General features: G+C 59.3%; 796 protein-coding genes, 13 tRNA genes, 1 other RNA gene, 11 pseudogenes and 3 riboswitches (2 of these 824 running past the window's edge). Of the genes and pseudogenes, 430 read left to right on the forward strand and 391 right to left on the reverse strand.

Annotated elements, in window-relative coordinates:
• On the reverse strand, positions 1 to 438 hold the 5' portion of the coding sequence (locus RMV17_RS09230) for an EamA family transporter (protein ID WP_196251128.1). Its footprint begins 468 nt before the window's first position; the window shows 438 of its 906 coding nt (coding positions 1–438); it begins with the start codon at positions 436 to 438; its stop codon lies beyond the left edge, outside the window.
• A gap of 114 nt (positions 439 to 552) precedes the next feature.
• Here RMV17_RS09230 and RMV17_RS09235 point away from each other — a divergent pair, with 114 nt between their 5' ends.
• On the forward strand, positions 553 to 1962 hold the full coding sequence (locus RMV17_RS09235; RefSeq protein ID WP_311886313.1) for a PLP-dependent aminotransferase family protein: 1410 nt from the start codon (positions 553 to 555) through the stop codon (positions 1960 to 1962).
• A 121-nt stretch (positions 1963 to 2083) separates the two neighbouring features.
• Here the strand turns inward: RMV17_RS09235 and RMV17_RS09240 are convergent, their stop codons facing one another.
• Positions 2084 to 2902, reverse strand: a complete 819-nt coding sequence (locus RMV17_RS09240; RefSeq protein ID WP_034152875.1) for a pyruvate, water dikinase regulatory protein — start codon at positions 2900 to 2902, stop codon at positions 2084 to 2086.
• Positions 2903 to 3076: 174 nt separating this feature from the next.
• Between RMV17_RS09240 and ppsA the strand changes: the two genes are divergently transcribed.
• From ppsA to RMV17_RS09280, 8 genes are all read left to right on the forward strand, one after another.
• Positions 3077 to 5452, forward strand: coding sequence for a phosphoenolpyruvate synthase (ppsA, locus tag RMV17_RS09245; RefSeq protein ID WP_311886314.1), 2376 nt, complete (start codon positions 3077 to 3079; stop codon positions 5450 to 5452).
• A gap of 96 nt (positions 5453 to 5548) precedes the next feature.
• Positions 5549 to 6538 (forward strand): alpha/beta fold hydrolase, encoded by a 990-nt coding sequence (locus tag RMV17_RS09250; RefSeq protein ID WP_034152873.1) that lies wholly within the window; start codon positions 5549 to 5551, stop codon positions 6536 to 6538.
• Between the two features lie 226 nt (positions 6539 to 6764).
• Positions 6765 to 7256 carry a ribonuclease E activity regulator RraA gene (rraA, locus tag RMV17_RS09255; protein WP_095120045.1) on the forward strand — a complete coding sequence of 164 codons (492 nt, stop codon included), beginning with the start codon at positions 6765 to 6767 and terminating at the stop codon, positions 7254 to 7256.
• A gap of 22 nt (positions 7257 to 7278) precedes the next feature.
• Positions 7279 to 8274, forward strand: a complete 996-nt coding sequence (locus RMV17_RS09260) for a zinc transporter ZntB (RefSeq protein WP_034152871.1) — start codon at positions 7279 to 7281, stop codon at positions 8272 to 8274.
• Positions 8275 to 8337: 63 nt separating this feature from the next.
• Positions 8338 to 8586 carry a hypothetical protein gene (locus RMV17_RS09265; RefSeq protein ID WP_008076827.1) on the forward strand — a complete coding sequence of 83 codons (249 nt, stop codon included), beginning with the start codon at positions 8338 to 8340 and terminating at the stop codon, positions 8584 to 8586.
• 2 nt (positions 8587 to 8588) lie between these two features.
• The gene (locus RMV17_RS09270) at positions 8589 to 9413 is read left to right on the forward strand and encodes a mechanosensitive ion channel family protein (RefSeq protein WP_007916401.1); all 825 of its coding nucleotides are present in this window, start codon (positions 8589 to 8591) and stop codon (positions 9411 to 9413) included.
• A gap of 90 nt (positions 9414 to 9503) precedes the next feature.
• Positions 9504 to 10094 (forward strand): RNA polymerase sigma factor SigX, encoded by a 591-nt coding sequence (gene sigX / locus RMV17_RS09275; protein WP_034152870.1) that lies wholly within the window; start codon positions 9504 to 9506, stop codon positions 10092 to 10094.
• A 107-nt stretch (positions 10095 to 10201) separates the two neighbouring features.
• On the forward strand, positions 10202 to 11236 hold the full coding sequence (locus RMV17_RS09280) for an OmpA family protein (RefSeq protein ID WP_034152869.1): 1035 nt from the start codon (positions 10202 to 10204) through the stop codon (positions 11234 to 11236).
• 97 nt (positions 11237 to 11333) lie between these two features.
• Here RMV17_RS09280 and cobA read toward each other — a convergent pair whose 3' ends face one another.
• The 8 genes from cobA to RMV17_RS09320 all read right to left on the reverse strand — a co-directional run bounded on the left by cobA (position 11334) and on the right by RMV17_RS09320 (position 23189).
• A complete protein-coding gene (gene cobA / locus RMV17_RS09285) occupies positions 11334 to 12101 on the reverse strand; it encodes a uroporphyrinogen-III C-methyltransferase (RefSeq protein WP_311886315.1) in 768 nt (255 codons plus the stop codon).
• 13 nt (positions 12102 to 12114) lie between these two features.
• Positions 12115 to 14829, reverse strand: a complete 2715-nt coding sequence (locus tag RMV17_RS09290; protein WP_311886316.1) for a molybdopterin-dependent oxidoreductase — start codon at positions 14827 to 14829, stop codon at positions 12115 to 12117.
• A complete protein-coding gene (gene nirD, locus RMV17_RS09295; protein ID WP_016985592.1) occupies positions 14829 to 15146 on the reverse strand; it encodes a nitrite reductase small subunit NirD in 318 nt (105 codons plus the stop codon). Before nirD ends, RMV17_RS09290 begins: the two co-directional genes overlap by 1 nt.
• Positions 15143 to 17611 (reverse strand): nitrite reductase large subunit NirB, encoded by a 2469-nt coding sequence (gene nirB / locus RMV17_RS09300; RefSeq protein WP_311886317.1) that lies wholly within the window; start codon positions 17609 to 17611, stop codon positions 15143 to 15145. The genes nirD and nirB overlap by 4 nt, the downstream gene beginning before the upstream one ends.
• Before the next feature lie 422 nt (positions 17612 to 18033).
• Positions 18034 to 19704: a bifunctional protein-serine/threonine kinase/phosphatase gene (locus RMV17_RS09305; RefSeq protein WP_311886318.1), complete on the reverse strand. Its 1671-nt coding sequence runs from the start codon at positions 19702 to 19704 to the stop codon at positions 18034 to 18036.
• 7 nt (positions 19705 to 19711) lie between these two features.
• Complete coding sequence (locus RMV17_RS09310; RefSeq protein ID WP_311886319.1) at positions 19712 to 20923, reverse strand: nitrate/nitrite transporter; 1212 nt, start codon at positions 20921 to 20923, stop codon at positions 19712 to 19714.
• Between the two features lie 463 nt (positions 20924 to 21386).
• The gene (locus RMV17_RS09315) at positions 21387 to 21962 is read right to left on the reverse strand and encodes an ANTAR domain-containing protein (protein WP_311886320.1); all 576 of its coding nucleotides are present in this window, start codon (positions 21960 to 21962) and stop codon (positions 21387 to 21389) included.
• Between the two features lie 15 nt (positions 21963 to 21977).
• Entirely contained in the window at positions 21978 to 23189 is a 1212-nt protein-coding gene (locus tag RMV17_RS09320; protein WP_311886321.1) for a CmpA/NrtA family ABC transporter substrate-binding protein, read from the reverse strand.
• A gap of 222 nt (positions 23190 to 23411) precedes the next feature.
• Here RMV17_RS09320 and RMV17_RS09325 point away from each other — a divergent pair, with 222 nt between their 5' ends.
• On the forward strand, positions 23412 to 24431 hold the full coding sequence (locus RMV17_RS09325; protein WP_034152862.1) for a quinone-dependent dihydroorotate dehydrogenase: 1020 nt from the start codon (positions 23412 to 23414) through the stop codon (positions 24429 to 24431).
• Between the two features lie 243 nt (positions 24432 to 24674).
• On the opposite strand, the gene rmf is transcribed toward RMV17_RS09325, so the two are convergent.
• The gene (gene rmf, locus RMV17_RS09330) at positions 24675 to 24890 is read right to left on the reverse strand and encodes a ribosome modulation factor (protein ID WP_003223300.1); all 216 of its coding nucleotides are present in this window, start codon (positions 24888 to 24890) and stop codon (positions 24675 to 24677) included.
• A gap of 532 nt (positions 24891 to 25422) precedes the next feature.
• On the opposite strand from rmf, the gene rlmKL reads away from it, so the two are divergent.
• Entirely contained in the window at positions 25423 to 27693 is a 2271-nt protein-coding gene (gene rlmKL / locus RMV17_RS09335) for a bifunctional 23S rRNA (guanine(2069)-N(7))-methyltransferase RlmK/23S rRNA (guanine(2445)-N(2))-methyltransferase RlmL (protein WP_311886322.1), read from the forward strand.
• 145 nt (positions 27694 to 27838) lie between these two features.
• The gene (locus RMV17_RS09340) at positions 27839 to 30220 is read left to right on the forward strand and encodes a diguanylate cyclase (protein ID WP_311886323.1); all 2382 of its coding nucleotides are present in this window, start codon (positions 27839 to 27841) and stop codon (positions 30218 to 30220) included.
• A 137-nt stretch (positions 30221 to 30357) separates the two neighbouring features.
• On the opposite strand, the gene dacB is transcribed toward RMV17_RS09340, so the two are convergent.
• A complete protein-coding gene (gene dacB / locus RMV17_RS09345; RefSeq protein WP_311886324.1) occupies positions 30358 to 31818 on the reverse strand; it encodes a D-alanyl-D-alanine carboxypeptidase/D-alanyl-D-alanine-endopeptidase in 1461 nt (486 codons plus the stop codon).
• A 233-nt stretch (positions 31819 to 32051) separates the two neighbouring features.
• Between dacB and RMV17_RS09350 the strand changes: the two genes are divergently transcribed.
• On the forward strand, positions 32052 to 32396 hold the full coding sequence (locus RMV17_RS09350; protein WP_007916365.1) for a YggL family protein: 345 nt from the start codon (positions 32052 to 32054) through the stop codon (positions 32394 to 32396).
• Positions 32397 to 32896: 500 nt separating this feature from the next.
• Here the strand turns inward: RMV17_RS09350 and RMV17_RS09355 are convergent, their stop codons facing one another.
• Positions 32897 to 34087 (reverse strand): benzoate/H(+) symporter BenE family transporter, encoded by a 1191-nt coding sequence (locus RMV17_RS09355; RefSeq protein ID WP_311886325.1) that lies wholly within the window; start codon positions 34085 to 34087, stop codon positions 32897 to 32899.
• A 358-nt stretch (positions 34088 to 34445) separates the two neighbouring features.
• Between RMV17_RS09355 and RMV17_RS09360 the strand changes: the two genes are divergently transcribed.
• Positions 34446 to 35210 carry a GntR family transcriptional regulator gene (locus tag RMV17_RS09360; protein WP_007918375.1) on the forward strand — a complete coding sequence of 255 codons (765 nt, stop codon included), beginning with the start codon at positions 34446 to 34448 and terminating at the stop codon, positions 35208 to 35210.
• 182 nt (positions 35211 to 35392) lie between these two features.
• Here RMV17_RS09360 and guaD read toward each other — a convergent pair whose 3' ends face one another.
• The 4 genes from guaD to xdhA form a co-directional block, all read right to left on the reverse strand.
• Entirely contained in the window at positions 35393 to 36697 is a 1305-nt protein-coding gene (guaD, locus tag RMV17_RS09365) for a guanine deaminase (RefSeq protein WP_311886326.1), read from the reverse strand.
• Positions 36698 to 36710: 13 nt separating this feature from the next.
• Positions 36711 to 37568 carry a xanthine dehydrogenase accessory protein XdhC gene (gene xdhC, locus RMV17_RS09370; RefSeq protein ID WP_311886327.1) on the reverse strand — a complete coding sequence of 286 codons (858 nt, stop codon included), beginning with the start codon at positions 37566 to 37568 and terminating at the stop codon, positions 36711 to 36713.
• 118 nt (positions 37569 to 37686) lie between these two features.
• Positions 37687 to 40086 carry a xanthine dehydrogenase molybdopterin binding subunit gene (xdhB, locus tag RMV17_RS09375; protein ID WP_311886328.1) on the reverse strand — a complete coding sequence of 800 codons (2400 nt, stop codon included), beginning with the start codon at positions 40084 to 40086 and terminating at the stop codon, positions 37687 to 37689.
• Positions 40079 to 41533, reverse strand: a complete 1455-nt coding sequence (gene xdhA, locus RMV17_RS09380) for a xanthine dehydrogenase small subunit (protein ID WP_311886329.1) — start codon at positions 41531 to 41533, stop codon at positions 40079 to 40081. The genes xdhB and xdhA overlap by 8 nt, the downstream gene beginning before the upstream one ends.
• A 268-nt stretch (positions 41534 to 41801) precedes the next feature.
• On the opposite strand from xdhA, the gene RMV17_RS09385 reads away from it, so the two are divergent.
• The 6 genes from RMV17_RS09385 to ffs all read left to right on the forward strand — a co-directional run bounded on the left by RMV17_RS09385 (position 41802) and on the right by ffs (position 51137).
• A complete protein-coding gene (locus RMV17_RS09385; protein WP_108226630.1) occupies positions 41802 to 42461 on the forward strand; it encodes a GntR family transcriptional regulator in 660 nt (219 codons plus the stop codon).
• A 2-nt stretch (positions 42462 to 42463) separates the two neighbouring features.
• Complete coding sequence (smc, locus tag RMV17_RS09390) at positions 42464 to 45952, forward strand: chromosome segregation protein SMC (protein WP_311886330.1); 3489 nt, start codon at positions 42464 to 42466, stop codon at positions 45950 to 45952.
• A gap of 260 nt (positions 45953 to 46212) precedes the next feature.
• A complete protein-coding gene (zipA, locus tag RMV17_RS09395) occupies positions 46213 to 47076 on the forward strand; it encodes a cell division protein ZipA (protein WP_108226628.1) in 864 nt (287 codons plus the stop codon).
• Between the two features lie 161 nt (positions 47077 to 47237).
• Positions 47238 to 49592 (forward strand): NAD-dependent DNA ligase LigA, encoded by a 2355-nt coding sequence (gene ligA, locus RMV17_RS09400; protein ID WP_311886332.1) that lies wholly within the window; start codon positions 47238 to 47240, stop codon positions 49590 to 49592.
• Between the two features lie 150 nt (positions 49593 to 49742).
• Entirely contained in the window at positions 49743 to 50906 is a 1164-nt protein-coding gene (locus RMV17_RS09405; RefSeq protein ID WP_311886334.1) for a putative zinc-binding metallopeptidase, read from the forward strand.
• A gap of 134 nt (positions 50907 to 51040) precedes the next feature.
• An RNA gene (gene ffs / locus RMV17_RS09410) (signal recognition particle sRNA small type) lies at positions 51041 to 51137 on the forward strand.
• A 210-nt stretch (positions 51138 to 51347) separates the two neighbouring features.
• On the opposite strand, the gene RMV17_RS09415 is transcribed toward ffs, so the two are convergent.
• Complete coding sequence (locus RMV17_RS09415) at positions 51348 to 52097, reverse strand: transporter substrate-binding domain-containing protein (RefSeq protein ID WP_311886335.1); 750 nt, start codon at positions 52095 to 52097, stop codon at positions 51348 to 51350.
• Positions 52098 to 52242: 145 nt separating this feature from the next.
• On the opposite strand from RMV17_RS09415, the gene dnaX reads away from it, so the two are divergent.
• The 5 genes from dnaX (at position 52243) to RMV17_RS09440 (ending at position 58064) form a co-directional block, all read left to right on the forward strand.
• On the forward strand, positions 52243 to 54333 hold the full coding sequence (gene dnaX / locus RMV17_RS09420; RefSeq protein WP_311886336.1) for a DNA polymerase III subunit gamma/tau: 2091 nt from the start codon (positions 52243 to 52245) through the stop codon (positions 54331 to 54333).
• A gap of 66 nt (positions 54334 to 54399) precedes the next feature.
• Complete coding sequence (locus RMV17_RS09425) at positions 54400 to 54738, forward strand: YbaB/EbfC family nucleoid-associated protein (protein ID WP_016984747.1); 339 nt, start codon at positions 54400 to 54402, stop codon at positions 54736 to 54738.
• A gap of 264 nt (positions 54739 to 55002) precedes the next feature.
• Positions 55003 to 56037, forward strand: coding sequence for an NADP-dependent oxidoreductase (locus RMV17_RS09430; protein WP_311886337.1), 1035 nt, complete (start codon positions 55003 to 55005; stop codon positions 56035 to 56037).
• A gap of 66 nt (positions 56038 to 56103) precedes the next feature.
• A complete protein-coding gene (recR, locus tag RMV17_RS09435) occupies positions 56104 to 56706 on the forward strand; it encodes a recombination mediator RecR (RefSeq protein WP_007918335.1) in 603 nt (200 codons plus the stop codon).
• Positions 56707 to 56915: 209 nt separating this feature from the next.
• On the forward strand, positions 56916 to 58064 hold the full coding sequence (locus RMV17_RS09440) for an acyl-CoA dehydrogenase family protein (RefSeq protein WP_311886338.1): 1149 nt from the start codon (positions 56916 to 56918) through the stop codon (positions 58062 to 58064).
• 135 nt (positions 58065 to 58199) lie between these two features.
• Here RMV17_RS09440 and RMV17_RS09445 read toward each other — a convergent pair whose 3' ends face one another.
• Both RMV17_RS09445 and fnr read right to left on the reverse strand, forming a co-directional pair.
• Entirely contained in the window at positions 58200 to 58748 is a 549-nt protein-coding gene (locus RMV17_RS09445; protein ID WP_038365388.1) for an adenine phosphoribosyltransferase, read from the reverse strand.
• Between the two features lie 78 nt (positions 58749 to 58826).
• A complete protein-coding gene (gene fnr, locus RMV17_RS09450) occupies positions 58827 to 59561 on the reverse strand; it encodes a fumarate/nitrate reduction transcriptional regulator Fnr (protein ID WP_003223347.1) in 735 nt (244 codons plus the stop codon).
• 154 nt (positions 59562 to 59715) lie between these two features.
• Here fnr and RMV17_RS09455 point away from each other — a divergent pair, with 154 nt between their 5' ends.
• Complete coding sequence (locus RMV17_RS09455) at positions 59716 to 60198, forward strand: hypothetical protein (protein ID WP_311886340.1); 483 nt, start codon at positions 59716 to 59718, stop codon at positions 60196 to 60198.
• Here the strand turns inward: RMV17_RS09455 and hemN are convergent.
• From hemN to ccoG, 6 genes are all read right to left on the reverse strand, one after another.
• Positions 60195 to 61577, reverse strand: a complete 1383-nt coding sequence (gene hemN, locus RMV17_RS09460; protein ID WP_311886341.1) for an oxygen-independent coproporphyrinogen III oxidase — start codon at positions 61575 to 61577, stop codon at positions 60195 to 60197. The two genes, RMV17_RS09455 and hemN, sit on opposite strands and share 4 nt — an antisense overlap.
• Before the next feature lie 171 nt (positions 61578 to 61748).
• Positions 61749 to 62432: a sulfite exporter TauE/SafE family protein gene (locus RMV17_RS09465; protein WP_016984739.1), complete on the reverse strand. Its 684-nt coding sequence runs from the start codon at positions 62430 to 62432 to the stop codon at positions 61749 to 61751.
• On the reverse strand, positions 62425 to 62637 hold the full coding sequence (gene ccoS / locus RMV17_RS09470) for a cbb3-type cytochrome oxidase assembly protein CcoS (RefSeq protein WP_007918328.1): 213 nt from the start codon (positions 62635 to 62637) through the stop codon (positions 62425 to 62427). The genes RMV17_RS09465 and ccoS overlap by 8 nt, the downstream gene beginning before the upstream one ends.
• Before the next feature lie 24 nt (positions 62638 to 62661).
• A complete protein-coding gene (locus RMV17_RS09475; protein WP_311886342.1) occupies positions 62662 to 65112 on the reverse strand; it encodes a heavy metal translocating P-type ATPase in 2451 nt (816 codons plus the stop codon).
• 211 nt (positions 65113 to 65323) lie between these two features.
• Positions 65324 to 65863, reverse strand: coding sequence for a FixH family protein (locus tag RMV17_RS09480; protein ID WP_242209532.1), 540 nt, complete (start codon positions 65861 to 65863; stop codon positions 65324 to 65326).
• An 11-nt stretch (positions 65864 to 65874) separates the two neighbouring features.
• Positions 65875 to 67290 (reverse strand): cytochrome c oxidase accessory protein CcoG, encoded by a 1416-nt coding sequence (gene ccoG, locus RMV17_RS09485; RefSeq protein ID WP_311886343.1) that lies wholly within the window; start codon positions 67288 to 67290, stop codon positions 65875 to 65877.
• A gap of 424 nt (positions 67291 to 67714) precedes the next feature.
• Here ccoG and RMV17_RS09490 point away from each other — a divergent pair, with 424 nt between their 5' ends.
• Positions 67715 to 68707 carry a metallophosphoesterase gene (locus tag RMV17_RS09490; protein WP_311886344.1) on the forward strand — a complete coding sequence of 331 codons (993 nt, stop codon included), beginning with the start codon at positions 67715 to 67717 and terminating at the stop codon, positions 68705 to 68707.
• Positions 68708 to 68831: 124 nt separating this feature from the next.
• Here the strand turns inward: RMV17_RS09490 and RMV17_RS09495 are convergent, their stop codons facing one another.
• The 10 genes from RMV17_RS09495 to ccoN (RMV17_RS09540) all read right to left on the reverse strand — a co-directional run bounded on the left by RMV17_RS09495 (position 68832) and on the right by ccoN (RMV17_RS09540) (position 76930).
• Positions 68832 to 69251: a type II toxin-antitoxin system VapC family toxin gene (locus tag RMV17_RS09495; RefSeq protein ID WP_034152837.1), complete on the reverse strand. Its 420-nt coding sequence runs from the start codon at positions 69249 to 69251 to the stop codon at positions 68832 to 68834.
• A complete protein-coding gene (locus tag RMV17_RS09500; RefSeq protein WP_178087428.1) occupies positions 69251 to 69505 on the reverse strand; it encodes a type II toxin-antitoxin system Phd/YefM family antitoxin in 255 nt (84 codons plus the stop codon). Before RMV17_RS09500 ends, RMV17_RS09495 begins: the two co-directional genes overlap by 1 nt.
• 527 nt (positions 69506 to 70032) lie before the next feature.
• Positions 70033 to 71016 carry a cytochrome-c oxidase, cbb3-type subunit III gene (gene ccoP / locus RMV17_RS09505; protein ID WP_108226615.1) on the reverse strand — a complete coding sequence of 328 codons (984 nt, stop codon included), beginning with the start codon at positions 71014 to 71016 and terminating at the stop codon, positions 70033 to 70035.
• Positions 71013 to 71198: a CcoQ/FixQ family Cbb3-type cytochrome c oxidase assembly chaperone gene (locus RMV17_RS09510; RefSeq protein ID WP_003175465.1), complete on the reverse strand. Its 186-nt coding sequence runs from the start codon at positions 71196 to 71198 to the stop codon at positions 71013 to 71015. The genes ccoP (RMV17_RS09505) and RMV17_RS09510 overlap by 4 nt, the downstream gene beginning before the upstream one ends.
• Before the next feature lie 5 nt (positions 71199 to 71203).
• Entirely contained in the window at positions 71204 to 71812 is a 609-nt protein-coding gene (gene ccoO / locus RMV17_RS09515) for a cytochrome-c oxidase, cbb3-type subunit II (RefSeq protein ID WP_007917161.1), read from the reverse strand.
• Complete coding sequence (gene ccoN / locus RMV17_RS09520; RefSeq protein ID WP_311886345.1) at positions 71812 to 73254, reverse strand: cytochrome-c oxidase, cbb3-type subunit I; 1443 nt, start codon at positions 73252 to 73254, stop codon at positions 71812 to 71814. The genes ccoO (RMV17_RS09515) and ccoN (RMV17_RS09520) overlap by 1 nt, the downstream gene beginning before the upstream one ends.
• 484 nt (positions 73255 to 73738) lie before the next feature.
• Positions 73739 to 74689 carry a cytochrome-c oxidase, cbb3-type subunit III gene (ccoP, locus tag RMV17_RS09525; RefSeq protein WP_311886346.1) on the reverse strand — a complete coding sequence of 317 codons (951 nt, stop codon included), beginning with the start codon at positions 74687 to 74689 and terminating at the stop codon, positions 73739 to 73741.
• On the reverse strand, positions 74686 to 74883 hold the full coding sequence (locus tag RMV17_RS09530; protein ID WP_095124863.1) for a cbb3-type cytochrome oxidase subunit 3: 198 nt from the start codon (positions 74881 to 74883) through the stop codon (positions 74686 to 74688). The genes ccoP (RMV17_RS09525) and RMV17_RS09530 overlap by 4 nt, the downstream gene beginning before the upstream one ends.
• A 3-nt stretch (positions 74884 to 74886) precedes the next feature.
• On the reverse strand, positions 74887 to 75495 hold the full coding sequence (ccoO, locus tag RMV17_RS09535) for a cytochrome-c oxidase, cbb3-type subunit II (protein ID WP_003223389.1): 609 nt from the start codon (positions 75493 to 75495) through the stop codon (positions 74887 to 74889).
• A gap of 10 nt (positions 75496 to 75505) precedes the next feature.
• Positions 75506 to 76930, reverse strand: coding sequence for a cytochrome-c oxidase, cbb3-type subunit I (gene ccoN, locus RMV17_RS09540; protein ID WP_008082029.1), 1425 nt, complete (start codon positions 76928 to 76930; stop codon positions 75506 to 75508).
• Positions 76931 to 77025: 95 nt separating this feature from the next.
• Here ccoN (RMV17_RS09540) and RMV17_RS09545 point away from each other — a divergent pair, with 95 nt between their 5' ends.
• From RMV17_RS09545 to RMV17_RS09560, 4 genes are all read left to right on the forward strand, one after another.
• On the forward strand, positions 77026 to 77706 hold the full coding sequence (locus RMV17_RS09545) for an alpha/beta family hydrolase (RefSeq protein WP_311886347.1): 681 nt from the start codon (positions 77026 to 77028) through the stop codon (positions 77704 to 77706).
• 279 nt (positions 77707 to 77985) lie between these two features.
• Positions 77986 to 79514, forward strand: a protein-coding gene (locus RMV17_RS09550) for an IS3 family transposase (RefSeq protein ID WP_311887015.1) whose coding sequence is annotated in 2 segments (ribosomal slippage) — positions 77986 to 78427 and positions 78427 to 79514 — 1530 coding nt in all. Because the reading frame shifts where the segments join, the coding sequence is not laid out codon by codon here.
• Between the two features lie 1121 nt (positions 79515 to 80635).
• On the forward strand, positions 80636 to 81001 hold the full coding sequence (locus RMV17_RS09555) for a DUF6124 family protein (RefSeq protein ID WP_077571871.1): 366 nt from the start codon (positions 80636 to 80638) through the stop codon (positions 80999 to 81001).
• A gap of 72 nt (positions 81002 to 81073) precedes the next feature.
• Positions 81074 to 81427 carry a hypothetical protein gene (locus RMV17_RS09560; protein ID WP_311886348.1) on the forward strand — a complete coding sequence of 118 codons (354 nt, stop codon included), beginning with the start codon at positions 81074 to 81076 and terminating at the stop codon, positions 81425 to 81427.
• 306 nt (positions 81428 to 81733) lie between these two features.
• Here RMV17_RS09560 and RMV17_RS09565 read toward each other — a convergent pair whose 3' ends face one another.
• The 3 genes from RMV17_RS09565 to inhA all read right to left on the reverse strand — a co-directional run bounded on the left by RMV17_RS09565 (position 81734) and on the right by inhA (position 85109).
• On the reverse strand, positions 81734 to 83299 hold the full coding sequence (locus RMV17_RS09565; protein ID WP_064389791.1) for a methyl-accepting chemotaxis protein: 1566 nt from the start codon (positions 83297 to 83299) through the stop codon (positions 81734 to 81736).
• Between the two features lie 102 nt (positions 83300 to 83401).
• Positions 83402 to 84193: a CPBP family intramembrane glutamic endopeptidase gene (locus RMV17_RS09570; RefSeq protein ID WP_311886349.1), complete on the reverse strand. Its 792-nt coding sequence runs from the start codon at positions 84191 to 84193 to the stop codon at positions 83402 to 83404.
• A gap of 229 nt (positions 84194 to 84422) precedes the next feature.
• Positions 84423 to 85109: an isonitrile hydratase gene (gene inhA, locus RMV17_RS09575; protein WP_311886350.1), complete on the reverse strand. Its 687-nt coding sequence runs from the start codon at positions 85107 to 85109 to the stop codon at positions 84423 to 84425.
• A gap of 89 nt (positions 85110 to 85198) precedes the next feature.
• On the opposite strand from inhA, the pseudogene RMV17_RS09580 reads away from it, so the two are divergent.
• A pseudogene (locus RMV17_RS09580) lies at positions 85199 to 86181 on the forward strand (GlxA family transcriptional regulator).
• Here the strand turns inward: RMV17_RS09580 and RMV17_RS09585 are convergent.
• From RMV17_RS09585 to RMV17_RS09605, 5 genes are all read right to left on the reverse strand, one after another.
• Positions 86150 to 87049 carry an alpha/beta fold hydrolase gene (locus tag RMV17_RS09585; RefSeq protein WP_108226606.1) on the reverse strand — a complete coding sequence of 300 codons (900 nt, stop codon included), beginning with the start codon at positions 87047 to 87049 and terminating at the stop codon, positions 86150 to 86152. The pseudogene RMV17_RS09580 and the gene RMV17_RS09585 sit on opposite strands and share 32 nt — an antisense overlap.
• Positions 87050 to 87116: 67 nt before the next feature.
• A complete protein-coding gene (locus tag RMV17_RS09590; RefSeq protein WP_108226605.1) occupies positions 87117 to 87506 on the reverse strand; it encodes a hypothetical protein in 390 nt (129 codons plus the stop codon).
• A 311-nt stretch (positions 87507 to 87817) separates the two neighbouring features.
• Positions 87818 to 89644: a glycoside hydrolase family 15 protein gene (locus tag RMV17_RS09595; RefSeq protein ID WP_311886352.1), complete on the reverse strand. Its 1827-nt coding sequence runs from the start codon at positions 89642 to 89644 to the stop codon at positions 87818 to 87820.
• Complete coding sequence (locus RMV17_RS09600; protein WP_311886353.1) at positions 89637 to 90437, reverse strand: glucose 1-dehydrogenase; 801 nt, start codon at positions 90435 to 90437, stop codon at positions 89637 to 89639. The genes RMV17_RS09595 and RMV17_RS09600 overlap by 8 nt, the downstream gene beginning before the upstream one ends.
• Before the next feature lie 91 nt (positions 90438 to 90528).
• Complete coding sequence (locus RMV17_RS09605) at positions 90529 to 91497, reverse strand: family 2 encapsulin nanocompartment cargo protein terpene cyclase (RefSeq protein ID WP_311886354.1); 969 nt, start codon at positions 91495 to 91497, stop codon at positions 90529 to 90531.
• A 296-nt stretch (positions 91498 to 91793) separates the two neighbouring features.
• On the opposite strand from RMV17_RS09605, the gene RMV17_RS09610 reads away from it, so the two are divergent.
• On the forward strand, positions 91794 to 92966 hold the full coding sequence (locus RMV17_RS09610; RefSeq protein ID WP_311886355.1) for an MFS transporter: 1173 nt from the start codon (positions 91794 to 91796) through the stop codon (positions 92964 to 92966).
• 111 nt (positions 92967 to 93077) lie between these two features.
• On the opposite strand, the gene RMV17_RS09615 is transcribed toward RMV17_RS09610, so the two are convergent.
• Entirely contained in the window at positions 93078 to 94211 is a 1134-nt protein-coding gene (locus RMV17_RS09615) for a cupin-like domain-containing protein (protein ID WP_311886356.1), read from the reverse strand.
• A 130-nt stretch (positions 94212 to 94341) separates the two neighbouring features.
• Between RMV17_RS09615 and RMV17_RS09620 the strand changes: the two genes are divergently transcribed.
• The 5 genes from RMV17_RS09620 to RMV17_RS09640 all read left to right on the forward strand — a co-directional run bounded on the left by RMV17_RS09620 (position 94342) and on the right by RMV17_RS09640 (position 125339).
• A complete protein-coding gene (locus RMV17_RS09620) occupies positions 94342 to 95079 on the forward strand; it encodes an alpha/beta fold hydrolase (protein WP_311886357.1) in 738 nt (245 codons plus the stop codon).
• Between the two features lie 252 nt (positions 95080 to 95331).
• Positions 95332 to 107652, forward strand: coding sequence for a non-ribosomal peptide synthase/polyketide synthase (locus RMV17_RS09625; RefSeq protein WP_311886358.1), 12321 nt, complete (start codon positions 95332 to 95334; stop codon positions 107650 to 107652).
• On the forward strand, positions 107652 to 122639 hold the full coding sequence (locus RMV17_RS09630) for a non-ribosomal peptide synthase/polyketide synthase (protein ID WP_311886359.1): 14988 nt from the start codon (positions 107652 to 107654) through the stop codon (positions 122637 to 122639). The genes RMV17_RS09625 and RMV17_RS09630 overlap by 1 nt, the downstream gene beginning before the upstream one ends.
• A 52-nt stretch (positions 122640 to 122691) precedes the next feature.
• Complete coding sequence (locus tag RMV17_RS09635) at positions 122692 to 123651, forward strand: alpha/beta hydrolase (RefSeq protein ID WP_311886360.1); 960 nt, start codon at positions 122692 to 122694, stop codon at positions 123649 to 123651.
• Positions 123652 to 123810: 159 nt separating this feature from the next.
• A protein-coding gene (locus tag RMV17_RS09640; RefSeq protein ID WP_311887015.1) for an IS3 family transposase occupies positions 123811 to 125339 on the forward strand; the annotation gives its coding sequence in 2 pieces (ribosomal slippage) (positions 123811 to 124252 and positions 124252 to 125339; 1530 coding nt in all).
• Between the two features lie 921 nt (positions 125340 to 126260).
• Here RMV17_RS09640 and RMV17_RS09645 read toward each other — a convergent pair.
• The 5 genes from RMV17_RS09645 to pvdM form a co-directional block, all read right to left on the reverse strand.
• Positions 126261 to 128723: a TonB-dependent siderophore receptor gene (locus RMV17_RS09645; protein WP_034152812.1), complete on the reverse strand. Its 2463-nt coding sequence runs from the start codon at positions 128721 to 128723 to the stop codon at positions 126261 to 126263.
• Positions 128724 to 128840: 117 nt separating this feature from the next.
• Positions 128841 to 130490 carry a cyclic peptide export ABC transporter gene (locus tag RMV17_RS09650; RefSeq protein WP_311886361.1) on the reverse strand — a complete coding sequence of 550 codons (1650 nt, stop codon included), beginning with the start codon at positions 130488 to 130490 and terminating at the stop codon, positions 128841 to 128843.
• A gap of 146 nt (positions 130491 to 130636) precedes the next feature.
• The gene (locus RMV17_RS09655) at positions 130637 to 131545 is read right to left on the reverse strand and encodes a formylglycine-generating enzyme family protein (protein WP_034152810.1); all 909 of its coding nucleotides are present in this window, start codon (positions 131543 to 131545) and stop codon (positions 130637 to 130639) included.
• Positions 131546 to 131576: 31 nt separating this feature from the next.
• Positions 131577 to 132857 (reverse strand): aminotransferase class V-fold PLP-dependent enzyme, encoded by a 1281-nt coding sequence (locus RMV17_RS09660; protein WP_108226659.1) that lies wholly within the window; start codon positions 132855 to 132857, stop codon positions 131577 to 131579.
• The gene (gene pvdM, locus RMV17_RS09665; protein ID WP_034152808.1) at positions 132854 to 134224 is read right to left on the reverse strand and encodes a pyoverdine-tailoring dipeptidase-like protein PvdM; all 1371 of its coding nucleotides are present in this window, start codon (positions 134222 to 134224) and stop codon (positions 132854 to 132856) included. The genes RMV17_RS09660 and pvdM overlap by 4 nt, the downstream gene beginning before the upstream one ends.
• 252 nt (positions 134225 to 134476) lie before the next feature.
• Between pvdM and RMV17_RS09670 the strand changes: the two genes are divergently transcribed.
• A complete protein-coding gene (locus RMV17_RS09670) occupies positions 134477 to 136096 on the forward strand; it encodes a PvdJ/PvdD/PvdP-like protein (protein WP_311886362.1) in 1620 nt (539 codons plus the stop codon).
• Positions 136097 to 136224: 128 nt separating this feature from the next.
• On the opposite strand, the gene RMV17_RS09675 is transcribed toward RMV17_RS09670, so the two are convergent.
• From RMV17_RS09675 to RMV17_RS09685, 3 genes are read right to left on the reverse strand one after another with little or no spacing between them, the layout of a single operon-like run.
• Positions 136225 to 137619, reverse strand: coding sequence for an efflux transporter outer membrane subunit (locus RMV17_RS09675; RefSeq protein WP_311886363.1), 1395 nt, complete (start codon positions 137617 to 137619; stop codon positions 136225 to 136227).
• 7 nt (positions 137620 to 137626) lie between these two features.
• Positions 137627 to 139600, reverse strand: a complete 1974-nt coding sequence (locus RMV17_RS09680) for a MacB family efflux pump subunit (protein WP_311886364.1) — start codon at positions 139598 to 139600, stop codon at positions 137627 to 137629.
• Positions 139601 to 140773, reverse strand: coding sequence for an efflux RND transporter periplasmic adaptor subunit (locus RMV17_RS09685; RefSeq protein WP_311886365.1), 1173 nt, complete (start codon positions 140771 to 140773; stop codon positions 139601 to 139603).
• A gap of 322 nt (positions 140774 to 141095) precedes the next feature.
• On the opposite strand from RMV17_RS09685, the gene RMV17_RS09690 reads away from it, so the two are divergent.
• The 7 genes from RMV17_RS09690 (at position 141096) to RMV17_RS09720 (ending at position 151786) form a co-directional block, all read left to right on the forward strand.
• Positions 141096 to 141578 (forward strand): sigma-70 family RNA polymerase sigma factor, encoded by a 483-nt coding sequence (locus tag RMV17_RS09690; protein ID WP_034152803.1) that lies wholly within the window; start codon positions 141096 to 141098, stop codon positions 141576 to 141578.
• A 134-nt stretch (positions 141579 to 141712) separates the two neighbouring features.
• On the forward strand, positions 141713 to 143047 hold the full coding sequence (locus tag RMV17_RS09695; protein WP_311886366.1) for a SidA/IucD/PvdA family monooxygenase: 1335 nt from the start codon (positions 141713 to 141715) through the stop codon (positions 143045 to 143047).
• 593 nt (positions 143048 to 143640) lie between these two features.
• Positions 143641 to 146340 (forward strand): magnesium-translocating P-type ATPase, encoded by a 2700-nt coding sequence (gene mgtA / locus RMV17_RS09700; RefSeq protein WP_311886367.1) that lies wholly within the window; start codon positions 143641 to 143643, stop codon positions 146338 to 146340.
• Between the two features lie 151 nt (positions 146341 to 146491).
• On the forward strand, positions 146492 to 147208 hold the full coding sequence (locus tag RMV17_RS09705) for an MgtC/SapB family protein (protein WP_007913384.1): 717 nt from the start codon (positions 146492 to 146494) through the stop codon (positions 147206 to 147208).
• 146 nt (positions 147209 to 147354) lie between these two features.
• Positions 147355 to 147798, forward strand: coding sequence for a chemotaxis protein CheY (locus RMV17_RS09710; protein WP_311886368.1), 444 nt, complete (start codon positions 147355 to 147357; stop codon positions 147796 to 147798).
• Positions 147799 to 147933: 135 nt separating this feature from the next.
• A complete protein-coding gene (locus RMV17_RS09715) occupies positions 147934 to 148560 on the forward strand; it encodes a response regulator transcription factor (protein WP_034152799.1) in 627 nt (208 codons plus the stop codon).
• A 10-nt stretch (positions 148561 to 148570) separates the two neighbouring features.
• Positions 148571 to 151786: a transporter substrate-binding domain-containing protein gene (locus tag RMV17_RS09720; protein ID WP_311886369.1), complete on the forward strand. Its 3216-nt coding sequence runs from the start codon at positions 148571 to 148573 to the stop codon at positions 151784 to 151786.
• A 10-nt stretch (positions 151787 to 151796) separates the two neighbouring features.
• On the opposite strand, the gene dkgB is transcribed toward RMV17_RS09720, so the two are convergent.
• Both dkgB and RMV17_RS09730 read right to left on the reverse strand, forming a co-directional pair.
• Complete coding sequence (dkgB, locus tag RMV17_RS09725) at positions 151797 to 152600, reverse strand: 2,5-didehydrogluconate reductase DkgB (protein ID WP_311886370.1); 804 nt, start codon at positions 152598 to 152600, stop codon at positions 151797 to 151799.
• A gap of 244 nt (positions 152601 to 152844) precedes the next feature.
• Complete coding sequence (locus RMV17_RS09730) at positions 152845 to 153753, reverse strand: LysR substrate-binding domain-containing protein (protein WP_311886371.1); 909 nt, start codon at positions 153751 to 153753, stop codon at positions 152845 to 152847.
• Positions 153754 to 153857: 104 nt separating this feature from the next.
• On the opposite strand from RMV17_RS09730, the gene RMV17_RS09735 reads away from it, so the two are divergent.
• The 4 genes from RMV17_RS09735 to RMV17_RS09750 all read left to right on the forward strand — a co-directional run bounded on the left by RMV17_RS09735 (position 153858) and on the right by RMV17_RS09750 (position 157830).
• Entirely contained in the window at positions 153858 to 154724 is an 867-nt protein-coding gene (locus RMV17_RS09735; RefSeq protein ID WP_311886372.1) for a pirin family protein, read from the forward strand.
• Positions 154725 to 154810: 86 nt separating this feature from the next.
• A complete protein-coding gene (locus tag RMV17_RS09740) occupies positions 154811 to 155494 on the forward strand; it encodes an isochorismatase family protein (protein WP_311886373.1) in 684 nt (227 codons plus the stop codon).
• A gap of 57 nt (positions 155495 to 155551) precedes the next feature.
• On the forward strand, positions 155552 to 156178 hold the full coding sequence (gene ycaC / locus RMV17_RS09745; RefSeq protein WP_311886374.1) for an isochorismate family cysteine hydrolase YcaC: 627 nt from the start codon (positions 155552 to 155554) through the stop codon (positions 156176 to 156178).
• Between the two features lie 209 nt (positions 156179 to 156387).
• Positions 156388 to 157830 (forward strand): mechanosensitive ion channel family protein, encoded by a 1443-nt coding sequence (locus RMV17_RS09750; RefSeq protein ID WP_311886375.1) that lies wholly within the window; start codon positions 156388 to 156390, stop codon positions 157828 to 157830.
• 3 nt (positions 157831 to 157833) lie between these two features.
• Here RMV17_RS09750 and RMV17_RS09755 read toward each other — a convergent pair whose 3' ends face one another.
• Entirely contained in the window at positions 157834 to 158415 is a 582-nt protein-coding gene (locus RMV17_RS09755; RefSeq protein WP_311886376.1) for a GNAT family protein, read from the reverse strand.
• A 129-nt stretch (positions 158416 to 158544) separates the two neighbouring features.
• On the opposite strand from RMV17_RS09755, the gene xth reads away from it, so the two are divergent.
• A complete protein-coding gene (gene xth / locus RMV17_RS09760) occupies positions 158545 to 159339 on the forward strand; it encodes an exodeoxyribonuclease III (RefSeq protein WP_311886377.1) in 795 nt (264 codons plus the stop codon).
• A 101-nt stretch (positions 159340 to 159440) separates the two neighbouring features.
• Positions 159441 to 160274 carry an arylamine N-acetyltransferase gene (locus tag RMV17_RS09765; protein WP_311886378.1) on the forward strand — a complete coding sequence of 278 codons (834 nt, stop codon included), beginning with the start codon at positions 159441 to 159443 and terminating at the stop codon, positions 160272 to 160274.
• Here the strand turns inward: RMV17_RS09765 and RMV17_RS09770 are convergent.
• Entirely contained in the window at positions 160271 to 160597 is a 327-nt protein-coding gene (locus tag RMV17_RS09770; RefSeq protein ID WP_093432035.1) for a BrnA antitoxin family protein, read from the reverse strand. The two genes, RMV17_RS09765 and RMV17_RS09770, sit on opposite strands and share 4 nt — an antisense overlap.
• A 3-nt stretch (positions 160598 to 160600) precedes the next feature.
• Positions 160601 to 160885, reverse strand: a complete 285-nt coding sequence (locus tag RMV17_RS09775) for a BrnT family toxin (RefSeq protein WP_093432038.1) — start codon at positions 160883 to 160885, stop codon at positions 160601 to 160603.
• 254 nt (positions 160886 to 161139) lie between these two features.
• Between RMV17_RS09775 and RMV17_RS09780 the strand changes: the two genes are divergently transcribed.
• The gene (locus RMV17_RS09780; RefSeq protein ID WP_007913403.1) at positions 161140 to 162663 is read left to right on the forward strand and encodes a nucleobase:cation symporter-2 family protein; all 1524 of its coding nucleotides are present in this window, start codon (positions 161140 to 161142) and stop codon (positions 162661 to 162663) included.
• Between the two features lie 227 nt (positions 162664 to 162890).
• On the opposite strand, the gene RMV17_RS09785 is transcribed toward RMV17_RS09780, so the two are convergent.
• A tRNA-Asn gene (locus RMV17_RS09785) sits at positions 162891 to 162966 on the reverse strand.
• A gap of 220 nt (positions 162967 to 163186) precedes the next feature.
• Between RMV17_RS09785 and RMV17_RS09790 the strand changes: the two genes are divergently transcribed.
• Entirely contained in the window at positions 163187 to 163417 is a 231-nt protein-coding gene (locus tag RMV17_RS09790; RefSeq protein ID WP_034152784.1) for a hypothetical protein, read from the forward strand.
• Here the strand turns inward: RMV17_RS09790 and RMV17_RS09795 are convergent.
• Positions 163414 to 163614 (reverse strand): hypothetical protein, encoded by a 201-nt coding sequence (locus RMV17_RS09795; RefSeq protein ID WP_016983541.1) that lies wholly within the window; start codon positions 163612 to 163614, stop codon positions 163414 to 163416. The two genes, RMV17_RS09790 and RMV17_RS09795, sit on opposite strands and share 4 nt — an antisense overlap.
• A 239-nt stretch (positions 163615 to 163853) precedes the next feature.
• Positions 163854 to 165050, reverse strand: a complete 1197-nt coding sequence (locus RMV17_RS09800; protein ID WP_108226677.1) for an amino acid aminotransferase — start codon at positions 165048 to 165050, stop codon at positions 163854 to 163856.
• 336 nt (positions 165051 to 165386) lie between these two features.
• Between RMV17_RS09800 and uvrB the strand changes: the two genes are divergently transcribed.
• Positions 165387 to 167402 (forward strand): excinuclease ABC subunit UvrB, encoded by a 2016-nt coding sequence (gene uvrB, locus RMV17_RS09805; protein WP_007913411.1) that lies wholly within the window; start codon positions 165387 to 165389, stop codon positions 167400 to 167402.
• Between the two features lie 113 nt (positions 167403 to 167515).
• Here uvrB and RMV17_RS09810 read toward each other — a convergent pair whose 3' ends face one another.
• Both RMV17_RS09810 and RMV17_RS09815 read right to left on the reverse strand, forming a co-directional pair.
• The gene (locus tag RMV17_RS09810) at positions 167516 to 169006 is read right to left on the reverse strand and encodes an MDR family MFS transporter (protein WP_175555719.1); all 1491 of its coding nucleotides are present in this window, start codon (positions 169004 to 169006) and stop codon (positions 167516 to 167518) included.
• Between the two features lie 49 nt (positions 169007 to 169055).
• Positions 169056 to 170105 carry an HlyD family secretion protein gene (locus RMV17_RS09815; RefSeq protein WP_311886379.1) on the reverse strand — a complete coding sequence of 350 codons (1050 nt, stop codon included), beginning with the start codon at positions 170103 to 170105 and terminating at the stop codon, positions 169056 to 169058.
• A gap of 228 nt (positions 170106 to 170333) precedes the next feature.
• On the opposite strand from RMV17_RS09815, the gene gltX reads away from it, so the two are divergent.
• From gltX to RMV17_RS09875, 12 genes are all read left to right on the forward strand, one after another.
• Positions 170334 to 171815, forward strand: coding sequence for a glutamate--tRNA ligase (gltX, locus tag RMV17_RS09820; protein ID WP_311886380.1), 1482 nt, complete (start codon positions 170334 to 170336; stop codon positions 171813 to 171815).
• Between the two features lie 202 nt (positions 171816 to 172017).
• Positions 172018 to 172093: transfer RNA gene (locus RMV17_RS09825), tRNA-Ala, on the forward strand.
• Between the two features lie 79 nt (positions 172094 to 172172).
• Positions 172173 to 172248: transfer RNA gene (locus tag RMV17_RS09830), tRNA-Glu, on the forward strand.
• A 53-nt stretch (positions 172249 to 172301) separates the two neighbouring features.
• Positions 172302 to 172377 (forward strand) — tRNA-Ala (locus RMV17_RS09835).
• A gap of 80 nt (positions 172378 to 172457) precedes the next feature.
• Positions 172458 to 172533: transfer RNA gene (locus RMV17_RS09840), tRNA-Glu, on the forward strand.
• A 182-nt stretch (positions 172534 to 172715) separates the two neighbouring features.
• Positions 172716 to 173255 carry a TetR/AcrR family transcriptional regulator gene (locus RMV17_RS09845; protein WP_007913421.1) on the forward strand — a complete coding sequence of 180 codons (540 nt, stop codon included), beginning with the start codon at positions 172716 to 172718 and terminating at the stop codon, positions 173253 to 173255.
• A gap of 30 nt (positions 173256 to 173285) precedes the next feature.
• Positions 173286 to 174119, forward strand: coding sequence for an alpha/beta fold hydrolase (locus RMV17_RS09850; protein ID WP_311886381.1), 834 nt, complete (start codon positions 173286 to 173288; stop codon positions 174117 to 174119).
• A gap of 46 nt (positions 174120 to 174165) precedes the next feature.
• Complete coding sequence (locus RMV17_RS09855) at positions 174166 to 174603, forward strand: thioesterase family protein (RefSeq protein ID WP_175554842.1); 438 nt, start codon at positions 174166 to 174168, stop codon at positions 174601 to 174603.
• Between the two features lie 168 nt (positions 174604 to 174771).
• Entirely contained in the window at positions 174772 to 175731 is a 960-nt protein-coding gene (locus RMV17_RS09860) for a tRNA dihydrouridine synthase (protein WP_007913426.1), read from the forward strand.
• 121 nt (positions 175732 to 175852) lie between these two features.
• Positions 175853 to 176299, forward strand: a complete 447-nt coding sequence (locus RMV17_RS09865; RefSeq protein ID WP_311886382.1) for an Hsp20 family protein — start codon at positions 175853 to 175855, stop codon at positions 176297 to 176299.
• 188 nt (positions 176300 to 176487) lie between these two features.
• Entirely contained in the window at positions 176488 to 177183 is a 696-nt protein-coding gene (locus RMV17_RS09870; RefSeq protein ID WP_108226680.1) for a DUF1266 domain-containing protein, read from the forward strand.
• Positions 177180 to 179882 (forward strand): J domain-containing protein, encoded by a 2703-nt coding sequence (locus RMV17_RS09875; RefSeq protein WP_311886383.1) that lies wholly within the window; start codon positions 177180 to 177182, stop codon positions 179880 to 179882. Before RMV17_RS09870 ends, RMV17_RS09875 begins: the two co-directional genes overlap by 4 nt.
• On the opposite strand, the gene RMV17_RS09880 is transcribed toward RMV17_RS09875, so the two are convergent.
• From RMV17_RS09880 to RMV17_RS09890, 3 genes are all read right to left on the reverse strand, one after another.
• On the reverse strand, positions 179879 to 181570 hold the full coding sequence (locus RMV17_RS09880) for a molecular chaperone HscC (protein WP_311886384.1): 1692 nt from the start codon (positions 181568 to 181570) through the stop codon (positions 179879 to 179881). The two genes, RMV17_RS09875 and RMV17_RS09880, sit on opposite strands and share 4 nt — an antisense overlap.
• An 86-nt stretch (positions 181571 to 181656) precedes the next feature.
• Complete coding sequence (locus RMV17_RS09885) at positions 181657 to 184935, reverse strand: PAS domain S-box protein (protein ID WP_311886385.1); 3279 nt, start codon at positions 184933 to 184935, stop codon at positions 181657 to 181659.
• Between the two features lie 74 nt (positions 184936 to 185009).
• Complete coding sequence (locus RMV17_RS09890; protein WP_311886386.1) at positions 185010 to 185894, reverse strand: LysR family transcriptional regulator; 885 nt, start codon at positions 185892 to 185894, stop codon at positions 185010 to 185012.
• Positions 185895 to 186034: 140 nt separating this feature from the next.
• Between RMV17_RS09890 and leuC the strand changes: the two genes are divergently transcribed.
• From leuC to RMV17_RS10005, 23 genes are all read left to right on the forward strand, one after another.
• Positions 186035 to 187453, forward strand: coding sequence for a 3-isopropylmalate dehydratase large subunit (gene leuC, locus RMV17_RS09895; RefSeq protein WP_016984527.1), 1419 nt, complete (start codon positions 186035 to 186037; stop codon positions 187451 to 187453).
• 11 nt (positions 187454 to 187464) lie between these two features.
• The gene (gene leuD, locus RMV17_RS09900) at positions 187465 to 188109 is read left to right on the forward strand and encodes a 3-isopropylmalate dehydratase small subunit (protein ID WP_007913445.1); all 645 of its coding nucleotides are present in this window, start codon (positions 187465 to 187467) and stop codon (positions 188107 to 188109) included.
• 136 nt (positions 188110 to 188245) lie between these two features.
• Positions 188246 to 189013 carry a class I SAM-dependent methyltransferase gene (locus RMV17_RS09905; protein ID WP_311886387.1) on the forward strand — a complete coding sequence of 256 codons (768 nt, stop codon included), beginning with the start codon at positions 188246 to 188248 and terminating at the stop codon, positions 189011 to 189013.
• Positions 189014 to 189067: 54 nt separating this feature from the next.
• On the forward strand, positions 189068 to 190150 hold the full coding sequence (gene leuB, locus RMV17_RS09910; protein ID WP_311886388.1) for a 3-isopropylmalate dehydrogenase: 1083 nt from the start codon (positions 189068 to 189070) through the stop codon (positions 190148 to 190150).
• Between the two features lie 66 nt (positions 190151 to 190216).
• On the forward strand, positions 190217 to 191329 hold the full coding sequence (gene asd, locus RMV17_RS09915) for an aspartate-semialdehyde dehydrogenase (RefSeq protein ID WP_007913448.1): 1113 nt from the start codon (positions 190217 to 190219) through the stop codon (positions 191327 to 191329).
• A gap of 276 nt (positions 191330 to 191605) precedes the next feature.
• Positions 191606 to 192616: an aspartate-semialdehyde dehydrogenase gene (locus tag RMV17_RS09920; protein ID WP_311886389.1), complete on the forward strand. Its 1011-nt coding sequence runs from the start codon at positions 191606 to 191608 to the stop codon at positions 192614 to 192616.
• 208 nt (positions 192617 to 192824) lie between these two features.
• Positions 192825 to 195470 (forward strand): FimV/HubP family polar landmark protein, encoded by a 2646-nt coding sequence (locus RMV17_RS09925; protein WP_034152769.1) that lies wholly within the window; start codon positions 192825 to 192827, stop codon positions 195468 to 195470.
• Between the two features lie 277 nt (positions 195471 to 195747).
• Complete coding sequence (gene truA / locus RMV17_RS09930; protein WP_034152768.1) at positions 195748 to 196572, forward strand: tRNA pseudouridine(38-40) synthase TruA; 825 nt, start codon at positions 195748 to 195750, stop codon at positions 196570 to 196572.
• A gap of 65 nt (positions 196573 to 196637) precedes the next feature.
• Entirely contained in the window at positions 196638 to 197264 is a 627-nt protein-coding gene (locus RMV17_RS09935) for a phosphoribosylanthranilate isomerase (protein ID WP_034152767.1), read from the forward strand.
• Positions 197265 to 197468: 204 nt separating this feature from the next.
• Entirely contained in the window at positions 197469 to 198389 is a 921-nt protein-coding gene (accD, locus tag RMV17_RS09940) for an acetyl-CoA carboxylase, carboxyltransferase subunit beta (protein WP_007913458.1), read from the forward strand.
• Positions 198386 to 199693, forward strand: coding sequence for a bifunctional tetrahydrofolate synthase/dihydrofolate synthase (folC, locus tag RMV17_RS09945; protein ID WP_311886390.1), 1308 nt, complete (start codon positions 198386 to 198388; stop codon positions 199691 to 199693). Before accD ends, folC begins: the two co-directional genes overlap by 4 nt.
• On the forward strand, positions 199677 to 200327 hold the full coding sequence (locus RMV17_RS09950) for an SPOR domain-containing protein (protein ID WP_034152765.1): 651 nt from the start codon (positions 199677 to 199679) through the stop codon (positions 200325 to 200327). The genes folC and RMV17_RS09950 overlap by 17 nt, the downstream gene beginning before the upstream one ends.
• 98 nt (positions 200328 to 200425) lie before the next feature.
• Positions 200426 to 200986 carry a CvpA family protein gene (locus RMV17_RS09955; protein ID WP_007913461.1) on the forward strand — a complete coding sequence of 187 codons (561 nt, stop codon included), beginning with the start codon at positions 200426 to 200428 and terminating at the stop codon, positions 200984 to 200986.
• Between the two features lie 41 nt (positions 200987 to 201027).
• Positions 201028 to 202533: an amidophosphoribosyltransferase gene (gene purF / locus RMV17_RS09960; protein ID WP_016984539.1), complete on the forward strand. Its 1506-nt coding sequence runs from the start codon at positions 201028 to 201030 to the stop codon at positions 202531 to 202533.
• A 73-nt stretch (positions 202534 to 202606) separates the two neighbouring features.
• Positions 202607 to 203818, forward strand: coding sequence for an O-succinylhomoserine sulfhydrylase (locus RMV17_RS09965; protein WP_311886391.1), 1212 nt, complete (start codon positions 202607 to 202609; stop codon positions 203816 to 203818).
• Positions 203815 to 204591 carry an SDR family oxidoreductase gene (locus tag RMV17_RS09970; RefSeq protein ID WP_034152763.1) on the forward strand — a complete coding sequence of 259 codons (777 nt, stop codon included), beginning with the start codon at positions 203815 to 203817 and terminating at the stop codon, positions 204589 to 204591. Before RMV17_RS09965 ends, RMV17_RS09970 begins: the two co-directional genes overlap by 4 nt.
• Before the next feature lie 183 nt (positions 204592 to 204774).
• Positions 204775 to 204850, forward strand: a tRNA-Val gene (locus RMV17_RS09975).
• A gap of 56 nt (positions 204851 to 204906) precedes the next feature.
• Positions 204907 to 204983: transfer RNA gene (locus RMV17_RS09980), tRNA-Asp, on the forward strand.
• 93 nt (positions 204984 to 205076) lie between these two features.
• A tRNA-Asp gene (locus RMV17_RS09985) sits at positions 205077 to 205153 on the forward strand.
• A gap of 500 nt (positions 205154 to 205653) precedes the next feature.
• The gene (locus tag RMV17_RS09990) at positions 205654 to 208485 is read left to right on the forward strand and encodes a xanthine dehydrogenase family protein molybdopterin-binding subunit (RefSeq protein WP_311886392.1); all 2832 of its coding nucleotides are present in this window, start codon (positions 205654 to 205656) and stop codon (positions 208483 to 208485) included.
• Positions 208478 to 209017, forward strand: a complete 540-nt coding sequence (locus RMV17_RS09995) for a (2Fe-2S)-binding protein (RefSeq protein ID WP_034152761.1) — start codon at positions 208478 to 208480, stop codon at positions 209015 to 209017. The genes RMV17_RS09990 and RMV17_RS09995 overlap by 8 nt, the downstream gene beginning before the upstream one ends.
• Before the next feature lie 2 nt (positions 209018 to 209019).
• Positions 209020 to 210255, forward strand: coding sequence for a cytochrome c (locus tag RMV17_RS10000; protein WP_311886393.1), 1236 nt, complete (start codon positions 209020 to 209022; stop codon positions 210253 to 210255).
• A 1-nt stretch (position 210256) separates the two neighbouring features.
• The gene (locus RMV17_RS10005; RefSeq protein WP_311886394.1) at positions 210257 to 211228 is read left to right on the forward strand and encodes an XdhC family protein; all 972 of its coding nucleotides are present in this window, start codon (positions 210257 to 210259) and stop codon (positions 211226 to 211228) included.
• Positions 211229 to 211275: 47 nt separating this feature from the next.
• On the opposite strand, the gene RMV17_RS10010 is transcribed toward RMV17_RS10005, so the two are convergent.
• The gene (locus tag RMV17_RS10010; RefSeq protein ID WP_311886395.1) at positions 211276 to 212559 is read right to left on the reverse strand and encodes an FAD-binding oxidoreductase; all 1284 of its coding nucleotides are present in this window, start codon (positions 212557 to 212559) and stop codon (positions 211276 to 211278) included.
• 183 nt (positions 212560 to 212742) lie between these two features.
• On the opposite strand from RMV17_RS10010, the gene RMV17_RS10015 reads away from it, so the two are divergent.
• The 3 genes from RMV17_RS10015 to RMV17_RS10025 all read left to right on the forward strand — a co-directional run bounded on the left by RMV17_RS10015 (position 212743) and on the right by RMV17_RS10025 (position 213888).
• Positions 212743 to 212819 (forward strand) — tRNA-Val (locus tag RMV17_RS10015).
• A 336-nt stretch (positions 212820 to 213155) separates the two neighbouring features.
• Complete coding sequence (locus tag RMV17_RS10020; RefSeq protein ID WP_311886396.1) at positions 213156 to 213422, forward strand: hypothetical protein; 267 nt, start codon at positions 213156 to 213158, stop codon at positions 213420 to 213422.
• A 10-nt stretch (positions 213423 to 213432) separates the two neighbouring features.
• Positions 213433 to 213888 (forward strand): DUF2214 family protein, encoded by a 456-nt coding sequence (locus RMV17_RS10025; protein WP_311886397.1) that lies wholly within the window; start codon positions 213433 to 213435, stop codon positions 213886 to 213888.
• 226 nt (positions 213889 to 214114) lie between these two features.
• Here the strand turns inward: RMV17_RS10025 and csrA are convergent, their stop codons facing one another.
• A complete protein-coding gene (csrA, locus tag RMV17_RS10030; protein WP_003179932.1) occupies positions 214115 to 214309 on the reverse strand; it encodes a carbon storage regulator CsrA in 195 nt (64 codons plus the stop codon).
• 250 nt (positions 214310 to 214559) lie between these two features.
• Between csrA and RMV17_RS10035 the strand changes: the two genes are divergently transcribed.
• Positions 214560 to 214928, forward strand: coding sequence for a penicillin-binding protein activator LpoB (locus RMV17_RS10035; protein ID WP_108226708.1), 369 nt, complete (start codon positions 214560 to 214562; stop codon positions 214926 to 214928).
• 87 nt (positions 214929 to 215015) lie between these two features.
• Positions 215016 to 215918: a siderophore-interacting protein gene (locus RMV17_RS10040; protein WP_311886398.1), complete on the forward strand. Its 903-nt coding sequence runs from the start codon at positions 215016 to 215018 to the stop codon at positions 215916 to 215918.
• A gap of 54 nt (positions 215919 to 215972) precedes the next feature.
• On the opposite strand, the gene RMV17_RS10045 is transcribed toward RMV17_RS10040, so the two are convergent.
• The 3 genes from RMV17_RS10045 to RMV17_RS10055 all read right to left on the reverse strand — a co-directional run bounded on the left by RMV17_RS10045 (position 215973) and on the right by RMV17_RS10055 (position 218223).
• Complete coding sequence (locus RMV17_RS10045; RefSeq protein ID WP_034152754.1) at positions 215973 to 216662, reverse strand: endonuclease; 690 nt, start codon at positions 216660 to 216662, stop codon at positions 215973 to 215975.
• 4 nt (positions 216663 to 216666) lie between these two features.
• Positions 216667 to 216936 carry a DUF1654 domain-containing protein gene (locus RMV17_RS10050; protein ID WP_166219800.1) on the reverse strand — a complete coding sequence of 90 codons (270 nt, stop codon included), beginning with the start codon at positions 216934 to 216936 and terminating at the stop codon, positions 216667 to 216669.
• A 198-nt stretch (positions 216937 to 217134) separates the two neighbouring features.
• The gene (locus RMV17_RS10055) at positions 217135 to 218223 is read right to left on the reverse strand and encodes an asparaginase (RefSeq protein WP_034152752.1); all 1089 of its coding nucleotides are present in this window, start codon (positions 218221 to 218223) and stop codon (positions 217135 to 217137) included.
• A 348-nt stretch (positions 218224 to 218571) separates the two neighbouring features.
• Between RMV17_RS10055 and RMV17_RS10060 the strand changes: the two genes are divergently transcribed.
• The 8 genes from RMV17_RS10060 to RMV17_RS10095 all read left to right on the forward strand — a co-directional run bounded on the left by RMV17_RS10060 (position 218572) and on the right by RMV17_RS10095 (position 226189).
• Entirely contained in the window at positions 218572 to 219021 is a 450-nt protein-coding gene (locus RMV17_RS10060) for a hypothetical protein (RefSeq protein WP_108226711.1), read from the forward strand.
• Between the two features lie 201 nt (positions 219022 to 219222).
• Positions 219223 to 220179, forward strand: a complete 957-nt coding sequence (locus RMV17_RS10065) for a sugar ABC transporter substrate-binding protein (RefSeq protein WP_311886399.1) — start codon at positions 219223 to 219225, stop codon at positions 220177 to 220179.
• A 56-nt stretch (positions 220180 to 220235) separates the two neighbouring features.
• Positions 220236 to 221789 (forward strand): sugar ABC transporter ATP-binding protein, encoded by a 1554-nt coding sequence (locus RMV17_RS10070; RefSeq protein ID WP_311886400.1) that lies wholly within the window; start codon positions 220236 to 220238, stop codon positions 221787 to 221789.
• Positions 221786 to 222763, forward strand: coding sequence for an ABC transporter permease (locus tag RMV17_RS10075; protein ID WP_093432140.1), 978 nt, complete (start codon positions 221786 to 221788; stop codon positions 222761 to 222763). The genes RMV17_RS10070 and RMV17_RS10075 overlap by 4 nt, the downstream gene beginning before the upstream one ends.
• A 3-nt stretch (positions 222764 to 222766) precedes the next feature.
• A complete protein-coding gene (locus RMV17_RS10080) occupies positions 222767 to 223786 on the forward strand; it encodes a LacI family DNA-binding transcriptional regulator (RefSeq protein ID WP_311886401.1) in 1020 nt (339 codons plus the stop codon).
• A 24-nt stretch (positions 223787 to 223810) separates the two neighbouring features.
• Positions 223811 to 224728, forward strand: a complete 918-nt coding sequence (gene rbsK, locus RMV17_RS10085; RefSeq protein WP_311886402.1) for a ribokinase — start codon at positions 223811 to 223813, stop codon at positions 224726 to 224728.
• A complete protein-coding gene (gene rbsD, locus RMV17_RS10090) occupies positions 224725 to 225129 on the forward strand; it encodes a D-ribose pyranase (protein ID WP_311886403.1) in 405 nt (134 codons plus the stop codon). The genes rbsK and rbsD overlap by 4 nt, the downstream gene beginning before the upstream one ends.
• A 31-nt stretch (positions 225130 to 225160) precedes the next feature.
• A complete protein-coding gene (locus RMV17_RS10095) occupies positions 225161 to 226189 on the forward strand; it encodes a nucleoside hydrolase (RefSeq protein ID WP_038364641.1) in 1029 nt (342 codons plus the stop codon).
• Between the two features lie 31 nt (positions 226190 to 226220).
• On the opposite strand, the gene RMV17_RS10100 is transcribed toward RMV17_RS10095, so the two are convergent.
• Positions 226221 to 226433, reverse strand: a complete 213-nt coding sequence (locus tag RMV17_RS10100; protein WP_311886404.1) for a hypothetical protein — start codon at positions 226431 to 226433, stop codon at positions 226221 to 226223.
• Between the two features lie 131 nt (positions 226434 to 226564).
• Between RMV17_RS10100 and RMV17_RS10105 the strand changes: the two genes are divergently transcribed.
• A complete protein-coding gene (locus tag RMV17_RS10105) occupies positions 226565 to 226870 on the forward strand; it encodes a hypothetical protein (protein WP_034152743.1) in 306 nt (101 codons plus the stop codon).
• Positions 226871 to 227039: 169 nt separating this feature from the next.
• On the forward strand, positions 227040 to 227357 hold the full coding sequence (locus RMV17_RS10110) for an I78 family peptidase inhibitor (RefSeq protein ID WP_311886405.1): 318 nt from the start codon (positions 227040 to 227042) through the stop codon (positions 227355 to 227357).
• Positions 227358 to 227429: 72 nt separating this feature from the next.
• Here RMV17_RS10110 and RMV17_RS10115 read toward each other — a convergent pair whose 3' ends face one another.
• Positions 227430 to 227642, reverse strand: coding sequence for a cold-shock protein (locus RMV17_RS10115; protein WP_003179963.1), 213 nt, complete (start codon positions 227640 to 227642; stop codon positions 227430 to 227432).
• A 288-nt stretch (positions 227643 to 227930) separates the two neighbouring features.
• A complete protein-coding gene (locus tag RMV17_RS10120) occupies positions 227931 to 228233 on the reverse strand; it encodes a hypothetical protein (protein ID WP_311886406.1) in 303 nt (100 codons plus the stop codon).
• 371 nt (positions 228234 to 228604) lie between these two features.
• On the opposite strand from RMV17_RS10120, the gene thrS reads away from it, so the two are divergent.
• The 9 genes from thrS to RMV17_RS10165 all read left to right on the forward strand — a co-directional run bounded on the left by thrS (position 228605) and on the right by RMV17_RS10165 (position 236058).
• Positions 228605 to 230527 (forward strand): threonine--tRNA ligase, encoded by a 1923-nt coding sequence (gene thrS / locus RMV17_RS10125; RefSeq protein WP_007913488.1) that lies wholly within the window; start codon positions 228605 to 228607, stop codon positions 230525 to 230527.
• On the forward strand, positions 230527 to 231078 hold the full coding sequence (gene infC / locus RMV17_RS10130) for a translation initiation factor IF-3 (protein ID WP_171057393.1): 552 nt from the start codon (positions 230527 to 230529) through the stop codon (positions 231076 to 231078). Before thrS ends, infC begins: the two co-directional genes overlap by 1 nt.
• A 60-nt stretch (positions 231079 to 231138) precedes the next feature.
• Positions 231139 to 231333, forward strand: coding sequence for a 50S ribosomal protein L35 (gene rpmI / locus RMV17_RS10135; protein ID WP_002553160.1), 195 nt, complete (start codon positions 231139 to 231141; stop codon positions 231331 to 231333).
• A gap of 28 nt (positions 231334 to 231361) precedes the next feature.
• The gene (gene rplT / locus RMV17_RS10140) at positions 231362 to 231718 is read left to right on the forward strand and encodes a 50S ribosomal protein L20 (protein ID WP_034152739.1); all 357 of its coding nucleotides are present in this window, start codon (positions 231362 to 231364) and stop codon (positions 231716 to 231718) included.
• Between the two features lie 109 nt (positions 231719 to 231827).
• Positions 231828 to 232844: a phenylalanine--tRNA ligase subunit alpha gene (gene pheS / locus RMV17_RS10145; protein WP_003226365.1), complete on the forward strand. Its 1017-nt coding sequence runs from the start codon at positions 231828 to 231830 to the stop codon at positions 232842 to 232844.
• Between the two features lie 26 nt (positions 232845 to 232870).
• Positions 232871 to 235249 carry a phenylalanine--tRNA ligase subunit beta gene (pheT, locus tag RMV17_RS10150; protein WP_311886407.1) on the forward strand — a complete coding sequence of 793 codons (2379 nt, stop codon included), beginning with the start codon at positions 232871 to 232873 and terminating at the stop codon, positions 235247 to 235249.
• Positions 235250 to 235252: 3 nt separating this feature from the next.
• Positions 235253 to 235555 (forward strand): integration host factor subunit alpha, encoded by a 303-nt coding sequence (gene ihfA, locus RMV17_RS10155; protein WP_002553164.1) that lies wholly within the window; start codon positions 235253 to 235255, stop codon positions 235553 to 235555.
• Positions 235536 to 235892 (forward strand): MerR family transcriptional regulator, encoded by a 357-nt coding sequence (locus tag RMV17_RS10160; protein WP_003179985.1) that lies wholly within the window; start codon positions 235536 to 235538, stop codon positions 235890 to 235892. Before ihfA ends, RMV17_RS10160 begins: the two co-directional genes overlap by 20 nt.
• An 89-nt stretch (positions 235893 to 235981) precedes the next feature.
• Positions 235982 to 236058 (forward strand) — tRNA-Pro (locus RMV17_RS10165).
• Between the two features lie 212 nt (positions 236059 to 236270).
• On the opposite strand, the gene RMV17_RS10170 is transcribed toward RMV17_RS10165, so the two are convergent.
• Complete coding sequence (locus RMV17_RS10170; RefSeq protein ID WP_016984949.1) at positions 236271 to 237482, reverse strand: hypothetical protein; 1212 nt, start codon at positions 237480 to 237482, stop codon at positions 236271 to 236273.
• Positions 237483 to 237670: 188 nt separating this feature from the next.
• Here RMV17_RS10170 and RMV17_RS10175 point away from each other — a divergent pair, with 188 nt between their 5' ends.
• Positions 237671 to 237937 carry a hypothetical protein gene (locus RMV17_RS10175; protein ID WP_157786275.1) on the forward strand — a complete coding sequence of 89 codons (267 nt, stop codon included), beginning with the start codon at positions 237671 to 237673 and terminating at the stop codon, positions 237935 to 237937.
• A gap of 327 nt (positions 237938 to 238264) precedes the next feature.
• A complete protein-coding gene (locus RMV17_RS10180; protein ID WP_311886408.1) occupies positions 238265 to 238486 on the forward strand; it encodes a hypothetical protein in 222 nt (73 codons plus the stop codon).
• Positions 238487 to 239018: 532 nt separating this feature from the next.
• Here the strand turns inward: RMV17_RS10180 and RMV17_RS10185 are convergent.
• Positions 239019 to 239130: pseudogene (locus tag RMV17_RS10185) on the reverse strand (VOC family protein); the annotation flags it as partial.
• Positions 239131 to 239656: 526 nt separating this feature from the next.
• On the opposite strand from RMV17_RS10185, the gene RMV17_RS10190 reads away from it, so the two are divergent.
• Both RMV17_RS10190 and RMV17_RS10195 read left to right on the forward strand, forming a co-directional pair.
• Complete coding sequence (locus RMV17_RS10190; protein ID WP_254846346.1) at positions 239657 to 239797, forward strand: YceK/YidQ family lipoprotein; 141 nt, start codon at positions 239657 to 239659, stop codon at positions 239795 to 239797.
• 97 nt (positions 239798 to 239894) lie between these two features.
• Complete coding sequence (locus RMV17_RS10195) at positions 239895 to 240134, forward strand: YceK/YidQ family lipoprotein (protein WP_311886409.1); 240 nt, start codon at positions 239895 to 239897, stop codon at positions 240132 to 240134.
• A 99-nt stretch (positions 240135 to 240233) separates the two neighbouring features.
• Here the strand turns inward: RMV17_RS10195 and RMV17_RS10200 are convergent.
• The 3 genes and pseudogenes from RMV17_RS10200 to RMV17_RS10210 all read right to left on the reverse strand — a co-directional run bounded on the left by RMV17_RS10200 (position 240234) and on the right by RMV17_RS10210 (position 241938).
• Positions 240234 to 240791 (reverse strand): annotated as a pseudogene (locus RMV17_RS10200) (NADAR family protein).
• Positions 240792 to 240868: 77 nt separating this feature from the next.
• Positions 240869 to 241480 carry a type II secretion system protein GspJ gene (locus tag RMV17_RS10205; protein WP_311886410.1) on the reverse strand — a complete coding sequence of 204 codons (612 nt, stop codon included), beginning with the start codon at positions 241478 to 241480 and terminating at the stop codon, positions 240869 to 240871.
• On the reverse strand, positions 241477 to 241938 hold the full coding sequence (locus RMV17_RS10210; protein ID WP_311886411.1) for a GspH/FimT family pseudopilin: 462 nt from the start codon (positions 241936 to 241938) through the stop codon (positions 241477 to 241479). Before RMV17_RS10210 ends, RMV17_RS10205 begins: the two co-directional genes overlap by 4 nt.
• A 114-nt stretch (positions 241939 to 242052) precedes the next feature.
• On the opposite strand from RMV17_RS10210, the gene RMV17_RS10215 reads away from it, so the two are divergent.
• Positions 242053 to 242484, forward strand: a complete 432-nt coding sequence (locus RMV17_RS10215; protein WP_034152660.1) for a type II secretion system protein N — start codon at positions 242053 to 242055, stop codon at positions 242482 to 242484.
• 6 nt (positions 242485 to 242490) lie between these two features.
• Here RMV17_RS10215 and gspI read toward each other — a convergent pair whose 3' ends face one another.
• Positions 242491 to 242877: a type II secretion system minor pseudopilin GspI gene (gene gspI / locus RMV17_RS10220; protein ID WP_311886412.1), complete on the reverse strand. Its 387-nt coding sequence runs from the start codon at positions 242875 to 242877 to the stop codon at positions 242491 to 242493.
• Between the two features lie 146 nt (positions 242878 to 243023).
• Between gspI and gspG (RMV17_RS10225) the strand changes: the two genes are divergently transcribed.
• From gspG (RMV17_RS10225) to gspF, 7 genes are read left to right on the forward strand one after another with little or no spacing between them, the layout of a single operon-like run.
• Complete coding sequence (gspG, locus tag RMV17_RS10225; RefSeq protein WP_311886413.1) at positions 243024 to 243473, forward strand: type II secretion system major pseudopilin GspG; 450 nt, start codon at positions 243024 to 243026, stop codon at positions 243471 to 243473.
• Positions 243474 to 243481: 8 nt separating this feature from the next.
• Entirely contained in the window at positions 243482 to 244468 is a 987-nt protein-coding gene (gene gspK / locus RMV17_RS10230) for a type II secretion system minor pseudopilin GspK (protein ID WP_311886414.1), read from the forward strand.
• Positions 244465 to 245643 carry a type II secretion system protein GspL gene (gene gspL / locus RMV17_RS10235; protein WP_311886415.1) on the forward strand — a complete coding sequence of 393 codons (1179 nt, stop codon included), beginning with the start codon at positions 244465 to 244467 and terminating at the stop codon, positions 245641 to 245643. The genes gspK and gspL overlap by 4 nt, the downstream gene beginning before the upstream one ends.
• Positions 245636 to 246178, forward strand: coding sequence for a type II secretion system protein GspM (gspM, locus tag RMV17_RS10240; protein ID WP_311886416.1), 543 nt, complete (start codon positions 245636 to 245638; stop codon positions 246176 to 246178). The genes gspL and gspM overlap by 8 nt, the downstream gene beginning before the upstream one ends.
• Complete coding sequence (gene gspD / locus RMV17_RS10245) at positions 246175 to 248547, forward strand: type II secretion system secretin GspD (protein ID WP_311886417.1); 2373 nt, start codon at positions 246175 to 246177, stop codon at positions 248545 to 248547. Before gspM ends, gspD begins: the two co-directional genes overlap by 4 nt.
• On the forward strand, positions 248544 to 249950 hold the full coding sequence (gspE, locus tag RMV17_RS10250) for a type II secretion system ATPase GspE (RefSeq protein ID WP_311886418.1): 1407 nt from the start codon (positions 248544 to 248546) through the stop codon (positions 249948 to 249950). Before gspD ends, gspE begins: the two co-directional genes overlap by 4 nt.
• The gene (gene gspF / locus RMV17_RS10255; protein ID WP_311886419.1) at positions 249950 to 251158 is read left to right on the forward strand and encodes a type II secretion system inner membrane protein GspF; all 1209 of its coding nucleotides are present in this window, start codon (positions 249950 to 249952) and stop codon (positions 251156 to 251158) included. Before gspE ends, gspF begins: the two co-directional genes overlap by 1 nt.
• A gap of 245 nt (positions 251159 to 251403) precedes the next feature.
• Here the strand turns inward: gspF and RMV17_RS10260 are convergent, their stop codons facing one another.
• Complete coding sequence (locus tag RMV17_RS10260; protein WP_102902876.1) at positions 251404 to 252546, reverse strand: polysaccharide lyase family 1 protein; 1143 nt, start codon at positions 252544 to 252546, stop codon at positions 251404 to 251406.
• Positions 252547 to 252745: 199 nt separating this feature from the next.
• Between RMV17_RS10260 and RMV17_RS10265 the strand changes: the two genes are divergently transcribed.
• Positions 252746 to 253501, forward strand: coding sequence for a FadR/GntR family transcriptional regulator (locus tag RMV17_RS10265; protein WP_311886420.1), 756 nt, complete (start codon positions 252746 to 252748; stop codon positions 253499 to 253501).
• A 4-nt stretch (positions 253502 to 253505) separates the two neighbouring features.
• On the opposite strand, the gene RMV17_RS10270 is transcribed toward RMV17_RS10265, so the two are convergent.
• The 3 genes from RMV17_RS10270 to RMV17_RS10280 form a co-directional block, all read right to left on the reverse strand.
• On the reverse strand, positions 253506 to 254399 hold the full coding sequence (locus RMV17_RS10270) for an SMP-30/gluconolactonase/LRE family protein (protein WP_311886421.1): 894 nt from the start codon (positions 254397 to 254399) through the stop codon (positions 253506 to 253508).
• On the reverse strand, positions 254396 to 255238 hold the full coding sequence (locus RMV17_RS10275; protein ID WP_311886422.1) for an NAD(P)-dependent oxidoreductase: 843 nt from the start codon (positions 255236 to 255238) through the stop codon (positions 254396 to 254398). Before RMV17_RS10275 ends, RMV17_RS10270 begins: the two co-directional genes overlap by 4 nt.
• A gap of 95 nt (positions 255239 to 255333) precedes the next feature.
• Positions 255334 to 256059, reverse strand: a complete 726-nt coding sequence (locus RMV17_RS10280; protein WP_034152649.1) for an oligogalacturonate-specific porin KdgM family protein — start codon at positions 256057 to 256059, stop codon at positions 255334 to 255336.
• Positions 256060 to 256419: 360 nt separating this feature from the next.
• On the opposite strand from RMV17_RS10280, the gene RMV17_RS10285 reads away from it, so the two are divergent.
• The 9 genes from RMV17_RS10285 to RMV17_RS10325 all read left to right on the forward strand — a co-directional run bounded on the left by RMV17_RS10285 (position 256420) and on the right by RMV17_RS10325 (position 266853).
• A complete protein-coding gene (locus RMV17_RS10285; RefSeq protein WP_008079679.1) occupies positions 256420 to 257574 on the forward strand; it encodes a mandelate racemase family protein in 1155 nt (384 codons plus the stop codon).
• Positions 257575 to 257646: 72 nt separating this feature from the next.
• Entirely contained in the window at positions 257647 to 259257 is a 1611-nt protein-coding gene (locus tag RMV17_RS10290) for an ABC transporter substrate-binding protein (protein ID WP_311886423.1), read from the forward strand.
• 84 nt (positions 259258 to 259341) lie between these two features.
• On the forward strand, positions 259342 to 260355 hold the full coding sequence (locus RMV17_RS10295; RefSeq protein ID WP_016987798.1) for an ABC transporter permease subunit: 1014 nt from the start codon (positions 259342 to 259344) through the stop codon (positions 260353 to 260355).
• Between the two features lie 46 nt (positions 260356 to 260401).
• Positions 260402 to 262012 (forward strand): ABC transporter substrate-binding protein, encoded by a 1611-nt coding sequence (locus tag RMV17_RS10300; RefSeq protein WP_311886424.1) that lies wholly within the window; start codon positions 260402 to 260404, stop codon positions 262010 to 262012.
• Between the two features lie 62 nt (positions 262013 to 262074).
• A complete protein-coding gene (locus tag RMV17_RS10305) occupies positions 262075 to 262992 on the forward strand; it encodes an ABC transporter permease (protein ID WP_034152645.1) in 918 nt (305 codons plus the stop codon).
• Between the two features lie 11 nt (positions 262993 to 263003).
• Complete coding sequence (locus RMV17_RS10310) at positions 263004 to 263843, forward strand: ABC transporter ATP-binding protein (protein ID WP_026000816.1); 840 nt, start codon at positions 263004 to 263006, stop codon at positions 263841 to 263843.
• Positions 263844 to 263853: 10 nt separating this feature from the next.
• Positions 263854 to 264630, forward strand: a complete 777-nt coding sequence (locus RMV17_RS10315) for an ABC transporter ATP-binding protein (RefSeq protein WP_034152644.1) — start codon at positions 263854 to 263856, stop codon at positions 264628 to 264630.
• 23 nt (positions 264631 to 264653) lie between these two features.
• The gene (locus RMV17_RS10320; RefSeq protein ID WP_311886425.1) at positions 264654 to 265022 is read left to right on the forward strand and encodes a 5-carboxymethyl-2-hydroxymuconate Delta-isomerase; all 369 of its coding nucleotides are present in this window, start codon (positions 264654 to 264656) and stop codon (positions 265020 to 265022) included.
• A 13-nt stretch (positions 265023 to 265035) separates the two neighbouring features.
• Entirely contained in the window at positions 265036 to 266853 is a 1818-nt protein-coding gene (locus tag RMV17_RS10325; RefSeq protein WP_311886426.1) for a glycoside hydrolase family 28 protein, read from the forward strand.
• A gap of 7 nt (positions 266854 to 266860) precedes the next feature.
• Here RMV17_RS10325 and RMV17_RS10330 read toward each other — a convergent pair whose 3' ends face one another.
• Both RMV17_RS10330 and rtcR read right to left on the reverse strand, forming a co-directional pair.
• A complete protein-coding gene (locus RMV17_RS10330) occupies positions 266861 to 267139 on the reverse strand; it encodes a hypothetical protein (RefSeq protein ID WP_108227098.1) in 279 nt (92 codons plus the stop codon).
• Between the two features lie 99 nt (positions 267140 to 267238).
• Entirely contained in the window at positions 267239 to 268840 is a 1602-nt protein-coding gene (gene rtcR / locus RMV17_RS10335) for an RNA repair transcriptional activator RtcR (RefSeq protein ID WP_311886427.1), read from the reverse strand.
• 204 nt (positions 268841 to 269044) lie between these two features.
• On the opposite strand from rtcR, the gene RMV17_RS10340 reads away from it, so the two are divergent.
• The 5 genes from RMV17_RS10340 (at position 269045) to RMV17_RS10360 (ending at position 274473) form a co-directional block, all read left to right on the forward strand.
• Positions 269045 to 270592, forward strand: coding sequence for an RNA-binding protein (locus RMV17_RS10340; protein WP_311886428.1), 1548 nt, complete (start codon positions 269045 to 269047; stop codon positions 270590 to 270592).
• A gap of 336 nt (positions 270593 to 270928) precedes the next feature.
• A complete protein-coding gene (locus tag RMV17_RS10345) occupies positions 270929 to 272155 on the forward strand; it encodes an RtcB family protein (RefSeq protein WP_311886429.1) in 1227 nt (408 codons plus the stop codon).
• A 14-nt stretch (positions 272156 to 272169) separates the two neighbouring features.
• On the forward strand, positions 272170 to 272958 hold the full coding sequence (locus RMV17_RS10350) for a nucleotidyltransferase domain-containing protein (protein WP_108227088.1): 789 nt from the start codon (positions 272170 to 272172) through the stop codon (positions 272956 to 272958).
• Positions 272959 to 272966: 8 nt separating this feature from the next.
• On the forward strand, positions 272967 to 273992 hold the full coding sequence (gene rtcA / locus RMV17_RS10355; RefSeq protein WP_311886430.1) for an RNA 3'-terminal phosphate cyclase: 1026 nt from the start codon (positions 272967 to 272969) through the stop codon (positions 273990 to 273992).
• A gap of 151 nt (positions 273993 to 274143) precedes the next feature.
• On the forward strand, positions 274144 to 274473 hold the full coding sequence (locus tag RMV17_RS10360; protein ID WP_034152636.1) for a hypothetical protein: 330 nt from the start codon (positions 274144 to 274146) through the stop codon (positions 274471 to 274473).
• Between the two features lie 57 nt (positions 274474 to 274530).
• Here RMV17_RS10360 and RMV17_RS10365 read toward each other — a convergent pair whose 3' ends face one another.
• The gene (locus RMV17_RS10365) at positions 274531 to 274944 is read right to left on the reverse strand and encodes a VOC family protein (RefSeq protein ID WP_311886431.1); all 414 of its coding nucleotides are present in this window, start codon (positions 274942 to 274944) and stop codon (positions 274531 to 274533) included.
• Between the two features lie 223 nt (positions 274945 to 275167).
• On the opposite strand from RMV17_RS10365, the gene RMV17_RS10370 reads away from it, so the two are divergent.
• On the forward strand, positions 275168 to 276979 hold the full coding sequence (locus RMV17_RS10370; protein WP_311886432.1) for an ABC transporter ATP-binding protein: 1812 nt from the start codon (positions 275168 to 275170) through the stop codon (positions 276977 to 276979).
• Here RMV17_RS10370 and RMV17_RS10375 read toward each other — a convergent pair.
• The 3 genes from RMV17_RS10375 to RMV17_RS10385 all read right to left on the reverse strand — a co-directional run bounded on the left by RMV17_RS10375 (position 276976) and on the right by RMV17_RS10385 (position 280292).
• A complete protein-coding gene (locus tag RMV17_RS10375; protein WP_311886433.1) occupies positions 276976 to 277920 on the reverse strand; it encodes an alpha/beta fold hydrolase in 945 nt (314 codons plus the stop codon). The two genes, RMV17_RS10370 and RMV17_RS10375, sit on opposite strands and share 4 nt — an antisense overlap.
• Before the next feature lie 112 nt (positions 277921 to 278032).
• Positions 278033 to 279031 (reverse strand): NAD(P)H-quinone oxidoreductase, encoded by a 999-nt coding sequence (locus tag RMV17_RS10380; RefSeq protein WP_311886434.1) that lies wholly within the window; start codon positions 279029 to 279031, stop codon positions 278033 to 278035.
• A gap of 61 nt (positions 279032 to 279092) precedes the next feature.
• The gene (locus RMV17_RS10385; protein WP_311886435.1) at positions 279093 to 280292 is read right to left on the reverse strand and encodes a YbfB/YjiJ family MFS transporter; all 1200 of its coding nucleotides are present in this window, start codon (positions 280290 to 280292) and stop codon (positions 279093 to 279095) included.
• Between the two features lie 111 nt (positions 280293 to 280403).
• Between RMV17_RS10385 and RMV17_RS10390 the strand changes: the two genes are divergently transcribed.
• Positions 280404 to 281279, forward strand: coding sequence for a LysR family transcriptional regulator (locus RMV17_RS10390; RefSeq protein ID WP_311886436.1), 876 nt, complete (start codon positions 280404 to 280406; stop codon positions 281277 to 281279).
• Between the two features lie 179 nt (positions 281280 to 281458).
• Positions 281459 to 281944 carry a hypothetical protein gene (locus RMV17_RS10395; protein ID WP_311886437.1) on the forward strand — a complete coding sequence of 162 codons (486 nt, stop codon included), beginning with the start codon at positions 281459 to 281461 and terminating at the stop codon, positions 281942 to 281944.
• A gap of 49 nt (positions 281945 to 281993) precedes the next feature.
• On the opposite strand, the gene RMV17_RS10400 is transcribed toward RMV17_RS10395, so the two are convergent.
• On the reverse strand, positions 281994 to 282716 hold the full coding sequence (locus RMV17_RS10400; RefSeq protein ID WP_311886438.1) for a pirin family protein: 723 nt from the start codon (positions 282714 to 282716) through the stop codon (positions 281994 to 281996).
• Positions 282717 to 282931: 215 nt separating this feature from the next.
• Between RMV17_RS10400 and RMV17_RS10405 the strand changes: the two genes are divergently transcribed.
• Both RMV17_RS10405 and RMV17_RS10410 read left to right on the forward strand, forming a co-directional pair.
• Complete coding sequence (locus RMV17_RS10405; RefSeq protein ID WP_311886439.1) at positions 282932 to 283882, forward strand: GlxA family transcriptional regulator; 951 nt, start codon at positions 282932 to 282934, stop codon at positions 283880 to 283882.
• A gap of 90 nt (positions 283883 to 283972) precedes the next feature.
• Entirely contained in the window at positions 283973 to 285430 is a 1458-nt protein-coding gene (locus RMV17_RS10410) for a winged helix-turn-helix domain-containing protein (protein WP_311886440.1), read from the forward strand.
• Here the strand turns inward: RMV17_RS10410 and RMV17_RS10415 are convergent.
• Positions 285407 to 288313: a winged helix-turn-helix domain-containing protein gene (locus RMV17_RS10415; RefSeq protein ID WP_311886441.1), complete on the reverse strand. Its 2907-nt coding sequence runs from the start codon at positions 288311 to 288313 to the stop codon at positions 285407 to 285409. The two genes, RMV17_RS10410 and RMV17_RS10415, sit on opposite strands and share 24 nt — an antisense overlap.
• Before the next feature lie 122 nt (positions 288314 to 288435).
• Positions 288436 to 288867, reverse strand: coding sequence for a helix-turn-helix domain-containing protein (locus RMV17_RS10420; RefSeq protein ID WP_108227079.1), 432 nt, complete (start codon positions 288865 to 288867; stop codon positions 288436 to 288438).
• A 247-nt stretch (positions 288868 to 289114) separates the two neighbouring features.
• Between RMV17_RS10420 and RMV17_RS10425 the strand changes: the two genes are divergently transcribed.
• The 7 genes from RMV17_RS10425 to ycaC (RMV17_RS10455) all read left to right on the forward strand — a co-directional run bounded on the left by RMV17_RS10425 (position 289115) and on the right by ycaC (RMV17_RS10455) (position 296662).
• Positions 289115 to 290098, forward strand: a complete 984-nt coding sequence (locus tag RMV17_RS10425; RefSeq protein ID WP_311886442.1) for an MBL fold metallo-hydrolase — start codon at positions 289115 to 289117, stop codon at positions 290096 to 290098.
• A gap of 53 nt (positions 290099 to 290151) precedes the next feature.
• Positions 290152 to 291075, forward strand: a complete 924-nt coding sequence (locus tag RMV17_RS10430; protein WP_311886443.1) for a LysR substrate-binding domain-containing protein — start codon at positions 290152 to 290154, stop codon at positions 291073 to 291075.
• A gap of 111 nt (positions 291076 to 291186) precedes the next feature.
• Entirely contained in the window at positions 291187 to 292932 is a 1746-nt protein-coding gene (locus RMV17_RS10435) for a hypothetical protein (protein ID WP_311886444.1), read from the forward strand.
• 118 nt (positions 292933 to 293050) lie between these two features.
• Positions 293051 to 293467 (forward strand): DoxX family protein, encoded by a 417-nt coding sequence (locus RMV17_RS10440; protein ID WP_034152621.1) that lies wholly within the window; start codon positions 293051 to 293053, stop codon positions 293465 to 293467.
• Positions 293460 to 294086, forward strand: coding sequence for an antibiotic biosynthesis monooxygenase (locus tag RMV17_RS10445; protein WP_034152620.1), 627 nt, complete (start codon positions 293460 to 293462; stop codon positions 294084 to 294086). The genes RMV17_RS10440 and RMV17_RS10445 overlap by 8 nt, the downstream gene beginning before the upstream one ends.
• A 43-nt stretch (positions 294087 to 294129) precedes the next feature.
• Positions 294130 to 295968: an amidohydrolase gene (locus RMV17_RS10450; protein ID WP_311886445.1), complete on the forward strand. Its 1839-nt coding sequence runs from the start codon at positions 294130 to 294132 to the stop codon at positions 295966 to 295968.
• 70 nt (positions 295969 to 296038) lie between these two features.
• Complete coding sequence (gene ycaC, locus RMV17_RS10455; protein WP_007913541.1) at positions 296039 to 296662, forward strand: isochorismate family cysteine hydrolase YcaC; 624 nt, start codon at positions 296039 to 296041, stop codon at positions 296660 to 296662.
• A 334-nt stretch (positions 296663 to 296996) separates the two neighbouring features.
• Here the strand turns inward: ycaC (RMV17_RS10455) and RMV17_RS10460 are convergent, their stop codons facing one another.
• Positions 296997 to 298424 carry a mechanosensitive ion channel family protein gene (locus RMV17_RS10460; protein WP_311886446.1) on the reverse strand — a complete coding sequence of 476 codons (1428 nt, stop codon included), beginning with the start codon at positions 298422 to 298424 and terminating at the stop codon, positions 296997 to 296999.
• A gap of 108 nt (positions 298425 to 298532) precedes the next feature.
• Positions 298533 to 299552, reverse strand: coding sequence for an alpha/beta hydrolase (locus tag RMV17_RS10465; protein WP_311886447.1), 1020 nt, complete (start codon positions 299550 to 299552; stop codon positions 298533 to 298535).
• 129 nt (positions 299553 to 299681) lie between these two features.
• On the opposite strand from RMV17_RS10465, the gene RMV17_RS10470 reads away from it, so the two are divergent.
• Positions 299682 to 300581 carry a LysR family transcriptional regulator gene (locus tag RMV17_RS10470; protein WP_311886448.1) on the forward strand — a complete coding sequence of 300 codons (900 nt, stop codon included), beginning with the start codon at positions 299682 to 299684 and terminating at the stop codon, positions 300579 to 300581.
• 181 nt (positions 300582 to 300762) lie between these two features.
• Here RMV17_RS10470 and RMV17_RS10475 read toward each other — a convergent pair whose 3' ends face one another.
• The 3 genes from RMV17_RS10475 to gspG (RMV17_RS10485) form a co-directional block, all read right to left on the reverse strand.
• The gene (locus tag RMV17_RS10475; RefSeq protein WP_311886449.1) at positions 300763 to 301326 is read right to left on the reverse strand and encodes a hypothetical protein; all 564 of its coding nucleotides are present in this window, start codon (positions 301324 to 301326) and stop codon (positions 300763 to 300765) included.
• Positions 301327 to 301400: 74 nt separating this feature from the next.
• Complete coding sequence (locus RMV17_RS10480) at positions 301401 to 302588, reverse strand: type II secretion system F family protein (protein ID WP_311886450.1); 1188 nt, start codon at positions 302586 to 302588, stop codon at positions 301401 to 301403.
• Between the two features lie 14 nt (positions 302589 to 302602).
• Positions 302603 to 303031 carry a type II secretion system major pseudopilin GspG gene (gene gspG / locus RMV17_RS10485; RefSeq protein ID WP_034152611.1) on the reverse strand — a complete coding sequence of 143 codons (429 nt, stop codon included), beginning with the start codon at positions 303029 to 303031 and terminating at the stop codon, positions 302603 to 302605.
• Positions 303032 to 303237: 206 nt separating this feature from the next.
• Between gspG (RMV17_RS10485) and RMV17_RS10490 the strand changes: the two genes are divergently transcribed.
• From RMV17_RS10490 to RMV17_RS10585, 20 genes are all read left to right on the forward strand, one after another.
• On the forward strand, positions 303238 to 303846 hold the full coding sequence (locus RMV17_RS10490) for a lytic transglycosylase domain-containing protein (RefSeq protein ID WP_311886451.1): 609 nt from the start codon (positions 303238 to 303240) through the stop codon (positions 303844 to 303846).
• Positions 303847 to 304045: 199 nt separating this feature from the next.
• Positions 304046 to 309877 (forward strand): manganese-oxidizing multicopper oxidase MnxG, encoded by a 5832-nt coding sequence (gene mnxG / locus RMV17_RS10495; protein WP_311886452.1) that lies wholly within the window; start codon positions 304046 to 304048, stop codon positions 309875 to 309877.
• Between the two features lie 431 nt (positions 309878 to 310308).
• Entirely contained in the window at positions 310309 to 312225 is a 1917-nt protein-coding gene (locus tag RMV17_RS10500) for a cytochrome D1 domain-containing protein (RefSeq protein ID WP_311886453.1), read from the forward strand.
• A gap of 14 nt (positions 312226 to 312239) precedes the next feature.
• Entirely contained in the window at positions 312240 to 312890 is a 651-nt protein-coding gene (locus RMV17_RS10505) for an SCO family protein (protein ID WP_034152606.1), read from the forward strand.
• Positions 312887 to 313507 carry an SCO family protein gene (locus tag RMV17_RS10510; RefSeq protein WP_311886454.1) on the forward strand — a complete coding sequence of 207 codons (621 nt, stop codon included), beginning with the start codon at positions 312887 to 312889 and terminating at the stop codon, positions 313505 to 313507. The genes RMV17_RS10505 and RMV17_RS10510 overlap by 4 nt, the downstream gene beginning before the upstream one ends.
• Positions 313508 to 313516: 9 nt before the next feature.
• Positions 313517 to 315067 carry an ABC transporter substrate-binding protein gene (locus RMV17_RS10515; protein ID WP_311886455.1) on the forward strand — a complete coding sequence of 517 codons (1551 nt, stop codon included), beginning with the start codon at positions 313517 to 313519 and terminating at the stop codon, positions 315065 to 315067.
• 15 nt (positions 315068 to 315082) lie between these two features.
• The gene (locus RMV17_RS10520; protein WP_311886456.1) at positions 315083 to 315844 is read left to right on the forward strand and encodes a SurA N-terminal domain-containing protein; all 762 of its coding nucleotides are present in this window, start codon (positions 315083 to 315085) and stop codon (positions 315842 to 315844) included.
• Positions 315845 to 316063: 219 nt separating this feature from the next.
• Complete coding sequence (locus RMV17_RS10525) at positions 316064 to 316594, forward strand: response regulator (RefSeq protein WP_034152602.1); 531 nt, start codon at positions 316064 to 316066, stop codon at positions 316592 to 316594.
• A gap of 81 nt (positions 316595 to 316675) precedes the next feature.
• On the forward strand, positions 316676 to 318382 hold the full coding sequence (locus tag RMV17_RS10530) for a GspE/PulE family protein (RefSeq protein ID WP_108227066.1): 1707 nt from the start codon (positions 316676 to 316678) through the stop codon (positions 318380 to 318382).
• Positions 318363 to 319166, forward strand: a complete 804-nt coding sequence (locus RMV17_RS10535) for a hypothetical protein (protein WP_311886457.1) — start codon at positions 318363 to 318365, stop codon at positions 319164 to 319166. The genes RMV17_RS10530 and RMV17_RS10535 overlap by 20 nt, the downstream gene beginning before the upstream one ends.
• A 1-nt stretch (position 319167) precedes the next feature.
• On the forward strand, positions 319168 to 319713 hold the full coding sequence (locus RMV17_RS10540; protein ID WP_034152599.1) for a PilN domain-containing protein: 546 nt from the start codon (positions 319168 to 319170) through the stop codon (positions 319711 to 319713).
• Positions 319700 to 320248, forward strand: coding sequence for a GspMb/PilO family protein (locus tag RMV17_RS10545; RefSeq protein WP_034152598.1), 549 nt, complete (start codon positions 319700 to 319702; stop codon positions 320246 to 320248). Before RMV17_RS10540 ends, RMV17_RS10545 begins: the two co-directional genes overlap by 14 nt.
• Positions 320248 to 320760, forward strand: a complete 513-nt coding sequence (locus RMV17_RS10550; protein WP_311886458.1) for a hypothetical protein — start codon at positions 320248 to 320250, stop codon at positions 320758 to 320760. The genes RMV17_RS10545 and RMV17_RS10550 overlap by 1 nt, the downstream gene beginning before the upstream one ends.
• The gene (locus tag RMV17_RS10555) at positions 320757 to 322604 is read left to right on the forward strand and encodes a secretin N-terminal domain-containing protein (RefSeq protein ID WP_034152596.1); all 1848 of its coding nucleotides are present in this window, start codon (positions 320757 to 320759) and stop codon (positions 322602 to 322604) included. Before RMV17_RS10550 ends, RMV17_RS10555 begins: the two co-directional genes overlap by 4 nt.
• Before the next feature lie 2 nt (positions 322605 to 322606).
• On the forward strand, positions 322607 to 323080 hold the full coding sequence (locus RMV17_RS10560) for a type II secretion system protein (RefSeq protein WP_016987878.1): 474 nt from the start codon (positions 322607 to 322609) through the stop codon (positions 323078 to 323080).
• Between the two features lie 5 nt (positions 323081 to 323085).
• A complete protein-coding gene (locus RMV17_RS10565; protein ID WP_007919395.1) occupies positions 323086 to 323460 on the forward strand; it encodes a type II secretion system protein in 375 nt (124 codons plus the stop codon).
• On the forward strand, positions 323435 to 323974 hold the full coding sequence (locus RMV17_RS10570; protein WP_311886459.1) for a type II secretion system protein: 540 nt from the start codon (positions 323435 to 323437) through the stop codon (positions 323972 to 323974). Before RMV17_RS10565 ends, RMV17_RS10570 begins: the two co-directional genes overlap by 26 nt.
• The gene (gene csgE / locus RMV17_RS10575; RefSeq protein WP_034152594.1) at positions 323971 to 324363 is read left to right on the forward strand and encodes a curli production assembly/transport protein CsgE; all 393 of its coding nucleotides are present in this window, start codon (positions 323971 to 323973) and stop codon (positions 324361 to 324363) included. Before RMV17_RS10570 ends, csgE begins: the two co-directional genes overlap by 4 nt.
• The gene (locus RMV17_RS10580) at positions 324360 to 324791 is read left to right on the forward strand and encodes a curli assembly protein CsgF (RefSeq protein ID WP_034152593.1); all 432 of its coding nucleotides are present in this window, start codon (positions 324360 to 324362) and stop codon (positions 324789 to 324791) included. The genes csgE and RMV17_RS10580 overlap by 4 nt, the downstream gene beginning before the upstream one ends.
• Positions 324792 to 324820: 29 nt before the next feature.
• Positions 324821 to 325681 (forward strand): CsgG/HfaB family protein, encoded by an 861-nt coding sequence (locus tag RMV17_RS10585; RefSeq protein WP_311886460.1) that lies wholly within the window; start codon positions 324821 to 324823, stop codon positions 325679 to 325681.
• A 383-nt stretch (positions 325682 to 326064) separates the two neighbouring features.
• Here RMV17_RS10585 and RMV17_RS10590 read toward each other — a convergent pair.
• A protein-coding gene (locus tag RMV17_RS10590; protein ID WP_311887015.1) for an IS3 family transposase occupies positions 326065 to 327593 on the reverse strand; the annotation gives its coding sequence in 2 pieces (ribosomal slippage) (positions 326065 to 327152 and positions 327152 to 327593; 1530 coding nt in all).
• Positions 327594 to 328128: 535 nt separating this feature from the next.
• Between RMV17_RS10590 and RMV17_RS10595 the strand changes: the two genes are divergently transcribed.
• From RMV17_RS10595 to RMV17_RS10605, 3 genes are all read left to right on the forward strand, one after another.
• Positions 328129 to 328845, forward strand: coding sequence for a hypothetical protein (locus RMV17_RS10595; RefSeq protein WP_108227334.1), 717 nt, complete (start codon positions 328129 to 328131; stop codon positions 328843 to 328845).
• A 1327-nt stretch (positions 328846 to 330172) separates the two neighbouring features.
• Positions 330173 to 330544 carry a DUF6124 family protein gene (locus RMV17_RS10600; protein ID WP_093439225.1) on the forward strand — a complete coding sequence of 124 codons (372 nt, stop codon included), beginning with the start codon at positions 330173 to 330175 and terminating at the stop codon, positions 330542 to 330544.
• A gap of 72 nt (positions 330545 to 330616) precedes the next feature.
• Positions 330617 to 330820 (forward strand): antitoxin, encoded by a 204-nt coding sequence (locus RMV17_RS10605; protein WP_311886461.1) that lies wholly within the window; start codon positions 330617 to 330619, stop codon positions 330818 to 330820.
• An 83-nt stretch (positions 330821 to 330903) separates the two neighbouring features.
• Here RMV17_RS10605 and RMV17_RS10610 read toward each other — a convergent pair whose 3' ends face one another.
• The 6 genes from RMV17_RS10610 to RMV17_RS10635 all read right to left on the reverse strand — a co-directional run bounded on the left by RMV17_RS10610 (position 330904) and on the right by RMV17_RS10635 (position 337329).
• Positions 330904 to 331197 carry a type II toxin-antitoxin system RelE/ParE family toxin gene (locus RMV17_RS10610; RefSeq protein ID WP_081265248.1) on the reverse strand — a complete coding sequence of 98 codons (294 nt, stop codon included), beginning with the start codon at positions 331195 to 331197 and terminating at the stop codon, positions 330904 to 330906.
• Positions 331178 to 331384, reverse strand: a complete 207-nt coding sequence (locus tag RMV17_RS10615) for an antitoxin (protein ID WP_311886462.1) — start codon at positions 331382 to 331384, stop codon at positions 331178 to 331180. Before RMV17_RS10615 ends, RMV17_RS10610 begins: the two co-directional genes overlap by 20 nt.
• 311 nt (positions 331385 to 331695) lie before the next feature.
• Entirely contained in the window at positions 331696 to 333147 is a 1452-nt protein-coding gene (locus RMV17_RS10620; protein ID WP_108227192.1) for a curlin, read from the reverse strand.
• 28 nt (positions 333148 to 333175) lie between these two features.
• Positions 333176 to 333640 carry a curlin gene (locus RMV17_RS10625; protein ID WP_311886463.1) on the reverse strand — a complete coding sequence of 155 codons (465 nt, stop codon included), beginning with the start codon at positions 333638 to 333640 and terminating at the stop codon, positions 333176 to 333178.
• A 72-nt stretch (positions 333641 to 333712) separates the two neighbouring features.
• Positions 333713 to 335947, reverse strand: a complete 2235-nt coding sequence (locus RMV17_RS10630; protein ID WP_311886464.1) for an Ig-like domain-containing protein — start codon at positions 335945 to 335947, stop codon at positions 333713 to 333715.
• Positions 335948 to 335982: 35 nt separating this feature from the next.
• On the reverse strand, positions 335983 to 337329 hold the full coding sequence (locus RMV17_RS10635; protein WP_311886465.1) for a hypothetical protein: 1347 nt from the start codon (positions 337327 to 337329) through the stop codon (positions 335983 to 335985).
• Positions 337330 to 337880: 551 nt separating this feature from the next.
• Here RMV17_RS10635 and RMV17_RS10640 point away from each other — a divergent pair.
• The 5 genes from RMV17_RS10640 (at position 337881) to RMV17_RS10660 (ending at position 346603) form a co-directional block, all read left to right on the forward strand.
• Complete coding sequence (locus RMV17_RS10640) at positions 337881 to 339329, forward strand: ATP-binding protein (RefSeq protein ID WP_311886466.1); 1449 nt, start codon at positions 337881 to 337883, stop codon at positions 339327 to 339329.
• Positions 339330 to 339711: 382 nt separating this feature from the next.
• Positions 339712 to 342519, forward strand: coding sequence for a multicopper oxidase domain-containing protein (locus tag RMV17_RS10645; protein ID WP_311886467.1), 2808 nt, complete (start codon positions 339712 to 339714; stop codon positions 342517 to 342519).
• Positions 342516 to 343616: an SCO family protein gene (locus tag RMV17_RS10650; RefSeq protein WP_311886468.1), complete on the forward strand. Its 1101-nt coding sequence runs from the start codon at positions 342516 to 342518 to the stop codon at positions 343614 to 343616. The genes RMV17_RS10645 and RMV17_RS10650 overlap by 4 nt, the downstream gene beginning before the upstream one ends.
• A gap of 94 nt (positions 343617 to 343710) precedes the next feature.
• On the forward strand, positions 343711 to 345204 hold the full coding sequence (locus tag RMV17_RS10655; protein ID WP_311886469.1) for an ATP-binding protein: 1494 nt from the start codon (positions 343711 to 343713) through the stop codon (positions 345202 to 345204).
• On the forward strand, positions 345173 to 346603 hold the full coding sequence (locus RMV17_RS10660) for a sigma-54 dependent transcriptional regulator (RefSeq protein WP_034152579.1): 1431 nt from the start codon (positions 345173 to 345175) through the stop codon (positions 346601 to 346603). The genes RMV17_RS10655 and RMV17_RS10660 overlap by 32 nt, the downstream gene beginning before the upstream one ends.
• 160 nt (positions 346604 to 346763) lie before the next feature.
• Here RMV17_RS10660 and RMV17_RS10665 read toward each other — a convergent pair whose 3' ends face one another.
• Together RMV17_RS10665 and RMV17_RS10670 are read right to left on the reverse strand one after the other, a co-directional pair.
• Positions 346764 to 347111: a hypothetical protein gene (locus RMV17_RS10665; RefSeq protein ID WP_034152578.1), complete on the reverse strand. Its 348-nt coding sequence runs from the start codon at positions 347109 to 347111 to the stop codon at positions 346764 to 346766.
• Positions 347112 to 347209: 98 nt separating this feature from the next.
• Positions 347210 to 347347 (reverse strand): annotated as a pseudogene (locus RMV17_RS10670) (DNA-binding protein); the annotation flags it as partial.
• Between the two features lie 233 nt (positions 347348 to 347580).
• Here RMV17_RS10670 and RMV17_RS10675 point away from each other — a divergent pair.
• Entirely contained in the window at positions 347581 to 348378 is a 798-nt protein-coding gene (locus RMV17_RS10675) for a class I SAM-dependent methyltransferase (protein WP_311886470.1), read from the forward strand.
• 213 nt (positions 348379 to 348591) lie between these two features.
• Here RMV17_RS10675 and RMV17_RS10680 read toward each other — a convergent pair whose 3' ends face one another.
• The 17 genes from RMV17_RS10680 to RMV17_RS10760 form a co-directional block, all read right to left on the reverse strand.
• The gene (locus RMV17_RS10680; protein ID WP_311886471.1) at positions 348592 to 349284 is read right to left on the reverse strand and encodes an N-acetyltransferase; all 693 of its coding nucleotides are present in this window, start codon (positions 349282 to 349284) and stop codon (positions 348592 to 348594) included.
• Between the two features lie 114 nt (positions 349285 to 349398).
• A complete protein-coding gene (locus RMV17_RS10685; RefSeq protein ID WP_311886472.1) occupies positions 349399 to 350190 on the reverse strand; it encodes a ChbG/HpnK family deacetylase in 792 nt (263 codons plus the stop codon).
• Positions 350162 to 351346, reverse strand: coding sequence for a GNAT family N-acetyltransferase (locus RMV17_RS10690; RefSeq protein ID WP_311886473.1), 1185 nt, complete (start codon positions 351344 to 351346; stop codon positions 350162 to 350164). The genes RMV17_RS10685 and RMV17_RS10690 overlap by 29 nt, the downstream gene beginning before the upstream one ends.
• 4 nt (positions 351347 to 351350) lie before the next feature.
• Positions 351351 to 352040 carry a hypothetical protein gene (locus RMV17_RS10695; protein WP_034152911.1) on the reverse strand — a complete coding sequence of 230 codons (690 nt, stop codon included), beginning with the start codon at positions 352038 to 352040 and terminating at the stop codon, positions 351351 to 351353.
• A 68-nt stretch (positions 352041 to 352108) separates the two neighbouring features.
• Positions 352109 to 354031 (reverse strand): hypothetical protein, encoded by a 1923-nt coding sequence (locus tag RMV17_RS10700; protein ID WP_311886474.1) that lies wholly within the window; start codon positions 354029 to 354031, stop codon positions 352109 to 352111.
• The gene (locus tag RMV17_RS10705) at positions 354028 to 355335 is read right to left on the reverse strand and encodes an oligosaccharide flippase family protein (RefSeq protein ID WP_108227218.1); all 1308 of its coding nucleotides are present in this window, start codon (positions 355333 to 355335) and stop codon (positions 354028 to 354030) included. Before RMV17_RS10705 ends, RMV17_RS10700 begins: the two co-directional genes overlap by 4 nt.
• Entirely contained in the window at positions 355332 to 356333 is a 1002-nt protein-coding gene (locus RMV17_RS10710; RefSeq protein ID WP_108227203.1) for a polysaccharide deacetylase family protein, read from the reverse strand. The genes RMV17_RS10705 and RMV17_RS10710 overlap by 4 nt, the downstream gene beginning before the upstream one ends.
• Positions 356334 to 356346: 13 nt before the next feature.
• Complete coding sequence (locus tag RMV17_RS10715) at positions 356347 to 357483, reverse strand: glycosyltransferase (RefSeq protein WP_311886475.1); 1137 nt, start codon at positions 357481 to 357483, stop codon at positions 356347 to 356349.
• The gene (locus RMV17_RS10720) at positions 357476 to 358444 is read right to left on the reverse strand and encodes a glycosyltransferase (RefSeq protein WP_311886476.1); all 969 of its coding nucleotides are present in this window, start codon (positions 358442 to 358444) and stop codon (positions 357476 to 357478) included. Before RMV17_RS10720 ends, RMV17_RS10715 begins: the two co-directional genes overlap by 8 nt.
• The gene (locus RMV17_RS10725; protein ID WP_311886477.1) at positions 358441 to 359814 is read right to left on the reverse strand and encodes an O-antigen ligase family protein; all 1374 of its coding nucleotides are present in this window, start codon (positions 359812 to 359814) and stop codon (positions 358441 to 358443) included. The genes RMV17_RS10720 and RMV17_RS10725 overlap by 4 nt, the downstream gene beginning before the upstream one ends.
• On the reverse strand, positions 359811 to 360902 hold the full coding sequence (locus tag RMV17_RS10730; protein WP_311886478.1) for a glycosyltransferase family 4 protein: 1092 nt from the start codon (positions 360900 to 360902) through the stop codon (positions 359811 to 359813). Before RMV17_RS10730 ends, RMV17_RS10725 begins: the two co-directional genes overlap by 4 nt.
• Positions 360899 to 362491, reverse strand: a complete 1593-nt coding sequence (locus tag RMV17_RS10735; RefSeq protein WP_034152567.1) for a GumC family protein — start codon at positions 362489 to 362491, stop codon at positions 360899 to 360901. The genes RMV17_RS10730 and RMV17_RS10735 overlap by 4 nt, the downstream gene beginning before the upstream one ends.
• Positions 362492 to 362507: 16 nt before the next feature.
• A complete protein-coding gene (locus tag RMV17_RS10740; RefSeq protein ID WP_034152566.1) occupies positions 362508 to 363533 on the reverse strand; it encodes a polysaccharide biosynthesis/export family protein in 1026 nt (341 codons plus the stop codon).
• Positions 363534 to 363554: 21 nt separating this feature from the next.
• Positions 363555 to 364202 (reverse strand): CpsD/CapB family tyrosine-protein kinase, encoded by a 648-nt coding sequence (locus RMV17_RS10745; RefSeq protein ID WP_311886479.1) that lies wholly within the window; start codon positions 364200 to 364202, stop codon positions 363555 to 363557.
• Complete coding sequence (locus tag RMV17_RS10750) at positions 364202 to 364948, reverse strand: sugar transferase (RefSeq protein ID WP_034152564.1); 747 nt, start codon at positions 364946 to 364948, stop codon at positions 364202 to 364204. The genes RMV17_RS10745 and RMV17_RS10750 overlap by 1 nt, the downstream gene beginning before the upstream one ends.
• A gap of 18 nt (positions 364949 to 364966) precedes the next feature.
• On the reverse strand, positions 364967 to 366004 hold the full coding sequence (locus RMV17_RS10755) for an NAD-dependent epimerase (RefSeq protein ID WP_311886480.1): 1038 nt from the start codon (positions 366002 to 366004) through the stop codon (positions 364967 to 364969).
• A complete protein-coding gene (locus RMV17_RS10760) occupies positions 366001 to 367353 on the reverse strand; it encodes a UDP-glucose/GDP-mannose dehydrogenase family protein (RefSeq protein WP_108227208.1) in 1353 nt (450 codons plus the stop codon). The genes RMV17_RS10755 and RMV17_RS10760 overlap by 4 nt, the downstream gene beginning before the upstream one ends.
• 389 nt (positions 367354 to 367742) lie before the next feature.
• On the opposite strand from RMV17_RS10760, the gene RMV17_RS10765 reads away from it, so the two are divergent.
• From RMV17_RS10765 to RMV17_RS10795, 7 genes are all read left to right on the forward strand, one after another.
• Entirely contained in the window at positions 367743 to 369440 is a 1698-nt protein-coding gene (locus RMV17_RS10765) for a sulfatase-like hydrolase/transferase (RefSeq protein WP_311886481.1), read from the forward strand.
• Between the two features lie 199 nt (positions 369441 to 369639).
• A complete protein-coding gene (locus RMV17_RS10770) occupies positions 369640 to 370293 on the forward strand; it encodes an ABC transporter ATP-binding protein (protein WP_311886482.1) in 654 nt (217 codons plus the stop codon).
• Complete coding sequence (locus RMV17_RS10775; protein ID WP_311886483.1) at positions 370290 to 372761, forward strand: FtsX-like permease family protein; 2472 nt, start codon at positions 370290 to 370292, stop codon at positions 372759 to 372761. Before RMV17_RS10770 ends, RMV17_RS10775 begins: the two co-directional genes overlap by 4 nt.
• A complete protein-coding gene (locus RMV17_RS10780; RefSeq protein ID WP_311886484.1) occupies positions 372751 to 373818 on the forward strand; it encodes a lipocalin-like domain-containing protein in 1068 nt (355 codons plus the stop codon). The genes RMV17_RS10775 and RMV17_RS10780 overlap by 11 nt, the downstream gene beginning before the upstream one ends.
• 168 nt (positions 373819 to 373986) lie before the next feature.
• Positions 373987 to 374229, forward strand: a complete 243-nt coding sequence (locus RMV17_RS10785; RefSeq protein ID WP_108227212.1) for a hypothetical protein — start codon at positions 373987 to 373989, stop codon at positions 374227 to 374229.
• A gap of 10 nt (positions 374230 to 374239) precedes the next feature.
• A complete protein-coding gene (locus tag RMV17_RS10790; protein ID WP_077572118.1) occupies positions 374240 to 374422 on the forward strand; it encodes a hypothetical protein in 183 nt (60 codons plus the stop codon).
• A gap of 85 nt (positions 374423 to 374507) precedes the next feature.
• Positions 374508 to 375092 (forward strand): hypothetical protein, encoded by a 585-nt coding sequence (locus RMV17_RS10795; RefSeq protein WP_034152555.1) that lies wholly within the window; start codon positions 374508 to 374510, stop codon positions 375090 to 375092.
• Positions 375093 to 375441: 349 nt separating this feature from the next.
• Here the strand turns inward: RMV17_RS10795 and RMV17_RS10800 are convergent, their stop codons facing one another.
• Complete coding sequence (locus RMV17_RS10800) at positions 375442 to 376251, reverse strand: glycosyltransferase (RefSeq protein ID WP_311887028.1); 810 nt, start codon at positions 376249 to 376251, stop codon at positions 375442 to 375444.
• Between the two features lie 224 nt (positions 376252 to 376475).
• On the opposite strand from RMV17_RS10800, the gene RMV17_RS10805 reads away from it, so the two are divergent.
• Positions 376476 to 377288, forward strand: coding sequence for a VanW family protein (locus RMV17_RS10805; RefSeq protein WP_311887029.1), 813 nt, complete (start codon positions 376476 to 376478; stop codon positions 377286 to 377288).
• A 39-nt stretch (positions 377289 to 377327) separates the two neighbouring features.
• Here RMV17_RS10805 and RMV17_RS10810 read toward each other — a convergent pair whose 3' ends face one another.
• The 14 genes from RMV17_RS10810 to RMV17_RS10875 form a co-directional block, all read right to left on the reverse strand.
• On the reverse strand, positions 377328 to 377825 hold the full coding sequence (locus tag RMV17_RS10810) for a hypothetical protein (protein WP_311886485.1): 498 nt from the start codon (positions 377823 to 377825) through the stop codon (positions 377328 to 377330).
• 57 nt (positions 377826 to 377882) lie between these two features.
• Complete coding sequence (locus RMV17_RS10815; RefSeq protein WP_311886486.1) at positions 377883 to 378386, reverse strand: hypothetical protein; 504 nt, start codon at positions 378384 to 378386, stop codon at positions 377883 to 377885.
• A gap of 611 nt (positions 378387 to 378997) precedes the next feature.
• A complete protein-coding gene (locus RMV17_RS10820) occupies positions 378998 to 379420 on the reverse strand; it encodes a HEAT repeat domain-containing protein (protein WP_311886487.1) in 423 nt (140 codons plus the stop codon).
• Positions 379421 to 379576: 156 nt separating this feature from the next.
• On the reverse strand, positions 379577 to 379978 hold the full coding sequence (locus tag RMV17_RS10825; RefSeq protein ID WP_311886488.1) for a hypothetical protein: 402 nt from the start codon (positions 379976 to 379978) through the stop codon (positions 379577 to 379579).
• Complete coding sequence (locus RMV17_RS10830) at positions 379975 to 384630, reverse strand: polymorphic toxin type 47 domain-containing protein (protein WP_311886489.1); 4656 nt, start codon at positions 384628 to 384630, stop codon at positions 379975 to 379977. The genes RMV17_RS10825 and RMV17_RS10830 overlap by 4 nt, the downstream gene beginning before the upstream one ends.
• Positions 384630 to 385367, reverse strand: a complete 738-nt coding sequence (locus RMV17_RS10835) for a DUF4123 domain-containing protein (RefSeq protein ID WP_311886490.1) — start codon at positions 385365 to 385367, stop codon at positions 384630 to 384632. Before RMV17_RS10835 ends, RMV17_RS10830 begins: the two co-directional genes overlap by 1 nt.
• Positions 385357 to 387399 carry a type VI secretion system tip protein TssI/VgrG gene (gene tssI, locus RMV17_RS10840; RefSeq protein WP_311886491.1) on the reverse strand — a complete coding sequence of 681 codons (2043 nt, stop codon included), beginning with the start codon at positions 387397 to 387399 and terminating at the stop codon, positions 385357 to 385359. The genes RMV17_RS10835 and tssI overlap by 11 nt, the downstream gene beginning before the upstream one ends.
• A gap of 130 nt (positions 387400 to 387529) precedes the next feature.
• Positions 387530 to 388045, reverse strand: coding sequence for an Hcp family type VI secretion system effector (locus tag RMV17_RS10845; RefSeq protein ID WP_007919523.1), 516 nt, complete (start codon positions 388043 to 388045; stop codon positions 387530 to 387532).
• 430 nt (positions 388046 to 388475) lie between these two features.
• Entirely contained in the window at positions 388476 to 389855 is a 1380-nt protein-coding gene (locus RMV17_RS10850) for a VOC family protein (RefSeq protein WP_311886492.1), read from the reverse strand.
• 88 nt (positions 389856 to 389943) lie between these two features.
• Entirely contained in the window at positions 389944 to 391164 is a 1221-nt protein-coding gene (gene glcF, locus RMV17_RS10855) for a glycolate oxidase subunit GlcF (protein ID WP_311886493.1), read from the reverse strand.
• A gap of 2 nt (positions 391165 to 391166) precedes the next feature.
• A complete protein-coding gene (glcE, locus tag RMV17_RS10860) occupies positions 391167 to 392216 on the reverse strand; it encodes a glycolate oxidase subunit GlcE (RefSeq protein ID WP_311886494.1) in 1050 nt (349 codons plus the stop codon).
• On the reverse strand, positions 392216 to 393715 hold the full coding sequence (glcD, locus tag RMV17_RS10865; RefSeq protein WP_311886495.1) for a glycolate oxidase subunit GlcD: 1500 nt from the start codon (positions 393713 to 393715) through the stop codon (positions 392216 to 392218). The genes glcE and glcD overlap by 1 nt, the downstream gene beginning before the upstream one ends.
• 136 nt (positions 393716 to 393851) lie before the next feature.
• A complete protein-coding gene (locus RMV17_RS10870; RefSeq protein WP_034152538.1) occupies positions 393852 to 394778 on the reverse strand; it encodes an alpha/beta fold hydrolase in 927 nt (308 codons plus the stop codon).
• A 21-nt stretch (positions 394779 to 394799) separates the two neighbouring features.
• Complete coding sequence (locus RMV17_RS10875) at positions 394800 to 396254, reverse strand: NAD(P)/FAD-dependent oxidoreductase (RefSeq protein WP_311886496.1); 1455 nt, start codon at positions 396252 to 396254, stop codon at positions 394800 to 394802.
• 177 nt (positions 396255 to 396431) lie between these two features.
• Between RMV17_RS10875 and RMV17_RS10880 the strand changes: the two genes are divergently transcribed.
• The 3 genes from RMV17_RS10880 (at position 396432) to RMV17_RS10890 (ending at position 399795) form a co-directional block, all read left to right on the forward strand.
• A complete protein-coding gene (locus RMV17_RS10880) occupies positions 396432 to 397505 on the forward strand; it encodes a diguanylate cyclase (protein WP_311886497.1) in 1074 nt (357 codons plus the stop codon).
• A gap of 213 nt (positions 397506 to 397718) precedes the next feature.
• Entirely contained in the window at positions 397719 to 398957 is a 1239-nt protein-coding gene (locus RMV17_RS10885; protein WP_311886498.1) for a M20/M25/M40 family metallo-hydrolase, read from the forward strand.
• A 535-nt stretch (positions 398958 to 399492) separates the two neighbouring features.
• Positions 399493 to 399795, forward strand: coding sequence for a hypothetical protein (locus RMV17_RS10890; protein ID WP_034152534.1), 303 nt, complete (start codon positions 399493 to 399495; stop codon positions 399793 to 399795).
• A gap of 132 nt (positions 399796 to 399927) precedes the next feature.
• Here the strand turns inward: RMV17_RS10890 and RMV17_RS10895 are convergent, their stop codons facing one another.
• The 8 genes from RMV17_RS10895 to RMV17_RS10930 all read right to left on the reverse strand — a co-directional run bounded on the left by RMV17_RS10895 (position 399928) and on the right by RMV17_RS10930 (position 408188).
• A complete protein-coding gene (locus RMV17_RS10895) occupies positions 399928 to 400797 on the reverse strand; it encodes an oxaloacetate decarboxylase (protein WP_007919546.1) in 870 nt (289 codons plus the stop codon).
• Between the two features lie 167 nt (positions 400798 to 400964).
• Positions 400965 to 401999, reverse strand: coding sequence for an arginine N-succinyltransferase (gene astA / locus RMV17_RS10900; RefSeq protein ID WP_034152533.1), 1035 nt, complete (start codon positions 401997 to 401999; stop codon positions 400965 to 400967).
• Between the two features lie 61 nt (positions 402000 to 402060).
• Entirely contained in the window at positions 402061 to 403077 is a 1017-nt protein-coding gene (locus RMV17_RS10905; protein WP_311886499.1) for an arginine N-succinyltransferase, read from the reverse strand.
• A gap of 118 nt (positions 403078 to 403195) precedes the next feature.
• Positions 403196 to 404545, reverse strand: coding sequence for an APC family permease (locus RMV17_RS10910; protein WP_038369117.1), 1350 nt, complete (start codon positions 404543 to 404545; stop codon positions 403196 to 403198).
• A 77-nt stretch (positions 404546 to 404622) separates the two neighbouring features.
• Positions 404623 to 405375 (reverse strand): N-formylglutamate amidohydrolase, encoded by a 753-nt coding sequence (locus RMV17_RS10915; RefSeq protein ID WP_311886500.1) that lies wholly within the window; start codon positions 405373 to 405375, stop codon positions 404623 to 404625.
• On the reverse strand, positions 405359 to 406690 hold the full coding sequence (locus tag RMV17_RS10920) for a glutamine synthetase (RefSeq protein WP_311886501.1): 1332 nt from the start codon (positions 406688 to 406690) through the stop codon (positions 405359 to 405361). Before RMV17_RS10920 ends, RMV17_RS10915 begins: the two co-directional genes overlap by 17 nt.
• Positions 406687 to 407331 carry an isochorismatase family cysteine hydrolase gene (locus tag RMV17_RS10925; RefSeq protein ID WP_311886502.1) on the reverse strand — a complete coding sequence of 215 codons (645 nt, stop codon included), beginning with the start codon at positions 407329 to 407331 and terminating at the stop codon, positions 406687 to 406689. Before RMV17_RS10925 ends, RMV17_RS10920 begins: the two co-directional genes overlap by 4 nt.
• 2 nt (positions 407332 to 407333) lie before the next feature.
• Positions 407334 to 408188 (reverse strand): MurR/RpiR family transcriptional regulator, encoded by an 855-nt coding sequence (locus RMV17_RS10930; RefSeq protein WP_034152527.1) that lies wholly within the window; start codon positions 408186 to 408188, stop codon positions 407334 to 407336.
• Positions 408189 to 408519: 331 nt separating this feature from the next.
• Here RMV17_RS10930 and RMV17_RS10935 point away from each other — a divergent pair, with 331 nt between their 5' ends.
• Positions 408520 to 409089 (forward strand): histidine phosphatase family protein, encoded by a 570-nt coding sequence (locus RMV17_RS10935; RefSeq protein ID WP_311886503.1) that lies wholly within the window; start codon positions 408520 to 408522, stop codon positions 409087 to 409089.
• Positions 409089 to 409844: a precorrin-6A synthase (deacetylating) gene (cobF, locus tag RMV17_RS10940; protein WP_311886504.1), complete on the forward strand. Its 756-nt coding sequence runs from the start codon at positions 409089 to 409091 to the stop codon at positions 409842 to 409844. Before RMV17_RS10935 ends, cobF begins: the two co-directional genes overlap by 1 nt.
• A 232-nt stretch (positions 409845 to 410076) precedes the next feature.
• Here the strand turns inward: cobF and RMV17_RS10945 are convergent, their stop codons facing one another.
• Genes RMV17_RS10945 through RMV17_RS10955 form a run of 3 tightly spaced genes read right to left on the reverse strand, consistent with a single transcriptional unit; the run spans position 410077 to position 412658 of the window.
• On the reverse strand, positions 410077 to 411258 hold the full coding sequence (locus RMV17_RS10945; RefSeq protein ID WP_150707436.1) for an acetyl-CoA C-acetyltransferase: 1182 nt from the start codon (positions 411256 to 411258) through the stop codon (positions 410077 to 410079).
• A gap of 11 nt (positions 411259 to 411269) precedes the next feature.
• Positions 411270 to 411935, reverse strand: a complete 666-nt coding sequence (locus RMV17_RS10950) for a CoA transferase subunit B (protein WP_108227280.1) — start codon at positions 411933 to 411935, stop codon at positions 411270 to 411272.
• 24 nt (positions 411936 to 411959) lie between these two features.
• Positions 411960 to 412658 carry a CoA transferase subunit A gene (locus RMV17_RS10955; RefSeq protein WP_007919568.1) on the reverse strand — a complete coding sequence of 233 codons (699 nt, stop codon included), beginning with the start codon at positions 412656 to 412658 and terminating at the stop codon, positions 411960 to 411962.
• 293 nt (positions 412659 to 412951) lie between these two features.
• Here RMV17_RS10955 and RMV17_RS10960 point away from each other — a divergent pair, with 293 nt between their 5' ends.
• A complete protein-coding gene (locus tag RMV17_RS10960; protein ID WP_034152523.1) occupies positions 412952 to 413839 on the forward strand; it encodes a LysR family transcriptional regulator in 888 nt (295 codons plus the stop codon).
• A 427-nt stretch (positions 413840 to 414266) separates the two neighbouring features.
• On the opposite strand, the gene RMV17_RS10965 is transcribed toward RMV17_RS10960, so the two are convergent.
• Together RMV17_RS10965 and RMV17_RS10970 are read right to left on the reverse strand one after the other, a co-directional pair.
• Complete coding sequence (locus tag RMV17_RS10965; RefSeq protein ID WP_311886505.1) at positions 414267 to 415109, reverse strand: NAD-dependent protein deacetylase; 843 nt, start codon at positions 415107 to 415109, stop codon at positions 414267 to 414269.
• 54 nt (positions 415110 to 415163) lie between these two features.
• Positions 415164 to 416210 carry a class I SAM-dependent methyltransferase gene (locus tag RMV17_RS10970; RefSeq protein WP_311887030.1) on the reverse strand — a complete coding sequence of 349 codons (1047 nt, stop codon included), beginning with the start codon at positions 416208 to 416210 and terminating at the stop codon, positions 415164 to 415166.
• Positions 416211 to 416627: 417 nt separating this feature from the next.
• Between RMV17_RS10970 and RMV17_RS10975 the strand changes: the two genes are divergently transcribed.
• The gene (locus tag RMV17_RS10975) at positions 416628 to 417467 is read left to right on the forward strand and encodes a DUF692 domain-containing protein (protein ID WP_311886506.1); all 840 of its coding nucleotides are present in this window, start codon (positions 416628 to 416630) and stop codon (positions 417465 to 417467) included.
• Positions 417460 to 418212, forward strand: coding sequence for a putative DNA-binding domain-containing protein (locus RMV17_RS10980; protein WP_311886507.1), 753 nt, complete (start codon positions 417460 to 417462; stop codon positions 418210 to 418212). The genes RMV17_RS10975 and RMV17_RS10980 overlap by 8 nt, the downstream gene beginning before the upstream one ends.
• 128 nt (positions 418213 to 418340) lie before the next feature.
• Here the strand turns inward: RMV17_RS10980 and RMV17_RS10985 are convergent, their stop codons facing one another.
• On the reverse strand, positions 418341 to 419648 hold the full coding sequence (locus RMV17_RS10985; protein WP_311886508.1) for a HAMP domain-containing sensor histidine kinase: 1308 nt from the start codon (positions 419646 to 419648) through the stop codon (positions 418341 to 418343).
• Complete coding sequence (locus RMV17_RS10990; protein WP_007919579.1) at positions 419645 to 420385, reverse strand: response regulator; 741 nt, start codon at positions 420383 to 420385, stop codon at positions 419645 to 419647. The genes RMV17_RS10985 and RMV17_RS10990 overlap by 4 nt, the downstream gene beginning before the upstream one ends.
• Positions 420386 to 420681: 296 nt before the next feature.
• On the opposite strand from RMV17_RS10990, the gene RMV17_RS10995 reads away from it, so the two are divergent.
• The 3 genes from RMV17_RS10995 to RMV17_RS11005 are packed head-to-tail and all read left to right on the forward strand — an operon-like array spanning position 420682 to position 422478.
• On the forward strand, positions 420682 to 420945 hold the full coding sequence (locus RMV17_RS10995; RefSeq protein WP_311886509.1) for a DUF2790 domain-containing protein: 264 nt from the start codon (positions 420682 to 420684) through the stop codon (positions 420943 to 420945).
• A gap of 29 nt (positions 420946 to 420974) precedes the next feature.
• Complete coding sequence (locus RMV17_RS11000) at positions 420975 to 421229, forward strand: hypothetical protein (protein ID WP_311886510.1); 255 nt, start codon at positions 420975 to 420977, stop codon at positions 421227 to 421229.
• A gap of 37 nt (positions 421230 to 421266) precedes the next feature.
• Complete coding sequence (locus RMV17_RS11005; protein WP_311886511.1) at positions 421267 to 422478, forward strand: cytochrome c biogenesis protein DipZ; 1212 nt, start codon at positions 421267 to 421269, stop codon at positions 422476 to 422478.
• A gap of 17 nt (positions 422479 to 422495) precedes the next feature.
• Here the strand turns inward: RMV17_RS11005 and RMV17_RS11010 are convergent, their stop codons facing one another.
• Positions 422496 to 422957: a GNAT family N-acetyltransferase gene (locus RMV17_RS11010; RefSeq protein ID WP_311886512.1), complete on the reverse strand. Its 462-nt coding sequence runs from the start codon at positions 422955 to 422957 to the stop codon at positions 422496 to 422498.
• Between the two features lie 225 nt (positions 422958 to 423182).
• Between RMV17_RS11010 and RMV17_RS11015 the strand changes: the two genes are divergently transcribed.
• Positions 423183 to 423455, forward strand: coding sequence for a DUF4242 domain-containing protein (locus RMV17_RS11015; RefSeq protein WP_034152514.1), 273 nt, complete (start codon positions 423183 to 423185; stop codon positions 423453 to 423455).
• A 33-nt stretch (positions 423456 to 423488) separates the two neighbouring features.
• A complete protein-coding gene (locus tag RMV17_RS11020; RefSeq protein WP_034152513.1) occupies positions 423489 to 424301 on the forward strand; it encodes a class I SAM-dependent methyltransferase in 813 nt (270 codons plus the stop codon).
• A gap of 146 nt (positions 424302 to 424447) precedes the next feature.
• Here the strand turns inward: RMV17_RS11020 and pcsA are convergent, their stop codons facing one another.
• Entirely contained in the window at positions 424448 to 425170 is a 723-nt protein-coding gene (gene pcsA, locus RMV17_RS11025; RefSeq protein ID WP_007919592.1) for a phosphatidylcholine synthase, read from the reverse strand.
• Between the two features lie 259 nt (positions 425171 to 425429).
• Here pcsA and RMV17_RS11030 point away from each other — a divergent pair, with 259 nt between their 5' ends.
• From RMV17_RS11030 to ligD, 9 genes are all read left to right on the forward strand, one after another.
• Entirely contained in the window at positions 425430 to 426197 is a 768-nt protein-coding gene (locus tag RMV17_RS11030; protein WP_311887031.1) for a tellurite resistance TerB family protein, read from the forward strand.
• A 301-nt stretch (positions 426198 to 426498) separates the two neighbouring features.
• Positions 426499 to 427365 carry a DUF4123 domain-containing protein gene (locus RMV17_RS11035; protein ID WP_311886513.1) on the forward strand — a complete coding sequence of 289 codons (867 nt, stop codon included), beginning with the start codon at positions 426499 to 426501 and terminating at the stop codon, positions 427363 to 427365.
• Positions 427362 to 430952 carry a toxin VasX gene (locus RMV17_RS11040; RefSeq protein WP_311886514.1) on the forward strand — a complete coding sequence of 1197 codons (3591 nt, stop codon included), beginning with the start codon at positions 427362 to 427364 and terminating at the stop codon, positions 430950 to 430952. The genes RMV17_RS11035 and RMV17_RS11040 overlap by 4 nt, the downstream gene beginning before the upstream one ends.
• Complete coding sequence (locus RMV17_RS11045) at positions 430942 to 432072, forward strand: hypothetical protein (protein ID WP_311886515.1); 1131 nt, start codon at positions 430942 to 430944, stop codon at positions 432070 to 432072. Before RMV17_RS11040 ends, RMV17_RS11045 begins: the two co-directional genes overlap by 11 nt.
• Before the next feature lie 32 nt (positions 432073 to 432104).
• Positions 432105 to 434225 (forward strand): hypothetical protein, encoded by a 2121-nt coding sequence (locus RMV17_RS11050; RefSeq protein WP_311886516.1) that lies wholly within the window; start codon positions 432105 to 432107, stop codon positions 434223 to 434225.
• Complete coding sequence (locus tag RMV17_RS11055) at positions 434215 to 435324, forward strand: hypothetical protein (protein WP_311886517.1); 1110 nt, start codon at positions 434215 to 434217, stop codon at positions 435322 to 435324. Before RMV17_RS11050 ends, RMV17_RS11055 begins: the two co-directional genes overlap by 11 nt.
• A 145-nt stretch (positions 435325 to 435469) precedes the next feature.
• Positions 435470 to 436846 carry an iron-containing redox enzyme family protein gene (locus RMV17_RS11060; protein ID WP_311886518.1) on the forward strand — a complete coding sequence of 459 codons (1377 nt, stop codon included), beginning with the start codon at positions 435470 to 435472 and terminating at the stop codon, positions 436844 to 436846.
• An 11-nt stretch (positions 436847 to 436857) separates the two neighbouring features.
• Positions 436858 to 437811, forward strand: coding sequence for a methyltransferase (locus RMV17_RS11065; RefSeq protein WP_034152504.1), 954 nt, complete (start codon positions 436858 to 436860; stop codon positions 437809 to 437811).
• A gap of 17 nt (positions 437812 to 437828) precedes the next feature.
• Positions 437829 to 440432: a DNA ligase D gene (gene ligD / locus RMV17_RS11070; protein WP_311886519.1), complete on the forward strand. Its 2604-nt coding sequence runs from the start codon at positions 437829 to 437831 to the stop codon at positions 440430 to 440432.
• Here the strand turns inward: ligD and RMV17_RS11075 are convergent, their stop codons facing one another.
• The 3 genes from RMV17_RS11075 to sodC form a co-directional block, all read right to left on the reverse strand.
• Positions 440433 to 440834, reverse strand: coding sequence for a hypothetical protein (locus tag RMV17_RS11075; protein WP_311886520.1), 402 nt, complete (start codon positions 440832 to 440834; stop codon positions 440433 to 440435).
• Positions 440835 to 440914: 80 nt separating this feature from the next.
• On the reverse strand, positions 440915 to 441229 hold the full coding sequence (locus tag RMV17_RS11080) for a DUF2388 domain-containing protein (RefSeq protein WP_034152501.1): 315 nt from the start codon (positions 441227 to 441229) through the stop codon (positions 440915 to 440917).
• A gap of 160 nt (positions 441230 to 441389) precedes the next feature.
• A complete protein-coding gene (gene sodC, locus RMV17_RS11085; RefSeq protein ID WP_311886521.1) occupies positions 441390 to 441911 on the reverse strand; it encodes a superoxide dismutase [Cu-Zn] SodC in 522 nt (173 codons plus the stop codon).
• Between the two features lie 305 nt (positions 441912 to 442216).
• Between sodC and RMV17_RS30110 the strand changes: the two are divergent.
• Both RMV17_RS30110 and RMV17_RS30115 read left to right on the forward strand, forming a co-directional pair.
• Positions 442217 to 442864 (forward strand): annotated as a pseudogene (locus RMV17_RS30110) (methyl-accepting chemotaxis protein); the annotation flags it as partial.
• 312 nt (positions 442865 to 443176) lie between these two features.
• Positions 443177 to 443770, forward strand: a pseudogene (locus RMV17_RS30115) (methyl-accepting chemotaxis protein); the annotation flags it as partial.
• A gap of 178 nt (positions 443771 to 443948) precedes the next feature.
• Here RMV17_RS30115 and RMV17_RS11095 read toward each other — a convergent pair.
• Complete coding sequence (locus RMV17_RS11095; RefSeq protein WP_311886523.1) at positions 443949 to 444380, reverse strand: nuclear transport factor 2 family protein; 432 nt, start codon at positions 444378 to 444380, stop codon at positions 443949 to 443951.
• Positions 444381 to 444850: 470 nt separating this feature from the next.
• On the opposite strand from RMV17_RS11095, the gene mqo reads away from it, so the two are divergent.
• Positions 444851 to 446497, forward strand: coding sequence for a malate dehydrogenase (quinone) (mqo, locus tag RMV17_RS11100; protein ID WP_034152497.1), 1647 nt, complete (start codon positions 444851 to 444853; stop codon positions 446495 to 446497).
• Between the two features lie 369 nt (positions 446498 to 446866).
• Here mqo and RMV17_RS11110 read toward each other — a convergent pair whose 3' ends face one another.
• From RMV17_RS11110 to RMV17_RS11145, 8 genes are all read right to left on the reverse strand, one after another.
• The gene (locus RMV17_RS11110; RefSeq protein WP_311886524.1) at positions 446867 to 447445 is read right to left on the reverse strand and encodes a hypothetical protein; all 579 of its coding nucleotides are present in this window, start codon (positions 447443 to 447445) and stop codon (positions 446867 to 446869) included.
• Positions 447446 to 447522: 77 nt separating this feature from the next.
• Entirely contained in the window at positions 447523 to 448554 is a 1032-nt protein-coding gene (locus RMV17_RS11115) for a hypothetical protein (RefSeq protein ID WP_311886525.1), read from the reverse strand.
• Between the two features lie 183 nt (positions 448555 to 448737).
• Entirely contained in the window at positions 448738 to 449040 is a 303-nt protein-coding gene (locus RMV17_RS11120) for a hypothetical protein (protein WP_108227306.1), read from the reverse strand.
• Positions 449041 to 449222: 182 nt separating this feature from the next.
• Positions 449223 to 449663: a nuclear transport factor 2 family protein gene (locus tag RMV17_RS11125; RefSeq protein WP_311886526.1), complete on the reverse strand. Its 441-nt coding sequence runs from the start codon at positions 449661 to 449663 to the stop codon at positions 449223 to 449225.
• Between the two features lie 45 nt (positions 449664 to 449708).
• Entirely contained in the window at positions 449709 to 449867 is a 159-nt protein-coding gene (locus RMV17_RS11130) for a hypothetical protein (RefSeq protein ID WP_311886527.1), read from the reverse strand.
• A gap of 151 nt (positions 449868 to 450018) precedes the next feature.
• Positions 450019 to 450621 (reverse strand): hypothetical protein, encoded by a 603-nt coding sequence (locus tag RMV17_RS11135; RefSeq protein ID WP_311886528.1) that lies wholly within the window; start codon positions 450619 to 450621, stop codon positions 450019 to 450021.
• A 71-nt stretch (positions 450622 to 450692) separates the two neighbouring features.
• On the reverse strand, positions 450693 to 451271 hold the full coding sequence (locus RMV17_RS11140) for a DUF4123 domain-containing protein (RefSeq protein WP_311886529.1): 579 nt from the start codon (positions 451269 to 451271) through the stop codon (positions 450693 to 450695).
• A complete protein-coding gene (locus RMV17_RS11145; RefSeq protein WP_311886530.1) occupies positions 451268 to 453397 on the reverse strand; it encodes a type VI secretion system tip protein VgrG in 2130 nt (709 codons plus the stop codon). Before RMV17_RS11145 ends, RMV17_RS11140 begins: the two co-directional genes overlap by 4 nt.
• Before the next feature lie 130 nt (positions 453398 to 453527).
• Between RMV17_RS11145 and RMV17_RS11150 the strand changes: the two genes are divergently transcribed.
• Together RMV17_RS11150 and RMV17_RS11155 are read left to right on the forward strand one after the other, a co-directional pair.
• Entirely contained in the window at positions 453528 to 454739 is a 1212-nt protein-coding gene (locus RMV17_RS11150; RefSeq protein ID WP_311886531.1) for a helix-turn-helix domain-containing protein, read from the forward strand.
• Between the two features lie 31 nt (positions 454740 to 454770).
• Positions 454771 to 455403: a DUF6923 family protein gene (locus RMV17_RS11155; protein ID WP_311886532.1), complete on the forward strand. Its 633-nt coding sequence runs from the start codon at positions 454771 to 454773 to the stop codon at positions 455401 to 455403.
• Positions 455404 to 455526: 123 nt separating this feature from the next.
• On the opposite strand, the gene RMV17_RS11160 is transcribed toward RMV17_RS11155, so the two are convergent.
• The 6 genes from RMV17_RS11160 to RMV17_RS11185 all read right to left on the reverse strand — a co-directional run bounded on the left by RMV17_RS11160 (position 455527) and on the right by RMV17_RS11185 (position 462040).
• On the reverse strand, positions 455527 to 455718 hold the full coding sequence (locus tag RMV17_RS11160) for a hypothetical protein (protein WP_311886533.1): 192 nt from the start codon (positions 455716 to 455718) through the stop codon (positions 455527 to 455529).
• Positions 455719 to 455864: 146 nt separating this feature from the next.
• Entirely contained in the window at positions 455865 to 457253 is a 1389-nt protein-coding gene (locus tag RMV17_RS11165; protein WP_311886534.1) for an amidohydrolase family protein, read from the reverse strand.
• A 13-nt stretch (positions 457254 to 457266) separates the two neighbouring features.
• Complete coding sequence (locus tag RMV17_RS11170) at positions 457267 to 458634, reverse strand: nucleobase:cation symporter-2 family protein (RefSeq protein WP_311886535.1); 1368 nt, start codon at positions 458632 to 458634, stop codon at positions 457267 to 457269.
• Between the two features lie 250 nt (positions 458635 to 458884).
• The gene (locus RMV17_RS11175) at positions 458885 to 459940 is read right to left on the reverse strand and encodes a GTP-binding protein (protein WP_311886536.1); all 1056 of its coding nucleotides are present in this window, start codon (positions 459938 to 459940) and stop codon (positions 458885 to 458887) included.
• An 88-nt stretch (positions 459941 to 460028) separates the two neighbouring features.
• Positions 460029 to 460658, reverse strand: coding sequence for a UbiX family flavin prenyltransferase (locus RMV17_RS11180; RefSeq protein WP_311886537.1), 630 nt, complete (start codon positions 460656 to 460658; stop codon positions 460029 to 460031).
• Positions 460655 to 462040, reverse strand: a complete 1386-nt coding sequence (locus tag RMV17_RS11185; RefSeq protein ID WP_311886538.1) for a UbiD family decarboxylase — start codon at positions 462038 to 462040, stop codon at positions 460655 to 460657. The genes RMV17_RS11180 and RMV17_RS11185 overlap by 4 nt, the downstream gene beginning before the upstream one ends.
• Positions 462041 to 462162: 122 nt before the next feature.
• Between RMV17_RS11185 and RMV17_RS11190 the strand changes: the two are divergent.
• Positions 462163 to 462273: pseudogene (locus tag RMV17_RS11190) on the forward strand (metal ABC transporter ATP-binding protein); the annotation flags it as partial.
• Positions 462274 to 462283: 10 nt separating this feature from the next.
• Here the strand turns inward: RMV17_RS11190 and RMV17_RS11195 are convergent.
• The 3 genes from RMV17_RS11195 to RMV17_RS11205 form a co-directional block, all read right to left on the reverse strand.
• Complete coding sequence (locus RMV17_RS11195) at positions 462284 to 463189, reverse strand: amidohydrolase family protein (RefSeq protein ID WP_003224037.1); 906 nt, start codon at positions 463187 to 463189, stop codon at positions 462284 to 462286.
• 4 nt (positions 463190 to 463193) lie between these two features.
• A complete protein-coding gene (locus tag RMV17_RS11200) occupies positions 463194 to 464123 on the reverse strand; it encodes an amidohydrolase family protein (RefSeq protein WP_311886539.1) in 930 nt (309 codons plus the stop codon).
• Between the two features lie 459 nt (positions 464124 to 464582).
• Positions 464583 to 465488, reverse strand: a complete 906-nt coding sequence (locus RMV17_RS11205; protein WP_311886540.1) for a LysR substrate-binding domain-containing protein — start codon at positions 465486 to 465488, stop codon at positions 464583 to 464585.
• 118 nt (positions 465489 to 465606) lie between these two features.
• Here RMV17_RS11205 and RMV17_RS11210 point away from each other — a divergent pair, with 118 nt between their 5' ends.
• The 5 genes from RMV17_RS11210 to RMV17_RS11230 all read left to right on the forward strand — a co-directional run bounded on the left by RMV17_RS11210 (position 465607) and on the right by RMV17_RS11230 (position 471247).
• Complete coding sequence (locus RMV17_RS11210) at positions 465607 to 466071, forward strand: (2Fe-2S)-binding protein (protein ID WP_034152484.1); 465 nt, start codon at positions 465607 to 465609, stop codon at positions 466069 to 466071.
• Complete coding sequence (locus tag RMV17_RS11215; RefSeq protein WP_311886541.1) at positions 466071 to 468284, forward strand: molybdopterin cofactor-binding domain-containing protein; 2214 nt, start codon at positions 466071 to 466073, stop codon at positions 468282 to 468284. Before RMV17_RS11210 ends, RMV17_RS11215 begins: the two co-directional genes overlap by 1 nt.
• 6 nt (positions 468285 to 468290) lie before the next feature.
• Positions 468291 to 469184, forward strand: coding sequence for a LysR substrate-binding domain-containing protein (locus RMV17_RS11220; RefSeq protein WP_311886542.1), 894 nt, complete (start codon positions 468291 to 468293; stop codon positions 469182 to 469184).
• 171 nt (positions 469185 to 469355) lie between these two features.
• Positions 469356 to 470852, forward strand: a complete 1497-nt coding sequence (locus RMV17_RS11225) for a helix-turn-helix transcriptional regulator (protein WP_034152481.1) — start codon at positions 469356 to 469358, stop codon at positions 470850 to 470852.
• Between the two features lie 137 nt (positions 470853 to 470989).
• Positions 470990 to 471247: a DUF1652 domain-containing protein gene (locus tag RMV17_RS11230; RefSeq protein WP_095120258.1), complete on the forward strand. Its 258-nt coding sequence runs from the start codon at positions 470990 to 470992 to the stop codon at positions 471245 to 471247.
• A 1147-nt stretch (positions 471248 to 472394) separates the two neighbouring features.
• On the opposite strand, the gene RMV17_RS11235 is transcribed toward RMV17_RS11230, so the two are convergent.
• The 7 genes from RMV17_RS11235 to RMV17_RS11265 form a co-directional block, all read right to left on the reverse strand.
• Positions 472395 to 473162, reverse strand: a complete 768-nt coding sequence (locus RMV17_RS11235) for an SDR family oxidoreductase (RefSeq protein WP_311886543.1) — start codon at positions 473160 to 473162, stop codon at positions 472395 to 472397.
• Between the two features lie 22 nt (positions 473163 to 473184).
• Complete coding sequence (locus RMV17_RS11240) at positions 473185 to 474252, reverse strand: phosphotransferase family protein (RefSeq protein WP_311886544.1); 1068 nt, start codon at positions 474250 to 474252, stop codon at positions 473185 to 473187.
• Between the two features lie 162 nt (positions 474253 to 474414).
• Positions 474415 to 475383 (reverse strand): 2-hydroxyacid dehydrogenase, encoded by a 969-nt coding sequence (locus tag RMV17_RS11245; RefSeq protein WP_034152477.1) that lies wholly within the window; start codon positions 475381 to 475383, stop codon positions 474415 to 474417.
• Positions 475384 to 475554: 171 nt separating this feature from the next.
• Positions 475555 to 475983: a hypothetical protein gene (locus RMV17_RS11250; protein ID WP_034152476.1), complete on the reverse strand. Its 429-nt coding sequence runs from the start codon at positions 475981 to 475983 to the stop codon at positions 475555 to 475557.
• Positions 475984 to 475998: 15 nt separating this feature from the next.
• Positions 475999 to 476484: a DUF4822 domain-containing protein gene (locus tag RMV17_RS11255; protein WP_034152475.1), complete on the reverse strand. Its 486-nt coding sequence runs from the start codon at positions 476482 to 476484 to the stop codon at positions 475999 to 476001.
• 357 nt (positions 476485 to 476841) lie between these two features.
• Positions 476842 to 477366 (reverse strand): cysteine hydrolase family protein, encoded by a 525-nt coding sequence (locus tag RMV17_RS11260; protein ID WP_311886545.1) that lies wholly within the window; start codon positions 477364 to 477366, stop codon positions 476842 to 476844.
• A 218-nt stretch (positions 477367 to 477584) separates the two neighbouring features.
• On the reverse strand, positions 477585 to 477968 hold the full coding sequence (locus tag RMV17_RS11265) for a tautomerase family protein (protein WP_311886546.1): 384 nt from the start codon (positions 477966 to 477968) through the stop codon (positions 477585 to 477587).
• 205 nt (positions 477969 to 478173) lie between these two features.
• Between RMV17_RS11265 and RMV17_RS11270 the strand changes: the two genes are divergently transcribed.
• From RMV17_RS11270 to RMV17_RS11285, 4 genes are all read left to right on the forward strand, one after another.
• Positions 478174 to 478416, forward strand: coding sequence for a hypothetical protein (locus tag RMV17_RS11270; RefSeq protein ID WP_409373119.1), 243 nt, complete (start codon positions 478174 to 478176; stop codon positions 478414 to 478416).
• Positions 478417 to 478485: 69 nt separating this feature from the next.
• Positions 478486 to 478668: a hypothetical protein gene (locus RMV17_RS11275; protein WP_034152471.1), complete on the forward strand. Its 183-nt coding sequence runs from the start codon at positions 478486 to 478488 to the stop codon at positions 478666 to 478668.
• A gap of 233 nt (positions 478669 to 478901) precedes the next feature.
• The gene (locus tag RMV17_RS11280) at positions 478902 to 480182 is read left to right on the forward strand and encodes an HAAAP family serine/threonine permease (protein WP_034152470.1); all 1281 of its coding nucleotides are present in this window, start codon (positions 478902 to 478904) and stop codon (positions 480180 to 480182) included.
• An 80-nt stretch (positions 480183 to 480262) separates the two neighbouring features.
• On the forward strand, positions 480263 to 481915 hold the full coding sequence (locus tag RMV17_RS11285; protein ID WP_311886547.1) for a SulP family inorganic anion transporter: 1653 nt from the start codon (positions 480263 to 480265) through the stop codon (positions 481913 to 481915).
• A 52-nt stretch (positions 481916 to 481967) separates the two neighbouring features.
• Here RMV17_RS11285 and acnB read toward each other — a convergent pair whose 3' ends face one another.
• On the reverse strand, positions 481968 to 484577 hold the full coding sequence (acnB, locus tag RMV17_RS11290; RefSeq protein ID WP_311887032.1) for a bifunctional aconitate hydratase 2/2-methylisocitrate dehydratase: 2610 nt from the start codon (positions 484575 to 484577) through the stop codon (positions 481968 to 481970).
• Between the two features lie 468 nt (positions 484578 to 485045).
• Here acnB and RMV17_RS11295 point away from each other — a divergent pair, with 468 nt between their 5' ends.
• Positions 485046 to 485516: a DUF1289 domain-containing protein gene (locus tag RMV17_RS11295; RefSeq protein WP_064117650.1), complete on the forward strand. Its 471-nt coding sequence runs from the start codon at positions 485046 to 485048 to the stop codon at positions 485514 to 485516.
• A gap of 40 nt (positions 485517 to 485556) precedes the next feature.
• Here RMV17_RS11295 and RMV17_RS11300 read toward each other — a convergent pair whose 3' ends face one another.
• On the reverse strand, positions 485557 to 486420 hold the full coding sequence (locus tag RMV17_RS11300) for a universal stress protein (RefSeq protein WP_311886548.1): 864 nt from the start codon (positions 486418 to 486420) through the stop codon (positions 485557 to 485559).
• 159 nt (positions 486421 to 486579) lie between these two features.
• On the opposite strand from RMV17_RS11300, the gene RMV17_RS11305 reads away from it, so the two are divergent.
• The 3 genes from RMV17_RS11305 to RMV17_RS11315 all read left to right on the forward strand — a co-directional run bounded on the left by RMV17_RS11305 (position 486580) and on the right by RMV17_RS11315 (position 489428).
• Complete coding sequence (locus RMV17_RS11305; protein ID WP_095191009.1) at positions 486580 to 487188, forward strand: tRNA-(ms[2]io[6]A)-hydroxylase; 609 nt, start codon at positions 486580 to 486582, stop codon at positions 487186 to 487188.
• A gap of 245 nt (positions 487189 to 487433) precedes the next feature.
• Positions 487434 to 488141: a winged helix-turn-helix domain-containing protein gene (locus RMV17_RS11310; protein ID WP_034152465.1), complete on the forward strand. Its 708-nt coding sequence runs from the start codon at positions 487434 to 487436 to the stop codon at positions 488139 to 488141.
• Positions 488142 to 489428 carry an ATP-binding protein gene (locus tag RMV17_RS11315; protein WP_311886549.1) on the forward strand — a complete coding sequence of 429 codons (1287 nt, stop codon included), beginning with the start codon at positions 488142 to 488144 and terminating at the stop codon, positions 489426 to 489428.
• A gap of 175 nt (positions 489429 to 489603) precedes the next feature.
• Here the strand turns inward: RMV17_RS11315 and RMV17_RS11320 are convergent, their stop codons facing one another.
• Entirely contained in the window at positions 489604 to 490092 is a 489-nt protein-coding gene (locus tag RMV17_RS11320) for a GFA family protein (protein ID WP_311886550.1), read from the reverse strand.
• A 137-nt stretch (positions 490093 to 490229) separates the two neighbouring features.
• Here RMV17_RS11320 and glsB point away from each other — a divergent pair, with 137 nt between their 5' ends.
• Together glsB and RMV17_RS11330 are read left to right on the forward strand one after the other, a co-directional pair.
• Positions 490230 to 491138, forward strand: coding sequence for a glutaminase B (gene glsB / locus RMV17_RS11325; protein WP_034152462.1), 909 nt, complete (start codon positions 490230 to 490232; stop codon positions 491136 to 491138).
• A gap of 199 nt (positions 491139 to 491337) precedes the next feature.
• Complete coding sequence (locus tag RMV17_RS11330; RefSeq protein ID WP_311886551.1) at positions 491338 to 492840, forward strand: aldehyde dehydrogenase family protein; 1503 nt, start codon at positions 491338 to 491340, stop codon at positions 492838 to 492840.
• Positions 492841 to 492915: 75 nt separating this feature from the next.
• On the opposite strand, the gene RMV17_RS11335 is transcribed toward RMV17_RS11330, so the two are convergent.
• From RMV17_RS11335 to cynS, 3 genes are all read right to left on the reverse strand, one after another.
• Positions 492916 to 493575 (reverse strand): carbonic anhydrase, encoded by a 660-nt coding sequence (locus RMV17_RS11335; protein WP_311886552.1) that lies wholly within the window; start codon positions 493573 to 493575, stop codon positions 492916 to 492918.
• A 12-nt stretch (positions 493576 to 493587) separates the two neighbouring features.
• The gene (locus tag RMV17_RS11340; RefSeq protein WP_311886553.1) at positions 493588 to 493824 is read right to left on the reverse strand and encodes a DUF2790 domain-containing protein; all 237 of its coding nucleotides are present in this window, start codon (positions 493822 to 493824) and stop codon (positions 493588 to 493590) included.
• Between the two features lie 81 nt (positions 493825 to 493905).
• On the reverse strand, positions 493906 to 494373 hold the full coding sequence (gene cynS, locus RMV17_RS11345) for a cyanase (RefSeq protein ID WP_016982959.1): 468 nt from the start codon (positions 494371 to 494373) through the stop codon (positions 493906 to 493908).
• A 121-nt stretch (positions 494374 to 494494) separates the two neighbouring features.
• On the opposite strand from cynS, the gene cynR reads away from it, so the two are divergent.
• Positions 494495 to 495382: a transcriptional regulator CynR gene (gene cynR, locus RMV17_RS11350; RefSeq protein WP_311886554.1), complete on the forward strand. Its 888-nt coding sequence runs from the start codon at positions 494495 to 494497 to the stop codon at positions 495380 to 495382.
• Positions 495383 to 495714: 332 nt separating this feature from the next.
• Here cynR and RMV17_RS11355 read toward each other — a convergent pair whose 3' ends face one another.
• From RMV17_RS11355 to RMV17_RS11365, 3 genes are all read right to left on the reverse strand, one after another.
• Positions 495715 to 496044, reverse strand: a complete 330-nt coding sequence (locus RMV17_RS11355) for a hypothetical protein (protein WP_108226457.1) — start codon at positions 496042 to 496044, stop codon at positions 495715 to 495717.
• A 510-nt stretch (positions 496045 to 496554) separates the two neighbouring features.
• A complete protein-coding gene (locus RMV17_RS11360; RefSeq protein ID WP_311886555.1) occupies positions 496555 to 497058 on the reverse strand; it encodes a GNAT family N-acetyltransferase in 504 nt (167 codons plus the stop codon).
• Positions 497059 to 497105: 47 nt separating this feature from the next.
• A complete protein-coding gene (locus RMV17_RS11365; protein ID WP_311886556.1) occupies positions 497106 to 499049 on the reverse strand; it encodes a DNA topoisomerase III in 1944 nt (647 codons plus the stop codon).
• Positions 499050 to 499326: 277 nt separating this feature from the next.
• Between RMV17_RS11365 and RMV17_RS11370 the strand changes: the two genes are divergently transcribed.
• Positions 499327 to 500733, forward strand: coding sequence for a serralysin family metalloprotease (locus tag RMV17_RS11370; RefSeq protein WP_311886557.1), 1407 nt, complete (start codon positions 499327 to 499329; stop codon positions 500731 to 500733).
• 290 nt (positions 500734 to 501023) lie between these two features.
• Positions 501024 to 501392 (forward strand): DUF427 domain-containing protein, encoded by a 369-nt coding sequence (locus RMV17_RS11375; protein WP_034152454.1) that lies wholly within the window; start codon positions 501024 to 501026, stop codon positions 501390 to 501392.
• A gap of 53 nt (positions 501393 to 501445) precedes the next feature.
• Here RMV17_RS11375 and RMV17_RS11380 read toward each other — a convergent pair whose 3' ends face one another.
• The gene (locus RMV17_RS11380) at positions 501446 to 503068 is read right to left on the reverse strand and encodes an MFS transporter (RefSeq protein WP_016982967.1); all 1623 of its coding nucleotides are present in this window, start codon (positions 503066 to 503068) and stop codon (positions 501446 to 501448) included.
• Between the two features lie 134 nt (positions 503069 to 503202).
• Complete coding sequence (locus RMV17_RS11385; RefSeq protein WP_311886558.1) at positions 503203 to 504864, reverse strand: GMC family oxidoreductase N-terminal domain-containing protein; 1662 nt, start codon at positions 504862 to 504864, stop codon at positions 503203 to 503205.
• 133 nt (positions 504865 to 504997) lie between these two features.
• Here RMV17_RS11385 and RMV17_RS11390 point away from each other — a divergent pair, with 133 nt between their 5' ends.
• The 4 genes from RMV17_RS11390 to arsH all read left to right on the forward strand — a co-directional run bounded on the left by RMV17_RS11390 (position 504998) and on the right by arsH (position 507627).
• The gene (locus tag RMV17_RS11390; RefSeq protein ID WP_311886559.1) at positions 504998 to 505882 is read left to right on the forward strand and encodes a LysR family transcriptional regulator; all 885 of its coding nucleotides are present in this window, start codon (positions 504998 to 505000) and stop codon (positions 505880 to 505882) included.
• Positions 505883 to 506090: 208 nt separating this feature from the next.
• Positions 506091 to 506438, forward strand: coding sequence for a metalloregulator ArsR/SmtB family transcription factor (locus RMV17_RS11395; RefSeq protein ID WP_311886560.1), 348 nt, complete (start codon positions 506091 to 506093; stop codon positions 506436 to 506438).
• A 13-nt stretch (positions 506439 to 506451) separates the two neighbouring features.
• Complete coding sequence (locus RMV17_RS11400; protein ID WP_311886561.1) at positions 506452 to 506922, forward strand: arsenate reductase ArsC; 471 nt, start codon at positions 506452 to 506454, stop codon at positions 506920 to 506922.
• Positions 506923 to 506934: 12 nt separating this feature from the next.
• Positions 506935 to 507627 (forward strand): arsenical resistance protein ArsH, encoded by a 693-nt coding sequence (gene arsH / locus RMV17_RS11405; protein WP_311886562.1) that lies wholly within the window; start codon positions 506935 to 506937, stop codon positions 507625 to 507627.
• Positions 507628 to 507721: 94 nt separating this feature from the next.
• On the opposite strand, the gene RMV17_RS11410 is transcribed toward arsH, so the two are convergent.
• The 8 genes from RMV17_RS11410 to RMV17_RS11445 form a co-directional block, all read right to left on the reverse strand.
• Complete coding sequence (locus tag RMV17_RS11410) at positions 507722 to 508285, reverse strand: GNAT family N-acetyltransferase (RefSeq protein ID WP_034152447.1); 564 nt, start codon at positions 508283 to 508285, stop codon at positions 507722 to 507724.
• A gap of 157 nt (positions 508286 to 508442) precedes the next feature.
• On the reverse strand, positions 508443 to 509858 hold the full coding sequence (locus RMV17_RS11415; protein WP_311886563.1) for an ATP-binding protein: 1416 nt from the start codon (positions 509856 to 509858) through the stop codon (positions 508443 to 508445).
• Positions 509855 to 510517 (reverse strand): response regulator, encoded by a 663-nt coding sequence (locus tag RMV17_RS11420; RefSeq protein WP_007910671.1) that lies wholly within the window; start codon positions 510515 to 510517, stop codon positions 509855 to 509857. The genes RMV17_RS11415 and RMV17_RS11420 overlap by 4 nt, the downstream gene beginning before the upstream one ends.
• An 11-nt stretch (positions 510518 to 510528) precedes the next feature.
• Positions 510529 to 511173 carry a tetratricopeptide repeat protein gene (locus RMV17_RS11425; protein ID WP_311886564.1) on the reverse strand — a complete coding sequence of 215 codons (645 nt, stop codon included), beginning with the start codon at positions 511171 to 511173 and terminating at the stop codon, positions 510529 to 510531.
• Positions 511170 to 511979 carry an SDR family oxidoreductase gene (locus RMV17_RS11430; RefSeq protein WP_034152444.1) on the reverse strand — a complete coding sequence of 270 codons (810 nt, stop codon included), beginning with the start codon at positions 511977 to 511979 and terminating at the stop codon, positions 511170 to 511172. Before RMV17_RS11430 ends, RMV17_RS11425 begins: the two co-directional genes overlap by 4 nt.
• On the reverse strand, positions 511966 to 512640 hold the full coding sequence (locus RMV17_RS11435; RefSeq protein ID WP_311886565.1) for an iron-containing redox enzyme family protein: 675 nt from the start codon (positions 512638 to 512640) through the stop codon (positions 511966 to 511968). Before RMV17_RS11435 ends, RMV17_RS11430 begins: the two co-directional genes overlap by 14 nt.
• On the reverse strand, positions 512637 to 514118 hold the full coding sequence (locus tag RMV17_RS11440; protein ID WP_311886566.1) for an AMP-binding protein: 1482 nt from the start codon (positions 514116 to 514118) through the stop codon (positions 512637 to 512639). The genes RMV17_RS11435 and RMV17_RS11440 overlap by 4 nt, the downstream gene beginning before the upstream one ends.
• Positions 514108 to 514785, reverse strand: a complete 678-nt coding sequence (locus tag RMV17_RS11445; protein ID WP_311886567.1) for a thermostable hemolysin — start codon at positions 514783 to 514785, stop codon at positions 514108 to 514110. Before RMV17_RS11445 ends, RMV17_RS11440 begins: the two co-directional genes overlap by 11 nt.
• Before the next feature lie 209 nt (positions 514786 to 514994).
• On the opposite strand from RMV17_RS11445, the gene RMV17_RS11450 reads away from it, so the two are divergent.
• The 12 genes from RMV17_RS11450 (at position 514995) to RMV17_RS11505 (ending at position 525425) form a co-directional block, all read left to right on the forward strand.
• On the forward strand, positions 514995 to 515543 hold the full coding sequence (locus RMV17_RS11450; RefSeq protein ID WP_277761698.1) for a cytochrome b: 549 nt from the start codon (positions 514995 to 514997) through the stop codon (positions 515541 to 515543).
• 230 nt (positions 515544 to 515773) lie between these two features.
• Complete coding sequence (locus RMV17_RS11455; RefSeq protein WP_311886568.1) at positions 515774 to 515986, forward strand: DUF4287 domain-containing protein; 213 nt, start codon at positions 515774 to 515776, stop codon at positions 515984 to 515986.
• A gap of 13 nt (positions 515987 to 515999) precedes the next feature.
• Positions 516000 to 516479 (forward strand): GNAT family protein, encoded by a 480-nt coding sequence (locus RMV17_RS11460; protein ID WP_311886569.1) that lies wholly within the window; start codon positions 516000 to 516002, stop codon positions 516477 to 516479.
• Positions 516480 to 517118: 639 nt separating this feature from the next.
• A complete protein-coding gene (locus RMV17_RS11465) occupies positions 517119 to 517481 on the forward strand; it encodes a DUF6124 family protein (RefSeq protein ID WP_016982978.1) in 363 nt (120 codons plus the stop codon).
• Between the two features lie 180 nt (positions 517482 to 517661).
• A complete protein-coding gene (locus RMV17_RS11470) occupies positions 517662 to 518168 on the forward strand; it encodes an excinuclease ABC subunit C (RefSeq protein WP_176472262.1) in 507 nt (168 codons plus the stop codon).
• A gap of 394 nt (positions 518169 to 518562) precedes the next feature.
• Positions 518563 to 518925 (forward strand): DUF6124 family protein, encoded by a 363-nt coding sequence (locus RMV17_RS11475; protein ID WP_311886570.1) that lies wholly within the window; start codon positions 518563 to 518565, stop codon positions 518923 to 518925.
• A gap of 135 nt (positions 518926 to 519060) precedes the next feature.
• Complete coding sequence (locus RMV17_RS11480) at positions 519061 to 520602, forward strand: DUF2235 domain-containing protein (protein WP_311886571.1); 1542 nt, start codon at positions 519061 to 519063, stop codon at positions 520600 to 520602.
• On the forward strand, positions 520602 to 521258 hold the full coding sequence (locus RMV17_RS11485) for a DUF2931 family protein (RefSeq protein ID WP_311886572.1): 657 nt from the start codon (positions 520602 to 520604) through the stop codon (positions 521256 to 521258). Before RMV17_RS11480 ends, RMV17_RS11485 begins: the two co-directional genes overlap by 1 nt.
• Before the next feature lie 379 nt (positions 521259 to 521637).
• A complete protein-coding gene (locus RMV17_RS11490; protein WP_311886573.1) occupies positions 521638 to 522630 on the forward strand; it encodes a hypothetical protein in 993 nt (330 codons plus the stop codon).
• Positions 522631 to 522632: 2 nt separating this feature from the next.
• Positions 522633 to 523265 carry a DUF2997 domain-containing protein gene (locus RMV17_RS11495; RefSeq protein WP_311886574.1) on the forward strand — a complete coding sequence of 211 codons (633 nt, stop codon included), beginning with the start codon at positions 522633 to 522635 and terminating at the stop codon, positions 523263 to 523265.
• Positions 523266 to 523787 (forward strand): 4Fe-4S single cluster domain-containing protein, encoded by a 522-nt coding sequence (locus tag RMV17_RS11500; protein ID WP_311886575.1) that lies wholly within the window; start codon positions 523266 to 523268, stop codon positions 523785 to 523787.
• 27 nt (positions 523788 to 523814) lie between these two features.
• On the forward strand, positions 523815 to 525425 hold the full coding sequence (locus RMV17_RS11505; protein WP_311886576.1) for an AAA family ATPase: 1611 nt from the start codon (positions 523815 to 523817) through the stop codon (positions 525423 to 525425).
• 107 nt (positions 525426 to 525532) lie between these two features.
• Here RMV17_RS11505 and RMV17_RS11510 read toward each other — a convergent pair whose 3' ends face one another.
• From RMV17_RS11510 to RMV17_RS11520, 3 genes are all read right to left on the reverse strand, one after another.
• Positions 525533 to 526639: a DNA alkylation repair protein gene (locus RMV17_RS11510; protein ID WP_311886577.1), complete on the reverse strand. Its 1107-nt coding sequence runs from the start codon at positions 526637 to 526639 to the stop codon at positions 525533 to 525535.
• Positions 526640 to 526641: 2 nt separating this feature from the next.
• Complete coding sequence (locus RMV17_RS11515; protein WP_007910713.1) at positions 526642 to 527247, reverse strand: glutathione S-transferase; 606 nt, start codon at positions 527245 to 527247, stop codon at positions 526642 to 526644.
• A 61-nt stretch (positions 527248 to 527308) separates the two neighbouring features.
• Positions 527309 to 528217 carry a MurR/RpiR family transcriptional regulator gene (locus tag RMV17_RS11520; RefSeq protein WP_311886578.1) on the reverse strand — a complete coding sequence of 303 codons (909 nt, stop codon included), beginning with the start codon at positions 528215 to 528217 and terminating at the stop codon, positions 527309 to 527311.
• A 402-nt stretch (positions 528218 to 528619) separates the two neighbouring features.
• On the opposite strand from RMV17_RS11520, the gene RMV17_RS11525 reads away from it, so the two are divergent.
• The 3 genes from RMV17_RS11525 to RMV17_RS11535 all read left to right on the forward strand — a co-directional run bounded on the left by RMV17_RS11525 (position 528620) and on the right by RMV17_RS11535 (position 531174).
• Positions 528620 to 529024 carry a TraR/DksA family transcriptional regulator gene (locus RMV17_RS11525; protein ID WP_003225981.1) on the forward strand — a complete coding sequence of 135 codons (405 nt, stop codon included), beginning with the start codon at positions 528620 to 528622 and terminating at the stop codon, positions 529022 to 529024.
• A 609-nt stretch (positions 529025 to 529633) separates the two neighbouring features.
• Positions 529634 to 530857 (forward strand): methyl-accepting chemotaxis protein, encoded by a 1224-nt coding sequence (locus tag RMV17_RS11530; RefSeq protein ID WP_409373132.1) that lies wholly within the window; start codon positions 529634 to 529636, stop codon positions 530855 to 530857.
• A gap of 113 nt (positions 530858 to 530970) precedes the next feature.
• Positions 530971 to 531174 (forward strand): hypothetical protein, encoded by a 204-nt coding sequence (locus RMV17_RS11535; protein WP_034152426.1) that lies wholly within the window; start codon positions 530971 to 530973, stop codon positions 531172 to 531174.
• 6 nt (positions 531175 to 531180) lie between these two features.
• Here the strand turns inward: RMV17_RS11535 and RMV17_RS11540 are convergent, their stop codons facing one another.
• Both RMV17_RS11540 and RMV17_RS11545 read right to left on the reverse strand, forming a co-directional pair.
• On the reverse strand, positions 531181 to 531417 hold the full coding sequence (locus RMV17_RS11540; protein WP_311886580.1) for a DUF2789 family protein: 237 nt from the start codon (positions 531415 to 531417) through the stop codon (positions 531181 to 531183).
• A 48-nt stretch (positions 531418 to 531465) separates the two neighbouring features.
• Positions 531466 to 531717 carry a hypothetical protein gene (locus tag RMV17_RS11545; RefSeq protein WP_034152424.1) on the reverse strand — a complete coding sequence of 84 codons (252 nt, stop codon included), beginning with the start codon at positions 531715 to 531717 and terminating at the stop codon, positions 531466 to 531468.
• A 400-nt stretch (positions 531718 to 532117) separates the two neighbouring features.
• Here RMV17_RS11545 and RMV17_RS11550 point away from each other — a divergent pair, with 400 nt between their 5' ends.
• From RMV17_RS11550 to RMV17_RS11560, 3 genes are all read left to right on the forward strand, one after another.
• Positions 532118 to 532588: a hypothetical protein gene (locus tag RMV17_RS11550; protein ID WP_034152901.1), complete on the forward strand. Its 471-nt coding sequence runs from the start codon at positions 532118 to 532120 to the stop codon at positions 532586 to 532588.
• Complete coding sequence (locus tag RMV17_RS11555; protein ID WP_311886581.1) at positions 532585 to 532782, forward strand: hypothetical protein; 198 nt, start codon at positions 532585 to 532587, stop codon at positions 532780 to 532782. The genes RMV17_RS11550 and RMV17_RS11555 overlap by 4 nt, the downstream gene beginning before the upstream one ends.
• A 127-nt stretch (positions 532783 to 532909) precedes the next feature.
• A complete protein-coding gene (locus tag RMV17_RS11560; RefSeq protein ID WP_311886582.1) occupies positions 532910 to 533926 on the forward strand; it encodes an ABC transporter substrate-binding protein in 1017 nt (338 codons plus the stop codon).
• Between the two features lie 116 nt (positions 533927 to 534042).
• Here RMV17_RS11560 and RMV17_RS11565 read toward each other — a convergent pair whose 3' ends face one another.
• On the reverse strand, positions 534043 to 536175 hold the full coding sequence (locus RMV17_RS11565; RefSeq protein WP_311886583.1) for a TonB-dependent receptor: 2133 nt from the start codon (positions 536173 to 536175) through the stop codon (positions 534043 to 534045).
• Between the two features lie 92 nt (positions 536176 to 536267).
• On the reverse strand, positions 536268 to 536657 hold the full coding sequence (locus tag RMV17_RS11570) for a DUF2946 domain-containing protein (protein WP_311886584.1): 390 nt from the start codon (positions 536655 to 536657) through the stop codon (positions 536268 to 536270).
• Positions 536658 to 536751: 94 nt separating this feature from the next.
• Between RMV17_RS11570 and RMV17_RS11575 the strand changes: the two genes are divergently transcribed.
• A complete protein-coding gene (locus tag RMV17_RS11575; protein ID WP_311886585.1) occupies positions 536752 to 537192 on the forward strand; it encodes a DUF3995 domain-containing protein in 441 nt (146 codons plus the stop codon).
• Positions 537193 to 537352: 160 nt separating this feature from the next.
• On the opposite strand, the gene RMV17_RS11580 is transcribed toward RMV17_RS11575, so the two are convergent.
• The 7 genes from RMV17_RS11580 to RMV17_RS11610 form a co-directional block, all read right to left on the reverse strand.
• On the reverse strand, positions 537353 to 537715 hold the full coding sequence (locus RMV17_RS11580; protein WP_016982998.1) for a Na+/H+ antiporter subunit G: 363 nt from the start codon (positions 537713 to 537715) through the stop codon (positions 537353 to 537355).
• Positions 537712 to 537990 carry a K+/H+ antiporter subunit F gene (locus tag RMV17_RS11585; protein WP_007910754.1) on the reverse strand — a complete coding sequence of 93 codons (279 nt, stop codon included), beginning with the start codon at positions 537988 to 537990 and terminating at the stop codon, positions 537712 to 537714. Before RMV17_RS11585 ends, RMV17_RS11580 begins: the two co-directional genes overlap by 4 nt.
• A complete protein-coding gene (locus tag RMV17_RS11590; RefSeq protein WP_311886586.1) occupies positions 537987 to 538475 on the reverse strand; it encodes a Na+/H+ antiporter subunit E in 489 nt (162 codons plus the stop codon). The genes RMV17_RS11585 and RMV17_RS11590 overlap by 4 nt, the downstream gene beginning before the upstream one ends.
• Entirely contained in the window at positions 538472 to 540151 is a 1680-nt protein-coding gene (locus tag RMV17_RS11595; protein ID WP_108226423.1) for a monovalent cation/H+ antiporter subunit D, read from the reverse strand. Before RMV17_RS11595 ends, RMV17_RS11590 begins: the two co-directional genes overlap by 4 nt.
• Complete coding sequence (locus RMV17_RS11600) at positions 540148 to 540492, reverse strand: Na+/H+ antiporter subunit C (protein ID WP_007910763.1); 345 nt, start codon at positions 540490 to 540492, stop codon at positions 540148 to 540150. Before RMV17_RS11600 ends, RMV17_RS11595 begins: the two co-directional genes overlap by 4 nt.
• Positions 540492 to 543410: a monovalent cation/H+ antiporter subunit A gene (locus tag RMV17_RS11605; protein ID WP_311886587.1), complete on the reverse strand. Its 2919-nt coding sequence runs from the start codon at positions 543408 to 543410 to the stop codon at positions 540492 to 540494. Before RMV17_RS11605 ends, RMV17_RS11600 begins: the two co-directional genes overlap by 1 nt.
• Before the next feature lie 246 nt (positions 543411 to 543656).
• A complete protein-coding gene (locus RMV17_RS11610; protein ID WP_034152415.1) occupies positions 543657 to 544592 on the reverse strand; it encodes a DMT family transporter in 936 nt (311 codons plus the stop codon).
• An 85-nt stretch (positions 544593 to 544677) separates the two neighbouring features.
• Here RMV17_RS11610 and RMV17_RS11615 point away from each other — a divergent pair, with 85 nt between their 5' ends.
• Positions 544678 to 545241, forward strand: a complete 564-nt coding sequence (locus tag RMV17_RS11615) for an XRE family transcriptional regulator (protein ID WP_311886588.1) — start codon at positions 544678 to 544680, stop codon at positions 545239 to 545241.
• Positions 545241 to 546635 carry an FAD/NAD(P)-binding protein gene (locus tag RMV17_RS11620; protein WP_311886589.1) on the forward strand — a complete coding sequence of 465 codons (1395 nt, stop codon included), beginning with the start codon at positions 545241 to 545243 and terminating at the stop codon, positions 546633 to 546635. The genes RMV17_RS11615 and RMV17_RS11620 overlap by 1 nt, the downstream gene beginning before the upstream one ends.
• 206 nt (positions 546636 to 546841) lie before the next feature.
• Here the strand turns inward: RMV17_RS11620 and ppnN are convergent, their stop codons facing one another.
• Positions 546842 to 548215 (reverse strand): nucleotide 5'-monophosphate nucleosidase PpnN, encoded by a 1374-nt coding sequence (gene ppnN / locus RMV17_RS11625; RefSeq protein ID WP_034152412.1) that lies wholly within the window; start codon positions 548213 to 548215, stop codon positions 546842 to 546844.
• 223 nt (positions 548216 to 548438) lie between these two features.
• Here ppnN and RMV17_RS11630 point away from each other — a divergent pair, with 223 nt between their 5' ends.
• Positions 548439 to 548966, forward strand: coding sequence for a DUF3087 domain-containing protein (locus tag RMV17_RS11630; protein WP_311886590.1), 528 nt, complete (start codon positions 548439 to 548441; stop codon positions 548964 to 548966).
• Here the strand turns inward: RMV17_RS11630 and RMV17_RS11635 are convergent, their stop codons facing one another.
• Positions 548967 to 549341, reverse strand: a complete 375-nt coding sequence (locus RMV17_RS11635; RefSeq protein WP_093437340.1) for a DUF2784 domain-containing protein — start codon at positions 549339 to 549341, stop codon at positions 548967 to 548969.
• A gap of 153 nt (positions 549342 to 549494) precedes the next feature.
• Between RMV17_RS11635 and RMV17_RS11640 the strand changes: the two genes are divergently transcribed.
• From RMV17_RS11640 to RMV17_RS11650, 3 genes are read left to right on the forward strand one after another with little or no spacing between them, the layout of a single operon-like run.
• Entirely contained in the window at positions 549495 to 550193 is a 699-nt protein-coding gene (locus RMV17_RS11640; RefSeq protein WP_034152900.1) for an AzlC family ABC transporter permease, read from the forward strand.
• Complete coding sequence (locus tag RMV17_RS11645) at positions 550193 to 550504, forward strand: AzlD domain-containing protein (RefSeq protein WP_178087421.1); 312 nt, start codon at positions 550193 to 550195, stop codon at positions 550502 to 550504. Before RMV17_RS11640 ends, RMV17_RS11645 begins: the two co-directional genes overlap by 1 nt.
• 53 nt (positions 550505 to 550557) lie before the next feature.
• Complete coding sequence (locus tag RMV17_RS11650; RefSeq protein ID WP_196251123.1) at positions 550558 to 550704, forward strand: hypothetical protein; 147 nt, start codon at positions 550558 to 550560, stop codon at positions 550702 to 550704.
• A gap of 46 nt (positions 550705 to 550750) precedes the next feature.
• On the opposite strand, the gene RMV17_RS11655 is transcribed toward RMV17_RS11650, so the two are convergent.
• The 4 genes from RMV17_RS11655 to RMV17_RS11670 all read right to left on the reverse strand — a co-directional run bounded on the left by RMV17_RS11655 (position 550751) and on the right by RMV17_RS11670 (position 553950).
• Positions 550751 to 551023: a hypothetical protein gene (locus tag RMV17_RS11655; RefSeq protein WP_034152408.1), complete on the reverse strand. Its 273-nt coding sequence runs from the start codon at positions 551021 to 551023 to the stop codon at positions 550751 to 550753.
• A gap of 331 nt (positions 551024 to 551354) precedes the next feature.
• Positions 551355 to 552035 (reverse strand): SOS response-associated peptidase family protein, encoded by a 681-nt coding sequence (locus RMV17_RS11660; protein WP_311886591.1) that lies wholly within the window; start codon positions 552033 to 552035, stop codon positions 551355 to 551357.
• 29 nt (positions 552036 to 552064) lie between these two features.
• Positions 552065 to 552907, reverse strand: a complete 843-nt coding sequence (locus tag RMV17_RS11665) for an ABC transporter permease (protein ID WP_311886592.1) — start codon at positions 552905 to 552907, stop codon at positions 552065 to 552067.
• Positions 552908 to 552969: 62 nt separating this feature from the next.
• Positions 552970 to 553950, reverse strand: a complete 981-nt coding sequence (locus RMV17_RS11670; RefSeq protein ID WP_311886593.1) for an aliphatic sulfonate ABC transporter substrate-binding protein — start codon at positions 553948 to 553950, stop codon at positions 552970 to 552972.
• A gap of 295 nt (positions 553951 to 554245) precedes the next feature.
• On the opposite strand from RMV17_RS11670, the gene RMV17_RS11675 reads away from it, so the two are divergent.
• The 3 genes from RMV17_RS11675 (at position 554246) to RMV17_RS11685 (ending at position 556568) form a co-directional block, all read left to right on the forward strand.
• Positions 554246 to 555193, forward strand: a complete 948-nt coding sequence (locus RMV17_RS11675; protein WP_311886594.1) for an ABC transporter substrate-binding protein — start codon at positions 554246 to 554248, stop codon at positions 555191 to 555193.
• 131 nt (positions 555194 to 555324) lie between these two features.
• Positions 555325 to 556224, forward strand: coding sequence for a polysaccharide deacetylase family protein (locus tag RMV17_RS11680; protein ID WP_311886595.1), 900 nt, complete (start codon positions 555325 to 555327; stop codon positions 556222 to 556224).
• A gap of 101 nt (positions 556225 to 556325) precedes the next feature.
• Positions 556326 to 556568, forward strand: a complete 243-nt coding sequence (locus RMV17_RS11685; RefSeq protein ID WP_311886596.1) for a DUF1652 domain-containing protein — start codon at positions 556326 to 556328, stop codon at positions 556566 to 556568.
• 4 nt (positions 556569 to 556572) lie between these two features.
• On the opposite strand, the gene RMV17_RS11690 is transcribed toward RMV17_RS11685, so the two are convergent.
• Complete coding sequence (locus RMV17_RS11690; RefSeq protein WP_311886597.1) at positions 556573 to 556935, reverse strand: NUDIX hydrolase; 363 nt, start codon at positions 556933 to 556935, stop codon at positions 556573 to 556575.
• A gap of 222 nt (positions 556936 to 557157) precedes the next feature.
• On the opposite strand from RMV17_RS11690, the gene RMV17_RS11695 reads away from it, so the two are divergent.
• Positions 557158 to 557355 carry a hypothetical protein gene (locus tag RMV17_RS11695; RefSeq protein WP_034152400.1) on the forward strand — a complete coding sequence of 66 codons (198 nt, stop codon included), beginning with the start codon at positions 557158 to 557160 and terminating at the stop codon, positions 557353 to 557355.
• A gap of 68 nt (positions 557356 to 557423) precedes the next feature.
• On the opposite strand, the gene RMV17_RS11700 is transcribed toward RMV17_RS11695, so the two are convergent.
• Complete coding sequence (locus RMV17_RS11700; protein WP_008085812.1) at positions 557424 to 557663, reverse strand: hypothetical protein; 240 nt, start codon at positions 557661 to 557663, stop codon at positions 557424 to 557426.
• Positions 557664 to 557848: 185 nt separating this feature from the next.
• Between RMV17_RS11700 and RMV17_RS11705 the strand changes: the two genes are divergently transcribed.
• A complete protein-coding gene (locus tag RMV17_RS11705) occupies positions 557849 to 558184 on the forward strand; it encodes a hypothetical protein (protein WP_034152399.1) in 336 nt (111 codons plus the stop codon).
• A gap of 199 nt (positions 558185 to 558383) precedes the next feature.
• A complete protein-coding gene (locus RMV17_RS11710; protein WP_311886598.1) occupies positions 558384 to 558989 on the forward strand; it encodes a DUF6338 family protein in 606 nt (201 codons plus the stop codon).
• 127 nt (positions 558990 to 559116) lie between these two features.
• Here the strand turns inward: RMV17_RS11710 and RMV17_RS11715 are convergent, their stop codons facing one another.
• Positions 559117 to 560016 carry a LysR substrate-binding domain-containing protein gene (locus tag RMV17_RS11715; RefSeq protein ID WP_034152397.1) on the reverse strand — a complete coding sequence of 300 codons (900 nt, stop codon included), beginning with the start codon at positions 560014 to 560016 and terminating at the stop codon, positions 559117 to 559119.
• Between the two features lie 117 nt (positions 560017 to 560133).
• Between RMV17_RS11715 and RMV17_RS11720 the strand changes: the two genes are divergently transcribed.
• Complete coding sequence (locus RMV17_RS11720; protein ID WP_311886599.1) at positions 560134 to 561501, forward strand: MFS transporter; 1368 nt, start codon at positions 560134 to 560136, stop codon at positions 561499 to 561501.
• Positions 561502 to 561531: 30 nt separating this feature from the next.
• Positions 561532 to 562806, forward strand: a complete 1275-nt coding sequence (locus RMV17_RS11725) for a glucarate dehydratase family protein (RefSeq protein ID WP_311886600.1) — start codon at positions 561532 to 561534, stop codon at positions 562804 to 562806.
• A gap of 111 nt (positions 562807 to 562917) precedes the next feature.
• On the opposite strand, the gene RMV17_RS11730 is transcribed toward RMV17_RS11725, so the two are convergent.
• Positions 562918 to 563802, reverse strand: coding sequence for a LysR substrate-binding domain-containing protein (locus tag RMV17_RS11730; RefSeq protein ID WP_311886601.1), 885 nt, complete (start codon positions 563800 to 563802; stop codon positions 562918 to 562920).
• A 157-nt stretch (positions 563803 to 563959) separates the two neighbouring features.
• Between RMV17_RS11730 and RMV17_RS11735 the strand changes: the two genes are divergently transcribed.
• Positions 563960 to 566986 carry an FAD-binding and (Fe-S)-binding domain-containing protein gene (locus RMV17_RS11735; protein WP_311886602.1) on the forward strand — a complete coding sequence of 1009 codons (3027 nt, stop codon included), beginning with the start codon at positions 563960 to 563962 and terminating at the stop codon, positions 566984 to 566986.
• Here the strand turns inward: RMV17_RS11735 and RMV17_RS11740 are convergent.
• Both RMV17_RS11740 and RMV17_RS11745 read right to left on the reverse strand, forming a co-directional pair.
• Positions 566919 to 567605, reverse strand: coding sequence for a paraquat-inducible protein A (locus tag RMV17_RS11740; RefSeq protein WP_311886603.1), 687 nt, complete (start codon positions 567603 to 567605; stop codon positions 566919 to 566921). The genes RMV17_RS11735 and RMV17_RS11740 overlap by 68 nt on opposite strands.
• On the reverse strand, positions 567602 to 568198 hold the full coding sequence (locus RMV17_RS11745) for a paraquat-inducible protein A (RefSeq protein WP_034152391.1): 597 nt from the start codon (positions 568196 to 568198) through the stop codon (positions 567602 to 567604). Before RMV17_RS11745 ends, RMV17_RS11740 begins: the two co-directional genes overlap by 4 nt.
• 206 nt (positions 568199 to 568404) lie before the next feature.
• Here RMV17_RS11745 and RMV17_RS11750 point away from each other — a divergent pair, with 206 nt between their 5' ends.
• Positions 568405 to 569574: a DUF1624 domain-containing protein gene (locus RMV17_RS11750; protein WP_311886604.1), complete on the forward strand. Its 1170-nt coding sequence runs from the start codon at positions 568405 to 568407 to the stop codon at positions 569572 to 569574.
• A 3-nt stretch (positions 569575 to 569577) separates the two neighbouring features.
• On the opposite strand, the gene RMV17_RS11755 is transcribed toward RMV17_RS11750, so the two are convergent.
• The gene (locus RMV17_RS11755; protein ID WP_311886605.1) at positions 569578 to 570468 is read right to left on the reverse strand and encodes a LysR family transcriptional regulator; all 891 of its coding nucleotides are present in this window, start codon (positions 570466 to 570468) and stop codon (positions 569578 to 569580) included.
• Between the two features lie 131 nt (positions 570469 to 570599).
• Between RMV17_RS11755 and RMV17_RS11760 the strand changes: the two genes are divergently transcribed.
• Positions 570600 to 571430 carry an oxidoreductase gene (locus RMV17_RS11760; protein WP_311886606.1) on the forward strand — a complete coding sequence of 277 codons (831 nt, stop codon included), beginning with the start codon at positions 570600 to 570602 and terminating at the stop codon, positions 571428 to 571430.
• A 132-nt stretch (positions 571431 to 571562) separates the two neighbouring features.
• Complete coding sequence (locus RMV17_RS11765) at positions 571563 to 573107, forward strand: MFS transporter (RefSeq protein WP_311886607.1); 1545 nt, start codon at positions 571563 to 571565, stop codon at positions 573105 to 573107.
• Positions 573108 to 573356: 249 nt separating this feature from the next.
• On the opposite strand, the gene RMV17_RS11770 is transcribed toward RMV17_RS11765, so the two are convergent.
• Positions 573357 to 574748: an aldehyde dehydrogenase family protein gene (locus RMV17_RS11770; RefSeq protein ID WP_311886608.1), complete on the reverse strand. Its 1392-nt coding sequence runs from the start codon at positions 574746 to 574748 to the stop codon at positions 573357 to 573359.
• A 103-nt stretch (positions 574749 to 574851) separates the two neighbouring features.
• Between RMV17_RS11770 and ptrR the strand changes: the two genes are divergently transcribed.
• Entirely contained in the window at positions 574852 to 575730 is an 879-nt protein-coding gene (ptrR, locus tag RMV17_RS11775; RefSeq protein WP_311887033.1) for a putrescine utilization regulator PtrR, read from the forward strand.
• Between the two features lie 24 nt (positions 575731 to 575754).
• Here the strand turns inward: ptrR and RMV17_RS11780 are convergent, their stop codons facing one another.
• The 3 genes from RMV17_RS11780 to RMV17_RS11790 form a co-directional block, all read right to left on the reverse strand.
• Positions 575755 to 576546, reverse strand: coding sequence for a hypothetical protein (locus tag RMV17_RS11780; protein ID WP_034152386.1), 792 nt, complete (start codon positions 576544 to 576546; stop codon positions 575755 to 575757).
• A gap of 171 nt (positions 576547 to 576717) precedes the next feature.
• A complete protein-coding gene (locus RMV17_RS11785) occupies positions 576718 to 578286 on the reverse strand; it encodes an aldehyde dehydrogenase (NADP(+)) (protein ID WP_311886609.1) in 1569 nt (522 codons plus the stop codon).
• On the reverse strand, positions 578283 to 578921 hold the full coding sequence (locus RMV17_RS11790) for an isochorismatase family cysteine hydrolase (RefSeq protein ID WP_311886610.1): 639 nt from the start codon (positions 578919 to 578921) through the stop codon (positions 578283 to 578285). The genes RMV17_RS11785 and RMV17_RS11790 overlap by 4 nt, the downstream gene beginning before the upstream one ends.
• Positions 578922 to 579019: 98 nt before the next feature.
• Between RMV17_RS11790 and RMV17_RS11795 the strand changes: the two genes are divergently transcribed.
• Complete coding sequence (locus RMV17_RS11795) at positions 579020 to 579517, forward strand: helix-turn-helix domain-containing protein (protein WP_311886611.1); 498 nt, start codon at positions 579020 to 579022, stop codon at positions 579515 to 579517.
• Between the two features lie 6 nt (positions 579518 to 579523).
• Here the strand turns inward: RMV17_RS11795 and RMV17_RS11800 are convergent.
• Positions 579524 to 580146: pseudogene (locus tag RMV17_RS11800) on the reverse strand (glutathione S-transferase family protein).
• A gap of 99 nt (positions 580147 to 580245) precedes the next feature.
• Complete coding sequence (locus tag RMV17_RS11805; protein WP_311886612.1) at positions 580246 to 581661, reverse strand: cytosine permease; 1416 nt, start codon at positions 581659 to 581661, stop codon at positions 580246 to 580248.
• A gap of 235 nt (positions 581662 to 581896) precedes the next feature.
• On the opposite strand from RMV17_RS11805, the gene RMV17_RS11810 reads away from it, so the two are divergent.
• Positions 581897 to 582808 (forward strand): LysR family transcriptional regulator, encoded by a 912-nt coding sequence (locus RMV17_RS11810; RefSeq protein WP_108226401.1) that lies wholly within the window; start codon positions 581897 to 581899, stop codon positions 582806 to 582808.
• 18 nt (positions 582809 to 582826) lie between these two features.
• On the opposite strand, the gene argE is transcribed toward RMV17_RS11810, so the two are convergent.
• The 6 genes from argE to RMV17_RS11840 all read right to left on the reverse strand — a co-directional run bounded on the left by argE (position 582827) and on the right by RMV17_RS11840 (position 588125).
• Complete coding sequence (gene argE / locus RMV17_RS11815; protein WP_311886613.1) at positions 582827 to 583975, reverse strand: acetylornithine deacetylase; 1149 nt, start codon at positions 583973 to 583975, stop codon at positions 582827 to 582829.
• Positions 583972 to 584649 (reverse strand): DUF1028 domain-containing protein, encoded by a 678-nt coding sequence (locus RMV17_RS11820; protein ID WP_311886614.1) that lies wholly within the window; start codon positions 584647 to 584649, stop codon positions 583972 to 583974. The genes argE and RMV17_RS11820 overlap by 4 nt, the downstream gene beginning before the upstream one ends.
• 129 nt (positions 584650 to 584778) lie before the next feature.
• Positions 584779 to 585195: a RidA family protein gene (locus tag RMV17_RS11825; protein ID WP_311886615.1), complete on the reverse strand. Its 417-nt coding sequence runs from the start codon at positions 585193 to 585195 to the stop codon at positions 584779 to 584781.
• Between the two features lie 58 nt (positions 585196 to 585253).
• A complete protein-coding gene (locus RMV17_RS11830) occupies positions 585254 to 586573 on the reverse strand; it encodes a flavin-containing monooxygenase (protein WP_016983889.1) in 1320 nt (439 codons plus the stop codon).
• A gap of 206 nt (positions 586574 to 586779) precedes the next feature.
• Positions 586780 to 587046, reverse strand: a complete 267-nt coding sequence (locus RMV17_RS11835) for a FecR/PupR family sigma factor regulator (RefSeq protein WP_108226398.1) — start codon at positions 587044 to 587046, stop codon at positions 586780 to 586782.
• 260 nt (positions 587047 to 587306) lie between these two features.
• Positions 587307 to 588125 (reverse strand): alpha/beta fold hydrolase, encoded by an 819-nt coding sequence (locus tag RMV17_RS11840; RefSeq protein ID WP_108226397.1) that lies wholly within the window; start codon positions 588123 to 588125, stop codon positions 587307 to 587309.
• Between the two features lie 180 nt (positions 588126 to 588305).
• Between RMV17_RS11840 and RMV17_RS11845 the strand changes: the two genes are divergently transcribed.
• The 3 genes from RMV17_RS11845 (at position 588306) to RMV17_RS30120 (ending at position 589637) form a co-directional block, all read left to right on the forward strand.
• Positions 588306 to 588755, forward strand: a complete 450-nt coding sequence (locus RMV17_RS11845; RefSeq protein WP_311886616.1) for a helix-turn-helix domain-containing protein — start codon at positions 588306 to 588308, stop codon at positions 588753 to 588755.
• A 224-nt stretch (positions 588756 to 588979) separates the two neighbouring features.
• Positions 588980 to 589504, forward strand: a complete 525-nt coding sequence (locus RMV17_RS11850) for a hypothetical protein (protein ID WP_311886617.1) — start codon at positions 588980 to 588982, stop codon at positions 589502 to 589504.
• Positions 589473 to 589637, forward strand: coding sequence for an Imm74 family immunity protein (locus RMV17_RS30120; protein WP_409373120.1), 165 nt, complete (start codon positions 589473 to 589475; stop codon positions 589635 to 589637). Before RMV17_RS11850 ends, RMV17_RS30120 begins: the two co-directional genes overlap by 32 nt.
• Positions 589638 to 589753: 116 nt before the next feature.
• Here RMV17_RS30120 and RMV17_RS11855 read toward each other — a convergent pair whose 3' ends face one another.
• On the reverse strand, positions 589754 to 590797 hold the full coding sequence (locus RMV17_RS11855) for an LLM class flavin-dependent oxidoreductase (protein ID WP_108226396.1): 1044 nt from the start codon (positions 590795 to 590797) through the stop codon (positions 589754 to 589756).
• Positions 590798 to 590955: 158 nt separating this feature from the next.
• Positions 590956 to 591441 (reverse strand): flavin reductase family protein, encoded by a 486-nt coding sequence (locus RMV17_RS11860; RefSeq protein ID WP_016987069.1) that lies wholly within the window; start codon positions 591439 to 591441, stop codon positions 590956 to 590958.
• Positions 591442 to 591765: 324 nt separating this feature from the next.
• Here RMV17_RS11860 and RMV17_RS11865 point away from each other — a divergent pair, with 324 nt between their 5' ends.
• Together RMV17_RS11865 and RMV17_RS11870 are read left to right on the forward strand one after the other, a co-directional pair.
• Positions 591766 to 593172: a cytosine permease gene (locus tag RMV17_RS11865; protein WP_311886618.1), complete on the forward strand. Its 1407-nt coding sequence runs from the start codon at positions 591766 to 591768 to the stop codon at positions 593170 to 593172.
• A 250-nt stretch (positions 593173 to 593422) separates the two neighbouring features.
• A complete protein-coding gene (locus RMV17_RS11870; RefSeq protein ID WP_311886619.1) occupies positions 593423 to 594523 on the forward strand; it encodes a polyamine ABC transporter substrate-binding protein in 1101 nt (366 codons plus the stop codon).
• Between the two features lie 123 nt (positions 594524 to 594646).
• On the opposite strand, the gene RMV17_RS11875 is transcribed toward RMV17_RS11870, so the two are convergent.
• The gene (locus RMV17_RS11875; RefSeq protein ID WP_311886620.1) at positions 594647 to 595621 is read right to left on the reverse strand and encodes a TerC family protein; all 975 of its coding nucleotides are present in this window, start codon (positions 595619 to 595621) and stop codon (positions 594647 to 594649) included.
• 164 nt (positions 595622 to 595785) lie between these two features.
• On the opposite strand from RMV17_RS11875, the gene RMV17_RS11880 reads away from it, so the two are divergent.
• Positions 595786 to 596730 carry a Dyp-type peroxidase gene (locus tag RMV17_RS11880; protein ID WP_311886621.1) on the forward strand — a complete coding sequence of 315 codons (945 nt, stop codon included), beginning with the start codon at positions 595786 to 595788 and terminating at the stop codon, positions 596728 to 596730.
• Here the strand turns inward: RMV17_RS11880 and RMV17_RS11885 are convergent, their stop codons facing one another.
• The gene (locus RMV17_RS11885) at positions 596731 to 597519 is read right to left on the reverse strand and encodes an AraC family transcriptional regulator (RefSeq protein WP_064119905.1); all 789 of its coding nucleotides are present in this window, start codon (positions 597517 to 597519) and stop codon (positions 596731 to 596733) included. It abuts the gene before it with no gap.
• 84 nt (positions 597520 to 597603) lie between these two features.
• Here RMV17_RS11885 and RMV17_RS11890 point away from each other — a divergent pair, with 84 nt between their 5' ends.
• Complete coding sequence (locus RMV17_RS11890; RefSeq protein WP_095050073.1) at positions 597604 to 598602, forward strand: bile acid:sodium symporter family protein; 999 nt, start codon at positions 597604 to 597606, stop codon at positions 598600 to 598602.
• Positions 598603 to 598697: 95 nt separating this feature from the next.
• Here RMV17_RS11890 and RMV17_RS11895 read toward each other — a convergent pair whose 3' ends face one another.
• Entirely contained in the window at positions 598698 to 599303 is a 606-nt protein-coding gene (locus RMV17_RS11895; RefSeq protein ID WP_311886622.1) for a response regulator transcription factor, read from the reverse strand.
• Positions 599304 to 599416: 113 nt separating this feature from the next.
• Between RMV17_RS11895 and RMV17_RS11900 the strand changes: the two genes are divergently transcribed.
• Positions 599417 to 601039 (forward strand): hybrid sensor histidine kinase/response regulator, encoded by a 1623-nt coding sequence (locus RMV17_RS11900; RefSeq protein ID WP_311886623.1) that lies wholly within the window; start codon positions 599417 to 599419, stop codon positions 601037 to 601039.
• A 98-nt stretch (positions 601040 to 601137) separates the two neighbouring features.
• On the opposite strand, the gene yecR is transcribed toward RMV17_RS11900, so the two are convergent.
• Both yecR and RMV17_RS11910 read right to left on the reverse strand, forming a co-directional pair.
• A complete protein-coding gene (gene yecR / locus RMV17_RS11905; protein WP_007918065.1) occupies positions 601138 to 601446 on the reverse strand; it encodes a YecR family lipoprotein in 309 nt (102 codons plus the stop codon).
• A 32-nt stretch (positions 601447 to 601478) separates the two neighbouring features.
• Entirely contained in the window at positions 601479 to 601793 is a 315-nt protein-coding gene (locus RMV17_RS11910) for a hypothetical protein (RefSeq protein WP_311886624.1), read from the reverse strand.
• A gap of 339 nt (positions 601794 to 602132) precedes the next feature.
• On the opposite strand from RMV17_RS11910, the gene RMV17_RS11915 reads away from it, so the two are divergent.
• Positions 602133 to 602693: a hypothetical protein gene (locus RMV17_RS11915; protein ID WP_311886625.1), complete on the forward strand. Its 561-nt coding sequence runs from the start codon at positions 602133 to 602135 to the stop codon at positions 602691 to 602693.
• A gap of 571 nt (positions 602694 to 603264) precedes the next feature.
• Here RMV17_RS11915 and RMV17_RS11920 read toward each other — a convergent pair.
• Entirely contained in the window at positions 603265 to 604437 is a 1173-nt protein-coding gene (locus tag RMV17_RS11920; protein WP_311886626.1) for a cystathionine gamma-synthase, read from the reverse strand.
• Positions 604434 to 605810, reverse strand: a complete 1377-nt coding sequence (locus RMV17_RS11925) for a cystathionine beta-synthase (protein ID WP_034152360.1) — start codon at positions 605808 to 605810, stop codon at positions 604434 to 604436. The genes RMV17_RS11920 and RMV17_RS11925 overlap by 4 nt, the downstream gene beginning before the upstream one ends.
• A gap of 412 nt (positions 605811 to 606222) precedes the next feature.
• Here RMV17_RS11925 and metE point away from each other — a divergent pair, with 412 nt between their 5' ends.
• Complete coding sequence (metE, locus tag RMV17_RS11930) at positions 606223 to 608511, forward strand: 5-methyltetrahydropteroyltriglutamate--homocysteine S-methyltransferase (protein ID WP_311886627.1); 2289 nt, start codon at positions 606223 to 606225, stop codon at positions 608509 to 608511.
• A gap of 206 nt (positions 608512 to 608717) precedes the next feature.
• Positions 608718 to 609224 carry a GNAT family N-acetyltransferase gene (locus RMV17_RS11940; protein ID WP_311886628.1) on the forward strand — a complete coding sequence of 169 codons (507 nt, stop codon included), beginning with the start codon at positions 608718 to 608720 and terminating at the stop codon, positions 609222 to 609224.
• On the opposite strand, the pseudogene RMV17_RS11945 reads toward RMV17_RS11940, so the two are convergent.
• From RMV17_RS11945 to phnD, 11 genes and pseudogenes are all read right to left on the reverse strand, one after another.
• A pseudogene (locus RMV17_RS11945) lies at positions 609208 to 609876 on the reverse strand (ABC transporter ATP-binding protein); the annotation flags it as partial. The gene RMV17_RS11940 and the pseudogene RMV17_RS11945 sit on opposite strands and share 17 nt — an antisense overlap.
• Before the next feature lie 92 nt (positions 609877 to 609968).
• Positions 609969 to 610973, reverse strand: a complete 1005-nt coding sequence (locus RMV17_RS11950) for an iron ABC transporter permease (RefSeq protein ID WP_178087420.1) — start codon at positions 610971 to 610973, stop codon at positions 609969 to 609971.
• Between the two features lie 8 nt (positions 610974 to 610981).
• The gene (locus tag RMV17_RS11955; RefSeq protein WP_311886630.1) at positions 610982 to 611995 is read right to left on the reverse strand and encodes an ABC transporter substrate-binding protein; all 1014 of its coding nucleotides are present in this window, start codon (positions 611993 to 611995) and stop codon (positions 610982 to 610984) included.
• Positions 611996 to 612138: 143 nt separating this feature from the next.
• Positions 612139 to 612333, reverse strand: a riboswitch (cobalamin riboswitch).
• 42 nt (positions 612334 to 612375) lie between these two features.
• The gene (locus RMV17_RS11960) at positions 612376 to 613311 is read right to left on the reverse strand and encodes a Ppx/GppA family phosphatase (protein ID WP_034152354.1); all 936 of its coding nucleotides are present in this window, start codon (positions 613309 to 613311) and stop codon (positions 612376 to 612378) included.
• Positions 613312 to 613654: 343 nt separating this feature from the next.
• Positions 613655 to 614482: a phosphonoacetaldehyde hydrolase gene (phnX, locus tag RMV17_RS11965; RefSeq protein WP_311886631.1), complete on the reverse strand. Its 828-nt coding sequence runs from the start codon at positions 614480 to 614482 to the stop codon at positions 613655 to 613657.
• A gap of 74 nt (positions 614483 to 614556) precedes the next feature.
• Positions 614557 to 615426: a LysR substrate-binding domain-containing protein gene (locus RMV17_RS11970; RefSeq protein ID WP_116029123.1), complete on the reverse strand. Its 870-nt coding sequence runs from the start codon at positions 615424 to 615426 to the stop codon at positions 614557 to 614559.
• Between the two features lie 10 nt (positions 615427 to 615436).
• A complete protein-coding gene (locus RMV17_RS11975) occupies positions 615437 to 616732 on the reverse strand; it encodes an MFS transporter (RefSeq protein ID WP_311886632.1) in 1296 nt (431 codons plus the stop codon).
• Between the two features lie 131 nt (positions 616733 to 616863).
• Positions 616864 to 617955 carry an iron-containing alcohol dehydrogenase PsrA gene (gene psrA, locus RMV17_RS11980; protein ID WP_311886633.1) on the reverse strand — a complete coding sequence of 364 codons (1092 nt, stop codon included), beginning with the start codon at positions 617953 to 617955 and terminating at the stop codon, positions 616864 to 616866.
• 109 nt (positions 617956 to 618064) lie between these two features.
• Entirely contained in the window at positions 618065 to 618883 is an 819-nt protein-coding gene (gene phnE, locus RMV17_RS11985) for a phosphonate ABC transporter, permease protein PhnE (protein WP_122600153.1), read from the reverse strand.
• A gap of 2 nt (positions 618884 to 618885) precedes the next feature.
• Positions 618886 to 619677: a phosphonate ABC transporter ATP-binding protein gene (gene phnC, locus RMV17_RS11990; protein ID WP_311886634.1), complete on the reverse strand. Its 792-nt coding sequence runs from the start codon at positions 619675 to 619677 to the stop codon at positions 618886 to 618888.
• The gene (phnD, locus tag RMV17_RS11995; RefSeq protein WP_311886635.1) at positions 619674 to 620540 is read right to left on the reverse strand and encodes a phosphonate ABC transporter substrate-binding protein; all 867 of its coding nucleotides are present in this window, start codon (positions 620538 to 620540) and stop codon (positions 619674 to 619676) included. Before phnD ends, phnC begins: the two co-directional genes overlap by 4 nt.
• A 109-nt stretch (positions 620541 to 620649) precedes the next feature.
• Between phnD and RMV17_RS12000 the strand changes: the two genes are divergently transcribed.
• The 3 genes from RMV17_RS12000 to map all read left to right on the forward strand — a co-directional run bounded on the left by RMV17_RS12000 (position 620650) and on the right by map (position 622590).
• Positions 620650 to 621507 carry a LysR substrate-binding domain-containing protein gene (locus tag RMV17_RS12000; RefSeq protein ID WP_311886636.1) on the forward strand — a complete coding sequence of 286 codons (858 nt, stop codon included), beginning with the start codon at positions 620650 to 620652 and terminating at the stop codon, positions 621505 to 621507.
• A gap of 67 nt (positions 621508 to 621574) precedes the next feature.
• Positions 621575 to 621802 carry a ParD-like family protein gene (locus RMV17_RS12005; RefSeq protein WP_007918027.1) on the forward strand — a complete coding sequence of 76 codons (228 nt, stop codon included), beginning with the start codon at positions 621575 to 621577 and terminating at the stop codon, positions 621800 to 621802.
• A complete protein-coding gene (map, locus tag RMV17_RS12010) occupies positions 621799 to 622590 on the forward strand; it encodes a type I methionyl aminopeptidase (protein ID WP_311886637.1) in 792 nt (263 codons plus the stop codon). Before RMV17_RS12005 ends, map begins: the two co-directional genes overlap by 4 nt.
• Before the next feature lie 201 nt (positions 622591 to 622791).
• Here the strand turns inward: map and RMV17_RS12015 are convergent, their stop codons facing one another.
• Genes RMV17_RS12015 through RMV17_RS12030 form a run of 4 tightly spaced genes read right to left on the reverse strand, consistent with a single transcriptional unit; the run spans position 622792 to position 626748 of the window.
• Positions 622792 to 623946, reverse strand: a complete 1155-nt coding sequence (locus tag RMV17_RS12015) for an ABC transporter ATP-binding protein (protein WP_311886638.1) — start codon at positions 623944 to 623946, stop codon at positions 622792 to 622794.
• 16 nt (positions 623947 to 623962) lie between these two features.
• The gene (locus tag RMV17_RS12020; RefSeq protein ID WP_007918021.1) at positions 623963 to 624772 is read right to left on the reverse strand and encodes an ABC transporter permease; all 810 of its coding nucleotides are present in this window, start codon (positions 624770 to 624772) and stop codon (positions 623963 to 623965) included.
• 6 nt (positions 624773 to 624778) lie between these two features.
• Positions 624779 to 625726, reverse strand: a complete 948-nt coding sequence (locus RMV17_RS12025; RefSeq protein WP_171057330.1) for an ABC transporter permease — start codon at positions 625724 to 625726, stop codon at positions 624779 to 624781.
• Positions 625723 to 626748: an ABC transporter substrate-binding protein gene (locus RMV17_RS12030; RefSeq protein ID WP_108226379.1), complete on the reverse strand. Its 1026-nt coding sequence runs from the start codon at positions 626746 to 626748 to the stop codon at positions 625723 to 625725. Before RMV17_RS12030 ends, RMV17_RS12025 begins: the two co-directional genes overlap by 4 nt.
• A gap of 302 nt (positions 626749 to 627050) precedes the next feature.
• Between RMV17_RS12030 and RMV17_RS12035 the strand changes: the two genes are divergently transcribed.
• Positions 627051 to 627443 carry a GFA family protein gene (locus tag RMV17_RS12035; protein WP_311886639.1) on the forward strand — a complete coding sequence of 131 codons (393 nt, stop codon included), beginning with the start codon at positions 627051 to 627053 and terminating at the stop codon, positions 627441 to 627443.
• A 142-nt stretch (positions 627444 to 627585) separates the two neighbouring features.
• Here RMV17_RS12035 and RMV17_RS12040 read toward each other — a convergent pair whose 3' ends face one another.
• Positions 627586 to 628416: an alpha/beta fold hydrolase gene (locus RMV17_RS12040; protein ID WP_095118413.1), complete on the reverse strand. Its 831-nt coding sequence runs from the start codon at positions 628414 to 628416 to the stop codon at positions 627586 to 627588.
• A 266-nt stretch (positions 628417 to 628682) separates the two neighbouring features.
• Here RMV17_RS12040 and RMV17_RS12045 point away from each other — a divergent pair, with 266 nt between their 5' ends.
• From RMV17_RS12045 to RMV17_RS12060, 4 genes are read left to right on the forward strand one after another with little or no spacing between them, the layout of a single operon-like run.
• The gene (locus RMV17_RS12045) at positions 628683 to 629138 is read left to right on the forward strand and encodes a (2Fe-2S)-binding protein (RefSeq protein ID WP_003224136.1); all 456 of its coding nucleotides are present in this window, start codon (positions 628683 to 628685) and stop codon (positions 629136 to 629138) included.
• Positions 629139 to 629160: 22 nt separating this feature from the next.
• Positions 629161 to 631323, forward strand: a complete 2163-nt coding sequence (locus tag RMV17_RS12050; RefSeq protein ID WP_311886640.1) for a xanthine dehydrogenase family protein molybdopterin-binding subunit — start codon at positions 629161 to 629163, stop codon at positions 631321 to 631323.
• A gap of 1 nt (position 631324) precedes the next feature.
• Positions 631325 to 631903, forward strand: coding sequence for a hypothetical protein (locus RMV17_RS12055; RefSeq protein WP_212621683.1), 579 nt, complete (start codon positions 631325 to 631327; stop codon positions 631901 to 631903).
• 55 nt (positions 631904 to 631958) lie between these two features.
• Entirely contained in the window at positions 631959 to 632924 is a 966-nt protein-coding gene (locus RMV17_RS12060) for a sensor domain-containing diguanylate cyclase (RefSeq protein ID WP_311886641.1), read from the forward strand.
• A 294-nt stretch (positions 632925 to 633218) separates the two neighbouring features.
• Here RMV17_RS12060 and fabI read toward each other — a convergent pair whose 3' ends face one another.
• The 8 genes from fabI to gloB all read right to left on the reverse strand — a co-directional run bounded on the left by fabI (position 633219) and on the right by gloB (position 644081).
• Complete coding sequence (fabI, locus tag RMV17_RS12065) at positions 633219 to 634013, reverse strand: enoyl-ACP reductase FabI (RefSeq protein ID WP_007910591.1); 795 nt, start codon at positions 634011 to 634013, stop codon at positions 633219 to 633221.
• A 19-nt stretch (positions 634014 to 634032) separates the two neighbouring features.
• Entirely contained in the window at positions 634033 to 635643 is a 1611-nt protein-coding gene (locus RMV17_RS12070) for an ABC transporter ATP-binding protein (protein WP_311886642.1), read from the reverse strand.
• 1 nt (position 635644) lies between these two features.
• Positions 635645 to 636664 carry an ABC transporter permease gene (locus tag RMV17_RS12075; protein ID WP_064587187.1) on the reverse strand — a complete coding sequence of 340 codons (1020 nt, stop codon included), beginning with the start codon at positions 636662 to 636664 and terminating at the stop codon, positions 635645 to 635647.
• Between the two features lies 1 nt (position 636665).
• Positions 636666 to 637739: a microcin C ABC transporter permease YejB gene (locus tag RMV17_RS12080; protein WP_008088514.1), complete on the reverse strand. Its 1074-nt coding sequence runs from the start codon at positions 637737 to 637739 to the stop codon at positions 636666 to 636668.
• Positions 637740 to 637743: 4 nt separating this feature from the next.
• Positions 637744 to 639585, reverse strand: a complete 1842-nt coding sequence (locus tag RMV17_RS12085) for an extracellular solute-binding protein (RefSeq protein ID WP_311886643.1) — start codon at positions 639583 to 639585, stop codon at positions 637744 to 637746.
• Entirely contained in the window at positions 639582 to 641414 is a 1833-nt protein-coding gene (locus RMV17_RS12090) for an extracellular solute-binding protein (RefSeq protein WP_311886644.1), read from the reverse strand. The genes RMV17_RS12085 and RMV17_RS12090 overlap by 4 nt, the downstream gene beginning before the upstream one ends.
• A gap of 336 nt (positions 641415 to 641750) precedes the next feature.
• Positions 641751 to 643214 carry a transglycosylase SLT domain-containing protein gene (locus tag RMV17_RS12095; RefSeq protein ID WP_034152341.1) on the reverse strand — a complete coding sequence of 488 codons (1464 nt, stop codon included), beginning with the start codon at positions 643212 to 643214 and terminating at the stop codon, positions 641751 to 641753.
• 99 nt (positions 643215 to 643313) lie between these two features.
• On the reverse strand, positions 643314 to 644081 hold the full coding sequence (gene gloB / locus RMV17_RS12100; protein ID WP_311886645.1) for a hydroxyacylglutathione hydrolase: 768 nt from the start codon (positions 644079 to 644081) through the stop codon (positions 643314 to 643316).
• A gap of 66 nt (positions 644082 to 644147) precedes the next feature.
• Here gloB and RMV17_RS12105 point away from each other — a divergent pair, with 66 nt between their 5' ends.
• The 5 genes from RMV17_RS12105 (at position 644148) to RMV17_RS12125 (ending at position 649458) form a co-directional block, all read left to right on the forward strand.
• Positions 644148 to 644906: a class I SAM-dependent methyltransferase gene (locus RMV17_RS12105; RefSeq protein ID WP_007910573.1), complete on the forward strand. Its 759-nt coding sequence runs from the start codon at positions 644148 to 644150 to the stop codon at positions 644904 to 644906.
• 90 nt (positions 644907 to 644996) lie between these two features.
• The gene (gene rnhA / locus RMV17_RS12110; RefSeq protein WP_007910572.1) at positions 644997 to 645467 is read left to right on the forward strand and encodes a ribonuclease HI; all 471 of its coding nucleotides are present in this window, start codon (positions 644997 to 644999) and stop codon (positions 645465 to 645467) included.
• Between the two features lie 216 nt (positions 645468 to 645683).
• Positions 645684 to 646442: a DNA polymerase III subunit epsilon gene (dnaQ, locus tag RMV17_RS12115; protein WP_108226069.1), complete on the forward strand. Its 759-nt coding sequence runs from the start codon at positions 645684 to 645686 to the stop codon at positions 646440 to 646442.
• A gap of 134 nt (positions 646443 to 646576) precedes the next feature.
• The gene (locus RMV17_RS12120; RefSeq protein ID WP_311886646.1) at positions 646577 to 648829 is read left to right on the forward strand and encodes an Orn/Lys/Arg decarboxylase N-terminal domain-containing protein; all 2253 of its coding nucleotides are present in this window, start codon (positions 646577 to 646579) and stop codon (positions 648827 to 648829) included.
• Positions 648830 to 648843: 14 nt separating this feature from the next.
• Entirely contained in the window at positions 648844 to 649458 is a 615-nt protein-coding gene (locus RMV17_RS12125) for a GNAT family N-acetyltransferase (RefSeq protein WP_311886647.1), read from the forward strand.
• Here RMV17_RS12125 and RMV17_RS12130 read toward each other — a convergent pair.
• Together RMV17_RS12130 and RMV17_RS12135 are read right to left on the reverse strand one after the other, a co-directional pair.
• Complete coding sequence (locus RMV17_RS12130) at positions 649424 to 650317, reverse strand: LysR family transcriptional regulator (protein WP_311886648.1); 894 nt, start codon at positions 650315 to 650317, stop codon at positions 649424 to 649426. The genes RMV17_RS12125 and RMV17_RS12130 overlap by 35 nt on opposite strands.
• Before the next feature lie 85 nt (positions 650318 to 650402).
• Positions 650403 to 650633 carry a hypothetical protein gene (locus RMV17_RS12135; protein WP_311886649.1) on the reverse strand — a complete coding sequence of 77 codons (231 nt, stop codon included), beginning with the start codon at positions 650631 to 650633 and terminating at the stop codon, positions 650403 to 650405.
• A gap of 184 nt (positions 650634 to 650817) precedes the next feature.
• Here RMV17_RS12135 and RMV17_RS12140 point away from each other — a divergent pair, with 184 nt between their 5' ends.
• Positions 650818 to 651375, forward strand: a complete 558-nt coding sequence (locus tag RMV17_RS12140; RefSeq protein WP_108226072.1) for an NADPH-dependent FMN reductase — start codon at positions 650818 to 650820, stop codon at positions 651373 to 651375.
• 165 nt (positions 651376 to 651540) lie between these two features.
• A complete protein-coding gene (locus tag RMV17_RS12145; RefSeq protein ID WP_311886650.1) occupies positions 651541 to 652824 on the forward strand; it encodes an arsenic transporter in 1284 nt (427 codons plus the stop codon).
• A 288-nt stretch (positions 652825 to 653112) separates the two neighbouring features.
• Here RMV17_RS12145 and RMV17_RS12150 read toward each other — a convergent pair whose 3' ends face one another.
• On the reverse strand, positions 653113 to 654063 hold the full coding sequence (locus RMV17_RS12150) for a DUF1853 family protein (protein ID WP_311886651.1): 951 nt from the start codon (positions 654061 to 654063) through the stop codon (positions 653113 to 653115).
• Between the two features lie 115 nt (positions 654064 to 654178).
• Between RMV17_RS12150 and RMV17_RS12155 the strand changes: the two genes are divergently transcribed.
• From RMV17_RS12155 to pepN, 6 genes are read left to right on the forward strand one after another with little or no spacing between them, the layout of a single operon-like run.
• Positions 654179 to 655069: an NAD(+) kinase gene (locus tag RMV17_RS12155; protein WP_003224174.1), complete on the forward strand. Its 891-nt coding sequence runs from the start codon at positions 654179 to 654181 to the stop codon at positions 655067 to 655069.
• Positions 655069 to 656040, forward strand: a complete 972-nt coding sequence (locus RMV17_RS12160; RefSeq protein WP_034152332.1) for a metallophosphoesterase — start codon at positions 655069 to 655071, stop codon at positions 656038 to 656040. Before RMV17_RS12155 ends, RMV17_RS12160 begins: the two co-directional genes overlap by 1 nt.
• Positions 656037 to 656906, forward strand: coding sequence for a rhomboid family intramembrane serine protease (locus tag RMV17_RS12165; protein WP_311886652.1), 870 nt, complete (start codon positions 656037 to 656039; stop codon positions 656904 to 656906). Before RMV17_RS12160 ends, RMV17_RS12165 begins: the two co-directional genes overlap by 4 nt.
• Before the next feature lie 32 nt (positions 656907 to 656938).
• Positions 656939 to 657199 (forward strand): YeaC family protein, encoded by a 261-nt coding sequence (locus RMV17_RS12170; protein WP_007919229.1) that lies wholly within the window; start codon positions 656939 to 656941, stop codon positions 657197 to 657199.
• A complete protein-coding gene (locus RMV17_RS12175) occupies positions 657196 to 658026 on the forward strand; it encodes a DUF2797 domain-containing protein (protein ID WP_108226074.1) in 831 nt (276 codons plus the stop codon). The genes RMV17_RS12170 and RMV17_RS12175 overlap by 4 nt, the downstream gene beginning before the upstream one ends.
• A gap of 10 nt (positions 658027 to 658036) precedes the next feature.
• Positions 658037 to 660694 carry an aminopeptidase N gene (pepN, locus tag RMV17_RS12180; protein ID WP_311886653.1) on the forward strand — a complete coding sequence of 886 codons (2658 nt, stop codon included), beginning with the start codon at positions 658037 to 658039 and terminating at the stop codon, positions 660692 to 660694.
• 215 nt (positions 660695 to 660909) lie between these two features.
• Here pepN and RMV17_RS12185 read toward each other — a convergent pair whose 3' ends face one another.
• Positions 660910 to 661431 carry a DUF4142 domain-containing protein gene (locus RMV17_RS12185; protein ID WP_311886654.1) on the reverse strand — a complete coding sequence of 174 codons (522 nt, stop codon included), beginning with the start codon at positions 661429 to 661431 and terminating at the stop codon, positions 660910 to 660912.
• Positions 661432 to 661460: 29 nt separating this feature from the next.
• Entirely contained in the window at positions 661461 to 661637 is a 177-nt protein-coding gene (locus RMV17_RS12190; protein ID WP_155294683.1) for a hypothetical protein, read from the reverse strand.
• Between RMV17_RS12190 and RMV17_RS12195 the strand changes: the two genes are divergently transcribed.
• Entirely contained in the window at positions 661636 to 661878 is a 243-nt protein-coding gene (locus tag RMV17_RS12195; protein WP_016983385.1) for a YdcH family protein, read from the forward strand. The genes RMV17_RS12190 and RMV17_RS12195 overlap by 2 nt on opposite strands.
• A gap of 107 nt (positions 661879 to 661985) precedes the next feature.
• Positions 661986 to 662150: a hypothetical protein gene (locus tag RMV17_RS12200; protein ID WP_007912545.1), complete on the forward strand. Its 165-nt coding sequence runs from the start codon at positions 661986 to 661988 to the stop codon at positions 662148 to 662150.
• Positions 662151 to 662283: 133 nt separating this feature from the next.
• On the opposite strand, the gene RMV17_RS12205 is transcribed toward RMV17_RS12200, so the two are convergent.
• The 4 genes from RMV17_RS12205 to RMV17_RS12220 form a co-directional block, all read right to left on the reverse strand.
• Positions 662284 to 663360, reverse strand: a complete 1077-nt coding sequence (locus RMV17_RS12205; RefSeq protein WP_311886655.1) for an SMP-30/gluconolactonase/LRE family protein — start codon at positions 663358 to 663360, stop codon at positions 662284 to 662286.
• On the reverse strand, positions 663357 to 664502 hold the full coding sequence (locus RMV17_RS12210) for an SRPBCC family protein (protein WP_311886656.1): 1146 nt from the start codon (positions 664500 to 664502) through the stop codon (positions 663357 to 663359). Before RMV17_RS12210 ends, RMV17_RS12205 begins: the two co-directional genes overlap by 4 nt.
• Before the next feature lie 110 nt (positions 664503 to 664612).
• Positions 664613 to 665476 (reverse strand): LysR family transcriptional regulator, encoded by an 864-nt coding sequence (locus RMV17_RS12215; RefSeq protein WP_108226151.1) that lies wholly within the window; start codon positions 665474 to 665476, stop codon positions 664613 to 664615.
• 539 nt (positions 665477 to 666015) lie between these two features.
• Complete coding sequence (locus RMV17_RS12220; RefSeq protein ID WP_311886657.1) at positions 666016 to 667734, reverse strand: hydrogenase maturation protein; 1719 nt, start codon at positions 667732 to 667734, stop codon at positions 666016 to 666018.
• A 297-nt stretch (positions 667735 to 668031) separates the two neighbouring features.
• On the opposite strand from RMV17_RS12220, the gene RMV17_RS12225 reads away from it, so the two are divergent.
• The 10 genes from RMV17_RS12225 to RMV17_RS12270 all read left to right on the forward strand — a co-directional run bounded on the left by RMV17_RS12225 (position 668032) and on the right by RMV17_RS12270 (position 682219).
• Positions 668032 to 668538 carry a sigma-70 family RNA polymerase sigma factor gene (locus tag RMV17_RS12225; RefSeq protein ID WP_034152323.1) on the forward strand — a complete coding sequence of 169 codons (507 nt, stop codon included), beginning with the start codon at positions 668032 to 668034 and terminating at the stop codon, positions 668536 to 668538.
• A complete protein-coding gene (locus RMV17_RS12230; RefSeq protein WP_311886658.1) occupies positions 668535 to 669482 on the forward strand; it encodes a FecR family protein in 948 nt (315 codons plus the stop codon). The genes RMV17_RS12225 and RMV17_RS12230 overlap by 4 nt, the downstream gene beginning before the upstream one ends.
• Before the next feature lie 91 nt (positions 669483 to 669573).
• Positions 669574 to 672483: a TonB-dependent receptor gene (locus tag RMV17_RS12235; RefSeq protein ID WP_311886659.1), complete on the forward strand. Its 2910-nt coding sequence runs from the start codon at positions 669574 to 669576 to the stop codon at positions 672481 to 672483.
• Positions 672484 to 672753: 270 nt separating this feature from the next.
• A complete protein-coding gene (locus tag RMV17_RS12240; protein ID WP_311887034.1) occupies positions 672754 to 673230 on the forward strand; it encodes an antitoxin Xre/MbcA/ParS toxin-binding domain-containing protein in 477 nt (158 codons plus the stop codon).
• Positions 673227 to 673730 carry an RES family NAD+ phosphorylase gene (locus RMV17_RS12245; RefSeq protein WP_311886660.1) on the forward strand — a complete coding sequence of 168 codons (504 nt, stop codon included), beginning with the start codon at positions 673227 to 673229 and terminating at the stop codon, positions 673728 to 673730. The genes RMV17_RS12240 and RMV17_RS12245 overlap by 4 nt, the downstream gene beginning before the upstream one ends.
• A 118-nt stretch (positions 673731 to 673848) precedes the next feature.
• Positions 673849 to 676503, forward strand: coding sequence for a TonB-dependent receptor (locus RMV17_RS12250; RefSeq protein ID WP_311886661.1), 2655 nt, complete (start codon positions 673849 to 673851; stop codon positions 676501 to 676503).
• A gap of 225 nt (positions 676504 to 676728) precedes the next feature.
• A complete protein-coding gene (locus tag RMV17_RS12255; RefSeq protein ID WP_311886662.1) occupies positions 676729 to 678570 on the forward strand; it encodes an extracellular solute-binding protein in 1842 nt (613 codons plus the stop codon).
• Positions 678557 to 679621: a microcin C ABC transporter permease YejB gene (locus RMV17_RS12260; RefSeq protein ID WP_311886664.1), complete on the forward strand. Its 1065-nt coding sequence runs from the start codon at positions 678557 to 678559 to the stop codon at positions 679619 to 679621. The genes RMV17_RS12255 and RMV17_RS12260 overlap by 14 nt, the downstream gene beginning before the upstream one ends.
• Positions 679621 to 680643 (forward strand): ABC transporter permease, encoded by a 1023-nt coding sequence (locus RMV17_RS12265; RefSeq protein ID WP_311886665.1) that lies wholly within the window; start codon positions 679621 to 679623, stop codon positions 680641 to 680643. Before RMV17_RS12260 ends, RMV17_RS12265 begins: the two co-directional genes overlap by 1 nt.
• A gap of 1 nt (position 680644) precedes the next feature.
• A complete protein-coding gene (locus tag RMV17_RS12270; RefSeq protein ID WP_311886666.1) occupies positions 680645 to 682219 on the forward strand; it encodes an ABC transporter ATP-binding protein in 1575 nt (524 codons plus the stop codon).
• Between the two features lie 161 nt (positions 682220 to 682380).
• Here RMV17_RS12270 and RMV17_RS12275 read toward each other — a convergent pair whose 3' ends face one another.
• Together RMV17_RS12275 and RMV17_RS12280 are read right to left on the reverse strand one after the other, a co-directional pair.
• Positions 682381 to 682698, reverse strand: a complete 318-nt coding sequence (locus RMV17_RS12275; protein WP_007912567.1) for an SCP2 sterol-binding domain-containing protein — start codon at positions 682696 to 682698, stop codon at positions 682381 to 682383.
• Positions 682699 to 682748: 50 nt separating this feature from the next.
• On the reverse strand, positions 682749 to 683459 hold the full coding sequence (locus RMV17_RS12280; RefSeq protein ID WP_311886667.1) for a histidine phosphatase family protein: 711 nt from the start codon (positions 683457 to 683459) through the stop codon (positions 682749 to 682751).
• 204 nt (positions 683460 to 683663) lie between these two features.
• Between RMV17_RS12280 and sohB the strand changes: the two genes are divergently transcribed.
• Complete coding sequence (gene sohB, locus RMV17_RS12285) at positions 683664 to 684692, forward strand: protease SohB (RefSeq protein ID WP_311886668.1); 1029 nt, start codon at positions 683664 to 683666, stop codon at positions 684690 to 684692.
• A 190-nt stretch (positions 684693 to 684882) separates the two neighbouring features.
• Complete coding sequence (locus RMV17_RS12290; RefSeq protein WP_311886669.1) at positions 684883 to 689748, forward strand: dermonecrotic toxin domain-containing protein; 4866 nt, start codon at positions 684883 to 684885, stop codon at positions 689746 to 689748.
• A 43-nt stretch (positions 689749 to 689791) separates the two neighbouring features.
• Here the strand turns inward: RMV17_RS12290 and RMV17_RS12295 are convergent, their stop codons facing one another.
• Positions 689792 to 690286, reverse strand: a complete 495-nt coding sequence (locus RMV17_RS12295) for a DUF934 domain-containing protein (RefSeq protein WP_007912572.1) — start codon at positions 690284 to 690286, stop codon at positions 689792 to 689794.
• Positions 690270 to 691928: a nitrite/sulfite reductase gene (locus RMV17_RS12300; protein WP_105708966.1), complete on the reverse strand. Its 1659-nt coding sequence runs from the start codon at positions 691926 to 691928 to the stop codon at positions 690270 to 690272. The genes RMV17_RS12295 and RMV17_RS12300 overlap by 17 nt, the downstream gene beginning before the upstream one ends.
• 525 nt (positions 691929 to 692453) lie before the next feature.
• Here RMV17_RS12300 and RMV17_RS12305 point away from each other — a divergent pair.
• Positions 692454 to 693527: an ABC transporter substrate-binding protein gene (locus RMV17_RS12305; protein ID WP_311886671.1), complete on the forward strand. Its 1074-nt coding sequence runs from the start codon at positions 692454 to 692456 to the stop codon at positions 693525 to 693527.
• Positions 693528 to 693532: 5 nt separating this feature from the next.
• Here RMV17_RS12305 and RMV17_RS12310 read toward each other — a convergent pair whose 3' ends face one another.
• Positions 693533 to 693751, reverse strand: a complete 219-nt coding sequence (locus RMV17_RS12310; RefSeq protein ID WP_016983294.1) for a DUF2970 domain-containing protein — start codon at positions 693749 to 693751, stop codon at positions 693533 to 693535.
• A 169-nt stretch (positions 693752 to 693920) separates the two neighbouring features.
• Between RMV17_RS12310 and RMV17_RS12315 the strand changes: the two genes are divergently transcribed.
• Together RMV17_RS12315 and RMV17_RS12320 are read left to right on the forward strand one after the other, a co-directional pair.
• Positions 693921 to 701159 (forward strand): NEL-type E3 ubiquitin ligase domain-containing protein, encoded by a 7239-nt coding sequence (locus RMV17_RS12315; protein ID WP_311886672.1) that lies wholly within the window; start codon positions 693921 to 693923, stop codon positions 701157 to 701159.
• Positions 701160 to 701324: 165 nt separating this feature from the next.
• Complete coding sequence (locus tag RMV17_RS12320) at positions 701325 to 708692, forward strand: NEL-type E3 ubiquitin ligase domain-containing protein (RefSeq protein WP_311886673.1); 7368 nt, start codon at positions 701325 to 701327, stop codon at positions 708690 to 708692.
• 53 nt (positions 708693 to 708745) lie between these two features.
• Here the strand turns inward: RMV17_RS12320 and metH are convergent, their stop codons facing one another.
• Entirely contained in the window at positions 708746 to 712456 is a 3711-nt protein-coding gene (gene metH / locus RMV17_RS12325) for a methionine synthase (RefSeq protein ID WP_311886674.1), read from the reverse strand.
• A gap of 155 nt (positions 712457 to 712611) precedes the next feature.
• Between metH and RMV17_RS12330 the strand changes: the two genes are divergently transcribed.
• The 3 genes from RMV17_RS12330 to nfuA all read left to right on the forward strand — a co-directional run bounded on the left by RMV17_RS12330 (position 712612) and on the right by nfuA (position 716739).
• Positions 712612 to 714894 carry a fatty acid cis/trans isomerase gene (locus tag RMV17_RS12330; RefSeq protein ID WP_311886675.1) on the forward strand — a complete coding sequence of 761 codons (2283 nt, stop codon included), beginning with the start codon at positions 712612 to 712614 and terminating at the stop codon, positions 714892 to 714894.
• Positions 714895 to 715074: 180 nt separating this feature from the next.
• Entirely contained in the window at positions 715075 to 716097 is a 1023-nt protein-coding gene (locus tag RMV17_RS12335) for an acyltransferase (protein WP_311886676.1), read from the forward strand.
• A 57-nt stretch (positions 716098 to 716154) separates the two neighbouring features.
• Positions 716155 to 716739, forward strand: a complete 585-nt coding sequence (nfuA, locus tag RMV17_RS12340; protein WP_007912592.1) for a Fe-S biogenesis protein NfuA — start codon at positions 716155 to 716157, stop codon at positions 716737 to 716739.
• 159 nt (positions 716740 to 716898) lie between these two features.
• Here nfuA and cobM read toward each other — a convergent pair whose 3' ends face one another.
• The 4 genes from cobM to RMV17_RS12360 form a co-directional block, all read right to left on the reverse strand.
• Positions 716899 to 717645 carry a precorrin-4 C(11)-methyltransferase gene (gene cobM, locus RMV17_RS12345; protein ID WP_311886677.1) on the reverse strand — a complete coding sequence of 249 codons (747 nt, stop codon included), beginning with the start codon at positions 717643 to 717645 and terminating at the stop codon, positions 716899 to 716901.
• Positions 717646 to 717726: 81 nt separating this feature from the next.
• Positions 717727 to 718140, reverse strand: coding sequence for a cobalamin biosynthesis protein (locus tag RMV17_RS12350; protein WP_311886678.1), 414 nt, complete (start codon positions 718138 to 718140; stop codon positions 717727 to 717729).
• Positions 718137 to 718835: a CbtA family protein gene (locus tag RMV17_RS12355; protein WP_311886679.1), complete on the reverse strand. Its 699-nt coding sequence runs from the start codon at positions 718833 to 718835 to the stop codon at positions 718137 to 718139. Before RMV17_RS12355 ends, RMV17_RS12350 begins: the two co-directional genes overlap by 4 nt.
• 11 nt (positions 718836 to 718846) lie before the next feature.
• Positions 718847 to 719044 (reverse strand): CbtB domain-containing protein, encoded by a 198-nt coding sequence (locus tag RMV17_RS12360; protein ID WP_311886680.1) that lies wholly within the window; start codon positions 719042 to 719044, stop codon positions 718847 to 718849.
• A 123-nt stretch (positions 719045 to 719167) separates the two neighbouring features.
• Positions 719168 to 719390: riboswitch (cobalamin riboswitch) on the reverse strand.
• A gap of 1049 nt (positions 719391 to 720439) precedes the next feature.
• A riboswitch (cobalamin riboswitch) is annotated at positions 720440 to 720652 on the forward strand.
• Between the two features lie 97 nt (positions 720653 to 720749).
• Between RMV17_RS12360 and cobW the strand changes: the two genes are divergently transcribed.
• The 7 genes from cobW (at position 720750) to RMV17_RS12395 (ending at position 731892) form a co-directional block, all read left to right on the forward strand.
• Entirely contained in the window at positions 720750 to 721823 is a 1074-nt protein-coding gene (cobW, locus tag RMV17_RS12365) for a cobalamin biosynthesis protein CobW (RefSeq protein ID WP_034154301.1), read from the forward strand.
• Between the two features lie 3 nt (positions 721824 to 721826).
• Complete coding sequence (gene cobN, locus RMV17_RS12370; protein WP_311886681.1) at positions 721827 to 725675, forward strand: cobaltochelatase subunit CobN; 3849 nt, start codon at positions 721827 to 721829, stop codon at positions 725673 to 725675.
• 223 nt (positions 725676 to 725898) lie between these two features.
• On the forward strand, positions 725899 to 726903 hold the full coding sequence (locus tag RMV17_RS12375; RefSeq protein WP_311886682.1) for an AAA family ATPase: 1005 nt from the start codon (positions 725899 to 725901) through the stop codon (positions 726901 to 726903).
• Complete coding sequence (locus tag RMV17_RS12380; RefSeq protein WP_311887035.1) at positions 726885 to 727559, forward strand: VWA domain-containing protein; 675 nt, start codon at positions 726885 to 726887, stop codon at positions 727557 to 727559. Before RMV17_RS12375 ends, RMV17_RS12380 begins: the two co-directional genes overlap by 19 nt.
• 202 nt (positions 727560 to 727761) lie before the next feature.
• Complete coding sequence (locus RMV17_RS12385) at positions 727762 to 729408, forward strand: phospholipase D-like domain-containing protein (protein ID WP_311886683.1); 1647 nt, start codon at positions 727762 to 727764, stop codon at positions 729406 to 729408.
• 379 nt (positions 729409 to 729787) lie between these two features.
• Entirely contained in the window at positions 729788 to 731347 is a 1560-nt protein-coding gene (locus tag RMV17_RS12390) for a TerC family protein (RefSeq protein ID WP_311886684.1), read from the forward strand.
• A gap of 296 nt (positions 731348 to 731643) precedes the next feature.
• Positions 731644 to 731892, forward strand: coding sequence for a type II toxin-antitoxin system Phd/YefM family antitoxin (locus RMV17_RS12395; RefSeq protein WP_038368375.1), 249 nt, complete (start codon positions 731644 to 731646; stop codon positions 731890 to 731892).
• A gap of 36 nt (positions 731893 to 731928) precedes the next feature.
• Here the strand turns inward: RMV17_RS12395 and RMV17_RS12400 are convergent, their stop codons facing one another.
• Complete coding sequence (locus RMV17_RS12400; RefSeq protein WP_311886685.1) at positions 731929 to 732360, reverse strand: thioredoxin family protein; 432 nt, start codon at positions 732358 to 732360, stop codon at positions 731929 to 731931.
• A 91-nt stretch (positions 732361 to 732451) separates the two neighbouring features.
• Positions 732452 to 732856, reverse strand: a complete 405-nt coding sequence (locus RMV17_RS12405) for a hypothetical protein (protein ID WP_311886686.1) — start codon at positions 732854 to 732856, stop codon at positions 732452 to 732454.
• A 424-nt stretch (positions 732857 to 733280) separates the two neighbouring features.
• Here RMV17_RS12405 and RMV17_RS12410 point away from each other — a divergent pair, with 424 nt between their 5' ends.
• The 8 genes from RMV17_RS12410 (at position 733281) to RMV17_RS12445 (ending at position 740225) form a co-directional block, all read left to right on the forward strand.
• Positions 733281 to 734129, forward strand: a complete 849-nt coding sequence (locus RMV17_RS12410) for a transporter substrate-binding domain-containing protein (RefSeq protein ID WP_007912334.1) — start codon at positions 733281 to 733283, stop codon at positions 734127 to 734129.
• A 51-nt stretch (positions 734130 to 734180) separates the two neighbouring features.
• Positions 734181 to 734843 carry an amino acid ABC transporter permease gene (locus RMV17_RS12415; RefSeq protein ID WP_003225455.1) on the forward strand — a complete coding sequence of 221 codons (663 nt, stop codon included), beginning with the start codon at positions 734181 to 734183 and terminating at the stop codon, positions 734841 to 734843.
• Positions 734844 to 734852: 9 nt separating this feature from the next.
• On the forward strand, positions 734853 to 735515 hold the full coding sequence (locus tag RMV17_RS12420; RefSeq protein ID WP_122605259.1) for an amino acid ABC transporter permease: 663 nt from the start codon (positions 734853 to 734855) through the stop codon (positions 735513 to 735515).
• Positions 735512 to 736303, forward strand: coding sequence for an amino acid ABC transporter ATP-binding protein (locus RMV17_RS12425; protein WP_311886687.1), 792 nt, complete (start codon positions 735512 to 735514; stop codon positions 736301 to 736303). Before RMV17_RS12420 ends, RMV17_RS12425 begins: the two co-directional genes overlap by 4 nt.
• Before the next feature lie 28 nt (positions 736304 to 736331).
• Complete coding sequence (locus tag RMV17_RS12430) at positions 736332 to 736721, forward strand: RidA family protein (protein ID WP_007912330.1); 390 nt, start codon at positions 736332 to 736334, stop codon at positions 736719 to 736721.
• Between the two features lie 395 nt (positions 736722 to 737116).
• A complete protein-coding gene (locus tag RMV17_RS12435) occupies positions 737117 to 737881 on the forward strand; it encodes an IclR family transcriptional regulator (protein WP_311887036.1) in 765 nt (254 codons plus the stop codon).
• 39 nt (positions 737882 to 737920) lie between these two features.
• Entirely contained in the window at positions 737921 to 739135 is a 1215-nt protein-coding gene (locus tag RMV17_RS12440; protein WP_311886688.1) for an amino acid deaminase, read from the forward strand.
• A 157-nt stretch (positions 739136 to 739292) separates the two neighbouring features.
• On the forward strand, positions 739293 to 740225 hold the full coding sequence (locus RMV17_RS12445; protein WP_311886689.1) for a sugar kinase: 933 nt from the start codon (positions 739293 to 739295) through the stop codon (positions 740223 to 740225).
• 113 nt (positions 740226 to 740338) lie between these two features.
• Here RMV17_RS12445 and RMV17_RS12450 read toward each other — a convergent pair whose 3' ends face one another.
• Positions 740339 to 740614, reverse strand: coding sequence for a peptidylprolyl isomerase (locus RMV17_RS12450; RefSeq protein WP_007912322.1), 276 nt, complete (start codon positions 740612 to 740614; stop codon positions 740339 to 740341).
• A gap of 51 nt (positions 740615 to 740665) precedes the next feature.
• Positions 740666 to 743203, reverse strand: coding sequence for a PAS domain S-box protein (locus RMV17_RS12455; protein WP_311886690.1), 2538 nt, complete (start codon positions 743201 to 743203; stop codon positions 740666 to 740668).
• A gap of 113 nt (positions 743204 to 743316) precedes the next feature.
• On the opposite strand from RMV17_RS12455, the gene RMV17_RS12460 reads away from it, so the two are divergent.
• Positions 743317 to 744426 carry a PilT/PilU family type 4a pilus ATPase gene (locus tag RMV17_RS12460; RefSeq protein ID WP_311886691.1) on the forward strand — a complete coding sequence of 370 codons (1110 nt, stop codon included), beginning with the start codon at positions 743317 to 743319 and terminating at the stop codon, positions 744424 to 744426.
• 111 nt (positions 744427 to 744537) lie between these two features.
• On the opposite strand, the gene RMV17_RS12465 is transcribed toward RMV17_RS12460, so the two are convergent.
• The 10 genes from RMV17_RS12465 to RMV17_RS12510 form a co-directional block, all read right to left on the reverse strand.
• The gene (locus RMV17_RS12465; RefSeq protein ID WP_311886692.1) at positions 744538 to 746493 is read right to left on the reverse strand and encodes an acetoacetate--CoA ligase; all 1956 of its coding nucleotides are present in this window, start codon (positions 746491 to 746493) and stop codon (positions 744538 to 744540) included.
• Between the two features lie 158 nt (positions 746494 to 746651).
• The gene (gene hbdH, locus RMV17_RS12470) at positions 746652 to 747425 is read right to left on the reverse strand and encodes a 3-hydroxybutyrate dehydrogenase (protein ID WP_034154286.1); all 774 of its coding nucleotides are present in this window, start codon (positions 747423 to 747425) and stop codon (positions 746652 to 746654) included.
• Positions 747426 to 747432: 7 nt separating this feature from the next.
• Positions 747433 to 748824 carry a GntP family permease gene (locus RMV17_RS12475; protein WP_311886693.1) on the reverse strand — a complete coding sequence of 464 codons (1392 nt, stop codon included), beginning with the start codon at positions 748822 to 748824 and terminating at the stop codon, positions 747433 to 747435.
• 296 nt (positions 748825 to 749120) lie between these two features.
• Positions 749121 to 750527, reverse strand: a complete 1407-nt coding sequence (locus RMV17_RS12480; RefSeq protein ID WP_311886694.1) for a sigma 54-interacting transcriptional regulator — start codon at positions 750525 to 750527, stop codon at positions 749121 to 749123.
• A 169-nt stretch (positions 750528 to 750696) separates the two neighbouring features.
• Positions 750697 to 752271, reverse strand: coding sequence for an ABC transporter ATP-binding protein (locus RMV17_RS12485; protein WP_311886695.1), 1575 nt, complete (start codon positions 752269 to 752271; stop codon positions 750697 to 750699).
• Positions 752272 to 752280: 9 nt separating this feature from the next.
• Complete coding sequence (locus RMV17_RS12490) at positions 752281 to 753303, reverse strand: ABC transporter permease (protein WP_108226116.1); 1023 nt, start codon at positions 753301 to 753303, stop codon at positions 752281 to 752283.
• Positions 753303 to 754364 carry a microcin C ABC transporter permease YejB gene (locus tag RMV17_RS12495; protein WP_034154280.1) on the reverse strand — a complete coding sequence of 354 codons (1062 nt, stop codon included), beginning with the start codon at positions 754362 to 754364 and terminating at the stop codon, positions 753303 to 753305. The genes RMV17_RS12490 and RMV17_RS12495 overlap by 1 nt, the downstream gene beginning before the upstream one ends.
• On the reverse strand, positions 754364 to 756232 hold the full coding sequence (locus tag RMV17_RS12500) for an extracellular solute-binding protein (protein WP_311886696.1): 1869 nt from the start codon (positions 756230 to 756232) through the stop codon (positions 754364 to 754366). Before RMV17_RS12500 ends, RMV17_RS12495 begins: the two co-directional genes overlap by 1 nt.
• Before the next feature lie 133 nt (positions 756233 to 756365).
• The gene (locus RMV17_RS12505; RefSeq protein WP_007912303.1) at positions 756366 to 756647 is read right to left on the reverse strand and encodes a peptidylprolyl isomerase; all 282 of its coding nucleotides are present in this window, start codon (positions 756645 to 756647) and stop codon (positions 756366 to 756368) included.
• Between the two features lie 97 nt (positions 756648 to 756744).
• Entirely contained in the window at positions 756745 to 757614 is an 870-nt protein-coding gene (locus tag RMV17_RS12510; RefSeq protein ID WP_311886697.1) for a triacylglycerol lipase, read from the reverse strand.
• A 335-nt stretch (positions 757615 to 757949) separates the two neighbouring features.
• Between RMV17_RS12510 and RMV17_RS12515 the strand changes: the two genes are divergently transcribed.
• Positions 757950 to 759029: a hypothetical protein gene (locus RMV17_RS12515; protein ID WP_311886698.1), complete on the forward strand. Its 1080-nt coding sequence runs from the start codon at positions 757950 to 757952 to the stop codon at positions 759027 to 759029.
• Positions 759030 to 759083: 54 nt separating this feature from the next.
• Here the strand turns inward: RMV17_RS12515 and RMV17_RS12520 are convergent, their stop codons facing one another.
• Entirely contained in the window at positions 759084 to 760160 is a 1077-nt protein-coding gene (locus RMV17_RS12520; RefSeq protein ID WP_311886699.1) for a 3-deoxy-7-phosphoheptulonate synthase, read from the reverse strand.
• Positions 760161 to 760775: 615 nt separating this feature from the next.
• On the opposite strand from RMV17_RS12520, the gene RMV17_RS12525 reads away from it, so the two are divergent.
• The 8 genes from RMV17_RS12525 to RMV17_RS12560 all read left to right on the forward strand — a co-directional run bounded on the left by RMV17_RS12525 (position 760776) and on the right by RMV17_RS12560 (position 766488).
• Positions 760776 to 761537, forward strand: a complete 762-nt coding sequence (locus tag RMV17_RS12525) for a carbon-nitrogen hydrolase family protein (protein WP_311886700.1) — start codon at positions 760776 to 760778, stop codon at positions 761535 to 761537.
• Positions 761534 to 761977, forward strand: coding sequence for an N-acetyltransferase (locus tag RMV17_RS12530; protein ID WP_034154275.1), 444 nt, complete (start codon positions 761534 to 761536; stop codon positions 761975 to 761977). The genes RMV17_RS12525 and RMV17_RS12530 overlap by 4 nt, the downstream gene beginning before the upstream one ends.
• A 127-nt stretch (positions 761978 to 762104) precedes the next feature.
• Positions 762105 to 762746, forward strand: coding sequence for a UvrY/SirA/GacA family response regulator transcription factor (gene uvrY, locus RMV17_RS12535; protein ID WP_016984198.1), 642 nt, complete (start codon positions 762105 to 762107; stop codon positions 762744 to 762746).
• A gap of 2 nt (positions 762747 to 762748) precedes the next feature.
• Positions 762749 to 764572, forward strand: a complete 1824-nt coding sequence (gene uvrC, locus RMV17_RS12540) for an excinuclease ABC subunit UvrC (protein ID WP_311886701.1) — start codon at positions 762749 to 762751, stop codon at positions 764570 to 764572.
• 32 nt (positions 764573 to 764604) lie between these two features.
• Positions 764605 to 765165, forward strand: coding sequence for a CDP-diacylglycerol--glycerol-3-phosphate 3-phosphatidyltransferase (gene pgsA, locus RMV17_RS12545; RefSeq protein WP_007950102.1), 561 nt, complete (start codon positions 764605 to 764607; stop codon positions 765163 to 765165).
• A 60-nt stretch (positions 765166 to 765225) separates the two neighbouring features.
• Positions 765226 to 765301, forward strand: a tRNA-Gly gene (locus tag RMV17_RS12550).
• Between the two features lie 47 nt (positions 765302 to 765348).
• Positions 765349 to 765422, forward strand: a tRNA-Cys gene (locus RMV17_RS12555).
• A 238-nt stretch (positions 765423 to 765660) separates the two neighbouring features.
• Positions 765661 to 766488, forward strand: a complete 828-nt coding sequence (locus tag RMV17_RS12560) for a hypothetical protein (protein WP_311886702.1) — start codon at positions 765661 to 765663, stop codon at positions 766486 to 766488.
• 39 nt (positions 766489 to 766527) lie between these two features.
• Here RMV17_RS12560 and RMV17_RS12565 read toward each other — a convergent pair whose 3' ends face one another.
• From RMV17_RS12565 to RMV17_RS12610, 10 genes are all read right to left on the reverse strand, one after another.
• Entirely contained in the window at positions 766528 to 767604 is a 1077-nt protein-coding gene (locus RMV17_RS12565; protein ID WP_311886703.1) for a tyrosine-type recombinase/integrase, read from the reverse strand.
• Positions 767605 to 767606: 2 nt separating this feature from the next.
• On the reverse strand, positions 767607 to 767843 hold the full coding sequence (locus RMV17_RS12570) for a DUF4224 domain-containing protein (RefSeq protein ID WP_311886704.1): 237 nt from the start codon (positions 767841 to 767843) through the stop codon (positions 767607 to 767609).
• Between the two features lie 159 nt (positions 767844 to 768002).
• A complete protein-coding gene (locus RMV17_RS12575; RefSeq protein WP_311886705.1) occupies positions 768003 to 770093 on the reverse strand; it encodes a DNA cytosine methyltransferase in 2091 nt (696 codons plus the stop codon).
• Positions 770090 to 770632 carry a phosphohydrolase gene (locus RMV17_RS12580; protein WP_311886706.1) on the reverse strand — a complete coding sequence of 181 codons (543 nt, stop codon included), beginning with the start codon at positions 770630 to 770632 and terminating at the stop codon, positions 770090 to 770092. Before RMV17_RS12580 ends, RMV17_RS12575 begins: the two co-directional genes overlap by 4 nt.
• Positions 770629 to 771276: a hypothetical protein gene (locus RMV17_RS12585; protein WP_311886707.1), complete on the reverse strand. Its 648-nt coding sequence runs from the start codon at positions 771274 to 771276 to the stop codon at positions 770629 to 770631. Before RMV17_RS12585 ends, RMV17_RS12580 begins: the two co-directional genes overlap by 4 nt.
• 93 nt (positions 771277 to 771369) lie before the next feature.
• The gene (locus RMV17_RS12590) at positions 771370 to 771612 is read right to left on the reverse strand and encodes a pyocin activator PrtN family protein (protein ID WP_108589632.1); all 243 of its coding nucleotides are present in this window, start codon (positions 771610 to 771612) and stop codon (positions 771370 to 771372) included.
• Complete coding sequence (locus RMV17_RS12595; protein ID WP_311886708.1) at positions 771609 to 771992, reverse strand: hypothetical protein; 384 nt, start codon at positions 771990 to 771992, stop codon at positions 771609 to 771611. The genes RMV17_RS12590 and RMV17_RS12595 overlap by 4 nt, the downstream gene beginning before the upstream one ends.
• Positions 771989 to 772273, reverse strand: coding sequence for a phage antirepressor KilAC domain-containing protein (locus RMV17_RS12600; protein WP_311886709.1), 285 nt, complete (start codon positions 772271 to 772273; stop codon positions 771989 to 771991). Before RMV17_RS12600 ends, RMV17_RS12595 begins: the two co-directional genes overlap by 4 nt.
• A gap of 10 nt (positions 772274 to 772283) precedes the next feature.
• Positions 772284 to 772856 carry a deoxynucleotide monophosphate kinase gene (locus RMV17_RS12605; protein WP_311886710.1) on the reverse strand — a complete coding sequence of 191 codons (573 nt, stop codon included), beginning with the start codon at positions 772854 to 772856 and terminating at the stop codon, positions 772284 to 772286.
• Between the two features lie 345 nt (positions 772857 to 773201).
• On the reverse strand, positions 773202 to 773852 hold the full coding sequence (locus RMV17_RS12610) for a LexA family transcriptional regulator (protein ID WP_311886711.1): 651 nt from the start codon (positions 773850 to 773852) through the stop codon (positions 773202 to 773204).
• A gap of 96 nt (positions 773853 to 773948) precedes the next feature.
• Here RMV17_RS12610 and RMV17_RS12615 point away from each other — a divergent pair, with 96 nt between their 5' ends.
• From RMV17_RS12615 to RMV17_RS12790, 36 genes are all read left to right on the forward strand, one after another.
• Positions 773949 to 774176 (forward strand): transcriptional regulator, encoded by a 228-nt coding sequence (locus RMV17_RS12615; protein WP_115146975.1) that lies wholly within the window; start codon positions 773949 to 773951, stop codon positions 774174 to 774176.
• 141 nt (positions 774177 to 774317) lie between these two features.
• A complete protein-coding gene (locus RMV17_RS12620; RefSeq protein ID WP_311886712.1) occupies positions 774318 to 774806 on the forward strand; it encodes a phage regulatory CII family protein in 489 nt (162 codons plus the stop codon).
• A complete protein-coding gene (locus RMV17_RS12625) occupies positions 774799 to 775005 on the forward strand; it encodes a TraR/DksA C4-type zinc finger protein (RefSeq protein ID WP_311886713.1) in 207 nt (68 codons plus the stop codon). Before RMV17_RS12620 ends, RMV17_RS12625 begins: the two co-directional genes overlap by 8 nt.
• A complete protein-coding gene (locus tag RMV17_RS12630) occupies positions 775002 to 777710 on the forward strand; it encodes a DUF5906 domain-containing protein (RefSeq protein ID WP_311887037.1) in 2709 nt (902 codons plus the stop codon). Before RMV17_RS12625 ends, RMV17_RS12630 begins: the two co-directional genes overlap by 4 nt.
• Before the next feature lie 328 nt (positions 777711 to 778038).
• Positions 778039 to 778527: a hypothetical protein gene (locus tag RMV17_RS12635; RefSeq protein WP_311886714.1), complete on the forward strand. Its 489-nt coding sequence runs from the start codon at positions 778039 to 778041 to the stop codon at positions 778525 to 778527.
• Positions 778528 to 778846: 319 nt separating this feature from the next.
• A complete protein-coding gene (locus RMV17_RS12640; protein ID WP_311886715.1) occupies positions 778847 to 779338 on the forward strand; it encodes a hypothetical protein in 492 nt (163 codons plus the stop codon).
• A gap of 81 nt (positions 779339 to 779419) precedes the next feature.
• A complete protein-coding gene (locus RMV17_RS12645) occupies positions 779420 to 779773 on the forward strand; it encodes a putative holin (RefSeq protein WP_311886716.1) in 354 nt (117 codons plus the stop codon).
• The gene (locus tag RMV17_RS12650; RefSeq protein ID WP_115146969.1) at positions 779766 to 780056 is read left to right on the forward strand and encodes a phage holin family protein; all 291 of its coding nucleotides are present in this window, start codon (positions 779766 to 779768) and stop codon (positions 780054 to 780056) included. Before RMV17_RS12645 ends, RMV17_RS12650 begins: the two co-directional genes overlap by 8 nt.
• Positions 780056 to 780424, forward strand: coding sequence for an HNH endonuclease (locus tag RMV17_RS12655; protein ID WP_115146968.1), 369 nt, complete (start codon positions 780056 to 780058; stop codon positions 780422 to 780424). The genes RMV17_RS12650 and RMV17_RS12655 overlap by 1 nt, the downstream gene beginning before the upstream one ends.
• A gap of 157 nt (positions 780425 to 780581) precedes the next feature.
• On the forward strand, positions 780582 to 781115 hold the full coding sequence (locus tag RMV17_RS12660; protein WP_311886717.1) for a phage terminase small subunit P27 family: 534 nt from the start codon (positions 780582 to 780584) through the stop codon (positions 781113 to 781115).
• Positions 781078 to 782892: a terminase TerL endonuclease subunit gene (locus tag RMV17_RS12665; RefSeq protein ID WP_311886718.1), complete on the forward strand. Its 1815-nt coding sequence runs from the start codon at positions 781078 to 781080 to the stop codon at positions 782890 to 782892. The genes RMV17_RS12660 and RMV17_RS12665 overlap by 38 nt, the downstream gene beginning before the upstream one ends.
• Positions 782889 to 783074: a hypothetical protein gene (locus RMV17_RS12670; RefSeq protein ID WP_311886719.1), complete on the forward strand. Its 186-nt coding sequence runs from the start codon at positions 782889 to 782891 to the stop codon at positions 783072 to 783074. Before RMV17_RS12665 ends, RMV17_RS12670 begins: the two co-directional genes overlap by 4 nt.
• A gap of 2 nt (positions 783075 to 783076) precedes the next feature.
• A complete protein-coding gene (locus tag RMV17_RS12675) occupies positions 783077 to 784348 on the forward strand; it encodes a phage portal protein (RefSeq protein WP_311886720.1) in 1272 nt (423 codons plus the stop codon).
• A complete protein-coding gene (locus tag RMV17_RS12680; protein WP_311886721.1) occupies positions 784345 to 785289 on the forward strand; it encodes a S49 family peptidase in 945 nt (314 codons plus the stop codon). The genes RMV17_RS12675 and RMV17_RS12680 overlap by 4 nt, the downstream gene beginning before the upstream one ends.
• A gap of 62 nt (positions 785290 to 785351) precedes the next feature.
• Positions 785352 to 786683 carry a phage major capsid protein gene (locus RMV17_RS12685; protein WP_311886722.1) on the forward strand — a complete coding sequence of 444 codons (1332 nt, stop codon included), beginning with the start codon at positions 785352 to 785354 and terminating at the stop codon, positions 786681 to 786683.
• 48 nt (positions 786684 to 786731) lie between these two features.
• On the forward strand, positions 786732 to 787034 hold the full coding sequence (locus RMV17_RS12690; protein ID WP_311886723.1) for a hypothetical protein: 303 nt from the start codon (positions 786732 to 786734) through the stop codon (positions 787032 to 787034).
• A 3-nt stretch (positions 787035 to 787037) separates the two neighbouring features.
• Positions 787038 to 787589, forward strand: a complete 552-nt coding sequence (locus tag RMV17_RS12695) for a hypothetical protein (protein ID WP_311886724.1) — start codon at positions 787038 to 787040, stop codon at positions 787587 to 787589.
• A 2-nt stretch (positions 787590 to 787591) separates the two neighbouring features.
• Complete coding sequence (locus RMV17_RS12700) at positions 787592 to 787954, forward strand: phage head closure protein (RefSeq protein WP_311886725.1); 363 nt, start codon at positions 787592 to 787594, stop codon at positions 787952 to 787954.
• Positions 787947 to 788468 carry a hypothetical protein gene (locus tag RMV17_RS12705; RefSeq protein ID WP_311886726.1) on the forward strand — a complete coding sequence of 174 codons (522 nt, stop codon included), beginning with the start codon at positions 787947 to 787949 and terminating at the stop codon, positions 788466 to 788468. Before RMV17_RS12700 ends, RMV17_RS12705 begins: the two co-directional genes overlap by 8 nt.
• 74 nt (positions 788469 to 788542) lie before the next feature.
• The gene (locus RMV17_RS12710; RefSeq protein WP_311886727.1) at positions 788543 to 788938 is read left to right on the forward strand and encodes a hypothetical protein; all 396 of its coding nucleotides are present in this window, start codon (positions 788543 to 788545) and stop codon (positions 788936 to 788938) included.
• 60 nt (positions 788939 to 788998) lie between these two features.
• On the forward strand, positions 788999 to 789589 hold the full coding sequence (locus RMV17_RS12715) for a hypothetical protein (RefSeq protein ID WP_311886728.1): 591 nt from the start codon (positions 788999 to 789001) through the stop codon (positions 789587 to 789589).
• Positions 789586 to 789777 carry a DUF2635 domain-containing protein gene (locus RMV17_RS12720; protein ID WP_311886729.1) on the forward strand — a complete coding sequence of 64 codons (192 nt, stop codon included), beginning with the start codon at positions 789586 to 789588 and terminating at the stop codon, positions 789775 to 789777. Before RMV17_RS12715 ends, RMV17_RS12720 begins: the two co-directional genes overlap by 4 nt.
• The gene (locus RMV17_RS12725; RefSeq protein WP_311886730.1) at positions 789777 to 791273 is read left to right on the forward strand and encodes a phage tail sheath subtilisin-like domain-containing protein; all 1497 of its coding nucleotides are present in this window, start codon (positions 789777 to 789779) and stop codon (positions 791271 to 791273) included. Before RMV17_RS12720 ends, RMV17_RS12725 begins: the two co-directional genes overlap by 1 nt.
• A 59-nt stretch (positions 791274 to 791332) precedes the next feature.
• Positions 791333 to 791680 (forward strand): phage tail tube protein, encoded by a 348-nt coding sequence (locus RMV17_RS12730; protein WP_150705655.1) that lies wholly within the window; start codon positions 791333 to 791335, stop codon positions 791678 to 791680.
• Positions 791677 to 791973: a phage tail assembly protein gene (locus RMV17_RS12735; RefSeq protein WP_311886731.1), complete on the forward strand. Its 297-nt coding sequence runs from the start codon at positions 791677 to 791679 to the stop codon at positions 791971 to 791973. Before RMV17_RS12730 ends, RMV17_RS12735 begins: the two co-directional genes overlap by 4 nt.
• A 130-nt stretch (positions 791974 to 792103) precedes the next feature.
• Positions 792104 to 794176, forward strand: coding sequence for a phage tail tape measure protein (locus tag RMV17_RS12740; protein WP_311886732.1), 2073 nt, complete (start codon positions 792104 to 792106; stop codon positions 794174 to 794176).
• Complete coding sequence (locus tag RMV17_RS12745; protein WP_311886733.1) at positions 794177 to 795433, forward strand: DNA circularization N-terminal domain-containing protein; 1257 nt, start codon at positions 794177 to 794179, stop codon at positions 795431 to 795433.
• Positions 795434 to 795436: 3 nt separating this feature from the next.
• Complete coding sequence (locus RMV17_RS12750) at positions 795437 to 796549, forward strand: phage baseplate assembly protein (protein WP_311886734.1); 1113 nt, start codon at positions 795437 to 795439, stop codon at positions 796547 to 796549.
• Positions 796546 to 797052, forward strand: coding sequence for a phage baseplate assembly protein V (locus RMV17_RS12755; protein ID WP_311886735.1), 507 nt, complete (start codon positions 796546 to 796548; stop codon positions 797050 to 797052). Before RMV17_RS12750 ends, RMV17_RS12755 begins: the two co-directional genes overlap by 4 nt.
• Positions 797052 to 797450: a phage GP46 family protein gene (locus RMV17_RS12760; protein WP_311886736.1), complete on the forward strand. Its 399-nt coding sequence runs from the start codon at positions 797052 to 797054 to the stop codon at positions 797448 to 797450. The genes RMV17_RS12755 and RMV17_RS12760 overlap by 1 nt, the downstream gene beginning before the upstream one ends.
• On the forward strand, positions 797440 to 798477 hold the full coding sequence (locus tag RMV17_RS12765) for a baseplate J/gp47 family protein (protein WP_311886737.1): 1038 nt from the start codon (positions 797440 to 797442) through the stop codon (positions 798475 to 798477). The genes RMV17_RS12760 and RMV17_RS12765 overlap by 11 nt, the downstream gene beginning before the upstream one ends.
• On the forward strand, positions 798468 to 799067 hold the full coding sequence (locus tag RMV17_RS12770) for a putative phage tail protein (protein WP_311886738.1): 600 nt from the start codon (positions 798468 to 798470) through the stop codon (positions 799065 to 799067). The genes RMV17_RS12765 and RMV17_RS12770 overlap by 10 nt, the downstream gene beginning before the upstream one ends.
• A 10-nt stretch (positions 799068 to 799077) precedes the next feature.
• On the forward strand, positions 799078 to 800283 hold the full coding sequence (locus RMV17_RS12775) for a hypothetical protein (RefSeq protein ID WP_311902256.1): 1206 nt from the start codon (positions 799078 to 799080) through the stop codon (positions 800281 to 800283).
• The gene (locus tag RMV17_RS12780) at positions 800283 to 800702 is read left to right on the forward strand and encodes a tail fiber assembly protein (protein ID WP_311886740.1); all 420 of its coding nucleotides are present in this window, start codon (positions 800283 to 800285) and stop codon (positions 800700 to 800702) included. Before RMV17_RS12775 ends, RMV17_RS12780 begins: the two co-directional genes overlap by 1 nt.
• 58 nt (positions 800703 to 800760) lie before the next feature.
• On the forward strand, positions 800761 to 801186 hold the full coding sequence (locus RMV17_RS12785; RefSeq protein ID WP_311886741.1) for a cell wall hydrolase: 426 nt from the start codon (positions 800761 to 800763) through the stop codon (positions 801184 to 801186).
• Positions 801186 to 801692, forward strand: a complete 507-nt coding sequence (locus tag RMV17_RS12790) for a lysis system i-spanin subunit Rz (protein ID WP_311886742.1) — start codon at positions 801186 to 801188, stop codon at positions 801690 to 801692. The genes RMV17_RS12785 and RMV17_RS12790 overlap by 1 nt, the downstream gene beginning before the upstream one ends.
• On the opposite strand, the gene RMV17_RS12795 is transcribed toward RMV17_RS12790, so the two are convergent.
• Both RMV17_RS12795 and RMV17_RS12800 read right to left on the reverse strand, forming a co-directional pair.
• Positions 801689 to 802393: a hypothetical protein gene (locus RMV17_RS12795; protein ID WP_311886743.1), complete on the reverse strand. Its 705-nt coding sequence runs from the start codon at positions 802391 to 802393 to the stop codon at positions 801689 to 801691. The two genes, RMV17_RS12790 and RMV17_RS12795, sit on opposite strands and share 4 nt — an antisense overlap.
• 103 nt (positions 802394 to 802496) lie before the next feature.
• Complete coding sequence (locus tag RMV17_RS12800) at positions 802497 to 802889, reverse strand: hypothetical protein (RefSeq protein WP_311886744.1); 393 nt, start codon at positions 802887 to 802889, stop codon at positions 802497 to 802499.
• 542 nt (positions 802890 to 803431) lie between these two features.
• Here RMV17_RS12800 and RMV17_RS12805 point away from each other — a divergent pair.
• A tRNA-Leu gene (locus tag RMV17_RS12805) sits at positions 803432 to 803518 on the forward strand.
• 66 nt (positions 803519 to 803584) lie between these two features.
• On the opposite strand, the gene RMV17_RS12810 is transcribed toward RMV17_RS12805, so the two are convergent.
• From RMV17_RS12810 to RMV17_RS12855, 10 genes are all read right to left on the reverse strand, one after another.
• The gene (locus RMV17_RS12810; RefSeq protein WP_311886745.1) at positions 803585 to 803869 is read right to left on the reverse strand and encodes a hypothetical protein; all 285 of its coding nucleotides are present in this window, start codon (positions 803867 to 803869) and stop codon (positions 803585 to 803587) included.
• Between the two features lie 251 nt (positions 803870 to 804120).
• Entirely contained in the window at positions 804121 to 804351 is a 231-nt protein-coding gene (locus RMV17_RS12815; RefSeq protein WP_008082703.1) for a hypothetical protein, read from the reverse strand.
• 118 nt (positions 804352 to 804469) lie between these two features.
• Positions 804470 to 804700 (reverse strand): hypothetical protein, encoded by a 231-nt coding sequence (locus RMV17_RS12820; RefSeq protein WP_311886746.1) that lies wholly within the window; start codon positions 804698 to 804700, stop codon positions 804470 to 804472.
• Between the two features lie 71 nt (positions 804701 to 804771).
• Entirely contained in the window at positions 804772 to 806409 is a 1638-nt protein-coding gene (locus RMV17_RS12825) for an ATP-binding cassette domain-containing protein (protein ID WP_311886747.1), read from the reverse strand.
• Between the two features lie 144 nt (positions 806410 to 806553).
• Complete coding sequence (locus tag RMV17_RS12830; protein ID WP_034154270.1) at positions 806554 to 807591, reverse strand: DNA topoisomerase IB; 1038 nt, start codon at positions 807589 to 807591, stop codon at positions 806554 to 806556.
• A 72-nt stretch (positions 807592 to 807663) separates the two neighbouring features.
• Positions 807664 to 808743 (reverse strand): molybdenum ABC transporter ATP-binding protein, encoded by a 1080-nt coding sequence (gene modC, locus RMV17_RS12835; RefSeq protein WP_034154269.1) that lies wholly within the window; start codon positions 808741 to 808743, stop codon positions 807664 to 807666.
• Positions 808744 to 808746: 3 nt separating this feature from the next.
• A complete protein-coding gene (gene modB / locus RMV17_RS12840; protein WP_007912267.1) occupies positions 808747 to 809427 on the reverse strand; it encodes a molybdate ABC transporter permease subunit in 681 nt (226 codons plus the stop codon).
• 1 nt (position 809428) lies between these two features.
• A complete protein-coding gene (gene modA / locus RMV17_RS12845) occupies positions 809429 to 810196 on the reverse strand; it encodes a molybdate ABC transporter substrate-binding protein (protein WP_311886748.1) in 768 nt (255 codons plus the stop codon).
• Between the two features lie 169 nt (positions 810197 to 810365).
• Positions 810366 to 811430 carry a nitronate monooxygenase gene (locus RMV17_RS12850; RefSeq protein ID WP_311886749.1) on the reverse strand — a complete coding sequence of 355 codons (1065 nt, stop codon included), beginning with the start codon at positions 811428 to 811430 and terminating at the stop codon, positions 810366 to 810368.
• A 98-nt stretch (positions 811431 to 811528) separates the two neighbouring features.
• Positions 811529 to 813967: an autotransporter gene (locus tag RMV17_RS12855; protein ID WP_311886750.1), complete on the reverse strand. Its 2439-nt coding sequence runs from the start codon at positions 813965 to 813967 to the stop codon at positions 811529 to 811531.
• 187 nt (positions 813968 to 814154) lie between these two features.
• Between RMV17_RS12855 and RMV17_RS12860 the strand changes: the two genes are divergently transcribed.
• Positions 814155 to 815138 (forward strand): MDR family oxidoreductase, encoded by a 984-nt coding sequence (locus RMV17_RS12860; protein WP_311886751.1) that lies wholly within the window; start codon positions 814155 to 814157, stop codon positions 815136 to 815138.
• Here RMV17_RS12860 and ada read toward each other — a convergent pair.
• The 5 genes from ada to RMV17_RS12885 form a co-directional block, all read right to left on the reverse strand.
• Positions 815128 to 816219, reverse strand: a complete 1092-nt coding sequence (ada, locus tag RMV17_RS12865) for a bifunctional DNA-binding transcriptional regulator/O6-methylguanine-DNA methyltransferase Ada (RefSeq protein ID WP_311886752.1) — start codon at positions 816217 to 816219, stop codon at positions 815128 to 815130. The genes RMV17_RS12860 and ada overlap by 11 nt on opposite strands.
• 87 nt (positions 816220 to 816306) lie before the next feature.
• Complete coding sequence (alkB, locus tag RMV17_RS12870; RefSeq protein WP_311887038.1) at positions 816307 to 816972, reverse strand: DNA oxidative demethylase AlkB; 666 nt, start codon at positions 816970 to 816972, stop codon at positions 816307 to 816309.
• A gap of 5 nt (positions 816973 to 816977) precedes the next feature.
• Positions 816978 to 817688 carry a 2OG-Fe(II) oxygenase gene (locus RMV17_RS12875; RefSeq protein WP_311886753.1) on the reverse strand — a complete coding sequence of 237 codons (711 nt, stop codon included), beginning with the start codon at positions 817686 to 817688 and terminating at the stop codon, positions 816978 to 816980.
• Positions 817689 to 817782: 94 nt separating this feature from the next.
• Positions 817783 to 817956: a hypothetical protein gene (locus RMV17_RS12880; RefSeq protein ID WP_311886754.1), complete on the reverse strand. Its 174-nt coding sequence runs from the start codon at positions 817954 to 817956 to the stop codon at positions 817783 to 817785.
• A 28-nt stretch (positions 817957 to 817984) separates the two neighbouring features.
• Positions 817985 to 818287, reverse strand: a complete 303-nt coding sequence (locus tag RMV17_RS12885; RefSeq protein WP_007912251.1) for a DUF1883 domain-containing protein — start codon at positions 818285 to 818287, stop codon at positions 817985 to 817987.
• A gap of 210 nt (positions 818288 to 818497) precedes the next feature.
• Here RMV17_RS12885 and RMV17_RS12890 point away from each other — a divergent pair, with 210 nt between their 5' ends.
• Both RMV17_RS12890 and RMV17_RS12895 read left to right on the forward strand, forming a co-directional pair.
• Complete coding sequence (locus RMV17_RS12890; RefSeq protein ID WP_034154262.1) at positions 818498 to 818854, forward strand: hypothetical protein; 357 nt, start codon at positions 818498 to 818500, stop codon at positions 818852 to 818854.
• Between the two features lie 71 nt (positions 818855 to 818925).
• Positions 818926 to 819156, forward strand: a complete 231-nt coding sequence (locus RMV17_RS12895; RefSeq protein ID WP_008082673.1) for a hypothetical protein — start codon at positions 818926 to 818928, stop codon at positions 819154 to 819156.
• Positions 819157 to 819159: 3 nt separating this feature from the next.
• On the opposite strand, the gene RMV17_RS12900 is transcribed toward RMV17_RS12895, so the two are convergent.
• Both RMV17_RS12900 and RMV17_RS12905 read right to left on the reverse strand, forming a co-directional pair.
• Positions 819160 to 819447 (reverse strand): lipoprotein, encoded by a 288-nt coding sequence (locus RMV17_RS12900; RefSeq protein WP_034154261.1) that lies wholly within the window; start codon positions 819445 to 819447, stop codon positions 819160 to 819162.
• 136 nt (positions 819448 to 819583) lie between these two features.
• Positions 819584 to 819769 carry a hypothetical protein gene (locus RMV17_RS12905; protein ID WP_008082671.1) on the reverse strand — a complete coding sequence of 62 codons (186 nt, stop codon included), beginning with the start codon at positions 819767 to 819769 and terminating at the stop codon, positions 819584 to 819586.
• A 258-nt stretch (positions 819770 to 820027) separates the two neighbouring features.
• On the opposite strand from RMV17_RS12905, the gene galU reads away from it, so the two are divergent.
• From galU to gorA, 3 genes are all read left to right on the forward strand, one after another.
• Complete coding sequence (galU, locus tag RMV17_RS12910) at positions 820028 to 820867, forward strand: UTP--glucose-1-phosphate uridylyltransferase GalU (RefSeq protein ID WP_007912230.1); 840 nt, start codon at positions 820028 to 820030, stop codon at positions 820865 to 820867.
• A 292-nt stretch (positions 820868 to 821159) separates the two neighbouring features.
• Complete coding sequence (locus RMV17_RS12915) at positions 821160 to 822689, forward strand: MFS transporter (RefSeq protein ID WP_311886755.1); 1530 nt, start codon at positions 821160 to 821162, stop codon at positions 822687 to 822689.
• 106 nt (positions 822690 to 822795) lie between these two features.
• Entirely contained in the window at positions 822796 to 824154 is a 1359-nt protein-coding gene (gene gorA, locus RMV17_RS12920) for a glutathione-disulfide reductase (protein ID WP_311886756.1), read from the forward strand.
• Here gorA and RMV17_RS12925 read toward each other — a convergent pair.
• Positions 824151 to 825167 carry a DNA-binding protein gene (locus RMV17_RS12925; protein ID WP_311886757.1) on the reverse strand — a complete coding sequence of 339 codons (1017 nt, stop codon included), beginning with the start codon at positions 825165 to 825167 and terminating at the stop codon, positions 824151 to 824153. The genes gorA and RMV17_RS12925 overlap by 4 nt on opposite strands.
• Positions 825168 to 825344: 177 nt before the next feature.
• On the opposite strand from RMV17_RS12925, the gene RMV17_RS12930 reads away from it, so the two are divergent.
• From RMV17_RS12930 to ahpF, 3 genes are all read left to right on the forward strand, one after another.
• A complete protein-coding gene (locus RMV17_RS12930) occupies positions 825345 to 826283 on the forward strand; it encodes a site-specific integrase (RefSeq protein ID WP_311886758.1) in 939 nt (312 codons plus the stop codon).
• Positions 826284 to 826420: 137 nt separating this feature from the next.
• Positions 826421 to 826984 carry an alkyl hydroperoxide reductase subunit C gene (ahpC, locus tag RMV17_RS12935; RefSeq protein WP_034154256.1) on the forward strand — a complete coding sequence of 188 codons (564 nt, stop codon included), beginning with the start codon at positions 826421 to 826423 and terminating at the stop codon, positions 826982 to 826984.
• A 124-nt stretch (positions 826985 to 827108) separates the two neighbouring features.
• Complete coding sequence (ahpF, locus tag RMV17_RS12940) at positions 827109 to 828671, forward strand: alkyl hydroperoxide reductase subunit F (RefSeq protein ID WP_108226134.1); 1563 nt, start codon at positions 827109 to 827111, stop codon at positions 828669 to 828671.
• Positions 828672 to 829184: 513 nt separating this feature from the next.
• Here ahpF and gloA read toward each other — a convergent pair.
• Positions 829185 to 829706 carry a lactoylglutathione lyase gene (gloA, locus tag RMV17_RS12945; protein ID WP_034154254.1) on the reverse strand — a complete coding sequence of 174 codons (522 nt, stop codon included), beginning with the start codon at positions 829704 to 829706 and terminating at the stop codon, positions 829185 to 829187.
• Positions 829707 to 829845: 139 nt separating this feature from the next.
• Here gloA and RMV17_RS12950 point away from each other — a divergent pair, with 139 nt between their 5' ends.
• The gene (locus RMV17_RS12950; protein ID WP_034154253.1) at positions 829846 to 830364 is read left to right on the forward strand and encodes a DUF4946 domain-containing protein; all 519 of its coding nucleotides are present in this window, start codon (positions 829846 to 829848) and stop codon (positions 830362 to 830364) included.
• A 219-nt stretch (positions 830365 to 830583) separates the two neighbouring features.
• On the opposite strand, the gene RMV17_RS12955 is transcribed toward RMV17_RS12950, so the two are convergent.
• From RMV17_RS12955 to RMV17_RS12965, 3 genes are all read right to left on the reverse strand, one after another.
• Entirely contained in the window at positions 830584 to 830949 is a 366-nt protein-coding gene (locus tag RMV17_RS12955) for a histone-like nucleoid-structuring protein, MvaT/MvaU family (protein ID WP_034154252.1), read from the reverse strand.
• 234 nt (positions 830950 to 831183) lie between these two features.
• Positions 831184 to 832719, reverse strand: a complete 1536-nt coding sequence (locus tag RMV17_RS12960; protein ID WP_311886759.1) for a cyclic diguanylate phosphodiesterase — start codon at positions 832717 to 832719, stop codon at positions 831184 to 831186.
• Positions 832720 to 832837: 118 nt separating this feature from the next.
• Positions 832838 to 833707 carry a LysR family transcriptional regulator gene (locus RMV17_RS12965; RefSeq protein ID WP_311886760.1) on the reverse strand — a complete coding sequence of 290 codons (870 nt, stop codon included), beginning with the start codon at positions 833705 to 833707 and terminating at the stop codon, positions 832838 to 832840.
• A gap of 78 nt (positions 833708 to 833785) precedes the next feature.
• On the opposite strand from RMV17_RS12965, the gene RMV17_RS12970 reads away from it, so the two are divergent.
• Both RMV17_RS12970 and hppD read left to right on the forward strand, forming a co-directional pair.
• Complete coding sequence (locus RMV17_RS12970; RefSeq protein WP_311887039.1) at positions 833786 to 834733, forward strand: EamA family transporter; 948 nt, start codon at positions 833786 to 833788, stop codon at positions 834731 to 834733.
• A 245-nt stretch (positions 834734 to 834978) separates the two neighbouring features.
• On the forward strand, positions 834979 to 836055 hold the full coding sequence (gene hppD / locus RMV17_RS12975) for a 4-hydroxyphenylpyruvate dioxygenase (RefSeq protein WP_007912211.1): 1077 nt from the start codon (positions 834979 to 834981) through the stop codon (positions 836053 to 836055).
• Between the two features lie 174 nt (positions 836056 to 836229).
• Here hppD and rarD read toward each other — a convergent pair whose 3' ends face one another.
• From rarD to RMV17_RS12995, 4 genes are all read right to left on the reverse strand, one after another.
• A complete protein-coding gene (rarD, locus tag RMV17_RS12980; protein WP_311886761.1) occupies positions 836230 to 837111 on the reverse strand; it encodes an EamA family transporter RarD in 882 nt (293 codons plus the stop codon).
• A gap of 127 nt (positions 837112 to 837238) precedes the next feature.
• Entirely contained in the window at positions 837239 to 839356 is a 2118-nt protein-coding gene (locus RMV17_RS12985; RefSeq protein ID WP_311886762.1) for an acyltransferase family protein, read from the reverse strand.
• A 112-nt stretch (positions 839357 to 839468) separates the two neighbouring features.
• Positions 839469 to 840482: an aldo/keto reductase gene (locus RMV17_RS12990; protein ID WP_311886763.1), complete on the reverse strand. Its 1014-nt coding sequence runs from the start codon at positions 840480 to 840482 to the stop codon at positions 839469 to 839471.
• A 678-nt stretch (positions 840483 to 841160) separates the two neighbouring features.
• Positions 841161 to 842471: an MFS transporter gene (locus RMV17_RS12995; protein ID WP_311886764.1), complete on the reverse strand. Its 1311-nt coding sequence runs from the start codon at positions 842469 to 842471 to the stop codon at positions 841161 to 841163.
• Between the two features lie 171 nt (positions 842472 to 842642).
• Between RMV17_RS12995 and RMV17_RS13000 the strand changes: the two genes are divergently transcribed.
• From RMV17_RS13000 to RMV17_RS13020, 5 genes and pseudogenes are all read left to right on the forward strand, one after another.
• Complete coding sequence (locus tag RMV17_RS13000) at positions 842643 to 843764, forward strand: sugar diacid recognition domain-containing protein (protein WP_311886765.1); 1122 nt, start codon at positions 842643 to 842645, stop codon at positions 843762 to 843764.
• A gap of 91 nt (positions 843765 to 843855) precedes the next feature.
• Positions 843856 to 844008 (forward strand): annotated as a pseudogene (locus RMV17_RS13005) (helix-turn-helix domain-containing protein); the annotation flags it as partial.
• A 246-nt stretch (positions 844009 to 844254) separates the two neighbouring features.
• The gene (locus RMV17_RS13010; protein ID WP_311886766.1) at positions 844255 to 845394 is read left to right on the forward strand and encodes a glycerate kinase; all 1140 of its coding nucleotides are present in this window, start codon (positions 844255 to 844257) and stop codon (positions 845392 to 845394) included.
• Positions 845395 to 845615: 221 nt separating this feature from the next.
• Positions 845616 to 847241: a methyl-accepting chemotaxis protein gene (locus RMV17_RS13015; RefSeq protein ID WP_311886767.1), complete on the forward strand. Its 1626-nt coding sequence runs from the start codon at positions 845616 to 845618 to the stop codon at positions 847239 to 847241.
• 41 nt (positions 847242 to 847282) lie between these two features.
• Positions 847283 to 848470, forward strand: coding sequence for an aminotransferase class I/II-fold pyridoxal phosphate-dependent enzyme (locus RMV17_RS13020; protein ID WP_311886768.1), 1188 nt, complete (start codon positions 847283 to 847285; stop codon positions 848468 to 848470).
• A 143-nt stretch (positions 848471 to 848613) separates the two neighbouring features.
• Here RMV17_RS13020 and RMV17_RS13025 read toward each other — a convergent pair whose 3' ends face one another.
• The 5 genes from RMV17_RS13025 to RMV17_RS13045 form a co-directional block, all read right to left on the reverse strand.
• On the reverse strand, positions 848614 to 849591 hold the full coding sequence (locus RMV17_RS13025; RefSeq protein WP_311886769.1) for a D-glycerate dehydrogenase: 978 nt from the start codon (positions 849589 to 849591) through the stop codon (positions 848614 to 848616).
• 13 nt (positions 849592 to 849604) lie between these two features.
• Complete coding sequence (locus RMV17_RS13030) at positions 849605 to 850903, reverse strand: MFS transporter (RefSeq protein ID WP_034154240.1); 1299 nt, start codon at positions 850901 to 850903, stop codon at positions 849605 to 849607.
• Positions 850904 to 850962: 59 nt separating this feature from the next.
• A complete protein-coding gene (locus RMV17_RS13035; RefSeq protein WP_311886770.1) occupies positions 850963 to 852006 on the reverse strand; it encodes a sugar kinase in 1044 nt (347 codons plus the stop codon).
• Positions 851999 to 852781, reverse strand: a complete 783-nt coding sequence (locus tag RMV17_RS13040; RefSeq protein WP_311886771.1) for an AP endonuclease — start codon at positions 852779 to 852781, stop codon at positions 851999 to 852001. The genes RMV17_RS13035 and RMV17_RS13040 overlap by 8 nt, the downstream gene beginning before the upstream one ends.
• Positions 852782 to 852956: 175 nt before the next feature.
• Positions 852957 to 853985, reverse strand: coding sequence for a LacI family DNA-binding transcriptional regulator (locus RMV17_RS13045; protein ID WP_311886772.1), 1029 nt, complete (start codon positions 853983 to 853985; stop codon positions 852957 to 852959).
• Between RMV17_RS13045 and RMV17_RS13050 the strand changes: the two genes are divergently transcribed.
• The 3 genes from RMV17_RS13050 (at position 853984) to RMV17_RS13060 (ending at position 859952) form a co-directional block, all read left to right on the forward strand.
• Positions 853984 to 854235, forward strand: coding sequence for a hypothetical protein (locus RMV17_RS13050; protein WP_311886773.1), 252 nt, complete (start codon positions 853984 to 853986; stop codon positions 854233 to 854235). The two genes, RMV17_RS13045 and RMV17_RS13050, sit on opposite strands and share 2 nt — an antisense overlap.
• Positions 854232 to 857075 carry a hypothetical protein gene (locus RMV17_RS13055; RefSeq protein WP_311886774.1) on the forward strand — a complete coding sequence of 948 codons (2844 nt, stop codon included), beginning with the start codon at positions 854232 to 854234 and terminating at the stop codon, positions 857073 to 857075. The genes RMV17_RS13050 and RMV17_RS13055 overlap by 4 nt, the downstream gene beginning before the upstream one ends.
• 282 nt (positions 857076 to 857357) lie before the next feature.
• Complete coding sequence (locus tag RMV17_RS13060; RefSeq protein ID WP_311886775.1) at positions 857358 to 859952, forward strand: autotransporter outer membrane beta-barrel domain-containing protein; 2595 nt, start codon at positions 857358 to 857360, stop codon at positions 859950 to 859952.
• A 64-nt stretch (positions 859953 to 860016) separates the two neighbouring features.
• Here the strand turns inward: RMV17_RS13060 and RMV17_RS13065 are convergent, their stop codons facing one another.
• From RMV17_RS13065 to RMV17_RS13075, 3 genes are all read right to left on the reverse strand, one after another.
• Positions 860017 to 860658, reverse strand: coding sequence for a DUF1345 domain-containing protein (locus RMV17_RS13065; RefSeq protein WP_311886776.1), 642 nt, complete (start codon positions 860656 to 860658; stop codon positions 860017 to 860019).
• Between the two features lie 140 nt (positions 860659 to 860798).
• A complete protein-coding gene (locus RMV17_RS13070) occupies positions 860799 to 863897 on the reverse strand; it encodes an efflux RND transporter permease subunit (RefSeq protein ID WP_311886777.1) in 3099 nt (1032 codons plus the stop codon).
• A 15-nt stretch (positions 863898 to 863912) separates the two neighbouring features.
• A complete protein-coding gene (locus RMV17_RS13075; RefSeq protein WP_311886778.1) occupies positions 863913 to 865070 on the reverse strand; it encodes an efflux RND transporter periplasmic adaptor subunit in 1158 nt (385 codons plus the stop codon).
• A 267-nt stretch (positions 865071 to 865337) separates the two neighbouring features.
• On the opposite strand from RMV17_RS13075, the gene RMV17_RS13080 reads away from it, so the two are divergent.
• The gene (locus RMV17_RS13080) at positions 865338 to 866039 is read left to right on the forward strand and encodes a response regulator transcription factor (protein WP_007912171.1); all 702 of its coding nucleotides are present in this window, start codon (positions 865338 to 865340) and stop codon (positions 866037 to 866039) included.
• Positions 866040 to 866043: 4 nt separating this feature from the next.
• Complete coding sequence (locus RMV17_RS13085) at positions 866044 to 867345, forward strand: ATP-binding protein (protein ID WP_108224475.1); 1302 nt, start codon at positions 866044 to 866046, stop codon at positions 867343 to 867345.
• 42 nt (positions 867346 to 867387) lie between these two features.
• Here RMV17_RS13085 and pncA read toward each other — a convergent pair whose 3' ends face one another.
• From pncA to RMV17_RS13105, 4 genes are all read right to left on the reverse strand, one after another.
• Positions 867388 to 868014 (reverse strand): bifunctional nicotinamidase/pyrazinamidase, encoded by a 627-nt coding sequence (gene pncA / locus RMV17_RS13090; RefSeq protein WP_311886779.1) that lies wholly within the window; start codon positions 868012 to 868014, stop codon positions 867388 to 867390.
• A 46-nt stretch (positions 868015 to 868060) separates the two neighbouring features.
• The gene (locus RMV17_RS13095; RefSeq protein WP_311886780.1) at positions 868061 to 868822 is read right to left on the reverse strand and encodes a transcriptional regulator; all 762 of its coding nucleotides are present in this window, start codon (positions 868820 to 868822) and stop codon (positions 868061 to 868063) included.
• A complete protein-coding gene (locus tag RMV17_RS13100) occupies positions 868819 to 869304 on the reverse strand; it encodes a sigma-70 family RNA polymerase sigma factor (RefSeq protein WP_311887040.1) in 486 nt (161 codons plus the stop codon). The genes RMV17_RS13095 and RMV17_RS13100 overlap by 4 nt, the downstream gene beginning before the upstream one ends.
• A 63-nt stretch (positions 869305 to 869367) precedes the next feature.
• Positions 869368 to 869901 (reverse strand): tetratricopeptide repeat protein, encoded by a 534-nt coding sequence (locus tag RMV17_RS13105; RefSeq protein ID WP_034154228.1) that lies wholly within the window; start codon positions 869899 to 869901, stop codon positions 869368 to 869370.
• 159 nt (positions 869902 to 870060) lie between these two features.
• On the opposite strand from RMV17_RS13105, the gene RMV17_RS13110 reads away from it, so the two are divergent.
• Positions 870061 to 870834 carry a class I SAM-dependent methyltransferase gene (locus RMV17_RS13110; RefSeq protein WP_311886781.1) on the forward strand — a complete coding sequence of 258 codons (774 nt, stop codon included), beginning with the start codon at positions 870061 to 870063 and terminating at the stop codon, positions 870832 to 870834.
• 35 nt (positions 870835 to 870869) lie between these two features.
• On the opposite strand, the gene RMV17_RS13115 is transcribed toward RMV17_RS13110, so the two are convergent.
• Together RMV17_RS13115 and RMV17_RS13120 are read right to left on the reverse strand one after the other, a co-directional pair.
• Entirely contained in the window at positions 870870 to 871352 is a 483-nt protein-coding gene (locus tag RMV17_RS13115; RefSeq protein WP_034154226.1) for a hypothetical protein, read from the reverse strand.
• Between the two features lie 218 nt (positions 871353 to 871570).
• Positions 871571 to 871909 carry a DUF2834 domain-containing protein gene (locus tag RMV17_RS13120; RefSeq protein ID WP_311886782.1) on the reverse strand — a complete coding sequence of 113 codons (339 nt, stop codon included), beginning with the start codon at positions 871907 to 871909 and terminating at the stop codon, positions 871571 to 871573.
• A 248-nt stretch (positions 871910 to 872157) separates the two neighbouring features.
• Here RMV17_RS13120 and ilvA point away from each other — a divergent pair.
• Positions 872158 to 873147: pseudogene (gene ilvA / locus RMV17_RS13125) on the forward strand (threonine ammonia-lyase, biosynthetic); the annotation flags it as partial.
• Between the two features lie 30 nt (positions 873148 to 873177).
• Here ilvA and RMV17_RS13130 read toward each other — a convergent pair.
• Together RMV17_RS13130 and eco are read right to left on the reverse strand one after the other, a co-directional pair.
• Entirely contained in the window at positions 873178 to 873483 is a 306-nt protein-coding gene (locus tag RMV17_RS13130) for an NIPSNAP family protein (RefSeq protein WP_311886783.1), read from the reverse strand.
• A 21-nt stretch (positions 873484 to 873504) separates the two neighbouring features.
• Entirely contained in the window at positions 873505 to 873990 is a 486-nt protein-coding gene (eco, locus tag RMV17_RS13135) for a serine protease inhibitor ecotin (RefSeq protein ID WP_150730142.1), read from the reverse strand.
• Between the two features lie 367 nt (positions 873991 to 874357).
• On the opposite strand from eco, the gene RMV17_RS13140 reads away from it, so the two are divergent.
• Positions 874358 to 874627, forward strand: coding sequence for a DUF1652 domain-containing protein (locus RMV17_RS13140; RefSeq protein ID WP_007912157.1), 270 nt, complete (start codon positions 874358 to 874360; stop codon positions 874625 to 874627).
• On the opposite strand, the gene RMV17_RS13145 is transcribed toward RMV17_RS13140, so the two are convergent.
• Positions 874624 to 875022: a hypothetical protein gene (locus tag RMV17_RS13145; RefSeq protein WP_026000451.1), complete on the reverse strand. Its 399-nt coding sequence runs from the start codon at positions 875020 to 875022 to the stop codon at positions 874624 to 874626. The two genes, RMV17_RS13140 and RMV17_RS13145, sit on opposite strands and share 4 nt — an antisense overlap.
• 89 nt (positions 875023 to 875111) lie before the next feature.
• Entirely contained in the window at positions 875112 to 875381 is a 270-nt protein-coding gene (locus RMV17_RS13150) for a DUF2790 domain-containing protein (protein WP_257355241.1), read from the reverse strand.
• Between the two features lie 495 nt (positions 875382 to 875876).
• On the opposite strand from RMV17_RS13150, the gene RMV17_RS13155 reads away from it, so the two are divergent.
• A complete protein-coding gene (locus RMV17_RS13155) occupies positions 875877 to 876173 on the forward strand; it encodes a hypothetical protein (protein WP_311886784.1) in 297 nt (98 codons plus the stop codon).
• Positions 876174 to 876281: 108 nt separating this feature from the next.
• On the opposite strand, the gene RMV17_RS13160 is transcribed toward RMV17_RS13155, so the two are convergent.
• From RMV17_RS13160 to RMV17_RS13200, 9 genes are all read right to left on the reverse strand, one after another.
• Positions 876282 to 877253: a sel1 repeat family protein gene (locus RMV17_RS13160; RefSeq protein ID WP_311886785.1), complete on the reverse strand. Its 972-nt coding sequence runs from the start codon at positions 877251 to 877253 to the stop codon at positions 876282 to 876284.
• 5 nt (positions 877254 to 877258) lie between these two features.
• Positions 877259 to 878278: a sel1 repeat family protein gene (locus RMV17_RS13165; protein ID WP_311886786.1), complete on the reverse strand. Its 1020-nt coding sequence runs from the start codon at positions 878276 to 878278 to the stop codon at positions 877259 to 877261.
• Positions 878224 to 879216: a sel1 repeat family protein gene (locus RMV17_RS13170; protein ID WP_311886787.1), complete on the reverse strand. Its 993-nt coding sequence runs from the start codon at positions 879214 to 879216 to the stop codon at positions 878224 to 878226. The genes RMV17_RS13165 and RMV17_RS13170 overlap by 55 nt, the downstream gene beginning before the upstream one ends.
• A gap of 99 nt (positions 879217 to 879315) precedes the next feature.
• A complete protein-coding gene (locus tag RMV17_RS13175) occupies positions 879316 to 880284 on the reverse strand; it encodes a sel1 repeat family protein (protein WP_311886788.1) in 969 nt (322 codons plus the stop codon).
• Between the two features lie 5 nt (positions 880285 to 880289).
• The gene (locus tag RMV17_RS13180; RefSeq protein WP_311886789.1) at positions 880290 to 881231 is read right to left on the reverse strand and encodes a sel1 repeat family protein; all 942 of its coding nucleotides are present in this window, start codon (positions 881229 to 881231) and stop codon (positions 880290 to 880292) included.
• Positions 881232 to 881329: 98 nt separating this feature from the next.
• Positions 881330 to 882406 carry a sel1 repeat family protein gene (locus tag RMV17_RS13185; RefSeq protein ID WP_311886790.1) on the reverse strand — a complete coding sequence of 359 codons (1077 nt, stop codon included), beginning with the start codon at positions 882404 to 882406 and terminating at the stop codon, positions 881330 to 881332.
• Positions 882306 to 885602, reverse strand: a complete 3297-nt coding sequence (locus RMV17_RS13190; protein WP_311886791.1) for a hypothetical protein — start codon at positions 885600 to 885602, stop codon at positions 882306 to 882308. The genes RMV17_RS13185 and RMV17_RS13190 overlap by 101 nt, the downstream gene beginning before the upstream one ends.
• A 32-nt stretch (positions 885603 to 885634) precedes the next feature.
• Complete coding sequence (locus RMV17_RS13195) at positions 885635 to 886498, reverse strand: DUF4123 domain-containing protein (RefSeq protein WP_186621506.1); 864 nt, start codon at positions 886496 to 886498, stop codon at positions 885635 to 885637.
• A complete protein-coding gene (locus tag RMV17_RS13200) occupies positions 886489 to 888543 on the reverse strand; it encodes a type VI secretion system tip protein VgrG (RefSeq protein ID WP_311886792.1) in 2055 nt (684 codons plus the stop codon). The genes RMV17_RS13195 and RMV17_RS13200 overlap by 10 nt, the downstream gene beginning before the upstream one ends.
• Positions 888544 to 888917: 374 nt before the next feature.
• On the opposite strand from RMV17_RS13200, the gene RMV17_RS13205 reads away from it, so the two are divergent.
• Positions 888918 to 890219, forward strand: a complete 1302-nt coding sequence (locus RMV17_RS13205) for an OprD family porin (RefSeq protein ID WP_311886793.1) — start codon at positions 888918 to 888920, stop codon at positions 890217 to 890219.
• 131 nt (positions 890220 to 890350) lie between these two features.
• On the opposite strand, the gene RMV17_RS13210 is transcribed toward RMV17_RS13205, so the two are convergent.
• The 14 genes from RMV17_RS13210 to RMV17_RS13275 all read right to left on the reverse strand — a co-directional run bounded on the left by RMV17_RS13210 (position 890351) and on the right by RMV17_RS13275 (position 908689).
• Positions 890351 to 890971: a hypothetical protein gene (locus RMV17_RS13210; RefSeq protein ID WP_116028949.1), complete on the reverse strand. Its 621-nt coding sequence runs from the start codon at positions 890969 to 890971 to the stop codon at positions 890351 to 890353.
• Between the two features lie 45 nt (positions 890972 to 891016).
• Positions 891017 to 891955, reverse strand: a complete 939-nt coding sequence (locus RMV17_RS13215) for a carbohydrate kinase (protein ID WP_311886794.1) — start codon at positions 891953 to 891955, stop codon at positions 891017 to 891019.
• Between the two features lie 13 nt (positions 891956 to 891968).
• On the reverse strand, positions 891969 to 893465 hold the full coding sequence (xylB, locus tag RMV17_RS13220) for a xylulokinase (RefSeq protein ID WP_311886795.1): 1497 nt from the start codon (positions 893463 to 893465) through the stop codon (positions 891969 to 891971).
• 418 nt (positions 893466 to 893883) lie between these two features.
• Positions 893884 to 895356: a mannitol dehydrogenase family protein gene (locus RMV17_RS13225; RefSeq protein WP_311886796.1), complete on the reverse strand. Its 1473-nt coding sequence runs from the start codon at positions 895354 to 895356 to the stop codon at positions 893884 to 893886.
• Positions 895357 to 895371: 15 nt separating this feature from the next.
• A complete protein-coding gene (locus tag RMV17_RS13230) occupies positions 895372 to 896475 on the reverse strand; it encodes a sn-glycerol-3-phosphate ABC transporter ATP-binding protein UgpC (RefSeq protein ID WP_311886797.1) in 1104 nt (367 codons plus the stop codon).
• Between the two features lie 180 nt (positions 896476 to 896655).
• Entirely contained in the window at positions 896656 to 897486 is an 831-nt protein-coding gene (locus RMV17_RS13235) for a carbohydrate ABC transporter permease (protein ID WP_034154211.1), read from the reverse strand.
• Between the two features lie 8 nt (positions 897487 to 897494).
• Entirely contained in the window at positions 897495 to 898421 is a 927-nt protein-coding gene (locus RMV17_RS13240; protein ID WP_034154320.1) for a carbohydrate ABC transporter permease, read from the reverse strand.
• A 174-nt stretch (positions 898422 to 898595) separates the two neighbouring features.
• Positions 898596 to 899906: a sugar ABC transporter substrate-binding protein gene (locus tag RMV17_RS13245; protein ID WP_311886798.1), complete on the reverse strand. Its 1311-nt coding sequence runs from the start codon at positions 899904 to 899906 to the stop codon at positions 898596 to 898598.
• 342 nt (positions 899907 to 900248) lie between these two features.
• A complete protein-coding gene (locus RMV17_RS13250; RefSeq protein WP_311886799.1) occupies positions 900249 to 901154 on the reverse strand; it encodes an AraC family transcriptional regulator in 906 nt (301 codons plus the stop codon).
• Positions 901151 to 901294: a hypothetical protein gene (locus RMV17_RS13255; protein ID WP_311902255.1), complete on the reverse strand. Its 144-nt coding sequence runs from the start codon at positions 901292 to 901294 to the stop codon at positions 901151 to 901153. The genes RMV17_RS13250 and RMV17_RS13255 overlap by 4 nt, the downstream gene beginning before the upstream one ends.
• Before the next feature lie 135 nt (positions 901295 to 901429).
• Entirely contained in the window at positions 901430 to 902299 is an 870-nt protein-coding gene (locus tag RMV17_RS13260; RefSeq protein WP_311886801.1) for a phospholipase, read from the reverse strand.
• Positions 902300 to 902423: 124 nt separating this feature from the next.
• A complete protein-coding gene (locus RMV17_RS13265; RefSeq protein WP_311886802.1) occupies positions 902424 to 903731 on the reverse strand; it encodes a glycosyltransferase in 1308 nt (435 codons plus the stop codon).
• A gap of 154 nt (positions 903732 to 903885) precedes the next feature.
• Positions 903886 to 907770: a hypothetical protein gene (locus RMV17_RS13270; protein WP_311886803.1), complete on the reverse strand. Its 3885-nt coding sequence runs from the start codon at positions 907768 to 907770 to the stop codon at positions 903886 to 903888.
• Positions 907771 to 908329: 559 nt separating this feature from the next.
• Positions 908330 to 908689 carry a response regulator gene (locus RMV17_RS13275; RefSeq protein ID WP_108224838.1) on the reverse strand — a complete coding sequence of 120 codons (360 nt, stop codon included), beginning with the start codon at positions 908687 to 908689 and terminating at the stop codon, positions 908330 to 908332.
• A gap of 264 nt (positions 908690 to 908953) precedes the next feature.
• Here RMV17_RS13275 and RMV17_RS13280 point away from each other — a divergent pair, with 264 nt between their 5' ends.
• Genes RMV17_RS13280 through RMV17_RS13300 form a run of 5 tightly spaced genes read left to right on the forward strand, consistent with a single transcriptional unit; the run spans position 908954 to position 915498 of the window.
• Entirely contained in the window at positions 908954 to 912445 is a 3492-nt protein-coding gene (locus RMV17_RS13280; RefSeq protein ID WP_311886804.1) for a response regulator, read from the forward strand.
• Positions 912445 to 913278: a CheR family methyltransferase gene (locus RMV17_RS13285; RefSeq protein ID WP_034154202.1), complete on the forward strand. Its 834-nt coding sequence runs from the start codon at positions 912445 to 912447 to the stop codon at positions 913276 to 913278. The genes RMV17_RS13280 and RMV17_RS13285 overlap by 1 nt, the downstream gene beginning before the upstream one ends.
• Positions 913275 to 913868: a chemotaxis protein CheB gene (locus tag RMV17_RS13290; RefSeq protein ID WP_034154201.1), complete on the forward strand. Its 594-nt coding sequence runs from the start codon at positions 913275 to 913277 to the stop codon at positions 913866 to 913868. Before RMV17_RS13285 ends, RMV17_RS13290 begins: the two co-directional genes overlap by 4 nt.
• Positions 913862 to 915076, forward strand: a complete 1215-nt coding sequence (locus RMV17_RS13295) for a hybrid sensor histidine kinase/response regulator (protein ID WP_311886805.1) — start codon at positions 913862 to 913864, stop codon at positions 915074 to 915076. The genes RMV17_RS13290 and RMV17_RS13295 overlap by 7 nt, the downstream gene beginning before the upstream one ends.
• A gap of 44 nt (positions 915077 to 915120) precedes the next feature.
• Entirely contained in the window at positions 915121 to 915498 is a 378-nt protein-coding gene (locus tag RMV17_RS13300) for a response regulator (RefSeq protein WP_003225116.1), read from the forward strand.
• 36 nt (positions 915499 to 915534) lie between these two features.
• Here RMV17_RS13300 and RMV17_RS13305 read toward each other — a convergent pair whose 3' ends face one another.
• The 3 genes from RMV17_RS13305 to RMV17_RS13315 all read right to left on the reverse strand — a co-directional run bounded on the left by RMV17_RS13305 (position 915535) and on the right by RMV17_RS13315 (position 919891).
• Positions 915535 to 917205 carry an ATP-binding protein gene (locus RMV17_RS13305; RefSeq protein ID WP_311886806.1) on the reverse strand — a complete coding sequence of 557 codons (1671 nt, stop codon included), beginning with the start codon at positions 917203 to 917205 and terminating at the stop codon, positions 915535 to 915537.
• Positions 917202 to 918704, reverse strand: coding sequence for an ATPase domain-containing protein (locus RMV17_RS13310; protein WP_108224500.1), 1503 nt, complete (start codon positions 918702 to 918704; stop codon positions 917202 to 917204). Before RMV17_RS13310 ends, RMV17_RS13305 begins: the two co-directional genes overlap by 4 nt.
• Before the next feature lie 131 nt (positions 918705 to 918835).
• Positions 918836 to 919891, reverse strand: coding sequence for a tetratricopeptide repeat protein (locus RMV17_RS13315; RefSeq protein WP_311886807.1), 1056 nt, complete (start codon positions 919889 to 919891; stop codon positions 918836 to 918838).
• A 170-nt stretch (positions 919892 to 920061) separates the two neighbouring features.
• Here RMV17_RS13315 and RMV17_RS13320 point away from each other — a divergent pair, with 170 nt between their 5' ends.
• The 3 genes in view from RMV17_RS13320 to RMV17_RS13330 are tightly spaced (at most 4 nt apart) and all read left to right on the forward strand, a layout consistent with a single transcriptional unit that may run on beyond the window.
• On the forward strand, positions 920062 to 922206 hold the full coding sequence (locus RMV17_RS13320; protein ID WP_311886808.1) for an FUSC family protein: 2145 nt from the start codon (positions 920062 to 920064) through the stop codon (positions 922204 to 922206).
• Positions 922196 to 922396 (forward strand): DUF1656 domain-containing protein, encoded by a 201-nt coding sequence (locus RMV17_RS13325; RefSeq protein WP_108224502.1) that lies wholly within the window; start codon positions 922196 to 922198, stop codon positions 922394 to 922396. Before RMV17_RS13320 ends, RMV17_RS13325 begins: the two co-directional genes overlap by 11 nt.
• 4 nt (positions 922397 to 922400) lie before the next feature.
• On the forward strand, positions 922401 to 922746 hold the start of the coding sequence (locus RMV17_RS13330; protein WP_034154194.1) for an HlyD family secretion protein. Its footprint extends 599 nt past the window's final position; 346 of the gene's 945 nt are visible here — the first part of the coding sequence; its start codon is at positions 922401 to 922403; its stop codon lies beyond the right edge, outside the window.

A 922746-nucleotide genomic window follows, 5' to 3' on the forward strand; every position in this document is an offset into this window, starting at 1 on the left:
GCGAATAATCATGAACAGACTGCCAAAACCGATAGTGATGCCGAGCATTTGCGACGGGTAGATTTTCTCGCGTAGAAACAGCGCGGAAAACAACAGGATAAACACCGGCATGCAACTGAACAGCAGCGCCGTCAGGCCCGATGACACGTGCATCTCGCCGTAGTTGAGCAGGTAGTAGGGCAGGCTGAAATACGACAACGTGACGAACACAAAGAACCAGCGACTTTTTCGGGGAAACAACAGCGGTTCCTTGCGTAACAGCGCAAAGCTCAGGAACAGCGGAAAGGCAATCAGAAAGCGCAACCCGGCGGCGGTCAGGGGCGGCACGCTTTCCACCGCAATCTTGATCCCCAGCCACGTCGTGCCCCAGCTCAGACAGACGATCAAAAACAGCGTGCTGGTGAGCAATCCGGCGAGCCAGGGTTTGCTGATATTCATCGGTGTGCTGACGGCGGTCGACATGTGGCGTGCTCCGAACGGTGGAATTGACCTGGTCGCGGAAACGGGCTATTTCTGATTGAACCTGTTTTAAGCACGCTATTCGGGGCGAGAATGACTGTCAAAGTAAGTATTGCCATGGTGTCAATCCTGCGCGACGGCCTCGCTAATGGCGTTGGCGTGAAGTACAAACGCCTGGCGGACGCTGTCACGCAGGCCATCGACGAAGGCGTGATTGAGGCTGGATGCAAGTTGCCGCCGCACCGATTGCTGGCCGACAGCCTGGGGGTGACCATCGGCACCATCAGTCGTGCCTACGGTGAGCTGGAACGTGTGGGATTGGTCGTCGCCCGCGTCGGAGATGGCACCTACGTGTGTGAGCGCGGGATGGAGCGGCCGCAGGACAAAGGCTTTCGCAATGTCAGCGATGAGCCGTCGGCCTGTTTCGACATGAGCCGCAATCAACCGATTCCGGCGCAGGAAGCGGCGTTCATGAGCCAGAGTCTGCAGGAGCTGGCCAGTGATCCTCGGGTGTTGCAGCAATTGACCGGGTACACTGCTGAAGGTGGTTTGGCCCGGCACCGATTGGCGGGGGCGGTGTGGTTGCAGCATGCGGCGTTTGTCCCGCATGCCGATCAAGTATTGTGCGTCAACGGTGGTCAGCATGGTCTGCTGTGCACGTTGATGGGCTTGCTCAAGGCCGGCGACACCGTGGTCACCGAGCATCTGTCCTACCCGGGATTGATCGGCGTCGCACGCCAGCTCGGGATAAAACTCATTGGCGCGGCGATGGACGACGAAGGGCTTTTACCGTCGGCGCTGGAGGACATCTGCCGTCAGCATCGTGTTTCGGCGCTGTATTGCACGCCGACGATCCAGAATCCTACAGCCGCAGTGATGTCGATCCCACGGCGTGAGGCGATTGCCGACCTCTGTCGTCAGCACAACCTGCTGATCATCGAGGACGAAGCCCACGCCGTTCTGGATCGCCAACGCCCTTTGCCGCTCAGCTACTTCGCGCCGGAGCGTTCGGTGTTGATCGGCAGCCTGAGCAAGGCTGTTTCGGCGGGTTTGCGCGTCGGTTATCTGCATGCGCCGCAAGCGTTGATCGGGCGTTTGAGTGCCGCCATCCGCGCGACGTGCTGGATGGCCAATCCGTTATCGATGGAAGTGGCGAGCCTGTGGATCGAAAGCGGTATGGCCGAGCGCTTGCTGGACGAGCAAATCAGCGAGATTAGCCGGCGCAAGGCACTGGTTTCGCCCGTTCTGCAGGGCTTGAACCACAAGACTCATGCTTACAGCCCGCATTTCTGGGTGGAAGTGCCGGAGTTGTGGCGGGCGTCGCAGATTGCGGCGGAGTTGAAGGAGAACAACTATCTGGTGGCCACCGCTGAGGCGTTTGCGGTCGGACATGCGGCGGTGCCGCAGTTTGTTCGGGTGAGTGTGTGTAATGCGGTGGGGGATGATCGGTTGTTGCTTAGTGGATTCGAGGCTTTGGCGCGGGCATTAACCGAGACCGTGTAATCGTTCTTCGCGAGCAAGCTCGCTTCCACAGGGTTTTGTGGTGAATGCAAAATTTGCAGACACTCCAGAAACCTGTGGGAGCGAGCTTGCTCACGAAGGCGTCAGATCAGGCGATGCAGAGCTACTTGAACCGCCGCTCCACACCTTTCTCCACCAGAATCTTCGCCGAAATCTCTTCCACCGAAAAATGCGTGGAGTTGATGTTGGGGATGTTCTCGCGACGGAACAGGTTTTCCACTTCACGCACCTCGAATTCGCACTGGGCGTAGCTCGAATAACGGCTGTTGGGCTTGCGCTCGTTGCGGATCGCGGTGAGGCGGTCCGGGTCGATGGTCAGGCCGAACAGCTTGTGCTGATGGGCGCGCAGGGCCGTTGGCAGGGTCAGGCGTTCCATGTCGTCTTCGGTCAGCGGATAGTTGGCCGCGCGGATGCCGAACTGCATGGCCATGTACAGACACGTCGGCGTTTTACCGCATCGCGACACGCCCACTAGTATCAAATCGGCTTTGTCGTAATAGTGCGTGCGCGCACCGTCGTCGTTGTCGAGGGCGAAGTTCACCGCCTCGATGCGCTCCATGTAATTGGAGTTGTGGCCGATCGAATGGGACTTGCCGACGGTGTAGGAAGAATGCTCGGTCAGTTCCTGCTCGAGCGGGGCGAGGAAGGTCGAGAAAATGTCGATCATGAAACCATTGGACGTTGCAAGAATCTCACGGATGTCCTGATTGACGATGGTGTCGAAGATGATCGGGCGAAAGCCGTCGGTTTCGGCGGCTTTGTTGATTTGTTGTACCATGGCCCGCGCTTTTTCAACGCTGTCGATGTACGGTCGCGTGAATTTGCTGAAGGTAATGTTTTCGAACTGCGCCAGAAGGCTTTGACCCAGGGTTTCGGCAGTGATGCCGGTGCCATCTGAGATGAAGAAAGCAGATCGTTTCATTTGCACCTTGGGCCTTAAGCTAGTAACGAATCTTGGATATGATAGGCGCGATTTGCCGGCCGCCAATGGCCAGCATTCTCACTTATTTTCCAGGTCCAGGCCATACAACCGGCCAAGGCTCCCCCGGGCCGCCGGTTTCTGAGCTTTTCCAACACAGTTAGTGGAGAGATCACCTTGGTAGAGTACGTAGTTTCCCTCGATAAGCTCGGCAAACACGATGTTGAGCATGTGGGGGGCAAGAACGCATCCCTGGGCGAGATGATCAGTAACCTGGCAGGCGCCGGTGTTTCGGTCCCCGGCGGCTTCGCCACCACGGCTCAGGCTTATCGTGATTTCCTCGAACTGAGCGGCCTCAACGACCAGATCCACCAGGCCCTCGACGCGCTCGACGTTGACGACGTCAACGCCCTGGCCAAGACCGGCGCACAGATCCGTCAATGGATCATGGACGCCGAATTCCCGGAAAAACTCAATGCCGAGATCCGCACCGCGTTCGCCGCGCTGTCGGCCGGCAACCCTGATGTGGCCGTGGCCGTGCGTTCTTCCGCCACCGCCGAAGACTTGCCGGACGCCTCGTTCGCCGGTCAGCAGGAAACCTTCCTGAACATCCGTGGTGTGGAAAACGTTATCCGCGCCGCCAAAGAGGTGTTCGCTTCGCTGTTCAACGACCGTGCGATTTCCTACCGCGTGCACCAGGGCTTCGACCACAAACTGGTCGCCCTGTCGGCTGGCGTGCAGCGCATGGTGCGTTCGGAAACCGGCACCGCCGGCGTGATGTTTACCCTCGATACCGAATCCGGTTTCCGCGACGTGGTGTTCATCACCGGCGCTTACGGCCTGGGCGAAACCGTCGTACAAGGCGCGGTCAACCCGGATGAGTTCTACGTGCACAAGGGCACGCTGGAGGCCGGTCGCCCGGCGATCCTGCGTCGCAACCTCGGCAGCAAAGCCATCAAGATGATCTACGGCGACGAGGCCAAGGCCGGTCGTTCGGTCAAGACCGTCGACGTCGACAAGGCTGAGCGCGCGCGTTTCTGCCTGACCGACGCTGAAGTCAGCGAATTGGCCAAGCAAGCGATGATCATCGAAAAGCACTACGGCTGCCCGATGGACATCGAGTGGGCCAAGGACGGTGACGACGGCCAGCTGTACATCGTGCAGGCCCGTCCGGAAACCGTGAAAAGCCGCACTCAGGCCAACGTCATGGAACGTTACCTGCTGAAAGAAACCGGCACCGTGCTGGTGGAAGGTCGTGCGATTGGCCAGCGCATCGGCGCCGGTAAAGTGCGCATCATCAAAGACGTGTCCGAGATGGACAAAGTCCAGCCGGGCGACGTGCTGGTTTCCGACATGACCGACCCGGACTGGGAACCGGTGATGAAGCGCGCCAGCGCCATCGTCACCAACCGTGGCGGCCGTACCTGCCACGCAGCGATCATCGCTCGCGAGCTGGGTATTCCGGCAGTGGTCGGTTGCGGCAACGCCACCCAACTGCTGAAGGATGGCCAGGGCGTGACCGTTTCGTGCGCCGAAGGCGACACCGGTTACATCTTCGAAGGCGAACTGGGCTTCGACATCAAGAAGAACTCCGTGGACGCCATGCCGGAGCTGCCGTTCAAGATCATGATGAACGTCGGCAACCCGGACCGCGCCTTCGACTTTGCGCAGCTGCCGAACGCCGGTGTGGGTCTGGCCCGTCTGGAATTCATCATCAACCGCATGATCGGCGTCCACCCGAAAGCGCTGTTGAACTACGACGGTCTGCCGCAGGAAATCAAGGACAGCGTCGACAAGCGCATCGCCGGTTACGACGATCCGGTCGGTTTCTACGTTGAGAAACTGGTTGAAGGCATCAGCACCCTCGCTGCCGCGTTCGCACCGAAGAAAGTCATCGTGCGTCTGTCCGACTTCAAGTCCAACGAATACGCCAACCTGATCGGCGGCAAGCTGTACGAGCCGGAAGAAGAAAACCCGATGCTGGGCTTCCGTGGCGCTTCGCGTTACATCAGCGAATCGTTCCGTGACTGCTTCGAACTCGAATGCCGCGCGCTGAAACGCGTGCGCAACGAGATGGGCCTGACCAACGTCGAAATCATGGTGCCGTTCGTCCGTACTCTGGGCGAAGCCAGCCAGGTGGTCGATCTGCTCGCCGAAAATGGCTTGAAGCGCGGCGAGAACGGTCTGCGCGTGATCATGATGTGCGAACTGCCTTCCAACGCGATCCTCGCTGAAGAATTCCTCGAATTCTTCGACGGTTTCTCGATCGGTTCCAACGACCTGACTCAGTTGACGCTGGGCCTTGACCGCGATTCCGGTATCATCGCGCACCTGTTCGACGAGCGTAATCCGGCGGTCAAGAAGCTGTTGGCCAACGCGATTGCCGCGTGCAACAAGGCCGGCAAGTACATCGGTATCTGCGGTCAGGGCCCTTCGGACCACCCGGATCTGGCCAAGTGGCTGATGGAGCAGGGCATCGAAAGCGTGTCGCTGAACCCGGATTCCGTGCTGGAAACCTGGTTCTTCCTCGCCGAAGGCCAAGCCCCGGCTTGATCGGTATGTGAACGGCCCGCTTCCACAGGAGGCGGGTTTTGAGATTCAAGTAGGGCGGGCTCCTGTAGATGCCGCCCTTTTTTGTGCAAGAGCATTATGCAAAGCAGCAGTGACCTATTTCCTGTCGCCCTGATCAGCGCCGAACGGCGCGGTGATCTGAGCGAAGATGTGTATCGCTTGAAACCCGGCAACAGCCCCGACTGGTCCGTGGAAATCGCTGTGACCCGGTTGGGCATGGCCGATGACTCGGCGCCTCGCGGTGTGCCGGTGATTTTGCTGCACGGCAGTTTTTCCAATCGACGTTTCTGGTTTTCACCCAAAGGTCTGGGGCTGGGCGCGTATTTGACGCGTCTGGGTTTCGATGTGTGGATTCCGGAGATGCGCGGCCACGGCCTGTCGCAGCGCAACGAGGAATACCGGCGCAACCGTGTCGCCGACTATGCGCGATACGATCTGCCGGCGATTGCCGCGTTCGTGCGTGAGCAGAGCGGGCAGGTTCCGCACTGGATCGGCCATTCGCTGGGTGGTATCACCCTGGCGGCTGCGCTCGGTGGCGAATACCTTGGCGAGCCTGCCGTGGCTTCGGCGGCGTTTTTTGGTACGCAGGTCAGCCGTACGTATTGGCCGCTGAAAATTCCGCCGGTGGAGTGGAGCGGGCGCTTCATTCTCAAGCGCTTTGCGCAATTGTCGGGTTCGCGCCTCAAACGTGGCCCGGAAGATGAGCCGATCGGTCTGGCGCTGGAAAGCATGCGCTGGTACGGCTTGTTCGGCCGTTTTGGCGACAAGGACAAGGACTGGTGGGCAGGGCTGGCTGATGTTCAGGTGCCAGTGCTGGCGGTGACTGCGGCCGGGGATCATCAGGATCCGGCGTGGGCCTGTCGCAAACTGTTCGAGCAGATCGGTTCCGAGCATAAGCAGTTCATCAATCTGGGCCGCGAGCAGGGTTTCAACGATAATTTCGGCCATGTCGAGATGTTGGTGAGCAAAGCGGCGCAGACTGAGGTGTGGCCGTTGGTGGCACGCTGGTTGAACGATCAGCACACGCCATTGCTGGGCGAGAAGCCGGATCTGGCTGCTGCGGTCTGAGAGGGAAGCTCTGAAAAGGGCATTTCGTTCGGGTTGGCTTGCGGCTAAGATATGACGCGTTGTGCGGTTTTGGTCATTTTTGGTGGCTGTTTAGCTATTACGTTTCAGGGTTTGTTCAGGTTCGTTCAGCGACCATGGGATCGACTAAGGTAAACAGCGACCGCCGGAGATCGTCTCAAAAGAATGCGTCATCCTTGATCGTCTTCCTTGTTACAGGAGTTTTTCGATGAACCATTACCTTACGCCTGACCTGTGCGACGCCTATCCGGAGCTGGTGCAGGTGCTGGAACCGATGTTCAGCAATTTCGGCGGCCGTGATTCGTTCGGCGGCGAAATCGTGACCATCAAATGCTTCGAAGACAACTCTCTGGTCAAGGAACAGGCTGAACTCAAGGGCAACGGCAAGGTATTGGTGGTCGATGGCGGCGGTTCGCTGCGTCGCGCATTGCTCGGCGACATGATCGCCGAGAAGGCCGCTAAAAACGGTTGGGAAGGGCTGGTGATCTACGGCTGCATCCGTGACGTCGACGTTATCGCGCAGACCGATCTGGGCGTGCAGGCGCTGGCCAGCCATCCGATGAAAACTGAAAAACGTGGTATCGGTGACCTCAACGTCCCGGTGACTTTCGCCGGTGTGACGTTCCACCCGGGCCACTACATTTATGCGGACAACAACGGCGTGATCGTTTCGCCGAGTCCGCTGAAAATGCCTGAATAAGCTTTTCGACAAAGGGATGCGGATGTTCGAGGAAGAAAACGCGCAATGGGGGCTGGTGCATGCCCTGGTGCTGGACGGAAAAGGCGGTGCGCGTTCGATAGCCCGGACTGAGCTCGACGATTTGCAGCTGCAGGCCCATGAAAGCCTGTGGCTGCATTGGGATCGCAGCCATCCGCAGACCCAGACCTGGCTGCGCAAATCCAGCGGTCTCAACGAATTCACCTGCGATCTGTTGCTGGAAGAGAACACGCGACCGCGACTGTTGCCGCTGCCGGATGCCGAGCTGCTGCTGTTTCTGCGCGGGGTCAATCTCAACCCTGGCGCCGAACCGGAAGACATGGTCTCGGTGCGGATTTTCGCTTCGGCCCAGCGGGTGATTTCCCTGCGTTTGCGCCCACTGCGCGCCACCGATGAGCTGTTGGCTCAGTTGGCGGACGGCAAGGGCCCGAAAACCTCCTCTGAACTCATCCTTTATCTGGCGCAGTTCCTCACCAACAAGGTGCAGGATCTGGTCACCTGCCTCTCGGAAATCGCCGATGAAGAAGAAGAAAAGATGGATGCCGACGAACGGTATACCCCCGAGCATGGCGCCATTTTGCACATCCGGCGCAGGGCTGCCGGGCTGAAGCGTTTTCTTGCACCGCAGCGGGATATTTTCGGACAATTGACGCGGATAAAACTGCCGTGGTTTGTCGATGACGATGCCGATTACTGGAACGAGTTGAACAATAGCCTGACCCGTTATCTCGAAGAGCTCGAATTGACCCGAGAGCGCGTGGGGCTTGTGCTGGAGGCTGAAGACCGGCGTTTGAGCGAGCGCATGAATCGCACGATGTACCGCTTCGGGATCATCACCTGCATCTTTTTGCCGATGAGTTTCATCACCGGTCTGCTGGGTATAAATGTCGGCGGAATTCCGTTCTCCAGCAGTCCTTATGGTTTCCTGATTGCCTGTTTGACGGTGCTTGCCCTGGCCTTCGGTCAGTGGTGGTTATTCCGTCGTTTGCGCTGGGTCTGAACATGGCGCATGTGACCCGACCAAATCTGCCCGCGTCTTTCACAGACATCACGAGAGGTGCGTATGCACGATCCGTTTGAACAGTCTTTGCGCGACATGCTCAACGCCTCGCCGTCCAGCCGCGACGACGATGCTTGTCTGGGCCGCGTACTCAAAACCGCCAACCGCCAGGTTGGCGCCGGTGATCTGTTCAGCCTGCTGGGCCGCTGGCTGCCCGCGCTGATGATCGCCCTGAATAACGGATCGGCGCATGTCTCGCCGGTTTCCCGTCTTCGTAAACCTACCGCTCGCACTGCTGATAAGGCTGATTGAATATGGAACTCGACCTCTGGACTCAGAGCCTCGTCACTGCAATGACTGCGTTGTGGACCAAAGTGGCCAATTTCATCCCGAACCTGTTCGGCGCACTGGTCGTGCTGCTGTTGGGTTTCGTCGTGGCCAAGCTGCTCGATACCTTGCTGTCCAAATTGCTCGCCAAACTGGGCCTCGATCGCTTGATGGGCGGTACCGGGCTGACCAAATTGATGTCGCGTGCGGGGCTGCAGGTTCCGATTTCAACGCTGATTGGTAAAATCGTTTACTGGTTCGTCCTGCTGATTTTCCTGGTTTCTGCAGCAGAATCCCTTGGCCTTGAGCGAGTTTCAGCTACGCTGGATATGTTGGCGCTCTATTTGCCGAAAGTATTCGGTGCGGCGCTGGTGTTGCTGGTAGGTGTTTTGCTCGCGCAGCTGGCCAACGGGCTGGTGCGCGGGGCGGCAGAAGGCGTAGGCCTGGACTACGCTTCGGGGCTGGGGCGAATTGCGCAAGGGCTGGTGATCATCATCAGCATCTCGGTTGCGATCAGTCAGCTTGAGGTCAAGACTGACCTGCTGAACCATGTGATTGTCATCGTTTTGATTACCGTTGGTCTGGCCGTTGCGCTGGCCATGGGTTTGGGAAGCCGGGAAATTGCCGGTCAGATTCTTGCGGGAATCTATGTGCGTGAGTTGTATCAGGTTGGGCAACAAGTGCGTGTTGGCGAGGTCGAAGGGCAGATCGAAGAGATCGGCACGGTTAAAACCACATTGCTGACCGATGAGGGTGAGCTAGTCTCTCTTTCCAATCGGATCCTGCTGGAACAGCATGTGAGTAGCCGCTAATCCGGCAAACCCTGCTAATGTATGCCGCCGCAAAATGCCAGCTGATGCTGGTTGTGGTGGACATTGACCTGACTGTCGGCACGACTTGTTTTGAATAAAACCCAAACGCTATCCACGCGCTACGACCCCCGCGAGCTCTCTGATGAGGAGTTGGTCGCGCGCTCGCATACCGAGCTGTTTCACGTAACGCGCGCCTATGAAGAACTGATGCGGCGTTACCAGCGAACATTATTTAACGTTTGTGCGAGATATCTTGGGAACGATCGCGACGCAGACGATGTCTGTCAGGAAGTCATGTTGAAGGTGCTGTATGGCCTGAAGAACTTCGAGGGGAAATCGAAGTTCAAAACGTGGCTCTACAGCATCACGTACAACGAATGTATTACGCAGTATCGGAAGGAACGGCGAAAGCGTCGCTTGATGGACGCATTGAGTCTTGACCCCCTCGAGGAAGCGTCCGAAGAAAAGGCGCCGAAACCCGAGGAGAAGGGCGGGCTTGATCGCTGGCTGGTGTATGTGAACCCGATTGACCGCGAAATTCTGGTGCTACGATTTGTCGCAGAGCTGGAATTTCAGGAGATCGCAGACATCATGCACATGGGTTTGAGTGCGACAAAAATGCGTTACAAACGTGCTCTAGATAAATTGCGTGAGAAATTTGCAGGCATTGCTGAAACTTAGTTCAGCGCAAATATCTCTTACGTGTAGGCAAGTTCTGATAGACTTGCCGCCGAGTTGTCCCCCGGTTTGCGGGACTGCTTCACAATCACCAGATGGGGATTTAACGGATGAAACTGAAAAACACCTTGGGCTTGGCCATTGGTTCTCTGATTGCCGCCACTTCGTTCGGCGCTCTGGCACAAGGCCAAGGCGCAGTTGAAATCGAAGGCTTCGCAAAGAAAGAACAATTCGACAGCGCTCGTAACTTCAAGAACAACGGCAACCTGTTCGGCGGCTCGATCGGTTACTTCCTGACCGACGACGTTGAACTGCGTCTGGGCTACGACGAAGTGCACAACGTGCGTTCCGACGACGGTCGTAACATCAAGGGCGCGAACACCGCTCTGGACGCTCTGTACCACTTCAACAACCCAGGCGACATGCTGCGTCCGTACGTATCGGCTGGTTTCTCCGATCAGAGCATCGGTCAGAACGGTTCCGGCGGTCGTGACCGCTCCACCTTCGCCAACGTTGGCGCTGGTGCCAAGCTGTACTTCACCGACAACTTCTACGCCCGTGCTGGCGTTGAAGCTCAGTACAACATCGACCAGGGCGACACCGAGTGGGCTCCTAGCGTTGGTATCGGTGTGAACTTCGGTGGCGGCTCCAAGCCTGCTGCTGCTCCAGTTCCAGCACCAGCTGAAGTCTGCTCCGACAGCGACAACGATGGCGTTTGCGACAACGTTGACAAGTGCCCGGACACCCCAGCCAACGTAACTGTTGACGCTGATGGCTGCCCAGCAGTTGCTGAAGTTGTTCGTGTTGAGCTGGACGTTAAGTTCGACTTCGACAAGTCGGTTGTGAAGCCAAACAGCTACGGCGACATCAAGAACCTGGCTGACTTCATGAAGCAGTACCCATCCACCACCACTACTGTTGAAGGTCACACTGACTCCGTCGGTCCTGACGCTTACAACCAGAAACTGTCCGAGCGTCGTGCAAACGCCGTTAAGCAAGTTCTGACCAACCAGTACGGTGTTGAATCGTCCCGCGTTCAGTCTGTTGGCTACGGCGAATCCCGCCCAGTTGCTGACAACAAAACTGAAGCTGGCCGCGCTGTAAACCGTCGCGTAGAAGCGCAGGTTGAAGCTCAAGCTAAGTAATTAGCTGCCGCTCCGAGAAAAGCCCGGCTTAGGCCGGGCTTTTCTTTGCCTGCGATTTGGCTTTGCAGCTTTAAAAGATCGCAGCCTTCGGCAGCTCCTACATGAAATCTGCATACGTCCTGTAGGAGCTGCCGCAGGCTGCGATCTTTTGATCTTCACCAGCAGCCGCCACCGCACCAATCACCAGAATCGCCGGGCTCTTCAATCCGAAAATTCCTGCGTCATCGCTCATGCTCGCCAGATCACTGCGGCATTCGCGCTGCTCTGGCAACGACGCATTCTCGATCATCGCCACTGGCGTATCCGCTGCCATCCCGCCCGCCAACAACTGATCGCGAATCTCGCCCAGCTTGGCCACGCCCATATAAACCACCAGCGTCGTACCGCCCTGCGCCAGCGCCTGCCAGTTCAATTGGCTGTCGTCCTGGGTGTGTGCCGTCACCAGCGTGACCCCGCGCGCCACACCGCGCAACGTCAGCGGAATATCGCACTGCGTCGCCCCGGCCAGCCCGGCAGTGATGCCATTGACCAACTCCACCTCAACGCCACGTTCACGCAGCCACTGCGCCTCTTCGCCGCCACGGCCGAAAATGCATGGATCACCGCCCTTCAGCCGCACCACACACTTGCCATGGCGGGCATAGCGCAGCATCAGTCGATGGATGAACGCCTGCGGTGTCGAGCGGCAACCACCGCGCTTACCCACCGCAATGATGCGCGCGCCAGGGCAGTGTTCCAGCACGGCGTCGTTGACCAGGTCATCGATCAGCACCACATCGGCCTCGCGCAACGCACGCACCGCTTTGAGGGTCAGCAGTTCCGGATCACCAGGACCTGCACCCACCAGCCAGACTTTTGCATTCATGGTGTTTTCCTCATCAGATGACGGCGACTGGCTGCAACTCGGCAGCCAGCAAACGTTTTATTTCCGGGACGCACGAGCCGCATTGCGTGCCGCAGCCCAATTGATTTTTCAAACCCTGCAGATCCAGGCCCTGGCGAATGCCGGCGCAGACCGCGTTGAGGCTTACGTTCTTGCAGTTGCACAGGGTTTTATCCGCAGCGATCTGCGCCCCGGCACTGCCCGGCGGCGCACTCATCGGTGCCAGCAGCCAGCGCCTTAGCTGGTCATCGGCGCGACCTTCCTGCCACAACCCTTGCAGCCAATGCTGGGCGAGGGTTTCGCCGGCCAGTCGGATCGCGGTGATCCGGCCGTTTTCAATGCGTACGCGCTTGCCGATAGCCCGACGGGGATCGTCATAAGCGAGTACAGGGCCTTCGATGAGTGACAGGCATTGGTCGATCTGAGCCAATAATTGTGGATTCGGCGCCTCGTTGCTGGCAGCGCGTATCAGCAATGCCGATCGTTCACGTCCGACAAGGCTGAGACTCACGTAGGAAAATGCCTCGCAAAGCGGTCGTAGGGTCTCGAAATGCCGTTGAACATCACCCTCGATCAGTGCGAAAAGCTGCCACGGAAGGTTGGCCGGTTCCAGGCGCACGCCGCTGTGTTTCAGTTCCGGTTGTTTCGACAATGGATCGAAGGCCGGCAGGGTCAGGCTGTTCACGCCGCCCTTGAGAAAACGGTCGCCCCAATGCATCGGCAGAAACGCTTGCCCCGGGCGCACGCTGTCATCGCTGCCAACCGCGACGATCACTGCGCCGCGACGACTTTTAAGGTTGACCAGATCTCCCGGCTGCAAGCGATGCCGACGCAGTTCGTCTGGATGCAGACTCAACACCGCTTCGCTGACATGCCCGAACAATTGCGCCGCCGTACCGGTGCGGCTCATACCGTGCCATTGATCGCGCAGGCGACCGGTGATCAGCGTCAATGGGAAGCGCGCATCGCGCGGTTCCTTGGCGGCGCGATACGGGTCGGCAATGAACTGAGCCCGACCGTTGGCCGTAGGAAAAATACCGTCCTCATAGAGTCGTGATGTTCCTTTGCGGGCGCCGGCAGGGAAGGGCCATTGCTGCGGTCCGATCTCGTCGATCAGCACATGACTGATCCCGGACATATCCAGATCACGGCCGCGTGTCAGCCCTTTGAACTCATCGAACAACTGCGCGGGCCGAGTAAACGTAAACAGGCTCGATTCAGCGGGGCGCAGACGTTTCTCCAGGCGCTGTGCGAAATCCACTGTGATCGCCCAGTCGGGCCGCGCTTCTCCCGGTGGGAGGATGGCTTTGCGTACGTGGGAAATGCGTCGCTCGGAGTTGGTCACCGAGCCTTCTTTCTCGCCCCAACTGGCGGCGGGTAGCAGGAGATCGGCGAATGCTGCGGTTTCGGTGGTGTGAAAGGCTTCTTGCAGAACCACAAACGGGCAAGTCTCAAGCGCTGCTCGCACAGCATGTTGGTCCGGCATCGATTGCGCAGGGTTGGTGCAGGCAATCCACAACGCCTTGACCTTGCCGTTGCGCACTTGCTCGAACAGTTCGATGGCGCTGAGCCCAGTGCTGTCCGGCAGTTGATCCACACCCCAATAAGCCGCCACTTCGGCGCGGTGTTCAGGGTTGGCCGCGTCTCGATGGCCCGGCAGCAGGTTCGACAAACTGCCGGTTTCGCGCCCGCCCATGGCATTTGGCTGACCGGTAAGGGAGAAAGGTCCTGCACCCGGACGGCCGATTTGTCCGGTGGCCAGGTGCAGATTGATCAGCGCGCTGTTCTTCGCGCTGCCAGCCGTGGACTGGTTCAAACCCATGCACCACAGTGACAGAAAACTCGGCGAAGTGCCGACCCATTCAGCGCACTGCTGCAATTGCTCGACACTGATTCCGCACAGTTGCGACACCATTTGCGGGGTGTAATCGCGCACCAGACTCTTCAGTTCGGCGAGGCCTTCCGTGTGCGTTTTGACGAAATCGCGGTCGATCCAGTTTTCCCACAACAACAGATGCAAAATCCCATGAAACAAAGCGACATCTGTGCCCGGCAGAATCGCCAGGTGCAAATCGGCAAGGTCGCAGGTGTCGGTGCGCCGAGGGTCGATGACGATGACTTTCATCTGTGGACGGCGGGACTTTGCCTCTTCCAGCCGACGGAAAAGTACCGGATGGGCGTAGGCCATGTTACTGCCGACAATCATTACGCAATCGCTGAGTTCCAGATCCTCATAGCTGCACGGCGGGGCGTCGGCGCCGAGGCTGCGCTTGTAGCCGACCACCGCCGAGGACATGCACAGGCGCGAATTGCTGTCGATGTTGTTGGTCCCGACCAACGCCCGCGCCAGTTTGTTGAAGGCGTAATAATCCTCGGTCAGCAACTGTCCGGAGATATAGAACGCCACGCTGTCGGGGCCGTGCTCGGCGATGGTCTCGGCGAACACGTTAGCCGCGTGCTCCAGCGCGGTATCCCAATCTGTGCGGCTGCGCGCCAGGCCTTTGCCCAGACGCAGTTCCGGGTACAGCGCGCGAGCGGCAAGGTCGCCGGTCAGGTGCAGGGTCGAGCCTTTGCTGCACAGTTTGCCGAAGTTGGCCGGGTGCGCCGGATCGCCACTGACGCCGAGGATGCGCTCGCCGTCATGCTCAATCAGCACGCCGCAGCCGACCCCGCAATAACAGCAGGTCGAGGCGGTCGTCTGGCGGTTCATCAGATGGCGTCCCGCAGGGCCAGTTGCACACGACCGTTTTCGACCCGCGCCGGATGATGGTGCGCGCAACCGATGTCCGGCGCCTGAGCTTCGCCAGATTCGAGATCGATCTGCCAGTTGTGCAACGGACAGGCCACACGTTTGCCGTAGATCAAACCTTGCGATAATGGCCCGCCCTTGTGCGGGCAGCGGTCGTCGAGGGCGAAAACTTCGTCGTCGCTCGTACGAAAAATCGCGATGTCACCTTTCGGTCCGGCAATGATCCGCGAACCGAGGGCGTTGATCTCGTCGAGGGCACAGATATCCAGCCAGTTCATGCTGGCACCTCCAGATTTTTCACAGGGATTACGTCGAATTCTTTCTTCAATTGCGGCTGCGCCAGACGTTCTTTCCACGGGTCTTGTTCGAACGACAGGGAGAATTGCAGGCGCTCGTTCAGGGCTTTGCGGCGCTCCGGGTCTTCCAGCACGGCTTTTTTGATGTGTTCCATGCCGACCCGTTGCAGGTAGTGCACGGTGCGTTCGAGGTAGAAGGCTTCTTCGCGATACAGCTGCAGGAAGGCGCCGTTGTATTCGCGGACTTCTTCGGCGGTTTTCAGCTTGACGAAGAACTCGGCGACTTCGGTTTTGATCCCACCGTTGCCGCCGATGTACATCTCCCAGCCGGAGTCGACGCCGATGATTCCTACGTCTTTGATCCCCGCTTCCGAGCAGTTGCGTGGGCATCCGGAGACAGCGAGTTTCACTTTGTGCGGCGACCACATGTTGAACAGGTCGTGCTCAAGTTCGATGCCCAGTTGTGTCGAGTTTTGCGTGCCGAAGCGGCAGAACTCACTGCCGACGCAGGTTTTTACGGTGCGGATGGATTTGCCGTAGGCATGCCCGGACGGCATGTCGAGGTCCTTCCAGACGCCGGGCAAGTCCTGCTTCTTGATGCCGAGCAAGTCGATGCGCTGACCGCCGGTGACCTTGACCATCGGCACGTTGTACTTGTCGGCCACGTCGGCAATTCGCCGCAGTTCCGACGGGTTGGTCACACCACCCCACATCCGTGGCACCACCGAATACGTGCCGTCCTTCTGGATGTTGGCGTGCGCGCGTTCGTTGATCAGGCGCGATTGCGGGTCGTCCTTGGCTTCGCCGGGCCAGGTCGAAATCAGGTAATAGTTGAGGGCTGGGCGGCACGTTGCGCAACCGTTCGGCGTGCGCCAGTTGAGGTAGCTCATGGTGCCGGCGATGGTCAGCAGATGTTGCTCGCGGATGGCTTGGCGGATCTGCCCATGGTTGAGATCGCTGCAGCCGCAGATGGCTTTTTCGCTCTTCGGTTTGACGTCCGCCGCGCCGCCGACGGTGTTGATCAGTATCTGTTCGACCAGCCCGGCGCACGAGCCGCAGGAGCTGGCGGCCTTGGTGTGTTTCTTCACCTCATCGACGCTGAACAGGCCGTGTTCCTGAATGGCTTTGACGATAGTGCCTTTGCACACACCGTTGCAGCCGCAGACTTCGGCGGTGTCGGCCATGACCATGGCTTTGTCCTGGCCTTGATGTCCTACGTCGCCCAAGGCCTGCTCCATAGATGAAGAGCCGCCGAACATCAGGTGATCGCGGATCTGCCGAATGTCGTGATTCTCACGAATCTGCCGGAAATACCAACCGCCATCTGCCGTATCGCCGTACAGACAGGCGCCGACCAGCACGTCATCCTTGATCACCAGTTTTTTGTACACGCCGCCAATCGGGTCGGAGAGGGTGATGGTCTCGGTGCCTTCGCCGCCCATGAAGTCGCCGGCGGAAAACAGGTCGATGCCGGTGACTTTCAATTTGGTCGAGGTCACTGAGCCTTGATAACGGGCGAAGCCCAATTGTGCGAGGTGGTTGGCGCAAACTTTGGCCTGTTCGAACAGCGGCGCGACCAGACCGTAGGCAATTCCGCGATGGCTGGCGCACTCGCCGATGGCATAAATACGCGGGTCGTAGGTTTGCAGGGTGTCGTTGACCAGAATCCCGCGATTGCACGGGATGCCGGCCTTTTCCGCCAGTTCGGTGTTGGGGCGAATGCCGGCCGCCATCACCACCAGATCAGCGGGAATGATGTCGCCGTTCTTGAATTGCACCGAGCCAACCCGGCCATTGCCGGCGTCGTGCAGGGCCTGGGTCTGTTCGCACAGACGGAAATGCAGGCCACGGGATTCGAGGGCGCTTTGCAGCAGTTGGCCGCTGGTTTTGTCCAGTTGCCGTTCCAGCAGCCATTCGCCGATATGCACCACGGTGACGTGCATGCCGCGCAACATCAGGCCATTGGCGGCTTCGAGACCGAGCAGACCGCCACCGATGACCACCGCGTGTTTGTGGGTTTTGGCGGTGTCGATCATGGCCTGGGTGTCGGCGATGTCGCGGTAACCGATCACGCCGTGCAGGGAGTTGCCGGGGATCGGCAGGATAAACGGTGTCGAGCCGGTGGCGATCAGCAGGCGATCGTATTCGGCTTCAGTGCCGTCCTCGGCGATCACCCGGCGTTTGACCCGGTCGATCTCCACCACTTTGCGGTTGAGCAGTAACTTGATGTTATTTTCCAGGTACCAGTCGAGATCGTTGAGCACGATTTCTTCGAAGGTCTGCTCACCGGCCAGCACCGGTGACAGCAGGATACGGTTGTAGTTGGTGTGCGGTTCGGCGCCGAAGACCGTGATGTCGTACAGCTCGTTGCTCAGCTTGAGCAGTTCTTCGAGGGTGCGGACCCCGGCCATGCCATTGCCGATCATCACCAGTTTGAGTTTTTTCATCAGGTTCTCCGGGGAGCTGCGGCTGGCCTCTTGTGGGCAGTCAGGCCTTGCTCGAGAAATTTTGCGCAAACAAAAAAAGGCGTCCCGCTAGTTGCCTAGCGAGGACGCCTTTGTCCTGGTCCCGTTCTCTCGGGAAGCGCAGCCTTCGTCGTTGAAGGTTGGGCTTTATGTGTGTGTTGGATGGGGTAATGCAGTGGTTGTGCCAAGTGGGGGCGGTAGCGAGTTTATTGGGGTTTAGCCGTTTTTGAGGGTGATTTTTTGCACTGAATCGAAGCGGGTTGCTCGTTCGTGGGGCATGCAGGCAGTTGAATTTGTGGTGACTGGGCGGGCGCCTTCGCGAGCAAGCTCGCTCCCACAGGGGATTTGCGAACGACACGAATCCCTTATGGGAGCAAGCTTGCTCGCGAATGGCGCGACGCGGTTCAACTGTGAAACAACAAAGTCAGCAGCACCAGATTCCCCAGCAACGCCACCAACGCCATCGTCCGCCAGACCTTCAACGGCTCACGCTCCAATAAAGGTCTGGGCCGCACACTCAAACTCCGCCGCTCGCCCTGTTCCAGCACCAGCAACCACTCTTCAGCCGTTTCAAAGCGCTGCTGCGGATCAGTCGCCACACCACGCTCCAGACTCTGCGCCAGCCATTCCGGCAGATCCGGTCGATAACGGTTGGCGCTCACTGGCAGACCAAAGCGCGGCCGCTGAAAGGCTTCGATCTCGCCATAGGGGAAATGCCCGGTCAGCAGGAAATACAAGGTCACACCGACCGCATACAAATCCTGCTGCGCACTCGGTGAATCCCCGCGAAACGCTTCCGGGGCGATGTAGCTTGGCGTCCCCGGTAAGGTCGACGGCGCGTCTTCGGACAATCCCGGGCAATAAGCCAGGCCAAAATCCAGCAGACGCAGTTCGCCGTCATCACTCCAATGCAGGTTTTCCGGTTTGATGTCGCGGTGCAGAATCTGCCGCCGATGCAGCAGCCCGACCGAGCGCAACAGGCGCTCGGCGATGTCCTGCCATTGCGCCAAGGGTAAAGGCCCATTTTGTTGAAAAATCTGCGCCAGCGTCGTCCCGGAATATTCACGCATCACGTAGTACAAATGCTGACGCTGGCTGCACGCATGGACTTCAGGAAAATGCCGCCCTGCCACACGTTTCAGGAACCATTCTTCAGACAACAGCGCTTGCCCGGCGTAGGAATCATCAGCCGAACGCGTGGGCAGGGTTTTCAGCAACCACCTCTGACCTTGCCCATCCAGCACTCGATAAAGCAGCGATTGCTGACTCTGAGCAACAATCTCTTGCATCTGCCAGCCTTCAAAGTGCTGCCCGGATTTCAGCGCTGGAGGCAGTGGCCATTGCTGCAGATGAATCAGTGCATCGCCGATACTCGTCTCACCGACAGCATCGACCCGCACCAGCAATGCACTGGCATTGTCCTGACTCCCCGCCAGATGCGCAGCGTTGACCAGTGTCTGTGCGGCACTGTGCAGATCCGGTTGATCACGCAGAATCGCCGCAATGGCGGTATCGCCCAGCGTCGACCAGACACCGTCGCTGAGCAGCACAAAGCTTTCGCCTTCACGCAGTTCGCCGTCGAGAAAATCCAGCACCAGATGCTGATCCAGCCCCAGCGCACGCTTGAGCACATGGTGCATGCCTTGCTGTTCCCAGACGTGATCCTCAGAGATTCGCTGCAAGTCGTCGGCGTGCCAGCGATACACCCGACAATCGCCGACGTGGGCGAGGGTGAAGCGCCGACCGCGCATGACCAAAGCGCTGACGGTGGTGAGCAACGGCTGACCACCGCCATTGGCCTGCAACCAGCGATTCTGCGCGAGCAGCAGGCGATCCAGCGCTTGTGCCACGCTCCAGGTTTCCGGTGTGGCGTAGTAGTCCAGCGCCAAGGCCTGCAACGTCGAACGGGCGGCGAGTCCGCCATCGGCGCACTGGCTGACACCGTCGGCGATGGCGAACAGGTAACCTTTGCTAGCCGCCAGTGCCGGAGCGGGCGTGACCAGGCGCAAGGCGTCCTGATTCTCCGCGCGCGGACCGGTGGCGCTGGCTTCGGCAAAACTCAGTTGCAGGGCCATCGACGGCTCAGACCCGCGCCGCCGTCACGGCTGCCGAACCCCAGGTGGTTCTCCAGCGACGCTTGACGCCGTGCAGGCCAAACCATGCCAACACGCCGAGGCTGGCGAACAACCACAGGGCCAGTTGATAGCTGCCGGTGCTCTGTTTGATCGCGCCCATGCCGGCAGCCAAGGCAAAACCGCCGATGCCGCCGGCCATGCCGATCAGCCCGGTCATGACCCCGATCTCCAGACGAAAACGCTGCGGCACCAGTTGGAAAACTGCGCCATTGCCTGCCCCTAAACCGAGCATGGTGCAGACGAAAAGTGCCAACGCCGCGTAGGAACTTGGCAGGTTGAAACCCACTGCAGCAATACAAATGGCGGCCACCGTGTACATCGCCAGCAACGTGCGGATGCCACCGAAACGGTCAGCCAGCGCGCCACCCAGTGGTCGCATCAGACTTCCACCGAACACGCAGGCGGCGGTGTAGTAACCGGCAGTCACCGGGCTCAAGCCGTACTGATCGTTGAAGTAACCGGGCAGGGCGCTGGCCAGGCCGATGAAGCCGCCGAAGGTGACGCTGTAAAAAAACATGAACCACCAGCTGTCACGGTCGCCCAGCGCCTTGAAGTAGTCAGCCATGGCTTTGGCTTTCGGCCGTTGTGGCGCGTTTTTCGCCAGCCAGGCAAACAGCACCAGCGTCAGGATCAATGGGATCAGGGCGAAACCGAAGACATTGCTCCAGCCGAACGCGGCGGCGAGCACCGGTGCCAGCAGCGCGGCGAAGACAGTGCCGGAGTTGCCCGCACCGGCAATGCCCATGGCTTTGCCTTGATGCTGTGGTGGATACCATTGCGACGCCAGCGGCAGGGCGACGGCGAACGAGGCGCCGGCCATGCCGAGGAACAGGCCGAGGATCAGCGCCTGCTCGTAGCTATGAATGCCGATGTTCCAGGCACCGAACAGCGCGCAAATCACGATGACCTGACCGATGAGCCCAGCAGTTTTCGGTGACAGCCGATCGGCGAGCATGCCCATGATGAAGCGCAGTACGGCACCGGCGAGGATCGGCGTGGCGACGACGAGGCCGCGTTGTTGCGTGGTCAGGTGCAGGTCGGCGGCGATCTGCACCGCCAGCGGGCCGAGCAGGTACCAGACCATGAAACTCAGGTCGAAATAGAGGAAGGCCGCGAACAGGGTCGGGGTGTGGCCGGATTTCCAGAAGCTTGAATTCATCGCGCACCTCAGCTGAAAAGAGTCTCGAAAGGAGTCATGCAACAGCAGGTGGGGCGCCGCCACGGCCGCACCACCGGCCCCGGTCTGTGGGGCCAAAACGCAAAAACGCCGCTCCCTGATGCGCCGGTTGGGCGAACGGGTGAGCGACGTCTTTGTCGTGGGTGGGGCAACCGCCGTTGGTTACCTGTGCGTTTTACATAGCGAGATTTGTGCCAACAGCCGGAAAATCAAAAGCCCCTCACCCTAGCCCTCCCGAAACGTCGGACCGCCCAGGGGGAGAGGGGACTGACCGAGGTGTCTTGCGCCAAACATCGACCTGAAAGACCGTGTCGATTATGGATTCACAGCAGAGATCACAGGTCGGCGTGGTTCGTGAGCATCCCCCGGTCGGTCCCCTCTCCCTCCGGGCGGTCCGACGTTTCGGGAGGGCTAGGGTGAGGGGCTTCTCAAGCAACCAAAGTTTTCAGCCAAGCAACTCACTCATCGCAATAATCTGCTCCGCCACCTGAATCAGCCTCTGCTGCCGGCTCATCGCCTGGCGCCGCATCAAGGTATAAGCCTCTTCCTCATTGCAATCCTTCATCTTCATCAACAATCCCTTGGCCAGTTCAATGCGTTTGCGCTCAGCCAATTGCTGATCTCGCGCCTGCAACTGCGCACGCAACGCCTGATCACTCTCGAATCGCGCCATCGCCACATCGAGAATCGGCTGCAGACGCTGTGCGTGAATACCTTCGACGATGTAGGCGCTGACCCCAGACTTGATTGCTTGGCGCATCACACCCGGATCATGCTCGTCGGTAAACATCACGATTGGCCGTGGCTGGTCGCGGCTGACCAGCACCACTTGTTCCATGACATCGCGGCTCGGTGACTCGGTATCGATCAGGATCACGTCCGGACGCACCGTTTCGACGCGCGCGGGCAGATCGATGGTCAGGCCGGATTCGTCGATGACTTCGAAACCGGCTTCAGTCAGTGCCGCTTTCAGGCGCCCGACTTTTTTCGCCGTGTCGTTGATCAACAGAATGCGCAACATGTTCGCGGTCTCCTGTCAGCGGCGGGCGAGAAGGGGAGCGTCGTCGCTCATCGCGTGCAGCTTGAAGCTGCGCGCATAACCGGCGGGATTGCTGCCGTCCCAGACTTTGCCGTCGAGCAACTGACTGCTGCGCATGTCGGTGCCCCATGCGGCAACACCGACCTCAGTAGCGGCGTCGCGATATAGATCGAGTTGCTGAACCTGACGGGCGACAGCGAGGTAATCCGGGTCTTCGCGCAGCAAACCCCAGCGACGGAACTGGGTCATGAACCACATGCCATCGGACAAGTACGGCAAATTCACTTCGCCATTGCCGTGAAAGCGCAGCGCATGAGGATCCTGCCAACGATTGCCCAGCCCATCCGAATAGTCGCCGAGAAAACGCGGTTCGATGCACGCAAGCGGCGCGTCCAGATACTCCGACGCACTGAGCAATTGCGCGGTGCTGCGACGATTTTCCGGGCTTTCTTCGATGAAACGGCTGGCTTCAAGAATCGCCATCACCAACGCCCGCGCAGTGTTCGGGTATTGCTCGACAAACTCACGCGTGCAACCGAGGACTTTTTCCGGGTGATTGGGCCAGATGGTCTGGCTGGTGGCCAAGGTAAAACCGAGATCCTGCTGCACCGCGCTGGCCGCCCAAGGCTCGCCGACGCAAAAGCCGTCGATACGCCCGGCTTGCAGGTGCGCGACCATTTGCGGCGGCGGCACCACCACACTGTCGACGTCCTGCAATGGATGAATGCCCTGGCTCGCCAGCCAGTAATACAGCCACATGGCGTGAGTGCCGGTAGGAAAGGTCTGGGCGAAGGTGAGTTTTGCGCGGCTTTGGTGCACATGGCGGTCCAGCGCTTCAGGACTGGTCACGCCGAGGTTCTGCAAGCCGTGAGACAGGTTAAGGCTCTGGCCGTTCTGGTTGAGGCCCATCAACACGGCCATGTCGGTCGGGGCAACACCGCCGATGCCCAGATGCACGGCGTAAATCAGGCCATACAGACTGTGCGCGGCATCCAGTTCGCCGCTGACCAGTTTGTCGCGCAAACTGGCCCAGGAACTTTGGCGTTTGAGGTTCAGGGTCAGTCCATAGGGCTGAGCGAAGCCCTGTGTGGCGGCGACGACGACCGAGGCGCAATCGCTCAGGGCCATGAAACCGAGGTCGATCGCAGTCTTTTCCGGAGCATCGCTGCCATTGACCCAGGCCAGTGGCCCTACCGAAGGTTCATTCATCCAACGTACCTCGAAAAAAAAGCGCCGCCACGGACTTTGCGCAGGCAAAACCCGGAACGACGCCATTGTCCTTGCCCGCCGGCCGTCATTGGCCGGCGCGCTGATGGCAAGGAGGGTGCAAGGCATATGCCAGTGCCAGCGATTTGCGCGTGCGCCTCGCGCCGCAGGTCGATGCCCGGCTATAATCGCCGCCTCTTTTCGCCGCCCGAGTCATCGCCGCCCATGTACACCCTGGCCCGTCAGCTGTTGTTCAAACTTTCCCCGGAAACCTCCCACGATCTGTCGCTGGATCTGATCGGCGCGGGTGGGCGTTTGGGCCTCAACGGCTTGCTGTGCAAGGCGCCGGCAAAGAAGCCGGTGACGGTCATGGGCCTCGAGTTTCCGAACCCGGTGGGTCTGGCGGCCGGTCTGGACAAGAACGGCGCGGCCATCGATGGCTTCGCGCAACTGGGTTTCGGTTTTGTCGAAATCGGCACCGTGACCCCACGCCCGCAGCCGGGCAATCCGAAGCCACGGATCTTCCGCCTGCCGGAAGCCGAAGCAATCATCAACCGCATGGGTTTCAACAACCTCGGTGTCGATAACCTTTTGGCGCGCGTTGCCGCCGCTAAGTACAAAGGCGTGCTGGGCATCAACATCGGCAAGAACTTCGATACGCCGGTCGAGCGCGCGGTCGACGATTACCTGATCTGCCTTGACAAGGTTTACGCCCACGCCAGCTATGTGACGGTCAACGTCAGCTCGCCGAACACCCCGGGCCTGCGCAGCCTGCAGTTTGGTGATTCGCTGAAGCAGTTGCTCGCCGATCTGGCCACACGCCGCGCCGAACTGGCGTTGCGTCACGGCAAACATGTGCCGCTGGCGATCAAGATCGCGCCGGACATGACCGATGAAGAAACCGCGCAGGTTGCTCAGGCGCTGATCGAAACCGGCATGGACGCGGTGATCGCGACCAACACCACCCTCAGCCGTGTTGGTGTCGAAGGCATGGAGCATGGCGACGAGGCGGGTGGCTTGTCGGGCGCGCCAGTGCGGGAGAAGAGCACGAACACCGTGAAGGTGCTGGCGGGTGAGTTGGCGGGTCGGTTGCCGATCATTGCGGCGGGCGGGATTACTGAAGGCAAACATGCGGCTGAGAAGATTCTGGCGGGTGCGAGCCTGGTGCAGATCTACTCTGGCTTCATCTATAAAGGCCCGGCGCTGATCCGTGAATCGGTAGACGCAATCGCCGCCCTGCGCTGATCTCTTGTGGGAGCGAGCCTGCTCGCGAAAGCGGCGTGTCAGTCACAGAAATATTGACTGAACTGGCACCTTCGCGAGCAGGCTCGCTCCCACAGGTTTCGTGTTCCAGCACAAAAAATGAGTTTTCCGGCATAAAAAAGGGCTCCTCGAAGGAGCCCCTGGGCCGGAGCCCGCCGTCCGGGAAGGACGTGCATGGTAAGTCGTTACAAATTCAGATTGTCGTGTCGGAATTAATGCCCTGTGTCAGCCGACGGCGTGAAGTTCGTTGAGTCTGTGGATTCCCGCAGTGCCGGTCATACCGTCCCAGTTGTCGCCGCGTCCTTCTCGCCAGCCGTTAATCCAGGCTTGGCGTACCGACGGTAGAGTAAATGGGCAAAGCTCACGGGATTTGCCACCAACGCCATATTGATATCCGCGCAAAAATGCTCTTTCCAACGGATCACGCTTAAGTCTTCTCATAGGGTGTTTCCCTCACTTGTTGACTGTTTTGTGTCGCGTTGACCTCAACTGAGGTCTGGCAGAAGAAACCTGCCATGGTGCGGCTCGCTGCCGGCGTGGCGAGCCAAGGTGTTGACGCCGTTGCGACGTCAACCTGTGTTCAGTTCTAACCAATGAGTCACACCGAGGGAATGATCGTTTTGTCATAAGGACGTAACGAAATTAGTGCTACAGCCATAAGTAACGACGGGTTTCATGCACGGTTTTTCAGCAAACCCCGGTATGATCGGCCTCGCGCTGGATGATGGGGTTAATTCTTTAGTGAGAATGACCCACGTTTGCGCTGGGGTATAAAGCGACGAAGGGTCGCTTTAAGACTTTTTGTTTCATCAACTTTTTTATCTGTCCCGGCATCTAAGCTCTTTTAACCCGAGCAGCGGGGATGGAACGGCACACCTTCGTGCCACGCGGGCGTTCTTTTAGAAAAGCGCCTGATTGAAAACCGGATCGGCAATGCGTTGCCGATTCACTAGCCAAAGGCTCTGGAAATACCATGTCCGACCGTTTCGAACTCTTCCTCACTTCCCCTAAAGGCCTTGAAGGCCTGCTCATCGAGGAAGCCGTCGGGCTTGGCCTTGAAGAAGCGCGCGAGCACACTTCCGCCGTGCGTGGCATGGCGACCATGGAAACCGCTTATCGCCTGTGCCTCTGGTCGCGTCTGGCCAACCGCGTGTTGCTGGTGCTCAAGCGCTTCCCGATGAAAGACGCTGAAGACCTCTACCACGGCGTGCTCGACATCGACTGGCAGGATCACATGCTCAGCGATGGCACCCTGGCTGTTGAATTCAGCGGTCACGGTTCCGGCATCGACAACACCCATTTCGGCGCCTTGAAAGTCAAAGACGCCATCGTCGACAAACTGCGCACCCCACAGGGCGACCGTCCGTCGATCGACAAGCTCAACCCGGACCTGCGCATTCACCTGCGTCTGGATCGCGGCGAAGCGATTCTTTCCCTTGATCTGTCCGGCCACAGCCTGCACCAGCGCGGCTATCGCTTGCAGCAGGGCGCTGCACCGCTGAAGGAAAACCTCGCGGCGGCGATCCTGATCCGTTCCGGCTGGCCACGTATCGCCGCTGAAGGCGGCGCGCTGGCTGACCCGATGTGCGGTGTCGGTACGTTCCTCGTCGAAGCCGGCATGATCGCCGCCGACATGGCGCCGAACCTGCGTCGTGAGCAGTGGGGCTTCACCGCCTGGCTAGGTCACGTCCCGGCGATGTGGAAAAAACTCCATGAAGAAGCCGTTGAACGTGCCGCTGCCGGTCTGGCCAAGCCACCGTTGTGGATTCGTGGCTACGAAGCTGATCCACGTCTGATTCAGCCGGGCCGCAACAACGTTGAGCGTGCCGGCCTGAGCGAGTGGATCAAGATCTACCAGGGCGAAGTCGCGACCTTCGAGCCGCGTCCGGATCAGAACCAGAAAGGTCTGGTCATCTGCAACCCGCCGTACGGCGAGCGTCTCGGTGACGAAGCCAGCCTGTTGTACCTCTACCAGAACCTCGGCGAGCGTCTGCGTCAGGCTTGCCTGAACTGGGAAGCGGCGGTGTTCACCGGCGCGCCGGATCTGGGCAAGCGCATGGGCATCCGCAGCCACAAACAGTATTCGTTCTGGAACGGCGCGTTGCCGTGCAAACTGCTGTTGATCAAAGTGCTGCCGGATCAGTTCGTCACCGGCGAGCGTCGCACCCCGGAACAGCGTCAGGCCGAGCGCGAGCAAGCGGCTTACGATCAGACCCCGGACGAACCGCAAGAGCGCAAGTTCAACAAGAACGGTAACCCGATCAAACCGACGCCAGCCCCGGCACCAGTGATCGAGCAGCCGCGCTTGAGCGAAGGCGGGCAGATGTTTGCCAACCGTCTGCAAAAGAACCTCAAGGCCATGGGCAAGTGGGTCAAGCGCGAAGGCATTGATTGCTACCGCGTCTACGATGCCGACATGCCTGAGTACGCGATGGCGATCGACCTGTACCACGATTGGGTGCACGTCCAGGAATACGCCGCGCCGAAGTCCATCGATCCGGAAAAAGCCTCGGCACGGATGTTCGATGCACTGGCAGCGATCCCGCAGGCGCTGAACGTCGACAAGAGCCGCGTGGTGGTCAAGCGTCGCGAGCGCCAGAGCGGCACCAAGCAGTACGAGCGTCAGGCTGCGCAAGGCAAGTTCAATGAAGTCAGCGAGGGCGGCGTGAAGTTGCTGGTCAACCTCACCGACTACCTCGACACCGGCCTGTTCCTCGATCACCGCCCGATGCGCATGCGCATTCAGAAAGAGGCCGCCGGCAAGCGCTTCCTCAATCTGTTCTGCTACACCGCGACCGCCAGCGTGCATGCGGCCAAGGGTGGTGCGCGCAGCACCACCAGCGTCGATCTGTCGAAAACCTACCTCGACTGGGCACGTCGCAACCTGTCGCTGAACGGCTTCTCGGACAAGAACCGTCTGGAGCAGGGCGATGTGATGGCTTGGCTGGAAAGCAGCCGTGACGAGTACGACCTGATCTTCATCGATCCGCCGACCTTCTCCAACTCCAAGCGCATGGAAGGCATCTTCGACGTGCAACGTGATCAGGTGCAGTTGATCGACCTGGCCATGGCCCGTCTGGCGCCCGGCGGTGTGCTGTATTTCTCCAACAACTTCCGCAAGTTCCAGTTGGAAGAAAACCTCGCCGAGCGTTACGCGGTTGAGGAAATCAGCGCGCAGACCATCGACCCGGATTTTGCCCGTAACACCAAGATCCACCGCGCCTGGAAAATCACGGCTCGTTGACGCTTTGCGCAATTGGATCCACAGAGCCTTGATTTTTAAAGGCTCCGTGGATCTGCCCGCGCTAGCTAAATTAGTGGCTAATAGCTATAACTCACACACGGTCAATGGGGTTTTCCCGTAAATGCTGGCGTAGTGAGTTGTCTTTATGTCGTTGCACCCCGTGCGCCCAAAGATTCTGGGTTTCATCAGTGAAGACGTCTCGGCCTGGCTGGTCGCGCTACTGGTATTGCTCGCCGGCGGGATTCTCACGGGGCTGCTCGCCTGGGCCACCCTCAATCAGTTCCAGCAACAAACCCGTCAGCGTTTTCAACTGCTGGCCAACGAACGTTACACCCGCATCGAAGAACGCTTTCAGGATCAGGAACAACGCCTCGACGGCCTGCGCCGCTTCTTCGCCAACTCCGAATCGGTGTCCCGCGCCGAATTCGACGGTTACACCCACCCCTTATTGATGCGTACCCAGGCCTATTCGTTTGCCCTCAAGGTCAGTGGTGCCGAGCGCGCTGCATTCGAGCAGCGCGTGCGCGACGAAGGCCTGACCCACTTCACGATCCGTGAGCTGAATGCACAGGGCGAGCTGCAACTGGCCGGCGTGCGCGATGCCTACGTGCCAGTGCTCTACAGTCAGACGCAAAGTCGGCTCGGTTCACCGTTGGGGTATGACTTGCTGGCGCAGCCGTTGCGCCGCGACACCCTGCAGCGTGCCGACAAGCTTGGCGGTCTGGCGGTGTCGCAACCGATGCATCTGGTCAGTATCGAGCCGTCCTATGCACGCGGTGTGCTGCTGGTGGCGCCAGTGAGTCGTAATGGCGAGCGGCAGTCGTTTGGTTACGTGATGGCGGTGATCAGCATGCGTCAGTTACTGGCCGACGGTTTACCGGACGCCTTCCATGACTATCTGTCGGTACGCATTCTCGATCTGTCGACCAATGATCAGCACGAAGTGTTGTTCGAGTCGACCAATGAGCCGGCACCGAGCGACCTGTCCGCGACGCGCCTGGTGCGCATGGCAGATCATGATTATCAGGTCGATATTCTGCCGAGCGATGCGTTTGCTCAGGCCAACCATTCGTCGGTCGGCAGCGTGATCATTCTGGGTGGCTTGCTCAGTCTGCTGCTCAGCGCCTTGCTCTACGTGCTGGTCAGTCAGCGCCAGCGTGCCTTGCGCATGGTCGAGCTGCGCACGCAGGAGTTGCATGCCAGCGAACAGGAGCTGCGTGGCACCCACGGGCAATTGCGCGGCGTGCTCAATGCGGCGACGCAAGTGGCGATCATCGCCACCGACTTGCGCGGCGTGATCAACACCTTCAACCCCGGCGCCGAGCAAATGCTCGGTTACAGCAGCGCCGAAGTCGTCGGTCACATGACCCTGGAAAACCTGCACCTGCCCCGCGAGCTGACGGCCCGCGCCGCCGAATTGAGTGCGCGCTACGGCAAAACCATTCCGACCTGCCACGCGATGCTGGTCGAGGGCGGCGAAGTCGGCGGTCACGAGGCCCGCGAGTGGACGCTGGTGCGCAGCGATGGCAGTCATTTGCCAGTGAACATGCTCGCCACGCCAGTCCTGGATGAGCAGGGTTTATGGGTCGGGCATCTGGCGATCTGCATCGACATCACCGAGCGCAAGCGCGTGCACGAGGTGCTGGCGGCGCGGGATGTGTTGCTGAAGAAACTCAGCGCCCACGTGCCCGGTGGCATCTATCAATTCAAGATGGAATTCGACGGACGCTTCAGTGTGATCTACGCCAGCGACGGCATCCGCGATATCTACGAGCTGGAGCCAGACGTCCTGCTGTTCAACGCCGAGGCGATCTTCACGCGTATTCATCCACAGGACGTTACCCGCGTGCGCTCTTCGATTCGCGCTTCGGCCGACAGCCTCAGTCCGTGGCGCGAGGAATACCGCGTGCAACTGCCCGAACGCGGCCTGCGCTGGGTGCGCGGCGAGGCGACGCCGGAAGAACTGCCGGGCGGCGGCGTGCTGTGGCACGGCTATATCTCGGACATTTCCGACCTGAAACGCGTGGAAGAAGAACTGCGCGCGCTGTCGGTGACCGACTCGCTGACCGGCATCCATAACCGCCGCTACTTTCAGGAACGCCTGACCACGGAAATGGCCCGGGTCGAGCGCGGTGGCGGCGAGCTGTCGGTGATCATGCTCGACATCGACCACTTCAAACGCATCAACGATCAATACGGGCATGCCGTCGGCGACCGAGTGCTGCAGGCGGTGTGCGAGCGGATCGGCCATCGTTTGCGGCGTACCGATGTGTTCTGCCGTTTGGGCGGCGAGGAATTCATGGTGTTGTGCCCGGACATCGATGGTGAGCACGCGTACATGCTGGCGGTCGAACTGTGGCAGGGTTTGCGTGGCGCGCCGGTGGATGTGGTTGGCGTGGTGACCGCGAGCTTCGGTATCGCCAGTTGGCGATCGGGGGAGGGCGCAGATGCGCTGTTGCTCAGGGCGGATTCGGGTGTGTATATGGCGAAGCAGCGCGGGCGCGATCGTGTCGAACAGATGAGCTGACTTCAATACACCGCAGCCCCTGTGGGAGCTGGCTTGCCAGCGATAGCGTCATTTCAGTCAGCATATTCAGTGACTGACATTCCGCAATCGCTGGCAAGCCAGCTCCCACAGGGGTTTGTGGTGTTGCCTGAACGGCGTTACAGCACCGAAGCGGTCTGCGGCAGTTTCGGCTGCTTGTACAGATCCAGCAGCACCTGATCCAGCACCGACGACGCCCCAAACGGTGCCTTGTCGTTCAGAATCGCCACTACCGCCCAGGTATTGCCATTTACATCACGGCTGAAACCGGCAATCGCCCGCACAGTGTTCAAAGTACCGGTCTTGACGTGGGCTTCGCCGCGCATTGCCGTGGTCTTCAGGCGTTTGCGCATGGTGCCGTCGGTGCCGGCAATCGGCAGCGAGCTGATGTATTCAGCGGCATACGGGCTGTGCCACGCCGCTTGCAGCATGCCCGCCATTTCACGGGCGCTGACGCGTTCGGCGCGGGAAAGCCCGGAGCCGTTCTCCATCACCAGATGCGGCGCGGTGATGCCTTTCTTCGCCAGCCACTGGCGCACTACGCGTTGCGCAGCCTTGGCGTCATCACCGTCGGCGTCGTTGCGGAATTTCTGCCCCAGGCTGAGGAACAGTTGCTGAGCCATGGTGTTGTTACTGTATTTGTTGATGTCGCGGATGATTTCCGCCAGATCCGGGGAGTAGGCACGCGCGAGCAGTTTGGCGTTGCCCGGAGTCGAGGCCAGACGATCCTTGCCCTGAATGCTGCCGCCCAGTTCCTTCCAGATCGCGCGCACGGCGCCGGCGGTGTAGGTCGCGTGGTCGAGCAGCGACAGGTAGGTCTGCGAGCTGCAACCTTCGCCCAACTGGCCGGCCACGGTCACGGTCACGCTGCCATCCGCCTCTGGCACCGGGTTGTAGCGCACGCCGCCGGCGCATTGCTTGGAGGGCAGGGCTTTGACGGTGTTGGCGATGTGGATGCTGGCAATCGGCGGTTCAACCGAAATCAGCACCCGGCCATTATCGTTACGGGCGACGAAACGCAGGGCTTTGAGGTTGACCAGCAACGAGTCGGGTTTGACCAGGAACGGTTTGTTCTCGTCATTGCCGTCATCGTTGAATTCCGGCAGTTGCGGCTGCACGAAGAAGTTGCGGTCGAGGATCAGGTCGCCCGTGATCTGGGTCACGCCGTTGGCGCGCAGGTCGCGCATCAGCAGCCAGAGTTTTTCCATGTTCAGCTTTGGATCACCGCCACCCTTGAGGTAGAGGTTGCCGTTGAGGATGCCGCCATTGAGGTCACCGTCGGTGTAGAACTCGGTTTTCCACTGATGATTGGGGCCGAGCATTTCCAGTGCCGCGTAAGTGGTCACCAGTTTCATCGTCGAGGCCGGGTTGACCGACACGTCGGCGTTGAACACGGTCGGCGTGCCCGGGCCATCCAGCGGCACCATCACCAACGACAGGGCGCTGGGCTGCAATTTGCTCGCCTTGAGGGCTTTTTCAACGTTGGGGGTCAGGGAAGTATTGATGGTGGCAGCAGAAACAGGCAGGGCCAGAGGCAGAAGAAGGCCGGCCAGTAACAGTGGACGCAACGATTTGATCATATGAAATAAAACCCTACAGTCGAGGGGAAAATAACGAGGACATGGATGAAAAAGCCCTCAGCGGTCATGAAAGTGTCGGCATTATGCCCCAAGGTGTTACAGCTTGTGCCTTGTCTGGGCCGGCCAATACGTTATTTTTTTACAGGCGGTCTGCTTCAGGGGCCAGAGAGGCGGGCAATCGACGGCTTAAACTGGTAAAGTGCCGGCCGTTAATACTTATGAGGATTGTTCCAATGGCGACTAACCGTTCCCAGCGTCTGCGCAAAAAACTGTGCGTTGATGAATTTCAAGAGCTGGGTTTCGAACTGAACCTGGACTTCAAAGAAGACTTGTCCGAAGAAGCCATTGACGCTTTCCTCGAAGCCTTCATCAAAGAAGCCATGGAAGCCAATGGTCTGGGTTATGTTGGCGGCGACGACTTCGGTCTGGTTTGCCTGCAGAAGCGTGGCTCGGTCAACGAAGAGCAACGTGCTGCCGTTGAAGCCTGGCTGAAAACCCGCTCCGAGCTGACCAAGTATGAAGTCAGCCCGTTGCTGGACGTTTGGTATCCGGAAAAGCCGATCAACGCGGCTAAGTGATACTGAAAAAAACGGCGACCTGAGGGTCGCCGTTTTTTTTCGTCTGGTGTTTGGGTGTTTGGGTGTTGGGCTTGGGTATTGTGGTGCGTCTACCCCTCATCGGAACGCCGCCCGCCCAGCCCTCTCCCCCTGGAGAGGGAGCCGATTTGCGAGCTGTTCAACACCTGAGTTCGACTCGGTATCCCACGTCGGCGTATGTCTTCCAGACACCTCGGTCAGTCCCCTCTCCCTATGGGAGTGAGGGAGAGGGAGCCGACTTGTGTGCTTTTCAAAATTTGAGTTCAACTCGGTATCCCACGTCGGCGTATGTCTTCCAGACACCTCGGTCAGTCCCCTCTCCCTATGGGAGTGAGGGAGAGGGAGCCGACTTGTGTGCTTTTCAAAATTTGAGTTCAACTCGGTATCCCACGTCGGCGTATTTCTTCCAAGCACCTCGGTCAGTCCCCTCTCCCCCGGGGAGAGGGGTAGGCGGGCGGCGTTCCGATGAGGGGCTTTTGACCTTAAGCTTTACGCCAATTCAAAATCAATAAAGTCAAAACCCCGGCCACAATCCCCCAAAACGCCGAACCAATGGAAAACAGCGTCAGCCCCGACGCCGTGACCATAAAGGTAATCAACGCCGCCTCCCGTTCCTTCACCTCGGTCATGGCAATGCTTAAACCATTGATGATCGAACCAAACAGCGCCAGCGCAGCAATCGACAGCACCAGTTCCTTCGGCAGCGCGGCAAACAACGCCGCCAACGTGGCGCCGAACACCCCGGCAATCCCGTAGAAAATCCCGCACCACACCGCCGCGGTGTAGCGCTTGTTGCGATCCTCATGGGCATGCGGCCCGGTGCAGATCGCCGCGCTGATCGCCGCCAGGTTGATGCCGTGGGAGCCGAACGGCGCCAGCAGCAGCGAGGCGATGCCGGTGGTGGTGATCAGCGGCGATGCCGGGACGGTGTAGCCGTCGGCGCGCAGGACGGCGATGCCCGGCATGTTCTGCGAGGTCATCGCCACTACAAACAATGGAATGCCGATGCTGATCGTCGCCGCGAGCGAGAAGTGCGGCGTGGTCCACACCGGCGTCGCCACCTCCAGATGAAAACCGCTGAAATCCAGCAAGCCCATAAAGCCCGATAGCGCGGTGCCGATCAGCAGCGCGGCGAGCACCGCATAACGCGGCGACAGGCGCTTGACCACTAGATAGGTGAAGAACATCCCCAGCACCAGCCCGGTGCGGTGCTGCGCGGCGACGAAGATTTCGCTGCCAATCTTGAACAGAATCCCTGCCAGCAATGCCGCTGCGAGCGAGGCCGGAATCTTTTTCACCAGTCGTTCGAAACTGCCGGTCAGCCCGCAGATCGTCACCAGCACGGCGCAGGTGATGTAGGCGCCAATGGCCTCGCCGTAACTCACACCGCCAAGACTGGTGATCAGCAACGCTGCGCCGGGTGTCGACCAGGCGATGGTGATCGGCGTGCGATAGCGCAGCGACAGACCGATCGAACACACCGCCATGCCGATCGAAATCGCCCAGATCCACGAAGAAATCTGCCCGCTGGTCAGGCCCGCGGCTTGCCCGGCCTGGAACATCAGCACCAGGGAGCTGGTGTAGCCGGTCATCATCGCGATGAAACCGGCGACGATCGCCGAGGGCGAGGTATCGGCCAGTGGGCGCAGTTGAGTGTGGGTGGCGTCGTTCATGACGGCGGTGTTCCTTATACCAATGGAGATCCCCGCCACAACAAAGAACCCATGTGGGAGCGAGCCTGCTCGCGAAAGCGGTGTGTCAGTCAACATTCATATTGAATGTGAAATGGCTTTCGCGAGCAGGCTCGCTCCCACAGGGGATCACAGTCATTCGGCGGATTCTGCGATCAAGCCTAAACTCATTCGTAACGGATCGTTGCAATACAGCCGAAGTCACAAACAGCCGTACAGTCGTGTTGCCACCTTCCATTGTGTACAATCGCGCTGTTTTTTACGCGATACTTGCCAGCGACCTACTGTGCCGTATTACAGTCACGGTCTATTCGCCGCAGTTCTCCCGACTCGAGTGCCCATGAACGAACAGTTGCAACCCCTCAAGAAACAACCGCGAGCAGGCAAAGCCGGCCGCAGCGGAACCCAGGACGATATTGTCTACGCGCATATCTTCGAGGCCATCCTCGAACAGCGTCTGGCGCCCGGTACAAAATTGAGCGAAGAAGCGCTGGGGGAAATCTTCGGGGTCAGCCGCACCATCATTCGCCGCGCGCTCTCGCGTCTGGCCCATGAAGGCGTGGTGCTGTTGCGGCCGAACCGTGGCGCCGTCGTCGCCAGCCCGAGCGTTGAAGAAGCGCGTCAGGTGTTTCTCGCTCGTCGTCTGGTCGAACGTGCGATCACCGAGCTGGCGGTGCAACACGCCACCGCCGAGCAGATCGCCGAATTGCGCCAGATGGTCAACGACGAGCGCGACAGCTTTTCTCGTGGCGATCGCGGCGCCGGTATTCGTCTGTCGGGCGAATTCCACCTGAAACTAGCGGAAGCGGCGATGAACGCCCCGCTGATCAGCTTCCAGCGCAGTCTGGTTTCGCAGACCTCGCTGATCATTGCCCAGTATGAAAGCGGCAACCGCTCGCACTGCTCGTATGACGAACACACGCAGTTGATCGATGCGATCGAGAAACGCGACGGTGAGCTGGCGGTGAATTTGATGATGCACCACATGGATCACATCGACAGCAAGCTCAACCTCGATGAGGAAGGTGCGTCGGATGATCTGCATGCGGTGTTCTCGCATTTGTTGCAGACCAAGAAGCCGGGGCGTCCAGCGGCCAAGCTCTAACTTAGACCGAGTCGACCCAATCGCTGGCAAGCCAGCTCCCACAGGGATTTGTGGGGTTCACCAAATCTGCGATACATCGAGAAACCTGTGGGAGCTGGCTTGCCAGCGATAGCAATCTGACAGGCAACAAAAATCCCCCGGGGTGCACACTACCGGGGGATTTTTTATGCCTTGGAAAAAACTTAGCGCTGATGCACCAAAGCACCCGCCGCATACGTCTGTTGCACCGTGCGGTCATCGCCCAGCGTCATCAACACAAACAACGACTCGGCAATGTTGTTGGCCTGCTTCAAGCGGTAGCTCAGCAGCGGCGTCGCGTTGTAATCCAGCACCAGGAAGTCAGCGTCGCTGCCCGGTTGCAGGTTGCCGATCTTGTCTTCCAGACGCAGCGCTCGCGCACCGCCCAGTGTCGCCAGATACAGCGACTTGAACGGGCTCAGTCGCGCACCTTGCAGTTGCATCACCTTGTACGCTTCGTTCAGCGTTTGCAGCAGCGAGAAACTGGTGCCGCCGCCGACGTCAGTGCCCAGGCCGACGTTCAGTTTGTGCTTCTCTGCCATCGGCAGGTTGAACAGGCCGCTGCCGAGGAAGAAGTTCGAGGTCGGGCAGAACGAGATCGCCGAGCCGGTCTCCGCCAGTCGCGCGCATTCGTCGTCGCACAGGTGCACGCCGTGGGCAAATACCGAGCGCTCGCCGAGCAGTTGGTAGTGATCGTAAACGTCGAGGTAGCCTTTACGCTCCGGGAACAGCTCCTTGACCCACTCGATTTCCTTGAGGTTCTCGCTGATGTGGGTCTGCATGTACAGATCCGGGTATTCGGTCAGCAGTTGCCCGGCAAGGGTCAGTTGTTCCGGTGTGCTGGTCGGCGCGAAACGCGGAGTGACCGCATAGTGCAGACGACCCTTGCCGTGCCAGCGCTCAATCAGCGCCTTGCTTTCGACGTAGCTCGATTCAGCGGTGTCGGTCAGGTAGTCCGGCGCGTTGCGGTCCATCATCACCTTGCCGGCGATCATCCGCAGGTCGAGCTTCTCGGCCGCTTCGAAGAACGAGTTCACCGACTGCGGATGCACGCTGCCGAACACCAGCGCGGTGGTGGTGCCGTTGCGTAGCAGTTCCTTGATGAAAATGTCGGCGACGTCATCGGCGTGGGCCTTGTCGCCGAACTGGCTTTCGCACGGGAAGGTGTAAGTGTTCAGCCAGTCGAGCAGTTGCTCGCCGTAGGCACCGACCATGCCGGTTTGTGGCAGGTGGATGTGGGTGTCGATGAAGCCTGGGGTGATCAGCGCGTCTTTGTGGTGCTCGATTTCGATGTCCGCCGGCAGGGTCGGCAGCAAATCACTGGCGTGGCCGAGGGCGCTGATCTTGCCGCCATCGACCACCAGCAGGCCGTCCTCGAAATATTCGTAGGAGGCTTCGATCCCGACTTCGGCGGGGTCGGCGATGCTGTGCAGGATGGCGGCGCGGTAGGCTTTGCGAGTCAGAGGCATGAGGGTTCTCTAATCAGTTTGAGGCTTTGAGTTTGGTCGCCTGACTGCGCCGCGAAACCGGCAGCAGTTTGGCAATCGGTTCGGCGCTGGCGGTCTGCTGGCCGAAGTTGGCGTTGTAGGTGGCGATGATTTCGCCGGCGATGGAGATGGCGATTTCCACAGGCAGTTTGCCTTTGACTTCGCCGATGCCCATCGGGCAGCGCATGCGTTGCACGACGCCGCTGTCGAAACCGCGATCACGTAAACGGTGTTCGAATTTGGCGCGTTTGGTCTTCGAACCGATCAGGCCGAAGTAGGCGAAGTCGTTGCGCTTGAGAATCGCGGCAGTGAGTTCAAGGTCGAGCTGATGGTTGTGGGTCATGACGATGCAGTAGCTGCCGGCGGGCAGCTCATCGATTTCATCCACAGGCTCTTCGGCGACGATTTTACGCACGCCGTGGGGGATCTGTTCGGGGAATTCGGCCTCGCGCGAATCGATCCAGCGCACCCGGCAGGGCAGGCTGGCGAGCAGCGGCACCAAGGCGCGGCCAACGTGGCCGGCCCCGAACACGGCGATCTGCGCCTGCACCTGGCCCATCGGTTCGAACAGCAACACGGTGGCGCCGCCGCAGCACTGGCCCAGGCTGGCGCCGAGGCTGAAGCGCTCCAGATGGGTGTCCTGCTTACCGCTGGCGAGCATTTCGCGGGCGATCTGCATGGCTTTGTATTCCAGGTGCCCGCCACCGATGGTGTCGAAACTCTGATTGGCGCTGATGACCATTTTCGAGCCGGCGTTGCGTGGCGTCGAGCCGAGTTCTTCGATGATCGTTACCAGAACGCAGGGTTCGCCCCGGTTCTGCAGGTCGGCGAGGGCGTCGATCCAGTTGTACATATGTCACCCCTACAACATCGTTGTCTGTTCGGGCCTCTTCGCGAGCAGGCTCGCTCCCACAGGGAAATGCATTCCAAATGTGGGAGCGAGCCTGCTCGCGAATGGCCGCGCCTCGGTCCTAGAGCGGAGCCAACTCGGTTTCAGCTGCAACCGCTTTTACAGTCTTCAACTGACGCATCTGCTCACACCCCCACAACACCCGCTCCGGCGTCGCCGGCGCATCGATCTGCGGCTGATGCTTGTAATCACCGAGGCTCGCCACGGCATCCTTGATCGCGCACCACGAGGCAATCCCGAGCATGAACGGCGGCTCACCGACAGCCTTGGAATGGAACACCGTGTCTTCCGGGTTCTTGCGGTTTTCCACCAGTTTCACGCGCAGGTCGAGCGGCATGTCCGCCACGGCCGGGATCTTGTAGCTGGCCGGGCCGTTGGTCATCAGCTTGCCTTTGTTGTTCCAGACCAGCTCTTCCATGGTCAGCCAGCCCATGCCCTGAATGAAGCCACCTTCGACCTGACCGATGTCGATGGACGGGTTCAGCGAGGCGCCGACGTCGTGCAGAATGTCGGTACGCAACATCTTGTACTCGCCGGTCAGGGTGTCGACGATCACTTCGCAGCACGCCGCGCCGAAGGCGAAGTAGTAGAACGGACGGCCACGGGCCTGGCTGCGGTCGTAGTAGATTTTCGGGGTCTTGTAGAAGCCAGTGCTCGACAGCGACACCTGATTGAAATACGCCTGCTGGATCAGCGCTTCAAAGGTCAGGATATGGTCGCGAACACGCACGTGGCCATTGTGGAACTCGACGTCTTCTTCAGTGACTTTGAAGTGACGCGCAGCGAATTCGACCAGACGTTTCTTGATGATTTCTGCCGCGTTCTGCGCCGCTTTACCGTTCAAGTCAGCACCGCTGGAGGCGGCGGTCGGCGAGGTGTTCGGCACCTTGTCGGTGTTGGTCGCGGTGATCTGCACGCGATCGATTTCAACCTGGAACACTTCGGCCACGACCTGCGCGACTTTGGTGTTCAGACCCTGACCCATTTCCGTGCCGCCATGGTTCAGGTGGATGCTGCCGTCGGTGTAGATGTGGATCAGCGCGCCGGCCTGGTTCAAGAAACTCGCGGTGAAGGAAATACCAAATTTAACCGGGGTCAGCGCCAGGCCTTTTTTCAGGATCGGGCTGTTGGCGTTGTAGCGACGGATCGCTTCGCGGCGCTCGTGATACTGGCTGCTTTCTTCCAGTTCGGCGGTCATTTCCTCGAGCATGTTGTGCTCGACGGTCTGGTAGTAATGGGTGACGTTGCGTTCGGTCTTGCCGTAGTAGTTGGCCTTGCGCACGGCGAGCGGATCGAGTTGCAGGTGACGGGCAATCGCGTCCATCACTTCTTCGATCGCGACCATGCCTTGCGGGCCGCCGAAACCACGGTAAGCGGTGTTCGACGCGGTGTTGGTCTTGCAGCGGTGACCGTTGATGGTCGCATCGCCGAGGTAGTACGAGTTGTCGGAGTGGAACATCGCGCGGTCAACGATCGACGCGGACAAGTCCGGCGAGCAGCCGCAGTTGCCGGCCAGGTCCATGTTGATCCCGTGCAGGCGTCCGGTGCTGTCGAAGCCGACGTCATACTCGACGTAGAACGGGTGACGCTTGCCGGTCATCAGCATGTCTTCGACGCGCGGCAGGCGCATCTTGGTCGGCTGGCCGGTGAGGTGCGCGACCACCGCGCACAGGCATGCAGGGCTGGCTGCCTGGGTTTCCTTGCCGCCGAAACCACCGCCCATGCGGCGCATGTCGACGACGATTTTGTTCATCGACACGTCGAGCACTTCGGCGACCAGTTTCTGCACTTCGGTGGGGTTCTGCGTCGAGCAGTAGACGATCATGCCGCCGTCTTCGGTCGGCATTACCGAGGAGATTTGCGTCTCCAGGTAAAAGTGTTCCTGACCGCCGATGTGCAGCGTGCCTTGGATGCGGTGTTCAGCCGTGGCCAGCGCAGAAACGGAGTCGCCGCGCTGGTGGGTGTGGCTGTCGAGGACGAAGTGGCGTTTGCGCAGGGCTTCGACCACATCAAGCACTGGCTCGAGATCTTCGTATTCGATGATCGCGGCCATCGCCGCTTTGCGCGCGGTTTCCAGATCTTTCGCGGCGACGGCGAGCACCGGTTGACCGACGAATTGCACATCATCGATGGCCAGCAGCGGATCGCCCGGCATCAACGGGCCGATGTCTTTCAGGCCCGGCACGTCTTCGTGAGTGATGGCGATGCGCACGCCCTCGAAGGCGTAGCACGGCGCGGTGTCGATGCTGATGATCTTTGCGTGGGCATGGTCCGACATGCGTGCATACAGGTGCAGCTGATTCGGAAATTCCAGGCGATCATCGATGTACTGCGCTTCACCGGACACGTGCTTGGCGGCGCTGTCGTGCTTGACGCTGCGGCCGACACCGGAGGTCAGGTCCTTGGCGAACAGTTCAGCCAGTTCAGCTTGGGTTTTTTCTACGCCGTGATGGTTAGACATAAGCGGTCACCCGAGTCTCGATGTGCGGTGTTTGCAGTTCGATGAAGTATTTACGCAGCAGGTTCTGCGCGCTGAGCAGGCGATATTCCTTGCTGGCGCGGAAGTCCGAAAGCGGCGTGAAATCTTCCGCTAGTGCGGCACAGGCGCGTTCGACCACGGCGTTGTTGAACGGCGCACCGATCAGCGCAGCTTCACAGTGGGCAGCGCGTTTCGGGATCGCGGCCATGCCGCCGAAGGCCATGCGCGCATCGGTGATCACACCGTTTTCGACGCGCAGGTTGAACGCGGCGCAGACGGCGGAGATGTCATCGTCCAGACGCTTCGACACTTTATAGGCGCGGAACAACTGTTCAGCCGTGGTGCGCGGGACGATGATCTTTTCGATGAATTCACTTTCCTGACGGGCCGTGACTTTGTAGTCGATGAAGTAATCGTCGAGGTTCAGGGTGCGGCGGGTTTCGCCCTTGCACAGCACAACCTGTGCGCCGAGAGCGATCAGCAGCGGTGGCGAGTCACCGATCGGCGAGGCGTTGCCGATGTTGCCGCCGAGGGTGCCCTGATTGCGGATTTGCAGCGAGGCGAAGCGATGCAGCAATTCGCCGAAGTCCGGGTACTCGGCGTTCAACGCTTCGTAGCAGTCGGAGAGGGCGGTGGCGGCACCGATTTCAATGCGGTCTTCGAAGGTGTCGATGCGCTTCATTTCCGCGACGTTGCCGACGTAGATCATCACCGGCAGGGTGCGGTGGAACTGGGTAACTTCCAGTGCCAGATCGGTACCGCCAGCGAGCAGGCGCGCTTGTGGGTAAGCGTCGTAGAGATCGGCCAGATCAGCGACGGTCAGCGGCACCAGGCAGCGCTTGTCACCGCTGTTGAGTTCGCCGATATCGGTCGGGGCGATGGCTTTGAGGCGCGCGATGGTCTCCGCTTCGCGGGCATCGAACTGATCCGGTTGCTTGCCGCAGCAGGATTGCTCGGCAGCCGCCAGAATCGGCCGGTAGCCGGTGCAACGGCAGAGGTTGCCGGCCAGCGCTTCGTGAGCCTTGGCGTGATCCGGTGCATCGCTGTTCTTTTGCAGGGCGAACAGCGACATGACGAAACCGGGGGTGCAGAAACCGCACTGCGAGCCGTGGCACTCGACCATGGCTTTTTGCACGCTGTGCAGTTCACCTTTGTGTTTGAGGTCTTCGACGCTGATCAGTTGTTTGCCGTGCAGCGACGAGACGAACGTCAGGCACGAATTGAGGCTGCGATAGCGAATGTGTTCGCGACCCTCGTCATCCGTTTGCAACTCGCCGACCACCACGGTGCAGGCGCCGCAGTCACCACTGGCGCAACCTTCTTTGGTGCCGGACTTGCCCACGTGTTCACGCAGGTAATTGAGCACAGTCAGATTCGGGTCCAGGGCGTGCTCGCTACGGAGTTCCTGGTTAAGTAAAAACTGGATCACGGAAGGCCTCGCAGACTCATTATTGTTGTTAACCGACTTGAGCCGAATTTAGCAGGTCTGACTTTTCGGTCAATGGTTTTCTGACTTAAAGGTCAGGAAAAAGCATTTCGTCGATCAACAACGTGTCTATTCAGTATTGACCTTCATTGGTCACCCTGCTTTTTTGCGGGAATCGTGCCAAAAACCGCTGAGTGGGCACTCCGCCATGACCGTGCATTTGCGCTACACTGCGCCGCTTGTGCAGATCGATAGAGTTTGAAGGACAACCATGACGTTCAAGGCGCCGGACAGCCTCGCCGAGCAAATCGCTCACCACCTCGCCGAACGCATCATTCGTGGCGAAATGAAGCCGGGAGAGCGCATCCAGGAACAGAAGGTCACGCTGGCCCTCAATGTCAGCCGCGGCTCGGTCCGCGAAGCCTTGCTGATCCTCGAACGCCGTCACCTGATCGCGATCCTGCCGCGTCGTGGTGCGCACGTCACCGAAATGACGCCGCACAAGGTGCAGAGCCTGTGCACGCTGATGAGCGAGCTGTACATCCTGCTCGGCAATTCGGTAGCCAATGGCTGGCAAGTGCAGTCGGACATGGCGCCGTTCGTGCAGATCCAGCAGCGCCTGACCGCCAGCTACGAGCGTCAGGACATCCGCAGCTTCGTCGACGACAGTTTCAGCGTGATGCGCGCGGCCTATCCGTTCGCCAACAATCCGTACCTACAAGAAACGGTCGAGAACCTGCAACCGGCGATGAGCCGCGCCTACTTCCTCGCCCTCGAACAGCGCAAGGCCTCAATGAGCGAGTTCCTCGAACTGTTCGAACGCCTGCTGGCCGCCGTGCTCGCCCGTGATTTGCCACAGATCCGCATCGTGCTGACGGCTTACGCCCAGCGCAGCTGCGATCTGGTGGTTTCCGCGCTGACGGTTGCCTAAGCGTGCGGCTCAAGTGCATCAAACTGGCGGGATTCAAATCCTTCGTCGACCCGACCACGGTGAACTTCCCCAGTAACATGGCGGCGGTCGTCGGGCCGAACGGTTGCGGCAAGTCGAATATCATCGACGCCGTACGCTGGGTGATGGGCGAGAGTTCGGCGAAGAACCTCCGTGGCGAGTCGATGACCGACGTCATCTTCAACGGCTCGACCAGCCGCAAACCGGTGAGTCAAGCGAGTATCGAGCTGGTTTTCGACAACTCCGACGGCACGCTGCTGGGCGAGTACGCCGCCTACGCCGAGATTTCGATTCGCCGTAAAGTCACCCGCGACAGCCAGACCACGTATTACCTCAACGGCACCAAATGCCGGCGTCGCGACATCACCGATATTTTCCTCGGCACCGGCCTCGGCCCGCGCAGCTACTCGATCATCGAGCAGGGGATGATCTCCAAGCTGATCGAATCCAAGCCGGAAGATCTGCGCAACTTCATCGAAGAAGCCGCCGGCATCTCCAAGTACAAGGAGCGCCGCCGCGAGACCGAAAACCGTATCCGCCGCACCCATGAAAACCTCGCGCGTCTGACTGACCTGCGCGATGAGCTGGAGCGCCAACTCGAACGCCTGCACCGCCAGGCCGAAGCGGCGAAGAAGTATCAGGAATTCAAAGCTGAAGAACGCCAGCTCAAGGCGCAACTGTCGGCCTTGCGCTGGCAGGATCTGAATGATCAGGTTGGCCAGCGCGAGTCGATCATCGGCACCCAGGAAGTCAGTTTCGAAGCCTTGGTCGCCGAGCAGCGCAATGCCGACGCGGCCATTGAGCGCCTGCGCGACGGTCACCATGACCTGTCCGAGCGCTTCAATCTGGTGCAAGGGCGCTTCTATTCGGTCGGCGGCGACATCGCCCGGGTCGAGCAGAGCATCCAGCACGGCCAGCAGCGTCTGCGGCAGTTGCAGGACGACTTGAAAGAGGCCGAGCGCGCCCGTCTGGAAACCGAGTCGCACCTGGGCCACGACCGCACGTTGCTGCTGACCCTCGGCGAAGAGCTGGACATGCTCACCCCCGAGCAGGAAGTCACCAGCGCTGCCGCCGAAGAGGCTGCTGCCGCGCTGGAAGATTCCGAATCCGTCATGCACGGCTGGCAGGAGCAGTGGGACGCTTTCAACCTGACCGCTGCCGAACCGCGTCGTCAGGCCGAAGTCCAGCAGTCGCGCATCCAGCAGCTGGAAACCAGCATGGAGCGTCTGGCTGATCGGCAGAAACGTCTCGGTGAAGAACGCGCGTTGCTCTCGGCTGATCCGGAAGACGCGGCGATCATGGAACTCAATGAGCAGCTCGCCGAGTCCGAAGCGACGCTCGAAGATTTGCAGACCAGTGAGGAAGCGCAGGTCGAAAAGCTTGAACAACTGCGTCAGGAATTGCAGCAAGCGCTGATCGCGCAGCAGCAGGCGCAGGGTGATCTGCAGCGGCTCAACGGTCGCCTGGCGTCCCTCGAAGCTTTGCAGCAAGCCGCGCTCGATCCGGGCACCGGCACCGCCGAATGGCTGAAGGAACACAACCTCGCCGAGCGTCCGCGTCTGGCCGAAGGCCTGAAGGTCGAGGCGGGTTGGGAGCTGGCGGTGGAAACCGTGCTCGGCGCCGATCTGCAAGCGGTGCTGGTCGACGACTTCAGCGGATTCGATTTGTCCGGATTCACCCAAGGCGATCTGCGCCTGCTCAGCCCGGCCAGCGATGGCGTGCGTGTGGCGGGCAGCTTGCTGGATAAAGTCGACGCGCAGATCGATCTGTCGCCGTGGCTCGGTCAGGTCAAACCGGTCGACAGCCTTGAGCAGGCCTTGGCTTTGCGCGGGCAGTTGAGCGCTGGCGAGAGTTTGATCAGCCGCGACGGTTACTGGGTCGGTCGGCACTTTTTACGCGTACGACGGGCCAGCGAAGCGGAAAGCGGCATGCTCGCCCGTGGCCAGGAAATCGAAGCGCTGCACCTCGAGCGCGAAGAGAAAGAAGCCACGGTCGAGGCCATGGAAACCCGTCTGCAAACCCTGCGCGCGCAACAGCGTCAGCAGGAAAACGGCCGCGAGCATTTGCGTCGTTTGCTGCAAGACGAAGCGCGTCAGCAAGGCGAGTTGAAAGCGCAACTGTCCGCCGGTAAAGCCAAGGCTGAACAGCTCACCCTGCGTCGTACTCGTCTCGATGAGGAGCTGGTCGAACTCGGCGAGCAACGCGAACTCGAGCACGAACAGATCGGCGAAGCGCGCATGCAATTGCAGGAAGCGCTGGATGCCATGGCGCTGGACACCGAACAGCGTGAGTTGCTGCTGGCCCAGCGCGACAGCCTGCGCGAACGCCTCGACCGTGTGCGTCAGGAAGCGCGGCAGCACAAGGATCACGCGCATCAATTGGCCGTGCGTCTCGGCTCGTTGCGCGCGCAGCACGACTCCACGCGTCAGGCGCTGGAGCGTCTGGAAATGCAGGCCGAGCGCCTCACCGAAAAGCGTGAACAGTTGAGTCTGAACCTGGAGGAGGGCGAGGCGCCGCTGGAAGAGCTGCGCCTGAAACTCGAAGAGTTGCTCGATAAGCGCATGACCGTCGACGAAGAGCTGAAGACCGCGCAGATCGCCCTCGAAGACGCCGATCGCGAATTGCGCGACGCGGAAAAACGCCGGACTCAGGCTGAGCAGCAATCGCAGTTGATTCGTGGCCAGCTCGAACAGCAACGCATGGAATGGCAAGCCCTGACCGTGCGCCGCAAGGCTCTACAGGATCAATTGCTCGAAGACGGCTACGATCTCAACGGCGTGCTCGCGACATTAACCGCGCAAGCCAGTGAACGCGAAGCCGAAGAAGAACTCGAACGCATCAATGCGCGGATTCAGCGCTTGGGTGCGATCAACCTCGCGGCCATCGATGAATACACGCAACAATCCGAGCGTAAACGTTATCTGGATGCGCAGGACGCCGATCTGGTCGAAGCACTGGAGACCCTGGAAAACGTCATTCGCAAGATCGACAAGGAAACCCGTAATCGCTTCAAAGATACCTTTGATCAGATCAATGGCGGTTTACAGGCGCTTTTCCCAAAAGTTTTCGGTGGCGGGCGCGCGTATTTGGAACTGACGGGCGAAGATCTACTCGATACAGGGGTAACGATCATGGCGCAGCCGCCAGGGAAGAAGAACAGCACCATCCATTTGCTCTCCGGCGGGGAAAAAGCCCTGACCGCGCTGGCACTGGTGTTTGCCATCTTCAAATTGAACCCGGCGCCGTTCTGCATGCTCGATGAAGTTGACGCGCCGCTGGATGACGCTAACGTTGGACGCTACGCACGCTTGGTCAAAGAGATGTCGCAGACCGTGCAGTTCATCTATATCACCCACAACAAGATCGCCATGGAAATGGCTGAGCAGTTGATGGGCGTGACGATGCATGAACCGGGTTGTTCGCGACTGGTAGCCGTGGATGTCGAGGAGGCGATGGCGATGGTGGACGCCTAGCGGCGCAGCTTCTAGCGACAAGCTTTGAGCTACAAGCTAGAAGCTTACGGCTCGAAGCCTGAGCGAAGCGAGCCCACAATTTGCGCAGCGATTTCGACAGACGGTGTAAAGTTGTCTTTGGTCGTGCTAGTTTAATGTCAATTTTTCGTATACGTGGGCAAAACGCCTGTCAGAACATAGAGTTGGCGCCACGTTTTAAAGCGGTTTGCACAATGTAAACCCCTTATTTTTCAGCATTTTTTATAGAGGCACGGGATTACATGGAAATCGGTCTGCGCGAGTGGCTGATCGTCATCGGCATCATTGTGATAGCCGGTATTCTTTTCGATGGCTGGCGCCGTATGCGCGGCGGCAAGGGAAAACTGAAATTCCGTCTTGACCGAAGTCTGTCCAACCTGCCGGACGAGGACACCAGCGCTGAGCTGTTGGGCCCGGCCCGTGTACTGGATACGCACCAAGAGCCACAGCTGGATGAACACGATCTGCCGTCGGTGAGCATGCCGGCCCGCGAAGCACGCGAGCCTCGCGAGTCCGGCTCGAAACGTGGCAAGCGTGGCGGCAACGGCCCGGCTCAGGGCGACCTGAACCTCGACCTGGATCTGGACGGCGGCCCGAGCTTCAGCAGTCGTGACGACGATTTCGTTGAAGGTACAAAACCTGCGCCAGCGGTGGCCGACAAGGATCAACCGCAAGCCGAAGAAGTCTTGGTCATCAGTGTGATCTGCCGTGACGCTGCCGGCTTCAAAGGCCCGGCGCTGTTGCAGAACATCCTGGAAAGCGGTCTGCGTTTCGGCGAGATGGATATTTTCCACCGCCACGAAAGCATGGCCGGCAACGGTGAAGTGCTGTTCTCCATGGCCAATGCGGTCAAGCCGGGCATTTTTGATCTGGACGACATCGACCATTTCAGCACCCCGGCGGTGAGCTTCTTCCTCGGCCTGCCAGGCCCGCGTCATCCGAAGCAGGCCTTCGACGTGATGGTGGCCGCAGCCCGCAAGTTGTCGCAGGAACTGAACGGCGAGCTGAAAGATGACCAGCGCAGTGTTCTGACCGCGCAGACCATCGAGCACTACCGTCAGCGCATCGTTGAATTCGAACGCCGCGCCCTGACCCAGAAGCGCTAAGGCCAAGATCAAAAGATCGCAACCTCGTTTCACTCGACAGCTCCTACAGGAATGCGATTTCTGTAGGAGTTGCCGAAGGCTGCGATCTTTGCTTCAGCTGCCACAGATAGATGAATTAGAGCAGCCTCGGCTGCTCTTTTGCTTTATGAGAGAACACCCCCATGACCGCCGCCAAAAACCGCATTCTCGAGCTACGCGCTGAACTCGATCAACACAACTACCGTTACCACGTCCTCGACGAGCCGAGCATTCCGGATGCCGAGTACGACCGGTTGTTCAGGGAGCTAAAGAGCCTGGAGGAGGAGAATCCGGAGTTTCATAGCGCGGACTCACCAACCCAGCGGGTTGGTAGCGTGGTCAGCTCAGATTTTGCAAAAGTTCGGCACGACGTCCCAATGCTGAGCCTGGATAACGCATTTACCGAAGCGGAGCTGGTCGACTTTGACAGGCGTGTAGGAAAAGTGCTGGGTCTGACTTCTGGGGATTTATTTGGGCCAGGAGAAATAGAATACAGCTGTGAACCAAAACTTGATGGCTTGGCAATCAGCTTGCTCTATGTCGACGGGAAGTTGACTCGTGGTGCTACGCGTGGGGACGGGGCAGTTGGCGAGGATGTGACCTCCAATGTGCGGGTCGTTCGCAGTATTCCACTTAAACTGAGTGGTGAAGATTGGCCGCGAATATTAGAAGTGCGTGGCGAAGTATTCATGACCAAAGCAGGGCTGGATAAGCTAAATGAAGCGCAGGCAGAAACCGGTGCGAAAATTTTTGCAAATCCGCGTAATGCTGCTGCCGGCAGTTTGCGACAATTAGATTCCAGTATTACGGCAAGGCGCCCGTTGCAGTTCTGTAGTTACGGCGTCGGACATGTTGAAGGTGTACTGCCGGAAAAGTATACAGATATACTTTTATCTCTGCAGAAGTGGGGCATCCCTATAAGTCACGAGCGGACCGTGGCTCATGGCGTTAAGCAGTGCCTGGCATACTATGAAGATATAGGGCGTCGCAGAAGTTCGCTTCCGTACGATATTGATGGCGTGGTGTTCAAGGTTAATGAAATTTCGCTACAGAAAATTCTTGACTTCAGTGCGCGGGTCCCACGTTGGGCAATTGCTCAAAAATTCCCTGCGATTGAAGAGTTAACGACTCTTTTGAATATCGAGTTCCAAATTGGGCGTACGGGAGCTGTGACTCCTGTTGCTAGATTGCAACCAGTGAAAGTGGGCGGCGTAGTCGTTTCAAATGCGACATTGCACAATATGACTCAAGTTGAAAAGCTTGACTTGAAAATTGGTGATGTCGTTACGGTCAGGCGCGCGGGTGATGTAATCCCGCAAGTGATTGGTGTCACGTTGGAGCGGCGTCCTGAGGGTGCTGTTCCTGTAGTTATTCCCGAGATTTGTCCTGTTTGTGGGGCCAAGGTTGAAAGAACCAAACTGGTCAGGCACACCAAGGCAGGTAAGATTTTTACAGAGGGTGCAATCTATCGTTGCGTCGCAGGATTGGACTGTGCCGCACAGCTAAAACAATCAATTGTTCATTTTGTTTCACGAAAAGCCATGAACATAGATGGTCTGGGCGAAAAAATAGTAGAACAACTGGTTGATGAAGGACTGGTTTCTTCTCCTGCGGACTTATATCTCATCGAATTTGATCAGGTTGTAGATTTGGAGGGGTTTGCTCAACTGTCCAGCAATAACCTGCTGGACTCGATTAAGAAAAGCAAAAATCCCTCCTTGGCTCGATTTGTCTATGCTTTAGGCATTCCTAATGTCGGGGAGGAAACCGCTAAGGTTCTGGCTCGTTCACTTGGTTCACTGGATCGAATTATTCAGGCGTTACCTGAGGTTCTAACCTATCTCCCTGATATTGGATATGAGGCTGCGGACGATATTCATGGTTACTTCCTCGATAAGCGAAATGCTTCGGTGGTTGAGCAGTTGCGCAAGGAGTTGGTCATTGATGAGCCGGGAGAGTTGCACGGAGAGTTGGCATCGAGTGTTTCTTTAGCGAGTTTGATAGAGAAACTGCATATAAGCTCTATTGGGGCTACTGCAGCAGAAAAGCTTGATAAGAAGTTTTCTGGAGAACTGGGCAGTTTGCTAGAGGCTGATTGGCTGCTGCTTGGAACTGTTCTCACATCTGCACAGGTTAAAAATGTTCGTGCGTTCTTTGAAGAGGACGAGAACAAAAGTAAGGCGCTGGCAATTGAAAGTCAGCTGCGGGCTTTCGGTATGCATTGGGCATTGCAAAAAAAGGAGGCAGTTGCACTCCCTGAGGACGGAAATACCTGGGTGTTGACTGGGACGTTAGAGTTGATGACCCGTGACGTCGCCAAGGAACACTTGGAAAGTCTCGGCGCCAAGGTTGCCGGTTCGGTGTCGGCGAAGACTCATTGCGTGGTTGCGGGCCCCGGTGCCGGTTCCAAATTGACCAAGGCCAATGAGCTGGGCGTGAAAGTGATGGACGAAGAAACCTTCATCGCCTTCCTCAAAACCCATGGCCTGAACGTTTGATCGTTCCCACGCTCCCGCGTGGGATGCCACCCCGGACGCTCCGCGTCCGTTGTGATGCAGAGCGTCAATGAATGCATTCCCACGCAGAGCGGTGGAACGATCAACCCGCAAGAATGATCTAGTCTTGGCAAGCCCCAGGGAGAGATCGCCATGCACCGCTTTTTCGAGCAGCTCAGTTCCCGCATCATCGCGCCGTTCGTGGGCGAATCCTCACGCAACAGCAAAGTCTGGCCGTGCCGCTGCGGCCAGTCGCTGTTCTTTCGCAACAGCCAGTGCCTGGCCTGTAACGCTTTGCTCGGTTATCAACCGGAAGAAAGTCGCCTGACTTCGCTGCAGCCGGGGCCGTACGAGGGCACCTGGACGCTCGACGCCGACCCCGACTCGGGATTGTTCCGCCGCTGCGCCAACCTCGACACGCCTGCCGCGTGCAACTGGCTGTTGCCGGCCAACGATCACGACAGCCTGTGCGTCGCTTGCAGCCTCAACCACACAATCCCTGACTTGTCCGATCCAGACAACCCCGAGCGCTGGCGCAAAGTCGAAATCGCCAAGCGTCGCCTCGTCGCGCAACTGATCACCCTTGGCCTGCAAGTCATCCCGAAAACCGTGGATGAAGACACCGGGCTGGCCTTCGATTTCATCGGCGTCGACCTCGAAGGCAACGCGCCGATGACCGGCCACGCCAACGGCCTGATCACCCTCGACATCAAAGAAGCTGACGATGCCCACCGTGAGCAGGTGAGGGCGGCGATGCATGAACCCTACCGCACACTGCTCGGGCATTTTCGTCATGAGGTCGGCCATTATTACTGGGATCGCCTGATCGCCAACGGCCCCTGGCTCGATTCATTCCGCAGCCTGTTCGGCGACGAACGCGCCAGTTACGCCGAGGCGCTTGATCGTCACTATCAGCAAGGCGCACCGCTGGACTGGCCGCAGCACTACGTCAGTGCCTACGCAACCATGCACCCGTGGGAAGACTGGGCGGAAACCTGGGCGCATTACCTGCACATGATGGACGCCGTGGACACGGCGTTGGGTTTTGGCATGAGCGCACGGGAAATGGATTTCGACTACCAGCCGTTTCCGACCAGCACGCTGTACGACCCGGAGCATCCCGGTGGCGAGGCGTTTCTGTCATTCGTCAACGCGTGGATTGAACTGGCCGGGATGCTCAACGAATTGTCACGGAGCATGGGCCAGCCGGATTTCTACCCGTTCGTGCTGCCGGCGGCGGCGATTGCCAAGTTGCACTTCATTCACCTGGTGATCCAGCAGGCGGGCGGCAGGGCGGACGAGGTTCTGGCCCTGTAGGCGCTGCCGCAGGCTGCGATCTTTATGTCCTTGAACCCGTTCATATTTTTAATCTGCAACCAACGGTTGTAACTTCGTCTCAGATAGGTACAATGGCGCGGCTCGCCGACAGGCAAGCGTCGTTATGGTGACCCCATCGGTCCCCCCGCAACGATTACCCGTGAACCTGGTCAGAGCCGGAAGGCAGCAGCCACAGCGGGAACATTGTGTGCCGGGGTGTGGCTGGTGGGGTTACCACCTTAACGAACAATCAAACGCTTCAAACAGAACTGCATGGGTTTCGCCCACTGCGGTTTTTTTGTGTCTGCGATTTGGCCAGCCCACACAAATCCGCCTGTTGAAGATGATCCTGTGGGAGCTGGCTTGCCAGCGATAGCGGTGGGTCAGGTTCATCTATTTCACTGAAAATCCGCAATCGCTGGCAAGCCAGCTCCCACAAGGTTATGGGGTGTTGTCGGAGTGGCCGGTATACAGCCGGATAATCTCATCAATCTCCCCCGACATTTTCATCCGCAACAACGTGCGCAATATCCGCTGCACCGGCACCTTCGGATCATTCCTCACATAACAACCGACTTTCTGCTCCTGCAACACGGCGACACCTTGCAGTTGCTGCTCAGGCATCAATCGCTGGTTAAACCAGTCCAGCGTCCACTGATTACTCACCGCATAGCGATAACGCCCGGCCAGCAGCTTTTCCAACACCTGCTCCTGATTGCGCGCATCTTCGCGTTGCAGTCGATCAGCATCGAACAGCGGTTGCAGGGTCGGGTAGGTGTAGCCCAGAACGGTGCCGATGGATTGGCGGGACAGGTGCGTGGGGTCTGCGCTGGCAGGTTGATCCTTGCGGCTGATCAATAGATCGCGCTGGAAGAACAACGGCAGACTCCAGATGTAATCCCCCGACTGATTCGGCAGCCATGACTGCGCGGCATAGCAGCGCACGTCGATCTCGCCGTGTTCCATGGCGCCTTGGACCCGGGCGCGGGGCAGAACGTGAAACTCGGCCGGTACGCCGACCTGCGTGGCCAGGCTGAGCATCAGATCGTAGAGGATGCCCTGCGTCGGACGCCCGCGTTCGTATTGCACCATCGGCATCGCCCAGCTGTCGGGCATGGCGAAGCGCAACGGGGTTTCCGCTGCCGTCACATTCAGGCTGATTCCCAGCAACGCCCCCACGGCCCACCGCATAAACGCTCCGGTAATTCCCGATCCTGAGCCGATAAAAGCCTCTGCTGATGCAGCTTAGCCATATTAGACGAGGACACCGGATGCAATTTTGCCCTTGCTCCGCTAGCATTAGCCGCTTCAGCTTCCTTCGTTGCGACGGTTTTCGATGAGTTATCAGGTTCTTGCACGTAAATGGCGTCCGCGCTCGTTCCGCGAAATGGTCGGCCAGACCCATGTGCTCAAGGCTCTGATCAATGCCTTGGACAGCCAGCGGCTGCACCACGCGTACCTGTTTACCGGTACGCGCGGGGTGGGTAAAACCACGATTGCGCGGATCATTGCCAAATGCCTGAACTGTGAGACAGGTATCACGTCCAGCCCGTGCGGCGAGTGCTCGGTGTGCCGTGAAATCGACGAAGGTCGCTTTGTCGACCTGATCGAGATCGACGCCGCGAGCCGTACCAAGGTCGAAGACACCCGTGAACTGCTCGACAACGTGCAGTACGCCCCGAGCCGTGGGCGCTTCAAGGTCTACCTGATCGACGAAGTGCACATGCTTTCCAGCCATTCCTTCAATGCGCTGCTGAAAACCCTCGAAGAGCCACCGCCGTACGTCAAGTTCATCCTCGCGACCACTGACCCGCAGAAACTTCCGGCAACGATTTTGTCGCGCTGCCTGCAGTTCTCGCTGAAGAACATGACGCCGGAGCGCGTGGTCGAGCATTTGACCCACGTCCTGACCGCCGAAAACGTGCCGTTCGAAGACGATGCACTGTGGCTGCTCGGTCGCGCTGCTGACGGTTCGATGCGGGACGCCATGAGCCTGACCGATCAGGCGATTGCCTTCGGTGAAGGCAAGGTGCTCGCCACCGACGTGCGGGCGATGCTCGGTACGCTGGATCACGGTCAGGTCTATGACGTTCTGCATTCCTTGATCGAAGGCGACGCCAAGGCGTTGCTCGAGGGCGTACGTCATCTGGCCGAGCAAGGCCCGGACTGGAACGGCGTGCTCTCGGAAATTCTCAACGTGCTGCACCGCGTGGCCATCGCTCAGGCGTTGCCGGAAGGCGTCGACAATGGCCATGGCGACCGTGATCGCGTGCTGGCATTGGCGCAGGCCTTGCCGGCCGAAGACGTGCAGTTCTATTACCAGATGGGCCTGATCGGCCGCCGCGATTTACCGCTGGCGCCGGATCCGCGCGGTGGTTTTGAAATGGTCTTGCTGCGGATGCTGGCCTTCCGGCCGGCAGATACCGCGGACGCCCCGAGGCAACCGCTAAAGCCAGTGGGGATCAGCCAGGCCACAGTTGATTCCGCAAACTCCGTGGCTGCCGCGCCTAAACCTGCGCCGGTAGTTGCTGCGGCTGTTGCGCCGGCTCCCGTTCCGGCACCTGTGGCAGCACCGGCTCCCGAGCCTGCGCCGGTTGCGCCCGTTGCCGCAGCAGAACCTGAACCCGCACCTGTCGTTGCCGAAGCCGTCGTCGACTTGCCGTGGAATGACCCGGTAGAGCCCGAGGCGGAGCCAGAGCCCGAACCAGCGCAGCAACCCGCGGTCGAGCCGGTGCTGGAAACCACCGCCGAGCAACCCGAGTTGCCGCCGATGCCGCTGCCGACCCCGGACAGCGTCGTTCCGGAGGCTCCAGAATGGGCTGCCGCACCGATTCCCGAGCCGTCGGTCGCCGATGTCGATGCCGCCACCCCGGGCATGGACATGGACGACGAGCCGCCGCTGGACGAGGATTACATCGAGCCGGACATGGACTCGGCGTACAGCTACCTCGACGAACTGGCCAGTGAGCACGCCGCCGAGCCGGCCCCGGAACCCGAGCCAGAGCCTGCTGCCGCGCCGGCCACCGGTCTGGCGTTGCAATGGCTGGAGCTGTTCCCGAAACTGCCGATCTCCGGCATGACCGGCAGCATCGCCGCCAACTGCACGTTGATTGCGGTCGATGGCGACCATTGGCTGATGCACCTCGATCCGGCGCACAGCGCACTGTTCAACGCCACGCAGCAACGGCGTCTGAACGATGCGTTGAACCAGTACCACGGTCGCACGCTGAGCCTGACCATCGAGCTGATCAAGCCCGAGCAGGAAACCCCGGCCCAGGCCGCGTCCCGCCGCCGGGCCAACCGTCAGCGCGAGGCGGAGGAATCGATTCACGGTGATCCGTTCATCCAGCAGATGGTTCAGCAGTTCGGCGCGGTGGTGCGACACGATACTATTGAACCTGTCGATGCCTTGGTCGCCCAAGGCTAATAACTGAAGGTGCCCGGCCTCGCTGGCCGGGCGCTGTTTTGATCCAAGTACTTTGAGGTGATTCCCATGATGAAAGGTGGCATGGCCGGCCTGATGAAGCAGGCGCAGCAGATGCAGGAAAAAATGGCCAAGATGCAGGAAGAACTGGCCAACGCCGAAGTCACCGGTAAGGCCGGCGGCGACATGGTCACCGTAGTGATGACCGGTCGTCACGACGTGAAGAGCGTGAGCATTGACCCGAGCCTGGTTGAAGGCATGAGCGAAGATGACAAAGAAATGCTGGAAGCGGTCATTGCTTCCGCCGTCAACGACGCAGTGCGCAAGATCGAAAAGAACAGCCAGGACAAAATGGGCAACATGACCGCCGGCATGAACCTGCCAGCCGGTATGAAACTGCCATTCTGATTCGCCAATCGGCGGCAGATGAGCTACACAAAATGCCAGGCCTTGCGCTTGGCATTTTTGTTTCTGACTCTTGGAGGTGTGGTGTCTTTGAGGTCGCCTTCGCGAGCAGGCTCGCTCCCACATTTGAAATGCATTCCCCTGTGGGAGCGAGCCTGCTCGCGAATGAACTCACCTCGGTACAATTGAAGAAACATCGAACACACCAAAGCCACAACGGTCTGCTCCCTATACCCGCTGAATTCACCATTCACAGGAGACGCTGACATGTCCGACCCTCTCACCCTCAACCAACGCTTCGTTCTCGCCTCTCGCCCGGTCGGTGCGCCGACCCCGGAAAACTTCCGCCTCGAACGTGAAGCCTTGCCGGATCTGCAGGACGGCGAGGTATTGTTGAAAACCCTCTATCTGTCCCTCGATCCCTACATGCGCGGGCGCATGAGCGACGCACCGTCCTACGCCGCGCCGGTACAGATCGGCGAAGTGATGACCGGTGGCGCGGTCAGCCGTGTCGAGGACTCACGTCATCCGAAGTTTCATAAAGGCGATCTGGTGGTCGGCGCCACCGGTTGGCAGAGCCACAGCATCAGCGACGGCCGCAATATCATTCCGATCCCGGCCGGGCTGCCGAGCCCGTCGATGGCCCTGGGTGTGTTGGGCATGCCAGGCATGACCGCGTACATGGGTTTGATGGACATCGGTCAGCCTAAAGAAGGCGAAACGCTAGTCGTAGCCGCTGCATCCGGCGCGGTGGGTTCGGTGGTAGGCCAGGTCGCGAAAATCAAAGGCCTGCGCGCGGTCGGCGTGGCCGGCGGTGCCGAGAAGTGCAAATACGTGGTCGAAGAACTGGGCTTTGATGCCTGCATCGATCACAAAGCGTCCGATTTTGCTGAGCAATTGGCCAAGGCCTGTCCCGATGGCATCGACATCTATTATGAGAACGTCGGTGGTCATGTGTTCGATGCAGTGGTGCCATTGCTCAACCCCAAGGCGCGCATTCCGCTGTGCGGTCTGATCGCCGGTTACAACGCCTCCGAAGCGCCGCAAGGCCCGGATCGTCTGCCGATGCTGCAACGCACACTGCTGACCAAGCGCGTGCGGATTCAGGGCTTCATCGTGTTCGACGACTACGGTGATCGGCAGCCGGAATTCATCAGCCACATGGTGCCGTGGGTGCGCGACGGCAAGGTCAAATTCCGCGAGGACGTGGTGGAAGGCCTGGAGCAGGCGCCCGAGGCGTTTATCGGTCTGCTCGAGGGGCGCAACTTCGGCAAACTGGTGGTGAAGGTCGCCCAGGACTGAGTATTTGACGCTGGCCAGAGGCGCGGGTATAAACCGCGTCTCGTTGTTTTGTCGGACTTTTTACCCATGAGCTTCAGCCCTTTGATTCGCCAACTGATCGACGCCTTGCGCACCTTGCCGGGCGTGGGTCAGAAAACCGCCCAGCGCATGGCGTTGCAGATGCTCGAGCGTGACCGCAGCGGCGGTTTGCGTCTGGCCCAGGCCCTCAGCCAGGCCATGGAAGGGGTCGGTCACTGCCGCCAGTGCCGCACGCTGACCGAAGACGATCTGTGCCCGCAATGCGCCGATACCCGCCGTGACGACACGCTGCTGTGCGTGGTCGAAGGGCCAATGGATGTCTATGCGGTCGAGCAGACCGGTTTCCGTGGGCGTTACTTTGTGCTCAAGGGGCATTTGTCGCCGCTCGATGGCCTCGGGCCTGAGGCGATCGGCATTCCGCAATTGATGACGCGGATTGAAGAGGCGGGAACGTTTACCGAAGTCATCCTCGCGACCAACCCGACCGTGGAAGGTGAAGCGACGGCGCATTACATCGCGCAGTTGCTGAGCAACAAGGGTCTGATCGCTTCGCGGATCGCTCACGGCGTGCCGTTGGGCGGTGAACTGGAACTGGTCGATGGCGGCACCCTGGCGCATTCGTTTGCCGGGCGTAAACCGATTTCCCTCTAATTCTGTATCGCCTGTTCTGGCCTCATCGCTGGCAAGCCAGCTCCCACAGTGATTTCGGTCGTTCACAAATGTTGTGTACCACCAAAGATATCTGTGGGAGCTGGCTTGCCAGCGATGGCCGCACTGCGGTCTGTCTGATTCACACAATTGAGTTGTAAACCAAGCAAGCGCTCGGTTAAGTTCGGTGAACCCTTCCGTGGAGCTCGCCCATGCCGGCCTTTCAGGAATACTTCGACCCCAGCCATCAATTGGTCCGCGACAGCGTCAGGCGCTTCGTCGAGCGCGAGATCCTGCCGGACATCGACCAGTGGGAAGAAGCCGAAAGCTTCCCCCGCGAGCTGTACCTGAAGGCCGGCGCGGCGGGCATCCTCGGCATTGGTTACCCCGAAGCGCTGGGTGGTAGCCATGAAGGCGATCTGTTCGCCAAGGTCGCCGCCAGTGAGGAATTGATGCGCTGCGGCTCTGGCGGCTTGGTGGCGGGGCTGGGCTCGCTGGATATCGGCCTGCCGCCGATCGTCAAATGGGCCCGTCCCGAGGTGCGTGATCGGGTTGTGCCGCAAGTGCTCAGCGGCGAAAGGATCAGCGCCCTGGCGGTCACCGAGCCGGGCGGCGGTTCCGACGTCGCCAACCTGCAAACCCGCGCCATGCGTGACGGCGACTTCTACCGGGTCAGCGGCAGCAAAACCTTTATCACCAGTGGCGTACGCGCCGATTTCTACACCGTCGCGGTGCGCACCGGTGCGCCGGGGTTTGGCGGTATCAGCCTGTTGTTGATCGAAAAGGGCACGCCGGGCTTCACCGTCGGCCGCCAGCTGAAGAAAATGGGCTGGTGGGCGTCGGACACCGCCGAGTTGTTCTTCGACGACTGCCGCGTGCCTGCAGGAAACCTGATCGGAGCCGAGAATATGGGCTTCGCCTGCATCATGGGCAATTTTCAGAGTGAACGGTTGGCGTTGGCATTGATGGCCAACATGACCTCACAACTTGCGCTGGAACAGAGCCTGAAATGGGCGCGCGAGCGTGAAGCGTTTGGCAAGCCGATCGGCAAGTTTCAGGTGATCAAGCATCGCCTCGCCGAGATGGCCACGGCGCTGGAGGTCTCGCGGGAATTCACTTACCGACAAGCGGCGAAGATGGCGGCGGGGCAGAGTGTGATCAAGGAGATTTCCATGGCCAAGAATTTTGCCACGGACACGTCGGACCGGATCACCACCGAGGCGGTGCAGATTCTTGGCGGGCTCGGTTACATGCGCGAGAGTCTGGTGGAACGGCTGTATCGGGATAACCGCATTCTGTCGATTGGCGGCGGGACGCGGGAGGTGATGAACGAGATCATCAGCAAGCAGATGGGGCTTTAAATAATTGGTGAAGCAACTGGCGTCATCGCTGGCAAGCCAGCTCCCACAGTGATTTCGGTCGTTCACAAATTTTGTGTACGCCAAAGACACCTGTGGGAGCTGGCTTGCCAGCGATGGCGTCAGTGAAATCGCCGCTTACTTATCAGTCAGGGCAAATTGCGTCAGGCAGAACGTCGGGATGCCCATGTCCTCAAGACGCTGCGACCCGTTCAGCTCCGGCAAATCAATAATCGCTGCTGCCTCATGCACCCGCGCGCCCATGCGGCGAATCAGGTTGGCCGCGGCAATCAGCGTGCCGCCCGTGGCGATCAAGTCATCGAACATCACCACCGAATCGCCTTCACACAGGCTGTCGGCGTGCACCTCCAGGAACGCTTCGCCGTATTCGGTTGCGTAACCTTCAGCCAGCACGTCCGCCGGCAGTTTGCCTTGCTTGCGGAACAGCACCAGCGGCTTGTTCAACTGATACGCCAGCACCGAGCCGATCAGGAAACCACGGGCGTCCATCGCGCCGATGTGGGTGAAATCAGCTTCCACGTAGCGGTGGGCGAAGCTGTCCATCACCAGGCGCAGGGCCGTTGGCGACTGGAACAGCGGGGTGATGTCACGAAAGATCACGCCCGGTTTCGGGAAGTCGATCACTGGGCGGATAAGCGATTTGATGTCGAAGGAGTCGAAGACCATCGTCGAGGTGTCCTGGCAGGGCTGCAAACGGCGCAGTATACCCGCGGCTGAAACGCTTCGCTCAACCGCGGATCGACATTAACCTTCGAGTGAGCCACCGGCCAGCGCGCACAGCTGGATCGGGTCGAGGATGTGAATCTCCTTGCCCTCGGCGGCGATCAGCTCGTTTTGCTGGAAGCGCGTGAACACGCGAGACACGGTTTCCACCGCCAGGCCGAGGTAGTTGCCGATTTCATTGCGCGACATGCTCAGGCGGAACTGATTGGCCGAGAAACCGCGAGCGCGGAAGCGTGCGGACAGGTTCACCAGAAAGGTGGCGATGCGCTCGTCGGCGGTTTTCTTCGACAGCAGCAACATCATTTGCTGGTCGTCGCGGATTTCACGGCTCATCACGCGCATCAACTGGCGGCGCAGCTGCGGCAGTTGCAGGGCCAATTCGTCGAGGCGTTCAAAGGGGATTTCGCAGACCGAGGTGGTTTCCAGCGCCTGGGCGGAGACCGGGTGTTTCTCGGTGTCCATGCCGGACAGGCCGACCAGTTCGCTCGGCAGGTGGAAACCGGTCAGTTGCTCTTCGCCGCTGTCGCTGAGGCTGAAGGTCTTCAGGGCGCCGGAGCGTACTGCATAAACGGAATCGAACGTGTCGCCCTGGCGGAACAGGAACTCGCCCTTTTTCAACGGGCGGCCGCGTTTAACGATTTCGTCCAGCGCATCCATGTCTTCCAGATTCAGAGAAAGTGGCAGGCAGAGAGGGGCCAGGCTGCAATCCTTGCAATGGGCCTGGTTGTGAGCGCGCAGTTTAACTGGCTCGGACATTTCTTTAATCCTTGTGGGAAAACACACATAAGCCGTAAGGGTAACCCACGGGAGGACATTCAGGCCAGTCTGGGGCGACTTTGCCCTACAGCCATAAAGCCACAGGGCCAACAGCCGATAAACAGTTATCAAAGTGCATACAAGGAACGATTCGATGGCCGCCATTGGCACGCTGGGCCCGGGTAACAGCGATGTTGCGGCAGTGCCGGAGACGTTTAAAACGGCGTCTGGCAATGCACGCGACCCAGGCTCGACCGAAGAGGCAACCCCGACCTTGGTCGAGGGCGTCAAAGTGTCGCTGTCCGGTGCATCAATTGAAAAAGCCGCCAGTGTCGGTGGCGAAAACAGCGACATTGACGACAGCGGGCTGCCGGAGAACATCCAGCAATTGCTGAAGATGATCCGCAAATTGCAGAAAGAGATTACCGAGAAAAAAGCGCTCATCGAAGCGATCATGGTCGACAAGCGTCTTTCCAGCGAAGAAAAGATCATCAAGGCCGCTGCACTGCGCGGCGCTATCGCCGCGTTGAACACCGGTCTGATTACGGCCAATCTTGCTTTGTCCAAAGTCGTGGGACAGTCAGGCCTGACGTCGGATCAGAACCTGAAAGTCGGTTCGCTGCTGATGAAAAACTAAATCACCCGCGAAAAACGCTGGCGGTTCTGCTGTTCCAGGTAGGCATCGAACACCATGCACACCGAGCGCACCAGCAGACGTCCCGCCGGCAACACGACGATTCGCTCGCGATCCAGCTCAATCAGGCCATCGTTGGCCATGCCTTGCAACTGCGGCCAGAGCGCGCCGAAATAGCCCTGAAAATCGATGTTGAACTGCTGCTCGATCTCGGCGAATTCCAGGCTGAAGTTGCAGATCAGTTGCTGGATTACCGCGCGCCGCAAGCGATCATCGGCGTTGCACACCAGGCCACGGCTGGTCGCCAGTTGCGCGGCGGCAAGGGTGTTCTGGTATTCGTTGAGATCGCTGCTGTTCTGGCAGTACAGGTCGCCGATCTGGCTGATGGCCGAAACGCCCAACCCGATCAGGTCGCAATGGCCGTGAGTGGTGTAACCCTGGAAGTTACGTTGCAGGGTTTCTTCTTCCTGAGCAATCGCCAGCTCGTCATCGGGCAGGGCGAAGTGATCCATGCCGATGTAGCGATAGCCGGCGGCGGTGAGCTGCTCAATGGTGCGTTCAAGCATTTCCAGCTTCTGCGCGGGCGCCGGCAACTCATTGCCATTGATCCGCCGCTGCGGCATGAAGCGCTCCGGCAGGTGCGCGTAGTTGAACACCGAGAGCCGGTCCGGTTGCAGGCTGATGACTTCCTCGACCGTGTGAGCGAAGTTTTCCGGGGTCTGCTTGGGCAACCCGTAAATAAGGTCGATATTGATCGAGCGAAATTGCAGGGTGCGCGCCGCATCGATCACCGCGCGGGTTTCTTCCAGACTTTGCAGGCGATTGACCGCACGCTGCACCGCCGGATCGAGGTCTTGCAGGCCGATGCTGACCCGGTTGAAACCGAGTTCGCGCAGCAGGCCCATGGTCGACCAGTCGGCTTCGCGCGGGTCGATCTCGATGCCGTAGTCGCCGGAGTCGTCATCCAGCAGATTGAAATGCTTGCGCAGGTGCGCCATCAACTGCCGCAGTTCGTCGTGGCTGAGAAAGGTCGGCGTGCCACCGCCAAAGTGCAGCTGCTCGACTTTCTGCGCGGGGTCGAGGTGGCAGGCGATCAACTGGATCTCCTGCTCCAGCCGCTGCAAGTATGGCAGCGCGCGGCCGCGATCCTTGGTGATGACTTTGTTGCAGGCGCAGTAGTAGCAAATGTTCGCGCAGAACGGCACGTGCACGTACAGCGACAAGGGGCGTAGGACCTTGCGGCTGTCGCGCAGGGCATGGAACAGGTCGAAGGTGCCGACCTGACCGTGAAATTGCACGGCCGTCGGATAAGAGGTGTAGCGCGGCCCCGCCAGGTCGTAGCGGCGGATCAGATCAGAGTCCCAACGAATGGCGTCGAGCATGCGGGCATTCCCCCGGATAGGCTGGCAGTGTGGGCGAGTCTATCGGGGGGCGGCGATGGGGCTGTTGATTTGCATCAACAGCATAAGATCAAAAGATCGCAGCCTTCGGCAGCTCCTACAGGGAAACGCATTCCAAAGGTAGGAGCTGCCGAAGGCTGCGATCTTTTGATCTTAATGGCCCATCAGCCAATGCTGATGTGGGCCGGGTAATGTCCAGATACCAAAGAGGATCACCAGCAAACCACCGGCCATGCGCACACTGCGTTTGCGCAAAATGGCGGTGACGCGTTCTGCCGCAAGCCCCGTGGCGAGCAATACCGGCCAGGTGCCGAGGCCAAACGCAAGCATCAACAATGCACTGTCCAGCGCATTGCCCTGACTCGCCGACCACAACAACGTGCTGTAAACCAGTCCGCACGGCAGCCAGCCCCACAGCGCGCCAAGCAGCAGCGCGCGGGGCAGACTCGACACCGGCAACAAGCGGTTGGCCACTGGCTGAATGTAGCGCCACAAACCGCGTCCGAGACTTTCAATGCGCGTCAGTCCGCTCCACCAACCGGCCAGATACAAACCCATGGCGATCAGTAACAATCCGGCCAATACACGCATGAACAACGCGGCAGGACTGTTGGCCACCGCCCAGCCCGCCAGGCCGATCAGCAATCCTGCGGTGGCATAACTGAGGATTCGTCCAAGGTTGTACGCCAGCAGCAAACGAAAGCGCCGGCTGCGCTGTTCCTTGGGAATCGCCAGGGTCAGCGCGCCCATCAAACCGCCGCACATGCCCAGACAATGCCCGCCACCGAGCAAACCAAGAATCAGTGCAGACACCAACAGCGGCGCCAGTTCAAGCATGGGGTGGGGCCTTGTCGTCCGGTTTGTTGGAATTGGCTTCGTCCACGGCAGCGGTGTGGTTCGGATCCTGATCATCGAAGAGGATGCTGTGCGCCGGGCCGTCGAGGTCGTCGTACTGACCGCTGTCCACCGCCCAGAAAAAGATGTACACGGCGATGGCCACGATCAGCAGGGCGGCCGGGATCATCACGTAGAGAGCTGGCATCGGTACTCCATGCGCCCGCGCGGCTCAGGCCGGCAGCGGGCGGGTTTCTGACCGGGTGCTGACGGGCGACGAACTCGGCAGGCGAGTCAGGCGCAGCGCGTTGAGCACCACGGTCAACGAACTGATCGACATGCCGACGGCGGCCCACACCGGAGTGATCCAGCCGAGGGCGGCGAACGGCAACATGAGGCCATTGTACAGCGCCGCCCACAGCAGGTTCTCGATGATTACCCGGCGGGTGCGCCGCGCCAAGGTGAAGGCTTGGACCAAGGCGTCGAGGCGGTTGGACAGCAGCACGGCGTCGGCGCTGGTTTTCGCCAGATCGGTGGCCGAACCCATGGCGACACTGATGTCGGCCGCCGCGAGCACCGGCACATCGTTGACGCCGTCGCCGAGCATCAGCACCTTGCGACCTTCCTTGTGCAACTGTTGCAGGACTTGAAGTTTGTCGTCCGGGCGCAGACCGCCGCGAGCCTCATCGATGTCCAGTTCCGCCGCCACACTGGCGACCATCGGCGAGCTGTCTCCGGACAACAACAGCGTACGCCAGCCACGGGCCTTGCACGCAGCGAGCAGGGCGGGGGCGTCATCACGCAAGCGATCGTCGAGGACGAACCATGCCAGTGGCCCTTGAGTGTCGCCGAGCAGCAACCATTGGCCCGCCTCGTCCGGCATTGACGGTGTTGCAGTGCCGCTGAGGGCGCAAACAAATTCTGCCTGACCGATGCGCAAACGCTGTCCGCCCACCAAGCCTTCGAGGCCAAGCCCCGGCGTGCTGTGGACTTCTTCAGCGGCCAGCGGCGCACGGCCGAACGCGCGAGCAATCGGATGCTCCGATCGGTTCTCCAGCGCGGCTGCAAGGCCCAGGCATTGATCGCTGTCGTGCGCACCGAGTGGGCGAATCGAGCGCAGCACCAGTCGGCCCTCGGTGAGGGTGCCGGTCTTGTCGAAGATCACCGTGTCAATCTGATTCAAGCCTTCCAGCACATGCCCGCGCGTCAACAGCAAACCGAGTTTGTGCAGGGTGCCGGTGGCGGCGGTGAGCGCGGTCGGCGTTGCCAGCGACAGCGCGCACGGGCAAGTAGCAACCAGCATGGCCAGGACAATCCAGAACGCCCGCGACGAATCCAGTTCCCACCAGAGCAGGCCGATGGCCGCTGCGGCGATCAGCGATAGCAGCAAAAACCATTGCGCGGCACGGTCGGCGATTTCCGCCAGTCGCGGTTTTTCCGCCTGGGCGCGATCGAGCAGACGGACGATGGCCGACAGGCGCGTGTCCTGTCCCAGCGCCTGCACCTCCACGGTCAACGCGCCTTCGACGTTGAGTGTGCCGGCGGTGACCGCATCGCCCGGTACGCGCGGTTGCGGCAGGTATTCGCCGGTGAGCAGCGATTCGTCGATGCTCGATTGGCCGTCGATGATCTTGCCGTCCGCTGGCAGAATCGAGCCGGCCTGCACCAGAATCCGCTCGCCGAGACGCAGTTCGCTGAGCAGGATGCGCTCGCTCTGGCCGTTGTTGTCCAGCCGCAGACACGAGGCCGGCAATAGATTCACAAGTTGCGCCGTCGCGGCGGCGGTGCGCTCGCGGGCACGGCGTTCGAGATAGCGGCCGGCGAGCAGGAACAGCGCAAACATCCCCACCGCATCGAAATACAACTCGCCGACGCCGGTGATCGAGGTCCAGATCCCGGCAATGTAGGCACTGCCGATTGCCAGCGACACCGAGACATCCATGGTCAGGTGGCGCGTGCGCAGATCGCGCATCGCCCCTTTGAAGAAAGGCGCGCAGCTGTAGAACACGATCGGTGTGGTCAGGAACAGCGCGACCCAGCGCAGGATCGTGTGCAGCTCGGGGCTGAGGTCGATGTTGAATTCCGGCCAGGTGGCCATGGTCGCCATCATCGCCTGGAACCACAGCAGTCCAGCCACGCCGAGTTGACGCAGAGCGAGGCGGTTTTCGCTGGCCAGTTGTTCGCTGGCGCGGTCGGCCTGATACGGGTGGGCGGCGTAACCGATGTGGCGCAGTTCGGCGAGGATCTGGCTGAGCGGCAATTGCGCGTCGGCCCAGCGCACATGCAAGCGATGGTTGGACAGGTTCAGCCGTGCTTCGGCCACCGCGGGCAGCGTGCGCAGGTGTTTTTCGATCAGCCAGCCACACGCGGCGCAACTGATGCCTTCCATCAACAGCGTGGTTTCGGCCAGATCGCCTTCATGGCGAACGAAGGGTTGCTGCACATCGGCGCGGTCGTACAGGGCCAGTTCATCGACCAATTGCACCGGCAATGCTTCGGGGTTGGCCGAGGCTTCGCTGCGGTGTTGGTAATAGCTTTCCAGGCCTCCGGCGACGATGGCTTCGGCCACGGCCTGACAGCCCGGGCAGCAGAACTCGCGGGACTCCCCGAGCACGACAGCGGTGAAGCGGCTGCCAGACGGAACGGGCAGGGCGCAGTGGTAGCAGGGCAGTGGGCTGGTCATGGCATCGTTGAGGGGGTAAGCCCTTGCATTGGAGTTGTCCGCTTGCCCTCACCCCAGCCCTCTCCCGGATGGAGAGGGAGCCGATCGGTGTGAGCCTGAAAACAGGCTCAGTCGCCTGGATTCTCACTGTCATACACAAAACGTGCAAACGCTCGAGATCAGTCCCCTCTCCCGGGGGAGAGGGTTAGGGTGAGGGGGCTTTTGAAGTTGTTTACTTCTTCAGGTCTTCCGCGCCTTGCAGCGGTTCATCACCGAGTAGCAGATCCTTGTCATGGCTGACCAGTTCTTCCTCGAACATGCGCCACACATGGTCATCCTGACTGCCGAGCAATTCAACAAAGCGACGACCCTCAACCTTGTCACCCAATTGACCAATATAACGCCCGGTTTCAGTCTCGCTGCGAGTCAGGACAATCTTGCGATCTTTCTCCGGCTGAGTCGGTGAGATCAGATTCAGTTCCAGAGTCTTCGGCTGACTGTCACCGCTCAAGCGCAGATCAACCTCACCGGTCACGTCATCCAGATGCACCGCCGCACGCATCTTCAGATTCTGCGCCAACAGTTCACGATCCAGCGAACGGTTGATGCCTTTGCCGGCCTCGTAATAGTTGTCGTTGACGAGGTTGTCCGGGTTGTTCACCGCGATGGTCACCATCGACAGGGTCAGGGTCACCGAACAGGCCAGAATCCCGATGATGATCCATGGCCAAAGGTGCTTGTACCAGGGACTTGCGGCGTTTGCTGCGGGCATGTTCAGTTCTCTCAACGGATTTGTGGGCCGATGAATCGGCTCTTGGCTTCAACGTGGACGCTGTCGTCATCGGCATCCTTGAGGAGGAATTTCACCTCGTTGGTGCTCGACGGCAGTTGTTCCGGTGCGCTCGACAACTCGACCGGCATGCTGACGATGTCGCCGGCCGCGACTTTGATCTCGCGCTTGCCTTGCAGGCGCAGGTCGGGCAGGCCGGCGGCTTCCAGCACGTAGGTGTGGTCGCGCTGGTCCTTGTTCATGATCTTCAGGCTGTAGACGTTTTCGATCCGGCCTTCGGCGTTCTCGCGGTACAACACGCGGTCCTTGCTGACGTCGAAACCGACCAGCGAGCGCATGAAGAACGCGGTCACCAGCAGGCTGATCATCGCCAGCAGCACCACGGCATAACCGATCAGGCGTGGTCGCAGTTTATTGGTTTTCTGCCCGGACAGGTTGTGCTCGGTGGTGTAGCTGATCAGCCCGCGCGGGTAATCCATCTTGTCCATGATGCTGTCGCAGGCATCGATGCACGCGGCGCAGCCGATGCACTCGATCTGCAGGCCGTCGCGGATGTCGATGCCGGTCGGGCAGACTTGCACGCACATCGTGCAATCGATGCAATCGCCCAGGCCTTGGGCCTTGTAATCAATACCTTTCTTGCGCGGGCCACGGCTTTCACCGCGACGCGGGTCGTAGGAAACAATCAGCGTGTCCTTGTCGAACATCACGCTCTGGAAGCGCGCATACGGACACATGTAGATGCACACCTGCTCGCGCAGCCAGCCGGCGTTGCCGTAGGTGGCAAGGGTGAAGAAACCGACCCAGAAGTACGACCAGCCATCGGCCTGGCCGGTGAAGAATTCGAAGACCAGTTCACGGATCGGCGAGAAGTAGCCGACGAAGGTCATGCCAGTGACGAAACCGATCAACAGCCACATCACGTGTTTGGCGGCTTTGCGCAGGAACTTGTTGGCGCTCATCGGCGCCTTGTCGAGCTTGATGCGCTGATTGCGGTCGCCTTCGGTGACCTTCTCGCACCACATGAATATCCACGTCCACACGCTTTGCGGACAGGTGTAACCGCACCAGACGCGCCCGGCATAGACCGTGATGAAGAACAGGCCGAACGCGGCAATGATCAACAGGCCCGAGAGCAGAATGAAGTCCTGCGGCCAGAAGGTGGCGCCGAAAATGAAGAACTTGCGCTCCGGCAAATTCCACCACACGGCCTGATGACCGCCCCAGTTCAGCCACACCGTGCCGAAATACAGGAGGAACAATGCGGCGCCGCCCATCATCCGCAAATTGCGGAACAGGCCGGTGAACGCGCGGGTGTAGATTTTTTCTCGAGAGGCGTAAAGGTCAACGCTGTTGTTCGCGTTTTTGCTCGGTGGTGTGACGTCGTGTACCGGAATCTGGTTGCTCATCATTGCATCCCACGGCAGTGGAAAAATGCCTCGGTCGATACGTGCCAACCAAGGTCAAAAAGGGGCGAAGCAGTGGCGCAATGATACGCCGGTCGCTCTGGCTCAAGGGTGCGACCTTTGGTCGCGTTGGGTAAAAAACATGAATGGTGTAGCGAATGCAGAAAAGCCTGATGCAGATCAATTGACTTGTTGAGTATGGCTGAGTTTTCGGTGGATGCAGACAAAACTGTGGATAGGCTTTCGCAACAATTCGGAAAAGGCATTACATAAGTGTGATGTCTTTTGTATGTATGAGCGAGTTGTTGTAAGTCTGGGTTAATTAATTTGCAATGGAATAGCGGTTTTATTGTTTTGAGTTTTCAAATAACTTTTGCCTGCGGTTGTCTTGGTTGCCGCTATTTTAATAATGGGTAAAAGGAATTGTATGAAAGGCTTATTTAAGTTTTGGCGTGTTTGTGCGCTTGTGTGGGTGTTCGGTTTTATTCCGTCGCTGGTGCTGGCTGAGCAAAATCCAAACCATTTGATATTTGCGTCCGACCCACAATATCCATGGACTGACAAAACGGACAGTGGTGAGGATGAGTCCCAGTCGGTAAAAGAAGAGCGCTCCCGCACGTTGATCGAGCGCCAGTTTTCCGATATTGCAAGTTTTCGGAAAAATTTCAGCACCTCTCCGGAACATATTCCGATCATGATCAATGGGGATGTAACGGCCTATGGTCATGGTTGGCAGCGTAGTTGGTTAAGGCCGGTGCTGAATAAATACTTTGGTGATCACGTGTTCTACGGTCTGGGTAACCATGATTACGAGAAGAATGACTGTTTTTCCGAAAGTTGTGCTGCCGGTAGTATTACCGACTTTGAAGAACATCATCGTGACAAGGTCCAGAATCTGGATCTGACAGTCACTGGCACTGCGGTTAACAGACTGTATTCTGGCAGTCTGGCTTATTCCAGGGATGTTGGAGATGTGCACCTTGTCCAGTTGCACAACGAGCCGACGTATTCAGTACGGATTTCACATTTCTTGAATCCGACGACGTTCGACATCAAGAACTCCCTGGACTGGCTGGAAGAGGACTTGAAGGCAGCTCGGAAGAAAGGTCAAATCATTATCCTCAATATGCACAAACCTTCCCGCTGGCAGGGCAGTGATGAGCAGGTCAAGCGATTCACAAAAATCATTGAGGATTACAATGTTACTGCGGTGTTTGCAGGCCATTTACATACAAGGGCCGGACGCTTTTGGTCGGCCGATAATTTCGGCAGCGTGCCAGTTTATCTGAGCGGTGCCGCTTCTCAGCAAACTTACCTGATTGCCAGTTTTTCCAAAGACAGGAAGACTCTGGACATCAGCAAGGTTGAGAATAATAACTGGCCGAGTCGGCGAGTGGTGGAGACGATTCCCGTCAATTAAGTATGGCAGGCTAACGCGCAAACGCCCCGCGATGGAATGGGGTGTCATAAAGTCTATTGAGCAAATGTCTTGAGGCACGCCCATGAAAAAAGCCCTGCCAGTGATGTGGCGGGGCTTTTTATGATCAGTTATTGGCAGCGACCCATGGGTTGATCAGATGAACGCCGCTGAGTTGAAAGTCCGCAATATTACGAGTGACCAAAGTCAGCCCGTGTACCAGTGCGGTAGCCGCGATCAAAGCGTCGCACTCATTGCTGCGGTCAGGCACATGCAACTGTGCGCATCGGGTGGCGACGGCGGTATCGACCGCCAGGATTCTTCCGCTGAAGGCTGGCTTGACGTGACATTCGAGCCAGTTACGCAGCGTCCTTCCTTGTGGCGGGTCGCGGCGTTCAATACGCAGAATGCCGGTTTCCAGCTCCAGCACGGTGATGGCCGATAGATACAGGCTGGCTGGGACGACGCTGTTTGCCCAGGTCACCACCTGCTTGTCGGCCTGGGGTTTTCGCAGTTCGGACACCACATTTGTATCAAGTAGAAACATCAAGTCAGGTCCACGCTACGAGAGGGGATGACGGCGCGCTCTGGTTCGAATTCGATGTCAGACGTATTCGGCATGACCAGCAGATCGACGATGCTGGACTGGCTACCGGTCAGTTTCTGGTACTCCTCAATGCTCAGCAGTACATGGGCGGGCCTGCCCCGGTCGGTAATGATAACCGGGCCTTGATGCGTGGCTTTTTTCGCAGCACTGGTGTCCTGGTTGAATTCGCGACTGGAAATGGTCTTGATGGCCATCATGTTCGGCCTCCAGAAATTCTGATGTAGAAACGTTACTACTTTGGAGTTTGCCCGACAACCGGAAAGGTGGGTTGCGGACGATCGGTTTGTCACGGTCATAACGGTACCGGCGAATGCACCCCGCGAAAGGCCGGGGCGCTGGAGGTTGGACGAATATTCGTGGTGCGTTGCTGCCTGCTGTCAGGGCAATCTGCCGCCGCCGAGGCCGTCAAGGCCGCTACCGTCAACCGGACTGGTCAAGGTGTTTTGCGCTGTTGAACTTGCGGGTTGCTCAGGCGTTTGTGCCGGGATTTTTTCATGCTCAGGGCTGGGCTGAGACTGATTTCGCGGGGTACTGTCGTCATTCTTCGACATCTGGGCTTCATCCTTGAAGTTTGCCCCGATGCTGATCATCGGGGTGGAAAAAACCTACAGGGCAGCGTTGCCCAGGTCTATTGAGCAAACGTTTCAAGTCATGAACACAGCATGAAAAAAGGCCCCGCCAATCAACCTTGGCGGGGCCTTTTTTGTTTCAAGCGCTGGCCTTACTCGGCGTTCGCTTCCGGTGCTTTTTCACCGTGGGACAGGCTGTAAACATACGCCGCCAGCAGGTGCACCTTGTCGTTGCCTTGCAGTTGTTCCTGCGCAGGCATCTGGCCCTGACGGCCGTAACGGATGGTCTGCTGCAGTTGCGCAAAGCTCGAACCGTAGATGAACGCGCCCGGGTGGGTCAAATTCGGCGCGCCCATGGCGGGAGTGCCTTTGCCTTCCGGACCGTGGCAGGCCACGCAGTTGGCGGCGAACAGTTTGCCGCCGTTTTCCGGGTCAGCCTTGGTGTCTTCCGGCAGTTTGCGGCCATCGAGTTTGGTTACGACGAAGGCCGCGACATCGGCAACGCCTTGCTCGCCAATGACTTCAGCCCAGGCCGGCATCACCGCGTGACGACCGCCCATGATGGTGGTCTTGATGGTTTCCGGCTCGCCGCCCCAGCGCCAGTCGGCGTCGGTCAGGTTAGGGAAACCGTAGGCGCCCTTGGCGTCGGAACCGTGGCACACCGAGCAGTTGGAGGCGAACAGACGGCCACCCATTTTCAGTGCTTGCGGATCCTTGGCCACTTCTTCGATCGGCATGGCGGCGAACTTGGCGAAGATCGGACCGAACTTGGCGTCCGAGCGGGCCATTTCCTTTTCCCACTCGTGCACGCCGGTCCAGCCGGTCTGGCCGTTGGCGAACGCGGTCTGCTTGTCGTTATCGAGGTAGTTGTAGCCTGGCAGCAGGCCTTTCCAGTTGCCCAGGCCCGGGTACAGCACCAGGTAGCCCAAGGCGAAAACGATGGTGCCGACAAACAGCATGAACCACCATTTCGGCAATGGGTTGTCGTACTCCTCGATCCCGTCGAAGGAGTGCCCGACCGTCTCGTCCGTCTGTTCGCTGCGCTGGCCCTTGCGGGTCGACAGCAGCAGCCAGGTCAGGGCGAAGATCGTACCGAGACTGAGGACTGTGACGTACAGACTCCAGAATGTAGTCATTCTTTGTTACTCCTAGAAGCTTGCTCGACGTGCTTGATGGCTTCGGGATCATCCGCAAAAGGCAACAAGGTCGCGTCTTCAAACTCCGACTTGCGCTTGGGGCTGAACACCCACAACGCCAGACCGATGAAGGCCACCATCACGACAACGGTGCCCAGGCCACGAATCATCCCGATATCCATCTAATTCACCGTTTGCTTTTGATGATGGTGCCCAGGCCTTGCAGGTAGGCCACCAGCGCGTCCATTTCGGTTTTGCCCTTCACGGCATCCTGTGCACCGGCGATGTCTTCGTCGGTGTAAGGGACGCCGAGCGTGCGCAAGACTTCCATTTTTTTGGCCGTCTCTTTGCCGTCGAGCTTGTTTTCCACGAGGAACGGGTAAGCCGGCATTTTCGACTCAGGGACCACGTTGCGCGGGTTGTACAAGTGCGCACGTTGCCAGTCATCGGAGTAACGACCGCCGACACGGGCCAGATCCGGACCGGTACGTTTGGAACCCCACAGGAACGGGTGATCCCAGACGCTTTCACCGGCGACCGAGTAGTGGCCGTAACGTTCGGTTTCAGCACGGAACGGACGGATCATCTGCGAGTGGCAGCCGACACAGCCGTTGGCGATATAAACGTCGCGGCCTTCCAGTTCCAGCGCCGAACGCGGCTTCATGCCTTCGACCGGTTTGTTGGTGACGTCCTGGAAAAACAGCGGAACGATTTGGGTCAGGCCGCCAACGCTGACGGCGATGACCATGAAGAAGGCCAGCAGGCCAATATTCTTCTCGACAGCTTCATGCTTCATCAGTGAGCTCCAACGACAGCGATCTGGGCAGCGGCTTCAGCTTCAACCGGGTTCGAGGCGCACACGGTGCGCCAGACGTTGTAAGCCATCAGGAACATGCCGCTGGCGAAGAACGCACCGCCCAGCGCACGGACGATGTAGCCCGGGTGGCTGGCTTGCAGCGCTTCAACGAACGAGTAGGTGAGGGTGCCGTCGTCGTTGATCGCACGCCACATCAGGCCCTGAGTAATGCCGTTGACCCACATCGAAGCGATGTACAGCACGGTGCCGATGGTCGCGAGCCAGAAGTGCGCGTTGATCAGGCCGACGCTGTGCATCTGCGCACGGCCGAACAGGCGCGGAATCATGTGGTAGATCGCGCCAATCGAGATCATCGCCACCCAGCCCAGCGCGCCGGCGTGTACGTGGCCGATGGTCCAGTCGGTGTAGTGCGAGAGCGAGTTGACGGTCTTGATCGCCATCATCGGCCCTTCGAAGGTCGACATGCCGTAGAACGCCAGCGATACCACGAGGAAACGCAGGATCGGGTCGGTGCGCAGCTTATGCCAGGCGCCCGACAGGGTCATCATGCCGTTGATCATGCCGCCCCAACTTGGCGCCAGCAGAATGATCGACATGGCCATGCCCAAAGATTGTGCCCAATCCGGCAGGGCGGTGTAGTGCAAGTGGTGCGGGCCGGCCCAGATGTACAGGGTGATCAGTGCCCAGAAGTGCACGATCGACAGGCGATAGGAGTAGATCGGACGTTCGGCCTGTTTCGGCACGAAGTAATACATCATCCCGAGGAAACCGGTGGTCAGGAAGAAGCCCACCGCGTTGTGGCCGTACCACCACTGGATCATCGCATCTGTCGCGCCCGAGTAGGCGGAGTAGGACTTGAACAGGTTCACTGGCAGCGACATGTGGTTGACGATGTGCAGCATCGCGGTCACGACGATGAACGCGCCGTAGAACCAGTTACCGACATAGATGTGCTTGGTTTTGCGCTTGGTGATGGTGCCGAAGAACACCAGACCGTAGGTGACCCAGACAATGGCCAGCAAAATGGCGATCGGCCATTCCAGTTCCGCGTATTCCTTGGTGGTGGTGTAACCCAGCGGCAAGGTAATGATCGCGCCGACGATGACCGCTTGCCAGCCCCAGAAGGTGAAGGCCGCGAGGCTGTCGGAGATCAGTCGCGTCTGGCAGGTTCGCTGCACGACATAGTAGGAAGTGGCAAATAGTGCACAACCACCGAAGGCGAAAATCACCAGGTTTGTGTGCAACGGGCGCAGGCGTCCAAAGCTCGTCCACGGCAGACCGAAGTTCAACTCCGGCCAGACCAGTTGCGAGGCGATGAAGACACCGAGCCCCATGCCAAGGATCCCCCAGACCACCGTCATGATGGCGAACTGGCGGACTACCTTATAGTTATAAGCAGTCGGACTGATTGCTGTGCTCATTCTAAGGTTCCACGGTTTGGGTGTTTTATTAGGATTAAAATCGGCCGCAAGTATGCAGAGAGCAGGGGGTCATTGCAACGCGCCATGACCTGGGTCAATGCTTTCCAACGCTGATTCTGCGGCCTTTCCATGCGCCGCGTAAGGACAAAATCAGCCTCGGACAAAATGTCGCAGCGGACGAAAAAAGCGAGGGGTTCAGGTCACTTGTAACGAGGTATGTTCGAACGGCCAGTTCGGCTGATGAATGGCAATCGGCGCGACAGCCGGTATCTACCGGCCTTTGCGGCGAGTCTGTCAGCCAATTCATCGAACACATCGCTCGGGGTCGACCTGGAACCGGCACGGGCCAGTCCGCATCGAGCAAGCGTAGACCCGAATCCGGGGAACCGAAAGGTGAGGGTGTGAAGGGGTGCGACAATGCGTCGCAAAGGGGCAGGATGCTGCCGCACCGAGAAAGGTGCGGCAGAGGTGTACGCAATGCTTGCTATTTGTTGTCTTCGGTAATCAGTTTTTCTGTATTCAATCTGTGCGACAAGCTGTACACATAAGCGGCGAGCAATTGCACTTTATCGTTGCCCAACAGCTCGTTCTGCGCCGGCATGTGGCCCTGGCGACCATGGCGAATGGTCTGCTCGAGTTGAGTCAGGCTGGTGCCATAGATAAACCCGGCCGGGTGCGTCAGATTCGGCGCGCCCATGGCTTCAGTGCCGTGGCCGGTTGCCCCATGACAGGCTACGCACGTGGTGCTGAACGCTTGCTGTCCGGCTTGCAGGTCAGCCTTGTTGTCGGCGGGCAATGGCAGGCCGGCCAGTTCATGACGCACATAAGCGGCCACGTTCTTCACCCCGGCCTCGCCCAACACTTCGCCCCAGGCCGGCATCGCCGCCATCCGGCCACCCATGATGGTGGTCTTGATGGTGTCGGCGTCGCCGCCCCAGCGCCAGTCACTGTCGGCGAGGTTAGGGAAACCGAACGCACCTTTGGCGTCTGAGCCATGGCACACCGAACAGTTGGAGGCGAACAAGCGGCCACCCATTTTCAGCGCCTGCGGATCCTTCGCCACTTCTTCCACCGGCATGGCGGCGAACTTGGCGAAGATCGGCCCGAATTTGGCGTCGGCCTTGTTCATTTCCTTTTCCCACTCGTGCACGCCGGTCCAGCCATCCTCGTATCCCGGCAGGATGCCTTTCCAGTTGCCCAGGCCCGGATAGAGGATCAGATAGCCCACGGAAAACACCAGCGTGCCGGCGAACAGCATGAACCACCACTGCGGCAGCGGGTTGTCGTACTCCTCGATGCCGTCGAAGCTGTGGCCCATGGTCTGGTCGACGCTGCCCTTGGTCTCGCCCCGGCGGGTGCCGATCAGCAGCCATGTCAGGCCGATCAGGCTGCCGATGGTCAGTACGCAGATCCACGTACTCCAGAAGGTGGTCATGGCCGGGTACTCCTTGTCTCATTTACTGGGGTTGTGTCGGGTTGCGGCTCGTCGGCGAACGGCAGCAGACGCGCTTCGGCGAACTCCGGGGTGCGCTTGCGGTTGAACACCCACAAAGTCAAACCGACGAAAGCTACAAACACGACAACGGTGCCTAAACCACGGATCAGCCCTGTGCTCATTTCAATGACCATGGCTCACCTCTTGCTCTTGATCGCAGTGCCGAGCACTTGCAGGTAGGAGACGAGGGCGTCCATTTCGGTCTTGCCCTTGAGGCTGGCCACCGCGCCGCTGATGTCGTCGTCGGTGTACGGCACGCCGAGGGTGCGCATGGTCTTGAGCTTGGTTTCGGTGTGGCTGCTGTCGACCGCTTGCGTGACCAGCCACGGGTAGGCCGGCATTTTCGATTCCGGTACGACGTTGCGCGGGTTGTACAAGTGCGCGCGGTGCCAGTCATCCGAGTAACGCGCGCCGACCCGGGCCAGATCCGGACCGGTACGCTTCGAACCCCACAGGAACGGGTGATCCCAAACGCTTTCGCCCGCTACCGAGTAGTGCCCGTAGCGTTCGGTTTCGGCGCGGAACGGGCGGATCATCTGCGAGTGGCAACCGACGCAGCCTTCGCGGATATAGATGTCGCGACCTTCCAGTTGCAGCGCGGTGTAGGGCTTCATGCCTTCCACCGGCTTGTTGGTGACGTCCTGGAAGAACAGCGGGACGATCTGGGTCAGGCCGCCGATGCTCACGGCAAAGACCATGAGCAACATCAACAGGCCGACGTTCTTTTCAATCGTTTCGTGTTTCATGGCGGACTCCTCAGGCCATCTGCGCGGCAGCGACGACGTCAGCAGGCTGCGAGGCCCGCACGGTGCGCCAGGTGTTGTAAGCCATCAGGAACATGCCGCTGAGGAAGATCGCCCCACCGATCAGCCGCACGACGAAGCCTGGGTGGCTGGCCACCAGGGTTTCGACGAAGGAATAGGTCAACGTGCCGTCCTCGTTCACCGCGCGCCACATCAGGCCCTGGGCGATGCCGTTGACCCACATCGACGCGATGTAGAGCACGGTGCCGATGGTCGCGAGCCAGAAGTGCGCGTTGATCAAACCGACGCTGTGCATCTGCGCCTTGCCGAAGATTTTCGGGATCATGTGGTACAGCGCGCCGATGGAAATCATCGCCACCCAACCGAGGGCGCCAGCGTGAACGTGGCCGATGGTCCAGTCGGTGTAGTGGGAGAGGGCGTTGACGGTCTTGATCGCCATCATCGGACCTTCGAACGTCGACATGCCGTAGAACGCCAGCGAGACCACGAGGAAACGCAGGATCGGGTCGCTGCGCAACTTATGCCACGCGCCCGAGAGGGTCATCATGCCGTTGATCATGCCGCCCCAGCTCGGTGCCAGCAGAATCAGCGACATCACCATGCCCAGCGACTGCGCCCAGTCCGGCAGCGCGGTGTAGTGCAAGTGGTGCGGGCCGGCCCAGATGTACAAGGTGATCAGCGCCCAGAAGTGCACGATCGACAGGCGATACGAGTACACCGGACGTTCTGCCTGTTTCGGCACGAAGTAGTACATCATCCCGAGGAAACCGGCGGTGAGGAAAAAGCCTACGGCATTGTGGCCGTACCACCATTGCACCATCGCGTCGGTTGCACCGGCGTACACCGAGTACGACTTGGTGAAACTCACCGGCAACTCAAGGTTATTGACGATGTGCAGAATCGCCACGGTGATGATGAACGCGCCGAAGAACCAGTTGCCCACATAAATGTGCTTGGTTTTGCGCTGCATGATCGTGCCGAAGAACACGATGGCGTAGGCGACCCAGACGATGGTGATCAGGATGTCGATCGGCCATTCCAGCTCGGCGTATTCCTTGGAGCTGGTGTAACCCAGTGGCAGGCTGATGGCTGCCAATAGAATTACAAGCTGCCAGCCCCAGAAGCAGAACGCGGCGATTTTTGGTGCAAACAATTGGGTCTGGCAGGTGCGTTGCACCGAGTAGAACGAACTGGCGAACAGCGCACAGCCACCGAACGCGAAGATCACCGCGTTGGTGTGCAGCGGGCGCAGACGGCCGAAACTGGTCCAGGGCAAATTGAAGTTGAGTTCGGGCCAGACCAATTGGGCCGCGAGAAAAACCCCGAGGCCCATGCCGACGATGCCCCACACCACCGTCATAATGGCGAATTGGCGGACCACCTTGTAGTTGTAGGCGGTACTGATAGAAGTGTTCATGGTTCCCCATCCACGGTTCAGCCGAAGTGAGCGCGCGCAAAAGACGCGGCGAATCCTTCGTCTGGAGTTATAGGCAGACTAAAAGCGAGGCAAGCATGGACAAACAGCACAAGGCCAGTATTGACGGGGATCAATGGGCGCAGTGCGTGCTCGATCATGGATGGCTTTGGAACGCCGCCAGTGGTGAGGTTTCGGCGACGTTGATCCTGGCCCACGGCGCTGGTGCGCCGATGGACAGTGACTGGATGAACGATATGGCTGGGCGCCTTGCCGGGCTTGGGGTGAATGTGTTGCGGTTTGAGTTTCCTTATATGGCGCAGCGGCGGGTGGATGGGGTGAAGCGGCCGCCGAATCCTGCGGGGAAATTGCAGGAGTGTTGGCGTGAGGTGTATGCCGAGGTGCGGCGTCATGTCGCTGGGGTTTTGGCCATTGGCGGGAAGTCGATGGGTGGGCGGATGGCGAGTCTTTTGGCTGACGGATTGGGTGCCGATGCGTTGGTGTGTTTGGGCTATCCGTTTTATGCGGTGGGGAAGCCGGAGAAGCCTCGGGTTGAGCATTTGGCTTCTTTGCAGACGCGGACTTTGGTTGTGCAAGGCGAGCGGGATGCGCTGGGCAATCGTGAGGCGGTTGAGGGTTATACCTTGTCACCGAGTATTGAGGTGGCGTGGTTAGCGGCCGGGGATCATGACCTCAAGCCATTAAAGGTTTCCGGGTTTACCCATGAACAGCATTTGGCCAGCGCCGCGCAGAAAGTAGCCGAGTTTCTCAGCAAGTGACCGAGCCGGGCTGAGATTTTGAACTGCATGAAGATCTGCTCCCTTTCCCCTCGCCCCCATGGGGGCGGTCCGACGTTTCGGGAGGGCTGGGGTGAGGGGGATCGATTTCAGCTACGACATATTTTTTGGGTACATATCCATTGCTGCGGTAACGGCCACTTAGGGTTCCGCCCTTACGGCGGGTCACTTTTTACAAACGCCCTCCGTGTCAGGCTACCTGTCGCCCTTGTTGATTGACTCAACTACTCAAGAGGGCGAAGGTGCATAACCATGTCCAAAATGGGCAAACGCTACGACAACGACTTCAAAGATTGGGTCGTTCTGCAAATGATGCCGCCACTCAATCGATCAGTGGCGGAACTTGCCTCTGCACTCAATCTCACGCCACAGTCACTGCGAAACTGGAGACAAATGGCTAGAGACAAAGGCTTAATTGTTCCGGGAAACGGCAAGACCAGTGACCAATGGTCTAGCGCCGATAAATTCAATGCCGTCATGGAAACCGCGCCGTTGAGCGAGGTCGAGATCTCTCAATATTGCCGAATCAAAGGCATTTACCCTGAGCAAATCCAACAGTGGCGAGTGGCATGCCAAAACGCTAATCCCGTTGTTGATCTCTCCTCTCGAACTTCAAAAACGGCCGAGCAACGGCGCATCAAAATACTTGAGCGCCAACTGATTCAGTCTGATGCCAGTCGTGCAGAGGCGGTGGCGTTGCTGGAGCTCAGAAAAAAAGCCAATGCGATCTGGGGCAAGGACAAGGAAGACTGATCAACGCCTCTGATCGTACGCAAGCCATGAAGTTGATTGCCGACGCAGTGCTGAATGGCGCTCGTCGATACCGCGCTTGCAATGAACTGGGTCTGAGCCTGCGCACAGTTCAACGCTGGCAACACTCGTCGTGTGACGGACGACAGTTGGCTCAACGTGCAGCTCCGGCTAACAAGCTCAGTGATACGGAGCGTCAAGCGGTGCTGGATGCTGCCAATCAGGCTGGCTACGCCAGCCTGACCCCACACCAAATCGTGCCTAAGCTGGCCGATGAAGGCATTTATCTGGCTTCGGAGTCGACGTTTTATCGTGTGTTGAAAGCCGTCAATCAAAACGTCCGTCGCGGCCGGGCCAAAGCCCCAAAACGCAGAGTACTGACGACGCATCGCGCTGATGGCCCCAATCAGGTGTGGTGCTGGGACATCACCTGGTTGCCGAGCACAGTGAAGGGCCGTTTTTTCTACTGGTACATGGTCAAGGACGTCTACAGCCGCAAACTGGTCGCCAATGAAGTCCACGAGGTGGAGAGCGCCGAACACGCCTGTGAACTGCTCACAAAGGGATGTTTACGGGAACATACTGCAGGTCGTCCGCTGGTGTTGCACTCAGATAATGGACACGTGATGAGAGGTTCTTTGTTGCGTGAAAGCATGGTCGCGCTGGGTGTAGAACCTTCTTTTAGCCGGCCAAGAGTGAGCAATGACAACGCTTACGCCGAAGCACTTTTTCGCACTGCAAAGTACTGCCCGCTTTGGCCCGATCAACCATTTGATACGGTCACTGATGCAAGGCTTTGGGTGCAGACGTTCATCGAGTGGTACAACGAAGATCACCGCCACAGCGCCTTGAAATACGTCACGCCAAACCAACGGCACGAGGGCAAAGCAACCGCCCTATTACAAGCTAGAACAGAGCTTTATGAGGATGCCAGGGAAGCTAATCCAAGCCGCTGGAGTACTCGAACACGAAACTGGAAACTGGCAGACGCAGTTTATTTAAACCCAGAACGCCCTGAAATTAAGGGCGTAATGGGCTAGCAGTTGTAGGACCAAGGCGACAGGTACCTTGACACGTACCGAACGCCTAAAAAGTAACCAAAAACGCTTGCTCCTACGTACGGCCCGCTCGCTGGGGCTCGGGGTTCCTTCGCTGCGGGATCGATCCGGGCGCAGCGTCTCCGGTTTGCTTCGCTGCACCTACTCCCGCTGTGTTTGGCTGCGCCAAACGGTCGCTGCGCTCCCACGCCCGGATCAATCCCTCCACTCAGCCTTCCGACGTCGCCCGTGGATCAAGATCAAGAGCAGGCGAGCTGACACTCGGCCTATTGAGTGGTTAAGGGCCAAGCGGTGTTCGGCTATTAATTTGTGTTGTGACTGCCCCTCACCCCAGCCCTCTCCCGAGGGAGAGGGAGCCGATTTGTGAGCTTTTCAAAGCCTGAGTTCAACGCGCTATCGCACGTCGGCGTACCTCTCCCAAACACCGCGATCAGTCCCCTCTCCCTCTGGGAGAGGGCTAGGGTGAGGGGCTTTTGATCTGTTTCAGAATCTGAACTCGACTCGGTATTTCACGTCGGCGTACTTTGCCCAAACGCCTCGGTCAGTCACCTCTCTCTGGGAAGGAGAAGAGCCGATTTGTGTGCTTTTCAGTGCTTGAGTTCAACGCGGTATTGCACGTCGGTTTACCTTGCCCAAACACCTCGGTCAGTCCCCTCTCCCTCTGGGAGAGGGTTAGGGTGAGGGGCGATTTCGCTGACACGATAAAAAACTGGAAGCGCTCTCTGTCCAGCATTTCCTGTGCGTAAACATGATTCCGTGAGCGCGTTTAAAGTACACGAACCGTTACGCCATCGGGCCTACAACACCTTGCGCCGTTACCTACGCGTACGCCAGAATCCGCCGGCTTACACGACCATGGCGCGGGCTATATCGTTTGCCTGCCACTGCCCATCAGTGGTCGGGTTTAGTAGCCCGTATGGTTTTAGTAAGTGCATAGGTCCCATTAAGTCAGGCGTATTTGCCTGCACTCAATGGTGGCTGTGCTCAGGGCGCTTTCGAGCGCGCCGGTCTTGCTAATTCCTCCGGTCTACTAACCTGCGCACAGCCGCCACCCTTCTTTTAGTAGAGAACGGTCGCGGCCCTTGATCAGGAATTAGATATTTATGTTCAAAGCCACGCCAAACCCTCCGGGCATCGACCCAACCCCTCACGACCCAGCGCTTGAGTCTCAAAAGACAAAAGAAGCGACGGATCGCGCCCTCGACTACTACCTCCGACCCGAAGCCCTGGCGGCCCCGCCAAACTCGCCCAAGTTTCGCCCCGTCTATCTCGTCGACCCCACGCTGGACGACGAAACCCTGCTGGTCGAGGCGAGCGAGTCGCTTTCATACGCCCATGCCATGGCCGGCAATATCGCCAACTCAATCGGTGGCCCGGAGCGCAAACCGCTGCTGGCGCTGCAACAGGTGATCATGCTCAACGAGCTGTTGGTCAATCGACTATTGGATAAGCTGAAGTTGCCTCAGTAATTTCGCTGGCTGTTATGGCCTCATCGCGAGCAGGCTCACTCCTACATTGGATCTGCGGTGATCACTGATTGAGTGCCCGACAACGACCCCTGTAGGAGTGAGCCTGCTCGCGATGGCGGCCTGCCAAGCACCATCGATTTCAAACAGGCAATAAAAAACCGGAAGCTTTCGCCGTCCGGGCTTTCAGAATTAAAAGATCGCAGCCTGCGGCAGCTCCTACACAATGGCTTTTTAGGAGCTGTGGCAGGCTGCGATTTTTTTGATTTACTTTGTAATGGGGAGCCTGCCAGTGATCACAAATTTATCGAGCACTTTCTGCCCATCACGGGCGGCTTGTCGAACATCAAGGAATGTCAGTTCATCGCGAACTTTCTGTTTTGCGGGTTTTCGAGCAGGGGTTGTATTCATGCTGGCCGGTCTGCGTGATTGAGTAGCGACCGACAAACGATAGAACCTGGCTTCATCGAGCACCAGTCGGCTCATTCTGGGCGAGTTGTAGGCAGTGTCTGCATTGCTTGAGTGAGATCTTCGCCGGCAGAGAAGGCCTCTTCGCGAGCAAGCTCGCTCCCACAGGAGATTGTCGTCGGACACAGAACTGTGGTTCCGAGCAGTTCCAATGTGGGAGCGAGCTTGCTCGCGAAAGCGGTCTGCCAAACAACATCCTTTTCAGACAGGCAACAAAAAACCCGGAAGCTCGCGCCCTCCGGGTTTTTTTAGTTACCGCCAGTTCAATCAGCGGTTAAACCGCTCCACCAACGAGTACTGCGTATTCGCCGTCTTCGTCAGCTCTTCACTCAGCAACGCCGAGTTATGCGCCTGTTCCGAGGTCTGATCCGCCAGTTCCGAAATATTGCTGATGTTGCGGCTGATCTCTTCAGCCACCGCACTTTGCTCTTCCGTTGCCGCAGCAATCTGCGTGGTCATGTCGGTGATGTTGGCCACCGCTTCACTGATGCCGACCAATGCCTGATCCGCTTCCAGCACCCGAGCCACACCTTCTTCGGCCTGACGATGCCCGGCTTCCATGGTCTGCACGGCGCTCGAAGCCGTTTGCTGCAACTTGGCGATCAGGGCGTGAATCTGTCCGGTCGATTCGCTGGTGCGTTGCGCCAGTTGACGCACTTCGTCAGCCACCACGGCAAAACCACGACCCATCTCACCGGCACGCGCGGCTTCAATCGCAGCGTTGAGCGCGAGCAGGTTGGTCTGGTCGGCGATGCCTTTGATCACATCAACCACGCCGCCGATTTCGTCGCTGTCCTTGGCCAGTTGGGTCACGGTCAGACCGGTTTCGCCAACGACGACCGACAAACGCTGAATGGCTTCGCGGGTTTCACCGGCGATGTCACGGCCGCGACCGGTCAGGCGATTGGCTTCCTGAGTGGCGTCAGCAGTGCGCTGTACGTGGCTCGCCACTTCCTGAGTCGTCGCGGCCATCTGGTTGACGGCGGTGGCGACCTGTTCGGTTTCCACGCGCTGACGTTCCAGGCCGGTGGAGCTGTTGTGCGCCAGGGCGTCGGACTGCTTGGCCTGATCGGTCAGGTGTTCGGCGGTGTCCTGCAGACGGGTCAGGCAGGTTTTCAGGCGTGCTTCCTGGCTGAGGATCGACATTTCCAGACGCGCCTGGGCGCCACGGCTGTCGGTGTACATCTGCGCGATCAGCGGGTCGGAGGTGGTCTGCTCGGCCAGGCGCAGCAGGCGCTTGAGCCCGCGTTGCTGCCATTGCAGGCCCATCAGGCCCAGTGGCACCGACAGACCGGCGGCGAGGGCGAAGCCCCACTGCGAGTTCAGGGTGGCGCCGATCACGAAGCTCAGTTGGCTGACCAGAATGAACGGCAGCCAGTCTTGCAGCACCGGCAGCCATTTATCGCTGGAAGGGATCGCCGACTTGCCCTGGTTGATGCGTTGGTAAAGCGCTTCGGCACGGCGGATCTGCTCGGCGGTGGGTTTGATCCGCACCGACTCGTAACCGACCACCTGATTGCCGTCGAACACCGGCGTGACATAGGCGTTAACCCAGTAATGGTCACCGGTCTTGCAGCGATTCTTGACAATGCCCATCCATGGCAAGCCTTGTTTCAGTGTGCCCCACATGTGCGAAAACACCGCAGCCGGGACGTCGGGGTGACGGACCAGGTTGTGCGGCGCACGGATCAGCTCTTCACGCGAAAACCCGCTGATCTCGACGAACGCATCGTTGCAGTAGGTGATCACGCCCTTGGCGTCGGTTGTGGAAATCAACCGCTGCTGAGCCGGGAAAGTCCGTTCGCGTTGTGTAATGGGCTGGTTGTTACGCATGGTTTTTCAATCCGCAAGGCTTTGAAAGGTTGTCGGCGGTGACAGCTTTTTATTGAAATTTTTTTTCAATAATCAGCACGGCGTCGCAAAACGGCGCTTGCTTCAGCCGGCGAGCATCGGATAAGTGAACAGGCCGAAGTGCAGCAGGTTCAGGCCGAAGTGCGTGGCTATCGCTGCGCCGAGTCCGCCAAAACGGTAGGCCAGACCATAGCCGACACCCGCCAGGCCTGCCAGCAACACCCAGGTCCAGCCAGCACCGACATGCACCAGGCCGAACAGCAACGAGGCCAGCAGCAGGGCAAGGTTTTCACCGTAAGGCAGGTGTTTGAAACGCTGACTGAGACCGCCCTGTATATAGCCGCGAAACAGTGCTTCCTCGACCAAGGTCACCAGCAGCAGGTTGTTCAGCACCCACAGCCATGCCTGATCCGGCCACTTCGGCGCCCAGGCAATCACACCCAGCAACAGCGCACCGCCGAGGGCCAGAATCGCACTGAGCGCCAAGGCGAGGGCGGTGGCGTAGACGCTCAGGCGCAACGAGCGGCGCCCGACAATCCACGGGCAGACCAGCAGCAGCCAGAAGCCAATCAGTGGTTTGTCGAGATTCAGGTACATCGAAAACGGCACGGCGTTGTCGGTGAAGCGCTGCGGGTCAATGGCGCGACCGTTGGCGAAACCCGGCAGCCAGTGCAGGGCCAGCGCCAAAGCCAGCACGATAAACAGGCCATGACCGAGAAACCGCGCGACCGGCACCTGTTGTTGGCGCACGGCAAAGCCTGCGAACACCAGCAGCCCAACGGAAAGCAAAGCGAGCCAGCCGAGGTGGCCGAAACTCAGCGCCCATCCATAACCGACGCTGAGAAGTGCCAGATAGAGCCATGGCAAAGCCTTCATCGAAAGTCCCTGTGCAAATTTGTGGAAGGGCTTTCTACACGGGTGGGGGCGTGGGGACAAGTGAAGGTGGAGGGGGAAACGGGGGCATCACACAAACCTGTGGCCAACCCCGTTACCTGTGGGAGCTGGCTTGCCAGCGATGAGGCCTGTTCAGCCGACATCTTTATCGACTGGTCCACCGCTATCGCTGGCAAGCCAGCTCCCACAGGGTTTTGTGTTTGCCTGGGAATCAGTGCAGGTTGAGTTTCGCGGCCGCGCGCTCGGTAATTTCCGTGCGCAGCTTCAGCGATGGCGCGGCGCGCAGGCGGGCCTCATCGACAATCGCACCCGGCGCAGTCTCCGGGCTGCCGGAATTGAACGGCGGTGCCGGGGCATATTCCAATTGCAACTGGATCAGTTGCGCCGCGTCGGCACTCACCAACTCTTCAGCCAACACCAAGGCAAAATCAATCCCCGCCGTAATCCCGCCACCCGTAAACAGATTGCCGTCACGCACCACCCGATCCTTCACCGCGATCGCCCCCAGCGTCGGCAGCAGATCGTGATACGCCCAATGCGTGGTCGCGCGTTTGCCTTGCAGCAGGCCCGCCGCGCCGAGCACCAGCGAACCGGTACATACCGATGTCACGTATTTCGCCTGAGCAGCCTGACGCTTGATGAAGGTCAGCGTCACCTCATCTTCCATCAAAGCGCCGACACCGCCGCCACCGGGCACACAGATCACATCCAGATCCGGACAGTCCTCGAACGTGGTGGTGGGTTTCAGTAGCAGACCGGTGCTGGCGGTCACCGGCATCAGATCCTTCCAGATCAGATGCACCTGCACGCCCGGCAGCGAGGCGAGCACGTCATAGGGCCCGGTCAAGTCAAGTTGCTGAACTTGCGGAAACAACAGAAAACCGATCTGCAACGTCATCGTGCTTACTCCATGAAAAGGGGTGGACGGCTTCACTGTAGGCGCGTAGGTTCTGGCGCATACGCCAATAACCCCACGAATTACGCCAAATGCCCAAAGCCATTCACGTACTCGCGTTTGCCAACATGCAGATCCTCGATGTCACCGGGCCGTTGCAGGTGTTCGCCTCGGCCAACGACATCGCCCGCCAGCGCGGATTGCCAGTCCCGTATGCGCCGAGCGTGATTGCCAGCGGCGGCGGGGCGGTGATGTCATCGGCGGGTTTGGCGGTGTTGGCCGAGCCGTTGCCCGAAGCGCCCAGCGACACGTTGATCATTGCCGGTGGCTGGGGCATTTATCCGGCGGCTGAAGATGTGTTTTTGGTGGATTGGGTGCGCGAACACGCGGCGAAATGTCGGCGCGTGGCTTCGGTATGTACCGGCGCATTTCTGTTGGCCGCCAGTGGCTGGCTCGATGGTCGCCGTGTGGTTACACACTGGACGCGATGCGAACAACTGGCGCAGCAGCACCCGAATTTGCACGTCGAGGCCAATCCGATTTTCATCAATGACGGCCCGGTGTGGACCTCGGCAGGCGTTACGGCCGGTATCGATCTGGCACTGGCAATGGTCGAAGAGGACCTGGGCAGCGATATCGCGCTGGACGTCGCCCGCCATCTGGTGGTGTTCCTCAAGCGTCCCGGCGGGCAATCGCAATTCAGCGTGACCTTGTCCTTGCAGAATCAGGGCAATCGCTTCGATGAACTGCACGCGTGGATCGCCGAGAACCTCACCTGCGACCTCGGCTCCCGACCCTGGCCGAACAGGCGGGCATGAGCGAACGCAGTTTCGTCCGCCATTACCGCGCCGACACTGGCCAGACCCCGGCGCGGGCGATCGAATTGATCCGCGTCGAAACCGCCCGGCGATTGCTCAGTGACACCGGTTTGCCGGTCAAACGCATCGCCGCCAATTGCGGGTTTGGCAGTGAAGAGACATTGCGACGAAGTTTCCTGCGGGCTATCGGCGTGACGCCGCAAGCCTATCGCGAGCGATTTTCGGTCAGTGCTGCAACAGATCCAGTAATGCCTTGAGGGTTTGTTCGGGGGCTTCTTCGGGAATGTTATGCCCGACACCGGACAACACACGCCGCTCATAAAAACCAGTGAAATGCTCGGCGTCTTCATCCTCTTGTGGTGCAGGGCCGACACCGTCGTCGGCACCGCACAAAGAAATGGTCGGCACGCCAATGGTCGGTTGCCGAGTCAGCAAATCTTCCATCAACTCAAACGCCGGATCTCCCGCGACATACATGAAGCGGTGGCGATAGGAGTGGATCACCACGTCAACGAAATCAGGGTTGTCGAAGGCAGGCGCAGTCAGGGGAAAGCGCTTGGCTGCGTGCGACCAGGTCGGAGACCAAAGCCTCCAGAGCAGCTCACAAAACTCCCGACGATTGTGCTTCAGGCCCTCAACGCCACGTGGCGTGTGGAAGTAATACTGATACCAGAACCGATGCTCGGTCTCGGGATCCAGCGGTTGAATCGAGTTGGGGATGTCCTGCAGGTTGTAGCCATCACCGGTCACCAAGCCGCGCACTCGTTCCGGAAACAACGCCGCGACGATGCACGCCGCGCGACCGCCCCAGTCGTAACCGCAGAGGGTGGCCTGTTCGATGGAGAGTGCATCCATCAAGTCCAGCAGATCCTGGGCCAACGCCGCTTGCTGGCCAGATCGCAATGTTTGTGGGTGGTTGAACCGGGTCGGCCCGTAGCCGCGCAAGTACGGCACGATGACGTGGTAACCCTCTGCGGCGAGCGCCGGGGCGATCTCGTCATACGCGCGAGGGGAATAGGGAAAGCCGTGGAGCAAAATCACCGAACCGCCGCTGGCCGGGCCGTGTTGTTCGTAGGCAATGGTCAGACTGGCAGTTTTGCAGGACAGAATCGCTTTATCGCTCATACCGGGTTCCTCTTATCCGAACAGCACCTTCTGCCGTGATCTTCACTGATGGCAATCGGCACGCCGCTTAAGCCTCGGCTTCCGCCAACTGATTGAAATACTTAGTACGGTCCGGGGTAAACGTCACCCGCATCTTCGTCCGCGAGCAGGTCAGCGAACGCTCTTCACTCAAATCAATATCCAGATCCTCACCGCGCAAGCCTTGCCACTGCGCCAGGTATTTCAGCGAGCCATATTTTTCGTTTTTCTTCAGGCTGCGGCTCACGCCACCTTTCCAGCCGAGCACCGGCAATTCGCCGTCGAGGCATTGTTGGGCGATGTGGGGAAAGCGTGCGGCGCGCTGGCGGCCGATTTCCCAGCATTTGATCAGGCCTTTGTCCGCGGCTTCCCAGAGCTGGGTGCGGGTCAGGCCCGTGCGAAGAGGGGAGTCGATGCTGCGCTGGACGTGCTGGGACATTCTGGTTCCTTGAATTCGGGTTTTATTGGACAGCTCCGCTGTGCCCGTTGCGGTGGATGGTAGGGGCGGATGTAACCGCTGGCAACAAGGTATTTCGGGGTGTAAGTGCAAGTTACGAGGGTGGCGTTGCGTGGCGTTTGTGAGTTTTTTGCAGGCATGGATTTACACAAAGTGTCGCCGCAGGTAACGGGTGCAGGGGGCAGCGCCGAAACTCGGCGCTGGGTGATGTGTGTGGCGTGTAGTCCGGTTTCCCACAAACGGCGTTTAAAATGCGATTTGTCTGACAGACACTGACGAAGAACCGGACGATCTCAAGGCTGCCACTCACTCTTTTCCCCGCTCAAACGTCGATCCAGAAAACTCGCCGCGCTGATCAACGCCAGATGTGTCAGCGCTTGCGGCGTATTACCCAAATGCCGGCCATGGCTGTCGAATTCTTCGGCATACAACCCGAGCGGGTTGGCGTAACGCAGCAGTTGCTCAAACTCCAGATGCGCTTTTTCCACCTGCCCCGCGCGGGCCAGACATTCGACGTACCAGAACGAGCACGCGGCAAAGGCGCCTTCGGTGCCGGCCAGGCCATCAATATTGCTGTCGTCATTGCGATAGCGATAAACCATGCCGTCGCGCACCAGATGCTTCTCGATGGCTTCAAGGGTCGACAGCCAGCGCGGATCCTTGGCGCTGACGAAACGCACCAACGGCATCAACAGCATCGAACCATCCAGCGCCGTGCCGTCCTTGTACTGAACGAAATGCCCGCGCTCTTCGTTCCAGAAGTTGTCCCAGATATCGGCGTAGATCGCCTGCCGGGTCTGGTCCCACTGCGCGAACGGTGCGGGCAGCGAGCGTTTCGAGGCCAGTCGGATGGCCCGGTCCAGCGCTACCCAGCACATCAACCGCGAGTGCAGAAAGTGGTGCTGTTCACCGCGCATCTCCCAAATGCCTACATCCTTGGTCTGCCACGTCTCACAAACTTGATCGACGACTTCGCGCACGTGTTTCCAGCCCTCGTGGGAAATCGCATCACCATATTTGTTGACCAGATACACCGCGTCCATCAGCTCGCCGAAGATGTCGAGCTGGATCTGGTCGTACGCGCCATTGCCGATGCGCACCGGTTTCGCGCCGCCGTGTCCCGACAGGTGATCAAGTTCGGTTTCCGGCAATTCCTGTTGTCCGTCGATGGCGTACAGAATATTCAGTTTCATCGGTTGCCCGTGGCAATCGCTGACCCGTCCGCGCAGCCAGCCCATATAGGCGTTGGCTTCGCCGACGAAACCCAGACGCATGAACGCGTACACCGTGAACGAGGCATCGCGGATCCAGGTGTAGCGATAATCCCAGTTGCGCTCGCCGCCCGGTGTTTCCGGGAGCCCGAAGGTAGCGGCGGCGAGAATCGCGCCGTGTTTGCGCGAGGTCAGCAGCTTGAGCGCCAGTGCCGAGCGGTTGACCATTTCGCGCCAGCGTCCGCGGTAAATCGACTGACCGATCCAGTCGCGCCAGAACTTCAGGGTGCGTTCCATGCACAAGTGTCCGGCGCCTTCGGCGAATCGTGGATCATCGGTGGCACCGAGCATGAACGCTGCCGTTTCATCTTGTTTGAGCGTGAATTGCGCCACCGCCGCTTGCCCGTCGATCTGCATCGGCTGGTCCGAAGCCAGGCGCAATGACGGTTGGCCAGCAGCGCTGAACGTCACGTCTTGTTGATCCATCTCTGCTCGGGTGTCGGCTCGGGCGTAATCGTGGCGCACGGCGCAGCGCATCGTGAAAGTCGCCGAGCCGCTCACTACACGAACCCGGCGCATCAGCAGCGGCAGGGCATCGTCACTGTCGCCGATAGGCAGCAGGTCGGTCACTTCCACCACCGCATGCTCACTCAACCAACGGGTTTGCAGGACATTGGTGTCAGGCAGATAGATCTGTTCACGGCGTGCGTCGGGCAAGTCCGGCGCCAACTGAAAAATCCCCGCGTCGGGGGTGTCGAGCAACGAACAGAAAATCGATGGGCTGTCGAACTCCGGCCAGCAGAAAAAATCCACACTGCCGCGATCATTGACCAGCGCTGCACTGCGCATATCGCCGATGATGCCGTGGGCGTCGATCGGGCTTTGTCGTTCCAGGTGATGCTCAGCCATTGCCGCGAAACTCCGGATAGAGGCTCATGCCGCCGTCGATGAACAGGGTGGTGCCAACGATGTAATCGGAGGCATCCGAGGCGAGAAAGACCACCGCGTTGGCGACGTCTTCGACATCGCCGATGCGGCCGTAAGGAATCAGATCCAGCAGCTTTTCGCCGGCAGCGCCTTCGGTGGCGTCCTTGTTGATTGCGGTGCGACTCGCTCCCGGCGCGATACCGTTGATGCGGATGCGTTGATGGCTGACTTCCTGCGCGAGGGTTTGCATCAACTGATCGACGCCGCCCTTGGACGCTGAATAGTTGACGTGCCCGGCCCAAGGGATGCGTTGGTGCACCGAGCTCATGTGGATGATCTTGCCGGCGGCGCGGGACACGCCTTCGCGAACGCCCTGACGAGTGAAAATCCGCAGGGCGGCACGGGCGCAGAGGAACTGGCCGGTGAGGTTGACACCGATCACCGCGTTCCAGTCGTCCAGGGTCATGTCCACGGCGGCGGCGTCTTTTTGCATCCCGGAATTGGCGATCAGAATGTCCAGCGAGCCGAAGGCGTCGAGGGTCTGGGCGAATAATCGCTCGACCTCGTCTTCTTTCGACACATCCGCGCCGATGGCGATGGCCTGACCACCGCCAGCAATGATCTGTCGGGCCAGTGCTTCGGCCGGTTCCGCCTGGCGGTTGTAGTTGATGACAACCGCGGCGCCGGCCGCGGCGAGGGCTTTGGCGGCGGCGTGCCCGATGCCGGAGCTGGCACCGGTGATCAGGGCTGTTTGTCCGGTGAGGGAAATATGCATGCAGCGTCGCGCCTTGGGTCGGTGGGCTTATTTAGCTGACTGACGAGCGGCGGCGAGAGTTCATCTCGCGATCATGAAAAGATCGATAGCTTTAGACCTGATAGCGCCCGCTGGTGCGATGCCACTCCACGCTGCCGGCCAGCCAGCACTTGAGGCCTGTCAGATAGCATTTGAGTAACGGCGAGGCCTGCGGCAGTACGCTGCTTTCTGCCGCCTCGTACAAATGCATGATTTCGTCGTGAATGGCGGCACTTTGCGCCATCGCTTGTTCAGGCGAGCATTGCTGTTCGCGGATCAACAGCAAGGGCAGGTTGAAATCACCGATCCCGGCTTGCTGCTCCTTCAGCGCCGAAAAAAGATCATTGGCAATGATCGTCGCGCTGGCAGCCAGTGTCGTGACGCGCCGCACATCGGGTGCGCTATACACATTCGCGGGCAGTTCATAGCCTCCGATGATGTCGATCAACGACAGGCACGGCAGGAAACTGTTGACCTGACGGTGGGCCAGATATTCCCAAAGTGCTGGCGTGAGACCTTCGGTGCGCCAGGTCGCTTCGGCGCTCATGGTCACGAACATGGCGATGATTTCATGGCGTACGCGTGCGACCTGTGCTGGTGTGGCGAGGGCCTCCACCCGCGCCAGATAGCCGCGCAGAGCGACCATTACCGGATCGCTGCTCAATGCCTGCTCAAGACCGGGCCGGAACCGTTCGCTCAAGTACACCGGTTCCAGCGCCGCCAGCGCCACGGACAGGCGCGGGCCGACCATTTTCGGTTCAGATCCCGTTCTCTCATCATCACAGTAGTAATCATCGACAGCGAAGAGGGCGGCAAAACATTGCGCCGCCAGTAGAAGACGATCGGGATCATCGGTGTCGGTATGGCACAGCATGGCGAAGCGGCCGAAGCCCATGGCGCGCACTTTTGCATGGTGTCCTGGAAAAATTCCGACCTGCTCAATCCACGGCATGAGGCGATCATCCACTTCTGCCGCCAGAGCGAGGTCGACTCTAAAGGGCGCAAGTCCATACAGCGGCGGGACGGTCCAAGGCGATTTCATTGACGATTCCTTCGCGGTTGAGCGCAGGGTCATCAGAGCCCTATTGGCCAAAAAAGGCACCTGTCATACCTGACAGGTCTGTGCGTTTTGCGACGGATGGTCAACGTCGATCCAGCATCCGACGGAGGTTTCCATCGGTCTGGTCAGTTGACACCGGCAGGCTCGCCGGGGCGGCTGAGTCATCTGTTTATCAAAAGGCCCTTGGACTTCACTCCTTCACATTCCACCAACAATTCCCCGCTTCCACGCCATCTGACCCTATGGCAACTTGGCGGCCCTTGATGAGGCTGCAGTCCATGGCAAACCCCTACCGCGAATTGTTCAACGCCCCCGGCGCACGAAACTTTGTGCTGGCCGGGATGATCGCGCGCATGCCGATCTCCATGACCGGCATCGGCGTGATCACCATGCTCTCGCAACTCAAGGGCGGCTACGCTTTGGCTGGTGGCGTGGCGGCGACGTTTGCCCTCGCCACGGCGTTTTGCGCGCCGCAGGTTTCAAGGCTGGTGGACCGCTTCGGTCAGGGGCGGATTCTGCCGATATCGGCGTTGATCGGCGGCGGCGCATTGCTGATGTTGCTGCTGTGCACGCGGTTACAGGCGCCGGACTGGACGCTGTTCATCTTCGCCGCACTGGCCGGTTGCATGCCGAGCATGTCGGCGATGGTGCGCGCACGCTGGACCGAGATCTATCGTGGCCAGCCGCAATTACAGACCGCGTATGCGCTGGAATCGGTGCTTGATGAGGTCTGTTTTATTGTCGGTCCGCCGCTGTCGGTGGGGTTGTGTGTGGCAGTGTTCCCCGAGGCCGGGCCGTTGGCGGCTTTGCTGGCGCTGGCGATCGGCGTGACGGCGTTCGTCGCCCAGCGCAGCACCGAGCCGGCGGTGCATCCGCAGGAGTTGCATCATCAGGGGTCGATCATTGCATCGACGGACATTCAGCTACTGCTGGCGCTGATGATTGCCATGGGCATCATCGTCGGTGTGATTGATGTGGTCAGCGTCGCGTTTGCCCAGCAACAAGGGCAGCCGGCGGCGGCGAGCATCGTCTTGTCGGTTTACGCCATCGGCTCGTGCCTGGCCGGTATCGCCTTCGGCGCCATGCGTTCGAAACTGCCGTTGCCGCGATTGTTTTTGTACGGCGGCGTGGCGACAGCGGTGACGACGTTGCCGCTGTTATTGGCGAGCAATATTTTCGGCTTGTCGGTGGCGGTATTCATCGCCGGGCTGTTCTTCGCGCCGACGCTGATTGTGGCGATGGCGTTGATCGAACGCATCGTGCCGCCGGCCAAACTGACGGAAGGCCTGACCTGGCTGGTGACCGGTTTGAGTATCGGCGTGGCGATGGGGGCTGCCGGTTCCGGCTGGCTGGTGGATGCCTTCGGCGCACGTAGCGGTTTCTGGCTGGCGATTGCGGCAGGGGCGGTGGTGCTGGGCTCGGCAATACAGAGTTACCGCCATCTGAAATGAAATTTCCATTGTGGGAGCGAGCCTGCTCGCGAAAGCGGTGTGTCAGTCAACATTCCTATTGAATGTGAAATGGCTTTCGCGAGCAGGCTCGCTCCCACAGGATTTGCAGTGTTACCAGCCTCGTCCCGAGTTGACCCAGAAATTCACTGACAGCGAAGTCGACACCGACTCCACCTGATGGAACCAGCCCTCCGGCAGAAACAGCAAATCCCCAGCCTCCAGCGTTACGCGCAGGAAGGTCACGTCCCGAGCGGCGGGAAAGCGCTCGTAGTCCGGCGCATCGGGGTTGAAATCACAACCATCCAGGCCACCCTTCGGCGCTGTCGACCAGGTGCCCAGCGCTTCGCGGTGATGCGGGGCGGCGAGGGTGAATTTCTTCTGCCCCCAGACCTGCGCGAAGAGGTTGTCGGTGTCGTCGCGATGCAACGGCGTCAACGTGCCTTTCGGCCCGATCCAGATACGCGGCGGGATGAATAACGAGGCGTCGAAGTAGGCCGGGTATTTGATCTGTTGCATCAGCTGCGCTGGCAGGATGTTGTTGCCCATATACGCTGGCGGCTCGCCATCGGCGCCCTTGACCGCCGGTTGGTCCAGCGAGGCGATGAAGTCGGCCATCGAGGTGGAGCGAAAATCACGTTCGGTGGAGAAAGTTTTCTTCACGTAGTCGCCATGGCGGGTGATGCCTTGCAGTTCGGCGAAATGCACCAGCGATTCTTCACGGCTGAGCTTGAACAGTGGCCAGTCCTGCAGCGCATTGCTGATCACCACGGGAATGCCGTTGGGCAGATAGCGGCTTTTGAACTCGGTGACCGACAGTTCACTGCGCGCAAGGCGTTCGATGCTGCTTTGGGTCGGCAGGCTGGCGGTGAGTTTTTCACTGAAGCGCGGCGGGGTCGGGTAGCGCTTGTTCATGTCGACTTTTTCCGCCACGGCGCGGCCGTGTATCGCATGCTCGATGATCTGCGGCAGCATCGTTGCCAGGCCCATGTTGCCGCCGATTTTCAGGCGCCCGCTGGCGAACAGTTCCTCGACGTTGGCCATGCCGCCCATGATCCCGAGAAAGTCGCGCTCGGCGACTTCAATGGTAACGTCCGGGCTGGCGTGGCGTCCGGGCACCGTGCGGCTGCTGGCCTTGACCTCGGACCAGTAGGCTTGCTGCGGACCGAACACGAATTGAAAAACGCCTTCGATGCCGACGGCGCCGGCGTTGGCGAACAGTTTGCCCAGGATGCTCTGCAGGTCCACGGTGGTGCCCTCGTTATTGGTTTTGGCCTGAACAGTTAACGAGCGCCTGTTGGGGGAATTTACTGGTCGCTGACTAATTTGCCCGGTGCGGGATCCGTCTATCTCTACAGATGAATTTTTCGAGGAAAGCGTGGTGACCAAGCTGACCCTGCTGTGCCTGCCGTACTCCGGCGCCAGTGCCATGGTCTACAGCCGCTGGCGGCCGAAGCTGCCGCAATGGCTGCACTTGCAACCGGTTGAGCTGCCGGGGCGTGGCGCACGTTTTGGTGAGCCGCTGCACACCGACATGCGTGGGCTGGCAATGCAGTTGGCCAAGGAATTGCGACCGACACTCAACCCCCCTTATGCGCTGTTCGGCCACAGTCTGGGCGCGTTGCTGGCCTGCGAAATGGCGCACGCCCTGCGTGCGCTGGGTTGTCCGGAGCCGGTGGCGATGTTCGCTTCCGGCACAGCGGCGCCGACCCTGCGTGCCGATTACGATCGCGGCTTCGCTGAGCCCAAGACTGACGCCGAGTTGATCGAGCAACTGCGCACGCTCAGTGGCACCAGCGAGGAAGTGCTGGCCAACGAAGAGCTGATGAGTCTGACCCTGCCGATCCTGCGCGCGGATTTTCAACTGTGCGGCAAGTTCGAGCCGCTGGCGCGACCGCTGCTCAACTGCCCGGTGCATGTGCTCGGCGGCAAGGCTGATCGCGCCACCACCGAGCAATTGATCGGCTGGAGCAAGGAAACCCGCGGCAGTTTCTCGGTGGACATGTTCGCCGGCGGGCACTTCTTTATCCATGAGCATGAAGCGAAGGTATTGAAGGTGATCAAGGATCAGCTCGACGTGCACCATCGCCGCCATGCCATGGCTGCAATCGCCTGAACACTACGCGGTGCCCTCCTGTAGGAGCTGCCGCAGGCTGCGATCCTTTGATCCTGAGCTTTAAAACAGGATCAAAAGATCGCAGCCTCGTTTCACTCGTCAGCTCCTACAGGGGTTGTGTTGACGACAGATAACCTTCGTTATACCTCCCGCCTGACAGTTGTTCTCATTCGCTAATTTTTCCGGTCTGCATTCGTTTTATAGGGATGACGTGCCTTTGTGCTTCCTGCCTACTGATCCGGATGCTGAGAAATGAATGCTGAAGACTCCTTGAAACTTGCTCGCCGGTTTATCGGGTTGCCCCTGGAAAAGCGCCAGATGTTCCTCGCGGCCCTGCAAAAGGAGGGCGTGGATTTTGCCCGGTTTCCGATCCCGGCCGGGATCGAAGCCGAGGATCGCCAGGCGTTGTCCTACGCGCAGCGGCGCATGTGGTTTCTCTGGCAACTCGATCCGCAGAGCGGCGCCTATAACCTGCCGGGCGCGGTGCGCCTGAGCGGTCGCCTCAACCTCGGCGCGCTGGAGCAAGCCTTCGCCAGCCTGGTCGAGCGCCATGAAACCCTGCGCACGGTGTTCCAGCGCCAGGCTGACGACAGTCTGTTGCAAGTGCCGGCCAGCGCGCCGTTGCTGATCAATCATGAAGATTTCAGCGCGCTGCCGGCCCTCGAGCGTGAGCAGGCCGTCGTCCGCGCCGCCGAGCTGCAATCGGTATTGCCGTTCGATCTGGCCGTCGGCCCGCTGCTGCGGGTGACTTTGCTCAAGCTCGCCGAGCAGGAACATGTCCTGCTGCTGACCCTGCACCACATCGTTTCCGATGGCTGGTCGATGAACGTGCTGATCGACGAGTTCATTCGTTGCTACGACGCTTTCGATGCCGGCCAGCCACCACAGCTGAGCGCGTTGCCGATCCAGTACAGCGACTATGCGTTGTGGCAGCGCCGTTGGCTGGAGGCGGGCGAGCAGGCGCGGCAACTCGATTACTGGCAAGCACAACTGGGCGACGAACACCCGGTGCTGGAGCTGCCGCTGGATCATGCCCGCCCGGCGATGCCGAGCTATCGCGGCACCCGTTACGAGTTCGCCATTGATGAGCAACTGGCCGAACAGCTGCGCAATACCGCGCAGCAGCATCAGGTCACCCTGTTCATGTTGTTGCTTGGTGCTTTCAACGCGTTGCTGCATCGTTATACCGGTCAGACCGACATCCGTGTCGGCGTGCCGATTGCCAACCGCAACCGTGGCGAAATCGAAGGGCTGATCGGCTTCTTCGTCAACACTCAGGTGTTGCGTACCCGACTGGACGGACAGACGCGGGTCGATGACCTGCTGCGCGCGATCAAGGAAACCGCGCTTGGCGCTCAGGCGCATCAGGATCTGCCGTTCGAGCAACTGGTCGAAGCACTGAAACTGGAACGCAGCCTCAGTCACACGCCACTGTTCCAGGTGATGTACAACCACCAGCCGCAAGTGGCCGATATTGCCGTCCTCAGCACGGCGTCCGGTCTGGTGCTCGACAGCCTCGACTGGCAGAGCCGTACCACCCAGTTCGACCTGACGCTCGATACCTACGAGAAGGGCGGCAAGTTGCACGCCGCGCTGACGTACGCCAGCGACTTGTTCGAGCCCGCGACCATCGAGCGCATGGCGCGCCACTGGTTGCGCTTGCTCTCGGCCATGGTCGCCGATCCGGCGCAACGCGTCGGCGAATTGCCGTTGCTCGAAGCGGATGAACAACACACGCTGGTGCATGACTGGAACAACGCTCACGCGGTTTATCCGACCGAAACACCGATCCATCAACTGATCGAAGCGCAGGTCGCGCGCACGCCGAATGCGCCGGCGCTGCTGTTCGGCGAACAGACCCTGAGCTACGCCGAACTGGATGCCCGCGCCAACCGCCTGGCGCATCTGCTGCGTGAGCAAGGTGTGCGGGCCGACAGTCTGGTCGGTGTGTGCGCCCTGCGTTCGGTGGAAATGGTTGTCGCGCTGCTGGCGATTCTCAAGGCTGGCGGCGCTTATGTGCCGCTGGATCCGGAGTACCCGCAGGAACGTCTGGCCTACATGATCGAGGACAGCGGCATCACCTTGCTGCTGACCCAGGATGCTTTGCGGGCATCGCTGCCGACTGACGGCGTGCAGGTCATCACGCTGGATCAAGCGGGCCTGCTCGACGGCTACAGCGACAGCCGCCCGGACGTCAGCGTCGATCCGCTGAACCTGGCCTATGTGATTTACACCTCGGGTTCTACCGGTAAACCGAAAGGCGCCGGCAACAGCCACGCGGCGCTGGTCAACCGCTTGTGCTGGATGCAGGAAGCGTACGGCCTCGACGCCAGCGATTCGGTGCTGCAGAAAACCCCGTTCAGTTTCGACGTGTCGGTCTGGGAATTCTTCTGGCCGCTGCTGACCGGCGCACGCCTGGTGGTTGCTGCGCCAGGTGCACATCGCGATCCGCTGCAACTGATCGACATCATCAACCGCCACGGCATCAGCACACTGCACTTTGTGCCGTCGATGTTGCAGGCGTTCATCCACGAGGCGGGCGTTGAAAGCTGCGTGGGCCTCAAGCGCATCGTCTGCAGCGGTGAAGCGCTGCCGCTGGACGCGCAATTGCAAGTCTTCGCCAAACTGCCGAACGCCGGCCTCTACAACCTCTACGGCCCGACCGAAGCGGCGATCGATGTGACCCACTGGACCTGCGTTGACGAAGGCGCCGACAGCGTGCCGATCGGCCGGCCGATCGCCAACCTGCGCACCCACGTCCTCGATGCCGAGCTGCTGCCGGTACCGAGCGGCGTGGCCGGCGAGCTGTACCTGGGTGGCGCCGGGCTGGCGCGCAGTTATCACCAGCGTCCGGCGCTGACCGCCGAGCGTTTTGTACCGTGCCCGTTCCATGATGGCGCGCGCCTGTACCGCACCGGTGACCGTGTGCGCCAGCGTGCCGACGGCGTGATCGAATACCTTGGTCGTCTCGACCATCAAGTGAAACTGCGCGGTCTGCGCATCGAGCTGGGCGAAATCGAAACCCGCCTGATGCAGCACCCGCTGGTGCGCGAAGCGGTGGTGCTGGTGCAGGGCGGCAAACACCTGGTGGCTTACCTTGTGCTGGAACAGGCTCAGGCGGACGAGCAGTGGCAGCAGGACGTCAAGGCGTGGCTGCTCGGCAGTCTGCCGGAATTCATGGTGCCGACCTACCTGATGACGCTGGCGAAACTGCCGGTCACCGCCAACGGCAAACTCGACCGTAAAGCCTTGCCGCAACCGGACGCCGCGCCACAACAAGCATTCGTTGCCCCGCAAGATGCGCTGCAAAAAGCCTTGGCGGCGATCTGGGAAGACGTGCTCGGCCTTGAGCGTGTCGGTCTCGAAGACAACTTCTTCGAACTGGGCGGCGACTCGATCATCTCGATTCAAGTGGTCAGCCGTGCGCGGCAGGCCGGGATTCGTATCAGCCCGCGCGACCTGTTCCAGTACCAGACCGTGCGCAGCCTCGCGCTGGTGGCGACGCTGGATAATCAGACCTTGGTAGATCAAGGACCGGTGACCGGCGCCGCCGTGCTCGGGCCGATCCAGCAGCATTTCTTCAGCCGCGCAATGCCGCTGCGTGAACACTGGAACCAGTCGTTGCTGCTGACCCCACGCGACACCTTGAACGCGCAGTGGCTGGATGCCGCGCTGACGCAGGTGATCAATCATCACGACGCCTTGCGCCTGCGCTTTGGCGAAAGCGCCGACGGCTGGCAGCAAAGCCACGGCCCGTTGGTTGACAGTGCTGAGCTGTGGCTGCGCGACGCCGAGACTGCTGAGCAATTGCAGGCGCTGTGCAACGAAGCCCAGCGCAGCCTTGATCTGCAGAACGGTCCGCTGCTGCGTGCAATGCTGGTGACCCTGGCCGATGGCTCTCAGCGCCTGGCGTTGATTATTCACCACTTGGCGGTGGACGGCGTTTCCTGGCGGGTGTTGCTGGAAGATCTTCAGCAGGCGTATGAGCAATTGGCGGCGGGCGGCGGCATTCAGTTGCCGGCCAAGACCAATGCCATGCAGAACTGGACCGCGCGCCTCGAAGGCGCCGCTTCACGCTTCGATGAACAACTGGGTTACTGGAAAGCCCAGCATCAGGGCGCGACGGACCTGCCGTGCGAACGTCCCGATGGCAGTCTGCAAAACCTGCACGGCGAGAAAATCGAATGGCGCCTTGATGCCGAGCGCACCCGTCAGTTGCTGCAGCAGGCCCCGGCCGCGTATCGCACGCAGGTCAATGATCTGCTGCTCACCGCACTGGCGCGCACCATCAGCCGCTGGACCCGGCAGCCGGGCACGCTGATCGAACTGGAAGGGCATGGTCGCGAAGACCTGTTCGATGACATCGACCTGACCCGCACCGTGGGCTGGTTCACCAGTTTGTTCGCGGTCAAGCTGACGGCCGCCGACGATCTCGACGGGTCGATCAAGTCGACCAAGGAGCAACTGCGCGCCGTGCCGGACAAAGGTCTGGGCTACGGCGTGCTGCGTTATCTGGCTGCGCCGTCGGTGCGCGCCGAATTGGCCGGGCTGACGCCGCCACGGATTACCTTCAACTACCTCGGCCAGTTCGATCGTCAGTTCGACGACGCCGCGCTGTTCGTGCCGTCCGCTGAAACCAGCGGCGTTGCGCAGGATCCTGCGGCGCCACTGGCCAACTGGTTGACCGTGGAAGGTCAGGTGTATGGCGGTGAACTGTCGATGAGCTGGGGTTTCAGCCGCGAAATGTTCGACAGCGCGACCGTGCAGCATCTGGTCGATCAATACGCGCTGGAACTGCATGCGCTGATCGAGCATTGCTGCACGTTGCAAGCCGCGCAAGCGACGCCGTCGGACTTCCCGCTGGCCCGTGTGACGCAGGCACAACTGGATGCGTTGCCGGTCCCGGCAGGTTTGCTCGACGATGTTTATCCACTGTCGCCGATGCAGCAGGGTCTGCTGTTTCACACCCTCTACGAACAAGCGGCGGGCGAGTACATCAACCAGTTGCGCGTTGACGTACAAGGTCTCGATCCCGAGCGGTTCCGCGCTGCGTGGCAGGCCACCGTCGATGCGCAGGACATTCTGCGCAGCGGTTTCGTCTGGCAGGGTGAGCTGGCGCAGCCGCTGCAGATCGTCCACAAGCAGGTGCAACTGCCATTCAGCACGCTGGACTGGCGCGACCGCGATGATCAGCCAGCGGCGCTCGCGGCGTTGGCCGATGCCGAGCGTCAGCAAGGTTTCGATCTGAGCAGCGCACCATTGCTGCGACTGCTGCTGGTGCAAACCGGCGCCAAGCAATGGCACCTGATTTACACCCATCACCACATCCTCATGGACGGCTGGAGCAACTCGCAGTTGCTCGGCGAAGTCTTGCAGCGCTACAGCGGGCGCACGCCGGCGAATGGTGGCGGGCGTTATCGCGACTACATCGCGTGGCTGCAACGCCAGGATGGTCAACTGAGTCAGGCATTCTGGAGCGGTCAATTGGCCGCGTTGCAAGAGCCGACGCGACTGGCGCGCGCAGCCACTGGCGGCGAGAACCTCAGCGGCCACGGCGATCACTACCTGACCCTGGACGTGCAGCGCACTCAAGCACTGGAGGCCTTCGCCCGTCAGCAAAAAGTCACCGTCAACACCTTGGTGCAAGCGGCGTGGCTGCTGTTGCTGCAACGCTATACCGGTCACGAAGCCGTGGCGTTCGGTGCGACCGTGGCCGGGCGGCCGGCGGATCTGCCGGGCATCGAGCAACAGGTCGGTCTGTTCATCAACACCTTGCCGGTGATTGGCGCGCCGCGTCCGGATCAGAGCGTTGGCAGCTGGCTGCAAGCGGTACAGGCGCAAAACCTCAGCCTGCGCGACTTCGAACACACGCCACTGGCAGATATCCAGCGTTGGGCCGGGCAGGGCGGTGAAGCGCTGTTCGACAACATTCTGGTGTTCGAAAACTACCCGATTGCCCAGGCGCTGAGTCAGGCCGGGCAAGGGCTGACATTCGGCGAGGTCGGCAACCTCGAGCAGACGCACTATGCGCTGAGCGTGGCCGTTACGCTCGGCCAACAACTGGCGTTGCACTACAGCTTCGATCGCGGCCAGTTCGCCAGCGATGTCATCGCCGGCATCAGTGCGCACCTGCTGCAATTGCTTGAGCAGTTCGCCGTGTCGGCGGAGCGCAACCTCGGTGAAATCGCCTTGGCAGATGCTCAAGAGCAGGCGCGCCAGCAAGCCGAAAACCAGCCGCAGCCGTACCCGCTGGACATCGGCGTGCATCAGCGCATTGCTGCATTGGCCGCGCAGAATCCGCAGCGCACGGCGGTGATTTTCAATGATCAGCATTTCAGCTACGGCGAAATCGACCAGCGCGCCAACCAACTGGCACACGCGCTGATCGCCCGTGGCGTCGGTGCGGAAACCCGTGTCGGCGTAGCGCTGCCGCGCAGTGAGTCGGTGATCGTCGCGCTGCTGGCCGTGCTCAAGGCGGGCGGCGCTTATGTGCCGCTGGACACCAGCTACCCACGCGAACGTCTGGCCTATCTGATCGAAGATTCCGGGCTGGCGCTGCTGATCAGCGACTCGTCGGTGTCGGCGCAATTGCCGGTCGATGAGTCGGTGCCGCTGCTGGAACTGGATCGTCTCGAATTGCGCGAGCTGCCGATCAAGGCACCGCACGTGCAACTCGATCCGCACAACCTCGCCTACGTGATTTATACCTCTGGTTCCACCGGCAACCCGAAAGGCGTCAGCGTCGCCCACGGCCCGCTGGCCATGCACTGTCAGGCCATTGGTCAGCGCTATGAGATGCGTGACAGCGACTGCGAATTCCACTTCATGTCGTTCGCCTTCGACGGTGCCCACGAGCGCTGGCTGACCAGCCTGACCCACGGCGCGTCGCTGCTGATTCGCGACGACACGTTGTGGACGCCGGAGCAGACCTACAACGCGATGATCGAACACGGCGTGACCGTGGTCGCATTTCCGCCGGTTTACCTGCAACAACTGGCCGAACACGCCGAACGCGTTGGCAATCCGCCGAAAGTACGCATCTATTGCTTCGGTGGTGATGCGGTGCCGAACGCGAGTTTCGAGCGGGTTAAACGCGCGCTCGATCCGGACTACATCATCAACGGTTACGGCCCGACCGAAACCGTGGTCACGCCGCTGATCTGGAAGGCCGGGCGCGAGGTGCCATGCGGCGCTGCGTACGCGCCAATCGGCAGCCGCATTGGTGACCGTAGCGCTTATGTGCTCGACGCCGATCTGAACCTGCTGCCGCAAGGCATGGCCGGCGAGTTGTACCTTGGTGGTACAGGGCTGGCGCGGGGTTATCTGAACCGTCCGGGGCTGACCGCCGAGCGCTTTGTGGCTGATCCGTTCAGCACCAGCGGCGGTTTGCTTTATCGCACTGGCGACCTGGTGCGTCAGCGTGTCGACGGCACGTTCGATTATCTGGACCGCATCGACAATCAGGTGAAAATTCGCGGTTTCCGTATCGAGTTGGGCGAAGTCGAAGCGGCGCTGCAAGCCCTCGACGGCGTGCGTGAAGCGGTGGTCGTCGCGCAGGAAGGCAGCGCCGGCAGTGGCAAGCGTCTGGTGGCCTACGTGGTCGGCGATTCCAGCCGTACCGACTTCACCGACGATCTGCGCGCGCAACTCAAGACGACGTTGCCAGCGCATATGGTGCCGGCGTACGTCTTGCGTCTGGAGCGCATGCCGCTGACACCGAACGGCAAACTCGATCGCAAGAACCTGCCGAAACCGGACGTCAGCCAACTGCAACACACTTACGTTGCACCGCAAACGGCGCTGGAGCAGCAACTGGCTGCGATCTGGCAGGACGTGCTCAAGCTTGAGCAAGTGGGCGTCAGCGATAACTTCTTCGAGCTGGGCGGCGACTCGATCATTTCGATCCAGGTGGTCAGCCGCGCGCGGCAGGCCGGGATTCGCTTCACACCGAAAGACCTGTTCCAGCACCAGACCATCGCGGCGTTGGCCGTTGTGGCGCAGACCGGCGAAGCGCTGCAATTGATCGATCAGCAACCGGTGACGGGCAGCACAGCGTTGCTGCCGATTCATCAGGAGTTCTTCGCGCAGGCGATTCCTGACCGTCATCACTGGAATCAGTCGGTGATGCTCAAACCCAATCAACCCCTGAGTGCTCACGTGCTCGAGCAGGCGCTGGATGCCTTGGTGCTGCATCACGACAGCTTGCGTCTGGACTTTGTCGAGCAGGCTGAAGGCTGGGTTGCGCAATACCGCGACGTTGCAGCGCAAGCCGGCGAGACCATCCTTTGGCAAGTCGAGGTGGCTGATCTCGCGGTGCTTGAAGCCTTGGGTGAAAAGGCCCAGCGCAGCTTGCAATTGAGCGGCGGTTCGCTGATTCGCGCGGTGCTGGCAAACCTGGCCGACGGCAGTCAGCGTCTACTGCTGATCGTGCATCACCTGGTGGTCGACGGCGTGTCGTGGCGGATTCTGTTCGAAGACCTGCAGAACGCTTATCGGCAGATCCTTGCCGGTAATCCGGTGCAACTACCGGCCAAGACCAGCGCAGTCAAAGCCTGGGCAGCGGCGTTGCAGGATTATGCGGCAACCCCGGCGCTGCAAACCGAACTGGGCTTCTGGCAGCAGCAGTTGCAGGGCGTTTCGGCTGCCTTGCCTTACGACCATCCAAGCGGCGGGCAGCAACACGATCAGGCGCTGACGATCCGCCGCAACCTCGACAAAAACCTCACCCGCCAGTTGCTGCAGGATGCGCCGGCCGCCTATCGCACGCAGGTCAACGATCTGCTGCTGACGGCATTGGCGCGAGTGATGGTGCGCTGGACTGGTGACGAACATGCGCTGGTTCTGCTGGAGGGCCACGGTCGCGAAGACCTCTTCGACAACATCGATCTGACCCGCACGGTCGGCTGGTTCACCAGTGTGTTCCCGGCGCGTCTGTCGCCAGTGGCTGAGCTGGGCGCTTCGCTGAAACAGATCAAGGAGCAACTGCGAGCGATTCCGCACAAAGGCATCGGTTTCGGAGCGCTGGCGCATCTGGGCGATGAACAGGCTCGCGAAACCCTGCAGGCTTTGCCGGCGCCACGCCTGACTTTCAACTATCTGGGCCAGTTTGACGGCAGTTTTGCCGAGGCGGATGAGGCTTTGTTCGCACCGACCAGCGAATCCGGCGGCGCAGAAGTCAATATGCAAGGTCCGCTGGGCAATCCGCTGGCGCTGAACGGCAAAGTCTTCGGCGGTGAACTGGACCTGAGCTGGACCTACAGCGGCGCGATGTTCGACGCGGCGACCATCCAGCGTCTGGCCGATGACTATGTGCAGGAACTGACGGCGCTGATCGGCCATTGCTGTGACAACGACAACCGTGGCGTGACGCCGTCGGACTTCCCGCTGGCGCAACTGTCGCAAGCGCAACTGGACGCGCTGGTGCTGGAGCCGCAAGGCATCGATGACATCTACCCGCTGTCGCCGATGCAGCAAGGCATGTTGTTCCACACCCTGCTCGAACAGGGCAGTGGCGACTATATCAACCAGATGCGCCTGGACGTCGATGGCGTCGACCCGCAACGTTTCCGCGCTGCCTGGCAAGCCGTGGTGGATGCCCACGACATTCTGCGCAGCGGGTTCTTCTGGCAGGGCGACTTGCCGCAACCGGTGCAAGTGGTGCATCGGCAGGTGGACGTGCCGTTCAGCGTGCTCGACTGGAGCGGCAAGGCTGATCTGGAAACGGCGCTGCAAACCCTCGCTGACGAGGAGCGCGCACTGGGGCTGGACCTGACCTGTGCGCCGTTGCTGCGTCTGGTGCTGGTGCGCACCGCGACCGATCGTCATCACCTGATCTACACCAACCACCACATCCTGATGGACGGCTGGAGCAGCGCGCAGTTGCTCGGCGAAGTGCTGCAGCATTATCGCGGCGAAGCGGTGCCGCGTCCGGCGGGTCGCTATCGCGATTACATCGGTTGGCTGCAACGTCAGGATGCAACGGCGGCTGAAGCCTACTGGCTGGCGACGCTGGGCAATCTGCACGAGCCGACGCGTCTGGCCAACGCCATCGCGCGGCCCATCGACGGTTTGCCAAGTGTCGGTTACGACGACCATTACCAAGTGCTGGACGCTGATCTGAGCGTGCGTCTGGGTGAATTTGCCCGGGCCTCGAAAGTCACCGTCAACACACTGGTGCAAGCTGCATGGCTGCTGCTGTTGCAGCGCTACACCGGCAAGGATTGTGTGGCGTTCGGTGCGACCGTGGCCGGGCGTCCGGCGGATCTGCCGGGAGCCGAAGAACAGATCGGGCTGTTCATCAACACCTTGCCAGTGGTGGCCGCGCCGCAAGCGCAGCAAAGTCTGGCCAGTTGGCTGCAAGCCGTGCAGGCGCAGAACCTCGCTTCACGTGAGTTCGAACACACGCCGCTGGCGGACATTCAGCGCTGGGCCGGGCAGGGCGGTGACGCGTTGTTCGACAGCCTGATGGTGTTCGAGAACTACCCGATTGGCGAAGCGCTGGAGCGCGGTGCGCCGCAGGGTTTGTGTTTCGGTGCAGTGGTCAATCAGGAGCAAACCAACTATCCGCTGACCCTGCTGGTGAGCATGGGCGCGCAACTGTCGGTGCATTTCAGCTATCAGCGCGACAGTTTTGCGGCGGCCAGCGTGGTGCAGTTGGGCGCCCATTTGCAGCGTCTGCTCAGCCAGATGAGCGGCGCGGGCGAACGCTTGCTCAGCGAGTTGAACCTGATCGATAGCGGCCCGAGTGTCGGCACCGATTTCGTCACTGAACAGTGCGTTCATCAGGGCATTGCCCGCCAAGTGGCAGCAACCCCGGATGCGCTGGCGGTGACCTTCGCCGATACACAACTGACCTACGCCGAACTGGACGCGCAGGCCAATCGTCTCGCGCACAAACTGATCGAGTTGGGTGTCGGCCCGGAAGTGCGTGTGGGTGTGGCGATGCCGCGTTCCGAGCAATTGTTGATTGCCTTGCTGGCGGTGCTCAAGGCCGGTGGCGCGTATGTGCCGCTGGACCCGGATTATCCGGCTGATCGCGTTGCCTACATGCTCGAAGACAGCCGTGCGCGGGTGTTGCTCACTGAGCAAGCGGTCGCCGCAAACCTGAGCGTTCCGGGCGATACCCAAGTGGTGCTGATGGATCAGGTTTCGTTGAGCGGTTATTCCGCCTTCGCACCTGAAACGAAGGTGCAGCCGGACAACCTCGCCTATGTGATCTACACCTCCGGTTCCACCGGCAAACCGAAAGGCGTCGCGATTGCTCACCGCAATGTCATGGCGCTGATCGCTTGGTCGGCCAAGGTCTACAGCCGCGACGATATTCAAGGCGTGCTGGCCTCGACTTCGGTGTGCTTCGACCTGTCGGTATGGGAGCTGTTTGTCACATTGGCCAACGGCGGTTCGCTGATCATCGCGCGCAACGCGCTGGAGTTGCCGAACCTGCCGGCGCGCGATCAGGTACGCCTGATCAACACTGTGCCGTCGGCCATCGCTGCACTGCAACGCGCCGGGCAGATTCCAGCGAGCGTGCGCATTATCAATCTCGCGGGTGAGCCGCTCAAACAAGGGCTGGTCGATGCGTTGTATCAGCAGCCGACAGTCGAGCATGTCTACGACCTGTACGGCCCGTCGGAAGACACCACCTATTCGACGTGGACTCGTCGCACCGCCGGTGGCCTGCCGCGTATCGGTCGTGCTCTCGATCACAGCGCCAGCCATTTGCTCGACGCCGATCTGCAAGCGGTGCCGCAAGGGATTTCCGCCGAGCTGTACATGTCCGGCGCCGGCATCACCCGCGGTTATCTGGGGCGCGCGGCGATGACCGCCGAGCGTTTTGTGCCAAACCCGTTCGTCGGCAATGGCGAGCGCATGTACCGCACCGGCGACCTGATTCGTGAACGCGAAGAGGGCGAGCTGGAGTACATGGGGCGGATCGACCATCAGGTGAAAATTCGTGGATTCCGCATCGAACTGGGGGAGATCGAGGCGCGATTGCTCGCGCAACCGGCGGTCACCGAAGCGGCGGTGCTGGCCATCGAAAGCGAGGCGGGCGCGCAACTGGTGGCCTATGTGGTCGCCCCGCAGCTGGATCTGTACGACGGCGAAGCGCAGCGGCAACTGCGCGACGGACTAAAGACTGGCCTCAAGTCTTCGTTACCTGACTACATGATTCCCGCGCACCTGCTGTTCCTTGAGCAGTTGCCACTGACCCCCAACGGCAAACTCGACCGCAAGGCCCTGCCAGCGGTGGATGCCAGCCAGATGCAGGCCGCGTATGTCGCGCCGCAGAGTGAGCTTGAGCAGCAGGTCGCGGCGATCTGGCAGCAAGTGCTCGAGGTTGAACGCATTGGTCTGAACGATCACTTCTTCGAACTGGGCGGGCACTCGCTGCTGGCGGTCAACGTGGTGTCGCGCATGGCTCTTGAACTGGGCCTGACGCTGACCCCGCAACTGTTATTCCAGCACCCCGTCCTGAGCGACTTTGTCGCTCGACTCGATACAGGAGGCGGGGCAATCAACGAACAGAAACTGAGCAAGCTGGAAGCCCTGCTTGACGATATGGAGGAAGTCTGATGGACAAGAGTGTTGCTTTGAGGGTAGCCAAGCGCTTTATCACTCTGCCGCTGGACAAACGTAAGCTGTACCTGGAAAAGATGCTCGAAGAGGGCGTCTCTCCGGCCAACCTGCCGATCCCGGAAACACGTTCCGGGTTTGCAGCGATTCCTCTGTCGTACGCTCAGGAACGTCAACTGTTCCTCTGGCAAATGGATCCGCACAGCACCGCGTATCACATTCCCAGCGCCTTGCGCCTCAAGGGGCAACTGGACGTCGCGGCGCTGGAGCGCAGCTTCAATGCCGTGGCCGCGCGTCACGAAAGTCTGCGCACCACGTTTGCCGAGCACGGCGAAACCTTCTGCCAGGTGATTCACCCGCAGTTGCCGCTGAGCATCACCCTCGCACCGTTGTCGGCAGGCCTCGACGCTGCTGGCGCAGAGGCGGCGATCAAGGCGTTCGTCGAAAGCGAAACCGCGCGCCCGTTCAATCTGCAACAAGGCCCGCTGCTGCGCGTGGCATTGCTCAAAGTCGCCGATGACGATCATGTGCTGGTGTTGATCCAGCACCACATCATCGCCGATGGCTGGTCGATCAAAGTGCTGGTCAACGAGTTGATCCAGCATTACGCCGCCGACACCGCCGGGCAGCCACTGGCATTGCCGGAACTGGAGGTGCAATACGCCGACTACGCGATCTGGCAGCGTCACTGGCTGGAAGCGGGCGAGCGTGAGCGGCAACTGGCTTACTGGATCAAGACGCTGGACGGCGAGCAGCCGGTGCTGGAACTGCCGATCGATTTCCCGCGTCCGGCAGTGCAAAGTTTGCGCGGTGCGCGCCTGCAACTGGACCTGCCAGCCGCCCTCGGTGATGCACTCAAGCAACTGGCCCAGCGCGAAGGTGCCAGTCTGTTCATGGTGTTGCTGGCGTCGTTTCAGGCGTTGCTGCATCGCTATAGCGGCCAGGCGCAGATTCGTGTCGGCGTGCCGACCGCCAACCGCAACCGGGTCGAGACTGAAGGCCTGATCGGCTTCTTCGTCAACACTCAGGTGTTGAATGCCGAGGTCAACGGCCAGTTGCCGTTCAACCAGTTGCTGGCGCAGGTCAAGCAAGCGGCGCTGGCCGCGCAGGCGCATCAGGATCTGCCGTTCGAGCAGTTGATCGAAGCGCTGCAACCGGAACGCAGCCTGAGCCACAGCCCGGTGTTCCAGGTGATGTTCAACCATCAGACCAGCCGTGATCAGGGCCGTGGCGCGGTGCAACTGCCGCAGCTGAGCGTCGAGGATGTGCAGTGGGAGGGGCGCACCGCGCAGTTCGACCTGACCCTCAATACCTATGAATCGAATGACGGTTTCGCCGCCGAACTGACCTACGCCACCGATCTGTTCAAGCCGGAAACGGTCGAGCGTCTGGCGCGTCACTGGCAGAACCTGTTGCAAGGCATCATCGCCGAGCCAACCCGGCGTGTCGGCGAACTGCCGCTGCTGGACAGCGCTGAACACGGCGTGTTGTTGCAGGACTGGTTGCGCGTGGCGGATCACAGCGCACAGGCCGAGTGCGTGCAACAGGGCTTTGCCTTGCAGGCGCAGCGTAACCCGCAGGCGACGGCGCTGATCATCGGCGACGACGTACTGACGTATGGCGAACTGGATGCCCGGGCCAATCAACTGGCGCATTACCTGATCGAGGCTGGCGTCGGCCCGGATCAATTGGTCGGCATCGCGGTCGAGCGCAGTGTCGAAATGATCGTCGGCCTGTTGGCGATCCTCAAGGCCGGCGGCGCATATGTGCCGCTGGACCCGGCGTATCCCGAGGATCGTCTGGCCTACATGATCGAAGACAGCGGCCTGCAATTGCTGCTGACCCAAACGCATTTGCAAGCGCAGTTGCCGATCCCGGCGGGTGTGCAAACCCTGTTGCTCGATCAGCCAGGTGCCTGGCTGGCGGCTTATCCAAAGACCGCGCCGAGCGTCGCCGTCAATGGCGAGCACTTGGCCTACACGATCTACACCTCCGGCTCCACCGGCAAACCGAAAGGCGTGATGGTTCGCCACGCGGCGCTGCGCAACTTTGTCGCGAGCATGATCAAGCAGCCGGGGATTGCCGCTGCGGATCGCATGCTGTCGCTGACCACGTTCTCGTTCGATATTTTCGGCCTGGAAATCTATGGCCCGCTGCTCGCCGGCGCCTGTGTGGTGCTGACCGGCAAGGACGTGCATCAAGACCCGCAAGCGGTGCTCGAGCTGATCGAACGTCACGCCGTCAGCGTGCTGCAAGCCACGCCATCGACCTGGCGCATGCTGCTCGACAACGAGAACGCCACGATTCTTAAAGGCCGCACATTCCTCTGCGGCGGTGAAGCACTGCCGCAGGAACTGGCCAATCGCATGCTGGCGCTGACGCCGAGCGTGTGGAACCTCTATGGCCCAACCGAAACCACGATCTGGTCGGCGCAACATGCGCTGAGCGTGGACAACAGTCGTCCATTCCTTGGCACGCCGATCGACAACACTGCGCTGTACATCCTCGGCAGCGACCTTGAGCTGAATCCGCTCGGCGCACCCGGTGAATTGCTGATCGGTGGTGATGGTCTGGCGCGTGGTTATTTCCAGCGTCCGAGCCTGACCGCTGAACGTTTCGTACCGGATCCGTTCGCGAAAAACGGCGCACGTCTGTACCGCACCGGCGACCTGACCCGTTATCGCGCAGAAGGCGTGATCGAGTACATCGGGCGCATCGACCATCAAGTGAAAATCCGTGGTTTCCGTATCGAACTCGGCGAGATCGAAGCGCGTTTGCTTGCGTTGGACAGCGTGCGAGAAACCGTCGTCGTCGCTCAGGACGGCCCGACCGGTCCGCAACTGGTCGGCTATGTGGTGCCGTCCGCCAGTGCTGTTGACGAAGTCGAACTGCGCTCCGCACTGAAAGCCAGCCTCAAGGCCGAACTGCCGGAATACATGGTGCCGGCGCACCTGCTGTTTCTCGCGCAACTGCCGCTGACGCCCAATGGCAAAGTCGACCGCAAAGCCTTGCCGGCACCCGACGCCAGCCAGTTGCAATCAACTTACAGCGCGCCGCAAACCGCGACTCAACACGCCGTCGCCGAGATCTGGCAAGCGGTGCTCAAGCTTGAACGTGTCGGCCTGAGTGACAACTTCTTCGAGCTTGGCGGCCACTCCTTGCTGGTGACCCAAGTGGTCTCGCGAGTGCGTCAGACGCTGAACGTTCAGGTGCCGCTGCGCACGCTGTTCGAACACAGCACGCTGGAAGATTTCGTTGCCGCGCTGGGTGTCGATCAGGCCACTCAGGAACCGGCGATTGTCGCGCAGCCGCGTACGCAATCGATGGCACTTTCCTATGCGCAGGAGCGTCAGTGGTTCCTCTGGCAGCTGGAACCGACCAGCAGCGCTTACCACGTTCCGGCGGCGCTGCGTCTGCGCGGTGAACTAGATCTGTCGGCGTTGCAGCACAGCTTCAATGCGCTGATCGCGCGCCACGAATCCCTGCGCACCTGCTTTGTCGAAGAGTCGGGCCAGACCCTGCAAGTGATCCAGGCCCACGGCACGCTGGATCTGCAAGTGCAGGACGTGGCGGGGCTGGACGATACGGCGCTGCAAGCGCTGGTCGCCGCAGAAACACTGCACCTGTTCAACCTGCAGCAAGGCCCGTTGCTGCGAGTGAAGCTGCTGCGTCTGGCCGCCGATGATCACGCGCTGGTGATCACCTTGCACCACATCGTCTCTGACGGTTGGTCGATGAACATCATGGTCGATGAACTGGTGGCGCTCTATGCCGCGTACAGCCAGGGCCAGACCGCGACATTGCCAACGCTGCCAGTGCAATACGCCGACTATGCCGTATGGCAGAAACAGTGGATGGACGCCGGTGAACGCGAGCGTCAGTTGAGCTACTGGACCGCGCAACTCGGCGATGGCGATCAACCGTTGCTGGAGCTGCCGACCGACCGTCCGCGTCCGCCCGAGCAAAGCTATCGCGGCGCGCGTCGCGACATACCGCTGAGCCTCGAACTGGCCGCCGCCCTCAAGCAAGTCGCGCAGCGTGAAAACGTCACCCTGTTCGCGCTGTTGCTGGCGTCGTTCCAGACCTTGCTGCACCGCTACAGCGGTCAGGCCGACATCCGCGTCGGTGTGCCCGTGGCCAACCGTAACCGGGTCGAGACCGAAGGGCTGATCGGCTTCTTCGTCAACACGCAGGTGCTCAAGGCCGAGTTCGACAGCCAGCAGACGTTCCGCAGCCTGTTGCAACAAGTGAAGAACACCGTGCTCGGCGCTCAGGCCCACCAGGATCTGCCATTCGAGCAACTGGTCGATGCGCTGCAACCGGAACGCAGCCTCAGCCACAGCCCGCTGTTCCAGGTGATGCACAACCACCAGAGCCAGGCGCGTCAGGCGCAGGGCGCGACACGCCTGCCGCAACTGCACATCGAAGGCTTGCCTTGGGCGTCGAATACCGCGCAGTTCGACCTGACCCTGAACACCTTCGAATCGACCGACAACGTCTGGGCCGAGCTGACCTACGCCACCGACCTGTTCGACGTCGAGACCATCGAGCGCCTGTCGCAACACTGGACGAATCTGCTGCAAGGCATCGTCACCGACAGTGGCCAGCGTATCGCTGAACTGCCGCTGCACGACGCCGCCGAGCGCGCGGCGACCCTGCTGCAATGGAACCCGGCCGTGGCCGATTTCCCCAACGAGCAGTGCCTGCATCACTTGATCGAAGCCCAGGCTGCCCGCGCACCGCAAGCGATTGCCGTGACGTATGCCGAGCAGTGCCTGAGCTACGGTGAACTCAACAGCCGCGCCAACCAGTTGGCTCACAAGCTGATTGCCAGTGGTGTCGGCCCTGACGTGCGCGTCGGTCTGGCGGCCGAACGCAGTCTCGACATGCTGGTCGGTCTGGTGGCGATTCTCAAGGCAGGCGGCGCGTATGTGCCGCTGGACCCGAGCTATCCGGAAGAGCGTCTGGCCTACATGATCGGCGACAGCGGCATCGGCCTGCTGTTGACCCAGAGCCATTTGCTCGCACGTCTGCCGGTGCCGGATTCGGTGCGCAGCCTGATGCTCGATCAGGATCGCGAAGACCTAGAAGGTTACAGCGACAGCAATCCGCACGTGAGCATGAGCGCGGACAACCTGGCGTACGTAATCTACACCTCGGGTTCGACCGGCCAGCCCAAGGGCACCTTGCTCGCCCATCGCAACGTGCTGCGCCTGTTCGAGGCCAGCGCAGCGTGGTTCGATTTCGGCGCGCAGGATGTCTGGAGCCTGTTCCACTCCTATGCGTTCGACTTCTCCGTGTGGGAGATTTTCGGTGCGCTGCTGTACGGCGGCAAACTGGTGGTGGTGCCTTACGAGGTCAGCCGTGCGCCGGAAGATTTCTTTGCCTTGCTCTGTCGCGAAGGCATCACCGTGCTCAACCAGACGCCGTCGGCGTTCAAGCAACTGATGCAAGTCGCCTGCGCCCCGGAACATGCCGCGCAACAGCTGGCGCTGCGTTACGTGGTGTTTGGCGGTGAAGCACTGGAAGTGAAGAGCCTGCGTCCATGGTTCGAGCGTTTCGGCGATCAGACGCCGCAACTGATCAACATGTACGGCATCACCGAAACCACCGTGCACGTGACCTACCGGCCGTTGTCGATGGCCGATTTGCAGCGTGACGCGAGCAGCCCGATCGGCGAGCCGATTCCTGACCTGTCGTGGTACCTGCTCGACGGCGACCTGAACCCGGTCGCCAAGGGCTGCATCGGTGAGCTGTACGTCGGCCGCGCCGGTCTGGCGCGCGGTTATCTGAACCGTGCCGACCTGACCACATTGCGCTTCATTCCCGATCCGTTCGCCGCTGACGGCGGCCGTCTGTACCGTACCGGTGACCTGGCGCGCTATCGCGCTGACGGCGTGATCGAATACATCGGGCGGATCGACCATCAGGTGAAGATTCGCGGTTTCCGTATCGAACTCGGTGAGATCGAAGCGCAACTGCTCGAACAGACTGCCGTGCGTCAGGCGGTGGTGCTGGCGCAACCGGGTCTCAGCGGTCAGCAACTGGTCGCCTGGCTGGTGCCGAGCGATGCCACGCTGCACGACGCCAGCCCAGCGGAACAGGCGCAGTGGCGTGACCGCGTGCGTGCCGAGCTCAAGGAAAACCTGCCGGATCACATGATCCCGGCGCACCTGTTGCTGCTCACGCAATTGCCGCTGACCGCCAACGGCAAGCTCAATCGCAGCGCGTTGCCGTCGCCGGATGTGAGTCAGGCGCAGCAGGCCTATCAGGCGCCGCAAAGCGAGCTGGAACAGCGCTTGGCCGCGATCTGGCAAGACGTGCTGAAACTGCCGCAAGTCGGCCTCAACGACAACTTCTTCGAACTGGGTGGCGATTCGATCATTTCGATTCAGGTGGTCAGCCGCGCGCGACAGGCCGGCATTCGCCTGAATCCCAAAGACCTGTTCCAGCACCAGACTATTCAGCGACTGGCCCTGGTCGCGCAATTGGGTGACGACGAATCGAGCATCGACCAACAAGCGGTCACCGGCCCTGCGTTGTTGTTGCCGATCCAGCAGCAGTTTTTCGAAGACGATATCCCTGAGCGTCATCACTGGAACCAGTCGGTGTTGCTCAAACCGCGTCAGCCGCTGGACGCGGAGAAAATCGAGCAAGTATTGCGCGCGCTGGTCGCGCATCACGATGCCTTGCGCCTGAGCTTCACTCAGCACAACGGCGGGTGGCAGGCCGAGCACCGCGCGGTTGAAGATCAGCCGCACAACCTGCTGTGGCAGGAGGACGTCGCCGATGCCGCCGCGCTGGAGGCTTTGGGCAACCGCGCGCAGCGCAGCCTCGACCTGCAGAACGGGCCGTTGCTACGGGCGGTGCTGGCGAATCTGGCCGATGGCACGCAGCGCTTGCAGTTGGTGATTCATCACCTGGCTGTCGACGGTGTGTCATGGCGGATTCTGCTGGAAGACCTGCAAAACGCTTATCAGCAATTGCTCGACGGTCAGCCCCTGAAACTGCCGTCCAAGACCAGTGCCTTCAAGGACTGGAGTGAACACTTGCAGCGCTACGCCAACAGCGCGGCGTTGCAACAGGAACTGGCTTACTGGCAGGCATGCCTGAGCGATGTCGGCAGCGATCTGCCGTGCAAGCGGATGGACGCCGGTCAGCAGAACAGACTGGCGCAGACGGTACAGACCAGACTGGGCGCGGAGCTGACCCGACAACTGCTGCAAGAAGCGCCGGCGGCGTATCGCACCCAGGTCAACGACCTGTTGTTGGCGGCACTGGCGCGGGTGATCGGGCGCTGGAGCGGGCAGTCATCAACGCTGATTCAGCTCGAAGGCCATGGCCGTGAAGAGCTGTTCGACGGTGTCGATCTGACCCGCACCGTGGGCTGGTTCACCAGTCTGTTCCCGGTGCGTCTGACCCCGGCGGCTACGCCGGGCGAGTCGATCAAGCAGATCAAGGAACAACTGCGCTCGATCCCCAACAAGGGCATCGGTTTCGGTGCATTGCGTCACCTTGGCGATGCTCAGGCACAACAGCGCCTGCGCGCCTTGCCGACGCCGCGCATCACCTTCAACTACCTCGGTCAGTTCGACGGCAGTTTCGAGGGCGATGACGGCGCGCTGTTTGCGCCGGCGCCGGACAATGCCGGTCTCGATCAGAGCCCGGACGCGCCAATGGGCAACTGGCTGACCCTCAACGGTCAGGTGTATGGCGGCGAATTGCGCGTGGGCTGGACGTTCAGCGGCGAGCGTTTCGACAACGCCGTGATCGAAGCACTGGCGGCGGATTACGCCGAAGAACTGGCCGCTTTGATCGAGCATTGCCTGACCCCGGGCGTCGAAGGCCTGACGCCATCGGACTTCCCGCTGGCCGGCCTGACCCAGACGCAACTCGACGGCTTGCCTTTGCCGGCCCAGCAGATTGCCGATGTCTATCCACTGTCGGCGATGCAGCAGGGCATGCTGTTCCACAGTCTCTACGAACAGGCCACCGGTGATTACATCAACCAGGTCCGCCTCGACGTCGAAGGCCTTGATCCGCAGCGCTTCCAGCAGGCCTGGCAAGCGGCGGTGGATAACCACGACATCCTGCGCACCAGTTTCGTCTGGCAAGGTGAACTGGCGCGCCCGGTGCAGGTGGTGCACAAGCAACTGGACATGCCGTTCAGTGTGGTTGACTGGCGTGAGCGCAGCGATTGCCTGGGCGAGTTGAACGCGCTGGCCGCCGCCGAGCAGGCACAAGGTTTCGACCTGAGCCAGGGGCCGCTGCTGCGTATGGTTGTGGTGCGCCTGGACGATCAGCGCTGCCATTTGATCTACACCAACCACCACATCCTGATGGATGGCTGGAGCAACTCGCAGTTGCTCGGCGAAGTGCTGCAGCGCTACAGCGGCATTGCCCAGCCGACGCTGGCCGGGCGTTATCGCGATTACATCGAATGGCTGCAGCGTCAGGACGTGCAGGCCAGCGAACATTACTGGACCGCGCAACTGGCTGACCTGGAAGCGCCAACCCTGTTGGCGCAAGCATTTCAGGCGCAGCGTGGCGATGCTCCAAGGGACGGCCATGGCGAGCACTTCTGCGTGCTCGACGCGGCGCAAACCCGGCAGTTGGGCGAGTTTGCCCGGCAGCAGAAAGTCACCCTCAACACGCTGATTCAAGCGGCCTGGTTGCTACTGTTGCAGCGCTTGACCGGCCAACAGAGCGTCGCGTTCGGCGCTACGGTGGCGGGGCGTCCGGCGGAACTCAAAGGTGTCGAGCAGCAGATCGGTCTGTTCATCAACACCTTGCCGGTGATCGCCAGCCCACGTTCGCAATCGAGCGTAGGTGAGTGGCTGCAGAACGTGCAGGCGCAGAATCTGACGCTGCGTGAGCATGAGCACACGCCGTTGTTCGACATTCAGCGTTGGGCGGCGCGCAACGGTGAAGCGTTGTTCGACAACATTCTGGTGTTTGAAAACTACCCGGTGTCCGAGGCGCTGGAGCAGGGCGCGCCGCAGGAATTGCGCTTCGGCGAGATCAACAACCATGAACAGACCAACTATCCGCTGACGCTGCTGGTGCATTTGAGCGACGAGTTGTCGATGCACTTCAGCTACCAGTGCGACAGCTTTGCGGCGCACAGCATTGTCCAGCTCTGCGGGTTCTTGCAGCGCTTGCTCGGGCAGATGAGCGAATCGGGCGAGCGTACGCTCGGCGAGTTGAACCTGATCGACAACGTCACCAGCGCCGACACCGACTTCATCACCGAGCAGTGCATTCATCAAGCCATTGCCCGTCAGGTGGCGACGACGCCGGATGCGCTGGCGGTGACCTTTGCCGATACACAACTGACCTACGCCGAACTGGACGCGCAGGCCAATCGTCTGGCGCACAAGCTGATCGAGCTCGGTGTCGGTCCTGAAGTGCGCGTGGGCGTGGCGATGCCGCGTTCCGAGCAGTTGCTGATTGCCCTGCTGGCGGTGCTCAAATCCGGTGGCGCGTATGTGCCGCTGGATCCGGATTACCCGGCCGATCGCGTTGCTTACATGCTGGAAGACAGCCGTGCGCGGGTGTTGCTCACTGAGCAAGCGGTCGCCGCAACCCTGAGTGTGCCGGGCGATACGCAAGTGCTGCTGATGGATCAGGTTTCGCTGAACGGTTATCCGGCTAGCGCACCTCAAACATCGGTCACACCGGACAACCTGGCCTACGTGATCTACACCTCCGGTTCCACCGGCAAACCGAAAGGCGTGGCCATCGCCCATCGCAACGTCATGGCCCTGATCGACTGGTCGGCCAAGGTCTACAGCCGCGACGACATCCAAGGCGTGCTGGCGTCGACTTCGGTGTGCTTCGACCTGTCGGTGTGGGAGCTGTTTGTCACGTTGGTCAATGGCGGTTCGCTGATCATCGCGCGCAATGCCCTGGAGTTGCCGCAGTTGCCGGCTCGAGATCAGGTACGCCTGATCAACACCGTGCCGTCGGCCATCGCTGCGCTGCAACGTGCCGGGCAGATTCCGTCGAGCGTGCGCATCATCAATCTCGCTGGGGAACCGCTCAAGCAAGGCCTGGTCGACGCGCTGTATCAACAGCCCACCGTTGAGCATGTCTACGACCTGTACGGCCCATCGGAAGACACCACCTATTCGACGTGGACCCGCCGCGTTGCCGGTGGTCAGGCGCGCATTGGTCGTGCCCTGAACTACACCGCCAGCCATTTGCTCGACGCCGATCTGCACGTCGTGCCCCAAGGCGTTTCGGCCGAGCTGTACTTGTCCGGCGCTGGCATCACCCGCGGTTATCTGGGGCGTGCGGCGATGACTGCCGAACGCTTTGTGCCTAATCCACTCGCCAGCAACGGTGAGCGCATGTACCGCACCGGCGACCTGATTCGTGAACGCGAAGAGGGTGAGCTGGAATACATGGGCCGAATCGACCATCAGGTGAAGATTCGCGGTTTGCGTATCGAACTCGGCGAAATCGAAGCGCGACTGGTGGCGCATGCCGCCGTACGCGAAGCTGTCGTGGTGGCCAGTGAAGTGCAGGGCAGCCAGCAGTTGATCGCCTACCTTGCGCCGAGTGATCCGGCGACGGTCGACGCCAGCGCCGAGCAGCAACGTGACTTGCATGACAGTCTCAGCGCCTGGCTGGGCGCCACCCTGCCGGATTACATGGTGCCGACCCATCGGCTGTGGCTGGCGCAGATGCCGCTGACCCCCAACGGCAAGATCGATCGCAAGCGCTTGCCGGCACTGGAACTGACGGCGGCGCAACAACACGTCGAACCGGTCAATGCCACCGAGCAGGCGTTGGTGGACATCTGGAAAGATGTCCTGGGACTGGCGCAGGTCAGCACCAGCGACAGCTTCTTTGCCTTGGGCGGCGATTCGATCATCTCGATTCAAGTGGTCAGCCGTGCCCGTCAGCAAGGCCTGGAACTGAGTCCGAAGGACCTGTTCCAGCACCCGACCATTGCGCAGTTGGCCCAGCGTGTCGGGGTCAGTTCGGACGCACCGGTGGCCACGCTGGTCGATATGCCGTTGCACGGTTTGAGTGACGCGCAAGTGGCCGAACTGCCGTTGGCGCAGGATCAACTGGCCGGGCTCTATCGTCTGTCGCCGATGCAGCAGGGCATGCTGTTCCTCGGCCTGAACGCGCCGGAGTCGGATCTCTACATCAACCAATTGTGCATTCCGGTGCAGGGCCTTGACCCGGCGCGGTTGAAAGACGCTTGGGCAACCGTAAGCCGACGCCACGATATCTTGCGCACCGGGTTTCTCTGGCAGGACATGGCCGAGCCACTGCAATTTGTACTCGCCGATCCGCAACTGCCGATCAGCCTGCTCGACTGGCGCGAGCAGGATCACTCGGCCGAAGCGCTGCAAGCGTTGGCCGATGCCGAGCGGGCCAAGGGCTTCGATCTCGATCAGCCGCCGCTGCAACGCCTGACCCTGGTGCAGGTGGGCGAGGACAGCTATCAACTGATCTGGACCTACCACCATATCCTGATCGACGGCTGGAGCAGTTCGCAGTTGATCGGTGAGGTGCTGAGCCAGTATTCCGGCAAGCCGCTGGCCGACGCTGTGCCGTACCGTCGCTATATCAACTGGCTGCAACAGCAGGATGGCAACGCCAGTGAAGGGTTCTGGCGTCAGCACCTGAGTCAGCTCGACGAGCCGACTTATCTGGCCGACGCCGTGGCGCGCACCGGCAGCGGTCGTGGCCACGAGGCGTTGTACAGCCGCTTGGGCGAAGAACATACCGAACAACTCAAAGCCTTCGCGCAAGCACAGCAAGTCACCCTCAACACCTTGGTGCAGGGCGCGTGGCTGATGCTGCTCAGCCGTTACAGCGGCCAGCGCTGTGTGGCGTTCGGCGCGACGGTGGCGGGGCGCCCGGCGAGTCTGCCGGCGTCGGAATCGATCCTCGGTCTGTTCATCAATACCTTGCCGGTGATCAAAGACGTTCCGGCCGAGCAGTCGGTCGGCGAGTGGCTGCGCGACTTGCAGGACTTCAACCTGGAAATGCGTGAGCGCGAATACACTCCGCTCACCGACGTGCAGCGCTGGGCCGGACGGGCCGGGCAATCGCTGTTCGACAGCATCATCGTGTTCGAGAACCACCCAATCGACCAGGCGCTGCGCGAGTGGCGCGATGACTCGCTGAAGTTTGGCGAGATCAGCAACGCCGGCCTGACCAACTTCCCGATGGACTTGATGGTTACCCTCGAGGAGGGGCTGGTGATCGAGTACATGTTCCTGCGTGAGCATTTCGACCGGGCGACCGTCGAAGGCATCCGCAGCAACATGGAAGGTTTGCTTGCGGCGTTGGCACAGGATGCGGCGCAACCGCTGGGGCGCATTGGACTGCCAAGCGGTCAGGCGGCTACCGCACAGGTTGTGCCGGCCGCTTCGCAAGCACCGGCCGTGCATCAGCGTATCGCTCAATGGGCGGCGCAGCGTGGCGAGCAGACGGCGCTGGTCTTCAATGGCCAGACCTTCAGTTACGGCCAGATCGACGCCCGCGCCAACCGTCTGGCCCATGCGTTGATCGCTGAAGGCGTCGGTCCGGAAGTGCGCGTCGGCGTGGCACTGCCACGCAGCGAAAACATGATCGTGGCGCTGCTCGCGGTGCTCAAGGCCGGTGGCGCCTATGTGCCGCTGGATGCGACCTATCCGCGTGAGCGCCTGAGCTATCTGATGCGTGATTCCGGGATTGCCCTGCTGCTCAGTGATTCGAGTCTGCGTCAGGTGATGCCGGCGCAGGACAACTTGCATGTGCTGGAGCTCGATCAACTGGATCTGAGCGCGCAATCCGCCAGCGCACCGGATGTCGCCGTGCAGCCGGGCAACCTCGCTTACGTGATCTACACCTCCGGTTCGACCGGTCAGCCGAAAGGCGTCGGTGTCGCTCACGGCCCGTTGGCGATGCACTGCGAGGCGATCGGTCAGCGTTATGAAATGAGTGAAGCCGATTGCGAACTGCACTTCATGTCGTTCGCCTTCGACGGCGCGCATGAGCGCTGGCTGACCACCTTGACCCACGGTGCGCGTCTGCTGATCCGTGACGACAGCCTGTGGACTGCCGAGCAGACCTACAACGCTCTGCATCAATACGGCGTAACCGTGGCCGCGTTCCCGCCAGTGTATTTGCAGCAACTGGCCGAACACGCGGAACAGCACGGCAATCCGCCGGCGGTGCGCATCTACTGCTTCGGTGGTGATGCCGTGCCGGTGGCGAGTTTCGAACTGGCCAAACGCGCGCTCAAGCCGCAATACATCATCAACGGTTACGGGCCGACGGAAACCGTGGTCACGCCGCTGATCTGGAAGGCCGGCACTGATGATCAGTGCGGTGCAGCCTATGCGCCAATCGGCAGTGTGGTCGGCGAGCGCAGCGGTTACGTGCTCGACGCTGACCTCAATCCATTGCCCGCGGGCGTTGCCGGTGAACTGTACCTGGGCGGCGCGCTGGCCCGGGGTTATCTGGGCCGTGCCGGCGGCACCGCCGAGCGTTTCGTCGCTGACCCGTTCAGCACCGATGGCAGTCGTCTGTATCGCACCGGCGACCTGGTGCGCCAGCGCGAGGACGGCACTGTCGACTACCTGGGGCGGATCGATCATCAAGTGAAGATTCGTGGTTTCCGTATCGAGCTGGGCGAAGTCGAAGCGCGACTCAAGCAACAGCCGGGTGTGCGCGACGCTGCCGTGGTGGCGCGCGAGGGCGTCAGCGGCAAGCAGTTGCTCGGTTATGTGCTGGCGAATGCCGATACGCAAACCGACGGTTTGTGCGAACGCCTGCGCGAGCAACTCAAGGCCAGCCTGCCGGACTACATGGTGCCTGCGCACCTGATGTTGCTCGAACGTATGCCGCTGACGCCGAACGGCAAGCTTGACCGCAAGGCGCTGCCAAACCCGGATGCTCAACAGCGTCAGGATTACCTGGCGCCGCGCACCGAGCTGGAAAGGGCCTTGGCGAAGATCTGGCAGGACGTGCTGAAAATCGAACGCGTCGGCCTCACCGACAACTTCTTCGAACTGGGCGGTGATTCGATTCTCAGCCTGCAAGTGGTGGCCCGCAGTCGTGTGCTCAAGGCTCAGGGTCTGAGCCTGAAACTGCGCGACCTGATGCAGAAACCGAGCATCGCCGAACTGGTCGCCAGTGTGCAGGGCAGCGCCGAAACAGCGTCTGGGCTGTTAGCGATGAACGCAGAGGTCAAGGGCGTTGCGCCGCTGTTCTGCATCCATGCAGGCTTCGGCACGGTGTTCGACTATGAGCCGTTGGCGCGCCGTTTGAGCGGTCGTCGTCAGGTGTTGGCGATTCAGTCGCGGATGCTCCTGGACCCGGCGTTCAACGATGTCTCGCTGCAAAGCATGGCCAGCGCCTACGTAGCGCAGATTCGCGAGAAGCAGCCACACGGGCCGTATCACCTGTTGGGTTGGTCGCTGGGCGGTACGTTGGCGATGCTGATGGCCGCGCAACTGGAACAGGCTGGCCAGACCGTGAAATTCGTCGGCCTGGTGGACAGCTTCGTGCCGTCGGCGAAGGTCAACGAAGGCGCAGTGGATGACTGGCAGGCCGATCTGCGCGACTTCCTGCGGGTGACCCTGCCAGAGTCCGCGCCTGGTTTGACCATCGACGGCGAGGAAACCGCGCAGAACCTGAGGGCGCTGTTCGCCCGCGCCATGAGTGCCGAACGCGGGGCGTCGACCTACGTTGCACTGGGCGCCGATGAACTGGCCCATGTGTTCAGCGTGGCGCGCCGGCTCAAGCAATTGTCGTTGCGGCTCGATGGCTGTGCAGCGCTGACGGTCAAGCCGATCTGCTGGTGGACACTGGGTCGCGAAGAAGAGGCCGGGGAACTGGCGGCGCAACTCGCGCAGCCGGGCATGGGCGGCGAATGGCTCGATTGTGGGCACTTCCAGATCCCGCGCGATGAAACTTTCCTGTCCGAGGCTGAAGAAATGCTCGGCGAGATCGTTGAACCAGTAGCCATGTCCTGAACCTGAACAGCGCTCGGGCGCCTGCTGGCGCTCGAACGCTCTGGAGATTTGAATGTCGTTGAACCCTGATATCGCCGCGTTCCTGCAACTGGTCGGCAACGGCCGGGCCAGTGGCAAGCGCGTTGGCATGCATGAGCTGAGCCCGGCAGAGGCTCGCGAACAGTTTGATCAGTCGTCGTTGTTGATGGATGCCGGCGGCGAAGAGCTGGAAGTGGTGGATGAGTTGCAATTGCCGGTGCGCGATGGCACGCGTCTGAACGCACGTGTCTACAGCAATCAGCCTTTGAATAGCGGTGCCGGGCGTCCGGCGCTGTTGTATTTCCATGGTGGCGGGTATGTGGTCGGCAGCCTTGATTCCCATGACTCTCTGTGCCGCGCACTGGCTGCGATGGCCGACTGTGTGGTGCTTTCCGTCGCGTATCGACTAGCGCCGGAGTTTCGTTTTCCGACCGCAGCCGATGATGCCCGGGATGCCTGGGACTGGCTGGTGGCGAGTGCTGCGCATCTGGGTATCGATGCCGCGCGCCTGGCGATTGCGGGTGATAGCGTCGGTGGCAGCCTGACCACGGTGCTTGCTGCGCAACTGACGGATGCGGCTGTGCAACCGCGTCTGCAAGTGCTGATCTATCCGGTTACCGATGCCAGTCGCGGCACACCTTCGATCGAGGAGTTTGGCGAAGGGTATCTGTTGGAGAAGGCTTCGCTGCAGTGGTTTTATGAGCACTATCAGCGTGATGCCAGTGATCGTCTCGATCCACGTTTTTCGCCGTTGCTGGCTGAGGTCAGCGCGAACGTCGCGCCGGTGCTGTTGGTCTTGGCCGAGTGTGATCCGTTGCATGATGAGGGCGTGGCGTATGCGCGTCATTTGCAGGCGGCGGGGGTGGCGGTGGAGCTGAAGGTTTATGAGGGGATGACCCATGACTTTATGCGCATGGGGGCGATTATTGATGAGGCTGAAGAGGCGCAGGGGCATATTGCTCGGCGCTTGGTAGAGGTGTTTGCTTTGGCTTGACGGGGTGGGTGAATATCCGTTGCTGCGGGTGTTGCTGATTAGGGTTTCGCCCTTACGGCGACTCACTTTTTTTACAAACCCCTCCGTGTCAGGCTACCTGTCGCCCTTGTTGATTGACTCAACTACTCAAGAGGGCGAAGGTGCATAACCATGTCCAAAATGGGCAAACGCTACGACAACGACTTCAAAGATTGGGTCGTTCTGCAAATGATGCCGCCACTCAATCGATCAGTGGCGGAACTTGCCTCTGCACTCAATCTCACGCCACAGTCACTGCGAAACTGGAGACAAATGGCTAGAGACAAAGGCTTAATTGTTCCGGGAAACGGCAAGACCAGTGACCAATGGTCTAGCGCCGATAAATTCAATGCCGTCATGGAAACCGCGCCGTTGAGCGAGGTCGAGATCTCTCAATATTGCCGAATCAAAGGCATTTACCCTGAGCAAATCCAACAGTGGCGAGTGGCATGCCAAAACGCTAATCCCGTTGTTGATCTCTCCTCTCGAACTTCAAAAACGGCCGAGCAACGGCGCATCAAAATACTTGAGCGCCAACTGATTCAGTCTGATGCCAGTCGTGCAGAGGCGGTGGCGTTGCTGGAGCTCAGAAAAAAAGCCAATGCGATCTGGGGCAAGGACAAGGAAGACTGATCAACGCCTCTGATCGTACGCAAGCCATGAAGTTGATTGCCGACGCAGTGCTGAATGGCGCTCGTCGATACCGCGCTTGCAATGAACTGGGTCTGAGCCTGCGCACAGTTCAACGCTGGCAACACTCGTCGTGTGACGGACGACAGTTGGCTCAACGTGCAGCTCCGGCTAACAAGCTCAGTGATACGGAGCGTCAAGCGGTGCTGGATGCTGCCAATCAGGCTGGCTACGCCAGCCTGACCCCACACCAAATCGTGCCTAAGCTGGCCGATGAAGGCATTTATCTGGCTTCGGAGTCGACGTTTTATCGTGTGTTGAAAGCCGTCAATCAAAACGTCCGTCGCGGCCGGGCCAAAGCCCCAAAACGCAGAGTACTGACGACGCATCGCGCTGATGGCCCCAATCAGGTGTGGTGCTGGGACATCACCTGGTTGCCGAGCACAGTGAAGGGCCGTTTTTTCTACTGGTACATGGTCAAGGACGTCTACAGCCGCAAACTGGTCGCCAATGAAGTCCACGAGGTGGAGAGCGCCGAACACGCCTGTGAACTGCTCACAAAGGGATGTTTACGGGAACATACTGCAGGTCGTCCGCTGGTGTTGCACTCAGATAATGGACACGTGATGAGAGGTTCTTTGTTGCGTGAAAGCATGGTCGCGCTGGGTGTAGAACCTTCTTTTAGCCGGCCAAGAGTGAGCAATGACAACGCTTACGCCGAAGCACTTTTTCGCACTGCAAAGTACTGCCCGCTTTGGCCCGATCAACCATTTGATACGGTCACTGATGCAAGGCTTTGGGTGCAGACGTTCATCGAGTGGTACAACGAAGATCACCGCCACAGCGCCTTGAAATACGTCACGCCAAACCAACGGCACGAGGGCAAAGCAACCGCCCTATTACAAGCTAGAACAGAGCTTTATGAGGATGCCAGGGAAGCTAATCCAAGCCGCTGGAGTACTCGAACACGAAACTGGAAACTGGCAGACGCAGTTTATTTAAACCCAGAACGCCCTGAAATTAAGGGCGTAATGGGCTAGCAGTTGTAGGACCAAGGCGACAGGTACCTTGACACGTACCGAAACGCCTAAAAAAAGTAAGCAAAAAAACGCTTGCTCCTACGTACGGCCCGCTCGCTTGGGCTCGGGGTCCCTTCGCTCCGGGCTCCATCCGGGCGCAGCGCCTCCGGTTTGCTTCGCTGCACCTCCTCTCGCTGTGTTTGGCTGCGCCAAACGGTCGCTGCGCTCCCACGCCCGGATGAAACCCTCCACTCAGCCTTCTGACGTCGCCTTACAGATCAAGATCAAAAGCAGGCGAGCTGACACTCGGCCTATTGAGTGGTGAGGAGCGGGGCGCGTTCGGCTTTTGATTTGCGTTGTTGCTGCCCCTCACCAGCCCTCTCCCTAAGGAGAGGGAGCCGATTTGGGTGTTTTTCAAGATCTGAGTTCAACTCGGTATTTCACGTCGGCGTAACTCTCCCAAACACCACCGTCAGTCCCCTCTCCCTCAGGGAGAGGGCTAGGGTGAGGGGCTTTTGATCTGGCTTTTGATCTGGCTTGTGATCTTGCTTTGGCTTTGGCTTTTTTGCCCCATCGGCAGGCCGAGCGGAGGTGTTCATCCGGGGGTAGGCGCGCAGCGCCGTGCGGCGTAGCCGCATACATCGAGAGGAGGTGCAGCGAAGCAAACCGTAGGCGATGCCCCCGGATGGACACCGTAGCGAGGGAACACTGAGCCTCAGCGAAGTGCCGTACGCCAGGGGCAAAGCCTTTTGCTTACTTTTCGGCGTCTGGAAAAGTGAGTCGCTGTAAGAGCGAAACCGCCAGCGGCAGCACCCGCAGCAACGGATATACACCCAAAACCCAAGATCCCAACAGCCTGGTCGGCCCACAGGCCGCCAAGCCCAAATCAGCCCCAAAAAAAAACGCCAGCAAATGCCGGCGTTTCAGTGAGCGCAAAACGTATTACCAGTTATAGGTCACGTCAGCAGTCATGGTACGACCTTCACCGTAGTAGCAGTCGAGCGTACCGTTGCACGCGGCAACGTACTTCTCGTCGGTGAGGTTCTGCAAGTTAGCCTGCAGCTTCACACCTTTGACATGCAGCGGCGATTTTTCCAGATCGTAGGAAACCATCGCGTCATACACAGTGTACGACGGCACCTGGAAGGAATCCGACTCGTAGTCCGAGCCGTAGCTTTGTTGTACGTAACGAGCACCCAGGCCCATGCCGAAACCGGCCAGAGCAGTGGAGATGTCGAAGTCGTAGTTGATCCACGCCGATGCGGTCAGCGGTGGAGCCATGGCCACCGTGCGACCTTCGCGACCATCGTTGGCGCTGTGCCACTTGGTCTGGTTACGCGACACGGCGGCCAGTACGCGCAGGTTCTGCGTGACATTGACCTTGCCTTCCAGCTCTACGCCACGCGAACGCACCGTACCGCTCTGCACGCTGAACCCCGGGTTGTTGAGGTCGGTGGTCAGCATGTTGTCCTGGTCGATCTGGTAAGCCGACAGCTGAATGAAACCGTCGACGAAGGTCGGTTCGTACTTGATGCCGACTTCGTACTGCTTGCCGGTGGTCGGTTCGAACGCACCGCCGCTCATGTCGGTACCGGTTTGCGGCAGGAACGATTCGGCGTAGCTCACGTAAGGCGTGATGCCGTTCTCGAACTCGTAGCCCAGGCCGGCGCGACCGGTAAACTTCTCGTCTTTCTGGTTGCTGTGGCCACCGGACAGCGGTTGCTTGTTGTCGGTTTCGGCAAAGTCATAACGACCGCCGAGGGTCAGGAACCACTGGTTCCAGCGCAGTTGGTCCTGAGCGTACAGGCCGGTCTGGGTGATGGTGTTGTCCCACTTGTAAGGCTGGCGGAAGTTGATTGCACTGCCATACACCGGGTTGTACAGGTCGATACCCGGAGCGGTGCGGTCATACAGGCCGAGGAACTTCGAGTTGAAGTGGTAGTAATCCACGCCCAACAGCACGGTGTGGTCGATATCGGCGGTCTTGAACTTGGCCTGGGCAATGTTATCGAGGCCGTAGACCTTGTTGTGCTGCGACCAGTCCACGGCGTAGCGGCTCTGGAAGCTGCTGTCGTTGAGGCCGGTGACCGGGTTGGTCGGGAACGAATAGCCGTGCAGCGGCGCGACGTACTGGTCGTTGACGTCGGCGTAACGGGCATTCTGCTTGAAGGTCCAGACGTCGTTGAGTTCGTGAGCGATTTCGTAACCGACCACAAACTGCTCGCGATGGTACTTGTTCACGTCCGGCTCGCCGATGAAGCGGCTGCGGCTGATGCGACCGTTGGAAGTGCTCTTGACCGTGCCGAACGCTGGCAGGCCCTGGGCTTCCGGTACGTCGTGGTCTTTCTGGTACTGACCGAACACGGTGATGGTCGTGCGGTCGTTCGGCAGCCAGGTCAGGCTTGGCGCCAGCATCATGCGGTTCTGGCTGGCGTAGTCGATGGCCGAGTTGCTGTCGTTGACCACACCGGTCAGGCGATAGAGGAATTCACCCTGATCGTCAATCGGGCCGCCGAGGTCAAAGGCACCATAGGCGCGGTCATAGCTGCCGCCACCGATTTTCACTTCGTGCAGCGGGGTGGCGGTCGGACGCTTGCTGACCATGTTGACGATGCCACCAGGCTGGTTCTGCCCGTAGAGCACCGAGGCCGGGCCCTTGAGTACTTCGATGCGCTCGAGGGTGTACGGGTCGATCTGCAGCGAACCGCCGGTGCTGCCGCCGCCATAAGGCATGTGCAGGCCATCGAGGTACAGCGGAGTAGGGGAGAAGCCGCGCGAGGTCGGCTCATCGAAAATCTTCACCCGGTCGGCGAAACCGCCGCCGGTAATGCCCGGGGTGTAACGCAGGGCTTCGGTGACCGATTGCGAACCGCGCATCTTGATTTCGTCTTGGGTGACGACGTTGATCGTCTGCGGGATAACCTTGATCGCCGTATCGGTCTTCGAACCCGTGGCGCTGCGTTTGGCGACGATCCCGTCGACCGGACCCCAGGCCGATTCCGCAGTGGCGGAGATGTTGGTCGGTGCCAGATCCAGGCTGGCGCCGCTGTTGCTGCGAGAGCTCAACGCGACGTTATTACCTTCCACGCTGTAGGCGATGCCGGTGCCTTTGAGCAACTGTGCGATCGCTGCAGTCGGCTCCAGGTTGCCGCTGACGGCGCTGCTGCGCAGACCACTCACTTCATCCGGGCTGTAAAGCACTTGAAGGTTGGTCTGGCGACCGAATTCCTGCAAAGCGCTCCCCAGCGACTGGGCAGGAATATCGATCGCCACGGCTGCGGCCTGCGCCTGGCCCATCATCGGCAAGGTCAGGGCCATGGCGCACAGCGCTGGCAGTGTGGAACGCAAGGAGCGGCGGATCAGCAGAGCCTTGGCGAGCGGGTGGAGTCCGTGCGGTGCGGGCATTATTCTTCTACTCTTCAAAGTATTGACTGAGAACGATTTCTATTAACTGTAAATAAGACGTTGACCCTTCCGAAAACCGGAAAGGCTCAACGCACTTTTTTTACAAATTTTTCACAATCAGGCGGATTGAAGCTCGGTGACCACTTTGCCGGCGCTCATGCGCACCAATTGGTCGGCGACATCGAAGTAACGATCGTCGTGGGAAATGACGATGATGGTTTTGCCCAGACGCTTCAGATCAGGCAGCAACTCGGTGTAGAAAATGCGGCGGAAGGTCGGGTCCTGGTCGGCGGCCCATTCATCGAACACCAGCACCGGGCGCTCTTCCAGCCACGCGTTGATCAGCGCCAGGCGCTTGCGCTGGCCAGTGGACAGGTCGGTGGTGGTGAACGAGCCATCACGCACGCTGACCTTGTGCGCGATCTCCAGACGCTGCAGATATTTGTTGGCGTCTTCCGGGATATGCGTATCGCCCTGGACCACATCGTCGAACAGGTAATAGTCGGCGAAGATCGTCGTGAACAACTGGCGGTAATCGTCGCGGCTCGCGGCGTCGATGATCTGCTCGTTGAGGCGGATCTGACCTTGTTGCGGCGCATAGAGGCCCAGCAACAGTTTGATCAGGGTGGTCTTGCCGCAACCGTTTTCACCGACGATGAAAATGATATCGCCCTGTTCTATTTTCAGATTCACCGGGCCCAGACGAAACGGTGCTGCACCTTCCACGGTCGGGAAGCTGTACGACACGTCGGTCAGTTCCAGACTATGCACGACTTTGCTTTTCGGGCCTTGCTCGCTGAGCAGCAGGTGCGGTTCGGGCGAGGAGAATTGTTCGGACAGATCAGCGATGCGGCGGAAAGCGATCTGCGCGCGGCTGACAATCGGCAAGGTGCTGATCAGGTGTTCCAGCGGACCTTTCATGTACAGCAGCACGAGCACGAAGCCGCTGATCACCGCTTTGTCGGCGCTTGGCCACAGCGATTGCAGACCCAGCGCCAAACCGATGACCACGAAAAACAGCATGGAACCGAGGGTTTTGGCGATGACGAAAATATTCACCGAACGCACCTGGGTGTCGCAGATCTTGTTCGCCGTGCCTTCGATGCCGGAAACGAACATGCGGTGCCGGCGCGGGCGGTGGATGCGCAGTTCTTTCGCGCCCTCAGCGACGGCGTGGTAGTTCTTCTGCAACTCGTCTTCGTAGTCGCGGGCTTTCATGAAGCCTTGCATGCCGCGCCCGCGAGCGATGTATTGAATGATCGTGCTGAGCAGGATCGCGACCACCACCATCAGGAACATCGGCCATGACAACATCGCCAGATAGCCCATGCAGCCGAGGGTGACGGTCATGGAAATCGCCAGCGGGGCGAAAGCGAAAGCGAAGTCGCTGATGGTGTCGACGTCGTGGGTCAGCACCGGGATCAGACGATGGCTGCGATAGCGCTCGATCTGCTCGATCGGTGCCGAGAGGACTTTTTCGCCCAGTTCTTTACGCAGTTTGGCAATGATGTGCTGACCGACATAGTTGGTGCCGATGTCGGAGAAAATCGAACTGGTCAGGGCCAGCAGGCACAACCCGGCGAAGAGCGCGACCATGGTGTTGCTCAGGTCGCCCTCGGTGTGCAGCACGCTGTTGATGGTCGCCAGCAACGCGGTGACACTCAGACCGCCGACCATGCCGAGCAGGGTCGAGACGGTCACGATCAGCCGAAAGGGTTTGAGCAGGGCGAACAATTCATTGATCACCCCGCGTGTTGGTTTGCTCATGGAGGTTCCCTGCTGGAAGAAGCGGCGAAGGCCGGCATGGTTCGCGGACTTCGCCTGGATGACATTGAGGGCGGTGGCGCACCGTGTCGGTTCGCGCTCACCTGTAAAACGACTGGCAGGACGGCTAATTTAGCCGGACGAGGGCGTTACAGATCGCGGGCGACGCGAAAGCCGATCCAGTCACCGCGCGTGTCGGTATAGGTGGCATTGCGGTTGCCGGAGCGGGAGAACACCGGCGCTTCGCCCCAGTCGTTGCCACGGATACGGCGGATCTCACATTTGCCGCTCAGCCAGGCACTGCCGTCGCTCGGTGCGCCGACGTAGTTTTCGTTGTAGCAGTCGGCGGTCCATTCATAGATGTTGCCGTGCATGTCGTACACGCCGAAGGCATTGGCTGGAAAGCTGCCGGCCGGCGCGGTGAAGTTGTAGCCATCGGCGGCGCCATAGGTGTTGGCGTGTTTGGCGATGCTGTATTCCTTGCCTTCATCGAACGGGAAGGGGAACGGTCCGCTGCTGCCGCCACGAGCGGCGTATTCACGCAGGGATTCGCTGACCAGTCGATATTGCTTGCCGGTCTTTTTCGACAGCCACGCCACGTACGCCTCGACTTCAGGGAAGTCCATGCACACGGCTGGATGCTTGTCGGTGTACTGCTTGCGCGGGTCGCTGCCCTGATAGTCGGGGATGCCGGCCTTGCAGGCACGACCTGGACGCGTGTCACCGTCAGGCATTGTGTAGCCGCTGTCCTTGAGGTAGGCATCCCACTCGCCGCGTAGCACCTGAAAGCGGCTGATCGCCAGCGGCTGGGCAAACGTCACCGGGTGCATCGGGCCTTCATCAGGCTCACGGCCGACCTCGTCATCCGGGGTGCCCATGGTGAAGGTGCCGGTGGGCAGCACGACCATTTCCGGGCAGTCCTTGCAGTCCTTGAACACCTTGCCGGGTGCCGGCGGCGTGGCGGCCTGGGCAGCGCCCGGCAGCAGGCCGGCGGCGAGGGCGGTGAGCACCAGCGCCGGCAGGGTCTTGAGGGGGAAACGACGCAGTTCACTGTTCATGGCGGGTCTCGCTAAAAGAAAAAGGGATCGCTCAGAGGGCTTGGTCGAGCACGGCCAGCAGACGGTCGATTTGTGCTTCGTCGTTGAGCAGCCCGGGGGCGGTGCGGATCACCGGGCCGACATCGCGGTGAACGGCATCGGCGATCACGCGGTTGGCCATCAGGTGCGCAGCGATCTTGTCGCTGTCCTTGTCCTTGACCCGGAAGAACGTGAAGCCGGCGGACAGCGCTGGACTCAATGGTGTGACGAGCTCGATTTGCGGACGTTGTTGCAGGCGCTGTTTCAAGTAACTGTTGAGCGCGTGAATGCGCGCTTCGACATCAGCCTTGCCCAGTTGCAGGTGCAACTTGAACGCCTCGTCCAGTGCCCAGCGATGCTCGAACGCGTGGTAGCCACCCGGGGTCATGGTGGTGGAAAACGCTGTGGCTTCGGAGAATGTCGGAATGATCGGCGTGACGTATCTGACCTCTTCAAAACGGCTGCAAATGATCCCGGTGCCGCGCGGGCCGAACATCCATTTGTGCGTGCCGGCAATGAAGAAGTCGCAGTTCATTTGCGCGAAGTTCAGGTTGTCGACGCCGAAACCATGCACGCCGTCGACCACGTAGACGATGCGATCAGCATCACTACGGCCGCGATTGTGCTTGTCGACGATTGCGCCGATCTCGCCGATTGGCAGTTTCAGGCCGCTGCCCGAGTGCACCCAGCACATGCCCAGCACGCGGGTTTCGGGGCGGATGGCGTTGTCGATGTTGGCGAGGATTTCGGCTTTGCTGGCGCTGTACACATCCTTGAATAACGGGATCTTGCGCACTCGCGTGCCATCGCGCTCGGTGCGCAGGGCGAGGATGGTGTGGGTGGCGTAATGTTCGTGGGTGGTGGTGAGGATTTCCTGATCGGGACGCACATGCACGCCGCCATAGATCGTCGCCAGGCCTTCGGTGGTGCTGCTGGTCAGTGCAATTTGCCTGGCGTTGGCTTGCAGGTAGCGAGCGGCCCAGACCCGCACGTTTTCCTCGCGCTGTTCGATCACGCCCAGATCCCAATCCATCGCCAGGCCGGGATTTTTGTCGAGGGCCGCGCGATGCTGTTCAATCGCTTCGCGCACCGGCCTGGGGTGCGAGGTGATCAGAAAATTGGAGAAGTGCAGGTAGTCCGGATCCTGATCGAACAGCTGTTGCAGTTGCGCCCACTTGTTGCGCGACAGCGGCGCAACGGCTGAAGCACTGGCGAGCGTGGGCAGGCTCGCACCCAGTGGCAGCGCCGCAGCCAGTATCCCGGCCTGCTTGAGAAAATCGCGACGATTGCTCATGGCTTGGCGGTTCCCGGCGCGGTGGCCAGTGCCGGTTTCGCGGCTTTCTCGACCTGATCCCAGACCCGCAGGAAGTTGCCGCCCCACAGTTTGGCGATATCCGCCTCGGAGTAGCCGCGCGAGATCAACTCGGCCGTGACGTTGCGGATCTCACCGACGTTCTCGAAACCTTTGACGCCACCGCCCTCGTTGAAGTCGGAACTGATGCCGACATGGTCGATGCCGATCTTGCGCACCGCGTAATCGATGGCGTCGCCCAGATCCTTGAGGCTGGCTTTCGGTTCTTCTTCGAGGATGCCGTAGAGGCGACTGGCGTACTGGCCGAACTTCTGTTCGGACCACGCCGCAATGATCGGATCACCGGGCATCAAGGCCATGGCCAGGTTTGGCAGGGGCGGCAGATCGAAGTCCTTGCGCATCTCATTGAGTTTGTCCTGCGTGGTCTGCGTCAGTGGGCGCAGGTATTGCGAGAACGCGACAATCTGCACCACGCCGCCGCTGTTCTTGATCAGCTGCATTTCCTTGTCGCTGAGGTTGCGCGGGATGTCGACCATCGCGCGTGGCGCCGAGTGCGAGGCGATCAGTGGTGTACGGCTCAGTTGCGCGACTTGCTCGAGGGCCTTGGTCGACATTTGCGAGACGTCGATGATCACGCCCAGATCGTTCAGGCGCTTGACCGCTTGCCTGCCCAGATCCGAGAGGCCGTCGAGGGCATCCGGTGAGTCGTTGAGGAACGGCAACGGACGCGAGGAATCAGCCCAGTCGTTATTGCCGATGTAGCTGAAACCGAACATACGCATGCCGCGCGCCGTCCACATGTCCAGCAGGCTCAGGTCGTGGCCCAGCGGGTAGGCGTTAAGCATGCTGATGAAAATCGCGAATTTGCCTTCGCCGTGCAGACGACGGAAATCGTCCGGGGTGTAGGCGATGGCAACCTGATTGGGATAGTCGCGGACCATCCCGGAAATGATCTTGAAGCGAATTTCCTGCTGGTTGCGTGCCTCATCAACGAAGCCGGGTGTTGGCTTGTGCGGTGCGTTCGGGCCGTTCCACATTTCCGGCCAGCCGAAGATGGTCAGCGCCGCGCCGGACAGGCGACCGCGATTGGCCTTGGCCAGATCGAACTGGCCGTCACCGTCCTTGTCGGCTTCGTGGCCGTCGGTGCCGAAGTTCTGCGTCAGGCTGACATGGCTGTCGAAAGAGAGCATGCGTTCGTGCAGCTCATCCGCCTGTTTCATGATTTTGACCGGGTAGCCGAGGTCGTCCTTGAACCAGTGCTGCCAGACGGCAAAGCCTGCGCCTGCGCTGATCGCCAAGGCTAAAGGGAGGCCGATGAATAGAGCCTTTTTCGAACGTGGTTTTGTCATTGCCATCTCGGTCGGGTTCGCCATTGAGGTGCAGGCGCGGGGGCCTTTGCTATCTGGGAAGAACGAGTGGATGGCCGTGGAATTTAGGTTGCCAGGTTAAAAGATCGCAGCCTTCGGCAGCTCCTGCAGGGGTATTCATTCCATGTAGGAGCTGGCGAAGGCTGCGATCTTTTCAAACCCACATAAATTTACCTGCGCAGCAAACGTTCTAGCTTGGATAAAGCCTGCTTCATGGCTGACACAGGTAGGGCAATGAAGATTTCTCGACGATGGTTCATGGCAGGCCTGGCGCTGACGGGCGCTGCCGTGCCTGCGGCTTATTTTGGGCATCGTGAATGGACGAAGCCGGATCCGACGATCACGCCGGGCGAGGCGTCATTTGATGTGGCGGACATGGCCGGTCAGCGCTTGGCAAACGCCTTGCGCGGGGTCTGGGATATCCGTTTCGAAGGGGCGGACGCGGGCCTCGAAGGCTTGCCGCAGAAAGGTCTGCAAGTGTTTCTCGACATCGGTCATAAAGGCCGGGGCGTGTGCGGTTTTCTCGATACGCCGGAGCGTTTGCGCTCTGGCGAAATACCTCGTTACCGAATACTCGGTGATCTGGCCAAGGCCGATGCGGCGAAATTGAGTTGGCGGCTGATCGGCGCCGACGGTCAGCTCAGTTACGAGCTGGACATGATCCTCGATGAGGTCTGGGCCGACTTCGGCAATGCCGGCAGTGGCACCCTCAGTGGTAAGGCGCTGCGACTGGACCGACCGTTGAATCTGCCTGCGCAGGACAATCGCTTCGTCGCGGTCAAGCAGCTGTTTCCCGAAGCCCGCGAGCGCACGCCGCTGAACCCGACGCTGCTGGCGTGGCTGATTTCCCCCGAGCATCGCCTGTTCCACCAGTTGTGGCATGCGACGCGGGACAAGTGGCACAAACTGCCTGAGGACAAACGCGAGGCGCTACGGGGCATCGGCTGGCAGCCCGGGCCGCGTGACAAGGAGCGTGATGCCCGTGGCCCGCGCAAAGATCGCAATGGCTCCGGCGTGGACTTCTTTTTCATGCACCGGCACATGCTCGGTACGGCGCGTTCCATGCAGGACCTGCCGTCCTGGGAGTACTTCCCGCTGCCGCAGCCGGAGTTGATCCGCGACCGCATCGGTTTTGCCCGCTACTTCGACAACCACGACGGCACGGCGTTGCCGCCAACGTGGACGGCGGCGGGCGACGATGAGTTCAGTCAGTGGGTCAGCGACATCAAGACCGCCGAAACCTATGAAAGCAACTTCCAGGTCTGGGAGTCGCAATACCGCGATCCGGCGTATCTGGCCAAACTCACGTTGGGGCAGTTCGGCTCCGAAGTGGAGCTGGGGCTGCACGACTGGCTGCACATGCGCTGGGCCTCGGTGCCGCGCGATCCTTCCAATGGTCAGCCGGTGCCGTTTGCACGGGATCCGGCGGACTTCGCCGCGCGCTGGTACAACGCTGAAAACGACTTCCTCGGTGACCCGTTCTCATCCCACGTCAACCCGGCGTTCTGGCATTTCCATGGCTGGATCGATGACCGCATCGAAGACTGGTTCCGCGCCCATGAGCGTTTTCATCCGGGCGAAGTCAGCCGCCTGCAGGTCAATGGCGTGCAGTGGTTTGCACCGGGGCGTTGGGTCGAGGTCGATGATCCGTGGCTGGGACCGATCACCCATGGCTGCAGCACCACCCCGGGCCTGCAGGTCGGCAAGTCGGTGGAGATGGATCCGGAAACCATGAAACTGGCTTTGCGCATCACCTTCATCACTGACGAAGATAAACTCGCCGGTCTGTTCCGCCGCGTACCGCAACGGCCGTGGTATGCGCGCAATCTGAAGGCTAAAACCAGCCCGGCTTGAGGGCTGCGTCATCGATCATTCGCGAGCAGGCTCGCTCCCACAGGATCAGGTGTTGCTCGCAGATTGCGCAAACACCGCCATTCATTGTGGGAGCGAGCCTGCTCGCGAAAGCGGTCTGTCAGGCAAAGCTATTGCCGCGCCTGCCACCCACCGCCCAGTGCCTTGTACAGCGCAATGCTCGCCTGCACTCGTGACAGCCGCAGTTGTGCATTCTGATCCTGCGCGGCGTACAGCGTGCGCTGGGTTTCCAGCACCGTCAGCAAGTCTTCGGCGCCGGCCTGGTAGCGGCTTTGGGCAATGTTGAAAGCGGTCTGCGCCTGATTCAATTCTTCGTTCTGCCACAACCGCTGCTCATCCAGGCGACGAATGCTGTTGAGGGCTTTTTCCACATCGGCGAAACCGTTGATGATCGCGCCACGGTAGGTTTCCAGCAGCTCTTGCTGGCGCGCCGTGGCCTTGTCGCGTTCAGCGCCGAGGCGACCGTTATTGAAAATCGGTGCGACCAGCCCGGCGGTCAGGTTGTAGAACGGGCTGCGAATCAAATCGTCGAACTGATTGGCGCCTGAGCCAAGCTGGGCGGTCAGGGTCAGTGCCGGCAACATCGCCGCTCGGGCGACTTTGACGTCAGCTTCGGCGGCGGCCAGTTGTGCTTCGGCGCGCGCGATGTCCGGACGATGAGTGAGCAACTCGCTGGGCACGCCGGCGGCGATGTCTGGCCATTGCAGGTGATCGAAGGACTCTGTCGGCGACAGCTGCTGCACCGGTCGGCCGAGCAGGGCGGCGAGGCTGATCAACGCTTCCTGGGCTGCCTGTTGCACGCGCGGCAATTGCCATTGCTGGGCGGCGACCAGGCTCTTCTGTTGCGCCAGTTCCAGCGCCGTTGCCGAGCCAGAATCAAACCGCGTCTGTACCAGTTTCAGCACGCTTTGTGCGTTGGCCAGATTGAGTTCGGCGATGCGGCTCTGCTCGCGTAGCGACAAGGTTTGCGCATACGTGCTGGCAACGCCGCTGAGCAATGTCAGCTCAACCGTTGCGCGGTCGAATTCGCTGGCCTGCAAGGCGAACTGCGCACTGTCGCGCGACGCACGTTTGCCGCCCCAGAAATCGATTTCGTAAGTGGCGCTCAGGTTGGTGTCGAAGTAGTCCACAGCCTTGTTGCTGCTGTCGGCATCGAGTTGGCTGTAGCCATTGCCACGCAGCAGTTTCTGCCGATTGGCATTCAGTCCGGCCTTGACCTCCGGCAACTGTGAGCCGCCGGCGATGACGGTGCCGGCCTGCGCCTGCCGCACTCGAGCAACAGCGGCCGCGAGGTCGAAACTGCCGACGCGAGCCTGTTCGATCAGGCGATCCAGTTCCGAGCTGGCAAATTGCGTCCACCACTGCGGGTTGTTGCGGGCAACGCTGGCGCTATGGGGCGACTGCCAGGCTGCGGGCGCTTGTACGCCACTGTCGGGTCGCTGAACGGGACTGCCGCAGGCGCTGAGGATCAGGCACACGGTCAACAAACTGAGGCGCGGTTTCATAGATCGATCATTCACTGGTAAGGGCCGTGACCGGGTCGAGCCGGGCAGCTTTGCGGGCCGGCATGAAGCCGAAGACAACACCGGTGACAAGGGCGCAGCCGAAAGCGCCGAGCACTGCCATCAACGAGAACGCGACGGCGACTTCGCTCAGAATCAGCACGCCGCCAACGATCAACGCCAGGGCGATGCCGGCGATGCCGCCGACCACCGAGAGCATCACCGCCTCGGTGAGGAACTGGCGCAGAATGTCACGCTGGCGGGCGCCGGTGGCCATGCGAATGCCGATCTCGCGGGTACGTTCGCGCACGGTCATGAGCATGATGTTCATCACGCCGATGCCGCCGACCAGCAGGGAAATCGCGGCAATCGAGCCGAGCATCAGCGACAGGGTATTTTGCGTGCGTGCCTCGGCCTGGATCATCGCGGCGTTGTTGGTCAGTTCGAAATCCTTTTTGCCGTTGTGCAGACGCAGCATCAGTTGCTCGATGGCTTCTTCGGCGTCCTTGACCTTACGGGCGTCGGTGGCGGCGATGGCCACGTATTCCGGATCGCGTGTGCCGAACAGCCTGACGCTGGCGGCCGAGTAGGGGATGGCGATGCGGTTGTCGCTGTCGGAGTCGCCAGAGCTGGCGCCTTTTTCGGCGAGCACGCCGACGACCTGGAACGGAACGTTCTCGATCAGGATGAACTGGCCGATGGGGTCGATAACATCCTTGAGCAGTTTGCTCCGCACTTTGTGGCCGATCACTGCCACTGCGGCGGCATTCGCCTCGTCGGCCTCGGTGAAGTAGCTGCCTTGTACGACGGGCCAGTTGAAGATCGCCGGAAAATTGGTGTCATTGCCGCCGACGTAACTCAAATGGTCGGCATTGCCGAACCGCACGCCAGCCTCGGCGCCGTTGACCGGCATGATCCGTTGTACTTGCGGCAGGCTCGTCAGTGCGCGGACGTCGTCGAGGGTAATGATCCCTGGTGGCGTGCGCGGGTTGGGCGCCGAGCCGCTGAGGTAAATGATGTTCGAACCGAACGCGCCCATCTGCGCCATGACCTGGCGCTTGCTGCCTTCGCCGACCGCAAGCATCACCACCACCGAGGCCACGCCGATGATGATGCCGAGCAGGGTCAGCGCGGTACGGAAGCGATTGATCCACATGACCCGCCAGGCAGCGTGCAAGGCGTCGACCAGTTCACCTTTCCAGGCGCCGGTGGCTTCGGCGCCCTCGGCCAGGCGTTTGCGCAGGTCGACGGCTTGCAAGGCGCCGGGGTTGGCGCTGGTCTGGGCCTCGGGGTTGTCTCGGGCGCTGTCGCTGATGATCAGGCCGTCGCGGATTTCGATGATGCGTTTAGCCCGCGCCGCTACTTCGCGATCGTGGGTGATGAGAATGACGACGTGGCCCTGACTCGCCAGTTCGTCGAGCAGCGCCATGACTTCTTTGCCGCTGTGGCTGTCGAGGGCGCCGGTCGGTTCGTCGGCGAGAATGATATGGCCGCCGTTCATCAAGGCGCGGGCAATCGACACCCGTTGTTGCTGTCCGCCGGAGAGCTGATGCGGGCGGTTGCCGGTGCGTGAGGCCAGGCCGAGGCGGTCGAGCAGGGCGGCGGCGCGGGCGTGGCGCTCGGCGGCCGGAGTGCCAGCATAGATCGCCGGCATCTCGACGTTTTCCTGGGCCGAACCGGACGGGATCAGGTGATAACCCTGAAAGACAAAACCAAAGGCTTCGCGGCGCAGCCACGCCAACTCATCGCTGTCGAGGCCGGCGACGTTTTCGCCGGCGAAGCGGTATTCGCCGGCGGTGGGGCGGTCGAGGCAGCCGAGGATGTTCATCAGCGTCGATTTGCCAGAGCCCGAAGCGCCGACAATCGCCACGAATTCGCCGGCGTGGATCGACAGGTCGATGCCGCGCAGTACGTGAACTTCAGGCGCGTCGCCGCCACCGTAGGATTTGCGGATGTCCTGCAGGTCGATCAGAGGCGTTTGCATTTAACCCCCGTTGCCGTCAGCCGGGCCGATCAGCAGGTGATCGCCTTCACTCAGGCCATCGAGAATCTGCACCTTCAGCCGATCGCTGATACCGGTGCGCACTTCGCGGGATTCGATTTTGCCGTTGACGGCAACCACCTGCGCGGTCTGCAGGTTGGCCTTGTCGCTGCCCTGCAGGGCAGCCACCGGGGCGGTGAGGACATCCTTGGCCTGATTGGCGACGAAGAATACCTGGGTGGTCATCTCAGCCATCAGTGCGTTGTCGGCGTTATCGACGTCGAGCAAAACCGTGTACAGCACGACGCGGGCGCTGCCGCTTTTGCTGCTGCTGGCCGGGCTGCCGCCGCCCTGGTTGGTCTGATCGAGCGGTTTGGGCGGCACCGGCAGAATCTGCCGCACGGTGCTGCTCCAGCGCCGATTGCCGCCGCTGAGGGTGGTGAAGTAAGCGGTCATGCCGGGTTTGACATGACCGATATCCGCCTCGGAAACCTCGGCCCACACGGTCATCGGCGACAGCTTGGCGATGCGCAGAATCAGCGGCGTCTGCTGTTGCGCGTTGAGGGTCTGGCCTTCGCGGGCATCGAGGGCGACCACGGTGCCGGCCATTGGCGCATAGATTCGCGTGTAGCCAAGTTCGGCCTGATCGCTGCGCAGGCTGGCTTCGGCCTGACGGATCTGCGCCTGGAACATGTCGATGCGCGCTTGCGTCGCCTTCAGTTCGGCACGGGCGGTCTGTACGTCCTCTTCGCGAGTCGCGCCGCCGGCCGCCAGATTCTGCTGGCGCTGATATTTCTGTTGCGCCAGCTCATGCTGGGCGCGTTGTTCCTGCAATTGCGCCTTGAGGTTCTCGATCGAGAAGCGCCCGGCGTCGAGCTTGGCTCTTTGTGTCGATGGGTCGATTTCCACCAGCAGTTGGCCTTCCTTGACCACATCGCCGACTTCCACATGGATTTTCTGGATCTGCCCGGAAGCCTGCGCACCGACGTCCACGTAACGACGTGGTTGCAAGGTGCCGAGCGCGGTGACGCTGCTTTCGATATCGCCGCGCGACACTGGCACGGTGGCGAATTTATCCCGGCCCGGCGGCATGATTTGCCACGCGGCGTAAGCGACAACGGGGATCAGGCAAAGCACTACGAGCAGGGCGCGTCGGGCGGGGCGGGGACGTTTCATGCAGGGTTCCGGCCAGTGAAAATCGGCCCGTCGTTCGGCTGGCACACGGATTGGGGCAGCGCTGAACGCTGTCGCAGGGCGCGACAGACACGGGGAGCTGTCCTGTAAACGATGAATGCGTGGGGGAATTTAAGCGCGGACACATGAAGTAACAGCTATAGAGCAGCACTATTTACCGGTCAACGACAAACACCACTTTAAATCTATATGAGAATTACTATAAATTACGCACCTCAAGTTGCCACTATCTTGCTACTGCGTTTTGCGTAGGGGTCAATCAGTGAGCTCAAGGACAGAACCCGCAGGTTTGCGGCCGGGAGTCATGTTGGAAAACTACTATCGCGAGCTGGTGTGTTTCCTGAACGCCAAGCTCGGCAACCGTCAGGTTGCCGAAGATGTGGTGCATGACGCCTATCTGCGAGTGCTGGAACGTTCCAGCGACACACCGATCGAGCAACCCCGGGCGTTTCTCTACCGGACCGCGCTGAATCTGGTCATCGACGACCATCGCCGCAATGCTTTGCGCCAGGTCGAATCGCTGGACGTGCTCGACAGTGAAGAGCGCTATTTCACCCCGTCTCCCCACAGCAGCCTCGATCATGGTCAGCGGCTGGGTATGCTTCAGCGTGCGCTGGCAGAGCTGCCACCACTGTGTCGCGAAAGTTTTCTGCTGCGCAAGATCGAAGGCCTGTCCCATCCGGAAATCGCCCGGCAGCTGGGCATTTCCAAGGCTCTGGTGGAAAAACACATCGTCAATGCCATGAAGCATTGCCGGCTGCGCATCAAACAATGGGATGCCCATTGAGCCATCGCCGTTAAATTTTATTTCTCTGTCCTCGTTCCTACTCAACAGACGACCTGCTGTCCTGCTCAAGGCCGGTCAGGTCACTTAGGCTCTCCTTGCCCCTTGTTGAGGGGTTCATCCAGAGGACACTGGAAATGACTCAGGCAATTGCATCGCCCATCGTTCACGACCTGATCGGCGTCGGTTTCGGCCCTTCGAACCTGGCGCTGGCCATCGCTCTGCAAGAGCGTGGCCCGACCCAGGGCGAGCTGGATGTGCTGTTCCTCGACAAACAGGCCGACTACAGCTGGCATGGCAACACCCTGTCGACGCAGAGCGAGTTGCAGATTTCCTTCCTCAAGGATCTGGTGACCCTGCGCAACCCGACCAGCCCTTACTCGTTCGTCAATTACCTCAAATACCACCGCCGTCTGGTCGACTTCATCAACCTCGGCACCTTTTACCCGTGCCGCATGGAGTACAACGACTACCTGCGCTGGGTCGCCGGACAGTTCACCGAGCAGAGCCGTTACGGCGAAGAAGTGCTGACCATCGAGCCGGTGCTGCACAACCATCAGGTTGAAGCACTGCGGGTGATTTCCCGTGGCAGCGATGGCCAGCAGCATGTGCGGACCACCCGTTCGGTGGTGGTCAGCGCCGGCGGCACGCCGCGCATTCCGGAGGCGTTCAAGGCGCTGAAGGGCGACACCCGCGTGTTCCACCATTCGCAGTATCTGTCGCAAATGGCCAAGCAGCCGTGCGTGAACAATCAGCCGATGAGCATCGCGATCATCGGTGGTGGGCAGAGCGCGGCGGAAGCCTTCATTGATTTGAACGATTCGTTCCCGTCGGTACAGGTCGACATGATCCTGCGCGGCTCGGCCCTGAAGCCTGCCGACGACAGTCCGTTCGTCAACGAAGTGTTCTCGCCGGAGTTCACCGACCTGGTGTTCCAGCAGAACAGCGCCGAGCGTGAGCGTCTGGTCAACGAGTACCACAACACCAACTACTCGGTGGTCGACATCGACCTGATCGAACGCATCTACGGCATCTTCTATCGCCAGAAGGTTTCCGGGATCGCCCGTCACGCCTTCCGCACCCTGACCACCGTCGAAAGCGCGACCGCCACCGATAACGGTATCGAACTGGCCGTGCGCAACAACGCCACCGGCGAAGTCACTGTGCGCAACTACGATGCCGTGGTACTGGCCACCGGTTACGAGCGGCAGATGCACCGCAAACTGCTGGCGCCGCTGGAAGAGTACCTGGGCGATTTCGAGGTCGATCGCAACTACAAACTGATCACCGACGAGCGCTGCAAGGCCGGCCTCTACATGCAGGGCTTCTGCCAGGCCAGCCATGGTCTGAGCGACACGCTGCTGTCGGTGCTGCCGATTCGTGCGGACGAGATTGCCGGTTCTTTGTATGAGCATGGCAAGAACCGTGGGCATCGTTCGATGGCGGATCTGCTGTTGGCGACTGCCAGCTGATTTTTTAGCGCCTCACATACCGCTTTCGCGAGCAGGCTCGCTCCCACAGGGGATTTTCAGTGAACACAGATTTTGTGTCAGATGAAGATCCAATGTGGGAGCGAGCCTGCTCGCGAAGGGGTCATCAAAATCACCGCAAAATCCGAATCCTGAACCCTTCCTGAACATCCCCCACATTCCCCGACACACTGCCTTTTGCCGGTTTACTCTCCCATCATCGGGGCGTAAGCTTCGCGCGTTTTCATCAATAGCGGAGACCCACAGTGGGTACTTGTTCGAGTGACAGTTGTCGGCCGGTCTCGGTAACCGGCAGATTCTCGGCAAGATAACGCGCAGACTTTCTCTGTCGTTGTCTCGCCGTAAAAGCGAGCAGCGGCATCCCGTGCATGGCCCGTCCGTGGTCATGTCTAGACGTCCTTCTCATCGACGCTGAACAGAGCGTGATTTCGACTTTATCGTCGTGATCGCAGCCCTATCGACACGCCTGTCGTTTCTGACCGGCGCGCCAGGCCTTGCCGTGCCGGTTTTTCCGGCGGACGAGGCGCGGCCGTACCTGCTTGACGGTTTCCCGGCTGACCATAGGGGCAACAGCCATGAAACTTACGCTCAAGGAATTTTTCGCAGGTTTTCTGCGGACCCGCCACATCGCCCGACACTTTCGTCGCCTGGCGCTGCTGGAATCGATCAACGACACCACGGTCAGCCGTGAAGTCCCGCCGACTTTGGCCAACACCCTGGTCGATGCCGCGCATTGCGACAGCGGTGTATTGCTGTCGTCACTCGGCACGCATTCCGATGGGCTCACTGATTTCGAAGTCGATGCGCTGCGTGCGCAATATGGCCTCAACGAAGTCGAACACGAGCAGCCGCTGCCATGGTGGATTCACCTGTGGCACTGCTACAAAAACCCGTTCAACTTGCTGCTGACCTTGTTGGCGGTGATCTCGTGGCTGACCGAAGACCTCAAGGCCGCCGTGGTGATTTTTTCCATGGTGGTGCTGTCGACGCTGTTGCGCTTCTGGCAGGAAAGCAAATCCAACCAGGCCGCTGACGCGCTGAAAGCCATGGTCAGCAACACCGCGACGGTAATGCGCCGTGACGCGCCGCGCAGCGAATTGCCGATCAAACAATTGGTGCCGGGCGATCTGATCGTGCTCTCGGCCGGCGACATGATTCCGGCCGATTGCCGGGTGCTCAGCGCCAAGGATCTGTTCGTCAGCCAAGCGGCGATGACCGGCGAATCGATGCCGGTGGAGAAGTTTCCACGTCAGGCTGACCGCGATACACGCAATCCGCTAGAGCTGGACAACATCCTGTTCATGGGCACCAACGTCGTGTCCGGTACCGCTGTGGCAGTCATCCTGACCACCGGCAACAGCACCTATTTCGGTGCGCTGGCCCAGCGTGTTGGCGCAACCGATCGCGCGGTGACTTCGTTCCAGCAAGGCGTCAACAAAGTCAGCTGGCTGTTGATCCGTTTCATGTTCGTGATGGCGCCGCTGGTGCTGTTCATCAACGGCTTCACCAAGGGCGACTGGACTGAAGCACTGCTGTTCGCGCTGTCGATTGCCGTCGGCCTGACCCCGGAAATGCTGCCGATGATCGTCACCTCGACGCTGGCCAAAGGCGCGGTGTTTCTGTCACGGAAAAAAGTCATCGTCAAACGTCTCGACGCGATCCAGAACTTCGGCGCCATGGACGTACTGTGCACCGACAAGACCGGCACGCTGACCCAGGACAAGATCTTCCTCGCGCGCAATGTCGATGTCTGGGGCGCCGATTCCGATGACGTGCTGGAAATGGCCTACCTCAACAGCTACTACCAGACCGGCCTGAAAAACCTGCTCGACGTCGCGGTGCTTGAACACGTGGAAATCCACCGTGAACTGAAAGTCGGTACGGCGTTTCGCAAGGTCGATGAGATCCCGTTCGACTTCAATCGTCGGCGCATGTCGGTGGTGGTCGAAGGGCGTGGCCAGCCACATCAACTGATCTGCAAAGGTGCGGTCGAAGAAGTCTTGGCGGTGTGCAGCCGCGTGCGTCACGGCGAGGTCGATGAAGCCTTGAGCGATGAATTGCTGACCCGGATTCGTCAGGTCACCGCAGCATTCAACGCTGAAGGCTTGCGCGTGGTGGCCGTGGCCGCCCGCTCGATGCCGGAAGGTCGCGAGATTTACAGCCTGGCCGATGAGCAGGAACTGACGCTGATCGGTTACGTGGCGTTCCTCGATCCACCGAAGGAAAGCACCGCGCCAGCGCTCAAGGCCTTGGCCGAACATGGCGTGGCGGTAAAAGTGCTGACCGGCGACAACGAACTGGTCACCGCGAAGATCTGCCGCGAAGTCGGCCTCGCGCAACAAGGCCTGCTGCTGGGCAACGACGTCGAGCGCATGAGTGATGCCGAACTGGCTGTGGCCGTGGAGAAGACCAACGTCTTCGCCAAACTGACGCCGTCGCACAAGGAGCGCATCGTGCGCATCCTCAAAGGTAACGGCCATGTGGTCGGCTTCATGGGTGACGGCATCAACGACGCACCCGCGCTGCGCACCGCCGACATCGGTATTTCCGTGGACAGTGCGGTGGACATCGCCAAGGAAGCCGCCGACATCATCCTGTTGGAAAAGAGCCTGATGGTGCTGGAGGAGGGCGTACTCGAAGGGCGGCGCACCTTCGCCAACATGCTCAAGTACATCAAGATGACCGCCAGCTCCAACTTCGGCAACGTGTTCTCGGTGCTGGTCGCCAGTGCGTTCATTCCGTTCCTGCCGATGCTGCCGATGCACCTGCTGGTGCAGAACCTGCTCTACGACATTTCGCAGATTGCGATTCCGTTCGATAACGTCGATGAGGAAATGCTGAAAAAACCACAACGCTGGCAGCCGGGCGATGTCGGGCGCTTCATGCTGTTCTTCGGCCCGATCAGCTCGATCTTTGACATCACCACGTTCGCCTTGATGTGGTACGTGTTCGATGCCAACACCCCGGATCACCAGACGCTGTTCCAGTCCGGCTGGTTCGTGGTCGGGTTGCTGACCCAGACGCTGATCGTGCACATGATCCGCACGCCGAAGATTCCGTTCCTGCAAAGTCGCGCCGCCATGCCGTTGTTGGTGATGACCGGGATCATCATGGCGGTCGGCATCTTCCTGCCAATGGGCCCGCTGGCGCACTACTTCAAACTGCAGGCGCTGCCGTCGCTGTACTTCGTGTTCCTGCCGGTGATTCTGCTGGCATACATGGCGCTGACCCAGGCAGTGAAAGGTTTCTACATCCGCCGGTTCGGCTGGCAATAATGCTGCCCCTGTAGGAGCTGCCGCAGGCTGCGATCTTTTGATCTTGTTTTTACAAGGCAAAAGCAAAAGATCGCAGCCTTCGGCAGCTCCTACAGGGGCTCGTTTCAAGCAGGCCCCACAAGGGGGTTTGTGTTTTTTCAGGGAGATGACTATGCAAGCCATCAACAACCTCAACCTCGATTCGCTGCTCGACACCCTCGTCAGCCTCAGCGCTGCGTTCATCCTCGGCGGTCTGATCGGCTTCGAGCGCCAGTACCGGCAACGCACCGCCGGCCTGCGCACCAACGTACTGGTCGCGGTCGGCGCGGCGATATTCGTCGATATGGCCAACCGTCTCGCCGGCGCAGAAGGCGCGGTGCGCGTGGTCGCTTACGTGGTCTCCGGCATCGGTTTTCTCGGCGCCGGGGTGATCATGCGCGAAGAGGGCAATGTGCGCGGTCTCAATACCGCCGCGACCCTGTGGACCTCCGCAGCGGTGGGCGCCTGTGCCGGTGCCGACCTGCTCGCCGAAGCCGTGCTCGGCACACTGTTCATCCTCGCCGCCAACACCTTGCTGCGGCCGATCGTCAACAACATCAACCGCCAGCCACTGGACGTGGTCTCGGCGGAAGTCACCAACATCGTCTACGTCATCGCCCGACGCTCCCAGCAAACCGCCGTGTTCGCCTTGCTTGAGGCCGAGCTTGAACGCAGCAATTACCCCGCCAGCGACGTCGATGTGCATGCGTTCGGCGCCGATGAAATAGAGATCGAAGCGACACTGGCGACGACGTCGGTCGATGGTGATGAACTGGATGCCCTGGTCGCAAGAATCTCGACGTCGGCATTGGTGGTGCAGGCGTTCTGGAGTCCGAGTACTACGGAATAATTCGCTCTCCCCGTGTCAGCAAGATGGCTCCGCCAAGTCCAGGCCAGTGATGAATGACCGTGTTTTTCGGAATATTCCTACAGAACCTGCCGCGGAGCTTGCGTAGTCTTGCCGCACCCAGAAATCGTGACACCGGGAGATTGACCATGATCAATAAAGCCCTGCGCATCCTGATTGCCGACTCGCAGCATTTCCACCGGATGAAAATCGAGCGTCTGTTCAACAGCCTCGATTACTACCGCGTGGCCCCGGCGCAAAGCCTCGCTGAGCTGTTGACGCTGGTGGACTACGGTTGCGAGCCGTTCGATGTGGTGGTCATCAATGCCGAGCTGGCGGCGGGTTCGCTGGATCTGCTGGGGTTTTTCCTCGATAACCCGCAGGTTCGTCAGGCGTTGATCTACAACGAAGGCACGGCGCCGTTGCAACCGGCCTTGGGATTCGCCCAGGAGAATGTGCAGATCAGCCATTTGCTGCTGCCTTCCAAACAATCGATCAGTCAGTTGATGGCGCTGGTCGATGCACCCGCCAGACGGCAGGGTCCGGCCGTGAGCAAGTACTACCCGCTAGTGCAAAACGCTGCACATGCATAAAAAATTACCGGCCGCAACTGTCAGGTCTGACAGGTGATTTGCTCCCCGTTCCATGCAACAGTCCCGGTACAGCCACTGAGTCTGGATCAACCCGTGTCGGTGACCGTTTCGTCAGACTTTGCACCTGGAGTGGCCATGAAGTCAGCGTTGATCGTCGACGATCATCCGGTAGTGCGCGCCGCCATCCGCATCGTATTGCTCGCCGAAGGATTCAAACTCATATATGAGGCGTCCCATGGCAACGAGGTGATGTCGCTCATTCGTGAATACAAGCCGCAACTGGTGATACTCGATCTGAATCTGCCAGCACTCGGCGGGCTGGAAGTTCTGGCGCGGATCAAGGCCAATGATTTTCGTTGCCGAGTGCTGGTGTTCAGCACGCACGAGCCAATGTTCTATCAGGAGCGCTGTTTACGTGCCGGGGCAATGGCCTATGTGACCAAAACCAATCAACTGGAGCAGTTGCACAATGCTATTCGGGCGGTGGTGTCGGGACATACCTTTTTCTCCGCGCTCCCGGACAGTTTCAGCACGCTGAATGCCGTGCAAACCACGGAAAAACAGATGATCGATCAGCTCTCCGACCGTGAGTTGAGCATTTTCGAGCAATTGGGACAGGGCAAGTCCAACAAGGCGATTGCCGAGGACATGCACCTGAGCCACAAAACCGTCAGCACCTATAAAACCCGTCTGATGAAAAAGCTCGGGGTAGGCTCCGCGGTGCACTTGCGCGATTTCGCCAAGCGCAATCATGTGATCTGAGCGATCGCACATGAAGCAGGGACGCTGGATTGTCTGGTTGTGGATGAACCTGATGGCGACCTGCTGGGCGAATGATGCGCCGCAGGTGCTGCAAGTGCTGATCCGCACCGCGCCGGAAAACGTGCAGTTGCGCCTGGACGAACAGGACCGGCAATGGCTGCGTCAGCATCCAGTGTTACGCATGGGGATTTCCGGGCCGGATTACCCGCCGTTCGAGATCTCCCGCAATCAACAGGAACTTGAGGGCCTGACCGCCGATTACGCTGATCTGCTCGCGCAGTTGCTGGGTGTGCGCATCGAAGTGCGGCGCTTTGCCAACCGCGATGCCGTGATGGCGGCGCTCAAGCGCGGCGATCTCGATCTGTTGGGGACCTCCAACCAGTTTGAAGCCGCCGACCCGGACTTCATTCTGTCCCGTGCCTACGCCGAAGATCAGCCGATGCTGGTAACCCGACTCGAAGAACAGTTGCCGACGGATCTTGCCGGCAAGCGTCTGGCCATGGTCGAGGACTATCTGCCGCTGGCGAGTGTGCAAGCGTTCTATCCTCAGGCAAGCGTGCAGCGCTACCCGTCAGCGATGGATGCGCTGGGTGCCGTGGCTTTCGGCGCGGATGACGTTTATCTGGGCGACTTCATCAGTGCCAACTACCTGATCAACACCAATTATCGCAATGACCTGCAATTGGCCGGTCCTGCGGGGCTGGACGCCAATTCGTTCGGCTTTGCCCTGTTGCGCAGCGATGTGCGCCTCAAACGCATCGTTGACAAGGCACTGGTGGCCATTCCCATGGAGCGTCGCCAGCGCATCGAGCAACGCTGGAGCGTAGGCCAGGCCGAGATGGCCGAGCAGACCCGGGTGCAACTCAGTGCCAATGAACAGGAGTGGCTGGACCAGCATCCGGTGGTCCGGGTCGGCGCCATCGAAGATTTCGCACCGCTGACGTTTTTCGATGCCGACGGCCGTTTCAGCGGGCTGACGGCGCAATTACTGAGTTTGATCAGCCAGCGCAGCGGGTTGAATTTCGAGATCGTGCGCGGGGCGTCGCTGGATCGTCAGATCGAACAGCTCAAGGCCGGGGAACTCGACGTGTTGCCGGTGGTGACACCGAGCAGCGAGCGTGAAATCGAACTGCAATTTACCCGCGCCTACCTGAACAATCCGTTTGTGCTGGTCAGTGCGATCACTGTTCAGGGACCACTCAACCTTGATGACCTGGCCGGTAAACGGCTGGCCATTTATCGCGGCCATCCTTTGCGCGGTTATCTATTGGGCCGCGTGCCGCGTCTGCGTCTGGTCGAGGTCAAAAGTCCCGCGGAGGGCATGGCATTGATTGCCAAAGGCCAAGTCGATGCCACGGTAAGCTCGCTGTTGGTGGCGCGCTTTCTGATCGCGCGCCATTACCGTGAACGTCTGCGCATCACCGGCACGGTCGGTGATCAACCGGCGCGCATTGCGCTGGCGACATCCCCGCAAATGCCAGCATTGCATTCGATCCTGAACAAGGCGCTGTTGAGCATCGCCCCGCAGCAGATGGACGAGTTGGTTGAGCGCTGGAGCCACGATGTGGTGGTGGATGACAGCTACTGGTTGCAGCATCGTCAGGAAATCCTGCTTGGTTTTACCGGGGCGGCAGTCTTGCTGGCACTCGCGCTGGCCTGGATCGTGTTTCAGCGTCAACAGATTCGCCGGCGTCAGCAATGGTTGCAGCAATTGCAGGAAGCCAAGGACGCCGCAGACGACGCCAATCGGGCGAAAACCACGTTTCTGGCGACCATGAGCCATGAAATCCGTACGCCGATGAATGCCTTGATCGGCATGCTCGAACTGGCCCTGAAACGTGCCGAGGAAGGCGTGACCGACCGCTTGGCGATTCAGGTGGCGTCCAATGCCGGGCAACAATTGCTGGCCTTGATCGGTGACATTCTCGACATCGCGCGAATCGAGACCGGGCATTTGTCCCTCACGCCCGAACGCGCCAACCTGCGTGAACTGGTGGTGTCGGTGTGCCGGGTGTTTGAAGGGCTGGCACGGCAGAAGCGTTTGTTGTGGCACATCGAACTCGATGCCCGGAGCAACGTTGACGTGCTGATTGATCCGACGCGCTTCAAGCAAGTGCTGTCGAATCTGCTGAGCAATTCGATCAAGTTCACCGAGGAGGGCGAGGTTAGTCTGCGCCTGGTGGTGACCTTTGCGACGGAGGAGCGTCTGGCCCTGAAAGTATTGATTGAAGACAGTGGGGTGGGCATCAGCCCGGACGATCGGCAACGGCTATTCAGCCCGTTCGTGCAGGCCAGCAATCACCTGCAGTCGGCACGCAGCGGCTCCGGACTGGGTCTGGTGATCAGTCGCAGCCTCTGCGAAATGATGGGCGGCACGCTGCGGCTCGACAGTGCACCGGGCGAAGGCACACGAGTCGAAGTCAGTCTCGAACTGCCGTTGCTGGTTGCCCTCGCTCAGGCGCCAACCCCGGCAACAAAAGTCGCCGCAACCTGTTCACTGAGTGTTCTCGTGGTGGACGATCATCCGGTGAACCGCTTGCTGTTGTGCTGGCAATTGAGTGAACTCGGCCATCAAACGGTCGACACCGAGAACGGCGATGAGGGCCTGCAACGCTGGCGAACCCAGGCGTTCGATGTGGTGATCACTGACTGCAACATGCCGCGGCGCAACGGTTACCAACTGGCGCGGGCGATCCGCGAAGAGGAAGTGCTTAGCGGCCGCCAAGCGTGTCTGATTCTCGGTTTTACTGCCAATGCGCAATCCGAGGAGCGCACGCGTTGCCTGAACGCCGGTATGGACGGGTGCCTGTTCAAACCGATCCGCTTGCACGACCTGGCGCAGGCATTGGCGGCAGCCAGTCATTGCGATGAGCCGGCGGACCCCGGCGAGGTTCCGGCGCTGGCGGAAATCGACCTGAGCACGCTGGAACAAATGGCCGGCGATAATCGTGCGCTGATCGAACAGTTGCGCAAGGAGGTGTTGAACAGCTTGCACCTCGATCTGCAACGTCTGGAGGCGTTGCAGCAGGAGCAGGATCGGGGAGGGCTGCGTGAACTGGCGCATCACATCAAGGGCGGGGCGCAGATGGTCGGCGCGGCGCGGGTGGTGGCGGCGTGTATTGCGCTGGAGCAGGCGTGTCGCAAGACGCACGCGGCGCCGCTGGGCACGGCGTGCGATACGTTGCGCGAGGCCATGGCCGGCCTCGCACAACGTCTGCAAATCTGACGGTCGCCGGTCAGTCCCAGTTCGGCGCGATACCTTTCGGGCTGGTCAGGCGATGGCCGCGATCGAGCGTGGCAATCAGCGCCATGTCGGCGTCGCTCAACGTCAGCGCGGTGGCGGCGAGGTTGCTTTGCAGGTTGTCACGTTTGGTCGACGACGGGATCACCGCGTAACCCGACTGCATGGCCCAGGCCAGAGTGATTTGCGCCGGAGTGGCCTGCAAGCGCTTGGCGATCTGCTGGATCAGCGGATCTTGCAGCACTTCGCCGTAGGCGAGGGTCATGTACGAGGTGATGTGGATGCCTTGGCTGCGGGCGAACTCGACCACCTTGCGGTTCTGCAGGTACGGGTGCAGTTCAATCTGGTTGGTCGCGATGTTTTCTGCACCGACCGCTGCAATCGCCTGCTTCATCAAATCGATGGTGAAGTTGGACACACCGATCTGCCGGGTCAGGCCCAGACGCTTGGCTTCGAGCAGGGCGCCCATGAACTCTTCGACCGGCACCTGGTTCTCCGGCGACGGCCAGTGAATCAACGTCAGGTCGAGGTAGTCGGTCTGCAGTTTTTGCAGGCTTTCCTTGAGGCTGTCGATCAAGCGATCCTGGGCGAAGTTGGCGACCCAGATCTTGCTGGTGATGAACAGCTCTTCGCGCGGGATGCCGCTGGCTGCGATGGCCTCGCCGACGTCGGCTTCGTTTTCGTAGATTTGCGCGGTGTCGATGACCCGGTAGCCGAGTTCGAGGGCGGTGCTCACCGAGTCGATGACGACTTGGCCTTGCAAACGAAACGTGCCAAGACCGAAAGCGGGAACAGACATGAGGGACTCCAGGGGTTGCAGTGGGAATGGGCAGGAGTATCCGCATCCGGATGGTTGAGAAAAACCGCTGGCGGGACAAAGCACTGTTGATCAGAAGTCATGAATCAAATGTTCATTTTGTGTTGTCCGGGCTGGCCCCATCGCTGGCAAGCCAGCTCCCACAGAGATTTGTGTGAGTGATGAATCATGTGTACTCCCCGAAACCTGTGGGAGCTGGCTTGCCAGCGATGGGCGCACCGCCGATTCACGCAATATCGCTACGCGCAAATTCCTCGCCCAAAAAATCAATCAACGTGCGCACCGACGGCAACAACCCGCGCCGCGACGGAAAGATCGCATGCACCAACCCGCACTTCGGTGCCCAGCCCGGAATCAGCTCCACGACGCGCCCGGCGGCAATGTCCTCACGCACCACCACACTTGGTAAATGCGCTACGCCAACGCCGGCAATCACCGCCTGGCGCAAGGCGATCAGATCATCGGTGACCATTCGCGGCGTATGGCGAATCAGCGCCGTGTTGTCATTCGGCCCGAGCAGCTCCCACTGATATTCGCGCTGCGCCGCGCCCCAATGCAGGCTCGGCAAACCATTAAGGTCAGCAGGTGAGGGCGGTGACGACAGACGTTCGACGAACTGCGGGCTGCCGACCACTGATTGCGTGCTGTTGCCCAGCACCTTCATGACCATGTCAGTGTTCTCCAGCGGTGGAAAACGCACGCGCAAGGCAATGTCGAAGCCTTCGTGCAGCAGATCGACGCGGCGATTGGTGCTCTCGATAAACAACTCCACCAGCGGGTACTTGAGCATGTAGCGGGTGAGCATCGGCCCGACCCAAGAGTTGAGCAGTGCTGTCGGGCAACTCAGGCGCACCAGGCCTTGCGGTTCGGAGCGGTTGCGTTCGATCAGTTCGGCGGCGCTTTCAGCCTCTACGCGCATGGCCAGGCAGCGCTGGTAATAGGCCTGACCGATTTCAGTCAACGAGCAATGGCGACTGGTGCGGTGCAGCAGGCGCACGCCGAGGCGTTCTTCCAGTTCGGAAATCCGTCGGCTGAGCTTCGATTTCGGCATATCCAGTGCGCGCCCGGCGGCGGCGAAACCATGATGTTCGACCACTTGGGTGAAGTAGTAGAGGGTGTTGAGGTCTTCCACCATCGTTCTCCATATAGAACGCTAAGGCTGATTTTTGCAGTCTAGTGCATTAATGGCTACGGATTTAAGCTTGATCCATCGCATCACTCACCCTATTGGAGACGACCATGAAAAACATCATCGGTATCTACACCAGCCCGCGCGGCCATTGGGTCGGCGATGGTTTCCCGGTTCGCACGCTGTTTTCCTACGACAATCTGGGCAAACACATCAGCCCGTTCCTGCTGCTCGATCACGCCGGCCCTGCCGATTTCACCCCGACCACCGAACGGCGTGGCGTTGGTCAGCATCCGCACCGTGGTTTCGAAACCGTGACTATCGTTTATGAAGGCGAAGTGCAGCACCGCGACTCGACCGGCAGTGGCGGCGTGATCGGCCCGGGCGATGTGCAATGGATGACCGCCGCTTCCGGGATCCTCCACGAGGAGTTCCATTCGGAAAACTTCGCCAAAACCGGCGGCAAACTGGAAATGGTCCAGCTGTGGGTCAACCTGCCGGCCAAGGACAAAATGGCCGCGCCGGGCTACCAGACCATTCTTGACAGCGACATCCCGAGCATTGCGCTCAAGGACAACGCCGGCAGCCTGCGCCTGATCGCCGGTGAGTTCGAGGGCCACAAAGGCCCGTCGCGCACCTTCACACCGATCGACGTGTGGGACTTGCGCCTGAACGCCGGCAAGTTGCTGACGCTCGATCTGCATGAAGGCCGCAACACCGCGCTGGTGATGTTGAAAGGCTCGGTGCAGGTCAATGGTGTGGAATCGGTGCGCGAAGGGCAGTTGGCCCTGTTCGAACGTGACGGCCATCAGATGACGCTCGAAGCCAGCCAGGACGCGGTGGTGTTGCTGCTCAGCGGCGAGCCGATCGACGAACCGATCGTCGGCCACGGCCCGTTCGTGATGAACACCGAGCAGGAAATCCACCAGGCGTTCGCCGACTTCCAGTCCGGCCGCTTCGGCCAGATGCACGCTTAACGCACCACCACTCCGCTCTACACAGGACGCGTAGGCCGGTTCGCAGGCCAGGGATGGCTGTTGCCTATAGAAAAGAGGAAACGCACATGAACACTGTCAATGCAGCGAATTTCGACGGCCAGAAACCGACCATCGATGCCAGCGACGCAGCGATGCTGCTGATCGACCACCAGAGCGGTCTGTTCCAGATCGTCAAGGACATCGACGTGCCGCAATTGCGCGCCAACGCCATCGCACTGGCCAAGGCCGCAACCCTGTTGAAGATGCCGGTGATCACCACCGCCTCCGTGCCGCAAGGGCCGAACGGGCCGTTGATCCCGGAGATTCACGAAGCCGCACCGCATGCGCAATACGTGGCGCGCAAGGGCGAGATCAATGCCTGGGACAACCCGGAGTTTCATGCGGCGGTCAAAGCCACCGGCAAGAAAACCCTGGTGATTGCCGGGACCCTGACCAGCGTCTGCCTGGCCTTCCCGTCCATCGCCGCTGTGCATGAAGGCTACAAGGTGTTTGCCGTGGTCGACGCGTCCGGTAATCACTCAAAGCTGGCCACTGATCTGACAGTGGCCCGTTTGGCCCAGGCCGGGGTGGTGCCGATCGACATCATGGCTACGCTTTCCGAGCTGCAAGGCTCGTGGAACCGTCCCGATGCCGAGCAGTGGGCGGCGGTCTACGCCCAGGCCATGCCGCATTATCAATTGCTGATCGAGAGCTACCTCAAGGCTCAGCAAGTCGCGAACGAACACGAAGTGCTGGATTCCCAGCGCTGATCGAGTCCCCTGAGGCCGACCCCCCGTCGGCCTCTACCACCCGCGAGGATTACTGCAATGACCACTCAATACAAACGTCTGGATAAAAACAACGCTGCGGTGCTGCTGGTCGATCATCAGGCCGGACTGCTGTCGCTGGTACGCGATATTGATCCGGACAAGTTCAAGAACAACGTGCTGGCGCTGGCCGATCTGGCCAAGTACTTCAAACTGCCGACAATCCTCACCACCAGTTTCGAAACCGGCCCCAATGGCCCGCTGGTGCCTGAGCTGAAAACACTGTTTCCGGACGCGCCGTACATCGCCCGCCCTGGCCAGATCAACGCCTGGGACAACGAAGATTTCGTCAAGGCGATCAAGGCGACTGGCAAGAAGCAGTTGATCATTGCTGGTGTGGTGACGGAAGTTTGCGTGGCGTTCCCGGCGCTGTCGGCGCTGGAAGAGGGCTTCGATGTGTTCGTGGTGACCGATGCGTCCGGCACGTTCAACGAACTGACCCGTGAATCGGCGTGGAACCGTATGTCCACGGCAGGTGCGCAATTGATGACCTGGTTCGGTCTGGCCTGCGAGCTGCACCGCGACTGGCGCAACGACATCGAAGGGTTGGGCACGCTGTTCTCCAACCACATTCCGGACTACCGCAACCTGTTCACCAGCTACAACAGCCTGACCAACGGTAAGTAATCTGTCACCCCGTAAACCTGTGTAGGAGCTGCCGCAGGCTGCGATCTTTTGATGTTGTTTTTTAAAGATCAAAAGATCGCAGCCTGCGGCAGCTCCTACAGGGGTTTTGCGGTGTTTTTGCGCGGGCGTTCATGCTCTGAAATCAATTGCTCCTACACTTGCTCAATCTGTGCGATCTTCTCGCGATTGGCCCCCGTCGGAGTTGTTTGATGCTGTCTCTGCTCACCGAACATCCGTTGTTTTGCGCGTTGATCCTGATCCTTCTCGATCTCGGTCTGTGGCGTCTTATCAGTTCCCATGGCAGTGAGTGGAAACTGCTGGTGCGGGTGCTGATTTTCAGTCTGTTCAGCGTGCTGCTGTTCAACGAAGGCCTCAACCCGATGGAGCCTGCACCGTGGGCCGACAACGTGCCGCTGCACCTGGCGGCGACCGGCCTGCAGATTGGCTGGTGGCTATTCGGCGCACGCACCCTGACGGTATTGATCGGCGCGGTGATGATGCAGCGGGTCGGCCACACCGGGCGACTGCTGCAGGATTTGCTCGGCGCGGTGATTTTCCTTATCGCAATCATCGCGGCGCTGGCCTATGTGCTGGATCTGCCGGTCAAAGGTGTGCTGGCCACCTCTGGCGCGTTGGCGATCATCGTCGGTCTGGCCTTGCAGAGCACGCTCAGCGACGTGTTTTCCGGGATCGTCCTCAACACCACCAAGCCTTATCAACTCGATGACTGGATCTCCATCGACGGCACCGAAGGCCGGGTCACCGATATCGATTGGCGCGCCACGCGCCTGCAAACCAGTCAGGGCAGCATGGCGGTGATCCCCAACTCGCTGGCGGCCAAGGCGAAGATCATCAATTTCAGCCGTCCGAGCAATATGTTTGGCGTCGCGGTCAGCGTGCAGGTCAGCCAGCATGCGCGGCCCAATGCGGTGATCGATGCGCTGGAGCGGGCCATGCAGGGCTGTCGGCAATTGCTCGACACGCCTGCGCCGAACGTGGCGCTGAAAAGCTCCGGCAGCAGTGGCGCTGAATACGAGATCAGCGGTTTCGTTGCGTCGATGGGCGAGAAGCGCGTGGTGCGCAATCAGTTGTTCGATCTGGCGTATCGGCACTTGCAGGCATCCGGGGTCAATCTGCTGTCGAGCGATGAAAGCAGTGCGCCGACCAACCTGTCGCGGCCCCGCGCGCTGCTCGACAGTTCGCCGATCTTCTCGACCCTGCGCCAGGAAGAGAAAGACACCTTCAGCCAGAACATGAGCCTGCAAACCTTCCGTACCGGCGAGACGATCCTTGAGGCGGGGGAGGTCAGCGATCATTTGTTCATTATCGAGTCGGGTGTGGTCACGGTGACCTTGACCCGCCATGGCACGCCGTTTGAGTCCGGACGCATGGGCCCCGGCGAGGTCATCGGTGAGGCGGGCATTCTTTCCGATTCCTCGGTGCCGGCGAAGTTTGCCGCGAAGACCTATTGCGCCCTGTACCGCATTGAAAAGTCGTACCTCAAGCCATGCCTCGACGCCCGTCACGACATCAACGACGCGATGAAAGCCTTGCTCGATTACCGCCTGCACAAGGCGCAATCGCTGACCGAGGACGCGCCAGTGGTCGCACCGAAAAAAGGCTTCCTGCAATGGCTGCGCAATCGCGCCTGAGCATTACCGGTAGCCGGCGAGTTTCTGTTCCAGGTGCAGACGCACCTGCGGCCACTCGTCGTCGATGATGCTGAAGCGCACCGAGTTGCGCTTGCGCCCGTCCGGCATGATTCGCTCGTGGCGGACTATGCCTTCCTGTTGCGCGCCAAGGCGCAGGATCGCGTGACGTGATTTCTGATTGTTCTCGTCGGTGGTGAACTGCACGCGTACGCAGTCGAGCACTTCGAAGGCGTGACGCAGCATCAGGTACTTGGCTTCGGTGTTGACGAAGGATTTCTGCCAACTCGCGGAGATCCAGCTGCTGCCGATTTCCAGCTTGCGATTGAGCGGGTCGATCTTCCAGAAGCGTGTCGAGCCGATGACTTGGCCGCTATCTTTCAACACGATCACGAACGGCATCACCGTGCCGGCGTCCCGGCCATCGAGTGCCTTTTTCAGATAACTGTCGACAGTGCTGGGCGAAGGCACCACGGTGACGGTGAGGTTCCACAACTCGCCGTCGGCGGCAGCGTGGAGCAGGGCGGCGGCATCTGAATACTCAAGCGGGCGCAGAAGGATGCGCTGACCTTGCAGCGTGGTTGGCATGGGATTCGGGTCTCGGCAGTGCGGGCGAAGGTCGAGCGCTTATTACGCCGCAGCAGGCCGATCCGATGCAACCGGCGCGATGATCACGGGGTCAGATTTTTTACAGCCCACGGGCAGGAGCCTCAGCCGATGAAAAACCTGCGGATCGCCACTTACAACGTCAACGGTTTACGCGCACGTTTGCCGAACCTGCTGGATTGGCTCAAGCGCGAGCAACCGGATATCGCCTGCCTGCAAGAACTCAAATCCGTCGACACGGCATTCCCCGTCGCTGAACTGGAAGCCGCCGGTTACGGCGCGATCTGGCAGGGTCAGGCTTCGTGGAACGGCGTGGCGATTCTCGCCCGCGATGCGCAGCCGCTGGAGAGCCGACGCGGTCTGCCGGGCGATCCGGATGACAAGCACAGTCGTTATCTGGAGGCAGCGGTGCACGGCGTGCTGGTCGGGTGCCTGTACCTGCCCAATGGCAACCCGCAACCGGGACCGAAATTCGATTACAAACTGGCCTGGTTCGAACGGCTCATCGCGTATGCGAAGGATTTGCAAAGCAGCGATCACCCGGTGGTGCTGGCCGGTGACTACAACGTCGTGCCCACCGACATGGACATCTACAACACCCGTTCCTGGCTCAAGGACGCGCTGCTGCAACCTGAGAGTCGCGAGTGTTATCAGCGCTTGCTCGATCAGGGCTGGACCGATTCGCTACGGCATCTGTATCCCGAGGATCGGCTCTATACGTTTTGGGATTACTTCCGCCAGCATTGGCAAACCAACTCCGGTCTGCGCATCGATCATCTGCTGCTCAACCCGGCGCTGAGTCCCTATCTGCACGAGGCCGGGGTAGACGCCTGGGTGCGCAACGAATCCCACGCCAGCGACCATGCGCCCACGTGGATTCGTATCGGTTCACGCAAGAAACGTTAGCAGGCGATTGGCGAAATCAATTGTCGAAAACAGGACCTGATCCCGTATACATGGCGACCATCAACGCAGTGACCTGCGGCCCCATGCATAAGGATCGAGCAATGAGTGAGCCACGCCTGACGAATCTGAAGCTGTACCTGCAACGTCTGGGTTTTGAAACGCCACCGGAACCGACACTGGCGACCCTGCGCCTGCTGCAACTGCGCCATACCGACGTGTTCCCTTTCGAGAATCTGGCGACAATCACCGGGGCTCCGGTGTTGATCGATCTGCCGTCCATCGAGGAAAAAGTCCTGCTCGGGGGGCGCGGTGGTTACTGCTATGAGCTGAACAACCTGTTTTTTGCCTTGTTGCTGGAGTTGGGTTTCGACGCTCGCGCCATCAGCGGGCGGGTGGTGATGAATCAGCCCGAAGGCAGCTGGACAGCGCGCACACACCGTTTGAGTCTGGTGACCATCGACGACGTGCGCTACATCACAGATGTCGGCTTCGGCGGCATGGTGCCGACCGCGCCGCTGCTCCTCGACACCGAGACCGAGCAAGCGACCCCTCACGAACCTTATCGCATTGAAAAACAGGCCGACGGCTACATGCTACGTGCCAATGTGGCGGGTGAATGGCGGCCGATGTACCTGTTCGATCTGCAACGCCAGGAAGACATCGATTACACCATTGGCAACTGGTATGTCTCGACTCACCCTGAGTCACCGTTTACCCAGCGTCTGATGGTCGCGCGCACGGGTAATGGCTGGCGCAAGACGCTGAACAACGGCAGTTTCGCTGTTCATCGCATGGGCGCCAGCAGTGAGCGACGCGAGGTTACTCGGGTCGATGAGCTGATTGAATTGCTGGCGCGCGAGTTTGCTCTGCACCTGCCGGATCTGCCCCACATACGGCAGGCTCTGGCGCGGATGATCGTACCGGTTTCCGTTTAGGGCTTGGCGTCGGGCTCGAGCACTCGGCGAATTTCTCCGACCGCTGCCGACAGTTTTTTCTCGAGACTCTTGAGGTCTGCAGCGGTGATGCCTTTCTTGAATTGCCCGCTCGATTCGGCTTGTTCCGGTTTGGCAACGGCATCGAGCAGGGCATGACGCAGGGTGTTATTGATCACCGTCTGATAACCGAACCCTTCGTTTTCCGCGACCGTTCGCGCCGCTTCGATGACGGCGTCATCCAGCATGATGGTGATGCGGGTTTTGCCCTTGTTTGAAGCCAACGCACCGCGTTTGCCCTGAGAAAAGTCATATTCGTCTTGCATCGATCAAGCCTCCAGAAAATAAGCGCTACGTTCGCTGGGTGTGGCGACACGCGCAGAAATGATTCGAACGACATTTGCATCCCGGTAACTGTAAGCAACGACCAACAAGCGCCCTTTGCCGTTGGCGCCAATAGTGATCCAGCGCTGTTCGTCATGGTCGTTGTCCTCGATCGTCAGTGCTCGTTCGTCGTGAAAGACCGGTTCGGTCTCGGCGAGGCTGACGCCCTTGTGCTTGAGTTTGTTGGCTGCGTTCTTGCTTTTGTCGTACTGAATTTCAATTGACTTCATTATGCATACTTTATATGTATAAAAAAGAGCGCGACCGCACCGTCGGTCGCCGTGAACACTTCAGCGTAGTGGCGGCAGGCGAGGGCACTGGAGAGGAAGTGTTGCCGGATTTGTGGGGGATGGGAGCAGCGGGCTAGAAGCTTGGGTGGCTACCTATCCATTATGTGACTGATAAGTTGTATACAACTCTATGGACATTTGTCACGAGTATTGAATACAGTGTGCGCATAACAAAAACCAGGGAACCCCCCACCATGAAAACGCCCCATGTTTCACACCAACGGCCCGAGGACGAAAATCTCGGGGTCGGCGCGAATATGGCTTACGGCCTGCAACATGTTCTGACCATGTACGGCGGTATCGTTGCGGTGCCACTGATCATCGGCCAGGCGGCCGGCCTGTCGCCGGCGGACATTGGTTTGCTGATTGCTGCTTCATTGTTTGCGGGGGGGCTGGCGACGCTGCTGCAAACCCTGGGTCTACCGTTTTTTGGTTGTCAGTTGCCGCTGGTGCAGGGCGTGTCGTTCTCCGGTGTGGCGACCATGGTCGCGATCGTCAGCAGTGGCGGGGAGGGCGGCTTCCAGTCCGTGCTTGGCGCAGTGATTGCGGCTTCCTTGATAGGCTTGTTGATCACACCGGTGTTCTCGCGCATCACCAAGTTCTTCCCGCCGCTGGTCACCGGCATCGTGATCACCACCATCGGCTTGACGCTGATGCCGGTGGCCGCACGCTGGGCCATGGGCGGCAACAGCCATGCGCCGGACTTCGGCAGCATGCAGAACATCGGTCTGGCGGCAGTCACGCTGGTGCTGGTGTTGTTGCTGAGCAAGGTCGGCAGCTCGACTATCTCGCGTCTGTCGATCCTGTTGGCCATGGTGATCGGCACGGTGCTGGCGGTGTTCCTTGGCATGGCGGATTTCTCCAGCGTCACCACGGGGCCGATGTTTGGCTTCCCGACGCCGTTCCATTTCGGCATGCCGACTTTCCACTTCGCCGCGATCCTGTCCATGTGCATCGTGGTCATGGTGACCCTGGTGGAAACTTCGGCGGACATCCTTGCGGTCGGTGAAATCATCGGCACCAAGGTTGATTCCAAGCGTCTGGGCAATGGCCTGCGGGCGGACATGCTGTCGAGCATGTTTGCGCCAATCTTCGGTTCGTTCACCCAGAGCGCCTTCGCCCAGAACGTCGGTCTGGTGGCGGTGACCGGGATCAAGAGCCGTTACGTGGTCGCTACTGGCGGCATCTTCCTGGTGATCCTTGGCCTGCTGCCGTTCATGGGCCGGGTCATCGCGGCGGTACCGACCTCGGTACTCGGCGGCGCCGGTATCGTGCTGTTCGGTACGGTGGCGGCGAGTGGTATCCGCACGCTGTCCAAGGTGGATTATCGCAACAACGTCAACCTGATCATCGTCGCTACCTCGATCGGTTTCGGCATGATCCCGATTGCCGCACCGAACTTCTACGATCACTTCCCGAGCTGGTTCGCGACCATTTTCCACTCGGGCATCAGCTCGTCGGCGATCATGGCGATCCTGCTCAATCTGGCGTTCAATCACTTCACCGCCGGTAACTCGGATCAACAGTCGGTGTTTGCCGCGGCGGAAGAGCGGACTTTGCGTTACCGCGATCTGGCAGCGCTGCGTGAAGGCGACTACTTCAGCGACGGCAAGCTGCATGACTGCGACGGCAAGGAAGTGCCAGTGATCGAGCCGGATGATCACGATCATGGGCACGGTGCGCCGAAGGTGCAGGTGAAGAGCAGCGAACACGTCTGACCGCTGTCTCTAACAAAAAGGGCCGATCTGTTAAACACAGATCGGCCCTTTTTCATTTCAAGATCAAAAGATCGCAGCCTTCGGCAGCTCCTACACAGATCTCATACTCCGCCGATTCTGCGGATGAACGCTGAATCTGTAGGAGCTGCCGAAGGCTGCGATCTTCTGATCTTTTCCATCGCCCACAAAAAAGCCCCTGAATCTTTCGATTCAGGGGCTTTGCTATTTGGCTCCACAACCTGGACTCGAACCAGGGACCCAATGATTAACAGTCATTTGCTCTACCAACTGAGCTATTGCGGAATTGGTGCGTATGTTACTGATTCAAAAAGAGAAGTCAAGCATCGGCTGCAAAAATGAGTGAATTCTCGGGACGGACGGTGATTTGTCAGCGATTGGCGGTTACCAGAACCGCAGCAGAGGTCTACCATGGCCGCCCGGAAGTGGTCACACGCGCTGCCGGCCATTCGCCGAAAAAGGTCCGCGTCATGAACCATTTGTCCCGCAACAGCGAGGTGTTCGCATGAGCATCGCGCAAATCAGCCTGCCCAAGGGCGTCGGCCCACACGCCGAAAAACTCTTCGACGCGATCACTCAGGCCAGCACAGCTGAAGAGCTGAATCGTGCCGGTGGCAAGGCTGAAGGTTTTGTCCTGGGGCTGGAAAGCACCAAGGCGATCAAAAGCCAGATCGCCGAATCGCTGTACGTCGTTTATGACGACGCCGCGACTCAGCGCGCGACTGAACTGGCTTAACTGCCGAAGGTGATGGTGCCCAGCATCAGTTTGGCGTAGGCCGCGGTGGCTGCCAGTTGCACCAGCCATAGCGCCAGGCCGCCGAGAAACACCCCAGCGGCGACTTGCAGCACCAGGCTTTTTTCGCGTTTGGCTGAGGCGCGGGGAATGAAATCATCCAGGTCGTCACGGTCGGCACGCAGGTTGTCGTTTTTCATGTGTTTTCTCTCAAAAATCTCGGGTGTACACAAAACCTGTGGGAGCGAGCCTGCTCCGGGCGGCGTTCCGACGAATGCGGTGGGTCAGTCGCCATCGTTGTTGGCTAACAGACCATATTCGCGAGCAGGCTCGCTCCCACAATTTTGATTTGTGTGCAGTCTAGAGGGTGTGGGGCGTTATCCGGGACAAATAAAAACGGGAAGCACCAAGGCTTCCCGTTTTTCATCACGCGCTGAAATCAGATGACCTGAACAATCGCATCCGTCACAGCCTTGATGTTGCTCTGGTTCAGCGCTGCCACACAGATACGACCGGTATCCAGTGCGTAGATGCCGAACTCGTTACGCAGGCGATGCACTTGCTCAGTGGTCAGGCCCGAGTAGGAGAACATGCCGCGCTGACGACCGACGAAGCTGAAGTCGCGACCCGGGGCTTTCTCTGCCAGCAGATCAACCATCTGGGTGCGCATGCCGCGAATACGCAGGCGCATTTCGGCCAGTTCGGCTTCCCACTGAGCGCGCAGTTCCGGGCTGTTCAACACCGCAGCCACGATGCTCGCACCGTGAGTCGGCGGGTTGGAGTAGTTGGTGCGGATCACGCGTTTGACCTGCGACAGCACGCGCGCGCTTTCTTCTTTCGATTCGCTGATGATCGACAGGGCGCCAACGCGCTCGCCGTACAGCGAGAACGACTTGGAGAACGAGCTCGAAACGAAGAACGTCAGACCGGACTCAGCGAACAGGCGCACGGCAGCGGCGTCTTCGTCGATACCGTCGCCAAAACCCTGGTAGGCCATGTCGAGGAACGGCACGTGACCTTTGGCTTTAACCACTTCCAGCACGTTGTTCCAGTCCGCCGGGGTCAGGTCGACGCCGGTCGGGTTGTGGCAGCACGCGTGGAGGATAACGATCGAGCCGTTCGGCAGGGCATTGAGGTCTTCGAGCATGCCGGCACGGTTAACGTCGTGGGTGGCAGCGTCGTAGTAACGGTAGTTCTGCACCGGGAAACCGGCGGTTTCGAACAGCGCGCGGTGGTTTTCCCAGCTCGGGTCGCTGATCGCCACAACGGCGTTCGGCAGCAGTTGCTTGAGGAAGTCGGCACCGATTTTCAGTGCGCCGGTCCCGCCGACGGCTTGAGTGGTGATGACGCGACCGGCGCTGATCAGCGGCGAGTCGTTGCCGAACAGCAGCTTCTGCACGGCCTGGTCGTAGGCGGCGATGCCATCGATCGGCAGGTAACCGCGCGAAGCGTGTTGAGCGGCGCGAACGGTTTCGGCTTCGATCACGGCGCGCAGAAGTGGAATTCGCCCCTCTTCGTTGCAGTACACGCCAACGCCCAGGTTGACCTTGGTGGTCCGGGTATCGGCGTTGAATGCTTCGTTGAGGCCCAGGATTGGATCGCGGGGTGCCATTTCGACAGCGGAGAACAGGCTCATTATTGCGGCGGCTCTGAATGGAGTATGGAGGGACGTGTCGCGCTCCAGCCGGATGCACTAGAGCGGTGCACAAACGGGGAGCTAGTATAGAGGCCATTACTGAACAATGGCGACAGGCGATTCTGCTTTTCGGGTAAGTTTTTCCGATTATTTCTTGACCGTTAGTCGACTGCGCGTGTCAGAGTCTTTACCGGATGTAGGACGTTTGCCTTGAAAGGTGAGGCAATCGCCACCACATTGAGCACAATCCAGCTTTTTTCTTGCGCGACACCGGTCGTTTGCGGTCGTCCCCGTGGTGCTCCGCTTTGCTCGGAATGCCGCGATTCAGAGGTGTATATGTCCGAATTCCAGCTCGTCACCCGCTTTGAGCCCGCCGGCGATCAGCCGGAAGCCATTCGCCAACTGGTCGAGGGCATCGAGGCCGGGCTGGCGCACCAGACGCTGCTCGGTGTGACCGGCTCGGGCAAGACTTTCAGCATCGCCAATGTCATCTCGCAGATTCAACGGCCGACGTTGGTGTTGGCGCCGAACAAGACGCTGGCCGCGCAGTTGTACGGTGAATTCAAGGCGTTCTTCCCGAATAACGCCGTCGAATACTTCGTTTCCTACTACGACTACTACCAGCCCGAAGCCTATGTGCCGTCGTCCGACACCTTCATCGAGAAGGATGCGTCGATCAACGACCACATTGAGCAGATGCGTCTGTCCGCAACCAAAGCGCTGTTGGAGCGCAAAGACGCGATCATCGTCACCACGGTGTCGTGCATCTACGGTCTGGGTAGCCCGGAAACCTATTTGAAAATGGTCTTGCACGTTGATCGCGGCGACAAACTCGATCAGCGCGCACTGCTGCGGCGCTTGGCCGACCTGCAATACACCCGCAACGACATGGATTTTGCCCGGGCAACATTCCGTGTGCGTGGCGATGTCATCGACATTTACCCGGCGGAATCCGATCTGGAAGCGATCCGCATCGAGCTGTTCGATGACGAAGTCGAAAGCATTTCCGCATTCGACCCGCTGACCGGCGAAGTCATCCGCAAGATGCCGCGCTTCACCTTCTACCCGAAGAGCCACTATGTAACACCACGGGAAACCCTGCTTGACGCCATCGAGCACATCAAAGTCGAATTGCAGGAACGCCTCGAGTATCTGCGCAGCAACAACAAACTGGTCGAAGCCCAGCGGCTTGAACAGCGCACCCGTTTCGACCTGGAAATGATCCTCGAACTGGGTTACTGCAACGGCATCGAAAACTACTCGCGCTATCTGTCCGGGCGTCCGGCCGGTGCCGCGCCGCCAACCCTTTACGATTATTTGCCGGCCGATGCCTTGCTGGTGATCGACGAATCCCACGTCAGCGTGCCGCAGGTCGGTGCGATGTATAAGGGCGACCGTTCGCGTAAGGAAACCCTCGTCGAATACGGCTTCCGTCTGCCGTCGGCGCTGGATAACCGGCCGATGCGTTTTGACGAGTGGGAAGGGGTCAGCCCGCAGACCATTTTCGTTTCGGCGACGCCGGGCAATTACGAAGCCGAACACGCCGGGCGTGTGGTCGAACAAGTGGTGCGGCCGACAGGTCTGGTCGATCCGCAGGTTGAAGTACGTCCGGCGCTGACTCAGGTCGACGATCTGCTCTCGGAAATCAGCAAGCGTGTCGCGGTCGAAGAGCGGGTGCTGGTCACCACGCTGACCAAGCGCATGGCCGAAGACCTCACCGATTACCTTGCTGATCACGGCGTGCGTGTGCGTTATCTGCACTCGGACATCGACACCGTTGAGCGGGTCGAGATCATCCGCGACCTGCGCCTCGGTACATTCGATGTGCTGGTCGGGATCAACCTGCTGCGTGAAGGCCTGGACATGCCGGAAGTGTCGCTGGTGGCGATTCTCGACGCGGACAAGGAAGGCTTCCTGCGTTCCGAGCGCTCGCTGATTCAGACCATTGGCCGGGCGGCGCGGAACCTCAATGGTCGAGCGATTCTCTACGCCGATCGCATGACCGGTTCGATGGAGCGGGCGATTGGCGAGACCGAGCGGCGTCGCGACAAGCAGATCGCCTTCAACCTGGAAAACGGCATCACCCCGCGCGGGGTGATCAAGGACGTCGCCGACATCATGGAAGGCGCCACCGTGCCGGGCTCGCGCAGCAAGAAGCGCAAAGGCATGGCCAAGGCCGCCGAAGAAAACGCCAAGTACGAAGCCGAACTGCGCTCGCCGAGCGAGATCACCAAACGTATTCGTGCGCTGGAAGAGAAGATGTATCAGCTGGCGCGGGATCTGGAGTTCGAAGCGGCGGCGCAGATGCGTGATGAGATTGCCAAACTGCGCGAGCGGCTTTTGGCTGTTTGATCTTCATTGCCTGAGCGGGCCTCTTCGCGAGCAGGCTCGCTCCCACTTTGGATCTGTGTCGTTCACAAACCCCCTGTGGGAGCGAGCCTGCTCGCGAATGGGGCGACTCGGTCTTAATGAGACTCCCCAGCCTTCAACCCTTGTGGCAATTTCTTGGTCAACAAAATCGCCAACATACTGATCCCCAACGCAATCCCGACAAAGTGAAACGCATCGTTGTAAGCCATGATCGCCGCCTGTTGATGGACGATCTCACTCAGCTTGCCCAACGCCGCCGTGTCACTGCCAAACCGATCGGTCATCGACGCCAGTCGCTCCGCCACCTGCGGATTTGTCGGCACTACCGCCTCACGCAAATAATCGAAGTAAGTCTTGGTGCGCGCATCCAGCAATGTCGCGAGCAGGGCAATACCAATCGCGCCGCCCAGATTTCGCAGGATATTGAACAGACTCGACGCCGACCCCGCGTCCTGCGGAAGGATATACGCCGTGGCGATCAGCGAAATGGTCACCATGATCAACGGCTGCCCCAGCGCGCGAATAATCTGGATCTGATTGAACTGCGGCCCGGCAAAGTCCGGGTTGAGCACCCCCGAAGAAAAACTCGCCAGCCCGAACAACCCGAAACCAATCGTGCACAGCCATTTCGGCGAAACAAACTTCATCAGCTTCGGCACCAGCGGAATCAGAAACAGCTGTGGCACGCCCATCCACATGATCACTTCGCCGATTTGCAGGGCGTTGTAGTTCTGGATCTGCGCCAGGTACAGCGGCAACAGATAGATCGAACCGTACAACCCGACACCCATGCCCAGGCTGGAAATACTCGACAAGCCAAAATTGCGATTACGCAGAATCCCGAGGTTGATCAGCGGATTCGGTTTGGAAATCTGCACGATCACAAAGGTGATCAGGCTCACCAGGGCAATGCTGCCCAGTGTCACGATCAGGCTTGATTCCAGCCAGTCCTTGCGATGGCCTTCTTCAAGAAACACTTGCAAACAACCCAGGCCAATCCCTAACGTGAGGATGCCGGTGTAGTCGGTGCTTTTCAGCAGTTCCCAGTGCGCTTCTTTCTTCTCTAGCCCGTACATCAGGCCGGCGATCATGATCAGGCCCGGCGGAATGTTGATATAGAAAATGTACTCCCAGCCCCAGTTTTCCGTGAGCCAGCCGCCCAGCGTCGGGCCGATGGACGGCGCGAACGTCGCGGTCATGGCGAACATCGCCATGCCTTTCGCACGGTGGTGTTCGGGTAGTTTGATCAGGGTCAGGGTGAACGCCAACGGGATCAGCGCGCCCCCAGTGAAACCTTGCATGGCGCGAAACACGATCATGCTTTCCAGGCTCCAGGCCATCGAGCACAGCAGCGAGGAAACCAGAAAACCCAGCGACACCCACACCGCCAGACGTCGCGCCGACAGCAGTTGCACCAGCCACGCGGTCAGCGGGATCATGATGATTTCCGCGACCAGATAAGAGGTGGAAATCCACGAGCCTTCTTCCAGCGTCGCCGACAACGCACCCTGAATATCTTTCAGCGACGAGTTGGTGATCTGGATGTCGAGCACCGCCATAAAGGCGCCGAGCATCACGCTCATCACCGCAATCCAATCGCGCCGGGTCGGTTCGCCGACCGGGCGGATCAGTGAATCACCGGCCATTGTCCGGGGCGTCTTTGATGTTCACGGTGGCGGTGGCGGACATGCCCGGGCGGATTTTGCCGTGCAGCGGGTTGTCAGCCTTGAAGGTCAGTTTCACTGGAATCCGTTGCACGACTTTGGTGAAGTTGCCGGTGGCGTTGTCCGGTGGCAGCAGGCTGAACTGCGCGCCGGAGGCGGCGAACAGGCTGTCGACCCGTGCTTCGATCGGTGTGTCGCCATACGCGTCGAACGTCAGCTCGGCTTTTTGTCCGGGTTGCATGCGACCGATCTGGGTTTCCTTGAAGTTGGCCTGCACCCAGATGTCTTCGTCCGGGACGATCGACAGCAGATAGGCACCGGCCTGCACCACTTGACCATTGCGCGCGGCGCGCTGTCCGACCAGGCCACTGATTGGCGCGTGGATTTCGCTGCGGGTCAGGTTGAGTTCGGCTTGCGCCAGATCGGCGCGGGCGTTGGCGATCTGTGCGTCGAGGCGTTTGATTTCTGCGTTCAGGGCGTTGACCTGTTGGCGCTGGCCCTGTGCGTCGGCTTGCGCCTTGGCCACTTGCGAACGGGCGATATGCGCGTCAGCGGAGAGGGTGGTCACGCGTTCTTCGGAAACATAACCGGGTTTGCGCAGGGTTTCGGCACGCGACAAATCCATTTGCGAACGGCCGAGCGTCGCTTGGGTGGTCGCCACCTGCGCGTCGCTGGCGGCGATCAAGCTCGATTGCTGAGTCAGTTTGCTCTGCGCTTGCAGGCGTTCGGCTTCGCGGGTGGCGAGGGCGGCGTTGGCGCGGTCGATGGCCAGACGAAAATCATTCGGTTCGAGGCGCACCAGCAACTGGCCTTTTTCCACGTGTTGATTGTCCTGCACCAGCACTTCGTCGATGCGCGCGCTCAACTGGCTCGACACACGGGTGATTTCGCCCTGGACATAAGCGTTGTCAGTGCTTTCATAAAAGCGTCCCTTGAAAAACCAATGGGCGAAAAAGCCCCCGGCGATCAGCAGGACGAGCAGCAGGAAAATCAACAGGCGACGCTTGAGTTGGGCAGGCATGGGCAAACTGTAGTCGATGATTTGTAAGGAAAGTTATCAGCAGGCGAATCTGGCATACAGCCGATCAACGGTAAATGCCATCCGTTGATATTTGCCCATTCACCACGGCTTACGGGCGTTCCAGACGCAAACTTGGCTTAAATGCCCTGCCTGCTGGAGCGGGGCGGGTGTCGCCTGTTACCATTCGCCGCTTGATTGTTTTGCTTTTCATTCTTTTCGAGACATGCCATGACCACCGTCCGCACTCGCATCGCGCCATCGCCTACCGGGGATCCCCACGTAGGTACCGCTTACATCGCATTGTTCAACTACTGCTTTGCCAAGCAGCATGGCGGTGAGTTCATCCTGCGGATCGAAGACACCGACCAGTTGCGTTCGACCCGCGAGTCCGAACAGCAGATCTTCGACGCCCTGCGCTGGTTGGGTATCGACTGGAGCGAAGGCCCGGACGTCGGCGGCCCGCACGGCCCGTATCGCCAGAGCGAGCGCGGCGACATCTATCAGAAGTACTGCCAGCAACTGGTCGACATGGGCCACGCGTTCCCATGCTTCTGCACCGCTGAAGAACTCGATCAGATGCGCGCCGAGCAAATGGCCCGCGGCGAAACCCCACGCTACGATGGCCGCGCGCTGCTGCTGTCGAAGGAAGAAGTCGCCGCCCGTCTGGCCGCCGGCGAACCGCACGTGATCCGCATGAAAGTGCCGAGCGAAGGCGTTTGCGTGGTGCCGGACATGCTCCGTGGCGATGTCGAGATCCCGTGGGATCGCATGGACATGCAAGTGCTGATGAAGACCGACGGCCTGCCGACGTACTTCCTCGCCAACGTCGTCGATGATCACCTGATGGGCATCACCCACGTGCTGCGTGGCGAAGAGTGGCTGCCATCGGCGCCGAAACTGATTCTGTTGTACGAATACTTCGGCTGGGAGCAGCCGGAACTGTGCTACATGCCGCTGCTGCGTAACCCGGACAAGAGCAAGCTGTCCAAGCGCAAGAACCCGACCTCGGTGACGTTCTACGAGCGCATGGGCTTCATGCCGGAAGCGATGCTCAACTACCTCGGCCGCATGGGCTGGTCGATGCCGGACGAGCGCGAGAAGTTCTCGCTGCAGGAAATGGTCGACAACTTTGATCTCAAGCGTGTTTCGCTGGGTGGGCCGATCTTCGACATCGAAAAGCTGTCGTGGCTCAACGGCCAATGGCTGCGTGACCTGCCGGTGGAAGAGTTTGCCAGCCGTCTGCAGACCTGGGCATTGAACCCGGAATACATGATGAAGATCGCGCCGCTGGTTCAGGGCCGCGTTGAAACCTTCAGCCAGGTTGCACCGCTGGGCGGGTTCTTCTTCGCCGGTGGCGTCAATCCGGATGCCAAGCTGTTTGAATCGAAAAAGCTCTCGGGCGATCAGGTTCGGCAGTTGATGCAGTTGATCCTGTGGAAGCTGGAAAGCCTGCGTCAGTGGGAGAAGGACAGCATCACCGCGACGATTCAGGCTGTGGTCGAATCGCTGGAGTTGAAACTGCGCGATGCTATGCCGCTGATGTTTGCGGCGATCACCGGGCAGGCGAGTTCGGTGTCGGTGCTTGATGCAATGGAAATCATTGGCCCGGACCTGACCCGTTATCGTCTGCGTCAGGCGATTGACCTGCTGGGCGGCGTGTCGAAGAAAGAAAACAAAGAGTGGGAAAAGCTGCTGGGCGCTATCGCCTGATTGCTTTTGCTTCTCTGTAGGAGCTGCCGAAGGCTGCGATCTTTTGATCCTGCCTTCGGCGCTTCTCCCGAATTTACGGGGGGAGGGCGGTAAGTGATTGTTATGCCGACGAAAAACTTTGAAAAATTTCAAAAATAAGTTTGACAGACTTTCGATACGCCCTTAAGATTCGCCCCGTCCTCAGCGATGACATTAACGATGAGGGGCTATAGCTCAGCTGGGAGAGCGCCTGCATGGCATGCAGGAGGTCAACGGTTCGATCCCGTTTAGCTCCACCAATTTACACTTCGAAGCTTGGCCACACCGGCTTCGAAGCGATCAACACTCAGCGTTGATCAGTTGTATAGAAGGGTTTACGTCCCCTTCGTCTAGTGGCCTAGGACACCGCCCTTTCACGGCGGTAACAGGGGTTCGAGTCCCCTAGGGGACGCCAGTTTTACAGAAGCGATGTTGCAAAATGTCGCTCCGCCGCGAGGCGAAAAATCCGGGGCTTTAGCTCAGCTGGGAGAGCGCCTGCATGGCATGCAGGAGGTCAGCGGTTCGATCCCGCTAAGCTCCACCAATTTTACAAGTTCAAGGTCTGGCCACACCGACCTTGAATCGATCAGTTCTCAGCGCTGATCAGTTGTATAGAAGGTTTGTGTCCCCTTCGTCTAGTGGCCTAGGACACCGCCCTTTCACGGCGGTAACAGGGGTTCGAGTCCCCTAGGGGACGCCACGATTACCCGCTCTGCGGGATTTTATAAGGGTCATTCAATTATTGAATGGCCCTTTTGTTTGTCTGGCGTTTGGCCAATTCTCCTTTTTCCTTACACTGTGCTTCAGACCAGCGGTCATATCCTTGACTTGCAGAATATTATTATGCGAATAATATTCTAGTCGTAATATTCGGAGGCAACGATGAACGATAAAAAAGCTCAAACCCGCGAACGCATCCTCAAGGCTGCCAGCGCCGCACTGATTCAGCGCGGCCCGGCTGACCCTAGCGTGGGCGAAGTGATGGGCGCAGCCGGCCTCACTGTCGGCGGCTTCTATGCGCACTTCGAAAGCAAGGACGCAATGATGCTCGAAGCGTTCAAGCAACTGCTCGGTCGCCGCCGCGACCTGATTGCCGACATGGATGCCGAGTTGACCGGTGAAGAGCGCCGCGCCCTGGTCGCAGCGTTCTACCTGTCGCGCAAGCACCGTGATTCCAGTGACGCGGCGTGTCCGATTCCAGCTTCGATTGGCGAGTTGGGTCGTTTGCCGGAATCGTTCCGCATCGCGCTGAACGAACACCTGGAGTTGATGATTGCGCAGTTGGCGTCCAGCCCCGAGGACACCGACAAAGCTCTGGCCGACGTGGCCTTGATGGTGGGTGGTCTGGCCCTCGCAAGGGCGCTGGGCCCGGGAGATTTATCCGATCGATTGCTGCGCGCTGCCAAGTCGGCGGTGCGTTGACCTGAAGGCAACAGGCCTGAGGAGAGAGCGATGAACACGTTGAAGTGGATTCGTGGCGTTAATGGCACCTTGGGCTGGATTGCACCGAAGCAGGTAGCGAGCAAAATGCGTCTGGCGTTCATGACGCCGCGGGCGCTGCCTCTACGGGATTGGGAATTGCCACTGCTGGCCAGTTCCGAGCGCATCACTTTGCGCTTTGGCCTCTCGGCGCTGCGCTGGGGTCAGGGCCCGACCGTGCTGCTGATGCACGGTTGGGAAGGGCGGCCCACTCAGTTCGCCGCACTGATTACCGCGCTGGTCGAGGCCGGTTATACCGTCGTCGCGCTCGATGGTCCGGCCCACGGTCGCTCGCCGGGGCGTGAAGCCAATGTGGTGTTGTTCGCTCGGGCGATGCTCGAAGCCGCTGCCGAGTTGCCGCCGCTGCAAGCGGTGATCGGTCACTCCATGGGCGGCGCCAGCGCCATGCTCGCCGTGCAATTGGGCTTGCGCACTGAAACGCTGGTCAGCATTGCTGCGCCGGCTCGAATACTCGGCGTACTGCGCGGTTTCGCCCGCTACGTTGGCATGCCACCCCGTGCCCGTTCCGCCTTCATTCGCCAGGTTGAGCAAGATGTCGGGATGCGCGCCGCCACGCTCGACGTTGCCCACTATCAACTGGATATGCCCGGCCTGATCGTGCATGCCGAGGACGATAATTTCGTCTCGGTCAAGGAATCGCAACTGATCCACGAATCCTGGTTCGACAGTCGCCTGTTGCGCCTTGAAGGCGGCGGGCACCAGCGCGTGCTGGCCGACCCTCGGGTGATTGATGGCGTGTTATCACTGCTGGCCGGCCGCAGCCTTCAGGCGCGCCAATCGGCCTGAGCTCCGTTACACTGCCCCGGTTGAATACATTGACCGGGAGTGGGGCATGGGCTGGGATCGGGCAACGCCGTTTACCATTGATCTGCAAGTAGGCGCCGAGGACATCGACGGGTTGGGCCACGCGAACAACGCGGTGTACGTGACCTGGCTGGAACGTTGCGCCTGGCGCCACTCGCAGCGTCTGGGTCTGGATCTGGTCGAGTATCGGCGACTGGATCGGGCGATGGCCGTGGTCCGTCACGAAATCGATTATCTGGCGGCGGCCTATGAAGGCGATGAACTGCAATTGGCGACGTGGATTGTCGATTGGGATCAACGCTTGAAGATGACCCGGCATTTCCAACTCAAGCGCCCGAGTGACAACACCACGCTGTTGCGTGCGCAAACCACGTTTGTCTGCATCGAACTGTCCACGGGCAAGCCGAAGCGCATGCCGGCTGAGTTCATCGAAGGCTACGGCCCGGCGATCCTTGCCTCAGCCTGACCCGATCCCTGTAGGAGCTGCCGAAGGCTGCGATCTTTTGATTTTGCTGTTTGCAGATCAAAATCAAGATCAAAAGATCGCAGCCTTCGGCAGCTCCTACAAGGGATCTGCGGTTTTTCTCGATATCCAGTAAACTGCCGCACGTTTTTCTTCAAGTAGTGTTTTCCCATGCAAATTGCTCTGGCGCCCATGGAGGGGTTGGTCGACGACATCCTTCGCGACGTGCTGACCCGCGTTGGCGGCATCGACTGGTGCGTCACCGAATTCATTCGCGTCAACGACCAGTTGCTCACGCCGGCCTATTTCCACAAGTTCGGCCCGGAGCTGCTCAACGGTGCCCGCACCGCGTCCGGTGTGCCATTGCGCGTGCAATTGCTCGGTTCCGACCCGGTGTGCCTGGCGGAAAACGCTGCACTGGCCTGCGAACTCGGCTCCGAGGTGATCGACCTCAACTTCGGCTGCCCGGCCAAGACCGTGAACAAATCCCGTGGCGGCGCCGTGCTGCTGAAAGAGCCTGAACTGCTCAATCAGATCGTCGAACACGTGCGCCGCGCCGTACCCGCGCATATTCCTGTGACTGCGAAAATGCGCCTGGGCTTCGATAGCCCCGACGGTTCGCTGGTCTGCGCCACGGCATTGGCTGAGGGCGGCGCCGAGCACATCGTGGTTCACGCCCGAACCAAGATGGACGGCTACAAACCGCCAGCGCACTGGGAGTGGATTCCGCGCGTGCAGGACGTGGTCAAAGTTCCGGTGTTTGCCAACGGCGATATCTGGAGCGTTGAAGACTGGCGGCGTTGCCGCGAAATCAGTGGCGTGGAAGACATCATGCTCGGTCGCGGTCTGGTGTCGCGCCCGGATCTGGCCAGGCAGATCGCCGCCGCTCGTGCCGGTGAGGAAGTCGTCGAGATGACCTGGGCCGAGCTGATGCCGCTGATTCAGGACTTCTGGCTGCAGGCCAAAGCGCAGATGACCGCACGCCAGTCGCCGGGCCGCTTGAAGCAATGGCTGGCCATGCTGACGCGCAATTATCCCGAGGCTACCGAGCTGTTCACCGTGCTGCGCCGTGAGACCGAGCCGGATCATGTCTCGCGTTTGCTCGGTCTGCCGGTCGCCGAAGCAGCCTGAAAAAAATCTGCAAATAATCTCTTGAAATCAAATCAGCGGTCCCTATCTAAGGGTTACGCGATGCCGAATTCGGGTCGCGGAGTCAAAAAACCTTGCTGATTTTTTTCAGGAGATTTGAACCATGAGTACTGCATTTTCCCTCGCGCCACTGTTCCGTTCCTCGGTGGGTTTCGACCGTTTCAACGACCTGTTCGAAACCGCCCTGCGCAACGAGCCAGGCAGCAGCTATCCACCTTACAACGTGGAAAAACACGGTGATGACCAATACCGCATCGTCGTTGCGGCAGCCGGTTTCCAGGAAGAAGACCTGGAGCTGCAAGTCGAGAAAGGCGTGCTGACCATCAGTGGCGGCAAGCGTGATGCCGACGAAGGCGTGACCTTCCTGCACCAAGGCATCGCCCAGCGTGCGTTCAAGCTGTCCTTCCGTCTGGCCGATCACATCGAGATCAAGGCGGCAGATCTGAAAAACGGTCTGTTGAGCATCGACCTGTTGCGAGTGATCCCGGAAGAAGCGAAAGCCAAACGCATCCCGATCAACGGGACGCAGAAGCCGGCGTTGCAGCACTGAGTCATGTGCCGCAACACAATCGTCTGAACGGACGATGAGCCGCTGAATGAAGGCCCCGATACGTCGGGGCCTTTTTTGTGCGCGCAAGAAAAGCGCTGTACGACTTTGCCGCTGGCGGCGGTTTCTCTACAATCCGCGGCAGTTTTGCCGACCCCCATTCCTCACCGGTCGGCCTGGAGCCTTTTTTCATGGACGAGATTCAACAGCGCTGGCTGTGCGCTTTGTCTGCGCCAATGGCAGCGATCAATACCGGCGCCAGCTACGACGACCCCGCGTTCTGCGACGATCGCTACATCGACCTGAAAGACAGCTGGGGTATCGACGACCGTGGGCAATTGTTCGAAATGCTCGAACGGATGACCGACGACGGCCATGCCAAGCACCTGAGTGCAGCCTATCTGGCGTGGCAGCGCTGTCTGCCGAGTGAATGGCAGGCCTTGCTCGACGACCTGAGTCCCCGCGAACGCATCCTGCATGAGTTTGCCAGTCGCACTTTTGGCAGTTGTGGGCCGGGCGGGATTCTGTCCTGGGACTATGGCCGCATGGGTTTTCTGTTGCGCTGCGCGGTGCGCAACCAGTGGGTCGATCTGGATGAAAGCAACTGGCTGCACAGTCGTTTAGCCCTCAGAGCGCAATTTCACTACGGTAGCTGGATGGCTTACTTCGATGGCTTTGTCGTGGGCCGGACCTTCTGGTCCTGCCTGAGCGCCAGCGACGATGAGCTGGCGCGCGAACTCGATCGACAAGGCGCCAACGCCCTTAATGTGCGGATTGCCCGTGGGCTTGCGGAGAACATTCCTCGGTTCCTTGCTGATTTGCCGTGGCATATGGAAATCGATTTGCCGCCACGCCCGGCATCGCTCAAGGAGTTCGACTGGTCATGAGTTGCTGGATCCGCCTGGGCATCGAGCCTACTAACGACGAAACCCTGATTCGCAACGCCTACCGCGCACGCTTGCCGGCGCATCACCCGGAGACTGACCCGCAAGGTTTCCAGGCGCTGCGCATGGCCTACGAAAACGCCCTGCGTCTGGCGCGTGAAGAAGAGGATGAGGAAGAAGAGTACGAGGAACAGCCCGCAGCGTCAGAGCAGGAGGTCGTTGAGGTCCCACGGGCATTCATGGATTTCTGCGAGCTGCTGGATGATCCCGCTCGCCGCTTCAATTTCGCCGCTTGGCAGGCATTTGTCCGGGGGCTGGATGAACTGTCACTGGACGTGCTCGATGACCTCAGTTGGGGCTTGTACCACCGGATGGCCGACGCCGGTCCGTTGTCGTACCGCTGCGCGAATCTGTTGGCTAAACGTATGGCCTGGGATCAGCAGTTGCTGGATCTGGGCTTCGACGACGCGCATCAGGTGGGCTTCTTTCTCCAGCGAATCGAAACGCCGGACCCGTTCGACACGGATCTGATGGGAACCTGGTCAGAGGCTGCACAGACCGAATCACTCTGGTACGCCCGCAGCCTCGATTTCATCTTCACCCAGCGCCCACTCCATGAGTTCGCCGACTTTGCCGGTCGCCACACGTGCCTGCCGTTGCCCAATGATGCCGCGTTCCTCAAACGGCTGTTGGTGCAGTTCACTCAGGCGGGCATCGGCGTGCCGATATTTTTGCAGTGCTGCGTCGAACAGCAGGCTGCAGCCCCGGATGATGTCGACTGGCTTTACCTGTTGGCCTGTCAAAGCAGTCTGCTGGGGCGCGACGATCAGGCGTTGCCTTGCTGGATCCGGCTGTGGAACGAGCATCGCCATCCGATGGCGGAAAGTCGTTTGCTGGAACTGTGCGCCAAGCGCCAGCCGGCTTTTCTGCCGCTGTTGATTCAGGCATTCGATCGCTTGCAGGGCATCTCTGACTGGTCAGGGGATCTTGCCGATGACTGCCAGGTGTTTGGCAGCCCGTCACAACACCCCGAAACACTGAACCGTTGGCTGGGTGTCGGCAGGCTGAAGCTTGACGGCCTTGCGCAAAGCTTTGTCGATTGGCGTATCACGGGTGATGAGCTGCCATTGCTCGCGCAATTGCTGGGCGAACATGCCGACAGCCGATTGCTGCATCTGTACCGCCACGCCTGGGTGCTGCATCGGGGTGATGCGGCGTTGTTGCAGCAGATTGTGGATGCACCGCTGCCGATCGATGCCCTCGAAAGCCTGGTGATGAGCGGACTCAAATATCAGGCTGCGCAACACTTGCGCTGGCTGAGCGAGGCACCGATAGCGCTGGCCATGAGTGCTTTCTGCGATGCGCATCCAAGTCCCCAGCCATTGCCGCAGGTGCTGACAAAAGGTGAGCCGCACAAAGTCTGTCGTCTGTGGTTGCGCCGCCTGCGGCCCTATAACGATGCTGCACTGGAACGAATCGCCGAAGCGTTCAAGCTGGCTGCTGTCAAAGACGACTGTGACTTGTCCGAGCTCGACTTGATGCTTCAGTTGAGCCGTCGCGGGATTCAGTTGCCGCCGGTCGGGCTGGGTGAGGCCACCTGGGAGTGGCACGCGCAGACCTTGTTCTTGCTGGCATTGCTGGAACAGCCCGAACGCTGGCTGCAAATGATGAATGCGCAGTGCGTGGAGCGCCTGCCATTCAACCCGGCCCATCCCTTGAGTCGCCTGCAACCTCTGTTGCGGCGCTTGCAGCGTGAGCAAGGCCATTGCGCCGGTTTGCTCGGATGGCTGCAAGGCAGTGATCCGGTACACGGCTTGTTGGTGCAGCAATTGTTCAGCGTACAGCAGGCACTCGACAGCGCGCGGTTGCCGGCCAATACCCTGCTTTACACCTGCCTCGAAAGCGATCGTGCTGCCTGCGGCGATGATTTGCTGGGGTTGATGATGTTCTGGGGCGTGCTCTATCACGACCCGAGTCTGAGTGCCGAACAGCACCGCGCATTGTTGCAGTCGATCGCGGCGATCAGCTGCGAGGACGATTGGTTCGAAGGCTTCCGCGACGGCTTGATCAAAGGCGAGCCGGTGTGGCCGCCGCGCAAAGTGCTGACCGATTTTGGCGTCGACAAACTGTTGGCGTATGAAACGCTGGATGCGCTCAAGGGCTTGATTCGCTATGGCGCTGCTGGCGTGCCGAAAACACGCGTCCTGCGCCAACTGCAACAGGGCAAGGACGATGTGCAGAACAGCATCGGGCTGCGCCTGGCCCTGTGCGCGTTATTGTCCTGGTCAGAACGTTTGCTGCTGGCGAAAAGCGATGTACAGCCGGTTGCGGCGAGAGCGATCTGGCGTCTGGGATCGCGGTTGGGCCGCAAGGCGTTTATCGCTCAGGTCCTGGCCTGCTTGGTGATTGCGCCGGTGGCCGGGCTGATCAGCGGCACCACGGGCGCTGGCATTCTTATCCTGTTGCTCGGTGTTTTGCTGCTGCTGGGTGCGATTCTGCGTCGCTTGCACGACATGGGCCGGGGCATCCCGACATTGTTGATTTTCATGGCGCTGGCACCGATGTTGCCATTCCTGCCGTTGCTGCTGTTCGGCTTTCCCGGTGACAAGTTGCCCAACCGCTATGGTGTGCCGCCGGACAGCGGCGATAGCGAGGTGCTGTCCGGCGGTCTGCAGGCTGCCTTGCGGCGGCTCAACGGCTAGAGGCGCAGTTGATCCAGTGCCTTGTTCAGCTCTGTGCGATGGCTGGCGATCTCCACTGATTGCTGGCCGCCGAGCACTGTGGTGAAACTGTGCAGCCACTCGGCAATGTGCTCGCGTTGCGCACCGAGGCTCTGCATCCATGCCCGCTCCAGACGGGCCAGCAATGTGCGGTTGGGCAGTGCATCGCGTGGATGGACCTTCAGCGTCGACAGCCGGTTATGGCTGTCTCGGCGCGCTTGCTCATCCAGGCCCGTGGGGCTGCGGTCAATGCTGTGACTGTGACGCTCGCCGGTTTCGAGCAGGGTGACGTCCACCTCGAGCAAACCGTTGATGTCATAACTGAAACGTACATCCAGCGCCTGGATGTGCGCGGTGGGCGTCAAGGTGACATCGAAAGCGTCAATGAGAATGTTGTCGCACACCCACGGCCGCTCACCCTGATAGACCGCGATGCGCAGCACCGACTGCTGAGGATGGGTGGTGTAATAGCGTTCCACCCGTGACGTCGGGATGATGGTGTTACGTTCGATGATCGGCGAAAACGCGCCGTCGATGTCTTTGCCACGGATGGTCTCGATACCCAGCGTATACGGGCAGACATCCGTCAGAATCAACTCTTCAACCGCCCCGTCACGCGCCTTGCACGCCGCTTGCGTCGCTGCCCCCAGCGCAACAATGGTATCCGGATCAAGATGCCGGTAAGGCAGACGTCCGAACAGCGTGGCGACCATCTGCTGCACCGCCGGCATGCGCGTGGCGCCGCCGACCAGCACCAGGCTGTCGAGGTCGCGCGGCTTCAGTCGGGCATCGCGCAGGGCCTGTTCTATCGGAGCGCGCAAACGCGCCAGCAGAGGCTCCCAGATTTTTACCGCAGCCGCTTCATCCAGTGACCATTCGAACGTCTTGTCGGCGTGGCGCCAGCTCAGGTGTTGAATGCCTTCGCCGAGTTTGCATTTCAGTTGCTCAAGCGCATCACCGAGGCTGGCCATGCTTTGCGCATCGACCATGGCCGGGGTCAGTTGCCAGTGTTTCAGGCAGGCCTGCAACAGCGCAGCGGTGAAGTCTTCGCCGCCGAGAAAGTTGTCGCCGGTGGAGGCGTGTACTTCGATCAGAGGCAAAGCGTATTCCAGCACCGTAACGTCGAAGGTGCCGCCGCCCAGATCGAAGATCAGCGTGCGTTCGAACTTCTGCTCATGCAGCCCGTAAGCCATGGCAGCGGCGGTCGGCTCGTTGATCAGACGCGTCACCGAGAGCCCGGCCAGTTCGGCGGCGAACAGCGTGCGTTTGCGTTGTTCATCGCTGAAATACGCCGGCACGGAAATCACCGCTTCCGACACGGCGTGGCCGAGAAAGGCTTCGGCGTCCTGCTTGAGTGAGCCGAGCACCAGCGCCGACAACTCTTCGGGGCTGAACTGACGTGTGCCGAGCTGGACTTGTTTATCGCTGCCCATGAAACGCTTGAACGCCGCAGCGGTTCGCTCCGGGTGCGTGGTCAGGCGGGCGCGGGCGGCTTTACCGACCAGAATCGTGTCGTCTTCATCGAGGCTGACCACCGAGGGCGTCAGCACATCGCCCAGAGCATTGGGAATCAGGCGGGCCTGACCGTCCTGCCAGACGGCGATCAGACTGTTGGTGGTGCCAAGGTCGATGCCCAGCAGAGCCGGGCGGGGGAGGGTTGCATCCTGCATGACAGATCTCGAAACGGCGCAAAAAACGCGACCCTACAGGTTGCCGCAAACCGTGGCAATTGCGCGTCTGTTGCAACGTGCACCGGTTATGGCAGGAGCTTTTTCAGATCATCGAGCGCAACCGGTCGGCTATGCAGATAGCCCTGATACAAATGGCAGCCCAGACCTTGCAGGAACGCCAGTTGTTCGGGGGTCTCCACACCTTCTGCAATCACCTCCAGCTCGAGGCTGCGCGCCATGGCGACGATCGCGCGGATGATCTCGGCATCGTTCGGATCGGTCGTCGCATCGCGGATAAACGATTGATCGATTTTCAGCGTGTCCACCGGCAGGCGCTTGAGGTAAGTCAGCGACGAATAACCGGTGCCGAAATCATCCATGGCGAAACTTACGCCGAGCTTTTTCAGCCGGCGCATTTTGCTGATGGTGTCTTCCAGATTCTGGATGACGATACCTTCGGTGATTTCCAGTTTCAGCAGCGAGCAGGGCAAGCCATGGCTGCTCATGCTGTGCTCGATGCGTTCGACGAAGTCGTTCTGGCGGAACTGCCGTGGACTGATGTTCACGCACAGGCTGAAATTCAGCGGATCGACCAGCTTCAGCACAATAAGTTGTTTGAAGGCGTTGCAGGCTTCGTCGAGGATCCATGTACCAACTTCGAGAATCAGGCCGCTGTCCTCCAGCACTTTGATGAACTCGGTGGGTGACTGTGCGCCCAGTTCCGGGTGATTCCAGCGCACCAGGGCTTCGGCGCCAATGATGCGGTTGTCGCGGGCGTCGACCTGCGGCTGAAAGTGCACGTTGAATTCACCGCGCGACAGCGCCAGACGCAAGTCAGTCTCCATGCGTAGCCGTTCGCTGGCGGCTTTCTGCATGGTGTTGTGATACATCTGCGTGGTGTTGCGCCCGGAATCCTTGGCCCGGTACAGGGCAATGTCGGCGCGTTTGAGCAGGTCGGTCGGCGTCGAGCCATGATCGGGGATCAGCGCCACGCCGATGCTCGGCGTCACTTGCAGGCGCTGGCCGTCGAGGAACATCGGTTCCGAGAGCAGTTCACGCAGGGTGTCGGCCAGATTGCGCACTTGCGCGCTGACTTCATTGCGCGAGCCTTCGAGGCCGCTGAGCAGCACGACAAACTCGTCGCCACCGAGGCGCGCGACCGTGTCTTCCATGCGCACACTGGCTTCGAGCCGCGCGGTGATGATCTTCAGCACCGTGTCGCCGACCGGATGGCCGAGGGAATCGTTGATGTGCTTGAAGTGATCGAGATCGAGGAAAAGTAGCGCGCCACGCAGGTTGTGGCGCTTGAGCAGGGCGATCTGCTGGCTCAGGCGATCCATCAGCAAGGCGCGATTGGGCAGGTTGGTCAGCGGGTCGTGATAGGCCAGATGGCGAATCTGCGCTTCGGCGTTTTTCAGCAGGCTGACGTCCCGCGCGGTCAGCAGCAGGCACGCGGTTTCATTGAGAGTGATCGGCTCGACCGAGACCTCCACGGTCAGCATTTCCCCGCGTTTGTTGCGCCCGAGCATTTCCTGATGGTGCACGCGGCCCTTGATCTGCAACTCGGCGAGTAACGCCGAACGCTGTTTCTCTTCAGCCCAAATACCCACCTGATAAACCGTTTTGCCCACGACCTCTTCGGCACGATAGCCAGTGAGACGGCAAAAACCGTCGTTGACCTCCAGATAACGCCCGGTGTCGCGTTCGGTGATGGTGATTGCGTCGGGACTGGAGTGGAATGCCTTGGCGAATTTCTCCTCACTGGCTTTCAGCGCCGCTTCCGAGCGCTGCTGCTGGGTGATGTCGCGCAGAGTGGTGACGATACACGGCTGATCGCCGACGCTGATCTGTCGGCTGGAGATCACACAGGTCAGCGACTGGCCGTCCTTGTGCTGGACGATGATCGCGACATTGCTCAAACCCTGTTCGCGGATGACCCGTTCGATGCGTTGCAGGCTTTTTGCCGAGGCGTCCCACAGGCCGATTTCTTCGGCGGTGTGACCGATGACGTCGGCGGCGCTCCAGCCGAACGTCTGGGTAAAACTGTTATTGATTTCGATGAACTCGCCACTGTCCTGGCGGGTGACGCAGATCGGGTCCGGGCTGACCTGGAACAGCGTGGCGAATTTCTCTTCCGAGGCCACCAACCGCTGTTCACGTTCGACCTGATCGGTGATGTCGAGCAACGTCCCGGCCATGCGCAGCGGCGCGCCATTATCGTCACGGTAGAGGCGGGCACGGCTTTCCAGATAGCGCGAGCTGCCGTCCGGCAGTTGCACGCGATAGGTCAGTTGATAATTGCCCGCCGGGCCTTCGCGCAGGCTGCGGTAGGCGTCGCGCATGCTGTCGCGCTCTTCGCCGGGCACGCCTTCGAAAAACTCTTCGAACGATTCATGAAACGGTTTCGGTTCCAGACCGTGCAATTGCGCGGCCCGCGCCGAGCCGTAGAGCATGCCGCTGGGAATGTGCCAGTCCCAGGTGCCGAGTTGCGCCGAGTCCAGCGCCAGATCGAGACGTTCCTGGCTGTCCTTCAAGGCGTGTTCGGCGGCTTTGCGTTCGGTGGTGTCGAGGAAGGTGCTGAGCAGATAGGGCTGGCCTTCGAGTTCGACTTTCTGCGCACTGAGAATGCCGTCGTGGATCTGCCCGTTGCTGGCGCGAAACTGCACTTCCATGCTGATCAATTCGCCCTTGGTGTTGGTCTTCTTGACCAGTTCGGCGCGCTGCTCAGGATGTACCCACAGGCCCAGTTCCAGCGTGGTACGACCGATGGCGCTCTGCACCGGCCAGCCGAACAGGCTTTCGAAATACTGATTGGCCTCGCTGATCAGGCCGTCTTCCTGGCGGGTCAGCAGGACCATGTTCGGGCACAGGTGAAAAAGTGTCGCGAAACGTTTCTCCGAGCTGCTCAGGGCCTGTTCGCGTTGGCGCTGGTGGGTGATTTCACGAATCACCCCGATCATTCGGGGACGGCCGTTTTTATCCGGCAACAGGCTGCCGCTGATCTCCAGCCAGTGCAGGCTGCCGTCGGGCCAGCGGATGCGGTGGTGCATCGCCTGTTCCAGCGGCGCCCCGGCAATCACCGCGTGGAAGGCGCGGACGGTTTTCGCCCGGTCTTCCGGCGGCAGCAAGTCGAGGTATTCCAGATCTTTGGGCAGCGGTTGCCGAGGATCGAAGCCGAATAAGGCCTGGGTACCACGCGACCAACTGATCTGCCCGCGCTCGATGTCCCAATACCAGGCGCCGAGCCGCGCACCGTTGAGCGCCGCCAGCAATTGCGGCGCGCTTTCCCAGCTCTGCTCGGAATGACGCGGGTCAATCGCCTGAATACGCGGCATCGGCGGAATTCGGTCAACAGATTTCGGCATCGTGGACAAGCCTTGAGCTGATGGTGGCGTTAGGCACAGGGGCGGCGGCTCTATAGGAGTAGCACAAGTTGGCCTCAAGTCCCTGGCAGATCGATTTGTGCGTCCAGCAGTGCCATAAAGGCTTTTGCCGCATTCGATAGCGTCCGTTCGGTGTGCAGGATATAGCCTAGCTGGCGAGTGAGCTGTATGCCCGGTAAAGCGATGCTCGCCACTTGATCATCGAGCATGGTGCGCGGCAAAACGCTCCAGGCCAGGCCAATCGACACCATCATCTTGATGGTTTCCAGGTAGTTGGTGCTCATGGCGATGTTCGGCGTCAGCCCTTGGGCCTCGAACAAGCGTTGGACAATATGGTGGGTAAAGGTGTTGCCGCCGGGGAAAACCGCCGGATGACCGGCAATGTCCGCCAGATTGACCGGGCCATTGCTGATCAGCGAATGCTCCGGGGCGACCACGAAATCCAGCGGGTCGTCCCAGACAGGTGTGGCTTTGACCAGTGCGTGAGGTTCCGGCGCCAGGGTGATGACTGCCAGTTCAGCGCGGCCATGGAGAATTTCCTCGTAGGCCACTTCCGAATCGAGGAACTGAATATCCAGCGCCACCTGTGGGTAACGGCGGGTGAATTCCCTTAGGAGTGGCGGCAAACGGTGCAAACCGATGTGGTGACTGGTGGCCAGGGTCAGGCGACCGCTGACTTCGCCGGTGAGGTTGGTCAGGGCGCGACGGGTATCGTCCAGCACGTTGAGAATCTGATACGCCCGTGGCAGCAGGGCGCGGCCGGCCTCGGTCAGGCCGACTTCACGGCCCAGCCGATCAAACAGGCGCACCTTCAATTGCTGCTCCAGCCCGGCGATGCGTTTGCTGATCGCCGGCTGCGTCAGGTGCAGCCGTTCGCCGGCGCCGGAGAAGCTGCCGGTCTCGGCAATCGCGATAAAAGCGTTGAGGTTGGCCAGATCCATGTTCGTATTCCAGTTGGTTATCCAAAGCATAAAAAATATGAATTTGAGTTATTTAATCTAACCCCATAGGATCGGCCTCACAAGCCAAAGGGTTATTGATAAGCCCAAGGCATAGAAACAAGCTGATGAGGAACCGTCTGATGGCCGGCAAAACGCTCTACGACAAGCTCTGGGATTCGCATTTGGTCAAGCAGCGCGACGATGGCTCGGCGCTGATCTATATCGATCGTCACATCATTCACGAAGTGACTTCGCCGCAAGCCTTTGAAGGCCTGCGTCTGGCCGGGCGCAAGCCTTGGCGCATCGATGCCAACATCGCGACCCCGGACCACAACGTACCAACGACGCCAGAGCGCAAGGGCGGCATCGAAGCCATTGCCGATCAGGTTTCGCGTTTGCAGGTTCAGACCCTCGATGACAACTGCGATGAATACGGCATCGTCGAATTCAAGATGAACGACGTCCGCCAAGGCATCGTCCACGTCATCAGCCCGGAGCAGGGCGCGACCTTGCCGGGCATGACCGTGGTCTGCGGCGACTCGCACACCTCGACTCACGGCGCCTTCGGCGCTCTGGCGCACGGTATCGGCACTTCCGAGGTCGAGCATGTGCTCGCCACCCAGTGTCTGGTCGCGAAGAAAATGAAAAACATGCTGGTGCGCGTTGAAGGGCAATTGCCGTTCGGCGTGACCGCCAAGGACATCGTCCTCGCGGTCATCGGCAAGATCGGCACCGCCGGCGGTAACGGCCACGCCATCGAATTCGCTGGCAGCGCGATCCGCGACTTGTCCGTCGAAGGCCGCATGACCATCTGCAACATGTCCATCGAAGCCGGCGCCCGCGTTGGCTTGGTGGCAGCGGATCAAAAGACCGTCGATTACGTGAAGGGCCGTCCATTCGCTCCGAAAGGCGCGGAATGGGACATGGCCGTCGAAGCCTGGAAAGATCTGGTCTCCGACGCCGACGCCAAGTTCGACACCGTGGTCGAACTCGACGCTGCGCAGATCAAGCCGCAAGTCAGCTGGGGCACTTCGCCGGAAATGGTTCTGGCCGTTGATCAGAACGTGCCGGACCCGGCCAAAGAGATGGATCTGGTCAAGCGCGACTCGATCGTCCGCGCCTTGAAATACATGGGTTTGACCGCCAATCAGGCGATCACCGACATTCAGCTGGATCGCGTGTTTATCGGTTCCTGCACCAACTCGCGGATCGAAGACTTGCGCGCTGCAGCGGTGATCGCCAAGGGCCGCAAGGTCGCTTCGACCATCAAGCAAGCGATCGTGGTGCCGGGCTCGGGTCTGGTCAAAGCGCAGGCTGAAGCCGAAGGTCTCGACAAGATTTTCCTCGAAGCCGGTTTTGAATGGCGTGAGCCGGGTTGCTCGATGTGCCTGGCGATGAACCCGGACCGTTTGGAGTCCGGCGAGCATTGCGCCTCGACTTCCAACCGTAACTTCGAGGGCCGTCAGGGCGCCGGTGGCCGGACCCACCTCGTCAGCCCGGCCATGGCGGCTGCGGCAGCGGTGAACGGTCGTTTCATCGACGTTCGTGAATTGATTTAAAGGAGCGCAGCATGAAAGCTTTTACCCAGCACACTGGTCTTGTTGCGCCTTTGGATCGTGCCAACGTCGACACCGACCAGATCATTCCGAAGCAGTTCTTGAAGTCGATCAAACGCACCGGTTTCGGTCCGAACCTGTTCGACGAATGGCGTTACCTTGATGTCGGCCAGCCGTATCAGGACAACTCCAAACGCCCGCTGAACAAGGACTTCGTCCTTAACGCCGAGCGTTATCAAGGCGCCAGCGTCTTGCTGGCCCGTGAGAACTTCGGTTGCGGTTCCAGCCGTGAACACGCGCCGTGGGCGCTGGAAGAATACGGTTTCCGCAGCATCATCGCGCCGAGCTACGCCGACATCTTCTTCAACAACAGCTTCAAGAACGGCTTGCTGCCGATCATCTTGAGCGACGCTGAAGTGGATGAGTTGTTCAAGCAGGTCGAGGCCGAGCCGGGTTATCAGTTGCAGGTCGATCTGCAGGCGCAGACCGTGACCCGTCCGGATGGCAAGGTGTACAGCTTTGAGATCGATGCGTTCCGCAAGCACTGCCTGTTGAATGGTCTGGACGATATCGGCCTGACCTTGCAGGACGGTGATGCGATTGCGACGTTTGAGGCCAAGCATCGTGTGAGCCAACCGTGGTTGTTCCGCGACGCGTGATTGATTCGAGATTGATGTAGTCAGGGCCGGCCCCTTCGCGAGCAGGCTCGCTCCCACACTTGAAATGCATTCCCCTGTGGGAGCGAGCCTGCTCGCGAAGGGGCCAGCCCAAACAACACAAATACAGGATGTGGCCATGACCAGCACCGCCCAGCACACCCAGGTCGTACAAAAGCAATTCGGTGAACAGGCCGCCGCCTACCTGAGCAGCGCCGTTCACGCGCAAGGCACCGAATTCGCCCTGCTACAAGCTGAGCTGGCCGGGCAGGGCGAAGCGCGGGTGCTGGACTTGGGCTGCGGCGCCGGTCACGTCAGTTTCCACGTCGCACCGCTGGTCAGGGAAGTGGTCGCCTACGACCTGTCGCAGCAAATGCTCGACGTGGTCGCCGCCGCTGCCGTTGAACGCGGCATGAGCAACATTGCCACGGTCAACGGCGCCGCCGAGCGTCTGCCGTTTGCCGATGGCGAGTTCGACTTCGTGTTCAGCCGGTATTCGGCGCATCACTGGAGCGATCTCGGTGTGGCTCTGCGTGAAGTGCGCCGGGTGCTGAAACCGGGCGGTGTGGCGGCGTTCGTTGATGTGTTGTCACCGGGCAGTCCGTTGTTCGACACTTACCTGCAAAGCGTCGAGGTACTGCGCGACACCAGTCATGTGCGCGATTATTCCGCCGCCGAATGGTTGCGGCAGGTCAGCGAGGCCGGTTTGCATGTGCGCAGTACCACGCGTCAGCGCCTGCGTCTGGAGTACACCAGTTGGGTTGAACGCATGCGTACACCCGAAGTGATGCGCGCAGCGATCCGCCAGTTGCAGCAGTCGATGGGCAACGAAGTGCGCGAATATTTCGAGATTGATGCCGACGGCTCGTTCAGTACCGATGTGATCGTACTGATGGCCGAGCGATAAGAATTTTTCCGGGCGCGCCGGTAAAGGCGCACCGACTGAAGACACGAGGAAAGCATGAGCAAGCAGATTCTGATTCTCCCAGGTGACGGTATTGGTCCGGAAATCATGGCCGAAGCGGTCAAGGTGCTGGAGCTGGCCAACGACAAATACAGCCTGGGCTTCGAGCTGAGCCATGACGTGATCGGTGGCGCCGCCATCGACAAGCACGGCGTGCCGCTGGCCGACGAAACCCTCGACCGCGCCCGCGCTGCTGACGCTGTGCTGCTGGGCGCCGTTGGCGGCCCGAAATGGGACGCCATCGAGCGTGACATCCGCCCTGAACGCGGCCTGCTGAAAATCCGTGCGCAATTGGGCCTGTTCGGCAACCTGCGTCCGGCGATCCTTTATCCGCAACTGGCTGACGCGTCTAGCCTGAAGCCGGAAATCGTTGCCGGTCTGGACATCCTCATCGTCCGTGAGCTGACCGGTGGCATCTACTTCGGCGCGCCGCGCGGCACCCGTACTCTGGAAAACGGCGAGCGTCAGTCCTACGACACGCTGCCGTACAGCGAGAGCGAAATCCGCCGCATCGCCCGTGTCGGTTTCGACATGGCCATGGTCCGTGGCAAGAAGCTCTGCTCGGTGGACAAGGCCAACGTGCTGGCGTCCAGCCAACTGTGGCGTGAAGTGGTCGAGCAAGTGGCCAAGGATTACCCGGAAGTCGAACTGAGCCACATGTACGTCGACAACGCTGCGATGCAACTGGTGCGCGCGCCGAAGCAGTTCGACGTGATCGTCACCGACAACCTGTTCGGCGACATCCTGTCCGACGAAGCGTCGATGCTCACCGGCTCCATCGGCATGTTGCCGTCGGCCTCGCTGGATTCGAACAACAAGGGCATGTACGAGCCTTGCCACGGTTCCGCTCCGGACATCGCTGGCAAAGGCATCGCCAACCCGTTGGCGACCATTCTGTCGGTGTCGATGATGCTGCGTTACAGCTTCAATCTGCATGACGCGGCCGATGCCATCGAGAAAGCCGTGAGCGTGGTGCTGGATCAAGGCCTGCGCACCGGTGACATCTATTCGGCCGGTTGCAGCAAAGTCGGTACGCAGGAAATGGGCGACGCAGTAGTCGCCGCGCTGCGGAATCTGTAATCTCTCGGGCCCGCTGCGAAATTCAATACAAAGCAGCGGCCCACTTTTCAAGAAGGTGTAGTTGCGATGAAACGTGTAGGTCTGATCGGTTGGCGCGGGATGGTCGGTTCCGTGCTCATGCAGCGGATGCTGGAAGAGCAGGATTTCGATCTAATCGAGCCGGTGTTTTTCACCACGTCCAACGTCGGTGGCCAAGGCCCGTCCGTGGGCAAGGACATTGCTCCGCTCAAGGATGCTTACAGCATTGACGAGCTGAAGACCCTCGACGTGATTCTGACCTGCCAGGGCGGCGACTACACCAGCGAAGTGTTCCCCAAGCTGCGCGAAGCCGGCTGGCAGGGTTACTGGATCGACGCGGCCTCGAGCCTGCGCATGAACGATGACGCGGTGATCATTCTTGATCCGGTCAACCGCAAGGTCATCGACCAGCAGCTCGACGCGGGCACCAAGAACTACATCGGCGGCAACTGCACCGTCAGCCTGATGCTGATGGGTCTGGGCGGTCTGTTCGAGGCCGGTCTGGTCGAGTGGATGAGCGCCATGACCTATCAGGCGGCCTCCGGTGCCGGCGCGCAGAACATGCGTGAACTGATCAAGCAAATGGGCGCGACCCACGCCGCTGTCGCCGATCAACTGGCCGATCCTGCCAGTGCGATCCTCGACATCGACCGTCGCGTTGCCGACGCCATGCGCAGCGAAGCGTATCCGACCGAAAACTTCGGCGTACCTTTGGCCGGCAGCCTGATCCCGTGGATCGACAAGGAACTGCCGAACGGCCAGAGCCGTGAAGAGTGGAAAGCCCAGGCCGAGACCAACAAGATTCTCGGTCGCTTCAAGAGCCCGATCCCGGTCGACGGCATCTGCGTGCGCATCGGCGCGATGCGTTGCCACAGCCAGGCGCTGACCATCAAGCTGAACAAAGACGTACCGATCGCCGATATCGAAGGGCTGATCAGCCAGCACAACCCTTGGGTCAAACTGGTGCCGAACCAGCGCGAAATCAGCATGCAGGAGCTGAGTCCGACCAAGGTCACCGGCACCCTGAATGTTCCGGTGGGTCGTCTGCGCAAGCTGAACATGGGTTCGCAATTCGTCGGTGCCTTCACCGTCGGCGACCAACTGCTGTGGGGCGCGGCCGAACCGCTGCGTCGCATGCTGCGGATTTTGCTTGAGCGTTGATCGCTTGAAGTAATGAAAGAACCCGTGCCTTGTGAGAGGTGCGGGTTTTTTTATGCCTGGAGTTTCTAGGGTGTCTGGACTGGCCTCATCGCTGGCAAGCCAGCTCCCACAGTGTTCAGTGTTGTACACAAGATTCATGCACAACACAGAAACCTGTGGGAGCTGGCTTGCCAGCGATGAGGCCGGTTGAGGCACCGCAAATCCCCGGCAGAAATTGCCTGGGCGCCAGTCACCCGGTAAAGTGCCGCTCCCCCCGTTTCGCCAGAGGCTCGCACCATGACCCAGACCCTAGATATTGCCGTGATCGGCGCCACCGGTACTGTCGGCGAAACCCTCGTACAGATTCTCGAAGAGCGCAGCTTCCCGGTTGCTAACCTGCACCTGCTGGCGAGCAGCGAATCCGCCGGCAGTTCGGTGCTGTTCCGCAACAAGAACGTGCGCGTTCGCGAAGTCGACGAGTTCGATTTCAGCAAGGTCAAACTGGTGTTCTTCGCCGCCGGCCCGGCCATCACCTTGAGTTACGCCGCCCGTGCCCACGCCGCCGGCTGCTCGCTGATCGACCTGTCCGGCGCCTTGCCGGCCGATCAGGCGCCGCAGGTGGTACCGGAAGCCAACGCCGATGTGCTCGCCGGTTTGAAAGCACCGTTCCAGGTCAGCAGCCCAAGCCCGTCGGCTACTTCGCTGGCCGTGGTGCTGGCGCCGCTGCTTGATCTGATCGATCTGCAATACGTCAATGTCACCGCCAATCTGGCTGTTTCCGCGCAGGGTCGCGAAGCCGTTTCCGAGCTCGCGCGACAGACCGCCGAGCTGCTGAACATGCGCCCGCTGGAACCGACCTTCTTTGATCGGCAGATGGCCTTCAACCTGCTGGCGCAGGTCGGCACGCCCGACGCGCAGGGCCATACGTTGCTGGAAAAACGTCTGGTGCGCGAGTTGCGTCAGGTGCTGGCCAAGCCTTTATTAAAGATTTCCGCAACTTGCGTTCAAGCCCCGGTGTTTTTTGGCGATAGCTTTAGCGTGACCTTGCAGTCAACGTCGGCTGTCGACCTGGCGAAAGTCAACGCTGCACTCGAAGACGCGGCCGGTATCGAGCTGGTCGAAGCCGGTGATTACCCGACTGCAGTCGGTGACGCGGTAGGGCAGGATGTTGTCTATGTTGGTCGCGTGCGCAGCGGTGTCGACGACCCGGCGGAACTAAATCTGTGGCTGACGTCAGATAACGTACGCAAAGGCGCGGCCCTTAACGCTGTGCAGGTGGCTGAATTGTTGATAAAAGACCTGCTGTAAAAGATACTTGGCAACAATTTGTCGACTGATTCTAGGTGAGCGCTATGCTTGCCCGGATTGCTTGATAACGTGTCACCCTCCGGGACATTCCGGGGCATCAAAGAAATAATCGCGCGCGACATCTGTCGTCGTCGCGCGCAATGCCTTACGGCAGCGGTATTCAACATCTTCTCGCTGGCCGAGGAACGTTCAAACAAAGGATGAGGCTATGGTTCAAGTTCGCAAACTGGTGTTAGCAATAGCGGCCGCCTCGGCGCTGTCCTCCGGTATGGCGCATGCCCTCGGGCTCGGGGAGCTGACCCTGAAGTCGACCCTGAACCAGCCGCTGGTGGCTGAAATCGAGCTGCTCGACGTCAAGGATCTCACCGCTGCCGAAGTGGTGCCGAGCCTGGCTTCACCCGAAGATTTTGCCAAGGCCGGCGTCGACCGCCAGGCCTTTCTCAACGATCTGACCTTCACGCCGGTACTCAACGCCAGCGGCAAAAGCGTGCTGCGCGTCACCTCGAGCAAGCCACTGTCGGAACCGATGGTCAAATTCCTCGTGCAGGTGATGTGGCCGAACGGCCGTCTGCTGCGCGACTACAGCGTGCTGCTCGATCCGTCGAAGTTCTCGCCGCAGACCGCTGACGCCGCCGCGCAACCGGCGCCGTCGCAGACCATCGCTGCGCCGACTACTGGCGCCACGCACCCGACGCAGTACACCACCACGCCGCGCGATACCCTGTGGGAAATCGCCGCGAAGGCGCGTACCGGCGGCTCGGTGCAGCAAACCATGCTGGCCATTCAAGCCTTGAACCCGGATGCGTTCATCGGCGGCAACATCAACCGCCTGAAAACCGGTCAGGTGCTGCGCCTGCCGGATTCGGTACAAAGCACGGCATTGCCGCAATCCAAAGCGATTGCCGAAGTGGCAGCGCAGAACGAAGCCTGGCGTCAGGGCCGTCGTTATGTGGCCAAGCCGGGCACTGGTCAGCAGCAGCTCGATGCGACCAACCGTGGTCGTGGCAATACCGGTGCAGCACAGAACGCCCAGGACAATCTGAGCCTGGTTTCCGCCGAAAGCGCCAAGGCGCGCGGCAAAGGCCCGGCGGGTGACGCCAAGGCGCTGAGCAACAAGCTTGCGGTCACTCAGGAAAGCCTCGACACGACCCGTCGTGACAATGAGGAACTGAAAAGCCGCGTGTCCGATTTGCAAAGCCAGATGGACAAGCTGCAAAAACTCATCGAGCTGAAAAACAATCAATTGGCGAAACTGCAGGCTGAAGGGGCGGGCGCAGCGCCAGCCGCCAACGCTGCTGCACCGGCAGTGCCTGCGATCACGGCTGAACTGGCTGCCACCCCGCCGGCCACCCCGGCAGAAGCGGCGCCGACGCCAGAGTCTGCCATTGCGCCGCCGGCTGAAACGCCAGTTGAGCCAGTGGTCGCACCAAAGCCGCCTGTCGATGAAGAGAAAACCTTCAACGAGCTGCTGACCAACCCGATTCTGCTGGGGCTGATCGGTGGCGGTGCGGTGGTTCTGCTGCTCCTGCTGCTGTTGCTGGCACGTCGCCGCAAAGCTCAGCAGGAAGCCGAGAAACATCTGCGCATGGCCCGTGCCCTGTCGGAGGAACAAGAGTTCTCCGCTGAGCAGGATCTGCCGGAAAGCAGCTTCGAAGGTCTGGAAACCCCGGCGGCGAGCGTCAAGCTCAACACCCCGGCACCAGCACCTGCTCCGGCAGCCGTAGTGGCTCCGGTAGTCGCCCCGATCGTGATGGCTGAGCCGATCGCCGCGCCGCTGGTGGCACCGGCCGCCGAGCGCTCCGATGACGTGCTCGACAAGGCGCAGTCGCACATCAACGCCGGTCGCCTGAATCAGGCTGCCGCGCTGCTGGAAGAGGGCGTCAGCCTGGAGCCGCAGCGCAGTGATCTGCGTCTGAAGCTGATGGAGGTCTACGGTCAGCAGGGCGACCGTGATGCGTTCGTCGGTCAGGAGCGTCAACTGGTGGCCAATGGCGACAACTTCGCCAAGGTCGAAGAGCTGAAAAGCCGCTTCCCAGCCATGGCCGTCGTCGCTGCGGCGGGTCTGGCCGCTGCTGCCGTGGCTGCCGAGCTGGACGCGCAATACGTCAAGGATCTGCTGCTGGATGAGCCTGAAGCACCGGCGCCGGCTGCTGTTGAAGATGATCTGGACAGTGCGTTTGACCTGAGCCTGGACGATCTCGACAACATCACGCCGGTTGAGCCTGCGCCTGTGGTTGAGCCCGAAGCGCCGGTGGAGCTGGACGAGTTCCCGTCCGACGACGACCTGAGCTTCGAATCGGTGCTGCAACAGCAGACTGATATCAAAGAGAATCTGGACGACCTGTCGGACTTCGACCTCGATCTGGACCTCGGTGCCGAGCCGGCTCCAGCGGTTGACCTGGCGGACGATGACTTCCTGCTGGACCTGGACGAAGGCGTGAAAGATCTGCCGCCGGTCGAGGCGCCGGTGGTGGCTGACGTGCCGCAGGATGATCTGGAGCTGCCGGCTGATTTCGATCTGTCGCTGGCCGATGAAATGGACAGCAACCCAGCGGCTGAACCTGATACGTTCGCGGCCGAGCTCGATGACGTCAACGCCGAGCTGGATCGCCTGTCGCAAAGCATTGCCGAACCGACTTTCACCGAAGCTGATGCGGCAATCGGTGGTGATCTGGGCGAAGATGATTTCGACTTCCTTGCCGGCACTGATGAAGCCGCTACCAAGCTCGATCTGGCCCAAGCCTACATCGACATGGGCGACAGCGACGGTGCACGCGACATCCTCAACGAAGTGTTGACCGAGGGTGACGAGAAGCAGCGGGGCGAGGCCAAGGACATGCTCTCGAGCCTGTAGTAAGTCCAGCGGTAAACGAAAACGGCAGCCCGGTGAGGCTGCCGTTTTTGTTTGTGCCGGAATGTGTGTCGTCTTGGCTATTGTCATCGTTGGCAAGCCAGCTCCCACAGGGTTTGTGTGCGCGGCAGAAACTGTGGGAGCTGGCTTGCCAGCGATGGGGGCCGCTCAGGCGACAGAGAACCCTCTGGCATCCCTGAACCACAGCCTTATAATGCCCGCCTTTGCACAAACAGCAGGCTGTCCCACCTTGGCAAACATAGATAACCCGGTCGCCGAAATGGCCCCCGACGGCTTTTACCGCGTCGCGCTGGGCGTTGAGTACAAAGGCTCGCGCTACAGCGGCTGGCAGCGTCAGTTGACGGGTGTGGCGACGGTGCAGGAAGAACTCGAAAAAGCCCTGTCGAAAGTCGCCAATTCGCCGGTTTCGCTACAGTGCGCCGGGCGCACCGACGCCGGCGTGCATGCCTGCGGGCAAGTGGTGCATTTCGATACGACGGTCGATCGTTCGCTGAAAGCCTGGGTCATGGGCGCCAACATCAATCTGCCGCATGACATCAGCGTGAGTTGGGCGCGGGTGATGCCGGCGCATTTTCATGCGCGGTTCAAAGCTATCGCGCGGCGCTATCGCTACGTGATCTACAACGATCAGATTCGCCCGGCGCATCTCAACGAAGAGATCACCTGGAACCACCGTCCGCTGGACGTCGAGCGCATGGCTGAGGCCGCGCAGTACCTGATTGGCACCCACGATTTCAGTGCCTTCCGTGCCGGCCAGTGCCAGGCCAAGTCGCCGATCAAGAAGATGCATCACCTGCGCGTGACCCGTCACGGCAAGATGATCGTGCTCGACATCCGCGCCAATGCGTTTCTGCATCATATGGTGCGCAACATCGCCGGTGTGTTGATGACCATTGGTGCCGGCGAGCGCCCGGTCGAGTGGATGAAGGAAGTGCTGGAAAGCCGCGAGCGCCGTTCCGGCGGCGTCACGGCGCATCCGTACGGCTTGTATCTGGTGCAGGTCGAGTACCACGACGAATTCCCGTTGCCCGAGCGTTTTATCGGGCCACATTTCCTTACGGGTTTCTCCGAACTTGACGGCTGACGCCCTCGAACGCTTTTGTTACCATCCGGGACTTTCCCGGATTTTGCCTCGGAGTTTTTCTCGATATGCCAGCCGTTCGCAGCAAGATCTGCGGGATTACCCGCATAGAAGATGCGCTGGCCGCCGTTGAGGCCGGGGCGGATGCGATCGGGTTCGTGTTCTACGCCAAGAGTCCCCGCGCGGTGACGGTGCAGCAGGCGCGAGCGATTATTCAGGCATTGCCGCCGTTCGTGACCACCGTGGGCCTGTTCGTCAACGCCAGCCGCTGCGAGTTGGGGGAAATCCTCGATGCCGTGCCGCTGGATCTGTTGCAGTTCCATGGTGATGAAGTCGCGGAAGATTGCGAAGGTTGGCATCGTCCGTACATCAAGGCGTTGCGGGTCAAGGCTGGTGATGACATTGCGGCGGCGGTCGATGCCTATCCGAGCGCCAGTGGCGTGCTGCTCGACACCTATGTCGAAGGCGTGCCCGGCGGAACCGGTGAGGCGTTCGACTGGTCTTTGATTCCGCGGGGTTTGAGCAAGCCATTGATTCTGGCGGGTGGTTTGACCCCTGATAATGTCGCGGATGCCGTGGCCCGGGTAAAACCCTACGCGGTGGATGTCAGCGGTGGGGTAGAGGCGAGCAAGGGCATCAAGGATCACGCAAAGATTCACGCGTTCATCAACGCGGTACGCAAAGCGCCATATTGATGTGACGGCTGGCAGTCTGCCGCCGTCCATCAATGCACTTGCACAAAGCAGGCGCGGCTGAGGGTTGCTGGATAGCACGCAGGTCATGTTTCGCGCTGATCGTGGCAGTCCGGCAACCATCGCCACACACATGAATTTAGCTGAAGGGCATACGCGGGGCTGCGAACCAGAGCGTTCGGGCCGCCGGTACTGGAGAAAGAAAGCATGAGCAACTGGTTAGTAGACAAACTGATCCCTTCGATCATGCGTTCCGAGGTCAAGAAGAGCTCGGTCCCTGAAGGTCTGTGGCACAAATGCCCGTCTTGCGAGGCGGTGTTGTATCGTCCAGAGCTGGAAAAGACCCTGGACGTTTGCCCTAAATGCAACCACCACATGCGCATCGGCGCACGTGCGCGCATCGACATCTTCCTCGATGCCGAAGGTCGCAACGAACTGGGCGCCGATCTGGAGCCGGTTGACCGTCTGAAATTCCGCGACGGCAAAAAGTACAAGGATCGCCTGACCGCTGCCCAAAAGCAGACTGGCGAAAAAGACGCGCTGATCTCCGTCAGCGGCACCTTGCTGGGCATGCCCGTTGTGGTTTCGGCCTTTGAATTCGCCTTCATGGGCGGTTCCATGGGCGCCATCGTCGGTGAGCGCTTCGTGCGCGCGGCCAACTACGCGCTGGAAAACCGCTGCCCGATGATCTGTTTCGCCGCCTCCGGTGGTGCGCGCATGCAGGAAGCGCTGATCTCGCTGATGCAGATGGCCAAGACCTCGGCGGTACTGGCGCGTCTGCGTGAAGAAGGCATTCCGTTCATCTCCGTACTGACCGACCCGGTCTACGGCGGTGTTTCCGCGAGTCTGGCGATGCTTGGCGACGTGATCGTCGGTGAGCCTAAAGCCCTGATCGGCTTCGCCGGTCCGCGTGTTATCGAGCAAACCGTGCGTGAAAAACTGCCGGAAGGTTTCCAGCGCAGCGAATTCCTGCTGGAACACGGCGCGATCGACATGATCATCCACCGTCAGGAACTGCGCCCACGCCTGGGTAACCTGCTGGCACAAATGACTGGCAAGCCGACGCCGAAATTCGTCGCCGCGCCAATCGAGCCGATTGTGGTTCCTCCGGTCCCTGCTGGCCTATGACCGAGCGCACCCTTGGCGAATGGCTCGCCTACCTTGAGCAGTTGCACCCGTCGGCCATAGACATGGGTCTGGAGCGTTCGCAACAGGTAGCGTCCCGCATGGGGCTGGGCCAGCCGGCGCCTCGGGTGATTACGGTCACTGGCACCAATGGCAAGGGTTCGACCTGCGCTTTCGTGGCTTCATTGCTGCGCGCGCAGGGCCTGAGCGTTGGTGTCTACAATTCTCCGCACCTGCTGCGTTACAACGAGCGGGTGCAGCTCAATGGCGTCGAAGCCACTGACGCGCAGCTGTGCGCAGCCTTTGCAGCAGTCGAGGCCGGGCGCGGCGACACTTCCCTGACTTACTTCGAAATGGGCACCCTCGCGGCGTTCTGGCTTTTTCAGCAGGCCGGGCTTGATGCGGTGGTGCTGGAAGTCGGGCTGGGCGGGCGTCTGGACACGGTTAACGTGGTCGATGCCGACATTGCGCTGGTCACCAGCATTGGCGTCGATCACGCCGATTATCTGGGCGATACCCGCGAATCCGTGGCTTTCGAAAAGGCTGGAATTTTCCGTCAGGGCAAACCTGCCTTGTGCGGCGATCTGAACCCTCCGCAACCGTTGCTCGACAAGGCGCGTGAACTGGCTTGTCCGTTCTTCCTGCGGGGGCGCGATTTCGATCTCGGCATCACCGATCAGCACTGGCAATGGCGTGGCACCGATGCGCAGGGCCGGGTTGTCGAATTGCGTGACTTGCCGCTGCTCGATCTGCCGATGGAAAACGCCGCGCTGGCGTTGCAGGCGTATCTGCTGCTCGGCTTGCCGTGGAATGCGTCGCAGATTGTCGCGGCGTTGCAGGCCACTCGCGTGGTCGGGCGACTGGATCGCCGCTCGTTCGAGTGGAACGGCAAGCGCCTGAATCTGTTGCTGGATGTTGGTCACAACCCGCATGCCGCCGAGTATCTGGCCCGTCGTCTGGCCTCGCAGCCACCGGTCGGCAAGCGCCTGGCGGTTTTCGGCCTGTTGGCCGACAAGGATCTGGATGGTGTTGTCAGCGAATTGAATGCTAGTGTCGAGCATTGGGCCGTTGCGCCGCTGGATTCACCGCGCGCACGTCCTGTGGCTGAATTAAACGCTGTATTGCAGAACCTTGGCGCTGCGGTCACGTCTTACGACAGTGTCGCCGCCGCCCTGGAAGGGCAGTGCGCGGTGGCAACCAGCGACGACGAGATTCTGTTGTTCGGATCATTTTATTGTGTTGCCGAGGCCCTTGAATGGCTGGCCCGGCGCTCCACGGAGGAAGCGGCAAATGGCTTTGCTGGATAAAGCGTACAAGCAACGCATGGTTGGCGCTTTGGTGCTGGTTGCGCTGGCGGTGATTTTCCTGCCGATGCTGTTTTCCCGTCAGGACGAGCAGCGTCAGGTGACTGTCGAAGCGCCCGCCGCGCCGCAAGCGCCTGTCGTACCGCAAGTGCAAATGGAAACGGTGGCTGTGCCTGAGCCGCAAACCTTGCCGCAGGAGCCGGTGCCGACGGACGAAGAAGTCGCCGAAGACACGGCGCCTGTTGCGCCCGTCGCACCGGCGCCGACGGCTCCCATCATGATCACCAAGCCTGTTGCGCCTCCCGCGGTGGCCAAGCCGATTCCGGCACCTGCTCAGCCGATCACTGCATCCTCGAGCAAGCCGGACACCACGCAAAGCCGCGTCGATGCCAACGGTCTGTCGGTGAGCTGGTCGGTGCAGCTGGCCAGTCTGTCGAGTCGTGCCAGCGCTGAGAGTCTGCAGAAAACCCTGCGCAGCCAAGGCTATAACGCCTATATCCGTTCGGCCGATGGCAAGAATCGGGTGTTTGTCGGTCCGCTGATCGAGCGTGCCGAAGCCGATCGTCTGCGTGATCTGTTGGGTCGCCAGCAGAACCTCAAGGGTTTTGTTGTGCGCTTCCAGCCTGAGCGCGGCTAAAAACTATCACCTCGATTGAAATGCACTGACAATCGCAGCTTACCGAGAGGCATGCGCTCTGCTAAAATGCGCCGCCTTATCCGTCTGTAGGCTGCACTGTGCCATTTACCTGGGTTGACTGGGCGATCGTTGCAATCATCGCCATCTCCGCTTTGATCAGTTTGAGCCGCGGCTTCGTCAAGGAAGCATTATCGCTGGTGACCTGGATCATCGCAGGAGTCGTCGCCTGGATGTTCGGTGGCTCATTGTCCGAGTACCTCGCCGGATACATCGAAACCCCATCGGCTCGCGTGATCGCGGGCTGTGCCATCATGTTTGTCGCCACACTGATCGTGGGCGCAATGATCAATTATCTTATCGGCGAGTTGGTACGCGTCACCGGGTTGTCCGGGACCGATCGATTCCTCGGCATGGCCTTCGGCGCAGCGCGTGGCGTGTTGCTGGTGGTCGTGGCGGTCGGGCTGTTGAGCCTGGGGCCGGTACAGCAGGACGGGTGGTGGAAAGAATCACAGCTCGTACCAAAATTTCTATTGGTCGCTGATTGGTCCAAAAACCTGATTCTCGGGTGGAGCAGTCAGTGGCTTGCCAGCGGAATCAGCGTACCCGCTGATATTCCGTTCAAGGAGCAACTCTTGCCGTCGGCGAAAACGCCTCAGTGAGTGTTGTTCAGTTCAGATCCATTAAGTAGGGGTTGCGTCGCATGTGTGGCATCGTCGGTATCGTCGGTAAGTCGAACGTCAATCAGGCGCTGTATGACGCGCTAACCGTGCTCCAGCACCGCGGCCAGGACGCTGCCGGTATCGTGACCAGCCATGATGGCCGGTTGTTCCTGCGCAAGGACAATGGCCTGGTGCGTGACGTGTTTCAACAGCGTCACATGCAGCGTCTGGTCGGCCACATGGGTATCGGCCACGTCCGTTATCCGACCGCGGGCAGCTCGACCTCGGCCGAAGCCCAACCGTTTTACGTCAACTCGCCTTACGGCATTACGCTGGCGCACAACGGTAACCTGACCAACGTTGAGCAGTTGGCCAAAGAGATCTACGAATCCGATCTGCGTCACGTCAACACCAGTTCCGACTCGGAAGTGCTGCTGAACGTGTTCGCCCACGAGCTGGCCCAGCGCGGCAAGCTGCAGCCGACCGAAGAAGACGTGTTTGCCGCCGTGACCGACGTGCACAACCGTTGCGTCGGTGGTTACGCAGTAGTCGCCATGGTGACCGGTTACGGCATCGTCGGTTTCCGCGACCCGCACGGCATCCGTCCGATCGTGTTCGGCCAGCGTCACACCGACGAAGGCGTCGAGTACATGATCGCCTCGGAAAGCGTTTCGCTGGACGTGCTCGGTTTCACCCTGATTCGCGACCTGGCGCCGGGCGAAGCGGTCTATATCACTGAAGACGGCAAGCTGCACACCCGTCAGTGCGCGACCAACCCGTCCCTGACTCCGTGCATCTTCGAACACGTCTACCTGGCGCGTCCGGACTCGATCATCGACGGCGTGTCGGTCTACAAGGCCCGTCTGCGCATGGGTGAGAAGCTCGCCGAGAAGATCCTGCGCGAGCGTCCGGAGCACGACATCGACGTGGTTATCCCGATCCCGGACACCAGCCGCACCGCGGCACTGGAACTGGCCAACCACCTGGGCGTGAAATTCCGCGAAGGCTTCGTCAAGAACCGTTACATCGGTCGTACCTTCATCATGCCGGGCCAGGCGGCCCGCAAGAAATCGGTGCGTCAGAAGCTCAACGCCATTGAGCTGGAATTCCGCGGCAAGAACGTGATGCTGGTTGACGACTCGATCGTACGCGGCACTACTTGCAAGCAGATCATCCAGATGGCCCGCGAAGCCGGCGCGAAAAACGTCTACTTCTGCTCGGCCGCTCCGGCGGTACGCTTCCCGAACGTCTACGGGATCGACATGCCAAGCGCGCACGAGCTGATCGCACACAACCGTTCGACTCAGGACGTGGCGGATCTGATCGGCGCTGACTGGCTGATCTATCAAGACCTGCCTGACTTGATCGAAGCAGTCGGCGGCGGCAAGATCAAGATCGAGAATTTCGATTGCGCGGTGTTCGACGGCAAGTATGTCACCGGTGACGTTGACGAGGCTTACCTGGACAAGATCGAGCAGGCACGCAACGATGCCTCGAAGGTCAAGACCCAGGCGGTCAGTGCGATCATCGATCTGTACAACAACTGAGTTTCTACCGGCCCTGAGGGGCCGGTTTTGTATCTGACTTTCAATTTTCGAGAACAGGGCAAGGAGTGACAGCATGAGTCAGGAATGGGATGCCGGTCGGCTGGACAGCGACCTCGAAGGCGTAGCGTTCGACACCCTGGCCGTACGTGCCGGTCAGCACCGTACGCCGGAAGGCGAGCACGGTGATCCGATGTTCTTCACCTCCAGCTACGTGTTCCGCACCGCTGCCGACGCGGCCGCGCGGTTTGCCGGGGAAGTGCCGGGCAACGTTTACTCGCGTTACACCAATCCGACCGTGCGTGCGTTCGAAGAGCGCATTGCTGCGCTGGAAAGCGCCGAGCAGGCCGTGGCGACCGCCACCGGCATGGCCGCGATCATGGCGGTGGTGATGAGCCTGTGCAGCGCCGGCGATCATGTGCTGGTTTCGCGCAGTGTGTTCGGTTCGACCATCAGCCTGTTCGAGAAGTACTTCAAGCGTTTCGGCGTAGAAGTCGATTACGTGCCTTTGGCTGACCTGTCAGCCTGGGATGCGGCGATCAAGCCGAACACCAGACTGCTCTTCGTCGAATCGCCATCCAACCCTCTGGCTGAGCTGGTCGACATCGCCGCGCTGGCAGAAATCGCTCACGCCAAAAGCGCGATGCTGGTGGTCGACAACTGCTTCTGCACGCCAGCGTTGCAACAGCCATTGAAAATGGGTGCAGATATCGTTGTGCACTCGGCGACCAAGTTCATCGACGGTCAAGGCCGTTGCATGGGCGGGGTGGTTGCCGGTCGCAGTGAGCAGATGAAAGAAATCGTCGGCTTCCTGCGCACCGCCGGCCCGACCCTGAGCCCGTTCAACGCGTGGATCTTCCTCAAAGGTCTGGAAACCCTGAGCCTGCGGATGAAGGCGCACTGCGCCAACGCCCAAGAGCTGGCCGAATGGCTGGAGCAGCAGGACGGCATCGAGAAAGTCCATTACGCCGGTCTCAAGAGCCATCCGCAGCACGAACTGGCCCAGCGTCAGCAGAAGGGCTTCGGTGCGGTCGTGAGTTTTGAGGTCAAGGGTGGCAAGGAGGGCGCATGGCGCTTTATCGATGCGACTCGACTGATTTCGATCACCGCCAACCTTGGCGACAGCAAAACCACCATCACGCACCCGAGCACCACCTCTCACGGCCGTCTGGCGCCGCAGGAGCGTGAGGCAGCAGGCATCCGTGACAGCCTGATCCGCATTGCGGTCGGTCTGGAAGACGTTGCTGACCTGCAAGCCGACCTGGCGCGCGGTCTGGCAGCGCTGTGATCGAGTTGTCGACCCCGAAAGCCGGTACCCATGGTCGCGTTGCGCTGGTCACGGGGGCCGCGCGCGGTATCGGTCTGGGGATCGCGGCATGGCTGATCAGCGAAGGCTGGCAAGTGGTGCTGACGGATCTGGATCGTGCGCGTGGTTCGAAAGTGGCGAAAGTACTGGGCGAAAACGCCTGGTTCATCGCCATGGATGTTGCCGATGAGGGCCAGGTCGCGCTCGGCGTTGCCGAAGTGCTGGGGCAGTTTGGTCGCCTCGATGCGCTGGTCTGCAACGCGGCGGTCGCCGATCCGCACAACATCACTCTGGAAAGCCTCGATCTGGCTTACTGGAATCGCGTGCTGGCGGTAAACCTCAGTGGGCCGATGTTGTTGGCCAAGCACTGTGCGCCGTACCTGCGCGCGCACAACGGTTCGATCGTCAATCTGGCATCGACCCGTGCACGGCAGTCGGAGGCGGACTCCGAGGCGTATGCGGCGAGCAAGGGCGGCTTGCTGGCGCTGACGCATGCGCTGGCGATCAGTCTGGGTCCGGAGATTCGTGTCAATGCGGTCAGCCCGGGCTGGATCGATGCGCGCGATCCTTCTGCGCGCCGAGCAGAGCCGCTGGCCGATGCCGATCATGCTCAGCATCCGGCGGGCAGGGTAGGGACGGTCGAAGATGTCGCGGCCATGGTTGCGTGGTTGCTGTCGAGGAATGCCGGGTTTGTCACCGGGCAGGAGTTCGTCGTCGATGGCGGTATGACGAAAAAGATGATTTACGAGCAGTGAGAGGCAGCTGCAAGCGTCGAGCTGCAAGTTGAAGCGAGATCACGGTGTGTCTGCTTTAGATGTTTATGCTTTTGCTTGCAGCTTGAGACTTGCCGCTAAAAACTGTTTTTGAAAAAAACTTCAATCCTGCTATTGACTTAGGTTCGCTACCTGCGTAAATTTCGCGGCCTCGGAGATGCAAACGGGTGATTAGCTCAGCTGGGAGAGCGTCTGCCTTACAAGCAGAATGTCGGCGGTTCGATCCCGTCATCACCCACCACTCCCCGAGAAACTTGCGTAAGCAAGAACGTAGGCTGCAAGTGCCTGCACCGACGCGCAGCGGTAGTTCAGTCGGTTAGAATACCGGCCTGTCACGCCGGGGGTCGCGGGTTCGAGTCCCGTCCGCTGCGCCATATTTTACGAATCAGGCTTGTCTGGTTCGCGATTGCAAGGCACCGAAGCCAGCAATCAAAACGAGTTACTTGAGCGCAAGCTCAAAGCGATACGCAGCGGTAGTTCAGTCGGTTAGAATACCGGCCTGTCACGCCGGGGGTCGCGGGTTCGAGTCCCGTCCGCTGCGCCATATCTGCTTCAAGGACCACTGAACGCCTTGACGCACCGAAAGCAGCCATTGGCTGGTTCGGAATCGATAGCAAAGACCCTGGTCGAAAGACCGGGGTTTTTTGTGTCTGAAATTTGCCTCCCCTTCTTTTTCTCTTCCCCCTTATCCAGCGCCCAACACGAATCCATGTAGGAGCTGCGGCACGCTGCGATCTTTTGATCTTGATCGTAAAAAACAAGATCAAAAGATCGCAGCCTCGTTTCACTCGACAGCTCCTACATGAGTATGGCGTGGGGCAATTGGCCTCATGCGGTGCCACGCCGCATTGATTTTTTGATTCTGTAGTCAAATTTTTGTAACTGGTTGTTTGCTGCGAGCGCAGAAACCTTTAAAGTTAACCTTTCGGTCAGCTTTGCACTGTCAACACGCCCTTTGTTTAGCCAAGAAGGGCTTCTGCAAGACTCGAGATTCCCCAGTAGATAACCAGAAGGGCGGACACATAACCGCCCAGAGGATGATCCATGTCCAACCGTGATATATCCCGGCGCTCGTTCCTTCAGGGCGGGCTGGTGGCGGGTGTGAGCGTCACGCTCACGCCGCTCAGCAGTCAGGCGCTGGCTGCCTTGATGGAAAACACTGTCACCGTGCCGTCCGAGAAGTGGCTCGGCAACAACGGCAAGGCGCGTCAGCGTAACGACGCACTGTCCAAAGTCTGCGGCAGCAAGGTCTTTGCCCGTGACATCCGCTCCAAGGACATGCCGGGCTGGCCAGAGCAGCAAGGCCACGCCATGTTGCTGAAAACCATCAAGGCCGATCGCATTTACGCCGGCTACGACCTGTCGTGGCTCGGCGCCGACTTGCAGCCTGACCGGATCGTCACCGCCGCTGACCTGGACAAGGACGGCATCGTCTTCCCGGAAGAGCACGCACCGGATCCGTTGCTGCCAGAAGGCAAGGTGCCGATGTTCATCGGTCACCCGGTGGCAATCCTGATCTGGAACGATTTCGAGCGTTTCCGTCAGGCCAAGAACAAGCTCAAATTCAATGACAAAGCGATTCGTTACGGTGCCAAAGTGCCGTTCTACGAAGGCGACCCCTATGGCAGCTTCCGCTACGTACGTGTGGGCGGCGCGACCTCGGCAGACGAGGACGAATTCGCCAGCCTCAAGGACTCGATCCTCTTTCCGATGCTGAAAAACCGTCGCCCGGTATGGAATTCCCAGCCCAACCTGCACGGCAACCTGACCGAGCGCGGCCTGTTCTACGCCGACCGCATGAAGAGCGAGATCGACACACCGTCGGACAATTGGCTGGTGTTCGACGAGCGCTACAAGACCCCGTCGATCGAGCCGGCCGCGATGGAGCCGGACAACGGCAACGGTTGGTACGACCCGCAAACCAAGACCCTGCATTTCGTCGTGGCCACTCAGTGCCCGCTGGAGGCAGCGACCGAGACCGCGAAAATGATCGCGCCGTCGCGCTTCGGCCTGGCCAACCTGAACATGCACCCGGGTTACACCGTGGGTTACGGTTCCAAAGACCACAACATCTTCGTCTACTACGCAGCCCTCGCTGCGCTGTACGGCGCCGGTGTGCCGGTGCGTCTGGCCAACGATCGTTACGAGCAGTTCCAGAGCGGCATCAAGCGTCACCCGTTCGACATCCGCTACCAACTGGCCGTGGACAAGAACGACTACACCTTCAAGATTTTCCGCGCCGAAATGAGCGTCGACGGTGGTGGCCGGGTCAACTACAGCCCATCGGTAGCTGCGGTTGGCGCCACGGCGGCGCAGTCGATCTACTACATGCCGCAGAACGACCTGCAAGTCACCGCTTACCACTCGCGTGGTGTCGAGGCCGGTTCGATGCGCGGTTACGGCACCCTGCAAAGCATGGCGGCGACCGAGATGATGGTCGATGAAATCGCCAACCGCCTCGGTATCGATGCCATCGACCTGCGTCGCAAGAACGCCCTGCGTTCCGGCATGAAAAATACTCAGGGTGCGATCCCGGCCGGTGCTTTGCGCCTGCACGAAATCCTCGACAAGGCCTCGGTGCACGAAGTCTGGAAAAACCGCGACGCGATCAAGAAACAGCGTGAAGCCGCAGACCCGGACAACTGGTACGGCGTCGGTTTCGCCATTTGCCAGAAAGACTTTGGCACCGGTTCTGAAGCGCCGATGGCCAGCATCGAATTCACTGCCGACGGTCGCATCACCCTGCGCCACATCGGCATTGAGATCGGCACCGGCATGTCCACCTCGCAAGCCCTGGTCGTGGCCGATTTCCTCGGCAGCCCGGCGCACGAAGTGAAGACCGGCGAAACCGAATGGAAGGAAATGCAGCTGATCACCAGCGGCAACCCTTACATCATGAGCCAGGCCGAACAGGACAACCTGCTGCGCAACCCGCGTTGGGTTGGCAAACTGGCTTCGGCCTCGTCCGCGACCAACTCGGCGTACTACTTCAGCCACGCCACCCGTGAAGCGGCGCGCGTGCTGTTCAACAACGGCTTGTGGCCAGCGGCCATGGAAATCTGGCGTCAGGGCCCTTACGGCGGTCAAGCCAACCCTTACGTCGTGCGTCGCGAAGATGCGCACTGGGTCGACGGCAAGCTCACCGCCAACGGCATGCAGCCGTTGAGCTTCGAAGAGCTGGCCAAGCATGCTCACGAGCGCGGTCTGGTGACCGGTGCCACCGTTCACGCGTTCAACCGCTGGAGCTGGGCCGAGGCCGAATACAGCATCGACGGTGTTCGCGAGCGTCTGCCGCTGGATGGTCTTGCCGTGAAATACGGTGACGGCGCGCCGAAAGCGAAGAAAGCGTTGATGAGTACTTCCGGTTTCCACCTGTTGGATCGCCAGAACATCAATTATCCGGTTGTTCAGCTGAACAACGCTGCCGTGACCTACTACAGCCCGGTCGCGACGCTGGTCGAACTGAAGGTCAACAAAGGCTCGGCAGAAGTCGAAGTGCTCAACCACCATTCGTGGGTCGAGTGCGGTCGTGTGCTGGTTGAAGAACTGGTCAAGGGCCAGCTCGAAGGCGGTATCGCCATGGGCATCGGTCACGCCTTGATGGAAGAAATGCCTCTGTATGAAGGCGGGCCGGGGGAGGGTGACTGGAACTTCAACCGTTACCGTCTGCCGATGGCGCGTCACGTTGCCGTGTGGAAGCAGACGTCGGAGATTCTCCCGGCGCTGTCGCCAAGCGACCCGTCCAAAGGCATCGCCGAAGTGGTGATGATCCCGATTGTCGGTGCCATCGGTAACGCCGTGGCGCACGCCATCGGTAAACGTGTTCGCGATCTGCCAATCACTGCTGCGCGCATCAAGGAGGCCCTCAATGGCTAACCGTCCGTTTCAACTGACCCTCAATGGTCAATCCGTCGGCCCGGTGGACATCCCTGATGACCTGCCGATGATCGACTACCTGCACGAGTACAAAAACCTTACCGGCTCGCGACTGGGCTGCGGCCAGGGCATCTGCCACGCTTGTGTGGTGATCGTCGACAATCCGGATGGCACCAGCGAAGAAGTGCGCACCTGCATCACCGGCGCGCATTACTTCGAGGGCAAGAAAGTCCGCACCATCGAAGCTCACGCCAAGCGTGATGAGGCGGGCCAGGTCACCGAACTGAACCCGATCCAGCAACGCTTCGTCGATGAGTTCGCTTTCCAGTGCAGCTACTGCGCGCCGGGCTTCGTCAATGCTGCGACCGTGCTGGTTGAAAAGCTGCAGCGCCAGCCGACCGTGCAAAGCAAGCTCGAACAAGTCATCGAGGACAGCCTCGGCCATCACGTCTGCCGTTGCACCGGGTACGTGCGTTATTACAACGCCACCCGCAACGTGCTGACCGATCTCGGCCTGGTCAAGGAGGGTTAAGCATGAAGCTTTTTCTGACCCGCCTGACCCTGGCGGTCGGCCTCGCTGCGCCGCTGTTGTTTGCCCATGCCGATGATCAGGTCAAGCGCGGCGAATATCTCGCTCGCGCGGCCGACTGCATGGCTTGCCACACCGCGCCGGGCGGCGCACCGTTTGCTGGCGGCCTGCCGATCGTCTCGCCGTTCGGCACGATCTACGGTACCAACATCACGCCGAGCAAAGAGCACGGCATCGGTTTGTACAACGATGACGAATTCTTCGCTGCGCTGACCGAAGGCAAGCGTCGCGATGGCGCGAACCTCTATCCGGCGATGCCGTACACCTCGTATCACCTGATGCCGCGTGCAGATTCGGATGCGATCTATGCCTACCTGAAAACCATCGAGCCGATCGAGCGCGCAGCACCGGTTACCAGCCTGAGCTTTCCGTTCAACGTACGTCCGGGCCTGATTGGCTGGAACATGATGTACGGCAAAGCCCTGAAACTGGAGTCAGCCGAAGGTAAAAGCGAAGCCTGGAAGCGCGGCCAGTATATGGTTGAAGTCCTCGGTCACTGCGGCGAATGCCACACGCCGCGCGGTCTGCCGGGTGCGATGCAGTTGGATAAGCGCCTGACCGGCGGCATCCTCAATGGCTACCTGGCGCCGAGCCTGCTGGCCACTGATCTGGCTGCGCGGGGCTGGAACGAGCAGGATCTGGGCACGTTCCTCAAGCATGGCATGAGTGCGCAGGGGACGATGTTCAACGAGATGTTCCCGGTGTTCCACAACAGCACGCAAGGCCTGAACGATACCGATCTGGCGGCGATGGCGACCTTCCTGCTCGGCGACAAACCGCCGGCAGCCAAAGCACTTGTTGAAGTGCCGGTAGACCAGCTCAGCGCCAGTGCCCAGCGCGGCCGTCAGGAATATCTGAACGTCTGCGCCGGCTGTCACGCGGTCGGTGGCGAAGGCAAGCCGCACATCGCGGTGGCCATGCGCGGCAACACCACGCTGCGCCTGGAAGACCCGCGCAATCTTTTGCGGGTGATCGAGGACGGTATCGGCGAGCAGAAGTTCTCCGGTTTCGAGCACATGCAACCGATGCCAGGTTTCGCCGACAAGCTCAGTCCTGAACAGCTGACCGATCTGCTCAACTACCTGCGTCAAGGGTGGGGTGGGCAGTCCGCCGAGCTGGCAGTGAGCGAAGTGCAAAAGCTGAAAGACGACGCACCGTCCATCGAGCACAAGGCGCACTGACATGCAGCATCTCGATCTACAAGTGGTGCGCCGCGCGCTGGAGTGGTCGGTGGCGGGGCAGCGCATCTGGCTTTGCACCGTGCTGACGACTTACGGTTCGGCACCGCGTGCGCCGGGTTCGCTGCTGGCGGTGAACGATGGCGGACAGTGGATTGGCTCGCTGTCGGGTGGCTGCGTCGAGGAGGATTTCCTTGAGCGCGTCGCCGAAGGTGCGTTTCTCGATGCAGTCAATGTCGTGCGTTACGGCGAGGGCGACGATCCGCGTTCGCGGGTCAGCCTGCCCTGTGGCGGCATTCTCGATGTGCTGGTTGAGAAATTTGACGCTGACTGTGAGGTGCAGGCGCATCTGCGTGAATTGGAATCGGCGCTGCTGGGTCAGCGGCGCTTGATTCGCGAGGTCGATCTGGCCAGCGGTGCGCGCAGTCTGTTCGCTGATCGCGAGCAGGGTGCGCGGATCGAGCGTGAGATTGATCGGGTGCGCATCCGTGTCGGCGCGGCACAGCGTCTGTTGCTCGCCGGCTACTCCAGCGTGGCACAGGCCTGTGCCGAGTTTGCTGTCGGCCTCGGGTTTGAGGTGATTCTCTGTGATCCGCGCGATGAAGTGCTCGAAGGCGTTGTGCTGGATGGCGTGGAAATTCGTCGGCAATTGCCATCGGTGTTTATTGCCGACGGCGGTTGCCATCGCGATACGGCGGTCGTGGCGCTAACCCACGATCCACGTATCGACGACCTGGCGATGATGGAAGCGGTGCGCACTGAAGCCTTTTACATTGGCGTGATGGGTTCGCTGCAGACTTCGCAGAAGCGCTTTGAGCGGTTGCGTCGGATTGGCGGTTTAGGGGAGGGTGAGTTGGCGCGGATCCATGCGCCGATCGGTCTTAACCTCGGCAGCAAGACGCCAGCGGAAATCGCGCTGGCGGTGCTGGCGGATATCTTGCGGATTCGTAGCGGGATTGCTCGGGATCAGCTCTGAAACCGTTCGGTGTTGAATAAAAAGGGCCGCTGTTCAGCGGCCCTTTTTTACATCCCGAATTTGTCGCGTAAGCCGTAATACCAGGCACCCAACGCAGCAAACGGTGTGCGCAACAGTTGCCCGCCGGGGAACGGGTAGTGTGGCAAGTCGGCAAACGCATCGAAGCGCTCAGCCTGACCGCGTAACGCTTCGGCGAGCACCTTGCCGGCCAGATGGGTGTAGGTCACGCCATGGCCGCTGCAACCTTGCGAATAATAGATGTTGTCGCCCAGGCGCCCAACTTGCGGCAAGCGCGACAGCGTCAGCAGGAAGTTGCCCGTCCAGGCGTAATCAATTTTCACATCCTTGAGCTGCGGAAAAGCCTTGAGCATTTTCGGGCGGATGATCGCCTCGATGTTCGCTGGATCGCGTGCGCCATATACTACGCCTCCGCCGAAGATCAGGCGCTTGTCGCCCGTGAGGCGGTAGTAGTCGAGCAGGTAATTGCAGTCTTCAACGCAGTAGTCCTGCGGCAGCAGCGCTTTCGCCAGTTCGTCTCCCAGCGGCTCGGTGGTGATTACTTGCGTGCCGCATGGCATCGATTTGGCTGCCAGTTCCGGGACCAGATTGCCGAGGTAGGCATTGCCGGCGACGATAATGAACTTGGCCCTGACCTTGCCTTGCGGCGTATGCACCACCGGATTGGCGCCGCGTTCGATGCGCACGGCAGGCGATTGCTCATAGATGATGCCGCCGAGGGACTCGACCGCCGCCGCTTCGCCGAGCGCGAGGTTCAGCGGATGAATATGCCCGCCGCTCATGTCGAGCATGCCGCCGACGTACTGATCGCACGCAACCACTTCGCGAATACGACGTTGATCGAGCAATTCCAGCTGCGTATGACCGAAGCGCTCCCAGAGGCGCTCCTGCGATTCCAGATGGCCCATCTGCTTGGTCGTCAGGGCGGCGAACACGCCGCCGTCCTTCAGGTCGCACTGGATGTTGTACTTGGCCACGCGCTCGCGAATGATCCGGCCACCCTCGAACGCCATATGTCCGAGTAGTTGCGCTTGCTTGGGGCCGACGCTGCGCTCGATCACATCGATGTCACGACTATAACTGTTAACGATCTGCCCGCCGTTGCGCCCGGAGGCGCCGAAACCGACCTTGGCCGCCTCCAGGACCGTTACGCGAAAACCATTCTCCAGCAGGAACAGAGCAGAGGACAATCCGGTATACCCGGCGCCGATTACACAGACGTCCGTCTCCACATCATCCTGCAAGGCAGGGCGGGGCGGTACGGCATTGGCCGACGCGGCGTAATAAGACTCTGGGTAAGGGGTGTTCGCCATCCTGCAGCCTCTGTTTAATATATTTTACGAGTGCGTCGATCCTACCCGAGTTGAAAAACCTCCGCCAGCCACCAGAAAATCTTCGTCGACGAGCCGAAATTAAATATTTTGCATATTCATAGGGTTAGGTGAAAAAAAGGTGTTGACACCCCTCCGGAATTCCGTAGAATGCCGCCTCACAGCAGGCACGTAGCTCAGTTGGTTAGAGCACCACCTTGACATGGTGGGGGTCGTTGGTTCGAGTCCAATCGCGCCTACCAAACAAAATCCGCTCTGCTGGGCGGTCTAGAAGGGCTCACCGAAAGGTGGGCCCTTTTTTGTCGTCTGCGATTTGCAAAACTTTTGCAAAAACCTCCTCAGGGCGCCAGCTGGACTTCGCGTTTAGTCGATCTCAGGGCATTCGAAATTCCATGCGAGGCTGTTGATTCACTGCGAGTCGAACTTCACCGTTTGCGGTCCTTGCTGAATGGCGTGCGCAAGTCTTCGTCGTGCCCCCATCCATGATCGAATTTCTGCATCGTCGGGTCAGGCAGTTGGCTGACGATTCGCCGTTCGTCGCTAGCGTCCTTTGAAAAAGTGTGGATATTGAAAGGGTTATGAGTGTTACTAACCAACCAGTTATCAAAAAACCGTTGTTACTGTTCGTGGAATTAAGTAACATTCGCCCCGCGTTCACCACCACGGTTTATGCATTTTTAAATCCCAAGCTTCCATCAGCTGCTTGGGATTTTTTTTGCCTGCGATTTGGCTTTGCCGTTTCATTTTTCCTCTCGATCTCCCGTAATTGCCTGGCGATTGCTCGCAGGCAAATCCCTGCTTTTTCGACTACTACTGACTGGCCGATTTTCAACTCTTTGCGATGAGGGTGTATCGATGCTGGTTCACTGGTTTCTAGCGGCTATTCATCTATTGGCTTTTGCCTTGGGCTTTTGGGCGGTTCTGAATCGAGGGACGGCATTCAGCCGCCTTGCTGCTGGCGCAGATGAGGTCCGGCGCGTTTTGCTCGCCGATAATCTATGGGGGATTTCTGCGTTGATTCTGCTGGTGACAGGCGGGATGCGGGCTTTTGGAGGCTTTGAAAAGGGCACTGACTATTATCTTCATCAGCCACTGTTTCATCTGAAGATGACGCTGTTTGTGCTGATCCTGATTGTCGAACTCGCCCCGATGATCACGTTGATCAAATGGCGGATCGCGTCCGCACGCGGCGCAGCAATCGATACCGGGCGCGCGAAGCTATACGCGCGAATCAGTCATGTCGAGGCGTTGTTGCTGGTGCTGATGGTGATCGCGGCCACGGGCATGGCGCGTGGTGTGACATTCGGTTAGAGGGCGAATTCTCTGTGTTCTGTCGGAAACGTCCGACAGCCAGCCTCGGTGATGGCAGGTAGTATCGGGCGGCAAGAGGGTGCGGGGGCGGAATGAAAGGGGAATCGGGATTTGCGTGTCAGGCGCCGTACCCAGCAGAGTGGGGAGCGGATGGCAAAACGGCGCGTGAATCTCTAGCCAGTCATTCCACAAGGTAAAACGGACTGGCTACTGACTGCGATGCGGCTCAGGGCGTTTGTGGCTTGTCCGGGGCGGTCAGGCCAGCCTGAATGCGCTGGTAAATCTCTTCACGGTGCACTGCAACGTTTTTCGGAGCGTTGATACCAATGCGGACCTGTTGGCCGCTAACGCCCAGAATGGTGATAGTGATGTCATCACCGATGTTTATGCTTTCACCGACTTTGCGGGTGAGTATCAGCATGGTCTTCTCCTTGATTGCTTTGTAGGGCACCTGATTCAGACAGTGCAGAGGTCGGTGGTACGTATAGATTAGTGCGAAGTCTCACGGTTTGGGTGCCTCTTTCTGACGCGCAGAAGCGGCATTAATTCCCAGGGCGTAACTATACAGAGGCTGCAAGCATCAATCTCGTTGTTTTGCGCCCATTTTGCGGGGCTCGCGAAGTATTTATGAATGATAAGATCGCGGCTTTGAGAATTTCGAGGAAAGCGTTGTGCGCAAATTGGTTTGGGTAGTCGCGGCACTGGTATTGGCAGGGTGTGGTGAAGGGAAGAATGTAGACGCACCGAAACCACAATCGGCTGCAGTTGCGGCGCCAACGGCGGCCGCAGCACCACAATGGGATCTCGAAGTCCGCGGCGAAACCCCGCAGGCTATCAGCGACCTGAGTGGCTGGTTGATCGAGCACGCTTTCGTACCTACGGTGATCAAGGACAGCAGTGGCAAAGCGCGAATTCTGATTGGTCCTTTCAACTCGCAAGCCGAAGCTGAAGCCCGAAAAGTACAAGTGGATGCCGCTCTGGTGAAAGCCAAGAAGCAGAATATTGAATCGGTGGTGATCGAGCACCCGATCACGCCGTAAACGCCGCGTTTCAGCGGAGCGACCTAAAGGACCTCGGATGTGGCTCGTCTTATACGAGTCAGTCACGATTTTCCGAAGGAGCTCCGCATGGCCTCCGCCAATCCTTACAAGCTGTTCGACGTCATCCTGCATCGCAAAACCATACTCAGCCCGCATATGATGCGAATCACGCTGGCCAGTCCTGCTGTTAAAGAAATGGCCACCTGGGCGCCGGATCAAAGGGTGAAACTGTTTTTTCCTGCGGCTGATGGTTCGCCTGCCAGGCTTGCTCAGGGAGAGGGTTGGTACGCCCGCTTCAAGGCAATGATTGCCGATCGACGTCCGGCCATGCGCACTTACACCATTCGCCATTTGCGTGCAGAACAAGGCGAAGTGGATATTGATTTCGTCCTGCATGGCGAAACCGGGCCGGCTTCGCGTTGGGCGCTTCGGGCGCAGCCCGGTGATTCGATGCAGATTCTCGCCCCGGATCGCCGCTTTTCAGCACAGGACGCCGGAGGGTTCGAATGGAAGCCGCCGCAGACCCTTAAGCAGGTTCTGCTGGTCGCCGACGGCACGGCGCTACCTGCGGCCATGGGCATTCTCGATGAGTTGGCCGCTTTGGCCGAGCCACCCCTGACGCAGGCGTTTTTCGAAGTCGACAGTGTCGAGGATATGCTGGCAGTTCCCGATTGGGTCGGGCTGACGGTGCAGTGGCTGATCCGGGACCAGGCCGGCGCCGGTACGTTGATGGCGGCGGCCGTACAGAAAGCCGTTCCACCCCTTCATGCCTCATCCATCGGCCAGGCTGTCGAGTTGGCCGAGGTCGATATCGATAAAGAGATTCTTTGGGAAATAGCCGAGGCAGCCAGTGAGGGTTTCTATGGCTGGATCGCTGGAGAAAGCGCCGCGGTGATGAGCCTGCGCAGGTACCTGATCAAAGAGTGCGGGATCCCGAGGGAGTCGCTCAACCTGATGGGGTACTGGCGCTACAACAAGGCGGGCAGCTAGCCAAAAAAAAGGCCTCGGACATGACGTTCGAGGCCTTTTCTTTCAAGTGGTCGATCACCCGCAGGCTTTCATGTTCACCGGGCCGACAAATTCATTACCGCGGCCCATCACACACGCCACGCTCTGATTGCGCTGACGCTCCCAGTCCTGCACCGGGTAAGTCTTGTCCCACGCCTCATACAATTGCCGATCCTGTTTCGACAGGCGCAAGCCGTACTGCTTGCTCATGTAGAAATAAGTGCGGGCGATCATGCCGCGAATTGACGGGCGAGGCATGACCTTCTTCGCCTTGAAGTCGACCTGGGTCAGGCACGAACCGTACTGCCCCGACTGCACGGGCAACCAACCGTAGCTGAAGTTGCTGCGATCGCCATTGACCTCGCCAATGCTCGGCACCAGGTTATGCAGGTCGGCTTCGGCCTTCTGATAGCTTGGGTCGTAACGGGTGCAATTCTTTCTGCCGCCTTCCTGCCAGCACTGACGCTGATGACCGAACTGCCAAGCCGGAACAATGTGTTCCCACTCGATGCGTGACGCACGTTTGGCATTCTTGCGCGGCACGTAACCGCAGGCTTTCAGGTCAACCTTGTTGCCGGTGTACTTGCACCCGCAATAAAACTCAGTGGACTGCGGCGCATACAGTTTCCAGGCGACCTTTTTGGCCTCGGTAAATGTGCGGGGTGCGCCAGCCTGGGCACCCATGGCGATAAACAGCAACAGCAAAGCAAAACAGCGGACACTCATCGAATCAATCTTCCTTCGGTACAACCCAAAAAATCTGCACGCCGCCGTCGTCGCGATAGGCGAGGGTGACGTTGTCGTTCTCGTCGATTTCCTCGAGCAGGCGCTCCCACTCGTCCATCGGCTCGTCCGGCAGACGGAAGATCAGTGCGGCTTTGGCTTTCTGGGCGGTAGGGGAATTGATGATTTTCTGAACGCGCATGCCCATGCGTTCGTAAGCGTCAGGAGCATCAGGGGAGGTGGCCACGAGGTTATCCTTATTAAGCTGTACGTGCATACAGTATTTAACTGTAAGCATTTTCGCAACTGCTTAAAATTCAAGAAAATCCTCTGACAGCGGTTTTCAGATTTTGGTGTAGGCCGTGTCGATTTTTTTGTGGGAAAAGTGCGAGAGCGTTGTAAGCGATGCACCACCCGCCTATTGGGCGAGTGGTGCGCAGGGTGCCCGATCGAGAATTGATCGGGCGAAGGCGAATCAGTATTCCCAGAACATCCGTTGCAGCTCTTTGCTGTCGTTGGTTTTGGTCAAAGCGACCATTGCCAGGATGCGGGCCTTTTGCGGGTTCAGGTCGTGAGCCACAACCCAGTCGTACTTGTCGTCTGGCTGCTCGGCGTTACGCAGAACGAAGCCACCAGCGTTGACGTGGGACGAACGAATGATTTGCACGCCATCCTTGCGCAGCGCTTGCAGGGCTGGAACAACGCGGGAGGAGACCGAGCCGTTACCAGTACCGGCATGGATAATTGCCTTGGCACCGGATTGGGCGAGAGCCTTGTAGGCAGTATCGCTGACGTTGCCGTAGGAATAAGCGATTTCTACGTCAGGCAGGCTCTTGATGTTTTTGATATCGAATTCCGAATCCATGGTGTGACGCTTGGCTGGCAAGCGGAACCAGTACGATTTGCCTTCAACCACCATGCCCAGTGGGCCCCAGGCACTTTTGAAGGCCTCGGTCTTGATGTTGATCATCTTGCTGACGTCGCGACCGGACTGGATTTCATCGTTCATGGTCACCAGTACGCCTTTGCCGTGCGCTTCTTTGCTGCTGGCCACTGCCACGGCGTTGTACAGGTTGAGCATGCCATCGGCGGACATGGCAGTACCTGGGCGCATCGAACCAACGACGATGATCGGCTTGTCGGTTTTTTCCACCAGATTGAGGAAGTAAGCGGTTTCTTCCAGGGTGTCAGTGCCGTGGGTGATGACGATGCCATCGACGTCTTTGCTATCGGCCAGTTCGGCCACGCGGCGACCCAGTTGCAACAGGTTTTCGTTGGTGATGCTTTCCGAGGCAATCTGCATGACTTGTTCGCCACGCACATTCGCCAGTTTGCTCAGCTCGGGAATACCGGCGATCAATTGTTCGACGCCAACCTTGGCCGCCTGATAGGTGGCACTGTTGGCGGCGCTTGCGCCAGCGCCGGCGATGGTGCCGCCCGTGGCAAGTACGACGACATTAGCGAGCTTGGTCTGGGTTTCGACTTCTTTCGCCTGAAGGGCGGTGGGCAGGAGCAGGAGAAGGGCCAAGGCGCCCGGAACCAAAGTGTTGAAAGCAGATTTCATTATTTTTCTCTCTAGTAGTGAGACGGTGCTGATGCAGGTTCATCTAGATGCACCCCAAGCCGATCTGGATGCCCGGAGTGCGGTGAAGGGAGCAGGATCTGTACCAGCCACACTTTGCGTTAGAGAAATGTTTAAGCTGATGATTTACATCAATATTTTATGGAATGACAAATCGCGGATTGAATTGTGTATCCGGGTTTCCGAACAATGGACGCTTTCGCGTTCGGCTCTCCGAAAAGGACTACCGGTTCTGTCGATTGATTGGGGTTGCCGGTTTCGGCTTTTCTGCTAAAGAAACTCTCGCGGGGGCCGATGGTTGTTCAAGGAAACAGAATCTAGGGAGTTCACATGTCACTGACGGTCGGTTTATCTAATCCTGCGGCAGTCACCATCGGCGGCAAAACCGCAGCGACCATCAATGCATTGAGTCAGGCGGAGGCGGACGCTTCCACCGAAGCGCTGGGCACTGAGAAAGAGCAGAGCAACCAAGTCAGGACCGGTGGTGCTGCCGCGCCAGAAGACAGCAAGGCTGAAAGCGGCGACAACCTGAGCGTCACGGTCAAGATGTTGCTCAAGCGAATGCAGGAACTGCAGAAGCAACTTCAGGAGCAGCAACAACAACTGGCGGCCGCACAAGCCAAGACCTATCCGACGCCTGAGGCCAAATCGCAAGCGGTGATGTCCATTCAGGGGCAAATCGCGCAAACCAGCGCTGCGATGGCAGAAGTGGCCGGTGCACTGGTCAAGGAAATGACGAAGAGTTCCACCAGCGGTAACCTGGTCAGCACCACGGTATAAGCAGCGAAGGGGCGAGTCGGACGATTCGCCCTACAACAAATGACGATTTCTGATTGTTGACAAATGTCGGCGGGATTCGCATAGTTCGGTCTACGCAAACGTTTGCGCGGCTCTCCCGGCGCTATATGGCCTGGCAGATAGCCAAGTAGCTTACGCCGGCGCAAGCGTTGCTCACAATAATCATAAGATCGGAGTGAACCCATGAAGCTGCCATTCGCTGGACGTCTTCTTGCTGTCGCTATGCTGGCTGCCACAGCCGCCGCACTACCTGTCTCTTCGGCGTTCGCCGAATCCGCCGAAAAACCCAAAGTCGCGCTGGTCATGAAATCCCTGGCCAACGAATTCTTCCTGACCATGGAAAACGGCGCCAAGGCCTACCAGAAAGAACACTCCGCCGATTTCGACCTGATCTCCAACGGCATCAAGGACGAAACCGATACGGCAGGCCAGACCCGCATCGTCGAGCAAATGATCCTGGCCAAGGTCAATGCACTGGTTATTGCGCCTTCTGATTCCAAGGCCATGGTGCCGGTGATCAAGAAAGCCGTCGACGCCGGCATTACCGTGATCAACATCGACAACCAACTCGATCCGGCCATCGTCAAAAGCAAAAACATCAGCGTGCCTTTCGTAGGCCCGGACAACCGCAAAGGCGCGCGTCTGGTCGGCGAATACCTGGCCAAGCAGCTGAAGGCCGGTGACGAAGTCGGCATCATTGAAGGCGTCTCCACAACGACCAACGCCCAGCAGCGCACCGCTGGCTTCAAGGACGCGATGGACGCTGCGCAGATAAAGATCGTTTCCCTGCAATCCGGTGACTGGGAAATCGACAAGGGCAACAAGGTTGCCGCTTCGATCCTCAGCGAATACCCGGACGTCAAAGCGCTGCTGGCCGGTAACGACAGCATGGCCGTCGGTGCCGTTTCCGCCGTACGTGCCGCGGGCAAGGCTGGTCAGGTTCAGGTCGTCGGTTACGACAACATCAACGCGATCAAGCCAATGCTCAAAGACGGTCGCGTGTTGGCCACCGCTGACCAGTTCGCTGCCCGGCAAGCGGTGTTCGGCATCGAAACCGCGCTGAAAATCATCAAGGGTGAGAAAGTGGACAGCGGCGCCAATGGCGTGATCGAAACACCGGTCGAGCTGGTCACCAAGTAAGTCTTCTGGCGACACAACGGCGCTCGTCCGTCCGGGCGAGCGCATGGAGAGTTTTTATGTCAGTTTCCGCCCCGAACGCTGTCCTCTCGGTCAGCGGTATCGGTAAGACCTATGCGCAACCGGTGCTCACCGGCATCGATCTGACGCTGATGCGCGGTGAAGTGCTGGCGCTGACCGGCGAGAATGGTGCCGGCAAAAGTACCCTGTCGAAGATCATTGGCGGACTGGTCACGCCGACGACCGGCCAGATGCAATTCCAGGGCAAGGACTATCGACCGGGCAGTCGTACCCAGGCCGAAGAACTCGGCGTGCGCATGGTCATGCAAGAACTCAATCTGTTACCGACCCTGTCGGTGGCGGAGAACCTGTTTCTCGACAACCTGCCGAGCAACGGTGGCTGGATCAGCCGCAAGCAGTTGCGCAAAGCCGCGATCGAAGCCATGGCGCAGGTCGGCCTCGACGCGATCGATCCGGATACGCTGGTCGGCGAGTTGGGGATCGGGCATCAGCAGATGGTCGAAATCGCCCGTAACCTGATCGGCGATTGCCACGTGCTGATTCTCGATGAGCCGACCGCGATGCTTACGGCGCGTGAAGTCGAAATGCTCTTTGAGCAGATCACCCGCTTGCAGGCGCGTGGCGTTTCGATCATTTATATTTCCCACCGCCTCGAAGAGCTGGCCCGCGTCGCACAGCGCATTGCCGTGCTGCGTGACGGCAATCTGGTTTGCGTCGAGCCGATGGCCAACTACAACAGCGAGCAACTGGTTACGCTGATGGTTGGTCGTGAACTCGGCGAGCATATCGACATGGGCCCGCGCAAGATTGGTGGCCCGGCGCTGACGATTAAAGGCCTGACCCGTTCCGACAAAGTGCGCGATGTCTCCTTCGAAGTCCGTGCCGGAGAGATTTTCGGGATTTCCGGGCTGATCGGGGCAGGGCGCACGGAGCTGCTGCGACTGATCTTCGGCGCAGACGTTGCCGACAGCGGCAGCATTGCCCTTGGCTCGCCAGCCAAAGTTGTCAGTGTGCGTTCGCCAGTCGATGCTGTACGCAACGGCATCGCGCTGATCACCGAAGACCGCAAGGGTGAAGGGCTGCTGCTCAGTCAGTCGATCAGCGCCAACATCGCGCTGGGCAACATGCCGGAAATTTCCAGTGGCGGTGTCGTCAACAACGCCGACGAAATCGCTTTGGCGCAGCGTCAGATCGACGCCATGCGCATCCGCAGTTCGAGTCCGACACAATTGGTCTCCGAGCTGTCCGGTGGCAACCAGCAGAAAGTCGTGATCGGCCGCTGGCTGGAGCGCGACTGTTCGGTGCTGCTGTTCGACGAGCCGACCCGTGGCATCGACGTCGGCGCCAAGTTTGACATTTATGCCTTGCTCGGCGAACTGACTCGCCAGGGCAAAGCGCTGGTGGTGGTATCCAGTGACCTGCGTGAACTGATGCTGATCTGCGACCGGATCGGCGTGTTGTCGGCCGGGCGCTTGATCGACACCTTCGAGCGCGACAGCTGGACACAGGATGACTTGCTTGCCGCCGCGTTCGCCGGCTACCAAAAACGTGATGCGTTGCTCAATGAAGCGGCGCCTAGGGATCTCCCATGAAAACTGCATCTCCTGCCGGCAAACGTAGTGGCAACTTCTATGGCCTGGGCACTTATCTGGGCCTGGCCGGTGCCTTGCTGGCGATGATTGCGCTGTTCTCGGTCTTGAGCAGCCACTTTCTGTCCTATAACACCTTCAGTACGCTGGCCAACCAGATTCCAGATCTGATGGTGCTGGCGGTCGGCATGACCTTCGTATTGATCATCGGCGGCATCGACCTTTCGGTGGGGTCGGTGCTGGCGCTCGCCGCTTCAACGGTCAGCGTCGCCATTCTCGGTTGGGGCTGGAGCGTATTGCCGTCAGCGTTGCTCGGCATGGCAGTGGCAGCACTGGCCGGTACGGTCACCGGTTCGATCACAGTGGCATGGCGGATTCCATCGTTCATCGTCTCCCTGGGCGTGCTGGAAATGGCTCGGGGTCTGGCCTATCAGATGACCGGATCGCGCACGGCGTACATCGGTGACTCGTTTGCCTGGCTGTCGAACCCGATCGCGTTCGGCATCTCGCCGTCGTTCATCATTGCCTTGCTGGTGATCATCATTGCCCAGGCCGTTCTGACCCGTACCGTGTTCGGTCGCTACCTGATCGGCATCGGCACCAACGAAGAGGCGGTGCGTCTGGCGGGGATCAATCCGAAACCCTACAAAATTCTGGTCTTCAGCCTGATGGGCCTGCTGGCCGGTATCGCCGCGCTGTTTCAGATCTCTCGTCTGGAAGCCGCTGACCCGAACGCCGGTTCCGGTCTGGAGCTGCAAGTGATCGCCGCGGTGGTGATCGGCGGCACCAGCCTGATGGGCGGGCGCGGCTCGGTGATCAGCACGTTTTTCGGCGTGCTGATCATCTCGGTGCTGGCGGCGGGGCTGGCGCAGATCGGTGCGACCGAACCGACCAAACGGATCATCACTGGCGCCGTCATCGTGATCGCGGTGGTGCTCGACACTTATCGCAGTCAGCGCGCCAGTCGCCGGGGCTAAGACATGGCAACGATCAAGGATGTGGCAGCCCTCGCGGGAATTTCCTACACGACGGTGTCGCATGTGGTGAACAACACCCGGCCGGTCAGTCAGGAAGTGCGGCTGAAAGTCGAGGCGGCGATCAAGAGCCTCGACTATGTGCCGAGCGCGGTGGCGCGCTCGCTGAAGGCCAAGACCACTGCAACCATCGGCCTGCTGGTGCCGAACAGTCTCAACCCGTACTTCGCAGAGTTGGCGCGGGGCATCGAGGATTATTGCGAACGTAACGGCTACTGCGTGATTCTCTGCAACTCCGACGACAATCCCGACAAGCAGCGCAGCTATCTGCGTGTATTGCTGGAAAAGCGCATCGACGGTTTGATCGTTGCTTCCGCCGGCGGTGACAGCGGACTGGCGCAGGGGCTGGCCGGAGTGAAAACGCCGATGGTCATCGTCGACCGTGGTCTGGACGGTGTCGATGCCGATCTGGTGCGCATCGACCACGAATACGGCGCTTACCTCGCGACCCGGCATTTGCTGGAATTGGGGCATCGCGATATCGCCACCATTGGCGGTCCGGCGAGTACCAGTGTGGCGCAGATGCGTCAGGCCGGATATTGCCGGGCGCTGAAAGAAGCGGGCATCGAAGTGCGACAAGCGCGCATGCTGGAAAGTGATTTCACCAGTACCGGCGGCTACAACGCGGCAGCGATTCTGCTTGAGAGCAATCCGCCAAGCGCGATTTTCGCCGGTAATGACATGATCGGTATCGGTGTTCTGCGCGCGGCGGCGGAGCGCAATGTTCGCGTGCCGAGCGAGCTGTCGGTGATTGGCTTTGACGATATCCAGATGAGTCGTTACGTGTATCCGGCGCTCACCACTGTGGGACAATCGATCCTGCAGCTGGGCGAGATGGCGGCCGAAGTGCTGCTGCGAAGGATTGCTACGCCGCACCTGAGCACTGATCAAAGGATCGTGACCCCGAGTATTGTGCTGCGCGAATCGACCGCACCGTTGTCCGGCGTGTTCACCGAATACCGCTGAAACCGAATTGACGAGTAATGATGTATGCCAGCAAATGTAGTGGTAATAGGCAGCCTGAACATGGATCTGGTGACTCGCGCGCCGCGACTTCCCGTCGGCGGTGAAACGCTGATCGGTCATTCGTTTGCCACGGTTTCCGGTGGCAAGGGCGCCAATCAGGCGGTGGCCGCAGCGCGTTTGGGCGCACAGGTGGCGATGGTCGGCTGTGTTGGCAATGATGACTATGGCGTGCAACTGCGTGACGCCTTGTTGGCCGAGCAGATCGATTGTCAGGCCGTCAGCACAGTCGCTGATTCCAGTGGTGTGGCATTGATTGTGGTCGATGACAACAGTCAGAACGCCATTGTCATCGTCGCCGGCGCCAATGGCGCCATGACGCCGGCAGTGATAGACCGGTTCGATGCGGTGCTGCAAGCCGCCGACGTGATCATCTGCCAGCTCGAAATTCCGGATGCCACGGTGGGGCATGCGCTCAAGCGTGCGCGCGCGCTGGGTAAAATTGTCATCCTTAATCCGGCGCCAGCCAGTCGTCCACTGCCGGCAGACTGGTTTGCCGCGATCGACTACCTGATCCCCAACGAGAGCGAAGCGACCGTGTTGAGCGGGTTGCAGGTGGACTCGCTGGAAAGCGCAGAAAGTGCCGCCAGCCAACTGATCGCCATGGGCGCGGGCAAAGTCATCATTACCCTCGGTGCTCAAGGTTCGCTGTTCGCCAACGGCCAGAGCTTTGAGCATTTCCCGGCGCCGAAAGTGAAGGCTGTCGACACCACTGCCGCCGGAGACACTTTTGTCGGTGGCTTTGCGGCGGCGCTGGCCAATGGCAAATCCGAGGCCGAGGCGATTCGCTACGGGCAGATCGCCGCCGCGCTGTCGGTAACCCGCGCCGGTGCACAACCGTCCATTCCAACCCAATCCGACGTACAGGCCTTTAAACCCGCATGAAAAAGACTCCTCTGCTTAACGTCGCACTGTCGCGGCTGATCGCATCCCTGGGCCATGGCGACATGGTGGTCATTGGTGATGCCGGGCTGCCAGTGCCGCCGGGCGTCGAGCTGATTGATCTGGCGCTGACCCACGGTGTGCCGGATTTCGTCAGCACCCTGAAGGTCGTGCTCAGCGAGATGCAGGTGGAAAGCCATGCGTTGGCCAAAGAAATCTTCGACAAGCAACCGACCGCACTGACTGCGCTGGACGCGTTGAATGAAGAGGGCGCTCTGGGGCGTCGCGATCTGCTCGGTCATGAGCAATTCAAGGTGCTCAGCCGACAGGCTCGGGCGATTGTTCGTACAGGCGAATGCCAGCCGTACTGCAACATCGTGCTGGTCGCTGGAGTCACCTTTTAACTTTTGATTTAACAAGCACAAGGAATGCGCCATGCAACGCTATGCTCAGAAACTGCACCAACTGCTCCGGAGCCTGCTGCTTTTGTCCGTTATCTCTGCGACCGGCGCTCACGCGGCGGAAAAAATCGACCTGATCATCGACACCGACCCGGGGGCCGACGATGTGGTCGCCTTGCTGTTCGCACTGGCCTCGCCGGACGAACTGAACATTCGCGCGCTGACCACCGTGGCCGGCAACGTGCGCCTCGACAAGACTTCGCGTAACGCACGACTGGCTCGTGAGTGGGCAGGGCGCGAAGATGTACCGGTTTACGCCGGTGCGCCGAAGCCGCTGATGCGCACGCCGATCTACGCCGAGAACATCCATGGCAAGGAAGGCCTGTCGGGTGTCACCGTGCACGAGCCGAAAAAGGGTCTGGCTGAAGGCAATGCGGTCAACTACCTGATCGATACCCTGAAAAAGGCCAAGCCGCACAGCATCACGATCGCCATGCTCGGTCCACAGACCAACCTGGCGCTGGCGCTGATCCAGGAGCCTGAAATCGTTCAGGGTATCAAGGAGGTGGTGATCATGGGCGGGGCGCACTTCAATGGTGGCAACATCACCCCGGTGGCCGAGTTCAACCTGTTTGCTGACCCGCAAGCGGCTGAAGTGGTCCTGAAAAGCGGCGTGAAACTGACCTACCTGCCACTGGACGTGACCCACAAGATTCTCACCAGTGACGCGCGCCTGAAGCAGATCGCTGCGCTGAACAACAACGCGAGCAAGATTGTCGGCGACATCCTCAACGAGTACATCAAAGGCGACATGGAGCACTACGGTATTCCGGGTGGCCCGGTGCATGACGCCACCGTTGTGGCTTACCTGCTCAAGCCGGAACTGTTTACCGGTCGTTCGGTGAATGTCGTGGTGGATAGCCGTGAAGGGCCGACTTTCGGTCAGACCATCGTCGATTGGTACGACGGCCTGAAGGCACCTAAAAACGCTTTCTGGGTGGAAAATGGCGATGCTCAAGGCTTCTTTGACTTGCTCACCGAGCGCCTGAAGCGCTTGAAATAAGCAACTCACCCGCAGGTGCCAGCCTGCGGGTTTATCCCTTCTCTGCGTGTTCGTGCTCGACCTGTTCGCTCGGATAGCGCTCGAAAATCTGCTTGATGAATTGCTGAGCCGCCTCGGTGCCCAGTTCCTTGACCAATAAATCGATACCAATCAGCGCCAGTTCTTCGGTGGTTCCCGGACTGTAAGAGCTGTGTCCGTCAGCCCATTTGGCATTGATGGCGGCGTCGATGCTGATTGTGGTCATGAGAGCGCTCGAAAGGTTGGAAAGTCTGAGATTCGAGTTAACCATTTTGTCGGGCATTTGGCACTGCGACTTAGGCATGAGCGGAGCGCTATGCGACACTTGGTCTTTTAAGGCTTTCCAAGGATCGTGTTGTGCAGATCGATTTGAATACCCCTGACGGCCTCACGCTCGACGCAGTGCGCCAATTGCTTGCCTCGGCCAGTGATGACGAACACACGCAACTGCGCGTGACCAAGGGCGGTATCGCTTACATTTCTTCCGGCGTTACCGGTGGGCAGGATATCGACGGTTTGCTGTTTCGCCTGGAAACCTGGGCCAAGGGTTCAGGGTACGTGGGCAATGTCGCGGCCAGCGACGAGGTGTGGGTGATGCAGATTTTCAACGCGCTGAAGGACAACTGGCCGAATCCGCCGTATGACTACATCGACATCTACTGAGTGCCGTTAATATTCAGTCACGATTCATTGATGAAGTGACGCATGCCGCTCAGGCACACTCGGCGTTTTTCTGATCGTGGGGCAGGGTGATGGCCTCGGCTGTGAAACCAAATGCCGGAACGGCGGTCGCACGATCTCAGCTTAACCATTTTGAAAACAAGGAGGCTTCATGCCTTTGAAGTTCGCGACACTGGGTGCACTTATGGCCGCTGTGATGTTGGCCGGTTGCAGCACGACCTCCAGCGAGTCGGCAAAGGAATCTGTGGCGACCGAAGCCGGTCATGGCCGCTGTGAAGCATCGGCGGCGGAGTTCGCCATTGGCAAGAAAGCTTCGCCAGAGCTGCTGGAGCAGGCGCGCAACAAAGCCGGGGCGCAAAATGCCCGCTTTCTCAAGCCGAACGACATGATCACGCTCGAGTACCGCTCTGACCGCCTGAATCTGAACACCGACAACAATCTGGTGATCACTCGCGTCAACTGCGGCTGATCACACAGCGCTTTTGTTGCAGGCATAAAAAACCCCGTCACATGGACGGGGTTTTTTTAGTGCGCCGAGAAATTACTCTGGGCGAACCTGTGCAGCTTGCATACCCTTTTGGCCTTTCTCAGCCACGAAGGAGACGGTCTGGCCTTCTTTCAGGCTTTTGAAACCGTCGGATTCGATAGCTTTGAAGTGTACGAACAGGTCGTCACCGCCACCTTGAGGAGTGATGAAGCCGAAGCCTTTTTCATCGTTGAACCACTTAACGGTGCCGGTTTGGCGATTAGACATGGTGTATCTCCAAGAAACATATATTTTTCAGTACTGTGCTGCTCAGGCCAACTGGGCACACCCGGGTATCATAGTCGAAATGTTCGCTTTGGTAGCCCCCCGGACGTGCTGTTTGCCAATCAGTCGTGTTTTCTTTACTGCCCATTTCGGCTGGAAGCCCCGGTTTGCAAGGCTTTGCGCGGAAAGTAAAGACAATAAAAAAACCTGTAAAACCTGCATAAATCGTCCGAAAAGGCTCAAATTCAGCCCTTTTTAGAGGCGCTGAGCCAACTCGGAAGACTTATTTGATCACTTTTTCGTCGGAGTATTTGCCTTGCATTTGGCGATTTGGCCCAGCGCTTTCTGCTGCAGTTCAGGGGTAGCCTTGTTGTCCATCAGCGCCTGAATGTCGGCGGCAGGATAGGACTTGATGGCATCAGCGCCACAAGCGCAGTGCGATTTGGCCGCGGCGGCACCAATTTGCGGAGTAGCCGCCTGGGTGCACTGCGCCATGTACTTGTCACGCTCGCCCTTCGGCCAGTCGGCGTGGGCGCTCAGCGGCAGCAGCATAACGATAGGGGCGACTACGGCGAACAGGGTATTCAGACGCATGCGAGGATGCTCCTTGTGGGTCAATGTCTTGTTATCTGAGGGCTGAAAGGCCTATCAAGTTCAGCACTCTGGCATAAAAACAGACGATTTGCCTTCTGATCAAACAGACGCATAAGTGACCGCTCATCTGTGCTAGCATGCCGGGCTCAAGCGTTCTCAGGCTCCGGAAGACCTTCAGTCCCGGCAGCGGTCAACGTGCGAATATTCTCGATTTGAATCCCAGTCACTCTGGTTCGATTTCCGGTTGGCCGCAAGGCTCCTGCCGCTGTAAGGCAGGCGTTCGTCATTGAATGGCCTGGATCGGATCTTGTACTGGCTCATCCCAACCCACGTGACCTTTGGTAGGGGTCACCACTAGGAGAGGAGGCGCCATGCCAACTATTACTCTTCCCGACGGCAGTCAACGTTCATTCGATCACCCGGTTTCCGTAGCCGAGGTCGCCGCATCCATTGGTGCCGGTCTGGCCAAAGCCACCCTGGCCGGCAAGGTCAATGGCCAACTGGTCGACGCCAGCGACATCATCAGCAGCGACGCGACCCTGCAAATCATTACGCCAAAGGATGAAGAGGGGCTGGAGATCATTCGCCACTCTTGCGCTCACCTGGTTGGCCACGCGGTCAAGCAGCTGTACCCGACTGCGAAAATGGTCATCGGGCCGGTCATCGATGAAGGCTTCTATTACGACATCGCCTTCGAGCGTCCTTTTACTCCGGACGACATGGCTGCTATCGAACAGCGCATGCAGCAGCTGATCGAGAAAGATTACGACGTCATCAAGAAAGTCACTCCGCGCGCCGAAGTGATCGAAGTGTTCAAGGCCCGTGGCGAAGACTACAAGTTGCGCCTGGTCGAGGACATGCCGAACGAGCAGGCCATGGGCCTGTACTATCACGAAGAATACGTCGACATGTGCCGCGGTCCGCACGTGCCGAACACCCGCTTCCTGAAATCCTTCAAGCTGACCAAACTGTCGGGCGCCTACTGGCGCGGCGACGCCAAGAACGAGCAATTGCAGCGCGTTTACGGCACCGCCTGGGCTGACAAAAAGCAGCTGGCGGCTTACATCCAGCGCATCGAAGAAGCTGAAAAGCGCGATCACCGCAAGATCGGCAAGCGTCTGGGCCTGTTCCATACCCAGGAAGAATCCCCGGGCATGGTGTTCTGGCACCCGAACGGCTGGACTCTGTATCAGGTGCTCGAGCAGTACATGCGCAAGATCCAGCGCGACAACGGCTATCTTGAGATCAAGACCCCTCAAGTCGTTGACCGCAGCCTGTGGGAGAAATCCGGGCACTGGGCCAACTACGCCGACAACATGTTCACCACCCAGTCGGAAAACCGCGACTACGCCATCAAGCCGATGAACTGCCCGTGCCACGTGCAGGTGTTCAATCAGGGCCTGAAGAGCTACCGCGAGCTGCCGATGCGTCTGGCCGAATTCGGTGCTTGCCACCGTAACGAGCCGTCGGGTGCGCTGCACGGCATCATGCGCGTACGTGCGTTCACTCAGGACGACGCCCACATCTTCTGCACCGAAGAGCAGATGCAGGCTGAATCCGCTGCGTTCATCAAGCTGACCATGGACGTTTATCGCGATTTCGGTTTCACCGATGTCGAGATGAAGCTGTCCACTCGTCCGGAAAAACGCGTCGGTTCCGACGAGCTGTGGGATCGCGCTGAAGCTGCATTGGCTGCAGCCCTTGATTCTGCGGGCCTGCCGTACGATCTGCAGCCGGGTGAGGGCGCTTTCTACGGTCCGAAGATCGAATTCTCGCTGAAAGATTGCCTCGGTCGCGTCTGGCAATGTGGTACCTTGCAGCTCGATTTTAACCTGCCTGTCCGTTTGGGCGCTGAATACGTCTCCGAAGACAACAGCCGCAAACACCCTGTGATGCTTCACCGTGCGATCCTCGGTTCGTTCGAGCGTTTCGTCGGGATTCTGATCGAGCACTACGAAGGTGCATTCCCTGCGTGGCTCGCGCCGACCCAGGCGGTGATCATGAATATCACTGATAAACAGGCAGATTTTGTTGCAGAAGTTGAAAAAACTCTCAACGAAAGCGGATTTCGTGCCAAGTCCGACTTGAGAAATGAAAAGATCGGCTTTAAAATCCGCGAGCATACTTTGCTCAAGGTTCCCTATCTTTTGGTTATCGGAGATAAGGAAGTCGAGATGCAGACTGTCGCTGTGCGTACTCGTGAAGGTGCTGACCTGGGCTCGATGCCCGTCGCCCAGTTCGCTGAGTTTCTCGCGCAAGCGGTTTCCCGGCGTGGTCGCCCAGATTCGGAGTAATTATTATTAAGCGTGAAATGAGACAAGATAAACGAGCTGCACCGAAAGCCCCGATCAACGAGAATATCTCGGCACGCGAGGTTCGGTTAATTGGCGCTGATGGCGAGCAGATTGGCATCGTCTCGATTGATGAAGCGCTTCGTATTGCTGAAGAAGCAAAGCTTGATCTGGTGGAAATCTCCGCAGACGCAATCCCACCGGTTTGCCGTGTGATGGATTACGGCAAATCGATCTTCGAAAAGAAGAAGCAGGTTGCCGCGGCGAAGAAGAACCAGAAGCAGATTCAGGTAAAAGAAATCAAGTTTCGTCCAGGGACGGAGGAAGGGGATTACCAGGTAAAACTGCGCAACCTGGTACGTTTCCTGAGTGATGGGGACAGGGCCAAGGTATCCTTGCGATTCCGCGGCCGTGAGATGGCCCACCAGGAGCTGGGGATGGAACTCCTCAAGCGGGTTGAAGCTGACCTGCTCGAGTACGGTTCGGTCGAACAGCATCCTAAGATGGAAGGACGCCAGCTGATCATGGTCATCGCCCCGAAAAAGAAGAAGTAATCAACAGGGCACGGCAGGCCTTCTGATTATGTTTATCAACTGAATGCGGAGTATCCGAACATGCCAAAAATGAAAACCAAAAGTGGTGCTGCTAAGCGGTTTCTGAAAACTGCTAACGGTATCAAGCACAAGCACGCTTTCAAGAGCCACATCCTGACTAAAATGTCGACCAAGCGTAAGCGTCAACTGCGCGGTAGCAGCTTGCTGCATCCGTCTGACGTGGCAAAAGTCGAGCGCATGCTGCGCCTTCGTTAATTTTAGTCAAGAATAGAGGAAGTAACTCATGGCTCGTGTAAAGCGTGGCGTCATTGCCCGTAAGCGTCACAAAAAAATTCTGAAACTTGCTAAAGGCTACTACGGCGCACGCTCCCGCGTATTCCGTGTTGCCAAGCAAGCGGTAATCAAGGCAGGCCAATACGCCTACCGTGACCGTCGTCAGAAAAAACGTCAGTTCCGCGCTCTGTGGATCGCTCGTATCAACGCTGGTGCTCGTGTTAACGGTCTGTCCTACAGCCGTTTCATCGCTGGCCTGAAAAAAGCGTCCATCGAGATCGACCGTAAGGTTCTGGCTGATCTGGCAGTGAACGAAAAAGCGGTGTTTACTGCGATTGTCGAGAAAGCTAAAGCCACCTTGGCTTAAGTACCCCCGACAATCACCCGGCCTCACTTCCGTGGGGCCAGGTGGTAAACGTCTTAAATAGGGGAAGAGCCTTCAAGCTCTTCCCCTATTTTGTATCTGGAGTCTGTACATGGAAAACCTGGATGCGCTGGTCTCTCAAGCACTAGAGGCTGTGCAAAGCGCTGAAGATATCAATGCCCTGGAGCAAATCCGGGTTCAATACCTTGGCAAGAAGGGTGAATTGACTCAGGTGATGAAGACCCTGGGGAATTTGCCGGCAGAGGAGCGTCCGCAAGTCGGCGCCCTGATCAACGTTGCCAAGGAACGTGTTACAGGCGTTCTCAATGCGCGTATGGCTCTGTTTGAAGAGGCCGAACTGGCTGCCAAACTGTCTGCCGAATCCATTGACGTGACATTGCCGGGCCGTGGCCAGACCTCTGGTGGTCTGCATCCGGTGACCCGGACTCTGGAGCGCGTAGAGCAGTTCTTCACCCGTATCGGCTACGGCATCGCCGAAGGCCCTGAGGTCGAAGACGACTATCACAACTTCGAAGCGCTCAACATCCCAGGCCATCACCCGGCCCGGTCGATGCATGACACCTTCTACTTCAATGCCAACATGCTGCTGCGCACCCATACCTCGCCGGTACAGGTCCGCACCATGGAATCGAAGCAACCGCCGATCCGCATCGTCTGCCCAGGCCGCGTGTATCGCAGCGACTCCGATATCACCCACTCGCCGATGTTCCACCAGGTCGAAGGCCTGCTGGTCGATCGCGATATCAATTTTGCCGATCTCAAAGGCACCATTGAAGAATTCCTGCGAGTGTTCTTCGAAAAAGAGCTGGCAGTACGTTTCCGCCCTTCGTACTTCCCGTTCACCGAGCCGTCCGCTGAAGTCGATATGGAATGCGTGATGTGCAGCGGTAAAGGCTGCCGCGTCTGCAAGCAAACCGGCTGGCTGGAAGTGATGGGCTGCGGCATGGTTCACCCGAACGTGCTGCGCATGTCCGGCATCGATCCGGAAGAGTTCTCCGGTTTTGCTTTCGGTATGGGCGTCGAGCGTCTGGCCATGCTCCGTTACGGCGTGAACGACTTGCGTCTGTTCTTCGACAACGACTTGCGGTTCCTCGCGCAATTTCGCTAGTCGTAACGAATTCTTAGGAGAGCAGGATGAAATTCAGTGAACAATGGCTGCGTGGCTGGGTTAGCCCGCAGGTAAATCGCGACGAGCTGGTTGCTCGTCTGTCGATGGCGGGCCTTGAGGTCGATAGCGTGACCCCGGCCGCTGGTGCTTTCAATGGTGTTGTGGTGGGCGAGGTGCTGAGCACCGAGCAGCATCCTGATGCCGACAAGTTGCGCGTTTGCCAGGTCAGCAATGGCGCGGAAACCTTCCAGGTCGTGTGCGGAGCGCCAAACGTGCGTCCGGGCCTGAAGATTCCGTTTGCCATGATCGGTGCTGAACTGCCGGGCGATTTCAAGATCAAGAAAGCCAAGCTGCGTGGCGTCGAGTCTAACGGCATGCTGTGCTCGCAAGCCGAGTTGCAGGTCGGTGAAGGCAACGACGGTCTGATGGAACTGCCGGCCGATGCGCCGGTGGGCGAAGACTTCCGTGTGTATCTGGATCTGGAAGATGCCAGCATTGAGGTCGACCTGACCCCGAACCGCGGCGACTGCCTGTCCCTGGCCGGTCTGGCCCGTGAAGTCGGCGCGCTGTACGACGCGCCGGTCACCCGTCCGGTGGTTATGGCCATTCCAGCCGCGCATGACGAAGTGCGTTCGGTAGAAGTACTGGCGCCTGCTGCTTGCCCACGTTACCTGGGCCGCGTTATCCGTAACGTTGACTTGTCCAAGCCGACACCACTGTGGATGGTTGAACGTCTGCGCCGCGCCGACGTGCGCAGCATCGACGCTGCCGTCGACATCACCAACTATGTGATGCTCGAACTGGGCCAGCCGCTGCACGCGTTCGATCTCGCCGAAATCAACGGCGGCATCCGTGTGCGCATGGCGGAAGAGGGCGAGAAGCTCGTTCTGCTCGACGGTCAGGAAGTCAGCCTGCGTAGCGATACGCTGGTCATCGCCGACCACACCCGCGCGCTGGCGATTGCCGGTGTGATGGGCGGCGTACACAGCGGCGTCTCTGCGACGACTCGCGACGTATTCCTGGAATCCGCATTCTTCGACCAGATCGCTGTCGCTGGCAAGGCTCGTTCCTACGGTCTGCACACCGATGCCTCGCACCGCTACGAGCGTGGCGTTGACTGGCAACTGGCCCGTGAAGCCATGGAGCGCGCCACTGGCCTGCTGCTGGAAATCACTGGCGGTGAAGCCGGCCCGATCATCGAGACCGTCAGCGAGCAGCACCTGCCGTCGATCGCGCCGATCACCCTGCGTGCCCAGCGCATCACTCAGATGCTCGGCATGGAAATGGATTCCGCCCAGGTTGAGCGTTTGCTCGGTGGCCTGGGTCTTGGCATTGCTGCCGACGGCGAAGGTCAGTGGCGCGTAGAAGTGCCAAGCCATCGCTTCGACATCAGCCTGGAAGTCGATCTGATCGAAGAGCTGGCCCGTCTGTACGGCTACAACCGTCTGCCGGTTCGTTACCCGCAAGCGCGTCTGGCGCCACAAGCCAAAGCTGAAGCACGTAGCGATCTGCCGGAACTGCGTCGCCTGCTAGTGGCTCGTGGTTATCAGGAAGCGATTACTTACAGCTTCATCGACCCACGTCAGTTCGAGCTGTTCAATCCGGGCGTTGAGCCGCTGTTGCTGGCCAATCCGATCTCCAATGACATGGCTGCCATGCGCTCGTCGCTGTGGCCGGGTCTGGTGAAAGCGTTGCAGCACAACCTCAATCGTCAGCAGGATCGCGTGCGTCTGTTCGAAAGCGGTCTTCGTTTTGTCGGTCAGCTGGATGGCTTGAAGCAAGAGCCGATGCTGTCCGGTGTGGTTTGCGGTAGCCGTCTGCCGGAAGGCTGGGCGCAAGGTCGCGACACTGTCGATTTCTTCGACGTCAAAGCTGACGTGGAAGCGGTGCTGGGCTTTGCTGGTGCGCTGGATTCGTTCACTTTCGCTCCGGGCAAACACCCGGCGCTGCACCCGGGTCAAACCGCGCGCATCGAGCGCGAGGGGCGTGAAGTCGGTTTCATCGGCGCCATTCACCCGGAATTGTCGAAAGCCTTGGGTCTGGACCGTCCAGTCTTCGTTTTCGAGCTGGTTCTGGCAGAAGTGGCACTCGGTAAAATGCCGAAATTCCACGAGTTGTCGCGCTTTCCTGAAGTGCGTCGTGACCTTGCACTGATTGCGCACAAAGACGTCGCATCCGCGGCCGTACTGGATGTAATCCGTGAAAATGCAGGCGAATGGCTCACAGATCTCAGGCTGTTTGACGTGTATCAGGGTAAAGGCATTGATCCTGATAGAAAAAGCCTTGCAGTTGGCTTGACCTGGCAGCATCCATCGCGCACTCTTAATGACGATGAGGTGAATTCGACGACGCAAAATATCCTCACCTCGCTCGAACAAAGGTTGAACGCCACGTTAAGGAAGTGACGTATGGGGGCTTTGACGAAAGCTGAGATGGCGGAACGTCTGTATGAAGAGCTGGGCCTGAACAAGCGGGAAGCCAAGGAATTGGTCGAACTGTTTTTCGAGGAAATCAGGCACGCTCTTGAAGACAACGAGCAGGTCAAATTGTCGGGTTTCGGCAATTTCGACCTTCGGGACAAACGCCAGCGGCCTGGCCGCAACCCGAAAACGGGGGAAGAAATCCCGATCACGGCTCGCCGTGTGGTCACCTTTCGTCCAGGGCAGAAGTTGAAGGCCCGAGTTGAGGCTTATGCTGGAACCAAGTCATAACGACGAACTACCCGTCATCCCGGGCAAACGCTACTTCACCATCGGTGAAGTAAGCGAGCTGTGTGCTGTAAAGCCACACGTGCTGCGCTACTGGGAGCAGGAGTTTCCTCAACTCAACCCCGTCAAACGCCGCGGAAACCGCCGGTATTATCAGCGCCAGGACGTGCTGATGATCCGGCAAATCCGCGCGCTCCTCTACGATCAGGGTTTCACCATCGGCGGTGCGCGCTTGCGTCTGTCCGGCGATGAAGCCAAAGACGACACGACCCAATACAAGCAGATGATTCGGCAGATGATTGCTGAACTAGAAGATGTGCTGGTGGTTCTCAAGAAATAAAAAGCAGCGTTTGAATACTTCCAGTTTTCAAAAGCTTGCGCTATATTCTTGAGCGTTCTTCGAGGTGAAGAACGAGTTGTAAAACCAGTCGGGGCGTAGCGCAGTCCGGTAGCGCACTAGCATGGGGTGCTAGGGGTCGAGTGTTCGAATCACTCCGTCCCGACCATATAATTCAATGACTTAGCCCAACTTTAGCGAGTTGGGCTTTTTCATGTCTGGGAGATTTTCGAGCCTTGTCGATGGCTCATCCTTCCGCCTCTTCAAAATTGTCAGCTACGTGTAAGGAGGCGGCAGATTTGGCACTACCTTGCACGATGATTGGCACCCCGCTTTAGGTATTTAGGTCGGCGAATATCTACCTATTTGAGGGCCAGTAACTCACCCCTTGCCACTTCCTACCTTTTCGACTGGGTTGAATAGGGTTTTAAGGTCTCGTTCGACAAATTGGTGAGGTTTCCATCCCCCGACAAGCTTATCTGCGAGAAACGAGTCAATTGCGCTAACAGCGACACCTGTAGCAGTACCTAGGCCGCCAGCGCCTAATGCGTCAATTCCTAGTCCAATGCCGGTGAAAATTCCCCACCGCATGCTTTTCCCCGGAAGTTTTGCAACCCAGGAATTTTTGATTGTTTCCTGATAATAGGCTCTGACCAAATTCGCATCTGCTGGTTGCTGGTGTAGCCAATGACGAAATTTGTCTGCGGAGTCTAGAAGCTTCACTACTGATGCGAAAGGAACTGCGCCCGAATTGACGGCCTCCCGAATCGCATGGCCCCCAGAGAGTGTTAGATCTGCGAAGCGCTCAATCTGAAGCTGGCTTTGGGTGTATTTCCTGACGACTGAGTCTATAGCGCTTGCTTGCACCACCTTCTCAATAGGATGCACTGCGATCTCTGTATTCAGCGACGCAGCCAGAAAGCTTGCGAGATATGCTCCCTGCACCAATGCCAAAATGTATGCTTCCGTAACGGTTGAGTGTTCGGGAGGCACTACTCGGTGGTAAATCTTGTTGAGGCTAGAGAAGTCGATGTTTGTATCAACCGAGAACTGCCCATTCCGCTCTCGTTCAACCTTAAACCGAAAGTCATTCGGGCTTTCGAAGGTCGGTGCCACTTCACGAATGAGGGCTTTAACAGCGTCTTGAATCGAGTCCCCTTCCGAAAAGGTTTGAAGCAAAGACTCTTGATCAAAACCAGAATGGCTAAGGGGGTTGAGGAGCCGTGTGAACTGGCTTGCACCGATTTTTGCCTGGCTGGTGTTACCTGCTGCGGCGCGGAACTTCTGTGGCCCCACTTTTTCGATTATATGATCAGGAGACGAAAATCTGATCAGGCCGTGAACCGATCTTCCGTTGCTAAGCGTATCGCTTGACACCCCTGTGTGGTCCTCCATGTAATGGATTTCCAGTCTTCCATCTCGTAGTAAGGATAAGAGTATGAAAGGGGGGATACGAGTGAGTAGCTCTTCAATGGTCGCGCTATTAGCCGCAATCACTACCCGTCCATAGAAAATCAGCCCTTCTGCGAGTGCGCCAATGTCAATCAGAGGCCCTGGTCCTATCGCATTTCTATAAGTGATCGCTTCGAACATATTTGACCCACTGCTATGGAGGAATAGCGCTCGCAATTACGCTTAGGAGGTTGCAGCTCTAGGCAGTGTAGAGATTGACTACAAAAAATCTGGCCTAATCGTCGGGGTTTTTGCTATGTGTGGCACTTTGACATTGAAATTCGTGGGCTTTTTGAGGAGACTCAGACTCTCATGAAAGGAGTCTCAAAGTGGCAAAAATATCGATCGCAGCGTTTGAACAAAAAGTATTCGAAATTGAAGAAATGCGGGTTGTGGTTCGCGGTAATCCTAACGATCTGGTCGAAGACTACGACTATGATCGAGCTACCAGCTCTCGGACTAGCATCACGAAATGGCTTGAGAATCGTGTACGACCTTGCGTGGGAGATAATGTCGTTGTCGTAATCGCCGGAGAGGGTACGATTCCTAATGGCCGAACGCATGTGAGCAATCTCCGCAAAAGCTACGTTGAGTAACTGTCTGATTGAAGGCCCAGCCTAGCCGCTGGGCTTTTTTATGTCTGCTGCTCCCCGGCCCCTCGGAACTCTAAGCGGCACGTTAAGCGAGGGCTTCTTTCGTCCCCGCGAAAAATCATCTTCGACCGAAGCTTTTGTTTCCGAATGCTCAGGTGATCTATGCAATGCTATGGGCTATGTTAATGTGCCACCATTTGGACGATATGGAGAGTCGTGATGGGTTAGAAAGGTACCGTACGTTCTCTGCAGGCATCTGCACGGAGATCAGAGTGCAACTCTCATCGCCGGCAGCGTGAGCTTGAAAAGCGACAGAACGAGTACGCAAAGATGGAAGCGCTGGAACAAGCAGCGTATGAAGTTGAGGTGTACGAAAATCACGTAGATATCATCCTTTCAATGCACAAGGAGTGTGCCGAGGCTGTGAAATGGAAGCGACTTCTCTCCAATCCTGAACCTAGACAGCCACTCAAAAGCGGTACTCTTGAACAAGAAGCTACGCACGCGGCCGCTAATATCACCCCAATTTCTGGGTTCGGCTCTTCAAATTAGAGGCTCGTCAGCGTGTAGCCCTGTTAGGCAAGATTGGTGCCGCGCAGGCGGAAGACGAGAGGCGATATCAGGCTCAGCTTGATGAATGGAAAACTGCCCATACCGAGTGGGCAGAGGAGAGGGACATTGCGATCGTATCCTTGATGGTGATGGTCAGGCCAAGCTAGATGCCATCGAAGCTTTTGAGTCGTTTGCAGAAATATCACATCTCGGCTCGGCTATTCAGATGATTGTTCATGAAGGTGGTGTCCTAGAAGCCAAAGTCGCTATCCATGGCTCCGACGTGATTCCTACCGTAATCAAATCTCTACTCAAAAGCGGCAAGTTGTCGACCAAAGCTATGCCAGCTGGTCGGTTCAACGAACTCCATCAGGACTACGTGTGCAACTGCGCGCTGCGAATAGGTCGAGAGTTGTTGGCAATCCTGCCGGATGACCTGGTCATCGTCACCACTCTTGACAATGTGCTCAACAGCACGACAGGTCATATGGAGGAACAGCCAATTCTGAGTGTTGCGTTCTCTAGGCCAACTAGCGGGCGTTTCGCCGAACGTCATTATGGCTTCGAGTTTTCCCTGCACGCTTTTGCTCGTAAAAGTTGAAGGCCTCGCGGCAATCACCATTGAAGATCAGGTACGGGTTGATTCTAAGCGTGAAACACCATTAAAAATCAGACATCGCCTCTGCACAAGAATTGATGCCTTCCTCGACATCTGATTCCTCCCGTCTATGCGTAGTAGAGGTTCAGCGCAATCAGCTCAAACACAGCCACAAATACGCAGAACGCAACGAATCTTCGGGTAAACACCCGGCGAGGCTTTTCATAGCCTTGATAGTTACTGAATGCGCTGCAAAGGTTTCCCAGAAAATCAATAAAGTCCATCAGATCCGCATCCTCGCCTGCGTGCTTCATGCATCTTGCCAATTCCAATCTGGTTGAGATCTCTCATTGTCCTTACGATCGTGCTCGGTAGTCGGCGTAGGACTCTACTTCACCCACAGAGGAGTATCAGTGCGTTGCTCGGTGAGTAAGCCATGGAGAGGGTGACTATCTATTCGCGATAGCGTCTACACCCCGGAAATCAGAAGGTTATAAGGACATTACGTGCTACGGAAGCTCATTTTGCTATTCGTCTCGTCACAACTCACCGGCTGCGCATGGCTCGGGGCTGTGACCTATGGACGTTATGATTGCTACGACGGGCTTGAGGCTGAGTATCAGCTTGCGCAGTTTATCGGTCCTTTCGCACTTATCGACTTACCTTTCACCTTCGTGGCGGATACCGTTTCACTACCTTTTTGTTGGTACTGATGGGGAGGAATACCGTGTGTAGGTGGCCCTTTGTAGAGGGAAAGCCATCTGCACCCCGTTTACGCAGCTCAATATCAATAAGTAATAAGGACGTTAAGTGTTTCACAAACTGATGTTACTGGTGTTGATCACCTGCTCAAGCGGCTGTGCAGCAACGGCCATGCGGATGGATTATGACAAGCATCGATGCCCCTACATCGGTGTTCGGTTCGACTGGTGGTTGGTCGGTACATCCAAAGGCAAGTTGATTCCCTTTTTACTGATCGACGCGCCATTTTCGTTGGTGGTCGATACCGTATTTTTCCCCTTCGAATATCAATACACCTGCAATTTCTGACTGGCAGATAGTGCAACCTAAAGCGGTATAAAACTCCCGTAGAAAAGCCCTGGCACACGCCAAGGCTTTTTTCGTTGCTGACGCCACCGCCGATAAAACTCAGGACGATCCAACCCTGCCGTCCCGAACCTGCATCAGTGCAAACCCCAAAAGATTCAGACCTTTCCACAGGTTCGGATCGTTCACATCTGCGTGATCCTGCGCGAGCCCGATCCCCCAAATGGCATCAACCGGGCTCGCTTCGACAATGATCCGAGATCCAGTGCGCATCAGGAATTCGTCCAGCTCCGGATTCTGGGAAAACTTGGCTTGGTTTGCCCGGACGACGATGTCGTATCGGTGTTGCAGCCAGCGTTGGTCGTTGAACCCGCGCACCTTGCGGCCGAGGGCTTTGGCGGCGTTCGGGGTCGGGGCCTGCAGCACTTGTGCACGAATTTCCTGATCGTCGAACAGGGCTGCCTTCTCGGCCATCATGAAGTGTTAGGCTGTCGGGTAGCGTTGCCCCTCGACAACGAATTCGGCTTCGTACCACTGGCTGAAGCACGAAGCTGTGACGGCGTCTTTGCTTCGCTGGTGTCCCCAGAAGAAGGTGAAATCCAGAGGCTCTCCAGCGTTGAAGCGAGCGCGTAGATCTTCGAGAAGTTTAGAGTCGTGCAATGAGATTTCCTCGGTAACTGACTTTCGACGTTACAGTTGCTGCGCGTGTCAGGGCAATACGCAATATCGCCCAGAGACTAATCCAGTGGGCCCAACACCTGGCGGTAGTGTTCTTCGCCTTGAAGCGTCTGCCGGGTCAGGCGGATTTCCAGGCCTTGGGGGTTTTCTTTGCGGTTGCCGCTGAGCTGGCGCCACCCCATCTCCGGTTCCCAGACGCGCACTTGCAGGTCGCTGATGCTGTCGAGCACCGCCACTGCCTGTTTCGGCGCAGGCAACGGATAGCGATCACGTGGCGTGGCGGCGGCGCGGTACAGGGTTTGATCTTTCAACCACCAGCGCACGCGCTGCAAGCCGTTCTGCGAGGTGACTGCACTGCGGATCACGTCAAGACGAAAGCGCTGGTCGTCGGCGCTGCGCACGCTGATTGCCGCTGGCTGCTCGGATCGTTCGTCATCGTTGTCGTTCAACAGTGGTTCGCGCAGTTCGATGCTGGCGCGCAAGGCGATATCTCGTTCCAGTTGATGCAGCGTGCGCAGCAGCGCTTCGGTGTGTTCGGTGCTCGCCTGCAGGTGCGTGTCGGCGCGGGTCACGCTGTCCAGACCGCGCCAGGCAATCAGGCTGACGATCGCCATGAGCATGATCGCGACCATCACTTCGATCAGGGTAAAACCCTCTTGCCGGTTATTCATGGCTGGTTGGCCAAGGTCAATTTACCCGTGGCGGTGCGTTGCACGGTGAGCGTGTTCTGGCCGTCCGAGAGTTGCAGTTGCACGGGTGAATCGAACCACTCGGCGTTCAGTATCAGCGGCTGCCTGGGTGTCATTCGCACCTTCAGCGATGGCGTTTCCCAGTGACGAGGGCGCAGTTGCGGATCGGCGAGAAAGTGGTCGAAGCCTGGGCCTTGTTCATTGCGACGACTGAAACGAAAGCCGTTTTTGTCCGCCAGCCAAGTGATCGGGCGTCCATCGGCCAGGGCTTCGGCATGGGCAATTTGCAGCAACTGGATCAAGCGATTGGCGTCCTTGCGCAGCAGTTGCGCCGGGTCAGGCTTGATACTCAGGCTGACGGCGGCGCTGGCAATACCGATGATGATCAACACCACCATCAATTCGATGAGGGTGAAGCCCGTTTGTCTGTCCTTGGTCATACCGCAACGTTCCTTCGTTGTGAATCCATGCTGGCGGATTCGAACCTTCAATCCGGATAGAAAAGCGAATGTTGTCCTGTAGACTGCGACGCAGGACAACAGGGAGGTTGGGTCTTGGCATTTACTTTTCGCTTATCCGCAACGCAGCTTGTGCAATCGGCGGCGCTGATCGCTGCACTCGCAGGGGGACTGTTCTGGTCTGCGCTGTTGCTGACGCCGGCACAATCCCAGGTTCCGGCGGTGGCACCCCAAGTGTTGCCGACGCGCGCCGACACAGCGGCTTTGCAGTGGTTTTCCAACCAGCCGGCACCGTTGGATATCAAGGTTTCCGGAGTGCTGGCAGGGGCGCACGCTGCGGTGGCAATTCTAAGTCTCAACGACGGTCCGCCGCGCAGTTTTCTGGTGGGTGATCGCTTGACCCAGGGAGTGCGCGTGATAGCCATTGAACAGGATGCGGTGGTCATTGAGCGTGGCGCAGAACAGAGCCGATTAAAAGTCAGCACGTTGCCAGACTCCCCGTCGCTGCCTCGGCTGACTCGACCCTGAGCGGTGTCATTGGCGCTTTTCCTGCGGCCGGCCGAGCAAGGTTTCGAGTCGCGCCAGGGGCGGCGCCTGACGTTCGCGATCCGAAACCAGCAGCGTCACGCGCATCAGTTGTCCGTCGGTGCTCGGCGTCACGCGTTGATCACAGCGCAGTTGCAGGCGACCTTGATCGCACTCGAAGGTTTTCAGTCCCGGGGCAAAATCTTCCTCCAGACGCAGCTCGGCGAGCCGGGTTTGCGCCGCCAGCAAAGCGATTGAGCGATCGCGCAGCAGACCATTGCTCTGGGTCATCAGACCCGCAACGCGAACGGCCGCAGACATGGCCACGGCGATGATTGCCAAGGCCACCAGAACCTCGATGAGGGTGAAACCTCGCTCCTTGCGCAACGCTTCCATGCTTGTCTCTGCGGTTGAAACCGGCCCGCAGAATAACACCCGCCCTTTGGCGAATGTGCAGAAAAACAGTGCGTTAATGATTGTTGTACGATGACTGGCTTTTGATACACTGCGCGCCGAATGTAATCATGCCAAGGAAGGTTGAAATGGATTTCGCGCGCGTCAAATCTCAGTCCGCAGGCCGTCGAGGCCAGCAGGGTTTCACCCTGATCGAAATCATGGTGGTGGTGGTCATCCTCGGCATTCTGGCTGCGATGGTCGTGCCCAAGGTGCTCGACCGACCTGATCAGGCCCGAGCCACTGCGGCGAAACAAGACATCGCCGGTCTGATGCAGGCGCTCAAACTCTACCGCCTCGACCACGGCACTTACCCGACGTTGAATCAGGGGCTCAAGGTGTTGGTGGAGCGTCCGGCGGATGCGAAAAACAGCAACTGGCGCTCTTATCTGGAACGCTTGCCCAACGACCCGTGGGGTCGTCCTTACCACTATCTGAATCCTGGCGCGAACGGTGAGATCGACATCTTCTCCCTCGGCGCAGACGGCCAACCCGACGGCGACGGCGTCAATGTCGATATTGGTTCCTGGCAGCTCTGAGAGCGGCCATGAAATCATCGTCGCCACAGGCGCAGAAACAGCGCGGCATGGCCATTATCAGCGCCTTGTTGATTGCCGCCGTGGTTGCGGTGATCGCCGCTGGCATGCTCACCCGGCAGAGCGTCTTTACCCGTTCACTTGAAGCTGAACAGTCGCGAGTGCAGGGCGCTGCGGCACTGTTGGCGGGGCTGGAGCTCAGTCGGCAACTGCTCAGGGACACGCGCCAACAGGACGTGCTGACCCGGCTCGATCAACCTTGGGCGCAGCCTGTCAAAAGCCATTTGTTGAATTCGCCGGGGGGCGGTTTCGAGGGGCGCATCGAGGATCAGCAGGGCAAGTTCAATTTGCGCAATTTACTCAGCAATGAGCGCGTCGATGGCGGACAGTTGCGCAGCTTCGAACGGCTCTGCGAAATGATCGGAATCGATGCTGCTCTCAGCCAGCGCATCAGCCAGCGAGTCATTGCCTCCTACCCGAGAATGCCCGACCTGCAAGCCGCCGGCCAGAGTATGGCGCAGACCGATTTCGACGGCGTCCGTGCGACGTCGCCGAGTGCGCGTCGAAGCCCTTTGCCGGCCACTCAGCCGATGTTACGCAGCCTTGATGATTTACGTGGCCTCGAAGGCATGAACGAGCAACTGCTTGGGCGCTTGAATCAGTATGTCAGCCTGATTCCGGCCAAGACCTGGGTCAACGGTAATACTGCCAGCGCCGAGGTGTTGGTGGCGGTGGTACCGGGTTTATCGCTGGCGCAGGCCAGGGCCGTGGTGGTGGAGCGCGATCGGGGCCAGTGGTTCATCAATCGCGGGGACTTCGTCAACCGTCTGCACTTGCCGCACCTGACCGTCGACGGACTGAACGTCGGCATCAGCAGCGATTGGTTTCTGCTGCGCGGACACGCGCGTCGTGACCAGCGCCGCGTCAGCCTGGATGCGCTGCTGCATCGACCCGCCGACGACATGCCGAAAGTGGTCTGGTCGAGGCTCGGCGTATGACTCGCTTGCGAGTCGCCTTGCCGCCGCTGGCGGGTTTGAGCTCAGACTCTGAGGTTGAATTTGCGCGCCTGGATCGGCACGACCAGGTCAGTCAGACCGGTGTCATTACGCTTTCACTGATTGAACAGGAGTGGCCGTTACAGCCCGTCGAATTTTTTCTGCATCCGGCAGACAGCGTACTGACCAGTTTGCAGTTGCCACCGCTGACGCCGGTGAAGATCGATGCGGCGGTGAAGTGTGCCGCGCAGGCGCTGATTCTGGGTGGCACTGAACAGATGTACGTTGCACACAGTGCTCGTGAGGTCGCAGGACAAGTGTCGCTGGCGTGGCTCGCGCAGGCATCTCTGGATCGTTTCGGGCTGTTATTGGCTCAGCACCGATTGAAGCTGCGAGGCCTTTATCCGGCGCCTTATGCTTTGCCGGTGCCCGCGCAGGGGCAGGTCAGCGCCTGCGTGCTGGACGGGCAATTGCTGCTGCGCTTCAGCCGTGCGCAGGCTTCGGTAGAACCGTTGGCGCAGGAGCGTCTGGATGAACTCGTTACCAGTGGTCGCGACTTGCAGTGGATCGGCGCGGATGCTCCTGCAACAGTCCTCGAACCACGACCTGCGGAGCAGCGCTGGTGTGGCGTTGCGCCGGGATGGGGGTTGCATACAGGCATCGGCAAGGCAGCCGGACACACAGTCGGTTGGGGCAGGGCAGCCTGCTGTTGTGCCTTGGCGATGGTTGTCTGGGTGTCTGGGCTGAACCTTTACGCGGCCCGTGAAGTGACTCGGGGAGAGCAGCTCAAGGCGCAAATGAGCCAACGGGTGAAGCAGGCTTTTCCAGAGTTACCGGTGATTCTCAATCCGTTGCAGCAGGCTCGCCAGCAATTGGCAGCCCGGCACAGCGGTGCGACGGCCGACGCGAATCATGGTTTCGCCTACCTGGTGCAACATGCCGCGAGCGCGCTGCCGTTTATGGCGGGCAGCGTCCAGCGCATGACCTTTGAGCAGGGACGTTTGCAGTTGGAGTTGGCTGCCGATACTGCGCAGGCACCCGCCGACGGCGCATTGCCGGGAGCGCTGACGCAGGCCGGGCTGGTCGCCAGACGCGAAGACAACGTGTGGATTTTCAGCCCGCAGATTGAGCCGGCAGCGGTTGAGGACGACGCCGTCATGGACAGCGACGATGAATAATCTACTGGCGATCTATCGGGCTCGCTGGCTGCTGCTGCGTGCACAGATTCATCGGCATTGGGCGCCGCTGAGCTTGCGCGAAAAACGCTTGGTCGCGGGCACCGCATTGATGTTGGGGGGCGTGCTGATCTGGCTGCTGTTCGTCCAGCCACCGCTGAAAAAAATTCAACATTGGCAGACCGAAACGCCGAAGTTGCGTGGCCAGGCCGAGGCGCTGGATCTGTTGTTGCGCGAGGTGGCGACAGCGCCCATCGGACAAAACTTCGAGCGGTCATTGCAGCAATCTCTCGATGGCAGCGGGCTGCTTGGTCACTACCAGTTGCAGGCAATTGGCACCGCTTGGCAGTTGACGTTCGAGGATGCGCCCGCTGATGCCGTCATCAGTTGGCTGTTAATCCACCCCGTGCAGTTTTCACTTGAAGTGGTCGAGGCTCGTTTGCAGCGTGCAGACGCAGCCAAGGTCGATGATACGGCCGGCACTTTGTCAGGCACCGTTCGCATGGATCAGGCGCTGGGCGCTAAGGAAGCTTCATGAAGGGGTCAGGATCCAAACCGGCACGTCTGGCGTTGCCGATGCTGCTGATGGCGTTGAGCGCGTGCAGCAACACCACCACGCCGCAGAATCAGCCGCCGTTGCTGGTCGACAGTGAACTCGGGCGGCCGCTGGCCAACACCCAGCGCAGCGGCGACGCGGTGCTCGACCGCGAACGTGCGCAGGCCCAGGCGCGACCTGTGCCGAAGCAATTGCATAACATCAGCAAGAGTGCGCGCAGTGGGGCGGCGGCGTCGGGCATTGCCTTGCCGAGCAATCCGTTGGGCGATCAACCGGTGACGCTGAATTTTGTCGATGCGGATATTCAAGCGGTGGTGCGGGCGTTGTCGCGTTCGACTGGTCAGCAGTTTCTGGTCGATCCTCGGGTGAAGGGCACGTTGACGCTGGTCTCGGAAGGTCAGGTGCCGGCGCGGCAGGCTTACGACATGTTGTTGGCGGCGCTGCGCATGCAGGGTTTCAGCGTGGTCGATGTTGGCGGTGTGGCGCAGGTGGTGCCGGAGGCGGATGCGAAGTTGCTGGGCGGGCCGATTTACAGCGCTGACAAACCGGCCGGTAACGGCATGCTCACGCGCACGTTTCGTCTGCAATACGAGAACGCGGTGAACCTGATTCCGGTGCTGCGGCCGATCGTTTCGCCGAATAATCCGATTAACGCCTATCCGGGCAACAACACCATCGTCATCACCGATTACGCCGAGAATCTGACCCGCGTTGCGCAGTTGATCGCGAGCATTGATTCGCCGAGTGCGATCGACACGGATGTGGTGCAGATTCAGAACGGCATCGCTGCCGACATCGCGCCGATGGTCGCGGACTTGCTCGATGCGCCGGGCAATGATCCGACGCAGAAAATCGCGGTGATTGGTGATCCGCGTTCCAACAGCATCATCATTCGCGCCGGCAGTCCGGAGCGCACGGAGCTGGCGCGTAATCTGATCTACAAACTGGATAACGCGCAGAGCAATCCGAGTAATCTGCATGTGGTTTATCTGCGTAATGCGCAGGCGGCGAAACTGGCGCAGGCGTTGCGTGGTTTGCTCACGGGCGAGAGCGATAGCGGCACCAGTGACAGCGCGCGTTCGGTGCTCAGCGCCATGGGTGCAAGTACTGGCGGCAGCGCTGGGCAGAATGGCCAGAGCGGTTCGCAAAGCAGCGGCAGCACATCGACCACCAATAGCAGCGGCAGCACGAGCGGCAGTTACGCGCAGGGCAGCAGTGGCAGCACAACCGGCAGCGGCGGTGCGCAAAGCAGCGATCAGAACGTCGCCTTCAGCGCCGGCGGCGTGACCATTCAGGCCGACGCCACCACCAACACCTTGCTGATTTCTGCGCCGGAGCCGTTGTATCGCAACTTGCGCGAGGTGATCGATCTGCTCGACCAGCGCCGCGCGCAAGTGGTGATCGAAAGCCTGATCGTCGAAGTCGGCGAGGACGATGCCAGTGAGTTTGGCGTGCAATGGCAGACCGGCAATCTCGGTGGCAACGGCGTGATCGGCGGGGCGAATCTGGGTGGTTCGGGGATCAACACTAACGGCAAGACCAGCATCGATGTGTTGCCGCAGGGTTTGAACCTGGGCTACGTCAACGGCACCGTCGATATTCCCGGGATCGGCAAGATTCTTGACCTGAAAGTGCTGGCCCGGGCGTTGAAGAGCAAGGGCGGCACCAACGTGCTGTCGACGCCGAACCTGCTGACCCTGGACAACGAAGCGGCAAGCATTTTTGTGGGCCAGACCATTCCGTTTGTCAGCGGCAGTTATGTCACTGGCGGCGGGGGCACCAGCAATAACCCGTTCCAGACCGTGACCCGTGAAGAGGTCGGCTTGAAGCTCAATGTGCGCCCGCAGATTTCCGAGGGCGGTACGGTCAAGCTCGATATCTATCAGGAAGTCAGCAGCATTGATGAGCGCGCTTCGGCCAGTGCCAATTCGGCGGGGATCGTCACCAACAAACGCGCGATCGACACCAGTATTCTGCTCGATGACGGGCAGATAATGGTGCTTGGTGGGTTGCTGCAGGACGGCTACAGCCAGAGCAACGACGCGGTGCCTTGGCTGGGCAGTCTGCCGGGGATTGGCGCGCTGTTTCGCAACGAGCGCCGGGCGATTACCAAGACCAACCTGATGGTGTTCCTGCGCCCGTACATCATCCGCGACAGCGAAGCGGGGCGCAGCATCACCCTCAACCGTTACGACTTTATGCGTCGCGCTCAGGGTGGTTTGCAACCGGAACGCAGCTGGGCGATGCCGGACATGCAGGCGCCGCAGTTGCCGACGGCGGCGCAAGGTGTGCCGGCGGTGTTACCGAGCTCAGGCCCACGCGCAACCATCAAAGCGGTGCCCATCCAATGAGTGCGTTGCCTTATGCCTGGGCCAAGGCGCAGCGGATTTTGTTGTGCGATGGCGTGTTGACGGTGTGCCCGTCGACGCCGGGCTGGTCGATCAGCGAGGCGCGGCGGCAGTTTGGTGCGACTACGATTCAGCGGGTGCGCGATGATGAGCTGGATGGCTTGCTCGCCAGCGCGTACGCCGACACCGGCAGCGCGGCGGCGGTGGTCGGTGCAGCAGAAAACGAAGTCGATCTCGACCGACTGATGCAGGACATGCCGGAAATCACCGACCTGCTCGACACTCAGGACGGCGCGCCGGTGATTCGCATGATCAACGCCTTGCTCACGCAAGCGGCACGCGACGAGGCCAGCGACATTCACATCGAACCGTTCGAAACCCATTCGGTGGTGCGCTATCGCGTCGACGGAACCCTGCGTGACGTGGTCTCACCGCGCAAGGCTCTGCACGGTGCGCTGGTGTCGCGGATCAAGATCATGGCCCAGCTCGACATCGCTGAAAAACGCCTGCCGCAGGACGGTCGCATCGCGTTGCGGGTGGCGGGGCGGCCGATTGATATTCGTGTGTCCACGGTGCCGACCGGGCATGGCGAAAGAGTGGTGATGCGTCTGCTCGACAAACAGGCCGGGCGACTGCATCTGGAAACCCTCGGCATGGACGCGCAGGTGCTGGCCAAACTCGATCACCTGATCCGCCAACCCCACGGCATCGTGCTGGTCACCGGCCCGACCGGCAGCGGCAAGACCACCAGCCTCTACGCGGCACTGGCACGACTGGATGCGAGTACCAGCAACATTCTCACCGTGGAAGACCCGGTGGAATACGACTTGCCGGGCATCAGCCAGATTCAGGTCAACGCCAAGATCGACATGACCTTTGCGTTAGCGCTCAGAGCGATCCTGCGCCAAGACCCGGACATCATCATGATCGGCGAGATTCGCGATCTCGAAACCGCACAAATCGCCGTGCAGGCGTCGCTGACCGGACATTTGGTGTTGGCAACCCTGCACACGAACGACGCGGTGTCAGCGGTCAACCGCTTGATCGACATGGGCGTCGAACCGTTTCTGCTGGCATCTTCAATGCTCGGGGTTTTGGCGCAGCGACTGGTGCGGCGGCTGTGCAATCAATGCAAGGAAGAAGACCCCACCGCGCCCGGCACCTGGCGCCCGGTCGGCTGCTCGGCGTGCAATCAAACCGGTTACAGCGGCCGCACCGGCATCCACGAATTGTTCTGCATTGACGACGACATCCGCACCCTGATTCACCAAGGGGCAGGGGAGCAGGCACTGCGCGCATCCGCCGCCAAAGCCGGGATGTTCAGCCTGCGTGAGGACGGCGAGCGCTGGATCCGCAGCGGTGCCACCGCGCCTGAAGAAATCCTCCGTGTGACACGGGACGCCTGATGAATCGCTATCGTTTTGAAGCCGCCGATGCCAACGGCAAGATCGAATCCGGGCACCTTGAGGCCGAGAGCCAGAGTGCGGCGTTCAGCGTTTTGCGTGGACGCGGTTTGACTGCACTCTCGGTAAGCAAAGAAAGCAACGTTGCCCAGCACGGCGGCGGGTTGTTCAGTGCCAAACTTTCCGATAACGATCTGGCCTGGGCCACACGGCAACTGGCGAGTCTGTTGGGCGCTAGCCTGCCGTTAGAAGCAGCGCTCAGCGCCACGGTGGAGCAGGCCGAGAAAAAACACATCGCCCACACCCTCAGCGCCGTGCGCGCCGATGTGCGCAGCGGCATGCGTCTGGCGGAATCACTTGCGGCGCGGCCACGGGATTTCCCCGAGATCTATCGCGCGTTGATTGCGGCGGGGGAAGAGTCCGGCGATCTGGCTCAGGTCATGGAACGCCTCGCGGATTACATCGAGGAGCGCAACAACCTGCGCGGCAAGATTCTCACGGCGTTTATCTATCCGGGCGTGGTTGGGTTGGTGTCGATTGGCATCGTGATTTTCCTGCTCAGTTACGTGGTGCCGCAGGTGGTCAGCGCGTTTTCCCAGGCGCGGCAGGATCTGCCGGGATTAACCCTGGCGATGCTAAACGCCAGTGATTTCATCCGTAGTTGGGGCTGGCTGTGCGCAGGGATCATCGCCGCAAGTTTCTGGAGCTGGCGCCTGTACCTGCGCAATCCGGCGGCACGTTTGAGTTGGCATCATCGGGTGCTGAAGTTGCCGCTTTTCGGTCGTTTCATCTTGGGGCTGAACACTGCACGGTTCGCCTCGACGCTGGCGATTCTCGGCGGCGCCGGGGTGCCGTTGTTGCGTGCGCTGGAGGCGGCGCGGCAGACCTTGTCCAATGATCGCTTGAGTTTGAGCGTCACTGAGGCCACGGCCAAGGTGCGTGAGGGTGTGAACCTGGCGGCGGCGTTGCGCGTGGAAAATGTATTCCCACCGGTGCTGATTCATTTGATTGCCAGTGGCGAAAAAACCGGGTCGTTGCCACCGATGCTCGAACGCGCAGCGCAAACCCTGTCGCGGGATATCGAACGGCGAGCGATGGGCATGACTGCGCTGCTGGAGCCGCTGATGATTGTGGTGATGGGCGGGGTGGTGCTGGTGATTGTGATGGCGGTGTTGTTGCCGATCATTGAGATCAATCAATTGGTCCAGTAGCCGGTTTTGGTGGTGTCTGATTTGGCCTCATCGCTGGCAAGCCAGCTCCCACAGGGGACGGTGTTGTTGATGCGATCTGTGTCACAACAGAAAACTTGTGGGAGCTGGCTTGCCAGCGATGAGGCCAGTCAGAGCAATAAATAATCCAGATTTTTCTCAGGACTTCACCCCTGCACGGTCTTCAAACAGACATGAAAAAGCCCTCGTCACCGAGGGCTTTTCATTAACACGGTTACATCGAACAATCAGATCTTGCCAGCGCCAGCCTTGGCCTTAACGTCGGCCGCGACTTTGTCCGCGTTCAGCGGGGTGTAACTGTAAGGCGGGGTCCAGCCGATGTTGGTGCCCCACTTGCAGGTCAGCAAGGTGCCATTGAGCGTAGACCCCTGATCAAGGTAGGCGCTGCCACCGTAGTCGCCGGCGATTTTATCGCAGCCACTGATACCGGAGATTTCGAACGCGTTTTTCTCGGAGAAAATCTTCGAGCTTTTGCCCACGCCGTGCGCGTAGCTGAACGGGTAGACCTTATGGCTGGTGCTGCCCACGTGATAGTTGTTATACAGATGCACCTGACCGAAGCGCACGCGTGGTGCGCGGGCGGAGATGTTTTCGAACAGGGTATTGTGGATCGTGACCTTGAGCTTGCCATCATCGGTGGTGCGGCTGTCGCTGGAACCGATCAGGTTGTTCTTCTCGTGCGACTTGAACGCCGAGTAGGAAATGGTCACGTAGTTGGCACCGTTTTTCACGTCCAGTGCGCCGTCGTGATGTTGCTTTGGACGACCGTTGGCAGTGCCGTTCTGGTCATCGGTGCGGCGGCCATCGGTGAAGGTGACATGGTCGACCCACACATTGTTGGCGCCTTCGATGGTCAGCCCGTCGTACTCGGAGTTCCAGTTGCCGGCGCTGCCGTCATTGGCGTCCCAGATCGGCTCGGGATCCCACGGGTTTTCGATGGTGATGTTGCGGATGATCACATCGTTTTCCTTGGCATAGAAGAAACCTTCGCGGATCTCTGCCGTGCTGCTCGTACCGACGATGGTCGTCTTGCCCGGGATATCCAGACGACCGCGCTTTTTCATATCGGCGGTCGTCGTATAAGCTTTGCCTTCGCTGATGTCGATGGGCCCGGTAATCTTGATGATGCGACCGTTGGTGCCGACCGAAGCGCTGAGTGCGGCTTTCAGTTCGGCGGCGTTCTTCACGGTGTAGATGTTGTTGGCTGCCGCTCTGGAGCCACCCTTGGTGCCACCGTTTTGCGTGGCCCAGCCAGTCGTTGCAACATCCAGCCAGATATCGGCCGCTTGTGCGGGCAGGCTGGAAAACAGCAGGCTGCCGACGATGGCGCTGGCGAGTTTGCAGGCCGTGAAGGTTGTTGGTTTTGTCATGAGTAATCAGATCCTTGATTAACTTGAGTGTTTTACACGCGATGTCTCGACGTGTTTCTCGAGCGGACGTCCTTATCGCCATTGCAGCGAATCGAACGTCCGCTGCATGAGAAATCCTATCATGCGAACTGGTGCGTTGTCGTACAACTGAATGGGCTATGATGCGTAATTATTCGAAAATTCGAGATTTTTGTTGCTGATGGACAGATCCAAAGCCACACCCAATGTTCGTCGCCGGCATCGCAGCCTGGCGGAGGACCTGGTCACCGAGCTGTCCCGACGCATTTGCAGCGGCGAACTCGCGCGCGCGACGAAGCTGCCGACTGAGTCTCAGGTCATGGCCGAACACGGCGTCAGTCGCACGGTCGTGCGCGAGGCGATGTCACGTCTGCAGGCAGCAGGCCTGGTAGAAACCCGGCACGGTATCGGCACCTTTGTTCAGGACATTCCCAGCCCGAGCGGTTTTCGCATTGATCCGGACAGCATCGTCACGCTTCAGGATGTCTTGGCGGTGCTTGAATTGCGCATCACTTTGGAGGTCGAGGCCGCCGGCCTGGCGTGTGCGCGGCGTACCGATGAGCAGCTGCAACTGATGCGTGATTCGCTGGACGCCATCAACTCCCGCGCCGTCAGTGTCGACTACGCCGTGTCTGCGGATTTCCAGTTCCACCAGCAAATTGCGCTGGCCACCGGCAACCGTTATTTCACCGACATCATGCTGCACCTGGGCGCGAACATTCTGCCGCGCACACGCCTGCATTCCAAACGCCTGGAGAATGACCGCAAGGAGCCCTATCTGGAGCGCCTCAGTCGTGAGCATGAAGACATTTACATTGCGATTGTCCGGCGTGATTCCGACGCCGCGCGTGCAGCCATGCGTTTGCATCTGTCCAACAGCCGCGAGCGTCTGCGCCGTGCCTACGAAGCTGCAGACGCGGCGGCGTTGAACGTCTGAAGCCTCAGGCGCGGGCTTTGGGTTCGGGCAGGCCTTGGACGCCTGGGTTGAGGGCAAAGACTCCGCCCGCCAGTGGCTGATCGGCGAGGTCGATGCCTTGCGGGCGGATCGATGTGACAAACAGGGTGTCGAGCCGAGGGCCGCCAAAGGCACACATCGTCGGTTTCTTCACCGGTACCGGCAGCGCGCGATCCAGTTTCCCCTGCGGGGTAAAGCGCAACACCAGGCCGGCATCAATCGCGCAGATCCAGTAGCAGCCGTGTGAATCCACGGCGGCACCGTCCGGTCGCCCGGGGTGATCGTTCATGTCGACGAACAGGCGGCGGTTGTGCGGCGTGCCACTGTCGATGTCGTAATCGAAGGCCCAGATCAGTTGCCGGCTCGGGTGCGAATCGGACAGGTACATGATGCTCCCGTCGGGACTGAACGCCAGGCCGTTGGGCACCACGAGTTCCTCCAGTTGCGGCGCCAGCACCGATACATCATTCGGGTTTTGCGCGTCGTAGCGATACAGCGCGCCGACTGCCTCGGTGCCCATGGCGGTTTGCATCGAGCTGGCCCAGAAGCGTCCCTGACGATCGCAGCGACCATCATTGAAGCGCATGCGCGGGCGGGCGTGCTCGACGCCGATGAGCTTTTCCGCAGCCAGACGTCCGTCAGCCTGCGGGCGCAGTTTGAACAGGCCACTTTCCTGCGCGCCCAGCCAATGTCCCGCTTCGCTGCGGGCGATACAGGCGAGCATTTCGTCCGCCTGCCAGCAGTCGGTCTGGCCGTCGAACTGCCAGCGATGCAAGCGACCGGCCGGAATATCCACCCAATACAACGCATTCTCCTCGGCTTGCCAGACCGGGCTTTCACCGGTGGCGTTGCGCGCATCGACAATCAGTTCGGCACTCATGAGCGCGTCTGCGCTGGCGTTTCAAACGGACCTGCTGCGGTAAAGGCACCGCCCTGATACAAGCGGTCCGGGTGGTCGGCAGCGAGTGCCGGTTGTTGTTCGACCTTTGCGCGAAAGGCTTCGGAGCTGTCCTGCGGCGCAAAGCCCAGGTGCGCGGCGTGCCGGTTGTTCCACCACTGATCACGGTTGGCGGACACCCCGTACACCACGCTATGCCCGACATCGCTGGCCAGCAGTGCGCGGGCGATCAGGTGCTCGAGATCGGTATAGCTCAGCCAGGTCGCCAGCATGCGCAAGTTGCGCGGTTCGGGGAATGAGGAACCGATGCGCAGGCTCACGGTTTCGATGCCATAGCGGTGGAAATAGAAGGTTGCCATGTCCTCGCCGTAAGCCTTCGACAAGCCGTAATAACCGTCCGGGCGACGCGGCGAATGGGCGTCGATCTGTTCGTCCTGCGAGTAGAAACCGGTGACGTGGTTGGAGCTGGCGAAGACGATGCGCTTGACCCCGTGCAGGCGCGCGGCCTCATAAACATGAAACGTGCCGCGAATATTCGCCTCGAGAATTTCTTCGAAGGATCGCTCCACCGAGATCCCGCCCAAATGCACGATGGCATCGACGCCCTCGACCAGCGCGGCGACAGCGGCCTTGTCGCTCAGGTTGCAGTTGATCACTTCGTCCTGCGCGCCGCGGCTCGGCGTCATCGCACTAATGTCCGAGGCGCGGACGATGTCGGCGTGAACCTGCAGGGTTTCGCGCAGAATCTGGCCGAGCCCACCGGCGGCGCCGGTCAGCAGAATACGGTTGAAGGGTTTGGCTTGCGTAGCGTGTGTGGTCATGGTCGGGTCTTCCATTACGCGGTGGTGAAAGGGGGAGCGGCGGGGTGTCTGCCCGACAAGCGATGCGCGCTCGCCAGGCAAAACCAGTGCGCGGCTTACATGAAGTTGTACTGCACGCCCAGACGCCAGCGAGCCTGGCGGTCGGGCGAGGTGGAGTCGACTTTGATGTCGCCGATTTCCATGAAGGGTGCCCATTGTTTGGTGAGCTTGTATTTGACGATTAGGTTCTGTTCGTAGTCGTTCTTCTTGTTGTCGTAGCGGATGTAGTCGGTCTTGAAATAGATGAACTGATATTCGTAGGCCCACTTGTTGGCGGGCGTGTAGCCGAGCCAGCCTTCGAAGCGGTGGGTGGTCTGGTCATCCTTGTAGTGATCGGGCATGTCTTTGTTGACCTGATCGCGATCGAGTTTGCGCAGGTCCAGGCGATAGCGCGTCGCGACGTAGAAGGCGTCGTCGATCTTGTAGTTGTACTTGAGGCCGAACTTGTAGGCGGTCGCATCCTTCGAGCTGTCCATCTGAAACGCCGGGGTCAGCGTCGACTGCGCGCTGAGCTTGTAGTTGTAGCTCACCGTGAACTCATGGCCGTTGTTGACCATGTTGTCGTAGGCGACATCTTTGCGGTCACCGGCCGTGCGGTATTTCATCTCCGCCTCAAACCCCAGTCCGCTGTCCAGGCGGTAGTTGAGCTTGATTCGGTCGGCGTGGGCGCTGTCCTCCTCGGTGTACTGATGGCGGTAGTTGAGGCTGGCAGAGTCAGCGTGGGCAGAGAAGGGCAGGCCGAGGGCCGCGACAGTGACGAGCGTGCGTAGGGTGGTGTTCATACGGTCTTCTTTTTTGTTTTTGTTAGGGTCGTTTGACGAGTACTACAGGCACCGCGATGTTGCGTATGGCTCTCATTTGAGGCGCAGATATAAGTTATCGTACGACAAGATGACTCGTCTACGTGATTTTGCTGGTTTAGAAACATATTGATACATATATGCCATATGAATAGGGGTCTAAAGCAAGTCCTGTTATTCCGTAGTCATCTTTAAATATGGCGCTTTACTAGGCATTTAGCCGAAAAGGCTTCGATTAGAAGAGGTGTTATTGGGTCTTTTCAAGTGTTGTACGATGACCTATGATCGGTCGCAACCGACGACACTCCTGTCACAAATCCAATAAGAAGGCTCAAGACGTCCATGAGAATCACAGCAGTCAACGTCCAGGTTTTTTCCTATCCCACCCGCCGCGCAGTCGACAGCGCCGGTCATGCTCATCCCGGTGATGTCAGTCAGGCGCAAATGGCGTTGCTGCGCATCCAGACTGAAGACGGCAAGGAGGGTTACGCCCTCGGCGCGCCGGAGCTGATTCGTCCTTATGTGCTGGACGGTTTTGTGCGCAAGGTGCTGGTCGGGCAGAACGCCTTCGATCGCGAAAAGATCTGGCATGACCTGGCGCACTGGCAGCGTGGCAGCGCCAGCCAGTTGACTGATCGCGCGCTGGCGTTGGTCGAGCAGGCGTTGTGGGATTGGGCGGGGCGCAAGCTCGGCGTGCCGGTGCACAAGTTGATCGGCGGTTTTCGCGACAAGGTGCCGGCGTACGGCTCAACCATGTGCGGCGATGAATTGCCTGAGGGCCTGGCGACGCCGGAAGACTACGGACGCTTTGCCGAAACGCTGGTCAAGCGCGGCTACAAGGCGATCAAATTGCACACCTGGATGCCGCCGGTCTCGTTCGCGCCGAGCCCTCGGATTGACGTCAAAGCCTGCGCGGCAGTGCGCGAAGCGGTGGGCCCGGACATCGCCTTGATGCTCGACGGTTATCACTGGTACAGCCGCACCGAAGCGCTGTACATCGGACGCGAACTGGAAAAACTCGACTTCGCCTGGTTCGAAGAACCGATGATGGAAGAGTCCGCCGAATCCTATGCCTGGCTGGCTGGGCAACTGGACATTCCGGTACTCGGACCGGAAACACTGTCCGGCAAACACCTGAGCCGGGCCAGTTGGGTCAAGCACGACGTTTGCGACATTCTGCGTGCCGGCGTCGCCGGGGTCGGCGGGATCGGACCTTGCCTGAAAGTCGCGCACATGGCCGAGTCGTTTGGCATGGACTGCGAAATCCATGGCAACGGCGCAGCCAACCTGACGGTGGTCGGCGCGATCAAGAACTGCACCTGGTACGAGCGCGGTTTGCTGCACCCGTACCTGGATTACGACGAGGTGCCGGCGTACCTCAAGCGCCTGGTCGACCCGATGGACAGCGACGGTTTTGTGCATTTGTCCGACCTGCCGGGTCTGGGCGAAGACATCGACTTCAACTTCATCGAGATGAACACGCTTAAAAGCTTCTGACGTGTACGCGGGCTGCCCGGTGCATGCCGGGCTGTCCGAGAGCCCTATAAATATAAGAAAGGCACTCTCGCTATGAACATTCTTCCTTCGCTGTGGGCGCGGGTTCTGGTGGCTACCCTGACGGTGACCGCGCTACCTGTCGTGCATGCCAAAACCCCGGCCGATCAATTGATCGTCGGCATGAGCATGATCAATCTGCTGTCCCTCGACCCGGCAGCCGCCACCGGCCTGGACGTGTCGGAGATCAATGCCAACCTCTATGACATGTTGCTGGTGCAAGACGTCGCTGCGCCGGATCGGCTGTTGCCGGCACTCGCCGAGCGCTGGCAAGTCAGCGATGACCGCAAGACCCTGACCTTCAATCTGCGTCAGGGCGTGCAATTTCAATCGGGCAACCCGTTGAGCGCCGAAGACGTCGCCTGGTCGTTGCAGCGCGTGCTCAAACTCAATCTCGCGTTGGCGTCGACCTGGAAGGCTTACGGTTTTACTGCTGACAACGTCGAGCGTTCGATGCGCGCGACCGATGCCAATACCTTCGTCATTGAACTGCCGCGACCCACCGACCCGCAGTTGGTGCTCAACACGCTGGCGACGTCGCCAAGCGCCTTCATTCTTGATCGCAAAAAAGTCCTCGAACATCAGAAAAACAATGACCTGGGCGCCGCCTGGCTGGTGACGCACGCTGCCGGCAGTGGTGCCTTCGTGCTCAATGACTGGCGGGCCAACGACGTGATTCTGATGAGCCGTTTCGACGGTTACTGGGGCGGCCCGGCCAAGCTCAAACGCATCGTCATGCGCAATATGACCGAGTCGCAGTCGTTGCGGCTGATGATCGAGCGGGGCGACCTCGACATCGCCAAAGGCATGGCGGCGCCGGACATCCAGGCCTTGCAGAACAGCGACAAGGTCCGCACGCAAACTCTGCAACGCGGCACGCTGTACTACGTCGCACTGAGTGTGAAGCAGCCGATGTTCGCCGACGCGCGCGTGCGCAAGGCTGTGCGCTCGTTGATCGACTACCAGGGCATCAACCAGACCGTCATGCCGCACTACGGCGTGATCAATCAGCGGCCGATGCCGTTGGGATTGGCCGCGCGCCTGCCGGATCCCGGTTATCGGCTGAATGTCGATGAGGCCAAAAAACTCCTCGCCGAAGCCGGTTACCCCAACGGGTTCAAGACCAGTATTCGCGTGCTGGCCGAGCCGCCCTTCATCAACATTGCCTCCAATCTGCAATCGACGCTGGCGCAGGCCGGGATCGAAGCCAGCATCATCACCGGCACCGGTAACCAGATCTACGGCGCCATGCGTGAGCGCAGTTTCGACATCATCGTCGGCCGTGGCGGTGGCGGCGCCGAACGTCATCCCCATTCGAGCCTGCGCACGCTGGTGTACAACCCGGATAACCGTGACGAAGCCAAGCTGAGCAACTTTCAGGGCTGGCGCACTTCGTTCTACAGTCCCGAGTTGAATCAGTTGATCGAGAGTGCCGAAGTCGAGCCCGATGCGCAGAAACAACTGGCGCAGTATCAGGACATCCAGCAGCAACTCGATCAGCAAGTGGGCGCGATTCTGCCGGTCTCGCAGATGACCGACACGGTGTTGGTTTACGCCGATGTTGCCGATTTCCAAGGGCACACAGCCGCGACCACACGCTACAAAGACGTCTACAAAAAACGCTGAAATGCACGGATGAACTTCGCGTGCCGGGTGCACCGGTGACCGTTTTATCAGGAGCTGACTATGTTTGTTATGACTGCCTCTGCCATGGGAGCCCGCGCCTCCAATACCGCGCGGCGTGCCAGCACGGTACTGGTGACGTTACTGGGCCTGTTGGCGCTGACGTTTATCATCGGTCGGGTGATGCCGCTCGATCCGGTGCTGGCGGTGGTCGGGCCGGACGCCGACAGTTCGACCTACGATCAGGTGTATCGGGCGATGGGGCTGGACAAACCGATCTGGACCCAGTTCGGCCTGTACCTCAATGACTTGCTGCACGGCAATTTCGGTAACGCGCTGTTGACCGGGCACCCGGTGCTCGATGACATCCGCCGAGTGTTCCCGGCCACCATCGAGCTGGCGACCCTGGCCATCCTCTTCGGTGTGCTGATCGGTTTGCCGCTGGGCGTCTGCGCGGCGAGTAATCAAGGGCGACTGGGCGATCATGTCGCCCGAGTGATTACCCTGTTCGGCTATTCCACGCCGATTTTCTGGCTGGGCATGATGGGCTTGCTGGTGTTTTACGCCTGGCTCGGCTGGGCCGGGGGCGCCGGTCGCATCGACCTGGCGTACGACGGCATGGTGCCCGAGGTCACCGGGCTGTTGCTGATCGATTCGAGTCTGGCAGGTGATTGGGAAGCCTTCGCCAGCGCCTTGCGCCACATCGTATTGCCGGCGCTGATCCTCGGGCTGAACTCGGTGGCTTACATCAGTCGGATGACCCGCAGCTTCATGCTCGAGCAACTGTCTCAGGAATACATCATCACCGCTCGGGTCAAGGGGTTGTCGCGCCGCCAGGTGGTCTGGGGTCACGCCTTTCGCAACATCCTCGTGCAACTGCTCACAGTGGTGGCGCTGGCTTACGGCTCGCTGCTCGAAGGCGCGGTGCTGATCGAAACGGTCTTTGCCTGGCCGGGTTTCGGCCAGTACCTGACCAGCAGCCTGATGCTCGGCGACATGAATGCGGTGATGGGCTGTGTGCTGGTGATCGGTTTGATTTTTGTCGCGCTCAACCTGATCAGCGATGCCTTGTACAAGGTCTTCGATCCGCGCACCCGTTAACACGCTTGGCAGCAGCACTAAAAATTATAAAAAGAAGGATTTTTCAATGACGACTGCATTTACCAAACTGCACGCTGGCCTGTTGGCGGCGATCCTGGCGCTGGTGCCGATGACACAGGCCAGCGCCAAGACGCCGGCCGATCAACTGATCGTCGGCATGAGCATGGTCAACCTGTTTTCCATCGATCCGGCCAACGCGCCGGGCCTCGATGCTTCCGGCGTCAATGCCAATCTTTACGACACTCTGGTCAAGCGAGATCAGGGCAATCCGGAACAGCATCTGCCGCAACTGGCCGAGCGCTGGGCGATCAGCGACGACGGCAAGCAGATAACCTTTCATTTGCGTCAGGACGTGAAGTTTCACTCCGGCAATCCGCTGACCGCTGAAGACGTGGCCTGGTCGCTGTACCGGGTGATGAAACTGAATTTCGGCCTGGCCACGACCTGGAAAGCCTACGGTTATAACGTCGACAACATTCAGTCACTGATCCGCGCCGGCGATGCCCATACGCTGGTCATCGACTTGCCGCAAACCATGGATCCGCTGTTGTTGATCGACTCGCTGGCGATCTCGCCGAGCGCGGTGGTGATCGATCGCAAAACAGCGTTGGCGCATGAGAAAAACGCTGACCTCGGGGCTAACTGGCTGGTGACCAACGAGGCCGGCAGCGGACCGTTTGTGCTGAGCAAATGGACAGCGAACGACTCGCTGTTGCTGACCCGCTTCGACGGTTATTGGGGCGGTGCTGCCAAGCTCAAGCGCGTGGTGGTGCGGCACATGACCGAATCGCAGTCGCTGCGCCTGATGCTGGAACGCGGTGACCTCGATCTCGCGTACGGCATGGCCGCACCGGACATCCGCGCCATCGACGGTTCGGAAAAAATCCACGTGCAGTCATTGCCGCGCGGCACCATGTATTACGTTGCGCTGAGCATGAAGCAACCCGAATTTGCCAATCCCAAAGTGCGCGAAGCGGTGCGCAGCCTGATCGACTACAAGGGCCTGGACGAACAGGTGATGCCGTATTACGGCCAGCTGAATCAGCAGCCGATGCAACTCGGTCTGGCGGCGCGCCTGCCGGATCCGGGTTATCACATGGACGTCGCCAAGGCGAAAAAGCTCCTCGCCGAAGCGGGGTATCCGGACGGCTTCACCACCACTATTCGCACATTGTCAGAGCCGCCCTTCATCGACATCGCCGCGCGTCTGCAAGCGACGCTGGCCGAGGGCGGGATCAAGGCCAGCATCGTCAACGGCACCGGCAACCAGGTGTACGGCGCCATGCGTGCGCGCAACTTCGACATCATCGTTGCGCGCGGGGCCGAGCGCTATCCGCATCCGTATTTCAGCCTGCGCACGTTTGCCTACAACCCCAACAACAGTGATGACGCCGGCCTGCCGAATTTCCAGGGCTGGCGTGCGTCGTTTTTCAGCCCGCAGCTCAATAGCCTGATTGATCAGGCCGGGGTCGAACGCGATGCCGGCCAGCGGCTGAACCTGTATCACCAGGCGCAGAAAATCTACGACGAGCAGGTCGGCCCGATCATGATGATTTCGCAGATGACCGACACCGTGGTCAGCGCCGCCGACGTCAAGGGTTTTGCCGGTGATGATGCCGAGGCGACGCGTTATCTGGGTGTCTACAAACAACGCTGAACGCTGCCCGGTGCGTCGGCGTACGCGCTGGGTGATCCTCAATTCAATCCGAGAACATGCCCATGATTGCCAACATGTCTTCTACTGATTCGAGCGCCAAGCGGCGGTCGGATCGTACCCCCGGATCCAGCTTCGACGCCTTCTGTAAAAGTGCCCTGAAAGTCTTGCGGCACCTGCTGCGCAACCCGATGACCCTGGCCGGATTGCTGGTCGCGCTGGTGCTGGTGGTGGTGGCGCTGTTTGCGCCGTGGATCGCCACCCATGATCCGGTGGCGCAGAACCTCGCCAATGCCCTGCAGGCGCCGGGCGCCGCCCACTGGTTCGGCACCGATGAATACGGCCGGGATATCTTCAGTCGGCTGGTCTACGGTTCGCGCATCACGCTGTACATCATCACCCTGGTGACGGTCATCGTCGGCCCGATCGGGCTGTTTATCGGCACCGTCTCCGGCTATTACGGTGGTGTTGTCGACACGGTATTCATGCGCCTGACCGACATCTTCATTTCCTTCCCCAGCCTGGTGCTGGCGCTGGCGTTCATCGCTGCGCTCGGTCCGGGCCTGGAACACGCGGTGGTAGCGATTGCGCTGACGTCGTGGCCGCCGATCGCGCGACTGGCGCGGGCCGAAACCCTGTCGTTGCGCAAGGCTGACTTCGTCGTGGCGGTCGAACTGCAAGGGGCTTCGTCAACGCGAATCATCCTGCGCCACATTGTGCCGATGTGCATGTCGTCGGTGATCATCCGCCTGACCATGAACATGGCCGGGATCATTCTCACCGCAGCGGCATTGGGCTTTCTCGGCCTCGGTGCGCAAGCGCCGTCGCCGGAGTGGGGCGCGATGATTTCCACCGGGCGTCGCTACATGCTCGAGTGCTGGTGGCTGGTGGCTGTTCCGGGCGCCGCAATCATGTTGGTCAGCCTGGCTTTCAACCTGTTGGGCGACGGCCTGCGGGACATTCTTGATCCGCGCAGCGAGTAATCGGAGGCTGTATGTCTGCAATCAAATTGAACGTCGAAGGGCTCAATGTGCGCTTCGTCAATGCTCAGAAAGAAACTCATGCCGTGCGCGACGTGTCCTTCACCCTCGGGCGGGAAAAACTCGCCATTGTCGGTGAGTCGGGCTCGGGCAAATCGACGGTCGGTCGCAGCCTGCTGAAACTGCACCCGGCCAGTGCGCGGATCACTGCCAAGGCCATGCAGTTCGGTGAAGTCGATCTGCTGTCAGCCGGCGAAAAGGTCATGCAGAAGATTCGTGGCCAGCGCATTTCGATGATCATGCAGGACCCGAAATACTCGCTGAACCCGGTGGTCAAGGTTGGCGATCAGATTGCCGAGGCGTATCTGGCGCACCACAAGGCCAGTCGCAGCGAGGCCCGCGAGCGGGTGTTGGAAATGCTTGAAAAAGTGCATATCCGTGATCCGCAACGGGTCTACAACCTGTACCCGCATGAGGTTTCCGGGGGTATGGGCCAGCGCATCATGATCGCGATGATGGTCATCACTCGTCCACAGGTGATCATCGCCGACGAGCCGACCTCGGCCCTTGATGTGTCGGTGCGTCAGCAAGTGCTCAACGTGCTGGAAGAACTGGTCGAGCAGCAGGAAATGGGTCTGATATTTGTCAGCCACGACCTCAACCTTGTGCGCAATTACTGCGACCGCGTGTTGGTGATGTACGCCGGCAGGGTGGTCGAATCGCTCGCCGCCGGCGACCTGCAACATGCGCAACATCCCTATACCCGCGGCCTGATGGCGGCGTTGCCGAGCATGGACAACCGTCGCGAACGGTTGCCGGTGTTGCAACGCGATCCACTGTGGCTGACTTGCTGAGGAATCGACCATGTCCATGATCCAAGCACACGCGCTGAACCTGAGTTTCGGTGCCGGCGCCGCCCTCAATCAGGTGCTGCACGACGTCAACCTCAGTGTCGCCGACGGCGAATCCTTCGGCCTGGTGGGGGAGTCCGGCTCCGGCAAGACCACCGTGTTGCGCTGTCTGGCCGGACAGTACCGGCACTGGACGGGCGAGTTGAGCATTGCCGGCGCGCCGCTGCAGCACAAGATTCCCAAGGAACATTTCCGTCAGGTGCAGATGGTGTTCCAGGATCCCTATGGCTCGCTGCATCCGCGCCACACCGTCGACACGGCGCTGCGTGAGCCGCTGATTATCCACGGCGTGCGCGACAAGGACGACCGGATCAACGAGATCCTGCTCAAGGTCGGTCTGAACGACAGTTACCGTTTTCGCTATCCGCACCAGTTGTCCGGTGGCCAGCGCCAGCGCGTGGCAATTGCCCGTGCGCTGATTCTCGAGCCGCGCGTGTTGCTGCTCGATGAGCCGACCTCGGCGCTGGATGTCTCGGTGCAGGCGGAGATTCTCAATCTGCTGGCGGATTTGCGCCGGCGCGAAAAACTCACCTACCTGATGGTCACTCACGATCTCGGTGTGGTCACGCACCTGTGTGATCGAGTGGCGGTAATGCAGCAGGGCAAGATCGTCGAGCTGCTCGACAGTCAGGCGCTCAGCCAGGATCTGGCAAGCCACGCCTACACGCGGATGCTGGTGCAGGCCAGTCGTGATTTCAGCCAGGAATCGGTGCGCCAGCTCGCTGGTTAAGCCGATCCATCAAGGAGCGCGACATGCCGCATTGCCTTATCGATTGCCCGCAAACCCTGGCCCGCCGTGTCGGCGAGCAAGCCCTGCTCGCTACCGTGCATGACGCCCTCGATGCCTTCGGCCTGTTCAAGGCCGGCGACATCAAGGTGCGCCTCAATACGTTCGAGCACTACCGCTGCGGCGCGGGCGAGGACGATTTTGTCCACGTCGTCCTGTCGGTGTTGTCCGGGCGCAGCGCTGAACAGCGCCGGCGTCTGGCCTCGGCGACCGTGGCGGCGCTGGTTGCGTTACTGCCGGACGTCGAGTCGCTGTCGATGGAGGTTGTGGAAATGCCCCGCGAGACGTTCGTCAACCGCAGCCAATATCTGCAAGAAGCCGGATTGTCGGCCTGAACAAGGAGTGCTCATGCCTTATCGATATGTTGTTCCGACGCAGCGCAGACAGCCTTTGGCTTTGTCGCTGGCAGCCACATTGACGCTGGTTTGCAGTGTCCCATCGTGGGCGCTGGAGGCGCCGGCAAAACTGCAGGTGCCGACCTTGGCCTACGATGATCAGCAGATCATCCTGGTTTGGGAAAAGCCCGCCGATCACGCCGATATCAGCGACTACCGGGTCTACGCCAACGGTGTGTTGCTGGGCGGCAGCAACGCCAACAATGACCGCGTCTCGCCGGCCAAACCTTACATCGACCGCTTCTACGAACAGGACGTTGCCGGTTTTCACCATCGCATCGGCATTCACAGTTACACCGCGCAAGGCTTGAAACCGGATACGGCCTATCGGTTCACCGTGCGTTCGGTGGGCACCGATGGCAAGGAGTCGGCCGACAGTCCGGCCCTTGTGCAGCGTACGAGCAAGGTCGCGGCCGTCTTCGATGTGAGGAAATATGGCGCCAAGGGTGACGGCAAAAGCCTCGATACCCTGGCGATTCAGAACGCCATCGACGCCTGCACCCCCGGTTGCAAAGTATGGTTGCCCAAGGGCACCTACAAAAGCGGGGCGCTTTACCTGAAGAGCAACATCACCGTGGAAATCGCCGAGGGTGCAACGCTGTTGGGTTCCGAGCGTGCCGAAGACTATCCGCTGGCTGGCTACATCCAGTATCCGTATTCGAGCACCGTGCGCCCGGCGTCGCTGATCAATGCCTTGCCGCGCGATCCGCGGCAGCATCAGTCGTTCGAAAACATCCGCATCGTCGGCAAAGGCACGATTGACGGCAACGGCTGGAAGCGCCGCGCCGATGTCGTCGACGAACGCGGTCAGCCATTGCCGTTCTACCTGCCCAGCGACAACACCCGCTACCAGCAGGACGGCATTCTGGCCAAGGCGCAAGTCGAGCAAGCGGTCGCGCGCGGCATGAACGTCAAGGACGCCTACGGGCAGATGCGCTCGTCGCTGATCACCCTGCGCAACGTGAAAAACGTGTTCTACGGTGGTTTCACCGTGGTGAACCCGGCCTTCCACGGGATCATGAACCTGGAAACCGAAAACGTGGTGCTGGCCAACACCACGCATAAAACCTACGACGCCAATAACGGTGACGGCATCGAATTCGCCAATAGCAAGGGCGCGATGGTCTTCAACAACTTCTTTGATACCGGCGATGACTGCGTCAATTTTGCTGCGGGTACCGGAGCTGATGCCGTGCAGCAAAAGCCACAGGAAGATGCCTGGATCTTCAATAACTACTTTCGCAAGGGCCACGGCATGGTGGTTGCCGGCAGCCATACCGGCGCGTGGATTCAAAACATCCTGGCCGAAGACAACGTTTCCGATGGCACCGATGCTGGCCTGCGCATGAAGAGCACCAACTTCATGGGCGGCGGCGCGCGTAACGTGATCTTCCGCGACTCGGCAATCCGCAATACGCTCAAGCAGGCGTTCATTTTTACCCTCGACTACAACGATCCGAACGCCAAGCTGGATTACCAGCGCTCAACCATTCCCGGGCAATTCCGTGATATCCGCGTCGCCGACGTGAGCGTGGAAAATGCCCAAGGCAAGGCAATCGAGGTCAAGGGCGACAGTCAGCACAACGCTTGGCATCAGGGGTTGGTGTTCGAGCGCGTGCGCTTCAGTGGTCCGGCCAAAGCGCAGATCGACGGGTTGAAGGATTCGCTGTTCGACCATGTGTCGTTCAGCGGGCACGGCGCTGCCAACCCGTGGCAAATCACCGGCAGTGTCGGGCTGACGTTCAAGGATGTGCAGCCGCCACCTTTGTAGAGCCTGATCAAGGTTTCGGCGATTTACCGAGGTCTTCCGAGTCGCTTGAAGTGGCTGCATCTTTCGCCGTTTCGTGGGACTCGGCGCCGGAGTTCGAGCCCGACGCCTCTTCACCTTTCTTGTCGGCCTTGTCTGCGTTGGATTGAGCTTTGCTGGCCTGATTCACGCCGGGAAGCGCGGTCGGTGGCGCGGCAGACTCGTCAGCTGCCTGCCCGGCTGCCGAGGCGAAAAGCGGGCAGGCCGCGAGCAGGCCTGCGAGGGTGAGCGCTGCAATTTTGCTGTTCATGATGGTCGTCTTCCGGTCGAAGCGGATGGTGATCATTGGAAGCGCCCGGCGAGCGAAGGTGCCCGCTGCTGGACGGGCGGTCAGTCGCTGCCGTTCTCATCACTTGAGGTCGACGATCTGGCTCCACTCAAGCCCGAACCGGCCGAGGTATTTCCTCAGTCGATCGGCATCGTTGGGTTGTGCCTTGGCCTGGCGCGAAATTCCGAACAGCCGGCGGCCGGCGTCGGACAAGCTGTCCGCCTGCCGGCACACCTCGATCACTGCCTTCAATTGCAAGCGGTCAAACAGATCCATGGTTTCGGCGTCCCCCGGCAATTCTCCTGAAATCGCCTGCGGTTGCGCCAAGCCCCAGGCGTAGCGCAGCCGATCAATTTCTTCCTGCACCTGTGCCTCGTCGATACGTCCGCTGTCGGCCAATGTCGCCATGCGCGTGATCGAGGCCGACAGTTCGCGGAAGTTGCCCAGCCACGCCGCCTCGCGAGAGCTGGCGAACGCCAGATAACTGCGCCGGGCTTCCAGATTGAAGCGCACCAGTTGCCCGTGTTCGCGGGCGTGGCGTTCCAGCTCGAAATCAATGTTCGGTTCGATGTCCTCGCGGCGGCCGGCGAGGCCGGGCAGATCGAATGTCCACAGGTTGATGCGCGCGTACAAATCTTCGCGGAACAGGCCGTCAGCAACCCGGCTGCGCAGGTCGCGGTGGGTGCCGGCAATAATCAGGAAATCGCTTTCGACTTCCTTGTCCGAGCCGAGCGGAAAGAAGCGTTTTTCTTCAATCGCCTTGAGCAGCATTGCCTGTTCGTCTGCGCCCAGTTCGCCGATCTCATCGAGAAACAGCATGCCGCCATCGGCAGCGCGCAACAGGCCGTCGCGGGCATTCTGTGCGCCGGTGAAGGCGCCTTTGACATGGCCGAACAACGCCGACATCGCGCCATCGCCACGCAAGGTGGCGCAGTTGACCTCGACAAAACGCCCCTGCATCTGATGGCGACTGCGTTTGAGTTCGTAGATGCGTCGGGCGAGGAAGGATTTGCCGGCGCCGGTCGGGCCGATCAGCAGCATCGGTGCCTTCGAGCGCACGGCCACGCGCTCGATCTGTTCGATCGAGCGGTTGAAGGCGGCGTTGCGTGTGGCGATGCCGGACTTCAAGAACTCCAGGCCTTCGAGGCGCTTGTTGGCGAAGCGCGACGCGATGCGATCGTAGCGCGACAGGTCGAGATCGATCAGGGCGTGAGTGCCGATGGCGTGATCGCCTTCGTTGCGCTTGGCGGGGGAGGTCTGGATCAGCCGCGCCGGCAGATAGCGCGCCTCAGTCAGCAGGAACCAGCAAATCTGCGCGACGTGGGTGCCGGTGGTGATGTGGACGAGGTAGTCCTCGCGCTCGGTGTCGAAATCGTAGGCGGTGGTGAAGTCGTGCAGCGCACCGTAGACCTCTTCGAAATCCCATGGGTTGCGCAGTACCATCGGGTGCAGGCGCACTTCGGTCTCTGGCGAAACCTGCTGGATGTCGACGCGCACCCGCTCGGCCAGGCTGACGTCACGAGCGTCGACGCCGTGAATCAGCTCGAGCCGGTTGATCAGCACGTCTTGCTGTTGGCATAGGCCAACGCTGGGGCGCCAATGGCTCCAGCGATTGGCGCCCTTGCCGACGCGATCGAGGGTGGCGCCGATAAAACCGATGGCGACGGTTTGCTTGTTTGGCATGTTTATCTCAAAAGATAAAAGACGATATCCAATGATAATTATTCGGCGATGGGTTTGTCGTCAGTTGATTCGGTGAAACACGACATAAAAAATAAAAACGTTGTAAATCAATAAGATATAAATATTTTTCGTTGAGAATCAAAAGCTGGCACAGCCGCTGCAATGTCTATCGCAACGAACAGGACAACACAGCGAGACGCCAAGATGGCCAACTCAACTCTCTTCAACACGCAATCGAATCACTTGCCGGCCTGCGACACCTTGAATGCTTCCGGTGCCAGCGCTTATGCCTACAGCCCGAAGCACCAACTGGCGCAATTGGCAGTGACCGGTTGCCTGAACCAGACCTTTTACGCCTGCGCAGAAAGTCAGCTGGATCAAGTGCTGAAGCTGGTGGCCGAGCTCGACAGTCGCTTCGTGGCGAAAGCTGCGATCTACGCTCGCCAAAAGGGTCACATGAAAGACATGCCGGCATTGTTGCTGGCGGCATTGACCGCGCAGCGTTCAAGTCTGGTGCCAGAGGTTTTCGAGCAAGTGATCGACAGCGGCAAGATGCTGCGCAACTTTGTACAGATCCTCCGTAGCGGTGCCACCGGGCGTAAATCCCTTGGCTCGCAACCCAAGCGTCTGGTGCAGAACTGGCTGAACAGCGCGACCGAGCGGCAACTGCTGCAAGCGTCGATCGGCAATCAACCGTCGTTGGCGGACGTGGTGAAGATGGTTCACCCCAAACCTTCCGAAGCGTGGCGCGAAGCGTTTTTCGCCTGGTTGATTGGCAAACCGGTGGAGGCAAAGGCCTTGCCGGAGCTGACCCGCGATTTGCTGGCGTTTCGAAGCGGCGCGAGTGATGAAGTGCCGGCGGTGCCGTTTCAGTTGCTCGGCAACGAAACATTGAGCAAGGAGCAATGGGCCACTCAAGCCCGCAACATGGGCTGGCAGGGGTTGCGCATCAACCTCAACACTTTGGCGCGCCACGGTGCATTTGAAGTGCCGGGTTGCATCGAATATGTCGCGGCGCGGTTGGCTGATCCACAGGAAGTGGCGAAGGCGCGGGTGTATCCGTACCAGTTGTTGGCGGCTTATCGGATGATGGGCGAAAACACCCCGGCAGCGATCCGCGAAGCCTTGCAGGAGGCGCTGGAGTTGTCGCTGGCCAACGTGCCCAAACTTGAGGGTGCGGTGGTGGTTTGCCCGGATGTGTCGGGTTCGATGGGCAGCCCGGTGACCGGTTATCGCCCTGGTGCGACCTCCCAGGTGCGCTGCATCGACGTGGCGGCGCTGGTCGCCGCAGCGGTATTGCGCAAGCAGCCGGCTGCGCGGGTCATGCCGTTCGAGATCAACGTGGTGGGTATCCAGCTCAACCCGCGTGACAGTGTGATCAGCAACGCCGAGAAGCTCGCCGGCATTTTTGGCGGCGGCACCAACTGCTCGGCACCGCTGAAGAGGTTGGCGGACAGCAAGGCCAGGGTCGATACGTTGATCATGGTCTCGGACAACGAATCGTGGATCGATGCGCAGCGTCGCGGCGCCAGCGAGACGATGCGCCAATGGGAGCGGATCAAGAAGCTCAACCCACAGGCCCGGCTGGTGTGCATCGACATCCAGCCAGGCCCTGCGACACAGGCGGCGGATCGTGATGACATCTTGAATGTCGGCGGTTTCAGCGATGCGGTGTTCGACGTGATCGAGCAGTTCACCAGCGGCCAATACAGTGCGCAGCACTGGGTCGAGGCGATCGAAAGCGCGTCATGAATTGATTGATCACCGGCGCTGAATGCCGATGGGACTACATCCAAGACGTCTCATCAAGCCCTTGTCAGCGCCAGTGACGGCACGAATGCCTGATGGCTGTACATCTTAGGCCGGTTAAGTCCGGAGCGCGGCAACGCGCAACATTCATCAACTTTTGTCGTGCCACCTTTTTTGCAGTTATTGGCAGCGAATGCGACAGGTACTACATCGGAAAGCGGGTTCGACTCCCGCCCCGGCAACGGGGGCTCAACTGGCAGAGCCACAGTGCCTGTGTTTTTGTCGCTGCGACTTATAGAACAACGCCGAATCATCGGCCCATGAATAAAGAATGAAGACATGAAAGAACACACTTACCAACTGCTCGAAGTCGCCAACGGCAAACCGATCAAACTCTGGACCGAAGGCGTCCCGGTGGAAAACGAGGCCCGCGAGCAGTTGATGAACACCGCGAAAATGCCGTTCATCTTCAAACATCTGGCAGTTATGCCGGATGTGCACCTGGGCAAGGGCTCGACCATCGGCAGCGTGATCCCGACAGTCGGCGCGATCATTCCGGCAGCGGTTGGCGTCGACATCGGCTGCGGCATGATCGCCGCGCGCACGTCACTGACTGCTGCCGATCTGCCGGACAACCTGCACGGGCTGCGCAGCGCTATCGAGCAAGCGGTGCCGCATGGCCGTAGTTCTAACCGTTCGCGGCGTGACAAGGGCGCCTGGGATGAAATCCCGCAGCAAGCCGATCAGGCCTGGGCGGGGTTGCAACCACGGTTCAAGTTGATCACCGACAAGTATCCGAAACTGGCCAACACCAACAACCGTGGGCACCTCGGTACGCTCGGCAGCGGCAACCACTTCATCGAAGTGTGCCTGGATGAAGCCAACCGGGTCTGGTTCATGTTGCACAGTGGCTCGCGCGGTGTCGGCAACGCCATCGGCAACCTGTTCATCCAGATGGCTCAGGCGGACATGCGTCAGCACATCGCCAACCTGCCGGACCGTGACCTGGCCTACTTCGAAGAAGGCAGTCAGCACTTTGATGATTACGTGGAAGCCGTGGGTTGGGCGCAGGACTTCGCCAAACAGAACCGCGAACTAATGATGCGTGCGGTGATTCAGGCGACGCGACAGATTATTCGCAAACCGTTTGAAGTGGCGCTGGAAGCGGTCAACTGCCACCACAACTACGTGCAGAAAGAGCGGCATTTTGGTGAAGAAGTGCTGGTTACCCGCAAAGGCGCGGTGTCGGCGAAGAAGGGCGAGTTGGGGATCATTCCGGGCTCGATGGGCGCCAAGAGTTTCATCGTTCGCGGTCTGGGCAACGAAGAGTCGTTCAGCTCCTGCAGCCACGGCGCCGGCCGCACCATGAGCCGTACCAAGGCCAAGAACACTTTTACCGTCGAGGATCAGATTCGCGCCACTGCCCACGTGGAGTGCCGCAAGGACGAAGCGGTGATCGACGAAATTCCGATGGCCTACAAGGACATCGACAAAGTCATGCACGCCCAGCGTGAGCTGGTGGAAGTGCTGCACACCTTGCGTCAGGTGGTGTGCGTCAAAGGATAAAAGGAAAGCAGGTCATGGAACTGCAAGAGCGTCATCCGCTGTGCGCCACGATGCGTGCGCGGGTACTGGAAGAGCTGGCGCGCATAGAGCGTGAACGCAATGTCACGGTGTTATACGCCTGTGAGTCAGGCAGCCGGGCCTGGGGTTTTGCCTCGACCGACAGCGATTACGACGTGCGGTTTGTCTATGTGGAGAAGCCTGAGTGGTTCGTTCAGGTCGATGCGCCGCGTGATGTGATCGAACGTCCGCTGGACGATGAACTTGACGTCAGCGGCTGGGAGCTGCGCAAGACCCTCGGGTTATTGCGCAAATCCAATCCGACCTTGCTGGAGTGGCTCGACTCGCCGCTGGTTTATCGCAGTGAAACCGCTCAAGTAGCACAACTGCGCGAACTCGCCGAAGCGTTCTACAGCCCGCCAGCGGCGCGCAATCACTATCTGTCGATGGCGAAGAAGAACTTTCGCGGTTACCTGCAAGGTGAAACCGTGCGTTTCAAGAAGTACTTCTACGTGCTGCGACCACTATTGGCCGTGCGTTGGATCGATCAGGGACGAGGCCGGCCACCGATGACGTTCGCCGACCTGCTGACCACGGTCGACGACCGCGCGCTGCTCGCGGAAGTCGACGAACTGCTCGCCCTTAAGCGCAATGCCGACGAAAGCGCCTACGGGCCGCGTCGTCCGGCGCTGCACGGGTTCATCGCCGCTGAGCTTGAGCGCGAAGTGCCCACATTACTCAGAACTCAGGAAGACTCGCGACGCCTGGATCGGTACCTCAGGGATACCGTCGGGCGATACGCGTAAGGAATGCAATGAAACAGGAAGTGATAGAACTGGACGGTGCCATCGGTGGCGGCCAGGTGTTGCGCAGTGCCTTGAGCCTGTCGATGGTGACAGGCCGGGCGTTTCGCATTAAACAGATCCGCGCCAAACGCAGCCGTCCGGGACTGCTGAGGCAACATTTGACGGCCGTCATGGCGGCGGCAGAGGTCTGCGGCGCGACGGTTTCCGGTGCGCACTTGGGCTCGCAAGCGTTGAGCTTTGAACCCGGCGCGATTCGTTCCGGCGATTACCAGTTCGCCATCGGCACGGCCGGCAGTTGCACGCTGGTCCTGCAGACCTTGTTGCCGGCACTGTTGCGGGCAGCGCAGGCGAGCCGGGTGCGCATCTCGGGTGGTACGCATAATCCGCTGGCGCCGCCGACCGATTTCCTCACGCGCAGTTGGCTGCCGTTGTTGCGGCGTATGGGTGCCAACGTTGAGCTGGACTTGTTGCGACATGGATTTGTCCCGGCAGGCGGTGGTGAGATTGAAGTGAACGTGCAGCCGTCGAGCCTGACGCGGCTGGACCTGTGTGAACGCGGCGAGGCGATATCGCAACAGGCGTCGGCGCTGACCGCCGGGCTGGCACCAACGGTGGCCGAACGTGAGTTGAGCCAGGTGGCCAAGCGCTTGAGTCTGCCGTCTGCGGCGCTGCAACATGTCACGCTCGATCCGGCGCGGGGGCCGGGTAATGTGTTGCTGCTGGAGTACGCATTCGAGCACGTCACCGAGGTGTTCAGCGCGTTTGGCCAAGTGTCGCTACGGGCTGAAAAAGTGGCCGACGCCGCGATCAATCAGGCCGCCGACTGGTTGCGCAGTGGTGCTGCGGTGGCCGAGCACCTTGCCGATCAGTTGCTGTTGCCCATGGCGCTGGCCGGTGGCGGCTCGTTCACCACGCCGCGCATGACCGAGCATCTGCACAGCAATATCGCGGTGATCGAGGTGTTTTTGCCGGTTCGCATCGATTGTCGGGAGGAGGGCGCGGATCGATTGCGCGTTGAGGTCAGCGCCAATTGATCGCCATGCCAAGGGCGGTGGGGTCTCATCCGGAAATCCCACCGCCCTTTTTTACGTCCGAAAAAAACTCGCAAAAGGCGGCAAATTGCTGGCCCCCGGATTTTTGCTTCCCCGGCAAAATCGCCTTTTTTCAAAAGGTTAGGTTGGCTCTATGCGGACGATTGTCATCACCGTTGCAACGCTTTCCCTGGCTGTTTTCGCGGTGGGCGTGCAGGCAAAAGAACTGAGCAAAAGCCATCGCTTTGCCTGCACCTGGGGCTCGGACATTGCTGCCGGTGCCCAGCAATCGAAGTTGTCGGGCGTCTCGCTGTACGGCGCACGCAAACAATTGCAGGTGCGCCGATTCCAGCAACCGTGGATGCGCATGACCGCGATGGGGATTACCGAGCAAACCTACAACAGCGCGTCGAAGCTCAAACCGGCGGCGGTCAAACAGACGTATTACGAGCAATGCGTACGCCACGAACTGGCCCAGCGCTAACGCAGAAAGCCCAATCTTTTCAGATTGGGCTTTTTCATGCCTGAGGAAATGTCAGGGTTACTTTTCGCTCTCGCAATTGACCATCCACGATACGCCGAAACGATCCACCAGCATGCCGAAGCGCGCGGCCCAGAACGTCGCTTCCAGCGGCATATCGATGCGGCCGTCCTTGGCCAAGGCGTTAAACACTCGCTCGGCTTCAGCAATGCTGTCGACATTCAGCGAAATCGAGCAGCCGCTCATGCCTGGGGTCGGACGGTCGGGTGTGGTGTCCGAGGCCATGATCATCTGGTCTCCGACCTTCAGACAGGTATGGATGATCAGAGAGTGATGCTCTTTGGGCACATGCTCGGCGGCGGGTGTCTCGCCGAACGTCATCATCGCCTCAAGCTTCCCTTGCAAGGCTTGCTCGTAAAAGGTGAACGCCTCGCGGCAGTCACCATTGAAGATCAGGTACGGGTCGATTCTCATGTCTCTGCTCCCGGCAGTCAGGCGCGGAGCCTGGCGGGGGTTCGCCGGGTTCCGCGTAGGGCGGTTAAAACATAGCAGAGCGTTGGACGCCGGAAAGGCCTGAGTCTTCCAGATGTTTTTGTTCTGAAAAGCGCGTCGACGATAACGCGCTCGTCGTGTGAAATTCAGTCGTAGCGCTGGAGTACCATAACGCACCGCCATCACCAGTAGAGTCCAATGCCCCATGCCTGATCTATCGCGTTTCACCTCTTTGTTCGATCAGGCGCAGCGAGCCTTGCGGTTGGTCTGGGGGACATCGCGTGGCTTGTTTCTGGGGCTGGTGCTGGCAACGCTGATGGCCGGGTTGCTGCCGGCGCTGGCGGCATGGTTGGGCCAGCGGATTGTTGATGCCGTGGTGGCGGCGATGCAGTTGCACGCACAACACGGCAGTGCGCCGCTGTGGCCAGTGTTGCGTTACGTTTTGTTGGAGGCCGGCGTATTGGCGCTGTTGTCCGGCACACAACGAGCACTGTCGGTGCAGCAATCGTTGTTGCGGGTGCAGCTGGGGCAGAAGGTCAATACGCTGATCCTGGAAAAAGCGCAGACGCTGTCACTGGTGCAGTTCGAGAACTCCGAGTTCTACGACAAACTCGTGCGTGTGCGTCGCGAGGCGTCGACCCGGCCATTGGCGCTGGTCATGAAGTCGTTGGGACTGATTCAGAACCTGATCATGCTAATCAGCTTTGGCGTGCTGCTGGTGCATTTTTCGCCATGGGCGCTGGTGCTGCTGGTGGTCGGTGCGTTACCGGTGTTCTTCGCCGAGGCGCATTTTTCCGGTGACGCCTTTCGACTGTTCACCCGCCGCGCGCCGGAGAGTCGGCAGCAGAGCTATATCGAAACCTTGCTGTCCCACGAAACCTATATCAAAGAGGTCAAGCTGTTCGGCTTTGCACCGCTGTTGCTGCAACGCTACCGCGACACCTTCGCCAGGCTGTATGCCGAAGACCGGCGCCTGACACTGCGGCGCGACGGCTGGGGTTTTGGCCTCGGCCTGCTCGGTACTGCGGCGTTTTACCTTGCCTATGCCTGGGTGGTGATCGATGCCGTGCATGGCCAGATCAGCCTCGGCCAGATGACCATGTATCTGGTGCTGTTCAAGCAAGGTCAAAGTGCGGTGAGCAGCAGTCTGAGTGCGATCAGCGGCCTGTACGAAGACGGCCTCTACCTGACTAGCCTGTATGAATACCTGGCCGAACCGGTGCAGGCGGATATCGGCCACCTGACGGTCGGTGCTTGTCCGGGCGATGGTTTGCGTTTCGAGAACGTCGGTTTCCGTTATCCGGGCGCCAGTCGGCCGGCCCTGGAAAACATTGATCTGCAACTGGTGCCAGGCCAAAGCATGGCGCTGGTCGGGGAGAACGGATCCGGCAAGACCACGCTGATCAAGTTACTGACGCGGCTCTACCGCCCGGATCAAGGACGCATTCTGCTCGACGGCAGCGATTTGCAGGATTGGCAGGAAACCGCGCTACGTCGGCGGATTGGCGTGATTTTTCAGGACTACATCCGCTACCAGTTCAGCGTCGGCGAAAACATCGGCGTCGGCGATACCCTGGCGTTCAACGACTCGCAACGATGGAAAGAGGCGGCTGCCCAAGGCATGGCGGCGCCCTTTATCGAAGGACTGGACAAGGGTTATGCCACGCAATTGGGACGCTGGTTTGCCGGTGGCCAGGAATTGTCTGGCGGGCAGTGGCAGAAGATTGCCTTGTCCCGCGCGTACATGCGCCGTGAGGCCGACATTCTGATCCTCGATGAGCCGACTTCCGCTCTTGATCCGGCGGCCGAAGCGGCGGTGTTCGAGCATTTCAGCCAGCACAGCGAAGGGCGCATGACCTTGCTGATTTCTCATCGTTTTTCCAGCGTGCGCAATGCCGATCACATCATCGTGCTGCAACAAGGCCAAATCCTCGAGCAGGGCGGCCACGATCAACTGATCGCCGCTGCCGGGCATTACGCGCAACTGTTCGATTTGCAGGCTCGCGGCTACCGTTAGGTGTCCCGCCCGTTGCGAACAGTCGTAGGTCCGGCCACTCGGGGGGGCGGTTTACTCTGCATCAGGCTGTCGAGCGCCTTGCGATAATTCTGCCCGCCGAGCGCCATGCTGTTGTTATGCGTCGCGCCCGGCACCAACAGCAGCCGCTTGGGTTGTTGCGCGGCGTTGAACAGTTGTTCGCTGAAGCGCGGCGGAACGAAAGCGTCAGCCAGCCCGTGCACCACCAGCAGCGGCATATGAATGTCGGCAATCTTGTCGATCGAATCAAATTTCTGCGAGAGCAGCCAGCGCACCGGCAGTGAAGTGTTGGCGACTGACGCGGCGACATCCGCCAGCGTGGTGAAGGTGGACTCGATTACCAGCCCACGCACTGGCAGCGCGGAATGATCGCGGGCGGCGGTCTGCCCGAGTTCCGCCGCCAGATCGATTGCCACGGCGCCACCGAGAGAATGCCCGTAGATCAGGCGTTTGGCCGGATCCGGTTGCAGCAGTTTGAAGCGCTCCCACGCCACGCGCGCGTCTTCGTAGACACTACTTTCCGATGGCAGATCACCGTGACTCTTGCCGAATCCGCGATAGTCGATGGCCAGCACCGAATAACCCGCCGCGCGCAATTGTTCGATGCGGAACAGTTGCCCGGTGAGATTCCAGCGTACGCCGTGCAAATAAAGAATCGCCGGCGCATTGGCCTTTTCCGCCGGCCACCACCAGGCATGAATGTTTTCCCCGGCCTTGAAGGTTTTCGGTTGCAGGTCGAGTTCCTGCACGCTGCCGGGCAAGCCGTGATACCAGCCGGCGGTGCCCGGTTCGATGCGAAACAGCAATTTGCGTTCGGTGTGTTCGAGTACGGCACAACTGGTCGGCACGCCGATAATCAGCGCGGCCATGCAGGCAAACGCCAAACGGCGGCGGCGCAGACGCGTCATGAAGGACAGGAACATTAAACGTTTCACTCAGGCGCAGACAAAGAAGGCTTTTTACCAGATGCCTCGCTCTGCGCGTGAGTTTTTCGACCACCGCCCCGGCGCAACAATTACCAAATGCTGCAAACACTCACACGACCTGCAGCACGATCTTGCCGATATGGTCGCCGGCCTCCATGTGCGCGTGAGCCTGAGCCGCGTCGTTGAGTGAGTAAACCTTGTCGATCATCGGCAGGCAGCGCCCGGCAGACAGTGCCGGCCATACGTGCTCACGCAGTTGATCGGCAATCGCGGCTTTTTCGGCAGCGGTGCGGGCGCGCAGGAGAGATCCGGTGATGACCGCGCGTTTGGCCATCATTGCCAGAAGATCAAAATCGTTGGCCCGCGCGCCGCCGAGGAAACCGAGCATGACCAAACGGCCATCCATCGCCAGAGCGCTGACGTTATCGTTGAGGTACGAACCGCCCATGATATCGAGGATCACATTCACACCTTGGCCAGCAGTTTTATCGGCTATGACCTGTGCGAATTTCTCATCGCGGTAATTGATCGCTTCGCCACCCAGATCGCGAATTGCCGCGCATTTGTCCGGGCTGCCGGCGGTGGCGAACGCTTCTATACCGAATTCGCGGCACAGCATCAGTGCGGTAGTGCCGATGCCGCTGGTGCCACCGTGAATCAGCGCGCGTTGACCACGGCTGGCGCCGCCAAGGCCGAACAGGTTGGCCCATACGGTAAAGAACGTTTCCGGGATCGCAGCGGCGTGCACCCAGTCCAGGCCTTCTGGAATCGGCAGGGTCTGGCCGGCCGGGACGGCGCAGTACTCGGCATAACCGCCGCCATTGGTCAGCGCGCAGACTTTGTCGCCCACGGCGAACTGGCTGACACCCGCCCCGAGTGCCACGACTTCGCCGGCAACCTCCAGCCCGGGGATCGGATTCATGCCGGGTTTCATCGGGTATTTTCCGGCTCGCTGCAAGGCGTCCGGCCGGTTGATTCCGGCGGCGTGTACGCGGATCAGCACTTCGCCATCTGCGGCGACCGGCAGCGGCACGCGTCGCGGTTGCAAGACCTCGGGGCCGCCGGGTTCGGTAATTTCGATTCGGGTCATTTCATTGGGCAGGGACATATCGGTTTCTCTTGGCGTGATTGGTTTAAGTGGGAGCGCGCTGCGCAAACAATGATTCCCTTCAATTTGCACAGCAGCGCGGCTCAATAGGGGCGGGCAGCCATTTCATGGCTTGCTCCAGCAGCAGCGCCACGACGATCGCGCCAGCGGCAATGACGAATAACAACGCGTGATGACCGCCGCTGGCATTGAACAGCGCCGAATAGGCGAAACCGGCCAGCGCCTGAAAGGTGGCGAACGATACCGTGGCACGGCTCCAGGCGATTTGCTGGCGATGATGTTCCGGCACCAGCTCATGCACGCGGGCCAGCGCCAGCGGCACGATGCCGGGCGGAAATGAACCGAGAATGACCGCCAGCAACGCCAGCGCCAGAAACGAGTGAGTCAGCGCCAGCAACCCGAGGGCAATCGCCTGCACCACCAGCACCAGGCGAATGCCGGCCCGCGCGCCAAGCTGATCGGCGAGAAAGCCATAACTCACCGGGCCGACAATCGCGCCCAGGCCATACATCACCCAGATCAGCGCACCGACATGCGCGCCGGCGCCGAGTCCACGCGCCACGTAATCCACCAGAAACACCATCGCCGGTACCAGGCCTGCGGCCATAAAGGCGTATTGAGCGAACAACAAATACACGCCGCGCGGCGTCGGTTCTGCGGACACCGCTTCTTGTGTAACGACCGGGTGGAGGAAATCAGACGGCCAGCCAAACCAGCTCAGCGCGGTCAGCAACAGGGCCAAAGCCCCGAGGCCCAGCCACGTCGCCTGCAAACCCAGGCTCAACAGCGGCGGCACCAGCGTCCCCGAGCCGGCAATGCCAAGACCGATGCCGAGAAAAATCGCGCCACTGGCCAGCCCTTTACGCGCCGCCGGAACATGTGGCAGTACCGTCGCGGCGACCAGCACCATGATCGCGCCGCCGGCGATCCCCGAGAGCAGCCGCCAGCCGAAGAACCAGCTCACCGATAAGGGAAATGCACAGGCAAAAAATGCGGCGGTGACGATCAGCATCATCAACCGCAAGGCATTTTTATTGCCGAGCTGGCGCGCTGTCGGCCGCCCGAGCAGCGCGCCGATCAGGTAGCCCACCAGATTGGCCGCACCCAGGTAGACCACATCATTGGCGCTAAACCACTGCGCTTCAATCAGTGAAGGAATCAACGGCGTGTAAGCGAAACGCGCCAGACCGATGCTGACCAGGCTGGCGCACAGGCCAGCAAAGATCGGCAACCAGATACCGGTGGGACTTGGAGTGCGCATGTCAGCAATCTCGTGGAAGGTTTATGGCGCCCAGCATATCGGCTATCGTTGCTGCGTTAATGCAGCGATTAAGCGGCACAATGATGCGAATTTGCATCGCACGGAGACAGCATGAATTGGGATGACGCACGGGTATTTCTCGCCGTTTGCCGCGAGTCGACGCTGCGCGGCGCAGCGAGGGTTTTGGCGGTGGATCAGGCGACCGTCGGGCGGCGCATCGCGGCGCTGGAAAAGTCCCTGAGCGCGACGTTGTTCCTGCGTACCTCTGACGGGTACGCGTTAACGGCGGTCGGCGAAGCAGCGCTCAAAAGTGTAGAGAAAATGGAGCATTCGGCGCTGGAGCTGGAGCGGCAGATTCAAGGCCTGGACGATCGCCTTATCGGCACGGTGCGCGTCAGTACCACCGATTCGCTAGCCATCGATTTCCTGATCCCGGCGATTGCCCGTTTGCACGAGCAGCACCCGGACGTGCGAGTGCAGCTGGATGCGTCCACACAGATTCTCAGCCTGGCCAAGCGTGAGGCGGATATCGCCGTGCGCAACACCCGGCCGGACAACCCGGACCTCATCGCTCGGCGAATTGCTCGATGGCCGGTGGGGCTGTTTGCTTCCCAAGCGTATATAGACGCCAATGGCGTGCCGCAGCCGGGCACGGCATTTGAAGGGCATGATCTGGTGGTTTATCAACCGTATCTGCAAGGCAAAAAAGATCTGACGTTGGTATCGGAGCCAATGAGTCGCGGCCGCATCGTCGCCAGCCTCAGTTCCAGTTTGCTCGTCCGTCGTTCGATTGCAGCAGGGTTGGGTGTAGGAGAAATCCCTGTGTACATGGGGGCGCGCGATGGCCTGATCAGGCTTTGGCCGGAGCGCACTACGCCATTGCCCTATGAGGTATGGCTGGTAACCCACGCGGACCTGCGCCATACCGCGCGGGTGAGGGCGGTGATTGAGCAGATTGTCGACGTGTTCGCGTCGGAGAATGACTAGGCGGAAGCTGTTTTGGCACGGCTACAACCTCTGACGAAACGGCCTACACCAGAGGCAGAATCCCCCGGCTTGTCAGCATTCTGGATGGGGCCTATCGTTTCATCAGCTCGGTGAGGGACGTTGGACTCTCACCGATTTAATACCAGGGACGATATCGGTAGACCCAGGAAGGTGTCGAATTGAAAACCACGGAATTCAGTCAAAATCCAGTCAGTGATCTGTCGAGTAAAAATCGGAATGCTAAAGCCATGAACGCTATAAGTCGTGAAGAGTTCAATGCCAGGATCGAAACCATCGAGACCAGGATGGACGCTCGGGTCGAGGGTGTGTCGGCGAGAATCGATGCTTACCTGTTGACTCAGGCTGAGCGAGACAAGGCTCAAATGGAGAGGGATAAACGATACGATTTGATGTGGGACGGCGTACAAAAACTCGCCGAAGACTCAAAAGAAGCCATCAAACATGCCTCGACAGTGAAGTCGCATTACTGGGCGACGACAGCCGTCCATTTTCTCGGAATGATCACCGTCGTCGTGGGGGCGCACTTCGCCAATCAGGCAGCGGTGTTAACCACCTTGCAGACGACACTCGCGGCGATCCAGGTAGGTAAAGATATAGGCGCACCAAGAACTGCTTCGCCGCAAGTACCCGAATTAGCGCAATAAAAAACGGCCTTCAAAGAAGGCCGTTTTTCGTGAGCAATGAAACACCGCGTCATGGCATCTCTGGCAGTTCCTGCGGCCGCAAATCGAACACCAGCACTTCGGCATCGACACCGTTGCTCAAGGTCAGCAACTGTTCTTCGCGAATCCGCACGCCGTCACCTTCGCGCAGTGGCTGGCCATTGAGTTCAACGCTGCCACGTGCGACATGCACATAGGCATAGCGGTTGGTTGGCAGTTCCAGCGTGGCGCTTTCCTTGCCGTCGAACAGCCCGGCGAAGACCCGTGCATCCTGGCGCACCTTGAGCGAGCCGTGCTTGCCGTCGGGCGAAATGATCAACTGCAGACGACCGCGTTTTTTCTCGGCGCTGAAATGCTCTTGTTGATAGCGCGGTTTGGCACCGGCAACCTCCGGCACGATCCAGATCTGCAGGAAGTGCACCGGTTTGCTCGCCGAGTGATTGAACTCGCTGTGCGCCACGCCGCTGCCAGCGCTCATCAATTGCACGTCACCCGGGCGGATAACCGAACCGGTGCCCAGCGTGTCCTTGTGCTCCAGCGCACCTTCCAGCACGTAGGAAAAAATCTCCATGTCGCGATGCGGGTGCTGGCCGAAGCCTTTACCGGCGGCAACGCGGTCATCGTTGATCACCAGCAGGTCGGAAAAGCCCTGTTCGCGAGGGTCGCGATAGCTGGCAAAGGAAAAGGTGTGAAAGGACTTCAACCAGCCATGATTGGCGAGGCCACGATCGGAGGCTTTGCGAAGGGTCAGCATGATGAAATCTCCTTGCGGGACGTGAATTCGTCCGAGTGAGGAGAAGGTTACTGGTTACTGGATTGCGCAATAAGTAGATGAAAATTGAAAGACTGTCTCTGTCAGATTGACAGTATTGCGATAGGCTTCACACAAAACTTTTGCGCACAAACGGCTGCGGTTGACCATAATGTCGGGTCTGTATCATGTCTCTCTGATTGAAGTGATGTCTTCCCATGAAAACCGTGGCAATGGTGCTGTTTCCCGACTTTCTCCTGCTCGATATGGCCGGGCCATTGGAGGTTTTTTCGGTTGCCAATCGCTACCTGAAACCCGATGCGCATTATCAATTGATCACGCTTGGCACCGAAGATGGCCCGCTGCGGGCGTCCAATGGTGTGATGGTGCAGGCCGACCGGACCATTGGCGGCGACACCGAACGTTATGACTTGCTGCTGGTGCCGGGAGGCCCCGGAGCCTACAACCAGCAGTTTCCGGCGTTGTTTGCCTGGCTCAAGGGCGCGGTCCAGCGTGTCAAGTATTACGGTTCGATCTGCACCGGCGCCTTTGTACTGGGCCATGCCGGATTGCTGGACGGTTATCGGGTGACCACCCACTGGAATTACACCGAACGGCTGATCAAGGGCTTTCCGAAAGCCCATGTCACGACTGATCAGATTTATGTCGAGGATCGCAATCTGATCACCTCGGGAGGCGTTACGGCCGGGATCGATATGGCCCTGGCTGTGATCGCCCGCGATCACGGCAAGAAGCTCGCGCAAGATGTGGCCAAAGTCCTGCTGGTGGTGATGAAGCGGCAGGGCGGGCAGGCGCAGTTCAGTCCGTTGATGGCCGCGGTGGCACCGCAGGAAACGCCGATCACTCGCGCGCAGAGCTACGTGCTGGAGCATCTCGACGAAGCATTCACGGTCGAGCGCATGGCCGCCATCGCCAATATGAGTGCGCGGCACTTCGCGCGGGTATTCACCCGCGATATCAACATGACACCGATGGAGTTTCTGCAAAGTGCGCGCATCGACTGCGCGCGAAACCTGTTGGAGACCAGCGATCTGCCCCTTAAAACCGTGGCTTACAAAAGTGGTTTCGGCAGTGTGCGGCACATGCGTTCGCTGTTCGCTGAAAAGCTCGGCCTGACCCCTGTGCAGTACCGCGAACAGTTCAGCTAGAGCACTGGTGTCCGTCGGGCGCACCCGTATGTCCGTGTTGCGCCCCGTATAGCGGTTGTCGCGTCATCTGAGGCTGCCAAGATAGTTGGCATGGATAGCCTCATCGATTTCAACGCGGCGTCGGTGCTGCATTTCGGCCCTTACGCCTTCCATCTGCGCCAACGGCTGATACTCCATGGAGATCGGCCACTGCGCATGGGCGGTCGCGCGCTGGACATTTTGCAGGTGCTGGTCGAGCGTGCCGGGCGAGTGGTCAGGAAAGAGCAATTGATCGCCCTGGTGTGGCCGACGTCGATAGTCGAGGAGATCAACCTGCGCGTGCACATCGCCGCGCTCCGGCGCGCCTTGGGTGACGGCGAAAACGGTCAGCGCTACATCGTTAACGTGCCGCAATGCGGTTACAGTTTTATCGCCCCGGTGCGTTGCGACAGTGCCGCGCAAGTGGTCTTCGAAGGCCTGCAAACGCCGCAGCATAATCTGCCAGCACGACTGAGCCCGGTCGCCGGGCGCGACTCTCTGGTCGGCGGGCTGGTGCGGCAAATGCCGCTGTGTCGGCTGATGACTCTCACGGGAGCGGCAGGGGTGGGTAAATCCACTGTCGCGTTGCGGGTCGCGGAACTGCTGTTGCAGTACTACAGAGATGGCGTGTGGCAGATCGATCTGAGCTTGATCGACGACGACACTCCGCTGCTCGATCAGGTGCTACGCACCCTTGACAGCGATTTGCCCGGACTGTCGACGCGCCATGCGTTGCTGCTGCTGGATAACGCTGACCATCGTCGCGATGCCTGCAAAGCAGTGGTTGAAACGTTGCTCGAGGCCGCTCCCCGACTGTCGATTCTCGCCACCAGCCGCGAGGCCTTGCAGGTCAGTCTGGAAACCCATCAGTACGTGCCACCGCTGACCCTGCCGAAACGTTCGGCAGGCGATTGCCTCATCGAAGCCATGGGCCATTCGGCGGTGCAGTTGTTTGTCAGCCGCGCTCGAGCGCGACAGCATGATTTCCGCTTGCGTGAGCAGGATGTCAAAGCTGTTCTTCAGATCTGTCGCCAACTCGACGGTTTACCGCTGGCGATTGAACTGGCGGCGGCGCAGATCGATGCCTTGGCGTTGGTCGGCTTGCAGGCGCAAATGCCCCAAGGTCTGCAAGTGCTCAGTCAAGGCCGACGCACCGCTGTGTCACGCCACCAATCGATGCAGGCGGCACTCGACTGGAGCTACCAACGCTTGAGCGAGCAGGAGCAACGCGCGCTGCAGCGTTTATCGGTGTTCAAAATGGCGTTTACCCTGGAGGCGGCGCTGGCGGTGATCAGTTGCCCGCAACTGGCGTCGTCGCGGCTTGCCGCGCTCATTGAAGGTCTGGCGCGCAAGTCATTGCTGGTGGTGGAGCGGGGCGGCGGTACAGGCCGATACCGTTTGCTCAACACCACCCGCTGCTATGCCCGCGAGCAACTTGAGCGCAGCGGTGAAGGGATTGAGCTTGAACGCCGGCATGCGCGTTACATCCAGCGTATTCGCCGAACCTCAGGCCTGCACGTGCTGGCGTAGTTCGTCCATCAGCAAGCGCACCTTGCGCAAGTCCGGGGTCGCGTAGCCCTCGGTGAAGCGCTGATAGATCGGCGTGAGCAAATCCAGCGCCTCTTGGCAGCGCGATTGGCGGTGCCAGAGTTGCGCCAGTGACGTGGCACTGCGCAGTTCCCAGGCGAGCGCGCCTTGGGTGCGGGCGATGGTCAGGGATTGTTGCAGGAGTGCTTCGGCTTGCTGAATATTGGTGGCGTTCAGGAGAACCTCTTCGCGAGCAAGCTGGCTCCCACAGAGATTTTGGGTGTGCTCAGAACCCATGTGGGAGCGAGCTTGCTCGCGAAGGGGCCCGTCCAGACAATCCGGATCGCCACTCAATAACGAATTTGCCCGAGCCCGCAGGATCTCCGCCGTGCTCCACCCTGCATCACCATTCAGCGCTCGCTCAAACAGTGCGTCATCCACAAAACAGCCATCCAGCGTCACCATGATTTCCCGAATCAGCCCACTGCTGTCCTTCGGCACGGGCATGCTGGCTTGCGCGTCAATCACCTGCGCATAGTGCCGCGCCCACGTGTTGAACAGCAGCACCGAATGCTTCTGCGATTGCTCCAGCAACAACTGCAACAGCGCCCGGGCGTTCTGCTGATCGCCGTTGTAATGAGCGATCAGGCAACTGGCCAATGCCAGGGTGTAACAAATCGAGGTGCCATGGTCGATCTGCACGGCAATATCCAGAGCCAGCCGAGCCGTTTGCCACGCCTGCTCCGGTAAACCCTGCACCCATAACACTCGCGCCAGCACCGTCAGCGACGCGACACTCTGGTCGTACTGCACGCCAAAACCATGAGTGAAGCGGTTGACATGGCCGCTGTGCGCCATGCGCTGCAGCACCTGCTCGGCATGAATGCGCGCCTGCGGCTGGTCTCCGGCATAGTGCAGGGCCAGTACCCGCAAGCGGTGGGTACTCAATGACAGCAAAGGGTCACCGTGCACACCGAGGCGGTCGAACTGTTCGCTCTGCGCCAGCGCCATGCGGTAGTGCCCGCAACTGAGGTTGACCGCCATGTGCCCGGACACCGCGCGTAATTGACCGGCGACGTCGTCGTGTTCGTGGGCCAACTGGCGGGCCTCGGCGAATGCTTCGATGGTTTCCGGGGTGCCTCCCCACGTGTGATAGCAGGCACTGCCAAGGGCCAGTTTCAGAGAGATTTTCAGGCGCGGGCAGGGCTCGTTGAGTTCGTCAAACAGGCTCAGCGCCCGGCGCACATAGCCGCCGTACTCTTTGAGCAACGACAATTCCTGCCACAACGGCGCCGACGCTGCTGTCAGGCGAATCCCCAGACCACCCGGGCCGCCACCATTCAGGCTCCAGTCCAGCGCCGCGCGCAAATCTTCCAGCCCTCGCGCATAGCGTTCGATCCATAACGCCGTCGGTGTATTGTCCCAATCGCTCTGCGCCTGCTGCATCAACGCCAGACAACGTTCGGCATGCCGTTGGCGGGTTTCCTCGCATTCGGCGGCGTGCTCGAGTTTTTCCAGGGCATAACGGCGGGTCGTGTCGAGCAGGCGATAGAACACCTCTTCATCACCGACCTCGACGTTGAGCAGTGATTTGGCCACCAGTTGGGTGATCGATACAAACACCACGCCGGGGTCGATCTGTTGGCCGATGATTACCGCCGCTGCTGACTCCAACGTAAAACCACCGCAAAACACGCCCAGACGACGCAGACAGGTTTGCTCGCAACGGTCGAGCAGGTTGAAACTCCAGTCCAGCGTGGCGCGCAGGGTGAGATGTCGCTCAAGACTGCTTTGATTACCCGCCGCCAGCGGTGGCAAACGGCCCTGCAATTGGTTCAGCAAACCTTCCAGGCCCAGTTCGGCGACCTGCGCGGCCGCCAGCTCCAACGCCAGTGGAATGCCGTCGAGTCGATGGCAGATCTCGATCGCTTGCGGCAGCTGTGCGTCGCTCAGTTCGAAGCTTTCCTGCGCGGCCGTCGCTCGTTCGATGAACAGTTGCAGCGCCGAATGATCCAGCGCCTGCTGACGATTCAATGTCGCGTTCATCGACGGGTATTCAAGGGAATCGAGACGCTGCACAAATTCGCCTTCGGCCCGCAGACTCTCGCGGCTGGTGGCGAGGATATGCACCTTCGGCGCCCCGCGCAGAATGCTTTCGCTGAGCGTCGCGACGGCATCGATCAGGTGTTCGCAGTTGTCGAGCAGCAATAGCATCTGCCGCTGTTGCAGGCCGTTGACCAGCGCCGCCAGCGGATCGCCTTCGAGGAGTGCCAGGTCGAGCAGGGTGGCCAGGTGTGAGCAAATCAGCCGGGGATCGTTGAGCGTTGCCAGGTCCACCAGCCGAATCCCGTCGCGGTAATGCCCGATCAACTGCTCGGCCACGCGCAAGGCCACCGTGGTCTTGCCGATTCCGCCGGGGCCGACCAGAGTGATGCAGCGTTGGCGTGGCAACTGCGTCATCAAGCTGTCGACGAGCGCCTGGCGACCGATCATGCGCGTACGTCGCAACGGCAAATTGTGCCGACCGCCAGCATCGCCCACAGGACGCTCCTCCATGGATTGCGGTAAAACCGGGGCGACGAAACTGTAACCTCGTTGCGCCACGGTGATGATGTAACGCTGGCCGGCCTGACCGTCCCCGAGGGCTTTGCGCAGTGCCGCCATGTGCACCCGCAGGTTGATGTCCTCGACCACGCTGTCCGGCCAGACCCCGGCCATCAATTGCTGCTTGCTCACCACCTCGCCGGCATGCGCCAGCAGAATCAGGAGGATGTCCATCGCCCGTCGGCCCAGGCGCAACGGCTGTTCGCCTTCGAGCACCAGACGTTGTCCGGGATGAATCCGATAGGGACCAAAACCAAGGACCTGATTTGGCGAAAGACTCAACAGCTCACTCCTGCGGTGCGGCGGACAGTGCGGAGTAGCGGCGGGCGCGTGCGCAGGCCGTCTAATCCGGGGTGTCCCGGCATAATCCTCAGGTTTGAGCGTCAGTGCAACGGGGGCCGCGATCAAAACACGGCGGGCTGTGAACGGTGACTCTTGGGTTCACGCATGATCTGGCAGCGCCAGGCAAACGGATTGATGCCTTCGCTACGGGTGAACATATGGCAAAAATGCGCCTGATCGCAGAATCCGCATTCGAGGCTGATTTGCGTCAGGCTCAGGTCGGTGTGCTGGATCAACAGTTTGGCCCGCGCCAGGCGCTGGGTACGAATCCAGTCCTGCGGCGATAACCCGGTGCTGCATTTGAAGGCGCGGGAAAAATGGCTGCGTGACAGTGAACAGGCGCGGGCCAGCTCGGTCACTTCCAGGCTTTCGCCCAGACGTTCGAGGATCAGTTGTTTGACCTGTCGTTCGCGCTGCGGACTGAGCCCGCCGATCCCGGTCTTGCGTGGTTCGTTGGCAGGGGCGAGGGCGACGCTGTGCTGTAAATGAGCCATGGCCAAAGTCCGTGTCGATGGGGAATGCACGGACGGCGCATCCCCTCAGGTCAAAAAACAACGCTGTGCAGAGGGTTTCATTGTTGGCCGAGGGTGGGAGGCTGACGAGTTAATCGTTGTTAATTCGAGCGCATTGACCTGAACTCAGCACATCCCTGCAAGTCTGCGCCGCGCAGTTTGCTGCACGATGACTGCAAGCGTGGCGAATCGATGGGGCGCCACAATCGGCAGGTCCAAGGGGAATCAAATGAAAGGCATCTTTAAAGCAGCGACGGCGCTGACGTGCGCGCTGGTGATTTCCGGTGCCATGGCGCAGGCACCACAGCAAGGCACTCAGGCGCCGGGCTATTTCCGCCTGGCTGTGGGGGATTACGAGGTCACCGCGTTGTTCGATGGGTACAACGACCTGTCGCCGAAGCTGTTGCAGGGCATGAGTCAGGCCCGGATTCGGGCGCTGCTGGCACGCCGTTCGATCGAAACCCCGGGTGTCCAGACGGCGTTCAATGCGTTTCTGGTCAATACCGGCAAGCAACTGATTCTGGTCGACAGCGGCGCCGGGCAATGCATTGGCGCCACCGCCGGGCAGCTCCTGGCGAATATGCGGGCGGCCGGCTACGAGCCAGAGCAGGTCGATACGATCTTGCTGACGCACCTGCACCTCGATCATGTCTGTGGTCTGGTCGATGCACAGAAACAAGCGTTGTTCAGCCATGCCACGGTGTACGCCGCCAAGGCGGAAGCGGATTACTGGCTCGACCCGACCGCGCAGACCAAAGCTCCGGCCGGCGCCAGAGAGTTTTTCAAGATCGCCCAGGAGTCCACTGCGCCGTACGTCGCCGCCGGGCGTTTCAAGACATTCGCCGCTGGCCAGTCGCCGTTGCCGGGAGTAGTCGAAGCGACACTCGAAGCCGGACATACGCCGGGCAGCACCACCTACCGTTTCACCTCGCAGAATCAGAGCATCGTTTTCATGGGGGATCTGGTACATAACCTCGCTGTGCAGTTCGAGCATCCGGAAGTGTCTATCGGCTTTGACGTCAACAGTGCGCAAGCGATCAGCGCTCGTCAGACGGTCTTCAGTGCGGCGGTCGCCAGCAAGACGTGGGTGACGGCGGCGCACCTGCCGTTCCCGGGCATCGGTCACATCACCGCGCAGGGCAAACATTTTCAGTGGGTGCCCGTGGAATACGGTCCGTACAAGCGCGCGGCCAAGGTGCCGTTAATCGAGTAAAGTGCGCAGCGCCCACCCGCAAAAACAGCTGACACGAAAAGGAAAACATGCCCATGAACCGTAACGATCTGCGTCGCGTCGACATGAACCTGCTGGTGATTTTCGAAGCGCTGATGTTCGAAAAAAACCTGACCCGCGTCGCCGAAAAGCTGTTCATGGGGCAACCGGCCGTCAGCGCTGCGTTGGGGCGTTTGCGCGATCTGTTCGACGATCCGTTACTGCTGCGCAACGGTCGCGGCATGGAGCCGACCGCGCGGGCGCTGGCGATTCTCAAGGAGTTGCAACCGGCGATGGACGTCATCTCTGGCGCGGTCAGCCGGGCCAAAGAGTTCGAACCGGCGAGCAGTTGCGACGTGTTTCGCATCGGTCTGTCGGACGACGCCGAATTCGGCCTGTTTCCGCCGTTGCTGCGTCAGCTTCAGCAAGAAGCACCGGGGATTGTCGTGGTGGTGCGCCGCGCCAACTACCTGCTGATGCCGGCGCTGTTGGCCTCTGGAGAAATCTCCGTCGGCGTCAGTTACACCACTGAATTGCCGGCCAACGCCAAGCGCAAAAAACTGCGCGACATTCCCTGTAAAGTCCTGCGCGGCGACGACCGTCCGGGGCCGCTGACGCTCGACGAATACTGCGAGCGCCCGCATGCGATGGTGTCGTTTTCGGGCGATCTGAGCGGCAATATCGACCTGGATCTGGCCAAGGTTGGCCGTACGCGCCGTGTGGTGCTGGGCGTGCCGCAATTCAGCGGCCTGCGCGCCTTGCTCGCCGGCACCGAGATGATCGCCACCGTGCCGGATTACGCGGCCTGCGCGTTGGTTGAGGGCTGTGCCCTGCGCGCCGAAGATCCGCCATTCCCGATTGATGCGGCGCAATTGTCGATGGCGTGGAGCGGGGTGCATGACAACGATCCGGCGGAAAAATGGTTGCGCTCGCGGATCAGCCAGTTCATGGCGGCGCCTCTGGATATTCCCGGGATGTGAGCGTCCGTTCGTCTGAAACAGCGCTTGACCTGTTAGTTCTGACAGTGGCGCATCTCCGCATTCACATGTCTGATTGGCCGATGTCGAAAGGTAGCCAAAAAGGACGTGAACATGGACACGCTGATACCCGCGCTGGACAGTAGCAGTCTGCCGCCGCTCTCAATCAAAGAAAGTCGCCCTGACGGTTTGCTGGACCCAGAGGCCGCTCGGTACAACCTGACGGTGATAATCGACTTCGATTGGCAGGCCGGAGACATTCTCACAATCACGTGGGCGGGTACGCCAGGCGCTGGGTCCTACACATCACCGCGCATACCGATCGGCGGATTTCAAGGTCCTTTCCAGACCCATATTGATAACCTCTTGGTGGCTTTCAACTTCGAACAAACCGTCATCGTCACTTACACGGTTTATCGTGGCACTGAACCGCCTGTTACTTCACAGCCTTTGCCGCTTTACATCACACGCATCAATCAATTGAACCTGCCTCGGCCATTCATCCGACAGGCCGACAACGACGGTCAGGGAGGTGAACTGAATGTCGGCGACCTTTCCGAGTTCACCTTGCGAACCAATGCATGGCTACTGGGCAGGCGCGGCAATCCCTTCTGGCTAAAGCTCAAAGGCACAAATGCCGATGGCAGTGATTTCGAGGCGACGTACTGGCAAGCGCCGGACAATGTGGTCGATGACGAATTCAACCGCTTCGGTTTCTTCGAACAGAACTTCCCTGCTGCACCACTGCAACGTCTGCATGATCGCAGCGTGCTGTCGCTGAGCCTCATGGCTGGGCTGCAAGGAAGTCAGGATCCGCTCCTCGCACAGCCATTTGCACATCGAAACTACATCGTGCTGACGGGGGCCTCCAGTGGTCCGAGGATATCGTCAGTCACCGATCCTGATGGAGACATACTCGACGGCGCGGACACCCGATACACCACGGTCACGCTAAGCGGCACCGCTACCGACACCGTAAATGTGTTCGATGGCAAGACCAGACTCGACACGGCCGATGTCGTTGACGGTAACTGGCAGTACGTCGCGGCTGACCTGACCGGTGGATCGCATGAGTTTACGGTGAGGTTGGCGGATGGCAGCGGAAGCGCCTCAAATGCAAGGCGAATCAACGTCGTGACGCAAAACCTGCCGGTGAAGATTGCCGAGGCTCCCGATAACCTCAACCTCGATCCGCTTAGCGCTGTCACAACCCTGACTGCTTTGGTGGATCTCGACGTGCAGCCCAGCGATATGGTTTCAGTGACGGTGAAAGCTGCTGACGGCACTCCTCCCGCAGGTTCGCACACCACCACGCCGGTTGCGGCCGGCACCACAAGGCCGATCAGAATCAATTTGCCCGTATCGTTGGTGCCATTCAGCATTGGAAAAATAATGGAGGTGATGGTTACCTGGACCCGAGGCACTTCCGCGCTGGAGACCCCGCAACCTCTGCGTCTCAACGTGTTGCCGATTACGCTGAATCGACTCGCGGCTCCGGTGATCACTCAGGCCAACGGCACCGACATACTCGATCTGAAAGATGTCCCGTCCGGCGCGAATCTGATGTTTGGAATATGGCCGCATATTTCTATGGGACAACGAATCTGGCTTTTTTTGGAGGGGGAGAGAAACACCGGCGCACACAATCTGCAGATGTGGGTGGGCACCACTAACATGGTGCATCGGGCCTGGGTGACGAATAGTGGTTACACCGCGCTTGTTTCGGCCAATTATCTACGGCTGCTGAAGGATAGGAGCAAGCTGATCATTCGGTTCTGCGTCAATCTGGATCAGGTTGCAAACTTTGATACGGCAACGGTATTTCAGACACAGGAGTACACAATCCGAGCAGTGCCTTGAAATCAAAACCTCAGCCAGCGTCATCGTGTAACAGTCGTCGCAACTGAGCACATCCATCCAATTTCCCCCCGCCCGTCATTGGCATGATTCACGCCAATGACATTTCAAGGGTGGGGTCATGAACGCTTCGCAACGAGAAGAACGGTCGCGCGACCTCGGTTTACTGTTCCTGCGGGTCAGCGGTGGGTTGTTTCTGCTGTGGGTCCACGGCTTGCCCAAGCTGCTCGACTTCACCGCGCAACTGCAGCTGATCGAAGACCCGTTCCACCTCGGTGCCCACCTCACTTTGATCCTGGCGATCTTCGCCGAAGTCCTCTGCCCACTACTGATCGTCGCCGGGTTACTGGCGCGATTGGCCTGCGTGCCTATTCTCTTTGTGCTGCTGGTGGCGCTGTTGGTCGTGCATCCGCAATGGAGTGTGGCTGAGGGGCAGTTCGGCTGGTTGCTGCTGATCCTGTTTACCACTGTGTTGATCGCCGGGCCGGGACGGCTGGTGATTCCTGTTCGTTTGCCCGGAGTGTTGCGTTATGCCTGAAGTCCTCAATCCACAAGCACCGGGGGCCGATGAGACGGTCACGCTGATCATCAAGCACCGGGTCAAGGCCGGTTTCGAGGCGGCGTATGAAGCCTGGCTGCGCAATATCGTCCGCGTGGCGGGGCAGCGCGAAGGCCATTTGGGCGTGGACGTGGTGCGCGGCAAGCGCGGCCGTCTCGATTTCTATACCTGCGTGCTGCGTTTCAGCAGCACCGAAGCGATGCAAGGCTGGCTGGAATCGCCGCAGCGTCAGGCACTGGTCGCCGAAGCGGCGCCGATGCTGGCTGACGGCGATCAGACTGAAGTCGCGCCGATCAAGGAATTCTGGTTTACACCACTGGCCGATGCCGCTTCGCCGCCGCCGCGCTGGAAGCAAGCAGTGGTCACGCTGCTGGTGATTCTGCCGCACACCTTGCTCGTGCCGTTGATCTGGGGGCCGCTGCTGGCGCTGCATCCGATTCTTTCCAACTACGTGGTCGCCACGTTCCTGATCACCCTGACCATCGTCCTGTCGGTGGTGTACGTGGTGATGCCGCCGGTCACCCGTTTGTTTACGCCGTGGCTCGAAGCCAGCCAGGCCCATGAACACCTCGATTCCCAAGAAACCTCGCCACGCTGAGCGCGCGGGGTTCGCTCCTTTTCACTTTGCTTGAGGAACTGCGATGAGCGCCGATCTGATTCTGTTCAATGGTCAATTTCACACCGTTGACCGCACCAAACCGCTGGCCAGTGCCGTGGCAATCACCGATGGCCGCTTCGTGGTTGTCGGCAACGACAATCAGGCTATGGCTCTGCGCGGGCCCAACACGCAAGTGGTCGATATGCATGGCCGCTGCGTCATTCCGGGTCTCAACGACTCGCACTTGCACCTGATCCGTGGCGGTTTGAACTACAACCTCGAACTGCGCTGGGAAGGTGTGCCGTCGCTGGCCGATGCGCTGCGCATGCTCAAGGATCAGGCCGACCGCACACCGACGCCGCAATGGGTGCGCGTGGTCGGTGGCTGGAACGAATTCCAGTTCGCCGAAAAACGCATGCCGACCCTCGAAGAAATCAATCAGGCTGCGCCGGACACCCCGGTGTTCATCCTGCACCTGTATGACCGCGCCTTGCTCAACCGCGCTGCGCTGCGCGTGGCCGGTTACACCCGCGACACGCCAAACCCGCCGGGTGGCGAGATCGTTCGCGACAGCAATGGCAACCCGACCGGCATGCTGGTCGCGCGACCGAACGCGATGATTCTCTACTCGACGCTGGCCAAGGGACCGAAGCTGCCGCTGGAATATCAGGTCAACTCGACCCGCCAGTTCATGCGCGAACTCAATCGCCTCGGCCTGACCAGTGCGATCGATGCCGGCGGTGGTTTCCAGAACTACCCGGACGATTATCAGGTGATCGAACAACTGGCCAAAGACGACCAGTTGACCGTGCGTATCGCCTACAACCTGTTCACCCAGAAGCCGAAAGAAGAGCTGAGCGATTTCCAGAACTGGACCGGCAGCGTCAAGTTGCATCAGGGCGATGACTTCCTGCGCCACAACGGCGCCGGCGAGATGCTGGTGTTCTCGGCAGCGGACTTCGAAGACTTCCTCGAACCGCGCCCGGACCTGCCGCAAACCATGGAAGCAGAGCTGGAGCCAGTGGTGCGCCACTTGGTCGAGCAGCGCTGGCCGTTCCGCTTGCACGCCACTTACAACGAATCGATCAGCCGCATGCTCGACGTGTTCGAGAAGGTCAACCGTGACATTCCGTTCAACGGTCTGCCGTGGTTCTTCGACCACGCTGAAACCATTACCCCGCAGAACATCGAGCGGGTGAAAGCGCTGGGAGGTGGCATCGCGATTCAGGATCGCATGGCGTTCCAGGGTGAGTACTTTGTCGACCGCTACGGCAAGCAAGCCGCCGAGGCCACACCGCCAATCAAGCGCATGCTCGCCGAAGGCGTACCGGTCGGCGCCGGCACCGATGCGACACGGGTGTCCAGCTACAACCCGTGGACCTCGCTGTACTGGATGGTCAGTGGCCGCACCGTCGGCGGTCTGGCGCTGTACGAAGAAGGCTTGCCGCGCACCACCGCGCTGGAACTGTTCACCCACGGCAGTGCCTGGTTTTCCTCGGAGCAGGGCAAGAAGGGCCAGATCAAGGTCGGGCAACTGGCGGATCTGGCGGCGCTGAGTGCGGACTTCTTCCATGTCGAGGAAGAAGCGATCAAGTGGATCGAATCGGTCATGACCGTGGTCGGCGGCAAAATTGTATACGCCGCTGGCGACTTCGAAGACCTCGGCCCGCGCTCGATTCCAGTACTGCCGGACTGGTCGCCAGTGGTCAAAGTCCCGGGCCACTGGCGGCCAAATTCGCCATTGCAGGCGCAGGTTCACCAGTGCAGCGGCCCGTGCGCGGTGCACACCCACAGCCATGAAAAGGCGCGGATGTCGAATGCGCCGGTCAGCGACTTCGCCGGTTTCTGGGGCGCGTTCGGCTGTTCCTGCTTCGCTTTCTGATTTCCCCTGAAGCGTCGGCAATCCGGTCGGCGCTTAACGCTTCATCCATCCGTCCATCAGGAGTTTTCCCATGAGCGTTCCTTACACACGTCTGAACAAAGATGACGCAGTTGTGCTGCTGGTCGATCACCAGACCGGTCTGATCTCGCTGGTCCAGGATTTCACTCCGAACGAATTCAAGAACAACGTGCTGGCGCTGGGCGACATCGCCAAGTTCTTCAAGCTGCCGACCATTCTGACCACCAGTTTCGATGCTGGCCCCAACGGCCCGATCGTGCCTGAATTGCGTGAGCAGTTCCCGGATGCGCCGTTCATTCAGCGTCCAGGCCAGATCAATGCCTGGGACAACGAAGACTTCGTCAAAGCGATCAAGGCGACCGGTCGCAAGCAACTGATCATCGCTGGCGTGGTGACGGACGTTTGCGTGGCGTTCCCGACCTTGTCGGCCATTGCTGAAGGCTACGAAGTGTTTGTGGTGACGGATTCGTCGGGCACCTTCAACACCACCGTGCAACAAGCGGCGTGGGCGCGGATGTCGGCGGCGGGTGCCCACCTGCTGAACTGGTTCTCGGTGGCGTGCGAGCTGCAGGGCGACTGGCGCAACGATATGGAAGGTCTGGCGCATCTGCTGTCGGAGCGTCTGCCTAACTATCGCAATTTGATCAATAGCTATACCAAGTTCACTGCCAAGTAATTCGGTGTGAGTTTGAAAAGCCCCTCACCCTAGCCCTCTCCCAGAGGGAGAGGGGACTGACCGAGGGGCTCTTTCGAGGTACGCCGACGTGCAATACCGAGCCGAACTTCAGTTTTGAACAGCTTGAAGATCGGCTCCCTTTCCTTTCGCGGTCTTGGGGAGAGGGGACTGACCGAGGGGTCCTCTCGAGGTACGCCGATGTGCAATATCGAGTCGAACTCAGGTTCTGAATTGCATGCGGTCTGCTCCCTTTCCCCCTCGCCCCCTTGGGGGCGGTCCGACGTTTCGGGAGGGCTGGGGTGAGGGGGAGGCTTTTGATCTTGATCTTGCCGCTTCAACGCTTCTGCAACCAACCCAGAAACCCACCTTTCCTCACCGCCACCGGTTTGGCCATCAACGCGAGGCGACTGTTCTGCTGCCGCACCGCCTGCAACTTGTTCAACGCCCGACCCACCTCCGTGCGCTGCTCCATGCACTCACGAGTCAGGCTCTTGTCGAGACGATAAATAATGCTCGACGTCAACGCCGTGAACGTCGCCTGGGACGGCGTATCTGCCAGAATGCTCTGTTCACCCATGACCTCACTCGGCCCCATCCGCCCGGCCTCGACCTTGCTGTCGCCGTCCGGCACCGTTGCGCTGACCACCCCGGTGGCAATCACAAACAGACTGTCCGGCACTTCATCCAGATCCAGCACCACTTGGCCTGCCGCGTACTGTTGCGCAACCATCGATTCGGCCAGGCGATCGCGCTCATCACTGCTCAGCGAGCGGAAGATTTTCACTTCATCGAGCAACGCGCGGGCGCGGCTCGACGGCTCGATCACGCCGTCCGGATGCCGCGAAATGCCCGCCGCTTCAAGATGCCGGTGGGCGAGGTCGAACAGTTGATTGCGCACTTCGCTTTTCTTGCCGAGCTCGGCGATGAAGCCGCTGGCGACGTACTCCGACATGGTTTCGCCGGCCTCTTTCAGCACGGCTTTCGGCGCTGGCGTCAGCAACAGAGAGCTGCTGCCCTGCAAGGTGCGATCAAGCGCATCGAGTACCCGGCGCGGGCGGATGTGATTCGGCACCTGAATGCTGATCGACACGCCATGCATATTGTTCGGACGGCTGAGGTTGACGATCTTCGCCTTGGCCGCCACCGAGTTCGGTACCACCGCCATGGTCCCGGCGCTGGTCAGCAAGTGCGTAGCGCGCCAGTCGATGTCGAAGACCTTGCCTTCGACGCCGTCGATCACCACGAAATCATCCACCTGATACGGCTTGGTGGTGTTGAGCACGATCCCGGAAAACACATCGGCCAGAGTGCTTTGCAGCGCCAGACCGACAACGATGGCCACCACGCCCGAAGTCGCCAGCAAGCCTTTTACCGGCAGTTCCAGCACGTAACCGGCCGCGGCAACGGTGGCGACCAGAAACACCAATGCACCGATCACGTCCTGCAGCAAGCGACCGCTGTGGCCGATGCGACGCATCAGCGCCAGGCCGATAACTTCGGTCAGCACCCGCGCGGCGTACAGCCACCAGAGAATCCCCAACGCCGTTGCACCCAGTTGCGCCACGCGGTCATCGGCGAACAACGGAGCCTGCAACGGACTGACGCCGGCGTTGATCACCAGCGCCGTGAACGCGAGAAACAGCACCAGCCGCACAGCGACTCTCGGGGCGCGATGGGTGAAGGGCGAGAAGTGCCAGAGCACAGCGTCGAGCAGCAGCAGGGCAGCGCTCCAGGACAGCAGGTGAGTGTAGAAAAAGGTCATGGCCGGTGCTCCGAAGTGTCTGCCAATAAAAAGATCGCAGCCTGCGGCAGCGCCTACAGAAGAACGTATTCCAATGTAGGAGCTGCCGCAGGCTGCGATCTTTTGCTGTTAAGGATTCAGATGAGTTTTCAGTTCAGCCGCCGCCTGACGCACCGCCGCTTTCACCTCAGGAATCTGGCTCAACGGATTGAGCAGGCCAAAGTCATGAATCATCCCGTTGTAACGCACCGAGGTCACCGCCACACCGGCCGCGTCGAGGTGCCGTGCATAGCCTTCGCCTTCATCCCGCAGCACGTCGAATTCGGCGGTCTGCACCAATGCGGCAGGCAAGCCCTTGAGCTGTTCGGCGCTGGCGTTGAGCGGCGAGGCGTGAATCTGCGCACGCTCGACGGGGTTGGTGGTGTAGTTGTCCCAGAACCACTGCATCATGCCTTTGGTGAGGAAATGGCCCTCGGCGAATTGCTGGTACGAACCGTCATCGAACTGTGCGTTGGTCACCGGCCACATCAGCAGCTGGAAGCGCAGCGCCGGGGCTTTCTGTTCCTTGGCCATCAACGCCACGACCGCCGCCATGTTGCCGCCGACGCTGTTGCCGGCCACGGCCAGACGTTTGCCGTCGACACCGATGTCCTTGCCGTGCTCGGCCACCCATTTGGTGGCGGCGTAAGCCTGATTGATCGCGGTCGGGTACTGCGCTTCCGGCGACGGCGTGTAATCGACATACACCGCGACGGCGCCAGAGCCCACCACCAGATCACGAATCAGGCGTTGGTGCGTTGGGTAATCACCGAGCACCCAGCCGCCACCGTGGAAGAACATGAACACCGGCAACTCGCCTTTGACCTTGGCCGGACGCACGACTTTCAGGTTGATCGTCTGGCCGTCGACCTTGATCGCTTTGTCGCTGACTTCAATTCCGGACAAGTCCACTTTCACCGAAGCCTGCGCACCGGTCAGCACCGCACGGGCGTCTTTCGGGCTCAGTTGCTCCAGCGGTTTGCCACCGCCGGCGGCGAGGGCGTTGAGGAAGGCTTGGGTGTTGTGTTCGACACCGGAGGTCTCGGCGGCGAAAGCATTGCCGATGGACAGGGCGAGGAGGGAAGCGGCGAGGGATTTCGTGATGTTCATGTTCAATTCCATTTTTGAGTTTGTTGAGTTTGTGGGGGGTTGGTTTCAACACCGTGGACACAGATTAATAGAGTGCCGAGAAGTGAAAAAGCGGCTATAAAGCGTTTAACTGTCTACCAGAGAGTGACAATGAACCCGTTCGAAGACATGCGTATTTTTTGCCAGGTCATGGACTCCGGCAGCTTTACCTCCGCGGCCGATCAACTGGGCCTGTCCAAGCAGTTCGTCAGCCGTCGGTTGATGCAGTTGGAGGAGCGTCTCGGCGTGCGGTTGTTGAACCGCTCGACGCGGCGCCTGGACGTCACGCCGCTGGGGCAGAGTTATTACGAATCGGCGTTGCGCCTGTTGGGTGAAGTCGAACAAGTGGAGCAGGGCATCGCCGGACAAACCGCCGAACCACGCGGGACGATTCGCTTGAGCGCGCCGCTGTCGTTTGCGGTGGCGCATCTGGGCTGTCTGTTGCCGCTGTTCTTGCAGCGCTATCGAGAAGTCACGGTTGAGGTTGATCTGAGTGATCGGCCGGTGGATTTGCTCGGTGAGGGCTACGATCTGGCACTGCGCATTGGCGTGCTGGAAGACTCGACGCTGATTGCCCGGCGTATTGCATCCATCGAACGGGTGTACTGCGCCAGCCCGGCGTATCTGGCCGAGCGCGGCACGCCGCTCAAGCCTGAAGATCTGCATAGCCATGATTGCTTGCCGTATGGGCACGGTCGCTCGGTGCAATGGCGTTTCAATGCGGGGCAGGGCAAGCCGCTGCTGGTGAACGTCACCGGACGCATGCGCGTGAACAACGGCGAGTTGCTCAGGGATGCGGCGGTGCAGGGGATGGGCATTACTTATCTGCCGACGTTCATCGTTGGCGCGGCGTTAAAGGATGGCCGGTTGGTGCCGGTGCTGGATGATCTGCGCCCGGAGCCGCTGACGTTGTCGGCGGTGTATCCGCAGCATCGTCAGGCTTCAAGGCCGGTGCAGGCGTTGGTCGATTTTTTGCGCGAGCGCCTGAACCAGAACAACGTCGCCCTCTGAGCCTTACGCGGATCAAAACTGCAGGAGATCGTAGGCGACTGCGGAATTTGTGCGCACTGCAGAACATTGTGGGAGCTGGCTTGCCAGCGATGGCGATGTGGCAGGCAATACAATTTTGTCTGACCCGGCCTCATCGCTGGCAAGCCAGCTCCCACAAGGGTTGCGGTGTTTTCAGGATTGATCAGTTGGCGCGCTTGTCATCGCCCGGCTCACCGCCGACATGCACACCCCGATCATCGCCGGCTTCAGCCGCAGCATGGACGCCACGATCATCACCGACTTCGCCCGCAGCATGGACGCCACGATCATCACCGACTTCACCAGCACGGTGGACCCCGTGGTCATCGCCGACTTCTCCAGCGCGGTGGACGCCATGGTCATCTCCCGCTTCAGCATGGGCGCCGTTGCGGCCGGATGAGGCGCTGTCGCCCGAGTGCCCCGAGCCGTGGTCGCTGCCGCTGTGGCCACTGTTGCCACCACTACCACTGTTGCCGCCACCGCCGTGACTGCCTCCGCCGCCACTTCCGCCGCCACCATTTCCACCGCTGCCACCGCCACTTCCTCCACCTCCGCCTCCACTTCCGCCGCCCCCACCGCCGCCTCCGCTACCACCGCCTCCACCACCACTCCCACCATCCTTGGCATAAGCACTGGACACCTCGGACAAACTGTCCGGAATGAGGACCGTAGACGCCGACAGAACTGCGCCGATGGCCATTGCGAGCACGAGCTTTTTAATGTGCATATCGTTCTCCGTCTTTGTGGTTTTGTTGGGAACGTAAAAGTGTGTTGTTGCAGGGACCGGACCCGTTCCCGGAGTCAGTGAATACTCGAAGCCAGTTCGAAAATCGGGATGTACATCAGGATCACGATGACCCCGATGAGCAGGCCGATGAAGGTCATCAGCAGCGGTTCGAACAACTTCACGAACCACTCCAGCCAGCGGCTGATTTCCTCGTCGTAGAAGTCGGCGCTGCGTTCCATCATCTGTCCGAGGTTGCCGGACTGTTCACCGGCGCGCAGCAGGCGCAGGGATACCGGTGTCACCAAGTGATTGAGCTCCAGCGCGGTGGACAACGATTGCCCCTCGCGCACCCGCTCGCAAGCCTGATCCAGCCGCGTCCGCGAAGCGACGGTGAGCAAGCCACGTACCATGCTCATGGCGGTCACCAGCGGAATTCCGCCTTGCAGCAGAATCCCCAGCGAGCGATAAAACCGCGCCAGTTCATACATGAAAATCCGTTGATGCACGGCCGGCAACTTCTCCACCAGCCGATCCAGCCCACGGCGAAACGCCGGTTGCTTTTGCAGCACGGCGAGGGCGATGACAAACGCCGCCAGCGCACCGAAGAATTCCGCCTGATGCGCATGCAAAAACATGCCACTGCTCATCAATACCTGCGACAGCCACGGCAGGTTATTGCCCAGTCCTTCAAACACCAGGCTGAAGCGCGGCACCACGTAACCCATCAAAAACAACACCACGCCACCGCCGACCACCAACAACAGCATCGGGTAGATCGAGGCGCTGATGATCTTCTGGCGCACCTCGTCCATGCGCTGGCGATAACTGACATAGCGGCCCAGCGCATCGCCGACCGCACCGGTCTTCTCGCTGGACTGTACCAGCGCCACGTACAGCGGCGGGAACACCGCCGACAACTGGCCCAACGCCTGCGAGAAGGATTTGCCCTCATAAAGCAGGCGCACCAGCTCACTCAAGGTTTTCCGGGCAGCGGGCGCGGATTCTTTTTCGGCGAGGCTTTCCAGCGCATCGATCAACGGTAGGCCGGCATTGAGCAGCGTGGTCAGCTCCTGGCTGAACAACACCAGATTGAAGGTCTCGCGCTGGCGCAGTTTCAGCGAACGCCAATGCTTGTCGGCGTGCGAGCTGAGCACGCGCAAACCCTGGTCCTCGGCGATCCGCCGTGCCTCGCTGTCGCCCGCCGCTTCGACGCTCAAGGACACCACGCCAGCCTTGCCGACCGCTTTCAAATGAAATCGCATGGGCCGCGCTCCGTTTACTGCCAGTTGGTCACTTCAGCGTTTTCACCTTCACCGCCGGGCTGGCCGTCCTTGCCCATCGACAGCAAGTCGTACTCGCTGTTTTCGCCGGGATAGCGGTAGGTGTAGTTACGCCCCCACGGATCCTGCGGCAGCTTTTTCTGCAGGTACGGGCCGGTCCATTTCGCCTCGTCACTCGGTGCGGTGACCAAGGCTTGCAAGCCCTGTTCGGTGGACGGGTAATGGCCGACCTCCAGTCGATAGATGTCCAGTGCCTTGCTCAGTCCTTCGATCTGCGCCTTGGCCACTTTCACTTCCGAGCGGCCGAGTTGGGCGAAGTATTTCGGCGCGACGATCCCGGCCAACAGGCCGAGCACCACCAGCACCACGAGCAATTCGAGCAGGGTAAAACCGCGTTGGTCACGCGGACGAAATTGCAGCTTCATGATGACCTCCCGTGAGTGGCAGCCTTGTCGCGTAAAGGGCTTATGCAATTGCCATGCTCAGCCCCCACTCAAGAACGTCAACTTGGCTGAAGCCCTTGTAGTACGGGCTTCTCAAGAGTCGGCACAGTGCTTGCGTATGGCTCAAACGTGATCGGCCATTGGGGCATTTCCCCCAATTTATCGGGGTCGATCCGGGGAGGCCCGACATGAAATTTCTCGCCAGCGGATTGCTCGGATGTGTGCTGCTCAGCGGCGCCGCGCAAGCCGATGTATTCATCTCCGTGGACGCCAAGGGCAGCTATGTCCTGTCCAACGTTCACCGGCCTGGACGCCTTTACGAACGGGTGATCCACGAGGCTGACGCCGCAGTCGCCAGCCTCGACCAGCAGCCGCAATTGATCGCCAATCAGCCCTACGCGGAGCTGGTCTCAGCGGCAGCCAAAGTCAATCAATTGCCCGAAGCGCTGCTGCACGCGGTGATCAACGCGGAATCCCACTACAACCCCGGCGCCACCTCAGCCAAAGGCGCGGGCGGGCTCATGCAGTTGATGCCCGAGACGGCGCGAGAGCTGGGCGTGACCGACGTCTACGACCCCAAGGCCAACATCCAGGGCGGGGCCAAATACCTCAAGCGCCTGATGACCCTGTTCGACAACGACATCGCCCTTGCCGTGGCGGCCTACAACGCCGGGCCCGACGCGGTGCTCAGCCGTGGCCGGGTGATTCCGCCGTTTGCCGAAACCCAGCGTTACGTGCCGAACGTGTTGCGTCAGTACCGGCGTCTGCAAGGCCTGGCCATGGATGCGCCGTTGTGACCCCAACCCGGTTTCCCCACTTTCGGGGCAAACCGGATACACCCGAAAAGTGGGGAAAAGGGGTGGGGAATATTCCCCGGATTCTCAAGTGGTCGCGGTAACTGATTGAACGGACATGCAATTTTTTGTGGCACGCGGATTGCTCCGAGGCATTTGTCGAGAAGTGTTCCCAAGAGCACCCACTACGAGGTTACTGATCATGGTTGGCATTCATCACGCTCCGTCTCTGTTGAACTGGCTAGTGATTCTGGCCTCGATGCTCAGCGTCGAGCTGGCCAGCGCGGCCGTGCGTTGCGAGCGCAACCTGGTGGCCAACGTCGTCGCCTTCGATCAGCCACTGATGTTCAACCGCCTCGGTGCGCAGAACATCAACGGCATGATGTTCGCCCTGCGCCGCGATGTGGTCGATGAACATGAGCAGTCACTGGCTTACGGAGGCGCCGCAGTGCCAGGCAAAGTCTCGCTGCGCCCGGACAAGCGTCCACGGCCATTGGTGTTGCGTGTGGCGGCTGGTGATTGCCTGACGATTAACCTGCAGAACCTGCTCGACTATCAGGCCAACCCGAACAAGCACTTTGAAAACGAGGGCGAAGAAGGGGTCGAAAACGCCAACGGCGCCGAAGCCTTCAAAGTCGATGAGCAGGTGGCGGATCGTCACGTCGGTTTCCAGGTCAACGGCCTGCAAGCGGTGAACAGCATCGATGACATTTCCTCGTTCACCGGGCGTAACGCCAACAGTCTGGTGCCACCGGGTGCCAGCCGTTCCTACACCCTGTACGCCGAGCGCGAGGGCGCGTTTGCCGTCAGCAGCCGTGGCGCGACGTTTGGCGGCGAGGGCGCGGCCGGCAACGTTGCCAACGGACTGTTCGGCCAGGTCGTCGTGCTGCCCAAGGGCGGTCGCACTTATCGCAATACCCTCACCGAAGAAGAAATGCGCCTGGCCACGACTGGCCGCGCACCCACCGGCCAACCGATCGTTGATTACCAGGCGCGCTACCCACAGCGCGAACCGTGGCTGCGTGAAGGCAAGGCCGGCACGCCGATCATCGGCATGGTCGATGGCAATGAAATCATTTCCAGCGAAAGCGATGCGATTGTCATGGGCAGCAACGCCGACGGCAGCTTCCCGCCCAACACCTATCCGCTGGAGTCGATGGGCAAACGCAACCCGGCGATTCCCAACCGCCTCGAAGCGTTCCGCGATTTCGCCTCGCAATTCCAGGACGAAACTGCCGCCACCCAAGCGTTCCCCGCGTACTGGGCCGATCCGGTGATGGCTCACGTGCTGGAGCCGACCCGCGACTCGTTCATGATCAACTACGGCTCCGGCGGTATGGGCGCCGAAGTGGTCGCCAACCGCTTGGGCGTGGGGCCGATGCACGACTGCCTGTCGTGCGCCTACGAAGAATTCTTCCTCAGCTCGCACACCGTCGGCGATGTCGCGATGCTGGTGGATGTGCCGGCCAACACCGGGCTTGAGAACATCGCCCCGGGCCAGACACCGCGCGCCGATCAGATCGGCGTGAAAGCCACCATGGCGCTGTATCCGTCGGAGCCGTCGAACGTCAACCACAGCTACATCGGTGACTTCGTCAAATTCCGCAATACCCACAATGGCCACGAGCAACACATCTTCCACCTGCACGGCCATCAGTGGCTGTTCAACCCCAACGACGACAACTCCGATTACGTCGACGCCCAGGGTATCGGTCCGGGCGCCGGTTATACCTATGAAATCGCCAATGGCGGTTCGGGCAATCGCAACCGCGTGGCCGGTGATGCGATCTATCACTGCCATTTCTATCCGCACTTTGCCCAAGGCATGTGGGCCATGTGGCGGGTCCACGATGTCTTCGAGGAAGGGACTCGACTCGATGTTTCGCAGCAGGGCGCCGACGGTTATCACAGCGAACCGTTCGCCTTGCGCAGCGGTAAACCGGCGGTCGGCGCACGGGCCTTGCCCGATGGTGAAATCGTCGCCGGTACGCCGATTCCCGCGATTGTTCCGCTGCCGGGGAAAGCCATGGCACCGATGCCGGGCAAAGTCGTGGTCGTGCCGAAAATCGGTGAAACCCTGATCGCCGGCAATGATGAAGACGGGGATGAAGAAGAGGGCGATGACGATGGCGAGCACCACGGCGGCAACGCCGGCGGTCAAGCCATCGGCTCACTGGCGCTGGTCGATCGCAGCGAAGCCAATCGCAATGCCGACGGCAGCCTGAAAAATCCTGGCTATCCGTTCTGGATCGGTGGCATGGAAAGTTCGGTCGGCCAACGTCCACCAACGCCGCCGCTGGACATGCTCGACGCGGCCACCGCGCAGTCTTTGAAGGCCAGCGGCAAAGCGCTGTGGGCCAACCTTGATCCGGCGCAATCCGGTGGCTGGAATGGCGGCTTGCAGCGGCACGCACTGGATGGCGTCGCGGCCGGTGGCGAGGCGCACACCGTGACCACTTCGCTGGACTTCTCCAAGGAAGTCACCCGCGCCAAACCGATTTACCTGCCGGAAGAAGGCACCGAAGTCGAACAGGCGGCGATGGCTTTCCACGCGAAAAAAGATCACCCAAGTTATGCCTTGCTGCCCGGCAATCAAGTGGTGGCCAAGGCCTTTCGCACCAACGGCGCCTTGCCAATGGCCGGCGCGCCGTACTACGAACCGTGCATGGACGATCGGCAAAAACGCCTGACCAGCAGCGCTGGCAGCGGTGAGTTCGCCAGCGGTGAACGCATCGACGGCATGTCCTTTGTCGGCGCCTCGAGCTTCACCGCCGACCGCCCACGCATTTACAAAGCCGCGAACATCCAGTTCGACGCGGTGTACAACAAGGTCGGCTATCACTTCCCGCAAGCGCGCATCCTGGCGCTGTGGGAAGACGCCTGGCCGGTGATCACCAAGCAGCGTCCGCCAGAGCCGCTGGTGATGCGCATGAACACTTTCGATTGCGTGCAATACCAGCAAACCAACCTGGTGCCGGCCACCTACGAGATGGACGACTATCAGGTGCGCACGCCGACCGACGTGATCGGGCAGCACATCCACTTGCCGAAATGGGATCTGACCTCGGCGGACGGCTCGTCCAACGGCTGGAACTACGAGGATGGCGTGCTCTCGCCCGGCGCCGTGCAGGAACGTATTCACGCGATCCGCGAGTTCAATCAGTGCGCCAGTACTGACTCGCGCGACGGCACCCAGGCCTGCCCGAAAGCCAAGAACCATCCGTTCTTCGGCCAGTACGGCCGCGCCGACTGGCTCGGTGCGCGCACGGCGATGCAGCGCTGGTTCGTCGATCCGGTGGTCAACGCCAAGGGCGTCGATCGCGGCCTCGGCACGATTTTCACCCACGACCACCTCGGCCCATCGACGCACCAGCAGATTGGTCTGTACGCGACGGTGCTGGCCGAGCCGGCCGGTTCCACCTGGTTCCACGCCGAAACCGGCGAGCCTCTTTATAGCGGCGCGCGTCAGGACGGTGGGCCGACGTCGTGGCAAGCGGTGATCAACACCGGTGACCTCGATGGCGATGGCAAGAACGACAGCTTCCGCGAGTTCTTCCTCGAGTACAGCGACTTCCAGCACGCCTATGAAGCCGGCGTCTATGTGGGGGCCGGTCCTAACGGCGTACCGAATGCGCAGGCGTTCCCGGCGACGGCCGACAGCTTCCGCTACGCGATCAATCCGCCAGTGCGCAACAACGCCAGCAACTTGCTTGAAGGTGTACTGGAAGTGCAGGGCGGTCAGGTCCCGGGCTGCCCGAGCCGGCCATGTCCGCAGGCGATCTCGGTGGATGATCCGGGCATGTTCGTCGTCAACTATCGCAACGAGCCACTGGCCCTGCGCGTGTACGACCCGAACAAGGTCGGCCCGGACGGCAAGCGCGGCATGCAGGCCGACGGCCTCGGTGGCGATCTGTCGTTCGCCATGCAAAGCCGTACCGACCGCGCAATCCCGGCGATGAACCTGGCGCCGAATCTGCTCACCTCGGCGACCGGACCCACCGGCGGCACCACGCTGTTTCCACCGCACATCAACAAGGGCGGCGCCGAACCGGGTGACCCGTTCACGCCGATGCTGCGCACCTATACCGGCGACAACGTGCGACTGCGTGTGCATGCCGGTGGCCATGAAGAAGAGCACAACGTCACCCTGCACGGCGTGAAATGGCTGCAGAGCGGTTCCGGTTTCGGCAACAGCTCCAACTCCGGCTGGCGTGCGTCGCAAATGATCGGCATCTCCGAGCAGATGGGCTTCATTGCGCCGGTGTCGATGCTCTCCAGTTCGGCGGCGACCACGGGTGATTATCTGTACTCGATGGACGCTTCGATCGAAGGCTATTGGAGCGGTATCTGGGGCGTGATGCGCAACTACACCGCTAAACGCAGCGACTTGTTCGCCATCCCCAACAACCCGAATCCGGCGGGCATGCGCAACACCGTGGCGTTCGAGGGCAGTTGCCCACGGATCAGCGCCAACCCCAACGGCATCGGCACGCGGCCGACGGTACAGCGCAACTACGAGGTGGTCGCGGCGCTGGCCAACGACATTCTCGCCAATACGCTGGGCCTGACCATCGGCGATCCCGAAGGGCTTGGCCAGCATGTCGGCGGGCCGCTGAATCCGGCGGGCGGCACCCTGGTGCTGAACTCGCGTACGGTGAGCATTCCCCAAGTCACCGTGACCGATCCGGAGGATGGCGAAACCATCACCATCGGCGGGCAGAGCGGGCCGCTGCATGACCCGACCGCGATCCTGTACGTGCGCAAGTCCGATCTGGATCCGCTCAGCGGCAAGCTCAAACCCGGCATTCCGGTCGAACCGCTGGTGTTGCGTGCGGCGGCAGGGGACTGCATCAACATCACTCTGGAAAACCGTCTGCCGAGCGTGATGCCTGACCTGACCCAGACCGCGGTGATGCAAGGCATGGTCAAGCGTGATCGCAACAGCGGTCTGGGTTCGACCACGTTCAGCAACAACCTGATGCGGCCGTCCAGCCACGTCGGCCTGCATGCGCAATTACTGGCGTACGACATCACCAAATCCGACGGGGCCAATGTCGGCGCCAACCCGATCCAGACCGTGCCACCGCGCGTCGGCAACAGCGGCGCGTACCCGACCCGTACCTATCAGTACTACGCCGGGCACCTGGAGCGTGAAGGCAAACCGGTGACGCAACTGGGCCGCAGCGTAGACAACATCAACGCCACGGCGGTGGAGTTCGGTGGTTTGAACATCACCCCGGCGGACGTGATCAAGCAACCGCAAAAAGGCCTCGGTGGTGCGATGAGCATTCTGCCGATCGGCGCGACCTGGGTTGACGATGCACGCAAGGTCAACGCCACGGTCACCGCGCCTGGGCAAACCAGCTACCGCGATTTTGCGATGGTCTGGCACAAGGCGTTGAACACCCGTTGGGCCAATGGCCGGCCGGTGGAAGGGATTGCCGCTGAGGGCTTCGGCGTGCCGACCGATCCGCAGGACAACTCGAGCATGGCGATCAACTACAAGACCGAGCCGCTGTGGTATCGCTTCGGCCTCGCCCCGGATGCACCGTTCGGCCATGCGGATGGCGCGGGTTACGGCGACATGACCAATGCGCACATGGCTTACAGCAATGCGCTGGTCGGTGGAGATCCGCAGACGCCGGTGTTGTATGCCAAACCCGGGCAGCCATTCCGTACGCACATTCTGATGCCAAGCGGTGGCAGTCGCGGCACCACGTTCCAGCTCGACGGGCATGTCTGGTCGGTCAATCCGTTCCAGGCCGAGAAGAGCGACACCGGTGGTTATCCGATGGGTTCGCCGGGCGTCGGCTCAGTGCGCTTCGGCTACAACCCGATGTCGATGTACATCGGCGCCCACGAAAGCGTCCTGCCGGCCGCGCACTTCAGCTTCATGATCCCGAGCGCCGGCGGCAGCAATGCGATCCCGGGGGACTACCTGTTCCGCGATTACGCCGCCTACGGCAACACCTCCGGGTTATGGGGGCTGCTGCGCGTGACCAACGAACCGGAACCGGCGCCGCAGGGGCAGTAGGCACATACGCAAGGCCTGTAAATGCAAAACCCTGTGGGAGCTGGCTTGCCAGCGATGACGGCGGCACAGGCGCCATTGATGTGACGGAAAGGACGCCATCGCTGGCAAGCCAGCTCCCACAGGGTCTGCGGTTGGCAGTGAGGTTGGCGGGATGAATGCAAATCCCATGTGGGAGCGAGCCTGCTCGCGAATGGGGGCAACTCGGTTTCGAGGGTGAGGCGCAAGACGCCTTCGCGAGCAGGCTCGCTCCCACAGTGGGCAGTGGTCGCAGTGAGGGAGTGGGATGTATGCAAATCCCTTGTGGGAGCGAGCTTGCTCGCGAATGGGGGCAACTCGGTTTGTGAGGGTGAGGTTGAAGACGCCTTCGCGAGCAGGCTCGCTCCCACATGGGGAGCGGTGTTTTGCCAGGTGAAGAGGTAGGGGAGAGTTAGATGAACAGGATTATCAACATCATCGGTATTTGCACGCTGGCCCTGGCCGGGGCGTTGCTGACGCTGAGTGAGATTGCGCTGGCCGGGGGCGGGCAAACTTTGGCGCGTGACGGTGTGGCGGTGGACTTCAACCTCAAACCACTGGCCGCCGACGGCAAACTGCGCGAAGGCGAGTTCGCCGATGTGCAATTCCGCATCAGCGACAGCGCTTCCGGCCAGCCATTGTCCGGCGTGGCACCGGGCGCCTGGGTCGATCCGCAAACCCTCGCCGCCGATCAGGCTCAGGGCCGCGATCAGAGTTGCAAAGCCCGGGTCGGCGTGTTCCTCAAATCCAACATCGGCGCGCGGCCGTTGCTCGATCTGAACAGCTATTTCCTGCTGGTGATGAACCGCGACGCGAGCATCGCCGTGGTCGATCCGTCGGTCTCAGTGGGCGGCATCACCAGCACCCTGGCGCGGATCGAACTCAAACAACCACCGATGGATTGGGTCACGCCCAAAGACAACAAACGCGTGTTCGTCTCGATGCCGACAGCGGGTGAAGTGGCCGTCATCGACAGCGAACAATTCAAGGTTCTCGATTCGATCAAGGCCGGCAGCCAACCGGTGCGCGTTGCGCTGCAACCGGACGAACGTCTGCTTTGGGTCGGCAACAACGCCAGCAAAGGCGAAGACTCCGGCGTGACGGTGATCGACACGCAAAGCCTAAAAGCCCTCAAACATCTGCAGACCGGGCGCGGCCACCACGAAATCAGCTTCAGCAAGGACAGCCGTTTTGCCTTCGTCAGCAACCGCGACGACGGCACCGTCAGTGTGGTCGACATCGCGAGCCTCACTATCGTCGAGCAAATCAAAACCGGCTCGCATCCGCTGTCAGTCGCCTATTCAGCGCTGTCGGGCGCGGTGTATGTGGCCGATGGTAAGGACGGCACGGTGACCGTGGTCGACGCCAGCACCCACGCCATCCGCCGGGTGATCAAGTTGCAACAAGGCCTGGGCCCGATGGGCTTCAGCGCCGACGGCCGCTTCGGCGTGGTGCTCAACACCGTGGAAAACCGCGCCACCGTCATCGACGCCGCCACCAACACCGCCATCCATGATCTGGACGTCAGCGCCGAACCCTACCAAGTGGTATTGACCCAGGCCTACGCCTACATACGCGGACTGGCTTCGCCGAAAGTCACCATGATCAACTTGTCCTCCCTCGGCGAGGGGCGTCAACCGATCAGCCAGGGCTTCGAAGCCGGCCCGCAAGCGCCGCGTATGGCCGGGGATTTACCGCTGGCCTCAAGCCTGGCGGTCTCGCGCGACGACAACGCAGTGTTCGTGGTCAACCCGGTCGACAACACCACTTACTTCTACGCCGAAGGCATGAACGCGCCGATGTCCGGTTACCCCAATCGTGGCCAGATCGCCCGCGCCGCGATGGTCATCGACCGCAGCCTGCGCGAAGTCTCGCCGGGCCTCTACAGCGCCAGAGTAAAACTGCCGGCAGCGGGGCGTTTCGACGTTGCGTTCCTGCTCAATCAGCCGAACATCATTCACTGCTTTACCGCGCAGATCGAAACCAATGGCGCCCTGGTAAAACACTTCGGCGCACCGAAAGTCGAGTTCCTCCTCGACAAGACTGCCGTGGCGCTCAACGACCCCTACGTCGTGCGTTTCCGCATCGTTCAAGGCAAAGACAAAACCCAGCGCAGCGGCGTCAAAGACGTGCAACTGCGTTACTACCTCGCGCCCACCTCACACCCGCGCGAAGTGGCGGCGCTGGAAGTCGCCGACGGCGTGTACGAAGCGCCGATCACCCTCGACCGCAGCGGCGCCTGGTACCTGCATGTGCGCGCAGCCTCGCTGGGCGCCGGTTTCGATGACAAGACCTTTGCCAGTGTTCGGGTAGCCCCCGGCCAGGCCCGTTGAAGAGGAGTTTCGACATGAACCGATTTGCATCCACTGGCCTGCTGACCCTGTGCCTGTTGAGCCTTGGCATCCAACACGCCAACGCTCATTCGGCGGACGAGCACGCCGGGCACAAAGCCCCGGCCAGCAATACCCAGGAACACGCTCAGGTGAAATTCGCCAACGTGCCGCTGCTCGATCAGAACGGCAAAACCGTGCGCCTGGAGCAGGATCTGGTGCAGGGCAAAATCGTTGTCATGAGCTTCATCTACACCAGTTGCACCACGGTGTGCCCGGTGGTCTCGTCGATCATGGGCAAGGTGCAGAAACAACTCGGCGCGCGCGTCGGCAACGAAGTACAACTGGTGTCGATCAGCATCGACCCGCAGCGTGACGACCCGAAACGCCTGCAGGATTATGCGCGCACCTTCCAGCGCGGGCCGGGCTGGAGCTGGCTGACCGGTTCGCCGCAGTCGATCAATGAAACCCTCAAGGGCCTCGGCAGTTTCAGCGGCGACTTCAAGAATCACCAACCGTTGATCCTCGTCGGCGACGGCAACAATCGTCACTGGATGCGCTATTACGGCTTCACCGATCCGGCGCTGCTGGCCAAGGAAGTGGAAAAACTCAGCGGCCTGCGCACCCACGCCAAACACACCGCCATCGCCATGGAGCAACAGCCATGAGACTGCTCGACTGGATCTCCCTGACCGTGTGTTTCTGGATCTTCAGCAACGTCGCATTCGCCCACGAAGGCCATGCCCCCGAAGCCCCGACAACGGTTGCCGCCGCGCCGGCCAAAGGCACCCACGACGCGAAAACATGGTTCACCGACACGCCATTACAGGATCAAAACGGCGAAACCCTGCGCTTCTACAGCGATGCGCTGCAAAACCGCATCGTTCTGCTCAACGTGATTTTTACCAGTTGCAACGATGCCTGCCCGCTGATCACCCAAAAGCTCAAAGAGGTGCGCGAGCTGTTGGGCGACAAGGCGCCGGACATCACCTTCATTTCCCTTACCAGTGACCCGCTGCGCGATACGCCGGCGGTGCTCAAGGCTTACACCTTGAAGCAGGGTTCCGATGACCCTCATTGGCTTTTTCTTACCGGCGACAAGGCGCAGATGGACCTGGTATTGAGCCGCATCGGCCAGATCGTGCCGACCCCCGAGCAGCACTCCACGCAGTTGATCGTCGGCGATGTCGCCAATAAACGCTGGAGCAAGATCCGCCCCGACGCCCCGGCTGCCGCCATTGCCCAGCGCTTGCAGTTGCTGACAATGCCCGTGGCTGGCCGCTGAGTCCGCGCCATGAAACGCTGCCGCGTACTCGCCCTGATCCTGCTCGCTGGCGTCAGCCTTGGCGCGAGCGCTGCACCGCTGACCCCGGAAGAAGCGGCGGGCAAGCGCCTGTACCGCCAAGGCTTGTCAGCCAGTGGCGAGGCGATCATGGCGCGGGTCGGCGCGGCGGATGTGTTGCTGCCGGCGACCAGCCTGCCGTGCGCCAATTGCCACGGCGCCGACGGCCTCGGCCGACCTGAGGGCGGCGTGCGTCCATCCGAATTGAATTGGGCGCGACTGACCAGCACGTACGGCCAGCAACAGGTCAACGGCCGCAGTTATCCGGCCTACAGCGAAAGCACTCTCGCCACGGCCATTGAGCAGGGCCGCGACCCCGGCCACAACCGCCTCGACCCGAGCATGCCGCGCTTTCTGCTGTCGATGAAGGATCAGCGCAACCTCACGGCTTATCTCAAGCGCCTCGCCGATGAACGCGACCCCGGCCTCGACGCCGAGACCCTGCATCTGGGCACCTTACTGCCCAGCCAAGGACCACTGGCCGAGGAGGGCATGACCGTTGCGGCGGTGCTCAACGGCAGCGTGGCGCGGATCAATCAGGCCGGCGGCATTCACGGTCGGCAACTGCGTTTGACGGTGATCGATCCCGGCCCCGATCGCGCCAGCGCCGAGCAAGCCTTGCAGCAATTGATCGAGCAGGAACAAGTGTTCGCATTGATCGCGCCGCTGGCGCCGGCTCTCGACAGCGAACTCGGGCCGCGTCTGGAACAGGCCGGGGTGCCACTGATCGGGCCGATGTCGATCCTCGGCACCCTGCAGGCCAGTCCACAGATTTTCGAGCCGTTGCCGGGATTGCGCGAGCAGTTGATCGCGCTGGCCGATTACGCCACGGCCAGTTTGCGCGTGCTGCAAGGGCCGACGCTGATCGCCTATCCCGACGACCCGGTACAAACACTGGCCGCGCAAAATCTCGGTCAGTACTTGCAGGAACACGGCTGGCAGAAAGTCCATCTGCAAGCCTATGACCCGGCGGCGGAGGCGCTGCCGTTGGGCTCGCGCTCGGTGTTTTACCTGGGCAATGGCGGCGGCTTCAGTCGTCTGGCGACGCGCCTGCAAAGCGCCGGGCAAGTGCCTTATCTGTTCGCTGCTTCAAGCCAGGTGGCCGGCGATCTGCTGCAAGTCCCCGACGGTTTCACCCGACGGGTGTTTCTCGCCTATCCATTTGTGCCCAGCGACTGGACCCAGGCCGGGCGCATGGCCCTGACCTTGTTGCGCGAAGGCCAAGGCCTCGGCGCCCAGCACGCGGTGCTGCAAGTCGGTGCCTACACCTCGATGCTGCTGCTCAGTGAAGGCATGAAACAAGCTGGCCGCGACGCCAGCCGGGAAAAACTGGTGGCGGCGCTGGAAGGCCTGCACGACTTCGACACCGGCCTGACCCCGCGTCTGAGTTTCGGCCCCGGCCGACGCCTGGGCTTGAGCGGCGCCCATGTAGTCACCGTGGATTTGCCCGATCAGCGTTTCTATCTGGTCGCGCCTTATAAACCGATTGTTGCCAGCCCCTGAACGGAGGGCCCGATCATGAAACGCACAACGCTGATCTTGCTGCTGACTTGCTGGCTGCCGCTGGCGTGGGCCAATAACGAACCGGCCGTGGCGCGGGTCAATGGCGAGGAGATTTCCGGGTTTCGCTTCGAGCGCTTCTTCGCCGAATACCTCGAAGATCAGGGTCGCGCGGTGACGAGTATTCGCAGCCCCAAGGCCTACAAGGAACTGCGCCAGGCCGCGTTGCAAATGCTGATCGACAAAGAATTGCTGTGGCAGGAATCGCAGAAACGTGGCCGGCAGATCGACGAACAAGCGCTGCGTCAGCAGATCGAGCAAACCCGCATGGCCATCGGCGGCGCGGATAAATTCGTCCGGCGCTTGCAGGACGCCGGTTTCGATGAGGCCTCCTTCACCGAGTACACCCGCCGCGAACTGGCGGCGCAGCAGATGTTCGCCGAGCTGATTCGCGCTAATACCTTGCAACCCCGTCACCTGCTGATTCGGGTGCCCGTGCAAGCAGATGCAGCCACAGTCGCCGCAGCGCGTCTACGCTTGATGCAAATGCGCGCCTCGATTGTCAGCGGGGCGAGTTTTGCCAGCGATCCGGTGCGCTCACCGTTCGGCTGGCATGTGATTTATTTGCCGAACCACTTGGAGGCCATCGATGTCCCAGATTTGCAGGGGCTGGATACAGTCAGGGCACAGCTCGCCCGACAGCAACAGACCCAGGCTCGTCGCCAAGTGCTCGCGCAATTACGGGTGCAGAACAGGATCGAACGAATTGACGACGACTGAAGGTTCCCCCCCAATAGTGGGGAATGGCTTCGATGCCCATTCAGGTGCTTCCCCGTTTCTGGGGAACGGGGTACCGGGACGAGCGGGCATTGTCATTAAATTCAAGGACATGAAGACATAAAATTACCGGCACTCAGCCTGGCATGAAGTGTGCGTTACCGATGGTAAGGCGCACTCTCAGGGCGGGGTCATCGGACCTGCTGTTTCAAGGAGTCGACCTTGGTTAACAAAGTACTGGTTGTCGAAGACGAACAGCTGCTTGCACAAAACCTTCAGGATTATCTGTCGGCGCAGGGGCTGGACGTCGCGATTGCACATGACGGAGCGACGGCTATCGGTTTGGCCGAAACCTTTGCCCCCGACGTGCTGGTGTTCGATTACCGCTTGCCCGATATGGAAGGCTTTGAGGTGCTCGACGCAGTCCGCCAGAACAGGACGTGCCATTTTGTGCTGATAACGGGTCACCCGACCGCTGAAGTCTGTGAGCGGGCGCGGCAACTGGGGGTCAGCCACATCCTGTTCAAACCGTTTCCTTTGGCGGAATTGGCGCGGGCGGTCTGCGACCTTCTTGGGATCAAGCGTGAAGCGAAACCCGGTGCGAGCCCTTCCGAAGGGTTTGTCGAACGACGCCAGAGCAGGACCGAGAGCTTCCCGTTGCAGTTGTACGATGGCAGTTGGGTGTTGGCGGATCGGCGACGACAGTTGCACGCCATGGCACCGGACGACGATCAAATGCTCACCGGGGAGTAATGGCGCGAACAGACGTTCCGGCACTTGCCGCCAAGGTTTGCCGCGCCGACAGGGCTCTGAGCCCCGGTTGGAGAGCAAGCCATGGAACGTCTGTCCGTTGTCGTCGAACCGCTGTTGGCCGAAAGCGCGCCAGAACGCTTTTCCAGTGAACAGCTTGCCCAGGCCCGGGCGCGGGCCGCCACCTCCGGCGAACGCGTCCTTGAAGCCCTCGGCGTACTCTGTGAACTGGCGCCGATGCCGTTTATTCACACCCTCGGCGCCACCCTGCATTACCCGGTGCTCGACACCGACAGCCTGTTTCAAGCGACGCCGGTGTTCGACCGGGTCACCCTCGCACAATGCCTGAAACGCGAATTCATCCTGCTGCGCCACAACGATGAAGTCATCGGCGTGTTTGCCGACCCCTTCGACCCGGCGCGCCTGGCCTGGATCGACGACTGCCTGCACGGCGCGCCGCTGCATCTGGTGCACGCCGATGACCTCAAGGCCTATCTGGCCCGCCACGAAGAAAGCTTCCACGCCGTCGAATCGCTGAACGCTCAGGGCGACACTCACCACGAAATCGACACCCTGCAAAGCCTGTCGCTGACCAGCATCAGCGAAGACGCCAGCAGCGTGGTGAAACTGGTCAACTCGACCCTCTACGACGCGCTGAAAATGCACGCCAGCGACATCCACCTCGGCACCACCGGCCACGGTCTGGTGATCAAGTACCGCATCGACGGCGTGCTCAACAACATCAGCAAAGTCCAGGGCAACGAGTTTGCCGAGCAGGTGATTTCGCGGGTCAAGGTCATGGCCGAACTGGACATCGGCGAGAAACGTGTGCCGCAGGACGGTCGTTTCAAGATCGGCATCAGCGGCCGTCAGATCGACTTCCGCGTGTCGATCATGCCGAGCATTTTCGGCGAAGACGCGGTGCTGCGGGTACTGGACAAACAGGATCTGGCCGATAAGGTCTGCGGCGTGCAATTGCAGGCACTGGGCTTTGAAGACGAAACCCTGCGTCAGTTGCGCCGCCTCGCCGCCGAACCCTACGGCATGGTGCTGGTCACCGGCCCGACCGGCAGCGGCAAGACCACCACGCTGTACGCGATGATCACCGAGATCAACCATGGCGTGGACAAGATCATCACCATCGAAGACCCGGTCGAATATCAATTGCCGGGCGTGTTGCAAATCCCGGTCAACGAGAAAAAAGGCCTGACCTTCGCCCGTGGCTTGCGCTCGATCCTGCGCCACGACCCGGACAAGATCATGGTCGGCGAAATCCGCGACCCGGACACCGCGCAGATCGCCGTGCAATCAGCGCTCACCGGCCACCTGGTGTTCACCACCATCCACGCCAACAACGTCTTCGACGTGATCGGCCGCTTCACCCAAATGGAAATCGACCCCTACAGCCTGGTTTCCGCGCTCAACGCGATTCTCGCTCAGCGCCTGATTCGCTTGGTGTGCAGCAGTTGCAGCGCGCCGGTCAATCCGAGCGATGAAGAGCTGCGTGCCTCGGGCCTCGATCCGCAGAAAGTCGATCACTACCACTTCGTCCACGGCAAGGGCTGCGGCCATTGCCGGGGCAGCGGTTATCGCGGACGCACGGCGATTGCCGAGTTGCTGCACCTCGATGACGAACTACGCCAGATGATCGTCGAGCGCCAACCGATCACCCAAATCAAAGCCCTGGCCTGTGCCCGTGGTTTGCGCCTGCTGCGCGAATCGGCGCTGGAGCTGGTGGAACAAGGTCGCACCACGCTGGAGGAGATCAATCGTGTCACATTTATCTCGTGAGCGTTTTGTCGCCGTGCTCGGCGCCAGCGGCGTTGGCCTCGGTCAACGGCGTGGCAGCGACACCCTGTGGCTGGGCAGCGTCGGTTACATCGACGAAGGCTTCCAGAGCTACGCGGTGGCGCTGGACACCCTCGATCGCCTGCTCGGTGAACACGCCCGCGCCGGTGCCGAATTGAGCGTGGTCATCTCCGGCCATTTCAGCCGTTTCTGCCTGGTGCCATGGAGCGCGCAGATCAGCAGCCCTGAGGAACTGCGCGGCTTTGCCCAACTGTGTTTCGAAGACCTGTTTGGCGCGTCAACCCAGCCGTGGAGTCTGGTGCTGTCCGCCGAGCCGGCCGGTTACGACCGCATCGCCAGCGCCTTGCCGCAAGACTTGCTCGAACGCCTGCGCACGCTGGTCAGCGCTCGCGGTCTGCGCCTGCGCTCGGTGCAGCCGTACCTGATGGCGGCGTTCAACCGCTTCGACAAAAGCCTCGATGCCGGCGACTTCCTGTTCGTCGTCGCCGAGCCGCAACGCAGCGTGTTGTTGCTGGCGAGGGAAGGGCGCTGGGCCGGCGTGCGTTCGGTGGGCGGCAGCGACAGCGATGCCGCGTTGAATGCGCTGATCGGTCGCGAACGGCAGCTACAAGCCTCGACCAGCGAACGCGCCTTCAACGTTTATCTGCACGCGCCGGCGCGGCTCGATGCGTATCCGGACGTGGCGGGTGTGCAACTGCGCACCCTTGAAGACGCCTCGATGAACGTGCGTGACGGCTTGTACGTCATGTCCCGGGCGGTGGCCTGAAATGCGCGCCCTGAATCTGGATTTTCAGCCACGGCCGCGTTCCGGCCCGTTGGGTTGGAGCCTGCTCGGCGGCGGCGTGCTGCTGGCGCTGCTGTGCTTCGGCGTGCAACAGCACCTCGACGCGCACACCGAACAGCAACAAGGTCATCTGCAAACCACGCAGCGTCAGCTCACCGGTGACAGCGGCGCCAAGTCCACCCTGAGCCCGGCGCAAATCCGTGAACAAGCGGCGAACCTCGCCGAGATGCGCAAGGTCTCGCAGCAACTGCGCCGCCCGTGGGAGCGCCTGTTCGCCATGCTCGAAGCGATGCCGCGCGATGACGTTGCGCTGCTGAGCCTGACCCCGGATGCCCGTAAAGGTCAGGTACGCATCAGCGCCGAAGCGCGGGATCTGCAAGCGATGCTCGACTTCCACAAACGTCTGGAAGCCAGCGACGAGCTGTCCGACGTCTCGCTGTTGAGCCACGAGATCGTCGTCAAATCGCCGGAACAACCGGTGCAATTCAACCTGTCGGCGACCTGGGAGATGGGCGATGCGAATCCCTAGACTGATCGTCCACGAATACCTGCAGGGCCTCGGCATTCCGGGCCTGGCCGGGCTGGCGCTGCTGTTGGTCGCCGTGGCTTGGGCACTCGGCGGTTTGCTGCCGGGCTGGCAATCGTTGCAGCACTTGAGCCAGCAGACTCAGGAAGCCAGCGAGTACCTGGCCAAGGTTGAAGACGGCAGCATCGCGCCGCCGGTGGTGCCGCAGCGTCAGCTCGACGACTTCCGCAACAAACTGCCGGCGCAACCGCAAGCCACCGTCGCCATCGACCGCATCTACGCCCTCGCAGCCCAGGAGCACATCACTCTGGCGCGTGGCGAGTACGCCCTCGGCGTCGACCCGAAAACCCACCTGGCGCGCTATCAGATTCTCCTGCCAGTGCGCGGCAGCTACCCGCAACTGCGCCGCTTTGTGCACGCCTTGCTCGGTCAGTTGCCAGCGGTGGTGGTGGAAGACCTTGAGCTGCAACGCAAGAAAATTGGCGACACCGACCTCAATGGCCGGATCCGAATGACCCTTTACCTGTCGAGGTCGTGATGAATACAAAGCGCGTGACAGGGTGGCTAGCGTTCTTCGCTGTGGCGGCGGGGCTGGCGTGGTTGCCGGAGTATTTCTCGCCGAGCGAAGACGCCGATTCGAACCAGGTAGCCGTCGCCACGCCGGGGAAAACCCGGGGCGCGCTGCCGGCCAGCACCGCCAAGGCCAAAGACGCACCGATCAGGGACCTGAGCCCGGCCGGCGACCTGTTCGCGGCGAAATCCTGGAAGGCCGCGCCGACCCTGGCCACGGTCACCGAACAAGCGATCAACCCGGCCACAGTGGTGCAAGCCCCGAGCCTGCCACCGGTGCCGTTTCAGTTCGTCGGTCGGCTGCATGACCGCAGCGACCTGCAAGTGTTTTTGCAGAACGGCGAAAAGATCTACGTCGTGCGCAACGGGGATGTGATCGACGACACCTGGAAGATCACCGGCATTTCCGATCTGGAATTGAGCCTGGTTTACCTGCCTTTGCATTTGTCGCAGACCTTGTCTGTGGGGAGTACGCAATGAACCGTTCCCGTTTGCTGATGAGCCTCGGTCTGTGTGCCGGGCTGGCCGCGTGCAGCACTGCGCAGGTGGCCAACAAGGAAGCCGCCGACCTGATTGAACAGGGTCAGTACGAGGCGGGGCTGGCGCGTATCGAAGAAGGCCTGCGCGAAAATCCGCGCGACACCGAATTGCACCTGCTGCTCAACACCGGTCGGGCCAAGGCGATCACGTCGTTGCTGACGGCCGGCGACACCGACCGCGCGCGCCGCGATTTTACCTCGGCGCGCACCGCCTACATGCGCGTGCTGACCATCGAGCCGAACAACCGCCGCGCCCAGGATGCCTTGAAGCAGATGGAATACCTGCGCAGCATGGACGAGAAACTCGAGCTGGCCCGTGGCGACCTGCGTCGCGGCGACATCTACGGCGCTGATCGTCAGGTCAAACAGATCCTCGAACTCGACCCGGCCAATGAAGGTGCGCTGGAGCTGCAAGGCAACATTCGCCTGGTGCAGAGCCGCAACGTCATTGCCTATCCGCAACTGCGCACCAAGCTCGATCGCCCAGTGACCCTGGAATTTCGCGACGCCAACCTCAAGACCATTTTCGAAGTGTTGTCGCAGGTTGCCGGGCTGAACTTCATCTTCGACAAAGACCTGCGTCCGGACATGAAAGCGACGATTTTCGTGCGTGACGTGCGCATCGAAGACGCCGTGACCCTGTTGCTGCAACAGAACCAGTTGCACCAGAAAGTGGTGAACGAAAACACCTTGCTGATCTACCCGGATTCGCCGCAGAAAGTGAAGGATTACCAGGAACTGGTGATGCGCACCTTCTACCTGACCAGCATCGACGCCAACACCGCGCTGAACATGGTCAAAACCATGCTCAAGACCCGCGACGTGTTCGTCGACGAACGCCTCAACACCCTGACCATGCGCGACACCGAAGACGCCGTGCGCATGGCCGAGAAACTCCTGCAATCGCAAGACCAGTCCAACCCGGAAGTGGTGCTCGAAGTGGAGGTGATGGAAGTCGCCACCCAGCGCATTCTCGACCTTGGCCTGCAATGGCCGAGCACCTTCGGTGTGGTCAACTCCGATGGTTCACCGGTCACTCTGTTGGGCCAGCTCAAGGGCATCAACTCTGACCGCATCTCCATCGGCCCTTCGCCGCAAGCCAAGATCAACGCGCAGGACAACGACATCAACACCCTCGCCAGTCCCGTGATCCGCGTCAGCAACCGCGAGCAGGCGCGCATTCACATTGGTCAGCGCGTGCCGATCATCAGCGCGACCTCGGTGCCGTCGACACAGGGGCCGGTGATCACCGAAAGCGTGACCTATCTGGATGTCGGTCTGAAGCTCGAAGTGACGCCCACTGTGCACCTGAACAACGAAGTGGCGATCAAGATTGCCCTGGAAGTGAGTAATGCCACGCCGCTGGAACCGACCCGCCAAGGCACGATCCCGGTGCAGGTCGATACCCGCAATGCGCAAACCTCGCTGCGTCTGCATGACGGCGAAACCCAGATCCTCGCCGGGCTGGTGCGCAACGACCACGGCGCCACCGGCAACAAGATTCCCGGCCTCGGTGACATTCCCGGACTCGGCCGCTTGTTCGGCAGCAACAAAGACACCATCGGCAAATCGGAACTGGTGCTGTCGATCACCCCACGGATCGTGCGCAACCTGCCGTATCAGAGCCCGTCGGACATGGAGTTCTCCACCGGCACCGAAACCAGCATGCACATTCAGGCACCGGATCGTTCGCAGAGCTACGTGATGCCGTCGCCTGCCGCGCAGCCGCGTGCCGTCGGTGAGTCGGCCGTGGCCACCACCCGCGTTACTGTCGAGAAGCCTTGATCATGAACGCCTCCCAACGCGGTTTCACCCTGATCGAAGTCGTGGTGACGCTGGCCCTGATCGGCCTGTTGGCGAGCATGGCCGCGCCGCTGACCGAGACCCTGGTGCGGCGCGGCAAGGAGCAGGAATTGCGCAACGCGCTGTACCAGATTCGCGACGCCATCGACGCCTACAAACGCGCCTTCGATGCCGGTTACATCGAGAAGTCGCTGAACAGCAGTGGCTACCCGCCGAACCTGAAAGTACTGGTTGAGGGCGTACGCGATGTGCGCAGCGCCAAAGGTGCCAAGTTCTACTTTTTACGCCGCATCCCGCGTGATCCGCTGGTGCCGGCCAAACGTGATGACGAAGGGGGTTGGGGCGTGCGCGCCTACGACAGTTCGGCTCAGAACCCGCGCGATGGCGAGGACGTCTTTGACGTCTACTCCCACGCCCGGGGCAAGGGCCTCAACGGCATCGCCTACCGCGAGTGGTGAACCTCATGCGCCGGGAAAAAGGTTTTACCTTGCTGGAGCTGATGGTGGTGATGGCGATCATCGCCACGCTGATGACCATCGCGCTGCCGCGCTACTTCAACAGCCTCGAAGCGTCGAAGGAAACCACGCTGCGTCAGAGCCTGTCGGCGATGCGCGAGGCGCTGGATCACTTCTACGGCGACACCGGGCGCTATCCGGATTCCATCGAGCAACTGATCGAGCAACGTTATCTGCGCAATGCACCACTCGATCCGATTACCGAACGCAAAGACCAGTGGGTGCTGATCGCGCCACCGGACGGCGTCGCCGGTGGTGTGGCCGACATCAAAAGCGGTGCTACCGGGAGGGCGCGTGATGGCAGCCAGTATTCCGAGTGGTAACCGTGCGCAGCAGGGTGGCTTCACTTACCTGGGCGTGCTGTTTCTGATTGTGGTGATGGGCATGGGCCTGGCCAGTGCCGGCGAGTTGTGGTCGACCGCTTCACGCCGCGACCGTGAACGCCAATTGCTCTGGGTCGGCACCCAATACGCGCAGGCGCTGCGCAGCTACTACCGCAGTTCGCCGGGGTTGGCGCAGTACCCGAAAGAGTTGGTCGACCTGCTCGACGATCAGCGTTTTCCAGAAGCGAAACATCATTTGCGTCAGCTTTATCCGGACCCTATCGGTCAGGGTGAATGGGCAGTGCAACGCGGTTTCGATGGGCGCATCACGGGTCTCAATAGCCCTTCGATCGAGCTGCCGTTGAAGCAGGCGGACTTCCCGTCGCAGTGGTCGGATTTCGAAGGCATGCAGCGTTATTCCGATTGGCAGTTCGTCGCCGAAAAAGCCTTTCTTGAAGGCACCAATGGCCCGGCCAAAGGGCAATCGGTTCTGCCGCAGGCGTTGCAGCCATGACCCGCCAATGGTGGTGCGCGCTGATCCTCACCGCTGTGGCGTGCTGCGCCAGCGCCGGTGAAGAAGACGAAATGATGGGCTTCATCGTCGACGACACGATCTCGCACATCGGCCACGACTTTTACTACTCGTTCAGTGAACGCCTGCGCGACACCAGCCCGATGGATTTCAACCTGGTGGTGCGCGAGCGGCCCGACGCGCGCTGGGGCAGCCTGGTGACCGTGGAATATCAGCAACGCCTGGTTTATCGGCGCTTCCTGCCGCCGAACACTGTGGAACTGAAGGACGAGGCCTACGAGGCCGCCGATATGGTTCGACTGGAGGTTGTCCGGCGCAAGCTGGAAGCCATGTTGCAGGACACCACCGACCTTGAGAAGGACGAACTATGAACAGCACAACGTTCTCACGGCGCAGCGGATTCTGGATCTCGGGGTTGTTGATCGGGCTCGCCAGCGCCGCTGCCGTCCAGGCCACCGAACTGGTCTACACGCCGGTCAACCCGTCGTTCGGCGGTAACCCGCTCAATGGCACCTGGCTGCTCAACAACGCCCAGGCGCAAAACGACTACGACGATCCGGACCTGAAGAAGCGCACCACGGTGGCCGGCACATCGGCGCTCGAGCGCTTCACCAGTCAATTGCAATCGCGGCTGCTGGGGCAACTGCTGGACAACATCTCCACCGGCAACACGGGGAGCCTGTCCACTGACGCTTTTATCGTCAACGTCGTCGACGACTCGGGGGCACTCACCATTGAGGTGACCGACCGAGCGAGCGGTGAAGTTTCGGAAATTCAGGTGAACGGCCTCAACCCATGACGGGCTGACGGTTCCGGGGAGAGACGGACATGAAAAGAATAATCGCGTTAGGGCTGCTGTTGGCGACATTACAAGGGTGCAGTCTGCGTGAGCCGATGTCGGCCGAGCAGGACACCGAAACCCCGACCCTGACCCCCAGGGCCTCGACTTATTACGACTTGCTGAAGATGCCGCGGCCCAAGGGGCGGTTGATGGCGGTGGTGTACGGGTTCCGTGATCAGACCGGGCAGTACAAGCCGACGCCGGCGAGTTCGTTTTCCACCAGCGTGACTCAGGGTGCGGCGTCGATGTTGATGGACGCGATGCAGGCCAGTGGCTGGTTTGTCGTGCTGGAGCGGGAAGGGCTGCAGAACTTGCTGACTGAACGCAAGATCATTCGCGCGTCGCAGAAGAAGCCGAATACGCCGGTGAATATTCAGGGTGAGCTGCCGCCGTTGCAGGCGGCGAACATGATGCTCGAGGGTGGGATCATCGCTTATGACACGAATGTGCGTAGCGGTGGGGAAGGGGCGCGGTATTTGGGGATTGATATTTCTCGGGAATATCGGGTGGATCAGGTGACTGTGAACTTGCGTGCGGTGGATGTGCGCAGTGGGCAGGTGTTGGCGAATGTGATGACCAGCAAGACGATTTATTCGGTGGCGCGTAGCGCGGGGATTTTCAAGTTTATCGAGTTTAAAAAGTTGCTTGAGGCTGAGGTTGGGTATACGACGAATGAGCCGGCGCAGCTTTGTGTTCTGTCGGCGATTGAGGCGGCGGTGGGGCATATGGTGGCGCAGGGGATTGAGCGGCATTTGTGGCAGGTGGCGGGGGACGCTTCTGTGCCTGGGCAGGATGATGTGTTGAATCGGTATTTGACTCAGAACAAGGTTGATCCTGAGGCGGAGTGAGCTGTTGGATCTTTGAGCTTGGCGGCCTGACAGCCGACCAGGCTCTCTCGGTCGAAACCGGTTTAAACCTGTAGGAGTGAGCCTGCTCGCGATAGCTATCTCTCAGACACAGTTGCTATTGCGGATGTACCCAAATCCTTGTGGGAGCTGGCTTGCCAGCGATGGCGGCCTTATAGCCGACCAACCTCTGGCAGATGTATCCAGTTCCAACTGTGGGAGCGAGCTTGCTCGCGAAGGCTTTCTGTCAGGCGGTAGGGTTCTTTCTGATTGAGTACATATCCATTCCTGCGGCAACGGCCACCTAGGGTTTCGCCCTTACGGCGACTCACTTTTTTTCAAACGCGGTACGTGTCAAGGTACCTGTCGCCTTGGTCCTACAACTGCTAGCCCATTACGCCCTTAATTTCAGGGCGTTCTGGGTTTAAATAAACTGCGTCTGCCAGTTTCCAGTTTCGTGTTCGAGTACTCCAGCGGCTTGGATTAGCTTCCCTGGCATCCTCATAAAGCTCTGTTCTAGCTTGTAATAGGGCGGTTGCTTTGCCCTCGTGCCGTTGGTTTGGCGTGACGTATTTCAAGGCGCTGTGGCGGTGATCTTCGTTGTACCACTCGATGAACGTCTGCACCCAAAGCCTTGCATCAGTGACCGTATCAAATGGTTGATCGGGCCAAAGCGGGCAGTACTTTGCAGTGCGAAAAAGTGCTTCGGCGTAAGCGTTGTCATTGCTCACTCTTGGCCGGCTAAAAGAAGGTTCTACACCCAGCGCGACCATGCTTTCACGCAACAAAGAACCTCTCATCACGTGTCCATTATCTGAGTGCAACACCAGCGGACGACCTGCAGTATGTTCCCGTAAACATCCCTTTGTGAGCAGTTCACAGGCGTGTTCGGCGCTCTCCACCTCGTGGACTTCATTGGCGACCAGTTTGCGGCTGTAGACGTCCTTGACCATGTACCAGTAGAAAAAACGGCCCTTCACTGTGCTCGGCAACCAGGTGATGTCCCAGCACCACACCTGATTGGGGCCATCAGCGCGATGCGTCGTCAGTACTCTGCGTTTTGGGGCTTTGGCCCGGCCGCGACGGACGTTTTGATTGACGGCTTTCAACACACGATAAAACGTCGACTCCGAAGCCAGATAAATGCCTTCATCGGCCAGCTTAGGCACGATTTGGTGTGGGGTCAGGCTGGCGTAGCCAGCCTGATTGGCAGCATCCAGCACCGCTTGACGCTCCGTATCACTGAGCTTGTTAGCCGGAGCTGCACGTTGAGCCAACTGTCGTCCGTCACACGACGAGTGTTGCCAGCGTTGAACTGTGCGCAGGCTCAGACCCAGTTCATTGCAAGCGCGGTATCGACGAGCGCCATTCAGCACTGCGTCGGCAATCAACTTCATGGCTTGCGTACGATCAGAGGCGTTGATCAGTCTTCCTTGTCCTTGCCCCAGATCGCATTGGCTTTTTTTCTGAGCTCCAGCAACGCCACCGCCTCTGCACGACTGGCATCAGACTGAATCAGTTGGCGCTCAAGTATTTTGATGCGCCGTTGCTCGGCCGTTTTTGAAGTTCGAGAGGAGAGATCAACAACGGGATTAGCGTTTTGGCATGCCACTCGCCACTGTTGGATTTGCTCAGGGTAAATGCCTTTGATTCGGCAATATTGAGAGATCTCGACCTCGCTCAACGGCGCGGTTTCCATGACGGCATTGAATTTATCGGCGCTAGACCATTGGTCACTGGTCTTGCCGTTTCCCGGAACAATTAAGCCTTTGTCTCTAGCCATTTGTCTCCAGTTTCGCAGTGACTGTGGCGTGAGATTGAGTGCAGAGGCAAGTTCCGCCACTGATCGATTGAGTGGCGGCATCATTTGCAGAACGACCCAATCTTTGAAGTCGTTGTCGTAGCGTTTGCCCATTTTGGACATGGTTATGCACCTTCGCCCTCTTGAGTAGTTGAGTCAATCAACAAGGGCGACAGGTAGCCTGACACGGAGGGAACGCCAAAAAAAGTAAGCAAAAAACGCTTGCTCCTACGTACGGCCCGCTCGCTGGGGCTCGGGGTTCCTTCGCTCCGGGATCGATCCGGGCGCAGCGCCTACGGTTTGCTTCGCTGCACCTCCTCTCGCTGTGTTTGGCTGCGCCAAACGGTCGCTGCGCTCCCACCCCCGGATCAATCCCTCCACTCAGCCTTCCGACGTCGCCCGTGGGTCAAGATCAAGAGCTGCAGCCGAGCTAACGCTCATCCTGTTGAGTGGGGCGGCTTTGCCGCTTGGGTTGTACGCACATTGAAATTGTGGGTGCGAGCTTGCTCGCGAAGGCGGCCTGAAAGCCGACCAATCTCTGTCGGAATACACTGAACCAAACTGTGGCTTTCCCAGAGTCACGATTGGGCTTTTTCGGAGGGGTGACGTTAGAATGCCATCACTTTCGCAATTCAAAAGGAATGAATAAGTGCTGATATTGTTCGGGCTGGTGTTTGTGCTGACTGTCGTGTTTGCCGTTTATGGGGTGGTTGGCCTGATAGCGCCGAAGGTATACAGGAACAAAAAAACCGGCAACGTTCCCGGCCGGTTGAGCAGTTTTCTGACGGGGATAATCCTGACGTCGCTGTCCTTCGCTCTTCTGACCTATCTCTCTACCCAGATTCAGCATGCCGGTAGATCTGAGGTGGTGTCCGCCAGCGCCAACCGCAACGCTGCACCTTCAGCGACCTCGTTGGGGCTGACCGCTTCCGAATTCCATGACGCGTTCAACGCTGCCATTGGCCGATACAATAAAAATTATAAAATCGCCGACTTTGAAGTTCGGACAGGCGGAGCCCAGCCGACGTTTTTGTATCAATTGAGCAAGGATCTGCTGATGCAGGGAACCATTGATACGAATGATGCCAACGTAGATGGCGTGACCCTGATGGTTTTTTCGCCGAGCGGCAGCGAGGAAGAACAACGGCAGATATTGACTGTTTTGCTTGCGACGACTGAGGCGCTCAACCCCGACATCCCGGTGGAGGAAAACAAGAAAATCGTCATGGACGTGTTCCATGAGTCTATTGTGAATTTCAACTCCAAGGTGGGCGTCCAGCGGATAGTCGGCGACCTGACTTACTCATCGATCACGCTTGAATACACGGGATTGTGGTTCGTTATCACAAAGAGCAACAAGAGCTGAGTGTTCACCAGCACATAAACATCCGCGACCTCTTCATCAGGAAGTCGCGGGTTACCCGTATCCAATTCCCCGCTATCGCAAAGCGTTTGCCTGGCACCGCCCATCCTTTCTGAATGCAGCCAATCGGTGTGGGTTTTGATTTTTCTTTTCTGTCGCAGCTGCGGTGCGACGATTCGACTTGCCAGCGATGGCGGCCTGACAGGCAACAAATCTCTTCCATCTGCACTCAGTTCCCCTGTGGGAGCGAGCTTGCTCGCGAAGGCTTTCTGTCAGGCGGTGGGGTTCTTTCTGATTGAGTACATATCCATTCCTGCGGCAATGGCCATCTAGGGTTTCGCCCTTACGGCGACTCACTTTTTTTCAAACGCCGGAATGCCGGCCCAGCAAAAAGTAAGCAAAAAACGCTTGCTCCTACGTGCGGCCCGCTCGCTAGGGCTCGGGGTTCCTTCGCTGCGGGATCGATCCGGGCGCAGCGCCTACGGTTTGCTTCGCTGCACCTCCTCTCGCTGTGTTTGGCTGCGCCAAACGGTCGCTGCGCTCCCACGCCCGGATCAATCCCGGAACGAAGCCTTCCGACGTCGCCCGTGGATCAAGATCAAAAGCTGCAGCCGAGCTAACGCTCATCCTGTTGAGTGGTGAGAAGCACGGCGTGCTTGGCTTTTGATCTTCGTAGGAGCTGAGCTTGCTCGCGAAGGCGGCCTGACAGCCACCCAATCTCTTGCTGACAGCACGCGATTCAATTGTAGGAGTGAGCCTGCTCGCGATAGCTATCTCTCAGACACCAGTAGCTATTGCGGATGTACCCAAATCCTTGTGGGAGCTGGCTTGCCAGCGATGGCGATCTATGAGCCGACCAATTCCCGCCGGTTGCTCTCATTCACTGTAGGAGCTGCCGAAGGCTGCGATCTTTTGACTCTGATTTTTTAAGATGAATATCAAAATCAAGATCAAAAGATCGCAGCCTTCGGCAGCTCCTACACATGCGTATTTCAATTCGGGATGTTTAAAGGATGTTTCGATTTTGCGGAACCTTCCCACAAGGTTTTCAGGTTGTCCGTCGGACGTCTGGTCTCTAGCCTGTATTCGTCGCTGCCAATTCAGCGACCGGGCGTGGAAACCCGAGTAACTACAGAGCGCACAAGCGCCATTCATAACGTATCCTTGCGCACCTTCACTGTGTGCACTTTGTTATGGCGGCTGTGCGTGGGAGACCTTGTGTCTGCCGGGTTGCCTCTGTCCCGGGTTTCCAACCTGCGTACAGCTGCCACCTATTCGCTTGGAAACCGAATGGGGGGCCAGCTATAACCGTCATACAGGGTAAATAATCATGAAAAAACCAACACCCAACCCCCCAGAATCAGACACCAACACCACATCCCCCTACGCCTCCGTCGACAGCAAAAAACTCCACGAAGCCGCCGACCGTGCCCTCGACTTCTACCTCAACCCCACACCTCACATCATGTCCAGCACCAACGAGCCGGAACCCATGTACCTCGCCAACCCCAGGTACAACACCGAATCCCTGCTGGCCAACGCCAGCGAAACCCTAGGCTCGGCCAGCGAAATGCTGATCAACTTCGCCGCCTCGCTGGAAACTTCACAACGCAAGACAGCATTGGGCATCGCTCAAGTCGTCATGCTGGGCGAACTGGCGGTGAATCAAGCGCTGGATCACGTCGAGTTGAAGGATGGCTGATTGATCGTTCCCACGCAGAGCGTGGGAACGATCAAGAACAGAAACCGCGTTTACACTCAGTCCGGAGGCACCATGGGTCCCCTGTTTTCCTCAACCGTTCCAGAGTTCGAAAGCGAAGAACAAGCCGCCAGCTACGACCATTGGCTCTGTGCCAAAGTCCAGAAATCAATGAATGACCCACGCCCCAGCATTCCGAATGAGCAGGTAATGGCAGAGATGAAGGCATTGATGGCGGAACAGCGAATCAAACATGAGGCTCGTGAGGCGTTGCGCTAGGAAGACCCGGTTCCTAAAGATTGATCGTACCCAATAAAAAACCGCGCTCCTGAAGGCAGCGCGGTTTTTTGTTGATGAATGGCTTAGAAAGAATCGCGTCTCGGATACTCCTGACGCGCATGCAGAACGTTCACGATTTCGATCCGATCTGTCACTCGATAAATGATCAGATAGCTGGAATTTACGACGATCTCCCGAGTGCCGGTGATCCGGCCTGATCGATAGAGATAGGGATGATCAGGAAGATAAGCTATGGCCTTTCCAACTGCCTTCAAGATCTCTTTGGCTGCTCCAACATTCCTTTCGACTATGTATTCGAGCACTGTTACCAGCTTCGCCCGTGCTTCGGGCCTCCACTCAATCGGCCTCGAAACCATTGTCTTTTGCCTTAATCAAGGCATATATCTCGGCCATTACTTGTTCATGCGAAAGATTCGGACGCGGATCATCGAGAGACGCTTGTACTTCCGCCCTGAACCAACGGTCATAACTCGCAGCCTGTTCTTCAGGATCAAGGTCCGAGACGACTGGGCACAGTGGGTCAATCATCTTTTGGTCGATCATGGCACCTCCGGGATCAATGCCTGGAAGTCTATTCGGTAAGGGGAATGTTGTCGTGGTTGTCTGGATGAATTGCACGTTGGTCGAGCTCCTTTGGGTTCAGGTTGTCCCGAAAAATCCTAGTCCTTGCGCTTCCGACGGCCAACCGCCAGAGGTAGTAGGAAAACGTGCAGCTTTTCCAGAAACCATTCCTTTTTCTGTAGGACGTGGCTGATCTGACGCTTTAAAGAACGCGTGTCGTTGATCGGTCCTACGGACACAAAAAAACCGCGACCCCCCTCACCAGAGAATCGCGGCTCATCAACACCCAACCCCTACTGCTGCAACACCGTCGCCTGGTTAGCCGACCCGAACTGCTGAATATTCGCCGTCTGCGTAACCCCACTCTGATCAACATTGGCAATGTTCCCCGTGCCGCCCTGGGTCACGTACGCCACGTTCATCGTATCTGCCTGCTTAACAGTGATCATGTTGTCACTGCCATACAACTGCGCGGTATACGCCTGATTGCCCGACCCGGACTGATCGAACTCGGCGCTGTTACCCGTGCCATTCGAAGAACCCTGCACCAGGTTTCCAGTGCCGCGCTGATCCGAGATCAAAATGTTGTCGCTACCGTTCTGATCAAAATACAGCTCGTTATACGACTCCGCCTGACTGACCGTGGTCTTGTTGCCAGTCCCGGTCTGATGTGTGGTCATCACATGGCCGACGCCATCCTGAGTGAAGCTGGCGATGTTGCCATTGCCCGCTTGAGTGACGGTCGCACGCTGGTTGCTGCCGAACTGCCCACCCGATTGCGGGCCTTTCCAGTTGCTGGCGTAGACCTTGTTGTCGTTGCCCACGGAGGTGGCGCTGAGCGTGTGGCCGTCGCCGCTCTGATAGGTGTAGTGCACGTTGCCATTGCCGACTTGATACAGCGCCAGTGTCGAGTTGACCGATTCGAACTGGTCGGCGTAGATCGCGTTGGTATTGCCGACCTGGGTGACGGCGGCGGTGTTGTTTTCGCCGAAACTTTGATCGACCACGGTTTCGTTGCTGTCGCCGTATTGGTTGACGGTGGCCTGGCTGGCCAGTTGCGAGTCTTGCCAGATTTCGCTGCCGTTGAGGTTGCCGAACTGGTTGATGGTGATGTTGCCGCCGGTGCCGTTGCGCTGGTCGCCGTAGGCGTAGTTGCTTTCGCCAGCCTGGTTGATGCCGATCTGGCCGCCGTTGTGGGTGACTTGTTCGGCGGTGCCGTAGTTGGCGGTGCCGTATTGAGTGATCACCGAGCTGTTGCCGCTGCCTTCATAGAGTTGTTCGATGTTGGCTTCGTTGCTGTCGCCGAACTGGAAGGTTTTGCCTTCGCTGCCGTTCTGCGAATCCTGATAGATGAACGAAAAGTTGCCAGTGCCCTGCTGTTGTTGCAACGCATTGTTTGGTGAGCCGAAGCCCAGCGACTGGCTGGCGTGGGCGGTGTTGAAGGCGCCGGCTTGTTGCTGGGTGATGGTGGCGTTGTCTTCGTAAAGTTGTTCGGCGTAACCGGCGTTGTAGTCGCCGACCGCGTCCTGGGTGATCACGCTGGTGGCGTGGTCTTGCACGGCGGCGGCGTCGTTGCCCTGGCCCAATTGGGTCTGGGTGGCGGTGCTGAACGGCGCCTGGGTCTGTTTCACGTCGGCGATGTTGGCGGTACCGACCTGGCTTTGGTTGGACAGGCTGTCGTCGGCCATAGCCTGGGCACTGATCATGACCAGCAGGGCGGCGGTGAGGGGCGTCAGTTTGAACATGATTGAACTCTCCGATGATTTGCAGTGCTTAGCGATATTGCTTGACCGAAACGCTCATGCCGTTGCCCGACTGGGTCACGGCGCTTTGCAGCCCCGTGCCGGCCTGCTCGATGCTGGCGTCGTTGTTGTTGCCGTTTTGCGAAATCTGCGCGCGGTTGTGGCTGCCGTTCTGCGTGATGGAAGCGGCGTTGCCGGAACCGTTCTGGTTGATCAGCGCCATCAGGTCGCTGCCCTGTTGCAGGATGTACGCTTCCTGATTGCTGCCCGACTGCACGATCTGCCCGAGCAGCGACTGACCGTTCTGTTGCAGCAGGGCGACGTTGGCCTGGCCGAGCTGGTCGATCAGGGCTTGCTGACCCACCGGTGGGGGCAGTTCGCCGAGGTCGCTGCTGGTCGGGGCCAGGTCGTCGTTGTCCATCAGGTCGTCGGCGCGCGCACCGGCACTGCTGCACAGCAGAAGCAGGCAAAGCAGGGCGGCGGTCGGCGTGTTCATGGCTCACATCCTGTCAGGCGTTAACCGGTTCGAAGTCGGCCCCAGCCACCCGAGAGTGGCTGGGGATCTGGCTTACAGCGTGGTCACCGAAACCGTGCGCACGGTGCCCTGGGACGAGCGGATCGTCGCGGTCGGGTTGGCCGATGGCACTACCAGCGTGTTGTTCAGCGTCAGCCGCCAGCGTCCGGTGACCGGTACGGTGGTGGTGCCGAGGGTGACCAGCCCGGTCGGGGTGGTGACCTGCACGGTGATGGTGTTGCCGGTGGTTACCGACGAGGTGCCGGCGAAGTCCCAGTTGAAGCGTCCGCCCGAGCGTGCCTGCACCGTCGAGGTGGTGATGGTGAAGGTTTCCGCTGCTGGCCGTGGCGACACTTGCACCGTGACCGTGGCCGGCGTCGACAGGGCGCCGAAGCTGTCCCGGGCGATGTAGGTGAAAGTCGTGGTGAATGCCGTGGTCACGGTGGCCGGTGGCGTGTAGTTGATCACCGTGCCGTCAGTGCTGACCGTGCCACGGCCGGCGGCTGGTTGGGTCAGGCTGGCGACGCCCAGCGGCACGTTGCCTTCCGGATCGGTGTCGTTGGCCAGCACGTTGATCGGGATCGCCACACCCAGCGTTGCGACGCTGTCGGCGACGGCGGTCGGTGCCCGGTTTGGCGCGACGGTGATCGTCACGGTGGCCGGGTTGGCCGAGGCCAGGCCTTTGGCGTCCTGCGCTTTGTAGGTGAAGGTGGTGGTCAGTGGGGTGTTGACCACGGCTGGCGGGGTGTAGACCACAGCGGCGGTACCGCTGAGGGCGACGGTGCCTTGACCGGCCGCTGGTTGGGTCAACGCAGTGATGCTCAGCGGATTATTACCGTCGGGATCGCTGTCGTTGGTCAACAGGCTGAGGGTGATCGGTACGCCGAAGCTGGTGCTGCCGGTGTCAGCATTGCTGATGGGGGCTTGGTTTTCACCGGTGTCCGGTGCGGTGCCGACTACGACTACGGGCTCGGTGTCACTGCCGCCAGCGGCGGATTTCACCGTCACGGTGGCCGGTGGCTGAGTCAGATCGGCGACGGTGATGCGCTGCAGAGTGCCGGTTTTCGACAGACGTCCGTAGCCTTGCGCAACCATGTCCGGGATTGCCACTTCATCGGTCGACGTCGCTTCGATCAACAGGGTTTTGTTGGCCCAGTTGTAGCGCGCTGTCTGCACCTTCACCACGTCTGTGAGCTTGCTCGACACCGAGGTCGGGCGCGTGGTCCCGGCCGGGTTGGTCGCGGTCACGACGACGACTGACGGCAAGGTGCCGTTGCCCAGGCGCTGGCCGAAGAACAATCCGGTGTTGTCACCGGTCAGGCTGGTCTGGCATGGCGTTGGCGGTGGGCCGGGCAGCAGCGCTACGGTTTCACGGAAGCACAGAGTCGAGCTGGCGTCAGCCTTGGCGAACACTTCGGCACGCACACCGGCCGAAGTGCGGCGATAGGTGGCGCGGTCGATGTCGACATGGGTTTGCTGACGGCTGTCGAGCACTTTGCCGGCGACGGTGAACAGGGTGGTTTGAATGGTGCCGGCGCCGGACGGCCCGACGATGCGCACGAAGTTGGTGTTGAACGGGCTGCCGGTCACCGCTTCGGTGAGGTTCGGGTCGCCGACGAAAGTTTCGACGCCGCCGGTGTCCGGGTTCACTTCGGTGTAAGGGCCGTTGACGCTGCGCAGGAACGGGCCGATGGCGCCGTTGAGCGTGCCGCTGAAATCGCCCGGCGCACCGATGCCGATGTCCTTGGTGATGTTGATCGCGCGCCGCCCAGGGGTGGTGACGTTGACCGTTTCCACGCCATACGGGTGAGTGATGACGTAGGTGCCGGCCACGGGCACGTTCACCCGAATGCGGATCCGCGCAAAACTTTGCTGATCGCCGTCCGCCGGGTTTTCCGAGGCGAACGCCGCTTCGATCCCGGCGACATACGCGTCCATGCCAAAACCGGCGCCGTTGTTGGGGATGTTGGTTTCGGCGAGGAACCAGAAGGCTTCCGGCGGCCAGTTGTCGGGGAACACCATCGGCAGGGTGTCGTCGAAGACGCCCGGTTCCGGCAGCAGGGTGCACATGTAGGCCGGTGGCGTGCTGACCGCTACCCGCGAACTGGCGGCGCGTGACTGGCACAGTTCCATCGACAGCAGATTGTTGTCCTGATACCACATCGGGAATTTCCCGGTGGCGAAGGTGTAGGGGCCGGGGTCGACGGCGGCGAGTTGCGCATAGGCACTGCCGGTCAGCGAGAGAGCGAGCCCGAGCGCGTTGAGCGCAAAGCGTGGCCACTTGTTCATGATGCCTCCTGATGCGGATCTGGGCATGTGAGCGTTCATTGCACGATGACCACTTCTTCGGTGTCGCTGCCGCCGTTGGACGACGTCACGCGCACCTTGGCCGGTGGTATCGGCGAGATGCCGGTGGCCAGGGTTTTCAACGCGCCATCGCCGCTCAGCGCACCGATGGCGGCGCCGCTGCCGGAGGTGGCGGTGAGTACGGGGGGCGAGGTTTCGTCACTGGTCGAGGCCACCACGGTGAGTTGTCCGGAGCTGAGGCTGTATTGGGCGCTCTGGATCACCACCAGGTCGGTCAGGGTCATGGGCAGGGTGGTCGGCGTGCTGCTGGCGATGGCCAGGTGGTTGTCGGCGGTCACTTGCAGGACACTCGGCACGGTCGGGTTGGTTGACGATTGCGCGTACCAGGCACCGGTGGAGTTGGCTTCGGTCATGTTCAGCACCGGGGTGAAACTGGTCACGGCGACGGTGCCCGGCGCTGGCGGCGCAAGAACGAACACGTCTTGTTGGGCCACCGGTGCGCTGGTCCCGGCTTTGCGCGAGTAGGTGCTGCGCTGGGTGATCATTGGCGTTGGCCGGACCACGGTCGACAGCTTGCCGGAGACGGCAAACGCCGTCGTACGCAGGTCGATCCCGCCGGGGCCTTCAATGCGCACGTAGTTGGTGTTGAACGGACTGCCTGTGACCGCCTCGCTGAGGTTCGGGTCGCCGACGAATTGCTCGGCGGCGCCGGTCACCGGGTTGGTCTCGGTGTACGGGCCGTTGACGCTGCGCAGGAACGGGCCGATGTCACCCTTGAGCGCGCCGTCGTAGGTTTTCGGCGTGCCGATGCCGATGTCGCGGGTCATGTTGATCGCGCGGCGACCGGGGGTGTCGATGTTGAACACGTCGACGCCGTACGGGTGGGTGATCACGTAAGTGCCAGCGGTCGGCACATCAACGCGAATGCGGATCCGCGCGAAGCTGACTTGATCGCCCTCGACCGGTTCTTCGGCGGCGAATGCGGCTTCGACCGCGCTGACGTAAGTCAGGTCGATCCCGCGCGCGGCGTCGATGAGGGTGGTCTCGCCGGTGAACCAGAACGCTTCATCGGGGAAGTTGCTCGGGAAGACGATCGGCTGGGTGTCGTCGAACACGCCAGGGGTCGGCAGCAGGGAGCACATGTACGAAGGTGCGCCGGGCGTGCTCGGCACACGAGAGCTGAGCGCTTTGGACAGGCACAGATCCAGCGTGCGACCGTGGGTGTCCTGATACCAACTGGCGAAACCACCGTTGGCCGGCGCGTATGGGCCGGGGTCAACAGCAAACAAAGCGGCCTGAGCAATGCCCTGGGCCAAGGCGCTCACGACCAGGACGGTCGCGGTTTTGGACAGTAAAGGGTGCATGAGTTAATCCCTCTATCGAAGTACCTGCCCCTTGGGGATGGGTCAGTTGCACAGGGCCTGTACACCTTCCATGCCAAGGTGCGGTGGTTGGGCGGGAGAGGGCCGGATTAGAAGGGTTGGCGCGTGTGAGGCTGAGGTTTTCAGGCCGCGGGGAAAGGGCGCCATTCCCCAGGATTGGGGACGGTGGGGAGGACATTGAACGTCTGTCGGATGAAAAAACTGTGGGAGCGAGCCTGCTCGCGAAGGCGTATTTCCTGGAACGAAGATGTCGATTGGCCCACCGCATTCGCGAGCAGGCTCGCTCCCACAAGTTTCTTCGGTGAACACCAGATGTGTGAACGACCGAGAACCCTGTGGGAGCTGGCTTGCCAGCGATGACGGTGGATCAGTCGACATCCTCGGCACAGACAAACCGCCATCGCTGGCAAGCCAGCTCCCACAAGGTTCTTTGGTGTTTGTGGGGGCAGAGCATCGGGTCGATATCCCCGCATCCGGGCAAACACCCAACGGTGGGCTATAACCCTATAGGGACGTATAGAGAAGTCGCCGCCATGAACATGCAGTCGAAATCGCTTCCGGTTGAGGAGGGCAATCTCCGCTTGAGCTCGCGCAAGCAGCCGTTCAACCTGCTGCGCTGGTTTTCACTCATCAGTATGGCGGTGATCGGCACTGTGGCCGTGGCGCTCGGGGCGGTGTCGACGCGGTTCGTGATTGAAGAAAGCGTGCAGCGCGATGCCTTGCTCACGGCGCAGTTCATCCAGGCCATCGCTTCGGCCGAAGTGCGCCATGTGTCCATTCCCAACATCCGCACGATGGGCGAATTGCTCGACCCGCGTCAGGACAAGGATTTTCCCGATGTCGATCCGCAGGCCCGGGCGGGCGCGCGGGGTGAATTTCTCGACCACATCGAACACCTGCCGGACGTGATCCTCGCCAACATTTATGCGCCCGACCGCCAGGTAATCTGGTCGACCAACCCGGTTCTGATCGGTACCAGCATTCATGCCGACGAAGACCTCGATCGTGCCTTCAACGAAAAGATTCCGGTGTCGGCCAGTTATCACGACGTCGACAAGGCCCGTGAGGAGCAGAAATTCGTCATTCCGCCTGATTACATCTTCATCGAGAACTACATTCCGCTGTTCGACGCCGAGGGCAAGAATGTCACGGCGATGGTCGAAATCTACAAGGAACCGAAAGACCTGATCACACGCATGGAACGCGGCTTGATCCTGATCTGGCTGGCTACCGCACTGGGCGGCGGGCTGATTTATCTGGGCCTGTACTGGATCGTGCGGCGCGCGGCGATTCTGCTCGCCGCCCAGCAGAAACAACTGATCGCCAACGAAACCTTTGTCGCGTTGGGCGAGATGTCCTCAGCTGTAGCGCACAGTTTGCGCAATCCGCTGGCGACCATCCGTTCCAGTGCCGAACTGGCGCTGGAATTCGACGCCGGCCCGGCCGAGAAGAACATCAAAGACATCATTGGCCAGGTTGACCGCATGTCGAAATGGGTGCGCGAGCTGCTGCAATCGCTGCGCCCGCTCAACGATGACCCGGAACCGGTGAACCTGGTGGCCGCGCTGCACGAAAGCCTCGTGGCGTTCGAGCAACAGATCGCCAAGGCCGGGGTCAGGGTGGTGTTTCATCCGCAAAATACGCCAATGGTCCTCAGTCAGCCGGTGCAACTGACGCAGATCCTCAACAGCCTTTTGGCCAATGCCCTGGAAGCGATGGACAAGGGCGGCACGCTGACCGTCAGCCTGGAACCGAGCGAAGACCGTGGTGTGTGCGTGGTGCTCAGCGACACCGGCAAAGGCATGAATGAAGAGCAACGCACCATGGCGTTCCGGCCGTTTTTCACCACCAAGTCCGGTGGCCTCGGTGTCGGCCTGGTGCTGGTCAAACGCATCATGGAACGCTTCGGCGGCGGCGTGACCCTCGACAGCCGCGAAGGCGAGGGCACCACCGTTCGTCTGGCCTTCCAACTCGTCCCCTGATTCACACATTCCCCCTGTAGGAGCTGCCGAAGGCTGCGATCTTTTGATCTTGATCTTAGAAACCAAGATTGATCGTTCCCACGCTCTGCGTGGGAATGCCTCAAGGGACGCTCCGCGTTCCAATGGGCGCAGAGCGTCCCGGGCTGCATTCCCACGCAGAGCGTGGGAACGATCAACGCGGCCCGAGCCTTCGTCAGTTGGTACGCAAGTTTATAAACGCCGCAAAAATTTATGAACTTCCCCCATCAGTGGGTGTCAAGCCCCGGTCACCGGGGAGTGGGGAAACCCACAGCATCCTCAAGTCCCTGTAACAACTGGAAATAATTTCTTGGCGCACTAGTTGCAAAACACCATCACCCCTTCCTTGATGAGGCGGCTGGTGATGGACAGAACAACGCGTAACCCAAGCAATACCTTCCTGCTGACGCCGCTGAGCGTCTTTCTGATGCTGACCCTCGGCACCATGGCCGGCGTTCGCGCCAGCCCGATCGATGACGAGCGACAGCCAGAAACCTCCGACCCGTCGGCGTACTACGACGAACCGGCCGACCGCGCCGGCGCGCTCAACAACATCCTGACCCTGCCCGAGGCCAACGAAGATTCCTTCGATTTGCCCGACGGCGTCAAAGGCACTCGCGCTGAAACGCGTATCGAAAACGTCCTGCCGCCGTCCGTGCAGACCAGTTTCAACTACCCCACCAACGGCAAGCCGAGCCCGCTCTATGGCGCGCAGCCGTTCACCCAGCAGTTGACCCTGTTCGAAGAGTTCGGCCCGGAAAAACTCGACCCGACCACTCCGGCCGCGCCACTGCCATTTCCACCGGCGGCGATTGGCCCGGCACCGGCTCAGGATCCGAATAACGTCGCCCGCAGTGCGCCACCCGGTACGGCCCTCGATGCCTTCCTGCGGCAACCGGGATTGACGCCGTTCCCCAGCCAGTTCTCCAACGTGGTCGACCGCAACCCGTGGCAGGCGCAGATCGAAGTGTTCCTCAACCGCCATATCGGCTCCTCTGCCGAAGGCCGGCCACCAGGAAAAGGCTGGGCGCATCAACGCTGGAACGAGTTTTACCCGCAAGTTGCCTACAAAACCGCGCAGACCGGTGCGCGCCTCAACGGCGGCCTGCGCGACAGTCGACAAATGCACGGCTATACGATGGGCGAATTCGGCCCCGGCGGTCTGTACCACAACGTCGCTGGCGTACCGGCGACCGATGGCACTGCCAAAGGTGTCGATCCGCGTTTTCACCCGAACATGCCGGTGCAAAACCACAACGCGGTGTGGACCTTCGACGGCACGCTGCCGCCGAAACTGTTGATGGTGCGTTACGGCCAACCGGTGATGATGCGCCACTACAACGGCTTGCCGATCGACCCATCGGCCAACCGTGGTTTTGGCCTGCACACCATCAGCACCCACGAGCACAACGGCCACGCGCCAGCGGAAAGCGACGGTTATGCCAACGCCTTCTTCTTTCCGGGGCAGTTCTACGACTATCGCTGGCCGATCCAGCTCGCCGGTTACGACAGCATCAACACCAAGGCCGAAGACCCGCGCGCGGCGTTCCCCTGCGCACCGGGTGAAACCCTGTGGGTCAACGACCTCGCACCAGCGAAAAAGACCTGCGACAACGGCACCATCAAGATCCGCGGCGACTGGCGCGAAACCATGAGCACTCACTGGTTCCACGACCACATGCTCGATTTCACCGCGCAGAACGTCTACAAGGGCAACGCGGCGATGATGAACTACTACAGCGCGCTGGATCGCGGTAACGAGTCGGTGAACGACGGCGTCAACCTGCGTCTGCCCAGCGGCAGCGCCTTGCCGTGGGGCAACCGCGACTACGACGTCAACCTGGTGTTCGCTGACAAGGCGTGGGATCAGGAAGGTCAGTTGTGGTTCAACCCGTTCAACACCGACGGCTTCCTCGGTGACCAGGTCCTGGTCAACTGGCAGTGGAAACCGACCCTCGATGTACGCGCACGCAGCTATCGCTTCCGCATCCTCAACGGCTCGGTGTCGCGCTACTTCAAACTGGCGCTGGTGCGGGAAATCAAAGGCAGCGGTGGCGAGTTTCAGGGGCCGAAAAACTCCGGCGTAACCTACAGCCGCGTGCCGTTCCACATGATCGCCAACGACGGCAACATCATGGAGCACAGCGTACCGTTCGACGGCAGCATGGACCTCGACGCCGACGGCGATAAACAGAACCACAACGCGATCCTGCCGACCCAGGGCATCGCCGAGCGCTTCGACATCATCGTCAACTTCTCGAAAAACGGCATCAAGCCAGGCGACAAGCTGTTCTTCGTCAACCTGCAGGCCCACGACGACGGCAAGGGACCCAAAGAGGTCATTCCGTTGGGCGACATCCTGTCGGAAAAATACCTGGCAGTGATCAAGCAGACCAGCAAAGGCCCGCAGTGGGACAAAGGCGATCCGGCGGTGGGCAAGGTCTTGCAGCTCAACGTCAAGGCCTACACCGGTCAGGATCTGGCGATGAACCCGGCAGCCTACGAACCGGCGAAACCGGGCAAGGCTGAGGGGCTGGTGATGATCCCGCTGAAGCTCCACCGCGACAACGTCGCCGATAAAGCCGTGCTGGCCAAGGCTCGCCACCGCACCTTCACCTTCGGCCGTTCCGACGGTACCGATGAAGCGCCGTGGACGGTCAAGACCGATGGCGGTTTCGGCTTTCACATGGACCCGCGTCGCCTGAACGCTTCGACGCAACTGTCCAGTGGCCCGACCGATGCCGGTGTCACCGGGTTCGGCACCCTCGAAGTGTGGAACATCAAGGCCGGCGGCAAGGGCTGGAGCCACCCCGTGCATGTGCACTTCGAAGAGGGCATCATCCTCAGCCGCGGCGGCAAGGCACCGCCAGAGTGGGAAAAATGGGCGCGCAAAGACGTCTACCGGATCGGTTCCGAAGCCGATGGCCTGGACAGCGTCGAGATGGCGATCAACTTCCGCGAGTTCGCCGGGACGTACATGGAGCACTGTCACAACACCCAGCATGAGGACAACTCGATGCTGCTGCGTTGGGACCTGGAAAAACCCGGTCAGCTGCAACTGATGCCCACCCCATTGCCGAGCTGGGACGGTGTGCGCTACGTCAACTCCGCCGCGCTGCCAACCTTCCGCAACGGTGACGGTATGGGCCCTCAAGTGGTGGTCAAGCCATGAACCGCCGGCACGGCGATCGCCCCGTGCATACCTCGCGCTCCCGGGCGCTGGGCATGCACCTGGTGCTGATGCTGGTGGCCTGTGTGCTCGGCAGCCGCGTGCTGCTGGCGCACCAGTCCAGCGTCGGCGAACCGCCTGCGGCCAGTGAATCCGCCACCCCGTGGGGTGGCGACTATTTCCCCAACACCTTGCTGACCGATCAGGACGGTCGGCAGGTGCATTTCTTCGATGACCTGATCAAAGACAAAGTGGTGGTGATCAACTTCATCTTCACCTCGTGCAGCGATTCCTGCCCCTTGGAAACCGCGCGCCTTCGCCAGGTGCAGAAACTGCTCGGTGATCGGGTCGGCCAGGACATCTTTTTCTACTCGATCAGCATCGACCCGATCAGCGACACCCCCGAAGTGCTCAAGGCCTATTCGCAGCGCTTCAAGGTCGGTCCCGGCTGGAAGTTTCTCACCGGCGAATTCGAAGACGTCACCGACCTGCGCAAGAAACTCGGGTTGTTCATCGAAGGCGTCGACAACGGTCGCAGCAAGGATCACAACCTCAGCCTGATCGTCGGCAACCAGACCACCGGGCGCTGGATGAAAGCCTCGCCGTTCGAAAACCCGTGGATCCTCGCCGATCAACTGGCCAACACCTTGCAGAACTGGAAGCAGCCGAGCATCGAAGAAAGCTACGCCAACGCCCCGGACATTCGCCCGCCGAGCAATGGCGAAGAACTGTTCCGCACCCGCTGCGCCTCGTGCCATAGCCTCGGCCCAATGGATGGGCAGGGCCTCGGCATGCGCAGCATCGGCCCCGATCTGATTGGCGTAACGCGTAATCGAGATCCGAAATGGCTGAACCGCTGGATTCGCGAACCGGATCGCCTGCTCGCGGAAAAAGACCCGATTGCCCTGCAACTGTACGAACAGTTCGAGCGAATCCCGATGCCCAATCTGCGCCTCGACGAGCAATCCGCGCAGTCGATCATCGATTTCCTCCGTGATGAAACCGAGCGTCAGCAACCGTCTACCCCGGCCGTCGCCGACGGCGCTTTGACGCCAGTAAAACCGGGCGATCCAGCCGCGACGGTGAGTCAGATGCGGTAGCGGCGAAATAGCATCATTGAACCGTGTGTCGTGGTCAGAGCCACCTACACTGATGGCTGTAACTGGCCCGATACAAAAACTCCAGGGCACTCCCATGCAGCGACTGGAAGCACAAAAAACATCTGCGCCGGACACGCCGGCGGCAATGGGCAAGAGTTGGCGCGAACAGTTCAATCTGCTGCGCTGGTTCTCGCTCGCGAGCTTTTTCATCATTGCCGCCGTGGCAGTAGGCCTCGGTTATATCTCCACGCGTTTCGTCGTCACCGAAAGCGTTGAGCGCGATGCGTTGCTGACCGCGCAATTTGTTCAGGCCATCGGCGCGGCGGAAATACGCCACGCCGGTATCACCACGGCGCGGACCATGGGTGAAATGCTCGACCCGCGCCAGGACAACAACTTTCCCGACGTCGATCCGGGCGCCCATGCGGCGGCCCGCGCCGAGTTTCTCGACCACGTTGAGCACCTGCCGGACGTTCTCCTGGCCACGGTGTATGCGCTGGATCGCACGGTGATCTGGTCGACCAATCCGGAACTGATCGGGGTCAAATTCGAGGATGACGACGAGCTCGACGAGTCGTTCGAGATGAAAGTCGCGGTGTCCTCCAGTTACCACAAGATCGACGATGAGAAACCCGAGCAGCAGTTGCTGCGCGAACCGAAATACCTGTTCATCGAGAACTACATCCCGATGTTCAACGCCGATAAAAGCAAAGTCATCGCCATGGTCGAGATCTACAAGGAGCCGGCGGATCTGGTTGACCGCATCGACCGTGGGTTCGCCTCGATCTGGGCGGCGACGTGTTTCGGTGGCGCGGCGATCTTCCTCGCCTTGTTCTGGATCGTCCGCCGCGCGGCGAAACTGCTGCAGAGCCAGCAGCAACAATTGATCAGCAACGAAACCTTTGTCGCCCTTGGCGAGATGTCGTCGGCGGTGGCGCACAGTCTGCGCAATCCATTGGCAACCATTCGCTCCAGCGCCGAACTGGCCCAGGAAATCGCCAGCCCCGGCGCGCAGCGCAACATTGGCGACATCATCAGCCAGGTCGATCGCATGTCGCGCTGGGTGCGCGAATTGCTGGTGTCGCTACGGCCGATGAATGACGACGGCGAGGCGGTGGATCTGGTCATGGCGGTCGAAGACACCTTTGGCGCCTTCGAAGCATTGATCAAACGCTGCAATGTCGAAGTGCGATTCAGTCCGCAGAATTGCGCGCCGGTCGTCAGTCAAAAGGTGCTACTCACGCAAATCCTCAATAGCCTGTTTGCCAACGCCCTCGAAGCCATGCCCAAGGGCGGTGTGCTCAGCGTCGAATTCGAATCGCCGCAACCTGACCGCGTGCGCCTGACCGTAAGTGACACCGGCAAGGGCATGAGCGCGCAGCAGCAACTGTTGGTGTTCAAACCGTTTTTCACCACCAAACAGGGCGGCCTCGGGGTTGGTCTGGCGTTGGTCAAAAGAATCATGGAGCGTTTTGAAGGTTCGGTCGTGCTGACCAGCCGCGAGCAGGAAGGAACCCGCGTCAGTCTCAACTTCAAAGTGGCATCGGGAGGGGAATATGGAACACAGCATTCTGCTGGTCGAGGATGACGAACTGCTGGCCGAGAATATTCAGACCTACCTGGAGCGCAAGGACTTCGAGGTGACCGTCTGCCATTCGGCCGAAGACGCGTTGGCGCAACTGGAAACCTTCATGCCTGACATCGTGCTGACCGACAACTCGCTGCCGGGCATGAGCGGCCACGACCTGATCCAGAAGCTGCGCATCAGCGCGCCGGATCTGAAAGTGATCATGATGACCGGCTACGGCAACGTCGAAGATGCCGTGGTGGCAATGAAGGAGGGCGCCTTTCATTACGTCACCAAACCGGTCGCGCTGCAGGAGCTCAAACTGCTCCTCGACAAGGCCCTGGCCACTGAACGAATGGAGCGCACGCTGTCGTTCTATCAGGAACGCGAAGCGCAAAAATCCGGGGTGCAGGCGCTGATTGGCGACTCGGCGCCGATGCAATACCTGAAGAACACCATCGGCCAGTTGCTCGACGCCGAGCGACGCATGGCCAACACCGATCTGCCGCCAGTTTTGGTCGAAGGCGAGACCGGCACCGGCAAGGAGCTGGTGGCTCGTGCGCTGCACTTCGACGGCCCGCGCAGCAAAGGTCCGTTCATTGAATTCAACTGTGCGTCGATCCCGTCGAATCTGGTCGAGTCGGAGCTGTTCGGGCATGAGAAAGGCGCGTTCACTGACGCCAAGGATCGCCGGGTCGGGCTGGTGGAAGCGGCGGATGGCGGCACGCTGTTTCTCGATGAGATTGGTGAAATGGACCTGCTGTTACAGGCAAAGATTTTGAAGTTGCTGGAGGACCGCACCATTCGCCGGGTCGGCTCGGTGAAGGAGCGCAAGGTCAATCTGCGGGTGATCAGCGCGACCAATTGCAACCTTGAGCAGATGGTGCAGCAGGGTAAATTCCGTCGCGATCTGTTTTTCCGTTTGCGGATCATTTCGATCAAAGTGCCGCGCCTGTTTGCCCGGGGCGACGATATTTTGCTGTTGGCGCGGCACTTCCTCGCCAGTCATGGCAAACGCTATGGCAAACCGAATCTGCATTTCAGTCAGCAGGCTGAGGAGTTGCTGCTCAGTTACACCTGGCCGGGCAACGTGCGCGAATTGCGCAACATGCTTGAGCAGACCGTGTTGCTGGCGCCGAGCGACACCATCGCCGCGCATCAGCTCAATGTGTGCATGAGCCTGGTCGACGAGCCGCCGCTGCATATTCATGAAGCACCGATGCACTACGAACCGCGTCCGGCGAGCAACACCGAATCGATGAACCTGCCGGAAGTCGAACGCGACATGGTGCGCAAGATGCTCGACAAGACCGACTGGAACGTCACCAAGTCCGCGCGCCTGCTGGGCCTGAGCCGCGACATGCTGCGCTACCGCATCGAAAAACTCGGCCTGGCCCGCCCCGACAAACGCCAGTGGTAAAAATGCAGATGTCCAAGTCGATACCCCCCCCCCTGTGGGAGCGAGCTTGCTCGCGAAAGCGGTGGATCAGTCACTTTGATGTTGGCTGAAACACCGCATTCGCGAGCAAGCTCGCTCCCACAGGGTTTTGTGGTGTCTGGTTAATACTTGGTCGTCAGAATCAATGCTGCTGCCGACTCAAACACTCCAGCAAACAACCCGGATCCAGCACCTCGTCATTCACATAAATCCCGCGCTCGGCATCGTACGTGCGGATAAACACCCGCACCGTCGCATCCGCCACGGTCGGCAGTTGCGAATCGTAGAACTCATGGTCACCCGGGATCACCACAAAATCCTGTGGCGCCGTATCGTCGTAAGGTTTGGGCGGCGTGGAACTCAGTGAATACGGGGCAGGGTGGGCGAAGGGCTGGTTGGGCCCGTAATAATTGAAATTGCTGTCCAGCGCTTGCGCCTGTGTGGCAGCAAGTAGACAACCAGTCAACAACAGCCGAGCGAACATATGCATGGCGGCACCTGCGAGTGCGGTTTTCCCCAAGGCTATTAACTATAGCTGCCCGACATTCAAACAACCGGGTGATTGATCACATGCTCCGGTTGTGCGCAGGCCTTGAGCACATAGCCGATTGCGCGAAGAAACTCTTCGTTATCCCCATTTGCAAGAACCTGAGACATGTATTCGTTGATGGCTTCGTCACTGTCCAGCAGTGCTATCACGTCGAAATTCGTCAAAGTCTGGCTCATGGTTAAGCCTCCTTAGCCATTTTTGTGCGCGTCGGATGACTGCGCTTTGTGAGGGTATCCACGTGAGCAGAGTTGAATAGTCAGCCGTGTCCTTTATCTGTTTTGATAATTCGCCGACATTTGTAGGCAAGAACATCCTGGTATGTAGGAGCTTACAAGTTTGCAACAACCGCAATTGACGGGCTGATCTAGACTCGGATCCGCTCAATCACGAGCATCGTCCGGAGTGCGCCATGGAAGTGCCCAACAATAAAACCGCCATCGAGAGCAATCGACAGGCGTGGAACGATTCCGCCCGCCATCATCAGGATTCGCTTGACTGGCAGGCTTTACTCGGCGAGGTCGCGCAGACGGATTTCTCTTGCCTTGACGAGACCCTGAGCGGGTTGCTGGAGGTTGACGGTAAAGAGGTGATTCAACTGGGCTGCAATAATGGCCGTGAGAGTCTTTCACTGTTTGCGCTCGGTGCCAGAAGCGTGGTCGGTGTCGATCAATCGGCAGCGTTTCTTGAACAGGCCCGCGAGCTGAACAAGCGTTCACCGCACAACGCCGAGTTCATCGAAAGCGATATCCATCATTTGCCAGCGTCCTTGCACAATCGCTTCGATGTGGCGCTGATCACCATCGGTGTTCTCAACTGGATGCCGGACATCGGCGAGTTCTTTCGCCATGTCGCCTCGACCCTGAAACCGGGTGGCAAACTGGTGATCTACGAAACCCATCCGTTCCTGGAAATGGTCGACCCGGATGCGGAAGATCCTTATCGCCTCGCCAGTTCCTACTTCCGCGCCGAGCCGTTTGTGCAGGAAGAGCCGATCGTCTATGTCGGCAAGGTTGAGCAGCAGTCGGCAAAGTCGTATTGGTTCGTGCATAACCTTGGCGCCATCTTCAGCGCTGCGATTGCGGCGGGACTGAATATTGCGCATTTCAAGGAATATGCGCATTCGAATCGGGAAGAGGTGTATGACCGGTATTTGAATCAGGAAGCGCAGATGCCGATGTGTTTTACCCTTGTCGCCATCAAGACCTGAATGCTTCAGTGAGTCGACTGCTCCCACATTGGCTCTGCGTCATACACAAACCCCTGTAGGAGCTGCCGAAGGCCGCGATCTTTTGACTTTGAAGATCAAAAGATCGCAGCCTTCGGCAGCTCCTACAATGGTATTCGGCGCGCAGCAGATCCCCTGTGGGCGAGCTTGCTCGCGAAGGCGGCCTCATGACCGCCACCACCTTTCAGAGTTGAATCAAGCCTGCGCCGCCGCACTCACCACCGGCCGACCTGGTTTGCGCAGCGGTTCCAGCCGCGAACCCTCATACCGCGTTTCGCGGAAAAACTTCCACCGACCGAACAGGCAATACACGTGCATCACACGACCCTGTTCGTGGTAGCCCATGCGGATATGCAGCTTCAGCGCCGGAATATTGTGCGTCTCGCAAACATCCACCACCTTGTCGCAACCCTGCGCCGCCATCGCCTCCCACAGCGCCACCTGCACGTCCACCGACAGGCTGCTGCCGAAATACGCACGGGTCATCTCGCCGCCGAATTCAAAGAACTCGCCGGGCTTCACCGGGAAGGTGCAGCCGTAATAGTGACGGTCGTGATAATCACGAATGCTGCCCCAGATAAACGCGACGGCATGGCCGTCGGCATCAAGGTACATGTGCCCGGTGTGACCCTCAGTGGCCAGCTCGGCCATGGTCTCGACGCGGTCACCGAAATGCTTGCTGAACGCGATGGCATTCTCCGGGGTGATATCGACTTTGCGCAGGCCCTCGTAAGGGCGCAGTTTGTGCGGTGGCACCGGGCTGACCAGGTCACGCTCCATCCACAACAGCTCCCAATGGAAGAACACGTAGCGTTTCCACAACGTGCCGAAGGTGCGGCCGAGGCCTTTTTGCCGGATGCGTTCTTGTAGTTTTTCGATGATGCTCATGCTGCCCTCCGTGGCCGAAGCCCGGGTGTTGTGGATGGTGCTTTGGTGGGTATAGATCACCCGTGCAAATTCATTTCAAAGTGCCATCTTCGAAAGTATTGCAAGGTATGTAACTCAGTCGAGTGCTGTCGCACCGCGTAGAAAATCCTTGTTCAGATCGGTGTAGGAAACCCGTGGAATACCCGCCAGCCGCAGCTCTAACACGCGGTTCAGGGATTGCTCGGGGTTGAGATAGGCGTCACCAAAATCGGCGCCGAGTTGTGTCGGGTGGGCGACGATTTCCAGCACGCCGTCGGTCGGCGCGCTGCCGTTGTGCAGATCGATTGGCGTGCACACGTAGTCGGCGGTGACACCGGCCAGATTCTGCAAACGCCAATTGAGCAACCCCTTGAACACGCGCTTGGGCAGATTGAGGTTCTGCCCCAGGTTGCGCGCCAGTCGTACCGGCACCCCTTGATGCGCGGCAAACCGCGCGACAATCTCGCCGATCGGCCAGATGTTGTGCACGTGCTGATGCGAATCGATATGGCTGGGACGCATGCCGTGATCGACGCAACGCTGCCACTGCGCCTGCAATTCTTCGCGTACCGCCTCGCGATCCTCGCGGCCCAGCCAGAAACTGTGGCGCGGCAGGCTGAGGTCAAACACGCCGAAGTCATCGCAAAAGGTGCGACGCGCCAGAATCCCCTGGCTCAGTGGTCGTCCGTAAGTCAGGTTGAAGTGCAGTCCGACCCGACCTTGCAACGTCGGATGCCGCGCCATGGCACACGCCGCTTCGAACGCCGGCATGTTGGCCATCGCGGTGGCAGAACTGATGACCCCAGCCTGAAACGCGGCGAAGATCACCGAGTTTTCGTTCGGACTGAGGCCGAAATCGTCAGCGTTGACTATGACTTGGCGAGGCATGTTCGCCCTCCGTGGTGATCGCGACAGGTTTCAGTACAGGTTTCGCTGGTTCGGCACGAAGTGCCCGCCAGGTCTGCACGTGTGGTTTGAGTCGATGCCACAGGCGCAAACCCAGACCGAGGAGGAGGCCACTCGGGCGCCAGGAATAAAAACTCCAGCGCCAGTGCTCCAGTTGCCCGGTCATGCGCTCGTGCAGTTGATGGCTGGAGTTTTCCAGGCTGACCCGCGAGGCATCGATCCAGCGCCAATTGTCGTCGAGTCCCCAACGAATCCATTCCTCCAGCAACACCCGGCCGCTGCCCAAGTCGGCGTATTGCGGCAGGAAGGCGAGGTTGTAATCGTAGAGTCGCCCCTGTTCGAGCAGGCCGAGACGATAGCTGATGCAGCGCCCGTTCAACTCCAGCGTCACGACCCGTACCAGGCCTTGGCCGGCGAGGGCGGTGAAGGCGCGTTCGATCAGTTGGCGGCTGCGTTCGCTGGCGAAAATCCCCACACCTTCATCGCCTTTCCAGCTCACCGCTTCGACTTCGCTGATGACCTGCAACAGCGGCCCCATGCTCATCGCGTCGGGAACGATGCGCCGCACCTCGGCACCGCACGCGGCAATGCGTTTGCGCGCCCGGCGTAGCTTGTAACGCGGATCGCCGGAGACCTCCTGATGATCGGCCTCGCTGATCAGATGCACCGGCACCCGACAACTCAGCCGTCGCTCACCGGTGGAGCTGCGCGCCATCCACTCGGTGAGCGCGCTTTCTTCACCGGCAGGCTCGGATAATTCGTTCAGCTGCAACAGCGCGTGGGGCAGGCGTTGGCGAATCACGTTCAGCGCCTGACGCATGTCTTCGCTGCCGAGCAAAGACAACAGCGCCAAGCGATCGGCCAGCGGATATCCCAAGTGATGCAGAACCCGAAACGGCACGCCGGCAAAGCGCTCGCGACTCGCCACCAGCGGCAGACACAGACGCAATTCGTCTGCCTCCCAACCCAGCAGGATGTGCAAACGCTCACCCTCGCCAAGAGCCTGCTCGGCCGCGCACAACCAACCGAGGTGGTTGAACGGCGTGTGGTCCGTCACCCGCAGGCGCAGCGCTTCATAGGCTGCTTCCGGGAAATCGGCAGCGCACATTGATGTGCGCCATTCGAATCGCGTCACCATAAGCTCAGGCCGCCGTGGCTGTTACGGGTGGACGGGACGGTTTGCGCAGAGCATCCAGACGGGAGCCGCTGTAGCGACTTTCGCGATAGAAGCGCCAGCGACCGAACAGGGTGTACACATTCATGATGCGGTTCTGCTCGGTGTAGCCCATGCGCAAGTGCAGCTTGAGCGCCGGGATGTTGTGGAATTCGCAGACGTCGACAACCTTGTCGCAACCTTGCGCGGCCATGGCTTTCCACAGCTCCAGTTGCAGATCCACCGACAGCTCGGTGCCCCAATAGGCGCGGGTCAGCTCACCGCCGAATTCGAAGAACTCACCGGGTTTCACCGGGAACATGCAGCCGTAGTAATGCCGGTCGAAATAGTCCCGCGAACTGCCCCAGATAAACGCCACCGCGTCCCCCTGATCGTCCAGGTGCATGTGCCCGGTGTGACCTTCGCTGGCCAGCTCGGCCATGGTGCCGACACGGTCGCCGAAGTAGCGGGCGAAGGCGCTGGCGTTGTCCGCCGTGATCTTCACCACCCGCAGCGGCGGGTACGGTTTGAGGTTGTGCGGCGGCACCGGGCTGACCAGATCGCGCTCCATCCACAGCAGTTCCTGATGGGAAAAGATGTAGTGTTTCCACGCTTTTTTGACGGTGGCAGTGAGTCCTTTCTGCCGCAGGTGTTCAGTCAGTTTGCTTAGCATGTTCATGGTCTTGGCTCCTGATGACGAGGCATCGCGCGGCCACAGGCCTGCGCGGCTGAACATCAACGGACGGTTCATGAAGCGTTCCAGCCGAGGGCGAACAGGGTTTGCCCCGGCAGCTCGAAACGCACACGCCCGTCCTGGCAGGTAAACGGCGCGTCGCGACTGCGATTGTCGGCACCGAAGTAGCGCAGGGCGCCGTTGTTCAGCGGACACTTGGCGCCGGCCAGGTCTACACGTTGCAGCCGAGTGCCTTTATTTACCCCGAGCAAGCCGCGCTGATCGTCGCCGGCCATCGCCAGCACATCGACTTCAAAGGCATCGTTTTCCAGCCACAGCACCTGATGCAGCCAGTGTTGGGCAATGAACTGCTGGGCCAGACCAACGGGTTTCAACTCGAAGCGTTGCTCATCGGCCGAGACCCGCAACATGCCCTTGGGATACTGCGGCTCATCGGCAGCCTGAAACCAACTGAGCATGCTCAGCAAGCCGTCCTGCGAAGCGTTGATCACCACCGACGCCCACCACAGCGAAGCGTAGTGGGTTTCCTGGTCGTAGGGGCTGAGGCTGGAGCCGCTGGACATGTTGGTCTGGTCGAGCAGCAAGGCTTTGCGCGGCTGCCCCTTGCTGTCGAGGCCGACCAATTCAGCAGCGCGGCGCACGCTGTCGCGGTAGACACGGGTGGCGAGCAAATCGCGGATCATCCATTCGTGCCACGCCAGTGCATCGACCTGATCGCCGGATTCGCTGAGTAAACGCCGCGCCCAATCAATCCCGCGCTTGTCTGCCGCGTTGTTGGCAAACGGCCCGTTGACCAGTCGCGAACTGGCCGGCATGGCAATGCGCACGCCAGCCTTGGCATTCGCCGGATCGCTGCGCACCTGGCGGGCCATGCTGGCGAAAATCGCTTGATACTGCGCGTAGCTGGAATAGTTGAGGTTCGGCTCGTCGGCAAAACCAATGTAGTGCGTGCCTTTGCCGCCCAGCGTACGCGTGCTGGCCAGCCATGCTTCGAGGCCGCTGTTGCTTTGCACATCGGCGCGCAGATCGGCCTGACGCTGACTGCCGGCCAGCAGGGTGATGTCCTGTTTGATGCCGAAACGATCCTGATAGACCTGGCGGAACGCGTCTTCGAAATGCGCATTCTTCGCCGTCACATCAACAAAGCTGTAATAACTTGCGGCGGTCGGTTTCAGCGCATCGAGCGCGGCATGACTGGCGGGCGGCGGCATCATGTAGGGCAGGGCAATGCCCAGATCCGGCGTGCGTCCGAGGATTTTGTCGTGCAGGACCAGACGCGTCTGGCCGGCGTCTTCACGCAGCGGTTTCAGTTGCTGCGGATTTTGTGCAAACAGATTCGCCGTTCCATCGAGCCAGAACGCCACTTTGCCGCTGCCTTGCAAACGCAGACGCCAGATCTGTTCTCGCTCACTGACGGGAAGGGCGACCTGATCGAACTGCCAATAAGCACGATAGGGTTTCAGCGCCAATGTCAGTTGCTGCTCATCGCCGACCCGCTGCGCCTGCAAACCACTGACACCACCATGAAACTTGCCCGCCAGCACCGCGTGTTCACCTGGCGCAACCTTGAAATACAACTCGTCGCCGTTGCGGGTGTCCACGCTGAAATGCACTTTCGCCGGCGCGAACAACGCGACCGTGCGCTCGTCGTGTTCGACGCGATAATTGCGAAAGCTGTAGCCGGGAATTTCCAGCCGATAACTGCTCGCCCCGGGCAGCAATGGCCAGCTCTGACTGCCACGCACTTCACTGGCCTTGATAAACCGATCGCCCGCCAGTTTGCCCTGACCATCGAGCAGATACAGATGCTCTTCATTGGCCTCGGCCTGCCACGCTGGTGTCCAGCGTACAGTCACTATGTCCGGGCGATCCGCTTGCAGGTACAAGCTGCCGTCGCGAATGTCGCCCCAACGCATCGACGCCGCGAAGCCGTCCAGCGACAGGCCGAGACCGACCAGCAAGACCAGGCCTTTCATGCGGTTTTCCGGCGTTGCAACATCAGCCACATCGGCGTGACGTCACGGGGCAGGATGATCAAGGTTTGCCAGAACGGCACGCCGCTCAGACGGCAGTAAAGCACCAGCATCGCCACGGTCACCGCCAGATAAGCAATCGACGAAGCCGCCGCGGCGCCGACAATCCCGTAGGCGGGAATCAACACAAGGTTCAGCGCCAGATTCAGCAGTGCCCCCAGCCCCATCAGCAACGACACCGTGCCTGGGCGATTCTTGCCGAGCAGGTCCAGACGCAAAATGCTCGCGTAGCACAGGCCCAACAGTCCCGGCAGTAATGCGAGCAGCGCTGGATACGCCGGTTGATACGCCGCACCAAACAAGGTGACGATCAGCCATTCACCAATCACCGCCATGGTCAGGCAAGCGCCAAGCATCACCGTCGCGGTCAGGCGCAGGGCCAGCGGCGTGACCTTGTCCATGCCTTCGTCCTGTTGGAGCAGGCGCTTCATCAGCGGTGTGGTCACCGCTTCCGGGACGATCAGCAGCAGCTCGGCGGCCGCGCTGGCCATGGCGTAATGACCAAGGGCGGTGCTGCCGAGCAGGGCGCCGATAAACAGATAATCCGAGCGCAGGATCACTTGCTGGAACAGCAGGTCCGGATGGCTGCGCGCGCTGTAGCGCAGCAGTTCTTTCTGGCTGGCACGGTCCCATTGCAACTGCAACGGTTGCGCGCGTTTAAGCCAGACCCAACCGACCAGCACCACCAGACTGATGCCGGCCAGCCAACTGATCAACGCTGCTTCGAGGGCGGCGCTTTTCCACATCCAGAACAGCGCGAGAAACAGCAACAGCGGCGCCAGCGATTCGACCAGACGCAAGGCGTTGAACGCAACCACGCCGCCCGAGGCGTTGTGCAGCGTCAGCAAGCCGCTTTTCAGTACGGTCAGCGGGACCGCCAGCAGCAACAGCCAGGCGAGCAAGCCAAGTTGCACCGTCACATCCAGCTCAGTGCCGAATTCGCGCACCAACGCCACCACCAGCAAGGTCAACAGCGCCGCCAGCAAACAGCCGAACACCAACACCTGACTGAGCAACAAGCCCATCGGCCGTTGCTTGGCCGCCTGATAACCGACCGCCGAATTCAGCCCGCCACTGGTGGCGGCGCTGATCAAGTCCGGCAACGTGCTGAGCAAGGCAAACAAGCCACGTTCACTTGGCCCGAGTATCCGCGCCAGCAGCACATTACGCAGCAAACGCAGGGCGATCATCGCCAGTTTGGTGCCCATGCTCAGCGCCAGATGCTTGAGGTAGTTGCCTCGGCTCATGGCCGCGCCCCGCGAAAAATCCGCCACGACAGCAACTCCGGATTGCGCGCGGCGCGCTGGCTGACGCCGAAGCGCGGCAGGTTCAGCGGATTGCCTTCACCGCGATAAATACCGGTGCCGGTGCCGAGCGCAAAGGGATAGTCATGGCTGGCGATCTGTTGGCGCACGCGGTCATCGTTGTCGCCATTGGGGTAGCAATACACCGGCAATGGCCGGTTGCAGCCGTTGTGCAGGGCATCGCGGCTGCGGCTGATTTCTTCGCCCAGGCGCACATCGTCGAGGCCGGTGAGGATGGCGTGACTGGCGCCGTGCGGGCCGAAACGCACGAGGCCGGAGGCTTCCAGCGCGCGCACCTGATGCCAATCCAGCGCCTGCGGTTGCGACTCTTGCGGGCATTCATCGGTCAGCCGTTCCAGCTCCTGCGGGTCAATCGACTTCAGACTTTGCAGGTAATGCAGCAGCGCCAGGCTGCGACGGTCGACGTCGATGTCATCAAGCAGCACCGGCAACGGGTGATGCAGGGCATGGAGACATTCGATCAGATGCATCCGCGCCTTGTCGCCATGGCTGCCCCACAGGGTTTCACCGAGGCTTTCCCACCAGAAGCGCTGACGGCTGCCGATGAAATCGGTGGAAAGAAAAATGCTCGCCGGCACTTGATGCTTCTGCAGCAGCGGAAAAGCGTTGACCGCGTTGTCGCGCCAGCCATCGTCGAAGGTCAGAGCCACTCGTGGGCGCTCGGTGCGCAGCGAATTGGGCTGAAGGATTTCCATCAGCGGTACGCAATCGAAATGTTTGCGCAGCCACACCAGCAAATGCTCGAAGGCTTTCGGCCCGACGCACAGTTCGTTGCGGTGCGGCAGGTCGGCGGCGCGGTCGTTCGACAGCACCCGATGCAGCATCAGAATCACCCCGGCGCCCTGCAACTGGTTGCGGCCCATGGACGAGTTGAGATAGAGCCAGCCACTGGTGCGTTTTAGTAATTGTTTGATCGCCATGGCTTCGCTCCTCTTAACGGTTCTGTTCCGGATTCCACTGGGCATACCGCTGACCGCGCAGGAACTGCCACAGGCCAAGACTCATCCCGGCGAGGGTCACCAGCAGAAACGCGGCGAGGCGGAAGGGTTTCGGCAAGCGGTGTTGCGAATCCAGCAAACCGGCAATCGCCACGGCATAGCCGAACAGTTGCGCGATCAGGGCCAGGCGATAGAAACCGTGGTCTTCCCACAGCCAGAAGTTGCTCAGCAGCAGCGGCAGCAACAGGACCGGCGCGAGACGGCGGATCAGTTTGTGGCTGATCAACGCGATCGAATACAGGCCATATTTCAGCGGATTGAGCAGTTCGCGGCGCTGGGCGAGGCTTTGCAGGCCGCCGACGGTGACGCGCTGACGGCGGCGGAATTGCTTGTCGGCCTCATCGACACCGTGATCGATCACTTGCGCTTCCGGCACATAGACGATGCGTTTGTGCGCGACCGGCGCGCAGGTGCTGATAAAGAAATCGTCGTTGACCTCGGCCGGTACGTTCTGGAACAACTCGCGGCGCAGGGCGAGCAGGGCGCCGTCGGCGGAGACCATGCAGCCAGTGCGGTTCTCGACCCGGCGCAGCCAGCCTTCGTAATGTCGATAGAGGCTGTCGCCGACGCTCAAGCCGCCGCCGGTGACCGGAATCACCATGTGCCCGGCACAACCGCCGACATTCGGATCATTCAGCGGCGCCAACAGGTAACCGAGGGTTTCGCGCGACCATTGGTTGTCGGCGTCGGTGAACACCAGAATGTCGCCGGTGCTCAGCGCTACACCCGCATTCAGCGTTGCGGCTTTGCCCTGGCGCGGCAGGTCGAGCACGGTGATACGCGGGTCAATGACCTTGTGTGCGCACGCGACCGTGTCATCGGTCGAACCGTCACTGGCGAGAATGATCTGCAGCGAGGCCGGCTGATAATCCTGCGCCAGCAACGTACGCAACTTGTGCTCGATATGCCGCGCTTCGTTATGCGCAGCAATCACGATGCTGATGTTCAATGGCGGCGCTGGCGTGTGGCGCCAGGCCGGGAACAGCGGCGCCAGAATCGTCAGCAGCAGCGGGTAGCCAATATAGGCGTAGACCGGCAGCAACAGGCACATCCAGAAAATGAATTCAGCCACGGGCAGGCCTCCTGGCGTTCCAATGACACAGACTCAAAATGAACGCGGCGCCGGCCAGGTGCAGACGCACCCAGTGCAGGCCCCACAGTTGCAGGGTCAGGCTGATGTCCCGGTGTTTGGCGCTTTGGCGCAGGCTGAGGACCAGTCCCGGTATCAGTGTCAGCATGACCATGACGGCCGCATGATGCGGAAAGCCGTCGAGCAGCGCCGAGATCGCCAGAAAATCCAGCAACCACACCAGCAGCGACAGCATCGGAAAACGCAGCAGGCGCAGGCTGAAACCGTGGGTGCGCAGCAGTTGCAGGTGACTGCCCTGACGCCACATCTCTTTGCCCATCCACTCGCGCCAGTTCATTTCGTAACCCCAATGCAGGGCGACGTTGTCATTGATCGACAGCAGCCGCGCACCCTGTTCGTGCAGGCGCAGGGTGAATTCCTTGTCTTCGCCGGTGCGCAGGCTTTCGTTGAAACCGCCGACCTTGTCGAACCAGCCTCGGCGCATCAGCAGGTTTGAGCTGGGCAGCCAGTCAACGACGTGGGACGCCTGCGACGACGCGCGCGCGGTGCGGCGTTGCCAGGCTGTGGCGTACCACGGCGCTTCGGCGGGGGTGTGCAGATCAAGGCCGAAGACATCGGCCTGGCCGCTGGCCTCAATGTCGAACAACGGCTTGAGCCAACTCTCCGGCATTTCAATGTCGGCGTCGATGAAGGCCAGCCATTCACCCGTTGCGATGGCCGTGCCGCGATTGCGCAGGGCGCCGATCAACAAACCCGGCTGCACCAGCACCTGCGCGCCGAACTGGCGGGCGATGTGTGGTCCATGATCGGTCGAGCCGTTGTCGACCACGATCAACTCGCACTCGACATTGGCCGCGTGGGCAGCTTTTTGCGCGGCAAGCAAGGTGCGGCCAATGTGCCGGGCCTCGTTGAACATCGGGATGACGATGCTGATGCGGCTCATGCCTTTGCCTCCGTGCTCAGGGGCGCCTGCTCGGCTTTCAGGCGCAGGACGCTGGTCATGGCGAGCATGATCCACACGTATTTCTGGTTCGGTGCGCTGAGGAACATCAGGAACAAGGTCAGCGACAGGAAGCTCACACCGAGGTGGGTCATCATGTCGGCCTGATGCCATTCGCGGCGCAACATCCACGCGGCACGTGCGCGAATCAGGTTGTACAGACCGAGGCCGAGCATGCCGACGAACAACAGCCCGGCGGGTACTCCCAGCTCACTGAAGATTTCCAGATAGGTATTGTGCGCGCGACGATAGAGGTCGCCGATTTTGCGGTTGGCCGAAAACGCCTTGGCGTAACCGGTGGTCGCGTAGTGCAGCGGGAAGGTGCCGGGGCCGGAACCGAGCAGCGGGTTCTCGCGGATCATCTGGCTGCCGACCACGATGTACGACGCACGACGGCCGAGGGATTCGTCGTTGTGGCCCTTGGCGCCAGCGCTCAACACACTCAGCGACTGGATACGCGCGAGATACCCGGCGGGCATTGCGTAGATCGCCAACGGAATCACGATGGCCGCGCCGAGCATGGCGAAACCCAGATGCCGTGGCCGAATACGGGTCAGTTGCGTGCGGTAGTGCCAGCAACCGATCAGCAGGCTCAAGGCCAATACCACCAGACCCGAGCGCGATTCGGTTTTGGTCATGCCGCCGAGTAACAGCAAGCAGCAACCGCCCCAGAACAAGCGGTGCAGCAGGTTAGGACTGCGGATTACCAGCAACAGACCCATCGGCACGGCAAAAGCAATCAATAGGGCGAACGCGTTGGGGTCTTCGAGCAAACCGGCGGCGCGGCCCTGATCCTGGAATTTGGTCGAGAACATCGCCATAGCGCAGGTAGTGCTGACGGCGAGGGTGACCAGACGGGCAAACAGATCAAGGTTCAGCTCGCGGCCGATCAGCAGGGTGATGACAAACAGAATCAGGCCGACGCTGAGTTCACGCAGATGGCCGAGCGACATGCCCATGTCATCGGTGTTGAGCAGGCTCAGGAAGTACAGAACCATGAACCACACGAGGTAGCGCCAGATATTGCTGCGCAGGCGCTCCGAGGGAATCTGGTGCAACGCCAGTTGCAGCATCAGGATCACCGCCAGTGAAGCACCGATGAGCTTGCTGCCGGAGAACGACGTGTCTTTGAAAAAGCCTTCGAACGGCACCAGTGCGGCAATGCCGAGCAAACCCCAGGTCGGCTTGCGGTACAACACCGCAAAACCCACCAGGCCCAGCACCGCCCCCGGCGCCAGAAACGGATAAGGGCTGGCCAGCAAACCGATGCAGACCAGACCGAGCAGACTGACGATCGAGAGCGGGAAAATCATGCGCGTGCCTCCCGTGCCGTGCGGATGTACAGCTGCGACCAGCGTTCGGCCAGAGCCTTGAGGTCGTAGCGATCCTGTTGCGTGCGTTTTGCGTTGTCGCGCAGTTGCCGGGCCAGCTTCGGCTCGCTCAGCAGGGTGTCGAGCTGGCGGGCGAGGGCGGCGCAGTCGGCCGGTGTGGCGAGTAGGCCGTTGTGCCGGTGTTCGAGCACATCGGGAATGCCGCCGACGCCGAACGCCACCACCGGCACGCCCGCCTGCATGGCTTCAAGCAAAATCATTGGTGTGCCTTCGGTGCGCGAGCTGATCACCAGCGCATCGAGTTGCCGCCACCACGGTTGCATGGCGATCTGATAACCGGGCAAACGAATCCGTTGTTGCAAACCGGCGTTGTCGATTCGTACCTGCAACGCCTCGCGTTCCGGGCCATCGCCGAGCATCACCGCGTCCAGTTGCGGATGCTGATGACACAGCGGGATCAAGGCATCAAGAAACAGATCCGGGCCTTTCTCGCTGCTCAAGCGGCCGACGTAACCGGCCAGCCAGCGTTGCCGATCCGCATCCGGCACCAGCGCCGCAGCGGCTGGCAAACCATTGGGGATCACCTGCAACTTCTCCGCGCGGACGCTGGCCTGACGGTGCAGCACCGCGATGCTTTCCGCCACGCAGACCACTCGATCCACAGACGCGGTGCGGCACAGTTGCAGGCTCAGCCAGGTGTAGAACTTCTGCTTGCGACTGCGCGGTGTGAAGCCGTGCTGGGTAATCACCAGCGGCAGGCGCAAGAATGTCGCGCCAACCCAACCGAACAACAGACCTTTGAAATTGTGCGTATTGATCAGCGGTTTTTCACTGCGACGCTGGCGTAGATGCCGGAGCAATTCCCCCAGCCCGGCACAGCCGCGACAGTCCACCCCGGCCTCGCGAAAGCGCGCGATCAGTGCTGGCGGCGCGTCGAGGAACAGCACCTGATGCTGCCCCGGCGTCGCCAGACAATGATCCAGCAACATGCGCTCGGCCCCATAGAAGCCGCCGCTGCTGAGCAAATGAATGATCGGCAGCGCGGCAGTCGGGGAGGATGCGGTGCTCAATTGCGCACCCAGTGCAGGAAGCTTGGCACTGTCCAGTTCTTGTGCGGATTGCTCGGCAGCGCGTTCTGGTCGTTGATCACCAACAGCACCGGCAGACCCAGTTCGTGGCTGATTTGCGCCGGGTGTTTGAAGCGGTGATCGAAGAACTCACGCACGTAGACCAGGGCAATAGCCAGCAACAACCCGGTGAACAAACCGAATGGAATGATCAGGCCCGGTTTCGGGAACGCTGCTTCGGTCGGTTCGAACGGCGGGCTGAGCACTCGGGCGTTGGACAGATCGTCGTTGAGCGCGCCAGTAGTGCTGCTTTCGGCAAACCGCTGAGCGTAAGTCGAGAACGCGGCGTGCAGCGCATCGATTTCGGTGTCCATCTGCCGCAGCTTGCTTTGCGTCTGCTGCAACTCGTGGATGCGGTTCTTGAACTCGGCGATGCGCGCGGTTTTCTGATCGATCACCTGCTTGACCACCGCCAGATCATTAGTGCGTTCCTGGATGCGGTTGCTCACCACTTTGAGGAACTGGCCACGGGTGCGGGCAATCTGCTCGCGGGTCAACAGCATCGGCTCGCTGCCAGGCTGGAACACTGCCAGGTCATTCATGTAGCGGCTGACCTGGGTGGTCAGTTGCTCGCCCATCTGTTTGATTTCCCGATCTTCGAACGCCACGTTGTCGACGGTGGTGGTGAAGGTGTAGGGGAAGGTGTAGTCGTTGAGCTTGTTATTGCTGGCGGCGGCCAGCGCGGTTTTCAGGTATTCGAGCCAGCGCTGGCTCTGCAACAGGCGATCCTGATACAGGTTCAGGGCTTGCTCTTCGGTGTTGATCGCGTTGAGACGGAAGGTGATTTCTTCCTTCGGATCCGACGAGCCGACACTTTCCAGCAAGGCTTGGCGATTGCCTTCCAGGCCATCGAGGCGCACTTGATAGAGGTGCTTCTTCGACTCATAAAACGACTGCGGCAAGTCGATCGACTGCAAAGCCTGACGGCTGAACAGATAGTTCTGCAGCAAGGCTGAAACAAACGTTGTGCCCTGATGCGGATCGGGGAAGCTGTAGACGATCGAGATCACGTTGGAGCCGGGCAGGGTCTCGATTTTCAGGCTGTCGATGGCTTGTTGAGTCAGCGCGTCGAGCGCGGTGTCACGCACCGGATCGGTTTCCAGCCCGAGCAGGTTACGCACCGGGTTGATCACGTACTGGCGCAGCGGCGAACTGACGTAGCGCTTGAACGGCTCGGCCACCAGTTTGCTGAAAATGCCCGGCGAAGGCGTGTATTCGCCCTTGTCGCGCAGTTCGCTGATGGTCTGGCGGATCAGCGCCGGTGAACGGAGGATGTTGCTTTCCGTTTCCATGTCCGCCAGCGATGGCGGAATGAACGTGGCGTTGTCCACCGTGAGCGACGTGGTGGCGTCACCCTGGGAGAGTTTTTTCGACTGCACGATGACCTGCGCGGTGATATCGAAGCTCTGTTTGAGCACCAGCGGCAGGAGCAGGGCGATGACTGCAAAGATCAGGAAGACCCGTTTCACCAGTTGCTTGTTGGCGAAGAAGATCCTGAAGAACTCATGCAGGTAGTTTTCCTTTGGATTCATGTCGGTCACCTGAGAGTCAGTTGTTGTTGCTGTCTTTGTTGTCGACGCGGTAGCCGAAGCTGAACCCGACGCCCTGGAACAGCACCACGTCGGCGAGTTGGCGGGCGAGTTCGCCGGCGCTGGCCAATTTGGTTTTTGGCACGAACAGCATGTCGTCCGGTTGCAGGTAAGCGATTTGCGAGGCATCGCCGGACAAGGCTTTTTCGACGTCGTAATGCACCGCCTGCACCTGATTGCCGTTGCGGCGCATGATCACTACCGAATCCAGACGCGCCTTGACGTTGGTGCCACGGGCCAGGGTCAGCGCTTCAAGCACCGACACCGGCCGGCGGATCGGGTAGGACCCCGGTTGACCGACTTCGCCCAGCACATAGATTTCGTTGCCGGCGGTGGATTTCAGCAGCACGTCCACGGTCATCCGGCCCGGCAGTTGCGCGTATTTCTGGTTGAGGAAGGTTTCCAGTTGATTGACGGTCATGCCTTGCAGCGGCACGGCGCCGATTTCCGGGAAACTCGCGTAGCCGTCAGTGCCGACGGTGATCTCGCGGCTCATGCCGGTGGCCGGGTGGTTCAGCGCGCTTTTCAGGTTCTGCTCATTGGTCAGCGGGCTGATGATCTGCACGGTCAACTGATTGCGGTTGGGCTGGAACAGTTGCTTGCGCTGATAGGCACGCTGGATTTCTTCACGGGCCTGGTCGCTGGTCAGCCCGGCGATTTTCACCGAGGTGTTGGCGCCCGGCAGTTCGATGGTGCCGTCGGGCAGCACCAGTTGATTGCCGTTGAGCTGGCTGGCAGCGGTGAAGTTCAGGCCGATCTGGTCACCCGACTGCACGCGGTAAGCGTCCGAGCCGCTGGTGCTGATATGGAAGATCACGTCGAGCACATCCTGCGGGCGCAGGGTCTGCTCGATCTTCGGCATGTCGGTCGCCTGGGCGTTGGCCGGGGTGGCGGTGAGAATATTCACCGGCATGTTCTGGGTTTCGGAGGTGCTCGAGCAGCCTGCAAGCGGCAGCATCAGCAGCACAAGAATCTTGGCGTTCATGGCGTCATCCTTCGCGTTCGCTTAGAGGTTTTTGTAAAGCCATTTGGGCATGTAGTACTTACGCCGGTTGAACACGCTACCGACCACTTTGGCTCCGGCCTGGGTCAGGCGTTGCACGGCGGCCTGGGCGGCTTCCCAGCGGGTGTCTTCGGCGCGCACGACAAACACCACGCCATCGACCTGAGTGCTGATCACCAGCGTGTCGGCGGCGGAATACACCGCGTCGCCGTCGATCACCACGAAGCGGTACTGACTGCCCAATTGATCGAGCAACGGGCTCAGACGCTCGGCGGTCAGGTGTTCCATGGTGCGGATCGGCCGGCCGTTGGGCAGCACGTGGAACGGCAGGCTCGACACCTGCACCACGCAGTCCTGCAACAGCGGCGGGCTGTCCGGGTTGAACAGCAAGTCGCGCAGGCCGCGCTCCTTGCTCAGGTTCAGCTGCTGCGTAAGGTTGTTCGCCGACTGGCTGGCGTCGACCAGCAGCACCTGGCCGCTGCTCATTTGTGCCAGTTGGCTGGCCAGCGCCAGGGCGCTGGTGGTAATGCCGGCGCCGGGGTTGGCGGCGGTCAGGAACAGGATCCGCAGATCGAGATCCAGCACGGTCGAGGTCAGGTTCGATTCGCTGGGATTGGCGATGCTCAGGCTTTTGTTGGTTGAACCGTCCATTAGCTTGCTCCGTGGCCGCTGAATACTTTGAAGGGGGTTTTCAACAGAATCTTCAGATCAAGCAAAAGGCTCTGCTCGGCGATATAGCTGAGGTCCAACTCAACGCGCTGGTCGAAGTCGATATTGCTGCGTCCGGAGATCTGCCACAGGCCGGTCATGCCGGGGTAGATCGCCAGACGGGCAAGGTGGTTATCCTTGTAGCGGTAGGCGTTGAACGAGGTCGGACGCGGGCCGACCAAGCGCATGTCGCCGGTCACTACATTGATCAGGTTGGGCAATTCATCGAGGCTGGTGCGCCGCAGAAAACCGCCGATGCGGGTGATGCGTGGGTCCTGGTCAATCTTGAAGTCGATGGCGTCGGCACCGTGCTTGTTGAGGTGACGCAGCGACTCTTTCAATTCTTCGGCGTTGGCGACCATGGTGCGAAACTTGTACATGCCGAACTTGCGGCCACGGTAGCCGGTGCGTTTTTGCACGAACATCACCGGGCCCTTGCTGGAGTATTTGATGGCCAGTGCCAGGCCCAGCAACAGGGGTGAAATCAGTACCAGAATCATCAGCGCACCGAGGCAGGCGACCACGCGATTGGTGCGGGACAGTTGCCATGGGCGACCGCCATCGCGACCGGTGAACCAGCCGCGACCTTGACGATGAATCGCTGCATCGAGGCGCATGCGCTGTTCAGGATCCATGCGCTTGTCACGCTGCAGTTGTTGGATCGGTACACCTTTTTCATGTCCAGTCATGGAGTCCTCCACATGAATTCAGCCGCGAGCGGCGCGTGGGCGATAGGCAGTGGGGTAATAGTCGCGAAACCATGCGATGAAGCGACCAAGTCCTTCGTCCAGCTCTATGCGTGGCTGGAATCCGGTGGCCTGGACCAGATCGTCGGTCTCGGCACAAGTGTTGAGCACGTCGCCCGGTTGCAGCGGCAACAGCTCGACAATGGCTTTCTGGCCGAGGTGTTTTTCCATCAGGGCCAGATAGGTTTTCAGTTCCACCGGGTGCTGGCCGCCAATGTTGAACAGGCGCCACGGCGCCATGCTGGTGCTGGCGTCGGGGTGTTCGCGGTCCCACTCCGGTTGCGCATGCGGCGGTTGACCGGCAAGGCGGGCGATGCTTTCGACGATGTCGTCGACGTAGGTGAAATCGCGTTGATGCTCGCCGAAATTGAACAGTTTCAACGGTGTGCCGTCGCTGATCGCCCGGGCGAACTGAATCGGCGACATGTCCGGCCGACCCCACGGGCCGTACACGGTGAAAAAACGCAAACCGGTGCTGGGAATGCCGAACAGGTGGCTGTAACTGTGCGCCATCAGTTCATTGGCCTTTTTCGTCGCGGCGTACAACGACAGCGGGTGATTGACGCCGTCCTTCACTGAGTAAGGCGTGTGCTGATTGGCGCCGTACACCGAGCTCGACGAGGCGTAAATCAGGTGTTCGACCGGGTGATGCCGGCAATTTTCCAGAATGTTGAGGAAGCCGCTGAGGTTGCTGTCCAGATACGCCCGTGGATTTTCCAGCGAGTAACGCACCCCGGCCTGCGCGGCGAGATGGATCACCACTTGCGGACGTTCGCGGACGAACAGCGCTTCGATGGCCGGGGCATCGGCCAGGTCAACCGTCGCGAGCTGGAAATCGCCGACCTGCTCGCGCACCCACTGCACACGGTCGTGCTTGAGTTGCGGGTCGTAGTAGGCGTTGAAATTGTCCAGACCTACCACTGAGTGTCCGTCGCGCATCAATCGCAACACGCAATGCGCACCAATGAAACCGGCCGCACCGGTGACCAGCACCTTCACGGCCGCAGTCCTTCAGGGGCAATGTGACGCAGACCGATGCCGCTGTAATGCAGGCCGGCGGCCGCCACTTGTTCCGGGTTGTAGAGGTTGCGGCCGTCGATGATCACCTTTGAGCGCAGTTTTTCGGCAAGCAGTTCGAAATCGACCACGCGGAAGTTTTTCCACTCGGTGCAGATCACCAAGGCGTCGGCATCTTCCAGGGTGTCGTCACGGGTGGCGCACAGGTGCAAGTCGTTACGGTAACCGTAAATGCGCCGGCACTCGGACATCGCCTCCGGGTCGTAGGCCTGCACGCTGGCGCCTTCAGCCCACAGGGCATCCATCAAATAACGGCTGGGGGCTTCGCGCATGTCGTCGGTGTTCGGTTTGAACGCCAGGCCCCAGACCGCAATGGATTTGCCGGCGAGCCCTTGCGGGAACTGTGCTTTGAGTTTGCTGAACAGGATGTGCCGCTGCAGGTCGTTGACGTCGGTGACGCTGCGCAGCAGTTTCAGCGGCATGCCGTTGTGTTCGGCGGTGTGCAGCAGGGCGCGCAGGTCTTTGGGAAAGCACGAGCCACCGAAGCCGCAGCCCGGATAGATGAAGTGGTAGCCGATGCGCGGATCAGAACCGATGCCTTTACGCACCGCTTCGATGTCGGCACCGAGCAGTTCGGTGAGGTTGGCCAATTCGTTCATGAAGCTGATGCGGGTGGCGAGCATCGCGTTGGCCGCGTACTTGGTCAGCTCGGCGCTGCGGTTGTCCATGAACATCAGTTTTTCGTGGTTGCGGCAGAAGGGTGCGTACAGCTCGCTCATCTGCTCGCGGGCTTCGTCATCGTGGGTGCCGACAATGATCCGGTCGGGGCGCATGCAGTCGGCGAGGGCGCTGCCTTCCTTGAGGAATTCAGGGTTGGAGACCACGCGCACGGTCAGACCGGTTTTGTCGCGGCGTTGCAGTTCGCTGTTGGCGGTGGCGAGCACTTGATCGGCCGTGCCGACTGGCACCGTGGATTTGATGATCAGTGTGCGATTGGCTTCCATGTGCGAGGCGATTTGGCGGGCAACGCTGAGTACGTGGCTGAGGTCGGCGGAGCCATCCTCATCGGCCGGGGTGCCGACGGCGATGAAGATCAACTCGGCGTGTTCGACGGCATCACTGGCCTGGGTGCTGAACAGCAGACGGCCGGCCTTGATGTTTTCCTCAAGCGTGCTGGACAAACCTGGCTCGCTGATGGGCGGCACCGCTTGTTGCAGTTGTTTAATCTTGTTTGGATCAATATCCACGCATAAAACGCGATGACCGACATCTGCTAGTGCGGCGGCTTGTATTAATCCAACATAACCCGTGCCAAATACGCTCACGTCCATCTGCGCACCCTCGATAGAGCGAAAAGAAGAAGTTCGGAAGAAGACTGTAAAAGGGGTATAGCGCAGGGTTTGAAAAGCGTGTCAGCAAAATGACATGTTGCATCTGTATAACACTTAAGCATTTTTTGGCGATTGGCCATCAAGTCATTGCTGCGATTGAATTTGTTGCTTGCTTGCAGATTTGTTCAGATTCAAATTAAGCGATAAACGGTCGTAAGCCTTTAATTTAAAGGCTTCTGGCGTTCGTTGTGTGTCAGATTTGAGTCATCGGTTTTTTGACGCTTTTCACAAAAGGCAGTCAATTCTTGCGCTTTGAGGGCCGGGTGCTAGTGTCAGGTTCTGAATGACAAACCTTTGACTCCTGGCCGTTTGGCAAGACCGGTATCGCCATGTTCAGATATGCGAAAGAATGGCTTTTAATTATTTATTTGTTGCTTTATGCCGAATATTACATTGACCGGTTAAATGCTATCGGCCTCGGTTTTCCTGTACTTCTTTTTGGCGCGATGTTTTTGGCGCTGACTTTAGCATTATATCTAACGGCGTATATAAGGCAGACTCTCATTCGCCACGTTTTCGCATTGGCGATGTTTGCTTCGGCGGTGTTTTTCGATGTCTATACCCGCGTCACGGCGGATTACCTGAGCTACAGCAGTTTCGTCTCATTGGTCTACTCCGGCGGTTTCATTCAGGAAGCCGCGTATCAGTATCGCGATGCGATCCTGCACGGCGCCCTCAACGGTTTGCTGTTGCTGTTCGGCATCGGCCTGAAACCTCGCCACGGGTTGTCGATTCCCAACGCGTTGCGTGTGGCGGCGCCGCTGTGTGGCGTGCTGCTGCTCAGTGCGGTGCTGTTCTTGCGTGCGGGCGAGGGCGCGCGGGGTTTGCCGATCATGTACACGCCACTGGCCTATCTGAACCTGTTTGCCTATGAAGCGCTGCACAACACCGTCGGCCCGCGCGAACCGGTGACTCTGGCGCGCACCTCGCAAGCGGTCGGCCATGACATCGTGCTGATCATCGACGAAAGCATCTCCGGCAATTACCTGGACATCAACGCGCCGTTCGGTGTGCACAGCAACCTCAAACAGGCGCGTCCCGGCGTCGACATCTTCAATTACGGCTACGCGGCGTCCATCGCCAATTGCAGCGCCGACACCAACGTGACCCTGCGCTACGGCGGCACCCGCGCCGACTACATGCGCATCAACAGCACGTTGCCCTCGATCTGGCAGTACGCCAAGAAGGCCGGACTGCGCACTGTCTACATCGATGCCCAGCGCACCGCCGGCAATCTGCAGAACCTGATGACCGACACCGAGAAGAAGGACATCGACCAGTTCGTGCAATTCGACCAGACCAGCGTGCGCGATCGCGACATGGCAGCAGCGGCGAAGCTCATCGAATTGCTCAACGATGACAAACCGGAGCTGGTGGTGATCAACAAGGTTGGCGCGCACTTCCCGGTGCATGACAAATACCCGGATGCGTTCATGGCCTACCGCCCGACACTACCGCGCGGACAGTTCACCGAAGTGGCCGATACCGGCGAGCGCAACGGTTTCAATGGGCAGCCGGATGACTGGGTGCTGTACCGCAATGCCTACAAGAACACCGTGTTGTGGAATGTCGGCGAATTCTTTGCGCGAGTGTTCGCCGAGGCCAATCTGAATAATGCGCTGCTGATCTATACGTCTGATCATGGCCAGGATTTGCACGAGCGCGGTAATCCGGGCCTGAACACCCATTGCGGTGGCGATCCGGTGGAAGAGGAGGGGCTGGTGCCGTTGGTGGTGATTCAGGGCAGCGATCTGAAAACGCTGGACTGGTCGGCGCAATTGGCGGCGAACAAGGATCGCTCCAGCCACTACAACATCTTCCCGACCCTGCTGCAGTTGATGGGCTATGACCTGGCGGGGATCGAGGCGGTTTATGGCAAGCCACTGAGTGTTGCGACGGCGGATGAATTTACCTTCAACTACCGCTTCAATGCGCGGCTGGGGGCCAAGCCTGAGTGGAAGCACATTGATCTGGGCAGCATTGTCACGCCGTCGCAGGCGCCGGCGAGTGTCGCGGCTGGTCAGTAGATTTTGGGTTGGCAGGACTGGCCCCATCGCTGGCAAGCCAGCTCCCACAGTGTTTTAGGGTGAATTCAATATTTGTGAACAACCTCATTCTCTGTGGGAGCTGGCATGCCAGCGATGAGGCCATTGAGTTCACCGCAAGATTCAGCTCTGTCACCGGCATCCGCTATCCTTGCCCCACACTGACCGATCAGGTGGCGGCATGCTTCGTGTTGAAAACGTCTTCAAGAGCTATCTCACCCCGCAAGGCCCATTGCCGGTGCTGCAAGGCATCGACCTGACGCTGGCATCCGGCAGCAGCCTGGCGTTGATGGGCGAATCCGGCAGTGGCAAAAGCACCTTGCTGCACCTGGTGGCCGGCCTCGACAAAGTCGACAGCGGCAGCATTCGCAGCGGCGAACATCGGCTGGAGGCGATGAACGAAGCGCAATTGGCGAATTGGCGGCGCACAGAAATTGGTCTGGTGTTCCAGCAGTTCAACCTGATCGGCAGTTTGCGTGTCGAGGACAATCTGGCGTTTCAGGCGCGTCTGGCCGGACGTCATGAGCCGCGGTGGCAGGCGCATCTGGTGCAGCGTCTGGGGCTGGGCGATTTGCTCAAGCGTTATCCCGAGCAGCTTTCTGGTGGCCAGCAGCAGCGCGTTGCGTTGGGCCGGGCGTTGGCGTCGCAGCCGAAATTGCTGTTGGCCGATGAGCCCACCGGTAGCCTCGATGAGGCGACCAGTGATGAAGTGTTGCGGCTGTTGCTCGAATTGCTTGACGACACACCGATCACTTTGTTGATGGTCACCCACAGCCAACGGGTTGCGGCCCGTTTAGCTCAGCGAGTGATGTTGTCCAACGGGCGGCTGACGTGAACGTTTTCCGTCAGACCCTACGTGCGCTGCTCAGCCATTGGCGGCGCCATCCGGTGCAGTTTTTCAGTGTGCTGACCGGGTTGTGGCTGGCGACCAGTTTGCTTACCGGCGTCGAAGCGCTGAACAGTCAGGCGCGCGACAGTTACGCGCGGGCGAGCCAGTTGATCGGTGGCGAACCGCAGGCCAGTCTCAGTACGCCGAACGGGGCGACGTTCGCGCAGCAATGGTTCGTTGATCTGCGCCGACAGGGCTGGCCGGTGTCGCCGCTGTTGCAGGGTCGGTTACTGCTCAAGGGTTTTGAAAATCAGCGGTTGCAACTCTTGGGCATTGAACCGGTGTCGCTCCCCGCCGATTCGGCGGTGGCCGGGCAGGCGTTGCCGATTGAGCGTGTGGTCGAGTTTTTCACGCCGCCGGGCAGCACTTGGATTTCACCGGAAACCTTGCAGGCGCTGGATCTGCGTGAAGGCGACACACCGCAAACAGTTAGTGGACTGCGATTGCCACCGCTGCTCGCGCAAAAGGACATGGCGCCCGGCGTATTGCTGGTGGACATCGGCGTCGCGCAAACCCTGCTGGAACAACCCGGACAATTGTCGCGGCTATTGCTGCCCAAGGATTTCCACGCCGAGTTGCCTGCCGTGTTCAAGGGGCAATTGCAGCTCAAAAGCAGCGGCGAGGAAAACAATCTGGCGCGGTTGACCGAGAGTTTTCACCTCAATCTCGATGCGTTGGGATTTCTCTCGTTCGTGGTCGGCTTGTTCATCGTCCACGCCGCGATTGGCCTGGCTCTTGAGCAACGGCGCGGTCTGCTGCGTACGCTGCGCGCGTGCGGGGTCAGCGCGCGGATGTTGATCTTTTGCCTGATCGTTGAACTGGGTGTGCTGGCGCTGATCGGCGGGCTATTCGGCGTGATCAGCGGTTATTGGCTGGCGAGTGTCTTGCTGCCGGATGTCGCCGCCAGTCTGCGCGGTTTGTATGGCGCGGAAGTGGCGGGACAGTTGCGCCTCAGTCCTTGGTGGTGGTTCAGCGGCATCGGTTTGAGCCTGCTCGGCGCCTTGCTCGCCGGGTCCAACAGTCTGCTGCGCGCCGCCCGTTTGCCGTTGTTGGCCGTGGCGGATCCGCAAGCCTGGCATCAGCAATATGCGCGCTGGTTGCGTCGCCAAGCTTGGCTGGCAGCGCTGTTGGTCTTGATTGCCTTGGTGGCATTGATCGGCGGCGACAGTCTGGCCAGCGGTTTTGTCTTGATGGCCGGGTTGCTGATCGGTGCCGCATTGGCGCTGCCGGTGTTGCTCAGCGCGCTGTTGAATCAGTTGCTCGGGCGCAGTCGCTCGGTACTCGGCCAGTGGTTTCTCGCCGATTGCCGCCAGCAACTGCCGGCACTCAGTCTGGCGTTGATGGCGTTGCTCCTGGCGCTCGCCGCCAACATCGGCGCTGGCAGCATGACCGCCGGTTTTCGCCAGACCTTCGATGACTGGCTAGAACAACGCCTGAGCGCGGAACTGTATATCAACCCGAGCAATCCGGCACAGTCGCGGGAAATGTACAGCTGGCTCAAACAGCAGCCGAACATCGCGGCGATTCTGCCCAACTGGCAGGTCGCGGTGACTTTGCAGGGCTGGCCGGCCGAGGTGTTCGGCATCATCGATCACGCGCACTATCGCCAGCACTGGCCGTTGCTCGATTCTATTGGCGGCGATCCGTGGGCGCATCTGGCGACGGATGATGCGGTGATGCTCAGTGAGCAACTCGCCCGGCGTCTGAAACTGCAAGCGGGCGAACACGTGGCGATTCCGACGCCAAACGGCACTTGGTCGCCGCGCATCGTGGGCATCTACGCCGACTACGGCAATCCAAAGGGCCACTTGCTGGTCAACATCCATCATCTGCTGCGCGGCTGGCCGCAACTGACGCCGAACCGTTTCAATCTGCGCATCGAGCCGCAGAATATCCCGGGACTTTTAGCTGCTTTGCAGGCGCGCTTTCAACTCGATGACAGTCGCATCGTCGATCAGGCGCGGCTCAAGGGCTGGTCGGTGCAGGTTTTCGAACGGACCTTTGCGGCGACGGCGGCGTTAAACAGCCTGACGCTGGCGGTGGCGGGTGTGGCGCTGTTCATCAGCCTGCTGACGCAAAGCCAAAGTCGCCTCGGTCAACTCGCACCGCTGTGGGCGCTGGGCGTAACGCGGCGGCAATTGATGCTGCTAAATCTCGGGCAGACCTGGCTGCTGGCGGTACTGACGCTGGTGTTGGCATTGCCACTGGGGATCGCGTTGGCGTGGTGTCTGGACGCGGTGATCAATGTGCAGGCGTTTGGCTGGCGGCTGCCGTTGCGGGTGTTCCCGTGGCAATTGCTGCAGTTGATGGGGTTGGCGTTGTTGGCGACGTTACTGGCTTCGGCATGGCCGCTGTATTCGCTGTACCGCACGCAACCGGCGGACCTGCTGAGGACGTTTGCCCATGAGGATTAATCTGGTTGTGCTCATGGTTTTGTTGCTGCTCGGTGGTTGCGACCAATCGGCGTCGGAGCAGAAGGGCTTCGCCGGGATGGGCAATCAGGCGTTGGCGTTTACGCCGGTGGTGCCGGGACGGGTGTTCAGTTTTCCGGCCGATCATGGCGCGCATGAGGGTTTTCGCATCGAGTGGTGGTACATCACCGCCAATCTCAAGGATCAGCAGGGCAATGAGTTCGGCGTGCAGTGGACTTTGTTTCGCAGCGCTTTGAAACCTGTGGCGGAGACGGCAGGGTGGGGCAATCAAACGATCTGGCTGGGGCATGCGGCGGTGACATCCAGTACGGTTCATCACGCTGCCGAGCGTTATGCCCGAGGCGGAGTGGGGCAGGCCGGTGTGCGGCTGGCGCCGTTCGAGGCGTGGATCGATGATTGGCGGTTTGCCAGTGAGGCGCAGGATCCGTTGAGCGACCTGCAACTCAGCGCTCGCGACAAGGACTTCGCCTATCAACTGCACCTCACTTCCAGTCGTCCGTTGGTGTTGCAGGGCGACAAGGGCTTCAGTCAGAAATCCGAAGAAGGTCAGGCTTCGTATTACTACAGCCAGCCGTTTTTTCAGGCCAACGGCACGTTGCAGATCGACGGCCAGCGCTACACCGTCAGCGGCCCCGCGTGGCTTGATCGCGAATGGAGCAGCCAGCCGCTGACCGCTAATCAAACCGGTTGGGATTGGTTTTCCCTGCATCTGGACGGTGGTGAACACGTGATGCTCTACCGCATGCGCCAGAAGGACGGCGCGCCTTATCTCACCGGTACCTGGATCGCTGCCGATGGCCAGACGCAAACACTGCGTCCTTCGCAGATCCAGCTCACCCCGCAAGACACCGCCAAAGTCGCCGGTCGGGCGATGCCGGTGAAATGGTCAATCAGCATTCCCGACAAACACCTCGACATTACCCTCGATGCGCTCAATCCCAACGCCTGGATGAATCTGCGCATTCCTTACTGGGAAGGCCCGGTGCACATCAGCGGCAGCCATCCCGGCCAAGGCTATCTGGAAATGACCGGGTACTGAAAGGTACCCACAAATCCCCGTAGGAGCTGCCGAAGGCTGCGATCTTTTGATCTTGTTTTTTAAAAGCAAAATCAAAAGATCGCAGCCTTCGGCAGCTCCTACAATGGATCGGTTTTGAACTTGGCTTGGTGTGTTGTCCTCTACAGAAAAATCTGCCGAGGATTAGCCATGAGCGACGACCTGCAACCCCCAGACCTGAATTCCTGGCAACGCCTGTTCGACGACGAAACCTACTGGCAGCAATCCCCCGACGCGCATTACTTCGACTTGCAACGCATCGCCGACGACCTGCTCGGCCAGGGCGCCATTGACCTGGAGCAATGGCAGATCCTGCGCGCCAAAGCCGACGACCTGCACAAGGATTCACCCGCCATCAACGTCACCCGTGAACTCGACGACCCCGAAGCCTGAGGACAGCCCCATGAAACCCATCACCCAAGGCGAACACCCCGACGAACCCCGGCCACCGGGCGAAACCGAACGCGACAACGACGCCCTGCGGCCCACCGATCCCAAACAACGTCAAAATAGCGGGAAGGGCACGCCCAGTGGCGAATCAACCGCGCAGGACACCGCCAAACAACAAACACCAGCCAAGCCCTGAACAGCGTCTATGCTCAGTGGCACGCTCGGCGTCAAAGCCGCTTCAACGCCGGGCGCTGCCATTCATCACAGGGAAAGTATTGATTATGAAGCTCGACGCACTGGCCAAGGCCATCACCCTCGCAACCGTACTGTCCGCCACCAGCTTCGGCGCCTTCGCTGCCGATATTCCGCTGTCCGCTTCCATCGAGGCGGATAAGGTCACTACCAAAGTGATCTCCGTCGATGCCGCCAAACATCAAGTTGTGCTGGAAGGTGCCGAAGGCAAGCCGGTTCACGTTCAGCTCAGCGACAAGGCGAAAAACCTCGACAATCTGAAGGCCGGCGATCAGGTCACCATCCAGGTTCAGCGTTCTGTCGCCGCTTACCTCGACACCGATGTGGATAAAGGTCTGCCTGGTACCACCGAACGTACCGGTGAGTTGCGTAAGGCCCCGGGCAGCGATAACCCCGGTGGCGAAGCGTACCGTCAGGTTCAGGTACAACTGAAAATCACCAAAATTGATTTGAAGACAAATCAGGTGACCCTGCAAAACCCGGCGGGCGTATCGAAAGTTCTCGACGTGAAAAAGCCCGAAATTCAAGCCAAACTGAAAAATCTGAAGGAAGGGCAGAGCGTTATTGTTACTTACACCGATATCTTGAAAGTGACCAGTCAACACGAAAGTTGAGCTTTAACTCTACAGGGTGGCTGCTCTTGTACAGTTTTTGTATGAGAGTAGTCATACTATTAGTTCGGATTGACCTCATTGAAAGTTTCATGAAAGGAATCGTCGATAAATATCTATTAACGTTTTCGTACATAAATTTCATATTCAAGAATGAGGACATAAGCGCCAACTTCTATTAAAATCCCTCCCGTTCGCCCAGTGTCAGGGCTCTTTACCGGTGCATGGATTGCCAGGCCATTACACTGGGCGAACACCTCTTCGGAGTAGATGTATACAATTTCTGCAAACAAAAAGGGCGACTTTATAGTCGCCCTTTTTGTTTGCAGTGAATTAGACCGAGGTGTGCGCTTCAGCTGTGTCTAGCTGCCCCTTGAAAGCGCTTCAGCGTCGCCTGATACATTTTCGTCCTGCGGTGATTTGCCCCGTAGGTGCCTGCCGCCGCGACGGTTCCTGACTGAATGTGATCCAGATAGCTGAAAATCTTGCGCGGCGACAGAAACTTGATGCCATAGCCCAAGCTAGTCATTCGATCTTGCAGCGCATATCCGGGCACCTGCTCATCCATGCAAAAGTGCAAGCCCTGGGACTTCATCAAACGTGCATTCCACAATGTGCAGAAACTTTTCAGATGAGTTTCTTTGTACGGTCTTGGCATTTTCGAGCGCAGGCCAAGACGTACTTTTGCTTTGCGAACATAGTGCTTGCAGAAACGCGAAGTTAAACGCCAGGTGTCACGCACAATCCCGCGATTGAGTTGTTCGACACAACCGACTGCAGCCATATCCGGAGTTTTCGTGCACTCGCGCATCATCATGGCAAACACTTCCTTGTCGTAGACAAAGGTGTCGGTGTGCAACAGAAACAGATAATCGGTGTCGACTTTTTCCAGCGCCAGATCCAGTGCCTTGCCATGCGCAATATGGCCGACTTCCCTGCCCGGCGAAGGCCGTTCGATCAAGTTGATCCAGTCGAGCGTGCGCAAGTAATCGAGACTGGCATCCGCCGAATCGTTATCCACCACCCACACCGGAATGCGTTGCTCCTGGACGTGCTCACGCAAAAGTTCGAGGCACATTCGGGTGATGTCCGGGGTTTTGTAATTTACCAAGACGAGGCTGAAATTCGACGATGGCTGGGTTGGTAAATCAAACGCTTTCATGTCGGAAGTACTCATCTGCGATTCAAGGGCGACAGGGTTTCGTGGCTGCGATCGTAGCGAGGCAACCTTAGTCGAACCTTAATTTGTGGATGTGACGGTAGATGTATGCCGAAGAGAGGCTGTTGGTCTAATGAAATGCATGGGGTACTGCCGGTCATTACCGGATAAAATGCGCGCCCCCCTCACGGCTCAAGGAAGAAACGGCGCGCGCCGTTGTGTCACGGATGAAACCACTCTCCCTCTACCACCCAGCCCTCTACTGGCTGCGCGTGTGGCAAAAAAGACTGTTCCGCCAAATTGCCTGGCACTGTTCCAGCAAACGCTACGCACGCCCCGTTGCCACGGCCGAGCGACTGCCATTTCGCTACCTCAAACACACCTCGAAACTCATCCGCAAACTCGGCGACTCCGACCTCGCCCTGCAACACAACAAAGTCATCAACCTGAAACTCGCCGTCGCTGCCATCGACAGCGTCATCATCGGCCCCGGCGAACACTTCTCCTTCTGCCGCCTCGTCGGCCGCCCGACTTTGAAGCGCGGCTACGTTGAAGGCATGGAACTGTCATTCGGCGAGGCACGACGCGGTGTAGGCGGTGGCATCTGCCAACTGAGCAACCTGATTCACTGGATGGCGATTCATTCTCCGCTGGTGGTGGTCGAGCGCTCCAACCACAGCTTCGACCCGTTTCCCGATGAAGGGCGGGTGCTGCCGTTTGGATCCGGGGCGGCGATTTTCTACAACTACGTTGATCTGGTGCTGCATAACCCGACGGATCGGAGCTTTCAGCTGAAGTTGAACGTCGGCGAGACACAACTCGAAGGGGAGTTGTTGTGTGATCGGGTGAGGGAATATCGCTATCACGTGTTTCAAGAGGCGCATCGGTTTGTGCGGGAGGGCGCGCGGGTGTATCGGGAGAATGAGATTTGGCGGGAGGTGAGGGAGAAGGGGCAGGTTGGGGAATTGGTGGAACGGGTGAGGTTGTATCGGAATCGGGTGGTGGTTAAGTATGACGTGGCAGATGAGTTGATCGGGTAGGGCGCGTGAAAGCACTTCGCTGACGATGGCGCCCTTTGATCAGTTTCTGAAATACAACTCATCCAGTTGGCGTCTGCGTATCGAGAGGTACTCCTCCCATACCTTGGGAAAGTCCTCATCTTTGGTTAGAGGGAAAGTCAGATAAATGTACTTTCCAACAACGCTGATGTATTGCCTCGCGCGTTTGAAGGCCGGCTGCTCGTAAGCTGCGACGCTTTCATCGTAGGCGTCATGGTAGTGATAGATGCTTACCCGATGGGGAGCGATCATGCATCGCGAAAAATCGATCACCCAGCAGCTATCAACGGCTGTACTCAAATAACCGTAAACACCATCAGTAGATAGACGCAGGCATGAATTTGCCTGAGTGCCGTCGTCATCGCTGACCAGAATGATCTGGTCCGCGAAGTAATGAATATTCCTGCCGTCCGGCCCTTGCAAAGACAGGCTCCAACCTTCGGCTCCCATACGGAATTCACCGTTGTTATCAAAGGTTGCTGTCCATCCATTGGCTAGAGTGATCTGATGTTTAATCATGAGGACTGGTCAAGTAGCGAACGTGGGGTGATGTGAGGTAGTCGCATTAAATACTGCTCAAAGGTGTTCGAGGTCAATTAGACAGCCCTTGAGTTTTAATCGCTTGATCTCATCATTGAATTTGTATTTTGGCAAGAGTTCGTTTTTTATGTCGTACTGCTGTCTAAGAAGGCGGAATAATTTTCCTATGGTTTTTTTGCTGTTTTCGTCAAGGCTCTCAACCAAGTCGTAATTATTGTCTGACAGAAATGCGATTTTGCTTTTAAGTGTGTAGTAAGCGCTTATGTTTGAAAGCAATCCTTCCGCATCTGAATAATCTTCTTTTAAGTGTTCTACATAATTTTGAAATATAGTTGTCAGCAGGTGTTGTGCTGCTTTTTTGTGTTTTAAAACTCCGCACATTTCCTGCCAGTTGCTAATGAAAAGATGATCTCCCCAGTCAGAGCCGCGAGCAAAATATTTTCCATTGCCTTTGAAGAAATCAGATGTTTCATGAAGTTCTAAAGCTGTTTCAAAGGTTGTTTTCATTGAGGCTTTTTCCAAAGTCATCAAAATTTTCAATGGCGCTCCGGGGGAACGGGAGTGGATTTATTTTCAGTTTGTAGAAAATAAATCTTTCACATTTTTTTGTCCTATTTTTTTGCGCTTTTATTTTTTCTTCTATTTGTATTTCATGCTTCGATCATGAATGATTCAATCTGCTTGATGAATTCAATCTTGCTTTTAGTTCTGAATTCGCCGAGAAAAACTTCGGAGTTTTTCACCGGTTTTCCTTTGTGATCATATTCGATTTTTAGGAAATCAATTACAAACTCTCCGTCGGGGTCTCCCTCTGGCTCTACTCTAGAATCGAAGCAGTGCCCAGTACTACGCCTTACGCCCCCTAACAGTACTGAACAGGTGAACCAGTCGTTAGTTTCTGGGGTTAACTCAACCTCAAAAAAGTTGTTGATTGTTATTGTCCAGCCGCTTGGCACTCGAATTGGTTGAAGTTCGTGCTTTAGTTTGGGTCTCATTTTACATTGCCCATGTATTTTTTAACTTGTTCAGGTGAGGCTGGAAAGCTGTGTATGACAGATTCATTTCTACCCAGCAGGTTGACGAAGTTAAAGCGGTTTCCGTACTTGTAGAGGCTTTTTACTCGTCTTAAAAACTCAGGCTTTCAGTTTTTATTAGGAACCTTGGTTTTTTGATTTTTTTAATAGGTTTTTGAGTTCAGGGTAACAATCAATTTCTTCATCGGGTAGATTGTCTATTATTCTCTGGATTTTATTAGAGTATTTTTCCTCAATAACTGCTTCAGTCCAATCAAGTTCGGAAGCTGCGGCGACTGCTACCTTGGAGAACGTAGAGTCAAGAAGTTTTTTTAAAATCTCTATCGCTTCGGGCGATCGCAACTCTCCGAGAGCAGTAGCGCTTCTTTCTTGCCAGTATTCCTCTTTTGAAAGAATTGCTTCATTAAGTTGTTGCCAGTCCATGGCGTTAAATTTTCCTAAAACTCCATGAGCTACCTGTTCAGTAATGTACTCATTCCAATTTGAGTCTTCATTCGGTCCAAGCCAGTAGTTATATTCTTCGTAAATCTTGCTGTTCATGTTGTTCAGGGACGGATCACGTTAAATAGCGAGAAAGAGGGGAGTTCCCAGGCGGGAGATTATGGATGTAAAAAACTGTGATCTGCCCCGTTTAAAATAAGGAGTCGTGGTCTGTCCCTGTTTTATTTCTTTCGGTTACCTAGAGTCGATTTGTTTTTAATGAGTGCTATCGCTGGTATGAACGCAATCATGATCATCCATATAGATTAGCACTTTGAAGTTGTCGTCGACTATCCAGAATGGGAATCCAGTCGTTTCGGAAAATAGCGTTTTAAGATCTGCAGAGGTTGCTAGTTTCCAAGCGTGAATCTTACTGTCTTGAACTATTAGTAAGGGGTTTTCAAAATTTTCGAGAATGTCTACTTTTTTCCAGAAGTCTGGATCGTGTTTTTTTTGGGGGCTCCTCAAGTAAAAAGGGTCGAGGCCCTTTGTTTCAGAAGAAAAAAATGATGCCGTTAGCGTCATGATCAATTTAGATAGTTCATTCTCGCGTAATTTCTCATGCGCTAAGTTCTGCTCTGATAATGCCGAATCGATTTCTTTTTCTAGGTAGTTCATTGAGGATCTCCAATTCTCGCGCGTGATACAGGCACAGATTCTAACAATATGTGTCCTCTAACAGCCCCACCTGTACCACGCTTACCTGGCGTTTGGTAACCGACATGAGGATCTGCCGGACCATCACCAGAAGGAACGAGGCGAGGATCATCTATGTTTACTTCTGCACCCTTATTTCTGCCCTCTAATACGCGCCATTCTGTTGGGTAAGATTTTCCATATTGGTCTTTGCCCCACTTGGTAACTGAAAATTCGTTTTTCGGCACGCCTGTTCGAGTAAATGCCTCGTCCAATCCTTTGTGCATTTGCTGGTATGACGTCCCAGGTGTATCCCTCCAGTCTAAATCAACCTCAGAATTGAATTTCCATGTTCCGCCTGGGACAGGCTGTGGACAATTTGTCGGGCCGCTAGCTAGACCTAGAGGGTCTACCCACCCCGTAGGGTTAGGCACGTACTGGTAGTTATTCAACCCACCCGCAAGCTTGATCGGATCCGGCGTCAAAAACCGTCCAGTTCCCGGATTGTAGTAGCGGTGCCGGTTGTAATGTAACCCTGTCTCCGCATCGAAATACTGACCCTGGAAGCGCAATGGGTTATCGATCTCGCTGACGTCCAGCGCGGCGAGATTACCGTAGGCTCGGTACTTCGCCGACCACATGATTTCACCGCTGTAGTCGGTGAGCTCCTGCGGTGTGCCGAGGTGGTCGAGTTGATAGTAAAACGGCGTAGCCTTGCGCGGGCCTTCGCCATCGAGCATCGCCAGTGGACGGAAGCTGCCCGGTTCGTAGATGTAGCTGCGATAGCGGTTTTCAGCGCTTTCTGCGATCAGGCGTTCACCTTGCCAGAGGAATTCGGTGGTGTGCCCGTCGACGGTTTTTTCGATACGGCGGCCAAAGGCGTCGTATTTGTAGCTCGCGATGCTTCCACCCGGCAGGCTGACACCGACGAGGCGGTGCTGACAGTCGTAGCGGTATTCGGTGACGAGTTTCTGGCCGGCGCCGCGACGCTCGCGAATCAGATTGCCGTAGGCGTCGTAGTCATAATGGCGATCACCCTGCATCAGCAGGCGGTTGCCTTTGACGTTGGCGAGGTTTGCTGTGCCTTCATTGCTTTGGCCCAGCAGGTTGCCCGTCGGGTCATGGGCGAAGCTTTCCGGAGTAGCACCGCGCACGCTGATCAGTCGGTCGAGCGGGTCGTAGTGATAGCTGCGGTTGCCTTTACGGCTGTCATCGATACCCGCGAGATTGCCATTGGCGTCGTAGTTATAACGACGCTGGAACAGGCTCTTGTCTCGCTGGCCAACAGTGTGGGCTTGCAGACGGCCTTGTTCGTCGTACTGGTATTGGCTGAGCAGCAAACCTTGCTGACGTTTTTGTTCGCGCCCAGCACTGAACTGGTGAGAGGTCAGGCGTGAGCCGTTGAGGTCGATGCTGCTGAGTTGCCCGCCGGGTTGGTGACGGTAATCGAGTTTGCTGCCGTCGGGGAGGCGGCAGTGTTTGAGCTGACCAACGCTATCGTACTCGTAGCGCAGGGTGCCCCAACCTTGGTGTTCTTCGATGAGGCGGTCTTGCAGGTCGTATTTATAGGCGAGCGGCCAATGACCGTCGTCGACGTTTACGAGGCGACCGAGGGCATCGTAGCTGTAGTGGATTTCTTCGCCATCGGCCAGGGTTTTCACCAGCAGCCGGCCAGCCGCATCGCGCTGGTACTCGGTGACCAGTTCGCTGCCATCGTCGCCGAACTCGGTTTTCTTCAGCAGTTGGCCGTTGAGGTCATACTCGTAAGCCGTACGACGACCGTCGAAACCGGTTTCCTGCTGGATCAGGCCGTTGGTGTAGTAATCGAGGTGGTATTGCTCGCCGCGCTCGTTTTCGATTTCAGTCAGCAGCAGACGTGAGTTGTCATAGCGATAGCGAAGTTGGCTGCCGTCGGGGTTGATGCGGCGACTGACCAGATGCAGATTTTCGGCATATTCGTACCGAGTGATGCGGCCGAGTTCATCGCGTTCAGCGGTGACATTACCGTAGGCGTTATAGGTAAACGCACGGGTTGCGCCGCCCGGCAGCGTGACCTGAGCGAGGCGATTAGCTGCGTCCCACTGGTATTGGGTAATGGCGCCGGACTCTTCTTGGCGGGTGATCTGCCGACCCAGCGCGTCGTAGCGATACTTGCGCTGGCCGCCATCGGGCAGGCGTTCTTCCAGCAACTGGCCGAGGTTGTTCCAGCCGAGTTGATGGCGACTGCCGTCCGGGTGGCGAATCTCCAGCAGGCGGCCCTGAGGATCGTAGCTGTAGAGCGTGGCATTGCCGTCCGGGTCGATTTGCTGGGTGATATCGCCCTGACGGTTGCGTTGGTACTTCCAACTGGCTTTTCCGCGATGGACATCACTGACGAAACCGTTGATGTATTCGTAGGTGGTGGCTTCGTCTTCCGGCGGGATGACGGCAGTCATCAAGCCGTTGTCGTTGTAGCGGTACTCGGTGACAGCGCCCAACGGGTCCTTTTGTGCGATCAACTGGCCTTTGTCGTTGTAGGCCTTGAGGTGCTCGGCGCCGTCCGGGTCGATCTTGCTGATCAATCGCGCTTGGTCGTCGTGGGTGTAAACCTCTTCGCTGCCGTCGGCGTTGGTGACAGTCACGCTGCCTTTGTCATCCCAGGCGTAGTGCGCTTCCATCTGCGAGAAGTTGGCCCAGTGATGTGTGCAACGAGACAGTTTGCCTTCGTTCTCCCACTCCCAGTAGAACGCAGCGCCGCCCGCCAGTTGCCGCTCGAGAATGACGTGCTGTTCGTTGTAGCGATAATGTTCGGCTTCACCGGCCGCGTTCTTCGCCTCGATCAAACGATGCTGGGTGTCATAGCTGTAGGTGACCAGCGTCTGCACCGTATTCCAGGCGTCTTCCAGATTGTCAGCAGGCAGAAACTGCTGATAGTCGACCGCGACGATGTGTTTTCGGTCGTAGCGCAGAAGCAAGGCGCGACCGGCGCCATTGTCGAGGCGTTTGATACGACCATGGATATCGCGTGTGACGTGCAGTCGATTGCCATAGCTGTCGCTGATGGCGATCAGGGTGGCGCCTTTGCTGTTAAAGCGGAAGTGGTAGAACGATGGACGCTTGCCGGCCTGGGCCAGAATCAGTTCCGATGGATCGTCACCGAGGAAAATTGCCGCGCGGGAAAGGCTGTTGGTGATGGCCGGGCGTTGTTCGGTTGGAAGCGGGAAGGGGGTTGAGCGGTTTTCGTGGTCGGTCCAGATGACTTCATCGCCATTGATTTCGATGCGATGAGCCAAGGCATGGCTCCAGCCATAACCCAAGCCGCAATCAATTTCCACTGCGCTGGTTCGATAGAGGCGTGTCCATTCAAACGGCAGCAGGCCATCGAGTTGACCATCGGTCAGCGTCAACAGTTCTTCACCGGTCACCATCGAAACCGGGCACTTGTCGACGCGCGTGCAGGACACAGGCTCCGCGCTTTTATTAGCGGGAGTCGTGGCTTGCTTCGAGGCATCGTCAGCTATTTTGCCTTCGGCAAGTTTCGCGTTTTTCTTCCCGTCAAAACGCAACTCAGAAACTCCGTTTCTCACCTTGGCCGTCACACCCCGCGCCGCAACAGCGGTGTATTTCGCGACGTATTCCATAAAGCCATTGATGATCTTGAACAGCGACTTAACGAAACCGACCACGGCGTTGATGACAAGCTCACCGTATTTCTTCAGTCGGGCAGCGAGGTAGATAACCCCGGTACCTTCAGCCGCAATGGTCAATACCACGCCAATAACGATGTCGATGGCGATACCGACGACCATTGCCGTGGTCATCTTCGCGATGTCGCCCGCCATCTTCATTGGCGGCAACCCTGCGAGCCAGATCACGGCGCTGCGTACCAGCAGGAACAATGCTGCTTCATCGCTGGCCAGTAACATGGCCTTTTTCATGACGTCCGGTGTGCTTTGGGCAATATCGATTAGCTTTTGTGCGCCAGCACCGAGATCATCTTTGAATTTCCCCGGGTCCTGCAGGATGTCGAGCACCTGATTGATGCCATCCCACACACCCTTGATGGCCTCCCAGCCACCTTCAAGAATGCCGGTGCCAATCGCCATCGCGGTGCCCGAGGTGGAAACGTTCGACCATTGCGGTTTGAATCCGGCCCACTCTTTGCGAAGAAAACCTTCTAGGTCTGCGGTCACGCCGCTGTAGGAGCTGAAGAGGGCATCGATTTGTGCCGGCGTCACTTCGTTATGAACGCGGATCTCGTAGAACTTGCCTGGAATACCGCCGGTCCAGGCGGCTTTGCCTTGAGCATCGAGTTTGACCTTGCTGACTGCACCACCCTCAACGGCCACGATCTCGACTTCGATTTCGCCGATAGGAATGTCGTAAACCGACTCGAATTTACTCTCGATCAGCAACGGTCCCTTGAGCGGGCACTGAGCCACGTTCGAAGTGAAATTACCGTCGGTCATGCTCACCGCTTTGCTGGTGTCGCCAACTTTGATCACTCGCTCCATACCCAGCAAGGAGGGCAAGTCAGCGGCTCGACTGGCCTTGTCGGCAGCCCGCGCATACCAGGTTTTGGTTTGTTCCTGATACAGCTTCAGACTGTCCTTGAAGGTGTTCAGTTGGTTGTCAACAAAGGCAACGCGATCCATCAGCCTTGCTCCAGAATCAGGTGGTTTAACAGTGCTTCTTTAAGGTTTTTCGGTGCGTCCGGACGGCGCACGAAACGGCTGATTTTCAGCTTCAGGTTGTTTTCGGGCCAGGCGGTATAAATGTCTGGTCGGTCTTCTTCCAGCCACTGCATCAAGTTGCTGATCAGCGTCGTCGGATTTTCCTTGGCCAAGCCGTCCAGTAACGGCTTCGGCACCTCCCACCACGGCCAATCTTTCACCTTCGGCACAACCCGCGTCCCAACCTCCAGCGACTGCCCGTTAATCAGATACCGCTCAAACATCGGCATCACTTCCCCAGCCTTCTCCCCCAGCCCATGCAGAATCGGGTAGATATGCCGTCCATCCCAAAACCGGAAAAACACCTCGGTCCCGTCCGGCATCTTCACCTGCGTCAGACTGCGCAGATGCTCGAAAACGTCGTTCGGCTCGGAACGCGACACCGCCAGCCAGCCCCAATCGAGGGCATCGGTTTCAGCGATCCACGGCAGGAACGCGGAATTGGCTTTGAGTTCGGTGACATACGGCATCACCGGTTGCCAAGTGGAGTAGGGCGTGCCGCCCCAGATCGGGATGAGCTGGGCGGTGGGTTCGGTGAGATACAGGTTTTTCAGCGCGTCGGAATCACTCGCCGCACTAATCACCAGATACAAACGCTCACCAGTCTGCAACGGCTGTTGCGCCAGCCAATCCTTGGGCGTAATTCGATCAGATGGCACAGGCACCTGCCTTGCATTTTTCGCATTCTTCGCAGAATGGCGCGTTACGTTTGAGGGTGTTGATCTGGGCCGGGGTGAGGACTTGGCCGGCCTTGTCGGCGTCGGCCTGTTTCAGGACTCCGGGCATCAGCGGGGCGGCGCCCGTGCCGCTGCCGGGACTTCCGCCGGAGTTCATATTGATCACCGGGCCGCTCATAGTCACGCCGCCGGCGTCGATCTTGATGAAGCTGCCGCCGCCGACCAGGGTCAGCTCGGCGCCGGCTTCCATTACCACTTTCATGCCGCTGCTGAGGTGGATTTCCTGGCCGGCGTCGATGAACTGGCCGGTGCCGATCTTGATGTGCTGATTGACGCCGACGGTCAGGTGGTCGTTGGCGCGGGTTTCGACTTTGCGGTCGGCGTAGACGGTGTGGTGTTCTTCGGCCTTGAATTCGCTGTAGCTGTTCTTTTCGACGGTGTCGTGGCGTTCGTTGCCAACGCGGATTTTCTGGTCGTGCTCGATGTTTTCGTCCCAGTCGCGCTGGGCGTGCAGGTAGATCTGTTCCTGACCTTTTTTGTCTTCGATGCGCAGTTCGTTGTAGCCGCCACCGCCCATCGAGCTGAGGGTCTTGAAGGTGCTGCGGGTCTTGTTCGCCGGCAGTGGATAGGGGACGGTGTTTTCCTTGTGGTACAGGCAGCCGCTGATCAGCGGTTGATCAGGGTCGCCTTCAAGGAAGGTGACCAGCACTTCCATGCCAATGCGCGGGATGGCGATGCCGCCGTATTGCGCGCCGGCCCAGGCGCTGGAAACGCGCAGCCAGCAGCTGGTTTTGTCGTCGGCCTGGCCTTCGCGGTCCCAGTGGAACTGGACTTTGACGCGGCCATATTCGTCGCAATGGATCTCTTCGCCTTTCGGGCCGGTGACCACGGCGCTCTGGCTGCCGAGGATGCGCGGTTTCGGGTGGCGCAGGGGCGGGCGGTTCGGCACGTCCCACGGCGTGGCCTGGAAGCGGTTGCGGTAGCCCTGGTGGAAATCGTCTTTGAGTGCAGTGGTGTCGCTGGTCACTGACTCTTCGAGGACTTGCGGCTGCTTACCTTCGTGGAGGACTTCGGTCAGTAACCAGAGGTCGTTCCATTTGGCTTTCGGGTGCGCGGTCAGGGCGAGGAAGTGGCCGCTGACCAGCAATGGCTGATCGCTTTTGCCTTCGGCGAGCTGGAAGTCGCTGCGATGGCGTTCGAGGGCGCGTTTGGCCAGGTGTTTGCCGCGCTCGCGGTCGATGAAGCGACCGGGGTAATCGTAGTCTTCAAGGTCGGGCAGGGCGTCGCCACGGTTTTCGCTTTCGAGGGTGAGGCGTGGTTTTTCGAAGTCGTAATCGCGGCGGGTGGTGCGGCTGGTGCGGGTTTCCAGGCGCAGGTCGAAGCGCTTGATCACCGGGTCGCTGGCGACCATGCCGGAGTCTTGCTGATAGGCCACAGGCTTGAGTTTCGGGAACACCGTCTGGTCATCGCCGAATACCAGTTTGTGCGCCGTCGCCGTGTGCTCGAAGTGGTAATGAATACCTTCTTCCTCGCACAGGCGCTGGATGAAATGCAGGTCCGATTCATCGTATTGCACGCAGTAGATGCGCTCGGGATAAATCGAACCGGTCTTGAATTCGTAGGCGTTGCTTTGGATGCCGTGCTCTTCGAGGACCTTGCCGATGATTTTCGGCACGGTGAGGTTCTGGAAGATGCGCTGATTGACGCGATGCGCGAGGTAGGACAATTGCGGACGCAGGGTTACCGAATAACGGGTCAGGCGTTTGCCGGAATCGCCTTGCGCGGCGCGGTAGATCTGGCCGTGGATGCCGCTGCCGTCGGGCGACAGTTGCAGGAAGGCCGGTTTGTGCAGCAGGGTTTCGAGGTCCAGCGACGGCTGCTCACTGACCAGCTCCACCTCAAAGACAAAAGGCTGGCTGATGGCTTCGCGACCTTGCAGGGTGAATACCTGAAAGTCAGCAGAAAGACCTTCGATGGTCAGGGCAAAGTGAGTTTCATTGGCCGGCGCGAACATCCCTTGTTCCTCGTGCTGTACAGCGGCGTACGTCGACGACCGCAAAGCGGCTCAACTTACGCGAAATTCTGGAGGGCGAAAACAACATCGACCAGCAGAGCTGGCCGATGCTTGTAACGATCAGCCGTAATTAAACGACTGGAGCACGCCAGTCATCGGAACCCGAAGTACCGGATACTTCGTGGGTCCAGGTGATTTTACGGTAGGTGAACTGCACTTCTTCCAGGTGGGTGAAGTGCGAGTTGCCTGGATCCTGGCAGTTGTGCATTTTGTTGTTGATGGCGACGATGATCGCGTCTTCCAGTTTGGTGGTGTAGTAGTGCTCTTGGGTGCCTTGAGCAGAAGTACGGAACCACTGGATAACGATTTCGCTCATGCGCTCGCCGGAGGTCAGAGCGGCTTGCAGCAGAGGCGAAGCCTTGTCGTAGACCTTGGTGATCACAACTGGCTTGTGAACGCGCTGACCGGTTGGCTGACCGGATTGTGGGTCACGCGGGATGATCACGTCGTGGCTGAAAGCCTGAACCATAACCTGGTCTTCGTGGCCTTCCTGGTAGGTGTTGCCTACGGAGTCAGCGGTGAAAGCGCCTGCAGTGATCAGGCCTTGTTTTTCGCCGGTAACCGACATGTACGCTGGTGTTGCCATGGGGTGCTCTCCTTGCGGAATAATTTAAGGTGCCCGGGAGGCGAAATCGCCCGGTGGGTGCCTGACTGTTATCAAGGAGCGTGCCAACAATTGTGGCGGCCATACGGGCCGGGGTGTTTGCCCGGTTTTTCCGGTGGACGTGAGAAATAGAGCGGCCATCCAAGGCAAAAGTGCGCAAGAAGTTGCGCAGTACTGCGCAACTTCTTGCGCACTTGGCTGCAGGCCTTGTACGACGTGGCTCTCAGCGGTTTTCGCGATCTGTTTTGCAAAACAAGTGCGCAACTTCTTGCGCACAATGGCCACACGCCATCATTTGGTCGAGGCGGCTACTTAAAACTTTTAGATCAAAAGATCGCAGCCTTCGGCAGCTCCTGCATTTGGAATGTATTTCCCCTGTAGGAGCTGCCGAAGGCTGCGATCTTTTGATTTTTCAATGCGCAAATTGGGACAGACAATCATCAATCGAACGCTGCTGCGTCGCCGCATACAACCGCAACTCATCAATGGTCGTGCGCCCCAGCGCCTGCTCGAACGCCTGTCGATTGGAATGCTCGCCATAGTGCGCCTGCGCCGCGTCCCCAAGGTTTGACTGAAAAATCCCCGCCGCACTCACCGGCAGGAAATCTTCGTACACCAACGGTTCCGCTTTCACATGACCATCGCGCAACAAGTCCTCCAGAGACGACTGCCCAAGCCCTCCAGCAGCCAGCCCTTTTTCCGTAACGAAATAGCGAAAGTACGCCAGCTCTTGTTCACGCATACCCTCGACACTGTCAGGAAATTCGCCAAAGTGCTCAGCCATCAGCGCGTTGTAGCGTGCGGCATTGCCTTCGTTAGGGAAGTCGCCGAGTTCATCGCGCGCGGCATTCAGCAAGCGGTCGTACAGCGCTCGACCCTTGGGTGTGAGTGCCGCGCCGCGTTGTTCGATTTCGCCGAATCGCGCGCTGTGACTGCCATGGGTCTCGCTTTGATCGGTGAAGGCGATCGGCTCGTCCAGCGCCTTGAAACTGGTCTGGCGCAACAGGATCGGGCACTTCCGGCGCGGCGGGCCTTCGATGACGGCTTTCGGTGTGATGCCATGGGCCGGCATCTGTTCCTGCACGCTGTCGATGTCCAGCGTGCGCGGCGTCAGGTGATTGATGTGTGGGCCTTTGAACGCCACTACGTCGGCGATCAAGCGATGCTGCGCGCTCAACGTCTGATATTGCGCAGCGGTGACCGTAGCGCTGTGATGCCAGCGAAAAGTTTCCAGTGCCTGTAAGACGAATGCCTCGGCCTCGCTTTCATTCAATCCGCCTGCGGTTTCAGCTTGCGCGATCAGGCGCATCGCCTCCGGGGTAAAGATCGAACGCTTGGCCAGCACTGATTCGGCAAAGGCGCGCAGCTGCGGATCTTCAATCAATTCCAGGCGCAACAACGAGGTGAACACGCGGAACGGACTGATCTGCAGCGCCTCCTCATGCACCGCGCGAAACGCCGTGGAGTGCACCGGCACGCCCGCCGGAGTCAAGTCGTAATAACCCACCGGCTGCATACCCATCACCGCAAACAGGCGGGCGAGGGTGGCCAGTTCGGTGGCGGTGCCGACGCGAATGGCGCCATGGCGCTCCATGTCCAGCCGTTGGATTTCACCGGTGCTGTCGAGCTGCCGGGCGATGTCCGGCTGACGTGCAAGCACTTCGCGGTTGGTCTGTTCCACCAACTCCATCAGCGCGCCGTACAGCGGCACTTCTTCGCGGTACATGTCGGACATCGCTTTGGAGAAGCGTTGGCGGATCAGGTCGGGGCTGACGAACGGCTGCACGGTCATGAAAAAAATTCCTGCCACGGTCACGGAATGAATGAGGGAAAAGATCGCAGCCTTCTCGCACGCGGGCAAACGAAGAATCCTACGAACTTCATTCTGCCAACGACTGATCGACCAGTTCGATCCAGTGCATCACCCGCGTGCGTCCGGCACTGGCCAGATGGCTCTGACAGCCGACGTTGGAAGTGACGATCAGCTCAGGGCGGCCACTCTCCAGCGCGTTGAGACGGTTGTCGCGCAGTTGCCGGGCGAGCACCGGTTGCGTCAGCGAATAGGTGCCCGCCGAGCCGCAGCACAAATGGCCGTCGGGCACGGCGGTGAGATTGAAGCCGAGGCGCGTCAGCACGGCTTCCACCGCGCCGCCCAGTTTCAATGCGTGCTGCAACGTGCATGGGCAATGCACGGCAATCCGCCGTTCAGTGGCGGCGCAGATCTGTTCGAGCGGTTCCTGTGCGAGTACCTGCACCAGATCCAGCGTGCGCTCGCTGATTTCCCGGGCCTTGGCTGCATACAGCGGATCGTCTTCCAGCAAATGCCCGTAATCCTTGATGAATGCGCCGCAACCGCTGGCGGTCTGCACAATCGCTTCGGCACCGTTCTGCAGGTGCGGCCACCAGGCATCAATGTTGTGCCGGGCGCGGTCGAGGCCTTTGGCTTGCGCGTCGAGGTGATAGTCCAGCGCGCCGCAACACCCGGCCTCGGCCACCGGGGTGACACTGATGCCCAAGCGATCCAGCACCCGCGCCGTAGCGTCATTGGTGTTTGGCGACAACCCCGGTTGCACGCAGCCTTCCAACAACAACACGCGACGGGCGTGGCGAGGGGCAGGGCGCGAGCCGTTAACCGGCAAGTGCTGCGGCAGTTTGCTTTCAAGCAAGCGCGGCAACAGCGGCCGAAACGTCGTGCCCACGCGTAGCAAGCCTTTGAACAACCCTGGATTCGGCGCCAATGCGCGCAAACCCTCGCGCAACAGGCGTTGCGCCGCCGGCCGCGGCACCGCGTGATCGACCACCGCGCGGCCAATGTCGAGCAGGTTGTGATAGTCGACACCGGACGGGCAGGTGGTTTCGCAGTTACGGCACGACAGGCAGCGGTCCAAGTGCAGTTGCGTCTGCGCCGTCGCGGGTGCGCCTTCGAGCACTTGTTTGATCAGGTAGATGCGCCCGCGCGGGCCATCCAGTTCATCGCCAAGCAACTGATAGGTAGGGCAGGTCGCGTTGCAAAAGCCGCAATGCACGCAGGTGCGCAGAATCTTCTCCGCCTCGGCGGCGCGGGGCAGTTGTCGCGATTGTTCGCTGAGGGTGGTTTGCATGGCTAGAACTCCGCGTACATCCGACCGGGATTGAACAGCCCTTGCGGGTCGAGTTGCGCCTTGAGTTGTCGGTGATAGCGCAGCAGTGTCCAGGCCAGCGGCTGGAATGGCGAAGAGCAGGCGCCGTGGGTAAAGCAGGTGGCATGGCCGCCGAGTTCCTGAGCGAGGATATGAATGTGCGCCGCGTCGGATTTCAGCCAGCGTTGTGCCCCGGCCCAGTCGATCAGTTGCTCGCCGGGCAGATCCAGTGGCCCGAGATTGTTCGGCAAAGACAAGCGCCACAGCGGCAGGCCTTCGTCGAAAAACCCTAGACGCTGCTCATTCAGATCCCGCCAGAACCCCGAATCCAGCGGCTCGCCCCCGAGGCGTTGATGCGCCGCCGTCACCGAACCTTCGCCGCCCTCGAGCCGCAGATACAGGCTCTGACCATCGTGACACGCGGCACTGATCGGCAGCGGCTGCTGGCCCCACTCGGCAAGCTTGGCCAGCGCCCGCGCGCATTCCATATCGAGGCGAATGCTCAGGCACTGACGCGGTTTCGGCAGGACTTTCAGCGAGACCTCGGTGAGCACGCCGAGGCAGCCGTAACTGCCGGCCATCAGCCGCGACAGGTCATAGCCGGCGACATTTTTCATCACTTCGCCGCCGAAACGCAGGTGCTGCCCAAGGCCAGTGATCACCCGCGTGCCGAGGACGAAGTCGCGCACCGAGCCAGACCACGGCCGTCGTGGCCCGGACAAACCCGTGGCGATCATGCCGCCAACCGTTGCGCCTTCGCCGAACGCTGGCGGCTCGCAGGGCAGCATTTGTCCGGCAGCATCCAGCGCCGCCAGCAGCTCGGACAGAGGCGTGCCGGCGCGCGCCGTGATCACCAGTTCGGTCGGCTCGTAACGGACGATGCCGCAGTGGGCGCGGGTGTCGAGCACTTCGCCGGCGACCTCGCGGCCGAGGAACGCTTTGCTGTTGCCACCCTGAATTTTCAGCGGCGTGGCGTTGGCCCGGGCCTCGTTGACCTGATCGAGCAGGGCGCTGGCGGCGTCGACATCGGCCATCAGAAGCGCTCCAGTTCGGGGAAGGGCAATTGCCCTGCGTGAATGTGCATCGCGCCGAATTCGGCGCAGCGGTGCAGGGTCGGAATGTTCTTGCCGGGATTGAGCAGGCCTTGTGGGTCGAACGCGGCTTTAACTGCGTGGAACAGGCTCAGTTCATCGCTGTTGAATTGCGCGCACATCTGGTTGATTTTCTCGCGGCCGACGCCGTGTTCGCCGGTGATGCTGCCGCCGACCTGCACGCACAGTTCGAGGATCTTGCCGCCCAAGGCTTCGGCGCGGTGCAGTTCGCCCGGTTGATTAGCGTCGAACAGAATCAGCGGGTGCATATTGCCGTCGCCGGCATGGAACACGTTGGCCACGCGCAAACCGTATTCTTCGCCGAGGCGGGCGATGCCTTGCAGGACGCCGGGTAATTCGCGGCGCGGGATGGTGCCGTCCATGCAGTAGTAATCGGGCGACAAACGTCCGATGGCCGGGAAAGCATTTTTGCGCCCAGCCCAGAACCGCACGCGTTCGGCTTCGTCGCGGGCCTGACGCACTTCGGTGGCGCCGGCCTCGGTCATGACCTCGCGCACCCGCTGGCAATCGTCGTGAACATCGGCTTCGACGCCATCGAGTTCGCACAGCAGAATCGCCTCGGCATCGACCGGGTAACCGGCGTGGATGAAATCTTCAGCGGCGCGAATGGCGAGGTTGTCCATCATCTCCAGGCCGCCGGGAATGATCCCCGCCGCGATGATCTCAGCGACGGCGCGGCCAGCCTTTTCCACTGAATCGAAACTGGCCAGCAGGACTTTCGCGACTTGGGGTTTGGGCAGCAGTTTGACCGTGACTTCGGTGATGATCCCCAGCAAGCCTTCGGAGCCGGTGAACAACGCGAGCAAATCGAAACCCGCTGAATCGAGGGCGTCCGAACCGAGGGTCAGGCGTTCGCCTTCGATGGTCAGCACTTCGATTTTCAGCAGGTTGTGCACGGTTAATCCGTACTTGAGGCAATGCACGCCGCCGGCGTTTTCGGCGACGTTGCCGCCAATCGAACAGGCGATCTGCGAGGATGGATCCGGCGCGTAATACAGGCTGAAAGGCGCCGCTGCCTGAGAGATCGCCAGATTGCGCACCCCCGGTTGAACCCGCGCGGTGCGCGCGGCCGGGTCGATGTGCAGAATATTATTGAAGCGCGCCATCACCAGCAGCAGGCCCTGTTCCAGCGGCAAGGCGCCGCCGGACAAGCCGGTGCCGGCACCGCGGGCAACCACCGGGACGTTTTTCTCATGGCAGAGTTTGAGCAGGGTTTGCACTTGCTCGAGTCGACGGGGCAGGGCGACCAGCATCGGCGTGGTGCGGTAAGCGGAGAGGCCGTCGCATTCGTAGGGTTTGAGTTCGTCCTCGCGCCATAAAATATCCAGATCCGGTACTGCTTGCTGCAATGCCTTGAGGAATTCGGCCTTGTTCACCTGCGGCAACGGACCGTCGAGGCGTTCGTCATAAAGAATGTTCATCTCAAGCCCTTACCCTTGATCGTTCCCACGCTCTGCGTGGGAATGCAGCCCGTGACGCTCTGCGTCACTGGACGCGGAGCGTCCCTTGAGGCATTCCCACGCAGAGCGTGGGAACGATCAGGGGCGGGGTGCATTGTCATCTTTGGCTCCCCAAAAACTCGCGATACAGCCGCGCAGTATTCCCCGGCTGTTCAACCATCGGCATATGCCCGACATGATCCCAGACATCCACGCGCAGATTGGCGATGCCCTTGCTCCACACCGGCACGCTGCTGACGTCGATCAGCCGATCCTTGCGCCCCCAGAGCAATAGCGCCGGGCACTTGATGTCGGCGAGTTTCGGCTCCATCGGCGGGCTGGCGCGAAAATCGCGGAAGATCTCCTCCAGTTCATCGCGTTGTTGTTCGTAGCGCTGGGCGATGGCGTCCAGCACCAGGTTCGGCACCCACGGCGGCGATTCCATGGTCATCGCGTAAAACTGGCGAAACTCTTCCCGCGAGTTGATCAGAAACGGGTTATGCCCGCGCGCCAGATGCCGCTCCATGTCGCTGGCCTCGGGCGCGGTGACGCCCGCCGGGTCGATCAATGCCACCGAAGCGATGCGGTCCGGATAAGTCGCCGCCAGCCACGCGGCAATGTAGCCGCCCATCGAGTTGCCGATTACGTGGACTTTCTCCACGCCGCAAACGTCGAGCAACTGGATCATGCGTTTGGCTTGCAGCGGAATGTCGTAGCCGCCGCCAGCCTTGAAGCCGGTTTCACCATGGCCGGCGAGGTCCGGGATGATCACCCGGTACTGGCGCACGAAGTGCCGGGAAAAGCGTAGCCACAGGTTCTTCTCGGCGCTGAAGCCATGCAGCATCAGAATCGCGCTGGCCGCTTCATACGGCCCGCCTTGCCAGGTCGAGACGGTCATCTCGGCGATCGGCACTTCGATCTTGTGCAATTTGTACAACTTGGCCTCGATGGCCATGTTCAGGTCGTACAGCCAATGACCGACCGCCGGATAACTCAACCAGCTCCAGGCCACGAAAACCGCGAGGGCGACAAACAGCAAAAGCATCGACGTCTTCCTTTTACGTGTTCAGGACAGAATGTGGTCGGCCGGTTTCAGCGCCCGGGTCAAGCGGTGATAGCTGAAACTGAAGCCGGGAAACATCGCGATCACATGACCGCTCTTGCTTTGATACCAACTGTGGCAGCCGCCGGACTTCCAGACCGTGCGCTGCATTTCCCGATGAATCATCTCAGTGTAGGTACGTTCCGCTTCACGGCGCACTTCGATGCTGCGCAGACCCTTCGCTTGCACGGTGCGAATGCAGTCGAGGATGTAGTTCATCTGCGACTCGATGATGAACAGCGCCGAGGTATGACCGATGCCGGTGTTCGGGCCGGTGACGATAAACAGGTTGGGAAAGTCCGGCAGGCTGGTGCCCAGATACGCGCGCGGGTATTGCGCCCAGACCTCTCTGAGTTGCACGGCGTTTTTTCCGCTGACCGGGTAGGAAATCACCCCGTCGGTGGCGTCGTAACCGGTCGACCAGACGATCAGATCAACATCGATGTGCTGACCGTCCTCAGTGTTGATCCCGGTTTCGTCCATGGAAGCGATGCCTTGCTCGCGGGTATGCAAGGTGACATTGGGACGACTCAGCGCCGGGTAATAAGTGCTGGACACCAGTACCCGTTTGCAGCCGATGGTGAAGTCCGGGGTGAGTTTTTCTCGTAGCGCCGGGTCCGGCACCTGGCGTTTGAGAAAACGCAGGGCGTGCTGCTGGACCATGTGAATCGCTGCTTTCGAATATTTGAACGCGATGACCCGGGTTTCGAATTGCCAGTAAATCAGCCAGCGCAACAGTTTGTAGGCGGGTTTCAGGCCAAGCAACCAGCGCTGTAACGGCCCGAACTGGCGGTCGGCGCGGGGCAGCACCCAATGCGGCGTGCGCTGAAACACGTGCAATTGCTCGACCTGCGACGCAATCGCCGGAATCACCTGCACCGCACTGGCGCCGCTGCCGACGATTGCCACGCGTTTACCGTGGTGGTCGTAGCTGTGATCCCAGTTGTTCGTATGAAAAGTCTTGCCTTGAAAGCGATCCTGGCCAGGAAAGTGTGGGGTGACCGGTTGGCTCAATGGCCCGGTGGCATTGATCAGGAACTGCGCATAAAGGGTGCCTTTGCTGGCGGTGTGCACGGCCCAGCGTTTTTCCGTGTCGTCCCATTCGACGCGCTCGACATTGGCCTCCAACTCCACGCGCTCACGCAAACCGAACTGCTCGATGACATGCTCGGTGTAGCGCTGCAATTCGGCTTGCCCGGCGAACATCTGCGACCAGCGGTACGGCGCGAACGATAGCGAATACAGCGGCGACGGCACGTCCACCGCCGCGCCGGGGTAGGTGTTCTGGCACCAGGTGCCGCCAAAGAAGTTCCGTCGTTCCAGCAGGCGAAAATCGTCGATCCCGGCCTTGAGCAGGTTGACCGCAGCACATTGACCGCCAAAACCGCTGCCAATGATCAACACGTGATAGGTGTGCATGGGCCTCCTTCTTATAGTTGTTTTTCCATTTTGCTCCTTTCATGTATAGCCAAATATTTGCACTGTGTGCGGCCCTGATGTCGCTCTATTCAGCCCGCTGGCCGGTGATGGCTATTTAACGTCGCCCTGTTAGACTTCCAGCACATCCGTCCTGCGGTGTGCGTGATCGAGGTCCTTATGGGAAATACCGGAGGAAAGGGACTTTCATTGGCCAGGAGGCTTTATACGTCGCGCATCCTCGGGTTGATTCTGGGGCTCGTGTGCGTGAGCGTGGCGATGTACTCGCTCGATCCGCCACTGTGGGTCTGGGCGCTGATGCTCTTCAACGGCCTGGTCTGGCCACATCTGGCGTTTCAATGGGCACGCCGCGCCCGGGTTCCTTACCACGCTGAACACCGCAATCTGTTGATCGACGCTTTTTTCGGCGGCTTTTGGCTTGCCGCCATGCATTTCAATCCGCTACCCACGGCGACGACCATTTCGATGATGGCGATGAACAACGTCGCGATCGGCGGTTCACGCTTTCTATTGGCAGGCTCGGCGGCGCAGTTGCTCGGGGTCGGCGTCGGGCTGGTGGTCTTTGCTCCGGCATTCGTTCCGCAGACCTCGCCTGCGCAAATGTACGCCTGTTTTCCGTTGCTGCTGCTGTACCCGTTGGCGCTGGGCTGGATCTGCTTTCGCCAGGCCTACACCCTCGGTCGGCATAAACGCGAATTGCTTGCCCTGAGCCGCACCGACAGCCTGACCGGGTTGCTCAACCACGGCGCCTGGAAGGATCAGCTGGAGATCGCTTTTCAGCGTTGCAAACGGCAGAAACAGGGCGCGGCGATTGCGTTGATCGACATCGATCACTTCAAGGCGATCAACGATACCTACGGCCATGTTGCCGGCGACATTGTGTTGCGCCAGTTGAGCAAGTTGCTCAAGCAGAACCTGCGAGCGACAGACGTTGCCGGGCGTTACGGCGGTGATGAGTTCTGCGTGATTTTGCCGGATCTGCCGCTGTTCAACGCCGCGCAGGCGATGGAAGCGTTGCGCGAGCGTTTCGCGATTCTGGGTTATGAGCAGAATCCGGCGTTGAAGGTCAGTTTGAGTATCGGCCTGGCGGCGTACGATCCGGCGCATGCCGACGCGACACGCTGGCTCAATGATGCCGATCAGGCGTTGTACGAGGCCAAGGCGAGCGGACGTAACCGGGTGATCTGCAATTGCGATGACAAGCCCCGGCAGCCGTTGCTGGATTCGGTTTGATCCGCATCACCACAAATCCATTGTGGGAGCGAGCCTGCTCGCGAAAGCGCTGGGTCAGCCAAGATTGATATCGCCTGACACGACGCCTTCGCGAGCAGGCTCGCTCCCACAGGGTTTTGTGTTGTCGGTTAGATCAGTGTCGCATTCGGTGTAGAGCCTCGCGCCGATGTCGGGTACGGTTAAAACTCCCCGACGCGAAACAAGGATCGCTTCATGACGTTCTCATTTTCTCGCTCCCTGCTGGCCGCCAGCCTCGGCCTGTCTCTCGCCTTCTCCGCTGCCCACGCCTTCGCCGAACCGCACAAACAAGTGCTCGCCGATGCCGAGCAATACCAGCCAGAAGCCCTGAAGCTGCTGGAGCGGCTGGTCAATATCGACTCCGGTTCCGGCTATGAACCCGGCCTCAAGCAAGTCAGCGACATCGCTATCGATGAGCTGAAAAAGCTCGGCGCCACCATCGAACTGGTGCCCAACACGCCGGAAAAATCCAACCATGTGCTGGCAACGCTGAAAGGCACCGGCAAGGCAAAAATCCTCCTGATGGCGCACATGGACACGGTGTTCAAGGAAGGTTCGGCGGCCGAGCGGCCGTTTCACATCAAGGATGGCCGCGCTTACGGGCCAGGGGTGATGGATGACAAGGGCGGCATCGTCGCCGGGATCTATGCGCTGAAAGTCCTGAAAAACCTCGACTTCAAGGACTACGCGCAAATCACCTTCCTGCTCGACGCCAGTGAAGAAACCGGCTCGGACGTCGCCACCGACCTGATCAAGAAAACCGCCAAACAGCACGACGTGACCCTCAACCTTGAGCCGGGCCGCCCGGCCGATGGCCTGGTGGTGTGGCGCAAGGGCAGCGCGACGGCGCTGGTCGAGGTCAAGGGCAAAGCCGCACACGCCGGCGTCGCGCCGGAACTGGGGCGCAACGCGGCGATGGAAGCGGCGCACCAGATTCTGCAACTGGGCAAGCTCGGCGATGCGGATAAGAAAACGACCATCAACTTCACCGTGCTCAAGGCCGGCGACCGCACCAACGTGATTCCCGATCAAGCCACGGCCAAGGCTGACGTGCGCGCGGCAGTGCCGGAGGAATTTGACCGGATTGAGAAGGATCTGGCGCGGGTGTCGCAGGACAAATTAATTCCTGAGACTGAAGTGAAGACTTCTCTGCAACGCGGCTTGCCACCGATGCCGCAGACGGCCGAGTCGGATCGTCTGATGGCCATGGCTCAGGGGATTTATGGCGAGATTGGCCGCAAGTTGACGGAGGAGGGCAGTGGCGGTGCGGCGGATGCCAGTCTGTCCGCTGGAGTCGGCACGCCGACGCTGGATGGTTTCGGGATTGTTGGCGGCAATATCCACACGCCGGAGGAATACGCCGAAGTGGCGAGCGTGGCGCCGCGGATTTATCTGTTGTCGCGGATGATTATGGAGTTGGCCAAGCCGCGGTGAGTGGGTTTGTGGTGTGACTGATGCGGGTGGGGTGTCAGGTGCATTTGCCCTCACCCTAACCCTCTCCCGGAGGGAGTGGGGACTGACCGTGTTGTTTGTGGTCCATGTGGCAACCGGCAGATCAAGTTGAATTCAAATTTGCATTCAACGCGGTCCCTCACGTCGGCGTAGATCCAGAGCATCCCCCAATCGGTTCCCTCTCCCGAGGGAGAGGACTGACCGTGTTGTTTGTGGTCCATGTGGCAACCGGCAGATCAAGTTGAATGCAAATTCGCATTCAACGCGGTCTCTCACGTCGGCGTAGCTCCAGAGCATCCCCCAATCAGTCCCCTCTCCCTCTGGGAGAGGGCTAGGGTGAGGGGCTTTTGTGGGAAAAATGGAAGTCGCGAACGGCGTACAAAAAATACCGAAAAGTCCGACAGAAGCGCTCATTGCGGCCGTTGAGCGCGGCTCTTATAGTCTCGGCTCGCAGAAAACTCTGCGACGATCTTGGCCGGTCGAATACAGCACCTGACCCCTATTTGGAGTGAACTCTATGACCGACCAAGTAATGCCCCGCTTCCTCCCCATCGACACCTACGACGCCGAATCCCCGGTGCTCTTCCTCAACACTCACTCAGAACTCAGCGACATGGCCGCCTGTGCGATGCACCGGTTTGTGGTCGTGCGCGATCTGGCCGACACCTTCGCCAGTCTCAACCTCAAGGGCATTTCCGATTGTGATCTGACGCGGGTGACCAGCGCGGTGCATCTGTTGATGCGCGAGGGCTGTGCGATTCTGAATGTGATTCAGGCGCGGGCGGTGCAGCGGGAAGAGGCTTACAAGACGCCGGTTTAGCGCTGTAGCGGCAGGCCTCATCGCTGGCAAGCCAGCTCCCACAGGGTTTGGTGTTGAACCATCAATTGATGTCGAACCGCATAACCTGTGGGAGCCTGGCTTGCCAGCGATGGCGTCAGCCCGGCCAACCCATCACTCCTTGACGCTCATGTATTCCTTGGCCCAGAGAATGTATTCCTCCGGCTGTGTATAGGTGTGCGTCAACTCGGTCGCGCTTAGATCGGAAGCCTGGGTAAAGATCTGCCGCTGTTCACGCAAGCTGTCATACGTCGCTTTGATCGCCGCAAAGTACGCACCATGGCCATCAATGGTCACACGCACACCGAGTTCGGCCAGACGTTTGTCGTCGCGCAGTGCCGGGTTGCCGTAGGTCACCAGCATCAACGGTACGGTCAGGTGTTCGGCGATTTGCTCAAGCTGATCGAAATCCTGAATGCCGACCATGCAGATGCCGTCAGCCCCGGCCGCCTGATATTGGCGAGTGCGGCTGATGATTTCCTGGTTCGGCAAGATGCCGGCATTGGTACGGGCGATGATCGCCATTTCCGTATCAACCCGGGCTTCCAGCGCCGCGCGGATCTTGCCGACGCCTTCGGCAACGGTGATCAGGTCGGTGGATTTGCGGCCGAATTGTGCTGGCAGCAAGGTGTCTTCGATGGTCAGGGCGGCGACGCCGGCGCGTTCCAGTTCGACGATGGTGCGCATCACGTTGAGGGCGTTGCCGTAGCCGTGGTCGGCGTCGGCGATCACCGGCAGTTGGGCGACACGGCCGATGCGGGTGGCCTGTTCGGCGAACTCGCTGAGGGTGATCAGGGCAAAGTCCGGGGCACCGAGCACCTGCAACGAGGCCACGGAACCGCCGAGAATCCCCACTTCAAAACCCAGGTCAGCGGCAATGCGCGCGGACATCGGATCGAACACCGACGCCGTGTGATAGCAGGTGTCAGAGGCCAGCAGTTGACGGAAATTACGGCGCAAATCTTGATGGGAAAGCCTGGTCATACGAGTTCCACCAATACAAAGGAATGGAAAGGCTTGAACAAAGGTGTCAACGCCGAAGAATGAAAAGGCTATCACGCGAATGGGTCAATGATCATGACGAATTTGCAAGGGACAGGTTGTCGCGGACGCTTTTGCTGAAAGGATTTACCTTTTTGCGGTGATGACCGTCAGGCCGCCACCGCCTGTTGCTGTTGATTGGGCAGCATCGCCGCGCGTACCGAATTGCCCGGTTGCAGTTGCAGGCGCTTGGCGGTGAGGCGGTCGATGACCAGGCTGCTGCCGACCCGGCGGGCGCGGGCGACGGTGATGCGGCAGTTTTCCAGACGGCGGTTGTGAATCAGCCACAGCGGTGCCTGTTCATCCGGGCTGCCGAGGCTCAGGGTCAGCTCGACGCTCTCGCGCACGGTGCGGATCGAGCGCACCGGCGCTTCGATCACCGGGCCGCCGTCAAAGATGTCGATGTAGCCTTTGTGGGTAAAACCTTCGGCCTGAAGGATTTTCAGCGCCGGCTCGGTATTCGGGTGTGCCTGGCCGATCGCCGCCTGGGCCTGTTCGGTGAGCATGCAGGTATACAGCGGCTGGCGCGGCATCAGTTCGGCGATGAACGATTTGTTGCCAAGGCCCGACAAGTGATCGGCATGGCTGAAGTCCATTTGAAAGAAATGCCGGCCCAGACTGTCCCAGAACGGCGAACAACCGTGTTCATCGGCACTGCCGCGCAGTTCGGCAATCATCTTCTCACCGAACAGATGCGGGAACTCGGCAACGAACAGCAAACGTCCCAGCGACAGCAGGCGGCCGTTGCTGCCGTGACGCTGGTCATGGCCGAGAAACAGCGAGCACAGCTCGGATTGGCCGGTCAGTTCGTTGTTGAGAAACAGCGTCGGAATCTGCCGCTGAATACCCAGATCCGGCGCCGAACTCACGGTCAACCCGACCCGATAGTTGTACCAGGGCTCGCGCAAGCCGACCGCTCCGGCCAGGGCGCTGACGCCGACCACGCGCATGTCGTCGTCTTCGAGCACAAACAGATAGTCCGCGTCGGCCCGTTCCACTTGTTCGGCGAACGCCCGTTGTGCCCAACGGACCCGGTGGGACAGGCGATCTTCGTTGGCCGGCAGGGTGGTGAACCCCGGGCCGGCCTGTTGCACCAGCGCCATCAAGGCTGGCAGGTCGCTGACTTTGACCGGGCGGACAATCATGCTGTAACTCCTTCTGCGCGCCTGTTCGGGCACTGTCGTTGGCTGCGCAACCGCGCGGGCTTCACAGGGCAATCAGCCGGATCGGGCTGCCATCGGTCACGTTCAGCGCCGCACACATTGCGGGGGTGAGGGACAGCGGTTGATCGGTCTGGAAATCGAGTTCGGCCATGATTGCCCGGAAGCCGTGCAGCGCGTCATTGCTCAGCAGATAACGGCCACGGGCATCGATCCGGGGTTGCTGCTGCACAGTTGCGGTCTGGCTACGGGCAATCGAACGGATATTCGAGGTGCGCGCATACAGGGTCGGGCCTGCGTCGAACAAGTCGATGTAGCTGTTGGTTTCGAAGCCCTCACGCTCAAGGATGTCGAAGGCTTCCTGCCCGTCCGGGTGAATGCGACCGATGCAGTCTTGCGCGGCTTGCGGCAGCATCGGCACGTAAATCGGGTATTGCGGCATCAGTTCGGCAAGAAACGTACGGCTCTGCAGCCCGCACAGCCGTTCGGCTTCCGCGTAGGGCAGGTCGAAGAAATGTTTGCCCAGCGCATCCCAGAACGGTGAATTGCCGGCCTCGTCGCTGTAGCCGACGATTTCGGTAATCACCGCCTCGGCAAAGCGCGGCGCATGGGCGGCGATGAACAACAGGCGCGCGCGGGACAGCAACTCGGAAAATGGCGTGCGCACCAGATTGGCGTCGATGTGAAAGCCGCGCAGCAGCGTGTGGTCGTTGAGGTCGTGGCACAGCGACAGCGCTGGCACGCCGTGTTCGATGTTCAGCTCGCGGGACGCACTGGTGAAGTGGCGGTTGCGCAGGCTGTAGAACGGCTCGTCAAAACCCGCCGTCGCGAGGATTTCCGAGCAGCCGAGCAGCCGTTGGCTGTCGAGGTCTTCCAGCACGAAAAAGTAGTTCTCCGGGCCGTTAGCCTCTGCCGCGCTGGCGAACGAGGCACAGGAACCGGCGATTTTCTCGCGCAGGCGCTCGCTGTCGTCCGGCAGGGAGGTCACGCCCACCAGACTGTCGCGGGCCAATTGTTGTAGCTGGGGCAGGTCAGTCTGCTCGACTGGGCGTAAGACCAGCATGGATGTACTCCTGTATCAAAAGGTTCGGCAAAGTCGCCGAACCTGACTATCACTGTCGGTTTCCACGCGATAAATCGGCGGTCGCCTGATTTGTTGTCAGACGCCGCTCTTTTTCTTGTCAGCCGTTGCTCGGGTCGGGCAGCGCGGTGCTGGCGCCGAGTTTGTTGAGGAAGAACAGGTACACCAGACCCAGGGCAATCCAGATCAGGCCGAGTTTCTGCGCATCGACGCCCATGTTGTACATGATGGCCGCGACGATGATGAAGCCGATCACCGGGCAGATCAGGTGACGCACGACCTGACCGGACTTCTGCCGACGCCAGTAGTAGTTGATCACTGTCAGGTGCAGCAGCATGAAACCGCTGAGCGCGCCGAAGTTGACCAGCGAGGTCAGGGTGTCGACCGAGTTGATGAACAGGTAGCAGATCACCAGCGACAGCACCGCCACCAGATAAATGCTCAGATACGGCGTGTTGTGTTTCGGGTGCACCTTGGCCAGCACTTTCGGCAGTTTGCCGTCGCGAGCCATGCCGAACAGCAGACGCGAAACGGCGGCTTGCGAGGTGATGGCCACGGCCACGCCCCAGGCCAATGCCGTGGCGACAGCGGTCAGGGTCGCCAGCCAGCTGCCGGCGGCGATTTCGGCGATTTCATAGAACGCAGTGTCAGCGGATTTGAAGCCCATGCCCGCCGCCAGATCGGTGGCGATCCAGGTTTGTGCAACGAAAATAACGCCCATCACTACCAGCGTGATCAGCGCGGCTTTGCCGACGCTTTTGCCCGGATCGCCCTTGATTTCTTCAGCGAGCGTCGAGATCGCATCGAAGCCGAGGAACGACAGCACCGCAATCGACACCGCTTGCATCAGCAGGGCGAAGTTGAAGGTTTCCGGGTGATACAGCGGCGCCAGGGTCAGCTCGCCGTTACCGCCACCGTTGTGTAGGGCATTCCACGCGTAGAACAGGAATATGCCCAGCACCACCAGTTGTGCCAGCAGGAAGATGATGTTCATCCGCGCGGTGAAAGTGATGCCGCGCAGGTTGACGAAGGTCGCGCTGACCAGAAACGCCAGAATGAAGCCGACTTTCGGAATGTCCGGGTACAAATGGTTGAGCGCCATCGCCGCGTAGACGTACAGCAGCGGCGGGATCAGCAGGTAATCGAGGAGCATCAGCCAACCGGCGATGAAACCGACGTGCTGATTGAGGCCGCGTTGCGCATAGGAATACACCGAACCTGCGATCGGAAAAGCCTTGGCCATGCTGCCGTAGCTCAACGCGGTGAACAGCATCGCCACCATGCCGATGATGTACGCCAGCGGCACCATCCCCGGGGCCTCGGCGTTGACGTAGCCATACACACCGAACGGGGCGATGGGGATCATGAAGATCATCCCGTACACCACCAGGTCGGTCAGCGTCAGGCTACGTTTCAACTCTTGCTTGTAGCCGAATTCTTCAATTTCCATGAAGCGCAACTCCTTGTCAGCCAGTCGGTCGTTTTAGTTGTTATCGGTCCATCGTTTACAGCGTCAGCAGTCTTTCGTTACAGCAACGGCGCGAGGTATCCGGCCCAGCGCGATACGGCTTCGGGGCTGCGCAGCAAGTCGTTGCGCACCTCGATCAACACTGAGTCGAGGCCACGAGCATCGCCGTGTACCGGCACGGTCATGTCGCCCAGCGGATCGATCCTGTACGGCTGATTGCCGGCCACTTTCAGCGGATGCTCGCCGAGGCCGTCGAGCAGGCGTTGCGCGTAGGCCTTGGCCTGACCGAACAGCACGCCGGCTTCCAGCGGTCGCGGCTGGCCGTAATACACCGGGGTGAAACTGTGAATCCCCACCACACGAACTGCTTGGCCTTTAGCAACACGTTCGTCGATCAAGGTATGCAAGCGCGTGTGAAACGGTTTGAACAACGTCTGGCGCCGGTACTCGCGGGTGGCTTCATCCAGCTCGCGGTTGCCCGGCACCTGATAAATCTCGCTCTGCGCCGGAATGCTGTCCGGGGCGTGGCGTGGCCGGTTCAGATCGATCAGCAGCCGCGAATAATTGGCGCTCAACAGGGTGGCGCCGAGCATCTTCGATAGTTGCTCGGCCAGTTGCAGCGCACCAATGTCCCAGGCGATGTGTTCGGCAGCGGCGGCCTCGTCCAGGCCCAGATTGTTCAGGGCCTCGGGGATGTAGCGGCTGGCGTGTTCGCACACCAGAATCAACGGGTGCGTGGAGTCGGCGCGGCTCAGGTTGTAGGCCGGGCGGGTGTACAACCCCAGCTCGGCGGATTCAGTACAGGCGTGCATAGTGCTCACACAAGTCAGCGGGCGAGAGCTGTTCCGTCAGCGCCAGTTCCTCGGTTTTAAGGGCGTAGTAGGTGTCGAGCAGCGGCTTGGGCAGCCATTCGGTGAAGGCGCCACTGTTGCGCAGGCAGTCCAGCGCCTGGGCCAGCGAGGCGGGCAGGGCGACGATGCCCCGGGCCAGGCGTTGCTCGTCGTTGAGTGAATCGGGAATTTCGTTGGTGATCGCGTTCAGCGCCAGGCGCTGTTCGATGCCCAGCCGTCCGGCGATCAACAGCGCGGCCATCGCCAGATGCGGTGAGGCAGTGGCGTCCATGGCGCGGAACTCGAGGTTGAACTGCTGAGCCACCGACTTGCCGCCGAGGCTCACGGTCGGGCAGATGCGCAGTGCCGCTTCACGGTTCTGCTGGCCCAGGCAGGCATAGGACGCGCTCCAGTGATGCGGTTGCAAGCGTTCGTACGATACCGGCGTCGGCGCGGTGAAGGCACAGAGGGCCGGCAAGTAATGCAGGATCCCCGCTGCCCAATGCTGACCGAGGCTCGACAGACCATTGCTGGTGCCGGCGTCGTAAAGCATCGGTTGACCGGCCAGATCGAGCAGACTGACATGCAGGTGCACGCCGTTGCACACCGCGTCGGCGGCGGTCTTCGGCGCGAAGCTCAGGTCGAGGCCCATTTGCCGGGCGATCTCGCGGGTGATCTCTCGTACGTTGACGGCACGATCGGCCGCCGCCACGCCAAGCGTCGGACGGCAGGTGATCTCGTATTGGTGCTTGCCGTATTCGGGCAGAAACATCTCCGGTTCGACACCGCCGGCGCGCAAGGCGCTGAGCAGCCAGCCACCGAACTCGGCACCTTGGCGCTGGGCTTCGAGGGAGAACGCCAGATGCTCGGCGAAACCGGCGTGCAGGTTGAATTCGTGTTCGAACGCGGCGTTGACCTGCAAGCCCAGCGCATCGCGATATCGCTCGATTTCATCGCGCAACAGCGTACGCGGGCAGGCGCCCCATGGGCGGCCATCGGTTTCGCGGATATCGCCGTGGATGAAATCCAGCGCCGGCGCGTCGGCGTCCGGGCCGTTGCCGACGGTGACGCGGCTGCCCAGATCCGGGATCAACCGCAGGTCGCCATAAGCGCCCCATGGATTGGTCGAGGCAATGATGTCCTGCGGCGTCAACGCGCTGTTGGCCGGCACCCAGCCGCAACCGGCGGCCTGATAATGTTCCAGCTCATCGGTGGGAAACGAGCGGCCACGGGTGATGCCGATCAGGTCGGTGGTGACCAGCGTGGTCATCGGCAGTGGCGTCAGGCGCGCGCTCATGGCCGCATCTCCTGCAAGCGGGCGAGCACGGTGTCGGTGTCGGTGATCCAGCAGTAACCCTTGACCGCATTCAGGCAGGCGTGATGGCGTTCGGCGCTGTAGGTGGCGCAGGCATCTTCGACCAGCGTGACCAGATAGCCACGGTCGGCTGCGTCGCGCACGGCCATGTCGACGCACTGGTCGGTGACGATGCCGGCGATGATCAGGTGGCGGGTTTCGAGGTTGCGCAGCACGTAGTCGATGTTGGTCGAGTTGAAGACGCCGGACGAGGTCTTCGGCAGGACGATTTCGTTTTCCACCGGGCTCAGGTCTTCAATGATCCGCGCCTGCACGCTGCCTTTGGGCAGGTGCATGTCCGAGAGTTTGTGGTCGAGCGAGCGGTCACGACCATCGGCAGTGAGGCTTTCGATAATGGTGTGCAGCACGTTCTGCCGCGCTTCGCGAAAAGCGCTGAGCAGGCGACGTTGGTTGGGCACCACCTGCATGTGCGCGCGGGTCAGGAAATACTCGGCGTCAGGCCCGTTGAGGTGCGCGTCGAACTGCGGTTCGAGCCAGGCACGCTGCATGTCCACCAGCAACAGCGAGGTGTGATCGGTGACAAACGGCAAGTCCCGCGGCGAGCGGTGGGGAAGGCTGAACATCCTTATTTATCCTCCAGCAGGTGGGTGTTGAAGTCATTGCGCAGGGCATCGATGCCTTCCAGGCGATCGGCGAGGTTTTCGGTGCGCAAGGTCAGGCAGGCGATCAGTGCTTCGACCTGCGCCAGCGCCGGGACCATGGTGTCGAACGGCGAGGCCGATTCCACCGGGGCGCTGATGATCAGGTCGGCGAGTTCGCGCAGTGGCGAGGCATAGATATCGGTGAACAGCACCACGCGCGCGTTGTTGTTTTTCGCCGCGCTGGCGACCCGCAGGGCCTGGGTCTGGTAGCGGCGATAGTCGAACAACAGCACCACGTCCTGGCGCTGCAGATCGAACAGGCGATCGGGCAGTTGCGCATTATCTTCCAGGGCAAAGCAACCGGGGCGCAGCAGACGCAGGTGATTGAGCAGGTAAGTGGCCATCAGGCTGCTGAAGCGCCCGCCAAAGCAATACACCTGATGCCGGGCATCGAGCAGCCAGTCGGTGAGAATGCGCACGTCTTCGGGTTGGGTCAGCGATTGGGTTTCGACCAGCAGGCGATGACTGTCGCCCAGATAGTGGCTCCAGGCGTCGTCCTTGTGCTGATGGGCGCGCGGTTGCAACAGCGTGCGCGGCGAGCGCAGGCGATGGTCCATGTCACTGAGCAGGGCATCCTGGAATTCGGCATAACCACCGAAACCAAGTTTTTTCACCAGCCGCACAATGGTCGGATCGCTGACGCCGGCATGTTCGGCCAGACGCGCCATCGGCCCCAGACCGTTGCGTGGGTACTGATCAAGCAAGGCGCGAACGACTTTGCGCTCCGACGGCGTAAGATCCAGGCCGGGATCGGTGATCAGGTCTCTGAGAGGGGGCATCCGGGCTCCTGCTGGATGGAGGGTGTTGAATTCGCTTCATAATCCGTTAAAACAGTATTTATGTAACTGACGTTACATGTCTAGTGAATTTTTTTGCGTGTTGAAAAGGTGCCAAAACATCGCGGAGTGCCCGTATCACAAGGGCTACACGGAATTCGACTGGTCTTGTAGTCCATTGCCCACAACGCCGTCAGATATTGCCGTATTCCTGCCGTCGTCAGTTTTTGCCGGTGGCTATCCAGCAGCCCCGCAACCCTCGGTTTACGGCACAATCGCCCACAGAGCGGCTTAGCGTCGTTGATTTTCATGAAGACCTACCGGAGCGATGCCTGTGCAGACCACTCGTTTGACATTGATTTGCCATGCGCGAACCGTCGCACAGAAATTGGCGTGTTTTCCTACGAATGAGCCTGTTGAAAATAGCGGGCTGGCGTCGGGTGCATTGGCCCAGCGTTTCGACGCCGCGCGACGCTTGATTTGCGCGCCGGAATTGCGCACACGGCAGACGGCGGCGTGGTTTGGCGCGGATGCGCAAGTGGATGAGACGCTGCGCGATTGTGACTGGGGCCGTTGGCACGGGATGTCGATCAAGGATCTGCAACGCTCGGAAGCCGCCGGGCTGCAGGCCTGGCTGGAAGATCCCCACGCCATGCCCCATGGTGGTGAGTCGGTGGCGCAGTTATGTGAACGCATGGCGCAGTGGCTGACCAGCCTGCAAGCCACGTCGGAACATGTAGTGGCGGTGACGCATCCGTTTGTCATCCGCGCCGCGCTGATCCACGTGATGCGCGGTTCGGCGTTTCATGACATTGATGTCGAACCGTTGTCAGTGGTCGAACTGCGCTTCACCGGACGCTGGCGGCTACGCTTGCCGGGCCTCGACGTTAAAGGAGCACTTTGATGAAACAACTGTTGGTAATCGGCATCGGCGCCGGTAACCCCGACTACATCACGATGCAGGCCGTGAAGGCGCTGAACCGGGTCGACGTGTTCTTTCTGATGGATAAAGGCCAGAGCAAGGACAAGCTGATCGACCTGCGCCGCGAGATCTGTGAGCGCTACATCGACGACCCCGACTATCGCTTCGTCGAAGCCCACAGCCCGGAGCGCGAACGTGGTGATGTCGACTACACGACCAGTGTCGATGAGCTGAACCGTGCCAAGCAGCAGACCTTTGAACAACTGATCAATGACCAATTGTCTGACGGCCAGTGTGGCGGTTTCCTGGTGTGGGGCGACCCGGCGTTGTACGACAGCACCGTGCGTATCCTCCAGGCCATTCTGGCCTCGGGCACCTGTGCCTTCGAGTTTGAGGTGATTCCCGGCATCACCAGCGTTCAAGCGTTGGCGGCGCAGCACAAGGTGCCGCTGAACACGATCGGCCGCTCCATTGAAATCACCACCGGGCGGCGTTTGGCGGCAGGGCAGGTGAGTGATGCGGACAGTCTGGTGGTGATGCTCGATGCTGAAGATTCGTATCAGCGGGTCGCCGATCTGCAGACTCAGATTTATTGGGGCGCTTACCTGGGCACGCCGGATGAGATTCTGATCAGTGGCCGGCTGGCGGATGTCGCGGATGAGATCGAGCGGGTGCGCAAGGCGGCGCGGGCGGAGCATGGGTGGATCATGGATACGTACCTGCTGCGTAAGCCTTAGATTTTCGCTGGCCGGGCGGGCCTCTTCGCGAGCAAGTCGAATCGTCGCACCGTCGCTCCCACATTTTGAAATGTATTTCCCTGTGGGAGCGAGCCTGCTCGCGAAGGCGCCGCAACATTCAAAGCCGATTTCGAACAGGCAAAAAACACCCGGTGCAACGCAAGTCGCACCGGGTTTTTGTTGCCAGCAAGCGGCGGATGTCGTGGATCCGCCGCTCACTGTTGAACTCTGTTTATGCGCGTTCCAGCGCCAGCGCCACACCCTGGCCGCCGCCGATGCACAGGGTCGCGAGACCCTTTTTCGCATCACGCTTGATCATTTCATGCAGCAGGGTCACCAGCACGCGGCAACCCGAGGCACCGATCGGATGGCCCAGCGCAATGGCGCCGCCGTTGACGTTGACCTTGTCCAGATCCCATTGCAGATCCTTGGCCACCGCCAGCGATTGTGCGGCGAACGCTTCGTTGGCTTCGATCAGGTCAAGTTGGTCGATGTTCCAGCCAGCCTTGTCGAGGCAGCGGCGGGTGGCGGACACCGGGCCGATGCCCATGATTGCCGGGTCAACACCGGCGTTGGCGTAGGCGGCAATTTTCGCCAGAACCGGCAGGCCGAGGGATTTGGCTTTTTCGGCGCTCATCAGGATGACCGCAGCGGCGCCGTCGTTCAGCGAGGACGCGTTGCCAGCGGTGACGCTACCGTCCTTTTTGAACGCCGGGCGCAGTTTCGCCAGGGATTCGGCGGTGGTATCGCCGCGTGGTTGTTCGTCGACCTTGAACGCAACCGGATCGCCTTTGCGCTGCGGGATCAGGATCGGCGTGATCTCATCGACAAAGCGACCGGCCTCAATCGCGGCGGCGGCTTTCTGCTGAGAAGCGGCAGCGAAGGCGTCCTGCTGCTCGCGGCTGATTTCGTACTTGTCGACCAGATTCTCGGCAGTGATGCCCATGTGGTAATCGTTGAACGCATCCCACAGACCATCGCTGATCATGGTGTCGACGATTTGCGCGTGGCCCATGCGCAGACCGGTGCGTGCGCCCGGCATCACGTAGTTGGACAGGCTCATGTTTTCCTGACCACCGGCGATGATCACGTCAGCGTCGCCGCAACGGATCGCCTGTGCGCCGAGGTGCAGGGCTTTGAGGCCCGAACCGCAGACCTTGTTCAGGGTCAGCGCCGGTACCGCGTGGGGTAGACCGGCCTTGATCGCCGACTGACGCGCCGGGTTCTGGCCAGCGCCGGCGGTCAGCACCTGGCCCATGATCACTTCATCTACCTGGGCACCGTCCAGACCGGTTTGTTCGAGCAACTGACGGATCACCGCCGCGCCCAGATCCACCGCGGACACGCTGGCCAGCGAACCCTGGAAACTGCCGATCGCGGTACGCGTGGCGGCAACAATTACGACGTCTTGCATTTTCGAATTCCTCACTCGGCAGCGAACTGCATTTCCGGTACGTGATCCGGGACGATCAGTTTACCAGCGGTTTTGGCGACGATTTCCTCGACGCTGACGCCAGGTGCGCGTTCCTTGAGGACAAAAGCGCCATTTTCGATTTCCAGGTAGGCGAGGTCGGTCAGCACCCGCTTGATGCAGCCGGCACCGGTCAGCGGCAGACTGCATTTGGCCAACAGTTTCGACTCACCGTCCTTGGATGCGTGGGTCATGATGACGATGATGTTGTCGGCGCCAGCCACCAGATCCATCGCGCCGCCCATGCCCTTGACCAGTTTGCCGGGGATCATCCATGAGGCGATGTTGCCTTCGACGTCCACTTCAAAGGCGCCGAGCACGGTCAGGTCGACATGACCGCCGCGGATCATCGCGAAGGATTCGGCGGAGTTGAAAATCGACGCGCCGATGCGCGCGGTCACGGTCTGTTTGCCGGCGTTGATCATGTCGGCATCGATGGTTTCTTCGGTCGGAAACGGGCCCATGCCGAGCAGGCCGTTTTCCGATTGCAGCATGACCTCCATGCCTTCAGGAATGTAGTTGGCGACCAGGGTCGGAATGCCGATGCCGAGGTTCACGTAAAAGCCGTCCTGCATTTCGCGGGCGACGCGCTGAGCCATTTGTTCGCGGGAAAGTGCCATGTTGTTGTTCTCCGTCAGCCTGAATTATTTGCGGATGGTGCGCTGTTCGATGCGTTTTTCGAACGTGCCGCAAATGACCCGATCGACGTAGATGCCCGGGGTGTGGATCTGCGAGGGGTCGAGTTCGCCGGGTTCGACGATTTCTTCGACTTCAACCACAGTGATCTTGCCGGCGGTGGCGGCCAGCGGGTTGAAGTTCTGCGCGGTGTGACGGTAGACGACGTTGCCGAAGTGGTCGGCTTTCCAGCCTTTGACGATGGCGAAGTCGCCAGTGATGGATTCTTCCATCAGGTACTTGCGACCTTTGAACTCGCGTACCTCCTTGCCTTCGGCGACCGGGGTGCCGACGCCGGTGGCGGTGAAGAAGGCCGGAATGCCGGCGCCGCCTGCGCGCATTTTCTCGGCGAGGGTGCCTTGCGGGGTCAGGATGACTTCAATGTCGCCCTTGAGCAGTTGCTCTTCGAACAGCTTGTTTTCGCCGACGTAGGAGGCGATGACTTTGCTGATCTGGCGATCGGTGAGCAGTACGCCGAGGCCGAATCCGTCGACGCCGCAGTTGTTGGAAACGACGGTGAGGTCGCGGGTGCCTTTGCGCTTGATCTCGGCGATCAGGTTTTCCGGAATGCCGCACAGACCGAAGCCGCCGGCGATGACGGTCATGCCGTCCTCAAGCCCGGCCAGGGCTTCTTCGTAGGAACTCACGCGCTTGTCGAAACCTGCCATATGCACCTCTTTTATTATTTGCGGGCGGCTGGCTAGCCGAATGGTTGGAGTGTCTCGCTGGAAGATATATTTGTTAAGTTGATTTTTAAGGTTGATTGATTGATAAAGCTCAATAGTCGCGTTATGGCGTGCTGCTTTGATCGTTCCCCACGCTCCGCGTGGGAATGCCTCTAGGGACACTCTGCGTCCAGTGACGCGGAGCGTCACGGGCTGCATTCCCACGCAGGAGCGTGGGAACGATCATCATGGCTTGCCGCTTAACGCTTGTAGCTTACAACTGGAGCGAAGCGACCATGACCATCAAACAGATCCGCGCTTTCCTCGCCGTGGCCCAGAGCCTGAGTTTCGCCGTCGCCTGCGAGCGCCTGCATCTCTCGCAATCGGCCCTGAGCCTGACCATCAAAGCGCTGGAGGAAGGACTGGGCGGGCGCCTGTTCAGTCGCAACACCCGCAACGTCGCACTGACTGCGGAAGGTGAATCCTTGCTGCCACTGGCCCGGCGTCTGATCGCCGACTGGGACAACGCCGAAGACGAAATGCGCCAGCGCTTCAGCCTGCAACGTGGGCGGGTGACGCTGGCGGCGATGCCGTCGTTTGCCGGCAACCTGCTACCGCCGATCCTCAAGACCTTTCGTGCGCGCTATCCGAACGTCAACGTCACGGTCAATGACGTGATCAACGAGCAAGTGCTGGAGATGGTTCGTGATCGTCAGGTGGAACTCGGCGTGGCGTTCGAGCCGATGCAAAACACTGCGATGACGTTCACGCCGTTGTACATGGATCGCTTTGTTGCGGTGGTATCGAAGGATTCGCCGTTGGCCCAGCGCGACGAGATCGATTGGCAGACGTTATTGCAGGAGCCGTTCATCACCTTGCAGCGGCCTTCGACGGTGCGGGTGATGCTCGAAGAGCACTTGCAGGCTCGCGGCATGAAGTTGCCGGTGGAATTTGAAAGCCATCAATTGGCGACCGTCGGGCGCATGGTCGCCAGTGGGCTGGGTGTCAGTGCCGTCCCGGCGTTGTGCGCCGGGCAGATGCAGGAGTTGGGCGCCCATTGTCTGACGCTGGATGATTCGGTGGAGCGGGCGATTGGCGTGCTGACCGAACCGGGCAATGAACTGTCGGCGGCGGCGCAGGCGTTGTTCGATATTCTCAAGGCGGAAGATCTGGGTCGACTTTGAGATCTACCCCCTCACCCCAGCCCTCTCCCCCAGGGGCGAGGGGGAAAGGGAGCCAATCGGGGATTTCTCAAATGCTGAGTTCGACTCGAAATTTTCAGGTTGATGTATCGCGTGAGAACAACTCGATCCGTTCCCTCTCCCTTGGGAGAGGGCTAGGGGGAAAGGGAACTGATCGGGGTTGTTCAGCTTGGGCTCGACTCAGTATTTTCAGGCCGCCGTATTCAGACCTGACAACTCGGTCAGTCCCCTCTCCCTTGGGAAAGGGCGAGGGGGAAAGGGAACTGATCGGGGTTGTTCAGCTTGTGGGCTCGACTCAGTATTTTCAGGCCGCCGTATTCAGACCTGACAACTCGGTCAGTTCCCTCTCCCTTGGGAGAGGGCTAGGGTGAGGGGCCCGGGGCCTGAGTCGAGCGTAGAGTGCCGAAACTCACCGGTCCAGCTCCCTGACCAACAGGGGCAACAGCAGCTCGCACGACGCTTCAATCTTCAAATCCAGCAAATCATCCGCGCGCGTCTTGCCCAGATTGATCGCGATCAGCGGCTTACCGCGATCGGCAATCACTCGGCACAAACGAAACGCCGAATACGCCATCAACGACGAACCCACCACCAACATCCCCGCCGCATTTTCTGCTGCCTTCATCGCTCGTGCCGCCGTGGGCTGCGCGACGTTTTCGCCGAAAAACACCACGTCCGGTTTCATTCGCTCGCCAAAGCAATGCGGGCAGTGCGGTACCTGAAAACGCGCCTCGAACGCCGGGTCGAGCAGGGTGTCGCCATCCGGTGCCTGCACGGCATCGACCCCGGCCAGATACGGATTTTGTCGTTCCATCAATTGCTGAATCGAATCACGCTCACTGCGTTGGCCGCAGTCCAGGCACACAACCCGATGCAGGCTGCCGTGCAGTTCGATCACGTCGTGACTGCCGGCCTGATCGTGCAGGGTGTCGACGTTCTGGGTGATCAAGTCGTGGATCAGCCCGTGGCGCTGTAAGCCGGCCAACGCTTCGTGCGCTGCATTCGGTTGCGCCTGGCGCACCCTTGGCCAACCGAGCATGGCCCGCGCCCAATAGCGGCGGCGCGATTCGGGGGCTGCGAGGAATTCCTGGTACATCATCGGCTGCCGGCCACGGCGTACACCGTCGCTGTCGCGGTAATCCGGAATGCCCGACGGCGTGCTGATGCCGGCCCCGGTCAATACGATGAAGTCGCCATCGGCCATCACCTCTTGCAAGGTGTCGAGGTGTTCGCGGGTCGGGCTGTCGAGCATGGTCAGCGCTCCGAAATGGGCAGTGCCAGCAGGTTAGCACGCGACCCGCGTGGCTTACTTGCGTGCCTCCAGAATCAGGTTGAACGGTGTTTGCGTGGCCCGACGGAAGTGCTTGAACCCGGCCTCGGTAAACACTTTGCGCAGACGCATTTCCCCGGCCTGCGCGCCCAAGCCGAGGCCGACTTCCTGCGACAGCGAGTTCGGTGTGCAGATAAACGTCGAGGCCGCATAGAACAGCCGCCCGACCGGGTTGATGTTGTCGTCCAGCGTGTCGTTGGCGAACGGCTCGACCAGTAACACCGTGCCGTCATCTTTCAGCGAGTCATAGGCGTGACGCGCGGCGCCGACCGGGTCGCCCATGTCGTGCAGGCAATCGAAATAGCAGATCAGGTCGTAGTCGTTGCCGGGGTAGCTCTTCGCTGAGCCCTGGAAGAACTTCGCCCGGCTGCTGACGCCACCTTCCTCGGCGCGCTGGGTGGCGACAGTAATCGAGGGCGCGTGATAGTCGTAGCCGACGAAGCGCGAGTTGGGAAAGGCCTGGGCCATGATTACCGTCGACGCGCCATGGCCGCAGCCGATGTCGGCGACTTTGGCGCCTTCTTCAAGCTTGGCCACGACACCGTCCAGCGCCGGCAGCCATTCGGCGATCAGGTGACCTTTGTAGCCGGGCCGGAAGAAGCGCTCCGTGCCGGTGAACATGCACGGATGATGATCGCCCCAGGGCAGGGCGCCATTGCCGCGCATGGCTTTGACCAGTTTGTCTTTGTCATGGAAAAACGACGCCACCACCCCAAGGCCACCGGCGACGTACACCGGCGAGTCTTCGACGGCCAACGCCAGCGCCTGTTCTTCCGGTAAACGAAACTGGCCGTCGTGGTGCTCCATGTAGCCGGACGCCGCGTGAGCGCTGAGCCATTCGCGCACCAGACGCGGATTGCACGTGGTTTTGGCGGCGAGGGCATCGGGGCTGATTGGCTGACTGTCGGCCATTGCCCGGTACAAACCGAGTTCTTCGCCGACGATGACATTGGCCAGCATCGCCGCGCCGCCCATGTCGTTGACCAGTTTGCCCATGAATTGGTTGAGCTTCGCCTCGTCCATCATGTGTGCTCCTGAAACAGGATCACAGTCCGGCGGCGTCGAAGGTCGAGGCGTGCGCCACCGGGCGGTGGTCACGGAGTTGGGCAGGGCACGGCTGACGTCCTGCGTCCCCCTCGACTGGGTAATAAAGGAGTCTAGCCCCGGTCCGGGGCTAGCGCTGTATTTGTAAACACTGAAAAACCTGTGGGAGCTGGCTTGCCAGCGATAACGGTGTGTCCGGCACCAAGGTCATTGGCTGTGTCGACGCCATCGCTGGCAAGCCAGCTCCCACAAGGTTCGGTGTTTGATGAGGACTGTGTATCACTGTGTATCGCGGCAGCGGGGGGATACACGGGGCGGCAATTGTCCGGGTGGGCGCACACAGCCGTGATACAGGCGTCGATTCCACTGGGTAGACCCATCCATCGAGGTTTCCCCATGCAAATTCCTCAATCATCAACGCAACCCAGCGTCGGCCTCGGCCTGCGCCGTGGTCTGCTCAAAGACCTGCAAACCGCCCGCACCGGCGCTTTCGACTTTCTCGAAGTCGCTCCGGAAAACTGGATCGGCGTCGGCGGCGCCCATGGCGCGGCGTTGCGTGAACTGGCCGAACGCTACCCGTTGTCCTGTCACGGCTTGTCGCTGTCACTTGGCGGACCGGCGCCGCTGGATGTCGGCTTCTTGCAGGAGGTCCGGGTGTTTCTCGACCTTTACAACGTGCCGCTGTACAGCGAACACCTGAGTTATTGCAGCGATGACGGTCATCTGTATGACTTGCTGCCATTGCCATTCACCGAAGAAGCGGTGCACCACGTCGCCGCTCGAATTCGTCAGGCGCAGGATATTCTTGGCCGGCGCCTGGCGGTGGAAAACGTTTCCTACTACGCCGCACCGCGTCAGGACATGGACGAGGTGAGCTTCACTAATGCCGTGTTGCGTGAGGCCGATTGCGACCTGCTGCTGGACGTCAACAATGTCTACGTCAACGCGATCAACCACGGATTTGATCCGCAAGCATTTTTAGCCGGTATCGAGCCGGGTCGAGTGGTCGGCATGCATGTGGCCGGGCATTTCGATGAGTCCGACACGCTGAAAATCGACACTCACGGTGCCTCAGTCAAACCGGTGGTGTGGTCTCTGCTGGCCGAGGCCTATAGGCGATTTGGCGCAAAGCCAACGCTGCTTGAGCGGGATTTCAGTTTCCCGGCGTTTTCCGAACTGGTCGCCGAGTTGCAGACCATTCGCCACTTGCAAGCGGGGGGCGGCCATCGTGGATAACCTGCTACAGCAACAACAGGCGCTGACCCGGTATTTGCGAGATCCTGACCATCAATCGCCACCGGCCGGCATGAACGCGGCGCGGGTCAACGTCTACCGCGATCTGGTGTTCAACAATGTCTCGCAGTTGTTAAGCGGCACATTTCCGGTGTTGATCCGCATCATCGGTGAACAACGCTGGGGCTTGCTGGTGCGAGGATTCTTGCGCGACTGGCGGGCGCAGACTCCGAAGTTCGGAGAGATTGCCCAAACGTTTCTCGACTATCTCGCTTCGTCACCGCAGATGTTGCGCGAGGGCGAGTGGCCGGCGTTTTTGCTGGAGCTGGCGCATTACGAATGGGTCGAGATGGTTTTGCAGCAGTCCGATGCTCAGGCGCTGCCGCCAAGCGATCCGGCGCTGTTGCTGGAACGCCCGCTGCAGATCTCGGCACTGGCCTGGCCGTTGGCGTATGCGTGGCCGGTGCATGAACTCGATCCAAACCATCAACCCGCCACGCCACCGGCTCAACCGACTCTGTTGTTGGTGTGGCGTGCGACAGATTGGAGTGTGAAGTTTTCCGGGCTGAGTCCGTTGGCTTGGCGGTTGTTGCAGCGCATCACTGAGTTTGCGTCGTTGACGGGGCGCGAGCAGTTGCAAGGTCTGGCGCAGGAGACCGGGCAGTCCGCCAGCAATTCGTTCATGGATAACGGCTTGGTGTTGTTGCAGCAGATGCATGAGGACCAGGTGATCGGTCTGGCATCTTGAACACTTAAACCGCGCCGCACACTGTGGGAGCGAGCCTGCTCGCGAAAGCGATCTGTCAGTCAACTTGAACATCTACTGACAGGACGCCTTCGCGAGCAGGCTCGCTCCCACAGGGATTTTCGCTGTTATCAGGGGTGCAGCGGCAACTTCAATTCAGCACACAACCCGCCACCCTCACGGTTGCTCAAGGTCAGCGAGCCGCCCAACGCCATGGCCAGTTGCTGGGCGATCGCCAACCCCAGCCCGGTGCCGCCGGTATCGCGATTGCGCGAGTTTTCTACGCGGTAGAACGGTTGCAGCACTTGCGCCAGTTCAGCGTCGGCGATGCCCGGGCCACGGTCCATGACGGTGATCGCCAGGCTGCCCTTGTTCGCTTCGACCCAGACTTCGGCGGCACCGGCGAATTTCAGTGCGTTGTCGGTCAGGTTCACCAGAACACGGCGCAAGGCATGGGGCCGGGTGTCGATGACCGCCGCACTCTTGCCGACCAGTTGCACCTGCTTGCCCATGTCCTGATAGTCGAACACCAGGCTTTCGAGGAAGGAGTCCATGTTGGTGCGGCGACTTTCCTCGGTTGAACCATGGATGCTGCGCGCATACGCCACGCCTTCGCGCACCAGATGTTCCATCTCGCTGAGGTCATTCCACAGTTTGTCTTTCTCGACGCAATCGTCCATGAGCTCGGCGCGCAGTTTCATCCGTGTGATCGGCGTTTGCAGGTCATGGGAAATCGCCGCCAGCAGTTGCATGCGTTCTTTGAGGTAAGCGGCGATGCGTGCCTGCATCGTGTTGAACGCCCGCGCCGCATAGACCACTTCGTTCGGGCCGCTTTCGTCGAGGTTGATCGGGTGGGCGTTGGGGTCGAGGGTTTCCACGGCGTTGGCCAGACGGGTCAGGGGGCGAACCGCAATGCGCACCGCCAGCCAGGTGCAGACGAGCATCAGCGCCAATTGGCCGAGCAGTACCACCGGCAACCAGGGTGACAACGGGACCATGGCGGGGCGTACGTCGATGGTCACCGGGCTGCCGTCACTCAGGCGCAGATGCCCCTGAAAGTGCTTCTTCGGCCCGGGAATGTCGGTGAAGGTCAGCGGATAGCGTTCGCCGATGGCTTCAGTGATCGAGGTGACGGCCACCGGCACATCACCGGCCTCGATCAGCGTGCCCGGTTCGCCTTCGCTCAACAGGTAGCCGTAGTTGGTTCGCGCCAGACGCTTGAGCCAGTCGGGACGCTCTTCGGCGGGCAGGCGATCGAGGATCGCAATCGAGGTCGAGACGTCGGTCTCGAGATTGCCGAGCATGGTATTTTTCGCGCTTTGGTAACGCTCGTAATACTGCGCGCCGAATGACAGCGCCTGGGCCAGCAGCAGGCCGATCAGGAAAATCAGCGACAGGCGCGAGGCGAGGGTGCGCGGCCAGTGCAGATTGACGCTCATGCCGGGGCACCGAGAATTTCGACCGGCAACGAGAACACATAACCCTCGCTGCGCACGGTCTTGATGTAGGCCGGCTCACGCGCATCATCGAGCAGACGCTGACGCAAACGGCTGACCAGCAAATCGATCGAGCGGTCGAACAGATCTGCGTCGCGGCCCTGGGTCAGATTGAGCAGTTGGTCGCGGCTGAGCACCCGTTGCGGGTGATCGAGAAACACCCGCAGCAAACGGTATTCGGCGCCGCTGAGGGCGACCATGGTGCCGTCCTTGTCCAGCAGGTGACGGGCCGAGGTGTCCAGTTGCCAACGGCCGAAAGCGAGCAAACGGCCGGCTTCGGTGACCACCAGATTCGGCGGCAGCATCCGCGTGCGGCGCAGCACGGCGTTGATCCGCGCGAGCAATTCGCGGGCGGCGAACGGTTTGGTCAGGTAATCATCGGCGCCCATTTCCAGGCCGATGATGCGGTCGGTTTCATCGTTGCGCGCGGTCAGCATCAACACTGGCGTGGCCTTGTGTTTGCCCACGCGCAGTTCGCGGCACAGCTGCAGGCCATCGTCGCCGGGCATCATGATATCGAGCACGATCAGGTCGACGGTATTGGCTTCGAGAAAACTGCGCATCTGCCGGCCATCGGCGACCACCGTGGTGCGCAGACCGTTTTTCTTCAGGTAGTTGCCCACCAGTTCACGGATCTCGCGGTCGTCGTCGACGATGAGAATGTGATCGACATGATCCATCGGTGCAAACCTCTATCAAAAGGGACTGCCGTGCAGTGTATCGAGCCTGCTGCGGCTCGCCTGCCTGCCTTTGTATTGCAGTGTATCTGCAGTGTCGGCGGATACACGGGAACGCAAAAACGCGAATTTTCCAGGGTTTTGTATCGCTGTGTATCCCCCGATGGCAGGGATACACAGCGATTGAAACGCGCCTGTTCCTGACACAGACGCGATACCTCGCGAGCCTCAAATAGGCTCCATCGAGGCCCACACAGATCGCCTCGGCTCAAACCCACTGAAGCCTTGAGGAACACGCCATGAACAACAAATCCGTAATCGCCGCCTGCCTGTTTGCTGCGCTGAACATCTGCACGCTGTCAGCCCGTGCCGAAGCCGCTGTCACCCCGCAAACCTACACCTACGGCACCCACCTGGACATCCAGAAAGTGATCTCGTTGAAACAGGACAACTCGGTGACTTGCGGGATTGTCGAGGCGCGCATGACCTACCTCGATTCGGCCGGTCAGACCCGCGTGCTCGATTACAGCAAATTCGCCGACGGCTGCAACAACGACAACTGAGTCATCACTCTTTATAGAAGGAAACAACCATGAACAACGTATCGCGCTTTTTGACTGCCATCGCTTTCTCTCTCGCCGGCGTCGCCGCCCACGCCAACGCCGCGGTTGAACAGCATAGCTGCCACAGCGGCACTTGCTTCCAGTTGACGCCAGTGGCCAAGCAGGGCACCGATGGCTTGATTGCCGCGGACGGTTCCAGCCGCACGCCACAGGGCCAGATGTTTGCCGAGAACGGCGCCAGCCGTACGCCGCAGAGCCATTGGCTGGAAAGCCAGAACGTTTGAATGGCTTGTCACATTCATTGATCAAGGGTGACTCACTATGTATCTCATCGCATTCCTCGGCGGTCTGCTGACCGTGCTCAGCCCCTGCATCCTGCCGGTGGTGCCGTTTCTGTTTGCCGGCGCCCAACGTAGCCGCGCTTCGATACTGCTGACACTCGGCGGCATGGCCCTGACCTTCGCGCTGATCTCAAGCCTCGCCGTGGTCAGCAGCGAGTGGGTGATTCAGGCCAGCAACAGCGGACGCTACGTCGCCCTGATCGTAATGAGCGTGTTCGCCCTGTCGCTGATCTCGGCGCGTGTCGGTGACTGGCTGACGCGACCGTTCGTGATGCTCGGTAACCGTTTGGACCCGGACACCCGGAAACAGGCCGGGCCGTTCGGCTCGATCATGCTCGGCGTGGCCACGGGGCTGCTGTGGGCACCGTGCGCCGGGCCGATTCTCGGCGTGATCCTCACCGGTGCCATGCTGCAAGGGGCGAATGCGCAGACCAGCCTGTTGCTGCTGGCCTACGGTGCCGGCAGTGCATTGTCGCTGGGCACGTTGATTTTCACCGGACGCGGCTTGGTCAATCGCCTGAAACCGTCGATTCCGTTCACCGGCTGGTTGCGCCGTGGTGCAGGTGTTGCGGTACTCGCGACGGCGGCGGTAATTGCCACCGGCTTCGATAAAACCTTGCTGGCGAACACGTCCTCCCAAGGCGTGGCCAGTGTCGAAAAAAGCGTTCTGGAAAACGTGCCGAAAGTGGTCGACTACTTCATCAGCAAAGTCCGCGCGGACTCGCCGATGGAGCAGGGCAACGGTGCGATGCCGGCACTGGCCGGCGCTGTGCAGTGGTTGAACTCACCCGAGCTGAACGCTGAATCCCTGCGCGGCAAAGTCGTGCTGGTGGACTTCTGGACCTACGACTGCATCAACTGCCAGCACACCCTGCCGTACGTCAAAGACTGGGCGAAGAAGTACGAGAAGGACGGCCTCGTGGTGATCGGCGTCCACACCCCGGAATACGGATACGAGCGGATCATCGACAACGTTCGGGATCAGGTGAAAAAACTCGGCATCACTTACCCGGTGGCCATCGACAACAACTACGCGATCTGGCGCAACTTCGACAACCAGTACTGGCCGGCGCATTACCTGATCGACGCCAAGGGGCAGGTGCGTTACAGCCACTTCGGCGAAGGTCGCTACGAAGCGCAGGAACAGATGATCCAGCAGTTGCTGCAGGAGGCCAAGGCGCCTGCGGCCTGATCAGCAATATCAATGGCTCAGAGGTCGCGGACCATGAGCCATTGCTCGTTGTCCCAAGCGTGAAAACGCTCCACGACTTGCCAGCCGCGTTTGGCGTAGTAGTCCTGCTTGCTCTGCGTATGCAGATACAAACGCGCAAATCCGCAGTCTTTTGCCTCCTGACAAATCCCTGCAATCAAGCGTTCCGCCAGCCCTTGCCCGCGTGCTTCAGGGCTGACGAAGACGCAGGCCAGCCAAGGTCCGAGATCAGGGCGCAGGGCGAGGTCATCGCGTGCCAGCGCGGCGCCGCCGACCAGATGTTCACCGTCCATGGCGATCAGGCAAGACCAATCACCATTGCCTTGACCCTCGGCAAATTCACGTTGCCATTCCGCCAGCGGGTGGTCGACGTATTCGTAGGGGAATTGTTGGTGGATCCATTGGGCATAACCGTCGCTGTGGTGCATGTGATGCGCGAGCCAATCGAGTTTCAGTGACATCAGTCGAGTCCGTTCCAGAAGCGAGAACGCATCAGAAACCAATCCCCCAACCTTGGCAATCCTCAAGGTGTTCCAGACGCTTTACAGATTTCCACCGCTCATCGGCAAACCCCCGGTTTTACGGAGTTGCCAGACGATTGGCAGGGACGCCGAGCGGTCTCGGCGCGATAGTGCGTGAGCAGGGTCACTGCCGGCCTTGCCCCATAACAAGAGCGCGAGGTTGCCATGCCTAAATTCGTGATTGAACGCGAGATTCCAGGGGCCGGTAAGCTGTCGGAAGCAGAACTCAAAGCCGTGTCGCAAACGTCTTGTCAGGCGTTGCGCGATCTCGGTCCGCAAGTGCAGTGGCTGCAGAGTTACGTCACCGCTGACAAAGTCTATTGCGTGTACATCGCACCTGACGAAGAGCAGGTACGCGAACACGCCAGGCTGGGAGGATTTCCTGCCAACAGTGTGGCGCGGGTGATGACGGTGATCGATCCGACGACCGCCGAATGATCACCGATCCCACCCGCAGCGGAGTTCACTCTTATGAGTACCCCGATTGATCTGACTGCCCTGAAAGAACGCCAGAAAGTCGCCTGGGCCAGCGGCGACTACGCCGTGATTGGCACGACGTTGCAAATCGTCGGCGAAAACCTCGCCGAAACCTGCGACCTGCGTTGCGACGAGGAGGTGCTGGATGTCGCTGCCGGCAACGGTAATGCGACGCTGGCGGCGGCGCGGCGCGGTTGTCTGGTGACGTCCACCGATTACGTCGCGGCACTGCTGGAACGTGGCCAGGACCGTGCCCGCGCGGAGCATCTGGACGTGACGTTTCAGGTGGCCGATGCCGAAGCGCTGCCGTTCGCCGACGAGAGCTATGACGCCGTGCTGTCGACCTTTGGTGTGATGTTCGCGCCGGATCAGGACAAGGCCGCTGCTGAACTGGGCCGGGTCTGTCGCCGTGGCGGGCGAATCGGTCTGGCCAACTGGACGCCGGAAGGTTTCGTTGGCCAGATGTTCAAAATCCTCGGTCGTCATCTGCCGCCACCTGCCGGTGCCCAGCCCCCCTCGAACTGGGGCTCAGATGCGTGGCTGCACAAGCATTTCGATGACCGCGATTTTCTGCTGCGCGTGACGCGGCGCGAGTTCAACTTCCGCTATCGCTCGGCCGCGCATTTCATTGACATCTTCCGCCATTGGTACGGGCCGGTGCACAAAGCTTTTGCGGCGCTGCCGCCGGAGAGTGGGCAGGCACTGGAAAGTGATCTGGCGGATCTGCTCAATCGGTTGAACCGGGCGGGGGAGGATTCGCTGGTGGTGCCGAGTGAGTATCTGGAGGTGGTGATTACTAAACGCTAAAAGAGCCGATCTCCGGTTCAAAGGAAATCCCTGTGGGAGCTGGCTTGCCAGCGATGACGGACTGTCATTCGACAGCGCTGTTGGCAGATCTACCGCCATCGCTGGCAAGCCAGCTCCCACAGGCTTTTGTATTGATCTCTATTAGCCTATTTCACCTGCGGCCGATCAAACCACTCCAGCGCCGTGCGCCAGATGCAGATCCCCAGAAAGTACGCCGACATCAGCAACCACAAGCCCATCACCAACGGGTTGATCACCGGGTGGTTGAGCACCAGCGACAGGCTGCACAGCAGCCAGATCGCCGTCACCGCAATGTTGATCGGCATAAACCGGCGCACGCGGAACGGGTGCAGGAACTTCATCCGCGTCACGGTCAGCAGCGCCAGGCCAATCACCGTCAGGAAGGTAATCCACGGCCCCGGCCCGATGATGTACAGGCACAGCGCGACCACATTCCACGCCGCCGGAAATCCGACAAAGTAGTTGTCCTTGCTCTTCATATTGACGTTGCAGAAGCAGAACAGCGACGACACCAGAATCAGCGACACGGTCAGCAGCAGGGTGTAGTCGGGCAATGGAATGTAGCGATAGATGAACAGCGCTGGAATGAACACGTACGTCAGGTAATCGATCACCAGATCGAGGATCGAACCGTCGAAGCTCGGCAGCACCGATTGCACGTTGACCTTGCGCGCCAGTGCGCCGTCGAGGCCGTCGACAATCAGCGCCACGCCCAGCCACATCAGGCAGTGGGTCGGCTGGTTTTCCAGGAGGGCGAGGGTCGCCAGGAAGGCAGTGACCACGCCAGTCGCGGTAAAACCATGGGCGCCCCATGCTTTGAGCCTGGCGATGTGTACAGTCGATATCACGGGGGCGTTCTCCAGAAAGTGAAGCAAGCCGGGTATCACCCTTGGCGGGAAGGGCGCCGGCAAACCGGGTCGGGGTTGCAGCTATCGACCGGTCTGGCCGGGATAAGGTTCACCATTGATCAATCTTAGCTGGCCGGCGAAAAAATACGCGGGCGAAATTCGTCAACGCTTCGAGCGTCGGCCAAACGGTGGTGGCGCTATTGCCGCACGGGTCTATCGTTGCCAGACGCAGTCACTGCCAACGCTTGAGGATGACATCATGAACACCAGCGATTTGCTCGAACAACTGCTGCGAGGCCAGGCCTCGGCGGGACAACAATCTGCAAACCCGGCTGGCGGGGCAGGCGGTTTAGGCGGGTTGCTGGGCGGCCTGCTCGGTGGCGGCTCGGGCGCGGCCAGCGGCGGCGGATCCGTCGGTGGACTTGGCGGCTTGGGCGGCTTGCTCGGTGGTTTACTCGGCGGCGGTGCCGGTGGTGGTCTGGGCGGCGCGTTGGGTGGGGCGCTGGGTGGCGGTGGCGGTACGCAAAGTCGTTCCGGCGGTACTAATTATGCGGCGCTGGCGTCGTTGGGGATGATGGCATTCCAGGCGTATCAGGCTTGGCAACGCAGCCAGGCCAGCGCGGCACCGCAACAAACGCCGCAAACGGCTAACCTCCTTGCCGGCCCGGAAATTGAAGAGCACAGCCACGCGGTGCTGCGTGCCTTGATTGCCGCAGCTAAGGCTGACGGGCGTATCGATGATGCCGAGAAACACCTGATCAGCAGCGAAATCGGCAAACACACCGATGATCCGCAGTTGCAGCTATGGCTTGACGCCGAAGTCGCCAAGCCGCTGGATCCTGATGAGGTGGCGCAGGCGGCCAATGGGGATCCGGCCGTCGCCGCCGAAATGTACCTGGCCAGCGTGATGCTGGTGGATGATCAGCAGGACGCCGAGCGCAGTTATCTGGATGAACTGGCGGCAGCGTTGCAGATCGACCCCGATTTGCAGGTGCATCTGGAGCAGCAAGCCAAGGCCCAAGTATAGAAAGCCCCACCGGTCATGTTGGTTACCGGATGTGTCCTACGTAAATAAGGGAATCAGCCGACTGCGGCTATCCGTAGAGCCAAGCAAAGTCCTGTGTCTTAACCAGATACAAGGAAATGTGGATGCTCACGATCGGCACGTCATTCGCTTGCAGATTCGAAATCGAGGGAGTTTTCCACCCATTTCAGATATTCGGATTCCGGGTCAGGAGGGTGCGCAGCCTTATTGATCTGATTCAACAACATCCCGCCCTCGATTTCACTCGCGGCCCGCACTGTCTGATGGGCGAGGCCGCACAAGCATGAGCGCGTTGACTTCTTTTCCAGAGGGTTTGCCTTGGGGCGAGCAGCAGGCCTTTTTGTTGCTGGACGGGGCGACGATCAGCGATCTGCCGCAGCGGTTGAAACAGCTCGACCCGATGGCCAGCACGCTTGCCCTCTATGACCAACCACCGTTTTCAGCGTTGCGCGATGTCTCGCCGTTGCTGGTGGCGATCGAGCAACCGAACGATCCGTTGGCGCAGTTCTATCTGCACAGCGCGCAGGAGGAGTGGGGCGTTTTGTTGTTCAGTGCTGCGCCGATGCACGGCGTCGCCGAGCACTTGCGCAAACTGCTGGTTGTCGAGTTACCCGCCGGGCAATCGGCGTTTTTGCGCATGGCCGATGCAGCGGTGGCGCATGCGTTGTTCACTCATGCCGATCAGTGTTTGTTCGGGCCTTTGACCTGTGTGGTGACGGCGGACTGCGTCAACGATGTTTGGCACAGTCATCGACCTTGGCTGGCTGAGTGTCCGGCGCTTGCCGTGCCGTATCGCCTTGATCCTGAGCTGAGCGCGGCATTGGATCAGGTTGACCGGCGTCGAGTGTTGCTTGATCTCGATGCGCATCTGTTAAAGCACTTCCGCGAATTCCATGTCGGGGAAACGTTGGGCCAGCGCTGGCCATTGCTGGATCTTATGGAAACGCAAGCCAGCGCACTTGGCTTGAGCTGTCAGTCCGAGTTGTTCAACTACGCCAACCTGACGGCATTGCTCGACGGCAGCGATATCGGCCAACACCCGCAAATCCATCACTTGCTCCACACCCCCTCGCTGCAATCACCCGGCGAGCGTGTCGCGCTGGCGGCTGATCTGGCAGAACGCTGGGCCAGCCAAAGGGCGAAACCATGACCCATCCTGCGATTCTTGATGCTGCCGCTGCCTCAAAAAAGCCGTTCGGCTCTCTCGACTTTTGCCCGTTGCGGCAAACTCATGTGCAGCTGTTGCCCTTGGCTTATGGCCTGGTGGAAAGACCTCATGACCCGAGTGCTGAGCTGACGCTGCCGCATGCCCTGACCGCGCGGCCAATGGGCATACGCCGGTTGCGCGATGGCTGGCTGTACATCATCGACAGCCTCGGCGGCGAATTGTACGAATACCGCGTGCTGGACGGGATCGTTACTGCGCTGCTGCACCAAGGTAAAACCGTTACTGAGGATCAGCGCGCGGCCATCGAAGAGCGTCCGGCGTTGATCTTCTCCCGCAAGAGCACGCTGTACGTGACCTTTGCCGAAGTGCAACTGAGCGCTGCGAAATGCCGGCAAGTGCTGGACAGCGCGGAAGAGCGCGAGCACTTCATGCAAGCGGTCGATCTGGGGCCGGTCAATTGCCTGGTTGGCGGCGAGCATTTGTTGACCGTCGAGCAGGCCCGGCAATGGCTGGCGGAAGTGGCGGTGGGGGCTGAACCGGTTGCCGAAACCGATGCGACGCGGATGCCGGCGGTGCAGGTCAGCGACGCCCCCGAACACGAGCGCGAGCCTTATTTGTGGGAGCAGCCGCGACGCTTTCGCGAGGCGCACATCGGTGAATTTCTTGGTCGGGTGCGCGGGCCTTATCAGGACGACACGCTGTTTCTGCTGGTTAACGATGACTTGGGCGTGATGCGTGATCTGGCCGAGTATCAGGACACCGTCGTTGGCTGGGTCGAAGAGTGGAGCAACAGCGGCAACAACGAACGTGATTATCTGCTGGCCAGTTACATCGAGTCTTTGAGCCAGCTCGGCAGCGCAGATTTCGACAGTCTGGCCAAGGCCAGTGACGATCCGCAGGCCAAGGCTTTTTATGCCGAGCTGGAGCAACTGCCCGAACCGGATCGGGAGAATACGCGCAAGGCGTTGCTTGAGTATTTGAACAAGGGCGGCAAGGTTGAGCCCGCTTCTGCGGAGGCAACGCCAGAGCTTTCGCAACTTCGCGAAAAAGCCCTCGACGATTCGCTGGCGCTGAACCGGTTTGACGACGTCGCCCCGGATTTCACCGCGCATGGCCGCGTCACCGCCGAAGCGGATAGACGCTTCTATACACGCGAGTATTTTGCTGAAGTCGCCCCGGCCGATTTCGTCGACCGGCACCTTTCGACACTGGTCGACCTCGGCAAGAGTCAGGACCGGCGCATGCGCGACGTGCTCGACGGCCCGTTCCTCAGTGGCAAACGCGGGGTCAACGACCTGATCGACCGTCCGGCGATGGACGACGTCCTCAACCGTCACCGCGACAACCTCGGCCGCTGGAACCGCTTGCTCGAACGCATCACCGCCGACCGCACGCAGTTGCTGATCGCCGGACGCTTCCATCGTTCGGCCTGGTACTTCGACGCGCAAGTGGCGGCGCAAATCTGCCAGGCCCTCAGCACTGAATACGCCTGCCTCAAGGACCTGTGCCGCAGCGACGAAGCAAGCGAAAAAATGCTCAGCTATCTGGAGCAGCACCCGGAACTGACCCGAACCCTGTTCTACACCTTGCCGCTGCGCCTGCAAGCGCAGCAGGCCGGGCAATATTCAACGCTGTTCAACGCCGGCATGGCCACGTTCAACAATCTGCCGGACTGGCTGGCCAAACTGAAAAAGATCGAACAACCGCAACTGCCGGCCCTCGACGAATTGCCCGAACACACCCGCATCGTCGCGGCCGCCGTGCAGGACACCTACAGCCCCGCACTGAATCTGGGGCTGAACCGCGTACTGGAAGGTTTCGACCTGTCGGGCGAGAAACTCCCCGATCTGGATGAACTGTTCCAGCGCTTGCCCAAAGCACTGCGCCTGCGCCTCTTCGACGCGGCAAAAACCAGCGGCGTGACCTTCACCGTCGCCAGCCCCGCGGAACAGGCCGCGTTGCAAGGCGCGATCAAGGAAGTACTGCGCGAACGCGAATACCTGAAAACCCTCAACCGCGAACGCAACCAGCTCACCCACAACAAAAACCGCCAAGGCCATAAAACGGCGAGAGCGGTGGAGTTGCAGGAAGAAATCGTGCGGGTGCGGGCGCAATTGACGCTCTTCGAAGGACGGTTGGCAGCGGCGTTGAGCCCGATCGAAGAACTGCCGGATCGCTCGGCGCGGTTGTACGGCGCGACACCGGCTCGAGCAGGGGTGACGGTGGTGTTTCCGTCGGCGCAGCAGGGAGAGTTGAGGAGTTTGTTGGGGAATATTCGGTTGGGAGTGAGTGGGGTGTCGGCCGGGAGTTTGGTGAAGACGGAAGGGATGGGGTTGGTGGTGGTTTTGGTGCAGGTGGTGAATTTGGTGGGGGTATTCCGTGAAGTGCGCAGGCAAACCCGAAATGAGCGAGTGTGGAAGCCATTCGCCGAAGCGGTAGCCGCGACGGGGGCCGCTGGATTTACCGCTGCGCAGAGCCTTGCGGATACAGCATTGAAGGCGCGTAGTACGTCGCTTGTAGCAGGCTTGCAGCTCCATGCCTTGCAGAATGTACATGTGCAAATGGGCAAACTGCATATTGGATTAGGCTTCTTCAGTTATAGCTTTGGTTTGGTGTCTTCAGCTGTCAGCTTAAAAAAACAGCAACAAAATTGGCAGCAGGCGATTCGCAGTGGAAATCAATCGGCGCAGGATGCCGCCGCGCTAGCCACATCAGGTGCTGGCGGCATGGTAACGGTTAACGCTTACGGGCTGAGTCATACCGTTCACGCCACTTTCACTGTATTGACTGCTCCAAACAAGGCTGCACGAACAACCGCTTGGGCCGCGGCCGGCACACGTCTTTCTAGCGTATTTTTCCGCTTTAATCTGGCGGGGGCTTTATTCACCGTTTTGGAACTCAGTGGTACTTGGCTATACAACCGCTACAACCTCAGTGCTCACGATAAATGGCTGAAAATTACACCTTGGAGTCGGGATGCCGAGATGCGCGGTGATCACTCATTGGATGATTATCAGAGTTATCTGGCATTTTTGATCCATGCGCCTTACGCCCAACTTGGTCCAAACTCCTATGATTCCTGGCTGAAAAACGTGCTGTTCAAAGCCAAGCCCAGCGATATCCATCTGGTGCTGCCAAGACTGACGTTGAGCGATCTCCTGCCTCCTCTTGGCGGCAAATCGAAATATCGGTTAGGCCTCGGCGCGCACCGTATTTCTATTCCCCTGCATAGTCGAGGAGCGCCGCGAGAGCGCAAGGATGTAATCAGCGATGAGGTCGTCAGTAGCGTGAGGATTGTTGAGTCTGCGACGAAGGGATTGGTGCTCTGCCTTCAGTACCCGTTGGACCCCAACTCTGAATTCACTCCAGCGAAAGAAACGCTGGAACTGGCAGTCTGTATTCAGAGCGTGAACGGCAAAGGCGAATGGGCGTCGCGCACCCGCGTAATCCATTTAGATCCTAGGGGGGATGGTCATTTTTCAGTGGTTGCGCCGGAGTTGGTAAAAGAGAAACCACCGGTATTGCTCGTTGAAACCCAGTTTCTGGAGCTAGCCGATCATGCCGAATAAGCCATTAGTTAGCTCGCAGATTGATCAACCTCGAAAGGCCGGAGACACCGAGACATTTCAAACTGGAAAAGTTACTTATCTAGCGCCACTACCATTACCATCACCAATGCCACCCCACGGTCCGCATATCGGCAGTCTGGATGATGTGTATATGGATTTTGGATTGGGATCACCCCAAGTCTTTTCATGGCAAGTAATTTTGGGTGGCACATTCAGTGTTTCTTTTTCCGTGGCCTTTCTCTTTCCATTGATAGGCGGTTTTCTTGGGCTGATGTTTGGTGATGGTTGGGAAACCAGTTGGGTCTACGTAGAAGAGATCTTCGAGGAAACTAGCGTGCTCGCATTGCAAACTGGTTTTCTGATTCTCGTAATTTGCTTAGGAGTCTGGCACCACAACCACAAAAAACGCGCCCATATCATCCCCACCCGCTTCAACCGCCAACGCCGCGAAGTCTGCTTCATGCCCGCAGGCGAAACCCAACCGGTCTTCGTCCCATGGGAATCACTCTCCGCCTGGATCATCGAAGCCCAAGGCGCCACCCAATACGGCATCCACCGCCAATACGGCATGGGCATCGGTTTCTACCACCGCGAAACCCTCACCAGCCTCGAATTCAGCTGCGCCGGGCTGCCTCTCGCCATCAGCCACTGGGAGGCCATCCGCGGGTACATGGAATACGAGGTCAATGACCTCAAATCGATTCAAGACCTGCAAGACCTGCAAGACCTGCAAGGCCCCGACGACCCACCCCACGAAGGCCTGCACACCTTTCGCAACGCCCGCGCGCGCATGCACCAGCAGATCCGCGAAGGCACACGAACAAGGCTGTCGGGCTTTTTCTGGTACCTCTACCACGTCATGACGTTTTGGACGATTCCCAACCACCTCGTCGAATGGGAAGTGCGCCGTCTCGAAAGAATCGGCAAACAGGCACTGCCCGACGCCATGCGCGAATGGTCAGAACCGCTGCCGCAAGACCAATGGGCCAAACCCAGTGAAGAGCTGCTGCGGCTGAGTGAACAGGTGCGGCAAATGCAAAAGCGCCAGCCACATCGACCGATCACCGAGATCTTTGCTGAGGTACAGCGCACGCCTCCAACCGGCAAGCGTCATGCATGAGCTGTTTTTCAAATGTCACTCAGCAAGTCTTCATGTGCAAACAGCACAGCCAGGCGCTCAGCACCGAATACGCCTGCCTCAAAGACCTGTGCCGCAGCGACGAAGCAAGCGAAAAAATGCTCGGCTATCTGGAGGAACACCCGGAACTGACCCGAACCCTGTTCTACACCTTGCCTCTGCGCCTGCAATTGGAGCAGAGCGGGCAATACTCAACGCTGTTCAACGCCGGCATGGCGATGTTCAACAATCTGCCGGACTGGCTGGCCAAACTGAAAAAGATCGAACAACCGCAACTGCCGGCCCTCGACGATCTGCCCACGCACACCCGTGCCATCGCCGAGGCGGTGCAGGACACCTACAGCCCCGCACTGAATCTGGGGCTGAACCGCGTACTGGAAGGTTTCGACCTGTCGGGCGAGAAACTCCCCGATCTGGATGAACTGTTCCAGCGCTTGCCCAAAGCACTGCGCCTGCGCCTCTTCGACGCGGCAAAAACCAGCGGCGTGACCTTCACCGTCGCCAGCCCCGCGGAACAGGCCGCGTTGCAAGGCGCGATCAAGGAAGTACTGCGCGAACGCGAATACCTGAAAACCCTCAACCGCGAACGCAACCAGCTCACCCACAACAAAAACCGCCAAGGCCATAAAACGGCGAGAGCGGTGGAGTTGCAGGAAGAAATCGTGCGGGTGCGGGCGCAATTGACGCTCTTCGAAGGACGGTTGGCAGCGGCGTTGAGCCCGATCGAAGAACTGCCGGATCGCTCGGCGCGGTTGTACGGCGCGACACCGGCTCGAGCAGGGGTGACGGTGGTGTTTCCGCCGGCGCAGCAGGGAGAGTTGAGGAGTTTGTTGGGGAATATTCGGTTGGGAGTGAGTGGGGTGTCGGCCGGGAGTTTGGTGAAGACGGAAGGGATGGGGTTGGTGGTGGTTTTGGTGCAGGTGGTGAATTTGGTGGGGGTTTTTAAGGAAGCGCTCAGGCAGTCAAAGAACAAACGAACTATCGGCCCGATTTTGTCTGCGGTAGCTACGACTGGAGGTGCTGGATTCACTGCAGCGCAGAGTCTCGCTGATACGGCTTTGAAAGCTCGTAGTACTGCGCTTATTGCTGCGCTTCAACCCCATGCCATGCAGCATGTAAATGTGCAGATGGGTAAGTTGCATGTTGGGTTAGGCATGTTCACTTATGGTCTTGGTTTGTTGTCCTCAGCAATCAGTCTCAAAAAACAAATTGAAAGTTGGCAGCAGGCAATTCGCACTGGCAACTATTCGGAGCAAGGTGCAGCCGCGTTGGCGACACTAGGTGCTGGTGGAATGACGGCCGTTAATGCTTACGGTTTAAGCAACACCTTACACGCGGGTTATACCGTATTTTCCGCACCAAATAGGGCAGCAAGAACAACTGCATGGGCCGCCGCCGGCACACGTCTTTCCACCGTTTTTTTTCGCTTCAATCTGGCCGGTGCTTTGTTCACAGTGCTGGAACTCAGTGGCACCTGGCTTTTCAACCGCTACAACTTTAGCGTCCACGACAAGTGGCTGAAAATCACGCCTTGGAGCCGGGACACAGGGATGCGCGGGGATCATTCACTGGAGGACTATCAAAGTTATCTGGCTTTTCTGATACATGCGCCTTATGCGCAACTTGGCCTAAATCCGCATGATTCTTGGTTGAAAAACCTGCTGTTCAAAGCCAAAGCCAGCGATATCCATCTGGTGCTGCCAAGACTGACGTTAAGTGATCTCCAGCCTCCCTTTGGAGGCAAATCGAAATATCGATTAGGCATCGGCGCGCACCGTATTTCCATTCCCTTGCATAGTCGAGGAGCACCACGAGAGCGAAAGGATGTGATCAGCGATGAGATTTTAAGCAGCCTGCGCCTCGTCAAGTCATCACCCGAGGGGTTGGTGCTCTGTCTTCAGTACCCGGTGGATCCAGATTCTGAGTTCATCCCTGCGAAAGAAACGCTGGAACTGGCAGTTTGTATTCAAAAACTGAACGACAAAGGCGAGTGGGCCGCGCGGACACGCGTCATACATCTAGATCCAAGGGATGAAGGGCATTTCGACGTAGTCACACCTCAAATCGTCAAGGAAAACCCGCCCATGTTGCTGGTTGAAGCCCAGTTTTTGGAGCAGTCCGACCATGCCGAATAAATCCTGTCCGCCCGCATCCGCACTGCATTTTAAGCAATCTAAAAAAGCTGGAGATATCGAACCGTTTCCGAGCGGAAAAATTGCCTATCTCGCGCCCTTACCGTTTCCAACATCTTTGCCGCCCTACAGCCCATATATTGTTGAATTGAATGACGGTTTTATGGACTTCGGGTCGGGGGGACCCCAAGTTTTTATGTGGCAGATGACTTTAGGCGGTCCATTAACAATGACCTTTATGTGGTCCGTCTTGCTGCCTATATTTAGTTTTTGTTTTGGTCTCGTGTTGGGGTACGACTGGCTGTATTCCTGGGAGTTTGCGGAGCAATTATTTTTTCCGTCATCAAAACTAGGATTGCTGACCGCATTTGCCATGCTGTCCATAGGACTCGCTGTCTGGCATCACAACCACAAAAAACGCGCCTCAATCATCCCAACCCGCTTCAACCGCCAACGCCGCGAAGTCTGCTTCATGCCCGCAGGCGAAACCCAACCGGTCTTCGTCCCATGGGAATCCCTCTCCGCCTGGATCATCGAAGCCCAAGGCGCGACCCAATACGGCATCCACCGCCAATACGGCATGGGCATCGGTTTCTACCAAGGCGAAACCCTCACCAGCCTAGAATTCCAATGCGCCGGCCTGCCGCTCGCGATCAGCCACTGGGAAGCGATACGCGGCTACATGGAATACGAAGTCAACGACCTCAAATCGATTCAGGACCTGCAAGACCTGCAAGGCCCCGACGACCCACCCCACCAAGGCCTGCACACTTTTCGCAATGCTCGCACGCGCATGCACCAGCAAATCCGCGAAGGCACACGAACAAGGCTGTCGGGCTTCTTCTGGTATCTCTATCACGTCATGACTTTGTGGACGATTCCCAACCACCTCGTCGAATGGGAAGTGCGCCGCCTCGAAAGAATCGGCAAGCAAGCATTGCCCGACATCATGCGCGAATGGTCGGAACCTCTGCCGCAAGACCAATGGGCTAAACCGAGCGAGGAGCTGCTGCGGCTGAGTGAGCAGGTGCGGCAAATGCAAAAACGCCAACCGCATCGGCCTATCACCGAGATTTTTGCGCAGGTGCAACGAGACAGGTAATCAGTGGGTTTGGCGCGCGCCGAGGCAGGAACTCACCGTCCGTCCGGGCATTTTTCACGTCGATTGAATTTTTCGCAGGCGCTGCCTCTCTGCTGCTGTAGAGGCGTGTGGAACAGCGCCCTGCCAATCGACCGAGAATTTTGCCATGACTGTCCTGACACACCTGCAAGCTGCGCCTGCTCAACCGCATCTTATGAATGCCGCCGGGAACATCCGCCAGGTCTATGAAGCGTTGTTGCGCGATGACAATCCCCAGGACCTTGCGCAGGCGTTTTTGCGGGAGCAACTGCAACATGCCGCGCCACTCACCGATTCCCTGCCCGAAGACCCCACGACCTGGCAGGCCTGGGTGGCCGAACATTGCGCCGATGTCGCCCGGCAATACGCCGACTATCTGCAACAACGCAAGGCCGGCGGGCCTCGGCAATTTTTCCGTGGCAAGGCGCAGGCGCTGTATTTCCTGCAAGCGGTGGCCCCCACCAAACTGGTTGACGGCGCTTGGCTCCATGGTCTGTTGCCGCGCTGGCAGGACCCGCGTTTCCAGGGTCTGCTGCGAACCTTTCTGGAAGAACTGGGCGAGGGCAATCCGGCGCAGAACCACGTGGTGATCTACCGCAAACTGCTCGCCGAGCACGACTTGCAGGACAGTGCTGCCATCGACGATGAACGTTACCTGCAAGGCGCGATACAACTGGCGCTTGGTGTCTGTGGCGCTGATTACTTGCCCGAGGTGATCGGCTACAACCTCGGCTACGAACAGCTGCCGTTGCATCTGTTGATCAGCAGTTACGAACTCAGTGAGCTAGGCATCGATCCGTACTATTTCACCCTGCACGTGACCATCGACAACGCCAGCACCGGGCATGCGCAAAAGGCCGTGCAGGCGGCGCTTGATCTGCTGCCGATTGAGGCCGATCGCGGCGAGTTTCTGCGCCGGGTCGCACTGGGCTATCGGCTCAACGACCTGGGGCAGGGCAGCCGCGCGATCATCGAAGGGTTCGACCTTGAGCGTGAGTTGCTGGCGATGCTCGAGCGCAAATGTCCGTTCGCCCAGCACATGCACTCCGATTACTGCCGCTTCGAAGGGAAGACCGTCAATCAGTGGCTGGCCGCACCGGAGCAGTTGCCCGGTTTTCTTCAGGCACTGCAAGACAAAGGCTGGATCAAACGCCACGAAGACCCGCAGGCCAGTCGTTTTTGGCAACTGATCGCGGGCGACGGTGCGGCGATGTTTGGCGTGTTCAATGCCTATGAAAAGCAACTGGTACACGATTGGATCGCCGGTGACTGGACGCCATCGGATAAGGCGAAACCTGTTCGGCGGCACACTCAGACCGCAGCGCCAGTCGAAGGGCTTGAACAGGATCCCGACGTGCAGGCGCTCAACGCCGCGCTGCAAGGTCAGGACGGCTTGGCACAAATGGCGATTCTGATCCCCTGGCTCGCCCCGGCGCGTCATGCACACCCGGCCGGACTGCTCGCGACCCGGCGTTTTATCGAACTCAAATCTCGTTTGCCTTAAGGACCTTGCCGATGAATCAGGAAGAACAACTCTGCCCCAACGATCTCGTGCTGCTGCACCTCGGCCGGCGCTTGTTGGCAGACGGATATCGGTTCACCACCCCGACGCCGTTGACCCATCAACGGGTCAACCAGCGTGACGAGGGCCAGATGGCCGACTCTTTGCGTGATGTGTTCGGCTGGTCGCGTCCATTCGCGCCGGGGCTGTTGTCTGCCGATGAACAGCGGCAACTGCAAGACGCGCAGGTCATTGATAATTACGAAGGCCACCTGAAGAGCAGGGTGCGCTGGTCAAGTCTGGACGATTTGCTGTTCGTCCATTCGGCATTCCCCACCGAGGCGGCTGACGCGGTGTTTTTCGGCCCCGACACCTACCGTTTTGCGCAACTGATCCACGCCCACCTGCAACAGAACTTTGCGCCGATTCATCGCGCGGTGGACATCGGCTGTGGGGCTGGCGTCGGTGCGATCCTGATCGGCCGTGCCCGTCGCGAGGCCGAGGTGCTGGCGCTGGACATTAACCCTGCGGCGCTGCGTCTGACCGCGATCAACGCGGCGCTGGCGGAAGTTGCCAACGTCGACGTACGCGCCAGTGATCTGTTGCAGGGCGTCGAGGGCGAGTTTGACCTGATTGTCGCCAATCCACCGTATATGGCCGATCCGGCAGAGCGCGCCTATCGCCATGGTGGCGGGACGCTCGGGGCAGGGCTGTCGCTGCGCATCGTCGAGCAGGCGCTGAACAGACTGGCGCCCGGCGGCTCGTTATTGCTCTACACCGGCGTGGCGATGGTCGATGGTCGCGATCCGTTTCTCGACACCGTGCTGCCGCGCCTCGATGAAAAGCGCTTCGGCTGGACGTATCGCGAACTCGATCCGGATGTCTTCGGCGAGGAACTGCTCAACCCCGGCTATCAACGGGTCGACCGCATCGCGGTGGTGGCGCTGACCGTGACCCGGATTGGCTGAAACAAGGCAGGTGCACGATGAACAGGAACCTCGACGACTACAACCGCATGCGCGATTTTTCGGCGACCTCGGAACCGGCCGCCGTCAAGCGGTCGGGGCGTAAAACCGGCGCCGAGCATGCTTTGCAGTTCTGCATCCAGAAGCACGACGCTTCGCACCTGCACTACGACTTTCGCCTGGAACTTGATGGCGCACTGAAGAGCTGGGCGGTGCCGAAGGGGCCGTCGCTCGACCCCAAGGTCAAGCGGCTGGCGGTGCATGTCGAGGATCATCCGCTGGATTACGCAACGTTCGAGGGCAGCATTCCGGAAGGGCATTACGGCGCCGGTGATGTGATCGTCTGGGATCGCGGCGTGTGGATTCCGCTGGAGGACCCGCACAAGGCCTACGAAAAGGGCAAGCTCAAGTTCGAGCTGCAAGGCGAGAAGCTCGGCGGGGTCTGGAACTTGGTGCGCACGCACATGCCTGGCAAAAAAGAACAATGGTTTTTGATCAAACATCAGGACAGCGCCGCACGGCCGCAGGATGACTACGATGTGTTGGCAGCCGAGCCGGACAGTGTGTTGAGCGAACGCACGCTGGTTACCAAGCCCAAGTTGGCCGCCGAGCAAACTAAACCGCCGAAAAAGGCCTCGGCCAAGGCGCGTAAACCAGCGACCGGCAAGCTTACCGGCGCGCACAAGGCCAAATTGCCGGCACAACTGAAACCGGAACTGGCCACGCTGGTCGACAGCGCACCGGAAGGGCAGTGGAGTTACGAGATCAAATTCGACGGCTACCGGATCATGGCGCGCATCGATCATGATCAGGTGCAACTGTTCACTCGCAACGGTCATGACTGGACGCACAAATTGCCGCAACAGGCCGCAGCCCTCGCTGCGCTGGGATTGGAATCGGCGTGGCTCGACGGCGAAATGGTCGTCGCCAACGAGCACGGTGTGCCGGACTTTCAGGCCCTGCAAAATGCCTTTGAAGCTGGAAGCAGCGGCAACATCCTCTACTACCTGTTCGATCTGCCGTATCTCAACGGCGTCGACTTGCGTGAAGTGCCGGTCGAGGAACGTCGCGCCGCGCTGGCCACAGTGCTCGGCAGTCATGAACAAGCGTTGCTGCGCTTCTCCGAAGCCTTCGACGAAACCGCGGATGCACTGCTCAACAGCGCCTGCCAGATGCAGATGGAAGGCCTGATCGGTAAACGCCTCGGCTCGCCGTATGTGTCGCGGCGCAGCAGTGACTGGATCAAGCTCAAGTGCAAACACCGTCAGGAGTTTGTGATCGTCGGTTATACCGATCCGAAAGGCTCGCGCAGTGCTTTTGGTGCGTTGTTGCTGGGGCTGCATGATCGCGACAGCGGCGAGTTGCGCTACGCCGGCAAGGTCGGCACCGGTTTCAACGAGTCGACGTTGAAAAGCATTCTGACCCAGCTCAAACCGTTGCAGGTGAAGAAGCCGGCGGTGGTCAATCCACCCAGCGGTTTCGAGGTCAAAGGCGTGCACTGGCTCAAGCCGAAACTGCTGGCGGAAGTCGCGTTTGCTGAAATGACCAAGGACGGTTCAGTGCGCCACGCCGTGTTCCATGGCTTGCGCGATGACAAACCGGCCAAGGGCATCACTGAAGAGCGAGCGAAACCGGTGAAGACTGCAGAGAAGAAAACCGCCACGAAAAAAACGCCGAAAAAAGCCCCGAAAAAAGCCCCGGCGAGCAATCCAGATACCGCGCCGTCACAGCTCGGACTGGCCAATGGCAAGGTGCGCATCACGCACCCGGATAGGATAATCGACGCGGTCAGCGGCACCACCAAGATGCAACTGGCCGAGTATTATGCCAGCGTTGCCGAATGGATCCTGCCGCAGCTCAAGGATCGCCCGGTGGCGCTGGTACGCGCACCCGACGGCATCGCTGGTGAGTTGTTCTTCCAGAAAAACGCCGAACGCCTGGCGATCCCCGGCATCACCACGCTGGACAAGGACGTCACCGGACAACCGGTGATGCTGATCAACAACGCCGAAGCGCTGATTGGCGCGGTGCAGATGAGCACTGTTGAACTGCACACCTGGAACGCGACCACGGTCGATCTGGACAAGCCTGATCGCTTCGTTCTCGACCTCGATCCGGATCCGGCGCTGCCTTGGAAAAGCATGGTCGAAGCGACGGCGCTGACCCTGACCGTGCTCGATGAACTGGGCCTCAAGGCATTCCTCAAAACCAGCGGCGGCAAGGGGATTCACTTGGTGGTGCCGCTGACCCGCAAACTTGGCTGGGACGAGGTCAAGGACTTCAGCCACGCCATCGTCAGTCATATTGCCAAGCTGTTGCCGGACCGCTTTTCGGCGGTGTCCGGGCCGAAAAATCGCGTCGGTCGGATCTTTATCGACTATCTGCGCAACGGTCTGGGCGCGACTACGATCTGCGCTTACGCTGCGCGAACCCGCGAAGGTCTGCCGGTGTCGGTGCCGCTGTTTCGCGAGGAAGTCGCCGAGATCAAGGGCGGCAATCAGTGGAATGTGCACAACGTCCATGAGCGGTTGGCGGAGGTCGGTGACGAGCCATGGGCGGACATGAAGAAAACCCGCCAGAGCATCACCGCCGAGATGCGCAAGCGACTGGGGCTGAAAAAGTAATCAGGTGTCGCGCAGCAAGTCGTGAGCGTTGAGCAATTCGAAGGCGATTTCCGGGTGATTTTCCAGGCCGCGGCGAATGGCGGCCGGAATCGCTGCGCGGGTCTTGCGGCACAGGCCCGGTAACTCGTCGATTTGAATAGCGATGCCGCGCATGGTGCGTACTTCGTTGAAGCCGGGGGCGACGTCGACACGAATCCCTAACTGCTCGTACATGCGCTTTTGCAGGTGTGCGAGGTCAGCGAGGTCTTTGAGTTTTTCCAGGCGCGCCAGCAAGACTTTCTCCTCCTCACGGGTCAGGCGCAGGATGCGCAAATCCGCGCCGGGAGTCTCCAGCAACGGATCGCGCCCGCAAATGCAGGCGCCGGGCGGGCAGGGGGAGCGCAAGGGCACAGAAGTCGTCATGGCCTCCATCATAGAGGCCGTCGGACAGTTTTGCCTATGTGCCGTCAGCGGCCATCCATCGGCTGCTTTATCCGTGACGGCTACTGATTCAGGCCTTCGTAATGCACCAGAATCGCGTTAGCCAGATCTTCATCGCTGGCATTGAGGCCAGGATTGTCCTGGCGAGCCTGTTGCAGCACCGATTCAAGATAAACCCCACGAATGGCCCCGCCACTGGCGACAAATGCAGACAGGTCGTCACGGGCCGGAATCACCATTTTGTGATCCTTGAAGGTCGAGTACAGCGACGCGGAGACACCCGCTGAAGTGGCGACATCACCCGCATCGACGCGGGCCAGCGCCGAACCGACGGGCAGGCATAAGAGTAAAGAAGAAACGAGCACTAACTTGCGCATGACGGTGTTCCTCCACAAGCGCGAAGCAAAAAGGGAAGGATTACATAATGTGAGAGGCGCGCGCGCGGCGGGAGTTCCGTGGCGCAGCAAAGTCTGCGTTATTGCAAAACAGACGCGGGCAACGCCATGGCGGGTTGCCCGACTTTCGAGCTGCGATCAGTCAGATCACCCCGCAGGCCATGCGCTCGCCGCCACCGCCCAGCGGTTTCGGCATGTCGGCGTGGTTGTCGCCTCCAGCGTGAATCATCAGGGCGTGACCTTTGATCTCGGAAATCTTTTTCAGACGCGGCGTCAGTACCGGATAGTTGGCGATGCCATCGGCAGTCACGTACACCGCCGGGAGGTCACCCAAATGACCGTCAGCATACGGGCCGAGGTGCTTGGCGGTTTTTTGCGGATCGAAATGTCCGCCCGCGGCGAGTGCGGCGCCTTTCACGCCGTCCTTCATACCCGCCTCGCAACTGCCGTTTTCATGCACGTGGAAACCGTGCACGCCGGCCGGCAGAGATTTCAAGTCAGGTGTAAACAACAAGCCATACGCGGTTTCACTGATGGTTACCGAGCCGATCGCCTGCGGCGCGCCGTCAGCGCTGACCAGATTGATGGCGACTTTTTCCGTCGCCGCTTGTGCGGTACCGATGGCGAAGGTGCCGAGCAAGCCCAACCACAATGCGCGTTTCATAAGCGTTTTCCTTGTGCTGCATGAGTGTTCACAACGACGGACTCAATAGCCTGCCGGCATTAACCGGTGATGAAGGCGCACCCGCCTGCGTTGCAAAGTGAGACTTGCCGCGCAATCCGAAAGTTTTGCTGCCTTTAGCCTGCATGCCGACACCTGCTGACACGCTCTGGCGCGGCAGACCCGTGCAAATAGGCTTAACTGAAGGCTGACAAGCGCTTACGAGCGTGACGAGAGAGGAAAGTCCGGTGTCGATCAAACTGCGTTTAGTGTTGCTGATTGTGACAAGTCTGCTGACGGCCTTGATCGTGAGTCTGGTCAGCTACGTCGGCAATCAGCGGATGGCCTCGGCGGTCAGCGATAACGCGGTCAGCATGAGCGCGCTGCGCAACCACATGGAAGCCGACATGATGCACGACGCCCTGCGCGCCGATGTTTACTCGGCGATGCTGGTGGGGCTGGGGAAAAGCACCAGCACAGCAAGCGAGGTGCGCGATTCGATCAACGAACATGCCGGGCATTTTCGGGAGGTGCTTGAGGAAAATCTCAAACTGCCGATCAATCCGACATTGCGCACGGCGCTGGAGCATATCAAGCCAAGTCTCGATACCTACATCAACACCGGTGAACGCATGGTCGGGCTGGCGTTGGACAGCCCGGATGCCGCTCAGCAGGAGCTGGGCACGTTCAACACGGCATTCAGTCAGCTCGAAGAGCAGATGGCGGCGCTTAGCGAGTTGATCGAGTCCAATACGCGGCAGACCAGCGAAGGCACCGAATCAGCCATCCGCAGCGCCAACGTCGCGCTCGGCGTGGTGTTGATTGCCAGTCTTGTGCTGCTGTTGATTCAGGGACGCTGGGTCATTTTGAGCATCATGGGGCCATTGAAAACCGCCAGTCGCATCGCCGAAAGCATCGCCCACGGCAACCTGAGCGAGCCGATCACCGAGCCGTCCGGCAAGGACGAAGCCAGTGTCTTGATTCGCACGCTGGCGACCATGCAGCGCGACTTGCGCAACATGATCGATGTGGTGCGGCGCAATGCCCACGGCGTCAGTGGCATGAGCGAACAACTCAGCCAGGGCTGCCATCAGGTCGCCGACAGCAGCCAGCAACAAAGCGTGGCTGCCGGCACCATGGCCGCAGCCGCCAGCCAGATGACCGCGAGCATCGAGGAAATCACCCGCCACGCCGAACGTGCCCTGAGCATGGCCAATCAAGCCGAAACCCTGGCGAAAGAGGGCGGTGGTGTGATTCATCAAGTGGTCAGCGACATGGACGATATCGCCCGATCAGCGCAACAGTCGGCCCAGGTGATCCGCACGCTGGATCAGGAATCCGAAGCCATTTTCAACATCATTCAGGTGATCAAGAGCATTGCTGATCAGACCAATCTGCTGGCGCTCAATGCCGCCATTGAAGCGGCCCGGGCCGGTGAGCAGGGCAGGGGCTTTGCGGTGGTGGCGGATGAAGTGCGCAGTCTGGCGGCACGTACCAGCGCTTCTACCCAGGAAATCGCCGCGATGGTTGCGCGCATTCAGCACAGCACCCGCGAGGCGGTGAGCAGCATGGAGGCGGGTGTCGCGCAGGTCGACAAGGGCATGGCGGTGACGGCGGATGTCGAGCGGGCCATTCGTGAAATCCTCGAGGCGACGTTGAGCACGACGCAACTGGTCAACGACATCACCCGCACGATTGGCGAACAGAGCCAGGCCAGTAACGAGATTGCCCATCAGGTGGAAATGATTGCCGGCATGTCCGAGGGCAACAGCCGGGTGATCGGGCAAACGGCGAATACCACCGATGAGTTGTCGAGCCTGGCGGGGCAGTTGGCGCAGTCGGTGGATCGGTTTCGGTTGTAATAGCGATTGGAACAATTGCAGTTGTGGCGTCTGAATTGGCCTCATCGCTGGCAAGCCAGCTCCCACGATGGGCGGTGGTGTAAACACAATTGCATTTACAACATCGAACCCTGTGGGAGCGGGCTTGCCCGCGATGAGGCCAGCCCGGTCACTATCCATTCAGGCTAGATAGCTCCCCTCAAAACTTGAACGCTTGCCGCCCCACCAACAACCACTTGCCATCCTGCTTCTGCCAGATCTGAAAATTCTCGATCTCGGTCGGTATCAGCTCAGTGCCCTTCAACGCCTGCGCGGAAAAGTGGTGGCGCACCAGCGCGGTATCGCCGGACAGGGTGATGGTCTGGTTCTGCATCTCTAGTGTCTTGAACGCGCTCTTGCCGGTTTCGATGTCGGCGATGAACTCTTTCTTGTCCTGAATCTTGCCGCTGGAATGGCCGTAGGTCAGGTTGGGCGCGGTGAGGGCGTTCAACTCGGCGATGTCCTTGTGCAGCATCGCCTGGGTCAGATGATCCACCGCTTGGGCAACGTCTTTTTCCGCCGGGGCAGACGCGGCCATGGCGTAACCGTTGAAGGCACAGAGAAAGCCGATCAGGAGTCGGGTCTTGGTCATGACATGTGTTTCCTTGTTGTTATGAGGTGATGACTGCTTTGTCAGTCATCGTACAACCTAGCAGATAATTTTTAGATAGGCACTGCTTCAAGGCGCTAATCGTCGGGGTCATGTTCAGCGTTCGCCGGCCGATAGTGTCTTGAGCGGAAAAAGACTCTCAAGTCGGGAACAGACGCGCGGGTTTGCCCTGACGTGATATTCTTCGCGCCAACTTGGTTTGACCTTATTCAGTTTGCTTGCCTTCGGGCGGGCCGACGGAATCCCTGTCGCTCAAGTAGCTGAGCCAATAATGATAAGAAGTCAGTTCAGAAGGGACATTAACTGAGGTCGATGCAGCATGTCGGCCTTGTGTGCCCACCCGTCAAAATTGAAGTGTGCCGGAATCTGCGACGCGAGCCTGAGCGTCATCAAAGCGGATCGCATGCAGATAACAGCGGCGGGCGGAAGGCGTTTTATCATAGGTGCAACAGATGTTTAAAAAAGTGAACACAGCCCTGCTGGGTCTGGCTTTGGCGATGGGGATGACATCCGCCAATGCTGACGAAGCAAAGAAAGTCGACGTCCTGCTGATCGGCGGCGGCATCATGAGCACCACCCTCGGTGTGTGGATCAATGAGCTGGAGCCAAGCTGGTCGATGGAAATGGTCGAGCGCCTCGACGGCGTCGCCCTGGAAAGCTCCAACGGCTGGAACAACGCCGGTACCGGTCACTCGGCGCTCGCTGAGCTGAACTACACCCCGGAAGACGACAAAGGCAACGTAACGATCCCGAAAGCCGTCGAGATCAACGAAGCGTTCCAGGTCTCTCGTCAGTTCTGGGCCTGGCAGGTTCAGCAAGGCGTTCTGAAGAACCCTCGCTCGTTCATCAACACCACTCCGCACATGAGCTTCGTGTGGGGCGATGACAACATCAAGTTCCTGAAAAAGCGCTACGAAGCCCTGCAAGCGAGCCCGCTGTTCGCCGGCATGCAGTACTCCGAAGACCCGGCTGTGATCAAGAAGTGGGTCCCGCTGATGATGGAAGGGCGTGACCCGAACCAGAAAATCGCGGCCACCTGGAGCCCGCTGGGTACCGACATGAACTTCGGCGAAATCACCCGCCAGTTCGCCACGTACCTGCAGACCAAGCCTAACTTCGATCTGAAACTGTCGAGCGAAGTCCAGGACATCACCAAGAATGCCGACGGCACTTGGCGCGTCAGTTACAAAAACCTGAAAGACGGCACTAAAACCGAAACCGACGCCAAGTTCGTGTTCATCGGCGCGGGCGGCGGTGCACTGCACCTGCTGCAGAAGTCGGGTATTCCTGAAGCCAAGGAATACGCTGGCTTCCCGGTGGGTGGTTCGTTCCTGGTGACCGATAACCCGGCCATCGCTGAACAGCACCTGGCCAAGGCCTACGGTAAAGCATCGGTTGGCGCACCACCGATGTCCGTTCCGCACCTGGACACCCGTGTTCTGGACGGCAAGCGCGTCATCCTGTTTGGCCCATTCGCGACCTTCAGCACCAAGTTCCTGAAGGAAGGCTCGTACCTGGACCTGCTGACCAGCACCACCACCCACAACATCTGGCCTATGACCAAGGTCGGCATCAAGGAATACCCGCTGGTCGAGTACCTGGCTGGCCAACTGATGCTGTCGGATGAAGACCGCATGAACGCGCTGAAGGAATACTTCCCGAACGCCAAAGCCGAAGACTGGCGCCTGTGGCAAGCGGGCCAACGCGTGCAAATCATCAAACGTGATGAAGCCGCTGGTGGCGTGCTGAAGTTGGGCACCGAAATCGTTGCTGCACAAGACGGCTCCATCGCCGGCCTGCTGGGCGCATCGCCAGGCGCGTCGACGGCTGCACCGATCATGCTGAGCGTGCTGCAAAAAGTCTTCAAAGACAAAGTCGCAACGCCAGAGTGGCAAACCAAGCTGCACCAGATCGTTCCAAGCTACGGCACTCAGTTGAACAGCGATCCAGCCAAAGTGGCTGCAGAATGGGCTTACACCGCCAAAATCCTCGAACTGCCGACACCACCAGTGATCGGTCAGGTGGCTGCTCCTGCGGCACCTGCAGCTGAAAAAGCTGAAGCGCCGAAGGAAAACGCTGCACGTGACATGGCGCTGTAACTAGCTGCCTGATGCACAAAGCCCACTGAACCGGCGACGGTCAGTGGGCTTTTTTGTGGACGCGTCCCGTACACACCCTATGTAGAGGCTGCTGAGGGCTACGATCTTTGGATCCTGGCCTTTAAAAAGATCGCAGCCTTCATTAACTCCTACAGGGTATTCAAGCGGTCAGGTGTTCAGGGTTTTGCATTGGCCAGACAAGCACCGAGTCGCCGATCCATAGCCTCCCCCAATGCCGGCAGGCCACTGAATGGCCGCACCATCACCTCAATTAGGAGAATTTCCCAGCTTTTATCAAAGTGAGAATATAGCTAATACTTTTAGCTGTGGAATGGTCGAGATTTTAGGTCGCGAACGAAGTTTTTTCTGCTATTTTTGGTTTTCGATAGTTGTTATAGGTAATTTCATTAATAGATCTGCAGCGTGAAAACCGGTTGCTAGCTTTATACCAATAAAGGGGCATAGAACGGCAATAGGTAGAAGATAATATGCTTCTGTGTAACCGATCTTGATAAAGTGGGCGCTTAACGAAATCAATGCTGTATAAAGTGTCAGTGAAATTATGGGTGTCCAAATTATCCACGAACCATAAGTTTGGGGGGATTTTGCACTTTTTGATCTTAGGAAGCGATAGCCGTCCTCCGAAATATGGACAAAGTCACGCGCAGAAAGATAGTATTTTAAAGCTTTAAATGCATTGTCTTGATGAGCTAAAGCCAAGCGTAGAGCACGCGCATCAAGGCTGGATCTAATTCCGAAGGCTTCTCGAACGTCCATGATGAGTACGAATGAATGAGCTGTACGCCATGCTCCTGATTGAACTAATTCGCGCAAGCGCTGAGTTCGTTGGTGCGAGATGCTCGCAGAGTTGTGAATCCATGTAATAGATAGAGTCATGCAAGCGATGAACAGTGGCACAATCACGGCTTGCCAGATTTTAATATCCAATTTTTTCTCCTGTTATGCGGTGCTTCTACTAAATCATGATTGCAATAAGTGATCGGGTGGGGTGATCGGCTTTATAATTAAGCGTTGACTTGTGTTTTTCTTAATGGCCCGTCTTTTAATTGGTCACGGGTTTTGTGAGTTACGCCATATAGATCTTTTATATCTCTTTCTATTTGATCTTCGGTGCCTAGGTTTTTCGCCAGTGACGACTTGGAGGTTGCTGCTATTAACTCTTCTTGGTTTCTGTTGATTAAATCTTCCCAAAATTTGTTGGCCTCGTCTTCCTGTTCTATTTTTGGCGTTGCTCCCATACTTTCAAATCCGAATGCACCGCCTGCGATAAAGGATATGACTCTAACGGTCGGTAGATGATATCTATTTGTTGGTCCCGAAACTGCTTTCAAAATTAATCCTAATAAGAAAGCAGATTTTACTAAGCGTGATGAAGCTTCTTGGAAGTCAAAAGTTCGTCGTCGAGGGTGCGGCAATCCTTGGATCCAACACGCAAACATCGTGCCCGCATTAAAATCTGCATCAAACTCTAAAGCGCGTTCTTCGTTGTCATTGTTGCATTGATAGTCGCAATGCCCGAAAACCATATGCGCTGTTTCATGCAGGAAAAGTAGCAGGCTGACATCCAGGGCTAAATCCAAAGCCCGAGCGCTGACATCGGAAGTGCTAGTTATTTTCGGAAATAAATATTTTATGGAGTTGTCTGTCCCACTGTGTGAAGGAGCTAAATGGGCGATCTCACTATTTTCCATTAGTGAAAAGAGTTCGATGGCTACTGAAAGAGCGATGAGAGGGACAGCAATCGATATCTCAATGCCGTACTCACCGTCGTGACCTCCAACTTGGGCGAAAAAGTTGTCTTGGCTTCTATACCTTAGTTCTAGTGTTTTTTTGCATTTGTTTAAACGATTCTCGTGAAGTAAATCGAGCAGATGTCTGGCCTCTCTGTCAAATTCATTAAGCATTAAGGTAGACAGTTCTAAGCGATCTCCAATTAAGTTCTGATCAATCATAGCTTGATTAATCAGATCTGAAGTTGGTACGCCGAACCGGTATAAAGGATCGGTAGAAGTGGCCCCGTCAGAAAGGTATCTCAAAAAATTATCTCTCTTTATTATCTTTTATTGGGTTATATTTTTTATTGTTGGTGTTGCTTGTTTTTGCAGGGGTGGAATTTCTGGAATGCAGTCATTTGTATTTAAGGAGTTGGGTCGTGGAGCGGTAGGTTGAAGGTGGGGAGGTATTTTTGTAATGCGCCCCCACCAGAAAGTGAGATGTTTTTAGTTGAAGGATGCTCTTTCTTCAATGCTCATTGATGAGAATAGCCGGTTGACGATATCCTGGAATTCCATGGGGGCGTTGCCAAAGGCTCGATAGTTTGAGAGTACATATTTTTTCACAGTGTTTGGCCATTTCCCCTCTTTGTCGGCCTCAACGATTGTGGATTTTGCTGTTTGATAGTTTCCGTAGTTTGGACCCATCGCTTGGGAAAGGGCGTTTTCGAAATCGCCGGTTCTCCAATCGTCAGTGCGAATCTCAAATTGATTTAGAACTTTTATTTTCGTTTGTGAGAGCTTGCTCATATTACCTTCCTTTGGTGTGGTGGTTAAATGTTACAAGGTGTGACGTTGATTTTCTGTGATGAGTCAGCGACTGGGAGTATGTGCTAGTTGCAATGAGGCGCACAGTGTGCATGAAAATCAATTTGTCGTTAGTGATCATGAAAAGAACTGCACAGTGCATGTTATTCACTGTTGTCCGAAATTCAGTTAGTTGTTTTTTCTTTCGCGGCGTGAAGATAGATGGCAAGCCGCCGCCCCATCTCTTCCCCCAACGCCTGCAACCCACTCAACGGCCGCACCATCACTTCAAACTCGACAATCTTCCCACTCTCATCAAAGCGAATCATGTCGATCCCCTTCAACTCCTTCGCCCCGACCTTCGCACTGAACTCCAGGATCACATTCAACCCGTCCGCTGTCGCCAGTTCACGGTGATATTGAAAATCCTCAAACACCTCGAACACCGTGTTGAGAATCATCGACACCACCGATGCGCCCGGATAAGGCGTGTGTGCCATTGGCGAGCGGAACACGGCTTGTGGATCAAGCAGGCCGGGCAGGGCGCTGAGGTTGCCGGTGCGGATCATTTCGTGCCATTGCTTCAGCGATTCGGCGACGTTGGGTTGCAGCTTCAGGTCGGTCATGTTCACTCCAGGGTTGTTCTTGTTGTTCTCGCGACGGCAATGACTCTAGATCAACCACAGCGAAATTGAACCCTTGTGCAACGATTTGAATATCGCCCCATGACCCATGCGGATCAGATGCGCATCTGATCCGTATTTTTTCGCTGGATCTGCCTCTGTTACCGGTTCAGTCATCCGCTCAAAATAGCCCCACAGTTCGGTCACTCACGACAATCCTTCGTCCCGAAGCGTCCGGTGCACCGCAAGCTCAGCATTGAGGAGAGCAACATGAACAAGATGGCGATTTTCCTGGGTGGTTTTCTGGCTCTCACTATTTTGATCGGCTTGCTGGCAACGATTTCTCCGGTCTGAGCCTTCAACAATTCAATATGGGGAAATAGCGTTCTTCACGTTTCTTGAAGTGGATCGGCGCGGTGTTGATTTTTTCACCATTCAGGAACAGCTCGGGCAAGGTCAGGATGAAGTCATCCAGTTCACCTTTGCCCAGCGGTGTGCCGGAATAATGGATGTCGCGTACTTCACGCGCGCGCGGGTTGAAGCCGGTTTTCAGCTGTTCGATGCTGACCTGGTAGGTTTCACCGTTAGCCAGTTGTACGGTCGCCATTGGCGATTGGGCGCTGATCCAGAGCGGAAATTCAGGCAACGGTATCCACCGTTCCTTGGTACTGATGCCGCGCTGGCTGGAAGGCTCCATGTACAGTTGAGTGGAGAGTCGCACTTCGGTATCGACCACGGGCGTCCGTGCAGGCATGGTCAGGTCTCCCGGCAGTGACACGTGGACAAGCAGAAAAACCCAGTCCAGATCTTTCGATGTTGTCGTGAACAGCATCGCCGTTTTCGGTCCGGGGCAGGTCGGGGTGAGGTTTGCCTGCCGTCCCGCTGTCGAATCGGGGTACAGGAGCGGGCCAGCGCTACAGGCTGCGAGCATCGGAAACAAAAGCCAGACCAAACGCTTCAAGTAATGGACTCCATGATTGTTGTTTTATCGGTGTGTGGAGCAGATGACGTTGAAATGTCTGTTCAAACGTTTCATCCGCCCGCATCAGCCGAAGGCCAGCCACTGACCCGCGCCGCCGGGCCGCCCGCAGGATCTGCCGGGTAAACAATCAATGAATGACCGGTGCTGGTTTCGGCGATCAGCTTGATCGCCGGGCCGAATATCGCGTCGCGCTCTTGGGGCGTGCAGGTCGGCAAGTAAACGCGCAGGACTCTGGGGTCGTAGAAGCGGAACACCAGCAGGTTGCCCTCCGGGTCGGTGACGCGCAGCAAGGTTCTAAAGTGACCGCGTAATTCGTCCAGGGAAACCTGCGCAGGGGCGGTGACGAAAATGCCCCAACTCTGTCCCCAACTGTCTTCGAGCAGTCGCCAAGTGTGCGCCTGCTGCGGATCAAGGTGCAGCAGATAGGGCGCTGCCGCCGACAGGCTCGGCGCGAGTTCGCCGGCGTACAGGCAGGAAAATTCAGCGCCGCTGGTGCGAACCAGCGATTCGATGCGTGGGTCGCGAGCGCCGTCGAGCAAGGCGTAGACCTTAGGCGCGTCCGGGCGCCAACCTTGCGGCCAGAGTTCGGCGGTCAACCATTCGTTGAGGCTGGGTCGAAACTGGCTCATCGGTTACAGATCTCGCAGAAAGGCACGCCGGTTTTTGCGGCGGCCACCAATGTCTGCGCCTGCATGTTTTGCTGGATGAGCCGGGTTTCTGCGGCGCTCGGTGGGGCCTCTGCAGACGACGGTGTTGTGAGCGAAGCCGCGGCTGTCGGTGTGTTGATTGGCGCTGCGCTGAGGGTTTTACCGGCGGAATCGGCATCAGCAGGTGTCAACGCTATCGGCAGCTTGATTGCAATGCCGGTACCGGACCCCGGCGATCCGCCGGAGTTGGTTTTCACCTGCGCACCGCTGATGGTCACGCCACCGGCATCGACTTTGACGAAACTGCCGCCAGCCTTGGCCGTGAGTTCCATGCCTCCCTCGATCACAACCTTGTCGCCAGCGTGATAATGGATTTCGTTCCCGACCTCGACAAACTGCGCAGTGCCAACTTTCAGGTGCTGCGTCACACCCACGGTCAGGTGATCATCCGCACGCATCTCGCTGAAACGATCCAGATGCGTAATCCGGTGTTCCTCAACCTTGAACTCACTCAGCGTATTGGCTTCAACGGTGTCATGTCGTTCGTTGCCGACGCGGATCTTCTGATCGTGCTCAATGTTCTCATCCCAGTCGCGTTGGGCGTGGATGTAGATCTGCTCGACGCCTTTTTTGTCTTCGATGCGGAACTCGTTGTAGCCCTTGCCGCCCGGTGAACTCAGGGTTTTGAAGGTGCTGCGGGTCTTGTTGGCCGGTAGGTCGTAGGGGACGACGTTTTCCTTGTGGTACAGGCAACCGGTGACCAAGGGCTGGTCGGGATCGCCTTCGAGGAAGGTGACGAGGACTTCCATGCCGATGCGTGGGATGGCGATGCCGCCGTACGCGGCGCCGGCCCAGCCGCTGGCGACGCGCATCCAGCAGGTGGTTTTGTCGTTGGACTGACCGTCGCGATCCCAGTGGAATTGCACTTTGATGCGGCCGTATTGGTCGCAGTGGATTTCTTCGCCTGCGGGGCCGGTGACGACGGCGGTCTGGCTGCCGAGGACTTTTGGTTTCGGGTGTTCAAGGGCAGGGCGGTAGTGAGCGTCCCATGGGGTGGCGAGGAAGCTGTTGCGGTAGCCCTGGTGGAAATCGCTTTTGTGGTCGGTGACGTCGCTGGTGACGTTCTCGCCGAGCACTTGCGGTTGTTTGCCTTCGTGGAAGACTTCCAGCAGCAGCCACAGGTCATTCCATTCGGCGCTGGGGTGTTCGGCGAGCGTGAGGAAATGGCCGCTGGTGAGGGTTGGTTCGTCACCTTTGCCTTCGGCGAGTTTGTAGTCGCTGCGATGGCGTTCGAGGGCGCGGGTGGAGAGGAACTTGCCGCGCTCGCGGGTGGTGAAGCGGCCGGGGTAGTCGTAGTCCTCGAGGTCCGGGGCGAACTCGGTTTTCACCGCGCCTTCGGGGAGGATCTTCGGTTTTTCGAAGTCGTAGTCGCGGCGGCTGACGCGGGTGGTGCGGGTTTCCAGGCGCAGGTTGAAGCGCTTGATCACCGTTTTGTCGGCGGCCATGCCGGAGTCTTGCTGGTAGCTCACCGGTTTCAGTTTGCGGAACACCGTCTGGTCGTCGCCGAACACCAGTTTGTGGCCGCTGCTGCTGTGCTGGAAGTGGAAGTGAATGCCTTCTTCCTCGCACAGGCGCTGGATGAAATGCAAGTCGGATTCGTCGTACTGCACGCAGTAGTCGCGTTCCGGGTATTCGGCGCCGAGCTGGAAGCTGTAGGCGTCGGCGAGGATGCCGCGATCCTCCAGCACCTGAGCGATGATCTTCGGCACGGTCAGTTGCTGGAAAATCTGCTGATCGTGGTTGTGCCGCAGGTAGGCCAGTTGTGGCACCAGGCTGAGGCTGTAACGGGTCAAGGTCTTGCCAGAGTCGCCTTGCTCGATGCGATAGACCAGACCGTGGATCTTGCCTTCGCCGGTCGGGCCGAAAGTCAGCACGCCGGGCTTGTGCAGCAGCTCTTCGAGTTTGAGGTCGGGGCGGGCGCTGATCAGTTCGAGGTCGAAACGGAAGGGCTGGTTGATGGCTTCACGACCAACAAAGCTCAACACCTGCAGTTCGGTGGAACTGCCTTCAAGGGAAAAGGTAATGTGGGTAGCGTTTGCGTCCAGCATGCCTGACTCCTTCCGTGGAACAGCTTTGCCGATGGTGCAGGAATACCAAAGTGCTATCAAGGGATTTTAAACGCGCTTAAACGCCTGCATTAAACTCGATCTCAAAGCCTTGCACCGAGGTGCCAACCCTATGGACTCGTTGATCATCGCCGCTGGCCGAGCGCTGAGCGCTGGCGATCCGCTGGGCGCGTTGAATTACGTCGCTCTGCGTGAAGACCCGCCCGCGCTGGCGTTGCGTGGCATTGCCATGGCTCAGCTCGGCGATCTGCCTCGCGCCAAGACGTTGTTGCAGCGCGCGGTGAAAGCCTTTGGCAGCAATGAACCGCTGGCGCGGGCGCGCTGTGTGGTGGCCGAGGCGGAAGTGGCGCTGGCGACGCGAGACTTGGGCTGGCCGGTGAAGGCGCTGGAGACCGCCCGGCAATTGCTGCTCAGCCACGGTGACCGGCTGAACGCAGCGCACGCGCGATACTTGCAGATTCGCCGTTTGCTGCTGATTGGTGAACTGGATGCGGCCCAAGCGCTGCTTGTAGAGGTGGATCCCGCACCATTGCCTCCAGCGCTGCGTGCGGCCCATGAACTGATGGTTGCCGGAATTGCCCTGCGCCGGGTACAGGCGCACAAGGCAAGCGCCGCGCTAGTGCGGGCGCAGCTTGCCGCACAACAGGCGGGCATCGCGACGCTGCTGGCTGAGATCGAACACGCCAGGCAAATACTCGCCGCACCCGCCGCGAGATTGATCATGGCGGGTCAGTCGCAACCCGTGAATCTGGAGCAGGTTGAGGCGTTGTTCGCGTCATCGAGCCTGGTTATCGATGCCTGTCGTTACAGCGTGCGCAGAGCCGGGATGACCGTGGCACTGGCAACCCGACCGGTGCTGTTCAGCCTTGTCCGCTTGCTCGCGCAAGCCTGGCCGGGCGATATCTCCCGGGAGCAACTGTTTGCGGCGGCGTTTCGATTGCCGCTCAGTGACGAATCCCACCGCGCGCGGTTGCGCGTCGAAATCGGTCGGCTGCGGGCAGCGCTGGAACCGTTGGCGAAAATTACTGCAACGGCATGCGGCTTCGCCCTGGTGGCAGCCGAGGTGGTGCTGCTCACGCTGCCGCTCGAAAACAGGCATGCGCCGTTGCTGGCCTTGCTGGCCGATGGTGAGGCCTGGTCGAGTTCCGCGTTGGCGCTGGCGTTGGGTCGCAGCCAGCGACAAGTGCAGCGGGCACTGGAAGCGTTGGCAGCGGAGGAAAAAGTGCAGGCCTTCGGGGTCGGCCGGGCGCGGCGCTGGATGACGCCGCCGCTGCCGGGTTTCGCGACGATCTTGTTACTCCCGGTGTCGCTGGGCAATGGCTAGGCTGGACCCACACATCCACGAGGAAGCCGACATGAAACACGCAAACGCAGAAATCCTTCGCGAGTACGGTCCTTTTGACGACATCAAAGGCATTCACGGCGTGACATTCGATGGCCAGCAAGTCTGGTTCGCCAGCGACGGCCAGCTCAATGCACTCGATCCGGTCAGCGGCGAGACCGTACGGACGATCAAGGTTGGCGCTGATGGTGGCACCGCGTTCGACGGCCAACATCTGTATCAGATCGCCGATCGCCACATTCACAAGATCGATCCAGCCACCGGCCGCGTACTCCACACCATCCCGGCACCGGGCAATGGCGGTGACTCAGGCATGGCCTGGGCGGACGGCTCGTTATGGGTAGGGCAGTATCGCGAGCGCAAGATTCATCAGATTGATCCGCAGACCGGCAAGATCCTGCGCACGCTGGAGTCGAACCGTTTTGTCACCGGGGTGACCTGGGTGGATGGCGGGTTGTGGCATGGCACTTGGGAGGGGGATGAGAGTGAGCTGCGGCAGATCGATGCGCAGAACGGTGAAGTCATCGCGGCGTTGAAGATGCCTGAGGGCTCGGGTGTTTCGGGGCTGGAAGCCGACGGTGCCGATCGATTCTATTGCGGTGGTGGCGACAGTGGCCGGGTGAGGGCGGTGCGTCGGCCCAAATGATGGGGGGCGTCTGCACGGGCTTCTTCGTGAGCAGGCTCGCTCCCACAGTGATTGCGGGTGAACACAAGCTTTGTGAGGTACCCAAAACCCTGTGGGAGCGAGCCCGCTCGCGAAAGCGCAGTGTCAGGCACCGCTGTTTCGACGACGTTCAATACCCTCCGGGCCGCCGATGTCCAGCAACCTTCTTTCCACCAGAACATTCTCAAGTGCCTGGCGCTCGACCGGCGCCATTTGGTGCTCACGCTTTTTCAGCTCCAGCAGAATCGGGCTGGACCAGGTGCGATAGGTCTGTTCGATGCTGCGACGCGACGTCATCAGTCTCTCCTTGATCAAGAGCCGGTGTTGCGGGCAGGGGCTCTGTCCGATGAGGTATTAACGTTAGTCGAGAAAGCCAAGACGCGCGAATCCACACGCCGGATGTAGGAGCAGCCTGCGGCAGCTCCTACAGGGGGGGGGCGAGGTCAATCGTCAACGTTCATCAGTTGTTGGACGCCTTCCCACGCCTCGGCGCGCATGCGTTCGATATCCAGACCCGGAATCACGCCGTTATCAACGACCACGCGGCCGCTGACCAGACTGTATTTCACCGTGATCGGCTCACCGGCAACCACTGGCGCGACGGCGCTGTCGTGGAAACCATAGAACCGTGGATGGTCGAGGCTGTAGATCACCAGATCCGTCGCCTGACCGACTTCAAGTGTGCCAACGGCGCCGAGGCCCAGCACTTGCGCGCCGCCCGCTGTGCCCCAGTGAATGACATCTTCAGCGGTGGTCGCCGAGGCGCCTTGTTCCGCCCGGTGAATCAGCCATGCGGTATTGGCTTCGCCGACCATGCTTCCGGACTCGTTCGAGGCTACGCCATCCACCCCCAGGGAAATCGGCACGCCAGCCTCGTACATCTGCGGCACCGGCGCGACGCCGCTGCCCAGTCGGGCGTTGCTCACCGGGCAATGGGAGATACCCGTTCCAGTCTGCGCGAGCATGCGGATTTCGCCGGGTTGCAGGTGTACGGCGTGGGCGAACCAGACGTCGGGGCCGAGCCATTCGTGCTCGGCGACGAATTCCACGGGCAGGCAGTTGTATTTTTCCCGGCAGAAACTCACGTAGTTCTGCGTTTCCGACAGGTGTGTGTGCAAGCGCAAACCGAGGCCACGGGCGGTGTGGGCCAGTTCGCGCAGCAGCGTCGGCGGCAGCGAAAAAGTCGGCGTGGTCGGGGCGACAACCACGCGGCGCATCGCGTCCGGAGTGTCCTGGTGATACAGCGATTTCAGCCGCTCGATGTCGCCGACCATCTGCTCGAGGCTTTCCGGTTGCAGCGCGGTTTTCGAGAAGCCCGGATGCGCGCTCGCTGACTCCAGTGCGCCGCCACGGCACAGGACAAAGCGCAGGCCGAATTCATCGGCCATGTCGAACAGCAAATCACCGGTCTCGGTGCTGCCGTGAGCGTGGTAGAGGTAATGGTGATCGGCGCAGGTGGTGACGCCGGACAGCAGCAACTCGACCATGCCCAAACGCGCAGCGATCCGCGCCAGTTTCGGAGTAAAGCGGTTGAGGCGCGGGTAGGGCACGCTCGCCAGCCAGCCTTGCAGATCCTGATTCAGTCCTTCGGGCACGGCTTTGAGCAGGTTCTGGAACAGATGGTGGTGAGTGTTGATCCAGCCCGGATAGACCACGCAATTGCGTGCGTCGATCACCCGTTCGCCGGGTTGCGCTTGCAGGTCGGCGGCCATTTCGGCAATGCGACCGTTGACCACGCGGATGTCCACGGCGCCGGCCCGCGCACGAGGGCCACGCAGGCCGGTCATCACCGCGACCGGGTTTTTGATCAGGATGTTCTGAAGTTGAGTCATGGGCAGCTCCAAACTAAAGGATGTGCGAGGCGGATTTGCTGGCGGTGGTTTGCGCCACGCTGACGCCATTCAGCGCGGCGTTGAGCAGTACCGACACCAGGCAAGCGATGACCACGCTGCTGTGCAGGAACGGCTGCGACCACTCGGGAAGTTGCTTGAACAAGGTGGGGGCGAGCACCGGTACCAGCGCGGCGGCGATGGTGAAACCGACGATCAGTACGTTGTAGCGATTGCGCTCGTAATCGACTTTGGCGAGGGTCTGAATGCCCGCCGCCGCGACCACGCCGAACATCGCAATGCCGGCACCACCGAGGGCGGCAGTCGGCATCGAAGCGATGATCGCGCCGGCCTTCGGCACGAGGGCAATCGAGCACATCAGCAAACCGCTGACCGCGACCACCCAACGGCTGCGCACGCCGGTCAGGATCACCAGGCCGACGTTTTCCATGAAGGCGATAAACGGAAATGCGGCGAACATCCCGGCGATGGTGCTGGCCAGACCATTGGCGCGCAGACCGTTGATGACCTGCTTGTCTTCCACCGGTTTTTCGACGATGTCGCCGATGGCCACGAACAGCCCCATCGACTCGACCATCTGCACGATCATCACCACCACCATGGTCGCGATAGGGATCAGGCTGAAGGTCGGCAGACCGAAATAGAACGGATAGGGAACGGTCAGCCACGGCGCCTCTTCGACGCTGTGAAAGTTGCCCATGCCGAGACCGTAGGCCAGACCGGCACCGATCAGCATGCCGATCAACACCGCCATGTTACGTAGCAGCGGGCTGCCATAACGGTTGACCAACAGAATCGTGAGTAACACCACCACCGCCACACCGAGAAACGCCGGCGCGCCGAAGTTGCTCGCGTTGCGCCCGCCACCGACCCATTCATAGGCAATCGGGAACAGCTGCAAACCGATCACCGTGACGATGCAACCGGTCACCACCGGCGGAAAAAATCGCCGCAATCGACCCACGAACGGCGCCATCAGCATGGTGAACAACCCGGCTCCGATCACCGCCCCGCAGACTCCGGCAAAGCCCACCTCCGGGTTGCTGCCGATGGCGATCACCGGGCCGACGCTACTGAACGCCACGCCTTGCAGAATTGGCAGGCGCACGCCGAATTTCCAGAAACCAACGGTTTGCAACAGGGTGGCGATGCCCGAGCAGAACAGCGTGGTGCTGATCAGCACCACCGTGTCGGCATGGGACATTTTCAAGGCACTGGCGACAATCAACGGCACGGCGATGGCGCCGATGTACGAGACGGCCATGTGCTGCAGGCCGAGGGTGAGCATCTGTCGCACCGGCAAGATGCGGTCGACGGGATGCACGGTGGCGGCGGATTGCGTTGGAGATGTGGCTGACGACATGGGGAAACACCTCTGGCTGTTTTTATGCGGTAGAGAGGGGTATTCGTCTGATGCCGCTTATCTCAAGAACACAGTGGAACCCTGTGGGAGCTGGCTTGCCAGCGATGGCGATTTAGCAGTCACCATTTTTATAAACTGACAGTCCGCTATCGCTGGCAAGCCAGCTCCCACAGGTGTTGTGTTGTTCACAAGAATTGGCATCAGTCATTCGTGCTGCGAAGCCGCCATCCACCGGCTCCGATGCCTTGTTTCAGCCTGCCAGGCAGGCGGCGAAGCCTTGGTTCAGCGCCGCGCGATCCAGGTCGCGGCCGATGAACACGATCTTGCTCGAGCGCGGCTCCGTGCCCCACGTGGTCGAGGCGCGGAATTCCACCAGGCTGTGCACGCCTTGCAGCACGTAGCGCTGGTCTTCGTTGGCGACGGCGAGCACGCCTTTCATGCGGTACAGGTTGTCGGCCTGGGAGGAACGCAGTTCGCTGATCCAGCGATGGAACGCCATCAGGTTGACCGCGCCGTCCACGGCGATGCCTACCGATGACACGCTTGGGTCGTGTTGGTGATCCTGCTCTTCAATAGAGTGCTCAGCGTGATGGTCGTGATCATGGTGGTCGTGCTGTTCAGCACCGATTTCCATCAGCTTCTGCGTGCATTCAAACGCGCCGATGCCGAGAATTTTCGTCAGGTCTATTTGCGCATGGGTCGAGGTCACCAGATCCGCCGTGGCGTTCAAGCCACGGATCTTGCCGCGCAAAATTTCCACCTCGTTGCTGCTGACCAGATCGACCTTGTTGATGACGATCCGGTCGGCGCAAACGATCTGATCCACCGCCTGATTGTCGACGCCATCGAGTTGCAGATCCTCCAGATGCTGGGCGATGTGTTTGGCGTCGACCATGGTTACGATCGCGTCGAGTTCGACTTCTTCGGCGATCGGGTCATTGATGAAGAAGCTCTGCGCCACTGGATACGGATCGGCCAGGCCACTGGTCTCGATGAGGATGTGATCGAGGCGCACCGGCCGCGCCACCAGTTCGCGGACGATGCGCACCAGGTCCTCGCGAACCTCGGCGGTGCAGCACACGCAACCGTTGACCATCTCGTAGATCTCTTCGGTCTCGGAACTGAGGACGAGGTCGCCGTCGATGCCGACTTCACCGAACTCGTTTTCGATCACGGCGATTTTGCGGCCGTGGTTTTCCTTGAGGATGTAATTGAGCAGGGTGGTTTTACCCGCGCCGAGGAAACCGGTGAGGATGGTCACGGGGATTTTGGTGTTGCGGGTTGGGGCGTTGAATGGGGTGTTCATGGTGAGGCTCCTTTGATTGACCGGTGCACACTGAATTCGGGTGATGCTGCTTCATTGTGGGAGCGAGCTTGCTCGCGAATGCGGTGTGTCAGTCCGCGGTGATAGCGACTGTTCCACCGCATTCGCGAGCAGGCTCGCTCCCACAGGGATTTGGGTGTTCTCTCCAGCGGGTGGCGACGCCGGCATCGAGGCCAAAAAGATCGAGCACGCGACCAAGGCTGTGGTCGACCATTTGCGCCAGATTCTCCGGGCGGGCGTAGAAGGCTGGCACCGGTGGCGCGATAATCCCGCCCATCTCGGTAACGGCGGTCATGTTGCGCAGGTGGGCGAGGGTCAGCGGCGTTTCGCGGGCCATCAACACCAGCGTGCGGCGTTCCTTGAGGGTGACGTCGGCGGCACGGCCAATCAGCCCCGAGGACGTGCCGGTGGCAATCTCCGCCAACGTCCGCATAGAACACGGCGCGACGACCATGCCGAGGCAGCGAAACGAACCGCTGGCAATCCCGGCAGCGACGTCATCGGCGCGGTGGTAATGACTGGCCAGCGCAGTGACGTCGGCCAGTTTGTAGTCGGTCTCGTGGGCCATGGTCAGCAGCGCGGCACGGCTGATGATCAGGTGGCTTTCGATGTCGAGTTCGGCGAGCAATTGCAGGAGTCGTACGCCATAGATGAAGCCGGACGCACCGCTGATGCCGACCACCATTCGTTGCCGGTTCATGATTCAAGTCCTTTGAGCAGAACCCGCGCGCGTTCGAGTACCTCTTGATCGAGCTGCGCCTTGATCCCGTCAAACCCGGAACCGCGAGTCGCATCCAGGCCCATCCGCGAAGTCGTGCCGTTGACCGACGACGAAGGATCGAGCGGACTGCCCGGCAAGCCATCGATGGTGAAAATATCTAGATGCGGCTGGAAGTGCGTGGCCAGCGCCCACAACACTTGGCTGTCATCGCTGATGTCGATATCGCTGTCCACCGCGATCACGGTTTTCAGGTACGGATCCCAGCCGAGCAAGGCCAGCATGATCTGCCGCGCCTCGCCGTCGCGACTCTGATCCAGCGCCACGTAGCAGTGAAAATGCGTGCCGGAATTCGGGTAATGCACGGCGGTGACGGAGGGGAAACGTGCCTTGAGTTTTTCGCTCATCTCGGCTTCGCGGGGTAGACGGGCGAGGGTCAGGTGTTCAGCGTAGCGGCCGCCCATAACGTCGACCAGCCAGGCGTCTTTGCGTTTTAACAGGGTGTCGACCCGCAGCACGTTGTTGGTCGAACGATCCGAGGAATAACCGCTGAATTCACCGAACGGACCTTCTTCGGCATAAGCGGCCGGGTCGATGGCGCCTTCCAGCACGAACTCGGCATAGGCCGGGACACCGATGCCGTAGCGCGGGGTTTTCACCAGCTCCAGCGGCGCGCCGAACAGGCCGCCAGCCACAGCGCGCTCATCGCTGCCGTAGGGCAAACGTGCAGCCGCGGCGAGCATGAATAACGGATGCGCACCGACGACCATCGCCACGCGCAGTTCTTCGCCGCGCTCGCGGGCTGTCTGCAGCATCCGCCACAAGTGCCCACGTGAGTGCAGACTGGTCGCGAGCGCTTGGCGGGCGTGGCGCATCGAGCGGTGATAGCTCATGTTGGCAATGCCGGTTACCGGGTCTTCGGCAACGATGATCGCGTTGGTGATGTACGGCCCGCGATCGCTGGCGAAATGCTTGAGCATCGGCAGCAGCGCCAGATCCAGCGCTTCGCCTTCGAAGACCTCATCGAGGATCGGTCCGCTTTCTACATAACGCGGAGCGATGGGCTGGTTGGCGCGGGTTTGAAAGGTTTCGTGTAACTGCGCAGGCGTTACGCCGAACAGCCGGGCGATGCGGGTTCTGGAGGCAAACAGATTGGTCGCCACCGGCATGCCGAGGCTGCCGACGTTTTCGCAGATCAGCAGTGGATCGCGGCCCTGGGCGGCGAGGGTGTCGACCAGGGCGGTGACGTCCTGATCGGCGGAAATCGGGTGGGTGAGGGTCAGCACATCGTCCGGGTACTCACGGCGATAGGCGTCGATAAACACGTGAAAGTCCTGAGAATCGCCGAGCGTCGAACGGGTCATGGTGTCACCTCGTAAAAAGCAGGCACGCAGGGGTGAGAGGGCGTTCGCGCGGCCAGCCGTTGGCCTGCCGGTCGAACGAGCGCCGGGTCATCTTCGTGCCTGTAAAGTCGCTGTGCTTTTAAATCCTGGCAACGAACCCTGTGGGAGCGAGCTTGCTCGCGAAGGCATTGGTTCAGTCACCATCGTTGTTGAATGACACACCGCATTCGCGAGCAAGCTCGCTCCCACAGGTTATGTGTGTGGCTACAGGTATGTGGTGGTCAGACGAATGTCGGCCTCGACCAGATCCTTGGGCGGTGGCGTCGGTTCGATCCCGCACAACCGGGCGATGTTGTTGCCCAGGTAGTCTTCGAGATGATCCTCATCGATGCCCAGACCTTGCGGTGCCGGTGAGCACAACACCTCCAGTTCGCGCAGCCACATCCCCGGCTCGTTCGGCGGCGAATCCGTGCCGAACACAATCTTGTTGCGCGGCAGTTCCTTGGCGAATTCGACGATCCGCGACTGGAAGCACCAGCCCGATTCGCAGTAAACGTTCGGCGTGTCCATGGCCATCCAGAACGCTTCGAATGAGTAGTTGCCGCCGGTCTGGATGCCGAAGTGGCCGATGATGAAATTGACCATCGGGAATTCGCGGATGATCGGGTAGAACATCGTCGGAATCGTGTACGGGCCGTCGCCGGTGTGGATCAGCACGACGATGTTGTACTTGGCGCAGACCTTCATCGCCGGGCGCAACCAGTCGAGTGCGCGATCCGGGCGATAGCCGTGCATGTTGGCGTGCAGCTTGAGCATCTTGAAACCGTATTCCTTGATGTGGAATTCCAGCTCCGCCGCACCGTTTTCCGGTCCCCAGCGCGGGTTGAAGTTGAAGTTGCCGATAAAGCGATCCGGGTATTTCACGCAGAGTTCGGCGACGTAGGACATGTAGTCACGCACGCCCTCGCGGCCCCGGCGGTTGCCGTCGCGATAACCGGTGTTGCCCGGTGGCGGCTGGATGAAACCCATGTCGATACGGCGCGGTTTGCCGTTGATCATGTACGGGCCGTCCATCAACTTGAGCATGCGCTCGCCGGTGAACGGTTCGCCTGTGTGACGCCAGGCCTCGTCGACCAGGTTGGTGGGGTGCAGATGGGTGTCGATGATCATCGGTTCAGCTCCTGGCCAGTTGAGTAGTGACGGGATGCTTGAGTTGCGCCTCTGCTTCGGAAACGGAACGCGGTGGCGGGGTCGGTTCGAGGCCGATCATCCGCGCGGTGTTGTTGCCCAGGTACTCTTCGAGGGTGTCCTCGTCGAGGTTCAGGCCTTGCGGCGGTTCGTGGCAGAGCACTTCGAGCAGGCGCAGCCACATGCCCGGTTCGTTCGGTGGCGTGTCGGTGCCGAAGAGGATCTTGTGCGTCGGCAAGACCTTGGCGAATTCGACGATCCGCGATTGCAGGCACCAGCCGGATTCGCAGTAGACGTTGGGCAATTCCATCGCCCATTGCATCGGTTCGAACACATAGACGCCGCCGGTCTGCACGCCGAAGTGGGCCATGATGAAATTGACGTTGGGGAACTCCTTGATCATCGGCACCCATTCCGAAGGGATGCTGTACGGCCCGTCACCGGTGTGCAGCTTGACCGGAATGCCCAGTTCGGCACATTTCTCGAAGCATGGGCGAACCCAGTCGAGGGCTCGGTCAGGACGGTAGGCGTGCATGTTGGCCTGCATCTGCACCATGCCGAAACCGTGTTCCTTGACGTAACGCTCGATCGCCTCGACGCCGTTTTCCACGCCGCAGCGCGGGTTGTAGACGAAGCAGCCGATGAAACGATCCGGGTAGGTCTGGACCATTTTCAGGGTGTAGGCCATGTAGGCGTCGATGGATTCGCGGCCGCTGAGGTCGCCGTCGGTCCAGGTGTAAATCGTGTTGCCCTGCGGCGGCTGGATGAAGGCTTTGTCGATACGGCGCGGCTTGCCGTTGACCATGTACGGGCCATCCATCATCTCCAGCAGACGCTCGCCGGTGAACGGGTCACCGTCATGCCTCCAGGCGAGGTCCACGAGATCCGTGGGATAGCAGCTGATATCGATGATCATTGCAGTCGATCTCCTGATAGCGGGGAAGGGAGCCTTGCGGCTCTCGGCATCCACGTCCCGGGCAATCGGCCGTTGCTATGCGCAGGATTCGCGCATTCCCTCGCCTGTTCGCATCCGGCCCGGGTGGGTGGTTGCTGAGGGCGAGTATTGGAAAGGGGTGCGGGGTTCGTACAATATTAATTGGGCGGGGTGGTGATACTTGGGCGATATGGGCAGATCAAGAGCTACCCTCACCCCAGCCCTCTCCCGGAGGGAGAGGGGGCCGACCGAGGTGTCTTTCGCGATGCATCGACCTGAAAGACAGAGTCGATTATGGATTCGGCGAGGCTGGTTCATGTCGACGATTTTCTGCAGCATCCCTCTTTCAGATCGAGTTGATTATGGATTCAAAGCAGTAGGTGCACGTCGGTGTAACTCGTCAATATCCCACGGTCAGTCCCCTCTACCTTTGGGAGAGGGCTAGGGTGAGGGCTGGTTCCCCAGCGTCAACATCGCCAAAGCCTGAACCACCTCGACCACCGGCGCCACACGCTCAGCCTGCCCATGCGGCCACACCGCGTAAAGATTGTAATGCGCGGCAATCTGCGCCTCGTTCAACGCCACCAACCGCCCACTGCGCAAGGCATCGGCGGCCAGTAATCCGCGCACCAGTCCCGCGCCGACACCAGCCTCGGCAGCCGCAATCAAATTCGCCGCATTATCAAAAATCACCCGCGCCGGCGGTTCGGTCGGTGTCATCCCGGCGGCATCCAGCCACGGAATCCACGAGCGCCGCGTATAGCCCAACAACGGCAACTGCAGAATCTGCGCCGGGCTCAACGGCACCTGCAATCCGTGTTGCGCCAGCAGCTCCGGCGAAGCCACCGCCAACACCCGATCGCCACAAATCTGCGTCATCTCGCAGTCATCCCAATCGCCATAGCCATAACGCAATGCCAGATCCACCCGTTCAAACGTACTGCGATCACTGCGCGGCATCGACAGCAGCGTCACCTCGTAATCCGGCAGTCCATCGAGCAACTGCGGCAGACGCGGATTGAGCCAGCTCTGCGCCAGTTCACTGTCGACATCGAGTGTCAAACGCTGCGCCACGCTACGGTTTTTCACCGACGAGATCGCCCGGTCAATCTGCGCCAGACCGTCCGACAGCACACTGGCAAACAACTGCCCGGCGTCGGTCAGATTGCTGCCGCCACCTTCACGCACGAACAGCGGCTGGCCGATGAAATCTTCCAGCGCGCGGATCTGCTGACTGATGGCGCTGTGGGTCAGATCGAGCTTGCGCGCGGCACTGGAGAAACTGCCGCTGCGCGCCGCGTGGATAAACGCGCTCATGGACTGCACCGATGGGTATCGCTTGTACATGTTGTTAGTCCTGCTTACAGCGGTTGGCAGAAATCGTCGCTGGCCGCGTGTTGCTCAGGGTTCCAATAATCGGTGACCAGGCCCGCACAAAGACGGGCCGCTCTTCTGGAGCCTGACAATGATTGCATTCACGGTTAACGGCGAACGACGCGAGCTGGATGAAGCGTCCTCCTCCATGCCCTTGTTATGGGTACTGCGTGATCAACTGAAGCTTACCGGCACCAAGTTCGGTTGCGGCATGGGCCTGTGCGGTGCCTGCACCGTGCATCTGAACGGCGTCGCGGTACGTTCCTGCCAATTGCCGGCAGCCGCCGTCGCGGGCCACAGCATCACCACCATCGAAGGCTTGTCACCGACGCAAAACCACCCGTTGCAACTGGCCTGGATCGCCGAAGATGTGCCGCAATGCGGCTACTGTCAATCCGGGCAGATCATGTCCGCCGCCGCGTTGCTCAACACCGGTGCGGCGGTGACCGATGACTCGATCCGCAATGCGATGTCCGGGAATATCTGCCGCTGCGGCACTTACGGGCGCATCAACAAAGCGATCAAACGCGCGGCGAATGCGCCGAAGGAGGCGTGATGAGCCTTATCGACGACAGCCGTATCGAACTGCCGCGCCGGGCCTTTCTCAAGCAAGCAGCGACCGTTGCTTCAGGTTTGGCAATTGCCCTGTACCTGCCGAGCGGCATAGCGGCGACTGACCCGAAAACCCCGGCCCCGGCGAGCGAATTCGAACCCAATGCCTGGGTGCGCGTGCTGCCTGACGGCACGGTGAAACTGGTGGTGCACAAGCACGATTCCGGCACCGGCACGCAAACCGCATTGGCCGCGTGCGTGGCAGAGGAGCTGGACGTCAACCCGATGACCGTACAGGTGATCACCCCGGAAGATCCGTTTTTCGAAACCTACATTCATCCGGTCTGGAAGGTGTTTTCCACTGGCGGCAGCACCAGTGTTTCCCTTGAATACGATCGCTTGCGCATGGCCGGAGCGACTGCACGAGCGCTGTTGATCACGGCGGCAGCGAAGCAATGGAAAGTCAGCACTGACAGTTGCAGCACTGAAGACGGTCGGGTTGTTCACATTGCGAGCAAACGCAACCTCGGTTACGGCGAACTGGTCGGTGTCGCGGCGAATCTGCCGGCTCCGACTAACGTCATGCTGAAGGATCCGGCGCAGTTCAAATACATCGGCAAGCTGCGCCACAAGCGTGATGCAGCGGCGAAGGTTTGCGGACGCTTTGAGTACAGCATCGACGTGCAATTGCCGGACATGCTGGTGGCGGTGATTCAGCGTGCGCCGGTAGTTGGATCGAAAGTGCTCAGCGTCGACTCGGCGGCGGCTTTAAAAGTGCCGGGCGTACGCAAAGTGCTGGCGATTCCGGGGCGACCGGATGTGCTCGGCGGCAATCTTGAAGGTGTCGCCGTGCTGGCGGATACGTTCTGGGCTGCGCAGCAGGGACGCAATGTGCTGGAGATCAAATGGAGCGATTCGCCCTTGGCCGGGTTCGACAGCGAGCAACTGGTCAGCGCTCAGGCCCGAGCCATCGGCGATCCTGAAGCTCAAACCGTCAAAGCCATGACCCAAGGTGATGTCGCCGGGCAATGGTCGAGTGCGGCGAAGTTGATCGAAGCCGATTACACCATGCCCTACAAGGTGCAAAACCCGCTGGAGCCGATCTGCATCACCGCGCAGGTCAAGGACAAGGCAATCACTTATTGGGGCGGTGTGCAGGTGCCGTCCTCGGCGCTGGAAGCCGCGCAAATCGTGTGCGGCATCGACAAGGCCAACGTGACCATTCATGAATTGGTCTCCGGCGGCAGCTTCGGCGCTCGGGAGGCTAAATACTGGTTGTTCGAAGTCGCGTGTCTGGCGCAGAAAACCGGCGTACCGGTGAAATTGCTCAATAGCCGCGAAGACGAAATGCACGCGCTGTTCTACCATTCGGCGACGTTGCATCGGGTCAAAGGCGCGCTCGACGCTCAAGGCAAACTCGCCGCGCTGCAACTGCACGCGGTGTCCCCAGCCTCGCCGGAGCAATGGGAGCCAGGCTATTTCGAACGCCCCGACAAAATGGATTACAGCACCACCGAGGCGATCACCGCGTGGGACTTCGCCTACCGGCCACCGCATCTGGAGTTGAACTGGGTCAAGCACGAAAGCAGCGTGCCCAGCGGTTGGTATCGCTCGGTGAGTTTCATCCCCAATGTGTTCGCCGTGGAAAGCTTCATGGATGAGCTGGCCCATGCAGCAGGCTCTGATCCGCTGGAATTTCGTCTCGCCAACATGCAGGAAAGACCCCGCCATGTGGCAGTGCTCAAGCAAGCTGCCGAGCGCGCCGGCTGGGGCAAAACATTGCCGCCTGGCACGGCGCTGGGGATCGCGACCAATCAGGGTTACACCAGTTTTATCGCCGTGGTCGCGCGCGTGGCGACGGTCGACGGCAAGCCGAAAGTCGAGAAACTCACCTGCGTCGTCGATTGCGGTTTGGCGGTGTCGCCGGGCGGTGTTGAAGAGCAGATCTACGGCGGTTTGATGTGGGGGGTCGGTCACGCCTTGTTCGACCGGCTCGACATCAAACAGGGCAGGGTGGTGCAGAGCAACTTCCACGACTACCGCGTCACGCGCATGTCCGACATGCCGGCCACGGACATCCTCGTGCTCGACGGTGAGCCGAGCAAACCCGGTGGCGTTGGCGAATTGGGCAGTCCGTCGGTGGTGCCGGCCATCGCCAACGCGCTGTTCGCGCTGACCGGCGTGCGCCAGCGTTCGACACCGCTGAGTCTGGGGTAAGCCGCCATGGACTTGCGTCTGCTCCGCTACTTCATGGCACTGGCCGATGAGTTGCATTTCGGTCGCGCCGCCGAACGCCTGCACATCTGCCAGCCGCCGCTGAGCCAGCAGATTCGCTTGCTGGAAGAAGAACTGGGCACACCGCTTTTCGAGCGCAGCCATCATCGGGTCGAACTGACGTCGGCGGGGCAAATGCTCAAGGAGCAGGCACCGCTGGTGTTTGAACAGCTAGAGCGGGCGCTGGATCTGACGCGGCAGACCGGACGCGGGCAACTCGGCGAGCTGGAGATCGGCATGATCAGTTCGGTGATGGTCGGCGTGCTGCCCAAGGCCTTGCACCTGTTTCGTGAGCGTTATCCGCAGGTCAATTGGCGCTTGCATGAGATGACCCCGGCGGCACAGGTCAAGGCGTTGAAGGAGAAACGCATCGATGCTTGCGTGTTTCGCGTGGGCTATGACGATCCGCTGTTGCGCAATGAATTGCTGATCTATGAGCCGATTCATGTGGTGATGCCGGCGGATCACCCGCTGGCATCTCGCGAGGTGCTGGCGCCGGCGGATCTGGCGCAGGAGCCGTTCGTGGCGCTGGAGTTGAAGCAGTCGCGGTTCGCCCATTTTCTCTATCAGTGCTGCATTCCGGCCGGGTTCACCCCGCAGATTCGTCAGCAGGTGATTGAGGTGCAGACCTTGCTCAGTCTGGTGCGCGCCGGGTTTGGCGTGGCGCTGTTACCGGCGTCCATCGAGCAATTGGCGCCGGCGGGGTTGGTGTTTCGGCGCTTGACCCCGGCGCTGCCGGAAGTGCCGTTGTATGCCACTTATCGGGCGGATGATGCTTCGCCAGTGCTCAAGCTGTTTCTCGACACACTGCGTGAACTCATCGGCAACCCAAAACCGCTGTAGGAGCTGCCGAAGGCTGCGATCTTTTGATCTTGATCTTTAAAAATCAAAGTCAAAAGATCGCAGCCTTCGGCAGCTCCTACAGGGGGGGCGAGGTGGTTTTGAATGCGTCGGCACGATCACGGGCCGCCGCGGTCGTACTCTTCACATGGGCGTATCACTTGTGGAGATCCAATGAGCCAGGAAGTCCTGACCACCGAAACCAACCGCCGCCAGTTGCAGCAGATCATCGCCGGGCTGTCCGACGGGGTGATTTTGCTGGAGCTGGATCAGAGCATTCTCTGGGCCAACGAAGCCGCTATGGCCATGCACGGTGTCAAGCGGATCACCGATCTGGGCCACAATGCCGACGAATACGCCAAGAAATTCAACCTGCGCTATCGCAACAATCACTCGATCACCGCCGAAAACTACCCGATCAGCCGGGTGGCGCGCTGTGAGAGTTTCAATGACGTGCTGATTGAAGTGTCGCCGACCGACGATCCGGAACGCGTTTGGGTGCATAGCGTACGCAGCATGATTCTCACGGATCGCGAAGGGCAGCCCGAGTCGCTGGTGCTGATCATGAGCGACGTCACCGACTGGGCCAACGCCGAACTGCGCTTCGAAAAGACCTTCAACGCCAACCCGGCGCCGGCGGTGATCTGCCGTCTCAGCGACCTGCGCTACATCAAGGTCAATCCAGGGTTTCTGGAGATGACCGGCTATACCCGCGAGCAGGTGATCGGCACCTCGGCTTATGAAATCGACATCTTCGAGCAGGCCGAGAAAAAGGATCTGGCGATCCAGCGTCTGCGCGACGTCGCGACCATTCCGCAGATGCAGGCCGAACTGCGTCTGCCCGATGGCGGCAGCAAGCAAGTGATCGTCGCCGGCCAACCGCTGACGCTGAACGATGAGGATTGCATGCTGTTTTCCTTTGTCGACATGGAGCTGCGGCATAAGGCCGAAGTGGCGTTGCGGCAGAGTGAGGAGCGTTTTGCCAAGGCGTTTCGCCTGACGCCGGTGCCGATCCTGATTTGCAGTGCCGACGAGCAGCAGGTGATCGACGTCAATCAGGCCTTCCTCGAAACCCTCGCCTATGACAGCGAGGACGTGCTCGGCAAAACCGTGACGCAGCTGGATTTTATTGATGACAGCGGTGCGCGCACGCGGTTGCTGGCGGCGCTGGCGAAAAACGGGCGAGTCGATCGGGTGGATGTGCGGGTGCGCAGGAAGGATGCCGATCTGCTCGAATGTGCGCTGTCTGCCGACACCGTGAATATTCAGGACACACCGTGTTATTTGCTGGTGTTGATGGACATCACCGAGCGCAAACGCACTGAGCTTGAGCTGGTGGCGGCGATTGAAGAGGTGATGAAAGACGCTTCCTGGTTCAGCCGTACGCTGATCGAGAAACTGGCCAATGTGAAGAAGGTCAATTCGCCGCAACTGCCGAGCGTTTCGTTCACTGATCTGACGGCGCGTGAGCGTGATGTGCTGGGGTTGATTTGTGAAGGGCTGGCGGACAAGGAGATCGCGGCGCGGTTGAAACTCGCGCCGAACACGGTGCGTAATCATGTCGCGACGGTGTATTCCAAGCTGGATGTGCACAGTCGCAGTGAGGCGATTGTCTGGGCGCGGGAGCGTGGGCTGTTTGCCGGGGATTCGAGCGCCAAGGGTCAGCGGTAAGGTGCAAATGCACTAGTTGATCTGGTGCAATTTGAGGTGTTGGCGGGCGGCGGCTGTTCTTAGTCTGGTGGGGTGCGGTGCAAGCCTTTTGAGGTTTGTGGTCGCGTCCCTTCGAAGTTGTTAAAGGAACAGCCGCAATGATGAATCTTGCGCAGTTGCGCGCGCAGCTTGAGCGCAGTTTTTCGCCGCTGGCGTGTGAGTGTCTGGTGGATGGTGACCATTCGCTGACGGTGAAGCTGTATCACCCGGTGTCGGGGCAGGTGGATCTGGTGATCAGTGGGTTGAAGCTTGATGCGCTGCGGACGCCGGAGTCGGTTGAGGCTTTGATTGAAGAATTGCGGTATGAGTTGGAGAGCAATTCTTTGCGTTCTTTTCGGGATCCGGATTTGGCTTAGGGCTTTTAGGCTTGGCGGCCTTTGGGCCGACCAGGCTCTTGGGGTTTTGGGTGTATATCCGTTGCTGCGGGTGTTGCTGATTAGGGTTCCGCCCTTACGGCGGGTCACCTTTTCCAGACGCCGGAGTGCCGGCCCAGCGAAAAGGTAACCCAAAAGGCTTGCTCCTACGTTCGGCCCGCTCGCTGGGGCTCGGGGTTCCTTCGCTGCGGGATCGATCCGGGCGCAGCGTCTCCGGTTTGCTTCGCTGCACCTCCTCTCGCTGTGTTTGGCTGCGCCAAACGGTCGCTGCGCTCCCACGCCCGGATCACTCCCTCTGCTCAGCCTTCCGACGTCGCTCGTGGATCAAGATCAAGAGCTGCAGCCGAGCTAACGCTCATCCTGTTGAGTGGTGAGAAGCGGATGCGATTTGCTTTTGCTTTTCTGTAGGAGTGAGACTGCTCGCGATGGCGGCCTGACAGCCGATCAATCACTGTCGGATGTACTTCGCCCCACTGTGGGAGCGAGCTTGCTCGCGAAGGGGTCCTGTCTGGCAAAGCACATTTCAATTTGCCAATCCTCTCGAATCCGAACGCAAAATCGACAGCCACTTTCTCCCGATCTGGCCGATTCACTGGCGCTTGCAGAGCGCTCGGCTATAAAGAATGAGTGGTCAGGTCTTCCGTGGTCGGTTGGTTCGCGGGAGTTGCTCTTCCATTCATCGCGGGTCGTCCTATGAACAATCTTGGGAAACGCGTGTTGCCGTTGGCTTTTTTTGCTGTGTTGTTGGCTGGCTGTGCCAGTCCTCCACCCCCTCCACCGGTAGCGCCGCCGCCACCGCCGGAACGCACGTGTCAGGTGCTCGAAAACACTGAGGTCGCCGGTGACGTGTACGCCGACGGGCAGGTTACTCGACACATCACGACCACCCGTTGCGTCACGCAGTAGCGCCGGCGGGGCGTAAGTCTCGGGTTGAACGGATCGTGCTGGTCGCGGACCTGGCCGGTACGGCGGTGTTTGCCGTGGAAGGCGCCATTGTGGCGATGCGCAGTCAGCTCTGTGGGAGCGAGCTTGCTCGCGAAGGGGCGATGTCAGCCAACATATTTGTTGAATGGCACACCGCATTCGCGAGCAGGCTCACTCCCACAGGGTTAATCATTTGCCTTGAAAATCAGGACAGGAACCCACCATCCACATTCAGCGCAACCCCGGTGGTGTAGCTCGACGCATCACTCGCGAGGTACAACACCGCACCGGCCATCTCACTAGGATCGGCCACACGCTTGAGCGGGATCTGCGTCAGCGCTTGCTTGAGAATCGCATCGTTCTTCACCAGCGCCGAAGCGAACTTGGTGTCGGTCAGGCCCGGCAGCAGGGCGTTGCAGCGGATGCCGAACTGCGCGCATTCCTTGGCGAAGACTTTGGTCATGTTGATCACCGCGGCTTTGGTCACCGAGTAGATGCCCTGGAAGATCCCCGGCGAAATACCGTTGATCGACGCGACGTTGATGATGCTGCCGCCGCCGTTTTCGCGCATCAGCTTGCCGGCTTCGACCGACATGAAGAAGTAGCCGCGAATGTTCACGTCGACGGTTTTCTGAAATGCGCTCAGATCGGTGTCCAGCACGTTGCAGAACTGTGGGTTGGTCGCGGCGTTGTTGACCAGAATGTCGATGCGGCCGAACTGTTCCTTGATCCCGGCGAACACCTGGCTGATCTGTTCCATTTCACCAATGTGGCAGGCCACGGCCGTGGCCTTGCCGCCAGCGGCAATGATCGCGTCGGCGACGTGCTGGCAGCCGTCGAGTTTGCGGCTCGAAACGATGACATGCGCGCCTTGCTGGGCCAGCAGTTTGGCGATGGCTTCACCGATGCCACGGCTGGCGCCGGAAACGAAAGCGATTTTACCGTCGAGGTCGAACAACTGAGTCTTGGACATAAGGGTTCCTGGGTGTGGGCCGTCAGAGGCTCGATTTCGCAATGACCTGCAAGCTCATCTGCTCCAGCAGTTTGTTCATGTGAATGAACTGCGCGAAGCGTTTGTCCTGGGTCTGGCCATGGTAGAAGCGGTAGTAGATCTGCTGCACGATGCCGGCCAGACGGAACAGGCCGTAGGTGTAGTAGAAGTCGAAATTGTCGATCTGGATGCCTGAGCGTTCGGCGTAGTAATCGACGAATTCACGGCGGGTGAGCATGCCCGGAGCGTGGCTCGGCTGGCGGCGCATCAATTGCACCGGCGCCGGATCATCCGCCTGAATCCAATAGGCGAGGGTGTTGCCCAGGTCCATCAGCGGGTCGCCGAGGGTGGTCAGTTCCCAGTCGAGCACACCGATGATCTGCATCGGATTCTGCGGATCGAGGATGACGTTGTCGAAGCGGTAGTCGTTGTGGACGATGCTGGAGGTCGGGTGGTCGGCCGGCATCTTGTCGTTGAGCCAGGCTTTGACCTTCTCCCAGTGTGGCGCGTCGGGTGTCAGGGCTTTTTCGTAGCGCTCGCTCCAGCCTTTGATCTGACGGGCCACGTAGCCTTCCGGTTTGCCCAGATCACCGAGGCCGCAGGCGTTGTAGTCGACGCGGTGCAGTTCGACGAAACGGTCGATGAAGCTTTTGCACAAGGCTTCGGTTTTTGCCGAATCGAGGCCCAGTTCCGGCGGCAGTTCCGAGCGCAGGATGATGCCCTTGACCCGCTCCATTACGTAGAACTCGGCGCCGATCACCGATTCGTCCGTGCAGTGCACGTAAGCCTTCGGGCAATACGGGAAGCCGTCGCGCAATTGATTGAGAATGCGGAATTCGCGGCCCATGTCGTGGGCGGACTTGGCCTTGTGGCCGAACGGCGGGCGGCGCAGGACGAATTCCTGTTCCGGGTATTCCAGCAGGTAGGTCAGGTTCGACGCGCCGCCGGGGAACTGGCTGATCGCAGCTGTGCCGCTCAGGCCCGGAATGTGCGCCTTGAGGTACGGATCGATCAGGCTGGCATCGAGTTCTTCGCCAGAGCGGATACGGGTGGACTGGTCAGTAAGCGCCATGCTTATCCCTTCTGCTTATTTTGGAGGCCAGACATCATTTGCTAATCTAATGGCGCGCCCGATTGCTCACAAGCGCGGTGCGGTCTTATAGGTTAGCGTGTTGCCGGATAATCAGCGTTCCGAATAAGCAGAGGATGCCCACTCTGCTGGCGCTGGCGCAGGTCAGTGCACGCGCTGGTTGCTGCGTCTTGGGGGCAGTGCAATCGGGGTGAGTACCGGTTGCCCGGAGAAGAATGCCGCGAGGTTTTTGCCCACTAGCTCGACAGTGCCTTGGGTGGCTTCCGGTGACAGACCCGCGACATGCGGGGTGAGCAGCACATTGCTCAGGGTTTTCAACGCATCGGGCACTTGCGGCTCATGGTCGAAGACGTCCAGTGCGGCGCCGGCAATTCTGCGCTGTTCAAGGGCGGTGATCAGGTCCGCCGTGGCGATCACACTGGCGCGGGCGATGTTGACGATGAAACCCGTGGGGCCGAGTGCATCGAGCACCGGACGCGTCACCAGATGCTGCGTGCCGATCCCACCCGGCGTAGCGACAATGAGAAAATCCGAGGCCCGCGCCAATTCAGTCGGCGTCGAGCAGAACGTGTAAGGCACATCGCTGCGCAACTGACGGCTGTGATAGCTGATGTCCATGTCGAAACCCAGGTTCGCCCGTTTGGCAATCGCCATGCCCACCGCCCCCAACCCGAGAATCCCCAGGCGCTTGCCGGCCAGCGACGGGCGCATGATTTTCGGCCATTCCCCCCGACGCACCGCGGCATCGCAACGTGGAATGTCGCGCACCAACGCCAACAGCATCGCCATGGCGTGGTCAGCCACCGACGAGGCGTTGACCCCGGCGCCGTTGGTCACGGTGATCCCGCGATCGCTGGCCGCTTGCAGATCGACCTGCTCGTACCCGGCGCCGATCACCGTGATGATTTTCAACGCGGGCAGGGCGGCGATTTCCTCGGCGGTCAGACCCAGCGGGCCACGGGTCAGCACCGCGTCGATTCGCGCGCCGTGGGTGGTGATGGCTTGTGCTCGTTCGGCCGGTGTCGGCGCCAGGATCAAGTGAAAGCCCTGATGTTCGAGAATCGGCAAATAGTCATTGATGGTTTCAACCAGTACCAGAACGGTTGCGGGCATCGCGCGGCTCCTGTGAACGTCGGCGGGTTGTTCGCGAAAGTCGTTTCAGAGTGCTGAATCCGCAGCGGCTTGGCAATCGTTGTCGTTCGCGCATTGGTGCTTTGATTCTGGACGGCTTCGGGCAAGAAGCAAGGGTTGGCAGCACACCAGTGATCCGGTGTGCTGTCGGCATCATTGCGCCGCTTGGGCTTTGGTTTGCTCTGCCAGGGCAATCGGCTTGAAATCGTAGGTTGGATAGAACTCGGTGCGGTAACTGCCCCATGCAGTGTTTTCCAGGGCGAGGTTCACTTCTGCCAGCCGCGAGGCGGGGAATCGTACAGTCACCACTTGGCCAATGCCCATCATGATGTTCCAGCTCACCACTTCGACCCCGGCCGGGGGAAAGGTTTTGTAGAAGCCTTGTTGCGTGAGCTGGGCCTTGAGTTCGCTCAGCGGGCGGGTCTGATCATGTTTCAGAAACACGGTCAGCATCATTGCGTTGTCAGCAGTGGCGACATTATTTTTGGCGGGTTGACTGGCGGCTTGCGCGTTGACTCCGGCGCAATACAACGAGGAGGCCAGCAACGTCGACAACAGCAGGGCTTTAACTGTCTTTTGCATCATTGACTCCTGGTCTTATTGTTTGATAGCGGATCTGGTTTCTACGGTGCCGGTATACGGCGCATGAACGACATGAATACGCACAAGAGGATTGTTGTCGATCATGTCGCGGGGGACTTCCCGCGAATAAGTGAATTCACTGTCGTTCAATGTTTCCAGACGCCTGACAATTGTTTTGGTCGGGCCGATATCGGGTACCAGGATGTGCTGCTTCTGGTCACCGGTGACAAAGAAATAACCGCCTCCACCATTGTTGTACTTTGACTCTCCCGTGTCGGTGTAAAAGAACTCATATCGATTACGATCGGGGTCCCAGGTCGATATCCCCACGACGCCGGGATACTTCGCCTTGACGTCTGTTTCAGAAGCGCCGTCGATGTAGACCCTTGTGGTCAGCCATCGCGGCGAAGAAGCCAGCTCGCGGACATCGGCGTTGGCGCTGGCAAGTGGGGTAAAAAGCAGTGCGGCCGACAGCAGGCCGGTCATTGTGTGCTTTTGCATACGTTGTCCTCTTCAGCAAACTTCGAAGGTCGTTTGCGATTAGTCTTTCGTCATTCAGGGCATGAAAAATATATTCCTGGAAAAGAGGGTTGATCAATACTCGCGTAGTTGCTTGTAACAAATGGGTGTTGTTCGGATGTTTGGTAATATTTCGTCGTGGTTTTATTGGGTGTTTTAGTTGTAGGAGTATTCTTAAGTGTTGGTAGGTGATGGGCTTTTTATGGGTGTTTTCTGTAATCCATCGCGCTGGTTGCATTAGATAAGTAAACACAGTTGTAGGACGGAGGATAGGTTTACAAATCCGTGATTGACGCAACCGCGTTCGGTGAAGTTGCGTCAATTTCAAGGAGCGTTTCTTTAGAACCTCACCTCCGCGCTGTCGATTAACCGTGCGAAGGCGCCGCCGAGGGTTGCATTGTGATGGTTGATGATCGCCTCGGCAGGTAGCGCGGCAGTGTCCAGGCAGGTGTGGGCGTCGGCGACCAGTACGGGTTTAAAGCCCAGTTCGGCAGCGCTGCGGCAGGTGCTGTCGATGCAGAACTGGCTTTTCATGCCGACCAGATAAAGATCCTCGACATTAACGGAGTTGAGTCTCTGAGCGAGGTCAGTGCCATGGAATGCATTGGGGCAGGATTTGTCGAAAAGGGTGTCGAGTTCAGCGTCCAGTTCAAGCGCGGGCAGAAATTGCCAGAATGGGCTGCCGGCGGCAATCGGCGAGCCTTCCGGGCCCGTGTGGCGTACGGCGAAAATCGGCACGCGTCGATCACGAGCCTGAGCGATCAGGCGCTGAATGTTGGCCACAATTCGTTCGCCGTCATAGGGCTTTTGCGGGCCATGGAACAGGCCGACCTGCATATCGATGATCAACAGTGCTGCGGGCATGGTGGTTCTCCTTGAGTGCTGCAGATGCCGCACGGACGGGAGAAACAACAAGGCCCCGTCCATTGCTGGCGGGGCCTTGGGTTTGCTGCGCTGGGTTTACCTCACGCACAAACACCACGACCCGCCGGTGGCGGTCGTGGTGGTGCGGGTGAGGTGCAGCGCGCGAAGGTTCATGGGCCGATCATGCTGGCGCCGGTAGCTGGCTGTCAATTGCGGGGTCAGGTGACGTACTGCGCAATGCCATTGCCGAATGACCAGTTCTCTTTTTTCACCTCGACCAGATTGATGAACACGTCTTCCGGGCGTACCGCCAACTGCTTGTGCAGGCTTTCTGCGATTGTTTTGAACAGCAACTGCTTTTTCTCAACCGTGCGCCCTTCGCTGATGGTGATCTGAATGAATACCACGCCGTCGCTGCGCTGGATCCCCAGATATTGCGGATCGTAGACCAGGTGCTGGCCATCGTGCTCGGTCAGGATCTGAAAGTTGTCGTGCTCGGGCACATCGATACAACTGCGCAGGGCGGCGTAGATCTGCTCGCCGATGCGTTTGGCGAAGGTGGGGTCGGGGTTTTGTCTGATGTCGACGCGAACGAGGGGCATGGGCAGAGACTCCGGGGGGCAGGGGACTCATTCACGCTAGAACATTTCAACCAGATTGAAAGCATGGGGTGATGACCTCGCTACTGTTTTTGTATGAGGCTACCTACGAAACTCGCGGATTTTACCTACGCATTTGGCAGAGCCATCTGCTATCGGGCAGACGGTTAACGCGAAATCATGGGGCAGTAATGGGAGGTGGTCCAGGATGGAAAAAGCTTCCCGAGCGTTAACTGTCAGCAGCCAAGGAAGGTTCATGCATCTTGATGACCACAAAAATGTGGAACTCGAAAGGCTACAAACGGAAACCCAAAAGCTCGGCGCGGAGAGGCGCAAGCTTTTGGCGGAGGAAGCAAAACTGAAACTTGAGACTTTCTTGTATCCCCTTGTGGTGGGGGCTGGGGCATTAACTGCAATTGCCACCGCCGTTGGGCTTTATTTGAAGCTGTAAGAGAGCGCAGCAGGTTGCAGTTGCGCATGCGTGTTGATTCAGAGCACCAAAAAAAGGGAAGGGGGCAGTATGAACACAGAGGAAAGCAGAGCCAGGATAGACCGACTGTATCAAGAGGAGTTTGAGTTCAGAGAAGCCATGAAGCCCTTTCGCAAAGCCGAAAGGCGTGAAACGGTTTTGCTGTTTAGCCTTGGAATGTTGATGGGCGCGGTGGGGATCGCTTTCGTGATGGTGTTGGCCCGAACCATCTGAATACCCTTGCATGTGCCTATTAACGACATTACGAATACCTGTTTACGACAGATAATTTCCCGAAAACGACGCCAAACGGATCTGCTCCGCACAACCATTCCTCAGCTAAGTCTTTGCTTCTGCTCATTTATCGCGGAGAATCGCGCCCCTGTTTCGGCCGGAGCATGTCTGTCGGTTTTTTCCGACGCGTCCTGACCGAGTGGCAAGTGACCGGAATGCGGAGATCCGACCGGATGAATGATCAGGCCAATAGCGTCGAAGAGCGCTTTGATGCAGCAGCACCCGCTGAACTTTCGAGCTGGAATCGCCAGGACACCACCTGGATGTTGGGACTGTTTGGGACGGCCATCGGCGCCGGCACCCTGTTTTTGCCGATCAACGCAGGGTTGGGTGGCTTCTGGCCGCTGGTGGTCCTCGCGCTGCTGGCCTTCCCGATGACGTTCTATGCCCACCGTGGCCTGACCCGATTCGTGCTTTCCGGTCGTGAAGGCGCCGACATCACTGAAGTGGTCGAGCAGCATTTCGGCATCAAGGCCGGCGCGCTGATCACCTTGCTGTACTTCTTCGCGATCTTCCCGATTCTGCTGATCTACAGCGTCGGTCTGACCAACACGGTCGCCAGTTTCCTTGAGCATCAATTGCACATCACGCCGCCACCGCGCGCGCTGCTGTCGTTCGTGCTGATCCTCGGTCTGTTGGCCGTGGTGCGTTGCGGTGAGCAGGCGATCGTCAAGGCGATGAGCCTGATGGTTTACCCCTTTATCGTCGCGCTGCTGTTCCTCGCGGTGTACCTGATTCCGCACTGGAACGGCGGCATCCTTGCTACCGCTTCGCACGTGCCAGCGCCGTCGGCGTTGCTGCATACACTGTGGCTGGCGATTCCGGTGATGGTGTTCTCGTTCAACCACTCGCCAATCATTTCGGCGTTTGCGGTCGATCAGAAGCGTCGTTATGGCGTCCACGCAGAAGAGCGCAGCTCACAGATCCTGTCCCGCGCGCACCTGTTGATGGTGGCGATGGTGTTGTTCTTCGTCTTCAGCTGCGTGCTGACCCTGTCGCCGGAACAACTGGCCGAGGCCAAGGCGCAGAATCTGTCGATCCTGTCGTACCTGGCCAACCACTTCAGCAATCCGACCATCGCCTTCGCGGCGCCGTTGATTGCGTTTGTGGCGATCTCCAAGTCGTTCCTCGGTCACTACATCGGTGCCAGTGAAGGTCTCAAAGGCCTGATCATCAAGAGTGGCAAACGCCCGGGCGCCAAGGCGCTGGATCGCATTGTGGCGGCGTTCATGTTGGTGATTTGCTGGGTCGTCGCCACGCTGAACCCGAGCATTCTGGGCATGATCGAGACGATCGGTGGCCCGGTGATCGCGGCGATTCTGTTCCTGATGCCGATGTACGCCATCCGTAAGGTGCCAGCGATGGCCCGCTATCGCGGTCAGGCGTCGAACGTGTTTGTAACGGCTGTCGGCCTGGTAGCAATTTCGGCGTTGATTTATTCGCTCACTGCGTAGGTCAGAACGCCAGATACTCAGCTACAGTGGCCGCTGCATACGATGTATGCAGCGGCTTTTTTTTGTCTGGAGACAGTGGATTGTCGAGCGCCCCGCAACCTGTTGAACAAACCAATCGCTGGCGGGATGTACTCGCCGGTCTATCGATAGCAGGTCTCTTGCTGCCCGAAGCGGTGGCGTATTCGACCATCGCCGCGCTGGCGCCACAGGCCGGGGTCATTGCGCTGTTTGCCGGACTGCTTTGTTACGGGGTATTCGGCACCAGTCGCTTTGCGATTGTCTCGGCGACGTCCTCTTCGGCGGCAGTGCTGGCGGCAGCGACGGCGACCCTGGCCAATGGTGACCCGCAATTGCGTTCCACGTTGGCGGCCGGTCTGGTGCTGGTCACGGGTGGGTTGTTTTTGCTGGCCGGGGCTTTTCGTCTGGGCAGTGTCACGTCCTTTATTGCCAAACCGGTTTTGCGCGGATTCGCCTTCGGCCTGGCACTGACGATCATTCTCAAGCAGGTCGCCAGTGTGGTCGGCGTGCATCTGACCGAAACCAATCTGGTGCGCTTCGCCCCGCAACTGTTTGAACAGCTGCCGCAATGGAACTGGCCGGCCGCGGCTGTCGCGGCCGTCGCACTGGTATTGCTCGGAGTGTTCTCGCGATTCCCGCGGGTGCCCGGTGGCTTGCTGGTAGTGGTGATCGGCATCGCCGCCGGGCAATGGCTGGACCTGCCAGCGTATGGCGTGAAGATGATCGGCATTATCGACCTGAGCCTGGAAGTTCCCAATCTGCCGGCCTTGCCGTTCGCCGACTGGCTGCGTCTGGGGGAGGTGGGGTTTGCGCTGGTGATGATTCTCTATGCGGAGTCTTATGGCTCGATCAGTGCGTATGCGCTCAAGCATGGCGACCGCGTCACCTCAAACCGCGACCTGTTGGCGCTGGGAGCATCGAACCTGCTTTCCGGGCTGTTTCATGGTATGCCGGCAGGGGCGGGATACTCGGCGACCTCGGCGAATGAAGCAGCGGGTGCGACGTCTCGCTGGGCCGGCGGGGTAGCAGCGTTGGTGGTGTTGATCATCGTGCTGACGGTGTTGCCGTGGATTGCCCTGACCCCGGAGCCGATCCTTGCCGCGATTGTCATGCATGCGTTGGGTCGCGGTTTGAGTTTGCAGCCGCTGGGCCGCTACTTCATCTGGCGCCGGGATCGTGTGCTGGTGATCTGCGCGGTTACGGCCGTGTTGGTATTGGGCGTGCTGGACGGTCTGCTGGTCTCGGTGGCGATCAGTGTGCTGCTGATGCTCAAGCAGATGTCGGCCGCGGATATTCAGGTGCTTGGGCGGATTGATGGCGGGCATGATTTTGTCGATGTGCAGCGTCATCCCATTGCCCAGACGGAGCCTGGCGTACTGATCATTCGGCCCAGTGAGGCGTTGTTCTTTGCCAACGTTGAACGGATTCTGGGCGCGGCGTTAAGGCTGATCCGCCATGCAGAGGTGCCGGTGCACACGGTGATTCTGAGCCTTGAGGAGACGCCGGACCTGGACGGCACCAGCATTGAGGCGATGCAGGAGTTTTTCCTGCGGGTGCATCAGGAAGGCAAGCGATTGATTCTGGCGCGGCTCAAGCATGAAGCGCTGACGGTGTTGGACACTTTGCCTGAAGTGCTGGCCAACGGTGTGATTCTCAGCGGTTTGAGCGTCGATGGCGCCGTGCAGAAAGCCCTCACCCTAAACCCCAAGGCATAAAAAAAACGCCGCTCATCTCACGATGGGCGGCGTTCTTCATTGCGTTGTTACGTTAGGCTTGAACGACCGGGATGTTGGCGTTCGCAGCAGCTTCACGGAACTCGGCGATCTGGTCGAAGGACAGGTAGCGGTAGATATCGGCCGCCATGCTGTCGATCTTGCCAGCGTATTCCATGTACTCCTCGACGGTCGGCAGGCGACCCAGGATCGAAGCAACGGACGCCAGCTCGGCCGAAGCCAGGTAGACGTTCGCGCCGTCGCCCAGACGGTTCGGGAAGTTACGGGTCGAGGTCGAGACCACGGTGCTGTTCGGCTCAACGCGTGCCTGGTTACCCATGCACAGCGAGCAGCCTGGCATTTCCATGCGTGCGCCAGCCTTGCCGTAGATACCGTAGTAGCCTTCTTCGGTCAGTTGGTGAGCGTCCATTTTGGTCGGCGGCGACAGCCACAGACGGGTTGGCAGCTGACCTTTGACTTGATCCAGCAACTTACCGGCAGCACGGAAGTGACCAATGTTGGTCATGCACGAACCGATGAACACTTCGTCGATCTTCTCGCCAGCAACGCTGGACAGCAGACGGGCGTCGTCCGGATCGTTCGGCGCGCACAGTACCGGCTCGCTGATGTCGGCCAGATCGATTTCGATGACTTCGGCGTATTCGGCGTCGGCATCGGCTTCCATCAGTTCCGGGTTGGCCACCCAGGCTTCCATCGCTTGAGCGCGACGTTCCAGGGTACGCGCATCGCCGTAGCCTTCGCCGATCATCCAGCGCAGCAGGGTGATGTTGGAGTTCAGGTACTCGGTGATCGACTCTTTCGACAGCTTGATGGTGCAACCGGCAGCCGAACGTTCGGCCGAGGCGTCGGACAGTTCGAACGCCTGCTCCAGGGTCAGACCTTCCAGACCTTCGATTTCCAGGATGCGGCCGGAGAAGGCGTTTTTCTTGCCTTTCTTCTCGACGGTCAGCAGACCGTTCTGGATAGCGAAGTAAGGAATCGCGTGAACCAGGTCACGCAGGGTGATGCCAGGTTTCATTTTGCCTTTGAAGCGCACCAGGATCGATTCCGGCATGTCCAGCGGCATGACGCCGGTGGCCGCAGCAAACGCAACCAGACCGGAACCGGCCGGGAACGAGATGCCCATCGGGAAACGGGTGTGCGAGTCACCACCGGTACCGACGGTGTCCGGCAGCAGCATGCGGTTCAGCCACGAGTGGATGATGCCGTCGCCCGGACGCAGGGAAACGCCGCCGCGGGTCATGATGAAGTCAGGCAGGGTGTGGTGGGTGGTCACGTCGATCGGCTTTGGATAAGCCGCGGTGTGGCAGAAGGACTGCATCACCAGATCAGCCGAGAAGCCCAGGCACGCCAGGTCTTTCAGTTCGTCACGGGTCATTGGACCGGTGGTGTCCTGAGAACCCACGGTGGTCATTTTCGGTTCGCAGTAGGTGCCAGGACGGATGCCTTTGCCTTCTGCCAGACCGCAAGCCTTGCCGACCATTTTCTGCGCCAGGGTGTAACCCTTGGTGCTTTCGATCGGTGCATCAGGCTTCTTGAACAGGTCGAATGGTGGCAGACCCAGCTCGGCGCGAGCCTTCTCGGTCAGGCCACGGCCGATGATCAGCGGGATACGGCCGCCAGCACGTACTTCGTCCAACAGCACCGGTGTCTTCATTTCGAAGGTGGTCAGGACTTCGTCGGTGCCGTGTTTGCAGACTTTGCCAGCATGCGGGTACAGGTCGATCACGTCGCCCATGTGCATGTTGGAAACGTCGAACTCGATTGGCAGTGCGCCGGCATCTTCCATGGTGTTGTAGAAGATCGGAGCGATTTTGCTGCCGAAGCAGAAACCGCCAGCGCGCTTGTTCGGCACGTATGGAACGTCGTCGCCGAAGAACCACAGAACCGAGTTGGTAGCGGATTTACGCGAAGAACCGGTACCGACCACGTCACCGACGTAGGCGATCGGGAAGCCTTGACCGCGCATTTCTTCGATCTGCTTCATCGGGCCGATGGCGCCCTGCTGATCAGGAACGATGCCGTCACGGGCCATTTTCAGCATGGCCAGGGCGTGCAGCGGGATGTCTGGACGCGACCAGGCATCAGGAGCAGGGGAGAGGTCGTCGGTGTTGGTTTCGCCAGTAACCTTGAAAACGCGCAGGCTGATCTTGTCGGCCAGCGTTGGGCGGTTTTTGAACCACTCGCCGTCAGCCCAGGATTGCAGCACGGCTTTAGCGTGAACGTTGCCGTTCTTGGCTTTCTCAGCGACGTCGTGGAACGCATCGAACATCAGCAGGGTGTGCTTGAGTTGCGCGGCAGCGACTGGCGCCAGCTCGGCGTCGTCCAGCAGGTCAACCAGAGTGACGATGTTGTAGCCGCCCTGCATGGTGCCGAGCAGTTCTACAGCGCGCTTTTTGTCCAGCAGAGGGGAGGAAACTTCGCCCTTGGCCAGTGCAGACAGGAAGCCGGCTTTTACATAGGCCGCTTCGTCCACGCCTGGTGGAATGCGATTGGTGATCAGGTCAACGAGGAATTCTTCTTCGCCAGCCGGAGGGTTTTTCAGCAGCTCGACCAGGCCTGCTGTTTGTTCGGCGTTAAGCGGCTGGGGAACGATACCCAGGGCTGCACGCTCTTCGATATGTTTGCGGTAGGCTTCAAGCACAGTTATTACCCTCATCAGTGGTCCCAAATGGGTGTCCGGGACGCTCATCCCGAAATTGCCGTACTCATGCTCCTCACGACGTTGTGGGTCGTTCGGCCAGAATTACCGGCAATTCCTTACAGAAGCTGCTTTCAAAGTTTTACGCCTGCAGAACGGGGAGCTGATGAGGGTTGGCGCTGGATTTTTCCCCGCTGGAAAAATCCCTCGCCAACACCGCTCTGAAGGAACGACTGTGCTCGTGACGCTTTGAAAACAGCTTCTAACGGACATTGGCGCCTTAAAAGGCTGGCTGATTCTACGGCAAAAAAAATTTAAAGGTAAGTCGCGCTCTATTGGACTTTCGTGGCAATGCGCGCGGCTGGGTCAAACGCGCGGTGCGGCTGAGACCCTGATGTTTGAGGGGTGATCAATGCCCGACAAAGGGCTAACATGCCGACCTGTTCCGCGTTTCAGTGTTTTGCCTATCTTATGCCCAATCAGACCATCAAGACCCCTTGCGTCGGCCTCTGCTCCACTGTTTACGGTGATCTGGTGTGCCGTGGCTGCAAGCGTTTCCACCACGAAGTGATCCATTGGAATGGATACAACGAGGAGGAAAAGCGCGCGGTGTGGCTGCGTCTGGAGCAATTGCTGTCACAAGTGATGGCGGCCAAGGTCGAGATTTTCGATTCAGCGCGCCTGCGCGAGCAACTGGAGCAGCGCAAGATCCGCTTCGTGCCGCATCAGTCGGAATATTGCTGGGCGTATCAGCTGATCGCCCGTGGTGCGCGGGTGATCATTAATCTGGAAGCGTACGGAATGGTGTTGCTGCCGGAGTTTCGCGACTGGAATTTGCCGGAACTGCGCGATGCCATTGATCGGGAATTCTTCCTGCTGTCGGAAGCGCACTACCAGCGCTACATCGCCCCGGGCTTTTTGAAAGACGCCTTCGGCGCCTGAAAGCTTGCTCGCGAAGGGGCCGGTTCAGGCACCGCAATCCTTAATGTTTCACCGCCAACTCCACCAAATGATCCTCAACCTCCTGCGGCTTGAGCACCAGCACATCGCTTTCCAGCGCATCCAGAATCACTTCTGCGGTATTGCCGATCAACGCCCCAGACAATCCGGTGCGCGCCACCGTGCCGATAACGGTCACCGCTGCCTGCAGCTTGTGCGCCATGAACGGGATCAACACATCCGCCGGGCCTTCCTCGATGTGCAGGTGTTCATCATCGACATCGAATTCCGCCTGAAACGCCCGACATTGCTCGCGATAGCGCGCTTCGATGGTTTCGCTCAGTTGCAGCGTCGGGTCGGCCGCCGACAGCATTGGCGATGGATGCGCGCTGATTACATGCAGATCCGCCTTGGCCAGACTGGCGATGTCATAGCCGTGATCGATGATTGTGTTGTGCAAATGCCGGTGTTCACCGTCGAGATTACCGACATCCACCGCCGCCAGGATGACTTTGTCCTTCCACGAACCGGCAGTTTTCACCAGCAGCACCGGGGTAGGGCAGTGGCGCAACAGTTTCCAGTCCGCCGGGGTCAGCAGGGCTTTTTTCAGTGAACTGTCCGGGAAGTGCTGCTTGATCACCAGCCCGCAGCCTTCGGCCTGCTGCACATCGATGATGGTTTCGTGCAGGCTCTCGTTCCACGCCTGCTCGGTGGTCACGCTGTAGCCGTCGGCCAGCAGCGCGGCTTTGAGCACCCCGAGCATGCCGGCGTGGTCGTGCTTCTTGTCGCACACCAACAGGTGCAGATGGGCCTGGGTCACGCCAGCGATCAACTTGGCGCGCTTGAGCGCCAGGCTTTCCGAATGTTCGGGGTTGATGACCACCAGAATGCTGCGAATGGCTTGCATGAGCGGAGTCTCCAGCAAAGAAAAGGCACGGCGTTGCACAACTATAGTTGCTGCCCGATCGTGCGCGACTTGATGCATATCAACGCCAGCCGCTGGTGGTCTGCGGACAGGCCGGTATAATCGGCGCCCTTCGCTCGAACACCTTTTACCGTGAGCCCCATGATCCTTCCCGAAATCCACGAATTCCTTGGCTGCCGCACTCCAGACGCCTGGGTTCAGGCTGCACTGGCCGATCAGGAAACCCTGCTGATCGACCACAAGAACTGCGAGTTCAAGGCTGCCAGCACCGCCCTGAGCCTGATTGCCAAGTACCATTCCCACGTCGACCTGATCAACATGATGTCGCGTTTGGCCCGGGAAGAGCTGGTGCACCACGAGCAGGTCATGCGCATCATGAAACGGCGCAAGATCGAACTGCGTCAGCTCCACGCCGGTCGTTACGCTTCAGGCTTGCGCAAGGTCGTGCGCAGTCATGAGCCGGTGAAACTGGTGGATACGCTGGTGGTCGGCGCGTTTATCGAAGCGCGCAGTTGCGAACGTTTCGAAGCGCTGGTGCCGCATCTGGACGAAGAACTCGGCAAGTTCTACTTTGGCCTGCTGAAAAGCGAGGCGCGGCATTTTCAGGGTTATCTGAAACTCGCCTACCAATACGGGGACGCGAAGGATATTGCTCAGGTCATCGACAAGGTCCGTGCCGCCGAGCAGGAACTGATCGAGTCGCCGGACGAAGAGTTCCGCTTCCACAGCGGCGTGCCCGTCGCGGCATGACTCCGTGTAGGAGCTGCCGAAGGCTGCGATCTTTTGCTCTTGAAAAAGCCGCATCAAAAGATCGCAGCCTTCGGCAGCTCCTACAGATGTAGCGATCAGTGCATGAATGTTAAAAACTCTTAAGAGTATGAAACATCACTGAAAACCGGGACCTGCGGCCGGTTTTTGCTGCCTGAAACAAACGCCACCCCCACGAAAGCCGCCATAATGCCGGCCACTTCACACAAGGGCGGCAGACGGGCGTTATGGATAACCTGGGTTTTGGCAAAGTCCTGCTGGTGGAAGACGATGAGCGTCTGGCGGCGTTGATCGCCCACTTTCTCGAACAACACGGCTACGAAGTGCGCACCGTGCTGCGCGGCGATCTGGCCGTGGCTGCCTTTCTGGAATTCAAGCCGAAAGTCGTGGTGCTCGACCTGATGCTGCCGGGGCAGAGTGGTTTGCACGTATGCCGCGAGATTCGCAGTGTGTCGGACACGCCGATCGTGATACTGACCGCCAAGGAAGACGATTTAGACCACATTCTCGGCTTGGAATCCGGCGCGGATGACTATGTGATCAAACCGATCAAACCACCGGTGTTGCTGGCCCGGTTGCGAGCATTGCAACGGCGCCAGGTGCCGGACAGTCATGTGGTCAGTTTTATGGAGTTCGGCCAGTTGAGCGTCGACCGCAGTTGCCGTGAAGTGCGGCTGGCGGGCGAGGTCATCGAAATGACCACCATGGAATTCGAGCTGCTGTGGTTGCTGGCCAGCGCGGCCGGCAAGGTCCTGTCGCGTGACGACATCCTCAATCGCATGCGCGGGATCGCCTTCGACGGCCTCAACCGCAGCGTCGACGTGTACATCAGCAAGTTGCGCAACAAGCTCAAAGACAATCCCCGCGAGCCGATCTGTATCAAGACCGTGTGGGGCAAGGGTTATCTGTTCAATCCGTTCGCGTGGGAGCTGTAGATGCTGCGGTTATTCTTCGGGCTGTTTCTGGTCATGACGATTGGTCTGGTGCTGGCGTTGCAGACGGTCGAGCGCACCTTCGATGCCTTGCTCGATTATCAGATGCAGGACTACAACCGTGAGGCCGTGCGCGGACAGGCCTGGACGTTGGGTCAGCAATTGCGTGAACTCGACCCCGCGGCCCGGGAAAAACAGCTGGAAACAATCCGTCCGCATTACGGTTTGGGACTGACGCTGGTCGACACTTCTGAACTCGCCCTGAGTGACCAGGAAAAGGCCGAGCTGGCCAAAGGGCTGCTGGTGATCCGCGACAAGTACACCCAGTACATTTCCGCGATTGACGAGGGGCCGCAATTGCTCAGCATCCGCTTGCCGGCCGAGCCGAGTCTGATGCCGTTCTACATCGCCGGCGCTTACCTGATGATTGCCGTGCTGATCGGCATCGTCCTGTTTTTCTGGGTGCGCCCGCACTGGCGTGATCTGGAGAAACTGCGCCTGGCTGCCGAGCGTTTCGGCGACAACGATCTGTCGGTGCGCATTCAATTGTCGAAGCGCTCGAACATCCGCGATCTGGCCGAGCACTTCAACCTGATGGCGGCGCGCATCGAAGGCCTGATCGCCAATCAGCGCGAACTGACCAACGCGGTCTCCCACGAGCTGCGCACGCCGATCGCGCGGTTGTCATTTGAACTCGATCAGCTCAAGCAGCAACCGGACGCCAGTCAGAACCGTGAGCTGATTGCCGACATGTACGCCGACCTCGGCGAGCTCGAGGAAATGGTCTCGGAACTGCTGACCTATGCCAGCCTTGAGCGCGGCGCGACGGTGATCAAGCGTGAAAACATCCAGGCTGCCAATTGGCTCGACAGCGTGGTCGGCAGCGTGGCGCTGGAAGCCGAAGCGGCGGGGGTGCAGTTGTTGATCGGTGATTGTCGGCTCGACACCGTGCGAATCGAGCCGCGATTCATGGCGCGGGCGGTGATCAATCTGCTGCGCAACGCGATTCGCTATGCCGAGCAACGAGTTGAAGTGACCCTGGTGCGCACCGGTGATTATTACGAAGTGCGGGTCAACGACGATGGGCCGGGCGTGCCAGTGGACGGGCGGGAGAAGATCTTTGAACCGTTCTCGCGACTGGATGCCAGCCGGGATCGCCGCACCGGCGGTTTTGGTTTGGGCCTGGCGTTGGTGCGCCGGGTCTCGCAGTCCCATGGCGGGCAGGTTGAAGTGGGTGATTCGCCTTGGGGTGGGGCGTCGTTCCGGATGACCTGGGCGCATCTGGATTGAATGCCGTTGCTTGCCCCGGCCTCTTCGCGAGCAGGCTCGCTCCCACAAATGGAATGCGTTCTCCTGTGGGAGCGAGCCTGCTCGCGAAAGCGCTGGGTCAGAAACATCAATGTTGGCTGACAAGACGCCTTCGCGAGCAAGCTCGCTCCCACAGGGATTTGGGTTTGCCATGGATCTATCGAGTCAAACCGAGGCGTTCATGCCATTGGGCGATGGATTCCTCGGGGTAGACATCGAACTGTTTGTCTTTCGCTTTGGCCTCGACTTCCACCCAGGTTGCTTTCGAGCCGAGCATCAAATGTGTGTGTTCCGGCGGCACCGGCAACTGCGTGTCGATAGCCGAGGCGAACGGGTGGATCAGCTCGGGCCACTCCGGGCTGAACAACCACAGACCGCTGCCGCACAGTGAACAGAAATGCCGCTCGGCCGTGCTGCGATGGGCGCGCTTGTCGCCTTCGTCTTTCATCTTCGCGTGGTAGATGCTGATGTGTTTGCGTCCGCGCACCTTGAGGCTGGTCGCGTCGCCGCCGAGGTTGATCGCATAACCGCCACCGCCCTGGGTCTTGCGGCAGATCGAGCAATAGCAGCGTTGATAAGGGTAGGGATGGGCACTGGTGAGACTGAACGTGACCTCGCCGCAATGGCAGGAGCCTTCGAGATGCATGGGAATTCTCCCGTTTTGAATGTGCGGTTGAGCCTAGAACATTCAGTGCGATGCAGGTCGGTGTGATTCGACGGGCGGGCGCAGCGTCTAGCCCCAGTGTCCCCGCAATCCCATGGGGCGAGACTTCGGAACCCGGCATGCAAGCGCTGTTGAACGAGATTCTTGACGCTGTCCGCCCGCTGATCGGGCAGGGCAAGGTGGCTGACTACATTCCCGCCCTCGGCACCGTGCCGGCCAATCAGCTGGGCATCGCCGTGTACGGCAATGACGGCGAGATGTATTGCGCCGGTGACGCCGAGACGCCGTTCTCGGTGCAGAGTATTTCCAAGGTGTTTAGCCTGGTGCAGGCGATCGATCACTCCGGCGAAGCGATCTGGGAGCGCCTCGGCCATGAGCCGTCCGGGCAGCCGTTCAACTCGCTGGTGCAATTGGAATTCGAACGCGGTCGGCCACGCAACCCGTTCATCAATGCCGGTGCGCTGGTGATCTGCGACATCAACCAGTCGCGCTTTGCCGCGCCGACCCTGTCGATGCGTGATTTCGTCCGGCGCCTGTCAGGCAATCCGCAGATCATGATCGACGGCAAAGTCGCCGACTCCGAATACCAGCACCGCGCGCGCAATGCGGCGATGGCGTATCTGATGCAGTCGTTCGGCAACTTTCACAACGATGTCGAAGCGGTGCTGCGCAGCTATTTCAGCCACTGCGCGTTGCGCATGAACTGCATCGATCTGGCGCGGGCGTTCTGCTTTCTGGCCAACGACGGTTTCTGCAAACACAGCGGCGAACAGATCCTGACGCGTCGGCAGACCCAGCAGGTCAACTCGATCATGGCCACCAGCGGGCTGTATGACGAAGCGGGCAACTTCGCCTATCGCGTCGGCTTGCCGGGCAAGAGCGGCGTCGGCGGCGGGATTGTTGCGGTGGTGCCGGGGCAGTTCACGGTGTGCGTGTGGTCGCCGGAGTTGAATGCTGCCGGCAATTCGCTGGCCGGGATGGCGGCGCTGGAGATGCTCAGTTCGCGGATTGGCTGGTCAGTCTTCTGACCCGATCCGCCAAACACCGCAAAACCCTGTGGGAGCTGGCTTGCCAGCGATGAGGCCCTGTCAGTCACTATAAATTGACTGAACCACCGCTATCGCTGGCAAGCCAGCTCCCACAGGTTTCTTTAGTGGTTGAAGAGGTGTATTTCATCGAGTAATCCGCTACATTTTCCGGCCGCCCTCTGCATGGTGAATCCGCTTCATGTCTCTTGCGCTCGAACGTCTAGTCGCTGGCACGCCGATCCCTTTCGCTGGTAACCGCGTCACCGTGGTCAGCCCCGAACTGGCCGCGCGCTTTCAGCCCGGTGACCATCTGCTGGTGGAGCAGGTGAGTGGCGAGTTGCTGTTGATCCCCGTGGCAGATCAGCGGGCGGCGTCCGTGGCGATCGAGCGTGCGGCAGCGGCATTCACCGCGTTGTCGGCGGTGTCCGATGAGGCCATCAGCCAGTTCTTCGACTTGTTCGCACAACGTCTGGAAACCCCGGCGTGTTGGACGCACATCGAAACCGCTAACCTTGCCGACATCGAGCGGGCCAAGGCGCGCGGTCGCTCCACCACCCGTTTGCTCGCCGATGAGCGCATGCGCTGCGATATGATTGCCGGCCTGCGCGCCTGGCGTGATGCGGCGGCAACGCGCGGCAAAGTCATCAGCAGCGTCGAGCATGACGGCTGGAAGGTCGAGCAAGTGGTTTCTCCACTGGGCATCGTCGCGTTTGTCTTTGAAGGCCGGCCGAACGTGTTCGCCGACGCCGCCGGTGTCTTGCGCACCGGCAACACCGCCGTTCTGCGCATCGGCAGCGATGCCTTGGGCACCGCGCAAGCCATCGTCACTCACGCGTTAAACCCGGCGCTGGCCGACGCTGGTTTGCCGGCCGGTGCGGTGTCGTTGGTGGAAAGCGTCAATCATGCCGCCGGTTGGGCAATGTTCGCTGACCGACGTTTGTCGCTGGCGGTGGCGCGTGGCTCGGGTCGTGCGGTCAGTCAGTTGGGCAGCATTGCCCAGCAGGCCGGCACCGCCGTCAGCCTGCACGGCACGGGTGGCGCATGGTTGATCGCGGATCGTGCGGCCGATGCCAAACGCTTCGCCGCCGTGGTGCGCAACTCGCTGGATCGCAAAGTGTGCAACACCCTCAACGTGTGCCTGATCCAGCGTGATCGCGCGACGGAACTGGTGCCGTTGTTTCTTGATGCGCTGCAACAAGCCGGTACCGCGCGTGGCCAGGGCTGCAAATTGCACATCGTCGAAGGCAGTGAAGGCTGCTTGCCGAGTGAGTGGCAGAACGCGACGGTCGAGGTCTATCGCGCTGAGGGTTATCAGACCGAAGCACTGGCTGAGCCCTTGGCGGAGTCGGCGTTGGGCCGCGAATGGGAATGGGAAGAAACCCCGGAAGTCAGCCTGATGATCGTCGATGATCTGGATCAGGCGATTGCGCTGTTCAACCGCTACAGCCCGCAATTTACCGTGTCATTGATCAGTGAAGATGCCGCCGTGCAGGAGCGTTTTTACAACGCGGTGAATGCGCCGTTCGTGGGCAACGGCATTACCCGTTGGGTCGATGGGCAGTATGCGTTGAACAAGCCGGAACTGGGTCTTTCGAACTGGGAGAGTGGGCGCTTGTTTGCGCGTAGTGCGATTCTTTCGGGGGACGGCGTATTTACTGTTCGTAGCCGCATGACCCAGATCGATCTGACGGTAAAACGCTGATCCCGTGTAGGAACTGCCGAAGGCTGCGATCTTTAGTGATCGTTCCCACGCTCCAGCGTGGGAACGATCAGTTGCTCAGGCCGCGTGCGTGGTTTGTGCATGAATCGCGCAAGTCGCCGGTTGCTCGGCCAGCGGCACAAACGTGCGACGGTCCGAGGACAGCGCATCGATCGAACCGGTCTCGATGTCATACACCCAGCCATGCAGATTCAGCAGGCCTTTTTCCTGGGCCAGACGCACGCTCGGGTGGGTCTGGATATTCGCCAGTTGCGCGATCACGTTTTCGCGCACCATCGAACTCAATTTCGCCGCGTCATTGGCATGCGGTCGTGACTCGTTGACCACTTTCGCCGACTCGGCATGCTGCAGCCAGCCACTGACGGCGGGCAAGTGATCCATGCATTTGCATTGGGCAATCGCGGTCATCGCGCCGCAGTCCGAATGGCCGCAGATCACAATGTCGGTCACGCCGAGCACCGCCACCGCGTACTCCACCGTCGCCGAAACCCCGCCCGGATGCGGGCTGTAGGACGGCACGATATTGCCGGCGTTACGGATCACGAACAGCTCGCCGGGTTCTTGTTGGGTCAGCAGTTCCGGCACGACACGGCTGTCGGAACAGGTGATGAACAAGGTGCCGGGCTGTTGCGTGGTCGCCAGGTGTTTGAACAGTTCGGTGCGTTGCGGGAACGCTTCGTTCTGGAATCTCAGGAAGCCATCAATCAGGTTTTTCATGGTGTTGTCCTCTCAGTTTGAGCAACCGCTGCCGAATTCGCTGTATTGAAGAATGTGTTTGCCGCCGTGGCTGTCCAGATACGTCATCTCCACCGGCACCACGCCACACACATCGGCAACCGGGGTAATGCTCAGCACTTGGGCGATGTCCAGCTGCATGCCGTAGCGATAGGCAACGGCCTCATCAGCGGCAGATGCCTGGGCGTAAAAACCGCCGAGCAGGGCCACAATCAACAGAATTTTTTGCATGGGGCAGCCTCCAGATGTGTTTGGTGACGGGTAGCCATTTGAGGGTGGTTGGCCCGCACGCAGGGTGCGGGCCGGTGCGGATCAGAACGGACGCAGGGGCAGGAACTTGCCGTCGAGGGTGACCACAGCGCGGGAGCCGCCTTCCGGGTCTTCGACTTTCTTGATGTCGAGTTTGAAGTTGATCGCGCTGATGATGCCGTCGCCGAACTGCTCGTGAACCAGGGCTTTGAGGGTGGTGCCGTAGATCTGGATCATCTCGTGGAAGCGGTAGATGGTCGGGTCGGTCGGTACGCCGCTGAGGCTGCCACGCAGGGGGATGATCTGCATCGCCGCGACGTCTTCAGCACTCAGTTCCAACTTGTCACCGACCACTTGGGCAGCGTTTTCCGGCAGTGGGTGCTGGCCGAGCAGGGCAGCTGTGACGTACGCCAGACTCAGGCCGGTGCCGTCTGCCAGATCCTGCCACGACAGATCTTTGCGTGCCTTGGCGTCGAGAACGCGGGTGGTCAGGGCCAGGCTGGTGTCGTTGTAGGCGTGGGACTGTTGCATGGTGTCACTCCTTTCAGGGGTTGGCTTGCTGTGTGGGATTGATCTTCTGCCGATTCATCCATAGCGTCCAAGACCGATATACAATGCTTGGCATAAGTCCTGCCTATAGTTGGTGATTCCCATGTTGCTGCGACATTTGCGTTATCTGCTGGCCGTTGCCGATCACGGCGGCTTTACCCGTGCCGCCGAGGCGTTGCATGTGTCGCAGCCAACCCTGTCGCAGCAGATTCGCCAATTGGAAGAAACCCTTGGGGTGAGCTTGTTTGATCGCACTTCGCGTACGGTCAAACCGACGGACGCCGGCGAGGCTTACATCGAATGCGCGCGGCGGGTGTTGGTCGAGCTGGAGGCGGGTAAACGCGCGTTGCATGACGTGAAGGATTTGTCTCGCGGGACGTTACGTATGGCGATGACACCGACGTTCATGGCGTATCTGGTCGGGCCATTGGTGCGCGATTTTGCCGCGAGGTATCCGGGGATTCATTTGCAGATCTTCGAGCTGTCGATGGACGACATTGAGGCGGGGCTGGCGGATGACTCGCTGGATATTGCGATTGCGTTTACGCCGGTGCGTAACGTCGATATCGAGTGTATTCCGGCGTTTACCGAAACTTTGGGGATCATGGTCGGGCGGGAGCATCCGCTGTATGACAGCCACTCGGTACTGACGCCGGAGGATATTGCTTCGCTGGACTTTGCCTTGTTGGCGCCGGACTTCATTACACGGTTATCGGTGGATGAATATTTCCGCCAGCATGGGATTACGCCGCAGGTGCGGATCGAGGTGAATTCGGTGAGTACGTTGCTGGAAGTGGTGCGTCATTCGCCGCTGGCGACGATGTTGCCGCAGGCGATTGCGACGGAGGATCGGGCGTTGCACCGGTTGCGCGTGGAGAGCGAGGCGCCGCAGCGTGGGGCGGCGGTGTTGCGGCGGCGCAATAATTATCACAGTGCGGCGGCGGTGGCGTTTGTGGAATTGGTGTTGGACATGGGAAGCCCCTCACCCTAACCCTCTCCCAGAGGGAGAGGGGACTGACCGAGTTGCTTGGGCGATTTACGCCGACCTGAGAAACCTGAGTCGAACTCAGGTTCTGAAGCACCATAAATCGGCTCCCTCTCCCAAGGGAGAGGGGACTGACCGAGGTGTTTGTGCAATTTACGTCGACCTGAAAGTTTTGAGCCGAACTAAAATTTTGAGCGCAGCACAAATCGGCTCCCTCTCCCTCGGGAGAGGGCTGGGGTGAGGGGCTACAATTCCAGTCACGCCAAATCAATGCAAGCGAACAAAAAAAGGCCTGCTTCCTTTAAGGAAGCAGGCCTTTCAGTTATTTAATGACTAACTCAGCAGAACCGATCAATCACCCGAACTTCATTCTTGTTCTGCATCGAATCCCACGCCTGTTTCAGCGTTTGCAGAACATTCCCGATGAAGTCCTTGTCGGCTGCGGCTTTCTTGCCAACATAACCGTGGCCGCGACGGTACATCTTCAGGCGGGCCAGCAGGTTCTGATGATTGCGGTCGAACTCTTCTTCGCCAGCATGGGGCGCCAGGCAGTCGATATGCACCTGACCCGACTTGCTGATCCACAGAATATGGCTGTCGTGGCTGTCTTTCTGCGCAGCGAACATACGAGCCAGTTCTTCGATAGTAGGTTGATTGTTCAGATTCATGATTTTGCCCCTTGACCAGTCTGGTGATCTTTCAAAGTTGATTCGCTAATACAGGTAGCCCATCGGTTAGTTGATCCCTGGCACCGAAACCAGGACGTCAGCGCTCGCCCGTAGAAAGTACGGGGTCGTGCATCTGTTGCATGTAGTCGTGTTGAATAACTGCTACGCAATAGCGTCACAACGAGGAGAAGCAGCGAAAACCGGGAGGCTCCTTGACGACATTTACCGTGTCGGCCACAAGCGTCTTGAGAATTTTCGCCAGCGCTTCTCGTCCTTGTACTGGACGTTCAGGCTAGGTCAGCTTCTTCAATCTGCCTTGTGGGCAGCGTGTATCCGGAAAAAACAACTCGGCGGTCAGACGAGTTTGCTCAAGCGTGTTACCGATGTTCCCGATCGGGGAACGTCTTCATCATGCAAAAGCAAAACGATGCCGTCAACGGTTTTGTAGTGATTATTTTTGCTCACTACATATTGTCGGACAAAGCTGTTTTGGAATGAGAAAGAATCCGTTCAGGCAACGGAAAAGGGCGTGTGCAGGCGGTAGAACGTGCACGGATAGCCGTCCACTTCACGCTGCTGCCGGGTGAAGTCGCCGCCGCTCAATACAGGGATCAGCCCGGCCCAGAAGCGTCGTGCCGGCAGGTTGGCGTCGATATGGAAAATCTGCCATTGACCGGGGATGTGGCTCAAGAGGGCAGAGACGACAAACTGCGCGACGCCTTGGCCACGAAAGCGTCGCGCAATGAAGAAATAGCCAATGTTGTGTTCGGCACCGGCGATGTGGGTTTCGTTATCGGCGGTCACGAAGCCGGCGAGTTCGCCGTCGACGCGGATCAGGAAGGGGTGGGTGGCCGGGTGGCGCCAGTAGTCGAGTTTTGGCTGGATGGAGAAGAAACCGTATTCGGCGAGCTTCAGCGGCAGCCACTCACTGAAGTCGTACATGTAGAACTGCATGAGGTTTTCGATGATGTCCAGTTCATCGCGCTGGGCGGGGTGCAGTTCGATATTGGCCATGCGCCGGGTTCCTGAAGTGATCAGCCTTGCAGAAACAGTAGCGGGTTTTATTTGGCTGACGGTTTCGCTGTGCGTTTTGTCGTACCCGTGGTTTTGCTGCGGGTCGATTTGCGTTTCTTCTTCCACGGTGCCGCCGCTTTACCGGCCGGTGGCGGGCCGCTGATGGTCAGGCTGAGGCTGGAGCAGCGCGTCACCTGTTTGCTCATCCACGCCGCTTGTTTGGTGACGAATTCTTCCAGGCTCATTTCGCCGCTTTGCACCATGTCCAGCGCCTGTTCCCAGATCGCGGTAGTGCCAGGGTCGGCAATCGCGCGCGGCACGGCGTCGATCAGGCTGAACGCGGCCGGGGTGGCGGCGAGGGCCTTGCCGTTTTTCACCAGATAGCCACGGTCAATCAAACCCTGAATGATCGAGGCGCGGGTGGCTTCGGTGCCGATACCGGTGGTGTCCTTGAGTTTCTGTTTGAGCAGCGGATCCTCCACCAGTTTGGCGACGTTTTTCATCGCCTTGATCAGATCGCCCTCGGTGTAGGGTTTGGGCGGTTGCGTCCACAAATCCTTGAGCTTCACAGCGGCGATGGCGCATTCGACGCCTTGGCTAAGGGCCGGCAAGGTTTGCGGTGCGGGAGCTTCGCGGCCCTTGGCCGGCGCCAGTGCCTCGGGCAGGGCACGTTTCCAGCCTGCTTCGATGATCTGCTTGCCCACCGCGCGCAACGCTTCACCGGCGCAATCGAAATCGGCCTGGGTGCGATCGTATTCATGATTGGGCAGGAACTGCGCCAGATAGCGCGCGCGGATCAGCGTGTAGACCGCGCGGTGCTTGCCACTCAGGCGCTCTAGATTCTTCGCCGCTGCGGTGGGAATGATGCCGTGGTGAGCGCTGACCTTGGCGTCGTTCCACGCGCGGGATTTGCGTTGCGGCTCCAGAAACCCGTTGAGCGCCTCAAGACCCGGATCGGCCTGGCGCAACGCGGCGAGAATCCCCGGCGCTTCGCTGTGCTGGCTCAGCGGTAGATAACCGCAATCACTGCGCGGATACGTGATGACCTTGTAGGTTTCGTAGAGCGCCTGGGCAATGTCGAGGGTTTCCTGCGCGCCGAGGCCGAGCTTCTTCGAACAGACTTCCTGCAAGGTGCCGAGATCGAAGGGCAGGGGCGCCACCTCACGCATGCGCTCGGTTTTCAGCTTGACCACCCGGGCACTCGCAGCGCTGCTGATCGCAGCCGCCGCTTGCTGGGCCAGCACCTGATTCAGGCAGCGCTCCTGATCGTCACAGACATCCGACGGCGCCCGCCACTGCGCGGTAAACGGGATGCCGTTGTGCAGCAGATCGACATCGATCGCCCAGAACGGCACTGGCACGAAATCGGCGATGCTGCGGTCGCGATCCACCACCAGGCGCAAGGTTGGCGTCTGCACGCGGCCTACCGGCAACACCCCTTGATAACCCGATTGCCGACCGAGCAGCGTGAACAGCCGGCTCATGTTCATGCCGATCAGCCAGTCCGCCCGCGAGCGGCCCAGCGCCGAGTGATACAGGCTGAAGGTTTCGGCCCCCGGTTTCAGTGCGGCAAGGGCCTTGCGGATCGAGGCTTCGTCCAGTGCCGAGAGCCATAAACGGCGGATCGGCCCGCGATAACGGCAATGCTCGACCAGTTCCCGGGCGATCATCTCGCCCTCACGGTCGGCGTCGGTGGCGATGATCAGTTCGCTGGCCTCGCCGAGCAGGCGCTTGACCGCTTTGTACTGGCTGGCGGTGCGCGGCTTGACGGTCATTTTCCACTTGTCCGGGATAATCGGCAGATCAGCCAGCACCCAGCGCTTGTAGCGCGCGTCATAAGCATCCGGCGGCGCGGTTTCGAGCAAGTGGCCGATGCACCAGGTCACCGTGACATCCGTTCCCAGCCAGCAGCCGTCGCCGCGACGCTTGGCGCCGAGCACGGCCGCAATGTCTTTGGCCTGGGAGGGTTTTTCACAGAGGTACAGCCGCATAACCACCATCGTCGATCAAGGTCGGAACAGGTGCACAGAATGGCCGGACTTGGCGTCAGGGGCAACTTTTATCTGTATGGATATACAGATAAAAAGCATTGCAGCAGGTGACGGGTAATACAGGGACGCAGGCAGGGCTATCGAGAAATTGATTAGCGCCCGGTTGGCGCCTGTGTCAGGTTTTTCGCCGATGCAAACACGCGAGTGACAGGACGATCTCGCCAGAAGATCGCCGTGGTCTGTCGACACTGACTACTCAGAAACAAGGAAGTCCATCATGGCTCAAGCCAAATCGAAAACCAGCAGCGCCTTCGACGAAATCGATACGTTCAGCCACCTGTATGACCGTGGTGTCGGGCTGGTCAACGGCAAACCCTCATTCACTGCCGACCAGGCTGCTGATGAAATCCTGCGCAAAGGCCTGTCGTGGGGCGACAAGAACGCTGACGGCAAGATCGACCTCAGTTACACCTTCCTGATCGAGAAACCGGCGAACTACAACGTCAAACTGGGCAACTTCAGCGAGTTCAGCGCCCAGCAAAAAGCCCAGGCGGTGCTGGCCATGCAATCTTGGGCTGATGTCGCCAACGTCACTTTCAGCGAAGGCAAGGGCGGCGATGGCCACATGACGTTCGGTAATTACGACGTCAGTACCGGTGGCGCGGCCTTCGCTTATTTGCCGAGCGGCGGTGGTTATGACGGCCAGTCGTGGTACCTGATCAACGATCAGTATCAGGTCAACAAAACCCCGGACACCAACAACTATGGGCGCCAGACCCTGACCCACGAGATCGGCCATACCTTGGGCCTGTCGCACCCGGGCGCCTACAACGCCGGTAATGGCAACCCGACCTATAACGACGCCAAGTACGCCGAAGACACTCGCGGCTACAGCCTGATGAGCTACTGGAGCGAAGCCAACACCGAGCAGAACTTCAGCAAGGACGGCAGCGGCGCGTACGCTTCGGCGCCATTGCTCGACGATATTGTCGCGGTGCAAAAACTGTATGGCGCCAACTACGCGACCCGCGCCGATGACACTACGTACGGCTTCAACTCCAACGCCGAGCGTGACTTCTACAGCGCCACTTCGGCGTCTTCCAAAGTGGTTTTCTCGGTGTGGGATGGCGGCGGTAATGACACGCTGGACTTCTCCGGCTTCAGCCAGAACCAGAAGATCAACCTTAATGAGGGTTCGTTCTCCGATGTCGGCGGCCTGGTGGGTAACGTCTCCATCGCTCACGGCGTGACCGTGGAGAATGCGCTGGGCGGTTCGGGCAATGACCTGCTGATCGGTAATGTGGCCGCCAACGATCTGTTCGGCGGTGCTGGTAATGACATCCTTTACGGTGGTGGCGGTGGCGATACCTTGTGGGGCGGTGCAGGCGCAGACACCTTCGTGTTCGGTGCTGCCAGCGATTCGACCATGACCGCGCCGGACTGGATCATGGATTTCACCAGCGGCCTGGACAAGATTGACCTGTCGGGAATCGCCGGTTTCGCCACGGGCGCGGCGTCGCTGAACTTTGTCAGCGGCTTCACCGGGCATGCGGGTGATGCGATCCTGACCTACTTCGCGCAAACCAATCAGACCAGCCTGATGGTTGACCTGACGGGGCAGGGTTCGGTGGACTTTGCCGTGGGTGTGGTGGGGCAAGCGGTGGCGACTGATATCGTTGCGTGATGCCTTAAGAGCGGCCCTCACCCTAACCCTCTCCCAGGGGGAGAGGGGACTGACCGAGTTGTCTGGTGAAATCCATCGACCTGAAAAACCGAGTCGACTATGGATTCAAAGCCAATCGTTCAAGTCGGTGATTCTCGCCAATATCCCCCAATCGTTTCCCTCTCCCTCCGGGAGAGGGCTAGGGTGAGGGGCTTTTGAAGTTGATGGGCCGTTCGGCTGCAAACCCACCCCAACCAGAACCAATGAGCTATACCTGAACCGGTCTCTTCGCCGTATCCAGGAGAACCCCCATGAAAACCTCCGGCCCCAGTCCCGTCATTGCCCTCGAACAACTTCCCGGCTGCCTGATAGTTAAATTCCACGGCATCCAGGTCGCCGCATCCTCCCACGTCATGATCCTCAACGAAGCCAATTACCCGCCGGTCTATTACGTCCCCCGCGAAGACATCGACGAAAAATACTTCGCCCGCACCGATCACACCAGTTACTGCCCTTACAAGGGCGATGCCAATTACTTCAGCCTGCAAGTGCCGGGGCATGAGGGCGCGAACGCTGTGTGGACCTACGAGAATCCGAAAGTGTCAGTGGCACCGATCCGCGACTATGTGGCGTTTTATCCGGATCAGGTGAAGTTCGAAGTAATCAAGGCTGATGCCTGAGCAAAAAAAACGGCGAGGGTAAAAGCCCTCGCCGATATTTTTCTGGTTGAGTTTCAGTTCTTGTCGAGATCGATATTCTTCGTCTCACGCAAACAGATCATCCCCACCACCAGGCTCACCCCGGTAATCAGCACCGGATACCACAGCCCATAGAAGATGTCCCCGGTGTACACCACCAGCGCAAACGACACCGTCGGCAGAAATCCACCAAACCAGCCGTTGCCGATGTGGTACGGCAGCGACATCGAGGTGTAGCGAATACGCGTCGGGAACAGTTCGACCATCAGTGCTGCTAATGGGCCGTAGCACATCGCCGAGATGATGATCAGCGCCACGATCAGGGCGACGATCATTGGTTTGTTGATCTGCTGCAGATCGGCCTGTTGCGGGTAACCGGCCAGGGTGATCGCGCCGCGCAGGGCAGCCTCGTCGAAACCATCGAGTTTGACGTCGCCGACGCTAACCTGCACGGCGCTGCCAGCCGGGGCGGCGGCGCTGGAGTAGGGCAGGCCTTGCTTGACCAGGAAGGTTTTGACCTTGTCGCACGGGCTGTCGAATTTGGCTTTGCCGACCGGGTCGAACTGGAAGGTGCAGGTCGCGGGATCCGCCAGCACGGTGATCGGTGCCTGACGGCTGGCCTGATCGATCGCCGGGTTGGCGTAGTGCGCGAGGGATTTGAAGATCGGGAAGTACAGCGCCGTGGCCAGCAGCAAGCCCAGCATCAGCACCGGTTTGCGCCCGACCTTGTCCGACAGCCAGCCGAAAAAGATGAAGAACGGCGCGCCGATGACCACGCTGATAATCAGCAAGGTGTTGGCCACCGCCGGGTCCATTTTCAGGAACTGGGTGAGGAAGAACAGCACGTAGAACTGCGCCGCGTAGAAAGTCACCGCTTGCCCGGCGTTGATGCTGAACAGGGCGATCAGCACGACTTTGAGGTTTTCCCATTTGCCGAAGGATTCGCGGATCGGCGCTTTCGAGGTTTTGCCTTCCTCTTTCATTTTCAGGTACGCCGGCGACTCGTGCAGGCTCAGGCGAATCCAGGTGGAAATGCCCAGCAGCACGATCGACAGCAGGAACGGGATCCGCCAGCCCCAGACTTCAAACTGATCGCCGGTGAAATAGCGGCAACCGAGCACCACCAGCAGCGACAGCAACAGGCCGAGGGTCGCGGTGGACTGAATCCAGCTGGTGTGGAAACCGCGCTTGCCGATTGGTGCATGCTCGGCCACGTAGGTCGCCGCGCCGCCGTATTCACCGCCGAGCGCCAGGCCCTGAAGCATGCGCAGGAGCACCAGAATGATCGGGGCGGCGATGCCGATGCTGGCGTAGGTTGGCAGCAGACCGACGCAGAAGGTCGCCACGCCCATCAGAATGATCGTCGCGAGAAAGGTGTATTTGCGCCCGATCATGTCCCCCAACCGACCGAACACCAGCGCCCCGAACGGCCGCACGATAAAGCCTGCGGCGAAGGCCATCAGCGCAAAGATGAACGCCGTGGTGTCGTTGACCCCGGCGAAAAACTGCTTGCTGATCACCGCCGCAAGGGCGCCGTAGAGGAAGAAGTCATACCACTCGAACACCGTACCGAGTGAGGAAGCGAAGATGACTTTGCGTGTATCCGGGCTGGTCTCCGCGCTGCGCACGGCGTCCAGCGGCTGAACGTGTTCTGACATATCGGTATCCCTCACAGTGATTGTTTTTGTTGTTCCACTGGTGTTGCGTGTCCGGGTGATGCGCGATGCCCTGAATCTGTTGATGATTCCTGTGGGAGCGAGCCTGCTCGCGAAGGCGTCGTGTCAGTCAACGTTTATGTTGAATGTGCTACCGCATTCGCGAGCAGGCTCGCTCCCACATTTGGACTGTGTACAGGTCCAGCCAGGATGAGTTGTGCCGCTTTCTCGGCAATCATCAGCGTAGGCGAACAGGTGTTGCCCGAGGTGATGCGCGGCATGATTGACGCATCGGCAATGCGCAAACCGGGCACGCCGTGGACGCGCAGTTGCGCATCGACCACCGCGTCACCGTCATTGCCCATGCGACAGGTGCCAACCGGGTGGAAAATCGTCGTGCCGATTTTCGCTGCTGCTTGCTGTAACTCTTCTTCACTTTGCAGGTTGGCGCCGGGCAGATACTCGACCGGTTTGAACGCTTGCAGGGCAGGCGCGCTGACGATGCGTCGGGTCAGGCGAATCGCATCCGCCGCCACGCGCAAATCTTCAGGATGGCTGAGATAGTTGGGCTGAATCAGCGGCGCTTCCTGTGGATCCGCCGAACGAATATCGATGCGTCCACGACTCTGCGGACGCAGATCGCAAACCGAAGCGGTAAACGCCGGGAAGCTGTGCAACGGCTCGCCAAAACGCTCCAGCGACAGGGGCTGCACGTGGTACTCAAGATTCGCTGAGGTCTGCTCCGGCCCCGAACGCGCAAACGCGCCCAACTGACTCGGCGCCATCGACAAAGGCCCGCTGCGGTCATACAGATAGCGCAGGCCCATGCCCATCTTGCCCCAAACGCTGCCTGCGATCTGGTTCAGCGTGCGGGCGTTTTCCAATTTGTAGATCAGGCGCAATTGCAGGTGATCCTGCAGGTTGCCGCCGACACCCGGCAGCTCATGAATTACGCCGATGCCCAAGCGTTCGAGCAATGGCCGCGGACCGATTCCGGAACGCTGCAGAATGCTCGGCGAACCGACCGCGCCGGCGCACAGGACGATCTCTTTGCGCGCCTTGAATTGCTTGGTCTGACCTTCATGACGCGCACTGACTTTTGTTGCGCGACCGTCCTCCAGCAGCACACGATCGACCTCAACCCCGGTCAGCACCGTCAGATTCGCCCGGTCGCGCACCGGTTTCAAAAACGCCTTCGCCGCGTTCCAGCGCACGCCGGATTTCTGGTTGACCTGGAAGTAGCCGCAACCCTCGTTATCGCCCTGATTGAAATCATCGATGCTGGCGATGCCGCTTTGCTCGGCGGCACTGCGAAACGCATCCAGAATCGGCCACGACAGGCGCTGTTGTTCGACCCGCCATTCACCCTTGGCGCCGTGAAATTCAGCCGCACCGGCAAAGTGGTTTTCGCTCTGTTTGAACAGCGGCAGAACATCGTTCCACGCCCAGCCCGGATTGCCTTCGGCCGCCCAGCCATCGTAATCGTTGGCCTGGCCACGCATGTAGATCATGCCGTTGATGGAGGAGCAACCGCCCAACACTTTGCCGCGCGGATAACTCAGCGCGCGGCCATTGAGACCCGGTTGTTCTTCGGTCTTGAAGCACCAGTCGGTGCGCGGGTTACCGATGCAGAACAGGTAACCGACAGGAATGTGAATCCACGCATAGTTGTCGCGCCCGCCGGCTTCGAGCAACAGCACCCGCTGCTGCGGATCTGCCGACAGCCGATTGGCCAGCAAGCACCCGGCAGGGCCGGCGCCGACCACGATGTAGTCGTATTCATCGAGGGAAGTCTGCATTCCCTGACCTCGCTTTTTGTTTTTATTGTCGGACACTCTAGTTGTTAGCTTTCGTTAAAAGAATGTTAGTTTTTGCGCAGCCGCTGTGCGTTTTCAAACAGCCTGCATAGACCATAGCCGACAAGGACACGCCATGTTCGACTGGAACGACCTGCGGTTTTTTCTCGAACTGCAACGCAGCGGCCGCCTGCTCACCGCCGCCCGCCGTCTCAACACCACCCACGCCACCGTCGCCCGCCACATCGAAGCCATCGAAAAAAGCCTCGGCACTGCGTTGTTCGTCCAGCACGCCCAAGGCTACGAAATGACCCCGGCGGGGGAGGCGCTGCTTAAACATGCTGAAGCGATGGAAAACGTTGCGTTGCTGGCGCAGGAAGAGATCACCCAATCCACTGCGCCACTGGGCAAGATTCGTGTCGGCGTCACCGAAGGGCTGGGCATCAAGTTTCTCGCCAGCCGCATGATCGGCTTGTTCGAGCGTTATCCGGGATTGGAAGTGGAACTGGTCGCGGTGCCGCGCTTTGTCAGCATCCTCAACCGTGAAGCGGAAATCAGTATTCATCTGGAGCGCCCGGCGGCGGACATGCTCGTCACGCGCAAGCTCACGGACTATCGCTTGGCGCTCTATGCCAGCCAACGCTATCTCGATAAAGCCCCGCCATTGCAAAGCCGCGAAGACCTCGGGCGGCATGCGTGGATCGGTTATGTCGATGATTTGCTGTTCAGCCAGGAACTGATGTTTCTCAACAGCTTCTGCCGCAGCCCGCGCGTGGTGTTCCATAGCACAAGCGTCATTGCGCAGCAGGAAGCGGCGCGGTCGGGATTGGGCATTGCGGTGCTGCCTTGCTACATGGCCGAGTCGGATCCCGATCTGGTGCAGTTGCTGCCGGATGAAAGCATCGAGCGTAGTTACTGGATCAGTACGCGGCGGGAGTTGCACAAGTCGGTGCGACTGCGGGTGGTCTGGGATTATGTGGTGGGGTTATGTGAAGCGGAGCAGGGGCTTCTACGCGGTTAAACAGCCGGATCCAAACCCCCTGTGGGAGCGAGCCTGCTCGCGAAAGCGGTGTATCTGATACGCAAATCTCGCCTGACCCACCGCCTTCGCGAGCAGGCTCGCTCCCACAGGGGGGATGCGCATATCACTCGAGATGTGTGTCATCTCCGGGTTGATTTACATATGGATATCCGTATATTCGGATTTCCGTATGTGATGAGCCCGTCCCATGATCACCCCCACCGAAGTCTTCAAGAGCCTCGCCGACGAAACCCGCGTCCGCGCCATGCTGCTCATCGCCGATCAAGGTGAACTCTGCGTCTGCGAGCTGATGTGCGCACTCGGCGACAGCCAACCGAAAATCAGCCGCCACCTCGCGCAACTGCGCAGCAATGGTTTGCTGCTCGATCGCCGTCAGGGCCAGTGGGTCTATTACCGTCTCAACCCGGAGCTGCCGGCGTGGGTTCGCGAAATCCTGCAAGTGACGTCCAAAGCCAACGCCGATTGGCTCCAGGACAACGCCGCCCGTCTGCAGAACATGGACGGTCGTCCGGTTCGCGAAGCTGCCTGCTGCTGAGGAAAGAGAAAACATGCGAGTCCTGTTTATGTGCACGGCCAACAGCTGCCGCAGCATCCTCTCTGAAGCCATGTTCAATCATCTTGCGCGCCCCGGATTCGAGGCCGTGAGCTCCGGAAGTTTCCCCAAGGGCCAAGTGTTGCCGCGCAGCCTGTCGACGCTGCAACAGGCCGGCATTGCCATCGATGGCCTGTACAGCAAAGGCAATGACGCGTTCGAAGACAATCCGCCAGACATTGTCATCACCGTCTGTGACAAGGCCGCCGGTGAGAGCTGCCCGGTGTACTTCGGCCCCGCGCTCAAAGCCCATTGGGGGCTGGCAGATCCCTCGGATGTGATCGGCGACGATGCCGCCGTGGACGCGGCGTTTGCTGCCACGCTGGCGATCATCGAACGGCGCTGCGCGACCTTTCTCGGCCTGCCATTTAAAGCACTCAGCCGCGCTGAGCTCCAGCGTGAGCTGGATCGTATCGGCTCTCTCTGAGCTGGAGGACACATGTCAGAACAACTGCCCTATCTTGATCATTCGCTGTTCGAAGGAGCGTCCCCTTTGGGCGAACACAAACCCCGCATCCTGCTGCTCTACGGCTCGACCCGCGAACGCTCGTTCAGCCGTTTGCTGGTAGAGGAGGCCGCGCGCCTGCTCGAACACTTCGGCGCCGAAACGCGGATCTTCAATCCGTCCGGTCTGCCACTGCCCGATGACGTTCCGGTCGACCATCCCAAGGTTCAGGAACTGCGCGATCTGGTGCTGTGGTCGGAAGGGCAGGTCTGGTGTTCGCCAGAACGTCATGGCGCGATGTCCGCCGTGTTCAAGGCGCAGATCGACTGGGTCCCGCTGGAACTCGGTGCCGTGCGCCCGACCCAGGGCAAAACCCTGGCGGTGATGCAAGTCTGCGGCGGCTCGCAGTCATTCAACGTGGTCAATCAGTTGCGCGTGTTGGGCCGCTGGATGCGCATGTTCACCATCCCCAACCAATCCTCGGTGCCGAAGGCCTATATGGAGTTCGACGACACCGGGCGGATGAAAGCGTCGCCGTTCTATGATCGTGTGGTCGATGTGATGGAAGAACTGGTGAAGTTCACCGTGCTGCTGCGCGATCAACAGGCGCATCTGGTCGATCGTTACTCCGAGCGCAAGGAAAGTGCCGAGCAACTGATGGCGCGGGTCAACCAGCGTTCGATTTGAGGCCGTCCCTCGGCGAGGGACGGCTGCGTTCACGTGCGGCAACGGCGGGCGCCGCGCTCCGCACCGTTGGCGGGTACGGGGCGCAGGGATGGCGTTACAGACTCAGGCGATGAATGACCTGGTGGGCATCGTCAGGATCGCTGTGGGTTTCAAAGCCCAGTGATCGGGCGAGGTCGCGCATGTCCGTGTTGCTGGCCGAATCCACCGAATACAGATGCTTGAAACCGTTGTGCCGGGCGGCTTTGATCAGGTGTTCCATCAGCAGCGTGGCCAGGCCCAGATGCATCCACTCATCGGCGACCGTCACCGCGCACTCGCAATCCTGCTCGCCCGTGGCGGCGTAGCGGCTGATGCCGATCTCGATCAATTCACCATTTTCGTGAGCCAGTGCGATGAAGGCCGCGCGTTGTTTGTAATCGACGTCCATCAACTGATCGAGCAACGCGGTGCCCGGCTCACTGATCTGCGCGAGAAAACGCAGGTGCCGGGACTCGGGCGACAAGCGTTTGATAAACGCGTATTCGCGTTCGCGATCCTCGGCGGCCAGGGCACGGATCAAAACGTGGCGGCCATCCCGGAGCGACTCGATCCAGTATTCACCTAGGTGCGCGGCATAGGCCGGCGCCGCGCGGTCATTGTGGTCTTTGACAGTGAGCATGAGATGAGCCTCCATCGGGGCTGAACGAGCAACGCGCAGGAGAGTGCGCTGAGTCTGTTCTACACCGATGTCAGCCCCGGAAGCTGATCTGGATCAGATTCCGACGCGCGGCCACTGTTTTTCAGCGGGCGATGATGCTTCTGTTTCCGCAATAGGCTCAACTCTGCGGCGGCTCGCGGGTGCTGCGTTGCCCAGCGGTGCGCGGTTGCCCGTCGGGAATCGACAAGGTCGCGCGCAGGCCGCCCTCAGCGCGGTTGACCAAAGTGATCCGTCCGCCCAACTGCGTGGCGATGGTGTTGACGATGGTCAGCCCCAGCCCCGCGCCTTGGGCATTGCCGCGACTGTAGAAGCGCTCGAACAACCGCGCCCGGTCGGCTTCATCGATGCCCGGTCCCTGATCTTCAACGCTCAAGTGATAAAACCCATCGGCCTGGCTGAGCAGCACGGTGATCACGCCGTGTTCGGGGGAGAAGTTGGCGGCGTTGGTGATCAGATTGTTCAGGGCAATGTCGATCGTGCCGGCGCTGGCCATGATGATGAACGGCTGGGCGCTGTCTTCAAAAGCCAGCTCCAGCTGTTTGCTCAGCAACCATGGCGTCAGTTGCACCAGGCTGTTGCGCACGGTTTCGCTGAGGTCGATGGGTTGCAGCGGCGGCGGATTGGGTTTCGGTTCCAGGCGCGCCATGGTCAGCAACTGGTTGACCAGGCGACTGGTGCGGTCGACCCCGGCGATCAGAAACGCCAGCGACTCACGCCGCTCCTGTTCGGTGCCGGCCTCCTGCAGGTTTTGTGCATGCACCCGCAACACCGCGAGCGGCGTGCGCATTTCGTGGGCGGCATCGGCGATAAAGCGCCGCTCACGGCCAAGCACTTCCTGAATCTGCGCGAGCATACGGTTGAGCGCCGCCTGCATCGGTTCCAGCTCAGTGGGCAGCGGCGCCAGTTGCAACGGTTCCAGCGAACCGCTGTGACGGGCGCGCAGGGTCTCGGCCATATTCGCCAACGGCTTGAGGCCCCAGCCGATGGCCAGCCAGACCATCGCCGCGAGCAGCAGGCTGCCGATCACGTTCGGCCACAGGGTGTGGCGGACGATGCGGTCGACCAGGTCGGCGCGCACATCGTCGCGCTCACCGACCCAGATGCGCAGGTTGTTCTGCGTATCTTCGAGGAGAAAGGCGCGCCAGTGACGATTGTTCAGGTCCACTACATCGCTGAAGCCGGGCTGCGTCGGTGGTGCCTTGAAGGACGGTGCACTGGCGGTGTGCACCAACACATCACCGGCAGGATTCCACACCTGAAAGGCGATTTTGCGTTCGTAAGGATGACCCTCGCCGCGCGGCACCGCTTCGCCCAGCGCCGAGTTGAACGCCTGGTACAGTTCGGCGTGCTGTTTGCTGGCCAGGGGCATGCGCATCACGCCTTGCAGCAGGCGCGCGTTCTGCGCCAATTGCGCGTCGTAGACCTCGGCGATTTCGTGATTGCTGTCGTGCAGGTTGAAGGTGCTGAGCACCGCGAGGCCGGCCAGCAACAGACCGATGATCAATGTCAGCGTGCGGCGCCGGATCGAGGTCATCGACGCTCCTCCACCAGATAACCGACACCGCGGATGGTGCGGATCAGGTCGGTGGAAAACTTCTTGCGCAAGTGGTGGATGTGCACTTCGAGGGTGTTGCTTTCGGCTTCTTCGTTCCAGCCGTAAAGCAGCTGCATCAGTTGATCGCGGGTCATCACCCGGCCCGGCGGTGACAGCAGTTCGTGCAGCAACTGATATTCCTTGGGCGTCAGGGCCACAGGCTGGCCCTGATAGCTGACTTGCTGGGTGCCCGGGTTGAGGCTGATGCCGGCATGTTCGATCAACGCCTGGGCGCGCCCGGCACTGCGCCGCAACAAGGCGCGCAGGCGTGCCTTGAGTTCGTCCAGATCGAACGGTTTGATCAGGTAGTCGTCGGCCCCGGCGTCGAGCCCGGCGATGCGATCTTCAGTAGCATCGCGGGCGGTGAGAATCAGCACCGGCAGATTCGAACCGCTGTCGCGCAGGCGGCGCAGCACTTGCAGGCCGTCCATGCGCGGCAGACCGAGATCGAGCACGGCGACATCGAAGGTTTCGCTGAGCAGCGCATGCAACGCGCTGCTGCCGTCCTTGAGCCAGTCGACGGTGTAACCCTCGCGGCCCAGCGCCTGATGAATGCCTTCACCCAGCGCCACGTCATCCTCAACCAGTAATAAACGCACGCGGACTCCTGTCAGTCGAGTTTCTTGTTCACGTCCAGCAGCAGGCTGGCGATTTCTTTGCGGCGTCCGGCATCGGCACTTTCCCGGCCCGGGCGCGGCGCCGCTTGCTGGGCTTTGAGCAGCGCTGCTTTGGCTTCAGCGTAGCGCTTCTGACGGTAGAGGTGATCGCCCCAGAAGTACAGGCTGTCGATGCCGTTGGGGTTCAGTTGCAAGGCTTGCTTGAGCAGTTGCTCGGCCTTGTCGCTGTCGCCGAAACCGATGGGCCAGCCCGGCACGCGGTCATACAGCGCGGCGAGGCTGGTGTAGGCCGAGCCTTGCAGGGCTTTGGGGTCGAGGGTCAGGGATTTCTCCAGATCGGCCTTGGCATCCTTGGCTTTGCCCAGTGCGCCGAGGCCACCCTCGGCACCGGCCCAACTGCTGGTGACGATGCCTTTCCAGATCCACGCTTCGGCCACCGCCGGGCGCTGCGTGGTGAACGCGTTGGTTTCGCTGGCCAATTGCTCGAACGCGGCGGCGCGCTGTTTTTCCGCCACTTCATATTGAATGTGCGCCCAACTCTGCTGGATGCCCTCCAGGCGTTGCTGGTCGGCCGGTTCCAGCGCCCAGACGCTTTGGCTGAGGGCGGCGAGCAACAGGCATGCGGATAGTCTTTTCATGGCTTTGGCGACTCGTTGTCAGGTTTTTCACTGAGGCGGCGGATCAGCGGCAACTGCTTGCGCAGGCCTCGATCAACCAGATGCGGGAGCAGATTGTTCAGGCGGACGAAGAAGCGTTCCGGCCAGCCCAGATAGAGGTCGCGGCGATCACCGGCAATCGCATGGATCACCGCCGAAGCCACGGTTTGCGGGTCGTCGACGTTGGCCTTGAGTGCGTCGTTCAACGCTTGCGCGGCGGCGCTGTTCATTGAGGTGCGCGTGGCGCGCGGCGCGACGTACAGCACGCTGACGCGGGTGTCGGCGAGCTCTCGGCGCAGCGCCTCGGAGAACCCGCGCAAAGCGAATTTGCTCGCGCAATAACTGGCGTAACCGGGGTAGCCGATCGAGCCGTAGGTCGAGCCGACGTTGACCACCATCGCGCTGTCGGCCTGCTTGAGCAGCGGCAACAGCAGCTTGGTCAGGCACATCGGCGCACTGATGTTCACCGCCAGCATCGCATTGATGTCGCTGTCATCCAGCTGTTCGAGCATGGCGAAGTGATTGACCCCGGCGGCGTTGATCAGCAGGTTGATGCCGCCGATGGCTTCGGCGGCGACCAGCACTTTGCGCCGGTCGCTGAGGAAGGTCAGGTCGGCCGCGACCCAGCACAACGACTCGGGGTAGCGCTTGAGCAGCGGCGCCAATGCCTCCTGATGCCGCGCCACCGCGAGCACGTGGGCGCCGGCGGCGCACAGGGTTTCGGCGATGGCCAGGCCGATGCCGCCACTGGCACCGGTCAGCACCACCCGCGCATCACGCAGCTGCATGTTGAGCCTCCGCGTCACGCGGCAAGCCACGGAACATGTCGGTGTACAGGCGATAGACGACTTTCGAGGCATGGATCACGGCGGCTTGATCCTCCAGATCTTCGAGCTGATTCATCAGGCGCCGATAGGTTTGCATGTGCTCGATATCAAGAGAACCGTGGGAGCTCAGGTAACTGAACGCCGTTTCCGGCAACGCCAGACGCTCGCGAATGCTGCCCGCCGCGTGGGTGGCCAGGGCGATGCTGGTGCCTTCGAGCACATTGACCATGCCGAACAGACCGACCGGATTGCCCCGGGCGATCAGGTCGTAAAGGAAGCTGACCATCAGCTCGATCGACAACGACGGCTGCCCGTCGCGCACCGCATCGCGATCGCCGCCACACGCGGCGATGTCGTTGAGCACCCAGTGCTCGTGGCCGTATTCGTCTTCGATGTACTCGGCCACCGCTTTGCGCAGCCATTCCAGGCGCGACGGCAGGCGCGCGCCGCAAGCCATCATCAGCGGCACGGTGTGGCGCACGTGGTAATACGCTTGCGCGAGAAATGCCCGATAGCTGTCGAGGCTGACCGTGCCTTGCAGGGCATCGAGGATGATCGGCAGGTTGAACAGTTCGTGGCGTTCCTGTTGCGTGGCTTCTTGCAGGGTGTCAAAAAAACTCATGATGCGGACTCCTCGGAAACAGCGGATTCGGTCAATTGCGCGTGGTACTGCGCGACGATGGCGTCGCGGCGCGGGCGGCCGTTGGCGGTGAGCAAACCGTTGGCGGCGGTGAAGGGTTGCGGCAGGCGCGTCCACTGATGCACTTGGGCGTAATCGGGCAAGGCCTCGTTGGCTTCGGCGACGGCAGCGGCCAGTTCGGCGTCGGTGCAGTCCGGGCGATGCGGCCAGAGCAGGGCGTGGTTGCGCGGCAAGGCCTCGCCGTAAACGAACGCCTGGGCGATGTGGCGACGCTGTGTCAACTCGGACTCGACCCATTCCGGGTTGACGTTGCGCCCGAAACTGGTGACGAACTGGTGCTTCTTGCGGCCCTTGAGATAGAGAAAACCTTCCGGGTCGAACTCGCCCAGATCGCCGCTCGGCCACCACTCTTCGGCGTACGGCGCATCGCCCAGATAACCGAGCAATGCCGAGCCCTTGATCAGCACTTCGCCGTCCTCGGCCAGCCGCACTTCAACATGCGGCAGCGGTCGGCCGACACTGCCGGGGCGGCGCGCACCGGGGCGATTGAGGCACACCACCGACGCGCATTCGGACAAGCCGTAACCTTCGTAAACCGGCAGCCCGAGCCGTTGCGCGCGGTGCAGCAGATCCTCCGACACCCGCGCACCGCCGACAGCGGCAAAGCGCAGGGTTTGCGGATCAAAGGCTTTCTGTTCGGCGGCGCTGACCAGTAACAACAGCAACTGCGGCACCAGGATCAGACTCTCCGGCGCACGGCTGGCCAGATAACCGAGCAAGCGCGGAATCTCGACGCCGCTGGCGCCCTGAATGCCGAGGGTTTTCTGGCTTGGCAAACTCAACATGGCGCCGGCATACAGCGCGGCGTAGCAGCCGAGATTCTCCAGCAGGATAGCCAACGGCAACAGCGCCAGATGATGCTGCGGGCCGCTGGCTTCGCTGGCCTGATCCAGCTCCCGTGCCACCCGCAGCAGGCTCTCGGCGCTCAGGCACACGCCTTTCGGCGTGCCGGTGGTGCCGGACGTGAAGGTGAGTTTCGCGGTGCCGGCCGGCATGCGACTGGGGCCACTGAACGCGCGGCACCAGAACTCGCCACGTTGTTCATAGCCGACCGCGAGCAATTCGGCGCCCAGCTCCGGCTCGGCGATCACCCGTTCGGCCTGGCTCTGTTGCAGACAATGGGCGCGCTGCGCCGCACTGAAAAACGGCGGCAGCGTCACGCAGGTCAGGCCTTCGAACAGCACGGCCAGATCCCAGAGCATCGCGTCGACGCCGTTGTCCAGCGCCAGCGCAATCACTTGCGCCTGCTCGTCGCGCAGGCGCTCCTGGCGATACAACACCTCGGCGTACAGGGTCGCGTAATCGAGTTTCAACGTGTCGCCCCACAGGGCTGTCGCGTTGTCATTGCGCCGGGCATGGTCGCGCAGGGTTTCCTGGAAGCGTTGCAGTTCAAGCGACATGACAGGCTCCTTCAATCGAACTCGGCAAACCCAGGCGGGTAAACAGGCCGATATTGCGCAAATGGATGAACCCGGCGCGGATGTTGCCGACGTGCACCCAAGGTTTGCTTTCGTAATAACTGCCCCAGTGTTGACGCTCGTCACCCAATCGTTCCGGGTCAGCGGCGCACAATGTCACTGGCTTCAAACCCAAGCGATGGAAGCTGTTGACCAGGCCGATGTTGCCGGTGAACGTCACCCATTCCAGGCCGCCCATGGCCAGCAGGTAGGTGATAGCGATGATGCTCAGGCGCGCACTGCCGGTGTCGTTGGCGGCGAGGTTGCCGACTTCGACGATGGCGCTGCGTTCGACCGGACGATCTGCCGCCGCGCTGATCAACGGCTCGATCGGCTCATCCAGATAGCGCTCGAGGAACAGTGGCTGCAAATGCGCGCGTCGCACCCCGGCCACGGCGCACAACTCGCCGTCGCCGTTGTGCATGCCGAACAGCTCGGGCATGAAATGACGGATGTCGGCGCCATGGGCCTTGCGAAAACGTTGCTGGATAAAGGCTTCGAACGGCTCTCGCAGGGCATCGTCGGGCCGGGCACCGGTCAACGTCATCTGCGGCGTTTCGGCTTGACCGAAGCGCAGGGGCAGGGCGATGTTCCAGTCAAATTCGGGCATGGGCAGAGCGCCTCCCTCAATAGGTTTGAGGCGAGTATCGGAGGCATTTCTTAACGAAGTCTGAAGGTGAAAAAAGGTTAACCTGACGCTCTGTCTTCAGACTCTCTTAAGACTGGGCGGGCAGGGTAATGCCGTCGGTTCGCCCGGCAACCGGATCGAGACGGTCGAACGAATCGACTGTCATTCACGACAATCACGAGGCGCAGCTTATGACCCGCGACACCGCCGTAACCCGTTATGGAAAACTCTCAATCACCCTGCACTGGCTGATGCTGGCGCTGTTCGTCGGCGTCTACGCCTGCGTCGAAATCAAGGGCTACATGCCCAAGGGCAGCGAAGCACGCGGCTTGCTGATGGGCTTCCACGGCCTGTTCGGCGCGAGCATCTTCGCCCTCGTCTGGATCCGCCTGCTAGGCCGCCTCAGCCCACGCCCGCCGATCACCCCCAAACCCCCTGCGTGGCAGACCGGCATCGCGCACCTGACACACCTGGCGCTGTACGGCCTGATGATCGCCACACCGATCCTCGCCTGGCTGATGCTCGCCGCCGCCGACAAACCGTTCCCGTACTTCGGCTTCCACGTCCCGGCACCCGTAGCCATCGACCCGGACTTCGCCAAACAACTGAAGTACTGGCATGAACTGATTGGCAGCACCGGTTACTGGCTGATTGGGCTGCATGCGCTGGCGGGGTTGTTCCACCATTATTGGGTGCGGGATAACACGCTGGTGCGGATGCTGCCGGGCCGCACCGAATAACCCTGATCCACTACAACCCCTGTGGGAGCGAGCTTGCTCGCGAAAGCGGTGTGTCAGCCTATGATGATGTTGGCTGACACGGCCCCTTCGCGAGCAGGCTCGCTCCCACAGGTTTTTGTGGTGTCTGGCAGAGCGGGGCAGTTGCCGGAACCGCACTTCGCGTCCACTCTATGACCTGCCGACAAGGAGCGTCCGCCGACCCTCCGTCGTGACCACAGGGAGCTTGCAGCATGAGCGAAGACAACAAGGTAAAAGGCCCGGCGTCGTACTTCCCCTCCATCGAGAAAAAATACGGCCAGCCCATCGATCACTGGCTGATCCTGCTCGCCGGCATCAGCGACAAGAAACACATGGAACTGGTGGCGTGGCTCAAGCAGGAACACGGCATGGGTCACGGTCATGCCAACGCCTTGGTCGCGCATCATCTGGCGGGTAAAAAGTGAGGGCAGGGCAGCGATGAATTTCTCCCACCGGCCAGTGACGGCCGACGACGTCAACACCCTCTGCAGCTTTCCCCAAGGCGAACAAGAGCTGTTCTTCATGTTCCCGAAAGCCAACTTCCCGCTGACGGAAGAGCAGATGCACAGCGCAATCAGCCAACGCTTCGACTCCACGGCTTTTCTGGCCAACGGCGAATTCGTCGGCTTCGCCAATTTCTACCGCGCTGAGCACGATGGCATCTGCTGCATCGGCAACGTCATCGTCGCGCCTTACGCCCGAGGCCAAGGTGTGGCGCGGTACATCGTCGAAACCATGACCGCGTTGGGTTTCGAAAAGTACCAGGCCAAGGAAGTGCAACTGTCTTGCTTCAACGAAAACACCGCCGGCCTGCTGCTTTACCCGAAACTTGGCTTCGTACCGTTCTCCATTGAAGAGCGCCCGGCACCGGGTGGCAAACGTTCAGCGCTGATCAACATGACACGCCACCGACCCTAACCATCCCCCAATCCCTGTGGGAGCCGGGCTTGCCCGCGATGACGCCAGCCCGCCCGCCGCGAACCCCGAGCCCAACACAAAACCTGTGGGAGCGAGCCTGCTCGCGAAGACGCCAGCCCAATCACCCCAAATCCCAAGCCAGACTCAATCCCCTGTAGGAGTGAGCCTGCTCGCGATAACGCCAGCTCAGCCACCACCAATCCCAACTCAACCACAAATCCCTGTGGGAGCGAGCTTGCTCGCGAAGACGCCCACCCAGTCACCCCATCAACCACTGACCGAAATAAACAGTAAAAACCACCACTGTTTAAACGAAGCCTCAAGTAACCACCGAAACCCTACAACGCCTTGCGCCGTTACCTACGACTAAGCCAGAATCCGCCGGCTTGTGCGTCTAGGTCGCGGGTTCTATCGTCTGTCGGTCGCTGAAAAACAGTGATCGGGTTTGGTAGCCCGCCATAACTAGTCGCATCGCGAACCGTTCGCAGACCTCATCAGGTCTCTGCTCAATGGTGGCCATGCGCAGGACACCTTCGGGTGTGCCGGGTCCTAGTTACCGGTCTACCAACCCGCGTATGGCCGCCACCTTCGTTTGGTAGCGAATGTGAAGGCTCCTTTTTATTAACTAGGAGTTTCACCATGATCAAACCAACACCCAACCCACCCGAAACCGACCCCACATCCCCCTACGAATCCCCCGACTCCAAGCGATTCCACGAAGCCGCCGAACGCGCCCTCGACCACTACCTCAAACCCGCCAGCCAAATCATGGCCAGCACCCAACAACCCGAACGCATGTACCTCGCCAACCCGAAGTACAACAGCGAATCCCTGCTCGCCAACGCCAGCGAAACCCTCGGCTCCGCCAGCGAAATGCTCCTCAACTTCGCCGCCATGCTCGACACCCCCCACCGCAAAACCGCACTGGGCATCGCCCAAGTCGTGATGCTCGGCGAAATCGCCGTCAACCAAGCGCTGGATAACGTCGAAATAGCCAGCTAGATGTGAACGATCTCTGTAGCGATTCCTGTGTTCTTCGCTACAGAGATCTATTGCCCCACATTGTTCAGGCGTCGCTTTAAATAGACGTGTGTTACATCACTTGTAGTGGCCTGACTTGACGCGATAGCGTTGGCGTCCATCTCTCGACCGAGCGGTTCTCCAATGGCGTTACACGAATGCATGCACACATTTGAAGAGTTAGCCCAAACGGTTCTGCCCGGCCATATGACCAGAATGAAAAGCTCTCTCGAAACTCCGCGAGAGATGAAGGACTTTTCAGTGCCCGGTGTTGGCGTTAAATCGTTGCTGAAGCAGTTCAAACTGGCGCAAGATTTTTCGGGTTGCTACGTGCTGATCGACAACGGCGTGCCTATCTACGTTGGTATTTCAAGAAGCGTGATCAGTAGGCTTCGTCAGCACGTCTTCGGTAAAACACACTTCGACGCTAGCCTGGCATTTCGAATTGCGATGGCAAAACATCCAGATCAAACGATTTCGAAGCTGACGCGCGCGAAGGCAATGGATGATCCTCTATTCGGTACATCATTCGCAGAGGCTCAGTCCTATCTCAAGTCACTCCAGGTGGCAGCGATAGATATTGAGAATCCGCTTGTGCTTTACGTTTTCGAACCCTACTGCGCGCTGGATCTTGATACTCACCAGTGGAATTCGTTTGAGACCCATTGATTCGGAATTCTCTGCATCTCAAATGACCTGTTAAACAGATGATCTACATGTTTGTTTAATAGGTGTCTCTCGTTGCTGGCTACGCCCTACAACTCCTTGCGCCATCGCCTACGACTAAGCCAGAATCCGCCGGCTTGTGCGTCTAGGGCGCGGGTTCTATCGTCTGTCGGTCGCTGAAAAACAGTGATCGGGTTTGGTAGCCCTGAGTTTTCGTAGATTGCATAAGCATCATGATTCGCAGTGTCTGTTCGACACGGCTTTTATGGTGGTCATGCACAGGGCGTCTTCGGGCGCGCCGGTTTTCTACGTCCCGGTCTACCAACCTGCGCATGGCCGCCACCCTCGTTTGGTAGCGAGAGTGATGGCTCCTTTTTTTGACGTAGGAGCTTCATCAATGATCAAACCAACACCCAACCCACCCGAAACCGACCCGACATCCCCTTACGAATCCCCCGACTCCAAGCGATTCCACGAAGCCGCCGAACGCGCCCTCGACCACTACCTCAAACCCTCCAGCCAAATCATGGCCAGCACCCAACAACCCGAACGCATGTACCTCGCCAACCCGAAGTACAACAGCGAATCCCTGCTCGCCAACGCCAGCGAAACCCTCGGCTCCGCCAGCGAAATGCTCCTCAACTTCGCCGCCATGCTCGACACCTCCCACCGCAAAACCGCCCTGGGCATCGCCCAAGTCGTGATGCTCGGCGAAATCGCCGTCAATCAAGCGCTGGATAACGTCGAAATCGCCAGCTAACCCTCACCCCGACGAGGGGAAGCCCTCGTCGATCCCCGCGGCCCACCTTGGCTGGCACACGGCCACGGCTTGCGCCCCCCAGCCTCGGCTGTCACCCTTCGGGCCGTTCTCAAGGATCAGAACCAGGAATCACGGATGAGTGGCTACGTACCCAACCCCCCGAAAAATTTTCGTTACGAAGAAGCCAAACCCGTCGATATTCACGCCCAGCGTTGGGCGGAATATGAGAAACACGGGAAAGAACCTGCGCGCGAACCTGAGAAAATCGGGATAGCGCTGAGGATTGGGGTTTTCTTTGATGGCACTGGGAATAATGCGAACAACACGGCGGCGGGATTGCTGTGTGGGGCGCAGCATCCGATTGCGCCGGAAGATATTCCTGCTAGCTGCCAGCCTTACATGAGCGATCCGGATAGCAGTTACGGCAACGATGTCAGCAATGTAAAAAGGCTGAGCGACTTGTATGACGCCGTACCTGACGCAGTAGGAGAGGGACCGCTGAAGCGAACCTCCCGCGTCGTCTATATCGAGGGCATTGGCACCCGCTCTGGAGAAGAAGACAGTAAGTTCGGCTCTGGCACCGGACGCGGTGAAACAGGTGTTGCCGGTCGAGTCGAGTCTTCATTTCCAGTCATTCAACAAGCTATCAGCCGAGTCCTGATCGATAACCCAGGGAGTGAAATCGCTTCCTTGACGTTCGACACGTTTGGCTTCAGTCGTGGCGCCGCAGCGGCTCGACATTTTGCCAATGAGATCGTCCGCACCAGTCGTGGCCCACTTGGCACCGTGCTGAGAAACCTGCCAAGAGCCTTTAGCCCTAAATTTAACGATCAGTATAAAAGTGACATCAACATGGGGTTTATCGGCTTGTTCGATACCGTCCCATCGATTGCTGGTTGGTCGAATCTTGGCAACATCAAAAGCGCTGTAGCAACCGGAGTCAAACTCTATCTCGATCGTCGTTTTTTTACCGATGTCGTCCAGTTGTCTGCCCGTGATGAATGCCGCGCCAACTTCGCACTCAGTCGCGTCAAAGCGGATCACTTGGAGATAACCTTGCCGGGTGTGCATTCGGATATCGGCGGAGGCTATCTGGAAGAGGCGCAGGAGTGTGTGCTTGTAAGTCCCATGCAAACTCTGATCGTGCCTTTGAATACTGATGTCACGACGACCTCGATCTACCGCGATGCCGTCAATGCCAAGGCCCAATGGTTAGGCAAAGGCTGGCCTACGGAAATGCTTGAAATCGTAACGCCCGACGCATTGCTGATGCCGAACAGCCCGCAAGATCGACTCAGTCCCAATGTGAAGCGCGTGTACGCCGCTCTGCAGCTTAAACGCCCGGTGAGTGGCATGTTGTCCAGGGTCTACCTACGAGTGATGCACCGCTTGGCAAAAGAAAAGGGCGCTCGATTCAACGACATTCCAGATACGCCTGATCTGGCCATTCCTGAAGAGCTGCAACCCCTGTGCGATAGATTCTTGGCGGGGGACTACAGCGTCACCCCACAAGAAGATGAATTGCTGAAATTGAAGTACATTCACACCTCAGCCAACTGGAACCATCCGCTTGGCCGAAAAGATGGCAGCGGGATCAACGCGGTTTACATCAACGCCCCCACGGAAGACTCAATCCGCGTGCAACATCCTCATGTACCTGACTGGACGCTTTGGTAATGAAAGTTCTTGTGACCCTGCTGTGCGCGCTATTCATGACTGCCTGTCAATCTGCTGATCCGTTGTCGGCGAAGAACGACCCCAAATCCGAATCTTGGGAGCTTGCGTTCACCGAGCCCTATTACATGAAAGTGTGGGTTGAGGACAGCGCCGTAGAAGACATCAACGGCAAGCTATTCAAGCGCACGGGATCCGGAACAGCCGCAGGCGGGGAGCCTGAAGACGGAAAAGAATCCGCTCGGGGCTGGCATGCTTTAGGTGGTGCTGCAAAAGCAGTTATTGGTGCTGATCTTCCCAAGCGCATTTACGTGCGCTGGCAATCAATTGTCGAGCCACAGACATATCAGGTTTGGGTTGATGTGCCCGAAGAGGCGAGGAACCTGATGGTGAAGTCGGTTAATCAGCGGTGTCCGGAAGCTCCGGAACAGCAGGCTAGCTACAGCGCTTCTATCTATTTGGGTCTGGCCCCTAGAGGCGTTGTGCAGGTTTTTGTCAGAGACTCTTGCCACCGTCCTGTCAAGGTGGCCAGAGCTCAGGCTGAGATTGAGCCGTTGGGACCGAGCCAAGGAAAGAACGAAGGGCGTTACGCTTATCCGGTGAGTGAGAAGGCGAAGCGGTATATCGATAAATACGGTATTCCTTACGGAAGTTGGTAACTAACGTGCTTGTTACCTACATGGTCAGCTCAATGAATTGGCTCCGGCCAGCACTAACCAACCCGAACGCATCTAGCTGGCCAACCCCGTGTACACAGCGAATCCCTACTCGCTAACCCTAACGAAACCTTTGGCTCCGCCGCTCGGCACTGAGCAAATGCTCGGCCAGTTCGCGGTGTATCAAGCATTGGATAACGCCGAAATTGCAAACTGACTACCCGTACGACGAGGGGGGCCTTTCTGCACAGGCTGTTTAAGACGAATGACACACGCAACAGTGCGTGATTAATCAAAGATCGTCACGTAGCATAGTGCCATGATCCGCTCTTCAGTCATCCTCTCACTACGCGCTTCTGTACCGACTCAATAAGGTTTGTAAATGATAAAAACTATCCCGATGTGGAAAATGATGTTGGCCACCAAAGGTAAGATGTTGGGGCTTGTAATCCTGGCATTCTTACCTGTCTTCATCATTGGCGGTGCGTGGATGTTTGTTGAAGGGTTGCAGAATGGCAAAATGCGCCAGGCTGCAATGGGTCTTCTTTGTCTGATTTTTTTTGGTGGCGGCACCCTGCTCGTGGGATTTTCGAAAAAATATGTTCCCGGCAAAACCTTTCAGGCATATAGAAATAAGAAACTCCATACACAGAAAGCCGTTTATTACGGTTACGCGATCATCGCTTTTATCTGCCTGATTTTTGCGGTTCTTGTACCGGAAGACATGCTGAGATCGGTAGGCTATGCAATAGCCGCCGTTTTTGCTCTTTACACTTATTCGAAAAGCCTGAAGTTTCACGCAGATATCGATTTTTCGACGAATGAATATTTAGCAACTGCTTTGGGGTTTCCTGTCGGGGAGAGGATTCTGGTCAGTTACCAGAATTTTGAGGCCGGCGAGGTTGACGCGGGTAGTAATGCTTTTGCCGCAACAGCGACGAAACTAATTGTAGCGTCGTTTGATGGGGATAATTGGATAAAGCTGTCTCGTGATCTCAATCAGGTCTCGCACATTGGTATCGCTGGCGATGAAAGCCAAAATTACTTCTTTAAACTGCAGTTCGTTGACGGAGCAGATGTTTTATTGCGCATTGAGCTCTATGAAAAGCTGACCTCCAATCCCGTTATGGTAATAACAAGGCTGTTAGAGGCCATTGATGCAAGTCTTCTTGGTGAAGGTGTTGCCCCCCAGACTGGACAAAGACGTCGTATGGTCGTCAACGATGGTGCTTCAACCTCGAGTTCAAAAACTGTTGCGCCTGAGTCGACACTGGCCTCCGTAGTGCCTGTACGTAGCGTTGAGGTCGCCCCTGATGTATTAACTGCCATCCAGACCGCTGCGGAAGTTACTCCCGGTCGCAGGCTGGAGCTTTAATGATGTCGCATTGCACAACGTTTGAATTTTCTTATGTCGATGAAGAAACCATCGCCAAAGCGTTCGGTAAGATGGGCATCATCCCGACGACGGGGCTTGTTTCAATATTCTCCAGTGACTTCAGTAAAAGGGTTTTAAGCAAAATAGGCTATATGGGCACGCAGCAATTTAGAGCTATTTGTGGCCAGACGGCGGATGATTTCAACCTGTTTGTCTGCCAGGTTGAGGCGGGCTCTTACAAACTTCTGATCGAACGCGGAACTGCGTCAGCTGGCGATGAAGCATTAATGGCTGAATTGGCTTTGAGCTTTCAAAAAGCTTATATCAGCGTGGTCATTGATGGGACCATCAAACGCATAGAGGCGTCAGGTGTACCAGCCAGAGTGAGAGAAAGTCCTCAAGGATTTGAGGTGGAATTTGGACCTCACTACGAATACAGCATTCATGTCACTTTCACCGGCGATGAAATTACGGAGGAAGTGCGTGGCGTGAAAGGCGACATTTGCACACGACTTACTGAAGAACTTGAGACTCTACTTTCCAGGCCTACTGCAGAACTTGTCACCGAGTGGAAGCCGGAATACACCGTAGTCCATGAAGAGCAAACCCTTCAAATTCTCAGTGCGAATTTCTAAATGGAAATCAATGTGCACCACATGGAGTTGAGCACTGTTAACGGCCCCGGATTACGCTTGACACTATGGGTGCAGGGCTGTGGGCTTAACTGCAAAGGTTGCTTCAACCAAGCGACCCACGCTTCTGAAGTGAGTACGCTGATGTCTGTTCATGAACTGGCACAGAAGATAAACGCTCTAGATGTCGCTGGGGTTACCCTCTCCGGTGGAGAGCCGCTCGACCAGGCACCAGCCTTGGAGCAATTAATACGTGCTGTCAATGCCGAGAAAAACTGGATTCTCTACACCGGCTATACGCCAAAAGAGATATTTCAGAACGAATCCATGATTCGAGTTGTTAAAGCCGTAGACTTGACGCTGGCCGGTCGCTATCGACATAACGCTATACATCCCTATCAACACAAACAGATAATCAAAACCAGCGACAGAGTCGATATTGACTTTTTCCGCACTAGAAGATTTGTCGAATTCGTTGTTTCAAGTCACGATGTTACCAAAACCGGTCTTCCGATGCATGTATAAATCAGTTCAAGCGCAGGGATAACAGGCATGAACCGTACCAAGCAGTTAACAGATTACCTCAAAGCGCGTTATGCGGTCCTGGTCATTGAGACGTTCGAGGAAGAGCGTGCACTCAATGAGATCTCTGACATCGCCAAGTCGCTTAGCCATCGTTTGTTCGTTTGGAACTCGACGCTAGGAGTACAGACCAACGGCGTCGTTGCTGGGGATAAAACCTTTGACTTGAAAATGGCTCTGGATTTTTGCGAAGAAAAGGCAAAAGAGGAGGGCAGCAAAAACATCTTCGTTTTTTGTGATGCTCATAACTATCTTTCCTCAAGCTCAAATCCTGTCTATCGTCGTCGACTTAGAGATTTAGCCATCAATATCCGCTCGCGTGGATATCGCAGTAATTGCATTGTCGTGGCACCCAGCTTTGAAATTGCCAATGATCTTCAGAAGGAAATCACACTGGTTGATTTCCCATTGCCGTCAAGAGATGAAGTCAAACTTCAGATCAATAATTTCGTAAACTCCTGGCAGGGCAACAGCAGCGTTAAGATTGATCTTTCCAGCGATACTAAAGAAAAGCTGGTTGATGCTGCTTTGGGTCTTACCGGGTTAGAGATCGACAATACTTTGTCTCGTTCGTTGGTTTCCAGTCTGAGCTTGGATGAGACGACTGTAAAAGACCTGCTTTCCGAGAAAAGACAAATTATTCGGAAAACAGGTATTTTGGAATACGTCGACTCAAGGGTAAGTCTTGAGGATGTTGGGGGACTGGCAACTCTTAAAAAATGGCTCCATTTGCGCAGTCAGTGTTTTGGGCAGGCTGCTCAGGAATTTGGTGTCGGAACCCCGAAGGGTTTGCTCTTAACTGGAGTCCCAGGTTGCGGTAAGTCTCTAACGGCGAAATGCGTTGCGTCGTCGTGGAATATGCCCTTATTGCGTCTGGATATGGGGAAAATCTTCCAGGGAGTGGTTGGCTCTTCAGAGTCCAATATTCGTTCCGCTCTACGTACTGCCGAAGCTATTTCGCCCTGCATCCTATGGATCGATGAAATTGAAAAAGGACTTTCCGGCTCCTCCGGGGGGGCATCTGATGGTGGCACGGCTACACGCGTGTTCGGCACGCTGTTGACTTGGATGCAGGAAAAAACAGCCCCGGTCTTTGTATTCGCTACCGCTAACAACATCAACAGCTTGCCACCGGAATTGTTGAGGAAGGGGCGATTTGACGAGATATTTTTCGTCGATTTCCCGTCGACAGTAGAAAGAAAGAAGATTCTTGAAATACATCTGAAGAAATCGAAACGCGACCCGGCAAAATTTGATCTGGATCGATTGTCCGCGCTAGGGGGCGAGTCAAATTTTGGCCAAGACATCGTGCTATCTGGTGCCGAAATCGAAGCTTGGGTTGGCGACTCGCTGATTGAAGCGTTTTCACGGCGGATGAATGGCTCTGATGATGCAAGCGACCTGACCATGGATGATTTTGAAACGACGATTTCGCGTTTGGTACCCATGAGCAAAATGCGTAAAGACGAGTTCACCAAACTTCGTGATTGGGCTAATCAGAATGCAATTAGCGCTTCGGCCATGGTTGCGGGACAGAACGCTACGGAAACGCCAATCGGCGGCAGGCAAATTGATTTTTGATCTGCACTGATGGCGGCCTCACCGTTTAAACACTAGGGACACGCCCTTGCGGCTCCGCAAAGCCGCGAGGGGACAAGGAATTCAGGAAGTAGAGTCGTTCAACCCCGTCAACCTATGACGATGTCAAACCCGGCACTAGCCAACACTTGGCCATTCACCATCACCCGAACGCCATGCCACCCCACATGGTGTTTACGCGTGGTGAAATCACTAATCACCTGCTTGCGCTTGACCACGGTGCTTCCAGATCCTGGTAACGCCAGAGTCTTCAACTTAAAAACCTTCCCCGAAACCCCACCATTCGCCTTCACATAGTCAATCGCATAATCAATCACCAACCGCTGCTCATGCGCCACCGTCGACTTCACCACAAACGACAATGTAATCGCTTCTCCCAACCTAACCACCGCCGGCTCAACCCGCACATCCAACAACTCAACCTCAGCCTTCGCCCCGGCGCCAATCACCGTCAGCGCCCTTAAATCCCCCTGCTTAATCAAACTCCGCAACGCATGCTTCGCAATCCACGCCGTGTGCTTGTTCTCCAGCGACCAACCTTCAATCGTGTCCAACACCCACTCCGGATGCACCTTTGTCACATCATTCAAATGATTCGCCACGGACTTGCGCACGTACAAACTCTCATCCGCCTTCAACCGATCGAGTATCCCGGCGGCCAACTGCGGATCGGCCTGCACCGCTTCCAACCGAAACGACCACGGCAGGCGAGGGCGGCTGCCTTCGCTGGCGAGTCGTCGAACGTGGTGGTTCTCGTCTCGGCTCCAGTCGTGCATCAATTCCAGCGAGCGTTCCAGGTCGCTGCGCAAAAAGTGGCGGATGGCGAATTCGGAGGAGCCGAAGGTGGTGAAGTACTTCAGCGCATCCATGGAGGTGTCGAACGCATGCCCGCCATAGCTCGCGACGTAATGCGGCAGGCACATGCTGACGAATCCGCTGTTCAGCCTTGGTGCGAGTTCGAAAAGCACTTCTAGGGAATCTTGGTAATCCAGTGGCAACACGGCGTGCAGGCTTTCACTGACACGCGCCATACGTTGCATCACTGATAGGTCAGCGAGTCCGTCCTGGGCGTGTTTGAGAAACGCCTTTGCCTTGAACGCCGGGTACACGGCGCTCATTTCGCTGGCGATGTGTTGCAAGCGCTCGGCGTTGAAGATTTCCTTTAGCGCCGGGGCGGCGGTGTCGGTGGTGCTCATGGTCAGGTCATCGGGGTGCTGACGAACGCTTCGAGGGTTTCGGCGTAGGCGGTGTATTGGGCGATGTGGGGGTAGCGGCGGGTGTCGATCTGGTCGGGGACGACGAGGCCGGTGAAGCTCCAGGCGACGGCGAGGCTGATGCCGGCCTGGGTGAGGGTGCCGTCGGTGGGCAGGCCGGTTTTTTCCAGTTCTTGCTCGAGGGCGGTGAAGGCGGCGGCGAGTTGGCCTTCGACGCGTTCGACCCACGGTTGATATTGAATGTCGGCCGGGCGCAGGTTGCGTTCGTAATAAAGCTGCACGGCTTTTTCGCAGGCGGCGAGGCTGAGGCCGATCAGGCGCAGGGCGTGGGCGCGTTGTTTCAGGTCGGTCGGCAGCAGGCTTTTGCCGGAGCTGGCTTCGAGGTAATCGAGGATGAGGGTCGAGTCCATCAGGACCACGCCGTCGTCGAGGATCAGCGTGGGGGCTTTGACCACCGGGTTGATCTGCTGGAATTGCTCGAAGTGGCGGAACACCGAGACTGACTCGTGTTCGAGGTCAATCCCTAAGCGTTTGGCGGAGATCGCCACGCGACGCACGTAAGGGGAGTCCAGCATGCCGATCAGTTTCATGACGCGTTCCTTCAAGTCAAACCGGTGGGAAGGCATAACCTAGCCGACGTTGAGGCAATTGTCAGTCGTCGAAGCCGGGTTGTTCGTGAATCTCATCCACATTCAGTTCCAGCCGATACGCCACCGCCACAAACAAGGCCTGACACAAACACAGCGTCGCACTCAGCGAGCGAAAGGCGAGGGCGCTGCCTTCGTTGACCAGCAATACGCTGTGGGCGAGTTTCGCCAGTGGTGAGAGCTGGCTGTCGGTGAGGATCAGGGTGTTGGCCTGTTGCTGGCGGGCGAAGCGCAGGCAGTGTTGGGTTTCCTTGGCGTAGGGCACGAAGCTGATGGCGATGACCAGATCATTGGCGCGCACGCTGCGCATTTGCTCGCGATAACTGCCGCCCAGCCCGGACACCAGATGAATTTTTTTCTGAGTGTGTTGCAAGTTGTAAACGAGGTAGTCGGCGACGGCGAAGGAGCGGCGCACGCCGACGACATAAATGTTGTCGGCGTTGACGATGAGGTCGACGGCTTTTTCGAACGCGGTGTCGACGAGTTCGCGGCCCAGGCGTTCGATGCCGGAGCGGGTGGCGTCGATGCATTCGCGGGCGAGGTCGCCGGCGCTGGTTTGCTGCGATTGGTTGGCGATCATGCTGCGGATGCGTTGCTGGTAGTTTTGTACCGGCGAGGCTTTGTGGGTGTAGGCGCTGCGGAACAGCGCCTGCATTTCGCTGAAGCCGCTAAAACCGAAGCGTTGCGAGAAGCGCACGATGGCGGACGGGTGGACTTCGCACTCGCGGGCGATGTCGCTGATACGGTCGACCATGATCCGGTCGCTTTGCTGGCTGATGTAGCTGGCGATGCGTTTGAGCTGGCGCGGCAGGGCGTCGTATTCGTCGGTGATCAGTTGCAGCAGGCGCTCGGCATTGATCGGGGGGCTGGCGAGTGAAATCTCGTCGGGGGCCGGCAGATCGGGGCGGGGCATAGGTCATCCTTCAGGCTTGTTGATCACTCGGTGCGCCTGATAGTAGGGGGGCTTTTGCGGTTCTGCTTTGCTGAAACGATGCAGTGCGTGGTAAAAAATTGCGTCTGGACGCTGGGTGGTTAGCCGTTTGTCTTCTATATACAGCCGCTCGACTGAATTTCTTGCTATAAACGCACTCCGATTGCCCGTGTGAACGCTGTGTCAGAGCCGTTTCCGGACGTTGTCGGACAAATTCCCTGTATTTACAGTTGCTGAGGCCTCGATCGGGCCTTAGACTGCCGCCCCTCGTAAATTGAGTGCCGGGTGGCATTTGCAATAAACGATGCCTTTTCGCCGACCGCACGCGGTTCGCCGAAACGCTCCCTAATTCGCCTTAATGCACGTTTTTTTATAGAGATATCAATGACAAAGGACAAGTTGCTGGCCATGCCGGCAGATGACTACATGAATGCCGAGCAGCACGCTTTCTTCACTGAGCTGTTGCAGAACATGAAAGTCGAAACCCACGAGCGCATTGAGCAAAATCGTATCGCCATCGAAAGCCTGGACACCCCGGCTGACCCGGCGGACGCGGCTTCGGTTGAAGAAGAGCGCACTTGGCTGGTGAACGCGATCGATCGCGACCAGCGCATGCTGCCGCAACTGGAACAAGCCCTTGAGCGCATCAAGGAAGACAGCTTTGGCTGGTGCGACGACAGCGGCGAGGCCATTGGCCTGAAGCGCCTGCTGATCAGCCCGACCACCAAGTACTGCATCGAAGCTCAAGAGCGTCACGAGCAGATCGACAAGCACCAGCGTCAGGCCTGATTCTGTGAGGTGACCCTTTCACCAGGGGCGCCTTGAAAAGATCGCAGCCTTCGGCAGCTCCTACACGGGCGTTGCTGGCGGCTGCGATCTTTGTTTTTGCACGTCTGCAATAAGCCCGAGCCGTTCCATTGACCTGCCACAGACCCCACGACTAACGGACCATGGATAATGGCGTTGTAGTGGCGTTTAATGCAGTCACAACAATGAGAACAAGCGTGGGGTGTTGATATGACGAGAGATGGATCTCTGGTTGGGGCTTTGCCTGCACCAGTGCTTTTGCCGAAAAACCGCTGGATCGCTCCGACCCTGCAAAGCATCGCCCTGATGCTGTTGCTGGCCGGCATGAGCCTGGCCGAATGGTCGCTGTACATCGGCATGCCGCTGGCGGTGCTGATTGTCTGGCTACCGCGCCTGCGCTCCCGCGCTATCCCCGATGTTCAGCCTGCCGACCCTGGCAGCGCCATGTCCGAACTGACCCGCGACCTTTCCTACACCACCAGTCATAACGCCTTGTCGGCGGCGGGCGTGGCGTTTTCGGTCAAGGAACTGGCGAGCAAACTCGAATCGCAACTCGATGCGGCGGCGCGGATCGTCAGCAACGCTGAGGTAATGATCGCGACCGAACACGCGACTTCGCAGCTCAGCCGTGCAGCGCTTGAGGCGGCCAGTCAGGCACATCACAGCAGCGCAGCGGGGCGCACGGAACTGGTGGATTCGATCGCGCGCATGCATCAACTCAGTCAGCGCGCCAATGCCAGCCGTGAATTGATTGAGGCCTTGAGCCTGCGCAGCGACGATATTCAGCGCGTGACGCTGGTGATTCAGTCGATTGCCAGCCAGACCAATCTGCTCGCATTGAACGCGGCGATCGAAGCGGCGCGGGCCGGTGAGCATGGTCGCGGTTTTGCGGTGGTGGCGGATGAGGTTCGCGGATTGGCGGCGCGCACGGCCTCGGCAACCGGTGAGGTCGGTGAGATGGTCGCTGATATTCAGCAACGCACGGCGCAGGTGGTGGAGCAGATTCGCCAGCTGTCGAGCGATCTGCAGACCGGTGTCGAGCAGGTCGAGCACACCGGCCAGCATCTGGAGAACATTGCGCGATTGGCTGCCGGGGTGGAAAGTCAGGTTGGTGAAATTGCCCAGGGCGCGGAAACCAATCGCGAACAACTGGACAGTCTTTTTAAAGCCATTGAGCAGATGCGCAGCGACCTGGCGATCAGCGACCAACAGACCCGCCGCCTCGCTGAAGCCGCCGTGCAAATGGAAGGGCAGGCGGAAACCATCAGTGAACGCTTGGCCGAAGTCGGGCTGGATGACTATCACCAGCGCATCTACGATCTGGCCCGCGAAGGCGCGAGCCAGATTGCTGCACGGTTCGAGGCGGATCTCGAGCAGGGCCGGATCAGCCTCGAAGACCTGTTCGACCGTCAGTATCAGCCGATCCCGAATACCCATCCGGCGAAGTTTCAAACCCGTTTCGACCGTTACACCGATCAGGTGCTGCCGGCGATTCAGGAGCCATTGTTGCCGCGTCACGAGGGGCTGGTGTTTGCCATCGCCTGCACGCAGCAGGGTTATGTACCGACGCACAATCAGTTGTTCAGCCAGCCGTTGACTGGCGATGCGCAGGTCGACGCTGTGAACAATCGCACCAAACGCAAGTTCGCTGATCGCACCGGTATTCGCTGCGGGAGCCATCAGCAACCGGTGCTGTTGCAGACCTACACCCGCGACACCGGTGAGCTGATGCATGACCTTTCGGTGCCGATCATGATCAAGGGTCAGCACTGGGGTGGTTTGCGCCTGGGCTATAAACCGGAAAGTCCGCGCTGAGGGATTGTTACTGCCGGTGCAATGAATCTGTGCATGGAGCTTGCTGTTTCTGCTCGAAAGAAACCATTAATCTGACCACTTAGTTAGGTTGCTAATGATTTCGGGAGAGCTGCATGCAGTGCAGAGTGGATGTTGCCGTAATGATTGGCAGTGGCGTGCCCGCCGGTTTGCGCGCAATGGGTCGCAGCGTTTGCTGGGTAGTGCTGCTCAATGGCGAGCGTCGCGGCACCGCTTTTGCCAGTCGCGACGAAGCGGAAGAGTGCAAGGCTGCGTGGCTCGCGCAGTTGCACGCCAAGCCAAGTGACAGCCTGCACTGATCAGGATTACTTGCCGCGATGCAGGCGTACATTCAGTTCATCGACCATGACCGCTTCTTCACCGTCAGCCGTTAACCATTCCTTAAGCAATTGCGCCTGTTGCGGTGACCAGAAGTCGGCGTCGATCAGTTTAACGTCGGCAGCCAGTGGATGCGCTTCGATGAAATCGTCGATTGCTGTGCCTTCTGAAGGCAGCCCCAGTTGATCGAACAGGGTTTTCAAATCGTATGCTGGCAGTTCCATCGTGTACTCCTTCGGTGGGCGCCGGTATGGCGCGGTCGATCTCTCTCTTTATCTGAGGCAACCGCTCGCCAGGAGTTCGATCTTAGACTCAAGTGAACGGGCGAGAGCACAGGCTTCGTTGTGATCTTCGCGGAAACCTCTTACACGCCCGGTCGAGGTTTCCTTGATGTGGAAGAAAGCGTTGCCGGCCGGCACGACTTGAAAGCGTGGCCAGTGCTCGTTGATGGCGCTGACATGCAGGATCAGCGGCGATTCGATCCGGGCGTCAGCAGTCATGGCAAAGTGGGTCCGAGTGCACATGTGAAGTCCTTTTCATCAGTTGGCCGATATTTACAGGCCGTTTCGGGTAGTCGGAATGAGCATCGCTGCTCTAGAATCGCCAGTACCTGTTGACGACAGGGCTTATCTAAAGCAATTTTTCGCCAGCGATATGTCGGAAAAGTGCTTTTTTTCGTGAGAATTTTCCCTAAAGTTCGTAGTCAGACTGCTCTTGCCGACGTTGAGGATTTTTCCTTCAAGTTTTGGCGACATCGGGATGAGTTTCGCGAGTGACAATCCAGTAGTCTTAGCAACCTCGCGTTGAATGAGCACTCTGCTCGATTCGGGCTTTATTGATTTATTTGGCAGTGACATCGGCTTGGCCGTTTATTTGCCGTGCGCGTTTTCCGCGTGCGGTTTTTTCAGATGTGGGGATGTTTCTTTGGCAGTCAGTAATCTCGATATGCATGCTTTGTTCGTGCTGGGTGATTTGCGTGCAAAGCTGGTCAAGCTGTTCCAGTCGCGTTTTGTTTACATCACCGAGCAGAACGCCGAAGGCATTTACGTGGCCGAGATCGACACCGAAAGCGCCTTGGTGGTCGATGACAAACCGGGGCTCAAGCTCAAGGTCGGCGATCATTTCAGTGCATCGGTCTTGCCCAGCCGCGAAGGCGGCAAGATGGATATCCGTTTTCGCGAAATCAAACTCACGGTTTATGGGCTGGGCGATTACGCCTTCGTTGAGACCGCTGACGGGCACGCGATCCTGTTCAAGGAAGGCCACAGCGTGGTGACCGTGTTTGCCGCCAACCAGCAATTGCAGGAAGGCCTGACCAAAACGCTGAAAGCCGTGACCGCCAAAGCCGCCAAGTGGCGCAAGGGCGAACTGGTGACGTTCAAGGCCAGCGAGTGAGCCGCGCGGATTTCCATGCGCAGAACCTCGACACTGCACGCGAGGAGGCTCGGCGTTTATTCGCCGCCAAGGCCGAACTGCAAGGCGCCTGGCTGAATTGGCTGGCTGCGCATATCTACGCACTGCGTCCTGCGGAGTACGCCAGCATGGTCAGACGTGAGCTGCAAAGCCTGCAGGAAAAGTCTGATTCATAACCTCGTCCGGGGCATGTCCCGGAAAAAGCAGGAACCTCGGCTACAGTCAGTTGACTGAGTATTCAGAGGCTTGCGGTCTTCTGTCAGGCCATCCTGCCATTGCTGTGAACAGCACGAGGTGCAATGCATGAACGGATTTCGACGGTTATTGGCCGCCAGCGTGGCCACGTTCGGTTTGCTGACATCAGCGCAATCGGTGATGGCCGCCGAGGCGCCGATCCATTTTGCCGACCTGAACTGGGAAAGCGGCAGCCTGATTACCGATGTGCTGCGGATCATCGTCGAGAAGGGCTACGGCTTGCCGACCGACACCTTGCCTGGCACCACCATCACGCTGGAAACCGCATTGGCCAACAATGACATTCAGGTCATTGGCGAGGAGTGGGCGGGGCGCAGTCCGGTGTGGGTCAAGGCCGAGGCCGAAGGCAAAGTCGTCAGTCTCGGTGATACGGTCAAGGGCGCTACCGAGGGTTGGTGGGTGCCGGAGTACGTGATCAAGGGTGACCCGGCCAAAGGCATCAAGCCGCTGGCACCGGATCTGCGCAGCGTCAGTGATCTGAAAAAGTACAAGGACGTGTTCAAGGATCCGGAAGCCCCGAGCAAGGGGCGGTTTCTCAACAGCCCGATCGGCTGGACCTCGGAAGTGGTCAACAAGCAGAAGCTGACGGCTTACGGGCTGCAGGACGACTACACCAATTTCCGCAGTGGTTCGGGTGCGGCGCTGGATGCCGAGATCAGCTCATCGATTCGTCGCGGTAAGCCAGTCTTGTTTTACTACTGGTCACCGACGCCGCTGCTGGGCAAATTCAAACTGGTGCAACTGGAAGAGCCGCCGTTTGATGCCGAGGCGTGGAAGACGCTGACTGATGCCGATAATCCCAATCCAAAACCGACCCGGTCGCTGGCTTCGAAGCTGTCGATTGGTGTTTCGACGCCGTTTCAGAAACAGTATCCGCAGATTGCCGAGTTTTTCAGCAAAGTGGATTTTCCGATCGAGCCGTTGAACAAGGCGTTGGCGGACATGAGCGAGAAGCACACCGCGCCGCGTGATGCGGCGGTGGCGTTCATGAAGGCCCACCCGGATGTGTGGCAGGCCTGGTTGCCGAAGGATGTGGCGGAGAAGGTTTCGGCTGATCTGAAATAAAGGGTTGAGGCTGGTGGCCTCATCGCGGGCAAGCCCGCTCCCACAGGTATTTTCGTCGAATGCAAATTTTATGTACGACGCAAAACACTGTGGGAGCGGGCTTGCCCGCGATGCTTTTAAAACTTCGTCTGCACCGCCAGTTCGAAGGTGCGCGGTGTTCCGAGGTAATACGCCGGCGAAACATGCGCAAACTCGGCATACACCTCATTGGTCAGGTTACGCACGCGCCCGGTGACGGTGGTATGCGAATCAACCTTGTAGCTGAGAAAGCTGCCGAACAATGTGTACGACGGCACGGTCATGGTGTTGGCCGTGTCCGCATACACCGACGCCACATATCGCGCATCTACCCCACCTTGCCATTGCGGCGAAAAATCATAAGTCAGCCACAGATTGCCAACGCGATCCGGCACGTTGGTCGGCGTGTTGCCTTTGCGCGAGACCACCACACCGGCGGCATTCTTTTCGGTGAAGTCATCGTACTGTGCGTCGACCCAGGCGAAGTTGCCTTCGGCTAGCAACTTGTCAGTGATGCGCAATGAACTGGCGATTTCCACCCCTTTCGACGTCTGTTGACCGACCGGAATACTGCCGGCCGGATCTAGCGGGTCGGTCACCGCGAAGTCTTTTCGCTCGATCGTGTAAGCGGCAATCGTCGCCGAGCCGCGTCCATTCAGATAATCGAATTTGCTACCAATCTCCCACTGCTTGCCGGTGGAGACGTCGAAATCCTGCGTGCCATTCGGTTGCTCGGCGGCGGTGCTGTATTGCACGTAGACGCTGGCCGACGGAATGAACTGGTAGGTCAGGCCGGCGCGTCCGGTGACTGGCTCCCAACTGCGCTTGAAGTGCTTGGGGTTAGCGGCGGTTACAGTGCGATGGTTGGTCACGTCGAGATCAATGTCGTCATAGCGCAGGCCCGTGAGCAGCGACAGTTTGTCGGTCAACGCAAAACGGTTTTCCACAAACAGTGCCTTGGTTGTGACCTCGTTGGTCTTGTCGCTGACCAGTTTGGGGTTGGTGCCGGGAATGTCGTAGAAATGCCCCGGACGGAAGTTGTTCGGGTCTACCGTGCTCGCACCTTTGATGTTCAGCGGCGAGTTGGTGGTCTGGTTGACCTTGTATTCAAAGCCACCCGACCACGTCGTCTCGAGACCGAACAGCGTGTTGTCGTGGCGCAGTTCGAACTGGTTGCCATTCTGCTCGCCCTGATGGCGCACCTGATACGCGGTGGAGCGATTCACCGCCGTGTTGTCGGCGTTGTACTGGTAGGTTTCGAGGTTGCGGTAATCGCGCTGGCTGTCGAGGTGATACAGCGTGTTGCGCAGAGTGGTGCTGTCGTTGATGCGGTAATCGATGATCGAGCGTACCCAGATCGTTCGCTGCTCGTAACGACCGTCCTCGACGTTGTAGTTGTTGAAGCGGTTGTGTTTATCGATCTTCAACTCGCCGGCCTTGGGATTGAGCACGGGCGTGCCCCAGTAAGGACTGTCTTCGTGCTCGTCCTGATACTCCAGCGCCAACGTGTGCGACAGGTCGGGCGTTAGATCGCTGAGCAGCGAGAACGCCACGCTCCAGGCATCGCGCTCCTGGCGGTCGATGTAGCCGTTGCTGGTGTTGTGGCTGACGTCGAGTCGCGCGTAGTGCTGGACGTCGGCGCTTGGGTCGGTCAGGGCATGGTTAAGGCCGAACGCGGTTTCAGTGGTGTCGTAAGTGCCGTAGCTGACCCGGCCTTCAACAGCTTGTTCATCGCGGGTGGCCAGTTTGGTCACGTAGTTGAGTGATCCGCCGACGGAGCCCGCGCCGTTGATCAGCGATGACGGGCCGCCGACCAATTCCACTCGGTCGTAGATCCACGAATCGACAGGACGGGCGAGGCCACCGGAAACGTTGACGCCGTTGAACATCTGGGTGATCTGGCTACTGGTGAAACCGCGATAGGAAACGAATCCACCAAAACCCGGCGGAGCGCTGGCGTTGACCCCGGGCAAAGTGTTGGCGGCGTCCTGGAAGTTCTGTACGCCGTGACGTTCGATGTCGTTGCGATTGGCGATGGCTACCGACGCCGGCGTATCACGCACGCTCAAACCGAGTCGCGAGGCCATGCCGCTGGACTGGTCGAGGCTCAAGCCCGGTTCTGCGCCGGACTCGCCGTCGATGGTGATCGGCGCCAGATCCACGGTGGATTGCGCCCAGACGTTGACGGACAGGCAGCCGCACAGGCTCGCCAGCAAAGTGAGTTGTTTCATCATTGAATCCTGAATGCTTGTCTAGGAGTCAGCGCACAGGCGAACGCCGCGCGTTGGCGCAGTGGGCTGACAAATCAAAAAGGCAGGGACATTCAGGCGATCGGAGGGGCACGAGGGTTGGCCGAAGGCCAGGTGAAGCGGGCAGGGAGGTCGGCACTGACGATCGGTGCCAGCGGTGGGCTGTGTTGTTCCGGCAGGATCGCCAGGGTCAGGCTGGAGTTGAACGCTGGGCCCATGCCGCCGCCAACCGAGCACAGCGGGCAGCCAAACGCTTTGGACAGCGTTGGCAGTTGTTCTTCGGTGGGGTTGCTGGCGAGCGGCGCTTGGGTGGCCGGGTCGACGGTACAGAACTGGCCACCGATACCGTTGAGCTGCATGCCGACCATTTGTCCGTGACCGATGCTGCTGGCGAACACGTTGAACAGGACGCAGCAATAGAGCATCCAGGCCAGCAGTGAGCGATCGGAACGGGAGAATTTCATGGGGCGGCACTTTACCGTACCGCTGATCGGTCGTGCACTTGAAAAAAATCCGACTAGGATGATTTGTTCAAATCCCTTTCCAAGGATTTCAACCATGACCTTTGTGTTGGCTCAATGGCTGGTGACTACTTTCGCGGTGATCGCCTTGATGCACGTGTATTGGGCGCTGGGTGGACAGTGGGCGGCAGCGGTGGTGGTGCCGCAGGTGCCAGTGCGCGGTTTTGTCGCAACGGTGCGGCCGGCGTTCAAGCCGTCAGGCTGGCTCACGTTGATCGTGGCAGCGGCATTGCTGGTGATTGCTGCGTTGGTGTGTATGCGGGTGGGCTGGGGAATGCCGGCGGTGACGCACAAGGCGTTGCAATGGGTGATCAGCGCGATTGCGCTGTTGATGTTTGCCCGGGCGATTGGTGATTCGCATCTGGTCGGGTTCTTCAAGGAAGTGAAGGATTCGCGGTTTGCGCGACTGGACACCTGGGTGTATTCGCCGTTGTGTGCGGTGCTGGGGGCGGGGTTGTTGGCGGTGGCTTGGGTCTGAGAGCAGATCGGATTTTTGTGGTTGCTGAACTGGCCTCATCGCTGGCAAGCCAGCTCCCACAGTGATTGTGGGTGTAGACAAATACCGGGTTCCACCTAAAACCCTGTGGGAGCTGGCTTGCCAGCGATGAGGCCAGCACCAACACCACAAGGATTCGGAATCAGCTACCGCTTTCGGTGCGGCGGCTACTGACCTCTGCCGGCACATCATCCCCAGCCATGCGCTTGCGGAACAACGCCGCCCGCGCCAGCAGCAATGTAGTCACCGGTACGGTAATCGCCAGCAAAATCGGAATCAGCCAGGCGTGTATGACTGGCCCGGACTTCAGCGCCGAAAAACAGATGATCGACGCTAGTGCCACACACCACGCGCCCAGCGTCGAAGCCAGCGCCGGCGGGTGCATGCGCTGAAAGTAATCCTTCATGCGCAACAATCCGATCGCGCCGATCAACGCAAACAGACCGCTGAGTACCAGCAGGATCGCCACCGGAATCTCGACCCACAGCGACAATTCAGCATTCATTCGATCACCTCGCCACGCAGCAGGAATTTCGCCAGGGCAAACGAGCCGACGAAACCGAACAGCGCAATCAGCAGCGCCGCTTCGAAGTAAGTGTCACTGGAATAACGAATACCCAGGGTCAGCATCATCAGCATGGCGACGATGTACAGGTAGTCCAGCGCCAATACCCGATCCTGCGCCGACGGGCCTTTGAACAGGCGCACCAGGGTCAGCACCATCGCCAGCGAGAACAGGAACAGCGTCAGCAGAATCGCGTTCGACAGTAATGGGCTCATTCGAAAATCTCCATCAACGGCCGCTCGTAGGTGCTCTTGAAGTGCTCGATGAACTGCGCTTCGTCATCCAGATCCCAGACGTGCAGCAACAGAATGCTGCGATCCAGCGACAGCTCCGACCAAACCGTGCCGGGCACCACCGTGCAGATCATCGCCAGAGTCGCCAGGCCGTGGGCATCGCGCAAGTCCAGCGGGACTTTGACAAAACCCGAGCGCGGAGGGCGGCGACCCGCGTTGAGTACGCCCCACGCGACGGTCAGGTTGGACGTCACCACGTCACGGCCCACGAGCAGGAACAGACGCAGAATCGTTCCTGGACGGCGAATGCGCACTTGTTTCGGGCGCAGTTTGCGCATCATCAGCGGCGCAGCAAAACCCAATATTGCGCCGAGCAGCAGGTTGCCCGGGCTGACCGACAGGTTCAGGGTCAGCCACAAGGCGCACAGCGCCAGCGACAACAACGGTGCAGGAAACACACGTTTCATGGCTGCACCTCCAGCATGGCCGATTTGGCCTCCGGGCTCGGCACGGCACGGGTGCCGAGCACCGCCATCACGTATTGCTGCGGATTGTTCAGCGCATCAGCGGTGGCCTGGGTGTAACGCAACAGGGGTTCAGCCTTGAAAGTCAGGACGATGCTCAGCCCCAACAACAGGAAGATCGGCGCGCATTCGAGTTTGCGCAGCAGCGGCGAAGGGCGCTCCTCCGGGGTCCAGAAGCGCTGGATGCCGAGGCGTGAGAACGCCATCAACGATGTCAGCCCGGTGAGGATCAGCAGCGCGAGCAGCGCCCATGCCGCGTTGGAGATTGGTGCGCCAGTGCCCAGGCCCAACGGGTTGAGCAAGGCGCCAATCAGGCTGAGTTTGCCGATGAAACCAGACAGCGGCGGCATGCCGATGATCAGCAGCGCGCAAGCAATGAAGCTCAGGCCGAGAAACGCCATGGTCCACGGGATGACCTGACCGACCACGGCTTTCTGCTCGTCATCAAGGTTGATGCCTTTGGGCGGTTGCAGGGATTCCTGCGGACGCGGCAGCAGTTCGCTTTCGTCTTCCAGCGGGATCTCGTTGGCCGAACGCGAGCGCTCGATCAACTCGGCCAGCAGGAACAGCGCGCTCAATGCCAGCGTCGAACTGACCAGATAGAAAAGTGCCGCGCCGATCAGGTTCGGTTGGGCAAACCCGATCGCCGACAGCAGAATCCCCGCCGACACCAGAATGCTCAGACTGGCCATGCGCTCCAGGCGTTGTGCGGCGAGAATCGCCAATGCCGCGCAGGCCATGGTTGCCATACCGCCGTAGATCAGCCAGTCGCCACCGAAGAATGCCGACGCTCCGGCCTGCCCTGAGAACAGGAGGGTCCACAGGCGCAGCAACGTGTACACGCCGACCTTGGTCATGATCGCGAACATCGCCGCCACCGGCGCACTGGCCGAGGAGTAGGCCGGGACCAGCCAGAAGTTCAGCGGCCACATGCCGGCCTTCGCCAGGAACGCTACCGCGAGAATGCCAGCACCGGCGTGCAGCAAGCCCCGGTCGGCTTCCGGCACCAGCGGAATCTTCAGCGCCAGATCGGCCATGTTCAGCGTGCCGGTGACACCGTAGATCAGAGCCGCGCCAATCAGAAACAGCGACGAGGCAAGCAGGTTGATCGAGATGTAATGCAGCCCCGACGAGACCCGCGCCCGACCCGATCCGTGCAGCAACAGGCCATAGGACGCGGCGAGCAACACTTCGAAGAACACGAAGAGGTTGAACAGATCCGCCGTCAGGAACGCGCCGTACAGGCCCATCAACTGAATCTGGAACAGCGCGTGGAAGCTTGAACCGGCGCCGTCCCAGCGGGCCATGGCAAACAGCAGGGCGCTGACGCCGATGATTCCGGTCAGCACCAGCATCAGCGCTGACAGGCGATCGACCACCAGCACAATGCCGAACGGCGCCTGCCAGTTGCCCGGCAGGTACACGCCAATGGAACCGGGCACGCCCGTGGTTTGCGTCCAGTGCAGCAACAGCACCGAAATGAACAGGCCGACGAGGCTGGAGAACAGGTTGATTTTCGCCTTCAGCGGCCGGTGCCGTTCACCGAGCATCAGCATGATGGCGGCGGTCAGCAGCGGCAGCAGAATCGGTGCGGCGATCAGGTGAGTCATCGCCATCATTCTTTAGGCTCCCGGCCGTCGACGTGGTCGGTGCCGGTCAGGCCGCGCGAGGCGAGCAGCACGACGAGGAACAACGCGGTCATGGCGAAACTGATGACGATCGCGGTGAGTACCAGTGCCTGTGGCAGCGGGTCGGTGTAATGCAGCAAATCCTGGGTGACGCCGTCCTTGATCACCGGCTCCTTGCCGATGAACAGGCTGCCCATACTGAAGATGAACAGGTTGACGCCGTACGACAGCAGACACAGGCCCATGACCACCTGGAACGTCCGTGGCCGCAGGATCAGCCAGACGCCGGACGCGGCGAGTACGCCGATGGCGATTGCGATGACTTCTTCCATCAGACGGCTCCCTTGGTGGCGACGGACTTGGGCAGCGATGCGGTTTTGTGACCCCGCACCGATTGGTGGGCGAGGGCGGTGAGGATCAGCAGCGTCGAACCGACCACCACGCCGTACACGCCAATGTCGAAGAACAAAGCGCTGGCGACATGGATGTCACCGAGCACTGGCAAGGTGAAATGCCAGGTGTGCGTGGTCAGGAACGGATAGCCGGCCAGCATCGCGCCCAGGCCGGTAGCGGTGGCGAACAGCAACCCGGTGCCCATCCAGCGCAGCGGCCGCAGGCTCATCTGCGCCTCGACCCACTGCGTGCCGGCGACCATGTATTGCAGGATGAACGCCACCGACATCACCAGACCGGCGACGAAACCTCCGCCCGGCTGGTTGTGCCCGCGCATGAACAGGTAGAACGACACCACCAGCGCAATCGGCAGCAGCAGGCGCACCAGCACCGCCGGCACCATCATGAAACCGAGCGCGGTATCGCTGGCCGAACGCGGGTTGACCAGATCGGTGACCACGTCAGGTGCCAGCAAGCGTTGCTGGGCGGGCAGTTGCAGGCTTTCTTTCGGCGGGCGGAAGCGCCGCAGCAGGGCGAACACGGTCAGCGCCACCGCGACTAGCACGGTGATTTCGCCAAGGGTGTCGAAGCCACGGAAATCCACCAGCATCACGTTGACCACGTTGCTGCCGCCGCCCTCGGGCATGGCGCGGCTGAGGTAGAACGAGGAGATATCGTTCGGCGTCTGCCGCGTGAGCATGGCGTAGGACAGCAGCGCCATGCCGCCACCGACGGCAATCGACAGCAGCAAGTCGCGCAGGCGGCGAATGCGTGCCTTGCGCAGGCTGCTCGGCAGTGGCGAGACTTCTTCGATACGACGTGGCAACCAGCGCAGGCCAAGCAGGATCAGCACGGTGGTGACCACTTCGACTGCCAGTTGCGTCAGGGCCAGGTCGGGCGCGGAGAACCAGACGAAAGTTACGCAGGTCATCAACCCGCAGACGCTGACCATGGTCAGTGCGGCGAGACGGTGATACTTGGCCTGCCACGCGGCGCCGAGGGCGCAGGCAATCGCCAGCAGCCACAGGGTCACAAAGACGATCGAGCCGGGAATCTTCGGCCGGTCGCCCCAGCTCAGGCTGCTATGCAGCATCGGGATCAGGCCGGCGAGCACAGCCGCCAACACCATCAGGAACAATTGCATTTGCAGACGCTTGGTGCCGAGTCGCCGCTCCAGGCGTCGGGCCAGGCGCATCATGACCACCAGGCTGCGTTCAAACAGGCGCTTGCCGTTGAAGCGACCCACCAGCGGCGGGTATTTGAAGCGCCCGCGCTTGAGCTGATTGCGTAGCAACAGATAGACGATGATGCCGCCGGACATGGCGATCAGGCTCATGATCATCGGTGCGTTCAGACCGTGCCAGATCGCCAGGCTGTATTCCGGCAATTCGCCGCCGACGACGGGCAATGCCGCTGCCGCGAGCAATGGACCGACGATCTGCGCCGGGAAAATCCCCACCAGCAAGCAAGTGAACACCAGCAACTCGACCGGCGCACGCATCCAGCGCGGTGGCTCGTGCGGGGTGTGCGGCAGGTCGGTGGCCGGTGGACCGAAGAACACATCGACGGTGAAACGCAGGGAGTAGGCAACGCTGAACGTACCGGCGATGGTCGCGACAATCGGCAGCGCCGCTTCGACCCACGCCGTGGCGTTGATGAACACGGTTTCGGCGAAGAACATCTCTTTCGACAGGAAGCCGTTGAGCAACGGCACGCCGGCCATCGAGGCGCTGGCAACCATGGCCAGCGTCGCGGTGAATGGAATCAGTTTGATCAGGCCGCTGAGTTTGCGGATATCGCGGGTGCCGCTTTCGTGGTCGATGATGCCAGCGGCCATGAACAGCGAAGCCTTGAACGTCGCGTGGTTGAGGATGTGGAACACCGCCGCCACAGCCGCCAGCGGGCTGTTCAGGCCCAGCAGCAAAGTGATCAGGCCGAGGTGGCTGATAGTCGAGTAGGCCAGCAGACCTTTGAGATCGTTCTGGAACATCGCGCAGTACGCGCCGAGCAACAGCGTACACGCGCCGGCCCCACTGACGATGTAGAACCATTCTTCACTGCCTGACAGCGACGGCCACAGACGTGCAAGCAGGAAAACCCCGGCCTTGACCATGGTCGCCGAATGCAGATAAGCCGAAACCGGTGTCGGCGCCGCCATCGCGTGGGGCAGCCAGAAATGGAAAGGGAACTGCGCGCTTTTGCTGAGCGCGCCGATGAGAATGAGGGGTAAAAGAATAGGGTAGAGGGCGTGTGCACGAATCAAGTCGCCGGCGGCCAGGACCTTGTCGAGGTCATAGCTGCCGACGACATGGCCGAGAATCATGACCCCCGCCAGCAGGCATAACCCGCCGGCACCGGTGACCATCAGCGCCATGTACGCGCCGCGACGGGCGTCGGCGCGGTGGTGCCAGTAGCCGATCAGCAGGAACGAGAAGAGGCTGGTCAGCTCCCAGAAAAACACGATCTGGATCAGGTTGCCGGAGATCACCAGACCGAGCATGGCGCCCATGAACGCCAGAAAAAACGCGAAGAAACGCGGCACCGGATCGTCCGGCGACATGTAATAACGGGCATAGAGAGAGACGAGCGTACCGATGCCGAGCACCAGCATCGAGAACAGCCAGGCGAAGCCGTCCATGCGCAGAACGAAGTTCAGGCCGAGGCTGGGCAGCCACATGAACTCTTCGCGGATCACGCCGCCGTGGGCAATTTGCGGGTACAACATCGCGACCTGGACGGTGCCGATCAAAGCGACCAGGCCTGCCAACAGGGATTCGGTATTACGCGCGTTGTGTGGCAGCACCGCTGCCAGACAGCTGCCAATGAATGGCAGAAGCAGTAGAACTATCAGGGACATAGGCTTCTAATCTGCGGAAGTTTGTGAAGCATCATACGTGCCAGCTCCCCGATCACCAAACGCCAGGATGTCTCAGAATCCTACAAAGTAGTCTGGAATTTTCTGTTTGGCATTGTTTCAGGGCAGTGATGTCGTGGCAGATGGCCCTTTCGCGAGCAGGCTCGCTCCCACATTGGAATGTTTTTCAGAATGTGGGAGCGAGCCTGCTCGCGAAAGCGTTGGGGCAGACGCTGAAGATGTTGCGGATTAGCCCTGAGTTTCCCGCTCCAGCTCAACGTCTGCTGGGGCAGCCTTACCCTTGGTCTTCAACTCACTGACAATCACCGCCGCGACAATCAACCCCGCGCCCACCAGCGCAATTGCCGGCAACCGTTCCCCGGCAATCCGCCCGACGATCCCTGCCCATACCGGCTCGCCCGCATAGATCAACGTCGCCCGGGTTGGCGAAACACTCTTCTGCGCCCAGTTCATCGCCACCTGAATCGCTGCACTCGCTGCGCCCAACCCCAGCGCGGTCACCAGCAGGGTCCAGGAAAAGTCCGGAATCATTTCCCCGGTCGGCACCACCAACAGGAACGACAGCACGGAGGTGGTTGCCAGTTGCACAACGGTCACTCGGCGCACATCGACCTGACCGGCATAGGTGCTGATCAGAATGATCTCGGCGGCTATGGCGATGGCACTGATCAATGTGGCAATTTCGCCCGGACTGAAATTCAGCGCCGCGCCGGACGGCCCGGACAACAACATCAACCCGGTAAACGCCAGCATGATGCCGATGCTCGGCATCAGCCCCGGCCGCCGCCCCAGCACCAGCCATTGCAGCAACGGCACGAAGGGCACATATAAGGCGGTAATGAACGCCGACTGACTGCTCGGAATGGTTTGCAACCCGACCGTCTGCAAGCCGTAACCGAGCATGATCGCCACGCCGATGAAGGCGCCCGCCTTCAATTCGAACAGGGTCAGTTCGCGCAGATGGCGCCATGAGAACAGTGCGACGATAGCCGCTGCAGCGGCGAAGCGCAGGCCGACGAAGAACATCGGGCCGCTGACGGTCATCGCATGCTGAACCAGCAGGAAAGTACCGCCCCAGATCATGGTGATCAGTACCAGCACGCACTCGGCTTTGCTGAAGCGAGAGAAACGGAGGGGAGTGGGGGAGCTGTTCTGCGACGTCATGACCTTGCGCACTATAAAAAGGAGGCCGCACAATGCGACCAACGTTGCGCAGTATACTGCCCAACCTCACCGAGTGAGCAATATAGTGCACAAAGATTCAACGCAACGGGCGTCCGTCCTGCAACACGTCAGCTTGAATGTGCGGCGTCTACGGCATGCCGCCGATATGAGCCAGACCGCGCTGGCAGAAAAGTCCGGGGTCAGCCGGCGCATGCTGGTGGCGATCGAGGCGGGCGAGAAAAATGTCAGCCTGACCACTCTTGATCGCGTTGCTGAAGCGCTCGACGTCGCGTTCAGCGATCTGATCCAGGCGCCGGATGCCCGCGATCCGAGCCGCATCAACGAGGTGGCTTGGGCGGGCACGATCCCGGGCAGTAAAGCGGTGCTGCTCTCCAAAGCCACCGCCACTCGCGAAGTCGAGCAATGGGAATGGTGTCTGCAACCGGGCGAGGTCTACCCGTCGCAAGCGGATGCCGAGGGCTGGAGCGAGCAGATTTTCGTCTTTGAGGGTTGCCTGACGCTGATGCTCGGCGAGCAGCCGCAGCACATCGGCACAGGCGAGTTCTTCATGTTTGCCAGCAATCAACCGCACTCCTATCGCAATGATGGGGACGTGGCGGCGCGGTTTGTGCGTAATGTGGTGATTTGATGAGTCAGAGTGCAGACATCCTGATTATCGGCGGTGGCCTCAGCGGTACGATGCTGGCGGTGCAATTGTTGCGTCTGCCTGGCCGGCGCAAGGTCCTGATCATTGAACCGCGTGCGGAACTGGGACGGGGCGAGGCGTACAGCGCGGTCGAACTGGGTCACACACTCAATGGCAACGCCGCACGCATGAGCGTCGATCCGGATAATCCGGATGACCTGACGCAATGGCTCACCGAGTACATTGCCGGTGGCGGCTGGCCGGAGTCTGCCGAACAGAAGGTGTCGATCAGCGAACTGTTTCCGCCACGCGGATTGTTTGGCGTGTATGTGCAGCAGCGTCTGGCCGAGGCGCGCAGAGTCGGGGCGCTGAATGGCTCAAGCGTTGAGCACATTCGTGCGGAAGCCGTCAATCTGCAAGTCGGTGCCGATTCGGTGCAGCTCACGCTGAGCAATGGTCAGGCACTGCGCGGTGGCTTCGCGGTACTGGCGACTGGAATGTTCCCTGCCGCGCGAACCCCGCAGAAGGCCTCCAGTGGCCTCAACGCCGCCGCGCTCGATCCTTGGGATGTCGCGGCCATGCGCCAGCTCGATCCGCAATCGACGGTGCTGATCATCGGCTCCGGCCTGACCATGGTCGATGCCGTGGTGTCGCTGGAGCAGGCCGGGCATCGCGGGCCGATCGAAGTGTTTTCGCGGCATGGTTTGTTGCCCCATGTGCGCCGACAACCGCCGGCATGGGTGGATTTTCTCGGCGAAGATCACAGTATTCGCACGCCGCGGCAGTTATTGCGCGAATTGCGTCGGCAATGCCAGGCAGCCATTGCGCAAGGCATCGATTGGCAGGCACCGCTGGATACGGTTCGGGTACACATCGCTCGGTTGTGGAGTCAGGCGACTGACAGGCAGCGTCGACAATTCGTACGGCATGTACGGCCGTGGTGGGAAAGTCATCATCACCGTTCGCCGCCGTTGAGTGCGGCGCTGGTTGAGCGTCTTTATAAAGAAGGGCGATTGCGTATTCAGGCAGCTTCGTTCAAAGGGCTTGAGCCGAGCCCTGAAGATGGCGTCAGCATTCGCATTCGACGTCGTGGTGAGTCGCAAACCTGCGTGGTGCAGGGCGCCGCGTTGATCAATTCCAGTGGTATCGAATACGACTGGCGCCGAGTTGCGCGACCGTTGCCGCAACAGGTGCTGGCGCGGGGTCTGGTGCAACCGGGACCGTTGGCGTTGGGAATCGCGGCGGCGGTGGATGGCGCTGTGCTGGATGCCGAGGGGCTTGCGGCTAGCCGGTTGTTTGCATTGGGACCGCCATTGCGCGGGATGTGGTGGGAGAGTACGGCGGTGACGGATGTGGCGTTGCAGGCCAAGGCGTTGGCGGGGCGGTTGGTGGGATGAGGTTGATGGTGTTCTTTCGGACCTCTTCGCGAGCAGGCTCGCTCCCACAGGAGATTCAGGTTGCAAATACCATTTGTGCCACGCCACAGAACCTGTGGGAGCGAGCTTGCTCGCGAAGGGGTCATCTGTTTCAACATCTCTGTTGACTGGAAGACCGCTATCGCTGGCAAGCCAGCTCCCACTTGGATTGTGTGATGGCTTAAAGGTTACGCCACCACTCGATAACACGGCACATACGCCGCGCCACCCGGCAACTTCATCCGGTGCTGGGCGACGAAGGCTTTGAGCAGGGCATCCAGCGGCTGCATGATCGCGGCGTCACCACGGATCTGATACGGCCCGTGTTCTTCGATCAAACGAATGCCCTTGTCCTTGACGTTGCCGGCAACGATCCCGGAAAACGCCCGGCGCAGGTTGGCCGCGAGTTCGTGCGGTGGCTGGTCGCGGTGCAGTTTGAGGTTGGCCATGTTTTCGTGGGTTGGATCGAACGGGCGCTGGAAGCCTTCGTCGATTTTCAGCAGCCAGTTGAAATGGAACGCATCGTTGCGCTCGCGACGGAACTGCTTCACCGCCTTCAGGCCTTGGGTCATCTGCCGCGCCACTTCGGCCGGGTCGTCGATGATGATCTCGTAGTGCTGCTTGGCGGCTTCGCCAAGGGTCGCGGTGACGAACGCGTCTAACTGTTCCAGATACGGCGCGGCATGTTTCGGCCCGGTGAGGATCACCGGGAACGGCAGCCCTTTGTTGTCCGGATGCATCAGGATGCCCAGCAGATAAAGGAACTCTTCAGCCGTACCAGCGCCGCCCGGGAAGATGATGATGCCGTGGCCAACACGCACGAAGGCTTCCAGACGCTTTTCGATGTCCGGCAGGATCACCAGTTCGTTGACGATCGGGTTTGGAGCTTCGGCGGCGATGATGCCCGGCTCGGTCAAGCCGAGGTAGCGACCGCCGTGAATGCGTTGCTTGGCGTGGGCGATGGTTGCGCCTTTCATCGGGCCTTTCATCACGCCGGGGCCGCAACCGGTGCAAATGTCGAGGCTGCGCAGGCCCAGTTCGTGGCCGACTTTCTTGGTGTATTTGTATTCTTCGGTGTTGATCGAGTGGCCGCCCCAGCACACGACGATCTTCGGCTCGACGCCCGGACGCAGGGTGCGCGCGTTACGCAGCAAGTGGAAGACGTAGTCGCTGATGCCTTGCGAGGTGCTCAGGTCGATGCGTTGGCTGTCGAGTTCGTTTTCGGTGTAGACGATGTCGCGCAGGGCGCTGAACAGCATTTCGCGGGTGCTGGCGATCATTTCGCCGTCGACGAAGGCGTCGGCCGGAGCGTTCAGCAGCTCCAGGCGCACACCGCGATCCTGTTGGTGAATGCGGATTTCGAAGTCCTTGTAGGCTTCGAGGATGGTCTTGGCGTTATCGACATGGGCGCCGGTGTTGAGGATGGCCAGGGCGCACTGGCGGAAGAGGGTGTAGGTACTGCCGGATCCGGCTTCGCTCAGTTGCTGAACTTCACGTTGAGAAAGGGTTTCCAGGCTGCCTTTCGGGCTGACCGAGGCATTGATTACGTGTCGTTGGGTCATGCAATGATCCTTAAAACGATGTCATCTCAAGACTAGGCGATGGCATCCGAATAGTGTGTATCCATGAATGAAGATGGCACGATCTGCGCTGTACCGCCATGTCCCCGTTGGACGCTGAAAAGATGAAAAGGAGCCCCAGCATAGCTAAATCCGCGGTAGAGGCGATAATGCGCCGGCCGGTTTTTTCAGTTACCCCTTTTGTCGCTCAAGGAAGTCATTTGTGATGTTCGAGATTCAGCCGATGGACGCCGCCACCTTTCGCCAGCAGACCCGACGCAGCACGATCATCATCGCCGTGCTGTTCCTGGTGCTGGCGATGTTGTTTTCCAGCGTGGCGGTGGCGCTGTTCGGCGAGCCTGGCGGCGATAACCTGCGTTTCAATGTCGGTGGCGTGTTTGTGGCATTTCTGCTGACCGCCGCGTTACTGCGCGGGCGCTTCTGGAATCAGAGCTGGATGGCGCCAGCGGTGTACAGCTGGCGGCTCAAACGCAGTCTGATGAGCATCACCAATGTGATGCATCAGATGACGGCGGCGGTGGAGAAGAACGATCCGACGGCGATGAAGGTTTTGCGCTTCTATCATCTGGGATTGACGCAAATGCACGAACTGGACGGCAACTCCAGTGATCATGGGCAACTGTGGCGGGAAGTCGAAGCGCACAAGGCGCGGATGCAGGCGCTGGGAATCGATACCGAGCAGACGCGCCTGGATCCGGCCTGGCTGGAAACCTTGAAGCCGACGTCGCGCTGATTACACAGCTCGGCGCAGTTTCCACGAACGGATCAAGCGGCCATATACCAGCAGGTTCACCGCCAGCACCACGCTGCCGAGCGCCAGTTGAATCTGCGGGGTGAGCCCGGCCGGGTAGATGATCGGCCAGATGTAATGTTCGATGAAGCCGCCGGCGTATTCAGTCTGCCCGGCCGCGTGGCGCATGAGGTTTTCCCAGTAGGTCAGCGGGCAGGTCAAGTGCAACACCTCAACCGCCACACCCCAGGCGGCAGCGGGCAAATGCAGCCACATCAAACGTGGCCATTTGAGGACCAGCAGCCCGCCAAACAGCACGAACAGAATGAATGACAAATGGAACAGGACCAGCCCGTCGGCTGCGATTCGGTACAGCATGTCGTCTCCCTGACGCGATTGTGAATGGCTCACATGGTACGCCGATGGCCGTCCACAGTCGGCGCGATTTAGCGCAATTGCGCAAGATTGTTCAAGCCGGACAAGGGGATTTGCTGGCAGAGTCTGTTGCTGTTTCCACTGTTGAAGAGCGATATGTCTGACTCACTCTTGCCGCGCAATGCGTTTCTTCGCGGCGCTGCGGCGATCATGCCGTTATCTCTGGCCACCGCGCCGTGGGGGCTGCTGGCCGGCTCCATGGCGATCGAAGCCAATCTCACGCCGCTGCAAGGCCAAGGCTTGTCGAGCATTGTGTTTGCCGGGGCGGCGCAACTGGTGGCGATCGGCATGCTCAAGGGCGGCGCGGGGATTTTCTCGATTCTGTTGACCACGCTGCTGCTGACTTCTCAGCACTTGCTGTACGGCATGAGCATGCGTTCGGTGATTTCGCCGCTGCCGGGACGCTGGCGAATCGGGCTGGGTTTTTTGCTCACCGATGAGTTGTTTGCGCTGACCAGTCAGCACGATCGTCAACAGTTCAATCGCTGGTATGCGCTGGGTGTCGGCCTGACGTTCTACATCGCGTGGAATCTGTTCACCCTGGCCGGCATTGTCCTCGGCAGCAGCATTCCGGGGCTTGAGCATCTGGGGCTGGACTTCTCGATTGCCGCCACCTTCATTGCCCTGATCACACCGGTGGTGCGCAACGTGCCGACAGTGGTTTGCGTGGCAGTGTCGCTGTTTTGTTCGGTGTTGTTCAGTTACTGGCAATGGGGCTCGGCACTGGTGTTGTCCGGGTTGGCAGGAATGACCGCAGGGTTTATCTGCAACAAGCTGTACCGGGAGCGCACATGATGGTTTGGGCGGTAATTTTCGGCATGGGTTTTCTGGTGTTCCTCAATCGTTACGTGTTCCTTGAACCGCGTTTGCCGGTGCGTTTGAGCAGCAACGCGCGACAGTTTCTCGGTTTCGCGGTGCCCGGGATGCTCACGGCGATCTGCGGGCCGATTGTTTTCATGCCCGACAAACAGCTGAATCTGCAGTGGGATAACCCATACTTGCTTAGTTCGCTGGTTGCAATTGGACTGGTGATATATACGCGCAGCACTTTGCTCAGCATGTTGCTGAGCATGGCGTTCTTCTTCTTACTGCGCTGGTGGTTGTAAATTGTCTGTTCTACGCTTTTGGGGATCGAGGTTCACTGATACAGGAGGTGCACATGGCGACTGAGCAGAAGCATCCGGAGACGGATGAGCAAGAGACTGATGAGCCGACTGAAAAGGAAATAGAGCGGGAAAAGCACAAGGAGCAAACCTGGAAGCATGATGACGGCCGGGAGCTTTCAGATCCCGACCGCAAGTTTTGAGTGGTTTTACGAAAAAGCCCCGCATTTGCGGGGCTTTCTTGTGGTTTCAGATATCGTCCAGCGGCGTGAACTCGGGGTGTGAAGCCCGATACCCCAAGGTTCGGTCGATCCACGCATTCAGCTCGTTGACCATCACCGGCGGATGGCCAGGATAACCTTCGAGGGTGGTGCGCAGGGTGCGTTCGATATCGGGTACGGAACGCAGGTTTCGGGTCTTGATGTAGTGGCCGATAAAACAGTCGAGTTCAAAGCGTTCTGTCATGGACAGATAAATACACTCCAGGCCGCTGACCTGTTTGATTGCAAAATCGTCGCGCAACTTATTTCTCTGCAAGGCTTGTAGACGTTAGGGGTTCCTGGTTTGTTGACTCTTTGGTCAACTGGTATACCAAATGGAAATGCGGCGCGCATGCTAGCCGTAGTGCATCTAAATGTATGTATGACGGTTGAAATGTCAGACAGGCGGTTAGTTCATTCGAACGTGTGTTTTATTTGCAGCGTCTCAAAGATGAAACAGTTGTTGTAACGATCACGCGTCACCTGTAAGAGCTGCCGAAGGCTGCGATCTTTTGATTCTGAGAAAGCAAGTGTCAAAAGATCGCAGCCTTCGGCAGCTCCTACATTGATATACGCGTGAAGTCGGCAAATGTTTAAGTCTGTTCGATAATCAAACTGGCCCCCTGATTGCGCACGTTCCCGACAGCTTTGCCGACTTTGTGCCATTCGAACACTTCGCTGCCTTCACCCTCGAACAGCAACATTTGCTCGGCGCGTTCAATCGGCGTCGCAGGATCGAGCCACTCGCGCACCAAATCCGCGCGGAACACCACCGGTCGGCGATCATGGATGTCGAGCATGCCGCCGACGGCATCGGCGGTGATGATCACGAAACCGTCGTCGTCCCGGGCCGCCGTTTCGGCTGTCGGAAATTGTCCGATGGCCGCGCAGAAAACCGCTCCCTTGTCTGCCCGACGAATCAGCCACGGTTGTCGGGTTTTGTCTTCGGTGTCGACCCATTCAAACCAGTTATCGATGGGCACAATCAAACGATGTCGCCAGATCGCGCGGAAGAACGGACCGTGGGCGACTTTCTCGACCCGGGCATTGATCGGTGGGGGACGATCCTTGGCCCAATGCGGGCGCCAGCCCCAACGCAGCTTGTCAGCCTGCAGGTGTTGCCCTTGTTGATGCAGGACGGCCAGCGCGGTGGTCGGCGCCGCGTTATAGCGATCGAGCGGTGCATCGCCGACGTGATTGATCAACGCGTCGGGAATGCTCAGCACCGCGACGAAGTCATGAATGCCCCGGTATTGCGAGAGTCTTCCGCACATGGGCTGAATCTCCGGTTGGAGATTTCAGCTTAGTCGTTGGCGTCCTGCCCGGTGAACGTGTCGCGCCAACTCAGCCAACGGCGTTCGAGCATGGCCAGCAAGCCGTCGCTGAGTTTGCCGAGCAAAGCGAGCACGATGATCGCGGCCAGTACGATGTCCGGCCGCGAGGTTTCCCGGCCGTCACTGAGCAGATAACCGAGGCCCTTGGTGGCCGCGATCAATTCCGCCGCCACCAGAAACATCCACGCCAGGCTCATGCCGCTGCGCAATCCGGTGAACAGGCCGGGCAGGGCGGCTGGCAACAAGATCCGTCGCACCAGTTGCAACCGGCTGAAACCATAGATGCGGCCGACCTCCACCAGTTTGCGATCAATGTTGCGTATGGCTGCGACGACGTTGACGTACACCGGAAAAAACGCGCCGATGGCGATCAAGACGATTTTCGAGGTCTCGTCGATGCCCAGCCATAACAGCAGCAGCGGCACCCAGGCCAGGCTCGGAATGGAACGCAGGGCGGCAAAGGTCGGTTCCAGATAGGCCTCGGCTTCGCGGCTCAAGCCGACCCAGGCGGCAAACACCAGCGCCAGACTGGCGCCAATGACAAAGCCCAGCAGCACGCGGATCAGGCTGGCGCCAATGTGTTTCCACAGCGCACCTTCAGCGAGATCGGTGAGGGTCAGAGCGATCTCGCTCGGTGCTGGCATCTGGTAGGACGGCAGCCAGCCGATGCGTACGATAATTTCCAGCATAACGATGATCAGCACCGGCAAGGCCAGGCCCTTGCAGCGGCGTTGCCATGTCGGACTGAAACCTGCCGGGCGCTGTCGCGACACGACAAGTGGCGCGGGCAGGTCTTTGCTCTGAGTGGTCATGGTTTTGGCTCCGCTCACGACAAATCCGCGACGGGGCGCGGACTTGTCGTGAGGCTGATCGGTTACTGGCGGGCGACGGCTTGCTGCACACCGCTATCGAGCAATTGATCGATGACTTGATCGACATTCACCCCACGGCGCACCAGTTCCTCGGAGACCAGAATCGGCGCCGCAGCCTTGGAGGCGCTGATGTCCTGCTGGGTGAGTTGCGGGCTGCTCAGGTCAGTGCGCGACAGTTGCAACCTGGCTACATCCAGCGGTAAGCCGGACTCTTTGGCGAGCAGGGCAGCGAACTCATCGGGATTTTTCAGCGCCCAGTCGCGGGCCTGTTCGTAGGCTTTGATCACAGTGTCTATGGTTTGCGGATGTTCTTTGGCGTATTGCTCGGTGACGCTGACCACGCCGTAACTGTTGAACGCCGGGTTACGGTAGAGCAAACGCGAGCTGGCTTGAACCTGGCTGGCGGCCATGTGCGGATCGAGGCCGGCCCAAGCGTCGACATCACCTTTCTCCAGCGCGGTGCGACCATCCGGGTGTTGCAGGTGGACCAGTTCCACATCGTCTTTTTTCAGCCCGGCCTGTTGCAGGCTGCGCAGGGTGAACAGATACGGATCAGTGCCTTTGGTGGCGGCGATCTTCTTGCCCTTGAGGTCGGCGATGGTCTGGAATGGCGAATCCTTGCGCACCACCAGTGCTGTCCATTCGGCGCGGCTGTAGACATAGACGGATTTGATCGGGCTGCCGTTGGCGCGGCTCAGCACCGCAGCAAGGCTGGCGCTGGAGGCGAAATCCACGCCGCCGCTGTTGAGGTATTCCAGCGAGCGGTTGCTGCCCTGACTCAGTACCCAGCTGACCTTGGTCTGCGGCAAGGCTTTTTCGAGGAAGCCGAAGTGCTTGAGCACCAGACTGACTGGCGAGTAATAGGCGTAGTCGAGATGCACTTCCGCCGGCGCAGTTTCAGCCGCGTGGGCGAGCGGTTGCAGGCTCAGCACCATGGCGCTGGTAGCCAGCAGGGTTTTGAGTCGAGGGAAGAACGATGTCATGGGGGCGCTCCGGCAAAGGCACAGGTTTCTTATGTCCAAAAAGATATTTTTATCGAATGCTTCCTGCATGAATGGAATATTGCAGGCTCTGTGCCATGTGCTTGAAAGCGCCGGTTTATAAGGGGTTAAAGGCACGAAGGCGGGTTTTGACTGTTGATTGAGCAACACTGTGGTTTGCCACTGTTGCTACACCAACAGTAAAACTCGACAGTGATGAGCTTATGCATTAATCGAATTTAAAAACCAGGAATCAAGAGCGTTATGGTCTATGCAATTTCCCTTTGCAGGATTCGCCATGAAGCTGTCTCGTTTCCTACGCGGTGCACTAAGCGCTGTACTGTTTACTTCGCCACTGTCCTACGCAGCCGAGACGTTGGTCCTGCACGTCGGTGATCAGAACTACTACAACATCCGTGCCTCGATAGAGGCGTCCGGCGTGTTGAAAGACGCGCCTTATACGGTCGACTGGAAACACTTCCAGGCGGCGGCACCGTTGGCTGAAGCCTTGCAGGCCGGTTCACTGGATCTGGGCTTTCTGGGTGACTCCGGCTTTTTGTTTTTGGCTGCCAAGCAAGCGCCGGTGAAGTTGATCGGCGTGTCGCGGCAGAATCCGGACACCATCGCCTTGTTGGTGCCAAAGGATTCGCCGGTGAAAACCATCGCCGATCTGAAGGGCAAGAAAGTCGCCTACTGGCCTGGTGCCTGGAGCCAGCAATTGACCTTGCGCGCACTGGAACAGGGCGGTCTGCCGGAGAACTACGTCGATTTCGTCAAACTGATGCCAATCGATGCCGCCGCAGCCCTGCCACAGGGCAGCATTGACGCTTTCCCGGTGTGGGAACCGTACATTTCCCAGCAGGTCGTGTTCTCCGGTGCGCGGCCGATCCTGACCGCAAAAAACCTGATGCCGGGGCTCAGTGCAATCGCGGCGTCAACGCCGTCGATCGACAGCAAGCGTGCGGCCATCGCGGATTTTCTCGGTCGTTTGAAACTGGCTCGGGCCTGGGTCGACAGCCACACGGATGAATACGCCGATCTGTGGGCGAAGAAAGCCAATCTCGATCAGCAGGTGTCGCGCCACTGGTTGCGCCAGGCGCACATGACGGTCGGGCCGGTGGATCAGCAGGCAGCGACGGATCTGCAAAGTACCGCGGATTTCCTGTTCAAAGTGAAAGCGCTGCCGGCTCCGTTGGCCACTGCCGGCATTATCGACACGTCTTTTCAACAAGCATTGGCTCACTGAGCGAGCGCCGGAACCAAACCCTGTGTACCTTATCCAACCTCCGCTCGCGGATCGGGGCGCAAGGATGGATAAGGGCGATGGAGTTTTGCCAATCGACAACATGACGGCAGCCGCCGTGCTCAAGGCAAAACATGAAATCCGGATTCAAACTTCTTTGTGCTGCGCTCATTGCTCTCGGACTGGCCGGTTGTATCGCCGCCCCGATAGAAATGACTGCGCAAACCGAAACGCGCCTGAAAACCCAGGCACCGGTGCGCTTTCTGTTGACGTTTGACGATGGCCCCAGCGCTTCGAGTTTCTGGAATCCGTCGGCCACGGTGCTCGACAGTCTCAAGGACAATCCGCTGATGCCGAACATCAAAGCGGTGTTCTTCGTGCAGACGCGTGCACCGCGAGCGGGCAACAGTGACATCGGCCGCAGCATCATGCGCCGTGAACATGACGAGGGGCACATCCTCGCGTTCCACACGGCGACCCATTGGCACACCAATCATCGCTTGCTCGACCCGCAAGAGCTCGAAGAGTCGCTGACCAACGGCACCGCCGATATCACCGCCATTACGGGGGCGCCGCCGACGCTGCTGCGCCCGCCGTTCTGGAATTACGACAAGCGAACCTTCGCCGCCTATCAACAGCACGGCTTGCACGTTTTGCTCACCGATTTAAGCGCCAACGACGGCAAGATCTGGGGCTTCAATGCCAGCCCGCGACGGCGGGCAAACATGCTGCGGCAGTTATCGGAGATCCGTGAGCGTATTGCCCTTGGCGAATTACCGACCGTGGACGGGGTTATTCCGGTAGTGGTGACGTTTCATGATCTCAACCGCTATACCGCGCGGCACACGCGCGAATATTTGCAGATTCTGTTGGACAGCGCGGCTGCCACTGGCGTGAAGCTGGCGGACAAGCCTTTCTATGATGATCACGCTGAACTTGAGAAAGCCGCGTTGGCTCGCACCGTGGAAAAAAGCTCGGAGCCGGTGAATTTGCCGGGGATGTGGAACTGGATCTGGGATCATGACGCGCACTGAGGAAGTTGTGACGCGCTTGGCATTTTTGTGTCGAGCAAGACACAAATTGCTCATCTATGCTCTACGGATTCAGCGAACCATCGCCTGCGAGGCGTCCACCCATGCTTGTCATTGCCGATATTTGCCGCATTGTCGAGTCTGGCTTTCCGGCACGTAAATGTGACTGCACCCCATCAGCGCAGGGGCTCCTGCAGATCAAGGTTTATGACCCGGAAAGTGGGTGGGTGGATTTATTGCTCAATGGCGTTTCCACGGAGCATCTCGTCACGATTCGTGACATTTCCAACTTCATCGGTGAGTTGCGCACCGAAATGAGCGCGGGCCGCCGAGCGTTCGCTGGCTAAAGCCTCATAACCGCCGTTGAAACGCTTGAACGATGCGTAACGTCGCCTCGCTGGTGTTCAGATTGCGCACCGCATCCAGCGGATGCCAGATGCAGTCGATGATTTCGTTTTGTGGGCGCACTTGCTCAAAGTCCAGCACGGACGCCTCGTAGACATGATGTCGTGTGCTGCCGCTTTGCAATTCCATTAAATACAACACGTCGTCGGCGTCCAGGCCGGTTTCTTCCTGCAATTCGCGCACGGCGGCCTGCGCCCGGGTTTCCCCGGGCTCGACCTTGCCACCGGGCAATGTCCAGCGACAGTGGGGTTTGCGTACCAGGAGAACGTGGCGATCCTGTTCGCATATTACGGTTGCGCGTACTTTCATCTGTTACCTGTTTACCGCTGTCACAAAATAGAAATAAAACTGCAATATTTGAGCCGAGCCTGTGACAAGGGTTCATTTGGATTTTGAGCGTTGATTACCGCGAAAAGTGCCAGATCCCTGACCGTTGCAGCTTGCGACGCCCGGACGGCATTTCGGGCAGATCAGGGTGTAAGGTAAAAGCGTGAAGCTGGATCTGACCGTTAGCAAAAAATGGAGGTGTCCATGAGCATGCCGATGTTGAACAAGATGCACATGAACGGCTATGACGTGCTGAGCGTGAACAATGGCCCATGGCGGGTTTGCACCCAGGGCGATCGGCTGGCGTCGTTTGGCAGCCGGGAGGAAGCGCTGGCCTATGCCGCCGCACTGCCTGGCTACAAAAAACGCTCGACACGCGCACAAAGTCACAAAACCCACTGACTGGCTGGCAGTAACGAAAAAGCCCCGGCAAACGTCGGGGCTTTTGTTTGGGGGAGGGCGGGTTGGTCTCAGTGGACCTTGGTTCGGCTGATGGCGCGGGCTTTCACTTCCTTGGCATAGAGTTGCAGCCGTTCTTCATCGCTTTGCAGCACCTCACAGGATCTCAGCACGGTTTGCGCATCTGCTTCATTGCCGGATTTGCGCAGTTGTTCTGCGATACGTTTCAGGTCGACCGCCGACCATCTCAAGTCCGATGCAACGCTTTGCAGGTCGCGTTGAAGTTCGTGTTCGTATTCATTGAGCCGCATGATCACCTCCAGAACATTCTCGGTAGAAAAGAGTAGTCGCATTTTTCGTCGATGGGCAAAGCCTGTTCATCAGCATGCTGAACGGTTGTGAAAAGTTGTGCAGATTGCGCCAAGGGCGCGTTGCCACGATGGATGTAGAGTCGCTTACACGCTACATTCACTTTTTTTCAGATCAGGAATACACCATGCGGATATGGATCGGGAGTCTGGCGTTGGCCCTGTTGGCGGGTTGTTCGTTGCCGGCCTCGCTGGTGCCGGGTGAGCCGAATGTCAGCAAGACCAGCGCCAAGTCGCCCAAAGACTATGCTGCGTGTTTATTACCGTTGTGGCAAAAGGATGTGGCCAAGACTTCGCAGACATCGATTTCCAACGGCTATCGCATCACCGCGCCAAGCATCATCACAGCGGACGAGATCCTCGACATCGTCAAGTACAAGGATGGCAGTCGGGTTTCGTTGTATCAGGGCCCGCCGTGGGCCAAGTCCGGGTCGTTGCGCCAATCGGTGCGTGATTGCCTGTAACGACGCCTGCAGAGATAAAAAAAGCAGAAGCCGTATCGTCGGTTTCTGTTTTTTTTGGCTGCCTGGAGGCTGAAAGGTATGGATCTGATTCGCGAAATGAACGGTGACAGTTGCGCACGAAGGGTTTCCTCCGTGTGCACTAGGCTTTTGCGGGGCGATCGATAGTCAGGTCGGCCGGTCTTTCAAGGAGCCTCGGATCATGGATGATCTGGTCAAAGAAGTTATTCCGCTGTTGCAGTATCTGATTCCCGGTTTTTTGTCGGCGTGGATTTTTTATTCGCTGACGGCGTTCAAGCGACCGGATACGTTCGGGCAGATTGTGCAGGCGCTGATTTTTACGTTTGTGATTCAGGGCGCGGTTTGGGGCGTGGGCGCTCTGTGTTTGTGGGTGGGTTCGAAGGGATTTTCTGTCGGGCGCTGGGATGCCAAGACCGAAACGATGTGGGCATTCGTTGTGTCGGTGACGCTCGGGCTGTTTTCCTGTTATCTGGCCACGAATGACAAATTGCACGGCTGGTTACGCAATCGAAATGTCACGAAACAAACTTCCTGCCCCAGCGAATGGTTCAGCATTTTTGCCCAGCACCATCGTCTGGTCACACTGCATTTGATCGATGAAAGGCGCGTTTTTGGCTGGCCCGTGGAGTGGCCGCCGGAATCCAGCAGTGGCCAGTTCGTCATGCAGAATCCCTGTTGGCTGGATGCGGAAGGGGCAGAAGTGCCTTTTGGCGCTGAGTTTTTGCTGATAGATTCCGGGAAGGTCAAGTGGGTCGAATTCGGCCCGAAATCGGAGGTTTCTTTATGACAGCCAGAGCACCGCAACCAATGCCGGAATGGGTAGCGCGTCGCTACACGAAAGATGGCAAGCCAGTGGCAAATGCGCAGCCCAAGGCACCCAGTGCTCCACCACCGCTCAAGAGCTAGTATTTTCTTTAACCCCAGCCCTCAGCCACCGCCCGGCGAATCGCTTCCAGCAACATCGCAAACGCCGGGTTGTCGTTGTTCTCCCGCCAGATCAGATGCAGCTCGCTCTGCACCCCTTCGCCTAGATCGATATCGCGAAACACCACATTCTTGAACACCACACTGGTGGCGCAGCGCGGCACCAACGCCAGGCCCATACCGGCGTTGACCAGTGCCAGAATCGTCAGCGATGAGCCCAGCCACTGCACATAATCCGGCGCGACCCGTGCCGAGCGCAGCATGCCGGTCAGCAACTCGTTGAACGGCGGATACGCTGCGTGGGAGTACATCAGGAACGGTTGTTTATCCAGGTCACTGACTGCCACTTCAGCCGCCGTTGCCAAGGGATGACCGCTCGGCACCGCCAGTACAAACGGTTCACGCACCAGGCATTCAGTCGCGTAGCCCGGCTCCAGCAACGGCGCGCGAGCGATGCCCAGATCGATGCGGCGGGCGCGCAGGGCTTCGTGTTGCTGGTATGTGTTCATCTCCGCCAGATCGATTTTCACCTGCGGCTGTTTCAGTCGCGCCTCGGCAATCACCTTGGGCAAAAACTCATACACCGCGCTGCCGACAAAACCGATGTTCACCGAACCAATGTCGCCCTCGGCAAACCGCCGGGCGGTGACTGCCGCTTGCTGCGCGCGCTCCAGCAGGTTCTGTGCTTCGATGAAAAAGGCCCGGCCGGCGGCGGTTAACGCAACACTGCGAGTGCTGCGGGTAAAAAGCTCGACGCCGAGGTGATGCTCGAGCAATTGAATCTGCCGGCTCAGTGGCGGCTGGGTCATGTTCAGTCGCTCGGCGGCGCGGCGAAAGTTGAGTTCGGTGGCGACCGTGGTGAAGCAGCGCAGTTGAGTCAGTTCGAACATTGATCTAATCCGGGTATCAATCGAATGCCAAGTTAGATTAGACGGGATCAATACCCCCGTCCATGATCGGCCCATCGCTTCACGCCATCCCTAAAAAAACAAGATCGGGAGTCGCCCTTGAAAACCCTCCAGAGTCCGCTGGACGTCACGGTTCTCGCCTGTGCCGCCGCCAAGGTCAAGCGCCACGTGCTGCCGCTGTTCGTGGTGATGTTCATCGTCAACTACATCGATCGGGTCAACATTGGTTTTGTGCGCAGTCACATGGAAACCGATCTGGGCATCGGCGCGGCGGCTTATGGCCTCGGCGCCGGATTGTTCTTCGTGGGTTACGCGCTGTTCGAAGTGCCATCGAACATGCTTCTGCAACGTTACGGCGCGCGGGTCTGGCTGACGCGGATCATGTTCACCTGGGGCGCGGCCGCCATGGCCATGGCGTTCGTCAAAGGTGAAACCAGCTTCTACGTGTTGCGCTTTATTCTCGGCGCGGCCGAGGCGGGGTTCTTTCCGGGGATCATTTACTACTTCACCCAATGGCTACCGGCCTCCGAGCGCGGCAAGACCATGGCGGTGTTTCTCAGTGGCTCGGCGATTGCCTCGGTGATCTCCGGCCCGGTCTCCGGTGCATTGCTGCATATCAGCGGTCTGGGCCTGCATGGCTGGCAGTGGATGTTCCTGATCGAAGGCGCGGCGTCGGTGGTGCTTTGTGCATTCGTCTGGTTCTGGCTGCAATCGCATCCGCGTCAGGCCAAGTGGCTGAGCGAAGAGGAACGCGAAGCGCTGGTGGCGGCGATTGCCGAAGAGCAGCGCGCTCGTGAGGCGTCGCAGGTGGTCAAACCGTCGATGTTCAAACTGTTGGCGGATCGGCAGATTGCGCTGTTCTGCTTCATCTACTTCTCCATTGCCCTGACCATTTATGGCGCGACGTTCTGGCTGCCGAGCATGATCAAGAAGATGGGCAATCTCGGCGACTTCCAGGTCGGCCTGCTCAATTCGATTCCGTGGATCATTTCGATTGTCGCCATGTACGGTTTCGCGGCGATGGCCGGCAAGTGGAAATTCCAGCAAGCCTGGGTCGCCCTGACGCTGGTGATTGCGGCCATTGGCATGTTCATGTCGACCACCGGCGGTCCGATCTTCGCTTTTGTCGCCATATGCTTCGCGGCGATCGGTTTCAAGGCTGCGTCGGCGTTGTTCTGGCCGATTCCGCAAAGCTATCTGGATGCGCGTATCGCCGCTGCGGTGATCGCCCTGATCAACTCCATCGGCAACCTCGGCGGTTTCGTTGCGCCGACCGCGTTCGGCTTCCTCGAAGAAACCACCGGCTCGATCGAGGGCGGACTTTATGGCCTGGCGGCGACGTCACTGGTCGCTGCGGTGGTGATCTTCTTTGCCCGCACGGCGCCTGGCGCGAAAGGTAAAAACCTCGCAAAGCCACATGAGGTCACCGCCGTTGTCGCGACGGCCAGCCCGGCCGCGAGCCATTGAATTGATTGTTGATCTGTCAGGAGCGTTATCTTGAAAATCACCCGTGTCACCGTGACCCCGATTGCTTTTCGCGATCCGCCGCTGCTCAACGCCAGTGGTATCCACGAACCCTTCGCCCTGCGTTCGATCATCGAGATCGAAAGCGACAACGGCTACATCGGCCTCGGCGAAAGCTATGGCGATGCCCCGGCGCTGGCGATTCAGCAGCAGTTGCAGACGCAACTGATCGGCCTCGACCCGTTCAACCTCAACCAGTTGCGCGCCATCGTGCAGGCGACCGTCGCCGCGAATAAACCTGCCAGTCTCGCCGGTGCTGAACTGGCACCCGGTTCTCATGCCAGCAAAGCGGTGAGCAATGCCTACTCGGCGTTCGAAGTGGCGTTCCTCGATTTGCAGGCGCATTACCTGAACGTGCCGCTGGTGGACCTGCTCGGTGGCGCGATTCGTGATGAAGTGCCGTTCAGCGCTTACCTGTTTTTCAAGTACACGCAGCATGTCGACTCGCCGTACAAACCTGACAACTGGGGTGAAGCACTCAGCGAGCAGCAGATCGTCGCGCAGGCTGCACGGATGATCGAGGCGTACGGTTTCAAGAGCATCAAGCTCAAGGCCGGCACGTTGCCGCCGGAGCATGAAGTGGCGTGCATCAAGGCGCTGAAAAAAGCCTTCCCCGGCTACCCGCTGCGCATCGATCCGAACGGCAACTGGTCACTGGAAACCTCGATTCGCATGGCCGAATTGCTCGGCGATGATCTGCAGTATTACGAAGACCCGACCCCGGGCCTCGACGGCATGGCCGAGCTGCACAAACGCACCGGTCTGCCGCTGGCGACCAATATGGTGGTCACCGATTTCGACGAATTCCGTCGCAGTGTTGCGCAAAACAGCGTGCAGATTGTTCTCGCCGACCACCATTACTGGGGCGGCCTGCGTGACACGCAGACGCTGGCGAAAATGTGCGATGTGTTCGGCGTTGGCGTGTCGATGCACTCCAACTCGCACCTGGGTATCAGCCTGATGGCGATGGCCCATGTGGCGGCGGCGGTGCCGAATCTGGATTACGCCTGCGATACGCATTACCCGTGGCAGGAGCCGGATGAAGAAGTAATCAAGGGCGGCAAGCTGCCGATTGTCGACGGTTGCGTGAAGATCACGCGATCACCGGGACTAGGGCTGGAGCTGGACCATGATCAGTTGGGCAAGCTGCATGATCAGTACCTGACCTGCGGAATTCGTCAGCGTGATGATGTGCGGCAGATGCAGCGGTACAAGCCGGATTGGAGGGCGGTCAAACCGAGGTTTTGATGTCGTTCTCGCTGGCCTCTTCGCGAGCAAGCTCGCTCCCACATTTGATCTGTGGCGTTCACAAATCCTTTGTGGGAGCGAGCTTGCTCGCGAAGGGGGCGACTCATTCTTTCAGAGTGTATGCATCAACCAATCCCGAAACGCTTTCAGCGACGGCAAATTCTCATTGCGCGGCGGATACACTAGGTAATAGCTGCGGCGACTGGTAATTGGCTCACCCAGTTGCAGCAGTTCACCATTCAACAACTCATCTTCGACCAGAATTCGCGGCACCAAGCCCACACCAATATTCGCCCGCACCGCTTGAATCAGGTGCGAGGTCATCTCGAAGCTCGGCCCGATGCGCATGCTGCGGTGCGGCAGACCCTGATGGCTGAACCATTCCGCCCACGCCTGGGCATTACTGCTGACATTGAGCAGCAGTTGCCCGGCGATTTGCTGTTCGGCGTCATCGCGCTCAGCATCGGACAGTTGCGCACTGGCGATCACCACCAGTTCCTCGGTGTGCAAGGGCAGGGCGGTCAATCCCGACCATTCACCGCCACCGACGCAGATCGCCGCATCGATTTCGCTGGTATCGAAGTCGATTGCTTCGATCCGCGAATGGAGGTGCACGGTCATGCCCGGGTGCGCGGTGTAGAAATCCTTGAGTCGCGGCAGCAACCATTTCGAACCGAAAGTCGGCAGCGTCGCCAGGCGCAAGCTGTGAATGCCCGAACCAAACGCCATCGCCTGCAAGGTCGCGCTGCGAATCTGCCCCAAAGCTTCGGCGAGTTCGCGTTGATACATACGCCCGACATCGGTCAGCACCACTTGCCGGCCTTCGCGAGTGAACAAACGCATGCCGAGCATTTTCTCGAGAATCTGCACCTGACGGCTGACCGCACTCTGCGTCAGCGACAGTTCATGGGCGGCGCGGGTGTAGCTTTCATGGCGCGCGGCCGCCTCAAAGGCCAGCAATAACGACATGGAGGGTGTGAGCGTGCGCGGATTCATTCGTAAAAGTCATCAATAGCGGGTCGAATTTACGGTTGTCCCGGCGTTCGCCAGCAATGAACATGGGCACCATGAGATGGCGGAGCCTGACGCAATCATTCGTTGCGTACAACTGTTTACCGCCACGCGGCCCGATTTGACCGAGATAACCTGACCGATGATTGCCCAGCTGTCCCCCGCCCAAGCCCTCACCAGCGATTACCAACAGTTCCTCAAAACCCTGAAAGCCAGCGGCTTTCGCGGTGAAATCAGCGCTGACTACGCCAGCCGCGTGGTGCTGGCGACCGACAACTCGATCTACCAGCGCCTGCCGCAAGCGGCGGTGTTTCCGATGGACGCCGAGGATGTGGCGCGGGTCGCACAGTTGATCGCCGAGCCGGCGTTCCAGCAAGTAGTGATCACCCCGCGCGGCGGTGGCACTGGCACCAACGGCCAATCGCTGACCGATGGCATCGTCGTCGATCTGTCGCGGCACATGAACCGCATCCTCGAAATCAACGTCGAGCAGCGCTGGGTGCGGGTGCAGGCCGGGGTGGTCAAGGATCAGCTCAACGCCGCGCTGAAATCCGCCGGGCTGTTTTTCGCCCCGGAACTGTCAACCTCCAACCGCGCCACCGTCGGCGGCATGATCAACACCGACGCTAGCGGCCAGGGCAGTTGCACCTACGGCAAGACCCGCGACCATGTGCTCGAACTCGACATGGTTTTGCGCGGCGGTGAGCGTTTGCACGGTTTGCCGCTTGAGGAAAGTGAGCTTGAAGCGCTGTGTGCCCGCGAAGATCGCGTCGGCGAAATCTATCGCTGTGCGCGGCAGATCATTGATGAGCAGGGTGACCTGATCAAAGAGCGTTTCCCCGATCTCAACCGTTGCCTGACCGGTTATGACCTGGCGCATCTGCGTGAGGCTGACCAGCGTTTCAACCTCAACAGCGTGCTGTGCGGTGCTGAAGGCTCGCTGGGTTTTGTCGTTGAGGCGCGGTTGAATGTGTTGCCGATTCCCAAGCACACGATGCTGGTGAACATCCGCTACGCCGGGTTCATGGACGCACTGCGCGACGCCCGTGCCCTGATGGCGCTCAAGCCGTTGTCGATCGAAACCGTTGACTCGAAAGTGTTGTTGCTGGCGATGCAGGACATCGTCTGGCACGGCGTCGCCGAGTATTTCCCGGAAAGTGCCGAGCGCCCGACGCTGGGCATCAATCTGGTTGAGTTTTGCGGTGATGATCCCGAAGATCTGCAACGCCGTGTCGAGGCGTTCATCGAGCACCTGACCTGCGATCAAACCGTTGAACGCCTGGGCCACACGCTCGCCGTTGGCCAAGCGGCGGTGAACAAGGTCTACGGCATGCGTAAACGTGCGGTGGGCCTGCTCGGCAACGTCGCCGGTGAAGCGCGGCCGCAGCCGTTTGTCGAAGACACTGCCGTACCGCCGCAGCACCTGGCCGAATACATTGCCGAGTTGCGCGACCTGCTCGACAGCCACGGTTTGCAGTACGGCATGTTCGGTCATGTCGATGCAGGCGTGCTGCACGTGCGGCCGATCCTCGACATGAAAGACTCGCAGCAAGCGGCGCTGGTGCGCCCGGTGTCCGATGGCGTTGCGGCGCTGACCCAGCGTTACGGTGGCCTGTTGTGGGGCGAGCACGGCAAAGGCTTGCGTTCGGAATATGCCCCGGCGTTTTTCGGCGAGTTGTATCCGGCACTGCAAGCGCTGAAAGCTGCGTTCGACCCGTTCAACCAGTTCAACCCGGGAAAGATCGCCACCCCGGCCAACACCGGCGCGGCGCTGCTGAAAATCGACGAAGTCACTTTGCGTGGTGAGCTGGATCGGCAGATCGACGAAAAAGTCTGGCAGGACTACGGCGCCGCGATGCATTGCAATGGCAACGGCGCCTGTTACAACTTCGATCCCGATGACGCCATGTGCCCGTCGTGGAAAGCCACCCGCGAACGCGCGCAATCGCCCAAGGGCCGCGCCTCGTTGATCCGCGAATGGCTGCGTTTGCAGGGCGAGGCGGGTGTCGACGTGTTGTCCGATGCGATTCGCAAGCCGGCGCTTTTCAGCACGCTGTGGCAGCGCTGGCGCAACAGCCGTGCGCAGGCCGAGGACTTCTCGCACGAAGTTTATGACGCCATGGCCGGTTGCCTGGCGTGCAAATCCTGCGCGGGACAGTGCCCGGTGAAGGTCAATGTGCCGGAGTTTCGTTCGCGCTTTCTTGAGCTGTATCACAGCCGTTATCTGCGCCCGGCGCGGGATTATCTGATCGCCTCGCTGGAATACAGCATTCCGTACATGGCGCGGATTCCGGCGCTGTACAACGGGTTGATGGGCGCTTCATTCATTCGCAGCTTGCTGGAACGGGTCGGCGGCATGATCGATGTGCCGTTGCTCAGTCGCTTTGATTTTCATGCGGCAATGCGCCGTTGGCAGGTGCAAGCGGCGAAGGTTTCGACGTTGTCGGCGCTGACCGAGGCCCAACGTGCGCGCAGCGTGGTCATCGTGCAGGACGCCTTCACGCGTTACTTCGAAGCGCCGCTGTTGGCCGATCTGGTCGAGTTGATTTCGCGTCTGGGTTATCAGGTGTATCTCGCACCGTTCAGCGCCAACGGCAAACCGCTGCACGTGCAGGGCTTCCTCTCGGCGTTCAACCGCGCGGCGCTGCGCAATGCTCGGCAACTGCGTGAATTGGCCGATGTGGGCGTGCCGTTGCTGGGCCTCGATCCTGCCATGACGCTGGTGTATCGCCAGGAATACCTGAAAGTGCCGGGCATGGAGCAATGCCCGGAAGTGGCGCTGGTGCAGGAGTGGTTGCTCAAGGTGATGCCAGAGCAGGCGGCGCAGGATAAAAGCGCAGCGTTCCGCTTGCTCGCCCATTGCACCGAGAAAACCAACGCCCCGGCCGCGACTCGCCAGTGGGAGCAGGTGTTCGAACGCGCCGGTTTGAAACTGGCCACCCAGGCCACTGGTTGCTGCGGCATGTCCGGCACTTACGGCCACGAAGCGCGCAATCGCCAAACCTCAGTGGTGATCTACGAGCAGTCGTGGGCACGTCAGGTGGACGCGCCGGCGGAGCAGGGTGAAGCACTGGCGACCGGTTATTCCTGCCGCAGTCAGGTCAAGCGCCAGTCGGATCTGGCACTGCGTCATCCGTTGCAGGTGCTGCTTGAGGTTCAACGTCGCTGAGGTCGTCGCCCGTGTCCTGGTCCCAGATCAGGCGCGGGTCGAAGCTCATCGCCGCGAGCATGGTGAACACCACGACCAGGCCGAAAAACAGAATGCCCGGTCGTGGCTCGATATCGCCCAGCGCCTGAAACTTCACCAATGCTGCGACCAGCGCCACCACCAGCACGTCGAGCATCGACCAATAGCCGATCAGCTCGACGAAGCGGAACAGCTTCGAGCGCTCCTTGCGCGCCCAGGCGCTGTCGCGCTGCACGGTCATCAGCAGCAACGTCAGGGCGACGAACTTGACTCCCGGCACGGCGATACTGGCGATGAAAATGATCAGGGCGATGTCCCACGCGCCGTGTTCCCAGAACTCCAGCACACCGCTCATGATCGTGCTGTCGGCGCCGCTGCCGAGCATGGTGGTGTTCATCACCGGCAACAGATTGGCCGGCACGTAAAACGCCAGCGCCGCGAGCATGTAGGCCCAGGTGCGGGTCAGTGAATTGGTCTTGCGCCGATGCAGCGGCGCATCGCAGCGCGGGCACTCATGCGGTTCGTCGGTCATGTCGCAGGCCAGCCCGCAGCTGTGGCACAGGCACAGATTGAGTTCGCTGGCGGTCGGTAGCCGTTTCATAGAATGTCCCAAAGGTCGCGGATGTCGCGGCCGGCAATCCTGATCATCATCAGGCTCAGCACGGCCAGCGCGAACAGGCCGATACCGGGCAACACATCGAGCAGTCCCGCCAGTTTGAACACCGCCACCATCGCCCCCAGCAAGCACACTTCGAGCATGCTCCACGGCCGCAAGGTTTCCAGCCAGCGCATGCACAACTTGAAGCCCGGAGCACGTCGCGATGACAGCGCGAAGCTGAGCACCCAGATCAGCAGCACCAGTTGAAACGCCGGGGCAATGATGATCGAAATCGCCGCGACCATCGCCATGAACGTGATCGGCCCCTGACTCAGCGCCAGCACCGAATCCCATAGCGTCGCGCTGTTTTTCAGGCCCTTGAGGCTGATGCTCATCACCGGGTAGAAGTTGGCGAACAGCCACAGCATCGCCGCCGTGAACGTCAGGGCCAGGCGCTGTTCGACAGTCAAACCGTTGAAGCGCTGGAGCACGCCGCCGCAACGTACGCACGAGGTTTTCTGGTGTTTGGCCAGCACGACTTTTTCGTACACGCAGTCGCAGTGCTCGCAGATGATCAGGTGTTCGGTGTTGACCATGGACAACGCTCGACAGCAGCCGCAAGGGCAGGGGACTTGATCACTATAGAAGCCTGAGGCTATTGGGCAACTTGCTCGGCTGAGGTTTTCTGAGAATCACTATCGATTGAGCTTGGGTTTTTGCTGATTATTGTTATAAGGTAACGCGAATTTTCAGGGGTGGTCATTCTGCCACCCGGTGTTATCCCTTCGATTGCGAAACGCTCATGACGATTGTGCTCCCTCGTTCTGCCCCGTTGGCCACTGGCCGGCTGCTGTCCATTGACGCCCTCAGAGGTCTGGTGATTCTGTTCATGCTGCTGGACCACGTGCGCGAAACCTTTTTGCTGCACCGCCAGGTCAACGACCCGATGGACATTGCCAGCACTGAACCGGCACTGTTTTTCAGCCGCACGTTGGCGCATCTGTGTGCACCGGTGTTCGTACTGCTGACCGGATTGTCGGCGTGGTTGTTCGGCGAAAAGTACGCGGGCAAGGCCGATGTCAGTGCGTTTCTGTTCAAGCGCGGTCTGTTTCTGGTGGTGCTGGAGTTCACGCTGGTGAACTTCGCGTGGACCTTTCAGCTGCCACCGAGTGTGATTTATCTGCAAGTGATCTGGGCGATCGGTTTGAGCATGATCGCCTTGTCGCTGCTGGTCTGGCTGCCGCGCGGGTTGTTGCTGACGTTGAGTCTGACGATCATCGCCGGACACAACCTGCTCGACGCAGTGCATTTCCCGGTGGAGTCGGCGCTGCATGTGCCGTGGGCGATTTTGCATGATCGCGGCTGGATCGACGTCAGCGACAACCTTCGTCTGCGCACCTCCTATCCGCTGTTGCCGTGGATAGGCGTGATCGGTCTGGGCTATGCGCTGGGGCCGTGGTTTGCTCGCGGCGTTGAAGCGGGTTTGCGTCAGTGGCAACTGCTGATCGCGGGTAGCGCAGGACTGCTTGGCTTTGTCGGGCTGCGGCTGATCAACGGCTATGGCGAGAAACCGTGGGCCGTGGGCGATACGTCGGTGCAAACCCTGATGAGTTTTTTCAACATCACCAAGTACCCGCCGTCGTTGTTGTTTATCGCGCTGACCGTCAGCGCTGGGTTGTTGCTGCTATTGGCATTCGAACGCTTGCAGGATCGTCGCTGGATTCGCGGGCTGACCGTATTCGGTTCGGCGCCGATGTTTTTCTACCTGCTGCATCTGTACACATTGAAGGTGTTGTACCTGATCGGCGCGGCCTTGTTCGGGCTGAATCAGGGCAGCTATTTCGGTTTTTCGTCCGTCTCGGCAATCTGGCTGGCCGCAGTCATTCTGGCGATTGTGCTGTTCCCGGCCGTACGCTGGTTCTCGGCATTGAAGGCCCGCCGCCGCGACATTGCCTGGCTGAAGTACCTGTAAGCGCTAGTGCCGGTTGCGCACGAAGTCGATAAACGCCTTCAGCGCTGCCGGCACATGACGGCGGCTCGGGTAGTACAGGTGCAGACCCGGATAGTACGGGCACCAGTCAGTCAGTACTTGCACAAGGCGCCCGCGGGCGAGGTGTTCGCTGACCATGTCTTCGAACACATAGGCCAGGCCCAGCCCTTGCAGCGCGGGCCCGACCATCAGGCTGACATCGCCAAGAGTCAGCGGGCCATTGACTTCGATTTCCTGGGCGATGCCGCCGCGCTCGAGCTCCCAGCGATACATCGAACCGCTGGGGTAACGGTGGCGGATGCACGGCAGTGCGTGCAGGTCCTCGGGTTTTTGCGGTGCCGCGTGGCGCTCGAAAAATGCCGGTGAACCGACCACCACCGAGCGCATCGTCGGGCCAATCGGCAGCGACACCATGTCGGCCTCCAGGCGATCGCCGAAGCGCACACCGGCATCGAAGCCGTTGGCGACGATGTCCAGCAGCGCATCGCTCTCGACCACTTCCAGACGAATGTCCGGGTACAGCTGCAAAAACTCACTGGCAATCGGCAGCAACACCAGTTCGCAGGCTTGCCGCCCCGAGGTGATGCGCAAGTTGCCCGAGGGTTTATCGCGGAAATGGTTGAGATCTTCCAGCGCATCGTCGATGTCGCGGAATGCCGGTTTCAGTCGGGCATACAGGCGCTCGCCAGCCTCGGTCAATGCCACGCTGCGAGTGGTGCGATTGAACAGCCGCACGCCAAGACGATTCTCTAGTGCCTTTACCGAATGGCTTAACGCGGACGGCGTCAGGCCTAGCTCGATTGCCGCTTTGCTGAAATTCAACTGCTGAGCGGTGCAGAGGAATACCGAAAGATCTGCCGCTGAAGGGGTTTTCATCTGTGAATACCTTTCACAAAGTCATGCAAGATTGCTGGGATTATCACACCAGTAACACGACCTTAAAGTCGCATCAACTCATCAAGAAGACCCCGGTACCACCGTCAGGGTCGCAGACAGGAGGAGTTGATATGCGTACCTGGTTCATTACTGGCGCTTCCCGTGGTTTCGGTAACCTCATTGCAGAACGCGCCCTGCGTGCCGGCGACGCGGTGATCGCCACCGCACGTAACCCGCAAGACATCACTGACCGCCTCGGCGAGCAACCGAACCTGCTGGCGGTGCGTCTCGACGTCACCCGCGAAGACGAAGCGCATCAGGCCGTTGCCGCAGGGATCAAACGCTTCGGCCGGATCGATGTGCTGATCAACAACGCCGGTTTTGGTGTGCTCGGCGCCGTCGAAGAAACCAGCGCCAGCGAGACCGAGCGCTTGTTCGCGACCAATGTGTTCGGCCTGCTCAACGTCACCCGCGCGGTGTTGCCGCATATGCGGGCGCAACGCAGTGGCCGGGTGATCAACATCTCGTCGATCGGCGGATACCAGGCTTATATGGGCTGGGGTGTTTATGGCTCGACCAAGTTCGCCGTCGAGGGCATTACCGAGGCATTGCATCAGGAACTGGCGCCGCTGGGCATTCAAGCCACGGTGGTCGAGCCGGGCTTCTTCCGCACAGATTTCCTTGATGAACAGTCGCTGATCAAAACCCGGCTTGAGTTGGCGGACTATAGCGAAACCGTTGGCAAGATGCGTGCGTTCGCCGAGGCGGCCAACCATGCGCAACCGGGTGATCCGCAGAAGTTTGCCGAGGCGATGCTGGCGCTGGTCAATGCACCGAATCCGCCGCAACGCCTGGCGCTGGGAAGTGACACGGTGGCGCGGATCGAGGCGAAGAATCGGCTGGTGGCGCAAGAACTGGCCGAGTGGAATGAGCTGGCGCTGTCTACCGATTTCGCCAACTGAACGCCGGAGCTGTGAGAGCGAGGCTGCTCGCTCTCATCTTTTTCGTGCGCAAACTTCGGTGGATTTTTCTGTGTATTTCGCGCCTTATTCGCTGCGCAACGCAGCTTTGTGATTTCTCAAAGGATGGAACGAATGATTTCTATGACTCAGCCGCACGGAGCGCGCGACAAATTGCTCATACTCGCGGCCGTGTGCCTCTCGGCACTGGTCCTGCCGTTAAGTTTTACTGGCGGTGCGGTGGCGACACCGGCCATCGGCCGTGACTTGGGCGGCAGTCCGGTGGCGCTGACCTGGATCACCAATGCGTTCATGTTGACGTTCGGCAGTTTGCTGATGGCCGCCGGCGCATTGGCTGATGTTTATGGACGCAAACGCCTGTTCACCTTCGGCATGTTGCTGTTCACCGCCGCGTCATTTGCGCAGAGTCTGGCGCCTTCGGTGTTCTGGCTGGATGTGTTGCGCGCCGTTCAAGGTGTGGCGGGGGCAGCGGCGCTGGCCAGTGGTTCGGCGGCGTTGGCACAGGAGTTTGAAGGGCATGCCCGGACCCGCGCGTACAGCGTGCTTGGCACGACGTTCGGCATTGGTCTGGCCTTCGGACCCTTGGTGGCCGGGGCGTTGATCGAGGCCTTCAACTGGCGGGCGATTTTTGTCTTTACGGCGTTGATTGGTGGGATCGCGATGGTCTTCGGTCTGCCACGCATGCGCGAGACCCGTGATCCGGAGGCCAAAGGGCTGGACTGGCCGGGCACGCTGCTGTTCAGCGCAATGCTGGCGCTGTTCACGTTTGGCCTGATTCAGGCGCCGGACAGTGGTTGGGGCAGTCCGCTGGTCATCGGTTTGCTGGGTGCTTCGGCGGTGTTGCTGGCGACGTTCGTACTCATCGAAATGCGTGTCGAACGGCCGATGCTCGATCTGACGCTGTTCCGTTATCCGCGATTCATTGGTGTGCAGATGCTGCCGATCGGCACCTGTTTCTGCTACATCGTGCTGGTGGTGATGTTGCCGCTGCGTTTCATCGGCGTTGAGGGCCTGAGCGAGATCGATGCCGGTCTGCTGTTGCTGGCGTTGTCGGCGCCGATGCTGGTGGTGCCGATGCTAGCCGCCTCGCTGGCGCGTTTTATTTCCGCCGGCATTTTGTCTGGCGCCGGGTTCCTGATTGCCGCCGTGGGCCTGCATTGGCTGAGCCTGTACACCGTCGGTGAGGCGAAATTCGCGCTGGTGGTGCCGCTGCTGCTGATCGGTGTTGGCGCAGGTTTGCCGTGGGGGTTGATGGATGGTTTGTCGGTCAGCGTCGTGCCGAAAGAGCGCGCAGGCATGGCTGCGGGCATCTTCAGCACTGTGCGGGTGGCGGGTGAGGGGATTGCCTTGGCGATTGTCGCGGCAGTGCTGGCGTCATTGCTGCACGCTGATCTGTCGAGTGCCGTGCACGCGGTGACAGGCAGTACCGAGGCGTTGCTGATTGCCGAGACCGCGCACCGGGTGACCACGGGTGATATGGCGCATGCGATCAACACCGTTCCGGGGCTGGCCAATGAACGCCTGGTGCAAAGGTATGCGGCGGCGTTTCAATATCTGCTGCATATCCTGACGGTCATCACGCTGGTGTCGGCGGCGGTGGTGCTGGGTTTGTTGAGCAAAGATCGCAGCGTCGCCGAGCCACAACAGGCCGCCGCGTAAACCCACTGTGGGAGCGGGCCTGCTCGCGAAAGCGGACTATCAGTTGGCATAAATGTCGACTGATGCACCGCGATCGCTGGCAAGCCAGCTCCCACAGGGTTCTAAGGTGTCTGCAGCATCAGTGGTTACACCGCAGTCATTGTGGGAGCTGGCTTGCCAGCGATGGGGCCGGTGCATTCAGCATCTTCATCGCTTGATGCACCGCTATCGCGAGCAGGCTCACTGCCACAGGGTTTTCCGGTGTCTGGGTTATTTGCGATCCAGCCACACAGTCTGCGCGTTGCAGAACTCGCGTACGCCGAAGTGCGACAGTTCGCGTCCGAAACCACTTTTCTTCACGCCACCAAAGGTCACGCGCGGGTCGCTGGCGGAGTAGCCGTTGATGAACACGCCGCCGGTGTCCAGTTCGCTGGTCAGCTGCTGGGCCAGTGCCACGTTAGCGGTGTAGATCGTTGCGGTCAGGCCGAATTCGCTGTCGTTGGCCAAGGCCACGGCATGCGCGCAATCGCGGGCGGTGATGATCGACGCGACCGGGCCGAACAGTTCCTGTTTGAACGAGGTCATGCGGTCGGTGACATCGGCCAGCACGGTCGGCTCGTAGTAGTTGCCCGGGCCTTCGGATTTGCCGCCGCCGAGCAGCAGGGTGGCGCCTTCTTCCAGGGTGTCGCGCACTTGCTGGTCGAGTTCGTCACGCAGGTCGAAACGCGCCATCGGGCCGATGTAAGTCTCGGCGGACAATGGATCGCCGACCTTCAACTTGCGCGTGGCTTCGACAAACTTGCGGGTAAATTCTTCGACCACGCCTTCTTCGATGATCAATCGTTTGGCCGCCGCGCAGACTTGGCCGGAGTTCTGATAGCGACCGATGACCGCCGCTTGCACCGCTTCATCCAGATCAGCGTCGTTGAGCACGATAAACGGATCGGAACCGCCCAGTTCCAGCACGCATTTCTTCAACGCGGCACCCGCCTGAGCGCCGATAGCCATGCCGGCACGCACGCTGCCGGTCAGGGTCACGGCGGCAATGCGCGGGTCAGCGATGGCGGTGGAAACGCCTTCAGGGGTGACGTTGATCACTTCAAACACGCCATCGGCGAAACCGGCGCGGGTGAAGGCGTCGCGCAACAGGTAGGCGCTGCCCATCACGTTCGGCGCATGTTTGAGCACGTAAGTGTTGCCAGCGATCAACGCCGGCACGGCACCGCGCAGCACTTGCCAGATCGGGAAGTTCCACGGCATTACCGCGAGGATCGGACCGAGCGGGCGGTATTCGATGCGCGCCTTTCCACCTTCAACCTGCGTCGGTTCGGCGTCGAGCATCGCCGGACCGTTTTCGGCGTACCACTCGCAGAGCTTGGCGCATTTTTCGATTTCACCGCGTGCCTGGGCGATCGGCTTGCCCATTTCCTGAGTGATCATAGTGGCCATGGCCTCGCTGGTTTCACGCAACGCACCGGCCAGGGCGGTCAGCAAGCGCGAGCGATCCTGCAATGGCTTGCGCTTCCATTTGCCAAAACCGTAAGCGGCGCGAGTCAGCGCGGCGTCGAGGACGGCGGCGGATTCAAACGCGTAATGACCGATCTGCTCGCCCGTGGCGGGGTTGATCGAGATGGCGTGGGTCTGGCTGGAAATCTGGCTCATGGCATCGTCCTGCAGGTTCGTCGGATGTGCCTAGAGTAGGGTGGTGTTTGTTTTCTGGAAACTGAATAATAAAGATCGTTTCTTTCACGATTGGAGAATGACTGTGGATCTGGTGCAGCTGGAAATCTTCAAAGCCGTTGCCGAACACGGCAGCATCAGCGCCGCCGCCGCGCAGATGCATCGCGTGCCGTCGAACCTGACCACGCGGATCAAGCAGCTCGAGCAGGATCTGGGCGTTGATCTGTTTATCCGTGAGAAAAGTCGTTTGCGCCTGTCGCCGGCGGGGTGGAGTTTCCTTGAGTACGCGCGACGGATTCTCGATCTGGTGCAGGAAGCTCGGGCGACGGTGGCGGGGGAAGAACCGCAGGGCGCTTTTCCATTGGGCTCGCTGGAAAGTACGGCCGCCGTACGCATTCCCGAATTGCTCGCGGCGTACAACCAGTTGCACCCGAAAGTCGATCTCGATCTGTCAACCGGACCGTCCGGCACGATGATCGACGGCGTGCTCTCCGGGCGTCTGGCTGCAGCGTTTGTCGACGGCCCGGTGCTGCATCCAACACTGGAAGGCGTGCCGGCATTCGAGGAGGAAATGGTCATCATCGCCCCCATCAACCATGCGCCCGTCAAGCGCGCGGCGGACGTCAACGGCGAGAACATTTATGCCTTCCGTTCCAACTGCTCCTACCGTCACCACTTTGAAAAATGGTTCAGCACCGACGCTGCCGTACCGGGCAAGATTTTCGAAATGGAGTCCTATCACGGCATGCTCGCCTGCGTCAGCGCCGGTGCCGGACTGGCGCTGATGCCGCGAAAAATGCTGCAAAGCATGCCGGGCAGCGCCACAGTCAGCGTTTGGCCATTGGCGGCGGACTTTCGTTATCTGACCACCTGGCTGGTGTGGCGACGGGGCACGGTGTCGCGCAGTCTGAGCATGTTTGTGCGCTTGCTCGAAGAGCGCGGGGTGGTGCGGGCGCAGGAATGACCGCGGCCGATGTACCGCTAACGTTCAAGCAGAGCGCAATGTTGAATGGTTGACCGGGCATTTAATGCCGATAGCCCTCAAGCGTTTCTCTGCTTCGACCAGGTCGGCGTCCGTGGCTTTGGGGTGAAGCCGTACTTCGTGAATGGTGTCGGGCAGGCTATACCTGAGTAGGTAGCCGCGGCCTTTTTTCTCGATCACACGATGGCTCTGCTCAAGGCTTTCCGGGGACATGCAAGAGGTGATTTCTTCGCTCTCGTACGAAAGTTTATCCCCGACCCGGACCTCATAACCGGGTTCTACGCCAAATCCGGTCAGTACCGAATACTCGGTGAGTCTGAAAATGAGGCGGCCTTCCTTGTCGGGATGAAATTTTCTTTTTTTGAACTCAAAGGGGGCCTGACTGGCATTCTGTTTGCGTTCATCATCGTAGATCACCGGTGTGAACGTTACGGCTTGGTTCAGCGGGGGCGGAAGGAGCATCTCAAGTGCCATATCCGTGCTAATGATCAAAGCACCTTTGTCCCCAAATCTTTCCCACATGTGATGCGTTTCATCGGCACCCATATACCAAGAGCTGATGAAGGTTTTTTCCTTGCCCCGGTCTTTCATCGCGCGCTGAAGATCATCGACTTGATTGAGCAGTTCTTCGTCGATATCTGAAGATCTTTCACGAAGAGCACGAGATAAAAAGGTGGGATCGTACTCGCCTTCGGTCTTGTCTTTCTGGTCGGCCACCGGGCTCACGTAAATTCCATTGTCAGCCAAGAGCCAGCCGAACTTTTCGCGGTCCAGATAACGCATAACCGGCTTGATCATCGTCCATTCCATTGCATCAGCCTTAAGGGAATCGACATGCTAGCGCATGGCTATCATTTTTTCACGGCATCTCACAGGCTTCGTACATCAATTCGCGCGCGTGCCGGTCAGATCGATTCTTCAGTAGAAAATGCCGGGCTCGTGTGTCAGCGTCCGGCATTTTTTTGCCCGTCAAAACGCCCCGTCAATACTGCGCGGCAGATTCAGCGGATTGGCCTCGCGCAGCACTTCTGGCAACAACTCATCGGGAAACCCTTGATAGGCCACGGGCCGCAAGAAGCGCTCAATCGAAGTCATGCCGACCGAAGTGAAGCGGCTGTCCGATGTAGCCGGAAAAGGGCCGCCGTGCACCGTAGCAAAGGTCACTTCCTGTGGGTGGGCGAAGGCGTTGACCACGATGCGCCCGGTGCGGCGTTCAAGAATCGGCAGCAGGCGCCGCGCCAATCCCAGGTCGGTACCGTCAAGTTGAATCGCCGCGCTGAGTTGACCTTTGAACGAGCGGGCGACGGCCAGCAACTCGGCTTCATCGTTGGCAGCAACCAGGAGCGCCGATGGACCAAACACCTCATGAGCCAATGCCGGTTCGCCGAGTAACCGGTGCCCCTCGACTTCCAGCAACGCAGCACGCCCGGCGAATGTGGCATCGGCCGGATTGCCCACGGCGATCACCTGCGCCCCGGCGCTTTCAATCGCCACCAGACCCTTGACGTAGGCGCCATGAATGCCGGGCGTCAGCATCGTCCGCGCCGGTGCCGCGCTGACCCGTTTGCCCATGGCGTTGCGCAGCTCATCAAACCCCGCACCGCGGATGGCGATCAGGATCGACGGACACAAACAGGCCTGACCGACGTTGACCAGCATCCGTTCGATAAAGCCTTCGCCGATTTCGGCGCCGCGAGCCGCCAGTGCTTTGGGCAGGATGAAGGTCGGGTTGACGCTGGTCATCTCGGTGAACACCGGGATTGGCTCGGGGCGCAATTGCGCACGGCGATACAGCGCCATGCCGCCCTGTTCGGAGCCGGTGAAGGTCACGGCTTTGATCAACGGATGATCGACCAGCGCTTCGCCAATGGCATTGCCGCCACCACGCACCATCGAGAAAACACCTTCGGGCAAGCCATGCGCCTGCACGGCTTTACGAATGGCCCGCGCCTGGATTTCCGAAGCGCCGGGATGCGCGTTGTGTGCCTTGAGAATCACCGGCGCCCCGGCCGCCAGCGCGGAGGCGGTATCGCCGCCCGCCACCGAGTAGGAGATCGGGAAGTTGCTCGCGCCGAAAATCGCTACCGGACCGATGGCGATTTTTTGCAGACGATGATCCATCCGTGGACGCGGTTGGCGCTCGGGCTGCGCGGGGTCGATCGCCAGTTGCAGGAAACGGCCCCTGCGCACGACATCGGCGAACTGGCGGAACTGGGTTGCCGCTTTCGCGGCTTCGCCTTCGAGCTGGGCTTGCGGTAGTCCGGTTTCCAGCGCAGCGCGTGCGGCCAGTTCGCTGCGTACTTCATCGAGATTGTCAGCGATGCTCTCGAGAAACGCGGCACGCTCGGCCAGCGAGGTGTGGCTGTAGTAGTCGAACGCTGCATCGGCAAGTGTTACAGCCTGATCGACCTGTGCCGCACCGCCGAAAGCGAAGTCCGGTTCTATCAGTTGATCGGTGGCCGGGTTCAGCGCTTTCATCGTGCCTTCGGTGGCGGCCACATCCGCCGCGCCAATCAGCAAATGGCCGGTCAGACTCATTGCGCTTCACCCTGTGATTTGAAGTTGGCAATCAGTTCGTCCGTGCTGGCAATCACGTGAGCGAATGTCGGGCCGTTGAGCTCGTGGGCGGCGTGCATCATTTCCGCTTTGAAGGCCGCCGTTGCATCGCGGACCAGGGTGACGTGGTAGCCCAGTTCCGCGGCATAGCGAGCGGTGGCTTCGATGCAGGTGTTGGCCAGCAGGCCGACGATGATCACGTGGGTGACACCTTGCTGCTTCAGGCGAAAATCCAGGTCGGTGTTGGCGAAACCACTGGAGCCCCAGTGTTCCTGAACCACGATATCGCCGTCCTTCGGGGCGAAATCCGGGTGCCATTCACCGCCCCATTCGCCGCGAGCGAAGTGGTGCATGTGCATGATTTTGCATTGCGTCGGGGTCGGGTGATCCCAGGTTTCGTAGTCGCCTTTTTCCCAGCGGTGATGGGGTACGATGACCACCGGGATTTTCAGCTCGCGCACCGTGCGGTCGAGTTTGCGCAGGTTGTCGAGCAGGCCGTTCTGTTCAGCCATCGGTTTGATCAAAGGGAAAATCTTGCCGCCGTCCGAAAGAAAATCGTTATACGGATCAACCAACAGGTAGGCGGTTCTGTCCAGTGGATAGGGGGTATTCGACATGGCGGCTTGCTCCGGCAATGGGATTATCGGTGCACAGGGCTTGTCCCGGCATCGTGTAGATATGATAATCATAGTAACTGTAAAAGAGGCAAGCCCTGATGGCAGTAAACGATAGCCTTCCTGACACGCTGTGCCCGATCTCCCGGGCCGAGACGATCGTCGGCGACCGCTGGACCGTGCTGGTTTTGCGCGAATTATTCATGGCCAATCATCGCTATGACGAGATCCAGGCGCAGACCGGCGGTACGCCGCAAATGGTCGCCGCGCGTCTGAAATGTCTGGAAGCGGATGGGCTGGTTGAGCGGCACTTGTACAACGAGCGACCGAAACGCTACGAGTACCACCTCACCGCCAAAGGCGAGGCGTTCTACCCGGTAATCATTGCGCTGCGGGCGTGGGGAGAAACCTGGTGTAAAACACCGGAGGAGGGGCTGGCGGTGAACTTGACCCATAAGAACTGCAACCACAGCGCCGGTCTCGGGCCGCTGTGCGAGCACTGTGGCGAACCCTTGCGTCGCGAAGATCTGATCAGCCAGCCACAAGCAGCCTACGCCGCCGAACGGCAGGCGCGGCGTGAGGCGTTCAAAGGCAAATAACCTCGATCACGGCGTACCGTTTCGACCGTGCAGTACGTAGCCGGGGCGCAGGCTCAAGCGCTCGTAGTAGGCTTTCACCGCAGCAAAATCCGGGTGAGCCAGTGGCGTTTCGAACCAGCGATTCACCGACAGCCCGATGGGAATGTCCGCCAGGGAAAACTGTTCGCCGCTGACGTAGGCGCTGGTCTTCTCCAACTGCCGGTCGAGGATGGCCATGTTCCGCGCCCAGTCGCGGCAACCGGCTGACAGTGCGGCGCTGTCCTGATGCTCAGGCGACTGTCGCACCAGCGACAGAAAGGCGTACGACCACGAGCGATTCAGCTCCGACGCTTGCCAGTCGATCCACTGATCGATCCGTGCCCGGGCTTGCGGTTCGCTCGGATAGAGCTGCGAACCGTCATAGCGCGACGCCAGATAACGAATGATCGTGTTCGATTCCCACAGCGTGAAATCACCGTCCTGAATCACCGGCACCATGGCACAAGGATTCAGCGCGAGAAATTCCGCATCGTTCGTCGGTTTGAACCCTGACCCCCAGTCTTCTCGCGTGAAGGGAGGTGCAATTCAGCGCACGTCCACAGCACTTTGCGCACGTTGATCGATGAGGCTTTACCGAGTATTCGCAGCACTGGATGTCCCTTACCCAATCGTCGTCAGGCGTAAAGAAATACCACACCGCAACGGAGAAGGCCCGCACAGCGCGGGCCTTCTTTTTTAGCGAATCAATCTCACAAACTACTCGCCAGTTTCCCGCCCATCATCCGCCGACGATAAGACGTGTCGCGATTGGCCAGCCAGAAGTACAACGGCGAGGTCACCAGCAACCCCACCAGCCATGACAGATCCGCGCCATTGATGTGCGCCGACACCGGACCGACGTACAGCGGCGTGTTCATGAACGGGATCTGCACGGCGATGCCGATCGCGTAAGCCAGCAACGCCTGCGGGTTGTAGCGACCGTAGATGCCGCCGTCGACCTGGAAGATCGACTGGATGTTGTACTGGCCTTTGTGGATCGCGTAAAAGTCGATCAGGTTGATCGCCGTCCACGGCACCAACACCACCAGTAGTACCAGCACCATGTCGACGAAGTGGCCGATGAAGTCTTTCGAGGCGCCGACGGCGGCAAAGCAGCAGGCCATTAACACGATGATCGATATCACCGCACGGCTTTTGGCGGTGGGGATCCAGCGGTAGGCGAAGGTTTGCACCAGAGTGATCAGCGACAGCACCGCGCCGTAGAGGTTGAGGGCGTTGTGGCTGATCACGCTGAGCAGAAACAGCACCAGCATCAGCGGGCCAATCGAGCCGGTGGCGAGTTTCACCGCGTCCATGGTGTCCATGCCCACCGGAGTTGCCAGCACGGCGACGGCACCGAAGATGAACGCCAGACTCGAACCCAGCGCCGAACCCAGATAGGTCGTCCAGAAGGTCGACGAGACTTTGACATCCGCCGGCAAGTAACGCGAATAGTCGGACACGTAAGGTGCAAACGCGATCTGCCACAACGCTGCCAACGACACAGTGGCGAGCCAGCCGGACAGATTGAAGCTGCCACGGGTGAGGAAGTCGTCAGTCTGAATGTGGGTGAAGATGTAGCCGAAACCGACGACGATGCCGATCCCCAGCACCCAGGTGCCGATGCGGTTGAGCACGTGGATAAAGCGGTAGCCGATGATGCCGATGATCCCCGAGCCGAACGCGCCAATGACGATGCCCACCGGCACCGGAACGCTGTCGACCACGCCATGCAACGATTTGCCGGCCAGCACGATGTTGGAGGCAAAGAAGCCGATGTACATGACGCCGGCAATCAACACCACCAGCAACGCGCCGAGGGAGCCGAACTGCGCGCGGCTCTGGATCATTTGCGGGATGCCCATCTGCGGGCCTTGCGCCGAGTGCAGCGCCATCAGCACGCCGCCGACCAGATGGCCGACGAGAATCGCGACGATGCCCCAGAGCAGATTCAAGTGAAACAACTGCACGCCCAGCGCACCGGTGACGATGGGCAACGGCGCGATGTTGCCGCCGAACCAGAGCGTAAACAGATCCCTGACCTTTCCGTGGCGATCTTCGGGGGGCACATATCCTATCGTGTGTTTTTCAATCAGCGGAGCGGAGGATGCTGCAGGGGTAGCCATGACGAACTCCAAGGCAAGGATGAGTACGTGGACGTACTTCGGCAAGCGCCGGCACGGGCGGCGCATTTCTTGTTGAAGTGATCATGTGCAAAGCATCGCGAGAGATAAATTAGTAAGTTTGTTGCTACAGACCTTAAAAAAAATATGCTTGGGCTGGCGCCAGCGTCCGGTATGTTCAAGCTTGATCGTGCGCCAGGGAAACAGGGCGAACACCCGCGCTCTTTGGGAGACTCACATGGCCGCCTACAACCTGCGCCAACTCAAATACTTCGTCACCACCGCCGACTGCGGCAGCGTCGCCGAAGCCTCGCGCAAGCTCTACATCGCGCAGCCCTCGGTTTCCACTGCGATCAAGCATCTGGAAGAAAGCTTCGGCGTGCAGTTGTTCATCCGTCACCACGCTCAAGGCGTGTCGCTGACGCCCAGTGGCTCGCGCTTTTATCGCAAGGCGCTGGAGCTGCTGCGGGTGGCCCACGAGTTCGAACAGAACGCGCTGGCCGACAATGATGTAGTCGCGGGGCAGATCGATATCGGCTGTTTCGAAACCGTCGCACCGCTCTATCTGCCGCGCCTGATCGCCGGTTTCAAGGCGCGCTGGCCGGGGGTGGAAATCCGCATTCGTGATGGCGAGCAACAAGAACTGGTGCAGGCCCTGACCGCTGGCAGCATCGACGTGGCGATGCTGTTCGAACACGACCTGGACAGCACCATCGAAACCACGCCGCTGATGCCACCGCAACAGCCTTATGCGTTGCTGCCGGCCAGCCATCGCTTCGCGCAACAGGCAAAAGTGTCGCTGCATGATCTGGTGCTGGAACCGATGATCCTGCTCGACGTAGTGCCGAGCCGCACCTATTTCGTGAGCATTTTCGAAGAGCGCGGCCTGACGCCGAATATCGTCTTCAGCTCGCCGTCGATCGAGATGGTGCGCGGTATGGTCGGTAATGGTTTCGGCTTTTCGATTCTGGTGACCAAACCGTTCAGCGACTACACCTACGACGGCCAGCAAGTCGTGTGTGTGCCGCTGGTGGAAGACGTCACCGGTTCGGGATTGTCCGCAGCCTGGCTGCGCCGCGTGCAACTGACCAAACCGGCGCAGTTGTTTGTCGATCATTGCCGCGAAGAGTTGGCTCGATTGCACCCGTGAGTGCCGTCGAGCCAATAGTCAGAGGCTGATAAACGCCAGCATTCGTTGCAGCATGGCATCGCACGCCTGCAACTGTTCGAGGCTGACAAACTCATCGGGTTTATGGCCCTGGTCCATGCTGCCGGGGCCGCAGACCACCGTGGGAATCCCCACCGCATCGAACAGACCGCCTTCAGTGCCAAACGCCACGGTGCCGAAATCCTTTGAACCGCAGAAGGCGGAAATCAACTCGGCAGCCTGGCTTTGCGCATCGGTGGCCAGCCCCGGATACGCCGACAAGGCGCTGAAGCGGATATCGCTTTGTGCACTGACGGCGCGCATGCGCGGCAGTACTTCGTGCTCGGCATAGGCTTTCAGCGCCTCGGCAACGAGGGCCGGATCCTGCGAGGGCAGGGCGCGGATCTCGAAGTCGAAACGGCAATCGGCGGGCACGATGTTCAAGGCTTTGCCGCCACTGATCACGCCGGTCTGCACCGTGCTGTAGGGCGGATCGAAGCGCGCATCGTGATGCTCCGGCGCTTTCAACTGCTGGCCGAGGCGACCCAGTTCGCCGATCAGTTCGGCGGCGTATTCAATCGCGTTGACCCCGAGCGGCGCATAAGCCGAATGGCACGGATGGCCGTGGACGTCGCAGCGCATCGCCAGTTTGCCTTTATGGCCAAGCACCGGTTTCAGTTCGGTCGGTTCGCCGATGATGCACAGCAACGGCTTGATCGGGCGTTGCTGCAAGACCTTGAGCAACGAGCGCACGCCGAGGCAGCCAACCTCTTCGTCGTAAGACAGGGCAATGTGCACCGGCAGGCGCAGCGGCGTTTTAAGCAGCAACGGCACCAAGGCCAGCACGCAGGCGATATAACCCTTCATGTCTGCGGTACCGCGCCCAAACACCTTGCCGTCGCGTTCGGTCAGTTCGAACGGCGGCAACGTCCACGGCTGGCCATCGACCGGCACCACATCGGTGTGCCCGGACAGCACGATGCCCGGTTGATCCACCGGGCCGATCGTGGCGAACAGGTTGGCTTTGCTGCGCTCATCGTTGTAGATCAGCGCGCAGGGCACGTCGAAACTGGCGAGGTAATCGCGGACGAATTCGATCAACTGCAGGTTGGACTCACGGCTGGTGGTATCGAACGCCACCAGTGCCTTGAGCAACTCGACGCTGTTCATCGATCATCCCCGGCCACGCCATAGCCCGGTGCTTTGGCCGGATCGAGGGCGCGGTCGATGTAATCCTGAAGCTGTGGCGCATAGGCATTCCAGAGCTTTTGCAACTGGCCGATCGGGTCTTCATCAGCCCAGTCGACGCGCAGGTTGACGATCGGCCAGGTCTGCTCGCCGACCACCACGACAGCGGCCGAATGCACGGGACCGGCTTCGCCACCGAGGGCTTGTGCGGCGTGCAGGGCTTTGAGCAGGCGATCGGCGAGTTGACCTTCGCCGTCCTCAAAGGCACTGACCATGGCTTCGATCACCGAACGCCCGGCGAGCATGTTGCCGGCCGCTACGCACTGTTCGCCGGTGACGGCGTTGTGCACGCCGAGGGTTTGCGCACCGCTGAAATGTGCAGTCTGGCCGAGGTGGTTGATCGCGGTGATCTGGCGGTACTGGCTGTAGCCGTTGCGGGTCAGGACTTTGTCCAGCGCATCGTCCGGCGCCAAACCTTGCTCCATCAGCGCGAGGACTTCCGGGCCGAGTGACGGCAGGGTGATGTTCTGGCTCGACACCGCGCCGACACCCGGCAGCAGCCACGGGCAACGGGCGCCGACGGCGATGCTGGAGGAACTGATGGCGACACCGAACTGGCCGGTTTCGGCGCAGCGAGCTGCGATTGAAAAGGTCATCTGCTTACTCCTTTCTAGGAAGATGTTGTCCTTGAGGGCCTCTTCGCGAGCAGGCTCGCTCCCACATTTGAAATGCATTCCATTGTGGGAGCGAGCCTGCTCGCGAAGGCCATAACGCGGTGTACCTGCTTACTCAGGAATCACCGCAATCACATCAATCTCCATCAACCACTGCGGCTGCCCCAGCGCCGACACCACCAGCCCGGTGGAAATCGGGAACACGCCTTTAAGCCACTTGCCGACCTCGCCATACACCGCCTCGCGATAACGCGGGTCGATCAGGTAAGTCGTGGTTTTGACGATATGACTCATATCACTGCCGGCTTCTTCCAGCAGTTGCTTGACGTTGCGCATCGCTTGTTCAGCCTGCGCACGCGGATCACCCAGGCCCACCAGATTGCCGTCGAAATCAGTGCCGACCTGGCCGCGCACATACACGGTGTTGCCAGCACGAACGGCTTGGCACAGGTCGTTGTCCAGCGTCTGGTTCGGGTAAGTGTCTTTGGTGTTGAACATGCGGATGCGAGTGTGGGTTGGCTGGGTCATGGAGCGCTCCTGAAGAAGGTTTGCCCCGGCGCAATCGGCGCCGGTGCGAAAAAGGCAATCAAGCGTCGACGGTGTCGGTGGCTTTGCTGTGGGTGTTCTGGTGCAACTCGGCTTCACGCTGCTCGGCATCGCGGTAGTCCAGATACTTGCGCTGGGTGGCGATGTGATCGGCGACGTGCTTGGCGTCGTGCCACACGCCCCAGATAAACGACGAACCCCGGCGCGACTGCCACGGCAGCCCGAGGAAATACACCCCCGGCTCGCTCGACACGCCGCGCTGATGCACAGGCTTGCCCTTGTCATCGAACGCCGCGACCTGCAGCCACGAATAATCCACGGCAAACCCGGTGGCCCAGATGATCGAGGTGACGCCAGCCTTGGCCAGATCGAGATCGGCCAATGGGTTTTTCACGCACTCGGGATCCGGATAGGTTTCGCGCGCTTGCGGTTCTTCCGGCAGATCGAGGCCATTGCGCTCGATGTAGGCATCGGCAGCATCCAGCAGCGCCAGGTAGTTTTCGTCGCCGCGAGTAAGGTTGCCGACGAGGTCCTGCTTGAAGCTCACCACGCCGTTATTGAACGATTCTGTAACGCCGACCAGGGTCATGCCGCGATGGGCCAGACCACGGAAATCGATGGTGCGACCGCCATGGGCGCCACTGACCGCGATGGTCACGTGCTCACGCCCCGGTTTCATCGCCGCTTGATCCCACTCGCCGAGCACGCCCAGCCACCAGCAGAAATCCCGGTTGCGGTAAGCGCGAGGCGGGCGGTCATGGGCGCCGACCGACAGGTAAACCTGCTTGCCGGAACGTTGCAATTCATCGGCAATCTGCACACCGGAGGAACCTGCGCCCACCACCAGCACCGCGCCTGCCGGCAGTTGCTGCGGGTTGCGGTAGTCAGCGGAGTGGATCTGCAGCAGGCGTTCGTCTTGCGGGGCAATCGCCGGGATCACCGGTTTCTGGAACGGGCCAGTGGCGGCGACGACGCGGCTGGCTTCGATTACGCCTTCGGAGGTCTCGACAGTGAAACCCGGGCGTCCGACATTGCGCACCACGCTTTTCACTTCCACGCCGGTACGGATCGGTGCATTGAACTTCTTCGCGTAGGCTTCGAAGTAATCGGCGACGCGTTCTTTCGGGGCGAAACCGTCGGGATCGACATCATCGAATTCCAGGCCAGGGAAGCGGTCGTGCCATGCCGGGCCGTTGGCAACCAGCGAGTCCCAGCGCCCGGTGCGCCAGCGTTCGGCAATGCGATTGCGCTCCAGCACAAGGTGCGGCACGCCGAGTTTGCTCAGGTGCTCGCTCATGGCGACGCCTGCCTGGCCGGCACCCACGATCAGCGTGTCTGTTTTTATTATTTCAGGGGTCATCTCTACATCCTTCCTAGCAAGGCAGTGGGATTCGGGCCGCTGTTGGCTTGTCCGTTTGGCTTGAGGTCAGACTAGGGAGAGGGGGGATATCGGTAAAATATTATTAAGCTGGGATGTGAAGATAAAATTCTGATGCAGAAGGGCGAAAGCCTTTGAATACGCGGCTTTCAGTTGTTGGAGGGGGAAGAGAGGGGCGAGTGTGGCCCCTATATTTCGCGCGAACCTTTGTGCGCCAGTGTGTCACCGGTCAGGAGTTTTTTCGCTGTCTCGGGCTCATTCGGCAATTGGCCGCTGAGATCCCAGATCTCGAGCATTTTTGCGAACTCGAAAGCGTGGCGCGGGTCGAGCTGGATCCAGTGCTGGAAAGCCTGACGATCAGCCGGCGGGCAATCGTCATCCTGCAGGCGCATGCACCAATCAGCGGCTTGGCTAGCGATGTCTTCGTCTATTTCGTTGCAGTCGGAAGGGGGCATGGGCAGGTTCCTGATTGGCCGGATAACGCACCCTACAAAGCGGACTGGGAAAAAAATGTCAAAACGGCGTGATGATCGGCTGGGTGCGTTTGCAGCGGACCTTCACGCGGTCCGCGCGGGTTGCCATTATCGGCAAAACGCGAGCAAATGCCGACACCGATTTGCTCGGCAATGGCCCTGACGATAGATCGTCCCGGTCGAGACGCAGAGCCGCAAAAAGTCCGTCAAACCGATCTGACGGACTTGTTCACGACAAATTTTCAGCGCTGGAGAAACGCCAGCAGATCCTCATTCAAGGCCTGCGCATGCGTCACCGCAAAACCGTGCGGCGCCCCGGCGTAAACCTTCAGTTCAGCGCCCTTGATCTGCGCCGCCGCCTGTTTGCCGGTGGTTTCGAGCGGCACGATCTGATCACCGTCGCCATGGATCACCAGCGTCGGCACGTCGATCTTGGCCATGTCCGGGCGGAAGTCGGTTTCCGCGAACGCCGTGACGCAATCCACCGTGCCTTTGAGCGAGGCCATCAGGGCGATATTCAGCGTCTGCGTGAGCACGCCGTCAGAGACTTTCTGGCCCTGATTGGTGCCATAGAACGGCGCGGCGAAATCGGCGATGAACTGCGCACGATCCTGCAGCAGGCCGGCCTTGATGCCGTCAAACACTGAACTATCGACGCCCTGCGGGAAGTCGGCTTTCTTGCCGAACAGCGGTGTCACCGCGCCCAACAACACCAGACCGGCAACCCGCTCGCTGCCATGCCGGGCGATGTAGCGGCTGACGTCGCCGCCACCCATGGAGAAGCCCACCAGCGTCACATCGCGCAGGTCCAGGTGATTGATCAGTTGCGCGATGTCATCGGCGAAGGTGTCGTAGTCATAACCGGTCCACGGCTGGTCGGAACGGCCGAAACCACGACGATCGAAGGCAATCGTGCGATAGCCACGGCTGCTCAGGTATTCCATCTGGTATTCCCACATATCGGCATCCAGCGGCCAGCCGTGACTGAACAGCACAGGTTTGCCGCTGCCCCAATCCTTGTAGTAGATCTCGGTACCGTCTTGCGTGGTGAAAGTGCTCATGGAAACTCCTGCTTCGGGGTTCAGTGCCGAAATGGCGGCATTCACTATCAGCGCAAAGCGCTCCGGCTACTTGTATGCAGGTGCTGGTTTTGCGTCGGTCCAGGCGTGAACGTGTCTTGCAGTTGTATGATGCAACTGTGAGCCGCGAGGCCAATCGACGAATGCATGGAGTACTCCTACGTGAAACGCAAAAGTTTGCAGGGCAATGCCTGCCCGGTCGCCCGGACGCTGGACCTGATTGGTGACTGGTGGTCGTTGCTGATCATTCGTGACGCGCTGGACGGGATTCGCCGTTTCAATGATTTTCAGAAGAGTCTGGATATCGCCAAGAACATGCTCAGCGCGCGCCTCAAAGGCCTGGTGGAGCAGGGCATCCTGCAAGCGCTGCCAGCGGCCGATGGCGGCGCCTATAAGGAATACGTGCTGACAGAGCGCGGCAAAGCCTTGCAGACGGTGATCGTCGCGCTGTCGCAGTGGGGCGCTGAATTCATGTACGCGCCGGGTGAGCCGGGCTCGGTGATGGTCGATGCGAAGAACCGTCAACCGATTCGCAAGCTGACTTTAACGGCGGCCGATGGTCGCGCGCTGGCCCCCGAGGACGTCGCCACGCGACTGGGCGTTGAACACTGAAAGGCGGGGCTGCTTGAACTGAGTTAATCGCTGCCGCCAAGTCAATGAAAACGGGCCCTTGCGGCTCCCGCACCCGGTGACACTGACCTTATCCGTAACCGCCAGAATCGCCTGCTCGAAGAGCAGCAGGGCTCAAGGAACTGCCCGGAAAGGACGCCAAGCCTGCGCAACCGGCAGCCCCCAACTGTTCCTCAGTCGGTTCTGGATAGCTTGGGATTGAACTGATGAAAATTTATAAAGGTAGTATTTCTAAAAAGTCATTGAACCTGTTCGTATCGGATATTGGTTCCGGGGAGTTTTTTTCGTATGTCGGGAATCTGGTTTCACTGGAGCAAACCATTTCTGTTCTAGGTTTGCTTTCTCCTGATTTTATTGAGCTTGACGGCCACGTTTTCTGGTTGCCTAACGCTGAGCAATACGACCCGCAAAGGTTTCCTTTGAAGGGCCTGGTCGAGACTGAAACGGGTGTGTTGGAAAAAAGTGCATTGCGTAGAGATGTTGAACGATACAGAAATGTTTTTTCAGTAAATCAGTTCTTTTCAAAGTGGGAAGATGCGCCGGACCGACCCGTATTTAAGGTTGGTCTGTCGGAAGAAGACTATCGTCTTTGTCATTTGTTTGCCGAACACCTCACTGGATATTGGAAGCGCGCATTATCAGACTGCTTTCCAGGGAAGGTGTTTCAGTTTGAAATCGCTGACGATCTGCTCGACGAATATGGCGTTTGTCTCACATTCTGGCAGTCGTAGTTGCAGCCTCCAGCAGAACTGGGATGCACCCAATGAAAATCAAGCTTTGATTGAAGAAGAAGTTCAGCGGGTTATTGATGAAGTCGAGGTGGAACTCTCCAGAACGGGACACATGCTTGACGTCGAGAAGTGACTCGGCGGAGCGGGCTATCCTGGAAGCGTCTCTGGTAGCTTCTTGCCTGTGGCCAAAGAAAACGCCCCGAACAATTTCGGGGCGTTTTCATTTACCGAACACTGGATGCTGTGTGCTTAGCGAAACGCCGGCACCACATGCTTGATAAACAGCTCCAGCGACTTCTTCTTCTCCTCATGCGGCAAGCTGTTGTCACACCAGAAACTGAACTCATCCACCCCCAGTTCCTGGTAGTACTTGATCCGCGGAATGATCTCTTCCGGCGTACCAATCATCGCCGTCTTGTGCAGACTCTCCAGTTCAAACTCCGGACGCCCGGCAAACTTCTCTTCCGGGCTTGGCGCGAGGAAGCCGTTGACCGGTGTTTCCTTGTTGCCAAACCACGCATCGAAGGTACGGTAGAAACGCGAGATCGCTTTCGCGCCGACTTTCCAACCGTCCGGGTCATCAGCGGTGTGCACGTGGGTATGGCGCAGCACCATCAATTGCGGACGTGGCACGTCTGGATTGTTGTCCAGCGCGGTCTGGAACTTGTTCTTCAGGTCGAGGACTTCTTCGTCGCCCTTCATCAGCGGCGTAACCATCACGTTGCAGCCGTTGGCCACGGCGAAGTTGTGCGAGTCCGGGTCGCGGGCGGCGATCCACATTGGCGGGTTGGGCTTCTGAATCGGTTTTGGCACGCTGGTGGAGGTGGGGAATTTCCAGATCTCACCGTTGTGGGCGTAGTCGCCTTGCCAGAGCGCGCGGACCACCGGAACCATTTCCCGCAGTGCCTGGCCACCGGATGAAGCGGGCATACCGCCGGCCATGCGATCGAATTCAACCTGATAGGCGCCACGGGCCAGGCCGACTTCCATGCGACCGTTGCTGATCACATCGAGCAACGCGCATTCACCGGCGACGCGCAACGGGTGCCAGAACGGCGCGATGATGGTGCCGGCGCCGAGGTGGATGGTGGTGGTTTTGGCGGCGAGGTAGGCGAGCAATGGCATCGGGCTGGGCGAGATGGTGTATTCCATGGCGTGGTGTTCGCCGATCCACACGGTGCTGAAACCGCCGGCTTCGGCCATCAGGGTCAGTTCGGTGAGGTCTTCGAACAGTTGGCGGTGGCTGACGCTTTCGTCCCAGCGTTCCATGTGGATGAACAGGGAAAATTTCATGACGCTTCCTCGGATCTTTTGTTGTTGAGGCTACAAAAATCGGCGGGAGTGAGCGGTTCGCGATCGCGCTGTGTCAGTCGCTTGCTGCGTCGCTTGTAACACTGCTTTCGCGAGCAGGCTCGCTCCCACATTTGATTTGCATAGGGCTGGTTGTTCGATCAGGCCAGGACGGGCAGGGCGCCCATCTTGCCGTGGCAGTACACCAGCGGCCCGGCGATTTGCTCGGGGACGATCAGGTTCTTCACCGCGCCGACCATGATGGCGTGGTCGCCGCCTTCGTATTCGCGCCACAGCTCACATTCGATGATAGCCGTCGCGTTGGCGAGGATCGGGTTACCCAGCTCGCTCAAGGTCCATTCGATGCCTTGCGCTTTGTCTTTGCCTTTGCGGGCGAAGGCGTAGGCTTCGCTTTGCTGGCCGCCGGACAGAACGTGGATCGCAAAACGCTTGTTCTTGATCAGCACCGGATAGGAATCAGAACTGTAGTTGGGGCAGAACAGCACCAGCGCCGGGTCCATTGATAGCGAGCTGAACGCACTGGCCGTCAGGCCGACGATCTGACCGTCGTCGTCCAGGGTGGTGATAACGGTTACGCCGGACGGGAACGAGCCCATGACTTGTTTGTAGATGGCGGCATCGATCATTGGTCGGTCCTCGGGTGTGGTGCTGCTGTTTTTATGTGTTTGTTGGTCTGATGGTATACCAGTATTTAATCTTTTCAAGGCCTTTTAAGCTGAACCGATAAACGTGCTGCGTTCGTCGGAAACTCAGCGTTTGCTGGGCTTTCGGCTGGTCTGAAGGCCGCGGTTTCAGTAAGGATGGCGTATCAGTTGGCGCCGCAAACTACGGATCAGTCTTGTGAATTGTTTGGAATACCATAATATGGTCTGCATCTGAGGGGCGACCAAAGAGTCCCCCCGGTTTGGCTTCATACAACGATAAGAACAGACAAACTCGAGTTCATGCATATGTCCCAGATGTCCCGGCAAGATCCGTTGATCGAGAACCATACGGTCGACTACGTCCCACTCGCGGAACGCCACGGGAAGGCCCGCGACCTATTCACTCTTTGGTTCAGCACCAACATTGCGCCACTGCCCATCGTCACCGGCGCCATGGTGGTTCAGGTGTTTCACCTTGATTTGCTCTGGGGGCTGCTGGCGATTGCGCTGGGGCACCTGATCGGCGGTGTGGTGATTGCGCTGGCGTCGGCGCAAGGCCCGCGCATGGGCATTCCGCAGATGGTTCAGAGTCGCGGCCAGTTCGGCCGTTATGGCGCGCTGTTGATCGTGTTTTTCGCCGCGATCATCTACATCGGTTTCTTTATTTCCAACATCGTGCTCGCCGGCAAATCCATCGTTGGCATTGCGCCATCGGTGCCGGCGCCGTTGAGCATTCTGATCGGCGCACTGGCGGCCACAGCGATTGGCGTGATCGGCTACAACTTCATCCACACGCTGAACCGTATCGGCACTTGGGTGATGGGCAGTGCGTTGCTCGCCGGGTTCATCTATATCTTCGCCCATGACTTGCCGGCGGACTTTCTCACTCGCGGCAGCTTCAACCTGTCCGGCTGGCTGGCGACGGTGTCACTGGGGATCATCTGGCAGATCAGCTTCTCGCCGTACGTGTCCGATTACTCGCGTTACCTGCCAGCGGATATCGGCATTGCCAAGCCGTTCTGGGCGACTTATCTGGGCGCGACGCTGGGCACGATTCTGTCGTTCAGCTTCGGTGCGGTTGCTGTGCTGGCGACCCCGGAAGGCACCGAAGCGATGGTCGCGGTCAAGCAATCGACCGGGTGGCTGGGGCCGATTCTGATGGTGCTGTTCCTGCTGAATATCATCAGCCACAACGCGCTGAATCTGTATGGCGCGGTGCTGTCGATCATCACCTCGATTCAGACGTTTGCCAGCCAATGGACACCGAGCATCAAGGTACGCGTAGTGTTGTCGAGCGTGGTGCTCGCGGGTTGCTGCGTGGTTGCGCTGGGTGCGTCGGCGGATTTCATTTCCGAGTTCATCGGTTTGATTCTGGCGTTGTTACTGGTGCTGGTGCCGTGGGCGTCGATCAACCTGATCGACTTCTACCTGATCAAGCGCGGCTGCTACGACATCACCTCGATCTTCCGCGCCGATGGCGGGGTTTACGGGCGCTTTAATCTGCACGCGATCATTGCTTATTTCATCGGCATCCTCGTGCAGTTGCCATTCGCCAATACCTCCCTGTACGTCGGGCCTTACGCCAATCTGGTCGACGGCGCGGATCTGTCCTGGCTGGTCGGCCTGGTGGTCACCGTTCCGTTGTATTACTGCCTGGCCACACGCGGCCAGACTCAGCAGAGCAGGGCGGCGAGATTGGGTTACACCGACTGAGCTGATCCGTTATTCGACAATGCCCGGCCAAGTGCCGGGCATTGTTGTTTCCGCATCCCGGCGGTCAATCAAATTGGCCACATCGATCCCCTTTTGGCCCATCCCCCACTGTGCTCCGGCTACGCTGTCAGCAAGAATCAAAACCATAACCAGACGCTGAACCTTTTTTTACCCTTGGCTACCTTTACAGCCGCTGCCGTGTACAGAACATAAAAACCATCGAACTCACGCTGCCTTTTGGGGAACAACCATGGTCACGATGAAACGCATTCTGGGTGCCACTGTGTGCGGGCTGACGCTGTTGGCCGGCGCCGTCCAGGCTGAGCAACGCGAACTGCGCGTGTACAACTGGGCGGACTACATCCTGCCGTCCGTGCCCAAGGATTTTGCCGCCAAAAGCGGCATCAAAGTGATTTGGGACACCTTCGACACCAACGAATCCCTGGAAGCCAAACTGCTGACCGGCAACTCCGGTTACGACCTGGTGGTGCCGTCGAACCAGTTCCTTGAAACGCAGATCAAGGCGGGCGTGTTTCAGAAACTGGATAAATCGAAACTACCGAACTGGAGCCACCAGGACCCGGAACTGTTGAAATTGCTGGGCAAGAACGACCCCGGCAACCAGTACGGCGTGCCTTACATGGTCGGCACCGTGCTGATCGGCTTCAACCCGGCCAAGGTCAAGGCTGCATTGGGCGACAACGCGCCGGTCGATAGCTGGGATCTGGTGTTCAAACCAGAGAACATGGAAAAGCTCAAATCCTGCGGCGTGGCGATGCTCGATTCGCCGACGGAAATCCTCCCGTTGGCTCTGCATTACCTGGGCCTCGACCCGAACAGCCAGAACCCCGCCGACTATGAAAAAGCCAAGGAGCTGATGCTCAAGGTTCGCCCGTACGTGACCTATTTCAACTCGGCCAAGTACATGACCGACATCGCCAACGGCGACATCTGCGTGGCCATCGGTTACTCCGGCAGCTTCTACCAGTTTGGCAATCGCGCCAAAGAAGCCGGCAACGGCGTGGTGGTCGACTGGCGCTTGCCGAAGGAAGGCGCGCCGATCTGGTTCGACACCTTCGCGATTCCGAAGAGCGCGAAGAACGTCGCCGAGGCGCATGAATTCCTCAACAACCTGCTCGATCCGAAAGTGATCGCACCGATCAGTGACTTCCTCGGCTACCCGAATGCGAACAAGGATTCGATGCCGCTGATCAACAAGGAAATCACCGGCAATCCGAACCTGACGCCGACCCCCGAAGCGCTGAAAAACCTCTACGTCGTGCAGCCGCTGCCGCAGAAGCTTGAGCGTGTGCGGACACGGGTGTGGACCAGCATCAAGTCCGATAAGTAACAAACACCGCAATTCAAATGTGGGAGCGAGCCTGCTCGCGAAAGCGGAGTGTCATTCAACGTCGATGTTGACTGGTCCGACGCCTTCGCGAGCAGGCTCGCTCCCACAGGGTTTTGTGGTGTGTCATTCAGTGCGGCGTTCGGCATCTTTGGTCATCACCAGACTCAGCAAAACCGACCCCATGATCACCCCACCGACCACCGCCAACGACCACTCCACCGGCATGTGCAACCACGGCATCAACACCATCTTGCCGCCAATGAACACCAGCACAATCGCCAGCCCATACTTGAGCAAGTGAAAGCGGTCCGCCATGTCCGCCAGCAGGAAATACAACGCCCGCAGGCCCATGATCGCGAAGATATTCGAGGTGAAGACAATGAACGGATCAGTCGTCACGGCGAAGATCGCCGGAATACTGTCCACCGCGAACATCAAGTCACTGGCCTCGATCAACACCAGCACCAGAAACATCGGGGTGGCCCAGCGCACGCCGTTCTGCAGGACGAAAAAACGTTCGCCATGAAAGCTGCTAGTGATGCGCATATGCCCGCGCACCCAGCGCAGCAACGGATTCTTGTCCAGGTCCGGCTGGTGCTCGGCAAACACCAGCATCTTGATCCCGGTGAAGATCAGGAACACGCCGAACGCATACAGCAGCCATTCGAACTGCGACACCAGCCACACCCCGGCAAAGATCATCACCGCGCGCATCACGATCGCCCCGAGCACGCCGTACAGCAGCACCCGCCGCTGCAGCTCCGGCGGCACCGCGAAGTAGCTGAAGATCATCACGAAGACGAACATGTTGTCGATCGACAGCGACTGCTCGATCAGATATCCAGTGAGGAATTCGAGGGTTTTTTCCCGGGCGATCTCGGCACCGAACGCACCGTGCAAATACCACCAGAGCAGGGCCGCGAAACTCAGAGCCAGCAAGCACCATGCGATGACCCAGGACAAGGCTTCGCGCACTGAGACCCGATGCGCCTTGCGCCCACCGAAGACAAACAGGTCCAATGCCAGCATGGCAAGCACGAAGACGATGAAGGCGGCCCACATCCACGGTTCGCCGATATTGATGTTTGTGGCTGGCATGTCACGCTCCCTGTCTATTCTTGGATTGGGGTCAGACGAGGCCATGCTAGCGACGCTTTTGCGCCAAAGAAAAATCGTTTATTTCTGCGCAACAGTTCGTTAAAAACGAACTATCTGCCCTGGTTAACAGCTCGGGCATTTTTTACGGAGCGACATTTCCAGCGATGAATACCGACATTCTCGAACCTCAAGCGGTGTGCAGTCCGATCACCAGCAGCGCAATATTCATCGTCGCGACGCTGAATGCCGGGCCGGAAGCCGCGCAAACCGTCAAAGACTGGTGCGGCGATATCGCCGGGCTGGTGCGCTCGGTTGGCAAGCGTGTACCGACCGGCAATCTGACCTGCATCTGCGGCTTTTCCTCGAACGCCTGGGATCGCCTGTTTGGCAATCCGCGCCCGGCGTCACTGCACGGTTTTCGTGAATTTGGCGGGGAGGGCCGACATGCCCCGGCAACCCCGGGGGATCTGCTGCTGCACATTCGCGCCGATCAAATGGACCTGTGTTTTGAGCTGGCCACGCAAATCATGGCGGTTCTCGGCGATGCGGTGACCGTGGTCGACGAAGTGCAAGGTTTCCGCTATTTCGACATGCGCAGCATTATCGGTTTCGTCGACGGCACGGAAAACCCGGTCGGGCGCAAAGCGCTCAACTTCACCATCGTCGGTGACGAAGACCCCGACTTCAGCGGCGGCAGTTACGTGCTGGTGCAGAAGTACCTGCACAACATGACCGCGTGGAACGGCCTGAGTGTTGAAGCACAGGAGCGCGTTATCGGTCGCACCAAGCTGTCCGATATCGAACTGGATGACGCGGTCAAACCGAGCAATTCACACAGTGCGCTGACCACCATCACCAACGCGGCCGGCGAGGAAGTGAAAATCCTCCGTGACAACATGCCGTTCGGCCGGCCGGGGGCAGGGGAGTTCGGCACCTTCTTCATCGGTTACGCGCGCTCGCCCGAGCCGATCGAGCAGATGCTGGAAAACATGTTCGTCGGCAAGCCACCGGGTAACTACGACAAGTTGCTGGATTTCAGCACGGCCGTGACTGGGAGTCTGTATTTCGTGCCGTCGGCGGATTTGCTGGAAGAGCTGGCGGATCGCTGATCAGCGAAAGAACTCCCCCGGCGTTTCGCCAAACTGTTGGCGAAACGCCGCGATAAACGCCGATGTCGAGTCATAACCGCAGGCCAGCGCGACGTCGGTGACGCGTTCGCCTTTCTCCAACGGTGTCAGCGCGCCGAGCAGGCGCAAGCGCTGGCGCCAGGCGCGGAAGGTCAGGCCGGTGTCACGCAGAAACAGGCGGGTGAGGGTTTTTTCGGTGACGCCGAACTTCTCGCTCCAATGGCTCAGCGTGGTCTGTTGTTCCGGATGTTGTTCAAGGCTCTGGTAGATCTGCTTCAAGCGCGCGTCTTGCGGCAGCGGCAGCATCAGGTCGATCTGCGGCGCCTCGGCCAGTTGATCGAGGATCACCTGGGCGAGACGTCCGTGCGGGCCGCTCTGGTCGTATTCCACTGGAACCTGACTGAAGGCGCGGATCAGCTCCCTGAGCAGATCGCTGACGCCGAGCACGTGACAACGCTCAAGCGCCCATTCGGCGACGCTGCAATCGATGTACAGGCTGCGCATTTCAGTGTGCGGCGAGCTGAACACCCGATGCGGCACGCCCGCCGGGATCCACACGGCGCGTTCGGGCGGGGCGACGAAGCGGCCGGCACTGGTCTGGATTTCCAGCACACCCTGAATCGCGTAGGACAACTGCACCCACGGGTGACTATGGCGCCGGGTCAGGGCGCGGTTGGGCAGTGATTCGGTACGCCCGTAGAGCGGACGCGGCAGGCTGGGCAGCCCGGGAATGCTGCGACGGACGCTTTTGTCATGTCCTTTAGGCGGCATCTTGTGGCCCTTCGGCGTTAGTCGGTAATTGGCAGTCACGTTAGAGTCGTCGGCACGCACTGGCAACCCCCGGATGAACCGACCATGACTCGCCCCCGCTTTTTGCCCGACAACTTTACCCTGACGCTGATCGGCGTCGTGTTGCTGGCCAGCTTCCTGCCGGCCAGCGGCCAGGTCGCCGTCGGCTTCGGCTGGCTGACCAACATCGCCATCGCGCTGCTGTTTTTCCTGCATGGCGCCAAGCTTTCCCGCGAATCCATCATCGCCGGCGCCGGCCACTGGCGCCTGCATTTACTGGTGTTTGGCCTGACGTTTGTCCTTTTCCCGTTACTGGGCCTGGCGCTGAAACCGCTGCTGTCACCGCTGATCGGCGACAAGCTGTACATGGGCATGCTCTACCTGTGCGCGTTGCCGGCCACGGTGCAGTCGGCAATCGCGTTCACCTCGCTGGCGCGGGGCAATATTCCGGCGGCCATTTGTAGCGCGGCGGCGTCGAGCCTGTTCGGGATTTTCCTCACGCCGCTGTTGGTGACGCTACTGCTCGACGTACACGGTGATGGCGGTTCGACGCTGGATGCGATTCTGAAAATCAGCGTGCAATTGTTGCTGCCGTTCATTGCCGGACAGATCGCCCGACGCTGGATCGGCGCGTGGGTCGGGCGCAACAAGAACTGGCTGAAGTTCGTCGATCAGGGTTCGATTCTGTTGGTGGTTTACGGCGCGTTCAGCGAGGCGGTCAACGAAGGTATCTGGCATCAGATTCCGCTGGTTGAGTTACTGGGGCTGGTGGTGGTCTGCTGCATTCTGCTGGCGCTGGTGCTGTTGGCGTCGACGCTGTTAGGCAAGGCATTCGGCTTCAGCCAGGAAGACCGCATCACCATTTTGTTCTGCGGCTCGAAAAAGAGCCTGGCCACCGGTGTGCCGATGGCGCAGGTGTTGTTTGCCGGCAGCACGATTGGTGTGTTGATTTTGCCGTTGATGCTGTTCCATCAGATTCAGTTGATGGTCTGCGCGGTGCTGGCGCAGCGCTACGCCAAGCGCCCGGAATCGGTGCCCGAGCTGATGGCGCAAGTCGACCCATAACACACCGCTCCTCGTGTAGGAGCTGCCGCAGGCTGCGATCTTTTGATCTTGTCTTTTAAAAAACAAAGTCAAAAGATCGCAGCCTTCGGCAGCTCCTACAGAGTCCCCGCGTATTTCACGGCGGCGGCCGCTCGCGAGGGCACGTTCAGCGTGCGTAATAAAGAAGAAACATGAATCCGTACCGTGAACGGTGAGATATCCAGTTCGCGGGCGATTTCCTTGTTGGTTTTGCCTTGGGCGATCAAGCGCAGGACGTCTTGCTGACGAGGCGTAAGGGTGGCGCCGGTTTCCAGCGGCAGCAGGCCTGACGGCGCGAACTTCACCAGCACCTCTCCTTCACGAATCGCCAGAATCGCCTGACCGATTTCGTCCGGATCGATGTTTTTGCCGATAAAACCGTCGATACCGGCGGCCATGACTTCGCTGATCAACGACTCATCATCGACCATCGAGACTACGATCAGCGTGGTGCGCGGCAAGCGCTGACGCAGCTCGGCGAGTTGGCTGACGCAGGTCAATCCCGGGAAACGCAGGTCTAGAATCAATGTGTCCGGCTCATCACCCAAAGGCAGCAGCGCCAGCACGGCGTCGAGATCGCCGGCTTCGTCGATAACGGCCTCGGGCAGCAAGCGCTGGACCGTGCGCAGCATCGCCTCGCGAAACAGCGGGTGATCGTCGGCTATGATAATTCGGCAAGTCATGGCGTGACCCTCCCTGGGTCAAGCGTTATTCAAGGCTGCACCTTAGCACCGGGTGCGAAGGTTGCCTGTAGGCTGATTCGGAATCTGACGATTGCCGCACAAGGATGTTTACCATGAAGTTCGAGAAAAACACCGAACTCGACCAGGCCAATCTGCGCATTATCATCGCCAGCATTGCCGTGATTTACATGCTCATACTGGTTTTTTTGCCGGGCCAGCGTTTCGATACATACCTGCCGATCATTACCTACATCATTGTGTTTTTGTTGGCTTCGATTGCCCTGCGTCAGGCGATTGCGCGTTGGCCGGGGCATTACCCGGCGCGGCGGATTTTCGGCATGGTTCACGATTACACCGGTACTTGCTTTGGTCTGGTGGTGGGCGGCGAGATGGCGTTGCCGCTGTATGCGGTGATCATTTGGGTCAACCTTGGCAACGGCATGCGCTACGGCTCGCGCTATCTGGCGATTGCCACCGGGCTGGCGTTGTTGGCGTTGCTGTGTGTGTATCGCCTGACACCGGTGTGGCAGGCACAGCCGTTCATGGTGTTGATGCTGATGCTCACCAGCACGGTGATCCCGTTTTACGCGCACTTGTTGCTGGAGCGTACGCGCAAGGCGTCAGAAGAAGCGGTGGCGGCGAATCTGGAAAAGTCGCGATTTCTCGCCCAGGCCAGTCATGATTTGCGTCAGCCGATTCATTCGATTGGTCTGTTTACCGCGTGCCTGCGGGAGTCGCGGTTGGGCGATGAGGAGCGGCGTCTGGTCGATAACATCGACCGATCGCTGCTCAACGTGTCGCAGTTGTTTCGCTCGATTCTCGACCTGTACACCCTTGATAACGGTCGCGTGCTGCCCAAACTGAAAAGTGTCCATCTGGGTGAATGGCTGGCGGAGCTGATTCGCCAGAACGCCGAGGCAGCGCGTTGGGCCGGGGTGGAGATGCGTTTGCGTCCATGCCCGTACTGGGTTCAGACCGATCCGGCGCTGCTGGCGACCATGGTGCAAAACGTCCTGTCCAACTGCTTCAAGTACGGTGCACATCGACCGGTATTGATCGGCGTGCGCCGGCGCGGGGCAGGGCTGGCCATTGTGATTTATGACCGCGGCAACGGTATTGCCGAAGAGCATCTGGCCAAGGTATTCGAGGAGTTTTATCGGGTACGGCAAGTGCGCGATAAAGACGTCGAGGGCGTGGGGCTCGGGCTGTCGATCGTCAAGCGGTTGGGTGAATTGATCGGTGTCGACGTTGCTCTGCGCTCGCGGCTCGGGCGGGGAACAGCGGTGACTTTGTACGGCTTGCCGATCACTGCTCCGCCGCAGGTAATGGCCAATCGTGATGACGCACGTCAGGTCGGTTTGCTGACCGGGTTGAAGGTGTGTCTGGTGGAGGATGATCGCAACGTATTGCTCGCGACTTCGGCGTTATTGGAGCGTTGGGGCTGTGTGGTTCAGGCCGAGTTGACCGCACAGGATCTGGTTACCGACTGCGACATCATCGTTGCCGACTATGACCTCGGCACTCATGCCACCGGCATCGAATGTATCGACGACGTACGCAGGCGGAGGGGCTGGGCAGTGCCAGCGATGATCATTACCGGACATGACGTCGAAAAAATTCAGGCCGCCCTACACGACCGCCACATCGCGATCTTGTCCAAGCCGGTGCGCCCAGCCGAGCTGCGCGCGACCTTGCGAACCTTGCGCGACCGCCGACCGCAAGTTCAACCCCTGTAGGAGCTGCGGCACGCTGCGATCTTTTGATCTTCTTTTCAGGATCAGGATCAAAAGATCGCAGCCTCGTTTCACTCGACAACTCCTACAGGGTCAAGCGTCTAGCGCTTGCACAGGTAATCCTGGGTGATGGTGGTCTGCAGGCAGTTGTATTGTCCCATGGTGCGGCAGATGTTTTTCTCGGAGCCGGTGACCTCGGCGTTTTTGTAGCCCCAGGTCTTGCAGCGTTGCGCGGCGACGGTCAGGCCTTGTTCGGCGCTGGTCTGGCCGCTTTCGAATTGGCCCAGTTCATAGGAGACCTGGACGACGCCATCGTTTTTGCTGCCGCCAGTGGCTTCCCATTGTTTCGGCGTGGCGCAGCCAGTGAGGAACAAGGCGCTGAGGGTGAGTGTTGCGATCAGGGTTTTCATGGGCAAACGGTGTCCTTTACCGGGCGGGGAAGTTACTGCAGTGGAATCGGCGAGGCGCCTTTCGGCAGGCACGACAGCGGCGGCGACATCATGCCCATGCTGGCCACGGCGATGATTACGCCGCTGGGCAATTCACAGTTGTATTCCCCGGCCGGGGTGTACGCGGTGTAGTAGGTGAGGGTGCTGTCGTTGCGGATATTGTCGATTTTCGACACCGGTTTACCGATCACCGTTTGCGCGCGTTCTTTCATGCTCGCTTCAGTGGGTTTGACGGTCTGGCAGCCGGCCACGCCGAGCAGCACGGCGCCGAATACGGCGATTTTGGTGAGGTTTGCATGGAGTTTCATGGTGAGTCTTCCTTGGTGTTGTTCTGATTTCCAGGCACAACGATCCCGCACGCTGCGAACAGGCAACGTTGAGGAACATCGGGGTTGCGGGGGAATATAACGCCGGGTGGCAGGGCGGTCGATTAGCACAAATGTGCTAGTGCGGCGCTCGACAGGCGGTTCGCTGGAACCGCCCGTTGGGCCAAGGAAGGATTACTGAGGGCTGTTGAACTGGTCGGAATAACTGCCTGTCATCAGTGCCGAGGCAACACGATCAGAGCCGACGCCGACGCGCGAATAGGCAACCCGGTTGACGCCGGTACGATCGGCTCCATCAGAAGCCAGCGCACTTGCACCGACATGATCGGCACCATCAGAGGCGACTGCACCCGCGCCAACATGATCGGCACCGTCAGAAGCGACCGCACCTGCACCGACATGATCGGCACCGTCAGAAGCGACCGCGCCAGCGCCAACATGATCAGCGCCATCAGAAGCTACGGCACCCGCACCAACATGATCGGCACCGTCAGAAGCGACCGCACCTGCACCGACATGATCGGCACCGTCAGAAGCGACCGCACCAGCGCCGACATGATCGGCACCGTCAGAAGCGACCGCACCTGCACCGACATGATCGGCACCGTCAGAAGCGACCGCGCCCGCGCCAACATGATCGGCACCATCAGAAGCGACCGCACCTGCGCCAACGTGATCGGAGCCGTCAGAAGCGACCGCGCCAGCGCCAACATGATCGGCACCATCAGAAGCCACCGCACCTGCGCCAACGTGATCGGAGCCATCCGAAGCCACTGCCCCGGCACCCACATGATCCGATCCATCGGACGCCAACGCCTGCGGCTGCGCCGCCCAGACATTAGGCACCACCACGGTCGCCACGACCGCCAGAAGCACGCCTGACAACAGCTTGTGTTTCATAGTTTTCTCCACGCCCCGGCAGCCACAAAGCGATAAGGCATCGTCCGCCGCGTATTGGCTGGCGCCACGACTCATTTGGCTGGGGTCAGTCTGGTTGGCGAAAGGCACGGGCACGCAGTCAAGCATGCGGGTGTCGACAGAATCATGATCGAACTGATTGAGTATAGATCGCGATTGCGAGGCGATGCGGCGGGGGGATCGACGGCCGTTAGTCGCTTCGCTTCCTGCCCGATTGGGGCAAAGCTCGAATCAGTCTAAAAACACTGATTCGCGTCGGCGAGCCTTTGCTAGGCTTAAAGATGTAGGCGAAGACGCAGACTGATGCGCAATCGGATAGCAAGGGGGCGTGGGGCGCGCTCCGAAAGGTACACGGTTAGAAAGATCTCCGCGCTGAGATCCAGCCCTTATGCCGTGTGAAGCAGCCGAGGCCGTACCTTTTCAATTTGGCCCGGTACTGTGGGAAGCCCGATAAACCTTGTAAGCCAGAGACCAGCACTGGCCGCCTGCTCGAACACCAAAGCCCGCTTCGTGCGGGCTTTGTCGTTCTGCCAGATCAGATCGCTTGCAGTGCCTGCGCCAGATCGGCGCGCAGGTCTTCGACGTCCTCGACGCCCACCGACAGACGCACCAGGCCATCGCCGATCCCCAGTTTCGCCCGGGTATCAGCCGGAATGGTCGCGTGAGTCATGATCGCCGGGTGCTCGATCAGGCTCTCCACACCGCCCAGACTTTCCGCCAACGCAAAGATCTTCACGTTCTCCAAAAACCGCCGCGCACCGGCCAGATCGCTGTTCAGATCGACGGAAATCATTCCGCCAAAACCACGCATCTGGCGCTTGGCCAACTCATGCTGCGGATGCGAAGCCAGCCCCGGATAGTAGACGCGTTTGACCTGCGGCTGCTGTTCCAGCCACTGCGCCAGATCCAGCGCGTTGCTGCAATGACGCTCCATGCGCAGTGCCAGAGTCTTCACCCCGCGCAGAGTCAGGAACGCATCGAACGGCCCAGCAATCGCACCGACTGCGTTCTGCAGAAAGCCCAGCTTCTCGGCCAGTTCTTGGTTCTGGCCGACCACGGCGATGCCGCCGATTACATCGGAGTGGCCGTTCAGGTACTTGGTGGTCGAGTGCAGCACGATGTCGAAACCCAGCTCCAGCGGCCGCTGGATATACGGGCTGGCAAAGGTGTTGTCGGCCACGCTGATGATCCCGCGAGCGCGGCAGATACGGGCGATAGCGGCGAGGTCCGACAGGCTCAGCAGCGGGTTGGTCGGTGACTCGACAATGACCAGGCGTGTGTCGTCCTGCAGCGCCGCTTCGAACGCCGCCAGGTCAGTCAGATCGACGTAGCTGAAACGGTGTCCGGCACTGCGCTGACGAACCTTGTCGAACAGGCGGAACGTGCCGCCGTACAAGTCATTGCCGGAGATCACGTGCGAACCGGCATCGATCAGTTCGAGCACCGTGGAAATCGTCGCCAGCCCGGAGGCGAACGCGAACGCCTGGGTGCCGCCTTCAAGGTCCGCCACGCAACGCTCCAGGGCAAAACGCGTCGGGTTGTGCGAGCGGCCGTAATCGAAACCCTTGTGCACGCCGGGGCTGTCTTGCAGATAGGTGGAGTTGGCGTAGATCGGCGGCATCAGCGCGCCGGTGGTCGGGTCCGGCGTCTGCCCGGCGTGGATCACCCGGGTCGCGAAGCCTTGGGATTTGTCGTCGTGCTGACTCATGCGAGGGATCTCCGTAATTGGTTGAGCATGTCGGTGCGGGTGATCAGGCCATGGAAGCCTGATGCATCGGCGATGATGGCGACGAGGCCACGGCTGAGCACCGCTTCCAGCTCGGAAAGACTGGCAGCGGGGGCAAGGGTTTGCAGCTTGTCGGTCATCACGCTGGACACCGATTGGCTGAAGCGCGCGGCGTCTTCGTGCACCGGAAGCAGGATGTCTGATTCGTCGATCACACCGACCAGTTGCTTGCCTTCCACCAGCACCGGCAATTGCGAGACATCGGCCAGGCGCATGCGCTGGAACGCGGTCAGCAGGGTGTCGTCGGGGCCGACACTGATCACGCGGCCGTCCTCGAAGCGGCGGGCGATCAGGTCACGCAGGTCGCCATAACCCTTGCGCTGCAACAGGCCTTGATCGGTCATCCACTGGTCGTTGTAGACCTTCGACAGATAGCGCGTGCCGGTGTCGCAGACGAAGCTCACCACACGTTTCGGCTCGGTCTGTTCACGGCAATAACGCAGCGCCGCCGCGAGCAGGGTGCCGGTCGACGAGCCGCCGAGAATGCCTTCAGCCTTGAGCAACTGACGGGCGTGATCGAAGCTTTCTTCATCGCTGATCGAGTAGGCGTGACGCACGCTGGAGAGATCGGTGATCGACGGAATGAAATCCTCGCCGATGCCTTCCACGGCCCAAGAGCCAGGCTTCGGCAGGGAGCCGTCGCGGCTGTATTGCGCCATCACCGAGCCGACTGGATCGGCGAGGACCATTTCCAGATCCGGTTGTACGCGTTTGAAGAAACGACTCAGGCCAGTCAGCGTACCGGCCGAACCGACACCGACAACGATGGCGTCCAGATCATGTTCAGTCTGCGCCCAGATCTCCGGCGCGGTGCTGCATTCATGAGCCAGCGGGTTGGCCGGGTTGTTGAACTGGTCGGCGAAAAATGCGCCGGGAATATCTTTGGCCAAACGTGCGGCGACATCCTGGTAATACTCGGGATGGCCCTTGCCGACGTCGGAGCGGGTGATGTGCACCTCGGCACCCATGGCCTTCAAGTGCAGGACTTTCTCGGTGGACATTTTGTCCGGTACCACCAGCACCACGCGATAACCCTTGGCGCGGCCAACCAGTGCCAGGCCCAGGCCGGTGTTGCCGGCGGTGGCTTCGACGATAGTGCCGCCGGGTTGCAGGCGACCATCACGCTCGGCGGCGTCGATCATCGCCAGGCCGATGCGGTCCTTGATCGAACCACCGGGGTTCTGTGATTCGAGTTTGAGAAACAGCGTGCAAGGCCCGGTGTCGAAGCGGGTGACTTGAACCAGTGGAGTATTGCCGATCAGCCCAAGTACGGCAGGGCGTGATTCCTTTGACATTTCTTCACCTCTTAATGGTGTTGATCGCGTTCCAATCGCGGGGAAAAGACTCGCGTGCAACATAGGCTCAGACATCGGCTGTCGCAACCTTTAGTCGGTCGTCAATACAGCCATTTCGATCTAACGATAGATCGAAATCAAAGACCTGCCGGGGCGGCTTCGAGTGCGTTTACACGGAGGCGTCATTGAGTTTTCAAAGGGCGTCTTCACTGGCACCAATCGCTTGATCTGTGAAGAAATTTCCTGCTGCGAATATAGCTATATGTTTTTGGTCGCGCGCAAGTCAGAGGCGTTTTCAGCGATGATTCGATCATGAGAGAAACTCGTGTTGATCAAGATTAAATTGAGTTTGTCTCACTAGCGACCGATGCCGACAATGGCCGCCATCAACAGGACATTGGAGTTGTTTGTTATGGCACTGGCCCATTCCCTTGGATTTCCGCGTATCGGTCGCGACCGCGAACTGAAAAAAGCGCAAGAGGCGTTCTGGAAAGGAGAACTGAACGAGGCCGGCCTGCGTGACGTCGGCCGTGAGCTGCGCAAGGTCCACTGGGACTTGCAGAAAAACGCTGGCATTGCGCTGCTGCCGGTCGGCGATTTCGCCTGGTACGACCAGGTCCTGACGCACTCGCTGATGTTCGGCGTCATCCCCGAGCGCTTCCGTCCGCATGACGGCAAAGCCAATCTGCAGACCCTGTTTGGCATGGCTCGTGGCGTTAGCGACAGCTGCTGCGGCGGTGCGCACGCCCAGGAAATGACCAAGTGGTTCGACACCAACTATCACTATCTCGTCCCGGAATTCAGTGCTGATCAGCAGTTCCAGTTGGGTTGGGAGCAGTTGTTCGAAGAAGTCGAAGAAGCCCGTGCGCTGGGCCACAACGTCAAACCGGTGATCATCGGCCCGCTGACGTATCTGTGGCTGGGCAAGGCCAAGGGCGCCGAATTCGACAAGCTGGATTTGCTCGATCGTTTGCTGCCGCTGTACGGGCAGATCTTCGCGCGTCTCGCTGCCCAAGGCGTCGAGTGGGTGCAGATTGACGAGCCGATTCTGGTGCTCGACCTGCCGCAGGAATGGAAGAATGCTTTCGAGCGTGCCTACAACCAGATCCAGCGTGATCCGCTGAAGAAACTCCTAGCGACTTACTTTGGTGGTCTGGAAGAAAACCTCGGTCTGGCGGCCAACCTGCCGGTCGACGGTTTACACATTGATCTGGTGCGTGCGCCGGAGCAGTACCCGACCATTCTCGATCGTCTGCCGGCCTACAAAGTGTTGTCCCTGGGCGTGGTCAATGGCCGTAACGTCTGGCGCTGCGATCTGGAAAACGCCTTGGCGACATTGCGCCATGCCCATGAGCGTCTGGGTGAGCGTCTGTGGGTCGCGCCGTCCTGCTCGTTGTTGCACAGCCCGGTGGATCTGGGCCGTGAAGACAAACTCGATGCCGAGCTGAAAAGCTGGCTGGCCTTTGCTGTGCAGAAGTGCGAAGAAGTGGCTGTTCTGACGCATGCCGTCAATGAGCCGGAAGCGCCGAAAGTGCTGCGAGCATTGACCGAAAGCCGTTCGGTGCAGGCGGCTCGCGCTGCTTCGCCGCGCATTCACAAACCTGCGGTTCAGGCGCGGGTCGCGGCGATTACGGCCAAGGACAGCCAGCGTCAATCGCTGTTCGCCCAGCGCATCGCCAAGCAGCGCGCCGGCCTTGATCTGCCGTTGTTCCCGACTACGACGATCGGCTCGTTCCCGCAAACCGCGTCGATCCGTCTCGCTCGTCAGTCGTTCAAGCAAGGCAAGCTGACCGAAGCCGAATACACCGAAGCCATGCACAGCGAGATCCGTCACGCAGTGGAAATCCAGGAACGTCTGGGCCTCGATGTGCTGGTGCACGGTGAGGCCGAGCGTAACGACATGGTCGAGTACTTCGCCGAGCAACTCGACGGCTACGTGTTCACCCGTTTCGGCTGGGTACAAAGTTACGGTTCGCGCTGCGTGAAACCGGCGGTGATCTTCGGCGACCTCAGCCGCCCGAAAGCCATGACCGTGGAGTGGATCCGCTACGCCCAGGGCCTGACCGACAAAGTCATGAAAGGCATGTTGACCGGTCCTGTGACCATGCTGATGTGGTCGTTCCCCCGCGAAGACGTGAGCCGCGAAGTGCAGGCCCGCCAGTTGGCACTGGCCATTCGCGATGAAGTGGTCGATCTGGAAGCCGCCGGCATCAAGATCGTGCAGATCGACGAAGCGGCGTTCCGTGAAGGCCTGCCGTTACGTCAGGCGCAGTGGCAGCATTATCTGGACTGGGCAACTGAAGTGTTCCGCCTGTGCGCCTCCGGTGTGCGCGACGAAACGCAGATCCACACGCACATGTGCTACAGCGAGTTCAACGATGTGATCGAGTCGATTGCGGCGATGGATGCTGACGTGATCACCATCGAAACCTCGCGTTCCGATATGGAGCTGCTGAACGCATTCGAAGCCTTCGCCTACCCGAACGAAATCGGCCCGGGCGTCTATGACATTCACTCGCCACGCATCCCGGATGCTGCGGAAATGGCTAATCTGCTGCGCAAGGCTGCCAAGCGGATTCCGGCCGAGCGGCTGTGGGTCAACCCGGATTGCGGTTTGAAAACCCGTGGCTGGCCGGAGACGGAAGCGGCGCTGGTGCACATGGTCACCGCCGCCCGGCAACTGCGCAAAGAGCTGGCGTAACGCTCAAACGGTATGACACCCGATCCTGTGGGAGCGAGCTTGCTCGCGAAAGCGTCCTGTCAGTCAACATCAATCTTGGATGATCTGCCGCCTTCGCGAGCAAGCTCGCTCCCACAGGGATTAGTGCAAGGCATGAGATTCTGGATGGCCTCACGGGACCTGTTGTTGCTACTGTGCCCAGCCGCATCTCAGGTGTTTGCCGCTATATGAGTGATCAACCCGTTATCCAGGCAGTGTCTGACGCCGACATTCCTGAAGTGCTGAATTTTGCCTTAAAGGCCCGCGCCGAGCTTTTCCCCAAGCTCAGCGCAACGGGCATGCCTGACGATCTGGCGCGTTTTGCCGAGGTTTATCTGCGTGGGGCAGGGCGCTTTCTGATCGCTCGCTACGAAGGGCAGATTGTCGCCTCAATCGGCTATCTCCGTTACGACCGGCGCTTCCCGCACTTGCCCTATCCGGATCTTAAGGTGGTGGAAGTCGTCCGCCTGTTTGTCCTGCCATCGCAGCGCCGCTCGGGGCTGGCCGGTGCGTTATATCGATCACTCAGAGACCTGGCACTCGCCGAAGCAGTCGAGGTGATCTACCTGCACACCCATCCGTTTCTGCCGGGCGCCATTGAGTTCTGGCAGCGACAGGGTTTCGAGATTATTGACGTCGACGCTGACCCGGTCTGGCAAACAAACCACATGCACAACGTCATGAGTGAAATCTGAGAATCTGCGCCCCATCGAACGGGTCTGTCAGGTAATGCGCCCTGACCCCGAACGTCTCGTGTAACCGCTGTGGTGTCAGCACCTCCAGCGGCTTGCCCAACGCCACCAGCCGCCCGCGCTCCAGCACTGCCAGGCGATCACACTTCAGCGCCTGATTGAGGTCATGCAAGGCGATCAGCGTGGTCACCGGCAACGCCTGCACGACGTTGAGAATGGTCAGTTGATGCTGAATGTCGAGATGATTGGCCGGCTCATCCAACAGTAGAATTTGCGGGCGCTGCGCCAATGCTCGGGCAATGTGCACCCGCTGCCGTTCGCCGCCCGACAGGCTGCGCCACAGACGCGTACGCAGGTGCGTCGCGTCAACGTCGGTGAGCGCTTGTTGGACGATCGCATCGTCCGTCGCCGACCACGGTTGCAGCGCCGACAGCCAGGGCGTGCGCCCGAGTGCCACGGCGTCGAACACGCGAATGCCGTCGTCGGTGTCGGCCTGTTGTTCGACCACCGCAAGCTTTTGCGCAATGCTGCGCCGGGCCATTTTGCCGAGGCGCTGACCTTCAAGCAGCACCTCGCCAGCGCTCGGTTCGCGCAATCCGGCCAGCAATTTCAACAGGGTGGATTTACCCGAGCCATTCGGCCCGACGATGCCCAGTGTTTCGCCGCGCTGCACCTCAAGGCTGACACCGTTGAGCAACTCGGCGCCGCGCACTTTGAACGTCAACCCGGAGCAACTCAGAACACTGCTCATCGCGCTGATCTCCGACCCACCAGAATCAGGGCAAACACCGGGGCACCGACCAGTGCGGTTATCACCCCGACCGGAATCACCTGCCCCTTGATCAGCGTGCGCGACAGCACATCAGCAGCAATCAGAAACACCGCGCCGCCCAACGCACTGGCCGGCAGCAGGCGTGCATGCCCGGTGCCAAGCAACAGCCGCGCGGCGTGGGGGATCACCAACCCGACAAAACCGATCGAGCCGACAATCGACACCATCACTGCCGTCACCAGCGCCGCGCAGCCAATCAACAAAATCTGCACACGTCGCACCGGAATGCCGAGAGACGCCGCCGAATCCGCGCCAAAGGTAAACGCATCCAGCGCCCGCCGATGCCACAGACACACGACCAACCCGAACACGGCCACCGGCACCGCCAACCACACCGACGGCCAACGCACGCCACCGAGATTGCCCAGCAGCCAGAACATGATCCCGCGTGCCTGCTCGGAGCTGGCCGAGCGGGTAATCAGAAACGCCGTCAGCGCATTGAACAGCTGCGAGCCGGCAATCCCCGCAAGAATGATTTGCCCGGTGCCGCTCGCCGAACCGCTGACCCGCGCCAGCAGAATCACCAGCACAAACGCTGTCACTGCGCCGGCAAATGCACCGACGGATAACGAGATCATTCCGGCGCCAACCCCGAGCAACGCCACCATCACCGCCCCGGTCGAGGCGCCGGCAGAAATCCCCAGCAGATAGGGATCCGCCAACGGGTTGCGCAGAAGCGACTGCAAGATCACCCCGCACGTCGCCAGACCGGCACCGCACGCGGCCGCGACCAGTGCGCGGGTCAAGCGGTAGTTCCAGACGATGCCTTCGTCGATAGGGTCGAGCACATGCCCGGCGCCCCACAATTTGTTCGCCAGCACTTGCACGACCACGCCCGGTTCAATCGAGGTTTCACCGATGGCCACGCCAGCAACTACGGCAATCAACAGCGTCGCCAGGGCCAGCAACGTACGGATCAGACTGGCACTCATTGCGACAGGTCATAGCCGTTGATGGCCGTGGCCAGTTGCTCAATGCCGTCGAACATGCGCAGGCTCGCCTGCATGGCCATGGCGTCGAGAATGATGATGCGGTTGTGCTTCACCGCGTCCATATTGCGCGTCACCGGGTCGCTGCGCAGGAAGGCGAGTTTCTTTTCATAGTCGTCAGCGGGGAAGCGTCGGCGATCCATGCGCGCGATGACCAGGAAGGTCGGATTAGCCTTGGCGATGGTTTCCCAGCCGACCGTTGGCCACTCTTCATCGGACTCCACCACGTTGCGCACGCCGAGGGTGCTGAGCATGAAATCGGGAATGCCTTTGTGCCCGGCCACGAATGGCTCGATGTCCATTTGTGCGCTGGAGAACCACACCAGTGCGCTGGCATCCTTGAGCTGTTTGCCTTGGGCGGTGGCGATCGATTTGGCGAGGCTGGCCTTGAGTTCATCATTGAGCTGCTGGCCACGCTCCTGCACATCGAAGATCTGCGCCAGTTGGCTCACGCTCTTGTAAATCGTGTCGATGCGGAACGGCGCCAGCCGCGTACCGTCGGCGCCGACGAGGTTGTCCTTGGCTTCGCAATCGGAAGGTAGCAGGTAAGTCGGAATCTTCAGTTCATGAAACTGCTCGCGGGTGCCGACCGCACCTTGCGGGCCGACCATCCATTCCAGCTCGACAGCCACCAGTTCCGGGCGCTTGCCGATCACCGATTCGAAACTCGGTTCGTTGTCGGCCAGGCGCTCGATCTGGTCGTTCTGCGCCTTGTATCTGGCCAATACATTGTTGAACCACAGTGACGTGCCGACGACTTTGTCGCTCAGGCCCATGGCGTAGAGCATTTCCGTGCCGGCCTGGCCGATGGTCACGGTGCGCGTCGGTGCGTGCTGGAAGGTCAGGGTGCTGCCGCAGTTTTCTATCGTCAGTGGATAGACAGTCGGTGCCGCCTGCGCCAGGGCGCCAAGGCTCAGGCCGGTGATGAGGGTGGCAATGCGGGGCAGCAGCATGGGGCAGTCTCCGAGGGAACCGTACGGGGAGCGGGAGAGTACGGATCGGAAACACATCTTCGAACGCAGTCAGGGCAACAGCGCAAGGCCGGGCAGTAAACAAAGACGCGCACGGCACGATGTCCTTCCCGGACACCCCGCCGGTTAGTAGTCACTGTGCCGGCAGGTCTCCTGACTGATGCGTCATCGCCTGGCTCCGGCCTTCCCGGGGTTCACCCAGTGGCAGTCGTGGAGCAGGCTCGGCACCTACAGTTGCGGGGGCAGTTCCGGTCAATGCTGTGCAAGCATCTCGGATTCCCTATTAGTCCCCTTCGGGAACCGACGGCGGCATGGTAGTCGATCGAGCCGCTGAAGGGGAGACGAATCTGCCGTGGCGAGGATTAGTGCTGGCTCATCAAACCGTGCAATACGCCCAAACGCAGACCCGGTTCTGACGGCAACATTTGTGCGATGCCGAACACTTTGAAGGCGGCCAGCATCAACACCAGACCGCCGGGCAAAATGCTCTGACGATGAGGTTGCAGCCCGGCCAGTTTCAGTTGCTGGACGTTGTTCACCTTCAGCAGAAGCAGCGACAGGCGCAGCAGTCCGCCGTAGGTGATGCCGTCCTGACCGTAGTCGTTGAGGCGATTGGCCTTGAGCACTTTAGCCAGCATGCGCGCAGTGCCGGACGAACCGATGGTTTGCTGCCAGCCCTGCGCACGATAGCGCCGGGCAACCTTTTCAAACTGCAGGATGGCGAAGCGTTCGGCCTCCTGTAGCGCGCCGGCAGACACGTCACCGCCGCGAAAGAAGCGCGTGCTCAAGGTGCCGCTGCCGATGGCGATGCTTTCGGTGAGCAACGGTTGCGAGCCTTGGCCGAGGATCAGCTCGGTTGAGCCGCCGCCGATGTCGACCACCAGGCGCAGGTCTTCAGCGCTTGGCAAGGCGTGGGTCACGCCGGCATAGACCAGACGCGCTTCTTCATGGCCGCAAATGACGTCGATGGGAAAGCCCAGATGCCGCTCGGCACTGGCCAGAAACAGCTGCGCATTGTCAGCCTCGCGCACCGCGCTGGTGGCCACCGCACGGACTCGGCCGGCCTCGAAACCGCGCAGCTTCTTGCCGAACCGCGCCAATGCTTGCCAGCCGCGATCCAGTGCCAAGGCATCCAGCGCGCCACCGTCAAAGCCCTCGGCGAGGCGTACCGGTTCGCGCAGGGTTTTCACTTCCTGAATCTGCAGGCCTTTTCGACTGCGCACTGACTGGCCGATCATCAGGCGAAAGGCATTCGAACCCAGGTCGATGGCGGCAAACAGCGAGGCGTCTTCTTTCATGGGAATCCTTGCAGAGCATCCGTCGCGAGGCTCAAGACGGTTTGCGAGGATTCTGCCGTGATCTTGATGACATCCTGATGACGGGGCGGGGGCGATCTAATGAATTTGGTGCTGTCATGACACTGTCATTATCCGGCGTCTATGCTGGGGCCAATACATCGCGTGTTCTTAAAGTTTTTGCTGCCATTTTTGGCAGCTTTTTTTTGCCTGCGATTTAGCTGTTGATCGTTCCCACGCTCCGCGTGGGAATGCCTCTAGGGACGCTCTGCGTCCAGTGACGCGGAGCGTCACGGGCTGCATTCCCACGCAGAGCGTGGGAACGATCAGGGGTAAGGGGGATGCGTCAGCAAACTTGCGGGGTTTCGCCCCGGGCCAGACGCGCATTGATGTCGTCAATCACTTCCGGCAGCTCGGCGATGGTGTCAATTAGATAATGCGGGCGCGAAGGCGCGAACATCTTGCCGATCCGCGCACGTTCTTCCGCCAGTCGATCCAACGGCAGCGCCTTGTATTGCTCGTAGGTCAGGCCCAGCGCATTGCCGGAGCAAGTCAACGCCACCGTCCACATACCGGCGGCGCGCCCTTCGAGAATCCCCGGCCAGGTGTCATCGACCTTTACGCACGCCGCCACGTCATCAATGCCCAGAGCAATCACGTTGGCCAGCGCCTGCGCCGGATATGGCCGGCCGTTGGGCACTTCATCGGTGGCGACGACATGGTCAGCGACGTAGCCATTTTCTCGCGCCAGTTCGACGACCTTGGCCATCACCACCGCCGGATAACCCGAGCAGGAGCCGATTTTCAAACCCTTGTCGCGCAATGCTGCAATGGCTTCGAGCGCGCCGGGAATCAACGCCGAATGCAGGGCGATTTTTTCGATCTGCAACGGCATGAAGCGCTCGTAGATTGCCGTGACATCGTCGTCACTCGGCAAGCGATCAAACGCTGCACGATAGCGCTCAGCGATCTGCGGCAGGTTGCACAGGGTGCGAATGTGATCCCACTTGCCCATGCCCATCGGCCCGCGCGCTTCTTCCAGCGACACGGTGACGCCAAACTCGGCAAAGGCTTCGACGAAAATCTGCGTCGGTGCAAACGAGCCGAAATCGACAACGGTGCCGGCCCAGTCGAGGATCGCGGCTTGCAGGTGAGTCGGTTGTTGGTACTGCATGGTCAATCTCCGTTTTCAGGTACGCGTGGGCCGTCCCTCGGCAATGAGGTAGGCGGTTCAAGGGTCAGTGCTGATCAGGTCAGCGGTGGATTCGCATCAAACAGTTCGGCAATCACTGGCCGGTTCCGGCGGATACCGAGGCAGCACAGGTGGTATTCGATAAAGAACGGGTGATCGACAAAGGTGATCGGCGTGGTGCCGGGTGTTTCGGCGTACTCGACGGCCGAGACAAAACCGATGCCGATGCCTTTGACGATCGCGTGGACGATGGCTTCGCGGCTGTTGAGTTGCATGACGCAATCGAGCTCGATATCGAGGCGCTTGCAGCTTTCTTCCACCAGTTGCCGGGTGCGCGCACTTTTCTCGCGCATCACCCATTTTTCGCCGCTGATTTCACTGATGTGTACCTGCGCCTGACTGGCCCACGGATGGTCATCGCGGACCACGGCGATGATTGGATAACGGTGATACAGCCGCGTATGGAAGCGCTCATCGAATTCCGACAAGGCCAGGATCGCTACGTCGATATCAAAGTTGAACAGCCGCGCCAGGGTGTCCTTTTCCGAGGAAAACGAAGTTTCCAGTTCGATATCCGGATGTCGCTGCATCAGCTCGTAGGTCAGGTTCATCGCGATCGGCGGCGACACCGCGCCGAGGCGCAGCATACCGGTTTTGCGTTGTTTGAAACTCTGCAGCAGTTGCACCGCTTCATCCTCCTGACCGAACAGGCCCTGAGTGATCGCGTAGAGCTTGTGCCCGGCGGCGCTCATTTCGATGTAGCGGCCACGGCGATGGAACAGCTCGACCGAGAAAGTGTTCTCCAGTGCGTTGACCTGTTCGCTGACGGTCGGCTGACCGACGCTGAGGTACTCCGCCGCGAGGGTAAAACTGCCGGTCTTGGCCACCGCATGAAACGAACGCAACCACTTGTGATACTGGTACATGCAAGTCCCGTCAGCGTCGAATGAACAATGCCACTGCCGCACTGCACAGGCAGGCGCTGGTGACCACTATGAAGATCAGAGACGTATTTGCCGTGGTGTCAAGCAGACGCCCGATCAGTGGCTCGGCCAATCCGGCGAACAGGTACGAGGAAAAGTTCATGATCCCGGTCGCGGTGCCGGCACGTTTGGCGCCAACCAGATCCGGGCACAGCGCCCAGAAACTCGAGGCCGGGCCGTAGACGAAGAAGCCGCAAAGGAACAACGCGATCAGGCCGATGACACTGTGTGGCGGCAGGCTCCACATCCACAGGCTGGTAGCAGCACCCAGCACCATATAGAGCATGATCGCCAGGTAACGCTTGGAACCGAACAGCTTGTCCGACACCCAGCCGTTGCTCAATGCGCCAACCGCCATGCCGACGGGGAGGGCGACGGTGATCCATTTCGGGTCGACCATGCTGTCGCCGCTTTTCCAGTTGGCGCCGAGAAAGTGCACCGGCACCCAGACGATCAAGCCGTAGCGCGCCGCGTTCTGAAAGCCCAATGACAGCGCGGCGATCAGCAGACGTGGGTTCCTCAGCACCGCTTTATAGCGTTGAGCCGAGGACTCGACTTCGCCATGTGCGGCCTCCTGATGTTTGTCGTCAGCGTTGGCCACACCGGTATCACCCACGGGCTCGAAGCCCAGATCCTGCGGGCGTTCGCGGGCAACCAGATAGAAAATGATCCCGCCGGCAAGCATCAGCAGCACCGGCAAACGGAAGATCCAGCGCCATTCCAGTTGCAGCACTTCGAGCACGACTATAGAGGTGACGTACGACAGAATCGACGCGCAACCGGCGGCGAAGGTGTAGAAGCCGTAGACCTTGCCGCGCTCGCCCGCCGCCCACCAATTGGCAATCAGCCGCCCGCCCGGCGCCCAGCCCAGTGCCTGAAAGTAGCCGTTGACGCCCCACGGCAGAATCAGACTGGTGAAACCACCGGCAAAACTGGTCACCCAGTTGGCACCGCACGACAACACCGCGCCGAGGGTCATGATGCGCCGACCACCGAATTTGTCGGCGAGGTTGCCATTGATGGCCTGACCAATCGCGTAGGCCCAGAGCATCGCCGCAGAAGCCCAGCCGAGGGTTTCCTTGCTCAGGCCGAACTCGGCCTGAATCCCCGGAATGGCAAAACCGAAGGTCTGCCGACCGGTGTAGAAAAACAGGTAACAGAACATCGCCGCCAGCAGCATGCGCCACTGGGCGACCCGGAACGAGGCAGAACGGACGGCGAGACCAGGCATGGTTTGGGCACGATTCATGATCTTTTCCTTATTGTTGTGGAGTCCCGTCGTTTGTCGTCGGCGGGTGCACTCTTTTTCGGTGCGTCAGGAAATCACCGCAGCGTTGTACGCCGCCGGCTGTGCTTGGGTCGTTCAGTTTTCGGGCGACGTCAGGCGGCTTGCGAACCGATGAAGTTCTTGCCGCGGGCGCCCTGCATCGCGAGCTGGATGATGGCTTCGGCGTCCTTGGCCGAGACGCCGTAATCGGCAAACTCGGTCTTCACCCCGAGGCTGTGCAGGAACTCGCGCAACTGCTGCTGGGCTTTGCCCAGGTCCGCGCCGAACAACCGTTGCAAGGTGCGGTCACGAGTGGCGTCATGGCCCCAGGCCAAACCCAATACAAGCGGCAAGGTGAAGGAGCAGGCGATGCCGTGGGGCAAGCCGTGACGCAAGGTCATCTCATAGGAGATCGAATGCGCCAGCGCGGTTTTGGTGTTGGAAAACGCTAGCCCGGCCTTGAGCGCAGCGAGCGCCATGCGGCTGCGCAAGTCGTGACTGGAGAGGTCTTTGTGCAGGCGCGGCAGGCATTCGAGAATGTCCTCGATCGCGGAAATCGCGAAGGTGTCCGAGACCGGGTTGGCGTTCACGTTCCAGATCGCCTCCAGCGCGTGGGACAGTGCATCGAGACCGGTGGACACGGTGACACTGGCCGGCACGGTGAGCATCAGTTGCGGATCGATGATCGCCACGCGAGGCCAGGTGCAATCCAGATGCAGCGAATATTTCTTCTGGCTGGCGCTGTCCCAGATCGTCGCCCACGGCGTGACTTCGCTGCCAGTGCCGGCGGTCGTCGGTGCGGCGATCAGTTGTTTGCAACGGGCCGGGGTGAACGGTTTGCCGCTGGACAGCAGGCTCAACAGTTCATCGAAGCGGCCGGATTCGGTGCCGACGATCAACGCCTTGGCGGTATCGATGACGCTGCCGCCACCCACGGCGAGAACCACGTCACAGTCGCCGGCGTGCTGCCAGAAATGCTCGTAAGTGCTGCGCAGATGGGCGACGTCGGGGTTGGGCTGGACGTCTTCGACAATGTAGATCAGGCGCTCGCCGAGCAAGCGTTGCAGACGGTCCACCAAGCCCAACCCTCGGGCTTCAGGAAAGGTCACAAGGGCGACGGTCTGCTGCTCGGTGATGGCGGCGAGGTCTTGCAGGCTGCCCCAGCCGAAGCGGGTATCGACGGGGTTCTGAAAACGGGCAGTCATGGTGAATCCTTCTTGTTGTTGTCGTGTGGCCACATACTCGATGGCGGCCGACAACGGCACAAATCGATAAATCCCAGGTTTGAATCGGCTGAACCGATAACAGCGGCGGTTAGTGTGTTGAACCGCTCTGGATGGCGGCGCGCAGTCGACTTGATACGGCGTCGGCGACGATCACCATGAAAGTGATGACGATGATGCAGGTCGCGGTTTCCTGATATTTGAACAGCTTGAGACTGCTCACCAGCTCGAACCCCAAACCGCCGGCACCGACCATGCCCAGCACGGTGGCCGAGCGCAGATTGACTTCGAAGCGGTACAGAATCACCGCAATCCACGCCGTGATGACCTGCGGTAAAACGCCAAACACGATCACCTGCAGCGGCCGGGCACCGGTCGCTTGCAGCGCTTCGATCGGGCCTTGGTCGATCTCTTCGATGCTTTCGGCGAAGAACTTGCCGAGCATGCCCAGGCCATGCAGCGCTAGCGCCAACACGCCGGGGAACGGCCCGAGGCCGACCGCCGAAACGAAGATCAGCGCGAGGATCAGTTCGTTGATGCTGCGGGTGAAATTCAGCGCCTGACGAGTGGCGTGAAACAGCCAGCGGTTGCGGCTCAGATTGCGTGCCGCGAGAAACGACAGCGGAATCGCCAACAACACGCCAAGCAAGGTGCCCCAGATGGCGATTTGCAGGGTTTCCACTGCCGGCGCCAGCAGGCGCGGGAGGATGCTCAGGTCCGGCGGAAAGGTACGCGAGAGAAAGTCGCCGATCTGCGGCAACCCGGCGGCCAGTTCACCGAGGCTCAGTTGCGCGCCTTGGGCGCTCCAGTTCAGCGTCCACAACACGATCAGGACGACGGCGCCGGTGGTCAGCCAACTGCGCGGGCCACGGGGACGATCGCCGACCCACTGGTAGTTTTGCGATTGCATGTTCAGGCCCTCGAGGCAGCGCGGTAGGACAGGGTGGGCGTCGGGAAGTCGGCGGAGGACTCTGTGGCTTGCCCCGGATAGATTCGCGCCAGATCGCCTTCAGTCATGCTCGATGCTTTGCCATCGAACACCAGGCTGCCGTTAGCGAGGCCGACCACGCGGTCGCCAAACTCACGGGCGTATTCGACCTGATGCAGATTGCACAGCACGGTGATGCCCAGTTCGCGGGTGGCGTCGCGCAGGTACTGCAACACCAGTCGCGCGGTTTTCGGGTCGAGGCTGGCAATCGGTTCATCGGCCAGAATCACCTTCGGCCGTTGCGCCAGGGCGCGGGCGATGCCAACGCGCTGCTTCTGCCCGCCAGACAATGAATCGGTGCGCTCACCGGCCTTGTGCGCCAGTTCGACGCGCTCCAGACATTGCATGGCCAGCGCCACATCGTCACGGCGGAACAGTTGCAGAATCGAGGCGAGGGTGCCGACGGAACCGAGGCGGCCGGTCAGCACGTTCTTCAGCACGCTCAGGCGCGGCACGACGTTGTGGTGCTGAAAAATCATCGCCACTTCGCGGCGCAGAACGCTGGTATCAGGGCAGGCGAGGGCATCGATGCCCGCCACGTTCAACGTGCCGCTGTCGGCCTGCGCCAGACGATTGATGCAACGCAGCAGGGTCGATTTACCAGCGCCGGACTGACCGAGCACCACAACGAATTCCCCGGCACCCACCTCAAGGTCGATGCCGCGCAACACCGGGTTGCTGCCGTAGTGTTTGGTCAGTTGGCGGATGCTGATCATTTCATGCTCCGCAAATCGAGATCGAGCACCTTGGCGGTTTCGCGCACCACGTCGTAAGAGGCGTCGGTGGTCGGCTGGAAACCATTAAGCACGCCCTGATCACCCCACGGTACGTCTTTGATCGAGGCCAGCGCATCGGCGACTTTCTTCTTCAATTCCGGGTCGAGCGCCTTGCGCCAGACCATCGGCGATTCAGGGATCGGCTTGGAACTCCAGACGATTTCGAAGTCATCCTGCTTCACCACACCTTTGGCCACAGCGCTGGCGAAGATGCGGTCAGCCACGGCTGCCGCGTCGACTTTCCTGTTCTCGACCGCGAGGATGCTGGCGTCGTGGGAGCCGGAGAAAATCACCCGTTTGAACAAGCTGTCCGGGGCAAAACCGGCTTGTTCCAGACCTGCTTTTGGGAACAGGTGACCAGACGCTGAACTCGGGTCGACGAATGCAAACGTATGCCCCTTGAGGTCGGCCAGCGAATGAATGCCGCTGTCCTTGCGCGCCAGAATCACGCTTTTGTAAGCGCTCTGACCGGTCTTCTTGGTCACTGCCACGGAGAACGCTTCAACGTCCGCCACTGAGGTCGCCAGCACATACGAGAACGGTCCGAGGTAGGCGACGTCGAGTTTGCCCGAGCGCAGCGCTTCGATGATGCCGTTGTAGTCGGTGGCCACGAACGGCACCACCGGCATGCCGATTTTGGCTTGCAGGTCGTCGAGCACTTGTTTGCTCGACTCGATCATGGCCTGGGAGTCTTCGGAGGGAATCAGGCCAATGGTCAGTTTGTCCTTGGCCCAGACCTGGCTGGCACTCAGGGCAAGTACGGCAAGGCTGGCGACACGCAGAAACTGTTTGATTGTTTTCATGGCATTCCACGGTGTGGTTGGGAGTTGCCACAGGCTAGGTCTGTCACGTGACAGTCATTCAATCAATTCAATATGGGACACCGCAGCTAACTATTGATGGAGTCTATGGATGTCGAGCGCCAAATTGCGGGCCTTTCTCGCTGTCGCCCGTCACGGCAGTTTCAGTGCCGGGGCGCGCGCGTCGGGCTTGAGCCAACCGACGTTGACCACGCAAGTGCAGGCCCTTGAGCGTCAGCACAACGTCGAGCTGTTCCATCGGCGCGGGCGGCGCATCGAGTTGTCGGAGGTTGGGCGGCAGTTGCTGCCGATCGCACAACGGATTGCCTTGCTGGAACTGGAAGCGCACAACCTGATGCGTGATTCCGGGCGGCTCGACAGTGGCCAGCTCAAGGTCGGTGCGGTGGGGCCGTTTCACGTGATCGAGATGGTCGACAGTTACCTGCAACAGCATCCGAATATCGATGTGTCGATCCGCGTCGGGAACTCGGCGCAAGTGCTGTCGGATCTGGAAAACTACGTGACCGACATCGCCGTGCTGGCCGGGCGTCAGGATGATCCGGCGTTGTGCGCGGTGCGCTATGCGCGACACGCAATCATCTTATTCGCGCACCATGAGCATCCGCTGGCCAATCGTGGCAGTGTGCGGCTAGAGGAGTTGGAAGGGCAGCGGCTGCTGCAACGTGAACCCGGTTCGACCACGCGGCTGGTGCTGGAGCAGGCATTGCACGCGGCGCAGGTCAAACCGCGCATCGCCATGGAAATCGGCAGTCGTGAGGCATTGCGCGAAGCGGTGGTGCGTGGGCTCGGGTTGGGCGTGGTGTCGGAAGCGGAGTTCATTGCCGACCCGAATATCCGCACGATCAGAATCGAGGGCGAGGAGCTGTTTACGGAAACGTATTTGTATTGTCTGGCTGAGCGCCGTTCGAGTCGGCTCATTTCGTCGTTTTTTGATGCGGCGCTTGGCTGAAGATTTGCAATCTTCGGCGAGGCCTGGCTAATATACGATCCATATACACATCGTATCGGATCCATATATGGGCATCGTAAAGATTTCAGAGGATATGCACGAGAACCTGCGTATCTCCAGCAACGCCCTCAGCCGCTCGATCAACGCGCAGGCCGAGCACTGGATGCGCATCGGCATGCTCGCCGAACTGCACCCCAACCTCGACCACAGCGCCATTTGCCGCTTGCTGATCCGCGCCGAACAGAACGGCGGGCTGGATCTGCAACAACTGACTCAGGAAGCCGTCAGCGCATGAGAAACCAGATCAAGATCAACACCCCGGCCGACATCGCCCAATCGCGCGCGGCCGGCAAACTCGCCGCTGAAGTGCTGGCGATGATGGTGCCGCACGTGAAGGCAGGCGTCACCACTGATCAGCTCGATCAACTGTGTAACGACTACATCGTCAACGTACAGAAAGCAGTGCCGGCCAACGTCGGTTATCACGGCTTTCCGAAAACCGTCTGCGCCTCGGTCAACGACGTGGTCTGCCACGGGATTCCGTCGGGCACGCCGCTGAAGGATGGCGATATCGTCAACCTCGACATCGCCGTGATCAAGGATGGCTGGTTCGGTGATACCAGCCGCATGTACGTGGTCGGTGAGGCGACACCTGAGGCGCAACACCTGATCAAGACCACTTACGAGGCGATGTGCGCGGGTATTCGTGTGGTGAAACCAGGTGCGACGCTGGGTGATATCGGCCATGCGATCCAGACGCTGGCGGAGAAAGAAGGTTTCAGCGTAGTGCGTGAGTATTGCGGGCACGGGATCGGCAAGGTCTATCACGATGAGCCGCAGATTCTGCATTACGGCTTTCCCGATCAAGGCTTGAAGTTGAAGGCGGGGATGATTTTTACCGTGGAGCCGATGCTCAATGCTGGCAAACGTCATGTGAAGAATATGCCGGATGGCTGGACTGTGCTGACCAAGGATGGGTCGTTGTCGGCGCAGTGGGAGCATATGGTGGCGGTGACGGAGACCGGGTTTGAAATCCTTACGGCGTGGCCGGATGAGATTGAAGGCTACCGCGCCATTGTCTGAAACCGCGTCGACTGGTTCCCTCACCCTAGCCCTCTCCCGGAGGGAGAGGGGACTGACCGGGTTGTTTGGACGGGTTACACCGACGTGTGATACCGAGTCGAACTCAAGTTTTGAACAACATGAAGATCTGCTCCCTTTCCCCCTCGCCCCCCTGGGGGAGAGGGCTGGGGTGAGGGGGTAGATATCACAGACAACACGCTATCAGTGAGAACCGGCAGCTTTGTTGAGGTCGCTCTCGGTCCATTCGGTGTAAACGCAGGCGTCAGCGGTGGCCCAGCGCACTTGCACCGGATCGCCAGCCTTGAGCGGCATGCCAGCAGCCGACAAGGCTTTCACCGTCATCGAAGTCCCGCCCGAAGTGACCACACTGCAAGTCTGGCTCTCACCGAGAAACAACACCTCCACAACCTTCGCTGACACCTCATTCCAACCCGAAGGCAGCGGTTCGCTGATTGCTTGCGCCACGCTCAACGCCAGTGCCTTTTCCGGCCGCACCATCAGCAACACATCCTGACCGGTGTGCAACCCAGCGGTCAGGCGAATCGATAGTGACTGTCCTTCAAACGAAGCCGCCGCATTGCCCTGCGCCTTGAGTTTGAGGAAGTTCGAATTCCCCAGAAACGACGCCACAAACGCATTCGGCGGGTTCTGATAAAGGTCATAACCACTGCCCAGACCAACAATCTTGCCATGACTGAAAATCGCGATGCGTTGCGACAAACGCATGGCTTCTTCCTGGTCGTGGGTCACGTAAACGATTGTGATGCCCAGGCGACGATGCAGTTGGCGCAGTTCATCCTGCAAATCTTCCCGCAGCTTTTTATCCAAAGCACCGAGCGGTTCGTCCATCAACAGAATGCGCGGCTCATAAACCAGCGCCCGGGCAATGGCCACACGTTGCTGCTGACCACCCGACAGTTGCGAAGGGCGGCGATGGGCGAACTGCTCAAGCTGCACCAGTTTCAACATCGCATCGACGCGCTTCTCACGTTCAGCCGCCGCCAGTTTGCGAATCGCCAAAGGAAAGGCGATGTTGTCGCGCACCGACAGATGCGGGAACAGCGAGTAACGCTGGAACACCATGCCGATGTCGCGCTTGTGCGGCGGCACGTTCACCAGCGACTGGCCGTTGACGAGAATCTCGCCGCTACTCGGTGTTTCAAACCCGGCGAGCATCGACAGTGTGGTGCTTTTGCCCGAGCCGCTGGAGCCGAGGAAGGTCAGGAACTCGCCGTCCTTGATGTCCAGCGAGATGTTGTCGACGGCGGCAAAGTCGCCGTAGTGCTTGTTCAGGTTGCGCAGGCTGACCAAGGGTTTGTCGTTCTGCTGGGAAGCGTCTTTGATCACGGCACTCATGTCGTACTCCTGGCGCTCAGGCGCTGATTTCGTTGCGCCGGCGCAGCGCGGCGGCGATGACCATGACCAAAACAGACAAGCCGATCAACAGCGTCGAAGCGACGGCGATCACTGGCGTCAGGTCCTGGCGCAGAGTGGTCCACATTTTTACGGGAAGGGTTTGCAGGGTCGGGCTGGCCATCATCACGCTGAGCACCACTTCGTCCCACGAAACGAGGAAGGCGAAGAGGGCGCCGGCAACCATGCCCGGGCGGATCGCCGGGAACGTCACCTTGAACACCGCTTGCAGGCGTGACGCGCCGCAGATCACCGCCGCGTCTTCAATCGACTGGTCGAACAGTTTCAGCGAGTTGATGATCGAGATGATGGTGAACGGCAGCGCGACGATCACATGGCTGACGACGAAAGCGAACATCGTCCCGGTGTAACCGAGCTTGAGAAACAGCGCGTACACCGCCACGGCAATGATTACCAACGGCACGATCATTGGCAGGGTGAACAGACCGTAGAGCATTTCCCGGCCCGGAAAACGTCCGCGCACCAGCGCAAACGCTGTCGGCAAACCGAGGGCCACGGCGCAGATCGTGGTCAGCACGGCGACCTTGAGGCTGGCGGCTGCGGCGTTCATCCAGTCGGGGTTGGAGAAGAACTGGCCGTACCATTTCAGCGTCCAGCCCGGCGGTGGAAACACCAGCCACTGCGAGGAACCGAACGACAGCAGCACGATAAACACGATCGGCAACAGCAGGAACAGACCGATCAGCCCGGTGGTGGCGTAGAGGCCGAAACGCATCCGCCGGCTCATCGCATTGGGAGTCAGGAGCATGTCGGCTTACCTCGCGTTACTGGCGCCAACCGGGGATTCCGGCTGAAGCTTCAGGTAGAAGTAGAACAGCACCAAAGTGATCGCGATCAGCAACGCGGCGCCGGCACTGGCCAGGCCCCAGTTGAGGAACGATTGCACCTGCTGAATGATGAACTCCGGCAGCATCATGTTCTGCGCCCCGCCGAGCAGCGCCGGGGTCACGTAGTAACCGAGCGACATGACGAACACCATCAAGCCACCGGAGGCCAGACCGGGCCGGCACAGCGGCAGGAATACCCGGAAGAAGTTGGTCCACGGACTGGCGCCGCAGATCGAGCCGGCCTGCAGGATCATCGGGTCGATGGCCTGCATGGTCGCCTGCAACGGCAGGACGATGAACGGGATCATGATGTAGCTCATGCCGATCACCACGCCGGTGAGGTTGTGGACCATTTCCAGCGGCTGATCGATGATGCCCATCGCCATCAAGGCCTTGTTGATCACACCGGACGCTTGCAGCAACACCAGCCACGAATAGGTGCGGGCGAGCAGGCTGGTCCACATCGACAGCAGCACGATGTTGAGGATCCAGCGCCCCCAGCCGCGTGGCACCAAGGTGATCGCCCAGGCCAGCGGAAAGCCCAGCAGCAGGCTGAACAGCGTCACCAGCCCGGCCACCGAAAAGGTGTTGAGCAGCACCCGGGCATACGCCGAGTTGGCGAACAATTGCTCATAGTTGCCAAGGCCTGGCGTCGGTTCGAGCACGCCGCGCAACAGCAGGCCAATCAACGGCGCGAGAAAGAACAGGCCGATGAACAGCAGCGCCGGTACGAGGTTGCCGGCGCCGCGCCAGCGTTGTCTGAGGGACGGGGCTTGCTGCATCGCAACCGCCTGTGTTCCGTGGGCCGAGCCGGCAGCGCTGGCGGCGCTCCCGGTGGCAGTGGAGGGACGGGACGCGGTGGCCGCCATTTTCATTTGACCAGCCATTCGTTCCACCGTGTCGCGATGGCCTGGCCGTTTTTGGCCCAGTACGCGAAATCAAGAGTGATCTGATCCTTAGCGTAGGCAGTCGGCAGGTTGGGGGCCAGCGTCGAATCCAGACGCTCCACACTGTCGAGGTTGACCGGGGCGTAGGCGGTCAGGTTAGAGAAGTCGGCCTGGCCTTTGGCGCTGCTGGCGCTGGCCAGAAACTTCATCGCCGCGTCCTTGTTTTTCGAGCCTTTGGGGATGACCAGAATGTCGGCCATGACCAGATTCTGTTTCCAGCTCACGCCAACCGGGGCGCCGTCTTCTTGCAGGGCGTGAATGCGACCGTTCCAGAACTGGCCCATGCTCGCTTCACCGGACGCCAGCAGTTGCTGCGACTGCGCGCCGCCGCCCCACCAGACGATGTCTTTCTTGATTGTGTCGAGTTTTTTGAAGGCGCGATCCAGATCCAGCGGGTAGAGCTTGTCAGCCGCTACGCCGTCGGCCAGCAGCGCCAGTTCGAGCACGCCGGGGCTTGGCCATTTGTACAGGGCGCGTTTGCCCGGGTAAGTCTTGGTGTCGAACAGGGCGCTCCAGTCCTGCGGCTTGTTGGCGCCGAGTTTGCCCTCGTTGTAGCCGAGGACGAAGGAGAAGAAGAACGAGCCGACGCCGTAATCGCTGACGAAACGCGGGTCGATCTTGTCGCGCTGAATGACTTTGAAATCGAGGGGTTCGAGCAGGCCTTCAGCGGCGGCGCGCAGGGCGAAATCGGCTTCGACATCGACCACGTCCCATTGCACGTTGCCGCTCTCGACCATGGCTTTGAGCTTGCCGTAGTCGGTCGGGCCGTCCTGCACGACGGTGATGCCGCTGGCCTTGCTGAACGGATCGGCCCAGGCCTGTTTCTGCGCATCCTGGGTGCTTCCGCCCCAGCTGACGAAGTTCACGCTTTCGGCAGCCATTGCAGCCTGGCCGGTGACGCTGAGCAGTCCCGCCAAAAAGATCGCGGTTGCAGCTTTGTTCAACACCATTTTCACGCCCTCATTGTTGTGTTTTTGAGCGGGCTTGCGTTGTTGCCCGCCTATCGGGAGCAGTAGCCGGACGTTCGTTTGAGCGTCCGGTCTATGGAATATCATATTATGGTATTCCAAACTTTGTGCAAGCACTTTGCCTTACCGGTTATCTGGCGGCTGGGGATTTGTGAGGTGTCTGGTTTGCAAGATGAGGAGAAATTTTAGACATTGAGCGCGGTCAGTCCTCTTTCCCTCCAGGAGAGGTTGGGGCTGCCAATCTGCATGATCGGTAATTTCGGTTTCTGAAGAGGAGGTGCACCATGGACCGATTTAGCGGTGGTTGCCTGTGCGGCGATGTCCGTTTTGAAGTGACAGGTCAGCCTTACCGCGTCGGCATCTGCCACTGCCTCGACTGCCGCAAACGCCACGGTGCGTTGTTTCACGCCTCGGCGATATTCCCCGAACAGGCGCTGACGGTCACCGGCGAAATCCGCGACTACAACGGGCGATTTTTCTGCCCGCGCTGCGGCTCACCTGTGTTCACGCGTTCGGCGGACGAAGTCGAAGTCAATGTAGGGTCGCTCGATGAGCCGAACCTGTTCAAACCCACTTATGAACTGTGGACCCTTCGCCGTGAGTCGTGGCTACCGGCGCTGCCACTGGCTCACCACTATGAACGTGATCGCGAGAGTACAAGTCGCACAGAAGAATAATGGACGTGAGCCCAATCACATCACCCCTGTGGGAGCGAGCCTGCTCGCGAAAGCGGTGGGTCATTCAGCTCAAGTTCAACTGACAGATTGCTTTCGCGAGCAGGCTCGCTCCCACAGGGGAAGTGGATGGCTGCTGTTCAACTCAACCGCGAATAAACGCCAGCAGATCCGCGTTAATCGTCTCCGCCTCCGTCGTCGGCATCCCGTGCGGGAACCCCGGATACGACTTCAACGTGCCGTTCGGCAGCAGTTTCGCCGACAACGGGCCCGAGTCCGCATACGGCACAATCTGATCGTCCTCGCCATGCATCACCAGCACCGGCACGGTGACTTTCTTCAAGTCCTCGGTGAAATCCGTCTGCGAGAACGCGACGATTCCGTCGTAATGCGCCTTGGCGCCGCCGATCATGCCCTGACGCCACCAATTGGCAATAATCCCCTCCGAAGGCGTGGCTCCTGGCCGGTTGTAGCCATAAAACGGCCCGGTGGGAATATCCCGATAGAACTGCGCCCGGTTCGCCGCCAGTTGCGCCTGAAAATCATCGAACACCGACTTTGGCAGACCACCCGGATTGCTCTCGGTCTGCACCATCAACGGTGGCACTGCACTGATCAGCACACCTTTGGCCACGTTGTCCTGACCATGGCGGGCGATGTAATGGATCACCTCACCGCCACCGGTCGAGTGACCGACATGCACAACGTTCTTCAGACCCAGATGATTGACCACCGCCAGCGTATCGTCGGCGTAATGATCCATATCGTGCCCGTCCCAGACCTGGCTCGAACGCCCATGCCCACGGCGATCATGGGCAACCACCCGGAAACCTTTGCCCAGAAAGAACAGCATCTGCGCATCCCAATCGTCCGAACTGAGCGGCCAGCCGTGGTGGAAGTGGATCACCGGTGCGTCTTTCGGGCCCCAGTCCTTGTAGAAAATCTCGACGCCGTCTTTGCTGGTGACAAATCCCATGTTCGCAACTCCAGACCAATCTGATGGATAACCCGCGCGGTAATCGCGGACCGGTTTCGCTCATGACGAGTTTTCTACTGTGCAGGCTCGGTGAGAGCCGTTATCAACTGTAGGATTAAAGTCGACATCTGCATGACCGGTGGTCGCAACGTCTGGCTTGACGCGCAAATTAGGCTTTGCTGAAAGGGATAAGCCGAGGCGCGCGTAGGCATCGATGGCCACAGCGGCGCCCCTTCAGAACACCGTGAGTCTGAGGAAAAACCCCGATGCTGACCTTGAATATCAATGGCAAGGATCAGGAGCTCGATGTCCCCGCGGACATGCCGTTGCTCTGGGTCCTGCGCGATGTTGCGCACCTGACTGGTACCAAATTCGGTTGCGGCATGGCCCAGTGCGGGGCCTGCACCGTGCACGTCGACGGTGCGCCGTTGCGCGCCTGCATCACGCCCGCGACCGCCGTGGCCCATGGCCAGAAAATCCTCACCATCGAAGGCCTGTCCACCGACGGCTCGCACCCGGTGCAGCAAGCCTGGGCCGAACTCGACGTGGTGCAGTGCGGTTATTGCCAGTCGGGGCAGATCATGTCGGCCGCGGCACTGCTGGCGAAAATCCCCAAACCCACCGACAGCGATATCGATCAGGCGCTCTCCGGCAATATCTGCCGTTGCGGCACCTATCCCCGGATCCGCGCAGCAGTTAAACGCGCATCGGAAATCGGCTGATTCAATCTGTGGGAGATAGACGATGAACAGTCCTGTATCGCGTCGCGGTTTTCTCAAGGGCAGCGCCGTGTTGGGCGGCGGCTTGGTGGTGGCGTTTGTCGTCCCCGGCGGCCACAGGTTTGCCTATGCAGCCGAGAATGAAGGCAAGGTGTTTGCGCCAAATGCGTTCTTGCGGATTGCGGCAGACAACAGCGTCACCGTGTTGCTTGGGCATTCGGAAATGGGCCAGGGCATCTGGACCGGCCTGACCATGTTGATTGCCGAAGAGCTGGATGCCGACTGGTCGAAGATCCGCGTTGAACATTCGCCAGCGTCGGCGGCGGATTACGGCATGCCGGGGTTTGGCGGCATGCAGATTACCGGTGGCTCGACGTCGACGTGGATGGAGTTTGACCGTTACCGACTGGCGGGTGCGACGGCGCGGCAGATGCTGGTAGAGGCGGCGGCCAAACGCTTTGAAGTGGCGCCATCGGCGATTCGCACCGAATCGGGTGTGGTGATCGCTGGCGACAAGCGCGCGACTTACGGCGAGCTGGCAGATGCCGCCGGACAACTGCCGGTGCCGGATCCGAAATCGATCACCTTCAAGGAAGCCAAGGACTGGAAGGTCATCGGCAAACCGACCAAACGCCTCGACACGCCGGAGAAAATCACCGGTCGCGCCAAGTTCGGCATGGATGTGCAGTTTGAAGGCTTGATGACGGCGATGGTCGCGCGCCCACCGGTATTCGGTGCCAGCGTTAAATCCTTCGAAGGTGCTGAAGCGCTGGCGGTGCCGGGCGTGCACAAAGTGCTGCAAGTGCCGACCGGTGTCGCGGTGATTGCCGATCATTATTGGGCGGCGAAGCTGGGGCGGGATGCGCTGAAGATAGATTGGGATCTGGGCCCGCATGCCGATCTGAGCAGTGAAAAGCTGCTGGAAAGTTTCCGCAAGCTGGCCACGACACAAGGCACTTCAGCCAGTCAGGCCGGGGATGCCAAAGGCAGTTTCGGCAAAGCCGCGAAGAAAATCGACGTTGAATACAGCGTGCCTTATCTGGCTCACGCGCCGATGGAACCGCTCAACTGCACGGTGAAGATCAGCGCGGAAAAATGCGAGATCTGGACCGGCACACAATTCCAGACGCTGGATCAAATGGTCGCCGGCAAGATCACCGGACTGAAACCGGAGCAAGTGGAAATCCACACCGAATTCCTTGGCGGCGGTTTTGGCCGTCGCGCCAACCCGACCTCAGACTTCGTCGCCGAAGCGGTGCAAGTGGCCAAAGCCGCCGCGCTGCCGGTGAAAACCGTGTGGTCGCGCGAAGACGATATTCGCGGCGGTTACTACCGTTCGATGTTCCTGCATCAGGCGAAGATCGGTCTGGGCGCTGATGGTTTGCCGTCGAGCTGGCAACACGTGCTGGTCGGGCAGTCGATCATGACCGGCACGTTGATGGAAGCGATGATGGTCAAGAATGGCATCGACCCGACTTCGGTCGAAGGCGTGGCCGACAGCCCTTACGTCAAAGGCCTGGCCAATCATCAGGTCGATCTGCATTCGCCGCAGACCGGGATCAACGTGCTGTGGCTGCGCTCGGTGGGGCATAGCCACACTGCTTTCGTCATGGAATCGCTGATCGATGAAATGGCCACGGCGGCGGGCAAGGATCCGGTCGAGTACCGACGAACGCTGCTCAAGGATCATCCTCGACATTTGGGTGTGCTCAATCTGGCGGTGGAAAAGGCCAATTGGAAAGCTCCTCTGCCGGACGGCCATGCGCTGGGCGTGGCGGTACACGAGTCGTTCGGCAGTTATGTCGCGCAGGTCGCCGAGGTGTCGCAGGACAATCTGGCCATTCGCGTGCATCGCGTGGTTTGTGCGGTGGACTGCGGGATCGCGGTGAACCCGCAGAGCATCGCTGCGCAGATGGAATCGTGCATCACTTTTGGGCTGGGCATGGCGCTGCACAGCAAGCTGACGCTCAAGGATGGCGCGGTCGTGCAGTCCAACTATCACGATTATCAGGTGCTGCGGCTCAACGAGATGCCGGTGGTGGAAGTGCACATCGTGCCCAGCAGCGACAAGCCCGGCGGCATCGGCGAGGCCGGTGTGCCGCCGACTGCGCCAGCCGTGGCCAACGCGGTGTTCGCCCTGACCGGGCAACGCCTGCGCGAGTTGCCGCTGCAACTGTCGGGGGTGTGAGATGAAACGACATCTAGTGTTGGGCACGGTGATTTTGCTGGGGCTGGGCGGTTATGCCTCGGATCTGTTTGCCGATGATCAGGAGGCGCTGAAGGCCTTCACCACGGTGCAGAAAGTCTTCCAGAGTCCGCGCTGTCAGAACTGCCACATTCCCGGTGATTCGCCGTTGCAGTTCGACGCCGGCATCCCCCACGCCATGAACGTGGTACGCGGCATGGACGGCAAGGGTGCCGCCGGTTTGCCCTGTGCAACCTGCCACGCAGAAAACAATCCGCCGGCCAGTTACGGCCCGCATGCGCCGCCGGGGGCGCCGCACTGGAGCCTGCCACCGGCGGCGCACAAAATGGCCTGGATCGGCCTGCCACCGGACAAGCTCTGCGCGATGATCAAGGACCGTTCGAGCAATGGTGACCGCGACTTTGCCGCGCTGATCAAACACGTCAGCGAAGATAAATTGGTGCTGTGGGGCTGGAATCCCGGGGCAGGGCGTGCGCCCGTGCCGGTGCCGCACGATATTTTTGTCGCGCAATTCAAGCTCTGGGCCGATGCGGGCGGGCCATGCCCTGTGGCGCAAATGTGAGCCATTGCCAAATTAGCGCTACGCTTGAAAGCATTGTTGCCAATGGAGTGTGCTGATGCTGGTTCCAGGAAAACCCGCGAATGAAACGGCGCGAGTTCAAGCGCTGCACGGTCTCGAACTGCTCGATTCCGCCCCTGAAGAGCGTTTCGACCGACTGACACGGTTGGCCAAACGCCTGTTCAATGTGCCGATTGCACTGGTCACGCTGGTCGACAGCAATCGGCAGTGGTTCAAGTCGTGCGTGGGGCTTGATGTCAGCGAGACGTCGAGGGATGTCTCGTTCTGCGGCCACGCGATTCTTAACGACGGCCTGCTGTTGGTGCCGGACGCCCGCGAGGATGTGCGCTTCCATGACAATCCGCTGGTGACTGGCGCGCCGAACATTCGCTTCTACGCCGGTTACCCGCTGACTGTGCCCAATGGCAACAAAATGGGCACGCTGTGCCTGATCGACACCAAGCCTCGCGACCTCGACGAGGAAGAACGTGCGTTGTTGCGTGATCTGGCGGAAATGGCCGAGCAAGAGTTGGCCGCTGTGCAGATCGCGAGCATGGATGAATTGACCTTGCTGTCCAATCGCCGTGGTTTCAAGCAGTTGGCGCAGCATGGATTGGACGCCTGCGCGCGGCTGGCACGACCAGCGACCTTGCTGTTTTTTGATCTTGATGACTTCAAGCAGATCAACGATCTGTATGGGCATGCCGAGGGTGACAGTGCGCTGAAGACTTTTGCCGACGTGCTGCGTATCGCCTTTCGCGAAAGTGACGTGGTCGGGCGGTTGGGCGGGGATGAGTTTGTGGCGTTGCTGACCGGTTCCAGCCATATCGAAACCACAGCGATCATGGCGCGGCTCAAGGATATCCTTGAAGAGCGTAACGCCACGTTGCACCGGGGCTATGCGATTCGCTTCAGCGTGGGTCAGATCGAATATGACGCCAAGCGCCATGAGACCGTGGACAGGCTGTTGGCGGATGCCGATGGCGCGATGTATGCGCACAAGCAGGCCTTGAAGCGTTGTTAGCGAATGCACCGAGTGAGTCTGCTCGCGATAGCGTCCGCACATTCAACATCTTCATCGGCTGACCCACCGCCATCGCGAGCAGGCTCACTCCTACAGGTACCTTCGGTGTTCACAAAGTCCCGGTTCACCACAAAGCCATGTGGGAGCGAGCCTGCTCGCGAAAGCGGTGGGTCAGGCAATGAACAGGTGACTGAATGGACGCTATCGCGAGCAGGCTCGCTCCCACAGGGGACAGTGTTGCAGGCATAAAAAAACCCGCCTGAAAAGGCGGGTTTTTTATTGGCTAGGCGAAGATCACTCTTCGATGTTGCCCATGGCGGTGGTGTTGAAGCCGCCGTCGACGTACATGATTTCACCGCTGATGCCCGACGCCAGGTCGGAGCACAGGAAGGCGCCGGCGTTGCCGACTTCGTCGATGGTGACGTTGCGACGCAGCGGGGTTTGCGCTTCGTTGGCGGCCAGCATCTTGCGGAAGTTCTTGATGCCCGACGCTGCCAGGGTACGGATCGGACCAGCCGATACGCAGTTGACGCGGGTGCCGTCCGGGCCCAGGGAGCCGGCCAGGTAACGTACGCCAGCTTCCAGCGAAGCCTTGGCCATGCCCATCACGTTGTAGTTAGGCATGGTGCGCTCGGCGCCCAGGTACGACAGGGTCAACAGGCTGCCGTTGCGGCCTTTCATCATTTCGCGACCGGCTTTGGCCAAGGCCACGAAGCTGTAGGCGCTGATGTCGTGAGCGATGCGGAAACCGTCACGGGTGGTGGCTTCGGTGAAGTCGCCGTCCAGTTGGTCGCCCGGGGCGAAACCAACGGAGTGGACGATGCAGTCCAGGCCGTCCCACTTCTTGCTCAGTGCTTCGAAGACCTTGGCGATTTCTTCATCGCTGGCCACGTCGCACGGGAAGCACAGCTCAGGGCTCGAACCCCAGCCTTGAGCGAATTCTTCAACACGACCTTTCAGTTTGTCGTTCTGATAAGTGAAGGCAAGCTCAGCGCCCTCGCGATGCATGGCGGCAGCGATGCCGGATGCGATGGACAGCTTGCTGGCGACACCGACGATCAGTACGCGCTTACCGGCGAGAAAACCCATGTGTTGCTCCTCTTTCAGGTTATTGCGCAGTGGCTGGTGCCAAAAAAGCGGCTTCCAGCAACTGCTGTGTATACGGATGTTGGGGGGCGGCAAAAATACTTTGCGCGTCTCCCTGTTCGACCACTTGGCCATGCTTGACCACCATCAACTGGTGGCTCAGCGCTTTGACGACAGCCAGGTCATGGCTGATAAACAAATACGTCAGGTTGTACTTGGCTTGCAGTGAACGCAACAGCTCCACCACTTGCCGCTGCACCGTCCGGTCGAGCGCGGATGTCGGCTCGTCCAGCAGGATCAGCGCCGGTTTCAGCACCAAGGCCCGGGCAATGGCGATTCGTTGCCGTTGCCCACCGGAAAACTCGTGGGGGTAGCGGTGCCGGGTTTCCGGATCCAGACCTACCTCCTTCAATGCTGCAATAATCGCCGCTTCCTGTTCGGTCGCGGTGCCCATCTTGTGAATCCGCAGGCCTTCGCCAACGATATCGCTGACACACATGCGCGGGCTCAGGCTGCCAAACGGATCCTGAAACACCACCTGCATCTCCCGACGCAACGGGCGAACCTCGTTCTGCGTCAGGCAGTCTAGCTGCTTGCCTTCAAAACGGATCGCGCCTTTGCTGCCGATCAGCCGCAAAATCGCCAGACCCAGCGTGGATTTGCCGGAACCGCTTTCCCCCACAATCCCCAAGGTCTGACCCTGAGGCAGGCTGAAATTGATGCCGTCCACTGCCTTGACGTGATCCACCGTGCGTTTGAGCAGGCCTTTCTTGATCGGGAACCAGACTTTCAGGTCCTCGACCTCAAGCAGCGGCGCGCCGATTTTATTGCTCGCCGGGCCTCCGCTGGGCTCCGCGCCGAGCAATTCCCGAGTGTACGGATGCTGCGGCGAACGGAACAGCTCTGCGCACGATGCCTGTTCGACGATGCAACCGCGCTGCATGACACATACGCGATGCGCAATTCTTCGCACCAGGTTCAAATCGTGACTGATCAGTAACAGCGACATGCCCAATCGGGCCTGTAATTCCTTGAGCAAATCGAGGATTTTCAGCTGAACGGTCACGTCCAGCGCCGTGGTCGGCTCATCGGCAATCAGCAGTTCCGGCTCGTTGGCCAGGGCCATGGCGATCATCACCCGCTGACGCTGGCCGCCGGACAATTCGTGGGGCAGAGCCTTGAGGCGCTTGTGCGGCTCGGGGATGCCGACCATCTCCAGCAGCTCCAGCGTGCGTTTGGTCGCAACTTTGCCGGTCAGGCCCTTGTGGATGCCGAGGACTTCGTTGATCTGCTTCTCGATCGAGTGCAGCGGATTCAGCGAGGTCATCGGCTCCTGAAAAATCATTGCGATACGGTTGCCACGAATGTGGCGGATGGTCTTTTCGCTCAAACCCAGCAGGTTTTGCCCGGCATAGTTGATGCTGCCGGCCGGATGGCGGGCCATCGGATAGGGCAGCAAGCGCAGGATCGAATGCGCGGTCACCGATTTGCCCGAGCCGGATTCGCCGACCAGCGCCAGAGTTTCGCCACGCTTGATGTCGAAACTCACGCCTTCGACGACCCGGTGCACGCGCTCGCCGAAACCGAATTCGACGGCGAGGTCACGCACTTCGATCAGATTGTCCTGATTCATTTCACTTCCTCGGGTCGAAGGCATCGCGAGCGGACTCGCCGATAAACACCAGCAAACTCAACATCAAGGCGAGCACGGCAAACGCGCTCATGCCCAGCCACGGCGCTTGCAGGTTGGATTTACCCTGGGCGACCAGTTCACCCAGCGACGGACTGCCGGCCGGCAAGCCGAAACCGAGGAAGTCCAAAGCGGTGAGAGTGCCGATGGCGCCGGTGAGGATGAACGGCATAAACGTCATGGTCGAGACCATCGCGTTGGGCAGGATGTGGCGGAACATGATCGCGCCGTTCTGCATGCCCAGCGCCCGCGCCGCGCGCACGTATTCAAGGTTACGGCCTCGGAGGAACTCGGCGCGCACCACGTCGACCAGGCTCATCCACGAGAACAGCAGCATGATCCCCAGCAGCCACCAGAAATTCGGCTGGACGAAACTGGCGAGAATGATCAGCAGATAAAGCACCGGCAAACCCGACCAGATCTCCAGAAAACGCTGTCCAGCCAGATCGACCCAGCCACCATAGAAGCCCTGCAGCGCGCCGGCAATCACGCCGATGATCGAACTCAACACGGTCAGCGTCAGCGCGAACAGCACCGAAATGCGGAAACCGTAAATCACCCGCGCCAGCACATCGCGGCCCTGATCATCAGTGCCCAAAAGGTTGTCCGCCGAGGGCGGCGCCGGGGCCGGGACTTTCAGGTCGTAGTTGATGCTCTGGTAGCTGTAGGGAATCGGCGCCCAAAGCACCCACGCATCCTTGGCCTTGAGCAGTTCGCGGATGTACGGGCTCTTGTAGTTGGCTTCAAGTGGGAATTCGCCGCCGAAGGTGGTTTCCGGGTAACGCTTGATCGCCGGGAAGTACCAGTTGTTGTCGTAATGCACCACCAACGGTTTGTCGTTGGCGATCAGCTCGGCGCCGAGGCTCAGGCCGAACAGGATCAGAAACAGCCACAGCGACCACCAGCCACGCTTGTTGGCTTTGAACAGTTCGAAGCGGCGGCGGTTGAGAGGGGACAGGTTCATCTCAATGCTCCCGGCTTTCGAAGTCGATGCGCGGATCGACAAGGGTGTAGGTGAGGTCGCCGATCAGTTTCACCACCAGCCCGAGCAGAGTGAAGATGAACAGGGTGCCGAACACCACCGGGTAGTCGCGGTTGATCGCCGCTTCGAAACTCATCAGCCCGAGGCCGTCGAGGGAGAAGATCACTTCCACCAGCAAGGAGCCCGTGAAGAAGATGCCGATGAACGCCGACGGGAACCCGGCGATCACCAACAGCATGGCATTGCGGAACACGTGACCGTAGAGCACGCGATGACGCGTCAGACCTTTGGCTTTGGCGGTGACCACGTACTGTTTGTTGATCTCATCGAGGAAGCTGTTTTTGGTCAGCAGGGTCATGGTCGCGAAGTTGCCGATCACCAGCGCCGTCACTGGAAGCGCCAAGTGCCAAAAGTAATCGAGGATCTTGCCGCCAAAACTCAGTTCATCGAAGTTGTTCGACGTCAGTCCGCGTAACGGGAACCAGTCGAGATAGCTGCCGCCGGCAAACACCACGATCAGCAAAATCGCAAAGAGGAACGCCGGGATCGCATAGCCGACGATGATTGCCGAACTGGTCCAGACGTCGAAATGGCTGCCGTGCCGCGTGGCCTTGGCGATCCCCAGCGGGATCGACACCAGGTACATGATCAGCGTGCTCCACAGCCCCAGCGAGATCGACACTGGCATCTTTTCCTTGATCAGGTCGATGACCTTGGCGTCGCGGAAAAAACTGTCGCCGAAATCCAGCTTCGCGTAGTTCTTGACCATGATCCACAGACGTTCCGGGGCCGATTTGTCGAAGCCGTACATGTGCTCGATTTCCTTGATCAGCGCCGGGTCCAGACCTTGCGCGCCGCGATAGGACGAGCCAGCCACCGACACCTCGGCACCGCCGCCGGCAATCCGGCTGGTGGCGCCTTCGAAGCCTTCGAGCTTGGCGATCATCTGTTCCACCGGGCCACCGGGCGCGGCCTGAATGATCACGAAATTGATCAGCAAAATGCCGAACAGGGTCGGGATGATCAGCAGCAGTCGCCGAAAAATATACGCCAGCATCTGATTACTCCGTGCCCACAGGGTCGGCTTGCAGTTTGGTTTCGACTTCTATCGCCGGTTTTGCGTCCGGCTTGACCCACCAGGTGTTAATCCCGATGTCGTATTTCGGCGAGACTTTCGGGTGACCGATGTGGTTCCAGTACGCCACGCGCCAGGTCTTGATGTGCCAATTGGGCACCACGTAGTAACCCCATTGCAGCACCCGATCCAGCGCCCGTGCGTGGGCCACCAGGCTTTTGCGCGAGTCGGCATTGATCAGGTTCTCGACCAGTTGATCGACAATCGGATCCTTCAAACCCATGGTGTTGCGGCTGCTCGGTTTGTCGGCGGCGGCGCTCATCCAGAATTCGCGTTGCTCGTTACCCGGCGAGTTGGACTGCGGGAAGCTGCCGACCATCATGTCGAAGTCCCGCGAACGCACGCGGTTGATGTACTGCGAAACGTCGACGCGGCGGATTACCAGATCGATGCCAAGGTCGCTGAGGTTGCGCTTGAACGGCAGCAGTACGCGTTCGAATTCGGTCTGTGCGAGCAGGAACTCGATCACCACCGGTTTGCCGGTGGCGTCGACCATTTTGTCGTCGACGATCTTCCAGCCGGCCTCTTGCAGCAGTTGATAGGCCTCGCGCTGCTGCGCGCGGATCATGCCGCTGGCATCGGTCTTCGGGTTTTCAAAGGCTTCGCTGAACACTTGCGCCGGCAGTTTGCTGCGGAACGGCTCGAGGATCGCCCGTTGATCGGCGTCGGGCAGTCCGGTGGCGGCCATTTCCGAGTTTTCGAAATAGCTGCGGGTGCGGAAGTAGGCACCGTTGAAGAGTTGTTTGTTGGTCCATTCGAAATCGAACAGCAGACCGAGCGCCTGACGCACCCGCACATCCTGAAACACCGGACGGCGCAGGTTGAAGACGAAGCCCTGCATGCCGGTCGGGTTGCTGTTGGCGATCTGTTCCTTGATCAAGCGACCTTCGGTAACCGCCGGGATATTGTAGGCGTTGGCCCAGTTCTTCGCGGTCATTTCCAGCCAGTAATCGAACTGCCCGGCCTTCAGCGCTTCGAGGGCGACGGTGTTGTCGCGGTAGTAATCGGTGGTCATCGTGTCGAAGTTGTAGAAACCACGGTTGACCGGCAGGTCCTTACCCCAGTAATCCTTGACCCGCTCGTAGCGCACCGAACGCCCGGCCTTCACTTCGGCGACCTTGTACGGGCCACTGCCCAGCGGGATTTCCAGGTTGCCTTTGGTGAAATCGCGATCGGCCCACCAGTGTTTGGGCAGTACCGGCAACTGGCCGAGGATCAGCGGCAGTTCGCGGTTATTGCTGTGTTTGAACTTGAAGAGCACTTTCAGCGGATCTTCGGCGATCACTTCGGAAACGTCGCTGTAGTAGCCGCGAAACAGTGGCGAACCTTCTTTGGTCAGGGTGTTGAAGCTGAACACCACGTCGTCGGCGCGTACCGGGTGGCCGTCGTGGAAGCGCGCTTCCGGGCGCAGGTAGAAACGCACCCAGCTGTTGTCCGGGGCTCTTTCGATCTGCCGGGCGATCAGGCCGTATTCGGTGAAGGGTTCGTCGAGGCTGTGCTTGGTCAGGGTGTCGTAGATCTGCCCGACGTCATCGGCCGGCACGCCTTTGCTGATAAACGGGTTGAGGCTGTCGAAGCCGCCGAAACCGGCCTGACGGAAGATGCCGCCCTTGGGCGCATCAGGATTCACGTAATCGAAATGCTTGAAATCGGCCGGGTATTTCGGCGGCTCGTTGTACAGGGTCACGGCGTGTTGCGGGGCGGCAAAGGCCAGCCCGACGAACAGCAAACCGCTGGCCTGGACGAGCAGGGCGCGGATCGGTTTCATTGATCTTTCTCCGAAGACTTCAGCCACCATGCGCTCAGGCCCAGGGTGTAGGGCGGCGTGGTGACGAAGGCCAACCGGTTGCGGTAGGCCAGACGGTGATAATTGAGGTACCAGTTGGGAATGCTGTAGTGCTGCCAGAGCAGCACGCGGTCGAGCGCCTTGCCGGCGGCGACCTGTTCGTCGCGGGTGCGCGCGGCGAGCAACTGTTCGAGCAGGTGATCGACCACCGGATTGGCGATGCCCGCGTAATTCTTGCTGCCCTTGACCCCGACCTGGCTGGAGTGGAAGTACTGCCACTGCTCCAGGCCCGGGCTTAAGGTCTGATTAAGCGTCATCAGGATCATGTCGAAATCGAACTGATCGAGGCGCTGTTTGTACTGCGCGCGATCGACCGTGCGCAGGCGCGCGTCAATGCCGATGCTGTTGAGGTTCTCGATATACGGCTGGAGGATGCGTTCCAGATTCGGGTTGACCAGCAGCAACTCGAAACTCAACGGCTGGCCATTGGTGTTTTGCAGGCGCTGACCGTTGAGCTTCCAGCCTGCCTCCGAGAGCAGGGCCAAGGCTTTGCGCATGGTTTCCCGAGGAATGCCGCGACCATCAGTCTGCGGCAGGGTAAACGGCTCGGTGAACAGCTTGGCCGGCAGTTGCTCCTTGTACGGCTTGAGCATCAGCCATTCATGGCCGACCGGCAGCCCCGTCGCGGTAAACTCGCTGTTGGGGTAGTAACTGGTGGTGCGTTTGTAGGCATCGCTGAACAGTGCGCGATTGGTCCATTCGAAGTCGAACATCAGGCCCAGCGCTTCGCGGGTCTTGACGTCCGAGAACGTGGCGCGGCGGGTGTTCATGAACAGGCCCTGACTCTGGGTCGGGATCTGATGCGGGATCTGCGCCTTGATCACGTCGCCACGGCGTATCGCCGGGAAGTTGTAACCGTTGGCCCAGTTCTTCGCCTGATGCTCGATGTAAATGTCGAACTCTCCAGCCTTGAACGCTTCGAAGGCGACATCGCTGTCGCGGTAGAACTCGACCTCCATGCGATCGAAGTTGTACTTGCCGCGATTGACCGCCAAGTCCTTGCCCCAGTAATCCTTGACCCGCTCGAAGATAAGCTGGCGGCCCGGCGTCACCGAAGTGATGCGATAGGGGCCGCTGCCCAGTGGCGGTTCGAAAGTGGTGGCTTTGAAGTCGCGGTCTTTCCAGTAATGTTGCGGCAGCACCGGCAATTCGCCGAGGCGCAGGATCAAAAGCGGATTGCCGGAGCGCTTGAGCACGAAGCGAATGCGTTGTTTGTTGAGAATGTCGACCCGCAGCACTTCCTGCAGCGCGGTGCGGTACAGCGGGTGGCCGTCCTTGAGCAGCGTTCGATAGGAGAACGCCACGTCGTAGGCGGTGATCGGCGTGCCATCGTGAAAACGCGCTTCCGGGCGCAGATTGAACACCACCCAGCTGCGATCTTCGCTGTACTCCACCGATTGCGCGATCAAGCCGTAACTCGACGCCGGTTCGTCACCGGACGGCGAATACTGGCCGGTGCCGACCATCAGCGGCTCGTTCAGCTCGTTGATGCCGTACTGGAGGAAATTCGCTGTGGTGACGGGGCTCGTGCCCTTGAACGTGTACGGGTTGACCGTATCGAAGGTGCCGAACGCCATCACCCGCAACGTACCGCCCTTGGGCGCTTGCGGGTTGACCCAGTCGAAGTGGGTAAATCTGGCCGGGTACTTGAGCGTGCCGAACTGCGCATAACCGTGACTTTCGGTAATCGTCGCGCTTGCGGTTGAGCTCAAGGCCAGGCTGATCAGGAGCAGGAGGAGGGGACGCTTCAAGTCAGATCCGATCCAGGCGGCTTGGGCTTTGTGGGCCGTACAGTAACAGCTTGTCTGGACAGGAAAAAGATGTGGGTTAATGCGGGGTTAATCGTTTGCGCGAAGAGCCCCTCACCCTAACCCTCTCCCGGGGGGAGAGGGGACTGATCGCGGTGTTTTGGAGGGATGCACCGACGTGCGTTACCGAGTCGAACTCAGATTTTGAATAGCCCCCGATCGGCTCCCTTTCCCCCTCGCCCCCCGTGGGGGAGAGGGCTGGGGTGAGGGGGATCGATCTAAAGCACGCCACAAAATCCGAACCCAAAAAAAGCCCCTGAAAACTCAGGGGCTCTTCTGTCAGTGCGGCTGATAAACCGTGAGCATCTGTCCCGGCTTCAGTGCTTTACCCGCACCCGGATTCCAGCGTTTGAGATGCTGCATCTCAACGTTGAAGCGCTTGGCTACCACGTACAGCGTGTCGCCACGCTTGACCTTGTACTGAGTCTGCTGCGCGCTGTCGTCCTTGCTCTTGGTCTTGCTGTTGGACGCAATCACCGTGTTGACCCGGCCGGACTTGCGAGCCGGAGCACGTTTGCTTGTGTCCTGCATCACCAGGGTCTGGCCGACCTTGAGGTTCTTGCCGGTCAGCTTGTTCCAGCGCTGCAGATCCTTCACTTCAACCTTGTTGGCCTTGGCGATGGAGCCGAGGTTATCGCCACGCTTTACGCGATAAGCACGCTTGAGCTGCGCCACTTCCGACGGATCCGCGCCTTCGAACACTGGCTTGAGCGAACGCGGGCTGATCAGTTCGTCAGGCCGCATGGTCTGCAAACTGGCGGTCAGCAATTGCGCCTTCGACGTTGGCACCAGCAAATGCTGAGGGCCGTCGATGGTGGTGCGTTGCTTGAAGGCCGGGTTGAGCTGGAACAGTTCGTCTTCGTCGATGTTGGCCACCGCAGCAACCTTGGACAGGTCCATGCGCTGGTTGATTTCGACGACCTGGAAGTACGGCTCGTTGGCAATCGGGTTGAGGTTCACGCCGTAAGCTTCCGGCGCCAGCACCACTTGCGACAATGCCAGCAACTTTGGCACGTACGCCTGGGTTTCTGCCGGCAGCGGCAGGTTCCAGTAGTCAGTAGGCAGGCCAAGCTTTTCATTACGTTCGATGGCACGGCTGACCGTGCCTTCGCCGGCGTTGTAGGCCGCCAGTGCCAGCAGCCAGTCGCCGTTGAACATGTCGTGCAGACGGGTCAGGTAATCCATCGCTGCGGTGGTCGAAGCAGTGATATCGCGACGGCCATCGTAGAAGCGGGTCTGACGCAGGTTGAAGTAACGCCCGGTGGAAGGAATGAATTGCCACAGACCCACTGCATCGGCCCGGGAATAGGCCATCGGGTTGTAGGCGCTTTCAATCACTGGCAGCAGGGCCAGTTCCAGCGGCATGTTGCGCTCTTCGAGACGTTCGACGATGTAGTGAATATAGAGACTGCCGCGTTCGCCGGCGTTCTCGAGAAAAGAGGGATTGCTGGCGAACCACAGGCGCTGTTGCTCGATGCGCGGGTTGACGCCGAGGCCTTCCTGCAGCTGAAAGCCCTGGCGCATGCGTTCCCAGATGTCCTGGGGAACCTGTGGGCTCGGCTTTTCGGTCAGCCAGATCGGCTTCTGCTTGGCTCGCGCAGCAATGTTCGGCGTATGGGTCGCTTCAGTCTGCGGAGCATGGCTGGAACAGCCCGCCAGCGTGGCGGACACAGCCACCGCAATGGCTTGCGCCAAGCGGGTCAATGCGTCTGAATTGACGGACTTACGTATGGATGACGACATTGGCTGGAAGTAAGTTCCGGGCAAAAATGTCGGGCGATTCTAGAAAGCGCACCCCCTGCGGTCAACCATTCAGAATTTTTGTACCAAGCGGCGGGGCACTTAGAAATTATCTTTCCAGGCCCGCAGAGCCGCAAATACCTCACTCGGCGCCCGGTTTTGAGCGCCTGCCCGTTCGTCCACTTTTTGTGTAACTAATGTTTCAGTGGTGCGCAAAAACGGGTTTGTGAGCTTTTCCAGGGCCAGGGTCGAGGGCAGGGTCATCACGCCGTTTTGCCGTTGCTGAGTGACTTTTTCCAGACGGGCGGCAATGTCCGGATTGGTTGGCTCGACGGCAGCGGCAAACTTCAGATTGCTCAGAGTGTATTCATGGGTGCAGTAGACCAGCGTATCTTCCGGTAACGCGGCGAGGCGACTGAGCGAATGGTGCATTTGCTCCGGCGTGCCCTCGAACAGGCGACCGCAACCGGCGGCGAACAGGGTGTCGCCGCAGAACAGCAAACCGTGGTGGTAATAGGCGATGTGGCCCAGGGTGTGACCGGGCACCGCGTAGACGTCGAAGTCCCAGCCGAGCACGCTGACCGTGTCATTGTCCTTGAGCGCCACATCGCGCCCCGGAATGCTTTCGCTGGCCGGGCCGTAGACTTTTGCGCCGCTCAGCGCTTTCAGGCGTTCGACGCCGCCGACGTGATCGTGATGATGGTGGGTGATCAGGATATCGCTCAACACCCAGCCTGGATGCGCTTTAAGCCACGCCAGTACGGGCGCGGCATCGCCCGGGTCGACCACGGCGCAGCGCTGGGTGCGGTGATCCTGTAACAACCAGATGTAGTTGTCGGTGAACGCGGGCAGGGCACTGATCTGTATCATCGTCGGAATTCGCCAAGCGGAAAACATTGGCGCATCTTAGTAGTTCCTGGCGCTTTGGAGAATCCGATGAGTGATAAAGCGTTCGCACAGGCTGATCCTGACTGGCTGGCCCTGATCGGTGCAGCCCGTGAATGGCTGTCCGGCCCGCTCGGGCAATTTCTGCTCGATGAAGAGCGGCGCATGCTCGAAGACGAGTTGGGCCGTTTCTTTGGCGGTTACCTGGTGCATTACGGCCCCTCCGCCGAAACCCCGCCGGCAGCGCCGCAGGTGCAGCGCAATGTGCGTCTTGGTGCGCCGTTGCCCGGCGTCGAGATCGTCTGCGAAGAGCAGGCCTGGCCGCTGAGCGAGCACGCCGCCGACGTGGTGGTGATGCAGCACGGTCTGGATTTCTGCCTGTCACCCCACGGTTTGTTGCGTGAAGCGGCAAGCAGCGTGCGCCCCGGTGGGCATTTGCTGATCATCGGCATCAACCCGTGGAGCACTTGGGGCTTGCGCCATGTTTTTGCTCACGACGCCTTGCGTCAGGCGCGCTGCATCTCACCGTCACGGGTCGCCGACTGGCTCAATCTGCTGGGCTTCGCGCTGGAGAAACGCCGCTTCGGGTGCTATCGTCCGCCGCTCGCGTCGCCCAAGTGGCAGGCCCGTCTGGCTGGCTGGGAACGCAAGGCCGGTGACTGGCAGTTATCGGGCGGCGGCTTCTATTTACTGGTCGCGCGCAAGATTGTGGTCGGGCTGCGGCCGTTGCGTCAGGAGCGTCGCGAGCCGATGGGCAAGCTGATTCCGCTGCCGATGGCCAAGGTCAACCGCCGCCGCATCGAACCATAAACCTTATTTTATTTTTGGCCGGGTTTGTCCCGGCCTTGGTCATTGTCGATCCGTGATCGGCAAGACACGCATTTTTCTGGATAGAGTGGCATGAGCGAAAGCGTTGAAAGCGTCGACACCGTAGAACTGTTCACTGACGGCGCCTGCAAGGGCAACCCCGGGCCGGGCGGCTGGGGCGCCTTGCTGGTGTGCAAGGGCGTTGAAAAGGAACTCTGGGGCGGTGAAGCCAACACCACCAACAACCGCATGGAACTGCTTGGCGCGATCCGTGGCCTCGAAGCCTTGAAGCGCCCGTGTGAAGTGCTGTTGGTGACCGACTCGCAGTACGTGATGAAGGGCATCAACGAGTGGATGGCCAACTGGAAAAAGCGTGGCTGGAAAACCGCAGCGAAAGAGCCGGTGAAAAACGCTGATCTGTGGAAAGAGCTGGACGAGCAGGTCAACCGCCACAAGGTCACCTGGAAATGGGTGCGTGGGCATATTGGCCATCACGGTAACGAGCGGGCGGACCAGTTGGCGAACCGTGGGGTGGATGAGGTTCGCGGCTACAAGCAGAGCTGATTTCGCTTCTGAACCGTGGTGCGGCCATTCGCGAGCAGGCTCGCTCCCACAGGGAAATGCATTCCAGATCTGATGCCCTTTCCTGAATTGGAATGCATTCCAATGTGGGAGCGAGCCTGCTCGCGAAGGGCGCGACACGGTCCACCTGAAACACCCCGCCGAGCGTGTTAACATCCGCGTTTTTTGCAAGAACGACCCGTTGAGAGCTGAACACTGATGGCCACCAGATCCGTTGTACTCGATACCGAAACCACCGGCATGCCGGTGACCGATGGTCACCGGATCATTGAAATCGGCTGTGTCGAACTGATCGGTCGGCGCCTGACGGGCCGGCATTTTCACGTTTACCTGCAACCGGATCGCGAGAGTGATGAAGGCGCCATTGGCGTCCACGGCATCACCAACGAGTTCCTGGTTGGCAAGCCGCGCTTTGCCGAAGTGGCCGATGAGTTCTTCGAGTTCATCAAAGGCGCGCAACTGATCATCCACAACGCGGCGTTCGACGTTGGCTTCATCAACAACGAATTCGCCTTGATGGGCCAGCAGGATCGCGCTGACATCACCCAGCACTGCTCGATCCTCGACACCCTGATGATGGCCCGGGAACGTCACCCGGGGCAGCGCAACAGCCTCGATGCGTTGTGCAAACGTTATGGCGTCGACAACTCCGGCCGTGAACTGCACGGCGCTTTGCTCGACTCGGAGATTCTCGCCGACGTCTACCTGACCATGACCGGTGGCCAGACCAGTCTGTCGCTGGCGGGCAATGCGTCAGACGGCAATGGCACGGGCGATGGCGCGGACAACTCGGCGACCGAGATTCGTCGTTTGCCGGCAGATCGTCAGCCAGCGCGGATCATTCGTGCGACGGAAGATGAACTGGCGGCGCATCAGGTGCGGCTGGAAATTATTGCCAAATCGGCGGGTGGCCCGGCGTTGTGGACGCAGATCGCCGAGGCTGACGCTCAAGCCTGAAAGATCAAAAGATCGTCCGATCTTTTGTTTTTGGCGCCATGAAGCCAACTGGCCACCCTCGCCACTTTCGCTGCAACCCTCTACCCTGAGTGCATTGGCAGACATTGAGCCGCCGCCTCAGGACACTGAGCCTCATGTACAAAGATTTGAAGTTTCCGGTGTTGATCGTCCATCGCGACATCAAGGCCGACACGGTCGCCGGTGATCGTATCCGTGGCATCGCCCGGGAGTTGGAGCAGGAAGGTTTCAATATCGTTTCGGCCATCGACTACACCGAAGGGCGGTTGGTGGCGTCGACCCACCACGGCCTCGCGTGCATGCTGATTGCCGCCGAGGACGCCAGCACCAATTCCCATCTGCTGCAGAACATGGCCGAACTGATTGGTCTGGCGCGGGTGCGGGCACCGGATTTGCCAATCTTTGCCTTGGGCGAGCAAGTTACCCTGGAAAATGCCCCGGCCGATGCCATGGCCGAGCTAAATCAACTGCGCGGCATTCTCTATCTGTTTGAAGACACCGTGCCGTTTCTGGCCCGGCAAGTGGCGCGGGCGGCGCGCAAGTATCTGGACGGCTTGCTGCCGCCGTTTTTCAAGGCGTTGGTGCAGCACACCGCCGATTCCAATTATTCCTGGCACACCCCCGGCCATGGTGGTGGCGTGGCGTATCACAAGAGTCCGGTGGGGCAGGCGTTCCATCAGTTCTTTGGTGAAAACACCCTGCGATCGGACCTTTCGGTGTCGGTGCCGGAACTCGGTTCGCTGCTCGATCACACCGGGCCGCTCGCCGAAGCGGAAGCGCGGGCGGCGCGCAATTTCGGCGCTGATCACACCTTTTTCGTGATCAATGGCACCTCGACCGCCAACAAGATTGTCTGGCATTCGATGGTTGCGCGCGACGATCTGGTGCTGGTCGATCGCAACTGCCACAAGTCGGTGTTGCACGCGATCATCATGACCGGCGCGATTCCGTTGTACCTATGCCCGGAGCGTAATGAATTAGGGATTATCGGGCCGATCCCGCTGAGTGAATTCAGCCGCGAATCGATTCAAGCGAAGATCGACGCCAGCCCGCTGACCAAGGGCCGTGCGCCGAAAGTCAAACTCGCCGTGGTCACCAACTCGACCTACGACGGCCTCTGCTACAACGCCGAACTGATCAAGCAAAGCCTGGGCAACAGCGTCGAGGTCCTGCATTTCGACGAAGCCTGGTACGCCTACGCGGCGTTTCACGAATTCTTCGCCGGGCGCTATGGTATGGCCACCTCGCGCAGCGCAGACAGCCCGCTGGTGTTCACCACGCATTCCACGCACAAACTGCTCGCCGCGTTCAGTCAGGCGTCGATGATTCATGTGCAGGATGGCGGTGCGCGTCAGCTGGATCGCGATCGTTTCAATGAAGCGTTCATGATGCACATCTCGACCTCGCCGCAGTACAGCATCATCGCCTCGCTGGACGTTGCCTCGGCGATGATGGAAGGCCCGGCCGGGCGTTCGCTGTTGCAGGAAACCTTCGATGAAGCGCTGAGCTTCCGCCGCGCGCTGGCCAATCTGCGCCAGCATATCGACGCTGACTGGTGGTTTTCGATCTGGCAGCCGCCGGGTGTCGAGGGCATTGACCGCGTACAGACGGAGGACTGGCTGCTGCAACCGGATGCCGACTGGCACGGTTTTGGTGAAGTCAGTGACGATTACGTCCTGCTCGATCCGATCAAGGTCACGCTGGTAATGCCGGGGCTGAACGCCGGCGGTGCACTGAGCGAGAAGGGCATCCCGGCGGCGGTGGTCAGCAAGTTTCTATGGGAGCGTGGCCTGGTTGTCGAAAAAACCGGTCTGTATTCATTTCTGGTGTTGTTCTCGATGGGCATCACCAAGGGCAAGTGGAGCACGCTGCTCACCGAGTTGCTGGAATTCAAACGCAGTTACGATGCCAACGTTCGTCTGGAAACCTGCCTGCCGTGTGTGGCACAAGAAGACACCGCGCGTTATCGCGGCATGGGCCTGCGCGATTTGTGTGATCAATTGCACGCCTGCTACCGCAGCAATGCCACGGCCAAACACCTCAAACGCATGTACACCGTGCTCCCGGAAATCGCCATGAAACCGGCGCACGCCTATGATCATCTGGTGCGTGGCGAAGTCGAAGCGGTGCCGATCGATGAGTTGGAAGGGCGCATCGCCGCGGTGATGCTGGTGCCGTATCCGCCGGGGATTCCGTTGATCATGCCCGGCGAACGCTTTACTGAATCGACCCGCTCGATCATTGATTACCTGAAATTTGCTCGCACGTTCGATAGCAGCTTCCCCGGTTTTGTCGCGGATGTGCATGGATTGCAGCACGAAGATGAGGGCAATGGACGGCAATACACCGTCGATTGCGTCAAGGAATGAGGACTTTTCCCAGTATGCAACCGGTCATGAATCCGAAATACCCAGGGCTGTCGGTGCGTGTCGCCGATGAAGGCTTTGCGCCGTATATCTGGGGCAGCGACTTCAGTTTCGAAGTTGCGGCTTATGGCGCCGCCGTGATCGGCCAGCCTGTCGAGCAATGGCGGGTGACGCCGATCGTGCCGTACCGCAAGTGCTACGGCATCGATCCGGAGGAGTTCAGCGCTTTTCACAACGCGCCGGACAGCGCGATTTTCATGGCGTATCTGGACGATGAGCCGGTCGGCCATCTGGTGATCAGCACCAACTGGAACGGCTTCGCGCATATCGACGAGTTGGCGGTGCACGCGCCGGCGCGTCGGCATGGTGTGGCCAAGGCACTGCTCGATGTCGCGCAGTTCTGGAGCCGCAAGAAAAAGCTGCCGGGGATCATGCTCGAAACCCAGAACAACAACCTAGGGGCCTGTCGATTGTATGAACGCTGCGGTTATGTGATTGGCGGGGTCGATCAATTGCGCTATCGGGGCATTGATCCGAACACCGCCGAAGTGGCGTTGTTCTGGTATCGATTGTTCGATAATCCGCTGGAGAACTCGCTCAGCTCGCCAGCATCGCCTCAGCTTGTTCCGTGATGATCGCCAGTAACGTCTGAATCGCTGATGACGGCGCGGAGTGCTTGAAGGTCAATGCATACAGGCTGATCGGTACGGCGGGTGACAGGGGGCAGACATCCAGCCCGGCCGGACGCGCACCCAGCGCAGTGAACGGGTCGACGATGGCCAGGCCTTCGCCGGCCTCGACCATGCTGCGCATCATTTGATGGGTTTGCACCCGCGTCTGCACGCTCGGCGTCGGGCGCAGTGCCTGCAGCTTGTTTTCCAGCGCCTGGCTCAGTGGGTCCTGGCCTTCGAGGCCGACCATGGCCTGACCGGCCAGATCCTGCAGGGAAATGTATTTCTGCTTCGGTTGCAGCCAGCCGTGAGGCGCGAGCAGTTGCAGCTTGCCCTGGGCCAATGGCCGGCAATCAATGTCGGGATGTTCGGGGTCGTGCAGGCTTAGACCGAGATCACTTTCGCGCAATAACAGGCTGCGGACGATGTCGCGGGTCGGCGCACTGAGCAGGCTGCACGGTGCGTCGGGCAGGCGTCGGCGCAGGGCGGCGAGACTTTGTGGCAGTAATTGCTGTGCCAGCGGCGGGGTGCCGATGATGCGCAAGGGCGGGGCGAGGTATTGCTTGAGGCTGCTGGCCAGGCGCTGCACCGGCTCCAGCGCTTCATAGACGTGGGCGATTTCGACCTGCAACGCCCGCGCTTCGGGCGTCGATTGCAGGCGTCCGCGCACGCTGGCGAACAACATGAACCCCAACTGACTCTCGGCTTCGCGCAAACGCTCTTCGACCTCGGTCACCGGCAACTGCAACCATTCGGCGGCGGTGCCAAGGTGACCGGTCTGCAAGAGCGCCTGAATCACTTCGATATGACGTAAACGCATGCGTGAAGTCCATGTTCAGCAGGTGGGGTCAGTGGCTGAATCCTACCCCAAGTCTGCGCATATGACTTCTGCTCATAACGGCGAGTTATGAAGCGACGGTTGGCTCGGGTTCGCGAGTCAGGGTGATACCTGACTGGACCAGTTCGAATGTCTGGTCATCGATCTTTTTGATGCGATCGCCAATGGCCAGTCTGTAAATCGGCTCCGAGCCAGTGAGACCGTCGACCGACGGGTTGGATTCCTGGAATTCATGCACGGAATAAACGCGGCCTTCCGCATCTCTTGCATGGAACTGACCGACGAGTACTGCTGCCATCTGCTTAGAACCTCTGGAGATAAAACGCTTGATTTGCGGCTTGGTAGACCGCCATCAAGGCCTGTAAGTTTTCCTACAGGAAAAAAATAATCAGCTCACGGGATTTTCCCATCGTGTGCTGGTGGAATCGTCACCGGATCATCTATAACTACTGGCTCCTCCCACGGACCATCGAGAGTCTTCCATGAGCAATGTCTACAACGTCGCTGTAGTGGTCGGTAGCCTGCGCAAAGCATCGATCAATCGCAAGGTCGCCCTGGCACTGGCAGAGCTGGCCCCGGCCAACCTCAAGCTTGAGATTGTCGAAATTGGCGATCTGCCACTTTATAACGAAGACATCGACGGTGACTCACCGCCGGCAGCCTACAGCACTTTCAGGCAAAAAGTGGCTTCATCCGACGCGGTGCTGTTTGTCACGCCCGAGTACAACCGTTCGGTGCCGGCGCCGTTGAAGAATGCCATCGACGTCGGTTCGCGGCCTTATGGCAAGGCTGTCTGGAGTGGCAAACCGGGGGCGGTGATCAGTGTATCGCCCGGCGCCATTGGTGGCTTCGGGGCAAATCAGCATCTGCGCCAGTCATTCGTGTTTCTCAATGTGCCGTGCATGCAGCAGCCGGAAGCGTACCTGGGCGGTGCGGGTTCGGCGTTTGATGAGGCGGGCAAATTGAGCGAATCGGTGAAACCTTTTCTGCAAAGCTTTATCAATGCGTACGGACAATTCGTAGAACAACACAAGAAGTAACTTCACCGAAATCCCTGGCACAACAGACGTCCTGTGGGAGCGAGCTTGCTCGCGAAGAGGCCATCAGCCACACATCATGGGTGACTGACAGTCCGCCTTCGCGAGCAAGCTCGCTCCTACAGGTTTTAGTGTTTAGCTCTTCTACTTAATTTAAGGCTGTTGCGGATGCTCGCTGCGTCACTGATTTTCCTGCTGACCATTACCCTTGTCATCTGGCAACCCAAAGGCCTCGGCGTCGGCTGGAGTGCGACGCTTGGTGCCGTATTGGCGCTGATCTTCGGCGTTGTGCACCTGAGCGATATTCCGCTGGTGTGGCAGATCATCTGGAACGCCACCGGCACCTTTGTCGCGCTGATCATCATCAGCCTGCTGCTCGATGAAGCCGGGTTCTTCAACTGGGCTGCATTGCACGTGGCGCGTTGGGGGCGGGGCAACGGGCGCAAGCTGTTTGCCTTCATGGTGCTGCTCGGTGCGCTGGTGTCGGCGTTGTTTGCCAATGACGGTGCAGCACTGATCCTCACACCGATCGTGATTTCGATGTTGCTGGCGCTGCGGTTCTCTCCGGCGGCGACGCTGGCCTTTGTCATGGGCGCGGGTTTCATTGCGGACACCGCGAGCCTGCCGCTGGTGGTGTCGAACCTGGTCAATATCGTCTCGGCGGACTTCTTTCACATCGGCTTCAACCGCTATGCAGCGGTGATGGTGCCGGTCAACTTCGTCAGCGTCGCGGCAACGCTGGGCATGTTGTTGTGGTTTTTCCGCCGCGACATTCCAGTGTTGTACGACCCTGAGCAACTCGAACATCCCGAAACCGCGATCCACGATAAAGCCACGTTCTACGCCGGTTGGGCGGTGTTGGTGATTCTGCTGATCGGTTGCTTTGCGCTGGAGCCGCTGGGCATTCCGATCAGTGCGATTTCCGCCGTGTGCGCCGCGCTGTTGCTGGGCATCGCCGCCCGTGGCCACAAGATTTCCACGCGCAAGGTGATGAAAGAAGCGCCTTGGCAGATCGTGATTTTCTCGTTGGGCATGTATCTGGTGGTGTATGGCCTGCGCAATGCCGGGCTGACCGGGTATCTGGCTGGTTGGCTGGATGTCTTCGCCGGTCATGGCGTCTGGGGCGCGGCACTAGGCACCGGGGTGCTGACGGCGTTGCTGTCGTCGATCATGAATAACTTGCCGACCGTGTTGATTGGTTTGTTGTCGATTGATGCCAGTCAGGCGAGCGGGGTGGTCAAGGAAGCGATGATCTATGCCAACGTGATTGGCAGTGACCTGGGACCGAAGATCACGCCGATCGGCAGTTTGGCGACGTTGTTGTGGCTGCATGTGCTGGAGCGCAAGGGGATTCACATTGGCTGGGGGTATTACTTCAGGGTCGGGATTGTGTTGACCGTGCCGGTGTTGTTGGTGACGTTGGCGGCTTTGGCTTTGCGGCTTTCCCTTTAGACCGAGTCGGCCCCAATCGCTGGCAAGCCAGCTCCCACAGGGATCTTCTGTGTGCTCACTACCTGTGCCACACCACAAAGCCAGCTCCCATTAACTTTGTGGTGTGCTCACTATCTGGGCCACACCACAAAGCCAGCTCCCTTTAACTTTGTGGTGTGCTCACTACCTAGGCCACACCATAAAGCCAGCTTCTATTAGCTTTGTGGTGTGCTCACTACCTGGGCCACACCACAAAACCTGTGGGAGCTGGCTTGCCAGCGATGGGGCCGGTACAGGCGACACAAAAAATCAGGCCTGGCCCGGGACATTCGGCCAAAGATCGGACACCAGAAACAACCGCTCAGCCTCTTCCCATTCCCCCTGCGCATTCTCGGTCAGGCGCACCATCAACTGCGCCGGGGCCAGCGGCTCAAGATCCTCCAGCCACATCCGTAAATGCTCCGACGTCCACGTCTGATCCGCCGGATAATGTGCCGGCGCCAGCCAGGCGTGGCGGGGCAGGGGTTGCCAGCGCCCGGCCGGGCGTTGCGCAACAAACGCCGGCCAATCCTTTTGATGCAGCCAGCTACCGCGCAAATGTTGCGGATGCGCACCGATCGGAGATTCAGCCTGTCCGGGCCACGGATACAGCAAATAACCACCCAGCCACAGCTGCGCGCTGAACACCTCGATATCCAGCGCCGCCAGCACTTCGCGACTTTCCGGACGCGCCGAGATCGGCAACTGATGCTCGGCCAGATGCGCCAGTTTGCGGTCCAGCCGATCATGACAACCCGGCCCCAGCCACTGCGCCGGATCACGTCCGTCACCATTTTGCGGACCGAGATAAAGCTTGATCGCCAATTCCAGGTGATGCACGCCATCGCGGTCACGCAACAGCATATCCAGCTCACCGAGAGTGTGGCCCTCGCGGCGGATCGGCAGGTTGGCCGCAATCAATTCAATGCCCGGCGCATGCTGCACGGCAAACTGCCACAGGCGCTCGTAATACAGGCCGAGTCGCCGCGTGCGCGCCTGCGACAACCAATGCAGCAAGCCATAACTGTCGCGGTCGAGTTGGCGCAACCAGTGTTCCAGTCGTTGTGGGTCGTGCACCCACTCACTGCCCGCCAGCGGATGGCGCTGCGGCCATGGCGTGGCAGCGAGCATCGGCGGGGCGAGAATCACCCACGCCAGATCGCGCACTTCCGGGTGGCGTAATTGGTGGGGCAACTGCAGCAAGTCGGGAAATAGGATCATCTTGCGAGCATAGCCGTAAACACGAGCACACCCTTGAGGCTGAAAGGATTTTGTCTAACCGGCGCTTTCGCCCATAATCGGGTTTTTCGCGTTTTCGATTGTCCGCAGAGGTCCCATGGAGCAATTTCGTAATATCGGCATCATCGGTCGCCTGGGCAGTTCCCAGGTGCTGGATACCGTCCGCCGACTGAAACGGTTTCTGCTCGATCGTCACCTGCATGTGATCCTCGAAGACACCATCGCCGAAGTCCTGCCGGGCCACGGCCTGCAAACCTCCTCGCGCAAGATGCTCGGCGAAGTCTGCGACATGGTCATCGTCGTCGGCGGTGACGGCAGCCTGCTCGGCGCCGCGCGAGCGCTGGCCAAACACAATATTCCGGTGCTGGGGATCAACCGTGGCAGCCTCGGTTTCCTCACCGATATTCGCCCGGACGAGCTGGAAGTCGAAGTCGCCAAGGTGCTCGACGGCCACTATCTGGTGGAAAACCGCTTCCTGCTGCAAGCCGAAGTGCGCCGCCACGCCGAAGCCATCGGTCAGGGCGATGCGCTCAACGACGTGGTGCTGCACCCCGGCAAATCGACGCGGATGATCGAGTTCGAGCTGTACATCGACGGCCAGTTCGTCTGCAGCCAGAAGGCCGACGGCCTGATCGTCGCCACACCGACCGGTTCCACCGCGTACGCACTGTCTGCCGGCGGGCCGATCATGCATCCCAAACTCGATGCCATTGTGATCGTGCCGATGTACCCCCATATGTTGTCGAGCAGGCCAATTGTGGTCGATGGCAACAGTGAGCTGAAAATCGTCGTGTCGAAAAACATGCAGATTTACCCGCAAGTCTCCTGCGATGGGCAGAACCATTTCACCTGCGCGCCGGGCGACACCATCACCGTCAGCAAAAAAGCGCAGAAGCTGCGGCTGATTCATCCGCTCGATCACAACTACTACGAAGTCTGCCGCACCAAGCTCGGCTGGGGCAGCAAGCTGGGCGGTGGAGGCGACTGATGCTCGATCCCGCACGCAGTTATGACCTGATTGGTGACGTGCACGGATGCGCCCTGACCCTCGAACACTTGCTCGACCGTCTCGGTTATCACAAGCAGGGCGGGGTCTGGCGGCATCCATCGCGCATGGCCGTGTTCGTCGGCGACATCATCGACCGAGGCCCGCGCATTCGCGAAGCGCTGCACATCGTCCACGACATGGTCGAGGCCGGCCAGGCCTTGTGCATCATGGGCAACCACGAATTCAACGCCCTCGGCTGGAGCACGCCGGCGCCGCCGGGCAGCGGCAAGCAGTTCGTCCGCGAACACACGCCGCGTCATGCGCGCCTGCTCCACGAAACCCTGACCCAGTTCGAAGACCATCCCGGCGACTGGCATGATTTCCAGCGCTGGTTTTATGAGTTGCCGCTGTTTGTCGACGCCGGACGCTTCCGGGTCGTGCATGCCTGTTGGGATGCCGGCTTGATCGAGCCGTTGCGCGCGCTGTTCCCCAATGGCTGCATCGATGAGCACTTCCTGCAGGCCTCGGGCGTGCCGGACAGCTTCGCCTGTACCGTGTTCGACCGCTTGCTGCGCGGCACCGACATGCGTCTGCCCGATGGCCTGACCATGACCAGCGGCGACGGTCTGGTGCGCTCGTTCTTCCGCACCAAATTCTGGGAAGACGATCCGAAAACCTACGGCGATATCGTCTTTCAGCCGGATGCACTGCCGGATCCGGTGGCGCAGAAACCGCTGACCTCCAGCGAGAAAAACAGCCTGCTGCGCTACGGCGTCGACGAGCCGTTGCTGTTCGTCGGCCATTACTGGCGCAGCGGCAAACCGGCGCCGATCCGCCCGAACCTCGCGTGCCTGGATTACAGCGCGGTGCTCTACGGCAAACTGGTCGCCTATCGCCTGGATCAGGAAACACGTCTGGATCCGCATAAATTTGTCTGGGTCGATGTCGAGCGGCCGGAGGTGCTGCAATGAGTGCGGTAGCGGTATTGCGTCTGCCGTTGGCAGTCGATCTGAGCGGTTTCGTCAAACTGCTGCAACGCATGCAAGTCCCGCATCGGGTCAGCGAAGAGGCCGGCGAACAGGTGTTGTGGGCGCCGGCGGAAATCAGCGACGACGTGCGCTCGCTGTACGAGCGCTTCCCGGCGGGCGATCCCGATCAGCAAATGGACATCCCCGTCGCGCCGACCTTCAAGCGGCCGAGCTTCGCCGAGCAACTGAAATACGCCAAAGCCACCGGGTTCATCCTGTTGCTGTGCCTGATCGTTGGCGGGCTGACCTACCTTGGTGAAAACCTGCAGACTCTGCGCTGGCTGACCTTCCTCGATTTTCAGGTAGTCGGCGAATACATTCGTTTCACACCGTTGGCTGACAGCCTCGCGGCGGGGCAGTGGTGGCGTCTGGTCACGCCGATGCTGATCCACTTCGGCATCCTCCACCTGGCCATGAACGGCATGTGGTACTGGGAGCTGGGCCGGCGCATCGAATCGCGCCAGGGCAGCATCAACCTGATCGGCCTGACGCTACTGTTCAGTCTGGTGTCCAACTACGCGCAGTTTGTCTGGAGCGGCGCGACCTTGTTCGGCGGCCTGTCCGGCGTACTTTACGGTTTGCTCGGGCATTGCTGGATCTTCCAGCTGCTGGCGCCGAACCCGGCCTATCGCCTGCCGCGCGGCGTGCTGGTGATGATGCTGGTGTGGTTGCTGGTGTGCATGTCGGGGCTGATCTCGATGATCGGTTTCGGCGAAATCGCCAACGCCGCCCACGTCGGCGGGTTACTCATCGGATGCTTCACCGGTTTGTTGGGCGGTTTGTATAACCGCCGTAAACTGGCCGCCTGAATTTTCAGCAGATAAAGAGCACGGAGACCCTGATGTCCTCTTTTAACGACATGATCAACAACATTACCCCGGACATCTACGAGAGCCTGAAACTGGCTGTGGAAATCGGCAAGTGGTCGGACGGTGGCAAGCTCACCGCCGAACAGCGCGAGCTGTCGCTGCAGGCGATGATCGCCTGGGAAATCCAGAACCTGCCTGAAGACCAGCGCACCGGTTACATGGGCCCGCAGGAATGTGCGTCGAAGTCGATCGAAGTGCCGAACATCCTGTTCAAGTCGGATGCCATCCATTGATCGAGATTGGCCGCGGTGCAATCAGCAAAATGTCGGCGCGCCTGGACGGGCCGAACGTGCAATACGCGTTTCGTCTGGATGATGTCGAGGTGCCGGTCAACCCGTTGATCGGCACCACGGTGCGTCTGGAATACCTGGGGGCGATCCACTGCACCCATTGTGGGCGTAAAACCAAGACCAGTTTCAGTCAGGGCTATTGCTACCCGTGCATGACCAAACTGGCGCAGTGCGACCTGTGCATCATGAGCCCGGAGCGTTGCCACTATGACGCCGGCACGTGCCGCGATCCTGCGTGGGGCGAGCAGTTCTGCATGACCGATCATGTGGTTTACCTGTCCAACTCGTCTGGCATCAAGGTTGGCATCACCCGTGCAACGCAACTGCCGACCCGCTGGATCGATCAGGGCGCGTGTCAGGCCTTGCCGATCATGCGCGTGTCGACGCGGCAGCAGTCGGGCTTCGTTGAAGACCTGTTCCGCAGTCAGGTCGCGGATAAAACCAACTGGCGTGCACTGCTCAAGGGCGATGCGGCGGCGGTGGATCTGGCGCAGGTGCGTGACCAGCTATTTGAAAGCTGCGCCGAAGGCCTGCAAGGCCTGCAACAGCGATTCGGCCTACAAGCTATTCAGACGATTGCCGATGTAGAACCTCTCGAAATCCGCTATCCGGTCGAGCAATACCCGGCCAAAATCGTCAGCTTCAACCTGGACAAGAACCCGATTGCCGAAGGCACGCTGCTGGGGATCAAGGGCCAGTACCTGATCTTCGACACCGGCGTGATCAACATTCGCAAGTACACGGCTTATCAGCTCGCCGTGCATCAATAAGGACGCCAGCATGCGCACCGAACAACCGAAGATGATTTACCTGAAGGACTATCAGGCGCCCGAGTACCTGATCGACGAAACACACCTGACCTTCGAGTTGTTCGAGGATCACAGCCTGGTGCACGCGCAGTTGGTGATGCGCCGCAACCCGGCGCGTGGCCCGGGCCTGCCGCCGCTGGTGCTCGATGGCCAGCAGCTGGAATTGCTCTCGGTGACACTGGCCGATCAGGAACTGTCTGACGGCGATTACCAGGTCACCGAAAACCATCTGACTCTGCAGCCGACCAGCGAAACCTTCACCGTCGACACCAGCGTCAAGATCCACCCGGAAACCAACACTGCGCTGGAAGGCCTGTACAAGTCCGGCACAATGTTCTGCACCCAGTGCGAGGCCGAAGGTTTCCGCAAGATCACTTATTACCTCGACCGCCCGGACGTGATGAGCAAGTTCACCACCACCGTGGTCGCCGAACAGCACAGCTATCCGGTGCTGCTCTCCAACGGCAACCCGATTGCCTCGGGCCCGGGCGAAGACGGCCGGCACTGGGCAACCTGGGAAGACCCGTTCATGAAACCGGCGTACCTGTTCGCGCTGGTGGCCGGTGACTTGTGGTGCGTCGAAGACAGCTTCACCACCATGACCAACCGCAACGTCGCACTGCGCATCTACGTCGAGCCGGAAAACATCGACAAGTGCCAGCACGCGATGACCAGCCTGAAGAAGTCGATGCGCTGGGACGAAGAGGTTTACGGTCGAGAGTACGATCTGGACATCTTCATGATCGTCGCCGTCAACGACTTCAACATGGGCGCGATGGAAAACAAAGGCCTTAACATCTTCAACTCCAGCGCAGTTCTGGCCCGCGCCGAAACCGCGACCGACGCCGCGCACCAGCGCGTTGAAGCCATCGTTGCCCACGAATACTTCCACAACTGGTCGGGCAACCGCGTGACCTGCCGCGACTGGTTCCAATTGTCGCTGAAGGAAGGCTTCACCGTATTCCGTGATTCCGGTTTCTCTGCCGACATGAACTCGGCCACGGTCAAGCGCATTCAGGACGTTGCCTATTTGCGTACCCACCAGTTCGCCGAAGATGCAGGTCCCATGGCTCACGCCGTGCGCCCGGACAGCTTCATCGAAATTTCCAACTTCTACACCCTGACCGTGTACGAAAAGGGTTCGGAAGTGGTCGGCATGATCCACACCTTGCTTGGCGCTGAGGGTTTCCGTAAGGGCAGCGATCTGTACTTCGAGCGTCATGACGGTCAAGCGGTGACCTGCGACGATTTCATCAAGGCCATGGAAGATGCCAACGGCGTCGATCTGACCCAGTTCAAACGCTGGTACAGCCAGGCCGGCACGCCGCGTCTGGCAGTGAGCGAGTCTTATGACGCCGCCGCGAAAACCTACAGCCTGACCTTCCGCCAGAGCTGCCCGGAAACTCCGGACAAGGTTGAAAAACTGCCGTTCGTGATCCCGGTCGAACTCGGCCTGCTCGACAGCCAAGGCAACGAGATCGCCCTGCGCCTGAGCGGCGAAGCGTGGGCGCAAGGCACCACCCGCGTGATTTCGGTCACCGAAGCCGAGCAGACCTTCACCTTCGTCGACATCGCCGAACAGCCATTGCCATCGCTGCTGCGCGGTTTCTCGGCGCCGGTGAAACTGAGCTTCCCGTACAACCGCGATCAGTTGATGTTCCTGATGCAGCACGACAGCGACGGCTTCAACCGCTGGGATGCCGGTCAGCAACTGTCGGTGCAAGTGCTGCAAGAACTGATTGGCCAGCAGCAGAAGGGTGAGAGCCTCAAGCTCGACCCGCGTCTGGTCTCGGCGCTGCGCACGGTGCTCTCGGATGAGTCGCTGGATCAAGCGATGGTCGCCGAAATGCTTTCGCTGCCGGGTGAGGCGTACCTCACTGAAATCAGCGAAGTGGCGGACGTCGATGCGATCCATATCGCCCGTGAGTTCGCGCGCAAGCAATTGGCCGAAGGGTTGTTCGAAGCGCTGTGGCTGCGTTATCAAGCCAACCGTGACCTGTCGAAGAAAACCCCGTACGTGGCCGAAGCCGAGCATTTCGCGCGTCGCGCGCTGCAGAACATTGCGCTGTCGTACCTGATGCTCAGCGGCAAGCCGGAAGTACTCGCGGCGGCGCTGGAGCAGTTCGAAACGGCCGACAACATGACCGAGCGCCTGACCGCGCTGGCGGTGTTGGTCAACTCGCCGTTCGAAGAGCAGAAAGCCTTGGCCCTGGCGAGTTTCGCCGATCACTTCAAGGACAACCCGCTGGTCATGGATCAGTGGTTCAGCGTGCAGGCCGGCAGCACCTTGCCGGGCGGTCTGGAGCGCGTGAAGGCGCTGATGCAGCATCCGGCGTTCAACATCAAGAACCCGAACAAGGTGCGTGCGCTGGTTGGCGCGTTTGCCGGGCAGAACCTGATCAACTTCCATGCGGCCGATGGCTCGGGTTATCGCTTCCTCGCGGATCTGGTGATCGAACTGAACGGCTTCAACCCGCAGATCGCTTCGCGCCAATTGGCACCGCTGACCCGCTGGCGCAAATATGACGATGCGCGTCAGGCGCTGATGAAAGGCGAGCTGGAGCGGATTCGGGCGTCGGGGCAGTTGTCTAGCGATGTGTATGAAGTGGTGAGCAAGAGTCTGGCTTGATGGGTCCCTCACCCTAACCCTCTCCCAATGGGAGAGGGGGCTGACCGAGGTGCATGTTCGAGTTACGCCGACCTGAATGATCGAGTCGAACTCGGGTTCGGAGTAGCTTTTTCATACCCTGAGTTCGACTCGATCATTCAGGTCGGTGTTTAGCAAAAGACACCTCACCCCAGCCCTGTCCCACCGGGAGAGGGCTGGGGTGAGGGTAAGGCTTTTTACTTGCTCGGATGCTTGGCCTGCAAATCTTTGGCGGCGGCGAGATGTTTCTCCAGCGCCGGCAGCATTTTCTGCGCAAACGCCTTCAACTCCGTAGCGCCTTTAACCTTGTCATCGGTCACAGTATTGGCTTGTTTCTTGAACAGCTCGATGGTCTCTTCGTGCGCCTTCACCTGATTATTGGCGTAAGCGGCATCGAAGGACTCATCGCGCATGTCGAGGATTTTTTCCTTGGCCTGTTTGACCAGGGTTGTGGTGTCCGGGACTTCGATGTCGTTGGCCTTGGCAATGCTCGCCAGTTCGTCATTGGCCTTGCTGTGATCGGTGATCATCATGTTGGCGAACGCCTTGATGTCAGCCGATTGGCTTTTTTCCAGGGCGAGTCGGCTGGTTTCGATTTCAGCGATACCGCCGGCTGCGGCGTTATCGACGAAGTCATTGTCAGTCGCAGCAAACGCGCTGCCCATGCCGCTGCTCAACGCGACAGCCAAAACCAGATGACGCAGGTTGAATCCGTCCATTGTGTATCTCCACGCAGTTATTGTTGGTGTTAACCAATGGAGGCAATGCGGCGGATAAAGGTTTGATCGCATTTGCGACAGGGCGACGAACGGGCGCCGCTGGTCTGACAGGTGGTCGACAGAACCGTACAACCGAGGCCATTCTGATAACTGGCCAGCGCAATCGGTCGCGTCGGCCAGCCGATCAACTGACGGAGGTGTTCCATGCCGGTGACCCATGATCTGTTACAGGATTTGAAGCTTACGAAGGAAGAGATCCAGCAAAAACGCACCGCGGATCCACATCTGGACGCACTGATCAACAAGTACTCCCAGGCGGACGCCGAAGTAGTCAAGGCCGAGACTGCCACCTCGGATGCTCCCAGCGACGACACGCTGAAAAAACTCAAAGAAAAGCGCTTGCAGGTCAAAGACAAGATCGTTGAACAATTACAGGCGCGAACCTGAGGCCCTGTTGATCCGCCGACCTGCGGTCGCGGATTGACGGGAACGACAGCCACGAGCGGCACCTCGAATGTACAGAGTCTTCCATCCGGCTCATTGCGAGGTGCCTTATGAACGATCCCAAATTCCCCAGTGAAGAGCAGGGCGCATTCGACCCGGTTCCCACGCATCCCGAACCCAACAGCCCGGCGCATACCACGGCCAATCCTGAAGAGCCGGATGAGGATCTGCCTGAAGACGAAGATCCGGACAAGTTCGACAAGTCCAGCAACTGACAGATCGCCATCGCTGGCAAGCCAGCTCCCACAGTGGATTGTGTTGACCACGAATGCTGTGGTCAGCAGACAACCCTGTGGGAGCTGGCTTGCCAGCGATGGCGTCAGTAGGCTCGACACAGATCCAGCAGATTCACTTAAGGGCCGCATCCAACGGCATCCGCGCCATATGTGTGGCCTTCAACGAGCCAAAATACAACCACGCCCCATACTCACGCGCCGTGGTAATCGGCGAGTAATTGCCATTGCTCGCATCCTGCAAATTGGCAATCACCTTGCCATCCAGATCCAGCCCCAGGACAAATCCGCGCTTCTCCACTGGTTTCGGCAATACCGTCAGCGCCCGCACGATCATCTTGCGCACGAACGGGTGCCCGGCCGTACCGTCGAGCAACGCACTGCGCGGCGCATACAACGCCACCCAGAACCGGTTGCTGCAATTGAATGCCAGGTTGTCCGGCAGCCCTGGCAGATTGTCGATGAACAAATCGTGGGTACCAGCTTTCGGCCCGGTCAGCCAGTAACGGCTGATGCGATAGGCGCCGGTTTCGTTGACCAGCACATAGGCGTCGTCCGGGCCGAGGGTGACGCCGTTGGCGAACTCCAGTTTGTCCAGCAACACACTGGTTTTACCGCTCTGAAAGTCGTAGCGCAGCAGACGTCCGTCGCCGCCGTGCTCGATGATCGCCTCACCGTCATGGCCGTAGCCCCAACGGCTGGAGGCATCACTGAAATAGGCGTAATGCCCGGACTTGTCGATGGCCACGTCATCAGTAAAACCGAGGGCCAGACCATTGGCCTCCGTGGTCAAAGGCACCAGCTGACCTTGCGCATCAAGAGACAGCAAGCCCTTGACCCCGTCGGCGATCACCAGCAAGCCGTTCGGATGCCGGGCCAGCCCCAGCGGACGGCCGCCGGTGTCGGCCAGCACTTGACGCTGCTTGCCGTCGAGGCTGGTTCGGATCAGTCGGCCGTCGTGCAGCCCGGTGATCAGGAAGTCACTCTCCAGCAGCAAGGCTTCCGGCCCTTCGATGTCGCTCGGCCCGACCTGCGCTATGGCTTTGAGTTTCTGGTTCTCGGCGTAAATGCCTTCTGTCAGTGAAGGTGCTGGAGGCGGCGTCCAGGCCACGGGTTCGACTTTGGTCGGCATCAACAATAAGAACGCGATGACGATGAGGATCAGCAGCAACAACAGATGCCGTAGCTTCACGCGCTGGCCCTCGCCGAGGCCAGGTGCCGGGCGGCCATGTCGCGCAGCGCCAGCATCGATGCAGCGGATTCGCGCTCGATACGCCGTTTGAGCAGTAAGTGATTGGCGATGCGCATGCCCAAACCGTCGAAACGATAATCCAGCGTGCGCACAAAGCGTGTATCGCTGCCGTCGGCGCTGCACTCATACGTCAGCAGCAATGACAGTCCATGATCGCCTTGCGCCCGCGCGCACCAGCGCCGGCCGGGCAGGTACTCGGTGACTTCCCAGCTCAAATGGCCCGCGCGCCCGCCGGCATGAATGTCCTCTTCGAAGCGTGCGCCGGCATGCAGCGGGCCGTGCGCGCCGTCGATTTTCAGCGACGACGGGTGCCACTCCGGCCAGCGGCTGACACTGGCGGCGTAGGCCAGCACGGCAATCGGGTCGCCTGCGATGTCGATCGTGTGCTGCATACGGGTCATGGGCATTCTCGAATAACTCAAAGGGGCGGTTTCCGGTTCCCGGTAAAGGGTGCCGAACAGGTAGTCCATCAACGGCAGGACGATGTTGAAATTGCGTTCCTGCATGCGCTCGCGGCGGTGATGCAATTCGTGCAAGCGGCGCATCTGACGGATCCACGGCAGGCGGGTCAGCGGGTTGTGCGGTGGCAGGTGTTCGCAGGCGTGGAATATTTCGTAAGTCAGATAACCGAGGACCATGCAGCCGCCGAACAGCCCGGCAACGTTGGCATTTATCTGTGCGATCAGCCACCACAGCGGCAGGGTGATCAGCAGTGTGTGCAGCACGATCAGCCAGGCGGGGAACAGAATCACCCGCCAGTCACGGGCGCTGTTGTAGGTCATATGGCCGGGCGTGAAGAAGCTGTGATGATCGCCCGCGTGCCGGGCGTAGAACATTTTCGCGAAGGTTTTTTTGTGGTGGCCGAGATGGCGATGGACCATGTACACGCCGAAATTGAACAGCAGCAGGGTCAGTGGCACCGTCAGCCATTCCAGCAGATTGACCTGCTGCACGCTGCTCCAGAACGCAGCGATGGCCAGCACGCCGAACAGCAGCACGAACGCGCCGTGCAGCCACGGGTTGTACAGTGGGTGAATGGCCGCGCGGTAGCGGCTGCGAAATGCCTCGGTGGTCTGCCTCACTGCATCACCTGCGGGATTGTTGTTATACCCGGCAGATTAGCCGATCCGGCCGTTTGTGCAGGCCGGACCTCAATGGCACATGCGCCATGATCCGGTGCAAAGCTGCCGCTTCAGCTCAGCGGGTTCCAGCGTTGCGACCAGTCGTCATCGCTGCGGATCACTTCGCGCAGTAGATGGAAGGCTTGTTGCAACGTTGCCGAATCGCGGTCGCGTGAGTAGACAAGATAAGTCGGGTAGCCGAATTCCGGGGCTTTGGTCACTGCTTCGAGGGCGCCGCTTTCCAGGTAAGTGCGCACGACGCGGGTACGGAAGTAGCCGCTGCCACCATGTTCGAGAATGTACTGCAGGGCCAGCGGGCCGAGGTTGAAACTCAGCGCTGCTTTGGCTTTTTCCGGCAGTGCGGCGTCATGCTGGCGGCGGAAGTCCGGGCCCCAGTCGATGTAGACGTAGGGATCGGGACGGTCGGGGGCGCGCACCAGAATCAGTTTTTCTTCCAGCACTTGCTCGACCTGCAAGCCCGGCCAGTATTCCGGTTGGTAGACCAGTGCGGCGTCGAGCACACCGAGTTCCAGTTGGCGCAGCAGGTTTTCGCCGTCGCGGATTTCCATGCGCAGGGCATGCCCTGGAATCTTTTCGCGCAACTCCGCCGCCCAACTCAGCATCAGCGGGTTGCACAGGCTGACTTCGCCACCGATGTGCAGCACGTTGTGATAGCCCTCGGGCAGCGGAAGGTCGCGGCGCGCGGCTTCCCAGGTCTGCACCAGTTGATTGGCGTAGACCACAAAGGCCTCGCCATTGGGCGTCAGTTTCGCCCCGGCGCGGTTACGCACGAACAGCGTGCTGCCTAGCTGACTTTCGAGTTTTTGCACCCGGGCGGTGATCGCCGTTTGCGTGACGAACAGCTTCTGCGCGGCCGCTGCGAGGCTGCCGTGGCGGACGATTTCCAGAAAGGTGCGAGCGAGATCGATGTCCATGGGCGGGCCGGTGTTTGAGGTGGCGGGCATTGTAAAGGCAAAAGCCCCTCACCCTAACCCTCTCCCCGAGGGAGAGGGGACTGACCGAGGTGTCTTTCGTCATACATCGACCTGAAAGACCGAGTCGATTGTGCATTCAGTAGAGATCTTTCAGATCGAGTCGATTATGGATTCAGTTGAGATCGTTCATGTCGGCGAACCTCTACAGCATCCCCCAATCAGTTCCCTCTCCCTCGGGAGAGGGCTAGGGTGAGGGGAAAGCAGTCACCGCCAAAATCAACTGGCGAACTCGGTCAAACGTACCCGCGCCCATTCCTCGATCAACCGCGTCGGCGTGCCACACACCATGCGCTTGTAAAGAAGTTGTGGGCGAGGGGACTGACCTCGGTGTCTTGCGCCATCCATCGACCTGAAAGATCGAGTCGATTATGGATTCAGAGCAAGACTCTCAGGTCGGTGTAAATCCCCAATATCCCCGGATCAGTCCCCTCTCCCTCTGGGAGAGGGCTAGGGTGAGGGAAAATGCAGTCACCGCAAAATCAACTGGCCAACTCAACCGAACGTACCCGCGCCCATTCCTCGATCAACCGCGCCGGCGTGCCACACACCTTGCGCTTGTAGACAAAATTTCGGCACTTCTCGGCAAATTGATTACGGTTGTAAAGCATGTCTTCCTGCATCTCCTGCAACTCGGTTTCGCGGCATTGCTGGATCAATACCTGATCAACCCGCGCCTTGCGCTCACGCACCGCTGCATAGGTTGGATCGCTCACCACACCATTGGCCCGTTGCAACAACCACAGGTCAAACTCGTCCGGGCAGCGCGGGCCGATTTCCTGAACCATGCCCAATTGCCACGCCTGCACCGCGCTCACCGGCTGACACGCCTGGGTCAATTGCTCGGCCATTGCCGGTCCGACGGCGCGGGGCAGGCTGTAAGTCCAGTATTCGGAGCCATACAAACCCATGCTCTTGTAATGCGGATTAAGCACGACATCGGCGCGGGCAAAGACAATGTCGGCCGCCAGCGCAAGCATCACACCACCAGCGCCAGCATTGCCGGTGACACCGCTGACCACCAGTTGCCGGGCCGTCAGCAGTTCTGCGCAAACATCATCGATCGCTTGAATATTCGCCCAGGCTTCGGCACCGGGATCCTGCGCGGCCTGGATCACGTTCAAATGCACGCCGTTGGAAAAACTGCCGCGCCCGCCCTTGATCAACAACACTTGAGTATCACGGGATTTGGCCCAGCGCAGCGCGGCGACCATGCGTTGACACTGCTCGGTGCTCATGGCGCCGTTGTAGAACTCGAAGGTCAACTCACCGACGATGCCGGATTCGCGATAACGGATCGGTTGATACGCTTCGTCACTGAACGGCTGCGTAGCGATCGACCAGTCCAGCACCGGCACGTCGGCCAATTGCTCGGCCAACAGGTGTCGCGCCGGTTGCTTGAAGGTCTCTTCGCCGGGTTGCGGTTTACGCCGCAGTGCGCCGATCCACAGGCTTTGATCTCCGGCGGCGACCAGCACCGCATCGTCATGCACCGCGAGAATCTCGCCGGGCACGCCGCTGCGCGAATCCAGGTGCGCGTCGTACACGTAATACTGCCCGCCGGCCAGGCTCGCCAGCACGCCGGGCTGGCCGTCGGCGGCATCGATGCAGCGTTTGATGAACCGCGCGCAATCGTGCCAGCTGAAACTGCGGTCGACCTGTTTCATGTTCGGCTGCAAGCGCCCGCGCACGTTCGCATCGGCATAGTCGAGGGCAACCGGTTCAAAGCCTTCGATGAATTTTTCCACCACTTCGCGTATGCAGCGAATCGCCGCGTCACTGACCCGACCGTTGTACAGCTCGGATTTTCGCAAACCCGGCGGCAGGTTGAATTCGCAGGTCGCCCACACCGGGCCGGCGTCCATTTCCTCGACGGCCTGCAACGCGGTGACGCCCCAGCTCGGCAGCTCGTTGGTAATCGCCCAGTCGAGGGCACTGGCGCCGCGATCGCCGACGATGCCGGGATGAATGATCACCACCGGGCGCTGGGCATTGCTCCACAGTGCCTCGGGCACACGGTCCTTGAGGAACGGGCAGATCACCAGATCCGCGCCGCTGTGTTCGATCTGCTCGCACACGGTTTGTTCATCGGTAAACAGCACGACGCTCGGCGAGTGCCCGGCCTCGCGCAGTTCCAGCCAGGCACGTTGGGTCAGGCCGTTGAAGGCCGACGACAGCAGAATGATGTTGAGTGGTCGCATGCTTGCTCTTCCTTGAGTGAGTTCAGCCACGGGCTCTCGCTGAGCCGTCCCTGGCCTTCGATGGAGCCGCGAGATTAATCAGTGACTGCCCACGCGCCAGTGATCGAAGTCAACGTTGTGTCAGCCAATGTTTCTGCGGCGACGAATCGCCTTATGCTCAATGGTTTGCTTGTGCTGATTTTTTATTACTTCAAATGTCTTCGAGGCTATTGCACAGTCGCGCCTGATCAGAGCCGGACGATCCCGGCAGAACGATGGTTTTTCGCAGCGGGTGGGACCCGTTTCAGGGAGCAAGGCATGGGTGGGTACAACCCGCATTACCAGATCATTGGGCAGATGTTCCAAAAGGACTATCGTTGGCTGTGCGCCGCCGTTGGCCGCACGCTGGGTTGCCCGCACAGTGCGCAAGACATTGCCTCGGAAACCTTTCTGCGGGTGCTGGCACTGCCGGACCCCACGGCCATTCGCGAGCCACGGGCACTGTTGACCACCATCGCGCGGCGGTTGGTATACGAAGGCTGGCGTCGCCAGGACCTTGAACGCGCTTATCTGGAAAGTCTGGCGCTGGCGCCCGAGCCGGTGCATCCGTCGCCGGAAGAACGGGCACTGGTGATCGAAGCGCTGTTGGCGGTCGATCGTTTGCTCAACGGGTTGTCGGCCAAGGCCAAAGCGGCGTTTCTCTACCATCAACTCGACGGTTTGACCTACAGCGAGATCGGCGAGCGCCTCGGGGTGTCCACCAGTCGCGTGCAGCAATACATGGTCGAGGCGTTCAAGCGCTGCTATCAGGCGATGCAGGCATGAGGCCGGACGAAGCGGTGATCGACGAGGCGGCGCAATGGCTGGCGTTGCTGCAATCGGGCGAGGCGGGCATGGCCGAGCGGGCCGCGTTCGAGGTCTGGCGGGGCGCCGACCCCCGGCATCAGCAGGTCATCGAGCAGATGGGCGGCGGCCTGAGCCTGCTGCGCAACCCGACCTTGCGCAACGTGCCGCGCAACAGCCTGCTGCACAGTCTCAATGCGCCATCGAGTCGTCGACGCTTTATCAGCGGCAGTATGAGTGTGCTCGGCATTGCGCTGTTGGCCGGGTTGCTCGGACGGCGCTACGGCTGGCTGCCGGAGGCGGGGGAGTTGTCGACCGGGACTGGCGAGCGACGTGACTTCACCCTGGCCGACGGCAGTGCGCTGACCCTCAACGCGCGCAGCCGTGTGGTGCCTTTGTTCGATAGCCAACAGCGCCTGCTCGCCTTGCGCAGCGGTGAGTTGTTGGTCGACGTGGCAAAAGAGCCGGCGAGGCCCTTTGTGGTCGAGACCGCGCATGGGCGCATGCGTGCGCTGGGGACAAGATTTCTCGTGCAGTACAGCGAGGAGGCGACGCGTTTGGTGATGCTCCATTCGCGGGTCGAAGTGGCCACCACCGGTGGCGCGCGGCAAGTGGTGCAGGCCGGCGAGAGTCTGTTGTTCAACGGCGCCGGGGTGCTCTCGCTGGAACACAGCAACGGCCAGGAAAGTGCCTGGGTGCAAGGTCGTCTGGAAGTGCGCGACCGGCCTTTGCGCGAGGTCGTCGACAGCCTGCGCCGCTACCGTCGCGGCATCTTGCACCTGAGCCCGGAAGTCGCCGACCTGCGCCTCAGCGGCCTCTATCCGCTCGACGACAGCGATCGCACGTTGCAACTGCTGGAGCGCTCGCTGTCGATCCGCGTCACCTGGCACAACCCGTACTGGGTCAGCATCGACGCGCGGTTATAAACCCATAACTTCTTGGCCTAATCGCCGCCCTATAAAAAGTGCTGGCCCGCTGCTCATTCCCTGCAGATGCCTCCAACAGGGAAACCCTTCGATGTTCTCAATCAAACAACAATTACCTCGATTGACCCTCGCCGCTGCCTTGGCGATGGGCATCAGCCCATGGGCGGCGGTTGCTCAGGAACCGGCAGCGGCGGTGTTTACCTTCGACCTCGCCAGTGGGCCGCTCGACGAAGTGCTGCTGGACATCTCGCGGCAGAGCGGTGTGCCGATTTCCTTCAGTCAGGAGCTGGTGCAGGGCAAACGCAGCGCGGCTGTGCGCGGCGCGTTGGGCGGTCGTCAGGCAGTAGAAAAAGCTTTGCTCGGCAGTGGTCTGCAAGTCGAGCAAAGCGCTCAGGGGCTGACGGTTCGAGAGGCCGATGCGCCGGCGAAAGTCACTGCCGTGGCACCGGTCACCAGTGCCGATTACCGCATGGAAAAAGTCACCGTGACCGGTTCGCGCATTGCCCGCGCGCAGAGCGATGGCGCCACACCGGTCAACGTCATCACCCACGAGGAAATGGAAGCGCGCGGCTACAAGAACGTCTACGACGCGCTTGCGACGCAAACGCAAAACACCGGCATGACCCAAGGCGAAGATTACGGCAACACCTGGCAACCGGCGGCCAGCGCATTGAACCTGCGCGGCCTTGGCCCGAACCATACGCTGGTGTTGATCAACGGCCGGCGCGTGGCCGACTACCCGACGCCGTACGATGGCAAGGTCAACTTCACCAACCTTGCGAACATTCCTTCGGCGGTCATCGAACGCATCGAAATCCTCAGCAGCGGCGCCTCGGCGATTTACGGTTCGGACGCGATCGCCGGGGTGGTCAACATCATCCTCAAGGACAAGATCAACGGCGTCGACGTCAACCTCAAGGGCGGCACCAGTGAGCGCGGCGGTGGCGACAACCAGCGCTTGCAGATCAGCGGCGGCGGCAGTTGGGGGGATTTCGACGGCTTGTTCGGTCTGGAACTCACCAACCGCGATCCGATCTGGGCCGATGACCGCGGCTTTATGCAAAACGGTCCGCTGGCGGACGTCGGTTACCGCCGCGACTTGACCAACAGTCGCTATCTCGGCCCGGGCTGCGGCGCTTATCAGGGCACCTTTGACAACAAACTGGTCAACAGCGGCGGGCGCTGCCGCACCGATCAGATGTACAACGATTACTGGACCGTGCAGACCCAGAAGGAAAACTACGACGGCTACACCCGTGGCACTTGGCATTTCAGCGACAGCGGCCAGGTCTTCGCCGATTTGATGTACGGCCTCGACCACATCCAGAACAACACGCGCGGGCCGACCTTCACCTCGCCGGACTTCATCAACCAGAACAGCGGCAATCTGGAGCGCTGGTATCGACGCTTCGGTGAAGAGGAAATCGGTGGTCGTACCAGCAACAACAGCAAGTGGCGCGACACCTCGTGGACCGGCACCCTCGGTCTCTCGGACAAGATTGCTGACACCGGGTGGAGTTACGATCTGGCGGCCAACCGCTCGGAATACCGCAGCGTCAGAACCACGCGCTATACGCCACTGTCATCGATCCAGGATTTCTACCTCGGCCCGCAACTCGGTGTCAGCGGCGGTTATCCGGTGTTCGCCCCGGACGCCTCTCGCCTCGATCGACCTCTGACGCCGCAAGAGTGGCAGCAATTTCGCGGCAACCTGACCCAGAGCAGCAAATCGGTGTCGACCAGTTACAACGCTTCGGTCAATGGCGATCTGTTCGACTTGCCGGCCGGCCCCGTGGGCTTCGCTGGTGTGCTGGAGGCGGGCAAGCAGGAATATCGCGTTGACCCGGACGATGGCCTCAACGACGGCACGTTCTACGGCGTAAGCCCACAGCAAAGTTCCGGTGGCTCGCGCAAGCGTTATGCGGCGGGCGGCGAGTTCAGCATTCCGGTCACCGACACGCTGCTGGCGACCGCCGCGGGGCGCTGGGACCAATACAAATTCAGTGGCCGCACCGAACAGCAGAAAACCTACAACCTGGGGCTGGAATGGCGTCCGGTCACCAGCCTGTTGCTGCGCGGCAGTTACGGCACCAGTTTTCGTGCGCCGGACCTGAACTACATCTATCAGTCCGACAGCAACGGCTACTACCCGGCGCAGATCGATTATTACGGTTGCAGCCAGGGCGTGGAGGGCGCTTGTGACCGTGGGCGGGTCGACTACACCCAGAGCGGCACCGCGAATCTGGAGTCGGAACGTGGCAAATCATGGACGTACGGGTTCGTCTGGTCACCGTCGCGTAACTTCGATTTCTCCACCGATTTCTGGCGCGTGGAGATCGACGACTTGCTGACCACCGTCGATGAAAACCGCCTGCTACAGCAGGAAAACGAATGCCGCAATGGCACGCAGGACATCAACTCGGCCAACTGCCAATCGACCCTGGCGCGCATCGATCGCAACGCCGGCAATGCGGCGGTCGACCCGAACCAGTTGAATCGCGTGCGGGTCAACGCGATCAACGCCGCCAGCGAGCGGGTCAGTGGTCTGGACTTCAAGAGCAATATTCGCTGGGGCGCCGGGCAGTACGGCGCGTTCAGTTCGGCACTGGGTTACACCTTGGTGTTGTCGCATTACTACAAGGAATCGGAGGAAGCGCCGACGCAAGACTGGCGCACCTCACGCACCAACTACGACTGGCGCAGCAAGGTCAACGCCAGCCTGACCTGGGATTATCAGAAAGCCACGGCGACGCTGATGGGCATTCGTTACGGTTCAGTCACCAACGGCGCAGGAGACGGACGCCTGTCGCCGTGGACGGTGTTCAACGCCAGTGCGCGTTACAAGCTCAATGACCGGGCGAGTGTCGGGCTGACCGTGAACAACGTGCTCAATCAGGTCAAACACGATGATTCGGCGGGGTGGCCGTATTACCCGACCGGCAACTATGACCCGTACGGACGGCAGTGGTGGCTGGATGTGAGTTATCACTTCGGCGGCTGAGGGCAGGAATCTCGCGTTTACGTCCTACGGAAAATGGCAGGTTTTGCGGCAACCAGCGGATATTTCCGACGACTTTTTCAGGTTGGTCGTCGGAAGCGCGATCTATAGCATCGGACCTGACATTGAAGTCGCTGAGTGGCTTGAACGCTCAGGCTCCCAGATAAAGGATCGATTATGCGTACCCCACACATCGAGCATGAAACCTCTGTTTATTCCCTGCGTAACTTCTGGATCGACGATCGCGCCAGATGCCCCATGGAGGATGTCGCGATGCCCACAGCAAAAGTGCCCCGGCTGACGGGGTTGAAGAAGGTCGAGGGCAAGCCTGTCGATCTGCTCCTGCATGGCCAGGACCTCGGTGACGACGCCATGCTGATTGTCCGCCTTACCGAGGAGGGCTTTGAACTCAGCGATGTCGTCAACATGCTTTCAACTTCCGAAATGTACCTGCGCGAAGACATGGTCAAACGCATCACCGGCAGGTCTGTCAGAACCGTGCAGCGGCTGCTGAAGGAAGGCAAATCGATACGGCTTGACTCGCAGCAGAGCGTTGTCGCCTACCAATATGCGCTGGTGCTGGAGATGGCCACTCGTGCGTTCGGGGGGCTGTCACAGGCGGAGATATGGATGCAGAAGTCCACCCCGTACCTTAACGGCTACGTGCCGTTGGAGTTGACCCACCATCCGCTCGGTTTCCAGATGGTCGAGCAATACTTGTGTCGGGTCCTGTACGGGGGGTACCCATGAATCCCTTGCCCTGGGAAGGGCACTGGTATGGCTGGCGCCTGGATCAGGAGGCCTACGGACAGACATGGGACAGCGGGATGGGTTCAAAACTGAAGGGCGGTCGATGGAATGCGCCTGGCCGGCGAGTCGTCTATGCATCTGTTGACCCGTCCTCGGCCATTCTGGAGGTGGCAGCCAATAATAGTTTTGATGCACTGGACAGAGAGCCTTATGTGCTGACGTGCTTTGAGGTCATCCGCGATGCACGGGTCAAAGTCGTTCAGCCCGAAGAGGTACCGAATCCTTACTGGTTGAGTCCCGCGTGGCCGTCGCCCAATCAACAGCGGTTTGCCGACGCTTTACTGGATGAACATCCGTTTGTGCTGATCCCATCGGCGGCAACCCGGCATTCGTGGAATCTGCTGGTGAGCTGCGACCTGGCAGAGGGGCAGTTCAAAATGGTCTCTCAAGAACGTTTTGGCCTGGATACACGGTTGCTGCGGGAGATGGCATCGGCTTGATACGGAGGCATGGCATTTTTTGCATAACCTCATCACCCAACGGTCTAAATCGCCCTCTATAAATCCTTATTCGTCATCGCACATCCCTGCATAAACCAAAACGCAGGGATGGCTGTTCATGATTCAGTTTTCACCCGTCAAATCACCTTTGAGCCTGGCCTTGCTGCTGGCAATCAACACGCTGCCGGCCATTGCCGCCGACAGCACGGCAACCGAACCGACCACCCAACTGCAGCGTGTCGAAGTCACAGGGACGGCAATCCGCCGGGTCGATGCAGAAACGGCGGTGCCGGTCACCATCCTGCGCGTCGAAGAGTTGCGCGAGCAGGGCGTCACCACCACCGAGGAACTGGTCAGTCGCATTTCCGCCAACCAGTCTTCGGTCGGATCCGGGCGTTCGGTGGGGTCAAGCAGTGGCGGTGCGTCTTATGCGGATCTGCGCGGCATTGGCGCCAACAAAACCTTGGTGCTGCTCAATGGCCGGCGTCTGAGCAACAACGCCACCAATGCGATCAACGGCTCGGGTGTCGACCTCAACACCATTCCGTTTGCCGCCATTGACCGTGTGGAAGTACTGCGCGATGGCGCCTCGGCGCTGTACGGCACTGATGCGATTGGCGGGGTGATCAACTTCATCACCAAGACCAGCCTCACCGAAGGGCAGATCAGCACCAACTACGACACGCCAACCCATTCGGGTGGCGGTGAAAGCCGCAACTTCAGCGGCAGCTGGGGCTTCGGCGATTTGCAGGAGGACCGCTTCAACGTGTTTGGTGTGGTCAGTTATGACAAACAGCAACGTTTGGCTGCTGAAGATCGCGGTTACACCTACAACTATCAGCCGAACCGCGGACTTGATTACACCTCCGGCACCGCCTCGCCGGCCAACTGGAGTCAAGGCAATAACGCCACCAACCCCTTGGCCGGATCGGGCTGCAACGCGCCGGGATTGCTGGCGCGCAACGGCATCTGCCGGCAGAGCCTGTGGAATTACCTCGATCTGGTGCCGGAAACGGAAAAGACTTCGGCCTTCGCCAAAGCCACCGGCAAACTGTCGGACGATCACAACGTCAGCCTCGAATACTTCTGGGCGCAAAACGAAAACCGCACGCAAATCGGCCCGGGCACGTTGATGAGCAATCAGGTCAACCCGGGCACGGCGTTCTATCCGGGCAACGGCATCACCCCCGGGCCGAACGGTTTTGCCCTCGACCCGACGCAACCGATCGACGTGAACTGGCGTGAAACCGCTGTTGGCGCGCGTCAGCACGAAGACGACAACACCAGTCAGCGCTTGCTGCTGAGTGTCGACGGCACGCTGGTCGGCTGGGATTACAACCTCGGTGCCTCGTACAACCAGAACAAAGTGGTCAACAGCATTCAGGACGGCTACGTCAACGATCGTGCGGTCAGCGCCGGTATTGCCAACGGCGTGATCAATCCGTTCGGCCCGCAGACAGCTGCCGGTTCAGCGCTGCTGGCGGCCAACGCGGTGGACGGCGATTACGCCACGGCGGTCGGGCGGGTGAAGGCTATCGACGGGCGCATCAGCCGTGAAATCGGCGACTGGTTCGGCTCCGGCCCTTCGGCATTGGCGCTCGGCGGCGAGTATCGCAAGGAAGACTTCCATCAGGATTTCGCAGCATTTGCTGGCGATGTGCAAAGCCTCGGTGTCGACCCGAACGGCAGTGTTGCCGGGGATCGCAGCGTCTCGGCCGAGTACGCCGAGGTCAACGTGCCGGTGCTCGACAGTCTTGAATTGTCCGCAGCGGTACGCCACGACAAGTACAGCGACTTCGGCAGCACCACCAATCCGAAGTACTCGTTCCGCTTCCAGCCATTCAAGGAGCTGGTGGTGCGCGGTGCCTACAGCGAAGGCTTTCGCGCGCCGTCATTGTACGAGCTGTACAACCCGACCTTTACCAGTTTCACCAACGCCAACTACAACGATCCGCGCTTGTGCGCTGGCGGCAACCCGAGCAATGGTGGCATCGCCAACCGTGATTGCGCGCAGCAGTTCAATCGCACCAGCGGCGGCAATACCGATCTGAGCCCGGAAACCGCCCGCAACGTCACCCTCGGCTTTGTCTATCAGCCGTTCGAGCGCCTGAGCGCCGGGCTGGATTTCTGGTGGATCGACATTGGCAACCAGATCGCCGAGTTCCCCGAGTCGGCGGTGTTCGAGAACCCTGAACTGTACCCGGATCGCCTGGTGCGCAAGCCGGATGGCTCCATCGATCACATCGTCACCGGGCTGGCCAACCTCGGCAAGATCAAGACCAATGGCGTCGATGTCAGCTTCGATTACCGTTTGCCGAGCACGCCGTACGGCAATTTCGGCATCGGTCTGCAAGGCACTTACGTCACCCGCTATGACTACCAGCAACAACTCAAGGGCGACTACATCGACAAGCTCGGCGATTTCCGTGGCGGCGACTTTGCTTCGGCGGGCGCCGTGGCGCGCTGGCGGCACAGCCTGACCGGCAGCTGGAACTACGGCCCGTTCGGCGCCGCGCTGACCAACCGCTATACCAGCGGTTACCACGACTCCGATCGCGACACCCACGATTACGTTGGCTCTTACAACGTCTGGGATCTGGCCGGCACCTACACCTGGCGCAAGACCTTGAGCGTGACCCTCGGCGCGAAAAACCTGTTCGACCGCGAGCCACCGTTCAGCAACCAGACCTACACGTTCCAGAGCGGCTACGACCCGAAATATGGCGACCCGTTTGGGCGGACGCTGTACACGCGGGTCAGTTACAAGTTCTGAGAATGATCAGCGATGGCGGGTTTTAGTCACCTATTGATCTAAAGCCTGCCCTATAAAAATCGCCTGCCTGTTGCACATTACAGGTAGGCAGAAGGTGTGTCGGCTGTTTTGGCCCCATCGCTGGCAAGCCAGCTCCCACATGGAATTTGTGAACATCACAGACCCTGTGGGAGCTGGCTTGCCAGCGATGAGGCCAGTAGCAGCACCGTGTAAAAGGATCTGCCCATGTTCTCAAGGCTCATTTTGTTCAGCACTTTCGCGCTTTTAACCCCGTTCAGTTGGGCCGCCCCGCAACCGGCGTTAACCGTGTACGGCGAACCTCCCAAATACGCCCCCGACTTCCAGCACCTGGCCTACGCCAACCCCGACGCGCCGAAGGGCGGCAGCCTGCGTCGCTCGTCGCTGGAAAGCGGACCATTCGATCACCTGATTCCTTACACCGACAAAGGCACCGGTGTGGCCGACATTGATGGCTGGCTGTACGCGCCACTGGCCTATCGCAGCAAGGACGAGCCTTACAGCGTCTACGGTCTGGTGGCGCAGCAGATGGAACTGGATCCGGATCGCCGCTGGATACGTTTCTACCTGAACCCGAAGGCTCGTTTTGACGACGGCACACCGATCACTGCTGAAGACGTTCGTTACACCTTCAACCTGTTCACCACCCAGGGCAGCCTCAAATATCGCCAGCAGTTTCGCGATGTCGCTGAAGTCATCGTGGAGTCGCCGACGCAAGTGCGCTTCCTCTTCAAGAACAACGACAGCCGCACCTTGCCGCTGGACCTGGCGACACTGCCGGTGCTGCCCGAACATTGGTGGCGTACTCGCGATTTCGCCGAGGGCGGCGGTTTCGAGATCCCGCCGGGCAGCGGCCCGTATCGCATCAGCGCGGTGGATGCCGGGCGCAGCGTGAAATTTCAGCGGGTGCAGGACTGGTGGGCCAAGGACCTGCCGATCACTCGCGGCCTGTACAACTTCGATCAACTGAGTGTGGAGTTCTTCGCCGACACCGACGTGTCGCGGCAGGTGCTCAAGGCTGGCGGCTTCGATTACAACCGCGAGTTCTCCGCCACCAGTTTCACCATCGGTTACGCGGGGGCTGCGCTGGAGCAAGGCAAATTGCGCCGTGAACATCTCGCACCGGGTGCCGCTCAAGGTGCGCAGGGCTTTGTGTTCAACCTGCAGAAACCAGCGTTTCAGGACCGTCGCGTGCGTCAGGCGATCGCCATGCTCTGGGATTTCGAATGGAGCAACCGGCAGATGATGCGCAGCATGTACCTGCGCCAGCGCAGCTTCTTTTCCCACAGCGCACTGGCGGCCACTGCATTGCCGGATGCCGAAGAGCTGAAGATTCTCGAGCCGTTGCGCGGGCAGATTCCCGATGAAGTGTTCACCACGGTCTTTGAAGCACCGAAAACCGACGGCAGTGGCAATATCCGCGCCGAACAATTGCAGGCACTGAAACTGCTGGAGGCCGCTGGCTGGAAGCCTCAGGGCGATCAATTGGTGAACGCCAATGGCGAGCCGCTGCACTTCACGTTTCTCAATGGCCAGAAAGGTTTCGAACGGCTGTTGTTACCGTTCAAACGCAACCTGGCGCAGATCGGCATCGGCTTCGATATCCGTCAGGTCGACACGGCGCAATACACCAACCGCGTGCGTAATCGAGACTACGACATGATCGTTGCCGGTTACCCGGTGAGTCAGGCCCCGGGGCGCGAGATGTTCAACTACTTCGGCTCCGACGGCGCCGATGATCCCGGCTCGAACAATTACATGGTGCTGCGCGATCCGGCCGTCGATGCACTGCTCGAAGGGCTGGTGCAGGCCGATAACCGCGAGAGTCTGCTGCGTCACGCCCATGCGCTGGATCGAGTGTTGCAGTGGGGCTATTACTGGGTGCCCAACTATTACCCGCCGGGAATTTCCACGGTGTGGTGGAACCGCTTCGGCCGACCGGCGACTGCGCCGCTGTACGACGCTGGCCTCGACACCTGGTGGGAAATCAGCCCGACCGCACTGAGCACAAACCAGATGCACAAGGAGTACGCCCATGTGGGGTTATAGCCTGCGGCGTCTGCTGCTGATCGTGCCGACCTTGCTCGCGATCCTGTTGGTCAATTTCGTTATCGTCCAAGCCGCGCCCGGTGGCCCGGTCGAGCAAGCCATTGCGCGCTTGCAGGGAATCGGCGTAGGCGCGGCGGTGGGTTCCAGCCACGTCGAGACCGTCGGTGGAGAATCCCGCGCGACCCGAGGCCTGGACCCGAAACTGGTGGCCGATATCGAGCGTCAATACGGCTTCGATAAACCGGCCAGCGAGCGCTTGTGGCTGATGCTCAAAAGCTATGCGCGACTGGATTTCGGCCAGAGTTTCTTTCGCGGCGCCAGCGTCACCGAGCTGATCTGGCAGAAGCTGCCAGTGACCTTGTCGCTGGGGGTATGGGCGACGCTGATCACTTATCTGGTGTCGATTCCGCTGGGCATTCGCAAAGCCGTGCACAACGGCTCGGCGTTCGATGTCTGGAGCAGTGTGGCGATCATCATCGGTTATGCGCTGCCGGGATTTCTCTTCGCGCTGCTGCTGATCGTGGTGTTTGCCGGCGGCACCGCGCTGGACTGGTTTCCGGTGCGCGGGCTGGTCTCGGACAACTTCGCCCAGCTGTCGCCGTGGGCCAAGGTGGCCGACTATTTCTGGCATTTGGTGTTGCCGGTGACTGCCTTGGTCATCGGCGGTTTCGCCACGTTGACGATCCTGACCAAAAACAGCTTTCTCAATGAGATCTCACGGCTGTACGTGGTGACCGCGCGCGCCAAGGGCCTGAGTGAACGCCAGGTGCTCTACGGTCACGTGTTTCGCAATGCGATGCTGCTGGTCGTCGCCGGTTTGCCGCAGGCCTTGGTGACGGTGTTCTTCGGCGGCTCGTTGCTGATCGAAGTGATCTTTTCCCTCGATGGCCTTGGCCGCCTCAGTTATGAAGCGGCGGTGGCGCGCGACTATCCGGTGGTGTTCGGCTCGCTGTTCATCTTCACCCTGTTCGGCCTGCTGATAAAACTGCTCGGCGACCTCTGCTACACGCTGGTCGACCCGCGTATCGACTTCACGACGAGGGCTGCCTGATGCTGACATTGTCTCCAATCGGCCGGCGCCGCTGGGCGCGGTTCAAGGCGCATCGGCGCGGCTGGTGGTCGTTGTGGCTGTTTCTTGCGCTGTTCGGTTTGAGTCTTGGCGGTGAACTGGTCGCCAATGACAAACCACTACTGGTGACGTATCAGGGCGAATGGTATTTCCCGGCGTTCAAGCGCTACACCGAACAGGACTTCGGCGGTGAACTGCCGTTTCAACCGGACTATCGCAGCGCGCAGGTACGGCAATTGATCGAGGGGCAGGGCGGGCGGCTGTGGTTTGCGCCGATTCCGTTCGCGTTCGACACGGTCAATTACGACCTCACGGAGCCGGCGCCGAGTCCGCCCAGCGGCGACAATTGGCTGGGCACCGATGATCAGGCGCGAGACGTGCTGGCGCGGGTGATATTCGGCACGCGTATATCGCTGTTGTTTGCCCTGGCCCTGACGGCGGCAAGTGCGCTGATCGGTATCGCCACCGGAGCATTGCAGGGTTATTACGGCGGTTGGATCGACCTGATCGGTCAGCGCGTGCTGGAAGTGTGGTCGGGGCTGCCGGTGTTGTACCTGCTGATCATTCTGTCCGGGTTTGTCGAGCCGAATTTCTGGTGGTTGCTGGGGATCATGGCGCTGTTTTCCTGGCTGAGCCTGGTCGATGTGGTGCGTGCCGAGTTCCTGCGCAGTCGCGGTCTGGAGTACGTGAAAGCCGCGCGGGCGCTGGGTGTCGGTGATGCGCAGGTGATCGTTCGGCACATCCTGCCCAATGCCATGAGCGCGACGCTGACCTATCTGCCGTTCATTCTCACCGGGGCGATTGCAACCTTGTCGGCGCTGGATTTTCTCGGTTTCGGCATGCCGGCCGGCAGCGCTTCGCTGGGCGAGTTGATCGGCCAGGGCAAGAGCAATCTGCAAGCGCCGTGGCTGGGCTTGACCGCGTTCTTTGCCTTGGCGCTGATCCTTTCACTGTTGGTATTCATCGGCGAAGCCTGCCGCGATGCGTTTGATCCGAGGACGTGATATGCCTGAACATCTGATCGAAATACGTGACCTGCGCGTCGCCTTCAATGGCCAGAGCGTGGTGCATGGCATCGACCTCGATATCCGCCCTGGCGAGTGCGTGGCGCTGGTGGGGGAGTCCGGTTCGGGCAAATCGGTAACCGCCCACAGCATTCTGCAATTGCTTGACCCGGCCATCACCCGGATCGACGGCAGCATCCGTTATGGCGGCGATGAACTGCTTGGCGTGCATGAGCGCTATCTGCGGCAACTGCGTGGCAACCGCATCGCGATGATTTTTCAGGAGCCAATGAGTTCACTGAACCCTTTGCATACGATTGAGCGGCAGTTGGGCGAAAGCCTGGCGCTGCACAAGGGGCTGGCCGGGGCGGCAGCGCGGTTACGGATTCTGGAATTGCTCGAACTGGTGGGCATTCAACGCCCGCGCGAGCGGCTCAAGGCCTATCCGCATCAACTGTCGGGCGGCCAGCGGCAACGGGTGATGATCGCCATGGCGCTGGCCTGTGAGCCGCAATTGCTGATCGCCGATGAGCCGACCACGGCGCTGGATGTGACCGTGCAGCGCAAGATTCTGCTGTTGCTCAAAGAACTGCAGGAGCGGTTGGGCATGGCGCTGTTGATCATCAGTCACGACCTGAATCTGGTGCGCAATATCGCTCAGCGGGTGGCGGTCATGCGTGGCGGATTGATTGTCGAGCAGGCGCCGTGTGAACGGTTGTTCAGTGCGCCGCAGCATCCTTACAGCATTGAGTTGCTCAACGCCGAACCGGGTGGCGAGGCGTTGTGTCGGGAACCCGCTGAGGATTTGCTGGAGGTGCGCGATCTCAATGTGCGTTTCCGTTTGGGCGGCGGATGGCTGCGCGCGAAATTCTGGTTGCACGCGGTCAACGGCGTTGACTTGAATCTTCAGCGCGGCAAAACCTTGGGCATCGTTGGTGAGTCCGGTTCCGGCAAATCGACACTGGGGCAGGCGATTCTGCGTTTGATCGAAGCCCAGGGCAGTATTCGCTTTCAGGGTGAGGCGCTGGAGCAGTTGAGCGGCAAGCAACTCAGGCCGCTGCGCAAACGCCTGCAAGTGGTGTTTCAGGATCCGTTTGGCAGCCTCAGTCCACGTTTATGCGTGGAGCAGATCATCGCTGAAGGTTTACAGGTGCACAGCGATTTGAACGCAGGCGAGCGCGAGAGGGCAGTGATTGATGTGCTGCGTGAGGTGGGTCTCGATCCGGCCACCCGACATCGCTATCCCCATGAGTTTTCCGGCGGGCAGCGGCAACGCATCGCGATCGCCCGGGCGCTGGTGCTCAAGCCCGAGTTGATCCTGCTGGATGAGCCGACCTCGGCACTGGATCGCACGGTGCAGAAGCAGATTGTCGCGCTGTTGCGACGCTTGCAGGCGGAGCACGGTTTGACCTATCTGTTCATCAGCCACGATCTGGCGGTGGTGCGCGCGTTGGCCCATGACTTGATTGTGATGAAGGATGGCGAGGTGGTGGAGCGTGGCGAGACGAATGCGCTGTTTTATTCAGCGCAGCACCCGTATACCCGAGAGTTGCTGGCCGCTTCGTTCACCGTGTAACCCTGTAGGAGCTGTCGAGTGAAACGAGGCTGCGATCTTTTGACTTTGCTTTTTAAAAAAAAACAGGGTCAAAAGATCGCAGCGTGCCGCAGCTCCTACAGGGCCGAAACGCAAAAATCCCGCCACAGGGGGCGGGATTCTTGTGTCACTGAACGTCGCTATTACGACGGGAACAGCTCGGACAGTTTCATCGACAGCATCATGTCGCCTTCAACGCGCAGCTTGCCGCCCATGAATGCTTGCATGCCGTCGGTTTCGCCGCTGACGATACCTTTCAGGGTTTCGCTGTCCAGCACCAGCGTGCAGTTGGCGTCCGGGTTTTCACCTTCCTGAATGTCGCAGGTACCGTCTTTGACGATCAGCGAGTACTGCTTGTCTTCGTCAGTGATGTTGAAACCGAAGACCAGATCCAGACCGGCAGCAGCGGCTGGGTTGAACTTGGCTTGCATTGCTTTTACGGCATCGGCTACGGAGGTCATGGTTCGATCCTTATGAGGTTGATTACAGCAAGGTTCACAGTTGTCCGGACTCAGCGAAAAGTGATGAGTTCCGGAGCCTTCAGCAGCTGCAGGTGTGCATGACTGTTGAAGGAAGCCAGAGCCACCTCGCGACCGCGGAACTTCAGCTGGTTGAGCGAGGTGTTGACGATTTGCCAGTTCAATTCAAAGGCCTGTTTTGCCGGCATTTGCGTAATGAGGTGGAGCAGGGCAGTGATGGTGCCGCCGGAGGTGAACACGGCGATTTTCTGTTTGTCGCCGGCCTGTTCAAGGATTCGGTGCAACCCGGCCTGAACCCGCTCGACGAAACCCAGCCAGCTTTCCAGCCCCGGCGTGTCGTAAGTGCCGGCCAGCCAGCGCTCGATGATCAGGGCAAAAATACGCTGGAATTCGCCACGGTTCTGCGCGGCGTTGCGCAGGATGTCGAGGGCTTCCGGCTCGTCCGCCAGCATGTCCGGGAGCAGGGCGCGGATCACCGCATCGGCATCGAATTCGTTGAAGGCGGAATCGGTTTCCAGGATCGGTACCGACAGCCCTTTGGCGGCGAACTGTTCCAGCGCGCTGGTGGCCGTGTGCTGCTGGCGACGCAGGTCTCCGGCGAGGCAGCGATCGAAGCGGATCCCCAGTTCTGCAAGGTGCTGACCGAGGATTTCTGCCTGGCGCACACCGGTCGGCGACAGGACGTCATAGTCGTCTGCACCAAAGGAGGCCTGGCCATGTCGAATCAAGTAGATGCTGCCCACGTCCGCGTCATCCCGGTACGTTGAAGGTTGTGGCGAGGTTATGAGGATGGCGGGGAGCTGTCAATGAAAAAACATACGCTTGTTTGAAATGCCCGTTACAGGGGTGTTGCCAGAGGTTTCACGGCTGGCCGACAAGCCGGCGCATGGGTATGCTGGAGCCATCCCGCGTGTGCCTCACATCCGCGCATCGTTTAAGGAGTCTCTGTGGAGTTTTTCACCGAATACGCCAGCTTCCTGGCCAAGACCGTCACCCTGGTAGTCGCCATTCTGGTGGTGCTGGCCAGTTTTGCTGCATTGCGCAGCAAGGGCCGGCGCAAATCGGCCGGTCAGTTGCAGGTCAGCAAACTCAATGATTTCTACAAGGGCCTGCGTGAACGCCTGGAGCAGACCTTGCTCGACAAGGATCAGCTCAAGGCTTTGCGCAAGGGCGAAGCCAAGTCCGAAAAAAGCGCGAAAAAGCAGAAGAAACCTGAAGCCAAATCCCGCGTATTCGTCCTCGATTTCGATGGCGACATCAAAGCTTCCGCCACTGAAAGCCTGCGCCATGAAATCACTGCGCTGCTGACCCTGGCCACGCCAAAAGATGAAGTGGTTCTGCGTCTGGAAAGCGGTGGCGGCATGGTTCACAGCTACGGCCTGGCATCGTCGCAACTGGCGCGGATCCGTGAAGCCGGCGTGCCGTTGACCGTGTGCATCGACAAGGTCGCAGCCAGCGGCGGCTACATGATGGCGTGCATTGGCGAGAAGATCATCAGCGCGCCGTTTGCGATTCTTGGTTCGATCGGCGTGGTTGCACAGTTGCCCAACGTCAACCGCTTGCTGAAAAAGCACGATATCGACTTTGAAGTCCTTACCGCCGGCGAGTACAAACGCACCCTCACCGTGTTCGGCGAAAACACCGAGAAGGGCCGGGAGAAGTTTCAGGAAGACCTGGACATCACCCATCAACTGTTCAAGAACTTTGTTGCGCGTTATCGCCCGCAACTGGCGATTGACGATGTCGCCACCGGTGAAGTCTGGCTCGGCGTCGCGGCGCTGGATAAGCAACTGGTCGATGAGCTCAAGACCAGCGATGAATACCTGGCAGACCGGGCGAAAAAGGCTGAGGTCTATCACCTGCACTACGCCGAACGCAAAAGCTTGCAGGAGCGCATCGGCATGGCCGCCAGCGGCTCGGTCGACCGCGTACTGCTGAGCTGGTGGAGTCGCCTGACCCAGCAGCGCTTCTGGTAATCACTTCGTCGCCCGCATGATAGCCGTCGTGCGGGCGTGTTTAAGCTTTTCAGAAGCTTGTGCGTTACTTATATGTTTTAAACTTCTTTATTGTTGATGGTTTTTGCTCGAGTTCATCAACTAATCGCGCTGTATCCATTTTTATTTCAACTTTATTCTGAATGCTCAAATCAGATGAAGGTTGTTAAACATGGATGTTGAAAGTGAAACGTTGAAGTTGTCGGACATGACGCCTGCGCAACAAGGTGTCTTTTATGATTTGTTCAAGGAGCAAATCCCATCCTGGTTACTGGAATCGTCGAGTGTCGTGCGCGACGAGCTCTACGCAAGCCTTAAACTCAGCTACAAGTCCCGGCACACCGCACGCGAGCAGGCCAAAGCGTGGAGTTCGCCGCAAAGTTTCTGTGCGTCACTGTTGGCCAAAGCGATGTCGGACAAGCTGGGGGAAACGTTCGATGTCACGGGCGCGCTCTTCCAGCATGTGCGCTCGACTTCGCGCCTGTTGGGATTGCGCAAAAAACTGGTGCTGCCGATAAAACGCGATTTGCTGACTGCCGCCTGCGAGAACTTTGAACTCTCGGAAACAAAGTCTGGCAACTATAGCGATAATTCGTTTCTTTATATTCCGGAGCGCGTGACGGGGCAGCGTAGTCGCATATTGGACCTCAAACCACATGAGTTTGCCAAACTGTGTCGTGACCTCGATCTGGGCGCGCAATACCAAAAACATGCAGAAGCCATGTTTGGCAGTGATACTCAAACGGGCAGTTTGCGCGCCGTTTCGGTGGCGTGCTCAAGGGATCAATTCGACGTCGATCGGCACATTGCTTTCATGCGCGGGCATATCAGCGCTGATGTTTATGCAATGCTCAAGTCAGTCAAGGACTCGGCGTCCCCCCTCAGGCTGGGTACTCAAACGCTGGGTTATCGGAATCTCGAATTGCTCGGGGTGACCTTGAGGGGGCCCATGTTGATCGGGCCGGTTGGCGCAGGCGCTGCGGGCGATAAGCGTTGTGTGGTTTATATACCCGGTGACCCGGATCATCCATTGAAGGAATACGCGTCGTTCTCGCAGTTCGAGCGCCAGTTGAGCATGCGTTTGCGAGAGGTGGAATGGCGCAATTTTTTCATGCGCTTTGTCCTCCTCGGGGAGCGCTCGACATTCTTTGCCGGCCTGAACGTAAAACTGTTGAATGCCAATACCACACAATTTCCGTTTGCCACCGTCTACTTGCCGGTGACACCCGTCTCGCCTGAGGGTGATGCACAGCACGACCTGTTTGTCGCGCTGTTCAAGCATCACTCGAAAAAGGTTCGCGCAGATTCGCGCTTGCTGGTAGTGCCGACTGGCGATGAAGATGAAAAGACCCGCCTGGCCAGGCTGGAAAGCTATAAGTCCATCGGGTTGAACTCGCTCGCTTTCTTTGCATCTTTTGTGCCTGTTCTCGGCGAGATGATGTTTGCTGTTGCCGGCCTGCAATTGCTCAATGAGATCTACGAAGGTGTGGGGAGCTGGGCCCATGGTGATCAGGAACACGCGACGGATTGCCTGTTCGACACCTTGGAAAACCTGATACTCATGGCTGCCTTTGCAGCGGGTGGGGCGACCGCAGGCAAGGCCTATAAAACCGTGCGCTCATCAAATTTCGTGCTGGGTTTGCGACGTGTACCCATTGCGGGTAATGAACATCGATTGTGGAGTCCGGGGATGGCCGCCTATCGCCAATGGGAGCCCGTTCTGGGTGGTCTTTCCAAGGATAGCCAGGGATTGGTCTGGCAGGGTGGGGAGTGTTATTTGCCAATGGGAGCAGATGCCTATGCGGTACGTCCGGTCGCCGGCACGGGTTTGTGGGAGATGCGCGGCACGTCGTCAACCTCGCGATACAGCCCGTTGCTCGAAACCAACGGGGCGGGTGCCTGGCGGCACGACTCGGAACTGGCGCAAGACTGGAGCCAGCTCACGCTACTGCGCCGCCTGGGTTACCGGGAAGAAGGGCTGCCGGATGCCCGCGCCCTGGAGGTCATCGCCAGCACCGGTATCAATGAGACACAGATGCGCCAGTTGTTCGTCCAGAGTGGTGAGCCGATCGCACTTCTGATCGATGCCGCCAGACGCTTTCGCGCTGATGCGCAGGTTTCGCGGTTTCTGGAGCATATCGGCACGCCGTCGCTGGCTTCTTCCGCCGATGCGGATCTGCAGTTGTACCTGCTGACCACGGCGTCGACCTGGCCCAAGGATCTGGCGGTAGTCGTGAAGGACGCTGGGGCAGCAGAAGTAGCGCGTTACGGCGCTGAAAGTACGTCTCGACGCGTGGACATCAGCAAGGACGCGCTGCGCCAAGGACAGTTTCACACGGCACTGCTGGCGGGACTCAAGGCGGACGAGAAAGTGACTCTGCTGGGTTCGAAGGCAAGTAAACCCTCCGAGCAGAGTGCCTTGCTGACCACTTGTGTCGCAGCGCTTGCATTACGCCAGCGTTCGGCGTTGATGAGTCGGCTCTATCAGCGCGTTGATGTCTGTGAACTCGCGCGCGGGGAACCCATCCGCAAGGCGTTTTCGCTATTGTCAGCCAGCATCGCTGACGAGCTGGTGAGGCATGCCGATGTCACCGAATGGGAGCAACTCGAATCCGCAAAAGTACCGCTTCGACTCGCCGAAGAGGCTCGGTGCTTTGAAACGATCCAGCGATTGAACCGAGCTTATGAGGGGCTGTACCTGGATGCGGTCAGTGGCCGCGATGCCGATGAGTTGTTGCTCGACACTTTGATGCACATGCCTGGATGGCCTGGTGATGTCTTGGTCGAAATCGTGGAGGCGGGAGAGTCTGCCCGGATCGGTCAAACCAACGCCGCCTACAAGGTCGTCATCAAGGCACATGCAGATCATTATCAGGGCCTGGATGCGCAGGGAACCGTTTTGTCGACGCAGCTTGCCCGGACCCGCGCAGATTTTTTCCAGGTGTTATGGGAAAGCCTTCCGGCGCATGCTCGCAAGACGCTTGGCGTGGCCACGGACACTGACGGCAGCCTGCTTCGACAGAAAATCACGGCATTGGCATTGCAGCGCCGCGAAGCTTTTTCCCGATTGCTGAGTGTCGAAGCGATTGCCACCGACTACCGCTCGCCCATGGGGCTGGCGGACCGTCGGGTCGAGCACTCCATGGGACTCTCGGCGCCAGATACCAGCCCTTTGAAGCCCAGATCTGCGGCGATCATGCAGCGTGCGGCCAAGCTGTATCCTTCCCATTTGACCGAGCAGATCGAGCGGTTTGTGGCGTTACTGGATGCTGACGATGTCCTGGCTGTCAGAAAGCTTGAGCAAATGCGGGTTGAATACCAAACGATGGTCGATACGCTGGAGCGCTGGGTCCATCGCGCTACCTGGTATCACACTGCTGACGGTGTGCGCGAAATGGTGCCCTCTCACAGCAAATCCCGCGCCGCACAAGCGATCCGGCGCGCCTGGCGCCGCGAAACCCGCATGGCTCTTGAGTCGGGCGACAGTGGGCACTGCCTGGTACTCAATTCGGTGCCTTTGGGGGAGTTGCCGGTCATCGTCGCCGATTTCAGTCACATCTTCGTGCTGCAAATGAGAGGGGTGGGCGCAAGTGGCGGGTTGAACACATTCCTGCGTAATTTTCCGCGGCTGAGCACACTTGATTTGTCGGGGAACGGGCTGACGCGCATTCCTCAGGCAATCGAAGAAATGCCCGGTCTGAGTCATCTGGATCTGAGTGAAAACCGGATCGAGCTCATTGAGTCGGTGCTCGAGTTCGGCAACAACGACGGCCTTGTTTCGCTGGATCTGAGTTTGAATCCGACGCTGGGGCGCGTACCTCGAATCGCGTCCCAGCGTCAACTGCACCGGCTTGAACTGCGGGCTTGCGGAATTACTGAATGGCCCACGGAGATCGATGCGCTGACTGAGTTGGCGGCGCTGGATTTACGCAATAACAAAATCGTCGAGGTGCCCACAGCTGTCTTCAAATACAGGGCAACCCTGAGCCGAGGAATCAATATTGACGGCAATCCGCTGTCGGCATCGAGCCTCAAGGCAATTGCCCAATATCAAAAGACGCAGGGAATGGATCTGGGCGTGATGATCAACGATTACCCGGGCACGGCACGGCAGGCAGGTGACAATAACGGTACCGGCTGGGTGAGTGGCTTGTCGCAGGTGTCGGTGGCTCGCGCAGAGGAAGCGTTGACGTCTTTGCTGGCGGATCCGCAGTCCCGTGATTTTTTCGAGTTACTTGAACAATTGCGCGCAGCCGCCGACTTCACCCGTACCCGCGATCAACTGGGCCAGCGCGTGTGGAACGTGCTTGAGGCGATCTGCGCAGACGCCAGGCTGCGCCGTACGCTATTTCGGATGGCCAGGGCCGGTCGAGCCAGTGCCGTTAATGTGGCCGTGCTGTTCAGTGACCTTGAAGTCCGATTCTTGTGTTACAGGGCTGCCGCTGCAACGCGCACGGGCACGGGCACACAAACCCTGGAGGGAGAATTGATCGGCCTGTTGCGTGGGCTGTTTCGATTGCATGAGGTGCAACGGCACGCCTTGATGGACGTTGCGCAGCGCGCGCAGTCCGGTTCACTCAGCGCGCAGCAGGCACTGGATATCGGCCTTTTGTACAGGGTGCGACTGGCCGAACGACTGCAACTGCCCGGACAACCCCGGCAACTGGATACCGAGCTGGACACTGAGGTCACCGATGGGCAAATCGATCAGGTCTGTCAGGAGGTGATCAGGGCTGAGCAAGGCCCGCAGCTACTGGAGTCGATCAGTCAGGAGGAGTTTTGGTCGGAGTACCTGGCGACGACGCAGCGCGCAGCATTTGAAGACAATCTGCAACATAGCGGGCGATCACTGGCACAACTGGAAAGACGAACCGGATTGTCTCGCCAGGCGGCCTCGCAACAGATGAGGACCATTCTGGATAATTTCAGGAACGAAGCTGCACAGGTACGCAGGCGACTGACAACCCAGGCGTTGAGTCGACATCCGGGTTTGGCCTTGCCGCCGGTCACGGGCCAGTTTGGGCAATCCCAGGATTAAGCAGAAAACCCCGAGTCCGCAGGCGCGGGCTCGGGGTTTGCGGTCAGCGGCGACGGAACAGCGGCAGCGGTTCGTCAGTGGCGGCCTGATAGGTCACCGAGAAGTCCTTGAGACCTTCAAGGGCTTCGTACGGGTCTTTGTCCGCACGCACGGCAAAGGCGTCGAAGCCACAGCGGTGCATGTAGAACAGCTGATCGCGCAGCACGTCGCCGATCGCCCGCAGTTCACCTTTGAAACCGTAACGGTCACGCAGCAGGCGGGCGTTGGAGTAGTTGCGGCCGTCGGTGAACGCCGGGAAATTCAAGGCAATCACCTGAAACTCAGCCACGTCTTCACCGATTTCTTCGGCTTCTTCGTCGGCGTCCAGCCAGACACCCAGGCCACCGTCGCGGGCCTTGAGCATGCGGCTGTGTTCGCGCCACAGTTGCAGCGGCACGATCAGATCGTCGCAGTTACTGATCTCGTCGATGTTGAAATCCTTGGGCAGCAAGTGCCAGGTTTCGTCGACGACCTCGTTGTTCTTAATGATTCGCTGCATAGACGCGTTCCTTGAAGAGGTCGATGCCAATACGCTGATAGGTGTCGATGAAGCGTTCGTCTTCGGTACGTTGCTCAACGTACACGTCGATCAGCTTCGAGATCACGTCAGGCATGGCTTCCTGAGCGAAGGACGGGCCGAGGATCTTGCCCAGGCTCGCATCACGGCTGGCACTGCCGCCGAGGGAGACCTGATAGAACTCTTCGCCTTTCTTGTCGACGCCGAGGATGCCGATGTGGCCGACGTGGTGGTGACCGCAGGCGTTCATGCAACCGGAGATGTTCAGGTCCAGCTCGCCGATGTCGAACAGGTAATCGAGGTCGTCAAAACGACGCTGGATCGATTCGGCAATCGGGATCGACTTGGCGTTGGCCAGCGAGCAGAAATCACCGCCAGGGCAGCAGATGATGTCGGTCAGCAGACCGATGTTCGGCGTGGCGAAACCGCCTTCACGCAGCTCGCCCCACAGAGTGAACAACTGGCTTTGCTCTACGTCGGCCAGAATGATGTTCTGCTCGTGCGAGGTGCGCAGCTGACCGAAGCTGTAGCGGTCGGCCAGATCGGCGACGGCATCAAGCTGTTTGTCGGTGATGTCGCCCGGCGCAACACCGGTCGGCTTCAGCGACAGGGTCACGGCGACATAACCCGGCTTTTTGTGCGCCAGGGTGTTGCGGGTGCGCCAGCGAGCGAAACCCGGATGCTCTTTGTCGAGATCGGCGAGTTGCGCGGTCTGGTTTTCCAGCGCTTTGTAGTCCGGGTCGACGAAGTGCTTGGCCACGCGCTGCAGTTCAGCGTCGGTCAATGTGGTCTGGCCACCGCGCAGGTGTTCCATTTCCGCATCGACTTTCTGCGCGAACACTTCCGGCGTGAGTGCCTTGACGAGGATCTTGATCCGCGCCTTGTATTTGTTGTCGCGACGGCCATAGCGGTTGTACACGCGCAGGATGGCGTCGAGGTAGCTCAACAGGTCCTGCCATGGCAGGAACTCGTTGATGAACGCGCCGACTACCGGGGTACGACCGAGGCCACCACCGACCAGCACGCGGAAACCGAGCTCGCCAGCGGCGTTGTGCACCGGCTCGAGGCCGATGTCGTGGACTTCAATGGCGGCACGGTCAGCGGTCGAACCGTTGACGGCGATCTTGAATTTACGCGGCAGGTAGGCGAACTCCGGGTGGAACGTGGTCCACTGGCGGACGATCTCGCACCATGGGCGCGGGTCGATCACTTCATCGGCAGCGACACCGGCGAACTGGTCGGTGGTGACGTTGCGCAGGCAGTTGCCGCTGGTCTGGATCGCGTGCATCTGCACGGTGGCCAGTTCAGCCAGAATGTCCGGGATGTCTTCCACCGCCGGCCAGTTGAACTGCACGTTCTGCCGCGTACTGATGTGGGCGTAGCCCTTGTCGTAGTCGCGGGCAATCTTGGCCATCATGCGCGTCTGACGCGAAGTCAGCTGGCCGTAAGGCACCGCCACCCGCAACATCGGCGCGAAGCGCTGGATGTACAGGCCATTTTGCAGGCGCAGGGGGCGGAATTCTTCTTCGCTCAGCTCACCTGCCAGATAGCGTCGGGTCTGATCACGGAACTGCTTGACGCGGTCCTCGATGATCCGCTGATCGTACTCGTCATATACGTACATATAAGTCCTGTTCTCAGGCTTTGGGCTACTCGGAAAACGCTGCGTTTTCGCGTGCTGGAGTCCGATTTTGCCTCTGCAATTCTGCGCGCACGGCCGCGCACTCCCTAACGGAGCCGGGGCAATATACCCGTTTGCAGTTATGCGCAAAAGTGATGTTTGAGTATATGTAAAGAACCAAATCGCCTAACGAGAATCGCTGTCAACTAACCCACATTTGTCGTGCGGACAATCATCGTCTTAACTGTGGTCGAGTCTTTCTGCAATCACCGATAAAACCGACAAGAGGCGATGCAATGAGCAATCCGACCAAGGCAAGAAAAAGCGACAGCAGTGTCGATGCGTGGGCCATTTTGTTCCTGATCATTCTCGTAGTAGGGACAGCGGTATTCTGGGTCAGCCATCAGTAAACGACCTATCCGGGCCCGCGCCCGACGAATTGTCGGACAAAAAGCGGGATCAGGCATCAATAGCCGCTAGATCGAAGGCTATAATGCGCGGCCATTTTTCCTTGGGCCCGGATGCTTCATGTTCAAGTTTTTCCACATCAGTCTTCTGTTGTTCGGCGCGCTGTTCCAGAGCGGCGCACGGGCCGAGTCTGTGCTGTTTTTGAATCCGGGTTCGACGCAGGAAGCCTTCTGGGTCAGCTATTCGCAATTCATGCAGGCGGCCGCCCATGATCTGGGAATCGACCTGCAGATTCTCTATTCCCAGCGCCAGCCCGAACTGACCCTGGCTCAGGCGCGCATCGCGTTGCAGGGGTCGAATCGGCCTGAGTACCTGATATTCGTCAACGAACAATACGTCGCGCCGCAAATATTGCGCCTGGCTGAAAACAGCGGCGTGAAGCTGTTTATGGTCAACGCAGCGCTGACACCTGACCAGCAAGCGTTGGTCGGCGAGCGTGACGACCGCATCGGCAGCCTGGTGCCGAACGACGAGGAGGGCGGTTACTTGATGATGAAGGAACTGATCCGTCTGCATCCGTCGTCGACAAACGCTGAGCCGATTGAAGTGTTGGCGTTCTCCGGCCTGAAGGTCACGCCCTCGGCGCAGTTGCGCGAACGCGGCATGCAGCGGGCGCTGGCCGAACATCCACAGATCCGCCTGCGGCAACTGGTGTACAGCGGCTGGATGCAGGAACGCGCTTATGAACAGGCCAAACAGCTGTTCGCCCGCTACCCGAAGGTGTCGCTGGTGTGGTCGGCCAATGATGAAATGGCCTTCGGCGCGATGCGCGCGTACGCCGAAACGGGCAAAGTCCCCGGCAAAGATGCCTTGTTCAGTGCGATCAATACCTCACCGGCGGCCTTGCAGGCGTTGCTTGACGGGCGCCTTAGCGCATTGGTCGGCGGACACTTCACCTTGGGCGGCTGGGCGCTGGTCGAGTTGCATGACGTTGAGCAGGGCGTCGATTTGAATCGCTACGGCGGCCGTGACCGGCAGATTCCCTTGTTGCAATTGATCGACAAAGCGCATGCCCGGCAAATGCTGGCCATGGGCGCGTCGCCGGACTACGGGGTGAATTTCCGCAAGCTCTCGGCCAAGGGGCAGCCGGAGTCCTATCGCTATCCGTTTACCTTGCAAACGCTGATGCGCTGACCGCGTCAGACACCGGCGAAATGCAGCACCAGTTTGACGATGGCAAACAGCGTCAATGCAAACACCGCGGTGAACAGAATGCCCAGCATCACGAAATGGCTGGGCTTGCCATGGGTGAAGTCCCTTGCCCGGTTCTTGCCGCTCTGCACCCCGAACGCCGCTGCCATCACGCTGTGCAGCATCTGCCAGAAGGTCGGTGGTTTGTTGTCGACTGGATCGTCCATAAATCCCCCTTCGAAATCGTGCCTTGAAAGCATAGTCAACGCGGCCGGCAGTGCCTGACTTTTCTCGACCAGATGAGTCGTTACAACTGTTCCGTGGCCGCTATAACTATGTATCGCAGTACCGTGGGACTGAGATGGTGTCCTGTCGCTCCATTTACAGGAGCGATCTATGTCCCCCAATTCCCTTACTTCCCAGGTCGATGCGCCGAGTAAACCTCTGGCCACGGACAGTCTTCATGCGCAGTTCCTTGAAGCCTCTGTGCCGCAATGGCTGATCGATGCCAGCGGTCCGAGAAAAGCCGCAATCAAACGCGCCGGGACGGCCAGACCGGGCTGGTACACGAATGCGTCGGTGCAACAACGGCAGCATCTCGATGCCCGTTTCAAGGACAGTGTCACGGCGCAGATTCAACTGGACAAAACCATGTCCACGTTCAAAGACATCGACGCCTTTGCCCGGCCTTTACTGATTGAGGCGTTGAAAAGCCGACATCAGGTCGATGTCGACGTCGACAAGACCTTTATATGCCTGAAGCGCCCTTTGTCCATGGGGGTTCTTGCGGTGGAAATAGGTTCTTTCGAAGTCTTGAAGTTGCCGATGCTGCAGGCTGCGCTGCACAACTTCGAAAGTCGGGAATGCGAGTATGGTGCCTTTCACCGCAGTTCCGGGTTTATCGTGGAAACCGCAACCCCTGGCACTTACACGTCAGTGCCCGTTAACGTGTCGGTCAGAGGCTTTCTGAGCCTGTGCAGAGATCTCGACATCGGGGCGCAATACCAGGCGTATCTCAAGTCGTTTTTCCGCCCGGAGGATACGGCGACTGAAACGACCTTGCGCGAGCATTTCATTGCCAGCCAGAAAGCCGCCCTGAGGGCCGCCGCCGAACGAGCATTGCTGGCCAAGGATATCGAGCCGGAAGACCACGCAATGATCCTCTCGGTCATCAAGGGTGAAAAACGCCCCAGAGTGGGAGGGAAACCGGTCTGGTTTCGTGACTTGGGGCTGATGCGGGAAAGACTGGTCGGCTGCGTCGTCTTCACGATTGCTGAAAAGCGTCGTTCGTTCGAGGCGGTGATTCTCTATGTGCCCAATGATCCTGAACATCCGCTGAAGCGCTACACCGGCAAGCAAGTCAACGACACGTTCAAGCGCCTGTTTACCGCTCGCGATGCACGACAGGCACAGAGCGCCGAGCCGACGCCTTACCAACGGTTTTTCAGCCAGTTCATGCCTTATGACAAACGGCCCTATTACTTCAGCCAGTTCGTGAAGGAGGCAGACGACTCACCTGCGGATGTGCTGTGGTCGCCGTGGCGCCGGATCGTCGAGGTCATCACCCCGGCTTTTCCGTTTATCGAGATTCGGGAACTGCCACCCAAGCGCACGAAAATGCAGCCGGACCCTGACCCTTACCTCGGCGCCTCGCTGATGCTTCACGAGGGCAATGACCCCTGGGCGGACAACACCGACCTGTGGGTCTATCTTTATGAACAGCATCGTGACCGGGTGCTGGCGGATGCCCGCAGCCATGCGGTGCCGACTGCCGACGTCAACATCAAGACCCGCGATGCCAAACTGGCGGCCCTGCTGCAAGTCGGGCTGCTGGCGCTGAATATGGTGTCGATGTTCGTTCCGGTGCTGGGCGAGGTCATGATGGTGATCATGGCCGGGCAACTGTTATACGAGACCTTCGAGGGCGTGAAGGAGTGGAGCGAAGGGGACAAGCACGCGGCCAGGGCGCATCTGGTGGATGTGGCAGAAAACCTTGCGCTGATCGGCGCGATGGCCGGAGCGGGCGCGGGGTTCAACCGCCTTGCTGCCGTCAAGCCTGAGCCGGTGATCGAAAATCTGCACCCAGTGACATTGCCCAACGGCGAAACACGTTTGTGGAATGCCGATCTGCGCGGCTATGAGCAGCCTGTCACGCTGAGCGAGTCGACCGGACCGAATGCTCTGGGGCAGCACCAGGTCGATGGCAAAACCTGCATCCGCCTCGGGGGCAAGGTTTACGAGCAGATTCTTGATCCAGCGACGTCGCAATGGCGCCTTCGGCATCCCACTGACCCCGATGCGTACCAGCCTGTGCTTGAACACAACGGTCAGGGTGCCTGGCGCCACACGCTGGAACGCCCCATGTCCTGGGACACTCTGACGCTCCTGCGGCGCATGGGCCATACAATCGACGGCCTCTCGGATGAGACGTTGCTGATGCTGGCCGAGATCAGCGACCTCAGTGACAGCACCTTGCGCAAGATGCACATGGACCATTTGCCCCCACCGCCCGAATGGCGCGACGCCTTGCGTCTGTTCAAGGCGGACGCGGCGGCAGGGCAGGTAATCGAGCAACTGCGGGGGACGGCGCGAATTGATGAGCGCTACCTGTTCGCGCTTGCGCTGATCACCGACATGCCACGCTGGCCGCGTGGGCGGGTGCTGGAAGTGTTCGAAGGTGTCGAGCTGTCGGGGCCGTCCATCCAGTATGGCGCCGGGAAACAGCTGCCTGGCACTCTCACCAGACCGGTCATCCAGCTCAATCGGGCCCAGGTATTGAACGGGGAAATGCCGGCGCGGATTCTGGCGGCACTGGACGAAATCGAAATCAACTATTTGCTCGGCAGGGACGCCGCGCGAACGGCTTCAGCGAGGACTGACGCATTCCGGCAGCAACTGGCCGACTTTGCCGATACGCGCCAGCCAGAGATCTTTGCCAGCCTCTACGCGGGCACTGAGCTGGCCAATGCGCGCGTGCGCATTCTGCAGGGCGAGTGTCCCGGCCTCAGCGATGCGGCTGCGCAGGATGTACTGGATCATGCCACAGCGGCTGAGCTGGCCCGTCTCGATCATACGCGGCGTTCGCCCTTGAAGATGCTCGAAGAGGCTCGCTGGCATGCCCGTCAGGGACGCCAGACGCGCGCCTTCGCCGGGTTGCGCAGTGCCAACCTGGCCACGGCGGACAGTCGACGACTGGCCTTGCACGCCTTGCAGCAACTGCCGGGCTGGCCGTCGACGCTGCGTCTGGAGGTTCGCGAAGGCAGCATCCGCGGCGCACTGCTCGACAGCATTGGTGAACACACCGCGCCCGAAAAAAGCTACCTGGTCAAGAACGGGGCTTTTTATCGGGCATTCAATGAACGCGGGGAAATGCTCAATTTTACCTCCGGCCCGGGCGACAACTTCTACCGCTCGCTCATGCATGCGCTGCCGGATGACGCACGTTCGGCGATCGGTTTGCCCGAAGTCAGTCGCAGCCGTGAACTACAAGCGAAAATCATCGAATACGCCCATATTCATCGTCGTGAGGCCGCACAACTGTTGGCGCCGCAACCCAAATGGTTCAAGCCTCCGGTACGAATCAGCGCGACACTGAAGGGCTATTACGCGAGCGGGCGTGGCACGAACCTGCATGCTTCCATCGTAGCGAGCGTCACGGAGCTGTACCCAAACCCGCAACAGGCCGAGGCATTTCTACGTCAGCAGCGGGGTCAGACCGACAGACAGATTTTCACCGAACTGGGCAAGCGTCGGCAGGACTGGGAGGTGCTCAACGCCACACTGGAGCGATGGCAGGACAGCCCGACAAACAGCCAGGAAGGACAGCATCGCGGGCAACTTTCCCAAGCGCTCAGGGAGGCTTGGCGCAATGGCCCGCTGGCGGAGCACTACGCCGAGGCGACGCGGCTGTCGCTGGTTTGTGAGACGCCTTTACCGGTGATCACCAGCCGTTTTCCCCATGTGCGCGAGCTTTCGGTGATGGGCAACGGCATCACCGACGCCAATGCTGATGCGCTCCTGGAACTGTTCCCCAATGTCACCTGGCTGACCCTGGGAGATCGGGGGCACAGCTACGGCCAACTGTCCGTCAGGCCTCAACCACTGACCTCATTGCCCGAGTCGGTCAGCCGGTTGTCCGGGCTGACCCATCTGCGGTTCTCGACCCATGCGCCTGCTCTGGCGGAGAGTTTTGCGCGCAGGCTCGGTGCGCTGACGTCTCTGCAGGCACTGCGCATCGACTATTCGGGATTCGACTCGACCACCCTGCATGCGCTGGACCTGTCGGGATTGAGTGGTTTGCGCACGCTGCGAATCAACGCTCCCTACGCTATGCGGCAATGGCCGGCGTTCGTCGAGCGGCTTGGCCAGCTTGAACGTCTGGATTTGACACACACCTCGATAGACACATTGCCCGAATCCCTCTACAGCGGACACGAACGGCTCTGGGCCGGGCTGTCGCTGGACTGGTCGAAACTGAACCGGGCGGCGTTCATGCGCACCTTCGAATACATCAAAAACGCCTCAGGCGCCTTCGGTCATCTGGTCGATCTGAATCAAATGGTGAGCGAGTATTGCCACGCAGAACTGGACTTCATGGCGCTGATACCGAACTTCAGCGATCCGCTGCCGCAGCGATTCAATGAGGTCTGGACAACGCCCGAAGCGAGACTGATGGCGATTGATCAGGTCAGGGCCGAACACGATGAAATCTTTGCCCAGTTCTACGCCCCGTCCCAGCAGGGTGGACCGCGCAACCCCGCGCTCCGGTGGCAATGGGCGACGGGGCGCAGCGCCGGCATCTTGAGGGCCCTCAAGAACAACTGGAATGGCGCGCTTCGTCAGCGTTACGGCGTGGCGGCAGACCTTTCCACGTTTGCCCTGCCTGAGTCGGGGCCCGACCTCGGAGGATCGGCATCGGTCGAGAAAATCCTTACGCTGCCGCCATTGCCGGCGGGCAGTTTTCCCCACGTTCACACGTTGCGTCTGAGCTTGCTGGATGTTCCCGCCGCACAGGCCCGCGGATTTATCAGGGCTTTCAGCGGTGCCGAAGTCCTCGATATCAGCGGCAATGCGTTCTCCGAATTGCCGTTTGCCGTCGAGGAGCTGCCGGCGTTGACCGAACTCGACGTGTCCAGTAATCAGCTCGTCGTCACACCGCCAGTGCAAGCGCAATTCAATGCGTTGCAGCGCATCGAGAAGCTCAATCTGGGGCAGAACCCGTTGCACCATCTGGATGTCAGCGCGATGACCGGGCTGCAGGCGCTGAACCTCAGATCGACGCAGCTGCAATCCTGGCCCGCCGGAGCCGAAAGCCTGCCGCAGTTGTCCTGGCTCGACTTGCGTGACAATCAAATCGCCTCGCTCTCGGCCCAGGTACTGTCCGATCCCGATGCGCTGTTGAAAGTCAATCTGACAGGCAACGCTTTCAGCGCTGAAGGTGAGACCGCGCTGAACACGGCGTTGCGCCGCATCGAAGAAGTCAAAGGGCTGGGGCAAGGCACACTGGCGCGATTCGCCGCAGAGCCGGTGCCCGCGCAGTTTCCGCCGACGGAAACGGGGACGTCCCTGGCGCACCTGTTGCTACCCCTGCCTGAGCGGGGCGCCTTGATCCCGGACGAGGCGGGGAGACTGGCGCACTTGCAGCGACTGAACCCCAGCATGACCCCCGAACGCGCCCGGTTGGCATTGCGCAGGCTGCGTGCAGCGGGGCAAAGCGATGCGCAGATAGACGCGCAACTAAGCCAATGGCATCAAACCAGTGAGGCACTGATTCGCCCGTTGAATGACTGGCTGTATACCCGGGAAGTACGCATTGGCAGGACGCACATATCGGCGCAAAGTCGCTCGCTCGCAGCATTGCGTATCTGTGAAGCCTGGCTTGAGGGGCAGACGCGAGGCCCCGCTGGCGAAGGCCTGGAGCTCAGGTTGCAAGGGTTGCAGACCGGCGACCTGCCGCCCCTGAATGCGCCGCTGGCAAGGGTGACGACATTGAATCTGCGCGGTGTGCGAATGACCGCACAAGGCTCGAACGATTTTCTGCGGGCATTTCCCGATCTCAGTACATTGATCATCAGTGGCAATGACCTGACCAGCGTTCCAGGCGCGGTGCTGCACCTGCCTGAGCTGCAACAACTGGAAATGCAGCACTGCAACCTCTTCAGCGCCACGAGTGTTTACCCTTTGCTGGGCCGCAATCGTCTGCGCAGACTCGATCTGGGCTACAACACGCTGCAGTCCTTCAACCCGCCAGGCTTCGGCACTCTCGAAACCCTGGACCTGCGCTACAACGCATTGAACGATTGGCCCGCCGGCGTTTTGCAGAGCCGATACCTGCGCCGGCTCGACTTGCGCAGCAACAACATCACGCGACTTCCCGAGTCCCTTTTCGATGGCAATCACGCGCGGCTGGTTGCAGGCACTGATTTGTCCGCAAACCATGACCTGACACTCTCCGCACTGCAGCGGCTCAGGTACTACAGCCGCGTGCATGCGGCTTCTCACGTTATAGGCATCTCACGCGCAGACATTGACGAGATGATTCGCGCTCAGCTTTTTGGCGCCGACGTCAACCCTGTCGCCGAACAGGCCGGGGCAGTAAACGAAGGCGCCGCAGGCGGTGAAGGTGGCCATGCCACTGGGTTTGACCCCCATGCAGCCGTGCTGCCTGCCGAAAGCATTTTGGATCCGGCCAATGATGTCTCGCCGAGGGCATTGAATCCCTGGCTCGAAGGGGCTTCACCGGCATTGGCCGAAGCGCGAAGAGTGCGCTGGACGCAATTGGCGCACGAGCCGGACCATGAACGGTTTTTCCAGTTGATTCGACTGTTGCGCGATACCCGCGATTACCGACTGGCGCAGGCCGATCTGACGCGCAGGGTTTGGGGTGTCATGGATGCCGCGAGCGAAAACACCGAACTGCGGGAGTTGCTGTTCCAGAACGCTGAAACCCACGGCACCTGCACTGATGGACGCATTCTGACGTTCAGTGAACTCGAAGTTCATGTGGTGGTGTATCAGGCCCTGCGCGATATTCCACCGAATCGAGTGTTGGTCAGGGGACGGGCGTTGTTGAGGTTGTCCCGACAGTTGTTTCGTCTGGAACGGGTAGAGATTCTCGCCGAAGCCGCAGGGCAGGGCCATGATCGCGCGGAAATACGCTTGCGTTACCGGATCGGTCTGACCAGTGGCTGGGGCGATGGTCTGGATCTGCCCGGCCAACCGGCGTACATGCTTTACGGCACGCCGATCAGTGATGACATGCTGGCGCAAGCCCGGGCGTCGATTCTGGAGGCGGAGCAAACCGACGCACTGCTGGTGAGCATGGCGTCGCGCGACTACTGGAACGAATATCTGCAAACGCGTCACCCGCAAGACATGAACGCGATCAGCACCGCCGTCAGCGAGCAACGCCATCAACGTTTGAGCGAACTTGAGGATCTTCGGTCAGCCGGGGAAATCGATACCGATCAATACAATCTGGAGCTGATTGAAGTGAGCAAGGCGATTGATACCCAGCGCGTGCAGAAGGTGGTCGAGTTGACTCGTCGAGAGATCAACGATCTGCGCAGCCTGGCCGATGAGTCGGAACGTCCGGGCACTCTTCCACCCATGCCCGGGCCTTCCCGGCGCCCGTAACCGCGTTTTAGCAGCGGGCAGCGTAACCCGGCCGCGCTGCCGCGTTGGCAGGTCAGCTGCAACTTACACACGCCGTTACCAACTGCGGGTCGGGCGATACAGGGATACCGCAGTCGGGATGCTCCTGAGTGGTCTGCTTTTCACTCCATCAACCAAGGAGTGATCATGATCGCTATCCCACCCGACCCGGTATCGGCGCAGCCTGTTTCGCCGACTCCGCCCGCAAACGAAAACCGGCCCGTGAAGCTCGCTGCGACGCGCAGCCTTCACGGCGTCTTCCTCGAAAAAAACGCACCACAATGGTTGACCGACGCAACGACGCAACGGCGCGATGCGCTCAAGAACGTCTCGACGGTGCTGCCGTCCTGGTATCAAGACGCCACGCCCGCTCAGCGCACGGCGTTGAGTGACAGCTTCAAGGCCAGTGTCGATGCGCAGAACCGCCTGGACAAGCGCATGTCGACGTTCGAGCCGGTTGAAGCGTTTGCCAAACCCCTGCTGATCAAGGCCTTGAAAGACCAGTACCAGGTGCAAGTGGATGTCGAAAAGACACTGTTGTGCCTTAAACGTCCGGTAGAAATGGGCGTTCTGAAGATTGAACTGGCATCGTTCGAGCTCTTCAAACTTTCGCTGCTGGACGCCGCGCTGCATAACTTTGAAGCCTACGAATGCGCGGCAGACGCGTTTCACAGCACCTCCGGTTTCGTTGTCGCGACGACCACGCCGGACACCTACGAGTCCGTGAGCCCCGGCTTGACCGTCAGCCAGTTTCTGGGCTTGTGCCGCCGCCTGGATATCGGCAAGCAATACCAGACCTATCTGCAGGGCTTCTTTCATCCGACGGACGCGGCGGCTGAAGCCGAACTGCGCGAGCGATTCATCAGCAGCCAGAAGGCGACCCTGCGCGCCGCGGCCGAACAGGCATTGTTGCAGAAGGACATCGAACCGGCGGATCACGCCATGATTGTGTCGGTGATCGATGGTCAGATGCATCCGTGGATTGGCGAAAAACCGGTCTGGTTTGCCGATCTGGGGGTGATGAAAAAAAGAATGACCGGCTGTGTGGTTTTCGATATTTGCGAAAAATACCGCTACAGCGATGAGGTGATCGTGTACATCCCGCACGATCCGGAGCATCCGCTAAAGCGCTACAGCAGTGCGCAAATGCGCGACGAGTTCAAGCGCTTGCTCACAGCGCGCGATGCTGCACAGGCTTCGAGTGCGCAGCCGACGTCCTACCAGCGCTTCCTCAGTCAGTTCCTGCCCTATGACCAGCGCCCATACTATTTCAGTCAGTTCACGAAGAAGGCCGACGATTCTCCGAACGATGCCTGGCGCCTGAAGCGCAATCCATGGCTGGCATTTATTGAATCGATCACCCCCGGTTCGGTGTTTACCCGAATCCGGGAGCTGCCGCCGGAGCGCAATGTCAAGCTTGTGCCTGAGCCTGATCCGTACATCGCCGCGTCGACGGTAAGTCGCGAGGGGCGGGGTATCTGGGCGCCCAACGAGGATCTTTGGGAGTACCTGTATAAACAGAACTGCAAGAAGGTCCTGGCCGACGCCCGAAGTCACGCCGTGCCGACGGCTGACGTCGATGTGAAAGCGCGTGAGGCCAAGCTGGCGCACTTGATGCAAATCGGCATGCTGGGATTGAACATGGTGTCGATGTTCGTGCCGGTGTTGGGCGAAGTCATGATGGTGGTGATGGCCGGGCAATTGTTGTACGAGACCCTGGAGGGCGCGATCGAGTGGAGTGAAGGCGATCGCAGGGCGGCCAAGGATCATCTGATCGACGTCGCCGAGAACCTGGCCCAGATCGTGGTGATGGCGGGGGTGGGCGTGGGTGTGCGCAAATTCTCGGCCGCCAGTCCGGTTCCGGTCATCGAACAGCTCAGCCCGGTGAAGCTGCCCAATGGCCAGACGCGACTGTGGAAGCCCGATCTCGGCGCGTATGAATCCACGGTGACGCTGGAGGCCAGCCCTGGCCCGAACATGCAGGGCCAGTACGTGATCGACGGCAAAACCTTTATTCGTCAGGACGGTAAGGTTTACGAGCAGTTTTACGACGAGTCGATCAGCAAGTGGCGCATCAGGCATCCCACGGACGCCAGCGCCTATCAGCCTGTGCTCGAAAGCAATGGCCGGGGGGCCTGGCGTCATTCACTGGAACGGCCTCTGGCGTGGGATCGCCTCACCCTGTTACGGCGCATGGGGCATGTCACCGACGTATTTTCCGACGCCGAACTGATCAAGGCTGGCGATATCAGCGGCGTCAGTGACAATGCGCTGCGCAAGATGCATCTGGATAACGCAGTGCCACCGCCAGAGCTGACTCAGGCCATGCAACTGTTCAAGGCTGATGCGGATACGGCGCGCGTCATGGAGCAGTTGCAGGGGACGCAACCGATCGACGAAATGTACTTTTATGCGTTACCGCTGGTGACTGAAATGCCGCGCTGGCCGGCGAACCGGGTGCTGGAGGTCTTCGAAGGGCCGCAAATGTCCGGTAAATCCGTCAAGTACGGATCCGAGCGCCGGGTTCGGGGTGTGAGCGTCAAGGCGCCGATCCAGGTCACCCGGCCCGAGATCCTGAGCGGGGATATGCCAGCGCGAATTCTGGCGCAGCTCGACGAGTCCGAAATCACCCGACTGCTAGGCGGGGAAGGCGCGCGCGTGCATGACGCGAGGCCGGCAGAATTTGGCAAGCAAATGGCCGCTCACGCGCAAACCCGTCAACCAGCGATTCACGACAGTATTTACAAGGGCACTGAGCCCGTCGACGCCAGGGTCACGCTCTTGCAGAACGCCTGCCCGGGGCTCAGCGACGCGGCTGCGCAAGAGATCCTTGTACACAGTCACACCGATGATCTTGCGCGGCTGGGCTCTCCCCATCGAGTCCCGTTACGGATGCTGGAGGACGCTCGTTGGTACGCGCGGCGAAGTCGGCAAGTCACGGCCTATGCCGGCTTGCGCAGCGAAAACATCGCCTCGGCGGACAGCCGCCACCTGGCGCTGCACACCCTGGAACGTCTGCCGGGCTGGCCAGACACCGTGCGGCTGGAAGTCCGCGAAGGCAAGGACAGTGGCACGTTGCTCGACAGCATTGGCAGCGAGACGGCCCGCGAAAAAAAATACCTGATCAAAAAGGGCCCGCAATTCCAGGCATTCAATGATCGCGGTGAGGAACTCAATAGCCTGCCTCGAAGCGCAGGCAACTTTTACGCATCGATCATGCACGCCTTGCCCGATGATGCGCGCCGTAGCCTGGGCATGCCCGAGGTCAGTCAGTGGCCCGAACTGCAAAAAAAGATCATCGAATACGCCGATCAGCATTACAGCACCACGCTGGCCTTCCTGGAGCCGCAGGGCAAGTGGTTCAAGGCGCCTGTGCGGGTCAGCGAAACCTTGACCGGTTACGCGGCCAGTGGAAGGGGGCCCAGGCTCAATCCGGCGCTGAGTGCACGGGCGCGCGATATCTATCCCGATCTCACCGAAAGACAGGCTGACGACTTCATTCTGCAGCGAGTGCGGGCAGGCGATACCGAAAGTCAGATCGCTGAGATGTTGCAGAACCGCTCGGATGAATGGAACAACCTTGAGACGACACTTGATCAATGGGTGGAGCATTCGACGGCTGCGCGTGGCGAGCAGGGCCACCGGTTGCGGACTGCGCAAGCGCTGAAGGCGTGCTGGCGCAAGGCACCGTTAGCCGCCGAGATGCCCGGGGCAGACCAGCTCGCGTTCATCACCTACGATCCTTTGCCGGCACTTGCGGCGGATTTTACCCATGTGCGCAAACTGACCATTGGTGGCAACGGTATGACCGACGGCAATGCCGAAGCGTTTCTGGCTCTGCTGCCCAATGTCGAGAAATTGTCGCTGGGGCAGCGGAGCAATCACTATGGCATCTATGCGCTGCAACAAATGGCATTGACCACCTTGCCCGAGGCGGTGACCAGAATGGCCTCGCTGAAAAGTCTGAAGTTCAGAACAGCGGCGTTTGCATTAGCGATCTCTTTTCCAGCCAGATTGCGAGCATTGACCGGGCTTGAAGAGCTTCACCTCAACTACGCGGGATTGTTCACTCCCGCCCCGGTGCTTGAGCTGGCACCACTCACACACCTGGAAAAAATCAAGATCGAAGGCTTGAGCCTGGTGCAGTGGCCTGCCTATGTGCAAGGGCTTCCTGCACTGCAGCGTCTGGACCTGTCGCGCACCGCCATCAATTCCATTCCTGACTCGCTCTACACCGGACATGAACGACTCTGGGCGGGGCTATCGCTGGACTGGTCGAGGTTTTCCCATGAGGCGTTCAAGCCCGCTTATGAGTACGTCAAAAAGTACATGGGGGAACTCGGACATCTGGTTGATCTCGACTTGATGGTTCGCCGCTACTGTGCCGGCGAGCTGGAGTTTCTCACGGGGGAGGCCGGGCATATCAATCCGTTGCCTGCGCGCATCATGAACCTGTGGAACACCCCCGAAACCAGACTCAACGCCGTCGAGGCTTTACGTGCAGAGCACGCCGGGATCTTCCGGCAGTTTTATCTCCCCACGGCGTCCGATGGACTGAGAACGACCATGCTATTGCCGCGCTGGCAGACGCAACCCAATGCCCGGGTGCTGCGCGCACTCGAAAAAAACTGGCGTGCTGCCATACGCAAGCGCTATAGCCTGGACTCCAATGTGCAACCGCCTGGCCCACTGGAGCGGGAACTCCCCGTGAACCGCGACGATGCCGGCGTATTCGAGTTGTATGACTCGACCTGGACGCAGAACGAAATCACCGTCAGCGAGCTACCCCGGTTACCGGCCGGCACATTTTCCCACGTGCGGACCGTGCGCCTTGACCGCATGGTTGCGCCGGTCGAGCAGGTTCGCGATTTTCTCATGGCCTTCAGTGGCGTGCGTAACCTGGAAATCACGTCGAGCGTCTTGACCGAGGTGCCGTTCAGGCCGGGCGACCTGGCGCAACTGACGCGACTGGACCTCTCCTTTAACCAGATCGAATCCACCCCGGCGCTGCAGAGCCGGATCAATGGTCTGATAAACCTTGAACATCTGAGCATGCGCCTCAATCGGCTGACCGAACTGGATGTGTCGGGCCTGACCCGCCTCAAGACATTGAACCTCAGCTCGAATGCACTCGGTGCGTGGCCAAGGGGTGCTGAAAACCTTCCACAATTGAAATGGCTGGACCTGCGCTACAACAACATCGCTGCACTGCCGAAATCCGTGCTCGGCCACGCAGACATGCTGCTGCGCACCAGCCTGATGACCAACAATCCTTTCAGTGTCGAAGGGGCGGCGGCCTTGACGGCGGCGCAAGGGCGTATCGAAAGCGCCAGAGGTCTGCCCATCGGTGCCTTGGGGCAATTTGACTTGCAACCTGTACCGCTGCTGATGCCTCCGGGCGAGATGCCGGCCGAGACAGCGTTTTCTCTCGTTGAACGCCTGTTGCCGCCGCTTCTCGAGACCACCGTGGTTGAAGGTCCCGCAGGTTTTGCACAGCGGGTGCAGGATCTGAACCCGATCCTTTCGCCGGAAGAGGCGCAGCAATGCGTGGCCCGATTACGTCTGGAGGGGCTGACTGACGCAGGGATCGATGCCCGGTTACGCGAATGGCAAGAAACCGCCGTATCACTGACCCGCGAATTGAATGGCTGGATCTTTGCCCGCGAGGCCAATGTCTACGGCAGTCTGGTCTCGGCGTACAGTCGAGAAATGGCTGCGCTGAAAATCCGTGAATGCTGGCAGGATGGCGTGACCGGTCATGTCGATGGCGCAGGGCAGACCCTGAATCTTACCGGGGTGCACACAGGTGATTTACCGCCACTGTCGACAGTGCTTTCCCATGTCCGCACGCTCAATCTGACCGGTACCCGATTCACGCTGCAAAGTTTCAGCGGGTTTTGCCAGGCTTTTCCTGAGGTGACCACGCTGACGCTCAATGGCAATGCGCTGGAGGTGCTGCCGGGGGGCGTCGGCAACCTGAGCCAGTTGTCGCGGCTGGAGTTGAGCGGCAATCGCTTTGGGGATGCGCAAAGTGTTTATTCCCAGGTCGGAGGGGATCGCCTGCGATGGCTGGACCTCAGTCACAACCGTCTGGACGACTTCAACGCCAGCGCGTTCAGCCGACTGGAAACCCTCAATCTCGCCAACAATGGTCTGCAACATTGGCCAGACGGAATAATGGAGCTGGAACATCTGCAAACGTTGAACCTGACGCTCAACCGCATCATGAACATACCTGGCTGGCTGTTGGGGGGCGCGCATCAACCACTGGTTGCCGGCACTGACCTGTCCGAAAATCCACTGCTTCTCAATAGTCTGGAACAGCTCAGGGATTACAGCGTGGCCAACGGTGGTCGCCCTGTGATGGGACTGTCGCGAGCCACTCTGGATCATGAAATCGTGCAGCGCCAGTTACATGCCGACAGCGAGTCCGATTTTGACTATGAATCGGGGTCCGGGAGCGATGACAGCGATGACAGTGATGGCGGGGGGGCCGGTGGCGGCGCAGCGGTTGTGCCGGGTGCAGATGTACATGCGGGTGTCGAGGCACTTGAGGTTATTTCCAGCTCGCGACGCGACGTGGCTGCGCCCGCCATGGAAACCTGGCTTGCTTACGCTCCCGCTGATGCACGCGCCGCTCGGCAAGCGTTGTGGCGGCAATTGGCGCAAGAAGCCAATCATGAGTCGTTCTTTCATTTGCTCTCGACGTTGCCAGATACCCTCGAATACAGATTGTCGGGTGCCGATCTGACTCACCGGGTATGGGAGGTCATACAGGCTGCCGCTGAAAATGCCGAGTTGCGGGATCTTTTGTTTGCCAATGCCGAGACCCATGGCACCTGTCCCGATGGGCGCATCCTTTCGTTCAGCGAACTGGAAACTCGGGTCTTTGTGTACACCGCCCTGCGCGATACACCCCGTCATCGTGCGGACTTGCGAGGCAGAGCCTTGCTGGATATGACTCGACGCCTGTTTCGACTCGAAAGGGTCGACAGGCTGGCGGAAGCCGCTGCCGTTAACCAGGACAGAGCGGAGGTGCGTCTGCAGTACCGCATCGGCATGATCCGGGGCTGGCCGGACGGGCTGGAATTACCGGCGCAACCGGAGCATATGCTGTACGGCACTCCCATCCGGGGGCGGCAACTGGCCAATGCTCGCGCCTCTGTACTGGCGGATGAAGCGTCGAACATGTTCCTGGAGGATCTGAGCGCGCGTGATTACTGGGGCGCGTACCTGCAAGAACAATATCCCGCTGAGTTCGAGGCGCTTGAACAGAGCGCCACAACGCGCCAGGAGGAGGTCGAGGATGCATATCCCGACAGAAACGACAGTGCCGAATCGCTCCAGACTTATCTCGATGCGATGCAAGCGCTAAGGATCGAACTGGCCGATGCGCGCTCCGCGACGCTGCAGGCGCTGACACGCCAGGAAATGCAGAAATTGGCAGGAGCGCATGAAGAGGGGCTGCAGCCGGGCCCTTCGTCACCGCAACCGGGGCCCTCGTGGCGGCCGTGACGCAGTGATGGGGCGGGCCTGGGAGCAGAAGGCTCCCAGGCCCTTGGCCGGACTCAGTTGTCGTAACCCAGATTCGGCGCCAGCCAGCGCTCGGTCACGCTCAATTCCTGGCCTTTGCGCGAGGTGTAGCTGGCGACCTGATCCTTGTCGACCTTGCCCACGGCAAAGTACTGCGCCTGCGGATGGGCGAAGTACCAGCCGCTGACCGCTGCCGCCGGGAACATCGCGTAGTGCTCGGTGAGGAACACACCGCTGCGGCCGGCGCGCATTTCTTCGGCTTCCGGGTCGAGCAACGCGAACAGCGCCGCCTTCTCGGTGTGATCCGGGCAGGCCGGGTAACCCGGAGCAGGGCGGATGCCGCTGTACTGCTCTTTGATCAACGCTTCGTTGTCGAGGGTTTCGTCCTTGGCATAACCCCAGTGCTCTTTACGCACTTGCTGGTGCAGCCATTCGGCGCAGGCTTCGGCCAAACGGTCAGCGAGGGCTTTGACCATGATCGAGTTGTAGTCGTCGCCAGCGTCCTGATAAGCCTTGGCGACTTCTTCGGCGCCGATGCCGGCGGTGGTGATGAAGCCCCCGACGTAGTCAGTCACTTCACTGTCCTTCGGCGCAACGAAGTCGGCCAGCGAGAAGTTTGGTTTGCCGTCGGTCTTGATGATCTGTTGACGCAGGTGATGCAGCTTGGCCAATGGCTGGCCGTCATCGCCGTACAGTTCGATATCGTCGTCATGCACCTGATTGGCCGGCCAGAAACCGAACACTGCGCGGGCGCTGATCAACTTCTCGTCGATCAGCTTGGCGAGCATTTCCTGCGCGTCCTTGTACAGCGCGGTGGCGGCTTCACCGACCACTTCGTCTTCAAGGATGCGCGGGAACTTGCCGGCCAGGTCCCACGAAATGAAGAACGGCGTCCAGTCGATGTATTCGGCCAGCACCTTGAGGTCGATGTTGTCCAGCACCTTGCTGCCGGTGAAGGTCGGTTTGACCGGCTGATAATTCGCCCAGTCGAACTGTGGCTTCTTGGCGATCGCGGCGGCGTAGCTCAGACGCTCGGTGCGGGCGCTGCGGTTGGCGGTGCGTTCACGGACTTCAACGTATTCGGCACGGGTTCTTTCAACAAAACCGGCTTTCAATTCTTTCGACAGCAGTTGCGTGGCCACGCCGACCGCGCGGGAGGCGTCGGTTACGTAAACCACGGCATCGTTGCTGTACTTCGGCTCGATCTTCACCGCGGTGTGCGCTTTGGAAGTCGTCGCACCACCGATCATCAGCGGCAGGTGGAAGTCCTGACGCTGCATCTCACGGGCAACGTGGACCATTTCATCCAGCGACGGCGTGATCAGGCCGGAGAGCCCGATGATGTCGCACTTCTGCTCTTTGGCCACCTGCAGGATCTTCTCCGCCGGCACCATCACGCCGAGGTCGACGATGTCATAGCCGTTGCAGCCGAGCACCACGCCGACGATGTTCTTGCCGATGTCGTGCACATCGCCCTTCACCGTGGCCATGAGGATCTTGCCCTTGGCTTCCGGCTTGTCGCCTTTTTCCAGTTCGATGAACGGGATCAAGTGCGCCACGGCCTGCTTCATCACCCGGGCGGATTTCACCACCTGCGGCAGGAACATTTTGCCGGCGCCGAACAGGTCGCCGACGATGTTCATGCCGGACATCAGCGGGCCTTCGATCACTTCGATCGGACGGGCGAACGACTGACGCGATTCTTCGGTGTCTTCAACAATGTGCGTGGTGATGCCTTTGACCAGCGCATGTTCCAGACGCTTGTTGACCTCCCAGTTGCGCCACTCTTCGGTCTCGGCTTCCTTGACGCTGCCGTCGCCCTTGTACTTGTCGGCGATGGCGAGGAGGGCGTCGGTGCCTTCCGGGGTGCGGTTGAGAATTACATCTTCAACAGCGTCGCGCAGCTCTTGCGGGATCTGGTCGTAAATCTCCAGCTGACCGGCGTTGACGATGCCCATGGTCAGGCCCGCGCGGATCGCGTACAGCAGGAACACCGAGTGGATCGCCTCACGCACCGGGTTGTTGCCGCGGAACGAGAATGACACATTGGACACGCCGCCCGAAGTCAGCGCGTACGGCAGCTCGTCGCGGATGTAGGCGCAGGCGTTGATGAAGTCGACTGCGTAGTTGTTGTGTTCTTCGATACCGGTGGCGACGGCGAAAATGTTCGGGTCGAAGATGATGTCTTCCGGCGGGAAGCCGACTTCGTTGACCAGAATGTCGTAGGAGCGTTTGCAGATTTCTTTCTTGCGCGCTTCGGTGTCGGCCTGGCCGGCTTCGTCGAACGCCATCACCACCACCGCCGCGCCGTAGCGCTTGCACAGTTTGGCGTGATGGATGAACTGCTCGACGCCTTCTTTCATGCTGATCGAGTTGACGATGCCCTTGCCCTGAATGCACTTCAGGCCGGCTTCGATGACTTCCCATTTGGAGGAGTCGATCATGATCGGCACGCGCGAGATGTCCGGTTCACCGGCAATCAGATTGAGGAAGGTCACCATGGCCTTCTTCGAATCGAGCATGCCTTCGTCCATGTTGATGTCGATCACCTGCGCGCCGGCCTCGACCTGTTGCAGGGCGACTTCCAGCGCTTCGGTGTAGTTGTCTTCACGGATCAGGCGGGCGAATTTCGCCGAGCCGGTGATGTTGGTGCGCTCGCCGACGTTAACGAACAGCGAGCTACGATCGATGGTGAACGGCTCCAGACCCGAGAGACGGCAGGCCTTGGGGATGTCCGGAATCTGACGCGGCGCGTAACCGGCGACGGCTTTGGCGATGGCTTCGATGTGCCCCGGTGTGGTGCCGCAGCAACCGCCGACGATATTGAGGAAGCCGCTCTGGGCGAATTCTTCGATGACCTTGGCGGTTTCCGACGGCAGTTCGTCGTACTCGCCGAATTCGTTCGGCAGGCCGGCGTTCGGGTGCGCGGACACGTGGGTGTTGGCCTTGTTCGACAGCTCTTCCAGGTACGGACGCAATTCACTGGCGCCGAGGGCGCAGTTGAGGCCGACGGAAATCGGCTTGGCGTGCGCCACCGAGTTCCAGAACGCTTCGGTGGTCTGCCCCGACAGGGTGCGGCCGGAGGCGTCGGTGATGGTCCCGGAAATCATGATCGGCAGTTCGAGGTGCAGCTCTTCGAACACGCCTTGCACGGCGAAGATCGCCGCTTTGGCGTTGAGGGTGTCGAAAATGGTTTCGATCAGGATCAGGTCGGCGCCGCCCTCGATCAGGCCTTTGGTGGCTTCGGTGTAGTTTTCCACCAATTCATCAAAGGTGACGTTGCGATAGCCTGGGTTATTGACGTCGGGCGACAGCGAACAGGTGCGGCTGGTCGGGCCGAGCACGCCGGCAACGAAACGCGGCTTGGCCGGGTTCTCGGCGGTCTTGGCGTCGGCAACCTTGCGCGCCAGACGTGCGCCTTCTACGTTTAGTTCGTACGCCAGTTCTTCCATGCCGTAGTCGGCCATGGAAATGCGCGTGGCGTTGAAGGTGTTGGTTTCGAGGATGTCGGCGCCGGCATCCAGATAGGCTTTCTCAATGCCGCCGATCACGTCCGGACGGGTGATGACCAGCAGGTCGTTGTTGCCCTTGACGTCACTCGGCCAGTCCGCGAAGCGTTTGCCGCGATAATCCTGCTCTTCGAGCTTGTAGCTCTGGATCATCGTGCCCATACCGCCGTCGAGTATCAGGATGCGCTCTTTGAGAGCTTGCTTGAGAGCTTGAAGGCGGACGCTGCGATCGGACATTTGGACTACTCGGAAAGACCATTACGAAGGAGCGGGATCATAGCAAACCTGTGCGCTTTTGGAGCATGCGGGGCTTTTGCATGAATATCGCTCATGTTGGTACGAGCGTCATACTGTAGACTCGCGGCGTTTTTTTCAGGATCGGGATCAAGGGCATGTCGTACCGCGTCATCAGCATTGTTTTGCTGTTCTTAAGCTGGGGCGCCGTTGCGCAAGAGCCCTCGATCTCATACAGCCGTGATATCCAACCGATCTTCACCGAGAAGTGCGTGGCCTGCCATGCCTGCTACGACTCGGCCTGCCAGTTGAATCTGGGCAGTGGCGAGGGCGCGGCCCGTGGCGCGAGCAAGATGCCGGTCTACGACGGCGAACGCACACAAGCGGCGCCGACTACCCGACTGTTCTACGACGCCTTCGGCAAACGTGCCTGGCAGCAGAAAGACTTCTATTCAGTGCTCGATGCCCAGGGCAGTCAGGCCGCGCTGATGGCGCGCATGCTCGAGCTGGGCCATAAAACGCCGCTGACGCCCAACGCCAAACTGCCTGAAGACATTGTGCTGGGCCTGAATCGCGAGAACATGTGCGCGTTGCCTGCCGAATTTGAGGGTTATGCCGGTGCGCATCCGAAAGAAGGCATGCCGCTGGCGGTGACCGGGCTGACCGATCAGCAATATCAGACGTTGCAGCGTTGGCTGGCATCCGGAGCGCCGATTGACGAGCAAGGCCTGGCGCCGAGCGCGAAAGAGGCGTTGCAGATCGTCCAGTGGGAAAATCTGCTCAATACTCCAGGCGCCCGGCAGAGTCTGGTCGGCCGCTGGCTGTACGAGCACTTGTACCTCGCGCACCTCTATTTCAAGGATGGTGAGCCGGGGCATTACTTCCAGTGGGTGCGTTCGCGCACGCCGACCGGGCAGCCGATCGACCTGATCGCCACCCGTCGCCCCAACGACGATCCGGGCACCCAGGTGTATTACCGCTTGTGGCCGGTGCAAGGGGTGATCGTGCACAAGACCCACATCACCTACCCGCTGAGCGCGGCGAAGATGGCGCGGGTGAAAAGCCTGTTTTATAGCGGCAACTGGCAGGTCAACGCGCTGCCCGGTTACGGCCCGCAGAGCCGCGCCAATCCATTTGCCACGTTCGAAGCGATTCCGGCGCAGGCGCGTTATCAGTTCATGCTCGATAACGCCGAATACTTTGTCCGCACCTTTATTCGCGGCCCGGTGTGCCGTGGGCAGATTGCGACCGACGTGATTCGTGACAACTTCTGGGCGCTGTTCCAGGCGCCGGAACACGACCTCTATATCACCGACCCGAACTATCGCGGCCAGGCCACGCCGTTGCTGGCCATGCCCGGGCAGAACGACGATGTCGGCAGTGTGTTGAGCCTGTGGCGCAACTACCGCGACAAGCGCAATGAATATGAGGCCCTGCGCCGCGACAGCTACGCCGATCTCCCGGCCCCGAGCTGGTCGACCCTGTGGGCCGGCAATGACAACGCGTTGCTGAGTATTTTCCGTCACTTCGACAGCGCTTCGGTGACCAAAGGCCTGATTGGCGAGGTGCCGCAGACGATGTGGCTGTTTGACTATCCGCTGCTCGAACGCACCTATTACCAGTTGGCAGTCAACTTCGACGTGTTTGGCAACGTCTCGCATCAGGCGCAAACCCGGTTGTATTTCGACCTGATCCGCAACGGCGCCGAGCAAAACTTCCTGCGCCTGATGCCTGCCGACTCTCGTGAGGATTTCCTCGACGATTGGTACCAGAGCAGCGGCCAGTTCAAGATGTGGCTCGATTATGAGGCGATCGATGACGACAAACCGACCGCGCTGAAGCTCGATGAGAAAAACCCGAAATACGACTTCGCCATGCAATTGTTGGCGCGTTACGGCGATCTCAATGCGCGCCCGGACCCAATCAATCGCTGCGATGGCGCCTACTGCTCGCGGCCGAATATCGACCCGGCGCTGCAAAATGCCGAGCAGGCGCTGAGCCGCCTGACTTCGCGTCCGGCGGCCGGTTTGAAGGTTATCGATCAGTTGCCGGAAGCAACGATGCTGCGCATTGAAACCGCCAGCGGCAAACGCGAGGTCTACAGCCTGATGCGCAACCGCGCGCACAGCAACGTAGCGTTCCTGCTCGGTGAATCACTGCGCTATCAGCCTGGGCTGGACACCCTCACGATTTATCCGGGCGTGCTCAGCAGTTATCCGAATTTCATCTTCAATATCCCTGCCGCTCAAGTGCCTGAATTTGTCGATGCCATGGAAAACGCCAAGGATGCCAATCGCTTCGAGAAAATCGTCGAACGCTGGGGAATCCGTCGCAGTCATCCGCAATTCTGGTTCTATTTCCATGATCTGAGCCAGTATCTGCACGAAACCGACCCGGTGGAAGAGGGCGTGCTGGACATGAACCGCTACGAGAATCTTTGATCGTTTGAGATTGGCCTGCTGTCACAGATTTTGAGCAATCCTCATTTCCTGTGGGAGCGGGCTTGCCCGCGAAGGCGGAGTGTCAGCCAGCATCAATGTTGAATGTGACTGCCTCTTCGCGGGCAAGCCCACTCCCACAGGGTTCAGTGGTGTTTTAGAGACTGTGAGCAGGAGCGGGCGATGTTGATTTCAGTGCAAGCCCTGCGTGCGCTTGCAGCGTGGGCGGTGGTCTGCCATCACTTCATGCAGATTTTCTTCGACTTCCAGGCACGCGGGCCGATCGGGCAGCTGTTCATCGACAAGGGCGCGGTGGGCGTCGACATCTTCTTTGTCATCAGCGGTCTGGTGATTTTCCTCTCGACCGAAAACAAAGCGCTGCCGCCCGCGCGTTTCCTGCTGTATCGGCTTTTTCGCATCGTCCCGGCGTACTGGCTTTACACGCTGTTGATGGCACTGCTGGTGGTATTCGCCCAGCCGTTACTGCCGGATCAGACGGTGGACTGGGGCCATCTGTTGCTGTCGTTGCTGTTCATTCCTACCGAGAATCCCGGCGGCTACGGCATCTATCCGACGTTGAATGTCGGCTGGACGTTGAATTACGAAATGCTTTTCTACCTGCTGTTTGCCTGGGCGCTGCTGTTTCGCTTGCAGGTGCGGTTGTTGGTGGTCGCGGCGCTGTTGTTTGCCGTGTGTCAGGCCTGGACCGGGTTCGGCTGGGTCAGCGCGTTCTATCGCTCGGACATCGTTTACGAGTTTCTGCTGGGGATCGGCATTGGCATGCTCTATCGCCGGGGCTGGATCGGCGCCGGTTTATGGTTGCCGCTGGCTGGCATCATCGCGGCACTGCTGACGATCTATCATTTGGCACCGGCGCCGCGGTTGCTCAACTGGGGTTTGCCCAGTGCGGTGTTGGTGTTGTCCTGCATGGCGCTGGAGCGGTATGTCGAGCGCAGTCGCGTGCTCAAACTGCTCGGCGATTGCTCGTATTCGGTGTATCTGATGCACGTTCTGGTGTTGTCGGCGGGTGGTTTTATCGCGCGGCGCTACGGTATCAACCCGTATTTGATGTTTGTCGTGTGCGCGCTGGCCATCGGCGTTGGCTCCTGGTTGAGCTACGAATGGGTGGAAAAACGCAGCTATCGCTGGCTCAAGGCGCGGATCGACGACGGGGCGGACGAGAATCTTTCCCGACAAAAATACTAGGACTTTGTCCGGCGCAACGATTGGCGTAAACTGCGCCCAAGCCTGCGAGGAGTTTCCATGACCGCTATTACCATTACCGACGCCGCTCACGATTACCTGGCCGATCTGCTCTCCAAGCAGAACACCCCGGGCATCGGCATCCGCGTCTTCATCACCCAGCCTGGCACCCAGTACGCCGAAACCTGCATTGCCTACTGCAAGCCGGGCGAAGAAAAACCTGAAGACACCGCGCTGGGGCTGAAAAGCTTCACCGCTTACATCGATCACTTCAGCGAAGCGTTTCTCGATGACGCCGTTGTCGACTACGCCACCGACCGCATGGGCGGCCAGCTGACCATCAAGGCGCCAAACGCCAAAGTGCCGATGGTCAACGCCGACAGCCCGGTCAATGAGCGCATCAACTACTACCTGCAAACCGAAATCAACCCGGGGCTGGCCAGCCACGGCGGTCAGGTCAGCCTGATCGATGTGGTTGAAGACGGCATCGCCGTGCTGCAGTTCGGTGGCGGTTGCCAGGGCTGCGGCCAGGCGGACGTAACCTTGAAGGAAGGCATCGAGCGCACTCTGCTTGAGCGCATTCCTGAGCTGAAGGGCGTTCGCGACGTGACCGACCACACGCAGAAAGAAAACGCCTACTACTAAGGTGTTCGCTGCGGACATGAAAAACGGCGCCCCGTGAGCGCCGTTTTTTTATGGGTGAGTTTTTTATGGATGAAATGTACTGACGCCTTCGCGAGCAGGCTCGCTCCCACTTTTGGAATGAGGTCAAATGTGGGAGCGAGCCTGCTCGCGAAAGGGCCTTCAAGGGCGATAGAGGTGAGCATGCCCAGCGCGATACAACGATGACTCGCTAAACACCTCACTGCCCAAAACGCGCCCAACCAGAATCAACGCCGTACGCCGAAACCCTTTGGCCTCGACCTTCCCGGCGATATCCGCCAGCGTTCCCACCACCCAATCCTGATCCGGCCACGTCGCCCGGTGAATCACCGCAATCGGGCAGTCCGCGCCGTAATGCGGCAGCAGTTCCGCCAGAATCTTCTGCAGATGGTTAACCCCCAGATGAATCGCCATCGTCGCACCATGCTGCGCCAGACTGCCGAGCTCTTCGCCTGCCGGCATCGCGGTCTTGTCGGCGTAGCGGGTCAGAATCACGCTTTGCGACACGTCCGGCAACGTCAGCTCCGCACCGAGTAACGCCGCACAGGCTGCCGTTGCCGTCACTCCCGGAATGATCTCGAACGGAATATCCAGCTCGCGCAGATAACGGATCTGCTCACCGATCGCGCCATACAGACTCGGATCGCCGGAATGCACCCGCGCCACATCCTGACCCTTGGCGCGTGCGGTCTTGATCAGTTCGATGATCTGCTCCAGATGCAGTTCAGCGCTGTTCACCACCATTTCCGCCTGATGGCCATCGAGTACTGCAGCAGGCACCAGCGAGCCTGCGTAGATAATCACCGGGCAGCTGCGGATCAGCCGCTGGCCTTTGACGGTAATCAATTCCGGGTCGCCGGGGCCGGCGCCGATGAAGTAGACGGTCATCGTTGAATCCTGAGTAAAAGAGGGCACAACCGCGTTGCAGATGAACAACGCTCATGATCAATGGCGGGGATTATCGGAATTTTACGCCGCGCCGGCCAATGCCAACGTGGCCTGAGCGTATTTCTGCCGGGAAATCAGCAATTTTGCCGGAGCCTGAATCAGCTGTTCGGCGAGTGCCAACGCTGCACTTTCCGCCACGCCGTAGCAACCGGTGCGCTCGTAGGCAATTTGCGAATGGTGGCTGAGTCGTTGCTGATAACTGGCCAGTTCTTCGCTGCTGAAGTACAGCAAGGGCAGGGCCAGTTGCGTGGCAAGTTCTTGCAGGCCCGGCTCGTCGCGCTTCAGGTCGATGCTGGCCAATGCCTTGACCGCTTCAAGCTCTATGCGATGCGCCTGTAAGGCTTGGTCGAGTAACGCGCGCAGCGTGCTGGCCGGGCAGCCGCGCTGGCAGCCCAGACCGACCACGAAGGTCGGCGCTGCGCTGTCATCGGTCATGCGTGGTATTGGCCAGCGCTTTTGCGGCGGAACAACCAGGCGCTGATCAGGCCCAAGGCGAGCCAGAACGCCACGTTGGTCAACTGCGAAGCGATTTTGAACTGAGCTTCCAATGCCTCGGGGGCGAGCATCGAATGCACTTCCGGTTGCGGCGCGCCGATCACGTGCGGCACGGCGAGGATGGCCACGCCGAGGATCTTCATCAGCCAGTGGCGGCTGAACACGATGAGAGCCAGGCCGGCAGCGGTCGAAGCGGCCGTGCCGATCCACCACGTCTGCCGCGAAGCCAGATCGGCTGCAGCGGTGCCGGGCAGTTCAGGCGGCAGGCCCAAGGTCGGCGCAAGCACGAACGTCGCATAACCGGCCAGACCCCAGAGCAGACCTTGCGAGGTTTTTGTCGGTGCACGCAGGGTGTAGAGGCCGGCGAGCATCAGGGCGAAACCGACGGCCACCACCAGATTGCCGCCCGTGGTCGAAACCACGCGCTGCCAGCCGTCTTCCGGCTCCCAGGCGTCGGCATCGTGGGTGTGCGCAGCCACGCCAGCGGCGTGTTCGTGAACCGCCACCGGCTCGGACTTCTCGAAGGTTTCCGCCTGCAGAATCAGCGGCGAGACCCAAAAGCTTTGCAGCAGGGTGAGGAGCAGGGCGGCCAGCAGACCGGTGAAACCTGCGGTTTGCGCAATACGCTTGATCATGTCGGCAGGTCTCAGTGGCACGGGAACGCGGCGCTGTGGCGGGTATCGTGGGCGGCGTTGTGCACCGCTTCGATGTGCGAGAAACCGGCGAAGTAGACCAGGCTGGCGCCGAGGATCGACGCAAAGATCGCGGCGCTCAGGCGTTGGCTCAGGGTGGCGGTGCTGGTGATTTTGTCCGTGTTGCTGCCGGTGCTGCTGATGATCGACATGGCGCTTCCCTCTGGAGTGTCAGCGGGTGATTTGAGCGCATGAAAACCCCTGCGGGTCGGGCTCGCAGAGGTTCGAACAGCGCCCGCCCACCGCGGGTTTGTTATGTTCAGCGACGCACAAGGTGCGGGCTGTGTGTTGCGGGCCGGTCTCCGGGCTCACGAGGGGTTGGCGTCAGGCCGACCTGCAAGCGTCACCTTCCCATGCCGCACTGGCACAGTGGTTTTGACGCTTCGCTCGCTTACCGTTGCGGGGGCAGCACTGGACTGACATGGGCTTGAGTAAAGCACATGATTCACCGGTTTCCCGTTTCACCCTGTGAAGGGCACCCGTAACAAGTTGTGTAGGAGAGCATGAGGCGGGGATTTGAGTCAATGAATGGGGGGCATATCCGTTGCTGCGGTAACGGCTGCTTAGGGTTCCGCCCTTACGGCGGGTCACTTTTTACAAACGCCTAAAAAGTAACCAAAAACGCTTTGCCCTGACGTTCGGCCCGCTCGCTAAAGCTCGGGGTTCCTTCGCTCCGGGATTGATCCGGGGGGCATCGTCTACGGTTTGCTTCGCTGCACCTCCTCTCGATGTGTTTGGCTGCGCCAAACGGTCGCTACGCTCCCCCCCCCGGATCAATCCCTCCACTCAGCCTGCCGACGGGCTCCGAGATCAAGATCAAGAGCAGGCGAGCTGACACTCGGCCTATTGAGTGGTGAGGAGCACAGCGTGTTCGGCTTTGGTTTTGTGGTGAATTCTCCCCTCATCGGAACGCCGCCCGCCCAGCCCTCTCCCGGAGGGAGAGGGAGCCGATTTGTGGGCTTTTCAGAATCTGAGTTCAACTCGATATCGCACGTCGGCGTACCTCCTCCAAACACCTCAATCAGTTCCCTCTCCCTCCGGGAGAGGGCTAGGGTGAGGGGCTTTTGATCTGGCTTGTGATTTTTGCTTTTCAAAGCCTGAGTTCGACTCGGTATCGCACGTCGGCGTACCTCCCCCAAACACCGAGATCAGTCCCCTCTCCCTCTGGGAGAGGGCTAGGGTGAGGGGCTCTTGATCTGGCTTTGGTTCTTGATCTGGCTTTTGATCTGGCTTTTTTGCCCCTTCGGCAGGCCGAGCGAAGGTGTTCATCCGGGGGGTAGGCGCGCAGCGCCGTTCGACGAAGTCGAACACATCGAGAGGAGGTGCAGCGAAGCAAACCGTAGGCGATGCCCCCGGATGGACACCGTAGTGAGGGAACACTGAGCCTCAGCGAAGTGCCGTACGCCGGGGCAAAGCCTTTTGCTTACTTTTCGGCGTCTGGAAAAGTGAGTCGCTGTAAGAGCGAAACCGCCAGCGGCGGCACCCGCAGCAAAGGATATGCTCACATAACCAAACCCCAACCCCATTGACCCATAAGCAAGCCATGCGTAGCCTTGCGCCTTCGAGGTTCTTCGGCCCACGCCGAAGCTAAGAAGGGAACGCGGTCAATGCCGCGGCTGCCCCCGCAACTGTGAACGGTGCTGTTCGCTGCCACGCCACTGCCAGCTCAACTTATGAGCCAGCGGGAAGGCGCAGCAAACGCCAGGCCCAACGCCTGAACACCGTCAGCCAGGAGACCTGCCTCGCACAGATTCTCACTACAACCGGGCGGGGTGATCCGGTGGCGAACGCTTCCGGCGCGCACGCGCGTTGCCGGTTCTCGTCCCGTATGCCCGCCGCTTGCCAAAGGGCATACCGATGAAAACACTGGCCAAACTCCCCGTCACCATCGTCACCGGCTTCCTCGGCTCGGGCAAAACCACACTGCTGCGGCACATGCTCGACAACGCTCAGGGCCGCCGCATCGCGGTGATCGTCAACGAGTTCGGCGAGTTGGGCATCGACGGTGAAATTCTCAAGCAATGCACCATCGGTTGCACCGAAGAAGAAGCCACCGGCCGCGTTTACGAACTGGCCAACGGCTGCCTGTGCTGCACCGTTCAGGAAGAATTCTTCCCGGTGATGCGCGAACTGGTCGCGCGTCGCGGCGATCTCGACCACATCCTCATCGAAACTTCCGGTCTGGCCCTGCCAAAACCTTTGGTGCAAGCCTTCCAGTGGCCGGAAATCCGCAGTGCCTGCACCGTTGACGCGGTGATCACCGTGGTCGACAGCCCGGCCGTGGCCGCTGGCACTTTCGCTGCGTTCCCGGATCAGGTCGATGCTCAGCGCAAACTCGACCCGAACCTCGATCACGAATCGCCGCTGCACGAACTGTTCGCCGACCAACTGGCCAGCGCCGACCTCGTCATCCTCAACAAGGCCGACCAGACCAGCCCGGAAGATCTCGCTCGCGTCCGCGCTGAAGTCGCCGAAGAGCTGCCACCGGCGGTGAAAATCATCGAAGCCAGCAACGGCCGTCTGCCGCTGGACGTGCTGATCGGCCTCGGCGCCGGTTCCGAAGAACACATCGACAGCCGTCACAGTCACCACGACCATCACCACGGTGAAGGCGATGATGATCACGATGACCACGATCACGACGCCTTCGATTCGATCTCCATCGAACTGCCGCAGGCCGACGAAAGCCTGCTGCTCGATGCCCTGACGCAACTGGTGGTCAAGCACGGCATCCTCCGTGTCAAAGGTTTCGCTGCCATTCCGAACAAGCCGATGCGCCTGCTGATCCAGGGCGTGGGCACGCGTTTCGACAAGCATTTCGACCGTCAGTGGGGCGCCGATGAAGCGCGCGTCACGCGTCTGGTGCTGATCGGCCAGGAACTCGACGCCGCCCAACTCGAAGCGCAACTGCGCGCCGCGCTCAGCGTTTAAGCCATGCACCTGCTCAGGACTCAGCCCGGCGGTTTCGTCTCGGATGACAACATTGCCGACCTTGGCCAAACCCCCGCCGAGCTGGTGATCCTGTGCAGCGGCGACTCTAGCCTCGCGCTGCTCGCCGAAGCCGCGCAGCAGTTGCCCGAGGATTACCCGAGCCTGCGTCTGGCCAATCCGATGCAGGTGCAGAATCACGCTTCGGTCGATCTGTACGTCGATGAAGTGTTGCGTCACGCCAAGGTGATCCTGATCTCGCTGCACGGCGGCATCGCCTATTGGCGTTACGGCGTCGAGCGTCTGATCGAGTTGTCCGAGCGCGGTGTGCAGGTGATTCTGGTGCCGGGCGATGACCGGCCCGATCCGGAGCTCAGCGACCTGAGCACCGTCAATGCCGAGGATCGCGACCGGCTCTGGCAATTCTTGCGGCAGGGCGGTATGGGCAATGCGCTGGATTTCTTCCGCTGCCTGGCCACCCGTTGGCTCGCCCGCGATTACGCTTGGGAAGAACCGCAAGCCCTGCCGCGCACGGCGATTTACCACCCGAATAAAACCAGCGCCGCACTGAGTGACTGGCAAGCCGAATGGCTGCCCGAGAACCCGGTCGCGGCGGTGCTGTTTTACCGCTCGCATTTGCAAGCGGCGAACACCGCGTTCATCGATGTTTTCTGCCAGCGCTTGCAGGTGGCGGGTCTTAATCCGTTGCCCATCGCGGTGGCCAGTCTGAAAGAGCCCGGCTGCCTGACGGTAGTCGAGGATTGGTTGGATGAGATCGAGGCCGGTGTAATTCTCAACACCACCGGATTCGCTCAGTCCAGCCCCGAAGCGCCGCACTTGCGGCCGTTTCGCCGCGACATCCCGGTGATTCAGGCGATCTGCGCGCAGGACAACGAGCCTGGTTGGCGTGACAGCGAGCAGGGCCTCGGCCCGCGCGATCTGGCCATGCACATTGCCTTGCCGGAACTCGACGGACGCATCATCAGCCGGCCGATCAGCTTCAAGGATCTGGCCTGGCGCAGTGAGCGCAGTCAGTCCGATGTGGTCTGCTATCGCGCGCAGCCTGAGCGCATGGATTTTGTCGCCGAACTGGCGCGGCGCTGGATCGATCTGGCGCGGGTGCCGAACGGCGAAAAACGCATCGCGTTGATTCTCGCCAACTACCCGACCCGTGATGGCCGCATCGGAAACGGCGTCGGTCTCGACACGCCGGCAGCGGCGCTGAATATTTTGCGTGCCTTGCAAGCTGAGGGATATCCGCTCACCGCTGAGCTGCCGGAGAGCGGCACCGAGTTGATCCAGCAATTGCTCGGCGGCGTCAGCAACGATCTCGACACGATTGACCTGCGCCCGTGCCAGCAAAGCCTGGCGATGGACGATTATTTAGCGATGTTCAATGCGCTGCCCGAGGCCAATCGCGCCGCCGTGATTGAGCGTTGGGGTGCGCCGCAAAACGATCCGATGTGCCGCGACGGCCGCATGATGATCGCCGGCACTCGCTTCGGCCTGACCTTTGTCGGCATTCAACCGGCGCGTGGTTATCAGGTTGACCCGAGTGCGGTCTATCACGATCCGGATCTGGTGCCGCCCCACGCTTATCTGGCGTTCTATTTCTGGCTGCGCAACACCTACGACGCCCATGGCGTGATCCACGTCGGCAAGCACGGCAACCTCGAATGGCTGCCGGGCAAAGGCGTGGGCCTTTCGGAAAACTGCTGGCCGGACGCATTGCTCGGGCCGCTGCCGAATATCTACCCGTTTATCGTCAATGATCCGGGCGAGGGCGCGCAGGCCAAACGGCGCACGCAAGCGGTGATCATCGATCATCTGATGCCGCCGCTGACCCGCGCCGAAACTTACGGTCCGTTGCGCAATCTGGAGTTGCTGGCCGACGAGTATTACGAAGCGCAGTTGCTTGATCCGCGCCGCGCCCGCGAACTGCAGCGCGACATTCTGCAACTGGTGCGCGAGACGCAGATCGACCGCGAACTGCAACTCGACGCCGGACTGGACAGCGACGCCGACGCGGCGATCTGGTTGCCGCGCCTGGATACGTATTTGTGTGATTTGAAGGAATCGCAGATTCGCGATGGTTTGCACATTTTTGGTGAGTCACCGAGCGGCCGTTTGCGCATCGATACGTTATTGGCGTTACTGCGCATTCCGCGCGGTGACGGCAAAGGCGCGCAATCAAGCCTTTTGCGCGCACTCGCCAAGGCATTCGAACTGGGTTTCGATCCGCTCGATTGCGCGTTGGCCGACCCATGGACCGGCCCGCGTCCCGAAGCACTGCAAGCGCAAAGCGATGAAGTCTGGCGCACCGCCGGCGACACCCGCGAACGCCTTGAACTGTTTGCCACACAGCTGATTTCCCAAACCCTGCACGATCCCTGTGGGAGCGAGCTTGCTCGCGAAGGCGTCGTGTCAGCCAACACTTCATTCACTGACACACAGCTTTCGCGAGCAAGCTCGCTCCCACAGGGATCGGGGGGGGCTGATGTGAATGCGATTATCCAGTCGCTGCGTGAAGTCGTCGCTCCACGCCTGGACGCCTGCGGCCCTGCTGAAATGCGCGGCCTGCTCGACGCCCTCAGCGGCCGCTTCGTCCCCGCCGGCCCAAGCGGTGCACCCAGCCGCGGTCGCCTCGACGTTCTGCCCACCGGCCGCAATTTCTACTCGGTGGACGTGCGCAACCTGCCGACCACCACCGCATGGCGCATCGGTTTCCAGTCGGCGACGTTGATTCTGGAACGGCACCTGCAGGACCACGGCGATCACCTGCGCCAGCTCGGTTTGTCGGTCTGGGGCACGGCCACCATGCGCACCGGCGGCGATGACATCGCTCAGGCCATGGCGCTGATGGGCGTGCGTCCGGTATGGGCCACCGGCAGTCAGCGCGTCGATGATTTCGAAATTCTGCCGCTGAGCCTGCTCGACCGACCGCGTGTCGACGTCACACTGCGGGTTTCCGGATTTTTCCGCGATGCCTTCGCCAACCTGATTCGTCTGTTCGACGCGGCGGTGCAGGCAGTAGCGGCACTGGACGAGCCGGACGATCTCAACCCGTTGGCCGCCAAAGTGCGTGCCGAACGCGAGGCGCTGCTGCAATCGGGCCTCGATGAGGACACCGCGCGGCGCCAGGCCGGCTGGCGGATTTTCGGCGCCAAGCCCGGTGCTTATGGCGCCGGTGTGCAGGGCGCGATCGATGGGCGCTTGTGGCAGAGCCGCGAAGACCTTGCCGAGGTCTATCTGAACTGGGGCGCCTACGCTTACGGCGGTTCTGACGAAGGCACCGCCGCCCGCGAGCAATTCGTCCAGCGTCTGAGCCAGGTGCAAGCAGTGCTGCAGAATCAGGATAACCGCGAGCACGACTTGCTCGATTCCAACGACTATTACCAGTTCCAGGGCGGCATGCTGGCTGCCGTGGAAAGCCTGCGTGGTGAAGCCGCGGCGAGTTATCACGGCGATCACAGCCAGCCGGATCTGCCGAAGATTCGCACCTTGAAAGAAGAACTGAACCGGGTGATTCGCTCGCGCGCAGCCAATCCGAAATGGATCGACGGGGTCAAGCGCCACGGCTATAAAGGCGCGTTCGAAATGGCCGCGACGGTCGACAACCTGTTCGCGTTCGATGCGACGACGCAATTGATCGATGATCATCAGTATGCGTTGCTGGCGGATGCCTATTTGCTTGATCCGGCGACTCGGGAGTTTGTGCGCGAGCATAATCCGCATGCGCTGAGGGACATGACCGAACGGATGCTGGAAGCGCAGCAACGCGGGATGTGGCAGGCGCCGGGGGCTTATAAAGAGGCGCTGGAGAATCTACTGTTGGATATTGAGGAAGATATGTAGCCGGTCGAAAGCTACCCTCACCCCAGCCCTCTCCCGGAGGGAGAGGGGGCCGATTTGTGTTGGCTTTGAGGCCTGAGTTCAACTCGATAGTTCAGGTCGGCGCAATTTGCAAGAACACCCAGATCAGTTCCCTCTCCCTCCGGGAGAGGGCTAGGGTGAGGGCCACCCCAACTGACACACCACCACACCAAGAACACCCAAGACCACGACAGAGAAACCCCAAATGACCGACACCCCACATTTCCCGCTCTCCGCCGTGGTCGGCGCCGATGACCTCAAGCTCGCCCTGTGCCTCACCGCAATCGACCCGAAAATCGGCGGCGTACTTATCGAAGGCCCGCGCGGCATGGCCAAATCCACTCTAGCCCGAGGCTTGGCCGATCTGCTCGCCAGCGGTCAATTCGTCACTTTGCCGCTGGGCGCCACCGAAGAACGTCTGGTCGGCACCCTCGACCTCGACGCGGCCCTCAGCGAGGGCCGCGCGCAGTTCTCGCCAGGCGTACTGGCCAAGGCTGACGGCGGTGTGCTCTACGTCGATGAGGTCAACCTGCTGCCCGATCACCTCGTCGATCTGCTGCTCGACGTTGCCGCCAGCGGCACCAATCTGATCGAGCGCGACGGTATTTCCCATTGGCATTCGGCGAAGTTCGTGCTGATCGGCACCATGAACCCGGAAGAGGGCGAGTTGCGTCCACAACTGCTCGACCGCTTTGGCCTGAACGTCGCCCTCAGTGGTCACACGGCACCGACCGAGCGCGGGCAGATCATCCGTCGGCGACTGGATTTCGACAGCGATCCGCAAGCGTTCTGCGCACAGTGGGAAGCACAGCAACAAGCGTTGCGCGAACGTTGCGAACACGCTCGCGGCGCCTTGGCCAATATTGCGCTGGACGATGCCGCACTGGCGCAGATCACCGAGCGTTGCTTCGCTGCCGGCGTCGACGGTTTGCGTGCGGATCTGGTCTGGTTACGCGCCGCTCGGGCGCATGCTGCATGGCGCGCAGCTGACGCCATCGAGAAAGAGGATATCGACGCCGTCGCAGAATTCGCCTTGCGCCATCGTCGTCGCGAACAACCTGTATCCAGCCCACAACAACCGCCGGCGCAATCGCCGAGCAAGGCGCAGACCCAGCCAAGTGAAGGGCAGGGCCAGTGGGGCGACCTGCCGGCGCCCGCACTCGCCACCGGCGCGCGTCGCGAAGTGCCGAGCTGGCCAAAAAAGCTTTAGGCATTCGCCCCCGATCCGACGCGGGGGCGAATGCCAGACCCCGCGCTGGTCGGCTGGACAACGGACGCCAAGGCAAACGCCACACAGCCCGTAGCGGTACGGTGAACTGGCCGGGCACGTTGCTCAACGGGCGTCCCCGGACGCGTGAAGATTTGCTGTTTCAACTGCGCACGCGCACGCCGCATGAGTTATGGCTGGTCATCGTCGACGCCTCCGCCTCGACCCGCCGCCATCAGGCCTTGAGCGATGCCAAAGGTCTGCTCGCGCAACTGTTCGATGACGCCTATCGCCAGCGTGCGCGCCTCGCATTGTTGACGGCCAGTGGCTCTGCGCCGAAATGGCAGGTGCAGGGATTGAAGGCCTCGAGTGGCTTGCGTGTCTGGCTGGAAGCTTTGGGCGCAGGCGGTGGCACGCCGTTGCTGGCGGCGCTGGTGCAGGCAGAGCAATGGCTGACGGTGCGACGCAAGCGCTTTCCCGCCGAGCAGCAACGGCTGTTGGTGGTGACCGATGGGCGTCTGAAACAGTGGTCAGGATTACCGGCGCTGGCGTGTCCGGGGTTGTTGATCGATATCGAGCGTGGACCTATCCGGCTTGGTCGGGCGAGGGATCTGGCGGCGGCGCTGGATGCCGAGTATCGACATATTGATGACCTTTGAGATTTACGCTGTCTGACAGGGCCCCATCGCGGGCAAGCCCGCTCCCACAGGGTTCGATGTCAAAACAGCGGTCGCGTTCACACCTGATATCCCTGTGGGAGCGGGCTTGCCCGCGATGGCATCGGCCCGGTTCCAGATCTGTACCCCCATAAGCCGCATCACTGCTCTATGCTGCACCCAGCCCAATCACAAGGAGTGAGCGATGCGCGTTGTGGTCAAAAACCCTCAGGACGATTTCCGGGTCAAAGCCTACGCCGGCTCCAACGGTGTGCTGCTCGCCATGGACCTCGCCGAGTCCCGGCGCCAAGGCTTGCTCGGGTTCGCCATCGAAAAGCAGCAGGGCGCCAAACCGTGGCTGTTTCTGTTCAACAGCCTGACTTTCCCCGGTAAAGCCCACACCTTCCCGCAATTTCACGCCACCCCAAGCGACAAAGCCCCGCTGCAGAAATTTCGCTGGGCCGATTACGCGGCCAATCCGGGTATGACGATCCACTATCGCGTGCACTTGGCGTACGGCACGGCGGACGCGCCGCAGCTGGGTGAGGCGCTGGAACTGACCATCACTTGCGACGATGGCCAGCCCTCCGGGCAAAGTGTGATCTTCAACCGTGCGGTCGCCGCCAGTCAGGCGTTCCAGCGCAAGTTTCCCGACCTCGATGCGCAGATCAGCGCCAACAAAAACATGCCTATCGAAGCCTGGCCCGATGCCGCGCGACAGTGGCTGGAAAACGGTTTGCTCGGGCGCTTGCTGGGGTTTATCGAGCGTGCGGTCGATGGCCAATGGGCGCTGGACATCGCGATTTACGAATATCAGTTGCAGGTCATCGTCGACGCGGTCAACACGGCGCTTGCGCGGGGTGTGCAGGTGCGAGTGCTGTATCACGCCAGACCGGATGATGAAGACACCACGATCAATGAGGCGAGCCTGGCGAAACTGCCGGCAACCAGCAAACTTGGGCGGATCACCCACAACATCTTCCACAACAAATTCATGGTCCTCAGTCGGGTTGGGGAGGGCGCTCAGCGCACGCCGCAAGCGGTGTTGTGCGGCAGCACCAATTTCACCGCCAACGGCGTCTATCGTCAGGCCAACGTGGTGCATGTTCTTGATGACGCAGCGGTAAGTGCGAGTTATCTACGCACCTTCGAAGAGGTCTGGGCCACGCCCGCCGATGTCGGCGCCACGCGTGACTGGATCACCGCGCACAACCCGATGGACGCCGCGCAGCCGCTGTTTGCAGGGTTCTCGCCGCGTACCGGCGGTGCTGATCTGCGTGAGTTCGTCGAGATCATCGAGGCGGCGCAGAAGGACGTGTTGTTCGTCACCGCGTTCAGCTTGCCGGACAGCATTCTCAACGCACTGTTAGGCAAACCGAACGACGACATCCTGCGCTATGGCCTGCAGAACACCGCCAGCCGCATCACTGGATTTCACGCCGACCGCACGGCGGAATTCGCTGCCACTGCGCTGCTCAACAACGGGCTGGAAGGCTGGCTGCGCGAGAACATGAAAGGCCAGAAAGGCAATCTGCTGGTACACACCAAAGCCGTGGTCACCGACTTCACCACGGACACGCCGACGATCATCAGCGGCAGCCACAACCTCAGCGCTTCAGCGAGCAATGGCAACGACGAAAACTACCTGATCATTCGTGGCGACACCGATCTGGCAGATCGTTATGGCCTGGAGCTGTTGCGGTTTTATGAGCATTACCGCTTTCGTTACTTCGCGAAGAAACAGGCGTTGAAACAGGTGAGTCCGTTGGCGGTGGATGACCGCTGGACCAACGATTACTACGTCGAAGGGGATTTGCGGCAGTTGTCCCGTCTACGCTTCGCTGGCCGCTGACATTGCCCCTGTAGGAGCTGCCGCAGGCTGCGATCTTTTGATTTTGATTGTTAAAAACAACATCAAAAGATCGCAGCCTGCGGCAGCTCCTACAGGGGGATCCGGATAGCTGTTACAGATTTTGAAATGATTTGCCGCTGTAGGAAATGTTCCCAAAGCCTGTACGCTCCAAGGCCATTTTTCATTCAGGATTTACATGAACGCCCTCTCGGAGCCTCCCAGTCGCACCCTCTCCACGCGCCATGGCGCGGTCTTGACGCACTCGCAGCATCCAGTTTTCCGACATCCGACTATCGTTGCTAACGCGGCTCCAGAGCCTTCGCGTTGCGCTTTGCCGTGTCCGGCAGCCTGAATTCATCGAGAGAGATAGAGACGTTTTATGGAATGGTTAGCGGATCCCACGGCCTGGTTAGGCTTGTTGACTTTGATCGTGCTGGAACTGGTGCTGGGTATCGACAACCTGGTGTTCATCGCAATTCTTGCGGACAAACTGCCACCGCATCAGCGTGACCGTGCGCGGATTATCGGCCTGTCGCTGGCGCTGATCATGCGCCTTGGCCTGTTGGCGAGTATTTCCTGGCTGGTGACCCTTACGCAGCCGTTGTTCGAGGTATTTGGCAAGAGCTTCTCCGGCCGCGACCTGATCATGCTGTTCGGTGGTGTGTTCCTGTTGTTCAAGGCCACCATGGAATTGCACGAGCGCCTTGAAGGCCACATCGGTGAGCGCACGACCAACGCCGCTTATGCCTTGTTCTGGCCGATCGTCGCGCAGATTGTGGTGCTTGATGCGGTGTTCTCGCTCGACGCGGTGATCACGGCCGTGGGCATGGTCGATGAACTGGCAGTGATGATGATCGCGGTGATCATCTCGATCGGCTTGATGATTGTCGCCAGCAAGCCGCTGACGCGCTTCGTCAACGCGCACCCGACGGTGATCATGCTGTGTCTGGGCTTCCTGATGATGATCGGTTTTGCCCTGACAGCCGAAGGTCTGGGCTTCCACATTCCGAAAGGTTATCTGTACGCCGCCATCGGTTTCTCGATTCTGATCGAGGTGTTCAACCAGATCGCCCGGGCACGCCGCAAGCGCTCGATGCAGGGCCTGCGACCGATGCGCGAGCGCACGGCACACGCGGTCATGCGCTTGCTGGGCGGGCGCAAACTGGCGGTGGAAGAGGTTGGCGAGGAGATTTCCGATCTGCTCGACGACGGTGACGCGCCAAGTGCCGAACTGTTCGACCGTCGCGAACGGGTGATGATCAGCGGCGTGCTGCAACTGGCCGAGCGCCCGATACGTGGGCTGATGACGGTGCGCGCCGATGTCGACACGATTGATCTGGCCGATGATCGTGAGGCGATTCGTAACCGCTTGATGCACTCGTCCTACTCGCGTCTGCCGTTGATTCGCAACGGTGCAGTGGATGAACCTTTGGGCTTCGTGCACAAGAAGGAACTGCTCAAGGAGTATCTGGCCGGCACCGAGCCGAATCTGGAACATCTGGCGCGCAAGACCCTCAACCTGCTCGACAGCTATTCGATCCTCAATGCGCTGGAGCAGATGCGCGCAGCCTCGACGCACATTGCTTTTGTGGTCAACGAATTCGGTGATTTTGTCGGGGTGTTGACCATGACTGACATTCTCGAATCGATTGCCGGTGAGTTGCCGGATGCCAGCGAAATCGAAGGCCCCGACGTGATCGAGGAGCAGGGCGGGTTTATCGTCAGTGGTGCGTTGAACCTGTCGCGAGTGCGCCAACGCACCGGGTTTGGTGCGCAGCCGACCGAGGACTATCAGACCATGGCCGGGTTGGTGATGAGCCTTCTTGATCGTCTCCCGGTCATTGGTGACCGTCTGGAGCTGGAGGGCTGGCAGATGACGGTCAAAGCGGTGGAAGAGCGGCGGGTGACGCGGGTGCTTTTGGAGCGCACGCCAGCGTAATCCTTGAGTTCACTACTAACTGTGCCGGCCTCTTCGCGAGCAAGCTCGCTCCCACCTTGGAACGCGTTTCAAATGTGGGAGCGAGCCTGCTCGCGAATGCTTGGGTTCAGGCACCGCACTACTCACTGATGAACAATGTAGCGATCCTTCCTGTTCCCACCCAACTGCGAGAAACATCTGACGGACAACGCAGAAACGTCGCTGGAAATCACGTGGTACCGTCAAATGGATTGACGTTAAGACCTGCAGGGAGTGCTATTTTAGGTGCTACTAAAAGCACTTCAGGAAGCACCTTTATGGCACATATCGTTCTTTCCCACGTAGTAGCGAGTATTTCCGAATTGAAAAAAAATCCGATGGGCACCGTAGCTGCTGGAGGTGGACGCTCCGTAGCGATTCTCAACCGAAATGAACCAGCGTTTTATTGCGTACCTGCCAAAGAATACGAGGCAATGATGACGCGTCTTGATGATCTGGAGTTGATCGCGCTTTGCAAGGAGCGAGAAAACGACCCCACCATCAAGGTCTCAATAGATGACCTATGAGCTGGAGTTTTCTGAAAAGGCACGGATTCACCCTGTTCAGTACTGACTCCGCAGACGCGCACGTGCAACAGTGCGCAAGGTACGAAGTCTCTGACGCAGCCAAGACAGATCATGCGTTCGCTTGCGGGGCGCAATGGGCGCTTTCGTCTTGCCGACGTGCTCGGCGAAATCCCGTGCGAGGGTTTCTTCCGTGCCGATGCCTTTAAGTTTTTTCACCAGTCTGCCGTCCTTGTAGAACAGCACGGTTGGTGTTCCGGTCACCAGCGGATGACGTGCAGTTTCGCTGGTATTGAGCATGTAGATATTGGCGCGATGCCGGTACGGCTCGGCCGTCTGGCGAAAGATCGGCCCGGCCCATTCGCAGGCGGGGCAATGTTCGTTGGCGAAATAAAGGATCACTGGGCGCCAGGTTTTCAGGGCTTTGCGGTAGGTGGCAGGCAAGGCTGCGAAAGGGGTTGTCAAGTCCATTGGAAACTCCCTTTTTCGGACTGCAGTGGTGATGCGTTCACGGAGAAAGCGAGCCGTCACGAGATGAAAGCTCGCTTTCAAGAGTATTGGCTCAGAGCAGCTTGGATAGCGTTACATCGCTGAAATAAGAGCCAAGTTCATCAAACGTACCGTCATTGGACTCTACCTTCACCGTGAACTTGAGTGTCGCGGTAGGGGCGTCGAACTCTTGGAACTTGATCGTCCAGTTCTGACCTCCTGAGACGTCAATTTGAACCGGGTTGCCTGTCGGATGTGGTTGCACAGTGATGCGGCCCGCATAGCCATGCAGTGTTTTCATTCTTGCCGAGATCATGAATTTACCGCCGCCCTCGCTGCCCAGGAGAACGTCCTGACTGATGGAGTCAGGAGTCGCGATTATGCAGTGACCATTTACGTAACTGACGTTATTCGGGGTTGTTGCTGTCCAGTGATCGCCTTGATTGGCAAAATCACCATTTTTAATCAGATTGGCCATTTCAAAAGTCCTTATTGAGATTCTAACTTCGGTTCCTGACCCGTTCGGTCCAAACCAGTAGGCCTATCAATCCACCGGTCAACAACTGTCAACTCTGACAGGTTCAGCCGCAAATCCGATGAACGGTCACCTGTGCTCAATTCATTTTTCAAGACCAATTCATTGCTCTATGTGTGCATCAATTGGTCGCGCACATGCCCTTGAATGTGACGTTACTTCCCAATTGGTTGCCCTCAGTAGCGACGGTCAAACCTCTACCGGCAATAGTCGCGTGTAGATACGCGGGCTAACTTGTTGAACCGATTAATGTTTCCGAGGACCTGGGTTTTATTGCCAAAGCTATGGCACACTTTCTGCTGTCTATTCCGTAGTAACAAACCGTGTTCCGGTATAGCGGAATAAACACAATTCTGGAGTGCTTTCCATGCATCGCCGTCCTTCGTTGTTCAAAGCATGTGTTTTTGTCCTTGCGGCTTCGTCCGCTGTCATGGGTATGGCCCAGGCGGCCGACAGCAAGCTCGACAGTGTTCTGGCCCGTGGCAAATTGATTGTCGGCACCGGCAGCACCAATGCGCCGTGGCACTTTCAGGGCGCGGACGGCAAGTTGCAGGGTTTTGATATCGACATCGCGCGGATCGTCGCCAAGGGTTTGTTCAACGACCCGAGCAAAGTCGAGTTCGTCGTGCAGTCGTCCGATGCTCGGATTCCCAATCTGCTCACCGACAAGGTCGATATGAGCTGCCAGTTCATCACTGTCACCGCCAGCCGTGCGCAGCAAGTGGCATTCACCCTGCCGTACTACCGCGAAGGCGTTGGCCTGTTGCTGCCGAACAACAGCAAGTACAAGGAAATCGAAGACCTGCAAGCCGCCGGCGACAGCGTCACCGTGGCCGTGCTGCAAAACGTCTACGCCGAAGAACTGGTGCATCAGGCATTGCCCAAAGCCAAGGTCGATCAGTACGACAGCGTTGATCTGATGTATCAGGCGGTGAACTCCGGCCGTGCCGATGCCGCCGCCACCGACCAGTCCTCCGTCAAATACCTGATGGTGCAGAACCCTGGCCGTTATCGCAGCCCAAGCTATGCGTGGAGCCCACAAACCTACGCGTGCGCGGTTAAACGCGGCGATCAGGATTGGCTGAATTTCGTCAACACTGCACTGCATGAAGCCATGACCGGCGTTGAATTCCCGACTTACGCGGCGTCGTTCAAACAATGGTTCGGTGTAGATCTGCCGTCGCCTGCGATCGGTTTCCCTGTCGAATTCAAATGATCCCGTGAGAGTGGGGCGATGCACGTCGCCCCGCTCAAGGTACTGCTGACCATGAACTATCAGTTGAACTTTGCCGCCGTGTGGCGCGATTTCGACACCTTGTTGGCGGGGCTCGGTCTGGGTCTTGAACTGGCGCTGGTGTCGATCGCCATCGGCTGCGTGATCGGCCTGCTGATGGCGTTTGCCTTGCTTTCAAAGCATCGCGCCTTGCGGGTGCTGGCTTCGGTGTACGTGACGGTGGTGCGTAACACGCCGATTCTGGTGTTGATTCTGTTGATCTACTTTGCGTTGCCAAGCTTGGGCATTCGGCTGGACAAGATTCCGTCGTTCATCATCACCCTGTCGTTGTATGCCGGGGCGTACCTGACCGAAGTGTTCCGTGGTGGTTTGCTGAGCATTCCCAAGGGGCAGCGCGAAGCGGGACTGGCGATCGGCCTCGGCGAGTGGCAGGTCAAGGCCTACGTGACCGTGCCGGTGATGCTGCGCAATGTGCTGCCGGCGCTGTCGAACAACTTCATTTCACTGTTCAAGGACACTTCGCTGGCCGCCGCAATTGCGGTGCCGGAGCTGACCTATTACGCGCGCAAGATCAACGTCGAAAGCTACCGGGTGATTGAAACCTGGCTGGTGACCACGGCGTTGTATGTCGCGGCCTGTTACCTCATTGCCATGCTGCTGCGTTACCTCGAGCAGCGTCTGGCGATCCGCCGATAGGAGGCTGCGATGTACGAATCTCCGAGTTGGTTACATGAATTGTGGGTCGCGCGCGAGCCGCTGTGGCAGGGTTTTTTGACCAGTGTGCAAGTGTCGGCGCTGGCGATTCTGCTCGGAACTATGCTCGGCGTGGTTGCCGGGCTGGTGCTGACGTACGGCAAGTTCTGGATGCGCGCACCGTTTCGGTTTTACGTTGATCTGATTCGCGGCACGCCGGTGTTTGTGCTGGTGCTGGCCTGCTTCTATATGGCGCCGGCACTCGGCTGGCAGATCAGCGCATTTCAGGCGGGTGCCTTGGGTCTGACGCTGTTTTGCGGCTCCCACGTTGCCGAAATCGTGCGCGGTGCGCTGCAAGCGTTGCCGCGCGGGCAGATGGAAGCGAGCAAAGCCATCGGCCTGACGTTCTACCAATCCCTCGGCTACGTGCTGTTGCCTCAAGCGCTGCGGCAGATCCTGCCGACCTGGGTCAACTCGTCTACGGAAATCGTCAAGGCTTCAACCTTGCTCTCGGTGATCGGTGTCGCCGAATTGCTGCTCAGCACGCAACAGATCATCGCCCGGAACTTCATGACCCTGGAGTTCTACCTGTTCGCCGGTTTTCTGTTTTTCGTCATCAACTACGGCATCGAATTACTCGGCCGGCACATTGAAAAGCGGGTGGCCCTGCCATGACTCAAGCTCAAGTTTCCCCACAGAATCAGGCGTTGCTGGACATCCGCGGCCTGCACAAACAATACGGCGAAGTCGAAGTGCTCAAGGGTGTCGATCTGAGCATGCAGCGCGGCAACGTGGTGACGCTGATCGGCTCCAGCGGTTCGGGCAAGACCACGCTGCTGCGTTGCGTGAACATGCTCGAAGAATTCCAGGGCGGGCAGATCCTGCTCGACGGCGAATCCATCGGTTATGACGAGGTCAACGGCAAGCGTGTGCGGCATGCGGAAAAAGTCATCGCCCGCCATCGCGCGATGACCGGCATGGCGTTCCAGCAATTCAACCTGTTCCCGCATTTGACCGCGCTGCAGAACGTCACCCTGGGCCTGCTCAAGGTGAAGAAAATGCACAAGGACGAAGCCGTGGTCCTCGCCGAGAAATGGCTGGAGCGCGTTGGTCTGCTGGAGCGGCGCAATCACTTTCCCGGTCAGTTGTCCGGCGGCCAGCAACAGCGCGTGGCGATCGCCCGGGCGATTGCGATGAACCCGAGTTTGATGCTGTTCGACGAAGTGACTTCGGCGCTCGATCCGGAGCTGGTCGGCGAAGTGCTCAACGTGATCAAGGGCCTGGCCGAAGACGGCATGACCATGTTGCTGGTGACCCACGAGATGCGTTTTGCCTTCGAGGTCTCGGACAAGATCGTTTTCATGAATCAGGGGCGGATCGAAGAGCAGGGGCCTCCCAAGGAACTGTTCGAACGCCCGCAATCGCCGCGTCTGGCTGAGTTTCTCAAAAGCACGCGGTTTTAACTTTCGTTTTGAATCAGGAGAAGTACCCATGAGCATTACCCGTTACGGCACTGGCAGCACCGCCGCGGGCGGCCAGCCCCGTCCATTCGCTCGCGCCGTTGAAGCGGATGGCTGGCTGCATGTGTCCGGCCAGGTGCCGGCGGTGGATGGCGAGATCATTGTCGGCGGCATCGTCGAGCAAACCCATCAGACCATGAAGAACCTCATCGCGATTCTCGAAGAGGCCGGGTATGGCCTGGAAGACGTGGTGCGTGCCGGCGTGTGGCTGGATGATCCGCGGGATTTCAGCAGTTTCAACAAGGTCTTTGGCGAGTACTTCAAGCCTGAGCACGCACCGGCAAGGGCCTGTGTGCAGGCGAGCATGATGGTTGATTGCAAGGTCGAGATTGATTGCATTGCGTACAAGAAAAAGGCTTGAAAATTGCTGCGTTGCTTAGGCCGCAGCCCCTCACCCTAACCCTCTCCCGGAGGGAGAGGGGACCGATCTCTATCGATGCAGGTTTTGGCGGCTGATCACAACATGTGCATCGATACAGTCAGGCTCTATCTCTCTGGGAGAGGGGACTGATCTGTATCGATGCGGATTTTGCGTATGACGCTTACATTTACATCGATACGGTCAGGCTCTTTCTCTCTGGGAGAGGGGGACTGTTCTCTGTCGATGCAGATTTTGGCAAATGACCACAACATGTGCATCGATACGGTCAGGCTCCCTCTCCCTCCGGGAGAGGGCGGGGGGTGAGGGCAGCAATGCAACTGACACAACACCAAGGGCCAGTTACCATCCGGCGACTTTGAATGGGAACCACTGAAATGACCGAAGACACCATCAAACGCCGGGCCCGCGGTCTGGACCGGGCGTTCGATATTCTCGATTTCCTCAAGGAGATCGGCCAGCCGCTGCGCCCGAACGACATCGCCAACGGCATCGGCAGCCCGAAATCCACGGTCTACGAACTGGTCGCTTCGCTGCTGGAACGGCGGATTCTGGAACCGGTGGGCAAGGACGGTCACGTCTATCTGGGCCGGCAGTTGTACTTCCTCGGTCAGGCGCACTTGCGTCACTTCGACCTCAGTCGCGAGGCCGATCACGCCTTGCAGGAGATCGTCAGCCGGACCCACGAAACCGCGCAGATGTGTCTGCTCAACGGGCGCAAATACACGGTGGCGTTGATGAAGGAGGGCGAGCGGCATTTCCGCATTTCCTCCGACATCGGCGAAAACGCGCCAATCCCGTGGACCGCTTCCGGGCGCCTGTTGCTCGCGCATTTGAGCGATCAACAGATCATCGACCTGATCGACGAAGACGACTACATGCTGCCCGATGGCGAACGCTTGCCACTGGAACGCTTCCTCGCCGAAATCCGTCAGGCCGGCATCGATGGATTTTTCTCCTTCGACAGCGTCGCCGACACCTTTACCCATTGCTTCGCCGCGCCGGTCAAAGACCCGCAAGGCGTAGCGATTTGTACCCTGTGCATTGTCGCCCCTCGGGCCGATGCGAAGAACAATTACAACGACTATCGCCGGGTTCTGATCGAGAGCGCCAACAGCCTCGCCCGGCGCATCAACGAATAACCACGGCTGCCTGCGGCCGCGAAAGTGAGGAGTTCGACCATGACGACTGCCATCAATACTGCTGGAGAAAAGGGCGACGCTGCCATCGGTGCGCACCTGGTACGCGACGTCAGCCTGCCGGCACTGGTGCTGCATCGCGAAGCGCTGGAGCACAACATCCATTGGATGCAAAAGTTTGTCAGCGACAGCGGTGCCGAACTGGCGCCTCACGGTAAAACCAGCATGACCCCGGCGCTGTTCAAGCGTCAGCTCGATGCCGGCGCGTGGGGCATCACCCTCGCCAGCGCGACCCAGACCCGCGCCGCTTACGCCCATGGTGTGCGCCGCGTGCTGATGGCCAACCAATTGGTCGGCACGCCGAACATGGCGCTGATTGCCGATCTGCTTGCCGATCCGGCGTTCGATTTCTATTGCATGGTCGATCACCCGGACAACGTCGCTGACCTCGGCGCCTACTTCGCCTCGCGCGGGGTGAAGCTGAACGTGATGATCGAGTACGGCGTGGTCGGTGGTCGTTGTGGTTGCCGCAGCGAGCAGGAAGTCATCGAACTGGCCAAGTCGATCAACGCACAACCGGCGCTGGCCCTGACTGGCATTGAAGGCTACGAAGGGGTGATTCACGGCGATCACGCCGTCAGTGGCATTCGTGAATTTGCTGCTTCACTGGTACGTCTGGCGGTGCAATTGCAGAACAGCGGCGCGTTCGCGATCGCCAAGCCGATCATCACCGCCTCGGGTTCGGCGTGGTACGACCTGATCGCCGAATCGTTCGAAGCGCAGAACGCGGCGGGGCGTTTTCTCAGCGTGTTGCGCCCGGGCAGTTACGTGGCCCATGACCATGGTATCTACAAGGAAGCGCAGTGCTGCGTGCTCGACCGCCGCAGCGATCTGCACGAGGGCTTGCGTCCGGCGCTGGAAGTCTGGGCGCATGTGCAGTCGCTGCCTGAGCCGGGTTTTGCGGTGATCGCGCTGGGCAAGCGAGATGTTGCGTTCGATGCCGGTTTTCCGGTGCCATTGCTGCGTTACAAGGCCGGTGTGGTGCCGGCAGTGGGCGAAGACGTTGGCGCGTGCAAGGTCACGGCGGTGATGGACCAGCATGCGTTCATGACGGTAGCGCCGGGCGTTGAATTGCGCGTGGGCGACATCATTTCCTTTGGTACGTCGCACCCGTGCCTGACGTTCGACAAGTGGCGTGTGGGGTTGTTGGTGGATGAGCAGTTGTCGGTGATCGAGAGCATGGAGACTTGTTTCTAAGACTTCAGACCGCGTCGCGGCCAATCGCTGGCAAGCCAGCTCCCACAGGGTTCTGTGTTGATTACAAAATTTGTGAGCGACATGAATCCTTGTGGGAGCTGGCTTGCCAGCGATGAGGCCAGACCAGACACCCGCGCATCAACAGAGACAGCACAAGATGAACACCCTTAGCCCCTTGGGCCCGAACATCCCACGCATCGCCCTGATCGGCGAATGCATGATCGAACTGCAGCAACGCGCCGACGGCAGTCTGCAGCAAAGCTTCGGCGGCGACACCCTGAACACCGCGGTGTATCTGTCCCGCGCGATGGGCGACAAGGCACAGGTCGATTACGTCACCGCGCTGGGTGACGACAGCTTCAGCGATGCCATGTGCCAGATCTGGTCCGATGAAGGCATTGGCCTTGATCTGGTGCAACGTCTACCGGGTCGCCTGCCGGGACTGTATTGCATCCAGACCGATGCCAGCGGCGAGCGGCGTTTTCTCTACTGGCGCAATGAAGCGGCGGTTCGCGACTGTTTCACCACCCCGGCTGCCGAGCCGATTCTGGCGGCATTGCCAGATTACGATGTGCTGTATTTCAGCGGCATCACCCTGGCTGTGCTCGGCGCATCGGGCCGGGAACAACTGATCCAGACCTTGATCGAAGCGCGCCAGCGCGATGCGCGAATCGTTTTCGACAACAACTATCGGCCACGCTTGTGGGCCTCAGTAGAAGATGCGCGCGCGGCGTATCGCAGTGTGTTGCCCTACGTTGATCTGGCGTTATTGACGGTGGATGACGAACAGGCGCTGTTCGGTTTCGCCGATTGCGAGGAGGTGTTTGCCGCTTATGCGCAGTTCGGCACGCCGGAAGTCGTGCTCAAGCGTGGCGCCGAGGCGTGCCTGATTCGTTGTGATGGCGAGTCATTTGAAGTGCCGGCGCAGAAAGTCGCGAAGGTGGTGGACACCACGGCGGCGGGGGACTCGTTCAGTGCGGCGTATCTGGCCAGTCGATTGCGCGGCGGAAGTCCGGCTGAGGCTGCCGAGGCCGGGCACTTGCTGGCCAGCAAGGTGATTCAGGTGCCGGGTGCACTGATCCCGAAATAGATTTATATGGCCGTTTGCTGCGCAATCGGTTCGCGAGCAGGCTCGCTCCCACAGGGGAATGCATTCCAAATGTGGGAGCGAGCCTGCTCGCGAAAGGGCCCTGAAGCCAAGCCTCAGTCGCGGTAAAACACCTGCACAAGGTGATACCCGAACTTGCTCTTGATCGGCCCATGCACGGTGCGCAGCGGCTTTTTGAAAATCACCGCGTCAATCGCGCCCACCATTTGCCCCGGCCGCACTTCACCCAGATCACCGCCGCGCTTGCCGGACGGGCAGGTCGAGAATTTCTTCGCCAGCACATCGAACGCTTCACCCTTGGCGATACGTTGTTTGAGTTGTTCGGCCTCTTCGGCGGTTTTCACCAGAATGTGGCGGGCTTGGGCTTTCATCGTGCGGTACCTGATAACGGGGTGACGGCGGGGCGCGGATTATGCCTCAAGTCACAGGGTTTGGCTGATCATCGTGCGGATCTTGCTGGCCAGCAGCTCAATGGCAAACGGTTTGGCGACCATGTCCATGCCATCCTCGAGAAAACCCTGACGCTCGGCGGCTTTCTGCGCATATCCGGTCATGAACAGCACCTTGAGGCCGGGCCGATGCTGACGGGCGATTTCCGCCAGTTGCCGGCCATTCATGCCCGGCAGGCCGACATCGGTGACCAGCAGATCCACGCGTAGATCGGACTCCAGCAGCGGCAGGGCGGTCTTGGCATCTTCGGCTTCGTGGGCCTGATAACCCAACTCCCTGAGCAGATCGAGCACCAGCATGCGCACCGCCGGGTCGTCCTCGACGACCACTACGGTTTCGCCAGTCGCCGTCGCCGGCGCTTGTTCAATGGGCGCGACAGCCGGCCGTTCCGCCTCGACGCCGTACAAGCGCGGCAAGTACAACCGCACGCAAGTGCCTTGGCCCGGCAGGCTGTCGAGGCTGACGTGGCCGCCGGACTGCTGGGCAAACCCGTAAATCATCGACAGCCCCAACCCGGTGCCCTGGCCAATCGGCTTGGTGGTGAAGAACGGGTCGAAGGCCTTGGAGCGCACGGACGGCGTCATCCCCGTACCGTTGTCGCTGACCGCCAGCATCAGATAGTCGCCGGCCTTGACCGGTTCGAGCGTGGTGATGTCGCTGCCGTCGAGATAGACGTTGGCGGTTTCGATCAGCAACTCGCCACCCTCGGGCATCGCATCGCGGGCATTGATGACCAGGTTGAGCAGGGCGTTTTCCAGTTGGCTGACGTCGGTGCTGACCGGCCACACATGCTCGGCCAGACGCAGGGTGAGTTCGATCGGATCGCCCTTGGTGCGCCGGATCAGATCTTCCAGCGAATGCACCAGTTCATTGACGTTTAGGGTTTTGCGATCCAGCGATTGGCGTCGCGAAAACGCCAGCAAACGATGGGTCAGTGCCGCCGCACGGTTGGCCGACGACACCGCCGCTTCGGTAAAGCGACCAATTTCGTCGGCCCGACCGTTGGCGATGTAGCGCTGCATCAAATCGAGGCTGCCGATGATCCCGGTGAGCATGTTGTTGAAGTCGTGGGCGATACCACCAGTGAGCTGACCGACAGCTTCCATCTTCTGCGCATGGCGCAACGCATCTTCGGCGCGCTCGCGTTCGAACATCTCGTTCTGCAAACGCTGGTTGGCCTGCGCCAATTGTTCGGTACGGGCGCTGACCCGTTCTTCGAGGGTCTCGTTGAGATTGCGCAAGGCCTCTTCGGTTTTCTTGCGCTCGGTCTCGTCGATGACAAAGATATAGAAGCCACTGATCGCGCCGTCGGCGGCGTAACGCGGCAAATAATTCATCAGCGCGTGTCGATTACTGCCATCGCGGTGCGGGGTGTAAAGGCTGAATGAACAGGGCCTGCCGGCCAACGCCTCGGCAATGTACGGCAGGCGCAGGAAGTAGGCTTCTTCACCGATGACGTCGCGAATCGTGCGTCCGTAGAGTTCCTGTGGCGTGAGGCCGTACCAGTCGAGATAGGCTGCGTTGTTCAGGCGGAAGCGTTCTTCGCGGTCGACATAACTGATCAGGATCGGCATGGCGTTGATGATCAATTGCAGTTCGGTCTGACTCTGGCGCAAAGCCTGTTCGGTGTGTTTACGCTCGGTCAGGTCCAGCGCCGCCCCGAGGAAACGCACGGGCCGGCCATGGTGATCCTTGTAGCAACGCCCGCGCGCGAACACCCAGCGCACCTCGCCATCGCCTTGCTGCAAACGATATTCCTCAGCGTATTCGGTGCCGTAGGTGATGCAGTGTTTGATGCTGCGCGCGACCATCGCACGGTCTTCCGGGTGCACGCCTTGCAAGTAATCGCTGATCGGCAACTGGCTGGCAAGACTGGGGTCGATGCCATGCAACTGGGCGAAATGCGCATCGGCGATGAAGCGATCTTCGCCGATGTCCCAATCCCAGGTGCCGACGGCATCGGTTGCGGCCAGGGCCAGTTGCAGGCGCTCCTCGGTTTCCCGTTGGGCCTTGAGGCTTTCTTCGGAGCGTCGCTGCAGTTCCAGAGCGATGCGGCGGCGTTCGTTGGTTTCGATGGCGGTAACGAGAATCCCGGCGACTTGCGCAGTTTCATCGCGGATCGGGCTGTAGGTCAGATCCAGCCAAAAGTCGGACTCTTTGCCGTCCCGTTGCAGGGTGAAGCGTCTTTCACTGTAGGTGCGCACCTGGCCTTGTAGGACGGCGCTGTAAATCGGGTCGGTAAAGTCGCGAAGTTCCGGCCATATCTGGTGCGCAGGCTGTCCGAAAGCGTGCGGATGCTTGTGGCCGGCGAGCAGGGCGAAACCATTGTTGTAGATCTGCGTGAGTTGCGGGCCCCACAACAACAGCATCGGCATCGGCGAGTGAATCACGATGTCCACCGCGGTACGCAGGCTCTGCGGCCAGTTGCCGGCAGCGCCCAAGGGGCTGCGGCTCCAGTCGGTACGGGCGATCAGAGCCTGCGCGTCGTCGGTGTTCGGTACAGCATTCATTACATCAGTCCTGAGCGTGGTTCGTTGAGGCGACGTCTATCATTGTTGCAGTCGATCTGCGCCAGGCGCAGGCCATTGTCTGTTCATTGAATGCTTCGCGGGTGCTTTTTGCCATGGAAATCGATGCGCTGTTGTCTATTTTGTCCAATAAAAACGGTTCCGACCTGTTTCTCTCCACGGGGGCACCGCCAAGTGCGCGCGTCGACGGCGTGCTTACAGCGTTGAGCGAACAGCCGTTCAAGAACGGTGAAACCGCCGCCATCGCTGCCTCCTTGATGGACGCCGAGCAACGGCGGGAGTTCGACCGGGATCTGGAAATGAACCTGGCGATTTCGCGAGCGGGCATCGGGCGTTTTCGTGTGAACATCTTCAAGCAGCGCAACGATGTATCGATCGTCATTCGCAACGTCAAACTCGACATCCCGCGTTTCGCCGATCTGAAACTGCCGGCAGTACTGCTCGACACCGTTATGCTCAAGCAAGGGCTGATCCTCTTTGTCGGGGCCACCGACTCCGGTAAATCGACGTCGCTGGCCGCACTGATCGACCACCGCAATCGCCATAGCACCGGGCATATCATCACTATCGAGGACCCGATCGAGTACATCCATCGCCACCAGCGCTCGATCATCAATCAGCGTGAAGTCGGGGTCGATACGCGCAGCTTCCACGCTGCGTTGAAAAACACTCTGCGTCAGGCCCCGGATGTGGTGCTGATCGGCGAAATCCGTGACCGCGAAACCATGGAACATGCCTTGGCGTTCGCCGATACCGGGCATCTGGTGCTCTCGACGTTGCACGCGATTAACGCCAATCAGGCGTTGGATCGAATCATCAATATGTTCCCGCAAGAGCGGCGGCCGCAATTGTTGCAGACGTTAGGCAACAACCTGAAAGCCTGCGTCTCGCAACGTCTTGTCAGGACGGAGGGTGGGCAGAGAAGGGCGGCAGTGGAGGTGTTGTTGGGGACACCGACTATCAGTGATCTGATACGCCACAATGAATTGGGCGATCTCAAAGCGATGATGGAAAAGTCCGGGGAGGCGGGTATGCAGACGTTTGATCAGTCGTTGTTCGAATTGGTCGAAGAGGGCGCGATCAATGAGGAGGAAGCGTTGAAATATTCCGATTCGGCCAATAATTTGAAGTTGAGGATAAAGCTGCATCGAGAGACCGTCGGCAAGGTCAGCCCGTCAAGCAGTGATTGGGGGCTGATGGACTGAAGCGCCCCATTCAAACGGCAGACGGGGCGCGAATACGAGGGTCGAACGTGTGGTTATGAGGCTCGACATCCATCGTATTGCGCACTCGCGGGTCCTTGCAGAGCAGTCATTCTAGGTTTGCAACTCGCAGCGATCCCGAAACTGTTCCAGCGCTTCGGGATTGGCCAGCGCATCGGTGTTTTTCACCGGCCGTCCATGCACCACCTCGCGCACCGCAAGCTCGACAATCTTGCCGCTGATGGTGCGTGGAATGTCCGTCACCGCAACGATCTTCGCCGGCACATGTCGTGGGGTGGTGTTGGCGCGGATCACCTGACGGATGCGTTGCTCCAGCGCGTCATCGAGTTCCAGGCCATCGCGCAACCTGACAAACAGCACCACCCGTACGTCATCCTGCCACTGCTGACCGATGGCGACGCTGTCCAGCACTTCGCTGACTTTCTCGACCTGGCGGTAAATCTCCGCCGTGCCAATACGCACGCCACCCGGATTGAGTACGGCGTCGGAGCGGCCATGGATGAGCATCCCGCCGTGAGCCCGTTGCTCGGCGTAATCGCCCTGGGCCCAGACCCCGGGAAACAGGCTGAAATAAGATTGCCGCAGTTTCGATCCGTCCGGGTCATTCCACAGGCCAATCGGCATGGCCGGGAAATGCCGGGTGCAAACCAGTTCGCCTTTTTCGCCAACCACGGGTTGGCCGGCGTCGTTCCAGACTTCAACCGCCATGCCCAGGCTCTTGCCCATGATCTCGCCGCGCCGCACTGAGGTCAGCGGATTGGCATTGACGAAACACGAGACGATATCGGTGCCGCCCGACATTGACGCCAGGCACACATCGGGTTTGAAGTCGCGATAAACGAAGTCGTAGCTTTGCGGCGACAGCGCCGAGCCGGTGCACAGCAAGGTTCTCAGGCTACCCAGATCATGACTGTCGCGGGGTTTCGCGCCGCTACTTTCCAGGGTCGCGAGAAACTTGGGACTGGTGCCGAACACACTGATGCGTTCGTCGTCGATCAAGTCGAGCAAACGCTGGTTGTCCGGGTGAAACGGCGAGCCGTCGTACAGCACCACGGCACTGCCGACTGCGAGGGCCGAAACCAGCCAGTTCCACATCATCCAGCCGCAGGTCGTGTAGTAAAACAAGCGGTCCCCCGGGCCGAGATCGCAATGCAGGCCGTGTTCCTTGACGTGTTGCACCAGCACGCCGCCCGTGCTGTGAACGATGCATTTGGGTACGCCAGTGGTACCACTGGAGTACAGCACGTACAGCGGATGGTTGAACGGCACCGGAACGAAATCCGGTTCGCCGCCGGCTTGATAGAAGTCATCCCACACCGTCACTTCGGCGTGAGTCTTGTAAGCCTCGACGTGGGCCTGCGGCTGGGCGTAAGGCACGATGATCAACTGCCTGAGCGTTGGCAGTTGATCGAGTATTGCGTTGATCTTGGCAGTCTGGTCGATCGTTTTACCGGCATAGCGATAAGCGGCGCAGGTGATCAGGACCTTGGGCTCGATCTGGCCGAAGCGGTCGATCACCCCGTGGGTGCCGAAATCCGGCGAGGAGCACGACCAGATTGCGCCGAGGCTAGTGGTGGCCAGCATCGCCACCAGCGTCTGCCAGGTATTCGGCATGCACGCGGCGACGCGGTCGCCGAGGCCAACGCCGGCGGCCTGCAAGCTCGCCTGAAAGCCGGCAACCTGTCCGGCGAGTTCGGCCCAGGTCAGTTGCTCGCGCTGGCCGTTTTCCGCCACGCTCACTACAGCCACAGCATCGTCGCGACGGCGCAGCAAGTGTTCGGCGAAGTTCAGCGTGGCACCGGGGAACCATTCGGCGTCGGGCATGTGTGAGCCTTCGCGCAGCACGGCATCCGCTTGCGTGTAGAAGCGGATATCAAAGAAATCGACGATCGCCTGCCAGAACGCCTCGCGCTGTTCGACGCTCCATTGGTGCAGGGCCGGGTAGTCGTCGAGTTTCAGATGATGGCGTTGATTGACCGCGCGGCGGAAGGTGTCCATGCGCGATTGGGCGATACGGTTGGCGTCGGGTTGCCAGAGGATGTCGGACATTGGTTGCCTCTTGTTTTATTCATGCACAAGGTCGAGCGCACACATAACACCTGTGGGAGCGAGCCTGCTCGCGAAGACGTCCGTGCATTCAACGACTTCATTGGCTGACCCAGCGCTTTCGCGAGCAGGCTCGCTCCCACAGAAGGGGGATGGCTGTGCTATTGGGCCAGCCAGCCACCATCAATATTCCACGCCGCCCCACGCACCTGGCTGCCAGCTTCGCTGCACAAAAACAACACCAGCTCACCCAGATGCTGCGGTGTGACGAACTCCAGCGACGGTTGTTTTTCGGCCAGCAAATCATGCTGCGCCTGCTGCGGATCGACACCCTTGGCCGCGCGGTCATCGATCTGCTTCTGCACCAGCGGCGTCAACACCCAGCCCGGGCAGATTGCGTTGCAGGTGACGTTGCTGGTCGCGGTTTCCAGGCCAACCACTTTGGTCAAGCCGATCACGCCGTGCTTGGCGGCCACATAAGCCGCTTTGCCGGTCGAACCGACCTGGCCATGCACCGAGGCGATATTGATGATCCGCCCCCAACCTTTGGCGCGCATTCCCGGCAGGCTCAAGCGTGTGCTGTGAAACACCGAAGACAGGTTGATCGCGATGATCGAATCCCAACGTTCGACGGAAAAGTCTTCTACGGCGGCGACATGCTGGATGCCGGCGTTGTTGACCAGAATGTCGACGCCGCCGAACTCGCGCTCGGCGTAATTGATCATGTCGGCGATCTGCGCCGGGTCACTGACATCGGCCGGATGATGGCCGACCTTGCCGCCGAATTGCCCGACCTCGGCGATGACTTTGGACGCGTCGCCAAAGCCGTTGAGAATCAGGTTCGCGCCAGCCTTGGCCAAGCTCAGTGCGATGCCCAGGCCAATGCCGCTGGTGGAGCCGGTTACCAGTGCAGTCTTGCCGGAAAGAGTGGTCATGAATACCTCACACAATGCCAGTGGCGTAGAAAGTGCCGATCACGACGAAAACCGCCAGGGTCTTGATCAGCGTAATACAGAAAATGTCTTTATAGGCTTCGCGGTGGGTCAGGCCCGTCACCGCGAGCAAGGTGATGACCGCGCCGTTGTGCGGCAGGGTGTCCATGCCGCCACTGGCCATCGCGGCAACGCGGTGCAGCACTTCCAGCGGAATGTTCGCGGCGTGGGCTGCGGCAATGAATTGTTCGGACATCGCCGCCAGCGCAATGCTCATGCCGCCTGATGCGGAGCCGGTGATACCGGCCAGCAGCGTCACGGTGATGGCTTCGTTGACCAGTGGATCGGGAATCTGCTTGAGCCAGTCGGCCAGGACCAGGAAGCCCGGCAGCGAAGCGATCACCGCGCCAAAGCCGTATTCCGACGCGGTGTTCATCGCCGCCAGCAACGCGCCGCTCACCGCGCTTTTGCTGCCTTCAGCGAGCTTGCTGCGAATCGCCTGAAAGCCGAACGCCAGCACCATCAGAATGCCGACCAGCAACGCCGCCTGCACCGCCCAGATCGCCGTCAGTTTGGCGATCTCGGTGGTGACCGGCGTGGCCATGCCCGGCAGTGAGAGGCTGTGGGTCTTGCCGTACCACTGCGGAATCCATTGGGTGAACAGCAAGTTCATGATGCCCACCGCCAACAACGGCGAAAGGGCAATCCATGGGTTCGGCAGCTTCAGATCCTCAGCGGTTTCCGGCTCGTTACGCAGTTCAGTGCCGTAACCTTCGCCGGCACGCTGGGCCTTGTTGCGCTGGCGCTGCAGAAACAGCATGCCGGTGCAAAACACGAAAATCGTGCCGATCACGCCCAGCCAGGGCGCCGCCCACGCGGTGGTATTGAAGAACGTGCTGGGGATGATGTTCTGGATCTGCGGCGTGCCGGGCAGGGCGTCCATGGTGAAAGAAAACGCGCCCAAAGCGATGGTCGCCGGGATCAGCCGTTTGGGAATATTGCTCTGGCGGAACATCTCGGCAGCAAACGGGTAAACCGCAAAGACCACCACGAACAGCGACACGCCGCCATAAGTAAGCAGGGCGCAGACCAGCACGATCACCAGCATCGCCTGTTTGGTGCCGAGCAGGCGAATGGCGGCGGCAACGATCGAGCGTGAGAAGCCCGACAGTTCGATCAACTTGCCGAACACCGCACCGAGCAGGAACACAGGGAAATACAGTTTGATGAAACCGACCATTTTCTCCATGAACACCCCGGTGAACGCAGGCGCGACGGCGGAGGGGTCAGTGAGCAGGACAGCGCCGAGGGCGGCAATCGGCGCGAAGAGGATAACGCTGTAGCCACGGTAGGCAGCCAGCATCAGCAGCGCCAGGGCTGCCAAGGCAATGATCACACTCATGGTGTGTCTCTCCAGAATTGTTATTTTTGTGGGTGGAACGGGTGTGGGAGAGGCGTTAGCGAGATCTGTGCCAGATGTTTAAGTCATTGAAATATAAGGAAGTTACTGATTGGTTTGAAGGGGTTTCAGGTGTTTTGTCTCATTTTAGAGACCGGGTTAAGCCGAAAAGATCGCAGCCTTCGGCAGCTCCTACAGTGCGGACGCGAATTTCCCCGGTAGGAGCTGCCGAAGGCTGCGATCTTTTGATCTTCAAACAATCGATCTATAGAAAGAGATCATTGTCTCTATTTAGAGATTCAGGCGATTCCCAGCGCCACCATTTTCTTGTACAACGTCGAACGCCCAAGCCCCAACCGAGCCGCCGCTTCCGGCACGTTCCCCGCACATTGCGCAAGAGCCGCCTGAATCAGTTGTCGATCAAACCGCTCCCGCGCCTGAGCAAAAGTCTCGTCAGCCAGCGCCTCCATCGTCGGCAGCGAGGCACGCTCAACCGGCGTCAACGTGCCAATCGCCGCACGAATATCCTGCTCGGTCAGCATCAAGTCATCACTGAGCAACGCCGCCCGTTCCAGCACATTGCGTAGCTCGCGAATGTTTCCCGGCCAGGCGTGCTGCCCGAGCAACGCCAGTGCATCACGGTGCAGCTCGTGCTGACTGCGCAGCTCTTCCAGAATCGCTTCGCTGAGTGCCGGCAGATCATCAAGACGTTCACGCAATGGTGGCACCTGAATCGGCAACACATTCAGGCGATAGTACAAATCGGCGCGGAACTCTCCACGTTTGATCGCCGCTTGCAGATCGGTCGAGGTGGCGGCAATCACGCGCACATCGCTCTGAATCACCTCGTTTGAGCCGACCGGCTCGAACTCCTTTTCCTGCAACACGCGCAGCAGTTTGCTCTGCAAGGGCAGCGGCATGTCGCCAATTTCGTCGAGAAACAACGTGCCGCCCTGAGCGATCTGCAACTTGCCGGTGCGGCCCTTGCGGTCGGCGCCGGTGAACGCGCCCGGTGCCGTGCCAAAAAATTCCGCCTCCAGCAGTGCCTCGGGAATCGCCGCGCTGTTGATGCTGACGAATGCTTTGTGTGCTCGTGGTGAGGCGCTGTGTATGGCCTGGGCCAGCAATTCTTTGCCGGTGCCGGTTTCGCCAAGCAGCAACACCGGTGACTCGGCGCTGGCACTGCGCCGGGCACGGCGTTTGACTTCAAGGCTGGCGGCGCTGGTGCCGATGAAATGGGCGAAGTTGTATTTGGTCTGTCGGGCGCGCAGCAGAGAACGGGTCGAGGCCAGTTCTTCCTGCATGCTCAAGTAGCGTTTGAGCATCGGCGACAACGTGCGCAACTCGTCGAACAGGGCAAATCCGATCGCGCCGATCACCGTGCCGGCGTCATCGTGAATCGGCAGGCGCATCACCACCAAAGGCTCTTTCGGGGTGTCCTGCATGTCCAGAAGAATGGGCCGACCGGTACGCACCACCTCGCGCAACAGACTGCCGGGGATCACGCTTTCACAGGGCTTGCCGATGGCGCTTGCCGCCGATTCAAGACCGAAACGCCGGGCGTAGCGCTCGTTCATCCAGACGATGTTGGCATCGCGGTCGACAATCACCGTGCCTTCGCTGGATTGCTCGATGATCTCGAACAGCGAACGGATCGCCAGGGTGCGCACCCGTTGGTAGTCCTTGAGGCTTTCGGTGGTGTTCATCTGGCGGCTGGTCCGGATTTTGAGTTGTTGATGCGGGCATCTTCGCTGGCAAGCCAGCTCCCACAGGGTTCTCGGTCGTCTACACATAGCGTGGACGCCGCAGCCCCTTGTGGGAGCTGGCTTGCCAGCGATGGCCGCGACTCGGTTCCAAGTCGATCCCCGATTATGCCTACCCCGGATGCGCCGCCGCCAACAGCTCTTTGGTGTACGGATGCTGCGGCGCATCGAACACCTCATGACTGGCGCCACGCTCGACCACTTTGCCGTCCTTGATCACGATCATGTCGTGGGCCAGCGCGCGCACCACCGCCAGGTCATGGCTGATGAACAGATAGGTCAAACCGTGTTTTTCCTGAAGCTGACGGAGCAGGGCGACCACTTGTTTTTGCACCGTACGATCCAGCGCTGAAGTCGGCTCGTCGAGCAGGATTAGCGCCGGTTTCAACACCAGTGCCCGGGCGATGGCGATGCGCTGGCGCTGGCCACCGGAAAACTCGTGGGGATAGCGATGGCGACTTTGCGGATCAAGGCCGACTTCTTTCAGTACGCGGATCACTTGCTCATCGCATTCATCAGCCGTCGACTCGCAATGCACTTCCAGGCCTTCGCTGATGATCTGCGCGACTGACATGCGCGGGCTGAGGCTGCCAAACGGATCCTGAAACACCACCTGCATCTGTCGACGCCAGGGGCGCATCTGTTTCTGATTGAGGCCGTCAAGTGCCTCGCCCTGAAAACGTATGCTGCCTTCGGAGTCGAGCAAACGCAGGATCGCCTGGCCCAGCGTCGACTTGCCGGAACCGGATTCACCGACGATGCCCAGCGTCTTGCCACGCTGGATACTCAGGCTGATGCCGTCCACCGCCCGCAGGTATTGCTTGCGCTGGAACAGACCGCCGCCGACGACAAACTCAACCTTCAGATCATCGACCTCCAGCACGTTTTCGCGCTCATCGCGGGGCAGGGCTTCGCCTTCGGGCTCGGCGTTGAGCAGCACGCAGCTGTAAGGATGCTTCGGCTCGGTAAACAGGGTTTCGCACGGTGCCTGTTCGACGATCTCGCCGGCCTTCATCACGCACACGCGCTGGGCAATGCTGCGCACCAGATTGAGATCGTGGCTGATCAGCAGCAGCGACATGCCCAGGCGTTGCTGCAGGGATTTGAGCAGCAGCAGGATCTTGCGCTGCACCGTCACATCGAGCGCCGTGGTCGGTTCGTCGGCGATCAACAGCTCTGGTTCGCAGGCCAGGGCCATGGCGATCATCACCCGTTGCCGTTGGCCGCCGGAGAGTTGATGCGGGTAAGCCTTGAGTCGCTCTTTGGGTTTCTGGATACCCACCAGTCCCAGCAGTTCGAGGATCCGCGCCTGCGCCGCTTTGCCGCCGAGGCCACGGTGCAGCAGCAAGGTTTCGCCGATCTGCTTTTCAATGGTGTGCAGCGGATTGAGCGAGGTCATCGGCTCCTGAAAAATCATGGCGATGCGGTTGCCACGCAGTTCGCGCAAGACCTTGGGATCGGCACCGATCAATTCCTGTCCGCGATAGCGAATGCTGCCAGTGGTTTGCGCTTCGCTTTGCGGCAGCAATTGCAGAATCGAATGGGCGGTCACCGATTTGCCCGAGCCCGACTCGCCAACCAGCGCCAGACACTCGCCGGGGCGGATGTTCAGGCACAGATCACGCACCACGGCCTGGCCGTGGAAGGCAACGTTGAGGTTACGGATTTCAATCAGGTTGTCAGTCATGGCCACGCTTCAGGATCGAGGGTCGAACGCGTCACGCAACGCTTCGCCGATGAACACCAATAAAGAAAGGATCAGCGCCAGGGTGAAAAACGCCGTCAACCCGAGCCACGGAGCTTGCAGATTCTGTTTGCCCTGACCGATCAACTCACCCAGCGAGGCGCTGCCGGCGGGCATGCCGAAACCGAGGAAATCCAGTGCGGTGAGGGTGGAAATCGCCCCGGTCAGAATGAACGGCAAATAGCTGAGTGTCGCGTTCATGGCGTTGGGCAGAATGTGCCGGAAAATCACCTTGCGATCGCTCAGGCCCAGCGCGCGGGCGGCTTTGACGTACTCCAGGTTGCGTCCGCGCAGGAACTCGGCGCGCACCACATCCACCAGTGCCAGCCATGAAAACAGCGCCATGATCCCCAGCAGCCACCAGAAATTCGGCTCGACGAAACCGGAGAGAATGATCAACAGGTACAACACCGGCAGCCCCGACCAGACTTCCAGCAAGCGTTGCCCGAGCAGGTCGACCCAACCGCCGTAATAGCCCTGCAATGCCCCGGCGGCGATGCCGATCAGGGCGCTGACAAAGGTCAGCATCAAGGCAAACAGAATCGACACCCGTGCACCGAAAATCACCCGCGCGAGCACGTCTCGCGCCTGATCGTCAGTGCCCAGCCAGTTGACCGACGTAGGCGGGCTCGGTGCCGGTTTGTTGAGGTCGTAGTTCGGCGTGTCGTCACTGAATGGAATCGGCGGGAACAGCAGCCAGCCACCGTCCTTGCGAATCAGGTTCTGCACATAGTCGCTGCGATAATCGGCCTGGAACGGCAGTTGTCCGCCGAACTCCTGCTCGGTGTGGCGCTTGAGTACCGGGAAGTACCATTGGCCCTGATAACTGACGACCAAGGGCTTGTCATTGGCAATCAATTCACCGCCCAGTGTCACCACGAACAGGCCGATAAACAGCCACAGCGACCACCAGCCACGGCGGTTTCTCTTGAAGCGCTCGAAGCGCCGACGACCCAGAGGCGAGAGCTTGAACATCAGGCATTCCTCGCGGCGAAGTCGATGCGTGGATCGACCAGCGTGTAACACAGATCCCCCACCAGTTTTATCAGCAGGCCGAAGAGGGTAAAGATGAACAATGAACCAAACACCACCGGGTAATCCCGCGAAACCGCGGCTTCGTAGCTCATGCGCCCGAGGCCGTCGAGAGAGAAGATCACTTCAATCAGCAAGGAACCGGCGAAGAACACACTGATGAATGCCTGCGGAATGCCCGACACCACCAGCAGCATCGCGTTGCGGAACACATGGCCATACAGCACGCGACGTTCGCTCAGGCCTTTGGCGCGCGCGGTCACCACGTACTGGCGAGTGATTTCATTGAGAAACGAGTTTTTCGTCAGGATCGTCAGCGTGGCGAAACCACCAATCACCAGCGCCGTCACCGGCAGCACCAGGTGCCAGAAGTAGTCGGCAATCTTGCCGAGGGTCGACAGCGATTCGAAGTTGTCCGACACCAGCCCGCGCACCGGAAACCAGTTCAGCGAGGTGCCGCCGGCAAACACAACGATCAGGAACATCGCAAACAGAAACGCCGGCATCGCGTAGCCGATGATGATCGCTGTGCTGCTCCAGATATCGAAATGACTGCCATGGTGCACGGCCTTGCGGATTCCCAGCGGGATCGACACCAGATAAGTGATCAGCGTCGCCCACAATCCGAGGGAAATGGTCACCGGCATTTTTTCCAGGATCAGGTCGGTGACCGTGGCGCCACGGAAGAAGCTTTTGCCGAAATCCAGTTGCGCATAGTTCTTCAACATCAGCCACAAGCGTTCGTGGGCCGGTTTGTCGAAGCCGTACTGTTTTTCGATGTCCTTGATCAGTTGCGGATCGAGGCCGCGACTGGCGCGGGAAGTGCCGCTCATGGTTTCGCTGGCACCGCCGCCGACACTGGCGCCGCCGATCCCTTGCAGGTGGGCGATGGCCTGTTCCACCGGGCCACCGGGCGCGGCCTGGATGATCACGAAATTGACCAGCAGAATGATCACCAGCGTCGGGATGATCAGCAGCAGACGCCGCAGTATGTAACCCCACATCAGTGCGGCCCTCCGGGTCTGCCACGGGCGATTTTCTCGGCGGTCATCTGCTGATTGGTCAGCGGGGTGCTGCTGATTTCCCACCAGCTCTCGATGGCTTCGTCATTGCTGGCCTGCACTGACGGTATGCCGAAGCGGTTCCACCAGACAGTCGAAGTACCCGGTGGATAGTAGTTGGGAATCCAGTAGTAATTCCATTGCAGTACCCGGTCCAGGGCATGCGCGTAATGCAACATGTCCGACTGCGTGGATGCACGTATCAGGCCATTGATCAGCGTATCCACCGCCGGGTTTTTCAACGCCATGTAGTTGTTAGCGCCCGGGTCGTTGGCCGATGCGGAGGCGAAGTAATTGAGCAATTCGCCCCCCGGGGAAGTACTGACCGGATAACCGGTGACAATCATGTCGTAGTCACGGCTCATCAGGCGATTGACGTATTGCGAGGAGTCGATGCGGCGAATGTTAAGGTCGATGCCGATCTGTTTCAGCGTGCGTTTGTACGGCAGCAACAAGCGATCCATACCGTTCTGGCTGACCAGGAAGGTGAAGCTCAGCGGTTCGCCCTGGGCATTCACCAGCTGATCGCCATCCGGTTTCCAGCCCGCCTGTTCGAGCAATTCGAGGGCTTGCAGCTGCTTGTCGCGGATCAGGCCACTGCCATCGGTTTTCGGCGCTTCAAAGACTTTGCTGAAGACTTCGTCGGGAACCTGACCGCGCAGCGGTTCGAGGATTTTCAGTTCCTGCGCATCGGGCAGCTCGCTTGCCGCCAGTTGCGTGTTGGAAAAGTAGCTTTGTTGGCGGATATACATGCCGCGCATCATTTGCCGGTTGCTCCACTCGAAATCCCAGAGCATGGCCAAGGCCTGGCGCACGCGGCGATCGGCGAACATCGGTTTCTGCAGATTGAACACAAACCCTTGGGCCGACTGCGGCGCCTCAGTGGCCAGATGCGCCTTTTGCAAACGCCCATCGCTCAGCGCCGGGCTGTCGTAGCCGATTGAATAGCCGGTGGCCGAGAACTCGCGGTTGTAGTCATAAGCGCCACCGCGCAGCACTTGGCGGGCGACGTCGGTATCCCCGAAGTACTCGATGCTGAAGTGGTCGAAGTTGTACAGGCCACGACTGACCGGCAAATCCTTGCCCCACCAGTCGGCGTTGCGCTCAAACATGATGCTGCGACCGGAATCGACTTTGCCGACTCGATAGGGGCCGCTGCCCAAGGGCGGCTCATAACCGCCGCCACCGGCGAAGTCGCGGCTCTTCCACCAATGCTCGGGGAATACCGGCAGGGTCGCGACGTCCAGTGGCAGGGTGCGGTTTTCATTGCTCTTGAAGTCGAAGCGTACGATCAGCGGTGCTTCCACTTCGACGCCTTTGACGTCAGCAAATTGAGTGCGATAACGCAGGCTGCCCTGGGTCATCAATAAATCGTAGGAGTAACGCACGTCTTCGGCGGTAATCGCTTTGCCATCGGCGAAGCGCGCCTTGGGATTGATGAAGAACCGCAGCGACAGTCCGTCGTCCGAGCGCTCCATCTTTTGCGCGACCAGGCCATAAACGGTGTAAGGCTCATCCAGCGAACGCTGGGCCAGCGGCGAATAGAGCAAGCCATCGATCTGAGTGACGCCGATGCCCTTGTCGATATAGGGAAGGATATGGTCGAAGTGGCCGATCTCGATGGCCGAGCGGCGCATCGTCCCGCCCTTGGGCGCTTGCAGGTTGGTGTAGTCGAAATGACTGAAACCGGCAGGGTACTTGGCAGGTTCACCATAAACGGTCAACGCATGTTGCGGTGCAGCGCTCGCCCCCGTGGCACCCATCAGCAGGGCGAGGGCGGTGAGCATCAAAGTGGGGAAAACCAGTCGCATTGTCAGCCTTGGAACCGGGAAATCGATATGCGCAAGTTGTACGCGAGAGGCGCGTCAGTCGCCAGCCGTATATGTAACTGAAACACAACGGCCCACCAGAAGGCGGGCCGTTGGCAAGCAATCAGGCGTCGGATCAATCCTGACGGCTAGTGACTTCAAGCAGGTGGTAACCGAACTGGGTTTTCACCGGACCTTGCACGACATTGATCGGTGCGCTGAAGACCACGGTATCGAATTCCTTGACCATCTGGCCAGGACCGAACGAACCCAGATCACCGCCCTGACGGCTCGATGGGCAGGTGGAGTTGGCTTTGGCGACTTCGGCGAAATCAGCGCCGCCTTCGATCTGGGCCTTGAGTTCGTTGCACTTGTCTTCGCTGGAAACCAGGATGTGGCGGGCAGTGGCTTTAGCCATGGGGAAACTCTCCAATCTATTTCAGTAAAGTGTGGAGCCTACCGGATTCAGTGGGCGAATTCTCGGCAAAGTTCCGTTCAGTGGTCCGTGGCTTTGATCAGAGATTCGCGGCTCGCAGACGTTCAGCATGTTCGACATACAGTTCAACCGGGTCGGGCTGGGCGGTGACTGTGCGGGGCGTGCGACGCAGGCTGCCCAGATGATCCAGCGGATAGTCGGAGCGGATCACCTGCCCCAAGTGCGAACTGAAGCGGCCGACGAAACCGTCGTTCTGCTGCGTCTCGGTCATGAAGTATTGCGATAGCGCTTGGCAAATGTCCTGGGTCGGATCGAGTGTCAACGGACTGTTTGTCGGTACGACGCCGCTCCACGAGTAGTAACGAACGCCGTTGACCTGTTCTGGCCCGTGTCCGCCCCAGGTGGCAGGCAGTCCCTGTGGAAACTTGTCGTTGAAACTGCCGACCCCTTCGGTCGTCAGCGCATTGAGCGCCGCCAGCGCGTTCTGCGGCAACGTCAAACTGCCACTGAGCAATGAAAGAAAGTTGGCAAACAGCGTTGCCACATTGTGCGCAACCGCTTCCGGCAGTCGTCCGGGTACCAGCGCCTTGCGCAGAAAGTCCGCCAGTTCCGAGCCGTGGTTCGGGCCGCTGACAGATGTCACCGAGGCGACGGTGTGTGGCGCGAGCGCCGCAGCGTATCGAGCCGCCAATGCTCCCTGGCTGTGGCCGATGAGGTTGACTTTGTCGGCACCTGTACCTCGCAGGACACGATCAATCTGTGCGAGCAGTTGCTCACCCCGTGCTTCATTTTTATGGGTGGCAGACAGATGTGGAACAAATACCCGGCTCCCGGCTGTTTTCAAAGCGTCTTTTACGTCATGGAACAGCTCGAAATGACCGATACGCTCGAATCCGAACAGGCCGTGCACTAACAGGACGGGATAGCGAGTTGAAGCATTCCGTTGCATGTTCTTACCTTTTTCACAGAAGTTCATCGGGGAATAAGGAGGTCACTCTAAAACACTCATCCTGTTGAAGAAGTAAGAAGCGGCTTCTCTTGGCCGTTGAATCTGGACTAGTGGCTGTACGAATTTTCAGATACTTATGAAATCCGTTTCGGAAGTTGCAGCCATCTTTCGCTTGATTGATGGCGGCGGCGTGCAGTTTGCCTACTCAGTGCGATGCTTTTGCCGGATACCCGCGGTGGATGGGGCTGACATCGAAAATGTGAGGGATCGCGTTCAATGTTGGCTGTCGACGCCGTCCATGAGTGCGGCGTTATTTCCAAGGAATGGAATCACTAATGAACACGCACGAAGTCGAGTTTTGCTACCGGATGCGCCATCCCGTCAGTTCTTGTGAATCGAACGAACTGCTGCCAGCGGCAACCGTTGATTGTCTGGAGGGTGCGGTACTTGATCCTTCACTGGGCAAGGTCGTTGTCCGTATCGCGCCTTATTCAGGCATGGCCTGTGGCGATCAGATTCAGTTGATCTGGGACGGTCTGGATATAGAAGGCTTCGCTTATCAACACGAGATGATTCGCTTTGTCAGCGAAGCCCAGGTTGGCAAGGATGTCGTCTTTGTTATCAAAGGCATGCATATCGCAGCGCTGGATGGTGGCTCGCTGGAGGTCTACTGGAATCTGCTCAGTGCGAGGGCGTCCGGCCCCGCGTTATCTGCGCGCGTGCAATTGTCTGTGGGGGATACGCGGCCGCTATTGCTGGCTCCGATTGTCGAGGGGGCTATCGGTGGCACGCTGGACCCGGCGCGGGTGACGGACGGCACGCTGATTATGCTCCAGCCTTACGCTCGAATGGCGGCGGGAGACCGGGTTACGTTGCTATGGGGGGCAAACGCATTGCCTGCAACGTTCAGCGACAGCTTGAAGGTCGAAGCCTTCGCTGTTGCGGATGTGCTGTCGTTCTGGGTCGACGGGGCGCACATAGCCGCACATCTCGGTGGCGAGGTGATGGTGCGCTACCTTGTCGAACAAGCCGGCGGGGTGGTTCGGGAATCCGAGACGGCAAGAATTCTCGTCACGCCATTATTGCGTGGTGAGCTGGACGCTCCAGACGTGCTTGAAGCCGAAGATAACGTGCTGCTCAACGAAAACTCGATCGAAGGTGTCACCATCGTGATCGGCAATGCTCAGACCCAGGAAGGTGAGTTGGTGTATCTCAAGTGTGACGGGGATCTTTTCAATCACCGGGATGACCGGGAAATCACTCGGGAGACGGCGGGAAAGCCGCTGATCTTTATTGTGCCGCACCGGTTCTGGCGAGAGCACCATGGCACAACCGTACGTGTGGCTTATACGGTTGAACGTCAGGACGATGTCAGCCAGGAATCGGCGGTAGTGCAGTTACGAGTGGAGGCATAGCGGTAATGGGCTGAACCCTCCGGTTTTCATGAGTCCGGAGGGCAGGCCTTGCTGTCAGTTTCCGGCGTGCGCGGCAAGTCGCTGCGCGGCGTCAAGGAGCAAGTGTTCCGTTGCACTGAAACCGAGGCAGCCATCGGTAATCGACACCCCGTAACGCAGGGATTCGCTCAGCGGTTGGCAGCCTTCGAACAAATGAGATTCGAGCATCATGCCGATCAGTGCGCGATCACCTTGCAAGCGTTGCTCAAGTACGTCGTTGAAGACGTCTGGCTGACGCAATGGGTCCTTGCCGCTGTTGGCGTGGCTGCAATCGACCATGATCCGGCTCGGTATCTTCAGTCGGTTGAGGTCCGCGTGGATATTCGCCACGCTCCCGCGATAATGGTTCGGTCCTTTATGGCCTCCGCGCAGCACCAGATGGGTGTCAGGGTTGCCTGGCGTTTGAATAACGGCCGGGTGCCCCTGGCTGTCGACGCCGAAATGCCGGTGTGGGTGGGCTGCCGAACGCATGGCGTCAACGGCAATGGCTGCGCCGCCGTCGGTGCCGTTCTTGAAGCCGACGGGCATGTTCAATCCACTGGCCATTTCCCGGTGGATCTGCGATTCAGTGGTGCGCGCGCCAATGGCCACCCAGCTCAGCAGGTCATCGAAGTAGCCAGCGGCCATGGGTTGCAGCAGTTCTGTGGCCACGGGCAAGCCGAGGCGGATCATTTCCAGCATCAGCTCGCGCGACAAGGTCAGGCCGCCAGCCATGTCATCACTGCCGTCCAGATGCGGGTCGTAGGCCAGGCCTTTCCAGCCAACGGTGGTGCGCGGTTTTTCGACGTAGGCCCGCATCACCAACAGCATTTCGCCGCTGACTTTTTCAGCCAGTCGAGCGAGTTTGCCGGCGTACTCGAGTGCGGATCGAGGATCGTGGATAGAGCAGGGGCCGACGATGACCAGCAGTCGCGGGTCTTGACCATTGAGAATGGCGCGAACCGCCTGGCGGTGGGCGCTGACTTGCTGGCTCAAGGCATTGCTCAGGGGCAATTGCTGTTTGAGTTGCAACGAACTGGGTAGACGCAGAGTCAACGCTTCGTTGGCAGGGTTCAGAGTGGACAGTGGCAGAGCAGAAACGGACGAGTTCATATTCGGTCTTCCTGGGCTGGCGGCGGGTGCTTCCCGCTCGCTCGGCCCTACTGGGGTGTTCGACAATTGGCCGTATTGGCTACATGTGTGTGCTTGCCACCTGTAGGTGACCGATCGGAGGCGGCAGGCTGTCCCGAGCGGAAGCTGGTAAATCGCCAGGCGCTAAAGCTGTCGTGACGGTAATAAGTGGCGTAGTTCATTTCGTGATTCCTCAAAGTGTCTGGTGTATTGCTGAAAAAATTGGGGCTGAAAAAACAAAACCCCCGGTCGGGAGGCCGACCGGGGGTTGAGAATTCTCTGGTAGGCGACCCGTTGTTATGGGCGCCGTTTGGGTATCAGGCGCGCCAGTGGCTAAACCAATACCCAAAATAAAAGCTGGCCGGAGCGCAAACGTCATTCACCCGGGCAGCCGAAACCGAGCGCTGGGCGCTGGCGGTACGAAGCTGTGAGAGGGCGTTGAACATGGTCTGTCTCCGATGAATGGGCCGAGCTTACTAGAGGCCGCTACGCCTCAGCAATCAGAAATTGCTATCGCCCAATCATCAAAAAGCCTATTGCTAGAGTCGTCCAGGAGTTGTGACACTCTGCACTTCGTTTGCTTAGCAAGGATGAACCGTGTCGACACTGACCATTGCTGCTGCCCAGACCCTGTCCATTGGCGGTGATCTTTCCGGGAACATTGCGCGGCATCAGCGCTTCTTCGAGACTGCAGCGGAGCAGGGTGTCGAGTTGCTGGCGTTTCCTGAGTTGTCTCTGACTGGCTACGAAGGGAAGGTGGCCGCAGCCTTGGCGATAGACCCACAAGATGCAGTGCTGAAACCCCTTAGGGCGTTGGCCCGAGAGCTGGGCGTGACTGCCGTCGTCGGCATGCCGATTCGGCTGGAGCACAGCGCTTCGGTGCTGATCGGGGCTCTGGTTCTGGGCGCGGATGGCTCGCTCGGTGTGTACAGCAAGCAGCATTTGCACTCGGGTGAGGAGGCTGTCTTTGCCCCTGGCTTCGGAGGGGCGACCCTGAACATTGGCCAGGAGACAGTGGCGTTGGCGGTTTGCGCTGACTTCTCTCATGCCAGTCATGCAGCGACTGCCGCAGCACGAGGCGTGGGCCTGTACGCCGCCGGCGTACTGATCAGCGAGAAAGGTTACGCAGCCGACACGGCGATCCTTCAGGGGTATGCCAGGCAACACGAGATGGCTGTGCTGATGGCCAATCACGGCGGATTGACCGGCGGGTGGCAATCAGCGGGGCGCAGTAGCATCTGGTCTGAAGACGGTTCATTGATCGTTGCAGCGTCGGGGACGGGCGACCTTTTGGTCGTTGCTCAGCGTAACGACGGTGTGTGGCAGGGGCGGGTTGTTCCTGTAACGAGCACCCCATGACATTCCAGCTACGACGGGCGGTTTCAGAAGATCTGGCGTTTGCCCGCGATCTCACCTGTCAGAACATGCTGCGCTATTACATTCACCATGACTTGTTATGGCAGGACGAAGCGTTTGACGTAGCGTGGCCGGGGCGGCAGAACTGGCTGATAGTGCAGGGTGATGTGCCGGTGGGTTTTCTCAGCCTCAGCCGTGATATGCGCGCGTTGTACATCCGTGAACTGCAAGTGGCTGAAGCGTTTCAGGGCCGGGGCGCGGGTTCCTGGGCGATCGATCAGGTTATCGACATGGCCCGCAAAGAAAGACGCCCGGCGCTGCGACTGACCGTATTCGAGAATAATCCGGCGAGAAACTTGTATGAAAGAAAAGGACTACAGGTTCGCGGCGCGGACGAGTGTTTTCTGCGAATGCAGCTTGATATCAGTACAGCTGTGCTCTGAAACCCACGGCCCGCAAGCCTTCAATGATGAATTGAAACTTTTTAAATGATGCTTTCCGCTAGGTCTGTGTGGCACTTTTTGCTAAGGTGTCCGGCATCCCAATATGACCATATCGCGAGGTGTCTGCTTGATTAGGGTGCTAGTGGTCGATGACCATGATCTCGTTCGTACAGGCATTACACGTATGCTGGCCGATATCGATGGCTTGCAGGTGGTTGGCCAGGCCGAATCCGGGGAAGAGTCCCTGATCAAGGCCCGAGAGTTGAAACCCGATGTGGTGCTGATGGACGTCAAGATGCCTGGCATCGGCGGCCTGGAGGCCACGCGCAAATTGCTGCGCAGTCATCCGGATATCAAGGTGGTCGCGGTTACCGTGTGTGAGGAGGATCCTTTCCCGACACGCTTGCTGCAGGCGGGGGCCGCGGGGTATCTGACCAAGGGCGCGGGTTTGCCGGAAATGGTCCAGGCCATTCGCCTGGTATTTGCCGGCCAACGCTATATCAGTCCGCAGATTGCCCAGCAATTGGCGATCAAGTCCTTCCAGCCGTCCAACGACTCTCCCTTCGATGCCTTGTCCGAGCGGGAAATTCAAATCGCCTTGATGATTGTCGGCTGTCAGAAGGTACAGATCATTTCCGACAAGTTGTGTCTGTCGCCGAAAACCGTGAACACCTATCGCTACCGTATTTTCGAGAAGCTTTCGATCAGCAGCGATGTCGAGTTGACACTGTTGGCGGTTCGTCACGGCATGGTTGATGCCAGCCTCTGACCATGACTGAAACATTCGATTCCGGCGCTTTTCTGTCGACAGTCAGTGGGCGCCCGGGCGTCTATCGCATGTTCGACAGCGATGCGCGCCTGCTGTACGTGGGCAAAGCCAAGAACCTGAAAAAACGCCTGGCCAGCTATTTTCGCAAAACCGGTCTGGCGCCAAAAACCGCAGCGTTGGTGGGTCGCATCGCACAGGTCGAAACGACCATCACGGCCAATGAAACCGAAGCGCTGCTGCTTGAACAGACGCTGATCAAAGAGTGGCGGCCGCCGTACAACATTCTGTTGCGGGACGATAAATCCTACCCTTACGTATTTTTGTCCGACGGGCAATTCCCGCGTCTGAGCATTCATCGTGGCGCCAAAAAAGCCAAGGGCAAATACTTCGGCCCCTATCCGAGCGCTGGTGCCATACGCGAAAGCCTGAGCCTCCTGCAAAAGACCTTCTTCGTTCGCCAGTGTGAAGACAGCTACTACAAGAACCGTACCCGTCCATGCCTGCAATATCAGATCAAGCGCTGCAAAGCGCCTTGCGTTGGACTGGTCGAGCCTGAGGTTTATGCCGAAGACGTGCGTCACTCAGTCATGTTCCTTGAAGGCCGAAGCCATGCGCTGACCAACGAACTGTCGACGGCGATGGAGGAGGCGGCGATCAACCTGGAGTTCGAGCGAGCCGCCGAACTGCGTGATCAGATTGCACTGTTGCGGCGGGTCCAGGATCAGCAAAGCATGGAGGGCGGCACGGGGGACATCGATGTCATCGCGGCATTCGTCAATCCGGGCGGAGCCTGCGTGCATTTGATCAGTGTCCGTGGCGGACGCGTGTTGGGCAGCAAGAATTTCTTTCCGCAAGTCGGGATCGAAGAGGATGTGTCGGAGGTCATGGCGGCATTTCTTGGCCAATACTTCATCAGCAGCCCTGAGCGCGATTTGCCGAGCGAACTGATCGTCAACGTGGTCCACGAAGATTTCCCGACGTTGATCGAAGCGATCCATGAATTGCGTGGCCGCGAACTGGCCATCAGTCATCGGGTGCGCGGCACGCGTGCGCGCTGGCAGCAACTGGCTGTAACCAACGCCGAGCAAGCGTTGGGCGCACGCCTGGCCAACCGTCAACACACCGCGGCGCGGTTTGAGGCCTTGGCCGAAGTGTTGAACCTGGATGAGCCGCCGCAGCGTCTGGAATGCTATGACATCAGTCATTCCAGTGGTGAGGCAACAGTCGCGTCCTGCGTGGTGTTTGGCCCGGAAGGCGCAATCAAGTCTGACTACCGGCGCTACAACATCGAAGGTGTCACGGCAGGTGACGACTATGCGGCCATGCATCAGGCGCTGACGCGACGCTTCAGCAAACTCAAGGACGGTGAGGGCAAGTTGCCGGACATCTTGCTGGTGGACGGTGGCAAGGGCCAACTGTCGATGGCTCGCGATGTTCTCAACGAGTTGGCCGTGCCGGATCTGATCCTGCTGGGTGTTGCCAAAGGTGCTACCCGCAAGGCTGGCTTCGAAACGTTGTATCTGAATGATGCGGCACATGAGTTCACTTTGCGTGGCGACTCGCCGGCGCTGCACCTGATTCAACAGATCCGCGATGAGGCTCACCGCTTTGCAATTACCGGACACCGTGCACGCCGTGGCAAAACCCGCCGTACGTCAACGCTGGAAGGCGTTGCGGGTGTCGGGCCGACCCGACGTCGCGACTTGTTGAAACATTTTGGTGGATTGCAAGAGCTGTCTCGTGCAAGCATCGAAGAGATCGCCAAAGCCCCGGGGATCAGTAAAAAGCTCGCAGAGTCGATTTATGCGAACCTGCATAGCGAGTAGAATGCCCCTTCACCTCGTAGCCAGTTGTGCCGATGAATATCCCTAATCTGATTACCGTTCTACGCGTCCTGCTCATTCCGATCTTCATTTTGCTGTTCTATCTGCCTTATCAGTGGAGTTACATGGCCTCCGCCTCGGTGTTTGCCTTTGCGGCAGCGACGGATTGGCTGGACGGTTATCTGGCCCGCCGTCTGGAGCAAAGCACGCCGTTCGGTGCGTTTCTCGATCCGGTCGCCGACAAACTCATGGTTGCAGTGGCACTGGTGCTTCTGGTCCAGGAACACGGCAATCTCTGGCTCACTCTGCCGGCTGCTGTCATCATCGGTCGCGAGATTGTGGTGTCGGCATTGCGTGAATGGATGGCCGAGCTCGGCGCCCGTGCTCACGTAGCCGTTTCGAATCTCGGTAAATGGAAAACCGCCGCACAGATGCTCGCACTGGTGATCCTGCTGGCCAATCCAAAGGACTTCAGTTTCTGGGTTATTCTGGGTTATGCCTTGCTGATGGTCTCTGCTGGCCTGACGTTGTGGTCGATGGTTCAATACCTTCGCGCAGCCTGGCCGCACCTGAAGACCGATGTTGAAAAGAAATAAAACTTTTTTGAATCAAGGGGTTGACGGAGCTTCTTAATTCTATAGAATGCGCATCACCAAGCGGGAATAGCTCAGTTGGTAGAGCACGACCTTGCCAAGGTCGGGGTCGCGAGTTCGAGTCTCGTTTCCCGCTCCAAGTTTAAAACGCATTTGTTGTTGTGCTACTGATAACGAATGTTTTGAGGCCGAGTAGCAAAATGGTTATGCAGTGGATTGCAAATCCACCTACGCCGGTTCGATTCCGACCTCGGCCTCCACTATTAAAAACCCCGTAGATCAGTGATCTACGGGGTTTTTTCTTGCCTGTGAAAAAGTGGGGTGTTCCGCAATTATTCACGGGCGTTCCGCAACCAGTGCTTCATTGATGGCGTTTAGGTTTACTTGGTAGTAGCCGTAACGTCGAGCTGATACCTGTGGCACGAATGTCGCGACAGGTGTTTTTCTGCTGGCGTCGTGCCATATTGACGCTTTAGGGGAGTGGAGCAGGTAGGGATCATGAAAGTATTTGTTAGCTGGTCTGGCCTTCGGAGCAAGGTTGTAGCCGAGCTTCTAAGTGACTGGATCAAATGCGTCCTGCAGGCGTCACAGCCGTGGATTTCGACGCGCGATATTGATAAAGGCGCGATCTGGTTTTCTGAAATCTCTGATCAGCTCAGGGAGACGGCAGCCGGCATTGTGTGTTTGACGCAAGAAAATAAGAACAAACCATGGATACTTTTCGAAACAGGTGCTTTGGCGAAGGGGCTGAGCACGAATCGTGTCTGCACGTTTCTAATTGACTTGGCTCCCTCCGACATTGAAGACCCCTTGGCTCAGTTCAACCACACGACGCCTGATCGCACCTCAATGTGGGGTTTGACTAGTTCGCTGAATGGTTGCCTTGAAGGGGCGCGCTTAGATGAACGGATACTAAGACAAGTATTTGATACTTACTGGCCAAATTTCGAAAAATCATTTGCAGAGGCTTTGGCTAAAACTCCACAGGAAGCTGATGTTGAACCGAGATCTGGAGATAGCATCCTAGGTGAAATTCTCGCGAATACCAGGATGCTGTCGAGTCGAGTGAGAGAATTAGAAAGCAGGGTTTCTATGAGTGCTGAGCCAGTGATTGAAACTGGCCCACTGAATAATAAATCCTACGTTCATCACTTGGTAAGGGACACCAATACTCCGATACAAAACATCATTGAGACCGCTAAGACACTGGGGGTGCCCTATTCAGAAGTTGAAGAGTGGTTGAATACTTACCGAGTGGTTAAAGTAGATCGCAAGGGTAAGGTGGTAGTTGAGAGTCCCCCTCGGCCCGGCCCGGCACTTGGTTAGGCCTTATGCTGTAGCTGAAATCATGAACAATAGTGAGCCCTATTTAGTAGGGTTCACTATCTCTCCAACTCTCCGGTATACCTTCTTCGTCATCTCCTCGGTTGAGTGACCGAGTAATCGACTGGCATCCTTGATGTCCTCGATTTCGCTGCCGGCCTTCGGTCGGATGTCCCTGAATTGAAACTTCCTAATTGTGATGGCCAGCTCGGTGTCACCGTAGGTTGCAGCCTTCGTCGCAGCCTTGTCCCGGGCTTCGTCCCAGCGGTTTCGCAACATGTTGTAGCTCATACGTAAGCCGTTCTGGTTTGTGATCAGGATCGATGACCTCGTCCCGGCTTGGGCCCGCCGATCAAGTAGTCCGTTGATGAAGACGCAGAGGTCTGTCTCGTTGTTGCCGTTGTAGAGCCTGATCCGCAAGCGCTTTTCCGTCTTGCCTTGGCCAACCATCAGAAAGCCATGATTGAGGTCGGTAGTTGATGCCTTCAGCACGTCAGCCGGGCGCTGACCTGTCAGATATGCGAGGTCCATCGCGTCTTTTAGATCCTGCCCGGCCTGCTCGTATACCGCGTTCCAGATGATATCGCCTGCATAGAAATCCCGAGGTATCTCCTTGTTACGGCGCAAACCAAAGCAGGGATTTGCCTTGTCGGTCAGGCCCCACTCGCGGGCGAAGGTGAACATGGTTGAAAGCAGCGCTATCTCCCGGTTGGCTCGTACCTTCGCCGTGCGGGCGTCTCGATATTGGGCTATCACCTGTGGGGTCATGGCGTCGATAGGGGCTGGTTTGTCACCATCGAACACCTTGCGAAGTTGTTTCAGCCCCTTGAGATAGTCACTCTGGGTGCCTGGCTTAAGTGTAGGGATCACTTTCTTTTCGTAGTCGTCAAAAAGTCGGCCCATCAAATGGGCCGGTTTGGGTGTCGCTTTACGGTCGAGCCGTGCCCATTCGATCTTCGCTTCGTCGAGATCGCCACCGAGCGGGATCTCTACGCGGTTACCATCGGCGTCCCTGCCGTTGTAGTAGTAACCCGTCCAGGTCTTACCGCCTTTTCTTTTGCGTGTGCGCCGGATCATTCGGGGGGGCAGATCACGATTGGCTGTTTTTTTCTGTCGCATCTTCAGCCTACGCGTGCCAAGTCGAGAGTCCAGGTCTCGGCCACGGCATTGTTTGCCGTTGGCTTGACCCCCGCAAGTTTCAGCCGGGCATAAACTCGGCCTACAACTGGGCGCTGAGCGCCGGTTACAACGAACTCCCAGTGGTTGTTCGTCAGCCACTGGCGTTGGCAGGACGGGATTTTGTAGCCGGTGATGGTGGCCAGCTCATCGTCAGTAAGAGTTTCACTTAGAAATTCCATCGATTGCCTCCCGTCTAGCGATACCTTCAACTTGGCGTTGTTTGCTGCATTTTTCGTGGTTGCCGTGCGCTCGCGACTTGTTGCACTTATCGCAAATGGTGACGAGATCCAGGGGCGGCATTTGGCCGCGGCGAACTCGAACGGTCCTGCGTAGAGCTGTCATGCGGCCTCCTGCAATTTCTCGGTCTGTCGCCACGGGTTGTTCGCATGTGCGAGTGCGGCCATCGGCGGTGGGCTGACGGAGTTACCACACATGTGTACCTGTTGGGTCTTGGTGAACGGTTTGCCGTCGGCTCCGTGGCTGATGATGTAGTCGGCGGGGAACCCCTGAGCTTTGTACAACTCGGCCGGTTGCAGCATCCGCAGGCAGATGTCGACGATCACGTACGGCGTGCCCTTGATGGTGACGGTGACTAGGCCGAGCCGATCCTTAGTGGTGATCGTTGGTGCTGGTGCATCGGCGGCGCTCATGTTTTCGGTGCCGTAGTAGCTGATCAGGAAGGCGGCGACCCGCAGCGCCCCGGCTTCAACCTCTGGCGATAGCTGCAGCTCGACGAGGGAGCTCTTGCCGCCACCGCCTGCTGTAATGGTCGGCGCAGGTTCGTCCACACCTTGTCCAACACTGGCGCCGAACTGGCGTTCCATGAAGGCAGTGATCAGCCCGTGATGGGTGCCGCCGGCGCTGATGGTGTGCAGCGGATCGGCGGCATCCCGTGCATCGCAGTTGCCGCGCAGGTGCACCAGGTTCGCTGTCACCAGTTGCTGCTGGCTGCCTGTGTTGGTCACCGTGGTCATCGGGTCTTCGATGCTCTTGGCGGCAGTTGTGTTGAACCCGCCATTCATTTGGGCCATGAATACTGTCGATATGCCCATGGCATGCGCGGCGCCGGCGGGGCGCTGGTAGTTGCCTCCGCTGGTGATGGTCGGCAGCGGCTCGGCGAGCGCCTTGCCTTCATCTGCAAACCTGAACTTCACCAGGTGCGCGGCGGCTACGCCGTACTTTCCACCCGAAGCCATTATCGTGCCGAGTGGTTCTTGGTGGTCGGCAGTGCGTGGGGCTGATCCCGGTTTGTCACCATTGCCGAGCTGCACAAGGGTGGCCGCAGATAGTGTCAGTTCTCCGCGATTAGCGCAGGTTACTGTCGGCATCGGTTCCCGTGGGTCATTGATTCGGTCACTGCCTTGATGTGTTGCCGGCGCGATGATGGGGCTGGCCATGGCGAATGATCCGCCGCGGGGCCAAGACGTCACTGTGCGCAATGGCTCGTTTGCAGACTGGACGCTTTCCCCGGACCAATTTGCGATCGGCACAATGAATGGATCAGCCGCATCAATGACGAACTTCTTCATGCCTTTGGCGATCCGGCGCAGCGTGGCTTCTGCTAGCGGGGTAGGTCGTCCGAAAATGCTTTTGGTTGGTACCGTCCAGTCGATGCACTCGGCGGCGGTGCGCCATTTCTTTTGGCCCTTGGCGGGATGCTTCGCGTGGGTCGGCTCTGGCCACACAATCGGTTGGCCGTCGCATCGGGCTATCATGAACAGGCGTTCCCGGCTGGTCGGTGCGCCGAAGTCGCAAGCCTTCAGGACTTTCCACTCCACGGCGTAGCCGAGGCGCTGCAGCTCGGCGACGAACACCGCCCAGGTTTGCCCGCGGCGGGCTGGATCCGGCACAAGGAACTGATTGTTCACAGGGACGTTCTCGCCATGGTCAGCAACGCGGTTGATTTTGCTTTTCGGTTTGGTGGGGTGCGGTACCAGATCGAGAGTCACCACGCGGCCAGTGACCTTGCAGCGCTTCGCGATCAGTGGCCCCCACTGAAGGATCTGTTTCACGTTTTCCAAGCTGATAACGCGGGGCTTCTTCTTGCCGGCCCACTTTAGGCCGATCCACGACAGATTCCGGATCTCTCGCTTGCGCGGTTGACCGCCGGCCGCCTGGCTGTGATGCGTGCAGTCCGGTGACATGTGGAACCAGCCAACGGCCTTGCCGCCGCACTCTGTATCCGGATCACCATCGAACACGTCGGTGGTGTAGTGCACCGCGCCCGGGTGATTCACGGTGTGCATGCTGATCGCCTGCGGGCTGTGGTTCTTCGCTACGTTCACAGCACGGCCCAGACCCATCTCCAGCCCGGTGCCGGCGCCTCCGCCACCGCAGAAGAAGTCGACAACGAGCTCATCGTCCTGAGTGTTGAAACCGAGCGCGTACTGGGTCTTGAAGTCGAAAGGAGGTTTTTTGAATGCCGTCACGCGCAAGCCCTCCGATGATCACCCTGCATCAGTTCCATTAGGCGGCTGAAGTACTGCATATACGCCTCAGGTGCGGATTGCGGGATGATGGTTTCGGGCATCGGTGGGACGCCTCGCAAGCATTTCCAGTCGTCGGGGTGGCTCGGCATCAGGTCCCGTCGCTCGGTCGCCAGCGCGATCAGGTCGGCGCGCACGACGCATTCCGGCAACACTGGATCGAGGTTGAAGCGATCGCAGACGGCTTGCCAAATTGTTGCTTCTGCGATGTGGAAGCCTGGCATTAGGGCCTTTAGAGGCGTGGTCATGTCGCCGATGTAGGCTTCGGTCGCGTCGTGCAGCAGCGCCACCAGTTTGTGCTGGTCCGGGACAAGTCTCGAAACCAGCATGCTGTGCTGGGCCACGCTGTAGTGCGTGCGGGTGTGGCCATTGAAACGGCACAGGTTCGACAGTGAATGCGCGATGTCGAGCGGTGAGATCATGGCGGCGGTTGGGTTGACTAGGTCGAACTGGCGACCGCTGTGCGTGAGAATCCAATTCATGCTGCGTCCTCCACTGTCGGGTGGCCCAATTCGACGGTCTGACGTTGCATGTCCAGTTCAAAGGCTTCGCGCAGGGCATCACGCAGGTGTGCATAGCCCTCGGTATCAGCGTCGTGGGGGAAGCTGATCGAACTCAGTTCCGGCTCGGCGTTGAAGGTGCCGCGCTTGTCCAGCCATTCGATGAGCTGGGTGTCGAGTGGCTGCGCGTTGAGGTTGCCGGCCGTTTCGACGGCATGGAAGACGCGGTAGGCCATAGCGCGGGAAACCTTGATCAGTTGTTCAGCTCTCGCTTGGCTGGCCTCGGTACCTTTCAGTGCCTTCCATGTCTGGAGTGCGAGCGCCAGAAACTGGGTGATCTCCGTCAGGTCGCGATAGTCGATCGCTGTGAAGGGTGTGGCCTTGATGCTTAGCATCTGTGCGCGCAGGTCGGCCAGTTGTTGAGCCTCGCGGTTGCGTAGCTGCGTGATGGTGGTCAGGTCGGTGTTGAGCGCGGCGATCCGTTGGCTGTGTAGGCCGTTGCGTTCCTTGAGGCCGGCTTCGTAGCTGCGATCTAGCGCGCGCAGGATGAGCTTGCGAATGTAGTAACCCAGCAGGAACAAGCCAAAAGCCATCCCGATGAAGATGATCGTGTTCTGTACGTGCATGTGCTGTGCTCCGATAAAAGTGCCGCCGGGATTCTTGGTGAGAGGCCGGCGGCGGTTGGTGCATGCCCTTGGACGGCAAGGGCTACCGTTGAATCAGGCTGCTTGCTTCGTCGCTTGAGCGTCGAGGTATGCAGCCAGGTCATGCAGGTAAACGACAGCGGTGCCTTTGGCTGATCCGCCGAGACGGGTCACCTTCAGCGCAATGCGGCCGGCACTGATGCGTCGTAGCAGGTAGCGATCGCTGGTGATGTGCGAGAAGTAGCGCTGCCGAACGGCGGACAACGTCGGGCACGGCGTCGGCCATTCCTTTCGCAGTTGGTCAATGGTGGTGCTCACGCTGTTTTCTCCCCGTGCCCCTCTGTTGGGGGCAGCAGCTTCAGGCGGATCATCTCGGCTAGACCTTCTTTGCTTTTGCCCATGGCGGCGGCGCAGACGTTGCCGTTTTCATCCGCCACAACGGCGCCGAACGGAAACTCCGGTGAGTTGGTCGGAGTGACGTAGGCGGTCTGGCCTTCGAGGATCACGTTGTTGACGCAGCGATAGACGTCGGCCAGCTCCAGCACGCGCATCGGGACGCTGCTCAGCATGTCGATGGCTTCGCTTGCTGCGCCGATCAATGTCGCTCGGCTGACGATGCCCGGGCTGTCGAGGTAGACCGGGATCAGTCGAAGGCTGCCGAGCGCGTGACAATGAGCGTTGAGGTAGTTGCTGTTCATGCTGCGGCGTCCTTGTTCTGGGCTTTGATGCCGATGCCGAGTTGCTTTGCCAGCCACTCGACTCCCTTTTCGGTGACCATCACGACGGCGTAGTGGCTGTAGCCTCTGATGTGGTCGTTCCAGCGGCTGCGGGTGTCCGAAAACAGATAGCCGCGGTCGCGGTGCTGGCTGGCCAGGTCACCGCTTTGGGTCAGCACTTTGAGTTCGCGCAACCGGGTGCGGAACTTGCGGGGTTTGAGGCCCAGCACGGCGGCCGTTTCGTCCAGGGTGCGGTTCGTCATCGCACAGTCCTCAGGCAACGCGCGGCGTGGCGCCGAGGGTCAATAGGGAAAGGGTCGCGGTGAGATGCTTCTGGAAGTCATCAATAGATCCGTCATTGGTGATGACGATATCTTTGGCCTGTACCTCGACGCCGCTCTCGCTGATGTGCGAGTTCACTTGCTTTGCTGTAGGGCGTTGCAGGTGGATGACGAGGCCGCCGCGCTTTCGGATGAAATCCGCTTCGTTCTCGAATCGGATATCACTCACCACGAACCCCTTCGCGTGGTCGTGAGTACGGGCGAGTAGGTCGAGGTTCTGCGCTGCAAGCAGTAGCCAGAGTTCGGGGTGGACGCTGTTGCGTCCCCATTCCGTGCCGAGGGACTGCATCAATTGGCGGGGAGAGCGGCCCAGCCACGGCAGCGGCTGTTCCTTCTGGTCGCCTTCGAAGTCGCATGGACTCAGGTTAAGGATATGCATCAGACCATCCCGCAGCGGGTCCGCGAACGCGTACGACTGGAAACCGTGATGGTTCACCAGGTGCTGGGCTGCGGTGTCTTTGCCAGAGCGAGCGAGGCCAGCGAGGCCAAGCAATAGAGGCGTCATGCCGCGTCACCCCCGAATGGACCTAGGTCAGCCGTCGCAGTTACCGCTTTTGCGGATGCCAGACGAGCGCCGGGGGTGACGATTACCAGCAGGCCGGTGTTCTTTTGAATCGCTTCGACGGCTGCTGGACTGGTGCACGCTGCCGGATGTAGGTACACCGGGCAGCGGGTGGTGCTGTGCTGTGTCGTTTGCATGGCTCGTACTCTTGGTGAGAGGTGTACGTGCCAACGTTAGCAACGGCTAAGAAATATGACAATAGCGAACGCTAATTTATTTTTCTGTAATGTTTTTCCACGCACAAAAAAACGCCGCGTTGGGCAGGCGGCGTTTTTGGAGTGGGCTACGTCAGGACTTGATTTTGCTTGGAGGAACGATTCCGCCTACGTAATGAATGGTGACAATCTCGTCTCTCGGTATCGTCAATCGGCCGTAAGTATCGTTGATCGACATCAGGCTTACTTCATTGTCATTTGCATATAGAAGTTCTTTGATCATGGTTTCGCCACCGTTTCGCGTTACCACTACATATTCGCCAGGTACCAGTTCATGTCGAGGCTCGCACCAGACAACCCATCCATTTCGAATTGCGGGCGCCAGCGCGTCCCCCTTGATTCTGATCGAGTAGACCGTCGGGTCTGAAGTAGGGACATCCACCCCGCCAGCGATCGGCGCCAGCTCGCCCCACATTCCATCTTGATTCAATTGCGCCACTCCTTGCATGGGAGCCCGCCGGAATGAATTGACCAAGCTTGGTCCCGCGTCGTTTCCAGGTGCCAAGCCTTCCTGGGCTGTACGCGCGGGCATCAGTAGAGTTCCGCCAGTGAGGCCAATCTTATCTTCAAGATTCTTGGCGGCCTTATCGCCCATTGGTCTATGACCGTTAAGCAATTGGGAGAGATAAGAGGGGTCGAGGTTGTACCGGTCAGCGAACTCTTTAGTTTTGAGATCGCCGATCAGGTCTCGAAGCGCTGCGATGCGGAGTTGGCTGATATTCATCAATGCATCTTAAAAGTGTTTAGCATTTTGTAAATTGCAAATCGCTATTGTTATCTCCGTTAGCGGCTGCTATCTTTTTGCGAAACGGAGGTGCACATGAGCTTGCATGCATACATAAAAGGTCTCGATAAAGATGCGTTGGATGGGCTAGCGAAGCGTTGTGATACGTCGGCTGGGCAGCTCAAACAAATCGCCTACGGCAATCGTCGTGCTAGCGGCGGTTTGGCTGTGTCCATCGAGCGGGAAACACAGGGAAAGGTCACCTGTGAGCAACTGCGTCCGGATATTGATTGGGCGTACTTGCGTGGTTCGAAAGCCGCGTAAAAAGGGTGCCGGACTGGGGCCTCTCACCAAAGAATCCCCCAGCCCGGCTACGACGATACACAGCACATGCACATCGGTCGTGGTCGTAGGATAGGGCGTGTCCCATCTGAAGGCTAGGCCGTAAACGGGGTATTTACGGTTATGAGTCGCACAGATCTCCTCCCGGGCGCTGGCCCGGTTCTTTCTTTGCGTGAGGCGCTTTATCGCGCCGGGCGCGATTTCCGCGGCGGCATCACCACGTTGGCCCATGACATGCTCATGGAGTACGACGAGCTGCAGAAGAAACTCAAACTCAATGAAGAGCGCCGCTGGCTGACTCCGGATGAACTCGAAGAGGTTATCCGGCTGACGCAGAATCCCGCGCTGCTCGATGCGTTGGTGCGGCCGGCAGGTGCCGTTTGGTACAAGCCGACGCCGGTACCTGCCACGTCTGAGGCGCTGAAGTCCGTCGGCAAGTTGCTGGAGCGCACCGGTGAGTTCGTTTCGAGCATGCACGCTGGTGCCGCCGACAACGTTTGGGAACCGCACGAAGTCGCCACGCTGGACAAGTACGGCATCGATGTCATTCAGGCGGTGCTGGGCATCATGGCCGGCGCGCGACAGGCGATGGAGGGCCAGGACAATGGCTGACGATATCGATCGCGCCAATGACCAGGCGCAATACCTGCTCGACGTTGCCATCCACCTAAACCGTCGCGTGGCTTCGAGTCGCGTTAGTGCGCAGTTCTGCGAGGACTGCGATGTCGCGATCCCGCTGCTTCGACAACAGGCGATTGAAGGTTGCGAAACCTGCGTCGATTGTCAGGGGCTGCGGGAGGCTCGGCGATGACGGAGCCGGCAAAGGGAATCGCCACTTCCATTTGGGCAAAGCGTTATATCGAAATCTTCGGTCTTGCCCTTGTATCAATTGAACCCGGCGACAAAGCCCCGAAAGGCATGGGCTGGAACAAACCGGGCGGTTACATCACTGATGCCAATGCCGCCGAAGCATTCTGGCAACGCAACCCCAACCACAATCTGGGCGTCGTACTCGGGCCAAGCCGTGTCTGCTCGCTGGACGTCGACGATGTTCAATGGACGCGTCACGTCCTCTACGAACAGTTGGGCATTGATCTCGATGCGATGGCCTTGGTGTATCCGACGATCGTCGGCAACCCGTTGCGGTTTCGGGTGTTGTTCAAGTTGCCGGACGGCGTCGAGCTGTCGCGGCATTCGCTCTCTTGGCCGAATGAGAATGATCCGGACGGTTCCATCTGGAAGGGGCTGATGGCGAAGGCGAAGGCCGCGAAAGAGGCGGGCGACGTTGCAGGTGAAGCGAAGGCCAAGGCCGAGGCGGATAACTACAAGCGCTTCACCGTGTTCGAACTGCGCGCTGGGCTGGTGCAAGACGTCTTTCCGCCCTCGATCCATCCCGGTACTGGAAAGCCTTACACCTGGCGCACGCCGCCAAGTGCTACCGATGGTTTGCCAACGCTGACCAATGAGCTTTTGGCCATCTGGAAAAACTGGGATTTCTTCAAGCGCGATGCCGAGGCAGCGTGCCCGTGGGCGCCAAAGCCGAAGAAGCCGCCGGCGAAGGTCATCAAGCGTGCACCGCCAGCAGCGGGTAAGCCACCGTCGGTGATTGATGAATTCAACCGCTGCCATGACGTGGAAGAACTGTTGCGGGCGCACGGGTACATCAAGCGCGGCAGCAAATGGCTTTACCCGCAAAGCAGTACAGGCTTGCCGGGTGTCACGGTCAACGAAGGCAAGGTCTATTCGCACCACGGTGCGGATCCGTTGGCCAACGGTCATCAGAATGACGCCTTCGAGGTGTTTTGCCTGCTGGAGCATTCCGGCGATCAGTCGCGGGCGGTGAAAGCTGCTGCGCAGTTGATGGGCATGCAGCATGCGTCCCGGCCCGATCCGCACGATCTTCCCCCGACCCCATCCATTGATCCAAGCGAGCCTAGCCCGGGCGAACCGTCGTCCAGCGAGGCCGCTCCAGATCCTGAAGGGGGCGCGGGGGGCGAGCCTGTTGCGCTGAGCATTGACCAGGTGTTGCGCCGTTATGCGCTGGTCGATGGGACAACCCATGTCTGGGACTTCGATCAGTCCAAGGTCATGAAAAAGTCTGCGTTTGAGGCGCGTGTCGGTAAACCCATGGCCAAGCAATGGCTGGAGAACACCGAACAGCGCAAATTGATTTCGAGCGATCACGTCAGTGAGATTGAGCAAGCGCGTCGGATGGCTGGCAAGAAGGGCGGCGCGTTCGGCATGTCACCGACTGAGCGCTATGTGTATATCGATGGCACGAAGGACGTGTGGGACCGGGAGAAGAAGCGCCGGATTGCCGAAGGCGCCGTGAAGATGGCGTTGGGCGATACCTATCCGTTGTGGTTGAACAGCGCCGAGCGGCGTGTGGTGGACGTGGACCACATTGTCTTCGATCCAACCATGACCAAAGACCCGAGCGTCTACATCAACACGTTCGATGGCTTGCCGCTTGAGCCGGTTCGCGACGATGACGCGTGCGCGAATCTGCGGTGGTTGATCAAGTTCCTTTGCAATGGTGATGACGATGCGGCGTGGTGGTTGACGCGCTGGCTGGCTTTTCCGCTTCAGCACCTCGGCGCGAAGATGGATACGGCGGTGTTGATGCACTCGATCATGGAAGGCTCGGGCAAAAGCCTGTTGTTTGCCGACGCGCTGGGCATGCTTTACGGTCAATACGCGGCGACGGTAGGTCAGACCCAGTTGGAAAGCAACTTCAATGCCTGGCAAAGCCGAAAGCTTTGGGCGGTGTTTGAAGAGGTCGTGAGCCGAGATCAGCGTTACAACCAGGTGGGCAAGATCAAGCATTTGATCACCGGCAAAACAGTGCGGATGGAATCGAAGTTCATCAATGGCTGGGAAGAATCCAACCATATGAACGCGGTGTTCCTGAGCAACGAGATCCTGCCGTGGCCTATCAGTGAAAGCGATCGCCGGATGTTGGTGATGTGGCCGAACGAGACGTTGCCGCAAGATCGGCAGAAGGCGATCGGTCATGAACTCAAGAACGGAGGCGTTGCGGCGCTGCACGCGTGGTTGTTGTCGCTGGATCTCGGTGACTTCGACCAGCGAACGCGACCGCCCAAGACGGAGGCGCGGGAGCGATTGGTGGCTCTGAGCCGGGCAGGGTGGCAGACGTTTCTTCATTTGTGGAAGTACGGTGAGCTGGGTCGGGATCTCTGGGGTGTCTGTCTCTCCAGCGACGTGTTCGCGTTGTTCCTGGAATGGTGTCAGCGCAACAAAGAGCACGCCATGAGTCACACGAAGTTCGCGCTCTTCCTCAGTTCCGAGTTGGACAAGTCACGCTCAATACCGTGGACAGACGGGAACAACCGGAAGTTTGGCGCGTTTTTCTTCCCGGCTGATCTGGAGCCTTCCCGCTCCCCATCCCTGAAAGCGGCAGACCTTGGGGTCGTCGTCAGCGACTGGCGTGCCAAGGCGCGTTTGGCGGGCTGGAACGTCGACAACTGGGACCACATCAAGGCGGCTGCAGCATGAATACACCTAAATGTGTGCTGGGTGTGTCGGGTGCGTGTTGGGTTGGTTTTCAATACCCGACACAGGTCGAGGCCTTGAAATTCGCGGATTTCCGGGCTTTGTGCGGGGTGTGTTGGGTTTGGCGTCGCGCACGCGCCTGCGTGATGTTTTTTGATGCTCTCAAAAGGCGAACAAAAAAACTCTATGCGAGGGACGATAAACCCAACCAACCCAACACACTCAACTCAGATTGTTTTATTTGCCTGAATTCAAAGGGATTTATTTGTGTTGGGTTTGTGTTGGGTAGCGGTTTATTTGTGTTGGGTTCGATTTTTCGGAGGGTGGGGCGATGATCGATGAAGTTGAAGAACTCATGCAGCATTGGGGTAATCAGTTCAACCGGGTGGGTGACGGCGGGGGGTTGGGCAGTCCGATGGCGACGATTATTGAATGGGGCGGCTCTGCCCCTCGCGGCACGCCGGGATCCCGCGATCTGATGATGGCAGCGGGTGGCGGCATGGACCACGCTGCGCAGGAAGTCGCCGCGGCGCTGGCACAACTTGAGCGGCAGTCTGAGAAGGGCGCGCTGCTGGCGAAGCTGGCTCGCAATCGGTATCTGCCTCGACCTGCGTTGTCGGTCAGGTCTCAGTTGCCGATTCTTGGTCTCGGCGACAACGCAGATCGGACGTATCGGAACTGGGTTCATGCCTTGCATCAGCAGGTGTTGGTGATACTGACGGCACGGAGCGCACCAGGCCGTGCGCGGAATCGCCGTGTGAAGTCAGTTGAGACCAATCTTCTGCGAGCGTCTGCGGTTGCACGGGTCAGATTGTTCTGACCGCTCGTCGGGGCGTCTTGTCGCATTGTGGTCACATTGCGGTTGCATTCATGTCGTTTGCTGACCTACCGAAAAACACCTCTTTTCGGTTTTTCCGGAGGCAGGTAAAAAGTCCCCACGATATGCGATTTGCGCCTGAATCGCTGACTGAGCACGTGCTGTGCAGATACACCCGGCCTTCCCTGTGCCGGTCACCTAACCCCGCTTCGGCGGGGTTTTTCTTTTAGGTCGATCTGTAGGTTGAAAAAAGCTTGAGTAGTCCCAATCACTCATTGAGCTGCTTGTGCACGGGCTCAACGCGAAGGAATGGGAGTTGGCTATGACAGATGAGTTGAATGCAAAACTTGATGCGATTTTTGATGCGAGATCAGACAAAGAAGCGGCGGCAGAGCGCTTAAGGGCAGAAATAGCGCAGCAAAGAAAGGCCAGCTTGGAAGAGTATCTGTTGTTGCAGGAGAGTTTGATCCGGCCAACATTAGAGGTCTTCGTCCAAAAGCTTGCTGAGCGAGGTCACAAGAGCTCGATTTATGACTTTACTGATGGCGAGCAGATCCATGGGAACACGCGATCAGCGACCATCGGCATTCGTTTTCTACTTGATCGCGAAACAACGCACAGGTCGACTCATGAGTACCCGCATCTAACGATGTCGGTTGATAAAGCGGGCCGGAAAGTAAACTTTTCTCACAGCACGATGGCGCCGGGTCGAGGCGGAATGGCTGGTGGTGACGGCACGGTAGGTTATGACGAACTAACGCCAGAACTGATCAATGAGAAGGTTTTGAAGGTTATCGCTGCAGTTTTTAAGTAGGCCTTTAGTGGCCGTCTACCTAACCCCGCTTCGGCGGGGTTTTTATTTTCGGCCCGATGGGTGTCTGCAAGGAGAATCAGCATGAGCGAGCCGGCAACTGTTGTCGTGGCCGGTGGTGTAGGACTGGCGGCTACTGGACTGCTGGCGGGCGTGGACATGCTCGCGGTGATCGGCGCGCTGGCTGGCTCTCTGGTGTTCTTCACCACCACCGAGGAATTGCCGGTCTGGAAGCGGGTTTTGTTCCTGCTGGTGTCTTTCGTGATGGGTTACATGTTCGCCCCTGGCATGGCCGAGGTTGAGTTGTTCGGTACCAGGCCATTCAAGTACACCGGGCCGGCGGCGTTCGGCGCCTCGGTTGTGGTCGTTACCGTCGCGCTCGCCATCATAAAAAGGCGCGGCCTCATTGCTGAACCGCAAGGGAGGCAGGATGGATAGTCAACTGATGCCGCAAGTTCTCACTCAGGCCACGTTCTGGTTGTGTGTCGCACTTTTCGTTCGGCTGTTCACCTTCCGTCGGCGCGGTGCGCGTTTCCGTCGAAGCATGAGTTGCCTTGCGTGGGTGGTGATGGTCGCGGCGGGATCCGCTGTGGTTTACATCGGTAAGGGGCAACTCGTCATGCCGCAGAACTCTTGGCCGCTGGTGATTGTGCTGGGCGTATTCGTGGGATCGGTGTGCAAGAGCAGTGGCAATCTGGCGCGCGTCTGGAAGATGGGCTGATGAGCAAGGTATCGGATGACCGTCGAGGTAGCAGTACCGCGCGGGGTTATGGGTACAGATGGCAGAAGTCACGCGATGGACACCTGCGCGAACATCCGTACTGCACGATGTGTTCGACCGACCAACGCCCGGTTGCGGCGGTGATCGTTGACCACAAGGTTGCGCCAAAACTGAAGGATGCCAAGGACAGCGGCGATCCTGCCCGGATCAAGGCCGCATGGAAGCTGTTCTGGAACCCAGAGAACTGGGCGAGCCTGTGTAAGTTCTGCCACGACTCGACGAAACAGCGAATCGAGAAGAGCGGGCGCGTGCCCGGGTGCCATGCCGATGGCCGTCCGGTCGATCCGGGGCATCACTGGAACCGGTGACCGACCATCACCGACGCACCAAAAAATGGCACAACCCCGAGGGTAGGGGGGGTGAAAAACTTCATTTGGACTTCCTTCTAGACCGATCGCCCCCCTCTTTACACAAAGTCGGGAAATATGAGGGAGGGGGGGTATCCACCGGTAAGGGGTTGAATTTATGGCAGGAAATGGAAATTCGGGCCGTCCCGGCGTACCGGCGGCCCTCAAACTATTGCAGGGAAACCGCGGGCGGGAAAACGTCGCTGATCTTTTGGCCGAAGTGGCGAAGCCACTGGTGCCGGTCGGCGCACCGCCGATGCCGGACGTTCTTTCTGTTGAGGCAGTCAAGGAGTGGGAGGATCTGGTGCCCGCCCTGATATCCCTCGGCATCATTTCCCAGTTGGATGCGATGGCGCTGGCCACGTACTGCCAGGCGGTTGCTGACTGGCGCCGCTACCAGCGGCTGATTGCCAAACGCAATACCGAATCCCAAGACGAACTGGGCGGCGATGTCCAGACCTTCAAGACGGGCGCCCAGCAAATGCACGTCTTGCGGCAACTCGCCAACGACGCCGAGAAGCGAGCCAACACCGCCGGCGCCCAGTTCGGCCTATCTCCCATGTCGCGGCGCAGTCTGAAAGCTGCGCCGGCGCCGCAAGGTGAGCTATTCCCCAATGCCCAACGAGACGCCGCAGACAGATTCTTCAGTTGATGACCGCGTTTCTGCATTCGTCCAATCAGTGCTGGCAGGCGATATCGTCGCTGGTCCGAATGTCCGCAACGCCTGCAAGCGCCATCTGCGTGATCTTGAATATGGCCCCGAGCGCGGTTTGATATGGGATCTCTCCGCTGCAAATCGCGCCATTGAATTTTTTGAAGAAGTGCTGTGCCTCAACGGCGGCGACTACGAAGGCATGCCCTTCCTGCTGGCGCCGTGGCAGGCCTTTGTGGTGGGCAGCTTGTTCGGCTGGATGACAGTCGACGGATTCCGGCGCTTCCGATTGGGTTATATCGAAACCGGCAAGGGTTCCGGAAAAAGTCCGCTGGTGGCCGGCATCGGTCTGTATGGTCTGGTCGCAGATGGTGAGCAGCGCGCGGAGATTTATGCCGCTGCTACCAAACGTGATCAAGCGATGATCCTATTTCGCGACGCCGTGTCGATGGTCGACATGTCCGCAAAGTTGCGTTCACGCCTGGTGCAGTCGGGGCGAGACGACAAGGTCTGGAACCTGTTCTACGCGAACACCAATTCCTTCTTCCGGCCGATCAGCGCGGACGAAGGCAAGTCCGGCCCACGGCCCCACATTGGTCTGCTCGATGAGCTGCACGAACACAAGACCGCCGCCACCGTGAACATGATGCGCGCCGGTACCAAGAACCGGCGCAAAGCTTTGGTGGTGATGATCACCAATAGCGGGTCGGACAAGAAAACGGTCTGTGGTCAGTACCACGATCTCGGCGTGCGTATCTGCGCGCAGATTGAGGAAAACGACAGTTTCTTTGCTTTCATCTGTTCCTTGGATGAGGGCGACGATCCGCTCAAGGACGAAACGTGCTGGCCGAAGGTCAACCCATCACTTGATCATATCGCCGAAGGACAAAGCGACGGTATCCCGGGCCGCAAGTACCTGCGCGAGCAAGTGCAATCCGCCCGTGGGCTACCGGCTCAAGAGTCGGTGGTACGCCGTCTGAACTTCTGCGAGTGGACTTCGGCAGATGCTCCGTGGATTTCGTGGGACGTTTGGAAGCAGGCCGAAGAACGGGTGCCGATGCGCGTCCTGCGCAACCGGCGTTGTGTCGCCGGGCTTGACCTTTCCAGCACCACGGACTTGACGGCGTTTGTGATTGTGTTCTGGCCGACGCTGGATGACCCGCACTGGCGCCTACTGCCGTACTTCTGGATTCCCGACGACGATCTCCAAGGTCGTGAAGATCGAGACAAGGTTCCTTACGCTATGTGGCTGAAGGACGGGCATCTCGAAACCACGCCCGGGCGTGCCATCAGCAAGAAGCATGTGCTGTTGCGCTTGGTGAAGATCTGCGCCTACTTCGATGTCGAGCGGATCGGCTACGACCGGTGGCGCGCCGAAGATCTTCTGCAGCTGATGACCGATGAGGACATCACGCTGCCCGAGGTCGTGCCATTCGGTCAGGGCTTCAAGGATATGGCGCCGGCGGTCGACGAGTTTGAGCGCCGACTACTCGGACGTGAACCCGAAAGCGATGTCATTGACCTGGATCCGGCGGATTACGAACTGGTGCAGTCCGAAACGGTTGAGACGTTGCGCCACGATGGCAACCCGGTCATGACCTGGTGCGCCGGTAACGCGGTGATCGTTTCCGATCCAGCGAACAATCGCAAAGCAGATAAAGCCAAAGCGACCGGGCGGATCGACGGCATCGTGGCATCCATCATCGCCGTCGGTACCAGCATGAAGTCTGGTGGCCCGAGCGGTAAATCCATCTACGACGAAGGGGCAGGTATATGAAATTAGCCATCGCTGCATGGCTTGCCGGCCTTTTGGGCTTCGGGCTGTTGGTCGGGGGCGTGGCGTTGATCAGCGTTCCCGCCGGTTGCATCGTCGCGGGTGTCGGTCTGCTGGCCTGGGCATATCTTGCCGATCGCGCAGCCGCTGTACTGAAAGCCCAATCCAAACCCCAAGGAGGTTGAGCATGTTTTTCTCAAGCCTGCTCGGCGATGGACGCGGCACTCTCACAAACCCGGACAGTGGGTTCTGGCGCGGACTCATCGGTGGTGGTCGCAACAGTTCAGGCGTCACGGTCACACCTGAGTCAGCGCTGGGTCTGCCCATCCTGCAGAACTGCGTCACGCTGCTGGCGGAAACCATGGGGCAGTTGCCATGTGAAATGTACCGCCGGCAAGAGAACGGGCAGCGGGAAGCGGCGATCAATCATCCCGCATACGACGTGCTGCGGTACCAGCCCAATGGTTTTCAGACGCCTTACGAATACCGGGAAGGTTCCCAGCTAGCGGCGGGCCTACGGGGCAACAGCTACAGCTTCATCGACCGTCGCGACGACGGCAATGTCATCGGCCTATGGCCGTTGTGCAACAACAAGGTTCAGGTGCTGAAGGGAGGCGACCTGTTGCCGTATTACCGCATCGGAGCCAGTGATCCGGTGCCGATGCGCATGATCCACCACGTTCGATGGGTCAGCACCAATCAGTACGTTGGGCTCTCGCCGATCGAGGTGCATGCCGAATCACTCGGTCTCGCCCAAGCCGTGCGGCAGTACACCGGCAAAAGCTTCGCCAACGGCGTGACCGTGTCGGGCGTCATCGAGCGGCCCCGCGAAGCCCCATCGATCAAGGATCAGGGCAGCATCGACAAGATTGTCGATCAGTGGGGCCAGAAGTTTGGTGGCATGGACAACGCCAAAAAGGTCGCGCTGCTGCAAGAGGGCATGACTTTCAAGCCCGTGTCGATGAACAACGTGGATGCCGAGGTGTTGGGCATACTCAAAACCACCGGCACCGATATCGCCCGGATCTACAAGATCCCGCTGCCGATGGTCAACGACCTGGAGAAGTCCAACTACAACACGCTCGAACAACTGATGATCCAGTTCGTGGTGTTCGCGTTGTTGCCGTGGGTCAAACGCCACGAACAATCGATGATGCGTGACTTCCTGCTGCCCAAGGACCGGCGCGAGTACTTCATCGAGTTCAATCTGTCGGGTCTGTTGCGTGGCGACCAGAAGAGCCGTTACGAGGCGTATGCCATTGGCCGGCAATGGGGTTGGCTCAGCGTCAACGACATCCGTCGGCTGGAGAACATGCCGCCCGTGTCTGGTGGCGAGATCTACCTGCAGCCCCTGAACATGGTCGATGCAGGGAAACCCGGCGGCGATCTGACTAACCCCAAGGTGCGAGCGCAGCTCGAACTCCAGCACGCTGAAATCGGAAGGATTCTTGCGCAATGAAAAACTACCTGAGAGCTTCCAGCCTGCTGTTCAATCAGCCGCTGCTCGTGCTCCCTGACATGCTCGATCTCGGCGTGCGGTGGGCCAACCAGGCAATGAGCCTGAACATCGTGAACATCGGAGCCCCGAACGGCCCGGCAATCTGGGGCGATGACGGCATCGACCGTATCGCGCAGCGTGAAGAAGAGCGCCGGACGGCCATTGCTCGAACCGGGATCGAGGTAATTCCCGTGAGCGGCGTGCTGGTCAGTCGCGGTAGCCATATCAGCATGTGCGAAACCATGACCAGCTACGAGTCATTGCGGGCGCAGTTGCGCAATGCGGTGGCCGATCCAATGGTCGAGCGGATCGTGCTGGATATCGACAGCCCCGGCGGATCTGCCGTAGGTGCTTTCGAACTGGCAGCCGATATTCGCGCTATGGCTCAGCAAAAGCCCATTACCGGCATCGTCAACTTCATGGCGTACAGCGGCGGCTATTTGTTGGGCTCGGCCTGTAGCGAGTTGGTGGTGAGCCAGACCAGCGGTGTCGGTTCGATCGGCGTGATTGCCAGTCACATGGACCGCTCAAAGCAGGAAGAGGGCATGGGCGTCAAGGTGACCACGGTTTACGCCGGGGCTCACAAAAACGACCTCAGCCCTCACGAACCCTTGAGCGAGCAATCGTTGAAGTACCTCAACGATGTTGTTCAGGAGAGTTACCAGCTCTTCGTCAACGCGGTGGCTGACTATCGCGGGCTCTCCGTGCAGCAGGTCATTGCCACTGAGGCAGGGCTGTATCGGGGGCAGGCCGGTATCAATGCCGGGCTTGCTGACCGAATGCAGAGTCCGCAACAGGCGGTTGATGACCTTTCTCACTCTGTCGCCATGAGTCGCACTGCCCGCCAGTCCGGCCGATTGTCCGTCCGTGCATCCGCGTTGAATCTTCAAACCCAGATCTGACCGCGTTCGCGGCAGTCACCGAAACCCGCCCTGTGCGGGTTTTTTTATGCCCAGGAGGCAACATGTCCCAAGTACTTCAGTTGCGTAGCGAACGCGCGAAGATCAACGATTCGATTCAGGCGCTGGCCAAACTCGAGACGGCAGGCGAATCCTTGTCGGCAGAACAGTTGGCCCAGTTCGCGAGTCTGGAAGTGGAGTTCAACGCGCTGACTGACAAGATCAGTCGTGCAGAGCAGGCAGAGCGTATTGCCGCAGCCAGCGCTGTACCGGTTAACGAGTCTGCTCAATCTCGCACCGGTCCGCCGCAAGGTCGTGCTCACGGCCATATTCACGGTGGTGGGCCGGCTGAAGCACCAGGTGTGCGGATGGCCCAGATGGTTCGGCTGCTTGCCGCCGCCGGTGGCAACCAGCATCAAGCCGCGCAAATGGCGCAGCAGGGCGGGTTTTCTACCGATGTTTCTATGGCGCTGAGCACAGTTACACCGGGTGCTGGCGGCGTATTGGTTCCGACGAACTTCGCTACCGAAATCATCGAGGCGCTCCGCCCGATGTCTGTTGTTCGGAAGATGGGTGCACGTAGCTTGCCGCTGAACAATGGCAACTTGACCCAGCCCCGTATCACCGGCAACACCGTCGTAACCTACATCGGTACCGAAACCGATATCCCGCTCACAGGGATGACGTTCGCGGATACAAAACTGTCTGCGAAAAAGGCTGCTGCGATCGTGCCGATTTCCAATGACCTGATTGCCAACGCTGGCGTCAGCCCTCGAATCGACGAAATTGTTGTTGCCGATTTGGCTGTATCGATGGGCCTGTCGGAAGACCTGCATTTCATCCGTGCGGATGGTAGCGGCTCGCTGCCAAAGGGCATGCGTTATTGGGCTCAGCCGTTCAACGTCTTGCCGGCCCCGGCAGTGGACACCATCACCCTGGAAAAAATCGACCTGTTCTGCGGCGGCATGATGCTCCGTTTGGAAACAGCGAACGTGATGATGAAGGACTGCGGCTGGCTGATGCACCCGCGGGTGTTCCGCTGGTTGCAATCGCTGCGTGACGGCAATGGCAACAAGGCGTATCCGGAAATCGAGCAAGGTCTGTTCAAGGGCTACCCCGTTGGCCTGAGCAACCAGATCCCTGTCAACCTCGGCGCGGGTGGCGACGAGACCGAATTCTACTTCGTCAACTTCGCGGACATGATGATCGGCGAAGACATGGACCTGACGATCTCCTTCAGTAACGAAGCCTCCTACAAGGACGCCGAAGGCAACATGGTCAGCGCGTTCCAGCGTGACCAGACGCTGGTCAAAGTGATCGCCAAGCATGACTTCGGCCCGCGTCACGTCGAGTGCATTGTCGTTGCCATCAACGTCAAGTGGGGCGCTGGCATGTAATCCAATGACCCCGCTCTGGCGGGGTTTCGCGTATCTGAGGGTTGAGTGATGACCGATAAAGTAGTGGTGCGTTTTTTGAAAGCCTGGCGTGGTTACTCGACTGATGAGTTGGCTGCCTTCGATCAGGCAGTTGTTGATGGTTTGGAGTCCAAAGGCTTTGCCGAAGTCCATCAGGCTGGTGGCGAAACCGCAACGAAAGGGAAGGGCGGTAAAGGCAAAACCCAGAAAGCCGGCACAGCAAAAGCCGAGGGCAATCAGCCGGCAGGGGTGGGCGGCAATCCGGATGGAACCGGCGTCGGTGCCGACAATAACGAGAGCGGCGGCGGTGGCCTCGACGAAGAGAAACCCTAAGCCATGGCCCGTCGAATCGAGTACTTCGGCGAGCCAGTTTTGACACTGGAACAGGTGGCTTTCCAGTGTCGACTGGAGCCTGAGGACATGGAGCCGGGGTTGATCAGCGACATCATCATCCCCGGCGTTACGACCCAATGTGAATCCAAAACCGGTGCAGGTATTCGCGGGGCGATCTACGAAGAAGACTGGCCCGCTGCGTTCCCCTCCGGGCATGCGCTGGATGTGGGGCAGGCGACTGAGGTTGTTTCGGTCACGGTCCGGCAGCCTGATGGTGCATGGAGCGATTACGCTGGAGCGGTAGATCTCGAACAGGGCCAGCGCGAAAGCTTCGTATCGTTCCCCGCTGGGCGGCCTGCTGGCGTCTTGCGTATCCGCTACAAGGCAGAGACTGACCTTGATCTTCACCCCGGCGTTCGCAACTGGTTGCTGATGGCGGCGGCAACGATCCTTCGGCATCCAGAAATGTTCCTGGTCGGCCAGTCGCTGTCCGAGTTGCCTTCAGAGTTTCTTGATCATTTGGTGGCTGAGGTCACCGTTCCGCCGAGGTTCTGACCATGGCCTACCGCGAACCGAGTGCCGGCGAGCTGGATCGGCGTATTTTGCTCAGACTCCGCACAGATGTCCCGACACCGGCTCAGGGCCTCGATTCAATCTTCACCGACGAGAAAAGGCGTTGGGCGAAGATCGAGCCAGTCGGTACCGCCGTCTACACGGCTGGTGTTCAGACCGACGTCAAGATCACCCACCGGGTGACGTTCTACTACCTCAAGGGCGTGAGTGATGCGCATGAAGTCGTGCATGACGGGATTATCTATCGGGTGCGGCGGGTCGCGGATATGAATGGAACGCGTCGCTTCACCATTCTGGAAGTCGAAGAACTCGGGCCGCAAAAGCCTGGAGGTGGAATCTATGGCTAACTCCGCGTCGGTCGAAAGTTACCTGCATGTCGAGGGCTTCGAAGATTTCGAGCGCGAAGCATTCGACAAGAAGAAGATCCGCGCCGGAATGCGCAAGGCCGGTCTGCTGGTGACCCAGCACGCGCAAATGAACCTGGTGCTGGGCAAGGGACGGCAGGGCTACCCAGTCAACCGAACCGGCGAGACCGTCAGCTCCATCAAGTTCAAGGTGTCGCGCTCCGGCTTCATGGTCAAGATTTCCCCGACCCTCACGCCTGCAATGGGCGAGTTCTACCCGGCTTACCTTTACTATGGCGTAAAGCAAGGCCGAAAGCCCCAAAAGCTCGCGCCCGGTAAAGGCATCGGGCGCAAGAATCGACGGCAGGCCGGCGTTCGTGCCCGACTTGTCGCCGAGCGGGCGGCGGGGGAATGGCGGATCAAACCGCACGACAACTACATGGCTGACGCCCTTCAGGACTCATCCGAGCAAGTTCGGTCAATCCTGTTCACGGCGTTCGCGGCGGCGCTGTCATGAGCTGTTGTCGGTGTAGCGGGCATTCTCCAAAGCTTTTGCGATAGGCTTGCTGCTCTGTTAACAGGGAGTTATCTATGAAAGCGTTGAGTTTAATTGCCTCCGTCGTCATGTCCGTCTCGGCGGTTACTGCGCATGCTGTAGAAGCTGCGAGGGAAGCCCCCAGTGCTGCAATCGATCGCATCACCCTCATCTACCTGAACCATAAGATCTACCCCAACGGTTCTGTCGAGTGTGATTCGAAAGTGATTGGCAACCGCTCGATGATTGGGTGCTGGAACCTGACATTGAACGGTAAGAGCGCGCCGCACATCTGGCTCTACGAAGCCAATAAATTCCAGTCGGTGAACGGAAGCGCCCGCCAATTGGCGGAAGGGAAGTTTTCCAAAGAGTCAGATGTAACCGTCGTGAAGCTGCCTTTGCCAAGCGACATCAATGTTGGTTCGGCGGTGGAGGCCTTCACTACAGGCTGATCCCCGCTCCTCGAAAAAGCCTCGCACTCGCGAGGTTTTTTTATGCCCGGGAGTTGATCAATGAAGTTGAACCCGATTGTTGCCCATCTCAAGGCGACATGCCCGACCTATGCCGGTCGGGTTGCAGCCGGTATCGATTGGGACGCTGTTGCGGAGACTGCCAAGCTCCCCATGCCAGCGGCATACGTGATTGCAGCGGCAGATGCCGCAGCGCCCAGCAAGGCACAGAACGCTGTGATACAGGAAGTCACAGACCAGTTTGCCGTTGTGGTTGTTTTGGACGCCGGGGATGAACGGGGGCAAGAGGCCAACGATCAGTTGCACGACTTGCGTTCAGAACTATGGCGCGCTCTGGTGGGTTGGAAGCCTGGCCCGGAGTACACGCTGATCGAATACGACAAAGGTGCGCTGGTTTTCGTCAGTCGTGCCCGAGTCATCTACCAATACCTTTTTACCGCCGAATTCCAGATCGGCCGCAATCGATCGGACCAACCTCCAGAGACCTGGCACGAACTGGAGCTAGACGGTCTGGCCAATTTCACCGGCGCGAACATCCGCATGGATTGCATCGACCCGGCGGACCCCAACCTGAAGCGCCCCGGCCCGGACGGGCGCATTGAAGTCCAATTCACTGGAGACGTAAAACCATGACCAAGCGCATCACTGTGGCGCCGGCCTCTGGCCGCTCTGTGCCCGACCCGGAGGCGGGCGACCTGTTGCCCGTTGAGGGCCGGGAAGTCCCCGACAATGCCTGGTGGCGCCGTCGCCTGGCTGACGGTGATGTCACCACCAAATCCACCAAGGCCGTTACAGCGGCGAAACCCGAGGACGGCAAATAATGGCCATCGGATTCAGCAACATCCCCGCCGATATCCGAGTGCCGCTGTTCTACGCGGAAATGGATAGCTCGGCAGCAAACAGCGCGTCGAGCGCGATGCGCCGCCTCATCGTCGCACAGGTTAATGACGATGCTGAGAGCGAAAGCATCGGCAAGTTGGTGCTGGTCTCCAGCCTCTCGATCGCCAAGAGCATCGCCGGCCAAGGCTCAATGCTTGCCGCGATGTACGAGAATTGGCGCAAGGTCGACCCGATCGGCGAGGTGTGGTGTTTGCCACTGCAAAACGAAACCGGTGAATCTGCTTCGGCAACCGTCACCTTCACCGGAGCGGCAACCGAGGCCGGATTGCTGAACCTTTACATCGGCGGCGTCCGCGTGCAGTCGGTGGTTGCGTCGGCGGCGACTCCAGCGATTGTTGCCGCCGCGCTTGCTGTGAAGATCAACGCAACGCCAGATCTGCCGGTCACCGCTGCGGCCGCTTCCGGCGTGGTCACGTTGACCTGCAAGTGGACGGGAGAAAGTGGCAACGACATCAGCATCCAGATGAATCGACTGGGCAAGTCCAATGGCGAATCCACGCCGGCAGGATTGACCGTAGTCACCACGTCGATGGCCGCGGGCGTCGGTGCTCCGGATGTGGTCGATGCGATCGCAGCGCTGGGTGATGAGCCCTTCGAATTCCTGTGTCAGCCATGGTCGGACTCGACCACGCTGAATGCCTGGAAAGACGCGATGGACGACAACACCGGTCGCTGGAGCTGGGCGAAACAGTTGTTCGGCCATGTCTACACTGCCAAGCGCGGCACCATCGGTACGTTGGTGGCGGCAGGGCAAGTGCGCAACGATCAGCACATGACCATCCAGGGTGTCGAGCCCGGGGTGCCTCAACCGGTATGGGTGGTGGCGGCATCGCTCGCGGCACGCACGGCGGTGTTCATCTCTGCCGATGCCAGCCGTCCAACGCAGAGCGGCAGCATGCCGGGCGTGGATCCGGCGCCGGCCAGTGACCGCTTCACCCTCACAGAGCGCCAGTCGCTGCTGAACTACGGTATCGCCACTGCGTACTACGAAGGCGGCTACGTGCGCATCCAGCGCTCGATCACCACCTACCAGAAGAACGCTTATGGCCAAGCCGACAATTCGTACCTGGACAGCGAGACCATGCACCAGTCGGCGTTTATCGTCCGGCGCATGCAGAGCGTGATCACCAGCAAGTACGGTCGGCACAAGTTGGCGAGCGACGGCACGCGCTTCGGCGCCGGCCAACCCATCGTCACACCGGCGACCATTCGCGGCGAGCTGATCGCGCAGTACGCCAAGCTCGAACTGGAAGGCCACGTGGAAAACGCCGATCTTTTCGCCGAGCACTTGGTGGTCGAGCGAGATCTCAATGATCCGAGCCGGGTCAACGTGCTGTTCCCGCCTGACTACATCAACGGCCTGCGCATCTTCGCGCTGCTCAACCAGTTCCGCCTCCAGTACGACGAAGCGGCGTAACGCTCAATTGAACACCCAGCCCGCCCTGTGCGGGCTTTTTCATTCTGGAGACAAAGACCATGGGCGAAAAAGTAGCCGGCACCGCGTACGTCAAAGTAGACGGTGAGCAGCTGACCATCACAGGTGGCGCGGAAGCCCCGTTGATGGAAGTAAAACGCGAGACGATCTATCCCGGTTTTTTCAAGGAAGAAGAGCTCGCGCCTTACCTGAAGATGACCGCGCTGATGCCGCAGGGCTTTCCGATCAAAAAACTGGCCAACGGTCGGGACATGACGGTGACTTGTGAATTCAACAACGGTCGTGTCTACGTGCTGTCGGGGGCATTCCTCGTCGATGAGCCTTCTTTCAAGGGCGACGATGGCACACTTGAACTGCAATTCGATGGCGTTAAAGGGAGCTGGCAATGAGTGATCTGGTGAAGTTGCAGGTGGCGATCGAGGCTCACGGCGAGCCGGTGACCGAGTTGACCATGCGCCGTCCGACGGTACAGGAAGTTCGGGCCATCAAGGCGCTGCCGTACAAGATCGACAAGAACGAAGAAGTCAGCCTGGACATGGACGTGGCCGCTAAATACATCGCCGTCTGCGCTGGCATCCCGCCGTCGTCGGTCAACCAGTTGGATCTGGCAGACCTGAATTCGCTGAGCTGGGCGGTGGCCAGTTTTTTCATGAGTGCGGCGTCGACTCCATCCACGACCTGATCGCCGTTGCTTATGACCTGGCGTGGTTCTGGAAAACGGATCCGGAACTGATGTTGGCTCGACCCATCGACGTGCTCCGCGAATCCATGGAGCACGCGCAACGAATCAATAGTCTCCAGCAGGTGCAGTGATGGCGGATAAGTTTCAGCTCAAGGCGTTGATCACCGGCGTCGATAAGCTGTCGCCGATGCTGGGCGGCATCCGGAAAAAAGTTGCGGGCTTTCGCAAGCAATTGGAAGGCTCGGGGCTCGGCAAGATCAGCTTTCAAGATGTGTTGCAGGGCGGGGCTTTCGCTGCGCCGTTTGTCGCGGGTACCAAAGCGGCGATTGAATTCGAATCGTCCATGGCCGATGTGAAAAAGGTGGTCGATTTCGACACGCCTGAGCAGTTCAAGGCCATGGGCAAAAATGTGCTTGATCTGTCCGAGAAAATGCCGATGGCGGCCAGTGGCATCGCCGCTATCGTCGCCGCCGGCGGGCAGGCTGGTTTCGCCGCCGGCGAGCTGCGCCAGTTCGCGGAAGACGCGGTGAAGATGGGCATCGCGTTTGACCAGACTGCCGAGCAGTCGGGCGAGATGATGGCCAAATGGCGGACGTCGTTCAAACTTACGCAGCCAGAGGTTGTAAAACTGGCGGACCAGATCAACTACCTGAGCAACACCGGGCCATCCTCTGCGGCGCAGATTGCCGACATTGTCACCCGCATTGGCCCTCTGGGGAAAATTGCGGGCCTGGCGTCGGGGCAGATCGCAGCGATGGGCGCGACGCTTGCGGGGGTGGGGGTGCCGAGTGAGGTCGCGGCGACTGGCCTGAAGAACTTCATGCTGGCACTGACCAAAGGGAAGGCTGCAACCAAGGAGCAAACGCAAGCCTTCAAGTCGCTCAGACTGGACGTGAAGAAAGTTTCCGAAGGCATGCAGAAGGATGCTCAGGGAACGATGCTTGATGTGCTCGAGCGCGTTGCGAAAGTTGCACCTGAAAAACAGGCGGGATTGCTGACTCAGCTCTTCGGATCTGAATCAGTTACAGCAATCGCTCCGCTTCTGACGAATCTTGATTTGCTGAAAAAGAGCTTCGGCGACGTTTCGGCAAGCACCAAATTCGCTGGCTCGATGAACAAGGAATACGAAGCCCGTTCGGCGACGACGGCGAACGCGTTACAGCTGATGCGCAACCGAGTCACCCGACTTGGCATTGAGATCGGCAACGCACTGCTGCCGCCGCTCAACGAAATCATGACGCTGATGGGGCCGATCGTGAGTCAGATTTCGGAGTTCGCCGCGGCGAACCCCGGTCTGGTCAAGGGCATCCTCGGCGCTGGCCTTGCCTTCGTCGCGCTCAAGTTGGCGGTGATGGGCAGTATCGTGGCCATGAAACTGTTCGACACCGCGACCAAGGTTTCGGTAGTTGGCTGGGTTATACGCGGACTCGCGCTGGCGGCTGGCCTGCTGATTGCGAACTGGCAGAAGGTGGCGCCGTTCTTCTCGGCCCTCTGGAACCTGATCAAGGCAGTAGCCCTGCGCGCCCAGCTGGCGTGGGACAAATTCACCCAGACCAGCCCGGTTCTCGCGAAAAGCTTGATGGGCGCGGCTGCGGGCTTCCTTGCAATGCGCGTTGCAATGCTGGCCGCAAACGTCGCCGGTAAGATCTTCAGCGCCACGCTGTTTGTGGTGCGCGGGGCCGTGCTTGCCGCGACGGTGGCGACCCGGATATTCAACCTAGTGGCGAAAGCTAACCCGTTCATTCTGATCGCCAGCCTGATTGCAATGGCTGCCGGCGCCTTGATCGCAAACTGGGAGCCCGCGCTCCAGTGGTTCAAGGATGCGTGGGACAAGATCAGCGGGTGGGTGAAATCGATCATGGGCGCGTTCGGCATGGTGGGCGACGCCGGCATGGATGGTGCGGTGAATAGCGCAACCAACGCCGTCAACAACCTGACCATGCAAGTGGCACCCGCGCGTGCCGGTAACGGCGACGGCACATTGCTCCGGCCACGGCCGGAGGGTGAGCGCTGGTCGCCGCAAGGTGATTCGCTGGTTCAAAATGCCATGGCCGCCAGTCAGCCAAAGCTGCAGGGCGAATTGGTGATGCGTTTCGAGAACCCACCGCCTGGCCTTCAGGTCGACAAGCCACACACCAATCAGCCGGGGCTGAACATCAAACCCAACGTAGGCACCCGCACCGTGGGTGTGATGAGGCCGTAAATGGATCAGACATGGCGTGATCAAATGCTGCCGGCGTCGTTCCGGGGGATTAGTTTTTTGATCCCTCAGGCTTCGGTGCCGGTCGGCATGAAAGTGCAGCTGCACGAGTTTCCGCAACGCGACGAGCCCTACGCCGAGCAACTGGGCAAACAGGCTCAGGTTCACCGGCTGGTTTGTTGGATCATCGGCGACGACTGTTTCGAGCGCCGCGATAGGTTCATGGAGGCCTTAGAAACTCCAGGCGCTGGTGAGCTGGTGCACCCCTGGTTGGGCCGCATGCAGGTAAAAGCGGGTGAAGCCGAGCTGACGCATGACTTCAAGCAGGGCGGCATGGCCGCTTTCGCGGTGACGTTCTATCCGGACATCCCGCTAAAGTTTCCGACGGCGAAGGTCAATACCCAGCAGCAGGTGGTAAAGGCCTCCGATAGCCTGCTGGATTCCGCGCTGGCCCGGTACCAGTCGGCGATGGAGAGAGTGGATCAGGCCCGTCTGGGGTTGGCCCGTCTGCGCAACAGCCTATCGGGCGTGTACACGGTAATTCAGCAGCAGTTCTCGACAATCATCGGTGCCTTCACCAACCTGACCGGCTTTGTGCAGTCACTGATGAATGCGCCGGATTCACTCTCGTCTCTGTTCTCTAGCTACTTCAGTGAGTTTTCGGTGGATGATTACCTGGGCGACGACTCCGGTTCGAACTACCGGAACTCGGTGGCCACCGCCACGCAGCAAACCGAGGCCGTGGCCAGCATCAATACCGTCAGCGATTCGGGCGGTGTTGATGCGGCGGCGGCTTCCCAAGCCACTGCCAATCTGGTGCAGGATGCGTTGTTGGTTCAGGTCGCCCTGATCATCAGTGAAATGCCTGTAGCCTCGCAGCCGGTTTCGACGGCCACGGTTGCTTCGGTCGAGCAGCAGGCCGTGCAGCCGATCGTGCGTCCGGAGGTGCCGGTGGCTGACGACGTGATCGAGCTGCGCGACAACCTCAATGAGGCAATCTTTCAGGCGTCCTTGAAGGCTGATCCCGAGCACTACATGGCGCTCAACACCCTGCGACAGACCATCGTCAAACACCTGACTGCCGTTGCTGAGTCGGGCGTGCGCCTAGTGGAAATCACGCCGCGTGAGACGCTGTCGGCGCTGGTGCTGGCCTATCGTCGGTTCGGTGATGCCACGCGTGAATCCGAAGTGGTCCAGCGCAACCGCCTGCGTCATCCCGGCTTCGTCCCGGCCCGCCCGATCAAAATCGCCCAGAGGTAACCCATGGAAGACGTCAACGCTGTCAGCCTCACGGTTGACGGTCTGGATTACTTCGGCTGGAAATCGGTAGAGATCACCGCCGGGCTTGAGGATCAGGCGCGGTCATTCACCCTGAACATCACATGGAAGTGGCCCGGCCAGCCCTTGCCGCTGCCGATCAAGCAGGGCGCCAAGTGCCAGGTCAAGATTGGCGATGACCTTGTTCTGACCGGCTGGGTGTTCGCCACACCGATCAGCTACGACCATCAGCAAATCACCACAAGCGTCAGCGGCCGTTCCCTCACCGCCGATCTGGTGGACTGTGCGGCAGTCAATAAGCCGGGGCAGTGGAACAACCAAAGCGTCCTTTTGATCGTCAAGGCGCTGGCGTCGCCTTACGGTGTTCGTGTCCGCAGTGAAATCCCGGAAGGGGCAAAGCTGTCAGACCATACGATCGAGCCAGGCGAAACCGTTTTCGAATCCATCGACCGCCTGCTGACGCTGTTCCGCGTCTTCTCCACTGACGACGCCAAGGGTATGGCCGTGCTGGCCAAGCCCGGCAGCGAGGTCCGGGCATTCGATGCGCTGGAAGTCGGCAATAACATCCTGACGGGTGACGCCGCGCTGGATTTCTCGGCGGTGTTTTCCGAATACCAGGTGCTCGGCCAGAAGAGCGGTACCGACGAAGAGTTCGGTGAGCAGGCGGCAGAGGTGTCGGCGGTGGTGGCAGATCCGCGCGTTGGTCGCAAGCGGGTCATGATCATTCAGGAATCCGGCCAGATGACCAACGAACTGGCGCGGGCCCGGGCGAACTGGGAGCGCGGCACGCGCATGGGTAAAGCGCTAACCACCAATTACACGGTGCATGGCTGGCGGCAGTCAAACGGCGCGCTCTGGAAACACAACTCGCTGGTGCGGATCATCGATCCAATTATGGGCTTCGATCGAATCATGCTCATCGCACGGGTGACTTACACGCTCAGCGATAGTGGGCAGATCACCAAGTTGGAGGTCGGTCCGCCGGACGGCTTCGAGCCTGAACCGCACGACCCGCACAAAGACCGCAAGCTGAAGAAAGGCGGCAAGGCCGACAACTTCGAATACCTTATCCCCGCAGACTACGAGCCGAAAAAATGAGCCTGAAAAGCATGATGGCGCGCGGCACGGTTGTGCTGGCGGCGGCCGAGAAGATGATGCAGACGCTGCAGGTGAGACTGACCGCCGGCGAGCTGAAGGACAACGTGGAACACTTTGAGCCTTACGGCCTTACCAGCAACCCATTGCCGGGCGCCGAGGTGTTGACATTGTTCCTCGGCGGCGATCGCTCCCACGCTGTCGTCGTGGTTGTCGCCGATCGCCGGTACCGCATCACGGAGCTGAAGCCGGGCGAGGTGGCGATCTACACAGACGAAGGCGACAAAATCCACTTCAAGCGCGGGCGGATCATCGATATCGAGACAAGCACGCTGAACATCAAAGCAACGACTGCGGTGAACTTTGATACCCCGGTCATCAACCAGACCGGGAAGATTGTGTCGACCGGTGATCAATTGGCCGGCGGCGTCAGTCAGATCCAGCACGTTCACACCAATGTCCAAGCGGGCAACGGCAACAGCGGGCCACCCGCAGCGGGGGGCTGATGATCTTTTCTGATGATCGTGAGCCAACCTTGACCCGCGCGGTGCTGATCAGTCTGTTTACTTGGCGCCGAGCACTGACCGATGACCCCGTGGATGATGAAGAGCTGTACGGCTGGTGGGGTGACAGCTACCCGGGTATCGCCGACGACCGCATCGGATCGCGTCTGTGGCTGTTGCGGCGGGTCAAGCTAACTGACGCCACGCAGCGCGATGCCGAGTTCTACGCGAACGAAGCCCTGCGGTGGCTACTGGACGATGGCCACGTGATCGCGATCGAGATAACCAGCGAGAAGGCCGAAATCAACCGGCTGAATCTGACGGTCATCCTCACGGTGCCGGGCGGCGATCGCATCGAAATCAAACCCATATCTTCCTGGCAGGTGATCTATGCCGTTTGAAACACCTTCACTGCCCGTGCTGGTCAGCCGCACGCAAAACGATCTAGCCAGCGACTCGCTCCGGCGCTCAGATGCTCAGGTGCTTGCACGCACTTTGAGTGGTACTGCTTATGGCCTTTACGGTTACCTCGACTGGATCGTCGCCCAGATCCTGCCGGACAAGGCTGATGAGGAAACATTGGAGCGGATCGCGGCCCTGCGCCTGAACCAGCCGCGCAAGGCCGCTCAGCCTTCTGAAGGCGCGGCGAGTTTCACCGCTGTTGCTGGTGCAGTTCTGGACCAGACTGTTGTTCTGCAATCCGGCGATGGCCGTATGTATCGGGTGTCCGAGCCAGTCACCACGGTCGCCGGTGTGAATAGCGTGAATGTACAAGCCGTGGACGCCGGAACTCTGGGTAACGCTAGCACTGGGGCGCAATTGATGCTGGTGCAGCCAGTTAATGGGGTGGTGAATGCATTCACGATTCTTGCCCCTGGCCTTATAGGGGGCATCCCCGAGGAAAGCATAGAGTCTTTGCGGGCAAGGGTGATTCGCTCATATCGCGTAATTCCTCACGGCGGGTCTGCTGATGACTATGAGACCTGGGCGTTGGAAGTGCCTGGCGTAACGCGGGCTTGGTGTCGGCGAAACCATATGGGGCCAGGAACAGTAGGGGTGTTTGTCATGCGTGATAATGATCCAGTACCTGTGCCCAGTCCTGCACAGTTGGCCGAGGTGAAAGCACACATCGAACCTCTCCGCCCAGTTACAGCAGAAGTATTCGTCCTTCCCCCAATCGAAAAGCATGTGTCGTACAACATCCGACTCAGGCCGGACAGTTCAGCAATCCGGGCAGCCGTTGAAGCTCAACTGATTGACTTGCACAATCGTGAAGCAGGATTGGGATCGACGCTTTTGTTGACGCACATTCGCGAGGCGATCAGCAGCGCTACAGGTGAAGTTGACCATGATCTTGAGTGGCCTTTGGCAAACGTAACCGCGGCTCCTAGTGAGTTGCTGATTTACTGGGGGGTCGCATGGTTGTAGCTCGAACTGCCGACGAATATCGCCAGCAACTGCGTGGGTTACTGCCTGCCGGTCCGGCATGGGATCCCGACCTAGTTCCAGAAATTGATTTGGTTCTATCCGGGGTGTCTGTTGAGTTCTCTCGTCTGGATGAGAGAGCTGTCGATCTTTTGAATGAGATGGACCCAGCGTCAGTGAACGAGCTGGTACCTGACTGGGAGTCCGTGATGGGGCTTCCAGATGCATGCCTCGGGCCGAATGCCGCTTTCGAAGATCGGCGCCTTGCAGTTCGCCGGCGGCTAGTTGAAATCGGAGGCCAGAGCCGAGCGTACTTCCTCGAGATAGCCATTAGTCAGGGATATCCATCCCCGACGATCACTGAGCACAGAGCGCCCCGTATGGGGCGTTCGCATTTTGGGTCTGCACACTTCGGCACTTGGGGCGCGCAATTCTTGTGGACGCTCAATACGGGTAGCCGACAACGCATTGGCCGCAGATTCGGCGCGAGCTTCTGGGGTGAGCGCTTTGGAACAAATCCTGGCAACGCACTTGAGTGCCTGATTCGGCGTTCGGCGCCGGCGCACACCGTCGTGCGCATCAATTACGACTGAGGGGAAAAACGTGGATTATCCGATTAGCGTGCCAAACATTGGGTTGGTGGGCGGAAAGTTCGTGAACGAGGATTCGTTCGCCGGTACGCCTGGCTCCCTGATCCCTGCCCAGTGGGGCAACGCAGTTACCGACGAAATTGTAAATGTCATTACCGGGGCTGGGCTGGTTCCGACTGAAGCCAGCGTCACGCAGTTGCTGGCAGCTATACGCCTCATCAACAAACAACCTGTAATTCTCAATGCGACCGGCCCAGCAAACGCTTACGCCGCAGTCAACACTCCTGCATTGACGGCCTTTCCTGCAAATGGATATCTGCAACGTCTGCTTATCAATAACGCTAACACTGGCCCGTCAACTTACGCGCCTGACGGTTTGGTGGCGAAACCTATCTACGGACTCGCGCTGCAACCGCTTCAGGGTGGAGAGTTGCCTGGAGGCATCGCGGTGCTGAGGTATGTTGTGCAGCCCGGCGTGAACAGCGGTAATGGTGCCTGGGTAATTAATGAGGCGCCGGGTGCTCGTGTTCAAATTCCCCAAGGTACCGCGGGCAGTCATGCCATGCGGCTTGATCAGGCAGTGGGGCGGCTGATCAATATACAAACTTTTACATCCAGCGGCACTTACACGCCAAGTGCAGGAACAAGGGCTATTCGGATCCGACTGATCGGTGGTGGTGGCGGCGGAGGTGGCTCAACTACAACCGCAGCGGGACAGATCTCGTTTGGTACTGGCGGAAGCAGTGGTAGTTACGCAGAGGGCTTGTTTACAGTGTTCCCCGCATCAATGGCCGTTTCAGTAGGGGCCGCGGGGTCGGGCGTGACTGGAGTAAATGGCACTGCCGGAGGTTCATCTTCGGTAGGCTCGTTGATCTCGGTTAATGGGGGTAGCCCTGGGGGCGTTTTTGGCCCTGTAGGCGCACCAATTACTGGTGTCGTTGTGCCCACCGGAATATCAATCACTGGAGCCTATCTGGCTGTCCCTAGTGAAGCTGCAATTATGGCTTTTGTCACCTCTACAACCACTGGGTTTTCGGGAGCGGGCGGCAATGGAAAGCTTGGAGCTGGTGGGACCGCTGTGAACTCGGCAGGTACGGGGCAAAGTGGGCGCGGCTATGGCGGCGGCGGGGGGGGCGCGATTTCATTCGCCAGCCAACCACTTGCTAGCGGAGGTGGCAACGGATCGCCGGGCATAGTGATTATCGAGGAGTACACGTGATGAATACTTACGCGAGAGTATCCGAGGAGCTTGTTCACGAACTTTTCTCCACCGACGGCGATATGGCCGAGATGTTTCACCCAGACATGGTTTGGGTAGATATCACTGATTTGGATGTTATTCCTAATGTCGGGTGGAGCGCGTCGCAAAAAAATGGCGTTTGGAGCTTTAGCGAGCCGGCACTGCCAGTGCTCACAGATGCCGAACTCAAAGCGGCCGCACTAGCACTTCGTGATTCGCTATTGTTCGTCGCCGACGAGGCCACAGCCGGGATGAGTGATGCTTACATTGCAGAGCTACTTAATGCCGATGACGTTGCGACATTCAAAGCCTACGCCGCTTACAAACTCAAGCTGAACAAGATCGACAAGCAGGAAGGGTATCCAAAGACCATAGACTGGCCATCACCGCCAGCTTGATTTGATCCTGCCCATATCATCCGCCCATGAGGCGGTTTTTTTATGCCTGGAGAGAGTGATGGCTTTTACTGAAAAAGACCGCGATACCCTCGCGCGCACCCTTTGGGGTGAGGCTCGCGGTGAAGGTACGGCCGGCCAAGTGGCCGTGGCTTGGACTATCCGCAACCGCGTGTTCGACGGCAAAAGCAATTCGTGGTGGGGGGAGGGCTACGCCGGCGTGTGCCAAGCGAAGTACCAGTTCAGTTGCTGGAACAAGAGTGACCCGAACTACCCGTTCCTCAGTGGCGCTCGTGAGATCCCGTTCCGCGAACTTGCACAGTGCCGGATCGCTGCTGATCAGGTGATCGACAGCAAGGTACCGGATCCTACTGGCGGCGCTACGCACTACTACGCGCTAAGCATGAAGGTGGCGCCCGACTGGGCAGCGAAGGCCAAGCGGACCCTGCAACTGGGCAGGCATATCTTCTTCAGGGATGTGCCGTGATGGTCGTACCGTGGAAAGCGGTGGGCGCGCTGGCGCTGGTATTAATCGGCGCCGGCAGCGCCTGGCAGTTTCAGGACTGGCGTTACGGGAAACAGTTGGCGGAGCAGGCGAGGCTGAGCGCCGAAACACTTAATCAACTGACCATCGCTGCAGCTACCGCGCAACAGGTCGAGCTGGACAAGCGCCTGGCGCTCGAGCAGAAGCTTTCGGCCAGTGAGCAAACCCACTTCGAGAAAATGACCAATGCCCAACGTGACCAAGATCGCCTGCGTGATCGCCTTGCCACTTCTGATCTGCGGCTGTCAGTCCTCCTCGACGCAACCGACGTTGCCAAAGGCTGCGACGTGCCAGCCACCGCCGGCACCCGCGGCGTGGATCATGCAGCCGTACGCGCCCGACTTGACCCAGCGCATGCTCAAAGAATTATCGCCATCACCGACACCGGCGACCGGGGGCTGATTGCCCTGTCCGCTTGCCAAGACTATGTACGGAACTTTTTCCGTTAGTCGAGAAAGATAATATGGTCCTTGGCTGTTTTGAGTAAGTCTGTAAAGGTTTCATCAAGTTCTTTAGTTAGAATTGAGCATTTCTCTCGCTGGGTCGTCTTGGTTAGTTCTGAAACTTTTTCTACGAGTTCTAGGAAGTCTTCTAAGTGTTCTGAAATTGCAAAGTATTCAAAGGTGCTATGAAAAATTAGTGCATGTGGAGCGACTGCGTGCGGATCTAATAAAATTATGGACTTGGCGGACTCATGTTGGTTCTCGCCGGCATGAGCCACAAAGGAATTTCGTTTCTCCTGTATCATTAAGTGGGTTTTATATAGTTCATTTCCGATAGTTGACTTAAGCTTTTGCTCTGGAATTTTTCCTTTTCTTCGTGTCGAATCGGCGAAGCACTTCCAGTAAGTAATAATGGAAGATATCAAAAGGCTACCAAATACGATGTGATCTGGGTGGTCGCGGTTGAATGGCTCGTTTTGCAGGGCTGAGGCTTCCAGTCTTTGTCTGTAAATTAAGGCTGTTTTGATTGTGGATTCTACTATCTCGAGGTCTTTTGTTATTAGTTGAAAGTCAGCGCATAGCTTTCCAAGCTTGGTGTTTACTTCTATGACCTGGCATGCCTTGCCTTTGTGTATGAATTGCACTTCAACTTTGCCATTGGTTTTTGTTTTTTTTGTTCGTAGGTCGTGCATTATGGAGTTGCGCATGGTCTTCTGCTCATAATGAATAATCAGTGGTGAGAGCCTGAGTAGAAAGAGAAAGTTAAGCCCTCATATATCGAAAGGGATTTTGAATGGGCTGATTTGAGCGTCAACCACCGATGGAATGAACTAGGGTAGTTATAAGTTGTTGGATCTTTGAATTGGTCGAAATGTCGATCATGTTTTTTATAATGGAGGCGGCATTGGCTGTTTTCTGCAGAAAAGGCCCAAGCTGGGATTGAGTCACAATTTCAGCTTTTTTCTCGACTGGCGCATTATTGTTAGCCTGCAACTTGGTTAGCGCGTCCAGCAATGCAGGATAGGGTGTCTCTGCGGGTAGTCCGAGCTTAGCCAAAACAGAAACAGGATCCCTTTCTAGAAATCCGCCTTCTGCACAGTTCGAGATGTCCAAGCCATCGATATCTACACTTTCTGAGAAGCCTTGGGGAACGGACATCCCGATCCCGCCACAATTTCTGATAGTAATGTTCTTCATCGGCATACGCGGAACTCCTGTGTTGAGCTATTAAGATAGCGCTGAATTCCGGTTCTGTTGAAAAAGGTGCTTAATTAACAGGTAGCCGGTGCATTTTGCACTGTTTATGCATACAGTTTTTGAGCGGCTCCTAGAGGGCTAGGGTAAGGCGACGAACTGCAGAAAATTGTGGCGTTCTTCGTTTGGAAGTCAGTTCCGCATCCATCATACGGGGCCTTGAAAATCAAGGCCTGTAGGGCTTTAAAAATCAGTAGCTTGCGGAACGGAAATAGTGCTAAGCTATTGAAATACGAAGCTTTATAGATGGATTGCAAATCCACCTACGCCGGTTCGATTCCGACCTCGGCCTCCACTATAAACAAGCTCCGTAGATCCATGATTTACGGAGCTTTTTTATTTGCGTTGCGCTGCAAGATTTAGTCTTGAAAAACGGCCATTGCGAACTTGCTTCACCGGGGAGTGATGTATATATTTCCCGCTCTGCTGTTCAAGGTCCGATCCTGTCAGGATCGTGACTGTGCGACAGAAGACAGCAGCACCGCGCTACCGCCCGAATGGCGAAACTGGTAGACGCATGGGACTTAAAATCCCCCGCTCGTAAGGGCGTGCCGGTTCGATTCCGGCTTCGGGCACCATGAATATCAAAGGCCTGCATGAGTTTTCTCATGCAGGCCTTTTTTGTGCCTTGCAAATACGCACTGCTAGACGAATGCTTGCCCGCTAAAGCCGCGAGGCAAGCGCTGTAGGCCTGCCATTGCTGTCAGACGATCGATCCACTCTGCGCGCCAGTTTACGGCGACGTGTGAAGTTTTGGCCTGGCGGGCCATGCGGCGGGCGGCGTTACGCTGATCTTTTCGTGCCTGTTTATAGGCGTCGGTATTGCGGCAACTGCGGCACTTCACACGATTGAGTTCGCGGCTTGCCGACAGTTGATTGCCTTTATGGCCGCAGGCCAGATGCCCGTCGACGTTGAAATGGATAACCATAACTGTCTCCTTTGCGACATGTATAAGTTATGACAACTCACGCACGGCAACCGTTCGCCGTTTGGGCGCAGGCAAAAAAACACCCGCATGCGGGCGGGTGAGGGCGTTACTTTGCAAAGGAGTGACTTCACTGTAGTCGCGCAGATGTATCCGTTACGTGAAAAACTGCAAAAATAAACATGACGGCCAGACGCGCGCGCGGTGAACAATGTGTCACCGCGGGTGAGCCAGTTTCCTGAACCAGGCTGAGATCATCTGAACCGAGGCAGTGGCCGATCGACAGGCTTGAGCGCCGACAGCGTATTGCGAATCAGCGGAGCGTCCTTCTCTATATCGTTCAGCCGGTCTCGGATGCGCAGGGCGGTGGGGTGTCCGCCTTGGTGATCGACCCAGTCGGCGATCTCTTTACAGGCGGCGGCGAGGCGCGCTTGTCGAGCGTCGAGCAGGGTGAGGAGGGTGGTGATGGACTCTTTTTCGGACATGGAACACCTCCGTTCTATGAAACCTGAGCTGCAGCAAAAAGCCCGCGTGTTGCGAGCCTTCTGCCGTGGGGTGCTGCTCCTTCAGCTGGTTTCAGTATAGACCCGCTTCTGATCGGCATCAGACTGAAGACTGGCGGGCCGGTGATAGAGAACTGGCTGCGTTGAGCCGTTTGCATTCACGTCGTGCATCCTCTTCCGCGTCGTAGCCATCGCCGAGGAAGCCGCCAGTACGCGTATCGCAGATGCGAAACCAGCTATGCGCTTCGGCTGGATCATGCTGGCTGTCACCGGCGCGTCGACCGTGAATAATGATCTTGTTGCAACGCTTCACGACGAAAATGTCTTCCATGGCGTCACCGCAGCTGATTCGTGTCAGATCAACTATAGAAGCCCCCGGCAATCGTGCAAAAAATACACAGCTCAGCTCGTCGGTTGCCAGCGCCAGCCCTCGGAGTGCCAGCTCAAACAATGGCTTGGGTTTAACGCCTGTAGAAACACCTGATCGTGGGAAACCACGACAATAGCTCCGGGAAATGTCTGCAAGGCTTGTTCGAAAGCTTGCACCGATGCCAGGTCCAGGTGATTGGTTGGCTCATCCAGCAACAATAATTGTGCTGGCGTCTGGCGCCACAATGCCAACGCGAGGGCGGCCTTCAAGCGTTCTCCGCCACTGAGTGAGGCGCAAGTCCGGGTCACGCGTTGCGCATCCAGTTGCAGATGAGCAAGGAAACTGCGCAACTCACCTTCGCTCAAAGGCGTCTGCTGTGCCTGCAACTGATCGACAATAGATGAATGCTGATCCAGCAGTTTCAACTGTTGATCGAGAAAGGCAAAAGGCACGTGCGTGATGCACTCGCCACTCACCGGTGCCCATTCACCAGCGAGCAATTTCAACAGCGTCGATTTGCCACAACCGTTGTGACCGCTGACAGCGATGCGCATCGGTCCTTGAATAGCGAGGTCAACATGGGTGGTGGGCGCATCTGCCGGTAACCACGGCAAACACGCGTCAACCAACGTGCACACCCGACGATTGCCCGGTACCACGCTGCCAGGCAGATTGATCAATACGCCGTCGTCCGGCTGGACGTTTGCGTACGCCTCACGAACGCGTTCATCCAGATCGGACTTGCGTGCCTGATGGCCGACCTTGACGTGTCCCATGATTTCCCGCGCGGCCGCTTTCATCGCTGCCCGCTCGAAGCCAAAGACGTTGGCGGTTTGCGCATTGCGCCGGCTGCCGGCCGCATGGCGCTGAATCGTGTCGTGCTCGCGTTGCAGTCGTGTGCGTTCACGCTGACGCTCGTTACGGGCCTGATCGAGTTGTGCTTGCGCTGCTTGTTGATGTACTCGGCGATGCTCGGCGAACTCCGAAAAGCTCCCGCTGAAAACGCTTGCCCCCGTAGGGGTAAGTTCGACGATTCGCTGCATCTGCTCCAACAATTGCCGGTCGTGACTGACGATAATCAGACCGCCGCGCCAGCGTTCAAGCACGTTCCTCAACCATTGCCGACCGGCAACGTCGAGGTGGTTGGTCGGTTCGTCGAGTACCAGCAATTGCGCCGGACTCAGCAGCGCACCGATCAGGGCAATTCTGGCCTGCTGGCCACCGCTGAGATTTTCGGCGAGGTCCGTAGTGGTGATGTCATTCAACCCGGCCTCATCGAGCATTTGGCGCAAACGCTCCGCCAGATCCCAGCGTTCGTCGATGAGATCGAAGTCGCCGGCAGTGGCACTGCCGAGCTTCAGTCGCTCCAGTGCACTGAGCGCCGGAGCCGTTCCCGTAGCTTCTGCCACGGTTTGCCCCGGAGTAACAACAAAAGTCTGCGCGACGTAATGCGCAGGAACTGAACGTAACACGCTGCCGGAGGTGGGGTGCAACTGTCCGGCAATCAGGCGCGCGAGTACGCTTTTGCCCACACCGTTGCGCCCGACGATCGCGGTCGGTTGATGATTGAAAGTCAGGTTCAGGTCTTCAAACAGTGTCGCGCCATTGGCGAACTGAAAGACCAGTTGATTCAGGGAAACGAGTGCGGCTGTACGCGAGACGTGAGTCATCGGCACCTCCAAAAAATGTCGTGAAAACTGACAAACGCCGATAACGGCGTGTCGCGATTACATTTTTAGAAGGCTGAATTGTTCACTTCTGCGGTCGTCCGGAGGAGGAGAAGGCGGCTAGCCTAGATGACGTTTTACAGTGGATCAAGGGGCTTCGGTCATCTCGCTCATTCGCTCGAGAAACATCGCCAGCGCCACTTCCTCCGCACGCAGGCCTTTGCGCACACGCGGACGTGGCAGTTCAGCGAGGGCGCCGAGCATGAATTTCTCCACCACGGCGGGGTGGATGTAGCACTTGCGGCACACCGCCGGGGTGTTGCCCAACTGCTTGGCGACACCTTTGACCATTTCCACTACGTGCCGTTTGGCCTCGGTCTCGGACTGCCATTGCAACTCGCGTAACACCGCCAGCGCCAAAGCACTGCCGGCCCAAGTACGGTAATCCTTGGCGGTGAAATCAGCGCCGGTCAGCGTCTGCAGGTAAGCGTTGACGTCGGAAGAGCTGACGGTGTGCCGCTCGCCGTTTTCATCCAGATACTGAAACAGGTTCTGCCCGGGAATTTCCAGGCAACGCTTGATGATGCGCGCCAGACGCCGATCCTTGACGGTGATCTGATGTTCGATGCCGCTCTTGCCGCGGAACTGGAACAGAATCGCGCTACCGTTGACCTCGACATGTCGGCTGCGCAGTGTGGTCAGGCCGTAGGAGCGATTGTCCCGCGCGTATTGCGTGTTGCCAACGCGGATCAGCGTGGCATCGAGCAGGGTGATCACCGTGGCCATGACCTTGTCGCGACTGAAACCGGGCGCGGCCAACAACGCCTCCAGTTGCTTGCGCAATTTCGGCAGCGCCAGACCGAACTCGCGCAGCCGCGAATACTTGTCGGCATCGCGCACTTCGCGCCAGCGAGCGTGATAACGATATTGCTTGCGGCCTCGGGCATCACGACCGGTGGCTTGCAGATGACCGCGCGGATCCGGGCAGATCCACACGTCGGTATAGGCTGGCGGCACTGCGAGGGCATTGATGCGTTTGATTTCGTCCGGATCGTTGATGCGCTGGCCTGACGGTTCGAAATAGCTGAACTTGCCGCGCAGCTTTTTGCGGGTGATACCGGGCTGGGTGTCGTCGACATAATGCAGGTCGGATGGCAGGTCGGCAGTCAGCACGGTGTCGGGCATGGCAGTTTCCTTAAATGGCGCGGCGGTCTGTAAAACGATTGACCGCACGCCGTTGCCGTGGTGCCGAATGATTTAGGCGAGGACCGCAACCGCTTTGATCTGCGCCCATAATTGCTGGCCCGGGTGCACGCCCAACTGGTCCCGGGAATAGCGTGTGATGCGCGCGAGCAGCGGGGTGCCGCCAGCATCCAGGCGAATCAGCACATGGGCAGCGTTGTCGGCCGATTGTTCGCTGACCACCGTCACCGGCAGTCGATTGAGAATGCTGCTGAACTCGCTGTTCTGCAGGCTCAGGCTGATATCCCGCGCATGCACTTTGCAGCGCAAGGCCTGCCCCAGCGCCATCGGCGCGTGCGTCACCCGAATGCTCATCTCGGTCGCCGGCAATTGCAGGCTCAGCAATTGATAATCCGCGTCGTAGGCACAGACCTGGCCTTCAATGATCACCCCCGCGTCATCGCCCATCGCCATCGGCAGATCCAGACGCGCAAGGGTTTCGCCGATCGGGCCGCTGGCCAGCGCTTTGCCTTCGCTGAGCAACACCAGGTGATCGGCCAGTCGCGCCACTTCATCCTGGGCATGACTGACGTACAACACGGGAATGTCCAGTTCGTCATGCAGGCGTTGCAGATACGGCAGGATTTCACTTTTGCGCTGGCTGTCGAGAGCGGCCAATGGTTCGTCCATCAACAGCAGTTTCGGGCTGGTCAGCAGCGCGCGGGCGATGCCGACGCGCTGGCGTTCGCCACCTGACAGATGCTGTGGATGGCGCTCGAGCAAATGACCGATGCCCAAGAGTTCGGTGGCCTGCGCCATGTCGACCCGACGCTGGGACTTGGCGATGCGCTTGAGGCCGAATTGCAGATTGGCCAGCACTGACAAGTGTGGAAACAGGCTGGCTTCCTGAAACACATAGCCGAGCGCACGTTTGTGTGGCGGGACAAAAATACCGTTGTCGCTGTCCTGCCAGACTTCATCGTTGATCTGGATAAAGCCCTGTTCGGCGCGTTCAAGGCCGGCAATGCAACGCAGGCAAGTGGTTTTGCCCGAGCCAGAATGCCCGTAAAGCGCCGTCACGCCGCGTCCCGGCAAGTTCAGGTCGACGTCGAGGCTGAAACCCGAATAGGCAATGTTCAGACGTACATCAATCATCAGTCAGCTCCAGCCAGCGCGGGTCTTGCGGCTGGAGTACAGCGCCAGCAACACCAGAAACGAGAACACCAGCATTGCCCCGGCCAGCCAGTGGGCCTGGGCGTATTCCATCGCTTCGACGTGGTCGTAGATTTGCACGGAAACCACGCGGGTCTTGTCGGGAATGTTGCCGCCAATCATCAGTACCACGCCAAATTCACCAACCGTATGTGCGAAGCCAAGAATAGCTGCGGTGATAAATCCGGGGCGCGCCAGTGGCACAATCACGCTGAAAAATGTGTCCCAGGGATTGGCGCGCAAGGTCGCGGCCACTTCCAGAGGACGGGTGCCGATCGCCGAGAACGCGTTTTGCAACGGTTGCACCACGAACGGCATGGAATAGATCACCGAGCCGATCACTAGCCCGGTAAAACTGAAAGTCAGGGTGCCCAGGCCCAGCCATTGGGTGAACTGGCCGAGAAAACCGTGCGGCCCCATCATCAGTAACAGATAGAAACCGATTACGGTCGGTGGCAGTACGAGGGGCAGGGCGACGATCGCCCCGATCGGGCCGCGCAACCACGAACGGGTGCGCGACAGCCACAGGGCAATCGGAGTGCCGACAACCAGCAAGATTGCGGTGGTCAGGGACGCCAGTTTCAGGGTCAGCCAGATCGCCGCGAAATCGGCACTCGTCAGCGACATTTTAGAGCTGGTAACCGTAGGACTTGATCACCGCAGCGGCTTTCGGGCCTTTGAGGTATTCAACCAGTGCCTTTGCAGCGGCGTTGTCTTTGCCTTTATTCAGAATGACCGCGTCCTGTTTGATCGGGTCGTGAAGGCTCGCAGGGACGATCCATGCAGAACCGCTGCTGACTTTGCCGTCCTTGTAGATCTGCGACAGGGCGACAAAACCCAGCTCAGCGTTGCCGGTCGAGACGAATTGGTAGGCCTGAGTGATGTTCTGGCCTTCAACGATCTTGGCTTTGGTGGCTTCGGTCAATTTCAGTTTTTCCAGCACTTGCGTGGCGGCCAGGCCGTATGGCGCAGCTTTCGGATTGGCGATGGACAGGTGCTGATACTCGTTCTTTTTCAGGACTTCGCCTTTCGCATCGACATAACCTTCTTTGGCCGACCACAACGCCAGGGTGCCAATGGCATAGGTGAAGCGCGAACCTTTGACGGTGTCGCCTTCTTTTTCGAGTTTCTCCGGGGTGGTGTCGTCAGCGGAGAGGAACACTTCGAATGGCGCGCCGTTCTTGATCTGGGTGTAGAACTGGCCGGTGGCGCCGTAGGCGGCGACCAGTTTGTGCCCGGTGTCTTTTTCGAAATCGGCGGCGATGGCCTGGATCGGCGCGGTGAAGTTGGCTGCAACAGCTACCTGTACTTCATCAGCCTGAGCCGCGCCGATGGCGAAGACCGCGAGCAAAGACGCCAGGCAGGTAGGGGCAAAACGTGAGGCACGAATGGTCATGTAACAGCTCCGTTATTGGCTAGTGCAGAGGGCAGTTATTGTTGGAGGTGGACTGCGCCGATGCGAGGGTATATTCGCTATATAGAGAAATATATAGCGAAATGCCGCCAAACAGGAAGTGTTGGTTAAAGCCAGAGTGAGGATGCGTGAATCCTCACGCTGTTTAGCGTCACTGGCGAGTGAGTTTTGCCAATGCACCTTCGGCCAATTGCCGGGTCAGTTCAGCACTGCCAATGTCTTTGCCGAGAGTGAATGCCTGACCCGCCCAGAGGTTGGCAAACTCAGCTTCGTTGATCGCGCGCAGCGGCATCAGCGCACCACCGGCCAAAGGAAATGCCGGCGCCTTCGGCGACATCGGACCCAACTCACGCATGACGCGGTTGAGAATACCCCGCGCTGGTCGCCCGGTGAAAATATTGGTGATCGCCGTTTCGCTCTCTTTGGCGGTGCGCAGCGCTTTGTGGTGAGCGGCGCTGACTTTCGCTTCTGGCGTGAACAAGTAGGCGGTGCCGACCTGTACCGCCGATGCGCCCAATGTGAACGCCGCCGCCACGCCACGCGCATCAGCGATGGCCCCAGCGGCAATCACCGGTACGTTCACCGCGTCGACCACCTGTGGCACCAGGGCAAACGTGCCGACCTGGCTGCTCAAGTCATCGCTGAGAAACATGCCGCGATGGCCGCCGGCCTCGTAGCCCATGGCGATAATCGCGTCGCAGCCGTTCTGTTCCAGCCAGATCGCTTCATCGACAGTGGTGGCCGAGGAAAGAATTTTCGCCCCGGTTGCCTTGACTCGATCCAACAGGGATTTCTCTGGCAGACCGAAGTGGAAGCTCACGACTTCAGGTCGAAACTCCTCCAGCACTTCGCAGGCCGCCGCATCGAACGGTGCTCGGTTGGACACCGGTGTCGGGGCAGTGAAATCCACGCCCAGTTCGCGGTAATACGGTTCCAGCAAATGCTTCCAGTCATGGGCACGTTGCTCATCGGCTGCCGGTGGCTGGTGGCAGAAGAAGTTCACGTTGAAGGGGTTTTTGGTGTGTTGGCGAATGGTTTTCAGCTCTTCGCGTAATTGTTCGATGCTCAGCATTGCCGCCGGCATCGAACCCAGTCCACCGGCATTGCACACGGCGATGACCATGGTCGAATTTGTCGCGCCGGCCATCGGGCCCTGGATGATCGGCCGTTCAATGCCGAGCAGGTCAAGAATGCGTGTGTCTGGCCATTGGCTCATGAAGGCTGTTCTCCAAACGATGAAAGGCAGAGCCGGTTTTTTAACAGCAAAACCGGATTCGGAGCCAGTTCGAAATTCAGAACAACCCGTGCAGTTTTTCAGCGTCGATGAAATCCGCCGCCACCTCCGCCGCCAAACGAGTGATTCATGAATTGCGAGGAATTATGAAAATTGTTGGTCCGCTGGTTGCCGAAATTGCGCGCGGCGGATTCACGGTTGAGGTTCTGCAACTGGGCATTGTTATTGATCGGTGCGGCCCGTGTCGCGCCGCCCCCGACCATCGATTGCCAGCCGTTGTCGGTCTTCTTGTACACATTGCCGTCGTGGCCTGCGTAAACGTTGTCACCCACGCGCGCCGTGCCGCCATTGCGCCCGCGCACGCCGCCATATTGAGTGGTGTTGCCGGTGTTTGGGTTGTACACGGCGCCGCGATTGGCGGTGACCTGCGTGCCGTTGCGCGCATTGCCGGCGGTAACGCGTTCGCCGGCAATGGCGCCGCCGTTCGGTCCAGCGGCCACGCCACTGCGCCCTGCTGCGTAGTTGCCGGTGTAGACGTTATGCACGGCACCGCGTTGACCGGCAGCCGCGACGCCAGTGCGTGAGTTATAGGAAGAACCCACCTGACCGGCCCAGCGATTCCCGGTCCAGGCGTTGTACCCAGCGCCCGAGCGACTGACCGTCGCGCGATCACCCCACTGATGGTAGATATTACCGGTGGTCCCGGCCCAGCCACCCGGACCCCAGGCCACCGCGCCACCGCGATAACCGTAAGCGGCGCCGCCCCAGGCCAGTGGCGCCGGATACAGGTGCGGTCCCCAGGCGTAACCCCAGCCGTAGTTGCCCCACCACGGGTATGCGCCCCAACCCCAGCCCATCGCCACAGTGCTGCCGCCCCAGCTCCAGCCGAAACCGAAGCCGAAGGTCCAGCCTGTCCAAGGGGTATAGCGGATGGCGACGCCGAAACCGTAAGTCACCGGCGGGCCATACCAGACGCTGCCCACCCAGGGCGTGTAGGGATAACCGGTGCCATACACCACGACGCCGGTGTCCGGATCCAGATTCGAACCCTGATAACCCGGCGTGTAGCCGACCACCACGGTATCGCCGCTAGACTCGTAGACTTTGACGTAGGTGAGGTAATGCATGGGTGAGCTCGGCGGGATCGAATAGATCACCGCCGGCACCGAACTGGCCACACCCCAGGGACCGTTCACGGTAGTGGCAGTGAACCAGATACCGTTTTCCACCGCGTACCAACTGTCGTTGTCGACACGAATGATTGGCGTAGCGCTGTTGACCACATACTGCAACGTCGTGCTGTTGATGGCCTTGAGTTGCGGCTCGCCATCGAACTGTGGCGCGGTCATTGTCACTGCGCTTTTCTTGATCGCCGACGTCTGTGGAATGGTCGCGGCAATGGCCGCTTCCTTGGCTTGTGGCGTACCCGCGACCGAGGCTTTGACGTTTTCTTTCGGGCTGTCGTCGGGGATGTTGGCGAAATCTGCCGGCAGTTTGTCTGCCGGGGTAAACGTCCAGGGGCCATTCATATCGGTGGCGCGAAACCAGCGCCCGGAGATCAGCACATAGCTGTTCTGGTCACCGATTTCCTTGAAGATGTGCCCGGTGGTATTGGTGACATACAACAAGCCTGTGCCCTGAATCGGCGACCATTGCGCCGCGCCGTCAGTGACCAGCAATTCAGTCGGGGTGGTGGCGATGAAAATCTTCGGTTGGGGCGGTTTGGCCAGACTGGGGATCTTGTCTTTCGGATCGCTTTGTCCGGTCAGCAGATCCACTTGCCGGCTCTGAATGGCGGCCTGCTTGGCTTTCTCCAGTTCTGGCGGCGGTGAGGCCAAGCGCGTGTAGGCACCATCGAGCTGGTCGGCGACCATCCAGCCATCGAAGACGTGCAGATAATGTTTGCCTTGCGCGTCCTTCAACAATAGCGGTCGCGTGTTGATCACCCGCTGCAGCGCAGTACCCTCTACCGGTCGGTAGGCCGCATCGCCATCGATATAGACGAGCAGGGCGGGGACGTCGGAACTGATGATCGTCGGCGGTGTGTTTTCCAGCGGGGCGCTGTCAGCTTTCTGCTCGGCGGACAGTACACCGACGGCCGCTTCGAGTTGATCCAGCGAGATGGTTTTCTTGCGGTTCCCGGCATCTTTTTGCAGTGCCGCGACCCATGTGTTGGCTTGGCTGGCATCGGCCGGGAAGTCGGCTTTGATGATTTTGTACTGATCCAGCGCGACCCAGCGTGTGGCCTTGTCGACCAGCGTATGCGCGCTGAATTGCACGATCCCGTAGGTCGATTTGCCATCGGCAGCGGTGGCTTCGACGGCTGCGCGAGCATTGAGGGTGTAGCCGTCCCAGCTGTCGAGTTGCGGTTGGTACACCGTCAGTTTCGCCTTGCCGCTAGTGATGACTTGCGGCCAGGTCGGCTCGCTCGGGGCCTCAGTGGCCGGCGCCGCGAAGGCATTTGCGAACGCCAGCAGGCACAGCATCAACGTCGCGAAGAACGAGCGCGGGTAAGACATTGTCAGCTCCATCGACAAACCGGTTTCTGAAGAAATAACGGCGAAACCACGACCGTCGAAAAAGCATAGTCGCCCGCTATGGAAATACCCGGGCGATTCACCGATTGGCGCAAAGTCGAATGTGGCAGGGTGTTGCGATGTGGTATTTCAAGGCACGACATTCAGAAAACAGTCCTGCGAGGCAGTCATGTTCAACGCCATTGTGATCGACAAAGACGACAGCGGTTACCGCGCCAACCTGCAACAGGTCAACGAAGAGCAATTGCCCGAAGGCGATGTCACCGTGGCTGTTGCGTACAGCACGCTGAACTTCAAGGATGGTCTGGCGATTACCGGCAGCAGTCCGGTGGTGCGCAAGTTTCCGATGGTGCCTGGGATCGACCTCGCGGGCACCGTAGAAGCCAGTTCGCACCCCGACTATAAGGTGGGTGATCAGGTGGTGCTGAATGGCTGGGGCGTTGGCGAAAATCACTGGGGCGGTCTGGCGCAGAAGGCGCGGCTCAATGGCGACTGGCTGATTCCTTTGCCCAAAGCCTTTACAGCGGCGCAAGCCATGGCCATCGGGACGGCCGGTTATACGGCGATGCTGTGCATTCTCGCGCTTGAGCGTAATGGCGTGACGCCAGAGCAGGGAGAGGTCCTGGTGACGGGCGCCAATGGTGGCGTCGGCAGTTTTGCCATCGCGCTGCTGAGCAAGCTTGGCTATCGTGTCGTCGCGTCGACTGGCCGGGTTTCCGAGCATGAGTATCTGCAGCAGTTGGGCGCCAGTGAAATCATCGACCGCGCCACGTTGTCAGCGCCCGGCAAGCCGCTGGCCAAAGAGCGTTGGGCAGCAGTGATCGATTCGGTGGGCAGTCATACACTGGCCAATGCCTGCGCCAGCACCCGCTCCGAAGGTACCGTCGCCGCCTGTGGTCTGGCGCAGGGCATGGATTTCCCGGCTTCGGTCGCCCCGTTCATTTTGCGTGGTGTGACGCTGGCCGGCGTCAATAGCGTGACCCAGCCCAAGGCGCGCCGGCTGCAAGCGTGGGAGCGCCTGGCCAGGGATCTGGATTTCTCGTTGCTGGCATTGATCAGTCATGAAATCGGCCTGAGTGAAGCCATCGATGCGGCGCCGAAGTTGCTCGCCGGACAGCTTCGTGGTCGGGTTGTGGTGGACGTCAATCGCTGACATCGGCATCCGCTAAAGGCTGTGTCTCGCGCTCCAACAACTGCCGTTTGCGCTCGACACCCCAGCGATAGCCCGAAAGATTGCCATCGCTGCGCACCACGCGGTGGCAAGGGATCGCTACCGCCAGGCGGTTGGCACCACAAGCCTGAGCCACCGCGCGCATGGAGGTCGGTGCGCCGATGCGCTGGGCAATCTCGGCGTAACTCGCCGTATGGCCCGCCGGGATTTCCCGCAGCGCCTGCCACACGCGCTCCTGAAACGCCGTGCCGCGAACGTCCAGTGGCAGAGCGAGACCAATCGCCGGGGCTTCAATAAACCCCACAACCTTGGCGATCAATTGCTCGAACCCGGCATCGGCGCCGATCAGGTTGGCTTGGCGAAACTGATCCTGCAGATCACACACCAGTTGATGCGGATCGTCACCCAGCAGAATCGCACACACACCACGCTCGCTTTGTGCCACCAGAATCGCTCCGAGCGAGCATTGGCCAACGGCGAAGCGAATGTCGTTGTTCTTCCCGGCAGCGCGATAGTCGCCGGGTTTCATGCCCAACAAATGATCTGCGGCTTCATAGAAACGGCTGTTGGAATTGAAGCCCGCGTCGTACAGCGCATCCGTCACCGAACCACCGTCTGCCAGACGCTCACGGACTTTGCGCGAGCGATGCGCCGTTGCATAGCCCTTGGGCGTCAACCCCGTCGCGGCTTTGAACACGCGATGGAAATGGAACGGACTCAGGCCAGCGGTTTGCGCCAGTTCGTTGAGCGCCGGCAACGTCTCGGCGGATTCGATATGGCGGCAGGCAATGGCGACGGTCGCGGCATGCTGCGCGGCGACATCACTCTGATCTTTGCCGGCACGCTTGCTCGGACGATAGCCGGCAGCCTCGGCCTGCTCAGCGGTATCGAAAAACTCCACGTTCTGCGGTTTCGGCAAACGTGAGAGGCTGCTCGGGCGGCAATAGATGCCGGTGGTTTTCACCGCGTAGACAAATTGCCCGTCCGCACGTGGATTTCGTGCAACCACGGCGGCCCAGCGTGGATCGTTTTCGGTGTTGAAGGTGGTCGAAAGCGTTTTCATGAGCGGTTATCCGTTGACCTGTTTGATTCAGGTTAACCAGCGTCGCAAGGCACAACACTCCGGGCCTTGCGGTCAAACTTTTGCAGGTTATCCGGCCACGCGAAAGGTCAGATTGATCCGCTGTTCACCCAGGCGCGGATGCCGACCCTGCTTGATCGGTAACACGCCGTGATAACGCAAGCGATCAACGCCGCCCCAGACCAGCATGTCGCCATGCAGCAAGGCAATGCGCTGGCTCTTGTCGCTGCGATTGAAGCCGCCGAACAGGAACATTGCCGGCAGGCCCAGTGACAGCGAAACGATCGGTGCGCTGTAGGCGTTTTCGTCTTTGTCCTGGTGCAATGACATCTTGGCCCCGGGGACATAGCGGTTGATCAGGCAGGAATCGGCGTTGAAGTCAGCAAATCCGGCCTGTGCCGCTGCCGACTGCGCCAGCACCGAGAATACGGCCGGCATCGCTGGCCATGGCAAATCACTGAGCGGGTCGACGCTGGAGTAACGATACCCGTGGCGATCGGTGATCCAGCCCAAGGCGCCGCAACTGCTGGTGCCGACCGACATGCTGAAACCTCCCGGTGTGACCATGTGACGCAACGGCGCTGCGGCAAGAATCGCATCCAGCGCCGGCAGGAGCTGGTCGACCAGCGGCTGGGCAAAACCATGCAGGACCCACGATTGCTCGCCAATCTGTTCGGCGCGCGGGCATTGCTCGGGTTCATGATCGGCGAACAGATCAAAAGTGCTCGGTTGCATGGTAGTCATGTGGCGTCGTGAAAGATGATGCCTAGGGTATGCCTTTTTCCACTGTGCAGGCGACTGACGCCGTGACGCATGGTCACCCGATAATCCCCGCGCACGCCTTTGACCGGGCGCTGGTTGACGGCAAAAATCACCGCATCACCTTTTGTCAGATCCAGCACGTGCGGGCGAGATTGCATGCGCGGGCGCTGCTCGGTGAGAACGAATTCTCCGCCGCTGAAGTCGTGTCCGGGTTCTGACAGAAGAATCGCCACTTGCAGCGGAAAAACCGCTTCGCCGTACAGGTCCTGATGCAGGCAGTTGTAGTCCTGCGGGCCGTATTGCAGCAAAAGAGGGGTAGGGCGTCGTTGACCGGCGGCATGGCAACGCTGAAGAAACTCGGCGTGGCTCGCCGGAAAACGCTCGGGCAGATTCATGCGTTCGTACCAGCGATTGGCCAATGGAACCAGATGCGGATACAGCGCGCAGCGAAGGCGTTCTACCGCTGTCGGCAGGGGATAGTCGAAGTATTTGTACTCACCGCGACCAAAGCCGTGGCGGGCCATAATGACCTGCGAACGAAACGGTTCGGTCTGCGGATACAGCGCACTCAGTTGATCGCAGGTTTCGGCCAGCAGCAGCGAGCGGATGATCGCGTAGCCATCCTGATCCAGTTGCAGCGCAAGGCTTGCCCAGTCGAGCGAATCCAGCCGGGAAGGGGACATCGACATGCTGACTCCTTGACGCTTGGTCGAAGGAAGTCAGTCTAGGCCGGGCCTGGCGGCAGAACACTCCGCCGCTTGCGGTCGAATTCGCTGTCGATGCTTACAGTGCTTTGCTGACGGCGATGTCGCTGATCACGTCTTTCTGGTCGTGAAGCTTGTCCAGTTCAGCCTTGGCTTCTTCTTCAGTGCCGTTTACCAGCTGCGCGAACTCGAAGCGGCGTTCACCGTTGAGTTTGTACTTGATGACGTATTTGGTCGTTTGGGCCACGGTCATGCATTCCTTTCTGGTTGGACGGCGTGTCTCAGCTGAGTTTGGTGCTGGAGCGACGGATGATCTTGATCGAGTGGGTCAGCGTTGGCTTGCGGGTCACGCTGATCGCACGGCGGTTGACGGTGTCGATGGTGATGTTCCAGAAACCGGTGCTCGGCGCGGTAATACGGGCCGGAAAGGTGTCGAAGGCGCCGCCGTGATAGGTGTGACGGCCGCCGTTCTTGAAGCTGCGGAAGTTGGCGTCGTTCATCAGACGGATGTTGCACATTTGCGAGCATTGGATGACGACGATGTCGTCTTCGTTGAGGTGTTCGCGCTGGTGAATGAATTTCATGGGCGCCTCCAGAAGGGCTTTTTCTACAAAATCAAAACGATAGCTTGTAATTGCGCGCAGTTTATCAGCCCGCACGGGTTATTATCTGGCCGTCGGGCGTTGGTTTGACAATTTTGAACAGATATTCGCAATCGGATGCGGGTTAAATACAGAAGGTCCCGGAGAAAAACGGCATTTGTGCTGTCGGACGGTCTTTAACGGAGGTTTTGTATGAAGTGGGGTGTGCTGTGTCTGCCGTTGATTCTGGCTGTGGGTGGTTGTGCGAGTGTTTCCGAAATCAATGAAACGCTGCCGACCATGAGCGTGATCTCCGGCAAGAAGCCCCATGAATATGCCCAGTGTCTGGCCGAGAAACTGGCAGACAGCCGCGGCGCGCTGCAAGTGCAGCCGCACAAGGACGGGGTTCGGGTCATCGTGCCGGGGAAACTTTCCACCGGCGCGGCAGCGGTGTTTGATATCGAAGATCGCTCCGGCGGCAGCAGCATCAAGCTGCATGAACGCATGTCGAATGTGCCGGTTCGCCCGCGTGACGTGCAAAAGGCCGCCAATGCCTGTATTTCCGGCTGATAGACTGACAGTCATCAGCACCGATGCCGTCGCAGTCATGCTGTGACGGCATTTTCATTTCTGGAGTCGCGATGAAGCGAGAGCAAGTACGGGAGCGCCACGTAGAGGGCCTGATCTCTGCCACCCATGTCATCCAGAACCCGGCGAATCCGGGTGAGTGGATCGTGTTTTTCAAGAAGAGCGCCGGCCGCAGTTACTTTTTGGTCGACGATAACGACGAGGTCGAATCCTTCAACCGTCTCGACGATCTGATCGAAGTCGTGCGCGGACTCGGAATCAAATTCGCCGAAATTCATATGTAAGGTCTATTTGCAGACCACCACAACGCTGCGGTTTTTGTAGTTGCCGACATCAACGCCCAGGGTTTTGTCGCTTTCTTTGGGCTGCGGCGTGCCGTCAGTGCCAACGATGCGATAACCGGTGCCCGCGCAGGACGCATCGGCTTTTTCATAGCAGGTCGCCCAGGAATTGGCTTCGCCGGAGCAATCGATCGATAGCCCCTGTTCGCCGTTGTTCAGGTACGTGGGTTGGGAGGTCGCACAGCCGGCCAGTGCCAATACCGCAATCAGGGGCAGCCATATTTTCAGAGTCATGTTCGGGGTCTTCAGCAAGGGGGACTAGACGCTCTGACAGCGCCGGTGTGAAAAGGTTATAGCGTTTGGCCACTTGTTTGTAAGTGGGCACAAAAAAGCCCTGCACAAGGGCAGGGCTGAGGCGTGTCGGGGCTGATCAGTCCTGATCTTTGCCACGGCGCTTGGCCGATGCCGGCGTGTCCGTGAATACGGAAGCAACATCGGTCGCCATTTGTTCGCTGTCGAAAGGCCCGGCAATGTGCTCACCATTGGTGGTGGTCAGCGTCCACTTGCCGTCTTTCTTGTCGATCACATACCCGTTGACGATTTTTACCGCGGCCATCTATCTGTCTCGTTCGCTGGTTCAAAGGCGCCATGATACCGGCAAATGCTCGCATTGGGGGGCGATGAGCGTATGGTGATTCAGTTTGTCGGCCGCTTTGAGCTACGCTGATCTGGCTGCGCCCGGATGTCGATGGAACTATCGGCGAGAATATTTCTCTATGTTGGCATCGGTTAGCCAGTGCGGGGCATTGTAAGGTGCACGCCGCCTGATTAGACTGCGCCGAAACTCGTACACACAGCCCTTTCAAGGACTTATATGATCAAGAAATGCTTGTTCCCAGCAGCCGGTTACGGTACTCGCTTCCTGCCAGCGACTAAAGCCATGCCTAAAGAAATGCTGCCGGTGGTAAACAAGCCACTGATCCAGTACGGCGTTGAAGAAGCTCTGGACGCTGGCCTGACGGAAATCTCCATCGTCACCGGTCGTGGCAAGCGTGCTCTGGAAGACCACTTCGACATCAGCTACGAGCTGGAAAACCAGATCAAAGGCACCGACAAAGAGAAATACCTTGTCGGCATCCGCAAACTGCTCGACGAGTGCTCGTTCTCCTACACCCGTCAGACCGAAATGAAAGGCCTGGGTCATGCGATCCTGACCGGTCGCCCGCTGATCGGTGACGAACCGTTCGCCGTGGTCCTGGCGGACGACCTGTGCGTCAACCTCGAAGGCGACGGCGTTCTGACCCAGATGGTCAAACTGTACAAGCAGTTCCGCTGCTCGATCATCGCTATCCAGGAAGTCGATCCGCAGGAAACCAGCAAGTACGGCGTGATTGCCGGCGAGATGATCCGCGACGACATCTACCGCGTTCACAGCATGGTCGAGAAGCCAAAGCCGGAAGACGCACCGTCGAACCTGGCCATCATCGGCCGTTACATCCTGACCCCGGACATTTTCGACCTGATCGAACAAACCGAGCCAGGCAAGGGCGGCGAAATCCAGATCACCGACGCCCTGATGAAACAAGCCCAGAACGGCTGCGTAATGGCCTACAAGTTCAAAGGCAAGCGTTTCGACTGCGGTGGTGCTGAAGGCTACATCGAAGCAACCAACTTCTGCTTCGAGAACTTCTACAAGACTGGCAAGGCTTATTAAGAGCGCTTGATTCGTCAGTAGCAACTTTGCACTGCGTCATTCGTGTGAAGGTCAAAAACGCCTCGACTGGTTCGGGGCGTTTTTTTTGCGCTGGAAAAAGTTCGCTTCCAACCGAAAAGGGTCGAAAGTCGAAGGAGATTTCTGAGTTGTAATATGAAACAAATGAGTAATTGTCAGCGCGTTTCATCGCTGTTGAACTCATCGATCCTCGCCACGGATGTGCGCAGGTAAAACTTTCGCGACTGTTTGAACACGTCTGCGAAATCAAGATTGCAGCATAAGGAATTTGCCGGTGCCGCCTACTCATCAGAATGCTCATACCAAAGCCAAATCTACACGCTGGTTCGGCCTCGGCGTGTTGATGTTGCCAGTGCTACTGGTAACCGTTGATAACACCGTACTGGGTTTCGCATTACCCAAAATCGCCGAAGCTTTGCGCCCAAGTGCCAGTCAACAACTGTGGATGATCGACGCCTACTCGTTGGTGCTCGCTGGACTGCTGGTGTCCATGGGAAGTCTGGGAGATCGGGTCGGGCACCGCAAGTTGCTGCTTATCGGCTCGCTCGGATTTGCTGTGGTATCGGTGCTGACCGCCTATTCTGAGACGGCCTTGCAGTTGATTATCGGGCGTGCCTGCATGGGGATTTTCGGGGCGATGCTGATGCCTTCCACATTGGCATTGATACGTTCGGTGTTTGAGGATCGAGAGGAGCGCAGGCTGGCTGTCGCGATCTGGGCCACGACATTGACCGTCGGTTCGGCTCTGGGGCCTTTGGTGGGCGGAGTGTTGCTGCAGTTCTTTGATTGGGGCGCGATTTTTCTGTTGGCGGTACCGGTTCTGATTCCGCTGTTGGTGTTGGGTCCGCTATTGCTTCCTGAGTCGGAGCGTGATGCATCTGGGCCGTTGGATCCGATCAGCATTCTTCAGTCGATGGCCGCCTTGGGTGGCATCGTTTACGGCATCAAGCATGCCGCCAGTGAAGGTGTTGACGGGGTCGTACTGGGGGCCTTTCTGGTCGGCGTATTGGCAGGCTGGATGTTTGTCCGGCGCCAGTTACGTCTTCCTGTGCCGCTGATGGATATGACTCTGTTCCGCAACGGGACTTTTAGCGGGTCTGTTCTGATCAATTTGATGAGTCTTGCGTTCCTCGTTGGTTTTGTTTTCTTCACCACTCAGTTTTTGCAGATTGTCCTGCAGATGTCGCCTTTGAGTGCGAGCCTAGCGTTGGTGCCGGGCCAAATCATGGCGATTGTGGTGGGAATGGCGGTCGTCCCGGTCGCTCAGCGTATGCCTGTGCATGTGCTGATACCGATTCTGGTGGCCTTCGCCGCTGTGGCGTTTTTACTCGTGGCCAGCGTGGGCAGTAGTCTTGCGGTATTGGTTGCGGCGTTCGCGTTGCTGAATATCGGAGTAGGCGCGATCGCTACGGTTTCCAATGACGTGATTTTGTCGGCGGCGCCCCCAGCTAAGGCCGGTGCAGCTTCCGCTATCAGTGAAACAGCCTATGAGGTAGGCGTCGTTTTGGGGACGACCCTGCTTGGTGGCCTGGTTACGGCTCACTATCGCGCAGACTTGCAGCTTCCAGCGTTTTTGAGCGATGCCCAGACGATGCTGGCAAGTGAAACGCTGGCTGGCGCTCATCATGTGGCGACGGGGTTGGCGGGGGATCAAGCGCAACAGTTAATGCAGCAGGCGGGAAGTGCATTTGAAGGCGGAATTGCATTGGTATCGTGGGTCGCTTTCGGTTTGGCATTCATAGCAGTTTTGATCGCCTGGCGTACGCTTCGGTTACCAAAGGCTCAGTCCGCAGAATGTCACTGAGCAAAAGCTTGCTGCTCGAACCCTTGGCATTGGTCATCGGCATAACGGCAGAGGCTTGCTCAATGAGCATCTGCAGGTATGCTGATCCCCTGCCGAGGAGATAGAAATGGCCTACGATTTTGACCTTTATGTGATTGGTGCCGGTTCCGGTGGCGTGCGCGCTGCGCGTTTTGCGGCCGGTTTCGGTGCGAAAGTGGCGGTGGCGGAAAGCCGTTATCTGGGTGGGACCTGCGTCAACGTTGGCTGTGTGCCGAAAAAGTTGCTGGTGTACGGCGCGCATTTCGCCGAAGACTTTGAGCAGGCGTCCGGTTTTGGCTGGAGCCTGGGCGAAGCGAATTTCGATTGGGCGACGCTGATCGCCAACAAGGATCGCGAGATCAATCGCCTCAACGGCATTTATCGCAATCTGCTGGTCAACAGCGGCGTGACCTTGCATGAGGCGCACGCGAAGATCGTTGGCCCGCATGAGGTTGAGGTGAATGGCGAGCGCTACACCGCGAAAAACATTCTGATTGCCACCGGTGGCTGGCCGCAGATTCCGGAGATTCCGGGGCGCGAACACGCGATCGGTTCCAATGAGGCGTTCTTCCTTAAAGAGCTGCCAAAGCGTGTACTGGTGGTTGGCGGCGGTTACATCGCGGTCGAGTTCGCCGGGATTTTCCACGGCCTCGGTGCGAACACTACGCTGCTGTATCGCGGCGACCTGTTCCTGCGCGGCTTCGATGGTTCGGTACGCAAGCACTTACAGGAAGAGCTGACCAAGCGTGGTCTGGATCTGCAGTTCAATGCCGACATCGCGCGCATCGACAAGCAGGCTGACGGCAGTCTGAAAGCCACGCTTAAAGATGGTCGTGAGCTGGAGGCGGACTGCATTTTCTACGCCACCGGCCGACGCCCGATGCTGGACAATCTGGGGCTGGAAAACACCGATGTGCAGCTCACCGACAAAGGTTTCATCAAAGTCGACGAGCAGTACCAGACCAGCGAGCCATCGATTCTGGCGCTGGGCGATGTCATCGGTCGTGTGCAGCTGACGCCCGTGGCGCTAGCGGAAGGCATGGCCGTGGCGCGACGCCTGTTCAAACCAGAGCAATACCGTCCGGTGGATTACAAGATGATCCCGACAGCGGTATTCAGCTTGCCGAACATCGGCACGGTCGGTTTGACCGAAGAAGAAGCGCGTGAAGCCGGCCGCGATGTGGTGATCTTCGAAAGCCGTTTCCGGCCGATGAAGCTGACCCTGACCGAATGTCAGGAAAAGACGCTGATGAAGCTCGTAGTCGACGGCAAGACTGACAAGGTCCTCGGCTGCCACATGGTAGGCCCGGACGCAGGCGAGATCGTTCAGGGTCTGGCGATTGCGTTGAAGGCTGGTGCGACCAAGCGCGACTTCGACGACACGATCGGGGTGCACCCGACGGCCGCCGAAGAGTTTGTCACCATGCGTACACCGGTCGGCGCTTAAGCGTCTTTCGGTTTGGCTGAGTCTGGCGCTGCCGCAACGGTAGCTGCCAGACGCTGGCTTTCTTCCAGGCTTGCCTGAGCTTTACTCAATTCCTTTTCCAGTGACTGGTTGAGCAGCGTTTGCTCCTCGACGCTCTGTTTGAGTGTCTGGCTTTCCAGTGTCGCAACGCGCAGGCGTTCCTGGAGGAGGGTGCGCTCACTGTCGACGCGGGTCGCTTGCTCCAGCAGTTGATCCTGACGCTGATTGCTCTGCTTGAGTTGGTCCTGCATCAGGCTCAGCTCACGCTGCGTGCCACGGTTTTCCGTGAGCAGGCGTTCGTTGTCGCGGTGCAGTTGCGTGATCTCGTCCTGGCGGACCAATGCGCTTTGCTGTGCCTGCCGCAGCTCGGCCTGAATCTGCTGCACTTGCGCTTCGTGGCGGCTCTGTTCCTGCTCGCGCTGCTCTTTGCTGGCGTTGCGGTAGTGCTCCAGCGCGTCACGGGCGTGCAGGTGTTTTTCTTCCAGCGAACGGATCTGTTCGTCCTTGTCCTGCAGGCGCAATTCAAAATCGGCCAGTGCCTGATTCAGCCCGGCATTACGGGTCTGCTCGGTTTGCAGCATTGAGCGGGTGTTGTTCAGTGCTTCCGATTCACGCGCCAGTGCCGCGCCCTGAATGTCGTGCTCGTGTTCGAGCTTTTCCAGCGCCTGGCGAGTTTGGTTCAGCGCCGATTCCAGTGCTTCGCGCTGTTCCTCGAACTGCTCGCGGGCCTGCTCGATAGGCTCTTGCGCCTGTTCTTTGAGGCGTTGGGCGAGGCGCGAGACGAGAGCGCTCAACTCATCATCGATAGGCTCTGACGACGCTTCAATCGGCTGCGCGCCGTCATCCAGTTCTTTCAAATACCGATGGATCGTGGTTTTCGAGCCGGTGTTGCCCATTTCAATGCGTACTGCATCGATGCTCGGGTGTTCGCCACGGGCGAGGATCGCTGTGCGCGCGATCTGCACAAGGGCTTTGGTAATGCCGCCACGGGCCATGTGAACTCCTACGGTTACGTACTGTGGTACATGCCACTAAAGTACGCAGTGTACCATCTCAAAAATAAAGATAAACCTTTGATAATAAAGACGCGGGATATACTGGTATTACCCAGTGTCAGGCGGCAAAATGCGCTTTCGCATCTCCGCATCAGTACGCCAGCGAGAAAACAGCCCATGAGCGATCTGGATCGCTATCTGCAAGCCGCCACCCGTGACAACACCCGCCGAAGCTATCGCGCAGCCATCGAGCATTTCGAAGTGAAGTGGGGTGGGTTTCTGCCGGCGACGGCTGATAGCGTTGCGCGTTATCTGGTGGCGCACGCCGAAGAGTTGTCGATCAATACGTTGAAGCTGCGGCTATCGGCGCTGGCGCAATGGCACAACAGTCAAGGCTTTGCCGATCCGACCAAGGCGCCGGTGGTGCGCAAAGTCTTCAAAGGCATTCGCGCGTTGCACCCGGCGCAGGAGAAACAGGCTGAGCCGTTGCAGTTGCAGGATTTGCAGCGCGTCATCGATTGGCTTGAGCATGAAGTACAAATCGCGAGAGAGCAGGAGGATCGTCCGTTACTCCTCAAGGCTTACCGTGATCGCGCCTTGATTCTGCTGGGATTCTGGCGCGGCTTCCGCAGCGATGAACTGTGCCGCCTGCAAATCGAACATGTGCAAGCGCACGCCGGCAGCGGCATCACCCTGTATCTGCCGCGCAGCAAGGGCGATCGGGAAAACCTCGGTCAGACCTATCAAGCGCCGGCGCTGCTCAAACTCTGCCCGGTGCAGGCCTACATCGACTGGATCACCGAAGCGGCGCTGGTGCGCGGCCCGGTTTTTCGCAGCATCGACCGCTGGGGCAATCTGAACGAGGAAGGACTGCACGCCAACAGCATCATCCCACTGCTGCGCCAAGCGTTGCAGCGCGCGGGCATTGCCGCCGAAAACTACACCAGTCACTCACTTCGTCGAGGCTTTGCCACGTGGGCGCACCAAAGTGGCTGGGATCTGAAATCGTTGATGAGTTACGTCGGCTGGAAGGATATGAAGTCTGCGATGCGCTATGTTGAAGCCAGCCCATTCCAGGGGATGGCTCGGATTACGGATAAACCGGCTACGTCGTAGAGATCGTTTTCTTCTATTAATACAGTCAGCTAATAGCGAAAACAAATCAGCAGCATCAGGTTTGCCAATGAGCCATCCGTCGAGTGAGTGGGTAGGATTCACCCATCAACTTCATAACCCCTGACGGAGAGTCATCAATGCCTATCATCAACAGCCAAGTAAAACCGTTCAAAGCTACCGCGTTCAAAAACGGCGACTTCGTTCAAGTCTCGGACGCTGACCTGAAAGGCAAGTGGTCGGTCGTGTTCTTCTACCCAGCCGACTTCACCTTCGTTTGCCCAACCGAACTGGAAGACCTGGCTGACAACTACGCTGCCTTCCAGAAACTCGGCGTAGAGATCTACAGCGTTTCCACCGACACCCACTTTGCCCACGCTGCCTGGCACAACACTTCGCCAGCCATTGGCAAAATCGAATACACCATGATCGGCGACCCGACCCACGCCATCTCCCGCAACTTCGACGTGCTGATCGAAGAAGCTGGCCTGGCTGACCGTGGCACCTTCGTGATCAACCCTGAAGGCCAGATCAAAATCGTTGAACTGAACGATGGCGGCGTCGGCCGTGACGCTTCCGAGCTGCTGCGCAAGATCAAGGCTGCTCAGTACGTTGCTGCTCACCCAGGCGAAGTTTGCCCAGCCAAGTGGAAAGAAGGCGAGGCCACTCTGGCACCGTCCCTGGACCTGGTCGGCAAGATCTAAGTCTGTGACACGCAACTCAGGGCGGTACGCCGCACCTTCTTAAGTACGCTGCACCGCCCAATAAAAATGCCCGGGCGAGTTTCGCTCGGGCTTTTTTTCGCCTCAAATAAAGGAAATCGCCCGTATGTTGGACGCCAATCTTAAAGCCCAGTTGAAATCGTACCTGGAACGGGTCACCCAGCCGATCGAGATCGTTGCCTCCCTCGACGACGGTGCGAAATCCCGTGAAATGCTGGAACTGCTGAAAGACGTTGCCAGTCTTTCGAGCCAAATTACCTTGATCGACAGCGGTGACGATGCACGCAAGCCATCGTTCTCGATCAACCGCCCGGGCGCTGACATCAGTCTGCGTTTCGCCGGCATCCCGATGGGCCACGAGTTCACCTCGCTGGTACTGGCCTTGCTGCAAGTCGGCGGCCACCCTTCGAAAGCCAGCGTTGAAGTGATCGAGCAGATCCGCGCGCTGAAAGGCGAGTTCAGCTTCGAGACTTATTTCTCGCTGTCCTGCCAGAACTGCCCGGACGTGGTCCAGGCGCTGAACCTGATGGCCGTGCTCAACCCGAACATCCGCCACGTCGCCATCGACGGCGCGTTGTTCCAGGACGAAGTCAACGATCGCAAGATCATGGCCGTACCGAGCATCTATCTCAACGGTGAAAACTTCGGTCAGGGCCGCATGGGCCTGGAAGAAATCCTCGCCAAACTTGACACCGGCGCGATCGAGCGTCAGGCCGAGAAGATCAGTGCCAAAGAAGCGTTTGATGTGTTGGTCGTCGGCGGTGGCCCGGCCGGTGCTTCGGCAGCGATTTACGCTGCACGTAAAGGCATCCGCACTGGCGTTGCGGCTGAGCGCTTCGGCGGTCAGGTCCTCGACACCATGGCCATCGAAAACTTCATTTCCGTACAGGAAACCGAAGGGCCGAAACTGGCCACGGCGCTGGAAGAACACGTCAAGCAGTACGACGTCGACATCATGAACCTGCAACGGGCCGACAGGCTGATCCCGGGCAAAAACGGCGAGCTGCATGAAGTCCGCTTCGCCAGCGGCGCGACCCTCAAAGCCAAGAGCGTGATTCTGGCGACCGGTGCGCGCTGGCGTGAAATGAACGTGCCGGGCGAGCAGGAATACCGCAACAAAGGTGTGGCGTACTGCCCGCACTGCGACGGTCCGCTGTTCAAAGGCAAGCGTGTGGCGGTGATTGGCGGCGGTAACTCCGGCGTGGAAGCGGCGATCGACCTGGCCGGTATCGTGTCGCACGTAACGCTGCTGGAGTTCGACGTACAACTGCGCGCCGACGCCGTATTGCAGCGCAAACTGCACAGTCTGCCGAACGTCACCGTGATCACCAGTGCGCAAACCACTGAAGTCACCGGTAATGGTGAAAAGGTCAACGGTCTGCGTTACAAGGATCGCAACACTGACGAGTTGCGCACTGTCGAGCTGGAAGGGATTTTCGTGCAGATCGGTTTGCTGCCGAACACTGACTGGCTGAAGGGCACCATCGAATTGTCGCCGCGTGGCGAGATCATCGTCGATAACCGTGGTGAGACTTCGATTCCGGGTATCTTCGCTGCCGGCGACGTGACCACTGTGCCGTACAAGCAGATCGTGATTGCGGTGGGCGAGGGCGCAAAGGCTTCGTTGAGTGCATTTGATCACTTGATCCGCACTTCGGCTCCGGCATAACTGTCAGGTCAGAAATGAAAAAACCCGTGAGCGATCACGGGTTTTTTATTGCGCGCGAAAAGCTGCCCCTCACCCCAGCCCTCTCCCGAGGGAGAGGGGGCCGACCGAGGTGTCTGGCGTTGTCCGTCGACCTGAACGATCCAGTCGATTATGGATTCAACGCCAATCGTTCAAGTCGGCGTAATTCTCAAATATCCCCCAATCAGTCTCCTCTCCCGAAGGAGAGGGAGCCGACCGAGGTGTCTGGCGTTGTCCGTCGACCTGAATGACCGAGCCGATTATGGATTCGGTAAAGATTTTTCACGTCGGCGGAATTCTTGAATATCCCCCAATCAGTTCCCTCTCCCGAGGGAGAGGGAGCCGATCGAGATGTCCGAAGTGGGGTGTCGATCTGTAAGATCTAATCGATTATGGATTCAACGCCAATCGTTCAAGTCGGCGTAACTCTCCAATATCCCCCAATCAGTCCCCTCTCCCTATGGGAGAGGGTTAGGGTGAGGGGCTTTTCAGCTTTTACAGCGGCGCTGGCTGAATGATCTCGACCCAGTAACCATCCGGATCCTTGATAAACGCCAGGCTTTTCATGCGGCCATCAGTCAGGCGTTTCTGGAAGTCGCAGCCCAGCTCTTCAAAACGGGCACAGGCCGAGACGATATCCGGCACCGAAATGCAGATATGACCGAAACCACGCGGGTCGGTATTGCCGTTGTGATAGGCAAAATCCGCATCGTTCTCGGTGCCGTGGTTGTGGGTCAGTTCCAGAATGCCTGGAATCGACTTCATCCACTCGGTGCGGGCGGCCGCGTCGGCCGGGATCTGCGCTTTGTCGACCAGTGCGAGGAAGTACAGGCTGAACTCGGCTTCCGGGAAGTCACGCTTCTCGACCAGCGAGAAACCCAGGACGCGGGTGTAGAAGTCCAGGGATTTGCTGATGTCTTTGACGCGCAGCATGGTGTGGTTGAAGACAAAGTTGCGGGTTGCGCTGTCTGGGGTGGCGGTGACGCCGGGGAAAGTGTTGAGTTCGTGCAGGCTCATGGGCCCTCCAATAACTATGGGCGAGTGAATGGACGCAATGATACGCATGCCTGTCGGCATCGCCAAATGAAAGGGCAGGCTTGCCCTGCGTACGGGCGAGCCTCAGACTTTACGGCTCAATCTGCGAGTGCGTCCGGCAATGATCCGACTGTTCAAATCCGTGTTTGTTTTTTCTGTGTTGTCGCTTGTGGCGGTGTGCGCGTCAGCGGACGAGCCGAGCATTACCTGGCCGGCCGGTTGGGAAGTCGAGGCGCTGCCGGAGGCGAATGCACAGGTTTCCCGTCAGCGTGCGGTCAAGAGTGACGCCGATGGCAATCAGGTCATGGTGATGGAATTGACCATGACTCACGTCGAGGAGGGGCATCAGGTCAATTTGCAGGGCGTGCTGCTGGAAATGCGCAAGTCGATACAGAAGGACTTTTTCCAGGGTGGTTACCAGAGTGTCTGCAACAAAGTGCATCCGGCCACGCTGGGGACTTTGTCGGCGCTGGAAACCACTTGCACGATCACTGAAAACGGTCGACATGTGTTGTCGCAAACCTTGGTGGCAGCGGTCGAGGCGGACAGGGCTTATGTTCTTTCCTATGCCGGGCAGGCAGAGGTTTATAAGGCGAGCGCGGACGAGATAATGGCGCTGAGAAACAGCTTGAAACTTTAAGTCGCTGTACTCTTCACGTGTGCGGTTAGATACCTGAAGGGATTAAGCACAAAGTTTAAGGACGCGCCTGATCGCAACATGGCGCAGCAAAATGTTTAGCTGTGTGGTTCAGCAACGTTACAGAAAAGTCGCAACTTGTTCGATGAAAATCATTTCATTTGTTAGATATTGTCAATAAAAAAGCCCTGCATCATGCAGGGCTTTTTTGTTGGCGTGGGATTAACCGCGCAACCAGGAATCAACGGTGGCTGCACCGTATTGTTCCTTCCAGGCTTTCAGGCCACGGTGGTTGCCGCCCTTGGTTTCGATCAGTTCACCGGTGTGCGGGTTCTGATAAACCTTGACCACGCGAGCGCGGCGGGTTTTAGGTGCTGCAGAGGTCTGCAGACCGGATTTGGCCGGGTTCGGATCGAGAATGGCGATGATGTCTTTCAGGCCTTTGCCGTAGTGTTTCATCAGCCCCTGGAGCTTTTCTTCGAATTCGATTTCTTTCTTGAGCCCGGCATCGTTCTTCAGTGATTCCAGCTGCTTGAGCTGTTCCTGAAGGGCCTTTTCAGCTGCGCGAAATTCAGCGAGTCTGGACAATATCTTTACTCCAATAGTGTATTTGGCTGATACCAACCGCAAACAAAGCTATAAGCCAAGAGCCTTGAAGCGACTCGGTGATAAATGGCTCACCTGCCAATCTGGCTCAGGTTGAAAAAATTGTAGTAGTTAATGCGCCAAGAGTAAATCCTGATGTTGTCCTCATGTAACAACAACGGTCTTTTGTATCAATTTGGTGCGCCTGATCGCGGCGCTCGTCTTAATTCAGCTTAGTTAATGGTGGGTTAATGCGCTGATGAAATCTGCAGCCGGCATCGGTTTGCCGAACAGGTAACCTTGCAGAAAGTTGACGTGATGTGCGGTCAGGTAATCGGCTTGCGCCTGAGTTTCGACACCTTCGGCAACAATACCCAAATCAAGCTTGGCGGACAGTTCGATAATGGTGTCCAGAATGTGTCGGGACAGCGCATCTATGCCGATCATGGCGACAAAACTCTGATCGATCTTGAGAAAGTCCACATTGAATTTGCGCAAGTAGCCGAGGCTTGAGTGGCCGGTGCCGAAGTCGTCGATCGCGATCTTCACGCCCAGCGCGTGCAGTTGCTCGAACAGTTGCCGGGTGATGTCGGTCGGCTCGATCAGTTCGCGTTCGGTCAACTCGAGCACCAGGCTGATGCTGTCCGGGGTGAACGCGGCGAGGAACGTTCGGCAGTCCTCCACCAGTTCAAGGTTTTTGCAATGGCTGGCGGTAATATTGATGCCGATATGAAATGGCGCGGTGAACGTTGCTGACAGCGGCCCCAGCAGCGCAGCGGTCTGTTGCATCAGGGCGCGGGTCATCGGCACGATGAGGCCCGAATGCTCGGCGAACGGGATAAACAGATCCGGGCGCACCAAGCCTTCTTTGGGATGAGTCCAGCGCATCAACACTTCAGCCCCCGACCATTTCTTGCTGTCACCGTGCACCACGGGCTGGAAGTAAGGAATGAACTCGCCGGCTTCGAGTGCCCGGAGCATCTCGTGGCTCGGTGACGTAGAGCGCTTTTGCAAGACATGTCCGATGGCACCGGACACCACGCCAAAAAAGATCAACAGACTGAACAGCGGCGGATATTCATCGGCCATGTAGCGCCAGGTTTCGCCCTCGGGAAAACCGGCGGAGACACTGAACGCGTAACGCGAAGAATCCAGTGTGTGTTGTGCTATCGGCAACGCGGGCAGGGCGCCACTGTGTACTTTGCCGTCGGCCGACAGCCAGTTATCGCCCACTTGCAGCACCAGCAACATGTGCCGGCCGATCAGACGCAACATGTTGCTCAGATGGTAACCGTCGAGTGTCGTCAGTGCGCCGCCGCGACCTTCGCTGAGCCGATAGACCAGCAGAGCGGTGTTGGGGGTGACCGGGTTGCCATTCATCAGCCACAACTTGCCCTGGTTGTAGTCGCCTGCGTTGACGGCTTCTTTATAGTCGCCAAACAACGAGCTGCAATAGAGATTGTCGTCCCACACCAGATTGGTCGAGCGCACGAACGGGCGGCGGGTCACCTGTTCGCGTAAAGCAAGTTTGACGTTCTCGCAGGTCTGGCCGGCCAGTGGCAGCAATTCACGGGCTGCCTGGGCGGTGTTGTCGAGCATCAATTCGAATTGGCGCAACGCCTCTTCCGCAGTCTGTTGTGAACCTTGTTCCAGCGTGCGTTCGGCCTGCACGTAAAGAATTACGCCGCCCAGCAGCACCGGAAGCAAGCCGCTGAGCAGTGTGACGACGAGGCGCGAGCTGCGTTTGCGGCGGGGTCTGACGGTCAACGGCATGGGCGCATCCTGTCGCGGTGGAGTGGGGCTCTCGAATGCAGGCCGGGTAACGGCGCGCCGCTGAAAAACACATCAGCCAGAAGGGAGGATAGATGGCAGAAGGCGCTTGCGCCGCTCATCAAAGATTCATCCGCGTCGCCACTTCGATAAAGGCCAGGGTGGCCGGGGAGGCCTGGCGCTGATCGAGGACGGCGAGTCCGACCTGACGCTGCACGGCGGGCAACAACGGCTTCTTCACGTAGCGAGGCGTTGCTTCCTCCGGCAATGAGCCTTCGGCAACAATCGTGATGCCATCGCCACGGCTGACGGTGTCGAGGGTGCTCAGCAGTTGCGAGCAGCGATAGCGGATATTCGGTTGCAAGCGCGCGGCCATGAACAGCCGCGAGACCAGTTCTGAAGAACCCGCCTCGGTGAGCACGAACGGGGCGTCGCACAAATCCTTGAGCGTCAATGCCGATCGCGCGGCCAGCGGATGACCTGCAGGAAGCAGGGCAACCATCTGGTCTTCGATCAGCGCAAAGGTGTCGAAGCGCTCCTGGGGCAGCACCACAAAACCGATGTCGATCCGCCGTTCTTCGAGCCACTGAGTCACTTGTCGATCTGGCCCTTCATCGACGTGCACCTCGATGCCCGGATGCGCCTCTCGATAGCGCCGCAGAATAGCCGGCAACAGCCTGATCGACGAGGTTGGCCCGAACGAACCGATGCGCAAGGTGCCGCTTTTCATACCGCGCGCGTCGGCAGCTTCCTGGCGCAGGGTGTTGGCCAGGCCGAGCATGGCGCGGGCGCGCAGCAACAGTTGCTCACCGATGTCGCTGAGTTCCACGGACGACTGATGCCGACGCAGCAGCTCGACCCCCAGCTCCTGTTCCAGCGACTTCATCGCGTGGGACACCGCCGACTGCGAAATCCCCAGCCGATGCGCGGCAAGAGTGAAACCGCGCAGTTCGGCGACCAGCGAGAAGATCTCCAGTTGCGTGAGGGTCATGAGTGTTTGCTCATTTTACGATGACAAGGAATGAAGTGAATGATACGGCATTCCTCAATTTCTTTGGGCTGGAACGTCATGCGCAACGTCGAGCAACGGCACACCCCATCGTCGGATATCCCGGTCTATCTGACACTGGCAGCAGTCACCATGATCTGGGGCGGGACCTTCGTCGCCGGACGTTTTCTGGCCGGTAGCCTGAGTCCGATGTTCGCGGCCAGCCTGCGTTTCTGCCTGGCCAGTACGGCGTTGCTCGGTTTTTTGTGGCTGGCGCGGATCCCCTTGGCGCGGCCGACGCCCCGGCAATGGCTGCAACTGACGCTGCTGGGTTTCTTCGGGATTTTCTTTTACAACCTGTGCTTCTTTTACGGCCTGCAATACATCAATGCATCGCGCGCCTCGTTGATCGTCGCGTTGAACCCGGCGGTGATCGGTCTCGCCTCGTGGTGGTTGTTCAAAGAACGTCTGGGCCGGGCGAAAACTGCCGGCATCGCGATCTGTATTGTTGGCGCCGGTCTGGTGATCGTCAGTCGCAATCCGCAGTTACTGGCCGCTATGCCTGACGCCTGGATCGGTGATCTGTTGATTCTCGGCTGTGTACTGGGCTGGGGCGTTTACTCGTTGTTTTCCCGTGAATTGAATAAAACGCTGGGGCCGCTGCAGACCGTGACGTATTCGATCCTGATCGGCACGGTCATGTTGTGGATTGTCGCGGTTGTACGCGGCGAGGTGAGCTGGCAGGCGCTGAATAATCTGGGTTTGGCGCAATGGCTGAGCCTGATCTACCTCGGCGTTTTCGGCTCGGCGCTGGCCTACATCGGCTATTACCAAGGTATCCGTAAAATCGGCGCAACGCGCAGCGGGGTGTTTATCGCGCTCAACCCATTGACGGCGGTAATCCTTGGCGCCTTGCTGCTGGGCGAGCAATTGACGCCGGCCATGTACCTCGGTGGTGCGTTGATCCTGAGTGGCATTTACCTGTGCAATAAAGCCCTTGCGCCGGGCGCAGAAAAGCGGATTTTATAGAGGGAGCAGACAAGCCTATTTACGCTGTGTAGAATCGGGTTACGCATACAATAATAATCGTCTTCTGGCAGCAGAAGCCTCGCCCGCAAGAGCCTTGGGTCGACAATGAAGATATTCGGGTTTCAACTGATCTACGGTGACTTCCTCGCCCGCAGTGTGCGTGGCATCTCCTGCGCGCCACCCACCGACCTCGCATGACTGACAAATAACCCTGGTTAATTGATAAGAAATGATGAGGCGCCACCATGGCAGATTTATACGAAAACCCAATGGGCCTGATGGGCTTTGAATTCATTGAGCTCGCATCGCCGGTGCCGGGCACCCTGGAGCCGATCTTCGAGATCATGGGCTTCACCAAAGTCGCCACCCACCGCTCGAAGAACGTGCACCTGTACCGTCAGGGCGCGATCAACCTGATCCTCAACAACGAACCCAACAGCGTCGCTTCGTACTTCGCGGCTGAGCACGGCCCGTCCGTTTGCGGCATGGCGTTCCGCGTCAAGGATTCGCAAAAGGCTTACAACCGCGCGCTGGAACTCGGCGCTCAGCCGATCCACATCGAAACCGGCCCGATGGAGCTGAACCTGCCGGCGATCAAAGGCATTGGCGGGGCGCCGCTGTACCTGATCGACCGTTTCGGCGAAGGCAGCTCGATCTATGACATCGACTTCGTGTTCATCGAAGGCGTTGATCGCAACCCGGTCGGTGCCGGCCTGAAGATCATCGACCACCTGACGCACAACGTGTATCGCGGTCGCATGGCCTACTGGGCGAACTTTTACGAGAAGCTGTTCAACTTCCGCGAGATCCGCTATTTCGATATCAAGGGCGAATACACCGGCCTGACCTCGAAAGCGATGACAGCTCCGGACGGCATGATCCGCATCCCGTTGAACGAAGAGTCGTCCAAAGGCGCGGGCCAGATCGAAGAGTTCCTGATGCAGTTCAACGGCGAAGGCATCCAGCACGTCGCGTTCCTCACCGACGACCTGATCAAGACCTGGGATCAGTTGAAGAAAATCGGCATGCGCTTCATGACCGCGCCGCCGGACACCTACTATGAAATGCTCGAAGGTCGTCTGCCGAACCATGGCGAGCCGGTGGATCAGCTGCAATCGCGCGGCATCCTGCTCGATGGCGCCTCGGAGCAGGGCGATAAGCGCCTGCTGCTGCAGATCTTCTCGGAAACCCTGATGGGGCCGGTGTTCTTCGAGTTCATCCAGCGCAAAGGCGACGATGGTTTCGGCGAAGGCAACTTCAAGGCGCTGTTCGAGTCGATCGAGCGTGATCAGGTGCGTCGCGGTGTGCTCGCTACCGAGTAATCGGCCACTGAAATGAAAAAATCCCGGCCTGCAGAGATGCAGAGCCGGGATTTTTTTCAAGATCAAAAGATCGTCCGAACGCGGCCCGAGCCTGCGGTAGCTCCTACAGGAAAAACGCATTCCAAATGTAGGAGCTGCCGCAGGCTCGGGCCGCGATCGGACGATCTTTTGCTTTTAAGGGCGGCGTTGCCGCATCAGATGTTTGAAGCCTTCGAAGACCAGTACCACAACCGCCAGCCATATCGGAATGTACGTCAGCCACTCCCCGGACTTGATGCTTTCACCGAGCAGCAACGCCACCCCGAGCAACAACACCGGTTCAACATAACTCAACAAACCAAACAGGCTGAATGGCAGCAAACGACTGGCAATGATGTACACCACCAGCGCCGATGCACTGATCAAGCCCAGTAACGGAATCAGCCACAACAGCCCCGGGTACTGGTCAAACACGCCAAAGCCTTGCTCGCCGCCCTGCACAAACCAGTAAGCGACCGGTAGCATCAGGGTCATGTCGACCCACAAGCCGCCGAGGTTGTCGGTCTTCAGGTATTTACGCAGGACGAAGTAAAGCGGATAGCCGACAACTACCACCAACGTCGCCCAGGAAAACCCGCCGACCTGATACAGCTCGTTCAACACGCCCAGGGTGGCGAAGAACACCGCAACCTTTTGCAAATACGACAGGCTGTCGCCGAAGGCAATCCGCCCGGTCAGCACCATCGCCAGTGGCAGCAGGAAGTAGCCCAGCGAAACATCGAGGCTGTAGCCGTTGAGCGGCGCCCACATGAACAGCCACAATTGCACACCGAGCAGGGCAGAGGAGACGAGCAGGCCGGCGATCAATTTCGGCTTTGCCGCCATCAACCGGACCAGCTCCAGCACCCGCCGCCATTCCCCGGACACCAGCATGAATACGGTCATGCACGGAACGGTCAGGAGCATCCGCCAGCCGAAAATTTCCACGCCGCTCAACGGTGTGAGCAACGATGTGTAGTAATACATGACGGCAAACAGCACCGAGGCTGAAACCGATAGAGCGATACCTTTAGACAAACTGTCCTCGCGGGTTGATGGTCAAACGGGGCGCGAAGGATACGTGGTTTTTGTGCTGAATATTGTTCACATGCTCAATATTTCCCACATCCACGCACATCCCCATGTGGTCAGTGTGAGTAAAGCATCACTGCGCAACCTTCAACGGATTACCGAAACGCATGAGGTACATCTCGCCGAACTTGTAAGAGGCGTAATCGGTGATGTGACCAATATCACGATAGACCGGCAAACCGTCGACGGTGGTCATGCAGGCGGCGTCTTTGCACTGCACGATTTTCGGGTCAATGACGATCAAACCGGGGTACTCAGCCTTCAGTTCATTGAACAGTTGTTCCAGCGCCGGCTCCTTGGCACCTGACCATGGCGCCGTGGCGCAAAGGCTGCTTTGCTCGGCACTGCCCATCAAGCCGCGCAACTTGACCTGTTGCAGCAGGCACGTGTTGATCCCCGCTGGCATGGGCAGGGTATTTTCCAGAAAAACCGGCGTAGCACCTGATTCGACAATGATATCCAGAGCCTTGCGGATCGCGACCCCGAGGCGTTGTTGCGACAGTTCCGGGCTGCGCGGGTCATCCAGTCTGGTGACGATGTCATCGTCGAGATACGCCTCCCAGAACTGACCCAGGATCACATACTTGAAATGCCGCTTCGCGATCAGGTCGTAATAGCGACGCGTGGCGTCGTGGCATTTTTGATACAGCGCGTTGGTGTATTTATTCGCGTCATAGAGGTAGATCCCGGGCAAGGCCAGGCAAGCCGGATAGCCCTGCGTCAGTACGGCAAGATTGGCATCCTTGGCCAGTGTTTCAACAAAGCCCCAGTAGTGGTTCGAAAACGAATCGCCCATCAGCAATATTTGCGGTGCGGCCTGCGCGGCGCCCGCTATGCAGCCCGGATCGGCGCCATCACTGACACCCAGGCATGCTTCCCGAGTGGCCGGGACAGACGCTTTCAAACCGTTGAAGACGTTGTTGTAGCCTTCGTTGAAGCGGTTCGGCCAGCCTTCTTGTCTGACGCTGGCAGCGTGGAGCAGCGACAGCACGACAGCGGGCAGGATCATCAGCACGAGCAAGGTTTTGACAATACCGAACCTTGCCTTTCGAAACCTGTTTTCGATCAGCACATAACAGAGCCAGGCCATGACGAACGTGGCGACGAAGTAAACGATCGTCATCGGCGGGGTGAGCGCGATGCCCATGTAACTCATCACCGCGAGGATCGGCCAGTGCCACAAGTACAAGGAGTACGAGAGCGTGCCGATAAACACCAGGGGTTTGAACGCCAGCAGTTTCGACGTAATGCTCGCATCGCCAACCCCCTGAAACAGCAAGGCTGCAGTGGCAAGGCACACGGCGATCGCGTGGTATCGAGGGAAGCCCGGCAGGATATCTTCCAGGGTGGCGCAGTAGATGATCGTCGCCAGCGACAGTGCACAGACCAGCGTGGCGCTCAGGCGATTGAGTCTGAACCTGGCCGTGCTGAAGATCACCGTACAGGAGCCGATCATCAATTCGAAAATTCGCGCGGTGAAGAAGTAGTAATTTTTATCCGGCACGGAGTAAGACAGGTACAGCGCGAGCGCCATGGCCGCCAGGGTCAAGCCGAGTACTGCCGCTTTGAAAAGGCTTTTCGTCAGGTAGCGGTGGAGCACCCAGAGGCCCAGCGGCAAGGCCAGATACCACTGCCATTCGATGGCCAGCGACCAGGTGTGCAACAGCGGCAGACTGGCCGCGTCGGGTGTGGCGTAACCCGTGGTCACTTTGGAAAAGTACTGGTTGGAGATAACTAACGACGTGTACTTTTCGCTTTTGAGAAAGTCGACGTAGTCATCGGGCAAGTACAGCAGCGTTGTGACCATCAGGGTCACGATCAGCAAGGCGATCACGGCCGGTTGCAAGCGCCAGATGCGTCGTGTGTAGAAACCCGAAAAAGTAAACGTGCCGTTGTTCAGCGCTTTCATGATGATCGCGGTCGTCAAGTAACCCGAGATCACGAAGAAGATATCGACGCCAATAAACCCGGACGGGAAAAACGCCAGGCCGCCGTGGAAAATCAGCACCAGCAACACCGCGATTGCGCGCAGCCCATCGATATCCGCACGGTAATCAATAGAGGGTTTGCGATCCCCGGCGGTCGAGGCCATTGCCGGCGAAAGTGGCTCGCGCAGCTTTCTATCGCCAAACAGTTTGAACAGCAGCCCGCGCAAAGGCTTCCTAGATACCTCAACGGGGCGATTGAGCATGTATTAAGTCCCTGATTATTTCTGAACGATCAATCAAATCATCCGTTTGATCGCGTTTGCTTCAACGAAAAACAGCCGATTGTATCGGCTGTTGCTGGACAAGGGAAAACGCTTAAACCAAATGCGGTTTACGCCCCGACACAAAATGACTGACATCGTTGAATCCCGGCGTCGAGGCATGCCCCGGCGTCACCAGCGAATCGATAAACGCCTCATCTTCAGCGGTGATCTTCACGGCCTGCGCCTTGGTGTACGCATCCCACTGCGCTTCAGTTCGCGGCCCGACAATTGCCGATGTTACGGCACTGTTGTTCAAGACCCAGGCAATCGCAAACTCGACCATGCCGACGCCGCGCTGTTCGGTGTATTGCTGAATCTGCTGGGCAATGCGCAGCGATTCCACACGCCACTCGGTTTCCAGAATGCGCTTGTCCTGACGCCCGGCACGGCTGTTGGCATCCGGTGTAGCGTCCGGCGCGTATTTGCCGCTGAGCACGCCACGGGCCAGCGGACTGTAAGGCACCACGCCCAGGCCATAGGTTTGCGCCGCCGTGATCTGCTCGGTCTCGGCCTGACGGTTAACGATGTTGTACAACGGCTGGCTGATCACCGGGCGATCAACGCCGAGTTTGTCGGCTAAACGAATCACCTCGGCAATCCGCCAGCCGCGATAGTTCGACAGACCCCAGTAGCGAATCTTGCCCTGACGAATCAGATCGCCAATCGCTGACACGCTCACCTCCAGCGGCGTGTTGTGGTCTTCGCGGTGCAGGTAATAGATGTCGAGATAGTCAGTGCCGAGCCGGGTCAGGCTGGCATCGATGCCATTGAAGATGTGTTTGCGGCTCAAGCCACTGCGGTTTGGCACGCCGTCCACCGGGCCGAACCCGACCTTGGTCGCCAGCACCCATTCATGCCGATGACGGGCAATCGCTTCACCGACGATCTCTTCGGAGCGGCCGTTGGTGTAGACGTCGGCGGTGTCGATGAAGTTGATCCCCTGATCCCAGGCCTTGTCGATGATGCGCAGCGAATCATCTGCGCTGGTCTGCTCGCCAAACATCATCGTACCGAGGGTGAGGGTGGACACCTGCAAGCCCGAGTGACCGAGTGTACGAAAGCTCATGCCGAAATCCTTTTGTCGGTGGGAAAGGGTTAATCAAATACCAGAAGCGTGCGATGCGGCAAAGTGAATATTGGCTCGACACAGCCCTCACCCTAACCCTCTCCCGGAGGGAGAGGGGACTGACCGAGGTGTTTGAAAGAGGTACGCCGACGTGCAATACCGAGTCGAACTCAGGTTTTGAAAAGCATCCAAGTCGGCTCCCTTTCCCTGGGGCGGGACTGACGGAGGTGCTTGAGCGAGGTACACCGACGTGCAATACCGAGTCGAACTCAGGTTTTGAAAAGCATCCAAGTCGGCTCCCTTTCCCTGGGGCGGGGCTGACCGAGGTGCTTGAGCGAGGTACGCCGACGTGCAATACCGAGTCGAACTCAGGTTTTGAAAAGCATCCAAGTCGGCTCCCTTTCCTTGGGGCGGGACTGACGGAGGTGCTTGAGCGAGGTACGCCGACGTGCAATACCGAGTCGAACTCAAGTCTGGAAGAACGCCAAAATCGGCTCCCTTCTCCCGAGTCGAACTCAAATCTTGAAAACCCCGCAGATCGGCTCCCTTTCCCCCTCGCCCCCTGGGGGGAGAGGGCTGGGGTGAGGGGGGCAAAGGTCTCCAGAACACCACAAAAACCAAGCCGAACCCCCAATAAAAAACGGCCCTGAAAGGGCCGTTCTTCATCACGCAAAAACCTTAAGCCCGCAACGTCCGCGTCATGCGCAGCGCCAGCAGACTCCCACCAACAATCACACCCGCCAGCAAATACAACGCCGCATCGGTCGACCCCGTGCTGTCCTTGACCCAACCCACCAGATACGGACTGAGAAACCCAGCCATCTGCCCCATCGAGTTGATCAACGCCAAACCACCAGCCGCAGCCCCCGCGCTCAACATCGCCGTCGGCACCGGCCAGAACATCGGCAGACCCGTCAACGCGCCCATGGTGGCAATGGTCAGACCGAGAATCGCAATCGCCGGATTCGCCGCGAAATTCACCGCGATCACCAGACCGATCGCGCCCATCAGCATCGGCACCACCAAATGCCAGCGGCGTTCTTTACGAAGGTCCGCCGAACGCCCGACCACCAGCATGAACACCGCCGCCAGCAGATACGGAATGGCACTCAGCCAACCGATCACCAGGTTATCGCTGAAACCGAGGTTCTTGATGATCGACGGCAACCAGAAGTTGATCGCGTACACGCCACTCTGGATACAGAAGTAAATCAGGCCAAACGCCCAGATCGCCGGGTTCTTGAACACCGCCAGCAGCGAGTCGGAGGTGGTTTTCGGTTTGTTCGCCAGGTCTTCAGCCTGATCCGCCTCAAGCACCGCGCGCTCATGCGGGCTCAGCCACTTGGCGTTGGCGAAGCTGTCGCTCAGGAGGAACCAGGCGAGGGCGCCGAGGATGACGGTAGGAATGCCTTGCAGCAGAAACATCCATTGCCAGCCGGCCAGACCGCCCTGGCCTGCCGCGAAATGATTGAGAATCCAGCCAGAGAACGGGCTGCCAAGCAAACCGGAAACCGGGATCGCCGACATGAACAGCGCCATGATCCGCCCACGGCGGAAGGTCGGGAACCACTGCGAGAGGTACAACACGACGCCCGGGAAGAACCCGGCTTCGGCCGCGCCGGTGAACAGACGCAGGGTGTAGAACTCGGTCGGGGTGGTGACGAACAACAGGCAGGTCGACAACGTACCCCAAGTGATCATCATCACGGCGATCCAGCGCCGTGGGCCGAATCGGGTCAGGGCCAGGTTGCTCGGCACGCCACACAGCACGTAGCCGATGAAGAAGATACCGGCGCCGAGGCCGTACACGGTTTCGCTGAATTTCAGTGCATCGAGCATCTGCAGTTTGGCAAATCCAACGTTGACCCGGTCGAGGTAGTTGAACAAGTAGCAGATGAAAATGAAGGGAATCAAACGCAGGGTGATGCGTTTGTAGACGGCGTTTTTATCGTCATCGATGGTCTGGGTAGCTGCGGCGCTCTGCGACATAGCGGCTCTCTCTTTATTATGATTTTTTGCGATGCAAAGGGTAACGTTGATCGCCCCGAGAGTCTCGGTCACCTTTGGCCGGATTGTCTTTGTGCCTGAGCACAGGGTTTGCCGCCAGACCCTGTGCGGGTGAACAACCGTCTGCCGCGTTTTTCAAGGATCTTGCCCATCATGTTTGAACTCGATCACGACCTCGCCCAGGACATCGTCGACCGGGCCATGGCCATTTTGCCCTACAACGTCAATGTCATGGACAGCCAGGGGCTGATCCTCGGCAGCGGTGAGCCGGAGCGCATCAACACCCGTCATGAAGGTGCGCAACTGGTGCTGGCCAACGGTCGCGTGGTCGAGATCGACGCGCAGACCGCTGTGCATTTGAAAGGCGTGCAACCCGGGATCAACCTGCCGCTGTTGCTCGATCAGCGCTTGATCGGCGTACTCGGCATCACCGGCGAACCGGAGCAATTGCGCACCTACGCCGAACTGGTGCGCATGACCGCCGAGATGCTCGTCGGCCAGCGCAACCAGCAGGCCGAACAGCAATGGCGGCGCCAGCGTTGTGATGATTTGCTGGCGCTGCTGTTAAGCGAGGCAGGGGACTCGCCGCGTCTGGTCGATGAGGCACAGCAACTTGGACTCAAACCGCAATTGACGCGAGTGCCGTATCTGTTCGAACTGGGCCTTGAGCATGGACCGGGGCAAACCGTCGAGGCACTGAGTGCCTGGCTGACCTCGCGTTATCCGGACAGCTGGTGCGTGAGTTCCGCGAAGTCCTCCCTGCTGTGGTGCCGGCCGGCGAGTCAAAACGTTGAGCATGATCGCCTGCTGGAGAAGCTCGATGGCCTCGGCTGGAAAGTTCTGCGCATTGCCGTGGGCGGGCAGGCTGACGGACTCGCCGGGCTGCGCCGTTGTTATCGGCGCGTAGGCGACTTGCTCGCCTACGGTCGCGAAGTGTTGCCGCATTCGCGGTTGCTGACGCTGAACCGCTATCGATTACCGGTGATGCTGTGGCGGCATCGTAATGACGATGCACTGGACGAATTGCTCAAACCCTTGCGCAAAGTGATCGCCAAGGACGGCAACGGCCAGTTGCTGGCGACGCTGCGCAGTTGGTGTGAGCACGATGGCCAGAGTCAGGCCTGTGCCGATGCGCTGGGGATTCATCGCAACAGTTTGCGTTATCGGATGGAGCGGATTGCCGAGTTGAGCGGGGTTGATCCGTTGCGGCTGGACGGGATGCTGGCGCTTTATCTGGGGGTGCAGTTGCTGCCGCAGACAGATCCGTCGGCATGAGGTGATTTTGAGACCGCCATCGCTGGCAAGCCAGCTCCCACAAGGGTTGATGGTGTTCACAACATTTGTATTCACCGACAATCCCTGTGGGTGTGCCGATGCGCTGGGGATCCATCGCAATAGTCTGCGTTATCGGATGGAGCGGATTGCCGAGTTGAGCGGGGTTGATCCGTTGCGGCTGGACGGGATGCTGGCGCTTTATCTGGGGGTGCAGCTGCTGCCGCAGACAGATCCGTCGGCATGAGGTGATTTTGAGACCGCCATCGCTGGCAAGCCAGCTCCCACAAGGGTTGATGGTGTTCACAACATTTGTATTCACCGACAATCCCTGTGGGAGCTGGCTTGCCAGCGATGGCGGCATAACATTCACCGCCATTTCCTGCGCCTTTGTGAAAATGAACAATAAACGCCCCCGCCACTTGTGCAGCGGACAGGCGTCAAGGCGCGGGCCGACTGGCAGCATGAGGGGCATTGCAACCGGAGAATTCCCATGAAGATCGTCATCGCCCCCGACTCGTTCAAGGACAGCCTGAGTGCCCAAGGCGTCGCCGAAGCCATCGCCCTTGGCCTGGCCCAAGTGTGGCCGCAGGCAACGATGGTCAAATGCCCGATGGCCGACGGCGGCGAAGGCACGGTCGAGTCGATCCTTGCTGCCTGTGAAGGCGAACTGCGCCGCACCCGCGTGCGTGGCCCGTTGGGTACGTCGGTCGACGCTGCATGGGGCTGGTTGCCGCACAACCACACGGCAATCATCGAAATGGCCGAGGCCAGCGGCTTGCAATTGGTGCCGCTGGGACAACGCGATGCCTGCATCAGCAGCACTTTCGGCACCGGCGAACTGATTCGCGCAGCGCTGGATGCCGGCGCGCAGCGGGTGATTCTGGCGATTGGCGGCAGTGCGACCAACGATGGCGGCGCCGGGGCGATGCAGGCGCTGGGCGTGAAGTTGCTCGATGCGCAGCGTCAGTCGCTGGTACCAGGCGGCCTGGCGTTGGCGCAACTGGCGACGCTGGACCTGAGCGAACTCGATCCGCGTCTGGCGCAGGTGCGTTTCGACATCGCTGCTGATGTGAACAACCCGCTGTGCGGCCCGCACGGTGCCTCAGCGATTTTCGGCCCGCAGAAAGGCGCCTCGCCGACGCAGGTGCAGCAACTTGATCAGGCGTTGGGGCACTTCGCCGAACTGTGCGCGCAAGCGTTGGGCAAAGACGTTCGTGACGAACCGGGCAGCGGTGCGGCGGGAGGTTTGGGATTTGCGGCCAAGGCTTTTCTCGGCGCGCAATTTCAGGCCGGGGTTGAAGTCGTCGCCGAACTGGTCGGCCTCGCCGAAGCGGTCAAAGACGCTGATCTGGTGATTACCGGGGAAGGGCGATTTGATGCCCAGACCTTGCGCGGCAAGACGCCGTTCGGCGTCGCACGGATTGCCAAGCAACACGCGGTGCCGGTGATTGTCATTGCCGGGACACTGGGCGAGGGTTATCAGGCACTCTACGATCACGGCATTGATGCGGCGTTCGCCGTGACCAGCGGCCCGATGACGCTGGAGCAAGCCTGCGCTGAAGCACCGCGCCTGTTGCGTGAACGCGCCACCGATATCGCCCGCGTCTGGCAGCTTGCCGCGAAACCCTGAGCCAGATCGGCAGCTCCTACAACAAGACCGGGCGGTGTTTCATTGATGTAACACCCTGAAAAATAATTGTGCTTGACCCGCAACCTTCCTAAAGCCTGGCCGATACAACTAACAGGCGCGCACAAGACTTCCTCAAACAGTGACGCCGGACTGAAGCCCGCCCCCCGGTTCAGTGATCACGGCATGGACGCTGGTAGCTTCTATCATCCGAGAGCTCAACTATGTCCTTGCGTAACCTGAATATCGCGCCCCGTGCCTTCCTCGGTTTTGCCTTTATCGCCTTGCTGGTGATCGTGCTCGGCGTGTTCGCCGTCAATCGCATGACCACCATCCGTCAGGCCTCCATAGACATGGATACCAACCAACTGCCCAGCGTTACGTACCTTGGTGTAGTAACGGAAAACGTTCTGCGCCTGCGGATTCTGTCGTTCCGGATTCTGGTCAACCGCGACCCTGCGGGTCTGCAAGAGGCGCAAACACGCATTGGCGTGCTGGTGGACAAGGTACGCAGTGCTCAGGCGAGTTATGCCGCGCTGCCTGCAGAGGCCGATGAGCGTGCTTTGTATCAGGCTTTCGCGACGACGCTCGACAACTACTTGCAAGCGCAAAATCAGATGATGGACCTGTCGCGCCAGGACAAAGTCGATGAAATGCGCACTTTGATCAACACGCGAATCAAGGACGGCACCGATCAAATGGGCGAGCAGCTCAACAAACTCATTGCGATCAACGCGGCTGACGCGAAAGCCGCTTCCAGTCAGGCCGGTGAACATTACGACGGCGCGATTACCGGCATTATCATCGTGTCGGTATTTGCTGCGCTGGCCACCGTGTTGCTGGCCTGGCTGCTGACGCGCAGCATCGTCACGCCGTTGAACCGTGCGGTGCAGGCCGCGCAAACCATTGCTGACGGCAACCTCACCAAAGTCATCGAAATCGACGGCAAGGACGAACCGGCGCGGTTGCTCGAAGCGCTCGCCGCCATGCAGACCAACCTGCGCAAAACCATCGAGCAGATCGCCGGCTCTGCCACACAACTGGGCGCCGCTGCCGAAGAGCTCAGCGCAGTGACCGAAGAAGCCTCCCGTGGTTTGCAACAGCAGAACAACGAAATCGAACAAGCTGCCACCGCCGTCAACGAAATGACCGCCGCCGTCGAAGAAGTCGCGCGCAACGCCGTGTCGACTTCCGAAGCCTCGAATCAGTCGACCCACGCCGCCCGCGAAGGTCGTGATCAAGTAGTGAAAACTGTCGACGCGATTCAGACCATGACCCACGACGTGCAGAACACCGCGCAAATGATCGAAGGCCTCGCCGCGCAGGGCCGTGACATCGGCAAAGTGCTCGACGTGATCCGTGCTATCGCCGAACAGACCAATCTGCTGGCACTCAACGCAGCGATCGAAGCAGCCCGCGCCGGGGAAGCCGGACGTGGTTTTGCCGTCGTCGCAGACGAAGTGCGGGCCTTGGCCCATCGCACCGCGCAGTCGACCCAGGAAATCGAAAAAATGGTCGCCGGCATCCAGAACGGCACCGGCGAAGCGGTTTCGTCGATGCAGCAAAGCAACCAGCGCACCCAGACCACCCTGGAAATGGCACGAGCGGCCGGCGTGGCGCTGGAGCAGATCACCCAGTCGATCCATCAGATCAACGAGCGCAACCTGGTGATCGCCAGCGCCTCGGAAGAACAGGCGCAAGTGTCACGCGAGGTCGACCGCAACCTGGTCAACATCCGCGACCTGGCCACGCAATCCGCCGCTGGGGCCAATCAGACCAGCGCCGCGACCCACGAACTGTCGCGTCTGGCGGTGGATTTGAACGCCATGGTGGCGCGTTTCGTGATTTGAGATACGGTGAAGGCTGGAGACCGCGCAATCAGGAGACGTACATGCGCTATTCAGCCTTGACCCAACGAATCGCCGGGGAGGGAGCCGCTGCCTGGCAGATTCACGACCGAGCGCTGGAGTTGCGCGCCGAGGGTGTCGATATCCTGCTGCTGAGCATCGGCGATCCGGATTTCGATACACCTTTACCGATCGTCCATGGCGCGATCGACAGCTTGTTGGCCGGTGATACCCATTATTCCGATGTGCGTGGCCGTTTGGCGCTGCGCACGCTGATTGCCGAACGCCATCGTCGGCGCAGCGGGCAAGCGGTGGATGCCGACCACGTGATCGTCATGCCCGGCGCGCAATGCGCGGTGTATTCAGTGGCGCAATGCTTGCTGGATCCGGGCGATGAAGTGATCGTCGCCGAACCCATGTATGTCACCTACGAAGGCGTGTTTGGCGCTTGCGGCGCGACGGTAGTGCCGGTGCCGGTGCGCCCGGAAAACGGCTTTCGCGTTGATCCGGCCGATGTCGCCGCGCGCATCACGCCGAAAACCCGCGCCATGCTGCTCAACAGCCCGAACAACCCTAGCGGAGCGAGCCTGTCACTGCTGATCTGGCAGGAGCTGGCGGCGCTGTGTGTACGGCATGACTTGTGGCTGATCAGCGACGAGGTCTACAGCGATTTGCTTTATGAAGGTCAGCACGTCAGCCCGGCGAGTCTGCCGGGCATGGCTGAGCGCACGGCGACGATCAACAGCCTGTCGAAATCCCACGCCATGACCGGTTGGCGCATCGGCTGGATGATCGGGCCGAAATCGCTGGCCGGGCATTTGGTCAATCTGTCGCTGAGCATGTTGTTCGGCCTGCCGGATTTTGTGCAGAAAGCTGCGGAGATTGCGTTGCAGTCAGACTTGCCGGAGGTGACGCAGATGCGCGAGGAATATCGCCTGCGCCGGGATCTGGTGTGCGAACGTTTGCAGGGTTGTCCGGGGTTGTACCCGATTCGCCCCGATGGCGGCATGTTCGTGATGGTTGATGTGCGCCAGACCGGGCTGGGCGCTCAGGCGTTTGCCGAGCAGTTGCTGGAAGGTTATGGCGTGTCGGTGCTGGCCGGTGAAGCGTTTGGGCCGAGTGCGGCGGGGCATATCAGGATTGGGCTGGTGCTGGATCGGATGAAACTGGCGGATGCCTGTGCGCGGATTGCCTTGTGTGCGGCGCAGCTTTTACAGGCGCGCAGTGCCTGATGGTTTTGTGTTGCCTGCATTGGCCCCATCGCTGGCAAGCCAGCTCCCACAGTGATTTGAGGTGGACATGATATTTGTGTCCGCTCGAAAACCCTGTGGGAGCTGGCTTGCCAGCGATGGGGCCAGATCAGGCAATGAAAATTTCAGCCCTGCCAGGCCAATGGATTCACCAGATTCGCCGGCCTCTCTCCACTCAACGCCGCCAACAGATTCTCCACCGCACACCGCGCCATCGCCTCCCGCGTCTCATGCGTCGCTGAACCCATGTGCGGCGTCGCCACCACATTATTCAGTTGCAACAGCGGCGAATCATGATTCAACGGTTCACGCTCAAACACATCCAGCCCCGCCGCCCGAATCCGTTGGTGACGCAGCGCATCGATCATCGCCGCCTCATCGACCACTTTGCCGCGCGAGATGTTGATGAAGATGCTTTCCGGACGCATCAGCGCGAACTGCTCAGCACCAATCAACTTCTCGGTCTGCGCCGTCAGCGGCAAAGTCAGGCAAATGAAATCAGCCTGCTGTAACAATTCTTCGAGGCTTCGATACTGCGCATCGAATCGCGCCTCGACCGCCGGCTTGCGCGACTGGCTGTGATAGATCACCGGCATGCCGAACCCGAAATGCCCGCGCTGCGCCAATGCTTCGCCGATGCGGCCCATGCCGATGATGCCCAGCGTCTTGCCATGCACATCGGTGCCGAAATGCGCCGGGCCGATGTTGCGGCTCCATTGCCCGCTGCGCACCATGTTCGCCAGTTCGACCACACTCCGGGCGGCGGCGAGGATCAGCGCGAAACCGGTGTCAGCGGTGGTTTCGGTAAGCACGTCCGGGGTGTTGCTCAGCAGGATCTTGCGCTGGCTCAGGTAATCGATGTCGTAGTTATCGACGCCCACCGAGACGCTGGCGATGGCCTGAAGGTGCGGTGCCAGATCGAGCAGCGCGGCATCGAGTTTCAGGCTGGCGCCGAGCAAACCATGGGCACGGGGCAGGGCGTCGCGCAGTTGCATGAGGCCGTCGGCGTCGAGGCTGTTGATCAACGTTACTTCGCACTGCTCTTGCAGACGCGCCATCAGCGCGGGCGAAAGTTTCTTGTACAACACGACCTGTTTTTTCATGGCAAAAGTCTCTTCAGGAATGCGCTGGCACGGCACGCGTGGCAACGGCTTTGGCGACGACGCGATCACTGGCGCCGGGCTTGAGGAAAATCGTCAGCACCACCGACAGCAGCAACGCGCCGCTCATCAACAGATACGAAGCGCCGGGCGAGCCGGTGGAGCTGTTCAGGTAACCGACCAGATACGAGCCGCCGAACGAACCGAGCGCGCCCATGCTGTTGATCAGCGCCATCGCGCCACCGGCAACGTTGGCCGGGAGAATCTCCGGAACGATGGCAAAGAACGGCCCGTAAGGTGCGTACATGCAGGCGCCGGCAATCACCAGCAGCGTGTATGACCACCAGAAATGTTCAGCGCCCAGGGCGTAGGAACCGTAAAACGCGATGGACGCGATCAGCAGCGGCGGCCAGACAAAGCGTTTGCGCTTCTGCAACTTGTCCGAACCCCACGACACCACGAGCATGCCGATCACCGCCGCCAGATACGGCAGCGCCGACAGCCAGCCGGCTTCGATCATGTCCATTTGCGCGCCGGCCTTGAGGATCGACGGCAACCACAGCACGAAGCCGTAAACGCCGATGCTCCAGCAGAAAAACTGCAGCGCCAGAATGATCACCTTCGGCGAACGGAACGCCTCGGCGTAATTTTTCACCGCTTTGATCCCGACCTGTTCGGCCGCCAGTGCGCTTTCCAGATCGTGCTTTTCCTGGTCGTTGAGCCACTTGGCCTCGGACGGACGATCATCGGCCAGACGCCACCAGATAAATGCCCACAGCACCGCCGGCAGACCTTCGATGATGAACATCCAGCGCCAGCTGAAATGCTGCACCAGATAGCCCGAAACCACCGACATCCACAGCATCGTCACTGGATTGCCGAGGATCAGAAACGTGTTGGCCCGCGAGCGTTCGGCACGGGTGAACCAGTGGCACAGATAGACCAGCATCGCCGGCATCACCGCCGCTTCGACGACGCCGAGCATGAAGCGAATGACGATCAGCCAATAGGCGTTGGAAACCACGCCGGTCAATGTTGCGAGGCCGCCCCAGAGAATCAGGCTGACGAAAATCAGCTTCTTCACGCTGTGCTTTTGCGCGTAGATCGCACCGGGCACCTGGAAGAAGAAGTAACCGAGGAAGAACAGCGCACCGAGCAGCGATGACAGGCCCGGGGTGATCATCAGATCGGCAGCCATGCCGGATGCAGCAGCGAAGCCGTAGTTGGCGCGATCGAGATACGCCAGGCTGTAGGTGATGAACACAATCGGCATGATGTACCACCAGCGGCGGGTGGCGAGGGTTGCAGTTTTCATGGGTCTTGCTCCTGAGCTTGTTGTTTTTGTCGCAGCAGGTTCAATGAATCGGTTGCCTGTCAGGGCCTCATCGCTGGCAAGCCAGCTCCCACAGGGATCTCGGGTATGTCAAAGATTGCATTGCCACCACCAACCCTTGTGGGAGCTGGCTTGCCAGCGATGGCGGCCTCAAATTCGCTGAAGAGTTCGGCCCGGGTCGGAAGGCCCTCCATATCCCCGCGACTCTGCACCGCACGACTGCCAATCCAGTTCGCACGCTGCACCGCCTCGGCAAAACTCTGATGTTCGAGCAGGGCGCTGATCATCCCCACCGCAAAGCCGTCACCGGCACCGACCGTGTCGACGACATTGGTCACCGGCACACCGGCGACAAATCCAGACGCCAGATGCGTTCGGTAATAAGCACCTTCGGGCCCGAGTTTGATCGCCACCGCCTCAGCGCCCTGATCGAGATAAAACGCCGCAATGTCCGCCGGATCGTCGAAACCAGTCAGCAAACGACCTTCGCTCAACCCCGGCAACACCCAATGGGCGAGGGCGGCGAGGCGGTTGATCTCGCGGATCATTTCGCCCTCGCTGGCCCACAGGCTCGGGCGCAGATTCGGGTCGAACGACACGCTGCGTCCGGCGTTGCGCATACGCGTCATCAATTCGAAAGACATCTCCCGCGCCGAGGCCGACAACGCCGGAGGAATGCCAGTCGCATGCAGATGGCGGGCGCTCAGCAGGCTGGCGTTGATCGACTGCGGCGACAAATGACTGGCCGCCGAACCGCGACGGAAATACTCGACCTGCGGGTCGCTGCCATCGTCATTGCGCGATTTGAACTGGAAACCGGTCGGGTGCTGTTTATCGACGTCGACGTGGCTGCAATCCAGACCTTCCTTGATCAAGGTCTCGACCACAAAACGCCCGAGCGAATCATTGCCGACCCGGCTCAGCCACGCGACGTTGAAACCCAGGCGCGACAGCCCGATTGCCACGTTGCTGTCGGCCCCGGCGATGCGCTTGTGAAAGTGCTCGACTGCCGCCAGATCACCGGCCTGCTCGGCGACCAGCATCGCCATGGTTTCGCCGAACGAAAGAATATCGATCTCAGACATGAGCAGGCTCCAGGCGGGATTGACCGAGGCGGGCGAGGGCGGCGACATGCTCGGTGGTCAGTTGCACCAGATCATCGCCCTGCAATGGGTATTCGGCCGCGCGCATAACGCCTTGGGCCATGTGCCGTAGCAGTTGTTCCCACAGATGCAGGTCACTGACGGCCGGCGGCACCGCGACCAGTTTGCCGTCGGCGCGACGGGCCACGGCTTTGCAATGCACATAGCCGACATGCCGGCCGAGCAGGCGGGCGGCGCTGGCAGCGGACTGGTCCTGCCATTGCCAGTTGCCGATGTCGAAGGTCATCTTGATTGGCAGGTTATGCTGCTCGACCGCGGCGAAGAAGCGCTGAAACGGTTCGATGCGTCCGCCGTGCAGGGTCTGGTCGTTTTCCACCAGCAACTGCACCGGGCTGAGCTTCAAGCGTTCGGCCAGGGCTTGCAGATCGTTGGTGTCGGTGAAGTAGCCGAGAGAAACCTTGAGCCACTTTGAGCCGAACGCTTCGGCCTGTTGCAGCGCAGTGATCAACTCGGGATTCGGCTGCGCCTGACCGGCCAGCCACAGTTCGGTGGGCGAGGAATAAATGCTTTGCAGACCCTGCGCCAGCGTGGCCTCAGCCAGTTGCGCAGGGTCTTCGCGCGTCAGCAACTCTTCGCGCCACTCGATGCGATTCGCCCCGGCCGCAGCCAGCACATCGATGAAAGCATCCTGCCCACGCTGACGCACAAGCTCCGCGCCGTAGCTGGACAGACTGATGGAAACGGCAGGTTTATTCATTGTTATTGACCTCTGAAACCGGTTTCATTTTTGTTCAAAAAAATATCAGGTGTTTTTGTGGTGTTCTTTAGGGCCACATCGCTGGCAAGCCAGCTCCCACAGAGTTCGGGTCGTACACAAACGCTTGGTACACCGCTAAACCTGTGGGAGCTGGCTTGCCAGCGATAGCGTCAGCTCAAACACCACAAATCCCAACAGTAGACCCACGCTCTACCAGCACCGGCGCAAAATCCACCACCCGCGCCACTTCATCATCCCCACGCAAGCGCTTGAGCAAACACTCAAACGCCCGCGCGCCTATCTCCTGCGTCGGCTGAGCCAGTGCGGTAATCCCGCTGCCCACCAACGGATACCAATCCAGATCATCCAGGGCAATCAGCCCGACATCCTCGAACAACCGGCAGCCCATCTGGCGCAACGCCGTTGCCGCCGCCAGCGCCGCCACACCATTGGCGCAAAACAGCGCTTTCGGTCCATTACCAGGTGTGTTTAAAAAGGTTTGGAGTTGCACACTCAGATCATCACCGGTTCCCAGCACCATGCCGGTCAGATTCGAACGCTGGGCAATCTGCGCCTGAAAACTGCTGACCCGCTCGATCCGCGAACTGGTGCCGTCATAGGGTTCAGTCACCAGCACCAGATCCCGATAGCCACGTTGCTGCAGATGCGTGAGCGCCATCTCGACAGCCTGCGGGTTATTCAGCCCAACCATGTCGCTGTCGAGCCCGTCGACCTTGCGATCCACCAGCACCAGCGGCATCTCGCGGCGCAATTCGTGTAACTCGTCACGATGATGGCCCAGGGTGTTCACGATCAGCCCTTCGATGTTGTACGAGCGCAACAGCGCCAGATGCTGGCGTTCCTGCTCGTCATCGCGGTCGGTGTTGCACACCACCAGGCTGTAGCCGTGCGCCCGGCAAGCGGTTTCCACGCCGTGCATCACGGCAATCGAATAAGGGTTACGGATATCGGCCACCAGCATGCCGATCAGGCGGGTGCGTCCGCGTTTCAGGCCGCGGGCCATCTGGTTGGGGCGGTAGCCGAGTTCGCTGATGGCCTGTTCGATGCGCAGGGCAATGGCATCGGAGAGCAGGGCGCGGTCATCGCCGATGAAGCGCGAGACGCTGGCCTTCGAGACCCCGGCACGTTCGGCGACGTCGAGCATGGTTACACGGCTGCGTTGGGCGGTGGAGAAGTCGGTCATGGCGTGGAATTTCTTATTGTTGGATGCGACATCGCAAATTTCTGAAACCGGTTTCAGGAAACATCAATCGACTTGTCTTCGTCAAGGGCCATTTGACTTGGCGATGGGCAACGGCCCGCTTGAAACCGACGAACGGTATCTTTACCTGTCAGATCTGACAGTAGGCAAGTGCCGTATCTGGGCGCTTAATTCCCCCATAAGCAAGACCAACCTTGCGAGTAATTTAAGTGATCTGGCGAGTACATTATGACGGCGAAAAAGGCGACCGCACGAAGTATAGGGATTCTAGCGAGCCCGCTATCGGTGGAGGGTATCGATGATAGTGATCTCGACGGATATGTGCCGCGCAACATTTTACTTAATGGTACTCGAATCATTATTCCTTACTGGCCCGACCCGCAGCCAATGGATGAACTTTGGGTTGATCTGAAACAGGGTGGCACTGTTACAAGGCTCCACGAGGGTTTCTATAGTCCACCACAATCAACTTACCTGTATGTCGCTTTAACGCCCGCAGACTTGGCAACTGATGGCGTTGCGTTTTTGTCCTACCAGGTTTGGAAGGCAAGCGGAGGCATTTCTGATCCATCACCCGAAAGAAAGTTGACGATAGATCACGCGCCCACTGTTGTTCTGGATGAACCTACATTTCCCTATGCGACGATTTGGGGTTATTTGAATAACAATACAGTACCGCCGTTGCTCTCAGGAGCAACTGTTTTGATACCTACAGCCAATGGTCCCGCGAAAGTGGGTGATAAAGCCAAACTATATTGGCAAGGGTATTCAAGTTTGAATGGAAGCGGTCCACCGGTGTCGGGCACTTATGGTGACTGGGAAATAACGCTGGAACCGAAACATATGACTGGACATTGGCTGCATGTTGTTCCATTTGAGCCTAATATTCGGCCACTTATTGATAATGACTCGGCTATTACCTACTGGCAGTTATTTAAAGGTGGGCGATTGTTCGGAGAGTCGCAAAAAGGTTTGGTGAAAATAGACAGGGTAACACCTGGCGAAAGCGGCCCTTTCGGCCTGAATACACAAGGAGATGGAAAAATGGCTATAAAAATCGTACCAAGGACTCCAAGACCTGACTCCATCGGTGTCAAGAACGTTGACCCCTTGGCTGATGTTGCGATAGATACACTTGCAGATGGTTTGATCGCTAAAAGCGTGCTGGATACCGGATGGGTGACGATAAACTTTACCCGCACTGCAGAAGAGTTTGACGAGGATGAACTGGAACTGGAATACGGTGTTAAGGGCCAGGCACTGGCCTTGTGGGATCAAAAAATTACACTGGGTGACGTTTCTTCCCGGCCGGTTGGGACTATACCAATCCGGTTACCAACTAGCTTGTTTCCAGAGCGCCCAACACCGGCAGGTCCGACCACTTATGAAATTATGTTTCAACTTTACAAAGAGGGGGGTGGTGTTAATGAACCCTCCAATCTGCTGGAGTTTGTTATCGACCAGACTGCACCGTTTGGTTCAAAAAGATCAGACGCCAATGGCAACACCATCATCACGCTCGCCGTACCAACGCCAGCCCCCGCGTTTGTAAATCTACCCGCAGATCCGCAACGCACAATTAATGAAGCCTGGTTGGCGGACCCGGCAAACGCCAACCTGAATTTCACCGTGAACGTAGGTTATCCGCTACGTCGGCTGGACGATAATCTGCGCGCCTGGTTGATTTCTGGCACTCAGCGGGTTGAGGTGTGGAATGCTGCGGTTCCGGCCACCGGCGCATTTACCATCGCCAACACCGTGTTACGCCAATTTCCAAATGGCCGCGTCAAAGTTCAGTATCAATGGACAGATTTGCCTGGCAACGACAGTCGGGAGTCTGCCACAAGTGACGTGCTGACACTGGCATTGGCACAACCCCCAGTTTCAACCAAAGGTCCTTTGGTACCGAAAACCGATCCGAACTATACCACGGCACTTTATCTGGACGATTTTGTTGGCGGTATAACCGCTATCGTTGAAAGCGCATTCATCACCAACGCAGAGCCGGGTGATAATATCTTCATTACCATTGAAGATGCCACTGATGCGACTAACGCTGTAAGTCTTACCGCCCAACCGTGGGTGGCCAATACCAATTTAACGTTTAACCTGACATACGCCGATCTCTCGCAAATATTTAATGATGCCGATGAGCCTAAAATGGCCAATATCTGGTATGAGATCGTTCGAACTGGTATTCCAAACGCTGAATCTCCGGTTCAACTCATCACGTTGGCATTCGACTATGCGGGGCCCACGAATCCGGATCTTCCAGATCTTACCAATCGAGACATGGTGTTGCCTGTAGTCACAGGTGCTACGAATACGCCTAACGACTTGCGACCTGGTGACAGAAACAGTCCGGGTAAATTTAAAGTTACCCTTGCGCTAGGTCAGCCTCCTATCACTTCGGCCGAGGTGGCGAAGTGTTATATTAATGGTCAGCTTATAGATGAGTTTAATCCATTTGTAGATGTGGAAGAATTCGAAGTTAATATTTCGGCAGATATTATATCCAGGTTGCCTATTGGGTCAGTAAATGCTTACTGGACTATTCAGAAGGCTGGTGTTGATAAAAACGTAATTAACTCCCGTAACCAACCGGTGACAGTTGCCGGTGCGGCTATACCTTTACCGCCACCTACAATCCGGATCCGCAATCCGGCAGTGCGGGATTATATTGAATGTTACGGCATGATCAGTCCAACCAGTAGTATGGTTCTAGGCTTGCAGATTCAAAAAGACCCGCTTCTACCCCCAGGCAAAACGATTACAGCCCGTTTCGCAGCTTACTCCGACGCGTTAGGCAATAATCTGATCGCGGGTACTGAGGACTCTCAAGACTATGTCATCAAAGCCGCGAATGTTCCTGATGTAGCGCCAGTGGCCAGTCCTGCGATTTTTAAATTGGCGCAACCTGTCAGGGGAGCAATAGCCTATGGCAAATATTGGTACACGACCGACATCAATGGACAGCAATCGTCTGAACCCGTCATCAAACGGATCGACAATATCAGCAACAGTTTTAACTATTGCGATTTGACACCTGCTCCGGCCGCGCCTGCGCCTTAGTTTGTGAAATAGCTGATCGGTGTCGCGAAAGAGACACGGATGTCTCTTTCGTGATTGTCCGTGGGTTCGGGTAAGTACGCTACAGTCGGTGAGGATAATTCCTCTCTTGTTACGGACTTTTCCTACATAAAAGTTTCGACTTTCTTATTAAGGTGTCGGACGTTTTTTGGTGGAAGCTTTCAATACTGCCAAAAATCAATGTCAGTAGTTGCGCAGTTTGAGGAATACCCAATGCATCTTTGTTTTAGATCACCGTCCTCTGTGACCTTTCAAAAATTGGTGATGGCTGCGGCATTTCTATCCTCCAGCGAGGCCTTCAGCCGAACGCTAAATCCAGGAGAGAGTGCAGTCGTCACGAACCCACCCGTACCAGAAGCCTGGGTAGTGTCCCAAGGGGGCACCCTGACCGTTAATAACGCGCAGGCGCTGACCATCTCGTCATCAAATGCCAACGTTGTTTTCAATGGTGGTCAAAGCGCCCGGATCGATGCCAAGGCTTCAGTGCTAAACCTCTCTGGAGCGTCTGTAAACAGTTCGGCTGGCAGGGGGGCGATACAACTGATCGACAGCAGCGCCATTATCGACAACAGCACCATCATCAGTACCAACAGTTTCGGTCTTCTCCTGGGGCGCAATACCACTACCCCGGCGTCTTCGAGCGCGACGGTCAAGGGCGCAAGCACGATCATCGGCCTGAATGGCGCGGATGCGGTAGGTTTTGCCGTATTGAACGTCGAGAACTCCACCGTTCGAGGCACCGGTTCGGATAGTTATGGTGTGAGGCTTGGTGGGGCAACGCTTTCGGCCAACGGCAGCGTTCTGGCCGGGGAGAAGAACGGCCTGCAAATCAACACGGATTTAACCGGTGTCAATGCCAACACTGTAACGTTGAACAGCACCCGCGTGTCGGGGGGAACAGGATCAGCCATTTTACTTGGCTCTTCGGGTGCCGCCGGTACAGTTGCAAATATCAATGTTTCTGGCACCAGCGAGTTGATCGGTGGCAACGGTAACGTATTGGAAGCGACCAATCGCTCCACCGCCAATCTCACCGTTGATGCAAGCCAGTTGAGTGGCAACGTAGTGGCCGATACGGGCAGTTCGGTTTCTCTACTGATGCAGAACGGCGCCGCGCTGGAAGGTGATTTACAGAACGTGACCCAGATCAGTCTTGACTCCCGCAGCACGCTCAATGGCGATGTCCTGTCCGTTGCAGGTACAGCCTCAAAGGTCAGCCTGAACAATAACGCCGTTCTCAATGGCAACGTTGAAAACATAGCCGGTCTGTCGCTGAACAACGGCAGTCAAATGACCGGCAATGTGTTGGCGGACACCAATGGCCGTGTAGAACTGGACAATCGTTCGGCAATTAACGGCAACGTCGAAAACGTCTCAAGTCTTGTATTGAACAATGGCAGCAACCTCACTGGCGACGTCATCACGGCTGCCAACGGGAGTGTATTGCTGGACAATGGTTCGCTACTCACCGGCCAGATAACCAATTCGGGCAACCTGACCATCAACAATGCGGCGCAGTGGGTCATGACCGGCGACAATACCGTGCAGCAACTGGGCATGAACAACGGTGTCGTGCAAATGGGCACGAACGAGCAGTTCCAGCAACTGAATGTCGGCGATCTTTCCGGTCGCGGTACGTTTGCGATGGGCACGGATCTGGGTAACGGCAATACGGACTTCCTGAATGTCACCGGCAACGCGACTGGGCAACATCAATTGCAAATCGCTGCTACCGGCACGACGCCTGTCACGGCCGAAGCTGTGAAGGTCGGCAATATCGCTGCGGGCGATGCGAGTTTTTCGCTGGGAGGACGTGAGACGGTTGACGCGGGCACGTTCGTGTATCGGTTGGCCAAGGAAGGTCAGGGTCTGTACCTGAATCCGGACAAGGAAACCGTGAGTACTTCGAGTAACACCGCGCTGGCCTTGGCGGGCAGTGCTCGCAGTGTCCTGAATGCCGAGGCTGCCATGCTCAGCGATCAGTTGGGTGACCGCAGTATGAGCATCCGCCCTGAGGCCTCGATGCGCGCCATGGATGACAGCTCGGTGAAACTGAGCAACAGCGTCTGGGTTCGCACTTACGGTAACCAGTACAACGTCGACAACGCGTATGGCGACGGTTACACCCAGAATCAGACCGGTATTACTGGTGGTGCCGACACGGTCGTCGATATTGCCGGGCGTGCATGGGTATTGGGTGGATTTGTTGGCACGAGTCGAACTGACATCGATCTGAAATACGGCTCCAGCGCCATTGTCGACAGCGTGAACGCAGGTGTTTACGGCAGCACGTTCGATGTCGACAGCGGTGTGTTCGTCAATCTCATGGCCAAAATCAATCAGTTCGATAACAAAGCCAAAGTGACTATGAGCGACGGCACCCGCACGAAGGGTGACTACAAGTCGCTGGGATTAAGTGGTTCTGCAGCAATCGGCAAACATATTCGTCTCAAGGATGATTATTTTGTCGAGCCGCAGGTACAGATCTCAACGGGCGTTGCGCAAAGCGATGAATACCGGCTCGACAACGGTTTGCAAGTCAAAGCCGATACCATGCGTTCTGTTCAGGGCAAAGTCGGTGTTCGTGGCGGGCGCGTCATCACGCTGGATAACGGCAGTTTGCTGGAACCCAGTCTATCGACCGCGTTCAATCACGAGTTTGTCAAAACCAACGAGGTCAAGATCAACGACAACAGCTTCGATGATGATCGTGCGAGCAGCTCTGTGGAGTATGGCGCAGGTCTGAAGTGGACACCGGCTCAGCGTACCTGGCAGGTTTCCGGGCAGGTGGGTGGCAGCAAAGGGACAACCGTGAGCCAGGACTGGAGCGGTAGCTTGCGAGTCAGCTACTTCTTTTGATCGGTTACCGGTGAATTGAAAATGCCCTGACAGTGTCAGGGCATTTTTTTTGTTCGGAGCTTGTTCAGCCAAACAGTCCTGCGGCGATATTGATTGAAAATCCGAGTATCGCTGTGTTGAAAACAAACCCGATCAACGATTGCGCCAGTACGATTTTACGGATATCCCGCGTTGCCACCCCGACATCGGCAGTCTGCACTGCCACACCGATGGTGAACGAGAAGTACAAGAAGTCCCAATAGTTGGGCGTGGTCAGCCCTTCGGCAAAGCGCAACGCCGGCTCCTTGCCATCCCAGGTGTAATACAACCTCGCGTAGTGCACGCAGAAAATCACCCCGATCAGCAGCCACGAACCGATCACTGTCAGCGCGGTGAAACCGTAATGCATGAGTTTGCGCGTGGTTTCCAGATCCTTGCTGCCCGCCAGTTCGAAGGTGATGGTCGCCAGACTGGCCAGCGCGGCGATGCACACCACAAACAGCACCAGCCCGGCGTTTTCGTCTTCGACTTCAGCGATGCGTTTGACGTCCGGGGCCTTGGCACGCACGGTCAGCCAGAACATCAGGATCAGGTAGGTCCAGACACCGCCGTTCCAGCCAATGAGGATTTTGCTGACGATGGAATCGGCGGGGACCAACAGACCGGTAGCGAGGCCCAGGAGAGCGGCGGCGGAAAGGCGAGGGTGGGTGCGGGCGAGGAAGCGCATGGGGACTCACGTTGGTGAACTGTCTCTGCACCATAGCGTACGCCACCCTGCTTTTGTAGGAGCTGCCGCAGGCTGCGATCTTTGATCTTCTAAAAGCAAAGTCAAAAGATCGCAGCCTTCGGCAGCTCCTACAGTTTGGATCAGTGGGGTTTGGTGAATCGTTGTACGAGCTTCATGACGACCACGAAGAAGACAGGTACGAAGATGACTGCCAGCGTTGCGGTAATCATCCCGCCGATCACGCCAGTACCGATCGCCTGTTGGCTCGCCGAGCTGGCACCGGTGGCAATGGCCAATGGCACCACGCCGAGAATGAACGCCAGCGAAGTCATCACAATCGGCCGCAGACGCAAACTCGCCGCCTGCAACGTCGCATCAATCAGATCGTGACCTTCGTCATACAAGCTCTTGGCGAACTCGATGATCAGGATCGCGTTCTTTGCCGACAGACCGATGATTGTGATCAGACCAACCTTGAAGAACACATCGTTGGGCATACCGCGCAACGTCACGGCCAATACCGCGCCGAGCACGCCCAGCGGCACCACCAGCAACACCGAAGTCGGAATCGACCAGCTCTCGTACAGCGCCGCCAGACACAGGAACACCACCAGCAGCGACAAACCAAGCAGGATCGGCGCCTGATTGCCGGACAAGCGCTCCTGCAACGACAGCCCGGTCCATTCCTGACCCAGACCTTTCGGCCCCTGCGCCACCAGACGTTCAATCTCCGCCATGGCCTCACCGGTACTGTGCCCCGGCGACGGTTCGCCGGAAATCGCAATCGCCGGATAGCCGTTGTAACGGGTCAACTGCGCCGGGCCCTGAATCCAGTTGGCCTGCACGAACGCCGACAACGGCACCATGTGCCCGGTGTTGTTGCGTACGTGCATTTTCAGCAGATCGGCCACCTGGCTGCGTTGATCACCTTCGGCTTGCACGACAACGCGCTGCATGCGCCCTTGATTGGGGAAATCGTTGATGTAACTGGAACCGACGGCAGTGGACAGCACGTTGCCGATATCGGCAAACGAGACGCCCAAGGCATTCGCCTGCTTGCGGTCGACCACCAATTGCACTTGCGGCGCTTCGGCCAGCGCGCTTTCGCGCACATTCATCAGCACCGGACTTTTCTCGGCGGCAGCCAGCAACTCAGTGCGCGCCTGCATCAGGATCGCATGGCCGAGGCCGCCGCGATCCTGCAAACGGAACTCGAAACCGCTCGACGTGCCGAGGCCATCCACGGGCGGGGGCAGCACCGAGAACGCCATGGCGTCCTTGATTTCACTCAGGGCGATATTGGCGCGATCGGCAATCGAGCTGGCGGCATCATCACTGCTGCGCTGCGACCAGTCCTTCAGCGTCGAGAACGTCAGCGCCGCGTTCTGGCCGCTACCGGAGAAGCTGAAACCGAGGATCACCACCGTGTCACTGATCCCCGGCTCGCCGGCGTTGTGCGCCTCAAGCTGTTCAGCCACGGCCACCGTACGATTCTTGGTCGCACCGGGCGGCAACTGAATATCAGTGATGGTGTAGCCCTGATCTTCCACGGGTAGGAACGAGGAGGGCAGACGCGCGAAGCACAGTCCCAGTCCAACCAGCAGCACAGCGTAGATCAGCAGGTAACGGCCGCTGCGTTTCAACGCATAGCCGACCCAGCCCTGATAACGATCGGTCAGGCGCTCGAAGCGGCGGTTGAACCAGCCGAAGAACCCGGACTTCTCGTGATGCTCACCCTTGGCAATCGGCTTGAGCAGTGTCGCGCACAGTGCCGGCGTCAGGGTCAGGGCGAGGAATGCCGAGAACAGAATCGACGTCGCCATCGACAGCGAGAACTGCTGGTAAATCACCCCGACCGAGCCTTGCATGAACGCCATCGGGATAAATACCGCGACCAGCACCAGCGTGATGCCGATGATCGCGCCGGTGATCTGCGTCATGGCTTTGCGTGTGGCTTCCTTGGGCGACAGGCCTTCGGTGGCCATGATCCGCTCGACGTTCTCCACCACGACAATCGCGTCGTCCACCAGAATGCCGATGGCCAGCACCATGCCGAACATGGTCAGCACGTTGATCGAGAAGCCCAGCGCGAGCATGGTCGCGAACGTGCCCATCAGCGCCACCGGCACCACCAGCGTCGGGATCAGCGTGTAACGCACGTTCTGCAGAAACAGGAACATCACCGCAAACACCAACAGCATCGCTTCGCCCAAGGTGTAAACCACTTTGGTGATCGAGACTTTGACGAACGGCGAGGTGTCGTACGGAATCTTGTATTCCACGCCTGCCGGGAAGTAGCGCGACAGCTCATCCATCTTCGCCCGCACCAGGGTCGCGGTGTTCAGCGCGTTGGCCCCCGGCGACAACTGCACGCCGACGGCGGTGGATGGCTTGCCGTTGAGGCGCGTGCCGAACTGGTATTCCTGACTGCCGATTTCCACGCGAGCGACATCACCGATGCGTACGGTAGAGCCGTCGCGATTGGCCTTGAGCACGATGTCGGCAAACTCTTGCGGCGTCGACAACTGACCCTTCACCAGAATGGTCGCAGTAATTTCCTGGCTGGACGGATTGGGCAGATCGCCGATGCTGCCAGCGGACACCTGGGCGTTCTGCGCCACGATAGCTTCATTGACGTCAGCCGGTGTCAGGTTGAACGCGATCAGCTTCTGCGGATCGATCCAGATACGCATGGCCCGTTCGGCGCCGTACAACTGCGCCTTGCCGACACCTTCCAGACGTTTGATCTCGTTCATCACGTTGCGCGCCAGATAATCACTGAGCGCCACGTCATCGAGCTTGCCGTCGCTGGAGGTCAGGGTGATCAGCAAGAGAAAACCGGACGAAACTTTTTCGACCTGCAAACCTTGCTGATTGACCGCTTGCGGCAAGCGCGATTCGACCACCTTGAGGCGGTTTTGAACGTCAACCTGTGCCAGTTCCGGGTTGGTGCCCGGCTGGAACGTGGCTTTGATCGTCGCACTGCCGAGGCTGCTTTGCGATTCGAAGTACAGCAAGTGATCGGCGCCGTTGAGCTCTTCCTCGATCAGGCTGACCACGCTTTCATCGACGGTCTGCGCCGAGGCGCCCGGGTAAACAGCGTAGATTTCGATCTGCGGCGGGGCGACGTCGGGGTATTGCGCCACCGGCAACTGCGGGATGGCCAGCGCACCGGCCAACAGGATGAACAACGCTACGACCCAGGCAAACACCGGGCGGTCGATAAAGAACTGCGGCATAGAAAAGCGTCCTGCTTACTGACCAGAGGTCTGGGCAACTGGAAGAGGGGTGTCGTCGATCTGCACTTTCTCGCCGGGACGGGCGTGTTGCAGGCCTTCGATGACGATGCGGTCGCCAGGCTTGAGGCCGCCGGTGACGATCCAGCGATTGTTCTGCACCGCGCCGAGTTGCACCGGTTGTTCGGCGACGCGCATTTGCTCATCGACGGTCAACACCTGGGCAATGCCGGCGCTGTCACGCTGCACGGCGCGTTGCGGCACGGTGATGCCGTTCTGGATGGTTGCCTGCTCGAGGCGCACGCGGATGAAACTGCCGGGCAGCAAGTCGAGATCCGGGTTGGGGAATTCGCTGCGCAGGATGATCTGGCCAGTACCCGGATCGACAGTGATGTCGCTGAACAGCAGCTTGCCGGGCAGCGGGTAGAGGCTGCCGTCATCCTGAATCAGCGTGGCTTTGACCTGATCCTGACCGACTTCCTGCAGTTGCCCGGAGCGGAACGCGCGGCGCAACTCATTGAGTTCACGGGTCGACTGGGTGAGGTCGGCGTGAATCGGGTTGAGTTGCTGAATCAGGGCTAGCGGCGTGGTTTCGTTCTGCCCGACCAGTGCACCTTCGGTGACCAGCGCACGGCCGACGCGACCGGAAATTGGTGCGGTGACGGTGGCATAACCCAGATTCAGTTTCGCCCGTTCGACGGCAGCCTTGCTGGCCGCAACGTCAGCGGCGGTCTGCCGGGCATTGGCGCGGGCGTTGTCATAGTCCTGACCGCTGATGGCTTTGTCGTCGATCAACTGGGCGTAGCGCTGCTCCTGCAGTTTGGCCTGGAACGCATTGGCTTCGGCCTTGCGCAGGGCGGCTTCGGCGCTGTCGAGGTCAGCCTTGAACGGCGCCGGGTCGATGCGGAACAGCACGTCGCCCTTTTTCACGTCGCTGCCTTCGCGGAAGGTGCGCTGCAAGACCACACCGGCTACCCGTGCGCGCACTTCGGCGATGCGTGGCGCGGCGATGCGGCCGCTGAGTTCGCTGCTGATCGTCAGGGGATGCGCTTCGATCGTCTCGATGCGCACCGTGGCCGGTGGCGTCTGATCCTCTGCCTTCGAGGACGAATCACAGGCGCTCAGCGTCAGCGCCATCGTGATCAGGCCGAGCCCGGCCAGCAGTTTGTTCGACATGTACAACCCCCAATATTGATGTCCGCATCCTACGGGCAGACGCCGAGATTAGCGGTGAAGCTTTGTAGGCGCTGTGTGAAATTGTGTAAGGGTTTTGCTCAGGGGTGGGCGAGGGCGTATATCCTTCAGGTCTTGAAATTTATTGCGACAGATAGATAGCTTTCGCGAGCAGGCTCGCTCCCACAGGGGATCGCATTCCAAGTGTGGGAGCGAGCCTGCTCGCGAATGGGCCTTATCAGTCGCCACAGCACTTTCTGGATCACCCCCATGCCCAACATCCTCCTGGTCGAAGACGACACCGCCCTCGCCGAACTGATTTCCAGCTACCTGGAGCGCAACGGTTATTCCGTCAGCGTGATCGGCCGTGGTGACCACGTGCGTGAACGGGCGCGGGTCAATCCGCCGGATCTGGTGATCCTCGACCTGATGCTGCCCGGCCTCGATGGCCTGCAAGTCTGCCGTTTGCTGCGCGCCGATTCGGCGACGCTGCCGATCCTGATGCTGACGGCCCGCGACGACAGCCACGACCAAGTGCTGGGCCTGGAAATGGGCGCCGACGATTACGTCACCAAACCGTGCGAGCCGCGCGTATTGCTGGCACGGGTGCGCACCTTGTTGCGCCGCAGCAGCCTCGGCGAACCGCTGACCGCCAATGACCGCATTCTCATGGGCAATCTGTGCATCGACCTGTCGGAGCGCACCGTGACCTGGCGCGATCAACCGGTCGAGCTGTCCAGCGGTGAATACAACCTGCTCGTGGTGCTGGCTCGCCATGCCGGCGAAGTGTTGAGCCGCGACCAGATCCTGCAACGCCTGCGCGGTATCGAGTTCAATGGTACCGATCGCTCGGTGGACGTGGCGATCTCCAAGCTGCGCCGCAAATTCGACGACCACGCCGGCGAGGCGCGCAAGATCAAGACCGTGTGGGGCAAAGGCTATCTGTTCAGCCGTTCCGAGTGGGAATGCTGAGCTGATGTTTCGCATCCTGTTTCGCCTGTATCTGGTGACGATCGTCTCCTACAGCGCAGCGATCTATCTGGTGCCGGATCTGGTGGTCATGGCATTCCGCGAGCGCTTCGTCACCTACAACCTCGATTATTCGCGCGGCCTGCAATCGCTGATCACCCGCCAGTTTCATGCGGTGCCGCACGAGCAGTGGCCGGCGCTGGCGGCGTCGATGGACAAGGATTTCCAGCCACTGCACATCGTCCTGGCGCGGATCGACGATGCCGAGTTCACCGCCATCGAGCAGCAACGCCTGCGCCGCGGTGAAAACGTCGTGCGTATCGGCGATTGGGGCTGGCGCACACTGGCGGTGACGCCGCTGGATGACACCACGGCCGTGCAAATGGTCGTGCCGCCGGACCCGATGGACGTCAATCTGTTGTACTGGAGCATCAACGTGCTGATCGGCGCGAGTCTGCTCGCCTGCCTGCTGATGTGGCTGCGCCCGCACTGGCGTGATCTGGAGCGGCTCAAAGGCACTGCCGAACGCTTCGGCAAAGGCCATTTGAGTGAGCGCACGAAGATCGCCCAGAGCTCCAACATCGGCAGCCTCGCCAATGTTTTCGACACCATGGCCGGCGATATCGAAAACCTGCTCAATCAGCAACGTGACCTGCTCAATGCCGTGTCCCACGAACTGCGCACGCCGTTGACGCGTCTGGACTTTGGCCTGGCGCTGGCTCTGTCCGATGACTTGCCGGCCGCCAGCCGCGAGCGCTTGTTGGGCCTGGTCGCGCACATTCGCGAGCTGGATGAGTTGGTGCTGGAGTTGCTTTCCTACAGCCGTTTGCAGAACCCGGCGCAATTGCCGGAGCAGGTCGAGGTGTCGCTGGATGAGTTCATCGACAGCATTCTGGGCAGTGTCGATGAAGAGCTGGAATCACCGGAAATCGTCATCGACGTGTTGCTGCACGGCCAGCTCGAACGCTTCTCGCTCGATCCGCGCCTGACCGCGCGCGCGATCCAGAACCTGCTGCGCAACGCCATGCGCTATTGCGAAAAGCGCATCCAGATTGGCGTGCAGGTCAATGCCGAGGGCTGTGAGATCTGGGTCGACGATGACGGCATCGGCATTCCCGATGACGAGCGGGAGCGGATTTTCGAGCCGTTCTATCGGCTGGATCGCAGTCGTGATCGGGCAACGGGTGGGTTTGGGCTGGGGCTGGCGATCAGTCGTCGGGCACTGGAAGCGCAGGGTGGCACGTTAACGGTTGAAAGTTCGCCGTTGGGCGGTGCGCGGTTTCGGCTGTGGTTGCCCACTAACGCCTGAGCTTTATGCCTTTGAACATATCCCACAGGTGGCCGGGGTTGTTCAGACCAGTTCTGTGGATTGAATCAACCCGACCCCGGCACTTTGCATCCGCTCAATCGCTGCCGCCAGTGATCCATTCATATCGATCGCCCGGCACGCATCCAGCACCACGTAAGCCCTGAATCCCGCCGCCCGTGCATCCAGCGCCGAAAACATCACACAGAAATCCAGCGCCAGCCCCACCATGTAGACCGTATCGATCCCGCGCTCTTTCAGGTAGCCGGACAGCCCCGTGGTGGTGCGACGATCGGCTTCCAGAAAGGCCGAATAGCTGTCGATATCAGGATTGCAGCCCTTGCGAATGATCAACTGGGCATGAGGCAAGTCGAGTCCCTGGTGAAACTCGGCCCCTTCTGTCGATTGCACACAGTGGTCGGGCCAGAGTGTCTGCTCGCCGTACGGCAACTGAATGACATCGTAGGGCTGGTGACCGGGATGACTCGAAGCAAAGGATGCGTGACCGATCGGGTGCCAGTCCTGGGCAATGACCACCTGCGTGAACTGGCGGGCGAGCTGGTTGATCAGCGGCACAATCAGGTCACCTTCCGGTACTGCCAATTGGCCGCCGGGGGTGAAGTCGTTTTGAACGTCGATCACCAGTAAGGCAGATCGGGATGAATCAGGCATATTGGAGTCCTCCTTGGAAAAATACTCGCTCAGCATAGTCCAGGATCTAGCCGGCAATTAAGCGGCTTTTCAACAGTTTCGCCTTGTCTTCCAGTGCTATCGGGACGTCGTGTCCGATCAGCATCCACGCATGTTCACGCTCGGTCCAATAGACCACATTCATCTCACGCCGACGCTCATGGGCCAACGGCTGACTGCCGCTGTTCGAGCGGGTCACACACAGCGCCAATGGCCCATGCTTCGCATCCAGATAAACGATCTGCGCAATGGGCACGCCGTCGTACTCGAGCATCTGTGCCCGTTTGAACTCGGCACCGGGCAGCTTCAAAGTCGCTGGCGAAAGGTTCAGGCCAAGGCGTGCATCAATCGTGCGCAGTTGCGCGCGTTGGGTCGCGTCGTCGGTGGGCAGATGATCGAGCGTCTGCGGCACGTACAGGGCCATGTAATCGCCCACCAATGCGCGCCAGTTGTTTGATTGCGCGGCGTGCCAGCCGAGGAATAACCGGTCGGCCAACACACCACCCGCTAACAGCGCTGCTGCGGCGCCACCGATAAACCAGCGGCGGTTGAAGCCCGGACGCTGCGGTGAAGGAATCGCATCGAGCCGCGCTTGCAAGCGATCCAGCGGCGCCTGTTGTGCCAGCTCGTCATAGGCTTTCTTGTACGGCAGATTGCTGCGGCCGAGCCATTGCACGCGCAGACTGAGCAACGAGTCTTCGGCAATGGCGCTGTCGAGTTGATGGCGATATTCCTGCTCGAGTTCTCCGTCGAGGTAGGCGACCAGTTGCTCATCCGAAGGTGTGTTCATGAGCGGTCTCCTTCGGTGGGTTTCGGCACTGCCTGCAACGGTGGGTATTCGGCGAGTTTGAGGCGGGCGGTAGCCAGACGGCTCATGACCGTGCCGATCGGCACTTGCAGGATCTCGGCGACTTCGCGGTAGGACAAGCCTTCGACATAAGCCAGATACACCGTCTCGCGTTGGGTTTCCGGCAAGGCATCGACGCGACGAATCACCTGCGCCGCCATCACATGCGTCTGCGCGGCGTACTCACCGTCGAACGCCAGTTGGCCATCGGCATCCACCTGACCCGCGCCGTGGCGCACGCGACGAGCGCGCATTTCATTGAGCCAGATCGAATGCAGAATGCTCAGCAACCAGCGGTCCATGCGCGTGCCGGCGCTGTACTGATTGGCGCGTTCCAGCGCTCGCACACACGTGGCCTGCACCAGATCCTCGGCCACATGCCGGTTGCGCGACAGCAGCAAGCCGTAGCGCCACAGTCGCGCCAGATGCTGTGCGAGTTCTGCTCTGAATGCCTGATCGTTGAAGATGATGGCGGCCCTTATAAGTGCTCAGGTTTTCGATGAATCATTGATGGCTTCGGCCAGGTCCTGGTATTCCTCGCAGGACGTGCCGCAAATCGATTGGATCTGCTGCAACTGCTCCTGCGCCAGGTCGACGCGGCCTTTGATCACATAGGCCTCGCCGAGGTATTCGCGCACTTGCGCGTATTGCGGATCGAGCTTCACCGATTGCAGGTAATAACCGATGCCCTCGTCAGTGCGCCCCAGTTTGCGCGTGGCGTAACCGCGATAGTTAAGGGCCTTGGCGGTGTCCGGTTGCTTCAGTGTGTCGAGCAGCGTCAGGGCTTCTTCGTAGCGACCGACCTTGGCGAGGCGATAGGCATAATCTGTACGGTCGGCATCCGAAAGTGCTTTGCTGACTTGCATCACGCATTTCTGCGTTTTGCTGTCCCAGACCTGGCCTTTCGGGCATTCCGGTTTCTGCACCGGCGCTTCTTCATCACCATTGGCCAAGGCCAACTGGCTGGACATCGCGGCGACCAGCAGCAACGGGGCGGCGAACATAACGGAACGGATAGTCATGGGCAAGGCTCCACAAGGGGTTATGTTTCATTTTGAACACCACAGGGTGAATTTTTATTCATTGCTTTATCAGTGACTGTTCAAGTTCAGCGTAAATTCAAGCGCTATGCTCGTCAGCGTCTGCCGTCGATCCGATGTTTTGCCGTAAGGAGCGTTGCCATGACCGACCACGTCCATCACTCAGCCGCTGCCGGCTACAAAACGGCTGCCGACACCTATGTGAAAGGTCGGCCGGACTATCCGCCGCAGGTCAGTGAGTGGTTGGCCGCGACGCTGGGCCTGGATGGGCACAAGACCGTGATCGATCTGGGCGCCGGCACCGGCAAGTTCACCGGACGCCTGGTGGCGACCGGCGCGCAAGTGATCGCGGTTGAACCGGTGGCGCAGATGCTGGAGAAACTCTCTGATGCATGGCCCGATGTGCTGGCCGTGAGCGGCACCGCGACCGATCTGCCGTTGCCGGACGCCTCAGTCGATGCGGTGATCTGCGCACAAGCGTTTCACTGGTTCGCCAGCACCGAGGCGCTGACAGAAATCGCGCGGGTGCTCAAGCCCGGTGGCAAGTTGGGGCTGATCTGGAACCTGCGCGACACCCAAGTCAGTTGGGTGCCGAAACTGGACGCTATCGTCAATGCGCTGGAGGGCGACACGCCACGCTATTACACCGGCGCCTGGCGCACAGCGTTTCCGCACCCGGCGTTCGCGCCTTTGCAGGTCCAGCGGTTTCACCATGGCCACACCGGCTCGCCGGAAGACGTGATCTTCAACCGCGTGCGCTCGACCAGTTTCATCGCCGCGCTGCCGGAGGCGCAGCGGGCGAAGGTCGATGAGCAGATTCGTGCGCTGATTGCTGCCGAGCCGGAACTGCACGGCAGGGATGTGGTGACGGTGCCGTATGAAACGGCGGCGTATGTTGCGGTGAGGCAGGGATGAGGCAGCCGGGTTGCGAGAACGAGGGGCTAACCAAGTCAATGTTTACCCCGGCGCTTGGTTGCAGCCGAGGTAAAGGTCTGATTTTTCATCTTGAACTTGCCATTTTTGATAGAGACTTCCTGCCCATTTTTTTCATTTAGAGCGGTAAAGAATACTGTGCCCTCCACTTGTTCACCTTCGGATGACGGCACAATAGTTAGTGTTATTTCTCCTGATTTTGAAAAGTACGAAACCGGATCACCAAGAGTGCCGACCGCATAGCTTCCTCGATAGTCGCCGTCCTTGGTCAGCTGATAGGTGCCTGTCGTTGCCCCTACAGGGAAATAGACACTCAGATAGGCGTGTCGCCGCGGAAGCGGTCCGGAGAATTCCTGATCGCCAATAGCTTGCCAATAAGGGACAGGCACTGGGCGAGAACTGATGGCCAGATCTACTAACGTCGTATAAAACAACAAGCGTTCACCACCTTCCGTCTCGGCAGAAAACTCTCCTGTAGATGTGTACGCTGAATCACTCATCGCTCATGCTCCTGACGTATGGCCTCAATGGGATCAAGCTCCCGGTGAAGGCTCAAGTTACTGCATCAGGATGTGCCGCATAACTGTCATAGTTGACAGTTGACATCTGGGTTGATCAGGCATTCTTGAACGAGACACACCTTGCCAGTGCTGACACCAACCCCTGTGGGAGCGAGCCTGCTCGCGAAGGCGATCTACCCGGCATCCGATCACCCGGATCAACCCACCCGAGCCAGATCCACCACCTTCCTGTTGCGCTCGCGAACCCCACGCACCACCAGATACAACAACGGCCCAACCGAGACAAAAACCGCCGTCAGCAACAAATAAGGCACTACCAACCAAACCGACTGCCCACGCGACCGCGCATCCTTGACCATCCAGATCCCGGCCAGTGTTGCCAGCAGATACAGATCAATTACCACCTGCGCAGTATCGGGCCGCGACATCAGGCTGATGCCAAAATCGATCAACGACTGTTCAGCCTGAAGCATCACCGAAACGGTGTAACCGCTGAACGCGAGCAAAGCCGTGAGGGGCAGGGCGATAGACATCATGCATTCCTTCCGTGGTGTGATGAGAGAGTCGCCAGACTAACGTCACCACGCAAAATTGGCCATTGACTTGCCAGCACCGCGCAGGCTAATTTCCAGCCCATGACTTCGACTGTATCGCGCTGCCAGCCAATGATTATTACCGCCATTCCTCATTTGGCGGGCTAGCTCACGACTGCAGCACCCAACCCGCCCTAGAGGCGGGTTTTTACTTTCTGTCTCCGGGGTTTTGAAAATGTCAGGAGACGACCATGCCGCACAGCCCCGACCAGCAAACCCTGCTTGAGCACTACGTGAAAAAGATCCTCGCCGCGCCGGTGTACGACCTCGCGGTGCGCACGCCGTTGCAAGCGGCGCCGGCGCTGTCGGAGGCGCTGGGCAACCGGATTCTGCTCAAGCGTGAAGACCTGCAACCGACGTTCTCCTTCAAGATCCGTGGCGCTTACAACAAACTGGTGCAATTGAGTGACGAACAGAAGGCGCGCGGGGTAATCACCGCATCGGCCGGCAATCACGCGCAAGGCGTGGCGTTGGCAGCGCGCGAACTGGGGATCACGGCGACCATCGTCATGCCGGCAACAACGCCGGAACTGAAAGTGCTGGGTGTACGCAGTCGCGGCGCTGAAGCGTTACTGCACGGCGAGAGTTTCCCGTTCGCGCTGGCCCATGCACTGCAACTGGCGGAGCAGACTGGACGCACCTTCGTGTCACCGTTCGATGACCCGGAGGTAATCGCCGGGCAGGGCACCGTGGCGATGGAAATCCTCCGCCAGCATCAAGGCACCCTGGACGCGATCTTTATCCCGGTGGGTGGTGGCGGTCTGATCGCCGGCATCGCGGCTTACGTCAAATACCTGCGCCCGGAAGTAAGGATCATCGGCGTTGAATCCGAACACTCAGCGTGCCTGAAGGCCGCACTGGAAGCCGATCAGCGCGTCGTGCTGCCCAATGTCGGCACTTTCGCCGATGGCGTGGCGGTAGCGCAGATCGGCGCGTTCGGGTTTGAGGTTTGCCGTTTCTGCGTCGACGAAGTGATCACCGTCAGCAACGACGACCTTTGCGCAGCGATCAAGAATATCTACGACGATACCCGCTCTATCACCGAACCGTCCGGCGCCTTGGCTGTGGCCGGGATCAAGCAATACGTGGCGCGAACCGGGGTACGCGAGCAGACATTCGTGGCGATCGACTCGGGCGCCAATATCAACTTCGACAGCCTGCGCCATGTCGCCGAGCGCGCCGCCGTATGCGGCGTCTCGGCGTGAAACGGTTTACGGCAGCAACGGGCGCAGGAAGCTGCGCTCGTAGCTGACGATGAACTTCTTCTCGACCAGGCTGGCCACCAGTGCGGTGCTTTCCAGGTCGGTCATCGCGATGTGCCGATAGCTTTCGTAATCCGCCAGTGACGGAAAACTGAACAGGCAATAAGCGATGTTGCTCGCGCCTTCGGACGGCAAAAAGTAGCCGTGATGCGTGCCGCCCAAGCGCTCGACGATGCCGAGCCAAGCCTTGGCGTAGGCCTCGAACTCGGTCAGTTGGTAAGGGTCGATGACATATCTGACGTGGCAAGTAATCAAGCAGCGAACTCCTTGTTCGGGTTATTCCTGCAGGGCTGTACCGACTTTGTCCGAGGCCGACCAGATGCGATAACGCACTTCGACGTCCGACGGCGCATACACCACGACCGGCAACTTGCTGTTGTAACGCAGCATGAAACCATCACCGACGACCGGCACGAACGCGCGCTTCTTCTGGCTGCCGGGCGGGCAGGCCATCATCGTGCTCATCGGGCCGATGACTTTTTCCAGCCTATAGAACGGATAACCCCAGCCTTCAAGATTCTTCTCATCGAGAACACCGCCCAAACGCTGGCGGTTGCAGTCCACTTCAAGGGTTTTGCCGGCGAGGATTTCAACCTGAAAGTTCTCTTCCTGCTCTTGCTTGGGCAAGTGAATGACCTGGCGGGTGAACCCGGCTTCAGCCTTCGGGTACGGCGCAACGTCTTCAAGCTTGGCGGCGTGGGCGAGGGTGGACAGGCTGGCGATGAACAGCCCGGTGGTCGCGTAGACGCGGAAAGAACCCATGGAAGCCTCCGTGCGGGTGTAGGGTGGATAACGGGCATTCTTACCGTCATGGGCCGTGATTGCAAACCAGCGTCGAGTTGCAAATTGCAGTACCCGCCGAGGCCATTCTTGCAATTTGCAAGTAGCCAAATACTGGCACCGCCGCCAAGTGCTTGATTTCATGAGGGTGAAAATGAACCGATGAAAGGCACGCTTTATGCGTCTTTTCAGTGCGGCGCACCGGCCTTGGGCGCCTACACTCCAATGGGCATTTCGCAGTACCACCGCTTGTCGCACCAGGGAAACAGCGGGGACACACCCGTGCAGGGGCAGCAACGGTCAGCGTGAATACTTGATTGGCATCTCACAGTAAGGAGAGGGTTTCGCCATGTTTCTGTCTGCCTTGGAACTACGCAATATCATTGAAAGCAGTTTTCTGCCGAAACGATGCCAGTGCACGCTGTCGCCGGACTTGTCGATGACCGTCAAGGTTTTCGGCGATCACCAGACCGATCAGGTTGATCTGCTGGTCAGTGGGATCGACGCCAGCCACCTCAATGGCTGTCGTGAAATCAACGAATTGATCGCCGGGCTGCGATCGGATCTGAACCAGCAAACTGTGCAACATCACTACAGCCCACGCTCCAGAGTCGTCTAACGCACCGTTTCACCCAGTTCGACCGTCACGCGCCGGGCCTGCACAAAACCAAGGCCCAGCGCGAACTCGACCAGCACCGCGAGCAAAATCCCGGGGCCGGCATGGCCGTTTAGCCATTCCGCAAAGCCCAGCACCGCCAAACCAAAACAACCGACTATAAACCCGTTGCTCAGCGCATTGCGCCCCAGCGACGGCGGTGCATTGCGCACCAGATAAAACATCACCCCCAACGCCGCAAACAGCACCGCACTGCGCCGCGCGACAAACCCGGCAGCGTCGGAGTACTCGATGCTCCAGATTGCCAGCAGCCTTTCCGGGAAAACGCCCCAGGCCAGCGCCAGCAAAAAACACAACGAACACGTGAAGCCCGACAACGTGCGAAACGACAACTGCATGGCGAATCCTTGCGGCAGTGAGGAGGGCCCCGAGCATAACCGCCGAAACTCCCCACGCCTACCGCAAACCCGCAAATCAGACGTTTCTGTCAGTTCTGGAAGTTGCACGCGTCAGACAATTTCCGGTAGCTGATCTCCTCGGGCTTACCGGCGTTGTCGATGTACTTCATATCGGCCGTAACCACTTTGCACAGTTGCGTTGGCGGCTCGGTCAACGACACCACTTTGGCCACCTGCAGCGGCATGCCGTACTGATACGGCACGGCTTTGGACGTGGCCGAAGTGTCATTGGCCTGGGCCATCCCGGCAAACGCGGTGCAGGCGAGGGCGGCGGTGAGCAATAAAGGGCGAATGTTCATGAAAGGACTCCCGAGTGGCGGTTCTAGAGTTCGGCGTGATTCACCCGAACCTGCCGCACTGGGCAACAGCCAGAATGGCTGAGGGCGTGCGGTTCAGTAGAGTTTTTGACCACGGCGTTAAGGGATGGTTAACCGAGCTGAACGCCGGCTGTCAGGGAGTGCGGCGGTTTTCTCAGGAAGGTTTGGCGAATTCCTACAAAGGCTGGTGCCTTGTCTGCTTTCGGCGGCTGAAGCGGGGCGGTTATTGTCGGTTGCCGCTGCAAAATCAGTGGTTCGGGTTTGGTCACCTGACAACTTCCCCATTGCAGATGTGCCATCATTTGCGCTGCGGACATCTATGTCCGTGCGGTGCATAGCTGTGGCGGCTGTGTGCAGGACGCCTTCGGGCGAGCTGAGTTGGGGCATGCCTCGGTTGACCAAGCCTGCACACAGTCCGCCTCCCACTGTTTGGTCACAGTGCTGGCGGTTACTTTTGCCCCAATTGAGTAATCACCTATGCCAATAATCAAACTGCTACAAAACCGCTATCTCCCCCTCAACAGCAACGTCACCGAAACCCCGACACTGCTCATCGACACCCAAGCCAACCCGAAAGACATCCTCGAAGCCGCCGTCCAGCGCATCCGCGCCGCCGCTGACCTGCTCGAAACGCTGCATTGCCTGTGCTTCAAACACGCCGACGTGCAAGACATTCCACACATCACCCATGCGCTTTACCTGCTGACGCAGGATGGCAATGATTTGCTGCAGGTGGCGCAGCAGCAGATGTTGAGTTGGAAGGCGCCGGTTTGATGGGCTAGTGAAAACGGCAGGGGTGAACAGCTGAATTTACGCGGGCTGATTCACTTGCTGCCGGTTAATGCAAGCGGGGTGTTGTGCGACTAACCGCTGGGGCTGCGGTCAATCTCCTAGTTTGTCAGGGAAAAATGAGAGGGGTGGGTGAGTGTCTTTCCATTCTTTAGCTATTCTTTCTGAATCTTCAATCTGTGCTGGTGTCATTTTCTCGCGAATTTCTTCACCTTTTCGCTCAACATATCTTCCGATTCCGCCAGCATCACCTAGATCTTTAAGCAATGTAAAAAGCGCATAACCTTTAACTAGATCTAGGGGGTAATCCAGTTTGTCCGGAGTGTGGGAAATATAGGCGCCATAGCTGCTTACTGCCATTTGGTAACCACTGCGGGCTGCTAACTCAAGCCACTGGCGAATACTTGCTGTGTCGCCTTCTCTATGTAAAATTTCCAGGTAATCCATCATTGCTTTTGGATATCCACCTTCCGACGAAAGCAAAAGCCATTTTTTTACAGATGCATCACGTTTTCCTGGAATCAAGAAGAAGCCTTCGCCCTGACGTTCGCTGACCGCCATCCAGTACTGCGCGAGCGAGTATCCCGCGTTTGCGGATTTCTCTAACCACTCACGATTCAGAGTGATTTCATACATTAGATACAAGGATTCGGGATCGCCTTCCTGCGCCTTTGGTAGAACTAATCCTTTAGCTTGTGCAAACCATTCCGCTTGGGTTTTCTTGAATGTAGGGCAGTTGCCAATCTTCTGACAAAAGTCATTTTTGTGTCGGCCCAGTTGAATCATTGCATAGATATTGTCTTTTTCTGCTGCCTTTTCATACCAATGTTGCGCTTCGGGGGCCATGTAACGGTTTTTTTTACGAATGATTTCCGCCAAATAGTATTGAGAGTCCGAGTTTCCGTCGTTGCTTTCAATTTGGAGTTGTTGAGTCGCTGCGTTAATTTTGAGTTGGTTGTATAGAACTATTCCTGAAACTTTTTCAGGGACGCTGTCTGCCGCCGGGCTTGGTTCTGCCCAAGAAAAAAGAGCAATTAATAAAGGCCAAGTCAAGAATTTGGTCATTCTGGTTATCTTCCTAGCTTTTCGGGGAAGAACGAGAGCGGTGGGTGAGAGGTTTTCCATTGCTCAGCGACAGCTTTAGAACTTTCTATCTGTTTAGGTGTCATTTTGCTGCCAATTTCTTCGAGAGTATCTTGAACGAAATCTTGAATAGCGCCTCCACCATCCAACTCTTTCAGAAGGCTAATCAGTGCATAACCTTTAACAAGGTCGAGGGGATAACCAACTTGGTCTGGTGCATGGGCAATGTAAGAGCCATAGCTGCTAATTGCTTTTTGATCGCCCGTTTCAGCTGCTGCCTGAAGCCAATGGCGCACCCCATCAAGATCGCCTTTCTTATACAGGATCTCAATGTATTCCATCATTGCTTTTGGGTTGCCGCCTTCAGAGGAAGCTTTCAGCCATTTGCTGATGGCCTCATCACGTTTTCCAGGTATAAGAAAAAATCCCTCACCTTGTCGATCACCGACGGCCATCCAATATTGCGCGAGCGCATAACCTGCGTTTGCAGATTTTTCCAACCAAGTACGATCGAAAGTTATTTCATACATTAAATACGAAGACTCAGGGGGGTCTGTGCTTGATGCCATTTTTTTAGCCTGAATCAACCAATCAGCGCTTGATTTTTTACTCGCGGGACAATTGGTCATTTTTCTGCAGAGGTCATCGTTTTGGCGGCCTAGCTGAATCATGGCAAATATAGAACCATTATTCGCAGCGGTTTCGTACCATTGCTGCGCTTCAGCGGTCATGTACCGGCTTCGCTTTCGAAGTGCCTCCGCAAAGTAATACTGTGAATTCACATTTCCCGAATCGGCCTCTTTTTTTAGTTCGCGAATCGCCAAGTCTAATTTTAGCTGGTTGTATAACACCATTCCCAGGGTTGATTCATTTGTTCGCGAATGTGCTGAGCTGTTTGCAGAAAGAGCGGCGATCAGCATTGCTAAAATAATTCTAAATGTTCGCACTGCTATTAATAACCTAGCTTGTCTGGGTAGAATGAGAGAGGCGGGTGGTTGGTCTTCCACGTTTTCGCGAGTTCTTTTGCTTTTTCTATTTGCTCTTTTGACATGTTTTTTTCTATGCCGGGTAATGTGTCATTGACGTCTCGTACTACATTTCCCCCACCATTAAGTTCCAGCAGGTTTGAAAGTAAAGCATATGATTTTATTGGGTCGAATGCGAAACCGTATTTTGAGTCTTCTTCGCCTATGTAGGATGCATATCCAAATACACCTTCTACGTAGCTCGAGTCAGCTGCTTTTTCGTTCCAGTTTCTGAACGAGGCTAAATCATTTTTTTCGATCATGATTGCGGCTAACCCCATCATTGCAAGTGGATAACCATTTTCAGCAGACGCCTTCATCCATCGTTCGATAGCTTGGTTGCGTCTCGAGGGTAGTAAAAATGAACCACTTCCTTCTTGGTACTTCGTCGCCAGACGGAACTGCGCAAATGCGAATCCGTTCTCTGCTGACTTCTCCAACCAGTCATCATTGCCTGTCATTTCATATAACAGGTACATTGATTCGCTATCTCCCTGCGCTGATCGTTGAATTGCAAGGCTTTTAGCTTTGATTACCCAGTTGTTAGGAGAGTCTTCACCTTGTGGACAGTTTTTCATGGTTGAACACAAGTCGTCTTCAATTCTCCCAAGGCGAATCATAGAGTAGATATTCCCCTTTTTTGCGGAGCTTTCGTATGCTTTTTTAGCTTCCGGAGTCATGTGGCGGTTATTTTTTCTTAACGCTTCGCCCAGATAGTAGAGCGCCTCATCATCTCCGCCGCCAGCGGCGGTTTTCAAAAAATCGATCGCAGAAATGGCTTTGTATTGATTGTAGAGTTCAATGCCCTGGATTTTTGCCTGAAGCTGTTCGTGCGTAAGAGCAGATGATTCGGTTGCTATTATAGTTAACAACGTTAACGCCGCATTCATTAGTTTTATTGTTATCTTTGCTGAACTCATGGGTGGTTGTTTCTTCTCTGCGGAAGTAAGGGGGGCGGTTAGTCTTCGATTAAAATTCGGCGGTCCGCGCCACCCTAAAGAAATACCAAAAAATCGGAGTCAGTCGCTAAGTTTTTCGGGGAAAAAAGAAATCGGTGGATGGGTGGCTTTCCACTCTTGCGCAACGATTTTTGACTGTTCAAATTGTTCTGGTGTCATTTTTTCAGCAATTTTTTCAATTTTACGGTCAACATAATCTTGCACTCCACCGCTGTCGCCGAGCTCTTTTAACAAAGAAAAAATAGCGTAGCCTTTAACTAGGTCCAGTGGGTAGCCAACTTTGTCGGGAGTATGTGAAATGTACGCTCCATAGTTGCTCAGAGCTGCTTGCTCGCCGGTTGCTGCGGCCACTTCAAGCCAGTGCCGAGTGCTCTCCATTTCTCCTTTTACATACAGTGTTTCTAGATATTCCATCATTGCTTTTGGGTTGCCACCCTCGGAAGAGAGTAGTAGCCATCTTCTTACTGACGCATCACGTCCTCCAGGAATTAAGAAGTAACCTTCACCTTGTCTTTCACTTACAGCCATCCAATATTGCGCGAGTGGATATCCTGCATTTGCAGATTTCTCTAACCACTTATGATCCAAGGTGATTTCATACATTAAATACAGAGATTCTGGATCGCCGTCATTTGCCTTCGGCAAAGTGATTTTCTTGGCTTCCACGAACCACTCGGCTTGAGTTTTTTTAGACGGTGGGCAGTTTTCCATTATTGCGCATAGATCGTTTTTTGCTCTGCCCAACTGAATCATAGCGTATATGGAGCCATTCATCGCCGCTGTTTCATACCATTGCTGTGCTTCGGGCGTCATATATCGGTTGCGCTTTCTTAGCGCTTCGCCTAAATAGTATTGCGACTCCACATTTCCAGATTGTGCTTCTTTTTCTAATGAGGGGAAGGCTGCGTCAAATTTTAACTGATTATATAAAGCAATGCCTGCAGCAACTTCGCGCGCTGATTTTGACGCAAAAGCAGGCGTGGTACTTATTAAAAATGTTGCGACAAAGAAATACCTGAATAGCCTCACTGGCGTTAATATCCTAGCTTGTCAGGGAAGAACGAGAGAGGCGGATGGTTGGCCTTCCACGTTTTTGCGAGTTCTTTTGCTTTCCCTATCTGCTCTTTTGACAGGTTTTTTTCCACTTCTGGCAAAACATCGTTAACATTGTTTATTACGTTTCCACCACCATCAAGCTCTAGTAGATTTGATAGTAGCGCATATGACGTCACTGGGTCTGAGGTGAATCCGTATTTTGGTTCAACTTCGCCTATATAAGAAGCATAACCAAAAACCGCTGATACGTAGCCTGAATCTGCAGCTTTTTCATTCCAAGTTCTAAACGATGAAAAGTCGGCTTTTTCAAGCCTGGCAGCGGCAAATCCCATCATAGCTGGAGGATAGCCATTCTCTGCAGACGCTTTCATCCACTTTTCGATTTCATCTGATCTTCTGGAGGGCAGTAGGAATACTCCGCCACCTTCTTGATATTTAGTCGCTAAACGAAATTGCGCCAAAGCGAAATCTTTTTCTGCAGATTTTTCTAACCATTCATCGTTCCCTGTTATTTCCCATAACAAGTACATAGACTCAGCATTTCCATGAGATGCCTGATCAGTTGCAAGCTTTTTAGCTTCATTCATCCAGCCTTCAGGCGATTGCTCAGAGGGGGAACAATTCTTCATGGTTACGCACAAGTCTTGGTCCGCTCCTCCGAGCCGAATCATAGAATAAATATTGCCTTTTTTTGCTGACTCCTCGTAAGCCTTTTGTGCTTCCTGAGTCAAGTATCTGTTGTTTTTTCTTATTGATTCACCTAGGTAATAGAGTGCTTCATCATCGCCACCATCAGCGGCGATCTTCAAAAACTCAATCGCAGAAGTGGCTTTGTATTGATTGTAGAGTTTTATCCCCTCGCTTTTTGAGTTTTGTTGTTGGGTGGATAGCTCGGAGTTTGCATGCTTGCTAAACAGCATGCATGCAAATGCCAAGCTTAGAGTCAAGATTTTGAGTAGCTTAAAGTAACTTGGTCTCGAAATTAAGCTTGTTTTTAATTGTAGAGGCTGATGCAAGATCAAAAGCCTATTTTTTCAGGGAAGAAAGAAAGAGGCGGGTGAGTAGCCTTCCATTCAATCGCATATTTTTTTGCTTCCTCAATTTGAGCGGGCGTCATTTTCTCCGCTATTTGAGGTAACTTGCCTTCGACATAAGCTTGAATGTTTCCACCGCCATCCAGTTCTTTAAGCAAGGATACAAGTGCGTAGCCTTTAACTAGATCTATGGAATAGCCAACTTTGTCGGGAGTATGGGATAGATATGCACCATAACTTGCAACGGCAGCTTGGTAACCGGTTTTTGCCGCCACTTCCCACCAATATCGAACACTTTCTAAATCGTTCCGTTGGAAAAGGATCGATATATATTCAATCATCGCGGGGGGGTAGCCACCTTCAGAGGCGGATTTTAGCAACTCCTCCTCAGCATTCTTCCTCTTCCAAGGAAGTAAAAATGTGCCTTCGCCCTCGGCATAACGATTGGCGAGTAACCACTGTGAAGGTGCATATCCGGCTGCCGCTGACTTTTCCAACCACTTTAACTCTGCAGTTGCATTGTACAAAATCGCCATTGCTTCGGCATCTCCACTTACGGCGCGAGGAGTTGCGGTTTTTATCAATAGGTCTAACCATTCACTCGGTTTTTTGCTTCCTGGAGGACATTGATTGATGACGGAGCAAAGATCTCCTGAAGTCGTCGCAAGTTTGAACATTGCATAGTAATCGCCTTGGGAGGCCGAAGCCTCATACCACTTTTGTGCCTCGACGGTCATTCGCTGCTTTTGCTGGCGAAGCTCATCTGCTAGATAGAACTGTGCCTCCGAATCTCCAGCCTCTGCGGCAACACGTAGTTCAGATTCCGCCGGTTTGTATTGCTTGAATAACATTATCCCGCGAATTTTTGCAGCTTGTTGGTAAGGAGTCAGTTGGGCGAGCGTATGTCCAGAAAATAGTATTGTGATTGCAGTGAGAATGTTTATTAGTGTGCGTGACATCTTATTTTCCCCCTTCAAATTGTTGGGGCGGAGCTGTATAGGTTGCTTTTCCACCGGGAACGAAAGTTTTTCCGTAATATTGAACTCTATGGCATGAGCCATCTAATCTGGCTCCTAAAAGCTTCACATGTGATTTGTAGCGCGAGCGCATCTCGTCATTTTCATCGTTGTGTAATCTTAAAACGGCCTCTGACATAAAGTTGTCCATACGCAACCGGTTTTCGCAATAATTCTGCTCTGCACCAATAGTTGTTTTGGTCCCAAAGCGATTCATGCTCATGCACGCCTCTTCAAACTGTGCTTGTGCAAGAGGGACTGTTCCTTGTGATTCTGCTTGGCGAACAATCACTCCAAGTATACGTTCTATAGCTTGTTGTTGAAGTAGTTGACACTGGTCTTTTGAGTATGTTTTTGCGCCGCTTCCGCCTTGTCCCTCTATCTTAAATTCTTCAGCAGCGGAAATTAGTGTCATGAACATAGGGCCAAGCGCACCAGGGGTTGCTGCTAAGATCCATTGGTCCAGCTCAGTTTGATTACGATAGTTCATAATCGTATGAGCGATCGTCGCCCCTTTACCTCCGCCGGTTAACGCCTCATACAACGACATTACGATATCAACACCTTGCATGTAAAACATTGCAACTTCAAAGCCATTAGCACCTAGGAAGTTCAGTTTGTCTATGTACTCGGCAGCTTCATCCGTAACAAAAACCAGCGATTTATCCTGATTTTTGTGCATCTCACGGCGCAGGATATTAATCAGGTCAGTGACACCGTCATAACCGACTTCGAACTGGAATTCGCCGCCGGCCCCGGCACCGACGATGACGGATGCCTTGAACCGCATGATGAAGCGGCCTTCGTGCAAGGAGATACCGATGTCTGCTGATGCACCGAGGCCGTATGCGGCGGTAAAACCGGCGGTCAGTCGCGCCAGACTCGACCATTGGCTGGCTTTGGTGCTGTTGACGCTGTTGGTCATTCCTGGTGAAGGTGCGGTTCGCAATGCTGCGATTTCTTTTGGCGGCGCCCAGTTCAAGGCGCCTGTCAGTAGAATCCCTGCCTGCACTCCCGCAAAGAGGTTGAACTGGGCTTTGGCGCCGTCCTCTACTCGAACTTTTGCCGCGTTACCTTCCAGCACCGGTTCGCTTCTCGCGGTTGCAGCGGTTGCATGTGTCGTATCCGGTCGTTTTGCGTCGGTGATTTCCGGTAGGTTCAGGCCGCCTTGTACGTTTGCACGTCCCAACTGCACGCTGGAGGAAAGGAGGAGGGTTGCGCCGGTGTATCCCCAGGCTCTAGCGCCCAGGTGGATCGAGAACCGACCTAGATTCAGGTTTTTGCGGTTTTTCTCATAGTCGAGGTAAGGGATCAGGATGTCTTGGGCCTGATCTCTGCCCGGAAGATCCATTTTCATCAATTCAACTTCGCCACGGGCGAGGTCAATGCCCAGACTCACTTCTGCCTTCGCGGAGGCTTTGAAGTTATCCGCCACACTGAATGTCGGGCCGGTTATCTTGGCGCCGGTGTGGATTGATGGCTGTGGCGGTGTGAGGCAACGCACGAGTTGAGCTTGAGGGCTATTGTCGAACAGGCGCAAGGAGCTTCTGACTTCTTCCTTGAACAGCAACTGACGAAGACGAAGTCCCCAGTCCTTGCGGGCTTCGGCATCCTCAAAGGTTTCGACCTTGTAGTTCTTCGATTTCAGGTAAGAGTGGAACATTTCCACATCAAACCAGCCTTTCTCATCAAACCAGTCACTCTGCTGATCTTTGATGGCGAGTGCACCTTCAAGCCGCAGCCACTCATGGAAAGGATTGTCGTCAGTGTCCGACGTTGCTTTCCCGGTGCTGTTCCCCGGAAGTTTCTGCAAGTCTTTACTTGCCTTGGCGCCGATTTCACTCGCGTCCTTTTTCAATACCTTTGTGATGCCTTCGAGATTGAGCAGGCTCAGGTGTTTGACTGGACTGTTGGGGCTATTGAAAAGTGCTACTTCGCGCAAAGGAAAGCCTGCTTTGACCAAGCGTTCTTCCGGTTTCGGCTGAAATTGCTCGGGCTCCCACAGCAGATGTCGCAGCGGCAGGGCTGCGGCCACTGCCGCCTCTGCGTCATCGCGAAGTTGCAGGCGATCTTGCTGTATGCGCTGCCATTCTGCCTGTTCTGCCTCCACGATACCTGCAGGTGCCGCGACGTTTTGCCCGCTGGCGTCAATCCAGGCTTTATATGTCGTGCGGATCTGCTCCGTGAGCTTGATCTGCCGCTGCTCCATCTCGAGATATGCCTTGAATTTCTCGATACCTGCGCTGATGTCGCCAGTGTCAGGAATAAGCGCAAATTCCGGTAGGGCCAGCCCATAGTCGGCAACTTTCAAAATCGCATCGATATAAGCAGCAAAGTCTTTTTCGACTTTTTCGCGCTCGTTGGCGACTTCCTTTAAATAACCACACATCCGGGCTTTGCCATCGATGACGCAGTTTGTCGCATCCAGATAGGCCTTTTTGTTTTTCTGAAAGTCTGCCTCTTTCAGAGTCGTCAACTTGCCACTCTTGGTGAGCGCAGCGCGGGCTTTCAAGTAAGTCTGCACGCGATTTCTTGCTTCGATCGCCCCTGGGGAAAACAGGTTGCCGCTTTCGTAGGTGTAGCCAGCAATTTTTGCCTGTGCGACCGCAACCGCTTTCAGCTTTTTCCATTCGTTATAGAGGCGTTGCAGTTTCTGCCCGTCAGAGTTGGCTTCAAGCAGGCTCGCTTGCTGTTGATTGGCAAGCTCCCGATTGCGAGCGTATTCGCTTTGGTCCGGCAGTTTGTCCAGCGCTGCGGAGTTTCGAGCCTCTCGGCTGACAGCCTTCAATCGCATAGCCATCGTGGGCTGCGCGATATCGGGTTCCTGAGCCTCGATTTCGAGCATTCGGCTTTTTTGCTCGCCTTGCAGGAAATTACTCAGCTTCGGCTCTAGAAAGTATTCCAGAAGCCCTGCGGTGTTCATCCCCTTGAGTCGTTCTTCTGGAGATTTGCTGGCGCTGATATGTTGCTCGAGTTCATTCATCGCCTCTTTGATCGAGCTGGCCGCACGTTTAGGCAACAGGTAAAACATTTTTTCTTTGGTGGCGTAGATCACTTCGCCATATTCCGTCGAGCAGGCCGTCTTTACCTGGTCGAACGCGTTGGAACAACTGTCAGGCGCTTCAGGCTGGGGATCAAGTTCCAGGGCAGGCTTGCTCTCGACCGGTACCGCTGAAGTCGATGGGTTCGCAGCTGGTTTGTTGAAATCTACCTTGGGTGCTACTGAGATATCAGTTTCCATTTTGCTTCCATTCATTCTTTACGGACGGGTCATCAAGCAGCGCTGATAGCGAGTTGCTGCAACTGCTGCACTTTGATGAACGACTCTTCCCTGGATTGCAGGATGGCCATTGCCTGAGGGTGCGTCTCGAGCAGCGGGCCGTTGGTGATTTGGCCCAGTTTCAGTAAATGACGACCTTCGTAAATGTTGTGCGCAACCAGCACGTTGAGGTTTTCCACGAGGTTGGGCAGTTGTTCGTCGGTGGGTTCACCGTAGGCAGCGTATTGCTCGTCTGCCCAGTAAACCCAACCCAGATGCTCCTGAACCTTTGGCGCTGTTGGCGGCAGGTTGAACGCTGAGACGTCGCCCAGCCATTCAAGTTCCGAAACGGGGCGCCAGCTGAGCCAGCGACCGCGATTGCGCCCGAAGTGGACCGGTGCCGGGCTGTAAACGTGTTGCCAAGGGCCGAAAAGCTGATGCGAACTTTCACCAGCGGTGTAGGCCAGCGCGGCCCACAGGCTTGGCTTGTGATAGCTCAATAGGCTTTGGCCACCGGAGCCATCGTTGGCACGCAGGAGCCAGCGGGCATGTGCCAGTGCCTTGGCTGGATCTGTTGTGGAGAGGGCAATGCCGGAGAAATTTTCTTCGCAGAGCTTTGCCGCTTCGGCTGCGAGTCGACTGCCCCACGGGGCGACCAGCCAGAGAGGGCCTTCAGCGGCGATTTCAGCGAAGTCGGTGTTGAGAAACAGACCTTGGGTGTCTACGGGCTCACCGACACGGTAGAAGCGGCTCATGGCTTCCGGCTGGCGGACGCGATCGATGATGAAACACAGGGTCAGGTCGGAGCTTTCTCTCGGCAGTTCCTCGAACCCATGGCGTGGCGCTTCGAGGAGGGCGCTCAGCGCTTTTACATGCATGTGCAATCCTTACGGCTGCAGGCGCCGTTGCTTTGTTTTCCGCACAACGGCGTGATACCTGACTCGTTCAGACGCTTTGGAAGCGGGATGAGTACTTTTCCGGCCTTGTCCGCATCCGCCACTTTCATCGGTCCCGGCAGCAATGGTGCCGCAGGCGTCCCAACCCCAGGCGAGCCGCCAGTGTTGACCTTCACCTCGGCGCCGCTGATGGTCACGCCACCCGCATCGACCTTGACGAAACTCCCGCCAGCCTTGGCCGTGAGTTCCATTGCGCCTTCGACCACCACTTTCTGGCCGGCGTAGTAATGGATTTCTGACCCAGCCTCAACAAACTGCGCAGTCCCCACCTTCAAATGCTGCGTCACACCCACGGTCAGGTGATCATCCGCCCGCATCTCGCTAATCCGATCCAGATGCGTAATCCGGTGCTCTTCAACCTTGAACTCACTCAGCGTATTGGCTTCAACGGTGTCGTGCCGTTCGTTACCGACGCGGATCTTCTGGTCGTGCTCGATGTTCTCGTCCCAGTCGCGTTGGGCGTGGATGTAGATCTGCTCGACGCCTTTCTTGTCTTCGATGCGGAACTCGTTGTAGCCCTTGCCGCCCGGTGAGCTCAGGGTTTTGAAGGTGCTGCGGGTCTTGTTGGCCGGCAGGTCGTAGGGGACGACGTTTTCCTTGTGGTACAGGCAACCGGTGACCAGTGGCTGGTCGGGATCGCCTTCGAGGAAGGTGACGAGGACTTCCATGCCGATGCGCGGGATGGCGATGCCGCCGTATGCTGCGCCGGCCCAGCCGCTGGCGACGCGCATCCAGCAGGTGGTTTTGTCGTTGGACTGACCGTCGCGGTCCCAGTGGAATTGCACTTTGATCCGGCCGTATTGGTCGCAGTGGATTTCTTCGCCTGCGGGGCCGGTGACCACGGCGGTCTGGCTGCCGAGGACTTTTGGTTTCGGGTGTTCAAGGGCAGGGCGGTAGTGCGCGTCCCATGGCGTGGCGAGGAAGCTGTTGCGGTAGCCCTGGTGGAAATCGCTTTTGTTGTCGGTGACGTCGCTGGTGACGTTTTCGCCGAGGACTTGCGGTTGTTTGCCTTCGTGGAAGACTTCCAGCAGCAGCCACAGATCGTTCCACTCGGCGCGCGGGTGTTCGGCGAGCGTGAGGAAATGGCCGCTGGTGAGGGTCGGCTCGTCACCTTTGCCTTCGGCGAGTTTGTAGTCGCTGCGATGGCGTTCGAGCGCGCGGGTGGAGAGGAACTTGCCGCGTTCGCGGGTGGTGAAGCGGCCGGGGTAATCGTAGTCTTCGAGGTCCGGGGCGAAGTCGGTTTTGACCGCGCCTTCGGGGAGGATCTTCGGTTTTTCGAAGTCATAATCGCGGCGGCTGACGCGGGTGGTGCGGGTTTCCAGGCGCAGGTTGAAGCGCTTGATCACCGGTTTGTCGGCGGCCATGCCGGAGTCTTGCTGGTAGCTCACCGGTTTGAGTTTGCGGAACACCGTCTGGTCGTCGCCGAACACCAGTTTGTGGCCGCTGCTGCTGTGCTGGAAGTGGAAGTGAATGCCTTCCTCTTCGCACAGGCGCTGGATGAAATGCAGGTCGGATTCGTCGTACTGCACGCAGTAGTCGCGTTCCGGATATTCAGCGTTGAGCTGGAAGCTGTAGGCGTCGGCGAGAATGCCGCGATCTTCCAGGACCTGGGCGATGATCTTCGGCACGGTCAGTTGCTGGAAAATCTGCTGGTCGTGGTTGTGCCGCAGGTAGGCCAGTTGTGGCACCAGGCTGAGGCTGTAACGGGTCAGGGTCTTGCCAGAGTCGCCTTGCTCGATGCGATAGACCAGACCTTGGATCTTGCCTTCGCCGGTGGCGCCGAAGGTCAGGACGCCGGGCTTGTGCAATAGCTCTTCGAGTTTGAGGTCGGGGCGCGCGCTGACGAGTTCGAGGTCGAAACGGAACGGTTGGTTGAGGGCTTCGCGACCGGTGAAGCTGAGGACTTGCAGGTCGGCGTTGGCGCCTTCAAGCGTGAGGGTAATGTGGGTTGCGTTGGCGTCCAGCATGCCTTGAATTCCGTCCGTTGAATAAGCAGGTGACGGATGATGGAGGATTCAGCCGCCTCGTTCAAGGCACAAAAGCCGTAGGTCTGGCAGGTTTGCGGTATAGGGAAAACCCTTAGATGAGGTGTTTGGACCAGTGAAACCGGGCGTTTCGTGCGAGTTGGCGTTCATTGCCGGCAACTTTTCCCACGATCCTGCGTTGAAGAATCCTCAGTCAGATTCAGACTAAAGTCGCCTGTAGCACGTCAAAGCCATCTGCCATCATTGCTGCTCACCCCTGCGTGTTCACTTTCTCCTGGTTCAATCTGACCCGGGACGGGAGCTATTTTTCTGGCTTGTTGCGCGCTTGCGCAAACGCTGCATTGTTGGAGTTTTTCATGCGTCCCCCATTTCCCCTCATCACCCCGCGCCAGTCGTTTGGCTTCGGAGCCTTTGTGCTGTGCGCAGGTTTTACCGCACAGGTTCAGGCCAGCGGGTTTTTTGAAGACACCACGGCGAAAATCGAATCGCGCACGGTGTACTTCAACCGCGATTTCCGTGATGGGCACACCACGAACGATCAGGGCGCGTCCAAGCGTGAAGAGTCGGCACAGGGCTTTATTCTCAACCTGCAATCGGGCTACACCGACGGTACCGTGGGTTTCGGTGTCGATGCGCTGGGCATGCTCGGCTTTCAACTCGATTCCAGCCCGGACCGCAGCAACAGCGGCTTGTTGCCCTCCAGCGGCAACGACCCGCGCGGCTCGAAGGGCCAGTACGCGAAAATGGGTCTGACCGCCAAGGTCAAGGTTTCGGACACGGTGCTGAAGTACGGCGCGCTGCTGCCGGATCTGCCGCTGCTGAAATACAACGACGGTCGATTGCTGCCGACCATGTTCAATGGCGCCATGCTCACCTCTAAAGAGGTGAAAGACCTGACCTTCATGGCTGCGCGCCTGGACAAGTACACCGCGCGGGATTCCACCGACTCGCAAGATATCCGCGTGCACTGCAAGAACAAGCGCTACGCCTGCAACACCACCGCCGATCATTTCGACATGTACGGTTTCGACTACAAGATCAATGATCGCCTGACCGCGCAGTATCACTACGCCGAACTGGAAGACATCTATCGTCAGCACTTTGTCGGGCTGTTGGGTAATCAACCGTTAGCTGGCGGTGTACTTAAAGCGGATCTGCGCGTGCTGAAAAGTGCCGACAGCGGCGATGCCAAGGCCGGTTCCATTGATAACCGGGCGTTGAGCGGCATGTTGTCGTTTGCGCACAGCGGCCACACGTTCAGCGCCGGTTGGCAGCGCATGAATGGCGATAACTCGATGCCGTACCTCGATGGCAGCAATCCGTATCTGGTCAACTATGTGCAGGTCAACGACTTCGCTGCCGCGCAGGAACGTTCCTGGCAACTGCGTTATGACTATGACTTCAAGGCCATTGGCATTAATGGTTTGAGCTTCCTGACGCGTTATGTGAACGGTGATCACATCAAGGTGTTGGGCAGTGATCAGGAAGGCAAGGAGTGGGAACGCGACAGCGAGTTGAAGTATGTGATTCAGACGGGCACGTTCAAGGATGTGAGTTTGCGTTTGAGGAATGCTACGTATCGCACCAATTATGAGAAGTTTGCCCGGGATGTGGATGAGACACGGTTGATTGTGAGTTACAGCTTTTCGGTGTTGTAAGGCGTGGAGTTGTAGCGTCTGTTCGATTGCTTTCGCGAGCAGGCTCGCTCCCACATTGGATCAATGCCGGACACAACATCTGTGTTCACTGAAGATCTATTGTGGGAGCGAGCCTGCTCGCGAAGGCGTCCTTACAACCAATGCCAGAACCGGCTCCAGAACCCCCGATTCAAATCCTCCTTGCACCCGGCATATTGCCGCGCATAAACATCCGAACGATTCTGCACTTTGCGCGCCGTCGGCATCAGCCAGGCTTTGCTGGCGTAGGTCTTGTTGCGGAAGCCGCCCCAGCCTTCGTGGTAGTTGAGGTATTGGTTGTAGGCGTCGTACTTGTAGACGCCGTTGATCGAATAGGTCTTGTCCATGTACCAGCCGACAAAGTCGATGGCGTCGTCGAAGTCTTCGCGATCGGCTCCGCTGCGGCCGGTGCTTTTCTGGTAGTCGGCCCAGACTTCATCTTTGGCTTGCGCATAACCCGAGGCGGTCGAGACGCGGCCCCACGGGATCACCCACAGCAAGTATTTGCGCGGGGTCTTGGCATCGTAGCGGTAACCGGATTCCTGATACATGATCGCGAAGGGCACCTGAATCGGCACGCCCCAGCGTTTTTGCGTGACTTGCGCAGCGTCGTACCAGTCGCTTTTCTCGCGGAAGATTTCGCAGATGTCTTCCGGCGAGCGGGGCGGCGAGGTGCCGCACCCGCTCAGTAGCGTTGCCAGTGTCAGTAGTCCAAGCGTCTGCCCGTAATTCAAAAGCGGTTATCCCGTCGTGCGCAAAAAGGCCGACAGTCTACGCGCTCAGCTCAATTGATGACGATAGGGCAGATCAGGGCCGGTCTTGCTGCAGGTCAGCGCGGCGGCTTGCACGGCGAAACTGAGCATGGCGTCGATCTGTTCGCGAGCGAGTTGCTGCACGCCTTCGACCGAATCCAGACCGTGCTCGGTCAACCAGGTGATCAACGCGGCCTGGAAGGTGTCGCCGGCGCCGACGGTATCGGCAATCTTTATCGAGGCTGCCGGGACTGACCATGTGCCGTGTTGGCGGCTGAACACAGTAGCGCCATCGCCGCCCCGGGTGAGGAAGACGACCTGGCAGCGGTGTTCGAGCCAGCCTTCGATCACCCGTTGCGGGTCCTGTTCGGGGTAGAGCAGGCTCAGGTCTTCGTCGCTGACCTTGATCAGATCGGCGAGTGGCACCAGCGTCGCGATGCGCTCGCGCCACAGGTCGATGTTCGGCTCGGGATTGAGGCGCACGTTCGGGTCGAGGCTGATCAGGCGTTTGCCGCTTTCGCGCTGTACCAATGCGAGCAGAGTGTCGCCGATCGGCTGCACCACCAGCGAGAACGAGCCGATGTGCAAGCCGCGAACATCCGGCCCCAGCGCCGGCAGATGCGCCAGACTCAACTGCCGGTCCGCGCAGCCTTCACCGCGAAAGCTGTAATGCGGCGAGCCATTGGCACCGACGGCAACCATGGCCAGCGTGGTCGGTGCGGCGAACTCCACTAGATAGTCAGGGCACACACCTTCGTCCTGCAGCACTTGCTGCAAGCGGCGGCCGAGGTAGTCGGTGGAGAGCCCGCCAAACAGGGCCGAGTCCACGCCCAAACGGCGCAAACCGACGGCGACGTTGAACGGCGAGCCGCCAGCAATCGCCTTGAAATTCACTTTCGAGGCCAGTCCGCTGGCGTCGTCTTCACTGAAAAAATCGAACAGGGCTTCGCCACACACCAAATACATAATTGTTTGCTCTTTATAGGGTTGCGACATGCTGTTGATAGCGTTCATAGGCCTGCTGGAACGCCGCGACGTTGGCGGCAATCGGCAGGGTTTCACTGCTGGAATCGAGTTTCACGCAGCGCTGGCACAGATCGGCGAGGGTGTTTTCGTGGCCGTTCGACCAGGATTTGCACCACGCCGCTTGAATCGCTGCGCCCAAGGCTGCGGCTTCACTTTGTTCGGTGCAGATCACCGGGGTGTTCATGATGTCGGCGACGATCTGCCGCCACACCGCGCTTTTCGAGCCGCCGCCGATCAGGCAAATGCTGCGGCTTTGTAAACCATTGTGGCGGAGCAAATCCAGCCCGTAACGCAAACCGAAGGTGGTGCCTTCGACGGCGGCGCGGCACAGATTGGCCTGGGTCAGGTTATCCAGCGTCAAGCCGTGCAAACTGCCGGTGGCGTGGGGCAGGGCGGGGACGCGTTCGCCGTTGAGGAACGGCAGCATGCTCACGCCGTCGGCGCCGATGGAGGCCTGGGCGACGAGGTCGTTGAACTGCTGCAGGTCGAGGTCGAACAGCTCGCGAATCGCGCCGGTGGCGTTGGTCAGGTTCATCGTGCAGATCAGCGGCAACCATCCGCCGCTGGACGAGCAGAACGTCGCGACCGAGGCGTCCGGGCTGACTTTCGGTGCGTCGGAATAGGCGTACACCGTGCCGGAGGAGCCGAGGCTCATGGTGATCGCGCCGGGCTGAATATTGCCGGTGCCGATGGCGCCCATCATGTTGTCGCCGCCACCGCTCGATACCAACGCGTCGGGGTTGATGCCGAGGTGTTCGGCAATCGCCGGCAGAATGGTGCCGACAGATTGATGTGCATCGATCAGCTCAGGCAATGCGGCTTGCAGGCGTCCGCTGGCGTCGATGTCGCGCAGCAGTTGCAAGTCCCACTGGCGGGTGCGCACGTTGAAATAGCCGGTGCCGGAGGCGTCGCCGTACTCGCTGCAGGCGCGGCCGGTGAGCCAGAAGTTCAGGTAGTCGTGGGGCAGCAGGATGCGTGCGATGCGCGAAAAGACCACGGGGTGCTGCTCTTTGGTCCAGAGCAGTTTCGACACGGTGTAGCCCGGCGCTATGACCACACCGAGACGTTCCAGCGAGCCTTTTTCGCCGCCCAGATGAGTGAGCAGCCGGTCGTTTTCGGCGCTGGTCTCGGTGTCGCACCAGAGCTTGGCCGGGCGCAGGACTTCGCCTTGATCATCGAGCAGGACCAGACCGTGTTGCTGGCCGGAGACGCCGATGCCGAGGATCGACTGGCCATCGACATTCGCCGCGAGCAATGCCTGGCGGGTGGCGAGGGTGAAGGCTTCGAGCCATTGCTGAGTGTCTTGTTCGCGACGGCCGTTGGCGCCGCTGATCATCGTGTGTGCGGCGGCGCCTTGGCCGAGGACTTGACCGCTGCTGGCGTCGAGGATGATGGCTTTGGTGCCTTGGGTGCCGCAGTCGATGCCTAGGAACAATTGTTGTGTTGTCATGTGTGAACCACTCGGGTGTGGTGAAGATCAAGAGCTTACCCCCTCACCCCAGCCCTCTCCCCCAAGGGGGCGAGGGGGAAAGGGAGCCGATCGGGGGGCTGTTCAAAAGCTGAGTTCGACTCCGGTTCTCTCAAACCGGGGCTGTTCAAAACCTGAGTTCGACTGCGGTTCTCTCAACCGGGGCTGTTCAAAACCTGAGTTCGACTGCGGTTCTCTCAACCGGGGCTGTTCAAAACCTGAGTTCGACTGCGGTTCTCTCAACCGGGGCTGTTCAAAACCTGAGTTCGACTGCGGTTCTCTCAAACCGGAGCTGTTCAAAACCTGAGTTCAACTCCGGACTTTCAGGTCGATGTATTCCGAAAGAACCACTCGGTCGGTCCCCTCTCCCTTTGGGAGAGGGTTAGGGTGAGGGGCTTTTTCAGGCAAGAATCCGCTCCAGAGTCCGCGTCACACCGTCCTCACGCAAGCTGTTGCAGCACCACTCAAACGCCGCCACAAACTCCGCCGAACGCGGTATCGCCGTGCCAAAAATCTCCTCAACCGCCAACAACCGCTGCGTAATTAAAGCATCGTCCGCCACCAACGCCTGACAAAACGCCGCGCGCGGATCCGGGATCGAATAGGTATCACCATTCTCATCCACCCCCTTCAAATACAACGCCCACGCCGCCGCCACCAACGCCGCCCGTTTAGTCTCCTGCCCATCGACAATCAACCGGTTGATGGTAGGAATGGTGAACTTGGGAAACTTCGACGAGCCGTCCGAGCAGACCCGCTCCAACTGATCGGCAATCGCCTGATTGGAAAACCGCGCCACCAGCGTATTTTTGTAATCCGTCAGATCAATGCCCGGCACCGGCGCCAGTTGCGGGGTCACGTCCAGATCCATGTAGGCGCGCATATAACGCACGAACAGCGGGTCGTTCATGGTCTCGTGCACAAACCGATAACCCTTCAAAAAGCCCAGATAGGTCAGCGCCAAATGGCTGCCGTTGAGCAGTTTGATCTTCATTTCTTCATAGGGCGAAACATCGTCGGTGAACTGCACGCCAACCTTTTCCCAAGCCGGGCGGCCGTTGACGAATTTGTCTTCCAGCACCCACTGCACGAACGGCTCGCAGACCACCGGCCAGGCATCGTCGACGTCGTGTTTGTCGGCCAGTTGCAGGCGATGCGCGGTGCTGGTCATCGGTGTGATGCGATCGACCATGGCATTGGGGAAACTGACGTTGGCGTCGATCCAGCTGCACAGATTGCTGTTGCGCAGCGTGGCGAACGCCAGCAGCGCTTTGCGCGTCACGGCGCCGTTGTGCGGCAGGTTATCGCACGACATCACGGTAAACGCCGGAATGCCCGCCGCGCGGCGTTTTTCCAGGGCCGCACACAGGAAGCCGAACACGGTTTTTGGCGCCTCGGGATGGGCTAGATCGTGTTGGATCTGCGGCAGGTGCGCCATGAATTCGCCGTTGCTGTCGTCGATGCAGTAACCGCCCTCGGTGATGGTCAGCGAGACGATGCGGATCTGCGGGTCGGCGAGTTTATCGATCAACGCCTGAGCGCCGTCCTCGGCCAGCAGCATGTCGCGAATCGCACCGATCACGCGGACTTCGGTGTCGTCGCTGTCACCCAGTTCGAACAGGGTGAACAGGTAATCCTGTTCCTTGAGATCGTCGCGGGCGCGGCGGTCTTCGGCGCGCAGGCCGACGCCGCAAATCGCCCAGTCGAGGGCTTCGCCGGTGTTCATCAAGGCATCGGTGTAATACGCCTGATGCGCACGGTGGAAACCGCCGACGCCGATGTGGGCGATGCCTTGGCGGGTGTCGCTGAGGCTATAGGCCGGCAGTTGCACTTCAGCGGCCAGACGATGGAGATTTTGTTGATTGAGTTTCATCGGGAGTTCTCGAAATCAGGCCGCAGCGCGCAGCGGACGGGTCAATGCGACACCTTCGGCATCGAATAAATGGCAGTGCGCCGGGTCGAGGTGCAGGCTCAGTTGTTCGCCGTACCGGCTGGCCAGATCACCGCGCACGCGCATGGTCAGGGCTTCGCCGGCGTTGGTGGTGACGTGGCAGAAAGTGTCGCTACCCAGGCGTTCGCTAACGTCGGCGGTGACTTGCAGGGTGCAGTCGCCCGCTTGCGCCAGCTCCAGATGTTCCGGGCGAATGCCGAGGGTCACGGCGCTGCCGACACTCAGATTGGCGGTGTTGAAGGGCAGGGTGATGCGCGTGCCAGCGTCCAGCGACACTTCGCAGCTCTGGCCATCGACGCGGGCGATCTTGCCTTTGAGGAAGCCCATTTTCGGCGTGCCGAGGAACCCGGCGACGAACAGGTTCGCCGGGTTGTGATACAGGTCCAGTGGCGAGCCGACCTGTTCTATCTTGCCGCCATTGAGTACCACGACCTTGTCGGCCATGGTCATCGCTTCGACCTGATCATGGGTCACGTAGATCATCGTCGCTTGCAGGTCTTTGTGCAGGCGCAGCAGCTCCAGACGCATCTGCACGCGCAGCGCGGCGTCGAGGTTGGACAGCGGTTCGTCGAACAGGAAGATTTTCGGATTGCGCACGATGGCTCGGCCAATCGCGACGCGCTGGCGCTGGCCACCGGAGAGCTGTTTTGGCTTGCGCTCGAGCATTGGTCCGAGTTCGAGAATGCGCGCCGCTTCGCCGACTTTCTTCTCGACTTCGGCTTTCGGCACGCCGGCCAGATCGAGGGCGAAGGACATGTTCTTTTTCACGGTCATGTGCGGGTACAGCGCGTAGGTCTGGAACACCATGGCCAGGTCGCGCTTGGCCGGGCTGACTTCGGTGATGTCGCGGCCATCGAGTTCGATGGTGCCGTCGCTGACTTCTTCCAGACCAGCGATCAGCCGCAGCAAGGTGGATTTGCCGCAGCCCGACGGGCCGACGAAGACCACGAATTCTTTGTCGTTCACTTCAAGGTCAATGCCTTTGATGATGGAGAAGCCTTCGAAGCCTTTTTGCAGATTCTTGATTTTCAGGTTGGCCATGATGATGGGCCTCCGCAATTTATTATTGGGTTAAACCAGATCGGCTTTTCTGTGGGAGCGACGGTGCGACGATTCGACCTGCTCGCGAATGCGGTGTGTCATTTACCAATGATGGTGACTGACACGGCCCCTTCGCGAGCAGGCTCGCTCCCACAGGGGATAGGGTTGGATTCGGGATGTTCATTTCACGGCGCCGAACGAGAGGCCGCGCACCAGTTGTTTCTGGCTGATCCAGCCGAAGATCAGGATCGGCGCACACGCCAGGGTCGACACCGCCGACAACTTGGCCCAGAACAACCCCTCAGGACTTGAGTACGAGGCAATCAAAGCGGTCAGTGGCGCGGCTTTCGACGAGGTCAGGTTCAGCGACCAGAACGCCTCGTTCCAGCACAGGATCAGCGACAGCAATACGGTCGAAGCAAGTCCACCCTTGGCGATCGGCAGCAGCACGCGGACCATTTCCTGCCACAGCGTGGCGCCGTCGAGGCGGGCGGCTTCGAGGATGTCTTTGGGGATGTCCTTGAAGTAGGTGTAAACCATCCAGACCACAATCGGCAGGTTGATCAACGTGTAGATCACGATCAGCGCAATACGCGTGTCGAGCAGGCCGAAACTCTTCGCCAGCAAGTAGATCGGCATCAGCACGCCCACCGGCGGCAGCATCTTGGTCGAGAGCATCCACAGCAGCGTGCCTTTGGTGCGCTGGGTTTCGTAAAACGCCATCGAGTACGCTGCCGGCACCGCGATCAACAGGCACAGGGCTGTGGCGCTGAAGGAAATCACCACCGAGTTCCAGGCGAAACTGAAGTAGTCGCTGCGCTCATTGATGTGCAGGTAGTTCTCCAGCGTCGGCGTGAAGATGAACTGCGGCGGCGTCGCGAACGCGTCGATTTCGGTTTTGAAACTGGTCATCACCATCCAGAAGATCGGGAAGAAAATCACGATCGCGATGGCCCAGGCCAGAGTACCGAGCAGCAGGCTTTGCAGCCGGCGGGATTGTTGGAGAGTCATGGCAGGCCTCAGGCTTTGTCAGTCAGGTTTTTGCCGATCATCCGCACCAGAATGATCGCGGCGATGTTGGCGATGACCACGGCAATCAAGCCACCCGCCGAGGCCATGCCGACGTCGAACTGCACCAGCGCCTGGTTGTAGATCAGGTAGGCGAGGTTGGTCGAGGCGTACCCGGGGCCGCCGTTGGTGGTGGTGAAAATCTCGGCGAACACCGACAGCAGGAAGATCGTTTCGATCATCACCACCACGGCAATCGGCCGCGCCAGGTGTGGCAGGGTCAGGTGCCAGAAAATCGCGATCGGCCCGGCACCGTCGAGGCGCGCGGCTTCTTTCTGTTCCTGGTCGAGGGACTGCATGGCCGTCATCAGAATCAGGATCGCGAAGGGCAGCCATTGCCACGAGACAATGATGATGATCGACAGCAACGGGTAGTGCGCGAGCCAGTCCACCGGTTGCGCGCCGAACAGTTTCCAGATGTAGGCGAGAATCCCCGAGACCGGATGGAAGATCAGGTTCTTCCAGATCAGCGCGCCGACCGTGGGCATGATGAAGAACGGCGAAATCAGCATGACCCGGACGATGCCGCGCCCGAGAAATTCGCTGGCCTCGAGCAGCGCGCTGATCAACACGCCCAACACCACGCTGATCAGCAACACGCTACCGACCAGCAACAGCGTGTTGGTGGCGCCGGGCATGAAGCCCGAGTCGGTCAGGAAATAGGTGAAGTTCTCAAGCCCCACGAACTGGTTTTCACCGGGGTAGAGCAGGTTGTAGCGGATCATCGAGAAGTAGATGGTCATGCCCAGCGGCACGATCATCCACAGCAGCAACAGGGCCACCGAAGGGCTGACCAGAAACCAGCCGGGATTGCGTACGCGGACCTTGCGCGCAGGTTGCGACAGGTCGAGGTGGGCTTTGGCAGTTGAAGTATTCATGGTGATTACAACCAGATTGGGTGCAGAAACATGTTCAGGAAAGACAACATTCCTGACATCGGCGCGGACCCTGTGGGAGCTGGCTTGCCAGCGATAGCGATAGTTCAGCCGACAGCAATGTCGAATGTGCCGGCCTCATCGCTGGCAAGCCAGCTCCCACAGGTTTAGAGGCGGTTACTTGGGATAACCGGCGCGCTTCATCTCGCGTTCAGTGGTTTGCTGCGCGGCAGTCAAGGCTTGATCCACTGTGGTCTGGCCAATCAGCGCCGCCGAGAACAGCTTGCCAACTTGCGTACCCACGGCCTGGAATTCAGGAATGGTCACCAGTTGAATGCCGATATACGGCACCGGCTTCAGCGTCGGTTTGCTCGGGTCAGCAGCCTTAAGCGACTCCAGTGTCACTTTGGCAAACGGCGCGGCGCTCATGTAGGCGTCGCTGTAGGTCGAAGCGCGAGTGCCTGGCGGTACGTTGGCGATGCCGTCGGTTTTGGCCACCAGTTCGCCGTATTCTTTGGAGGTCGCCCAGGCGCTGAATTCTTTGGCGGCGTCTTTGGCTTTGGAACTGGTCGGAATCGCCAGCGCCCACGAGTACAGCCAGGCCGAACCTTTGTCAGTCACTTGATGCGGGGCGAAGGTGAAGCCAACGTGATCGGCAACCTTGCTCTGGGTCTTGTCGGTGACGAACGAGCCGGCGACGCTGGCATCGACCCACATTGCGCATTTGCCGCTGTTGAACAGCGCGAGGTTTTCGTTGAAGCCGTTGCTGGACGCCCCCGGCGGGCCGGATTTCTTCATGGTATCGACGTAGAAATTCAGCGCGTTTTTCCATTCCGGGCCGTTGAATTCGGGCTGCCATTTCTCATCGAACCAGCGCGCGCCGTAGGCGTTGGCGACAGTGGTGATCAGCGCCATGTTCTCGCCCCAGCCGGCCTTGCCACGCAGGCAGATGCCGTACTGTTCTTTGTCTTTGTTGGTGAGTTTTTCGGCGAAACCGGCGATCTGCTCCCAGGTCGGACGCTCGGGCATGGTCAGGCCGGCATCCTTGAACAGGTCGGTGCGGTAATAGGTGATCGAGCTTTCCGCATAAAACGGCAAGGCGTACAGCGAACCCTTGACTGAAAGGCCTTCACGCACCGACGGGAACACATCGTCGAGGGCGTAACTGGCCGGCAGATCCTTCATCGGTTCCAGCCAGCCTTTGGCACCCCACAGTGCGGCTTCGTACATGCCAATGGTCAACACGTCGAACTGACCACCCTGGGTGGCGATGTCGGTGGTCAGGCGCTGGCGCAGAACGTTTTCTTCGAGCACCACCCAATTGAGCTTGATGTCCGGATGCTCGGTCTCGAAGGTTTTCGAGAGCTTTTGCATGCGGATCATGTCGCTGTTGTTGACGGTGGCGATGGTCAGGGTCTGGGCGCCAAGGCTGACGCTGCTGAGGGTCATGCAGGTGAGGGCAAGCAGAGCTTTTGCAGTGGGTTGCATCGTGCACTCCTTTTCTGCACCCGGTGGGTAACAGAAGGACAGTTATTGTTTTTGTGTCTTCCTGTGCAGGAAGAATGTGCGCTGATTACAGCCTTCAATCGCGGGGCTGACAAATCATCCCTAGCACTTTGATCGATACTTTTTTGTACTGGCGTTTGAAGGCGAAAACGCAAGGAAGGGGTTTTCAGCGGTGTGAGGCTTTCGGTTGCGTATTGGTTTCAGCAGCAAATGCGCAAACCTGTGGGAGCTGGCTTGCCAGCGATAGCGGTGAGGCAGTCAATGAAGATGTCGGCAGTGAGAGCCCCATCGCTGGCAAGCCAGCTCCCACATTAGTCCGGAGTGTCAGAGGTGGTTTTGTTCCGTCAGGCGCTGCACCGCGAGCCGGCGATAGTGCGACGGCGTCATGCCCTTGAGCTGCTGAAAGCGCCGATTGAAATTTGAAATATTGTTGAAGCCCGATTCAAAGCACACCTCGGTCACCGGTTTGTCGCCATCAGCCAGCAGCTCGCAGGATTTGCTGATACGCAGGCGGTTGACGAACTCGATGAAATTGCGCCCGGTGGCCTGTTTGAATACCCGGCTGAAATAGGTCGGTGTCATGCCCAGGTGTTCAGCGACTTCTTCCAGCGAGATGTCGCGGGCGTAGTGGCTGAAGATGTAATCGACCGCACGGTTGGTGCGATCGATATTGTGCTCGTCGGCCAATTGCGGTGTGGTGGCACCGGACAACAATTGGAAATCATCGCTGGCGGCCAGCAGCTCCATCAGGATGAAAAAGTGCCCGAGGCGGGTGATGCCCTTGCTGTCAGCGATGCGCTGCATCAGCGTCATGGCCTGGCGGATAGTGTGTTTGCAGCGAAACTCGATGCCGTACTGCGCGCGCTCCAGCAAGGGCGCCAGGGTTTTCAGTTCGGCAAACACCTGATGGCCACTCTCGAACAACTCGTCGGTGAAATTGACCAGCATGTCGCGCTTTTCCACGACCTCGTCTTCGGCCACTTGGCTGATCCAGTTGTGCGGCAGATTGGGGCCAGTGAGGAACAGGGTTTCCGGATAAAAATTGCCGATGTAGTCGCCGATGAATACTTTGCCGGAGCTGGCAACGATCAGGTGCAGCTCGTATTCCTTGTGAAAATGCCAGCGCACCAACGGGCACGGAAAACCATGCTGGCGGTAGATGATGGACAAGCCGTTATGGTCATCCATCAACTCGTACGAGGGGTCGGTCACGCGGGCGGTTCGGGTCATGGCGGTGCGCTTTTTTTGCTATCGCTGGCCGATAATGCCTCTTTCCAGCCGCTTTGTGCCAGTACGTAACCGAGAAAGGCATTGATGTCGGTCAGCAGATTATCCAGCGTTCGGGAGTTGCGAAAGCCATTGTGGGGCATGGCGAATCTGGAAGGCCCAACGGCTTTTGGATCGTAGAGCAAACGTATGTCGAGTGCTCTGGAACCGTTGTGCTGCTGATCAGTTCGAAGAGCGAAAGGTTGTCGATGGCGGGCGTTGCCGCCATCCATTGATGATTATTGTATTGATTTGTAAAGAGCTTTTTCAATGTTGGCTTTTTGGCAAAAGCGCACGATTTTGGAACTCTTGATAAAGTCGAAGTTGATAATGTTGCACTTGCTCGCCCAATCGGATTTGGCGGGATCGAACCAGCTGTCAAGATTGCCCAGAATGCGTCGCGGACCCTCTGTAAGGCTAAAGCTGGTTGCCGACAACGACCAGGGGTTTAAGTTGTCCGGAGGCGAGGCCAGTACCTTGGCTATGTGCAAACGCAATTCGAGAGTGCTGACCTCGTCGTGGCCGGCCCACTGGTGATTGATTCTTCGATAAAAGTGGTATGGGTCATGAAACGAAATCGTGGGGCCTGCCACCATGATTCTTTGCGACGTGCTGATTGCCTTGAGTTCGCCAAGTGTCAGATGCAGATTTTGCGCGGGAATAATGCGCTCACGGAGGTGCTCGAGGATCATCTGGATGAATTCCGGGTGATCGAAGTGATCGCTGTCAGTGCCTAACTCATGAAAGTCCAGAACGATAAATTCATCTCGACTCATTTCACAAAAAGCATTGATCTCGCGCACGAGGTCTTCAAGGGTGCGCGACGATAGATAACCGTTGTGCTGAAAACGGAATCTTGCCAGGCCCTGAGCGCTGGCGTCATAGCCCAGACGCACATCAAGTGCTCTGGAACCACGATTCAGTTGTGCGAAGATGGGCACGTCCTGACAGGCAAGCCAGTGTCTTCCGGGTAGTAATGCGTAAGATGCCTCCATGTCGCAGCCCGCATTGTGCGTCCCTGGCAGGGTCAATTCGAAGAGTGAAAGGTTATCTGTTTCAGGGGTGTCGGCCATCCAGCGGTGAGCCTGGAATCCTTCAAGTTGGTTCATGTTTCGCATCCTGCGTGGATTGATATTTCGGTTATTTATTAAAGTGCGCGCGCAGGATGTTTATAGTTTCTTGTGTTTGATCAGCCAATGCTGTTTTTAATGCAGGTCATGTCGTTGTTTTTGCTTATATGTCTGTTTCGGATGAGGTGTGGCGATTTTTAGCCTCGATCCATTGCGACATGTATTGAGTACTTTTGTGTGAGTGATGGCGAAGCATGCTGCCGATGAAGTTTCTGGCTCTCAAGCCATGCAGGTGTTGTTGGCAGTAGCGCAACTTTTCTATCAATGCCGAACCGTGTATTGACTGTTGGTAGCGATTCTCCAGCAACGTATAGCCTGCCAGCCGCGCTGTCTGCCAACGCGTCTGGTCCTTGTAAAGGGAAACGGCAGTGCTGGCGATCTCTATTGCGCTGTTCGAGACGGCCCCAGGCCAGGCGTGATCGCCGTGCATGCCCTCGGCGCCAACCGGCGTGGTCACGCTGGGAGTACCACACAGCATGGCATCGATCAGTTTGCCCTTGATGCCGGCACCAAAGCGCAAAGGCGCCAGGCATACCCGTGCGGCAGACATCACCTGCAACGCATCTTCGGCCCAGTTCATGATATGGAAACCTTCGCTGGCGTTATGCAGTGCGGTGGCTTTGGGTGGCGTGTAGGCGCCGTAAACATGCAGTTGCGCCTGCGGTAATTGCTGGCGAATCAGCGGCCAGATCGTGCTCTTCATCCACAGCACGGCATCCCAGTTGGGCGCATGACGGAAGTTGCCGATGCTCAGGAAATGGGTCCGATCTGCAAACGTGACCGGTTCGGCCGCAGGCGGGGTGATCATCAACGGGCACCAGTGCAGCAGCTGCCGAGGCAAGCCGAACTGTTCGATCAACAATTCGATTTCCACTTCAGAGATCATCAGGTTCAGATCGCAACGATACAGAGCGGCGATTTCTCGCTTGGCCAGATCGGTCTCGGCCATCAGCTCGAATTCGTCAAGCAGGGCGGGGGCGAACACGTCACTGAAATCGTTCTGGTCCGGATTGACCTTGAGGCGAGACTTGAGCCGTTGATGACGCGCATGCCGCAGACTTTGCAGGTCGGAGGTTTCCAGCACGCGCAGCGCTTGAGGACAGTGTTTCTCGACCCGCCAGCCAAACTGCTCTTCCATCATGAATTGGTCGAACAAGACGATGTCCGGTGCCAGTTCGCTGATGAAATGATCAAAGCTGCTGTTATTGAGTTCGATCGGCACCTCGCGAATGCCCAGTGCGCCCAGATCCGCCTTGTGCTCGCCGGGCCCGGCCGGGCTGCTGAAGGTGATGTCCCAGCCTTGTTGCAGGAATGTTTCGAGGATCTGCATCACATGACCGCTGGCCGCTGAAGAGCGCGGCTCCGGCCAGACGTAACCGATGACCAGGACTTTGGTGGGAGAGGACTTCATGGGCTGGGGTGTTCCTGAATGCGCAAGCTTGACTTGAAAGCGCGCAATTAAACCACAGTCAATGGCCGTCGAACTGCCGCCAGGGCAGCCCCACGGCAGTTTTACTCTGGTGCGCCAACTCCTCTCATGGACAGCGGCAGGAATCAGCAAGTGTTCATTCGAATGATCGACCGAGATTGATTTCCAGTGAATCGATGAACTCGTTCAAAGCAGGATTTGCCAGTGCCGTTTCTATCGTTGTCATATTTACGGCGAACCCGCGTGGATCTGACTTGATCTGGTCAAGCAACGATACTGCCACCTCATAAGAGTCCGCATTGTAAAAAGCAGGATGTTTTTGAATCAACGGCGGCAAGCTGGCGCGAGCGGACACGAATTCATCCAGATTGGTGAACTTGCTCCTGTCGACAAGCCTGTGCGGATTGCTGAACGAAGGATCTGCCATACGAGGATTACGGGCGAGATCGATCAGCGATGCAATATCAAACTCAACGCGGTTCAGCGACTTTCCGTAGTAGAGATCGAATGTGCCGGGGCCACCGTGTGACATTTCGTGAATCAGAACATCGGCCACCCGCGATTCATCATATTTGGCTGCCCGATACAGTTCATCAAGGTGATCTGGATAAACCTTGATGAATCGTTTGATTGATTCTTTCGCCAGCGTCTTGTTAGTGACTGCCCGTTTCCAGCGTTTGTAATCCGGAACATGCAACGCAGCCACCGCGTTCACATTGGTACGCTTGAACGAGATGTTGGACATCGTAAAGGCATCCAGATCTTTACGCATTACTCGCAACTTCTGAGCGAGATGAGCAATGGCCTCATCGGAGTCTGTGCCAAACAGGCATTTCAAAACCCTGCGAACATCTAACTCGGAATCGGCATCGCCGAGCAGGTGAAGGCTGTTGTCGAGTTTGCTTTTCGCAACAGGGATGGCCTTTTTGATGTAAATCTTCGTGTAGCTCTGGGGCTTGAAGCGATTGATAAGGCGCCGCAGTGGGGAAAATTCGAACAGTTTGAAGTGTTTCAGTCGCGGTCCCCACGGACTGCCTGTCTTGTGATGACAGGCGTGCCAGCCACCATTGCGTTGGTGCGCAGCTATTTCGACAAGTTCATTAATGTCATCGGACCGCTGCCATGTGCCGATTTTTGCATCGGTCAATTGGACAGCCTTGATCAGCTCATTGGATTGAACGCTACCGCTCAGCTTTTTCAACTGTTTCGTGGCGGAACTGACTGCTGTAAGGCTGTTTTCCCCCACAAACAGCAAACCGCGAAGGGTGAGTCGCAAGCCTTTACGTAGTAGCGTCGGCACCCCATCCAATGGATTGACCAATGACAACGCTGCGCGGGCGACGGCTTTGGATATGTTCAAAATCTTGAGCGTTGTCGAACCGGTTTTAGCCAGGATACTTGCTGCTGTAGAGCCTAGCCCGATCAATAAGCCGAGGACTGACAGTCCGTCCAGTATGCATCCACCGATACCTTCCGACACCCGGTCTGTTCGCCCGGAGCTGATATCTTCAATACATTGCTTGAAAGGGACAATTACGTTGATCACCAGGCGTTCAACAGCTTCTTTGCTGGTGCGCCATTCCTCCAGCTCTGTCGGAACATTGAGTGAGGCATATAGCTCATCGCGGCTCGCCACGGGATGGTTGTTCAATATGCATTCAGCGATCGCATTGGTCTGTCGGGAAAAGAACAGGGAAACCGGTCGAAAATCCGTGGCGTCCGGGTACAGGTGCCAGAGCTTTTCCACGACCACGCTTGACGTTTCGCCCTCGCGCGGTTCGCTGCCCTCGCGGTAAGCCGCAAAGTCAAGCGGCCACTCCAGGGCTTTGTTTTTTTGCTGAAAATCGTACTTGCTGCCCGTGAAGGAAAGTGTCGGGCGAGAGTGAATGATGTCGCTGCTTCGCAAGAGTGCTGCCAGTTCCGGGCGCTCGCGGCACAGGCCGCGCAAGGTGAATAACTCATAGGCACGTAGTGTCTCGCCGCTTTTGCAGCACAGAATAATGCCGTAGCGGCCTATGGCCTCATCACGGGCGAACTGGGTTTCTTCTTGTGGGTTGAGTGGATTGACTTCCTTCCTGACGGTGTAAAGCGTCACATTGCTGTTGGTCAGGGCACGGCGGTCATCTTCCGGCATGTTGGCGATAGCCATTCTTATGATCGAGGACAAGCCTTCGCGCACGCCCTGATAATAAATATCGAAGGCTCGATCAAACAATAAGCCAGGAGAGGGAAGTTCAGATAACCGGTTGAACGCCCCCGTAGGTGGTTTGAAAGCGCTTTTTTGCTCGAACCTTTGCGTTAACGTTCCTTTTTCGATCAGGTCACCGGAGAGATACAGATCCAGCACAGAAAAGCGTAATCGCAGTAATTTGTTTGTTGCGAATTCACTGTGATCGGTAGTGCTGACCAGCAGATCATAAAGTTCGGAAAAAATGCTGACGGGGCTTCCGGCCTTGAGGGCTTCCAGCCAGCTACGATCTTTAAAACTGTCCAGATACTTTATGTAAAACGCTTTTTGTTCGAGGTAGCTGCCATCAGGCATGACTTTCTTCAGTGCCTCCAGGGCTACTTTTTTTCGATCGGGTGGGGCGGTCGACAGGCCTGTTTCGGATTGGCTGAGCGCCTCCATGTAGCGCTCGAAATGTTCGGCAGCTTTGACCAGTGTGGCGTTGTCGTAATCTTTTTCAGCCCGATATTCGATAACCCCATTGAGGACTGCCCAGTTGATCGCCGGGATAAATCCGGCCGCCGCGTGAAGTTCGTCTTGTTCCTGGGACTGCGGTGGCAGGTCGGCAAATGCTTTTATTTGCGCGAACGTCATCAAGCGTGATGAACCCGGCGACGCCTGTTCGATCAATGCCACTGCCTGAGCAATCACTACCCAGCCGGGCTTCTCCAGAGTCAGTTCAGCGGGAATGTCCGGTATCAGGAATTCAGGCGCGGTGCCCGCCAATAACAAGTGCGCTGCCAGCGGTGAATTGCCGGAGTCGATCATGCCTTGAGCAACGAGATGCTGTTCCAGGTCTTCACGCACTTGCGCAGCATGACGTGTTGCATTGGACGGTTGGTAGGGGTCGTAACCGGCCAAAGGGAGATGATCTTGCGGTGTCGCCATGCTGACGATTAACGCTGCGACCATCAACTCGCTGAGTTGCCGGTTGCGCGCGCTTTCATCGGCCGTTTCGAGATGCCAAGCGAGGCGCTCATGGAGCTTTTGACCGATGCTCCTGGCGCTGTCGCTTCGCAATATACCCGTCAGGATTTTATCCGCGTGTTCGCGTTTCTGTGCGGCAGGTGTCAGCTTGAATCCGGCGTAGGTCACCTTCTGCAAAAGGCTGGTCGTGCCTTGAGTGGCGTCTTGTATAACTTCTTTGATGGTGTCTCGGGCGGTGCTGGATAAGTGAAAGGGAGAATCCGCTTCGGCGTTTGCCAGTTCGTGATAGTTACCTGATGCCGGGGCGGCGGGAAGCTCGAAGTTTAAATAGCTGATCAACTGTTTGATCTCGCCGAGGGTCTGCGGCAGATTCAAGCCTTCAAACGCAAGCCATTGCTCTATGCTGACGACGTTACCTGAATAGATATAACCGCCGGTGTTCTTCGCGAACGCGGCGAGCATATTGGTCTCATCATCTTTTGCGATGGGTATTTCATCTCTGCCATCTTCAACGATTGCAAAAAATGTTTCTTTGGCATCGACACCTATCCGAGCGCTGGCCGGATAAGCCTGCAATTTGATGGCTAATGAAAAGTCTTCACTTTTAATGAGTTTTTCCAATGCGATACGTGCCGGTTCGTAGGCCTCATCAAACGTACTACCGACAATGACAGGGATAAACAGATCCTGCAGACTGACTTTGGCAGAGTTCTGTGCAGGGATACTTGCGGTGGTCGTTCCCGAAGACACAATGGCGCCCGAACTTAGAGCGGCGGCAGTCAATGCCTGAGCGATAGCGGTTCTTTCCTGTTTGTCAAACAAGGAGTGATCGGAGAATGAAGTTTCACTGGTTAATGCTGGACGCATGATATTTATCCTGATTCAGGCTGGCGTGGGGAGTTAGCAAGTCAATTCAGGATAAGCATTGTGCAGCGAGTATTTAAAGGCTGGTTGCGTTGCAAGTTATGCACTCGTATAACAGGGTATTTCGTTTTCAGGTATCAAGCGATTCAGGGCTTCTGTTGATGTTGGTGTGCAACCATAAAAGACAGTGTTTTTGTTGTGTTCAAAGTGCGGAATTGAAACTTTCTGGTAGGTAGTTAGTGTGTTGTTTGCGGTGCTGCAGGGCGGGGGCCGCGATGTGGGCAACACGTTACGGCGGCCGTTTGTAGAAAGGGAGTTATTGTCAGGCGTCGATTTTGGCAACGAAGCGTTGAACGCCCAGGAAAGTGCTGCGATGGCAGGGCAGGTGGACAGCAGTGACATCACTGCTTTCCGTGAGCGACTGAACGCGAAGCGGCATCGGGCATAAGAATGCTTGCGTCTGTGCAAGCTTCTGGCAATTTGCAGCAAGGCGTTCGTGGTTAAACCGTTCCGTTGAGGGGATTGCAGATGGCAATCCCCTTAATCAGACAGCGATCCGATTTTATACAAGAATGCTTTTGACTTTGTCGCGTAGTTGGTCGATCGAAAACGGTTTGCCGATCACATGCATGTCAGCGGGTACATCAATGGATTCGGCATAACCACTGGCAAACAAAATCGGCAGCGCGGGGCGCAGTTTGCGTGCTTCGGTCGCCAGTTCGCGGCCATCCATGCCCGGCAGACCGACGTCAGTCATCATCAGGTCAATGTGTTTGGTGGCGTCCTTGAGAACCTCCAGAGCCTGTTCGCTGCCGTCAGCTTCGAGCACCTTGAACTCCAGCTCCTCGAGCACATCGACGATCAGCATGCGCACGATGTTGTCGTCTTCTACGACCAGGATGGTGGATGGGGTGGCAGACATATTCAGGCTCTCAAAAGTCAGTTCAGGGGTCGCCGGTCGATCAAAAGTGCCGGGCTCTTGCATGAGTAAGTGGCGCAGTGCCACAAGTTCCCCGCTAGACACAAAAAAAGCATAGCTGCCAACGGGGCAGCAAGGATAACTGTTCAACGCTGTAAACATGCCGGTGCATGTAGGAATTTGCGGCGAAAGGTGTGAGAAAAATGGATCCATGCCGCCGTTTTGGGGCAAACTGCCTGTTTTTCAACAGTTCGACAAGGCTGCCCCATGTCCTCTCCGTCTACGGTTGATGAGCAACGGTTTCGCAAACTCCTGAGTCGCAACATCAGTCTGCCCTTGGGCGTCGGTGTGCTCAGTGCCGTGTTTTTCGTGTCGCTGATTACTTACCTGCTGTCGGTTATCCAGTGGGTGGAGCACACCGACCGGGTGATCAATAACGCCAACGAAGCGGTGAAACTCACCGTGGACCTGGAAACCGGCATGCGCGGCTTCCTGCTCAGCGGCGACGAGCACTTCCTCGATCCGTACGAAACGGCCAAGCCGCGCATTACCGTGGCACTCAATACGTTGCTCGAACTGACGGCCGATAACCCGGTGCAAACCGATCGCTTGCGCCGACTGCAGGCCTTGCAGACCGAGTGGGCCAATTACGCGCAATCGATGATCGATCTGCAGCGTTCCAGCGGTGATTACAAAGGCGCCGTCAAAGCCGGCCGTGGCAAGCGCCTGACCGACGAAATCCGCAAGCAATTCGAAGACGTTATCGAGACCGAACAGGTCTTGCGCACCACGCGCAATGAAGAAGTGCGCCGCACTACGATCTGGAGCATCAGCCTCTACCTCATATTCATCGCCGGTATCAGTGGTTTGCTGGCCTATATCGGCCGACGTGATCTGGTTAATCTCTCCGACAGCTACAGCGCCACGCTGGACGCTCAACAAGCCAGTGCCGAACGTCTTGAGCAGCAGGCGTGGTTGCGCAACGGTCAGACCGAACTGGCCGAGCAGGTGCTGGGGCAACTGACGCTGAATCTGTTGGGGCGCAACATTCTACAATTTTGCGCGCAATACCTCGGCACTGCTGTGGCTGCGCTGTATGTGCGTGAAGAACATGGCGGCCTCAAGCGGGTGGCCACTTACGGTTTCTCCCGCGAGCAGGAAGAGCAGGAACAGTCGATCTACAGCGGCGAAGGCATCGTCGGTCAGGTGGCGCAACAGGCGCGGCTGATCCGTCTCGATTCGGTGCCGTCCGACTACTTCAAAGTCAGCTCGGGGCTTGGTGAAGGCTTGCCACACAGTGTGCTGGTGGTGCCGACCAGCGATGACGACCGCGTCAATGGTGTGATCGAACTGGGTTTCCTGCGGCCGCTCAATGATCGCGATATCGAACTGCTGGAGCTGATTGCCGGCAACATCGGCACCTCCATCGAAGCCGCGCGCTACCGTCAGCGTTTGCAGGAAGTGCTGGCCGAAACCCAGCAGCTCAACGAAGAGTTGCAGGTGCAGCAGGAAGAGTTGAAAACCGCCAACGAAGAACTCGAAGAGCAGTCGCGGATTCTCAAGGAATCCCAGGCGCATCTGGAAACCCAGCAAGTTGAGCTGGAGCAAACCAACGAGCAGCTCGCCGAACAGGCGCAGACCCTGGCCGAGCAGCGCGACGCCATGGACCTGAAAAACACCGAACTCAATCAGGCTCAGGTGCAACTCGAAGAACGCGCCGAAGAGTTGCAGCGCTCGAGCAAGTACAAATCCGAATTCCTCGCCAACATGTCCCACGAACTGCGCACGCCGCTGAACAGTTCGTTGATTCTGGCCAAGTTGCTGGCGGAGAACCCGCAGGACAACCTCAGCGCCGAACAGGTCAAGTTTGCCGAATCGATCTACTCCGCCGGCAACGATCTGCTCAACCTGATCAACGACATTCTGGACATCTCCAAGGTCGAGGCGGGCAAGCTCGAAGTGATTCCGGAGAACACCAGCGTGGCGCGTCTGGCCGATGGCCTGCGCGGCGTGTTCGAACCTTTGGCGGCGGACAAACAGCTGACCTTCAGCGTCGATTTGCAACCTGGCGCGCCGGGCATGCTCTACACCGACCGTCAGCGTCTGGAGCAGGTGATCAAGAACCTGCTGTCCAACGCTGTGAAGTTCACCGAGAAGGGCACTGTCAGCCTGACCATCGCCGGCCAGCCGGATGATCGGGTGGCGTTCATCGTGCGCGATTCGGGTATCGGCATTGCTGCCGATCAGCAGGAGAGCATTTTCGAAGCCTTCCGCCAGGCCGACGGCACCACCAATCGCAAGTACGGCGGCACCGGTCTGGGCCTGTCGATTTCGCGGGATCTGGCGACCTTGCTCGGCGGTTCGATCAGCGTCAGCAGTACGCCGGGGCAGGGCAGCGTGTTCACGCTGGTGTTGCCGCAGCAGTACAACGAGTCCAATGAAGTTGCCTTCTCACCGTTGACCTTTACGCCGCCAGCGGCAGTGGCCAGCGTGCCACTGGCGCCGGTTGTTTCGCCATTGGCGCCGGTGCATATCCCGCGCTTCGCCGACGACCGCGACAAGGCTCCATTCGCCACGCGTTGCATTCTGGTGGTGGAAGACGAGCCGAACTTTGCGCACATCCTCTACGATCTGGCACATGAACTGGGCTATCAGTGCCTGGTAGCCCATGGTGCGGACGAAGGTTACGACCTGGCGAAAGAGTTCGTACCCGACGCGATCCTGCTCGACATGCGCCTGCCGGATCACTCTGGCCTGACCGTGCTGCAACGCCTGAAAGAACACGCCGAAACCCGACATATTCCAGTGCATGTGATTTCCGTCGAGGACCGTGTCGAAGCGGCCATGCACATGGGCGCGATCGGTTATGCGGTGAAGCCGACCACCCGCGAAGAGCTCAAGGATGTGTTCGCCCGTCTCGAAGCCAAGCTGACCCAGAAGGTCAAACGCGTCCTGTTGGTCGAGGACGACGATTTGCAGCGCGAGAGTATTGCCCGACTGATCGGCGACGAAGACATCGAAATCACCGCCGTTGGCCTCGCGCAGGACGCTTTGGAGCTGCTGCGCACGACGATCTACGACTGCATGGTCATCGATCTGAAGTTGCCGGACATGCTGGGTAATGACCTGCTCAAGCGCATGTCCACCGAAGACATCTGCTCGTTCCCGCCAGTGATTGTCTACACCGGGCGCAACCTGACCCGCGATGAAGAGGCCGAACTGCGCAAGTATTCGCGCTCGATCATCATCAAGGGTGCACGTTCGCCGGAGCGCTTGCTGGACGAGGTCACACTCTTTCTGCACAAAGTCGAATCGCAGTTGTCCCATGAACGGCAGAAGATGCTCAAGACCGCGCGCAGCCGCGACAAGGTCTTCGAGGGTCGCAAAGTGCTGTTGGTGGACGACGATGTGCGCAACATTTTCGCCCTCACCAGCGCGCTGGAGACCAAAGGCGCAGTCGTGGTCATCGGCCGTAACGGTCGTGAGGCGATTGAGAGACTTAACGAAGTCGAGGACATCGATCTGGTGTTGATGGACGTGATGATGCCGGAAATGGATGGTTTTGAAGCCACCATTGAAATCCGCAAGGAGCCGCGCTGGCGCAAGCTGCCGATCATCGCGGTGACGGCCAAGGCCATGAAAGACGATCAGGAGCGCTGCCTGCAAGCGGGCGCCAACGATTACCTGGCCAAGCCCATCGATCTGGATCGGCTGTTCTCGCTGATTCGCGTGTGGTTACCGAAGATGGAACGCATTTAGTGGAACGCAGTACGCCAGCTGAACGAAACAGTGAAATCGAACTGCGCTTGTTGATTGAGGCGATCTACCTCAAGTACAGCTACGATTTTCGCGATTACTCCGGCGCGTCGATCAAGCGCCGGGTGCAGCACGCGCTGAGCCAGTTCGAGTGCGCGACCATTTCTGCATTGCAGGAAAAGGTCTTGCATGACCCGACAGCGTTCATGCAGTTGCTGCAATTGCTGACGATTCCGGTCAGTGAGATGTTTCGTGACCCGTCGCACTTCCTCGCGATCCGCCGGGAAGTGGTGCCGTTGCTGCGCACTTATCCGTCGATCAAGATCTGGATTGCCGGGTGCAGCACGGGGGAGGAGGTCTATTCGATGGCGATTCTGTTGCGCGAAGAGGGCCTGCTCGATCGCACGATCATCTATGCCACCGACATCAACCCGCGCTCGCTGGACAAGGCCAAGCAGGGGATTTTTTCGATGGAGAATGTTCGCGCGTACACGGCCAACTATCAGCAGGCCGGTGGTCAGAGCTCGTTTGCTGACTACTACACGGCAGCGTACGGTTACGCGATCTTCGACAAGAGCCTGTGCGAGAACGTGACCTTTGCCGACCACAGTCTGGCGACGGACAGCGTGTTCTCCGAAACCCAATTGATTTCCTGCCGCAACGTGCTGATCTACTTCAACAAGAAGCTGCAGGATCGGGCGTTTGGCTTGTTCCATGAATCGCTTTGCCATCGCGGCTTTCTGGTGCTCGGCAGCAAAGAGACGCTGGATTTTTCCAGCTATGCCAACCAGTTCGAGCCGCTGGTGAAACAAGAACGGATCTACCGTAAAACATGAACGAGGCCGTGGATTTACCTCGCGTCGAGGCGATTGTGGTCGGTGCTTCCGCCGGTGGCGTTGAGGCGCTGCTGAGCTTGCTCGGGCCGCTGCGCCGAGGCTACGGGTTGCCGATCATTGTGGTCCTGCACCTGCCCGAAGAGCGCCGCAGCCAATTGGCCGAGGTGTTCGCCCGGCGCGTGGACATGCCGGTGCACGAGGCTGCCGACAAGCAGGACATCGTTGCCGGCAATGTGTATTTCGCCACGCCGGGTTATCACCTGTCGGTGGAGCAGGACCGCAGCCTCTCGTTGAGTCTTGAGGATCGCGTGCATTATTCCCGGCCTTCGATTGACTATCTGTTTGAGTCAGCCGCCGACGCTTACGGCTCATCACTGGCCGCCGTACTGCTGACCGGCGCCAATCACGATGGTGCGCGCGGGCTGGCCGAAGTCAAACGCTGCGGCGGTCTGACCATCGTTCAGGACCCCGAAGAGGCGCAAGTCGCCACCATGCCTTTGGCTGCACTGAAGATTCAGCAGCCGGATCATGTCCTACCCATTCACGGCATCGGCCGTCTGCTTGTCGAGCTGGAACGAATCGCATGCTGAGTAATATCCAAGCCAAACTGCTGATCGTCGACGATCTGCCGGAGAACCTGCTGGCACTCGAAGCGCTGATCAAGCGTGAAGACCGTACCGTCTATAAAGCGTTGTCGGCGGATGAAGCGCTGTCGTTGCTGCTGCAACACGAATTTGCCATGGCCATTCTCGATGTGCAGATGCCGGGCATGAACGGCTTCGAACTCGCCGAGTTGATGCGCGGCACCGAGAAAACCAAGAACATCCCGATCATTTTCGTCAGCGCCGCTGGTCGTGAACTGAACTACGCGTTCAAGGGCTACGAAAGCGGGGCGGTGGATTTCCTGCACAAACCGCTGGATATCCATGCGGTGAAGAGCAAGGTCAACGTTTTTGTCGATCTGTACCGCCAGAGCAAGGCGATGAAGCAACAGCTCGAAGCCCTGGAGCAGGCTCGTCGCGAACAGGAAGCGTTGTTGCAACGACTGCAAAGCACCCAGTTGGAGCTGGAGCAGGCCGTGCGCATGCGCGATGACTTCATGTCGATCGTTGCCCACGAAGTGCGTACGCCGCTCAATGGTCTGATTCTGGAAACCCAGCTGCGCAAGATGCACCTGGCTCGGGACAACGCTGCGGCGTTCACTCTCGACAAGATGCACGCCATGGTCGACCGCGATGAACGGCAGATCAAAAGCCTGATCCGCTTGATCGAAGACATGCTCGACGTCTCGCGCATTCGCACCGGCAAACTGTCGATCCGGCCGAGCCGTTTCGACCTGGTGCAACTGGTGAGCAATCTGCTGCAGAACTTCGCGCAACAGATCGAAGCCGCTGAAACCGAAGTGTCGTTTACCGCGCCAGCGCCGGTGGAAGGCAACTGGGACGAGTTCCGCATCGAACAGGTGGTCACCAACTTGCTGACCAACGCCTTGCGCTACGGTGGTCGCAGCCCGATTCAGGTGCGCGTTTACCGTGAAGATGATGAAGCGCGGGTCGAGGTGCAGGACCGTGGCATCGGTATCAGCCAAGAGAACCAGAAACGTATTTTCCAACAGTTCGAACGGGTTTCCGCCAAGACGGTAGTGGCCGGGCTCGGGCTGGGTCTGTTCATTTCCGAGCAGATCGTCGCCGCCCATGGCGGCTCCATCGTCGTCGAGAGTGAAATCAACGAAGGCGCCCTGTTTCGCGTTTGTCTGCCAATTCAGGAAAACGGCACATCCGACGCAACCTCTGATTGACCGTACGGTCGTATCAGCAGCTATTGACCGAACAAAGGCTTCCCATGAGCGTAGATGCACAAGATGTAGTACTCGTCGTCGAGGACGAACCGGTTATCTTGATGGTCCTGACGGATTACCTGTCGGGGCAGGGGTATCGCGTGTTGCAGGCCGAAAACGGCGAGCAGGCGTTCGAGATTCTTGCGAGCAAGCCACATCTGGACATGTTGATCACCGATTTCCGTTTGCCCGGCGGGATCTCTGGCGTGCAGATTGCCGAACCGGCCGTCAAGTTGCGCCCGGACCTCAAGGTGATTTTCATCAGCGGTTATCCGCAGGAAATCCGCGAAACCGGCAGCCCGATCACGCGCAAGGCGCCGATCCTGGAAAAGCCGTTCGACCTGGATGTGTTGCAGGAAAAAATTCAGGAATTGCTCGCCTGACCACCCGGCCTGCTTCAGCAGGCCGTATCCTTGCGATCAGCTTTTGATCATCTCCCGCACCTTGGCGGTCAGCAGGTCGAAGGTGAAGGGTTTGGTGATCATCTGCATCCCCGAGTCGAGGAATCCGCCGCGCACGGCTGCGTGCTCGGCGTATCCGGTGATAAACAAGACTTTCAGCCCAGGCCGGTATTGTCGGCCAACCTCCGCCAGTTGCCGGCCGTTCATGCCCGGCAGACCGACGTCACTGATCAGCAGATCAATGCGCTGCGTCGAGTTCAGAATCGGCACGGCGCTGTCGGCATCCCAGGCTTCAACAAAGGCATAACCCAACTCACCGAGCACCGCGCAGACCAGCACGCGCACGGCCGGGTCGTCTTCGACGATCAGCACGGTTTCACCGTCCAGTGCATCTGGCAGTTGTTGCACATCGGGGGCAGGGCTGACCAGTTCTTCACCGCGAAAGCGCGGCAAGTAAAGTCTGACCGTGGTGCCCTCATCGATCTCGCTGTCGATCGAAACATGTCCGCGTGACTGCTTGCTGAAACCGTAAATCATCGACAGCCCCAGACCTGTGCCCTGGCCGATCGGTTTGGTGGTGAAGAACGGATCGAACGCGCGGTTGACCACACTTTGCGGCATGCCGCTGCCGTTGTCGGTGACACTGAGCATCACGTAATCACCCGGTTCGAGGTTGCTGTAGGCCTCGGTGAATTCGCGCTTGAGCACCTGATTGCTGGTCTCGACCACCAGTTTGCCGCCTTCGGGCATGGCATCGCGGGCATTGATGACCAGATTGAGCAGGGCGCTTTCCAGTTGATTGGGATCCGCCTCCGCAACCCACAGATTGTCGTTGAGGCGCATGTCCAACTGAATGCTTTCATTGAGGCTGCGTTGCAGCAACTCGCCCATGGACTGCACCAGGGCGTTCATCTGCACTGCTTTGGAGTCGAGCGACTGCCGACGCGAAAACGCCAGCAAGCGGTGGGTCAGACCGGCGGCACGGTTGGCCGAAGTCACGCCCAGATCGATCAGGCTGTCGAGGTCATCGGTGCGACCACGGGCCAGACGTCGACGCAACAACTCAAGGCTGCCGATGATGCCTGTGAGCATGTTGTTGAAGTCGTGGGCGATGCCGCCAGTGAGCTGGCCGACCGCTTCCATTTTTTGCGACTGGCGCAGCGCTTCTTCGTTGTGGCGCAGTTGCGCGGTGCGCTCTTCGACCTGTTGCTCAAGGGTTTCCAGAGTCGACTGCAGGCGCCGTTCGCTTTCACTCAGATCGATCAGCCGGTCGCGGGCTTCGTATTGTCGTCGGCGGCCGCGCAATGCAGCGGAAACCATACTGACCAGCGTCGCCGGATGAAACGGTCGCTCAAGGAACGTCACGTTGCCCAGCAGATCGCTCAGGCGTGAGGAGGGGCCTTGCTCCTGGCCGCCGTGATGGGTCAACAGCACAATCGGCAGATCCGACCAGGCGGGTTGCTGTTCCAGGTACAGGAACAGCGCTTCCAGTTCTGGCCCGCGCAAGGCTTCGGCGGCAACCAGCACCAGACCGGCACCCAGCTCGATTTCCGTACACAGCGAGCTCAGACTGGGCGTGACGAGCCCGTCGTAACCCGCTTCGTTGAGGATCATCAGCGCAATCTGGCTGTCGCGACCCACGGGCGCCAGAATCAGTGCCCGTTCGGCCAGCGGAACCTGGACCGTCACAAGCGCTCTTCCTGCAGCAACGGATTACTCGCACCGAGGTAGGTGGGGACGCCGCGCAGTACGCCCTGAAAGGCTTCCAGCGGTTCGCCGATAGTCATGCCTTGCGTGGAAATACGGTATTCACGAATGGTCGATTCGTGGCTGCCGGTGCGTTTCTTGATGATCGAGATCGCGCGGCGGACTTTGCCCAGTGCTTCGAAGTAGCGCAACAGAATCACCGTGTCAGCCAGATAAGTAATGTCGACCGGCGCTTGCATGTCGCCGACCAGACCATGCTGGGCGACCGTCATGAACGTCGCCGCGCCTTTGCGGTTCAGGTACAGCAGCAGTTCGTGCATGTGCAGCACCAGCGCGTTTTCTTCCGGCATCGCGGCCTGATAGCCGTTGATGCTGTCGATGACCACGGTTTTGATTTGACCTTCATCGACGCAGCGCCGCACGCGGTGGGAGAACTCGCCCGGCGACAGTTCGGCGGCGTCGACTTGTTCGATCAACAGATTGCCGGTGGCCTGCAGGGCCTTGAGGTCGATGCCGATGTTTTTCATGCGCTCGAACAGCAGGCCCAGCTCTTCATCGAAGATAAACAGCGCGGCCTTCTCGCCACGGCCCACGGCAGCGGCGGCGAAGATCATCGAGATCAGCGACTTGCCGGTACCGGCAGGGCCGAGAATCAGCGTACTGGAGCCGGTCTCGATACCGCCGCCGAGCAGGGCGTCCATTTCCGGGATGCCGCTGGTCAACTGCAAGCGCGCATACTCGCCGCGATGTTCAGCTGCCACCAGTCGAGGGAATACGTGCACGCCATCGCCCATGATGGTGAAGTCGTGGAAACCGCCGCGGTACTTCTGGCCCCGGTATTTGACCACCCGCACGCGTCGGCGCTCGGCGCCGTAGTTGGGCGTCAGTTCTTCAAGACGAATCACCCCGTGAGCCACGCTGTGTACGGTTTTATCGAGGGACTCGGTGGTGAGGTCATCGAGCAGCAACACGGTGGCGTTGTAGCGCACGAAGTAGTGCTTGATGGCCAGAATCTGCCGGCGATAGCGCAAAGAACTCTGCGCCAGCAAGCGGATCTCCGACAGGCTGTCGAGCACCACACGCGTAGGTTTGAAGCGTTCGACCGCTTCGAAAATCTGCTTGGTGGCTTCGCCCAGTTCCAGGTCGGAGGAGTACAGCAGGCTCTGCTGGTGTTCGGCATTGAGCAGGCTTTCCGGGGGCGTCAGCTCGAAGATCTTGATGTTGTCATCCAGCGTCCAGCCGTGGGACAACGCCCCTTGCCTTAATTCGCGCTCGGTTTCCGAGAGCGTGATGTACAACGAGCGCTCGCCGGCTTTCGCGCCGGCCAGGAGGAAATGCAACGCGACCGTGGTTTTGCCGGTTCCGGGCTCACCCTCCAGCAAAAATACATGACCGCGAGACAGACCACCGGCCAGGATGTCGTCCAGACCCCCAATGCCGGTAGCGGCTTTCGCACTGATCAACTCGTTAGAAGTAGACAAAAAATGCCCTCTCATGACTAAGGGAAGCGAGGTCGCCAACTAATTGAACGGCCTGATTAACTTGACCCTGTGGCGTGATGGCAGTTCCGAAATTCCTTGCCGGATGTGTCGAACGAGCGGCCAAGAGTGGTTCAGAGGCCTTGCTGCAACGCGGGATCATCGGGGTTCAGCTGCTCCAGTTGCGCCAGCAGAATCTGTACGTTCTGCAGTTGCCCGCTTTCCTTCCAGTAGTTGATCAGCAAGACCCGCGCCTTGCGGTCGGCGGGGTGGCGCTGGACAATTTCCTGCAACTGTTTCTGCGCCGCTTCCAGTTCTTCGGCACTGTGCAGGGTGGTGGCGAGGTCGTAGCGATAATCCTTGTTGTCCGGTTCCAGCTCGACCGCTTTCGACAAGCCGAGCAGGGCGTATTCGCGCTGATCGTGGTGCAACAGCCACAAACCCAGGGCATGTTGCAGATAGGCCGAATCAGGTTGTGCCTTGAGTTGCTGGCCCAGCAGTTGCCGGGCGGCATCGGTTTGGCCCTGGCGGTCGAGGACATCGATCTGCATCACCAGTGCCTGCAGATTGCCGGGTTCCAGGCGCAGAGTATTGTCGAGCGCGACCTGCGCCTCTTTGAGTTCGGCGTTGTGGATATGCAGTAGGGCCAGTTGCGCGTAGTTGGCGGCGCTTTCCGGCTGCGCCTTGAGCGTTTGCTCCCAACCGTCGATCGCTTGTTGCAGGGGCGCGAAATACAGACCCAGTTCATCCGGGGTCAAGCCGAGCAGGGCGTTGATGGCGGCAAAGCGCACGGTTTGATCTTCATCCTCGAGCATTGGCCCGAGCAACAGGCTGCGTTGCCCGCCGGGCACCAGTCCCACCACGCTTTTGATCGCCGCCAGCCGCACGGCGGGGGATTCGTTTTGCAGGTCGGTGTCGGCCAGCTTCAACGCCTGTGGACTCGGGTAGTTAGGCAGCTCGCCATGCAGCCACACGCGGCGCTTGACCGAGATGTCCCGCCGGCCCAGTTGTTGATACAACTGACGCGCCGCGCCCGGTTGACCCTTGCGGGCAGCATCCAGCGCCTCGCTATAGCCGTGTTTGATCGCATCGGGTATGACCGGCACGGTGCTGCGCACGGATAACCACGCGACAATGATGACAAGCACAAGGCCCAGGCTGATAAGCAAGTAGCGGCGAGACTGAGGCATGCAGGTTTCCGAAACAGGCGTTCTTGAGCAGAGCGGCAAGCTTCGGTCAGCGCGGGCCATGAGTCAAACCCTTGCATGCGAATCGCCCTACAAACTGCGTCGACTCAGTTACCCGTCAGGCTTTCGATGCAGTGTCTACGCTTGCAGAAGTCGTTTCGATGAGTGTGCCCATGCAAGCCCTGTTCAATTACTTCAAGGCCGTGATCCACCCCGGTCAGGCTGTCCTGCTGTTTGCACTGCGAACCATTGCGGCGGGGTTGTTGACGCTGTATCTGGCGTTTCTGTTTGACCTCGATCAGCCCAAATGGTCGATCATGGCGGTAGTCATTGTCAGCCAGCCCTTGGCCGGGATGGCGCTGGCACGCAGTTTCGGCCAGGTGATCGGCACGACCCTCGGGGCCGCGGTGGCGGTGTTGATCATGGCCATCTTTCCCCAGGCTCCGTTGCCTTTCATTACCACCCTGGCCCTGTGGCTGGCGCTGTGTACGGCAGGCGGTACGTTGCTGCGTTACACCAGTTCGCAAGCGTTTGTGCTCAGTGGTTACACCGCTGTGGTCGTGGCTTTATTGGCGATCCCGGACCAGGATGGCACGTTTCTGTTGGCGGTTACCCGCGTGACCGAAACCTTGCTGGCCGTGGCGTGCGTGTGTGTGGTCAGCCTGCTGACGGCGCGCCCACAAGCGGTGGCCAAGGGGTATTTCGCCAAAGTCGATCAAGTGATCAAACTGGCTGCCAGCCACGCTGCGGCAGTGCTTCGCACGGAGGAAAGCGAGGCCGGGTTTCAGCGTCGGCAAATGCAGCTGCTGGGGGAAATCAGCGCACTTGAAGGCTTGCGGCGGCACTTGTACTTCGATGCTCCACGTTTGCGCAGCGCCAACAATCTGGTGCTGTTGCTCGGCAACCAATTGATGTTGCTCACCTCACGGCTGACCGCGTTGCGTCATCAGCGGCAATTGCTCACCGAGCGCTGGGAAGGCGATCTGCCGCTGGATATCCAGCGACTGCGCGCCGAAGAACTCGCGGTGCTTGATCAACTGGCGGAGCAGGGCCGTTCGGTATCGGCCGATGCTCGTCATCGCATCATCACACTGCAAAAGCAATTCGATGACCTGGCCTATGAGGCCGAACAATTGACCGAGGACATGAGTGCCACGCTGCGTTCACTGGCGTGGGCGTTGCGCTGGGAGCAGGCGCGTCTGCTGCAGCAACTCGAACAGATCCTTGAGTTGAGCGATGCGATTCAGGAAGGGCGGGAAGCCAGTTGTCTCTATCGCGGTCAGGCGAGCCCGCTACACCTCGATTTCACGCTGGCCTCGATGAATGCCATCCGCGCCTTCACCGCGTTGCTGGTTGCGGGGCTGATCTGGATCGAAACCGCTTGGGACGGCGCCCGTGGCGGGATGATTCTGGTGGGCATCCTCTGCTCGCTGATGGCGACATTTCCGCGACCCTTGATGGCGGCGCAGAGCTACGCTCGTGGGTTGGGATTGGCGTTGCTGGTGTCGGCGCTCTATCAGTTCATGCTGGTGCCATCGATCAGTGACTTCGAACCGTTGGCGCTGATGATCGCGCCGTTGTTGTATGTCATCGCGGTGGGACTGGCGAGTCCTGCGACGGCCGGCATCGGCATGGGGCTGGGCTTGTCGAGTTTCCTGCTGATCGGTCCGCAGAATGTCGGTACCGGGCAGAACACCGCCATTCAATGGTTCGAGTTTGCCGGCGCCTATGTCAGCGCGGCGATGCTGGCGTTGATTGTCTACGCATGGATTTTCCCGTTTCGCCCGGCGCTGCGAATTCGTCGTTTGTACAACGAAGCACGCGAACAGGTGTATGCCTTGAGCAAGTTGCCGGCCACTGATGAACAGCAATTTGCCTTTGAAAGCCGCATGGTCGATCGCCTGACCAGCATGCTTGGCCTGCTGCCAGCGGTGAACAACCGTACGATGCAGCAGTTGTATGAGATCAGCCTGGCTTGCGTAGCGCTGGGGGTGGCGATGCATCAGTTGCGACAGCAAGCCCAGAACAACGCGCTGTTGACGGACGCCTTCACTCAGAGCCTGTCTTCGGCCCTGCGCAAGACCGGGCGCTTTGTGGCCGGGCGACAGGATGTTCAACTGGCACCCTTGCTGCACACATTGCACACATTGCACACATTGGGCGATGAACTGGATGAGTTGCATGTCGCCAGTCATGAGCATGTGTGGTCGCTGTTCCGTATGCGCGTCGCCTTGTTGATCGTCGTGTCATTTCTGCAGCGCCACGGTGAAACCATCCAGCGTTCGGTCCCGGAAGGAGAAGCAGCCCTTGCCCATTGATTTCGAGATCGGCGGTGTCTACCTGCCGCCCATTGCCCAGGCGCTATTGTTGGCCATACCGATTTTCATGGTGCTGGACTGGGGATTGCGGCGTCTGGGTTTGTTGCGTCTGGTCTGGCATGAAGCGCTGTTTGAAGGGGCCTTGTATGCCTGCGTCTGTGCCACGCTGATTTTGCTGATGGGAGCCTGATGCCTTGAAAGTGCTATTCACACGATTGATCACGTTGGCGGTGGTGCTGCTGGCTATCGTCCTCGGCTGGTTTGCCTGGGAGCATTACACCCGCGCGCCGTGGACTCGCGACGCCCGGGTCAGAGCGGATGTGGTGACGCTGTCGGCGGATGTTTCCGGGCGTATTGTCAGTCTGGCCGTGCAGGACAACCAGCACGTCGACAAGGGGCAATTGTTGATGGAAATCGACCCGGCGCGCTACCGCCTCGCGGTGGAGCATTCGCGTCGCGAGGTGGAAGTGGCCAAGGCGACGCTGGGGCAGTCGCAAGCGGCGATCGTGGCCAGCGAAGCCTTGCTCAAGCAGCGACAGA

It is taken from the genome of Pseudomonas sp. VD-NE ins, assembly GCF_031882575.1.
GTDB lineage: Bacteria > Pseudomonadota > Gammaproteobacteria > Pseudomonadales > Pseudomonadaceae > Aquipseudomonas > Aquipseudomonas fluorescens_BZ.

Coding starts and splice junctions, on each gene's coding strand:
- RMV17_RS11680 (WP_311886595.1), top strand. CDS start 555,325: ATGAAATCCGGATTCAAACTTCTTTGTGCTGCGCTCATTGCTCTCGGA.
- gspM (WP_311886416.1), top strand. CDS start 245,636: ATGAATAATCTACTGGCGATCTATCGGGCTCGCTGGCTGCTGCTGCGT.
- modA (WP_311886748.1), bottom strand. CDS start 810,196: ATGACCATTCGTGCCTCACGTTTTGCCCCTACCTGCCTGGCGTCTTTG.
- RMV17_RS09265 (WP_008076827.1), top strand. CDS start 8,338: ATGCACGATCCGTTTGAACAGTCTTTGCGCGACATGCTCAACGCCTCG.
- RMV17_RS10065 (WP_311886399.1), top strand. CDS start 219,223: ATGAAGCTGCCATTCGCTGGACGTCTTCTTGCTGTCGCTATGCTGGCT.
- RMV17_RS11870 (WP_311886619.1), top strand. CDS start 593,423: ATGGTCACGATGAAACGCATTCTGGGTGCCACTGTGTGCGGGCTGACG.
- RMV17_RS11605 (WP_311886587.1), bottom strand. CDS start 543,410: ATGTCCCTGATAGTTCTACTGCTTCTGCCATTCATTGGCAGCTGTCTG.
- RMV17_RS10965 (WP_311886505.1), bottom strand. CDS start 415,109: ATGCTCGACAGCCCGACCCGCGAACACCTCGACACCTTGCAAGAGGTG.
- RMV17_RS11065 (WP_034152504.1), top strand. CDS start 436,858: ATGAATCAGGAAGAACAACTCTGCCCCAACGATCTCGTGCTGCTGCAC.
- uvrB (WP_007913411.1), top strand. CDS start 165,387: ATGTCCGAATTCCAGCTCGTCACCCGCTTTGAGCCCGCCGGCGATCAG.
- RMV17_RS11585 (WP_007910754.1), bottom strand. CDS start 537,990: ATGAGCCCATTACTGTCGAACGCGATTCTGCTGACGCTGTTCCTGTTC.
- RMV17_RS11430 (WP_034152444.1), bottom strand. CDS start 511,979: ATGCAGCTGCGTGATGCGCGGGTGGTGCTGACCGGTGCCAGTGGCGGC.
- RMV17_RS11075 (WP_311886520.1), bottom strand. CDS start 440,834: ATGACGACTTCTGTGCCCTTGCGCTCCCCCTGCCCGCCCGGCGCCTGC.
- RMV17_RS12430 (WP_007912330.1), top strand. CDS start 736,332: ATGAGCATTACCCGTTACGGCACTGGCAGCACCGCCGCGGGCGGCCAG.
- RMV17_RS12235 (WP_311886659.1), top strand. CDS start 669,574: ATGTTCTCAATCAAACAACAATTACCTCGATTGACCCTCGCCGCTGCC.
- pgsA (WP_007950102.1), top strand. CDS start 764,605: ATGAATATCCCTAATCTGATTACCGTTCTACGCGTCCTGCTCATTCCG.
- RMV17_RS10390 (WP_311886436.1), top strand. CDS start 280,404: ATGAATTGGGATGACGCACGGGTATTTCTCGCCGTTTGCCGCGAGTCG.
- RMV17_RS09625 (WP_311886358.1), top strand. CDS start 95,332: ATGAATGCTGAAGACTCCTTGAAACTTGCTCGCCGGTTTATCGGGTTG.
- RMV17_RS10370 (WP_311886432.1), top strand. CDS start 275,168: ATGCCTGATCTATCGCGTTTCACCTCTTTGTTCGATCAGGCGCAGCGA.
- RMV17_RS10560 (WP_016987878.1), top strand. CDS start 322,607: ATGAACGCCTCCCAACGCGGTTTCACCCTGATCGAAGTCGTGGTGACG.
- csrA (WP_003179932.1), bottom strand. CDS start 214,309: ATGCTGATACTCACCCGCAAAGTCGGTGAAAGCATAAACATCGGTGAT.
- RMV17_RS12985 (WP_311886762.1), bottom strand. CDS start 839,356: ATGCTCAATCGCCCCGTTGAGGTATCTAGGAAGCCTTTGCGCGGGCTG.
- RMV17_RS10875 (WP_311886496.1), bottom strand. CDS start 396,254: ATGCACACCTATCACGTGTTGATCATTGGCAGCGGTTTTGGCGGTCAA.
- RMV17_RS10570 (WP_311886459.1), top strand. CDS start 323,435: ATGGCAGCCAGTATTCCGAGTGGTAACCGTGCGCAGCAGGGTGGCTTC.
- RMV17_RS10915 (WP_311886500.1), bottom strand. CDS start 405,375: ATGCACGCCTGTACTGAATCCGCCGAGCTGGGGTTGTACACCCGCCCG.
- RMV17_RS09475 (WP_311886342.1), bottom strand. CDS start 65,112: ATGACCAGCCCACTGCCCTGCTACCACTGCGCCCTGCCCGTTCCGTCT.
- RMV17_RS11210 (WP_034152484.1), top strand. CDS start 465,607: ATGATTGCATTCACGGTTAACGGCGAACGACGCGAGCTGGATGAAGCG.
- RMV17_RS13015 (WP_311886767.1), top strand. CDS start 845,616: ATGTCCTTGCGTAACCTGAATATCGCGCCCCGTGCCTTCCTCGGTTTT.
- RMV17_RS11440 (WP_311886566.1), bottom strand. CDS start 514,118: ATGTCGCTTGAACTGCAACGCTTCCAGGAAACCCTGCGCGACCATGCC.
- ihfA (WP_002553164.1), top strand. CDS start 235,253: ATGGGGGCTTTGACGAAAGCTGAGATGGCGGAACGTCTGTATGAAGAG.
- RMV17_RS10845 (WP_007919523.1), bottom strand. CDS start 388,045: ATGGCAACACCAGCGTACATGTCGGTTACCGGCGAAAAACAAGGCCTG.
- RMV17_RS10885 (WP_311886498.1), top strand. CDS start 397,719: ATGACGTTCTCATTTTCTCGCTCCCTGCTGGCCGCCAGCCTCGGCCTG.
- RMV17_RS13295 (WP_311886805.1), top strand. CDS start 913,862: ATGCTGAGTAATATCCAAGCCAAACTGCTGATCGTCGACGATCTGCCG.
- RMV17_RS11880 (WP_311886621.1), top strand. CDS start 595,786: ATGAATACCGACATTCTCGAACCTCAAGCGGTGTGCAGTCCGATCACC.
- csgE (WP_034152594.1), top strand. CDS start 323,971: ATGACCCGCCAATGGTGGTGCGCGCTGATCCTCACCGCTGTGGCGTGC.
- RMV17_RS12905 (WP_008082671.1), bottom strand. CDS start 819,769: ATGGCCGCGGTAAAAATCGTCAACGGGTATGTGATCGACAAGAAAGAC.
- RMV17_RS10490 (WP_311886451.1), top strand. CDS start 303,238: ATGAAATTTCTCGCCAGCGGATTGCTCGGATGTGTGCTGCTCAGCGGC.
- ccoN (WP_008082029.1), bottom strand. CDS start 76,930: ATGAACACTTCTATCAGTACCGCCTACAACTACAAGGTGGTCCGCCAA.
- RMV17_RS12505 (WP_007912303.1), bottom strand. CDS start 756,647: ATGGCTAAAGCCACTGCCCGCCACATCCTGGTTTCCAGCGAAGACAAG.
- rnhA (WP_007910572.1), top strand. CDS start 644,997: ATGAGCGAAAGCGTTGAAAGCGTCGACACCGTAGAACTGTTCACTGAC.
- RMV17_RS09570 (WP_311886349.1), bottom strand. CDS start 84,193: ATGAAGGCTTTGCCATGGCTCTATCTGGCACTTCTCAGCGTCGGTTAT.
- RMV17_RS11575 (WP_311886585.1), top strand. CDS start 536,752: ATGACCTTTGTGTTGGCTCAATGGCTGGTGACTACTTTCGCGGTGATC.
- mqo (WP_034152497.1), top strand. CDS start 444,851: ATGTTTAAAAAAGTGAACACAGCCCTGCTGGGTCTGGCTTTGGCGATG.
- RMV17_RS11050 (WP_311886516.1), top strand. CDS start 432,105: ATGTGCAAACAGCACAGCCAGGCGCTCAGCACCGAATACGCCTGCCTC.
- RMV17_RS12140 (WP_108226072.1), top strand. CDS start 650,818: ATGAGCAATGTCTACAACGTCGCTGTAGTGGTCGGTAGCCTGCGCAAA.
- thrS (WP_007913488.1), top strand. CDS start 228,605: ATGCCAACTATTACTCTTCCCGACGGCAGTCAACGTTCATTCGATCAC.
- RMV17_RS11750 (WP_311886604.1), top strand. CDS start 568,405: ATGACGATTGTGCTCCCTCGTTCTGCCCCGTTGGCCACTGGCCGGCTG.
- RMV17_RS13300 (WP_003225116.1), top strand. CDS start 915,121: ATGAGCGTAGATGCACAAGATGTAGTACTCGTCGTCGAGGACGAACCG.
- RMV17_RS12160 (WP_034152332.1), top strand. CDS start 655,069: ATGCTCGATCCCGCACGCAGTTATGACCTGATTGGTGACGTGCACGGA.
- yecR (WP_007918065.1), bottom strand. CDS start 601,446: ATGAAAACCCTGATCGCAACACTCACCCTCAGCGCCTTGTTCCTCACT.
- RMV17_RS10025 (WP_311886397.1), top strand. CDS start 213,433: ATGCTGGTTCACTGGTTTCTAGCGGCTATTCATCTATTGGCTTTTGCC.
- RMV17_RS13160 (WP_311886785.1), bottom strand. CDS start 877,253: ATGACCAAATTCTTGACTTGGCCTTTATTAATTGCTCTTTTTTCTTGG.
- RMV17_RS13095 (WP_311886780.1), bottom strand. CDS start 868,822: ATGAACACACCTTCGGATGAGCAACTGGTCGCCTACCTCGACGGAGAA.
- RMV17_RS12730 (WP_150705655.1), top strand. CDS start 791,333: ATGGGCGAAAAAGTAGCCGGCACCGCGTACGTCAAAGTAGACGGTGAG.
- RMV17_RS11590 (WP_311886586.1), bottom strand. CDS start 538,475: ATGAAACGTGTGTTTCCTGCACCGTTGTTGTCGCTGGCGCTGTGCGCC.
- RMV17_RS10630 (WP_311886464.1), bottom strand. CDS start 335,947: ATGAACAAGTGGCCACGCTTTGCGCTCAACGCGCTCGGGCTCGCTCTC.
- nirB (WP_311886317.1), bottom strand. CDS start 17,611: ATGAAAAAACTCAAACTGGTGATGATCGGCAATGGCATGGCCGGGGTC.
- RMV17_RS09270 (WP_007916401.1), top strand. CDS start 8,589: ATGGAACTCGACCTCTGGACTCAGAGCCTCGTCACTGCAATGACTGCG.
- ada (WP_311886752.1), bottom strand. CDS start 816,219: ATGAAAACGCTTTCGACCACCTTCAACACCGAAAACGATCCACGCTGG.
- RMV17_RS11910 (WP_311886624.1), bottom strand. CDS start 601,793: ATGAAACTCCATGCAAACCTCACCAAAATCGCCGTATTCGGCGCCGTG.
- RMV17_RS11305 (WP_095191009.1), top strand. CDS start 486,580: ATGATCCTTCCCGAAATCCACGAATTCCTTGGCTGCCGCACTCCAGAC.
- RMV17_RS11335 (WP_311886552.1), bottom strand. CDS start 493,575: ATGAAAAACCTGATTGATGGCTTCCTGAGATTCCAGAACGAAGCGTTC.
- RMV17_RS11630 (WP_311886590.1), top strand. CDS start 548,439: ATGTTCGAGATTCAGCCGATGGACGCCGCCACCTTTCGCCAGCAGACC.
- RMV17_RS12650 (WP_115146969.1), top strand. CDS start 779,766: ATGGATAGTCAACTGATGCCGCAAGTTCTCACTCAGGCCACGTTCTGG.
- rplT (WP_034152739.1), top strand. CDS start 231,362: ATGGCTCGTGTAAAGCGTGGCGTCATTGCCCGTAAGCGTCACAAAAAA.
- RMV17_RS11685 (WP_311886596.1), top strand. CDS start 556,326: ATGCTTGTCATTGCCGATATTTGCCGCATTGTCGAGTCTGGCTTTCCG.
- RMV17_RS11695 (WP_034152400.1), top strand. CDS start 557,158: ATGAGCATGCCGATGTTGAACAAGATGCACATGAACGGCTATGACGTG.
- RMV17_RS09310 (WP_311886319.1), bottom strand. CDS start 20,923: ATGAATTCAAGCTTCTGGAAATCCGGCCACACCCCGACCCTGTTCGCG.
- gspG (WP_311886413.1), top strand. CDS start 243,024: ATGGATTTCGCGCGCGTCAAATCTCAGTCCGCAGGCCGTCGAGGCCAG.
- leuC (WP_016984527.1), top strand. CDS start 186,035: ATGGCCGGCAAAACGCTCTACGACAAGCTCTGGGATTCGCATTTGGTC.
- RMV17_RS13315 (WP_311886807.1), bottom strand. CDS start 919,891: ATGCCTCAGTCTCGCCGCTACTTGCTTATCAGCCTGGGCCTTGTGCTT.
- RMV17_RS10805 (WP_311887029.1), top strand. CDS start 376,476: ATGAAACCACTCTCCCTCTACCACCCAGCCCTCTACTGGCTGCGCGTG.
- RMV17_RS11665 (WP_311886592.1), bottom strand. CDS start 552,907: ATGACCACTCAGAGCAAAGACCTGCCCGCGCCACTTGTCGTGTCGCGA.
- RMV17_RS12305 (WP_311886671.1), top strand. CDS start 692,454: ATGTTCAAGTTTTTCCACATCAGTCTTCTGTTGTTCGGCGCGCTGTTC.
- RMV17_RS12685 (WP_311886722.1), top strand. CDS start 785,352: ATGTCCCAAGTACTTCAGTTGCGTAGCGAACGCGCGAAGATCAACGAT.
- RMV17_RS10510 (WP_311886454.1), top strand. CDS start 312,887: ATGAGACTGCTCGACTGGATCTCCCTGACCGTGTGTTTCTGGATCTTC.
- RMV17_RS10760 (WP_108227208.1), bottom strand. CDS start 367,353: ATGGACGTGAGCGTATTTGGCACGGGTTATGTTGGATTAATACAAGCC.
- RMV17_RS11925 (WP_034152360.1), bottom strand. CDS start 605,810: ATGTCAAAGGAATCACGCCCTGCCGTACTTGGGCTGATCGGCAATACT.
- inhA (WP_311886350.1), bottom strand. CDS start 85,109: ATGACGTTGCAGATCGGTTTTCTGTTGTTTCCGCAAGTTCAGCAACTT.
- RMV17_RS11470 (WP_176472262.1), top strand. CDS start 517,662: ATGCACACATTTGAAGAGTTAGCCCAAACGGTTCTGCCCGGCCATATG.
- RMV17_RS13070 (WP_311886777.1), bottom strand. CDS start 863,897: ATGCCGCAGTTCTTTATCGACCGCCCGGTGTTTGCCTGGGTCGTAGCG.
- RMV17_RS11250 (WP_034152476.1), bottom strand. CDS start 475,983: ATGCAAAAGACAGTTAAAGCCCTGCTGTTGTCGACGTTGCTGGCCTCC.
- xdhC (WP_311886327.1), bottom strand. CDS start 37,568: ATGTACAACTGGATCGACGCCCTCGCCGACCTGCAGAACCGGGGCGAA.
- RMV17_RS12950 (WP_034154253.1), top strand. CDS start 829,846: ATGATCCGACTGTTCAAATCCGTGTTTGTTTTTTCTGTGTTGTCGCTT.
- RMV17_RS11620 (WP_311886589.1), top strand. CDS start 545,241: ATGAGTCAGAGTGCAGACATCCTGATTATCGGCGGTGGCCTCAGCGGT.
- RMV17_RS10785 (WP_108227212.1), top strand. CDS start 373,987: ATGAGCGACGACCTGCAACCCCCAGACCTGAATTCCTGGCAACGCCTG.
- glcE (WP_311886494.1), bottom strand. CDS start 392,216: ATGGCCGATGTCGACGCCGCCAGCGCCCTGCTCGATCAGGTCAACGAG.
- fnr (WP_003223347.1), bottom strand. CDS start 59,561: ATGTCCGAGCCAGTTAAACTGCGCGCTCACAACCAGGCCCATTGCAAG.
- RMV17_RS12000 (WP_311886636.1), top strand. CDS start 620,650: ATGTCGAGCGCCAAATTGCGGGCCTTTCTCGCTGTCGCCCGTCACGGC.
- RMV17_RS12055 (WP_212621683.1), top strand. CDS start 631,325: ATGAAACGACATCTAGTGTTGGGCACGGTGATTTTGCTGGGGCTGGGC.
- RMV17_RS09780 (WP_007913403.1), top strand. CDS start 161,140: ATGAAAACGCCCCATGTTTCACACCAACGGCCCGAGGACGAAAATCTC.
- dkgB (WP_311886370.1), bottom strand. CDS start 152,600: ATGTCTGTTCCCGCTTTCGGTCTTGGCACGTTTCGTTTGCAAGGCCAA.
- pheT (WP_311886407.1), top strand. CDS start 232,871: ATGAAATTCAGTGAACAATGGCTGCGTGGCTGGGTTAGCCCGCAGGTA.
- leuD (WP_007913445.1), top strand. CDS start 187,465: ATGAAAGCTTTTACCCAGCACACTGGTCTTGTTGCGCCTTTGGATCGT.
- RMV17_RS11490 (WP_311886573.1), top strand. CDS start 521,638: ATGATAAAAACTATCCCGATGTGGAAAATGATGTTGGCCACCAAAGGT.
- RMV17_RS12395 (WP_038368375.1), top strand. CDS start 731,644: ATGGCACATATCGTTCTTTCCCACGTAGTAGCGAGTATTTCCGAATTG.
- RMV17_RS10070 (WP_311886400.1), top strand. CDS start 220,236: ATGTCAGTTTCCGCCCCGAACGCTGTCCTCTCGGTCAGCGGTATCGGT.
- RMV17_RS11960 (WP_034152354.1), bottom strand. CDS start 613,311: ATGAAAGAAGACGCCTCGCTGTTTGCCGCCATCGACCTGGGTTCGAAT.
- RMV17_RS10120 (WP_311886406.1), bottom strand. CDS start 228,233: ATGCGTCTGAATACCCTGTTCGCCGTAGTCGCCCCTATCGTTATGCTG.
- RMV17_RS09890 (WP_311886386.1), bottom strand. CDS start 185,894: ATGGATCTGGCCAACCTCAACGCTTTTATCGCGATTGCCGAGACCGGC.
- RMV17_RS11970 (WP_116029123.1), bottom strand. CDS start 615,426: ATGTACCAGTATCACAAGTGGTTGCGTTCGTTTCATGCGGTGGCCAAG.
- RMV17_RS11145 (WP_311886530.1), bottom strand. CDS start 453,397: ATGCTGGACGCAAACGCTACCCACATTACCTTTTCCCTTGAAGGCAGT.
- RMV17_RS11850 (WP_311886617.1), top strand. CDS start 588,980: ATGAAAATTTATAAAGGTAGTATTTCTAAAAAGTCATTGAACCTGTTC.
- RMV17_RS12460 (WP_311886691.1), top strand. CDS start 743,317: ATGGAAATCGATGCGCTGTTGTCTATTTTGTCCAATAAAAACGGTTCC.
- RMV17_RS13190 (WP_311886791.1), bottom strand. CDS start 885,602: ATGGAAACTGATATCTCAGTAGCACCCAAGGTAGATTTCAACAAACCA.
- RMV17_RS10365 (WP_311886431.1), bottom strand. CDS start 274,944: ATGAGAATCGACCCGTACCTGATCTTCAATGGTGACTGCCGCGAGGCG.
- RMV17_RS11235 (WP_311886543.1), bottom strand. CDS start 473,162: ATGTCCAAGACTCAGTTGTTCGACCTCGACGGTAAAATCGCTTTCGTT.
- ccoP (WP_311886346.1), bottom strand. CDS start 74,689: ATGACCACCTTCTGGAGTACGTGGATCTGCGTACTGACCATCGGCAGC.
- RMV17_RS10615 (WP_311886462.1), bottom strand. CDS start 331,384: ATGATCGACCAAAAGATGATTGACCCACTGTGCCCAGTCGTCTCGGAC.
- accD (WP_007913458.1), top strand. CDS start 197,469: ATGAGCAACTGGTTAGTAGACAAACTGATCCCTTCGATCATGCGTTCC.
- pheS (WP_003226365.1), top strand. CDS start 231,828: ATGGAAAACCTGGATGCGCTGGTCTCTCAAGCACTAGAGGCTGTGCAA.
- RMV17_RS13045 (WP_311886772.1), bottom strand. CDS start 853,985: ATGACCGACTTCTCCACCGCCCAACGCAGCCGTGTAACCATGCTCGAC.
- RMV17_RS11895 (WP_311886622.1), bottom strand. CDS start 599,303: ATGACTTGCCGAATTATCATAGCCGACGATCACCCGCTGTTTCGCGAG.
- RMV17_RS11165 (WP_311886534.1), bottom strand. CDS start 457,253: ATGACTCAACTTCAGAACATCCTGATCAAAAACCCGGTCGCGGTGATG.
- RMV17_RS10340 (WP_311886428.1), top strand. CDS start 269,045: ATGGCCAACTCAACTCTCTTCAACACGCAATCGAATCACTTGCCGGCC.
- RMV17_RS10740 (WP_034152566.1), bottom strand. CDS start 363,533: ATGAACGCCAAGATTCTTGTGCTGCTGATGCTGCCGCTTGCAGGCTGC.
- RMV17_RS10260 (WP_102902876.1), bottom strand. CDS start 252,546: ATGACAAAACCAACAACCTTCACGGCCTGCAAACTCGCCAGCGCCATC.
- RMV17_RS13245 (WP_311886798.1), bottom strand. CDS start 899,906: ATGCAACCCACTGCAAAAGCTCTGCTTGCCCTCACCTGCATGACCCTC.
- RMV17_RS12710 (WP_311886727.1), top strand. CDS start 788,543: ATGAAAGCGTTGAGTTTAATTGCCTCCGTCGTCATGTCCGTCTCGGCG.
- RMV17_RS12245 (WP_311886660.1), top strand. CDS start 673,227: ATGAATCCCTTGCCCTGGGAAGGGCACTGGTATGGCTGGCGCCTGGAT.
- RMV17_RS12485 (WP_311886695.1), bottom strand. CDS start 752,271: ATGACTGACAACCTGATTGAAATCCGTAACCTCAACGTTGCCTTCCAC.
- RMV17_RS12725 (WP_311886730.1), top strand. CDS start 789,777: ATGGCCATCGGATTCAGCAACATCCCCGCCGATATCCGAGTGCCGCTG.
- RMV17_RS12790 (WP_311886742.1), top strand. CDS start 801,186: ATGGTCGTACCGTGGAAAGCGGTGGGCGCGCTGGCGCTGGTATTAATC.
- RMV17_RS12480 (WP_311886694.1), bottom strand. CDS start 750,527: ATGAACACCACCGAAAGCCTCAAGGACTACCAACGGGTGCGCACCCTG.
- RMV17_RS11390 (WP_311886559.1), top strand. CDS start 504,998: ATGTTCGACTGGAACGACCTGCGGTTTTTTCTCGAACTGCAACGCAGC.
- RMV17_RS12185 (WP_311886654.1), bottom strand. CDS start 661,431: ATGGACGGATTCAACCTGCGTCATCTGGTTTTGGCTGTCGCGTTGAGC.
- gspG (WP_034152611.1), bottom strand. CDS start 303,031: ATGAAGCTGCAATTTCGTCCGCGTGACCAACGCGGTTTTACCCTGCTC.
- RMV17_RS10545 (WP_034152598.1), top strand. CDS start 319,700: ATGCGAATCCCTAGACTGATCGTCCACGAATACCTGCAGGGCCTCGGC.
- RMV17_RS11495 (WP_311886574.1), top strand. CDS start 522,633: ATGTCGCATTGCACAACGTTTGAATTTTCTTATGTCGATGAAGAAACC.
- RMV17_RS10075 (WP_093432140.1), top strand. CDS start 221,786: ATGAAAACTGCATCTCCTGCCGGCAAACGTAGTGGCAACTTCTATGGC.
- RMV17_RS10270 (WP_311886421.1), bottom strand. CDS start 254,399: ATGAGTGCCGAACTGATTGTCGATGCGCGCAACGCCACCGGTGAAAGC.
- RMV17_RS12375 (WP_311886682.1), top strand. CDS start 725,899: ATGACCGACACCCCACATTTCCCGCTCTCCGCCGTGGTCGGCGCCGAT.
- RMV17_RS11230 (WP_095120258.1), top strand. CDS start 470,990: ATGATGAATCTTGCGCAGTTGCGCGCGCAGCTTGAGCGCAGTTTTTCG.
- RMV17_RS11705 (WP_034152399.1), top strand. CDS start 557,849: ATGCGGATATGGATCGGGAGTCTGGCGTTGGCCCTGTTGGCGGGTTGT.
- RMV17_RS11825 (WP_311886615.1), bottom strand. CDS start 585,195: ATGACCCAGCCAACCCACACTCGCATCCGCATGTTCAACACCAAAGAC.
- RMV17_RS12250 (WP_311886661.1), top strand. CDS start 673,849: ATGATTCAGTTTTCACCCGTCAAATCACCTTTGAGCCTGGCCTTGCTG.
- RMV17_RS10930 (WP_034152527.1), bottom strand. CDS start 408,188: ATGCCCCCTCTCAGAGACCTGATCACCGATCCCGGCCTGGATCTTACG.
- RMV17_RS30120 (WP_409373120.1), top strand. CDS start 589,473: ATGGCGTTTGTCTCACATTCTGGCAGTCGTAGTTGCAGCCTCCAGCAG.
- RMV17_RS12890 (WP_034154262.1), top strand. CDS start 818,498: ATGAAGTGGGGTGTGCTGTGTCTGCCGTTGATTCTGGCTGTGGGTGGT.
- RMV17_RS12780 (WP_311886740.1), top strand. CDS start 800,283: ATGAATACTTACGCGAGAGTATCCGAGGAGCTTGTTCACGAACTTTTC.
- RMV17_RS10380 (WP_311886434.1), bottom strand. CDS start 279,031: ATGTCCCTGCCCAATGAAATGACCCGAATCGAAATTACCGAACCCGGC.
- RMV17_RS13215 (WP_311886794.1), bottom strand. CDS start 891,955: ATGTATTTGGTGTGTGGCGAAGCCCTGTTCGATTTTTTCAGTGAAGAC.
- RMV17_RS10675 (WP_311886470.1), top strand. CDS start 347,581: ATGGAAGTGCCCAACAATAAAACCGCCATCGAGAGCAATCGACAGGCG.
- RMV17_RS12385 (WP_311886683.1), top strand. CDS start 727,762: ATGCGCGTTGTGGTCAAAAACCCTCAGGACGATTTCCGGGTCAAAGCC.
- RMV17_RS09675 (WP_311886363.1), bottom strand. CDS start 137,619: ATGAAACCGCGCCTCAGTTTGTTGACCGTGTGCCTGATCCTCAGCGCC.
- RMV17_RS10920 (WP_311886501.1), bottom strand. CDS start 406,690: ATGAGCGCGCGCCTGACGCCACTGCCGATGACCACGCTGGTCACCACC.
- RMV17_RS10950 (WP_108227280.1), bottom strand. CDS start 411,935: ATGGCACTTTCCCGCGAACAAATGGCTCAGCGCGTCGCCCGCGAAATG.
- RMV17_RS09405 (WP_311886334.1), top strand. CDS start 49,743: ATGCACCGCTTTTTCGAGCAGCTCAGTTCCCGCATCATCGCGCCGTTC.
- RMV17_RS09720 (WP_311886369.1), top strand. CDS start 148,571: ATGAAGCAGGGACGCTGGATTGTCTGGTTGTGGATGAACCTGATGGCG.
- RMV17_RS10440 (WP_034152621.1), top strand. CDS start 293,051: ATGAACGCTTCGCAACGAGAAGAACGGTCGCGCGACCTCGGTTTACTG.
- RMV17_RS09555 (WP_077571871.1), top strand. CDS start 80,636: ATGTTCAAAGCCACGCCAAACCCTCCGGGCATCGACCCAACCCCTCAC.
- uvrC (WP_311886701.1), top strand. CDS start 762,749: ATGACTGAAACATTCGATTCCGGCGCTTTTCTGTCGACAGTCAGTGGG.
- RMV17_RS09645 (WP_034152812.1), bottom strand. CDS start 128,723: ATGCCCGCACCGCACGGACTCCACCCGCTCGCCAAGGCTCTGCTGATC.
- RMV17_RS11010 (WP_311886512.1), bottom strand. CDS start 422,957: ATGTCACTGAAACTCGATTGGCTCGCGCATCACATGCACCACAGCGAC.
- RMV17_RS11160 (WP_311886533.1), bottom strand. CDS start 455,718: ATGACGTCGCGTCGCAGCATCGAACAGACCTATCGCACCTGGTCCAGC.
- RMV17_RS11415 (WP_311886563.1), bottom strand. CDS start 509,858: ATGACCTCGATCCGGCGCCGCACGCTGACATTGATCATCGGTCTGTTG.
- RMV17_RS11610 (WP_034152415.1), bottom strand. CDS start 544,592: ATGACGTCGCAGAACAGCTCCCCCACTCCCCTCCGTTTCTCTCGCTTC.
- RMV17_RS10620 (WP_108227192.1), bottom strand. CDS start 333,147: ATGTTCAAACTGACGCCCCTCACCGCCGCCCTGCTGGTCATGATCAGT.
- RMV17_RS11660 (WP_311886591.1), bottom strand. CDS start 552,035: ATGTGCGGAAGACTCTCGCAATACCGGGGCATTCATGACTTCGTCGCG.
- RMV17_RS13075 (WP_311886778.1), bottom strand. CDS start 865,070: ATGTCGAACAAACTGCTGGCCGGGCTCGGCCTGATCACGATGGCGCTG.
- phnC (WP_311886634.1), bottom strand. CDS start 619,677: ATGATCAGCATCCGCCAACTGACCAAACACTACGGCAGCAACCCGGTG.
- RMV17_RS11080 (WP_034152501.1), bottom strand. CDS start 441,229: ATGCGCAAGTTAGTGCTCGTTTCTTCTTTACTCTTATGCCTGCCCGTC.
- RMV17_RS13105 (WP_034154228.1), bottom strand. CDS start 869,901: ATGACTATCCGTTCCGTTATGTTCGCCGCCCCGTTGCTGCTGGTCGCC.
- RMV17_RS10020 (WP_311886396.1), top strand. CDS start 213,156: ATGAGTGTTACTAACCAACCAGTTATCAAAAAACCGTTGTTACTGTTC.
- RMV17_RS09775 (WP_093432038.1), bottom strand. CDS start 160,885: ATGAAGTCAATTGAAATTCAGTACGACAAAAGCAAGAACGCAGCCAAC.
- RMV17_RS12465 (WP_311886692.1), bottom strand. CDS start 746,493: ATGTCCGACATCCTCTGGCAACCCGACGCCAACCGTATCGCCCAATCG.
- RMV17_RS12695 (WP_311886724.1), top strand. CDS start 787,038: ATGGCCCGTCGAATCGAGTACTTCGGCGAGCCAGTTTTGACACTGGAA.
- RMV17_RS10735 (WP_034152567.1), bottom strand. CDS start 362,491: ATGAATCCAAAGGAAAACTACCTGCATGAGTTCTTCAGGATCTTCTTC.
- RMV17_RS11940 (WP_311886628.1), top strand. CDS start 608,718: ATGAGTGATCAACCCGTTATCCAGGCAGTGTCTGACGCCGACATTCCT.
- gspF (WP_311886419.1), top strand. CDS start 249,950: ATGAATCGCTATCGTTTTGAAGCCGCCGATGCCAACGGCAAGATCGAA.
- RMV17_RS11045 (WP_311886515.1), top strand. CDS start 430,942: ATGCCGAATAAGCCATTAGTTAGCTCGCAGATTGATCAACCTCGAAAG.
- RMV17_RS11770 (WP_311886608.1), bottom strand. CDS start 574,748: ATGAGCCAGATTTCCAGCCAGACCCACGCCATCTCGATCAACCCCGCC.
- ccoN (WP_311886345.1), bottom strand. CDS start 73,254: ATGAGCACAGCAATCAGTCCGACTGCTTATAACTATAAGGTAGTCCGC.
- RMV17_RS09650 (WP_311886361.1), bottom strand. CDS start 130,490: ATGAGCAAACCAACACGCGGGGTGATCAATGAATTGTTCGCCCTGCTC.
- RMV17_RS09990 (WP_311886392.1), top strand. CDS start 205,654: ATGTCCAACCGTGATATATCCCGGCGCTCGTTCCTTCAGGGCGGGCTG.
- RMV17_RS09595 (WP_311886352.1), bottom strand. CDS start 89,644: ATGGCTGAGCATCACCTGGAACGACAAAGCCCGATCGACGCCCACGGC.
- gspI (WP_311886412.1), bottom strand. CDS start 242,877: ATGGAAGCGTTGCGCAAGGAGCGAGGTTTCACCCTCATCGAGGTTCTG.
- RMV17_RS12500 (WP_311886696.1), bottom strand. CDS start 756,232: ATGCGACTGGTTTTCCCCACTTTGATGCTCACCGCCCTCGCCCTGCTG.
- RMV17_RS10460 (WP_311886446.1), bottom strand. CDS start 298,424: ATGACCTTTTTCTACACTCACCTGCTGTCCTGGAGCGCTGCCCTGCTG.
- RMV17_RS11040 (WP_311886514.1), top strand. CDS start 427,362: ATGACCCATCCTGCGATTCTTGATGCTGCCGCTGCCTCAAAAAAGCCG.
- RMV17_RS11445 (WP_311886567.1), bottom strand. CDS start 514,785: ATGCCCGAATTTGACTGGAACATCGCCCTGCCCCTGCGCTTCGGTCAA.
- RMV17_RS12300 (WP_105708966.1), bottom strand. CDS start 691,928: ATGTACGTATATGACGAGTACGATCAGCGGATCATCGAGGACCGCGTC.
- RMV17_RS09750 (WP_311886375.1), top strand. CDS start 156,388: ATGCTGTCTCTGCTCACCGAACATCCGTTGTTTTGCGCGTTGATCCTG.
- RMV17_RS09315 (WP_311886320.1), bottom strand. CDS start 21,962: ATGTTGCGCATTCTGTTGATCAACGACACGGCGAAAAAAGTCGGGCGC.
- RMV17_RS11545 (WP_034152424.1), bottom strand. CDS start 531,717: ATGTGCACTCGGACCCACTTTGCCATGACTGCTGACGCCCGGATCGAA.
- RMV17_RS09355 (WP_311886325.1), bottom strand. CDS start 34,087: ATGAACGACGCCACCCACACTCAACTGCGCCCACTGGCCGATACCTCG.
- mgtA (WP_311886367.1), top strand. CDS start 143,641: ATGAAACTTACGCTCAAGGAATTTTTCGCAGGTTTTCTGCGGACCCGC.
- RMV17_RS09690 (WP_034152803.1), top strand. CDS start 141,096: ATGTTGGAAAACTACTATCGCGAGCTGGTGTGTTTCCTGAACGCCAAG.
- RMV17_RS12320 (WP_311886673.1), top strand. CDS start 701,325: ATGATCGCTATCCCACCCGACCCGGTATCGGCGCAGCCTGTTTCGCCG.
- RMV17_RS12015 (WP_311886638.1), bottom strand. CDS start 623,946: ATGAGTGCCGTGATCAAAGACGCTTCCCAGCAGAACGACAAACCCTTG.
- RMV17_RS09950 (WP_034152765.1), top strand. CDS start 199,677: ATGGCTTTGCTGGATAAAGCGTACAAGCAACGCATGGTTGGCGCTTTG.
- RMV17_RS12170 (WP_007919229.1), top strand. CDS start 656,939: ATGTCCTCTTTTAACGACATGATCAACAACATTACCCCGGACATCTAC.
- RMV17_RS11280 (WP_034152470.1), top strand. CDS start 478,902: ATGAATGATCAGGCCAATAGCGTCGAAGAGCGCTTTGATGCAGCAGCA.
- RMV17_RS12215 (WP_108226151.1), bottom strand. CDS start 665,476: ATGGACATCGATCTCGCTCGCACCTTTCTGGAAATCGTCCGCCACGGC.
- RMV17_RS10080 (WP_311886401.1), top strand. CDS start 222,767: ATGGCAACGATCAAGGATGTGGCAGCCCTCGCGGGAATTTCCTACACG.
- RMV17_RS11465 (WP_016982978.1), top strand. CDS start 517,119: ATGATCAAACCAACACCCAACCCACCCGAAACCGACCCCACATCCCCC.
- RMV17_RS10700 (WP_311886474.1), bottom strand. CDS start 354,031: ATGAAAGGCCTGGTCTTGCTGGTCGGTCTCGGCCTGTCGCTGGACGGC.
- RMV17_RS10505 (WP_034152606.1), top strand. CDS start 312,240: ATGAACCGATTTGCATCCACTGGCCTGCTGACCCTGTGCCTGTTGAGC.
- RMV17_RS11540 (WP_311886580.1), bottom strand. CDS start 531,417: ATGGAACTGCCAGCATACGATTTGAAAACCCTGTTCGATCAACTGGGG.
- RMV17_RS10500 (WP_311886453.1), top strand. CDS start 310,309: ATGAACAGGATTATCAACATCATCGGTATTTGCACGCTGGCCCTGGCC.
- RMV17_RS10320 (WP_311886425.1), top strand. CDS start 264,654: ATGCCGCATTGCCTTATCGATTGCCCGCAAACCCTGGCCCGCCGTGTC.
- glcD (WP_311886495.1), bottom strand. CDS start 393,715: ATGAACATTCTTTATGACGAACGCCTCGACGGTCCGTTGCCGCAGGTG.
- RMV17_RS10925 (WP_311886502.1), bottom strand. CDS start 407,331: ATGTTCAGCCTTCCCCACCGCTCGCCGCGGGACTTGCCGTTTGTCACC.
- RMV17_RS11635 (WP_093437340.1), bottom strand. CDS start 549,341: ATGCTGTACCGAATCGCAGCCGACGGGCTGGTCCTGTTCCATTTGTCA.
- RMV17_RS12600 (WP_311886709.1), bottom strand. CDS start 772,273: ATGACGAACCGCACCCTGGACGAAACGGCCGCCGTGCTGGGCCTCAAA.
- RMV17_RS09685 (WP_311886365.1), bottom strand. CDS start 140,773: ATGAAACGTCCCCGCCCCGCCCGACGCGCCCTGCTCGTAGTGCTTTGC.
- RMV17_RS09235 (WP_311886313.1), top strand. CDS start 553: ATGACTGTCAAAGTAAGTATTGCCATGGTGTCAATCCTGCGCGACGGC.
- RMV17_RS13270 (WP_311886803.1), bottom strand. CDS start 907,770: ATGCGTCCAGCATTAACCAGTGAAACTTCATTCTCCGATCACTCCTTG.
- pvdM (WP_034152808.1), bottom strand. CDS start 134,224: ATGACAAAACCACGTTCGAAAAAGGCTCTATTCATCGGCCTCCCTTTA.
- RMV17_RS12900 (WP_034154261.1), bottom strand. CDS start 819,447: ATGACTCTGAAAATATGGCTGCCCCTGATTGCGGTATTGGCACTGGCC.
- RMV17_RS11310 (WP_034152465.1), top strand. CDS start 487,434: ATGGATAACCTGGGTTTTGGCAAAGTCCTGCTGGTGGAAGACGATGAG.
- RMV17_RS10005 (WP_311886394.1), top strand. CDS start 210,257: ATGCAGCATCTCGATCTACAAGTGGTGCGCCGCGCGCTGGAGTGGTCG.
- RMV17_RS11650 (WP_196251123.1), top strand. CDS start 550,558: ATGGCGACTGAGCAGAAGCATCCGGAGACGGATGAGCAAGAGACTGAT.
- RMV17_RS09860 (WP_007913426.1), top strand. CDS start 174,772: ATGCAAATTGCTCTGGCGCCCATGGAGGGGTTGGTCGACGACATCCTT.
- rlmKL (WP_311886322.1), top strand. CDS start 25,423: ATGTCCGACCGTTTCGAACTCTTCCTCACTTCCCCTAAAGGCCTTGAA.
- RMV17_RS12965 (WP_311886760.1), bottom strand. CDS start 833,707: ATGACCCTCACGCAACTGGAGATCTTCTCGCTGGTCGCCGAACTGCGC.
- rbsD (WP_311886403.1), top strand. CDS start 224,725: ATGAAAAAGACTCCTCTGCTTAACGTCGCACTGTCGCGGCTGATCGCA.
- RMV17_RS10305 (WP_034152645.1), top strand. CDS start 262,075: ATGATTGCCAACATGTCTTCTACTGATTCGAGCGCCAAGCGGCGGTCG.
- RMV17_RS10955 (WP_007919568.1), bottom strand. CDS start 412,658: ATGGCAGGTTTCGACAAGCGCGTGAGTTCCTACGAAGAAGCCCTGGCC.
- gspD (WP_311886417.1), top strand. CDS start 246,175: ATGAAGGGGTCAGGATCCAAACCGGCACGTCTGGCGTTGCCGATGCTG.
- RMV17_RS12095 (WP_034152341.1), bottom strand. CDS start 643,214: ATGTCGTCATCCATACGTAAGTCCGTCAATTCAGACGCATTGACCCGC.
- RMV17_RS12735 (WP_311886731.1), top strand. CDS start 791,677: ATGAGTGATCTGGTGAAGTTGCAGGTGGCGATCGAGGCTCACGGCGAG.
- RMV17_RS09425 (WP_016984747.1), top strand. CDS start 54,400: ATGATGAAAGGTGGCATGGCCGGCCTGATGAAGCAGGCGCAGCAGATG.
- RMV17_RS10445 (WP_034152620.1), top strand. CDS start 293,460: ATGCCTGAAGTCCTCAATCCACAAGCACCGGGGGCCGATGAGACGGTC.
- RMV17_RS13170 (WP_311886787.1), bottom strand. CDS start 879,216: ATGAGTTCAGCAAAGATAACAATAAAACTAATGAATGCGGCGTTAACG.
- RMV17_RS10665 (WP_034152578.1), bottom strand. CDS start 347,111: ATGCATATGTTCGCTCGGCTGTTGTTGACTGGTTGTCTACTTGCTGCC.
- RMV17_RS10095 (WP_038364641.1), top strand. CDS start 225,161: ATGCAACGCTATGCTCAGAAACTGCACCAACTGCTCCGGAGCCTGCTG.
- RMV17_RS12995 (WP_311886764.1), bottom strand. CDS start 842,471: ATGTCGCAGAGCGCCGCAGCTACCCAGACCATCGATGACGATAAAAAC.
- RMV17_RS11215 (WP_311886541.1), top strand. CDS start 466,071: ATGAGCCTTATCGACGACAGCCGTATCGAACTGCCGCGCCGGGCCTTT.
- RMV17_RS10400 (WP_311886438.1), bottom strand. CDS start 282,716: ATGCTGACCCTTCGCAAAGCCTCCGATCGTGGCCTCGCCAATCATGGC.
- RMV17_RS12080 (WP_008088514.1), bottom strand. CDS start 637,739: ATGCTGGCGTATATTTTTCGGCGACTGCTGCTGATCATCCCGACCCTG.
- cynS (WP_016982959.1), bottom strand. CDS start 494,373: ATGCAACAGTCCCACGCCTACAACGACACCAGCCTGGCCCTGACCACC.
- RMV17_RS10480 (WP_311886450.1), bottom strand. CDS start 302,588: ATGCGATTTCATTTGAAAGCGGTCGGCAAGGCTGGCGTGGTGTCCTTG.
- RMV17_RS12310 (WP_016983294.1), bottom strand. CDS start 693,751: ATGGACGATCCAGTCGACAACAAACCACCGACCTTCTGGCAGATGCTG.
- RMV17_RS10750 (WP_034152564.1), bottom strand. CDS start 364,948: ATGACTGGACATGAAAAAGGTGTACCGATCCAACAACTGCAGCGTGAC.
- RMV17_RS09250 (WP_034152873.1), top strand. CDS start 5,549: ATGCAAAGCAGCAGTGACCTATTTCCTGTCGCCCTGATCAGCGCCGAA.
- RMV17_RS12270 (WP_311886666.1), top strand. CDS start 680,645: ATGCCTGAACATCTGATCGAAATACGTGACCTGCGCGTCGCCTTCAAT.
- ccoO (WP_007917161.1), bottom strand. CDS start 71,812: ATGAAGCATGAAGCTGTCGAGAAGAATATTGGCCTGCTGGCCTTCTTC.
- RMV17_RS11740 (WP_311886603.1), bottom strand. CDS start 567,605: ATGAAACGGCTACCGACCGCCAGCGAACTCAATCTGTGCCTGTGCCAC.
- RMV17_RS13275 (WP_108224838.1), bottom strand. CDS start 908,689: ATGTCTGCCACCCCATCCACCATCCTGGTCGTAGAAGACGACAACATC.
- RMV17_RS09765 (WP_311886378.1), top strand. CDS start 159,441: ATGAGTGAGCCACGCCTGACGAATCTGAAGCTGTACCTGCAACGTCTG.
- RMV17_RS10210 (WP_311886411.1), bottom strand. CDS start 241,938: ATGACCAAGGACAGACAAACGGGCTTCACCCTCATCGAATTGATGGTG.
- RMV17_RS13050 (WP_311886773.1), top strand. CDS start 853,984: ATGGCGTGGAATTTCTTATTGTTGGATGCGACATCGCAAATTTCTGAA.
- gspK (WP_311886414.1), top strand. CDS start 243,482: ATGAAATCATCGTCGCCACAGGCGCAGAAACAGCGCGGCATGGCCATT.
- RMV17_RS09670 (WP_311886362.1), top strand. CDS start 134,477: ATGAAGATTTCTCGACGATGGTTCATGGCAGGCCTGGCGCTGACGGGC.
- ppnN (WP_034152412.1), bottom strand. CDS start 548,215: ATGACCCAACGACACGTAATCAATGCCTCGGTCAGCCCGAAAGGCAGC.
- RMV17_RS10745 (WP_311886479.1), bottom strand. CDS start 364,202: ATGGACGGTTCAACCAACAAAAGCCTGAGCATCGCCAATCCCAGCGAA.
- RMV17_RS12820 (WP_311886746.1), bottom strand. CDS start 804,700: ATGGAAGACATTTTCGTCGTGAAGCGTTGCAACAAGATCATTATTCAC.
- gloA (WP_034154254.1), bottom strand. CDS start 829,706: ATGAGCCTGCACGAACTCAACACTTTCCCCGGCGTCACCGCCACCCCA.
- RMV17_RS10430 (WP_311886443.1), top strand. CDS start 290,152: ATGAACCGTAACGATCTGCGTCGCGTCGACATGAACCTGCTGGTGATT.
- RMV17_RS11745 (WP_034152391.1), bottom strand. CDS start 568,198: ATGGTCAACACCGAACACCTGATCATCTGCGAGCACTGCGACTGCGTG.
- RMV17_RS12885 (WP_007912251.1), bottom strand. CDS start 818,287: ATGAAATTCATTCACCAGCGCGAACACCTCAACGAAGACGACATCGTC.
- RMV17_RS12450 (WP_007912322.1), bottom strand. CDS start 740,614: ATGAAAGCCCAAGCCCGCCACATTCTGGTGAAAACCGCCGAAGAGGCC.
- mnxG (WP_311886452.1), top strand. CDS start 304,046: ATGGTTGGCATTCATCACGCTCCGTCTCTGTTGAACTGGCTAGTGATT.
- RMV17_RS13080 (WP_007912171.1), top strand. CDS start 865,338: ATGCCCAACATCCTCCTGGTCGAAGACGACACCGCCCTCGCCGAACTG.
- ycaC (WP_311886374.1), top strand. CDS start 155,552: ATGACCACTCAATACAAACGTCTGGATAAAAACAACGCTGCGGTGCTG.
- RMV17_RS10045 (WP_034152754.1), bottom strand. CDS start 216,662: ATGAGTGTCCGCTGTTTTGCTTTGCTGTTGCTGTTTATCGCCATGGGT.
- ccoO (WP_003223389.1), bottom strand. CDS start 75,495: ATGAAACACGAAACGATTGAAAAGAACGTCGGCCTGTTGATGTTGCTC.
- RMV17_RS12895 (WP_008082673.1), top strand. CDS start 818,926: ATGAAGCGAGAGCAAGTACGGGAGCGCCACGTAGAGGGCCTGATCTCT.
- ccoP (WP_108226615.1), bottom strand. CDS start 71,016: ATGACTACATTCTGGAGTCTGTACGTCACAGTCCTCAGTCTCGGTACG.
- RMV17_RS10680 (WP_311886471.1), bottom strand. CDS start 349,284: ATGAGCATCATCGAAAAACTACAAGAACGCATCCGGCAAAAAGGCCTC.
- RMV17_RS11835 (WP_108226398.1), bottom strand. CDS start 587,046: ATGCCCCCTTCCGACTGCAACGAAATAGACGAAGACATCGCTAGCCAA.
- RMV17_RS13200 (WP_311886792.1), bottom strand. CDS start 888,543: ATGCTGGACGCCAACGCAACCCACATTACCCTCACGCTTGAAGGCGCC.
- RMV17_RS12795 (WP_311886743.1), bottom strand. CDS start 802,393: ATGCGCAACTCCATAATGCACGACCTACGAACAAAAAAAACAAAAACC.
- RMV17_RS13030 (WP_034154240.1), bottom strand. CDS start 850,903: ATGAAAACTGCAACCCTCGCCACCCGCCGCTGGTGGTACATCATGCCG.
- RMV17_RS10635 (WP_311886465.1), bottom strand. CDS start 337,329: ATGCACCCTTTACTGTCCAAAACCGCGACCGTCCTGGTCGTGAGCGCC.
- RMV17_RS10345 (WP_311886429.1), top strand. CDS start 270,929: ATGAAAGAACACACTTACCAACTGCTCGAAGTCGCCAACGGCAAACCG.
- RMV17_RS13195 (WP_186621506.1), bottom strand. CDS start 886,498: ATGCATGTAAAAGCGCTGAGCGCCCTCCTCGAAGCGCCACGCCATGGG.
- metE (WP_311886627.1), top strand. CDS start 606,223: ATGGCACTGGCCCATTCCCTTGGATTTCCGCGTATCGGTCGCGACCGC.
- RMV17_RS11180 (WP_311886537.1), bottom strand. CDS start 460,658: ATGAACCGGCAACGAATGGTGGTCGGCATCAGCGGTGCGTCCGGCTTC.
- RMV17_RS11840 (WP_108226397.1), bottom strand. CDS start 588,125: ATGAGCACTTTCACCACGCAAGACGGTACCGAGATCTACTACAAGGAT.
- gspL (WP_311886415.1), top strand. CDS start 244,465: ATGACTCGCTTGCGAGTCGCCTTGCCGCCGCTGGCGGGTTTGAGCTCA.
- RMV17_RS10895 (WP_007919546.1), bottom strand. CDS start 400,797: ATGACCAGGCTTTCCCATCAAGATTTGCGCCGTAATTTCCGTCAACTG.
- RMV17_RS13000 (WP_311886765.1), top strand. CDS start 842,643: ATGTTTGAACTCGATCACGACCTCGCCCAGGACATCGTCGACCGGGCC.
- RMV17_RS12360 (WP_311886680.1), bottom strand. CDS start 719,044: ATGTCGATCATCAGCAGCACCGGCAGCAACACGGACAAAATCACCAGC.
- RMV17_RS12655 (WP_115146968.1), top strand. CDS start 780,056: ATGAGCAAGGTATCGGATGACCGTCGAGGTAGCAGTACCGCGCGGGGT.
- RMV17_RS09500 (WP_178087428.1), bottom strand. CDS start 69,505: ATGGCCATCAAGACCATTTCCAGTCGCGAATTCAACCAGGACACCAGT.
- RMV17_RS10050 (WP_166219800.1), bottom strand. CDS start 216,936: ATGCACGTACAGCTTAATAAGGATAACCTCGTGGCCACCTCCCCTGAT.
- galU (WP_007912230.1), top strand. CDS start 820,028: ATGATCAAGAAATGCTTGTTCCCAGCAGCCGGTTACGGTACTCGCTTC.
- RMV17_RS11920 (WP_311886626.1), bottom strand. CDS start 604,437: ATGAGTCAGCACGACGACAAATCCCAAGGCTTCGCGACCCGGGTGATC.
- RMV17_RS10110 (WP_311886405.1), top strand. CDS start 227,040: ATGCCTTTGAAGTTCGCGACACTGGGTGCACTTATGGCCGCTGTGATG.
- RMV17_RS11565 (WP_311886583.1), bottom strand. CDS start 536,175: ATGAAACAACTCACTTTGCTGGCGAGCCTGTGCGGCTGCCTGTCCGTC.
- RMV17_RS12880 (WP_311886754.1), bottom strand. CDS start 817,956: ATGACCGTGGCCCAAACGACCAAATACGTCATCAAGTACAAACTCAAC.
- RMV17_RS10310 (WP_026000816.1), top strand. CDS start 263,004: ATGTCTGCAATCAAATTGAACGTCGAAGGGCTCAATGTGCGCTTCGTC.
- RMV17_RS12515 (WP_311886698.1), top strand. CDS start 757,950: ATGAACACGCACGAAGTCGAGTTTTGCTACCGGATGCGCCATCCCGTC.
- RMV17_RS12490 (WP_108226116.1), bottom strand. CDS start 753,303: ATGTTCAAGCTCTCGCCTCTGGGTCGTCGGCGCTTCGAGCGCTTCAAG.
- RMV17_RS12060 (WP_311886641.1), top strand. CDS start 631,959: ATGCTGGTTCCAGGAAAACCCGCGAATGAAACGGCGCGAGTTCAAGCG.
- rmf (WP_003223300.1), bottom strand. CDS start 24,890: ATGAGAAGACTTAAGCGTGATCCGTTGGAAAGAGCATTTTTGCGCGGA.
- RMV17_RS09585 (WP_108226606.1), bottom strand. CDS start 87,049: ATGAGCGATAAAGCGATTCTGTCCTGCAAAACTGCCAGTCTGACCATT.
- phnD (WP_311886635.1), bottom strand. CDS start 620,540: ATGAAAACAATCAAACAGTTTCTGCGTGTCGCCAGCCTTGCCGTACTT.
- RMV17_RS10280 (WP_034152649.1), bottom strand. CDS start 256,059: ATGAACACCACCCTACGCACGCTCGTCACTGTCGCGGCCCTCGGCCTG.
- RMV17_RS11785 (WP_311886609.1), bottom strand. CDS start 578,286: ATGAGTCTGACCGGCCATTTGCTGATTGGCGCGGCGGATGTGGCCGCC.
- RMV17_RS09600 (WP_311886353.1), bottom strand. CDS start 90,437: ATGCATATTTCCCTCACCGGACAAACAGCCCTGATCACCGGTGCCAGC.
- RMV17_RS11375 (WP_034152454.1), top strand. CDS start 501,024: ATGAAAACCTCCGGCCCCAGTCCCGTCATTGCCCTCGAACAACTTCCC.
- RMV17_RS13290 (WP_034154201.1), top strand. CDS start 913,275: ATGAACGAGGCCGTGGATTTACCTCGCGTCGAGGCGATTGTGGTCGGT.
- RMV17_RS12680 (WP_311886721.1), top strand. CDS start 784,345: ATGAAAAACTACCTGAGAGCTTCCAGCCTGCTGTTCAATCAGCCGCTG.
- gorA (WP_311886756.1), top strand. CDS start 822,796: ATGGCCTACGATTTTGACCTTTATGTGATTGGTGCCGGTTCCGGTGGC.
- RMV17_RS09710 (WP_311886368.1), top strand. CDS start 147,355: ATGATCAATAAAGCCCTGCGCATCCTGATTGCCGACTCGCAGCATTTC.
- RMV17_RS11460 (WP_311886569.1), top strand. CDS start 516,000: ATGAATTTCTCCCACCGGCCAGTGACGGCCGACGACGTCAACACCCTC.
- RMV17_RS10470 (WP_311886448.1), top strand. CDS start 299,682: ATGAACCCGTTCGAAGACATGCGTATTTTTTGCCAGGTCATGGACTCC.
- RMV17_RS10275 (WP_311886422.1), bottom strand. CDS start 255,238: ATGACCACACACGCTACGCAAGCCAAACCCTTCAACCGTATTCTGCTG.
- RMV17_RS12855 (WP_311886750.1), bottom strand. CDS start 813,967: ATGTCTTACCCGCGCTCGTTCTTCGCGACGTTGATGCTGTGCCTGCTG.
- RMV17_RS12605 (WP_311886710.1), bottom strand. CDS start 772,856: ATGACGCCTCTATTGCTTGGCCTCGCTGGCCTCGCTCGCTCTGGCAAA.
- RMV17_RS12720 (WP_311886729.1), top strand. CDS start 789,586: ATGACCAAGCGCATCACTGTGGCGCCGGCCTCTGGCCGCTCTGTGCCC.
- RMV17_RS10290 (WP_311886423.1), top strand. CDS start 257,647: ATGAACATTCTTCCTTCGCTGTGGGCGCGGGTTCTGGTGGCTACCCTG.
- nirD (WP_016985592.1), bottom strand. CDS start 15,146: ATGAACTGGCTGGATATCTGTGCCCTCGACGAGATCAACGCCCTCGGT.
- map (WP_311886637.1), top strand. CDS start 621,799: ATGAGAAACCAGATCAAGATCAACACCCCGGCCGACATCGCCCAATCG.
- RMV17_RS10375 (WP_311886433.1), bottom strand. CDS start 277,920: ATGTTCCTGTCCTTCATGACGCGTCTGCGCCGCCGCCGTTTGGCGTTT.
- RMV17_RS09360 (WP_007918375.1), top strand. CDS start 34,446: ATGAACGAACAGTTGCAACCCCTCAAGAAACAACCGCGAGCAGGCAAA.
- RMV17_RS10515 (WP_311886455.1), top strand. CDS start 313,517: ATGAAACGCTGCCGCGTACTCGCCCTGATCCTGCTCGCTGGCGTCAGC.
- RMV17_RS10450 (WP_311886445.1), top strand. CDS start 294,130: ATGAGCGCCGATCTGATTCTGTTCAATGGTCAATTTCACACCGTTGAC.
- RMV17_RS12860 (WP_311886751.1), top strand. CDS start 814,155: ATGTTCAACGCCATTGTGATCGACAAAGACGACAGCGGTTACCGCGCC.
- RMV17_RS10360 (WP_034152636.1), top strand. CDS start 274,144: ATGCGGACGATTGTCATCACCGTTGCAACGCTTTCCCTGGCTGTTTTC.
- RMV17_RS10040 (WP_311886398.1), top strand. CDS start 215,016: ATGGCCTCCGCCAATCCTTACAAGCTGTTCGACGTCATCCTGCATCGC.
- RMV17_RS11270 (WP_409373119.1), top strand. CDS start 478,174: ATGGAAAAAGCTTCCCGAGCGTTAACTGTCAGCAGCCAAGGAAGGTTC.
- RMV17_RS11385 (WP_311886558.1), bottom strand. CDS start 504,864: ATGCAGACTTCCCTCGATGAATACGACTACATCGTGGTCGGCGCCGGC.
- sodC (WP_311886521.1), bottom strand. CDS start 441,911: ATGAAACGCGCATTGTGGTTGGGCTTGCTCGGCACCTTCGCCATCGGT.
- RMV17_RS12290 (WP_311886669.1), top strand. CDS start 684,883: ATGGATGTTGAAAGTGAAACGTTGAAGTTGTCGGACATGACGCCTGCG.
- asd (WP_007913448.1), top strand. CDS start 190,217: ATGAAACGTGTAGGTCTGATCGGTTGGCGCGGGATGGTCGGTTCCGTG.
- RMV17_RS12455 (WP_311886690.1), bottom strand. CDS start 743,203: ATGAATGCTGTACCGAACACCGACGACGCGCAGGCTCTGATCGCCCGT.
- RMV17_RS09415 (WP_311886335.1), bottom strand. CDS start 52,097: ATGCGGTGGGCCGTGGGGGCGTTGCTGGGAATCAGCCTGAATGTGACG.
- RMV17_RS12800 (WP_311886744.1), bottom strand. CDS start 802,889: ATGCCGATGAAGAACATTACTATCAGAAATTGTGGCGGGATCGGGATG.
- RMV17_RS13320 (WP_311886808.1), top strand. CDS start 920,062: ATGCAAGCCCTGTTCAATTACTTCAAGGCCGTGATCCACCCCGGTCAG.
- psrA (WP_311886633.1), bottom strand. CDS start 617,955: ATGACTGCCCGTTTTCAGAACCCCGTCGATACCCGCTTCGGCTGGGGC.
- RMV17_RS12075 (WP_064587187.1), bottom strand. CDS start 636,664: ATGAACCTGTCCCCTCTCAACCGCCGCCGCTTCGAACTGTTCAAAGCC.
- RMV17_RS09755 (WP_311886376.1), bottom strand. CDS start 158,415: ATGCCAACCACGCTGCAAGGTCAGCGCATCCTTCTGCGCCCGCTTGAG.
- RMV17_RS11765 (WP_311886607.1), top strand. CDS start 571,563: ATGATTTCTATGACTCAGCCGCACGGAGCGCGCGACAAATTGCTCATA.
- RMV17_RS13235 (WP_034154211.1), bottom strand. CDS start 897,486: ATGACTCTCCAACAATCCCGCCGGCTGCAAAGCCTGCTGCTCGGTACT.
- RMV17_RS12145 (WP_311886650.1), top strand. CDS start 651,541: ATGCTCGCTGCGTCACTGATTTTCCTGCTGACCATTACCCTTGTCATC.
- RMV17_RS12510 (WP_311886697.1), bottom strand. CDS start 757,614: ATGCAACGGAATGCTTCAACTCGCTATCCCGTCCTGTTAGTGCACGGC.
- RMV17_RS12930 (WP_311886758.1), top strand. CDS start 825,345: ATGAGCGATCTGGATCGCTATCTGCAAGCCGCCACCCGTGACAACACC.
- RMV17_RS10770 (WP_311886482.1), top strand. CDS start 369,640: ATGCTTCGTGTTGAAAACGTCTTCAAGAGCTATCTCACCCCGCAAGGC.
- RMV17_RS12620 (WP_311886712.1), top strand. CDS start 774,318: ATGAGTCGCACAGATCTCCTCCCGGGCGCTGGCCCGGTTCTTTCTTTG.
- RMV17_RS11675 (WP_311886594.1), top strand. CDS start 554,246: ATGAAGCTGTCTCGTTTCCTACGCGGTGCACTAAGCGCTGTACTGTTT.
- glcF (WP_311886493.1), bottom strand. CDS start 391,164: ATGCAAACCACCCTCAGCGAACAATCGCGACAACTGCCCCGCGCCGCC.
- RMV17_RS09880 (WP_311886384.1), bottom strand. CDS start 181,570: ATGCAGGATGCAACCCTCCCCCGCCCGGCTCTGCTGGGCATCGACCTT.
- RMV17_RS10475 (WP_311886449.1), bottom strand. CDS start 301,326: ATGCACATTAAAAAGCTCGTGCTCGCAATGGCCATCGGCGCAGTTCTG.
- RMV17_RS10010 (WP_311886395.1), bottom strand. CDS start 212,559: ATGGCGAACACCCCTTACCCAGAGTCTTATTACGCCGCGTCGGCCAAT.
- RMV17_RS10000 (WP_311886393.1), top strand. CDS start 209,020: ATGAAGCTTTTTCTGACCCGCCTGACCCTGGCGGTCGGCCTCGCTGCG.
- RMV17_RS10585 (WP_311886460.1), top strand. CDS start 324,821: ATGAAAAGAATAATCGCGTTAGGGCTGCTGTTGGCGACATTACAAGGG.
- RMV17_RS09510 (WP_003175465.1), bottom strand. CDS start 71,198: ATGGATATCGGGATGATTCGTGGCCTGGGCACCGTTGTCGTGATGGTG.
- RMV17_RS09480 (WP_242209532.1), bottom strand. CDS start 65,863: ATGCCCGCAGCAAACGCCGCAAGTCCCTGGTACAAGCACCTTTGGCCA.
- ligA (WP_311886332.1), top strand. CDS start 47,238: ATGACCGCCGCCAAAAACCGCATTCTCGAGCTACGCGCTGAACTCGAT.
- arsH (WP_311886562.1), top strand. CDS start 506,935: ATGTCAGAACAACTGCCCTATCTTGATCATTCGCTGTTCGAAGGAGCG.
- RMV17_RS12595 (WP_311886708.1), bottom strand. CDS start 771,992: ATGAACAGCAACTACCTCAACGCTCATTGTCACGCGCTCGGCAGCCTT.
- rtcA (WP_311886430.1), top strand. CDS start 272,967: ATGAAACAGGAAGTGATAGAACTGGACGGTGCCATCGGTGGCGGCCAG.
- RMV17_RS09635 (WP_311886360.1), top strand. CDS start 122,692: ATGTCGTTGAACCCTGATATCGCCGCGTTCCTGCAACTGGTCGGCAAC.
- RMV17_RS11315 (WP_311886549.1), top strand. CDS start 488,142: ATGCTGCGGTTATTCTTCGGGCTGTTTCTGGTCATGACGATTGGTCTG.
- RMV17_RS10410 (WP_311886440.1), top strand. CDS start 283,973: ATGGATAGCCTCATCGATTTCAACGCGGCGTCGGTGCTGCATTTCGGC.
- RMV17_RS11195 (WP_003224037.1), bottom strand. CDS start 463,189: ATGATCATCGACACCCATCTGCACCCCACCAACCTGGTCGACGAGGCC.
- RMV17_RS12085 (WP_311886643.1), bottom strand. CDS start 639,585: ATGAAACCGATCCGCGCCCTGCTCGTCCAGGCCAGCGGTTTGCTGTTC.
- RMV17_RS13260 (WP_311886801.1), bottom strand. CDS start 902,299: ATGAACCAACTTGAAGGATTCCAGGCTCACCGCTGGATGGCCGACACC.
- RMV17_RS10975 (WP_311886506.1), top strand. CDS start 416,628: ATGCAAATTCCTCAATCATCAACGCAACCCAGCGTCGGCCTCGGCCTG.
- gloB (WP_311886645.1), bottom strand. CDS start 644,081: ATGATACAGATCAGTGCCCTGCCCGCGTTCACCGACAACTACATCTGG.
- RMV17_RS11520 (WP_311886578.1), bottom strand. CDS start 528,217: ATGCCCCGCCCCGATCTGCCGGCCCCCGACGAGATTTCACTCGCCAGC.
- dnaX (WP_311886336.1), top strand. CDS start 52,243: ATGAGTTATCAGGTTCTTGCACGTAAATGGCGTCCGCGCTCGTTCCGC.
- RMV17_RS11035 (WP_311886513.1), top strand. CDS start 426,499: ATGAGCGCGTTGACTTCTTTTCCAGAGGGTTTGCCTTGGGGCGAGCAG.
- RMV17_RS10705 (WP_108227218.1), bottom strand. CDS start 355,335: ATGAGCCGAGGCAACTACCTCAAGCATCTGGCGCTGAGCATGGGCACC.
- RMV17_RS12440 (WP_311886688.1), top strand. CDS start 737,921: ATGACGACTGCCATCAATACTGCTGGAGAAAAGGGCGACGCTGCCATC.
- RMV17_RS12275 (WP_007912567.1), bottom strand. CDS start 682,698: ATGACCTCCGTAGCCGATGCCGTAAAAGCAATGCAAGCCAAGTTCAAC.
- RMV17_RS12970 (WP_311887039.1), top strand. CDS start 833,786: ATGCGCAACGTCGAGCAACGGCACACCCCATCGTCGGATATCCCGGTC.
- RMV17_RS12135 (WP_311886649.1), bottom strand. CDS start 650,633: ATGGCAGCAGTACTCGTCGGTCAGTTCCATGCAAGAGATGCGGAAGGC.
- RMV17_RS10820 (WP_311886487.1), bottom strand. CDS start 379,420: ATGAACAGCAAGATTTACGAAGAATATAACTACTGGCTTGGACCGAAT.
- RMV17_RS09630 (WP_311886359.1), top strand. CDS start 107,652: ATGGACAAGAGTGTTGCTTTGAGGGTAGCCAAGCGCTTTATCACTCTG.
- RMV17_RS09440 (WP_311886338.1), top strand. CDS start 56,916: ATGCCGGCCTTTCAGGAATACTTCGACCCCAGCCATCAATTGGTCCGC.
- hppD (WP_007912211.1), top strand. CDS start 834,979: ATGGCAGATTTATACGAAAACCCAATGGGCCTGATGGGCTTTGAATTC.
- RMV17_RS09790 (WP_034152784.1), top strand. CDS start 163,187: ATGAGCATCGCGCAAATCAGCCTGCCCAAGGGCGTCGGCCCACACGCC.
- purF (WP_016984539.1), top strand. CDS start 201,028: ATGTGTGGCATCGTCGGTATCGTCGGTAAGTCGAACGTCAATCAGGCG.
- RMV17_RS11595 (WP_108226423.1), bottom strand. CDS start 540,151: ATGATGGCGATGACTCACCTGATCGCCGCACCGATTCTGCTGCCGCTG.
- RMV17_RS11255 (WP_034152475.1), bottom strand. CDS start 476,484: ATGCAAAAGCACACAATGACCGGCCTGCTGTCGGCCGCACTGCTTTTT.
- RMV17_RS12755 (WP_311886735.1), top strand. CDS start 796,546: ATGAGCCTGAAAAGCATGATGGCGCGCGGCACGGTTGTGCTGGCGGCG.
- ligD (WP_311886519.1), top strand. CDS start 437,829: ATGAACAGGAACCTCGACGACTACAACCGCATGCGCGATTTTTCGGCG.
- RMV17_RS13060 (WP_311886775.1), top strand. CDS start 857,358: ATGGCTGCGGCATTTCTATCCTCCAGCGAGGCCTTCAGCCGAACGCTA.
- RMV17_RS11245 (WP_034152477.1), bottom strand. CDS start 475,383: ATGCCCGCAACCGTTCTGGTACTGGTTGAAACCATCAATGACTATTTG.
- RMV17_RS09260 (WP_034152871.1), top strand. CDS start 7,279: ATGTTCGAGGAAGAAAACGCGCAATGGGGGCTGGTGCATGCCCTGGTG.
- RMV17_RS10605 (WP_311886461.1), top strand. CDS start 330,617: ATGGGTCCCCTGTTTTCCTCAACCGTTCCAGAGTTCGAAAGCGAAGAA.
- RMV17_RS13185 (WP_311886790.1), bottom strand. CDS start 882,406: ATGGCTCATGCCATAGAGTTCAATATTACGGAAAAACTTTCGTTCCCG.
- RMV17_RS11670 (WP_311886593.1), bottom strand. CDS start 553,950: ATGACATCGTTCTTCCCTCGACTCAAAACCCTGCTGGCTACCAGCGCC.
- RMV17_RS09730 (WP_311886371.1), bottom strand. CDS start 153,753: ATGGTGGAAGACCTCAACACCCTCTACTACTTCACCCAAGTGGTCGAA.
- RMV17_RS10300 (WP_311886424.1), top strand. CDS start 260,402: ATGACGACTGCATTTACCAAACTGCACGCTGGCCTGTTGGCGGCGATC.
- RMV17_RS12005 (WP_007918027.1), top strand. CDS start 621,575: ATGGGCATCGTAAAGATTTCAGAGGATATGCACGAGAACCTGCGTATC.
- RMV17_RS09735 (WP_311886372.1), top strand. CDS start 153,858: ATGAAAAACATCATCGGTATCTACACCAGCCCGCGCGGCCATTGGGTC.
- RMV17_RS12765 (WP_311886737.1), top strand. CDS start 797,440: ATGCCGTTTGAAACACCTTCACTGCCCGTGCTGGTCAGCCGCACGCAA.
- RMV17_RS11810 (WP_108226401.1), top strand. CDS start 581,897: ATGGCCGCCTACAACCTGCGCCAACTCAAATACTTCGTCACCACCGCC.
- RMV17_RS11155 (WP_311886532.1), top strand. CDS start 454,771: ATGAAACACGCAAACGCAGAAATCCTTCGCGAGTACGGTCCTTTTGAC.
- RMV17_RS11890 (WP_095050073.1), top strand. CDS start 597,604: ATGACTCGCCCCCGCTTTTTGCCCGACAACTTTACCCTGACGCTGATC.
- RMV17_RS11580 (WP_016982998.1), bottom strand. CDS start 537,715: ATGAATGCTGAATTGTCGCTGTGGGTCGAGATTCCGGTGGCGATCCTG.
- RMV17_RS10780 (WP_311886484.1), top strand. CDS start 372,751: ATGAGGATTAATCTGGTTGTGCTCATGGTTTTGTTGCTGCTCGGTGGT.
- RMV17_RS10555 (WP_034152596.1), top strand. CDS start 320,757: ATGAACCGTTCCCGTTTGCTGATGAGCCTCGGTCTGTGTGCCGGGCTG.
- RMV17_RS10285 (WP_008079679.1), top strand. CDS start 256,420: ATGAGAATCACAGCAGTCAACGTCCAGGTTTTTTCCTATCCCACCCGC.
- RMV17_RS11410 (WP_034152447.1), bottom strand. CDS start 508,285: ATGCTCACTGTCAAAGACCACAATGACCGCGCGGCGCCGGCCTATGCC.
- RMV17_RS09855 (WP_175554842.1), top strand. CDS start 174,166: ATGGGCTGGGATCGGGCAACGCCGTTTACCATTGATCTGCAAGTAGGC.
- RMV17_RS10115 (WP_003179963.1), bottom strand. CDS start 227,642: ATGTCTAATCGCCAAACCGGCACCGTTAAGTGGTTCAACGATGAAAAA.
- RMV17_RS12410 (WP_007912334.1), top strand. CDS start 733,281: ATGCATCGCCGTCCTTCGTTGTTCAAAGCATGTGTTTTTGTCCTTGCG.
- RMV17_RS11055 (WP_311886517.1), top strand. CDS start 434,215: ATGCCGAATAAATCCTGTCCGCCCGCATCCGCACTGCATTTTAAGCAA.
- RMV17_RS09875 (WP_311886383.1), top strand. CDS start 177,180: ATGAGTTGCTGGATCCGCCTGGGCATCGAGCCTACTAACGACGAAACC.
- xth (WP_311886377.1), top strand. CDS start 158,545: ATGAAAAACCTGCGGATCGCCACTTACAACGTCAACGGTTTACGCGCA.
- ahpF (WP_108226134.1), top strand. CDS start 827,109: ATGTTGGACGCCAATCTTAAAGCCCAGTTGAAATCGTACCTGGAACGG.
- eco (WP_150730142.1), bottom strand. CDS start 873,990: ATGGGTTCTTTCCGCGTCTACGCGACCACCGGGCTGTTCATCGCCAGC.
- RMV17_RS12105 (WP_007910573.1), top strand. CDS start 644,148: ATGAGTGATAAAGCGTTCGCACAGGCTGATCCTGACTGGCTGGCCCTG.
- rraA (WP_095120045.1), top strand. CDS start 6,765: ATGAACCATTACCTTACGCCTGACCTGTGCGACGCCTATCCGGAGCTG.
- RMV17_RS09920 (WP_311886389.1), top strand. CDS start 191,606: ATGACCCAGACCCTAGATATTGCCGTGATCGGCGCCACCGGTACTGTC.
- RMV17_RS09465 (WP_016984739.1), bottom strand. CDS start 62,432: ATGCTTGAACTGGCGCCGCTGTTGGTGTCTGCACTGATTCTTGGTTTG.
- RMV17_RS11975 (WP_311886632.1), bottom strand. CDS start 616,732: ATGAATCGTGCCCAAACCATGCCTGGTCTCGCCGTCCGTTCTGCCTCG.
- RMV17_RS12070 (WP_311886642.1), bottom strand. CDS start 635,643: ATGAATCAGGACAATCTGATCGAAGTGCGTGACCTCGCCGTCGAATTC.
- RMV17_RS13055 (WP_311886774.1), top strand. CDS start 854,232: ATGACGGCGAAAAAGGCGACCGCACGAAGTATAGGGATTCTAGCGAGC.
- RMV17_RS10385 (WP_311886435.1), bottom strand. CDS start 280,292: ATGCGCACTCCAAGTCCCACCGGTATCTGGTTGCCGATCTTTGCTGGC.
- xylB (WP_311886795.1), bottom strand. CDS start 893,465: ATGACAACACAACAATTGTTCCTAGGCATCGACTGCGGCACCCAAGGC.
- RMV17_RS11480 (WP_311886571.1), top strand. CDS start 519,061: ATGAGTGGCTACGTACCCAACCCCCCGAAAAATTTTCGTTACGAAGAA.
- RMV17_RS13140 (WP_007912157.1), top strand. CDS start 874,358: ATGTTTCTGTCTGCCTTGGAACTACGCAATATCATTGAAAGCAGTTTT.
- RMV17_RS11795 (WP_311886611.1), top strand. CDS start 579,020: ATGGCAGTAAACGATAGCCTTCCTGACACGCTGTGCCCGATCTCCCGG.
- RMV17_RS11060 (WP_311886518.1), top strand. CDS start 435,470: ATGACTGTCCTGACACACCTGCAAGCTGCGCCTGCTCAACCGCATCTT.
- RMV17_RS12785 (WP_311886741.1), top strand. CDS start 800,761: ATGGCTTTTACTGAAAAAGACCGCGATACCCTCGCGCGCACCCTTTGG.
- RMV17_RS12830 (WP_034154270.1), bottom strand. CDS start 807,591: ATGCCCGACACCGTGCTGACTGCCGACCTGCCATCCGACCTGCATTAT.
- argE (WP_311886613.1), bottom strand. CDS start 583,975: ATGAACAGCGTCGAGTTGCTCAAGGCACTGGTGGCGTTCGATACCACC.
- RMV17_RS12715 (WP_311886728.1), top strand. CDS start 788,999: ATGAAGTTGAACCCGATTGTTGCCCATCTCAAGGCGACATGCCCGACC.
- xdhB (WP_311886328.1), bottom strand. CDS start 40,086: ATGTCTAACCATCACGGCGTAGAAAAAACCCAAGCTGAACTGGCTGAA.
- RMV17_RS11505 (WP_311886576.1), top strand. CDS start 523,815: ATGAACCGTACCAAGCAGTTAACAGATTACCTCAAAGCGCGTTATGCG.
- RMV17_RS09885 (WP_311886385.1), bottom strand. CDS start 184,935: ATGCCGAAATCTGTTGACCGAATTCCGCCGATGCCGCGTATTCAGGCG.
- RMV17_RS10315 (WP_034152644.1), top strand. CDS start 263,854: ATGTCCATGATCCAAGCACACGCGCTGAACCTGAGTTTCGGTGCCGGC.
- RMV17_RS11300 (WP_311886548.1), bottom strand. CDS start 486,420: ATGCAAGCCATTCGCAGCATTCTGGTGGTCATCAACCCCGAACATTCG.
- RMV17_RS10945 (WP_150707436.1), bottom strand. CDS start 411,258: ATGCAAGACGTCGTAATTGTTGCCGCCACGCGTACCGCGATCGGCAGT.
- cynR (WP_311886554.1), top strand. CDS start 494,495: ATGTTGCTGCGACATTTGCGTTATCTGCTGGCCGTTGCCGATCACGGC.
- rbsK (WP_311886402.1), top strand. CDS start 223,811: ATGCCAGCAAATGTAGTGGTAATAGGCAGCCTGAACATGGATCTGGTG.
- RMV17_RS12630 (WP_311887037.1), top strand. CDS start 775,002: ATGACGGAGCCGGCAAAGGGAATCGCCACTTCCATTTGGGCAAAGCGT.
- RMV17_RS12220 (WP_311886657.1), bottom strand. CDS start 667,734: ATGCGACCACTCAACATCATTCTGCTGTCGTCGGCCTTCAACGGCCTG.
- RMV17_RS11790 (WP_311886610.1), bottom strand. CDS start 578,921: ATGTCGAATACCCCCTATCCACTGGACAGAACCGCCTACCTGTTGGTT.
- RMV17_RS10645 (WP_311886467.1), top strand. CDS start 339,712: ATGGACAGAACAACGCGTAACCCAAGCAATACCTTCCTGCTGACGCCG.
- RMV17_RS13225 (WP_311886796.1), bottom strand. CDS start 895,356: ATGAAACTCAATCAACAAAATCTCCATCGTCTGGCCGCTGAAGTGCAA.
- RMV17_RS10425 (WP_311886442.1), top strand. CDS start 289,115: ATGAAAGGCATCTTTAAAGCAGCGACGGCGCTGACGTGCGCGCTGGTG.
- RMV17_RS09655 (WP_034152810.1), bottom strand. CDS start 131,545: ATGAACAGTGAACTGCGTCGTTTCCCCCTCAAGACCCTGCCGGCGCTG.
- RMV17_RS10405 (WP_311886439.1), top strand. CDS start 282,932: ATGAAAACCGTGGCAATGGTGCTGTTTCCCGACTTTCTCCTGCTCGAT.
- RMV17_RS10640 (WP_311886466.1), top strand. CDS start 337,881: ATGAACATGCAGTCGAAATCGCTTCCGGTTGAGGAGGGCAATCTCCGC.
- RMV17_RS13145 (WP_026000451.1), bottom strand. CDS start 875,022: ATGCAGTTGTCGTTTCGCACGTTGTCGGGCTTCACGTGTTCGTTGTGT.
- RMV17_RS10170 (WP_016984949.1), bottom strand. CDS start 237,482: ATGTTCGAAGCGATCACTTATAGAAATGCGATAGGACCAGGGCCTCTG.
- RMV17_RS12640 (WP_311886715.1), top strand. CDS start 778,847: ATGACAGATGAGTTGAATGCAAAACTTGATGCGATTTTTGATGCGAGA.
- RMV17_RS11435 (WP_311886565.1), bottom strand. CDS start 512,640: ATGAGTTTTTTTGACACCCTGCAAGAAGCCACGCAACAGGAACGCCAC.
- RMV17_RS11535 (WP_034152426.1), top strand. CDS start 530,971: ATGCAGTGCAGAGTGGATGTTGCCGTAATGATTGGCAGTGGCGTGCCC.
- RMV17_RS09320 (WP_311886321.1), bottom strand. CDS start 23,189: ATGAATGAACCTTCGGTAGGGCCACTGGCCTGGGTCAATGGCAGCGAT.
- pncA (WP_311886779.1), bottom strand. CDS start 868,014: ATGCCTGATTCATCCCGATCTGCCTTACTGGTGATCGACGTTCAAAAC.
- RMV17_RS11365 (WP_311886556.1), bottom strand. CDS start 499,049: ATGCGGCTGTACCTCTGTGAAAAACCCTCCCAGGCCAAAGACATTGCG.
- RMV17_RS10325 (WP_311886426.1), top strand. CDS start 265,036: ATGCCTTATCGATATGTTGTTCCGACGCAGCGCAGACAGCCTTTGGCT.
- RMV17_RS12330 (WP_311886675.1), top strand. CDS start 712,612: ATGTCGTACCGCGTCATCAGCATTGTTTTGCTGTTCTTAAGCTGGGGC.
- RMV17_RS11485 (WP_311886572.1), top strand. CDS start 520,602: ATGAAAGTTCTTGTGACCCTGCTGTGCGCGCTATTCATGACTGCCTGT.
- ycaC (WP_007913541.1), top strand. CDS start 296,039: ATGAGCGTTCCTTACACACGTCTGAACAAAGATGACGCAGTTGTGCTG.
- RMV17_RS11260 (WP_311886545.1), bottom strand. CDS start 477,366: ATGCCCGCAGCACTGTTGATCATCGATATGCAGGTCGGCCTGTTCCAT.
- RMV17_RS13020 (WP_311886768.1), top strand. CDS start 847,283: ATGCGCTATTCAGCCTTGACCCAACGAATCGCCGGGGAGGGAGCCGCT.
- RMV17_RS10690 (WP_311886473.1), bottom strand. CDS start 351,346: ATGGTGACGCGATTCGAATGGCGCACATCAATGTGCGCTGCCGATTTC.
- RMV17_RS11240 (WP_311886544.1), bottom strand. CDS start 474,252: ATGGCGCTTACTGACCAGTCCACCCGTATCCGCTCTGGCGAAGAACTC.
- RMV17_RS12350 (WP_311886678.1), bottom strand. CDS start 718,140: ATGACCGATGACAGCGCAGCGCCGACCTTCGTGGTCGGTCTGGGCTGC.
- RMV17_RS09965 (WP_311886391.1), top strand. CDS start 202,607: ATGAGTCAGGAATGGGATGCCGGTCGGCTGGACAGCGACCTCGAAGGC.
- RMV17_RS11380 (WP_016982967.1), bottom strand. CDS start 503,068: ATGTCAGAACACGTTCAGCCGCTGGACGCCGTGCGCAGCGCGGAGACC.
- RMV17_RS09935 (WP_034152767.1), top strand. CDS start 196,638: ATGCCAGCCGTTCGCAGCAAGATCTGCGGGATTACCCGCATAGAAGAT.
- RMV17_RS11875 (WP_311886620.1), bottom strand. CDS start 595,621: ATGCCAGCCACAAACATCAATATCGGCGAACCGTGGATGTGGGCCGCC.
- RMV17_RS09715 (WP_034152799.1), top strand. CDS start 147,934: ATGAAGTCAGCGTTGATCGTCGACGATCATCCGGTAGTGCGCGCCGCC.
- RMV17_RS10660 (WP_034152579.1), top strand. CDS start 345,173: ATGGAACACAGCATTCTGCTGGTCGAGGATGACGAACTGCTGGCCGAG.
- RMV17_RS13040 (WP_311886771.1), bottom strand. CDS start 852,781: ATGAATAAACCTGCCGTTTCCATCAGTCTGTCCAGCTACGGCGCGGAG.
- RMV17_RS10465 (WP_311886447.1), bottom strand. CDS start 299,552: ATGAACATCACGAAATCCCTCGCCGCTTCCCTCCTCGCCCTGTCCATC.
- RMV17_RS10960 (WP_034152523.1), top strand. CDS start 412,952: ATGACCATCAAACAGATCCGCGCTTTCCTCGCCGTGGCCCAGAGCCTG.
- RMV17_RS11015 (WP_034152514.1), top strand. CDS start 423,183: ATGCCTAAATTCGTGATTGAACGCGAGATTCCAGGGGCCGGTAAGCTG.
- RMV17_RS10540 (WP_034152599.1), top strand. CDS start 319,168: ATGCGCGCCCTGAATCTGGATTTTCAGCCACGGCCGCGTTCCGGCCCG.
- RMV17_RS11860 (WP_016987069.1), bottom strand. CDS start 591,441: ATGATCGATGCCGCCATCTACAAACAAGTCATGGGCTCGTTCCCGTCC.
- RMV17_RS12760 (WP_311886736.1), top strand. CDS start 797,052: ATGATCTTTTCTGATGATCGTGAGCCAACCTTGACCCGCGCGGTGCTG.
- RMV17_RS10655 (WP_311886469.1), top strand. CDS start 343,711: ATGCAGCGACTGGAAGCACAAAAAACATCTGCGCCGGACACGCCGGCG.
- RMV17_RS12020 (WP_007918021.1), bottom strand. CDS start 624,772: ATGCTCCTGACTCCCAATGCGATGAGCCGGCGGATGCGTTTCGGCCTC.
- RMV17_RS09925 (WP_034152769.1), top strand. CDS start 192,825: ATGGTTCAAGTTCGCAAACTGGTGTTAGCAATAGCGGCCGCCTCGGCG.
- RMV17_RS11900 (WP_311886623.1), top strand. CDS start 599,417: ATGAAGTTCGAGAAAAACACCGAACTCGACCAGGCCAATCTGCGCATT.
- tssI (WP_311886491.1), bottom strand. CDS start 387,399: ATGTTCGCGCCGGCCAATGAAACTCACTTTGCCCTGACCATCGAAGGT.
- RMV17_RS10725 (WP_311886477.1), bottom strand. CDS start 359,814: ATGATTTTCCCGCTCTCGATCGTCAGTCTGCTCGGTCTGGTCTGCATC.
- RMV17_RS09385 (WP_108226630.1), top strand. CDS start 41,802: ATGACGTTCAAGGCGCCGGACAGCCTCGCCGAGCAAATCGCTCACCAC.
- rpmI (WP_002553160.1), top strand. CDS start 231,139: ATGCCAAAAATGAAAACCAAAAGTGGTGCTGCTAAGCGGTTTCTGAAA.
- RMV17_RS10420 (WP_108227079.1), bottom strand. CDS start 288,867: ATGGCTCATTTACAGCACAGCGTCGCCCTCGCCCCTGCCAACGAACCA.
- RMV17_RS10790 (WP_077572118.1), top strand. CDS start 374,240: ATGAAACCCATCACCCAAGGCGAACACCCCGACGAACCCCGGCCACCG.
- RMV17_RS10880 (WP_311886497.1), top strand. CDS start 396,432: ATGGGAAATACCGGAGGAAAGGGACTTTCATTGGCCAGGAGGCTTTAT.
- RMV17_RS12120 (WP_311886646.1), top strand. CDS start 646,577: ATGTACAAAGATTTGAAGTTTCCGGTGTTGATCGTCCATCGCGACATC.
- RMV17_RS11735 (WP_311886602.1), top strand. CDS start 563,960: ATGATTGCCCAGCTGTCCCCCGCCCAAGCCCTCACCAGCGATTACCAA.
- RMV17_RS13120 (WP_311886782.1), bottom strand. CDS start 871,909: ATGATGTCTATCGCCCTGCCCCTCACGGCTTTGCTCGCGTTCAGCGGT.
- RMV17_RS11450 (WP_277761698.1), top strand. CDS start 514,995: ATGACCCGCGACACCGCCGTAACCCGTTATGGAAAACTCTCAATCACC.
- glsB (WP_034152462.1), top strand. CDS start 490,230: ATGCAAGCGCTGTTGAACGAGATTCTTGACGCTGTCCGCCCGCTGATC.
- RMV17_RS10830 (WP_311886489.1), bottom strand. CDS start 384,630: ATGGATCGCGTTGCCTTTGTTGACAACCAACTGAACACCTTCAAGGAC.
- rtcR (WP_311886427.1), bottom strand. CDS start 268,840: ATGCCAAACAAGCAAACCGTCGCCATCGGTTTTATCGGCGCCACCCTC.
- RMV17_RS12190 (WP_155294683.1), bottom strand. CDS start 661,637: ATGGAACACCTCCGTCAGTTGATCGGCTGGCCGACGCGACCGATTGCG.
- RMV17_RS11645 (WP_178087421.1), top strand. CDS start 550,193: ATGGTTTGGGCGGTAATTTTCGGCATGGGTTTTCTGGTGTTCCTCAAT.
- RMV17_RS11120 (WP_108227306.1), bottom strand. CDS start 449,040: ATGAGCAAGCTCTCACAAACGAAAATAAAAGTTCTAAATCAATTTGAG.
- RMV17_RS10870 (WP_034152538.1), bottom strand. CDS start 394,778: ATGCTTTTGCTGTTTGTCGCCCTCGCGGTTTTCGTGGCCTGGAGCTGG.
- RMV17_RS12745 (WP_311886733.1), top strand. CDS start 794,177: ATGGATCAGACATGGCGTGATCAAATGCTGCCGGCGTCGTTCCGGGGG.
- RMV17_RS12230 (WP_311886658.1), top strand. CDS start 668,535: ATGAGGCCGGACGAAGCGGTGATCGACGAGGCGGCGCAATGGCTGGCG.
- RMV17_RS10710 (WP_108227203.1), bottom strand. CDS start 356,333: ATGGCGATCAAACAATTACTAAAACGCACCAGTGGCTGGCTCTATCTC.
- RMV17_RS09845 (WP_007913421.1), top strand. CDS start 172,716: ATGAACGATAAAAAAGCTCAAACCCGCGAACGCATCCTCAAGGCTGCC.
- RMV17_RS12740 (WP_311886732.1), top strand. CDS start 792,104: ATGGCGGATAAGTTTCAGCTCAAGGCGTTGATCACCGGCGTCGATAAG.
- RMV17_RS12705 (WP_311886726.1), top strand. CDS start 787,947: ATGGCTAACTCCGCGTCGGTCGAAAGTTACCTGCATGTCGAGGGCTTC.
- RMV17_RS12570 (WP_311886704.1), bottom strand. CDS start 767,843: ATGGAATTTCTAAGTGAAACTCTTACTGACGATGAGCTGGCCACCATC.
- RMV17_RS11715 (WP_034152397.1), bottom strand. CDS start 560,016: ATGTTCGAACTGACTCAACTGCGCTGCTTCACCACGGTCGCCACCGAA.
- recR (WP_007918335.1), top strand. CDS start 56,104: ATGAGCTTCAGCCCTTTGATTCGCCAACTGATCGACGCCTTGCGCACC.
- RMV17_RS12520 (WP_311886699.1), bottom strand. CDS start 760,160: ATGAACTCGTCCGTTTCTGCTCTGCCACTGTCCACTCTGAACCCTGCC.
- RMV17_RS11760 (WP_311886606.1), top strand. CDS start 570,600: ATGCGTACCTGGTTCATTACTGGCGCTTCCCGTGGTTTCGGTAACCTC.
- RMV17_RS10625 (WP_311886463.1), bottom strand. CDS start 333,640: ATGAACACGCCGACCGCCGCCCTGCTTTGCCTGCTTCTGCTGTGCAGC.
- RMV17_RS11225 (WP_034152481.1), top strand. CDS start 469,356: ATGAGCCAGGAAGTCCTGACCACCGAAACCAACCGCCGCCAGTTGCAG.
- RMV17_RS11370 (WP_311886557.1), top strand. CDS start 499,327: ATGGCTCAAGCCAAATCGAAAACCAGCAGCGCCTTCGACGAAATCGAT.
- RMV17_RS11265 (WP_311886546.1), bottom strand. CDS start 477,968: ATGCCCCTCGTTCGCGTCGACATCAGACAAAACCCCGACCCCACCTTC.
- RMV17_RS12265 (WP_311886665.1), top strand. CDS start 679,621: ATGCTGACATTGTCTCCAATCGGCCGGCGCCGCTGGGCGCGGTTCAAG.
- RMV17_RS10910 (WP_038369117.1), bottom strand. CDS start 404,545: ATGGAAATTGAAGAATTCGGCTACAAGCAAGAGTTGAAACGTAGCCTG.
- RMV17_RS09490 (WP_311886344.1), top strand. CDS start 67,715: ATGAAAGGCTTATTTAAGTTTTGGCGTGTTTGTGCGCTTGTGTGGGTG.
- folC (WP_311886390.1), top strand. CDS start 198,386: ATGACCGAGCGCACCCTTGGCGAATGGCTCGCCTACCTTGAGCAGTTG.
- RMV17_RS09740 (WP_311886373.1), top strand. CDS start 154,811: ATGAACACTGTCAATGCAGCGAATTTCGACGGCCAGAAACCGACCATC.
- RMV17_RS11205 (WP_311886540.1), bottom strand. CDS start 465,488: ATGTACAAGCGATACCCATCGGTGCAGTCCATGAGCGCGTTTATCCAC.
- RMV17_RS09680 (WP_311886364.1), bottom strand. CDS start 139,600: ATGCAAACGCCTCTGATCGACCTGCAGGACATCCGCAAATCCTACGGT.
- RMV17_RS13025 (WP_311886769.1), bottom strand. CDS start 849,591: ATGAAAAAACAGGTCGTGTTGTACAAGAAACTTTCGCCCGCGCTGATG.
- RMV17_RS12675 (WP_311886720.1), top strand. CDS start 783,077: ATGTTTTTCTCAAGCCTGCTCGGCGATGGACGCGGCACTCTCACAAAC.
- cobN (WP_311886681.1), top strand. CDS start 721,827: ATGCACCTGCTCAGGACTCAGCCCGGCGGTTTCGTCTCGGATGACAAC.
- RMV17_RS12750 (WP_311886734.1), top strand. CDS start 795,437: ATGGAAGACGTCAACGCTGTCAGCCTCACGGTTGACGGTCTGGATTAC.
- RMV17_RS10890 (WP_034152534.1), top strand. CDS start 399,493: ATGACCGACCAAGTAATGCCCCGCTTCCTCCCCATCGACACCTACGAC.
- RMV17_RS12040 (WP_095118413.1), bottom strand. CDS start 628,416: ATGGGATTTGTCACCAGCAAAGACGGCGTCGAGATTTTCTACAAGGAC.
- RMV17_RS10265 (WP_311886420.1), top strand. CDS start 252,746: ATGGACAGATCCAAAGCCACACCCAATGTTCGTCGCCGGCATCGCAGC.
- RMV17_RS09530 (WP_095124863.1), bottom strand. CDS start 74,883: ATGGTCATTGAAATGAGCACAGGGCTGATCCGTGGTTTAGGCACCGTT.
- RMV17_RS09865 (WP_311886382.1), top strand. CDS start 175,853: ATGAGTACTGCATTTTCCCTCGCGCCACTGTTCCGTTCCTCGGTGGGT.
- RMV17_RS12030 (WP_108226379.1), bottom strand. CDS start 626,748: ATGGTGTTGAACAAAGCTGCAACCGCGATCTTTTTGGCGGGACTGCTC.
- RMV17_RS11320 (WP_311886550.1), bottom strand. CDS start 490,092: ATGCATCTCGAAGGCTCCTGCCATTGCGGCGAGGTCACGTTCAGTCTC.
- RMV17_RS10530 (WP_108227066.1), top strand. CDS start 316,676: ATGGAACGTCTGTCCGTTGTCGTCGAACCGCTGTTGGCCGAAAGCGCG.
- RMV17_RS12315 (WP_311886672.1), top strand. CDS start 693,921: ATGTCCCCCAATTCCCTTACTTCCCAGGTCGATGCGCCGAGTAAACCT.
- RMV17_RS12580 (WP_311886706.1), bottom strand. CDS start 770,632: ATGAATTGGATTCTCACGCACAGCGGTCGCCAGTTCGACCTAGTCAAC.
- ahpC (WP_034154256.1), top strand. CDS start 826,421: ATGCCTATCATCAACAGCCAAGTAAAACCGTTCAAAGCTACCGCGTTC.
- RMV17_RS12690 (WP_311886723.1), top strand. CDS start 786,732: ATGACCGATAAAGTAGTGGTGCGTTTTTTGAAAGCCTGGCGTGGTTAC.
- RMV17_RS12875 (WP_311886753.1), bottom strand. CDS start 817,688: ATGTCGATGTCCCCTTCCCGGCTGGATTCGCTCGACTGGGCAAGCCTT.
- RMV17_RS12025 (WP_171057330.1), bottom strand. CDS start 625,726: ATGAAAATGGCGGCCACCGCGTCCCGTCCCTCCACTGCCACCGGGAGC.
- RMV17_RS12495 (WP_034154280.1), bottom strand. CDS start 754,364: ATGTGGGGTTACATACTGCGGCGTCTGCTGCTGATCATCCCGACGCTG.
- RMV17_RS12565 (WP_311886703.1), bottom strand. CDS start 767,604: ATGCGACAGAAAAAAACAGCCAATCGTGATCTGCCCCCCCGAATGATC.
- RMV17_RS11865 (WP_311886618.1), top strand. CDS start 591,766: ATGTCCCAGATGTCCCGGCAAGATCCGTTGATCGAGAACCATACGGTC.
- RMV17_RS12400 (WP_311886685.1), bottom strand. CDS start 732,360: ATGGACTTGACAACCCCTTTCGCAGCCTTGCCTGCCACCTACCGCAAA.
- RMV17_RS09565 (WP_064389791.1), bottom strand. CDS start 83,299: ATGCGTAACAACCAGCCCATTACACAACGCGAACGGACTTTCCCGGCT.
- RMV17_RS10055 (WP_034152752.1), bottom strand. CDS start 218,223: ATGAAATCTGCTTTCAACACTTTGGTTCCGGGCGCCTTGGCCCTTCTC.
- RMV17_RS12810 (WP_311886745.1), bottom strand. CDS start 803,869: ATGGTTATCCATTTCAACGTCGACGGGCATCTGGCCTGCGGCCATAAA.
- pepN (WP_311886653.1), top strand. CDS start 658,037: ATGCGCACCGAACAACCGAAGATGATTTACCTGAAGGACTATCAGGCG.
- RMV17_RS10985 (WP_311886508.1), bottom strand. CDS start 419,648: ATGAGCGTCAATCTGCACTGGCCGCGCACCCTCGCCTCGCGCCTGTCG.
- RMV17_RS12635 (WP_311886714.1), top strand. CDS start 778,039: ATGATCGATGAAGTTGAAGAACTCATGCAGCATTGGGGTAATCAGTTC.
- dnaQ (WP_108226069.1), top strand. CDS start 645,684: ATGGCCACCAGATCCGTTGTACTCGATACCGAAACCACCGGCATGCCG.
- ccoG (WP_311886343.1), bottom strand. CDS start 67,290: ATGAGCAACCAGATTCCGGTACACGACGTCACACCACCGAGCAAAAAC.
- RMV17_RS10160 (WP_003179985.1), top strand. CDS start 235,536: ATGCTGGAACCAAGTCATAACGACGAACTACCCGTCATCCCGGGCAAA.
- RMV17_RS11640 (WP_034152900.1), top strand. CDS start 549,495: ATGTCTGACTCACTCTTGCCGCGCAATGCGTTTCTTCGCGGCGCTGCG.
- RMV17_RS12150 (WP_311886651.1), bottom strand. CDS start 654,063: ATGATCCTATTTCCCGACTTGCTGCAGTTGCCCCACCAATTACGCCAC.
- metH (WP_311886674.1), bottom strand. CDS start 712,456: ATGTCCGATCGCAGCGTCCGCCTTCAAGCTCTCAAGCAAGCTCTCAAA.
- RMV17_RS09870 (WP_108226680.1), top strand. CDS start 176,488: ATGGACGAGATTCAACAGCGCTGGCTGTGCGCTTTGTCTGCGCCAATG.
- hemN (WP_311886341.1), bottom strand. CDS start 61,577: ATGCTCGACGCCATTCGTTGGGACTCTGATCTGATCCGCCGCTACGAC.
- RMV17_RS11400 (WP_311886561.1), top strand. CDS start 506,452: ATGCGAGTCCTGTTTATGTGCACGGCCAACAGCTGCCGCAGCATCCTC.
- RMV17_RS11000 (WP_311886510.1), top strand. CDS start 420,975: ATGAACAACGTATCGCGCTTTTTGACTGCCATCGCTTTCTCTCTCGCC.
- RMV17_RS11530 (WP_409373132.1), top strand. CDS start 529,634: ATGATCGCGACCGAACACGCGACTTCGCAGCTCAGCCGTGCAGCGCTT.
- RMV17_RS13035 (WP_311886770.1), bottom strand. CDS start 852,006: ATGTCTGAGATCGATATTCTTTCGTTCGGCGAAACCATGGCGATGCTG.
- RMV17_RS11955 (WP_311886630.1), bottom strand. CDS start 611,995: ATGCTGCTGCCCCGCATTGCCACCCTCATCACCGGCCTGAGCCTTGGC.
- RMV17_RS12130 (WP_311886648.1), bottom strand. CDS start 650,317: ATGCGTTTACGTCATATCGAAGTGATTCAGGCGCTCTTGCAGACCGGT.
- RMV17_RS12240 (WP_311887034.1), top strand. CDS start 672,754: ATGCCCACAGCAAAAGTGCCCCGGCTGACGGGGTTGAAGAAGGTCGAG.
- RMV17_RS11510 (WP_311886577.1), bottom strand. CDS start 526,639: ATGAGCACCACCGACACCGCCGCCCCGGCGCTAAAGGAAATCTTCAAC.
- RMV17_RS10350 (WP_108227088.1), top strand. CDS start 272,170: ATGGAACTGCAAGAGCGTCATCCGCTGTGCGCCACGATGCGTGCGCGG.
- RMV17_RS09815 (WP_311886379.1), bottom strand. CDS start 170,105: ATGCCTGCCCAACTCAAGCGTCGCCTGTTGATTTTCCTGCTGCTCGTC.
- RMV17_RS12665 (WP_311886718.1), top strand. CDS start 781,078: ATGCCCAACGAGACGCCGCAGACAGATTCTTCAGTTGATGACCGCGTT.
- RMV17_RS13265 (WP_311886802.1), bottom strand. CDS start 903,731: ATGAAGTCCTCTCCCACCAAAGTCCTGGTCATCGGTTACGTCTGGCCG.
- RMV17_RS12615 (WP_115146975.1), top strand. CDS start 773,949: ATGAGCTTGCATGCATACATAAAAGGTCTCGATAAAGATGCGTTGGAT.
- RMV17_RS12195 (WP_016983385.1), top strand. CDS start 661,636: ATGCCGGTGACCCATGATCTGTTACAGGATTTGAAGCTTACGAAGGAA.
- RMV17_RS11170 (WP_311886535.1), bottom strand. CDS start 458,634: ATGTCGTCAGCCACATCTCCAACGCAATCCGCCGCCACCGTGCATCCC.
- RMV17_RS13065 (WP_311886776.1), bottom strand. CDS start 860,658: ATGCGCTTCCTCGCCCGCACCCACCCTCGCCTTTCCGCCGCCGCTCTC.
- guaD (WP_311886326.1), bottom strand. CDS start 36,697: ATGCCTCTGACTCGCAAAGCCTACCGCGCCGCCATCCTGCACAGCATC.
- RMV17_RS11855 (WP_108226396.1), bottom strand. CDS start 590,797: ATGAAATTTTCCCTGTTCATCCACATGGAACGCTGGGACGAAAGCGTC.
- RMV17_RS11140 (WP_311886529.1), bottom strand. CDS start 451,271: ATGAGCCAGTTTCGACCCAGCCTCAACGAATGGTTGACCGCCGAACTC.
- RMV17_RS11355 (WP_108226457.1), bottom strand. CDS start 496,044: ATGAATCTGAACAATCAACCTACTATCGAAGAACTGGCTCGTATGTTC.
- RMV17_RS10795 (WP_034152555.1), top strand. CDS start 374,508: ATGAAGCTCGACGCACTGGCCAAGGCCATCACCCTCGCAACCGTACTG.
- RMV17_RS11755 (WP_311886605.1), bottom strand. CDS start 570,468: ATGAAAACCCCTTCAGCGGCAGATCTTTCGGTATTCCTCTGCACCGCT.
- RMV17_RS10565 (WP_007919395.1), top strand. CDS start 323,086: ATGCGCCGGGAAAAAGGTTTTACCTTGCTGGAGCTGATGGTGGTGATG.
- RMV17_RS09905 (WP_311886387.1), top strand. CDS start 188,246: ATGACCAGCACCGCCCAGCACACCCAGGTCGTACAAAAGCAATTCGGT.
- RMV17_RS11455 (WP_311886568.1), top strand. CDS start 515,774: ATGAGCGAAGACAACAAGGTAAAAGGCCCGGCGTCGTACTTCCCCTCC.
- RMV17_RS11220 (WP_311886542.1), top strand. CDS start 468,291: ATGGACTTGCGTCTGCTCCGCTACTTCATGGCACTGGCCGATGAGTTG.
- RMV17_RS11200 (WP_311886539.1), bottom strand. CDS start 464,123: ATGATCATCGATATCAGCTGCTATCCCACGGATCTCGTGGACCTCGCC.
- RMV17_RS13240 (WP_034154320.1), bottom strand. CDS start 898,421: ATGAATACTTCAACTGCCAAAGCCCACCTCGACCTGTCGCAACCTGCG.
- RMV17_RS12610 (WP_311886711.1), bottom strand. CDS start 773,852: ATGAATATCAGCCAACTCCGCATCGCAGCGCTTCGAGACCTGATCGGC.
- RMV17_RS12475 (WP_311886693.1), bottom strand. CDS start 748,824: ATGAGTGTGATCATTGCCTTGGCAGCCCTGGCGCTGCTGATGCTGGCT.
- RMV17_RS11020 (WP_034152513.1), top strand. CDS start 423,489: ATGAGTACCCCGATTGATCTGACTGCCCTGAAAGAACGCCAGAAAGTC.
- RMV17_RS11830 (WP_016983889.1), bottom strand. CDS start 586,573: ATGACCCCTGAAATAATAAAAACAGACACGCTGATCGTGGGTGCCGGC.
- RMV17_RS12425 (WP_311886687.1), top strand. CDS start 735,512: ATGACTCAAGCTCAAGTTTCCCCACAGAATCAGGCGTTGCTGGACATC.
- RMV17_RS10765 (WP_311886481.1), top strand. CDS start 367,743: ATGTTCAGATATGCGAAAGAATGGCTTTTAATTATTTATTTGTTGCTT.
- RMV17_RS13115 (WP_034154226.1), bottom strand. CDS start 871,352: ATGAGTGATTCAGCGTACACATCTACAGGAGAGTTTTCTGCCGAGACG.
- RMV17_RS10180 (WP_311886408.1), top strand. CDS start 238,265: ATGGAAGCGCTGGAACAAGCAGCGTATGAAGTTGAGGTGTACGAAAAT.
- RMV17_RS11515 (WP_007910713.1), bottom strand. CDS start 527,247: ATGAAACTGATCGGCATGCTGGACTCCCCTTACGTGCGTCGCGTGGCG.
- gltX (WP_311886380.1), top strand. CDS start 170,334: ATGACCACCGTCCGCACTCGCATCGCGCCATCGCCTACCGGGGATCCC.
- modC (WP_034154269.1), bottom strand. CDS start 808,743: ATGATTGATGTACGTCTGAACATTGCCTATTCGGGTTTCAGCCTCGAC.
- leuB (WP_311886388.1), top strand. CDS start 189,068: ATGAGCAAGCAGATTCTGATTCTCCCAGGTGACGGTATTGGTCCGGAA.
- RMV17_RS09340 (WP_311886323.1), top strand. CDS start 27,839: ATGTCGTTGCACCCCGTGCGCCCAAAGATTCTGGGTTTCATCAGTGAA.
- RMV17_RS11185 (WP_311886538.1), bottom strand. CDS start 462,040: ATGACCCGTTCGACGCTCGGCGATTCTCAGGACTTTCACGTGTTTATC.
- RMV17_RS10295 (WP_016987798.1), top strand. CDS start 259,342: ATGGGAGCCCGCGCCTCCAATACCGCGCGGCGTGCCAGCACGGTACTG.
- RMV17_RS12390 (WP_311886684.1), top strand. CDS start 729,788: ATGGAATGGTTAGCGGATCCCACGGCCTGGTTAGGCTTGTTGACTTTG.
- RMV17_RS11175 (WP_311886536.1), bottom strand. CDS start 459,940: ATGAACACCCCATTCAACGCCCCAACCCGCAACACCAAAATCCCCGTG.
- RMV17_RS13255 (WP_311902255.1), bottom strand. CDS start 901,294: ATGCCCCACAATGGCTTTCGCAACTCCCGAACGCTGGATAATCTGCTG.
- RMV17_RS09695 (WP_311886366.1), top strand. CDS start 141,713: ATGACTCAGGCAATTGCATCGCCCATCGTTCACGACCTGATCGGCGTC.
- fabI (WP_007910591.1), bottom strand. CDS start 634,013: ATGGGTTTTCTCGCCGGTAAGCGCGTACTGATCGTCGGTGTCGCCAGC.
- RMV17_RS12585 (WP_311886707.1), bottom strand. CDS start 771,276: ATGCACGTACAGAACACGATCATCTTCATCGGGATGGCTTTTGGCTTG.
- RMV17_RS11340 (WP_311886553.1), bottom strand. CDS start 493,824: ATGCAAAAAATTCTGTTGATTGTGGCCCTGCTCGGCGGTTTTTACGCC.
- RMV17_RS09350 (WP_007916365.1), top strand. CDS start 32,052: ATGGCGACTAACCGTTCCCAGCGTCTGCGCAAAAAACTGTGCGTTGAT.
- RMV17_RS09240 (WP_034152875.1), bottom strand. CDS start 2,902: ATGAAACGATCTGCTTTCTTCATCTCAGATGGCACCGGCATCACTGCC.
- RMV17_RS09705 (WP_007913384.1), top strand. CDS start 146,492: ATGCAAGCCATCAACAACCTCAACCTCGATTCGCTGCTCGACACCCTC.
- RMV17_RS09430 (WP_311886337.1), top strand. CDS start 55,003: ATGTCCGACCCTCTCACCCTCAACCAACGCTTCGTTCTCGCCTCTCGC.
- RMV17_RS11030 (WP_311887031.1), top strand. CDS start 425,430: ATGAACACCAGCGATTTGCTCGAACAACTGCTGCGAGGCCAGGCCTCG.
- RMV17_RS11780 (WP_034152386.1), bottom strand. CDS start 576,546: ATGATCAAGCCGGTTATGCGTTATCTGGACCGCGAAAAGTTCGGCTGG.
- modB (WP_007912267.1), bottom strand. CDS start 809,427: ATGTCGCTGACGAGTGCCGATTTCGCGGCGATCTGGCTGACCCTGAAA.
- cobM (WP_311886677.1), bottom strand. CDS start 717,645: ATGACCGTCTACTTCATCGGCGCCGGCCCCGGCGACCCGGAATTGATT.
- RMV17_RS09305 (WP_311886318.1), bottom strand. CDS start 19,704: ATGGCCCTGCAACTGAGTTTTGCCGAAGCCAGCGCCACCGGTCCGCGC.
- RMV17_RS10995 (WP_311886509.1), top strand. CDS start 420,682: ATGAACAACAAATCCGTAATCGCCGCCTGCCTGTTTGCTGCGCTGAAC.
- RMV17_RS09590 (WP_108226605.1), bottom strand. CDS start 87,506: ATGTCCCAGCACGTCCAGCGCAGCATCGACTCCCCTCTTCGCACGGGC.
- RMV17_RS10720 (WP_311886476.1), bottom strand. CDS start 358,444: ATGAGCCGCATCAGCATCGTCATCCCGATGTTCAACGAGGCCCGGCAC.
- RMV17_RS12165 (WP_311886652.1), top strand. CDS start 656,037: ATGAGTGCGGTAGCGGTATTGCGTCTGCCGTTGGCAGTCGATCTGAGC.
- truA (WP_034152768.1), top strand. CDS start 195,748: ATGGCCCCCGACGGCTTTTACCGCGTCGCGCTGGGCGTTGAGTACAAA.
- RMV17_RS12405 (WP_311886686.1), bottom strand. CDS start 732,856: ATGGCCAATCTGATTAAAAATGGTGATTTTGCCAATCAAGGCGATCAC.
- RMV17_RS12770 (WP_311886738.1), top strand. CDS start 798,468: ATGGTTGTAGCTCGAACTGCCGACGAATATCGCCAGCAACTGCGTGGG.
- RMV17_RS09800 (WP_108226677.1), bottom strand. CDS start 165,050: ATGAGCCTGTTCTCCGCTGTCGAAATGGCACCCCGCGATCCAATCCTG.
- RMV17_RS09455 (WP_311886340.1), top strand. CDS start 59,716: ATGGCCGCCATTGGCACGCTGGGCCCGGGTAACAGCGATGTTGCGGCA.
- RMV17_RS11005 (WP_311886511.1), top strand. CDS start 421,267: ATGTATCTCATCGCATTCCTCGGCGGTCTGCTGACCGTGCTCAGCCCC.
- RMV17_RS11125 (WP_311886526.1), bottom strand. CDS start 449,663: ATGACCGACCTGAAGCTGCAACCCAACGTCGCCGAATCGCTGAAGCAA.
- RMV17_RS13205 (WP_311886793.1), top strand. CDS start 888,918: ATGCGTCCCCCATTTCCCCTCATCACCCCGCGCCAGTCGTTTGGCTTC.
- RMV17_RS09850 (WP_311886381.1), top strand. CDS start 173,286: ATGAACACGTTGAAGTGGATTCGTGGCGTTAATGGCACCTTGGGCTGG.
- RMV17_RS09495 (WP_034152837.1), bottom strand. CDS start 69,251: ATGTTTCTACTTGATACAAATGTGGTGTCCGAACTGCGAAAACCCCAG.
- RMV17_RS11885 (WP_064119905.1), bottom strand. CDS start 597,519: ATGCCGCCTAAAGGACATGACAAAAGCGTCCGTCGCAGCATTCCCGGG.
- RMV17_RS11915 (WP_311886625.1), top strand. CDS start 602,133: ATGATCGGCACCATCAGAGGCGACTGCACCCGCGCCAACATGATCGGC.
- RMV17_RS12850 (WP_311886749.1), bottom strand. CDS start 811,430: ATGAGCCAATGGCCAGACACACGCATTCTTGACCTGCTCGGCATTGAA.
- RMV17_RS10850 (WP_311886492.1), bottom strand. CDS start 389,855: ATGACCGTGCAGCCGTTCGTCAGCCCCGACCTGATCCGCCAACGCTTC.
- RMV17_RS09795 (WP_016983541.1), bottom strand. CDS start 163,614: ATGAAAAACGACAACCTGCGTGCCGACCGTGACGACCTGGATGATTTC.
- RMV17_RS11360 (WP_311886555.1), bottom strand. CDS start 497,058: ATGGCCAATATCGAACTGCACCCCGCCCAGCGCGATGAACTGGACATC.
- RMV17_RS12125 (WP_311886647.1), top strand. CDS start 648,844: ATGCAACCGGTCATGAATCCGAAATACCCAGGGCTGTCGGTGCGTGTC.
- RMV17_RS11730 (WP_311886601.1), bottom strand. CDS start 563,802: ATGAATCCGCGCACGCTCACACCCTCCATGTCGTTATTGCTGGCCTTT.
- RMV17_RS11560 (WP_311886582.1), top strand. CDS start 532,910: ATGAACGGATTTCGACGGTTATTGGCCGCCAGCGTGGCCACGTTCGGT.
- alkB (WP_311887038.1), bottom strand. CDS start 816,972: ATGCAACCGAGCACTTTTGATCTGTTCGCCGATCATGAACCCGAGCAA.
- RMV17_RS11095 (WP_311886523.1), bottom strand. CDS start 444,380: ATGACCAAGACCCGACTCCTGATCGGCTTTCTCTGTGCCTTCAACGGT.
- cobF (WP_311886504.1), top strand. CDS start 409,089: ATGAAACAACTGTTGGTAATCGGCATCGGCGCCGGTAACCCCGACTAC.
- ccoS (WP_007918328.1), bottom strand. CDS start 62,637: ATGCCAGCTCTCTACGTGATGATCCCGGCCGCCCTGCTGATCGTGGCC.
- RMV17_RS12355 (WP_311886679.1), bottom strand. CDS start 718,835: ATGATCAAGCGTATTGCGCAAACCGCAGGTTTCACCGGTCTGCTGGCC.
- nfuA (WP_007912592.1), top strand. CDS start 716,155: ATGACCGCTATTACCATTACCGACGCCGCTCACGATTACCTGGCCGAT.
- RMV17_RS10060 (WP_108226711.1), top strand. CDS start 218,572: ATGTCACTGACGGTCGGTTTATCTAATCCTGCGGCAGTCACCATCGGC.
- RMV17_RS13110 (WP_311886781.1), top strand. CDS start 870,061: ATGACCGACCACGTCCATCACTCAGCCGCTGCCGGCTACAAAACGGCT.
- RMV17_RS11475 (WP_311886570.1), top strand. CDS start 518,563: ATGATCAAACCAACACCCAACCCACCCGAAACCGACCCGACATCCCCT.
- RMV17_RS11500 (WP_311886575.1), top strand. CDS start 523,266: ATGGAAATCAATGTGCACCACATGGAGTTGAGCACTGTTAACGGCCCC.
- RMV17_RS12825 (WP_311886747.1), bottom strand. CDS start 806,409: ATGACTCACGTCTCGCGTACAGCCGCACTCGTTTCCCTGAATCAACTG.
- cobW (WP_034154301.1), top strand. CDS start 720,750: ATGAAAACACTGGCCAAACTCCCCGTCACCATCGTCACCGGCTTCCTC.
- RMV17_RS11395 (WP_311886560.1), top strand. CDS start 506,091: ATGATCACCCCCACCGAAGTCTTCAAGAGCCTCGCCGACGAAACCCGC.
- RMV17_RS10990 (WP_007919579.1), bottom strand. CDS start 420,385: ATGGATCATGTCGATCACATTCTCATCGTCGACGACGACCGCGAGATC.
- RMV17_RS12670 (WP_311886719.1), top strand. CDS start 782,889: ATGAAATTAGCCATCGCTGCATGGCTTGCCGGCCTTTTGGGCTTCGGG.
- RMV17_RS11690 (WP_311886597.1), bottom strand. CDS start 556,935: ATGAAAGTACGCGCAACCGTAATATGCGAACAGGATCGCCACGTTCTC.
- RMV17_RS09280 (WP_034152869.1), top strand. CDS start 10,202: ATGAAACTGAAAAACACCTTGGGCTTGGCCATTGGTTCTCTGATTGCC.
- RMV17_RS09445 (WP_038365388.1), bottom strand. CDS start 58,748: ATGGTCTTCGACTCCTTCGACATCAAATCGCTTATCCGCCCAGTGATC.
- RMV17_RS10100 (WP_311886404.1), bottom strand. CDS start 226,433: ATGACCACAATCAGCATCGACGCCGCCATCAATGCCAAATGGGCTGAC.
- RMV17_RS10435 (WP_311886444.1), top strand. CDS start 291,187: ATGGACACGCTGATACCCGCGCTGGACAGTAGCAGTCTGCCGCCGCTC.
- RMV17_RS10905 (WP_311886499.1), bottom strand. CDS start 403,077: ATGCTGGTCTTACGCCCAGTCGAGCAGACTGACCTGCCCCAGCTACAA.
- RMV17_RS12200 (WP_007912545.1), top strand. CDS start 661,986: ATGAACGATCCCAAATTCCCCAGTGAAGAGCAGGGCGCATTCGACCCG.
- RMV17_RS10650 (WP_311886468.1), top strand. CDS start 342,516: ATGAACCGCCGGCACGGCGATCGCCCCGTGCATACCTCGCGCTCCCGG.
- RMV17_RS11330 (WP_311886551.1), top strand. CDS start 491,338: ATGTCTCTTGCGCTCGAACGTCTAGTCGCTGGCACGCCGATCCCTTTC.
- gspE (WP_311886418.1), top strand. CDS start 248,544: ATGAGTGCGTTGCCTTATGCCTGGGCCAAGGCGCAGCGGATTTTGTTG.
- RMV17_RS09290 (WP_311886316.1), bottom strand. CDS start 14,829: ATGAACCGCCAGACGACCGCCTCGACCTGCTGTTATTGCGGGGTCGGC.
- RMV17_RS12530 (WP_034154275.1), top strand. CDS start 761,534: ATGACATTCCAGCTACGACGGGCGGTTTCAGAAGATCTGGCGTTTGCC.
- RMV17_RS09995 (WP_034152761.1), top strand. CDS start 208,478: ATGGCTAACCGTCCGTTTCAACTGACCCTCAATGGTCAATCCGTCGGC.
- RMV17_RS13010 (WP_311886766.1), top strand. CDS start 844,255: ATGAAGATCGTCATCGCCCCCGACTCGTTCAAGGACAGCCTGAGTGCC.
- RMV17_RS11600 (WP_007910763.1), bottom strand. CDS start 540,492: ATGGAAGAAGTCATCGCAATCGCCATCGGCGTACTCGCCGCGTCCGGC.
- RMV17_RS12335 (WP_311886676.1), top strand. CDS start 715,075: ATGTTGATTTCAGTGCAAGCCCTGCGTGCGCTTGCAGCGTGGGCGGTG.
- phnX (WP_311886631.1), bottom strand. CDS start 614,482: ATGCAGTACCAACAACCGACTCACCTGCAAGCCGCGATCCTCGACTGG.
- RMV17_RS10800 (WP_311887028.1), bottom strand. CDS start 376,251: ATGAAAGCGTTTGATTTACCAACCCAGCCATCGTCGAATTTCAGCCTC.
- RMV17_RS12420 (WP_122605259.1), top strand. CDS start 734,853: ATGTACGAATCTCCGAGTTGGTTACATGAATTGTGGGTCGCGCGCGAG.
- RMV17_RS09610 (WP_311886355.1), top strand. CDS start 91,794: ATGGCAAACCCCTACCGCGAATTGTTCAACGCCCCCGGCGCACGAAAC.
- RMV17_RS11710 (WP_311886598.1), top strand. CDS start 558,384: ATGGATGATCTGGTCAAAGAAGTTATTCCGCTGTTGCAGTATCTGATT.
- RMV17_RS13250 (WP_311886799.1), bottom strand. CDS start 901,154: ATGACCCGAACCGCCCGCGTGACCGACCCCTCGTACGAGTTGATGGAT.
- RMV17_RS10330 (WP_108227098.1), bottom strand. CDS start 267,139: ATGAACAGCAAAATTGCAGCGCTCACCCTCGCAGGCCTGCTCGCGGCC.
- RMV17_RS12155 (WP_003224174.1), top strand. CDS start 654,179: ATGGAGCAATTTCGTAATATCGGCATCATCGGTCGCCTGGGCAGTTCC.
- RMV17_RS09660 (WP_108226659.1), bottom strand. CDS start 132,857: ATGAGCAATCGTCGCGATTTTCTCAAGCAGGCCGGGATACTGGCTGCG.
- dacB (WP_311886324.1), bottom strand. CDS start 31,818: ATGATCAAATCGTTGCGTCCACTGTTACTGGCCGGCCTTCTTCTGCCT.
- RMV17_RS11150 (WP_311886531.1), top strand. CDS start 453,528: ATGGACTCGTTGATCATCGCCGCTGGCCGAGCGCTGAGCGCTGGCGAT.
- RMV17_RS10610 (WP_081265248.1), bottom strand. CDS start 331,197: ATGGTTTCGAGGCCGATTGAGTGGAGGCCCGAAGCACGGGCGAAGCTG.
- RMV17_RS10695 (WP_034152911.1), bottom strand. CDS start 352,040: ATGAACATGCTAAGCAAACTGACTGAACACCTGCGGCAGAAAGGACTC.
- RMV17_RS10825 (WP_311886488.1), bottom strand. CDS start 379,978: ATGAACTACCTAGAAAAAGAAATCGATTCGGCATTATCAGAGCAGAAC.
- RMV17_RS12255 (WP_311886662.1), top strand. CDS start 676,729: ATGTTCTCAAGGCTCATTTTGTTCAGCACTTTCGCGCTTTTAACCCCG.
- RMV17_RS10600 (WP_093439225.1), top strand. CDS start 330,173: ATGAAAAAACCAACACCCAACCCCCCAGAATCAGACACCAACACCACA.
- RMV17_RS10205 (WP_311886410.1), bottom strand. CDS start 241,480: ATGAATAACCGGCAAGAGGGTTTTACCCTGATCGAAGTGATGGTCGCG.
- RMV17_RS12045 (WP_003224136.1), top strand. CDS start 628,683: ATGCTGACCTTGAATATCAATGGCAAGGATCAGGAGCTCGATGTCCCC.
- RMV17_RS11700 (WP_008085812.1), bottom strand. CDS start 557,663: ATGCGGCTCAATGAATACGAACACGAACTTCAACGCGACCTGCAAAGC.
- RMV17_RS12925 (WP_311886757.1), bottom strand. CDS start 825,167: ATGGCCCGTGGCGGCATTACCAAAGCCCTTGTGCAGATCGCGCGCACA.
- astA (WP_034152533.1), bottom strand. CDS start 401,999: ATGATTGTCCGCCCGGTCAAAGTCAGCGACCTGCCAGCCTTGATGGCG.
- RMV17_RS11295 (WP_064117650.1), top strand. CDS start 485,046: ATGCCCAATCAGACCATCAAGACCCCTTGCGTCGGCCTCTGCTCCACT.
- RMV17_RS11425 (WP_311886564.1), bottom strand. CDS start 511,173: ATGAAAAGACTATCCGCATGCCTGTTGCTCGCCGCCCTCAGCCAAAGC.
- RMV17_RS09605 (WP_311886354.1), bottom strand. CDS start 91,497: ATGAAATCGCCTTGGACCGTCCCGCCGCTGTATGGACTTGCGCCCTTT.
- RMV17_RS12050 (WP_311886640.1), top strand. CDS start 629,161: ATGAACAGTCCTGTATCGCGTCGCGGTTTTCTCAAGGGCAGCGCCGTG.
- RMV17_RS12225 (WP_034152323.1), top strand. CDS start 668,032: ATGGGTGGGTACAACCCGCATTACCAGATCATTGGGCAGATGTTCCAA.
- RMV17_RS12625 (WP_311886713.1), top strand. CDS start 774,799: ATGGCTGACGATATCGATCGCGCCAATGACCAGGCGCAATACCTGCTC.
- RMV17_RS12700 (WP_311886725.1), top strand. CDS start 787,592: ATGGCCTACCGCGAACCGAGTGCCGGCGAGCTGGATCGGCGTATTTTG.
- cobA (WP_311886315.1), bottom strand. CDS start 12,101: ATGAATGCAAAAGTCTGGCTGGTGGGTGCAGGTCCTGGTGATCCGGAA.
- RMV17_RS12660 (WP_311886717.1), top strand. CDS start 780,582: ATGGCAGGAAATGGAAATTCGGGCCGTCCCGGCGTACCGGCGGCCCTC.
- RMV17_RS12815 (WP_008082703.1), bottom strand. CDS start 804,351: ATGTCCGAAAAAGAGTCCATCACCACCCTCCTCACCCTGCTCGACGCT.
- RMV17_RS12990 (WP_311886763.1), bottom strand. CDS start 840,482: ATGAGCTTTCGTACACTCGGTCACTCGGGCTTGCAGGTGTCCACCCTC.
- RMV17_RS12435 (WP_311887036.1), top strand. CDS start 737,117: ATGACCGAAGACACCATCAAACGCCGGGCCCGCGGTCTGGACCGGGCG.
- RMV17_RS13155 (WP_311886784.1), top strand. CDS start 875,877: ATGCCAATAATCAAACTGCTACAAAACCGCTATCTCCCCCTCAACAGC.
- RMV17_RS10520 (WP_311886456.1), top strand. CDS start 315,083: ATGAAACGCACAACGCTGATCTTGCTGCTGACTTGCTGGCTGCCGCTG.
- RMV17_RS13280 (WP_311886804.1), top strand. CDS start 908,954: ATGTCCTCTCCGTCTACGGTTGATGAGCAACGGTTTCGCAAACTCCTG.
- RMV17_RS12445 (WP_311886689.1), top strand. CDS start 739,293: ATGAACACCCTTAGCCCCTTGGGCCCGAACATCCCACGCATCGCCCTG.
- RMV17_RS10550 (WP_311886458.1), top strand. CDS start 320,248: ATGAATACAAAGCGCGTGACAGGGTGGCTAGCGTTCTTCGCTGTGGCG.
- hbdH (WP_034154286.1), bottom strand. CDS start 747,425: ATGACCACTCTTTCCGGCAAGACTGCACTGGTAACCGGCTCCACCAGC.
- RMV17_RS10685 (WP_311886472.1), bottom strand. CDS start 350,190: ATGCCTCGCCAAGTCATAGTCAACGCTGACGATTTCGGCCTCAGTCCG.
- phnE (WP_122600153.1), bottom strand. CDS start 618,883: ATGCAATCGCAAAACTACCAGTGGGTCGGCGATCGTCCCCGTGGCCCG.
- RMV17_RS10970 (WP_311887030.1), bottom strand. CDS start 416,210: ATGGACGAGGCGAAGCTCAACCAATTCATGGGCAAACTGGTCAACGAC.
- RMV17_RS11820 (WP_311886614.1), bottom strand. CDS start 584,649: ATGACCTTTTCAATCGCAGCTCGCTGCGCCGAAACCGGCCAGTTCGGT.
- RMV17_RS13085 (WP_108224475.1), top strand. CDS start 866,044: ATGTTTCGCATCCTGTTTCGCCTGTATCTGGTGACGATCGTCTCCTAC.
- RMV17_RS13230 (WP_311886797.1), bottom strand. CDS start 896,475: ATGGCCAACCTGAAAATCAAGAATCTGCAAAAAGGCTTCGAAGGCTTC.
- RMV17_RS09325 (WP_034152862.1), top strand. CDS start 23,412: ATGTACACCCTGGCCCGTCAGCTGTTGTTCAAACTTTCCCCGGAAACC.
- RMV17_RS10580 (WP_034152593.1), top strand. CDS start 324,360: ATGAACAGCACAACGTTCTCACGGCGCAGCGGATTCTGGATCTCGGGG.
- RMV17_RS12295 (WP_007912572.1), bottom strand. CDS start 690,286: ATGCAGCGAATCATTAAGAACAACGAGGTCGTCGACGAAACCTGGCAC.
- RMV17_RS11570 (WP_311886584.1), bottom strand. CDS start 536,657: ATGAAATTCTCCCGTTCCGATCGCTCACTGCTGGCCTGGATGCTCTAT.
- RMV17_RS11525 (WP_003225981.1), top strand. CDS start 528,620: ATGACAAAGGACAAGTTGCTGGCCATGCCGGCAGATGACTACATGAAT.
- RMV17_RS11275 (WP_034152471.1), top strand. CDS start 478,486: ATGAACACAGAGGAAAGCAGAGCCAGGATAGACCGACTGTATCAAGAG.
- RMV17_RS13180 (WP_311886789.1), bottom strand. CDS start 881,231: ATGCTGTTTAGCAAGCATGCAAACTCCGAGCTATCCACCCAACAACAA.
- RMV17_RS12960 (WP_311886759.1), bottom strand. CDS start 832,719: ATGCCGTTGACCGTCAGACCCCGCCGCAAACGCAGCTCGCGCCTCGTC.
- zipA (WP_108226628.1), top strand. CDS start 46,213: ATGGAAATCGGTCTGCGCGAGTGGCTGATCGTCATCGGCATCATTGTG.
- RMV17_RS12260 (WP_311886664.1), top strand. CDS start 678,557: ATGTGGGGTTATAGCCTGCGGCGTCTGCTGCTGATCGTGCCGACCTTG.
- RMV17_RS13150 (WP_257355241.1), bottom strand. CDS start 875,381: ATGAACATTCGCCCTTTATTGCTCACCGCCGCCCTCGCCTGCACCGCG.
- RMV17_RS12560 (WP_311886702.1), top strand. CDS start 765,661: ATGAAAGTATTTGTTAGCTGGTCTGGCCTTCGGAGCAAGGTTGTAGCC.
- RMV17_RS09770 (WP_093432035.1), bottom strand. CDS start 160,597: ATGCAAGACGAATATGACTTTTCTCAGGGCAAACGCGGTGCGTTGGCT.
- RMV17_RS12415 (WP_003225455.1), top strand. CDS start 734,181: ATGAACTATCAGTTGAACTTTGCCGCCGTGTGGCGCGATTTCGACACC.
- RMV17_RS12035 (WP_311886639.1), top strand. CDS start 627,051: ATGGACCGATTTAGCGGTGGTTGCCTGTGCGGCGATGTCCGTTTTGAA.
- RMV17_RS09545 (WP_311886347.1), top strand. CDS start 77,026: ATGGACAAACAGCACAAGGCCAGTATTGACGGGGATCAATGGGCGCAG.
- RMV17_RS12645 (WP_311886716.1), top strand. CDS start 779,420: ATGAGCGAGCCGGCAACTGTTGTCGTGGCCGGTGGTGTAGGACTGGCG.
- RMV17_RS10810 (WP_311886485.1), bottom strand. CDS start 377,825: ATGATTAAACATCAGATCACTCTAGCCAATGGATGGACAGCAACCTTT.
- RMV17_RS11805 (WP_311886612.1), bottom strand. CDS start 581,661: ATGGCTACCCCTGCAGCATCCTCCGCTCCGCTGATTGAAAAACACACG.